The sequence below is a fragment of the Pseudomonas sp. AC016 genome (assembly GCF_979253365.1).
This window is the reverse complement of the sequence record NZ_CEEDCC010000001.1, coordinates 1838362-2585000: the sequence shown is the minus strand read 5'-3', so window position 1 is coordinate 2585000 and position 746639 is coordinate 1838362. Positions and strand designations below refer to the sequence as shown.

At 59.0% G+C, this 746639-nt stretch carries 673 protein-coding genes, 12 tRNA genes, 5 rRNA genes, 1 other RNA gene, 6 pseudogenes and 1 riboswitch (2 of these 698 only partly in view); of the genes and pseudogenes, 388 read left to right on the top strand and 309 right to left on the bottom strand.

What is annotated here, in order from left to right; all coding sequences use genetic code 11:
• The 51 genes from AC0IXS_RS11640 to bfr form a co-directional block, all read left to right on the top strand.
• A 23S ribosomal RNA gene (locus AC0IXS_RS11640) occupies nt 1–2243 on the top strand (it extends 650 nt beyond the left edge of the window).
• A 151-nt stretch (nt 2244–2394) separates the two neighbouring features.
• Nucleotides 2395–2510 (top strand): 5S ribosomal RNA (rrf, locus tag AC0IXS_RS11635).
• 136 nt (nt 2511–2646) lie between these two features.
• Complete coding sequence (gene birA / locus AC0IXS_RS11630; protein ID WP_137202883.1) at nt 2647–3606, top strand: bifunctional biotin--[acetyl-CoA-carboxylase] ligase/biotin operon repressor BirA; 960 nt, start codon at nt 2647–2649, stop codon at nt 3604–3606.
• Entirely contained in the window at nt 3596–4345 is a 750-nt protein-coding gene (locus AC0IXS_RS11625) for a pantothenate kinase (protein WP_057410829.1), read from the top strand. Before birA ends, AC0IXS_RS11625 begins: the two co-directional genes overlap by 11 nt.
• A 7-nt stretch (nt 4346–4352) precedes the next feature.
• Complete coding sequence (locus AC0IXS_RS11620) at nt 4353–4781, top strand: hypothetical protein (protein WP_122668891.1); 429 nt, start codon at nt 4353–4355, stop codon at nt 4779–4781.
• 142 nt (nt 4782–4923) lie between these two features.
• Nucleotides 4924–5008: transfer RNA gene (locus AC0IXS_RS11615), tRNA-Tyr, on the top strand.
• A gap of 24 nt (nt 5009–5032) precedes the next feature.
• A tRNA-Gly gene (locus AC0IXS_RS11610) sits at nt 5033–5106 on the top strand.
• A gap of 26 nt (nt 5107–5132) precedes the next feature.
• Nucleotides 5133–5208, top strand: a tRNA-Thr gene (locus AC0IXS_RS11605).
• Between the two features lie 164 nt (nt 5209–5372).
• Nucleotides 5373–5448, top strand: a tRNA-Trp gene (locus AC0IXS_RS11600).
• A gap of 46 nt (nt 5449–5494) precedes the next feature.
• A complete protein-coding gene (secE, locus tag AC0IXS_RS11595; RefSeq protein ID WP_004883646.1) occupies nt 5495–5863 on the top strand; it encodes a preprotein translocase subunit SecE in 369 nt (122 codons plus the stop codon).
• 9 nt (nt 5864–5872) lie between these two features.
• The gene (gene nusG, locus AC0IXS_RS11590) at nt 5873–6406 is read left to right on the top strand and encodes a transcription termination/antitermination protein NusG (RefSeq protein WP_003317113.1); all 534 of its coding nucleotides are present in this window, start codon (nt 5873–5875) and stop codon (nt 6404–6406) included.
• Nucleotides 6407–6524: 118 nt separating this feature from the next.
• A complete protein-coding gene (rplK, locus tag AC0IXS_RS11585) occupies nt 6525–6956 on the top strand; it encodes a 50S ribosomal protein L11 (RefSeq protein ID WP_004883650.1) in 432 nt (143 codons plus the stop codon).
• Entirely contained in the window at nt 6956–7651 is a 696-nt protein-coding gene (rplA, locus tag AC0IXS_RS11580) for a 50S ribosomal protein L1 (RefSeq protein ID WP_004883652.1), read from the top strand. The genes rplK and rplA overlap by 1 nt, the downstream gene beginning before the upstream one ends.
• A 198-nt stretch (nt 7652–7849) precedes the next feature.
• Nucleotides 7850–8350, top strand: coding sequence for a 50S ribosomal protein L10 (gene rplJ / locus AC0IXS_RS11575; RefSeq protein ID WP_004883655.1), 501 nt, complete (start codon nt 7850–7852; stop codon nt 8348–8350).
• A gap of 74 nt (nt 8351–8424) precedes the next feature.
• Nucleotides 8425–8790, top strand: a complete 366-nt coding sequence (gene rplL / locus AC0IXS_RS11570; RefSeq protein ID WP_004883656.1) for a 50S ribosomal protein L7/L12 — start codon at nt 8425–8427, stop codon at nt 8788–8790.
• Nucleotides 8791–9010: 220 nt separating this feature from the next.
• On the top strand, nt 9011–13084 hold the full coding sequence (gene rpoB / locus AC0IXS_RS11565) for a DNA-directed RNA polymerase subunit beta (protein ID WP_029241916.1): 4074 nt from the start codon (nt 9011–9013) through the stop codon (nt 13082–13084).
• Between the two features lie 64 nt (nt 13085–13148).
• Nucleotides 13149–17348 (top strand): DNA-directed RNA polymerase subunit beta', encoded by a 4200-nt coding sequence (rpoC, locus tag AC0IXS_RS11560; RefSeq protein WP_004883660.1) that lies wholly within the window; start codon nt 13149–13151, stop codon nt 17346–17348.
• A 194-nt stretch (nt 17349–17542) separates the two neighbouring features.
• Nucleotides 17543–17914 carry a 30S ribosomal protein S12 gene (rpsL, locus tag AC0IXS_RS11555; protein WP_002555494.1) on the top strand — a complete coding sequence of 124 codons (372 nt, stop codon included), beginning with the start codon at nt 17543–17545 and terminating at the stop codon, nt 17912–17914.
• Nucleotides 17915–18036: 122 nt separating this feature from the next.
• Entirely contained in the window at nt 18037–18507 is a 471-nt protein-coding gene (rpsG, locus tag AC0IXS_RS11550; RefSeq protein ID WP_002555493.1) for a 30S ribosomal protein S7, read from the top strand.
• Between the two features lie 30 nt (nt 18508–18537).
• Complete coding sequence (gene fusA, locus AC0IXS_RS11545; protein ID WP_004883662.1) at nt 18538–20643, top strand: elongation factor G; 2106 nt, start codon at nt 18538–18540, stop codon at nt 20641–20643.
• Between the two features lie 31 nt (nt 20644–20674).
• A complete protein-coding gene (gene tuf / locus AC0IXS_RS11540) occupies nt 20675–21868 on the top strand; it encodes an elongation factor Tu (protein ID WP_025995600.1) in 1194 nt (397 codons plus the stop codon).
• Nucleotides 21869–22009: 141 nt separating this feature from the next.
• A complete protein-coding gene (gene rpsJ, locus AC0IXS_RS11535) occupies nt 22010–22321 on the top strand; it encodes a 30S ribosomal protein S10 (RefSeq protein ID WP_003186070.1) in 312 nt (103 codons plus the stop codon).
• Nucleotides 22322–22402: 81 nt separating this feature from the next.
• Complete coding sequence (rplC, locus tag AC0IXS_RS11530) at nt 22403–23038, top strand: 50S ribosomal protein L3 (protein ID WP_024687032.1); 636 nt, start codon at nt 22403–22405, stop codon at nt 23036–23038.
• A gap of 12 nt (nt 23039–23050) precedes the next feature.
• Nucleotides 23051–23653 carry a 50S ribosomal protein L4 gene (rplD, locus tag AC0IXS_RS11525; RefSeq protein WP_004883668.1) on the top strand — a complete coding sequence of 201 codons (603 nt, stop codon included), beginning with the start codon at nt 23051–23053 and terminating at the stop codon, nt 23651–23653.
• Nucleotides 23650–23949 (top strand): 50S ribosomal protein L23, encoded by a 300-nt coding sequence (gene rplW / locus AC0IXS_RS11520; protein ID WP_002555488.1) that lies wholly within the window; start codon nt 23650–23652, stop codon nt 23947–23949. Before rplD ends, rplW begins: the two co-directional genes overlap by 4 nt.
• A gap of 14 nt (nt 23950–23963) precedes the next feature.
• On the top strand, nt 23964–24788 hold the full coding sequence (gene rplB / locus AC0IXS_RS11515; protein ID WP_003186055.1) for a 50S ribosomal protein L2: 825 nt from the start codon (nt 23964–23966) through the stop codon (nt 24786–24788).
• A 16-nt stretch (nt 24789–24804) separates the two neighbouring features.
• On the top strand, nt 24805–25080 hold the full coding sequence (gene rpsS, locus AC0IXS_RS11510) for a 30S ribosomal protein S19 (protein ID WP_004883670.1): 276 nt from the start codon (nt 24805–24807) through the stop codon (nt 25078–25080).
• A gap of 13 nt (nt 25081–25093) precedes the next feature.
• The gene (gene rplV, locus AC0IXS_RS11505; RefSeq protein WP_002555485.1) at nt 25094–25426 is read left to right on the top strand and encodes a 50S ribosomal protein L22; all 333 of its coding nucleotides are present in this window, start codon (nt 25094–25096) and stop codon (nt 25424–25426) included.
• Between the two features lie 13 nt (nt 25427–25439).
• Entirely contained in the window at nt 25440–26126 is a 687-nt protein-coding gene (rpsC, locus tag AC0IXS_RS11500; protein WP_003176422.1) for a 30S ribosomal protein S3, read from the top strand.
• A 12-nt stretch (nt 26127–26138) separates the two neighbouring features.
• Nucleotides 26139–26552 carry a 50S ribosomal protein L16 gene (gene rplP / locus AC0IXS_RS11495; protein ID WP_002555482.1) on the top strand — a complete coding sequence of 138 codons (414 nt, stop codon included), beginning with the start codon at nt 26139–26141 and terminating at the stop codon, nt 26550–26552.
• The gene (rpmC, locus tag AC0IXS_RS11490; RefSeq protein ID WP_002555481.1) at nt 26552–26743 is read left to right on the top strand and encodes a 50S ribosomal protein L29; all 192 of its coding nucleotides are present in this window, start codon (nt 26552–26554) and stop codon (nt 26741–26743) included. Before rplP ends, rpmC begins: the two co-directional genes overlap by 1 nt.
• 2 nt (nt 26744–26745) lie before the next feature.
• A complete protein-coding gene (gene rpsQ / locus AC0IXS_RS11485) occupies nt 26746–27012 on the top strand; it encodes a 30S ribosomal protein S17 (protein ID WP_002555480.1) in 267 nt (88 codons plus the stop codon).
• 23 nt (nt 27013–27035) lie between these two features.
• Nucleotides 27036–27404 (top strand): 50S ribosomal protein L14, encoded by a 369-nt coding sequence (rplN, locus tag AC0IXS_RS11480; RefSeq protein WP_002555479.1) that lies wholly within the window; start codon nt 27036–27038, stop codon nt 27402–27404.
• A gap of 11 nt (nt 27405–27415) precedes the next feature.
• Nucleotides 27416–27730, top strand: a complete 315-nt coding sequence (gene rplX, locus AC0IXS_RS11475; RefSeq protein WP_002555478.1) for a 50S ribosomal protein L24 — start codon at nt 27416–27418, stop codon at nt 27728–27730.
• 20 nt (nt 27731–27750) lie between these two features.
• Nucleotides 27751–28290: a 50S ribosomal protein L5 gene (gene rplE / locus AC0IXS_RS11470; protein WP_004883677.1), complete on the top strand. Its 540-nt coding sequence runs from the start codon at nt 27751–27753 to the stop codon at nt 28288–28290.
• Between the two features lie 13 nt (nt 28291–28303).
• Nucleotides 28304–28609, top strand: a complete 306-nt coding sequence (gene rpsN / locus AC0IXS_RS11465; RefSeq protein WP_002555476.1) for a 30S ribosomal protein S14 — start codon at nt 28304–28306, stop codon at nt 28607–28609.
• A 213-nt stretch (nt 28610–28822) separates the two neighbouring features.
• Complete coding sequence (gene rpsH / locus AC0IXS_RS11460) at nt 28823–29215, top strand: 30S ribosomal protein S8 (RefSeq protein ID WP_004883681.1); 393 nt, start codon at nt 28823–28825, stop codon at nt 29213–29215.
• Between the two features lie 12 nt (nt 29216–29227).
• Nucleotides 29228–29761, top strand: a complete 534-nt coding sequence (gene rplF / locus AC0IXS_RS11455; protein ID WP_004883684.1) for a 50S ribosomal protein L6 — start codon at nt 29228–29230, stop codon at nt 29759–29761.
• 10 nt (nt 29762–29771) lie between these two features.
• Nucleotides 29772–30122 carry a 50S ribosomal protein L18 gene (rplR, locus tag AC0IXS_RS11450; protein ID WP_002555473.1) on the top strand — a complete coding sequence of 117 codons (351 nt, stop codon included), beginning with the start codon at nt 29772–29774 and terminating at the stop codon, nt 30120–30122.
• A 3-nt stretch (nt 30123–30125) separates the two neighbouring features.
• Nucleotides 30126–30626 carry a 30S ribosomal protein S5 gene (gene rpsE / locus AC0IXS_RS11445; RefSeq protein WP_024687031.1) on the top strand — a complete coding sequence of 167 codons (501 nt, stop codon included), beginning with the start codon at nt 30126–30128 and terminating at the stop codon, nt 30624–30626.
• A gap of 2 nt (nt 30627–30628) precedes the next feature.
• Nucleotides 30629–30805, top strand: a complete 177-nt coding sequence (gene rpmD / locus AC0IXS_RS11440; RefSeq protein ID WP_003444363.1) for a 50S ribosomal protein L30 — start codon at nt 30629–30631, stop codon at nt 30803–30805.
• Between the two features lie 3 nt (nt 30806–30808).
• Nucleotides 30809–31243 (top strand): 50S ribosomal protein L15, encoded by a 435-nt coding sequence (gene rplO / locus AC0IXS_RS11435; protein ID WP_004883688.1) that lies wholly within the window; start codon nt 30809–30811, stop codon nt 31241–31243.
• On the top strand, nt 31244–32578 hold the full coding sequence (secY, locus tag AC0IXS_RS11430) for a preprotein translocase subunit SecY (RefSeq protein ID WP_004883689.1): 1335 nt from the start codon (nt 31244–31246) through the stop codon (nt 32576–32578).
• Nucleotides 32579–32606: 28 nt separating this feature from the next.
• Nucleotides 32607–32723, top strand: coding sequence for a 50S ribosomal protein L36 (gene rpmJ, locus AC0IXS_RS11425; RefSeq protein WP_002555468.1), 117 nt, complete (start codon nt 32607–32609; stop codon nt 32721–32723).
• Between the two features lie 130 nt (nt 32724–32853).
• Nucleotides 32854–33210 carry a 30S ribosomal protein S13 gene (gene rpsM, locus AC0IXS_RS11420; RefSeq protein WP_004883692.1) on the top strand — a complete coding sequence of 119 codons (357 nt, stop codon included), beginning with the start codon at nt 32854–32856 and terminating at the stop codon, nt 33208–33210.
• Nucleotides 33211–33240: 30 nt separating this feature from the next.
• A complete protein-coding gene (gene rpsK / locus AC0IXS_RS11415) occupies nt 33241–33630 on the top strand; it encodes a 30S ribosomal protein S11 (RefSeq protein WP_002555466.1) in 390 nt (129 codons plus the stop codon).
• A gap of 18 nt (nt 33631–33648) precedes the next feature.
• Nucleotides 33649–34269 carry a 30S ribosomal protein S4 gene (gene rpsD, locus AC0IXS_RS11410; RefSeq protein ID WP_002555465.1) on the top strand — a complete coding sequence of 207 codons (621 nt, stop codon included), beginning with the start codon at nt 33649–33651 and terminating at the stop codon, nt 34267–34269.
• Nucleotides 34270–34291: 22 nt separating this feature from the next.
• Nucleotides 34292–35293 (top strand): DNA-directed RNA polymerase subunit alpha, encoded by a 1002-nt coding sequence (locus AC0IXS_RS11405; RefSeq protein ID WP_003176403.1) that lies wholly within the window; start codon nt 34292–34294, stop codon nt 35291–35293.
• A gap of 41 nt (nt 35294–35334) precedes the next feature.
• Entirely contained in the window at nt 35335–35721 is a 387-nt protein-coding gene (gene rplQ / locus AC0IXS_RS11400) for a 50S ribosomal protein L17 (RefSeq protein WP_002555463.1), read from the top strand.
• A 169-nt stretch (nt 35722–35890) separates the two neighbouring features.
• A complete protein-coding gene (locus AC0IXS_RS11395) occupies nt 35891–37336 on the top strand; it encodes a catalase (RefSeq protein WP_057410834.1) in 1446 nt (481 codons plus the stop codon).
• Between the two features lie 155 nt (nt 37337–37491).
• Nucleotides 37492–37956 carry a bacterioferritin gene (gene bfr, locus AC0IXS_RS11390; RefSeq protein WP_004883697.1) on the top strand — a complete coding sequence of 155 codons (465 nt, stop codon included), beginning with the start codon at nt 37492–37494 and terminating at the stop codon, nt 37954–37956.
• Nucleotides 37957–38087: 131 nt separating this feature from the next.
• Here the strand turns inward: bfr and uvrA are convergent, their stop codons facing one another.
• Nucleotides 38088–40922, bottom strand: a complete 2835-nt coding sequence (gene uvrA, locus AC0IXS_RS11385; protein ID WP_025995598.1) for an excinuclease ABC subunit UvrA — start codon at nt 40920–40922, stop codon at nt 38088–38090.
• Nucleotides 40923–41110: 188 nt separating this feature from the next.
• On the opposite strand from uvrA, the gene AC0IXS_RS11380 reads away from it, so the two are divergent.
• The 5 genes from AC0IXS_RS11380 to AC0IXS_RS11360 all read left to right on the top strand — a co-directional run bounded on the left by AC0IXS_RS11380 (nt 41111) and on the right by AC0IXS_RS11360 (nt 46689).
• On the top strand, nt 41111–42505 hold the full coding sequence (locus AC0IXS_RS11380; protein ID WP_471824646.1) for an MFS transporter: 1395 nt from the start codon (nt 41111–41113) through the stop codon (nt 42503–42505).
• A gap of 9 nt (nt 42506–42514) precedes the next feature.
• Nucleotides 42515–43069 carry a single-stranded DNA-binding protein gene (locus tag AC0IXS_RS11375; protein ID WP_004883704.1) on the top strand — a complete coding sequence of 185 codons (555 nt, stop codon included), beginning with the start codon at nt 42515–42517 and terminating at the stop codon, nt 43067–43069.
• A 335-nt stretch (nt 43070–43404) separates the two neighbouring features.
• Nucleotides 43405–44535, top strand: coding sequence for a type IV toxin-antitoxin system AbiEi family antitoxin (locus AC0IXS_RS11370; protein ID WP_122668894.1), 1131 nt, complete (start codon nt 43405–43407; stop codon nt 44533–44535).
• Between the two features lie 86 nt (nt 44536–44621).
• The gene (locus AC0IXS_RS11365; RefSeq protein WP_240045166.1) at nt 44622–45425 is read left to right on the top strand and encodes a hypothetical protein; all 804 of its coding nucleotides are present in this window, start codon (nt 44622–44624) and stop codon (nt 45423–45425) included.
• Nucleotides 45426–45690: 265 nt separating this feature from the next.
• Nucleotides 45691–46689 (top strand): alkene reductase, encoded by a 999-nt coding sequence (locus AC0IXS_RS11360; protein ID WP_122668896.1) that lies wholly within the window; start codon nt 45691–45693, stop codon nt 46687–46689.
• Between the two features lie 21 nt (nt 46690–46710).
• Here AC0IXS_RS11360 and AC0IXS_RS11355 read toward each other — a convergent pair whose 3' ends face one another.
• The 6 genes from AC0IXS_RS11355 to AC0IXS_RS11330 are packed head-to-tail and all read right to left on the bottom strand — an operon-like array spanning nt 46711 to nt 52442.
• Nucleotides 46711–47466, bottom strand: a complete 756-nt coding sequence (locus AC0IXS_RS11355; RefSeq protein WP_122668897.1) for an inositol monophosphatase family protein — start codon at nt 47464–47466, stop codon at nt 46711–46713.
• Nucleotides 47463–48224 carry a glycerophosphodiester phosphodiesterase family protein gene (locus tag AC0IXS_RS11350; RefSeq protein WP_057410841.1) on the bottom strand — a complete coding sequence of 254 codons (762 nt, stop codon included), beginning with the start codon at nt 48222–48224 and terminating at the stop codon, nt 47463–47465. Before AC0IXS_RS11350 ends, AC0IXS_RS11355 begins: the two co-directional genes overlap by 4 nt.
• A 12-nt stretch (nt 48225–48236) precedes the next feature.
• Nucleotides 48237–49355 carry an ABC transporter ATP-binding protein gene (locus tag AC0IXS_RS11345; RefSeq protein WP_057410842.1) on the bottom strand — a complete coding sequence of 373 codons (1119 nt, stop codon included), beginning with the start codon at nt 49353–49355 and terminating at the stop codon, nt 48237–48239.
• Nucleotides 49352–50245 (bottom strand): ABC transporter permease subunit, encoded by an 894-nt coding sequence (locus AC0IXS_RS11340; protein WP_057410843.1) that lies wholly within the window; start codon nt 50243–50245, stop codon nt 49352–49354. Before AC0IXS_RS11340 ends, AC0IXS_RS11345 begins: the two co-directional genes overlap by 4 nt.
• Nucleotides 50242–51135 (bottom strand): carbohydrate ABC transporter permease, encoded by an 894-nt coding sequence (locus tag AC0IXS_RS11335; RefSeq protein ID WP_025995590.1) that lies wholly within the window; start codon nt 51133–51135, stop codon nt 50242–50244. Before AC0IXS_RS11335 ends, AC0IXS_RS11340 begins: the two co-directional genes overlap by 4 nt.
• A complete protein-coding gene (locus AC0IXS_RS11330; RefSeq protein WP_057410844.1) occupies nt 51132–52442 on the bottom strand; it encodes an extracellular solute-binding protein in 1311 nt (436 codons plus the stop codon). Before AC0IXS_RS11330 ends, AC0IXS_RS11335 begins: the two co-directional genes overlap by 4 nt.
• A 167-nt stretch (nt 52443–52609) precedes the next feature.
• Here AC0IXS_RS11330 and AC0IXS_RS11325 point away from each other — a divergent pair, with 167 nt between their 5' ends.
• A complete protein-coding gene (locus tag AC0IXS_RS11325; RefSeq protein WP_122689604.1) occupies nt 52610–53740 on the top strand; it encodes an ROK family transcriptional regulator in 1131 nt (376 codons plus the stop codon).
• A 12-nt stretch (nt 53741–53752) separates the two neighbouring features.
• On the opposite strand, the gene AC0IXS_RS11320 is transcribed toward AC0IXS_RS11325, so the two are convergent.
• Complete coding sequence (locus AC0IXS_RS11320; protein ID WP_057410846.1) at nt 53753–56041, bottom strand: TonB-dependent receptor; 2289 nt, start codon at nt 56039–56041, stop codon at nt 53753–53755.
• A 207-nt stretch (nt 56042–56248) separates the two neighbouring features.
• The gene (locus AC0IXS_RS11315; protein WP_122668899.1) at nt 56249–57061 is read right to left on the bottom strand and encodes a class I SAM-dependent methyltransferase; all 813 of its coding nucleotides are present in this window, start codon (nt 57059–57061) and stop codon (nt 56249–56251) included.
• A gap of 338 nt (nt 57062–57399) precedes the next feature.
• Between AC0IXS_RS11315 and AC0IXS_RS11310 the strand changes: the two genes are divergently transcribed.
• Nucleotides 57400–58134 (top strand): SDR family oxidoreductase, encoded by a 735-nt coding sequence (locus AC0IXS_RS11310; RefSeq protein WP_137202875.1) that lies wholly within the window; start codon nt 57400–57402, stop codon nt 58132–58134.
• A 38-nt stretch (nt 58135–58172) separates the two neighbouring features.
• Nucleotides 58173–59021 (top strand): ureidoglycolate lyase, encoded by an 849-nt coding sequence (locus AC0IXS_RS11305; RefSeq protein ID WP_137202874.1) that lies wholly within the window; start codon nt 58173–58175, stop codon nt 59019–59021.
• 169 nt (nt 59022–59190) lie between these two features.
• On the opposite strand, the gene AC0IXS_RS11300 is transcribed toward AC0IXS_RS11305, so the two are convergent.
• Nucleotides 59191–60009: an alpha/beta fold hydrolase gene (locus AC0IXS_RS11300; RefSeq protein WP_122420714.1), complete on the bottom strand. Its 819-nt coding sequence runs from the start codon at nt 60007–60009 to the stop codon at nt 59191–59193.
• A gap of 284 nt (nt 60010–60293) precedes the next feature.
• Between AC0IXS_RS11300 and AC0IXS_RS11295 the strand changes: the two genes are divergently transcribed.
• From AC0IXS_RS11295 to AC0IXS_RS11275, 5 genes are all read left to right on the top strand, one after another.
• Nucleotides 60294–60647, top strand: a complete 354-nt coding sequence (locus AC0IXS_RS11295) for a DoxX family protein (protein ID WP_414709202.1) — start codon at nt 60294–60296, stop codon at nt 60645–60647.
• 124 nt (nt 60648–60771) lie between these two features.
• Nucleotides 60772–63069 (top strand): mechanosensitive ion channel family protein, encoded by a 2298-nt coding sequence (locus AC0IXS_RS11290; protein ID WP_471824639.1) that lies wholly within the window; start codon nt 60772–60774, stop codon nt 63067–63069.
• 116 nt (nt 63070–63185) lie between these two features.
• Complete coding sequence (locus AC0IXS_RS11285; protein WP_004883728.1) at nt 63186–64070, top strand: sugar nucleotide-binding protein; 885 nt, start codon at nt 63186–63188, stop codon at nt 64068–64070.
• A complete protein-coding gene (locus tag AC0IXS_RS11280) occupies nt 64063–64992 on the top strand; it encodes an NAD-dependent epimerase/dehydratase family protein (RefSeq protein WP_191954666.1) in 930 nt (309 codons plus the stop codon). Before AC0IXS_RS11285 ends, AC0IXS_RS11280 begins: the two co-directional genes overlap by 8 nt.
• Nucleotides 64993–65373: 381 nt before the next feature.
• Nucleotides 65374–65853 carry a hypothetical protein gene (locus tag AC0IXS_RS11275; RefSeq protein ID WP_449124579.1) on the top strand — a complete coding sequence of 160 codons (480 nt, stop codon included), beginning with the start codon at nt 65374–65376 and terminating at the stop codon, nt 65851–65853.
• Between the two features lie 56 nt (nt 65854–65909).
• Here the strand turns inward: AC0IXS_RS11275 and AC0IXS_RS11270 are convergent, their stop codons facing one another.
• The 5 genes from AC0IXS_RS11270 to AC0IXS_RS11250 form a co-directional block, all read right to left on the bottom strand.
• Complete coding sequence (locus AC0IXS_RS11270; protein ID WP_025995578.1) at nt 65910–66596, bottom strand: OmpW/AlkL family protein; 687 nt, start codon at nt 66594–66596, stop codon at nt 65910–65912.
• Nucleotides 66597–66700: 104 nt separating this feature from the next.
• Nucleotides 66701–67222 (bottom strand): DUF3299 domain-containing protein, encoded by a 522-nt coding sequence (locus tag AC0IXS_RS11265; RefSeq protein ID WP_174518363.1) that lies wholly within the window; start codon nt 67220–67222, stop codon nt 66701–66703.
• An 11-nt stretch (nt 67223–67233) separates the two neighbouring features.
• Complete coding sequence (locus tag AC0IXS_RS11260) at nt 67234–68499, bottom strand: ABC transporter permease (RefSeq protein WP_057408154.1); 1266 nt, start codon at nt 68497–68499, stop codon at nt 67234–67236.
• A 1-nt stretch (nt 68500) separates the two neighbouring features.
• Nucleotides 68501–69211, bottom strand: a complete 711-nt coding sequence (locus tag AC0IXS_RS11255; RefSeq protein ID WP_043305254.1) for an ABC transporter ATP-binding protein — start codon at nt 69209–69211, stop codon at nt 68501–68503.
• 71 nt (nt 69212–69282) lie between these two features.
• Nucleotides 69283–69870: a DUF2796 domain-containing protein gene (locus AC0IXS_RS11250; protein WP_029241894.1), complete on the bottom strand. Its 588-nt coding sequence runs from the start codon at nt 69868–69870 to the stop codon at nt 69283–69285.
• Nucleotides 69871–70135: 265 nt separating this feature from the next.
• Between AC0IXS_RS11250 and AC0IXS_RS11245 the strand changes: the two genes are divergently transcribed.
• Both AC0IXS_RS11245 and AC0IXS_RS11240 read left to right on the top strand, forming a co-directional pair.
• Nucleotides 70136–70558, top strand: a complete 423-nt coding sequence (locus AC0IXS_RS11245) for a nuclear transport factor 2 family protein (protein WP_057408153.1) — start codon at nt 70136–70138, stop codon at nt 70556–70558.
• A 61-nt stretch (nt 70559–70619) separates the two neighbouring features.
• On the top strand, nt 70620–70973 hold the full coding sequence (locus AC0IXS_RS11240; protein WP_043305251.1) for a hypothetical protein: 354 nt from the start codon (nt 70620–70622) through the stop codon (nt 70971–70973).
• Between the two features lie 57 nt (nt 70974–71030).
• Here AC0IXS_RS11240 and trxA read toward each other — a convergent pair whose 3' ends face one another.
• The 3 genes from trxA to AC0IXS_RS11225 form a co-directional block, all read right to left on the bottom strand.
• Entirely contained in the window at nt 71031–71903 is an 873-nt protein-coding gene (gene trxA / locus AC0IXS_RS11235; protein ID WP_057408152.1) for a thioredoxin, read from the bottom strand.
• Between the two features lie 82 nt (nt 71904–71985).
• Entirely contained in the window at nt 71986–72642 is a 657-nt protein-coding gene (locus tag AC0IXS_RS11230; protein ID WP_471824635.1) for a class I SAM-dependent methyltransferase, read from the bottom strand.
• Entirely contained in the window at nt 72639–73088 is a 450-nt protein-coding gene (locus AC0IXS_RS11225) for a YbaY family lipoprotein (protein ID WP_122410553.1), read from the bottom strand. The genes AC0IXS_RS11230 and AC0IXS_RS11225 overlap by 4 nt, the downstream gene beginning before the upstream one ends.
• Nucleotides 73089–73268: 180 nt before the next feature.
• Here AC0IXS_RS11225 and nrdR point away from each other — a divergent pair, with 180 nt between their 5' ends.
• From nrdR to AC0IXS_RS11180, 9 genes are all read left to right on the top strand, one after another.
• Nucleotides 73269–73733, top strand: coding sequence for a transcriptional regulator NrdR (gene nrdR, locus AC0IXS_RS11220; RefSeq protein ID WP_004883741.1), 465 nt, complete (start codon nt 73269–73271; stop codon nt 73731–73733).
• Nucleotides 73730–74875: a bifunctional diaminohydroxyphosphoribosylaminopyrimidine deaminase/5-amino-6-(5-phosphoribosylamino)uracil reductase RibD gene (gene ribD / locus AC0IXS_RS11215; protein WP_471824634.1), complete on the top strand. Its 1146-nt coding sequence runs from the start codon at nt 73730–73732 to the stop codon at nt 74873–74875. The genes nrdR and ribD overlap by 4 nt, the downstream gene beginning before the upstream one ends.
• 47 nt (nt 74876–74922) lie before the next feature.
• A complete protein-coding gene (locus tag AC0IXS_RS11210) occupies nt 74923–75585 on the top strand; it encodes a riboflavin synthase (RefSeq protein ID WP_471824632.1) in 663 nt (220 codons plus the stop codon).
• A gap of 21 nt (nt 75586–75606) precedes the next feature.
• Nucleotides 75607–76698: a bifunctional 3,4-dihydroxy-2-butanone-4-phosphate synthase/GTP cyclohydrolase II gene (gene ribBA / locus AC0IXS_RS11205; protein WP_025995567.1), complete on the top strand. Its 1092-nt coding sequence runs from the start codon at nt 75607–75609 to the stop codon at nt 76696–76698.
• Nucleotides 76699–76827: 129 nt separating this feature from the next.
• Nucleotides 76828–77304, top strand: a complete 477-nt coding sequence (gene ribH / locus AC0IXS_RS11200) for a 6,7-dimethyl-8-ribityllumazine synthase (RefSeq protein ID WP_002555427.1) — start codon at nt 76828–76830, stop codon at nt 77302–77304.
• Entirely contained in the window at nt 77301–77798 is a 498-nt protein-coding gene (gene nusB / locus AC0IXS_RS11195) for a transcription antitermination factor NusB (protein WP_004883745.1), read from the top strand. The genes ribH and nusB overlap by 4 nt, the downstream gene beginning before the upstream one ends.
• A gap of 16 nt (nt 77799–77814) precedes the next feature.
• Nucleotides 77815–78780, top strand: coding sequence for a thiamine-phosphate kinase (gene thiL, locus AC0IXS_RS11190; RefSeq protein WP_191957675.1), 966 nt, complete (start codon nt 77815–77817; stop codon nt 78778–78780).
• A 150-nt stretch (nt 78781–78930) separates the two neighbouring features.
• Nucleotides 78931–79548 (top strand): GTP cyclohydrolase II, encoded by a 618-nt coding sequence (ribA, locus tag AC0IXS_RS11185; protein ID WP_471824629.1) that lies wholly within the window; start codon nt 78931–78933, stop codon nt 79546–79548.
• Nucleotides 79545–79964: a hypothetical protein gene (locus tag AC0IXS_RS11180; RefSeq protein WP_057410868.1), complete on the top strand. Its 420-nt coding sequence runs from the start codon at nt 79545–79547 to the stop codon at nt 79962–79964. The genes ribA and AC0IXS_RS11180 overlap by 4 nt, the downstream gene beginning before the upstream one ends.
• Nucleotides 79965–80170: 206 nt before the next feature.
• On the opposite strand, the gene dxs is transcribed toward AC0IXS_RS11180, so the two are convergent.
• From dxs to AC0IXS_RS11145, 7 genes are all read right to left on the bottom strand, one after another.
• Nucleotides 80171–82066 carry a 1-deoxy-D-xylulose-5-phosphate synthase gene (dxs, locus tag AC0IXS_RS11175; protein WP_057410869.1) on the bottom strand — a complete coding sequence of 632 codons (1896 nt, stop codon included), beginning with the start codon at nt 82064–82066 and terminating at the stop codon, nt 80171–80173.
• A gap of 157 nt (nt 82067–82223) precedes the next feature.
• Nucleotides 82224–83111, bottom strand: a complete 888-nt coding sequence (locus tag AC0IXS_RS11170; protein WP_122552681.1) for a polyprenyl synthetase family protein — start codon at nt 83109–83111, stop codon at nt 82224–82226.
• On the bottom strand, nt 83108–83353 hold the full coding sequence (locus AC0IXS_RS11165; RefSeq protein ID WP_004883751.1) for an exodeoxyribonuclease VII small subunit: 246 nt from the start codon (nt 83351–83353) through the stop codon (nt 83108–83110). Before AC0IXS_RS11165 ends, AC0IXS_RS11170 begins: the two co-directional genes overlap by 4 nt.
• A gap of 75 nt (nt 83354–83428) precedes the next feature.
• Complete coding sequence (locus AC0IXS_RS11160) at nt 83429–83890, bottom strand: DoxX family protein (protein ID WP_057410871.1); 462 nt, start codon at nt 83888–83890, stop codon at nt 83429–83431.
• Nucleotides 83865–84659: an HvfC/BufC N-terminal domain-containing protein gene (locus tag AC0IXS_RS11155; RefSeq protein WP_122668907.1), complete on the bottom strand. Its 795-nt coding sequence runs from the start codon at nt 84657–84659 to the stop codon at nt 83865–83867. Before AC0IXS_RS11155 ends, AC0IXS_RS11160 begins: the two co-directional genes overlap by 26 nt.
• Nucleotides 84656–85501 (bottom strand): MNIO family bufferin maturase, encoded by an 846-nt coding sequence (gene bufB / locus AC0IXS_RS11150; protein ID WP_320471314.1) that lies wholly within the window; start codon nt 85499–85501, stop codon nt 84656–84658. Before bufB ends, AC0IXS_RS11155 begins: the two co-directional genes overlap by 4 nt.
• A gap of 26 nt (nt 85502–85527) precedes the next feature.
• Nucleotides 85528–85797: a BufA1 family periplasmic bufferin-type metallophore gene (locus AC0IXS_RS11145; RefSeq protein ID WP_057410874.1), complete on the bottom strand. Its 270-nt coding sequence runs from the start codon at nt 85795–85797 to the stop codon at nt 85528–85530.
• A 265-nt stretch (nt 85798–86062) separates the two neighbouring features.
• Between AC0IXS_RS11145 and AC0IXS_RS11140 the strand changes: the two genes are divergently transcribed.
• Nucleotides 86063–86635, top strand: coding sequence for a sigma-70 family RNA polymerase sigma factor (locus tag AC0IXS_RS11140; protein ID WP_057410875.1), 573 nt, complete (start codon nt 86063–86065; stop codon nt 86633–86635).
• Nucleotides 86632–87273, top strand: coding sequence for a DUF1109 domain-containing protein (locus AC0IXS_RS11135; protein ID WP_057410876.1), 642 nt, complete (start codon nt 86632–86634; stop codon nt 87271–87273). The genes AC0IXS_RS11140 and AC0IXS_RS11135 overlap by 4 nt, the downstream gene beginning before the upstream one ends.
• Nucleotides 87274–87276: 3 nt before the next feature.
• On the opposite strand, the gene metC is transcribed toward AC0IXS_RS11135, so the two are convergent.
• Nucleotides 87277–88455, bottom strand: a complete 1179-nt coding sequence (gene metC, locus AC0IXS_RS11130; RefSeq protein WP_057410877.1) for a cystathionine beta-lyase — start codon at nt 88453–88455, stop codon at nt 87277–87279.
• 209 nt (nt 88456–88664) lie between these two features.
• Here metC and AC0IXS_RS11125 point away from each other — a divergent pair, with 209 nt between their 5' ends.
• Entirely contained in the window at nt 88665–90554 is a 1890-nt protein-coding gene (locus tag AC0IXS_RS11125; protein ID WP_122668908.1) for a DEAD/DEAH box helicase, read from the top strand.
• Nucleotides 90555–90580: 26 nt separating this feature from the next.
• Here AC0IXS_RS11125 and AC0IXS_RS11120 read toward each other — a convergent pair whose 3' ends face one another.
• Together AC0IXS_RS11120 and yghU are read right to left on the bottom strand one after the other, a co-directional pair.
• Entirely contained in the window at nt 90581–91009 is a 429-nt protein-coding gene (locus AC0IXS_RS11120) for a hypothetical protein (protein ID WP_122668909.1), read from the bottom strand.
• A 341-nt stretch (nt 91010–91350) separates the two neighbouring features.
• Nucleotides 91351–92193: a glutathione-dependent disulfide-bond oxidoreductase gene (gene yghU / locus AC0IXS_RS11115; RefSeq protein WP_449122096.1), complete on the bottom strand. Its 843-nt coding sequence runs from the start codon at nt 92191–92193 to the stop codon at nt 91351–91353.
• A gap of 393 nt (nt 92194–92586) precedes the next feature.
• Between yghU and AC0IXS_RS11110 the strand changes: the two genes are divergently transcribed.
• Both AC0IXS_RS11110 and AC0IXS_RS11105 read left to right on the top strand, forming a co-directional pair.
• On the top strand, nt 92587–94830 hold the full coding sequence (locus tag AC0IXS_RS11110; RefSeq protein ID WP_471826221.1) for an autotransporter family protein: 2244 nt from the start codon (nt 92587–92589) through the stop codon (nt 94828–94830).
• A complete protein-coding gene (locus AC0IXS_RS11105) occupies nt 94830–95693 on the top strand; it encodes an alpha/beta hydrolase (protein ID WP_471824624.1) in 864 nt (287 codons plus the stop codon). Before AC0IXS_RS11110 ends, AC0IXS_RS11105 begins: the two co-directional genes overlap by 1 nt.
• A gap of 20 nt (nt 95694–95713) precedes the next feature.
• On the opposite strand, the gene AC0IXS_RS11100 is transcribed toward AC0IXS_RS11105, so the two are convergent.
• The 10 genes from AC0IXS_RS11100 to exaC form a co-directional block, all read right to left on the bottom strand.
• Entirely contained in the window at nt 95714–97000 is a 1287-nt protein-coding gene (locus AC0IXS_RS11100) for an alpha/beta hydrolase family protein (RefSeq protein ID WP_471824621.1), read from the bottom strand.
• A complete protein-coding gene (locus AC0IXS_RS11095) occupies nt 96954–97622 on the bottom strand; it encodes a glutathione S-transferase N-terminal domain-containing protein (RefSeq protein WP_057410882.1) in 669 nt (222 codons plus the stop codon). The genes AC0IXS_RS11100 and AC0IXS_RS11095 overlap by 47 nt, the downstream gene beginning before the upstream one ends.
• A 412-nt stretch (nt 97623–98034) precedes the next feature.
• Nucleotides 98035–98772 carry a LexA family transcriptional regulator gene (locus AC0IXS_RS11090; RefSeq protein ID WP_043305238.1) on the bottom strand — a complete coding sequence of 246 codons (738 nt, stop codon included), beginning with the start codon at nt 98770–98772 and terminating at the stop codon, nt 98035–98037.
• Nucleotides 98773–99110: 338 nt separating this feature from the next.
• A complete protein-coding gene (ppa, locus tag AC0IXS_RS11085; protein WP_004883760.1) occupies nt 99111–99638 on the bottom strand; it encodes an inorganic diphosphatase in 528 nt (175 codons plus the stop codon).
• Between the two features lie 109 nt (nt 99639–99747).
• A complete protein-coding gene (locus tag AC0IXS_RS11080) occupies nt 99748–100560 on the bottom strand; it encodes a M90 family metallopeptidase (RefSeq protein WP_137202865.1) in 813 nt (270 codons plus the stop codon).
• A gap of 3 nt (nt 100561–100563) precedes the next feature.
• On the bottom strand, nt 100564–101211 hold the full coding sequence (locus AC0IXS_RS11075) for a DedA family protein (protein WP_004883762.1): 648 nt from the start codon (nt 101209–101211) through the stop codon (nt 100564–100566).
• Between the two features lie 190 nt (nt 101212–101401).
• Nucleotides 101402–101863, bottom strand: a complete 462-nt coding sequence (locus tag AC0IXS_RS11070) for a GNAT family N-acetyltransferase (RefSeq protein ID WP_004883763.1) — start codon at nt 101861–101863, stop codon at nt 101402–101404.
• An 85-nt stretch (nt 101864–101948) separates the two neighbouring features.
• Nucleotides 101949–102827 (bottom strand): ethanolamine ammonia-lyase subunit EutC, encoded by an 879-nt coding sequence (gene eutC, locus AC0IXS_RS11065; RefSeq protein ID WP_471824616.1) that lies wholly within the window; start codon nt 102825–102827, stop codon nt 101949–101951.
• Nucleotides 102824–104218, bottom strand: a complete 1395-nt coding sequence (locus AC0IXS_RS11060; protein WP_471824614.1) for an ethanolamine ammonia-lyase subunit EutB — start codon at nt 104216–104218, stop codon at nt 102824–102826. The genes eutC and AC0IXS_RS11060 overlap by 4 nt, the downstream gene beginning before the upstream one ends.
• A 526-nt stretch (nt 104219–104744) precedes the next feature.
• The gene (gene exaC, locus AC0IXS_RS11055; protein WP_004885889.1) at nt 104745–106265 is read right to left on the bottom strand and encodes an acetaldehyde dehydrogenase ExaC; all 1521 of its coding nucleotides are present in this window, start codon (nt 106263–106265) and stop codon (nt 104745–104747) included.
• Nucleotides 106266–106491: 226 nt separating this feature from the next.
• On the opposite strand from exaC, the gene mpl reads away from it, so the two are divergent.
• The 3 genes from mpl to AC0IXS_RS11040 are packed head-to-tail and all read left to right on the top strand — an operon-like array spanning nt 106492 to nt 108744.
• Nucleotides 106492–107841: a UDP-N-acetylmuramate:L-alanyl-gamma-D-glutamyl-meso-diaminopimelate ligase gene (mpl, locus tag AC0IXS_RS11050; protein WP_057410888.1), complete on the top strand. Its 1350-nt coding sequence runs from the start codon at nt 106492–106494 to the stop codon at nt 107839–107841.
• The gene (gene ubiX / locus AC0IXS_RS11045; protein WP_004885884.1) at nt 107838–108467 is read left to right on the top strand and encodes a flavin prenyltransferase UbiX; all 630 of its coding nucleotides are present in this window, start codon (nt 107838–107840) and stop codon (nt 108465–108467) included. Before mpl ends, ubiX begins: the two co-directional genes overlap by 4 nt.
• On the top strand, nt 108460–108744 hold the full coding sequence (locus tag AC0IXS_RS11040; RefSeq protein ID WP_029241872.1) for a YceK/YidQ family lipoprotein: 285 nt from the start codon (nt 108460–108462) through the stop codon (nt 108742–108744). Before ubiX ends, AC0IXS_RS11040 begins: the two co-directional genes overlap by 8 nt.
• Before the next feature lie 164 nt (nt 108745–108908).
• Here the strand turns inward: AC0IXS_RS11040 and AC0IXS_RS11035 are convergent, their stop codons facing one another.
• The 3 genes from AC0IXS_RS11035 to AC0IXS_RS11025 all read right to left on the bottom strand — a co-directional run bounded on the left by AC0IXS_RS11035 (nt 108909) and on the right by AC0IXS_RS11025 (nt 111899).
• Nucleotides 108909–109550 (bottom strand): oxidoreductase, encoded by a 642-nt coding sequence (locus AC0IXS_RS11035; RefSeq protein ID WP_057410889.1) that lies wholly within the window; start codon nt 109548–109550, stop codon nt 108909–108911.
• A gap of 27 nt (nt 109551–109577) precedes the next feature.
• The gene (locus AC0IXS_RS11030) at nt 109578–111305 is read right to left on the bottom strand and encodes a C13 family peptidase (RefSeq protein WP_449117556.1); all 1728 of its coding nucleotides are present in this window, start codon (nt 111303–111305) and stop codon (nt 109578–109580) included.
• A gap of 138 nt (nt 111306–111443) precedes the next feature.
• Entirely contained in the window at nt 111444–111899 is a 456-nt protein-coding gene (locus AC0IXS_RS11025; protein ID WP_025995547.1) for a MaoC family dehydratase, read from the bottom strand.
• A 204-nt stretch (nt 111900–112103) separates the two neighbouring features.
• Between AC0IXS_RS11025 and AC0IXS_RS11020 the strand changes: the two genes are divergently transcribed.
• Genes AC0IXS_RS11020 through AC0IXS_RS11010 form a run of 3 tightly spaced genes read left to right on the top strand, consistent with a single transcriptional unit; the run spans nt 112104 to nt 113781 of the window.
• Entirely contained in the window at nt 112104–112466 is a 363-nt protein-coding gene (locus AC0IXS_RS11020; protein ID WP_057410891.1) for a CidA/LrgA family protein, read from the top strand.
• Nucleotides 112467–112468: 2 nt separating this feature from the next.
• Nucleotides 112469–113179: an LrgB family protein gene (locus AC0IXS_RS11015; protein WP_170968973.1), complete on the top strand. Its 711-nt coding sequence runs from the start codon at nt 112469–112471 to the stop codon at nt 113177–113179.
• An 11-nt stretch (nt 113180–113190) separates the two neighbouring features.
• Nucleotides 113191–113781, top strand: a complete 591-nt coding sequence (locus tag AC0IXS_RS11010) for an LON peptidase substrate-binding domain-containing protein (RefSeq protein WP_004885870.1) — start codon at nt 113191–113193, stop codon at nt 113779–113781.
• Nucleotides 113782–113995: 214 nt separating this feature from the next.
• On the opposite strand, the gene AC0IXS_RS11005 is transcribed toward AC0IXS_RS11010, so the two are convergent.
• Together AC0IXS_RS11005 and AC0IXS_RS11000 are read right to left on the bottom strand one after the other, a co-directional pair.
• The gene (locus AC0IXS_RS11005; RefSeq protein WP_043305231.1) at nt 113996–115312 is read right to left on the bottom strand and encodes a bifunctional DedA family/phosphatase PAP2 family protein; all 1317 of its coding nucleotides are present in this window, start codon (nt 115310–115312) and stop codon (nt 113996–113998) included.
• 3 nt (nt 115313–115315) lie between these two features.
• On the bottom strand, nt 115316–115987 hold the full coding sequence (locus tag AC0IXS_RS11000) for a DNA-3-methyladenine glycosylase (RefSeq protein ID WP_122668956.1): 672 nt from the start codon (nt 115985–115987) through the stop codon (nt 115316–115318).
• A 271-nt stretch (nt 115988–116258) separates the two neighbouring features.
• On the opposite strand from AC0IXS_RS11000, the gene AC0IXS_RS10995 reads away from it, so the two are divergent.
• The 12 genes from AC0IXS_RS10995 (at nt 116259) to lipA (ending at nt 127672) form a co-directional block, all read left to right on the top strand.
• Complete coding sequence (locus AC0IXS_RS10995) at nt 116259–117524, top strand: glutamate-5-semialdehyde dehydrogenase (RefSeq protein ID WP_088234499.1); 1266 nt, start codon at nt 116259–116261, stop codon at nt 117522–117524.
• 22 nt (nt 117525–117546) lie between these two features.
• Nucleotides 117547–118206, top strand: coding sequence for a nicotinate-nucleotide adenylyltransferase (nadD, locus tag AC0IXS_RS10990; RefSeq protein ID WP_161627631.1), 660 nt, complete (start codon nt 117547–117549; stop codon nt 118204–118206).
• A gap of 63 nt (nt 118207–118269) precedes the next feature.
• Complete coding sequence (gene rsfS / locus AC0IXS_RS10985; RefSeq protein ID WP_004885856.1) at nt 118270–118656, top strand: ribosome silencing factor; 387 nt, start codon at nt 118270–118272, stop codon at nt 118654–118656.
• Between the two features lie 9 nt (nt 118657–118665).
• Complete coding sequence (gene rlmH / locus AC0IXS_RS10980) at nt 118666–119133, top strand: 23S rRNA (pseudouridine(1915)-N(3))-methyltransferase RlmH (RefSeq protein WP_003313894.1); 468 nt, start codon at nt 118666–118668, stop codon at nt 119131–119133.
• A 28-nt stretch (nt 119134–119161) separates the two neighbouring features.
• Nucleotides 119162–121057: a penicillin-binding protein 2 gene (gene mrdA, locus AC0IXS_RS10975; protein ID WP_096767156.1), complete on the top strand. Its 1896-nt coding sequence runs from the start codon at nt 119162–119164 to the stop codon at nt 121055–121057.
• Between the two features lie 31 nt (nt 121058–121088).
• Entirely contained in the window at nt 121089–122192 is a 1104-nt protein-coding gene (gene rodA / locus AC0IXS_RS10970; protein WP_050562194.1) for a rod shape-determining protein RodA, read from the top strand.
• Nucleotides 122193–122209: 17 nt separating this feature from the next.
• Nucleotides 122210–123217, top strand: coding sequence for a lytic murein transglycosylase B (gene mltB / locus AC0IXS_RS10965; RefSeq protein WP_057409432.1), 1008 nt, complete (start codon nt 122210–122212; stop codon nt 123215–123217).
• Nucleotides 123217–124242 carry a septal ring lytic transglycosylase RlpA family protein gene (locus tag AC0IXS_RS10960; RefSeq protein WP_004885844.1) on the top strand — a complete coding sequence of 342 codons (1026 nt, stop codon included), beginning with the start codon at nt 123217–123219 and terminating at the stop codon, nt 124240–124242. The genes mltB and AC0IXS_RS10960 overlap by 1 nt, the downstream gene beginning before the upstream one ends.
• Nucleotides 124243–124485: 243 nt before the next feature.
• On the top strand, nt 124486–125646 hold the full coding sequence (locus AC0IXS_RS10955; protein ID WP_122668920.1) for a D-alanyl-D-alanine carboxypeptidase family protein: 1161 nt from the start codon (nt 124486–124488) through the stop codon (nt 125644–125646).
• Nucleotides 125647–125740: 94 nt separating this feature from the next.
• Nucleotides 125741–126016: a DUF493 domain-containing protein gene (locus AC0IXS_RS10950; RefSeq protein ID WP_004885838.1), complete on the top strand. Its 276-nt coding sequence runs from the start codon at nt 125741–125743 to the stop codon at nt 126014–126016.
• Nucleotides 126016–126672, top strand: a complete 657-nt coding sequence (gene lipB, locus AC0IXS_RS10945; RefSeq protein WP_057409434.1) for a lipoyl(octanoyl) transferase LipB — start codon at nt 126016–126018, stop codon at nt 126670–126672. The genes AC0IXS_RS10950 and lipB overlap by 1 nt, the downstream gene beginning before the upstream one ends.
• Entirely contained in the window at nt 126665–127672 is a 1008-nt protein-coding gene (gene lipA / locus AC0IXS_RS10940) for a lipoyl synthase (protein WP_004885832.1), read from the top strand. The genes lipB and lipA overlap by 8 nt, the downstream gene beginning before the upstream one ends.
• 842 nt (nt 127673–128514) lie before the next feature.
• Here lipA and AC0IXS_RS10935 read toward each other — a convergent pair.
• From AC0IXS_RS10935 to AC0IXS_RS10915, 5 genes are all read right to left on the bottom strand, one after another.
• Nucleotides 128515–129843, bottom strand: a complete 1329-nt coding sequence (locus AC0IXS_RS10935; protein ID WP_004885829.1) for a lytic murein transglycosylase — start codon at nt 129841–129843, stop codon at nt 128515–128517.
• 83 nt (nt 129844–129926) lie between these two features.
• The gene (arfA, locus tag AC0IXS_RS10930; RefSeq protein WP_057409106.1) at nt 129927–130082 is read right to left on the bottom strand and encodes an alternative ribosome rescue factor ArfA; all 156 of its coding nucleotides are present in this window, start codon (nt 130080–130082) and stop codon (nt 129927–129929) included.
• A gap of 109 nt (nt 130083–130191) precedes the next feature.
• Nucleotides 130192–130905 (bottom strand): cobalt-precorrin-6A reductase, encoded by a 714-nt coding sequence (locus AC0IXS_RS10925; RefSeq protein WP_057409107.1) that lies wholly within the window; start codon nt 130903–130905, stop codon nt 130192–130194.
• The gene (locus AC0IXS_RS10920; RefSeq protein ID WP_471824604.1) at nt 130902–132014 is read right to left on the bottom strand and encodes a cobalt-precorrin-5B (C(1))-methyltransferase; all 1113 of its coding nucleotides are present in this window, start codon (nt 132012–132014) and stop codon (nt 130902–130904) included. Before AC0IXS_RS10920 ends, AC0IXS_RS10925 begins: the two co-directional genes overlap by 4 nt.
• Complete coding sequence (locus AC0IXS_RS10915) at nt 132014–133216, bottom strand: bifunctional cobalt-precorrin-7 (C(5))-methyltransferase/cobalt-precorrin-6B (C(15))-methyltransferase (RefSeq protein WP_057409109.1); 1203 nt, start codon at nt 133214–133216, stop codon at nt 132014–132016. The genes AC0IXS_RS10920 and AC0IXS_RS10915 overlap by 1 nt, the downstream gene beginning before the upstream one ends.
• A 135-nt stretch (nt 133217–133351) precedes the next feature.
• Between AC0IXS_RS10915 and cobG the strand changes: the two genes are divergently transcribed.
• The 8 genes from cobG (at nt 133352) to AC0IXS_RS10875 (ending at nt 140999) form a co-directional block, all read left to right on the top strand.
• Nucleotides 133352–134695 (top strand): precorrin-3B synthase, encoded by a 1344-nt coding sequence (cobG, locus tag AC0IXS_RS10910; RefSeq protein ID WP_081021734.1) that lies wholly within the window; start codon nt 133352–133354, stop codon nt 134693–134695.
• Nucleotides 134688–135314: a precorrin-8X methylmutase gene (locus tag AC0IXS_RS10905; protein ID WP_004885801.1), complete on the top strand. Its 627-nt coding sequence runs from the start codon at nt 134688–134690 to the stop codon at nt 135312–135314. Before cobG ends, AC0IXS_RS10905 begins: the two co-directional genes overlap by 8 nt.
• Nucleotides 135314–136045 (top strand): precorrin-2 C(20)-methyltransferase, encoded by a 732-nt coding sequence (locus AC0IXS_RS10900; protein WP_057409127.1) that lies wholly within the window; start codon nt 135314–135316, stop codon nt 136043–136045. The genes AC0IXS_RS10905 and AC0IXS_RS10900 overlap by 1 nt, the downstream gene beginning before the upstream one ends.
• The gene (cobJ, locus tag AC0IXS_RS10895; protein WP_471824601.1) at nt 136045–137745 is read left to right on the top strand and encodes a precorrin-3B C(17)-methyltransferase; all 1701 of its coding nucleotides are present in this window, start codon (nt 136045–136047) and stop codon (nt 137743–137745) included. The genes AC0IXS_RS10900 and cobJ overlap by 1 nt, the downstream gene beginning before the upstream one ends.
• 347 nt (nt 137746–138092) lie before the next feature.
• Nucleotides 138093–138923, top strand: a complete 831-nt coding sequence (locus AC0IXS_RS10890) for a hypothetical protein (protein WP_471824599.1) — start codon at nt 138093–138095, stop codon at nt 138921–138923.
• Nucleotides 138924–138976: 53 nt separating this feature from the next.
• Nucleotides 138977–139711 carry a hypothetical protein gene (locus tag AC0IXS_RS10885; RefSeq protein WP_471824597.1) on the top strand — a complete coding sequence of 245 codons (735 nt, stop codon included), beginning with the start codon at nt 138977–138979 and terminating at the stop codon, nt 139709–139711.
• Entirely contained in the window at nt 139695–140330 is a 636-nt protein-coding gene (locus AC0IXS_RS10880; protein WP_471824595.1) for a hypothetical protein, read from the top strand. Before AC0IXS_RS10885 ends, AC0IXS_RS10880 begins: the two co-directional genes overlap by 17 nt.
• Before the next feature lie 33 nt (nt 140331–140363).
• Nucleotides 140364–140999: a hypothetical protein gene (locus AC0IXS_RS10875; protein WP_471824594.1), complete on the top strand. Its 636-nt coding sequence runs from the start codon at nt 140364–140366 to the stop codon at nt 140997–140999.
• 6 nt (nt 141000–141005) lie between these two features.
• Here AC0IXS_RS10875 and AC0IXS_RS10870 read toward each other — a convergent pair whose 3' ends face one another.
• The 20 genes from AC0IXS_RS10870 to cpaB form a co-directional block, all read right to left on the bottom strand.
• Complete coding sequence (locus tag AC0IXS_RS10870; RefSeq protein ID WP_122410530.1) at nt 141006–141602, bottom strand: MarC family protein; 597 nt, start codon at nt 141600–141602, stop codon at nt 141006–141008.
• 72 nt (nt 141603–141674) lie between these two features.
• Nucleotides 141675–144464 carry a hybrid sensor histidine kinase/response regulator RetS gene (gene retS / locus AC0IXS_RS10865; RefSeq protein ID WP_069143720.1) on the bottom strand — a complete coding sequence of 930 codons (2790 nt, stop codon included), beginning with the start codon at nt 144462–144464 and terminating at the stop codon, nt 141675–141677.
• An 88-nt stretch (nt 144465–144552) separates the two neighbouring features.
• Nucleotides 144553–145848, bottom strand: a complete 1296-nt coding sequence (gene purD, locus AC0IXS_RS10860; RefSeq protein ID WP_029244011.1) for a phosphoribosylamine--glycine ligase — start codon at nt 145846–145848, stop codon at nt 144553–144555.
• A gap of 201 nt (nt 145849–146049) precedes the next feature.
• The gene (gene purH, locus AC0IXS_RS10855; protein ID WP_122423837.1) at nt 146050–147654 is read right to left on the bottom strand and encodes a bifunctional phosphoribosylaminoimidazolecarboxamide formyltransferase/IMP cyclohydrolase; all 1605 of its coding nucleotides are present in this window, start codon (nt 147652–147654) and stop codon (nt 146050–146052) included.
• Nucleotides 147655–147735: 81 nt separating this feature from the next.
• A complete protein-coding gene (gene fis, locus AC0IXS_RS10850) occupies nt 147736–148056 on the bottom strand; it encodes a DNA-binding transcriptional regulator Fis (RefSeq protein WP_002555375.1) in 321 nt (106 codons plus the stop codon).
• The gene (gene dusB / locus AC0IXS_RS10845; RefSeq protein WP_122412363.1) at nt 148053–149066 is read right to left on the bottom strand and encodes a tRNA dihydrouridine synthase DusB; all 1014 of its coding nucleotides are present in this window, start codon (nt 149064–149066) and stop codon (nt 148053–148055) included. The genes fis and dusB overlap by 4 nt, the downstream gene beginning before the upstream one ends.
• Before the next feature lie 317 nt (nt 149067–149383).
• A complete protein-coding gene (locus AC0IXS_RS10840) occupies nt 149384–150742 on the bottom strand; it encodes a DUF3426 domain-containing protein (RefSeq protein WP_471824590.1) in 1359 nt (452 codons plus the stop codon).
• A gap of 24 nt (nt 150743–150766) precedes the next feature.
• The gene (prmA, locus tag AC0IXS_RS10835; RefSeq protein WP_057409118.1) at nt 150767–151645 is read right to left on the bottom strand and encodes a 50S ribosomal protein L11 methyltransferase; all 879 of its coding nucleotides are present in this window, start codon (nt 151643–151645) and stop codon (nt 150767–150769) included.
• A gap of 125 nt (nt 151646–151770) precedes the next feature.
• Nucleotides 151771–153114 (bottom strand): acetyl-CoA carboxylase biotin carboxylase subunit, encoded by a 1344-nt coding sequence (gene accC, locus AC0IXS_RS10830; RefSeq protein ID WP_004885758.1) that lies wholly within the window; start codon nt 153112–153114, stop codon nt 151771–151773.
• 17 nt (nt 153115–153131) lie between these two features.
• Complete coding sequence (gene accB / locus AC0IXS_RS10825) at nt 153132–153590, bottom strand: acetyl-CoA carboxylase biotin carboxyl carrier protein (protein ID WP_217666006.1); 459 nt, start codon at nt 153588–153590, stop codon at nt 153132–153134.
• 79 nt (nt 153591–153669) lie between these two features.
• Nucleotides 153670–154122 carry a type II 3-dehydroquinate dehydratase gene (aroQ, locus tag AC0IXS_RS10820; protein ID WP_043305213.1) on the bottom strand — a complete coding sequence of 151 codons (453 nt, stop codon included), beginning with the start codon at nt 154120–154122 and terminating at the stop codon, nt 153670–153672.
• A 128-nt stretch (nt 154123–154250) separates the two neighbouring features.
• Nucleotides 154251–156035 (bottom strand): protein-disulfide reductase DsbD, encoded by a 1785-nt coding sequence (locus AC0IXS_RS10815; protein ID WP_471824587.1) that lies wholly within the window; start codon nt 156033–156035, stop codon nt 154251–154253.
• 112 nt (nt 156036–156147) lie between these two features.
• A complete protein-coding gene (locus tag AC0IXS_RS10810; RefSeq protein WP_241088842.1) occupies nt 156148–156441 on the bottom strand; it encodes a DUF3613 domain-containing protein in 294 nt (97 codons plus the stop codon).
• Nucleotides 156438–157166: a tetratricopeptide repeat protein gene (locus tag AC0IXS_RS10805; RefSeq protein ID WP_057409120.1), complete on the bottom strand. Its 729-nt coding sequence runs from the start codon at nt 157164–157166 to the stop codon at nt 156438–156440. Before AC0IXS_RS10805 ends, AC0IXS_RS10810 begins: the two co-directional genes overlap by 4 nt.
• A gap of 28 nt (nt 157167–157194) precedes the next feature.
• The gene (locus AC0IXS_RS10800; RefSeq protein ID WP_137202857.1) at nt 157195–158079 is read right to left on the bottom strand and encodes a type II secretion system F family protein; all 885 of its coding nucleotides are present in this window, start codon (nt 158077–158079) and stop codon (nt 157195–157197) included.
• A 2-nt stretch (nt 158080–158081) separates the two neighbouring features.
• The gene (locus tag AC0IXS_RS10795; protein WP_471824584.1) at nt 158082–158966 is read right to left on the bottom strand and encodes a type II secretion system F family protein; all 885 of its coding nucleotides are present in this window, start codon (nt 158964–158966) and stop codon (nt 158082–158084) included.
• An 18-nt stretch (nt 158967–158984) separates the two neighbouring features.
• Nucleotides 158985–160241, bottom strand: coding sequence for a CpaF family protein (locus AC0IXS_RS10790; protein ID WP_043305207.1), 1257 nt, complete (start codon nt 160239–160241; stop codon nt 158985–158987).
• The gene (locus AC0IXS_RS10785; protein ID WP_057409123.1) at nt 160241–161431 is read right to left on the bottom strand and encodes a CpaE/TadZ family protein; all 1191 of its coding nucleotides are present in this window, start codon (nt 161429–161431) and stop codon (nt 160241–160243) included. Before AC0IXS_RS10785 ends, AC0IXS_RS10790 begins: the two co-directional genes overlap by 1 nt.
• Complete coding sequence (locus AC0IXS_RS10780; protein WP_471824581.1) at nt 161428–162687, bottom strand: type II and III secretion system protein family protein; 1260 nt, start codon at nt 162685–162687, stop codon at nt 161428–161430. The genes AC0IXS_RS10785 and AC0IXS_RS10780 overlap by 4 nt, the downstream gene beginning before the upstream one ends.
• Nucleotides 162688–162707: 20 nt before the next feature.
• Complete coding sequence (cpaB, locus tag AC0IXS_RS10775; protein ID WP_320471352.1) at nt 162708–163667, bottom strand: Flp pilus assembly protein CpaB; 960 nt, start codon at nt 163665–163667, stop codon at nt 162708–162710.
• A gap of 362 nt (nt 163668–164029) precedes the next feature.
• Here cpaB and AC0IXS_RS10770 point away from each other — a divergent pair, with 362 nt between their 5' ends.
• Nucleotides 164030–164221, top strand: a complete 192-nt coding sequence (locus tag AC0IXS_RS10770) for a Flp family type IVb pilin (RefSeq protein ID WP_122416733.1) — start codon at nt 164030–164032, stop codon at nt 164219–164221.
• Between the two features lie 84 nt (nt 164222–164305).
• Complete coding sequence (locus tag AC0IXS_RS10765) at nt 164306–164713, top strand: response regulator (RefSeq protein WP_025995510.1); 408 nt, start codon at nt 164306–164308, stop codon at nt 164711–164713.
• Between the two features lie 134 nt (nt 164714–164847).
• Here the strand turns inward: AC0IXS_RS10765 and pbpC are convergent, their stop codons facing one another.
• Nucleotides 164848–167244 (bottom strand): peptidoglycan glycosyltransferase PbpC, encoded by a 2397-nt coding sequence (gene pbpC / locus AC0IXS_RS10760; protein ID WP_471824579.1) that lies wholly within the window; start codon nt 167242–167244, stop codon nt 164848–164850.
• Between the two features lie 95 nt (nt 167245–167339).
• Here pbpC and AC0IXS_RS10755 point away from each other — a divergent pair, with 95 nt between their 5' ends.
• Nucleotides 167340–167633, top strand: coding sequence for a hypothetical protein (locus tag AC0IXS_RS10755; protein WP_004888398.1), 294 nt, complete (start codon nt 167340–167342; stop codon nt 167631–167633).
• A 53-nt stretch (nt 167634–167686) separates the two neighbouring features.
• Here AC0IXS_RS10755 and AC0IXS_RS10750 read toward each other — a convergent pair whose 3' ends face one another.
• Nucleotides 167687–172636 carry an alpha-2-macroglobulin family protein gene (locus AC0IXS_RS10750; RefSeq protein WP_471824578.1) on the bottom strand — a complete coding sequence of 1650 codons (4950 nt, stop codon included), beginning with the start codon at nt 172634–172636 and terminating at the stop codon, nt 167687–167689.
• 540 nt (nt 172637–173176) lie between these two features.
• Between AC0IXS_RS10750 and AC0IXS_RS10745 the strand changes: the two genes are divergently transcribed.
• Entirely contained in the window at nt 173177–174517 is a 1341-nt protein-coding gene (locus AC0IXS_RS10745; RefSeq protein WP_025995945.1) for an MATE family efflux transporter, read from the top strand.
• Here AC0IXS_RS10745 and AC0IXS_RS10740 read toward each other — a convergent pair.
• The 6 genes from AC0IXS_RS10740 to AC0IXS_RS10715 form a co-directional block, all read right to left on the bottom strand.
• A complete protein-coding gene (locus tag AC0IXS_RS10740; RefSeq protein WP_057408731.1) occupies nt 174514–175410 on the bottom strand; it encodes an alpha/beta hydrolase in 897 nt (298 codons plus the stop codon). The genes AC0IXS_RS10745 and AC0IXS_RS10740 overlap by 4 nt on opposite strands.
• A gap of 89 nt (nt 175411–175499) precedes the next feature.
• Nucleotides 175500–176918, bottom strand: a complete 1419-nt coding sequence (locus AC0IXS_RS10735) for a type VI secretion system Vgr family protein (protein ID WP_471824576.1) — start codon at nt 176916–176918, stop codon at nt 175500–175502.
• Between the two features lie 168 nt (nt 176919–177086).
• Nucleotides 177087–179000 carry an arginine decarboxylase gene (gene speA, locus AC0IXS_RS10730; protein ID WP_004882932.1) on the bottom strand — a complete coding sequence of 638 codons (1914 nt, stop codon included), beginning with the start codon at nt 178998–179000 and terminating at the stop codon, nt 177087–177089.
• Between the two features lie 114 nt (nt 179001–179114).
• Nucleotides 179115–179486, bottom strand: a complete 372-nt coding sequence (locus AC0IXS_RS10725; RefSeq protein ID WP_004882933.1) for a translation initiation factor Sui1 — start codon at nt 179484–179486, stop codon at nt 179115–179117.
• 173 nt (nt 179487–179659) lie between these two features.
• Nucleotides 179660–180205 (bottom strand): NUDIX hydrolase, encoded by a 546-nt coding sequence (locus tag AC0IXS_RS10720; RefSeq protein ID WP_471824573.1) that lies wholly within the window; start codon nt 180203–180205, stop codon nt 179660–179662.
• Nucleotides 180205–181284, bottom strand: a complete 1080-nt coding sequence (locus tag AC0IXS_RS10715; RefSeq protein ID WP_057408729.1) for a DUF2333 family protein — start codon at nt 181282–181284, stop codon at nt 180205–180207. Before AC0IXS_RS10715 ends, AC0IXS_RS10720 begins: the two co-directional genes overlap by 1 nt.
• A gap of 402 nt (nt 181285–181686) precedes the next feature.
• On the opposite strand from AC0IXS_RS10715, the gene AC0IXS_RS10710 reads away from it, so the two are divergent.
• Nucleotides 181687–183342 carry a diguanylate cyclase gene (locus AC0IXS_RS10710; protein WP_057408728.1) on the top strand — a complete coding sequence of 552 codons (1656 nt, stop codon included), beginning with the start codon at nt 181687–181689 and terminating at the stop codon, nt 183340–183342.
• 14 nt (nt 183343–183356) lie between these two features.
• Here the strand turns inward: AC0IXS_RS10710 and AC0IXS_RS10705 are convergent, their stop codons facing one another.
• Nucleotides 183357–184145: a response regulator gene (locus AC0IXS_RS10705; protein WP_471824571.1), complete on the bottom strand. Its 789-nt coding sequence runs from the start codon at nt 184143–184145 to the stop codon at nt 183357–183359.
• Nucleotides 184146–184295: 150 nt separating this feature from the next.
• Nucleotides 184296–184766 carry a prepilin peptidase gene (locus AC0IXS_RS10700; protein ID WP_449125854.1) on the bottom strand — a complete coding sequence of 157 codons (471 nt, stop codon included), beginning with the start codon at nt 184764–184766 and terminating at the stop codon, nt 184296–184298.
• Between the two features lie 75 nt (nt 184767–184841).
• Between AC0IXS_RS10700 and AC0IXS_RS10695 the strand changes: the two genes are divergently transcribed.
• On the top strand, nt 184842–185297 hold the full coding sequence (locus tag AC0IXS_RS10695) for a TadE/TadG family type IV pilus assembly protein (RefSeq protein ID WP_025995937.1): 456 nt from the start codon (nt 184842–184844) through the stop codon (nt 185295–185297).
• A complete protein-coding gene (locus AC0IXS_RS10690; RefSeq protein ID WP_471824569.1) occupies nt 185287–188055 on the top strand; it encodes a PAS domain-containing protein in 2769 nt (922 codons plus the stop codon). Before AC0IXS_RS10695 ends, AC0IXS_RS10690 begins: the two co-directional genes overlap by 11 nt.
• On the opposite strand, the gene AC0IXS_RS10685 is transcribed toward AC0IXS_RS10690, so the two are convergent.
• From AC0IXS_RS10685 to AC0IXS_RS10655, 7 genes are all read right to left on the bottom strand, one after another.
• On the bottom strand, nt 188052–190082 hold the full coding sequence (locus tag AC0IXS_RS10685; protein WP_471824567.1) for a pilus assembly protein TadG-related protein: 2031 nt from the start codon (nt 190080–190082) through the stop codon (nt 188052–188054). The two genes, AC0IXS_RS10690 and AC0IXS_RS10685, sit on opposite strands and share 4 nt — an antisense overlap.
• Nucleotides 190083–190924: 842 nt before the next feature.
• Nucleotides 190925–191488, bottom strand: coding sequence for a DUF4136 domain-containing protein (locus AC0IXS_RS10680; protein ID WP_057408619.1), 564 nt, complete (start codon nt 191486–191488; stop codon nt 190925–190927).
• Nucleotides 191489–191507: 19 nt separating this feature from the next.
• Entirely contained in the window at nt 191508–192131 is a 624-nt protein-coding gene (locus tag AC0IXS_RS10675) for a DUF4136 domain-containing protein (RefSeq protein WP_471824566.1), read from the bottom strand.
• 19 nt (nt 192132–192150) lie between these two features.
• Nucleotides 192151–192900: a methyltransferase domain-containing protein gene (locus tag AC0IXS_RS10670; protein WP_029243980.1), complete on the bottom strand. Its 750-nt coding sequence runs from the start codon at nt 192898–192900 to the stop codon at nt 192151–192153.
• Complete coding sequence (locus AC0IXS_RS10665) at nt 192897–193202, bottom strand: MazG-like family protein (protein ID WP_122668939.1); 306 nt, start codon at nt 193200–193202, stop codon at nt 192897–192899. Before AC0IXS_RS10665 ends, AC0IXS_RS10670 begins: the two co-directional genes overlap by 4 nt.
• 134 nt (nt 193203–193336) lie before the next feature.
• A complete protein-coding gene (locus AC0IXS_RS10660; protein ID WP_057408621.1) occupies nt 193337–194194 on the bottom strand; it encodes a MaoC family dehydratase in 858 nt (285 codons plus the stop codon).
• A 30-nt stretch (nt 194195–194224) separates the two neighbouring features.
• Nucleotides 194225–195580, bottom strand: a complete 1356-nt coding sequence (locus AC0IXS_RS10655) for a 3-oxoacyl-ACP reductase (protein ID WP_122422338.1) — start codon at nt 195578–195580, stop codon at nt 194225–194227.
• A 109-nt stretch (nt 195581–195689) separates the two neighbouring features.
• Between AC0IXS_RS10655 and AC0IXS_RS10650 the strand changes: the two genes are divergently transcribed.
• From AC0IXS_RS10650 to AC0IXS_RS10640, 3 genes are all read left to right on the top strand, one after another.
• Nucleotides 195690–196967: an acetyl-CoA C-acetyltransferase gene (locus AC0IXS_RS10650; RefSeq protein ID WP_471824564.1), complete on the top strand. Its 1278-nt coding sequence runs from the start codon at nt 195690–195692 to the stop codon at nt 196965–196967.
• 104 nt (nt 196968–197071) lie between these two features.
• Nucleotides 197072–197350 (top strand): hypothetical protein, encoded by a 279-nt coding sequence (locus AC0IXS_RS10645; protein ID WP_004882949.1) that lies wholly within the window; start codon nt 197072–197074, stop codon nt 197348–197350.
• 34 nt (nt 197351–197384) lie between these two features.
• Nucleotides 197385–198836, top strand: coding sequence for a DUF726 domain-containing protein (locus AC0IXS_RS10640; protein ID WP_471826218.1), 1452 nt, complete (start codon nt 197385–197387; stop codon nt 198834–198836).
• Nucleotides 198837–198843: 7 nt separating this feature from the next.
• Here the strand turns inward: AC0IXS_RS10640 and AC0IXS_RS10635 are convergent, their stop codons facing one another.
• Nucleotides 198844–199872: a bile acid:sodium symporter family protein gene (locus tag AC0IXS_RS10635; RefSeq protein WP_004882951.1), complete on the bottom strand. Its 1029-nt coding sequence runs from the start codon at nt 199870–199872 to the stop codon at nt 198844–198846.
• Nucleotides 199873–199957: 85 nt separating this feature from the next.
• Here AC0IXS_RS10635 and AC0IXS_RS10630 point away from each other — a divergent pair, with 85 nt between their 5' ends.
• Nucleotides 199958–200761: an AraC family transcriptional regulator gene (locus tag AC0IXS_RS10630; RefSeq protein WP_057408625.1), complete on the top strand. Its 804-nt coding sequence runs from the start codon at nt 199958–199960 to the stop codon at nt 200759–200761.
• Between the two features lie 209 nt (nt 200762–200970).
• Nucleotides 200971–201867 carry a PA4780 family RIO1-like protein kinase gene (locus tag AC0IXS_RS10625; RefSeq protein WP_057408626.1) on the top strand — a complete coding sequence of 299 codons (897 nt, stop codon included), beginning with the start codon at nt 200971–200973 and terminating at the stop codon, nt 201865–201867.
• Between the two features lie 128 nt (nt 201868–201995).
• Here the strand turns inward: AC0IXS_RS10625 and cueR are convergent, their stop codons facing one another.
• The 3 genes from cueR to AC0IXS_RS10610 all read right to left on the bottom strand — a co-directional run bounded on the left by cueR (nt 201996) and on the right by AC0IXS_RS10610 (nt 205042).
• Nucleotides 201996–202397, bottom strand: a complete 402-nt coding sequence (gene cueR, locus AC0IXS_RS10620) for a Cu(I)-responsive transcriptional regulator (RefSeq protein WP_029243974.1) — start codon at nt 202395–202397, stop codon at nt 201996–201998.
• The gene (locus AC0IXS_RS10615) at nt 202394–204592 is read right to left on the bottom strand and encodes a heavy metal translocating P-type ATPase (RefSeq protein ID WP_471824562.1); all 2199 of its coding nucleotides are present in this window, start codon (nt 204590–204592) and stop codon (nt 202394–202396) included. Before AC0IXS_RS10615 ends, cueR begins: the two co-directional genes overlap by 4 nt.
• A gap of 69 nt (nt 204593–204661) precedes the next feature.
• Nucleotides 204662–205042 carry a hypothetical protein gene (locus tag AC0IXS_RS10610; RefSeq protein ID WP_025995921.1) on the bottom strand — a complete coding sequence of 127 codons (381 nt, stop codon included), beginning with the start codon at nt 205040–205042 and terminating at the stop codon, nt 204662–204664.
• Nucleotides 205043–205187: 145 nt separating this feature from the next.
• Between AC0IXS_RS10610 and AC0IXS_RS10605 the strand changes: the two genes are divergently transcribed.
• A complete protein-coding gene (locus tag AC0IXS_RS10605; RefSeq protein ID WP_057408628.1) occupies nt 205188–205385 on the top strand; it encodes a heavy-metal-associated domain-containing protein in 198 nt (65 codons plus the stop codon).
• 348 nt (nt 205386–205733) lie between these two features.
• Complete coding sequence (locus tag AC0IXS_RS10600) at nt 205734–206930, top strand: multidrug effflux MFS transporter (RefSeq protein ID WP_057409923.1); 1197 nt, start codon at nt 205734–205736, stop codon at nt 206928–206930.
• A gap of 56 nt (nt 206931–206986) precedes the next feature.
• On the opposite strand, the gene AC0IXS_RS10595 is transcribed toward AC0IXS_RS10600, so the two are convergent.
• A complete protein-coding gene (locus AC0IXS_RS10595; protein WP_122572879.1) occupies nt 206987–208000 on the bottom strand; it encodes a zinc-binding alcohol dehydrogenase family protein in 1014 nt (337 codons plus the stop codon).
• A gap of 114 nt (nt 208001–208114) precedes the next feature.
• On the opposite strand from AC0IXS_RS10595, the gene AC0IXS_RS10590 reads away from it, so the two are divergent.
• Together AC0IXS_RS10590 and AC0IXS_RS10585 are read left to right on the top strand one after the other, a co-directional pair.
• The gene (locus AC0IXS_RS10590; RefSeq protein ID WP_122416077.1) at nt 208115–209020 is read left to right on the top strand and encodes a LysR family transcriptional regulator; all 906 of its coding nucleotides are present in this window, start codon (nt 208115–208117) and stop codon (nt 209018–209020) included.
• A gap of 455 nt (nt 209021–209475) precedes the next feature.
• The gene (locus AC0IXS_RS10585) at nt 209476–210168 is read left to right on the top strand and encodes an ArsR/SmtB family transcription factor (protein WP_057409645.1); all 693 of its coding nucleotides are present in this window, start codon (nt 209476–209478) and stop codon (nt 210166–210168) included.
• 315 nt (nt 210169–210483) lie between these two features.
• On the opposite strand, the gene AC0IXS_RS10580 is transcribed toward AC0IXS_RS10585, so the two are convergent.
• From AC0IXS_RS10580 to AC0IXS_RS10550, 7 genes are all read right to left on the bottom strand, one after another.
• A complete protein-coding gene (locus AC0IXS_RS10580) occupies nt 210484–211437 on the bottom strand; it encodes an adenosine deaminase (RefSeq protein ID WP_025995915.1) in 954 nt (317 codons plus the stop codon).
• A gap of 82 nt (nt 211438–211519) precedes the next feature.
• Nucleotides 211520–212488 carry a 2-oxoglutarate and iron-dependent oxygenase domain-containing protein gene (locus AC0IXS_RS10575; protein WP_057407984.1) on the bottom strand — a complete coding sequence of 323 codons (969 nt, stop codon included), beginning with the start codon at nt 212486–212488 and terminating at the stop codon, nt 211520–211522.
• Nucleotides 212489–212562: 74 nt separating this feature from the next.
• A complete protein-coding gene (locus AC0IXS_RS10570) occupies nt 212563–213657 on the bottom strand; it encodes a BMP family ABC transporter substrate-binding protein (protein WP_029243530.1) in 1095 nt (364 codons plus the stop codon).
• A gap of 150 nt (nt 213658–213807) precedes the next feature.
• Entirely contained in the window at nt 213808–214599 is a 792-nt protein-coding gene (gene fecE, locus AC0IXS_RS10565; RefSeq protein ID WP_122668948.1) for a Fe(3+) dicitrate ABC transporter ATP-binding protein FecE, read from the bottom strand.
• Between the two features lie 4 nt (nt 214600–214603).
• Entirely contained in the window at nt 214604–215572 is a 969-nt protein-coding gene (locus AC0IXS_RS10560) for an iron chelate uptake ABC transporter family permease subunit (protein WP_471824561.1), read from the bottom strand.
• Nucleotides 215569–216558 carry an iron-dicitrate ABC transporter permease FecC gene (gene fecC / locus AC0IXS_RS10555; protein ID WP_471824560.1) on the bottom strand — a complete coding sequence of 330 codons (990 nt, stop codon included), beginning with the start codon at nt 216556–216558 and terminating at the stop codon, nt 215569–215571. Before fecC ends, AC0IXS_RS10560 begins: the two co-directional genes overlap by 4 nt.
• Nucleotides 216559–217479 (bottom strand): Fe(3+) dicitrate ABC transporter substrate-binding protein, encoded by a 921-nt coding sequence (locus tag AC0IXS_RS10550; RefSeq protein WP_137202845.1) that lies wholly within the window; start codon nt 217477–217479, stop codon nt 216559–216561.
• A 299-nt stretch (nt 217480–217778) separates the two neighbouring features.
• Between AC0IXS_RS10550 and AC0IXS_RS10545 the strand changes: the two genes are divergently transcribed.
• Nucleotides 217779–218870, top strand: a complete 1092-nt coding sequence (locus AC0IXS_RS10545; protein WP_054540884.1) for a calcium:cation antiporter — start codon at nt 217779–217781, stop codon at nt 218868–218870.
• Between the two features lie 122 nt (nt 218871–218992).
• The gene (locus AC0IXS_RS10540) at nt 218993–219304 is read left to right on the top strand and encodes a TM2 domain-containing protein (protein ID WP_032633013.1); all 312 of its coding nucleotides are present in this window, start codon (nt 218993–218995) and stop codon (nt 219302–219304) included.
• 159 nt (nt 219305–219463) lie between these two features.
• On the opposite strand, the gene AC0IXS_RS10535 is transcribed toward AC0IXS_RS10540, so the two are convergent.
• The 3 genes from AC0IXS_RS10535 to AC0IXS_RS10525 form a co-directional block, all read right to left on the bottom strand.
• Nucleotides 219464–221947, bottom strand: coding sequence for a hypothetical protein (locus AC0IXS_RS10535; RefSeq protein WP_471824559.1), 2484 nt, complete (start codon nt 221945–221947; stop codon nt 219464–219466).
• 91 nt (nt 221948–222038) lie between these two features.
• Nucleotides 222039–223394 carry an 8-oxoguanine deaminase gene (locus AC0IXS_RS10530; RefSeq protein ID WP_471824557.1) on the bottom strand — a complete coding sequence of 452 codons (1356 nt, stop codon included), beginning with the start codon at nt 223392–223394 and terminating at the stop codon, nt 222039–222041.
• 504 nt (nt 223395–223898) lie between these two features.
• The gene (locus AC0IXS_RS10525) at nt 223899–224582 is read right to left on the bottom strand and encodes an SDR family oxidoreductase (protein WP_057408636.1); all 684 of its coding nucleotides are present in this window, start codon (nt 224580–224582) and stop codon (nt 223899–223901) included.
• Between AC0IXS_RS10525 and AC0IXS_RS10520 the strand changes: the two genes are divergently transcribed.
• On the top strand, nt 224581–224748 hold the full coding sequence (locus AC0IXS_RS10520) for a hypothetical protein (RefSeq protein WP_155516688.1): 168 nt from the start codon (nt 224581–224583) through the stop codon (nt 224746–224748). The genes AC0IXS_RS10525 and AC0IXS_RS10520 overlap by 2 nt on opposite strands.
• A 30-nt stretch (nt 224749–224778) precedes the next feature.
• Here AC0IXS_RS10520 and AC0IXS_RS10515 read toward each other — a convergent pair whose 3' ends face one another.
• The 7 genes from AC0IXS_RS10515 to AC0IXS_RS10485 form a co-directional block, all read right to left on the bottom strand.
• Nucleotides 224779–225705, bottom strand: coding sequence for an ABC transporter permease (locus AC0IXS_RS10515; RefSeq protein WP_054540888.1), 927 nt, complete (start codon nt 225703–225705; stop codon nt 224779–224781).
• Nucleotides 225705–226805 carry an ABC transporter permease gene (locus AC0IXS_RS10510; RefSeq protein WP_054540889.1) on the bottom strand — a complete coding sequence of 367 codons (1101 nt, stop codon included), beginning with the start codon at nt 226803–226805 and terminating at the stop codon, nt 225705–225707. Before AC0IXS_RS10510 ends, AC0IXS_RS10515 begins: the two co-directional genes overlap by 1 nt.
• A gap of 11 nt (nt 226806–226816) precedes the next feature.
• Nucleotides 226817–228370 (bottom strand): ABC transporter ATP-binding protein, encoded by a 1554-nt coding sequence (locus AC0IXS_RS10505; RefSeq protein WP_471824553.1) that lies wholly within the window; start codon nt 228368–228370, stop codon nt 226817–226819.
• A gap of 522 nt (nt 228371–228892) precedes the next feature.
• Nucleotides 228893–229486, bottom strand: coding sequence for an IMPACT family protein (locus tag AC0IXS_RS10500; protein WP_122438897.1), 594 nt, complete (start codon nt 229484–229486; stop codon nt 228893–228895).
• A gap of 32 nt (nt 229487–229518) precedes the next feature.
• Entirely contained in the window at nt 229519–230181 is a 663-nt protein-coding gene (locus tag AC0IXS_RS10495; RefSeq protein ID WP_025995899.1) for a TetR/AcrR family transcriptional regulator, read from the bottom strand.
• 84 nt (nt 230182–230265) lie between these two features.
• Complete coding sequence (locus AC0IXS_RS10490) at nt 230266–231663, bottom strand: uracil-xanthine permease family protein (RefSeq protein WP_191957701.1); 1398 nt, start codon at nt 231661–231663, stop codon at nt 230266–230268.
• Nucleotides 231664–231860: 197 nt separating this feature from the next.
• A complete protein-coding gene (locus tag AC0IXS_RS10485) occupies nt 231861–232781 on the bottom strand; it encodes a LysR family transcriptional regulator (RefSeq protein ID WP_320471335.1) in 921 nt (306 codons plus the stop codon).
• A 112-nt stretch (nt 232782–232893) separates the two neighbouring features.
• Here AC0IXS_RS10485 and aptA point away from each other — a divergent pair, with 112 nt between their 5' ends.
• From aptA to AC0IXS_RS10420, 13 genes are all read left to right on the top strand, one after another.
• Nucleotides 232894–234240 (top strand): omega-aminotransferase AptA, encoded by a 1347-nt coding sequence (gene aptA, locus AC0IXS_RS10480; RefSeq protein ID WP_471824551.1) that lies wholly within the window; start codon nt 232894–232896, stop codon nt 234238–234240.
• Between the two features lie 81 nt (nt 234241–234321).
• Nucleotides 234322–235815, top strand: a complete 1494-nt coding sequence (locus AC0IXS_RS10475) for a CoA-acylating methylmalonate-semialdehyde dehydrogenase (protein ID WP_057408637.1) — start codon at nt 234322–234324, stop codon at nt 235813–235815.
• Nucleotides 235816–236394: 579 nt separating this feature from the next.
• Nucleotides 236395–237931: ribosomal RNA gene (locus AC0IXS_RS10470) — 16S ribosomal RNA — on the top strand.
• Between the two features lie 80 nt (nt 237932–238011).
• Nucleotides 238012–238088: transfer RNA gene (locus AC0IXS_RS10465), tRNA-Ile, on the top strand.
• Nucleotides 238089–238118: 30 nt separating this feature from the next.
• Nucleotides 238119–238194: transfer RNA gene (locus AC0IXS_RS10460), tRNA-Ala, on the top strand.
• 232 nt (nt 238195–238426) lie between these two features.
• Nucleotides 238427–241319 (top strand): 23S ribosomal RNA (locus AC0IXS_RS10455).
• 151 nt (nt 241320–241470) lie between these two features.
• Nucleotides 241471–241586 (top strand): 5S ribosomal RNA (gene rrf / locus AC0IXS_RS10450).
• Together the 16S, 23S and 5S rRNA genes with 2 tRNA genes alongside form the textbook arrangement of a ribosomal RNA operon.
• A 176-nt stretch (nt 241587–241762) precedes the next feature.
• The gene (gene recC / locus AC0IXS_RS10445) at nt 241763–245239 is read left to right on the top strand and encodes an exodeoxyribonuclease V subunit gamma (protein ID WP_471824549.1); all 3477 of its coding nucleotides are present in this window, start codon (nt 241763–241765) and stop codon (nt 245237–245239) included.
• Nucleotides 245236–248928: an exodeoxyribonuclease V subunit beta gene (recB, locus tag AC0IXS_RS10440; RefSeq protein ID WP_471824547.1), complete on the top strand. Its 3693-nt coding sequence runs from the start codon at nt 245236–245238 to the stop codon at nt 248926–248928. Before recC ends, recB begins: the two co-directional genes overlap by 4 nt.
• Nucleotides 248925–251018, top strand: a complete 2094-nt coding sequence (gene recD / locus AC0IXS_RS10435) for an exodeoxyribonuclease V subunit alpha (RefSeq protein WP_471824545.1) — start codon at nt 248925–248927, stop codon at nt 251016–251018. Before recB ends, recD begins: the two co-directional genes overlap by 4 nt.
• Nucleotides 251019–251200: 182 nt before the next feature.
• Nucleotides 251201–251839, top strand: coding sequence for a cysteine hydrolase family protein (locus AC0IXS_RS10430; RefSeq protein ID WP_137203533.1), 639 nt, complete (start codon nt 251201–251203; stop codon nt 251837–251839).
• 226 nt (nt 251840–252065) lie between these two features.
• Complete coding sequence (locus AC0IXS_RS10425) at nt 252066–253079, top strand: isopenicillin N synthase family dioxygenase (protein WP_057408032.1); 1014 nt, start codon at nt 252066–252068, stop codon at nt 253077–253079.
• Nucleotide 253080: 1 nt separating this feature from the next.
• Entirely contained in the window at nt 253081–253467 is a 387-nt protein-coding gene (locus AC0IXS_RS10420) for a VOC family protein (RefSeq protein ID WP_137203531.1), read from the top strand.
• 72 nt (nt 253468–253539) lie between these two features.
• On the opposite strand, the gene AC0IXS_RS10415 is transcribed toward AC0IXS_RS10420, so the two are convergent.
• The 3 genes and pseudogenes from AC0IXS_RS10415 to AC0IXS_RS10405 all read right to left on the bottom strand — a co-directional run.
• Entirely contained in the window at nt 253540–253959 is a 420-nt protein-coding gene (locus AC0IXS_RS10415; RefSeq protein WP_057408034.1) for a hypothetical protein, read from the bottom strand.
• Nucleotides 253946–255106, bottom strand: coding sequence for a polymorphic toxin type 44 domain-containing protein (locus AC0IXS_RS10410; RefSeq protein WP_137203530.1), 1161 nt, complete (start codon nt 255104–255106; stop codon nt 253946–253948). Before AC0IXS_RS10410 ends, AC0IXS_RS10415 begins: the two co-directional genes overlap by 14 nt.
• Before the next feature lie 171 nt (nt 255107–255277).
• Nucleotides 255278–255439, bottom strand: a pseudogene (locus AC0IXS_RS10405) (LysR family transcriptional regulator); the annotation flags it as partial.
• A gap of 128 nt (nt 255440–255567) precedes the next feature.
• Here AC0IXS_RS10405 and AC0IXS_RS10400 point away from each other — a divergent pair.
• Nucleotides 255568–256851 (top strand): tyrosine-type recombinase/integrase, encoded by a 1284-nt coding sequence (locus tag AC0IXS_RS10400; RefSeq protein WP_240045215.1) that lies wholly within the window; start codon nt 255568–255570, stop codon nt 256849–256851.
• A 182-nt stretch (nt 256852–257033) separates the two neighbouring features.
• Here the strand turns inward: AC0IXS_RS10400 and AC0IXS_RS10395 are convergent, their stop codons facing one another.
• Both AC0IXS_RS10395 and AC0IXS_RS10390 read right to left on the bottom strand, forming a co-directional pair.
• Entirely contained in the window at nt 257034–257678 is a 645-nt protein-coding gene (locus AC0IXS_RS10395) for an MAE_28990/MAE_18760 family HEPN-like nuclease (protein ID WP_137203529.1), read from the bottom strand.
• Nucleotides 257679–257688: 10 nt separating this feature from the next.
• Nucleotides 257689–258795, bottom strand: coding sequence for a DUF262 domain-containing protein (locus AC0IXS_RS10390; RefSeq protein ID WP_137203528.1), 1107 nt, complete (start codon nt 258793–258795; stop codon nt 257689–257691).
• Nucleotides 258796–259667: 872 nt separating this feature from the next.
• On the opposite strand from AC0IXS_RS10390, the gene AC0IXS_RS10385 reads away from it, so the two are divergent.
• From AC0IXS_RS10385 to AC0IXS_RS10365, 5 genes are all read left to right on the top strand, one after another.
• Nucleotides 259668–260246, top strand: coding sequence for a recombinase family protein (locus AC0IXS_RS10385; RefSeq protein WP_137203527.1), 579 nt, complete (start codon nt 259668–259670; stop codon nt 260244–260246).
• Between the two features lie 1312 nt (nt 260247–261558).
• A complete protein-coding gene (locus AC0IXS_RS10380; RefSeq protein ID WP_137203526.1) occupies nt 261559–261876 on the top strand; it encodes a hypothetical protein in 318 nt (105 codons plus the stop codon).
• A gap of 9 nt (nt 261877–261885) precedes the next feature.
• Nucleotides 261886–262095: a hypothetical protein gene (locus AC0IXS_RS10375; RefSeq protein WP_137203525.1), complete on the top strand. Its 210-nt coding sequence runs from the start codon at nt 261886–261888 to the stop codon at nt 262093–262095.
• 317 nt (nt 262096–262412) lie between these two features.
• Nucleotides 262413–263171 (top strand): KilA-N domain-containing protein, encoded by a 759-nt coding sequence (locus tag AC0IXS_RS10370; RefSeq protein ID WP_137203524.1) that lies wholly within the window; start codon nt 262413–262415, stop codon nt 263169–263171.
• Between the two features lie 344 nt (nt 263172–263515).
• Nucleotides 263516–264541 carry a hypothetical protein gene (locus AC0IXS_RS10365; protein WP_471824539.1) on the top strand — a complete coding sequence of 342 codons (1026 nt, stop codon included), beginning with the start codon at nt 263516–263518 and terminating at the stop codon, nt 264539–264541.
• A 201-nt stretch (nt 264542–264742) separates the two neighbouring features.
• On the opposite strand, the gene AC0IXS_RS10360 is transcribed toward AC0IXS_RS10365, so the two are convergent.
• From AC0IXS_RS10360 to AC0IXS_RS10350, 3 genes are all read right to left on the bottom strand, one after another.
• Nucleotides 264743–265492, bottom strand: a complete 750-nt coding sequence (locus AC0IXS_RS10360) for a restriction endonuclease (RefSeq protein WP_137203522.1) — start codon at nt 265490–265492, stop codon at nt 264743–264745.
• A complete protein-coding gene (locus AC0IXS_RS10355; RefSeq protein ID WP_137203521.1) occupies nt 265492–266298 on the bottom strand; it encodes a hypothetical protein in 807 nt (268 codons plus the stop codon). Before AC0IXS_RS10355 ends, AC0IXS_RS10360 begins: the two co-directional genes overlap by 1 nt.
• A 444-nt stretch (nt 266299–266742) precedes the next feature.
• Nucleotides 266743–267690 carry a LysR family transcriptional regulator gene (locus AC0IXS_RS10350; protein WP_471824537.1) on the bottom strand — a complete coding sequence of 316 codons (948 nt, stop codon included), beginning with the start codon at nt 267688–267690 and terminating at the stop codon, nt 266743–266745.
• A gap of 159 nt (nt 267691–267849) precedes the next feature.
• Between AC0IXS_RS10350 and AC0IXS_RS10345 the strand changes: the two genes are divergently transcribed.
• The 3 genes from AC0IXS_RS10345 (at nt 267850) to ggt (ending at nt 272225) form a co-directional block, all read left to right on the top strand.
• Nucleotides 267850–269376 carry a CoA-acylating methylmalonate-semialdehyde dehydrogenase gene (locus tag AC0IXS_RS10345; protein ID WP_191958143.1) on the top strand — a complete coding sequence of 509 codons (1527 nt, stop codon included), beginning with the start codon at nt 267850–267852 and terminating at the stop codon, nt 269374–269376.
• A gap of 30 nt (nt 269377–269406) precedes the next feature.
• The gene (mmsB, locus tag AC0IXS_RS10340; RefSeq protein ID WP_191958142.1) at nt 269407–270294 is read left to right on the top strand and encodes a 3-hydroxyisobutyrate dehydrogenase; all 888 of its coding nucleotides are present in this window, start codon (nt 269407–269409) and stop codon (nt 270292–270294) included.
• A gap of 203 nt (nt 270295–270497) precedes the next feature.
• Nucleotides 270498–272225, top strand: coding sequence for a gamma-glutamyltransferase (ggt, locus tag AC0IXS_RS10335; protein ID WP_122669116.1), 1728 nt, complete (start codon nt 270498–270500; stop codon nt 272223–272225).
• A 241-nt stretch (nt 272226–272466) separates the two neighbouring features.
• On the opposite strand, the gene phnE is transcribed toward ggt, so the two are convergent.
• Genes phnE through AC0IXS_RS10315 form a run of 4 tightly spaced genes read right to left on the bottom strand, consistent with a single transcriptional unit; the run spans nt 272467 to nt 275700 of the window.
• Entirely contained in the window at nt 272467–273234 is a 768-nt protein-coding gene (gene phnE / locus AC0IXS_RS10330; RefSeq protein WP_137203517.1) for a phosphonate ABC transporter, permease protein PhnE, read from the bottom strand.
• Nucleotides 273231–274058, bottom strand: a complete 828-nt coding sequence (locus AC0IXS_RS10325) for a PhnE/PtxC family ABC transporter permease (protein ID WP_449125374.1) — start codon at nt 274056–274058, stop codon at nt 273231–273233. The genes phnE and AC0IXS_RS10325 overlap by 4 nt, the downstream gene beginning before the upstream one ends.
• Nucleotides 274052–274852, bottom strand: coding sequence for a phosphonate ABC transporter ATP-binding protein (locus AC0IXS_RS10320; RefSeq protein ID WP_330533235.1), 801 nt, complete (start codon nt 274850–274852; stop codon nt 274052–274054). Before AC0IXS_RS10320 ends, AC0IXS_RS10325 begins: the two co-directional genes overlap by 7 nt.
• Complete coding sequence (locus AC0IXS_RS10315; RefSeq protein WP_057408043.1) at nt 274849–275700, bottom strand: putative selenate ABC transporter substrate-binding protein; 852 nt, start codon at nt 275698–275700, stop codon at nt 274849–274851. The genes AC0IXS_RS10320 and AC0IXS_RS10315 overlap by 4 nt, the downstream gene beginning before the upstream one ends.
• Nucleotides 275701–275934: 234 nt before the next feature.
• Between AC0IXS_RS10315 and selD the strand changes: the two genes are divergently transcribed.
• Together selD and mnmH are read left to right on the top strand one after the other, a co-directional pair.
• On the top strand, nt 275935–276969 hold the full coding sequence (gene selD / locus AC0IXS_RS10310) for a selenide, water dikinase SelD (RefSeq protein ID WP_057408044.1): 1035 nt from the start codon (nt 275935–275937) through the stop codon (nt 276967–276969).
• Nucleotides 276969–278075 (top strand): tRNA 2-selenouridine(34) synthase MnmH, encoded by a 1107-nt coding sequence (gene mnmH, locus AC0IXS_RS10305; RefSeq protein WP_057408045.1) that lies wholly within the window; start codon nt 276969–276971, stop codon nt 278073–278075. The genes selD and mnmH overlap by 1 nt, the downstream gene beginning before the upstream one ends.
• A gap of 161 nt (nt 278076–278236) precedes the next feature.
• Here the strand turns inward: mnmH and AC0IXS_RS10300 are convergent, their stop codons facing one another.
• Nucleotides 278237–279118: a LysR substrate-binding domain-containing protein gene (locus AC0IXS_RS10300; RefSeq protein WP_449117667.1), complete on the bottom strand. Its 882-nt coding sequence runs from the start codon at nt 279116–279118 to the stop codon at nt 278237–278239.
• A gap of 99 nt (nt 279119–279217) precedes the next feature.
• Between AC0IXS_RS10300 and AC0IXS_RS10295 the strand changes: the two genes are divergently transcribed.
• Nucleotides 279218–279982 carry a sulfite exporter TauE/SafE family protein gene (locus tag AC0IXS_RS10295; protein WP_191957917.1) on the top strand — a complete coding sequence of 255 codons (765 nt, stop codon included), beginning with the start codon at nt 279218–279220 and terminating at the stop codon, nt 279980–279982.
• On the opposite strand, the gene AC0IXS_RS10290 is transcribed toward AC0IXS_RS10295, so the two are convergent.
• On the bottom strand, nt 279936–280271 hold the full coding sequence (locus AC0IXS_RS10290) for a putative quinol monooxygenase (RefSeq protein WP_057408048.1): 336 nt from the start codon (nt 280269–280271) through the stop codon (nt 279936–279938). The genes AC0IXS_RS10295 and AC0IXS_RS10290 overlap by 47 nt on opposite strands.
• A 192-nt stretch (nt 280272–280463) precedes the next feature.
• Here AC0IXS_RS10290 and mdaB point away from each other — a divergent pair, with 192 nt between their 5' ends.
• Both mdaB and AC0IXS_RS10280 read left to right on the top strand, forming a co-directional pair.
• Nucleotides 280464–281048: an NADPH:quinone oxidoreductase MdaB gene (gene mdaB / locus AC0IXS_RS10285; protein WP_122669111.1), complete on the top strand. Its 585-nt coding sequence runs from the start codon at nt 280464–280466 to the stop codon at nt 281046–281048.
• A 331-nt stretch (nt 281049–281379) separates the two neighbouring features.
• Nucleotides 281380–282276, top strand: coding sequence for a LysR family transcriptional regulator (locus AC0IXS_RS10280; protein ID WP_122407808.1), 897 nt, complete (start codon nt 281380–281382; stop codon nt 282274–282276).
• Nucleotides 282277–282325: 49 nt separating this feature from the next.
• Here the strand turns inward: AC0IXS_RS10280 and AC0IXS_RS10275 are convergent, their stop codons facing one another.
• Both AC0IXS_RS10275 and AC0IXS_RS10270 read right to left on the bottom strand, forming a co-directional pair.
• The gene (locus AC0IXS_RS10275) at nt 282326–283567 is read right to left on the bottom strand and encodes a TIGR03862 family flavoprotein (protein ID WP_471824531.1); all 1242 of its coding nucleotides are present in this window, start codon (nt 283565–283567) and stop codon (nt 282326–282328) included.
• A gap of 63 nt (nt 283568–283630) precedes the next feature.
• Entirely contained in the window at nt 283631–284548 is a 918-nt protein-coding gene (locus AC0IXS_RS10270) for a histone deacetylase family protein (protein ID WP_191957915.1), read from the bottom strand.
• A gap of 118 nt (nt 284549–284666) precedes the next feature.
• Here AC0IXS_RS10270 and AC0IXS_RS10265 point away from each other — a divergent pair, with 118 nt between their 5' ends.
• From AC0IXS_RS10265 to AC0IXS_RS10255, 3 genes are all read left to right on the top strand, one after another.
• Nucleotides 284667–285236: a GNAT family N-acetyltransferase gene (locus AC0IXS_RS10265; RefSeq protein WP_004888334.1), complete on the top strand. Its 570-nt coding sequence runs from the start codon at nt 284667–284669 to the stop codon at nt 285234–285236.
• A gap of 123 nt (nt 285237–285359) precedes the next feature.
• On the top strand, nt 285360–286229 hold the full coding sequence (gene tesB, locus AC0IXS_RS10260; RefSeq protein WP_057408052.1) for an acyl-CoA thioesterase II: 870 nt from the start codon (nt 285360–285362) through the stop codon (nt 286227–286229).
• A complete protein-coding gene (locus AC0IXS_RS10255) occupies nt 286226–286816 on the top strand; it encodes an HAD family hydrolase (protein ID WP_161987357.1) in 591 nt (196 codons plus the stop codon). Before tesB ends, AC0IXS_RS10255 begins: the two co-directional genes overlap by 4 nt.
• A gap of 416 nt (nt 286817–287232) precedes the next feature.
• On the opposite strand, the gene AC0IXS_RS10250 is transcribed toward AC0IXS_RS10255, so the two are convergent.
• From AC0IXS_RS10250 to AC0IXS_RS10230, 5 genes are all read right to left on the bottom strand, one after another.
• Nucleotides 287233–288222, bottom strand: coding sequence for an alpha/beta hydrolase (locus AC0IXS_RS10250; RefSeq protein WP_122437093.1), 990 nt, complete (start codon nt 288220–288222; stop codon nt 287233–287235).
• 4 nt (nt 288223–288226) lie between these two features.
• Nucleotides 288227–289117, bottom strand: coding sequence for a KPN_02809 family neutral zinc metallopeptidase (gene ypfJ / locus AC0IXS_RS10245; protein WP_122669110.1), 891 nt, complete (start codon nt 289115–289117; stop codon nt 288227–288229).
• A 192-nt stretch (nt 289118–289309) separates the two neighbouring features.
• Entirely contained in the window at nt 289310–290596 is a 1287-nt protein-coding gene (locus AC0IXS_RS10240) for an MFS transporter (RefSeq protein WP_471824528.1), read from the bottom strand.
• Nucleotides 290597–290965: 369 nt separating this feature from the next.
• A complete protein-coding gene (gene trmA, locus AC0IXS_RS10235) occupies nt 290966–292051 on the bottom strand; it encodes a tRNA (uridine(54)-C5)-methyltransferase TrmA (RefSeq protein WP_471824526.1) in 1086 nt (361 codons plus the stop codon).
• The gene (locus AC0IXS_RS10230) at nt 292048–293343 is read right to left on the bottom strand and encodes an NCS2 family permease (RefSeq protein ID WP_471824524.1); all 1296 of its coding nucleotides are present in this window, start codon (nt 293341–293343) and stop codon (nt 292048–292050) included. The genes trmA and AC0IXS_RS10230 overlap by 4 nt, the downstream gene beginning before the upstream one ends.
• Nucleotides 293344–293618: 275 nt before the next feature.
• On the opposite strand from AC0IXS_RS10230, the gene AC0IXS_RS10225 reads away from it, so the two are divergent.
• From AC0IXS_RS10225 to AC0IXS_RS10200, 6 genes are all read left to right on the top strand, one after another.
• The gene (locus AC0IXS_RS10225) at nt 293619–294161 is read left to right on the top strand and encodes a (2Fe-2S)-binding protein (RefSeq protein WP_025995647.1); all 543 of its coding nucleotides are present in this window, start codon (nt 293619–293621) and stop codon (nt 294159–294161) included.
• Entirely contained in the window at nt 294158–295147 is a 990-nt protein-coding gene (locus AC0IXS_RS10220) for an FAD binding domain-containing protein (protein WP_057409385.1), read from the top strand. Before AC0IXS_RS10225 ends, AC0IXS_RS10220 begins: the two co-directional genes overlap by 4 nt.
• Nucleotides 295144–297345, top strand: coding sequence for a xanthine dehydrogenase family protein molybdopterin-binding subunit (locus tag AC0IXS_RS10215; protein WP_471824522.1), 2202 nt, complete (start codon nt 295144–295146; stop codon nt 297343–297345). The genes AC0IXS_RS10220 and AC0IXS_RS10215 overlap by 4 nt, the downstream gene beginning before the upstream one ends.
• Before the next feature lie 404 nt (nt 297346–297749).
• On the top strand, nt 297750–299189 hold the full coding sequence (locus AC0IXS_RS10210) for a cytochrome ubiquinol oxidase subunit I (protein WP_004884000.1): 1440 nt from the start codon (nt 297750–297752) through the stop codon (nt 299187–299189).
• 3 nt (nt 299190–299192) lie between these two features.
• Nucleotides 299193–300200, top strand: coding sequence for a cytochrome d ubiquinol oxidase subunit II (gene cydB, locus AC0IXS_RS10205; protein ID WP_025995645.1), 1008 nt, complete (start codon nt 299193–299195; stop codon nt 300198–300200).
• A 21-nt stretch (nt 300201–300221) separates the two neighbouring features.
• Nucleotides 300222–300389 (top strand): DUF2474 domain-containing protein, encoded by a 168-nt coding sequence (locus AC0IXS_RS10200; protein WP_004884005.1) that lies wholly within the window; start codon nt 300222–300224, stop codon nt 300387–300389.
• Nucleotides 300390–300484: 95 nt separating this feature from the next.
• Here AC0IXS_RS10200 and AC0IXS_RS10195 read toward each other — a convergent pair whose 3' ends face one another.
• Entirely contained in the window at nt 300485–301609 is a 1125-nt protein-coding gene (locus AC0IXS_RS10195) for a methyltransferase (protein ID WP_057409388.1), read from the bottom strand.
• A 132-nt stretch (nt 301610–301741) separates the two neighbouring features.
• Complete coding sequence (locus AC0IXS_RS10190; RefSeq protein ID WP_080663421.1) at nt 301742–301975, bottom strand: helix-turn-helix domain-containing protein; 234 nt, start codon at nt 301973–301975, stop codon at nt 301742–301744.
• A 341-nt stretch (nt 301976–302316) separates the two neighbouring features.
• Here AC0IXS_RS10190 and AC0IXS_RS10185 point away from each other — a divergent pair, with 341 nt between their 5' ends.
• Nucleotides 302317–303093, top strand: coding sequence for a ferredoxin--NADP reductase (locus AC0IXS_RS10185; protein ID WP_057409389.1), 777 nt, complete (start codon nt 302317–302319; stop codon nt 303091–303093).
• 251 nt (nt 303094–303344) lie between these two features.
• Here the strand turns inward: AC0IXS_RS10185 and mscL are convergent, their stop codons facing one another.
• Entirely contained in the window at nt 303345–303791 is a 447-nt protein-coding gene (gene mscL / locus AC0IXS_RS10180) for a large-conductance mechanosensitive channel protein MscL (RefSeq protein WP_025995641.1), read from the bottom strand.
• Between the two features lie 192 nt (nt 303792–303983).
• On the opposite strand from mscL, the gene radA reads away from it, so the two are divergent.
• Entirely contained in the window at nt 303984–305351 is a 1368-nt protein-coding gene (radA, locus tag AC0IXS_RS10175) for a DNA repair protein RadA (protein WP_025995640.1), read from the top strand.
• A 6-nt stretch (nt 305352–305357) separates the two neighbouring features.
• On the opposite strand, the gene AC0IXS_RS10170 is transcribed toward radA, so the two are convergent.
• A complete protein-coding gene (locus tag AC0IXS_RS10170) occupies nt 305358–305726 on the bottom strand; it encodes a PilZ domain-containing protein (RefSeq protein WP_004884018.1) in 369 nt (122 codons plus the stop codon).
• 283 nt (nt 305727–306009) lie between these two features.
• On the opposite strand from AC0IXS_RS10170, the gene AC0IXS_RS10165 reads away from it, so the two are divergent.
• From AC0IXS_RS10165 to yjiA, 3 genes are all read left to right on the top strand, one after another.
• A complete protein-coding gene (locus AC0IXS_RS10165; protein WP_025995639.1) occupies nt 306010–308085 on the top strand; it encodes a carbon starvation CstA family protein in 2076 nt (691 codons plus the stop codon).
• 27 nt (nt 308086–308112) lie between these two features.
• A complete protein-coding gene (locus tag AC0IXS_RS10160; protein ID WP_004884022.1) occupies nt 308113–308310 on the top strand; it encodes a YbdD/YjiX family protein in 198 nt (65 codons plus the stop codon).
• A gap of 96 nt (nt 308311–308406) precedes the next feature.
• Nucleotides 308407–309384: a GTPase gene (gene yjiA, locus AC0IXS_RS10155; RefSeq protein ID WP_025995638.1), complete on the top strand. Its 978-nt coding sequence runs from the start codon at nt 308407–308409 to the stop codon at nt 309382–309384.
• A 27-nt stretch (nt 309385–309411) separates the two neighbouring features.
• Here yjiA and AC0IXS_RS10150 read toward each other — a convergent pair whose 3' ends face one another.
• Nucleotides 309412–309981 carry a YdcF family protein gene (locus AC0IXS_RS10150; protein WP_057409393.1) on the bottom strand — a complete coding sequence of 190 codons (570 nt, stop codon included), beginning with the start codon at nt 309979–309981 and terminating at the stop codon, nt 309412–309414.
• A gap of 103 nt (nt 309982–310084) precedes the next feature.
• Nucleotides 310085–311338 (bottom strand): serine hydroxymethyltransferase, encoded by a 1254-nt coding sequence (gene glyA / locus AC0IXS_RS10145; RefSeq protein ID WP_122689596.1) that lies wholly within the window; start codon nt 311336–311338, stop codon nt 310085–310087.
• A 65-nt stretch (nt 311339–311403) separates the two neighbouring features.
• On the opposite strand from glyA, the gene AC0IXS_RS10140 reads away from it, so the two are divergent.
• Complete coding sequence (locus tag AC0IXS_RS10140) at nt 311404–311538, top strand: hypothetical protein (protein WP_471824516.1); 135 nt, start codon at nt 311404–311406, stop codon at nt 311536–311538.
• Between the two features lie 298 nt (nt 311539–311836).
• Entirely contained in the window at nt 311837–312784 is a 948-nt protein-coding gene (locus AC0IXS_RS10135; RefSeq protein WP_471824514.1) for an IS110 family transposase, read from the top strand.
• A 97-nt stretch (nt 312785–312881) separates the two neighbouring features.
• Here the strand turns inward: AC0IXS_RS10135 and AC0IXS_RS10130 are convergent, their stop codons facing one another.
• Complete coding sequence (locus AC0IXS_RS10130; protein WP_081021755.1) at nt 312882–316718, bottom strand: sensor domain-containing protein; 3837 nt, start codon at nt 316716–316718, stop codon at nt 312882–312884.
• Between the two features lie 383 nt (nt 316719–317101).
• Between AC0IXS_RS10130 and ettA the strand changes: the two genes are divergently transcribed.
• Nucleotides 317102–318766, top strand: coding sequence for an energy-dependent translational throttle protein EttA (gene ettA / locus AC0IXS_RS10125; RefSeq protein ID WP_025995635.1), 1665 nt, complete (start codon nt 317102–317104; stop codon nt 318764–318766).
• A gap of 42 nt (nt 318767–318808) precedes the next feature.
• Here the strand turns inward: ettA and AC0IXS_RS10120 are convergent, their stop codons facing one another.
• From AC0IXS_RS10120 to AC0IXS_RS10105, 4 genes are all read right to left on the bottom strand, one after another.
• Nucleotides 318809–319309 carry a GreA/GreB family elongation factor gene (locus AC0IXS_RS10120; protein ID WP_057409394.1) on the bottom strand — a complete coding sequence of 167 codons (501 nt, stop codon included), beginning with the start codon at nt 319307–319309 and terminating at the stop codon, nt 318809–318811.
• Nucleotides 319310–319388: 79 nt separating this feature from the next.
• Complete coding sequence (locus tag AC0IXS_RS10115; RefSeq protein WP_004884043.1) at nt 319389–319742, bottom strand: hypothetical protein; 354 nt, start codon at nt 319740–319742, stop codon at nt 319389–319391.
• A gap of 187 nt (nt 319743–319929) precedes the next feature.
• Nucleotides 319930–321783, bottom strand: coding sequence for an Lnb N-terminal periplasmic domain-containing protein (locus AC0IXS_RS10110; RefSeq protein WP_122669106.1), 1854 nt, complete (start codon nt 321781–321783; stop codon nt 319930–319932).
• 61 nt (nt 321784–321844) lie between these two features.
• Nucleotides 321845–322333, bottom strand: coding sequence for a DUF3015 domain-containing protein (locus tag AC0IXS_RS10105; protein WP_004884045.1), 489 nt, complete (start codon nt 322331–322333; stop codon nt 321845–321847).
• A gap of 287 nt (nt 322334–322620) precedes the next feature.
• Here AC0IXS_RS10105 and AC0IXS_RS10100 point away from each other — a divergent pair, with 287 nt between their 5' ends.
• The 5 genes from AC0IXS_RS10100 to AC0IXS_RS10080 all read left to right on the top strand — a co-directional run bounded on the left by AC0IXS_RS10100 (nt 322621) and on the right by AC0IXS_RS10080 (nt 327390).
• Nucleotides 322621–325056, top strand: a complete 2436-nt coding sequence (locus AC0IXS_RS10100) for a Lon protease family protein (protein ID WP_029243817.1) — start codon at nt 322621–322623, stop codon at nt 325054–325056.
• Nucleotides 325057–325229: 173 nt separating this feature from the next.
• Complete coding sequence (locus AC0IXS_RS10095) at nt 325230–325565, top strand: PA4575 family protein (RefSeq protein ID WP_057409397.1); 336 nt, start codon at nt 325230–325232, stop codon at nt 325563–325565.
• A 94-nt stretch (nt 325566–325659) separates the two neighbouring features.
• Complete coding sequence (locus tag AC0IXS_RS10090; protein WP_004884048.1) at nt 325660–326166, top strand: TIGR00645 family protein; 507 nt, start codon at nt 325660–325662, stop codon at nt 326164–326166.
• Nucleotides 326167–326311: 145 nt separating this feature from the next.
• Nucleotides 326312–326620: a DUF6482 family protein gene (locus AC0IXS_RS10085; RefSeq protein ID WP_004884049.1), complete on the top strand. Its 309-nt coding sequence runs from the start codon at nt 326312–326314 to the stop codon at nt 326618–326620.
• Between the two features lie 152 nt (nt 326621–326772).
• Entirely contained in the window at nt 326773–327390 is a 618-nt protein-coding gene (locus tag AC0IXS_RS10080; protein ID WP_004884050.1) for an FKBP-type peptidyl-prolyl cis-trans isomerase, read from the top strand.
• 79 nt (nt 327391–327469) lie between these two features.
• On the opposite strand, the gene AC0IXS_RS10075 is transcribed toward AC0IXS_RS10080, so the two are convergent.
• Together AC0IXS_RS10075 and AC0IXS_RS10070 are read right to left on the bottom strand one after the other, a co-directional pair.
• A complete protein-coding gene (locus AC0IXS_RS10075; RefSeq protein WP_004884051.1) occupies nt 327470–327712 on the bottom strand; it encodes a PA4570 family protein in 243 nt (80 codons plus the stop codon).
• 737 nt (nt 327713–328449) lie between these two features.
• Nucleotides 328450–329418, bottom strand: a complete 969-nt coding sequence (locus AC0IXS_RS10070) for a polyprenyl synthetase family protein (protein WP_057409610.1) — start codon at nt 329416–329418, stop codon at nt 328450–328452.
• 240 nt (nt 329419–329658) lie between these two features.
• Here AC0IXS_RS10070 and rplU point away from each other — a divergent pair, with 240 nt between their 5' ends.
• The 5 genes from rplU (at nt 329659) to AC0IXS_RS10045 (ending at nt 333428) form a co-directional block, all read left to right on the top strand.
• Nucleotides 329659–329970 carry a 50S ribosomal protein L21 gene (gene rplU, locus AC0IXS_RS10065; protein WP_002551971.1) on the top strand — a complete coding sequence of 104 codons (312 nt, stop codon included), beginning with the start codon at nt 329659–329661 and terminating at the stop codon, nt 329968–329970.
• A 33-nt stretch (nt 329971–330003) separates the two neighbouring features.
• Complete coding sequence (rpmA, locus tag AC0IXS_RS10060) at nt 330004–330279, top strand: 50S ribosomal protein L27 (RefSeq protein ID WP_002551972.1); 276 nt, start codon at nt 330004–330006, stop codon at nt 330277–330279.
• Between the two features lie 216 nt (nt 330280–330495).
• Nucleotides 330496–331719 (top strand): Obg family GTPase CgtA, encoded by a 1224-nt coding sequence (gene cgtA / locus AC0IXS_RS10055; RefSeq protein ID WP_004884053.1) that lies wholly within the window; start codon nt 330496–330498, stop codon nt 331717–331719.
• A 90-nt stretch (nt 331720–331809) separates the two neighbouring features.
• Nucleotides 331810–332928, top strand: a complete 1119-nt coding sequence (gene proB, locus AC0IXS_RS10050) for a glutamate 5-kinase (protein ID WP_122669139.1) — start codon at nt 331810–331812, stop codon at nt 332926–332928.
• A gap of 29 nt (nt 332929–332957) precedes the next feature.
• On the top strand, nt 332958–333428 hold the full coding sequence (locus AC0IXS_RS10045) for a CreA family protein (protein ID WP_122669104.1): 471 nt from the start codon (nt 332958–332960) through the stop codon (nt 333426–333428).
• 216 nt (nt 333429–333644) lie between these two features.
• On the opposite strand, the gene rpsT is transcribed toward AC0IXS_RS10045, so the two are convergent.
• A complete protein-coding gene (gene rpsT / locus AC0IXS_RS10040; protein ID WP_003344603.1) occupies nt 333645–333923 on the bottom strand; it encodes a 30S ribosomal protein S20 in 279 nt (92 codons plus the stop codon).
• A 251-nt stretch (nt 333924–334174) separates the two neighbouring features.
• Here rpsT and murJ point away from each other — a divergent pair, with 251 nt between their 5' ends.
• From murJ to ispH, 6 genes are all read left to right on the top strand, one after another.
• A complete protein-coding gene (murJ, locus tag AC0IXS_RS10035; RefSeq protein ID WP_004884056.1) occupies nt 334175–335713 on the top strand; it encodes a murein biosynthesis integral membrane protein MurJ in 1539 nt (512 codons plus the stop codon).
• Between the two features lie 132 nt (nt 335714–335845).
• The gene (ribF, locus tag AC0IXS_RS10030) at nt 335846–336796 is read left to right on the top strand and encodes a bifunctional riboflavin kinase/FAD synthetase (protein ID WP_057409612.1); all 951 of its coding nucleotides are present in this window, start codon (nt 335846–335848) and stop codon (nt 336794–336796) included.
• Nucleotides 336793–339624, top strand: coding sequence for an isoleucine--tRNA ligase (gene ileS, locus AC0IXS_RS10025; RefSeq protein ID WP_471824505.1), 2832 nt, complete (start codon nt 336793–336795; stop codon nt 339622–339624). Before ribF ends, ileS begins: the two co-directional genes overlap by 4 nt.
• The gene (gene lspA / locus AC0IXS_RS10020; RefSeq protein WP_004884059.1) at nt 339617–340132 is read left to right on the top strand and encodes a signal peptidase II; all 516 of its coding nucleotides are present in this window, start codon (nt 339617–339619) and stop codon (nt 340130–340132) included. The genes ileS and lspA overlap by 8 nt, the downstream gene beginning before the upstream one ends.
• Nucleotides 340125–340601 (top strand): FKBP-type peptidyl-prolyl cis-trans isomerase, encoded by a 477-nt coding sequence (locus AC0IXS_RS10015; RefSeq protein WP_004884060.1) that lies wholly within the window; start codon nt 340125–340127, stop codon nt 340599–340601. Before lspA ends, AC0IXS_RS10015 begins: the two co-directional genes overlap by 8 nt.
• 58 nt (nt 340602–340659) lie before the next feature.
• Nucleotides 340660–341607 (top strand): 4-hydroxy-3-methylbut-2-enyl diphosphate reductase, encoded by a 948-nt coding sequence (gene ispH, locus AC0IXS_RS10010; protein WP_004884061.1) that lies wholly within the window; start codon nt 340660–340662, stop codon nt 341605–341607.
• 6 nt (nt 341608–341613) lie between these two features.
• Here the strand turns inward: ispH and AC0IXS_RS10005 are convergent, their stop codons facing one another.
• Nucleotides 341614–342114 carry a GspH/FimT family pseudopilin gene (locus tag AC0IXS_RS10005; protein ID WP_449117672.1) on the bottom strand — a complete coding sequence of 167 codons (501 nt, stop codon included), beginning with the start codon at nt 342112–342114 and terminating at the stop codon, nt 341614–341616.
• A gap of 131 nt (nt 342115–342245) precedes the next feature.
• On the opposite strand from AC0IXS_RS10005, the gene AC0IXS_RS10000 reads away from it, so the two are divergent.
• The 7 genes from AC0IXS_RS10000 to thiO are packed head-to-tail and all read left to right on the top strand — an operon-like array spanning nt 342246 to nt 349262.
• Complete coding sequence (locus AC0IXS_RS10000; RefSeq protein ID WP_043305088.1) at nt 342246–342728, top strand: GspH/FimT family pseudopilin; 483 nt, start codon at nt 342246–342248, stop codon at nt 342726–342728.
• Entirely contained in the window at nt 342728–343246 is a 519-nt protein-coding gene (pilV, locus tag AC0IXS_RS09995) for a type IV pilus modification protein PilV (protein ID WP_025995621.1), read from the top strand. Before AC0IXS_RS10000 ends, pilV begins: the two co-directional genes overlap by 1 nt.
• Entirely contained in the window at nt 343243–343947 is a 705-nt protein-coding gene (locus tag AC0IXS_RS09990; protein ID WP_057409616.1) for a PilW family protein, read from the top strand. Before pilV ends, AC0IXS_RS09990 begins: the two co-directional genes overlap by 4 nt.
• An 11-nt stretch (nt 343948–343958) precedes the next feature.
• Nucleotides 343959–344465, top strand: a complete 507-nt coding sequence (locus AC0IXS_RS09985; RefSeq protein ID WP_122573488.1) for a pilus assembly PilX family protein — start codon at nt 343959–343961, stop codon at nt 344463–344465.
• Entirely contained in the window at nt 344452–347709 is a 3258-nt protein-coding gene (locus tag AC0IXS_RS09980) for a pilus assembly protein (RefSeq protein ID WP_320470534.1), read from the top strand. Before AC0IXS_RS09985 ends, AC0IXS_RS09980 begins: the two co-directional genes overlap by 14 nt.
• Before the next feature lie 11 nt (nt 347710–347720).
• Nucleotides 347721–348122 (top strand): type IV pilin protein, encoded by a 402-nt coding sequence (locus AC0IXS_RS09975; RefSeq protein ID WP_004884068.1) that lies wholly within the window; start codon nt 347721–347723, stop codon nt 348120–348122.
• A gap of 27 nt (nt 348123–348149) precedes the next feature.
• Entirely contained in the window at nt 348150–349262 is a 1113-nt protein-coding gene (thiO, locus tag AC0IXS_RS09970) for a glycine oxidase ThiO (protein ID WP_471824500.1), read from the top strand.
• A gap of 250 nt (nt 349263–349512) precedes the next feature.
• On the opposite strand, the gene AC0IXS_RS09965 is transcribed toward thiO, so the two are convergent.
• The 4 genes from AC0IXS_RS09965 to AC0IXS_RS09950 form a co-directional block, all read right to left on the bottom strand.
• On the bottom strand, nt 349513–350853 hold the full coding sequence (locus AC0IXS_RS09965) for a sigma-54-dependent transcriptional regulator (protein ID WP_471824498.1): 1341 nt from the start codon (nt 350851–350853) through the stop codon (nt 349513–349515).
• Between the two features lie 2 nt (nt 350854–350855).
• Nucleotides 350856–352448, bottom strand: a complete 1593-nt coding sequence (locus tag AC0IXS_RS09960; RefSeq protein ID WP_471824496.1) for a two-component system sensor histidine kinase NtrB — start codon at nt 352446–352448, stop codon at nt 350856–350858.
• Complete coding sequence (locus AC0IXS_RS09955) at nt 352438–352677, bottom strand: PP0621 family protein (RefSeq protein ID WP_057409624.1); 240 nt, start codon at nt 352675–352677, stop codon at nt 352438–352440. The genes AC0IXS_RS09960 and AC0IXS_RS09955 overlap by 11 nt, the downstream gene beginning before the upstream one ends.
• A 123-nt stretch (nt 352678–352800) precedes the next feature.
• The gene (locus tag AC0IXS_RS09950) at nt 352801–353823 is read right to left on the bottom strand and encodes an outer membrane protein assembly factor BamD (RefSeq protein WP_004884073.1); all 1023 of its coding nucleotides are present in this window, start codon (nt 353821–353823) and stop codon (nt 352801–352803) included.
• Nucleotides 353824–353972: 149 nt separating this feature from the next.
• Here AC0IXS_RS09950 and rluD point away from each other — a divergent pair, with 149 nt between their 5' ends.
• From rluD to AC0IXS_RS09915, 7 genes are all read left to right on the top strand, one after another.
• Nucleotides 353973–354935 (top strand): 23S rRNA pseudouridine(1911/1915/1917) synthase RluD, encoded by a 963-nt coding sequence (rluD, locus tag AC0IXS_RS09945; protein WP_004884074.1) that lies wholly within the window; start codon nt 353973–353975, stop codon nt 354933–354935.
• On the top strand, nt 354932–355660 hold the full coding sequence (gene pgeF / locus AC0IXS_RS09940; protein ID WP_057409620.1) for a peptidoglycan editing factor PgeF: 729 nt from the start codon (nt 354932–354934) through the stop codon (nt 355658–355660). The genes rluD and pgeF overlap by 4 nt, the downstream gene beginning before the upstream one ends.
• Nucleotides 355661–355837: 177 nt before the next feature.
• Complete coding sequence (gene clpB, locus AC0IXS_RS09935; protein ID WP_004884076.1) at nt 355838–358402, top strand: ATP-dependent chaperone ClpB; 2565 nt, start codon at nt 355838–355840, stop codon at nt 358400–358402.
• Between the two features lie 296 nt (nt 358403–358698).
• Nucleotides 358699–358774, top strand: a tRNA-Asn gene (locus AC0IXS_RS09930).
• Between the two features lie 29 nt (nt 358775–358803).
• A tRNA-Pro gene (locus tag AC0IXS_RS09925) sits at nt 358804–358880 on the top strand.
• A 5-nt stretch (nt 358881–358885) separates the two neighbouring features.
• Nucleotides 358886–358961: transfer RNA gene (locus AC0IXS_RS09920), tRNA-Lys, on the top strand.
• 97 nt (nt 358962–359058) lie between these two features.
• A tRNA-Pro gene (locus tag AC0IXS_RS09915) sits at nt 359059–359135 on the top strand.
• A gap of 206 nt (nt 359136–359341) precedes the next feature.
• Here the strand turns inward: AC0IXS_RS09915 and AC0IXS_RS09910 are convergent.
• The 5 genes from AC0IXS_RS09910 to AC0IXS_RS09890 form a co-directional block, all read right to left on the bottom strand.
• On the bottom strand, nt 359342–360121 hold the full coding sequence (locus AC0IXS_RS09910) for a substrate-binding domain-containing protein (RefSeq protein ID WP_471824492.1): 780 nt from the start codon (nt 360119–360121) through the stop codon (nt 359342–359344).
• A 323-nt stretch (nt 360122–360444) separates the two neighbouring features.
• Nucleotides 360445–361743 (bottom strand): NAD(P)/FAD-dependent oxidoreductase, encoded by a 1299-nt coding sequence (locus tag AC0IXS_RS09905; protein ID WP_043305099.1) that lies wholly within the window; start codon nt 361741–361743, stop codon nt 360445–360447.
• Nucleotides 361744–361806: 63 nt separating this feature from the next.
• Nucleotides 361807–361980 (bottom strand): DUF3094 family protein, encoded by a 174-nt coding sequence (locus AC0IXS_RS09900; RefSeq protein ID WP_032632672.1) that lies wholly within the window; start codon nt 361978–361980, stop codon nt 361807–361809.
• A 13-nt stretch (nt 361981–361993) separates the two neighbouring features.
• A complete protein-coding gene (locus tag AC0IXS_RS09895) occupies nt 361994–362539 on the bottom strand; it encodes an MOSC domain-containing protein (RefSeq protein ID WP_449125386.1) in 546 nt (181 codons plus the stop codon).
• Nucleotides 362536–363165: a DUF1780 domain-containing protein gene (locus tag AC0IXS_RS09890; RefSeq protein ID WP_004884092.1), complete on the bottom strand. Its 630-nt coding sequence runs from the start codon at nt 363163–363165 to the stop codon at nt 362536–362538. Before AC0IXS_RS09890 ends, AC0IXS_RS09895 begins: the two co-directional genes overlap by 4 nt.
• A gap of 123 nt (nt 363166–363288) precedes the next feature.
• On the opposite strand from AC0IXS_RS09890, the gene AC0IXS_RS09885 reads away from it, so the two are divergent.
• The gene (locus tag AC0IXS_RS09885; RefSeq protein ID WP_449125387.1) at nt 363289–363750 is read left to right on the top strand and encodes a hypothetical protein; all 462 of its coding nucleotides are present in this window, start codon (nt 363289–363291) and stop codon (nt 363748–363750) included.
• A gap of 368 nt (nt 363751–364118) precedes the next feature.
• Here the strand turns inward: AC0IXS_RS09885 and yacG are convergent, their stop codons facing one another.
• The 5 genes from yacG to pilB are packed head-to-tail and all read right to left on the bottom strand — an operon-like array spanning nt 364119 to nt 368739.
• The gene (gene yacG, locus AC0IXS_RS09880) at nt 364119–364328 is read right to left on the bottom strand and encodes a DNA gyrase inhibitor YacG (protein WP_004887444.1); all 210 of its coding nucleotides are present in this window, start codon (nt 364326–364328) and stop codon (nt 364119–364121) included.
• Nucleotides 364325–364948 (bottom strand): dephospho-CoA kinase, encoded by a 624-nt coding sequence (gene coaE / locus AC0IXS_RS09875; protein ID WP_191957904.1) that lies wholly within the window; start codon nt 364946–364948, stop codon nt 364325–364327. Before coaE ends, yacG begins: the two co-directional genes overlap by 4 nt.
• A complete protein-coding gene (locus tag AC0IXS_RS09870; protein ID WP_471824487.1) occupies nt 364945–365817 on the bottom strand; it encodes a prepilin peptidase in 873 nt (290 codons plus the stop codon). Before AC0IXS_RS09870 ends, coaE begins: the two co-directional genes overlap by 4 nt.
• Nucleotide 365818: 1 nt before the next feature.
• Nucleotides 365819–367036: a type II secretion system F family protein gene (locus AC0IXS_RS09865; RefSeq protein WP_449117017.1), complete on the bottom strand. Its 1218-nt coding sequence runs from the start codon at nt 367034–367036 to the stop codon at nt 365819–365821.
• 2 nt (nt 367037–367038) lie between these two features.
• Complete coding sequence (gene pilB, locus AC0IXS_RS09860; protein WP_471824485.1) at nt 367039–368739, bottom strand: type IV-A pilus assembly ATPase PilB; 1701 nt, start codon at nt 368737–368739, stop codon at nt 367039–367041.
• Between the two features lie 226 nt (nt 368740–368965).
• On the opposite strand from pilB, the gene AC0IXS_RS09855 reads away from it, so the two are divergent.
• The 3 genes from AC0IXS_RS09855 (at nt 368966) to AC0IXS_RS09845 (ending at nt 369858) form a co-directional block, all read left to right on the top strand.
• Complete coding sequence (locus tag AC0IXS_RS09855) at nt 368966–369397, top strand: pilin (RefSeq protein WP_137202271.1); 432 nt, start codon at nt 368966–368968, stop codon at nt 369395–369397.
• Nucleotides 369398–369430: 33 nt separating this feature from the next.
• On the top strand, nt 369431–369769 hold the full coding sequence (locus AC0IXS_RS09850; RefSeq protein ID WP_137202272.1) for a hypothetical protein: 339 nt from the start codon (nt 369431–369433) through the stop codon (nt 369767–369769).
• 12 nt (nt 369770–369781) lie between these two features.
• Nucleotides 369782–369858: transfer RNA gene (locus AC0IXS_RS09845), tRNA-Thr, on the top strand.
• Nucleotides 369859–369918: 60 nt separating this feature from the next.
• Here AC0IXS_RS09845 and AC0IXS_RS09840 read toward each other — a convergent pair.
• Complete coding sequence (locus AC0IXS_RS09840) at nt 369919–370470, bottom strand: DUF1523 family protein (RefSeq protein WP_057409991.1); 552 nt, start codon at nt 370468–370470, stop codon at nt 369919–369921.
• A 119-nt stretch (nt 370471–370589) separates the two neighbouring features.
• Between AC0IXS_RS09840 and AC0IXS_RS09835 the strand changes: the two genes are divergently transcribed.
• The 13 genes from AC0IXS_RS09835 to AC0IXS_RS09775 all read left to right on the top strand — a co-directional run bounded on the left by AC0IXS_RS09835 (nt 370590) and on the right by AC0IXS_RS09775 (nt 382091).
• A complete protein-coding gene (locus AC0IXS_RS09835; RefSeq protein ID WP_122531899.1) occupies nt 370590–371588 on the top strand; it encodes an ATP-grasp domain-containing protein in 999 nt (332 codons plus the stop codon).
• 54 nt (nt 371589–371642) lie between these two features.
• Complete coding sequence (locus tag AC0IXS_RS09830) at nt 371643–372785, top strand: trypsin-like peptidase domain-containing protein (protein WP_471824483.1); 1143 nt, start codon at nt 371643–371645, stop codon at nt 372783–372785.
• A 77-nt stretch (nt 372786–372862) separates the two neighbouring features.
• Nucleotides 372863–373996 carry a phosphoribosyltransferase domain-containing protein gene (locus tag AC0IXS_RS09825; protein WP_217665942.1) on the top strand — a complete coding sequence of 378 codons (1134 nt, stop codon included), beginning with the start codon at nt 372863–372865 and terminating at the stop codon, nt 373994–373996.
• Entirely contained in the window at nt 373989–374747 is a 759-nt protein-coding gene (locus tag AC0IXS_RS09820) for an HAD family hydrolase (RefSeq protein WP_025996010.1), read from the top strand. Before AC0IXS_RS09825 ends, AC0IXS_RS09820 begins: the two co-directional genes overlap by 8 nt.
• Nucleotides 374740–375834, top strand: coding sequence for a cysteine protease StiP family protein (locus AC0IXS_RS09815; RefSeq protein ID WP_122689228.1), 1095 nt, complete (start codon nt 374740–374742; stop codon nt 375832–375834). The genes AC0IXS_RS09820 and AC0IXS_RS09815 overlap by 8 nt, the downstream gene beginning before the upstream one ends.
• Nucleotides 375834–376784, top strand: coding sequence for an HpcH/HpaI aldolase/citrate lyase family protein (locus tag AC0IXS_RS09810; RefSeq protein WP_122413195.1), 951 nt, complete (start codon nt 375834–375836; stop codon nt 376782–376784). Before AC0IXS_RS09815 ends, AC0IXS_RS09810 begins: the two co-directional genes overlap by 1 nt.
• A complete protein-coding gene (locus AC0IXS_RS09805; RefSeq protein WP_004887470.1) occupies nt 376785–377489 on the top strand; it encodes an HAD family hydrolase in 705 nt (234 codons plus the stop codon).
• 47 nt (nt 377490–377536) lie between these two features.
• Nucleotides 377537–378130: a TerD family protein gene (locus tag AC0IXS_RS09800; RefSeq protein ID WP_004887472.1), complete on the top strand. Its 594-nt coding sequence runs from the start codon at nt 377537–377539 to the stop codon at nt 378128–378130.
• Nucleotides 378127–379308, top strand: coding sequence for a TerD family protein (locus AC0IXS_RS09795; RefSeq protein ID WP_471824479.1), 1182 nt, complete (start codon nt 378127–378129; stop codon nt 379306–379308). The genes AC0IXS_RS09800 and AC0IXS_RS09795 overlap by 4 nt, the downstream gene beginning before the upstream one ends.
• Nucleotides 379309–379360: 52 nt before the next feature.
• Nucleotides 379361–379810, top strand: a complete 450-nt coding sequence (locus AC0IXS_RS09790) for a tellurite resistance TerB family protein (protein WP_004887475.1) — start codon at nt 379361–379363, stop codon at nt 379808–379810.
• A gap of 26 nt (nt 379811–379836) precedes the next feature.
• A complete protein-coding gene (locus AC0IXS_RS09785) occupies nt 379837–380871 on the top strand; it encodes a TerC/Alx family metal homeostasis membrane protein (protein WP_004887478.1) in 1035 nt (344 codons plus the stop codon).
• Nucleotides 380872–380900: 29 nt separating this feature from the next.
• Nucleotides 380901–381476 (top strand): TerD family protein, encoded by a 576-nt coding sequence (locus AC0IXS_RS09780; protein ID WP_057408581.1) that lies wholly within the window; start codon nt 380901–380903, stop codon nt 381474–381476.
• Between the two features lie 36 nt (nt 381477–381512).
• Nucleotides 381513–382091, top strand: coding sequence for a TerD family protein (locus AC0IXS_RS09775; RefSeq protein WP_088234587.1), 579 nt, complete (start codon nt 381513–381515; stop codon nt 382089–382091).
• A gap of 72 nt (nt 382092–382163) precedes the next feature.
• Here AC0IXS_RS09775 and AC0IXS_RS09770 read toward each other — a convergent pair whose 3' ends face one another.
• From AC0IXS_RS09770 to nadC, 3 genes are read right to left on the bottom strand one after another with little or no spacing between them, the layout of a single operon-like run.
• Nucleotides 382164–383405: a VWA domain-containing protein gene (locus AC0IXS_RS09770; RefSeq protein WP_471824476.1), complete on the bottom strand. Its 1242-nt coding sequence runs from the start codon at nt 383403–383405 to the stop codon at nt 382164–382166.
• A gap of 53 nt (nt 383406–383458) precedes the next feature.
• Entirely contained in the window at nt 383459–384547 is a 1089-nt protein-coding gene (locus AC0IXS_RS09765) for an AIM24 family protein (protein ID WP_163033574.1), read from the bottom strand.
• A gap of 53 nt (nt 384548–384600) precedes the next feature.
• Nucleotides 384601–385449 (bottom strand): carboxylating nicotinate-nucleotide diphosphorylase, encoded by an 849-nt coding sequence (gene nadC / locus AC0IXS_RS09760; RefSeq protein WP_004887488.1) that lies wholly within the window; start codon nt 385447–385449, stop codon nt 384601–384603.
• Between the two features lie 332 nt (nt 385450–385781).
• Here nadC and AC0IXS_RS09755 point away from each other — a divergent pair, with 332 nt between their 5' ends.
• From AC0IXS_RS09755 to ampE, 3 genes are all read left to right on the top strand, one after another.
• Entirely contained in the window at nt 385782–388031 is a 2250-nt protein-coding gene (locus AC0IXS_RS09755) for a DUF1631 domain-containing protein (RefSeq protein WP_449125394.1), read from the top strand.
• 165 nt (nt 388032–388196) lie between these two features.
• Nucleotides 388197–388745, top strand: coding sequence for a 1,6-anhydro-N-acetylmuramyl-L-alanine amidase AmpD (ampD, locus tag AC0IXS_RS09750; RefSeq protein ID WP_471824474.1), 549 nt, complete (start codon nt 388197–388199; stop codon nt 388743–388745).
• Between the two features lie 15 nt (nt 388746–388760).
• Complete coding sequence (gene ampE / locus AC0IXS_RS09745) at nt 388761–389597, top strand: regulatory signaling modulator protein AmpE (RefSeq protein WP_069145050.1); 837 nt, start codon at nt 388761–388763, stop codon at nt 389595–389597.
• A 7-nt stretch (nt 389598–389604) separates the two neighbouring features.
• On the opposite strand, the gene AC0IXS_RS09740 is transcribed toward ampE, so the two are convergent.
• Together AC0IXS_RS09740 and cra are read right to left on the bottom strand one after the other, a co-directional pair.
• A complete protein-coding gene (locus AC0IXS_RS09740) occupies nt 389605–390393 on the bottom strand; it encodes a TatD family hydrolase (RefSeq protein ID WP_163033575.1) in 789 nt (262 codons plus the stop codon).
• On the bottom strand, nt 390390–391385 hold the full coding sequence (gene cra / locus AC0IXS_RS09735) for a catabolite repressor/activator (protein ID WP_004887498.1): 996 nt from the start codon (nt 391383–391385) through the stop codon (nt 390390–390392). Before cra ends, AC0IXS_RS09740 begins: the two co-directional genes overlap by 4 nt.
• A gap of 338 nt (nt 391386–391723) precedes the next feature.
• Here cra and ptsP point away from each other — a divergent pair, with 338 nt between their 5' ends.
• From ptsP to AC0IXS_RS09710, 5 genes are all read left to right on the top strand, one after another.
• Complete coding sequence (ptsP, locus tag AC0IXS_RS09730; RefSeq protein WP_122669080.1) at nt 391724–394591, top strand: phosphoenolpyruvate--protein phosphotransferase; 2868 nt, start codon at nt 391724–391726, stop codon at nt 394589–394591.
• Nucleotides 394591–395532, top strand: a complete 942-nt coding sequence (pfkB, locus tag AC0IXS_RS09725) for a 1-phosphofructokinase (protein ID WP_025996022.1) — start codon at nt 394591–394593, stop codon at nt 395530–395532. Before ptsP ends, pfkB begins: the two co-directional genes overlap by 1 nt.
• Nucleotides 395533–395544: 12 nt before the next feature.
• Nucleotides 395545–397287, top strand: coding sequence for a PTS fructose-like transporter subunit IIB (locus AC0IXS_RS09720; protein ID WP_191954794.1), 1743 nt, complete (start codon nt 395545–395547; stop codon nt 397285–397287).
• A 548-nt stretch (nt 397288–397835) separates the two neighbouring features.
• A complete protein-coding gene (locus tag AC0IXS_RS09715; protein ID WP_471824471.1) occupies nt 397836–399410 on the top strand; it encodes an alkaline phosphatase D family protein in 1575 nt (524 codons plus the stop codon).
• A gap of 94 nt (nt 399411–399504) precedes the next feature.
• The gene (locus AC0IXS_RS09710; RefSeq protein WP_025995399.1) at nt 399505–400446 is read left to right on the top strand and encodes an AEC family transporter; all 942 of its coding nucleotides are present in this window, start codon (nt 399505–399507) and stop codon (nt 400444–400446) included.
• A 33-nt stretch (nt 400447–400479) separates the two neighbouring features.
• On the opposite strand, the gene AC0IXS_RS09705 is transcribed toward AC0IXS_RS09710, so the two are convergent.
• The 10 genes and pseudogenes from AC0IXS_RS09705 to AC0IXS_RS09660 all read right to left on the bottom strand — a co-directional run.
• Complete coding sequence (locus AC0IXS_RS09705) at nt 400480–401472, bottom strand: SdiA-regulated domain-containing protein (RefSeq protein WP_471826215.1); 993 nt, start codon at nt 401470–401472, stop codon at nt 400480–400482.
• Between the two features lie 43 nt (nt 401473–401515).
• Complete coding sequence (locus tag AC0IXS_RS09700) at nt 401516–403042, bottom strand: ArnT family glycosyltransferase (protein ID WP_414709245.1); 1527 nt, start codon at nt 403040–403042, stop codon at nt 401516–401518.
• On the bottom strand, nt 403042–403326 hold the full coding sequence (locus AC0IXS_RS09695) for a lipid-A-disaccharide synthase N-terminal domain-containing protein (protein WP_025995396.1): 285 nt from the start codon (nt 403324–403326) through the stop codon (nt 403042–403044). The genes AC0IXS_RS09700 and AC0IXS_RS09695 overlap by 1 nt, the downstream gene beginning before the upstream one ends.
• A complete protein-coding gene (locus tag AC0IXS_RS09690) occupies nt 403323–404066 on the bottom strand; it encodes a glycosyltransferase family 2 protein (RefSeq protein WP_137202279.1) in 744 nt (247 codons plus the stop codon). The genes AC0IXS_RS09695 and AC0IXS_RS09690 overlap by 4 nt, the downstream gene beginning before the upstream one ends.
• 8 nt (nt 404067–404074) lie before the next feature.
• Nucleotides 404075–405073, bottom strand: a complete 999-nt coding sequence (locus AC0IXS_RS09685; protein ID WP_122672437.1) for an SDR family NAD(P)-dependent oxidoreductase — start codon at nt 405071–405073, stop codon at nt 404075–404077.
• The gene (locus AC0IXS_RS09680) at nt 405070–406398 is read right to left on the bottom strand and encodes a UDP-glucose dehydrogenase family protein (RefSeq protein WP_057410126.1); all 1329 of its coding nucleotides are present in this window, start codon (nt 406396–406398) and stop codon (nt 405070–405072) included. Before AC0IXS_RS09680 ends, AC0IXS_RS09685 begins: the two co-directional genes overlap by 4 nt.
• A 201-nt stretch (nt 406399–406599) precedes the next feature.
• Nucleotides 406600–407655 (bottom strand): annotated as a pseudogene (locus tag AC0IXS_RS09675) (phosphoethanolamine transferase); the annotation flags it as partial.
• A 6-nt stretch (nt 407656–407661) separates the two neighbouring features.
• Nucleotides 407662–408824 (bottom strand): IS3 family transposase gene (locus AC0IXS_RS09670; protein ID WP_122690517.1). Its coding sequence is split into 2 segments (ribosomal slippage): nt 407662–408569 and nt 408569–408824, totalling 1164 coding nucleotides; the frame shifts between segments, so codons are not numbered across the junction.
• Nucleotides 408825–409119: 295 nt separating this feature from the next.
• Nucleotides 409120–412707, bottom strand: a complete 3588-nt coding sequence (locus AC0IXS_RS09665) for a restriction endonuclease (protein WP_471824468.1) — start codon at nt 412705–412707, stop codon at nt 409120–409122.
• A gap of 142 nt (nt 412708–412849) precedes the next feature.
• Nucleotides 412850–413069 (bottom strand): annotated as a pseudogene (locus AC0IXS_RS09660) (IS630 family transposase); the annotation flags it as partial.
• Nucleotides 413070–413185: 116 nt separating this feature from the next.
• On the opposite strand from AC0IXS_RS09660, the pseudogene AC0IXS_RS09655 reads away from it, so the two are divergent.
• Nucleotides 413186–413664: pseudogene (locus AC0IXS_RS09655) on the top strand (IS5 family transposase); the annotation flags it as partial.
• A gap of 332 nt (nt 413665–413996) precedes the next feature.
• Here AC0IXS_RS09655 and AC0IXS_RS09650 read toward each other — a convergent pair.
• Entirely contained in the window at nt 413997–414944 is a 948-nt protein-coding gene (locus tag AC0IXS_RS09650) for an aromatic alcohol reductase (RefSeq protein WP_003173940.1), read from the bottom strand.
• Between the two features lie 96 nt (nt 414945–415040).
• Here AC0IXS_RS09650 and AC0IXS_RS09645 point away from each other — a divergent pair, with 96 nt between their 5' ends.
• Complete coding sequence (locus AC0IXS_RS09645; RefSeq protein ID WP_003429427.1) at nt 415041–415499, top strand: winged helix-turn-helix transcriptional regulator; 459 nt, start codon at nt 415041–415043, stop codon at nt 415497–415499.
• Nucleotides 415500–415516: 17 nt separating this feature from the next.
• On the opposite strand, the gene tnpC is transcribed toward AC0IXS_RS09645, so the two are convergent.
• The 3 genes from tnpC to tnpA all read right to left on the bottom strand — a co-directional run bounded on the left by tnpC (nt 415517) and on the right by tnpA (nt 417792).
• A complete protein-coding gene (gene tnpC / locus AC0IXS_RS09640) occupies nt 415517–417046 on the bottom strand; it encodes an IS66 family transposase (protein ID WP_042944682.1) in 1530 nt (509 codons plus the stop codon).
• An 81-nt stretch (nt 417047–417127) separates the two neighbouring features.
• On the bottom strand, nt 417128–417463 hold the full coding sequence (gene tnpB, locus AC0IXS_RS09635) for an IS66 family insertion sequence element accessory protein TnpB (RefSeq protein WP_003177794.1): 336 nt from the start codon (nt 417461–417463) through the stop codon (nt 417128–417130).
• The gene (tnpA, locus tag AC0IXS_RS09630; RefSeq protein WP_003173944.1) at nt 417460–417792 is read right to left on the bottom strand and encodes an IS66-like element accessory protein TnpA; all 333 of its coding nucleotides are present in this window, start codon (nt 417790–417792) and stop codon (nt 417460–417462) included. The genes tnpB and tnpA overlap by 4 nt, the downstream gene beginning before the upstream one ends.
• Before the next feature lie 104 nt (nt 417793–417896).
• On the opposite strand from tnpA, the pseudogene AC0IXS_RS09625 reads away from it, so the two are divergent.
• Nucleotides 417897–418926: pseudogene (locus tag AC0IXS_RS09625) on the top strand (LTA synthase family protein); the annotation flags it as partial.
• Between the two features lie 122 nt (nt 418927–419048).
• On the opposite strand, the gene AC0IXS_RS09620 reads toward AC0IXS_RS09625, so the two are convergent.
• From AC0IXS_RS09620 to gatC, 6 genes are all read right to left on the bottom strand, one after another.
• A complete protein-coding gene (locus tag AC0IXS_RS09620) occupies nt 419049–419432 on the bottom strand; it encodes a carboxymuconolactone decarboxylase family protein (protein ID WP_088234594.1) in 384 nt (127 codons plus the stop codon).
• 39 nt (nt 419433–419471) lie between these two features.
• The gene (locus tag AC0IXS_RS09615; RefSeq protein WP_122407772.1) at nt 419472–420503 is read right to left on the bottom strand and encodes a calcium/sodium antiporter; all 1032 of its coding nucleotides are present in this window, start codon (nt 420501–420503) and stop codon (nt 419472–419474) included.
• 53 nt (nt 420504–420556) lie between these two features.
• Nucleotides 420557–420928, bottom strand: a complete 372-nt coding sequence (locus tag AC0IXS_RS09610; RefSeq protein WP_057410118.1) for a septal ring lytic transglycosylase RlpA family protein — start codon at nt 420926–420928, stop codon at nt 420557–420559.
• A 183-nt stretch (nt 420929–421111) separates the two neighbouring features.
• Nucleotides 421112–422557: an Asp-tRNA(Asn)/Glu-tRNA(Gln) amidotransferase subunit GatB gene (gene gatB, locus AC0IXS_RS09605; RefSeq protein ID WP_471824464.1), complete on the bottom strand. Its 1446-nt coding sequence runs from the start codon at nt 422555–422557 to the stop codon at nt 421112–421114.
• 10 nt (nt 422558–422567) lie between these two features.
• Entirely contained in the window at nt 422568–424019 is a 1452-nt protein-coding gene (gatA, locus tag AC0IXS_RS09600; RefSeq protein ID WP_004881570.1) for an Asp-tRNA(Asn)/Glu-tRNA(Gln) amidotransferase subunit GatA, read from the bottom strand.
• Nucleotides 424020–424033: 14 nt separating this feature from the next.
• Nucleotides 424034–424321: an Asp-tRNA(Asn)/Glu-tRNA(Gln) amidotransferase subunit GatC gene (gene gatC / locus AC0IXS_RS09595; RefSeq protein ID WP_004881569.1), complete on the bottom strand. Its 288-nt coding sequence runs from the start codon at nt 424319–424321 to the stop codon at nt 424034–424036.
• A gap of 205 nt (nt 424322–424526) precedes the next feature.
• On the opposite strand from gatC, the gene mreB reads away from it, so the two are divergent.
• The 8 genes from mreB (at nt 424527) to tldD (ending at nt 435797) form a co-directional block, all read left to right on the top strand.
• Nucleotides 424527–425564, top strand: coding sequence for a rod shape-determining protein MreB (gene mreB, locus AC0IXS_RS09590; RefSeq protein WP_002555108.1), 1038 nt, complete (start codon nt 424527–424529; stop codon nt 425562–425564).
• 226 nt (nt 425565–425790) lie between these two features.
• The gene (mreC, locus tag AC0IXS_RS09585; protein WP_414709194.1) at nt 425791–426861 is read left to right on the top strand and encodes a rod shape-determining protein MreC; all 1071 of its coding nucleotides are present in this window, start codon (nt 425791–425793) and stop codon (nt 426859–426861) included.
• Nucleotides 426854–427345: a rod shape-determining protein MreD gene (gene mreD, locus AC0IXS_RS09580; RefSeq protein ID WP_004881567.1), complete on the top strand. Its 492-nt coding sequence runs from the start codon at nt 426854–426856 to the stop codon at nt 427343–427345. The genes mreC and mreD overlap by 8 nt, the downstream gene beginning before the upstream one ends.
• Before the next feature lie 63 nt (nt 427346–427408).
• Nucleotides 427409–428011 (top strand): Maf family protein, encoded by a 603-nt coding sequence (locus AC0IXS_RS09575; RefSeq protein ID WP_471824461.1) that lies wholly within the window; start codon nt 427409–427411, stop codon nt 428009–428011.
• Nucleotides 428008–429465 carry a ribonuclease G gene (rng, locus tag AC0IXS_RS09570; protein WP_004881565.1) on the top strand — a complete coding sequence of 486 codons (1458 nt, stop codon included), beginning with the start codon at nt 428008–428010 and terminating at the stop codon, nt 429463–429465. Before AC0IXS_RS09575 ends, rng begins: the two co-directional genes overlap by 4 nt.
• A 180-nt stretch (nt 429466–429645) precedes the next feature.
• Nucleotides 429646–433461 carry a YhdP family protein gene (locus AC0IXS_RS09565; protein ID WP_471824459.1) on the top strand — a complete coding sequence of 1272 codons (3816 nt, stop codon included), beginning with the start codon at nt 429646–429648 and terminating at the stop codon, nt 433459–433461.
• A gap of 48 nt (nt 433462–433509) precedes the next feature.
• Nucleotides 433510–434355 carry a carbon-nitrogen hydrolase family protein gene (locus tag AC0IXS_RS09560; protein WP_122669134.1) on the top strand — a complete coding sequence of 282 codons (846 nt, stop codon included), beginning with the start codon at nt 433510–433512 and terminating at the stop codon, nt 434353–434355.
• Nucleotides 434356–434357: 2 nt separating this feature from the next.
• Entirely contained in the window at nt 434358–435797 is a 1440-nt protein-coding gene (gene tldD / locus AC0IXS_RS09555; RefSeq protein ID WP_025995380.1) for a metalloprotease TldD, read from the top strand.
• Between the two features lie 45 nt (nt 435798–435842).
• Here tldD and yjgA read toward each other — a convergent pair whose 3' ends face one another.
• Nucleotides 435843–436364, bottom strand: coding sequence for a ribosome biogenesis factor YjgA (gene yjgA, locus AC0IXS_RS09550; protein ID WP_024687484.1), 522 nt, complete (start codon nt 436362–436364; stop codon nt 435843–435845).
• Nucleotides 436365–436471: 107 nt separating this feature from the next.
• Between yjgA and pmbA the strand changes: the two genes are divergently transcribed.
• The 6 genes from pmbA to AC0IXS_RS09520 all read left to right on the top strand — a co-directional run bounded on the left by pmbA (nt 436472) and on the right by AC0IXS_RS09520 (nt 441888).
• Complete coding sequence (pmbA, locus tag AC0IXS_RS09545; RefSeq protein WP_471824457.1) at nt 436472–437818, top strand: metalloprotease PmbA; 1347 nt, start codon at nt 436472–436474, stop codon at nt 437816–437818.
• Between the two features lie 282 nt (nt 437819–438100).
• On the top strand, nt 438101–438496 hold the full coding sequence (locus AC0IXS_RS09540; RefSeq protein ID WP_449125399.1) for a FagA protein: 396 nt from the start codon (nt 438101–438103) through the stop codon (nt 438494–438496).
• Nucleotides 438489–439865 (top strand): class II fumarate hydratase, encoded by a 1377-nt coding sequence (locus AC0IXS_RS09535; protein ID WP_191957986.1) that lies wholly within the window; start codon nt 438489–438491, stop codon nt 439863–439865. The genes AC0IXS_RS09540 and AC0IXS_RS09535 overlap by 8 nt, the downstream gene beginning before the upstream one ends.
• A 32-nt stretch (nt 439866–439897) precedes the next feature.
• Nucleotides 439898–440359 carry a tetratricopeptide repeat protein gene (locus AC0IXS_RS09530; RefSeq protein WP_004881557.1) on the top strand — a complete coding sequence of 154 codons (462 nt, stop codon included), beginning with the start codon at nt 439898–439900 and terminating at the stop codon, nt 440357–440359.
• Between the two features lies 1 nt (nt 440360).
• Nucleotides 440361–440972, top strand: coding sequence for a superoxide dismutase (locus tag AC0IXS_RS09525; RefSeq protein ID WP_025995376.1), 612 nt, complete (start codon nt 440361–440363; stop codon nt 440970–440972).
• 28 nt (nt 440973–441000) lie between these two features.
• A complete protein-coding gene (locus tag AC0IXS_RS09520; RefSeq protein ID WP_088234600.1) occupies nt 441001–441888 on the top strand; it encodes a ZIP family metal transporter in 888 nt (295 codons plus the stop codon).
• Nucleotides 441889–442356: 468 nt separating this feature from the next.
• Here AC0IXS_RS09520 and AC0IXS_RS09515 read toward each other — a convergent pair whose 3' ends face one another.
• The 10 genes from AC0IXS_RS09515 to AC0IXS_RS09470 all read right to left on the bottom strand — a co-directional run bounded on the left by AC0IXS_RS09515 (nt 442357) and on the right by AC0IXS_RS09470 (nt 449411).
• Nucleotides 442357–442629, bottom strand: coding sequence for an HPr family phosphocarrier protein (locus AC0IXS_RS09515; RefSeq protein WP_004881554.1), 273 nt, complete (start codon nt 442627–442629; stop codon nt 442357–442359).
• A 16-nt stretch (nt 442630–442645) separates the two neighbouring features.
• Nucleotides 442646–443503, bottom strand: a complete 858-nt coding sequence (gene rapZ, locus AC0IXS_RS09510) for an RNase adapter RapZ (RefSeq protein WP_057407876.1) — start codon at nt 443501–443503, stop codon at nt 442646–442648.
• A gap of 2 nt (nt 443504–443505) precedes the next feature.
• Nucleotides 443506–443970, bottom strand: a complete 465-nt coding sequence (gene ptsN / locus AC0IXS_RS09505) for a PTS IIA-like nitrogen regulatory protein PtsN (RefSeq protein WP_004881552.1) — start codon at nt 443968–443970, stop codon at nt 443506–443508.
• 12 nt (nt 443971–443982) lie between these two features.
• Entirely contained in the window at nt 443983–444291 is a 309-nt protein-coding gene (gene hpf, locus AC0IXS_RS09500; RefSeq protein WP_004881551.1) for a ribosome hibernation-promoting factor, HPF/YfiA family, read from the bottom strand.
• A gap of 74 nt (nt 444292–444365) precedes the next feature.
• Nucleotides 444366–445859 carry an RNA polymerase factor sigma-54 gene (locus tag AC0IXS_RS09495; protein ID WP_004881550.1) on the bottom strand — a complete coding sequence of 498 codons (1494 nt, stop codon included), beginning with the start codon at nt 445857–445859 and terminating at the stop codon, nt 444366–444368.
• Between the two features lie 195 nt (nt 445860–446054).
• Nucleotides 446055–446780: an LPS export ABC transporter ATP-binding protein gene (gene lptB, locus AC0IXS_RS09490; protein ID WP_057407877.1), complete on the bottom strand. Its 726-nt coding sequence runs from the start codon at nt 446778–446780 to the stop codon at nt 446055–446057.
• Entirely contained in the window at nt 446780–447328 is a 549-nt protein-coding gene (gene lptA / locus AC0IXS_RS09485) for a lipopolysaccharide transport periplasmic protein LptA (protein WP_004881548.1), read from the bottom strand. Before lptA ends, lptB begins: the two co-directional genes overlap by 1 nt.
• Nucleotides 447315–447887 (bottom strand): LPS export ABC transporter periplasmic protein LptC, encoded by a 573-nt coding sequence (gene lptC, locus AC0IXS_RS09480; protein ID WP_057407878.1) that lies wholly within the window; start codon nt 447885–447887, stop codon nt 447315–447317. Before lptC ends, lptA begins: the two co-directional genes overlap by 14 nt.
• Before the next feature lie 9 nt (nt 447888–447896).
• Nucleotides 447897–448436 (bottom strand): KdsC family phosphatase, encoded by a 540-nt coding sequence (locus tag AC0IXS_RS09475; RefSeq protein WP_004881546.1) that lies wholly within the window; start codon nt 448434–448436, stop codon nt 447897–447899.
• Nucleotides 448437–449411: a KpsF/GutQ family sugar-phosphate isomerase gene (locus AC0IXS_RS09470; protein WP_057407879.1), complete on the bottom strand. Its 975-nt coding sequence runs from the start codon at nt 449409–449411 to the stop codon at nt 448437–448439. It lies immediately after the preceding gene.
• A 325-nt stretch (nt 449412–449736) separates the two neighbouring features.
• On the opposite strand from AC0IXS_RS09470, the gene AC0IXS_RS09465 reads away from it, so the two are divergent.
• From AC0IXS_RS09465 to hisC, 10 genes are all read left to right on the top strand, one after another.
• Entirely contained in the window at nt 449737–450546 is an 810-nt protein-coding gene (locus tag AC0IXS_RS09465) for an ATP-binding cassette domain-containing protein (RefSeq protein ID WP_004881544.1), read from the top strand.
• Complete coding sequence (mlaE, locus tag AC0IXS_RS09460; RefSeq protein WP_004881543.1) at nt 450546–451343, top strand: lipid asymmetry maintenance ABC transporter permease subunit MlaE; 798 nt, start codon at nt 450546–450548, stop codon at nt 451341–451343. The genes AC0IXS_RS09465 and mlaE overlap by 1 nt, the downstream gene beginning before the upstream one ends.
• A complete protein-coding gene (gene mlaD, locus AC0IXS_RS09455) occupies nt 451343–451810 on the top strand; it encodes an outer membrane lipid asymmetry maintenance protein MlaD (RefSeq protein WP_004881542.1) in 468 nt (155 codons plus the stop codon). The genes mlaE and mlaD overlap by 1 nt, the downstream gene beginning before the upstream one ends.
• A 10-nt stretch (nt 451811–451820) precedes the next feature.
• On the top strand, nt 451821–452474 hold the full coding sequence (locus tag AC0IXS_RS09450; RefSeq protein WP_029243315.1) for an MlaC/ttg2D family ABC transporter substrate-binding protein: 654 nt from the start codon (nt 451821–451823) through the stop codon (nt 452472–452474).
• Entirely contained in the window at nt 452471–452776 is a 306-nt protein-coding gene (locus AC0IXS_RS09445; protein WP_004881540.1) for an STAS domain-containing protein, read from the top strand. Before AC0IXS_RS09450 ends, AC0IXS_RS09445 begins: the two co-directional genes overlap by 4 nt.
• Before the next feature lie 113 nt (nt 452777–452889).
• Nucleotides 452890–453129: a BolA family protein gene (locus AC0IXS_RS09440; RefSeq protein WP_004881539.1), complete on the top strand. Its 240-nt coding sequence runs from the start codon at nt 452890–452892 to the stop codon at nt 453127–453129.
• 22 nt (nt 453130–453151) lie between these two features.
• A complete protein-coding gene (gene murA, locus AC0IXS_RS09435) occupies nt 453152–454417 on the top strand; it encodes a UDP-N-acetylglucosamine 1-carboxyvinyltransferase (protein ID WP_004881538.1) in 1266 nt (421 codons plus the stop codon).
• 155 nt (nt 454418–454572) lie between these two features.
• Entirely contained in the window at nt 454573–455208 is a 636-nt protein-coding gene (gene hisG, locus AC0IXS_RS09430; protein WP_004881537.1) for an ATP phosphoribosyltransferase, read from the top strand.
• Between the two features lie 124 nt (nt 455209–455332).
• Entirely contained in the window at nt 455333–456679 is a 1347-nt protein-coding gene (gene hisD / locus AC0IXS_RS09425) for a histidinol dehydrogenase (protein ID WP_057407881.1), read from the top strand.
• Complete coding sequence (hisC, locus tag AC0IXS_RS09420; RefSeq protein ID WP_057407883.1) at nt 456679–457731, top strand: histidinol-phosphate transaminase; 1053 nt, start codon at nt 456679–456681, stop codon at nt 457729–457731. Before hisD ends, hisC begins: the two co-directional genes overlap by 1 nt.
• Before the next feature lie 409 nt (nt 457732–458140).
• Here the strand turns inward: hisC and algW are convergent, their stop codons facing one another.
• Nucleotides 458141–459301: a Do family serine endopeptidase AlgW gene (gene algW / locus AC0IXS_RS09415; RefSeq protein WP_004881534.1), complete on the bottom strand. Its 1161-nt coding sequence runs from the start codon at nt 459299–459301 to the stop codon at nt 458141–458143.
• Between the two features lie 110 nt (nt 459302–459411).
• Between algW and AC0IXS_RS09410 the strand changes: the two genes are divergently transcribed.
• The 4 genes from AC0IXS_RS09410 to AC0IXS_RS09395 all read left to right on the top strand — a co-directional run bounded on the left by AC0IXS_RS09410 (nt 459412) and on the right by AC0IXS_RS09395 (nt 464127).
• Nucleotides 459412–460170, top strand: coding sequence for a Nif3-like dinuclear metal center hexameric protein (locus tag AC0IXS_RS09410; protein ID WP_057407885.1), 759 nt, complete (start codon nt 459412–459414; stop codon nt 460168–460170).
• Between the two features lie 144 nt (nt 460171–460314).
• The gene (gene cysD, locus AC0IXS_RS09405) at nt 460315–461232 is read left to right on the top strand and encodes a sulfate adenylyltransferase subunit CysD (RefSeq protein ID WP_004881532.1); all 918 of its coding nucleotides are present in this window, start codon (nt 460315–460317) and stop codon (nt 461230–461232) included.
• Nucleotides 461233–461244: 12 nt separating this feature from the next.
• On the top strand, nt 461245–463143 hold the full coding sequence (cysN, locus tag AC0IXS_RS09400; RefSeq protein ID WP_122689248.1) for a sulfate adenylyltransferase subunit CysN: 1899 nt from the start codon (nt 461245–461247) through the stop codon (nt 463141–463143).
• Between the two features lie 495 nt (nt 463144–463638).
• On the top strand, nt 463639–464127 hold the full coding sequence (locus AC0IXS_RS09395) for a hypothetical protein (RefSeq protein ID WP_235806213.1): 489 nt from the start codon (nt 463639–463641) through the stop codon (nt 464125–464127).
• A 337-nt stretch (nt 464128–464464) separates the two neighbouring features.
• On the opposite strand, the gene AC0IXS_RS09390 is transcribed toward AC0IXS_RS09395, so the two are convergent.
• On the bottom strand, nt 464465–464899 hold the full coding sequence (locus AC0IXS_RS09390) for a Z-ring associated ZapG family protein (protein WP_025996312.1): 435 nt from the start codon (nt 464897–464899) through the stop codon (nt 464465–464467).
• 144 nt (nt 464900–465043) lie between these two features.
• Here AC0IXS_RS09390 and AC0IXS_RS09385 point away from each other — a divergent pair, with 144 nt between their 5' ends.
• From AC0IXS_RS09385 to zapE, 3 genes are all read left to right on the top strand, one after another.
• On the top strand, nt 465044–465673 hold the full coding sequence (locus AC0IXS_RS09385) for an alpha/beta hydrolase (RefSeq protein ID WP_191953816.1): 630 nt from the start codon (nt 465044–465046) through the stop codon (nt 465671–465673).
• A gap of 27 nt (nt 465674–465700) precedes the next feature.
• Complete coding sequence (locus AC0IXS_RS09380; protein WP_057407889.1) at nt 465701–467050, top strand: tryptophan--tRNA ligase; 1350 nt, start codon at nt 465701–465703, stop codon at nt 467048–467050.
• A gap of 61 nt (nt 467051–467111) precedes the next feature.
• Nucleotides 467112–468206: a cell division protein ZapE gene (gene zapE / locus AC0IXS_RS09375; protein ID WP_137202289.1), complete on the top strand. Its 1095-nt coding sequence runs from the start codon at nt 467112–467114 to the stop codon at nt 468204–468206.
• Nucleotides 468207–468281: 75 nt separating this feature from the next.
• Here the strand turns inward: zapE and AC0IXS_RS09370 are convergent, their stop codons facing one another.
• Entirely contained in the window at nt 468282–469178 is an 897-nt protein-coding gene (locus AC0IXS_RS09370; protein WP_161987313.1) for a GlxA family transcriptional regulator, read from the bottom strand.
• Nucleotides 469179–469671: 493 nt separating this feature from the next.
• Between AC0IXS_RS09370 and rplM the strand changes: the two genes are divergently transcribed.
• From rplM to AC0IXS_RS09335, 7 genes are all read left to right on the top strand, one after another.
• Nucleotides 469672–470100 (top strand): 50S ribosomal protein L13, encoded by a 429-nt coding sequence (gene rplM, locus AC0IXS_RS09365; RefSeq protein ID WP_004881525.1) that lies wholly within the window; start codon nt 469672–469674, stop codon nt 470098–470100.
• Between the two features lie 14 nt (nt 470101–470114).
• On the top strand, nt 470115–470507 hold the full coding sequence (rpsI, locus tag AC0IXS_RS09360; protein ID WP_004881524.1) for a 30S ribosomal protein S9: 393 nt from the start codon (nt 470115–470117) through the stop codon (nt 470505–470507).
• 252 nt (nt 470508–470759) lie between these two features.
• Nucleotides 470760–471353: a ubiquinol-cytochrome c reductase iron-sulfur subunit gene (gene petA / locus AC0IXS_RS09355; RefSeq protein WP_057407892.1), complete on the top strand. Its 594-nt coding sequence runs from the start codon at nt 470760–470762 to the stop codon at nt 471351–471353.
• Entirely contained in the window at nt 471353–472567 is a 1215-nt protein-coding gene (locus AC0IXS_RS09350) for a cytochrome b (RefSeq protein ID WP_471824448.1), read from the top strand. Before petA ends, AC0IXS_RS09350 begins: the two co-directional genes overlap by 1 nt.
• The gene (locus AC0IXS_RS09345) at nt 472564–473343 is read left to right on the top strand and encodes a cytochrome c1 (protein WP_057407895.1); all 780 of its coding nucleotides are present in this window, start codon (nt 472564–472566) and stop codon (nt 473341–473343) included. Before AC0IXS_RS09350 ends, AC0IXS_RS09345 begins: the two co-directional genes overlap by 4 nt.
• A 224-nt stretch (nt 473344–473567) precedes the next feature.
• Entirely contained in the window at nt 473568–474185 is a 618-nt protein-coding gene (locus AC0IXS_RS09340) for a glutathione S-transferase N-terminal domain-containing protein (RefSeq protein WP_025996306.1), read from the top strand.
• A 17-nt stretch (nt 474186–474202) separates the two neighbouring features.
• A complete protein-coding gene (locus AC0IXS_RS09335; RefSeq protein WP_057407897.1) occupies nt 474203–474625 on the top strand; it encodes a ClpXP protease specificity-enhancing factor in 423 nt (140 codons plus the stop codon).
• Nucleotides 474626–474674: 49 nt separating this feature from the next.
• On the opposite strand, the gene AC0IXS_RS09330 is transcribed toward AC0IXS_RS09335, so the two are convergent.
• The 4 genes from AC0IXS_RS09330 to AC0IXS_RS09315 all read right to left on the bottom strand — a co-directional run bounded on the left by AC0IXS_RS09330 (nt 474675) and on the right by AC0IXS_RS09315 (nt 478151).
• On the bottom strand, nt 474675–475253 hold the full coding sequence (locus AC0IXS_RS09330) for a BON domain-containing protein (protein WP_004881518.1): 579 nt from the start codon (nt 475251–475253) through the stop codon (nt 474675–474677).
• On the bottom strand, nt 475250–475843 hold the full coding sequence (locus tag AC0IXS_RS09325) for a phosphoheptose isomerase (protein ID WP_025996304.1): 594 nt from the start codon (nt 475841–475843) through the stop codon (nt 475250–475252). The genes AC0IXS_RS09330 and AC0IXS_RS09325 overlap by 4 nt, the downstream gene beginning before the upstream one ends.
• 122 nt (nt 475844–475965) lie before the next feature.
• Entirely contained in the window at nt 475966–476337 is a 372-nt protein-coding gene (locus AC0IXS_RS09320) for a YraN family protein (RefSeq protein WP_163033584.1), read from the bottom strand.
• On the bottom strand, nt 476337–478151 hold the full coding sequence (locus tag AC0IXS_RS09315; RefSeq protein WP_057407901.1) for a penicillin-binding protein activator: 1815 nt from the start codon (nt 478149–478151) through the stop codon (nt 476337–476339). The genes AC0IXS_RS09320 and AC0IXS_RS09315 overlap by 1 nt, the downstream gene beginning before the upstream one ends.
• Before the next feature lie 274 nt (nt 478152–478425).
• On the opposite strand from AC0IXS_RS09315, the gene rsmI reads away from it, so the two are divergent.
• The 19 genes from rsmI (at nt 478426) to AC0IXS_RS09220 (ending at nt 499682) form a co-directional block, all read left to right on the top strand.
• On the top strand, nt 478426–479295 hold the full coding sequence (rsmI, locus tag AC0IXS_RS09310; protein ID WP_004881514.1) for a 16S rRNA (cytidine(1402)-2'-O)-methyltransferase: 870 nt from the start codon (nt 478426–478428) through the stop codon (nt 479293–479295).
• 88 nt (nt 479296–479383) lie between these two features.
• An RNA gene (gene rnpB, locus AC0IXS_RS09305) (RNase P RNA component class A) lies at nt 479384–479741 on the top strand.
• A gap of 306 nt (nt 479742–480047) precedes the next feature.
• A complete protein-coding gene (gene mraZ / locus AC0IXS_RS09300; RefSeq protein ID WP_025996300.1) occupies nt 480048–480503 on the top strand; it encodes a division/cell wall cluster transcriptional repressor MraZ in 456 nt (151 codons plus the stop codon).
• A gap of 2 nt (nt 480504–480505) precedes the next feature.
• On the top strand, nt 480506–481447 hold the full coding sequence (gene rsmH, locus AC0IXS_RS09295; protein ID WP_081021646.1) for a 16S rRNA (cytosine(1402)-N(4))-methyltransferase RsmH: 942 nt from the start codon (nt 480506–480508) through the stop codon (nt 481445–481447).
• Entirely contained in the window at nt 481444–481737 is a 294-nt protein-coding gene (ftsL, locus tag AC0IXS_RS09290) for a cell division protein FtsL (protein ID WP_004881511.1), read from the top strand. Before rsmH ends, ftsL begins: the two co-directional genes overlap by 4 nt.
• Nucleotides 481737–483464: a peptidoglycan D,D-transpeptidase FtsI family protein gene (locus tag AC0IXS_RS09285; protein WP_161987312.1), complete on the top strand. Its 1728-nt coding sequence runs from the start codon at nt 481737–481739 to the stop codon at nt 483462–483464. Before ftsL ends, AC0IXS_RS09285 begins: the two co-directional genes overlap by 1 nt.
• On the top strand, nt 483464–484927 hold the full coding sequence (locus AC0IXS_RS09280; RefSeq protein WP_057407907.1) for a UDP-N-acetylmuramoyl-L-alanyl-D-glutamate--2,6-diaminopimelate ligase: 1464 nt from the start codon (nt 483464–483466) through the stop codon (nt 484925–484927). Before AC0IXS_RS09285 ends, AC0IXS_RS09280 begins: the two co-directional genes overlap by 1 nt.
• On the top strand, nt 484920–486290 hold the full coding sequence (locus tag AC0IXS_RS09275) for a UDP-N-acetylmuramoyl-tripeptide--D-alanyl-D-alanine ligase (RefSeq protein ID WP_471824445.1): 1371 nt from the start codon (nt 484920–484922) through the stop codon (nt 486288–486290). The genes AC0IXS_RS09280 and AC0IXS_RS09275 overlap by 8 nt, the downstream gene beginning before the upstream one ends.
• Nucleotides 486290–487372 carry a phospho-N-acetylmuramoyl-pentapeptide-transferase gene (gene mraY, locus AC0IXS_RS09270; RefSeq protein WP_025996294.1) on the top strand — a complete coding sequence of 361 codons (1083 nt, stop codon included), beginning with the start codon at nt 486290–486292 and terminating at the stop codon, nt 487370–487372. Before AC0IXS_RS09275 ends, mraY begins: the two co-directional genes overlap by 1 nt.
• A gap of 5 nt (nt 487373–487377) precedes the next feature.
• Complete coding sequence (murD, locus tag AC0IXS_RS09265) at nt 487378–488724, top strand: UDP-N-acetylmuramoyl-L-alanine--D-glutamate ligase (RefSeq protein WP_057407910.1); 1347 nt, start codon at nt 487378–487380, stop codon at nt 488722–488724.
• Entirely contained in the window at nt 488721–489935 is a 1215-nt protein-coding gene (gene ftsW, locus AC0IXS_RS09260; protein ID WP_029243297.1) for a putative lipid II flippase FtsW, read from the top strand. The genes murD and ftsW overlap by 4 nt, the downstream gene beginning before the upstream one ends.
• Entirely contained in the window at nt 489925–490995 is a 1071-nt protein-coding gene (gene murG, locus AC0IXS_RS09255) for an undecaprenyldiphospho-muramoylpentapeptide beta-N-acetylglucosaminyltransferase (protein ID WP_057407913.1), read from the top strand. The genes ftsW and murG overlap by 11 nt, the downstream gene beginning before the upstream one ends.
• Nucleotides 490988–492448: a UDP-N-acetylmuramate--L-alanine ligase gene (gene murC / locus AC0IXS_RS09250; RefSeq protein WP_004881503.1), complete on the top strand. Its 1461-nt coding sequence runs from the start codon at nt 490988–490990 to the stop codon at nt 492446–492448. Before murG ends, murC begins: the two co-directional genes overlap by 8 nt.
• Nucleotides 492445–493404 carry a D-alanine--D-alanine ligase gene (locus AC0IXS_RS09245; protein ID WP_057407915.1) on the top strand — a complete coding sequence of 320 codons (960 nt, stop codon included), beginning with the start codon at nt 492445–492447 and terminating at the stop codon, nt 493402–493404. The genes murC and AC0IXS_RS09245 overlap by 4 nt, the downstream gene beginning before the upstream one ends.
• A 3-nt stretch (nt 493405–493407) precedes the next feature.
• The gene (locus tag AC0IXS_RS09240) at nt 493408–494271 is read left to right on the top strand and encodes a cell division protein FtsQ/DivIB (protein WP_029243293.1); all 864 of its coding nucleotides are present in this window, start codon (nt 493408–493410) and stop codon (nt 494269–494271) included.
• Between the two features lie 14 nt (nt 494272–494285).
• Nucleotides 494286–495542: a cell division protein FtsA gene (ftsA, locus tag AC0IXS_RS09235; RefSeq protein ID WP_057407917.1), complete on the top strand. Its 1257-nt coding sequence runs from the start codon at nt 494286–494288 to the stop codon at nt 495540–495542.
• A gap of 76 nt (nt 495543–495618) precedes the next feature.
• Entirely contained in the window at nt 495619–496806 is a 1188-nt protein-coding gene (gene ftsZ, locus AC0IXS_RS09230) for a cell division protein FtsZ (protein WP_025996289.1), read from the top strand.
• 112 nt (nt 496807–496918) lie between these two features.
• Complete coding sequence (gene lpxC, locus AC0IXS_RS09225; RefSeq protein WP_471824441.1) at nt 496919–497830, top strand: UDP-3-O-acyl-N-acetylglucosamine deacetylase; 912 nt, start codon at nt 496919–496921, stop codon at nt 497828–497830.
• A 238-nt stretch (nt 497831–498068) separates the two neighbouring features.
• Nucleotides 498069–499682 (top strand): ATP-binding response regulator, encoded by a 1614-nt coding sequence (locus AC0IXS_RS09220; RefSeq protein ID WP_471824439.1) that lies wholly within the window; start codon nt 498069–498071, stop codon nt 499680–499682.
• A gap of 17 nt (nt 499683–499699) precedes the next feature.
• Here the strand turns inward: AC0IXS_RS09220 and AC0IXS_RS09215 are convergent, their stop codons facing one another.
• Nucleotides 499700–500155: a DUF721 domain-containing protein gene (locus AC0IXS_RS09215; RefSeq protein ID WP_004881496.1), complete on the bottom strand. Its 456-nt coding sequence runs from the start codon at nt 500153–500155 to the stop codon at nt 499700–499702.
• Nucleotides 500156–500460: 305 nt separating this feature from the next.
• Between AC0IXS_RS09215 and secA the strand changes: the two genes are divergently transcribed.
• The 4 genes from secA to AC0IXS_RS09195 all read left to right on the top strand — a co-directional run bounded on the left by secA (nt 500461) and on the right by AC0IXS_RS09195 (nt 506156).
• Nucleotides 500461–503199: a preprotein translocase subunit SecA gene (gene secA / locus AC0IXS_RS09210; RefSeq protein WP_004881495.1), complete on the top strand. Its 2739-nt coding sequence runs from the start codon at nt 500461–500463 to the stop codon at nt 503197–503199.
• A gap of 111 nt (nt 503200–503310) precedes the next feature.
• Nucleotides 503311–504528 (top strand): bifunctional glutamate N-acetyltransferase/amino-acid acetyltransferase ArgJ, encoded by a 1218-nt coding sequence (gene argJ, locus AC0IXS_RS09205; protein WP_057407921.1) that lies wholly within the window; start codon nt 503311–503313, stop codon nt 504526–504528.
• A gap of 51 nt (nt 504529–504579) precedes the next feature.
• On the top strand, nt 504580–505206 hold the full coding sequence (locus tag AC0IXS_RS09200) for a glutathione S-transferase family protein (protein ID WP_057407923.1): 627 nt from the start codon (nt 504580–504582) through the stop codon (nt 505204–505206).
• A gap of 2 nt (nt 505207–505208) precedes the next feature.
• Complete coding sequence (locus AC0IXS_RS09195; protein ID WP_122689255.1) at nt 505209–506156, top strand: Nudix family hydrolase; 948 nt, start codon at nt 505209–505211, stop codon at nt 506154–506156.
• A gap of 190 nt (nt 506157–506346) precedes the next feature.
• Here the strand turns inward: AC0IXS_RS09195 and AC0IXS_RS09190 are convergent, their stop codons facing one another.
• The 3 genes from AC0IXS_RS09190 to AC0IXS_RS09180 are packed head-to-tail and all read right to left on the bottom strand — an operon-like array spanning nt 506347 to nt 509941.
• A complete protein-coding gene (locus AC0IXS_RS09190) occupies nt 506347–506925 on the bottom strand; it encodes a cob(I)yrinic acid a,c-diamide adenosyltransferase (RefSeq protein WP_004881491.1) in 579 nt (192 codons plus the stop codon).
• A gap of 14 nt (nt 506926–506939) precedes the next feature.
• The gene (locus tag AC0IXS_RS09185) at nt 506940–508976 is read right to left on the bottom strand and encodes a sensor histidine kinase (RefSeq protein WP_137202293.1); all 2037 of its coding nucleotides are present in this window, start codon (nt 508974–508976) and stop codon (nt 506940–506942) included.
• A gap of 44 nt (nt 508977–509020) precedes the next feature.
• The gene (locus AC0IXS_RS09180; RefSeq protein ID WP_057407929.1) at nt 509021–509941 is read right to left on the bottom strand and encodes a putative 2-dehydropantoate 2-reductase; all 921 of its coding nucleotides are present in this window, start codon (nt 509939–509941) and stop codon (nt 509021–509023) included.
• Nucleotides 509942–510112: 171 nt separating this feature from the next.
• Here AC0IXS_RS09180 and AC0IXS_RS09175 point away from each other — a divergent pair, with 171 nt between their 5' ends.
• Nucleotides 510113–510592 carry a YajQ family cyclic di-GMP-binding protein gene (locus tag AC0IXS_RS09175; protein ID WP_004881488.1) on the top strand — a complete coding sequence of 160 codons (480 nt, stop codon included), beginning with the start codon at nt 510113–510115 and terminating at the stop codon, nt 510590–510592.
• Between the two features lie 119 nt (nt 510593–510711).
• Nucleotides 510712–511542: a mechanosensitive ion channel family protein gene (locus AC0IXS_RS09170; protein WP_057407931.1), complete on the top strand. Its 831-nt coding sequence runs from the start codon at nt 510712–510714 to the stop codon at nt 511540–511542.
• A gap of 75 nt (nt 511543–511617) precedes the next feature.
• Here the strand turns inward: AC0IXS_RS09170 and AC0IXS_RS09165 are convergent, their stop codons facing one another.
• Genes AC0IXS_RS09165 through AC0IXS_RS09155 form a run of 3 tightly spaced genes read right to left on the bottom strand, consistent with a single transcriptional unit; the run spans nt 511618 to nt 513933 of the window.
• Nucleotides 511618–511929, bottom strand: a complete 312-nt coding sequence (locus tag AC0IXS_RS09165; protein WP_471824436.1) for a hypothetical protein — start codon at nt 511927–511929, stop codon at nt 511618–511620.
• Nucleotides 511930–511971: 42 nt separating this feature from the next.
• Entirely contained in the window at nt 511972–513522 is a 1551-nt protein-coding gene (locus tag AC0IXS_RS09160; RefSeq protein ID WP_057407933.1) for an AmpG family muropeptide MFS transporter, read from the bottom strand.
• 54 nt (nt 513523–513576) lie between these two features.
• Nucleotides 513577–513933 carry an MGMT family protein gene (locus AC0IXS_RS09155; RefSeq protein ID WP_122669056.1) on the bottom strand — a complete coding sequence of 119 codons (357 nt, stop codon included), beginning with the start codon at nt 513931–513933 and terminating at the stop codon, nt 513577–513579.
• A 160-nt stretch (nt 513934–514093) separates the two neighbouring features.
• Between AC0IXS_RS09155 and AC0IXS_RS09150 the strand changes: the two genes are divergently transcribed.
• Nucleotides 514094–515101: a DUF481 domain-containing protein gene (locus AC0IXS_RS09150; protein WP_004881483.1), complete on the top strand. Its 1008-nt coding sequence runs from the start codon at nt 514094–514096 to the stop codon at nt 515099–515101.
• A gap of 51 nt (nt 515102–515152) precedes the next feature.
• Here AC0IXS_RS09150 and AC0IXS_RS09145 read toward each other — a convergent pair whose 3' ends face one another.
• The gene (locus AC0IXS_RS09145) at nt 515153–515911 is read right to left on the bottom strand and encodes an SDR family oxidoreductase (RefSeq protein ID WP_025996279.1); all 759 of its coding nucleotides are present in this window, start codon (nt 515909–515911) and stop codon (nt 515153–515155) included.
• A gap of 137 nt (nt 515912–516048) precedes the next feature.
• On the opposite strand from AC0IXS_RS09145, the gene AC0IXS_RS09140 reads away from it, so the two are divergent.
• The 4 genes from AC0IXS_RS09140 to groL all read left to right on the top strand — a co-directional run bounded on the left by AC0IXS_RS09140 (nt 516049) and on the right by groL (nt 519586).
• Nucleotides 516049–516780 (top strand): HugZ family pyridoxamine 5'-phosphate oxidase, encoded by a 732-nt coding sequence (locus AC0IXS_RS09140; protein WP_122573432.1) that lies wholly within the window; start codon nt 516049–516051, stop codon nt 516778–516780.
• 67 nt (nt 516781–516847) lie between these two features.
• A complete protein-coding gene (locus AC0IXS_RS09135; protein WP_004881480.1) occupies nt 516848–517342 on the top strand; it encodes an FxsA family protein in 495 nt (164 codons plus the stop codon).
• A gap of 257 nt (nt 517343–517599) precedes the next feature.
• Nucleotides 517600–517893 (top strand): co-chaperone GroES, encoded by a 294-nt coding sequence (locus AC0IXS_RS09130; RefSeq protein ID WP_004881479.1) that lies wholly within the window; start codon nt 517600–517602, stop codon nt 517891–517893.
• A 49-nt stretch (nt 517894–517942) separates the two neighbouring features.
• Nucleotides 517943–519586 (top strand): chaperonin GroEL, encoded by a 1644-nt coding sequence (groL, locus tag AC0IXS_RS09125; protein ID WP_004881478.1) that lies wholly within the window; start codon nt 517943–517945, stop codon nt 519584–519586.
• A 346-nt stretch (nt 519587–519932) separates the two neighbouring features.
• Here groL and AC0IXS_RS09120 read toward each other — a convergent pair whose 3' ends face one another.
• Nucleotides 519933–520664, bottom strand: coding sequence for a phosphatase PAP2 family protein (locus AC0IXS_RS09120; protein ID WP_057408221.1), 732 nt, complete (start codon nt 520662–520664; stop codon nt 519933–519935).
• A 180-nt stretch (nt 520665–520844) separates the two neighbouring features.
• On the opposite strand from AC0IXS_RS09120, the gene colR reads away from it, so the two are divergent.
• From colR to AC0IXS_RS09095, 5 genes are all read left to right on the top strand, one after another.
• On the top strand, nt 520845–521528 hold the full coding sequence (colR, locus tag AC0IXS_RS09115) for a two-component system response regulator ColR (RefSeq protein WP_004881475.1): 684 nt from the start codon (nt 520845–520847) through the stop codon (nt 521526–521528).
• Nucleotides 521518–522807 (top strand): sensor histidine kinase, encoded by a 1290-nt coding sequence (locus AC0IXS_RS09110; RefSeq protein ID WP_122669055.1) that lies wholly within the window; start codon nt 521518–521520, stop codon nt 522805–522807. The genes colR and AC0IXS_RS09110 overlap by 11 nt, the downstream gene beginning before the upstream one ends.
• A 184-nt stretch (nt 522808–522991) precedes the next feature.
• Entirely contained in the window at nt 522992–523672 is a 681-nt protein-coding gene (locus AC0IXS_RS09105; protein ID WP_043304915.1) for a class I SAM-dependent methyltransferase, read from the top strand.
• Nucleotides 523673–523676: 4 nt separating this feature from the next.
• On the top strand, nt 523677–524396 hold the full coding sequence (locus AC0IXS_RS09100; RefSeq protein ID WP_122669054.1) for a lipopolysaccharide kinase InaA family protein: 720 nt from the start codon (nt 523677–523679) through the stop codon (nt 524394–524396).
• The gene (locus AC0IXS_RS09095) at nt 524393–524620 is read left to right on the top strand and encodes a hypothetical protein (protein WP_004881471.1); all 228 of its coding nucleotides are present in this window, start codon (nt 524393–524395) and stop codon (nt 524618–524620) included. The genes AC0IXS_RS09100 and AC0IXS_RS09095 overlap by 4 nt, the downstream gene beginning before the upstream one ends.
• Nucleotides 524621–524675: 55 nt before the next feature.
• Here the strand turns inward: AC0IXS_RS09095 and AC0IXS_RS09090 are convergent, their stop codons facing one another.
• Together AC0IXS_RS09090 and AC0IXS_RS09085 are read right to left on the bottom strand one after the other, a co-directional pair.
• Entirely contained in the window at nt 524676–527729 is a 3054-nt protein-coding gene (locus AC0IXS_RS09090; RefSeq protein ID WP_471824432.1) for a multidrug efflux RND transporter permease subunit, read from the bottom strand.
• A gap of 13 nt (nt 527730–527742) precedes the next feature.
• Nucleotides 527743–528897, bottom strand: a complete 1155-nt coding sequence (locus tag AC0IXS_RS09085; RefSeq protein WP_057408215.1) for an efflux RND transporter periplasmic adaptor subunit — start codon at nt 528895–528897, stop codon at nt 527743–527745.
• Nucleotides 528898–529151: 254 nt separating this feature from the next.
• On the opposite strand from AC0IXS_RS09085, the gene AC0IXS_RS09080 reads away from it, so the two are divergent.
• From AC0IXS_RS09080 to AC0IXS_RS09065, 4 genes are all read left to right on the top strand, one after another.
• Nucleotides 529152–529850 carry a PspA/IM30 family protein gene (locus AC0IXS_RS09080; RefSeq protein ID WP_471824431.1) on the top strand — a complete coding sequence of 233 codons (699 nt, stop codon included), beginning with the start codon at nt 529152–529154 and terminating at the stop codon, nt 529848–529850.
• Nucleotides 529851–529891: 41 nt separating this feature from the next.
• Nucleotides 529892–530509 (top strand): hypothetical protein, encoded by a 618-nt coding sequence (locus AC0IXS_RS09075; protein ID WP_137202298.1) that lies wholly within the window; start codon nt 529892–529894, stop codon nt 530507–530509.
• Nucleotides 530510–530546: 37 nt separating this feature from the next.
• A complete protein-coding gene (locus AC0IXS_RS09070; protein WP_235806221.1) occupies nt 530547–532580 on the top strand; it encodes a flotillin family protein in 2034 nt (677 codons plus the stop codon).
• Between the two features lie 72 nt (nt 532581–532652).
• Nucleotides 532653–537590: a DNA repair ATPase gene (locus tag AC0IXS_RS09065; RefSeq protein WP_471824430.1), complete on the top strand. Its 4938-nt coding sequence runs from the start codon at nt 532653–532655 to the stop codon at nt 537588–537590.
• Here the strand turns inward: AC0IXS_RS09065 and AC0IXS_RS09060 are convergent.
• From AC0IXS_RS09060 to AC0IXS_RS09010, 11 genes are all read right to left on the bottom strand, one after another.
• The gene (locus AC0IXS_RS09060; protein WP_122669132.1) at nt 537587–538684 is read right to left on the bottom strand and encodes a DUF1513 domain-containing protein; all 1098 of its coding nucleotides are present in this window, start codon (nt 538682–538684) and stop codon (nt 537587–537589) included. The two genes, AC0IXS_RS09065 and AC0IXS_RS09060, sit on opposite strands and share 4 nt — an antisense overlap.
• Nucleotides 538685–538700: 16 nt before the next feature.
• The gene (locus AC0IXS_RS09055) at nt 538701–539765 is read right to left on the bottom strand and encodes an imelysin family protein (RefSeq protein ID WP_004881463.1); all 1065 of its coding nucleotides are present in this window, start codon (nt 539763–539765) and stop codon (nt 538701–538703) included.
• 34 nt (nt 539766–539799) lie between these two features.
• The gene (locus tag AC0IXS_RS09050; protein ID WP_122420844.1) at nt 539800–541227 is read right to left on the bottom strand and encodes a di-heme oxidoreductase family protein; all 1428 of its coding nucleotides are present in this window, start codon (nt 541225–541227) and stop codon (nt 539800–539802) included.
• A gap of 103 nt (nt 541228–541330) precedes the next feature.
• On the bottom strand, nt 541331–542407 hold the full coding sequence (locus tag AC0IXS_RS09045) for a DUF6708 domain-containing protein (RefSeq protein ID WP_471824427.1): 1077 nt from the start codon (nt 542405–542407) through the stop codon (nt 541331–541333).
• The gene (locus AC0IXS_RS09040; RefSeq protein ID WP_471824426.1) at nt 542400–543455 is read right to left on the bottom strand and encodes a DUF6708 domain-containing protein; all 1056 of its coding nucleotides are present in this window, start codon (nt 543453–543455) and stop codon (nt 542400–542402) included. The genes AC0IXS_RS09045 and AC0IXS_RS09040 overlap by 8 nt, the downstream gene beginning before the upstream one ends.
• On the bottom strand, nt 543445–546924 hold the full coding sequence (locus AC0IXS_RS09035; RefSeq protein WP_471824424.1) for a toxin VasX: 3480 nt from the start codon (nt 546922–546924) through the stop codon (nt 543445–543447). The genes AC0IXS_RS09040 and AC0IXS_RS09035 overlap by 11 nt, the downstream gene beginning before the upstream one ends.
• On the bottom strand, nt 546921–547805 hold the full coding sequence (locus AC0IXS_RS09030) for a DUF4123 domain-containing protein (protein WP_122669047.1): 885 nt from the start codon (nt 547803–547805) through the stop codon (nt 546921–546923). The genes AC0IXS_RS09035 and AC0IXS_RS09030 overlap by 4 nt, the downstream gene beginning before the upstream one ends.
• A 199-nt stretch (nt 547806–548004) precedes the next feature.
• The gene (locus AC0IXS_RS09025; RefSeq protein ID WP_025996365.1) at nt 548005–549363 is read right to left on the bottom strand and encodes an imelysin family protein; all 1359 of its coding nucleotides are present in this window, start codon (nt 549361–549363) and stop codon (nt 548005–548007) included.
• Nucleotides 549364–549557: 194 nt separating this feature from the next.
• The gene (locus AC0IXS_RS09020) at nt 549558–551609 is read right to left on the bottom strand and encodes a putative bifunctional diguanylate cyclase/phosphodiesterase (RefSeq protein ID WP_057408206.1); all 2052 of its coding nucleotides are present in this window, start codon (nt 551607–551609) and stop codon (nt 549558–549560) included.
• A 385-nt stretch (nt 551610–551994) separates the two neighbouring features.
• Nucleotides 551995–552576, bottom strand: coding sequence for a superoxide dismutase (locus AC0IXS_RS09015; RefSeq protein WP_025996364.1), 582 nt, complete (start codon nt 552574–552576; stop codon nt 551995–551997).
• A gap of 193 nt (nt 552577–552769) precedes the next feature.
• A complete protein-coding gene (locus AC0IXS_RS09010; protein ID WP_057408205.1) occupies nt 552770–553372 on the bottom strand; it encodes a LysE/ArgO family amino acid transporter in 603 nt (200 codons plus the stop codon).
• 94 nt (nt 553373–553466) lie between these two features.
• Between AC0IXS_RS09010 and AC0IXS_RS09005 the strand changes: the two genes are divergently transcribed.
• The 4 genes from AC0IXS_RS09005 (at nt 553467) to AC0IXS_RS08990 (ending at nt 557236) form a co-directional block, all read left to right on the top strand.
• Nucleotides 553467–554366 carry a LysR family transcriptional regulator ArgP gene (locus AC0IXS_RS09005; RefSeq protein WP_122669045.1) on the top strand — a complete coding sequence of 300 codons (900 nt, stop codon included), beginning with the start codon at nt 553467–553469 and terminating at the stop codon, nt 554364–554366.
• Between the two features lie 76 nt (nt 554367–554442).
• The gene (locus AC0IXS_RS09000) at nt 554443–555435 is read left to right on the top strand and encodes an NAD-dependent epimerase/dehydratase family protein (protein WP_004881447.1); all 993 of its coding nucleotides are present in this window, start codon (nt 554443–554445) and stop codon (nt 555433–555435) included.
• Between the two features lie 85 nt (nt 555436–555520).
• Nucleotides 555521–556372, top strand: coding sequence for an ATPase (locus tag AC0IXS_RS08995; RefSeq protein ID WP_025996361.1), 852 nt, complete (start codon nt 555521–555523; stop codon nt 556370–556372).
• 147 nt (nt 556373–556519) lie between these two features.
• Entirely contained in the window at nt 556520–557236 is a 717-nt protein-coding gene (locus AC0IXS_RS08990) for a hypothetical protein (RefSeq protein WP_057408203.1), read from the top strand.
• 73 nt (nt 557237–557309) lie between these two features.
• Here AC0IXS_RS08990 and AC0IXS_RS08985 read toward each other — a convergent pair whose 3' ends face one another.
• The 3 genes from AC0IXS_RS08985 to AC0IXS_RS08975 are packed head-to-tail and all read right to left on the bottom strand — an operon-like array spanning nt 557310 to nt 559890.
• Nucleotides 557310–558359, bottom strand: coding sequence for an alkene reductase (locus tag AC0IXS_RS08985; RefSeq protein WP_043304932.1), 1050 nt, complete (start codon nt 558357–558359; stop codon nt 557310–557312).
• A gap of 21 nt (nt 558360–558380) precedes the next feature.
• Nucleotides 558381–559547 (bottom strand): MFS transporter, encoded by a 1167-nt coding sequence (locus AC0IXS_RS08980; protein ID WP_025996358.1) that lies wholly within the window; start codon nt 559545–559547, stop codon nt 558381–558383.
• 28 nt (nt 559548–559575) lie between these two features.
• A complete protein-coding gene (locus tag AC0IXS_RS08975) occupies nt 559576–559890 on the bottom strand; it encodes an ArsR/SmtB family transcription factor (RefSeq protein WP_057408201.1) in 315 nt (104 codons plus the stop codon).
• Between the two features lie 164 nt (nt 559891–560054).
• Between AC0IXS_RS08975 and AC0IXS_RS08970 the strand changes: the two genes are divergently transcribed.
• Nucleotides 560055–560654, top strand: coding sequence for an acyl carrier protein phosphodiesterase (locus AC0IXS_RS08970; RefSeq protein ID WP_122407733.1), 600 nt, complete (start codon nt 560055–560057; stop codon nt 560652–560654).
• Here AC0IXS_RS08970 and AC0IXS_RS08965 read toward each other — a convergent pair.
• Nucleotides 560612–561403 carry a lysophospholipid acyltransferase family protein gene (locus tag AC0IXS_RS08965; protein WP_004881435.1) on the bottom strand — a complete coding sequence of 264 codons (792 nt, stop codon included), beginning with the start codon at nt 561401–561403 and terminating at the stop codon, nt 560612–560614. The genes AC0IXS_RS08970 and AC0IXS_RS08965 overlap by 43 nt on opposite strands.
• Complete coding sequence (olsB, locus tag AC0IXS_RS08960) at nt 561403–562158, bottom strand: L-ornithine N(alpha)-acyltransferase (protein WP_004881433.1); 756 nt, start codon at nt 562156–562158, stop codon at nt 561403–561405. Before olsB ends, AC0IXS_RS08965 begins: the two co-directional genes overlap by 1 nt.
• Before the next feature lie 824 nt (nt 562159–562982).
• Here olsB and AC0IXS_RS08955 point away from each other — a divergent pair.
• The 4 genes from AC0IXS_RS08955 (at nt 562983) to AC0IXS_RS08940 (ending at nt 566246) form a co-directional block, all read left to right on the top strand.
• Nucleotides 562983–564089: a serine hydrolase domain-containing protein gene (locus AC0IXS_RS08955; protein ID WP_122669043.1), complete on the top strand. Its 1107-nt coding sequence runs from the start codon at nt 562983–562985 to the stop codon at nt 564087–564089.
• The gene (locus AC0IXS_RS08950) at nt 564086–564424 is read left to right on the top strand and encodes a hypothetical protein (protein WP_004881429.1); all 339 of its coding nucleotides are present in this window, start codon (nt 564086–564088) and stop codon (nt 564422–564424) included. Before AC0IXS_RS08955 ends, AC0IXS_RS08950 begins: the two co-directional genes overlap by 4 nt.
• An 81-nt stretch (nt 564425–564505) precedes the next feature.
• Nucleotides 564506–565087: a YceI family protein gene (locus tag AC0IXS_RS08945; protein WP_029243261.1), complete on the top strand. Its 582-nt coding sequence runs from the start codon at nt 564506–564508 to the stop codon at nt 565085–565087.
• Nucleotide 565088: 1 nt separating this feature from the next.
• Nucleotides 565089–566246: a phospholipase D-like domain-containing protein gene (locus tag AC0IXS_RS08940; RefSeq protein WP_122499497.1), complete on the top strand. Its 1158-nt coding sequence runs from the start codon at nt 565089–565091 to the stop codon at nt 566244–566246.
• A 33-nt stretch (nt 566247–566279) separates the two neighbouring features.
• Here AC0IXS_RS08940 and AC0IXS_RS08935 read toward each other — a convergent pair whose 3' ends face one another.
• Nucleotides 566280–566522, bottom strand: a complete 243-nt coding sequence (locus tag AC0IXS_RS08935; protein WP_025996353.1) for a DUF6124 family protein — start codon at nt 566520–566522, stop codon at nt 566280–566282.
• Between the two features lie 527 nt (nt 566523–567049).
• Here AC0IXS_RS08935 and AC0IXS_RS08930 point away from each other — a divergent pair.
• The 4 genes from AC0IXS_RS08930 (at nt 567050) to AC0IXS_RS08915 (ending at nt 574532) form a co-directional block, all read left to right on the top strand.
• Entirely contained in the window at nt 567050–567940 is an 891-nt protein-coding gene (locus AC0IXS_RS08930) for an alpha/beta fold hydrolase (RefSeq protein ID WP_471824418.1), read from the top strand.
• A gap of 1562 nt (nt 567941–569502) precedes the next feature.
• On the top strand, nt 569503–569742 hold the full coding sequence (locus tag AC0IXS_RS08925; protein WP_471824417.1) for a DUF2188 domain-containing protein: 240 nt from the start codon (nt 569503–569505) through the stop codon (nt 569740–569742).
• Nucleotides 569743–570677: 935 nt separating this feature from the next.
• Complete coding sequence (locus tag AC0IXS_RS08920) at nt 570678–573392, top strand: AAA family ATPase (RefSeq protein ID WP_471824416.1); 2715 nt, start codon at nt 570678–570680, stop codon at nt 573390–573392.
• Between the two features lie 87 nt (nt 573393–573479).
• Complete coding sequence (locus tag AC0IXS_RS08915) at nt 573480–574532, top strand: DUF3800 domain-containing protein (RefSeq protein ID WP_471824415.1); 1053 nt, start codon at nt 573480–573482, stop codon at nt 574530–574532.
• Between the two features lie 123 nt (nt 574533–574655).
• Here AC0IXS_RS08915 and AC0IXS_RS08910 read toward each other — a convergent pair whose 3' ends face one another.
• From AC0IXS_RS08910 to AC0IXS_RS08895, 4 genes are all read right to left on the bottom strand, one after another.
• The gene (locus tag AC0IXS_RS08910) at nt 574656–575084 is read right to left on the bottom strand and encodes a hypothetical protein (RefSeq protein ID WP_471824413.1); all 429 of its coding nucleotides are present in this window, start codon (nt 575082–575084) and stop codon (nt 574656–574658) included.
• 531 nt (nt 575085–575615) lie between these two features.
• Nucleotides 575616–576569 (bottom strand): DUF3829 domain-containing protein, encoded by a 954-nt coding sequence (locus AC0IXS_RS08905; protein WP_163014618.1) that lies wholly within the window; start codon nt 576567–576569, stop codon nt 575616–575618.
• Nucleotides 576566–578266: a J domain-containing protein gene (locus tag AC0IXS_RS08900; RefSeq protein ID WP_191957044.1), complete on the bottom strand. Its 1701-nt coding sequence runs from the start codon at nt 578264–578266 to the stop codon at nt 576566–576568. Before AC0IXS_RS08900 ends, AC0IXS_RS08905 begins: the two co-directional genes overlap by 4 nt.
• Complete coding sequence (locus AC0IXS_RS08895) at nt 578263–578463, bottom strand: hypothetical protein (protein WP_122553450.1); 201 nt, start codon at nt 578461–578463, stop codon at nt 578263–578265. The genes AC0IXS_RS08900 and AC0IXS_RS08895 overlap by 4 nt, the downstream gene beginning before the upstream one ends.
• 250 nt (nt 578464–578713) lie before the next feature.
• Here AC0IXS_RS08895 and AC0IXS_RS08890 point away from each other — a divergent pair, with 250 nt between their 5' ends.
• From AC0IXS_RS08890 to AC0IXS_RS08875, 4 genes are all read left to right on the top strand, one after another.
• Nucleotides 578714–579103, top strand: a complete 390-nt coding sequence (locus AC0IXS_RS08890; RefSeq protein ID WP_471824411.1) for a hypothetical protein — start codon at nt 578714–578716, stop codon at nt 579101–579103.
• 275 nt (nt 579104–579378) lie between these two features.
• A complete protein-coding gene (locus AC0IXS_RS08885; RefSeq protein WP_471824409.1) occupies nt 579379–580527 on the top strand; it encodes a M50 family metallopeptidase in 1149 nt (382 codons plus the stop codon).
• Nucleotides 580528–580729: 202 nt separating this feature from the next.
• Complete coding sequence (locus tag AC0IXS_RS08880; protein ID WP_471824407.1) at nt 580730–582208, top strand: calcium-binding protein; 1479 nt, start codon at nt 580730–580732, stop codon at nt 582206–582208.
• Between the two features lie 324 nt (nt 582209–582532).
• Nucleotides 582533–583396 (top strand): DUF4087 domain-containing protein, encoded by an 864-nt coding sequence (locus tag AC0IXS_RS08875; protein WP_122421423.1) that lies wholly within the window; start codon nt 582533–582535, stop codon nt 583394–583396.
• Between the two features lie 83 nt (nt 583397–583479).
• On the opposite strand, the gene AC0IXS_RS08870 is transcribed toward AC0IXS_RS08875, so the two are convergent.
• Complete coding sequence (locus tag AC0IXS_RS08870; RefSeq protein WP_122421422.1) at nt 583480–585003, bottom strand: fumarate hydratase; 1524 nt, start codon at nt 585001–585003, stop codon at nt 583480–583482.
• A 179-nt stretch (nt 585004–585182) separates the two neighbouring features.
• On the opposite strand from AC0IXS_RS08870, the gene AC0IXS_RS08865 reads away from it, so the two are divergent.
• The gene (locus AC0IXS_RS08865; protein ID WP_122613781.1) at nt 585183–586121 is read left to right on the top strand and encodes an iron-sulfur-binding ferredoxin reductase; all 939 of its coding nucleotides are present in this window, start codon (nt 585183–585185) and stop codon (nt 586119–586121) included.
• Nucleotides 586122–586274: 153 nt separating this feature from the next.
• Here the strand turns inward: AC0IXS_RS08865 and pyk are convergent, their stop codons facing one another.
• Nucleotides 586275–587726, bottom strand: a complete 1452-nt coding sequence (pyk, locus tag AC0IXS_RS08860; protein WP_004881379.1) for a pyruvate kinase — start codon at nt 587724–587726, stop codon at nt 586275–586277.
• Between the two features lie 176 nt (nt 587727–587902).
• On the opposite strand from pyk, the gene AC0IXS_RS08855 reads away from it, so the two are divergent.
• Nucleotides 587903–588277 (top strand): tetratricopeptide repeat protein, encoded by a 375-nt coding sequence (locus AC0IXS_RS08855; RefSeq protein WP_004881376.1) that lies wholly within the window; start codon nt 587903–587905, stop codon nt 588275–588277.
• 191 nt (nt 588278–588468) lie between these two features.
• Nucleotides 588469–588828, top strand: a complete 360-nt coding sequence (locus AC0IXS_RS08850) for a PilZ domain-containing protein (RefSeq protein WP_122431880.1) — start codon at nt 588469–588471, stop codon at nt 588826–588828.
• 24 nt (nt 588829–588852) lie between these two features.
• Here the strand turns inward: AC0IXS_RS08850 and AC0IXS_RS08845 are convergent, their stop codons facing one another.
• Genes AC0IXS_RS08845 through AC0IXS_RS08820 form a run of 6 tightly spaced genes read right to left on the bottom strand, consistent with a single transcriptional unit; the run spans nt 588853 to nt 595731 of the window.
• Entirely contained in the window at nt 588853–590196 is a 1344-nt protein-coding gene (locus tag AC0IXS_RS08845; RefSeq protein ID WP_471824404.1) for a DUF58 domain-containing protein, read from the bottom strand.
• Nucleotides 590193–591248, bottom strand: a complete 1056-nt coding sequence (locus AC0IXS_RS08840; RefSeq protein WP_122669035.1) for an AAA family ATPase — start codon at nt 591246–591248, stop codon at nt 590193–590195. Before AC0IXS_RS08840 ends, AC0IXS_RS08845 begins: the two co-directional genes overlap by 4 nt.
• A complete protein-coding gene (locus AC0IXS_RS08835; protein ID WP_471824402.1) occupies nt 591245–592456 on the bottom strand; it encodes a DUF4350 domain-containing protein in 1212 nt (403 codons plus the stop codon). Before AC0IXS_RS08835 ends, AC0IXS_RS08840 begins: the two co-directional genes overlap by 4 nt.
• Nucleotides 592453–594042: a DUF4129 domain-containing protein gene (locus tag AC0IXS_RS08830; protein WP_471824400.1), complete on the bottom strand. Its 1590-nt coding sequence runs from the start codon at nt 594040–594042 to the stop codon at nt 592453–592455. Before AC0IXS_RS08830 ends, AC0IXS_RS08835 begins: the two co-directional genes overlap by 4 nt.
• The gene (locus AC0IXS_RS08825; RefSeq protein WP_057410393.1) at nt 594029–595009 is read right to left on the bottom strand and encodes a stage II sporulation protein M; all 981 of its coding nucleotides are present in this window, start codon (nt 595007–595009) and stop codon (nt 594029–594031) included. Before AC0IXS_RS08825 ends, AC0IXS_RS08830 begins: the two co-directional genes overlap by 14 nt.
• Nucleotides 595006–595731, bottom strand: coding sequence for an RDD family protein (locus tag AC0IXS_RS08820; protein WP_122438008.1), 726 nt, complete (start codon nt 595729–595731; stop codon nt 595006–595008). Before AC0IXS_RS08820 ends, AC0IXS_RS08825 begins: the two co-directional genes overlap by 4 nt.
• Before the next feature lie 179 nt (nt 595732–595910).
• Between AC0IXS_RS08820 and sbcB the strand changes: the two genes are divergently transcribed.
• Nucleotides 595911–597341: an exodeoxyribonuclease I gene (sbcB, locus tag AC0IXS_RS08815; RefSeq protein WP_057410385.1), complete on the top strand. Its 1431-nt coding sequence runs from the start codon at nt 595911–595913 to the stop codon at nt 597339–597341.
• A gap of 83 nt (nt 597342–597424) precedes the next feature.
• On the opposite strand, the gene mvaT is transcribed toward sbcB, so the two are convergent.
• Nucleotides 597425–597805, bottom strand: a complete 381-nt coding sequence (mvaT, locus tag AC0IXS_RS08810; RefSeq protein WP_004881357.1) for a histone-like nucleoid-structuring protein MvaT — start codon at nt 597803–597805, stop codon at nt 597425–597427.
• A gap of 358 nt (nt 597806–598163) precedes the next feature.
• Here mvaT and purU point away from each other — a divergent pair, with 358 nt between their 5' ends.
• Together purU and AC0IXS_RS08800 are read left to right on the top strand one after the other, a co-directional pair.
• Nucleotides 598164–599015, top strand: coding sequence for a formyltetrahydrofolate deformylase (purU, locus tag AC0IXS_RS08805; protein ID WP_004881355.1), 852 nt, complete (start codon nt 598164–598166; stop codon nt 599013–599015).
• A gap of 59 nt (nt 599016–599074) precedes the next feature.
• Nucleotides 599075–599248: a hypothetical protein gene (locus AC0IXS_RS08800; protein ID WP_004881352.1), complete on the top strand. Its 174-nt coding sequence runs from the start codon at nt 599075–599077 to the stop codon at nt 599246–599248.
• Here AC0IXS_RS08800 and AC0IXS_RS08795 read toward each other — a convergent pair.
• Both AC0IXS_RS08795 and AC0IXS_RS08790 read right to left on the bottom strand, forming a co-directional pair.
• Nucleotides 599245–600030 (bottom strand): DUF2334 domain-containing protein, encoded by a 786-nt coding sequence (locus tag AC0IXS_RS08795; protein WP_471824397.1) that lies wholly within the window; start codon nt 600028–600030, stop codon nt 599245–599247. The genes AC0IXS_RS08800 and AC0IXS_RS08795 overlap by 4 nt on opposite strands.
• Entirely contained in the window at nt 600023–601120 is a 1098-nt protein-coding gene (locus tag AC0IXS_RS08790; protein ID WP_471826210.1) for a glycosyltransferase family 4 protein, read from the bottom strand. Before AC0IXS_RS08790 ends, AC0IXS_RS08795 begins: the two co-directional genes overlap by 8 nt.
• Nucleotides 601121–601335: 215 nt before the next feature.
• On the opposite strand from AC0IXS_RS08790, the gene AC0IXS_RS08785 reads away from it, so the two are divergent.
• The gene (locus AC0IXS_RS08785) at nt 601336–602823 is read left to right on the top strand and encodes a helicase HerA-like domain-containing protein (RefSeq protein WP_057410382.1); all 1488 of its coding nucleotides are present in this window, start codon (nt 601336–601338) and stop codon (nt 602821–602823) included.
• A gap of 51 nt (nt 602824–602874) precedes the next feature.
• Here AC0IXS_RS08785 and AC0IXS_RS08780 read toward each other — a convergent pair whose 3' ends face one another.
• Together AC0IXS_RS08780 and AC0IXS_RS08775 are read right to left on the bottom strand one after the other, a co-directional pair.
• On the bottom strand, nt 602875–604347 hold the full coding sequence (locus tag AC0IXS_RS08780; RefSeq protein WP_122669031.1) for an inorganic phosphate transporter: 1473 nt from the start codon (nt 604345–604347) through the stop codon (nt 602875–602877).
• A 203-nt stretch (nt 604348–604550) separates the two neighbouring features.
• Nucleotides 604551–604748, bottom strand: a complete 198-nt coding sequence (locus AC0IXS_RS08775) for a hypothetical protein (RefSeq protein ID WP_004881345.1) — start codon at nt 604746–604748, stop codon at nt 604551–604553.
• An 847-nt stretch (nt 604749–605595) separates the two neighbouring features.
• Here AC0IXS_RS08775 and pcaR point away from each other — a divergent pair.
• The 5 genes from pcaR to AC0IXS_RS08750 all read left to right on the top strand — a co-directional run bounded on the left by pcaR (nt 605596) and on the right by AC0IXS_RS08750 (nt 610877).
• Nucleotides 605596–606438: a pca regulon transcriptional regulator PcaR gene (gene pcaR / locus AC0IXS_RS08770; protein WP_057410381.1), complete on the top strand. Its 843-nt coding sequence runs from the start codon at nt 605596–605598 to the stop codon at nt 606436–606438.
• Between the two features lie 156 nt (nt 606439–606594).
• Nucleotides 606595–607452, top strand: coding sequence for a CoA transferase subunit A (locus AC0IXS_RS08765; RefSeq protein ID WP_191953793.1), 858 nt, complete (start codon nt 606595–606597; stop codon nt 607450–607452).
• Nucleotides 607452–608231 carry a CoA-transferase subunit beta gene (locus AC0IXS_RS08760; protein ID WP_004881336.1) on the top strand — a complete coding sequence of 260 codons (780 nt, stop codon included), beginning with the start codon at nt 607452–607454 and terminating at the stop codon, nt 608229–608231. Before AC0IXS_RS08765 ends, AC0IXS_RS08760 begins: the two co-directional genes overlap by 1 nt.
• The gene (gene pcaF, locus AC0IXS_RS08755) at nt 608231–609433 is read left to right on the top strand and encodes a 3-oxoadipyl-CoA thiolase (protein WP_122521336.1); all 1203 of its coding nucleotides are present in this window, start codon (nt 608231–608233) and stop codon (nt 609431–609433) included. Before AC0IXS_RS08760 ends, pcaF begins: the two co-directional genes overlap by 1 nt.
• A 142-nt stretch (nt 609434–609575) precedes the next feature.
• Nucleotides 609576–610877, top strand: a complete 1302-nt coding sequence (locus AC0IXS_RS08750) for an MFS family transporter (RefSeq protein WP_057410379.1) — start codon at nt 609576–609578, stop codon at nt 610875–610877.
• Between the two features lie 78 nt (nt 610878–610955).
• Here AC0IXS_RS08750 and AC0IXS_RS08745 read toward each other — a convergent pair whose 3' ends face one another.
• The 3 genes from AC0IXS_RS08745 to AC0IXS_RS08735 are packed head-to-tail and all read right to left on the bottom strand — an operon-like array spanning nt 610956 to nt 616723.
• The gene (locus tag AC0IXS_RS08745; RefSeq protein ID WP_122573396.1) at nt 610956–612416 is read right to left on the bottom strand and encodes an AdeC/AdeK/OprM family multidrug efflux complex outer membrane factor; all 1461 of its coding nucleotides are present in this window, start codon (nt 612414–612416) and stop codon (nt 610956–610958) included.
• Complete coding sequence (locus AC0IXS_RS08740; RefSeq protein ID WP_004881329.1) at nt 612413–615568, bottom strand: efflux RND transporter permease subunit; 3156 nt, start codon at nt 615566–615568, stop codon at nt 612413–612415. The genes AC0IXS_RS08745 and AC0IXS_RS08740 overlap by 4 nt, the downstream gene beginning before the upstream one ends.
• Before the next feature lie 3 nt (nt 615569–615571).
• Entirely contained in the window at nt 615572–616723 is a 1152-nt protein-coding gene (locus AC0IXS_RS08735) for an efflux RND transporter periplasmic adaptor subunit (RefSeq protein ID WP_025996799.1), read from the bottom strand.
• A gap of 254 nt (nt 616724–616977) precedes the next feature.
• On the opposite strand from AC0IXS_RS08735, the gene pmeR reads away from it, so the two are divergent.
• Together pmeR and AC0IXS_RS08725 are read left to right on the top strand one after the other, a co-directional pair.
• Entirely contained in the window at nt 616978–617631 is a 654-nt protein-coding gene (pmeR, locus tag AC0IXS_RS08730; RefSeq protein WP_471824392.1) for an auxin-lysine conjugate-binding transcriptional regulator PmeR, read from the top strand.
• Between the two features lie 477 nt (nt 617632–618108).
• A complete protein-coding gene (locus AC0IXS_RS08725) occupies nt 618109–619218 on the top strand; it encodes a DUF3396 domain-containing protein (protein WP_057410672.1) in 1110 nt (369 codons plus the stop codon).
• Between the two features lie 24 nt (nt 619219–619242).
• Here the strand turns inward: AC0IXS_RS08725 and AC0IXS_RS08720 are convergent, their stop codons facing one another.
• Both AC0IXS_RS08720 and AC0IXS_RS08715 read right to left on the bottom strand, forming a co-directional pair.
• On the bottom strand, nt 619243–620739 hold the full coding sequence (locus tag AC0IXS_RS08720) for an MDR family MFS transporter (protein WP_137202313.1): 1497 nt from the start codon (nt 620737–620739) through the stop codon (nt 619243–619245).
• Nucleotides 620740–620869: 130 nt separating this feature from the next.
• Nucleotides 620870–621040: a hypothetical protein gene (locus AC0IXS_RS08715; RefSeq protein ID WP_162850617.1), complete on the bottom strand. Its 171-nt coding sequence runs from the start codon at nt 621038–621040 to the stop codon at nt 620870–620872.
• A 150-nt stretch (nt 621041–621190) separates the two neighbouring features.
• Here AC0IXS_RS08715 and AC0IXS_RS08710 point away from each other — a divergent pair, with 150 nt between their 5' ends.
• The gene (locus tag AC0IXS_RS08710) at nt 621191–621418 is read left to right on the top strand and encodes a hypothetical protein (protein WP_137202314.1); all 228 of its coding nucleotides are present in this window, start codon (nt 621191–621193) and stop codon (nt 621416–621418) included.
• Nucleotides 621419–621427: 9 nt separating this feature from the next.
• Here AC0IXS_RS08710 and AC0IXS_RS08705 read toward each other — a convergent pair whose 3' ends face one another.
• The 9 genes and pseudogenes from AC0IXS_RS08705 to bglX all read right to left on the bottom strand — a co-directional run bounded on the left by AC0IXS_RS08705 (nt 621428) and on the right by bglX (nt 635968).
• Nucleotides 621428–622051 (bottom strand): flavin reductase family protein, encoded by a 624-nt coding sequence (locus tag AC0IXS_RS08705; protein ID WP_004881319.1) that lies wholly within the window; start codon nt 622049–622051, stop codon nt 621428–621430.
• A 128-nt stretch (nt 622052–622179) separates the two neighbouring features.
• A complete protein-coding gene (locus tag AC0IXS_RS08700; protein ID WP_471824391.1) occupies nt 622180–622572 on the bottom strand; it encodes a hypothetical protein in 393 nt (130 codons plus the stop codon).
• 376 nt (nt 622573–622948) lie between these two features.
• A complete protein-coding gene (locus AC0IXS_RS08695) occupies nt 622949–624274 on the bottom strand; it encodes an MFS transporter (RefSeq protein WP_057410624.1) in 1326 nt (441 codons plus the stop codon).
• A 180-nt stretch (nt 624275–624454) separates the two neighbouring features.
• Nucleotides 624455–626080 (bottom strand): annotated as a pseudogene (locus AC0IXS_RS08690) (molecular chaperone DnaJ).
• Between the two features lie 5 nt (nt 626081–626085).
• The gene (locus tag AC0IXS_RS08685; RefSeq protein WP_471824389.1) at nt 626086–627780 is read right to left on the bottom strand and encodes an Hsp70 family protein; all 1695 of its coding nucleotides are present in this window, start codon (nt 627778–627780) and stop codon (nt 626086–626088) included.
• Between the two features lie 85 nt (nt 627781–627865).
• On the bottom strand, nt 627866–630247 hold the full coding sequence (locus tag AC0IXS_RS08680; protein WP_122669024.1) for a PAS domain S-box protein: 2382 nt from the start codon (nt 630245–630247) through the stop codon (nt 627866–627868).
• A 221-nt stretch (nt 630248–630468) separates the two neighbouring features.
• On the bottom strand, nt 630469–631803 hold the full coding sequence (locus AC0IXS_RS08675; RefSeq protein ID WP_471824388.1) for a sigma-54-dependent transcriptional regulator: 1335 nt from the start codon (nt 631801–631803) through the stop codon (nt 630469–630471).
• Between the two features lie 6 nt (nt 631804–631809).
• Complete coding sequence (locus AC0IXS_RS08670) at nt 631810–633567, bottom strand: sensor histidine kinase (RefSeq protein WP_471824387.1); 1758 nt, start codon at nt 633565–633567, stop codon at nt 631810–631812.
• Between the two features lie 76 nt (nt 633568–633643).
• Nucleotides 633644–635968 carry a beta-glucosidase BglX gene (gene bglX, locus AC0IXS_RS08665; RefSeq protein WP_471824385.1) on the bottom strand — a complete coding sequence of 775 codons (2325 nt, stop codon included), beginning with the start codon at nt 635966–635968 and terminating at the stop codon, nt 633644–633646.
• A 320-nt stretch (nt 635969–636288) separates the two neighbouring features.
• Between bglX and AC0IXS_RS08660 the strand changes: the two genes are divergently transcribed.
• Together AC0IXS_RS08660 and AC0IXS_RS08655 are read left to right on the top strand one after the other, a co-directional pair.
• Entirely contained in the window at nt 636289–636981 is a 693-nt protein-coding gene (locus AC0IXS_RS08660; protein ID WP_057410674.1) for a TPM domain-containing protein, read from the top strand.
• Between the two features lie 27 nt (nt 636982–637008).
• On the top strand, nt 637009–637626 hold the full coding sequence (locus AC0IXS_RS08655; RefSeq protein ID WP_029243221.1) for a TPM domain-containing protein: 618 nt from the start codon (nt 637009–637011) through the stop codon (nt 637624–637626).
• Between the two features lie 53 nt (nt 637627–637679).
• Here AC0IXS_RS08655 and AC0IXS_RS08650 read toward each other — a convergent pair whose 3' ends face one another.
• Nucleotides 637680–638690: an alpha-xenorhabdolysin family binary toxin subunit B gene (locus AC0IXS_RS08650; protein WP_191953791.1), complete on the bottom strand. Its 1011-nt coding sequence runs from the start codon at nt 638688–638690 to the stop codon at nt 637680–637682.
• Between the two features lie 16 nt (nt 638691–638706).
• The gene (locus AC0IXS_RS08645; protein WP_153227145.1) at nt 638707–639930 is read right to left on the bottom strand and encodes an alpha-xenorhabdolysin family binary toxin subunit A; all 1224 of its coding nucleotides are present in this window, start codon (nt 639928–639930) and stop codon (nt 638707–638709) included.
• Nucleotides 639931–640205: 275 nt separating this feature from the next.
• Here AC0IXS_RS08645 and AC0IXS_RS08640 point away from each other — a divergent pair, with 275 nt between their 5' ends.
• The 13 genes from AC0IXS_RS08640 (at nt 640206) to AC0IXS_RS08580 (ending at nt 654138) form a co-directional block, all read left to right on the top strand.
• A complete protein-coding gene (locus AC0IXS_RS08640; RefSeq protein ID WP_122669020.1) occupies nt 640206–641426 on the top strand; it encodes a class I SAM-dependent methyltransferase in 1221 nt (406 codons plus the stop codon).
• Nucleotides 641427–641575: 149 nt separating this feature from the next.
• Nucleotides 641576–642019 (top strand): GNAT family N-acetyltransferase, encoded by a 444-nt coding sequence (locus AC0IXS_RS08635; protein WP_137202319.1) that lies wholly within the window; start codon nt 641576–641578, stop codon nt 642017–642019.
• Nucleotides 642020–642228: 209 nt separating this feature from the next.
• Nucleotides 642229–642516, top strand: a complete 288-nt coding sequence (locus tag AC0IXS_RS08630; protein ID WP_057410633.1) for a DUF1652 domain-containing protein — start codon at nt 642229–642231, stop codon at nt 642514–642516.
• Nucleotides 642517–643070: 554 nt separating this feature from the next.
• Nucleotides 643071–644558, top strand: a complete 1488-nt coding sequence (locus AC0IXS_RS08625) for a SulP family inorganic anion transporter (RefSeq protein ID WP_057410634.1) — start codon at nt 643071–643073, stop codon at nt 644556–644558.
• Between the two features lie 247 nt (nt 644559–644805).
• Nucleotides 644806–646209, top strand: a complete 1404-nt coding sequence (locus AC0IXS_RS08620) for an amidase (protein ID WP_471826207.1) — start codon at nt 644806–644808, stop codon at nt 646207–646209.
• A gap of 83 nt (nt 646210–646292) precedes the next feature.
• Nucleotides 646293–647051, top strand: a complete 759-nt coding sequence (locus AC0IXS_RS08615; RefSeq protein ID WP_025996819.1) for a DeoR/GlpR family DNA-binding transcription regulator — start codon at nt 646293–646295, stop codon at nt 647049–647051.
• On the top strand, nt 647029–648309 hold the full coding sequence (locus AC0IXS_RS08610; protein WP_471824382.1) for an allantoate amidohydrolase: 1281 nt from the start codon (nt 647029–647031) through the stop codon (nt 648307–648309). The genes AC0IXS_RS08615 and AC0IXS_RS08610 overlap by 23 nt, the downstream gene beginning before the upstream one ends.
• A 9-nt stretch (nt 648310–648318) precedes the next feature.
• Nucleotides 648319–649275 (top strand): phosphotransferase family protein, encoded by a 957-nt coding sequence (locus tag AC0IXS_RS08605; protein ID WP_471824380.1) that lies wholly within the window; start codon nt 648319–648321, stop codon nt 649273–649275.
• Nucleotides 649272–650207, top strand: coding sequence for a phosphotransferase (locus tag AC0IXS_RS08600; protein WP_471824378.1), 936 nt, complete (start codon nt 649272–649274; stop codon nt 650205–650207). Before AC0IXS_RS08605 ends, AC0IXS_RS08600 begins: the two co-directional genes overlap by 4 nt.
• Before the next feature lie 116 nt (nt 650208–650323).
• Nucleotides 650324–650581 (top strand): hypothetical protein, encoded by a 258-nt coding sequence (locus AC0IXS_RS08595; protein ID WP_025996822.1) that lies wholly within the window; start codon nt 650324–650326, stop codon nt 650579–650581.
• On the top strand, nt 650578–652104 hold the full coding sequence (locus AC0IXS_RS08590; RefSeq protein ID WP_057410638.1) for a sodium:solute symporter family protein: 1527 nt from the start codon (nt 650578–650580) through the stop codon (nt 652102–652104). Before AC0IXS_RS08595 ends, AC0IXS_RS08590 begins: the two co-directional genes overlap by 4 nt.
• A gap of 62 nt (nt 652105–652166) precedes the next feature.
• Entirely contained in the window at nt 652167–652820 is a 654-nt protein-coding gene (locus AC0IXS_RS08585; RefSeq protein ID WP_057410639.1) for an HAD family hydrolase, read from the top strand.
• A gap of 370 nt (nt 652821–653190) precedes the next feature.
• Entirely contained in the window at nt 653191–654138 is a 948-nt protein-coding gene (locus AC0IXS_RS08580; protein ID WP_057409210.1) for an IS110 family transposase, read from the top strand.
• An 81-nt stretch (nt 654139–654219) separates the two neighbouring features.
• Here AC0IXS_RS08580 and AC0IXS_RS08575 read toward each other — a convergent pair whose 3' ends face one another.
• Nucleotides 654220–655086, bottom strand: coding sequence for a LysR family transcriptional regulator (locus AC0IXS_RS08575; RefSeq protein ID WP_057410640.1), 867 nt, complete (start codon nt 655084–655086; stop codon nt 654220–654222).
• A 125-nt stretch (nt 655087–655211) separates the two neighbouring features.
• On the opposite strand from AC0IXS_RS08575, the gene AC0IXS_RS08570 reads away from it, so the two are divergent.
• Together AC0IXS_RS08570 and dctA are read left to right on the top strand one after the other, a co-directional pair.
• The gene (locus AC0IXS_RS08570) at nt 655212–656381 is read left to right on the top strand and encodes a mandelate racemase/muconate lactonizing enzyme family protein (RefSeq protein ID WP_004881265.1); all 1170 of its coding nucleotides are present in this window, start codon (nt 655212–655214) and stop codon (nt 656379–656381) included.
• Between the two features lie 77 nt (nt 656382–656458).
• On the top strand, nt 656459–657775 hold the full coding sequence (dctA, locus tag AC0IXS_RS08565) for a C4-dicarboxylate transporter DctA (protein ID WP_057410641.1): 1317 nt from the start codon (nt 656459–656461) through the stop codon (nt 657773–657775).
• Nucleotides 657776–657843: 68 nt separating this feature from the next.
• Here dctA and AC0IXS_RS08560 read toward each other — a convergent pair whose 3' ends face one another.
• Nucleotides 657844–658479, bottom strand: a complete 636-nt coding sequence (locus tag AC0IXS_RS08560) for a hypothetical protein (RefSeq protein ID WP_449117060.1) — start codon at nt 658477–658479, stop codon at nt 657844–657846.
• A gap of 171 nt (nt 658480–658650) precedes the next feature.
• Between AC0IXS_RS08560 and AC0IXS_RS08555 the strand changes: the two genes are divergently transcribed.
• Nucleotides 658651–658920 carry a hypothetical protein gene (locus tag AC0IXS_RS08555; protein WP_057410643.1) on the top strand — a complete coding sequence of 90 codons (270 nt, stop codon included), beginning with the start codon at nt 658651–658653 and terminating at the stop codon, nt 658918–658920.
• A gap of 4 nt (nt 658921–658924) precedes the next feature.
• On the opposite strand, the gene AC0IXS_RS08550 is transcribed toward AC0IXS_RS08555, so the two are convergent.
• Entirely contained in the window at nt 658925–659224 is a 300-nt protein-coding gene (locus tag AC0IXS_RS08550; protein ID WP_057410677.1) for an ArsR/SmtB family transcription factor, read from the bottom strand.
• An 86-nt stretch (nt 659225–659310) separates the two neighbouring features.
• Here AC0IXS_RS08550 and AC0IXS_RS08545 point away from each other — a divergent pair, with 86 nt between their 5' ends.
• The gene (locus AC0IXS_RS08545; protein WP_025996828.1) at nt 659311–660402 is read left to right on the top strand and encodes an NADH:flavin oxidoreductase/NADH oxidase; all 1092 of its coding nucleotides are present in this window, start codon (nt 659311–659313) and stop codon (nt 660400–660402) included.
• A gap of 126 nt (nt 660403–660528) precedes the next feature.
• Here the strand turns inward: AC0IXS_RS08545 and AC0IXS_RS08540 are convergent, their stop codons facing one another.
• The 3 genes from AC0IXS_RS08540 to AC0IXS_RS08530 form a co-directional block, all read right to left on the bottom strand.
• Complete coding sequence (locus AC0IXS_RS08540; RefSeq protein ID WP_057410644.1) at nt 660529–660939, bottom strand: type II toxin-antitoxin system HicB family antitoxin; 411 nt, start codon at nt 660937–660939, stop codon at nt 660529–660531.
• Nucleotides 660940–661044: 105 nt separating this feature from the next.
• Nucleotides 661045–661227 carry a type II toxin-antitoxin system HicA family toxin gene (locus AC0IXS_RS08535; protein WP_004881256.1) on the bottom strand — a complete coding sequence of 61 codons (183 nt, stop codon included), beginning with the start codon at nt 661225–661227 and terminating at the stop codon, nt 661045–661047.
• Between the two features lie 283 nt (nt 661228–661510).
• Nucleotides 661511–664555 (bottom strand): autotransporter family protein, encoded by a 3045-nt coding sequence (locus AC0IXS_RS08530; RefSeq protein WP_471824373.1) that lies wholly within the window; start codon nt 664553–664555, stop codon nt 661511–661513.
• A 286-nt stretch (nt 664556–664841) separates the two neighbouring features.
• Here AC0IXS_RS08530 and AC0IXS_RS08525 point away from each other — a divergent pair, with 286 nt between their 5' ends.
• Nucleotides 664842–665342: a hypothetical protein gene (locus tag AC0IXS_RS08525; protein WP_004881252.1), complete on the top strand. Its 501-nt coding sequence runs from the start codon at nt 664842–664844 to the stop codon at nt 665340–665342.
• Nucleotides 665343–665672: 330 nt separating this feature from the next.
• Here AC0IXS_RS08525 and AC0IXS_RS08520 read toward each other — a convergent pair whose 3' ends face one another.
• Nucleotides 665673–665993, bottom strand: coding sequence for a helix-turn-helix transcriptional regulator (locus AC0IXS_RS08520; RefSeq protein WP_100847503.1), 321 nt, complete (start codon nt 665991–665993; stop codon nt 665673–665675).
• Nucleotides 665994–666101: 108 nt separating this feature from the next.
• Between AC0IXS_RS08520 and AC0IXS_RS08515 the strand changes: the two genes are divergently transcribed.
• Nucleotides 666102–666596 (top strand): hypothetical protein, encoded by a 495-nt coding sequence (locus tag AC0IXS_RS08515; protein ID WP_100847504.1) that lies wholly within the window; start codon nt 666102–666104, stop codon nt 666594–666596.
• A gap of 423 nt (nt 666597–667019) precedes the next feature.
• Here AC0IXS_RS08515 and AC0IXS_RS08510 read toward each other — a convergent pair whose 3' ends face one another.
• The 22 genes from AC0IXS_RS08510 to AC0IXS_RS08405 all read right to left on the bottom strand — a co-directional run bounded on the left by AC0IXS_RS08510 (nt 667020) and on the right by AC0IXS_RS08405 (nt 693389).
• On the bottom strand, nt 667020–668273 hold the full coding sequence (locus AC0IXS_RS08510; protein ID WP_471824370.1) for a relaxase family protein: 1254 nt from the start codon (nt 668271–668273) through the stop codon (nt 667020–667022).
• Between the two features lie 38 nt (nt 668274–668311).
• Nucleotides 668312–668638, bottom strand: coding sequence for a hypothetical protein (locus tag AC0IXS_RS08505; RefSeq protein WP_471824368.1), 327 nt, complete (start codon nt 668636–668638; stop codon nt 668312–668314).
• Complete coding sequence (locus tag AC0IXS_RS08500; protein WP_100847506.1) at nt 668635–669012, bottom strand: plasmid mobilization protein; 378 nt, start codon at nt 669010–669012, stop codon at nt 668635–668637. Before AC0IXS_RS08500 ends, AC0IXS_RS08505 begins: the two co-directional genes overlap by 4 nt.
• Before the next feature lie 773 nt (nt 669013–669785).
• Nucleotides 669786–671753 carry an antiviral reverse transcriptase Drt3b gene (drt3b, locus tag AC0IXS_RS08495; RefSeq protein ID WP_100847508.1) on the bottom strand — a complete coding sequence of 656 codons (1968 nt, stop codon included), beginning with the start codon at nt 671751–671753 and terminating at the stop codon, nt 669786–669788.
• Nucleotides 671746–672999: an antiviral reverse transcriptase Drt3a gene (drt3a, locus tag AC0IXS_RS08490; protein ID WP_122411614.1), complete on the bottom strand. Its 1254-nt coding sequence runs from the start codon at nt 672997–672999 to the stop codon at nt 671746–671748. The genes drt3b and drt3a overlap by 8 nt, the downstream gene beginning before the upstream one ends.
• A 508-nt stretch (nt 673000–673507) precedes the next feature.
• The gene (locus tag AC0IXS_RS08485; protein WP_471824366.1) at nt 673508–675283 is read right to left on the bottom strand and encodes a replication endonuclease; all 1776 of its coding nucleotides are present in this window, start codon (nt 675281–675283) and stop codon (nt 673508–673510) included.
• A 149-nt stretch (nt 675284–675432) separates the two neighbouring features.
• Nucleotides 675433–675729 (bottom strand): hypothetical protein, encoded by a 297-nt coding sequence (locus AC0IXS_RS08480; RefSeq protein WP_100847511.1) that lies wholly within the window; start codon nt 675727–675729, stop codon nt 675433–675435.
• Nucleotides 675723–675890 carry a helix-turn-helix transcriptional regulator gene (locus tag AC0IXS_RS08475; RefSeq protein WP_408637176.1) on the bottom strand — a complete coding sequence of 56 codons (168 nt, stop codon included), beginning with the start codon at nt 675888–675890 and terminating at the stop codon, nt 675723–675725. Before AC0IXS_RS08475 ends, AC0IXS_RS08480 begins: the two co-directional genes overlap by 7 nt.
• Before the next feature lie 429 nt (nt 675891–676319).
• Nucleotides 676320–676529 (bottom strand): hypothetical protein, encoded by a 210-nt coding sequence (locus tag AC0IXS_RS08470; RefSeq protein WP_471824364.1) that lies wholly within the window; start codon nt 676527–676529, stop codon nt 676320–676322.
• A gap of 22 nt (nt 676530–676551) precedes the next feature.
• On the bottom strand, nt 676552–677823 hold the full coding sequence (locus AC0IXS_RS08465; protein WP_471824362.1) for a tyrosine-type recombinase/integrase: 1272 nt from the start codon (nt 677821–677823) through the stop codon (nt 676552–676554).
• A 164-nt stretch (nt 677824–677987) separates the two neighbouring features.
• Nucleotides 677988–678061, bottom strand: a tRNA-Gly gene (locus tag AC0IXS_RS08460).
• A 156-nt stretch (nt 678062–678217) separates the two neighbouring features.
• Nucleotides 678218–679111: an alpha/beta fold hydrolase gene (locus AC0IXS_RS08455; protein ID WP_057410647.1), complete on the bottom strand. Its 894-nt coding sequence runs from the start codon at nt 679109–679111 to the stop codon at nt 678218–678220.
• A 299-nt stretch (nt 679112–679410) separates the two neighbouring features.
• Entirely contained in the window at nt 679411–680103 is a 693-nt protein-coding gene (locus AC0IXS_RS08450) for a pseudouridine synthase (RefSeq protein ID WP_137202376.1), read from the bottom strand.
• A 45-nt stretch (nt 680104–680148) separates the two neighbouring features.
• Complete coding sequence (locus AC0IXS_RS08445; RefSeq protein WP_122669013.1) at nt 680149–680370, bottom strand: cysteine-rich CWC family protein; 222 nt, start codon at nt 680368–680370, stop codon at nt 680149–680151.
• A 35-nt stretch (nt 680371–680405) separates the two neighbouring features.
• A complete protein-coding gene (locus tag AC0IXS_RS08440; RefSeq protein ID WP_471824360.1) occupies nt 680406–683651 on the bottom strand; it encodes a dermonecrotic toxin domain-containing protein in 3246 nt (1081 codons plus the stop codon).
• Between the two features lie 94 nt (nt 683652–683745).
• Entirely contained in the window at nt 683746–685554 is a 1809-nt protein-coding gene (gene atzF / locus AC0IXS_RS08435) for an allophanate hydrolase (protein WP_471824358.1), read from the bottom strand.
• Nucleotides 685555–685585: 31 nt separating this feature from the next.
• On the bottom strand, nt 685586–689215 hold the full coding sequence (gene uca, locus AC0IXS_RS08430) for an urea carboxylase (RefSeq protein WP_471824356.1): 3630 nt from the start codon (nt 689213–689215) through the stop codon (nt 685586–685588).
• A gap of 120 nt (nt 689216–689335) precedes the next feature.
• Complete coding sequence (locus AC0IXS_RS08425) at nt 689336–689959, bottom strand: urea amidolyase associated protein UAAP2 (protein WP_371321598.1); 624 nt, start codon at nt 689957–689959, stop codon at nt 689336–689338.
• Between the two features lie 12 nt (nt 689960–689971).
• Nucleotides 689972–690697, bottom strand: coding sequence for an urea amidolyase associated protein UAAP1 (locus AC0IXS_RS08420; protein ID WP_057410653.1), 726 nt, complete (start codon nt 690695–690697; stop codon nt 689972–689974).
• Complete coding sequence (locus tag AC0IXS_RS08415; RefSeq protein WP_471824354.1) at nt 690694–691476, bottom strand: ABC transporter ATP-binding protein; 783 nt, start codon at nt 691474–691476, stop codon at nt 690694–690696. Before AC0IXS_RS08415 ends, AC0IXS_RS08420 begins: the two co-directional genes overlap by 4 nt.
• Nucleotides 691473–692288: an ABC transporter permease gene (locus AC0IXS_RS08410; protein ID WP_004881213.1), complete on the bottom strand. Its 816-nt coding sequence runs from the start codon at nt 692286–692288 to the stop codon at nt 691473–691475. Before AC0IXS_RS08410 ends, AC0IXS_RS08415 begins: the two co-directional genes overlap by 4 nt.
• 27 nt (nt 692289–692315) lie before the next feature.
• Nucleotides 692316–693389 (bottom strand): putative urea ABC transporter substrate-binding protein, encoded by a 1074-nt coding sequence (locus AC0IXS_RS08405; RefSeq protein ID WP_122669008.1) that lies wholly within the window; start codon nt 693387–693389, stop codon nt 692316–692318.
• A gap of 59 nt (nt 693390–693448) precedes the next feature.
• A riboswitch (guanidine-I (ykkC/yxkD leader) is annotated at nt 693449–693550 on the bottom strand.
• A gap of 476 nt (nt 693551–694026) precedes the next feature.
• Here AC0IXS_RS08405 and AC0IXS_RS08400 point away from each other — a divergent pair.
• Nucleotides 694027–694377 carry a hypothetical protein gene (locus AC0IXS_RS08400; RefSeq protein ID WP_163033402.1) on the top strand — a complete coding sequence of 117 codons (351 nt, stop codon included), beginning with the start codon at nt 694027–694029 and terminating at the stop codon, nt 694375–694377.
• 216 nt (nt 694378–694593) lie between these two features.
• Here the strand turns inward: AC0IXS_RS08400 and AC0IXS_RS08395 are convergent, their stop codons facing one another.
• Complete coding sequence (locus tag AC0IXS_RS08395) at nt 694594–695706, bottom strand: enoyl-CoA hydratase/isomerase family protein (RefSeq protein ID WP_137202333.1); 1113 nt, start codon at nt 695704–695706, stop codon at nt 694594–694596.
• Nucleotides 695707–695873: 167 nt separating this feature from the next.
• Here AC0IXS_RS08395 and ung point away from each other — a divergent pair, with 167 nt between their 5' ends.
• A complete protein-coding gene (gene ung, locus AC0IXS_RS08390; RefSeq protein WP_025996841.1) occupies nt 695874–696566 on the top strand; it encodes a uracil-DNA glycosylase in 693 nt (230 codons plus the stop codon).
• Nucleotides 696567–696570: 4 nt separating this feature from the next.
• Here the strand turns inward: ung and AC0IXS_RS08385 are convergent, their stop codons facing one another.
• The 4 genes from AC0IXS_RS08385 to AC0IXS_RS08370 all read right to left on the bottom strand — a co-directional run bounded on the left by AC0IXS_RS08385 (nt 696571) and on the right by AC0IXS_RS08370 (nt 700619).
• Nucleotides 696571–697605, bottom strand: a complete 1035-nt coding sequence (locus AC0IXS_RS08385) for an AbrB family transcriptional regulator (RefSeq protein ID WP_471824350.1) — start codon at nt 697603–697605, stop codon at nt 696571–696573.
• On the bottom strand, nt 697598–699112 hold the full coding sequence (locus AC0IXS_RS08380; RefSeq protein ID WP_471824348.1) for a tripartite tricarboxylate transporter permease: 1515 nt from the start codon (nt 699110–699112) through the stop codon (nt 697598–697600). The genes AC0IXS_RS08385 and AC0IXS_RS08380 overlap by 8 nt, the downstream gene beginning before the upstream one ends.
• A 2-nt stretch (nt 699113–699114) precedes the next feature.
• Complete coding sequence (locus AC0IXS_RS08375) at nt 699115–699573, bottom strand: tripartite tricarboxylate transporter TctB family protein (protein WP_025996844.1); 459 nt, start codon at nt 699571–699573, stop codon at nt 699115–699117.
• Between the two features lie 62 nt (nt 699574–699635).
• The gene (locus AC0IXS_RS08370; RefSeq protein WP_174518528.1) at nt 699636–700619 is read right to left on the bottom strand and encodes a Bug family tripartite tricarboxylate transporter substrate binding protein; all 984 of its coding nucleotides are present in this window, start codon (nt 700617–700619) and stop codon (nt 699636–699638) included.
• A 485-nt stretch (nt 700620–701104) separates the two neighbouring features.
• Between AC0IXS_RS08370 and AC0IXS_RS08365 the strand changes: the two genes are divergently transcribed.
• Together AC0IXS_RS08365 and AC0IXS_RS08360 are read left to right on the top strand one after the other, a co-directional pair.
• Complete coding sequence (locus tag AC0IXS_RS08365; RefSeq protein ID WP_004881751.1) at nt 701105–701776, top strand: response regulator; 672 nt, start codon at nt 701105–701107, stop codon at nt 701774–701776.
• Nucleotides 701769–703160 carry a sensor histidine kinase gene (locus AC0IXS_RS08360; protein WP_122709826.1) on the top strand — a complete coding sequence of 464 codons (1392 nt, stop codon included), beginning with the start codon at nt 701769–701771 and terminating at the stop codon, nt 703158–703160. The genes AC0IXS_RS08365 and AC0IXS_RS08360 overlap by 8 nt, the downstream gene beginning before the upstream one ends.
• Here AC0IXS_RS08360 and AC0IXS_RS08355 read toward each other — a convergent pair.
• Nucleotides 703154–703975, bottom strand: coding sequence for an HDOD domain-containing protein (locus AC0IXS_RS08355; protein WP_004881754.1), 822 nt, complete (start codon nt 703973–703975; stop codon nt 703154–703156). The genes AC0IXS_RS08360 and AC0IXS_RS08355 overlap by 7 nt on opposite strands.
• 108 nt (nt 703976–704083) lie before the next feature.
• Complete coding sequence (gene ygfZ, locus AC0IXS_RS08350; protein WP_032633196.1) at nt 704084–705025, bottom strand: CAF17-like 4Fe-4S cluster assembly/insertion protein YgfZ; 942 nt, start codon at nt 705023–705025, stop codon at nt 704084–704086.
• Between the two features lie 149 nt (nt 705026–705174).
• Here ygfZ and AC0IXS_RS08345 point away from each other — a divergent pair, with 149 nt between their 5' ends.
• Together AC0IXS_RS08345 and AC0IXS_RS08340 are read left to right on the top strand one after the other, a co-directional pair.
• Nucleotides 705175–705429: an FAD assembly factor SdhE gene (locus tag AC0IXS_RS08345; RefSeq protein ID WP_004881759.1), complete on the top strand. Its 255-nt coding sequence runs from the start codon at nt 705175–705177 to the stop codon at nt 705427–705429.
• Complete coding sequence (locus AC0IXS_RS08340) at nt 705413–705877, top strand: protein YgfX (protein ID WP_471824345.1); 465 nt, start codon at nt 705413–705415, stop codon at nt 705875–705877. The genes AC0IXS_RS08345 and AC0IXS_RS08340 overlap by 17 nt, the downstream gene beginning before the upstream one ends.
• Here the strand turns inward: AC0IXS_RS08340 and nadB are convergent.
• Nucleotides 705846–707462, bottom strand: coding sequence for an L-aspartate oxidase (nadB, locus tag AC0IXS_RS08335; protein ID WP_449117068.1), 1617 nt, complete (start codon nt 707460–707462; stop codon nt 705846–705848). The genes AC0IXS_RS08340 and nadB overlap by 32 nt on opposite strands.
• Before the next feature lie 489 nt (nt 707463–707951).
• On the opposite strand from nadB, the gene rpoE reads away from it, so the two are divergent.
• The 11 genes from rpoE to pdxJ all read left to right on the top strand — a co-directional run bounded on the left by rpoE (nt 707952) and on the right by pdxJ (nt 718259).
• Nucleotides 707952–708533, top strand: coding sequence for an RNA polymerase sigma factor RpoE/AlgU (gene rpoE, locus AC0IXS_RS08330; protein ID WP_002554912.1), 582 nt, complete (start codon nt 707952–707954; stop codon nt 708531–708533).
• Nucleotides 708534–708566: 33 nt separating this feature from the next.
• Nucleotides 708567–709160 carry an anti sigma-E factor RseA C-terminal domain-containing protein gene (locus tag AC0IXS_RS08325; RefSeq protein ID WP_004881766.1) on the top strand — a complete coding sequence of 198 codons (594 nt, stop codon included), beginning with the start codon at nt 708567–708569 and terminating at the stop codon, nt 709158–709160.
• Nucleotides 709161–709168: 8 nt separating this feature from the next.
• Nucleotides 709169–710125, top strand: a complete 957-nt coding sequence (locus AC0IXS_RS08320) for a MucB/RseB C-terminal domain-containing protein (RefSeq protein WP_122669002.1) — start codon at nt 709169–709171, stop codon at nt 710123–710125.
• A gap of 336 nt (nt 710126–710461) precedes the next feature.
• Complete coding sequence (locus AC0IXS_RS08315) at nt 710462–711844, top strand: DegQ family serine endoprotease (protein ID WP_412778839.1); 1383 nt, start codon at nt 710462–710464, stop codon at nt 711842–711844.
• A 171-nt stretch (nt 711845–712015) separates the two neighbouring features.
• Nucleotides 712016–713812 carry a translation elongation factor 4 gene (gene lepA, locus AC0IXS_RS08310; protein ID WP_025996854.1) on the top strand — a complete coding sequence of 599 codons (1797 nt, stop codon included), beginning with the start codon at nt 712016–712018 and terminating at the stop codon, nt 713810–713812.
• Nucleotides 713813–713821: 9 nt separating this feature from the next.
• Entirely contained in the window at nt 713822–714676 is an 855-nt protein-coding gene (gene lepB, locus AC0IXS_RS08305) for a signal peptidase I (RefSeq protein WP_004881773.1), read from the top strand.
• A gap of 91 nt (nt 714677–714767) precedes the next feature.
• Complete coding sequence (locus AC0IXS_RS08300; RefSeq protein WP_057410680.1) at nt 714768–715145, top strand: DUF4845 domain-containing protein; 378 nt, start codon at nt 714768–714770, stop codon at nt 715143–715145.
• A complete protein-coding gene (rnc, locus tag AC0IXS_RS08295) occupies nt 715142–715831 on the top strand; it encodes a ribonuclease III (RefSeq protein ID WP_004881776.1) in 690 nt (229 codons plus the stop codon). The genes AC0IXS_RS08300 and rnc overlap by 4 nt, the downstream gene beginning before the upstream one ends.
• Nucleotides 715824–716726, top strand: a complete 903-nt coding sequence (era, locus tag AC0IXS_RS08290) for a GTPase Era (RefSeq protein ID WP_004881778.1) — start codon at nt 715824–715826, stop codon at nt 716724–716726. The genes rnc and era overlap by 8 nt, the downstream gene beginning before the upstream one ends.
• 57 nt (nt 716727–716783) lie before the next feature.
• Entirely contained in the window at nt 716784–717467 is a 684-nt protein-coding gene (gene recO, locus AC0IXS_RS08285) for a DNA repair protein RecO (RefSeq protein ID WP_029243180.1), read from the top strand.
• 51 nt (nt 717468–717518) lie between these two features.
• Nucleotides 717519–718259: a pyridoxine 5'-phosphate synthase gene (pdxJ, locus tag AC0IXS_RS08280; RefSeq protein WP_320471195.1), complete on the top strand. Its 741-nt coding sequence runs from the start codon at nt 717519–717521 to the stop codon at nt 718257–718259.
• Between the two features lie 314 nt (nt 718260–718573).
• Here pdxJ and cmoB read toward each other — a convergent pair whose 3' ends face one another.
• From cmoB to lon, 4 genes are all read right to left on the bottom strand, one after another.
• Nucleotides 718574–719533 carry a tRNA 5-methoxyuridine(34)/uridine 5-oxyacetic acid(34) synthase CmoB gene (gene cmoB / locus AC0IXS_RS08275; protein ID WP_122677379.1) on the bottom strand — a complete coding sequence of 320 codons (960 nt, stop codon included), beginning with the start codon at nt 719531–719533 and terminating at the stop codon, nt 718574–718576.
• Nucleotides 719530–720273 carry a carboxy-S-adenosyl-L-methionine synthase CmoA gene (gene cmoA / locus AC0IXS_RS08270; protein WP_004881795.1) on the bottom strand — a complete coding sequence of 248 codons (744 nt, stop codon included), beginning with the start codon at nt 720271–720273 and terminating at the stop codon, nt 719530–719532. Before cmoA ends, cmoB begins: the two co-directional genes overlap by 4 nt.
• Before the next feature lie 112 nt (nt 720274–720385).
• Nucleotides 720386–720778 (bottom strand): protease inhibitor I42 family protein, encoded by a 393-nt coding sequence (locus tag AC0IXS_RS08265; RefSeq protein WP_057410670.1) that lies wholly within the window; start codon nt 720776–720778, stop codon nt 720386–720388.
• Between the two features lie 194 nt (nt 720779–720972).
• A complete protein-coding gene (lon, locus tag AC0IXS_RS08260) occupies nt 720973–723390 on the bottom strand; it encodes an endopeptidase La (protein ID WP_004881807.1) in 2418 nt (805 codons plus the stop codon).
• A 183-nt stretch (nt 723391–723573) separates the two neighbouring features.
• On the opposite strand from lon, the gene AC0IXS_RS08255 reads away from it, so the two are divergent.
• Genes AC0IXS_RS08255 through AC0IXS_RS08240 form a run of 4 tightly spaced genes read left to right on the top strand, consistent with a single transcriptional unit; the run spans nt 723574 to nt 727891 of the window.
• A complete protein-coding gene (locus AC0IXS_RS08255; protein ID WP_025996861.1) occupies nt 723574–724251 on the top strand; it encodes a methylamine utilization protein in 678 nt (225 codons plus the stop codon).
• Entirely contained in the window at nt 724248–726602 is a 2355-nt protein-coding gene (locus AC0IXS_RS08250) for a bifunctional diguanylate cyclase/phosphodiesterase (RefSeq protein WP_122669142.1), read from the top strand. Before AC0IXS_RS08255 ends, AC0IXS_RS08250 begins: the two co-directional genes overlap by 4 nt.
• A gap of 3 nt (nt 726603–726605) precedes the next feature.
• Nucleotides 726606–727469 (top strand): DUF3034 family protein, encoded by an 864-nt coding sequence (locus AC0IXS_RS08245; protein ID WP_471824340.1) that lies wholly within the window; start codon nt 726606–726608, stop codon nt 727467–727469.
• Entirely contained in the window at nt 727469–727891 is a 423-nt protein-coding gene (locus AC0IXS_RS08240; protein ID WP_004881815.1) for a group I truncated hemoglobin, read from the top strand. Before AC0IXS_RS08245 ends, AC0IXS_RS08240 begins: the two co-directional genes overlap by 1 nt.
• 255 nt (nt 727892–728146) lie before the next feature.
• Here the strand turns inward: AC0IXS_RS08240 and AC0IXS_RS08235 are convergent, their stop codons facing one another.
• Nucleotides 728147–729139: a GntR family transcriptional regulator gene (locus AC0IXS_RS08235; protein WP_057410097.1), complete on the bottom strand. Its 993-nt coding sequence runs from the start codon at nt 729137–729139 to the stop codon at nt 728147–728149.
• Nucleotides 729140–729483: 344 nt separating this feature from the next.
• Between AC0IXS_RS08235 and AC0IXS_RS08230 the strand changes: the two genes are divergently transcribed.
• From AC0IXS_RS08230 to AC0IXS_RS08195, 8 genes are all read left to right on the top strand, one after another.
• Nucleotides 729484–730863 carry an amidase gene (locus AC0IXS_RS08230; protein WP_414709179.1) on the top strand — a complete coding sequence of 460 codons (1380 nt, stop codon included), beginning with the start codon at nt 729484–729486 and terminating at the stop codon, nt 730861–730863.
• 88 nt (nt 730864–730951) lie between these two features.
• Nucleotides 730952–731833: a polysaccharide deacetylase family protein gene (locus tag AC0IXS_RS08225; protein WP_004881821.1), complete on the top strand. Its 882-nt coding sequence runs from the start codon at nt 730952–730954 to the stop codon at nt 731831–731833.
• Nucleotides 731834–731860: 27 nt separating this feature from the next.
• Nucleotides 731861–733201, top strand: coding sequence for an MFS transporter (locus AC0IXS_RS08220; protein ID WP_004881824.1), 1341 nt, complete (start codon nt 731861–731863; stop codon nt 733199–733201).
• Nucleotides 733202–733211: 10 nt separating this feature from the next.
• On the top strand, nt 733212–733973 hold the full coding sequence (locus tag AC0IXS_RS08215) for an SDR family NAD(P)-dependent oxidoreductase (protein WP_122669146.1): 762 nt from the start codon (nt 733212–733214) through the stop codon (nt 733971–733973).
• A 333-nt stretch (nt 733974–734306) separates the two neighbouring features.
• Complete coding sequence (locus tag AC0IXS_RS08210) at nt 734307–735056, top strand: SDR family NAD(P)-dependent oxidoreductase (RefSeq protein WP_025996868.1); 750 nt, start codon at nt 734307–734309, stop codon at nt 735054–735056.
• Between the two features lie 22 nt (nt 735057–735078).
• Nucleotides 735079–735378 (top strand): hypothetical protein, encoded by a 300-nt coding sequence (locus AC0IXS_RS08205; RefSeq protein WP_025996869.1) that lies wholly within the window; start codon nt 735079–735081, stop codon nt 735376–735378.
• Nucleotides 735375–736394, top strand: coding sequence for a CobW family GTP-binding protein (locus tag AC0IXS_RS08200; RefSeq protein ID WP_191953776.1), 1020 nt, complete (start codon nt 735375–735377; stop codon nt 736392–736394). Before AC0IXS_RS08205 ends, AC0IXS_RS08200 begins: the two co-directional genes overlap by 4 nt.
• Entirely contained in the window at nt 736391–737587 is a 1197-nt protein-coding gene (locus AC0IXS_RS08195) for an ABC transporter substrate-binding protein (protein ID WP_471824336.1), read from the top strand. The genes AC0IXS_RS08200 and AC0IXS_RS08195 overlap by 4 nt, the downstream gene beginning before the upstream one ends.
• Before the next feature lie 263 nt (nt 737588–737850).
• On the opposite strand, the gene AC0IXS_RS08190 is transcribed toward AC0IXS_RS08195, so the two are convergent.
• Together AC0IXS_RS08190 and AC0IXS_RS08185 are read right to left on the bottom strand one after the other, a co-directional pair.
• Entirely contained in the window at nt 737851–740277 is a 2427-nt protein-coding gene (locus AC0IXS_RS08190; protein ID WP_449117072.1) for a glucose/quinate/shikimate family membrane-bound PQQ-dependent dehydrogenase, read from the bottom strand.
• A gap of 126 nt (nt 740278–740403) precedes the next feature.
• Nucleotides 740404–741765, bottom strand: coding sequence for a carbohydrate porin (locus AC0IXS_RS08185; protein WP_449117073.1), 1362 nt, complete (start codon nt 741763–741765; stop codon nt 740404–740406).
• 313 nt (nt 741766–742078) lie between these two features.
• On the opposite strand from AC0IXS_RS08185, the gene AC0IXS_RS08180 reads away from it, so the two are divergent.
• Together AC0IXS_RS08180 and AC0IXS_RS08175 are read left to right on the top strand one after the other, a co-directional pair.
• Nucleotides 742079–742306 (top strand): VF530 family protein, encoded by a 228-nt coding sequence (locus AC0IXS_RS08180; RefSeq protein WP_004881832.1) that lies wholly within the window; start codon nt 742079–742081, stop codon nt 742304–742306.
• A gap of 42 nt (nt 742307–742348) precedes the next feature.
• The gene (locus tag AC0IXS_RS08175; protein WP_471824333.1) at nt 742349–743014 is read left to right on the top strand and encodes a Pr6Pr family membrane protein; all 666 of its coding nucleotides are present in this window, start codon (nt 742349–742351) and stop codon (nt 743012–743014) included.
• Between the two features lie 45 nt (nt 743015–743059).
• On the opposite strand, the gene AC0IXS_RS08170 is transcribed toward AC0IXS_RS08175, so the two are convergent.
• From AC0IXS_RS08170 to AC0IXS_RS08160, 3 genes are all read right to left on the bottom strand, one after another.
• Nucleotides 743060–743842, bottom strand: coding sequence for a siderophore-interacting protein (locus tag AC0IXS_RS08170; RefSeq protein ID WP_471824331.1), 783 nt, complete (start codon nt 743840–743842; stop codon nt 743060–743062).
• Nucleotides 743839–744429, bottom strand: coding sequence for a PadR family transcriptional regulator (locus tag AC0IXS_RS08165; protein WP_025993885.1), 591 nt, complete (start codon nt 744427–744429; stop codon nt 743839–743841). The genes AC0IXS_RS08170 and AC0IXS_RS08165 overlap by 4 nt, the downstream gene beginning before the upstream one ends.
• A gap of 78 nt (nt 744430–744507) precedes the next feature.
• Nucleotides 744508–746639: the 3' portion of a transglycosylase domain-containing protein gene (locus AC0IXS_RS08160; protein WP_471824329.1), read on the bottom strand. 988 nt of this gene lie beyond the right edge of the window; only the last 2132 of its 3120 coding nucleotides appear in the window; its start codon lies beyond the right edge, outside the window — the gene reads right to left on this strand; its stop codon occupies nt 744508–744510.

Genomic DNA, 746639 nt, shown 5'->3' with positions numbered 1-746639 from the left:
CTGGGAATAGACCCGAAACCGGGCGATCTATCCATGGGCAGGTTGAAGGTTAGGTAACACTGACTGGAGGACCGAACCGACTACCGTTGAAAAGTTAGCGGATGACCTGTGGATCGGAGTGAAAGGCTAATCAAGCTCGGAGATAGCTGGTTCTCCTCGAAAGCTATTTAGGTAGCGCCTCATGTATCACTGTAGGGGGTAGAGCACTGTTTCGGCTAGGGGGTCATCCCGACTTACCAAACCGATGCAAACTCCGAATACCTACAAGTGCCGAGCATGGGAGACACACGGCGGGTGCTAACGTCCGTCGTGAAAAGGGAAACAACCCAGACCGTCAGCTAAGGTCCCAAAGTCATGGTTAAGTGGGAAACGATGTGGGAAGGCTTAGACAGCTAGGAGGTTGGCTTAGAAGCAGCCACCCTTTAAAGAAAGCGTAATAGCTCACTAGTCGAGTCGGCCTGCGCGGAAGATGTAACGGGGCTCAAACCATGCACCGAAGCTACGGGTATCACCTTTGGTGATGCGGTAGAGGAGCGTTCTGTAAGCCTGTGAAGGTGAGTTGAGAAGCTTGCTGGAGGTATCAGAAGTGCGAATGCTGACATGAGTAACGACAATGGGTGTGAAAAACACCCACGCCGAAAGACCAAGGTTTCCTGCGCAACGTTAATCGACGCAGGGTTAGTCGGTCCCTAAGGCGAGGCTGAAAAGCGTAGTCGATGGAAAACAGGTTAATATTCCTGTACTTCTGGTTATTGCGATGGAGGGACGGAGAAGGCTAGGCCAGCCTGGCGTTGGTTGTCCAGGTTTAAGGTGGTAGGCTGAGATCTTAGGTAAATCCGGGGTCTCAAGGCCGAGAGCTGATGACGAGTGTTCCTTTGGAACACGAAGTGGTTGATGCCATGCTTCCAAGAAAAGCTTCTAAGCTTCAGGTAACCAGGAACCGTACCCCAAACCGACACAGGTGGTTGGGTAGAGAATACCAAGGCGCTTGAGAGAACTCGGGTGAAGGAACTAGGCAAAATGGCACCGTAACTTCGGGAGAAGGTGCGCCGGTGAGGGTGAAGCATTTACTGCGTAAGCCCACGCCGGTCGAAGATACCAGGCCGCTGCGACTGTTTATTAAAAACACAGCACTCTGCAAACACGAAAGTGGACGTATAGGGTGTGACGCCTGCCCGGTGCCGGAAGGTTAATTGATGGGGTTAGCGCAAGCGAAGCTCTTGATCGAAGCCCCGGTAAACGGCGGCCGTAACTATAACGGTCCTAAGGTAGCGAAATTCCTTGTCGGGTAAGTTCCGACCTGCACGAATGGCGTAACGATGGCGGCGCTGTCTCCACCCGAGACTCAGTGAAATTGAAATCGCTGTGAAGATGCAGTGTATCCGCGGCTAGACGGAAAGACCCCGTGAACCTTTACTATAGCTTTGCACTGGACTTTGAATTTGCTTGTGTAGGATAGGTGGGAGGCTTTGAAGCGTGGACGCCAGTCTGCGTGGAGCCAACCTTGAAATACCACCCTGGCAACTTTGAGGTTCTAACTCAGGTCCGTTATCCGGATCGAGGACAGTGTATGGTGGGTAGTTTGACTGGGGCGGTCTCCTCCTAAAGAGTAACGGAGGAGTACGAAGGTGCGCTCAGACCGGTCGGAAATCGGTCGTAGAGTATAAAGGCAAAAGCGCGCTTGACTGCGAGACAGACACGTCGAGCAGGTACGAAAGTAGGTCTTAGTGATCCGGTGGTTCTGTATGGAAGGGCCATCGCTCAACGGATAAAAGGTACTCCGGGGATAACAGGCTGATACCGCCCAAGAGTTCATATCGACGGCGGTGTTTGGCACCTCGATGTCGGCTCATCACATCCTGGGGCTGAAGCCGGTCCCAAGGGTATGGCTGTTCGCCATTTAAAGTGGTACGCGAGCTGGGTTTAGAACGTCGTGAGACAGTTCGGTCCCTATCTGCCGTGGACGTTTGAGATTTGAGAGGGGCTGCTCCTAGTACGAGAGGACCGGAGTGGACGAACCTCTGGTGTTCCGGTTGTCACGCCAGTGGCATTGCCGGGTAGCTATGTTCGGAAAAGATAACCGCTGAAAGCATCTAAGCGGGAAACTTGCCTCAAGATGAGATCTCACTGGAACCTTGAGTTCCCTGAAGGGCCGTCGAAGACTACGACGTTGATAGGTTGGGTGTGTAAGCGCTGTGAGGCGTTGAGCTAACCAATACTAATTGCCCGTGAGGCTTGACCATATAACACCCAAGCAATCTGCGACTCGAACGAGCACAGATTGCGGTGGCTGTGAAGACGACACGAACCGAAAGTTTGCGTCACAAACAACACCTTTATCACATACCCATTTTGCTGAATCGCGCCGCCTGGCACGCTTCGGTACCCGAATTTCTTGACGACCATAGAGCATTGGAACCACCTGATCCCATCCCGAACTCAGCAGTGAAACGATGCATCGCCGATGGTAGTGTGGGGTTTCCCCATGTGAGAGTAGGTCATCGTCAAGATTAAATTCCAGAACCCCTCATCGCTTACGCGGTGAGGGGTTTTGTCTTTTCTGCGTTTCAAAAATCGAACGTTCGTTTCTATGCAGGGTGCTTCCGCGTGGCTATCATGCGTGCCTTATTGCAAGGCGATCCTTACATGTTGACGTTGTTGAAGCTTATTGCTGATGGGGCCTTTCATTCAGGACAGGTCTTGGGAGATGCCCTCGGAATCAGCCGAAGCGCGGTCTGGAAACAGCTTCAACTGCTCGAGACGGATCTGGGTATCGAAATTCACAAGGTGCGTGGACGGGGTTATAAGCTATCCACGCCTGTGTCTTTGCTGGATGGCGACGCGTTGTCGCGTCTCGGTCTTCCGGATGGCTGGTCTTTTCATACGCTCGACTCCGTTGACTCAACCAATGCCGAAGCTGCAAGGCTTATCTCTCGTGATTGCAGCATGCCTGCTCTCGTTCTGGCTGAGCAACAAACTTCAGGCAGGGGGCGCCGTGGTCGTAAATGGGTGAGCCCTTTTGCGGCCAACATGTACTACAGCCTCGCGCTGCGTATCGACGGCGGTATGCGTCAGTTGGAGGGGCTGAGCCTGCTCATAGGTCTCGCCGTCATGACTGTGCTTCGCGACATGGGCGTTGAGCGTGCAGGCCTCAAATGGCCCAATGATGTCCTCGTAGGTGGAAAGAAGATCGCCGGAATACTGCTTGAGTTGATCGGAGACCCTGCTGACGTCTGTCACGTGATCATAGGCGTGGGGGTCAACGTAAATATGCAGCTTTGCGCCGAGGTTGATCAGTCCTGGACGTCTATTCGTCTCGAGACCGGTACCCTTGTGGATCGCAATGAGCTGGCTGTTCGCATGAGTCAAAAGATTGAGTCGTATCTGGTTGAGCATCGTCAAAAGGGATTCGAGGCATTTCGTGATGAGTGGGAGCGCGGTCACCTGTGGCAGGGCTCGGCAGTCACTTTGCTCTCGGGTGTTGAGCCGGTGAACGGCATTGTCTTGGGTATCGATGCGCTCGGCGCGTTGCGTTTGGAAGTGGATGGGGTGGAAAAAAGCTTTAGTGGTGGTGAGCTCAGCCTGAGGTTGCGCGATGATTCTTGAACTTGACTGTGGCAACAGCTTCATCAAGTGGCGTGTAACCTCGCGAAGCGATGCTGCGGTACTGGCGGGTGGCGTCGTCGATTCGGACAGTGCCTTGCTGGGCAATCTACAGAAGCTGCCCGACCTGGCGTTGAGTCATTGTCGTCTGGTGAGTGTGCGCAACGCTGCAGAGACGCAAGCGCTGGTGTCGATGCTTGCCAGTGAATTCACTGTCAGTCCGGTCTGTGCTTTGCCGGCACGTGAGCTGGCAGGCGTCGTGAACGGCTACGAGGAATTCGAGCGACTTGGGCTCGATCGCTGGCTGGCTTTTGTCGGTGCCTACCATGGCGTCCGAAAGGCTTGTCTGGTCATCGATCTCGGTACTGCTGTCACTTCTGACTTCGTGGCTTCTGATGGCAAGCACCTGGGCGGTTTCATATGCCCGGGCATGCCTCTGATGCGTGATCAGCTGCGCACCCACACGCGTCGTATAAGGTATGACGATGCAACAGCGCAGCGAGCCCTTACGGACCTCGTTCCCGGTCGTTCGACTGCTGAGGCGGTTGAGCGTGGTTGCTCTCTGATGATTCGTGGTTTTGCGATGACGCAGTTGGAGATCGCGCGAGGATATTGGGGGAATGATTTTGCCGTATTCATCACGGGCGGTGATGCGAGTCTGATCGCCGATGTTCTCCCGGGCGCTCGTATTGTTCCTGATCTGGTTTTTGTCGGTCTGGCCCTGGCTTGCCCGCTGCCCTGAGGTTTCTATGCGTTGGTTGTTTCTTCTTCTGTTGATGTTGAATGGCTTCTACTACATCTGGCACCAGCAAGAGGCGCCTCTGCGGGCGAAGGAAGTGCTTCCGCTGGCATTGCATCGCGCTGCACAGCAGGACATACGCTTGCTCAGTGAGTCTGATCCTGCGCACCTGCCTCGAGATGCCGATTCGAACTGCCTTTATCTGGGTGGTTTCTCACGCCAGGAAGACGCTCGCGCGGTGGAGCAGCGGCTCAATAGCCTGGATATCCAGTCGCAATTCCAGGATCTGCAGCCCGGCGCCGGTGCGGGTTACTGGCTTAAAATAACGCCTGAAAGTCGACGTCTTGTCGAGTCTGGAGTCATCAGCCAGCTGACTCAGGACTTCCCTCAGTTAAAAAACAAAATAATGTCATGTGAAGGCATTGCAACTGCAGAATAGTTTGCATAGAATGGCGCCCGCTTCGCAGTGAGGTGTAAGTCTCGCGAACGAAGTGGAAATGGTCAACGCATGTAACCTCAGGTTTTTACTGAGAAAAAGGTTGACAGAAGGGTGGCATGAGTTGAGAATGCTGCCCTGCTCAGGAGGGGTTCCCGAGCGGCCAAAGGGATCAGACTGTAAATCTGACGTCTACGACTTCGAAGGTTCGAATCCTTCCCCCTCCACCAGATTTAGCGCGAGCTGCAAATTGCGCGGGTATAGTTTAGTGGTAGAACCTCAGCCTTCCAAGCTGATGATGCGGGTTCGATTCCCGCTACCCGCTCCATGTTTGCAGCTTATGCAGATTGTATTGCTCTTGTAGCTCAGTTGGTAGAGCACACCCTTGGTAAGGGTGAGGTCAGCGGTTCGAATCCGCTCAAGAGCTCCATTGCTAAAGGCAGATATGAAAATATCTGCCTTTGTTTTAGGTAAATGTGCAATGCGCGGTTTGCCTGGAGCTGTTCAAGTCGGCGCCATTGGTTGGTGGGATTTGAATAAGGTGTTGAAATACTGTTGTCAGGTCCGCATAATGGTCGGCCTGATTTTGCTTTTAGGTCAGTAGCTCAATTGGCAGAGCGACGGTCTCCAAAACCGTAGGTTGGGGGTTCGATTCCCTCCTGACCTGCCAGATTCCCTAGATGTAATCTGGCTTTCTTTTCACAGGATCTCCGTAGATGAATCCCAAGGCTGAAGCATCAGACTCTCGCTTCGATATGCTGAAGTGGCTCCTCGTAGTCGTTTTGGTCGTCGTGGGTGTCGTCGGCAATCAGTACTATTCTGCTGAGCCGATCCTGTACCGTGTTCTCGCTCTCCTTGTTATCGCTGCTGCAGCTGCGTTTGTCGCTCTGCAGACTGGCAAGGGCAAGTCTTTCTTCGTTCTGGCGAAGGAGGCGCGTGCCGAGATCCGTAAAGTCGTTTGGCCTACTCGCCAAGAAACCACGCAGACCACACTGATTGTTGTGGCTGTTGTTCTGGTTATGGCGTTGCTGTTGTGGGGGCTTGATTCCCTGCTCGGCTGGCTTGTTTCCTTGATTGTTGGCTAAGGGTGTCCCGTGGCTAAGCGTTGGTACGTAGTGCATGCTTACTCGGGTTACGAGAAGCATGTCATGCGCTCGTTGGTCGAGCGTGTGAAGCTCGCAGGCATGGAAGATGGCTTCGGCGAAATTCTGGTTCCCACTGAAGAAGTGGTTGAAATGCGTAATGGCCAGAAACGCAAAAGCGAACGCAAGTTCTTCCCTGGTTACGTGCTGGTTCAGATGGACATGAATGAGGGTACTTGGCACTTGGTCAAGGATACCCCGCGTGTCATGGGCTTCATCGGCGGTACCGCTGATAAGCCTGCACCGATCACCGACAAAGAGGCAGAAGCTATTCTGCGTCGTGTCGCCGACGGTAGCGACAAGCCAAAGCCGAAGACTCTGTTCGAGCCGGGCGAGGTTGTTCGCGTTACCGACGGTCCGTTTGCCGATTTCAACGGCACGGTCGAAGAAGTCAACTACGAAAAGAGCCGTATCCAGGTGGCGGTGCTCATTTTCGGACGCTCTACTCCGGTAGAGTTGGAGTTCAGTCAGGTCGAAAAGGCATAACTGAGCTGGAATCCCATACCCCGCAGCCTAAGGCTGTGGGGTTTTTTCGTCACTGGGATATACGCGTAAGCAACCGGGGAGCCTTTATTGGCGCTTGTACCCGTAATTGGAGTGCCTCATGGCCAAGAAGATTAGTGCATACATCAAGCTGCAAGTGAAAGCCGCTCAGGCTAACCCAAGCCCGCCAGTAGGCCCGGCTCTGGGTCAGCACGGTGTGAATATCATGGAATTCTGCAAAGCGTTCAACGCCCGTACCCAGGGTATTGAGCCAGGCCTGCCGACTCCAGTGATCATCACTGTATACAGCGACCGTAGCTTCACTTTCGAAACAAAAAGTACCCCTGCGTCGGTTCTGCTGAAGAAAGCTGCAGGTCTGACCAGCGGCTCGGCTCGCCCGAACACCGTTAAAGTTGGCACCGTGACCCGTGCTCAGCTGGAAGAAATCGCAAAAGCAAAAAATGCGGATCTGACTGCTGCTGACATGGATGCGGCCGTGCGTACCATCGCCGGTTCCGCTCGTAGCATGGGCCTTAACGTGGAGGGTGTGTAATGGCTAAGCTGACCAAGCGTCAAAAGGCAATCGCTGGCAAGATCGAAGCTGGCAAGGCCTACAACTTTGTAGACGCAGCTGCTCTGCTGACCGAGCTGTCGACTGTCAAGTTCAGCGAGTCCGTTGACATCGCTGTAAACCTGGGCGTTGACCCTCGTAAATCCGACCAGGTAGTTCGTAGCGCTACCGTTCTGCCGCACGGCACTGGCAAAACTGTACGCGTTGCAGTTTTCACCCAGGGTCCTGCTGCTGAAGCCGCTCTGGCTGCCGGCGCTGATCGCGTTGGTATGGACGACCTGGCTGCCGAAATGAAAGCTGGCGACCTGAACTACGACGTGGTCATTGCTTCCCCGGACGCAATGCGTGTTGTAGGTCAGTTGGGTCAGGTTCTGGGTCCTCGCGGCCTGATGCCTAACCCGAAAGTCGGTACTGTTACTCCTGACGTTGCTAACGCCGTCAAGAATGCCAAGGCTGGTCAGGTTCGTTATCGCACCGACAAGAACGGCATCATCCACACTTCCGTTGGCAAGGTCGGCTTCGACGCCGTCAAGCTGAAGGAAAACGTTGAAGCACTGATCGCTGATCTCAAGCGCATCAAGCCTGCTTCCTCGAAAGGTATCTACGTCAAGCGCGTTACTCTGAGCACCACTATGGGCCCAGGCCTGGTGATCGATCAGGGCTCGCTGGACGCGTAAGACAAAGGCGGCACGTCTGACGACGTGCCGCCGAAAAATTGGGGTCCCTGCCTGGCGGGGGCTATCCAAGACCGTAGGCGGCGCAAGTCTTAAAACTCAAGCCTACGCAGATGGTGCTCCCGGTTCCTTACCGAATCAGACACCAAAACGACATCAGGCTTCGGCCAGGTGAAACGGTAACAAGCAGGAGTTAAACCCGTGGCAATTAAACTCGAAGACAAGAAGGCCATCGTCGCTGAAGTCAACGAGGCTGCCAAAGCTGGTCTGTCCGCAGTCGTGGCTGATGCCCGCGGCGTGACAGTTAGCGCTATGACCGGACTCCGTAAAGAGGCTCGTGAAGCTGGCGTTTACGTACGTGTTGTACGTAACACCCTGCTCAAGCGCGCTGTTGCCGACACTGATTTCAGTGTCCTCAACGACGTGTTCACAGGCCCGACCTTGATCGCATTCTCCAACGAACATCCGGGCGCTGCTGCTCGTCTGTTCAAGGAATTCGCAAAAGGTCAGGACAAGTTCGAGATCAAGGCAGCTGCGTTCGAGGGCAAGTTCCTCGCAGCTAATCAGATCGATGTACTGGCAACCCTGCCGACCCGTGACGAAGCAATTTCTCAGCTGATGAGCGTGATTCAAGGCGCTACCAGCAAGTTGGCTCGTACTCTGGCGGCTGTTCGCGACCAGAAAGAAGCAGCTGCAGCCTAAGGGTTCGCCGCTTCTCGCGTTTTTTGTTTTTTTCGATGGTCGCGTAGGCCGTCCCCAAATCAGGAATTAGAGTCATGTCTATCTCTCAAAACGATATCCTCGAAGCCGTTGGCAACATGTCCGTAATGGAAGTTGTTGAGCTGATCAAAGCTTTCGAAGAAAAATTCGGCGTTACTGCTGCCGCTGCTTCGGCTGGTCCAGCTGTTGCTGCTGCTGTTGTTGAAGAGCAAACTGAATTCAACGTCATGCTGCTGGAAGCTGGCGAGAAGAAAGTTAACGTCATCAAGGCAGTTCGTGAACTGACCGGTCTGGGCCTGAAAGAAGCCAAGGCAGTCGTTGACGGCGCCCCAGCAATGGTTCTGGAAGCTGTTGCCAAAGACGCAGCTGACAAAGCCAAAGCTACTCTGGAAGAAGCAGGCGCTAAAGTCGAGCTGAAATAAGCATCGATTTGAGTGTCCAGCCCACGCATCTAGCGAAAGGCTGATGGCTGGTGGCTTTTGCCACCGGCCTTTTTCCGTTATAGACGATTGGCGTGGCCAATGTCTGTAGCGTGCAAGACCCACCGATGACGGTGGCGCAAACCGAGGGGTTTGCACGATTTTCTGGCTGCTTCCGTCGGGAGGGAGCCAAACAAGCAGGTGACCAAGCTGGGGAACGCTGATGGCTTACTCATATACTGAGAAAAAACGTATCCGCAAGGACTTTAGCAAGTTGCCGGACGTAATGGATGTGCCGTATCTCTTGGCCATCCAGCTGGATTCGTATCGCGAATTCCTGCAGGCGGGAGCGACCAAAGATCAGTTCCGCGACGTCGGTCTGCATGCAGCCTTCAAATCCGTTTTCCCGATCATCAGCTACTCCGGCAATGCTGCGCTGGAGTATGTAGGTTATCGCTTGGGCGAACCGGCATTTGATGTCAAGGAATGCGTGCTGCGCGGTGTGACTTACGCTGTACCTCTGCGAGTCAAGGTTCGTCTGATCATCTTCGACAAAGAGTCGTCGAACAAGGCGATCAAGGACATCAAAGAGCAAGAAGTCTACATGGGTGAAATCCCCCTGATGACTGAAAACGGTACCTTCGTAATCAACGGTACCGAGCGCGTTATCGTGTCTCAGCTGCACCGTTCGCCTGGCGTATTCTTCGACCACGACCGTGGCAAGACGCACAGCTCCGGTAAGCTGCTGTACTCCGCTCGTATCATTCCTTACCGCGGTTCGTGGCTGGACTTCGAGTTCGATCCGAAAGACTGCGTATTCGTCCGTATCGACCGTCGTCGCAAGCTGCCTGCGTCCGTGCTGCTGCGCGCATTGGGTTACACCACCGAGCAAGTGCTCGATGCTTTCTATACCACCAACGTATTCCATGTTCGCGGTGAAAACCTGAGCCTGGAGCTGGTGCCTCAGCGCCTGCGTGGTGAGATTGCTGTCCTTGATATCCTGGACGACAAAGGCAAGGTCATTGTCGAGCAAGGTCGCCGTATTACTGCTCGTCACATCAACCAGCTGGAAAAGGCCGGGATCAAGGAGCTCGAAGTGCCGCTGGACTACGTCCTGGGCCGCACCACAGCCAAGGTCATCGTGCATCCGGCTACCGGCGAAATCATCGCCGAGTGCAACACCGAGCTGAACACTGAAATCCTGGCCAAGATCGCCAAGGCTCAGGTTGTTCGCATCGAAACGTTGTACACCAACGACATCGACTGCGGTCCGTTCGTCTCCGACACATTGAAGATCGATTCCACCAGCAACCAACTGGAAGCGCTGGTCGAGATCTATCGCATGATGCGTCCTGGCGAGCCACCGACCAAGGATGCTGCCGAGACTCTGTTCAACAACCTGTTCTTCAGCCCTGAGCGCTACGACCTGTCGGCTGTAGGCCGGATGAAGTTCAACCGTCGTATCGGTCGCACCGAGATCGAAGGTTCGGGCGTGCTGTGCAAGGAAGACATCGTAGCGGTCCTGAAGACCCTCGTTGACATCCGTAACGGCAAAGGCATCGTCGATGACATCGACCACCTCGGTAACCGTCGCGTTCGTTGCGTTGGTGAAATGGCCGAAAACCAGTTCCGTGTAGGTCTGGTGCGTGTAGAACGCGCGGTCAAAGAGCGTCTGTCGATGGCAGAGAGCGAAGGCCTGATGCCTCAGGACCTGATCAACGCCAAGCCAGTCGCTGCAGCGGTGAAAGAGTTCTTCGGTTCCAGCCAGCTTTCCCAGTTCATGGACCAGAACAACCCGCTGTCCGAGATCACCCACAAGCGTCGTGTCTCTGCACTCGGCCCTGGCGGTCTGACTCGTGAGCGCGCCGGCTTTGAAGTTCGAGACGTTCACCCGACTCACTACGGCCGCGTGTGCCCGATTGAAACGCCGGAAGGTCCGAACATCGGTCTGATCAACTCGTTGGCAGCCTACGCTCGCACCAACCAGTACGGTTTCCTCGAGAGCCCGTACCGCGTTGTTAAAGAAGGTCTGGTTACCGACGAGATCGTTTTCCTGTCGGCAATCGAAGAAGCGGATCACGTCATTGCACAGGCTTCGGCCGCAATGAACGACAAGCAAGAGCTGATCGACGAGCTGGTTGCGGTACGTCACCTCAACGAATTTACGGTCAAGGCACCTGCCGACGTTACCCTGATGGACGTTTCGCCCAAGCAGGTTGTATCGGTAGCAGCGTCCCTGATCCCGTTCCTTGAGCACGACGACGCCAACCGTGCGTTGATGGGTTCCAACATGCAGCGTCAGGCTGTACCTACCCTGCGTGCTGACAAGCCGCTGGTCGGTACCGGCATGGAGCGCAACGTTGCGCGTGACTCCGGCGTTTGCGTCGTGGCTCGTCGTGGCGGTGTGATCGACTCGGTTGACGCCAGCCGTATCGTGGTTCGTGTTGCTGACGACGAAGTTGAGACAGGTGAGGCCGGTGTAGACATCTACAACCTGACCAAATACACCCGTTCCAACCAGAACACCTGCATCAACCAGCGTCCGCTGGTGAGCAAGGGTGATCGCGTTCAGCGCAGCGACATCATGGCCGATGGTCCGTCCACCGACATGGGTGAGCTGGCACTGGGTCAGAACATGCGCATCGCGTTCATGGCCTGGAACGGTTTCAACTTCGAAGACTCCATCTGCCTGTCCGAGCGTGTGGTTCAGGAAGATCGCTTCACCACGATCCATATTCAGGAACTGACCTGTGTGGCCCGTGACACCAAGCTTGGCCCAGAGGAAATCACTGCCGACATCCCGAACGTGGGTGAAGCGGCGCTGAACAAGCTGGACGAAGCCGGTATCGTTTACGTAGGTGCCGAAGTCGGCGCCGGCGACATCCTGGTCGGCAAGGTCACTCCGAAAGGCGAGACCCAGCTGACTCCGGAAGAAAAACTGCTGCGTGCGATCTTCGGTGAGAAAGCCAGCGACGTTAAAGACACTTCCCTGCGCGTACCGACCGGTACCAAAGGTACTGTCATCGACGTTCAGGTCTTCACCCGTGATGGTGTCGAGCGTGACGCGCGTGCACTGTCCATCGAGAAGTCGCAACTCGACGAGATCCGCAAGGATCTGAACGAAGAGTTCCGCATCGTTGAAGGCGCTACTTTCGAACGTCTGCGCTCTGCGCTGGTCGGTCGTGTTGCAGAAGGCGGTGCTGGCCTCAAGAAAGGTCAGGAAATCACCGACGAAGTCCTCGACGGTCTTGAGCATGGTCAGTGGTTCAAGCTGCGCATGGCTGAAGACGCTCTGAACGAGCAGCTCGAAAAGGCTCAGGCCTACATCGTTGATCGTCGCCGTCTGCTGGACGACAAGTTCGAAGACAAGAAGCGCAAGCTGCAACAGGGCGATGACCTGGCACCTGGCGTACTGAAGATCGTCAAGGTCTACCTGGCAATCCGTCGTCGCATCCAGCCGGGCGACAAGATGGCCGGTCGTCACGGTAACAAGGGTGTGGTCTCCGTGATCATGCCGGTTGAAGACATGCCGCACGATGCCAACGGTACGCCGGTGGACATCGTACTCAACCCGCTGGGCGTACCTTCGCGTATGAACGTCGGTCAGATCCTTGAAACCCACCTGGGCCTCGCGGCCAAGGGCCTGGGCGAGAAGATCAACCGCATGCTCGAAGAGCAGCGTAAAGTGGTTGAGCTGCGCAAGTTCCTCACCGAGATCTACAACGAGATCGGTGGCCGTCAGGAAAACCTGGACGAATTCACCGACCAGGAAGTTCTGGATCTGGCGAAGAACCTGCGTAACGGTGTTCCGATGGCCACTCCGGTGTTCGACGGCGCCAAGGAAAGCGAAATCAAGGCAATGCTCAAGCTGGCTGACATGCCAGAGAGCGGCCAGATGCAACTGTTCGACGGTCGCACAGGCAACAAGTTTGAGCGTCCTGTAACAGTTGGCTACATGTACATGCTGAAGCTGAACCACTTGGTGGACGACAAGATGCACGCGCGTTCCACTGGTTCTTACAGCCTGGTTACCCAGCAGCCGCTGGGTGGTAAGGCACAGTTCGGTGGTCAGCGTTTCGGGGAGATGGAAGTGTGGGCGCTGGAAGCATACGGCGCGGCGTACACTCTGCAGGAAATGCTCACAGTCAAGTCGGACGATGTGAACGGTCGTACCAAGATGTACAAAAACATCGTGGACGGCGATCACCGTATGGAGCCGGGCATGCCCGAGTCTTTCAACGTGTTGATCAAAGAAATCCGTTCGCTCGGTATCGATATCGATCTGGAAACCGAATAACACGTGACGTGAATCGGGAGCAGGGCGTAAATCCCTGCTCCCTGCTCCGCCAGGAGGAAAGGCCTTGAAAGACCTACTGAATTTGCTGAAAAACCAGGGTCAAGTCGAAGAGTTCGATGCTATCCGCATCGGCCTCGCGTCGCCTGAGATGATCCGCTCGTGGTCGTTCGGTGAAGTTAAAAAGCCGGAAACCATCAACTACCGTACGTTCAAGCCTGAGCGTGACGGTCTGTTCTGCGCCAAGATCTTTGGCCCGGTAAAAGATTACGAGTGCTTGTGCGGTAAGTACAAGCGCCTGAAGCACCGCGGTGTCATCTGCGAAAAATGCGGTGTGGAAGTGGCTCTGGCCAAGGTTCGTCGCGAGCGCATGGCTCACATCGAACTGGCTTCGCCAGTCGCTCACATCTGGTTCCTGAAGTCCCTGCCGTCCCGTATCGGCCTGCTGATGGACATGACCCTGCGTGATATCGAGCGCGTTCTCTACTTCGAGAGCTATGTCGTTATCGATCCAGGCATGACCACCCTCGAAAAGGGTCAGCTGCTGAACGACGAGCAGTACTTCGAAGCGCTGGAAGAGTTCGGTGACGACTTCGACGCCCGCATGGGTGCCGAAGCTGTCCGTGAACTCCTGCACGCTATCGATCTGGAGCACGAAATTGGCCGTCTGCGTGAAGAGATTCCGCAAACCAATTCCGAGACCAAGATCAAGAAGCTGTCCAAGCGTCTGAAGCTGATGGAAGCCTTCCAGGGTTCCGGCAACCTCCCTGAGTGGATGGTGCTGACCGTTCTGCCGGTTCTGCCGCCAGATCTGCGTCCTCTGGTTCCATTGGACGGTGGCCGTTTCGCGACGTCCGACCTCAACGATCTGTATCGTCGAGTGATCAACCGTAACAACCGTTTGAAGCGTCTGCTGGATCTGTCCGCTCCTGACATCATCGTGCGCAACGAAAAGCGCATGCTGCAGGAAGCGGTCGATGCCCTGCTGGACAACGGTCGTCGCGGTCGCGCAATCACCGGTTCCAACAAGCGTCCTCTGAAATCCCTGGCTGACATGATCAAGGGTAAGCAAGGTCGTTTCCGTCAGAACCTGCTCGGTAAGCGCGTTGACTACTCCGGTCGTTCGGTAATTACCGTAGGTCCGACCCTGCGTCTGCATCAGTGCGGTCTGCCTAAGAAAATGGCTCTCGAGCTGTTCAAGCCGTTCATTTTCGGCAAGCTGGAAATGCGTGGCCTGGCCACGACGATCAAAGCTGCCAAGAAGATGGTCGAGCGCGAGCTGCCGGAAGTGTGGGACGTTCTCGCTGAAGTGATTCGCGAACACCCAGTGCTTCTGAACCGTGCGCCAACGCTTCACCGTCTGGGTATCCAGGCATTTGAACCGGTACTGATCGAAGGTAAGGCTATCCAGCTGCACCCTCTGGTCTGTGCTGCGTACAACGCCGACTTCGACGGCGACCAGATGGCCGTTCACGTTCCTTTGACGCTGGAAGCCCAGCTCGAAGCGCGTGCGCTCATGATGTCGACCAACAACATCCTGTCGCCAGCCAACGGTGAGCCAATCATCGTTCCGTCGCAGGACGTTGTACTGGGTCTGTACTACATGACCCGCGAAGCGATCAACGCCAAGGGCGAAGGCCGTGTGTTTGCAGACCTGCAGGAAGTCGACCGCGTATTCCGCGCCGGCGAAGCAGCGCTGCACGCAAAGGTCAAGGTCCGCATCCACGAAACGGTCAATGATCGTGATGGTGGCAGCGTCAAGAACACCCGTATCGTCGACACCACTGTCGGCCGTGCGCTGTTGTTCCAGGTGGTTCCGGCCGGCCTGTCCTACGACGTCGTCAACCAGCCTATGAAGAAGAAGGCGATCTCCAAGCTGATCAACCAGTGCTACCGCGTGGTTGGTCTGAAAGAGACCGTCATTTTCGCTGACCAGTTGATGTACACCGGTTTTGCCTACTCGACTATCTCTGGTGTTTCGATCGGCGTTAACGACTTCGTTATCCCGGACGAGAAGGCTCGCATCATTGACGCGGCCACCGAAGAAGTTAAAGAAATCGAAAGTCAGTACGCCTCGGGCCTGGTTACTCAGGGCGAGAAGTACAACAAGGTGATCGACCTCTGGTCCAAGGCGAACGACGAAGTATCCAAGGCAATGATGTCGAACCTCTCGAAAGAGCGGGTGATCGACCGTCATGGTGTCGAAGTCGACCAGGAATCCTTCAACTCGATGTACATGATGGCTGACTCGGGCGCGCGTGGTTCTGCTGCCCAGATCCGTCAGCTGGCCGGTATGCGTGGTCTGATGGCCAAGCCGGACGGCTCCATCATCGAAACGCCGATCACAGCGAACTTCCGTGAAGGTTTGAGCGTACTTCAGTACTTCATCTCGACTCACGGTGCTCGTAAGGGTCTTGCGGATACCGCACTGAAGACCGCTAACTCCGGTTATCTGACTCGTCGTCTGGTAGACGTCGCGCAGGATCTGGTCGTTACCGAAGTCGATTGCGGCACCGAACACGGCTTGCTGATGACTCCGCACATTGAAGGCGGTGACGTTGTCGAGCCTCTGGGTGAGCGCGTACTGGGTCGAGTTATCGCCCGTGACGTATTCAAGCCAGGCACTGAAGAAGTGATCGTGCCTGCCGGTACGCTGGTAGACGAGAAGTGGGTCGAGTTCATCGAACTGAACAGCATCGACGAAGTGATCGTTCGCTCGCCGATCAGCTGTGAAACCCGCTACGGCATCTGCGCCAAGTGCTACGGCCGCGACCTGGCTCGCGGGCATCAGGTCAACATTGGTGAAGCTGTCGGCGTTATCGCTGCACAGTCCATCGGTGAGCCGGGTACCCAGCTGACAATGCGTACGTTCCACATCGGTGGTGCGGCAAGCCGGACCTCCGCAGCTGACAGCGTTCAGGTGAAGAATGGCGGTACTGTTCGTCTTCACAACCTGAAGCACGTTGAGCGTGTTGACGGTTGCCTGGTTGCGGTATCCCGCTCCGGTGAGCTGGCAATCGCAGATGACTTCGGTCGTGAGCGTGAGCGTTACAAGCTGCCATACGGTGCAGTGATTTCGGTGAAGGAAGGTGACAAGGTCGACGCTGGCTCTATCGTGGCCAAGTGGGATCCGCACACTCACCCAATCGTCACCGAGATGAAAGGTACTGTTACCTACGTCGGCATGGAAGAAGGCATCACGATCAAGCGTCAGACCGACGAATTGACCGGTATGACCAACATTGAAGTGCTCGATGCCAAAGACCGTCCAGCTGCCGGCAAGGACATCCGTCCGGCCGTGAAGATGGTGGGTCTGGATGGCAAGGATCTGTTGCTGCCGGGCACTGACGTACCTGCTCAGTACTTCCTGCCTGCAAACGCCCTTGTTGGTGTTGCGGACGGTGCGCAGATCGCGATCGGTGATGTTATCGCTCGTATTCCGCAGGAAACTTCGAAGACCCGTGACATCACCGGTGGTCTGCCGCGTGTTGCCGACCTGTTCGAAGCCCGTCGTCCGAAAGAGGCGTCGATCCTTGCAGAAGTCAGCGGGACCATCGCATTCGGTAAAGAGACCAAAGGCAAGCGCCGTCTGGTCATTACCCCGAACGACGGTAGCGATCCGTACGAGGAGCTGATTCCGAAGTGGCGTCACCTGAACGTCTTCGAAGGCGAACAAGTGAACCGCGGCGAAGTTATCTCCGACGGTCCGAGCGATCCACACGACATCCTGCGTCTGTTGGGTGTGAGTGCGCTGGCCAAGTACATCGTCAACGAGATCCAGGACGTTTACCGTCTGCAGGGCGTGAAGATCAACGACAAGCACATCGAGACCATCCTGCGTCAGATGCTGCGTAAGGTTGAGATTGCCGAGTCTGGCGATTCCAGCTTCATCAAGGGTGACCAGATGGAGTTGACTCACGTACTGGTAGAGAACGAGCGTCTGAGCACGGAAGACAAGTTTGTCTCCAAGTTCACACGCGTTCTGCTGGGTATCACCAAGGCATCGCTGTCCACTGAGTCGTTCATTTCCGCGGCCTCCTTCCAGGAGACAACCCGCGTACTGACCGAAGCAGCTGTGACTGGCAAGCGCGATTACCTGCGCGGCCTGAAGGAGAACGTGGTCGTGGGTCGTCTGATCCCGGCCGGTACCGGTCTGGCTTATCACAGCGAGCGCAAGCGTCGCCGTGAAATGGACAAACCGATGCGTGTCAGTGCGAGCGAGGTAGAAGCCGCTCTGACTGAAGCGTTGAACTCCAGCGGTAACTGAGACTAAAGCCTCGGCACTCGCATCAGTCGCACAGCATTCGTGCTGTTCGCCTGATGTGGACGTCGGGGCTTTGTCTTGACTGGGGACAGGATCCTCTTTAGACTCTTGTACCCCTAAATTTGGCGGGGCTTGTGCCCTGTCATTTGCTTTTCTTGTAAGACAATAGCGTCGCAAGACAACAGTGGAGCTAGTAGATGGCAACTATCAACCAGCTGGTACGTCAGCCGCGTAAGCGTATCGTCGAGAAATCCGACGTGCCTGCGCTGCAGAACTGCCCGCAGCGTCGCGGTGTGTGCACTCGTGTGTATACCACCACGCCGAAAAAACCTAACTCGGCATTGCGTAAAGTCTGCCGTGTGCGCCTGACCAACGGTTTCGAGGTTTCCTCGTACATCGGTGGTGAAGGTCACAACCTGCAAGAGCACAGCGTGGTACTGATCCGTGGCGGTCGTGTAAAAGACTTGCCAGGTGTTCGTTATCACACCGTTCGTGGTTCTCTGGATACCTCCGGCGTTAAAGGCCGTAACCAGGGTCGCTCGAAATACGGTACCAAGAAGCCTAAGTAGTATTTGGTTTCTGATTAAAATTGCAGATTTCTATTTTTCTGAGTCGATAAGAGTAAGGTCGGGCGCATCCTGTTCAGGATGGTGGTCCCGAGCTAACCTGAAGACCGTTTGAGGGCTTATCCATGCCAAGAAGACGCGTAGCAGCCAAGCGCGAAGTGCTTGACGATCCAAAATACGGAAGCCAGATTCTGGCGAAGTTCATGAACCACGTGATGGAAAGCGGCAAGAAAGCCGTTGCCGAGCGTATCGTTTATGGCGCGCTGGAGAAGGTTAAAGAGCGTAAGAACAGCGATCCCCTGGAAATCTTCGAGAAAGCTCTCGACGCCATCGCTCCGCTGGTCGAAGTAAAGTCGCGCCGTGTAGGCGGTGCTACTTACCAGGTTCCTGTCGAAGTTCGTCCGTCCCGTCGTAATGCTCTGGCAATGCGTTGGCTGGTAGACTTCGCGCGCAAGCGCGGCGAGAAGTCTATGGCTCTGCGTTTGGCTGGCGAACTGTTGGACGCCGCCGAAGGTAAAGGTGCTGCGGTCAAGAAGCGTGAAGATGTGCACCGTATGGCTGAGGCCAACAAGGCTTTCTCGCACTACCGCTTCTAATTTCAGCGTCACTAATTTTGCGAGGGCTTTATGGCTCGTACTACACCGATTGGCCGTTACCGTAACATTGGTATCGTCGCTCACGTGGATGCTGGTAAAACCACCACCACCGAGCGCGTCCTTTTTTACACCGGCAAAAGTCACAAGATGGGCGAGGTGCATGACGGCGCCGCGACCACGGACTGGATGGTTCAAGAGCAGGAGCGTGGTATTACCATTACTTCTGCTGCCATCACTGCCTTCTGGCAGGGTTCGGAAAAGCAGCACAAGGACCAGTATCGCTTCAACGTCATCGATACCCCGGGCCACGTTGACTTCACCATTGAAGTTGAGCGTTCCCTGCGTGTACTCGACGGCGCGGTCGTGGTGTTCTGTGGTACTTCCGGCGTAGAGCCGCAGTCCGAAACCGTATGGCGTCAAGCCAACAAGTACGGTGTTCCACGTATCGTTTACGTGAACAAGATGGACCGTGCCGGTGCTAACTTCCTGCGCGTTATCGCTCAGATCAAGCAGCGCCTGGGCCACACTCCAGTGCCGATCCAGTTGGCTATCGGTTCCGAAGACAACTTCCAGGGTCAGATCGATCTGATGTCCATGGAAGCTGTTTACTGGAACGATTCCGACAAGGGTATGGTTCCTGTTCGCAAGCCGATCCCTGAAGAGCTTCAGGAGCTGGCTGACGAGTGGCGCAGCAACATGGTCGAGGCTGCGGCCGAAGCCAATGAAGAACTGATGAACAAGTACCTCGAAGGTGAAGAGCTCACCAACGCGGAAATCAAGGCCGCTCTGCGTCAGCGCACCATTGCTGGCGAGATCGTTCTGGCTGTTTGCGGTTCTTCGTTCAAGAACAAGGGCGTTCCCCTGGTTCTCGACGCCGTGATCGACTACCTGCCAGCTCCAATCGATATTCCTGCTATCAAGGGTTCCGATCCTGATAACGAGGAAATTCAAATGGAGCGTCATGCAGACGACGACGAGCCGTTCTCGGCTCTGGCGTTCAAGATCGCTACCGACCCATTCGTGGGCACCCTGACCTTCGTCCGCGTTTATTCGGGCGTGTTGGCATCCGGCGACGGCGTGATCAACTCGGTCAAGGGCAAGAAAGAGCGCGTGGGTCGTATGGTGCAGATGCACGCAAACGCCCGCGAAGAGATCAAGGAAGTACGCGCTGGCGACATCGCGGCCCTGATCGGCATGAAGGACGTCACCACTGGTGAAACCTTGTGCAACGCTGACAAGCCAATCATCCTGGTTCGCATGGACTTCCCGGAGCCGGTTATTTCGGTTGCCGTTGAGCCAAAGACCAAGGATGACCAGGAAAAAATGGGTATCGCACTGGGCAAACTTGCTCAGGAAGACCCGTCTTTCCGCGTAAAAACTGATGAAGAGACTGGTCAAACGATCATCTCTGGCATGGGCGAGTTGCACCTGGACATCCTGGTTGACCGGATGCGCCGTGAGTTCAACGTCGAAGCCAACATCGGCAAGCCTCAGGTTTCCTATCGTGAGCGCATCACGAAGAACTGCGAAATCGAAGGCAAGTTCGTTCGTCAATCCGGCGGTCGTGGCCAGTTCGGTCACTGCTGGATCCGTTTTGCGCCTGCTGACGAAGGTCAGGAAGGTCTGCAATTCGTGAACGAAGTGGTGGGTGGTGTTGTTCCTAAGGAATACATCCCGGCTATCCAGAAGGGTATCGAAGAGCAGATGAAGAACGGCGTTGTTGCCGGCTATCCGCTGATCGGCCTGAAGGCTACCGTGTTTGATGGTTCTTACCACGACGTCGACTCGAACGAGATGGCGTTTAAGGTGGCTGCTTCCATGGCGACCAAGCAACTGGCCCAGAAGGGCGGTGGTGAGTTGCTTGAGCCGATCATGGCGGTAGAGGTTGTTACGCCTGAAGACTATATGGGTGACGTGATGGGCGACCTTAACCGTCGTCGCGGCATGATTCTGGGTATGGAAGATACGGTTTCCGGCAAGGTTATCCGCGCCGAGGTTCCGTTGGGTGAGATGTTCGGTTATGCGACCGACGTTCGCTCCATGTCTCAGGGTCGCGCAAGCTACTCTATGGAATTCAAAAAATACAATACAGCGCCGTCGCACATCGTCGAAACTGTAACCAAAAAACAAGGCTGATTCAGCGCCTTTAGGCTAGGAGTTATTTGTCGTGGCTAAAGAAAAATTTGAACGTAACAAACCGCACGTCAACGTTGGCACCATCGGTCACGTTGACCATGGTAAAACCACGCTGACCGCAGCTCTGACTCGTGTTTGCTCCGAAGTTTTCGGTTCCGCCAAGGTTGACTTCGACAAGATCGACAGCGCCCCGGAAGAGAAGGCTCGTGGTATCACCATCAACACCGCTCACGTTGAATACGATTCGGCCGTTCGCCACTACGCGCACGTTGACTGCCCAGGTCACGCCGACTACGTAAAAAACATGATCACCGGTGCTGCGCAGATGGACGGCGCTATCCTGGTTTGCTCCGCTGCTGACGGCCCGATGCCTCAGACTCGCGAGCACATCCTGCTGTCCCGTCAGGTTGGCGTTCCGTACATCGTTGTCTTCCTGAACAAGGCTGACATGGTTGACGACGCTGAGCTGCTGGAACTGGTTGAAATGGAAGTGCGTGACCTGCTCAGCACTTACGACTTCCCAGGTGACGACACTCCGATCATCATCGGTTCGGCTCTGATGGCTCTGAACGGCCAAGACGACAACGAGATGGGCACTACTGCTGTCAAGAAACTGGTTGAAACTCTGGACAGCTACATCCCAGAACCAGTTCGTGCTATCGACAAGCCGTTCCTGATGCCAATCGAAGACGTTTTCTCCATCTCCGGTCGCGGTACTGTTGTAACCGGTCGTGTTGAGCGTGGCATCATCAAGATCCAGGAAGAAGTAGAAATCGTAGGTCTGCGTGACACTACCAAGACTACTTGCACTGGCGTCGAGATGTTCCGCAAGCTGCTGGACGAAGGTCGTGCTGGTGAGAACTGCGGCGTTCTGCTGCGTGGCACCAAGCGTGACGACGTTGAGCGTGGCCAGGTTCTGGTCAAGCCAGGCACCGTCAAGCCGCACACTCAGTTCGAAGCTGAAATCTACGTTCTGAGCAAGGAAGAAGGCGGTCGTCACACTCCGTTCTTCAAAGGCTATCGTCCACAGTTCTACTTCCGTACTACCGACGTAACTGGTAGCTGCGAACTGCCGGAAGGCACCGAAATGGTTATGCCAGGTGATAACGTTAAAGTTTCCGTTACCCTGATCAAGCCTATCGCAATGGAAGACGGTCTGCGTTTCGCTATCCGTGAAGGCGGTCGTACCGTCGGCGCTGGCGTCGTAGCCAAAATCATCGCCTAAGCGTTGATGTCTTGAAAGAGCCCCCGCCTTGCGGGGGCTTTTTTATTGGGTTGACACCCTGTCTGCTCGTCTATAGAATTGCGCCTCCTTTTAACGGGCGTATTGCGCTCGGTGGGAACAGCAATCTGGAGTCTGAATCCAATGCAAAACCAGCAAATCCGTATCAGGTTGAAGGCTTTTGACCATCGCCTGATCGACCAATCAACCCAGGAAATCGTGGAAACCGCGAAACGTACTGGTGCACAGGTGCGTGGTCCGATTCCACTGCCGACTCGTAAAGAGCGGTTCACCGTTCTGGTTTCTCCGCACGTCAACAAAGACGCGCGCGACCAGTATGAGATCCGTACTCACAAGCGCGTTCTGGACATCGTCCAGCCAACGGATAAAACCGTTGACGCTCTTATGAAGCTCGATCTTGCGGCCGGTGTGGAAGTTCAGATCAGCCTCGGCTAAGACTTGGGTCTTAGTCGTGTAACGCTCTGAAATGGGCGGCCATAGCGGGTGAAAGCCCCGTACACTCATGAGGTTTACAACATGACTATTGGTGTAGTCGGTCGTAAATGCGGTATGACCCGTATTTTCACCGAAGAAGGTGTCTCCATTCCGGTCACGGTCATTGAGATCGAGCCGAATCGCGTCACTCAGTTCAAAACCGAAGAAACCGATGGCTATCGTGCAGTGCAAGTCACTGTCGGCGAGCGTCGCGCTTCGCGTGTTACAGCCGCTCAGGCTGGCCACTTCGCCAAGGCGAACGTAGCTGCCGGTCGTACCATCATGGAATTCCGTCTTGAAGAAGGCGACTACCAGGCTGGCGATCTGATCAACGCTGAAATCTTCGCTGCAGGTCAACTGGTTGATGTAACCGGTCAGTCCAAAGGTAAAGGCTTCCAGGGTACGATCAAGCGCTGGAATTTCCGTGGTCAGGATAACACCCACGGTAACTCCGTCTCCCACCGCGTCCCGGGCTCTATCGGCCAGTGCCAGACTCCTGGTCGTGTATTCAAGGGCAAAAAAATGTCCGGTCATATGGGCGCTGAGCGCGTGACCGTGCAGTCCCTGGAAGTAGTGCGCGTGGACGCTGAACGCAATCTGTTGTTGGTCAAGGGTGCTGTTCCTGGCGCTACTGGCGGCAACCTGGTTGTACGTCCGGCAGCCAAGGCTCGCGGTTAAGGGGAAGCTGACATGCAATTAAATGTAAATGACGCTCAAGCAATCGAAGTTTCCGAACTGACATTTGGCGGCGAATTCAACGAGACGCTGGTTCACCAGGCAGTCGTGGCCTACATGGCTGGCGGTCGTCAGGGTAGCAAGCAGCAAAAGACCCGTTCTGACGTATCCGGTGGCGGTAAGCGCCCATGGCGTCAAAAGGGTACTGGCCGCGCTCGTGCCGGTACTATCCGTAGCCCAATCTGGCGTGGCGGCGGTACCACTTTCGCAGCTCGTCCACAGGACCACTCTCAGAAGCTCAACAAGAAGATGTATCGCGCAGCACTGCGCTCCATCCTTGCTGAACTGGTTCGTACTGATCGTCTGGTCGTGGTTCAGGACTTCGCTGTTGAAGCACCGAAAACCAAAGACTTGCTGAGCAAGCTGAATGGCATGGGTCTGACTGATGTCCTGATCGTGTCTGACGCTGTTGACCAGAATCTGTACCTGGCTGCTCGTAACCTGCCGCACGTTGATGTTCGTGACGTACAGGGTTCCGATCCAGTTAGTCTGATCGCATACGACAAGGTGTTGATCACCGTGTCGGCCGTGAAGAAATTCGAGGAGCTGCTGGGATGAACCAGGAACGCGTATTTAAAGTTCTACTTGGCCCGCACGTTTCCGAAAAGGCCACGGTTCTGGCTGACAAGAAAGGCCAGTTCGTTTTCAAGGTTGCAACTGACGCAACCAAGCTGGAAATCAAGAAGGCCGTCGAAAGCCTGTTCAGCGTGAAAGTAGAGCGTGTTACTACCCTGAATGTTCTGGGTAAGAGCAAGCGCACTGCTCGCGGTCTGGGCAAGCGTAATGACTGGAAGAAGGCAGTTATCTCCCTTCAGCCAGGCCAAGATCTCGATTTCAGCAGCAGTGCTGAGTAAGGAAGGGGTGCATCATGGCAATCGTTAAATGCAAACCGACTTCCCCTGGCCGCCGTTTTGTGGTCAAGGTGGTCAACCAGGAGCTGCATAAAGGCGCTCCTCACGCACCGCTGCTCGAGAAAAAATCGAAGTCTGGTGGTCGTAACAACAATGGCCGTATCACTACCCGTCACATCGGTGGTGGCCATAAGCAGCATTATCGTCTGGTCGACTTCCGTCGCAACGACAAAGATGGCATCGCTGCCACTGTCGAGCGTATCGAATACGATCCAAACCGTACTGCTCACATTGCTCTGCTGCTTTACGCAGACGGCGAGCGCCGCTACATCATCGCCCCTAAAGGCGTGAGTGCTGGCGACCAGCTGATTGCGGGTGCTCTGGCACCAATCAAGCCGGGCAACGCTCTTCAACTGCGCAACATTCCAGTTGGTAGCACCGTACACGGCATCGAATTGAAGCCAGGTAAAGGCGCACAGATCGCACGTTCCGCTGGTGCTTCCGCACAGCTGATCGCTCGTGAAGGTGTGTACGTAACCCTGCGTCTTCGCTCCGGTGAAATGCGTAAAGTATTGGCTGAATGCCGTGCAACGCTTGGCGAAGTCTCGAACTCCGAGCACAGCCTGCGTTCGCTGGGTAAAGCTGGTGCCAAACGCTGGCGTGGCGTTCGCCCAACCGTTCGTGGTGTTGCCATGAACCCGGTTGACCACCCACATGGTGGTGGTGAAGGTCGTACCTCTGGTGGTCGTCATCCGGTATCGCCGTGGGGCTTCCCGACTAAGGGCGCGAAGACTCGTGGTAATAAGCGTACCGACAAAATGATCGTCCGTCGTCGCAAGTAAATAGAGGGATACGACAGTGCCACGTTCTCTGAAAAAAGGTCCTTTTATTGATCTTCACCTACTGAAGAAGATCGAAGTGGCGGCGGAAAAGAACGATCGCAAACCAGTTAAAACCTGGTCGCGTCGTTCGATGATCCTGCCACAAATGGTCGGTTTGACCATTGCAGTGCATAACGGTCGTCAGCATGTTCCCGTTCTCGTGAGCGAAGACATGGTCGGCCATAAACTAGGCGAGTTTGCCGGTACCCGCACATATCGTGGGCACGTGGCAGACAAGAAAGCCAAGCGTTAAGGGGTAAGGAACGATGGAAGTAGCCGCTAAGTTGTCGGGCGCTCGAATCTCCGCCCAGAAAGCCCGCTTGGTCGCCGACCAGATCCGCGGGAAGAAGGTGGGCGAAGCGCTCAACCTGTTGGCTTTCAGCAGTAAGAAAGCCGCCGAGATCCTGAAGAAAGTGCTGGAGTCGGCTGTAGCCAACGCCGAGCATAACGAAGGCGCAGACGTTGATGACCTTAAGGTCTCCACCGTTTTCGTCAACGAAGGGCGTTCGCTGAAGCGAATCATGCCACGTGCCAAAGGCCGTGCTGATCGCATCGTCAAGCGGTCTTGCCATATCACTGTCAAGGTTGCTGACAAGTAACGGAGTCGAAGAGATGGGTCAGAAAGTACATCCCATTGGCATTCGCCTGGGAATCGTCAAGGAGCACACCTCCGTCTGGTACGCCGACGGTCGGACTTATGCGGACTATTTGTTCGCTGATCTGAAGGTGCGAGAGTATCTCCAAGACAAACTAAAAAGCGCGTCCGTAAGCCGTATCGATATCCATCGTCCGGCTCAGACTGCACGTATCACCATCCACACCGCTCGTCCCGGCATCGTGATCGGCAAGAAAGGTGAAGATGTTGAGAAACTGCGTCAGGACCTGACCAAGCAAATGGGTGTGCCTGTGCACATCAATATCGAAGAGATCCGCAAGCCGGAGCTGGACGGTATGTTGGTTGCGCAGAGCGTAGCTCAGCAGCTGGAGCGTCGCGTAATGTTCCGTCGCGCTATGAAGCGCGCTGTACAGAACGCAATGCGCATTGGTGCCAAAGGCATCAAAATCCAAGTGAGCGGTCGTCTCGGCGGTGCTGAAATCGCACGTACTGAATGGTATCGCGAAGGGCGTGTGCCATTGCACACCCTGCGTGCCGACATCGACTATGCCAACTACGAAGCTCACACCACTTATGGTGTGATCGGTGTAAAGGTTTGGATCTTCAAAGGCGAAGTAATTGGTGGTCGCCAAGAAGAACTGAAACCACAAGCACCAGCGCCTCGTAAAAAAGCTGCTAAGTAAGGGGTACGCCAAATGTTGCAACCAAAGCGTACGAAGTTCCGCAAGCAGATGACCGGCCACAACCGTGGTCTGGCACTGCGCGGTAGCAAAGTCAGCTTCGGCGAGTTCGCGCTGAAGTCTGTTGCTCGTGGTCGTCTCACCGCTCGTCAGATCGAGTCAGCGCGTCGTGCTCTGACCCGTCACGTAAAACGTGGCGGCAAGATCTGGATCCGTGTATTCCCGGACAAGCCTGTCACCAAGAAGCCACTCGAAGTTCGGATGGGTAAAGGTAAGGGTAACGTCGAGTACTGGGTTGCCCAGATTCAGCCAGGCAAAGTCCTGTATGAAATCGAGGGTGTTACTGAAGAGCTGGCGCGTGAGGCTTTCGCCCTGGCTGCTGCAAAGCTGCCACTCGCCACCTCCTTTGTTAAGCGGACGGTGATGTGATGAAAGCGAATGAACTTCGTGAAAAATCAGCACAGCAGCTGAACGAGCAACTGCTCGGCCTGCTGCGCGACCAGTTCAATCTGCGTATGCAGAAAGCAACTGGCCAGTTGGGGCAGTCTCACCTGCTCTCGCAAGTTAAGCGTGACATCGCTCGCGTGAAGACTGTGCTCAACCAGCAGGCAGGTAAGTAATCATGGCTGAAGCCGAAAAAACCGTCCGTACGCTGACTGGCCGTGTCGTCAGCGACAAGATGGACAAGACCATCACCGTTCTGATTGAGCGTCGCGTAAAGCACCCAATCTACGGTAAATACGTTAAGCGTTCGACTAAGCTGCACGCGCACGACGAAACCAACCAGTGCCATATCGGCGACAAGGTCACGATTCGTGAAACTCGTCCGGTAGCCAAGACCAAGTCTTGGGCGTTGGTTGATATCCTCGAACGCGCTGTGGAAGTCTAAGGGCTAAGGGTCGGAGAAATTATATGATTCAGACTCAATCCATGCTCGATGTGGCCGATAACAGCGGCGCACGCCGCGTTATGTGCATCAAGGTGCTGGGTGGCTCCCATCGTCGTTACGCTGGTATCGGTGACATCATCAAAGTAACCGTGAAGGAAGCAATTCCGCGCGGCAAGGTGAAGAAAGGCCAAGTGATGACTGCTGTTGTAGTCCGCACTCGCCATGGCGTTCGTCGTGCAGACGGCTCCATCATCCGCTTCGATGGCAATGCTGCTGTTCTGTTGAACAACAAGCAGGAGCCGATCGGTACCCGTATCTTTGGGCCAGTGACGCGTGAACTTCGTACTGAGAAGTTCATGAAGATCGTCTCGCTCGCCCCAGAAGTTCTGTAAGGAGATCCGACATGCAAAAGATTCGTCGTGACGACGAGATCATCGTGATCGCCGGCAAAGACAAAGGTAAGCGCGGTAAGGTGCTCAAGGTTCTCGCTGACGACCGTCTGGTCGTTGGTGGGATCAACCTGGTGAAGCGTCATACCAAGCCTAACCCGATGTCGGGCGTACAGGGCGGTATCGTCGAGAAAGAAGCGCCACTGCACGCTTCCAACGTCGCCATTTTCAACGGCGCAACCAACAAGGCTGACCGCGTTGGTTTCAAAGTTGAAGACGGCAAGAAAATTCGTGTCTTCAAGTCGACCCAAAAAGCGGTTGATGCTTGAACACTGCTAGGTAGAAGACCATGGCACGACTAAAAGAGATTTACCGGAAGGAAATCGCTCCGAAGCTTAAGGAAGAACTTAAGCTCGCGAACGTGATGGAAGTTCCGCGCGTTACCAAAATCACCCTGAACATGGGTCTGGGCGAAGCGATCGGCGACAAGAAAGTCATCGAGCACGCTGTTGCTGACCTGGAAAAGATCACCGGTCAAAAAGTCGTTGTGACTTACGCTCGGAAATCCATCGCTGGCTTTAAAGTCCGTGAAGGATGGCCGATCGGCGTCAAAGTGACTCTGCGCCGCGATCGTATGTATGAATTCCTGGATCGTCTGCTGTCGATCTCCCTGCCTCGGGTTCGCGACTTCCGCGGCCTGAATGCCAAGTCCTTCGATGGTCGTGGTAACTACAGCATGGGCGTGAAAGAGCAGATCATTTTCCCGGAAATCGACTACGACAAGATCGATGCTCTCCGCGGTCTGGACATCACCCTGACCACCACTGCCAAGAACGATGATGAAGGCCGCGCATTGCTGCGTGCTTTCAAATTCCCGTTCCGCAACTGATTGGAGTAGGAAAATGGCCAAGAAGAGCATGAAAAACCGTGAGCTGAAGCGTCAGCTCACTGTTGCCAAGTACGCCAAGAAGCGTGCTGAGCTTAAAGCAATCATCGTTGATCTGAACGCAAGTCCAGAAGCGCGTTGGGAAGCTACCGTAGCTCTGCAGAAGCAACCACGTGACGCAAGCGCTGCACGCATGCGTAACCGTTGCCGCATCACTGGTCGTCCACACGGCGTTTACCGCAAGTTCGGCCTTGGCCGTAACAAGCTGCGTGAAGCTGCCATGCGTGGCGACGTACCAGGTCTGGTTAAAGCCAGCTGGTAAGGCGCAACTCTCGCTTCAATCCGATCGACGGCGCAGGTTGTCGGTTGGAATGAAGCCTGAATTTGAATCAAGCCCCTTTTGGGGCTTGATTCATTTCTGGGGTAGGACTAGAATTGCCGGCTCGCCTGAGTCCGTGTTTTCACTTGCCCGGAAAATCTCGGCGATAAGCTGTAGCCGTAAGGCTAATTATTTTGTTTTAGGAGCGTCTAGCCCATGAGTATGCAGGACCCGTTAGCGGACATGCTAACTCGTATCCGTAATGCCCAGATGGCTGAAAAGCCCGTCGTAAGCATGCCATCTTCCACGTTGAAGGTTGCTGTAGCAAAAGTCCTGAAGGACGAAGGCTACATTGCGGGTTATCAGATCAGCAGCGAAGTTAAACCATCGCTGTCCATCGAGCTTAAGTACTTCGAAGGCCGTCCGGTCATTGAAGAAGTTAAGCGCGTCAGCCGCCCAGGCTTGCGTCAGTACAAGTCCTCCGACGATCTGCCAAAAGTTCGTGGCGGTCTCGGTGTGTCTATCGTCTCCACCAACAAAGGTGTGATGACGGATCGTGCTGCGCGCGCTGCCGGTGTCGGTGGCGAAGTGCTTTGCACTGTGTTCTAAGGGGGGATAAGCATGTCACGCGTAGCTAAGAACCCCGTTAAGTTGCCATCCGGCGTCGAAGTCAAACTCGTCGGTCAGCAGCTTTCGGTGAAGGGTGCGAAGGGCACTCTAGAACTGAACGTCCATTCGTCTGTTGAGATTGTTGAAGAAGCTGGTGAGCTGCGTTTCGCTGCTCGCAATGGCGATCAACAAACCCGCGCAATGGCCGGCACAACTCGTGCACTGGTTAACAACATGGTCCAGGGCGTAAGCCAAGGCTTCGAGCGCAAGCTCCAGCTGGTCGGTGTTGGTTACAAAGCGCAAGCAAAAGGCACGGTCCTGAACCTGGCACTTGGCTTCTCGCACCCGGTGGATTACGAATTGCCGAATGGCATCACCGCTGAGACCCCCAGCCAGACCGATATCCTGATTCGCGGTATCGATAAGCAGTTGGTTGGTCAAGTGGCCGCTGAGATCCGCGACTTCCGCCGTCCTGAGCCTTACAAAGGCAAAGGTGTGCGTTACGCGGACGAAGTCGTCCGCCGTAAAGAAGCCAAGAAGAAGTAGGGCATAGCAAATGACCGTCAAAAAAGTTACCCGACTGCGTCGCGCTCGCAAAGCACGCCTGAAAATGCACGAGCTGGAAGTCGTGCGTCTCTGCGTGCACCGCTCTTCGCAGCACATTTATGCCCAGGTCATTTCGGCCGACGGCAGCAAAGTCCTGGCAAGCGCCTCGACTTTGGACAAAGAACTGCGTGATGGCGCCACTGGCAACATCGACGCGGCCACTAAGGTTGGCAAGCTGGTCGCCGAGCGTGCAAAAGCCGCGGGCGTATCGCAAGTGGCTTTCGACCGTTCTGGCTTCAAGTACCACGGCCGTGTCAAAGCGCTGGCTGATGCTGCTCGTGAAGGCGGGCTGGAGTTCTAAGTTATGGCAAATAACGACCAAAAACGCGACGAAGGCTACATCGAGAAGCTGGTTCAAGTTAACCGCGTGGCCAAAACCGTAAAAGGCGGCCGTATCTTCACTTTCACTGCGTTGACCGTAGTGGGTGATGGTAAAGGGCGCGTTGGCTTCGGCCGTGGCAAGTCACGTGAAGTGCCTGCTGCAATCCAGAAAGCGATGGAAGCTGCTCGCCGCAACATGATCCAGGTGGATCTGAACGGCACCACACTGCAGTACGCAATGAAGTCCGCCCATGGCGCTTCGAAGGTGTACATGCAGCCTGCTTCTGAAGGTACCGGTATCATCGCTGGCGGCGCTATGCGCGCAGTGCTGGAAGTTGCTGGTGTTCAGAACGTGTTGGCCAAGTGCTACGGCTCGACTAACCCTGTAAACGTGGTTCACGCCACTTTCAAGGGTCTGAAGGGCATGCAGTCTCCTGAGTCCATCGCTGCCAAACGTGGCAAGCGTGTTGAGGAGATCATCTGATCATGGCTACCGTAAAAGTAACGCTGATCAAAAGCATGACCGGCCGCATCCCTAATCACAAATTGTGCATTAAGGGTTTGGGTCTGCGTCGCATCGGTCACACTGTAGAAGTCCTGGATACTCCCGAAAATCGCGGGATGATCAACAAGGCTTACTACATGCTGCGAGTCGAGGGTTAATCGATGAAACTCAATGATCTGAGTCCAGCGCCGGGTTCCCGTCGCGAAAAGCATCGTCCGGGCCGTGGTATCGGTAGCGGTTTGGGTAAGACTGGTGGCCGCGGCCACAAAGGTCAGACCTCCCGCTCCGGTGGCACCATTGCTCCGGGCTTTGAGGGCGGCCAACAGCCGCTGCATCGTCGCCTGCCAAAATTCGGTTTCGTTTCCCTGAAAGCCATGGACCGCGCAGAAGTGCGTCTGTCCGAGCTGGCCAAAGTGGAAGGCGACATCGTAACTGTGCAGACCCTGAAGGATGCCAACGTGATTAACCAGAACGTACAGCGTGTGAAAATCATGCTGTCGGGCGAAGTTACTCGCGCTGTCACCATCAAAGGTATCGCCGCCACCAAAGGTGCGCGTGCGGCTATCGAAGCAGCTGGCGGCAAGTTCGAGGAATAAATGGCTAAGCAAGGTGCTCTCTCTGCGCTCGGCAAAGGCGGTATGTCTGAACTCTGGGCTCGTCTGCGTTTTCTGTTCCTGGCGATTATCGTCTACCGAATAGGCGCACACATCCCGGTTCCAGGTATCAACCCGGACCGACTCGCAGAACTGTTTCGACAGAATGAGGGGACCATTCTTAGCTTGTTCAACATGTTTTCCGGTGGCGCGCTGGAACGGATGAGCATCTTTGCACTGGGGATCATGCCGTACATTTCGGCATCGATCATCATGCAGTTGATGACCGCCGTCAGCCCGCAACTGGAGCAGTTGAAGAAGGAAGGTGAAGCTGGCCGTCGCAAGATTAGCCAGTACACCCGCTATGGCACCGTAGTCCTGGCTCTGGTTCAAGCTGTCGGCATGTCCGTCGGCCTGGCCAGTCAGGGCGTAGCGTTTTCTGGGGACCTGGGTTTCCATTTTGTGGCCGTAACCACCTTCGTGGCAGGTGCGATGTTCATGATGTGGCTGGGCGAGCAGATTACCGAGCGCGGTGTCGGCAACGGTATCTCGATGTTGATTTTCGCAGGTATCGTCGCCGGTCTTCCGAGAGCGATAGGGCAGTCTTTCGAGTCTGCACGTCAGGGTGATATCAATATCTTCGCTCTGGTCGCAATCGGTTTGCTGGCAGTAGCGATCATCGGTTTCGTGGTCTTCATTGAGCGTGGTCAGCGTCGTATCGCCGTTCACTACGCCAAGCGTCAGCAGGGCCGCAAGGTCTTCGCTGCACAGACAAGCCACTTGCCGCTGAAAGTGAACATGGCTGGTGTGATTCCGGCCATTTTTGCGAGCAGCATTTTGCTGTTCCCGGCTTCGCTGGGTTCCTGGTTTGGTCAGTCTGAAGGTCTGGGCTGGTTGCAGGACATCTCGCAGTCGATCGCTCCTGGTCAGCCGTTGAATATTCTGCTGTTTAGTGCAGGGATTATTTTCTTCTGCTTCTTCTATACGGCGTTGATGTTCAATCCGAAAGACGTAGCGGAAAACCTGAAGAAGTCCGGTGCCTTTATTCCGGGTATTCGTCCAGGCGAGCAGTCGGCGCGCTACATTGATGGCGTTCTGACTCGTTTGACCATGTTCGGTGCTCTTTATATGACGGCCGTGTGTCTGCTTCCCCAGTTTCTGGTGGTTGCGGCAAACGTACCGTTCTACCTTGGCGGGACCTCGTTGCTGATCGTGGTCGTGGTTGTGATGGACTTCATGTCTCAAGTGCAATCTCACCTCGTTTCGCACCAGTATGAATCCCTGATGAAGAAAGCCAACCTGAAGGGCTACGGTGGCAGCGGCGGTATGCTGCGCTGAAGCACCCCTAAGGTTCGAGGAGTTGGTGATGAAAGTTCGTGCATCGGTGAAAAAGCTGTGCCGTAACTGCAAGATTATTCGCCGCGAAGGTGTTGTTCGAGTAATTTGCAGCGCGGAACCACGTCATAAGCAGCGCCAAGGCTGATTGTGATTTGTGCTTAAGCCCAGCAGCTAGTGCGCTGCTGGGTTGATTATTTGTTACTACAGCGATATTATCTCGCGCCCTATTTCTTGGCTTCCGGGGCGTAGGTAGCTGTCAATTGGAGTCCCACTGAATGGCCCGTATTGCAGGCGTTAACATTCCAGATAACAAGCATACTGTTATCTCGCTGACCTACATCTATGGTGTTGGTCGCACCACTGCACAGAAAATTTGTGCAACCACCGGGGTTAACCCGGCGGCGAAGATCAAAGATCTGAGCGACGAGCAGATTGAACAGCTGCGTGGCGAAGTGGCGAAGTTCACCACTGAAGGTGACCTGCGTCGCGAAATCAACATGAAAATCAAGCGCTTGATGGACCTGGGCTGCTATCGCGGTCTGCGTCATCGTCGTGGTCTGCCTGTACGCGGTCAGCGTACCAAGACCAACGCGCGTACTCGCAAAGGTCCGCGTAAGCCGATCCGCAAGTAATCGCTCCAGCGCAACGACAGGAATTTAGTCATGGCAAAACCTGCTGCTCGTCCTCGTAAAAAAGTTAAAAAGACAGTGGTTGATGGCATCGCCCACATCCACGCGTCGTTTAACAACACAATCGTCACCATTACCGATCGTCAAGGTAACGCTCTTTCGTGGGCTACCTCCGGCGGTTCGGGTTTCCGTGGTTCCCGCAAGTCCACGCCGTTCGCTGCTCAGGTAGCTGCTGAACGTGCTGGTCAAGCTGCGCTGGAATACGGTCTGAAGAACCTCGACGTCAATGTCAAGGGTCCAGGCCCAGGTCGTGAATCCGCTGTCCGTGCATTGAACGGCTGTGGCTATAAGATCGCCAGCATCACCGACGTGACGCCAATCCCGCACAACGGGTGCCGTCCGCCGAAGAAGCGCCGCGTGTAATCCAGGAGACTGTAAGAAATGGCTCGTTACATTGGTCCAAAATGCAAACTTGCTCGTCGTGAAGGCACCGATCTCTTTCTGAAGAGCGGCGTTCGCGCTATCGAATCCAAGTGCAACATCGAAGCAGCTCCAGGCATCCACGGCCAGCGCCGCGGTCGCCAGTCCGATTACGGTACTCAGCTGCGTGAAAAGCAAAAAGTCCGTCGTATCTACGGCGTTCTCGAGCGTCAGTTCAGCGGCTACTACAAAGAAGCCGCCGGCAAGAAAGGCGCAACAGGTGAGAACCTGCTGCAGCTGCTCGAATGCCGTCTGGACAACGTTGTATACCGCATGGGCTTCGGCTCGACTCGTGCCGAATCCCGTCAATTGGTTTCGCACAAGTCTGTTAGCGTCAACGGCAAAACCGTTAACGTTCCTTCTTATCAGGTTCGTGCTGGCGACGTTGTTGCTATCCGCGAAAAGGCTAAGAACCAACTGCGTATTGTCCAGGCTCTCGATCTGTGTGCCCAACGTGGCCGCGTAGAATGGGTAGAAGTAGACACTGAGAAGAAATCGGGCGTTTTCAAGAACGTACCAGCTCGCAGTGATCTATCCGCCGACATCAACGAAAGCCTGATTGTCGAGCTCTACTCCAAGTAAGGGCTAGAAAATAGGTGCATCCATGCAGATTTCGGTAAATGAGTTCCTGACACCCCGCCATATTGATGTGCAGGTTGTCAGTCCAACCCGCGCCAAGATCACTCTCGAGCCTCTCGAGCGTGGTTTCGGCCATACCCTGGGCAACGCGCTTCGCCGCATTTTGTTGTCCTCCATGCCCGGCTGTGCAGTAGTCGAGGCCGAGATTGACGGTGTACTCCATGAGTACAGCGCCATCGAAGGTGTACAGGAAGACGTCATTGAAATCCTGTTGAACCTTAAAGGTCTGGCTATCAAGCTGCACGGTCGAGACGAAGTTACGCTGACCTTGTCGAAGAAGGGTTCGGGGGTGGTTACCGCTGCCGATATTCAGCTGGATCATGATGTCGAGATCGTTAACCCCGATCACGTAATCGCTAACCTGGCGTCTAACGGCGCCTTGAACATGAAGCTCACCGTAGCTCGTGGTCGTGGTTATGAGCCGGCAGACTCGCGTCAAAGCGATGAAGACGAAAGCCGCAGCATTGGTCGCTTGCAGCTTGACTCTTCGTTCAGCCCGGTTCGCCGTATCGCATACGTGGTGGAAAACGCCCGTGTCGAACAGCGTACCAACCTGGACAAGCTGGTTATTGATCTGGAAACCAACGGTACGCTGGATCCTGAAGAGGCCATTCGCCGCGCTGCAACCATTCTGCAACAGCAGTTGGCTGCGTTCGTCGACCTCAAAGGCGACAGTGAACCAGTGGTAATCGAACAGGAAGACGAGATCGATCCGATCCTGCTCCGTCCGGTTGACGATTTGGAACTGACTGTACGTTCGGCTAACTGCCTTAAGGCGGAGAACATTTACTACATTGGTGACCTGATTCAGCGCACCGAAGTAGAACTGTTGAAAACTCCGAACCTTGGGAAGAAGTCTTTGACTGAGATCAAAGACGTTCTGGCCTCCCGTGGTCTGTCCCTCGGCATGCGCCTCGACAACTGGCCGCCGGCAAGTCTTAAGAAGGACGACAAGGCTACGGCCTGATCGTCGTAATCACCGAACGCGAGTTTGGTAAGGAATGAACCATGCGTCATCGTAAAAGTGGACGTCACCTGAGCCGTACCAGCTCTCACCGCAAAGCCATGTTTCAAAACATGGCGGTGTCGCTGTTCGAGCACGAGCTGATCAAGACTACCCTGCCGAAAGCCAAGGAACTGCGCCGCGTTGCCGAGCCGCTGATCACCCTGGCCAAGGAAGACAGTGTTGCTAACCGTCGTCTGGCTTTCGACCGTACTCGTTCGAAAGAAATCGTCGGCAAGCTGTTCAACGATCTGGGCAAGCGCTACGCAACCCGTCAGGGCGGCTACCTGCGCATCCTCAAGTGCGGTTTCCGCGCTGGCGACAACGCGCCTATGGCGTACGTCGAGTTGGTTGATCGTCCTGTCGGTGGCTCTGTAGAAGCCGCTGAATAAGACATCAGCTTGAACAAGAAACCGGGCCCTGTGCCCGGTTTTTTGTTGCCTTAAATTAAGAAAACTTATCAACATTTAACAATTAATAAATTTCCTCATGTGATGCTTTCGAATAATAATCTCGCTCAAGCTGATTAGCCGGCTATATAGAGCCTGAGGAAGACATTGCATGACCCAGAAGACGCTTACGACCGCCAGTGGTGCGCCAGTCGCCGACAACCAGAACTCCCGCTCGGCAGGCCCACGGGGTCCTTTGCTGCTGGACGATTTCCACCTGATCGAGAAGCTCGCCCACTTCAATCGCGAGAACATTCCAGAGCGTCGCGTACATGCCAAGGGTTCGGGTGCTCACGGCACGTTCACCGTGACCCAAGACATCACGCAGTACACCAGCGCCGACCTGTTCAACGCCGTAGGCAAGCAGACCCCCATCTTCATTCGCTTCTCCACGGTCGGTGGCGAGCGTGGCTCGGCTGATACCGAACGCGATCCTCGTGGCTTCGCCGTGAAGTTTTATACTCAGGAAGGTAACTGGGACATCGTGGGCAATAACACGCCGGTGTTCTTCATCCGTGATCCGCTGAAATTCCCTGACTTCATCCACACGCAGAAGCGTCTGCCGCAGACCAACCTGAAAAGTCCGCAGATGATGTGGGACTTCTGGTCGCACTCTCCAGAAGCCTTGCACCAGGTCACCATCCTGTTTTCGGATCGCGGTATTCCTGATGGCTACCGCCACATGCACGGCTTTGGCAGCCACACCTACAGTCTGATCAGCGCCAATGGCGAACGTCACTGGGTGAAGTGGCACTACAAGAGCAGGCAAGGCATCAAGAACCTCGCGCCTGAGGATGCTGCACGCATCGCCGGTACCGATCCTGATTACGCTCAGCGCGATCTGTTCACTGCTATCGAAAAAGGCGACTTCCCGAAGTGGCAGGTCTGCATTCAGTTGATGACTGAAGCTCAGGCCAACAACCATCACGAGAACCCGTTCGACGTGACCAAAACCTGGTCGCAGAAAGAGTACCCGTTGATTGAAGTCGGTGAGATGGAGTTGAACCGCAATCCGCTGAACTACTTTGCCGAAGTCGAGCAGGCGGCGTTTGGTCCGAGCAACATGGTGCCTGGTGTAGGGCTATCGCCAGACCGCATGCTGCAAGGGCGTGTGTTCGCCTACGCAGATGCCCACCGCTACCGCGTCGGCACCAACCACCAGCAACTGCCGATCAACGCGCCGAAAAACCCGGTTTACAGCTACCAGCGTGACGGTTCGATGGCATTTGGCACCAATGGTGGCGCTGCACCGAACTACGAGCCAAACAGCTACTCGGATGCGCCCAAGCAGGAGGCGCGCTACGCAGAGCCAGCACTGGCATTAAGCGGCACCGCTGATCGTCACGACCACCGCGTGGACGGTGATTACTACAGTCAGGCGGGCAAGTTGTTCAACCTGATGAGCGCCGATCAGAAAGCGCTGTTGATCAATAACATTGCCGGTGCAATGGGTGGCGTATCCAGCGACGTCGTGCAGCGTCAGTTGCAGCACTTCCACAAAGCTGACGCCGCTTATGGTCAAGGCATCGTCGACGCTCTGGGTGTGAAACTGGGCTGAGTCGAAGTGAGAAACAGAACCGCCCTCATTTGGGCGGTTTTTCGCTTCTGGATGGCGTAAATTCGACGCTTTTTATCGGATTATTGCGTTTTTCCGAGTGACCTGCGGCGACGCTTGGTTCAAACTATCGCCTTTGAAGCAGGAGATCTGGTGCGATGCAAGGCCATCCAGAAGTAATCGATTATCTGAACACATTGCTCACTGGCGAACTGGCGGCTCGTGACCAATATTTCATCCATTCGCGTATGTATGAAGACTGGGGTTTCGCCAAGCTCTACGAGCGCATCAATCACGAGATGGAAGAAGAGGCGCAACACGCTGATGCGTTGATGCGTCGTATCCTGATGCTTGAAGGCACGCCGCGCATGCGTCCGGACGATCTGGACATCGGCACCACAGTGCCTGAGATGCTCGCCAGCGATCTTCGTCTTGAGTACAAGGTCCGTGCTGCGCTGTGCAAGGGCATCGCCCTCTGCGAGCTGCACAAGGACTACATCAGCCGTGACATCCTTCGCGTGCAATTGGCCGATACCGAGGAAGACCACACCTATTGGCTGGAACAGCAAATGGGTCTGATCAAGTCCATCGGCTTGCAGAACTACCTGCAATCGCAGTTCTGATCCAACATCGGCTGTAACGAAAAAAGCTCCTGCACTTGCGTGACAGGAGCTTTTTTTCGTCTTCGATTCGAGCGTTCCGGTAGGGACCTGACCGGATCCGGCCGAAGCCAGACTCGGCAGGTCGGTACCCATCAAGCCTTGTCGCGTATCAGCAACGGCTTGAGGTAATGCCCGGTATAGGACTGCTTCATCTCGGCGACCTGTTCCGGCGTGCCGGTGGCGATGATCTGTCCACCGCGCGAACCGCCTTCCGGACCCAGATCGACCAGCCAGTCCGCCGTCTTGATGACGTCCAGGTTGTGCTCGATCACGACCACGGTGTTGCCGTGATCGCGCAGGCGGTGCAGGACGTCGAGCAGTTGCTGGATATCCGCGAAATGCAGGCCTGTGGTCGGCTCGTCGAGGATGTACAGCGTCTTGCCGGTATCACGCTTGGACAGCTCGCGCGACAGCTTGACGCGCTGAGCCTCGCCCCCCGACAACGTCGTCGCCGACTGACCCAGCTTGATGTAGGAAAGCCCCACATCCATCAAGGTCTGCAGCTTGCGCGCCAGGGCGGGAACGGCATCGAAGAATTCACGCGCCTCTTCGATGGTCATTTCCAGCACCTCATGGATGCTCTTGCCCTTGTACTTGATCTCCAGCGTTTCACGGTTGTAGCGCTTGCTCTTGCACACATCGCACGGCACGTAGATGTCCGGCAGAAAGTGCATCTCTACCTTGATCAAGCCATCGCCCTGACAGGCTTCGCAGCGCCCGCCCTTGACGTTGAACGAGAACCGGCCCGGACCGTAACCACGTGAACGCGACTCCGGCACACCGGCGAACAGTTCACGTATGGGCGTGAAAAGCCCGGTATAGGTCGCCGGGTTGGAGCGGGGCGTACGACCGATCGGGCTCTGGTCGATGTCCACGACCTTGTCCAGATGCTGCAGGCCGTTGATGCTGTCATGTGTGGCGGCTTCAAGCGTGGTCGCGCCATTCAGTGCAGTTGCGCTGAGCGGGAACAGCGTGTTGTTGATCAGCGTCGATTTGCCCGATCCAGAGACACCCGTGACGCAGGTCAGCAGACCAATCGGGATCTCGAGGTTCACGTTCTGCAGGTTGTTGCCACGGGCGCCTTTCAGTGTCAGCGAAAGCTTCTTGTTGCGAGGCGTCCGCTTGGCCGGGACTTCAATCTTGACGCGGCCCGACAGGTACTTGCCGGTCAGCGAGTCGGGATGCGACATGACCTCATCAGGCGTGCCTTCGGCGACAATATGTCCGCCATGCACACCAGCCCCAGGGCCAATGTCCACCACGTAGTCGGCCAGACGAATCGCATCCTCGTCATGCTCGACCACGATCACCGTGTTGCCAATGTCCCGCAGATGCTTGAGCGTGCCGAGCAGGCGGTCGTTGTCACGCTGGTGCAGGCCAATGGACGGCTCGTCGAGGATGTACATCACCCCGACCAGACCCGCACCGATCTGGCTGGCGAGACGAATACGCTGCGCCTCGCCACCTGACAGAGTGTCCGCGCTGCGATCAAGGGTCAGGTAATCAAGGCCCACGTTCACCAGAAACTGCAGGCGCTCGCGGATTTCCTTGAGAATCTTGTCGGCAATTTCGCCACGGCGACCGGTCAGCTTCAGGGTGTCGAAGTAGTGAGTGGCGTCGCCAATCGGCAGATTGGTGACGGCAGGCAGTGTTTTCTCGCCCACCCACACATGACGCGCTTCACGGCGCAGACGCGTGCCGCGGCAGTCAGGGCAGGGCTGGGTGCCGAGGAACTTGGCCAGTTCTTCACGAACGGTCGCCGATTCGGTTTCCCGATAGCGACGCTCCAGGTTCGGCACGATACCTTCGAACGGGTGAGCGCGTTTGACGATGTCGCCACGGTCGTTCAGGTAGCGGAAGTCGACGTTCTGCGAGCCGCTGCCGTTGAGCAGGATCTTCTGCTGATCGGCAGGCAACGCCTTGAAGGGTACTTCCAGGCTGAAACCGTAGTGCTTGGACAGCGAGCCCAGCATCTGGAAGTAATAGACGTTTCGCCTGTCCCACCCGCGTATCGCGCCTTCGGCCAGCGTCAATTCGGCATTCACCAGTCGCTTGATGTCGAAGAACTGCTTCACGCCCAGGCCGTCGCAGGTCGGGCACGCGCCAGCCGGGTTGTTGAACGAGAACAGCTTGGGCTCCAACTCGCTGATCGCATGGCCACAGATCGGGCAGGCGAAGCGTGCGGAGAAGATCGTCTCTTCGCCCGGTTCATCGTCCATCGGCGCAACCAGCGCAATGCCGTCGGCCAGCTTCAATGCTGTTTCGAAAGACTCGGCCAGACGCTGCTGCAGGTCCGCACGCACCTTGAAGCGGTCCACGACCACGTCGATGGAGTGCTTCTTCTGCTTATCGAGCTTCGGCAGTTCATCCAGCTCGCACAACTTGCCGTTGACCCGAGCCCGCACGAAGCCCTGGGCACGCAGCTCTTCGAAGACTGACAGGTGTTCGCCCTTGCGCTCGCGAATGACCGGCGCCAGCAACATCAGCTTGCTGCCCTCCGGTTGGGCCAGCACCAGGTCGACCATCTGGCTGACGGTCTGGGCTTCCAGCGGAATGTCATGGTCCGGGCAGCGAGGCTGGCCGACTCGCGCATACAGCAGGCGCAGGTAGTCGTAGATCTCGGTGATGGTGCCCACGGTCGAGCGCGGGTTGTGGGACGTCGACTTCTGTTCGATGGAAATCGCAGGTGACAGGCCTTCGATGGTGTCGACGTCCGGCTTTTCCATCATCGACAGGAACTGCCGGGCATAGGCTGACAGCGACTCGACATAACGCCGCTGCCCTTCGGCGTAGAGCGTGTCGAAAGCCAAAGATGATTTGCCAGAGCCGGACAATCCGGTGATAACGATCAGCTTGTCGCGTGGAAGGGTCAGGTCAATATTTTTCAGGTTGTGGGTTCGAGCCCCACGAATCAGGATCTTGTCCAAAATGGCCTCGCACGGCGGGCGTCGAAAACATGGGAGTATACGGATAAATACTGGATGGATACACACTATCCGCCGGCTTTACAGGCAGAGATGAATACTCTGTCATGTAAACGCGGCAAAGCGTCGCGATATACCCCGTCAATCGATGGGACTGGTAGAATCGCCGCCGGTTCACACGAGGTTTCTCCATGCACGATCTCCACAGCGAACGAATGAGCAGCGGCGAGACACGTGCCGCAGGCGGTCTTGCGCTGGTCTTTGCGTTCCGCATGCTCGGTATGTTCATGGTGCTTCCGGTCCTGGCCACTTACGGCATGGACCTGGCGGGCGCCAGCCCCGCGCTGATCGGCCTGGCCATCGGCGCATACGGCCTGACCCAGGCTGTGCTGCAGATCCCGTTCGGGATCATTTCCGACCGCATCGGTCGGCGTCCGGTCATCTACCTGGGTCTGATCATCTTCGCCATCGGCAGCGTTGTCGCAGCGAATGCGGATTCAATCTGGGGCATCATCGCCGGCCGTATCCTGCAGGGTGCCGGTGCGATTTCCGCTGCGGTCATGGCGCTGCTTTCCGACCTGACCCGCGAGCAGCACCGCACCAAGGCCATGGCCATGATCGGCATGACCATCGGTCTGTCGTTCGCCGTCGCAATGGTCGTCGGTCCGGTCATCACCGGCGTGTTCGGGTTGTCGGGGCTGTTTCTGGCCACCGGCGGCATGGCTCTGCTGGGAATCCTGATCATCGCGTTCATCGTGCCCAAGGCAAACGGCCCGCTGCTGCATCGTGAGTCCGGCGTCGCCAGACAGGCGCTCGGGCAGACGTTGCGTCACCCGGACCTGCTGCGTCTGGATTTGGGCATCTTCGTGTTGCACGCCATGCTCATGTCCAGCTTCGTCGCACTGCCGCTGGCGCTGGTCGAAAAAGCCGGTCTGCCCAAGGAACAGCACTGGTGGGTCTACCTGACTGCACTGCTGATTTCGTTCTTTGCGATGATCCCGTTCATCATATACGGTGAGAAGAAGCGCCAGATGAAGCGCGTTCTGCTCGGTGCCGTGACGGTGCTAATGGTATCCGAGCTCTACTTCTGGGCATTTGGTAACACGTTGCGGACACTGGTCATAGGGACAGTGGTATTCTTCACCGCGTTCAACCTGCTGGAGGCGTCTTTGCCGTCGCTGATCAGCAAAGTGTCACCGGCTGGCGGAAAAGGGACGGCAATGGGGGTTTATTCCACCAGCCAGTTTCTTGGATCGGCCGCAGGTGGGATACTGGGCGGCTGGTTGTTCCAGCACGGTGGGCTCGATGTGGTGTTCCTTGGTGGTGCAGCCATGGCCGCCGTCTGGCTTGCGTTTGCAATGACCATGCGTGAACCGCCTTACGTGACCAGCCTACGTCTGCCGTTGTCGCCAGAGGCGCAGCGTGATGCAGGCCTGGCAGAGCGTTTAAAGTCCGTAAACGGCGTAACGGATGCAGTGGTGGTTGCCGAGGAGGCAGCCATCTATATCAAACTGGATACAAAATTATTGGATCGTGCCTCTCTCGAAAAGCTGATCAACCCAGCATCAGAAGCGTGCGAAGCCTAGGAGAACGTTATGGCCCGTGGGGTTAACAAAGTCATATTGGTCGGTACATGCGGCCAGGATCCCGAAGTTCGCTACTTGCCTAACGGTAACGCCGTGACCAACCTGAGTCTGGCAACCAGCGAACAGTGGACTGACAAACAGACCGGTCAGAAGGTCGAGAAGACCGAGTGGCACCGTGTTTCGATGTTCGGCAAGGTTGCCGAAATCGCTGGCGAATACCTGCGCAAGGGTTCGCAGGTCTACATCGAGGGCAAGCTGCAGACCCGCGAGTGGGAAAAAGACGGCATCAAGCGTTACACCACAGAGATCGTTGTCGACATGCAAGGCACCATGCAATTGCTGGGCGGCCGTCCACAGGGCGACGCACAACAGGGCCAGGGTGGCGGCAACTACAACCAGTCCGCCCCTCGTCCACAGCAGTCGCGCCCGCAGCAGTCGGCTCCGCCACAGCAGAACTACAACCAGCAGCCTCCACAGCAACGCGAGTCCCGCCCTGCGCCACAGCAGCAAGCACCGCAGCCGGCTGCTGATTTCGATAGTTTTGATGACGATATTCCGTTCTAGTACACCAAGACCTTTTCGTCAGGTTTCTCTTGGAAGCCCCCGCATTGCGGGGGCTTTTTAGTTTTCGAGCCATAAAAAAACAGATGACGCTCAACAAATGCTCTGACTTGAGTTCTACGTCAGGAACGAGTTCCTCGGACGGGATTCACACAAGAAGGTTTGGGCATAGTGAGGCGGTCACACCAAATGCACGCTGCAAAAAACCAATTTTTGCGCCGAAAGATTAGTCTGAAATGGTTTTTTAGCTGATCAGCTAATGATACTGTTAGGCCTAAGGTTTAGCTGATTTTGCACTTTTTGCTGCGCAGCTAAAAAAGTTTATGAGGCTAAGGTAGATGGATCAATATCATCGTGAATCTGGCGGGTTCGAGTTCGAGAAGCTTGTTCTGGAGGAACTGACACGTACTCTCGAAGAGGCTTTGGGGCCTGATGCATCTGTGCGACATTTGGCGGGTCTGCCGTTTGCTTCATCATCTGACTCTGAGCCAGACGCACTGATCGAAATCCAAACCCCCTACAAAACGCTGATGATCTATGTAGAGGTCAAAAGGGACGTCTACCCTCGAGATATAAGGGGTGCCGTTTGGTCGCTGAACAAGTACATGCGCTACCAGGACCATGCCCACGACGCTATTGGGATGCTTGCTGCTGGCTCATTAAGCCCTGGAGCCAGGGCTGAACTGAAGTCCGAGAACATCGCTTTCTTCGATCTGGGAGGCAGTCTTCACCTGAGGCACGAGACTTGGCTTATCAGTATCAATAAGGCTCCTAAACGCCTGAAGAATTACTCGCGCAGCATAGATATTTTCACCGACGCACGCGGGAGCGTTGTCCATGCTCTCCTGATGCATGCAAATGCATGGCTAACCGGCGCGGAGCTGGCTGAGCAGGCTGAGACCTCTTCGTATACCTGCTCTGTAGTCTTGCAGGAGTTGACGTTGCGTGAGTGGGTGGAGTCTTCTGGTGGCGGGCCGAGTAAACGCAGAATGCTCATTCGTCCTGAAAAGCTCCTGGATGCCTGGGCTGAAAAATGGCAGGAGCGCAAAGAGAAGCAGACGAAGTGGTACACCTTCGTCGAAAACCCCAGGCACATGCTGGAGCGCTTGGCAGATCGCATAGACCGCGCCCAAGTTGATTTTCCGTGGGCGTTCACCGGAGCCGCTGCTGCTAATGTCGTTACTCCGTTGCTGACTGGCACTGACGGTGCGCAAATCATTGTGCCCAAGGGCTACGCAGAAAGAATGGCTGACGTGCTAGGTCTGAAGCCAGTCAGCAAAGGGGCGAACGTCACGCTCATCGAGCGCGAGCCTGCGAGCTTGCTGTATCGCGACAGGCATCCAGACTTCCCTGGATTTATTGCAAGCAGCTGCATTCTCTACCTGGATTTGCTGGATGGTCGAGGCCGCAATAAAGAACTGGCGGAAAACATCAGGGAGTATTTGGAGTCTTTATGGCAAAGGGATTGAAGCCTCGTACAGCGGCTGGATACGATCAAGATGTTACTTCTGCGTGCGAGAGGACATTGCTCACACTGCTAAGCGCTTTCGGAAATATGAAGGAAACCCTGAGGCTTGTCGGCGGCCTGGTTCCTCGTTACCTCACCCCGGCGACCCCGCCAGACGTTCCGTTGCATGCGGGGACTTCGGATGTAGACATTGTATTGAATCTGGAGGTACTTGCTGTTGGAAACGAGTACGCCAGCCTCGCGCAGCAGCTAAAAGCAAAGGGTTTCACCCGCTGGGTCGAAAAGGGGACTCCTGCTTCCTGGCGCTGGCGCCGTAAGGTTGATGACCATATTGAGGTAGTCGTTGAGCTTCTCCGGGACGCAGGCGATGACGACCCTGGCAAGGCAATCAGCGTCGACGGGGAAAAAGTATCGGCGCTCACAATCAGGCACGCCCGAATCGTCCACGACTGGTATCAGGAAAAGGAGATTTCAGCCCAACTCCTGGATGGCGATGGTCTATCAGTCGACACTGTGCGGTTCGCAGACGTGCCAGCATTTGTAATTCTGAAAGCATTGGCTCTGGATCAACGTCAGGAGAGAAAGGATGCCGCCGACCTCATCCATGTGGTCATGTACTCAGGCACGGTAAAGGAAGTCGCGGCTCTATTTGTTGAGCGTATTCGTTCAGAGCAGCACCCAGAGGCGGTGCATGATGGGCTGGCAGCATTGGCAAGACGCTTTGGGGACGACCGGCATGGAGAAGGCTACGAAAAAGTAGGCGCTGTGGCCTACGCACGTTTCTGGGGTGGCGAAGATGAGGACGAGCTTATCGCTCGGCAGCGTTTCGCGGCAGGGTTGATTCAAGCTTTGCTGGCAGAGATCGACGCCCAGTCAATGCAGACCTCATGAGGCAGTGTCTCCGACGCATGGCGTCTCCTTTGCAGCTTCAGAACCGCACCACCCAAAGCGAAGCCACTCACCGGGCTTCGCTTTTTTATGCCTGCTTGTCTCTATCCGGCTATAGATGTTGCTTAACATCAAAACGCTTGACGGTTTAGATTTTGGTTATCATCATAATCCTGTTTTCTATCCAAAGATGTCCTCAAGCGCTTCCTCCCATACGCGCCCAAGGCTCATCCAACTGACCAAAACTCTCCAGATCACAGGCCCTGAAATGACCGAAAAAACCCTCTTCGACACGTACCGCCTAGGCAATCTCGTCCTCGCCAACCGTATTGTCATGGCCCCTCTGACCCGCAACCGTGCGGGCGCAGGATTGGTGCCGAGCGAGCTGGCTGCAACCTATTACGGTCAGCGTGCTTCTGCCGGTTTGCTGATCACCGAGGCTACTCAGGTTTCGCCGCAGGCGCAGGGTTATCAGGACACGCCGGGTATCTATACCCAGGCGCAGATTGATGGCTGGCGCAAGGTGACGGACGAGGTGCATGCCAGGGGCGGGCGTATTTTTGTGCAGCTGTGGCACGTGGGGCGTATTTCTCATGTGGATTTGCAGCCGGGTGGCGCTGCGCCGGTCGCGCCTTCGGCGATTCGGGCGGAGACCAAGACGTTCGTGAACAACGGTTTTCATGATGTTTCCGAGCCGCGTGCGCTGGAGTTGAGCGAGTTGCCGGGCATCGTGAATGATTTTCGTCAGGCGGCGGCGAATGCCATGGCAGCCGGCTTTGATGGTGTGGAAGTGCATGGCGCGAACGGTTATCTGCTGGAGCAGTTCATCAAGGACGGAGCGAATACGCGGACTGACGCTTACGGCGGCTCTGTCGAGAATCGTGCGCGTCTGTTGTTGGAAGTCACCGCTGCGGTGGTTGCCGAGATCGGTGCCGAGCGCACCGGTGTGCGTATTTCGCCTGCATCGCCGGCTGGCGCGATCAGCAGCAGCGATCCTCAGCCGCAGTACAACTACATCGTTGAAGAACTCGATGTGCTGGGCGTTGTTTACCTGCATGTGGTCGAGGGCGCAACCGGTGGGCCGCGTGATGCGGCGCCGTTCGATTACGGGCAATTGCGCCAACGCTTCCATCAGACCTATCTGGCCAACAACGGCTATGACCTTGATCTGGTGGCGTTCGGTCGTCCCTTCATCAGCAATCCGGACCTGACCGAGCGTCTGAAGACGGGCGCGCCGCTGACGCCAGCCACGCATCCGTCGCCATGACGGATGCGCTCTCCCGCACGTTCAATCGCCGCGTGAACCCGCAAACACGGCCATTAACTCTTCGCTCCCCACGGCCACACTCATGGCGGCCGGTATCTGTTTGCCCTCGATCCTGCACAGCAAACCCGCTTCCCGGCAGATGACGGCACCTGCGGCGATGTCCCACAGATTGGTGAATCGTTCGAGGTAGCCATCGATCTGACCGAGCGCCGCGAAGCCCAGGCCAATGGTGGCGCAGCGGTAGCCTGCCAGCCCCCAGCCGTTGTGACGCAGGTTCAGTTCCAGTTGCCCCAGAGACTCGGCAGGCCAGTTGTTGCTCGAACCAATGCCAACGATGCGCAGGTTTTGTGGCGGTTCCGGGCGGACAAAGGGGTCGCCGTTCAGCCAGACACCTTTGCCGGACTTGGCGGACAGGGTGTAGTCCAGTGCCGGGTAGGCAATGACACCTATCACAGGTTGCCCCGCTGCAAGGTAGGCGAGGGAGATGCCCCACAAAGGCGAGCCGCGCAGGAAGTTGCCGGTACCGTCGATGGGGTCCAGCGTCCAGCCATCGATAATGACTTCGCCGCCCAACTCCTCGCCCAGTACAGGCTCATCCGGGAAAAACTCATTGAGCCGGGCCCGTATCATATGCTCGACCTCAAGGTCTGCCTCGGACACCAGGTCCTGCGGGCTTTTGGTGGCGATGTCCAGGGTGTGGCGATTATTGAAGTGCTTCAGGGCCAGCGCGCTCGCCTCTTCGACGCAGCGCAGGGCAATGCTCAACCGGTCATTCATTGCATATCCTCTTCATCGGGTTTGTCGAGCAAGTCAGGGTAGTCGCTGAGAATCGACTGCGCGCCGCGTGCCAGCAGGTAGCGCGCTCTATACGGATTGTTGATGGTCGCCACGGCGAACTCGACGCCACTGTGGCGAAGGCGTTCGAGGTGGTGGTCGTCGAGCATGTCGTCCAGCACGTGCAGAATCCGGCAGCCGTACTCGGCCAGCAACGCAGCCGGATTGGCGGGAGCGACCAGAGAGGCCATCGCCAGCGGCACTTCCGGCCACAACTGGCGGGCGCGGACGAGCGAACGCACTGAAAAGCTCGAGACAAACAAACCCTCGAGCCTGACCGGCCACATTCGCTTGAGGATCGGGATGACGACTTCGGCGGTTTCCACGTCGTCGCCAATGGTGGGCTTGAGCTCGACCTGCAAGCCGAGGTTCAGGCGTAACGCACAGGCCACCACTTCCTCGAAGGTCGGCACCTGCAAGCCAGCGAACGTGGGCGAGAACCAGCTCCCGGCGTCCAGTTTGCGGATGTCCTCGAAGGTATGCAGCACGACCGCGCCTTTTCCGTTGGTGGTGCGGTCCAGCAGGTCGTCGTGGATGACGATGGGCCGACCGTCGCGGGTCAGCTTCACGTCGATTTCAACCCATTTGGCGCCATGCTGCGCGGCGGTTTCCAGGGCGAGCAGGGTATTTTCCGGTACATAGGCTTTAGCGCCGCGATGGGCAATCAGCGATGAGCGAACGAGCGGAGCACGGTTGGACATGTCAGGGATCACTTACACAGGGTTGGAGAAAGAAGCGGGCTGGTGGCGACCGCTCTCAGGGTCGAACAACAGTGCCGTTGGGCCGAAAGCCAGGCGGACCTGGGTGCCGGGTGCGAGCAGATGGCGGCCGGCAAGGTTGACGACGCAACGGATACCGGCCAATTGGCAATAGAGCAGGCTGTGGCTGCCGAGATTTTCCGAGGACTCCACGACAGCGCGAACACCGTCCTGGCTGAGGCTGAATGCCTCGGGTCTCAGCCCCATGAGCCACTTGCCCGGGCTATTGCCAGACAGGTGCAGTTTGAGCGGGAGCCGTTGTCCGTCGGCCAGCGTCAGGACTTTGTCTTCAAGGCAATACACCGGCAGCAGGTTCATGGGCGGTGTGCCGATAAAACCGGCGACGAAGGTGCTGGCGGGCCGGTCATAAATGTCGCTTGGCGTGCCGATCTGTTCGACACGGCCCTGGTTGAGAATCACCACATGCTCGGCAAGCGTCATCGCCTCGGTTTGATCGTGGGTGACGTACAGGATCGTTGCGCCGGTCTGTTGGTGCAGGCGACGAATCAACAGGCGCATCTCATGGCGCAGCGCGCTGTCCAGATTGCACAGCGGTTCGTCGAACAGCAGCACGGGCGGTTTGCGGATCAAGGCACGGCCGATGGCCACACGCTGGCGCTGACCACCGGACAACTCGCCCGGCCTGCGCTCCAAGAGAGTTTCCAGCCCCAGCGAGGTGGCGCACTCTTTGATCTGAACCATGCGTTGTTTATAGGCGATGCCCGCCATCTTGAGCGGGTAGCCGATATTGTCGGCAACGCTCATGTGCGGGTAGAGCGCGTAGTTCTGGAACACCATGGCGCAGCCGCGCTCCTTGGGCGGCAGCCTTGTGACGTCGCGCTCCCCCATCAGAATCTGGCCCTGAGTGACGTCCTCCAGCCCGGCGATCATGCGCAACAGGGTGGACTTACCGCAGCCGGACGGACCCAGAATCACATTCAGCTCACCGGCTTTGAACACCAGATCCAGCCCTTGAAAGAGCGGTCCCGAACTCTGTGACTTGTGCAGATTCCTGAGGGTTATCTGGGGTGAACGCGCAGCCGGGAAATCGGTAACAGGAAGAAGCGCGGTCATTTGCCGACTCCGATCAGGCCTTTGACGAACCATCGCTGCATGAGCGCAATGACGAGGATGGGGGGCAGCGTGCTGACAACGGCGGCGGCCATCAGCAGGTTCCATTCGGGAAGCTGGCTGGCATCGGTGGGCAGAAAGCTGGCCACGCCCAGCACCAGCGTGCGCATGTCTTCGCGATTGGTCGCAACCAGCGGCCACAGGTAGTCTTTCCAGGCGCCAATGAACACCAGCGTGCCCAGCGCCGCGAAATTGGTTTTCGACAGCGGCACCAGAATGTCGATGAAAAAGCGCCACGGCCCGGCACCGTCCATGCGCGCTGCCTCAACCAGCTCGGCGGGCAGCGTCTGGTAGAACTGTCGGAACAAAAACGTGCCGGTGGCCGAGGCGATCAGTGGCAGCGCCAAACCGGTGTAACTGTCGAGCAGGTTGAGGGTCGGCACCGGCAGGCTTTCGATACCCAGCCAGCGCAGCACGGTACGCAGCGGGCCGAGCAGATCACTCGCCACGGCGTAGGTCGGGATGATGCGTACTTCGAGCGGCAGCAACAGCGCGCCCAGCACAGCGAAGAAAATCCAGGTGGTGTAGCGACTGCGAAAGTACACCACGGCAAACGCGGTCAGCGCCGAGAGCGCGAGTTTGCCGATGACCACCATGATCGCGACGATCAGGCTGTTGCCCAGCAGGCGCAACAGGTCCAGACGCTGAGTGACTTTCTGCAGGTTCACCAGCAACTGGTCGCCCGGAACAACCGCCAGGCCATGTTCGAGCAACTGCGGGTTGTCCACGGTGGCCGAGCAGACTGCGATATAGAGCGGGCCCAGCGCGAAAATCAGCCCCAGGGTCAGCAGCAGGTAAGCGCCGAGGTTGAGCAGTCGGTTGTGCTGGATCATGCCTTCACCCCGCGTCGTTTGAGCCGCGACATGAGCTTGAACTGCGCGACACTCAGCAGCACGACTGCCGACAGCATGAGCACTGACAGCGTTGAAGACCCTGCCAGATCCAGTCCGCGGAAGCCGTCGGTGTAAATCTTGTAGGCCAGCACCTGCGTGGTGTCGCCGGGGCCGCCTTGGGTGAGGGTGTCGATCAGCCCGAAACTGTTGGAGAGGCTTTCCAGCAGGTCGATGATGAAGACGAACAACAGATAGGGCGCAATCAGCGGCAGTTGCATGTCGATCATGCGCCGCCACGGACCTGCACCGTCCAGCGCTGCTGCTGCGAGGTAATCGTCCGGAACGGATTTCAGGCTCGCCACCAGCATGACGAAATTGAACGGCACCAGACACCACGCATAGGCCACGATCAACAGCAGCATGCCTTGCAGCGGGTTGGCGTAAGGCGCCCATGTGCCGGGCACCACCGCGTTGAGCCAGGCCAGAATGCCCATGACCGGATTGGCCAGCACGTGAAAGACGATGCCGATGGTGGCGCCGGATACCGCGTAGGGCCAGATCAGCAGGTTGCGAAACACGGCGTTGCCGCGCAGTTTCAGTTCAAGGCACAGCGCCAGCGTCAGGGCGATGAGCATTGACAGCGCGACGCTCGACAGGCTGAAGATCAGGGTAGAGCCGAGGGAGGCGAGCACGCCCGGATCCCTCAGCACGCGCCAGTAATTGCTCAGGCCCACGAACACTTCATGCCCGCCGAACGGCAGGACCAGATGGAACGACCACCAGATGGCCTGAAGTGCCGGCCAGTAGAAAAACAGGGCGAGCGCCAGTAATTGCGGCAATGCGAACAACAACGCCACGCGCGGCTGCGGGAAGTATCCACTGGCCTTCATGGCTGCCGTTCGCTCTGTTGATTCTGAGCCAGCGGCTGATGCATCTGTTGAAACAGGCCGAGCAATTCGTTTCCGCGCAGAGCGGTCTGATTCAGGGCACGCCCCATGTTCTGCCGACCTGCCAGGGCGTTCCCGGTCTCCTGCGACCAGATCACCCGCATCAGGGTGATGAAGCCGCAGCGCAGTGGATTGTCCGGCGCGCTGTCGATGTCATCGAGAGACGACAGACCCACCTTGATCGCCAGCGCGGCACGCTCGTCGTTTCGAACCGCTTTGGCCGTTGCCTGAGTCACAGGCAGATAGCCGGTGCGGGAGCTGAATACACGCTGGTTATCGGGGCGCAGCACGAACGCGAGAAACTCCGACACGACGTCGTACTCGTGTGTGGAATGTCCTTGCATGACCCACAGCGAAGAGCCGCCTGGCAGGTTGGACTGCCTTTGGGTGTCGGGGTAAATCGGCAGCAGAGTGACGTCGATATCGGGCTTGAGTGTGCTGCGTACCGTGTTCCATGAACCTGTGGAATCCAGCAGCATCGCGCATTCATCGCTGGCAAAGGCCAGTGCCTGCTGACCACTGCGGGTTGACTCCTGATGCCGCACCAGGCCTTCACGGCTCCATTGCGCCAGATCGTTCATCAGATGCAAATGCGTGCCCTGATCGAATCGATACCGGTCCACGCCACCGGACCGGACTGCGATGGCGGAGCCCTGGGCCGCGCTGGTCTGTTCCAGCCAGATCCACGGCGAGAAGTCTGTCGCCATGGGGCACTCTTGATGGTTGTTCTTGAGGGCACGCAGCGCCGTGGAAAAGGCTGTCCAGGTGGTCGGTGTTTCAGTGATTCCCGCAGCGGCCAGTGCGTCGCGGTGAACGTAGAGCACGGCAGTCGAGACGGCGAACGGCTGGGCAGCCAGTACGCCATGTTCGTCGGAGTAATAGCGTTTGAGCGCAGGCAGGAAGGTGTCTGCCGAATAGGCTCTCTGCTGCCGGGCCATCAGGGTTTCGACAGGAACAGTGGCAGCTCCCAGCAACATGTCAGGCGTGGCGACATCGTAGATTTCGACCAGCGCCGGGCTGATACCGGCCCGATAAGCGGCAACGGTCTTCTGCAGGGTCTGTTCATAGGTGCCCTGGCGAATGCAATGCAGGCGGTCCTGTTCATCACGTTCGGCATTGAACTGCCTGCACAGATCAGCAATGGCCGAGGCTGTCGGGCCGCTATGGCTGTACCAGAACTCGGTGGCGCTGGCCTGGCCGGTGATGGCCAGCAAGGTCAACGCCCAGAGCGTGTGGCTGATGGAAAGCATGAAAGCACCCCGAGTGAACTGGTAGCTATCTAATACAGGTAATGTGTAGTATTTGTTACCTGCAGCTCCATTATTAAATTTTCATGATTGAAATATTCGGTTTGTGGCGGGGCGATACACTGCTCTACACACGGACTGTTTTAATCCTCTTTCTGACTGTCGAACCCATGCCCCTTGATCGCGATACGCAACCTGACACGCACGCTTCGCTGAGCCTCAATGAACGCAAACTGCTGGATATCCTTCGTCGTCGAGGCTCGATCACTCGCGCCACCGTTTCGGCGGAGATGGATCTGGCGCAGCAATCCGTACACCGACTGATCGAGGAATTGATCAGCCGGGGACTGTTGCGCAGTGGTGAGCGGGTCAGGAACGGCCGCGGTCAGCCCAGCCCGCGCATCGAGCTGGTCAACGAGGCGGTCTATTCCATTGGTGTATCGATCAACACTGGATCGGCGGTGGTCTGCGTGTCTGACCTGAGCTGCAACCTGCTGGAGCAGGTCGTCCTGCGTACGCCGCCATTGAGTCGCAACAGCACGCTGGACGCGCTGCAGAAGACCATCGAGCGAGTCCTGCAGCGCAACGGCATCAAACCCGAACGCGTGGTGGGCATGGGTTTCGCCATCGCCGGTTTCTTTCTCGAAAACCGTCAGGTCAATGCGCCAGAGCCCTTGCGTGACTGGTCGTTGATGGATCTGCAGCCTGTGCTGGAGGAGCGGTTCAACATGCCGGTGTGGCTCGAGAACAACGCGACCACGGCCGCCATCGGCGAGAGTCTGGTGGGAGCGGGCGCCTGGGCCAGCAACTTCATTTACCTGTCGTTCAACTACGGTTTCGGCGCTGGCGTAGTCATTAACGGCAAGCCGTACTTCGGCAGTCACGGCAACGCGGGCGAAATCACGCTCTACACCGACGAGGAAGCGGCCAATCGACCGGCGTTGCGTTATCTGGTCGAGGAACTGCACAAAAATGGTATCGAGGTGGACTCTGTCGAGGACCTGCGCGCGCGCTTCGATCCTGACTGGCCGGGCGTCGACACCTGGATCAAGCGCACCCAGCCGACGCTGGACCGGCTGGTCAATGCGCTGGCGGGCATGTTCGATCCTCAGGCTGTGGTGTTCGGCGGGCAATTGCCGCCTGCGCTGGGACGGCGTCTGATCGCGTCCACCACCTTCTGGGGGACGCATCGTTATCAGGCGCCGCCACCGCGTCCCAAATTATTGCTCAGCGAAACCAATGGCGATGCTGCCGCCATCGGTGCGGCGCTGGTACCGCTCAAGGACCGCTTTTTCGTCTGAGTGCGGTTAGCCTCAGAGCTTGACACCTAACGTCACGAACGCACTGCGCGGCGTACCGACCTGCAGAATCTGCAGGTTGCCCAGTGGGTCGGTGGCCGCGCTGGCGTCGGTGTTGAGCGTGGAGATGTAGCGTTTGTCGAACAGGTTGACCACGTTCAGCGACAGACTCGTGTCTTTCACCGCGCCCAGTTTGCCGAAGTCATACCCCAGGTTGGCGTTCGCCACCCAGTACCCGCTCACGCTCGAATCATTGGTATAGGTGTAGTAACGCTTGCTGAGGTAATTGCCTTGCAGCCCCGCGTTCCAGTGCTCCCAGTTCCAGTCCAGGTTGCTGGCGTACATCAGTTTCGGCGTATCGACGACCGTCTTGCCTTTCACCGGTACGGTGTTGCCGCCGCTGACGTAGTCGTCATCGTAGGTGCTGTGGTTATAGGACAGGGAGTTGGACCAGCGCCAGTGCTCGTCGGGCGTCAGGCCAAATGACAACTCCATGCCCCGGCTGGTCACGGAACCGACGTTGGCCACGCCGTTCTGGCAGATCACGATACCGGTGCAATTGGTGATGGCCACCAGACGGTTATCGAACTTCGTGCTGTAGATCGCCGCCGAGGCCGAATACAGCGCAGTGCTGCGCCGTACGCCCAGTTCAACGGTCTTCGAGGTTTCCGGTTTGAGGTCCTTGAAGCCATTCTGCGCATCGACTGCGGTCTGCGTGGTGAAAAACGGGCTGTAGCCGCCGCTGGGGAATGCGGCCATGTTCTCGGAGTACGAGGTGAAGACTTCATCCTCGTCATCGAGCTTGTACGTCGCGCCCACCTGCGGCAGGAATCGATCCCGCGCTTCCAGCGAACCACTGGCGTAACCACCGCCCTTGCCCCTTGCGGTGGACGTTGTCACGGTGTTCTTGGCGCCGAACTCAAGCTTCAAACGGTCGTCGAGCAGGGTGTAGGTGTCGCGCAGGTAAAACTGCCGGGTCAGGTCGTTGTAGTCCTGGTCCAGCACCGTGGCCGCCAGCGGTAGACCGTTGGTTTTGACGATGTGGTTCTGCGGCGTCGCGTTGGTGGTATCGAACAGGTAACGGGCAATGTCGTTCTTGTTCGATTGAATCCAGAAACCGCCCTGGATTTCATGCTGGCCCAAGTAGTAGGTCAGCGATGTCTGGAAGCCGGTACGGTCGATGCCATACACCGTGCTGCGGATCGAGTTGCTGGGCACCGTCGTCGAGCCGCTGGTGAAGATGAACGGGTAATACGAGTTGCCTCGGCCGGAGTCGTGGTGGTGGTAGACCGTGGTATCCAGCACCAGATCGTCGGTCAGGGAGAAGTTGCCGTTGAGGATGTCCAGTTCGTCATCGCGCAGACTGCTGGCGTTGTAAGTTGCATCGGACGCGCTGGTCACGCCGCCTGTGTAGATACCGTTGGCCGCATTGACCGCGCGGGTCCAGTCCGGCGTGTAGTAGCTCCAGTTGTAGCCCAATCGCTGAATGATGCTCTGCGACAACGACGGCAGGTTGGCCTCTTCGTGGGATGAGGTGCTGTGAAAGAAACTGATGCGGTTGTCGCCGAAGTTGTAATTGACCTTGGCGTTCACCGCGTCCGACTGCTGTGGATTGTTATGGCCTTTCCAGGCGTCTGCGTCGTATTTTTCGCCCGACACATAGGCGGACAGCCCGTTGTACTCGCCGGTGTCCACGCGAATGAATTCGCGGCGGGTGTCATAGCTGCCCAGCGTCTGCGACAGGCGCGCGCCGAATTCCTTGTCCGGATCGGACGTGGTGAACTGGATGGTGCCGCCCAGATCGCTGTTCGACGCGGTGCCCAGCGAGCCGATCCCCGGCGCCACCTCGCTGGCCTTGATGTTCTCGGCGATGATCGCCCGGGTGATGCTCAGTCCGTTGAAGTTGCCGAAGCTCATGTTGCCCAGCGTGACGCCGTCCAGCGTGTAGCCCAGGTGGTGCATGTCGAATCCGCGCAGGCTGATGCGCTGACTGCCTTCTTCGCGTCCCAGCGGATCGCCGGACTGGAAATTGACTCCAGGCAGGCGCTGCAGGACTTTCAGCGGGCTGGTCCCCGCGGAGTAGGCCTCGACATCTTTCTGCGTGACACGCTGCACCTGCCGCGTCTCGCCCTGTCCGATGACCGACACCGTGCCAAGCGTCGTGGCCGCTTCGTCGCCGGTCGCCGCAGGTGCTTCATCGGCCTGGCTCAACGGACTGAACAGGCATGCAGAGTTCAGTGAAATCAGCAGCGCCATACGGGTGACCGGAAATCGACGGGAGCGCGCTATCGAACAGTTGTTCATGACGTTTTTCCTGATGACATCAAGGGTTTCTGCGCTGGTTGGGGCAGGTTCAGCCAGGGTCTGGACGCCGCTTGCCAGCTAAAAAAGAACGGCCCCGGCGCACGAAGCGCAGGGGCCGTTCGACTGGCAGTGATATTAGTACTCATGATGTGTATTAATTATGACCGCAGACGTCACGACTCGATCTTTCTGCTTACGCGTCGCTTGTCATAGCCTGACCCAAGCGGTGATCTGGTTCGGCCCCATGATCTGGGCGCGGCTTGTCACTGCCTCGGCTTTCAAGCGATCTTCAAACGTTTCGAGGTATCCCGGGTCGGCGCTGACCCGCCCGATGCTGATCAGGTGTGGGTACACGGTTTTCAGCGTTTCTGCGGCCCAGTGGTACATGAATGAGTGCTCGCCTCCGCCAATGTGCCGTTGGCAGAAGAGCTCAGGCTGTGGCAGCCCGGCCTCTGAAAAATGTTTGATCAGGTGTACCGCCGTACCGTGGTGGACTCCTCCCGTGTTGAAGGCCGCAGCGATCAGTTGCCCCGCATCGGTCAGCAGAGGAATATTTGGAAACGACTCCATCGGAATGTCAGACATGAACACCTCATGGAGCGCCAGCGCTCCTCCGTTCTTCACCAGGCTTGCCGCCTTAAGCAGAAAAGCGACCGGATCGCTCTGATGGATCATCACGTAGCGCCCCACGACGCAGTCGAAAGGTGACGCGCTCTGGAAGTCCTGAATATCACAGACTTCAAACCTGACGTTTCTCAATCCCGCTTCCGCCGCTCTGAAGTTTGCAAGTTCGACGGCTTTCGGGCTGCGATCGATTCCCGTGACACTGCCTGTCGGTCCGACAAGCCTGCCCGCCAGAATGGCGACGTCGCCCGGTCCACTGCCGAGGTCCAGCACACGCATGCCTTGCTCCAGTCCACTTTCTATCAGCAGGCGCGTGGTGATGGGCGACAGAATGTTCGCCTGGAATTTAAGGCGCTCCAGTTCTGCTGAAGAATGACCTAACAGATAGTCGTTCATGCGAGGAACCTCCGGCGGGTAGAAAACGTTGATCTGATTCAACACTGCCTGCGCTTTTGCAGATCGATCGTTTTTATCACCAACCAGAGCGTCGATTTATTAAGAAAACGCCATGTGGCAGCCCTCTGATTGGCTGTCGTGTTCAGGCATCTGAACGGTTTGCCGGGTTAGCTTCGACCAGGTCTGCACAGCAAGTCCGGTTCGACGTGATCAACGTGAAGGCGTCTGCGCGCAGCCTTGCAGTCCAGCGAAAATGAGCGGCATCGGTCCGATTCCGGGCGCTTGGCCGTTTGGCAAACTAGGGTTGTGGGTGCTGTTCTTTTGCATGGAGAAGCATCATGAACGACAAGCGAGTGCTTATAACGGCGGCGGGGCAGGGTATCGGTCTGGCCAGTGCCAAGGCGTTTGCGAATGCCGGTGCCGAGGTCATTGCAACCGACATCGATCTGCACAATCTGCAGGGCATTGAAGGCGTTGAAGCCATCCGGCTGGACGTGACCTCTGCGCAGGATATCCAGCGGGCCTGCGAGCGGATCGGCCCGGTAGACGTGCTGTTCAACTGCGCGGGATACGTGCACGCAGGAACGATTCTGGACTGCAATGAGGCGGCATGGCAGCGTTCCATGGACCTCAATGTCACGGCCATGTACCGCATGATTCAGGCGTTTCTGCCCGGCATGCTTGCCCGTGGCGGCGGTTCGATCATCAACATGTCATCCGTGGCTTCAAGCGTGAAGGGCGTGCCCAATCGCTTCGCCTATAGTGCCAGCAAGGCGGCGGTGATCGGGCTGACCAAGTCGGTGGCGGCAGATTTCATTGGGCAGGGCATTCGGTGCAATGCTATTTGTCCGGGTACGGTGGATTCGCCGTCGCTGCGCATGCGCATCGCGGCTCAGGCCGAGCAGCAAGGTATTTCCGAGGCTCAGGTCTATCAACAGTTCGTCGACCGCCAGCCCATGGGGCGCATCGGCAGCGTCGAGGAAATCGCGCAACTGGTCCTTTACCTGGGCTCTGACGCGTCTTCATACACCTCAGGTGCGGTGCACGTCATTGATGGCGGCATGAGCGTCTGACCCTGGTTTGCATGTTCGACAGACAACAGGAGAACCCGATGAAACTGCTACGTTACGGAGAAAAAGGCGCGGAAAAACCCGGCCTGCTGGACGCTGACAATCAGATTCGTGACCTGTCCGGCCATGTCAAAGACATTGCGGGCGATGTACTGACGCCGGCAGGTCTTGCTGCACTGGCAACCATCAATCCCGTCAGCCTGCCGCTGGTCACAGGCCAGCCACGCATCGGCGCTTGCGTCGGGCAGGTAGGCAAGTTCGTGTGCATCGGCCTTAACTACGCCGACCATGCCGCTGAATCCAACATGGAAGTGCCCAAGGAGCCGGTCATTTTCAACAAATGGACCAGCGCCATCTGCGGCGCGAACGACAACATCGAGATTCCCCGAGGCTCGGTCAAGACCGACTGGGAAGTTGAGCTGGGTGTAGTGATCGGCAAGGGCGGGCGCAATATCGACGAAGCCCATGCCATGGAACATGTGGCGGGTTATTGCGTGATCAACGACGTGTCAGAGCGCGAATGGCAACTGGAGCGCGGCGGCACCTGGGACAAGGGCAAGGGGTTCGACACGTTCGGTCCGCTCGGTCCCTGGCTGGTAACCCGCGACGAGATCGCCGATCCGCATTCGCTGGACCTGTGGCTGGAAGTCGATGGCCATCGCTATCAGAACGGCAACACCCGCACGCTGGTCTTCACCATCCCGCAATTGATCGCCTACCTGAGCCGCTGCATGAGCCTGCAGCCGGGCGACGTGATTTCAACCGGCACACCGCCCGGTGTGGGCCTTGGCGTGAAGCCCGAACCGGTCTTCCTCAAGGCAGGCCAGCGCATCCGCCTCGGGATCGCCGGACTGGGTGAGCAGAATCAGCTGACCGTGCAGGCTGACTGATCGCATTTCTTCAGCCAGCGCGTAACTGACTGAAGACACTCTGCTTGTCGTGGGAGGCGGCTTGCCGGCGATGCGTTTTTTCAGGTGTTGCATCACAGACTGAACTGACGCCATCGCTGGCAAGCCGCCTTCCACAGTCCGGTGAACTGTCAGGCGGCTTGCGTGGGCATCAATCAGCCAGAAACGCCAACAGGTCTTCATTGAGCTGCTGTCCGTGTGTGACTGCAAAGCCATGCGGCGCGCCGGAATAGACCTTCAATTCAGCGCCCTTGATCATCTCGGCAGCCAGCTTGCCGGTCGCTTCGAACGGTACGATCTGGTCGCCGTCGCCATGAATGACCAGCGTTGGTACGTCGATCTTTGCCATGTCGGGACGGAAGTCGGTTTCCGAGAACGCGGTCACGCAGTCCACGGTGCCCTTTAGCGAAGCCAACAGCGCGATGTTCAGTGTCTGGGTCATCACGCCGTCAGAGACGGTCTGGCCCTGATTGGTGCCATAGAACGGGGTGGCGAAGTCGGCGATGAATTGTGCACGGTCCTTCAGCAGGCCTGCCTTGATGCCATCGAAAACGGATTTGTCCACGCCTTGCGGGTGGTCATCGCTTTTCATGAAAAACGGTGTCACTGCGCCCAGCAGCGCCAGTTTGGCGACACGCTCGGTGCCGTGGCGAGCGATGTAACGTGTCACGTCACCGCCACCCATGGAGAAGCCCACCAGCGTCACGTCACGCAGGTCCAGGTGTTGAATCAGCGCAGCGATGTCATCGGCGAAGGTGTCGTAGTCGTAGCCGGTCCACGGCTGGTCTGAACGGCCGAACCCGCGACGGTCGAACGCGATGGTGCGATAGCCACGGCTGCTCAGGTACTCCATCTGGTATTCCCACATGTCAGCGTCCAGCGGCCAGCCATGACTGAAGAGCACTGGCTTGCCCGTTCCCCAGTCCTTGAAATAGATCTCGGTGCCGTCTTTTGTCTTGAAAGTGCTCATGCAGTTCTCTCTCTCGTGTCGGGTTGATCGGGCTGGCGCAGTTGTCCGGGCGCACTGCAGCAGTATCGATCCAGTCCGCCCGCAGAAATTGCGTGTATGTGCCCATCTGCCTGTCCGTGAACTCGGCACATCAAAACAATTTCCTGCAACCGGCTCGCCGCATAATCCTGCCAAAGCCCAGCCTGCCCGAGAGATCCTAGACCATGCTGTCCAACGCATCGCACCTTCAGTCCGGCGTGTCGCCGAAACGCGCTCAAATCCTTGTTGGCTGGGGGCTGTTGTTCATGCGCGTCAGCGTCTCGCTGCTGTTACTGCACGTGCACGGCCTGCCGAAGCTGATGCACTGGAGCGTGGAAGTGCAGCGCATCGAGGACCCGTTCGGCCTCGGCGGCACCCTGACGCTGGGGCTGGCAGTGTTTGCCGAAGTGATCTGCCCGGTGCTTCTGACACTGGGTGTGTGGGCGCGGCTGGCGTGTCTGCCAATTCTGGCCGTATTGGCTGTGGCGGTCCTCTTCGTTCACCCCGAATGGTCACTCGAACAGGGCCAGTTCGCCTGGCTGCTGATGATCCTGTTCGCCGGGCTGGCAATCACCGGTCCCGGCCCGCTGGTGATTGGCAAGGCACTGCATAAGCGTTAACCGGCAAAGGGCCATCTGAAACATCGGCTCATCTATTTCCCGGGTCGAAACCGAACTTGCCACGCAAACAGGAATCAGTTCCTTGGGGCTGAAGCCCTGCCTGTCCATTGAAGGAGTAAACTGCGTGGCGTCTCAGCTGAAAACCTTGATCCTTACGGGTCTGCTGTTGTTCGCGGGCAGCTTCCATGTTCAAGCGGCGGATGTGCCTGCGTTGCCGATGAGTGCCGCAGTTCCCGCCGACGACAAGGCCGCCGAAAAGCCGGACAGCAAGGCGGCTGACAAAGCCGATGCCAAGGCTTCAGACAAAACCGACGCCAAGTCTCCCGACAAAGCCGACGCCAAGGCGGCAGATGGAGCAGACCCCGCAGCCACTGAACCCGCAGCCGAGCTGCTCGTGCAGGGCGGCTTGCTGGGGGCGATCAGCACCAGCATTGATGAAGTGCAGGACAAGCTCAACCTCGACGAGAACCTGCTGGACGCATGGCAACTGCGTGCCGATCGGGCGGCCGACGAGCTCGAAAAACTGGTCAACAAACGCACCACGCGTTCGCCGTGGAGTGTCGTCGGCGACTTCCTGATTCTGTCTTTCGTCTGGATAGGCGCTTTTGCGGTCCTGACCACCGTAGGACGTTTCATCGCCGTCCGGCTGTGTCGAACGGCGTTTCTAAGTGTGCGTCAGCGCAGTCAGGCGCTGCTCAAGTATGTCCTGCCGTTCACGCTGCCCGCTATCATCTGTCTGCCGCTGACCCTCTACGTCAGCCACTTCATGCCTTCCTCGGTCGGGCGGGCGCTGGCGTTGTGTTTCGCCTACGCCACCAGCAGCGGCATTGTCTCGACTTCGGTGTTGCTGTGCGTGATCGTGATGTTCAACTCCGGGCACAAGCGTGCCGCGGTACGCATGATCCGCCGCTATGCGCCAAGGCCCTTGTTCGTGGTCGGCTTTCTGGCCGCGCTCAGCGATGCACTGACCAGCCCGCAGATTGCCCGTCAGTTGGGCAGCAACGTGACCACCAGTGTCGCTGTGTTTACCGGTCTGTTTGCCTCGGTCGTGTTCTGTATGCTGATCATCAAGGTGCGTCGCCCGGTAGCCCACCTCATTCGTAACCGTTCGTTGAGCAGTCGTCTGCAGCGTCCGGCCTTGCAACAGTCGCTGAAAATCTTCTCGAACCTGTGGCACCTGCCCATCCTGCTGATGATTCTGGTGTCGGCCATCAACCTGATCGGTGCTGGCGAAGACAGTCAGGAAGCGCTGCGTTGCGCGTTGTTCACCACCATTCTGCTGATTGCCACGGTGTTCATGAGCACCGTTTTCCAGCACCTGTTCAAGCCTGCCGAAGAGCTCGGGCGTGGTGGACACGTGTACAAGGCGCGTCTGTTGAGCCTGTTGTATGCGGTGGTGCGCATCGCGTTGGCCATCACGTTTATCGAAGTATTGGGCCGGATCTGGGGCTTCTCGATGTTCGAGTTCGCCCAGCGTAATACGCTCGGGCGGGTCATCAGTGAATCGCTGAGCAGCATCGGTCTGATTTTCCTGGTGACCTGGCTGTTGTGGGTGGTGCTGGACACCGCGATTCAGGAAGCCCTCAAACCGCCAATCAATCATCGCAGCGGTCGTCAGCCGAGCACGCGGGTCAAGACCATCCTGCCGCTGCTGCGCAACGCCGTGAAGATCGTGCTGGTGGTGATCTGCGCGATCACCACCATGGCCAATCTGGGCATCAACGTCGCGCCGTTGCTGGCCGGTGCCGGTGTGGTCGGTCTGGCGATCGGTTTCGGTTCGCAGCAACTGGTGCAGGACGTGATTACCGGCCTGTTCATTATTGTGGAAGACACCTTTTCCATCGGCGACTGGGTGGTGCTCAGCACCGGGCATTCCGGCACCGTCGAGAGCCTGACCATTCGTACCGTGCGCCTGCGTGATGGCAAGGGTTTCGTGCACTCGGTGCCGTTCGGGCAGATCAAGGCCGTCACCAACCAGTCCCGCCAGTTTGCCTACGCGTTCTTCTCGGTGCAGTTCACCTACGACTCGGACATCGATGACGCGCTGTCGCTGATCCGTGAAGTCGGGCACTCGATCACCGAAGACGTTCTGCTCAAGAACAACCTGCAAGGTCCTCTGGAAGTGTTCGGTGTGGATCGCATGGACCTCAACGGCGTGGTCCTTACCGCGCAGTTCCGCACCTCTTCCGGTGGGCAATACGCAGTCGGGCGTGCCTTCAACGAGCGGCTCAAGCGGCTTGTGGATAAACACCCGAGCGTGCGCTTCGCCCAGACTTATCCACAGATGGTGATGAGCCCCGGCATCGCAGGGCCGCAGGCAGGTACCGAAGCCGAGGGTCCGCCAGCGCCAGCGCCATCGGCGTCGCCAGCACCTTTGGGCCTGCCCAAGGGCGGCGGTGCGCCCGGTACGGCAGCCACTTGACGCGTCATTAACCCGCCAGGCTGCGCAACTGTTGGGGGTTGGCGGCCAACGTGTTATGTTTGCAGGCGTTTTTCATTTATCTATTTGATGATTCTGATACCGAGCCTGCTGACTCTATGCGAATGCGCCTTATGCTGTTGGGCGGCGGGAATGCCCTCGGGCAGGCGTTGATTCGTCTGGGTGCCGAGGAAGACATTGGCTTCCTCGCGCCGCGTCCACCGCAAGACGGTTGGGACGCAGCGAGCCTGACGCAACTGCTCGATGACACCCGTCCCGATGCCTTGATCAACCTTGCTTATTACTTCGACTGGTTTCAGGCGGAGACAGTAAGCGAAGCGCGTCTGACCCGCCAGGAACGCTCCGTCGAGCGGCTGGCCGAATTGTGTCAGCACCACAACATCACGCTGGTCCAGCCTTCCAGCTATCGAGTCTTCGATGGCTCGCGTGCCACTGCCTACAGCGAAAAGGACGAGCCCGTGCCGCTTGGCCTGCGTGGTCAGGCGCTGTGGCGTATCGAGCAGAGCGTGCGTGCAACCTGTCCGCAACACGTGCTGGTCCGTTTCGGCTGGCTGCTGGATGACAGCGCCGATGGCGTGCTGGGTCGTTTCCTGTCGAGTGCCGAGAAACCCCAGGAGTTGCTGCTGGCCGATGACCGTCGCGGTAATCCGACGCCGGTCGATGACGCGGCCCGCGTGCTGATTTCGGTGCTCAAGCAACTCGACTGCGAAGCGCCGCTCTGGGGCACTTACCACTACGCCGGGCACGAGGCCACCACGCCGCTGGCGCTGGGGCAGGCGGTGCTGACCGAGGCGCGTCTGCTGCATCCGCTGGCCGTCGAGTCGCCGACCGCGCAGGCCCACGCCGCACGTCCCGATGCGGGCGAAGAGCCGCAGCATGCCGTGTTGGCCTGCAAGAAAATTCTCCATACCTTCGGCATCAAGCCCCGCGCCTGGCGCGCAGGACTGCCGAGCCTGCTGGACCGGTATTACCGACATGTCTGATGCTCCTGTTCTGATCACTGGCGGCGCGGGCTTCATCGGCTCGCACCTGACCGACGCGTTGCTGGCTCGCGGGCATGCCGTGCGCATCCTCGATGACCTGTCGGCGGGCAAACGCAGCAACCTGCCGCTGGACAACCCCAAGGTCGAGCTGATCGTGGGCGATGTCGCCGATGCTGCACTGGTCAGGCGAGCTGTGCAGGGCTGTCAGGCGGTTGTGCATCTGGCGGCGGTGGCCTCGGTGCAGGCCTCGGTGGACGATCCTGTGCGCACGCACCAGAGCAATTTCATCGGCACCCTGAATGTGTGCGAGGCCATGCGCGAAGCGGGCGTCAAACGGGTGATCTTTGCCTCCAGTGCTGCGGTCTATGGCAACAACGGCGAAGGCCAGGCCATCACCGAAGACACCACCAAAGCGCCGCTGACGCCTTACGCCTCGGACAAGCTGGCCAGTGAGTTCTACCTGGATTTCTACCGTCGCCAGCACGGACTGGAGCCGGTGATTTTCCGCTTCTTCAACATCTTCGGGCCGCGTCAGGATCCTTCATCGCCTTACTCCGGCGTGATCAGCATCTTTGCCGAACGCATCGAAAAAGGCCTGCCCATCACGGTATTCGGCGACGGCGAGCAGACCCGCGATTTCTTCTACATCGGCGATCTGGTCAAGCTGCTGCTGCTGGGACTGGAACTGGACAGCGCGATCGAAGGTGCCGTCAATGTCGGCCTGAACCAGACCACCTCGCTCAACGAATTGCTCGCCGCGTTGGCGCAGGTCACAGGCAAGCAACCGCAGGTCAGCTATCAGGCGCCGCGCTCAGGCGATATCAAGCACTCACGGGCCAGCAATCAGCGGCTGCTCGAGCACTTCAACATCGACGCGCCCACGCCATTGAACACGGGGCTGGCACTGTTGATAGGGCGCTGATTCACGATCAGTGTGAAAGCCGAACCCCGTGACGCTCCGCGTCACAAATGGCACAGACTGCGGATTCAGTAAGCCGAGCGCATGACGTGGATAACGCTGGAGCTTGGGCATACATCTGCGCCACATTCAAGAGCGGACGCGGAGCGTCCTGGGAGGCATTCCCACGCAGAGCGTAGGAACGATCATCATCGTATTCCTCCAAGAGGACTTGTGTATAACGATGAGCGCTCTGCGTGGTAACGCCGTCCAGGACGCTCCGCGTCCGCGCTCGGTATCGAGGCTGTAGGACCGTTCTGTCTTTTTTGTAGTTGCGACTTTTGATCTTCTCAACCCGCACAACGACTCTTAGCATCCGTCGCCCTATTACAGCGGACGTACGGCATGCAGGACGAAAACGATGTTGATAAACGCCCAAAAATTGTAGTGCGCGATGTGCCTGGCGAGTTCGTCGTCGATGATTTCATGGACCGGTATTCACGTTATCTGGATGCAGCGAAGGCGGGTCGCAGAGACGCAGGCCCCATCGCGCCAGGGTTTGTGACTACGTGTGGTTTTATCCTGACGATTTGTGGGGCTCTTATGGTCATTTTTGGCCCGAGCTCTGTTCGATACAGCTACTCGACGGGGCCTACTTTCTTTCAGTACCTACAGATGTATCCAGGACTGATTACGGTCCTGGGCTTCGTTATCACGTCTGTCGGACGCTTTATAGACGCTCGCGACAACACTGTTTTGAAGACGCCTGAGCAGTTTCTCTGGGCCCATTACGAATTGGAGTTTCCAAGAGGAAGCAATGGCCCACGGTTATTCTCGACCGTTCACATAGGCGGTGGCACGTTCAAGGCATTTGAACGCCCATAAAAAGCAAAGGCACCCAACGGGTGCCTTTCTGTTTTAAACGACTGACGCGCAGTGAATCAGAACTTGTAACCCACGCCGACCATGTAGACCCACGGATCGATTTCCACATCCACTTTGGTGCGGCCGACCGCCAGTGCCGACGGGCCGTCCACGGTGGCCTGGGTGTTGATATCGACGTACCAGACCGATGCGTTCACCAGTACGTTGTCGGTGATCATGTAGTCCATGCCCAGTTGCGCGGCCAGGCCGACCGAGTCCTGCAGCTTGAGGTTGCTGAAGCCCTGGTTCTTGCGGTCGCCCGTCAGGTCTTCGTCGAAGAACATGGTGTAGTTGATGCCAACGCCCGCGTAAGGCTGGAATTTGGAGGACGGCTCCATCGGGTAGTACTGCAACGACAGGGTCGGCGGCAGGTGCTTGATGTCGGCCAGCTTGCCGTCAAGACCCGGGCCCAGGCCCTTCACCGCAACGGTGTGGCTGAACGGTGTGGCGGCCAGCAGTTCAATACCGATGTGCGGGGTCAGCATGTAGGCGAATGTCAGACCGAGCTGGGTATTGCCGTCGAGCGTGGCTTTGGTGCCCGAAACCTTGGAGCCGTCGAGTCTGACCTCGCCGCTGTCTTCGTTGGGTTGTACGTGCGCCGCGCCAGCGCGAACGATGAAGTCGCCAGCCTCGTATGCATGGGCGGCAGTAGGGGCGGCGATGGCGAGCGCGACGAGAGAGGCGCGAAGCAGATGTCTGTTCATTGGGGCTCCAGGAAATCAGTCGAAATTTATGGGCGGAATGTTAAAGCGCTGTCGAGCGGCGACTTTGACTCAGCTCAATGAAATCGCTGGGAACCCCTTTCTCTTCACGTGTCTGGCAATTCGTAGACAAAAATCTTGTCTGCCTGCATCTGATAACCCGCTTCTGCCAGTTCGCTTGAAGACGACTTGGCCTGCATCTGTCCTTCGATCCAGTACGGCTGATACAGCTCATCGACCTTCACACCCAGCTCACTCGTGACATGCACGATCTGGTTCGCCGGCGGCGGCGGCACATGGATGCAGGCGCCGAAATACGGCACCAGCAAAAACTCGATCACTCTGCCTTCCTCACTGACCTCCAGTGGCACGATGTAACCCGGCAGACGCACCTGCTTGCCATCCAGTGCCTTGACCACCGGCGCGTGGGGCGCCAGCTGGCTGGCCGCGGGAGCCTGCTCCATGGCCAATGCATCGGACATCTTCGACAGGTCGTGCATCGGCGTGGTCACCGGCTTCACGACAGGTGCATCAGGCGGAATCATCTCGGCCCAGGTCAGTACACGCGGCTCGGCGGCCCACAGTGACGTGGAAACCGAGAGCAGCAGAGTGAGTAGCATGCGCCGCATTATGAAGGTCCTCATAAACGAATCGACAGACCATCTGCCAGTGACTGCCTGTAGGCTCGCCAGGCTGGCACGGTTCCCATCAACAGCGCGCAAGCGAGGATGCCACTCAGCAATGTCCATTCATATTGGCCAGGTGGCATAGGCGAGAGATACAAACCGTAAGTATTTATTACGTAATCCTGGGACACGAAGATACCGATATAGAGCAGTGCAAGGCCACTGACAACACCCGCCAGTGCCAGCGCGAAGGCTTCGAGTATCAGCAGGCTCGCGATGTGCCAGGGTCTGGCACCAACCGATCGCAGGATCGCCATCTCGCGGCGGCGTTCGTTGAGGCTGGTGAGGATGGCCGTCAGCATGCCGATCAGCCCCGTCAGCACCACGAACAGCGAAATCACGAACAGAGCCTTCTCAGCCGTGCCCATGAGACTCCACAGTTCCTGCAAGGCCACGCCCGGCAGAATCGCGAGCATGGGTTCGCCACGGTATTCGTTGATCTCGCGCTGCAGACTGAAGGTCGAGATCTTGCTGTTCAGGCCGAGCATGAATGCTGTGATCGCCGTCGGCGTCAGGTCCATGTTGCGCGCCTGATCGGCAGAGATGCGTTCATTGCCACGAGCCGGCGCGCCGTTGTGCCAATCGATGTGGATGGCTTCCATTCCGCCCAGGCTGATGTGCAGTGTGCGGTCTACCGGTGTGCCGGTGGGTTTGAGGATGCCGACCACAGTGAACGGCTTGTCGTCATGCTTGACCAGACTGATCGCCGCTACGCCGTGAGCCAGCACCAGCTTGTCACCCAGCGTGTAATGCAGCGCCTTGGCGACCTCCGAACCGAGCACGACTTCGAACGGATCGGTCTTGAATTCACGTCCTTCGGCCAGTTCCAGATGCTGCTGACGGCCAAACTGATAGTGCTCGAAGTACGACGCGTTGGTGCCCATCACCCGGTAGCCGCGATGCGAGTCGCCGAGTGAAATCGGAATCGCCCATTTCACCTGCTTGCTCTCGGCAAAATGTTCGAAGCTATCCCAGCGGATGTTGTTGGTGGCGTTGCCGATGCGAAACACCGAGTACAGCAGCAGGTTGATCGAGCCGGAGCGTGCGCCGACGATCAGGTCTGTGCCGCTGATGGTGCTGGCGAAACTGGCACGGGCTTCGGTACGCACCCGCTCGACAGCCAGCAGCAGGCAGACCGACAGGGCGATGGCAAAGACGGTGAGGAACGCGGTGAAGCGGCGGTTGGCCAGGCTTGCCATGGCCAGACGAAACAGATACATCTCAAATCTCCACGGCAACGGCGGCGCGATTGAGGTCGCTGAGCGACAGGTTGCGATCAAACAGCGGTGCCAGGCTCTGGTCATGGCTGACGAACAACAGGCTGGCGCCAGCTTCGCGGCATTCGGCGAACAGCAGGCGAATGAAGGCTTCGCGTGAGTCGGCGTCCAGTGCAGAGGTCGGCTCGTCGGCGATCACCAGTTCCGGTTGACCGATCAGGGCGCGCGCGGCGGCAACCCGCTGCTGTTGACCAATGGACAGCGAGTCTGCGCGTCGGGTCAGCATGGCCGGGTCTTTCAGACCCAGGTGAGTCAGCAGGGTGGTTGTCGCTTTTTCAACACTGCCGTGCCGCTGTTTCGCACGCTCGGCGCGGACTTTGGAAAAGTGGCAGGGCAGCTCGATGTTCTCGCGCACCGACAGAAACGGCAGCAGGTTGAACTGCTGAAAAATATAGCCGGTGTGGTCGACACGGAAACGGTCCCGCGCTGCTGCGGACAGGCTCGAAAGCTCCTGCCCCAGCAGGCGGATGGTGCCGCGAGTGGGTTTTTGCACCCCGCCCAGCAGGCCCAGCAGTGTGGTCTTGCCGCTGCCGCTCGGACCTTTGAGGAACAGGGTTTCGCCGGTTTCCAGGCGGAATTCGGGGATGTCCAGAAGCTGCGGCTGACCCGGCCAGTTGAAGCTCAGGTCGGACAGCTCGATCAGTGCTTGGGTCATGGTCTGACTCACGCTCGGTTGAAAATCAAAAGACCGGGCCAGGCCCGGTCAATGCACCGCGAAGGAGCGGATCAGAACTTCAGCGTAGGGTTCGCTGCAATCACTTCTGCGCCCGACTGACCACTTGGCGAGATCAGTTGTACCTGAAGCTTCTTGGTATCGGGGAATGTTTTGAAGATCTGCGACAGGTCCAGCTTCTTCAGGATCGCAGGTGCATCACAGACGAATTTGTAAGTGCCATGAATTTCGCTGTGTTCGTGATGATCGGCGTCGCCATCTTTGGCGTGCTCTTCGTGATCATCATCCTTGTCGCCGAACAGCGGGCTTTCCACTTTGACCGAAGTGGCCGAGCAGTTGGCGGCATCGGCAATGCTGAATAGCGCATTGGGCTTGAGCAGAAACTCACGTGCCTTGGCCAGCTTGGCCTTGTCTTCAGCGGACGTTGCCTCGTGCTCGAACCCGACAATGTTCATGGCCGGGCTGTCGAACTCGAACTCCAGCGTCTTGCCTTCCAATACCACGTCCAGACGCCCCACACCGTGCTCATGAGCGCCAAGGCTGCCGTGTTCTGCGCCGTGATCATGATCGTGTTCTTCAGCGGCATGGGCGACAGCGAGTGGCAGCAGGGCGAAGGGCAGGGCGAGTAGCAGACGGCGCATAACAGACTCCGGTAGTGCGTTTTCGGGAAAAATAGTTATGTGATCTTATAACAAGTCATGTGTGGCGTGAGGTGTTTTTTCCTGAGCGACGGTGCTTCCAGTAACGAGGGCTGGAATAGCGCAGGTCCGGATTATGCCGAACCGTTCTCACGGACCAGGTCGTCAGATCCTACCCTGAATGGGGTAGCCACTGAATGAATGCAGGATGCGTCGTCAGTGGCAGCAATACACCCAGGGACCTGCACCGCCTCAAGGAAGACCCCTCATGAAAAAGCTTCATCCCAACGTCGAAACCCTGCGCGCGATCTACAAGGATCTGGCCCGCATTGCCGAGTTTGCGGATCACGACATTGTGCTGCACAAGGCGGACCGAGGTGCATGGGGCGGATTGTCCATGGTCATCGGCAGACGGTCGGTGCAGAACCATGAGCTGGATCTGATCGAGCACACCCGCCAGACCCTTTATATGGACGTTCACGAGATCGTTGCGGACGATCACTTCGGTTCGGTCATGGGTTACATGCGCGCTACCTGCGAACGCAAGAAAATCGCTATGCCGTTCTGCGGTCTGTGGCGCTTTCGCGATGGAAAGATCGTCGAGCACTGGGAAAACGTCTACGACATCAGGGCGTTCGGCAGCTTCATGATGGGCGATGAGGCATTGATGAGTCGCTGGCTGTGTGACTGAGCGTGGGAATGCGCGCCCACGTGTGGGAGCATGTGCATCTGACTGTCAGCAGGTGCATATCATGTTGCGTATTCGTGGAACCGTGGGCCAGTGGCCGGTGGATTTGACACTGGAACTGGACGAAGGCGATTGGGCCCAGTTGGGCGCGCAGTTGAAGGCCTCGGCGCCTGAAGCGGCGGCTGCAGTGGTCGAGAGCAGGCCGGTCAATCAGGATGATAAAGTCTGGCAAGTGGCGCAGGACCTGCTGCAAAAGGCCGGACAGATGAGCGGGCCGGACCTTCTGGCGCAACTGGAAGGCGTCGCGGGCAGCACCGCAGCGGGCAAACGCCTGTTGGTGCGTTTGCGGCATTGCGCGAATGTGAAAGTCGAGAGCGGGGCGGATGCGCCGCTGTACAGTTGGGTCGCTGCCAAATGATTCAACGCTGACCGGTGTCTGGCATCCCTGGGATACCGGCACCGGCCAGCGTCTTGCTTAGTACAGCGCTGCGAACAGCTTGCGACGGTACATCGTCACCAGCGTATGATCGTTGCCCAGCAAGTCGAACACTTGCAGTAGCGTCTTGTGTGGCAGACCTTCAGCGTAATTGCGATTACGGATGAAAAGCTTGAGCAATCCGTCCAGCGCCGCTTCGTACTGCTGACGGGACAACTGCTGGATGGCCAGTTGATGGGACGCTTCGTCGTCCTGCGGATTCTGCGCCAGACGGCTTTTAAGCTCGGCAGCATCAGGTAGGGTGGCGGCTTCGGCAAGGAACGTCAGCTGAGCCTTGGCGCCCGCCAGCTCGGCCTTGTGGGCGTCACTCTTGACGGCATCCAGCACCTGACGCGCTTCACTCAGCTCGCCACGCTCTGCCAGGCAGCGCGCATACAGAATCAGCGCCGCAGCGTTGGTGTTGTCTTCGCCCAGCACGATTTTGAGCATGGCTTCAGCGTCGGCAAAGCGGCTTTCTGCAAACAATTCCTGCGCCTGCTTGAGCGGATCTGCAGCGGGCGGCGGTGGCATGACCACGTGTTGTTCGAGAATCTTGCGGATTTCCGATTCCGGCTGTGCTCCGGCAAAACCGTCCACCGGCTGGCCATCCTTGAACAGGACCACGGTTGGCAGGCTGCGGATGCCGAAACGGGCGACGATGTCCTGCTCGATGTCGCAGTTCACCTTGGCCAGCAGCAATTCGCCCTGGTAGCTCTCGGTGATCTGTTGCAGCAGGGGCATCAGCACCTTGCACGGCGCACACCACTCGGCCCAGAAATCCACCAGCACGGGTTGGTCGAATGACTTGTCGATCACCAACTGATCGAAAGTCGCCGTGGTTGCATCGAAGATGTAAGCAGTGTCCTGGCTCATGGCGCGTCTCGGAGAATCTGAATGCCGCCAACTATAAAGCCCGCCGGAGAATGCTGAAAGGGAAGTCTCGGCAAGCGGGCCGTTATGCGCGCACGGCGTGATACAGGCTCACATCCCGAAACTCGTGTGGCTCGGCCAGATCGGGCAGGGTCAGCGCATGGAGCATGTCCAGGCGTTCATAGGCAGGGTGCTGAAAATCCCGAACCCTTGAGTCTGCCACCAGCGCTTCACGGCCGCGGCTCAGGAAGTGGTCGAGCAAAGGCAGGTTGGCGCGGTCGTAGAGTACGTCGGCGACCAGAATCAGGTCGAAGCGGTCGGATTCGGCGAAGAAGTCCGCCGAGTAGTTCAGGGCCACGTCGTTGAGATCAGCATTGGCTCTGCACGCAGCAATGGCCAGAGGATCGAGATCGCAGGCCACCACTTCCAGCGCGCCTGCCTTGGCGGCAGCAATGCCCGCAACGCCTGAGCCCGCACCGAAGTCCAGCACGCGCTTGCCCTTTACCCAGTGCGGCTGCTCGGCCAGAAAACGCGCCAGCGCCAGACCGCTCGCCCAGCAGAAACTCCAGTAGGGCGGCTCTTCCAGGATGCGGCGCGTCTCGTCCGGGCTGAAGGCGCGGTCCATGTTGTCGGCGTCGATAAGCCACAGCTTCAGCGTGGTCTGCGGCAGCGCTGTCACGACCAGTCGGGCATCGCCGAGCAATTCGTGCAGCGCCTGCTGAAGGTGTTGCGGGGCGGTCATGGTGCCTTGACGAACTGCAACTGCCCCAAGGCCTGGGTGGTGGCCTGCTGAATACGCATCGACGGCAGGTGCAGAATCAACTGCCCCGACTGGCTGGCCCGGCCACGCAACTCGACCCGGCCATCCACCGGAAAGGCTTCCGGGTTGAAGCGCAACTGGAACGGCAGCGACTGCCCGTTACCTTGCAGCTTGGTGCTGGTCAGCAATTTTTGCGGACGATTGCGTTCATCGACCACCAGCATCGCCAGCTCGACTTCGGCCCCAGCCGGTACACCCAGCAATTGACCGCTCAATTCGCGCTGATAAGGCTGCAACGGACCTGGGCCGGTGGGAAGTTTGATCGCTGGCGCGACAGGCTTGGCCGGGACCGGTTCGGGTGCGTCATTGCTGCTGCAGGCGGCCAGCAAGCCGAACAGTCCGAGCAGAAAAAGGGGGCGTAGCGTCATCAAGAGCTCCACAAGACAAAAAACGAAAGGCTGTACGACGCCGGATACCTATGCAGTATTACCGAGCTCGGGCAATTTCACATCACGATATTGCGCGTCTATATACCGTAAACCCCAAGCCTTGTCTTGCCAGCGGGATGCGCTACCATGGCGCTCCTCATTCTTTTGTTGCCTGCCACCATGCACTGTCCCTTCTGCGGTGCCAATGACACCAAAGTCATCGACTCCCGCCTAGTCGCCGAAGGCGAACAAGTCCGCCGCCGTCGCGAGTGTCTGGCCTGCGGCGAACGCTTCACCACGTTCGAAACCGCCGAGCTGGTGCTGCCGCGCCTGATCAAGACCGACGGCAGCCGGCAGCCCTTCGATGAAGAGAAGCTGCGCGCCGGTATGCAGCGTGCCCTCGAGAAACGCCCCGTCAGTGTCGAACGTCTCGAAGCGGCGCTGGCGCACATCAAGCACAAACTACGTGCGACTGGGGAGCGTGAAGTCAAATCTCTGGTCGTCGGTGAACTGGTCATGGGCGAGCTGCAGAAGCTCGACGAAGTGGCCTACATCCGGTTTGCCTCGGTTTACCGGCGCTTTCAGGACCTCAACGAATTCCGTGAAGAAATCGACCGCTTGGCCCGCGAGCCTGGCAAGGAATGAGTGCATTGCTGACTGAACAGGCTGCTCTGGACGTTCATTACATGGCCCGGGCGCTGGAACTGGCGCGCAAGGGGCTTTATTCCACACACCCCAATCCTCGTGTCGGTTGCGTCATCGTGCGGGAAGGGCAGATCGTCGGCGAGGGCTGGCATGCCCTTGCCGGCGAGCCTCATGCCGAAGTCCATGCGTTGCGTCAGGCTGGCGAACAGGCCAGGGGCGCAACCGCCTACGTCACCCTTGAGCCGTGCAGCCATCATGGACGTACGCCGCCCTGCGCCGATGCGCTGGTGAATGCCGGAGTCACGCGGGTCGTGGCTTCCATGCAGGACCCCAACCCGGAAGTGGCCGGTCGTGGCTTGCTGCGATTGATGACCGCAGGCATTGCAGTCCAGTGCGGGGTGCTCGAAGCCGAAGCGCGTGCCTTGAACAAGGGCTTTATCAAGCGCATGGAAACCGGCCAGCCTTATGTGCGGATCAAGCTGGCGATGAGTCTGGATGGCCGCACGGCCATGGCCAGCGGTGAAAGCCAGTGGATTACAGGTCCCGAAGCGCGCTCTGCGGTTCAGCGTCTGCGGGCGCAATCGAGTGTAGTGCTGACCGGTGCCGATACGGTGCTGGCCGACAAGGCCCGCCTGACCGTGCGTCCGGACGAGCTGGGCCTGAACGCTGAGTTGACTGCATTGGCGGCGGCTCGTGCGCCGCTGCGTGTATTGATCGACGGCCGCCTGCGCGTGCCGCTCGACGCGCCATTCTTTCAGGCAGGCAGTGCGCTGGTCGCCACCTGCGCCGCAGCGTCGGCCCGGGGTCGTTACCACGACGAAGGCCACGAGATTGTCGCGATGGCTGACAGCGCAGGTCACGTGGACCTGCGCAAGTTGCTCACTGAGCTGGGGACTCGCGGCGTCAACGAAGTACTGGTCGAAGCCGGTCCGCGGCTGGCGGGTGCGTTCACGCGTCTCGGGCTGGTCGACGAATTCCAGATTTTCATGGCCGGCAAGTTTCTCGGCTCCTCGGCCCGACCATTGCTCGATCTGCCGTTGGCGCAGATGAGCGAAGCACTGGAACTGAACATTGTAGAAATGCGCGCCGTTGGCAATGACTGGCGAGTCATTGCTCTCCCTGTTCCCGTACCCGGCGTATAATTCCAGACTTTCGCTAAACGCGAAGCCCTTGTTCTCCAGGAGGACTCATGTTTACCGGCATCATCGCTTCCATCGGCAGCATCCGCGCACTGAACCCTAAAGGCGGCGATGTCCGCGTTTATGTGGAAACCGGCAAGCTCGACCTGAGCGACGTCCAACTGGGCGACAGCATCGCCGTCAACGGCGTGTGCCTGACGGCCGTCGAACTGCCCGGCGACGGTTTCTGGGCCGACGTCAGTCGTGAAACCCTCACCGTCACCGCCTTCGTTGACCTCAAGGCCGGCAGCCGCGTGAATCTGGAGAAGGCCCTGACGCCAACCTCGCGTCTGGGCGGTCATCTGGTCAGCGGTCACGTCGACGGCGTGGGCGAAATCGTCTCGCGTGAAGATAACGCCCGCGCCATCCAGTTTCGTGTGCGAGCGCCGCGCGAACTGGCCAAGTACATCGCCCACAAGGGCTCGATCACGGTCGATGGCACCAGCCTGACCGTCAACTCGGTCAACGGCGCCGAGTTTGAGCTGACCATCGTCCCGCACACGCTGAGCGAGACCATCATGTCCGACTACCGTCCAGGCCGTAAGGTGAATCTGGAAGTCGACCTGCTGGCGCGCTATCTGGAGCGTCTGCTGCTGGGCGACAAGGCCGCAGAGCCGGGTCACGGCACCATCACCGAAAGCTTTCTGGCCGAGAACGGCTACCTCAAATCCTGAATTGATTGAAGGGGGTGCCGCGTGGCGCTCAACAGTATCGAAGAACTGGTAGAAGACATTCGCCAGGGCAAGATGGTCATCCTGATGGATGACGAAGACCGCGAGAACGAAGGCGACCTGATCATGGCCGCCGAATGCGTCAAGCCTGAGCACATAAACTTCATGGCCCGTTTCGCACGTGGCCTGATCTGCATGCCGATGACCCGCGAGCGCTGCGAGACTCTGAAGCTGCCGCTGATGGCGCCGCGCAACGGTTCCGGTTTCGGCACCAAGTTCACCGTTTCAATCGAGGCCGCCGAAGGCGTGACCACCGGCATCTCGGCTGCAGACCGTGCGCGCACCGTGCAGGCTGCCGCTGCAAAGGACGCCAAGGCAGATGACATCGTCAGCCCCGGCCATATCTTCCCGCTGATGGCTCAGGCAGGCGGCACGCTGGCCCGCGCCGGTCATACCGAAGCCGCGTGCGACCTGGCGCGCATGGCCGGTTTCGAACCGAGCGGCCTGATCTGCGAAGTGATGAATGACGACGGCACCATGTCGCGTCGCGCTGAGCTTGAGGCATTTGCCCTCGAACACGACATCAAGATCGGCACCATCGCCGACCTGATTCACTATCGGATGATCCACGAACGTACCGTTCAGCGGATTGCCGAGCAACCGATGGACAGCGAACTGGGGCATTTCAACCTGGTGACCTATCGCGATTCGGTCGAAGGTGACGTCCACCTGGCACTGACCCTGGGCAAGATCTGCGCTGAAGAACCGACCCTGGTGCGTGTGCACAACATGGACCCGCTGCGCGATCTGCTGATGGTCAAACAGCCAGGCCGCTGGAGCCTGAGAGCTGCCATGAGCGCGGTCTCCAAGGCGGGCAGCGGCGTGGTTCTGCTGCTGGGCCATCCGCTGGATGGCGACGTGGTTCTGGCGCATATTCGCGAAACGGCCGGGCAACAACCGATCAAGACGCCGACCACTTACAGCACCGTGGGCGCGGGTTCGCAGATCCTTCGTGACCTGGGCGTACGCAAAATGCGCCTGATGAGTTCACCAATGAAGTTCAATGCGATATCCGGTTTCGATCTGGAAGTTGTAGAATACGTGCCCTCCGAATAAATACCGGCAGGTCGATGCACGCGAAAGCCTGTTTTTCGTGTCCATCGGCCTGACAGTTGTGATTCGTGGCCTAAAATCCTCCAAAGTCCGCCTCAAGGCGGGCTTGCTCTTTAATACGAGACTCACCGAATGACCTTGAAGACCATCGAAGGTACCTTCATCGCCCCCCAAGGCCGCTACGCCTTGGTGGTTGGCCGTTTCAACAGCTTCGTCGTGGAAAGCCTGGTGAGCGGTGCCGTTGATGCGCTGGTACGCCATGGCGTGAGCGAAAGCGACATCACCATCATCCGTGCGCCGGGTGCTTTCGAGATTCCACTGGTTGTGCAGAAAGTTGCGCAACGCAGCGAGTTCGCTGCCATCGTCGCGCTGGGCGCAGTCATTCGTGGCGGCACCCCGCACTTCGAATACGTCGCCGGTGAGTGCGTCAAGGGCCTGTCTCAGGTTTCCATGGAGTTCGGTGTTCCGGTTGCCTTCGGCGTGCTGACGGTCGATTCGATCGAGCAAGCCATCGAACGCTCCGGCACCAAGGCTGGCAACAAGGGCGCTGAAGCTGCCTTGTCCGCCATCGAAATGGTCAGTCTGCTGTCGCAGCTGGAGGCCAAGTGATTTCCGACGATACCGATCAGTTCAACCCGCGCGATGCCAAGTCGCCCGAGGCCGCCAAAGGCAAGAGTGCCAAGCGTCGCGAAGCGCGTCAGATGGCGACCCAGGCCCTGTACCAATGGCACATGGCAGGTCATTCGCTGAACGAAATCGAGGCACAGTTCCGTGTCGACAACGACTTCAGCAACGTTGACGGCGCCTACTTCCGTGAGCTGCTGCACGGTGTTGCCACCAACAAGACCGAGATCGACACCGCGCTGTCGCCTTGCCTGGACCTGACCATCGAAGAACTCGATCCGGTCGAGCTGGCAGTCCTGCGCCTGTCCACCTTCGAATTGCTCAAGCGTATCGACGTTCCTTACCGCGTCGTGATCAACGAAGGCATCGAGCTGGCCAAGGTCTACGGCTCCACTGACGGGCACAAGTTCGTCAACGGCGTGCTGGACAAGCTGGCACCGCGTCTGCGCGAAGTCGAAGTGAAGGCCCACAAGCGCTGATCAGCGCCTGACCTTCATGGGAGAGTTCGAGCTGATCCGTCATTACTTCGCCGCTGCGCCCTGTGCGCAGGCGCGCGAAGAAGTGGCGCTGGGCATCGGCGACGACTGCGCCTTGCTGGCATTGCCGTCCGGTGAACAGATGGCGATCTCCACCGACACCCTGGTTGCCGGGGTGCATTTTCCCGACGTCTGCGACCCTTTTCTGCTCGGCCAGCGCGCGCTGGCGGTGTCTGCCAGTGATCTGGCGGCCATGGGCGCGCGTCCTGTCGGCTTCACCCTGGCTTTGACCTTGCCGAGCGTCGATATCGACTGGCTCGAGGCGTTCGCGTTCGGGCTGAGCCGGATGGCGCAGCAGTGTTCGTTGAGCCTGATCGGCGGCGACACGACCCGTGGGCCGCTGAGCCTGACGCTGACTGTGTTTGGCGGTGTGCCCGCCGGGCTGGCGCTGACACGCGGCGGTGCCCGGGAAGGCGACCTGTTGTGCGTCGGTGGTGCGCTGGGTGACGCTGCCGGAGCCTTGCCGCTGGTCCTGGGTGAGCGCAACGCCGAGCCGTCTGCGGCAGAGCCTTTGCTGGCGCGCTATTGGTCGCCTCAGCCGCAACTGGCGCTCGGCCAGGCGCTGCGTGGCAAGGCCACGTCCGCGCTGGACATTTCCGACGGCCTGCTCGCCGACTGTGGACATATTGCCCACGCATCGGGTGTCCGACTGTTGATCGAGCGCGACGCAGTGCCAATGTCCGCCGAACTGCTTACGCTTTTCGACACTCAGTCCGCTCGGCAAAAGGCCCTCAGCGGCGGCGATGACTACGTGTTGGCGTTCACGCTGCCACCGGTTCATCTGGCGGCCTTGCTGGAAGCCGGCTGGCCGGTGCATGTCATCGGCCGAGTCGTTGTGGGGCAGGGCGTCGCGCTGATCGATGGCGATGGGCAGGACGTCACGCCGTCGACCCGTGGTTACCAGCATTTTCGGGGTGGGTCGTGAATGTCCCGCCCGCTTGGGGTTCGATCGGGTTCTATCGATCGAACTTTACGATCTGAATGCCCGAGAATTCAGCCTAAGCGTCTGCAGGAGCCTGCTGTTACAATGCAAATCTTGCGAATTTCCAGTCTTCATACTGATTAGGAGCACACGGTGCCCGTCGTATTTGTCGCCGCTTCCAAACTGCCCACACCTTTTGCAGAATTTGCCATGCACGGCTTCATCGAGTCGGCAACCGGGCGTGAACACGTTGTCCTGAGTCTGGGTGACGTGGCAGATGGCGCCCCCGTTCTGGGTCGTGTTCATTCCGAATGCCTGACTGGCGACGCCTTGTTCAGTCAGCGTTGCGATTGTGGTTCCCAGCTTGAAGCCGCCTTGCGCGCCATTGCCACCGAAGGCCGTGGCGTGCTGTTGTACCTGCGTCAGGAAGGTCGCGGTATCGGCCTGATGAACAAGATCCGCGCCTACGAATTGCAGGACGGCGGTGCTGACACCGTTGAAGCCAACGAGCGTCTGGGTTTTGCGGCTGATCAGCGCGACTATGCGATCTGCCTGCCAATGCTCCAGCATCTGGGCGTCCAGTCGCTGCGTCTGATGACCAACAATCCACGCAAGGTCAAAGCCTTGACCGACATGGGGATCAAGGTTGCGGAGCGCGTGCCGCTGCACACCGGTCAGAATCCGCATAACAAGCTGTACCTGGCCACCAAGGCCGGCAAGCTGGGCCATATGATGGGCAACGAGCATCAGAGCGAGGTTGGGCCCGCTTGACCCGCAGTCAGGTTCGCCAGCGACTGGCGATGGCATGGTGGCGCCAGCTCGGCCTCACCCTTGCGCCGTTGCTGGTCGTCTGCCTGTTTTTCGGCAGTAACGAACCGATGATGACCGTGCTGGCTCTTCCGCTGTTCGTCGCAGGCGTGGGGTCGATGTTCGTCAGCCTCAAGCCGTTCGGGGCTTACAAGCGTGCCTTGATCACCACCCAGACCGCACTCGACACCCCTCAGGAACCTGCCGCCTGGCTGCACCTTGCTGCCGTTCGACGTCTGGCCTTCCTCTATGCCGGGCTCCCTGCCTGGATCTCCGCCATTGCCGTGCTCTTCGGCCTGCACCCATTGCCCGTCTGCCTGCTGGCGTTTTCGAGCGTGGTGTTGCTGTATCTGTATCGGATTCCATCGCAGCTAGGCTGATGGCAGTGGGGGAGCGCGGACGCGGAGCGTCCTGAGATGCGTTACCACGCTGGAGCGTGGGAACAATCAGTGATCTCAAGGACGCCGATCGTGCCCATGCTCCGCGTGGGTATGCAGCCCGTGACGCTCTGCGTCACATTCGAGAGTGGACGCGAACGTTCTGAGGGCTGCTGAACGATCAAGTGGGTGCCTTCACTGTTTCCGCTTCAACAAATCAGCGTCAGCCGCTTGTTGATCGCCGCTTCGATCCCTGGCGCATCCAGGCCGCACTCGGCCAGCATCTGCGCAGGTTTGGCGTGCTCGACGTATACATCCGGCAAGCCAATGTGCAGCACGGATTTGAGGATGTTTTCCCGCGCCAGGAACTCACTGACCGCCGCGCCCGCGCCACCCATGATGGCGTTCTCTTCGAGCGTGACCAACAGTTCGTGATTGGCTGCTGCCTCACGAACCAGTGCTTCATCGAGCGGCTTCACGAAGCGCATGTCGATGACTGTAGCGTCCAGTTTCTGCGCAACGACCAAGGCTTCGGCCAGCTGCACGCCGAACACCAGAATCGCGACGCCCTGACCCTGACGACGCACGATGCCCTTGCCGATTTCGACAGGCTCAAGGTCCTTTTCGATTACGGCGTTTGGACCCGTTCCGCGCGGATAGCGCACGGCGGCAGGACCGTTATGCAGGTAGCCGGTGCTGAGCATCTTGCGCAGTTCGTTTTCGTCGCTCGGCGTCATCACCACCATGCCGGGAATGCAGCGCAGGTAAGACAAGTCGAAGCTGCCCGCATGCGTGGGGCCGTCTTCGCCCACCAGACCGGCGCGGTCGATGGCGAACAATACGTCGAGATTCTGCACCGCCACGTCATGCACCAGTTGGTCATAACCGCGCTGCAGGAAGGTTGAATAGATCGCGACCACTGGCTTGCTGCCTTCACAGGCCATGCCTGCTGCCAGCGTGACGGCGTGCTGCTCGGCAATCGCCACGTCGAAATAACGCTCAGGGTAACGCTCACTGAAATCGACCAGGTCCGAGCCTTCCTTCATGGCTGGAGTAATGCCCACCAGCCGTGAATCCGCTTCAGCCATGTCGCACAGCCACTGACCAAACACACCGGAATACTTGGGGCCGCTGACCTTTTTCGGGATCGCGACAGGCGCATTCAACGGTTCGAGTTTGGTGATCGCGTGGTAGCCGATCGGGTCGACTTCCGCCGGCCCGAAACCCTTGCCTTTCTTGGTGACCACATGCAGGAACTGCGGGCCTTTAAGGTCACGCATGTTGCGCAGCGTTGCGATCAGGGTCGGCAGGTCGTGACCGTCGATAGGCCCGATGTAATTCCAGCCCAACTCTTCGAACAGCGTGCCGGGCACCAGCATGCCCTTGGCGTATTCCTCGGTGCGACGGGCAATTTCCCAGGCACCGGGCAGGCGCGAAAGCACCTTTTTGCTGCCTTCACGCATGCTGGCATACGTGCGGCTGGAAAGGATCTTGGCCAGATAGTTGGACAGCCCGCCAACGTTGCGCGAGATCGACATGTCGTTGTCGTTGAGAATGACCAGCATGTTCGCGGCCACTTCCGGGGCGTGGTTCAACGCCTCGAAAGCCATGCCCGCCGTCAGTGCGCCGTCGCCGATCACGGCGATGGACTTGCGGTCGCTGCCCTGCAGGCGCGAGGCAATCGCCATGCCCAGGGCCGCGCTGATCGAGGTGCTGGAGTGACCAACGCCGAACGTGTCGTACTCGCTCTCGCTGCGACGCGGGAATGCCGCGACACCGTCTTTCTGGCGCAGCGTGGACATGCGTGCGCGACGGCCCGTCAGGATCTTGTGCGGGTAGGCCTGATGGCCAACGTCCCACACCAGGCGGTCGTCCGGCGTGTCGAACACGTAATGCAGGGCGATGGTCAGCTCGATGACGCCGAGACCGGCACCAAAATGCCCTCCGGTCTGGCCAACGGAGTAGAGCAGTTCCAGGCGCAGCTCATCGGCCAGGGTTTCCAGCTCGGCTTCACCCAGAAGGCGCAGGCCATCCGGTGTATTGGCTCGGTCGAGCAACGGCGTAACCGGGCGCTCGCGGGGAATCTCTTTGAACGTCGTGGGCATCAGGCGAATCGTTATAAGTAAAAGAGGCGGCAGTTTACCTTATGCATCGCAAGCTGCCCATGAAGTGCATCAGCGGCGTCCGGCTGAACCGGACCTGATGACTGTGACCGGATGAAGCGCTGTTGATTCACCCGATTTCGATGGTCGGTAATGCTGATCAGTGACGGCGTTCAACGATGTAACGGGCCAGTTCGCGCAAAGGTTCTGCTGCGTTACTGAACAAGTCTAGTGCAGTCAGCGCCTGATCGCGAAGCTCCAGGGCGTAGCCCTTGGCGGCTTCGAGCCCGAGCAAGGCCGGGTAGGTCGGCTTGTCGCGGGCAATGTCGGCGCCCTGGCGTTTGCCAAGGGTGGCGGTGTCACTTTCCACGTCGAGAATGTCGTCCTGCACCTGGAAAGCCAGGCCTACTGCCCGGGCATATACCTGAAGTGCATCAAGTTGTGTCTGGTCGGCGCGGCCGCTGGCCAGTGCGCCCAGTCGAACACTGGCTTCGATCAACGCGCCGGTCTTGTGGCGGTGCATGTATTCCAGTGCAGCCTGATCCAGCTTCAAACCCACCGAACCCAGATCGATCGCCTGACCACCCACCATGCCGGCCGGACCGGCAGCTGTCGCCAGAGTGCTGACCATCTGCAGGCGCGTCTGCGCGTCACGTGAGGTCAGGTTCGGGGCGAGCAGGGCAGTGAACGCCAGACTCTGCAGGCCGTCGCCCGCCAGAATCGCGCAGGCTTCATCAAACGCCTTGTGCGTCGTGGGTTGGCCGCGACGCAGATCATCATCGTCCATCGCAGGCAGATCATCGTGCACCAGCGAATAGGCGTGGATCAGCTCGACCGCACAGGCCGCGCCGTTGGCATCTTCCGCGACACCACCCAGTGCCTCACATGCTGCATAGGCCAGCAACGGGCGCACGCGTTTGCCGCCATTCATCACGCTGTAGCGCATGGCGTCGTAGAGGCGGGTCAATTCAGGGGTTGGGGCTTGAAACAGACCTTCGAGCGCCGCGTTGACGCGGGCCTGACTTTGCGCTTGATAGTTCGCAATCATTCAGGCAATTCCGCGTCGTCGAAAGGCTCTTCGGCCAGTTCACCATCGCGCTCCAGCAACACCTGAACCTTCTGCTCGGCAGCGGTCAGAGCGCTCTGACAGTCGCGCGTCAAACGCACGCCCTGTTCGAAGGCGGTGAGAGAGTCTTCCAGTGACAACTCGCCATTCTCCAGTCGCTCTACCAGCGTTTGCAGATCAGCGAGAGACTGTTCGAAATCCAGTGCAGCTTTCTTGCGGGCCATGAGGGCATTTCCGGTAGAGATTAAACCGGGCGACACTAGCAGAGCGACGCCCGTGGAGCAAATTGTGGCCTCGGATCAACGGAGCCCCAACCGCTTGTCCAGCGACATGACACCGGCGCCGCGACCAATGAGAAACAACAGTAATCCAGCCCATGACAGATGGGTAGGCCACGCGTCCGGGTACACGAAGATCTGGATGACTGCGGTCATGGTCAGCAGTGCAATGGCTGATAGCCGGGTAAAGAGCCCCGCGATCAATAACATCGGAAATAGATGTTCAGCATAGGTGGCCAGGTGGGCGGCCAGCTCAGGACTGATCAACGGCACGTGGTACTCGTTTCGAAAGAGATCGTAAGTGCTCGGGGTGATATCCAGAAAGCCCTCGACCTTGGTGCGCCCTGACAGCAGAAAAAGCACTGCGACAGCAAGTCGAATCACCAGCGACAGAAACGAGTCGCTGATATGCGTCTGTAAATAACAGACAAGGTGATTCCAGCGAGCGCGGACGCCTTCATGCGCGGTGTGTAATGTGTTCATGGAAATCTCCTGCAGGCGGGTCGGGTGGGGAAATGAACACATCGGCATTCAATAACTGAAACAACAGTTCGTTTGGGTCCATATCCGGCAGTGCGTCGGATGCCAGCTTCATGGCCTGGCCGAAGGGCAGATCGGCAGCGCAGGCATTCAGAAACGTGTAACCCGCCAGACTGAGCTGCTGCCAGACGACCTGCCCGGCTTTACGTGTGAACAGTGCGCCTTCGCTGCGCCATTGGAGATCGTCGGGAATGTCGAGGTGCTCCCGGTTGCAACGCCAGAGGGTGTACGCCGGTTGTTCGTCGAACCATCGCCAGCCTGCTGCAGGCCCAGGTTTTAAACGCAACTCCTGCAATTGCTTAGGTGTCAGGTCGCTCAGTGTCGAGAGGTCCAGGGATTTGATATCGGGGGCACAATGAATGTCGATCCAGAGGCGGTCCAGCCGAGCCACGTTACCCAAGTAAGGTAGTTGTCGGGCATGCTCGAAACTATCCAGGAAGTCAGGGAAGTCGATTCCGTAGAACAGCAGCCTTGCGTCAACAGGCGGCGATTCGAGGGTATGAGCCAGCGCGGCTGCACGTAACCAATCATTTCCCACCAGACGTTCGACTGTCGGAAAGTTGGCAATCAACGCATCGCTGACGCCCTTCATCACTGTGTTGCGATACACCCTGAAACCGGGCTGCTGAATTAGGTGACTCAGGCTGGAAGGCGCCTGCCCCTTCAGTGCGTGAGCAAAGTCATCCTGAAAGTCGGCGAGCAGGCTAGTCATGCTATGGCTGCCTCTCGTTGGCCTTGTAGCAGTGTTTGCGCACGGTCGCGCTCTTGAAGCAGTTCTTCGAATGCCGGAATCCTGTCGTCCCGCTCGATAAGCGTGGGGCGTGAGCCGATTCGCTCGATCAGTCGCTGATAGAGCGCCCAGACGCTTTCGGCGATGGGCATGTCGTGGGAGTCGATCAGCAATGAAGAGCTGCCGGGATCATTCGTATGCCCGGCCAGATGAATCTCTGTGATCAACTGCGCAGGGATGGCATCAAGGTAGGCATTGGCACTGAAGCCAAGGTTATGGGCGCTGATGTGGACGTTGTTGACGTCGAGCAACAGTTGGCAGTCCGTCTTTTTGCTCAGCTCGACGAGAAAGTCGATTTCTGTCCACTCATGTCCTTCGAGTGTCAGGTAATGGGTCGGGTTTTCGATGGCGATGCATCGTCCCAGCGCTTCCTGTGTGCAATGGATATTGCTGGCGATGCGCTCCAGGGCTTCGCTGGTTCGGGGAAAAGGCAGCAAGTCCGGATGATATTGGTCGCGCCATGCCGACCAGGCCAGGTGTTCGGAAACCAGCGCGGGTTGAACCCGGTCGATCAACGTCTTCAGACGTTTCAGATGCAGGTCATCGGGTCTGCAGTCAGCCGCCAGTGATAACGAGACGCCGTGCAGTGACATGGGATGACTGCTTGCGATTGCCTCCAGCCAGAACAGGCGAGGGCCACCACCGATCATGTAATTCTCTGGATGTACCTCAAACCACAAGCCTTTGGCCTCGCATTCAAGGGCCTGTGCATAATGGTCGGCCTTGAGACCCAGACCTGCTTCCATCCTGAGCGTGTTATTCATGATCGGTGCGCCCCGTTGACTGGCCGTTACTTGGCTTGCAGCGAACCCATGCCGTTCGGCGTCTTGATTGAGGTGCAGGTTCCAGCAGGTACGTTTTTCCAGGCATTGCTCTGATAGTCGGTCTTGGACGTGCCTGCGCAACTGGTCCCAGCGCCTGCCTTGCAATCGTTCTTGCCAGCCATTGCAACGCCGTAGCATTTTTCCATGGCGACAGCAGCAGGCTGTTCGGCAGCCATTGCACCGGCAGCGAACGAGGACAGAGCAACAGCGATTGCGGCGAGTTTGAGGTTGTTCATGATGTTTCTCCGAGATCAGGTGGCCGCGACGTGGGAGCCGTGATTGGCTTGTCTGCGATCCGAAAGGTAATTCGCCGGTTATCGAGGATGGGTTACAGCGACCTGAAAATATTTTTCGAATAATTTTTCAGCGCCTTCATCTGCCTGATTTTTAAATCGGTTGCGCAGACCTCGGATTCGGCTTTCACTGGCGTAGCTTTGTCGGGTCAAGGCTCGGCGGCAGCGGTAGCAAAAATAATTTCCGGTGGTGTAACCAGGGCGAGCGATGGACCGAACTACACATGACAAGATGCTGAAAGACCGTGAAGTTCATCTTCAGGCCCTTTTGTTGGCGGGGCTCAAGGGTGATGAAACGGCTTACCGGTCTTTCCTCTCGGAATTGAGCAATCACCTGCGAGGCTTTCTCCGGGCGCGTCTTCAGCGTCAGCCAGAGCAGATTGAAGACGTTCTGCAAGAGGTTTTACTGGCGGTGCACAATGGGCGTCAGACGTACCAGACCGACCAACCGCTTACGGCATGGGTATTTGCGATTGCCCGCTACAAAGTCAGCGACTTCTTTCGCCAGCGTAGCCGGGGCGATGGGCTTAACGATTCACTTGACGATGCAGTCGAGCTGTTCGCCGAGCCGCATCTGGAGCCCGCTCAGGCCAGTCGCGATCTTGACAAGCTGCTCAACGAATTGCCGGATCGCCAGCGGCTGCCGATCCGGCATGTAAAACTTGAGGGATTGTCGGTTACCGATACAGCCAGAATCACCGGTTTTTCTGAATCAGCCGTAAAGGTTGGCATACACCGCGGGCTCAAGGCGTTGGCGGCGATGATTGGAGGTAAACGATGAAAACTGATGATTTGATATCGATGCTGGCGACGAATGTCTTGCCGGTCGACCCTCACGTGATTGCCAGGCGCATCGGCACTTCCGTACTGATCGGCTCGTTGAGTGCTTCCCTTTTGGTGGTCATGCTGCTGGGAATTCGTCACGACATCGCTCAGGTCTCCGTAACGCCGCTTTTCTGGGCCAAGGTGGCACTGCCGCTGTGTCTGACGGTCGGTGCATGGTTGATGGTGACGCGCCTGGCCCGGCCTGGCATGACCAGTGGTGCTGGCCGCTACTGGGTCGCCGCGACGCTGGCTGTGGTGTGGCTTGCAGGTTTGCTGGCGCTGATTACTGCTGCGCCCGACGCGCGTATGGACATGGTATTCGGCAGAACCTGGCGGGTCTGTGCATTGAATATCACGATGCTTTCCATTCCGGGATTCGTTGCTGTTTTCTGGGCGCTGCGCGGCCTTGCACCGACCCGTCCGACGTTGGCGGGCAGTTGCGGTGGTTTACTGGCTGGTGCGACGGCCACCATCGCTTATTGCCTGCACTGCCCCGAGATGGGGGTTCCGTTCTGGGGCATCTGGTACGTTATGGGTATGCTTGTACCCACGCTTGTGGGCGCTTCCCTTGGGCGTCGTTTACTACGCTGGTAGAACTTATGACAAGTACAAGGCCGCGGCGAAACCTGACCGCAGGTCGGCGATCAGGTCGTCCGGGCTTTCCAGACCGATTTGCAGGCGCAGCATCGGGCCGTCACCGCGATCGGGGCCATGTTGTTCAATCTCGGTGATGAGGCTTTCGAAACCGCCCCACGAATAACCGATCCCGAACAGCTTAAGGGCACCGACGAAACGGTCGAGCACCTGACGATCGGTCGTCTTGAATTCGAAACTGAGCAAACCATTGCAGCCATGGAAATCCCGCTTCCAGATGGCATGGCCCGGATCGCTCTCCAGTGCCGGGTACAGCACCCGCGCCACCTGCGGTTGCTCCAGCAGCCACTGCGCAACCTGCAGGGCATGACGCTCATGCATGGCCATACGTGCCGCCAGACTGCGCGCGCCGCGCAGCACCAGATACGCATCGTCCGGGCTGACCGTATTGCCAACAGCGGTATTCATGGTCCTGAGGGTTTTCCAATGGGCTTCGGTAACGCTGACACTGCCCATCATCACGTCAGAATGCCCGGCCACGTACTTGGTCAGCGCCATCAGGGAGATGTCCGCACCCAATTCCAGCGGCTTGAACAACACACCCGAGCCCCACGAGTTATCCACAGCCAGCAACAGATTTTTCGCTTTGCACAGCCGCGAGAGCGCAGGCAGGTCACACATGTCGAAGGTCAGCGAACCGGGCACTTCGGCGTAGATCATGCGCGTGTTGGGCTTGATCAGGGATTCGATATCGCTGCCATTCGCAGCGTAGTAATCGAACTGGATATCGAACGCTTTCAGCATCGTGTTGGCCAGACGCCGCACCGGCCCGTAGACCGACTCGGTCATCAGCACATGATCGCCGGGACGCAAAAACGATTGAAACATCTGTGCCACCGCGGCCAGCCCGGTGGGATAAAGGCAGGTGCCGTGGGCGTTCTCCAGTTCGCTGATCAGGTCCTGCAGCGCAAACGCCGTCGGGTTGCCGTTGGCGCCATACGTCAGCGAACGCTCAGGCCCGGCCGTCCGCACTTCCGCTTCGCGCAGGGCCGCGAGGCTGTCGAACAGGACCGTACTGATTCGCACGACCGGCGGATTGACCGACAACCCCGGACCGCTGCCTGCACTGCGGCCGCGTTGCGACAGGGCGGTGTGGGCGCGAGGGTCTTTGTCGTGCGGCATTTTGGGGCTCCGGGTGCGTGAAAGTTGCAAGCAAGGACGTACTCAATTGACTTGATTCCATGGCTGCCAGCTATTCGCGAAGGCTATCAGAGGAATACGCCATGATGGGGTTGGTTCTGCATCGAGTCTGAAACATACTGTCTTGAGCTATTGGAATCACCCGTTTCATGCAAGCAAGTTTGCTACGCGCCAAGGATGAGGCACCCACTATGGCCCAGTTTTTCCCTTCTCGAACTACCTGCCGTTTCGATACCCCAGGTGAGCGTCGTCTTGCCGAGCGCCTTGAAAAGAAGCTTGAGGATGACTGGCTGTGCTGGTTCAACATACCGGTCGGCCCCAAAGCTCTGCAGCCAGACTTTGTGCTCATGCACCCGCGCCGCGGACTGCTGGTACTGGAGGTAAAGGACTGGAAGCTGGAAACCATTCAGCGAATGGATCGTGAACTTGCCTGGATTCATGTACATGGCGGCTTGAAGAAGCAGAAGAACCCGCTGTTGCAGGCGCGCGGTTACACCCTTGAAGTCGTGAATCTGCTGCAGAAGGATGCGGCCTTGCAGCAGGGGAAGGACTCGCCACGTGCGGGTAATCTCCTGATGCCCTACGGGTGGGGCGTTGTCCTGACCAACATAACCCGCAAGCAGTTTGAAAGTACTGACCTTGGCGAAGTCCTCGACCCGAACAGAATCGTTTTCCAGGATGAAATGGTCGAGTCGGTAGACGAGGAGGTGTTTCAACAGCGGTTGTGGAATATGTTTTTTCACGTGTTTGCCTGCCAGCTGACACTGCCACAGATAGACCGCGTGCGTTATCACCTGTTTCCTGATGTTCGAGTCAATGCCGAGCCAGGACAATTCGGACTGTTCGCCGCTCAGGCCGCACCCATACCGACCCTGATCAAAGTGATGGACTTACAGCAGGAGCAATTGGCGCGCTCGATGGGTGACGGGCATCGCGTGATTCACGGTGCGGCTGGCAGCGGCAAAACGATGATTCTGGGTTATCGCTGCGCCTACCTGGCTCAGGCTTATGAAAAACCGGTTCTGGTACTTTGCTACAACAAGTCATTGGCGGGTCGCTTGCAGCAAGTGCTTGCCGAGCGCGGCCTTGGTGAAAAAGTTGTCGTGCGCAACTTCCATGGCTGGTGCCGGGACATGCTCGTGGCGTTCAATGTTGAATTGCCTGCTCAGGGGCTGTCCAGTGGTGAGTTCATGGCGGCTATGGTGCAGAACGTCATTGAGGGTGTGGATCGTCAGCAGATTCCTCGTGCCCAGTACTCTGCCGTGTTGATAGACGAGGGGCATGATTTTCAACCCGAGTGGTTCAAGCTGGTGGTCCAGATGATTGACCCCGATAGCAATTCCCTACTGGTTCTGTACGACGATGCGCAATCGATCTATCGCAGGAAATCCAGCAGCAAAGCTCTGGATTTCAGCTTTGCCAGTGTTGGGATTCAGGCCCAGGGACGCACCACTATCCTGCGACTCAATTATCGCAATACCGTCGAGGTGCTTTCCGTTGCGCGCGCTTTCGCTCTGGAGCTTCTGGTCGCTCGAGATGCGGTTGAAGATGGCGTGCCGGTCGTGGCACCGGAAAGTGCCGGGAGGCGAGGTCCGTATCCAGAGCTCATTCGCTGCGAGTCCGACTGGCATGAACTCGACTGCATGGTCGGGCGGCTTCGGGATGAGCAGGCGCGAGGACGCGGTTTCGACGACATGGCAATCATCTATCGCAGCAATGCACAGGCTGAGCGTATCGAGAAGGCGCTGGCAAAGGCCGACATTCCTTTTGCGTCAGGGTTATCCATCAAAGGGCGAGGTTCGCTTTACGGCAGCGGCTCAACTGTCAAGATCGTCAGTATGCATTCCAGCAAAGGGCTGGAATTCGGTTTCGTGTTCATCCCGGGGCTGGGGGAAATGCCGCGCAAGCATGAAGATGAAGTCGATGAAGCACGGCTTCTGTACGTCGCCATGACACGTGCAATCGACAAGCTGGTGATGACGTATCGCGAGCACTCAGCGTTCACGTTGAAAATCCGGGACTGCATTGTCGGCGTCCGGCAACAGTTGCAGGACAGCGATAATCACATGGCCGCTGGCTGAACCCGCGGCCTTGCGTATCACTCGAATCACGCATCCTGGTCTTTGCTTGTAGTCAGGAGAGCTTGTCGTGCCTTGTCTGCGTCGCGTACGGCATCACGGTCGTCAAATATATCGAGATGAACCAGCCGGGAAGTAATCGCGCCCGGGGTGCGATGTACTTTCTCTGCGATCTGGGCGCATGTCAGGCGTTCTTGATGCCATAGCGCCACCAACTGTTGGTCGTCTTCGGTTTCCCAACGCTTGCCCGCCTGTGCCGGTTTATCCGTGGCCGGTTCATTCTTGCCTTGGGGAATGCTTTCGATGCGCTCCCAGCCGGTATCGCCCTGGTTAACCAGTCGTGACCACAATGTCCCGTCATCACACAGCGCAAAAAGCTGGATGTCCTGAGCGGTGCCGCGTTGAGTGGGAAGGGGTACATCGACCTGTACGGCCTGAATCTGGATTGGCTTTCGCATTGCGCCTCCTGCGCGGTTGTGGTGACTGGCGCTGCGGTATTCCTTCATCCCTCAGCGCAACAAAAATGAGCGATCAAGAGTAGCCGTCCTGCGTAACGTTCGTTGGGTAAAACTCCTGCAGTCTGGCCAGAGACAATTGCTTGTGAGATAGCGCATCAGTTTGTCAAACGAACTGGATCATCGCGATGCTTTCGTTGAGGTGATCGCTCTCTCGAGAAAAAGGGGGGTGTCCTCCATTGATCTGTGCGCACCTCCACCGGCGGTGGGACAGGTCAGGGTTTTAAACGCTTGCACGTGCGACCCACAACATCAGACCTGAACCCGCCACCATGACTCAAGCGTTACTTGTCCAGATCAGACGCCTGATGCCGCTCTGGAACCTGCTCCGATTCCTCGCCCCAGGTGCGATTCACCTTCTTGCCGCGTATCACGGCAGGCCGCGCTGCGATCTCTTCGGTCCAGCGGGTCAGGTTCGGGTATTCGTGCACCGATAGAAACTCTGCCGCCGAATACACCTTGTTCTGCACCAGCGCGCCGTACCACGGCCAGACCGCGATGTCGGCGATGGTGTAAGTGTCGCCTCCCAGATAACGGCTTTCTCCAAGACGACGGTTCAGCACATCCAGCTGACGCTTGGCTTCCATCGCGAAACGGTTGATCGGGTATTCCAGCTTCTCAGGCGCGTAGGCATAGAAATGCCCGAAACCGCCGCCCAGATAAGGCGCTGCGCCCATCTGCCAGAACAGCCAGTTCAATGTTTCGGTCCGCCCGGCCGGATCGGCGGGCAGGAAACTGGAAAACTTTTCCGCGAGGTACAGCAGAATCGATCCCGATTCGAACACACGCACCGGCGTGTCGTGACTGCGATCCACCAGCGCCGGGATCTTCGAATTCGGATTGACCCCGACGAACCCACTGGAGAACTGATCGCCCTCGGAGATTTTGATCAGCCACGCATCGTATTCCGCGCCGCTGTGTCCCAGTTCCAGCAATTCCTCCAGCATGATCGTGACCTTGACGCCGTTCGGCGTGGCCAGCGAATAAAGCTGCAGCGGGTGCTTGCCGACCGGCAGTTCTTTTTCGTGCGTAGGGCCGGCGGTGGGACGATTGATACTGGCGAAGGTGCCGCCTGACGCGGCTTCGTGCTGCCAGACCTTGGGCGGGGTGTAGGGTGTGTCAGTCATACGGAAGGCCTCAGTGAGTGGGTGAGGGGGAATCGTTGAACGCTGAAGGTATGAGTTGAAAATCATGTCAGGCGTTCGATTGCAGATTTTTCAGTCTGCAACGGCGAGCTGTTGTGCAGCAGATTGCTGCACAACTCGCGGACATCGTAGTTTTATTTTATTTATGAGTGGTCTCGAATACAGGCTGTTGTCGTTTTAATGACGTCAAATAAATGATGCCATTATGATGGCCTTTCTGTATCCTCGCCGCGCCCTTCTGCGCGACGCCACTGCCCGCTATTACAGTCAGGTTCTACCACGCACGGAAGCTTGTCCAATACGCTGTTAAAGGAATGAACTGTGATCCCTGTTCTGCGCAAGACCCTGCTCGCCCTCTCGGTGGCCGCCTACGCGATGCCCGCATTCGCCGAAACCGTTCAACTGACCAATGCCGGCTTCAAAAGCCAGGGCCAGACTCACACTGGCAACCTCGACATGGGCGGAAGTTATAGCGGGAGCGGTTTGCAGACTATCGTCGGTCTCAACGGTTCGAGGGTCGACAAGGATCTGATTCTCAATGCCGCCATCACCAGCAGCGGCGGAGAAGTGGTGAAAGGTGTCAGCGTAGAGGGCGGCAAGATCGTCGGCACCTTCTTCAATCGTGGCCAGATCGATGTCTCCGGCAAGGGCGCGACGGGTGTTGACCTGACCACCAGCAGCTCGGGGGCTTTTGCAGATCTGGGCTATTTCAACAACCAGGGCACCATTGTCGCTACAGGTGAAAACGCTGAAGGCGTGCGGATCGACGGCGCCAGCTTCACCGGCAACACCACGCACCTGACCAACGACGGGACTATACGCGGGCAGGGTACTGCTATCGCCATCGGTAATACTCGTTTCAATTTGCCGGGCGCTCAGCCGTGGTTCCTTGAAAGAGGCGACTTCAATATCTTCAACAATGGCTCGATCATTTCTGCCGACAAGGCCATTGATGCCTCAGCAAGCAATCGCCCGGTCGAACTGATCCTGCGCAAGGGCAGTGTCATTGTCGGCAACCTGATAGACCTGAGTAATATTGAACTGGAAGGTGACACGTCCTTCACGGCGACCAATACCAGCACTGACGGCTATAACATCCGTCTGAAAAAGGATGGTTTGATCCTTGTTGGCGATACGGGCAGCCCGGCGACCATCTTTACGCTGGAAGCTCCGCACACCAGCATCAATGGCGGCATTTACGTCGCAGGCAACGCTGCGCTGGCCCTGAATCTCAGCAGCGCCACCAACGTGAATACGGCCGTCCTGAGAGTCACCGACGCCGCCCAGTTCGAACCTGGTGCCCAGATCAGGCTGGCCGCCAAGGGTGAGGATTTCAGCGCCACAGGCACTACCTACAAACTGCTCGAAGCAGGCCGAATTGATCTGCTTGACAAAGAGGGTGTGAAAGTCGACCCGAACGGCAAGCTTGATGTCGTCAGCACATCGGCGCTGCTCAACGTCGACAGTTACACCGTCAGCGGTACTCAAGTGGTTGCGGTGGTGACGGCCAAAGGCAAGGAACAGGTTGCCCAGATCGTCACCGATAACGGCGGCTCTACCAATAGCCAGAAAACGCTGGTCAACCTCGTTGATGACAGCATCATCGGCAAAATGAACGATAGCGATCCGTTCAAGCAAGCCTTGCTGAACGCTGATGAAGCTCAGGTTGCCAAGCTGGCTTCGCAACTGACACCGGAAATCAACGGCGGCGCAACCCGTGCCGCGACCACCAGCCAGAGCCTGATCAGTGGCGTCACCGGCAGCCGCACCAGCTCGATACGCGGCGCGTCGTCGGGCGAAGGATTCAAGGAAGCGGGCGTATGGGTCCAGTCGCTTTACAGCGACGCCACTCAAGGCCAGCGTGACGGCGTGGCGGGCTACAACGCCTATAGCCACGGCGTTGCAGTCGGCGCTGACGGCAAGTTGAACGAGAACCTGACCGTGGGTCTGGCGTACAGCTTCATCAATACCGACGTGAATGGCAAAAACGGCAACAAGACCGAAGTCGACAGCCATGCATTCACCCTGTACAGCGGTTTCGAGCTGGGCAACTACTTTGTCGATTCCAGCCTGACCTACGGCCTCAACGACAACCAGGGCAAACGCAGCGTTGCCGGTACGCGTGCCAAATCGGACTATGACAGCGACCTGTTGGGCCTGAATCTGGTGGGCGGCTACACCTACCACGTCACCCCGCAAACGCTGATCGAGCCACGATTGGCTGCGCGTTACAGCCAGGTGAACATCGACGGCTATCGCGAGAAAAACTCGTCGGCCGCGTTGAAGGTCGAAGACCAGCGCTATGAAGCCATCGAGCTGGGCGCGGGTGTACGCGTGGCGGGCAGCTTCGTTCTCGGCGCGGGCACGCTGGAACCGCAAGCCAAACTGATGGCGTATCACGATTTCGCCGCCGACGAGGCCAAGAGCACATCGACCTTCCTGCTCGGCAGCACACCGTTCGTGACCAGCGGTGCCAAGGCGGTACGCGACAGCTACGAAGCAGGCGTGGGTGCGGACTACAAGCTGGGGGCGATCACCCTTGGCCTGAACTACGACTACATCGGCAAGTCGGATTTCGATGCCGATGTGTTCTCGGCAAAAGTGCGTTACGACTTCTGATGACGAACTCCCGTCCCGGCCCTTATCGCTGGGGCGTTTTCTTTCAGGCTTTGATGGCGCTGCTGATCGGCGCCCTCATCGCAGGCTGCCAATCGCCGCGTCAGGCATTGCAACAACTGGCTGACGAGCATGGTCGGCAACTGCAAATCCTGCCCGGCCAGCCGTTCGGGCTGGCTGCGCTGCTGCCGAACCATGTCCCGCCTGCGGGCCGTCTGCGCGTTTACCTTGAAGGCGACGGTCATGCCTGGGCCAGCGCGACCCAACCCAGCCTCGACCCCAGCCCCCGAAATTTGCTGGTGCCGCGCCTGGCTATCGACGACCCGACACCCAACGCCTACCTCGCACGACCTTGCCAGTTCGTCACCTCGCCTGGCTGCAAGACAGCGCTCTGGACAGATCGACGTTTCTCGCAGGAAGTTGTCAGCAGCCTCAGTCAGGCACTCGACCTTCTGAAACAGCGTTACGGCAACCCGTCGTTCGAACTGGTCGGCTACTCCGGCGGGGCTGCTTTGGCGCTGCTGCTGGCTGCTCAGCGTGATGACGTGACCCAAGTCCAGACGCTCGCAGGCAACCTCAGCCCGCGCCTATGGGCACACACCCAACACCTGACACCCCTTGCAGGCTCACTCGATCCACTGGACTACCCGCGTCGGTTGGCGGGCATCCCTCAACGGCATTTCTCAGGGGCTCTGGATGAAGTCGTTCCGACTGCGCTGGCGCAGGCGTATCGCGAGCGGTTGCGCAGCGGTGTGTGCAATCGGGTGGTGGTGATTGAGGGCGTGAGTCATGAAGCCGGATGGGACAGGGTCTGGAGGCTTTGGAGAGATCGGGGGCTGGACCGGTCTGGTGAGTGTGCGGATTAGCGGCTGACGTCCGGCGGCCTTCAGTGGGCGCTGGCGTCAACTTGCGCACCTGAAGCCATCAGATGGTTGCCTAGCGCGTAGACGGTGCAAGCGGGTCGATCGCCAATAACATTCTTTTGACAGTATTCCATCGCCCTGGCAGCGGCATCGTCTTGAGTTCGTTCACCCTTACTCCAGCCCCAGACACCTTTGCCATTGGTTGCGAACGCTTTCTCGTACGACTGGTTTTGCGCATATGCACGCAAGGCGTCCTTTGCTGCAGCACTCAGTTCTGCGGGTGCGGGAAGATCGGTTGCAGGCAGTGCCACGATTTCCTGAGATGCAAGCTGCTGTTTGTTCAGAAAGTCGGCAACGGTATTCCACCACGTTTGTTCAGGCGCCCATTCTATAAAGACATGACCGTTTTTCTCGAATGCCGGAGCCTCCTGAAACTCACCAATGCCTCCGGCAGAGAGATAGGTATCAAACATCTCTCTGCTCAGCGGCATAGGAAATACCTCGTCATTGACGGCGTAAAGCCAGAGCGCCGGCACATGTGACCGCCTGCCAAAGCTTGCGATGGATGCTAACAAGTGCTCTTTGTCGCAAACCCCTCCTGACTTGATTGCGCCACGACCGCCATCGAAGTTGATGATCGCTTGCACGCCCGGAGGATTGTCGGCACCGGCAGCCAATACCGCGAAGCCTCCGGCAGATTGCCCCATCATGATGGCTTCATCAGGCGAGGCCCACGATTCAAGCCGGATGGCGCTCAGAGCGGCGATGAGATCGTCGGCTGCAATTTTACCGGCCCTCGCATGATGGGGGTGCTCGCAGGTTCCAACCTGGTGCTGGTAATCGGTGACGCCTGAAGAGTTTCCATACCCTTGGCGCATGACCACAACTGACGCGTAACCATGGCGAGCAAAGGCTATCGCCGCGGATGAAAATCGGTTGGGGCTGATAGCGCGATCAATCTGATTGCCATCGGTGCCATGGGTGATCAACGCAACCGGCCAGCGTCCGGGCCTGTCGGGGCGTGTGACAAATGCATCCAGCGTCGCCGTCTGTCCGTCAGGCAGATTGACGTTCAGGACAAGAGGCTCTCTGACAAGACCGTCAATCTGGTCGTTGACCTCAGACGTTTGTGTCCAGCCGATGGTTGTCCAGGCAAGCAGAAAGGGCAGCAGTATCCAGGCGAAAGATGATTGTTTGAACGCCATTTGATGAGCCTCTTGAGTGCTTTCAGAAAGTGGCTTTTTATTAAGGTCAGGGCCTTGTTCAAGCTGACAGGCGTTGTGTGTGATTTGAACCAGCTTTTTCGGCAAAAGAACTATCAGGCAGACGCGCTACGTTCAAGCATGCAGTGGCTTGGACCGAGGATCTGCGCTGCATATGCTCCATAAACCTGTCGATTGCCTGCAGGTCACTCAAATTTATGTTCAGGTGGATAGCATGTTGCACCGCTACGAAGGCATAAGCGTCTGCAACCGTGAAGTGATGGCCCATCAACCAGTCCCCTCTGCAAAGCTGTTCATCCAGCCACTCATACGGCCCGCGTAGCCATTGGCGATAGTAGGCCGCAGTCGTCGTGTCGATACGCGGGTTCAACAGGAAGCTGTTGGCTTTATGCATCTCGGTCGCAATGAAGTTCAAGGTTTCCAGCAAACGAATACGTTCAAGCGTTCCATGCATTGGCGCGAGTTCAAGGCAGGGTGTCTGGTCGGCAATACAGGTCAGGATGACCGCCAACTCGCTGATTCGCTCGCCGTCTTGCAACTCCAGCAGCGGGACATAGCCCTTGGGATTGATCTCATGAAAGTCGGTACCGTCCAGCAACGACTGATTGCGAAGGTCGACCTCAGCCAGCCTGAACGCAAGCCCCGTTTCGTGCAGCGCGATCTGCGCCGCCAGCGAGTAGGTTCCGGGTGAGTAATAAAGCGTCATCATCAGTCGTTAGCCGCCCTTTTCAGTACCTTGCGCCGGAATTTTCCTGCTGGGTTATCTGAGCATGGCGGGGTGTCAGTTTCTGGCACCAGGGTTTGGGTTGAGAAGATATGTGGCGCTTAATGAGGACGATGACGCCGTGCTGAAGCGTACGATTTCGGTGGGTGGGGCTGGCTTTCGGCAGACATTAAAAAGCCGGCTTGTGGCCGGCTTCTCGTGGGCAATTTTGGTCTATTTTTGGTAAACCGCAATCGCCTGCAAAAGGTGCATTCGCAAGGAATGCGGATAAGAGAGCAGGGCAGATGCGTCATCTGCCGTGCTGTGGCATCGCCGCGGGGCGGGGATGCTTTGGATGGCGGACAGCATACTGATATTTGCCGCCCATGCCCAGCCTTGATGTGCCATCACGCCTTTGTCAGAACAGCAACATCGCGTTGCGGCGGCTGTTGAGGGTGGACCACCAGAAGATCCAGCCCAGGATGCGGATGCGTTCGTCTTCGATGTCTTCGGCGCTGAAGATTTCGTCGGGGTATTCGGCGTCGTTGTGGCTGCGCAGGCGCAGGCCTCCGTTGGGCAGGCGATAGAGGTAGCGCACGCGCAGGATGCCGCCGTGTTCGATAGCGTAGATTTCGCCGTCGATAACCTGCGTCAGTTCGCGGTCCACCCCCAGAATCGAGCCATCCTGGATCTTGTCGGCCATGCTGTTGCCGACCATGGCGACGCACAGACAGTTTCTGGGGTCGATGCCCATGGTTTGCAGGACCTGCAGCGGCAGGCGGATTTTTTGTCCGGGGGCTTCGGCCAGGACGGTTTTGCTGACGCCATGGGTGGATTCGATTTCCTTGAAGATCTGAATTTCCACGTCTCCACGCAACATGTTTCTTCCTTGATCCTGATGGACGATCAGTCGAGTGTCGCCGCCGTTGTTTTCATTAGCGGAGTCGGACGGGTGTTTGGGGCCTTCGCCGGTGCGCAGCCAGCGGGCGTTAACGGTTAATAATTCAGCCACCTCGTCAATACGCGCCATGGGGACGCCGCGCTTGAACCAGTTATTGACGTGTTGCGGGGTGATCTTGCGGTTGGCAGCAAAATCAGTCGCAGTGAGGTGGCACTCTTTGAGAAGGATGCGGAGTCGATCGCCTGATGTATTCATGGGGCCGAGTTTACTGGCGCGATCAGGGCGTTTAAATGAACGAGGTGTTGATGTCGGCGTTGTCGCTGGGGGTGTGCGGCTAGAGGTATTACAGACGGGACGTTTGTTGTGTAGGCATGTTCCGTAATCGCCGAATTTTGGATAAACGCTGAGGGATTTGCTCAGGCCGGGTGTGCGGGCGTTGACGGGATGTTTATTGCGAGAGAGCGATTAAACGCATTTTTAAACGCGGGTTTTGAAAAAAATCGCAGCAGAGGGGGCGTTGCGCGGGGAGGGTGTTACGGACATCTATGCCAAGACACCCGCAACGCAGGTGTCTCGACCTAGCAAACCGTCAATCAGCCTTTGAAGGCTGCAACCGATTTGGTGATTTCAGCACGGGCGGCTTCTGCGTCGCCCCAGCCTTCGATCTTGACCCATTTGCCTTTTTCGAGATCCTTGTAGTTCTCGAAGAAGTGCTTGATCTGCTCAAGCAGCAGGGCTGGCAGGTCGGTGTACTCTTTGACGTCGACGTACAGCTGGGACAGCTTGTCGTGCGGGACTGCGATGACTTTGGCATCGCCGCCGCCGTCGTCGGTCATGTGCAGGATGCCGACCGGGCGTGCGCGAATGACCGAACCCGGGGAAACCGGGTATGGGGTCACGACCAGCACGTCGAGGGGGTCGCCGTCATCCGCCAGGGTGTTGGGGATGAAGCCGTAGTTGGCTGGGTAGAACATTGGGGTGGCCATGAAACGATCAACGAACAGGCAATCGGTGTCTTTGTCGATTTCGTACTTGATCGGCGCGTGGTTGGCCGGGATTTCGATCGCGACGTAGATGTCGTTCGGCAGGTCTTTACCCGCCGGAATCTTGCTGTAGCTCATTGGGCTTTGCCCCCGTAGTTGACCAGACAGATTTTGGCGCGAACCGCCAAAAAGTGGTCCGGATTATAGGCATATTCTGTTTTGGTTGCCACGCGCGGGGTTGGCGGTTTCAGTCGGTGTCCTTGTAAGCCGGGTCCTGATCCTGCAAAGCCTTCAGCCGGGCGAGGGTGTCCTGGCGGTAGAAGGCTTTGAGTTGGTCGTAGACAGCGGGATAGCTGGCGTGCAACAGGTCGGGGGCGCTGAAAAAGTATTCGCTGGTGACGGCGAAAAATTCGGCGGCGTCCTGAGCGGCGTACGGGTCGATGGTGGTTTCGGCGTCTGGGTTCAGGTCGAGCTGACGGTTGAGGTCGTCGAAGGCACTCTGCATGATGCTGGCCCACTCGGTAACGCGCATATCGCTGTGCAGCGGTGGCAGACCGTTGGCGTCGCCGTTGAGCATGTCCAGTTTGTGTGCCAGCTCGTGGATCACCAGGTTGTAGCCGTCCCAGTCACCGCTCGACACCACGCCTGGCCAGGCCAGAATCACCGGGCCTTGCAGCCATGCCTCGCCGCTGTGTTCGCCGTCCCATTCGTGTTCGATGCCGCTGGCGTCGCGATGACGCTGCGGGCTGACGAAGTCGTCAGGGTAGAGCACGATCTCGTGAAAGCCCTGATACCAGTTCAGGTCGCCTAGATTCAGCAACGGCAGTTGCGCCTGTGCGGCCAGAAACAGCCGGTGCTCATCGTTCAGTTCAACGCCCGGTAGTGCGGTCAGGTGCTTGTCGTGCAGAAACAGCACGCAGGCATCGCGCAACTGCGCTTCCTGCTCGGCGCTCAGGCCGTCGAGGATCGGCAGGCGCTGGCGAACGGTTTGCCAAAGCTCAGTGGAAACCGGGTGCTTCGCCAGCGTGCGTTGCCTGCGCCAGTTGCTGAATGACCACATGGGTCAGCTGACGTCGACGGAGCGGCCTGTGCGGCTGCGCACGACGCCGATGATCATCGGCAGCAGGGAAAGCACGATGATTGCCAGGACCAGGAACGTCAGGTTCTGCTTGATGAACGGCACGTTGCCGAAGAAGAAGCCGAGCGTGACCAGACTGCCCACCCACAGCACCGAACCCAGCATGCTGAAACCGACGAAGCGCGGGTAGTGCATGCGGCCGACGCCCGCCACGAAGGGGGCGAAAGTGCGGATGATCGGCAGGAAGCGCGCCAGCGTGACGGTCTTGCCGCCATGACGCTCGTAGAACGCCTGGGTGCGCAGCAGGTAGTCGCGACGGAAAATTTTCGACCTGGGGTTGCTGAACAGTTTTTCACCCGCCGTGCGGCCGATGACGTAGTTCGTGCTGTCGCCCAGTATCGCTGCCAGCATCAACAGCCCGGCGAGCAGAACCGGGTCCATGCCGCCACCGGCTGCCACGGCGCCTGCGATGAACAGCAGGGAATCGCCCGGCAGGAACGGCATGATCACCAGACCGGTCTCGCAGAAGATCACCAGAAACAGAATCGCGTAGATCCACGTGCCGTAGTTGGTCACCAGCATGTCGAGGTAAACATCGAGATGCAGGATGAGGTCGAGCGGGTTGAATTCCATTGAAGCACCTGAGGCGAGAACCCTGAGCCGGGTCGCGTGCGGAAGAAACTACGTGTGCAGTACGCGCGGCATTATAGAAGGAGAATGCGGGCAGAGGGCCGCAAGCTTTCAACAGAGATGTTACAACTGTTGCGAGACAGGAGGTATGGGCGAGCAAAAGCGGAAAAATCCGGATTGCTCGCAAACAGAATCAACGGTCCGAGTTGATCGGCAGCACGTAGTTCTTGAACTGGGTGTCTTCCTTGAAGCCAATCGACTCGTAGACTTTTTGCGCCACGTCGTTGTTGCTGCTGGTCGACACGCGCATGCGCACGGCCTGGGTTTCCTTGGCCATTTTCTTGGCTTCTTTCATCAGGTGGTCGGCGACCAATTGTCTGCGGGCGTCTTCGGCGACGTAGATGTCGTTGAGAATCCAAACGCGCTTGAGCGACAGCGAGGAATAGCTGGGGTAGAGCTGGCAGAAGCCCAGCAGTCTGTTCTCGTCATCCTTCGCCAGTGCGAGATAAATCACTGACTCTTCGCGGCGCAGGCGCTTCTCCAGAAAGTCCCGCGACGAATCCGGGAATGGCAGCTCGCCGTAGAATTCACGGTATTTGACGAACAACGGGCAGAGCAGGTCCAGGTGTTCAAGCGTGGCTTTTATGATCCGCATGGTCGGGCCTCAACTTCACTATGGGCTAATGCAATGCGCCAGGATGGTCACAGCGATGCTGCCTGGCGGCTTTAGAAAGCGCAATCTAATGCGGGTCGTCCGGGCCCGCGAGCAGGAAATTGCCAGTGCGTCTGCTCAGGTTGTCGGCGGCCTCGTCGGATTCCACAGTCTTGAGCTCCGCTTCGTCCTTGAGTTTTACCCCCGACACCTGACGGCGGCAGGCCTCGCGCATCAGGTACAGCAGGCGATGGGCCGCCATCCCGTAGCTCAGGCCTTCCAGCCGGATGTTGGAGATGCAGTTGCGGTGCGCATCGTTGAGTCCGACTTTCGGCGCGTAGGTGAAATACAGGCCCAGGCTGTCAGGAGAACTGAGGCCAGGGCGTTCGCCGATCAGGATCACCACCATTTTTGCGCCAAGCAGCTCGCCGATCTCGTCGGCGACGGCGACGCGACCCTGTTCCACCATGATCACAGGCGACAGCGTCCAGCCTTCTGCTTCAGCCTGTTCTTCCAGGCGCACCAGAAAGGGCACCGCGTGGCGATGAACGGCCAGCGCCGACAGGCCGTCTGCCACCACTATCGCCAGATCGAGCCCGCCCGGATGAGCGGCTGCGTAGTCGCGCAACTGGCTGGCAGACTCATCGTTCAGGCGTCTTCCCAGATCCGGTCTTTGCAGATAACTGTCACGGTCGGCGGCGGCGCTGTGCAGTAACAAGGTTTCACGGCCTTTTTCAGCCAATTGAGCGCTGATGCCCGCATGATCGAACGCCAGATGCACCGCATCGCGTGCCTGGGCATGAGCCAATTGAAAGTCCAGTTGCGCGGATGTCGGCAGGCTGGTGCCGGTACGGCCCAGGGCGATACGGGCTGATGTCAGGCGACGCAGTTCCAGCCAGGGATTGGGCGGCGTGGCGTCCGGCTTGGCTTCAATGCTTTCCATTTCATTCACAGGCGGTTCCCTCATGCCAGATGCGCCAGGGCGTGACGGAAGGCGGGCGGCAGGCTGTCGCCGAAACGCACACGTCCGTCGGCCTGCGTGAAGATGCCCATTTTTTCCAGCCAGGCCTCGTATTCCGGAGCCGGACGCAGGCCCAGGCTTTGCCGGGCATAGAGCGCGTCGTGGAACGAGGTAGTCTGGTAGTTGAGCATGATGTCGTCGGAGCCGGGGATGCCCATGATGAAGTTGATCCCGGCGACGCCCAGCAGCGTGAGCAGCGTGTCCATGTCGTCCTGATCGGCTTCGGCATGGTTGGTGTAGCAGATGTCGCAGCCCATCGGCACGCCCAGCAATTTGCCGCAGAAGTGGTCTTCAAGGCCGGCGCGGATGATCTGTTTACCGTTGTACAGGTACTCCGGGCCGATAAAGCCGACCACAGTGTTGACCAAGAACGGATTGAAATGCCGTGCAACGGCGTAGGCGCGGGTCTCGCAGGTCTGTTGATCGACCCCATGGTGCGCGTTCGCCGACAGCGCGCTGCCTTGCCCGGTCTCGAAATACATCAGGTTCTGCCCGAGCGTGCCGCGGTTGAGGCTCAGTCCTGCGTCGTAACCTTCCTGCAGCAGGTTCAGGTTGATACCGAAGCTGGCGTTGGCAGCTTCGGTGCCGGTGATCGACTGGAACACCAGGTCCACCGGCACGCCGCGGTTGATCACTTCGATGGACGTCGTAACGTGGGTCAGCACGCAGGACTGGGTCGGAATCTCGTAGCGCTGGACGATGGCGTCGAGCATTTCCAGCAGCGCGATGATGGACGAGGTGCTGTCGGTGGCCGGGTTGATGCCAATCATGGCGTCGCCGTTACCGTACAGCAGGCCGTCCAGCACGCTGGCTGCGATGCCGGAGGGATCATCGGTCGGGTGGTTGGGCTGCAGGCGGGTCGACAGGCGGCCGCGCAGGCCGACGGTGTTGCGAAAGCGCGTGACGACGCGGATTTTCTGCGAAACCAGTACCAGATCCTGTACACGCATGATCTTCGAAACGGCGGCAGCCATTTCCGGCGTCAGGCCGGGAGCCAGTGCTCGCAGGCTGGTTTCGTCGGCCTGATCGCTGAGCAGCCAGTCACGAAAACCGCCGACGGTCAGGTGACTTACAGGCGCGAAGGCGAGGGTGTCGTGTGTGTCGATGATCAGCCGCGTGACTTCGTCGTCTTCGTACGGAATCAGCGCTTCTTCAAGAAAATGCTTGAGTGGGATATTCGCCAGCGCCATCTGCGCGGCTACACGCTCGCCATCGTTCTGCGCTGCGACTTCGGCCAGAAAATCGCCGGAACGTGCAGGGCTGGCCTTGGCCATGACTTCTTTGAGGCTGTCGAAGCGATACGTCTGCGCGCCGACAGAATGAGAAAAGCTCGCCATACAGATTCTCCATGACGTCCCGCTGCTCGCGTCGGACGTGGTCTTTCGGCCGAACCGGTGACGTCCCGGTTCAAACGACTGTGGGAAGCGATGTAAGCAATTAATACTCCATCCTGAGGATGAGTGCGAGTTTGCGGGGCGCAGCGGGTAAGTCTGAGGGAAGATGCGTCATGCCGGAGCATTGCCTGGCAAAAGGGCGCACGACGATAGTGCGTGCATACCTGATCGTGCCCACGCAGAGCCCTGATCGTGCCCATCGCTCCGCGTGGGCATGCCTCCCGTGACGCTCCGCGTCACAAATGGCACAGATTGCGGATTCAGTGAGCCGAGCGCATGACGTGGATAACGCTGGAGCTTGTCCACGCATCTGCGGCACATTCAAGAGCGGACGCGGAGCGTCCTGAGCGGCATTCCCACGCGGAGCGTAGGAACGATCAGCGTGATATCAAGCACTCGACTGTCACGCTTGGCGTCACGAGATGCATGCCCAACGCTGAGCGATGGGCATGATCATCCCGTCAGTGAATCAGAAGAACCCCAGCGGATGGGTGTCGTAGCTCACCAGCAGGTTTTTGGTCTGCTGATAGTGCTCGAGCGCGATCTTGTGGGTTTCGCGGCCGACGCCGGATTTCTTGTAGCCACCGAACGCAGCATGTGCGGGGTAGAGGTGGTAGCAGTTGGTCCAGACGCGACCTGCCTTGATGGCGCGGCCCACGCGGTAGGCGCGGTTGATGTCGCGGGTCCATAGACCTGCGCCCAGACCGAACTCGGTGTCGTTGGCGATGGCCACCGCTTCGGCCTCGTCCTTGAAGGTCGTGACGCTGACCACCGGGCCGAAGATCTCTTCCTGGAACACGCGCATCTTGTTGTTGCCCTTGAGCAACGTCGGCTGAATGTAATAGCCGCTCGACAGATCACCTTCCAGCTTCTCGACCTTGCCGCCGGTCAACAGCTCGGCGCCTTCGCCCTTGGCGATATCGAGGTAGGAAAGAATCTTGTCGAACTGCTGCTCGGACGCCTGCGCGCCGACCATGGTGTCAGTGTCCAGAGGATCGCCGCGCTTGATCTTCTCGACCTTGCGCATCACCGCTTCCATGAACTGTGGATAAATCGATTCCTGCACCAGCGCGCGGGACGGGCAGGTGCAGACCTCACCCTGGTTGAAGAACGCCAGCACCAGACCTTCGGCGGCTTTTTCGATGAACTCCGGTTCGGCGCTCATGATGTCTTCGAAGAAAATGTTCGGCGACTTGCCGCCCAGCTCCACGGTGGACGGAATGATGTTGTCCGCCGCCAGCTTCATGATGTGCGAGCCGACCGGGGTCGAGCCGGTGAAGGCAATCTTGGCGATGCGCTTGCTGCTGGCCAATGCTTCGCCTGCTTCACGGCCATAACCCTGCACAATGTTCAGCACGCCCGGTGGCAGCAGATCGCCAATCAGTTCGATCAGCACGCTGATGCCCAACGGCGTCTGCTCGGCAGGCTTGAGCACGATGCAGTTGCCGGCTGCCAGCGCCGGAGCGAGCTTCCACGCGGCCATCAGGATCGGGAAGTTCCAGGGAATGATCTGCCCGACCACGCCCAGCGGTTCATGGATGTGATAGGCCACGGTGTTGCCGTCGATCTCGGCAGCGCTGCCTTCCTGAGCGCGCAGTACGCCCGCGAAGTAGCGGAAGTGGTCGGCGGCCAGCGGGATGTCGGCGTTCAGGGTTTCGCGAATCGCCTTGCCGTTGTCCCAGGTTTCGGTGATGGCCAGGATTTCCAGATTGGCTTCGATGCGGTCGGCGATTTTCAACAGGACCAGCGAGCGGGCCTGCACCGAGGTCGAGCCCCAGGCTTCTGCGGCTGCGTGGGCGGCGTCGAGCGCCTTGTCGATGTCTTCGGCGGTGGAGCGGGGGAATTCGGCGATGGCCTTGCCGGTAACGGGCGAGGTGTTGGTGAAATACTGACCTTTGACCGGAGCGACAAACTCGCCGCCGATGTAGTTACCGTAGCGTTCCTTGAAATTGACGATGGCGCCTTCGGTACCGGGATGAGCGTAACGCATGGTATGTCTCCTGGTTCTTGTTGTGAGGAAGTCTGTATCGATTCAGCTTTCAAACATCTGGCAGCAGGTTATCAAGAGTAGGCTATTTGCCTCGCCTTCGGGACCTGAACTTTAGCCTCATGTCTGTGCGCTGGACCAGACCCTGAACGACGTGATTACGGACAAACTCTGGGTGCCATTTCACCGTCCCTACGTTAACCTGCCGGGATGTTCTGAGAGGTTGGTCATGCACATTCATATCCTTGGTATCTGCGGCACGTTCATGGGCTCGCTGGCGGTGCTCGCCAAAGAGTCGGGCCATCGGGTCACGGGCTCCGACGCCAACGTCTATCCACCCATGAGTACGCAGCTCGAAGCCCAAGGCATCGAACTGACCCAGGGTTACGACCCTGCGCAGCTCGATCCTGCGCCGGACCTGATCGTGATCGGTAACGCCCTGTCGCGTGGTAACCCTGCGGTCGAGTATGTCCTGAATAAAGGTTTGCCTTATGTGTCCGGCCCGCAGTGGCTGGCCGACCATGTGCTGCAAGGTCGCTGGGTTCTGGCCGTGGCGGGCACGCATGGCAAGACCACCACCAGCAGCATGCTGGCCTGGGTGCTCGAACACGCAGGCATGAGCCCAGGCTTCCTGATTGGCGGTGTCCCGCAGAATTTCGCAGTGTCGGCGCGTCTGGGTGAAACACCGTTCTTTGTGGTCGAGGCTGACGAGTATGACAGTGCGTTCTTCGACAAGCGTTCCAAGTTCGTCCACTACCGCCCGCGCACCGCAATTCTCAACAATCTTGAGTTCGATCACGCGGACATCTTCCCGGATCTGCCAGCCATCGAGCGCCAGTTCCATCATCTGGTGCGCACCATTCCGAGCGAAGGGCTGGTGATTCATCCGACGACCGAACCTGCGTTGTCGCGGGTCATTGAGATGGGTTGCTGGACACCCGTACAGACCACCGGGCAGGGCGGCCAGTGGCAGGCCCGTCTGTTGAGCGAAGACGGCTCGCGTTTTGAGGTGATCTTTGAAGGCCAGGTGCAGGGCACGGTCGAGTGGGACATGACAGGACAGCACAACGTAGCCAATGCCCTGGCGACCCTGGCGGCAGCGCGTCATGTGGGCGTGGTGCCTGCGCAGGGCGTTGAAGCGCTCAGTGCGTTCAAGAGCGTCAAGCGACGCATGGAGAAGGTTGCCGAGGTACATGGCATCACGATCTATGACGACTTCGCCCACCATCCGACAGCGATAGCCACGACGTTGGACGGTCTGCGCAAGAAGGTCGGCGACGCCTCGATCATCGCTGTGATCGAGCCGCGTTCCAACTCCATGAAGCTCGGCGCACACCGCGACGGTCTGCCGGAAAGCGTACAGCAGGCCGATCAGGTGGTCTGGTATGCGCCTGCCAATCTGGGCTGGGACCTGGGCGCCACAGCGGCTGAATGCAAAGTGCCTGCGGTGGTCTGCGATTCGCTTGAAGCGATCATTGCGCGGGTCAAGAGCCAGGCACAACCAGGCACGCATATCGTGATCATGAGCAACGGCGGCTTCGGCGGCCTGCATGGCAAACTGGCAGAGGCCTTGAAATGAGCGGGCCAGAGCGCATTACCGTCGCCATGACCGGCGCCTCGGGCGCGCAATACGGCCTGCGTCTGCTGGACTGTCTGGTGCGTGAAGACCGGGAGGTGCACTTTCTGATCTCCAAGGCGGCGCAATTGGTCATGGCGACCGAAACCGATGTGCGCCTGCCACCCAAGGCGATGATGATGCAGGCTTTCCTCACCGAGTACACCGGTGCGGCGGCGGGGCAGATTCGGGTCTATGGCCGCGATGACTGGATGTCGCCAGTGGCCTCGGGGTCGGGCTCGCCCAGCGCGATGGTGGTGGTGCCCTGTTCGACCGGCACGCTGTCGGCGATTGCGACTGGCGCCTGCAACAACCTGATCGAGCGAGCGGCCGACGTGACGCTGAAAGAGCGTCGTCAGTTGATTCTGGTACCACGCGAGGCGCCGTTCTCCAGCATTCACCTGGAGAACATGCTCAAGCTGTCGAACATGGGCGCGGTGATCCTTCCCGCATCGCCCGGCTTCTACCATCAGCCGCAGACCATTGATGACCTGGTGGATTTCGTGGTCGCGCGAATTCTCAATCTGCTGAATGTGCCGCAAGACATGTTGCCGCGCTGGGGCGAGCACCATGTCGGTGGCGATGAATAAGCTGCTGGTGATTGCGCTGGCGCTGGTCATGACCGGCTGCGCCACCGCTCGCACGCTTAACGCCGCCAAGCCCGGCGCGCCGGTGGTTTACGCCGGTACGCGGCTCAACATGTATGCGCTGGAGGGCGGTTGCTGTGCGACCGACCGTTTCGGGGCTGAAGCGCCGAGCTATCCGGCACTGGACATGCCGGGCAGCGCCGTCCTCGACACGTTATTGCTGCCGTTGTCACTGCTGACCGCGCTGGGTTTCGGTGTTCAGGCTACAGGCGGGCTTTGACGGACGGTCTTTGAATGTATCGATCGTGCAGATGCTCTGCGCTCATCGTTATACACAAATCCGCCTAAATATTGATCGTGCCCATCGCTCTGCGTCCGCTTTGTGACGCGGAGCGTCACGGGAGGCTTTGCCACGCTGGAGCGTGGTAACGATCAGGGACTTCTTTATTTCCCCAGCTTGCGCAGCTCATCCGACTCGACAATGCGTTCGCCGTCCTGTTCTTCCAGCGCCAGTCGCCAAAGGGCGCGGGCCAGTTGGCAGGCTTCGATGGCGCCGTATTTGCCGGGGATCAGTTTGGCGATGGGCGCGGCCAGTTGTTCGGCCCAGCGGGTTTCCGGGCGATTGCCGACCAGCAGAGACGGGCGGGCGATGGTCAGTTGCGGCCAGTCCTGTGCTCTGAGGGCCTGTTCCATCTCGCCTTTGATGCGGCTATAGAACACGCTGGATCTGGCATCGGCATTGACGGCGCTAATGACCAGCAGGTGTCGGGCACCCAGCTCACGTGCCCGTTTGGCGAACGCCACAACCAGTTCCAGGTCAACCGCCTTGAAGGCGTCTTGCGAGCCCGCCTGTTTGATGGTCGTTCCCAGGCAGCAGAACGCGATGTCCACGCGGCCACCCAGCGACGGCAGTAACGTGTTCAGGTCGCCCACTGGGTTTTCAAGGTGAGGATGCTCTGCCAGCGCCCGGCGTGTGGGAGCCAGAACGCGGCTGACGGTAGGTTCGTTGAGCAGGCGGTCCAGTAGATGTTCGCCGGTCAGGCCCGTGGCCCCTGCGAGCAGGATGTGTTGCGGCGTCAAGTACATAATGTTTCTCCCTTGATACTGATAAGCCTAGCGGCTACTCGAGGTCTTCGCTTCCTTGCGATTCAACGCCGTATTCAGCGCGCGTTCTGCCTGATTCCTGCGCAGCAGTTGCCAGCGGGCAATAACGCCCTTGGGTGCCCAGATCTGCGGCTCTGACGCTTCGAAGTTGTCTTCGGTTTCGCGTCGGGACACGTAGGCTTTGGCGTCATTGAAAGCCTGCTGCAGGTCATCGGTTTCGACCAGCGCCCTGCCGAATAGTGCATCGCCAAAATAGGTGAAGTCGGCCTCTTCCGAACAGCCGAAGGAGACACGGTCAGCGCGGGACGCGGTCATGATCACCGTTCGCTCGTCTTTGAGGTCCGGGATGAAGCCGCCTGAATAGCAGGCCGAGATCACCACGACCTTGTCGCGGTTTTTCAGCGGAGCCAGCGCTGCAGCCAGTGCGTCGGCAGGCAGGTCGGCCAGTGACAGGCGCGGCTGGTCGAGCACCAGTTCGTGGTCTTGCGTGCCGTGGCTGGTCAGGTAAATGAAAATCAGGTCTTCAGGGCCGGTGCGCTGCGCCAACGTCTGCACGGCGCGGGTGATGGTCTCGCGGGTCGCCATCGGCCGGTCGTCCATATGGTCGCGATGATTGACCAGGCTGATCTGCCCGACTGCGCCAAAACGCGTGGCCAGCAGGTTGCTCACGTAATCCGCTTCGCGCATGAACACGCTTTGCTTGCCGTCGCCGCCCACCACCAGGCTATACAGTTCGGGCGCGGCGGTGGAGGCGGGCACGGCAGCCAGCGCCTTCTCCAGCAGCGAACCCTGAGCAAGCAGACCTGTTTCCAGTGCGTCGGGCAACAGCTTGCCCCTGGCGTCGCGGATACGTTGACCGTTGGCCCAGATGCCGCTCTGCACCGTGCCGTCGGCCGCGGTCAGTACGCCTTTGCCTTGATAGGTGTCATCGGCAAACTCACCGACATAGGTGCTGCCGTCCGGCAGGTGCAGTTTTCCCTCGCCTGCGAAGCGCCAGTTATCGAAACTGCCCTGATAGCGGCTGCCGTCGGAGCCGATCAGTTCGCCCTTGCCGGTCAGCGCGCCTTCCTTGAATTCGCCGCTCCAGACGTCGCCGTCACTGTTCTCATAGCGACCCTGGCCGTCGAGCTGACTGTTGCGAAAACGGCCAACGTACTGGTCGCCGTCCGCGCTGGTGAAGCTGCCGTTGCCCTGCAACTGGCCATCGACGAACATGCCGCTGTACTGATTGCCGCTGGCGTCACTGCGTATGCCTTCGCCGTTGGGTTTGCCGTTGGCGAACAGGCCCTGATACTGGCTGCCGTCCTCCAGTTCCAGGCGGCCCGGGCCGTCATACAGGCCTTCTTTAAACTGGCCGCGGTACAACAGGCCCTTGTCCTTCTGGGTGCCTTCGCCTTCGCGGCGACCCAGCCTGAAGCCGCCGACATAGCTGGCGCCGCTGCTGGTGGTGAGCTTGCCCTGGCCGTTGAACAGGCCCTGTTCGAAGCCGCCCTTGTAAATGTCGCCGTTGCTTGCATGCAACTCGCCGATGCCTTGCCTCTGGCCGCGATCAAACTGGCCTTCGTACCAACTGCCGTTGGGGTAATCGATCCGGCCCTGACCCTGCAGCACGCCGTCGACCAGATCGCCACGGTAGCGCCCGCCATCCGCGAGACGGCCGTCTGGAGGCAGCAGTGATTCGCCATCACCGCAGCCTGCGATCAAGAGTGTCAAAGCCAGTGGGGCGAGCGCGCGCATGTGAGATCCCGGAAGAGTGATTCAGGATTGAGCGTGGCTCTGCTTTTGCAGATGTTATGTCTCAACCGTCGGCGAGTATGCCGCAGTGAGTAACGGGTACGAAACAGTCTGTTACGACTGTTTCGTTTTTCAGACAGGTTACACGAAGCACATCGACAGCGGCTCGGCGACAAACGCCGGTTTTTCCTGTCCCTCGATCTCCATGGTGGTGGTCGCCTTGAGCAGCCACTGGCCGGGCTTCTTCTCGGTAGCATCGGTCAGTTCGACCTTCAGGCGCACACGGGAATTGACCAGCACCGGCTGAACGAAGCGCACGGTATCCAGTCCGTAGTTGATCACCATCTTCATGCCTTCGGGCAGTACCAACAGATCGCCCATCAGTTGGGGGATGAGCGACAGCGTGAGAAAACCGTGAGCGATGGTTGCGCCGAACGGGGTGTTTGCAGCCTTGACCGGATCGACGTGGATGAACTGAAAATCCCCTGTCGCCTCGGCGAACAGGTTGATGCGTTCCTGATCGATGGTCAGCCAGTCGGAACATCCCAGTTCCTTGCCGATGTAGTTCTTGAGCTCTGTAACCGGTACAAAAGGCATTTCACTCTCCTTGTCATGTGATGTTGTAGCGTGATGCCGCTGCCCGCGTAGGACATTGCCTGCGGGCGAACCACTAGATCAGCAGAGGGTTGCAGGTTGGTCAAGGAACGTCATGCAGACGAATACCTGCACATAGGCACTGGCGCGTCATGTTTATAATGCGGCCGAGAATTCGCCGGATCTGTCTAGTGTGCTGGAGTGCTCATGTTGCTAAGGGGTTTGACCTGGCTGGTGCTGTTCCAATTACTGGGGACAGCGCTCAACCATTTGTTTCTATCAATACTGCCAGGGCCGATCATCGGTCTGGTGCTGCTCATGGCGTTTCTGATGATGCGCGGTGAGGTCAGTGAACACGTCAGCGTGGCCGCCAGCAGTCTGTTGCGTTACTTGCCGTTGTTGCTGGTGCCGCCCGCAGTGGGCGTGATGGTCTACGCGGGCGCCATTGCTCAGGATTTCTGGGCCATTTTCGGCACCTTGTCGTTGTCGCTGATGATTTCCCTGACGTTCGCCGGCTGGCTGATGCAGAGGCTTATCGAGCGTCAGGCCCGCCGTCGGGAGCCGTCATGAGTCTGGACTGGCACGGCGCGTGGGTCTCGGTGATCCATCACCCACTATTCGGCATCGCCATCACGCTGGGCGCCTATCAACTGGCCATGGCCGCCTACGAGAAAACCCGCTGGCTGTTTCTGCAGCCGGTGCTGGTCTCGATGCTCGTGGTGATCGGTATTCTGCTGACGTGTGGTCTGGACTACGCCGAATACCGTAAAAGCACTGAGATACTCGGGGTTCTGCTCGGGCCGGCCACCGTCGCGCTGGCCGTGCCGCTTTATCTGAATCTGCGCCGCATTCGGCAATTGTTATGGCCGACCTTGACTACGCTGGTGATTGGCGGCGTTTTTGCCACGGGTCTTTGCGTGGGGCTGGGCCTGCTGTTCGGCGCTGATCACATGATTCTGATGACCATGGCGCCCAAGTCGGTGACCTCGCCCATCGCCATGCTGGTAGCGGAGCAGATGGGTGGCGTCGCAGCGCTGGCGGCAGTATTCGTATTGATTACCGGCGTGTTCGGTGCCATTTTCGGCCCCGGTCTGCTGTCGCTGGCGGGTGTCGAGAATCAAGCTGCCCGAGGCATGGCCCTGGGTCTCACAGCACATGCGGTCGGGACTTCCGTCGCGCTGCAGGAAGGAGAAGAATCAGGGGCTTTCGCTGCACTGGCGATGAGCCTGATGGGGGTTGCGACGGCAGTGTTTCTGCCGTTGGCGATGTCGTTGGTCGTTTAAAGGGGCTTTTTATGACGTTGCCTTTGTTTCCATTGAACGCTGTGCTGTTTCCGGGTTGCGTGCTTGACCTGCAACTGTTCGAGGCACGCTATCTGGACATGATCGGCCGCTGCATGAAGCAGGGCGCAGGGTTCGGTGTGGTGTGCATCACCCAGGGGAGTGAAACGGGCTCTGCTCCCGGCGGCTACTCGCTGATCGGCTGCGAAGCGCTGGTTCAGGATTTTCAGCAGCAGGACAATGGCCTGCTGGGCATTCGCGTGGTCGGCGGACGACGCTTCCGCGTGGTGGCCGCAGAGGTGCAGCGCGATCAGTTGCTGGTGGCAGATGTGGAGTGGCTGGACGAGCCCGAAGAGCGCCCGTTGCAGGAAGAGGATGCCGATCTGGTTGCGCTGCTCGAAGCGCTGGCCGAACACCCGATGGTTGCGTCGCTGAATATGGGCGTCAGCGCCACGGGTCAGCAGTCGCTGTCCAATCAACTGGCGTATCTGCTGCCGTTTACCGAAGAAGACAAGATCGAACTTCTGGAAATCGACGATCCCGAAGAGCGCCTGGATGCCATTCAGGAATTGCTGGATGAGATGCAGGGTGATCTGCAGGCCTGAGCCTGGCCGTGCCAATGCTCTGCGTTGGCATGCCGCCCTTGACGTTGCGCGCTCCATTGCGTCCGGTCACGCAGATGTTTCGGCGTGACACGTTGGACGCGGAGCGTCCCGAGATGCATTCCCACGCTGGAGCGTAGGAACGATCAGCGTTAGGGCCTGAAGCCGTATGAATGATCGTGCCCACGCTCTGCGTAGTTACGATCAGCGTCAGTCCTCAATACTGATAACGCAGCACCCCGTGCGACAGGGCGTGTACAGCAAACGAGCCGAGCAATGCGGTCAGGGCCGGGATAATCAGCCACCAGACTTTGGGTGACATGGCTGGCAGCGACTCGTTGCGCTGGATGATCGCAAGACTCGCGGCGCAGATGCAGAACGCCAGCAGCATGCCTGCCAGGATATCCGTCGGCCAATGCACGCCCAGGTACACCCGCGACAGGGCAATCGCCAATGCCGGAATCCCGAAGACCAGCAACCACGTCAGGCGCAGCCGCACCGGCTGGCCACGTCCGGCCAGCACCGCGACGGTCATGAACAGCGCGAATGCCGCCGAGCTGTGCCCACTCGGCATGCTGTAAGTGGTGAGCGGATCGAGCAGCACTTCCGGGCGAGCCCGCGCAAAGAATGCTTTCAACGTGCCATTCGCAATAGCGGTGCCCAGTGTGGTCGCCAGCGCGAACGCTGCATGACGCCATTGTCTGGCGATCAGCAGCACAATGATCAGCAACGCGGCAGCAAACAACTGAGTCCTGAAGTCGCCCAGTCCAGTGACCAGCACCACAATGTGTTGAGCCGTTTCGCTGCGGTGCTCCTGCACCAGCGTCATGAGTCCGTTATCGAAATCCTTCAGGTACGGCCAGCCCACGAACAGCGAGGCGACCAGCAGCAGGCTGGTCAGCGAGATCACTTTGGTTGCATAACGCTTCTGGCGAATGCTGCTTTGAATGCTGAGCCCGATCAGCAGTGCCAGACCTGCACCGACTACAGCGGCCTCTGGCCAGAAGCCTTCCGGCAGCGGCAACCGGATGGCCGCGCCAGCGGCCCAGCCCGGCATCAGGTAGGCAATCGACCAGCCAGCGGCTGCCACTACGCTCACTGCCGCAAAACGCGGGAACGGCATGTCGCACATGCCCGCGATCATGGGCAGCATCGGCCGCAGCGGGCCGATGAAACGTCCTACCAGCAGGCTGGCGATGCCGTATTTGTGGAAATAGGATTCCGCGCCCGTCATCCATTCAGGATGGGTGCGCAACCCCGGCAACTGGCGGATTCGCTGATGGAAGCGACGGCCAATGAAGTACGACACGGCGTCGCCCAGCAATCCGCCAAGAAAACCCAGCAGCAACACCTCGCTCAACGGCAGGATGCCGCTGCCGGCCAGCGCGGCAATGGCAAACATGATGACCGTGCCCGGCACGACGATCCCGACAATCGCGACGCATTCTATGAACGCCACCACAAAGATCGCGACGGCGACCCACGAAGGGTTTGCCGTCAGCCAGCCGGTCATGCCATTGAGCAGTTCGCCCATGGGTCAGTTTCCTTGATCGAGAAGTAAGTAGTCGCGGCCTTCGACCTGGCCGCGTCTGAGAGGATTTCGGGTACAGAAGCGGGCGTAATCGGCATCGACGAAGCGATACATCAGGTGCTCATCGCGCCCGGTGGGAATGCCCAGTCGTGTGGTCTGGATGATACGAGTCGGGTGCTGGCCGACATCCTCGACCAGAAGCCTCTGTGGATCGAAACGCTTTGCGTCCCACATCGGCACTTTAAGGCCCAGCGCCTTGCACAGCAGTGTCTGACCTGCACACAGCCGCTGCGGAGGGCGGATGGCACCGCTGGCATCAGGGTTGTTCAACTGCATCTGCGCCAGCGCGTTTTCATCGCTGACCGAGTCGGTCCACGGGTACGCCGACTTGATCAGCACCGCATTGCCTGGCCCTTCGGCGCTGAAGTTCAATGAGTCGCCGCCCCGGGCGTAATACATATAAATGTGACCGCCCTCGAGAAACAGCGCCTTGCGCTTCTCGGTGTAGCCCAGCGAGGCGTGGCTGCCTTTTTCGGCGCAGTAGTAGGCTTCGGTCTCGATGATGCGCGCCGCCAGCCACAGCTCGCCGACCTTGTGCCGGATGACCTTGCCCAGCAGCTCGCGCGCCAGGGTCTGGGCGTCGCGATGAAAGAAGCTGTCGGGAAGTGCGGTCGGCATAGGCTGGCAACTGAAATAGGAGGCTGCCGATAATAACAAGCGCTGCTTGAATTGCAGCTGAATGTGTCGTGTCGGCAGACTTTGTTGTTTCTGAAAGTGACTGGACTCAGGCACGCCTGATGCGCGTCATGGCGGCATCTCGACCGTTGCGAATGGCGACAGTTGCAGAAAAGTGCGCACTGTTATCGACCATCCGCCTGTCTGCGCTGTCGTTCGAGCGGCACGACAGCTATAATCGGCCGCTTTCCTCTTTGCCAAGACCACTGAGACCATGACTGAGTCCGTTCTTGACTACATGACCCGCCTGGGTCGCGCCGCCCGCGAAGCTTCGCGAGTGATCGGCCGTGCCAGCACCGCGCAGAAAAACCGCGCCCTGCTGGCCACTGCTGCCGCTCTGGACGAAGCCCGTGCCGAGCTGTCCGCCGCCAATGCGCTGGACCTGGCCAACGGTCAGGCCAACGGTCTCGAGCCGGCCATGCTGGAACGTCTGGCCCTGACCCCCGCACGCATCGACGGCATGATCGTCGGGTTGCGTCAGGTCGCCAGTCTGCCGGACCCGGTCGGCGCGATTCGTGACATGAGTTATCGGCCGTCGGGTATTCAGGTCGGCAAGATGCGCGTGCCGCTGGGTGTTGTAGGCATCATCTATGAGTCGCGTCCGAACGTGACCATTGATGCCGCCAGTCTGTGCCTGAAGTCGGGTAACGCGACCATCCTGCGTGGCGGATCAGAAGCCATTCATTCCAATCGCGCGATTGCCGCCTGCATCGAGCGTGGTCTTGCCGACGCCGGGCTGCCTGCTGCCGTGGTGCAAGTGGTCGAAACCACCGACCGCGCTGCCGTGGGTGCGCTGATCACCATGCCCGAATACGTGGACGTCATCGTCCCGCGTGGCGGCAAGGGCCTGATCGAGCGCGTCAGCCGTGACGCCCGTGTGCCGGTCATCAAGCATCTGGACGGTATCTGTCACGTTTACGTGAGTGCCCATGCCGATCTGGCGAAGGCGCAGAAGATCGCGTTCAACGCCAAGACCTATCGCTACGGTATCTGCGGCGCGATGGAGACGTTGCTGGTCGATCAGACCGTTGCCGCCGAGTTTCTGCCGCCCATGGCTGCGCAGTTTCGCGAGAAGGGCGTCGAGTTGCGTGGTTGCGAGCGCACCCGCGAGCTGATTGATGTCAATGCGGCAACCGAAGAGGACTGGCACACCGAGTATCTGGCGGCGATTCTGTCGATTCGTGTCGTCACTGGTCTGGATGAAGCCATCGAGCACATCAACCATTACGGCTCGCATCACAGCGATGCCATCGTTTCCGATCATCAGGGTCAGACGCGCCGGTTCATGGCGGAAGTCGACTCGAGTTCGGTGATGGTCAATGCGCCGACCTGCTTTGCCGACGGCTTCGAATACGGGTTGGGTGCCGAGATCGGCATTTCTACTGATAAGCTGCACGCCCGCGGACCGGTCGGCCTGGAAGGGCTGACCTGCGAGAAGTACATCGTGATCGGTGACGGTCAGCTGCGCGGACAAGCCTGACTTGAGCGAGCCCATGACAACGCTGCCCAGACGTATCGGCATGCTTGGGGGCACGTTCGATCCGGTTCATATCGGCCATTTGCGCGGTGCGCTGGAAGTGGCCGAACTGCTGGAACTCGATGAGTTGCGCCTGACGCCCAGCGCCAGGCCTCCGCATCGCGACATGCCGAGTGTCACGGCCGAGGATCGTCTGGCGATGGTCCGCAGTGCAGTGCAAGGCGTGTCACCCCTGACGGTGGATGACCGTGAACTGAAACGGGACAAACCGTCGTATACCCTCGACACCCTGGAATCGATGCGCGCCGAACTCGCGCCTCAGGACCAGTTGTTTCTGTTGCTGGGTTGGGATGCCTTTTGCGGGCTGCCCTCCTGGCATCGGTGGGAAGAATTGCTGGAGCACTGCCATATCGTGGTGCTGCAACGCCCGGACGCGGACAGCGAGTCGCCGGACGCCATGCGCAACCTGCTGGCGGCACGCGCAGTCAGCGATCCAAAAGCCCTGAAAGGGCCGGGCGGCAACATTACATTCGTCTGGCAGACGCCTTTATCGGTGTCTGCCACCCAGATCCGTCAACTGCTGGCCAGCGGTAAGTCGGTACGTTTTCTGGTGCCAGACGCGGTACTGGCCTATATCGATGCGCACGGGCTTTACCGTGCGCCGAACACTGATGGGTCGCCCTGAAACTGCTTTTTTTACAGATAAGCGTTTGGGCGCTCCCACACATACGAGCTGAATGAGTTTTATATGACAAAGCAAAAAATGAGCAGTGAAGAAGTCGTCGCCGTGGCAACCGCCGCACTGGAAGACGTCAAGGGCGCAGACATTCTGTCCATCGATGTCCGTGACAAGACCAGCATCGCCGACTACATGCTGATCTGCACCGGTACGTCCAATCGCCAGCTGAATGCACTGGTAGACAGTGTGCGCGAGAAGGTCAAGGCTGCCGGCCTCATGCCGCTGAGCGAAGAAGGCAAGGGCGACAGCGACTGGGTCCTGCTGGACCTGGGCGACGTTATCGTTCACGTGATGACTGCCGCTGCACGCCAGTTCTATGACCTGGAACGTCTGTGGCAGGGTGCCGAGCAAAGCCGCGCTGCCAGCGCTGCGCACCATACTCCGGGTAACGAATAAGGCATTATCGTGCGTTTGCGTCTGATCGCCGTTGGTTCGCGCATGCCCAAGTGGGTGGAAGAAGGTTGGCATGAGTATGCCAAGCGGATGCCGTCCGAGCTTGCGCTTGAACTGGTGGAAATTCCGCTCAATACCCGTGGCAAGAACGCCGACGTTGCGCGCTTTATCCGTCAGGAAGGCGAAGCGATGCTGGCGAAGGTGCAGCCGGGCGAGCGCATTGTCACGCTGGAAGTGCAGGGCAAACCGTGGAGCACCGAACAGCTGGCGGTCGAACTCGATCGCTGGCGTCTGGATGCACGCACGGTCAATCTGATGGTGGGCGGTCCCGAGGGGCTTGCGCCGGAAGTCTGTGCGCGCAGCGAGCAACGCTGGTCGCTGTCGCCGCTGACCTTGCCGCATCCGCTGGTGCGTATCCTGATCGGTGAGCAGATGTATCGCGCCTGGACAGTTCTGTCCGGGCACCCTTATCACAAGTAGCATCGTTTTTACTGTGAATACGGCCTAAATGTCTCAACCGATCCGCCTCAAAGACCATGAGAAAGACGCACGCCTGGTGCGCGGCAGGGTCGTGTTCGGTGCTGTGGCGGTCGTGTTGCTGGTGTGCGTGCTGATCGCCCGACTGTATTTTCTGCAGGTCATTCAGTACGACTACCACTCGACGCTTTCGGAAAACAATCGGGTTCACGTTCAGCCGATTCCGCCCAGCCGGGGCTTGATCTATGACCGCAACGGCGTCGTGGTGGCGGACAACCGGCCCAGTTTCAGTCTTTCGGTTACGCGTGAGCGTTCCGGCGACTGGTCCGCAGTGCTGGACACCATCGTCGAGATACTGCAGCTCACGCCTGACGACCGGATCATTTTCGAAAAACGCATGAAGCAGGGGCGGCGTCCGTTTGAGCCCGTTCCCATTCTGTTCGAGCTGACGGAAGAGCAGATTGCCCTGATTGCGGTCAATCAGTTCCGCCTGCCGGGCGTCGAGGTCGTGGCGCAACTGGTCCGGCATTATCCGCAGGGGCCGCATTTCGCGCATTCGGTCGGCTACATGGGCCGCATCAACGAGAAAGAGCTCAAAAGCCTCGATCCGGTCAATTACAGCGGCACCCACCATATCGGCAAGACCGGCATCGAGCGTTTCTACGAGCCCGAGCTTCATGGTCAGGTCGGTTACGAGGAAGTCGAAACCAACGCCCGCGGCCGCGTGTTGCGGGTGCTCAAGCGTACCGATCCGATTCCCGGCAAGGACATTGTCCTGAGCCTGGACATCAATCTGCAGGAAGCGGCCGAGGCTGCGCTGGGCGGGCGTCGTGGCGCCGTTGTGGCGCTGGACCCGAAAACCGGTGAAGTGCTGGCGATGGTCAGCGCACCCAGCTTCGACCCGAACCTGTTCGTGACCGGCATCAGCTTCAAGGCCTACGCCGAGTTGCGCGATTCCATCGACCGGCCGCTGTTCAACCGGATCCTGCGCGGGCTCTATCCACCGGGTTCGACCATCAAGCCTGCGGTCGCCATTGCCGGTCTTGATGCAGGTGTCGTGACACCAGGATCGCGGGTGTTCGATCCGGGTTTCTATCAACTGCCCAATTACGACCACAAATACCGTAACTGGAACCGTACCGGTGACGGCTGGGTCGATCTGGACACCGCGATCATGCGCTCCAACGACACCTATTTTTACGACCTGGCTCACAAGCTGGGCATCGATCGGCTTTCCACGTACATGAACAAGTTCGGCATCGGCCAGAAAGTCTCCCTGGACATGTTCGAAGAATCCCCAGGCCTGATGCCGTCCCGTGACTGGAAGCGAGCCACTCGCCGTCAGGCCTGGTTCCCCGGCGAAACCCTGATTCTCGGTATCGGCCAGGGCTACATGCAGGCCACGCCGCTGCAACTGGCACAGGCCACTGCGCTGGTGGCCAACAAGGGCGTGTGGAACCGGCCGCATCTGGCCAGAACCATCGAAGGCAAACCGCCGGTGGACGAGAACCCGATGCCTGACATCATCCTGCGCGACCCGGCCAACTGGGGCCGGGTCAACCACGGCATGCAGGAAGTGATGCACGGCGCGCGCGGTACCGCACGCAAGGCGGCTATCGGTGCGCAATACCGCATCGCCGGCAAGAGCGGTACGGCGCAGGTCGTTGCGATCAAGCAGGGCGAGAAGTACGACCGCACCAAGGTTCAGGAGCGGCATCGTGACCACGCCCTGTTCGTCGGCTTTGCGCCCGCCGACAATCCGAAAATCGTCGTCGCAGTGATGGTGGAGAACGGCGAGTCCGGCTCCGGCGTGGCGGCACCTGTTGTTCGTCAGGTGATGGATGCCTGGCTGCTCGACGAGAACGGCCAGCTCAAGCCTGAGTACGCCGATTCCATGAATCTGGAGGCTGCGGCCCGTGAAGAGTAATTTTGACCGCATCCTGTCCAGCGAAGATGTGATGCGCCGCCGCGCCACTTTTTTGCAGCGCATTCACATCGACGGTCCGTTGCTGATTCTGCTGCTGACGCTGGCGGCGGGCAGCCTGTTCGTTCTGTATTCGGCGAGCGGCAAGAACTGGGACCTGCTGATCAAGCAGGCCAGCTCGTTCGGCATCGGTCTGGTGGCCATGGTCATCATCGCCCAACTGGAACCCAGGTTCATGGCCCGCTGGGTGCCGGTCCTGTACGTGATTGGCGTGCTGTTGCTGGTGGTGGTGGACGTCATGGGGCACAACGCCATGGGCGCGACGCGCTGGATCAACATTCCGGGCGTCATCCGTTTCCAGCCTTCCGAATTCCTCAAAATCATCATGCCGGCGACCATTGCCTGGTACTTGTCCAAGCGGACATTGCCGCCGCACCTCAAGCATGTGGTGGTGAGCCTGGCGCTGGTCGGCGTGCCGTTTATTCTGATCGTACGCCAGCCGGACCTCGGGACTTCGTTGCTCATTCTGGCATCGGGTGCCTTCGTGCTGTTCATGGCCGGTTTGCGCTGGCGCTGGATCATCAGCGTACTGGCGGCAGCTGTGCCGGCGGCCGTGGCGATGTGGTTTTTCTTCATGCACGACTATCAGAAGCAGCGCGTCCTGACCTTCCTCGACCCGGAAAGCGACCCGCTGGGCACCGGCTGGAACATCATCCAGTCCAAGGCGGCCATCGGTTCTGGCGGCGTATTCGGCAAGGGTTGGCTGCTGGGCACCCAGTCGCATCTGGACTTCCTGCCGGAAAGCCACACCGACTTCATCATCGCGGTACTGGGCGAGGAGTTCGGTCTGGTGGGCATCTGTGCGCTGCTGATCATCTATATGCTGCTGATCGGTCGCGGGCTGGTGATTACCGCCCAGGCGCAGACATTATTCGGAAAGTTGCTCGCAGGGGCGCTGACCATGACGTTTTTTGTTTACGTTTTCGTCAACATCGGTATGGTCAGTGGCCTGCTGCCGGTTGTAGGTGTCCCGCTGCCCTTCATTAGTTACGGCGGAACTTCGCTCGTGACCCTACTGTCAGCGTTTGGGGTTTTGATGTCGATCCATACGCATCGTAAATGGATCGCTCAGGTTTGATTAAGGTGAACAACTCAATGCAAGCAATGCGTAACTGGGCTCGATATGCTCCGGTGGTCGGCCTGGTGGGCATCCTTGGATCGGTGCAGGAAACCATTGCCGGGGATTACGATGGCTCGCCTCAAGTGGCCGAATTTGTCGGCGAGATGACCCGTGATCACGGTTTTGCCGGCGAGCAACTGATGGGATTGTTCCGGGAGGTCGAGCGCAAGCAGGCCATCCTCGATGCCATTTCCCGTCCTGCCGAGCGCGTCAAACAGTGGAAAGACTACCGCCCGATGTTCATCACCGACACGCGCATTGCCCGCGGTGTCGATTTCTGGCGTCAGCATGAGGCCGCCCTGGCGCGTGCCGAGCAGGAATACGGCGTTCCGGCACAGATCATCGTGTCGATCATCGGCGTTGAAACCTTCTTCGGTCGCAACACCGGCAATTACCGTGTGATCGATGCACTGTCGACGCTGGGTTTCGACTATCCGCCTCGTGCGCCGTTCTTTCGCAAGGAACTGAGAGAGTTTCTGCTGCTGGCGCGTGAACAGCAGGTCGATCCGTTGACGCTGAAGGGGTCATACGCCGGTGCCATGGGCCTGCCGCAATTCATGCCGAGCAGCTTCCGCGCCTACGCCGTGGATTTCGACGGCGACGGCCACATCAATATCTGGACCGATCCTGACGATGCCATTGGCAGTGTGGCCAGCTACTTCAAGCGCCACGGCTGGGTGGGCGGACAGCAGGTCGTCAGCCGTGCAGATGCTCGTGGTGATCGCGTTGACGAGGGATTGAGCCCTGGCCTCGATCCGGTCATGTCTGTCGGGGAGTTGCGAGGGCTGGGCTGGGCGAGTCATGATGCGCTGCGCGACGACATGCCGGTGACAGCGTTTCGCCTCGACGGCGACAATGGTCCCGAATACTGGATGGGTTTGAACAATTTTTATGCAATCACCCGTTATAACCGCAGTGTGATGTACGCCATGGCCGTGTATCAGCTGTCTGAATCGTTGGTTCAAGCTCGAGGCGTCAAGTAATGCGGGCATTGCCGATTCGTACATCATTGAAATTACTGGCGTTCTCAGGGCTGGCCCTGTTGGTCGCCAGTTGCTCGTCTCCATCGCGTACCACGCAGCAGTCGCCCAAGGGCGGCGCGGTGGTGCGCTCGATGCCGGGTCTGGACATCAACCGTGCCCACAAGGACGGCGCGCCGTGGTGGGACGTGGATGTTTCACGCATCCCGGACGCGACGCCGACCCTGCACACCGGTCCCTACAAGGCCAACCCTTATACCGTGCTGGGCAAGACCTACTTTCCGATGAGCGAGTCCAAGCGCTACGTGGCTTCGGGTACGGCGTCCTGGTATGGCACCAAGTTTCATGGCCAGAACACCGCCAATGGCGAGGTTTACGACCTTTACGGCATGAGCGCGGCGCACAAGACGCTGCCACTGCCCAGTTACGTCAAAGTGACCAACCTGGACAACAACCGCACGGTGATTCTGCGGGTCAACGACCGTGGTCCGTTCTATTCGGATCGAATCATCGACCTGTCCTATGCGGCCGCCAAGAAGCTGGGTTACGCCGAAAGCGGTACCGCGCGGGTCAAGGTCGAAGGCATCGATCCGCAGGAGTGGTGGGCACAGCGCGGCCGTCCTGCGCCGCTGATGCTCAATCAGCCGCAAGTGGTGGCACAGGCGACACCGCCTGCGTTGAGTACTTCCACCGGAACGGTCGAGCAGTACACACCGCCACCTCAGCAACACGCTGCTCCCGTCGTGCCTGTACAGGTTGACGCAAAAAAAAACGATTCAGGACAAGCCGCTGGGCTATTTCTCCAGGTCGGAGCCTTCGCGAATCCGGACGCTGCGGAGCTCCTGAGGTCGAAGCTGAGCGGGATGGTTCGAGCGCCGGTTTTCGTGAGTTCGATAGCACGCAATCAGCAGACGCTTTATCGCGTCAGGATGGGACCCGTCGGCACGCCGGGTGAAGCCCAGCAGTTGCAGGACAGCGTTCGGTCGGCCAACCTCGGTCAGCCGAGCGTGGTGACATCGGACCAGTAACGGATTTTATGACAGTCGCCCTCCGGCAGTAGTGGAGGGCGAGCTGCAGTTGCAGGCTTCTCGCCTTTGCCTCTTGGCAGGCGATGCAGGCAACTGCCCACGAGGTCGTGTGTCGAACAGACGACTTTGTCAGCCAGGGTTACAGCCTGGCGCCACGAGCCGTACCGAAGTGTTTTCGCTTCGCCGGTCTGTTCAGCTTTGCCCGCAAGGGCATGTTTGCCCATTAGCATTTTCGAGAGACGGATGAACATCACCACCTTTGCAAAACGTTTGTGCCTGCTTGTACCCCTGATAATCACCCCGGCTGCCTGGGCCGCAGAACAGATGACACCGGCCGCGCCGCAACTGGCCGCCAAGTCGTATGTGCTGATGGATGCCACCAGTGGCAACGTCCTGGTCGAGAACAATGGCGATCAGCGTCTGGCGCCTGCGAGCCTGACCAAGCTGATGACAGCGTACATCGCGACCCTGGAAATCCGTCGTGGCCAGATCGGTGAAAACGATCCGGTGACCATCAGTGAAAACGCCTGGCGCACAGGCGGTTCGCGGATGTTCATCAAGGTGGGCAGCCAGGTGACCGTCAGCGATCTGCTGCACGGCATCATCATTCAGTCGGGTAACGACGCCAGCGTTGCGATCTCCGAGCACATCGCCGGTAGCGAAGACGCGTTCGCCGACATGATGAACAAGACGGCTGGCGATCTGGGCATGACCAACAGCCACTTCATGAACCCGACAGGTCTGCCGAACCCTGATCACTACTCGTCGGCTCACGACATGGCCAAGCTGGCCCGTGCGATCATCCATGAAGATCCGGCTCACTACGCGATCTACTCGCAGAAAGAGTTCTTCTGGAACGGCATCAAGCAGCCTAACCGCAACCTGCTGCTGTGGCGCGACAAGACCGTTGACGGTCTGAAAACCGGCCACACCGAAGAGGCCGGCTACTGCATGGTGTCTTCCGCCGTTCGCGACGGCATGCGTCTGATTGCCGTGGTATTCGGTACCAACAGCGAGCAGGCTCGTGCCGCCGAGACCCAGAAGCTGCTGACCTACGGTTTCCGCTTCTTCGAAACCCAGAACTTCTACCAGAAGGGCACCGAGCTGGCCCAGGCTCCGGTCTGGAAAGGTACGGTTCGTCAGGTCAAGGCCGGTCTGGCTGAAGATCTGAGCATGACCATGCCAAAAGGCGACATGAAGAAACTGTCTGCCAGCATGACGATGAACCCGCAACTGGTTGCGCCAATCGCCAAGGGCGACGTGATCGGCAAGGTTGAAGTGAAGATGGAAGACAAGGTGGTTCACACCGCTAATCTGATTGCGCTGGAACCTGTCGAGGAAGGTGGCATTTTCCGCCGCGTGTGGGATAGCATCCGCCTGTTCTTCTACGGCTTGTTCAACTGACCTTATTAGTAATCAATGCCGACCTTCTCGCGGCCTGCTCATGATCTGAGCGGGCCGCGTGTCCGTCGTCACGGCTTGTGAGACCTTTACTGCCATGACAGATACCGACGTCAAGTCGCACAAAATCGAATTCCCCTGCGCTGACTACCCGATCAAGGTGATCGGCGACACCAGCGTCGGCTTCACCGATGCCGTGATCGAGGTTTTGAGCCGACATGCCAAGATCGACATCAAGACGCTCGCCGAGCGTCAGAGCAGCAACGGCAAGTACACCACCGTACAACTGCATATCGTCGCCACGGGCGAAGACCAGTTGCGCGATATCAATAGTGCTCTGCGCGCTACGGGTGTCGTGCACATGGTGCTCTGATGGGTGACGCTCTGGGCTTTCGTGATCTGGGGCTGATCGATTACGAAACCGCCTGGCACGCCATGCAGCGCTTCACCGATGGCCGCGGCAAAGACGCGGCGGACGAAGTCTGGCTGGTGCAGCATCCTCCTGTTTTTACCCAGGGACAGTCCGGCAAGGCGGAGCATTTGCTGTTGCCGGGCAATATTCCTGTCGTACAGGTCGATCGTGGCGGCCAAGTGACTTATCATGGCCCCGGTCAACTGGTGGCGTACCTGATGCTGGATGTCAGGCGTCTCGGTTTCGGCGTGCGCGATCTGGTCACCCGGATCGAAAACACGCTCATCGCCCTGCTGGACAGTTACGGGGTGACGGCAGCCGCCAAGGCGGATGCACCGGGCGTATACGTGGATGGCGCAAAGATCGCATCGCTGGGTTTGCGCATTCGCAACGGTTGCTCGTTTCATGGTCTGGCGCTGAACGTCGACATGGACCTTGAGCCGTTCCGCCGGATCAACCCCTGTGGCTACGCCGGGCTGGCAATGACCCAGCTGAGCGATCACGCAGAGCAGATAGAATTTTCCGAGGTAAGTGCCCGACTGCGCGCGCAGCTCGTCAGACACCTCGACTACGCTGAGCAGGCGACCCTAACGGGCGGAATAAACGAATATGACTGACACCGTGCAAACCCTGATCCCGGCGCTCGACGTATCCGAGCGTGTGGCCCGTCCGAAAGTCGAAGCCGGCGTCAAGCTGCGCGGCGCGGAGAAGGTTGCGCGCATTCCGGTGAAGATCATTCCAACGGTCGATCTGCCGAAAAAGCCTGACTGGATCCGTGTACGTATTCCGGTTTCACCGGAAGTCGACCGCATCAAGCAACTGCTGCGCAAGCACAAGCTGCACAGCGTCTGCGAAGAGGCGTCCTGCCCGAACCTGGGCGAGTGCTTCTCCGGCGGCACCGCGACCTTCATGATCATGGGCGACATCTGCACCCGTCGCTGTCCGTTCTGCGACGTCGGCCATGGTCGTCCCAAGGCGCTGGATACCGATGAGCCGATGAACCTGGCTGTCGCGATTGCCGACTTGCGTTTGAAGTATGTCGTGATCACCTCGGTTGACCGTGATGACCTGCGTGACGGCGGTGCCCAGCACTTTGCCGACTGCATCCGCGAAATCCGCAAGCTTTCGCCGGGCGTGCAGCTCGAAACGCTGGTGCCGGACTACCGCGGTCGTATGGACGTTGCGCTGGAAATCACGGCTGCCGAGCCACCGGATGTGTTCAACCACAACCTGGAAACCGTGCCGCGCCTGTACAAGGCTGCGCGTCCGGGTTCGGATTACCAGTGGTCGCTGACACTGCTGCAACGCTTCAAGCAGATGGTCCCGCACGTGCCGACCAAGTCCGGCCTGATGCTGGGTTTGGGCGAGACCGACGAGGAAGTCATCGAAGTCATGCAGCGCATGCGCGAGCATGACATCGACATGCTGACCCTGGGTCAGTACCTGCAGCCTTCGCGTAACCACCTGCCGGTCCAACGCTTCGTGCACCCGGACGTGTTCGCCTGGTTCGCCGAAGAAGGCTACAAGATGGGCTTCAAGAACGTAGCATCGGGCCCGCTGGTTCGTTCTTCGTACCACGCCGATGAGCAAGCCAAGATCGCCAAAGCGATGCTCTGACGATACGCGGCAAGACAAAAAGGGCCAGGTAGTGATACCTGGCCTTTTTTTATCTCTGGATTATTGAGCTGGCCTGCGATCCCGGACGCGGAGCGTCCTGAGAGGCATTCCCACGCGGAGCACTCATCGTTATACACAAGTCCGCAAGACGCGCAAAATGGGGGGCAAAACGAGAGTGACTGACTGAATGCATACCCCGTGGGAGGCGGCTTGCCGGCGATGGCGCCAGTTCAGTCACTGATAGGTCGCTTCAGAAAAAGCATCACCGGCAAGCCGCCTCTTATCAAACAACCTGTAAACCACTGAAGAAAATGGATTTTGTGGGAGCGGACCGGGCGGCGTTCCGTTTGTCCGCGAAGGGGTGGTGCGGCCGATGAAGGTTCAGCGACTGAAATGCAGCATTCGCGGACAAGTCCGCTCCCACGACGCCCGGTGTTTGCTGCGCGACAGCGCTACGTCGAAGACGTTGTGGCGCCTCCCACAGTCCGTGGTCGCAGCAAGACTCGGGTGTAACGCTGAGCACAAGCATGGGCATGATCGGCTTGCTTGAGATCACGCTGATCGTTCCTACGCTCTGCGTGGGAATGCCGCTCAGGACGCTCTGCGTCCGCTCTTGAATGTGGCGCAGATGCGTGGACAAGCTCCAGCGTTATCCACGTCATGCGATCGGCTCACTGAGTCTTCAGTCTGTGCCATTTGTGACGCGGAGCGTCACGGGATGCATGCCCACGCGGAGCGATGGGCGCGATCAGTGTGGAGGCGGATTTGTGTATAACAATGAGCGGAGCATGGGAACGATCAGTGTCGGGAAGGTGATCGTGCCCACGCTCTGCGTCACATTCTCACGGCTTGCGCAGGTTGTTCAGCAGTTCATGCGTCGGGTAGCCATCGGCGGGCCAGCCGAAGGATTGCTGTGCGCTGCGGATGGCCTTGCGCGTATTGGCGCCGATGATGCCGTCTGGCGCGCCTGCGTCGTATTGGCGGGCAGAGAGCAGGGTTTGCAGCTCGATGCGCTCAGAGCGGCTCAGCGGCACGTCTCCACGCGGCCAACTGCCCACGACATAGCCTGCGCCCTTGAATCGATCAGAAAGCAGACTGATCGCCAGCGCGTAGGACGTCGAGTTGTTGTACTTGAGGATCGCGCGGAAGTTATCCAGCACCAGGAACGCCGGGCCGCGATAACCGGCTGGCAACAGCAGCGCTGCCTGTTGCTGACTGGCCGCGACCGGAATCGCCGAGCCGTCAGGTTGTTTCAGGCCCAATTGCTGCCATTCGGCCAGGCTCTTGCGAGTCGTCGAGTCGGCCAGTGCATAGTCGAAGCCTGAACTCAGAACGACCTCAAAGCCCCACGGCTGACCGCGCTGCCAGCCGGAGCTTTGCAGGTAATGCGCAGTGGAGGCGAGGGCATCGGCTGGCGTGTTCCAGATGTCGCGGCGGCCGTCGCCATCGAAGTCAACGGCGTGGGTGTTGTAGGTCGTCGGAATGAACTGGGTCTGGCCCATCGCGCCAGCCCAGGAGCCCAGCATTCTGTCTGGTGTGATGTCGCCATGCTGAAGGATTTCCAGTGCGGCGAGCAATTGGCTCTGCGCAAAGCCCGGACGGCGGCCTTCGTAGGCCAGCGTTGCCAGTGAGCGGATGACTGACTGCGAACCCTGGAACTGCCCGAAGTTACTCTCCATGCCCCACACCGCGACCAGAGCCTGACGGTCCACACCGTACTGCTGCTCGATCTTCTGCAGATCATCAGCGTATTGCGAGAGCAGTGCCTGACCTTTACGCACACGAGCGGCAGAAATCGCACCATCCAGATATTCCCACACCGGACGGCTGAACTCGGGCTGGCTGCGATCGGCCTTGACGACACTCATGTCCGGCGTGACCCCGGCAAAGGCCTGATCAAAGACGTCGGCGCGAATCCCGGCTTTCAGGGCCTGAGCGCGAAAACCTGCCTGCCATTCGGCGAAGCTGACGGCGGGCTGAATGGTCAGGGAGTCATCGACAACCAGTGCGGGTGTTGGCGCAACGGCCGGAGCGGCGGTCTGGGCTTTGGCGGCTTGGAGAGGCGTGGCATCGGCTGCAGTGGGTTTTTCTGCGCAGGCTACCAATGCGATAAGGCTGGAGGCGGCGATGAGTTGGCGCAACTGCGGGCGATGGGTAAAACAAGAAGGCATGCTTGAGTCCAAGGGTATTACCGTTAGGTGCAGACCATAACACGGCCAAGCATCCAAAAGCGCCCCGGAGATGTTGCTTGATATCAGGCCGCTATAACGGAAGAAGCCTCCCAGCTTTTAGGCTGGAAGGCTTCGCGGCGGTAGCTGCCTTTGCCCTTGGCGGGTTGTTCCTGTCGGCTGCGGAACAACGGTTGGGCGATGATGGATTTGGCCTTGTTTGGCCGCTTTGGCTTGCTCATGGCAGGGTGCTCCTTGGGAAGGGTGTTGCGATGTGCCGGGAATGATCGGACAGGGTAGGGCATGTGTCCAATAGAACTCTGCTATGGCCGTATTGGCGCAACCCTGTCATTACCCAAGCGCTTGCAATACCTCGTCCACACTCCACAGCACCCGATCCACTGCTGGCAATTCGGGCCGTTTCAGGATCAGCACCGGCAAGCCGCGTTCGCGCGCGATGTCGAGCTTGGGCTCGGTGGAGCCGCTGCCGCTGTTCTTGCTGATCAGTACGTCGATGCGGCGTCGCTCGAACAGCTGTCGTTCGTCCTCCAGATGGAAGGGACCGCGTGCGCCGATGACGTCGCAGCGTTCGTTGCCGGGGTAGCTGTCCAGTGCGCGAAGGGTCCAGAACTGATGCTCGGGGATTTCTTCCAGATGCTGCAGCGGCTCGCGACCCAGGGTGAAGAAGGGGCGTTCGAACGGCGCCAGCGCCGCGACCAGTTCCGGCCAGTCAGCCACTTCCCGCCAGTCATCACCGGGGCCGGCTGTCCAGGCGGTGCGGCGAAAGGCCCAGCAGGGAATGCCCGCGCTTTTCGCCGCGAGCGCAGCGTTGTGGCTGATTTGTGCTGCGTAAGGGTGTGTGGCGTCCAGCAAAAGGTCGACGTTCTGCTCGCGAATGTACTGCGCCATGCCTTCGGCGCCGCCATAACCACCGACTTTCAGTTTGCACTTCAGATCCGTCGGCACCCGGCCAACGCCCGCCAGACTGTAAATATGCTCTGGCCCCAGGGTTCGGGCGATGGCCAGGGCTTCGGTGATGCCACCCAACAACAGAATGCGTTTCATACGGTTTCTCCACGTGACGCAACGCCCGCCTGCCCGACGATCCCGCCCTGGCGGTCAATGGCAAACACCTCGACCTGCACGCTGGCGGGCACCACGCTGCGGACGAAATTCAGGGCGTGCTGGCAGACGGCGTCACCCAGCGGCACACCGACCGCAGCACTCATCGCCAGGGCCTGCTGACTCGTGTTGGCGTCGCGTATCTGCTGTTGCAACGCAGCATCGGCCCCGACATCTGCCGCCCAACGTGCAAGCTGTGGCAGGTCGATGCTGGAATGACGGCTGTGCAGGTCCATGTGCCCGGCGGCGAGTTTGCTGATCTTGCCGAAGCCGCCGCACAGGCTGAGTCGGGTCACAGGCACCTTGCGCAGATGCTTGAGTACTGCGCCGACGAAGTCGCCCATTTCGATCAGGGCGATGTCTGGAATGTTGTAGACCCGGCGCATGGTGTCTTCGCTGGCATTGCCGGTGCAGGCGGCGATGTGCACGTAGCCGTTGGTGAACGCCACATCGATGCCTTGATGAATCGAGGCGATATAGGCCGCGCAGGAGAACGGCCGGACAATGCCGCTGGTGCCCAGAATCGACAACCCGCCAAGAATTCCCAGGCGCGGGTTCATGGTCTTGAGCGCCAGTGCTTCACCACCCTCGACCCCGATCGTGACCTCGAATCCCCCTTCATAGCTCAGCGATTCGGCCAGATGCATCAGATGCTCGGTCATCATGCGACGTGGCACAGGATTGATGGCGGGCTCACCCACACCCAGCACCAGACCGGGGCGGGTCACCGTGCCCACGCCTGCGCCCGCGATGAAGCGCACGCCGGGCTCGGAATCGAGCCTGACACGGGCGAATACCAGCGCGCCGTGGGTGACATCAGGATCGTCGCCTGCATCCTTCAGCGTGCCCGCTTCGGCGTAATCATCCACACAGCGGCAGAACTCCAGACGCATCTGCACCTGCTTGCCCTTGGGCAGCACGATCTCCACCGCATCGTTCACCTGTCCGCTGAGCAGCAACCTGGCCGCAGCGAGGCTGGTCGCGGTCGCGCAGCTCCCCGTGGTCAGGCCGCTGCGCAGCGGTGCGGGTTGTTCGGCGGTCTCGTCGCGCATCAGGACTTGACCACATCCAGCAGGGTGATCGGCAGGGCCTGACGCCAGGTATCGAACTCGCCCAATGGCTGCGCGTGGGCAACGTGGATGCGGGTCAGTTCGCCACCGTAACGCTCGCGCCAGGCCATCAATGCTGTTTCGCTTTGCAGCGTGACCGCATTGGCGACCAGCCTGCCGCCAGAACGCAGTTGCTCCCAACAGGCGTCCAGCACGCCGGTACGGGTCACGCCGCCGCCGATGAAGATCGCGTCCGGCCGTTCAAGGCCGCTCAGGGCCTGAGGCGCCGTACCGCGCACCAACTGCAGGCCGGGCACGCCGAGCGCATCGCGATTGAATTCGATCAGTTGCTGGCGTCCTTCGTCAGCCTCGATGGCCAGCGTGCGACAGGTCGGGTGGGCACGCATCCACTCGATGCCTATCGAGCCGCAACCGGCGCCGACATCCCACAACAGTTCGCCCGGCACCGGGGCCAGACGCGCCAGTGTGATTGCCCTGACGTCACGCTTGGTCAACTGGCCGTCATGCTCGAACGCGCTGTCCGGCAAGCCCGCCAGCGTCGTCAGGCGCGTGGCGCTGGCATCGGCGCGGCAGTCGATGGCGACCAGATTCAACGCCGCAATGTCAGGGTTGCCCCATTCTCCGGCCAGTCCGTCGACACGTCGTTCGGCGTCGCCGCCCAGGTGCTCCAGCACAGTCATTTGGCTGGGGCCGAAACCGCGCTCACGCAACAAACCGGCAATGATCGCCGGGCTGCTGCCGTCGTTGCTCAATACCAGCAGGCGCACGCCGTGATGAATATGGGCATTGAGCGCGGCGACCGGACGGGCAACCACCGACAGCGTGACGACCTCCTGCAACGGCCAGCCCAGCCGCGCTGCGGCCAGTGAATAGGAAGAGGGGGCTGGCAGGACGCGCATCTCATCGATGGCGACGACACGACTCAGGCTGGCGCCAACGCCGAACAGCATCGGATCACCGCTGGCCAGCACGCAGACTTCGGCGCCGCGCTGTTCCAGAACGGGATTGAGCGAAAAAGGACTCGGCCATGTACGACGTTCCGCGCGGATGCAGGGCGGCAGCAAGGCCAGCTGGCGCGGCCCGCCGAACACCTGATCGGCGTGCAGCAGAGCATGCCGGGCGTTCCTGCCCAGGCCTTTGTAACCGTCTTCTCCGATTCCCACGACTGTCAGCCAAGGCGACATGCACACCCCTCAATCCGAACTTCCGACAGAGCGCCTTTTCATGCCTGCGGACAAAGCAGGCATAATACCGCGCCCGACGGGGTACAAGTGCTCTAATCCACGTACGGCTCCAGCCGGTTCCTGCCAGGTGATCCCTTGAACGAGCAGAAGTACGCTCGCACATCCAGCGCAACGCTACGCCCCTCGGCCTGTCCGGGGTTGCTGCGTATCGTCCCGGCGCTGGACGGTGGCATCTGCCGGATCAAACTGCCCGGCGGGGTGCTGCTGGCTCCACAGGCGCAGGCTGTGGCTCACGCGGCGCGGACTTATGCACAGGGCGTGATCGAAGCCACCAACCGCTCCAACCTGCAGATTCGTGGGGTAGGCGATGACCACGATGGGCTGATCCGTGTCCTCATGGACGCAGGTCTTGGCCCGGACAATCCCGACAGCGACGATGTGCGCAACCTGATGCTCAGCCCGGTGGCCGGCCTGGACGCGCAGAGTCTGTTCGATGCCCGGCCGCTGGCAGCGCAGATTCTCGCGGCGCTGGAAACGCATCCGCGCTTCCACGAGCTGTCGCCCAAGTTCGCGATTTCGCTGGACGCTGGCGAAGCGCTGGTGATGCTGGAGCATCCACATGACCTGTGGCTTTCGGCGCTGAAACATGGCGACCAGGTGATGCTGGCGTTCGGACTGGCAGGCTGTCCGGCTCGTGACAAGCCTTTGGCTGCAGTGTCTCTGGTCCATGGTCAGGCACTGGTCGTGGGGTTGCTGGAGCTGTTTCTCGATCTGGCGCGGCCGGAGCACACCCGCATGCGCCACCTGCTGGCCGAGGTATCGACCGACGAAATCCTCAGCCGGCTTTCGGCGCGTTTGAACGTCGCCTTGCGCGTCGAGCCCGGGATTACAGACTGGCAACGTCCTGCCATCCAGCCAGATCGTCATATCGGGATTTATCCACAGGCCGATGCAGGCTTGGTCGCGCTGGGCGCTGCCGTACCGCTGGGACGTCTCGATGCCGGGATGCTCTCGGCTGTCGCGCAACTGGCCATGGAGCAGGGCGACGGCTCTTTGCGTCTGACGCCCTGGCAAAGCCTGATGCTGCCCAACGTTCCGGTCGAACGAGGGCCTGATGTGCTCGATGCGTTGCAGGCTGCCGGCCTGATCGGCTCGGTCGAGGAGCCGCTGGCGCACATTGTTGCCTGCACAGGTTCTGCCGGGTGTGCCAAGGGACTGGCCGACACCAAGGCTGACGCCCGATTGCTGGCCGCCAGCTTGCATGAAAGCCAGGCGGTGCACCTCACGGGTTGCCGACGTTCCTGCGCGGCGGCACATGTGGCACCCGTGACCCTGCTGGCCGTCTCGCCCGGCCGCTATGACCTTTATTTTCGCGACGCAGCCCATGCCGGTTTCGGTGTGCTGCGCGCGCGTGACCTCACTATTGAAGCAGTCGGTGCGTTGTTGAACGCCGACTCACGGAGCAGCATGCATGATTGATTACATCCGCGATGGTCAGGAGATTTATCGCAACTCCTTCTCGATCATTCGCGCTGAAGCGCGCCTGGACACGATCCCTGCCGACCTGGAAAAACTCGCCGTGCGCGTTATCCACGCCTGCGGAATGGTCGAAGTCATCGAAGACCTGCGCTTCTCGCCGGGCGCAGGCAAGGCCGGGCGTGATGCGCTGGCGGCGGGCGCACCGATCCTGTGTGATGCGCGCATGGTGTCCGAGGGCATCACCCGCACGCGTCTGCCGGCCAATAACGAAATCATCTGCACGCTGCACGACGAAGGCGTACGCGAGATGGCGCTGGAATTGGGCAACACCCGTTCCGCCGTGGCGCTGGAACTGTGGCGTCCGCACCTGGAAGGCAGTGTGGTGGTGATCGGTAACGCACCGACGGCGCTGTTCTATCTGCTGGAAATGCTCGATGCCGGTGCGCCCAAGCCTGCGCTGATCCTCGGTTTCCCGGTTGGCTTCGTCGGCGCCGCCGAGTCCAAGGCCATGCTCGCCGCTGACAGCCGTGGCGTGCCGTTCGTGATCATGCAGGGCCGTCGTGGCGGCAGCGCCATGGCTGTGGCCGCCGTCAACGCACTGGCCACGGAGATCGAATGATGCAGGCACGCGGTCGATTGATTGGCCTGGGTGTCGGCCCCGGCGACCCGGAACTGATTACCGTGAAGGCCCTACGCCTGCTGCGCGAGTCGCCAGTGGTCGCGTATTTCGTGGCCAAGGGCAAGAAAGGCAACGCGTTCGGCATCATCGAAGCACACCTGCAGGATGTGCAGACGCTGATGCCGCTGGTCTACCCGGTCACCACCGAAGCGTTGCCTGCGCCGTTGTCGTACGAAAAAGTCATCAGTGACTTCTATGACGTGTCGAGCCAACAGGTCGCTGCACATCTGGATGCCGGCCGGGACGTGGCGGTAATCTGCGAAGGCGACCCGTTCTTCTACGGCTCCTACATGTACCTGCACGACCGCCTGGCCGAGCGTTACGAAGCTGAGGTGATTCCAGGCGTCTGCTCGATGCTGGGCGGCGCTTCGGTGCTGGGTGCGCCGTTGGTGTATCGCAATCAGAGCCTGTCGGTGCTGTCTGGCGTGCTCTCCCATGAAGACCTGAAACGCAAGCTGGCCGATGCCGACGCGGCGGTGATCATGAAGCTGGGTCGCAACTTCCATAAGGTGCGAGAAGTGCTGACCGAACTGGGCATGCACGGACGTGCGCTTTACGTCGAGCGGGCCACCATGGCCAATCAGAAGATCGTGCCGCTGGATCAGGTCGATCCGATGTCCTCGCCCTATTTCTCGTTGATCATTGTTCCCGGCGACAGGTGGCAAGGCTGATGGCGCACAACATTCCCGCCATCGTCATTCTCGGCAACGGCAGCCTTGCGACCGCACGGCGTATCCAGCGTCTGTATCCCGGTGCAGTGATTCACGGTCTGGCTGAACGAGTACAGGGCGCTGATAGCACCTACACCGAATTCGGCGCCACCGTGCGTCAGTTGTATCAGCAGAACACCCCGATCATTGCGCTGTGCGCGGCGGGCATCGTGATTCGTACCCTGGCGTCGCTGTTGCTGGAGAAGGGCGTCGAGCCGCCGGTGCTGGCCGTGGCTGAAGATGGCAGCGCGGTGGTGCCGCTGCTCGGCGGGCTGGGCGGCGTCAACGTCATGGCCCGCACGATTGCCGCAGGCCTCGCGGTCAATCCGGCGATCACCACCAGTGGTGAACTGCGATTCGGCACCTGTCTGCTCAATCCGCCGAGTGGCTATGCGTTGGGCGACCTGGAACTGGGCAAGCGCTTCGTGTCCGATCTGCTGTCCGGCGAACAGGTACGTATCGAAGGTGACGCGCCCTGGCTGGCTCAGGCGCAACTGCCTGAAGACCCGCAGGCGGAATTGTCGATCCACATTGGCTCCGGTCTGCGTGAACCGTCGGCCAACGAACTGCTGATCTATCCGCGCAACGTGCTTGTGGCGGTGGACGAGTGCTCGCCTGAACTGGCGTCTCGGGTTCGCCAGGCCCTGCGTGACGGCCGCATCGCCGAACAGTCTCTGGCCTGCCTGCTGGCGGATGAGCACCACATGGCCAATGCGCTGCTGCATCAGGCTGCCGTAGAGCTGGACGTGCCGGTGCGTTTTGTCAGTGCAGGCTCGCCCAGTGAGATGGCGATGAGTGCGGTCCCGCAATTACTGCCACCTGTGAGCACTTCGGGCCTGGCTATCTCGGTCGCGGCTCAGCCGCTGGACGTGAGCTGCATCGGTCGTGGCCGCGGGCGTCTTGCTGTGATCGGCCTGGGGCCGGGCGCGGCAGACCTGATGGTGCCCGCAGTCAAGGCTGAGCTGGCAAGGGCCAACGATGTGCTGGGCTATGAGACCTACGTGCGCATGGCCGGACCGTTTCGTGCGGATCAGGTGCTGCACTGCACCGATAACCGCGAAGAGATGATGCGGGCACGCCATGCGTTCGAGCTGGCGGCACAAGGTCGCTCGGTGGTGGTGGTGTCGTCGGGCGACCCTGGTGTGTTCGCCATGGCCTCGGCCGTACTCGAAGCGCTGCATGAGTCCGACAATCCGCAGTGGCGGGCTGTCGAGCTGGAAATCCTGCCCGGCGTCTCTGCCTCGCTGGCAACCGCCGCTCAGGCCGGTGCGCCGTTGGGGCATGACTTCTGCGTACTCTCGCTGTCGGACAATCTCAAGCCGTGGGACGTCATCGAAAAGCGTCTGGACCTGGCCTCTCAGGCGGACCTTGCGCTGGCGTTCTATAACCCGATTTCCCGCTCGCGGCCCTGGCAACTGGGCCGGGCGCTGGAGATCGTGCGTCAGCACCGCACACCTGAAACGCCAGTCACGCTGGGCCGAGACATTGGCCGTCCGGGTCAGACCCTGCGGATCATCACGCTGGGCGAGTTGACGCCGGAGCAGGTGGACATGCGCACGATGGTGCTGATCGGCTCGTCTCTGACCTGTACCTTTCCTCGCAATGAGGGCGGTCTGTGGGTCTACACGCCACGCTGGTATGGCGCCAAACCTGAGAAATGATGCGGCTGACGGTCGGCGTTCTTCCATATGGAGGTGGGAAAACGCCGAAGCTCACTCACGAGAGCACTGTGATCTCGACCGGGTTTTGACCCCCGGTCTGAGTGAATTTATTCCGTTAGGGCGGCGGGCGCTGTAGCCGGTTTCCCTCGGCTTCTTATGAAAGTTCATGAACCCCCATGTCTTCTGGGGCGTGATCAGCTTCGCTGATATTCAGATTTTCCTTTATCGGGCTGGACGCTTGCGCCTATGTGCGGGCGTTACAAAGTAAGCCATGCAAACGTTCCAGAGTGGTTTGGTTATTCTCGATTGCGTCCACAAGGACTTTCATGAATTAAAGGACTAATGAAATGAAGCACGAAGCAACCATGAATAACATCGATCAAATGGACTATGCCGGTCTGGCAAATTATGAGCTGGCTGACGCCTCGCGTTCGCTTGCCGAGCAGGTCGACGCGCAGGCTGCGCTCCCGACGGCCGCAAGCCTGTTGTCGGATCCTCAGGAAAGTGTAGAGGGTGCAGGTGCGGCTATAGCAGGCGGCACGCTTATCGCGTTCGCCGAGGGCGTATCGCGTCAGAATAAAGACGACGTGATGAACTCCCTGCTCTACGCCACCCTGGTTGCCAACGTCAAACACAACCCCGAATCCCAGAGTGACCAGTGGTACGCTCTGTTCAACACGGTACTTTCCAAGCTGGGTTGGCTCTCGACCCACTGGAGCTATGCGCGTTATCGCGCTACCCAGCAACGTTTCACCATGGATGAAGTCGGTCTTGAGATTCTGGGCTCGGCGATTGCCGCCGCAACACTGCCGGGGCCTGCATCGGTCGCCATGTTGAAAGTGGCCAAGGATGCCGTCACAGCCCTGAGCGCCAGGAAAGAGCCACTGCGTCTTTTCGAGCGCCAGACCAAGACACATCGTGGCGGTAACTTCCGTATCGCAGCCTGCACCGAGTCTGCCGATGGCGATGTCAGCCTGGCCATGGGCGCGGTTGCCTTCAGCAGCAACATCGATGTGACCAATGTGATGTTCTGGGAATGGCAGAATTCGGATGTCGAGACTTACAAGGGTGAAAACAGCCTGGTGTTCAATACTCGCGTCTATGCCAGCGTTCGCGATGTGGTTCAGAAGAAGCTTGATGAAAACGCCAGGAATGCACTGGAAGAGTTTGATATCTGATTCTTTGCCTGCGGAAGCCCTGGGCTTCCGCAACTTTTCAGAAGGAACTGAGAATGGAACAGGTATTTAAAGGACGTGTGGTCAATGCGGGCAGTCTGTTGTTCTTTCCCGAGTCGCTGGAGGTTGACCAGCAAAACGATATCCTGGATTCAATGTTGTATCTCCAATTGGCAGCTTCCAAAAAACATGACCGATTCAGTGATTTCGAGAGCTGGAAGGAGCTATGGCTTGCAGCTGCTCTGCGTTTTGGCTGGGCGCTGAAGGCGAGTGAGCATATAAGCGAGCCGCTGGTGGCTGGAACGTTGAATACGGTCTGGAGCCTTGCCGCTCAAGCCTTTTCCGCATCCGTTTCGAACTCGGCTCTGACTCGAGTCGAGGCGTTGATGCGGTTGGCGAACACGCAACCGTCGGCGCAGCCAGCGATAAAACTGCTGGCCAGTCAGGCCATCCACGTTGAGGATTCTCCGGCTGTCAGCCCTGACCCGTCTTGCAGGGCCAGGGCAGGTAAGAGCACCTTGGCATTTCAATTGGGCTTCGCCGCCGCTGATAACACTCTTGATATTGCACTGGTGCATTTCAAGACCCGCCAGCCCCTTATGGATGAATTTCTGTTCGAGCCGCTTGATCCCGGACAGGTCTGTGGGAATGTTGAAATGACCGCCTATTCGATGCGTCTGATGGATCAGATATATGCGCCGTTTCGCGACGTGTTTCATACCGCTCGGCAGAAGCAGGATCCCGTGCTGGTCATGTCGCTCGAGGAGGTGGTCGATGTCGCTCGACCATGACAGCATTTTATGTGGAAACAATCTGGTGTCGTTTGGGGACGGTATCGGCGCAGACCTGCGACAGGACATTCTAGACTGCCTGCTTTATGCGCAGTTTCTCGCCGATGACGAGACGTCGGTGCAACGCAACTGGAGGGGGTGGCTGGAGACCTACCGAGGGTCTGTGGATGATGCTGGAGCGCAACGTACCGCAATCATCGCCGATTCGACATTCATGATTCGTCGCCTTCGCGACTTGCGGCATGAGCCGTTTTTGAATGGATTCCCTTCTGCCGAGCTTCGTGAACTGTTCAGCTACTCATTCGATACGCTCATGAACAGCGGGCAAGCCAAGGCGTTCTTCAATTCATGGTTCAGCTCAGGACGAACCGAAAGCATCCAGGTGGTGCCCTGTGTCATGAGTGACGACGGTAAGGTCTCCATCATGCTGTGCGGCCTGCAAATGACCACCATGGCGTTCAGGAGAGGCTTTTTCCCGTGGGACGTACTCAATGGCGAGATGAGGGTCGACTGTGCCGGGGCTGCGTACCGGTTCAGCCGCGAGCTGTTTGATCCTGTGCGCTCACGTGTCCGGGATGAACTGGCCAGTCGTGCCAGGGAGGCGGTCATTCAGTTGTAGTGTGGATCACATCCCACGGAGGGGAGTCTCACAATGAGTGCTTACGAAAATAACGCGGCCTATCTGGGCAACATACCGAGTCTGGTGACGTTTCTGCCCGGCCTGTCTGTGCAGGAGCGTCTTGATCTTCAGGATGTGCTGCTGGACGCCCAGCTGTTCGCCGGAGCGCATCTGGACTTCGAGAAACAGTGGAGCAGCTGGATGCATTACTACCGCAGCAGGCTCGGCTTTCGTGGCGTGCATGCCCAGAGTCTGGTCATGGATGATTCGCTGCTGGTCAGCAGTGTGGCAGACTTGAGAAATGCGACGTTTGCCATCAGGGGCGTGGGTGATCACCAGTTGCTCGGGGATCTTGTCCGCCGCTCATTCGAGGCGGCGGGGATCTATCAGGCAGCAGGTGCCTATTTTCAATCGGGCTCTGGACGATCACGCCTTGGCAGTTTTCAGATCGTACCCTGCGCGAAAATGGGTAATGGGCAGATCGTGATGCTGCTCTGTGGTCTGCAATTGGTGGCGGACACTTATTCCGCCGGTGGGCGCAGGCTGGTGTTCTTTTTCAAGGGCGGAAGTTACACCTTTGACAGCCGGACCTACGCTGCGCATCGCGAAGATGTGATCCGTTATCTGGCTGGAAGAAGCAAAAGCCTGATTCGTTCGGTTCAGATCTGAACCGGCTCACGGCACCAGATAGCCCCGGACACCGGTAAAGATAATCTGCGCGGCCAGCGCACAGACGAAAAGCCCCATCAGCCGACTGACGATCTGCAGGCCCTGGTCGCCGAGGATTCGCTCGATACGGTTGGAGAGGTAAAGCACCACACCGACTGTGAGACTGGCCAGCGCAATGCTCAGAATGGCGGTGAGCTTGTCATCCCAGTGTGGCTGGCTCACGCCCATGACCAGCAGTGCGCCGATTGTGCCAGGGCCGACGGTGATCGGGATGGTCAGCGGAACGATGGTCACGTCCTGCTGGATGTTATCGGTCTGGACGGCGGACTTGCCCTGAGCCATGCCCAGCGCCGAGATGAACAGGACGCTGCCGGCGCCGATCCGGAATGCATCGACCGTGATGCCGAACACATCGAAAATCACCCGCCCGAACAGGTACAGCAGGACGCTTGAAACCAGCGTTGCAAGCGCGACTTTCCAGGCCAGGCGCTTCTGTTCCTTGCGCGAATGGCCACGGGTCAGGCTGATAAAGCAGGACAGGACGAAGAACGGGCTGTAAAGCACCAGCATCTTCAGGTAAACGCTGGACAACACATGGAGCATGGCATGGGCTCTTGGCGGCAGAGGGCGGGCGAGAGCAGTCTATCAGGCAGCGCGCTGCCTGACCCGACGTTGTCAGTTCTGCTGGTAGAGTTCGCCAGCCGATGTGAGGCCGCGAACCTTGTCGCGTTGCGCGACCCAGTGCTCGACCAGCTCACGCAACTGAGACAGTTCGATAGGCTTGGCCATATGGCCGTCCATGCCAGCCTGACGTGCACGATCCTTGTGTTCGGTAAGGATGTGCGCGGTCAGGGCCACGACCGGCGTGCGTACGCGCTGGTTGCCGACTTCCCAGGCGCGTAACTGCTCGGTAGCCGAGAACCCGTCGAGGATCGGCATTTCGCAGTCCATCAGCACCAGATCGTAGCGCTGCGCTTTCATGGCGCGGAGGGCTTCCTCGCCATTGCTGGCGGTATCGGGATGCAGGTTGAGCTTGCCCAGCATGCCGCGGATCACCTTGGTCGAGATGTTGTTGTCTTCGGCCACCAGAATGCGGAAATCGCTTGGCACACGAACCGGCATGTTCAGCACAGGCGCCGGATTGATCGGTGTGACGCCCTTGTTCAACTGGGTCAATTCATCGGCCAGTGTGGTCTTGAGTGTGTAGCCTGCCACGGGCTTGGCCAGAATGCGTTTGATGCCCGCGTTACGGGCGATGATCTTGCTCGGCGCATTGCTGATGCCGGTCAGCATGATCAGCAGGATGTCGTGGTTGAGGCTTGGGTCTTCCTTGATCTTGGCCGACAGTTGCATGCCCGTCATGCCCGGCATGTTCTGATCCAGCAGCACCACGTCGAAGTAGTCACGCAAGTGCGCCTTGGTGCGTAGCAGGGCCAGCGCTTCCTTGCCGGAGGCCACGGCACTCACGTTCAGGCCCCAGGCGCTGCATTGCTGCACCAGCACCTTGCGGCAGGTGTCATTGTCGTCGACCACCAGTACGCGCGCATCCTTCAGCGGACTGTCCAGATCGATGGTGGGCTGTTCCAGCAGCTTGGCGTCCAGCGGCAGCGTCAGCCAAAGGGTATTGCCAGGCGTGCCGCTGTTCTGAATGCCGAATTCGCCATCCATCAGCACGATCAATTGCCGCGCGATCACCAGCCCGAGGTGGCCGCCCAGCTTGCTGCTGGCCAGGAAATTCTTGCTGTGCAATTCCGCGTGCAGCAGTGCGTCACGCTCTTCATCCGACAGTGACTCACCGGTGTCCTGCACGGAGATGCGCAGACGCGGCGTGCCGGACTTTGCAGTGTCCAGCGCGACGGCCAGCAGGATTTCGCCTTCTTCGGTTTTTTTCAGTGCGTTTTCCAGCAGGCTCAACAGTGTCTGGCGCAGTCGGGTCGGGTCACCGCCGATCACGCGAGGCACCTGCGGCTGAATCAGGCTGATGAGTTCGACCTGTTGTTGCTCGGCCTTGGCGCGGAAGATGTTCAGGCAGTCTTCGACCAGCGCGCTGATGTCGAACTGCACGTCGTCCAGTTCGATCTGCCCCGATTCAAGCTTGGTGATGTCGAGAATTTCGTTGATCAGCGTGAGCAGTTCGTTACCCGCACTGTGAATGGTCTGCACGTAATCGCGTTGCTTGACCGACAGCGGGGTGCCCAGCAGCAGCTCGGTCATGCCCAGCACGCCGTTCATCGGGGTGCGGATTTCATGACTGATCTTGGCCAGGAATTCTGCCTTGGCATTGATTTCAGCCGTACTGGCAGCCTGATCGCGGCTGATGCTGAATCGATCTTCGGTGATGCTGCGCTGGCGCTCGCTGAGGGCGATGCTCATCAACAGCCCGCTGATGCAGAACACGCACAGCAAGGCGAGGATCAGCCACTGTGGCGGCACCAGACTCAGCCACAGCAGGCCGGGCAGCACGATCATGTAGCCGATGTTGAAGGTGATCATGCCCAGCACGAACAGACGCGCCGAGCGGTAGCCTTTCTGCCAGTGCCATACCGAGACCGCGAGGATGCTCAGCGTGGTCAGGGAAACCAGCACGAAGGTCAGGATGTTGATGGGCAGGTCGTCGTCGAGCATCACAAGCATCGCACCGATGCCCATGAGCACGGCATTGCCCAGCAGCAGACGATCCAGCACTTTCACGTTGCGATGCACAAAGAAGCAGTAGGTGTAGATCAATCCGGCAATGGCGGCCATCAGCAAGGCGAGATGGGCGCCAGGAGTCTGTGCGATGTTCCAGGACTCGAGTGGGCTGAGCAGGTTGAGTAGCAGCAGGGCGCTCAGTGCAAGCAAGGCCTCACAGGCCGCCAGCCACAGATTGCTGCGCGAGCGGGAGTGTCCATAGCGGGTCAGGTTCTGAACAATGAGCATGGCCAGAGCACCGAACAGCAGCCCGAACAGAAACGGCTCGGTTTCGTCGGCTGCGCTTTCGATGGCGGGCTCCAGCGTGATGCTGGGACGCATTTGCTGGGTTGAAACCAGCCTGAGGTAGATGTCCAGCGGGACGCTGCTTTGCGGTACGGTCAGCAGAAAGTCGTTGGATGGCAGTCGCTGATCCTGCCTGGGTACTTCATTGCCTGTGCGCATGTAGTCGACCAGACGATCTCCGTCCATGACGTACATGTCGGCGGTGGCAAGGTCGGGTGCGAAGATACGCAGCAGTTGCTCGTGCTGGGTCGGATGCTGTCGATAGTGCAGCCAGACAGCGCTGTGTCTGCCCGCTGCAGTGACGCGTTCGAGTTCGACAGGGCTGAACTGATTCTGATAGCGCGCCGAACGGATTTCCTCCAGGTCCAGGCTTGCCTTTTCGTCGAGCAACGTTGACCAGCCCGATCCATGTTCGGCTTGAGCCGAGAGCATGAAGAGCAAGGTCATCAACCCGACGGTTGAGGCTATGGCAATCCTGAGCCAGCGCACAATGAAATCCCTTCGTGAGTGAATACCTGGTAAAACTGCGCAGCGCCGGGAAAACCGGCCAGCCTCATGAAGAGGCCGGCCCGGTCGTTTATTCCTGGCTCTCACCACGCTCACGGGCAATGGCCCGGTAGCCAATGTCCTTGCGATAGAAACAACCTTCCCAATCAATCTTTGCCGCCAGCGCGTAGGCGTTCTGCTGAGCGGTGCCCACGCTGTCGCCCAGGGCTGTCGCACACAGTACACGACCACCGCTGGTCACGACACGGCCATCCTGCAGAGCGGTGCCTGCGTGGAAAACCTTGCCATTGAGTTTAGCGGCTTCATCCAGCCCGTTGATGAAATCGCCCTTGGCGTAGTCGGCAGGGTAGCCGCCTGCTGCCAGAACGATCCCCAGGCTCGGGCGTGGATCCCATTGCGCTTCGATCTTGTCCAGCGCCTGTGCCAGGGCGGCCTCGACCAGCAGTACCAGACTCGATTGCAGTCGCAGCATGACCGGCTGGGTTTCCGGGTCGCCGAAACGGCAGTTGAATTCGATCACCTTGGGGTTGCCAGCCTTGTCGATCATCAGACCAGCATAGAGGAAGCCCGTGTAAACGTTGCCTTCCTCTGCCATGCCCCGGACGGTCGGCCAGATAACCAGGTCCATGACCCGCTGATGAACCTCGGCGGTCACCACCGGGGCAGGGGAGTAGGCACCCATGCCGCCGGTGTTCGGGCCGCTGTCGCCATCGCCGACACGCTTGTGATCCTGACTGGTGGCCATGGGCAGAACGTTCTTGCCGTCGACCATGACGATGAAGCTGGCTTCTTCGCCATCGAGGAATTCTTCGATCACGACGCGCGAGCCTGCGTCACCAAAGGCATTGCCTGCCAGCATGTCGCGTACGGCGTCTTCGGCTTCGGTCAGGGTCATTGCAACGATGACGCCCTTGCCGGCCGCCAGGCCGTCGGCCTTGATGACGATCGGTGCGCCTTTTTCGCGCAGGTAGGCCAGCGCCGGCTCGATTTCGGTGAAGTTCTGGTAATCGGCGGTCGGGATCTTGTGGCGTGCCAGAAAGTCCTTGGTGAACGCCTTGGAACCTTCAAGCTGGGCTGCACCGGCAGTCGGGCCGAAGCAATCCAGGCCGCGGCTGCGGAACAGGTCCACGACGCCAGCCACCAGCGGCACTTCCGGGCCGACGATGGTCAGCGAGACGTTCTTCTCGGCGAAGTCAGCCAGTTGCTCCAGCGCCAGCACGTCGATTGCAACGTTTTCACACTTGGCTTCGATGGCCGTGCCTGCGTTGCCCGGCGCAACGAATACTTTCTCTACACGTGGATCCTGCGCGACTTTCCATGCCAGGGCGTGTTCACGACCGCCACTGCCGATAATCAAAACATTCATGTCAAAAACCTCGATGACGCTGATTCTGGGAGGTAGCGCGGCAGTTCATCGTCAGATGACCCCGCGGTACGAGGTCGCAATGGCGTAGGTGTATGCAAGGCGGATGGGGCTTCGCTGAGCGGAGTTGCCTCCTGGCAATGAGCATCAGCGGAGCCCCATCCAACGCAGCAGACGCCTGCGGCAGTGCGGCCGTTTCCTGAGTTAGTGGCGGAAGTGGCGCATACCGGTGAAAACCATCGCAATACCGGCTTCGTCTGCCGCGGCGATGACTTCATTGTCACGCATCGAGCCGCCCGGCTGGATGACAGCGGTGATGCCGACCTTGGCCGCATTGTCGATGCCGTCACGGAACGGGAAGAATGCGTCGGAAGCCATGACTGCGCCCTGTACCTGCAAACCGGCGTGCTCGGCCTTGATGGCGGCGATGCGCGCCGAGTTCACGCGGCTCATCTGGCCTGCGCCGACGCCGATGGTCTGGCGGTTCTTGGCGTAGACAATGGCGTTGGACTTCACGTACTTGGCGACTTTCCAGGCGAAGATCAGGTCGTGGATTTCCTGCTCGGTCGGGGCGCGCTTGGTAACGACCTTGAGGTCGTCGGCCGTGATCATGCCGATGTCACGGCTCTGCACCAGCAGACCGCCGTTGACGCGCTTGTAGTCCCACGCAGGGGTGCGCTCGCTCCACTGGCCGCAGGTCAGCAGGCGCACATTGGCTTTGCTGGCCACGATGGCCTGCGCTTCGGCGCTGACGCTCGGGGCAATGATCACTTCGACGAACTGACGCTCGACGATGGCTTTGGCCGTCTCGGCATCCAGCTCACGGTTGAACGCAATGATGCCGCCAAAGGCCGACTCGGTGTCGGTGGCGTAGGCCAGCTCGTAGGCCTGGCGGATACCGCCTTCGTCGTCCGGGCAGACCGAGACGCCGCACGGGTTGGCATGCTTGACGATCACACAGGCAGGTTTGACGAAGCTCTTCACGCATTCCAGCGCGGCATCGGTATCAGCCACGTTGTTGAACGACAGTTCCTTGCCCTGCAACTGAGTGGCGGTCGCGATGCCGACTTCGGCAGGTTTGGCTTCAACGTAGAACGCCGCGCTCTGGTGCGGGTTCTCGCCGTAGCGCATTTCCTGTGCCTTGACGAACTGGGTGTTGAAGGTGCGGGGGAACTGGCTGCGGCCTTCGGTGCTCAGGGTCTGTGCCGTCTGATCGACGCTGCCCAGGTAGTTGGCGATCATGCCGTCGTAGGCGGCGGTGTGTTCGAACGCCTTGAGCATCAGGTCGAAACGCTGGGCATAGGTCAGGCCGCCAGCCTTGAGGCTTTCCAGCACCTGGCCGTAGTCGCTCGCGTTGACGACGATGGCGACGTCCTTGTGGTTCTTGGCGGCGGAACGGACCATGGTCGGGCCACCGATGTCGATGTTTTCAATCGCGGTCGGCAGGTCGCAGCCCGGCTTGGAGACGGTGGCTTCGAACGGATAGAGATTGACGGCAACCAGGTCGATCGGATTGATACCGTGCTCGTTCATGATTGCATCGTCGATGCCGCGACGTCCCAGAATGCCGCCGTGGATCTTGGGGTGCAGGGTCTTGACCCGGCCATCCATCATTTCGGCGAAGCCTGTGTAGTCGGCCACTTCCACTGCCGCAACTCCGTTGTCCCTGAGCAGCTTGAACGTGCCGCCAGTGGACAGGATCTCGACGCCCAGCGCTTCAAGCTCGCGGGCGAATTCGAGGATTCCGGTCTTGTCGGATACGCTGATCAAAGCGCGGCGGATCGGCAGGCGGGTAGTCTGGTCGGTCATCTCGATTTCCATCAAAAGCAAAAGAAGTCAGCAAAAAAAGGCGACCGCTGTCAGGTGGGTCGCCTTTTCTGTTTTGAATGCTTAAAGCAGATCGTACTGTTTGAGTTTCTTGCGCAGCGTGCCGCGATTGAGGCCCAGCAGCTCGGAGGCCTTGGTCTGGTTGCCCTTGACGTAGTTCATCACGCTTTCCAGAAGCGGAGCCTCAACTTCCGACAACACCAGGTTGTAGACGTCAGTGACGGATGCGCCTTCGAGGTGGGCGAAATAATTGTGCAACGCCTTCTCGACACTGCCACGCAGGGTCTGACCCTCTTCGCTCGGCGTGTTCAGGTGTTGTTTCAAATTGACGTTGTCGCTCACGGGTGTTGTTCCACTCACTAAAGTCTCGGTCATCATCGTCATGCGGCCACCTCTTTATCGTTCTGGTTATCCGGGCCCTTGCAGCCTTGGCTGAAGAACTCCCGAACGTTGGCGCACTGTGCTTCCGTATCTTCCAATCGATTGAATCGGGCGCGAAACTCCCTGGCGCCCGGCAAGGTTGCGAGATACCAGCCAACATGTTTGCGTGCAATTCGCACGCCCATCACGTCGCCATAGAAAACATGAAGCGCTGCCAGATGCTCCAGCAGGATCCGCTCCACTTCACCGAGCTGCAGCGCCGGGAGTTTCTCTCCGGTACGCAGGTAGTGTTCTATCTCGCGAAAAATCCACGGCCGCCCCTGGGCTGCCCTGCCAATCAGTAACCCGTCCGCTCCGGTGGCCTGCAGTACATACCGGGCTTTTTCAGGTGAATCGATGTCGCCGTTTGCAAATACAGGGATCGACACGGCCTGCTTGATGGCGGCAATCGTGTCGTACTCGGCTTCACCGGTGTAAAGGTCTGCACGGGTTCGCCCGTGGACCGCGAGGGCCTGAATGCCGGCCTGCTCGGCGATTCTTGCGACAGTGAGCCCGTTTTTGTTCTCCCGGTCCCAGCCGGTGCGTATCTTCAGCGTGACCGGCACATCGACCGCAGCCACCACGGCCTGCAGGATCTCGGTCACCAGTTGTTCGTCTTTCAACAGCGCTGAACCGGCTGCCTTGTTGCATACCTTCTTGGCCGGGCAGCCCATGTTGATGTCGATGATCTGGGCTCCCAGCTCGACATTGGCACGCGCCGCGTCCGCCAGCATCTGCGGATCTCCACCGGCGATCTGTACCGAGCGGGGCTCGGGATCACCTTCGTGGATCATGCGCAGACGCGATTTGCGGCTGTTCCACAGACTCATGTCGCTGGTCACCATTTCCGAGACCACCAGCCCTGCACCGAGTTGGCGGCACAGCTGACGGAAAGGCTGGTCAGTGACGCCCGCCATCGGGGCGAGGATCAAGCCGTTCTGCAATGTATATGGGCCGATGCGTACCGCCGACATAGCCTTACCTATAGTGGGGCCGAATCATCCGCAGGCCGTGTAAACAACCGTTTCACACGGTCTGCAACGGGTCGTTCAGCCAGCTGCTTGTGCAACCGTCAGACCGAGCCGAGAGTTTGAAAAAGGGTGGGCATGATACCCGCTCTCGATGACTGGATAAAGGCTGAATTGGATAAAATCTGAACAACTTTTTCCATGTCGCCAAGACCGTGATTCCAGCGCGATTGTCAGGGAATACCTGGCGAAAATGCTGGGTTGTTCGGGGAAAACAACAGATAAAGCAGGTCTGTGCAGGGTGGTTTCACCCTGCAGGATCGCTATTCGGGCGAACGGAAGTTCAGGCTGTAATTCACGGCCTTCGCCCCCGGATCTAGGATATCCAGCGCAATATGGATGGGAGTCTGCGGCGGCATCTCTTCCTTGCCCGCCATTTCACCGCTCAGGTATTCGCCCGGTTTGAACCGACGACTGGCAATGAGCTGACCGCTGGTATCGGCAAACCGCAGCTCCAGCAGCGGAAACGGCTGGGAGAATGAGGCGCGGTTGTAGATGATCGCATCCACGATCAGGGCGCCTTGAAACTCGGGATGACTGCGCACCACCAGGTTGCTGCTCTTGAGCAGGGAAATGTCGACTTTCGACGGCACCTTGCAGCCAATCTGCGGGCACAATTGCTGGAACCATGGACGGTATTGATCCTGGCGCGCCAACTGATCGAAGTGATACCAGATGTATTGCCCGGCAAGTCCCACGAGGGCCAGCAGGATCAGCAGTGCCCACGCAAGGCGACGGCCCGATCGCGACTTTGGTGGCTGCCAGTCCAGTTGCAGAGGATCGTCCGTCAGGTCAATCAGGGGCTTGTCGCGTACGGCGGGTTCATTGCGCGTGCGTTTGCTGCGCGGATCTGGTTCCGGCTCGTCGTTGACGTATTCATCATCATGATCATCGATGTCATCGTCGTCGACTGCGGACCAGCGTTCGGCTTTTTCGGTTACAGGCTGTTTGCGCAGACTGACCGGCGGCGCCATAGGCTCGTCATCGTCCAGGTGGTTGCCTGCGGACAGTGACGGTTCGGTGCGGTCGTTGTCTGACGGATGCCCATGCCCGTCGTCGTGGTGGACGGGCTCGTCGACGACTTCAGCCTTCACTTCAGGCAGATGACTGACGTCATCGTTGTGCAGCGTGTCGACCCAGGCGGATTCGTCGGCCTGCGGGTTGTCACGCTGCGCCGTCAGCATGCTGTCATCGCTACGGTTGTGGCGCGCAAAGCTGTCTGACCGGGGGTTGTCGCGCTTTTCGAGGCGCGCCAGTTCTTCGTCCAGGTTCAGATTGTCCAGGTCCATTTCGCTGACCTGCCACAGGTCCTCGTCTTCGTCCTGAACTCTGGCTGGCTCGACGCGGGCTGGCGCAGCAGGCTCTGCAGTGGGCACCTGCGCAACGGGCGGAGCGGGCTGAAGAGGCTCGGCGATTGGGGGCTCGACAATCAGCGGCGCGTCGGTCTGCACCGGTTTACCGGGCTCGTCGCTCGCTCGCTGCTCCAGCAATTGCCGGGCGGCGTTGAAGACCTGCAGGCAGGCGCCGCAGCGCACCACGCCGCGTGCCACGCTCAGTTGTGCGTGGCTGACTCGGAAACTGGTCTGGCAGTGAGGGCACTGGGTGACGAAACTGTCGGTCATGCGGCTGTCCGGTTCAGGCGGCGGTTAACGGCGACGGCCCGTGATGCGTACCCAGCCATCACGGTTCGCGATCGGGTCCAGATCGAATGTAGCAGCATAGGCTGCAGCCACGTCTTCTCCCTGTTCGGCCAGAATGCCGGACAGCGCGAGACGCCCGCCCGGCCTGACCAGTTCTGCCAGTTGCGGGGCCAGTGACACCAGCGGGCCGGCCAGAATATTGGCGACCAGTACATCGGCGGGTTCACGGGGCAGGTCTTCCGGCAGGTAGAGCGCAAAGCGTTGTTCGGCGATGTTGTTGCGCCCGGCGTTATCACGGGAGGCTTCAAGGGCCTGCACGTCAATGTCGGTGCCGACCGCCTGTTCGGCGCCCAGCAGCAGTGCGGCGATGGCCAGAATGCCCGATCCGCAGCCGAAATCCAGCACGTTGCAGTCCTTGAGGTCCTGACTGTCGAGCCATTCCAGGCACAGTGCGGTGGTCGGGTGCGTGCCGGTGCCGAACGCCAGGCCTGGATCGAGCAGCAGATTCACTGCGTCAGGCTCGGGTGCGGCATGCCAGCTCGGGACGATCCACAGGCGCTGGCCAAAGCGCATTGGCTGGAAGTTGTCCATCCAGCTGCGTTCCCAGTCCTGGTCTTCGATGACTTCGGCGGTGTGCTCGGGCAATTCGGCGTCGGTCAGCAGGCGCAGATGCGCCAGTGCCAGATCGGCGTCCGTGTCGGCTTCGAACAGGGCCAGCAGGTGGGTGTGTGCCCACAGCGGGGTGGTGTTGAGTTCGGGTTCGAAAATCGGCTGGTCTTCAGCGTCCATGAAGGTCACGGACACGGCGCCGACTTCGAGAAGAGCGTCTTCGTAGGTTTCGGCTTGTTCTGGGCTGATGGCGAGACGGACTTGCAGCCAAGGCATGGCGGATTACCTTCGATTCAAAAATAAGTGCGGGCTTGGCCGCGAGAAGCGGGCAAGTTTACTTCCAAGCGGTGCAAACAACAAAGCCGCATCACTGCGGCTTCGTCGTTTTGAAACACACTGGCTTATTGATTGGCCAGTTTGTGCTCCAGGTAGTGAATGTTGACGCCGCCTTCGCAGAAGCCTTCATCACGGGTCAGATCACGGTGCAGCGGGATGTTGGTCTTGATCCCGTCGACCACGATTTCGTCCAGGGCGTTGCGCATGCGTGCCATGGCTTCTTCGCGGGTCGCGCCCCAGGTGATCAGCTTGCCGATCAGCGAGTCGTAGTTCGATGGCACCTTGTAACCGCTGTACAGGTGCGAGTCGACACGAACACCGTTACCGCCCGGCGCATGGAAATGCTTGACCAGGCCTGGGCTCGGGATGAAGGTTTTCGGGTCTTCGGCGTTGATCCGGCACTCCAGCGAATGACCCTTGATGACTACGTCATCCTGAGTAAACGAGAGCTTGTTGCCGGCGGCGATGCTTAGCATCTCCTTGACGATGTCGATACCGGTGACCATCTCCGAAACCGGGTGCTCCACCTGAACACGGGTGTTCATTTCGATGAAGTAAAAGCGGCCGTTCTCGTACAGGAACTCGAACGTGCCCGCGCCGCGGTAGCCGATGTCGACGCATGCCTTGACGCAGGCAGCGAAGACGTCTTTGCGCGCTTGCTCATCGATGAACGGGGCCGGTGCTTCTTCCAGTACTTTCTGGTGGCGGCGTTGCAGCGAGCAGTCACGATCACCGAGGTGAATCGCGTTGCCCTGGCCGTCGGAAATGACCTGGATTTCCACGTGACGCGGGTTGGTCAGGTATTTTTCCAGATAGACCATCGGGTTGCTGAACCAGGCAGCCGCTTCGGCGCGGGTCTGGGCAGCAGCTTCGATCAGGTCTTCTTCCTTGTGAACCACACGCATGCCGCGACCACCACCGCCACCGGCGGCCTTGATGATCACCGGGTAGCCGACTTCACGGCCGATACGCAGCGCAGTGGCTTCGTCTTCAGGCAGCGGACCGTCGGAACCTGGAACGGTTGGCACGTTGGCGCGCTTCATGGCGTCCTTGGCCGATACCTTGTCGCCCATCAGGCGAATGGTGTCGGCCTTGGGGCCGATGAAGGCAAAACCCGATTTCTCGACCTGCTCGGCAAAGTCGGCGTTTTCCGCGAGAAAGCCATAGCCCGGGTGAATCGCCGTGGCGCCGGTGACTTCGGCGGCCGCGATGATTGCAGGGATGTGCAGATAGGACAGGTTGGCTGGCGCCGGACCGATACAGACAGTTTCGTCTGCCAGGCCCAGGTGCATCAACTCGCGATCGGCCGTGGAGTGTACAGCGACGGTCTTGATGCCCAGTTCCTTACAGGCACGCAAGATGCGCAAGGCAATTTCGCCGCGGTTGGCGATCAGAACTTTTTCCAACATCGCAGGCTCTCCCCGGTTCAAACGATTGTGAACAGCGGCTGGTCAAATTCAACCGGCTGACCGTTTTCTACCAGGATGGATTCGATCACGCCGGCTTTCTCGGCAGTGATGTGGTTCATCATTTTCATCGCTTCGACGATGCAGATGGTGTCGCCGACCTTGACGGTCTTGCCCACTTCAACGAATGCAGGCGAAGTCGGCGCAGGGGTGCGGTAGAACGTACCGACCATTGGCGATTTGACGACGTGGCCGTTCAGCGCAGGTGCCGACGGCGCTTCAGCAGCAACCGGAGCGGCTGGAACAGGAGCAGCAACCGGCGCAGCCACAGGTGCTGGAGCCGGTGCGTAATACGGTTGCGCCGGGGTCTTGCTGTGACGGCTGATTCGTACGGACTCTTCGCCTTCACGAATTTCCAGTTCGTCGATGCCGGACTCTTCCAGCAATTCGATCAGTTTCTTGACTTTGCGAATATCCATCAATCATCAACTCCCAAGGGGTCTGTAAGTCAGTTCGGCAGCCGGTTCAAGCCATGAGGTCAGCGTCTGGCTGCACCATTCATGGCCTGGAACCAGCGGCCAATTGTTCCAGGGCGGCCTCCAGGGCCAGTCGGTAACCGCTGGCGCCAAGGCCGCAGATCACTCCTACAGCGACATCTGAAAAGTAGGAGTGATGGCGGAAAGGTTCGCGTTTGTGCACGTTTGACAAATGCACTTCGATGAATGGGATGCTCACTCCCATCAGCGCGTCACGTATTGCCACACTTGTATGCGTAAAAGCGGCCGGATTGATCAAAATAAAGTCCACACCTTCGTCGCGAGCGGCGTGAATTCGGTCGATCAGTTCGTATTCGGCGTTGCTTTGCAGGTACATCAGATGGTGGCCCGCGTCGCGGGCGCGCTGTTCCAGGTCCTGATTGATCTGAGGCAGGGTGACGGTGCCGTAGACACCCGGTTCCCGAGTGCCCAGCAGATTCAGGTTAGGTCCGTGAAGAACCAGAATGGTCGCCATTGTGTAGTCCTTTTATTGTCTGCGAGCGTTTACGCCCGGCGACTATGCCGGAAGGGCAATGGACTGTCCAGTTAACAACAGTAGCCAGCACGATGAGCGATATTCGCGCAAAGTTTGTGACTCAGGCGCTAGATTTGGTCATTTGCTCCATTCAGACGCTCGATCAGCCCCGCAGCGTCGATTTCGCCGACGACCCGAACGTTTTGCAGTTCTTCGCCGCTTTTGCTGAAAAACAGCAACGCTGGCGGGCCGAACAGCTTGTAGCGATCCAGCAGTGCGCGTTGCTCGGCGTTGCTGTCCGTCATGTCGAACTTCACCAGTCGATAGCCCGAAAGTCCTGCAACAACGCCTGGATCGGGCAGCACTTCATGTTCGATGACCTTGCAGCTGATACACCAGTCGGCGTACCAGTCCAGCATCAGGGGTTTCCCGTCGCGCTTTGCTTCATCGAGCACGCGGTCCAGTTCTGCGGGGGTGGTGATGGTTTGCCATGGGTTGGTTGCCAACGCTACCGCACCGCTGCTGGCCGTCGCCTGCGCGCGGCCCAACGGGCGTGTGGGGTCGGTCTGGCCGGTCAATGCGCCGTACCAGCATGCCAGAGCGTAGACCAATAGCAGCAGGCCGATGAGTTGGGCGAGCTTTTGGCGAGGCGTTTTGTCGGTCAGTTGCAGCGTACCCATGAACAGTGCGACACCAGCGCTCAACAAACCGACCAGCAACAGGGTGATCTGGCCGGGCAGTACGCGACTGAGCAAGCCGATGGCCAATGCCAGCAGCAGCACGCCGATGGCTTTTTTTACCGTGACCAGCCAAGGCCCGCTTTTCGGCAGCCAGGCTGCGCCACCGGTAGCCACCAGCAGCAGCGGGGCGCCCATGCCCAGGCCCAGAGCGAAGAGTTTCAAGGCCCCACCCAGCGCATCGCCGCTGGCACTGATATACAGCAGCGCGCCCGCCAGAGGTGCTGAAACGCAGGGCGATACCAGCAGACTGGAAACCACGCCCAACACCGCAGCGCCCCACAGCGAGCCACCTTCGGTCTTGCCCGCAATGCGATCAAGCCGATTGCTCAGGCCCTGTGGCAGGCGCAGTTCGAAGAGGCCGAACATGGCAATGGCGAAAATGACGAAGAAGGCCGAGAAGGGCACCAGTACCCAGGCCGATTGCAGGCGTGCCTGCAGATTGAGACCTGCGCCGAACATGCCCATCAGCGCACCGAGCAATGCAAAACAGATCGCCATCGGCAGCACGTAAGCCAGTGACAGGCTCAAACCACGCAGACCACCGACCTGTCCGCGCAGTACCACGCCGGACAGAATCGGCAGCATCGGCAACACGCAGGGCGTGAACGTCAGGCCCACGCCTGCCAGGAAAAACAGTGCCAGCTCTTTCCAGCTCCACGGTGTTTTTGCAACGGACGCTGACGTGGAAGCAGACTGACTGGCCTTCACATCACCGATGTCCAGCCGTTCGGTCTCGGGCGGATAGCACAAGCCCTTGTCGGCACAGCCCTGATAAGTGACTGCAAGGGTAAAAGGTCGATCTTCGCCGGGCTTGCGCGGCAGATCGATGTCCAGAATGCCGTGGTAGACCTCGACATCGCCGAAGTACTCGTCGTGTTTCTGCTCGCCTTTGGGCAGTTGCGCTTCGCCCAGGCCAATGTCGGCGGGTTCGGTGCGGAACTGAAAGCGATGGCGATACAGGTAGTAGCCTTCGGTGGCGACGAAACGCAGCTTGATCGATTGCGGTGTGGTTTCAATCAGGCTCAGTTGAAAGGCCTGACGAACGGGCAGGAATTGCTTGCTGTTATCGAGGGCTGCGCCACCCAGCGTCGGGGCGGGACGATCGTCCAGCAGGCTTGCGCCGAAAGCGGGCAAGGTCAGGATCAACAGCATCAGGCATAGCAAGCGGCGCATGGCAGTCCAGAATCTCGGAGCTCGAAGTTGGCGCATGATAACGGAGTGCTTCGCTGCGTGCTGCGGCAACGATTGTAAGAGCCAGTTTCAGGAGGACTCCGAAGGGCCGATCCTACTTGCCGGAAGAAACGCTGCCACCGGCTTTCTGGTCGTAGTACGCCGGTATCTCATGCTTATAGGTGTCAAGCCATCGTTGCAGGCTCAGGTCACGCTCGACAGAGGTGCTGGTCTGAGGTATCGCAGAAGCGGCAGAGCCCTTGGCCTGCACATTCAGCCAGGTTTCGGTCTGGCTCTGGCTCGCTGGCGGACTGTTTGACGAGGTGCCGCCATCAATGGCCCGAGCGCCAGATGAAAAAACGATTGCGGCAGCGCACATGATGCAGAACGTCCGGGTTGTACGGGTCATGGTCGTGCTCCTTGGCCTGGCTGATCAAGCCTGGCGGTGATCGGTGTCTTCAGGGCCGCAGGCTGAGCGGCCGTGACCTTGAGCTTTTCAGCGCGCGCGGTCGCGTCGGTGATCTGCTCGGGCGTCAGGTTGGCCCGTGATGCCAGTTCGGCTGCCTGCTTCCAGTTGTCCTGACAAATCAGCAGCGTGACCAGATTCACCGCTGCCAGCGGATCGGACTGCTTGAGTTCCATGGCCGTCAGAAACTGAAAGCGCGCCTGTTCAAGCTTCAACTGATTCAGATAGACCACACCCAGGTCATTGCGGATTTTTTCATCGGTCGGCTCCAGTTTGCTGGCCCTGAGCAAATGCTGTTGAGCCTGGGCATTGTCACCCCGTGCGGCGGCCAGTTGCCCCAGACCATGTTCGCCCTGAGCCGCGCGACAGGTGCCGAGCAGGCTGCGATACAGCGGCTCAGCCTCGTTGCTGCCCAGCAGCCGCAACACTCGGGCCTTGCGCAGGCGCACTTCGCCCAGGTTGTCCGGCAGTTCTTCCAGATGGGCGAGGCTGGCGTGCAAGCGACCTTCGTCCGCCATGTTCTGGGCCAGATTCAGGGCCAGTTCCTGATCCGATGTCAGTTTGGGGCAGCTCTGTGCCTGAGTGGATGACTGCATCCAGAGGGCGCTGCCGTCGCTGGCGCAGCCGGTCAGCATCAATAATCCGAGTAACGTGATGATTGCCTTCATTGCGTCTCTTCCTTGAACAACCTGAACCTCAACCGCCCAGAGCACGGCTCAGGGCGACAAAACTGGGGCCTGCCAGCACGATCAGCAGCGCGGGAAACAGAAACAGCATCATGACCACCGACATCTTCGCCGACAGCTTGGAGATGTACTCCTGCAGGCGTGTCAGACGGCGATCATCGATCAATTGCTTGAGGGTCAGCAGCGATTTCAACGCACCGCCGCCCTGATGGATCAACTGGTTGAGAATCACGCAGGTGTCGCTGAATTCATCCACATCCATCAGGATCGAAGCCTTGCGCAGCTCTTCACCCAGCTCCAGACCGGAGTCGACCCGGGTAAGAATGACTCGGATTTCTTCCGACAGGACCGGCAGCAGGTCCTTGCCTTCACTGCTGAGCACTCGCAGCGCCTGCTCAACCGCCATGCCGGATTCGAACAGAATGCGCAGCAACGGGATGAAGGTGGATATCTCGACGACGACCTGTTTCTGACGCGCCCTGGCGTAGGCGGCCAGAACCCTTTTGGGCAGCAGGTAGCCGATGCACAGCGCGAATATGGGCGCCACCAGCGGCTGTGAAACCTCTTTGAAGAACAGCATCTGAGCCAGCACCACCACCGTAATCAGCCCGAACGGCACGCCGATCTGGCACGCTGCATACAAAGAGCGCTTGCTGGCCCGCCGCCAGCCGACCCGGTTGAGCAGCAATTGCGTTTCGCTGTCCAGGCTGACAGTGCGCTGGCCCAGGCGCGTGTCACCCAACAGGCGCAGCCAACTGCCGATGCGGCTTTCGCGCACGGCCTGGCCCTTCAGACGCTGAGTCACCAGTCGTTCACTGCGACGCTGGCGGGCGATGCTGGACAGCACCAGCAGAGCGGCAGCCACCAGCATCATTGCGCACAGTGCGATGGCCATCTTCAGATACTCCGCAACATGCGCCACAGGGCCAGGCAACCCACTGCCTGCAGGATAAAGGCTGCCATCAGCATGATCCGGCCGCCGCTGTCGTTCCACATGTGGATCAGATAAGTCGGGTTCACCGCTAGAAAGTAGCCCGCCATACCCACTGGCAGCAGCGCCAGCACAACGGAGGTCATGCGTGTCTCGCCGGTCATGGCGCGCAATTGACGACTGGCCTGTTCCCGCTCGCGAATCAACCTGATCAGATTTTCCATCAGCTCGCTGGCGTTGCCGCCGTAGCGATGGTTGACGCGCAGGCCCAGTGCAAACAGGTGAAACTCGTCACGTTCATACAGTTCGGCGAAGTCCCGTGCAGCATCCGGCAGGCCGACGCCCAGTTGCACGTTACGTTCGATGCGGCTCATGCCGTCGCGCAGCGGTTGGTCGGCGGCTTCTATGCCATGCAGAACGGCGTCCGCCAGCGTTCTGCCGGACTTGAGGCTGCGAACCGTGTGATCGAGCAACTGCGGCAACTGCTCGACCATGCGTCGCACCCTTTTGTGATAGCGCCATGAAACGAACAGCCGCAGCATCAATGGCATGCCTATCAGACCGGTCGCGGCGCCAAACCAGCCGAACATGGCATAGCCGATCAGGATCATGGCCGCCCACGTCATCAGCAGTAGCCGAAAACGCTCGGTCGGGTGGCCGAGACCTGCGCGCAGGAAAGCCCGGTCCAGATAGGCCCAGCCTGGTCTTTCGACGATGGGCTGTACCTGGCCTGCGATCAGGCGCTCCATGACCCGCTCGCTGTCGGCCCGACTCAACGCCGTCAGAAACAGCCAGGCCGAAGCGCAGAGCAACAGCGCGGCGATGATTGCCAGCCACAGTGATGCGCTCATGTCAGGGCCTCCTTCGCCTCAGTATCCGGGTCGCAGCTTTTCGCCGGCGGCATGCATCGCTTCGCGCTGAAACCCGAACCCGGTGCGGCGATCCAGACGGAACAGGGTGTTGGTGACATAGATGTCGTCGCGGATGCCCACGACTTCCACCACTTCACTGACTGCCCGGCGTCCGTCGGGCAGGCGCGTCAGTTGAATGATCACGTCCAGCGCCGCGCAGATCATCTGCCTGAGGGTCTTTTCCGGAATCTGCCGCCCGGTCAGACCGACCAGCGTTTCCAGACGCAGCAGGGCATCCTGGGCATTGTTGGCGTGTACCGTGCTCATCGAACCATCGTGGCCGGTGTTCATGGCAGTCAGTACGTCCAGCACCTCGACGCCGCGGATCTCGCCGAGAATGATGCGGTCCGGGCGCATCCGCAGCGAGTTGCGGATCAGGTCGCTGGCGCGGACTTCACCGTGGCCTTCGGCGTTGGGCGGCCGGGTTTCCAGGCGCACGACGTGCGGGTGATTGAGCTGAAGTTCGGCCACGTCTTCGATGGTCACCAGACGCTGGTGCGTGTCGACCAGCTGGCTGAGTACGTTGAGCATAGTGGTCTTGCCGGTGCCGGTGCCGCCGCTGACCAGTATGTTGCAGCGCTTGCCCACGGCTTCGGCAAAGAAGTCGAAGATCGGCTGGTCGATGGTCTGCATTGCCACCAGATCGGCGCTCTTGAACATTTCGCGACGAAACTTCCGGATCGACAGGCAAGGTCCGTCCAAAGCAATGGGCGGGATGATCGCGTTGACGCGGCTGCCATCGGGAAGTCGTGCATCGACCATTGGGGACGATTCGTCGAGTCGGCGCCCCAACGGCGCAAGAATGCGTTGCATGACGCGCTCGACGTGATGCGAGTCGATGAAACGCAGGTCGGTGTGATGCAGCACACCGTCACGCTCGACAAAGACCTTGCTCGGTCCGTTGACGAGGATTTCTGTTATCGAGTCGTCGCGCAGCAGGACTTCCAGCGGGCCGAAACCGGTCAGTTCGTCGACCAGTTCTTCTGCCAGACGCTCCATTTCGTAGCGTGAAATGGCCAGTCGCAGGCGTGCGACGTACTCGGCAACCTTGTCGATGACAAACTGCGCCAGCACCGGCCTTGAACCTTCCAGCAGGTTTTTGCCGCTTTCTTCGATGCCGTCAATGATGTAGCGGTGCAGCACCAGTTTCAGGCCCTGTCCGTCATCGGCGTTGTTTTGCGAGCGCGAAGAGACGCCAAACAGTTTTTCCGGCATTACCTGTTCCCCCATAGCCGGGCCAGCCAGCCTTGTCCGGGTTTGTCGTCGGCTTCGGAGTTGCTTGCCAGGTGCTCGCCCAGTCTGCGTAACCCGGAACACAGCGAATCCCGCGAGGCCAGCTCGAACAGCGTCACTCCCTGATTCTTGGCGTTGAGGCGCAATTCCGGGGCGTAGGGCAGCACGGCGCGTATCGGCAGGCCGAAGGTCTTGCCGATGGTGTCCGAATTGGGCGCCACCGAACGCAGGTAGCGATCGACCAGCAGGCCTGCGTGTTGCAGCTTCATGCCTTTTTCGCGCCACAGGTTGAGCACGTTCAGATTGCGTCGACAGCCCAGCACGCTCTGGTCTGTGTACCAGAGCAGCTGGTCGCAGTGACTGACCAGCGTGCGCAACGCCTCACTGTCCGGCTGACCGACCAGATTCACGATCACGTGCTGAAAGTGCTGGCGCAGGGCGCTGAGCAGCATGTACAGCTCCGCGGCGCTGGATTGTTCAAGGTGGTCGTCGGCTTCGGTGTAGGCGAGGATTCGCAGGCCGCTTTGGTGGGTCGTGAAGGCGCTGTCGATCAGCGTTGCATCGAGCCTGCGCAAATGGCGCAGGGCATCGCCAAAGCTGAACGATGATTCCAGGCCCAGCATGGCCAGGCTGTCACCGCGCGGCAGACCCAGGTCCAACAGCAGGGTTCGCTGTCCGGCTTTCTGTACCGTCATGGCCAGATGCGAGGCGATCAAGGCGCCGTCGCCATCGCTTTGGGCACCATACAGCATCGACAGCCCGCTCATGTTGAGGCTGGGCGCTACGGCAGGCAGGCGTTTGCTCAGACGCCGGACCAGCCCCGCCACTTCGCTGGAGCGTGAACCGTAGGCCACGAAATCCCGTGCCCCGGCCCGCATCGCGTTGAGCACCAACTGGTTATCCATGCCATCGCCCAGCGCAACAATCGCCAGCATCGGTTTGGCTTCCAGTGCGCCCTCGATCAGCGCGCTCTGGTTCACCAGATGTTCCCGGTCCAGGCCCACGAACACCACGCTGGCGAAGGTGACATCCACCAGTGCCAACAGGTCATCCAGGCTTCCGGTGCCCGCGCTGACCACTTGGCCCAGCGAGCCCAGCGCGCCTTGCAGCCACTCAAGGTCCGTGGTGTTGCGGGTGATTGCCAGAAACGTCTGGCTCAGGCTCTGACTCATTGGGACAAACCGCCCTGACGATCGAAGTCGCCGTTTTCCAGAAAGTACATGCGCAGAAAGCCGGGATCGTAGTTGCGCAGGCTTTCGCCGGGCAGCGACGGCAGCTGCGCGTTGGCGGCCAGGGGCTGGACGAGGTGCGGGGTGACGATCATCAGCAGTTCGCGCTCATCGCGCTGGATCTGTGAGCTGCGAAAGAACGCGCCCAGAATCGGGATGTCGCCGAGGCCGGGAAACTTGTCCACCGACGAGACGTTGCTGGAGCTGATCAGCCCGCTGATCACAAAGCTTTCGCCGTCGGCCAGCGAGATGCTGGTGTCGGTACGCCGGATGTTCAGGGCCGGAACGGTGGTGCCTGCGATGGTGATGCCTGCGGAAAAGTCCAGTTCGCTGACCTCCGGAGCGACCTTGAGCAGGATTCGGTCGCGGCCCACCACAGTCGGCGTCAGGGTCAGGCGTACGCCGAACTCCTTGTACTCGATGGAAATGCCGTTGCCTTCGCCATTGGGCACCGGCACGGGAAACTCGCCGCCGGCCAGAAAGCTCGCGCTTTGTCCGTTGAGCGCCACCAGACTCGGGCGCGCCAGCGTATAAGCGAAGCCGCTGTTCTCCATGGCGTTGATCATGCCCAGCACCTTGCTGCTGCCACCGCCCCAGACGATATTGAAGGTGTCGTTGTTCAGCGGAATGCTCGGCCGTGTCCCGCTGACGGTTCCCGGTGTGACGTTCACGCCAGGCACGGTGCCGGGCGCGCCGAACAGGAAGTTGTTCGAGCCCTTGCCGAAGATCGAGGTGCTGGCTTCCTTGAGTTTGCGACGGCTCACTTCGATGAAGCGGATATCGGTCTGGACCTGGCTGGGCAATTGCGCTTCAGCAGAGGGCAGGGGCTGTACGTCTACCATCGAAGCGGTCGCCCGGCCGCGCACGAACACCATGCTCTGGCGCGGGGCTTTGGAGCAGGCCGTCCAGACCATCAGACTGGTCGTGCCGGGGGCAACGCCGGTGAGCAGAAAACCGTCATTGCTGCTCACATGCACATCGGCGATTTTCGGATCGCCCACGGCAATCCGCGTGATCGCTACCGGCGACTGGACGTTCTGCTGCACGCCCTGGCTGACTTCCACCACGGCGGGCAGCGCCGCGAGCCCGGCGCACTTTTCAGACGCTGACCAAGCCGATTGGGCCGATTGGGCCGATAAGGCAGTCAACAGCAACGCCAGCAATCTGCGTTTTGTAGCGGACAGGGAACAACAGCTCATCAATGGCAATCCTTGCTCGATCAGGGAGTTTGTTGCGTGATCTGGTTACCGCGTATGACCTCGACTTCATGCTTTGTACGAGGTGCACCGGTTTGAATGGGGGCCGCTGCCGGGCTCAGGCTCAACTGGCTGAAACTGACCATCTGGCGATTGGCTGAATCCAGACGCTCAGCCACTGCGTGGGTTGCGCTCTCGCTGGCCCAGTAATCCTGCAGATTGCCCTCTGACGCGCTGCGCACGGCCAGACGCAACGTACCGCTCTGGGTGGCAAGCATCAGTCGGGCGAGCAAGGCCTGAGGTACGGCCACCACCACAGTGCGAGCGGTGGCGCGGCGCTCTTCCTGTTTGATGCGGTCACTGGCGCTGATGGCATCGACCGGCTTGCCGTCAAGACCCGGTCCGAGCAATTCGCCCACACTCAGGACCCGCAGCGCGGGGACCGCCACCTGACTGGAGCGACGAGGGTTGTCGGCGTCGGTCGGCAGAAACAGCAGTACATCCACGTAGTCACCAGGACTCAACTGCCCGGCCGCGCCAGTGACTTCATCCACCGAGAGGGCCAGCGCACGTTCCTGCGGGCGAATCATGCGGGCCAGCGTGCCACCGACGTCGAAGCTGCTTTGGTTCAGCCAGGCTCCTGCGTTCAGCGCGCGCCAGCTCATGCGACCGACGGCAGCCTCGATGGAGTCGAAGCTGCCGACCGGCGCGACCTTGAGGCGCTCCACCGTCAGGTCATCTGCCGTGATCGGCGTGTAGGCCGGAACATCTCGCGCCAGCACAACGACGTTCTGGCGCAAGGTGTCTTCCATCGGAGCGGTCACCGGAGCGGCTGGCACTGCAACAGACTCTGCAGACGCCTGCGGAGCAGCGACGGGCGGCGCGGCTTCAGGCTGGCGACTGACGATGATTCCCAGATACCCGGCGATGATCGCGCCCAGCAAAAACAGCACGGCGAGCACCATGGTGATACGACTGCTCATGGCAACTTTCCCTTTGTCATCGCACGACAACCTCGAACCCATGCGTGAACTGCGCAAGCGGGCAAGGATGAACGCATCCATTTCGTTCTATGAAGGTAGCCCAACGCCTTCAAAACGCCATTCGACGGCCTATCAAAGTGCCCGTACTTTTGTCGGATTGCGCGCTTTGGCGGGGTACGTGAAGGAGAAGGCCCGGTTGGGCAGGCGGGATCTTTCAGCAAGTCGCGTGTGACGTCGATTATCACTTTTCGACTAATGCTTTATTACGATTGTGGGTTTGGGGAATGGAGACAATGCTGTAGGTGCAGACGGTTTCACATGTGTATGCATGTCGCGCCATTCAGGGCGCAAGGAGAAATAAGATGTTCCTTACCGCGCTTTATGTTGAGTGTCACACCCGGGTCAGTTCATTTATCAAGGACAGGGAGGCGGCGTCAGGTATCGAGTACGCACTGCTGGCAGCGATGGTCGCGGTTGCGCTGGTTGCGTTTGTGCCGGAGATCAGTAGCAGGGTCGCAGCGCTGTTTACTCGAATTCAGACCGCTCTGACTTAAACGGTTATTGTCTGAAGGGCTCTTTTTCAAGTCGGGAAATCTGGATATCCTGCTCGCATTGACCCACGCTCAAAGGTATCCCCCATGGCCGTCCAGCCTACCCGCCAACAGCTGCTTCTGGTCGATGATGAAGAAGACGCCAATGAAGAATTGGCAGAATTGCTCGAAGGTGAGGGGTTCTGCTGCTTCACGGCTTCTTCGGTAAAGATGGCCTTACAGCAATTGACCCTTCACCCGGACATCGCGTTGGTGATTACCGATCTGCGCATGCCCGAGGAAAGCGGCCTGCAGTTGATCAAACACCTGAGGGAACACACCTCGCGTCAGCACTTACCGGTGATCGTCACCTCCGGCCATGCCGACATGGACGACGTGAGCGACATGCTGCGCCTGCAGGTGCTGGACCTGTTCCGCAAACCCATCTACCACGTCCGCCTGCTGGAAACCTTGAACAACCTCTTTCCCGAGCCGAAGATCTTTCAGGTTCAGTGAGTCCTTGCCTGCCTGATCGTGCCCATGTTCCGCGTGAACACGTATCCAGTGAAGTTCTGCATCGCATTCAAGAGCGGACGCGGAGCGTCCTGAGAGGCGTTACCACGCTGGAGTGTGGTAACGATCACAGGCCCTCAATCCACCACGCTGAATTCCACCCGGGCCGTCTGGCCGCTTTCGTCGAGCACGCTCAGTTGATAGCGCCCCAGTCTGTTCAGGGTCGGGGTGAAGTCCTGCTGGTTTTCAGTGTCCGCTACTTGTGCGCCATCGATGAACCACCAGCGGCGACCGCTGCCGCCCAGTGCCGAGAGCTTGAGGCGCAAGGCCTGACGGCTGGCGGCGGGCAGGCGCAGGTTGTCGCCTTCGCGCACGCCGACGATGCTCAGTGGCGGCGCAAGATTGAGGTTTTGTGGCGGGCAGCCCGGGTCGGCAGCAGGCAGGCGCGCTTCGCGGCGCTCGGCTCGGGGCAACCAGGGTTCAAGCGGTGCGGGCCACAGCGCGATGTCTTGCGGCTGAGCATCCGGGCAACTGGCGGCCACGCGCAGTCCCTTGGCGTTGATCCAGATTCTTTCCTGTAACCCCAGCCCGAGCGGCTGGTCGGCCGCTTGCAGCGTGGGCGGCGTGGTGCCGTCCAGGGTCCAGGCAAAACGCTGGCGGCGACAGTTCGGATCGCTCTTGCTCATCGGCTGGCCCAGCGGCCAGCAGATGGCAGCCACGCCGACGTTCATCGGCACTGGCTGAACAGGCGCAGCGATGCCGCGCTGGCTGTCGCGATTGACCAGTACATCGTGCACTTGCAGCATCAGTGGCGCTGCCGAAGCCAGCCCGAACTGTCCCGGCACGGGTGTACCGTCCGGCCTGCCGATCCACACACCGACCAGAAAGCGCGGCCCCACGCCAATGGCCCAGGCGTCACGGAAGCCATAGCTGGTGCCGGTCTTCCAGGCCAGTTGCGGGCGCTGCACCAGTTCGGCGCGAGGGTCGATGTCCGGGCGCGACTGGCCGCTGAGAATCCGCCGAATGATCCATGCCGCGCCGGGCGACATCATGCGTCGCTCGCGCAAACGGTCCTGCGGCTGCAGGCGCACGTCTGCACTGCGTCCGCCGCGAGCGAAAGCGCTGTAACCGCTCACCAGATCCTCTAGTCGACTGCCCGCGCCCCCCAGAATCAGCGCCAGATTCGGCTCCGCCAGCGGCGGCAGGGTCAGCGGCACTCCGCCGTTGCGCAGTTCGGCGGCAAAGCGTTTCGGTCCGTAGACTTCCAGCAACTGCACAGCAGGCAGATTGAGCGACATCGACAGCGCGGAACTGGCCGCGACCGGGCCGCCAAATCCGGTCGAAAAATTGCCCGGCCGGTAATCGCCATACCGGCGCGGCACGTCCTGCATCAGTGATTCGGAATGGATCAGCCCGGCATCCATCGCCATGCCATACAGGAACGGTTTGAGTGTCGACCCCGGCGAGCGCAGCGCGGTGACCATGTCCACATGGCCAAAACGTTTGGCGTCATTGATATCCACCGAACCAACGTAGGCGCGTACCGCCATGGTTTCGGCCTCGACCACCAGAATGGCCGCAGACGTGCGCTCCGGCAGACGCGCCCGCCAGCCCAGCAGCAGGTCTTCCATGCGTCGTTGCAGGCTGGCGTCCAGCGTGGTGCGAATCAGCGGCGGGCTGTTCGGACGGTTCAGGCGTCGGGCCAAAAGCGGAGCAAGGCTCGGTTCCTGACGCGGTGCCAGCCACAACGGTTCCTCCAGCGCTTCGTTCACACTGCCCTGTGGCCAGACCTGAAATTCGGCCAGGCGCCGGAGCACCTTGTCCCGTGCGACCTGAGCCCGTTGCGGGTGACGATCCGGACGCAGGCGGCTGGGTGCCTGGGGCAGTACCGCCAGCAGCGCCGCTTCAGCGCGGGTCAGGTTGTGCGGCGACTTGCCCAGATACGCCCAGCTTGCAGCCGCCACGCCTTGCAGCGTGCCGCCAAACGGCGCGCGGTTGAGGTAGATACCGAGGATCTGGTCTTTCGACAGGTGCCATTCCAGCTGTGCCGTGCGCCACAACTGGCGCAGCTTGCCGAACAGCGTGCGTGAATGCGGATCGAGCAGGCGTGCAACCTGCATCGACAGCGTGCTGCCGCCCGACACCACACGCGCACCGCTGACGTTCTGCCAGGTGGCGCGCACCAGCGCCAGCGGGTTCACGCCGGGATGGCTGTAGAACCAGCGATCCTCGTAGGTCAGCAGCGCTTCCAGGTAATACGGCGACACCTGATCGTTGCTGATCGGGTAGCGCCACACGCCATTGGCATCGGCAAAGCGCCACAAGGGCGTGCCGTCTTCGGCCAGCACCACGCGGGCCAGATCATCCTTGGGCAGCGGCAGGGGCCAGATGCGGTCCGCCAGCCAGAGCAGGGCGACCAACAGCAGCAAGGCGCAAAGCGTCCAGCGCACGCATTTGTAGAGGCGCGACGTGCGCAGCGAGCCCGGTGCAGGCTGGAGAACTGTCATGAGACGCACAAGAAATTCAGGTTTCAACGCAAAGAGCCTTTATGATCCACGGAACCTGACACGCCTGGCGACAGCCAAAGCGCACAGATCATTTTATTCATGGCCCCAATCAGGATGGACATATGCAGGTAGAAGGCTTTTTTGAGTGGCTCGGGCAGGCGATCGGCGCGGTCATCCGCTTCTTCGTCGACGGTCTGGCGTGGCTGTTCAACGGTTTCACCCACGCGGGCGGCAACTTTGTCGACGGATTGTCCCGCACATTGGGCATGGACACCTCGCTGATCAGCATTGTGGCGCTGGTCATCGGGCTGATGCTGCTGTACTCCGCCGTCCGTGCCTTCATGCGTGCGTCGATCATCCTCGGGATCATCTGGCTGGCACTGGGTCTTTGGCTGCTGAGCTGGATCATTCATTGATTCAGCCCCTCACCTTGCGACGTGCCCCTGTGCAAGCGGGCACGTAAGGCAGATCACTTACCCTTCACAACCATCTGCGCAGGCGCATCACCCAGGGCCTGCCAGTTCGGCCGATACATCGACTCCACTTGCGGCGGCGGCACACGATAGGTGCCCGGTGTCACAGCGCGGGCCAGATACAGCAGGTGCACGCTGGTGCCGCCGTTGATATCCAGCGCGGCCACATAGCGGTCACCGCGGTATTCCTGATGCTTGATCCCGGCGTTCTCCATCGACTCGCGCAGGGTTCTCACCTCTTCGCTGGCGTCTGCCAGACTGGCCGAACTTTGCGCCAGGTTCTGGTTTTCCAGCTCGAGACCGGCTGGCAGCAAGTCCACGACCAGCGCATCCGGCACGCGCTGACGGGCGCCGATTTCCAGATGCACCAGCACCAATTGCCCGGTTTTCAGCGCGCCGACGTTCAGCGGCGCGCCGCTCAGGCTCAGGTACTCACGACGAATCGTAAGGTTTTCGCCACCGGCAACCGGTGCCTGAGTCGGGTAGCCCGACACAGTCAGTTGCTGATAAAGCGGGTCGCTGCCTTCGTTGTGGACCGACAGTGGCGACGCCAGCAGCGGGCCGTCGAGCTTCAGGGCTGGCTGCTTGTTGCTCAAGTCGCGCAGTTCAGTGCCGCTGGTGAGTTTTGCCGCCCAGTCCTTGTCCGGCTTGTTCAGCAGGTTGCGACCGGCCAGGAACAGCGAATTGCTTTCCTGTGTGGACAGGTAGCGATTGGCGGCGACTTCATCGGCCAGAGTAAACAAGCGTTCATCGCGCTTGTCCTTGGCCATGTCGTTTTCTTCCAGCAGCGCCAGAATCAGCGCCTGATCACGCAACGAACTGCCGTAGTCGGCCAGCCATTCGTTCTTGCGACTGATTGCCAGACCTGCCGTCAGTGCCAGATCGGCACGCGGCTTGTCGCCCATTTTCTCCAGCGCGACCGCCAGTTGCACCAGCGGCAGACCTGAGCGTGCATCGCTGCGGCGATCGAACAGACCGCGCAGGGCCGCCAGTGGCGCCTGCTGACTGCGCGACAGCACCAGACCGGCGTAGGCCTGAACCGCAAAGCGGGTGTGCTCGGCGTTCTGGCTGTAGTTGACCTGGATCTGACCGGCGTCCTGCAAGTAGCGCAGCAGACGCTCGTTGGCTTTCTTCAGCGAGTCCGGCGGCACGGCAAAGCCTTGATCACGGGCACGCAGCAGGAAGTCGGTGACGTAAGCGGTCAACCAGTATTCCTCTTCGCTGTCCGAGCCCCACAGGCCGAAACTGCCGTTGTAACGCTGCATGCCCAGCAGGCGCTCGATACCGATTTCGACCTTGCGCTTGCGCTCGGCATCCGGTTCGCCGGTCAGGCCCAGGCGCTTGAGGGTGGCGGCATCGGCATACAACGACGGGTACAGGCCGCTCGCGGTCTGTTCCAGGCAGCCGTAAGGGTAGGCTTTCAATGCACGAATCTGTTCGCCCAGGTTCAACGGCGGACGACTGGACAACGACAGCATGGCTTCGCGGCCGGCCGGTTCAAAGGCTTCCAGCGCGCCTTCCGGCAGGGTCCAGGGCTGATCGTTCAGCGTTGCCCGGTAATGCTTGAGCAGCGCCGGGTAGGCCGGACGCACGCCAACGGTCCATTCGCGTGTGAATGCAGGCAGGTTTTCGCCCGGCAGGTTCAGGCCGTCCACCAGCACCTTGATTTTGCCCTGACCCAGACCGCCCTGCGCCAGCACCGGTATTTTCAGGGTGACGCGCTGGCCTTGCTTGAGTTGCAGCGGTTTCAGCTGGTCGCCGCCGGGAATGCTCAACTGCCCTTCGGCGCTGATCTTCACGTCCAGCTTCTGAGCGGCGCCCGACAGGTTGGAGACGTCCAGCGCTACCGTGGTCTGGTCGCCACCGGCCAGGAAGCGCGGTGTCGACAGCTCGGCAATGATCGGCGCGGCGACCACAGTCTTCGCTTCGGCCATGCCATAGCGGTCCTCGGTCCAGGCCTGCGCCATGATGCGCAACTCGCCATTGAAGTCCGGAATATCCACGCTGACTTCGCCTTCTCCGGCGTCGTTCAGGGTCACTGGCGCGCTTTGCAGGGCCACGATGGTGACGCTGGTGTCAGGACGTTTGCCGCCTTTGGCCAGCGCGTCACCACCAAAGGCAAGGCTGGCCAGACGACCCTGACCGGCTTCGATCAACTGGCCGTAGATGTCCAGTTGGTCGGCACCGTATTCCTTGCGTCCGAACAGACTGGCGAACGGATCCGGCGTGGCATAGCGGGTGATATTGAGGATGCCGACGTCCACAGCCGAGACCAGCACGCGGACCTGTTTCGGCACGCTGCCATCGGCGTTTTTCGCGGCGACCTTGAGTTTGAGCGGCTGTTTGGGACGCATCTTCTCGGGAGCGGTGACGTGCAGCGCCAGCTTGCGTTGCGAACGGTCCAGCGGCAGGTGCAGAACGCCAACAGCGCGCTTGGGCGTGACATTGGCCTTTCGCTCGCCGGGACGTACCACCAGCGCGGTGACGTACAGGTCGTGGCGTGCCCACTTCTTATCCAGCGGGATATCGAACGACTTGCCTTCGACCGGCACGTCGATTTCCTTCCACCACAACGGCCCTTCACTGGACTCGACCAGCAGATAACCCTTGCCTGCGGCAGGCGGCGTGACTGTGATTTTGGCGGTGTCGCCGTCGTTGTAGGCGGGTTTGTCGAGCGCGAGCTTGACCTGATCCGGCCTCACCGCGCCGCCGTCGGTGTTGTCCTGCCAGCGGTAACCGGCCCAGAAACGCATGCTGCTGACCATGCCGGTGGATGGATCTTCCACCTCGACGCGGTACGGGCCCCACTCGACCGGGAAGCTGATCTTGGCTGTGGAGTCCTTCTTGAGGCTGACGGTTTCTTCGTTCAGGTTGAGGAATTTCTCGTTGAAGTGATAGCTCCAGCCGTCATCGGTCGAGTAGTTCCAGTAGTAATCGCGGCGCTCACGAATCAGGCGCACCTTGACGTTGTCCGCCGCCAGCTTGTTGCCAGCAGCGTCTGCCATGACAATTTCGAATTCGGCCGGGCCGTCGCCATCGGTCTGCGCTTCGCCCTTGCTGGCGTCCTCGTCGTATTCATCGTCGCCGGTGCTCTTGCCGAACAGCGCGCGCACGCCGGGCAACTGCTCGGCAGGCCAGATCGGCTGGACCAGACGGCGGGTGATCGGGCGGCCGCCGGACTCCTGCAGGCTGGCCTGCAGAATCAGTTGCAATGGGGATTTGGCTTCAGACCATTTGGTTTCAACAGCCAGTGTTGTATGGCCGTTGGGGTCGAGGGTGACCGGTTCCAGATCGACGTCGTGCTTGAGGTCTTCCTCGGTGATCGAACCGAACTGGTAACCCGGCAGTTTGGGCACGGCTTCGCGCAACGGACGCACGTACACCTGACCGGTCAGGGTGTTGCCCGATGCTGGCGCGCCATACAGGTAGCGGCCAGTGATGTCGAACTCTGGATTATCGGCAGGCGCGACCGGCACATCGCTGCCTTTGAGTTCCAGTGCCAGACGCTCCGGCAGGAAGTCTTCAACCTTGAACTCATAGAGCTGCGGCTTGCCGTCGCCCAGGTCGAACACCAGTTGCCAGCGCCCGGTCGGGGCTTCGTCGGCAAGCTGCAATTGATACTGATAGAAGCCGTCCTTGTCGGCTTCCCAGACAAACTTGCGGCTGACCTGATCGTCAGGGCGGCGTACTTCGACGGTAATCGGCTGCGGCTTGACGTTTTTGCCGTCGTTGTCACGCAGCAGGCCATTGAGCAATACGGTTTCGCCGGGGCGATACAGATCACGCGGGCCGAAGATGAAGAATTGCAGCGGGTGCGCCTGCGGGCCGGAGATATCGAATTCGGCCAGGTCCAGCGCCGAGCTGTTCAGGCGCAGCATGCTGGTCTGTTCATCCTTGTGCGCCAGCACCACCGCAGCCTTGGCAGGCAAGGGCAGTTGCATGTGGCCGTCGCCTTCGGTCTTGCCCTGGGCGACCACCTTGCCATCGTCATCGTAGACTTCGACGTTGACGTCACTGATGGCCTTGCCGCCTTCCAGCGCCTGAGTGAACACGTCCAGACGATTACTGTAACGGTGCACCGACAGCCCAATGTCGCTGAGGGTGAACAGGGTCGCAGGCTGCGAATAACTGTAAGTGCCCGAAGCACGCATCACCGCCAGATAAACGCCCGGTTGTTGCAGGGCCTTGATCCCGGCAATCGGCAGCAGCAGGGTTTCGCGGGTGTTGCGGGCGGGCTTGAGGTCGAAGCGGCCGCCGTACACCAGATCAGCCATCGGCAGCAGCTCTTCGGAGCTGTAGCTGGACAGGCTGGATGCGCCATCCCACTGAGCGAGGAAGTTGGGCATCGAGTCGGCTTTGACGCGGAAGAACTCGACATCCACCTTGTCGACGTTCAGCGCGATCACCGGCAGACCTTCGGCAAGGCGGGTCGGCAACAGGCTGCCACGGCTGGCAAAGCCCACGCTGGGTTGCAGGTCGCGGGTTTCAAGGCGGCTGATGAATTCGGCCGCCAGCTTGGCCTTGTTGACGGCCAGCAGCCCGGCATCGACGGTCAGGACCAGTTTGCGTTGCGGTTCCAGATGGCGCAGACGCAGCTCCATCAGGTTGTCGGACAGCTCCCATGCGCCATCGACCTTGCCATTCTTGCTGTCCACCAGATGCAGTTTTTCACCAAACTTCTGCTCCGGGTCCAGCGGTACGGAAAAACTCACCGACAGCGTGCTGGCGCCGTCTACCTGGATTTCAGACACATCAATGACCGTCAGCTCGCGTCCGGCATAGCGCTTGCTCAGCGCGGCAAGATCAACTGCAGGCTTGGGTTTGGCCTCGGTTGCCGCCGCTTCGGTGGCTGGCGCTGCGGCAGGCGCAGGCTTTTGCGAAGTTGAAGAATCACAGGCGCTCAGCAGCGCAAGCGCGCAAGCCAAAAACAGTCCTTTGTTGAACATTTGGGCACTCATCGACGGCAATTGAGAGGGGGGAGCTGTAACGGGTGAGACTATATAGCAGTCAAGGTTACAAGTATTACAAAGCGCGCGAATAGACCTTCGTATTGAGACGTTGTTCGCAGGTGGCGCAACCGGACGCGACGCGTCCTGAGCGGCGTTACCACGCAGAGCGCTCATCGTTATGCACACGTCCGCCTCAACACTGATCGTGCCCATCGCTCCGCGTGGGCATGCCTCCCGTGACGCTCCGCGTCACAAATGGCACCGATTGAGGATTCAGTGAGCCGAGCGCATGACGTGGATAACGCTCGAGCTTGACCACGCATCTTGCGCCACATTCAAGAGCGGACGCGGAGCGTCCTGAGCGGCATTCCCACGCGGAGCGTAGGAACGATCATTATCGTATTCCTCCAAGAGGACTTGTGTATAACGCCGAGCGCGGAGCGTGCGGAACGATCAGTGTTATGGCTGGCGCAAAAAATCTTCAGTCGGCAAACCCGCGCAGCGCTGGCTACAATGCCCGCCTTGCCGGGAGTCCTCATGTCCAGTTTGTTCCACGATTGGCGTCATCGCCCCACCCACGGTCGTGTCTGGGCGCTGGCCGCGCCGATGATTCTGTCGAACATTTCCGTGCCACTGGTGGCGCTGGTCGACAGTGCGGTGATCGGCCATTTGCCGCATGCGCACCAGTTGGGCGCGGTGGCAGTCGGCGCGACGCTGTATACCTTTCTGGCCTGGGCCATGGGCTTTCTGCGCATGGGCACCACCGGCTTTGCGGCGCAGGCGGCGGGGCGCTCGGATGGTGCCGCGCTACGCCAGATTCTGTTGCAGGGCCTGCTTTTGGCGGTCGGCCTGGCGCTGCTGCTGGGTGTGGTCGCCGTGCCCTTCAGCCAACTGGCGCTGGCCATGATGCAACCGTCAGCCGATCTACAGCAGATGACACTGGATTTCTTTCACACCCGACTGTTCGGCCTGCCCGCCGCGCTGGCCAGCTATGCGCTGGTCGGCTGGTTTCTGGGGACGCAGAACGCACGGGCGCCCTTGGCGATTCTGCTGACCACCAACCTGGTAAATATCGCGCTCAATCTCTGGTTCGTGATGGGTCTTGACTGGGGTGTGGTCGGCTCGGCGCGGGCCTCGGTGCTGGCTGAGTGGACCGGGGTCGTGCTCGGCCTGATCCTGGCAAACAAGGTCCTGCGCGCCTGGCCTGGTCAGATCGTCTGGGCGGCGCTGAAGCTGTGGAGCAACTGGCGACCGCTGCTGGCGGTCAATCGCGACATCTTTCTGCGCACGCTGGCGCTGCAGTCAGTGATGTTTCTGATCACGGTGCAGGGCGCACGGCTGGGCGATGCGACGGTCGCTGCCAACGCGCTGCTGCTCAACGGCCTCTTGCTGACCTCCCACGCGCTGGACGGACTGGCCCATGCAGTGGAAGCCCTGTGCGGCCATGCCATCGGCGCGCGTGATCGAGTCACCCTGCGTCGCTCGCTGGTGGTGGCCGGCGGCTGGTCATTGATCGCCAGTGTCGGGTTCGCGGTGCTGTTTCTGGCGGGCGGTCAGTGGTTCATTCGATTGCAGACCGATATTCCAGACGTGCGCGAAACCGCCATGGTTTACCTGCCGTATCTGGCACTGATGCCGTTGCTGGCCGTCTGGAGCTATTTGCTCGACGGGTTGTTCATCGGTGCCACCCGTGCCCGCGAGATGCGCAATGCAATGCTGATCAGCGCAGCCGCTATTGCGCCCGTCGCGTATCTGGCGGCCAGCCATGGCAATCACGCGCTATGGCTGACCTTTCTGGCTTTCACCCTGCTGCGCGGCATCAGCCTGGGCAGCATTGCCCTGCGTCTGACGCGCAATGACGGCTGGTTCGTCCGTTAAGGCGCTGCCACCGGGCTAGCTGCAACTGCAGTCGGGTGCGGGCCGTTCACGAACATGACCACCTCGTCGATCACCGGGGCCAGACTGCGCAGCGGTTTGGCGAATGCGCCGACCAGCGAGCCGTGAGTGGTGCGCGAGAAATACAGCTCGCGGACAGGCAGGCCGGCTTCACGCAACTTCATGGCCAGACCGCCCGTGTTGCGCTTCGGGTCGACCTCTTTGTCCTTGTTGGATGCCAGCAGCAAGGCCGGCGGCGAGCCGGCATTTATGTGGTTGATGGGCTGTGAGTCGCGTGGCGTGTTCGGGAACAGAAACGCACGCTGGATCTCGGGATCCTTGATGGGCAGGAAGTCATAAGGTCCGGCCAGGCCGATCCAGCCACTGATGATGTGGTTAGAGACGCCTTCCCTGGCCAGCCAGCGCGGATCGAGTGCCAGCATTGCGGCGTTGTAGGCGCCTGCGCTGTGGCCCATCACAAACAACCGGTCGGGATCGCCGCCATAGGTCTTGATATGCTTGCGGGTCCAGGCCACGGCCTTGGCCGAGTCTTCGACGAAGTCCGGGTAGCTGACCTCAGGGTACAGCCGGTAATCGGCAATGATGGCCACAATGCCACGCTCAGCCAGCGCTCTGCCGACGAAGGCATAGTTGGCTCGTTCTCCATGGGTCCAACTGCCGCCGTAGAAAAACACCACCACCGGTGCCTGTTCAACGTTCGCCTTCGGGGTATAAATGTCCAGCCGGTTGCGCACTTCCGGGCCATACGCCACATCGGGCACCTCATGAACGCCGTTGGCCGGGGTCAGGGTGTTGAGCACCTTGAACACAGAGCAACCCGACAATATGGTCAGCAGGGCACCGGTCATCAGCGTACGGAAAATCGCTCGGGGCATGGTGGAGTCTCGATAAGGGGGGAGCGGCCGGATCAGGCAATGCAGTCTCGGACTGTGGCAAGGCCCTATAGTTACACCACCTTGGTACGTTAGTAAGTGAACTCTGGTTCATCCCGGTCATCAGGTTCCCATGCAGGTCGTTCGCCATCGAGCACAATTCGCGGGCTGACAAGCGTCATCCCGTCCGAGTCGAACCGGACCTGACTGGCGCCCACCTGCAGCAGCAACTCGCCGTCACGCTCCAGGTGAATCTTTGAACCATCACCCAGCTTCAGTCTCTGGCTGTCACCGGGGACGCTATGCCAATCGAGCAGCAGCCGTACGCATGGCGCGTCCTGTACGTCTTCTGCGCCCAACAGCACGAGAGGTTGCGTGGAGCCGGAATGCAGCGTCGCGACGATGATCGGGTTGTCGGGATCGTTCACCTTGAACTCCACCACCACTTGCATGCCGCCCTGGCACAAGAGTCGCAACGCCGGATCGACAGGCAGCCAGCACGTGGTGTGGCGTGCATCGGGGCCTTGTCTGGCCCATTCGAATTGCACCTGAACCCGCCCGTCCGGATCGCGCTCCTGCAGTTCGCCCGCAGCGCCCGTGAGCCAGGCGCGCTGCATCCGGGCGAAGACGGACCACGGCCAGGGTTCGTCCGAGACGAAGCCTTCTTGCCAGGACGCGGCCTGGAAGCGGTTCGAATAGGACTGCCGGCTCGAGTCATCCTTTGCTGCCTGGTCGTCGAAGCGGTGTTCGACCCCGGTGATCAGCCACATGTGATTCCAGTCGCGCTCGGGAAGCCCGGCCAGCGGCAGCAGCAATCCGCTGGTGACGAAGGGCAGGGTGCTTTCGCCTTGCGCACGCTGCGGTCCGCGGTTGTCCGTCCCTGTCCGGGTCACGGCAAACTGCGTAACGCCCGGCTGATGCTGAAACTGGCTCAAGGCTGCGATGGGGGCGCGCCGAAACCCGCGCAGTCCCTCGCTGAATATCAGTTCATGGCGACGTCGGTAGTGATGGAAGTGGTAGTGAATGTTCTCTTCGGCGCACAGCCGCTGTATGAACATCAGGTCGGACTCGTTGTGCTGAAAACAGGTTTTGCGCGTTTGGCATTCTTTTTTCAGGTCGAACCGGTAACTGTCTTTCAGCCCATGCTCCTTGAGCACCTGAGCGATGATCTGGTTAGCGCTCATCTGCTCGAAGACCCGGTGATTGTGGCGTTGACCAAGACACGTCAGCCTTGGGCCGACGGTCAACCGGTAGCACGCAGGCCCCGGCCGATAATGCACGCGGGTCGCGCCCTGAATCTGACCGTGAAACCCTTGCGGGCTACCGTTGAAGCTCAGAAAGGCGGACGTGTACATAAGACTTGCCAGATCGACCTCATCGCCGCTGACCTGCAACTGGAACACGTACGGCTGGCTGATCGCCTCGTTGGCTTTGAAGGACAATACGCTGAAATGGCGACGCAGGCTTGCAATCTCCAGACGAAAGAAGGGTGCGCTGGCTGAGTCGGGCATGAAGTGTTCTCTACCGAAAATGCGGTCAGCGATTCTGGCGGAGAAGACCGTGCGGTAAAGAGGTGGCACACAGAAAAGGAAGTTGCCTACACGGCACGCAGGAAGGGGCTTACACAGGGGGTTTTGACGGATGATCGCCCCCGCGAGGGAGCGATCATCCGTTCAGGTTCAGGACGACAGGTAGGAAGAGCGTGTCAGCCCCAGACGCAGAGCGTCGAGGAAGTAGGTGCGTTCACGCGGGGTGATCTTGGCGCTGGCGACCTTGTCCCGGTAATGGGTCATCAGTTCTTCCGGCGACAAGTGCACGTAGCGCAGCATGTCCTCGATGGTGTCGTGGGTCTCGATGCCTGCGTGGTAAACACTGCCATCCGGGTTCTGGTAGATGTTGACCGAATCGGTGTCACCGAACAGGTTGTGCATGTCGCCGAGAATTTCCTGATACGCGCCCACCAGGAAGATGCCCAGCAGGTAGTCTTCGCCTTCGTTCAGCGGGTGGACCGGCATGCTCGTCTCGATGCTCTGCTCGTCGACGTATTGCTTGATCTTGCCGTCGGAGTCGCATGTCAGGTCCTGCAGCACGGCGCGGCGCACCGGTTCTTCGCCCAGGCGATGCAGCGGCAGGATCGGCAGCACCTGACCAATGGCCCAGGTGTCCGGCAGGCTCTGGAATACCGAGAAGTTGCAGATGTACTTGTCGGCCAGCTTGTCGTTGAGTTCGTCCAGCACCTGACGGTGCGAACGCTGACGCGCTTTCAACGAGTTGTGCAGGCGGCGGCACACAGCGAAATAGCACTGCTCGCCCAGCGCTTTCTGCGCCAGCGTGATCTTGCCGTCGGCGTACTGGGTCGCGATGTCGCTCATGTAGTGCGTTGCACGCCAGTAGGTCTCGGTGACCATCTCGATGTCGGTCGGACCCAGCAGGTCCACCAGCCATTGCACGGTTTCCGGCAGGCTTTCCTTGTCGGCGATTTCAGGTACTTCGTCGTTGTGCTTCTCGACGTCGGTGACCTGCACCACGAGCATGGCGTGGTGAGCGGTCAGCGAGCGTCCGCTTTCCGAGAAAATGTGCGGATGCGGCAGGCCTTGCGCGTCGCAGAACTCCTTGAGCATGCCGACCACGACACCAGCGTAGTCGTCCATGTCGTAGTTGATGGAGCTGGCGTTACGCGAGTGAGTACCGTCGTAATCCACGCCCAGACCGCCGCCCACATCGATGTGGTCAACCGGCAGGCCGAGGTTGCGCAGTTCGCCGTAATAGCGGATCGCTTCCTTGAAACCGTGCTGATAGTCGGCCAGGTTGGCGATCTGCGAGCCCATGTGAAAGTGCAGCAGGCGGATGCCCTGATCCAGACCGGCCTTGCGGAAGCGCTCGACCACCGACAGCAACTGCGCAGCGGACAGACCGAACTTGGATTTCTCGCCACCGGTGTCAGCCCATTTGCTCGACGCCAGGGAAGACAGGCGCACACGCAGACCGACCTGAGGCGCGACCTTGAGCTCGGCGGCTTCTTCGATGACCAGTTCGACTTCGGATTCTTTCTCGATGACGATGAAGACATTGTGGCCCAGCTTCTGGCCCATCAGCGCCAGACGGATGAACTCGCGGTCCTTGTAACCGTTGCAGACGATGGTGCCGCCTTTCGGGGCCAGCGCCAGCACGGCCATCAGCTCAGGCTTGGAGCCGGCTTCCAGACCAATGGAAACGTTCTGGGTGGCGATGATGTTCTCGACCACCGCTTCCTGCTGGTTGACCTTGATCGGATAGAGCGCGGTGTACTGGCTCTGATATTCCAGGCGCGCGATGTTGCTGTCGAACGCACCGGTCAACTGCCGGACGCGGTCCTGCAGAATGTCGGGGAAACGGACCAGCAGTGGCAGAGACAGACCGCTCTTGCGCAAGTCTTCGACCTGCTCGTAAAGATCGATAGGCGAGCTGCCAGCCCCATTGGGACGAACTTCAACGCGACCGGCTTCATTGATCGCAAAATAGCCGGCGCCCCAATGGCGAATGCCATAAACGCTGCGGCTGTCCGCAACGGTCCATTGGCTGCCATCGTCTTTGCGTGTACGTCGTACGGACATCGAAGTCCCCTATAAAGAAGTCGTAGCGCCAGCTCATAGCCGGCTGGGCGCAGTGTAAAGAGTGGAAATGACGGTATTTGTTCCGGTCAGCCGTTCGCAGGCTGGCGGGTTCGGTCAACCGCCCGACTTTTTCGCCTTGAAGCCTTTTTTGGTCAGTTCGGCCAGCAGCAGTTCGACATGATCGCCCTGAATCTCGATCACCCCGTCCTTGAGCGACCCACCTGTGCCGCAACGCTGCTTCAAGGCCTTGGCCAGGTCCTTGAGTGCGTCTTCGGCCAGCGGTACGCCGGTAATGGTGGTGACTGTCTTGCCGCCGCGACCTTTGCTCTCGCGACGAACGCGGGCAATGCCGTCCCCTTCGGGAATGGCGGTCTGCTTGCAGGTGCAGTCATCAACGGGTTGGCGACAGTCGGGGCAGTGACGCCCTGCGTCGGTTGAAAATACCAGGCCACCCAGGGCGGCGAGGGAAGCGGCTTTTTTAGCCACGGGAAATCCTCTTGTTGAGGACTGACGATGGGTCGGACTCGCTGGAGCCATCGACCGCGAAGCCCCACTCTGGCAGGGGCAGCGCTATTGGACCGACAAGGCCGGTCCAGTTTCAAAAGGTCGCGCAGTGTAACGGCAAAACAGCCAGTTGCTAAGGGGTTGAATGCGCCAATTTACTGAACATTTGCGACCTGCTTCAGGTAGCGTTTCAAGGCTGCCAGCGAGTCGGGGCAATACGGTTTTTCTTCGGCCTGACGCAACACCTCTGCGACGGGCATGAAGCGCGCCTCCATGACCTCTTCGGGCTGCAGTTTCAAGGCACCGTCCCAGACTGTGGAAAACACAGCGCACCAGATCCGGTTATCCGGCTGGTCGAAGAAAAAACGCTCATGGGCCTGCAACGCGACGTCGTGCACACCCAGCTCTTCTTCCAGCTCGCGGGCGGCGGATTCGGCATAGCTTTCATGCGCCTGCACCATGCCGCCAGCCGCTACGTCCCAGTAACCGGGGTAGATGGCCTTGCTCAGCGTGCGGCGGTGCACGCACAGCTCGCCAGCGGAGTTGAACAGCAGAATGTACGTGCCCCGGCCGATAAGGCCCTGCTCGCGCAGCTCCATGCGCGGGCGTGCGCCCAGCAGCGTGTCGTGCTCGTCGACCCAGGCAATCTGCTCGGCGTCCGAGGCGGCGCGGTGCGCGGCCTCGTTCGAAGGGATCGCCATCAGCCCTGGTTCAGCAATTGACGAAGATCGATGACCGCTGCGTTGGCGCGCGAAATGTAGTTGGCCATGACCAGCGAGTGGTTGGCGAACACGCCGAACGGGCTGCCGTTCAGAATCATCGGGCTCCACAGCGGCTCCTGCGAAGCTTCCAGCTCGCGAATGATCTGGCGCACGCTGACCGTGGCGTTCTTCTTGGCCAGTACGTCGGCGAAGTCCACTTCAATGGCGCGCAGCAGGTGCGAGAGCGCCCAGGCCTGACCGCGTGCTTCATAGAACACGTTGTCCACTTCCAGCCATGGGGTCTCGACGATCTCTTCGTCTACCTGTGGCACTTCACCCGGTTTGACGGAGGCGATGGACTCGGTTTTCAGCGTGCTGTTGAGTTTCACCCGACCCACGCTGGCCGACAGGCGTTGCGACAGCGAGCCCAGACGGGTACCCACATCGCCCAGCCAGTTGTTCAGGTTGTCGGCACGGGCGTAGAACAGCGCGCCTTTCTGGTTTGGATCCGACAGCCGCGCCTGATAGCGGCTCAGGGCGGTGATGCCATCGGCGTACTGCGACTCGCTGGACGGCAATATCCAGCTGCGGTTATTGAAGTTGAACAGTGGCTCGGCACGCGCCAGATCACCGTCTTCAGCCGATTGCGACTGGGAGCGGGCGAAGTCTTTGCGCAGCGCACGGCTCAGGTCGCGTACCTGGACCAGTACGCCATATTCCCAGCTCGGGATGTTGTCCAGCCACAGACCCGGTGGCATGCGGTCGTTGGAAAGGTAGCCGCCGCGCTTGTCCAGAAGGGTCTGAGCGACGCTTTTCAGGGTTTCGACCGTGGTGTAGCCGATGACCATCGGTTTGCCTTCGCGCTCGGCGGCAGCCTGTGCATTCTGCTGCACCGGAAACAGCGCAGGCTCCTTGCTCCAGTACCAGCCGACGGCCAGGCAGACGAGCAGGTAGATCAAGACCAAGGCACCCAGCGCACGGCTGTAAAACAGGCTGCCCAGATAGCCGCGTCGTTTGACCGATGCAGTGTCAGCGGTACGCTCACCCGCGCTGCCTGCGCGGTTTTTCCAATCCAGCATGGTGGGGTCCTTTCGATCTTGAGTTGAATGCTACGTGGCGTTCGACCGTAACCTTACCTCAAGGTGCAATGAACGAGCGTATCCGGGGCGGATTTTCGTGATTGTGCGGCTGACATCGCTCTGTGCCGCCGCAGGCGTCAGGCAAAACAGTCGCGGCGATCAGACTGTTTACATTTTGTCTGACAAGAACTGTGCGTGGCCTGCGAAGACACTGTATCAGGGCCCTCGACAGACGGCCAAAACCAGTGATAGCTATTGGCTATACAGGGATAGTTATACGTAATGGCATAGCGCCATATATTTGTTGTCAAATAAGTGACTTGCGGCACTCAGGTGTCGTATCGAAGGTGCTAGCATAGCGCCATCACCCGTTTCGCTCTGCGAACCTAAAGTAGCCTTGATATGAACGAGCCCGAAGATCCCAGCCGTGATCGCTTGAAGCACCATTTTGCCCAGCGGGTCATTCATCAGGCACGTCAGATTCTTGAAACCTGGCAACGGCTGCAGAAATCCGAATGGTCGGCCGGTGACATGGCTGAACTGAAGGATTCGACCTTGCGTCTGTTGCGCTTTGCCGAGCGTTTCGAGCAGACCGAGCACATTGCTCTGGCTCAGGATATCGACCAAGCGCTCAGTGCGGTCGAGGCCAATCGGGGCCGCCTGAACAGCAGCGCCATCACGGAGCTCAATCGCCTGATGCAGCGCCTGTCGCGCACAGGCCTGCGCCATGGCGACCGTTTGGATCAGACGTCGCTGCCGCCGTTGCGCAAACCGGTTTATGTGGTGCTTCAGGACCATGAGCGGGCAGAGCGGCTGTCCAAGCAACTGGAGTTCTTCGGCCTGTCCGCGCTGTCGTTGCACAGTGTGTCGGAGTTTCAGACGGCCATGACCCAGCGCCATCCGGCCGCCATTGTCATGGATGTCGATTTCAGTGGGGCCGGTCAGGGTTTGAAACTGGCGTCTCAGGTCCAGGAAGGGCTCGAACAAAAGCTGCCGTTGCTGTTCTTCAGTCTCAATGAAACCGACACCCCGACCCGGCTCGCTGCCGTGCGTGCCGGTGGCCAGGAGTTTCTTACCGGTGCACTGGAGGCGTCGAGCCTGCTGGAAAAGATCGAAATCCTGACCTGCGTGGCGCAGTACGAGCCCTACAAGGTGTTGATCATCGACGATTCACGCGCACAGGCCACGCACACCGAGCGTGTGCTCAACGCGGCGGGCATCGTCACGCGTACCTTGCTCGACCCGATCCAGGCGATGGGTGAACTGGCCGAATTCCAGCCTGACCTGATCATCCTCGACATGTACATGCCCGGCTGTACGGGGACTGAGCTGGCCAAGGTCATTCGCCACAACGACCGTTACGTCAGCGTGCCGATCATTTATCTGTCCGCCGAAGATGATCAGGACAAGCAATTGGACGCCATGAGTGAAGGCGGGGACGACTTCCTGACCAAGCCGATCAAGCCGCGTCACCTGATCACCACCGTGCGCAACCGCGCTGCCCGCGCCCGTAATCTGAAGGCGCGCATGGTGCGCGACAGCCTGACGGGCCTCTATAACCACACGCATATTTTGCAATTGCTGGAAGACTGCAGCTTTCGTTCGCGTCGCGAAGGCAAGCCGCTGTGCTTCGCGATGCTCGATATCGACCATTTCAAGAAGGTCAACGACAGCCACGGGCACCCCATGGGTGACCGGGTGATCAAGAGTCTGGCGCTGTTTCTCAAGCAAAGGTTGCGCAAGACCGATTTTATCGGCCGTTACGGGGGCGAGGAATTTGCCATCGTCATGCCGGACACGGATATCCAGAGCGCTCATCAGGTGCTGGAGGAAATCCGCCATCGTTTCGCGGAAATCCATTATCCGGCGCAGCCTGCCGATCTGTTCTGTACGTTCAGTGCGGGTGTGGTTTCACTCGGGCTGCATGATGACAGCCTGAGTCTGGCCGCCCAGGCCGACAGCGCGCTGTACCGCGCCAAGCATGCCGGCCGCAATCAGGTGCACTCGGCACTGGTGGATGCGCCGTATCACGTCATGCTTCCTGAAACCGAAACCTGATGCCCTCCAGCCGGTCAGGTCACGCTGGCGCGCTGCCGTACACCCGCACTGCCGGGTGAAAGGGCCAGCGCCAGTTGCGTACGGTTGTGCATGCGGGTCAGGCGCAGGACCTGCGAGACATAGAGTTTGACGGTGTTTTCAGTGATGCCCAGCTCGCAGGCAATCTGATAGTTGGTCTGGCCCGTGCCGACCAGCCTTGCGACGTCCAGCTGGCGTGGCGACAACCCGGCAAAGATATCCGGCATCCGCGGCTCTTCGCTTGAGGCAGATTCGGCCTTTCTTTCAATCGATGAACCGGGTCGGGTCTGATCGAGATTCTGGTAAAGGTCGTCGATGGACGCGGCCAAGTACTGGAGCTTTTCGTTGAGCAGCCCCAACTGATGGAGGTTTCGCTGGCGCTCGCCCAGTGCCTCGATCTGAAGGTGCACGCCTTCGAGCACCTCGTCCAGATTGACGGGTTTTTGATAGTAATCCGCGATTCCGGCACGCAAGGCCTTGATGACGTCCTTCTTCTCGGCCTTGCCGGTGAGCATGATGGCCTCGAACAGGTGCTTCCTGCCGCCCGCACGCTTCATCGCTTCGACCATCTCGATGCCGTTCATGCCCGGCATGTCCAGATCACACAGCACGATCCCGACAGTGTCGTCCTGATTGAACTGCTCCATGGCCTGCGCACTGGAAACGCAAGGCACGCAGTGATAACCACTGTTTTCGAGAAACTCACACAGCTCTTCGACCACAGCAGGCTGATCATCCACCACCAGTATTTTTACCGACGAATACGTGTTCACGGGCGACTCCATGCTGGTCGGCAACAGTGGGAGACTGGAGCCTGAATCCATTCAGCAGAATTAAGTGCGGCGCGGGTGGTACTGCTTCAATAGAAGTATGCGCCTGCCAATAACCGTAGTCGTACTTTGTGATTATGTACATGGCAATAGTGCATTCTTTGATCAGCGAATAATTAACACCGTTAACAGAAGTCCGATCAATAGAAAGGGCGAGAAGGGATATTTATTTGTCGTCTGCGGGCCCATATGCAAGTAACGGCGCGTAACGTGCTGGTTTGCAAGGGGCCATAGCGTATTGATCGATACACTCCAGAGTGCGATGGCAATGCCTGCGCCAATAAACGTACCCAACAGATACAGACTGTCGGTGAGCAGTGCCAGCGCGGTCAGAAGTTTGACATCCCCGGCCCCCAGCTTGCCCAGCACATAGCCCGGCAAGGTCAGTGCCAGAGCGGTCAGCGTCGCCCAGCCAGCCTCCACGGGTGTCGCGCCCAACCATGTCTGGCCGCTGTACAGGAGGTATCCGCCCGCCAGTATCGCCACGCCCACTGTCAGCCCGTTGGAAATTTTCCGTTGCCGCGCATCCTGTTCAGCACACAGTGCAAACCATACAAGTAGAAAAAATAAATCCATTCGGTAAAAAGCGTCCTGTTTTCCTGAAAGAAACTATGCTGATGTGAAGTCGTAAATGTCAGAGTAGACGTTGACATGAAAACCACCCCGCATCTTTCTTCGCCACGCAGACAACGGGGCGCCGCCGCTATCGAGTTTGCGGTGGTGTTCGTGCTCTTTTTCGCGGTGTTCTACGGCGTCGTAAGTTACAGCCTGCCGTTGTTGATGATGCAGTCTTTCAATGCGGCTGCCAGTGAAGCGGTGCGTCGCAGCGTGGCGCTGAGTCCGACGGCGGTCAATTATAACCAGTTGATCGTGAGCCAGGCCGAGACGGTGGTCATGAACCAGTTGTCATGGATGCCCGCTTCATTGGGGTTCAGCAATTCCAATGTGCGGGTGACCTACACCGCGGGTGTGCTGACGGCCAACATCAGTTATCCAAAATCCAGGCTGGCGCAGGTCCTGCCCTTTCTGACCCTGCCGGGTATCGGCGAAATACCCCGTCTGCCCAATAACCTTTCTGCCCAAGCGAGCCTGCAACTTGTCCCTTGAGAAAAGCCGTCTGAGTCGCTGGCTGGGCCGTGCCGATGCGCCTCCGGCCCCGCAAACCCTGCCGTTGACCACTGAGCCCGATCCCATCGGCGCCGATCTGTACCTGTTGCTGGACGATGACGGGCGAGTGCAGAGCATCAGTCCTCACCTGGCTTCGAGGCTGGGTATCGCGCCACCCATGGCTGAATCACAGCGCCTGATGAGTCTGCTGTTGCCCAACAGCGCGCTGGTGATCGAGGGTGTGCCGCAGGAATGGCTGGGGCATATGCTCGATCTGGATTTCAAGAGTGCCGATGCTCACATCCTGCACGCACGCGGCTGGGTTCAGGCGCACGGCAAGGAGTGGTTGCTGCAACTGCTCGACATCAGTGACCTGATGGAGGAGGCCAGCGCTGCCCGCAGCCGCCAGCAATGCCTGCGCGTGGCCGGGCAGATCGCCGAGCGTGTGCGTGTGTGCCACGTTGACCGGCTCAAGGCAGTCGTCACCGAGCAGCTCGAAGAGCTTGCACAGCTCTGGCGCATCCCCTGTGTGGCGCTGGTCCTGCCTGAAGCGGGTGGCGCTGGCTGGCGGGTTTATTGTCAGTACAACGCTCATACGGCGCCCGAACTGTGGCAGGCCGGTCAGCGTCTGGGCAGTGCACTGGACGCCCTCGACGCTAACGTGACGCATCAGTTGTCGTTCGGCATGGGTTCGCCTTCCTCATCGCTGCAGAGCGCCTTCGCCAATGCCGACGGTTTTCTGATGCCGCACAGCCGTGAAGGCGTAGCCAGGGCCTGGCTGTTGTTCGGTTTCTACGATGCCGGGCAACAGGCACCTGACCTGGGTGAGCGGGAATGGCTGAACCTGTGTTCTGCCCTGGCCGGGCCGGTGCTGTTCAGGCTGTCGGAACAGCACAACCGGCATCACGTCGAGCGGCTGGCCGTGCTCCAGGACCTGCTGGGCACCGGCTGGTGGGAATTGCTGCCCGGCACGGACGAGATTCTGCTGGCACCACAACTTGCGCGCAGCCTGCGCCTGGGTGACCGGGTCGAAAGCCTGTCGCGTCAGGACTGGCTGGCGCTCATTCATCCGGCGGACCGTCAGGAACTGACCAGTCGCCTGACCCAGTTGCGTGACAAAGGCACGCCCATGCTGCTGTGTGTGCGTCTGGCGCAGGCCGATCCCACTCAGGAAACCCTCTGGTTCCGGATTCAGGGCCAAGCGTTGATCAGCGGGCAGGTGCAGCGTGTGCTGGGTTTTATGCTCGATGTCAGTGACATCAAGAACCAGGAGACCGATGCGGCGGCCGCGCACAAGCGGCTGGATAACCTGATCGCCAGCTCACCCGCCGTGATCTACGTGCAGCGCTATGACCAGGGCAATCTTGAGCCCAGTTTTTTCAGCGACAGCCTGACGCCGTTGCTGGGCTGGACGCTGGCCGAGTGCGTCGAGGGCCAGCTTGCCGAATATATTCATCCCGAAGACCGCGATATCTGGTTCGAGCGCAGTCGCCAGCTGTTGCGTGAAGGGTTCGTCAGCCGTCGCTATCGACTGCGCGACAAGGACGGCAGTTACCACTGGCTGCTGGACGAGGCCCGCCTGCTGCGTGACGACCTCGGCATGCCGGTCGAGGCGGTCGGGCTGTGGCTGGATGTGACCGAGGCCACGCTGGCCGCCGAACAGGTGCGCAAGAGCGAGGAGCGCTATCGGATTCTGGTCGAGGACTCGCCCGCGATGATCTGTCGCTACACGCCGGATCTGGAGCTCAGCTTCGGTAACAAACCGCTGGCCGGTTACATGGAATGCACGCCCGAGCAACTCACCGGCCTCAATCTGGGCGACTGGCTGTCCGACGAGCAGCGTGAAGCGTTCGTTCGCCGTATTGGTCTGCTTACACCTGAAGAGCCGATGAGCACGGCGGAAATCTGCATTGAATTGCCCGGCCGCGAATACGCGTGGTGGATCTGGGCGGATCGCGGGGTATTTGATGAGCAGGGCAGGTTGATCGAGATTCAGGCCGTTGGCCGCGACAACACCGACGTGCGCCGCTCCCGCATGCAACTGAACCAGAGCGCCAAGATGGCCACACTGGGCGAGATGGCGACCGGGCTGGCCCATGAGATCAATCAGCCGCTCAATGTCATGCGCATGGCGGTGGTCAACGTATTAAAGCGTCTGGGCAGGGGCGATGTGGATATCGAATACCTCACCGAAAAGCTCAACCGCATCGACACGCAGGTGCAGCGTGCTGCACGGGTGGTTGACCACATGCGCGTGTTCGGGCGGCGCTCGGAAATCGAAGAGCAACTGTTCGATCCGGCCCAGGCGGTGGAAGGCACCGTGTCGATGCTGGCCGAGGGCATGAAAGGCAAGGGCGTGCAGTTGCGCATCGGTGAAATGAGCGCGCCTGTTCAGGTGCGCGGGCATGTCGATCAACTGGAGCAGGTGCTGATCAACCTGATGGTCAACGCCCGTGATGCCTTGCTCTCACGTCGGGAGAACGACCGTGAGTTCGAACCGTGGATCAGCGTCGAGGCCGAGCGCGATGAAAACATTATCCGCCTCGTCGTGCAGGACAACGGCGGCGGTATCGACCCGCGTCTGCTGGAACGGATTTTCGAGCCGTTCTTCACCACCAAACCCATCGGGGTCGGCACCGGGTTGGGGTTATCGGTCAGCTATGGCATCGTCGATCAGATGGGTGGCCAGTTGAGTGTCAGTAACGTCGGCGAAGGCGCGCGTTTTCTCGTCGAACTGCCGATCTTCAACGCCGGTTAGATCACCAGATGGGCCTGGCCGAAATTGCAGCTCAGATTGGCACCCACGTCGGCAGGCGCCAGTGTCACGCCAAGGGACGCCAGCAGCGGGTCCACCACCGAGGTCAGCAGGGGCTTGAGGGTGTTCTCGACGATGACATCCAGTGCGCTGGTCAGACTATTCAGCAGGGTGGCCGCGCCGGTGATCACATTGCCCAGCGTGGTGCTCGTCGCGGGTCTGTAGACATCGACCTTGACCCCTGAAACCACGCCATTGAGCACGGTGCTGGGTTTGACAGAAGTCGTGCCGGTCAGAAAGTAGGGCGGGCTGTTGATCTCGGGAAGGTTGGGCGAGCTGAACGTTGTGTTGATCGCGGCAGCGGTGCCCGGTGGAGACTGGCTGACGGTGTCGAAGCTGAGACCGATGCCGCCGGCGCCGAAGGGCGTGCGTGTTGTGCAGTTGCCCAGAAGGCCCAGTATTTTCTGACAGGTCTGTGTACCGATATCGATCACCGGCAGCGGTATCGCCGTGACGGCGGAAGGGTCGGTGCTGGCGGGGAAGGCTGAGGCGTTTGTGATCTGGCCCAGTTTGGCGGTGACCAACGTAGCGTCGGTGTGAACGTTCAAGGTCTTGACGGTGTTGCTGGTGCAGGTATAGCCGGTGATGTAGCTGTCGGCGCTGGCCAGCGAAAGACTCAGGTCGATTTTGGGGCCGGTCGCTGGCGTACCGCTGTCCAGAAACTTGATATCCGAGACCATGCAACTGTTCAGGCCCAGCGCGCAGGTCGCCGAGGTCACTACGCCTGCCAGATTCAGATTCAAGGCACTGTTGAGCAGTGGCGTCAGGCTGCCCACCACCGAGCCTGCGGTGTTGGCCAGTGACGTGATGGTGCCCAGCACCGGCAGGTTGATCGATACCAGCGCACGCATCTGCGCTGTCCTTACGTAGATGCGATTGGCACCGGTTTTGGGGTTGAGCGGGTCGATCTTGCCGGGATCGCCGATCGCGGACAGTTGCGGCGGTTCGATGACCTGAATGCGCGTTGTCACCTGAGCCAATCCCGGGATATTGATCTGCACGGGGGCTGAAATGCCGTTCTTGTCATTGGCCAGTTGCGCCAGACCCTGCACCAGATCCAGCAGCCGCAGACTGGTGTTCAACGCTGCGATATCAGCGCTGCCCTGCACGGCCAGCAAGTCTCCGAGCAAAACCGTTGTAGCGCCGGCCGCTGCCTTGATGGCCTGCAGGCCCGCGATGGTTGCGGTGGCGTTCAATGTGCCACTGGGGTCCAGCACATTGATGGCGCTCTGCATCAACTGACTGACTGAAACCGTGGTGTTGAGCACTTGGGTGTAACCGACGGCGGTCAGGTTCAGGTCGAGTTTGAGTCTGTTCAGGTAATTGAGCAGGCTCAGGTCGGTGTTGACGAGGCCCTGCCAGTTGGCGACACCCAGGTTCAGTGTCCCGCCCAGCAGCCCTCCGACGATCGGGTTGAGCACCGCTGCCTTGGCGCTATCGATTGTCATGGCGGCACTGCGAATGGTCAGTGAGGCCAGCGGAGAGGCGCTGGCCGCGACGGCGGTGGCGCTGAGCTGAATATCGGGCGAGTCGGGCGTACTGTCGACCAGTGCTGCGATGCCGGCGGCGATGCTGCGCGGCACAGGATGGCTGACGACCACCTGAATCGCCTGTGATTGTGTGGCGTCGGCGGTAAATACCCTGCGGCTCTCGGTGTTCACCGACAACGTGCCGCACGTGGTAACCAGCGTGCGGCCATCGCTGCCCGGCGTAAAGCCGTTGCGGATGGCGCTCTGAGTGGCGTAACTGGCAGCGCTCGCGCCCGTTGCGCAGGTGCCTTTGCGCCCGGCCGCTTCCAGCGCCGCGACGTCGGCGATCCGTTGCAGGGAGCGTTTTTCCATGTACAGCCTGCCGCTGTCGATGACCATCAGCGTGCACAACAACGCCAGCACCAGCGTCAGCGCCGCCATCAGGCCAATTGCACCGCGCTGCCGATCCTGCGTCGCGACGTAACGATTCAGGGGAGACATCAGCACTCCTTCGGCATCGCCGTCGCTCACTCACCTGTTGTCAGGGAGTGTAGTCAACGCGATGAAGGTGTGCTGGCGTATGCACATCAAGGCGGCATCCGCTGATCACGTACAGATGCCAGCCCTCACACTGATCGTTCCTCACGATGGGCACTATCGACGTCGGGTGATGATCGTTCCTCACGCGCGATGGGCACTATCAGTGGTGAGCCGGATTGATGATCGTTCCTCACGCTCCGCGTGGGAATGCCGCTCAGGACGCTCCGCGTCCGCTCTCGAATGTGGCGCAGGGGTGTGCCCAGGCTCCAGCGTAAGCCACGTCATGCGCTGGACTCACTGAATCCTCAGTCTGTGCCATTTGTGACGCGGAGCATCACGGGATGCATGCCAACGCAGAGCATTGGCACGATCAGGTGAGGCGGATTTGATGATCGTTCCTCACGCTCCGCGTGGGAATGCCTCCCAGGACGCTCCGCGTCCGCTCTCGAATGTGGCGCAGACGCGTGCCCAGGCTCCAGCGTTATCCACGTCATGCGCTCGGCTCACTGAATCCTCAATCTGTGCCATTTGTGACACGGAGCATCACGGGATGCATGCCAACGCAGAGCATTGGCACGATCAGGTGAGCCGGATTTGATGATCGTTCCTCACGCTCCGCGTGGGAATGCCTCCCAGGACGCTCCGCGTCCGCTCTCGAATGTGGCGCAGGTGTGTGCCCAGGCTCCAGCGTTATCCACGTCATGCGCTCGGCTGACTGAATCTTCAGTCTGTGCCACTTGTGACGCGGAGCGTCACGGGATGCATGCCAACGCAGAGCATTGGCACGATCAGTGGTGAGGAGGTCAGCGCGGTGGATACTGCTCCAGGATTTTCGCAACGGTCGCGCGGACGGCGGTTTCGCGGTCGGTCGGGTTGCCTGCGTTGTCGCTGAGGATGCGCTCGGTGCTGCCGCGCCAGACCAGCTTGCCGTCCTTGCCATCGAACAGGTCGATCTGCAGGGTCGACACCTTGTAGTCCACGCTGCGGGTTTCGGTGTTCATCGGTGCGCCCCAGTAGCCGTAGCCGCCCCACGGGCCCCAGCCGCCACCATAATTGGTGCTGACCAGTTGCTGACGGTTCTCGACGATCAGCCAGGCCTGAACCTTCAGGTCGGCCTGTCCTCCGGCTGGCGCCATGCGCAGGCCGCGCTGGTCCAGCTGATCGCTGATGGACTGGCGGATGCGCTGCTCGGTCAGGTCGCTTTTGAGGCGTGGATCATCCGGCTGATATTGAACGCCGGGCTCCTTCCAGCTCCAGCTGCGATAACCGCCGAAGTCCCGCTGGGCATCGAAATCACGATTGACCTGGTTGTTCTGACACGCAGTCATCAGCAGCAGGCACGACAACAACACAAGGCGGCGAAACATGGCAGTGCTCCGAAAGGGATTACCGTGGGGGATATTCGGTCAGTGCCTGTTGCACGGCCTGACGTAACGCTTTGCTGCGGTCTGACAGATCATTACCACTGCGCGCGTCGGCGCTGGTGCTCCAGACCGGTTGGCCGGTACGGGCGTCGAACAGATTGATCTGCACCACCATCACGCGCTCCTGATAGGTGCGCACCACCGGCACGCTGGCGTAACCGCCATAGCCAGGGCCGTAACCGCGCCGGTAGCCGTCGTAACCCAGGCCGCCGCCGTAATACGGATCGTAATCCTCACGCACCTGTCGCAGGCGTGTTTCCTGACGGGTTGCCGCGCTGACATACAGATCGGCTGGTTTGTTGCGTGCAGGGCGCAGCCCGCGCTGGTCCAGACCGGTACTGACGGCTTCAGCGACCTGCGCCGAGTCCATCCAGGCCGTGCCGGGGGGCAATTGGTCGTTGAGCCACGCCCAGCTTTGATAGCGTCCGTAATCGCGGGTCGGAGCAGGGTAGGCGCTCAGGTCCAGCGTCTGCGCTGCCTGAGGCGGCGCAGGTGGGATCGGCATTGAGCTGGCGACGTACGGATTGTTGCTCTGGCAGGCGCTGGTTGCCAGAAACAGAACGATCAAGGCGAGACGGTGCTTCATGATGTTCTCCGCAAAAAGATCAGATCGGGCGGCAAATCCAGTGCAGATAACGACCCAGACCTGCAAACGCCGGATGGCGTCGGTGTGCCAGCTCCATTTCCAAAAGGCCCGTCAACTCAACCCTGGCCTGAAACTCGACCGGCATGTAGTCGTGGAACACTCGCACGCCGCTCTGGGTTTCGACTCGCCACTGTCCTTCAAGTTGCGTCGCCAGTTCCCGCGGGTCGAGTGGCTGCTGAGGCGTGAGGCTCTGTTTTTCACCGGCCATGTCATTCTTGCGCATCTTACGAAAGTGACCCTTGAGCAGGTTGCGATAGATCAGCGCATCGCGGTTGTAGAACGCCAGCGACAGCCAGCCATCCGCTTTGGTGAGCTGATGCAGCACCGGCAGGATGGTGTGCGGCTCGGCCAGCCATTCCAGCACGGCGTGACAAATCACCAGATCGTAAGTATCGGTCAGCAGTTCGGGCAGCGCCTGCCAGGGTGCCTGGATGAAGGTCGCCGTCTGTCCGGCTTCGGCGAAGCGCTGACGAGCGCCTTCGAGCATCGGTTCGGCCGGTTCGGCCAATGTCACCTCATGACCGCGCTCGGCCAGCCACAACGACATGTGGCCCAGGCCTGCGCCGATGTCCAGCACGCGCAGTGGTCGTTCGGGTAACGCTTCTTCCAGGTCCGCCTGCAGCACCGCCAGACGAATCGCGCCTTTGGCACCGCCGTAGATCTTTTCCGCAAAACGGGTGGCCAGTTGATCGAAATGGCGGTCGCTCACTTGGCGAATCTCCGCTCGCTGTCAGCCAACTTGCTGCGCACCACTTCGTCCATGTTCAGCCCCAGTTCGCTGCACAAAAGCAACAGATAGAGGACGATGTCGCCCACTTCCTGCCCTGCATGGGCCAGTTGCTCTGACGACAGCTCGCGGGACTGGTCTTCGCGCAGCCACTGGAAGATTTCCACCAGCTCCGACATTTCCACGCTCGCGGCCATGGCCAGGTTCTTGGGGCTGTGAAATTGTTTCCAGTCGTTCTGGTCGCGGATGCGGTGCAGCCGCTGGGTCAATTCGTCGAGGTTCATCATGCTCTCCTGAAGGCGCATAGCTTCAGGCGGAACCGGCTGGCAGGCAAGTGGGCTTTTGGGTTTGTTCAGCCTGCATGAGGGACAGGCTGAAGAAGCGCCATCTGTTGGAGGCGAAGCAGCAGGAAGCCCGATCACTCCATGGCAGGCTGCCAACTGCCGACCATGTGAACCAGGTCCGGCTGACCTTCCAGGCGTAGCTGCCCATGAGACCCTGCCGCGCTGGCGAACAGCTTTACTTCGCTGGGCAAGCGCACGGGCTTCTGGAACTGCACGGTGATGTCCACGTTGGACGCAGGCAAATGATCATCCAGCGCGGCTAGCGCGCGTGCCTTGAGCCACATGCCGTGGGCGATGGCGCGTGGGAAGCCGAACAGTTTGGCGCTCGGTGCACTCAGGTGAATCGGGTTGTAGTCGCCGGACACCCGCGCATAGTCGCGTCCAATGTGCGACGAGGCCTGCCAGCTCGCGTGCTCGATCACCGGCAGATAAGCCGGCTCGATGTGTTCGTCCATCTCGCCGTCAAGCCTGACCCCTGTGCACAGCATGGTGCTGTCTTCTTCCCAGAGCAGACCGACGCTGTCTTCGATATGCGTCACCAGCGTGAAGGTCACGCCTTTGCGGTGCGGACGCAGGTCAGTAGCCTGCACGCTGACGTACAGCTGGTTGATGCCGCCGAGCGGCCGATGGATGCTGATCCGGTTGGCGATGTGGACAAGCCCCATCAAGGGGAACGGAAAGTCCTTGGAAGTCATCAACTGCATCTGCAACGGAAACGCCAGCACATGTGGATAAGTCGGTGGCAGCAGACTGCTTTCCTGAAACCCGCAGACCTTGCGATAGGCCTCCAGCTTGTCGGCGTCCACCGAGACCCAGCTGCGCAAGCCCAGATCGGGTAGCTGCGTGCCCGTGACCTTGCGGCGCAACGCTGCCTGAAAGAACAGATTCGGCAGCGGTTGCAACGCATCCAGATAGAGCCAGTGAGCAGTCATCATCATTCTCCTTGCACTCAATGCGGGGTATTACGCCCCGATGACGTTTTGACCACAGACGCGCAATACCTGGCCGCTGACCGAGCCGCTGCCCGGCTGGCTGAACCAGGCCACGGCTTCGGCGACGTCTTGCGGCAGACCGCCCTGACCGAGTGAGCTCATGCGTCGCCCGGCTTCACGCAGGGTGAAGGGCATCTGGGCGGTCATTCGGGTTTCGATGAAACCCGGTGCAACGGCATTGATGCTGATGCCGCGTGCCTTGAGGCCGGGTGCCATCGCGCGGGCGTAGCCGATCAGACCGGCCTTGCTGGTGGTGTAGTTGGTCTGTCCGCGAGTACCGGCGATGCCGTTGATCGAGGCCATGAGGATCACCCGCGCGTCGTCATTGAGCGCGCCGTGGTCCAGCAAGGTCTGTGTCAGCACCTGCGGGGCATTGAGGTTGACGGCCAGCACCGAGTCCCAGAAGTCCTCAGGCATGTTGGCCAGGGTCTTGTCACGGGTGATGCCAGCGTTGTGCACCAGAATGTCGATGCCGCCCTGAAGGTGTTCCAGCAACTGCCCAGGCGCATCCGCAGCGCAGATGTCCAGCGCAAGTGCCTGCCCACCGAGGCGTGAGGCCAGGGCTTCCAGATCCGAGCGGGACTGCGGCACATCCAGCAGGATGACCTGAGCGCCGTCACGGGTCAGGGTTTCGGCGATCGATGCGCCAATGCCGCGTGCAGCTCCGGTCACCAGTGCCTTGCGTCCGGCCAGTGGACGGCTCCAGTCCTGCACTTGCGACGGGCAGGGTGTCAGGTGCAGAAACTGGCCGGAGATGAACGCGCTCTTGGGCGTCAGAAAGAAACGCAGCGCGCCTTCGAGTTGATCCTCGGCGCCTTCATCTACCTGCAGCAGTTTCACGGTAGAACCGTTGCGCAGTTCCTTACCCAATGAACGGCTGAAGCCTTCTATCGCCTGTTGGGTGCTGGCCGCCAACGGATCTTCAAGCGCTTGCGGCGACCGGGTGAGGATCACCACATGTGCGCAGGTGTCAAGGCAACGCAGCAGCGGCTGGAAGAAATCGCGCAATTGTCTGAGCTGATCGGTCCTTAGCAGCGTACTGGCATCAAACACCACGGCCTTGAGCTTAGGCCCCTGATTGGAGACCCAGGCGGTTGCGCCCGGCATGTCGCTGCCGAAGCTGTACAGCGAGTCGGTCAGACGATGGGCAAACCCCCGAACCTGATCGGCCAGCGGGCCTGCGCTGATCAGCAGTGTGCCTTCGATTGGCCGAAGGCGTCCGGCCTGCCAACGCTCCAGGCGTGTCGGAGTCGGCAGACCGACGGCTTTCACCAGGCGACGGCCTACGTCGGAGTTGGCGAAATCGATATAGCGATCTGACGGCATGGAACACTCTCCTCGGGTCGGGGTTCAAAGGAATGGACCACAGTCGAACGAAGTTTGTTCTTGCTCATCTACGCTGTTCATCCATCCGTTTGAAGAAAGGAAGTTTTCCATGACGCAGACTCGCCGGGTCGCCATCGTCGGTGGCAATCGCATTCCGTTCGCCCGCTCCAACGGCCCGTATGCCACGGCCAGCAATCAGGACATGCTCACCGCAGCGCTGGAAGGCCTGATCGAACGCTTCAACCTGCATGGGCTGCGCATGGGCGAAGTGGTAGCCGGTGCGGTGCTCAAGCATTCCCGTGACTTCAACCTGACCCGCGAATGCGTGCTGGGCTCCCGGCTGTCGGCGCAAACCCCGGCCTATGATATTCAACAGGCCTGCGGCACTGGCCTTGAGGCGGCGTTGCTGGTGGCCAACAAGATCGCCCTGGGGCAGATCGAATGCGGCATTGCGGGTGGCGTGGACACCACGTCCGATGCACCGATCGGGGTCAACGAGGACCTGCGCAGCATTCTGTTGCAGGTCAATCGCAGCAAGAGCACGGGCGACAAGCTCAAGGCGCTGATGCAGTTGCGGCCGCACAACCTCAAGCCGGAGCTGCCGCGCAATGGTGAGCCGCGCACAGGTCTGTCGATGGGCCAGCATTGCGAACTGATGGCGCAGCACTGGGGTATCGAGCGCGCGCCTCAGGATCAGCTTGCCTTGGAGAGCCATCAAAAGATGGCCGCAGCCTACGCCGAGGGCTGGCAGGACGACCTGATAACGCCGTATCTGGGGCTCAATCGCGACAACAACCTGCGCCCCGACCTGACGCTGGAGAAACTCGCGAGCCTCAAGTCAGCCTTTGAACGCAGCGCCAAAGGCACGCTGACAGCGGGCAACTCCACGCCACTGACCGACGGCGCCTCGGTGGTGCTGCTGGCCAGTGAAGAATGGGCCAGGGAGCGCGGCCTGCCGGTGCTGGCTTACTGGCGTGATGGAGAAGCGGCAGCGGTGGATTTCGTCAGAGGCGAAGAAGGCTTGCTGATGGCGCCGGTCTACGCCGTGCCACGCCTGCTGGCACGCAACGGTCTGACGCTTCAGGACTTCGATTACTATGAGATTCACGAAGCCTTTGCCGTTCAGGTGCTGTGCACGCTCAAGGCCTGGGAGGACGCCGATTACTGCAAGACGCGCCTGGGACTGGATGCGCCGCTGGGATCCATTGATCGCAGCAGGATGAACGTCAAAGGCAGCTCGCTGGCTGCAGGCCACCCCTTCGCGGCGACCGGCGGACGTATTGTCGCCAATCTGGCCAAACTGCTGGACGCCGCAGGCAGCGGGCGCGGACTGATCTCTATCTGCGCAGCGGGCGGTCAGGGCGTCACGGCGATTCTGGAGCGCTAAATACCTGTCGTCACGCCGATGGCAATAGACCGGGGTCGTCGGCATAATCGACGACTGCGGGGCTGACAGGTCCCGTACGGTTTTGCAGCACGGACGGGTGACGGATGGGACTCATTATTGGCGTGGCGGTACTCCTGATCCTGGTGGGTGCCTTGCTTTACCTGTTCGACAAGGGTTCCAGATCCCGCTGGCTGCGTCCTTACATCGGGCTGGTGCTGATCGGTCTGTTGATTGGCGGCATGGGGCTGTTGATCGGTCTGATTTCCGAAGACGTCGAAAGCTACTTCATTCTGGTCGCCAAGGTCGTCATCTCGCTGACCGGTGTGGCGTTCTGCCTGCGGCTGATCATGCTGATCGCCAAGCGATTCATTGTCAGAAATTGAACGGGAGCGCCACGGTCAGGCGAAACAGGACAACGTGGACAATCATTTCAAGTTTCTGACGCTGCCCAGACCTTCTGGCAGCGTTGCCAATATCTTCATCCATGGCTATTCGTCGGGGCATGATCTCAACGACCGACGCCTGCTGGCCAACAGCATTCCGGCGGCGCTGCGTCAGCGTGTGAATATCCTGGCATTCTGGCCGTCGAGCCATTTCACGCAAATGGACAATCGCTCCCGTGGCCTTCTGGTGGCTGCCGCCCGCGTGCATCCGCTGGCCGGTGCCGCTGCGCTGGCGGGGGATCGCGCGTATCACTTTTCACGCATCCGCTCTCGCGCCGAAGCCATGGGCAAGGTACTGCTGGCGCAACTGGACCGTTACCTGTTCGAACAGCATCCAGAGGTGACACGGGTCAACCTGATCGGCCATTCGCTGGGCGGACGGCTGCTGATCAGTGCGCTCAAGGGGCTGGACCGGCCACCCGAGCATGGCCTGGTGATCGGTGATGTGCTGCTCATGGCTGCGGCGGTGCGTGTTTCGGCGGACGACGCCAGGGTGCTCAAACGACGTATCTCCGGGCGGCTGATCAACGCCTGGTCCAGCGAAGACCATGTGCTGCTGCTCAATCTTGGCGAGAAGAGCCTGGGGCGCGGACCGGTCGAGCACTTTGAAAACGTCTATATGCAGGGCTATCGCCACCACCATTACTGGAACCGTCTGCAGGAGGTGCTCATCGCGACCTGTTTCAGCGGCTGCGAAGGCATGGATCTGGACGAGGTCGCATTGCAACTGACGAATCAGGACCCCGTCCTGCAGGACATCTACCTGCACAGCGTGCTGGCCCGTTCGCCGGATTATCTGCTGGACGCGGCGATCAGGCACTTGCGCACCAGTCGCTGGACGCGCCTCAAGGACTCGGACGAAGACCGCACCTATGCCTTCGTCCGCGAATTCCAGCTGGTTGCGGGGCACTGTGTGGTCAATGCGGCGCGCCGTCGCGGCATCTCGTATACCCGCGTGCTCGGCATGCTGGCGCGGCAATACGATCTGGGTGAGGCGTTACATCAGTGCGCCACCGTGGTCGAGGTCGAAGAGTTGTTACTCAGGACTTTCTTCCGGCATGCCTTCACCAAAACGCACCCGCTGGCTGAAATGCCGCTCGCCAGCGTCAAGGCCATGCCGTGGGACGTGTATGCCCGGCATGTCGATACCCTGGCCGAGCGTCTGACGGTAGGGTCAATCTTCAAGCCTGCGAGCAATGAGGAACTGCCCACTGAATCGGCAAGCCGTGCAGTCGCCACCCTTGAACCGCCCGAGCGTCAGCCTAGTTCGTTGAAAGGGTTGCTGGCGGCGATTCGTCAGGCGCCGGTTCAACGGGTGTTTACGCGCTTCAGCACGGCACTCAAGCCGGGTTATTCCGCGCTGATCCCGACTGTCGCGATTGTGTTTTACGCGCGCGTGACCCTCGACGACGACGCGCTGATGTAGCGCGTCCTCAGGCGGCTCGCGCTTCCTCCAGCGCCGCTTCCGACAATTGCTGGCGATGACGGTTGGCGTAGTTTTCGGCGATGACCGAACAGACGATCAGCTGCATCGGGTGGTAGATCATGATCGGTAGCAGAATCAGGCCCAGTCCGGGATTGCTGCCGAAAATCAGTGCAGCCATCGGCGCACCGGCGGCCAGCGACTTTTTGGTCGCGCAGAACACCGCCGCGACCTTGTCCGCATGATCGAACTTCAACAGGCGTGCAGTGCGGGTGGTCATTAGCAGGATGACTGCGAGCAGCACGGCGGTGCCGATAAAGGCGGTCAGGATTACGCTGTTGCCCTGGCTCTGCCACATCCCGGAAATCATCGAATTGCAGAAGGCGGCGTAGACCAGCAGCAGAATCACCAGCTTGTCGATGATGTTGGTGTACTTCTTGTGACGCGCAAAGAATTTGCCCAGCAACGGCCGCAGCAACTGGCCCAGCACCAGTGGCAGCAACAGCAGGGCGCTCAGTTTCAACAGCGTGTCACTCAGATCGATCCCGCCCGTACCGCTGCCGATTACCAGACTGACCAGCCACGGCGTAATGAAAATCCCCAGCACGCTGGACATGCTGGCGTTGAGAATGGCTGCCGGTACGTTACCGCCCGCGCTGCCGGTCAGGGCCACGGACGAAGAAATGGTCGAGGGCAGGGCGCACAGGTAGAAGAAACCCAGCATCAACAGTGCCGGGACATGCGAGCCCAGCAGCTTGTCGCAGGCCAGCCAGATGAGCGGGAATACCACGAAGGTGAACGCCTGAATCATCACGTGCAGTCGCCAGTTGCTCAGGCCCTTTTTGATCTGCTCGCTGGACAGGTTGACCCCGTGCAGGAAGAACACCACGAAGACGCCGATGTTGATGACGTATTCGGCATGCATGCTGCCGCCGGTCGCGCCAAACCGTGGGAAGAAGTACGCCAGCACCGTCGCCAGCACCATGCCCCAGAGGAACCAGTCGGTGGCGACACGCTTGAAGTGTTTGAGTGATTGCATGGAACGCTCGGATAACTTTTGTAAACAGGAATGTGCGCAGGCTACTCTGTCGGCCAATAGCCGTCTTGCGACATAAGGTCATAACATGCCTTCCAACGGACAGATTGACCGCCGCCCGCTTGAGGGGCAGCGACAGATACCGGCGCTGGAGGATCTGCCGCGTCCTGTTTACGCGCGTGCCGAAAGCCTGGGCGCGGGTTCCTGGACACCGGCGCACCGCCACGAGTGGGTGCAGTTTTCCTACGCCATCAGTGGCGTTCTGGGCGTGCATACCGCCGAGGGCAGCTTCTTCGCACCGCCGCAGTGGGGTGTGTGGATTCCGGCAGGTCTGGAACATGAGGTGGTCACTTCAATGCGTGCCGAAATGCGCAGCCTGTATATCCGCCATGAAGACTCATGCTGGGCACCCGAGCGGTGTCGTGTGCTGGAGGTCACGCCGCTGGCGCGTGAGCTGATCAAGCGCTTCTGCCTGTTGCCTGCGAGCTATCCCGAGCACGACAGCCCTGAGTCGCGTCTGGTCCAGGTGCTGCTCGACCAGTTGTCGGATCTGCCGGAGGTCGGCTTCTCTTTGCCACTGCCTCGCCACGCTCGCCTGCTGGGGTTGTGCAACGAGCTGATCGAAGCGCCTGATCAGGTCATTTCCCTTCACGAATGGGCTGCACGCCTGGGCACTTCGGAGAAAACCCTGATGCGCCTGTTTCTGCGTGAAACGGGTCTGAGCTTCCGGGGCTGGCGTCAGCGGGCGCGGCTGTTGTCATCCCTGAATGCGCTGGAAGGGGGCAGCAGCGTGACAAGCGCTGCACTGGCCTGTGGCTACGATTCGACCTCCGCATTCATTGCCGCTTTCAAGGGGCTGTTCGGTCACACGCCTGGCGAACTCTTCAAATAGCCCAGCCATTTTCAGGCATTACACGTTTTGCTGCGTATTATCTTTGCAGGGCCACGCGGCATGAAAGGTGCTTGAAACCGGGGCATTGCGTGAATTTTCGGCAATAATCCGCGCAATTCAAAAGACTTTCCCTCTACTCGCTGGCGGAGGATTGCCGTATAACGGCAACAATCGCGTATCTGGCCACAAAGGACCCACAATAAAAGCTGATGAAAACTCCTAAACGCATTGAACCCCTGATCGAAGACGGTCTGGTCGACGAGGTGCTGCGCCCACTCATGAGTGGTAAAGAGGCAGCTGTTTATGTGGTGCGCTGCGGCAAAGAGCTGCGGTGTGCCAAGGTTTACAAGGAGGCGAACAAACGCAGTTTCCGTCAGGCGGCCGAATATCAGGAAGGCCGCAAGGTACGCAACAGCCGACAGGCCCGGGCGATGGCCAAGGGTTCGAAGTTCGGCCGTAAAGAAACCGAAGACGCGTGGCAGAACGCTGAAGTGGCAGCGCTGTTCCGTCTGGCCAGTGCGGGCGTGCGAGTGCCCAAGCCGTATGACTTCCTGGAAGGCGTGCTGCTCATGGAGCTGGTGGCCGACGAGTACGGCGATGCCGCGCCGCGTCTGAACGATGTGGTGCTGGAGCCGGATCAGGCGCGCGAATACCACGCGTTCCTTATCGAACAGATCGTGCTGATGCTGTGTGCCGGTCTGGTGCACGGTGACCTGTCCGAGTTCAACGTGCTGCTGGCACCCAGCGGTCCGGTCATCATCGACCTGCCGCAGGCGGTGGATGCGGCGGGCAACAACCATGCGTTCAGCATGCTTGAGCGTGACGTTGGAAACATGGCGCTGTATTTCGGCCGCTTTGCGCCGGAGCTCAGAAAGACCAAGTACGCCAAGGAAATGTGGTCGTATTACGAGGCCGGTACGTTATCGCCTGCGACCGTGCTGACCGGTGAATTCGACGAGCCGGAGGACGAAGCCGATGTGGGCGGCGTACTGCGAGAAATCGAAGCCGCCCGTCTGGACGAAGCCCGTCGCCAGGCCGCCCGCGCTGCCGACGATGCTCCACCGAGCAAATCCGCCGAAGAACCGCCACCGCCCTGGTTGCAGTGACAGAGCGCTCGGCGTAAGCCTCAAGGCGGACGCGGAACGTCTTGGGCTGGGTTACACCCACTCCGCCTCACCACTGATCGTGCCCATCGCTCCGCGTGGGCATGCCTCCCGCGACGCTACGCGTCACCTCATGAACAACACCCGCCCGACGCCAGGTCCTTGAGGATCGGGCAGTCGGGGCGGTCGTTGCCCTGGCAGTGTTCCACCAGATCCTGAAGCGTGTCGCGCAGTCCGGCCAGTTCGTCGATCTTGCGGTTCAGCTCGACGATGTGCTGGCGGGCGAGGGCTTTGACGTCGGCGCTGGCGCGCTGGCGGTCCTGCCACAGGGTCAGCAGCTTGCCGACTTCTTCCAGTGAAAACCCCAGATCCCGCGAGCGCTTGATGAAGGCCAGGGTGTGCAGGTCTTCCGGGCTGTAAATCCGATAGCCGCTGTCGCTGCGATGCGCCGCCTGCAACAGGCCGATGGATTCGTAATAACGGATCATCTTGGCGCTGAGGCCGCTTTTGCTTGCCGCTTGGCCGATGTTCATGGCGTGTCTCCCGGGTCTTTGGGTTTCCAGGTCTTGAGCAGCAGGGCATTGCTCACCACGCTCACGCTGGACAACGCCATGGCCGCCCCGGCGAGCACCGGGTTGAGATAGCCGAACGCTGCCAGGGGAATACCGATCAGGTTGTAGACAAAGGCCCAGAACAGGTTCTGCCGGATCTTGGCGTAGGTGCGGCGGCTGATGTCCAGCGCAGCAGGCACAAGGCGCGGGTCGCCGCGCATCAACGTGATACCGGCGGCCTGCATGGCGACGTCGGTGCCGCTGCCCATCGCGATGCCGATGTCGGCGGCGGCCAGCGCGGGCGCATCGTTGATGCCGTCACCGACCATCGCCACCACGTTATGGCTTTTCAACTGCATGACGGTTGCCGATTTGTCGGCAGGCAGGACTTCGGCGTGGACGTCGTGAATGCCCAGCGCTTTGGCGACCACCTGAGCGCTGCCGCGATTGTCGCCGGTCAGCAGGTGGCTGGTGATGCCGCGGGCATTGAGCTCACGCACGGCCTCGTCCGTGCCCGGCTTGAGCGAGTCCCCGAACGCAAACAGGCCGATAACGTGCGGATCGGGCGCCCGTTCGATCAGCCAGGACAGCGTTCGTCCTTCAGCCTCCCAGATGCGTGCCGATTCCGCCAGATCGCCCATCGGCAGGCCGCTTTCTTCCAGCAGACGCCGATTGCCCAGCACCAGTTCGTGACCCTGCACCGTGCCGGCGATGCCCCGTCCGCTCAGCGCATGACTGTTCTCGATCTCGTCCAGCTTCAACTGCCATTCGTGACAGACATCCAGTACCGCTTTGGCCAAGGGATGCTCGCTGCCACGCTGCAAGGCACCCGCCCGTTGCAGCAACTGTTCCTCATTGCCTTCCAGCGCAATCATGTTGGTGATCCGGGGCGTACCGGAGGTCAGCGTACCGGTCTTGTCGAAGACCACTGCCGTGACTTCATGGGCGCGCTCCAGAGCCTCGGCGTCCTTGATCAGAATGCCGTGTCGCGCTGCGACACCGGTGCCCGCCATGATCGCGGTCGGTGTGGCCAGACCCAGCGCACAGGGGCAGGCGATCACCAGCACGGTGACGGCATTGATCAACGCCACTTCCAGCGAAGCGCCTGCCAACAGCCAGCCCGCGAGGGTGATAAAGGCGATCAGCAATACGACGGGTACGAATACCTGGCTGACCCGGTCGACCAGCCGCTGAATCGGTGCCTTGCCGGTCTGGGCGTCTTCGACCAGACGAATGATGCGCGCCAGAACCGTTTCCGAGCCCAGCGCCGTGGTCCTGACCAGCAACCGACCTTCGCCATTGATGGCCCCGCCGGTAACCCGGTCGCCGGGTTCTTTGGCCACTGGCAGGCTTTCGCCAGTGATCAGGGCTTCGTCGGCGTGGCTGTGGCCTTCGATGACATCGCCATCCACCGGGAAACGCTCTCCCGGTTTGACCAGCACCCGGTCGCCCAATTGCAGCTCGCTGATGGCGACCTCCTGCTCAATGCCGTCCACTACCCGCAAGGCCCGGTCCGGTCGCAGAGCTTCAAGGGCGCGAATTGCGCTGGCAGTCTGGCGCTTGGCGCGGCTCTCCAGGTACTTGCCGAGCAGCACCAGCGCGATGACCACGGCCGAGGCTTCGAAATACAGGTGCGGCGCGGTGCCCGGCGCAGCGGTCAGCCATTGATAGAGGCTCAGGCCATAACCGGCGCTGGTGCCAATGGCGACCAGCAAATCCATGTTGCCCGCGCCCGACCTCACGGCTTTCCAGGCGGCCACGTAAAAGCGCGCACCGAGAATGAACTGCACCGGTGTGGCCAGCGCGGCCTGAGCCCAGGCGGGCAGCATCCAGTGCACGCCCAGCGGCGACAGCAGCATTGGCACGACCAATGGCACCGCGAGCAGAATCGCCAGCAGCAACGCCCAGCGTTCGCGATGCAGCGTGTCGGCCTTGCGGTCGGCTTCGACGCGCTCGTCCTGCAACAGAGTTGCGCTGTAGCCGGCGTGGCTGACTGCATTGATGAGGGTTTGCGGATCGGTCTGGGGCTGGACCTGCACGTGGGCGCGTTCGTTGGCCAGGTTGACCGTCACGCTGTTGACCCCCGGTACTTTGGCCAGGGCACGCTCGACCCGGCCTGCGCAACTGGCGCAGGTCATGCCGCTGATGGGCAGGTCGAAGGTGAGGGTGTCTTGCATCTCTTTCACTCCCTGAGGCTGTGTGCCTGCAAGGATCAACCTTGCCACATGGGCAAGGTCAAGCGCGAATCAATAGTTGAGGTCGGCTTTCTTGAGGTACATGCCTTTGAGGCTGGTCGCGATGCGGTATTTGAGGATGTCCCCGGCGTGCATCTGGATAGTGGTGTTGGTCGGCGCTTCCAATCCCGGTTCACAGCCCACGATCTTGCCGGGCAGGGTGCGCAGGCGCACAGACACCGGGCCGGCCGGCAGGTTGAAAGACACCGAATCTTCCTGAAACAGTCGCCCGGCCAGTTGATCCTGAATGTAGATACCGATCTCACAGGAGGTCGCCACTTCCAGACGCTCCCGCGAGATGATCAGAATGCCGTAATCCTGGGCGGCCTGAACGGCGGGTGCGGCGGCGACCAGACCGAGAATGCTGAAGAGGCTGACTGCTGACCAGCGCATTGCTGATACTCCTGATGTAAACGTCGATGAGTGAGCTTGGCTCACGACAACGCCGAACGCCAGCCCGGCAGATAATACAAAAACTTGACCTTGCCACGATGACAAGGTTGAAGATGCCCGTTATCCACTTTCAGAGGAGCATCACATGCAATTGTTCACTGTTCAGGGCATGACCTGCGGGCACTGTGTACGAGCTGTCACTCAGGCTATCAAGCATGACGATCCGACCGCCGACGTGCAGGTCGAACTGGCCAGCAAAGAGGTTAAGGTAGAGAGCACGTTGAGTGCCGAACACATCATCAGGCTGATTGGCGAAGAGGGTTATCAGGCGAAACTGGCCTGACCCTTGTCACTGGAGTTTACATACATCTGCTTCTGCCCGGAGGGCGTGGGAGCTCTCGCAGGTTACGACGGCAGCGATGGGCTGCGCAGCGTCCCCGGATTGCATCTGACGCACCGCGTGTTTCCGTTCTGCCGCCGGTTCCCGGCAGATCGCTGGCAGCCGCCTCCTACAGTCCGGTGTTTGCTGCGCGACAGCGCGACGTCGAAGATGCAGTAACACGGTTTGCTCGAACCAACAGATGTGAGCAGTAACGAGCAGAAAAATCTTGAATTAATTTGCCCGCATTCCGTCCTCTGCAGGGTAAGCCGGTTAAACTGACGGGCTGCTCTGCATCGCTATGGAAGCCCGATGAATTTACGCACAATCCTGATACTTGGCGCACTGAGCGCTTTTGGCCCGTTGGCCATCGACTTCTATCTACCTGGCTTCCCGGCCATGGCGTCGTACTTCGCCACTGATGAAAAACATATTCAGCTGACCCTGGCAGCGTATTTCCTCGGCCTGTCGCTGGGTCAACTGGCCTACGGGCCGGTGGCCGACCGTTTCGGGCGGCGCATGCCCATGCTGGTGGGCGTCAGCCTGTTCACGCTGGCCTCGGTGGCCTGTGCCTTCGCGCCAAGCCTTGAATGGCTGATTGCTGCCCGCTTCGTGCAGGCACTGGGCGGCTGCGCGGGGATGGTGTTGTCGCGAGCGATTGTCAGCGACAAATGCAATGCCGTCGAATCGGCCAAGGTGTTTTCGCAGTTGATGCTGGTCATGGGCCTGGCACCGATTCTGGCGCCGATGCTCGGCGGGATACTGGTCAATGCCTTCGGCTGGCAGTCGATCTTTATCAGTCTGACGCTCTTCAGTGCGTTGTGCCTGACCGCCGTCGCGCTGGGTCTACCGGAAAGCATGCCTGCCACCACGCCTCGCCAGCCGCTGCGTGGCGCCTTGCGGCAATACGGACGGCTGCTGACCGACCGGGTCTTCATTGGTCATGCGCTCACGGGCGGTATCGCCATGGCGGGTATGTTCGCTTATGTGGCCGGCTCGCCATTCGTGTTCATCAAGCTGTACGGAGTTCCGGCCGAGCACTACGGCTGGCTGTTCGGGATGAACGCGGCGGGATTTATTGCGGTTGCACAGATCAACGCACGCATTTTACGCAAGACCGGTCCGGCGTTCCTGCTGACACGCACGGTATGGATCTATCTGGCGGCAGGTCTGGTGTTGCTCGGTATTACCGGTTTGCGCACCGAGGCGCTCTGGCCGCTGCTGGTGCCGTTGTTCATCTGTGTCGCGAGCCTGGGCTGCATCATTCCCAATGCGTCCGCCTGTGCCATGAACGGCCAGTGGGCGCGGGCGGGCAGTGCATCGGCCTTGCTGGGTTGTCTGCAGTTCAGTGTGGCGGCGGCTGCCGCGAGTCTGGTGGGCGTGCTGCATGACGGCACTTCAACGCCGATGGCGCTGGTCATCAGCCTGTGCGGCGTCCTGTCGGTTGGCGCTTCGGTGTACACGCGTCGCTTGCAGGCCCGGCGTGACGCGCAGGTCGCGTCAGCCTGATCAAGTAAGGCGTTGTGTCTGTCGCGATGACTGACACAACGCCGAACGCTGTTGCTTCAGAACCCTTCCAGCACGATCTTGCCCTTGGCCTTGCCGCTTTCCAGCAGTTCGTGGGCGCGACGCAGGTTTTCAGCATTGATGGTGCCGAAGTGTTCGCCGAACGTGGTCTTCAGCGTCCCGGCATCCACCAGTTCCGCCACGCGATTGAGCAGGTTGTGCTGCTCGATGATGTCGTCGGTTTCGAACATCGAACGGGTGTACATGAACTCCCAGTGCAGCGACAGGCTCTTGCGCTTGAGCCTGGAGACATCCAGCGACTTGGGGTCGTCGATCAGGCCCAGCTTGCCCTGCGGCTTGAGCGCTTCGACCAGTTGATCAAGGTGTTGCTCGGTCTGGGTCAGGCTGGCGACATGCGTGACAGCCTGGATGCCGACGCGCTTGAGCTCTTCGCTCAGCGGCTTGCTGTGATCCAGCACTTCATGGGCACCCAGCTCACGCACCCAGCTTTCGGTCTCGGCGCGTGACGCGGTGCCGATGACTTTCAGTGCGGTCAACTGCCGCGCCAACTGAGTCAGGATCGAACCCACACCACCGGCTGCGCCGACGATCAGCAGACTCTGCCCGCTTTCACCCTTGCCCTGCACGATTTGCAGGCGCTCGAACAGCAGCTCCCAGGCGGTGATTGCCGTGAGCGGCAGGGCTGCGGCGTGAGCAAAGCTCAGCGATTTTGGCATGTGGCCGACGATGCGCTCATCCACCACGTGCAGCTCGCTGTTGGCGCCTGGACGGATCAACGAGCCTGCGTAGTAAACCTTGTCGCCCGGCTGGAACAGCGTGACATCGCTGCCGACGGCCTTGACCACACCGGCGACGTCCCAGCCCAGCACTTTGGCGTCGCCGTTCTCGGGCGAGACGTTCTGGCGGATCTTGGTGTCCACCGGGTTGACGGAGATTGCCTTGACCTCGACCAGCAGGTCTCGCGCACCGGCAACCGGTTCGGGCAGTTCGATGTTCTGCAGGGAATCAGGGTTGCTGACGGGCAGCGACTGGTAATAAGCGACAGCTTTCATGACGGGGTCCTCGGTTGAGAAAGTGATGAATGGATCATTGGCTATTTCCCGGAAAGATAAAACCCGCTACAACGGCAGGCTCTTTCAATATATTTTTGATAATAAGGCGCTTTAATGCTGCGTTTCGATGACTTGCAATTGTTCGTTCGGGCCGCTGATCTGGGCAGCCTGTCTGCAGCCGCACGGGTCATGGACATGTCGGCGGCCGTGGCCAGTGCGGCGCTCAAGCGGGTCGAGCAGCAGGTGGGCGCTCGCCTGTTGGCGCGCTCGACCCGCAGTCTGCGCCTCACGGCAGAAGGTGAGGGCTTTCTCGAGTATGCCCGTGCTGCGCTGGGCAGCCTTGAGGAAGGGCAGCGTTTGCTGGCCAGCAGTCAGGATCGCTGTGAAGGCGTTTTGCAGCTCTCGGCGCCTTCGGATCTTGGGCGTAATGTGCTGTTGCCCTGGCTGGATGCATTTCAGCAGCAACACCCGCAACTCACCGTGCGGCTGCTGCTGGGTGATCGCATCGCTGATCTGTTCCGCCAGCCCGTGGACGTCGCCCTGCGTTACGGCGAGCCGGAAGATTCGACGCTGGTTGCATTGCCGGTTCTGCCGGGTAATCGACGTGTTTTGTGCGCGGCTCCCGATTACCTGAAGCGTCATGGCGAGCCGCAGCACATCGAACAACTGGCCCAGCACAACTGCCTGCTGTACATGCTCGGCGATCGGGTTCATGACCGATGGACCTTCGAGGACGGCAAGCGGGAAATAAGCCTGACGGTGAAGGGCAATCGGTTCAGCGACGACGCTGATGTGGTGCGTCGCTGGGCGGTGGCCGGGGAGGGTGTGGCGTACAAGTCCTGGCTGGACGTCGCCGCCGACGTCAGGGCGGGGCGCCTTCAGGTAGTAATGCCGCATTTGTTGGGCGAACTGGCGCCCTTGAATCTGTTGTGCGCGCATCGTGCGCAACTGAGTAAACCAGTCAATCTGCTTCTGGAAATGCTTCGTACGCGGTGCAGGCAACATGCTGTAAGCCAATAAGAACTGTTCAGAGTTTACAGGGCTACAAAGGTAGAAGAATAAGCCTACGGAAGTTTCGGAAAATATAATGTTTAAATGCAGTCCCACTATGCAAAGTTCTTTTGCTTTCTGCGTTTTTCAATTCGATGCCTATCGTCCCCATCTGCCGCTTTTTCGTCTGGATCTTTGCTCGCATAAAATATGCCTGATCAAGCTGTATGCCTGAAGCCCTTGTATATGGCGGTCTTTCGGCAGTGTGCGGCCTTGTTTGAGGTCCGCGATCGTGCAGGTAGGTTCGAGTGTAACTCTCCCGCACATGACTGCGGCCGGGACTACAAGTGTTTTAGTCAATCGGCTTATGGGGTGCAGAGTTTATACTTGTCATTTCAAGTTGGATGCGCGTTCAACTTTACTGAGGCGTGATTGCTGTCAATATGTCATCGCACTAGATGAATGTTTCAACAGGGAGTGAACACATGGAATATGCACCTTGCATCAGCCAGATTGCGACATTGCTGGCCGACCCCAAGCGCAGCGCAATGATTTGGGCTTTGATGGATGGTACTGCTCGCCCCGCCGATGAGCTGGCACTGTTGGCGGGTCTCTCGACTTCTTCGGCTGGCGCGCATCTGGCGCGTCTGGCCAGCGGCGGTCTGTTGAAGCAGGAGGCGCGGGGTCGCAAGCGCTTCTTTCGCCTGGCGGCGCCCGAGGTCGGTGCGGCGGTCGAGGCGCTGGCCAGTGCATCGCTGGTCAGTGCCGACCAGATCAGCCGAAGTGTGGCTCAGCCCATGCCTCCCTTGCCATTGCGTCGCGCGCGCATCTGTTGCGACCATTTGGGCGGCGAAATGGCGGCCGAGCTTTATCAGCGTCTGCTAGGCGCCGGGTGGATAGAGCAGCAGGAAAAGCGCATCGAAGTCACGAGCAAGGGCGTCGCCAAATTCGCAGAACGCGGTATCTACATTCCGGCGCTCGCCCAGCGCAAACGCGAAACCGTTTGCGCCTGCGCCAACTGGAGCGAACGCAGCCCGCACCTGGGTGGTGCGCTGGGCGCAGGGCTGCTGCAACTGTTCATCCAGATGGGCTGGCTGCGCACGACCGAAGAATCCTGCACGTTGCAGGTGTCATCGAGCGGGCAGCGGGAGATCAGCAAGATTGCATCGGCGGCATGAGCTGCGCAGCGAACACCGAACCCCGGGAGGCGTTGATCCCTGGGGCTGTGTTCATCGTTATACACAAGTCCTCCTGGAGGAATACGATGATCGTTCCTACGCTCTGCGTGGGAATGCCTCCCAGGACGCTCCGCGTCCGCTCTCGAATGTGGCGCAGACGTGTGCCCAGGCTCCCGCGTTATCCACGTCTTGCGCTAGGCTCACTGAATCCTCAGTTTGTGCCATTTGTGACGCGGAGCGTCACGGGATGCATGCCCACGCGTAGCGATGGGCACGATCAGTGCCGAGGCTGTGGACGCAGGAAGTAATCCGGATTTACGGCTTCACCAGCCGTGCATCCAGGCTGTTCTGCGCAAGGCGTTTGGCCTGGTCTTCGGTCATGCCCAGATGGGTGTACAGGGCGTGGAAGTTTTCGGTGACGTAGCCGCCGAAGTAGGCCGGGTCGTCCGAGTTGACCGTGACCTTCACGCCACGCTCGAGCATGTCGAGGATGTTGTGCTGGGCCATGTCGTCGAACACGCAGAGTTTGGTGTTGGACAGCGGGCAGACGGTCAGCGGGATCTGTTCGTCGATGATGCGCTGCATCAAACGTTCGTCTTCGATGGCGCGCACGCCGTGGTCGATGCGTTCGATCTTCAGCAGGTCCAGCGCTTCCCAGATGTATTCCGGTGGGCCTTCTTCGCCAGCGTGGGCCACGGTCAGGAAGCCTTCGTTGCGGGCGCGGTCAAAGACGCGCTGGAACTTGCTTGGCGGATGGCCCATTTCCGAGCTGTCCAGACCGACCGCCACGAACGCGTCGCGGAAAGGCAGTGCCTGTGTCAGGGTTTTCTCGGCTTCTTCTTCGCTCAGGTGGCGCAGGAAGCTGAGGATCAGGCCGCTGTCGACGCCCAGTTGCGATTTGCCGTCTTTGAGCGCTCCGGTGATCCCGGCCAGTACCACTTCGAACGCAATGCCACGGTCGGTGTGGGTCTGCGGATCGAAGAACGGTTCGGTATGAATCACGTTCTGCGCCTTGCAGCGTTGCAGGTAGGCCCAGGTCAGGTCGTAGAAATCCTGCTCGGTGCGCAGCACGTCCGCGCCCTGGTAATACAGGTCGAGAAATTCCTGCAGATTATTGAAAGCGTATGCCTTGCGCAGGGCTTCAACATCGTTCCACGGCAGGGCAATTTTGTTGCGCTCGGCCAGGGCAAACAGCAGCTCGGGTTCCAGCGAACCTTCAAGGTGCAGGTGCAGTTCTGCCTTGGGCAGGGCGTTCAACCAGTCGTACATGTGCTTTTCTCATCAGGTGCAGATCGCGGGCATTCTACAGATGCACGTCGCCGCGTTGGGTAAAACCTGACCGACCGTTCAACTAAGACGCTTTCTCCTGCTCTCGACGATAGGCATAGGTGTCGGAAAAGCGTGACAACAGGAACTCGGCACAGGTGGTGACAGGATAGCGGGCCGGCTGGCTTTCGCTCTGGCAACCGGGCAGGCATTCGATGGGTGTGTCCGGATGAGGTTCTGCGAAAAACGGCATTGAGTAACGGTCGACACCCAGCGGGCTGATGACCCGGTGCGGCGTGGACAGATAACGGTCGTTGCTCCAGCGCGCCATCATGTCGCCGAGGTTGACCACGAACGTACCCTCGATGGGCGGCGCGTCGATCCACTCGCCCCGCACATCACGCACCTGCAGACCGCCCGCAGCGTCCTGATACAGCAGGGTGATGCAGCCGTAGTCGGTGTGTGCGCCTGCGCCTTGCTGCTCTTTCGAGGTCGCGGTGTGACGCGGCGGGTAGTGGATCATGCGCAGCACGCTGACCGGGTCCTTGAAGCGCTGGTCGAAGAAGTCCCGCTCGATGCCCAGTGCCAGGGTCATGGCACGCAGCAGGGTTTGCGCCAGTGCCTGCATGTCCAGGTAATGCTGCTCCATCAGGCTTTGCCAGCCCGGCAGATCGGGATGTCGATTCGGCCCGCGCAGCGGTTTGCCCGCCAGCACGTCGGGATGCCCGGCATCCATGTGCAGGCCCATGTCGAAGGTTTCTTTCAGGTCGCTCGGCAGGCTGGGGTCCAGTTGCTCGGTGGCAATGGCGCCATAGCCGCGATGATGAGTGCTTTGGGTAATGTCGATCCTGAGCTTTTCCTCCGCCGGTTGGGCGAAGAAACGCCGGGCAGCCGATTGCACCTGCTCGATCCGCTGCGGTGTGATCGGGTGTCCCGTGATGTAGAAGAAACCCCATTCGCGACAGGCACTGTCGATCTGGCTGGCAACGCTCTGCCAGGCCTCAGTGTCCGTGCCGTAGAGCGGGGCGATATCGATGATGGGAAGCTGATCCATGAAGCGGTCCTGGAAATCGGGTGGTCTTCAGCGTGATCGCGCCCTTTGAGTATGGACGCGACCCCTCGGGCAGATTACTTCGGCAACTCGGCCTTGATGCCTTCGACGTAGTAGTTCATCGACGCCAGCTCGGCGTTGGTTGCGACCACGCCTGCCGGGATCTTCACAGTGCCGGTCTGGTCCTTGATCGGGCCGGTGAACGGATGGAATTCGCCGCTTTCAATGCTGGCAATGAGCGTCTGAGCTTCAGCTTTCACGTCGGCAGGGACGATGTCGCTGATCGGCAGCTCAACCGTGCCTTCCTTCAGGCCGCCCCAGTAGTCCTGTGGTTTCCAGGTACCCGCGAGCACGCCTTCGGCCGCCTGAATGTAATGCGGCCCCCAGTTGTTGACGATGGAGGTCAGGACCGCCTTGGGACCGAAGTGCGCCATGTCCGATGCATAGCCGACGGCGTACACGCCACGACGTTCGGCGGTCTGGATCGGTGCCGGGCTGTCGGTGTGTTGGAACACCACGTCCACACCCTGATCGATCAGCGCGTTGGCGGCGTCGGCTTCCTTGCCCGGATCGAACCAGGAGTTGACCCACACCACCTTGATCTCGGTGCCTGGGTTGTACTTGTTCAGCGCCAGCTGAATGGCGTCGATGTCACGCAACACTTCCGGAATCGGGAACGAGGCGACGTAGCCGATCTTCTTGGTTTTGGTCATTTTTGCGGCGATGAAACCACCCACGTAACGGCCTTCATAGGTGCGGGCCAGGTAAGTGCCCATGTTCTTGTCCTGCTTGTAGCCGGTGGCGTGCTCGAACTTCACCTTGGGAAACTGCTTGGCGACTTTCAGGGTCGGGTTCATGTAGCCGAAGGAGGTGCTGAAGATCAGGTCATAGCCGCCCTTGGCCATGTTGCGGATCACGCGTTCGGCATCGGCGCCTTCCGGCACGTTTTCCACGTAGCTGCTGCTGACCTTGTCACCCAGCGCCGCGACCATCGCCTTGCGGCCCTGTTCGTGCTGATAGGTCCAGCCGTGGTCGCCGATAGGGCCGATGTAGACGAAGCCGACTTTCAGCGGATCGGCTGCCGAGGCGAGCAGGCTGGCGCCCAGACCGACGACAGCGGTCATGGCGCACAGCAGTTTTTTCAGGGGACGGCGTGGGGTGGTCAGGTGCATCGGGTCTTGCTCCTTGCAGTCTTGTTGGAGTGGATACTCCGCCAATGCAAATAGCTGACCACAAAGACAAGTTATGACGCAGACGCGCTGCAGACCGTTCTACTCCCGTTTATATGCAGCGCGACGGTGCAGGTTACAGGCCCTTCGCCGCTAACTGGTGCAGCGGGTGCTGCGCTCGACGATGCACATGGGCGTGCCTGCCACGGGTTCGCGCATGATCTGCACCTGGACATCGAACACTCGACACACCAGTTCGGCGTTCAATACGTCACCGGGTGTACCGCTGGCCACCAGCCGTCCGGCCTGCATGACCGCCAGATGATCAGCGTAACGGCAGGCCTGATTGATATCGTGCAACACAGTGATGACCGTCTTGCCCTCGGCGCTGAGCGCGCGCATCAGGTCCAGCAACTCAACTTGATGGCTGATGTCCAGGTAGGTGGTCGGCTCGTCGAGCAGCACGATGGCGGCATCCTGCGCCAGAATCATCGCCAGCCATGCGCGCTGGCGTTGCCCGCCGGACAGGTCGGACAACGGCCGGTCGGCGAGGGTCTCCAGTTCCATGCGCTGCAAGGCCTGCTCGACACTGTGCTGATCCGCGCCGCTTAGACGACCCCAAAGACTGTTGTGCGGACTGCGGCCATAGGCAACCAGCTGACGCACGCTCACGCCTTCGGGGATGGGCAATACCTGCGGCAGAAACGCCACCTTGCGGGCCAGATCCCGCGCCGACAGATCGCGGTAGGCCTTGCCGTCCAGAGTCAGACTGCCGGCCTGCGGCGTGAGAATTCTCGCAAACGCCTTGAGCAGCGTGGACTTGCCACAACCGTTGGGGCCGATCAGCGCCGTGACCTTGCCGGGCGGCGGGCTGAACGACAGGTCCTGCACGATGCGGGTTGCGCCGTAGCCGATGTCGAGTTGCTGTGCCTGAAGAGTGCTCATGGGATCAACCTTTGAATCGGGCCAGCAGCCACAGGAAATACGGAGCGCCGATCACCGCCGTGAGAATCCCGGCCGGGATCTCGCTGGGTGCGATCAGCGTGCGACCGAGCGTGTCGGCCAGCACCAGCAGCAATGCGCCCAGCACCATGGAGGCGGGCAGCAGGAATTGATGATGACCGCCGACCAGTCGACGGGCCATGTGCGGCGCGACCAGCCCGACGAAACTGATCGGGCCGATGATCCCGACGCCCATGCTGGTCAGCAGCACCGCACTGCCCATCGCCAGCCAGCGCGTGCGCGTGAGACCGGTGCCCAGGCTCTGCGCCGCTTCGTCACCCAGACCGATCAGGTTCAGCGGCTTGGCCAGCAACAGCGAGACCGGGATCAGAATCAGCATCGGCACAGCCAGCAGCACGTGGTGCCAGTTGCGGCTCCACAGGCTGCCGGTCAGCGCCAGCAACGCGGTGTTGATGTCCAGCGGGTTGGACAGGATCAGGAATTCAGTGATGCTCGACAATGTGACCGCAATAGCTACACCCGAGAGTGCGAAGCGCACGCCTGAGAACTGCACGCCGGTGTTGTACAGCGCCAGCAACAGCGCGCCGCCGGCACCGCCCAGACACGCCACGAACGGCAGCGCGGAGACCGGAAAATGCGGAAAGCCGATGATCGCGATGGTCAGCGCCAGACCCGCGCCTTGCGTCACGCCAAGGATTTCCGGCGAGGCCAGCGGATTGCGGATAACGCCCTGCACGATGGCACCGGCCAGACCGAACGCACAGCCGGTGACAATGGCAATCAGGCCCCGCGGCAATCGGTGATTCCAGACTTCGAAGTCTTTGCTGTCATGAGCGATCAGATGGTCGAGCACCGCGCCTGGCGTCAGCCATACCGTGCCCGCACTCAGGCTCAGCAACAGTGCCAGCAGCAACAGACCGATCAGGATCAGCAGTCTTGAGCGAGGCTGGCTCATAGCGCGCGCCTCGCCAGAAACAGGAAGAACGGCGCGCCAATCAATGCCGTCACCACGCCTGCCGGGGTCTCGACCGGGAACGCCACGGCGCGGCTGATCAGGTCGGACGCCAGCACAATCGCGGCGCCCAGCCCAGCGCTGATGGGGATCAGCCAGCGGTAATCGTTGCCCAGCCACTGGCGGGCAATGTTCGGCGCGATCAGGCCGACAAAACCAATGGGGCCGACGGCGCAGACACTCGCGCCGACCAGCACCAGACTGACCACGAACACCAGCAGACGCAGCGCACCGATGCGCACGCCCAGGGAACGTGCGGCGTCCTCGCCAAGGTTGATCAGGTTCAGGCGTGGCGCGCAGGCAATCGCCAGCACGACGCCGATCAGTGTGCAGGGCCACAGCAGTTGCAGCTGTTCTGCGCCGACGTTGGCCAGCGAACCGGCCAGCCAGTTCAGGACGCTTTGCGCCTGGGCTTCAACAAGAATCACGGTCAGGCGGGTCAGCGCCGCGCATAACGCCGCCACCGCCACACCCGCCAGCACCAGTCGGCCTTGCGATGTGGCAGGCGACCACGCGCCGCCGAGGCTGAACACCGTAATCCACGCCAGAGCGCCACCCAGACAGGTCATCAGTAATGCACCGCCGGGGAAGGGCAGGGCAATCAGACCTGTGGAGAACAACGCCAGACCCAGCGCCGCGCCCGCTGTCACGCCGAACAGAGACGGGGAGGCCAGCCGATTGCGGGTGATGCCTTGCATCAAGGCCCCGGCCACGCCAAGGCAGGCACCGACCAGGGCCGCGCACAAGGCTCGCGGTACACGCAGTTGCGCAACGATGTAGGCGATGTTGCCGCCTTCGCGGCCCAGCGTGAACAGCCCGTTCCAGGCGTCGATCTGCCGGATGGTGAAGGGCGACAGGGCGAACAGCGACATCCAGAACAGGCCCAGACAACCTGCGGCGATCACGCTCGCCATCAGCCAGCGACGCATTTAAGGGTTGATCACGGCCTTGCCGCCCTTGAGGACTGCAAGCGCATCATCGGCAATCTGCTCGGACGCCATGATGCCGCGATTGCGCGCCCAGCTGTCGCCATCCACTTCGGCGACCTGTTTGTTGCGCACCGCACTCAGTACCTGCCACAGCGGCTGCTTGCTCCAGTTGTCCACCAGACTCGGGCGACGATAGTGCCCGACCAGCAGCCAGCCCGGATCCAGTGCCAGCAATTGCTCAAGGCTGACGAACTCGGTCGGCGCGGCGTTCTTGCGCACTTCCGGCACCTGCAGACCGATGGCCTTCAACACGCTGCCTGCATAAGAGTGCGGGCCATGCACCGAGAAGCTGTCTTCACGAGCAACGCCGAACAGCACTTTGGTGTCGGCCGGAATCTGCGCAGCGACGGCTTTCAGGTGCTCGCGGTTTTCAGCGATACGCGCCTGCATCTGCGGGCCTTTGCCCAAGGCAGTGCCGATCAGCTCGGCTGATTTCAGACTGCCTTCATAGTCTTCGCCACGCGACGGCAGCATCAGCGTGGGGGCCAGACTTTTCAGATCGTTGTACAGCGCCTGATGACGACCCAGGTCGGCAATGATCAGGTCCGGCTTCAGGCGTGCGATGACTTCTATATTAGGTTGCGAACGAAGGCCGACCGACTGCCAGTCGCCAACGGCCTTGCGCGCCTTGGGCAGCACGCGGTTAGCATCGCCATCATCGGCGGCGCCTACGGGCGTCACGCCGACCGAGGCCAGACTGTCTAGAAAGGAAAACTCCAGCACCACCACGCGCTTGGGCGCATCGGGCAAGTGAACCTTGTGCTGGCCGTCATCAATGTCGATAGGCGCTGCCTGGGTGGCGCAAGCCATGGCCGCCAGCAGACTGCCGGCCAGCAGAGATGTCAGTCGAAAAGCACGCATGGCGAATGTCCTTTTGTTACTGAAACGGAATCACTGAAACGGAACCGCGAAGCCCGTTCACAAAAACCGGCTATGAAAACCCGGTCGTGGAACAGGCGCGCCAGCAAGGTCGCGAAGAAAACGGCGGGCACTATTTCACATCGTGACGACGGGATCAAAAGTCATTTACGCATGGGTGGCGTTCCCATTCGGGGCATTTTTTGAAACCTTTTGTCACACCCCGCACTCTGAACGGCTTCAATGACAGACACCTTCATATACATCCGCGGCGATGTGTCGCAAGGGTTTGGGGAACAAACATGGGCGCTTTGCTCAAGCAGGAAAAATTTTTACTACTGGCGATCATCGCCACCTTTGTCGCCTATCCGCTGGAGCACACATTGCTGGGCAATGGCCAGACGGTTGCTCTGGTGGCCGGTCTGGCGCTGGTCGGCTTCATCGTTTGCGCATCGCTGCGGGTGGCGCATCACGCCGAAATGCTCGCCGAGAAAGTGGGCGATCCTTACGGCACGATGATCCTGACGCTGTCGGCGGTGCTGGTCGAAGTGGTGATCCTGGCGATCATGATGAGCAACGAGCCATCACCGACGCTGGTGCGCGACACCATCTATTCCGCTGTGATGCTCGACATCAACGGCATTCTGGGTCTGGCCGCGCTGATGGGTGGTCTCAAGCACGGCGAGCAGTCGTACAACGACGATTCGGCGCGCACCTACAGCGTGATGATCATGACCGCGATGGGCGTGTCCATGATGGTCCCCGAGTTCATTCCCGAGGCGAACTGGAAGCTGTATTCGGCCTTCACCATCGGCGCGATGATTCTGCTCTATGCCTTGTTCCTGCGCATGCAGGTCGGGCCGCACAGCTACTTTTTCAGCTACAGCTACCCAGACAAGAAAAAGCGCAAGGATCAACCCGAGGAGCATGGCGAGCCGGTCAACCTGACCCGTTCCATCGCCACCCTGGTGGTCGGCGTAGTGGTCATTGGTGCGCTGGCCGAAGTCATGTCCAAGACGGTCGACCTGGGGCTTGAAGGCACCGGCGCGCCGCCGGTCATGACGGCGATTCTGGTCGCCGCCATTTCCGCGTCGCCTGAAATCCTCACGGCCTTGCGTGCAGCACTCGCCAACCGCATGCAGTCGGTGGTCAACATCGCGCTGGGTGCGTCGCTGTCCACGGTGATCCTGACTGTTCCGGTAATGGAAGCCATGGCGCTCTACAGCGGCCAGCCTTTCCAGATGGCCATGACGCCGGTGCAGACCGTGATGATCGCGATCACCCTGCTGGTCAGCGCGATCAATCTCAACGACGGCGAAACGAACGCCATCGAGGGCATGACCCACTTCGTGCTGTTCGCGACGTTCATCATGTTGTCATGCCTGGGGCTTTGAGCTGGAGTCGACGCGGACATGGAGTTTCAGTTTAAAATGATTGCAAAATGCTACATGTGAGGATTCAATCGCGTCGGTCGATCTGAACTGTACGGATCTCTACATCGGAAAGGAAACCCCGAATGTCCTCGCTGCAATCTGAAATGCTTGTTGAGCAAAAAGTCGCTAACGCCCAGAAATCTACTGGCGTTGCCTATCTGTTGTGGTTTTTTCTGGGCGGGGTGGGTGCACACCGATTCTATCTGGGTAAAACCGGAACCGCTGTCGCTCAATTGATCATCACTGTCATTGGCTTCTTTACTATTTTCCCGCTGATCATCACCGGTATCTGGGTGCTGGTTGATGCGTTTCTCATCCCGGGCATCATCCGTGAAAATACTGAAAAGGTTCGTCGTGATGCGCGTCTGGAAGTAGCTGCCATCCAGCAGAACTGATCGACTGTTGGCTCACACCCGGCCGGAACACAGCAGCTTTGAAGCACGCTTTTCAATCTGTAGGCGGCATGCTTGTCGGCAAGCCGTCTATTTGTCAAAGAACGCATAGCCTCTTTGTTTACTGCGAGACAGCGTGGTGTCAGGGTCATGAAGCATCCGCTACGACTGCGTCAGTGCCGTCCTGTCCAGCGCTCGCCAGAGCCCTGCCTCCGTTTCCTGTCCGGGCATCAGCCAAAGTCCTTCACACTCGATCAGCGGCACAGCCGGTAGCTTCAGCAAGCTGGTCAGGCTCGTTGAGCTGACGCGGCCTGTGTCGCGATCAACGTCTGACGCCCAATCCCGCTCGAACGCCCGCCCCTTGAGCTTTCCATTGTCGAAGCTTTCGAATTGCGGTCGGTTGCCCGGGGAGTAGGGAAAGGTGCGCAGTGTTCGTTCCTGTACATCCAGCAGCAACAACTCCCAGCGGCTTTCCGGATCCACGTGCAGGCGGGTGAGGGCCAGGTAGCGGGCGTCGGGTGACCAGATCATTGAGGGGGCAAGGTCCTTGATGGCGCAACCGGACGCGGTCAGCAGATGACCACCCAGGCGGCAAACGCTTCTGCGCATCCAGCTGTCGGCGTAATCGGTCTCGCAACCGAACAGCCAGGCCGCGTCGCTGTTGCCCGGTGCGGGCTGCACGAAATCCCCGTCCGCGTTTGCGGCTTGAGGGAGTTGCACCGTTCGCCATTGCGGCAGCGCACGCAGGGCATCGTTGCCGATTTCCAACTCGACGATCTGATAGTACGGACGAGAGCCCTCGCGGTAATCGCAGAAGTCTGCCGCCTGCCCGACAAGTGGAGCGGGTTGGTCGTAACGCTGCAAGGCTGTGCTTTCACAGGCGTCCGTCAACCGCCCGGCTACGGTGATGACCGAGAGCTTGCCCTCGCGCACGTCCATGAGATGAACCACTTCCATGGGCGGCCCTTCCAGACGGCGGCGCTTGAGTACGTCGATCACCACCACCTTGCCGGGGCTGGCCGGGTACTCGGTAAACGGGATCAGCGCCAGGTATCGTTGACAGTCCGAAACCCGGTGTTCAAGCAGCCACAAGCCCGGCAGTTCCCAGTCTGCGATGCGGCAGCGGTAACCACCCAGATCGACCGCGTTGTCCATTTGCCAACTCAGCCGGGCGCGCTGTCCTTCCAGCAACGGCTCGGTCTCGATGCTGCTCACGCCGCGCTCGCCCTTGCCCTTGCCAGCCAGCGGGACGACCAGACGAACTCCGGTCAGTTTCCGCTCTCCGCCCTGCAATTGGCCTTGGGCATCGTGCCCGGTCTGAATTTCCGTGTCGCTGTGAATGCAGCGCAGGCTGTAGCCATAGCGGCCGCGATCCGGGCATTCGAACGCCAGATAGCCTTCGATGCGCAGATCATGCTCGTCCAGAGCGAGCGGTGTGTGCCAGTTGAGCGACACTTCCCGGTTGCTGATCACCCACGGCTCGGCCAGTGCCTGCCAGCCGGTTCGAGGTTGCCAGCACCAATATTTTTTCTCTTTGTCGTCGGCCCGTTGCGCCATGACACACAGAGCCTTGCCGTCCTCGCGCCAGATGATCGAATCGTCCGCGTAGAAAAACAGATCGCTTTCCCGGCCGTCCAGACTCAGTTGATAGGCCGGGTAGCGTAACGCGTCCAGCGGTTGCTCCAGGTCGCGCAGGCTGGCAGGCATGCGCAAATGGCCTTCGATGCGATGCCGGTCATGGGGGCCGTTGCGTTCTATTCGTTCGGCGGCAGCGTCCTGGGGCCGCGCCGAGGGTTCGATCCAGATATCCACAATCGGCATCATGTCGACGACCCGGGCAGTCTTGAGCACGTCCTGCAGCTTGATCGTGGAGGCCCGGTTATCCACCAGAGGGCTGATGCGTCCGCTCAGATCGGTCTCACTGAACGCGTCCAGCTCCCAGAACACGTCGTTGTCGCAGTGATACACCCGGCGCATGTGACGGTCCAGAATGACCAAGCCCCACGCCTGACGCGAAGGCACGGTAGCAGCGAAGTAACGGCCGTCGATGGAAAACCGGGCTGAAGCTCCGATGCCTTGAAGCAGCACGCCATCGGGGAACAGGTAATCCATGTAGACCGGTCCGCCCATGGCGATCTCACCCATGTTGAAGACGCGAATTGGCTCGCCTTCGGGAGTGCGTTCCGGTTCCTGGCCGCCCCATGCGCTATTGCTTGTTTCGTAGCTGCGCTGACGAAACGATGGTGGCGTGTTCTCGCCCTCTTTTTTGCCCTCGGAGGGTTCGGCGATGCCCAGTTTGCTTTCCCATCTTTGAAGCAGGTTCAGGCCCACTATGATCGTGAACAGAGCGACCAGTACATTCCAGTAATTGGGCAGCACGCGACCCAGGCTCAGCCCCAGGCCAATCATGGCGCTGACACTCAGTGATGTGATTGGGCTGGTAATACCTTTCCAGCCGGCCCATACACACAAACCGGTGGTGGCCGCCAGACCGAGTACGATCAGCAATCCCTGCCAGGGCGGCAGCATCGTCAGCAGCGCGGCAGGCCCTATCAACAGCAAGAGTTGCCAGGCCAGCCCCAGCAGCAGGACTGACAGACTTTTGTCATCTTCGGGAGTATTTGAAGAGGGAGGGCTGGTAGACACGATGTCTCGCCTGGCGGCTGGGGGAGGCGACACTCTAGCGGATCAACACCGCAGCAGGTGTCGATCCGTTCACAGCTTTACAGGTCCAGCCTCAGCCTTGAATCAGTTCCCGTGCCGCCTGACGATGCTCGGCAATCAGCTGTTGCAGATCCAGCCCTTCTACCTGACCGTCGATCACCCGCCAGCGTCCTGCAATCATGACCCGATCCGCGCGGTCTGCGCCGCAGAGCAGCAGCGCCGACAACGGATCGTGGCTGCCGGAAAAACGCAGTTCGTCGAGTTTGAACAGCGCCAGGTCTGCCTGCTTGCCAACCGCCAGTTCACCAATGTCAGTGCGCCCCAGCAGCTGTGCCGAACCCTTGGTGGCCCAGCCCAGTACGAGTTCCGGAGTGATCTTCTCTGCGCCGTAACGCAACCGTTGCAGGTACAGCGCCTGTCGGGCTTCCAGCATCATGTTCGAGGCGTCGTTGGACGCCGAACCGTCGACTCCCAGCCCGAGCGGCGCGCCTGCGGCGATCAGATCCAGCGTCGGACAGATGCCGGACGCCAGGCGCATGTTGGAACTCGGGCAGTGGCAAATACCGGTGCCTGCCGAGCCCAGTCGCGCTTTTTCGTCGGGATTGAAATGAATGCCGTGAGCCAGCCAGGTGCGTGGGCCGAGCCAGCCGACGCTGTCCAGATAATCGACGGTGCGCAGGCCGAAACGCTGCAGGCAGAAGTCTTCTTCGTCGAGGGTTTCGGCCAGATGGGTGTGCAAGCGCACGTCGAGCTTTTCAGCCAGCGCGGCACTTTCAGCCATGATCTGCGGTGTGACAGAAAACGGTGAGCAGGGCGCGAGGGCGATCTGGATCTGCGCACCGTCGCCGCGCTCATGGTAGGTCTCGATCAGACGCTGACTGTCGGCCAGAATCACCTCACCCTGTTGCACGGTCTGTTGCGGCGGCAGACCGCCGTCCGCTTCGCCCAGACTCATGGAGCCGCGAGTGAGCATGGCGCGCATGCCCAAATCGCGAACGCTTTGCACCTGCACGTCGATGGCCTGTTCCAGCCCGTCCGGAAACAGGTAGTGATGATCGGCAGCGGTCGTACAGCCCGACAGCAACAGCTCGGTCAATGCGACTTTACTGGCGACGGCAAGCTTTTCAGGCGTCAGGCGCGCCCAGACCGGATAGAGCGTCTTGAGCCATGGAAACAGCGGTTGATTGACCACCGGCGCCCAGGCGCGGGTCAGGGTTTGATAGAAGTGATGGTGAGTGTTGATCAGGCCCGGCAGAAGCACATGCTCGCGCGCGTCGAATACCTGATCGCAGGGCAGGGCAGGTTGTTGCCCGGCTGCGAGTACTTCAGTAATGACACCGCCCTCGATGACCAGCCCGCCACGGGCGTCGAGGTCATTGGCGGTAAACACGGCAAGAGGATTTTTCAACCAGATACGGATCGCGGACATGGGCCGGCTCCTCTGAAAGTGGGTTCAGGGTTAGCCAGCTCAGTGTTGCCCTGTCTGCTGATCCAGGGTGCGAGACAGACAGCGCCTCGGCAAGGTCGTGGATTTTACTGAAGTGATCAGTTTTTAATCAAGTTGCGCGTGAAAGTGCGTGTGACGCGGAGCGTCACGAGATGCATGCCCACGCAGAGCGCTCGGCGTTATACACAAGTCCTCCTGGAGGAATGCGATGATGATCGTTCCTACGCTCTGCGTGGGAATGCCTCCCAGGACGCTCCGCGTCCGCTCTGGAATGTGGCGCAGATGTGTGCCCAAGCTCCAGCGTTATCCACGTCATGCGCTCGGCTAACTGAATCCTCAGTCTGTGCCATTTGTGACGCAGAGCGTCACGGGAGGCATGCCCACGCGGAGCGATGGGCACGATCAGTGTGGAGTCGGACAATTGATCGTTACTCACGCTCTGCGTGGAAATACCGCCCAGGATGCTCCGCGCCCGCTCTTGATCACTTACCAGACAATCGTCTCGCCCTTATAGTTGATGAAGTGATGCCCGCCCTTGCCCGCATAGGCGTTGAGCTGTTCCACCAGCCCGGTGGTGCTGGTCTGCACGTCAATGGCGGCATTCTCGCCACCCATATCGGTCTTGACCCAGCCCGGATGCAGCGACAGCACGGTCGGGCGTGGTTCTGGCAGTTGCACCACAAAGCTGTTGGTCATCGAGTTGAGCGCGGCCTTGCTGGCTTTATACAGCGTCATGGTCTGGCCTTCAGGGCAGGCGACACTGCCCAGCACCGAACTCATGAACGCCAGTACGCCGGTTTCAGGACGAATATGGTCAACGAAACGTTCGGCCAGCCGAATCGGCGCAATGGCATTGGTCAGAAACAACTGACCCAGCTCGGCCGCCGTGGCCTGAGCCGCGCTCTGATGTTTAGGCCCCATGATCCCGGCATTGACGAACAGCACGTCAAACACTTCCCCCTTCAGCTTCTGGACCAGCACTTCCAGCGAAGCGGTATCATCAATGTCCACTGCTTCAATGCGTACGCCTTCGATGGCTTTCAGATTGTCGGCATTCTGCGGATCACGCACCGTTGCCGTGACCTTCCAGTCCTGTTCGGTCAGGCGCTGAACCAGCCCAAGCCCCAGGCCACGCGAAGCACCGATGATCAGCGCGGTTTTGGTCGTCATGAAAAAACTCCTTGGCAGATTGAAAGAGGATTCGGAAAGCCGTTTCGGTTTCGGCAACGCGGTCGCCGACTTCGTTCAGACTGAAAGCCAACCGTTGAGCGACGAATTGCTCATCCCATGGGCAGTGATCAAGCTTGGCTCATGGTTGTGCGCAAGCCAAGCCTGATCGTTGCTGCCCCGCCTGCCGACTCTTCTCTCAATGCCCCGCCCGCCAGGGCTGCCCCAGCGAAACCGGCGCATACAACCGGGTGCGCAATGCATCACGCGACAGCAGCACCAGAACGATGATAGTGGCGAGGTAGGGCAGCATGGCCAGCAGATTGGACGGGATTGCCAGGCCGATGCCCTGAGCGACCAGGTGCAGGATGCTGGCCAGGCCGAACAGGTAAGCGCCCAGCAGCAGACGCCAGACGCGCCAGCTGGCGAAGACCACCAGCGCCAGGGCAATCCAGCCGCGTCCGGCGCTCATGTTTTCGGCCCACATCGGCGTATAGGCAAGCGACAAATAGGCACCTGCCAATCCAGCCATTGCGCCACCAAACAGCACGGCGAGGGTGCGAACCCGCAACACGGGCAGGCCCATCGCACTGGCTGCATCGGGGTTTTCGCCGACCGCCTGAATGATCAGTCCGATGCGACTCTTCAGCAGCGCCCAAGCGACCAGTGCAAACAGGGCGAAGGACAGGTAGACCAGCAAATCCTGAGCGAACAGCATGCGACCGATCAGCGGGATGTCGCTCAGAAAGGGAATCGCAACCGGCTCGAAACCGCTGAGTGGCTTGCCGACCCACGCCGCGCCGACAAAGCTCGACAGCCCGACGCCGAAGATGGTCAGCGCGAGACCCGTGGCCACCTGATTGGCGTTGAACACCAGCGCAACCAGCGCGAACAGTGCCGACAGCAGCATACCTGCGAGCATCGCCAGCAGCACGCCCAGCCACAGGTTGCCGGTGCTCAGGGCGATGATGAAGCCGATCACCGCGCCAAACAGCATCATGCCTTCCTGACCGAGGTTGATCACGCCGCTCTTTTCACAGATCAGCTCACCCAACGCAACCAGCAGCAGTGGAGTGCCGCAACGCACCATGGCGTAGAAAATATTGCTCAGCAGATCGATATCCATCACGCGGCTCCTACAGCAGGCGTCATCTGACGCTTGGCCCAGCGCATCTTCAGGCGCGGGCGGTAAAGAATCAATACGTCGCAGGCCAGCAGGAAGAACAGCATCATTCCCTGAAACAACTGGGTGATAGCGGGCGGCAGGTTCAGGGTCATCTGCGCACTTTCGCCACCCAGATACAGCAGGGCGATCAGCAGGCTGGAGAACAGAATGCCGATCGGGTTGAGACGCCCCAGAAATGCCACGGTAATCGCCGCATATCCGTAGCCTGGTGACACCTGCGGCACCAGTTGGCCGATGGGGCCGGTGACTTCCGAAACGCCTGCAAGCCCGGCCAGTGCGCCGCTGATCAACAAGGCCAGCCACACCAGACGCTTCTCACGAAAGCCGACGAACCCGGCAGCGCGCTTGTCCAGCCCCAGTACCTTGATCTGGAAACCGACGAAGCTGCGTTGCAGCAAGACCCACACCGCCACCAACGCAAACAGTGCGAAATACACGCCGACGTGCGCTCGGCCGTCTTCCATCAATAGCGGCAGGCGGCTGGCATCGCCGAAGGTCGCCGATTCCGGGAAGTTCATGCCTGCGGGATCCTTGAGCGGCCCGTGCACGAAGTACAGCAGCAGGTTCAAAGCGATGTAATTGAGCATGATGCTGGTGAGGATTTCATTGGCATTGAAATGCGTGCGCAACCAGGCCGTTACGCCTGCCCATGCTGCACCGGCCAGCGTGCCCGCCATCAGGACCATCACCAGGGCCCAGCGGCTTTCCATCTCGATGATGTTGACCGCAACAGCGCTGCCCGCCAGAGCGCCCAGCAGCAGTTGGCCTTCAGCGCCGATGTTCCAGATGCGCGCCTGATAGGCGACCGCCAGCCCCAGTGCACAAAGCAGGATCGGCAACGTCTTGACCATCAGTTCCGACAGACCGTACAGGTCGCTGACCGGTGCGATCAGCAAGGTGTGCAAGGTCACCCACGGATCAAGCCCCAGGGCGATGAACAGCAGCGACCCGCAGACCAGCGTCAGCACAGCGGCCAGCAGAGGAGAGCACCACAGCATGGCGCGCGATTGCTGGCCGCGCGGTTCCAGAGAAAGCAGCATGTTTTGCTCCGTTAACCCGGCAGTTGGGCCTGGGTATGAGAATGTTCGAACTGACCTGCCATCCAGCCGCCAATCTGCACGGTGCTGGTCTGTCCGGTCGGGATCAGGTGGGAAAGTTGTCCACCGCTCAGCGCGGCGAGGCGGTCGCTGATCTGGAACAGCTCGTCCAGATCTTCGGAGATCACCAGAATTGCTGCGCCGGCATCGCGCAAGGCAATGAGTGCACGATGGATGGCAGCCGCCGCGCCGACGTCCACGCCCCAGGTCGGGTGCGCAGCGACCAGCAGTTTGGGGTTCTGCATGATTTCGCGCCCCAGAATGAATTTTTGCAGGTTGCCGCCCGACAGGCTGCGCGCGGCGGTCTGGGCGTCCGGCGTCTTTACCGCAAAGCGGCGGATGATCTCGTCAGCCAATGCCCGAACCTTGCCGCGCTGAATCAGGCCTTTGCTGACCAGACCTTGCTGGAATGCTGTGAGCAGCGCGTTATCCGCCAGGCTCAGTTCCGGCACTGCGCCGTGACCCAGACGTTCGGCGGGCACGAAGGCCAGACCGCGCTTGCGTCTGGCATCGGGCCGCAGGTGGCCGATCGGCGTGTCAGCGAAACGCAGCGTGGCGGCCTGGGCGCGGGGCAATACCTGTTCACCGCTGAGCAGGGCCAGCAACTCGTCCTGTCCATTGCCCGCCACGCCTGCAATGCCGACGATCTCACCGCTGCGCACCTCCAGACTGAGGTCTTTCAAGGAGCAGCCAAATGGATCGGGGTTGTGCCACGACAGTCGCTCGACCCGCAGAAACGGTGCCGCACCGCTGACTTTTTCATACTGCGCCGTCAGGCCTTCTGCATCGCCGACCATCAGACGCGCCAGTTCCAGGTCCGAGCACTCTGCCGGAACGCAGTGCCCCGACACTTTGCCGTTTCGCAACACCGTGGCGCTGTGACAAAGGGCTCGAACCTCGCCCAGCTTGTGGCTGATGAACAGGATGCTGCAGCCTTCAGAGGCCAGATGCCGCAAGGTGACGAACAGTTCTTCGGCTTCCAGCGGCGTCAGCACCGAGGTGGGTTCATCGAGAATCAACAGGCGGATGTCCTGCATCAGGCAGCGAATGATTTCCACCTTTTGCCGCTCGCCAATCGACAGACTGTGCACCAGTCGCTGTGGCTCCAGCGCCATGCCGTAGCGCTGCGAGACTTCGCGGATACGGGGTTCCAGTTGTTTCGGTGTACCGGCTGCCGCACCCATGGCCAGTGCGATGTTCTGCGCCACACTCAAGGTTTCGAACAGCGAAAAATGCTGGAACACCATGCCGATGCCCAGGCTTCTGGCCTGTGCCGGGTTGCGCATGATCTGCGGCTGACCCTGCCAGATGATGGTGCCGGAATCCGGTTGTGTCACACCGTAGATGATCTTCATCAGCGTGCTTTTGCCCGCGCCGTTCTCGCCCAGCAACGCGTGGATTTCTCCGGGCTGGATGGTCAGGTCGACAGCGTCGTTCGCCAGACAGCCGGGGTACTGTTTGGTGATGTGGCGTAACTGAAGACGCGCAGGTGTCGCGTGGTTTGGCATGTCAGGCTCTGAGGCAGGAGTGGGTCGCCCGTGGATAAAGCAAAATCCTGGCCAGGGGGTCAGCTTTTGTCGGGCGGCCCTGAATAAGGCCTGTGACGAGACTGTTTGGAGGTTTCCGCGGACACTTGCGGTGTTTCAGCACCAGTTCGGGGCGTGCGTATCGGCGGCGAGGGCCAAATTGGCTCACTGTATTTGATCAAAAAACGTACAGTTGTCAGCGAGCGCGAGCTGCCAAGCCGCTGCGACACCCTTGCACCTGTTATCCACAGGTTGCTCCACAGTTCCTGTGTGAAACGCATCGAACCGGGCATAACGCCGAAACGCTTGGATTCCGAATGTGCTAAGCGCGTTTAAATCGCTGTTTTATCAACGGTTTCACAGGTATCACGGTGTATTGTGCAAAAAATGATCAATTGCCTGCATCGCTTGCCCGACGAGGCTTGCAGCGGTATGTACTCAGCTTATCCACAGTCGGATGCACAGTAGATGTGGGCAACTGTGCACATCGTGATGAACCCTTGATTACAGCGTGGATGCCGGATGCAGGACGATTCTGCCCCGACTCAGGTCAGCCAGTTGCCGCTGGAAGTTCTCCACATGCTCAGGGCCGATGGCAACCGACATTTCCACGCCATTGGCGGTGAAGTTTTCGGCTTCAACCAGGCCGCTCGATTCAGCCAGACGAACCTTGACCAGCGCCAGTTCGCTGAAGCTGCACTCAAGGTTGAAAGGCAGCCGGTTGACCAGCTCCACACGTGCTGCCTGCTGCAGGCATTTGTTGGCGCCACCACCGTAGGCACGAGCCAGACCGCCGGTTCCCAGTTGGATACCGCCGTACCAGCGAATCACCAGCACCACGACCTGATCGAAACCCTGCGCCTCGATCGCCGCAAGAATCGGGCGGCCTGCGGTGCCGCCCGGCTCGCCATCGTCATTGCTGCGGTATTGATCACCGAGTTTCCAGGCCCAGCAGTTGTGAGTGGCGTTCAGGTCACTGTGCTGGTCGATGAACGCCTGCGCGTCGGTCGGGCTGCTGATGGGGGCGGCGAGGGTGATGAAGCGGCTCTTGCGGATTTCTTCACGAAACTCGCAAGGGCCAACAAGGGTAAAAGGCATGCGTGCATCCGGCTGGCGACAAGGTGCGAATTCTACAAGGCTGGCGGCTTGAGCCCACAGCCTTTGACGATGATCCTGATCAGGTTTTCGCTGGCCTCGTCCATGTCCTGTTTGGTCAGGCGTGTACGCCCGGTGACGCGGCATATCTGGGACGCGAAATCGGCGTAGTGCTGGGTGCTGCCCCACAGCAGGAAGATCAGATGCACCGGGTCGACCGGGTCCATTTTTCCGGCGTCGATCCAGGCCTGGAAAACCGCTGCCCGGCCCTGGAACCACAAGCGGTAATCCTGGCTGAAATATTCGCTCATGCATTCGCCGCCGCTGATGATTTCCATCGCAAAGATGCGCGACGCCTGAGGCTGGCGGCGCGAAAACTCCATCTTGGCGCGGATGTACCGTGCCAGTGCTTCTGCGGGATCGTCTTCAACGCTGAGCGTATTGAAGGTGCTGTCCCACAGTTCGATGATGTTGCTCAACACTGCAATGTACAGCCCCAGCTTGTTGGTGAAGTAGTAGTGCAGGTTGGCCTTGGGCAGCCCGGCCTTCAGCGCGATGGTGTTCATGCTGGTGCCCTTGAAACCGTGACGTGCGAACTCGTCTTCGGCGGCCTTGATGATCGCCTCTTCATTTTTCTGACGAATGCGGCTGGCGGGCTTGGCAACGTGAGCGTTGTGCGCAGGGACTTGGAGGGTCATGGGCGATTCCGGGCAGGTCAAGGGACGCAACGAACGAACAGATAACGCACCTGCGGCCATCCCGCAAGCACAGGCACTGGAAAATTATCGTTGAGGCTCAAAGGGTTCGGCTTCCCGGACAGTTGCCTGCACGTCGGTGCGGGCTTTGTTTTCCGGGATCAACAGGCACATCGCAATCGCGGTGATGCCTCCGCTGGTGATGGCCGAGTCGAACAGGTTTTGCACCAGCGTGGGCATATGGTGGAGCAGGGCTGGCTGGGAAGCGATGCCCAGACCTACGCCGAATGAGGTTGCGATGATCAGCATGCTGCGCCGGTCCAGCTGCGATTGGGCCAGAATCCGGACGCCTGCCGCCGCGACGCTGCCGAACATCACCAGCGTTGCGCCGCCCAGTACCGGTTTGGGAATCTGCTGAACGATGGCGCCGATGTGCGGAAACAGTCCCAGCATGAACAGCACGGCACCGATGTACAGGCCAACGTAACGGCTGGCAACGCCGGTCAACTGGATGACGCCGTTGTTCTGGGCAAAGGTGGTGTTGGGGAATGCGCTGAACGTGGCTGCGAGCATGCAACTCACGCCATCACCGAGCACGCCGCCCTTGAGTCTGGCCACGTAGCTCGGTCCGCTGATGGGTTGCCTGGCCAGCATGCAGTTGGCGGTCAGGTCGCCGACGGTTTCGATGCTGCTGATCAGATAAATCAGCGCGACGGGCAGGAAAGCGCTCCAGTCAAAACTGAAACCGAAGCGAAAGGGCACCGGAATGCTGATCAGCGGCAGGTCATGAATCGGTTGCGGGACGAGCTTGCCGCTGAACCATGCCGCCAGACTGCCGACGGCCAGGCCGATGATGATCCCCGATAGACGAACCCACGGCGTGTTGGATCGGTTCAGCGCAATGATCACCACCAGCACGAAGACGCCAAGTGACAGATTCAACGGCGAACCGAAGTCGGGCGCATTGAAGCCGCCGCCCAGATCGGTCACACCGACCTTGATGAGGCTGACACCGATCAGCGTGATCACAATCCCGGTTACCAATGGCGTGATGACGCGGCGCAACTGTCCGATGCAGCGGCTCAGCACGATCTGCACCAGCGCGCCGAAAAAGCACACCCCGAAGATCATCGCCATGATGTCTTCCGGGCTGCCACCACGCTGCTTGACCAAAAAGCCCGCCGACAGCACCGCGCCGAGAAAGGCGAAGCTGGTGCCTTGCAGGCAGATCATCCCGGCACCGATGCCGAACGGGCGGCGCGCCTGAATGAAAGTGCCCACGCCGGACACCATCAACGCCATGCTGATCAGGTAGGGCAGGTAGGCGCTCAAGCCCAGTGCGGAGCCGATGATCAGTGGCGGGGTGATGATGCCGACGAAGCTGGCGAGTACGTGTTGCAATGCGGCAAGAGTAGCCGTCAGTGGTTTGGGGCGGTCGTCGAGGCCGTAGATCAGGTCACTGTTGTCGGATGTTTCGGGCTGCATGACAGGCTCTCGGACTTTGGGGCAGAGGGAGGCGCCATGAGCTGGCGTTTCGTTATCCGGATCCAATGCAAAAAGCTGTCCACCTGCTCAGGTTATTGTCACGGGATGTGTGATACCGCCTGTGGTATCAACGGTCTGCCGTGATTACAGGTTGCTTATGTGGTCGCGCAGCTCTGCTGCCGTCATGACGAAGTGTTTCATCGGGTAGCAGCCAATCCTTCCATGAAGCTTTCCAGCACCAAATGAGGGCGCCTTCCTTTGCGCGTCACCGTCACCAGGCTCAGGTCGTAAAACCTTGAATCCGGTTTCAAGGCACGCAGCCTGCCTTCCTTTACCCAGGCGCTGGCGTAATGGTCCGGCAGATAACCGATGTAGCGCCCGGTCAGGATCAGAAACGCCATGCCCTCACGATCCGACGCGCTGGCGGTGCATTTGAGCGCCTGATAATGGGCCTGAATCTCGGCGGGCAGTCTGAACGTCGGCGCAATGGCGTCCTGTTCGGCAAGGTGCTCGCTGCGGAGCAGAGCATCGGCCGCACGGAACAGCGGATGGCCGATTGCGCAATACAGCAGCGAGCGCTCGCTATACAGCGGCTGGTAATCGAGACCTGGCAGTGCGCTGACCTGAGGCACCACACCGACATGCAGCTTGCCCTCGAGCACACCTTGCTCCACTTCGGCCGGGGCGCTCATGCGGATGTTGATGTGCACATCCGGGCCGCGTTCCTTGAGCTGCGAAATGGCATGGGTGATGCGCATGTGAGGCATGGTGACCAGATTGTCGGTCAGCCCGATATTCAGCTCGCCGCGCAGATGCTGATGCAGACCGTTGACCTCGGTTCGAAAACTTTCCAGCGCGCTCAGCAACTGCAATGCCGACTGATAAACCTCTTTACCCTCATCGGTCACCGAGAATCCCGCTCGTCCACGCTGGCAAAGACGCAGGCCCAGACGTTGCTCCAGATCGCTCATCTGCTGACTGATTGCAGAGCGACCGATGCCGAGCGCACTTTCCGCAGCCGAGAAGCCGCCAGCCTCGACTACGCTTTTAAACAGACGCAAGAGTCGGATATCAAAGTCGCTGACTTGTGCCAGAGGATCGGTGCGACGGGTGCTCATTGTTTAGTCTCTACCAAACTAAAGATCGTGAAAGTCAGATTTTCCAGACTTTGGCTCCATGGCACCTTAACTGAAATAACTGCTTGCTCAAGCACACACGAGGTTCGTTTCAATGAATATGCTCGAGTCGTCCGATCTTTCTGTCGCCAGTCAGCTGAAGCTTGATGCCCACTGGATGCCCTACACAGCCAACCGCAACTTCCAGCGCGACCCACGCCTGATCGTTGCAGCGCAAGGCAGTTACCTGACGGACGACAAGGGCCGCAAGATCTATGATGCGCTTTCCGGGCTCTGGACCTGCGGAGCCGGGCATACCCGCAAGGAAATCCAGGAGGCGGTCTACAAGCAACTGGGCGTGCTGGATTATTCACCGGGCTTTCAGTTTGGCCATCCGTTATCGTTTCAGCTCGCGGAGAAGATTACCGAGCTGACGCCGGGCAATCTCAATCACGTCTTCTATACCAACTCCGGCTCCGAGTGCGCGGACACTGCCGTGAAGATGGTGCGTGCCTACTGGCGTCTCAAGGGTCAGGCCACCAAGACCAAGATGATCGGGCGAGCGCGTGGTTATCACGGCGTGAACGTGGCAGGCACCAGCCTGGGTGGCGTGAACGGCAACCGCAAAATGTTCGGCCAGTTGATGGACGTCGATCATCTGCCGCATACGCTGCTGGCCAGCAATGCGTACTCCAAGGGCATGCCGGAAGCGGGCGGCATCCCATTGGCTGACGAGATGCTCAAGCTGATCGAATTGCATGATGCGTCGAACATTGCGGCGGTGATTGTCGAGCCGATGGCGGGCTCGGCGGGTGTGATCGTGCCGCCGCAGGGCTATCTCAAGCGTCTTCGTGAAATCTGCGACCAGTACAATATCCTGCTGATCTTCGATGAAGTTATCACGGGCTTCGGCCGCACCGGCTCGATGTTCGGTGCCGAAAGCTTCGGCGTCACACCTGACCTGATGTGTATCGCCAAGCAGATCACCAATGGTGCGATTCCGATGGGCGCCGTGATTGCCAGCAGCGAGATCTATCAGACGTTCATGAACCAGTCGACGCCGGAATACGCCGTCGAATTCCCGCATGGTTACACCTACTCGGCGCATCCGGTGGCGTGTGCTGCCGGTCTGGCTGCGCTTGAGTTGTTGCAGCGCGAAAATCTGGTGCAGCAGGCTGCGCAAATGGCTCCCCATTTCGAGAGCGCATTGCATGGCGTCAAAGGCAGCAAAAACGTCGTGGATATTCGCAACTATGGGCTGGCCGGAGCTATCCAGCTCGCACCGCGCGACGGCGATGCCATCGTGCGGCCGTTCGAGGCCGGGATGAAGTTGTGGAAAGCCGGCTTCTATGTGCGCTTTGGCGGCGACACCCTGCAGTTTGGGCCGACCTTCAACAGCAAGGCTGAGGATCTGGATCGGCTGTTCGACGCACTGGGCGAAACACTGAACCTCATCGACTGATCATCTTCGCTGACATCCTTCTTATATAAGCAGCGGGCGCGGAGTGATTCGCGCCTGCCGGAAACCCTTTTGGAGTTTTTCATGAGCAGCATTCAACACCTGATCCACGGCGAGTTCGTTTCCGACGATGGACGTACGGCCGATGTGTTCAATCCGTCTACCGGACAGGCCATTCACAAGGTGGCGCTCGCCAGTCGCGAAACGGTTCAGCGGGCGATCGATTCAGCCAAGGCAGCCTTTCCGGCCTGGCGTAACACGCCGCCTGCAAAACGCGCTCAGGTGATGTTTCGTTTCAAGCAATTGCTGGAGCAGAACGAAGGCCGTATCGCTCAACTGATCAGCGAAGAGCACGGGAAGACCTTGGAAGACGCTGCAGGGGAGTTGAAGCGCGGCATCGAGAACGTCGAATACGCCTGCGCTGCGCCGGAAGTCCTCAAGGGTGAATACAGCCGCAATGTGGGGCCGAATATCGATGCATGGTCTGACTTCCAGCCGCTGGGTATCGTTGCTGGCATCACGCCGTTCAACTTCCCGGCGATGGTGCCTTTGTGGATGTACCCGCTGGCGATCGTCTGCGGCAACTGTTTCATCCTCAAGCCGTCCGAGCGCGATCCCAGTTCCACGCTGCTGATTGCCGAACTGCTGCACGAGGCAGGGTTGCCCAAAGGCGTGCTCAACGTGGTGCATGGCGACAAGGTGGCGGTGGATGCGCTGATCGAGGCGCCGGAAGTCAAGGCGCTGAGTTTTGTCGGCTCCACGCCCATCGCCGAATACATCTATAAGGAAGGCGCTGCCCGAGGCAAGCGTGTCCAGGCATTGGGCGGCGCGAAGAACCATGCAGTGCTGATGCCGGATGCGGATCTGGACAATGCAGTCAGTGCCTTGATGGGCGCCGCTTATGGTTCGTGCGGCGAGCGCTGCATGGCGATCTCGGTTGCCGTCTGTGTGGGTGATCAGATCGCCGATGCGCTGGTGGCGAAACTGGTTCCGCAGATTCAGAGCCTGAAGATTGGTGCGGGGACGACCTGTGGCCTGGACATGGGGCCGTTGGTGACGGGGCAGCATCGTGACAAGGTCAGCGGCTATATAGAAGATGGCGTGCAGTCGGGGGCGACGCTGGTGGTTGATGGTCGTGGTCTTGCGGTTGCCGGTCATGAGCAAGGCTTCTTCATGGGCGGGTGCCTGTTCGATAACGTCACGCCACAGATGCGTATCTATAAGGAAGAGATCTTCGGGCCGGTGCTGTGCATTGTGCGTGTCGACAGCCTGGAAGCGGCCATGCAACTGATCAACGATCACGAGTACGGCAACGGTACCTGCATCTTCACTCGCGACGGGGAGGCGGCGCGTCTGTTCTGCGACGAGATTGAAGTGGGCATGGTGGGGGTCAATGTGCCTTTGCCTGTGCCTGTTGCTTATCACAGCTTTGGTGGCTGGAAGCGTTCGCTTTTTGGCGATCTGCATGCCTATGGGCCGGACGGGGTGCGTTTCTATACCCGTCGCAAGGCAATTACGCAGCGCTGGCCGCAGCGGGCGAGCCATGAGGCGTCGCAGTTTGCGTTTCCCAGCCTGTAAGTCATGGAGGCCTTGATTGATCTGATCCCGTGTTTATTGGGGGCAGTGAAATAGATCTCAGGTTTTTGAAAATAACGGTTGACGCGCTCGTTGAGGTGTCTATAATTCGCCCCACTTCCGGCGCAGATGGAAACGAAAAAGCCTTGAGATTCAATGAGTTACAAGGGTTTATCGAATGAGGTCAGCGAGGAAGTAGGTCGAGTTTGTCTGAATCGGCAGCGGCGAGAAAAAAGAGTTTGACACGCGGTTGTAACGCTGTAGAATTCGCCTCCCGCTGACGAGCAACGCAGAGTTGATCGAAGCGCAAGTGATTGAAGTTGATAAGGAAACTTGGAAAACTTCAGAAAATAATCGCTTGACAGTTACAGAGGACGCTGTAGAATGCGCGCCTCGGTTGAGACGAAAGGCTCAACCCACCGCTCTTTAACAACTGAATCAAGCAATTCGTGTGGGTGCTTGTGGTGTCAGACTGAAGTCAACAGATTATCAGCAACCCAAGTTACTCCGCGAGAAATCAAAGATGTAACCAACGATTGCTGAGCCAAGTTTAGGGTTTTCTCAAAACCCAGTTGGATGTTTGAACTGAAGAGTTTGATCATGGCTCAGATTGAACGCTGGCGGCAGGCCTAACACATGCAAGTCGAGCGGTAGAGAGAAGCTTGCTTCTCTTGAGAGCGGCGGACGGGTGAGTAATGCCTAGGAATCTGCCTGGTAGTGGGGGATAACGCTCGGAAACGGACGCTAATACCGCATACGTCCTACGGGAGAAAGCAGGGGACCTTCGGGCCTTGCGCTATCAGATGAGCCTAGGTCGGATTAGCTAGTTGGTGAGGTAATGGCTCACCAAGGCGACGATCCGTAACTGGTCTGAGAGGATGATCAGTCACACTGGAACTGAGACACGGTCCAGACTCCTACGGGAGGCAGCAGTGGGGAATATTGGACAATGGGCGAAAGCCTGATCCAGCCATGCCGCGTGTGTGAAGAAGGTCTTCGGATTGTAAAGCACTTTAAGTTGGGAGGAAGGGCAGTAACCTAATACGTTATTGTTTTGACGTTACCGACAGAATAAGCACCGGCTAACTCTGTGCCAGCAGCCGCGGTAATACAGAGGGTGCAAGCGTTAATCGGAATTACTGGGCGTAAAGCGCGCGTAGGTGGTTTGTTAAGTTGAATGTGAAATCCCCGGGCTCAACCTGGGAACTGCATCCAAAACTGGCAAGCTAGAGTAGGGCAGAGGGTGGTGGAATTTCCTGTGTAGCGGTGAAATGCGTAGATATAGGAAGGAACACCAGTGGCGAAGGCGACCACCTGGGCTCATACTGACACTGAGGTGCGAAAGCGTGGGGAGCAAACAGGATTAGATACCCTGGTAGTCCACGCCGTAAACGATGTCAACTAGCCGTTGGAATCCTTGAGATTTTAGTGGCGCAGCTAACGCATTAAGTTGACCGCCTGGGGAGTACGGCCGCAAGGTTAAAACTCAAATGAATTGACGGGGGCCCGCACAAGCGGTGGAGCATGTGGTTTAATTCGAAGCAACGCGAAGAACCTTACCAGGCCTTGACATCCAATGAATCCTTTAGAGATAGAGGAGTGCCTTCGGGAGCATTGAGACAGGTGCTGCATGGCTGTCGTCAGCTCGTGTCGTGAGATGTTGGGTTAAGTCCCGTAACGAGCGCAACCCTTGTCCTTAGTTACCAGCACGTAATGGTGGGCACTCTAAGGAGACTGCCGGTGACAAACCGGAGGAAGGTGGGGATGACGTCAAGTCATCATGGCCCTTACGGCCTGGGCTACACACGTGCTACAATGGTCGGTACAGAGGGTTGCCAAGCCGCGAGGTGGAGCTAATCTCACAAAACCGATCGTAGTCCGGATCGCAGTCTGCAACTCGACTGCGTGAAGTCGGAATCGCTAGTAATCGCGAATCAGAATGTCGCGGTGAATACGTTCCCGGGCCTTGTACACACCGCCCGTCACACCATGGGAGTGGGTTGCACCAGAAGTAGCTAGTCTAACCTTCGGGGGGACGGTTACCACGGTGTGATTCATGACTGGGGTGAAGTCGTAACAAGGTAGCCGTAGGGGAACCTGCGGCTGGATCACCTCCTTAATCGACGACTCAGCTGCACCATAAGCACCCACACGAATTGCTTGATTCATTGAAGAAGACGATAGAAACAGCCCGAAATTGGGTCTGTAGCTCAGTTGGTTAGAGCGCACCCCTGATAAGGGTGAGGTCGGCAGTTCGAATCTGCCCAGACCCACCAATTTTGTGTGGGAAAAGCCTGTAGAAATACGGGGCCATAGCTCAGCTGGGAGAGCGCCTGCCTTGCACGCAGGAGGTCAACGGTTCGATCCCGTTTGGCTCCACCACTTACCGCTGTTTCGTTGTTAGAGCTTAGAAATGAGCATTCCATCCATAGGGTGATGAGTGTTGATTTCTAGTCTTTGATTAGATCGTTCTTTAAAAATTTGGGTATGTGATAGAAAGAAATAGACTGTTGACCACTTTCACTGGTGGTGAACAGGCTAAGGTAAAGTTTGTGAGAACAAACTTTCGGCGAATGTCGTCTTCACAGTATAACCAGATTGCTTGGGGTTATATGGTCAAGTGAAGAAGCGCATACGGTGGATGCCTTGGCAGTCAGAGGCGATGAAAGACGTGGTAGCCTGCGAAAAGCTTCGGGGAGTCGGCAAACAGACTGTGATCCGGAGATGTCTGAATGGGGGAACCCAGCTGTCATAAGACAGTTACCTTACACTGAATACATAGGTGTATGGAGCGAACCAGGGGAACTGAAACATCTAAGTACCCTGAGGAAAAGAAATCAACCGAGATTCCCTTAGTAGTGGCGAGCGAACGGGGACCAGCCCTTAAGTTGGATTGAGAGTAGCGGAACGCTCTGGAAAGTGCGGCCATAGTGGGTGATAGCCCTGTACGCGAAAGTCTCTTTGCAATGAAATCGAGTAGGACGGGGCACGAGAAACCTTGTCTGAATATGGGGGGACCATCCTCCAAGGCTAAATACTACTGACTGACCGATAGTGAACCAGTACCGTGAGGGAAAGGCGAAAAGAACCGCGGAGAGCGGAGTGAAATAGATCCTGAAACCGTATGCGTACAAGCAGTGGGAGCCCACTTTGTTGGGTGACTGCGTACCTTTTGTATAATGGGTCAGCGACTTATTTTCAGTGGCAAGCTTAACCGAATAGGGGAGGCGTAGCGAAAGCGAGTCTTAATAGGGCGTCTAGTCGCTGGGAATAGACCCGAAACCGGGCGATCTATCCATGGGCAGGTTGAAGGTTAGGTAACACTGACTGGAGGACCGAACCGACTACCGTTGAAAAGTTAGCGGATGACCTGTGGATCGGAGTGAAAGGCTAATCAAGCTCGGAGATAGCTGGTTCTCCTCGAAAGCTATTTAGGTAGCGCCTCATGTATCACTGTAGGGGGTAGAGCACTGTTTCGGCTAGGGGGTCATCCCGACTTACCAAACCGATGCAAACTCCGAATACCTACAAGTGCCGAGCATGGGAGACACACGGCGGGTGCTAACGTCCGTCGTGAAAAGGGAAACAACCCAGACCGTCAGCTAAGGTCCCAAAGTCATGGTTAAGTGGGAAACGATGTGGGAAGGCTTAGACAGCTAGGAGGTTGGCTTAGAAGCAGCCACCCTTTAAAGAAAGCGTAATAGCTCACTAGTCGAGTCGGCCTGCGCGGAAGATGTAACGGGGCTCAAACCATGCACCGAAGCTACGGGTATCACCTTTGGTGATGCGGTAGAGGAGCGTTCTGTAAGCCTGTGAAGGTGAGTTGAGAAGCTTGCTGGAGGTATCAGAAGTGCGAATGCTGACATGAGTAACGACAATGGGTGTGAAAAACACCCACGCCGAAAGACCAAGGTTTCCTGCGCAACGTTAATCGACGCAGGGTTAGTCGGTCCCTAAGGCGAGGCTGAAAAGCGTAGTCGATGGAAAACAGGTTAATATTCCTGTACTTCTGGTTATTGCGATGGAGGGACGGAGAAGGCTAGGCCAGCCTGGCGTTGGTTGTCCAGGTTTAAGGTGGTAGGCTGAGATCTTAGGTAAATCCGGGGTCTCAAGGCCGAGAGCTGATGACGAGTGTTCCTTTGGAACACGAAGTGGTTGATGCCATGCTTCCAAGAAAAGCTTCTAAGCTTCAGGTAACCAGGAACCGTACCCCAAACCGACACAGGTGGTTGGGTAGAGAATACCAAGGCGCTTGAGAGAACTCGGGTGAAGGAACTAGGCAAAATGGCACCGTAACTTCGGGAGAAGGTGCGCCGGTGAGGGTGAAGCATTTACTGCGTAAGCCCACGCCGGTCGAAGATACCAGGCCGCTGCGACTGTTTATTAAAAACACAGCACTCTGCAAACACGAAAGTGGACGTATAGGGTGTGACGCCTGCCCGGTGCCGGAAGGTTAATTGATGGGGTTAGCGCAAGCGAAGCTCTTGATCGAAGCCCCGGTAAACGGCGGCCGTAACTATAACGGTCCTAAGGTAGCGAAATTCCTTGTCGGGTAAGTTCCGACCTGCACGAATGGCGTAACGATGGCGGCGCTGTCTCCACCCGAGACTCAGTGAAATTGAAATCGCTGTGAAGATGCAGTGTATCCGCGGCTAGACGGAAAGACCCCGTGAACCTTTACTATAGCTTTGCACTGGACTTTGAATTTGCTTGTGTAGGATAGGTGGGAGGCTTTGAAGCGTGGACGCCAGTCTGCGTGGAGCCAACCTTGAAATACCACCCTGGCAACTTTGAGGTTCTAACTCAGGTCCGTTATCCGGATCGAGGACAGTGTATGGTGGGTAGTTTGACTGGGGCGGTCTCCTCCTAAAGAGTAACGGAGGAGTACGAAGGTGCGCTCAGACCGGTCGGAAATCGGTCGTAGAGTATAAAGGCAAAAGCGCGCTTGACTGCGAGACAGACACGTCGAGCAGGTACGAAAGTAGGTCTTAGTGATCCGGTGGTTCTGTATGGAAGGGCCATCGCTCAACGGATAAAAGGTACTCCGGGGATAACAGGCTGATACCGCCCAAGAGTTCATATCGACGGCGGTGTTTGGCACCTCGATGTCGGCTCATCACATCCTGGGGCTGAAGCCGGTCCCAAGGGTATGGCTGTTCGCCATTTAAAGTGGTACGCGAGCTGGGTTTAGAACGTCGTGAGACAGTTCGGTCCCTATCTGCCGTGGACGTTTGAGATTTGAGAGGGGCTGCTCCTAGTACGAGAGGACCGGAGTGGACGAACCTCTGGTGTTCCGGTTGTCACGCCAGTGGCATTGCCGGGTAGCTATGTTCGGAAAAGATAACCGCTGAAAGCATCTAAGCGGGAAACTTGCCTCAAGATGAGATCTCACTGGAACCTTGAGTTCCCTGAAGGGCCGTCGAAGACTACGACGTTGATAGGTTGGGTGTGTAAGCGCTGTGAGGCGTTGAGCTAACCAATACTAATTGCCCGTGAGGCTTGACCATATAACACCCAAGCAATCTGCGACTCGATTGAGCACAGATTGCGGTGGCTGTGAAGACGACACGAACCGAAAGTTTGCGTCACAAACAACACCTTTATCACATACCCATTTTGCTGAAGCGCGCCATCCGGCACGCTTCGGTACCCGAATTTCTTGACGACCATAGAGCATTGGAACCACCTGATCCCATCCCGAACTCAGCAGTGAAACGATGCATCGCCGATGGTAGTGTGGGGTTTCCCCATGTGAGAGTAGGTCATCGTCAAGATTAAATTCCAGAACCCCTCATCGCTTACGCGGTGAGGGGTTTTGTCTTTGTGGCGTCTGCAAAAGTCCCACTACGCTCGCCAGCCATCTCTGCGTTCAACTTGTGTGTGGCAATCCAGCGCGCTTGCCCTTATGGTTTGGCCTCAGGTTTCACTCGTTATCGTCAAGGAAGCAAGCATGTCCGTTACAACCTCGCTGAGCGCTGGTTTCATGGTGGTTCACGGCAACCGCCTGGATGAGCTGCGCAGTCTGGTTGTTTCCTGGATGAGGCGTTATCCGCTGGCACCACTGGAGAACGAGATTGCGCTGGTACAGAGCAACGGCATCGCCCAGTGGCTGAAGCTGGCTCTGGCTGAAGATGCTCAGGACGAAGATCTCGGCGGATGCGGCATTGCTGCAGCCATCGATGTTCAGTTGCCCGGCAGTTTCATGTGGAAGCTCTACCGAGCGGTCCTCGGTCGAGATGAAATCCCCGAGACCTCCCTGCTCGACAAAGGCCCGCTGACCTGGCGCCTCATGCGTCTGTTGCCCGAACTCATCAATCAGCCTCACTTCGAGCCCTTGCAGCGCTTTCTGACGGCCGACACTGATCTGCGCAAGCGCTATCAATTGTCGGAGCGTTTATCGGATCTGTTCGACCAATACCAGGTATACCGCGCCGACTGGCTGGAAGACTGGGCAGCCGGACGTCATCAGTTGCGCAACGTGAGAGGTGAGCCCAAGCCGCTGACCGCTTCCAACTGCTGGCAGGCGGAGTTGTGGCGAGCACTGCTGCATGACGTCGGGGCAGAAGGCATGGCGCAAAGCCGTGCAGGCGTGCATCAGCGTTTCATCGAGCGCATCAGCACGCTGACTGAAGCCCCCGCCGGACTGCCCGCACGTGTCATCGTATTCGGTATTTCTTCACTGCCCGCCCAGGCGCTCGAAGCGCTCGCCGGACTGGCCCGTTTCAGTCAGGTTCTGCTCTGCGTCCATAACCCATGCCGCCATCACTGGGCCGATATCGTTGCCGATAAGGACCTGTTGCGTCATCAGTACAAGCGTCAGTCTCGTAAGACCGGCATGCCAATGGTGCTCGACCCCGAGGCCCTCCACCAGCACGCGCATCCCTTGCTCGCGGCATGGGGCAAGCAGGGTCGCGACTACATCAATCTGCTCGACAGCCATGACGACCCGCGTAGCTATCGTGCCTCGTTCAAGGACGAGCGCATCGATCTGTTCAGCGAAAGCGAACCCAGGAACATACTCAATCAATTGCAGGATGACATCCTTGAGCTGCGTCCTCTGAATGAAACGCGGGAGCTCTGGCCCGCCGTAGACGCTTTGAAGGACCGCTCCATCCGCTTTCATGTCGCCCACAGCGCGCAACGGGAAGTCGAAGTGCTGCATGATCAGCTCCTGGCCCGTTTCAGTCGTGATCCCGAGTTGCGTCCGCGTGATGTGATCGTCATGGTTCCGGACATCGACAGCTACGCGCCGCACATTCGCGCTGTCTTCGGCCAGATAGAGCGCGATGATCGTCGCTTCATTCCTTTCACGCTGGCAGACCAGGGGCAACGTGGCCGCGAGCCTTTGCTGATCGCTGTCGAACACCTGCTGAAACTGCCCGACAGCCGCTTTCCGGTCAGCGAAATTCTTGACCTGCTCGACGTCCCGGCGCTGCGCGCGCGCTTCCGGATTCAGGAGCGTGACCTGCCGACCCTGCATCGCTGGATCGAAGGCGCAGGCATCCGCTGGGGGCTGAACGCACCTCAACGTGCAGGGCTGGGTTTGCCGGATGCGCTGGAGCAGAACAGCTGGCACTTCGGCCTGCGCCGCATGTTGCTCGGCTATGCAGTCGGTGCCGGTGCTGCCTACGAAGGTATTGAGCCTTACGATGAAATCGGAGGGCTGGACGCCGCGTTGATCGGTCCGCTGGTGGCCCTGATCGATGCGTTGGAGGCCGCTCATGGCGAACTCTCGAAACCGGCCACCCCGACGCAGTGGGGTGCTCGTCTGCAAGCTGTCCTGCAACTATTCTTTGCCGCCGACAGCGAGCACGACGACTACCTGCTCGCTCAACTCGAAACCCTGCGCGAGAACTGGCTGGAGACCTGCGAAACCGTCGGCCTCATAGATGAGCTGCCTTTGACGGTCGTTCGTGAGGCCTGGCTGGCCGGGCTCGATCAGGGGCGGTTGTCCCAGCGCTTTCTGGCAGGCTCGGTCAACTTCTGCACGCTGATGCCCATGCGCGCGATTCCATTCAAAGTGGTCTGCCTGCTGGGCATGAACGATGGTGATTACCCGCGCGCCCAGCCGCCGCTGGACTTCGACCTGATGGGCAGCGACTACCGCCCCGGCGACCGTTCGCGACGTGAAGACGACCGCTATCTGCTGCTGGAGGCGCTGCTATCCGCTAGGGATCAGCTTTACATCAGTTGGGTCGGCCGCAGCATTCGTGACAACAGTGATCGGCCCGCATCGGTGCTGATCGGTCAACTGCGTGATCATCTTGCCAGTGGCTGGAAGCTGGCCGGTGAGCCAGATACAACCGGCAAGCTCGATGAGGGAGAACGGCTGCTGAAAGCGTTGACGCTGGAACATCCGTTGCAACCTTTCAGCGCCAATTATTTTCATGAAGGCACCGGCTACTTCAGCTTCGCCCGAGAATGGCGATTGCTGCACGAGACGGGGCTCGAGATACCTGTATCGCCGGGGCTAACTCCCCATGAGCAGGAAGAGCCGTTGACCATTGCCCAACTGCAGGATTTTCTGCGCAACCCCGTGAAGCACTTTTTCAGTCAACGTCTGAAGATCTACTTCGAAGTGGCCGAAGCCCCGCTCGCCGATGAAGAACCCTTCGTGCTCGACGCGCTGGAGCGTTACGGGCTCAGCGACAGTCTGCTCAACGCCGCCATGGCGCAGCCTGATGACATCGACAACGCCCTCCGGGCACAAGCGCTCAAGTTGCAGGCCAGCGGTCTGCTGCCACTGGCAGGTTTCGGCACCTGCATGCAGCAGGAGTTGATCGAGCCGCTGCCCGATGTACTCAGGCGTTATCAGGACCTGTTGACGCTATGGCCCGAGCCGCTAAGCAGTGCGCTGCCAATCAGCTTCAGCCATGGCGGTGTGAGCATCGACGGCTGGCTGGGCGGGCTGCATCGCAATGCGCGAGGCGAGTTGTTGCTGGTCACGGCGATTCCCAACAGCATCGGCTCGAAGAAAACCCGCAAGTGGCATCGGCTGATCCGGCCGTGGGTCAATCATCTGGTGGCGTGTGCCTGTGATCTTCCATTGAGCACCGCACTGGTTGCCAGCGATGAAACCCTGATGCTGGCTCCACTGGAAAAGGATGCCGCTGTCATAACCCTCAATCACCTGTTGATGGCCTGGCTGCGCGGTATGCAGCAACCGTTGCCGGTGGCCGTGAAAACTGCATTCGCCTGGCTGGGACAACCCTTGGACAAGGCCGAGGCCGCCGCTCACAAAGCCTATGAAGGCGACGGCCAGACCACCGATGGCGAGCGTCGGGAGAGCACGGCGCTGGCCCGCCAATACCCGGACTTCGATGCCTTGATGGACAGCGAAGAATTCGTCGGCTGGTGCGAAACACTTTACAAGCCGATCTACGACGCCTCGTGGCAATCGCTCTCCAGCCCGGAGGCCAGCGCATGAACGACATGACGCTTCCACTGGCCCTGCGTTTCCCGTTGCGCGGCAGTCAATTGATCGAAGCCAGCGCCGGCACCGGCAAGACCTTCACCATTTCGGCGCTGTACCTGCGCCTGGTGCTGGGGCACGGTGACGAATCCTCAGGCTTTGGCCGCGAATTGCTACCGCCACAAATACTGGTGGTGACCTTCACCGATGCCGCGACGAAAGAACTGCGCGACCGGATCCGTACCCGACTCGCCGAGGCTGCGCGATTCTTCCGTGACGAAATCGACGCGCCCGATGACCTGATTGCCGAGCTGCGTGAGCAATTCAGCGCCGAGCTCTGGCCGAGTTGCGCCAACCGCCTGGACATCGCCGCACAATGGATGGACGAGGCAGCGGTCTCGACGATCCACAGTTGGTGTCAGCGCATGTTGCGCGAGCACGCCTTCGACAGTGGCAGCCTGTTCACCCAGACCCTGGAAACCGATCACAGCGACCTGCTCGGCGAAGTGCTGCGCGACTACTGGCGTCGGTTCTGCTACCCCATGAGCGGCGACGCGCTGACCTGGGTGCGCGAGAACTGGAGCGGTCCTGCGGCGCTGTTGCCCCGCGTGCGCGGCCTGTTCGGACGTGAGCGCAACATCGGCACTCAAGAGCCTGCCGAGTTGATCGCCGCGTCCCTTTTGGAGCGTCGCGAAGCGCTGGCCGCACTGAAAGCACCCTGGACCGTCTGGACCGCTGAACTGCAGGCGATCTGCATGGACGGCGTGGCCCGCAAGATTGTCGACGGTCGCAAGATGCAGGAGCGCTACTTCAGACCCTGGTTCGAAAAACTGGCCGCCTGGGCCGCTGACGAAACGGTGGAGGCGCTGGACCTGGGCACCGGTTTCACCCGACTGACGCCCGACGGTATCGCGGAGGCATGGAAAAGCGATGCGCCTTCGCACCCGGCCTTCGAGGCAATGCTCGAACTCAAGGCGGCGCTCGATGGCCTGCCGAAGCCTGATGCCGCGGTGTTGCAGCACGCTGCGCAATGGGTCAGCGCGCGTTTTGAAGAAGAGAAGCGTCGCCGTGCGGAAATGGGCTTCGACGACATGCTGCTCCGGCTCGACAGCGCCCTGCACAGCGCAGGCGGCGAGCGGCTGGCGACCCTGATCCGCGAACAGTTTCCCGTCGCACTGATCGACGAGTTTCAGGACACCGACCCGGTGCAGTACCGCATCTTCGAGAGCATTTATCGTCTCGAAGACAACGACGAGCAGACCGGCCTGTTTCTGATTGGCGACCCCAAGCAGGCGATCTACGCGTTCCGGGGTGCCGATATCTACACCTACCTGCGTGCGCGTCAAGCGACGTCGGGCCGCTGGCACACGCTGGACACCAACTATCGCTCCAGCCATGCGATGGTCGCGTCGGTCAACCATGTATTCGAACGCGCCGAGTTGCGGCCGGAAGGGCGCGGCGCGTTTCTGTTTCGGGAAGGCGAAAACAATCCCGTGCCGTTCTCCAGAGCACTGGCCCAAGGCCGCAAGGAGACGCTGCAGGTGGACGGCGCAGCGCTCGCGGCATTGACGGTCTGGCATCTGGAAAGCGATCAACCGGTATCCGGCGTCGCTTATCGTCAACAACTGGCGGCCAGTTGCGCGAGTGAAATCGTGCGACTGCTCAATGCCGGTCAGCAAGGTCTCGCCGGGTTTGCCGCGCCAGACAAGGTGCTGCGTGGCCTGCGTCCCGCTGACATTGCCATTCTGGTGCGCGACGGCAAGGAAGCGCAGGCCGTGCGCAACGAGCTTTCGGCGCGGGGTGTGCGCAGCGTTTATCTGTCGGACAAGGACTCGGTGTTCGCCGCGCAGGAAGCCCATGATCTGCTGTCGTGGCTCAAGGCCTGTGCCGAACCCGATTCGGAGCGCACGTTGCGGGCTGCGCTGGCCTGCATCACCCTCGACCTGCCGCTGGCCGAGCTGGAACGCCTGAATCAGGACGAACTGGCCTGGGAGCGGCGCGTCATGCAGTTCCGTGGTTATCGCGCCATTTGGCGCACCCAGGGCGTGCTGCCGATGCTGCGTCGCCTGCTGCATGACTTCGCCTTGCCACAGACCCTCATGACCCGCACTGATGGCGAGCGCGTGCTGACCAATCTGTTGCACTTGTCCGAACTGCTGCAACAGGCCGCCGCCGAACTCGATGGCGAACAGGCCCTGATTCGTCACCTCGGCGACCATCTGGCGCTGTCCGGTCAGGCGGGTGAAGAGCAGATCCTGCGGCTGGAAAGCGACGAGCAATTGGTCAAGGTCGTGACCATTCACAAGTCCAAGGGCTTGCAGTATCCGCTGGTGTTCCTGCCGTTCATCTGTTCTTCCAAACCTGTGGATGGCAGCCGCCTGCCGCTGCAGTTTCACGATGCCGAGGGCAACGCGCAGATCAGTCTGCAGCCCACCGAAGCGTTGATTCAGCAGTCGGACGACGAGCGCCTGGCCGAAGACCTGCGTCTGCTCTACGTCGCCCTGACCCGTTCGGAACACGCCTGCTGGCTGGGCGTCGCCGACCTCAAGCGCGGCAACGCCAATAGCTCGATGCTGCACCGTTCGGCGCTGGGCTATCTGCTGGGTGGCGGTGCGGTGCTTGGCGAGTCGGCTGATCTGAAAGTCTGGCTGCGGGATCTGCATGCGGGCTGCGAGGCCATTGCGTTGCAACCGGTGCCCGAGCCGACCACAGACAGCTTCAGCGCGCCGCGCAATGAAGCTTCGCTGCTCAAGCCGCTGGTGCCCAAACGGCGTGCTGCCGAAAACTGGTGGATCGCCTCGTACAGCGCGTTGCGCATCGGCGACACGATCACCGCCGGTGCCGACCAGTCTCCGGACAGCCCGCAGGCGCAGAAACTGTTCGACGACGAACGTCTGGACCCCGAAGCGCCTCGCGACGTGCCGGTCAGCGGCGGCGACATCCATCGCTTTCCTCGCGGCCCTAACCCCGGCACCTTTCTGCATGGTTTGCTGGAATGGGCGGGCAACGAGGGTTTTGCGCAGACCGCCAACGACCCTGAGAGACTTGAAGATGCCGTCGCCCGGCGCTGTAACCGTCGCGGCTGGGAAGGCTGGATCAACACCCTGCGTGACTGGCTGCAACATGTGCTGAACATGCCGATGCGCCTGTCGCCGGATGCCACGCCGGTGGCGCTGGGCGAACTGGATCAACCCAATCAATATCGCGTCGAGATGGAATTCTGGTTCGCCAGCAATCAGGTCGACGTAAAGCGGATGGATGCCCTCGTGCGCCGTTTCACTCACGACAACGCGCCACGCGCCGCCACCGAAACCGTCTTGCTCAACGGCATGTTCAAAGGCTTCATCGACCTGACGTTCGAGCATGAAGGGCGCTATTACGTGGCCGACTACAAGTCCAACTGGCTGGGGCCGGACGAGACCGCCTATACCGAGCTGGCGATGGAAGCCTCGATTCTCGACAACCGCTATGACCTGCAATACGTGCTCTATCTGCTGGCGCTGCACCGACAGCTCAAGGCGCGGCTGGCCGACTATGACTATGACCAGCACATGGGCGGGGCGCTGTACCTGTTCCTGCGCGGCGCGCATGCGTCCACGCAGGGCGCTTATTTCATCCGGCCGCCGCGCGAGCTGATCGAAAGCCTGGACCTGCTGTTTCAGGGCAAACCCGTACCGCAGGAACTGTCAGGAGCCTTCGCATGACCCGCTCGTTCGAGGAGCTGTTGCCCACTGCGCTGAATGACGTCAGCCTCGCAGACCTGAGCCCGCTGACCCGTGTGCAGGACCTGTTGATCCTGCTGGAGCGCTGGGTCGAGCGTGGCTGGTTGCGCGCACTGGACCGCGCCTTCGTGGCGTTCCTCAGTGATCTCGATCCCCAGGCCGATCCGCTGGTGCTGGTCGCGGCCGCGCTGACCAGCCATCAACTGGGGCACGGCCATGTGTGTCTCGACCTTTACGAAACGCTGAAAGAACCCGATTTCGCCCTGTCGCTGCCGCCGGAAGGCGACCTGCAAAGCACACCGATGCTGTTGCCTTCGCAGTTGCTGGCGGCGCTGGACGGTGCTGCGTGGTGCCAGGCGCTGGCGGACAGCACTCTGGTGGCTCGTGCAGGAGACTCCAGCGTTGAGGCGCTGCAGAAGCCCTTGGTGCTGTCGGATCGACGCCTGTACCTGCGCCGCTACTGGACTTACGAGCGTCGGATCGCGGCGGCATTGCGTCAGCGTCTGGCGCAGGACGAAGCGCCTCCGTCAGATCTGGCGCAGCGTCTCGACACCTTGTTCGGCGCGGCCAACCCTGCGCCGGATGCAGTCATCGACTGGCAGAAACTGGCCTGCGCACTGGCCACACGTCGGGCGTTCAGCATCATCACCGGCGGACCCGGCACCGGTAAAACTACGACCGTGGTGCGCCTGCTCGCGCTACTGCAAGCGCCTGCGGTGCAGAGCGGCCAGCCGCTGCGCATTCGTCTCGCGGCACCGACCGGCAAGGCCGCTGCGCGACTCACCGAATCCATCAGCCAACAGGTGCAGAGCCTGGATGTCAGCGCCGAAGTGCGGCAGAAGATTCCTGCCGAAGTCACCACGGTTCACCGCTTGCTGGGCAGTCGTCCCGGCACGCGACACTTCCGTCATCACGCAGGCAACCCGCTGCCGCTGGACGTGCTGGTGGTCGATGAAGCATCAATGATCGACCTGGAAATGATGGCCAACCTGCTAGACGCCTTGCCGCCACATGCGCGCATGGTCCTGCTGGGCGACAAGGATCAGTTGGCCTCTGTTGAAGCGGGCGCTGTGCTCGGCGACCTGTGTCGCGACGCTGAAGAAGGTTTCTACAGCCCTGAAACCCAGGCCTGGCTGGAAGCTGTCAGCGGCGAGCAACTGGACAAGGGCGGTCTGCGCCAGGGCGATGCGCAACAGCACCCGCTGGCGCAACAAGTGGTGATGCTGCGTCACTCGCGCCGTTTCGGGCAGGGCAGCGGCATCGGGCAATTGGCGCGACTGGTCAACCAACAACAGGACCAACAGGCGCGGGCACTGCTGGCGGCAGGCAGTCACAGTGACGTTTTCGCACTGGCGCTGAAAGGCGAGCAGGACCTCAAGTTTGAACGCCTCGTGCTCGACGGTCTCGGCAAAGGCGAGCAGGGACCGCAAGGCTATCGGCATTACCTGAACGTCTTGGCCAATGAACGCCCGGCACAAGGTTCGACCCTCGACGACCCATGCTGGACGCTGTGGGCACGCTCCGTTCTGGAAGCCTTCGATTCGTTTCAACTGCTCTGCGCGGTCCGCAAGGGTCCGTGGGGCGTTGAGGGGTTGAACCAGCGCATCACTCACGCGCTGTTCAACGCCAACCTGATCGAAAGCGAGCAGCAGTGGTACGAAGGTCGCCCCGTACTCATGACCCACAATGACTACGGCCTTGGCCTGATGAACGGCGACATCGGCATCACCCTTCGCCTGCCGGAACGTGAAGGCGAAGACAAACAGGTCCTGCGCGTGGCGTTCCCGCGCAACGATGGCAGCGGCGGCGTGCGCTTCGTCCTGCCGAGCCGACTCAACGAAGTCGAAACCGTCTACGCCATGACCGTCCACAAATCCCAGGGCTCCGAATTCGCCCACACCGCGCTGATCCTCCCGGAAGCCCTGAACCCGGTGCTGACCAAGGAACTGATCTACACCGGCATCACCCGCGCCAAACACTGGTTCAGCCTGATCGAGCCACGCCAGGGCGTGTTCGAAGAAGCGCTGCGGCGCAAGGTGAAGCGGCTGAGCGGATTGATGCTGGGGCTTTGATGCTGGCTCATGGTTTAGCGCCGAGCCTGCGGGATGCACGCTTTTTTGTAGGAGGCGCAACCACGTCTTCGACGTAGCGCGACGGCGGTCTCTACGCGTCGTTCATCACGACTCACGCCCGGCAGCACGCTTATTGCTTGGTACGTCTCTCCAGCCTGTCAGGCTCAACCGAGATGAATCCAATGAGCAAACCCCTGGTTCAGTGGTCGATCAGCCCGCGCAGAACTGCAGTCATTGTTGTGGACATGCAAAAGGTCTTCTGTGAGCCCACAGGTGCGTTGTACGTAAAAAATACAGCTGACATTGTCCAGCCCATCCAGCGGTTGCTGGAGGCCGCGCGCGCTGGTGGGTTGATGGTGGTTTATCTGCGCCACATCGTGCGCGGTGATGGTTCGGACACCGGACGTATGCGCGATTTATATCCCAATGTGGACCAGATCCTTGCGCGGCATGACCCGGACGTTGAGGTTATCGAAGCGCTCGCGCCTCAATCGGGTGATGTGATTATCGACAAGCTGTTCTACAGCGGTTTCCACAACACCGACCTGGACACCGTGCTGCGTGCGCGGGATGTGGACACCCTCATCGTCTGCGGTACGGTCACCAACGTGTGTTGCGAAACCACCATCAGGGACGGCGTGCATCGCGAGTACAAGGTCATCGCCCTGAGCGACGCCAATGCGGCGATGGACTACCCGGATGTAGGGTTCGGCGCCGTTTCGGCTGAAGAGGTTCAGCGCATATCGCTGACGACGATTGCCTATGAGTTCGGTGAAGTCACCACGACTGCCGACGTCATTCAGCGTATTAAAAATGCTTAGAGAGCGTAGACAAGAGCGTGCTCAATTCTGGCCCGTTTTTCGTCATTGCGCCTTCAAACCATGCACTCCGTTTCAGACCATTTGATCCGGCCCGAGTGCATGAAAAGCTAACGTTTTGTATGCGTTATGAATTTCTCCAGTGGCATGGTTTCTGCTCTCGCCTCATTGACCTTCACCCCTGGAGGCGAGCCTTTTCCGAAACCTGTCAGCGAGAGGAATCAGCCACATGACTCTGCACTATGTGCCCATCGTTAACCTGGCCCCGTATTTTTCAGGAGAACCGGACGGCAAGGCAGCCGTGGCGCAGGCAGTCAATCAGGCGTGCGAGGACATCGGTTTTCTGGTGATCACCGAACACCAGATCCCCAACGAGCTTATCGACAGGGTCTCGCGTCTGACCCGGCAGTTCTTCGATTTGCCATTGGCCGAAAAGCGCAAGGTTGACCGACCCAGTCCGGAGATGGTGCGTGGTTACAGCGCGATTGCCGAGGAGAGCCTGTCGTATTCGCTGGAAGAAAGTGCACCGGGCGACCTCAAGGAGTCTTTTTCCATCGGGCCGAGCAACGTGCCGGATGAGGATTACTACCACAACGCCGAAGCGGGTTCGCACTTCGCCCCCAACGTTTGGCCTTCGCAAGAACTGCTGCCTGGATTCAAAGAGGCTTATCAAGCCTACTTCGACGCCATGAGTGAACTGGCTCAATCATTGATGCGCCTGTTTGCCCTCGCGCTGGAACTGGACGAGCAATTTTTCGACGACAGGATTGACCGTCATATCAGCATGTTCCGCAGCCTCAGTTACCCGGACATCAAGACCGAAGTCGAGGCAGGGCAATTACGCGCCAGCGCGCATACCGACTACGGCAGCCTGACCATTGTTCGTCCCGACAACGCGCTGGGCGGTCTGCAAGTGCGAAACCAGAAAGGCGAGTGGGTCGATGTGCCGTATGTCGAGAATGGTTTTGTCGTCAACATTGGCGACCTGATGATGCAGTGGACCAACGACCAGTGGATTTCCACGCTGCATCGAGTGGTCAACCCGCCGATGACCAGCGAGCACGACAACCGGCGTCAGTCGCTGGTGTTCTTCCATCAGCCCAACTACGACACCTTGATCGAGTGTCTGCCTGGCTGCCTGCCGTCTGGCGCCACGCCTCGGCATGCGCCGGTCACATCGGGCGATCACTTGCTGTCCAAGTTCGTCAAACAGACCACCTTTGGCGGCAGTAAGGTGGCCTGACATGAACTCACTGTCTTACGTCAACGTGTTCGCCCAGGACATCGTTCGCCTGAGCACCTTCTACTCGGAGCTGTTCGGCTTCCCCGAAATCGAAGCAATCAGATCGCCGATCTTCCGCGGACTGGACACGGGCAAGTCCAGCATTGGCTTCAATGCGCTTGATGCGTATGAGTTGCTGGGGCTGGACGAGTTCGCGGGCAGCACCGGATGCAAGTTCCTGCTCAACATCGACGTGTCGGAACAAACCGAAGTGGACCGGCTGGTGCCGCTGGCGGTAGAGCAGGGCGCCACGTTGATCAAGGCGCCGTATCTGACGTATTACAACTGGTATCAGGCCGTGCTGCTGGACCCGGAGCGGAACGTTTTCAGGATTAACTTTATGCTTTGAAACGGCGTTGCCTTATGTCCTGATGACGAACTCGATAACTCATTACGACAATCTGGAGGTTCCCATTTTGTCTTATGGACGGAAAGGGTCTGGTCTCCCAGAACACTGTTTCAGACGAGCAATTACGTCGGGCATCGTTTTGGCTGTGTCGATCCTGCCGCTGTCATCCAGATAGATGTCTATCGTACTTCCCCATTCAGGCGTGATGTCGATGCACCGCTTGAAACCCTTGTCAGTCCACCAATCGAACATCATGAAGAAGTCCTCATCAGGGAATATGTGGCTGAACTCAACGGCTGAACCGCCGTGCCTGATATCACCCCTGTGGATTCTGTCCTGAGTGTTCCAAACGTATCGAAACTCTTCCTTGCTATTCGGAGAGAAGTTGACCGCTACGACCGGGGAAGCAAAATACCAAAAAGCCACAGGAAGGATGAAGAGCAGAAGAATTATCCAGCGGCCATACCGGATCCTGGGTTTATTGACAGACATGTATTTGGACCCCTTTACCCCATGCCTGGGGCGGTACTGCAAGCACTTCGTCCATGATCATCCTGGGCGTGATGCCTCCGTTGGGATGTTGTTGATAGAGCTTCACCCCAATACTAATGGATATTCTGTCGGGAGCATCATCCCAGGCTCTCAGGCCCTCGACATCACCGGAGCGGTTCGGACCGGGTAGCTCCCACTGAGCCTTGGGCTTTGTAAAAACCTCCTCGACCTTCCGGCCGGCGTCTGAAATTATCTGCTCGGCTCCTGCCCCATCCAAGAGGACGCTTTCGGAAAACCCCCCGGCCATGCCTACATATCCGTAATGGACGTTGGACCAGATGTCATAAAAATAATCGTACTGACCTTGTTTGTGCCAGACACCACCCAATGTTCGACGAATGATCGGCTTGTGATCCCACGGGCGATTTTGACCCACTCGTTCTGTCCAGATGGCAAAAGCCTTTACTTGCATACCGGCCGCCATGCTGTAGAAATCCGGCCCGGGACCAAGGCGCAAGTAAAATGGAAGCGCCTCATACTCCTTCATCTTTGCGGCAGCATCGAAATTATTGAGTTCTCTCATCTGCCGAACTTCCGGGCTGTTGATGTTGGTGTTGATCTCGTCAGCAATGTAGGTCGCCAGCTCTTCCATCCTATCTGGATCTTTGCAGACGGCAGGTTCCACTTTTGGCTCAGGCTGCGTCTCTGGCTCCTTACCGGCTGTTTCAGGATCTACTAAAGCATCCGCCGCCAAGGCTTTTTCCTTGAGCTTCGGATCAGCCAACAAGGTCGCCATCTTTTCATCGTCCAAAGAGCCATCTGGCCGGAAGGCCCCCAGCGCCATGAAGTCAATGATCGTTGCACCGCCAGCGTCCCCCGTGACGAATCCACCACCGACGTCGATTGAGCCCGTGATGATTGTCCCTCCGTGACTGGTAGGGCTTCCCAGGTGAGCCATAGGACGACCATTCACCAGAATGGAAGGAAACCCGGCAGTAAGTACCGCGCCGCACCCGCAGGTATCACCGACACGGGCGGAGCCCATAAAATTGATATTGACGTCATTTGATGCCGAGGCAACAGGTGTTATGCCGTGACCGGGCATGGGGCAGAGGTGTTTGTCACCCAGCCGGGCAGAAGAAATCATGAATCATTCTTGCGTCTTTCGTCCCTTGGGACATAAAGCCAGGCTTCAGCTGACTCGCGGCAGGCTACTGCAAGCGAATGGATGAGTCAGTAGGACGAGTCCTAATCATGATTGGGCTGCCGACAAATCTGAATGGCAGTTTAAAACCGGTTGCACACGCTGCGTCCTGCCTTATTTGTTGCTGCCTTTGGAGGCTTGATCTGCAAACCGGAGTCCCTGCGTTTTGCCCAATAACACGTCCCGATTCATCTCCGTCACCTCCCGCACGTAATCCCACAACACCGTAATCCGCTTCAGCTTCCTCAAGTCCTCCCGGCAATACATCCAGAATTTTCAAGGAATTCAGGTTAACCCAATGAATACGGGGCTTAACCGATATGAACCTCTCTTCACTGCGATCTGCTGTCACAACCACTGTCACAAATCTGCTCGCTTCTCAGGGGCCGACCACAAGACTCGCTATGCCATATCACTACCGGCGCAACGGTATTTACTACCTTCGTCTGCGGGCGACTGGCAGCATCGCCGAGTCCGCTTCTGTCTCCCTCAAGACCCGCAACAGAAGGGCCGCTCTGGATGCTTCTGATCAGCTTTCGGGAATCATCAGGGCGTTCCACCGGGAGAACCCAAAGGCTCTATGGTCTGAGCTGAAGGAGCACTTCTTGTCGGTCTCGGCAGGGGTACTTGGCTCTAAACGCGTAGGGGAGTCATCGCATGCTTGGGGGGCGCTGCATGCAGGTGATGAGGATCGTTCTTCGAACCTTGAGGCTTTACCTTCCAGCTCTTTGCAACTGGTGGGCAGCGTCTCCTCGTCTCAATCGACGACAGTGCATGCGATGACTTTTGAGGTTCTGTCCGGTCTCTACATGGCTGATCGGGCAGGGGAGCAGAAGGCCAATACGCTCAGTAGCACCAAGTTCACGCATGGCGTTCTCTGCTCCGCGTTAGGGGCGCTGGACTTGAGGATGCACTCACGAGCAGACCTTGTTTCGTTGAGGGACCAGCTTGCTACTACGCGCAAACCCTCAACGGTTAATCAGATGCTAATGAAGCTCTCGGCTGTCCTGAATTGGGCTGTTGCGAACGGCCACCTAGAAAAGGCTTTCGACAAGAAACTCAAATTCACCAAGGGCTTAGAGTCGAACCGCAAGGCGCTCAGTCAGGGTCAGGTAGGTAAGCTGATGCAGTACGCTAACAATCTGCCTGAAACCTCATGGAAGCGCTGGCTGCTGAGTCTAGGCATCATCACTGGCGGGCGTCTCAACGAAATCTCCCAGTTAACCACGGGAGACATCCATACCCTTGCGTCAGGGATTACAGCCATTCACATCAATGAGGTAGGTGAAGGGAAATCCATCAAGAATAAACGCAGTGAACGGATGGTGCCTTTAACGGATGGTGCTTATGGATTCGACCTTGCAGCTTTCCTGAGGTATGTCGAAGCGTGCAGGCTCAGTGGGGCAGAGTCATTGGCGCAAATCGGTTACAGACCAGCAGGCGAGTGGGCTAATCAACAGGCTATCCCAGTGGCCCTTGGAGATACGTACGAGCGTGGCTTGGTGTTTCACTCTTTGCGTCATTCGCTGGCTTCTCTGATGCAGGCCAAAGGGGTTCCAACAACGTATGCTCAGGCAGTTATGGGGCATGCCTCTGGTACAATAACTTTCGACACTTATGGTGCCGGAGTTCCTGTTGATACCATCGCAAAAATGTTAAAGGTAATCTTATCGGATGATGGGTGTTGAAACTACACAGCGTCGCTAGCATCTTTGAAAAGATAGAGTTCGATTTTTATTTGCAACACCTAAGCAGTTGCCTTAATTTATGGCGATAAATATATAACTAAAAGAGGTTGGGGCTGAATACTTTTCTGATGCGTTCAGCCCCACCCAATCTGATGATTGGGATTTAGCTTTCGATTTATAGGTTATGCCGGTCTTTTGTAGTTTTCTAGTGATGCTGCATTAAGCAAGTCGGTTTTGTAGTCCCGCATCATTTGGAGGACATCAGCAACAAGTAATCCAAATTCTTTTCCACCCAAATCCATGAATTCGCCATGCGCTACTTTGTTGCGACGATTTACCAGGCTTTCGTCGATCAGGTTGAATTTTGTTGAGTATTTGTCCACGTCAATGTCTAGCGAAGTTGCGATGTTAGTGAATACCTTCGATGTAAGGTTGGACTCAGTATCAATTGCTGACGACATCTGCATTCTGGCAGGTTTTCCCATCTCTGAAAAAACGAACTCAAAAGCTTTGATGTTAGCAGCAGTTTTTCGTGAGTTGGAAAGCATTTCAAGATGAGCCTTCAATCCGAAAATCGCAAAGCAGGTCTTAAGTTCGCCGTAAGTCAACCCTCGATGATGTACGAAGTTTAAGTACAGCTCCGAAGCAGTCTTTATAAAGCCTTCCCAATGCGCATATGTTAGCGTTACTCCGGCGCGTATGAAAAACTTTCTTTCAGGGCTGCCGCTTCTGGAAGCGACATTAAAAGCACTGACCTCCTTTACTCGCCATCCCATTTCTGAATCCAAAGCGTCTTGCAGTTGATCTAGCGTACGAATATCAGCCATTGATTGTGCCTCACGGCTTTAGTAAGTCAGCTGCTATTGGTAGCAGTCGAGCCAGCCGTGTTGTCCCTCGAATACCAGCACCTGAGTACTGATTAAACGTTGGATTATTCCAAAGGCTTTTCGCTGCCTGCTCGATAAATGCCTGCCTTTCATGTGCCTGCAAAGCTTCGAGTTCAACCAAGTTGTGCGATACGCCTGTAGACATGACCTCGAATACAGACATTAAGAACTTGCCTGAGAAATTACGACCATCCCATCGTTTGAATGACATCGAGCCAAGAGCTTCGGATAAGAACGTGAAGGTTTTAGTAAATATCTCTCCCTCTTGATTTAGATCAAAAGTATTGTCAGTTGCCATCTTCATCAGCGCATCGTCAAGATACTCATGTACATCCAGTCCAGGCTGGTAAGGGATATATCTGAAGGCAAAGAAACGTAGCGCTAACTCGACGCCCGCTTGGGAGTTTAGTGCAGTTTCGGTTTGGCCGGTGGTTTCGATAAATGCAGCATTGCTTGAGTGCTCAATAAGCCAGTCATAAAACTCACGGTTCAACGATACTGCGATACTATTTCTAACTTCTTGTTCGGTAAGGCTCGCGCCCCCAGTGTTAAGTCGCTGAAACAGTTCAAACTTTGCCGAGACATCGCTATCCGACTTCAATATTTCGACTCGAACGCGCGCCCGCTTGATTTCAATTTGCAGAGGTTGAGGTATTCCATCATTAGCCCCATTTGCTGACTCCTTCCACCGCTTCCCGTCAAGGCTTGGTAGGAATCTGGTGCCATTAAGAATCAGAGGACCTAACTCCGCGGCGCGGTCACCTTTGAGATCGCCGGTGAGCTGCAATACGGTCGAGAGCCGTTGTAACCCATCGATAAGCTCCCATACTCCATTCTCATCCTGATATACAAAAATAGGCGGAATTGGGATGCCAAGAATGAGGGATTCAATAAAACGAGATTTACGTTCATCACCCCAGCGGAAAAGGCGTTGAAAAACAGGGTCGATTACCAGCTCTTCGTCTCTGTAGAGGTTGATGATTTCACCGATTGACATCTCATACCCATCGGTGATGACTTTCTTCCGTGCGGTCTGAATCTCGTCTGCCAGAGCCATAATTTCTCCTAGTTATCGGCGCAATGTCCGATCAGCATTACTAAATTTATCGCGGCATCATGCTTTGTAGCGTTCACTGGTGGGCATGCGGGTATCGGCCACGAAACAGGTAAGGCATTAAAGTAGCACTGAACCCGTCCTTTCTGCCTCTCTTCTCTGTCGATTTTTCTTGGAGGAGCAATACTCGACTGAAGTGATTGAGGAATCGATGAAGAGGACGGGATTAGTCACCTGCTGCCGTCCTAGATCACCTAATCGAAAATGGTTTGCACCCGTCAGGCAGATCTCGCTCGCTCGGGCAGCCGTGGTTCCCCCATGCCGGGGCAAGCTTGTGGCTATGCGTGCAGCCGGGGGGCATGTGGCACCTCTCTCTACGGGGCTGGACGGCGCTGTTGTCGTCTATCGCGGGAAACGGGCATGGCTCCTAAACAATCCTAGTGCAGGGCCTCTCTCAATAAATGCAGCCTCTCAGGGCTTGAGGGCTGATCAGGTCCATAGTGTGGTGTTCCATTCTGCAAACGCTCAGGGCTATGCTGGCCTTGGCGCAATGTGCTTCTGTCTGCCGGTCGATGCGTCGAGTTCGGGCCAGTGCCGACCCTCTTGCTCTATCGTGGGCTGTACGTGCGCTGGTCGCGCAATGGCTGCTGTAGTGGGCAGGGCGATGGCCGGTAGTGGTTGTCGATGTCCTGTTTATCAAGTGCCTGTCGGTCTGGCTTGCAGGTGGTGACATTAAACGATCAATTTTCGACACCTATAAAACGGGTCATAAAGCGGTGACATCAAAATAGGCTTTGACACTTGTTGGCACCATTTGTATTGTTGTCACCATTAATTGGCACCATATGCCAGTTAGACAGATCAGAGGTGACACCATGACAGCACGTACATACGCTTATTGCCGTGTATCCACTACCGAGCAGACCACTGACAATCAGATGCACGCGATCAAGGAGCGTGGATACGCCATCCCTGCGAATCGTGTACACAGCGAGACTATCAGCGGCTCAGTGCCAGCGTCAGAACGTCCAGTCTTCACAAGGTTGGTAGATCGCCTAGAGAGTGGTGACACGCTAGTGGTGCTAAAGCTTGACCGCCTTGGTCGTGACAGCATCGACGTGCAGGCCACCATCGATAAATTGATGGCTTTAGGTATCCGGGTTATCTCGCTCGACCTGCCAGCCTCAGACCTGACCAGCGTAGAGGGTAGGTTCATCATGCAGGTAATGGCGGCGCTGGCTGAGATGGAACGTGGCCGTATCCGTGAGCGTACCAGTGAGGGACTAGCCCGTGCCAAAGCTGCCGGTGTGAAGCTGGGTCGTCCTGTAGCTGATGACGTCACGTCTCAGGTGCGCGAGCTGCGTGCCAAGGGTATGAGTCAATCTGAGGTTGCCGAGGCTTTGGGGCTGTCCCTGCGCACCGTGAAGCGCCATTGCGCCAAAGAGTCCGCCTGAGTCGTAGAGCGGGGCTGGAGTTTGAGGCCCAGACACCCGGGCATTCGACCGCATGTATCACTGGCTAGTCCGAGGCGCGCCGTCTAGCGGGTTATGTCTTGATCAAGCCTATATTGACCGTGGAAGGCCACCAGAGCGCGCAGACGCTGCGTCGTTCCACGGGGCAGCCCAATGCCGATCACCAGTCTTCACGGTTGCGGTATCCCACCTGACAGCGGCTGCCCTACTGGTCGAGGGCTGAGGTTCAGGGCAAGCGCCGGGATGGTTATGCGAGATGCGCTGCTAAGGCTTCGGGCAGTTAACTGTCTGCTTCGCTTGCGGCTTTCACATGAAACCCCAGGACAATGTGACGGGTACGGGTAAACGTGCCTCAGGTGCGCTCTCAGGGCCTCAAGGGTTCAACGCGGGTTTAGGCTTTGAATTGCATTATAGGACCGCTAGTAGCTTGGATTTGCTGAGTCTCACAGTGTTAGACAATTGAATCCCGCAGTTTTCGAATTCCAGAGCAGCCAGCGGCAAACGTGACCGGATTGCCAATTCTGGTCACAAAGTCTCACGGCGCTACAGCCCTTATAAACCGTGGCCTTCAGAGTCTCACAGTCTTTAAGTTGCAGTACAGGAGAATCCCCAAGTAGCAACAGTAGTGTAGTAGTGATGGTAGTTACAGTAGCACCCAGTATTGTCTATTAGGGAGAGTAGGTTAAGTCGTCTACAGTGGGAGATGTCGCGTAGTAGCCCCATATTCTCTAGTTGCTCAAGTAGTAATAGTTGCTCCTCCCTTCTTCTCCTTTATGGAGAGGGGAGAGCTAATAGACGCTACGAGGTATCCAACCCAGCAGGCCCCACACTGCGCATAGACAGCAATTGGGCAGAGCACTGACATCTGCGTCGCCGGAGAGCCTCAGACGCCCACAGCGATCCTCAGGGGCTTTCTCGTTTTGACCGGGAGTCTCAGAAAGTCTCACACCGATAGACCCGTTAATTAAGTTGCATTATAGAAGAGCGAGTCGAGTATTCGCCAAATGCGATTTGAGCAAACGGTCAAGCGCTTTTCCAGTTTCACAGGTCGATGCCCTAAATGAGAATTATTATTAGGTTCATCGGTCTGCGATCCCAATGGAATTGGTAGGACAATAAGAACAGTAGCAACAGTGGCAACAGTATCAATTCTCCTTTTCTCTTATGAGAAAAGACCCGCTAGGGAAAGTGACGGTAGTAACTAGTAGCTACCATTGGCGACCAATTCCTTAAGGGGCTAATGGTTTTCTTTCCTTCTATCTTAATTAACCAAACACTACAGCGAGGTACGGCTATGGCAACCCCAATTACAGGTGATATGGCATCCAGTGTTCCAATCAAACAGCAACAAGGTGTCACCTTACATAACATGCCACACGTAGACTTCAGGGCTATTTCAGATGCAAGCCACCCAATCAATCAGAGCAATCTTTCTGGTAAGCGATTAGGTGCTCTGGTACTAGCTGTCGATGAACGCTATATCGGCGAAGGTCGTATGAGCCTGCTCATTGCACATGGAAGCGCGCCAACAAATGGCTGGTCGCCTTTGTTCGCAGGTAGTGTAAGCGCTCCCCAGTGGAAGCCTGTTTACCCTGAAGGCGTCCCAGCATAAGAGGACGTTATGAACAGAAATATTCTATTAGGCACCAAAACAGTACAGTCCAAGCCACGAATTCCGGGACTTGCTGCCAATGCGGCCTCCGATAAGCAGCGGTTCGTGGGAGCACAAACAACCCGTGAAGATGAGTTGCGTAGAGATGCACTGATGTCACCCCTTCAGAAGCGTATGCAGGAAGCATTATTAAAGGCCGATGACAGCTACGGCTTTTAAGTTGCACTACAGATAGCCTGACGTCGAGTGTCCCATCTAAACCTGAATAGACCTGCATCTCTGGCATGCGTGCCATATGCAGCAGCGCCTTCCCTAGCGTTACCGCAAGTAAGTCATTGCCTATCCCCGTTCCTTTAGGGATCGGCCCGTTCATCGCGGGTATTGACGGCGGGTCTCTTGCGGCAATTCCCTGTTCTGAGTTTCTACAAGTAAGCCACTGGCCGCTCCGTCCCTCTGGGCTTGGTCTCCCTGTCATGCGGGGTTTGGCCGGTGGCTTTCTTGTAGCAATTCCAAACTAACTTACTTATGAGGTGAACATGACAATCAAGACCAACGTACTGCCTATTTCACTCCCGAATGATAAAGGTGAGCTGCACACCTTCGAAGCCAATGACGATGGCATGTACAACCTGACTGACATCTGGCGCACGCTTGAACTGCCCAAGTCAAAATTGCCCAGTCAATGGGATAACGAATCCAAGCGCTACTTATCTCAGAATGGAAATTTCCACTCTGCAAACTCTCAAAACAAGAACACTCTTGCAACAGAGCAGGGAACTATTGCCTATGCTATGTGGGTATCAACCGAGTTCTACATGCTCGTCGTTAACACCTTCATAGCTTTGCGAAATGACTCTATTGCATCGGCTGTTGTTTTGGCCAAGTTGAACGAGGAGCAACGTGGGCTGCTGCAAAGGAATGCCCGCTCCCTGTCCTTACTGGACCACATGTTCCGACGCCCCCGGCTGCGCTGGAAGGAGCTAGCGTTGCTCGCTGGCATTGAGCACCCGATTAAGTGCAAGGATGTTCTTCTCCGTCGTGGATACATCAAGGAAGAAACGGGAAAAAATGATGCCGGGAGAAGTATTACCCAAGTAGTACCAACCGCTTATGGGCAACGCCACGGCATTGTTCCAGTGTGGGCTGGGCTTATGGGTTGGCAGTTTGCATTCAACCATGTGGGTCGCGACTGGGTAATTAGGCACGCCGACACGATGAATGCTGTCTGCCGTCGAGATGCAAAGATCAAGCGAGAGCAGAACGCCGCTCGCCGTCGAACCGGTAAGAGAACCTGAGTTATGACGCAGCAGAGCGACTTCTACTACGCCAGACCCACCGCTAATGAGAGCGACGACGACCTGTATTCTCCTGCCTTTGATTCACAGTCCTGTGAAGACGGAAGCATCTTCAACACTCAAGCATACCACCGTGGGTACAACACCCGTTCAAACTTCACAGCGACTAGAGTGTTCCTAGTTACGACCCCGATACACAAATAACCCATCAGGCAGCCTAGTGCTGTCTTAATCCTACGCGTAGTTCCCACAATTGAACTGAGGATATGCGTACACAATTACACTGAGAGGCAATGACTAATATGACCACCGCTAATGCAACTACCCTGAACGACATAAGCACAATGAAAATTCCTACCCCTACTTCTCTGGTCGAAAAGTACGGCCGCAACAAGATCAAAGCAGCGCTTGTCGTGCAGTCTGTTACCAGCATCGTTGAGGAAGTCTCGGCAGAGTTCCGTACCTACCTGTCGCATCTGTTGCCGGGTCGCTCTGATCACGACAGCAAGATCCGTGAGATTGCCCTGTGCAAAGACTTGATCCGCCAGAACATCGAGAGTCTACGCGACACTGGCCGCTTGATCGGTGAACTGCCTGACAACCTGCCAGAAGCCAAGGACTTTACAAACGTCTTTGACTACCTGATGGCGCTGGTCGATTCGATCGACACTCAGGCACCTGATAACACCATGCTCAAGAACCTGTATGCGACACGCGGTTGGAAATACCCTGAGTTCCAGGAGTTCTTGGTTGAACGTGATGGCGCTGATCTGCCTGCGTTCCTCGGCCAGCTCGCTGGTTCCAAGGTTGGTAATGACTACAGCCGTGTAAGCAAGATGGCACCTCATCACTACAGTGAATGGCAGCGCACTGGCGAGGCCGTCTACAACCTGCTGTTCAACACTGGTTGCCGGAGTGCCGCGATGACCAAAGCCCTGCGCGCCAAGATTGAGGCGATTACCGGTCCTTACTACAGTCGCCGTAACTGCAATGAGCTGCTGCCGATGCTGGCTCAGAACCTCATTAGCATTGAAGACGCTGAAGTTCTGGTCGCTGCTGGATGGACTGAGGCACACAACGATCAGGTCTACGCAGCTCTGGGCGACTCCCGTATGTTCCGTGAAGGCAAGGGCACCCGTGTGTCTGCTGTCGAAGTGCAGGCCGTTGAGTTCAACCTGTCCCGCCTGAATGCCTGCATCACTGTTAAGGCCAACAGCGCCAAGGTAGAGGCTGCCCAGTCACAGCGGGAGGAACTGGATGCTCAGGCATTAGAAACACGCAGGGCTGAAGCAGCTGCAAGGCTGGCACTTCAGGACAAGATCAGGGCCGGTACTGTCACAGCCGCTGAGTTAGATGCAGCCGGTTACTGAATAGCCTTGTAGCAATTCCCGGTATCACAGTTAGGCCATCGAGCACGCTGTAGGTACTGGGGTAGGGGCCAGTAAGAAGTGTAGCACATCAACTCCCTGTTCCAGGCGGCATCTGTCTTTTGCTACATTCATTTGTTACGCCCCGGCACGCCCAGACAAAAGGTTAACGGATCGCCCCATGTTGCCGATCCGTTCAGAATGTCAGTCGACAGGATAAATCATTTGATGAACAACTTCGAGAAATGCAGAGTACATCTCATCAAATACCGGCGAGACTTCAGAGGCGCCTTCTAAGATCCGCTCATGCTCGTCTATGAGTACGTTTAGTCCGCGAAGTGAAAAGCAGCTCTCAATATTAGTAATTGTTGATATTATATTGGGTGAATAACTAATATGTTCGATGAGGCGCCATTGAATACTGACTCCTTGTTCTTCAATCATTAGATAAACACCAGAGACCAAAGCGTTCTCAAAGCTGAGAAGGTCGCTGCCACAACCGCAGTGACACAATAGCGGGCGATATTCTTGGCCAAAAGTCTTGGTTTTTATAGTCTTTCTGAACAAGCTTTGATGTACGGAGAATGACACGTCCACCATGTTTTCAAAAATAGATAGCCCGTCAAAAATAATATATTCGACTCCATCCACCTCCAAGCTTTCAGAAAGAGACTCGCTTCCAGATGTTGAATAAAAGCCAATAAATTTCTGAGCTCCATGCTGTGTTAATCTGTCAAGGATTGAACACTCGTCTCCAGCATAAACCGGTCGCAGGGATCGGGAGAAATGCTTGCAACTAACTAAGTACGTTACATTATCTAATTGAGCGATCAGATCTTTTCCTTGATCCGGGCCCACTGATGGGTGCTCTAATACTGTGTACCCTTGACTGCTTAAGTAGTAGTTCGCGAAATATTCCCATTGGTGAGAACTAAGTTGGCTGAAGATGTTCATCAAAATTCCTCAGCTTGTAGGAAGAAGCCAGCATTGACAGATCGCATACGCTGCAATATTCTCGAAGTGAAGAGTCGTTTGTGGTTATGATACTCACTCAAATCAAGACTTGGATTATCAACTAGGTAGTTCTGGAGTTGAGCATTCCAGGAGTTGAACTGATCAGGGTGCAATATTTGATTGATTTCAAGCCAGCCGCACGAAGTGTTGTCTTCGCAAATTTTGAATATACAATCCTTGAATCCATATATGAAATACAGTTTGCCTTGCGCAAGATGGACAAAAGCAGCTGATCTGCCTATTGTATGAGGGCCTTCCAGTGTGTCCTTCTTACATCCACACATACAATGAAGTGGTTTATAGTCCGCTTTGGTCGATTTATTGAAGTAGTAATTCCAACTCCACTTCCAGTCAGGGTCTCTATCACCAAAGAATCGATCAATAAAGCAAGAGCTGGAATATGGCAGCAGTACTGATATTTGGACGCCGCTCACTAACACTGCGTGGCTGCTCAAAACCTTGATGCGCTCCTGCAGGCTGGTCGTAAAATCCCCGGAATAAAAACCAATAAATCCCTCTGCATCGGCACGTCGCATGCGCGAAACTAAATCTTTTTCAATACCAGTGCCAATGGGACCACTTTTAATGTTGTGCCTGAAACTTACGAGAAACCTTTTTCCCTCAATGCTGAATACATCAAAATCAGATACCCAATCACGATCCCATCCAGCCTGCTGAAGAAATTCCAGACCAAATTCACGCCATTTGTCATCAGACCAATACGCTATGCTTTGTAGATAATTCATCCCTGTGTCCCTTTCTTCATAGCCTACATAAAATTATGTCAGATGCTTCTGTCGTACTGCGTCCGGGCAGACGTTCATCGGCGTAATGCTAGCCTAGCCCCCGAATTTAGGAGTAGGGAGCTGAGCATGGGGCATGGCGTGCAATGCGCTTAGCGATGAATAATTGCTTACCTCGCCACCCTACCGAAGACTAACAGCTTGTTAGTGATTTCGGAATGACATCAGTTTCCAGGTTTGGCTTCCTCAGAGGTGGACCTGTCGCAGGGATCGTTGGGGGGAGCTAATCGAGTTGCTCCGGCATAACCCGCATGTCATCGCTGCATGGTTTAAACCAATCAAAGTGCTTTCAGGTTTTACAAGTCCTGTACCAACCAGTGTCACAAACCGTTAGCCAACGCCTGCTCACCTCGTTACGATGCAGCTACCTGACTCCTTGAAAATCTGTCACTGAAGGAAGCGGACGGCACGGGTTTCCCCCAGCAGCAACCCCTGATTCATCTCCGTCACCTCCCGCACGTAATCCCACAACACCGTAATCCGCTTCAGCTTCCTCAAATCCTCTCGGCAATACATCCAGAACTGCCGAACGATCTCTACTTCATCCTCCAGCACCGGCACCAGCCGCGGATCCTGTGACGCCAGAAAGCACGGCAGGATTGCCAGCGCGCGGCCTTGCAGGGCGGCGGTGTATTGGGCGATGACGCTGGTGCTGCGCAGTTGCGCCTGGGCGTTGGGCAGCAGGTTGCTGAGGTAGAGCAGTTCGGAGCTGAAGGCCAGGTCGTCGACGTAGCTGATGAACGGGTGCTGGCTCAGGTCTTCCTTGCGCTGGATCGGCGGGTGGTTGTCCAGATAGGCCTGCGTGGCGTACAGGCGCAGGCTGTAGTCGCAGAGTTTGCAGCACACGTATGGCCCGTGTTCGGGGCGTTCGAGGGCGATGACGATGTCGGCTTCGCGTTTGGACAGGCTGATGAAGTGCGGCAGCGGCAGGATGTCGACCGAGATGCTGGGGTAGGCGTCGAGGAAGTGGCTCAGTTGCGGCGTGATGAAGAAGCTGCCGAAGCCTTCGGTGCAGCCGATGCGGATGTGCCCGGACAGCGCCACGCTTGAGCCGGACACCTGTTCGCAGGCCATGTGCAGCGTGCTTTCGATGGACTCGGCGTAACCCAGCAGGCGCTGACCTTCGGCGGTCATGATGAAGCCGTTGTTGCGGGACTTTTCGAACAGCAGTGTGCCGAGCGAGTTTTCCAGCGAGGTGATGCGTCGCGACACGGTGGTGTAGTCCACCGCCAGACGTTTTGCGGCGCTGCTGACTTTGCGGGTGCGTGCCACTTCAAGGAAAAACTTCAAGTCATCCCAGTTCAACAGCCCCAGGGATGTGATGTTTTTTTGCATGTAGAGCCTGCTTTTATGTGCGTTCTTGTTAGAAGTTTGCACATCTATACTCCAAAGCACGCCCTCTGACCATCCAACAACAACGCTGTCAGGGAAACCGTGACGACTGGGCATCGAGTGCCCGGCAGGTCCGGTGTGCCTGAAGGGAGAACGGTTGAAATGAACGCCTCACTGAACAAGAACAATACGGCCGTAGCTCGCGTGAAACTGCTGATCGACGGCGAATGGGTCGACTCGCAAAGCAACGAGTGGCAGGACATCGTCAACCCGGCGACGCAAGAAGTGCTCGCACAAGTGCCGTTCGCCACAGCGACTGAAGTGAACGCAGCCGTTGCTGCCGCGCACAAGGCGTATCGCACCTGGCGGGAAACGCCGATCGGTGCCCGCATGCGCATCATGCTCAGGTTGCAGGCGCTGATCCGCGAGCACTCCAAACGTATCGCAGCAGTGCTCAGTGCCGAGCAGGGCAAGACCCTTGCCGATGCCGAGGGCGATATCTTTCGTGGCCTGGAAGTGGTCGAACATGCGTGCTCAATCGGTACGCTGCAGATGGGCGAATTTGCCGAAAACGTGGCCAGTGGCGTCGATACCTACACGCTGCGCCAGCCCATCGGTGTCTGTGCCGGGATCACGCCTTTCAACTTTCCCGCGATGATCCCGCTGTGGATGTTTCCGATGGCCATCGCCTGCGGCAACACCTTCGTGCTCAAGCCTTCCGAGCAGGATCCGCTGTCGACCATGCTGCTCGTCGAACTGGCGGTCGAGGCGGGTATTCCGGCCGGTGTGCTCAACGTGGTGCACGGCGGCAAGGAGGTCGTTGACGCGATCTGCACGCATCCGGACATCAAGGCCATTTCCTTCGTCGGCTCGACGGCCGTTGGCACCCATGTTTATGACCTCGCAGGTCGGCATGGCAAGCGCGTGCAGGCCATGATGGGCGCCAAGAACCACGCGGTGGTGCTCCCCGACGCCAACCGCGAGCAGACCCTCAATGCGCTGGTGGGCGCAGGTTTTGGTGCGGCCGGACAGCGTTGCATGGCGACCTCGGTGGTGGTGCTGGTCGGCGCCTCGAAACAGTGGCTGCCGGACCTCAAGGCGCTGGCGCAGAAGCTCAAGGTCAACGCAGGTCATGAGCCGGGCACCGACATCGGTCCCGTTATCTCCCGCCGTGCCCGGCAGCGCATCGTCGATCTGATTGAGAGCGGCGTACGTGAGGGCGCGACGCTGGAGCTGGACGGCCGGGACATTTCAGTACCGGGCTATGAGGGTGGCAACTTCGTCGGACCGACGCTTTTTTCCGGCGTCACCACCGACATGCAGATCTACACCCAGGAAATCTTCGGCCCAGTGCTGGTGGTGATCGAGGTGAATACCCTGGATGAAGCCATTACGCTGGTGAACGCCAATCCTTTCGGCAACGGCACCGGCCTGTTCACCCAGAGCGGTGCGGCGGCGCGCAAGTTTCAGAGCGAAATCAATGTCGGTCAGGTGGGCATCAACATCCCTATTCCGGTCCCTGTGCCGTTTTTCAGCTTCACCGGTTCACGGGGTTCCAAGCTGGGCGATCTGGGGCCGTACGGCAAACAGGTGGTGCAGTTCTACACTCAGACCAAGACCGTCACCAGCCGCTGGTTCGATGACGACAGCGTGAATGACGGCGTGAACACCACGATCAATCTGCGCTGAGCCCAAGCCGTTCCGCGAAGGAGAATAACAATGAACATCGCATTCATCGGTCTGGGCAACATGGGCGCACCCATGGCCCGCAATCTGATCAAGGCCGGGCACTCGCTGCAGCTGTTTGATCTGAACAAGGCCGTGCTGGCTGAATTCGCCGAACTGGGCGCGCAGATCAGCGATTCGCCCAGGCAGGCGGCCGAGGGCAGCGCACTGGTCATCACCATGCTGCCAGCAGCAGCCCATGTGCGCAGTGTGTACCTGAACGATGACGGGGTGCTGAAAGGCATCGCCCCCGGTACGCCTGCGGTTGATTGCAGCACCATCGATCCGCAGACCATCCGCGACATTGCCGCTGTCGCTGCGCAGCAAGGCGTGGTGCTCGGTGACGCGCCAGTTTCGGGCGGCACGGGTGGCGCGCAGGCGGGAACCCTGACGTTCATGGTCGGCGGTTCGTCCGAACACTTCGCAACGCTCAAACCAGTACTGGAACAGATGGGCCGAAACATCGTGCATTGCGGCGACGTCGGTACCGGTCAGATCGCCAAAATCTGCAACAACATGCTGCTGGCGATTTCGATGATCGGTGTGTCGGAGTCGATGGCACTGGGCAATGCGCTAGGCATCGATACACAGGTGCTGGCCAATATCATCAACACCTCGACCGGCCGTTGCTGGAGTTCAGAAGCCTACAACCCTTGGCCGGGCGTGGTCGACACCGCTCCGGCATCGCGAGGGTACACCGGCGGGTTCGGTGCCGAACTGATGCTCAAGGATCTGGGGCTGGCGACCGAGGCGGCGAGGTCGGTGCAGCAGCCGGTGATTCTCGGTGCGGTCGCGCATCAGCTGTATCAGTCCATGAGTTTGCGGGGCGAGGGCGGGAAAGACTTCTCGGCGATCATTGAGGGGTATCGCAGGAAGCCGTGAAGTATTGCCGCGCAATGCACGTCCTGGCGCCAAGACGTGCGTTTACGCGTTTGCACTAGGTAAACACGGCAGGACCCGCTACCTTGATCGGGTTCGACCACCGCAAGGATGCAGGTATGCCTTGGGGAGGTAGTGCAGCGCCATCGCCCTCCATGTGGGCAGTGGGTATCAAACGTCCCGGATTCAGGAAGAAGAGACTGCTCATGAAGTTCGAACCCCTCGCCAGATCGCTGATTGCGACGGCACTGATTGTTGCGTATTCCCCTACTTTCGCTGCTTCACAGGCACCGGTCGCCGCCGAAAACGGCATGGTCGTGACGGCCCAGCACCTGGCCACTCACGTCGGCGTCGATGTGCTCAAGGATGGCGGTAACGCCGTCGATGCTGCGGTTGCAGTCGGTTATGCGCTGGCGGTGGTGTATCCCGCAGCCGGTAACCTGGGCGGCGGCGGTTTCATGACCGTCCAGCTGGCCGATGGCCGCAAGACCTTTATCGACTTCCGCGAAAAGGCTCCGCTGGCCGCTACCGCCAACATGTACCTGGACAAGAATGGCAATGTCATTCCGGACCTGAGCGCCAAGGGCCATCTGGCCGTCGGCGTGCCCGGCACCGTGTCAGGCATGGAGCTGGCGCTGAGTAAATACGGCACACGCAAGCGCGAAGATGTGATTGCGCCGGCGATCAAACTGGCTGAAGACGGGTTCACCCTGCGCCAGGGCGACATCGACATGCTGCACACCGCGACCGACGTGTTCAAGGCGGACATGGCCGATTCCGGTTCCATTTTCCTCAACAAGGGCGAGCCGCTGCAGGTCGGCCAGAAACTGGTGCAGAAAGACCTGGCCAAGACCCTGCGCGAAGTCTCCGAGAAGGGCAGCGATGGTTTCTACAAAGGCTGGGTCGCCAAGGCGCTGGTCGACTCCAGTCAGGCGGGCAAGGGCATCATCACCCAGGCCGACCTCGATCATTACAAGACCCGTGAACTGGCGCCCATCGAATGCGACTACCGCGGCTATCACGTGGTGTCGGCACCGCCACCGAGCTCCGGCGGCGTGGTCATCTGTCAGATCCTGAACATTCTGCAAGGCTACCCGATGAAGGAGCTGGGCTTCCGCTCGGCGCAGGGCACGCACTACCAGATCGAAGCCATGCGCCACGCTTACGTGGATCGCAACAGCTATCTGGGCGACCCGGACTTCGTCAAGAATCCAATCGAGCACCTGCTGGACCCTGCCTACGCCGATAAACTGCGTGCCGCCATCGATCCGAACAAGGCCGGTGATTCGAACAAGATCAAGCCGGGCGTCGCGCCGCATGAAGGCAGCAACACCACGCACTACTCGATTGTCGACAAGTGGGGCAACGCGGTCTCGGTGACCTACACCCTGAACAACTGGTTCGGTGCAGGCGTCATGGCCAGCAAGACCGGTGTCATCCTCAACGACGAGATGGACGACTTCACCGTCAAACCGGGCGTGCCGAACATGTACGGTCTGGTGCAGGGCGAAGCCAATGCCATCGCGCCGGGCAAGACGCCGCTGTCGTCGATGAGCCCAACCATCGTCACCAAGGATGGCAAGACCGTGATGGTCGTCGGCACGCCAGGCGGCAGCCGTATCATCACTGCAACGCTGCTGACCATGCTCAACGTGATCGACTACGGCATGAATATTCAGGAAGCGGTCGATGCGCCACGTTTCCACCAGCAATGGCAGCCGGATACGACCAACCTGGACACCTTCGCGGTCAGCCCGGATACGTTGAAGATCCTCGAAAGCTGGGGCCACAAGTTTGCAGGTCCACAGCCGATGAACCACGTGGCAGCGATTCTGGTGGGCGCTCCGTCGCTGGACGGCAAACCGGTCGGCAACAACCGCTTCTACGGCGCCAATGACCCGCGTCGTAATACGGGGTTGTCGTTGGGGTATTGATCCCGGAAGTATCGCGGCAAGCTGGTGGCTGTGTCTGTACACCTGACACACCGCTTGCTTCCCGCAATCACCGGGCCGTGGGAGGCGGCTTGCCGGCGATGCAGTCGGTGCGGTAGGTCAGGAAAATCGCGTCATCGTTCATCGCGGGCAAGCCGCCTCCCACAGTCCCGCGTTTGCCGCGCGACAGCGCCAGGGTGAATACTTGGTGGCGCCTCCCACAGGATCCGCGTATCTCTGGTGATCAACCACGCACCCACCGCTGACGGCTCCAGCCGCTCAGCGCATCCACGGCAAACACCAGTACCAGCATCGCGAGGATGACGGTGCTGGCCTGTGCTTCCTGGAACAGGCTGAGGCTGACATAGAGCATCTGTCCCAGGCCGCCCGCGCCGACGAAACCCAGAATGCTTGCCATGCGAATGTTGTTCTCCCAGCGATACAGGGTGTACGCGAGCAGTTGCGGCCAGAGGTTGGGCAGCGTGCCGTAGCAGAACGCTTGCCATGCGCTGCCGCCCTGCAGACGAATCGCGGCGGCGGGTTCAGGTGCGGTGTTTTCCAGTGCTTCGGCGAACAAGCGACCCAGCACGCCTGTGGTGTGCAATGCCAACGCCAGCGTGCCCGCGTTGGGTCCAAGCCCTGCGGCCAGGACCATCAGCACGGCCCACACCAGTTCGGGAATGGCCCGCAACGCATTGAGCAGCAGACGGCTCAGGCTGCGCAGCGGCCAGCCCAGGCGACCGGCAGCGGGCATGGCCAGCAATAATCCGCCGATCACCGACAGCAGTGTGCCGAGCGCCGACATCGCCAGGGTTTCCAAGGCGCCCTTGCCGATAGCCTGCAAGTGACCGGCGCTCAGGTCCGGGCTCATGAAGCGCAAGGCGTATCGGCCCATCTGCGTCAGGCTTTCAGGGCTGCTCAGGCCGAACAGGTCCATGCCCAGATAAACGAACGAGCCGATCACTGCCGCAATGATCGCGATCAACAACAGCCAGTTGCCAGCCCGCCTCATGTGAACCTCCCGCGCAGCAGGCGGCTCAACTGATCCGCCAGCAGCACCAGCACCAGAAAGGTCAGCAGCATGCTCGCCACTTCGGCACCGGCGAACATGCGCATCGACAGATCGATCTGTTGGCCCAGTCCGCCTGCGCCGACGAAGCCCATCACCACCGATGCGCGGACCGCGCATTCCCAGCGATAGACCGTGTACGACGTCAGTTCGGCGGCGGCATTGGGCAGGATGCCGTACACCAGCGCGGTCAATCGTCCGCTGCCCGCCTGCATCAGGGCATGGGCCGGGCGTTGATCAACGGACTCGAAGATCTCGGCGTAAACCTTGCCCAGCATGCCCGCGTAGGTAATGGCGATGGCCAGCACACCCGCTGTCGGACCCAGCCCGACGGCGCGCACGAACAGCAGCGCCCAGACAATTTCCGGCACGCTGCGCAGGAAAATCAACAGACCGCGCGCAGGCCAGCGCAGGCATTGACCGAGCCAGCCGGGCCGTCCTGCACGTGAGGCGGCCGACAAGGACAGCGCCGAGCTCGCCAGCAGGCTTGCCGGTATGGCCAGCAGCAGTGCCAGAGCCATGCCCGCCGTGGCAATCGCCAGTGTCTGCAGGGTGGCGTCGATCAGCAGCGAGAGAAACTCAGGGTCATGGGCGGGCGGCCAGAAGCCGGCGACAAAGCTGCCCATGGTTCGGGCATTTTCCGCCTTAAGTAAAACGCTGGGATCGAGCTCAGCCAGACGAATGCCCGGCCAGAGCAGCGCGACAGCCAGCAGCGCCAATAGCAAGCGCGGTACGGCGGCCGGGTCGCGTCGATCACGACTCAGCATCGCGGCGTCCAGGGCGCGGAGGCAGGTGTTTCGGTGCTGGGCGCAGTGCTCAGTTGTTCGTTGGCGTACAGCGTCTCGAGGTGTTCCCGGCTGACGTCGCTGGCGTTCAGGTCGAAATGAATCTGCCCGTCCCGTACACCGATGATGCGCGGAAAATGCGCCAGGGCCAGCTCAACGGCATGCAGACTGGCGACCAGCGTCACGCCGTGTTCGATGGCGTGCTGACACAGCAACGCCAGAGTGTGGTCCGCCAGACGCGGGTCCATCGCCGAGACCGGCTCGTCCGCCAGCATCACTTCCGGGGCCTGATACAGGGCGCGGGCGATGCCGACCCGTTGCAGTTGCCCGCCGGACAGTTGCTGACAACGCACGAACAGCTTGTCCGCCAGGTCCAGACGCGCCAGCACGTTGCGCGCGCCCGGCACGTCGAGTGGGTGCAGCAGGTTCAGCAAGGACTTGCCCAGGCCCCACTCACCAAGCTTGCCAGCCAGCACGGCTGTCACCACGCGCTGACGCGGCGGCAGAGGCGGGGCCTGATGGATCAGCGCAATACGACGGCGCAGTTGCTGGCGCTGCCGACTGGAAAGCTGCCAGGGACTGGTCCCCAGAATTTCCAGTTGCCCCGCGCTGGGCGGCAGGGCGCTGGCCAGCAGGTTGAGCAGCGTGGTCTTGCCCGCCCCGGACGGACCGATGATCGCCACCCGCTCGCCCTGCGCGATGCTCAGTTCCAGGCCCCGCAGCGCGAGCGTACCGTTGCTGTGGCGCAGGTCTATCCCGGACAGGCGCAGCGTCATTTCAGCAGGTCGGCAGCGCGGGCAGCCTCTTCGATACCCTTGTAGTTTTCCGGCCTGGTCTCGATGAAGCGGCTGGCCGCCTGCAGATCAAGAATCGCTTTCTGTTCCGGGTTGGCGGGGTCCAGGTCCAGGAAGGCCTGTTTGATCTTCGCCGCCAGACCCTTGTCCAGCGTGCCGCGCACGGTCCAGTTGTAATCGAAGTAGGTCGGCGTGGTGGCGAAGACGCGCACCTTGCCGGTGTCAACCTTGCCGTTGGCGACCAGTTTGTCCCACACGCTGGCATTCAGCACGCCCGCATCGACCTTGCCCGCCTGAACCCAGGCGGCCGTGGCGTCATGCGCGCCGGAGTAGGCGACGCGGCTGAAGAAGGTTTCCGGCTTGATGTTTTCCTTGAGCATGAAATAACGCGGCATCAGGCTGCCGGACGTGGACGACACGGAGCCGAAGGCGAAGGTCTTGCCTTTCAGATCCGCCAGGCTTTTCACGTTCGGATCGGAGGTGATGAATTTGCTGGTGAACTGGGCGTCCTGCTCACGCTGTACCAAGGGCACGGCATTGCCGGTCTTGAGGTTGACCTGCACGAAGGTGAAGCCCCCCAGCCAGGCCATGTCCAGACGGTCGGTGGCCAGCGCTTCGACCACCGCCGGGTAGTCGGCAACCGGAACGAACTCGACCTTCATGCCCAGTCGCTGCTCCAGATAGGCACCCAGCGGCTTGAACTTGCGCAGCAGTTCGGTCGGTGCTTCGTCGGGAATCGCCGACACGCGCAGCACATCGGCGGCGTGGCTGGTCAGTGCGGTAAAGGACAGGGCAAGGCCGGCGGCGAGCGCCAGGGTACGCTTGAGCATGAAAGTTCTCCGGTTCAATAGCGGAAAAAACGACAAGGCAAAGCGACTCTGGGCAAGCAGGCACGCTTCGATGGATTCGGTACTGGAGCGCGGGATTATAAGAGGCGCGGCGAGAAAGGCCAGTTCGGCAGCGCATCGTGTTGATGGCATGACCGAACGGCGACGCCGTTTGCGCTGAAACCGCAACAGACCCTAGACTCCGCAGCCTGTTTCCCCGTTACCGAGAGTGTCGCGATGAGTGAGCCAATCCGCCTGACCCAGTACAGTCACGGAGCTGGGTGTGGCTGCAAGATTTCCCCCAAGGTGCTGGACGTGATCCTGGCCGGCAGCGGCGCGCAGAACCTGGACCCCAACCTGTGGGTCGGTAACGCCTCGCGTGACGATGCCGCTGTCTATGCGCTGGACGATGAGCGAGGTGTGGTCTCGACGACCGACTTCTTCATGCCCATCGTCGACGATCCGTTCGATTTCGGCCGCATCGCGGCAACCAATGCAATCAGCGACATCTATGCGATGGGCGGCGATCCGCTGATGGCCATCGCCATTCTCGGCTGGCCGGTCAACGTGCTGCCGCCTGAAGTGGCCCGCGAAGTGATTCGTGGCGGCCGTGCGGTCTGTGATGCAGCTGGTATTCCGCTGGCGGGCGGACACTCCATCGACGCGCCCGAGCCGATTTTCGGCCTGGCGGTGACCGGTGTTGTGCAGAAAAAACACATGAAACGCAACGATACCGCGCTGGCAGGCTGCACGCTGTACCTGACCAAGCCGTTGGGTATCGGCATTCTGACCACCGCCGAGAAGAAGGCGAAACTGCGCGAGCAGGACGTCGGTCTGGCGCGTGACTGGATGTGTACCCTGAACAAGCCCGGCAGCCGTTTCGGCAAGCTGGGTGGCGTGATGGCGATGACTGACGTCACCGGTTTCGGTCTGTTGGGGCATCTGGTCGAAATGGCCGATGGCGCCGGGCTGACGGCGCGTCTGGATTACGCCGCCGTGCCACGTCTGCCGGGTGTCGAGCATTACATCGCCGAAGGCTGCGTGCCGGGCGGTACGTTGCGCAACTTCGAAAGTTATGGCGACAAGATCGCATCGCTCAGTGACGCCCAGCGCGATCTGTTGTGCGATCCGCAGACCAGCGGTGGTTTGCTGGTGGCGGTCAGTCCTGAAGGCCAGGCCGAGTTTCTGGCAGTGGCTGCCGAGCTGGGCCTGCAACTGAACCCGATCGGCACACTGCTCGAACGACAGACCCACGCCGTCGAGGTGTTCTGATGGCCGACAACAGCAGTGATTACCGCGCTCTGTTTCTCAACGATGTGCCGATGATGGATGCCCGGGCGCCGGTGGAGTTCTCCAAGGGTGCGTTTCCGGGCGTGATCAACCTGCCGCTGATGACTGACATCGAACGGCAGAAGGTCGGCACCTGCTACAAGCAACATGGGCAGGAAGCGGCGATCAGGCTGGGCCACCAACTGGTCTGCGGGCCGGTCAAGGATGAGCGCGTCGAGGCCTGGCTGGCATTCGCCAAAGCCAACCCGCATGGCTACCTGTACTGCTTCCGTGGCGGTCTGCGTTCACAGACTGTACAGCGCTGGCTGCAGGAGGCTGGCATCGATTATCCGCGCATCATTGGCGGTTACAAGGCGATGCGGACCTTCCTGCTCGACACCCTGCACGATGCGGTGACCGAGTGTGATTTCGTGGTGCTCGGCGGTATGACGGGTACGGGCAAGACCGAGGTGGTTACCCAGCTTGCCAATAGCCTTGATCTGGAAGGCATCGCCAACCACCGAGGTTCCAGCTTCGGTAAACGGGCGACCGGCCAGCCGGCGCAGATCGATTTCGAAAACCGTCTGGCCATCGACCTGCTCAAGAAACGCGATGCCGGCATCGAGCAGTTCGTGCTTGAAGACGAAAGTCGCCTGGTGGGCAGTTGCAACGTGCCGCTGGAACTGCACCAGACCATGCAGGACTGCTCGATGGTCTGGCTGGAAGACAGTTTCGAAAACCGGGTCGAGCGCATTCTTCGCGATTACGTGACTGACCTGTGCGCCGAGTTCATTAGCCTGCATGGGGAGGAAACCGGTTTCGACCTGTTCGCCGAGCGCCTGCTGCAAAGCCTGAAGAATATCCACAAGCGTCTTGGCGGCGAGCGCTTGCAGCGACTGCAAGCCATCATGCAAGACGCACTCGATGAACAGCGATACAGCGGCAAGGTCGATCTGCACCGTGGCTGGATCGAAGGCCTGCTCGGCGAATACTACGACCCGATGTACGCCTACCAGCGCGAGCACAAGGCTTCACGTATCGAGTTCGCCGGGACTCAGAGCGAAGTGGTCGCGTACCTGCGTGAGCGCAAGGCAAAAGCGCTGTCGTGATCGTGGCCATTCCCCGGCGCGTCCGCTGCTGATGTGACGCGCAGCGTCACGGGCTGCATGCCCACGCGATGGGCACGATCGGCGTCCTTGAGATCACTGATCGTTCCTACGCTCTGCGTGGTAACGCCTCTCGGGACGCTCCGCGTCCGCTGTGATCAGTGTTACTGCTTCAACGCATCCAGCAGCGCCCTGGCGTAGCCGGGCAGGGCGTTGAAGTCGGCTGCGCAGAGCAGCAATTTGCGGTCGGCCCAGGGATCGCTCAATCGCACTGCGGCAAAGCGCAGTGGGCGGGTCGTGCGGTCCACTGCTGCCTGCGGCACGATGCCCAGTCCGGCGCCGTGGGCGACCATGCGCAACACGCCATCAAACCCTTCGGCGCGGACCCTGATGCGCATGCGCTGGCCCATGTGCAACGCCTGTTCTTCAATATGAATGCCCAGCGCGCTGTTGACCGACAGGCCGACAAATTCTTCGTCCAGTGCCTGCGCGAAGCTGACACGCGTCAGCTCGCTCAACGGATGATCAAGCGGCATGACCAGTGTCAGCGGATCGTCACGAAAGGGCAGGGTTTGCAGGTCGCTGGCATCTACAGCGTCGGACACGATCCCGATGTCTGCCGTCCCGTGACGCAACGCATGCAGGATGCGCAGGCTGGTCTGTTCCTGAAGGTCAACGTCGATGTTGGGATGCGCCACCAGAAAATCCGCCAATCGTTCCGGCAGGTGCTCGCTCAGCGTCGAGGTGTTGCACAGCAGCCGGACCTGACCTTTGAAACCCTTGGCGTAATCAGCGAGATCGAACTGCATGCGCTCGATCTGTTGCAGGATCACCCGTGCATGCTGGGCCAGAGCCTTGCCCGCAGGCGTTGGTGTCACGCCCCGTCGGCCTCGTTCAAGCAGTGGCGCCTGCAACGACGCTTCCATCGCCCGAACGCGCGCGCTGGCCGATGGCAGTGACAGATGACTGCGTGTTGCGGCGGCAGTGATGCTGCCGGTCTCGATCACGTGCTGAAAAAGGCGCAGGTCGGTGAGGTCGAAGTGCATGTAAAGACGGTCCTTGGCTGATCAGCCTCTGTCCGTGCCAGAGGCTGGCTCAGTATATGCCAGATTTTCAGTACGCTCTGGAACGTCCAGAATCGCGTCATGAATACACTCTTCGATACGTATCAAGCGCTCGGCATCGGTCTGATTGCGTTGGTGTTCGGCACCTTCCTGCTGGCGGGCACCGTCAAAGGCGTGATTGGCCTCGGCCTGCCGACGGTGGCCATGGGCTTGTTGGGGCTGGCTATGCTTCCGGCGCAGGCTGCCGCCTTGCTGATCATCCCCTCCATCGTGACCAACTTCTGGCAACTGGCGACAGGCGGGCACCTAGGCCTGTTGATCCGTCGTCTCTGGCCGATGCTGGCGATGGTCTTCGTCGGTACTTTGGCAGGCTCGTTCTGGCTGGGCATGAACGGCGATCATTCAATGACGCGTGCGTTGGGCGGGGCGCTGCTGCTGTATGCGCTGAGTGGGTTGTTCCTGCCGACGCTCAAGGTAGCCCCGCACACCGAGCGCTGGCTGGGCCCGGTATGCGGCCTGCTCACCGGCATCATCACCTCGATGACAGGCGTGTTCGTGATTCCTGCCGTGCCGTATCTGCAGGCTCTGGGCCTTGAGCGTCATCAACTGGTGCAGGCGCTGGGACTCTCGTTCACGGTTTCGACGCTGGCGCTGGCCATCGGTCTGTCCTCGACCGGCGCGCTCGGCGGCAGCGAGCTGGGTGCTTCATTGCTGGCGCTGCTCCCGGCCCTACTCGGCATGCTGTTCGGTCAATGGTTGCGAGAGCGGATCAGCGCCGTGATGTTCAAGCGCACTTTCTTTATCGGGATGGCGCTACTGGGGCTGCACTTGCTGGTGAAGGGCTGAGCAGGTCGATGAGGCGAATGTCGAAGTCGCTGACCAGGTATTCAAAACGCTTTTCAGCAAACGCTTTCATGTGCGGCTGCGCGGAGTGAACGTCCAGATCCTCTTTCGACGCCCAGACCTCAAAGAAGATGAACAGCGCCGGATCCTGCTGATCGCGCAGCATGTGGTATTCGATGCAGCCCGGCTCGCTGCGGCTCTGCGCAACGTAGGAGTTGAATAGCGCTTCGAACTCCGCTGACTTTTCAGGGCGGGTGTGGGCATGAAGGATGAAGCCGTATTGCTCGCTCATCTGGGTATTCCTCTGCTGAAAGTGACCGTATTCTAAGTCAACAATGTTGTGTTGATTCGTGACGCGGGAGCAAAAGTAATTTGCCCATCATTGTCTTATTCACAGACCACTTCGCCTTTATTCTTGCTGCCATCGATTAATGACTGGCCCCAGCCGAACCATAAGGCAGGGCCGAGTATCCAGAGGTCTGGCATGAAAAAAGTATTGTTTCTCAACGGCGGCAAACAGTTTGCTCACTCCGACGGCCGCTACAACGCAACCCTGCACGAAGCCGGAGTGGCGTTCATGGACCGCGCCGGTTACGACGTGAAGGAAACCTTCATCGACGGTGGCTATGACGTGGCTGAAGAAGTGCAGAAGTTTCTGTGGGCCGACGTCATCGTTTGGCAAATGCCGGGTTGGTGGATGGGCGCGCCGTGGACCGTGAAGAAGTACATCGACGAAGTCTTCACCGAAGGGCACGGCAGCCTGTACGCCAACGACGGCCGCACCCGTTCCGATGCCTCGCAGAAATACGGCAGCGGCGGTTTGCTGCACGATAAGCAGTACATGATCTCCGCGACCTGGAATGCACCGCAGCAAGCGTTCGATGATGCTTCGGATTTCTTTGAGGCCAAAGGCGTCGATGCCGTGTACTTCCCGTTTCACAAGGCCAACCAGTTCCTCGGCATGACCGGCCTGCCGACCTTTCTGGCGGTGGATGTGATGAAAATGCCGAACATCGAGGGTGATGTGAAACGGTATGAAGCGCATCTGGCCAAAGTGTTTGGCGTTTGAGGTGATCGTCCCTGCATTCTGCGTTAGACGCAGGTCTTGCGGCACCACCGGATTGTGGGAGGCGGCTTGCCGACGATGAACGATGACGCGATGTTCCTGACATGCCGCGTCGACTGCATCGCCGACAAGCCGCCTCCCAAGGTCCAGTGTTTGCTGCAAGACAGCGCTGTGTCAGAGACACAGTGGCATCTCCCGCGGTATCTGTATTTACTCAGTCCCTGCCGTTTAAGTCTTGATGCGCAGGCACTCCGAGCGTGGGAACGATCAGCACAACTCACGTCTTTGCTTGAAACACGGCTAATATCCCCGGACTCTTGAGCAGGGGACAACAGTGAAAGCCAGGTCCGATGAATTGCAGGTGTTCGTTTCGGTGATCGAAAGCGGCTCCATTTCAGCCGCGGCCGAAAAGATGGGGCAGACGCCGTCCGGGATCAGCCGTACCTTGTCGCGGCTCGAGGCCAAGCTTGAGACCACGCTGATCAACCGCACTACGCGGCGCATGGACCTGACCGAAGAGGGCAAGTTCTTCCTGGCCCGTGCGCGGCTCATTCTCGAGCAGATGGAAAGTCTGGAAGAGCATCTCATGTCTTCACGGCAGACACCGGCCGGACGCCTGCGCGTCAACGCCGCGTCGCCGTTCATGCTGCATTCGGTGGTGCCACATGTGGCGGAGTTCCGGCAGCGTTATCCGGATATCCAGCTGGAGCTGGACAGCGATGACTGGTTCATCGACCTGCTGGAGCAGAACACCGATATCGCCATCCGCATTGGCGCACTGCCGGATTCGACCCTGCATGCCCGCGCGCTGGGCAGTTGCCTGCTGAACATCGTCGCCAGCCCGGCATATCTTGAGCGCCATGGCACGCCGCAAACCGTCGAAGCGTTGTCGCAGCACACGCTGGTGGGATTCAATCAGGTGGAAGTGCTCAACCGTTGGCCGTTGCGACATGCCGGGGGAGATCGCTATCCGATCAAACCTGCGGTTGTGGCATCCAGTGGTGACACCTTGCGTCATCTGGCGCTGGAAGGGGTGGGGATTGCCTGTCTGTCCGACTTCATGACCCACGAAGACCTGCGGGACGGAAGGCTGGTCGGCATTCTGCAGGACGCCAACAGCGGTTATCGCCAGCCGATCAACGCGGTCTACTACCGCAACTCGCAGCTGGCGCTGAGGATTCAGTGTTTTCTGGATTTCATGCAGGAAAAGTTGAAAGACTACGCGCAGTGATCGCGGCTTGTATAACGAGCGTAAGCATCCCGCAGCGACGTAAAAGTAATCACCGCCTGTCGCGCAACCACTCCACCATCCCCAGCCCGGCAGCCCGCCCGCTGGCGAAACAGGCGGTCAACAGGTAGCCGCCGGTCGGTGCTTCCCAGTCGATCATTTCGCCCGCGCAGAACACGCCGGGCAATTGCCTGAGCATCAAACGTTCGTCCATGGCTTCGAAAGTGATGCCACCGGCCGTGCTGATGGCTTCGTCTATAGGCCGTGGCCTGATCAGTTGCAACGGCAGTGCCTTGATCGCCTGGCTCAACAGCACCGGGTCATTGAAGGCCTCGCGTGGCGCCAGTTCCCGCAGCAATGAGGCCTTGGCGCCGTCGATACCCAACTGGCTGTGCAAGTGTCTGGACATCGAGCGCGAGCCGCGAGGTTTGCTCAGGGCCTTATGTACGTCGCTCTGAGTCTTGCCTGGCAGCAGGTCGATCTGCACGCTGGCCGAGCCGCTGAGGTTGATCTGCTCCCGGATCTGCGCCGACAGCGCATACACCAGACTGCCTTCCACGCCCGTTTCGGTCAGCACGCACTCGCCCAGCCGCAGCGGCTGCCCCTGCAAGCCCATGGCGATGTTCTTCAACGGCGCACCGGCGAACTTGCCGCGCAATAACTCGCTCCAGGCCGTGACCTCAAAGCCGCAATTGGCGGCCTGTAGCGGCGCGACGTTTACCTGCTGCGACTCAAGCCAGGGCACCCAGGCGCCGTCGGAGCCCAGTCGCGCCCAACTGGCGCCTCCCAGCGCCAACAGCGTCGCGTCAGGTTCGAGCGTCAACTCGCCTTCAGGATGGGCGATGCGCAGGCGACCGTCGGCGTTCCAGCCCAGCCAGCGATGCCGCGTGTGGATCATGACGCCCGCGTCTCGCAGGCGTTTCAGCCAGGCGCGCAGCAGAGGTGCGGCTTTCATGTCCGTCGGAAATACCCGCCCCGAGCTGCCGATAAAGGTGTCGACACCCAGATCATGAATCCACGCGCACAAGGCATCCGCATCGAACTGCCTGAGCAAAGGCGCGACCATCGGTGAACGTTCGAAGTAGCGGGACAGAAAATCCGGGTAGGGCTCGGAGTGGGTGATATTCATGCCGCCGACCCCGGCCAGCAGAAACTTGCGCCCCACCGACGGCATGCTGTCATACAGGTCGACCCGAAATCCGGCCTGGCTCAACACTTCGGCTGCCATCAGGCCCGCAGGTCCGCCTCCGATGATGGCGACGGATTGAGGTTCGGAGGCAGTGGAGTCGGTCATGATCAGCTGAATATCAATAGCGGGAAAGAGCGGCATTCTACCCGAGATTTGCCGCTCGGCCTGTCACAGGCCCAGATCCTGCCAGACCCGTTGCGCGCTGTGATGCAGGATGCCGTGCCGCCGGGCCAGCGCCTGCCGGTCCTTGCTGTAACCGCCACCGATCACGCCCATGACCGGAATGTCGCGACCCAGACAATGACGCAGCACGGCCTCATCGCGATCGGCCAGACCCTGATCCGTAAGCTTCAGATAACCCAGCGCGTCATCCTTGTGGACGTCCACGCCCGCGTCATACAGCACCAGATCCGGCTTGTAGATCGGTAGCAGGTAGTTGAGCAGGTCATCGACGACTTTCAGGTAATCGCTGTCGCCCATGCCCATCGGTAGCGGGATATCCCAGTCGCTCTGGGCCTTGCGGGCCGGGAAGTTCTTTTCGCAGTGCAGCGAGACGGTGATGGCGTCTTCGGTGTCCGCCAGAATGCGCGCCGTGCCATCGCCCTGATGCACATCGCAGTCGAAGATCAGCACCTTGTCCACGCGGCCGCTCTGCAGCAGGTACTGACTGATCACCGCCAGGTCGTTGAAGATGCAGAAACCGGCCGGATAATCATAGTGCGCATGGTGGGTGCCACCCGCCAGATGGCAAGCCAGACCGTGGTCGAGCGCCTGTTCGGCCGTCAGCAGCGAGCCGCCCACGGCACGGATGGTGCGCCGCGCCAGTGCTTCGCTCCAGGGCAGGCCGAGACGGCGCTGGTCCTCGCGTGACAGGTCGCCACTCAGGTAACGGCTGATGTAAGAGGGATCATGTGCCAGGGCCAGAATATCGGCCGGGCACAGCCCTGGGCGTAATAATTGAACGTCGCGGGTCAGGCCGCTGTCGATCAAGTGATCGCGCAACAGACGAAACTTGTCCATGGGAAACCGATGGTCAGCCGGAAACTCCGGGCTGTAGTCGTCGTGATAGATCAGCGGCAGGGACATTTTGCGTCCGGTCAAAGGTCGAAGCCCGATAGTGCCAGTTATGCGCCGTGTCGCACAGTTGGCTGCAACTTCAACAGACTACACTTGCGCCCGAAGATGACGGTTACAGGGGAGATCGATGGAACCGATACTCAAGCTGGACAGCGCCCGATTGCTGATGCGGCAGTGGCGCGATGACGATTTGCCTGCGTTTGCCGCCATGTGCGCCGATCCGCAGGTGATGCGGTATTTCCCCGAGCCCCTCAGCCGCCTCGAAAGCGCCGCCATGATCGGGCGGATGCGCGGGCATTTTGCCGAGCTGGGTTTTGGTCTGTGGGCGCTTGAGCGCAAGGACAACGGCGCATTCATCGGCTTTACCGGCCTGGGCGTCGTGGGGTTCGACGCGCACTTCACGCCCGCCGTCGAGATCGGCTGGCGTCTGGCACGCGAGCACTGGGGGCTGGGTTTTGCCAGCGAAGCGGCCTGGACGGTGCTGGGCTGCGGCTTCGAGCGGCTGAAACTTGATGAGATCGTGTCGTTTACCGCTGTGAGCAATGAGCCGTCGCAAAAGGTGATGCAGGCTATCGGGATGCTTCACGATCCGTCCGACGACTTCGATCATCCCAACCTGCCGGACGGACACCCGCTCAAGCCGCACATGCTTTATCGCATCAATCGCGAACAGTGGCTCAATACCCTGAAACCCTGACTGAGCCCGCCGCCTTATTTCTGTATCATTTCACTTTAATGGTGCAGGCCTTGCGGGCCTGCCGCGAACACACCGTCCGCCGCTGCCAGGCGAGTGCGGATACGTTTTGTGCGAGGAATGAACATGAGCCAAGTGCTGGATGATCTGGTTGAGCTGCTGACGCTGGAACCTATTGAAGAAAACCTGTTTCGCGGTCGTAGCCAGGATCTGGGCTTTCGCCAGCTGTTCGGCGGTCAGGTGCTGGGGCAATCGCTGTCTGCCGCCAGCCAGACGGTCGAGGAGGACCGCCACGTTCATTCACTGCACGGCTATTTCCTGCGTCCTGGCGATGCCGGGCTGCCTGTGGTCTATCAAGTGGACCGCGTGCGTGACGGCGGCAGTTTCAGCACCCGTCGCGTCACGGCGATCCAGAAGGGCAAGCCGATATTCACCTGCAGCGCGTCGTTCCAGTACGACGAAGAGGGTTTCGAGCATCAGGCCTCGATGCCGCAGATCGTCGGGCCGGAAAACCTGCCTTCCGAACTTGAACTGATGCAACAGCGTGCGCACCTGATTCCTGAAGCGGTTCATGACAAGTTTCTGCGCCCCAAACCGATCGAGTTTCGTCCGGTGACTGCCGAGGACCCCTACAACCCGCAACCCGGCGAGCCAGTGAAGTATGTGTGGTTCAGGGCAGATGGCACCCTCAATGACGCGCCTGCGCTGCACAAGTACATGCTGGCCTACGCCTCGGACTTCAACCTGCTGACAACCTCGCTGAAACCGCACGCCAAGACTGTCTGGCAGCGTGACATGCAAGTGGCCAGCCTCGATCACTCATTGTGGTTTCACAACGACCTGCGTGCCGACGACTGGCTTCTTTACGCCATGGACAGCCCGTGGGCTGGCAACTCTCGCGGCTTTTCGCGTGGCAGTATCTTCAACCGCGCCGGGCAACTGGTTGCTTCGGTCAGTCAGGAAGGGCTGATCCGCCATCGAAAGGATTGGGCATGACACTGCATGACATTAGGCACTGGGTGTTCGACATGGACGGCACACTGACCGTCCCTGTGCACGACTTCCCGGCCATCAAGCGCGAGCTGGGTATCCCGCAAGACGCCGATATTCTCGGCCACCTCGCTGCATTGCCTGCGGCTGAATCCGCTGCCAAGCACGCCTGGTTGCTGGAGCACGAGCGTGAACTGGCCCTGGGTTCGCTACCGGCCGATGGCGCCGTCGATCTGGTTCGTGAGCTGGCGGCACGTGGTTATCGCCTGGGCATCCTGACCCGCAACGCCCGCGAGCTGGCGCACATCACACTGGAAGCCATCGGTCTTGCTGACTGCTTTGCGGTAGACGACGTACTGGGACGCGACGAAGCGACGCCCAAGCCCCATCCGGCCGGTCTGCTGAAACTGGCCAGTGCCTGGGAGGTGGAGCCGAAAAGGATGGTGATGATCGGCGATTACCGTCACGACCTGGATTGTGGACGGGCAGCAGGCGCGAAGACCATTCTGGTTAACCTGCCGGAGAATCCATGGCCCGAGCTGGCGGACTGGCATGCCGTGGACTGCGTGGCATTGCGCGGGATGTTGAACTGACAGACGGCCTCATCGTCCGCGCAAAACACATGCGTTTATCTGAATGAATGCAGAACCCGAGGGAGGCGGCTTGCCGGCGATTCGGTTTCTCAGGCGACCCTTGAGTGCCTGAACTGACGCCATCGCCGGTAAGCCGCTTCTTATCAGACACTCTGTAATTTACTGATGTGCACGCACGCTTGCTTCTGCCCGAAGGGCGTAGGAGCTCTCGGAGGTTACGACGGCAGCGATGGGCTGCGCAGCGGCCCTTAGGTTGCATCTGACGTACCGCGCGTGCAGGTTTTGCTGCCGGTTCCCGGCAGATCGCGGGCAAGCGCGCTCCTACAGTCCGGTATTTGCCGCGCGACAGCGCTACGTCGAAGACGTGGTGGCGCCTCCCAACGTTTTAATGGCGTCCACTCCTGGTCTGCTACCCATCAAAACGGCTTGAACAGCACCGCCTGGCCTTCAGGTGAGGTAAAGATCCCGTCGCCGTTATGGCCAACCTTGGGCACGACCACCAGACGCTGATTCAGGCCTTCAGGATGACGCTTCTGCAGGTAGCTGAAATAGTTCTGGCCACGGATCAGGCGATAGGCGCCCTGGGCTTCAGCTGCACAGGTCTTGTCCAGTGCCGGATGGTTGCGATCGGTGTCCAGTTCGCCCAGCAGGTAGGTGACGTCACGCTTCACGTAGCCCTTTTCGATGTCTGCCGGTTTTTCCTTGCCGGAATAGAACGGCATTTTGTTGAGGCCGTATTTCCAGTCATTGAAGTTGGGGCAAGCCTGCGCCGTCACGGGCTCAGGACGCTCGGCATCGAAATAGGCATAGGACGACGGGTTGGCGATCACGTAGCGCAGCTTCACGCCTTCGCGGGTCAGCAGGGCGTCTTCCTTGCCGCCGATCATTGCGTAGCGCTGCACCACCTGTGCGCCACCCGAGTGCCCGGCAATCACGATTTCCTTGAGGTTGGGAAACAGCTTGCTGTCGCTCAGGCGCTTGAGGATGTGGTCCAGCACCAGAAAGGAGCTGATGGGCTTGGGATCGCTGGCCGTCGCGCCTTCCATCCAGCTGTTCTGGCGCCAGCGCAGGATGTTGTCGGACAGGTGATGGGCAACGATGTCTTTCTCATCCAGAAACTGCGGCGCGATCAACAGCGTCTTGCTGCGTTCCTTGGACTGGTTGGCGGCCCGTTCGATGCTGCGCAGGTAGGTCTGGGCGTTGCGCAGGCGACCGTGCAGCACGATCACCACACGCTCGATTTTCGGTTTCGGATGCACCCATTCCTGGCTGAGCCCCAGCGTCGCCTCGGCGCCGTTGATGGCCAGACGGTCCGGGCTGATGGATTTAACCGCTTGATCCTCGGCATGAGCCCCGAGGCTCACGAAGGCAGTGCTTAACAACAGGACCAGAAGCGGTTTAATCATGTGCTTAGAGACTCTTGGCGGCGAAAGTATCGCATTGGGTGATTTGGCCTTGCGCAAAGCCGGTCTTGAACCAGCGTACTCGCTGGGCCGAAGTTCCGTGGGTAAAGGAGTCCGGTACGACGCGACCACTGCTTTGCTGCTGAAGACGATCATCGCCGATGGCGTTGGCTGCATTCAGCGCTTCTTCAATATCACCCGGCTCAAGCCAGTTCAAACGATTTTGTGCGTTATAGGCCCAAACACCTGCGAAACAGTCAGCCTGAAGCTCCTGACGGACCAATAAACCGGTGCTGCCTTCCATGCGCTGTCCCGACTTGCGGGCGGCATCGACCTTGGCGGAAATGCCGAGCTGGGTCTGTACGTGGTGGCCGACTTCGTGAGCGATCACGTAAGCCTGGGCAAAGTCACCCGCTGCGGAGAAGCGTTGCGACATCTCACGGAAGAAGTCCAGATCCAGATAGACCTGCTGGTCGGCGGGGCAGTAGAAAGGACCGGTTGCAGAGGTCGCAAAGCCGCAGGCCGAGTTTACCTGGCCGCTGAACAGCACCAGCGTCGGGTCCTTGTACTGACGACCGTTCTGGGCGAAGACTGCGCGCCAGGTGTCTTCGGTGTCGCCCAGAATGCTGCGCACGAACTCGGCCTGCTGATCATTGGCCGGTGGTGCCTGACGTGTCTGCGTGTTGGCCGGAGCGCTTTGCTCGGTCATCTGGCCGGTGAGTTGCCCCAGAATCTGCATCGGGTCCTGACCGGTCAGCAACCCGATGGCGACCACGATCACGATACCGCCCAGGCTCAGTCCCTTGCCACCGATGCGCATGCCTCTGCCACCGCCGCCGCTACTTTCACCACGTGCATCGACCACGTTGTCGCTGCGTCGGCCTTTTTTCCAGAGCATGTCGGATCCCTCTTCTTATCGTGCAATGAGTGTCGCTGGTGAAACCAATACGCGCCAACCTGTTCCATGCCAAGTGAAACACGGGCGGCGCAATGCGTGATGCGAGGTATAGAGGGTGGGGGAGACCGATTGGTTCTAAGAAGCGGCGCCGCGATACCGGTTTTCTGAATCCGGGCGGCGCTGCTCTGGGGCTCAGTGTGCTTTTGCGAGCGTGCTGTCTGACACTTCTGTAGGGGTGGCGTCGGCGAAGCGGTCCACCTGCCGCAGCGTTTTGAAGCCGGTCATCCAGGCGCCAACGACGCCCAGCGTGCAGACACCGCCCATGATCGCGGCTGGAATCGCACCGATCAGCGAGGCGCTGGTGCCTGCGCGGAATTCGCCCAGTTCGTTGGAGGAACCGATAAACAGCATGTTCACCGCGTTGACCCGGCCACGCATGTTGTCCGGTGTCGAAAACTGCACCAGCGCCGAGCGGATATATACGCTGACCATGTCCGCAGCTCCGGCGATCAGGAGCGCCAGGCACGACAGCCAGAATAACGTGGAGAGGGCGAACACAAGATTCGCCACTCCGAACAACCCGACGGCCATGAACATGGTCATGCCCACGTTGCGATCCAGTGGACGCATGCTCAGGTAGATGCCGGTCGCCAGTTCACCCAGGCTCATTGAGGCGCGCAGCATGCCCAGTCCTTGCGGACCCAGATTGAGCACTTCGTGGGCATAGATCGGCAGCAGCGCCACCACGCCGCCCAGCAGCACGGCGAACAGGTCCAGGGAGATGGTGCCCAGGATGATCGGCCGCGAGCGGATGAAGGCGATCCCGGCTGTGAAACGACCCCAGGCGCTGTCGCTCAGGTCTACCAATTTGCCTGCGTACGGCGTCGCGACACGTGCCAGCAGCAGGATCCCGGCGATGAACGCGGCCACACACACCGAATAGGTCAGCTCAGCACCGCCCAGCCAGTACAGGTAGCCGCCAATCAGCGGACCGCCGACGGTCGAGCAGCGCATGATCACGCTGTTGGTGGCAATCGCCGAGGCGAGTTGTTCACGGGGTACGATCTGCGGCAACAGGCTCTGCAGAGCAGGACCGGTGAATGCGCGGGCGCAGCCGTAAAGCATCAGCGCGCCGTAGATCAGCCGCAGGTCCTGCAGGTTCATGGCCGAAAAGACCAGCAGAATGAGGCCGCAGACCGCCTGAACGCCCCAACTGATCATCAGGATGACCTTGCGGTTGTAGCGATCAATCAGATCGCCTGCGGGCATCAGCAACAGCAGCATGGGAATGAACTGCGCCAGGCCGACATAGGCCAGCGCCATCGGCTCGCGGGTCATGTCATAGACCTGCCAGGCAACCACCACGGCTTGAATCTGCATGGCGAAGACCGCCATCAGGCGCGACAGGATGAAACTGATGAAGCCGGGCTGGCTGGACAGTTTGACGGATGTTGAAGCGGCGGGGGATTCAGAGCTCAAGACAGACTTCCATCGAAGCAGTGTGATCGCGTTACGGGTTATACCTCAGCTTATAGATAGGATGCTAACGAAAAAATCGATGGGTCTTATTCGGATGAGTGTTTGCTGTTGATGTGACGCGGAGCGTCACGGGATGCATGCCCACGCGGAGCGATGGGCACGATCAGTGGTGAGGCTGACTTGTGTATAACGACGAGCGCAGAGCGTAGGAACGATCATCATCGTATTCCTCCAAGAGGACTTGTGTATTACGCCGAGCGCGGAGCATGGGCACGATCGGCGTACTTGAAATCACCGCTCGTTCCCACGCTCCTGCGTGGTAACGCCTCTCAGGACGCTCCGCGTCCGCTGTTGGGGCGACGCGGAGTGTCAGCGCCTGACCAGCAACACACCCGATTCCATGTGGTGGGTATACGGAAACTGGTCAAACAGTGCACAGCGCTCGACCCGGTGGGTGTCGTTCAGCTGGGCGATGTTGGCGGCCAGGGTTTCCGGGTTGCAGGAGATGTACAGAATGCGCTCGAAGCGGCGGGTCAGCTCGCAGGTGTCTGCGTCCATGCCGGCGCGTGGCGGATCGACGAACACGCTGCCGAACTCGTAGCTCTTGAGGTCCACACCCTGCAGTCGACGGAACGGGCGAACCTCGTTCAATGCCTGGGTCAGCTCTTCCGCCGACAGGCGTACTAGCGTGACGTTGTCGACCGCGTTGTCTTCCAGATTGCTCAGCGCAGCGTTGACCGAGGTCTTGCTGATTTCGGTCGCCAGTACCTTGCGCACCCGAGTGGCCAGCGGCAGGGTGAAGTTGCCGTTGCCGCAATACAGCTCCAGCAGATCGTCACTGCGCTCGCCCAGTACGTCATACGCCCAGTCGAGCATCTTCTGGTTCACGGTGCCGTTGGGCTGGGTGAACGCGCCTTCCGGCTGGCGATAACTGAAGTTACGCCCGGCAACGTCGAGCTTCTCGGTCACGTAGTCATGCCCGATGACCAGACGCTGGCCCTTGGAGCGACCAATCAGGCTGACGTTAAGGTCGGCTGCCAGTTGCTCGGCTTCGGCCTGCCAGACCTCGTCCAGCGGGCGGTGATAACACAGGGTGATCATCGCGTCGCCCGCCAGGGTGGTCAGGAAGTCTACCTGGAACAGCTTGTGGTTCAGGTTCGGGCTGGCTTCCCAGCGCTCGCGCAGCACTGGCATCAACGCGTTGATACGCTCGCTGGCAATCGGCAGACCGTCGAGCAGGATCGGCGTTCTGTTGTCGCCCGGTGCGAACATCGCGTAGTAACGCTTCTGGTCTTCGCGCCACAGGCGGAACTCGGCGCGCAGGCGGTAATGCTCGCGCGGCGATTCGAATACCTGAGGTTCAGGCGCGTCGAAAGGTGCCAGCAGTTCGCGCAGGCGTACGGTCTTTTCTGCAAGCTGACGTTCGTAGCTTGCGGGGTCGAAAGGAACACTCATGCGTTGAACCAGCCCAACTTGATCACGAACAGGATCGACAGGATCACCAGAGCGGCATTCAGCTCGCGCCCGCGACCCGACAGCAGCTTGATCGCCGTCCAGGAAATGAAACCAAAGGCAATGCCATTGGCGATGGAATAGGTGAACGGCATCGCCAGTGTGGTAATCACCACAGGCGCGGCGACGGTGATGTCGTCCCAGTCGATTTCGGCCATGCCTGAGGCCATCAGCACCGCAACGAACAGCAGGGCAGGTGCGGTCGCATAGATCGGCACGCTGCTGGCCAGTGGCGCGAAGAACAACGCCAGCAGGAACAGCACGGCCACCACAATGGCCGTCAGGCCGGTACGGCCGCCGGCGCTCACACCGGCCGCGGATTCGATGTAGCTGGTGGTGGTCGAGGTGCCGAGCAACGAACCGGCCATTGCCGCCGTACTGTCAGCGATCAGTGCGCGGCCCATTTTCGGCATGTGACCGTCCTTGCCCATCAGTCCGGCGCGCTTGGCCACGCCGATCAGGGTGCCGGAGTTGTCGAAGATGTCCACGAACAGGAAGGCGAAGATGATGCTGACCAGACCGACGTCCAGTGCGCCCATGATGTCCAGTTGCATAAAGGTCGGCGCCAGCGATGGCGGCATCGATACGACTCCGCCAAATTCACTGAAGCCCAACGCAATCGAAGCAATGGTGGCCGCCAGAATGCCGATCAGCACTGCGCCTTTGACCTTGAGCTTGTCCAGTGCAACGATCAGAAAGAAGCCCAGCGTCGCCAGAATCGGTGCGGGCTGCTTGAGATCGCCCATGGTGAGCATGGTGACCGGGTGGCTGGCCACGATACCGGCGTTCTGCAGGGCAATCAGCGCCAGAAAAAGGCCGATACCGGCCGCAATGGCCGAACGCAGGGGCAAGGGGATGCTGTTGATGATCCACTCGCGGATGCGGAAGATCGACAACAGAAAGAACATCACCGCCGACAGGAATACCGCACCCAGTGCCACCTGCCAGGTATGGCCCATGTGCAGGACCACGGTGTAGGTAAAGAAGGCGTTCAGGCCCATGCCCGGTGCCAGTGCAATCGGGTAGTTGGCGATCAGGCCCATCACGGCCGAGCCGATGGCGGCGGCCAGACAGGTCGCAACGAACACAGCGCCCTTGTCCATGCCGGTTGCGCCGAGGATGCTCGGGTTGACGAACAGGATGTAAGCCATCGCCAGGAACGTCGTGACGCCCGCGAGGATCTCAGTCCTCACATTGGTGTTATGTGCCTTGAGTTGAAACAGCCTTTCCAGCATGTCTGGCTCCCCGTGACGCGGCCTGCGTCGTGAATGATTCAACTCCAACAGCAAAGCACAGGCTGCCCGGGCAGCCCGCGAAATGATGCGGGTCGGAAAAAGCCGCGCATCATACCAGCAGCCAAACACGATGGGTGCGCGTGGATGACGGCTTTTGGATGATCTGCACGCCTGTCTATCGCTGCCGAGAAACCCTGAACGTTGCAAATCATGCGAAGTCGTACCCCCTAAGACGCATAAAAATGCGCTGAATGAGTACCTACCGTGAGGTTTCCATGAATGCTACGAACCCGATTCCCAAGGATGTCGCAGGTCATGCGATCTCGCTGACCCTCAATGGGCAACTGCGTCAACTCGATGTACAGCCCTGGACCACCTTGCTTGACCTGTTGCGCGATCGGCTCGATCTGGTCGGCACCAAGAAAGGTTGCGACCACGGTCAATGCGGTGCTTGTACCGTACTGCGCGACGGCAAGCGGATCAATGCCTGCCTGACGCTGGCGATCATGTGCGATGGCGCCGAACTGACCACCATCGAAGGCCTGGCGGATGGCGACACGCTGCATCCGATGCAGCAGGCATTCATCAAGCACGATGCTTTCCAGTGCGGCTACTGCACGCCGGGGCAGATCTGCTCGGCCGTAGGCCTTGCCAATGAGGGGCGCGCCAGCACTCGCGCCGAAATTCAGGAACTGATGAGCGGTAACCTGTGCCGTTGCGGCGCCTACAGCAACATTCTCGCCGCCGTGGAAGAAGCCTTGCCGCAGTTTCACGACGCGACTCAGACTCAGACTCAAGAGCAGAAGGTGAGCGCATGAATCCGTTCACCTACAGCAAGCCGGCCGATATCCGTGCCGCCATCGACCTGAGCGGCCCGGCCACACGCTTCATCGCGGGCGGTACAAACCTGCTCGACCTGATGAAAGAGAATGTCGCCCGCCCCGAGCACCTGATCGACATCAACGATCTGCCGCTCAAGGACGTCACTGAAACCGCTTCGGGCGGCTTGATGATCGGCGCGCTGGTCAGCAATGCCGATCTTGCCTGGCATCCTCTGGTCGAACAGCGGTATCCGCTGTTGAGCCAGGCGCTGCTGGCCGGTGCATCGCCGCAGCTGCGCAACATGGCCAGCACCGGTGGCAATCTGTTGCAGCGCACGCGCTGCTATTACTTCTACGACACCGGCGTGCCGTGCAACAAGCGCGAGCCGGGCAGTGGTTGTCCTGCAAAAGACGGTCTCAATCGTATTCACGCAATTTTCGGCGCTAGCGATGACTGCGTCGCGACGCATCCGTCCGACATGTGCGTGGCCATGGCTGCGCTGGAAGCGGTGGTGCATGTAGAAGGCCGTGCCGGTCGCCGCGCCATCGAGTTTGCGGATTTCCATCGTCTGCCGGGCGATGCGCCGCAGCGTGACAACCAACTGGCTGACGACGAACTGATTACCGCCATCGAGCTGCCCGCTCCGCGTTTCACGGGTCACAGCACCTACCTGAAGGTCCGTGACCGTGCTTCTTACGCGTTTGCGCTGGTGTCGGTCGCGGCGGCGCTGGAACTGGACGGCGATGTGGTGAGCGATGCACGTCTGGCGCTTGGCGGTGTGGCCCACAGACCGTGGCGCGACAAGCAGATCGAGCGTTTGCTGATCGGCAAACCCGCCACCCGCGAATCCTTTGCTGCTGCCGCAGACGCCATGCTGGCTGACGCGCAGCCGCTCGAGCACAACGCGTTCAAAGTCAAGCTGGCGCGCCGGGCGATCATCCGCGCCCTGAGCGACGCGGCACTGGGAGGTACTGCCCAATGAATGTTCCTTTTTCCCCGATGGGCAAGCCCGTGGACCGAGTCGACGGCAAACTGAAAGTCACCGGCGGCGCACGGTATGCCGGTGAATACCCGGAAGACGGACTGCTGTTCGGCAGCGTCGTTTCCAGCACCATCGCCAATGGCCGTGTGCTGAAGATCGATACCTCCGACGCCTTGAAGGTGCCGGGTGTGGTTGCGATTCTGGACCACACCAACCGTCCTTCGCTGGCCAGCTATGACGAGAACTACGAGGACGCGGACTCGGCAGACGGTTCTCCGTTTCGGCCTCTTTATAACGACAACGTGCTGTACAGCGGCCAGCCGCTGGCGCTGGTCGTCGCCGAGTCGCTGGAAATGGCCCGGCACGCAGGCTCGCTGATTCGCATCGAATACGAGCAGCAGGCACACCAGACCGACCTGCAGGCCGACCTGGAGCAGGCTCACGACGTGTCGTCCAGCCTGCCCAAGCCACGTGGCAACTTCGAGGCGGAACTGGCCAGCTCGGCACTGAGTGTCGACGTGACCTACAACACGCCGAATGAATACCACAACCCGATGGAGCCGCATGCGTCCACGGTTCTGTATCAGGCCGACGGCAGTCTGCAGATCCACGACAAGACCCAGGGCACGCAGAACTGTCAGGATTATCTGCACAAGGTCTTCGGCCTGGAGAAAGACAAGATCCGCGTGCTGGCCGCCTTTGTCGGCGGTGCGTTCGGCTCCGGTCTGCGTCCGCAGTATCAACTGCCTCTGGCGGTGATGGCGGCCCTGCACCTCAAGCGTTCGGTGCGAGTGACGCTGACGCGTCAGCAGATGTTCACCTTTGGCTATCGTCCACGCACCGTGCAACGCCTGCGCCTTGGCGCTGCTGCCAACGGGCGTTTGCTTGCCGTCGGTCACGAAGCCATCGGCCAGACGTCACGCTTCGAGGACTTCACCGAGCACGTCGTGGAATGGAGCGGCATGCTCTATCAATGCGACAACGTGCAGTTGACCTACAAGCTGGTGCCGTTGGACGTCTACACGCCCTTGGACATGCGTGCGCCGGGTGCCGCGTTGGGCCTGATCGGCCTGGAATGCGCGATGGATGAACTGGCGTGTGCGCTGGCCATCGATCCTGTACGCCTGCGTCTGACCAATTTCGCAGATCGCAATGGCAACGAGGACAAGCCGTATTCCAGCAAAGAGCTGCGTGAATGTTATGCACAGGGCGCCGAGCGCTTTGGCTGGGAGCGTCGCAACCCTGAACCCCGTAGCATGCGCCAAGGCAGCCAACTGGTGGGCTGGGGCATGGCCGGTGGTGTGTGGGAAGCGATGCAGATGAAAGCCAGCGCCAAGGCGCGTCTCGGCTCGGACGGCAAACTGGTGGTCAGCAGCGCAACCACCGACATCGGCACCGGTACTTACACGGTCATGACCCAGATCGCGGCTGAAACCCTGGGGTTGGCGGTGGAAGACGTCACCTTCCTGCTGGGCGACTCTTCACTGCCGACTGCGCCGCTGCAAGGTGGCTCGTTCACCGTATCGTCAGTCGGCACAGCGGTCCAGCAGGCGTGTCAGGCCTTGCAGCGTCAGTTGCTTGAAGTGGCGAAGGGCATGTACCCGCAACACGCCTCGGCCACGCCGGATCAGGTGCGCTTTGAGTCGGGCAGCCTGCATCTGGGCGATCAGGTTGTGTCGATTGCTGAACTGGCGGCTGCTCAGGCAAGCGGTGTGATCGAAGTTCAGGTTGACGCCGAACCGGACAAGAAACGTGAAGCCTATGCGGCGGCCACGCATTCGGCGGTGTTCGTCGAAGTGCTGGTAGATGAGGACCTGGGCACTATCAAGGTCAATCGTGTGGTCAGCGCCATTGCGGCGGGACGCGTGGTCAATCCCAAGATGGCACGCAGTCAGATCCTCGGTGGCGTGGTCTGGGGCATGGGCATGGCCTTGCAGGAAGAGGCCATGGTCGATCACGGTCTGGGACGGCCGATGAACCACAGCCTGGCCGAATACCATATTCCGGTGAATGCGGACATTGGCGACATTGACGTGCTGTTCGTTGAGGAACACGACGAAATCGTCAATGCGCTGGGTTCCAAGGGCGTGGGCGAAATCGGCATCGTCGGTGTTCCGGCAGCGATTGCCAATGCCATCTACCACGCCACCGGCAAACGCATCCGTGAGTTCCCGATCACGCTGGACAAGCTGTTGTAGCCCATCAGGAACGCCGCTCGAAACGCTCCGCGCGCGCTGTTGAATGTGACGCGGAGCATGGGCACGATCGGTGTGCTCAAGGCCTGTGATCGTTCCCACGCTCTGCGTGGTAACGCCTCTCGGGACGCTCCGCGTCCGCTGTTGAGGTGACGCGGAGCGTCATTCCTGCCAGGTGAGTCATCCCGCCACGCGACAAAAGACCACACGGCTCAAGTGGCTGAATGGGACTACTCTTTACCTGTCGGTTGACCCGTGTCATTGCGCAATGACCGCTGATGTGAGCCAACCCGCCAATCCCTGCGTACGTCATCAGAACAAATAGAAAGATAAGCACTCCATAAACGTGGGGGCAGTCACTGTTGGTTTGCTGCCAACAGCCGGTTTCACCTGAGAGAGGAACACTTATGTTCGGTTTAGAGGCTATCGATCTCGCCCGAATTCAGTTCGCATTCACGATTTCGTTTCACATCCTGTTTCCTGCCATCACCATCGGTCTGGCAAGTTACCTGGCTGTGCTCGAAGGCCTGTGGCTGAAGACCCGCGAAGATGTGTATCGAGACCTTTACCACTTCTGGTCCAAGATCTTTGCCGTCAACTTCGGCATGGGGGTGGTTTCCGGTCTGGTCATGTCCTATCAGTTCGGCACCAACTGGAGCCGCTTCTCGGACTTCGCAGGCGCGGTCACAGGGCCGTTGCTGACGTACGAAGTGTTGACCGCGTTCTTCCTTGAAGCCGGCTTCCTCGGTGTGATGCTGTTCGGCTGGAACCGCGTCGGGCGCAAACTGCACTTTTTCTCCACCGTGATGGTCGCCATCGGCACTCTGATTTCCACGTTCTGGATTCTGTCGTCCAACAGCTGGATGCAGACGCCGCAGGGTTTCGAAATCATCGACGGTCGCGTGATTCCGACCGACTGGTTCGCGGTGGTCTTCAACCCATCCTTTCCCTATCGCCTGACGCACATGGCGATTGCCGCCTTCGTCGCGACGGCATTCTTTGTAGGCTCGTCGGCTGCCTGGCACCTGTTGCGTGGTCGTGATACGCCAGCGGTGCGCAAGATGCTTTCGATGGCGATGTGGATGGCGCTGATCGTTGCACCGATCCAGGCCGTCGTGGGCGACTTCCACGGTCTGAATACGCTCAAGCATCAGCCAGCCAAGATTGCCGCCATTGAAGGTCACTGGGAAAACATTGGTGACGAACCGACCCCGCTGATCCTGTTCGGCATTCCCGATATGAAGGAAGAACGCACCAAGTACGCAGTGGAAATTCCGTACCTGGGCAGCCTGATCCTGACCCACAGCCTGGACAAGCAGGTCCCGGCGCTGAAGGAATTCAAACCTGAAGACCGGCCGAATTCGACCATCGTGTTCTGGTCGTTCCGGGTCATGGTTGCGCTGGGCATGCTGATGATCCTGACTGGCCTGTGGAGCCTGTGGCTGCGCAAGCGTGGCACGCTTTATCAGTCTCGTCCGTTCCTGTACCTGGCCTTGTGGATGGGACCGTCGGGTCTGGTAGCTATCCTCGCAGGCTGGTTCACCACCGAAATCGGCCGCCAGCCGTGGGTCGTCTACGGCCTGATGCGCACCGCCGATGCTTCGTCCAACCACAGCTTCGCGCAGATGAGCATCACTCTGGTGCTGTTCGTGGTGGTCTACTTTGTACTGTTCGGCGCAGGTCTGGGCTACATGATGCGTCTGGTGCGCAAAGGCCCCAAAGCGTACGTCGAGCATGTACCACAAGGTGGTCCCGGTCAGAAACGTACACCGGCCCGTCCGCTCTCCGCCGCCGTTGAAGGCGCTGAAGATGGCGACAACGTTGACGCGCTCGGCAAGGGGAATTAAGCCATGGGTATCGATCTTCCGCTGATCTGGGCCGTCATCATCATTTTCGGCATCATGATGTACGTCGTGATGGACGGCTTTGACCTGGGTATCGGGATTCTCTTCCCGTTCATGAAAGACAGTTCCGACCGCGACGTGATGATGAATACCGTTGCGCCGGTCTGGGACGGTAACGAAACCTGGCTGGTACTGGGGGGCGCCGCGCTGTTCGGCGCGTTCCCGCTGGCTTATTCGGTGGTGTTGTCGGCGCTGTATCTGCCACTGATCTTCATGCTGATGGGCCTGATCTTCCGCGGCGTGGCATTCGAGTTCCGCTTCAAGGCGACCGACGAGAAACGTCACCTGTGGGACAAGGCTTTCATCGGCGGTTCTCTGGCCGCGACGTTCTTTCAGGGCGTGGCACTGGGCGCGTTCATCGAGGGCATTCCGGTAGCGAATCGTCAGTTCGCAGGCGGCTCACTCGACTGGCTGGCACCGTTCCCGATGTTCTGCGGTCTGGCGCTGATCGTGGCTTATGCACTGCTGGGCTGCACCTGGCTGATCATGAAGACCGAAGGGCCGTTGCAGAAAGCGATGCATGATCTGGCACGTCCTCTGGCGGTGGCTGTGCTGGTGGTGATGGGCGTGGTCAGCCTGTGGACGCCACTGGCCCACGCCGACATCGCGCATCGCTGGTTCAGCATGCCGAATCTGGTCTGGTTCATGCCCGTGCCGATTCTGGTGCTGGTGACCATGTACGGGCTGTTCAAGGCCGTGGCCCGCAACGCGCATTACACGCCGTTCCTGCTGACCCTGCTGCTGATCTTCCTGGGCTACAGCGGGTTGGGCATCAGCCTGTGGCCGAACATCATTCCGCCGTCCGTTTCGATCTGGGAAGCTGCCGCGCCGCCGCAAAGCCAGGGCTTCATGCTGGTCGGCACGCTGTTCATCATCCCGTTCATCCTCGGATACACCTTCTGGAGCTACTACGTGTTCCGCGGCAAAGTCACTGCTGAAGACGGTTATCACTAGTCCGAACAGAGGAGATTGATCATGTCTGGCAAGAACTCCATGCACGACCCGGATCCGGCGCTGAGCAAGCCGCTCTGGCAACGACTGGCCTGGCTGGTCGGCATCTGGGCGGGCAGTGTGACTGCGCTGTTTATCGTCGCCAGCCTGATGCGGATGTTCATGAGCGCTGCGGGCCTGACGACGCACTGATCGTCACTGAAAGCATTCCCACACCGTGTCCACGGACACGTTTTACAAACCCTCCGGTTTCGGAGGGTTTTTTTTGGCTGCGAAAAAGTGGGGCGTTACTTGCGGGCTTTCAGAATCACGAACTTGGGCGTTGCCGCGACCTGCTCGACGCCCCGGAACAGGCGGGACAGCTTGGTGTGATAGCCCAGATGGCGATTGCCGACGATGTACAGCGCGCCGCCTGTGACAAGTGCGGCGCGGGCCTGCTGGAACATGCGCCAGGCCAGAAAGTCGCCGACCACCTGTTGCTGGTGGAAGGGCGGGTTGCACAGCACCACATCCAGTGAGTCCGGTTCCTGTCCCGCCAGCCCGTCGGCCGCTCGGATAACCACCTCCCGGTCGCCCAGACTGGCCTGCCAGTTTTCGGCAGCGGACTGCACGGCCATGTACGACTCGTCGACCAGCGTGTAATGCGCCTGCGGGTTCTCCAGTGCACTGGCAATCGCCAGCACGCCGTTGCCGCAGCCCAGATCGGCAACGCGCGCCGAACCGAGGTTCTTCGGCAGATAAGGCAGGAATGCGCGTGTGCCGATATCCAGACCTTCCCGACAAAACACGTTGGCATGGTTGAGCAGTTCGATGGCTGGCTCGTCGAGCCTGTAGCGCGTAGGGTAGGGCGACGTCCGGATTTCCCTGATCTCTGGGGTGGCGAACAGCAGGCGGGCTTTCTTGACGGCGAGCGAGGCCTGCACCGGCCCTACGTATTCTTCAAGCAGGTCACCGGCCGAGCGCGGCAAGTGTTTGATCATTGCCGCCGCTATCACCCGTGCGCCGGGTGCCAGTTGGCCTTGCAGACGGATGAGTTGCTCTTCGAGCAGCGCCAATGTCTTGGGCACGCGAATCAGTACCCAGTCGAAAGGGCCGGTCAATGGCTCGCTGGCAGGAACCAGCGGCACGCTGTCGTAGCCCATGCCGTTGCGGGTCAGGTTCTTCTCGAGGCCCTGGGCGGCGAGAAAGGAGTCGGTGCTGCTGACCACAGTCGCGTGAGCGGCAAGGCTGGCCGCCAGAGCGCCAAAGCTGTCATTAAGGACCAGGACACGGCTTTGCAGGGTCAGCCCGATTTCCGCCACGTGGTTGAGCAGGTACTCGTCAGCGGCATCGAATGCTTGAAGCGGCTCATCTTGCTGTTCGGGCTGGCGAATAAGATCAAGCTGAGCGAAAGGGCTGATGAGCAAGGGCATTGGCAGGAAAACTCTGTGCAGGCGTGCGTGTGTCACGTAAGCCCGTCCATTGACGGGCTCGCTGAGAGCGGTGATTTTACGTACTTTTTGCGCTTTGACACCTGCCCATTTGGTGTCCGGTCGCCTGCTTTTTCAGAACATGCCGCTCAAGGCTGCCTGAACCACGGCTGCGGTCTTGTTACACACCCCCAGCTTCTGGACTGCGCTGGCCACGTGAAAATGAATGGTGCGTTCCTTCAGGCATAGAATCAGAGCTATATCACCTGCGGTTTTACCTTTGGCGGACCACTTGAGGACTTCGATTTCCCGTTCGGTCAGCCCCTTGGGATTCGATGGATCTATCGAGTGGATTTCCATGTTCTTCATGATCGCCTCCATGCCTTTTGATGACGAGATTTCGCTGTGCTTTTATCCAGTCTAGGAAAAATGCACCGGGAATTTTGCAGGCTGGAAGGTATTCAGACGGATGGGCTGATGGCTTTTATGTACTCAGAAAGGAGTATCCCGGCTGGAACAGCCGTCGTAGCGCGGTTTGCTTCATGCTGGTTAGTCGGGGTCCGGCAACATTGCCGGGCAGGCAAGAACCAAGTGCTCTAAACGTTTCAGGCGCCACCAGGTACAAGCCACTACAAACCGCCGGTGTTTATCCGACGTACTTTGCGGGACACTTAGCGCCAACGTTCACATTCGGGAGCCCGAGGCACACCATGACCGTCAGCGAAGACAAGTTCACCCGGCAGACGCTTCAGTGTGTCACACCGTTGACCCCCAGCCTGTTTACCCTGCGCACCACGCGCGATCCCGGTTTTCGCTTCACCGCTGGGCAGTTCGCGCGTCTGGGCGTGACCAAGGCAGACGGCACCACCGTGTGGCGAGCCTATTCGATGGTGTCTTCGCCCCATGACGAGTTTCTGGAGTTCTTTTCCATCGTCGTGCCTGACGGCGAGTTCACCAGCGAACTGAGCCGCCTGCGCGAAGGTGACAGCCTGATGGTCGAGAAACAGGCCTTCGGCTACCTGACCCTGGACCGTTTCGTCGATGGTCGCGATCTGTGGCTGTTATCCACAGGCACTGGCGTCGCACCGTTTCTGTCGATCCTTCAGGATTTCGAGGTGTGGGAGAAATTCGAGCGTGTGATTCTGGTGTACAGCGTTCGCGAGTCGAAGGAACTGGCGTACCAGCAACTGATTGGCGAGCTGATGCAGCGTGAGTACCTGGCCGAGTACGCCGATAAATTCCTGTTTGTGCCTGTCGTCACCCGCGAGCAGCACCTTGGGGCCTTGAACGGCAGGATCACGCAACTGATTGAAAATGGCGAACTGGAGCGTGCGGCAGGCATCCCCATGACCCCGGAACATTCGCGGGTCATGCTGTGCGGCAACCCGCAGATGATCGACGACACCCGCGCCGTGCTCAAACAGCGCGACATGCGCCTGAGCCTGTCCCGCAAGCCGGGGCAGGTCGCAGTGGAGACTTATTGGTAAGCAAGGCCCGATTCATCTACACCTCGCAGAGCGCTCGTCTTTATACATAAGGCCGCCCCGACACTGATCGTGCCCGGACGCGGAGCGTCCTGAGAGGCATTCCCACGCGGAGCGTAGGAACGATCAGTGTGATCTCAAGCACGCCGATCATGCCCATGCTCGTTGGTTGCAGCAGGACTTGTATCGAACGCTGAGCGCAGGAGCGTGAGAACGATCCACTCAGTTTGCCTTCGATTACAGACGAGTCACGCTCACAACGGACGGGCAGGGTCCACGGTGATGGGGGCCGCAGGCTTGTTCTGCTCCTTGAGCAGGTCGCGAATCTCGCCCAGCAGGACTTCTTCCTTGCTCGGCGTTGGCGGCAGGGTAGGGGCCTTGGCTTCTTCACGCTTCAGGCGGTTGATGGCTTTCACACCCATGAAGATGGCGAATGCAACGATGATGAAGTCAATGACCGTCTGAATGAACTTGCCGTAGGCCAGCAGTACGGCCGGAGTAGCCCCGTCGGCAGCCCGCAGGGTGACGGCCAGGTCGCTGAAGTCCACGCCACCGATCAACAGGCCCAGTGGCGGCATGATCACATCGCCAACGAACGACGAAACGATCTTGCCGAATGCCGCGCCAATGATGATACCGACGGCCATATCGACCACGTTACCTTTGACCGCGAATGCCTTGAACTCGCTTAGTACGCTCATGAGTAATTCCTTGTTACAGATAAATTGACCCGAATGAGTGTAATCCACTCACGCAGGTACTGCCCGATGCACGTTCAATCGACCGGACCGAGCCTTGGAAGTTTTATTCCGTTGTGAACGCTATGGGTCGCCGACCGCCCAATTGGTGCGGCAACCTGCGTTATCATGTGCGCTTTTACGACTGGGGTTGTCATGGCCAAGGCCAAACGCTTGTACGGCTGCACCGAGTGCGGCGCGACGTTTCCCAAATGGGCGGGCCAGTGCAGCGATTGCGGCGCCTGGAACACGCTTGTCGAAACCATGATTGAAAGTGGTGCCGCCGCTCCCCCGAGTGGTCGTGCCAGCTGGACCGGCGCGCAGGCGCAGATCAAGACGCTGGCCGAGGTCAGTGTCGAGGAGATCCCGCGTTTCTCCACCAACTCCGCCGAGCTTGACCGCGTGCTGGGCGGCGGTCTGGTAGACGGCTCCGTGGTGTTGATCGGCGGCGACCCCGGCATCGGCAAGTCCACGATTCTGCTGCAGACCCTGTGCAACATCGCCCAACGCATGCCCGCGCTGTACGTTACCGGCGAAGAATCCCAGCAGCAGGTCGCCATGCGTGCCCGCCGTCTTGGGCTGCCGCAGGACAAACTGCGAGTGATGACCGAGACCTGCATCGAGTCCATCATCGCCACGGCGCGCGTCGAGCAGCCGAAGGTGATGGTGATCGACTCCATCCAGACCATTTTCACCGAGCAACTGCAATCTGCTCCCGGCGGTGTGGCGCAGGTCCGCGAAAGTGCTGCGTTGCTGGTGCGCTACGCCAAGCAGAGCGGCACGGCGATCTTTCTGGTCGGCCACGTGACCAAGGAAGGCGCGCTGGCCGGGCCGCGCGTGCTGGAGCACATGGTTGATACCGTGCTGTATTTCGAAGGTGAGTCCGATGGGCGCCTGCGTCTGTTGCGGGCCGTGAAGAATCGCTTTGGCGCTGTGAACGAACTGGGCGTTTTCGGCATGACCGACAAGGGCCTGAAAGAGGTCTCCAACCCGTCGGCGATCTTCCTCACTCGTGCCCAGGAAGAAGTGCCGGGCAGCGTGGTCATGGCCACATGGGAAGGCACGCGTCCGATGCTGGTCGAAGTCCAGGCGCTGGTGGACGACAGCCACATGTCCAACCCGCGTCGCGTGACGCTGGGTCTGGACCAGAATCGGCTGGCGATGTTGCTGGCGGTTCTGCACCGGCATGGCGGGATTCCGACTCACGATCAGGACGTGTTTCTCAACGTGGTCGGCGGCGTGAAAGTGCTGGAAACCGCGTCCGACCTGGCCTTGATGGCCGCGGTCATGTCCAGCCTGCGCAACCGGCCGCTGCCGCATGACCTGCTGGTCTTCGGCGAAGTAGGGCTGTCAGGTGAGGTCAGGCCGGTGCCCAGCGGGCAGGAGCGTCTCAAGGAAGCGTTCAAGCACGGCTTCAAACGGGCCATCGTGCCCAAGGCCAACGCGCCTAAAGAGGCCCCTCCAGGCTTTCAGATCATTGCCGTGACCCGTCTGGAGCAGGCACTGGACGCGCTGTTCGAATAACGGGCACTAGATTTCGATCAGGGCTGCCAGTTCACGATCCAGTTCTTCCTCATCGCCAAGGTTCAGTTCGATCAGCCGTTTCAAGTGGCTGATCGACTGCAGGCCGATGTGCCGACAGACAAAGCCCAGTTGCCGATTGTTGTCGTGGGTCAGGTGCACATCCATTTTTACGTAAACGTCCGGGCTCAGGTGGATATCCACCAGAAAGTCCTGGGCAGGGTCACCTGTCCAGGGCTCGGGCCGTTCGATGAGCAAACCTTTGAGCGAAAGGTCGACCAACTGCACTTTCCAGCTTTTGTCGCCTTGCGTCAGGTCGGTCTTCGCATCGAAGGCAATGCGTTTGAAGCGTCGGCGATCTGCATGTGAGTCGGTCATCGAGAGGGCTCTCTTGTTACGGTATTCCGTGGGCCGGGGCAAGGCTTCGGACTGTTTTATCAAGGCTGTTCATGCACGATAGACCTGAAAGAGGTTGCCGGACAGATGGTGCCCCCAGATTTCTTTCCAACCTGCCAACACGCCCGCCTGCGCCGCTCCATGCCGGGTATCTGCCTTAATTGATCAAATTCCGGTCTAGACCATCGTGGGGGGTGGCCTTTCGCTGTGACGGCGCTAAACTCGGACTGCTTGCCTTCTAGTCAACTCTGCTGGAATAAAAAAAATGAAAAATAATAATAGTCTGATGCGCCATGTTCCCTGGCTCATCGTCGCAATTGTTGGAGCATGTGCTCTGGGGGTCGTGGCCTTGCGCCGCGGTGAGGCGATCAACGCCTTGTGGATAGTGGTTGCAGCGGTTGCCATCTATCTGGTTGCTTATCGTTACTACAGTCTTTTCATCGCCAATCACGTCATGCAACTCGACCCGCTGCGTGCAACGCCTGCGGTGGTCAACAACGACGGTCTGGACTATGTGCCGACCAACAAACACATTCTTTTCGGTCACCACTTTGCGGCCATCGCAGGCGCAGGCCCGCTGGTCGGTCCGGTGCTGGCGGCGCAGATGGGGTATCTGCCCGGTACGCTGTGGTTGATTGCCGGTGTGGTGCTCGCCGGTGCGGTGCAGGACTTCATGATCCTGTTCCTTTCCACGCGCCGTAACGGTCGCTCGCTGGGCGATATGGTTCGTGAGGAAATGGGCCGTATTCCCGGCACCATCGCCTTGTTCGGCTGCTTCCTGATCATGATCATCATCCTCGCGGTGCTGGCGCTGATTGTGGTCAAGGCCCTGGCCGAGAGCCCGTGGGGCATGTTCACCGTCATGGCGACCATCCCGATTGCGATGTTCATGGGCGTCTACATGCGCTACATCCGTCCGGGCCGCATTGGTGAGATTTCCATCGTCGGTGTGATTCTGCTGCTGGCCTCGATCTGGATCGGCGGCCTGGTTGCAGCCGATCCGACCTGGGGTCCGGCGTTCACCTTCACCGGCGTGCAGATCACCTGGATGCTGGTGGGCTACGGTTTTGTGGCAGCCATGCTGCCGGTCTGGCTGCTGCTGGCCCCGCGTGACTACCTGTCGACCTTCCTGAAAATCGGCACCATCCTGGCCCTGGCGATCGGCATCCTGATTCTTGCGCCCGAGCTGAAAATGCCAGCCCTGACCCAGTTCACCAACGGCACCGGTCCGGTCTGGAAAGGCGCACTGTTCCCGTTCCTGTTCATCACCATCGCCTGCGGTGCGGTGTCCGGTTTCCACGCGCTGATTTCCTCGGGCACCACGCCCAAGCTGCTGGATAACGAGAAGAACGCCCGTTACATCGGTTACGGCGGCATGCTGATGGAGTCCTTCGTGGCCATCATGGCGATGGTTGCCGCTTCGGTGATCGAGCCGGGCGTGTACTTCGCGATGAACAGCCCTGCGGCTGTGGTTGGCAGCGATGTGGTGACAGTCGCACAGACCGTTACCAGTTGGGGCTTCACCATTACGCCTGAGCAACTGACAGCGGTGGCCAAGGACATCGGCGAAAACACCGTGCTGGCCCGTGCCGGTGGTGCACCGACGCTTGCGGTCGGTATCGCGCAGATCCTGCACCAGGTGCTGCCGGGTGAAAACACCATGGCGTTCTGGTACCACTTCGCGATCCTGTTCGAAGCGCTGTTCATCCTGACAGCGGTAGACGCCGGTACGCGTGCCGGTCGTTTCATGCTGCAGGACTTGCTGGGCAGCTTCGTTCCGGCCCTGAAACGCACCGAGTCCTGGACCGCCAACGCCATCGGCACCGGTGGCTGCGTGGCGCTGTGGGGCTATCTGCTGTACCAAGGCGTGATCGATCCGCTGGGTGGCATCAACACCCTGTGGCCGTTGTTCGGTATTTCCAACCAGATGCTGGCCGGTATCGCGTTGATGCTCGCAAGCGTTGTGCTGATCAAGATGAAGCGTCAGCGCTATGTCTGGGTCACCATGCTGCCTGCCACGTGGCTGTTGATCTGCACCGTGACGGCTGGCCTGATCAAACTGTTCGACTCCAACCCTGCGGTCGGCTTCCTGGCGCTGGCCAAGAAGTACAGCGCAGCGGCGGACGCCGGTCAGATTCTGGCCCCGGCCAAGACCATGGACCAGATGCAGCACGTGATCTTCAACGCGTACACCAACGCGGGCCTGACCATCCTGTTCCTGTTCGTGGTGTTCAGCATCCTGTTCTACGCCCTGAAAGTCGGCATTGCCGCCTGGGGCAAGAAGGAGCGCACCGACAAGGAATCTCCGTTCCAGGCCATGCCGCCAGCGTCGCAGGTGTGATGATGGTCAACCACAGAGGATTTGCCCATGTTCAATGACCTGAGTCGCCTCGGGAAATACCTCGGTCAGGCCGCGCGCCTGATGGTGGGCATGCCGGACTACGACACTTATGTCGAGCACATGCAGACCACACACCCGGACAAGCCGATGATGACCTACGAGCAGTTCTTTCGGGAGCGGCAAGAGGCGCGTTACGGCGGCAAGGGCGGTCCGAAGTGCTGCTGATCCTCTGATCTGCGTTATCGTGTGACCCGACGCGCCACAGGCTGCTACCTGTGGCGCGTTTTCATTTCAGCCCGATTTGCACCTGTCTGGAGCCTTATGAGCGAGTTGCAACCTATCCCCGTTACCGTACTGACCGGCTTTCTGGGCGCAGGCAAGACCACGCTGCTGCGCCACCTGCTCAAGGCCGAACACGGCCTGAAAATCGCAGTGATCGAGAACGAGTTCAGCGATGCCGGCATCGACAGCCAGTTGCTGGGCACCGATCCTGTGCAAGTCATGACCCTGTCCAACGGCTGCGTCTGCTGCACCATCCACACCGACCTGACCAAAGCGCTGTACCTGCTGCTCGAACGGCTGGACAGTGGCGAAATCGCCTTCGATCGGCTGGTGATCGAGTGCACCGGCCTGGCCGATCCCGCACCGGTTGCCCAGACCTTTTTCATCGATGAAGAACTGCGCGAGCGCTACATCCTCGACGGCATCATCACCCTCGTTGATGCGGCTCATGCCGATACCCATCTGACCCAGACCATCGCCCAGGCACAGATCGGTTTTGCCGACCGCCTGCTGGTGAGCAAGCGTGATCTGGTGGACGACGCAGCGTTTGACGCACTCAGCGCGCGCCTGACCCGCATCAACCGCCGTGCGCCGATCCGTATCGTCGAGCATGGCAAGATCGACCTGGCTGAACTGCTCGACGTGCGTGGCTTCAACCTCAACGCCGATCTGGGCGGCGGCATGGTCCTGCGTCCGCTGGCGCCGGTAGGCAACTCCGGCGACCGCATCACCAGCCTTGTGCTGCGCAGCGATAAGCCACTGGATCTGGACCGCCTCAGCGAGTTCATGAACGCGCTGCTGGAAGACCACGGTAAACAACTGCTGCGCTACAAGGGCGTGCTAAACATCGCTGGCGAAGACCGGCGCATGGTGTTTCAGGGCGTGCTCAAGCTCTACGGCTTCGACTGGGATACCGAATGGGCCGAAGGCGAGCCGCGCGAAAGCGTCATCGTGTTCATCGCCGACGAATTGCCAGAGGAGAAGATTCGAGCCGGGTTCGAGGCGATGGTGGGCTGAGGTCGTTCTCCAGGCCGACTGGCCTGATCAGGTACTGGCTGCCCACCAGTAGGCGGGCAGCGCCACCACTTCACGAGCGATGGAGTAAAGGTCGCGCCACTCGAAATAATGGGCGTGAGCCGTCGAAACCTGCATCACCCCGGCCTGCTTCAGGGCGTACTGGCTGCGGGTGATGTGAAAGTATTGAGTAACCACGACTGCGCTGGTGAAGCCTTTGCCTTTCATGATCCCGGCGCTGTTGATGGCGGTGTCTCGGGTGGTGTTTCCCTGTTCGTCCAGCAGGATCGCTTCACGCGCAATCTTGCCGTGGTCAACAAGATAGTCTGCCATGACGGCCGCTTCGCTGAAGCCTTCCTTGCCTGTGCCGCCGCTGACGATGATGTGGCGAACCAGTCCCTGTCGGTAGAGTTCTTCAGCCCTGTCGAGCCTGGCTCGCAGGCGATCGGACGGCGTCCCGTCCGGGAGCACTTGCGAGCCGAGGACGATGGCGGTGTCGCTGGTTGTGGCGGTGTCGGACAGCCCGTCGATTACGATGGCTCCCGCAAACAGCATGAGCAGCATCGGCAGGCTTATCGAAAGGGTGCGCAACAGCTTCATGGATCGTCTCCCGATCGGTCGGTGGGCTCTGTGCAACGGTGTCACAAAAAAGCCCCGGCTCTTTCGAGTCGGGGCTTTTAGTTACTGCGTCAGACGATGCGGATCAAGCGCCGTAGACCGGCAGCTTGGCGCAGATGGCCTTGACCTTCTCGCGAACCGCGTCGATCACGGCTTCGTTGTTCAGGTCAGCCAGGATGTCGCAGATCCAGCCAGCCAGTTCCTTGCACTCTGCTTCCTTGAAGCCGCGAGTGGTTACAGCCGGGGTGCCGAAGCGCAGGCCGGAGGTGACGAACGGGGAGCGTGGGTCGTTCGGTACAGAGTTCTTGTTGACGGTGATGAAGGCGCGACCCAGGGCGGCGTCGGCATCTTTACCGGAGATGTCCTGCTTGATCAGCGACAGCAGGAACAGGTGGTTTTCAGTACCGCCGGAAACCACATCGAAACCGCGCTCGATGAACACACCGGCCATGGCCTTGGCGTTCTTGACCACTTGCTGCTGGTAAGCCTTGAACTCAGGCTGCAGCGCTTCCTTGAAGCACACGGCCTTGGCCGCGATGACGTGCTCCAGCGGGCCGCCCTGCGAACCCGGGAATACCGCCGAATTCAGCTTCTTCTCGATGTCGGCGTTGGCGCGAGCCAGGATCAGGCCGCCACGTGGACCGCGCAGGGTCTTGTGAGTGGTGGTGGTCACGACGTCGGCGAACGGCACCGGGTTCGGGTAGACACCAGCGGCGACCAGACCGGCCACGTGGGCCATGTCGACGAACAGGTACGCACCGACCTTGTCAGCGATGGCGCGGAAGCGTGGGAAATCCAGGATCTGCGAGTAGGCAGAGAAACCGGCCACGATCATTTTCGGCTTGTGCTCGATGGCCAGACGCTCGACTTCGTCGTAGTCGATCATGCCGTTGGCGTCGATGCCATATTGCACAGCGTTGTACAGCTTGCCGGAGGACGAAACGCTGGCGCCGTGGGTCAGGTGACCGCCGTGGGCCAGGCTCATGCCCAGAATGGTGTCGCCGCCCTGCAGCAATGCCAGGTACACAGCGGAGTTGGCTTGCGAACCTGCGTGTGGCTGAACGTTGGCGTAATCGGCGCCGAACAGTTCCTTGGCACGGTCGATGGCCAGTTGCTCGATCACGTCGACGTATTCACAGCCGCCGTAGTAGCGCTTGCCTGGATAGCCTTCGGCGTACTTGTTGGTCAGGACCGAGCCCTGAGCTTCCATGACGGCCGGACTGGTGTAGTTTTCCGAGGCAATCAGCTCGATGTGTTCTTCCTGACGCAGAGCTTCTTGCTCCATGGCGGCAAACAGATCGGCGTCGTACTTCGCGAGAGTCAAATCACGGCTGAACATGGCAGTCCTCAAGGGGGCATGGCGGAAAAGGGGGGCATTCTAACCCATCGGGTTTTATCTGGCATATGAAAGGCAGTCATGTGCCGGATGAATGGGGCGCAGCTTGGGTGAGGCTGAGGGTTGCCATGCTCTGGCACTACACCGAACTGAAACAGGTCTGGCTGGCTGAACACGTGCCCGTGGACATAGCGCTGTCGTGAAGCGAACACCGGACTGTGGGACTTGTCCGCGAATGGGGGGGCAGCCGATGAAGGTTCAGCGACTGAAATACTGCATTCGCGGACAAGTCCGCTTGTATGGTAGGACTTGAAGGGAGGAGGAGGGACTCAGTTCGCTTCTGACTGTTTGCGCAGTACAGACCTGTGGGAGATTTCACCCCTCCTCCTTTCACCCAAGCGCCGATAAAGAATGCTTATGGCTCGCGACCTACGATAGAAACAAGCCTGCGCCTCTGGGTGGTCCCTTCAAGTTCTCAAACCTTATCCCGGAGATTGCGCCATGGCAATGCTGGTTGCCCAGACTAAACCTGTCGTCGGAGTAGACGTCGCCAAAAATGAGCTGGTGATCTATCAGGACCAGTCCGACCGACTTGAAGCGATTCCCAACACCAAGGCGTCTATCAGCAAGTGGTTGCGTACCTTGGCTGGAACGGTGTCAATCGCTGTCGAAGCCACCAATACCTACCACGTACTGTTCGCCGACATGGCTTATGAGGCCGGCTGCACCATCTATATGATCGATGGTTACCAACTGAGCCATTACCGAAAAGGCGTCAATGTACGCGCCAAGACGGATGCGCTGGACGCTCGTTTGCTTGCCCGATATTTGAAGAAAGAGGCTGACGAGCTGCACCCTTGGGTACCGCCGTGCCCGCTTTATCGTCAGTTGCTGAGCCTGTCTCGTCGTCGTGCGGCGTTGGTCCAGGCGCGTACCGGACTGGTTCAGAGCTGGTCCAATGAGCCCCTGTTGAAAACAGCGTTCGCGGCGCAGATCAATTCGATGAAGCGCCTTGAAGCGCTGGTCGAGAAGAAGATCAAGGATGTCCTGCAGCGAGCCGAGTTGATGGGACAGGTCAGTCGTTGCATGAAAGTAGAAGGTATCGGCTTTCTGACGGCGGCCCGGCTGGTCACTACTTTTCAGCGAGGCGAATTCAGCAACGCCAACGCCTTCATCGCCTTTTTAGGCCTGGACCTCAGGGTGTCCAAATCCGGACAAAGTGACGGGCCGCGCCGCCTGACCAAGCGTGGCGATCCGGAAGCCCGTCGGCTGCTTCATAACGCGGCCATGTCTGGCAGCCGTACAGCCGCGTGGAAGCCGTTTTATGAAGAGCAGAGAAAGCGTGGCTTCAGCACCACTCAAGCCTTGGTCATGCTGGCAAGGAAGATGGCTCGAGTCGTATTCGCCCTGTTAAAAACCCAGAGCGAATATCAATCAAAGGCGGCTTGAGGGGTTTCCCAAAACCATAGAATCTCCCACGGGTTTGCTGCGCGACAGCGCTACGTCGAAGACATGGTGGCGCCACCCACAGGGTCTGCAGTCCTTCTCAATCCAGCATGAACAACGCGTCGTTGCTGAATTGCGCTTCGAACTGGCTGGCGGGCATCGGGCGGCCGAAGAGGTAGCCTTGTACTTCGTCGCAGCCGTGTTCGCGCAGGAAGTCCAGTTGCTCCTGGGTCTCCACGCCTTCGGCGATTACCGCCAGGTTCAGGCTGTGGGCCATGGCGATGATCGCACGGGCGATCTGTGCATCCTGTTCGCCGGAGGGCAGGCCGTCGACGAAGGTGCGGTCGATCTTCAATACATCGATGGGGAACTGCTTGAGGTAGTTCAGCGACGAGTACCCCGTACCGAAGTCATCCACCGCAATGCTCAGCCCCAGGTTCTTCAGCCCGTCGAGTATCTGCATGGCTTCGTTGACCTCGCGCATCAGGATGCTTTCGGTCAGTTCCAGTTCCAGGCACGCCGGGGGCAAGCCGATGGTGTGCAGAATGCTGGCGATGCGTTTGCCAAGCTGGCCGTCCGAGAACTGCCGGGCCGAGATGTTCACGGACACTTTCGGCACGCGGACTTTCGCCTGATGCCATTTCTTCAACTGGCTGCAGGCTTCGGTCAGTACCCAGTCGCCGACTTCGACCACCAGCCCCAGCTCTTCAAGCACCGGAATGAAGTCGTTCGGCGGCACCAGACCACGGCGGGGATGACGCCAGCGCAGCAAGGCCTCGGTTCCGGTCAGGCGTTTGCCATCGCCGCTGAACTGCGGCTGGTAATACAGCGTGAATTCCTGTTGCTCCAGCGCGTGACGCAGATCGCTTTCCAGTTCCAGACGCTCCAGCGCCGAGGCGTTCATGTCGGCCTGATAGAACTGGAAATTGTTCTTGCCGCGTTCCTTGGCGTGATACATCGCCGTATCGGCGTTCTTCATCAACTGGCTCAGCTCATCGCCGTCCTGCGGGCTCAGGGCGATACCGATACTGGCGGTCACGAAGAACTCGCGTCCTTCCAGCACGAATGGGGTTACCAGACTGTTGAGGATCTTCTCGGCGACGTGAATGGCGCGGTTCAGGGCGCTTTCCCGCGTCGGACCCGGTTGCAGCAACAGGGTGAACTCATCGCCGCCCATGCGCGCAACTGTATCGTCGTCCGTAACGCAGGCCAGCAGGCGTGTGGCCATCTCCTGGAGCATGCGATCCCCCGCAGCATGGCCCAGGGAGTCGTTGATCGGTTTGAAACGGTCCAGATCGAGGAACATCAGCACGACCCAGGCCTGTTGCCGCTCGGCCTGCTGCAACGCCGAATGCAGGCGGTCCTGGAACAGCGTGCGGTTGGGCAGGTGGGTCAGGGCATCGTAGTAGGCCAGGCGATGGATGCGTTCTTCGCTGGCCTTGCGCTCACTGATATCACTGAAGAAACACACGTAGCTCGCCAGATCGCCTTCATCGTCCACCACCGCAGTGATGCCGACCCACGCCGGGTAATGCTCGCCGTTGCGACGCTTGAGCCTGACCTCGCCCTCCCAGGTACCGCTCTGGTTGAGTTGCCTGATGACATAGCGCAGGTGTGCTTCCTGTTCCGCTTCCACTGTCAGCATGCCGGGCAACTGATCGAGCACCTGAGCGACTTCGTAGCCGCTGACCCGGGTGAAGGCTTCGTTGGCCTGCACGATGTAGCCTGCGGGATCGGTGATCAGAATGGCCGACGTGGAGTGTTCGAATACGGTGGCAGCCATGCGCAGGTCTTTTTCCGCGCGGCGCTGCTGGCTGATGTCGCGGCCAACCCCGAGAAGCCCCTCGAAATTGTCGTGCTCGTCCCAGACCAGCACCATGCGCAGTTCGACCGGTACCTTGCGGCCGTCGGCCCGCAGACAATCGAACACAAACAGACGTGGCGTCGTGTCGTTGCGCAGCTTCGCCAGTTCTTCCGGTTTGTTGAGCACCTTGCGGATATTCCGGATCAGCGCGTCGAACCCTGTCAGTTGTTGCGGGTTGGCAACTGTCACGCCCCAGCCGTGAGCGAGAATCCACTCGGCGGTGTAGCCCAGTACGCTCTGAACCGAGGGGCTCACGTAATTGGGCTCGAGCTGATTGTCCGTGGAGAAGATCACATCACTGATGCTCTCGGCGAGCATCCGATAACGCTGTTCACTGTCACGCAAGGACTGGCTGGACGTGACCTGATCGGTGATGTCCTTGGCGACGCCGATGATGCGTGTCACCAGGTCCTGGCTATCCCGCGCCAGCGCCTGTTCGCGAATGTCGAAGCAGCGCCACTGGTTGTCGCGGTCACGGAAGCGCAGGACACATTGCAGCAGTTCGTTGTGCCCGTGATGACGCTGGCGCAGGCGCATGTCCTGATAGGGTTTCGCGTCTTCCGGATGGAGCAGGATTTCCCAGAAGAACTCACCCATCCCGTGCAGTTCCGACTTGCTGTAACCGAGAGTCTGCCCCAGATGGTGGTTGCTGTAGATCATCCGCTGGCTGAGCACATCCTGCACATAGAGGTGATCCGGCACGGTGCGGACCACGTCGGACCAGAAACTTTCACGGTCCAGCAACGACAGTTCGATCTGTTTGCGGCTGGTGATATCGCCAATGCTGAGAATGACGGCGTCGAAGTCGGCGGGGCTTTCCGGCAGCCTGAGCACCAGCCACAGGTGCTGATCCTGGCCGTCCTCCCGGGTGCGGCGGATTTCCAGTTCCAGGCGTGGCTGTTTGTCGAGCACTGCGCGGATCACTTGAATGCCGATGCCGGGACGCGTACGCGACTCGCCTTCGATCAGTTGCTGCCATGCCTGCTCACCGCATTCGACATTCAGCAGGCCCAGAGCAACGTCGTTCACCTCGTTGATGCGCAGCTGTTGCAGCAGGCGATCAAGCAGGCCCGGCTGGTTTTTCAGCAGAAGGTCGAGGTCTTCGCAGGTATTGATCTGCAGGGTTTCCAAGCGTCCCGGCAGGCTGGACATGTCCAGCACACAGATCGCAACGCCAGCCCCTTCGAAAATATCGCGATAGCGGCGGCGGCTTTCCAGCAACTGACGCTGCCTGCCGCGCAGGCTCATGAGAGCGATGAGCGGCAGGATTGAAAACAGCAGGCCAATGATGCATTTGCCCACGAGTGGCGCGAGCAAATCCTGGCGCGCCTTGTGCGCGTCGAAAAGCCCGCGCAGCTGCCAGTCGCTGTTGCCCAGAGGCTGAAGCAGGACGGTCTCTGCATGGCCGGTGTCCATCACGTTGTCAGGCAAAGGCTCGCGCAGAATCACCTGCTGAGTGACACGTTTTTCCAGCCGCCACAGATGCTGGAAATCCTGCGTCGGCTGCTGAATGAAGCCCTTGAGCGCATCGGGCACCATGCGCACGGCCCAGTAGTTGCCGTTCGAGCCTGCGCTTTGGCGCAACAGCAGATAGATCTGTGAGCCGTCGTCATTGCTGGTGTAGTAGAAAGGGCGGCCAGTGGCCTGCTTCAGCGCACTTTTCAACAGCGCAGCGTCGCTGCTCATGTCGGCGCTGTCTCTAATTACGTCTCCGTTGGGGGCGAGGCTCACGACGCTGCGTAATGCAGGCAAGGCAGACCGCAATGCGCTCAATGGCGTGGCCTGATCGGGGTTGTCTTCGCCTGCCTTGATTTCCTCCAGCAGATTCATCGCAATCTGGGCGTTGAGCGCCATGTTCAGACTGATCCGGTCGCAAAGCTGTGTCGCGTAGTCAAGGCTGCGCTGGCGCTGGCGTTCCTGGGTCTGATGAAACTGTTCGATGAGTTGCCAGAGCAGCAGCGCAATCATCAGCAACACCAACGCCGCCAGCACACCCTTCAGTGAGCCGCGCACAGGCCTGACCGTACTGCTTTTGGCGGTACTCGATGGCGAAGAGGTCGTTGATGTGGGCAAGTCGTTGTTCCTGACTACTGGACTGAAGCAGCGATGCACTATGCAATATAAGCTGGCCACCCAAAAGGGCAGCTAGCATGCCTTGAGTTGTGGCAGAGTGCCAGTCCCGCCGGGCCGGATCGTTTGCCCTGCAGGCCGCATTCGGGTAGCTTTGCGCAACGCGCGATTACAGCCCGACTCCTGCATGAGTGACTCCACTGTGTGCAAACAAGATCCAGCTTCATAGCGGCCCAGGCACACGAGTCTGCTCACTGCCTGTTCTGATTCAAGGCGTGGAACGCTCATGCGGCAAGTCTGAAAGACAAATAAAAGCTTTTTTTCGGTCGGGGCTTTAAGCTCGCGTCCCAGATCGGTCCTTATCACAGACACCAGGTTTTCATTCCATGGCTCAATACGTCTTCACCATGCATCGGCTGAGCAAAGTTGTGCCGCCGAAGCGGGAAATCCTCAAGAACATCTCCCTCTCGTTCTTCCCGGGCGCCAAGATCGGCGTGCTGGGCCTCAACGGTTCGGGCAAGTCCACGCTGTTGAAAATCATGGCGGGTGTCGACTCCGAGTTCGACGGCGAAGCGCGTCCGATGCCTGATCTGAACGTAGGTTATCTGCCGCAGGAGCCGCAACTCGATCCCACCAAGACTGTGCGTGAAGTGGTCGAAGAGGCAGTCAGCGTCATCAAGGACGCCCAGGCGCGTCTGGACCAGGTCTACGCCGAATACGCCGACCCGGATGCCGACTTCGACAAGCTGGCCGCTGAACAGGCCAAGCTCGAAGCCATCCTGCAGGCCAGCGACGGTCATAACCTGGAGCGTCAGTTGGAAGTCGCCGCCGATGCGCTGCGTCTGCCAGCGTGGGACGCAAAGATTTCCGTATTGTCCGGTGGTGAGAAGCGTCGTGTCGCCCTGTGCCGTCTGCTGCTGTCCGCTCCCGACATGCTGCTGCTCGACGAACCGACCAACCACCTGGACGCCGATTCCGTCGCCTGGCTGGAGCACTTCCTGCACGACTTCCCGGGCACCGTGGTTGCGATTACGCACGACCGTTACTTCCTGGACAACGTCGCGGGCTGGATTCTGGAACTCGACCGCGGCGCCGGTATTCCTTACGAAGGCAACTATTCGGGCTGGCTTGAAGCCAAGTCTGATCGTCTGGCCCAGGAATCCAAGCAGCAGTCGGCCCATGAAAAGGCCATGAAAGACGAGCTGGAATGGGTTCGCAAAGGTGCCAAGGCGCGCCAGTCCAAATCCAAGGCCCGTCTGCAACGCTTCGAAGAAATGCAGTCGCAGGAATTCCAGAAGCGCAGCGAAACCAACGAGATCTACATCCCGGCTGGTCCGCGCCTCGGCGACAAGGTCATCGAGTTCAAGAACGTCACCAAAGGCTATGGCGATCGCGTCCTGATCGACAACCTGTCATTCGCCATGCCCAAAGGCGCCATCGTTGGCGTGATCGGTGGTAACGGTGCCGGTAAATCGACCCTGTTCCGCATGCTGATGGGCAAGGAACAGCCGGATTCGGGCAGCATCGAAATCGGTGAAACCGTACAACTGGCTTGCGTTGACCAGAGCCGTGACGATCTGGACGGCAGCAAGTCGGTGTTCCAGGCGGTTTCGGATGGTTCGGACGTGATCCGGATCGGCAACTATGAAATCCCGTCGCGTACCTATGTTGGCCGTTTCAACTTCAAGGGCGGTGACCAACAGAAGTTCGTCAAGGACCTGTCCGGTGGTGAACGCGGTCGTCTGCACCTGGCGTTGACCCTGAAAGAGGGCGGCAACGTGCTGCTGCTCGACGAACCGTCCAACGACCTCGACGTCGAAACTCTGCGTTCTCTGGAAGAAGCACTGCTGGACTTCCCGGGCGCGGCCATTGTGATCTCCCACGATCGGTGGTTCCTTGACCGTGTGGCGACCCACATCCTGGCGTACGAAGACGACTCTCAAGCCGTATTCTTCGAAGGCAACTACACCGAATACGAAGCTGACCGTAAAAAGCGTCTTGGCGATGCCGCTGCCCAGCCGCACCGTGTACGTCACAAGAAGCTGGCGTAACTCAGATACAACAGGAGCGCCGTTTCTGGCGCTCCTGCTGTCTCAGCCTTTGTCCGTTTCGATCAGTACGACCTCGATCACCTGATCGCCCGCCGGTCGTTTCCACATCACCTCATCGCCCAACTGCGCACCCAGCAACGCACGGCCCAATGGCGAACCCCAGTTGATCAAACCATTGGCCGCATCGGCCTGATCCTCACCCACCAGTTGCACACGTTGCTGGTGGTCGTCTTCATCGGCAAATGTCACCCAACTGCCAATCTGCACCTTCTCGGTTGAAAGGGCGGGCGTGACCACCTGTGCGCTTTGCAGGCGCTGGTTGAAGTAACGCAGGTCTCGCTCCAGGTCTGCCAGACGCTGCTTGTCGGCATTGTCGCCCAGCGCCGTCTGGGCGCTGTGCTGCGCCTGAAGATCGCTCACGTGCTGTTGCAGCAATACCAGGCCGTGAGCAGTCACGTAATTGGGCTGTTCGCTGACCGTTCGCTCCACCGGCTGGTTGGCATCGGCGGCGGCGTTGTCTTCGTTTACAAATGCGCGACTCATGAAGTGTCCTCCCTCAATTGGGTTTGGGCCACGGTGAGGCGTGATTGGTTTCGTTGAAATGCCGGCTGCGACGTGCCAATCAGTTCGGACGGTAGGCTTTTGCGGCGCTGCGGGTCTTTTCCCGCTCCCAGTCGCGGTCGCGATCATTGAAGATCTGCCCCGGATCGAAGCGGCTGCGATTTTCCTGAGAGGCCTGGCACTGGCGAAAACCATCGCCCCAGCCTTCTGCGTAGAGCTTGTCCTTGAGGTAGCGCGGTACGTTTTTCTTGAACTCCCCGGTAAACGCACCTGCCGCGGCCTTGCCGCTGCCACATCCGTCCTGATACCCGTCGGCGAAGCCGGGCGGATAACCCTCAGCCAGCATTTGATCACGGGCGGACTGACAACCCGCCAGCCCGATGGCCAGCGACAACAACACCCAATGCAGCTTCATGATGGTTTCCTCTACGTATGAGGAGAGTCTAGAAGCGAATGTGTGAGTTATTTGTAAAAACGACGTGGGGAATGTGTAGTGTCGCTTCGCTATCTGCTGAATGACTCAGTCCGGATCGCTGGTCTGACGGTTGCGCTGCAGTTTTTCACGGCTCCCACAGACGCTCATCTCGTTGTCGCCAGTGATATCAATAGTGATACCACTTCACCTCAAGCATCACTTCGTTCTGTGGCGAGCTCATCTGGCTGAATTCGCGTTGGGCGCTCAGGCGCAGGCCTACGTTGCGGGAGAGTTCCCACTGCTGGTTGAGGCTGACGCTGCGGCGTACTTCGCCGTTGGTGAAGTAATCGCCCTTGGCTTCCAGGCTCAGGTTGCCCAGCGGGTTGCGCCACAGCAGGCCGGTGTTGAAACCCGCGGCTGGCGAGATGAATTCCGAAAAGTCATTGTTGTGCTCGACACGCACTGTGCCCAGCGCGAAACCCAGTACCTCTTCGCCCAGTTGCCAAGTGCCGCCCGCGCCGCCGTTGACGTGGCTGACCAGATTTTCATCGCCATGCTTGCCCAGCACACGCTCAAGGCCGCCGGTGACTTGCCATGACCATGGCTTGAGCAGTTCGGTACGTGGTGTCAGTGAACGAATCGTGGCCAGATCAAGTTGCTGGACCTGCCAGTCGTTGCCTTCGTACTGACGCACCTTGAGCTGCAGGATCTCGATCTGAGCGCCAAGCGGGAAGCCGTAGGCGTTGTCGTTCAGGTCGTGATACGCCATGCGCAGGCCGTACTCACCGAACGCCCGGTCGCCGCGTGTGCCTGCGCCCAGCTGCCAGGTGCGTGACTCATGTCCGTCTTCCGGCAGGCCGGGGCGCTGGATGTCCAGTTGCGGCGGCGGGTTCTGGTTGATGGCTTGCAGCAATTCAAAACTGCGCTGAGAGCGTGCGGCGTCGCGCTCCAGGCCGTTGGCACGATAGCGTTCGAGGCGATAGGCAGCGTCCTGAATCAGCGCGCGACGCTCCTTGGGCTGTGCCACATACTGCGGGTCCTGCAGTTGCTTCTGGTCAGCGCTGACCTTCAGCACCCATTGTTGTTCGTCAGCGTTCAGCGGTTCGGCACGGCTCAGCAGTTCGCGTTCACGAGAGGGGCGGTAATCAATGCTTTCAACCAGCCCCGCGGCCTTGATGGCTTTGACCGTGTCGGTCGGAATGGCCGTCAATCCGAACTGTTCGGTCAGGTGCAGGCCGGGGCGCGCGACCTGCAACAGCTCCAGCAGGCGATACGAGCAGTTTTCGTCGAAGAAGAAGTAGCTGAAGCGAATCTGCTTCAGTTCCCAGACATGCTCGACCATGCGCCCGGTTTCCTCGGGCGTCAGGTTGAGTCGGTATTCCCACAGATCGCGGTTTTCCAGGCTGCGGTATTCCGACAGTTTTTCCTGATACGGCACCAGCGCGAACAGGCCGGGATAGCCGCCCATCAGACCTTTCCAGGCATACAGGATGCTGTTGTCCATGCCTTCGATGTAGGCACCGAAGTTGATTGCGTAGCTCAGCAGCGTGGTGTTGTTTGCTTTCGCGCTGGCCGGATCGATGCGTAGCAGCGTGTGGCCGAACATGGAAGACGGACTGTTGAGGTAGGCCGCCGGAAAGATCAGCACGGTGCTGTCCGGGGCCACATCCTTGTACCAGGTCTTGAATTCCTTGCAGTCCAGCACCGGCAGGTCGGTCAGTTTCAACTGATCGCGCAGCCAGCGGGTCCTTGCAGGGTAAACGCACTGTGCATGCGTCTGCTCGTTGGTGACAGGCGCATAAATGGCGTCGAGCGTCGCGCTCAGTTCAGCCTTGGGGTCATGCGCGCCATCAGCCGCGAGAAAGAATTTGGGGTCGTCAACGTAACTGCGCCAGCCGCCGAGCTTGCCAGCCTCGTAATGGCCCAGTGAAATCCAGAATGGCTCGTTGGCCAGTTGCTGCAAACGGTCGGCAGCCACACGCGGGGCGGCAGACAAGGGGGCACAGACAAACAGCGCCAGCAAGGCAAGACGTTTGAGCATAGAGGGCAACTAGTCAGGGAGAAGAGTCCCGCCCCTCATGAAGAAGGGCGGGCGAACGACTTTAAGCCTGGGTAGCGTACTTGGCCAGGGTTGGATCGTTTTTCAGAACGTTGACGGTGTTGGCGTGAACGTCTTCGGCAGTGGCGTCAGCCTTGCTGAAGATTTGCGAGAAGTGCTCGTGAGTGACAGAAGCGAAACGCGCACGATCTTCCGGTGCGACGCCCAGCACGACCGCGTAGGTGGTCAGTGCTTCGCCTTGGCCCATGGCCATGTCTTTGGAAAGCTCATCCATCATGCCGTTCATGGCCAGCCAGGATTTGCCGCCATAAGTCAGAGCGCTGTTGGTAGAGCAGCCGTTGGTGCCGGACGTCATGCCGAAGGTGGCGTTGCCCGAAGTACCGTTGGTAGTGGAAGCCAGGAAGTGAGCGGGAGTGCCGCGTTGACCTTCAAACAGCATGTTGCCCCAACCACAGTCCGGACCGCCTGGCGCTTGGGCCATGGCGTTGATGGATACAGCGGCGAAGAGCGTTCCTAGAAGAATCCGTTTCATAGCTTTTTTCTCTTTATGGTCAGCCAAGGGTCGAGTTTCTTTCGTGTCACACCAAACCGGAGGGTTGTTTTGAACCTTCCGCGCAGTTTTGAGTTTAGGCAGGTTCCAAGGGTTCCGTGAGCTATTGCAGAATATTGCGTAAAACCACGTTTTTTATTGCACATGAAGCGTCTTTCATGGAAGTGAAAATCTTCAAGACGTCTTCTGCCATGAAAGCCTGTCTTGCAAGTCGTGTGCAGCGAGCGCCAGAATGCCTGCATCTGCCCCGCCTGATGTAAGGAACACTGATGCCCGATTCTGTCGCAGCCAACCTACGCCTGGCGCCACACGCGCTGACCCGTCCGTTTTCCGCTGAGCAGTTCAGCTTTTCGACCACCAACGATCTGGAACCCTTTCGCGGTGTGCTCGGCCAGGAGCGAGCGGTAGAAGCCTTGCAGTTCGGGGTCGCGATGCCGCGTCCCGGTTACAACGTATTTGTCATGGGCGAACCCGGCACCGGCCGGTTCTCGTTCGTGAAGCGCTACCTCAAGGCCGAAGGCAAGCGTATGCAGACGCCGTCGGACTGGGTTTACGTCAACAATTTCGACGAGCCTCGCGAGCCGCGTGCGTTGGAACTGCCGCCGGGCAGCGCGCAATCCTTCATTGCCGACATCGGCGGCCTGATCGATAACCTGCTGGTCACCTTCCCGGCGGTGTTCGAGCACCCCTCGTATCAGCAGAAGAAGAGTTCGATCGATCGTGCCTTCAATCAGCGCTACGACCGTGCCCTGGACGTGATCGAGCGCCTGTCGCTGGAAAAGGACATCGCGCTGTACCGCGACAGCAGCAACATCGCCTTCACGCCAATGGCCGATGGCAAGGCGCTGGACGAAGCCGAGTTCTCGCAACTGCCGGAAGCGGATCGCGAGCGTTTTCATGAAGATATTTCTGCGCTTGAAGAGCGTCTGAACGAAGAACTTGCAAGCCTGCCGCAGTGGAAGCGCGAGTCGAACAATCAACTGCGTCAGCTCAACGAAGAAACCATCACCCTGACACTGCAGCCTTTGCTGGCACCATTGTCGGAAAAGTACGCCGAGAACGCCGCCGTCTGCGCTTATCTGCAGGCGATGCAGGTTTACCTGCTCAAGACGCTGGTCGAGCAACTGGTCGATGACAGCAAGACCGACGCTCAGGCCCGCAAGCTGCTTGAAGAGCAATACAGCCCGAGCCTGGTGGTCGGCCACACTCACGATGGCGGCGCACCGGTGGTGTTCGAGCCGCATCCGACCTACGACAATCTGTTCGGGCGCATCGAGTACAGTACCGATCAGGGCGCGCTCTACACGACCTATCGGCAGTTGCGTCCGGGCGCACTGCACCGTGCCAATGGCGGCTTCCTGATTCTGGAAGCCGAAAAGATGCTCAGCGAGCCGTTCGTATGGGACGCGCTCAAGCGCACCCTGCAGTCGCGCAAGCTGAAAATGGAATCGCCGCTGGGCGAGTTGGGCCGTGTCGCAACCGTGACCCTGACGCCGCAGGTCATTCCGTGGAACGTCAAGATCGTCATCATCGGCTCGCGTTCGCTGTACTACACGCTGCAGGACCTGGATCCGGACTTCCAGGAGATGTTCCGCGTGCTGGTCGACTTCGACGAAGAAATTCCGATGGTCGACGAAACCCTCGAGCAGTTCGCCCAATTGCTGAAAACCCGCACTTCGGAAGAAGGCATGGCGCCTTTGACCGCTGATGCCGTGGCGCGGCTGGCGACTTACAGTGCGCGGCTCGCCGAGCACCAGGGACGTTTGTCGGCGCGCATTGGTGATCTGTTTCAGCTGGTCAGCGAGGCGGACTTCATTCGTCAATTGGCGAGCGACGACAAGACCGACGCAGGTCACATCGAACGTGCGCTGAAGGCCAAGGCCACGCGCACCGGACGCGTTTCGGCACGGATTCTCGACGACATGATGGCCGGTGTCATTCTGATCGACACCGACGGAGCAGCCGTTGGCAAGTGCAACGGCCTGACTGTGCTGGAAGTCGGTGATTCGGCGTTCGGCGTGCCGGCGCGTATTTCCGCGACCGTCTATCCGGGTGGCAGCGGCATCGTCGATATCGAGCGTGAGGTCAACCTCGGTCAGCCGATTCACTCCAAGGGCGTGATGATTCTGACCGGTTATCTGGGCAGCCGTTATGCACAGGAATTCCCGCTGGCGATCTCGGCCAGCATCGCTCTGGAGCAATCGTACGGCTACGTCGATGGCGACAGCGCTTCGCTGGGCGAGGTGTGTACGCTGATTTCGGCGCTGTCACGCACGCCGCTCAAGCAGTGTTTCGCGATCACCGGCTCCATCAACCAGTTTGGTGAAGTGCAGGCAGTCGGCGGGGTCAACGAGAAGATCGAAGGCTTCTTCCGGCTTTGCGAGGCACGCGGTCTGACGGGCGAGCAGGGCGCAATCATCCCGCACGCCAACGTGACGACGCTCATGCTCGATGAGCGCGTGGTGCAGGCCGTACGTGACGGCCAGTTCCATATCTATGCGGTGCGTCAGGCCGATGAAGCCTTGAGCCTGCTGGTCGGCGAGCCGGCCGGTGCGCCAGACGAGCAGGGCGAATTCCCCGAAGGCAGCGTCAACGCCCGTGTGGTCGAGCGGCTGCGCGACATCGCCGAAATGCTCAGCGATGAAGACTTGAAGGAAGAACTGGAAAAGGAGCCTGCCCAGTTACAACCTGAACTCAAGGTCTGATGTCATCTTGAGCGGCGCCGGGTGTTCTTGCGAGCATCCGGTGCCCGTTCATCAGGCCCGTTTTCGCAGCCTCACTTTTCTTCTATCCTGTCAGTTGATCGTGGTGGCCAAATGGACTGGCACATTTTCCTGCTGTGGAGGAGGGTGATACCGCTGCTGACAAGGAGCTCGCCATGCCGCGTAGCCTCTGCCTCAACCGTGAATGCCTCGGGCTTATCACCCGAATCGAATGCGTCATCCGGCCGATGTCCGGCGAGGATGGCCTGTGGATGCTGCTGTTCGCCGCAGGAATGTCCGGCGAGCAACCTTCCGCGCTCCGCTCCCAGGGACCGTTCACGAGTCTGGCTGCTGCCCAGTCCATTCTCGACAGTATTGCCGAAAACCTGCTGCTGGGCGGTTATCGTCCGGCTGATGATGTGCCCATCTGGACGCTGCACATGCAGGCTGAGTTGCGTCGGCTCAACGGCGACCTGTCCCGCTATCAGCGTTCTTCTCCGTTCAAGTTCTAGTCCGTGATTTCTGCGTTATTTTGTCGCACACCTAGAGCCACACGTTCCCGCTGATATACTCGCGCGTCTTTTTCCAAAACACTTGCGAGTCTCAATGGAACGTTTCTTCGAAAATGCCATGTATGCATCGCGCTGGTTGCTGGCGCCGATCTATTTCGGTTTGTCCCTTGGGTTGCTGGCGCTCTGCCTGAAGTTCTTTCAGGAAATCTTTCATGTCCTTCCCAACATCTTCAGTCTGGCCGAAGCCGATCTGATCCTGGTGCTGCTGTCGCTGATCGACATGGCGCTGGTGGGCGGCCTTTTGGTCATGGTGATGATTTCCGGCTACGAGAACTTCGTTTCGCAGCTGGATATCGATGAGGACAAGGAAAAGCTCAACTGGCTGGGCACCATGGATTCCTCGTCGCTGAAGATGAAAGTCGCAGCGTCCATCGTGGCGATTTCGTCCATCCACCTGCTGCGCGTATTCATGGACGCCACCAACATCAAGACCGAATACCTGATGTGGTACGTGATCATCCACATGACCTTCGTGATCTCGGCGTTCGCGATGGGTTATCTGGACAAGCTGACCAAACTGGACAAGATGACCAAGCAGTAACCCCACGACTGCTTCAGGCTCACATCCGCCTGCCCTGCGCTTGAAATGAGCGAAGGGCGGGCGGTTTCGTTTCTGGATTGTTGTTTCGACGTGCTGTAAAAAGTCCGTTGCGATGCTTTCAGCAAACGACGAAAGAGGTTCGATCATGAATTATCAGGAATTTACCGACCATGCCCAGGCTGGCCGGGTCAATGAGCTGAATCTGATCTCGATCGAGGGCGGCATTTACCTGCTGGAGGTGCTGATGAACGGCAGCTCCGGGATGCTCAAGGATCAGGCGGGCAAGACCCTGCACCTGCGCTCGGTCGAACACGCACGCGACCTGCTCAAGAACCTGCCAGTGGTGCCGTTCTACCTGGTCCACTGCGTGGTGCATGACGAGCTGTGCGGCATGCCGGTCAATGACCGTTCCGAGATGCGCATGCCGATCTCCTTTCACTCATCCTGGTCCTGACGCAACGTAGCGCTTCGCCGCGGTGGTAGGGCCTGTCAGGCCAATTGTGCTAGGCTGGCTGCCCTTTTGGTTCGGGGTGCCACCGAGCGGGTCATGATTGCCATGATGGTTTTCATGTCCGTCGACAGCGCGCCCCTCTGCGGAGCAGTGTCATGTCCGAAGTCAATCTGTCCACCGACGAAACACGCGTCAGCTACGGCATCGGCCGTCAGTTGGGCGACCAACTGCGCGACAACCCGCCACCGGGCGTCAACCTGGACGCCATCCTGGCGGGCCTGACCGATGCGTTCAACGGTCTGCCGAGCCGCGTTGGTCAGGAAGAAATGTCCGCCAGCTTCAAGGTCATCCGCGAAATCATGCAGGCTGAGGCCGCTGCCAAGGCCGAGAAAGCCGCAGGTGCCGGTCTGGCTTACCTGGCTGAAAACGCCAAGCGTGAAGGCGTGACCACATTGGCCTCGGGTCTGCAGTTTGAAGTCCTGACCGCTGGCACGGGTCCAAAGCCGACGCGTGAAGATCAGGTTCGTACTCACTACCACGGCACGCTGATCGATGGCACCGTGTTCGACAGCTCGTACGATCGTGGCGAGCCTGCCGAATTCCCGGTCGGCGGAGTGATCGCTGGCTGGACCGAGGCGCTGCAACTGATGAACACCGGCAGCAAATGGCGTCTGTACGTGCCGAGCGAGCTGGCTTACGGCGCTCAGGGCGTTGGCAGCATCGCACCGCACAGCGTGCTGGTGTTCGACGTGGAACTGCTGGCCGTTCTGTAACGGATCCAGGCGGTACGCAAGGTTGCTGAACGAGTCGTCTCGATCCGTTCAGCAACGGGGTTGTGCTGATGCTTCATGCTCAGTGCAACTCGCCTATCGGGCGCAACGCCCGTGCATAGCAGAACAGAAACAGATTGCGCACCAGCTCCTTGAGCACCACCGGCTCGCTGGAACTGAGGCTGTAAACATCCAGATCGCCCTGATCACGCAACTCCTCAAGCGCTTCCTCTTCCAGTACGGCACACACCTCCCCTGTTTCCCGATGAAGAATTCGCAGGTAGGGGTGTGGGCGGTCCAACCATGCATCGATCAAATAAGTCATGTTTCATCTCCTGTATCGGTTTGATGAGAATAATTCTTATTGGGATAATAGCAAGGCTCTATTGAGATTAATTCTCATTTTGTGCCGAACGGTTGATGTGGGTCAGTGAACGATGGCGATCATGCTTATGCTCTGCGCTCATCGTGCTACACAAGTCCGCAAGACGCGCAAAACGGGGGGCAAAACGAAAGTGACTGACTCCGCGTGGGAATGTCTCCCAGGACGCTCCGCGTCCGCTCTCGAATGTGGCGCAGATGCGCGCCCAAGCTCCAGCGTTATTAACGTCCTGCGCTCGGCTCACTGAATCCGCAATCTGTACCATTTGTGACGCGGAGCGTCACGGGATGCATACCCACGCGGAGCGATGGGCACGATCAGTGTTGAGTCGGACTTATGTATAACGACGAGCGCGGAGCGTGGGCACGATCGGGTACAGATGTCAGCCCTCACACTGATCGTTCCTCACGCTCCGCGTGGGAATGCCTCCCAGGACGCTCCGCGTCCGCTCTTGAATGTGGCGCAGATGCTAGCCCAGGCTCCAGCGTTATCGACGGCATGCGCCTGGCTCAATGAGTCCGCAATCTGTGCCCTTTTTGACGCGGAGCGTCACGGGATGCATGCCCACGCGGATGGGCACGATCAGTGGGGTGAGTGATGATTGCGCCCGCGCTCTGAGCAGCGATCAGTGCAACAAAAAGCCCGTCACAAGGACGGGCTTCTTTGTATTACTAATGCAATCAATGCGTACGTGCGACGGCAAATTCGCTCAGTTCGACCAGCGCATCGCGGTACTCGCTGGGCGGCAGGGCGTCCAGGCAGGCGATGGCCTTGGCGGCGTAGTCGCGGGCCAGTTGTGCGGTGTAATCCAGGGCTCCGGCGCTTTCGACGGCGTTGCGGATGCTTTCCAGATCTTCCAGGCCGCCTTTCTGAATGGCCTGACGAACCAGGGCAGCCTGCTCGGGCGTGCCTTCGCGCATGGTGTAGATCAAAGGCAGGGTAGGTTTGCCTTCGGCAAGGTCGTCGCCGACGTTCTTGCCCAGTGTCTCGGCATCGCCACGGTAGTCCAGCAGGTCATCCACCAGCTGGAAAGCCACGCCCAAGTGATCGCCAAAGGTACGCAATGCTTCGGTCTGTTCGGCAGAGGCGCTGCACAGTGCCGCAGCGCTGTGGGTCGAGGCTTCGAACAGCATGGCTGTCTTGCCGCGAATCACTTCCATGTAAGTTTCTTCAGTGGTGCTGGCGTCGCGAACCTTGGACAATTGCAGCACTTCGCCTTCGGCGATTACGCGCGTGGCCTTGGACAGGATTTTCATCACATCCATCGAGCCGAGTTCGACCATCATTTCGAAGGAGCGCGAATAAAGGAAGTCGCCGACCAGCACGCTTGGCGCATTGCCCCAGAGTGCGTTTGCCGTCGAGCGCCCACGACGCATGCCGGACATGTCGACGACGTCGTCATGCAGCAGGGTGGCGGTGTGCAGGAATTCGATGGTGGCGGCCAGCAGGCGCACATCGTCGCCTTCGCGGCCCAGTGCCTTGCCACACAGCAATACCAGCAGGGGACGCAGGCGTTTGCCGCCAGCGGACGTGATGTAGTCGCCGATTTTCGAGACCAGCGGTACGCGTGACGTCAGTTGCTTTTTGATGATAACGTCAACGGCACTAAAGTCGTCCGCCACCGCGCGGTAGAAGGCTTGGGGTTGCATCAGCGACACGTGCTCCGGAAAGGTTGCGCCGCATGCTAGGTCGCGGGGTAGAGCGTGTCAAGGTATGACGAGTGGCCCCTTGCAACCCATCATAGGCTTGCGTACAATCGCGCACCCTAACTTTCCTGGGCAGCACCTGCCTTACGCAATTGCAAACGGGCCGTTCCAGCCCCATGCAGCCATGCCAGCCGATACTCTTCTTATAAAGAGCTGGGTGAGCAGGATTTTCGGAGAAATACCATGTACGCAGTAATTGTTACCGGTGGCAAGCAGTACAAAGTCGCCCCAGGTGAATACCTGAAAATTGAAAAACTGGAAATCGCTACTGGCGAATCCGTCACTTTCGACCGCGTTCTGCTGGTTGGCAATGGCGACGACGTCAATATCGGTGCTCCAGTTGTTGCTGGCGCTACTGTCGTGGCAGAAGTGGTTTCGCAAGGTCGTCACGATAAGGTTCGTATCATCAAGTTCCGTCGTCGTAAGCACCACATGAAGCGCATGGGCCACCGCCAGTGGTACACCGAGATCAAAATCACAGGTATTCAGGCTTAATTTCAGCCTAATCCTCATTTGGAGAATTGACTCATGGCACACAAAAAAGCTGGTGGTAGTACCCGTAACGGGCGCGACTCAGAAGCCAAACGCCTTGGCGTGAAGATGTATGGCGGCCAGGCTATCATTCCGGGCAACATCATCGTGCGTCAGCGCGGCACCCAATTCCACGCTGGCTACGGCGTTGGCATGGGTAAAGATCACACCCTGTTCGCGAAAGTGGAAGGCGTGATCAAGTTTCAAGTCAAGGGCGCCTTCGGTCGCCGCTACGTGAGCATCGTTCCGAAGACTGAAGTCTCCGCAGCGTAATCACGCAGTAGCTTAAAAGCCCTGTCTTGCGACGGGGCTTTTTCGTTTGTAGAGGTAGAGAGTCAGGTGAGTCTCTTGCAAAACTGTTTGTGCGGGCTGTTGTGATGTTGACCCCTGGGGTCGCTGGTTTCTGATCGGTATCGCAACGCTCATTTTTGCAAGAGTCTTATGTAATTTATGTGGTTCTGCTCGTCCCTGTGGCGGGAGGCGTGCGTTATGAAATTTGTAGATGAAGTATCCATTCGAGTAAAAGCCGGTGACGGCGGCAACGGTTGCATGAGCTTCCGTCGTGAAAAATTCATCGAAAACGGTGGCCCCAACGGCGGCGATGGCGGTGATGGCGGTTCGGTCTACATGATGGCCGACGTCAACCTGAACACCCTGGTCGACTACCGTTACACGCGTCACTTCGATGCCGAGCGCGGCTCCAACGGCGGCAGCACCGACTGCACCGGTCGTAAAGGTGAAGAGCTGGTGCTGCGCGTGCCGGTCGGCACCACGATCATTGATGCCACCACTCAGGAAATCATCGGCGACCTGACCAAAGACGGTCAGCGCATCATGGTTGCCCAGGGCGGCTGGCACGGTCTGGGCAACACGCGTTTCAAATCCAGTACCAACCGTGCTCCGCGCCAGACCACGCCGGGCAAGCCGGGCGATCAGCGTGATCTCAAGCTGGAATTGAAAGTGTTGGCGGACGTCGGTCTGTTGGGTTTGCCGAACGCAGGCAAAAGTACCTTCATTCGCTCGGTGTCTGCCGCCAAGCCGAAAGTGGCCGACTATCCGTTCACGACCCTGGTGCCGAACCTTGGCGTGGTCAGTGTCGATCGCTGGAAGAGCTTCGTGGTTGCCGACATTCCAGGTCTGATCGAAGGTGCATCCGATGGCGCGGGCCTGGGGATTCGCTTCCTCAAGCATTTGGCGCGTACTCGTCTGTTGCTGCACCTCGTCGACATGGCGCCGCTGGATGAAACCAGTGCTGCGGATTCGGCTGAAATCATCGTCAACGAGCTGGTCAAGTTCAGCCCGTCTCTGGCCGATCGTGATCGCTGGCTGGTGCTGAACAAGTGCGACCAGTTGCTTGAAGAAGAGCATGAGGCCCGCAAGCAGGAGATCGTTGATCGCCTGGAATGGACCGGTCCGGTCTACGTGATTTCTGCCATCGCCAAAGAAGGCACCGAGCAGCTGACGCGCGACATCATGCGTTATCTCGAAGAGCGCAGCCTGCGCATCGCCGAAGAGCCTGGTTACGCCGAAGAGCTGGCCGAGCTGGATCAGCGCATCGAAGACGAGGCGCGTGCTCAGTTGCAGGCGCTGGATGATCAGCGTGCATTGCGTCGCAGTGGCGTGAAGAGCGTGCATGACATCGGTGACGATGACTGGGATGAAGAAGATGTGGACGATGAAGATGGTCCGGAAATCATTTACGTCCGTGACTGATCGCTTGAAGTAAACTTGAACGCCGCTACTTTTGTCAGCGGCGTTTTTGTATCCCGAATTTGAAAACTCTCTGGCTAAGGTTGGAAGATGATGCGCAGCAAAGTGACGGGTGCCCAGCGCTGGGTCGTGAAGATCGGCAGTGCCCTGCTGACAGCGGATGGCAAGGGTCTGGATCGCACGGCCATGAGTGTGTGGGTCGAGCAGATGGTGGCGCTGCATGAAGCAGGCGTCGAGCTGGTGCTGGTTTCCTCCGGGGCGGTAGCTGCCGGGATGAGTCGCCTGGGCTGGACTGTTCGACCCAGTGCGATGCATGAGCTGCAGGCAGCTGCCGCCATCGGTCAGATGGGCTTGGTGCAGGCGTGGGAATCCAGCTTTGCCGAGCATGATCGGCACACCGCGCAGATCCTGCTGACTCACGACGACCTGTCCGATCGCAAGCGCTACCTGAACGCTCGCAGCACGCTGCGTACTCTGGTTGAGCTGGGCGTAGTGCCGGTCATTAACGAAAACGACACCGTGGTCACTGACGAGATCCGTTTCGGTGACAACGACACGCTTGCGGCGCTGGTGGCCAATCTGGTCGAGGCTGATCTGCTGGTCATTCTTACGGATCGCGACGGCATGTTTGACGCCGATCCGCGCAACAATCCCGATGCCCAACTGATTTTCGAAGCTCGCGCGGATGATCCTGCCCTGGATGCGGTGGCAGGCGGTACAGGTGGAGCGTTGGGTCGTGGCGGAATGCAGACCAAGCTGCGCGCTGCGCGTCTGGCGGCCCGCTCGGGTGCGCACACCGTGATTGTCGGCGGTCGCATCGAGCGCGTTCTGGCGCGGCTCAAGGGTGGTGAGCGACTGGGTACGCTGCTGTCGCCGGAGCGCGGCATGCTGGCGGCGCGCAAGCAGTGGCTGGCGGGGCATTTGCAGACGCGCGGCACGCTGGTGCTGGACGACGGTGCGGTGTCTGCCTTGGCCAGAGACTACAAGAGTCTGCTGCCGGTCGGCGTCAAGCTGGTGCAGGGCAGCTTCCGGCGCGGCGAGATGGTGGTTTGCGTGGCGCCGGATGGGCGTGAGGTCGCTCGGGGGCTGAGCAACTACAGTGCTGTTGAGGCGCAGAAGATTATTGGGCAGTCGTCCGAGGCTATCGTGCGCGAGTTGGGCTACATGGCCGAGCCTGAACTGATTCACCGCGACAACCTGATTCTCGTCTGAGTCGGGTCATTAACTGTAAGGAAGGCTCGATGCGCGTCATGAAGGGTTTGTTGGCTGCTTTGCTGGTCGTGCCTGTGCTGGTCTCGGCAGAAGAGATCGGCCAGGTGTCGACGGTGTTCAAGATGGTCGGGCCGAACGACCGGATCGTAGTGGAAGCCTTCGATGATCCGAAGGTGGATGGCGTGACCTGCTACCTGTCGCGTGCCAAGACGGGCGGCATCAAGGGTGGTCTGGGATTGGCTGAGGATCGGGCGGAAGCGTCGATTGCCTGTCGTCAGGTTGGCCCGATCCACTTCAAGGAAGACCTCAAGGATGGTGATGAGGTCTTCAAGGAGCGCACATCGCTGGTGTTCAAGACCATGCAGGTGGTGCGGTTTTTCGACAAGAAGCGTAATTCGCTGGTGTATCTGGTCTACAGCGACCGCATCATCGAAGGCAGCCCGCAGAATGCCGTCACGGCTATCCCGATCCTGCCATGGTCGCCCGCGCCAGCGCCTTGATTGCGGATAGCTCAAGCTGATCGTGCCCATCGCTCTGCGCGGGCATGCATCCAGTGACGCTCTGCGTCACATTCAAGGACGGACGCGGAGCGTCCTGAGCGGCGTTACCACGCAGGCGCGTGGGAACGATCATGCCCACTTTCAGTTATCTGGTCCCGCTTTCCCGCAGGCAATAAAAAACCGACCCTGGGGTCGGTTTTTCAACAAGCGGATCGCTTAGGCTGCAGCAGCAAGGCTCAGAGCCTTGATGTGACCGTTCAGGCGACCTTTATGGCGAGCAGCTTTGTTCTTGTGGATGATGCCTTTATCGGCCATACGGTCGATAACAGGTACAGCCAGAACATAAGCAGCTTGCGCTTTTTCAGCGTCTTTTGCGTCGATGGCTTTAACTACATTCTTGATGTAGGTACGAACCATGGAACGCAGGCTGGCGTTGTGGCTGCGACGCTTCTCAGCCTGTTTTGCACGTTTTTTGGCGGAAGGTGTGTTGGCCACCGTCGAGCTCCTCGAAAGACTTTGTGAAATAGCAAACAAAATAGGCCGCGAATCATGCCGATGAGTTGAAGTCTTGTCAAGGGCAGTTAAGGTGTTCCGCTGAGTGGTCGCTGCTTTTATCCGGATGATTTATTTCCGGCGTGCGACCTGTAAACTCGCGGCCTTTGGCTTCGGGCTATTTAGCGGCGCGAAGTATCGCATAAATGGACGGCTTAATCGCCCATCCTTTGCCAAGGCATACAAGTCTTTCAATGAATCTACTCAAGTCACTCGCCGCCGTCAGCTCTATCACAATGGTTTCCCGGGTTCTGGGCTTCATCCGTGACACCATCATTGCGCGCACTTTCGGGGCCGGAATGGCGACCGACGCCTTCTTTATTGCCTTCAAACTGCCCAATCTGCTGCGGCGGATTTTCGCCGAGGGGGCGTTTTCCCAGGCATTCGTGCCGATTCTTGCCGAATACAAGAGCCAGCAGGGTGAAGAGGCGACCCGCACGTTCGTGGCTTACGTCACAGGGCTGCTGACGCTCGCTCTGGCACTGGTGACTCTTCTGGGCGTGATCTTCGCGCCCTGGGTGATCTGGGCCACAGCGCCGGGCTTTGTCGATACACCTGAAAAGTTTGCGCTGACCTCGGATCTGCTGCGGGTGACATTTCCTTATATATTGCTGATCTCGCTGTCTTCGCTGGCGGGCGCGATCCTCAATACCTGGAACCGCTTTTCCGTACCGGCCTTCGTGCCGACCCTGCTCAATGTCAGCATGATCTTTTTTGCGCTGTTCCTGACCCCGTATTTCGATCCGCCGGTCATGGCGCTGGGATGGGCGGTGCTGGCAGGCGGTCTTCTGCAGCTGCTTTATCAGCTGCCGCACCTGAAAAAAATCGGCATGCTGGTGCTGCCGCGCCTGAATCTGCGTGACTCAGGCGTCTGGCGTGTGATGAAGCAGATGCTTCCTGCCATCCTTGGCGTCTCGGTCAGTCAGATTTCTCTGATCATCAACACGATATTTGCCTCGTTCCTCGTCGCCGGGTCGGTGTCGTGGATGTACTATGCCGACCGCCTCATGGAACTGCCGTCCGGAGTGCTGGGTGTTGCGCTGGGTACGATTCTGCTGCCGATCCTGTCGAAAACCTACGCCCAGCGGGACCGTCAGGAGTATTCGCGCATTCTCGACTGGGGCTTGCGCCTGTGCTTCGTACTGGTGTTGCCGTGCACCCTGGCGCTGGGTCTGCTGGCTGAACCGCTGACCGTTTCTCTGTTTCAATACGGCAAGTTCGATGCGCTGGACGCCGCGATGACCCAGCGGGCGCTGGTCGCTTATTCGGTCGGCCTGCTGGGGATCATCCTGATCAAGGTGCTGGCTCCGGGCTTTTACGCGCAGCAGAATATTCGCACCCCGGTGAAAATCGCGATCTTCACCCTCATAGTGACTCAGTTGCTCAACCTGGCCTTCATTGTGCCGTTGCAGCATGCGGGGCTGGCGCTGGCGATCAGTGTCGGGGCGTGTATCAATGCCGGCCTGTTGTTCTGGCAACTACGCAAACAGGCGCTGTTTCAGCCGCAGCCGGGCTGGACGAAGTTTCTGTTCAAGCTGGTGATTGCGGTGGCGGCCATGTCGGGCGTTCTGCTGGGGATGATGCATTTCATGCCCGCGTGGGATGAAGGACACATGCTGGAGCGTTTTCTGCGCCTTGGCGCGCTGGTGGCAGCCGGTGTGGTGACGTATTTTGCAATGCTTCTGTTGCTGGGTTTCCGGCTTCGGGATTTCGCCCGCAAAGCCATCATGTAAGCAATATTTCAAAGGTGAGCGGTCGTGTTTGCGTGTCATGCGCCGACCGCTTTGATCGGGTCCCGGCGTGTTGCCTGTCGTCCGGGGCCGTGTGTGGTTATAATCGGCCACTTTATGAGCAAGAAGTGCGTTATGCAGCTGGTTAGAGGTCTTCACAACCTGCGTCCCCAGCATCGGGGCTGCGTCGCCACGATTGGCAATTTCGACGGTGTTCACCGGGGCCACCAGGCTATTCTGGCGCGTCTGCGTGAGCGGGCTGTCGAGTTGGGTGTGCCCAGCTGCGTGGTCATCTTTGAACCCCAGCCGCGCGAGTTTTTTGCGCCAGAGACTGCTCCGGCACGACTGGCACGTCTGCGCGACAAGCTCGAACTGTTGAGCGCTGAAGGTGTGGACCGGGTGCTGTGCCTGTCCTTCAATCAGCGCCTGAGGAAACTCAGTGCGGCCAGCTTCGTCGAAACCGTGCTGATCGACGGGCTGGGCATTCAGCACCTTGAAGTGGGCGATGATTTTCGTTTTGGCTGCGACCGGCTCGGGGATTTCGGCTTCCTGCAGCAGGCCGGAACGACTTACGGATTTACGGTGGAAGCGGCGCAGACCGTTGAAATCGATGGCCTTCGCGTCAGCAGTACCAAGGTGCGTAAAGCCCTGGCTGCCGCGGATTTTGCCCTGGCCGAACGTATGCTCGGCCGCCCGTTCCAGATCACCGGACGGGTCTTGCATGGCCAGAAGCTGGCGCGTCAGTTGGGTACGCCCACCGCCAACGTGCAACTCAAGCGTCGTCGTGTGCCGTTGAGCGGGGTTTACCTGGTCAGCGTGGACATCGATGGCAAGGCTTGGGCGGGTGTCGCCAACATCGGCGTGCGTCCTACCGTGGCGGGTGATGGCAGTGCCCACCTTGAAGTGCATCTTCTGGATTTTGCCGGCGACCTTTACGACCGGCGTTTGACGGTGGCTTTCCACCACAAGCTGCGTGATGAGCAGCGTTTTGCCTCTCTGGAGGCGCTCAAGACGGCGATCAATGCGGACGTCGCCGCCGCCCGTGCCCATTGGCATGGTCAACCGCTAACCAAGAGCCTGAAATGACCGACTATAAAGCCACGCTAAACCTTCCGGACACCGCCTTCCCTATGAAGGCCGGCCTGCCCCAGCGCGAGCCGCAAACTCTGCAGCGCTGGGACAGCATTGGCCTGTACCAGAAGCTGCGCGAAATTGGCAAGGATCGTCCGAAGTTCGTCCTGCACGACGGCCCTCCGTACGCCAACGGCAATATTCACATCGGTCATGCCGTCAACAAGATTCTCAAGGACATGATCCTGCGTTCCAAGACCCTGGCGGGCTTCGATGCCCCGTATGTGCCGGGTTGGGACTGTCATGGCCTGCCGATCGAGCACAAGGTCGAAGTGACCCACGGCAAGAACCTGTCCGCGGACAAGACCCGCGAGCTGTGCCGTGCCTACGCTGCCGAGCAGATCGAAGGCCAGAAATCCGAGTTCATCCGTCTGGGTGTGCTGGGTGACTGGAGCAATCCGTACCTGACCATGAATTTCGCCAACGAAGCCGGGGAAATCCGCGCGCTGGCCGAAATGGTCAAGGGCGGTTTCGTCTTCAAGGGCCTGAAACCGGTCAACTGGTGTTTCGATTGTGGTTCGGCTCTGGCTGAAGCTGAAGTCGAATATCAGGACAAGAAGTCCTCGACCATCGACGTCGCGTTTCCGATTGCCGACGAAGCAAAACTGGCCGCTGCATTCGGCCTTGCTTCGCTGGACAAGCCAGCTTCCATCGTCATCTGGACCACCACCCCGTGGACCATCCCGGCCAACCAGGCGCTGAACGTCCATCCCGAGTTCAATTACGCGCTGGTCGACGTTGGCGACAGACTGCTGGTACTGGCTGAAGAGCTGGTCGAGTCCTGCCTGTCCCGCTACAAGCTGGAAGGCTCTGTCATCGCGACAACCACTGGCCAGTCGCTGGAACTGATCAACTTCCGTCATCCGTTCTACGACCGCCTGTCGCCCGTCTATCTGGCCGACTACGTCGAGCTGAGTGCCGGCACCGGTATCGTTCACTGCTCGCCCGCTTATGGCGTGGACGACTTCAACATCTGCAAGACCTACGGCGTCAGCAACGACGACATCATCAGCCCGGTGCAGAGCAACGGCGTGTACGTCGAATCGCTGGAGTTCTTCGGTGGCCAGTTCATCTTCAAGGCCAACCAGAACATCATCGACAAGCTGGCCGAAGTCGGCAGCCTGATGGACACCGAAACCATCAGCCACAGCTACATGCACTGCTGGCGTCACAAGTCGCCGCTGATCTACCGCGCTACTGCGCAGTGGTTCGTCGGCATGGACAAGCAGCCCGCCACTGGCGACACGCTGCGTGAGCGTGCGGTCAAGGCCATCGAAGACACTCAGTTCGTTCCGGCCTGGGGTCAGGCGCGTCTGCACTCGATGATCGCCAACCGTCCCGACTGGTGCATCTCGCGTCAGCGCAACTGGGGCGTGCCGATTCCGTTCTTCCTGCACAAGGAAAGCGGCGAACTGCACCCACGCACCGTCGAACTGATGGAAGAAGTGGCGCAGCGCGTCGAGAAAGAAGGTATCGAGGCCTGGTTCAAGCTGGACGCCAGCGAACTGCTGGGTGACGAGGCGGCCAAGTACGACAAGATATCCGACACCCTGGACGTCTGGTTCGACTCTGGCACCACGCATTGGCACGTCCTGCGCGGTTCGCATCCGATGGGCCACGAAAGCGGTCCGCGTGCCGACCTGTACCTGGAAGGCTCCGACCAGCACCGCGGCTGGTTCCACTCGTCGCTGCTGACCGGTTGCGCCATCGACAACCATGCGCCGTATCGCGAGCTGCTGACCCACGGGTTCGTGGTCGACGAGAACGGCCGCAAGATGTCCAAGTCGCTGAACAACGTGGTTGCGCCGCAGAAGGTCAACGATTCCCTGGGCGCCGACATCATGCGTCTGTGGGTCTCGGCAACTGACTATTCCGGCGAAATGGCGGTATCCGACCAGATCCTGCAGCGCAGCGCCGATGCCTATCGTCGTATTCGCAACACGGCCCGCTTCCTGCTCTCCAACCTGTCCGGCTTCAACCCGGCAACAGACTTGCTGCCAGCCGATGAAATGCTTGCACTGGACCGGTGGGCGGTGGATCGCACCTTGCTGCTGCAGCGTGAGCTGCAGGAGAACTACAGCGAATACCGTTTCTGGAACGTGTACTCCAAGGTCCACAACTTCTGCGTGCAGGAGCTGGGTGGGTTCTACCTGGACATCATCAAGGATCGCCAGTACACCACGGCTGCCAACAGCACGGCACGTCGCTCTTGCCAGACCGCGCTGTTCCACATCTCCGAAGCGCTGGTTCGCTGGATCGCGCCGATCCTGGCGTTCACCGCCGACGAGCTGTGGCAGTTCCTGCCGGGCGAGCGCAACGAATCCGTGATGCTCAACACCTGGTACGAAGGCCTGACCGAAATGCCAGCCGACTTCGAAATGGACCGCGCCTACTGGGAGCGGATCATGGCGGTGAAGACCTCGGTCAACAAGGAAATGGAAAACCTGCGCGCGGCCAAGGCCATTGGCGGAAACCTGCAGGCTGAAGTGACCCTGTATGCCGAAGACTCGCTGGTCGCGGATCTGTCGAAGCTGAGCAACGAACTGCGTTTCGTGCTGATCACCTCCACCGCCAGCGTCGCGCCTCTGGCAGCGGCTCCGGCCGATGCAGTGGTGACCGAACTCGCCGGTCTGAAGCTGAAAGTCGTCAAGTCCGGTCACGCCAAGTGCGCCCGTTGCTGGCATCACCGTGAGGATGTGGGTGTAAACCCTGAGCATCCGGAAATCTGCGGTCGCTGCGTGGACAACATCAGTGGTGCAGGTGAGGTGCGTCACTATGCGTGATTCCGCTCCGGGTCGTTTCGGCCGTCTGAGCTGGTTGTGGTTGAGCGTGCTGGTGCTGGTTATTGACCAGGCCAGCAAGTTCTACTTCGAAAACCGTCTGGACCTGTACGAACAGATCGTGGTGATTCCCGACTACTTCAGCTGGATGCTGGCGTACAACACAGGTGCAGCCTTCAGCTTTCTGGCTGACGGTGCCGGCTGGCAGCGCTGGTTGTTCGCCCTGATCGCCGTTGTGGTCAGCGCGGTGCTGGTGGTCTGGCTCAAGCGTCTGGGGCGCGACGACACCTGGCTGGCCATCGCGCTGGCACTGGTGTTGGGCGGCGCGCTGGGCAACCTGTATGACCGCATCGTGCTGGGCCACGTGATCGACTTCATTCTGGTCCACTGGCAGAACCGTTGGCACTTCCCGGCCTTCAACGTGGCCGACAGCGGTATCACCGTTGGCGCAATCATGCTGGCGCTGGATATGTTCAAGAGCAAGAAAACCGGAGAGCCTGCCCATGACTGAACAGTCTTCGACCCAAGGCTCGTCCGACGAGCTGCGCATCGGTCAGAACACGCAGGTCACGCTGCATTTTGCCCTGCGTCTGGAAAACGGCGACACCGTCGACAGCACCTTCGAAAAGGCTCCGGCCACGTTCAAGGTCGGTGACGGCAACCTGCTGCCGGGCTTTGAAGCCGCCATTTTCGGCTTCAAGGCAGGCGACCGGAAGACCGTGCAGATCCTGCCGGAAAACGCCTTTGGTCAGCCCAACCCACAAAACGTGCAGATCATGCCACGCTCGCAGTTCGCGGGTATGGAACTGTCCGAAGGGTTGCTGGTGATCTTCAATGATGCAGCCAACACCGAGTTGCCCGGCGTGGTGAAGGTATTCGATGACGAACAGGTCACTATCGACTTCAATCACCCGCTGGCAGGCAAGACGCTAAGCTTCGAAGTGCAGATCTTCGAAGTGAAAGCGATTCTGGCGTCCTGATCCCGATATCGAGCCCGGCTTCGGCCGGGCTGCTTCGCACGTAACCATGAGGCACAGCATGCAAATCAAACTCGCCAACCCCCGCGGCTTTTGTGCCGGTGTGGACCGCGCGATCGAAATCGTCAATCGCGCTCTGGAAGTGTTTGGTCCGCCGATCTATGTGCGCCATGAAGTGGTTCATAACAAATTCGTCGTCGAAGACCTGCGCTCCCGTGGTGCGATCTTCGTCGAAGAGCTGGAGCAGGTGCCGGACGACGTCATCGTCATCTTCAGTGCCCACGGTGTTTCCCAGGCTGTGCGTACCGAGGCGGCCGGTCGTGGCTTGAAAGTGTTCGACGCGACTTGCCCGCTGGTCACCAAGGTCCACATCGAAGTCGCCCGTTACAGCCGTGATGGTCGTGAATGCATCCTGATCGGTCACGAAGGCCATCCGGAAGTCGAAGGCACCATGGGCCAGTACGATGCCGCCAATGGCGGTGCAATCTATCTGGTCGAGGATGAAGCCGACGTTGCAAGCCTGCAGGTACGCAACCCGGACTCGCTGGCGTTCGTGACCCAGACCACGTTGTCGATGGATGACACCAGTCGCGTCATCGATGCATTGCGCCAGAAATTCCCGGCCATCGGCGGCCCGCGCAAGGACGATATCTGCTACGCCACGCAAAACCGTCAGGATGCGGTCAAACAACTGGCCGACGAGTGCGACGTGGTATTGGTGGTGGGCAGCCCGAACAGCTCCAATTCAAACCGCCTGCGTGAACTGGCCGAGCGGATGTCGACACCTGCGTATCTCATCGATGGCGCCGAAGACATGCAGCGCAGCTGGTTCGATGGCGTTGAGCGCATCGGTATCACCGCAGGTGCTTCGGCGCCGGAGGTGCTGGTGCGCGGCGTGATTCAGCAACTGCAGGCCTGGGGTGCAACCGGTGCCGATGAGCTGGCCGGTCGCGAAGAGAACATTACGTTCTCCATGCCCAAGGAATTGCGGGTCAAGTCGCTGCTCTGATTTCGCTCAACTGCACAGTGGCGCATCAGCCTTCTTATCGTCGATCCTGACCCGCCCGGTCCTGGCCACTATCACGCGATAGTGGCTCACCGGCTGGTCTTTGACGCACACATGTATCGTCCCGTTGGCCGAGTTACGCAGGCCGCCTAGCCCGGTGAATGTCAGATGTTCAGCCACTTTCCTGTTGCCGACGATTCGGGTGTCGGGCGACCTCGCGCGCTCCATGAGCAACACGTCCTGATCGTCGGGGCCTTTGCCATCCGTATCGAGAATGATCCGCCAGCCGTTGCTCCAGTCCCCGTCTATCGCATGGATCGTCGTCCACTGATTGCGCGAGATGGCAGCGACTCGTGCCGACCGTATTCCGCTGGCCAGCTCCTGGGCTGCGACGAGTCTGCGGTTGCTGTCGATCACATCGGTAAGGGAGGGCATTGCGACATTGGCAAGAATGGCAACCAGTGCCACGACCACCAGCAGTTCGATCAGCGTGAATCCTGTCTGCTTCATCTGTTTTCCTTCCCTGGAAAGACCGTTTCAAACGCGTCCGGGCGCTCGTCATCGCAAAACAACCGTACGTCCCGCTATAGATTTTCCGACGGCATTGCTGCCTTATAGTCGTAACGTCTAGGAGACACTCAATGCGTCATATAGCCAAGGGATTCAGCCTCATCGAATTGTTAGTCACTGTGTCCCTGGTGGGCATCCTGGCAGCTATCGCGATCCCGAATTTCACCAGCACCCTCCAGAGCAACAAGGCCGATACCGAACTCAATGATTTGCAGCGGGCCCTCAACTATGCGCGGCTCGAGGCGATAAACAGAGGAGTGAGTGTGCGAATCGCTCCAACCACCGGGACTGCATGGAATACCGAGTTGCAGGTGTATCGAGTCGCCGATGCGGGCACGGTCGCGTCCGACTCGACCAGGGTCTTGCGCAAGGTGGCGGCCATGAGCAGCGGCGGTACGCTGGTGGCAGCCAACGTGAATGCAATCGACTTCAATAACCTGGGCGGGCTCATCGCGCCTGCTACGGCGGTGGCAATGACTTACACCCGAGGCTCCGTCACCAAAACCCTGAATATTTGCCTGACCGGCCGGATCGTCCTCGGTGGAAGCTGCTGATGCCCAATAAACCCCGACATCGCCAGAGCGGCATGACCCTGATCGAAGTGCTGGTTTCGGTGTTGATCCTTGCCATCGGCCTGCTGGGCGCGGCGGCAATCCAGCTGAACGCCCTGAAATACACGGACAGCGCGGCGATGACCAGTCAGGCCAGCTTTATCGCTTACGACATGATGGATCGCATCCGGGCCAATGTGGACGGCAATTCAGCCAGTACTGGCGGACAAAACGTCCTGGCAACCTATGGCCTCAACAGTCTGTCGGCTGCACCGGCTGCCAATATCAACGTCGCTCGGGATCAGGATCTGTTCGATTTCAAAACCAACATCAACAATTTTGCAGGCGCTACCGGAACAGGGGTGATCAACGTTGCCAATGCGCCGGAAGTGACGATCACCATCACCTGGGACGACACGCGTGCCGCGAGCGCCAATACCGTGGCGAACACGGGGACTGCACCCGTCAGCCCGACGACCCGAACGTTTACACTGACTTCACGTATCGGGGTGAATCCATGAGAAGGCTGTCCAGAGGCTTTGGCCTGGTCGAAATCATGGTCGCTCTGGTGCTCGGGCTGGTGGTCAGCCTGGGGATCGTCCAGATATTTACCGCATCCAGAGCCACGTACCAGAGCCAGAATGCGGCGGCCCGCATGCAGGAAGATGCGCGTTTTGTGTTGAGCAAGATGATTCAGGAAATCCGCATGACTGGCATGTATGGTTGCCTGAGTTTCTCCAACGTGACGCCTGTGGCACCTGCCATTGCCCTGCCTGTTGCGCTCGATAACGCCATTCTCTGGGACAACGCGAACGCGAAGCTCACGCTGGTGACCGCTGACGTGGGGAGCACGGGTAGCACGCCGACCTGGACCATCATCTCAGACTGCAGAACCACGACGCAGCTGTACAACGGCGCAAGAGCACCCGCGGCCGGGCAGACGGCCTTTCCATTGCGGCAACTGGTTTACAGCCTTTCCGGGACCGATCTGAGCATCAGATTCGGCGAGACGGCTGATCCGCAACCGCTCTTGCAGAATGTCGCCAGTTTTTCTGTTTCCTTTGGCATGGTCGGTAATCCCATGTCCTACAAAACGGCGATCACCCCTGGCAACGCTGGTGACATCCGCAGTGTGCGCATCAGTCTCACGCTGCGTGACCCAGACAACCGGGTCGAAGACCAGCAGTACAGCGTTGTCGCCTACTTGCGTAACCGCTTTTGAACAGGCCCAGCATGAACAAGACCGTGCGATTCAATTCGATCATTGCCTTCCCTCGCCGTCAGGGCGGCATGGTGTTGCTGGTGAGCCTGGTATTCCTGCTGCTGCTGACGTTGCTGGGGATTTCTTCGATGCAGAATGCAACCCTGCAGGAAAAAATGGCCGGCAGCGTGGTGGTGCGCAATCAGTCGTTCCAGTTGGCAGAAAGTGCGCTGCGCCTCGGTGAGTCTGCCATCAAGGCAGGGACTGTTTTACCGGCGGCCTGTTCGGGAACCGCGTGTGCACCGCCTGCCGAGTCCACCACGGTAACCGCTGCCGGAGTGGGGACTTCCGGTGTGACCTGGACTGCAGCGGCCGGAGGGGGCTTTTATGCCGTTCAAAATCTGGGGAACACGTTGGCGCCGATAAAATGGCCGTCAAATTGCAGTTCCACCGTCGCGACGCTTTACCGGGTAACCGCAGTGGCCATCCAGAATGGCACCTCACGAACCGTGCTGGAGAGCATTTATGCCAACTGTTAAGGCGCTTCGTCATGCTCTGAAATATGTGTATGGCGTGCTGTTGACGCTTTACCTCGCGGCGCCGGTCTATGCATTCACTCCTTCACAGGTGCCACTGCTGAGCTCATCGGCGGTGCCGCCCAACCTGATGCTGCTCGTGGACAACTCAGGGAGCATGTACAACATTATCTGGGCATCCGGGTTTGATCCCAATGTCAATCGTCCTGATATCCAGTTTTACTCCACTCAGTGTGTGAGTGGCCTGATAACGGTTCCTTGCCCGTTCATAAGCACCATCTCGGGCGGGGAGACGCTGGCAGTAGGAGACATCAACGCGACGGGAGTGGCCGGGATTTCACTGTCTTGCCTGTTCGGCGGACGCACGATTTTTCGCAACGGCGTTAGATACTGCGTCGTGCTACCCGATCCTGCCGGAAATGGCCTTACCCGCTACACCGCAGACTATCTTTCGTACCTGATCGATCTGGTCACGCCAGGCCTGTTCGACTTCGGCGTGCGAAATTACACCAATGGCGTGATTCCCAACGATTTCCGCATGAACGTCGCGAAAACTGTGGCGACCAATCTGGTTTCCAACAACCTCACGCTCAGGATCGGGCTGGCGACCTTCAACGAGCCGAACAACTTCGATCTCGGTCCTGGCGGCAGGGTTTCCAGAGTGGTCACCGATCTGTCTCCAGTCACGGCCTCGACCTTTCAGCCAGCCGTCACTCAGGCGCAAGCCACTGCCAACGTCAACGCGCTCAAGCAGGCCATCGCCAACCTGACACCTTCCGCCAACACGCCGCTGGCGGAAACCTACTACGAGATCACTCGTTATTTCCGTGGTATGGCGCCCTTTTATCAGAGTGCCGCCAACTACGTGAGCCCCATTCAGTATCGCTGTCAGAAGAACTATGGCGTGGTGGTCACCGATGGTTTGCCCACCTATGACCGGACGTTTCCCACCAACGACCCGGAAGACGTCGCCGATACCACACGTTCACTGCCCAACTGGGACCTGAATGCCGCCAACGACGGAAACAATCTGTCGGGTAATGGGGAAGGGGACACGCTTTATCTGGATGACCTGGCCAAGTTTGCCTACGACATTGATCTGCGCCGTGATGTCTCCGCGCCGGGGGGCGATCTGACCGGAAAAAGCTGGGACACCGCAGGTTTCCCCAAACAAAACCTGAGCACCTATACCATTGGTTTCACAGCCAACAATCAGATGCTGATTGATGCCGCGAACGATACTCACGGTCGTGGAAAGTACTTCCAGGCCAATGACAGTTCAGGATTGAACACGGCCTTGAACCTTGCACTGAGCGATATCTACGCCAAGGCAGGTTCCGGCGGTGGCGGTGCGGCCAACGCAGCGACCCTGCAAACGGGCACGCGTTTTTTCCAGACGCTTTATGACCCTGCCGACTGGCACGGGACAATCAATGCGTTTGATCTCGATGCCCGTACGGGTGACCTGGGCACGGCGGTGTGGACCACCGACACAACGATAACGTCAGGTTCGACCGCTCCAACTTTCGAAACCTGGAACACCGCTGCAGCTACGACCACCGCTGCAAGGATTGCTCTTGATTTCAACGCGCTGTCTCAACCCCAGAAGGACGCTGTCACGGCCACATTGCCGACCGGCGTGACGGGTATCCAGCTGATCAACTGGGCGAAAGGCACCGCCAACTCGGCGTTGCGAACCCGTACCCGACTGCTGGGCGATTTGATCAATACGAATCTGGCTGTCGCACTTCCAACGGAAAAGACTTCAACCGATATGACGGGCAGTACGTCTTACAGTACCTATCTGACCACTAAAGCCAGCAACATGACGTACAGCCTGTTGGTAAATGCGAATGACGGCTTTCTCAATGTCATCGGTGCCGATAACGGCAGGCGAACGTACGCCTACATGCCTTCGACCGCCTTGACGTCGCTGGCAACCGTTGCGGCGATCAACTATGGCCTGGGTGCGCACAGGTTCACTGCTGATGGTCAGATTTCTGTATTCGATACCCAGGCTGGCAGCAGCACTTCATGGCGCACTGTGGCTGTAAGCGGGTTGGGAGCGGGCGGCAAGGCATTCTTCGCCATCAAATTGTTTGAAGGCACCGCCAACAACATCAGCGCATTGTGGGAGGTGAGGGCACCGGCTGTGTCCACTCCGGCAAATGGTTTCAACAATCTTGGCTTCAGCTATTCCAAGCCCGAAGCGGCGCGGATGGCAGATGGAACGGGTATTGTCGTTGTTGGCAATGGCTACGGCAGCTTCACGGGACGGGCGTCGCTCTTTGTGCTGAACGCCAACACCGGAGCACTCATCGCTGAGATACCCACACCTGCTATAGGCAGTGAAACGGACAATGGGCTGTCTTCGGTCAGGCTGCGGGTCAATGCACAGAATGTCGTCCAGGCTGCCTATGCAGGTGATTTGAAAGGTCGTTTGTGGAAGTTTGATCTGAGCGGGGCATCTGCGAACAGCTGGAAGGTGGCGTTCAACGGCCAGCCTCTTTTCACTGCGCCAAGAGGAGCCAATCAACCCATCACGGTTCAGCCTTTGATTCTGGATCATCCGCTGAACGGCAAGATCATCTATTTCGGCACCGGCAAGTTTCTCGAGACGGCGGACAAACAAACAACTGCGCTCCAGGATTTCTATGCGATCTGGGACGCCGACAGTGCGTCCGGCAACTACGTTGAAAGCAACCTGCAGGCTCAGGCCGTCACAGGTTCGGTTTCCGGAAGCGATGCGACCTATTTCACTTCAACCGCCAACGATGTTGACTGGGCGTCGAAAAAGGGATGGTTTCTGCCGTTGTCCACCGTTGAGCCCTACATCGGCGAGCGCATCATTTATCCTGCCCAAAACAGCAGAGGACGGATCATTTTCACTACCGCTGCCGTCAACTCGTCGGACCCTTGCGAGAGCACGGGTACAGGGCGTTTGTTCGAACTGGATCCAGCGACCGGCAGTATGCTCAACTATCAAGTGCTGGACACCAATGGCGATCTGGACATAAACGAACTCGATACGCGTGTTTCAGGACGTGCGGTAGGCAGCGGCATACCGGTCCTTGCATCCATTCTGACAGGAACCGTGAGTCCGGGAACCGACTCCAACGGCAATCCCAAGGTGCCGAATGACATAAAAATTGTGATCGACTCCAGCGGCCAAATTTTAAGGCTTGATGAACTAGGTAATCTAGTTCCAACCGCCTTCCAGCGCATCATGTGGCGACAAATCCAATAGGGAAGCTGACCATGAGAGCAACATCCAGGGGCTTTACGCTGATCGAACTCATGATCGTCGTGGCGATTGTCGGTATCCTTGCGGCGGTGGCTTACCCCAGTTACACCGAGTACGTGAGACGCACCCATCGCGCCGAAATTGCCAGCCTGCTGTCCGAGCAGACCCAGGCGCTGGAGCGCTTTTATTCCCGGAGTGGTACTTACGCGGGCGCACAAGGTCTGAGCCTGGGAAACACCTATTACGGTATTGTCTCTGTGCTGAACGCCTCCGATTTCACACTGACGGCGACGCCCAACGGCAACGCGATGATGAATGGCGACAAGTGTGGCAGCTTCGTCATCAAGAACACGGGCGAGTACAGCAACACCGGCGCGTCCAGCGGTGTGACGAAGAAAGACTGCTGGGGCCGATAACCCTTTTCAACTTGCCCAGAGAGCAAAATGCCCAAGCAACACGTAGTGATCGTCGGCGGTGGTGTGATCGGTTTGTTGACGGCCTTCAATCTGGCATCGGCGTGCATGAGCGTTGTGCTGCTGGACAGGTCAGGCGTGGGGCTCGAGTCCTCGTGGGCGGGCGGGGGGATCGTTTCTCCGCTCTACCCATGGCGCTACAGCCCGGCAGTGACCGCGCTGGCGCATTGGTCTCAGGATTTCTATCCGCATCTGGGCGAGCGGCTTTTCAAACAGACGGGTCTTGATCCGGAAGTCCATACCACCGGTTTGTACTGGCTGGACCTGGATGACGAACAGCAGGCGCTCGACTGGGCGTTACGGGAAAACCGGCCGCTGAGCAGCGTTGATATCTCGGCGGTGCATGATGCAGTGCCGGTCCTCGGACAGGGATATTCGCGCGCGATCCATATGGCTGACGTGGCCAATGTGCGTAACCCCCGACTGGTCAAATCCCTCAAGGCCGCCTTGCTGGCGATGCCGAATGTCGAGATTCGCGAGCAGTGCGAGGTCAGTGGCTTCGTGCGTCGCAGCGATAGAATCGAAGGCGTGAAGACGACGTCGGGCGATGTGCTCGCTGACCGGGTGATTCTTGCTGCGGGCGCCTGGAGTGGTGAGCTGCTGAAACACCTTGGCCTGGAGCTGCCGGTCGAGCCTGTCAAAGGTCAGATGATCCTCTACAAGTGCGCGTCGGATTTTCTGCCCAGCATGGTGTTGGCGAAAGGGCGATACGCGATTCCCCGGCGTGATGGGCATATCCTGATTGGCAGCACGCTGGAACACGCAGGTTTTGACAAGACCACGACTGAGGAGGCGCTTGAAAGCCTCAAGGCCTCGGCTGTCGAGCTGATTCCAGCATTGGCGGACGCCGAGCCAGTTGCCCAGTGGGCGGGGCTGCGTCCGGGTTCGCCGGAAGGCATTCCGTTCATTGGCCCGGTGCCCGGCTTCGAAGGGCTGTGGCTCAACTGCGGTCATTACCGCAACGGCCTGGTGCTGGCGCCTGCGTCGTGCCAGTTGCTCGTCGACTTGCTGCTGGAGCGTGAACCGATCATTGATCCGGCGCCGTACGCGCCGCAAGGGCGTATGACGCCCGCCCGGATATGAGCTGCGCTTTCGTCGATAAAATATAGCTGCTGAATGAATGCGGTTTTTGTGGGGGCACCACCACGTCTTCAACGTGGCGCTGTCGCGCAGCAAATACGGACCGTGGGAGGCGGCTTGCCGGCGATGCAGTCGACGCGGTATGTCAGGAAAATCGCGTCATCGTTCATCGCCGGCAAGCCGCCTCCCACAGTCAGTGTTTGCAGCTATTTAGCGCTGTGTCAGGGGCCTTTAAACACCCGAGCCTTCCCGCTCAATCCAGTCCCAGCTTCTTCAACCGATAACGCATGGACCTGAATGACAGGCTCAGTCGCTGGGCCGCCGCTGTGCGGTTCCAGCGGGTTTCTTCCAGGGCCTGAAGAATCAGTTTGCGCTCGATGCCTTCCAGATAGTCTTCCAGATTGTCGATGTCGGCCAGGTTCGGGCCGTCGCTTTCCTGTGGTCTGGCAGATTCGGTCAGACGCAGGTCGGATGCGTGGATTTCGTCGTTCTCGCACAACGTGTAGGCGCGCTCCAGCATGTTCTCCAGCTCACGGACGTTGCCGGGAAAACGATAGCTTTTCAGCGTATCCAGTGCCTGGGCGTCGAGTCTGGCGGCGGGCAGGCCGCTGTTGGTCGCCAGACGCTGCAGGACGATGGCGGCCAGTTGGTCGATGTCTTCGCGACGCTCGCGCAGCGACGGTACGCGCAGTTCGATGACGTTCAATCGGTAATACAGATCCTGCCGGAAGCGTCCTGCGGCCACCTCCACGCTCAGGTCCTTGTGGGTCGCACAGAGAATCCGGACATCCACCACCTGTTCCTGCTGACCGCCAACGCTGCGGATGGACTTCTCCTGTATCGCGCGCAGCAGTTTGACCTGCATGGCCAGCGGCAGATCGGCCACCTCGTCCAGAAACAGCGTGCCGTTCTGCGCCGCCTGAAATAGCCCCGGCTTGTCTTCATGGGCACCGGTGAAGCTGCCTTTGCGATGCCCGAAGAATTCGCTTTCCATCAGGTCGGAAGGAATGGCGCCGCAGTTCACCGGCACGAAGGGTTTCTCCCCGCGCGGGCCTTGTTCGTGAATCAACCTGGCCACCAGCTCCTTGCCGCTGCCGGACTCGCCGCTGATGTAAACGGGGGCCTGACTGCGCGCCAGTTTGGCGATCTGGCTGCGCAGTGTGCGCATGGGTGGCGAATCGCCCAGCAGGCGATTATCCAGGGTGCGTACCGGCTGCACGACGGGTGTGAGGCGCAGCGCGCTGTTGACCAGCTCACGCAGGCGACCGAGGTCCACCGGCTTGGTCAGGAAGTCGAACGCACCGGCCTTGAGCGCGTGGATAGCGGTGTCCAGACTGCCATGCGCGGTGATCATCGCCACCGGGACGTGAGCGAAGTTCTGCTGGATATGCTGCACCAGCTCCAGGCCGTTGCCATCCGGCAGGCGCATGTCCGTCAGGCACAGGTCGAATGCTTCTCGAGCCAGGCACTGGCGTGCCTCGGCGACATTGCAGGCGCTGCGGGTGTCGAGCTTCATCCGGCCCAGAGTGATCTCCAGGAGTTCGCGAATGTCCGGCTCATCATCGACGATCAGGATCTTTTGCCGTGGGGTCATGTTCAGCTCGGTTTGAACGGGTGGGCGAAGGTAATCCGCATGCAACTGCCGCCGCCTTCCCGAGGGGCGTAGTCCAGGTGGGCCTGATTGCTTTCGCATAACTCGCGCGACAGGTAGAGGCCAAGGCCCGTCCCTTTGCTTTCGGTGGTGAAGAACGGTTCGAACAGTCTGCTCAGGTGCTTCTCGCTGACGCCGGGGCCGTCATCAAGGACCTCCAGCGTCGGCAGATCGCTTTTCTGATCGTGATACAGCCTCAGCAGCACCTGCGCGGTGGAGTGGTGCTGGCGGCTGTAGCGCAGGCCGTTCTGCAGCAGGTTGGTGACCACTTGGTTCAACTGCTCGGGGTCCATGCGCGTGGTCAGCATGCCGACACCGATTTCGGTCTCGACCCGCTGGTCAGGCAGGGCGGTGCTGCGAAATTCCGCCACGAAGTTCTCCAGCCAGTTTTTCAGGTCAAGCAGTTCGCGCTGGGCTTCGCGTCGTCTGGACAGTTGCAGCACGTTCTCGATAACCAGATTGATCCGCCGTGACTGGTCATGAATGATCTGCCCCAGACGCCGGTCTGGCGCGGTCAGTTCTTCCGACTCGTTCAGCAACTGCGCCGCATGGCTGACAGCGCCGAGCGGGTTGCGGATTTCATGAGCGATGCCGGCGGTGAGGCGGCCCAGTGCGGCGAGCTTGAGCTGCTGGGCCTGATGGGCAACCTGCGACAGGTCTTCCAGGAAGATCAGGGTCTGCAACTGATCGCCCCGGTTGACTGCGGCAAAGCTGGGTTGCAGCTCTGGCCCGATGGCAGAAGTCGAGAGGCTGCGGGGCACCATGACCGGGTTGATCAGCCAGTGGCGCAGGCGATCCACCAATTGCGGGCAGTAATGGTCGATCACTTCGCCGACCAGTTGCTCATGCCCGAGCAGGTTCAGCGCGCCCTGATTGGCCAGCAACACCTGACGGCGCGCATCCAGTACCAGAATGCCGGTGCGCATGCGTTGCAGAATCAAGGCGTTGAGTTCTTCAAGGTTATTGACATCCGCAGCCCGCTGCTTGGCCAGCACTTCGCTGTTCAGCATGCGTGCCGTGAGTGCCTGTACCAGCATGGCGGCAGCGAAACACATGGCTCCCAGCAGGCCAGCCTGCACGTAATCGCTGGAAACCGATGGCGTCCCGAGGCTGATGTAGAAGGTCAGATAGATGATGCCGATGGCCGAGACTGCCGCGATCAGCAGCCCGATGCGGCCACGCAACAGCACATTGCTGATCGCGACCGAGGCGATCAGCAGGTTGCCGATACCACTCGAAGGACCGCCTGCTGCGTAGAAAAGGCCAGACAGCATGATCGCGTCTGCCAGCGCCAGGCTGAAAAGGTGAGACTGGCGGCTCGGCCGCTCCAGCAGCACCACCACCAGGATGTTGGACACCAGATACAGCCAGCAACCCGCACGAAACAGGTTCGGGTTGGCCATCTGCAACAGTTCGGTGTCCAGGCTGCTGGAAATCAGCGATACCAGCAGGACGCCGATGACGAGGCGATAAAGGTGATAAAGCCGCAGGATCCGTTGCGCTTGGGCCGTGCCGAGCGAAAGGGGTTCAGCGGTCACGTGCCGCCGGGCCTTCTAGCCTGTGCGCCTCGCTGCAATACCATTGTTGTTCCTGGCTCAATGCACGGTCACGAGGAAGGTGAACGCCGCACTGGGCGCAACGCACCATGGGCGCTGCGGTGGTGTCGGGCGGTGCCGGACGTGATTTGGGTTTCGGGGGATTGAGCAGCCGCTTGACGAACCAGACCACCGCCGCGATCAGCGCGGCCCACATTAATAACCGAAGCATGACTACCAGCTTAGTGAGTTGAGTCTGCGCAGTGTAGCCAAGGAGCAGGCGGGCGGACAGAGGCGAATGCGCATAAAAAAAGAGGCCTTGCAAAGGCCTCTTTTTTCGAGAGTCGTGTTCGAATCAGTCGAACAGACCCAGTGTCATGTAGCTGAACCAGGAACGGCTCTTGGTGCCTTTCTCTTCGGCTTCTTTCTCGGCCTGCTCATCCAGCTCTGCCTGGTTTTCCGGCAGCAGCTCTTTCGGGATGGCGTCCTTGGCTTCCTGATACTGCTTCTTGATGTCCTGATCGGCACGGGTTTCACCCGGTGGCAGAGGCGCGCTGCCGCTGATCAGGCCCAGCGTCGCCTTGGACAGCCACGAACGGTTGTCCGCTTCGGCCTGACGAGGGGTGAACTCGCCGTTGTCCAGCTGCGGATGGTTCGGGTAGTTGGTTTTCAGGACTTCGAGGCTGGTCGCTGCCAGATCATCGAGGTGCAGCCGCTGGTACGACTCGACCATGACGGCCAGGCCATCACCGACGGACGGCGTTTCCTGGAAGTTTTCGACCACATAACGACCGCGGTTGGCGGCGGCGACGTAGGCCTGACGGGTCAGGTAATAGTCGGCCACGTGAATTTCGTACGAAGCCAGCAGGTTGCGCAGGTAGATCATGCGCTGCTTGGCGTCGGGCGAATAACGGCTGTTCGGGAAACGGCTTGTCAGTTGCGCGAACTCGTTGAACGAGTCACGGGCAGCGCCCGGGTCACGCTTGGTCTGGTCCAGCGGCAGGAAGCGCGCCAGCAGGCCCACGTCCTGGTCGAACGAGGTCAGGCCTTTCATGTAGTAGGCGTAATCGACGTTCGGATGCTGCGGATGCAGACGAATGAAGCGCTCGGCGGCAGATTTCGCTGCTTCCGGTTCTCCGTTCTTGTAGTTGGAGTAGATCAGCTCAAGCTGGGCCTGGTCGGCGTAGCGACCGAACGGATAGCGAGATTCCAGCGCCTTGAGCTTCTCAGTGGCACTGTTATAGCTGTTATTGCCCAGGTCGGCCTGCGCCTGCTGGTACAGCTCGACTTCGCTGAGGTTTTCGTCGATGACTTCCTTCGACGAACAGGCCGCAGTCAATGCGAGGATGGCGATCAGCAGCAGGTGTTTCACTTGCATGGCGGCTTGCGTCCCTATAACGGCCTGCTGTCTTGGGCGGGGCCGTCCTGTTATGATGAGCGCCCCGCGATACCGGCGGGACAAAAGACGCCGTATTTAACCACAAGCGCGCTGCCGAAACCAAAGGCTAGCCGCCACCTAGTCTGGTCATGTCCGAAAATATAGAACTCCGCGCAGAGGTGCCGTCCGAATTGGGCGGTCAACGCCTCGATCAAGTCGCCGCACAATTATTCGCTGAGCACTCGCGCTCGCGCCTTTCCGCCTGGATCAAGGACGGCCGCCTGACTGTGGACGGTGGCGTTCTGCGCCCGCGTGACATCGTGCATGGTGGTGCCATTCTTGAACTGATTGCCGAGCAGGAGGCCCAGGGTGAATGGGTCGCTCAGGACATCGAACTGGATATCGTCTACGAAGACGACCAGATCCTGGTCATCAACAAGCCTGCGGGCCTGGTGGTACACCCGGCTGCCGGTCATGCCGACGGCACGCTGCTCAATGCCCTGCTGCATCACGTGCCGGACATCATCAATGTTCCGCGCGCTGGCATCGTGCACCGTCTGGACAAGGACACCACCGGTCTGATGGTGGTCGCCAAGACGATTCAGGCGCAGACCCAACTGGTCACCCAGTTGCAGAGTCGCAGCGTGAGCCGTATTTATGAATGCATCGTGATCGGTGTCGTGACCGCAGGCGGCAAGATCGACGCGCCGATCGGCCGTCACGGCCAGCAGCGTCAACGCATGGCGGTGATGGAAGGCGGCAAGCAGGCGGTGAGTCATTACCGAGTGCTGGAACGCTTCCGTTCGCATACCCATGTGCGGGTCAAGCTGGAGACCGGCCGTACGCACCAGATTCGTGTACACATGGCGCACATCAACTACCCGTTGGTCGGCGACCCTGCCTACGGTGGTCGTTTCCGTATTCCGCCTGCTGCCAGCCTGACCATGGTCGATTCGCTCAAGACCTTTCCGCGTCAGGCGCTGCATGCGCGCTTCCTGGAACTGGATCATCCGATCACCGGCAAACGCATGAGCTGGGAATCGCCACTGCCTGACGACTTCGTCTGGCTGCTGTCGCTGCTCAAGCAAGACCGCGAGGCGTTCATCGGGTGAATGACTGGCTGATACCTGACTGGCCCGCGCCAGCGCAGATCAAGTCCTGCGTCACCACCCGCTCGGGCGGGGCCAGTCAGGCTCCGTTCGACACCTTCAATCTCGGCGATCACGTTGACGACAGCCCACAGGCCGTTGCCAGCAATCGTTCTGCCCTGACCTCCAGCCTCAAAGTCCAGCCCGCCTGGTTACGCCAGGTGCATGGTGTGGTCGTTGCGCATGCGGATCCTTCATGCGTCATGGAAGCCGATGCCAGCTGGACGGACACGCCCGGCGTCGCTTGCACCATCATGACCGCCGATTGCCTGCCCGCGCTGTTCTGTCGCCGTGACGGCACTCGGGTCGCTGCCGCACACGCGGGTTGGCGTGGTCTGGCGGCAGGCGTGCTGGAAGCGACTGCCGACAGTCTGCAGGTTGCGCCTGAAGATGTGATGGTCTGGCTTGGCCCTGCAATCGGTCAGCCTTCGTTCGAAGTCGGTCCGGAGGTTCGCGAAGCGTTCCTGAGTCAGCATCCTGAAACCGCCGAAGCGTTCATCGCCAGTGCCAACGCCGGTCGATTCATGGCCGACATCTATACGCTGGCGCGCCTGCGGCTGGCGGCGCATGGCATCTCTTCTGTTTATGGTGGCGGGTTCGACACCTTCACTGATCCGCGCTTCTTCTCCTATCGCCGTGCAGCTCGCACCGGCCGATTTGCCTCGCTGATCTGGATCGGTCACGTCTGACACTGCTCTTTTGCGCAAGCCAGCTAGGCTTGCCTGAGCGTGAGGCTGATCCACATCAATCGAGTCAGTCTTGAAACACGCAGAATTGCCCGCATCTATTGCGCATCCATAAGTGTTTCAGCAGGTTTTCGTCACAGGTGTGTTCATTGCTCCGGCCTGCTCTAAAGGAAGGTGACTATGCGTATCGACAGATTGACCAGCAAATTACAGTTAGCGTTATCAGATTCGCAATCGCTGGCAGTGGGCCTCGACCACCCAGCCATTGAGCCTGCGCATTTGATGCAGGCATTGCTTGAACAACAGGGCGGCTCGATCAAACCTCTGCTGCTGCAGGTAGGTTTCGATGTGAACAGCCTGCGCAAGGAATTGAGCAAAGAGCTCGACCAACTGCCAAAAATCCAGAACCCTACCGGCGACGTCAACATGTCGCAGGAACTGGCGCGCCTGCTCAATCAGGCTGATCGCCTGGCTCAGCAGAAGGGTGACCAGTTCATTTCCAGTGAGTTGGTGCTGCTCGCCGCCATGGACGAGAACAGCAAGCTCGGCAAGTTGCTGCTGGGGCAGGGCGTCAGCAAGAAGGCGCTGGAAAATGCCATCAACAACCTGCGTGGCGGCGGGGCGGTCAACGACCCCAACGTCGAGGAGTCGCGTCAGGCGCTGGACAAGTACACGGTTGACCTGACCAAGCGCGCCGAAGAAGGCAAGCTCGACCCGGTGATTGGCCGTGATGACGAGATCCGTCGCACGATTCAGGTTCTGCAACGCCGCACCAAGAACAACCCGGTGTTGATCGGCGAACCCGGCGTGGGCAAGACCGCCATCGCCGAAGGCTTGGCGCAGCGCATCATCAACGGCGAAGTGCCTGATGGCCTGCGCGGCAAGCGCCTGCTGTCGCTGGACATGGGCGCGTTGATTGCGGGTGCCAAGTACCGTGGTGAGTTCGAAGAGCGCCTGAAGTCGCTGCTCAACGAGCTGTCCAAGCAGGAAGGCCAGATCATCCTGTTCATCGACGAGCTGCACACCATGGTCGGCGCCGGTAAGGGCGAAGGTTCGATGGATGCGGGCAATATGCTCAAGCCGGCCTTGGCGCGCGGCGAGCTGCATTGCGTGGGTGCGACCACGCTCAACGAGTACCGCCAATATATAGAGAAGGATGCAGCGCTTGAGCGACGCTTCCAGAAAGTGCTGGTGGACGAGCCGAGCGAAGAAGACACCATCGCGATTCTGCGTGGCCTGAAAGAACGCTACGAAGTCCACCACAAGGTCGCTATCACCGACGGTGCGATCATCGCGGCGGCGAAGCTGAGCCACCGCTACATCACGGATCGTCAGCTGCCCGACAAGGCGATTGACCTGATCGACGAAGCGGCCAGCCGCATTCGGATGGAAATCGATTCCAAGCCGGAAGTGCTCGACCGTCTCGAGCGTCGCCTGATCCAGCTGAAAGTGGAAGCTCAGGCGCTCAAGAAAGAGAAGGACGAAGCGGCCATCAAGCGTCTGGACAAGCTTCAGGACGATATCCAGCGCCTGGAGCTGGAATACGCGGATCTGGAGGAAATCTGGACGTCTGAAAAAGCCGAAGTGACCGGTTCGGCGCAGATCCAGCAGAAAATCGAGCAGTCGCGTCAGGAGCTGGAAGCGGCGCGCCGTCGTGGCGACCTGAACCGCATGGCTGAATTGCAGTACGGGATCATCCCGGACCTGGAACGCAGCCTGCAGATGGTCGATCAGCACGGTAAACCGGAGAACCAGTTGCTGCGCAGCAAAGTGACCGAGGAAGAAATCGCCGAAGTCGTGTCAAAGTGGACCGGTATCCCGGTTTCCAAGATGCTGGAAGGCGAGCGCGAAAAGCTGTTGAAAATGGAAACCCTGTTGCACAACCGGGTGATCGGTCAGGAAGAGGCCGTGGTCGCTGTGTCGAACGCCGTGCGCCGTTCGCGTGCGGGGCTGTCCGACCCGAACCGTCCAAGCGGCTCGTTCATGTTCCTCGGCCCGACCGGCGTGGGCAAGACCGAACTGTGCAAGGCGCTGGCCGAGTTCCTGTTCGACACCGAAGAGGCCATGGTGCGGATCGACATGTCCGAGTTCATGGAGAAGCATTCCGTGGCGCGGCTCATCGGTGCGCCACCGGGTTATGTCGGGTATGAGGAAGGCGGTTACCTGACCGAGGCTGTTCGTCGCAAACCGTATTCGGTGATCCTGCTCGACGAGGTCGAGAAAGCGCATTCGGATGTGTTCAATATCCTGCTGCAGGTGCTGGAAGACGGCCGTCTGACCGACAGCCATGGCCGTACGGTGGATTTCCGCAATACCGTGATCGTCATGACCTCCAACCTGGGTTCGGCGCAGATCCAGGAACTGGTGGGGGATCGTGAGGCGCAGCGTGCAGCCGTGATGGATGCCGTCAGTACGCACTTCCGGCCGGAGTTCATCAACCGTATCGACGAAGTGGTGATCTTCGAGCCGTTGGCGCGTGATCAGATTGCCGGTATCACCGACATCCAGCTGGACCGTCTGCGCAAGCGTCTGACCGAGCGCGAGCTTTCTCTGACGCTGAGCCCTGAGGCGCTGGACAAGCTGATTGCCGTTGGCTACGACCCTGTCTATGGCGCACGCCCACTGAAGCGTGCGATTCAGCGCTGGATCGAAAACCCGCTGGCGCAGCTCATCCTGTCGGGCAGCTTCGTACCCGGCACCGGCATCACTGGTCGGGTAGTCGACGACGAGATCGTGTTTGCCTGATCAGGCCTGTTGCCTTATAAAGGAGGGCTCCCCGAGTGGGAGCCCTTTTTGTTGAGGGTGATGTGCGCAGCAAAATCAGCCCTGAAAGGCGATCTGAAAAAAAATCGCAAATCATTGTCTTAAAAAGCAATTTAGAGGGTTGACAGGTGTTTTTAAAATTGTAGAATAGCGCGCCTCAGAGACGTGAACGCAACGATACAAACGAAGCGCAAACGTCATTGAGATTGAAATCAAAGAGTTAACAGCGATGTGATTTCAATGCGGCAAGTGGTAACGTTGAATCTGAAATCGATAGTTCCGCGATAGCTCAGTTGGTAGAGCAAGTGACTGTTAATCACTGGGTCCCTGGTTCGAGTCCAGGTCGTGGAGCCAGATTTCGCAAGGTTCAATGATGTTTCAGTCGGGGTATAGCGCAGTCCGGTAGCGCGCCTGCTTTGGGAGCAGGATGTCAGGAGTTCGAATCCCCTTACCCCGACCATATTTGGGTCGTTAGCTCAGTTGGTAGAGCAGTTGGCTTTTAACCAATTGGTCGTAGGTTCGAATCCCACACGACCCACCATTTTTGGCCAGTTTGTATCTGGCTGGATCTTAGGGAGTGATGCCATAAGCATCATCCAAATAAAAAGCGCCTCTTTAGAGGTGCTTTTTAGCATCATCGGGGTATAGCGCAGTCCGGTAGCGCGCCTGCTTTGGGAGCAGGATGTCAGGAGTTCGAATCCCCTTACCCCGACCATTTTCGCCCGGCTGTATCAGGGTTGAAGATCAGGATTCAAGAACAGTGGTCTTGAGTCCAACAAAAAAGGCGTCCTTCGGGACGCCTTTTTTGTTTCTCCGTAAAGCCGGTCTGGTTGCTCAGCCGCTGGCTAACGCTTTCAAGTGACGACCACACCGGCGTCAAAACACTGGTGAAGCCGTCATACAGTCAAAAAATCCTTTGTGTTAGCGGGGCACGGAATCCAGCCCGGTGGACTGCACAGCCGGTTGCGCCTTGGGTGACGACAGGTAAGCGAGCAGTGCTTTTGCCTGCTTCGGATGATCTGCATTGACCGGAATGCCCGCGGCGTAGCGAGTCACCGATTGCACATCCTCCGGAATCTTGGCGACGAAGGCTGCGCCCGGTACAGGCATCAATTCGGCGACCTGCTGGAAGCCAATTTCGTAGTCGCCCTTGGCAACCACTGACGCGACGGGAATGCGCTCGATCATTTTGCTTTTTGGCACGAGCTGCTCCTGGATACCCAGTTTCTTGAACAGCTCTTTTTCGATATAAACCCCGCTCGCGCTGTCCGAGTACGCGACAGATTTGGCATTCAGAAGCACTTGTTTCAGTTCGGCATCAGTGCTGATGGACGGCTTTGGCGCACCTGCCTTGACTGACATCCCTATGCGCGAATCAGCCAGCTCCACACGCGAGGCAGGGTCGACTTTGCCCTGCTTGATCAGCTCATCCAGTGCGTATCCGACCATAATCACCACATCGGCATGTTCGCCACGCGCCAGTCGGTTGGGAATGGCTTCGGGTGCTTTACCCATCGAAGGACCGAGGATCGTTGTCAGCGTGTCGCCGCTTGAGGCCGTGTATTGAGGACCCAACAACGTGTATGCGGCGGTAAAGCCGCCAGAGGTCATTACGTTGAGTGCTTCGGCTTGAGCGGCAGCGCTCAGTGTGACGCATGCTGCGAAAAGCGGTGCGAAGTGACGTGTCGGGAGCAATTTCATTGTTCATGTTCCTTGATGGCAAAGCCTGTCGAGGCGCGCATCGAACAACCTGGTTGCCCGCAATGCTCACCGTACCCGCATCAGAATCCCGGACGGGCGCTTGGTTCAGCGCCAGGCCCTTGCTATTGCTTGACAGGCTGCTTATCGGAAAGTAGATGCGTCGTGACGGCGGTGGTGAAGAAGAAAGGCGAAGGACAGCGGATCAGGGGCGTCCGGGACCGGTCATGGCAGCAGGAAAGTACTGTTCAGAATGCGCTCGTTGAGCGCAGAGCCTTTCGGAAGGCATGCCGATGCAGAGCATCGGCATGCCCGATCAGGGTATTTTAGTGCAGCTTCATCCGTGGCTCAGTGCCTTTGCCGATCCGGCTGCCCAGCATCAGCATCAGCGTGCGGAACATGCCGTAAAGCGCCATTTGGTGCATGCGGTACAGCGACACGTAAAACATCCGCGCCAGCCAGCCTTCGAGCATGACACTGCCTGTCAGGTTGCCCATCAGGTTGCCCACCGCCGAGAAGCTGGACAGTGAGATCAGCGAGCCGTAGTCCTTGTAGGTGTATTCCGGCAACGTCTTGCCTTCGATCCGCAGACGCAGGGATTTGACCAGCAATGACGCCTGCTGATGCGCAGCCTGAGCGCGAGGCGGGACATTGCGGTCGGTGCCTTTTTGCGGGCAGGCGGCGCAGTCGCCGAAGGCAAAGATGTTTTCATCGCGAGTAGTTTGCAGGGTCGGCAACACCTGCAGCTGGTTGATACGGTTGCTTTCCAGTCCGTCCAGTTCATGGAGGAATGCCGGGGCACGAATGCCTGCCGCCCAGACTTTCAGGGTTGCAGGAATGACTTCACCGGTTGCCGTGATCAGGCTATCGGCCGTGACTTCGCTCACGGCAGCGTTGGTCAGCACCGTCACGCCGAGTTTGTTCAGCGTCTTGTGAACCGGGCTACCAATGCGCTCGGGCAGTGCCGGCAGAACCCGCGGACCTGCTTCGATCACAGTGATGCGCAGGTTTTCCGGCTTGATCTGACCCAGCCCGTAAGCGGCCAGTTCGTGGGCTGCGTTGTGCAACTCGGCCGCCAACTCAACGCCTGTCGCACCGGCTCCGACGATGGCAACTGTGATTTCCTGGGCAGCGTCCGCCTGACCGGCATGCGCACGCAGGTAGTGGTTGAGCAGTTGTTGGTGGAAACGCTCGGCCTGCTTGCGTGTGTCGAGAAACAGACAGTGTTCCGCCGCACCCTTGGTGCCGAAATCGTTGGTGGTGCTGCCGACCGCCAGAACCAGTGAGTCGTAACCCAGGCTGCGTGCCGGGACCAGTTCGGCACCGTTCTCGTCCAGCGTGGCGGCCAGATGCACCTGTTTGCTGGTGCGATCAAGGCCCGTCATGCGCCCCAGCTGGAACTGAAAGTTGTTCCATTTGGCTTGTGCCACGTAGTTGAGCTCGTCTTCGTACGAGTTCAATGAGCCAGCGGCCACTTCGTGCAGCAGCGGTTTCCAGATGTGGGTCAGGTTGGCGTCCACCAGCGTGACGCTGGCTGTGCCTTTCTTGCCCAGGGTTTTACCCAGACGGGTAGCCAGCTCCAGACCGCCAGCGCCTCCGCCAACGATGACAATACGATGAGTCATAAGGATTACTCAGAAGGTTTAAGGAATTCGGGAGGAGCTCGATCTTCGCGAGCGCAAGGCAGCTCATAGCGTCAGATGGCTCAAAAAACGGCTCAGCAGGCCCAGTCCGATGACCACGACCACCAGCATGATCAGGAGCAGCCAAGGCCGGAAAGGCCTGCGCTCGACTTGATGCTGGGGTGCCTGAAGGTATTCTTCGACACGCCGTTGGTCGTCCGGGTTCAGACGGCTGCTCATTTTATGTCTCGTCTTACGTTTCGTTTCGCGTGTACTGCCTGGCAGGAGGCCATGAATCGGTGTTTTCCAGCGGTTCGACCTGAAGCGTGTCGTCCAGCCGGATGATTCCGCTTTGTATCACTCGGGCGGTAATTCCGCCATGCCCGCGCACCGCCTGAAAGGTCCCGTGGCCGAGCCGTTGCTCAAGGCGTGCGCAAGGCTGACACCAGCCCGTGGTCTCGAAAATCGCCTGTCCGATCCTGAAACGCCGTCCCTTCAGGCTGAACAGATTGATGCCGCTGATCGCCAGGTTACGGCGCAGGTCCTGAGGCACGATGGGATTTTCCGCCGACCTGTTCAGAAGCGAGCTGACCACAGCCAGATGTTCCCACTGAATCAGCGTGACCTGCCGGGCGTTACGCGGCCCTGGGCGCGAGTGGTCACCGGTCAGCCCGGCTTCGCGGCGCGCTTCCACGGCGTCCAGCTCGATCATGTTGACACGTGATTCGGGGCGCACGCCAATCCAGCGTACACGACCGTGCTGCGGGACGTCGGCCAGCAGTTCCTGTAACGGGCTCATAAACTGATTCCAACATCGAAAACGACACTGCGGCCCAGATTGGTACGCAGAAAGTCCGGTGCATCCGGGTGCGCGAACAATACACGGGCAAAGGTCGGCCCCACCAGTGACAGCGAGCGCCAGCCTTGACGCAGGTACTCGGTGGGCGGTGGGAAATGGCTGTTGAGGTCCAGCACTTCGCGCTTGAGGCTGGCGAAGGCAATGATGTCCAGCTCGCCGAGGTCCAGGCCCCGTTCGCGGTAGTTGTGGGATTTCTTGCGCAGGGTAGGGGCGAGGCGTCGCAGCAGTTCGGAGGCCGGGATGCGCTTGGGCTTGGCCTCACGGCGCACCAGTTGGCTCAGGGAGAAGGCACTGCGTCGTCGCTCTAGTTCCTCGCGCCATTCGTCATTGAGACGGCGTCCCTCGTCGAGTACGAAAAACACCTCGAAGCAGGCATCACGAAACAGCACGTCCGGCGGCTCCTGGCCAGCAGGCGTGAAGTCTTCGTTGCGATGCGGGATGTTCAGGCCCTGCAGCAGGCGCTGACAAACCCACCGCTCACGCTCCCACTTTCGCGCGTTGGAAAGAAAGGCGTTGGCTTGTTCGGCCTGGATCGTCAACAGGCGTAAGTAGTCTGAGTCATCCATGGGCCCAAGCTTAGCGTTCTAATCGCTGTCACTGGAAGAGAGAATGTGTGGTGTAAACTGGCTTTCATTTTGACTGGCCGCCACGGCTTTGCGGCAAACAGTACCTTTTCGAGGAGTGCCCCGTTGAAATTTCTTTCCATGCTGTTTCTGGCCCTGCTGCCGATGACCGCCAACGCCCTGCAAACCGGGGAGCGCCTGGCGCCGTGGACACTGCTCGATCAGTACGATCAGCCCTATACCCTGAACAACCAGACGCAAACCCTGCTGATCGCCAGAAGCATGGACGCCGCCAAACTGGTCAACGCCGCGCTGGCGGAAAAACCCAAGGGCTTTCTCGAAGCGCGCAACACCGTCTTCGTGGCCGACATCCAGAAAATGCCGACCATCATCGCCAAAATGTTCGCCATCCCCAAAATGCGCGACTACACCTACCGCGTCATGCTCGACCGCGAAGCCCGCATCGTGCCGCAGTACGCGGGTGACGAGGATAAAGTTCTGTGGTTGCAATTGCGCGACGGGCAGTTGGTGAGTCAGCAACAGTTCGGGAGTGCCGAGAAACTGCGTGCGGCGCTGGAAAGGCCGTAACGGAGGAAGTGTGATCCTGCCGGGGCAAAACGAAAGTATCTGACTGAATGCATGCTTTGTAGGAGGCGCCACCACGTCTTCGACGTAGCGCTGTCGCGCATCAAACACAGGGCGTCGTGGGAGCGGACTTGTCCGCGAATGCAGTGTTTCAGCCACCGCATATGCGTCGGATGTACCGGCACTTTCGCGGACAAGTCCGCTCCCACTTTCGGGATACCGCATTCATTCAGGTCGATTTGTGTATAACGATGAGCGCTCCGCGTGGGCATGCCTCCCGGGACGCTCTGCGTCACATTCTTGAGCGGACGCAGTGCGTGGTAACGATCATCAGGCGATGGAGTTGCTTGAGAAAAGAACCCGCTTAAGCCTCAGTGCCCTCTGTGCGGCGCTTCCAGATCGCCCGAGAACAGGTCGTCTTCAGCGTCCGGGCTGACCGGGATGGCGTGTTCTTCCGATGCCCAGGCACCGAGGTCGATCAGTTTGCAGCGGTCCGAGCAGAACGGACGGTTGGGGCTGGCCGCGCTCCATTCCACGGGCGCGCCGCAGGTTGGGCATTGAACGGTCATTGGTTGGCTCATGATTGGCCTCCACGCAAAGTAAGGTAAAAGTGGTGCAGCCGCTCGACTTCGCTTTTGAGCCAGGCCGTATCTCGGTCGTTGGCCAGCACATCGTCGGCGTGGCGCAAGCGGTCTTCGCGTTGCGCCTGAACCTTGAGGATGGCCTGGACCTGCTCCTGGCTTGAGCTGTCGCGCAGCATGGTGCGCTCTATCTGCAGTGCCTGGGGTGCATCGATCACCAGCAATCGCTGGACCGTGCGGTACTGACCGGATTCGATCAGCAGTGGTGACACCAGGATGGCGTAGGGTGATGTGGCACGCGCCAGATACCGGCTGATTTCCTGATTGATCAGAGGATGCAGCAGTGACTCCAGCCAGCGCCGTTCTTCGGGCTGTTCGAAGATCAGCTTGCGCAGCGCACCCCGGTCCAGTTCACCGCTGGCCTGCAGAACGCCAGCGCCAAAGTGCTCGACGATCTGTTCCAGCGCCGGCCGTCCAGGTTCCACGACCCAGCGCGCAGCATGATCGGCATCCACGGTATGAATGCCCAGGTCGATGAAGCACTGCGCTGCCGCACTTTTACCGCTGCCGATGCCGCCAGTCAGGCCGAGAATCCAGGGTTTTTGATCAGGGTGGGTCATTTGAAACCGGCAAACTGCAAATAGGAGTCGGTTATTTGACCACCCCAGAGCAAAGCGATCCACCCCGCGATGGCCAGATAAGGACCGAAGGGGATCGGAGTACCGGATTCGACATTGCGCAATCGCATCATGATCACACCAAGAATCGCGCCCACCAGTGACGACAGCAGGATCGTCAGCGGCAGGATCTGCCAGCCGCCCCACGCCCCGAGCATGGCCAGCAGTTTGAAGTCGCCGTAGCCCATGCCTTCCTTGCCCGTGATCAGCTTGAACAGCCAGAACACCGACCACAACGACAGATACCCTGCCACGGCACCCCACAAAGCGTCGCTTAACGAAGTGAACAGACCAAATGCGTTAACGATCAGGCCCAGCCACATCAACGGCAGTACCAGTGAGTCAGGCAGCAGCTGGGTGTCGGCGTCTATCAGGCTCATCGCCAGCAAGCCCCAGCTCAGCACCAGCATTGCCGCCGTCTGCCAGCCAAAGCCGAAATGCCAGGCCACATAGGCCGACAACAACGCACAGACCAGCTCGACCAGCGGATAGCGCTTGCTGATCGGAGCCTTGCATTGCGAACACTTGCCGCCAAGCATCAGGTAGCTGACTACCGGCAGGTTTTCCCAAGGACGGATCTGATGCGCGCAGTTCGGGCAGCGGGAGTGGGGGAGGATCAGGTTGAAGGTGGGCTGTTCAGGCTCGGCGGGCAGGCCGAGCATTTCCCGCGACTGGGCTTTCCAGTCGTTCTCCATCATTTTGGGTAAGCGGTAGACCACGACGTTGAGAAAGCTTCCGATCAGGAGGCCGAGTACGGCGCAGAAAATAACGAAGGCCAGCGGTGAGCTGGCCAGGAAGTCGAGGAGGGGCATGTCAGACGACGCTTCCAAGTTTGAAGATCGGCAGGTACATAGCGATGACCAGGCCGCCAACAATGACGCCCAGTACCGCCATGATCATCGGCTCCATGAGACTGGTCAGGCTGTCGACCATATTGTCGACTTCATCTTCGTAATAGGTGGCGACTTTGTCGAGCATGCTATCCAGCGCGCCGGACTCTTCACCGATGGCTGTCATCTGGATTGCCAGGCTTGGGAATACGCCAGTTGAACGCATTGAGAAATTCAACTGCATGCCTGTGGAAACGTCCTGCTTGACCTTTTGCACTGCGTTGCGAAATACGACATTGCCCGTAGCGCCGGCGACTGAGTCCAGAGCCTCAACCAACGGTACGCCTGCAGCGAAGGTCGTCGCTAACGTTCTCGCATAACGAGCTACCGATGATTTGAAAATCAGTGGGCCGACAATGGGGATTTTTAAAAGAAACCTGTCTACACCATCGCGAAACTTCTGCGATTGTTTGTAAGTGCGTTTAAGCATAAAGGCGCCGCCAAGCAGTAGTGTCAGAACCAGCAACCACCAGCGTTGTAATACTTCCGACAGCCAGATGACCATGAGCGTGAAGGCTGGGAGATCCGCTCCGAAACTGGCGAAGACCGACTGAAATTGGGGAACTACTTTGATCAGCAAAATACCCGAAACAATCATGGCCACTACCAAGACGGCTGCCGGGTAAGTCATGGCCTTCTTGATTTTGGCTTTGAGTTTTTCGGTCTTTTCCTTATAGGTGGCTACGCGGTCCAGCAGACTTTCAAGGGCACCGGCCTGCTCGCCCGCGTCTACGAGGTTGCAGAACAAGTCATCGAAATACTCCGGCTTTTGACGCAGAGCGGTTGCGAAGCTGTTACCGGCGGAGACTTCCTGTTTCAGCGAGTCAACCAGCGTACGCATGTTTGGATTTTCCGAGCCTTCGCTGATGATGTCGAAGGACTGGAGCAGCGGAACGCCGGCCTTCATCATCGTCGCCATTTGTCGCGAGAAAAAGGCAATGTCCAGCGGTTTGATTTTCTTGCCTTTGCCAAAGATCGAGACGGTTTTCTTGCGCACTTTGGTCGGGTTGATACCCTGCTTACGAAGTTGAGCCTTGATCAGCGCCGGACTGTGGCCACTCAGTTCGCCGCTGATCTTGCTGCCTTTCTTGTCTACGCCTTCCCAGGTGAAAACACTGACTTTGACTGCTTTACTGGCCATGCTTAATCCTTGGTCACGCGATTGACTTCTTCCAGGCTGGTAATGCCCTGCATGGCTTTCGACAAGCCGGATGCTCGCAGGTCATCGAAACCATCCTTGCGCATCTGCCTGGAGATCTCCAGCGAGTTGCCTTCTTCCATGATGATGCGCTCCAGTTCCGGCGTTTTTTTCACGACTTCGTAAATCCCGACTCGGCCTCGATAGCCGCCGTTGCAGTGCTCGCACCCGACCGCGCCGTACAGTTTGAAGGTGCCGACTTTCGACTCCGGGAAGCCTTCCTTGATCAGCGTCTCGTGTGGGACGTCGACTTCCCTCTTGCAGTGGCTGCACAGCTTGCGCGCCAGTCGCTGAGCAATGATCAGATTGATCGCCGTGGCGATGTTGAATGCCGCAACACCCATGTGGTGCAGGCGCGTCAGGGTTTCTGCTGCGCTGTTGGTGTGCAGCGTCGATAACACCATGTGGCCGGTCTGAGAGGCCTTGATCGCAATCTCGGCGGTTTCCAGGTCGCGAATCTCACCGACCATGATCACATCCGGGTCCTGACGCAGAAACGCGCGCAACGCCTGGGAGAAGTCCATGCCTTGGCGCGGGTTGACGTTGACCTGGTTGACGCCTTCCAGATTGATCTCCACCGGGTCTTCAGCAGTAGAAATATTGATGTCCACAGTGTTGAGGATATTCAGGCCGGTATAAAGTGAAACGGTTTTGCCCGAGCCCGTAGGACCGGTCACCAGAATCATGCCTTGCGGCTGTTTCAGCGCTTCCAGATAGAGCGCTTTCTGTTCCTGCTCGTAGCCCAGTGCGTCAATACCCATCTGGGCGCTGGTCGGATCGAGAATCCGCATCACGATCTTCTCGCCCCACAGCGTTGGCAGCGTGTTCATCCGGAAATCGATGGACTTGGTCTTGGACACTCGCAGCTTGACCCTGCCATCCTGAGGCTTACGCCTTTCGGAAATATCCAGACTGGCCATGACCTTCAGACGCGCTGCGATGCGGTTGGCCAGATTGATCGGTGGTCGCGCAGCTTCATGCAGAATGCCGTCGGTGCGAAATCGGACGCGAAATACTTTTTCATAAGGTTCGAAATGCAAGTCGGACGAGCCTAGCCGAATGGCATCCAGCAGCATTTTATTGACGAAGCGCACGACCGGCGCGTCATCGGCATCGTCTCGACCGGTGATCGACGTTTCTTTGGCACTTTCACCTGGCTCAATGTCCAGATCCAGGTCGATATCGGCCAATGATCCAAGGCCACTGTCACTGTCAAAGAAGCGGTCGATCGCGATGCTAAGCTTATCGTCCTCGATCAGAATGGCTTCGGTAGTCAAACCAGTGCTGAACTGGATATCGGTCACAGCCTGATGGTTGGTCGGGTCCGATATGCCGATAAACAGTTTGTTGCCACGCCGCCACAGCGGTAATGCGTGATGCTGGCGTGCAAGCTTTTCGGTGACCAGACCTTTCGGCTGACTTTCCTTGTCGAGAGTGGACAAGTCCATGAACGGCACGCCGAACTGCTCGGACGCCATTTCTGCCAGTGTCAGACTCTTGACCAGTTTGTTCTGAACCAGGTAGCTGACCAACGAAATCTTGTCTCGCCGCGCCTGTTGAAAAGCCTGTTGGGCGGCTTTTTCGGAAAGAAGCTCGGAGGCGACCAATTGCTTGGCCAGACCGGTAAGGACAACGACATCGCTCATAGAACCACCAGACACAGACAGTGGGAGGTTTATAGCGTAGTCGGGCTGTGCTGCCAAACACCAACGAGGGCTGTGACGAAAATTGTCAGTTTCTGCTGATTTCGGAAAGTTGAAAAGCGCGCTGAGTCTGGTTTCAAGCAGCAAAGTGAGGTGTGTGTCACATTGGCATGACGTGTGCTTTACCCACCTCAAGGCACACAAAATTGACGCCTCGGAGAAGTACGCGATGAAAGCACAAAAAGGTTTTACGTTGATTGAGTTGATGATCGTGGTTGCGATTATCGGTATTCTCGCCGCTGTGGCGATCCCGTCCTATCAGAACTATTCAAGAAAGGCCGCGTATACCGAGGTTCTGTCTGCAATGGCGGCGGTAAAGACCGCTGTTGGCGTTTGTCTTTCGCAGCAGGCTGCACTGGTTGATTGCGACACTCCAGCAGAGATTGGTATTGCATTGCCAGCGGGCTTGGCTGCGCCTAACGTGTTGAATAACATCACTCTTGCCGCAAACACGGCTATAATCACAGCCACTCCTAACCCTGTTAAAGGTATCGTGGCTGCTGATGTTTGCACGCTTACCCCTAGCGCCCCGGTTGCAGGTGCTCCGACTACATGGATTTACGGAGGTCAGTGCGTAAACAACGGTTATGCCAGAAACTAATCTGACCTTAGATTGCTGAAAATAACCCGGTCAATGACCGGGTTATTTTATTTCAGCGACTCCATCGGCTACGCCCTGATCGATATTGAGCGGGGCCTTGGGGAAGTTGTATTTTTCCCTCCACTGGATTTTTCGAACGATGGTGCGCTCGAAATATCGAGTATTTTGTCGGCCTGTTTGCGTTCATGCTCTACAGCTATCGTCGAGAAATCGAGGTCGAGAAAACCGGGCGTCCTCCGCTTCCTTCACTTTTACAAAGTGATGGAGCAAGGTGATGGGTTGGGAGTTGTGTTGAAGGCATCGCTGGTATTGGGGAAACCCATGATCTTCTTTGTCGTGCTTTACTTTCTGACGCACGTATTAAATGCATGACCGTTCCCGCAAGCCGAAATAGCTCAGCCCGGTAGAGCAGCGCACTCGTAACGCGAAGGTCGCAGGTTCGATTCCTGTTTTCGGCACCAGAAACGAAAAATCCCGATCATCACTGATCGGGATTTTTTCGTTTCAGGGCAGCCTCTGCCTTACCTCACGACTTGATCCACCCGCGGCTGAGTCGGCCTGCGAAAGCGGCGGCGGATCACGACGACGATCAGCACCAGCAGCACAATCAGCACACCAAAGAAGATCGCGTTGAACACCGGGAACGGCTCGTCACGGGTGGTGACGGCTTCGATCTGCGTCACGTTGGGGAACATCGAGAGGATCTGGATGCGCCAGCCGTAGTAGCGGATGAGCGCCAGTTGCTGGGAGTCACGCGAGTAGCCCTGGGCCTTGGCCTGGATGTCGGCAGAGTCGAACTTGAAGTACCACGGGAAGCTCCAGCCGGTGTCTTCGTTGCGGTAGACCACGACGTTCTTGTTGTCCGGGTGCTCGGTGTTGATGAAGTACACGTCGCGGGTCGGGCCGTCGGCCGGGTTTTCGGCGTTGATAACACCGTCGGCGTCCATTCTTTTGACTTCCACACCGGTGATCATCACGACATCATGGCGCGGCAGGACGTAATAGAGGCTTAATGCGCCGATCCCTAATGCTACAAATACCACAAGCCAAATCGACCTTTTAAGCCACTTCATACCAGCGTCCTCTGTTTAAAATTGCGTGACTTTGCCTTAATCCGAACATTTCGAAGCAAAACAGTTATTACAAAATTCGACAAGGCCGTTTGAGGCGGACCTGTCCTTTGGAGATTTACATGATTTGGTTCCTTGAAGGGCAGTCCAGCCAGCGTGAAGTGATCATGGGCGCTCGCGATGCCTTGCCTGCTTCGGTGCAGATTGTCGCATCCCATCGCCAGTTGAGGTCGGAGATTACCGGGCAGGCCGATGTGGCCCTGCAGGAACCGACTGACAACGACGAGCGCATCGACTGGGTCATCGAGACGGCCCGCACACTCGGCGTCAAGGTGATCGTCGCCGGGCGCGTCGGCAGCCGTTACGAAGAACAACGTGAGCGCTTTGTCGCTGAAGGCTTGGACCTCGTCACCGGCGGAACGTCGCTGAAGACCTTTCAGGATGTCGACGACAAGAACCGTTTCACGGCAGCGGCCGAGGCGGCAGGTCTGGCCTGCATCCCGGGCATCCTGGCGAGCAATGCCCAGGAATTACAGGCCGCCTATGACGCACTGGCCGATTCGGGCGAGGTGTGTATCAAGCCTACGGTCGGGATTTATGGTCAGGGCTTCTGGCGTTTCAAGGAAGGCGTCGACGACTTTCGTTGCTTCGCCAATCCCGATGCCCGTGAGACGACCTTCAGCGCGTACCTGAATGCCTATCGCCAGTCCGAAGACCGCCCGCCGATGTTGCTGATGCCTTATATGCCCGGCAACGAGTGTTCGGTGGACATGGTCTGCGAGCAGGGCAAGGCGGTGGCCTTTGTCGGGCGGCGCAAGCTGGGCCTGAACCAGACCTTCGAGCGCGACAGCGAGGCGGTTCGTCTGGCGGTCCGCGCCGCAGAGCATTTTGCCTGTGACGGCCTGATCAACGTGCAGACCCGCGACGATGCCGACGGCAAGCCGCGCTTGCTGGAAATTAATCCGCGCTATTCGGGCGGAATTGGTTATACGCGCGAAACCGGCATTAATTTGCCGGGTATTTTCGCCACGCGGCGTCTGGGCTTGAAAGAACCGGAAACACATTGGCTCGACGATATTCGGGTCAAGGCCATCACCGTTGCCGTGCGGGCCACTGTATGATCCGCACAATAGATTTTTGCTATTACTAATCGCTCTTATCAGGGAGGATCGGGCATGAAGGTTTTGGCGCCAGGTGCAAATACCGCTTTAGCAAATCCCCTCTGCACCTGGAATCTGGAGAGTGGCCGATCTTCGGTTTTTGGCGAATATGCCGCAGTCGCTCTGCTCGCTGTCGATGAGAAGCGACAGCCCAAGGGCGATCCTGCGCTGCTGCATCAGGAACAGAACTGGATGGAGTGGAGCGGCGGCCCGCAGAACGTGGGCTGTACGCTGAAGCTGGATCGCCTCCCGGCCGGCAGTGATCGAGTGCTGCTGATGGTGTACGTGTTCTCGGCCACCGGGCCGGTTCGCGAGATCGGCAGCCTGCATCTGCAGGTGGACGGCGAGATCGAGCATCGCATCGACCTGCGCGACAACGGCGAAGCGGCGATCATCATCGGCGAGTTCTACAAGCGTAACGAACAATGGAAGTTTCGTGCGTTGAGCGAAGGCTCGGCGTATGGGTTGTCTGCTTTCGGGCGCAAGATCGGGCTGGAGGTCGATGATCGTCATCCCCGGCGTCCGGCGGGCGCTCCGAACGGCGGCGGCTCGCATCATCAATCGGCGACCGGAACAGCCTTCGTCGTAGGGCCTGCGCATGTGATGACCTGTGCGCACGTCATCGAAGACATGAACGTCTTCTATATCAACTCGCTGGAAGGCCGTTACAAGGCCGAACCGGTGGTGATCGATCGGCGTAATGACATCGCTTTGCTGCGCGTGCAGGGAGCCTCGCCGTTATCTGCGGTTACGTTTCGCGACGGTCCTGGCTGTGAGCCAGGTGATAACGTCGTGGTGCTGGGTTATCCACTGGCCTCCATTTCCGGCGGCGGTTTGCAGGTGACGCAAGGTGGCATATCCGGGCTATTCGGTCTGCACAGCGACGCCAGCCTGTTCCAGTTCACAGCGCCCATTCAACCCGGCTCCAGTGGCAGCCCGCTGTTCGACAGCGGCGGGGCGGTCATCGGGATGGTGACGTCCACGGTGCCGGACGGGCAAAACATGAACTTCGCGGTCAAGTCCGCACTGCTTCTGTCCTTTCTGCAGGCGTGCCGCATCGATGCGCCGCACGCCAGATCGGAAAGGACCTACACCACTACAGAAATCACGCGTGCTGCCCAGTCATCGCTGTGGCTTGTCGAAGCCTCACGCGAGTGACGTCGGAAGGTCTCTTCAGAAGCCGTTTTCGACATGCAGGCGCCAGGGGTTGCGACCCCGCTAATCAGGAATTATCGATGGACAGCAGCGCAGCTTCTTCCACACCCGTCAGGCTTCGTGCTGATCTGCTCCGGGGCTCCCTCAACGTGAGCGTCAATGCGTCCACGATTGCTCCGGACTCATTGTTCGGCTTTGCTGAACGCCGTAATCCCAAACGTGCCTTCCTGTTCGTTTCGCGAGTGCTTGGGCGGCACATACCGGTTCGCCCGAGCCTGATGCTCAAAAGCTTTCAAGACCTGGCGTACAAAATTCCCGCTGATCTGCCGGGCCCGGTGCTGGTTATCGGCATGGCCGAAACCGCTGTCGGTCTGGGTGCCGGTGTACATCGTGCCTACAGTGCCACGCGTGCGGATGCGTTGTATCTGGTCAGCACGCGTCACCCGACAGGCACCGACCTGTTCGCGCGCTTCGAGGAAGAACACAGCCACGCCAGCGCTCACCTGATTCACCTGCCGACTGACCCTGCGCTGCGCGACATGATGCTCAATGCCCGTTCGCTGGTGCTGGTCGATGACGAGGCGTCCACCGGCAAGACCTTTATCAACCTTCACCGCGCGCTGGTCGATGCCGGGCTCGACAAGCTCGAACGTGTCGTGACCTGTGTATTGACCGATTGGTCGGCAGGCGCGGTCAGCACCTCGATGGGCGCAGTGGCCGAGCAGGTCTCGCTGTTGCAGGGTTCCTACTCGTTCGATGAAGACCTGAGCGCGCCCATGCCTGAGATGCCTGAAGTCGGCACCGTCGCCATGGGCGACTGGCCGCTGGTCACAGCCAATGACTGGGGTCGATTGGGCGTGCTGTCGGTGGACGACACGCTGGCCCCGAACATTCAGGTTGCCAAGGGTGAACGGGTTCTGGTGGTGGGCACCAGCGAGTTTGTCTGGCGGCCGTTTCTGTTGGCCGAGCGTCTGGAAAAAGCCGGAGCCGACGTGCATTTCAGCTCGACCAGCCGTTCGCCGATTGCGCTGGGGCATGCCATCGATCACGCGCTGTCGTTCTCTGACAATTACGGGCTGGGCATCCCCAACTTTCTCTACAACGTGCGTCCCGGACAGTTTGATCGGGTGCTGATCTGCACCGAAACGCCGAGCCAGGCCGTACCTGCCGAGCTGATTGACGCGTTGAATGCCGAGGTTATCTGCGATGAATGATGTCCGCCCGTTGATCTTCGTCGATCTGGACGACACGCTGTTCCAGACCGCCCGCAAAACCCCTGCCGATATCGAAAAGCATGTCGCCACGCTCGACATCAGCGGTAATGCCAACGGCTACATGACCAACGTGCAGAAGTCGTTTGCCCACTGGTTGCTGGCGCACTCCGATGTGGTGCCGGTGACGGCGCGCAGCGTCGAGGCGTACAGCCGGGTCAAGCTGCCGTTTACCGCAGGGGCCATCTGCTCGCACGGCGGCGTCATGCTTGACGTGGTGGGGCGCGTCGACAAGGACTGGCACGAGCAGATGAAACAGACGCTCGCTGCCTATCAGACGCGTCTTCATGAATTGTCGGCCGCCACGCTTGCCATCGGTCAGGACATGGGTGTGTCACTGCGCGGCTGGGTCGTGGAAGAAGCCCGGCTGTTTCATTACGTGGTCACCAAGCACAATGAAAACGACGACAGCATTCTGACTCGAGTACTGGCTGAGGTGCAGGCGCGCGGCCTGCTCGACGACATGCACGTGCATGGCAACGGCAACAATCTTGCGTTTCTGCCCAACGGTCTGGCCAAGCGCTACGCGGTCCAGGAATGGCTGCGTCGCGACAAGGCGGTGAATGGCGAACGCCCGGTGCTGGGTTTTGGCGACAGCATTACCGACCTGGGTTTCATGGACGAGTGCCATTGGTGGGCCACGCCCGCCCGCAGTCAGCTGGCCAGGATGTTTGTCGGGGCTGCGCATGAGTAATCCGGTTCACGGGCTGGATACCGTGGGGAGCGGCAGTTACCTGGAAAACGATGTGCATTTCCTGCTGCGTCGCGTCGAGATGCAGACGACGGATGTGCAGGAAAAAGAGCGTCTGATTCAGACGCAGCAAAAACACTACTCGGAAATGATCAGCGAAGAAGCGGCCCCGAGTGAAGCGCACAAGGCCTTGTTCGAGCGCACGCTGGCGCAGAATGGCGCTCGTATGGCCACAGACGTTCAATCCCTGGCGCAGGCGCTGGACCTTGAATGCCGGGGACCCGAGATTGTTCTGGTGTCGTTCGTGCGCGCTGGTCTACCGCTCGGCGTGCTGTTGCGTCGTGCCTTGATTGATTTGGGGCGTGAAGCGCATCACTACGGCATCAGTATCATTCGTGACCGCGGTATCGACACCGTGGCGCTCGAAGCCATCATCAAGGCCCATGGCGCTCAGAATATCTTCTTTGTTGACGGCTGGACCGGCAAGGGCGCGATTTCCGGCGAGATCAAACGCAGTCTGGCAGGTGATGTCCGGTTTCCTGAGCAGCCGCGCCTTGTGGTGCTGGCCGATCCTTGCGGCAGCGCCTGGCTGGCGGCGTCCAGTGAGGACTGGGTGATCCCGTCCGGCATTCTGGGGGCAACGGTTTCCGGGCTGGTGTCGCGCTCGATCTGGCCGACAGAAGGCGGGCTGCATGGCTGCGTGGTCTACGATCAGTTGCGGGCTCATGACGTCACCCGGTCGTTCATCGAACAGATCGAGAACCATCGGCGGTGTCAGGGTTCTACTTTCATGGTGACACCATGGACGGCCGAGCAACAACTTGAGCTCAAATCGGCTGCGTCCGAGGTCGTCCAGCGTCTGGCCGAACGTTTCGAAATCAGCAACCTGAACCGCGTGAAACCGGGCATTGCCGAAGCAACGCGTGCGGTCATGCGCCGTGTGCCGGACCACGTGCTGGTCCGCGACACCTCCGACAGCGACGTGCAGTTGCTCATGCACCTGACCGAGAAAGCGGGTATCCCTGTCGAGCAGGTCGGCAGTGCCCTTGGGCCCTACAGGGCGGTAACCATCATCCGGAGTCTGAGCTAATGGCCTTATTCTCGCCTTATGCACTGGGGGCCACGTTGTACATGCCCGCCACCCGCGACGACATTCTGGATGTGGTGTTCGCTGAAAAGCTGCCAGAACTGCGCTCGCTGGTCGTTTGCCTGGAGGACGCCGTTGCGCTGATCGACATCGAGACGGCGCTGGTCAACCTTCGTCAGGTCCTCACCCGCATCCAGGATCGCGGTGGCCGTCCGGCCAATGGTCCGTTGTTGTTCGTTCGTCCGCGCGACGCAGCGATGGCGAGGATCCTCAATGACTGGCCGCTGATGGCTCATGTGGACGGCTTCGTCGTGCCCAAGCTTTCGCTGAAAACCCTGAGCAGTTGGGAGCAGGCCGTGACCAATCCGGCGCTGGCACTGATGCCGACCCTGGAGACGCCGGAGGTGTTCAACCCGACGGCAATGGTCGAACTGGGTCAGGCCTTGAAAGCCAATCTGGACGAGCGGATCATTGCTTTGCGCATCGGCGGCAACGACCTGATGGGTTGCCTGGGGCTGCGCCGCAACCCCGCGATGACCCTGTACGGAACGCCGATGGGGTATGTCATTCCAATGTTGGCCGGTGTGATGGGTTCGCAAGGGTTCGCGCTTACCGCTCCCGTGTTCGAACAACTGGCCACGCCCGACATCCTGCAGCAGGAGTTGACCCTGGATATTGCCAATGGTCTGGTCGGCAAGACCGCAATTCACCCATCGCAGGTCAATATCATTCAGAATGCACTTCGCGTCAGCTTGGAAGACATGAATTCGGCCCGGATGATTTTGAACTCCGTCGCGCCGGCCGTGTTCAAGTACAACGACGCGATGTGTGAACCGGCGACCCATTACAAATGGGCGACCCACATCATGGAGCGCGCCAAATGGCATGGAGTGTTACCCGCACCCGCTTCGATCATGGATGCCAGCATTCGACTCGCTGAGGCAGTTAGCTAGATGATAGAACCTGACCTTGAAATCGAAGTGGAACAGCGCCTGCTGGCGGTGTTCGACTTTGACGGGACCATTACCCGACACGACAGCTTCGTTCCTTTTCTCAAATTCGCATTTGGGCAGCGCGCGTTTTCCGTGCGCATGGCCAGACTGGTATTGCCCAGCATCGGTTACCTGACCAAACGCGTGACGCGCGACGAGCTCAAGGGCCGTCTGATCAAGGCGTTCCTGACCGGCGTCGAAGCGCAGTGGCTCCAGCAGAAAGCCGAGGCGTTCTGCGAACTCTACTGGAAACGCCTGATGCGTCCGGCCGCGTTGGAGTCGATTGCGGCCGAGCTGGAGAAGGGCGCGATTGTCACGCTTTGTTCAGCTTCGCCTGCTATGGTCCTGCAACCGTTCGCCGATCGGCTGAAAGTCGAGCTTATCGGAACCAACCTTGAAGTGATCGACGGCAAACTGACCGGTTTGATCGAAGGCAGCAACTGCCGCTGCGATTCCAAGGTTGCGCGATTGGAAAGTGTCTACGGACCGCTCAACAAATTCCGCCTGCGCGCCTGGGGCGACACGCGAGGTGACCACGAATTGCTCGCTGCGGCGCAGGATGCACACTGGCGCCACTTCCATCCGACGTGGCGAAAAGGACGTTACAAGGGGCCCATTAACGCCAAGTTACACAATCCTGATGGCAAAGATGGGCCAACACGGTAAGGCTGTAACACTTTTATCCGACTTCCGTAGTTCACATGGAGCGAAAAATGGCACTCACTTTGGCGAAAAACCAGACGATCTCACTTGAGAAAACCGCTGGTACAGGCCTCAAGAAAGTCAGCATGGGCCTGGGATGGGACCCGGAAAAGGCCAGTGGATTCTTCGGCAAGCTGTTGGGCGGCGGCGGTGGCGACATCGATCTGGACGCCTCCTGCATCATGCTCGATGCCGACAAGAAGCCGCTTGATCTGGTCTGGTTCCGTCAGTTGCAATCGCGTGATGGTGCCATTCAGCACTCCGGCGACAACCGCACCGGTGAAGGCGCGGGCGACGATGAAACCATCAGTGTCGATCTTGAGAAGCTGCCCGCCACCGTGAAATATCTGGTCTTCACGGTCAACTCCTTCACTGGACAGAACTTCGAGAAAGTCGCCAACGCTTACTGCCGCATTGTCGATCTGGGCACGCGTAATGAACTGGGCCGCTTCGACCTGTCCGAAAAGGGTCAGCACACTGGCGTCGTGATGTCTTACCTGTCGCGTACACCAAGCGGCTGGGATTTCACCGCCGTGGGCCAGGCCACCAATGGTCGTACCGCTGACGATCTGGTCGATCTGGCCATCGGAGCCGTACGCGCATGACCCAACTTGTCCCAGGCGCCAATGCGCCGGTAGCTGCCGGGCACCTGACGGTGGATGTCAGCTACTCCCCGTTGGCGGGCGCGGACATTGATGTGTCTGCGTTCCTGTTGACCAGTTCAGGCAAGGTCCGTGGCGATCAGGACATGTGCTTCTACGGCCAGAAAAGCGTGAACGGCGGCGCGGTCCAGTTGACGGAAACGTCGGCTGGCCGAGCGGTCTTCACCCTTGATCCGAGTCGTCTGGACCCGGTTATCGAGAAAGTCGCCCTGACCGCGACCATTTATGAGAACAAGGCCAGCTTCGACAGCGTTTCGCGTCTGGCGTTGACCATCACCGGCGGTATCGAATCGGACATTCCCACCAGTGGCATGAAAGAAACCGCGCTGATTCTGGGCGAGTTCTATCTGCGGCAGGGGGCCTGGAAATTCCGCTGTGTGGCGCAGGGTTTTGCAGGCGGTCTTGAGCCGCTGGCAAAAAACTTTGGTGTTGAAGTCGCTGCCCCTCAGGATCAGCCTGCACCTGCACCTGCACCTGCACCTGCAGCGCCGCCGCCGGTCAAGTCGACGGTGAGCCTGAGCAAGATCACGCTGGACAAGACGCGCGCCTCGGTCAGTCTGGAAAAGACCAGTGCCGGGTTTGGCGAGATCCGCGTCAACCTGAACTGGAACCGTCGCAGCGAGGCCAAGAGCAGCGGCTTCTTCTCGATGAAGAAGAGCAATGCCATCGACCTTGATGTAGGCTGCCTGTTCGAATTGCAGGACGGCCTCAAAGGTGCCGTTCAGGCGCTGGGCAATTCATTTGGTTCGCTCAACACCGAGCCCTTCATCAAGTTGATGGGTGACGACCGCACCGGCTCTGTCAGCGATGGCGAGTGGTTGCACATCAACGGCGCTCACTGGAGCAAGATTCGCCGGATTCTGGTTTACGCGTTCATCTATGAAGGCGCGCCAAACTGGAAAGAGACCGACGGAGTTGTCACTATCCACGCCCCGGGCCAGCCGCCCATCGAGGTCCGCCTCAATGAAGAAGGTGGTCGTCAGGGTATGTGTGCGATCGCCTTGCTGGAAAATGACAACGGTGCTGTCAAGGTGACGCGTCGTGTGGATTTCCACAACGGTCACAGCAACATGGACAGGGCCTACGGCTGGGGCATGCGCTGGGCTGCCGGTTCCAAGTAAACAACATTCTGATATTTCTGAAGCTGGCCGTGCCGCTTCACAGGAGATGGACATGCTGGACTGGTTGAAAACAAACGCAACAGCGGCTCGTGACAAACTGGCCACCGAAGTCTCGAAATTCAAGAACCGTGAATTCATGGATGCCGTGGTCTCCGGTTGCGCTCTGGTATCTGCCGCCGATGGCGATATCAGTTCCAGCGAAAAGCAGAAGATGGCGGGCTTCATCCAGAACTCTCAGGAACTGAAAGTTTTCGACATGAAGGACGTTATCCAGGGCTTTCAGGAAGCGTGCTCCAAGTTTGAATTCGACTTTGAAATCGGTCGCGCCGAAGCGCTGAAAACCATCGGCAAGATCAAGAAGAAAGAAGATGCCGCCCGTCTGCTGGTGCGTGTCTGCTGTGCCATCGGTGGTGCAGATGGCAGCTTCGACGAGAAAGAGCGGGAAGTCTGCCGCACGATCTGTCGTGAGCTTGGCCTGAACCCGTCCGATTTCGACCTGTAATTTTTTACCCTAAGGAACGCAGTTAAATGGAAAGCACCTCTCTAGGCTTCCCTCCACTCACGATGGCCGTGTTCATTGGTCTGGCCATTACGGCCATGGCCATCGACATGTTTTCCCACCGCGGGAACAAGCCGATCACACTTGCTCAGGCCTCTGCCTGGTCGGTTTTCTGGGTTGCCATTTCGCTGGCTTTTGCCGGTTTTCTGTATGTTCAGCACGGCTCTGAAGTCGCAACGCTGTTCGTCACCGGCTACGCGCTGGAAAAAGTACTGAGCGTCGACAACCTGTTCGTGTTCATGGCCCTGTTCACCTGGTTCAAGATCCCGGACGGCCTGCGCCACCGTGTTCTGTACTGGGGCATCATCGGTGCCATCGTCTTCCGCGGCATCTTCGTCGCCATCGGTACCGGCCTGCTGGCTCTGGGCCCGTGGGTAGAAGTGGTATTCGCGATCATCGTTGCCTGGACCGCCATCATGATGCTGCGTGCCGGTGATGACGATGACGAAGAAATCGACTACTCCCAGCACATGGCTTACCGCTTCGCCAAGAAGCTGTTCCCGGTATGGCCAAAGCTGCACGGCAGCAACTTCTTCGTTCGCCGCTCGGTGCTGGAGGAAGAGGTCAAGAAGCCTGAGAACGCCGGTATTACCCTGGCTGCCAAGGGTGCCCTGTTCGCAACGCCGCTGTTCCTGTGTCTGGTCGTGGCTGAAATCTCCGACGTACTGTTCGCGTTCGACTCCGTGCCGGCCATCATCGCCGTCAGCCGTGAGCCTCTGATCGTGTTCTCGGCGATGCTGTTCGCGATCCTTGGTCTGCGTACCCTGTACTTCGTACTGGAAGCCCTCAAGCGCTACCTGGTGCACCTGGAGAAAGCAGTTATTGCACTGTTGTTCTTCATCGCCCTGAAGCTGGGTCTGAACGCAACCAACCACATTTTCCATCACGGTTACGAGATCAGTGCCAACGCGAGCCTGTTGGTTGTCGTGGTTGTTCTGGTCATTGGTATCGTCGCCAGCCTGCTGTTCCCGGGTAAAGAAGAGCCGGCTGAAGAAAAAGCGTAAAAACACTGGATATAGGAGATAACCGAATCATGGCTTTGACTCTGCAAAAAGGTGGCAACCTTTCGCTGTCGAAAACCGACCCTACGCTGACCAATGTTCTCATCGGTCTGGGCTGGGATCCGCGTGCCACTGACGGCCAGGACTTTGACCTGGACGCCAGCGCATTCCTGTTGGGCGCCAATGGCAAGGTCCGCAGTGAAGCTGACTTCATTTTCTACAACCAGCTCAAAAGCGCCGACGGGTCAGTCGAGCACGCCGGTGATAACCGCACTGGCGCCGGCGACGGCGATGACGAGGTGGTCAAGGTCGACCTGACGCGTGTACCTGCCGATGTCGATAAGATCGTTTTCGTTGTGACCATTCATGAAGCCGATGCCCGCAAGCAGAACTTCGGCCAGGTAGGCGGTTCGTTCATCCGCGTGGTGAATGAAAAGAGTTCCGCCGAAGTCGTTCGCTACGACCTGGCTGAAGATGCGTCGACCGAGACGGCAATGGTTTTCGCCGAGCTCTACCGCAACGCTGGCGAATGGAAATTCCGTGCGATTGGCCAAGGCTACGCAGGTGGCCTCAAGGCCGTCGCCAATTCGTATGGCATGAACTTCTGATTCGTCCCTCCATTCTTTTAGAAAAGGATCAAGAACATGGCTGTAAGTCTGAGTAAAGGCGGTAACGTTTCCCTGTCCAAGGAAGCTCCTGGTCTGACAGAAGTGACCGTGGGCCTGGGCTGGGATCCACGTGTTACCGACGGTACTGAGTTCGACCTGGACGCTTCCATTTTCATCGTCGGTGAAAACGGTAAGGTTCTGGACGAAAGCGGCTTCATTTTCTACAACAACAAGAAGTCTGCCGACGGTTCTGTCGAGCACCTGGGCGACAACCGCTCCGGCGCTGGCGAAGGCGACGACGAGTCTGCTGTAGTCAAACTGACTGGCCTGGCTGCCACCGTGAAGAAGCTGGTGTTCGCCGTGACCATCCACTCGGCTGACGAGCGCAAGCAGAATTTCGGTCAGGTCCAGAACGCTTACATCCGCGTTCTGAACAAGGCTGACGGCAAGGAAATCGCTCGTTACGACCTGTCGGAAGACGCATCGACCGAAACGGCGATGATCTTCGGCGAGCTGTATCGCAACGGTGATGAGTTCAAGTTCAAGGCCATCGGCCAAGGCTTCGCAGGCGGTCTCAAGTCGCTGGCAGAAGCACACGGTGTGTCGATCGGCTAAACCCGAACATCGCGCCCAATAAAAACCCCCGCCAGCGATGGCGGGGGTTTTTTATTGGCGCGCTGTCAGGTGTTACAGAATCCCTGCGCCCTTGGCTGCCTTGAGCCAGTCCGGGAATTCTTCCATCAGCAAGTCGTACAGCTTTTCTTCCGGCACTTCGTCCAGTCTGTCGAGAGCGAAGAAGTTGCAGTTGTCGACCACTCGACCGTCCATGTCGTCCAGCTTCTCCAGAATCCCGTAGCCGCGTCCGCCAAGGCCCACGAATTGCCAGAAGATCGGCAGTCTGGCGGCTTCGACCATCAGTTTGCTGATCTCGCGATCCTGATGCACGCCACCGTCACTGATGAACAGAATATAGACAGGTGTCTTGTCACCCGACTGCTTGTAGTAGTCGATGACCTTGCGCATTGCCTTGGGCTCATCGTTGACGCGAGCGCCCAATTCCCAATTCTTCCACCCGCCGTGATCGGTCTTGATGAAGTCCTTGAAGTTGGCCAGCGTGACGGCCGAGAGCTGCTGGGGTTTGGCGCCGAACGCCCAGCAGTCCAGCGCGCCGTCGTCATCGAAGTGCACGGCGAGCGGGATCAACCGGTCTACCACTTCCTGAACGTGGCCACGGGTGTATTGAGGGTTCATGGAGCCCGATGCATCCAGCACCAGACCGACTCGCGCCCTGGTGTCGGTCAGGTTGGCTTTTTCCAGGCTGACCTGCGCTTTTTTGGCAAGGCTCACCAGTTGAGGTGCCGCTGCGGCGATCTTCTTTTCCAGAGAAATTTTCGCGGGTGCGGCGGGCGCAGGCGCGCGCGCGTCAGCAACCTCGCCTCCGAAATGCACCACCAGCGCGTCGAGCCCGGCGTTGTAGCCCTGCAGGTTCGACGCGATGCGCCACTCGCCGTTCTTGCGGTAGATGTCCGCAACCATGATCGCCTTCTCGGCAGCAAAGGTCGCACCGGAAAATTCGCAGCGGGCGACCTCGGTGCCGTTTTCCCTGATGCTGAACTGACTGGCCTGAATGTCGCTCATGGCACCAGCACCATCGATGGAGGCGGTAAACACCAGACGGTCGATGGAGGCGGGCAGGCTGGACAATGCGAGCTGAAAGTCGCCGCCATTCACCTGCCTGACGCTGTTGCAGGGGCTGGCGGGTTGATTGAAGAAAATCATGTAGCGGTCATCCGACAGCTTGCCGTTGGCATCGACCCCGAAACACACGTAGTCGATGACATGGGCGGACTTGATCGCGATGGACAGCGTGAGGTCGGTGCCTTGAATCAGTGTGGAAAGAGGGATGCGTTGACCTTGTGAGATAAGCATGTTTCTTCCTTGGCGATGAGGGCGCCCATGCGCCCTTGATGACAGGTTCGAGGTTATCGTTCGCTTCTGCCCACGCCTGCAGGGCCGGCTGCCAGCATGCGCCCGGCCAGACGCGAGAATGGCAGGCTTTGCAGCCACACGGTGCCGGGGCCGGTGAGTCTGGCGAAGAACATGCCTTCGCCGCCGAACAGCATCGATTTGATGCCGCCGCCCACCATGCGGATGTCGTAATCGACCGTCTGGGTCATGGCCGCCAGGCAGCCGGTGTCCACATCCAGTCCTTCACCGGCCGCCAGTTCGATCTTGCGCACGGTGCCACCCATGTGCACGAACACCCAGCCGTCGCCTTCAAGCTTTTGCAGCACAAAACCTTCGCCGCCAAACAGGCCGGTGAGGATTTTCTTCTGAAACTGGATGCCGATGGAGACGCCCTTGGCACCGGCCAGAAAGCTGTCTTTCTGACATATCAGCTTGCCGCCGAAATCGCCCAGGTTCAGCGGCAGAATCGTACCGGGGTAGGGCGCGGCGAACGCGACGCGGCCCTTGCCGGAGCCTTGTTGCGAGAAGACCGTGGTGAACAGGCTTTCGCCGGTCAGCATGCGTTTGCCTGCGCCGAACAGCGACCCCAGCAGCCCTGATGACTGGTTGCTGCCGTCGCCAAAGATGGTTTCCATCTGCACGTCGCAGGTCTTGTACATCAGTGCCCCGGCTTCGGCGACGGCGCTTTCCCCGCGATCGAGTTCCAGTTCGACGAACTGGGTTTCCGTGCCGTACAGCTTGAAGTCCACGCCATCGGTTGCACTCCCCGAGCCGTAACCGCCCGAGGCATTCGGATCGGGGGTGACGGACGGACGCTTCAGCGCCGCTCCACCCTGTGACGGTGCTGAGACGCTGGAGGGCGGTGCCTGTGCAGGCAGCGCCGAAGGCTTTGGCTGGATCATGTCTGGTGTCGGATCGGGGAACGGCGTGACGCCATCCTTCTTCATGGCGCGTACTTCGGCGACCTGATAGATGGGCTTCCAGTCCGCCATGCCTGGCTTCCAGCACCAGGCGCCGGGTGATTCGCGAGCGATGAGCCGTGCGGCGGCTGAATCCAGCGGGCCGAGTTGCTTGCCCGCGTTCATGACATACCAGTCTTCCAAGGCGTTTGCTCCTTCCGGCCTGATGAGTGATGAGAAGTCGTCAGCGCAGGTTGTCAGATGCTCAGGCGCATGGACAGGTCCACGGCTTTTACATCCTTGGTCATCGCACCGATGGAAATGTAGTCCACCCCGGTCTCGGCAATGACCCGCAGCGTATCGTCGTTGATGCCGCCGCTGGCTTCGAGTTTGGCGCGGCCAGCGTTCAGTCGGACTGCTTCGCGCATGTCCTCCAGACTCAGTTCATCAAGCATGATGATGTCGGCTCCGGCATCCAGCGCCTGTCTGAGTTCGGCCAGGCTTTCCACCTCGACTTCCACCGGCTTGCCCGGAGCAATTTTGTGGGCCGCTTCAATGGACTGGGCAATGCCGCCACAGGCTGCGATGTGGTTTTCCTTGATCAGGAACGCATCGTAAAGACCGATGCGGTGGTTATGGCAGCCGCCACAGGTGACTGCATATTTCTGCGCCAGACGCAGGCCGGGCAGGGTCTTGCGCGTATCGAGCAGCTTGACCTGGGTGCCCGATACCATGTCGGCAAAGTACTGCGCCCGGGTGGCGACGCCTGACAGCAACTGCAGAAAGTTAAGCGCACTGCGCTCGCCGGTCAGCAGCGAGCGTGCCGGGCCTTCCAGATGAAACAGTGCCTGATCGGGGCTGACGCGGTCGCCGTCGCTGACCTGCCAATGCACTGCGACGCGTGGGTCCAGTTGACGGAAGACCGCATCGACCCAGGCAGTCCCGGCAATCACGGCAGCATCACGCGAGATGATCGTGGCCTTGGCCAGTCGCTCTGCCGGGATCAGTTGGGCGGTGATGTCGCCGCTGCCGACGTCCTCAAGCAATGCGCGACGCACATTGGCTTCGATTTCGGCGGTCAGGGCGGCAAGGCGTAAATTCGGCATAGCGGGCTCCACTCACAAAGTCGAACGAGTATAAGCCACGGCTCTCGTGTAACCCACCCGTGCCAGGCGCGATGTCTGCCTGTCGAGACATGCTGTTGGTCGGTTTTGTAAAAAGCTTTGCGATGTAACGCAAAACACGCGGTCTACCCACGCATAGCGGTTCAGGTGCTTCGCCGGTTTATGGGCGAAAGAGACTGCTGGCGTTGGATACAGGTTTGAAACATAATCCGACCAGTATTTGACGTCAGAGGTTTGACGTAGCGCCTTGCCATGGGAATCTTTTCCAGATCGAGGTCTGTTCGAGGTTCAGGTCGTTTCCTGTAGAGGGTGTAATGCCGAACGACGAGAAAGTAGTGCCGTTGAGCAAAATGTCATCTGCGCTGGGGGCGAATGCACCTCTGGCTCGGTTGCCTGTGGTGTTGTTGCAGGTGCGTGACAAGGCCGCACAGCAACTCAAGGAAGCGCTGCAGGCGCTGTTCGACAATGCTGACGACACACTTTTCGAGATGGCCGACCGCGCCAGAAGCAACACCGAGCAGAGCATCTTTTTCGAAGCGATGCGCGACCTTCGTCTCAAGCGCAAAAGCATAGAGCGTGGCTTTCTCGACAAGTTTTACGAGTCGTTCCTGTCTCTTGGTCAATACCGGATCACCGAGCCTGTCCTTCCTGCAGCGGTCTCTTTCGACAAGCTGGCGCTGGTTCAGAACGACGACCTGGAAAAGACCGTAGCGGTGGATGCCATGGTCGCCAAGGTCATGAGCCGCGACAGTCTCGCCCTCGGTCAGCTCACGGCACGTCTCAATGTGTTGTTGACTCAGCCTGTCACCGATGAAACAAACCCGGTTGGCCCGGCGATTCTGTGCCGGCTCTTTCTTGAGGCTGCGCGCAATCTGGGTGTCGAGATCAAGGTCAAGCTGATCATCCTCAAGCTGTTCGAGCGGTACGTGCTGAGCAACACTGACCACCTGTACGGCGAGGCCAACCAGTTGCTGATCGCCACGGGCATCCTGCCGGACATGAAGGCCCTGCCTGCGCGTCGCTCTTCGGATCGCCCGGCAGCAAGGTCGGTGGCTGCGGAGCTGTCCGATCCCGCTCTGGCGCAGGCCGCCGACAAACTCGACAAGGGCGTGCATGAGGTCTTTTCGGCCTTGCAGGAATTGCTGCTGCAGGTTCGCGGCAGCCTGGCGCCACGTCACAAGCTCGATGATGATAATGATGCAAGGCCGATCTCCAGCAAGGACCTGCTGCGCCTGCTTTCCCATTTGCAGCAGTACGTGCCGTCCCAGGAAACCACCGACGAGTTCGATCTGCGTAACCAGCTTGAGCAACTGCTGACACGGGTCAGTGTCAGGAGTGGCAAATCCCGCAGCGTGGGCTCGGGTGATGAGGACGTGATCAACCTGATCGCGATGCTGTTCGAATTCATCCTCGATGATCGAAACCTGCCGCCGTCCCTGCGTGCGCTGATCGGACGCCTGCAGATTCCGATGCTCAAGGTGGCAGTGCTCGACAAGAGCTTCTTCAGTCGTGGCAGCCATCCTGCCCGTCGTCTGCTCAACGAGATTGCCACCGCGGCGCTCGGTTGGGGTGGACGTGACGATTATCAGCGCGATTCGCTCTACCTGCGGGTCGAGCAGATTGTTCAGCGCCTGCTCAACGACTTCGTCGACGACACGGCTATCTTTTCCGAGTTGCTGGCTGACTTTCTCGCGTTTACCAGTGATGAGCGTCGCCGTAGCGAACTGCTCGAGCAGCGCACCCGCGATGCCGAGGAAGGGCGGGCCAGGGCGGAGCTGGCGCGTCAGCGCGTGCAGCAGGAGCTGAATCAGCGCCTGCTGGGCAAGACCCTGCCTGAGGCTGTGGTACGTCTGCTTCAGGAAGCCTGGAGCAAAGTGCTGCTGCTGACCTGCCTCAAGCACGGTGACGGCTCGGCCGAATGGCAGGCCGGACTGGCGACCATGGATGAGCTGATCTGGAGCGTCGAGCTGCACGACGACCCAGAGGCACGCCAGCAACTGCTGGATCTGGTGCCTGGCTTGCTCAAGGCACTGCGTGACGGGCTGACCAGTGCGGCTTTCGATCCGTTTGCCACCAGCGAGTTCTTCAGCCAGCTGGAATCGCTGCATGTAAAGGCATTCCAGCATTTCTCCCGCTTGCAGGACGCTGACGTTCAGATCGACTCGCCTTCCGTATCGGTCTCCGAGGGGCCGAGCATGATGGAGGTCATGGAAGAAATTGTCCTGATCTCGCCCGAAGAAGCAGGCCTCGCCGAACCCGCCGTCCAGTTGCCCGACGATGATGCCGGTCTGCGCATGGTGGACACGTTGCGCGTCGGTTGCTGGGTCGAGATCCAGGAAGACGAAGAGCACAAGCTGCGCTGCAAACTGACCGCGATTGTCGAGCCAAGCGGGCGTTATGTGTTCGTCAATCGTACCGGCATGAAGGTGCTGGAGAAGACCCGTATGGGGCTGGCCGTCGAGTTCCGTCGCGGCGCTGTCCGTGTTCTGGACGACGCACTGCTGTTTGATCGAGCGCTGGAGTCGGTGATCAGCAACCTGCGCAAACTCAAGAAAGGCGCCTGATTCTTGTGACGGTGTCTGCCCCATGCAGGCACAGTGTCTCTTCGCAGGTTTTGCGCTTCACGCCAAACAGCCATTTCTTACGGCACACGCTGCTGTTCAATCCCCACATCCATTTCCATCGCGGGCATACTGGACGTCATTCATGTGTCTGCTCAAGGAGCTTTCATGCAGCTCGATTGCGCCAGTGGCTGGTGCCAGGGTGTTGAGCACTGCCCCTCGCCCAACTTCAATTCGCGTCCCGAAGGCGAAATCTCGTTGCTGGTGATCCACAACATCAGCCTCCCACCCGCCCAGTTCAAGACCGGTAAGGTCCAGGCTTTCTTTCAGAATCAGTTGGACACCACCGAGCATCCTTACTTCGAAGGCATTGCCCATCTGACGGTTTCAGCGCATTTTCTGATTGAACGTGATGGCGACGTGATTCAGTTCGTCTCTTGCGTTGATAGGGCGTGGCACGCAGGTGTTTCCAGTTTTCAGGGGCGTGAAGGCTGCAATGATTTTTCCATCGGGATCGAGCTGGAAGGAACCGATGATCAGCCCTTCACCGATGCGCAGTACGCTGCGTTGATCGAGCTGACACGTCAGCTGCGGCGGGCCTATACCGCCATCACCCCTGAGCGTATTTGTGGCCACAGTGATATCGCGCCGGGACGCAAGACCGATCCGGGGCCCTGTTTTGACTGGGGCAGATTTCAAGCGGCTTTGCAGGATTGAAGTGAGGGACGAACAATGAGTTTTCTGGTGTTACTGCTGGCCGTTCTGGTAGAGAAGTTTTCTGCGCTGCGTCAGCGCGTGCAGCGTGATGGTCCTTTTCTGAAGCAGCTGGCGCGACTTGAATCGGGCCCGCGGACCACGTCGCGACCCTGGCTGATCCTGGCGCTGTTGGTGCTGTTGCCGGTTATCGTGCTGCAACTGGTGCTGACCATCGTGGGCTCGGTGGCCTACGGCTGGCTGGCCCTGCCGATTCACCTGCTGGTGCTGATCTACAGCCTGGGACGCGGCGATCTGATTGCTGCGTTGGGACCGTTTCGTGATGCCTGCCGGCGCGGCGACGCTCAGGCGGCCGTGCATGTCGCCGAGCGGGACATGGGCGTGCAGGCCGATGACAGCCAGCAACTGCTGCAGGGCGTGCAGAGCTACATGCTCTGGCAGGCGCATCAGAGTTTCTTCGCGGTCATCTTCTGGTATTTCCTGTTGGGCCCGGTGGCGGCGTTGGCGTACCGGCTGCTGGCACTGGCTGCCGAACACGGTACGACCCCGGCGCTGGTTGAGCGGGCCGCGCAACTGCGTCATGCGTTCGACTGGGTGCCGGTCAGGCTGCTGGCGGCCAGCTTCGCTCTGGTGGGTAATTTCGTGGCAGTCAGCCGTCTGATGCTGCACGAGTTGCTCAACTGGAACATCAGCGCAGCGCAGCTCATTACGCGTATCGGATGCGCGGCCAGTGAAGTGCCGTCGCCGGTGCTGGGTGCCGAAGGGGTGAACAGTCTCGACATGCTCTGGGAGTTGCTGATCCGTGCAGCCATCGTCTGGTACGCGGGCTTTGCACTGTGGACGCTGTTGGTCTGATCCTGTCTTAAAGCGGCCAGCCGAACAGGTCATGCGCGTTGCGCGTACTGGCCTGTGCCAACTGCTCCGGGCTGACGTTCATCAACGCCGCCAGCGCGTTGCAGATGTCGGGCAAGTGCTCGGGACTGTTGCGCTGGTTGGGGTACATGGCAGGCGCCATGTCCGGTGAGTCTGTTTCCAGCACCACGCTGTCCAGCGGCAGTTCGCCTATGACGCGGTGCATGCGCAATGCCTGAGGCCAGGTTGCTGCGCCACCGAGACCCAGCTTGAACCCCAGTTTGATGTATTCCCGCGCTTCTTCCCGGCTGCCCGCGAAGGCATGGATGACGCCGCTTCGTTTGAGCTTGTGGCGTTTGAGTGTGGCGATCACGTCGGCGTGGCTGCGCCTCACATGCAGCAACGCAGGTAGATCGAATTCCGCTGCGAGCTCCAACTGCGCATCGAAGACCTGCTGCTGGCGCGCCTTGTCCAGACCCTCGACGTAGTAGTCCAGGCCGATCTCGCCTACTGCACAGAGTTGCGGATGGCCTTTGAGGCGCGTCAGCCAGTCACTCAATTCCGTCAGATGCTCGGGCACGTGCTCATCGATGTAGACCGGGTGCAGCCCGAACGCTGCGTGCACCGCAGGATTTTCCAGGGTCAGGTCCCACAGTCGCTGCCAGTTGCGTTGATAGACGCCGAGCACCACCATGCGCTGAACGCCCAGCGACCGACACCTGTCCAGAACCTGCGCGCGATCTGCATCGAAGTCCGGGAAGTCCAGGTGGGTGTGGGTGTCGATCAGCGCCATGCTCATTCCTTGTGAATGCGTTGCTTGAAGGTGCGCACGATGGCATGCACGCCGGGCTGATATTCGTTTTTCTGGATGGCTGCGAGCGCCAACTGCAGAGCGGTCTCGGCAATTTTCTGATGCTGCTGGGCCATGGCATTGACCGGCAGCGGCAGGAAGTCCAGCAATTGCGTGTCACCGAAAGTCCCCAGATGCAGCGAAGTCGAATTCAGCGTCTGGCTTTGCAGAACGTCGAAAACACCCTGCAGCAATACATACGAAGTGGTGATGAGCGCGTCGGGGAAATGTCCGAGACGCTGCAGCAGCTCAGTCATCAGACGTTGGCCGCACTGTCTGCTGAAGGCTTCGCCATGCTCCACGATAGTGGTTCCGGCGAAACCATTGAGGGCATGTTCGAAACCTGCCGCACGGGCGCGACTGATGCTCAGTTCCGGACGGGCACCGAGCAGGGCAATGTGGCGCGGGTTGGTTTCCAGCAGACTATGGGTCAGTTGCAGGCTGGCGTCGTGGTCGTCGCTGACCACCGAGCAGAAAAACTCCGGGTTCATTTCCCGGTCGATGGCGATGATCGGCAGGCCTTTGAGCTGCAGCTCGCGGTAGCTGTCATCACTGGGCGGCAGGCAACTGGCGACCAGCAACGCATCGCAGCGGCGTGCGCGAAACACCTGCAACAGTTGCAACTCGCTGACGGGATCATCATCGGAACTGGCGATCAGCAACTGATAGCCCAACGCCCGGGCGCCTTGCTCCAGCAACTTGGCAATGCGTGCATAACTGGGGTTTTCCAGGTCCGGCAGGATAAAACCCAGCGTCTTGCTGTGCCGACTGCGCAAGCCTGCTGCCTGTGGGTTGGGCCGGAAGTCATGCTCTTCCACCACGGCCCGCACTCGCTCGACCGTGGCGGGGCTGATGCGCTGTTGTTCAGCCTTGCCGTTGATCACGTAACTGGCCGTGGTGACGGAAACACCTGCCAGACGCGCAATATCGCTCAGTTTCACCGCAAATTTCCTTTTGTTATTGGCGTGGCTTACGACAGTCGAAAACTTTTTGTATGACGGTCATCTTTACACGAGACCGTGGCACAACCCCAACTACTGCAAGTATTTTGGGACTTCTCCTACAGGATCAGACCGACTGGGCTTCAATGAATCCACAGAATCGAGTAACGTGCCGGGCAATTGTAGATTAAACGTTTCAGCAGTCGCATTGTCTGCTGCAATCGAGATGAAAGCGATGTCCGATGGATAGCACTTCATCCCCCCAAGCTGTCGATCCCGTAGATCGTCATTAAAACAAGAATCAGGTGGCGCCTTGGCGCTGCACAGGAGTCAAGGCAATGCTCGAACTCACTCTGGAGCAAATATCCATGGCCCAGTCGGCTGTGGATAAAAATGCCGCACTTGAATTGATTGCCGACCACCTGGTCGCTGATGGTCTGGTTGCAGAAGGCTATCTCACTGGGTTGATGAACCGCGAACAACAGGGTTCCACGTTTCTCGGTCAGGGCATCGCCATCCCTCACGGCACCCCTGAAACCCGCGACCTTGTCTCCACCACCGGCGTGCGCCTTATGCAGTTCCCCGAAGGGGTGGACTGGGGCGACGGCCAGATGGTGTATCTGGCCATCGGCATCGCGGCGAAGTCCGACGAGCACTTGCGCCTGCTGCAACTGCTGACCCGCGCATTGGGCGAGGAAGACCTCGGCCAGGCCCTGCGTGAGGCCAAAACGCCCGAAGACCTGCTCAAACTGCTGCAAGGCGCACCTCAGGAGCTGGCGCTCGACGCACAAATGATCAGCCTGGGCGTCTCGGCTGACGATTTCGAAGAACTGGTCTGGCGCGGTGCCCGCCTGCTGCGCAAGGCCGATTGTGTGAGTAACGGTTTTGCCGCCGTGCTGCAGCAGGTCGAAGCCCTGTCGCTGGGCGATGGCCTGTGGTGGCTGCACAGCGAGCAGACCGTCAAGCGTCCTGGTCTTGCATTCGTTACCCCCGACAAACCGATTCGCTATTTGGGACAGCCGCTGACCGGCCTGTTCTGTCTGGCGAGTCTCGGTGAGGCCCATCAGGCCTTGCTTGAGCGCTTGTGCCTTTTGTTGATCGAAGGTCGCGGCCACGAATTGGGCCATGCCACCAACAGTCGTGTGGTGTTGCAAGCCCTGGGCGGCGAATTGCCTGCCGAGTGGCCAACCGAACAGATCAAGCTGGCCAACGCCCATGGTTTGCATGCGCGTCCGGCGAAGATCCTCGCGCAACTGGCCAAGGAGTTCGACGGCGAGATTCGTGTGCGCATCGTGGAAACCGGCGACACCGCCGTGTCGGCCAAGAGCTTGAGCAAGTTGCTCAGCCTGGGCGCACGCCGTGGTCAGACGCTGGAATTCATCGCTGAGCCGACCATCGCTTCCGATGCGCTGCCTGCGCTGCTCGCAGCCGTGGAACAGGGCCTGGGAGAAGAGGTCGAGCCGCTTCCGGTCGTGTCCGAAACCCAGGCGGCGCCCGTAGCCGCCGCCGTTGCCAAGCCCGTCAATGCACCGACCGCAGGCAGCGTGCTGCAGGCTGTTCCTGCCTCGCCCGGCATCGCAATGGGTCCGGCGCACGTTCAAGTGTTGCAGGCTTTCGAATACCCACAGCAAGGCGAGTCAGTAGCCGCTGAGCGCGAGCGCCTGCATAAGGCGCTGGCCGAAGTACGCCGTGACATCGAAAACCTGATCCAGCGCAGCAAGTCCAAGGCCATCCGCGAAATCTTCATCACCCACCAGGAGATGCTTGATGACCCGGAGCTAACCAGCGAAGTGGAGCTGCGCCTGAACAAGGACGAAAGCGCTGCCGCTGCCTGGGCGAGCGTGATCGAAGCGGCTGCCGTTCAGCAGGAACAACTACAGGATGCGTTGCTGGCCGAACGTGCGGCGGACCTGCGCGATGTCGGTCGTCGTGTGCTGGCACAGATCTGCGGCGTCGAAACCATTGCCGCGCCGGACGAACCTTACATTCTAGTGATGGACGAAGTCGGCCCGTCTGACGTGGCGCGTCTGGACCCGGCGCAAGTCGCGGGCATTCTGACCGCACGCGGCGGCGCGACTGCGCACAGCGCCATCGTTGCCCGTGCGCTGGGTATTCCCGCGCTGGTCGGTGCCGGTGAAGAGGTGCTGCTGCTCAAGCCGGGTACGGTGTTGCTGCTGGACAGCCAGCGTGGCCGTCTGACGGTTGCGCCGGATGAAGCCACCTTGCAGCGTGCGATTCAGGACCGTGATGCCCGCGAGCAGCGCCTCAAGGAAGCCGCTGCGCTGCGCATGGAGCCTGCGGTGACTCGCGACGGTCACGCGGTTGAGGTGTTTGCCAACATCGGCGACAGCACCGGCACACCGGCTGCGGTGGAGCAGGGTGCGGAAGGCGTCGGCCTGCTGCGCACCGAATTGCTGTTCATGGCCCACTCGCAGGCACCGGACGAAGCCACACAGGAAGCCGAATACCGCCGCGTGCTCGAAGACCTGGGCGGACGTCCGCTGGTGGTGCGCACGCTGGATGTCGGCGGTGACAAGCCGTTGCCGTACTGGCCCATCGACAAGGAAGAGAACCCGTTCCTCGGCGTGCGAGGCATCCGTCTGACCCTGCAGCGTCCGGACGTCATGGAAAGCCAGCTTCGTGCCTTGCTGCGAGCTGCCAACAGTGGGCCGCTACGCATCATGTTCCCGATGGTCGGCACTGTTGAAGAATGGCGTCAGGCGCGGGACATGACCCAGCGTCTGCGCGAAGAAATTCCGGTCAGCGACCTGCAACTGGGGATCATGATCGAAGTGCCGTCCGCCGCGCTGATCGCGCCGGTACTGGCCAGAGAAGTCGATTTCTTCAGCATCGGCACCAATGACCTGACTCAATACACCATGGCCATCGACCGCGGTCACCCGACCCTGTCGGCCCAGGCCGATGGTTTGCACCCCTCGGTGCTGCAACTGATCGACATGACCGTGCGCGCCGCGCATGCCAATGGCAAGTGGGTGGGCGTTTGCGGTGAACTGGCGGCAGATCCGCTGGCGGTGCCGGTACTGGTCGGCCTTGGCGTTGACGAGTTGAGCGTTTCAGCGCGCAGTATTGGTGAGGTCAAAGCCTGTGTTCGTGAACTGACGCTGAGCAGCGCTCGGCAATTGGCGCAAAATGCGCTCACAGTGGGCAGCGCCGCTGAAGTCCGTGCGCTCGTGGAGGCCTTGTAATGGCGAAGATTCTTACCCTGACCATGAACCCGGCGCTCGACCTGACGGTGCAGTTGGGCCAGATCGAGCTCGGCCAGGTCAATCGCAGCAATGCGATGCTGACCCACGCCGCAGGCAAGGGCCTGAACGTGGCGCAGGTATTGGCGGACCTCGGGCATGAGCTGACCGTCGCCGGTTTTCTGGGCGTCGATAACCAGCAGGCGTTCGAAGCGCTATTCGAGCGTCGTGGCTTCGTCGACGAGTTCGTGCGCGTGCCCGGCGAAACCCGCAGCAATATCAAGCTGGCCGAAGGCAGCGGTCGTATCACCGACCTGAACGGTCCCGGCCCGCAGGTCAGCGAAGAGGCGCAGCAGGCACTGTTCGCCCGCGTGCAGCAGATTGCCTCGGACTTTGATGTGGTGGTCGTTGCAGGCAGTCTGCCGCGTGGTGTGACGCCTGAATGGCTGCAAAAACTCTTGGTGATGCTCAAGGACCTGGGCCTTAAAGTCGCGCTGGACAGCAGCGGTCTTGCTCTGCGCGCAGGTCTGGCGGCAGGCCCTTGGCTGATCAAACCCAACACGGAAGAACTGGCCGACGCGCTGGACGCGCCGATCATCTCCATCGCCGCTCAGGCCGAAGTGGCGGCGCGTCTGCACACTCAAGGCATCGAGCACGTGGTGATTTCCCAGGGCTCGGAAGGTGTGCACTGGTTCAGCCCGAATCTGGCGCTGCACTCGCTGCCGCCCAAGGTCACTGTCGCCAGTACCGTCGGTGCCGGCGACTCACTGCTGGCGGGCATGGTTCATGGCCTGATCAGTGGCGATGGGCCTCACACGACACTGCGCACCGCCACGGCGATCGCTGCCATGGCCGTTACCCAGATCGGTTTCGGCATCACCGACACCGCACAACTCAAGCGGCTCGAAGGCGGCGTCTCCGTGCGCAACCTGACAGAACAATAAGAGAGGATCGTCATGAAGTTAGCCATAGTAACGGCCTGCCCGAATGGCAAGGTCAGCAGCGTACTCAGTGCACGATTGCTCGAAGCGGCGGCGATGCGTCAGGGCTGGGAAACCAGCGTCGAGATCATCGACCCCAACAAGCCGGATCGCCAACTGTCGGCGCAGGACATCGAGGCCGCCGATCTGGTGCTGGTCGTCAACACCGGACCTGTGGACCTGGGCCGCTTCGTCGGCAAGCGTCTGTTTCAGGATTCTCCGTCTCACGCCCTGCAGGACGTCGATGGCTTCCTGCAGCGCGCCAACAAGGACGCGCAGGTCCATGTTGCACAAGAAGCTGCCGCCCCTGAAGCAGCTGGCAGCGCGGGTGGTCAGCCGCGTATCGTCGCGATCACCGCGTGCCCGACTGGGGTTGCGCATACTTTCATGGCTGCCGAAGCCATCCAGCAGGCCGCCAAGCGTCTGAACTATGACCTGCAGGTCGAGACGCAGGGTTCGGTTGGCGCACGCAATCCATTGAGCCCGCAGGCCATCGCCGACGCCGATGTGGTGTTGCTGGCAGCGGATATCGAGGTCAACACCGATCGTTTTGTCGGCAAGAAAATCTATCGTTGCGGCACGGGCATTGCCCTCAAACAGTCCGACGCCACGCTGAAGAAAGCGCTGGCAGAAGGTCAGGTCGAATCCGATGCAACGGCGGCCAAGTCGCCTGCCAGGCAAGAGAAGACCGGCGTTTACAAGCACCTGTTGACTGGTGTGTCGTTCATGCTGCCGATGGTCGTGGCCGGTGGTCTGCTGATTGCGCTGTCGTTCGTGTTCGGCATCACCGCGTTCAAGGAGCAGGGCACGCTGGCGGCTGCGTTGATGCAGATCGGTGGTGAGGCAGCATTCAAACTGATGGTGCCGCTGCTGGCCGGTTACATCGCGTACTCCATCGCTGACCGTCCGGGCCTTGCGCCGGGCATGATCGGTGGCTTGCTGGCGAGCACACTGGGTGCCGGTTTCATTGGCGGCATCGTGGCAGGCTTTCTGGCCGGTTACAGCGCCGCAGCGATCAATCGTTACGCACGCCTGCCAGCGAGTGTCGAAGCGCTCAAGCCGATCCTGATCATCCCGTTGCTGTCGAGCCTGTTCACCGGTCTGGTGATGATCTACGTGGTCGGCAAGCCGGTTGCAGGCATGCTCGAAGCCCTGACCCAGTTCCTCGACAGCATGGGCACCACCAACGCCATCCTGTTGGGTGTGGTGCTGGGCGCGATGATGTGTGTCGACCTGGGTGGACCGATCAACAAGGCGTCTTACGCGTTCTCGGTCGGCCTGCTGGCTTCGCAGAGCTATGCGCCGATGGCCACCGCGATGGCGGCGGGTATGGTGCCGCCGATCGGTATGGGCATTGCCACGCTTCTGGCGCGTCGCAAGTTCGCCCAGAGCGAGCGCGAGGCAGGCAAGGCGGCTTTCGTACTGGGGCTGTGCTTCATCTCCGAGGGGGCGATTCCGTTCGCGGCCAAGGACCCGTTGCGCGTGATCCCGGCGAGTGTCGTTGGCGGAGCGCTGACCGGTGCGCTGTCGATGTACTTCGGCTGCAAGTTGATGGCTCCGCACGGCGGCCTGTTCGTCATGCTCATCCCCAACGCCATCAACCATGCGCTGCTTTATCTGTTGGCCATCGCGGTAGGCAGCGTGGTGACGGGCGTGGTGTATGCGGTGCTGAAGCGGCCAGAAGTGGCCGAACTGGACGTCGCCCCGGCCAGCGCCTGAAACCCGCCCAGGAAGCTCTGCGTAGGCTGTTGATGTGACGTAGAGCGTCATGGGCTGTATGCCCACGCGGAGTACTCATCGTTATACACACGTCGGCCTCGACACTGATCGTGCCCATCGCTCCGCGTGGGCATGCCTCCCGTGACGCTCCGCGTCACAAATGGCACAGATTGCGGATTCAGTGAGCCGAGCGCATGACGTGGATAACGCTGGAGCTTGGGCACACATCTGCGCCACATTCGAGAGCGGACGCGGAGCGTCCTGAGCGGCATTCCCACGCGGAGCGTAGGAACGATCAGCGTGATCTCAAGCACGCCGATCATGCCCACGCCTGTGCTCAGCGTTATACCCGAGTCTTGCTGCGACCACGGGGTATGCATTCAGTCAGTCACTTTCGTTTTGCCCCCCGTTTTGCGCGTCTTGCGGACTTGTGTATAACGCTGAGCGCGGAGCATGGGCACGATCGGTGCCGAGTGATGCATCACTGTCACACTCCCCCAACATTCCCCTGCTAGGTTGCTCTTTTGCCTGTCTGCGAGGGGATAACCGTGAGCCAGTTCGATCTCAAGCGTCGCCGTGTCATTCAGGCCGTCGGGGCCGGGTTGTTGTTGCCGGGGCTTGCGCCGGCGGTCATTGCGTCGGTGCAGGACCGGCCCAAGATGACCGACGGCGTGCAGTCGGGCGACGTGTTGGGCGACCGGGCAATGGTCTGGAGTCGCAGCGACCGTCCTTCGCGCATGATCGTCGAGTGGGACACGCGCAGCATGTTCACGCAGCCTCGGCGTGTGGTGTCGGCGCTGGCCGATCAGCGTACCGACTTCACCGCGCGCGTCGAGCTGACCGGTTTGCCGGTCGATCAAACGATTTTCTATCGCGTGTCGTTCGAAGATGCGCAATGCGGCGTTGCCAGCGAGCCGTGGTTCGGCCATCTGCGCAGCATGCCGCAACAGCGACGCAATATCCGCTTTGTATGGAGCGGCGACACAGTCGGGCAGGGCTTCGGCATCAACCCTGACGTAGGCGGCATGCGCATCTACGAAGCCATGCGCCTGCGCCTGCCGGACTTTTTTATCCACAGCGGTGACACTATTTACGCTGACGGCCCGGTCCCGGCGCAGATTACGGTCGAAGATGGACGCATCTGGCGCAACCTCATCACCGAAGCGAAAAGCAAAGTCGCCGAAACGCTGGACGAATACCGCGGCAACTACCGCTACAACCTGATGGATGAGAACCTGCGCCGGTTCAACGCCGAGGTGCCGCAGATCTGGCAATGGGACGACCACGAGGTGACCAACAACTGGTCGCCAAACAAACAGCTGGATGACCGTTACAAGGTCAAGGACATTCAGTTGCTGTCCTCCCGCGCACGTCAGGCCTATCTGGAATACGCACCGCTGCGCCTGCAGGAAGCCGACAACGGCGGGCGCATCTACCGCAAGATTCCCTACGGTCCGATGCTGGATGTGTTCGTCCTGGACATGCGCAGTTATCGGGATGGCAACGATGCCAATCTGGCCGACAAGCCGGGCCCGACCACCGCCTTCCTCGGGCGCGAACAACTGGACTGGCTCAAACGCGAACTCAAGGGCTCAAGAGCGCAATGGAAAATCATTGCCGCTGACATGCCGGTCGGTCTCGGTGTGCCGGACGGCGAAGTGAGCCCCGGCGTTGCACGCTGGGAAGCAATTGCCAACGGCAATGACGGCCCTGCGCTGGGACGTGAGCTGGAGGTTGCCGAACTGCTGGCGTATCTGCGCGCGCAGAAGATTCGTGACTGCGTGTGGCTGACGGCCGATGTGCATTACTGCGCCGCGCATCACTATCAGCCGGATCGGGCGGTTTTTCAGGATTTCGACCCGTTCTGGGAGTTTGTCGCAGGCCCCCTGAACGCAGGCAGCTTCGGGCCAAACACGCTGGACAAGACCTTCGGTCCCGAACTGGTGTTCCAGAAGGCCCCGCCCGCGCAGAACACCTCACCGTTCGCCGGTTTCCAGTTTTTCGGCGAAGTGAATATCGATGGCCAGAGTGGCGAAATGACTGTGACCCTGCGCGATCTGGATGGCATGTCGGTGTTCGAGCGTAAATTGCAGCCGGTAGTGGAGGCCAGTCGCATCGTCTGACGCCTCGCGTGGGCGGTTTTCCGAAAATCCTTGCAACACACCCGGCATGGGTGGCTTATCATTAGCTACCTATCGACGGGACCGGGTGCGTTGCATGCTGGCTATCTTTCTTGAAACACTGAACATCACCGCACCGGTGTTCGCCATGCTGTTTCTTGGCGTGTTCCTCAAGCGAATCCGCGCAATAAATGATGCGTTCATCGTTGCCGCGTCGGGGCTGGTGTTCAACGTCACCATGCCTGCGCTGTTGTTTCTGGGCATCATCCATGCCGATCTGCGCGCAGCGCTGCAACCCAAACTGCTTATCTTCTTTGGCGTCGCCACGCTCCTGAGTTTCGCGGCCACCTGGGGCTGGGCGATCTGGCGTTGCCCGCATGAAGATCGCGGGGTCTATGTCCAGGGTGCATTCCGTGGCAACAACGGGGTGATTGGCCTGGCACTGGCCGCCAGCATGTATGGCTCCTACGGCATTTCCCTGGGCGCGATTCTCGCGGCATTGGTCATCGTGTTCTACAACACGCTTTCAACCGTGGTGCTTGCGGTCTACAGCCCGGTGATCAAATCCGACCCGTGGAGTGTGTTCAAAAGCGTGCTGGCCAACCCGCTGATCATCAGCGTGCTCGTCGCCTCGCCGTTCGCCTATTTCAGCATCGGTCTGCCCAAATGGCTGGAGACGTCCGGTGGTCTTCTGGCGCAGATGACATTGCCGCTGGCGCTGATCTGCATTGGAGGCACGCTGTCGCTGGCCTCGTTGCGCAAGAGCGGAAAACTGGCGGTCAGTGCCAGTCTGGTGAAGATGGTCTGGCTGCCGGTGCTGTGCACCTTCGCGGCCTGGCTGGTAGGTTTTCGCGGTGCGGAGCTGGGGATTCTGTTTCTGTACTTCGGCAGCCCGACGGCCGCCGCCAGCTACATCATGGCGCGCACAGCCAATGGCAATTATGAGCTGGCCGCAGCGATCATTGTGCTGACGACGCTGGCCGCTGCGGTGACGACCAATATCGGGATATTTGTTCTGCAGTGGGGCGGCTGGATTTGAGAAAGCAGGCATCTGCGTAGTCAGACACCCGTTTTAGTTTGCAGGTGGCGTCGGTGCTTTCGAGAACTTGTAAAACAGATTCGGCTCGCTGACCACGTACAAGTTGCCGTCCTGATCCATCGTCAGCCCTTCGGGTTGAGGCGCGCTGTTTCGAAGATCGGAAAATGCACTCGTGAGTGAGCGTATGCTGACGAACCGGCCATTGCCGTCCAGCTCGGTAATCGAGCGTGACTGGTCACTGAGCAGCAGCAAGTGTCCGGTGCGCTGATCGTAGTGACCATCCGAAAGGTCGCGTGTCGCAACACTCTCTTTAATCCAGTCCAGCCGATCCACGACCTTGATCTGCAAACGATGTTGATCAATGGACCGCAAGACGCCTGAAACCTCGAACAGTTGGCGTGGATCGCGCTCCTTGATCGCGAATAAACGGTCGTTGGCCGGGTCGTAAGTCACCCCCTCGAAGCCCTTGTTATGAAGGCTCGGATTGATCACCAACGCAATATATTCGGCCTCTTCGACCTGAATCGGACGCGCTTGCCCGGGCACCTTGATGATATCCAATTGTTGAAGCTGTTCGTCGCAAAGCGCCACACGTCCATTACCCAGGTAGGCCACCCCTTCAGTGTCCTCAAAGCCGATCAACGGATAGCGTTCGAGTATGTCTCCGTTCATGTCCAGCGCCAGCAGCTGCATCGGGCCTTTGTTGGTCACCGCCAACAGGCGATGGTTGTCGTAGTCGTAAGTGATTCCCGAGATATTGGCCACCTCCGGATCGATGGGCTTTGCGTCGACGACCACCTTAAAGGCCGGCAACCAGATGTTTTTTTCGGGAGCCTCATTGCCTTTCAGCCAGGTCAGGCCGTAATAGTAGAGCTGTTGATGAATCTGAAAGTGGGCCGATACAGCGTACGCCAGCAGCAACAGCGCGAATGCAGCTGCAAAGAACAGCATCTGCAGGAACGATACTCGTCGTCGAGGGAGACCCGACCAGCCCGCCTGTTTTGTTTCAATTTTTTCCAGAAGCATGGCTTCAGGCGCTCCCTGCTGTTGCGGCGAGTGGGGCTTGCGGTCATTGAGCATTTTGTTTCCAGGCGAATCGATACACTTCCGGAGCGCGTTCAGGTCGGCACACGCCGTTGTCGGCCTGGGCATCGACTACGAACCAGTCAGCTCTGGAAGTCTTGCCCAGCGGGTGGGCTTTTTCTGGAAGGAAGCAGTTGGCCAATAGTTCGCCTGGCACCAGCGCGAAGGTGCCAGGGTGCTCTCTAAGCCAACTGGCCGCCTGCTCGTTCGCCAGCGCGTGGGCAAAGCCGAAATGCACAATGGGCTGGCGCGCATAGAGCCAGTGTCCTTCACGCCAATTGACCAGTACCAGGTCGGCCCCGTGGGTGACTTCAGCTGCCTGCTCCATGAGTTCCTTGTGCGGGTTTTCGCCTTCAACGACAGGCTCGATAAAGCCTCTGGCGAACCACAGAGCGAGCCAGACAACGACGACCGTGGGGACGATTCGCCGGGCCCACACGCGTTCCCGAAACCAGCGGCGCAGGAGCCAGGGCACCAGCGGTGCAGCGACCAGGACCAGGCCAGGGAGCGCCGGAAAGATGTAGAGCTTGCGTTTGCCACTGGAAAGACTGAAGAACAGCAGTACCAGCAAGACCCAGCCCAGCAGCACCAGTACGCGACCATCCTGCTTGCTCAATTGCCTGCGCCAGGCCGGGATGAGCCAAGGCAGTGCGAACACCAGTGGCAGCCAGTACTGAGGGATGACGTTGACAAGGAAATACCAGAAGGGCTCGCGGTGGTCCCATGCGCTGGCGTAGCGGTTGGCCGTCTGGTGCAAGAGTATTTCATGAAGGTACGCAAAGCCTTCGGGCGAACCGTCACGGACGACCGAGATCACCATAGGCACCAGCCAGAGGCAGCATGCAAGCAGTGTAACCAGCAGGCCGAGCGCCCAACGTGCGGCCTGCCCAGGCATTCGCACCACACCGTGCCAGTTTTTACGCACGGCGTAGGCATACGGAATCAGCATGAGGGCCGGTACGAAACCTACGCCTTTGCTGATGATGCCCAGGCCCATCGCTGCGCAACTGAAGTAAAACCAGCCCCAGGCAGGTCCGAGCAACAGATGGCGAACCAATCCGTAGAAGCCCAGCGCGACCCATAGGCAGAGGAAACTGTCGATTTGTCCTGTTCGCAGGATGCTGTAGGTTTGATACGTGGCCAGGAACAGCAAGGCGGCGTATCGACCGATGCGTCGTTCCCAAAGCCGATTCCCCAGGTCATAGAGGACAGCGGTGATCGTGCCTGCGGAAAGGAGACCGGGCAGATAAAGTGCGATGTTCGGGCTACCGGTCAGCCAGATGAAGAAGGCGACCGTCCACATGAACAGCGGTGGCTTATCGGCATAGATCTCGGCCGCCCGGTGCGGAACGAACCACGAACCGTTTTGCAGCATTTCCAGAGCAACACCCAGAAAGCGCTCTTCGTCAACATTCTGCGGCTGGCGCATACCCAGACCTGCGCCGATCAGCAGGACGGCCAACGCGACCAGCAACCATCCTTCGAGGCGTGGCGAAAAGGGAGTTCGCAACATCACTGCTCCTTGGGCGTGCTGGCCTGGCGGCTGATCAATTGAAGATTTCGCAAGTACACGAGCAGACCGAAGGACTGACCTGCGATGAATACCGGGTCCTGTCGATAGATGGCGTAGACCAACAGGATGGAGCTGCCCAGCATACTGAGGTACCAGAACCCTACTGGAATGACGCTGCGTTTCTTGAATTCGCTGTACAGCCATTGCAGAACAAAACGGCCGGTGAAGACCGCCTGCCCTACAAAGCCCACGATCAGCCAGAGCGTTTCGCTGTCCGGTTTCATGGGCGATGCTCCTGTGCCGGAACATTCAGACGTGTTCGGCGGATCAGCCACCAGACGCCGAACAGATCAAGAATGCCGACCAGTGCGCGGTCCAGATTGCCGTATTTGGAGACTCCGGCCTGGCGATGGCGGTGATTGACCGGGTGGACGATCATCCGGCCGTTATGCCGCTGAATGAGCGCAGGGATGAATCGATGCATGTGGTCGAAATAGGGCAGGCGCAAGAACGCGGCTCGCTCGATCAGCTTCAAGCCACAGCCGGTGTCCGGCGTTGCGTCCTTGAGAAGGCGACGACGCAAGCCATTGGCGAATCGAGAAGCCCAGCGTTTGCTGGCCGTATCGCGGCGATTGACCCGGTGCCCCGCGACCAGTTGGATGGAGTCCGAACGCTCCTGGCGGGCTCGTACCAGCGACAGCATTCCCGGAATATCGGCAGGGTCGTTTTGGCCGTCACCGTCCAGCGTCGCCAGCCAGTTACCCTCGGCTGCCAATGCGGCGTGATAGATCGAGGTGCTCTGACCGAGTGATTGCTCATGGCGCAGGATACGCAACTCCTTAAGGCCGCTTTCCTTGAGCGTTGTCAGCACGTGCAGGGTTTCATCCGCGCTGCCGTCGTCAACCACCAATATCTCGTAATGCTCTTCAGTGAGCGCTGTACAGATTTCCCTTATCAGGACGGGCAGGTTCTGCGCTTCGTTCTTGGCTGGAATCACGACAGAAAGAAAAATGGGCGTGGTCATGGAGGTCCTTATTGGAGAGATAGCGGAGACGGCCCGGATTGATAATGTTCTCGGTACCACTCAACGAACGCGCTCACGCCGCTGTCGACCGAGACGTGCGGCTGGAAATCGATCCATCGGGTCAAGGCGGTAACGTCAGCCCAGGTCTGCAGTACATCGCCTGCCTGCAGAGGGAGATAGCGACGCTGGGCCTTGAGGCCCAGCGCCTTTTCCAGGCAATCGACGAACTCCAGCAGCTTGACGGGCTGGCCGCGTCCTATGTTGAAGAGCTGATGTGCAGGCTCGCCGTTCGTTGGCTCAGGCGGGCGCAAACGCAGGCGTAAGATGCTTTCCACGATGTCGTCGATGTAGGTGAAATCCCGCGCCATCTCACCATGGTTGTAGATGTCCACAGGCTCGTCGCGGAGCATGGCCTGGGTGAACTTGAACAGCGCCATGTCCGGTCGACCCCAGGGGCCGTAAACCGTGAAAAAGCGCAGCCCGGTAGCTCGCAAGCCGTACAGGTGGCAGTAGCTGTAAGCCGCCAGCTCATTGGCGCGCTTTGTGGCCGCATACAGGGAGAGCGGCCTGTCGACGGCATCCTCCACCCGAAACGGCAGGCGCGTATTGGCCCCGTAGACCGAACTGCTGGAGGCATAAATCAGGTGCGAGGGGCGGTGCTGGCGGCAGGCCTCGAGCACGTTGCTGAAACCGACCAGATTGGATTGGATGTAGGCGTCGGGTTGTTCCATCGAATAGCGCACACCCGCTTGGGCGGCGAGGTGAATGACCTGTTCGAAGGTATGGTGTTCGAACAGAGTGGACAGACCCGTTGCATCCGTAATGTCCAGCCTTTTGAAGACGAAACCTGGCATGCGCTCAAGGATGGCCAGTCGTGAATGTTTCAGTTCGACGCTGTAGTAATCGTTCAGGTTATCGATGCCGACAACTTCAATACCCTGCTCACACAGATGTTTGGCAACGTGAAAGCCAATGAATCCGGCGGCGCCTGTCACGAGCACCGTCATACGTTGACCCTCTGGCCGCGCCCAATGCCGTGGTACACAAACCCTGCTTCCCGTAGCTGTGCCGGATCGAACAGGTTACGGCCATCGAAGATGACCCGGTCGCGCAGTGTCGTGCCGAGCCGGTCCAGATTCAGAACGCGGTAGTCCTGCCACTCAGTGACCACTACCAGGGCGTCCGCGCCTTCAAGCGCATGTTCCTTGCACTCGACGAGCTTCAAGTCATCCCGTTCGCCATAATGAAGCCGTATGGCTTGCATCGCTTGCGGGTCATGGGCCTGAATCCTGGCGCCAGAGGCCCAGAGCGCTTCCAGCAAAGCGTGGCTGGAGGCTTCGCGGATATCGTCAGTGTTGGGTTTGAAAGCCAGCCCCCAGACGGCAAAGACTTTACCCGCAAGTTCGCCCTGATAATGGGTACGGATCTTCTCGAACAATCGGTGCTTCTGACGGCGGTTGACCTGTTCTACGGCACTGAGCAGCGAAGTCTCGACACCGTGTTCTGCGGCGGTGCCGATCAGCGCCTGAAGGTCCTTGGGAAAGCATGACCCGCCGAAACCGCAGCCAGGGTAGATGAAGTCGTAACCTATGCGCGGATCGGACCCGATGCCCAGACGAACCTGCTCGATATCGGCATCAACCTGTTCGGCCAGATTGGCCATTTCATTGATGAACGATATCTTGGTTGCGAGTAGGCAGTTGGCTGCGTATTTGGTGAGTTCAGCGCTTCGGGCATCCATGACTACAAACTTTTCACGGTTGCGGCTGAAAGGTTGGTACAGCTCACGCAGGAGCTCCAGTGCCGATTGACTGGCACCGCCGACGATAATGCGATCCGGACGCAGGCAATCGCCGACCGCAGAGCCTTCCTTGAAAAATTCCGGGTTGCTGATGACTTCGAAACCATCATCGCATCGCGGGCTGGCTGCGATTTCGGCGAGCAAGCGGTCCACCGTCCCGACGGGTGAGGTGGACTTGTTGACGATGATCCGGGCACCGTCGGCGTGCTGGAGCACGGTGTGCATTACGGCAAGCACCTGGCTCAGATCGGCCCTGCCGTCCGCTTGCGGCGGCGTTCCGACAGCGATGAATATCAACTCGGCAAAGCGGCTGGCATGGGCAGCGTTCGTGGTGAACTGCAACCGTTGGCAAGCCAGACCGCTTTGCAGAAGGTCCGCAAGACCGGGCTCGAATATCGGGCATGCGCCTTCACGCAGTGTTTGGATACGTTTTTCGTCCACATCCACACAGCACACGGTGTGGCCTACTTTCGCCAGACACGCGGCTTGGGTAAGCCCCACGTAGCCGGTTCCAAACACTGTAACTTTCATGCGCTGCTCCCTCTGCTCATGAAGCGATGAGCGTGGTTTGCTTTCAGATGCCAGCACCGGGTGCTGTATACGTAGCGCAAGATGAATGTCATAAATGTGTTAAGAAAAGATGACCGTGTTTGTCATATAAGGGTTGGTGGTGTGAAGTTTGAGCGCGTCGTCTCACACCTCCCGAAATGAGAGGCGCAGATCAGGTCCTGTTTATTGCCCCGCCAATGCGTCCTGTTCGCGGGGGCTTCGACAGCCTGCAAACATGTCCAGAGCGGGGTCGTAAGCCTTGGTATTTACTCGCATTAACCCCAGCATTGAGTGAAACAGGTTGTCCTGGCTCAGTGCCGAGTCGCGCTTCTTTTCCAGACAGTCTGAGTTGATGGCGAACGACTTCTTATAGTTTTCAGAGAACCAGGTGATCATAGGGACATGCTTTTGCTGGATAGGCGCCAGCATGTAGGGAGTGCCATGCAGGAACAGGTTGTATTCCCCCAGTGATTCGCCATGGTCTGAAAGATACAACATGGCCGTATCGACTTTTTCCTGATTGCTGCGCAGGACATTGATCAGGCTGGACAAGACATGATCGGTATAGGTCAACGTATTGTCGTAACTGTTGACGATGCTTTCTCGCGAGCAATTGTTGAGCGCGTTGCTTTCGCAAACAGGTGTGAATTTCTCGAATTTTTTTGGGTAACGTTTGAAGTATTCCGGGCCGTGGCTACCCATTTGATGAAGCACCAGCACGGTGTCCTTTTCGAGGTTATCGATGCGCGCCTGTAGACCCTGCAGCAGAATTTCGTCGCGGCATTCGTTATCAAGGCATAACGCAGGGTCGTCGAGATTGCTTACGTCTTCAAAGGTCACTCGGTCGCAGGTGCCTTTGCAGCCGGACTGGTTGTCCCGCCAAATCACATCCACGCCGGCGCGTTTCAGTACATCCAGCAACCCTTCCTGATTCTTGGCCGTGGCTGGATTGTAGTTTTGCCGACCCATGTTCGAGAACATGCATGGCACCGACACGGCCGTCTCTGTACCGCAGGATTGCACATCGCTGAACGCAATGACTCCCGGCTGGCGGCGCAGTTCGGGGGTGGTATCCCGGTTATAGCCAAGCAGTCCAAAATTGTCGGCCCTCGCACTTTCGCCCACGACAAGAACCGTTAGCGATTTTCGCGAATGTTGCGCCCAGGCGCTGTTCAGCTTTGCGTCTTCGGCAATGGTTGAAAAAGGTTTCTGAGCGGAGACCACCTTCTCACGAAGGTGTAGTGGTCAACTGATCCCGGACACGACGTTAAGTTTTTTCTCGTACTGAGCGGGTGCCAGTCCATTATTGAACTGGTGTGGCCGAAGCCAGTTGTAGCGATGCATCAGATAATGACTGATATCCCGCTGTGCCTCTTGGGCCGTCATGTAGCCCACGGCGGGTATCCACTCGGTTTTCAAGCTGCGGAATACACGCTCCATCGGCGAGTTGTCGTAGCAATTACCTCGGCGACTCATGCTCTGGCGCATGCGGTATCGCCAAAGCCGCTGGCGAAACTGTCGGCTCCCATATTGGGAGCCCTGATCTGAGTGAAACAGCAGGCCCTGAGGCTTGCCGCGTTGTTCATAAGCCATGTCCAGCGCCTTGATGACCAAGTCCGTGTCCGGTTTGTTTGAAAACGCCCAGCCCACCACCCGGCGCGCATAAAGATCCATAACCACCGCCAGGTAATGCCATTTTCCTTGCGCCCAGATGTAGGTGATGTCGCCACACCAAACCTGATTGGGCGCGGGTACATCGAACTCCCGATTCAAAATGTTCGGAATGTCAGGCCTCTCCACTGTTGCTTTTTTATAAGCATGAGAGCCAGGTTGCTTGCTGATTAATCCCAGTTCCCGCATCAGGCCACGTACCTTGAACCGACCAATTTGCTCGCCATCTTCCTGCAATACCGAAACGATACTGCGGCTGCCAGCAGCGCTTCGACTTTGCCCGAACAGCTCATTGACTCGACTGAGTAAACGAACCCGCTCGGTGTCTGGAGCCCGACGCCGCTGGCAATGGTCGTAGTAGCACGAGCGAGGTGTCTCGAACATCTCGCACAGCAATTCGATCGGCTCATGGGCACCTAGCTGATCGATCAGCGCAAGCGCTCGTGTTCTTCCGACATCAAGAGCGCGGTAGCCTTTTTTAAAATGGATTTCTCCCGCTCAAGACGAGCGATGCGCGCTTCCAGCTCCTGAATTTTCTGCTGCTCGGGCGTCAGGGCTTTGCTCTGAGGCGTTACGCCATTGCGCTCCTGCTGGAGCTGGCTAACCCAGCGACGCAGCGCAGACTCGACCACTCCAAGCGAGCGAGAAGCTTCGACATGGCTATAACCTTGATCGAGCACGAGGCCTGCGGCCTCACGTTTGAATTCAGCGGAGAAGGTACGGCGTTGCTTGGTCATCAGACACCTCTATATCTGGCGATATTCTCGCCTAAATGAGTGTCCGGAATCATTAGACCACTACAACCTGATATTTGAAGGGGCTTGCCTTTTTTCGTATATAGATCCATGAGGCGTCTCCTTCTGTCCTTAATTACTCACCGCAGTCGATTTTATATTTTTTAAAGAGTAAACCCCATTTTGAGCCATCCATACCATCTCTAGAAAACTGACAGGCGTCGCATATGAAACTATGCCAGTCAAAGGTTGCAGACTTCAAAACATCTACAACCCAAAAAAGGCGCTAAATTGCTGTCTACTTCATATCAATACTTTTGCTCTCAAGAAAGATTCTATAAGTTCTCTCCACGAAAACGTTCACTGGGCCTTTGCGTGAAGCTTCAAATTCTTCCAGTTGTAAACTAGTGAACAGCTTCAGGAATAGACTTGTATTTTGCTCAAATATTTGAGCAAGAAAGGGATGCCAATTGAATTCGCAAAATGATGTTAGGAATAATTTGGCTAAGCTGTCATCCCAATGTCTGGTGCAGACAGAAATTATTGCTGGATAATAGAATTGGTGCGAGAAAAAGACCGGGAAGTATTCTTCTGCTAACAATAGTGTTGTATTCGACAGATCGTAGTTCAGCATGTAGCTAGCAATACATGCTCTAACACCTTTGTCCCGCACCTTACTGAGGTAGGTGTCAAGGTCTCCTTTATTTAGCCCGTTTAAAACCTTGAGCTTAGCTAGTTTAAACGAGGGGTCAGAATGATCAGTGTTTATAAGAAGAAGTTTATAGGAGTCCTCTTTCGTTAGGCAAACTTCACCGTCATTGCATAGCGATAAGAAATCAAAAATGAGATCATATTTACAGATATTACCGAAGTTATAATTTTCAATTGATAGGCTATCAGGCGATAAGTCTTTTAGATGATCAGTTAGTTTATTCCTCATTAGATCTAGAGCGAATTCCTTGTCCTTGTTGTAGTAATAATTTACATATAGACGAAATATTCCTTCGTGCTGTCCATTTAACGCATTGAAATATTCGTCAATTTGAGTGGTTAGGTCAGCATCAATATCTGCGTCGGTTGCCTTGGAAAGATACCCAATAGCATAATTTATCTCGTCTGGATCTTTTCTAGAATATGCCAGCCTTACTAGTGGGAGAAGACAGCCGGCGCCTCCACTTAGCCCAAGGCTCCATATTAAGCCGTAAAAATACAAGTCTTTTCTAAAGTTCAATCGTTGATAAGTCGAAATAAGCGTTTCAATTTTCTCGCTGTCAAGCTTTGAAGTCTTAATTAGTTCAACTATTTTGAGGATTGTGTGAAATACGCCTTCTTGTATTAAGTGGTCTTCGTCCTCATAACTCAATTCGATTAAGTAATCAAACTCTTGGGTAATGTCGAACTCTATACCTAATGAAGATAGGACCTGTTTGGCCCAGAATGCGGCTACTGAGTTAATATTGCTGATTCTAACAAGTACCTCGTGAGCCAGTGACCGATCTATTTCTAGAAGCGCTCGGGTTGCATCATAGAATTCCCCCATGTAATTAGTTTGCTCTAAAACAGATACCAGTGCTTCGCAGTCCGAGCTATCGCCAAACAATGCCAGTGTTCGTAAGCTTAAGCATAATTCTGTCTTGCCATCGACTTTCCACTCATTTATCCGTCTTCTCGCGATGTTAGTAATTACTGTAGGAGGTGAGAGAAACCACAGGTCATAGCTACCCCCGGAAATTTTAGCCGGAGATTGCGCGCGAGGTTCGTTTTCAACCAAGATATCTATAAGGGTCTCTAAGTCTCCGCCCAGTGCTAAGGCTTTTTGCCTCTGATGAAAATGGTGAAAATCCACTTCTCCAGAACGAGATTTTAATCTTTCATAGCTACTTTTCGTAGCTAATATACCTAGCGCGGAAATCGCAAGACTTCGGGTCAGGACCTTCTCGCTTGATTCAAGTTCGAGTAGTTTCTTCTCAACTTTAGTTAAGTGGCCGCCTTGGAATCGACGAGCAATTTTTGCGGCAAGCAATATATCAAATCCTAACACCGTGTCTATAAAATCGTCCTTTTCATTCTCCAGTATGGAGTTACTGCAATATAGCCAGATATCATAGTGTGAATGATTGAATACGGATGATTGGTGCATGCGCCAATTCTTGGAAAGAGCCTTTGATGCCAAGTAATCAGAAATGATTTGGTGTGGTGTCGAAAAGTGATCGTCTTTACCCTTGTATAAGATTTCGTATCCCGTTATCAGGTTAATAAAATCCTCAAAGCTAAGGATTCTGGCAAGATAAGATTGTGAGCTGATTAGCTCGTCGTAACACTCTATCATTAAATTATTGTAGCTATCTTCCGGTATTGACGACACACCTAGACCAAAGGTTGCTTTGTAGAGCACTGTTGCGAATGCATGAATCACTTGAGCTTCAGGTAATTTATTGGATTTGATATCGCTGCTTACAACTCTAGTCTTGTCTTTTTTTAGCTTGCTGGATATCCAGTCTTCAAGGATGTCTTCCGTGCTGTCGGGGAGTTTTTTATTGTTTTTGTAATACCCGATAGATCGTGATAGAACAAATGGGGATGAGAAGAAGTCAAAGTCAACGGAGCTGAGCCTGCTTCTGTACTGATCATAAAACTCCGCAAGCTCCTCGTTCTTAAATAACGAACTAGCTATGTTGAACGCGCTTCTGTATGAGAGGGGTTGTATGGATAGGCAACAAGCTAATTTATTAGACTGGGTATCTATGCTTAAGCCCTGATCTCTCAATGTGACGATATAGCTATGATCATCGATCGTCCCGGAAAGGTCATCAAAGAAAGCTTGAGTATCACACTGAAGCATCTCATCTAGCCCGTCGAGCAAGAAGAGAAATTTAAATGGTAGGCTCTTCCATGAGCCAAATAATATTCCTAGCTCCTGCTCAATCATATGATTAAGCATATTTCTTGAGTAGCTTCTTAACTTTAGATTCACGGGCAGATAGTGAATATCTGATTCCAATGCAAGTTTTTTTGTGATGATTGATAAGGTACAGGACTTCCCACTCCCGCCGGGCGAGGATATAGCTATATTGTTTCCCGCTTTCAAGATCTCTAGTATGTTGTCAGTAGTGATGATTTGTTGTTTAAGATCTGCTGGCTTATATTCACTATTAAGATTTGGTGGAAATGGAGCGGGAGAGTAAGCTAATGCTGTTAGATTATCCCCGGCCAAAGAAATTCTGTTGAGATAAGCTTTGAGGTTGAAATCTGGTGTGGGGTTATCCTTTAAAATTTTCTCAATCAAGAAGTTTTGTTCTAAAATATCGGATAATTCACTCCATATGGTTATCAGTTCGTTCTGAAAATCGCGACCGGACCAAATCGTGAGGTTTTCCAATGTATCCAAATACTCATTGGCGATTTGGATTGGGTCTACGCCTAGGATCTTTGCTTCTTTAAGCAAAGCTGGCTGAAATTTTCCTTTGTTTATTATTTTTTCACATTCACTCTTTAAGCTCGTGTAATTTGCTTGGCGATATGCTTTGCGCAAGGGGCCATTGACTTCGCCGGAAGTTATTATGTACTGATGTTTTGTGTCTGAATTATTTAGAGCTTTATCTAGGGATACCTTGATTATCTCTTCGGCGACATCACTTATACTTAGTGCGGCGTCGTACCTTTTGCATTGTATGCAAATTAGATGATTTGTTAAGGTCGACTTAGCAGTACAATCATACCCCTGGTCACCCGATGGTTGGGGGCCGCTCGTCATTTGAAAATCTAGTTTCTTTCCTAAAAGTGATAACGCCTGATAAGTAAAGTCCTCAAATGCGTTTGGTGACAGGTCGTGAATTGGAAGTGGAAAGCCTCGATAAAGCGGTGGTTTCGCTGCCTGCGCTTGCATAGTCTCTTCTCAATAGGTGTTTACTTGGACCCGAGCATCCCTGACTTTTGACAGTGAATCAACAGGCTGTAACTCAACTGTACACATCAGAATGTCAATCAGGGCTCAAGTGTGGTGTTTCAGTAGTAGAACGGAAAATTTCTTACCCCAATGCTTTTGCTGCACGAGCAACGAAGCCAAGGATCTCATCCGCTTTTTTGTGCCAGCGAAATGGCTTCGGATTCTGGTTGCAGGTTTCAAGGTAGTACTCGATTGAGGACTCCAGATCCTTCACGCTGACATGCGCCTGGCGCTTGATTCATTTCTCGCTCAGCGCTGAGAAAAAATCGCCCCACAAGATTCGTCCATGACGCAAACGGGGGGCAAATAGATGAGCATAGACCCGATTTTCATTGGTACTTGTGAAACACGACACTAGGGATTGTCTGAAAAGTCGCGTTCGTTAGAATGATGCCCTCTGGTTGCCAGGAGAGCCGTCATGACAGGCCGTTATGAAATTTCATCTGAGCGTTGGGCGATCATTGAAGCCATTGTTTCCCCTCCTCAACACATGGGGCGGCCAAGGCGCGATGATCGTCAGATGCTTGATGGAATCTTCTGGATTTTGTGCTCTGGCGCCAAATGGCGGGATCTTCCAGAACGTTTTGGGCCTTGGAAGACCGTTTACCAGCGCTTCAGGCAATGGCGTGACAACGGCACGTTCAAGCAGGTTCTGCGCCACCTTCATCTTCGTTTGCGAGAAGACGGGTTTATCGATCTGGATACCTGGATGGTCGATTCCACGTCAATCCGGGCCGCCCGGGCTGCCAGCGGTGCTGGAAAAAAAGGGGCCCGCAGGAACCGCAACACCACTGTCTCGGCCGAAGCAGGGGCGGACTGACCACCAAAATACACCTCGCCTGCGACAGTCATGGCTTCCCGCTGGCCATCATGCTGTCGCCCGGCGAGCAGGCTGACTCGCGCCACTTCATGCGTAAGCGTCCGGCAGACACACCTTGACCACACCATTCTCCCCCGTGCTCCTCAAAACCACGCTCATTTGCAAGGCTTTAGTAAGCGCTTGGTTAAGTCACCGTGGTTCGGAATTCGCGCTTAGAAAACTCAATAGATAGTGAAGTGGGACGCCTCAGACCTCGGCAGATGGTGCGGATAAGATAAAGATTCGGTCGTCTTGGATTACCAGACCCATTCTCCGCGCCTTAGCTTCGGTTATCAGCGCCCATTATCAGACTGAGGAGCTTTTTAGCAGGTCAACTCCGAGCGCGAGAACGTTCGTTCAGCTACTGCCCTTATGCTGATGAGGTTGCCAGATTTGCACGGGCCCACTCCTCAGCGGTCGTGACTTGAGTCGACTGCTGCGCGTTGAAAGTGCCTGCTTTAGGCCAGGCCACGCCTCTGCCCTGGGCGAACACAGCGCGGTACTTCTTGATGTGATGCGTTGGGTCTCTCTCCAATTCTTGGAGCAAGTACGGAACAGTCCACACGTTACGTTTGAACGGGCGACCCAGTACACGTTCGAGGAGGCTCGCAACCTCTCCGTACGTCACTGTATCTCCCGAGAGGTACACAATCTGATCGCGGAAGCGAGGTTCGAAGAAAACAATTTCCGCTGTCAACGCACCAATGTCTTCTGGAGTCGTGAGCGTCACGCTGGTCTCAAGACTGCCTAGCGCGTTCACGGTATCGTTTTCGAAGTCAACCACCTCGAATACTGGCTCGAATAGAAAGCTGGTGAACATACCCGTCGAGATGATTACCCATTCAGTTTTATCCTGGGCGCGAAGCAATTCGCGTACATCAAGCTGAGCATCGAACAGATCTTGAGGACTGCCCCGACCGATTACCTCGAAGTCGACACCAAACTGCCAAGGAAAGTAGCGCTTCACACCGGACTTGAGAGCTGCTGTAGCCAGCTTCATCGGGGTTTCCCGGCCTGCAACCATGCCTGCGCAGCCTATTACGGTATCGAACCGTGCGAACACTTCAGCCAACTGATCGATTGAATTATTCACGAGATCTGCGGCCACCATCTGGATGCCAAGATCTCGAAGCTCATCGATTTCGACCTTTTTCTCGGGCACCTGAGTGTTGATGGTCGAATCCCTGAGCAGGACGCTGATTGTGGAGCCGGGCGCGCGCTTTGCTACTCGCGCAAGATTGCGCAGAACCGGCAGCCCAAGCTCACCGGCGCCTAGAACGAGAATGGATTGGGGGGAAAGCTGGGTCACTTCGGTCATGATTTCTCCTGAGACCTGTTGCCTGTAAGATGAACAAATGCTTGCACGATTAGGCAACGTTCGTAAGAAGGCACACCTGTGATACCAGAGAATGAAATGACCGATCAGGAGGCTCTCAGCCAGGCAGAAACAATTTGCCGAACGCTTAGAGAAGACGATGATGGCGTCAGACGAGAAGTGCTTGCTCACGCAGGTAGCCGCTGGTCGTTAGGTATTCTGCATGCCCTGGGGGTTTACGGCACGATGCGCCATGCCGAAATAAAAAGGCAGATGACTGGGGTGACTCAGCGGATGTTAACCAAGACACTACGCTCCATGGAGCGGGATGGGCTAGTGGTTCGGCGGGAGTTCGGTGAGATTCCGCCACGTGTCGAGTATGAGCTGACGCCGCTGGGTATGGGACTGTTGATCCGCATGTCACCTATCTGGACTTGGGTTGTCGAGAACGTTGAGGATTTCCGCAAGGCGCGGCGTATTTTCGACAGTCAGGATGACAAAAAACCCGCATGGCAAATACCTCCATCGACACCATTAGATTCAGACGCGTCGGACTGAATGTAGCTCATAGCGTGTTAGGAGCCCTGTGCCCATTGATGCGGTAGTAATTGGTCAATTGCACTGGCCCTCTGTGTCGGCAACCGCGTCAGTACATCCTTGAGATACGCGAACGGATCATGCCCATTCATGCGTGCCGATTGAATCAAGCTCATAATTGCCGCCGCTCGTTTACCGCTGCGCAGTGATCCGGCGAAGAGCCAATTCGAACGGCCAAGGGCCCAAGGCCGGATCGTATTTTCGACCCGATTGTTGTCGATGGGCACAGCACCATCATTGAGGTAGCGCGTCAGCGCTACCCAGCGTTTCAGGCTGTAATCCAGAGCCTTGGCTGTGGCCGAGCCCTCGGGCACAAGTTCGCGCTGAGCCAGCATCCACTCATGCAACTTCTCCGCGATAGGAATCGCCATTTCTTGACGTAATCGCCAGCGATCTTCATCGCTCATCTCTTTGGCCTTTCGTTCAACCTCGTATAGGCCGCCGATTGAGTGCAGCGCCTGTTCGGCCAGTTGGCTTTTGTTCGCCACATGCAGGTCGAAGAACTTGCGGCGAGCATGGGCCATGCAGCCGATTTCGGTGATGCCCCCTTCGAAGCCGGCCTTGTAGCCTGCGAAGCCATCGCAGACCAGCTTGCCGTTCCAAGTGCCCAGGAAGTTGCGCGCATGTTCGCCAGCACGGCTCGGGCTGAAGTCGTAGACTACCGCCTTCAGTGCCGAGAATGGTGTCGTGCAGTAGGCCCAGACATACGCTCGGTGCGTTTTCTTTTCACCCGGTGCCAGCATCTGCACGGGTGTTTCATCGGCATGGACGACTCGCTGGGCCAGCACTGCCTCGCGCAGTGCTTCCACGAGCGGTTGCAGTTGTACGCCGGTTTGACCCACCCACTGCGCCAGTGTCGAACGGGCGATGGGTAGCCCGGCGCGGCCGAAGATTTTCTCTTGGCGATACAGCGGCAGATGGTCGGCGAACTTGGCCACCATGATGTGGGCCAGCAGGCCTGCGGTCGGGACGCCTTTGTCGATGACGTGCGCCGGTACCGGCGCCTGGATTAGCGTTTCACACTGCTCGCAGGCCCACTTTCCACGGATGTGACGCTCGACGGTGAATACGCCGGGCGTGTAGTCGAGCTTTTCGCTGGCGTCTTCGCCGATGCGCTTGAGGGCGCAGCCGCACTGGCAGTGGCTGTTGTCCGGTTCGTGATGGATCAGTGTGCGAGGAAACTGCGGTGGCAGCGGTGCGCGCTTGGGTTGCTGGCGCACTTTGGCTTCGACAGGTGCCGGTTGCAGCGCCTCAAGTTCGGCTTCGATAGCGGCGATATCCGTATCGATCAAGTCGTCGAGCAGGCTGGCTTGATCCGGGCTCAACTGCTCGCTGCGCTTGGCAAACTTGAAGCGTTTGAGCAGCGCGATCTCGTGGGCCAGTTTCTCGTTGACCGACTTGTGATGAGTGATTTGCTTGTCCATTGTCTCGACGCGCTGGATCAACTGCGCCGCCAGGGCACGCAGTTGTTCAGGGTTTAATTGATCGAGATTTGGATGCAAAGTCATGCCGCCGATTTTGCCAGAGAGGGCTGATGGCGACGATAGACTGATGGGCCAATTGCGCTGGCAAGCACGCCATGGCAGATGTTAAAGCATCGAGATGATTCCGCCTGCACCGACGCGCTGCCAAGGTAAACCGAGCACCAGGGCCTGAAGTTGCTCGGCATCCAACTCAACTTCGGAGCCGTGTCGCACACCCGGCCAGAAGAAGCGTCCTTGATTCAAACGCCGGGCGGCAAGCCAAATCCCCACGCCGTCATGCACCAGCACTTTCATTCGATTGGCGCGGCGGTTGGCGAACAGATAGGCACAGTGCGGCTTCGCCGCACCGAACACCGCCACGACTCGTGCGAGCGCGGTTTCAGTGCCGGCGCGCATGTCCATGGGCTCGGTGGCGAGCCAGATGGAATCGACGCGGATCATCGCAGCAGGTCTCGTAGGAAAGCAGAACACGCCGCTGCATTTTCTGCTGGCCAACTCACCACGACTACACCTTTTGGATGCGGCACTTCGATTCGGATCGTGGCAGGAAGGGCCTGATGCATCGGCACCGGCGGCGAAGTCTTGACCGGGATGAAGGCAGTTTGCAGTGCCAGGTTTTTCTGCGCATGCACCCGAATCCATTTATGGACGAGGTTTGCATTGAGGTTGTGGGTCAAGGCGACATTGGCAATTGAAGTGTCAGGATGGGCGCACTCAGTAATGACCTGGGCCTTGAAGGACTTGGAATAGGAACGGCGTTCTTGTGGCATGGGCGTCCGCTTAAAAAGGCTAAAAATGGTGTCCACTTAAATTTAGGTGGACACCATCGCCTTAACCGATGGCATCAGGAAGATGTGTTGCTCGGACGGTTACCAATCTCGATGAGTTGCGCAAGCACAGCCTCTACTTCAGCAATTTCTATGCAACCGGGACTCGGACAGATCGAGGTCTTGAAGCTATCACGCTTTCCATACCGCCTACACCTGGTCGCTCGATCGTAAAGCGGATAGGTCGCGAGGGTGGCTTTGCGAGCCTCGGACAGCAGCTTTCTGCAGTGGGATATGACAGCGTATTTGTGTATGGCGGCCGCGGTTACTTCGACAACATGAATGCATTCTTTAGTGGCAACGGCTATCGAGTGGTCGATCAGAGCAGCGTTGCCGAGTCGGACATTCACTTCAAGAACGCCTGGGGTATGGCTGATGAGGACCTCTACACGCAGGCGATCAAGCTGGCAGATGCAGACTTTGCGGCGGGCAAGCCCTTTCTGCTTCAACTGATGACCACCTCAAACCATCGTCCTTACACGTACCCTGACAACCGAATTGACATCAAATCCGGTAAAGGCCGCGAGGGGGCCGTGAAGTATACGGATTATGCCATCGGGCAATTCCTGCTTGCTGCCAGGCAGAAGCCCTGGTTTGACGATACGATCTTTATTTTCGTCGCGGACCACACCGCTGGCAGTGCAGGCAAGGAGGACTTGCCCGTGGTGAACTATCAGATCCCGCTTTTCATCTATGCGCCCAAAGTCGTGCAGCCAAAGGATGATAATCAGTTGGCCAGTCAGATTGACTTGGCGCCGACCGTGCTGGGACTGCTTGATATGAGCTATGAATCGACTTTTTTTGGCCGGGATCTGCAACTTGCGCCTACGCTGCCACCCCGTGTGGTGCTGGGGTAATTACCAGCATCTGGGGCTCTTCGATGGACAGAGTCTTGCCATTCTCAGCCCGCGCAACGGGCTGAGGCGTCATGATGATGCGTTAGGCGTAAGTCTTGAAACAGCGGCGCAGGAAACCGATCCGTTGGTTGCTCGTGCCATTACCTATTATCAAGCTGCGAGCCACGGCTTCAAGCATCAGCTTTTAGGATGGTCGAACGCCTCTGCAAGTGCGAAGTAGCAACGCAGACACGTGCCCGGCCCGACTGGACAGTCGGGCTGTTCCCGTTTCAACCCGGACATAGACTTCAATTTGCGCCCTGAAGCGTATTGATCCGGGTTCGGGTGACGCATTCGTCGGGACTAGTCGGCTTTCACGTAGCTGTCGATCACTTCCTGCGCGGCGCGAAACGCTTCGATGGCAGCCGGTACGCCTGCATACACGGCGCAATGCAGCAGCGCTTCGCGAATTTCGTCAACCGTGCAGCCGTTATTCAGCGCGCCGCGTACATGGCCCTTCAGTTCCTGCGAGCATTTGAGCGCGGTCAGGGTCGCCAGGGTGATCAGGCTGCGGGTTTTCAACGGCAGGCCTTCACGGCTCCAGACGCTGCCCCACGCGTGCTCGTTGACGAAGTCCTGCAGCGGCTGGCTGAAGTCAGTAGCGTTGCCCAGCGCTCGGTCGACGTAGGCATCGCCCATCACCTGGCGACGAATCTGCTCGCCATCGCTGATAGTCTTGTCTGTCATGGCATTTCTCCTGTGGCGTTAGAGGCGGACGTCTGTGAATCAGTGCTGCCGTCGCCAGGCGCGGACGACGCCAAAGGCAACGATAACCCCGAGCAGCGGCACAACGAACCTGAGCATCATGCCTTCAAGCCGTTCGGCCAGCAGCATGCCGGTGCTGATCGAGACGATATGCAGGCCATAGGTCAGATACAGCGACAGCAGAAACAGCCCTTCGATACGATCTATCCGGTAACCGGAATAAAACAACGGCACGCATAGTACTGCGACGCCGAGCATGATCGGCAGGTCGAAAACCAGCGCATTGGGCGAGATGGTCAGTGGCACCGGCGCGACCAGCGCGGTCAGCCCCAGCACACCCAGCAGGTTGAACAGGTTGCTGCCAATCACGTTACCTACGGCAATGTCACGCTCGCCACGCATTGCTGCGATCAGCGAGGTCATCAGCGCGGGTAGCGAAGTGCCGATGGCGATGACGGTCAGGCCGATGATGCGCTCGGACAGCCCCAGGTTGATCGCGATCACGACTGACGCATCAACCAGCAGATGGCCGCCCGACGTCAACAGCAGCAAGCCACCTGCGAGCATGGCGATACGTGTCAGGGCGCGAGGCTTTTCTGTCGTGTCTGCATGGCCGTGGCGAGGTGCATGGCCGCCCTGGCGGACCACGATGAACAGGCAAAGCAGCAGAGCCGCCAGCAACAAAACACCGTCGAACTTGCTGAACTCACCGGTCAATGACAGGGCGATCACCAACAGGCAGGCGCCGATCATGAGGGGAATGTCGACCCGCAGTACCTGGCGCGCGACACGCAGCGGGGTCACCAGTGCGCACAGGCCCAGAATCACCAGCACGCTGAAGATATTGCCGCCGATCACGCTGCCCACGGCGATGTCGGTGTTGTCCGAGAACGCGGCCTGGAGGCTGACAGCCATTTGCGGTGCGCTGGTGCCCATCGCCACGACCGTCAGGCCGATGATCAGAGGTCTGATCTTGAACAGGGCTGCAAGGTGGACGGCCGATCGAACCGACAGCTCGGCGCCGATCAGCAGTAAAAGAAGGCCGACGACCATCTGGATCAGGGCAGGGGCGGGCAGTGTCGATAGCTGGAGAATTGCGGGCGTCCTTAGTCGAGGGCCTGAATGCGTACGGGGGCGGTGCCGCTGCGCAGCATACCCAGTTGTTCGGCTGCCTTGCGAGAGACATCGATCAGTCGGCCTCGGGTGTGAGGGCCGCGATCATTGATGCGCACGATGACGGATTCGTCATTGTTCAGATTGGTCACTTTGACGCGCGTGCCGAAGGGCAATCGCCGGTGAGCGGCGGTCAAGGCGTTCTGGTTGAAAGGTTCACCACTGGCGGTGCGGTTGCCGTGATGCTGCGAGCCGTAATACGAGGCGCGTCCGGTCTCATCGTAACCGTGGGGATCGATGATGCTGTTGCTGGAACAGCCGGCCAGTAACGTCAGCAGGCTGCAGGCAGAAAGAAGTCGGCGCATGGGTCGGGTCCTGAGTGCCTGTGGAAGTCATACGCTCATATCATTCCTTACGCTATGCGTGGGAATGCCTCTGGGGACGCTCCGCGTCCGGGCGCATGAGCCTGTTGTCGTACCAATGGGACGCAGAGCGTCCCGGGATACGTGCCAACGCGGAGCATTGGCACGGTCAATCTCTTTCAGGTATCAACCTTCCAGCTTGGCCTTGAGCAGTTCGTTTACCTGCTGCGGGTTGGCCTTGCCTTTGGACGCTTTCATCGCCTGGCCGACGAAGAAACCGAACATCTTGCCGCGTTTCGCTTCGTCTGCGGCGCGGTACTGTTCGACCTGTTCGGCGTTGGCCGCGAGCATCTCGTCGAGCATCGACTCGATGGCACCGCTGTCAGTCACCTGCTTCAGACCGCGCTTCTCGATGACTTCATCGGCACTGCCTTCGCCATTGGCCATCGCCTCGAACACCATCTTGGCAATCTTGCCGGAGATGGTGTTGTCGGTGATGCGCTTGAGCATGCCGCCCAGTTGTTCGGCGCTGACCGGCGACTGTTCGATCTCGACACCTTGCTTGTTCAGCAGGCTGCCCAGTTCGACCATGACCCAGTTGGCGGCCAGCTTGGCGTCGCCGCTGATGCTGACCACCTGCTCGAAATAGTCCGCCTGCTCGCGACTGGAGGCCAGCACGCTGGCGTCGTAGGTCGACAGACCGAGCTGGCTCTGGAAGCGTTCGCGTTTCTGCGGCGGCAATTCCGGCAGCGTGGCGCGGGTTTCTTCCAGGAACGAATCCTCGATGATCACCGGCAGCAGGTCAGGGTCGGGGAAGTAACGGTAGTCGTTGGCTTCTTCCTTGCTGCGCATGGCGCGGGTTTCGTTGGTGTTCGGGTCATACAGGCGAGTCTGCTGGATGACCTTGCCACCGTCTTCGATCAGGTCGATCTGGCGCTGGATCTCGCTGTTGATCGCCTTCTCGATGAAGCGGAACGAGTTGACGTTCTTGATCTCGCAGCGGGTACCGAACTCGACCTGGCCTTTCGGACGGACCGACACGTTGCAGTCGCAGCGCAGCGAACCTTCGGCCATGTTGCCATCGCAGATGCCCAGGTAACGAACCATCGCGTGGATCGCCTTGACGTAAGCCACGGCTTCCTTGGCGCTGCGCATGTCCGGCTCGGAAACGATTTCCAGCAGCGGCGTGCCTGCGCGGTTAAGGTCGATACCGGTCATGCCCTGGAAGTCTTCGTGCAGGCTTTTGCCCGCGTCTTCTTCAAGGTGCGCGCGCGTGATGCCGATACGCTTGACCGTGCCGTCTTCCAGCGTGATATCCAGGTGGCCCTTGCCGACAATCGGCAGTTCCATCTGGCTGATCTGGTAGCCCTTGGGCAGGTCAGGGTAGAAGTAGTTCTTGCGGGCGAACACGTTGTGCTGGCCGATTTCCGCATCCACTGCCAGGCCGAACTTGACGGCCATACGCACGGCTTCCTTGTTCAGGACCGGCAATACGCCCGGCATGCCCAGATCGACGAGGCTGGCCTGGGTATTAGGCTCGGAACCGAACGTCGTGGAGCTGCCGGAAAAAATCTTCGATTGGGTCGAAAGCTGGGTGTGAATCTCCAGCCCGATGACGACTTCCCATTGCATGTGTTTCTCCTCAGAAGCCTTCAGGTGCGCGAGTGTGCCAGTCGGTGACCTGCTGATACTGGTGCGCGACGTTGAGCAGACGGCCTTCCTGGAAATACGGAGCGAGCAGTTGCACGCCCACCGGCAGGCCTTCGACGAAGCCCGCAGGCATCGACAGGCCCGGCAGGCCCGCGAGGTTGGCGGTGATGGTGTAGAAGTCTTCCAGGTATTCGGCGATCGGATCGTTGGTCTTGGCGCCGATTTTCCAGGCCGGGTTCGGCGTGGTCGGGCCGAGGATCACGTCGACTTCGGCGAAGGCGTTCATGAAATCGTTCTTGATCAGGCGACGGATCTTCTGGGCCTGCAGGTAGTAGGCGTCGTAATAGCCCGCCGACAGGGCATAGGCACCGACCATGATGCGACGTTGCACTTCCGGGCCGAAACCTTCAGCGCGCGAGCGCTTGTACAGGTCGGTCAGGTCTTTAGGGTTTTCGCAGCGATAGCCGAAACGCACGCCGTCGAAGCGCGACAGGTTGGACGATGCCTCTGCCGGTGCGATGACGTAATAGGCCGGGATACCGTGCTGCAGGTTAGGCAGACTGATTTCCTTGACGATGGCGCCGAGCTTTTCCAGCTCCTTGACGCTTTCGTGGACCAGCTGCGCAATCCGCGGGTCCAGACCTGCGCTGAAATACTCTTTGGGCAAACCGATACGCAGGCCCTTGAGTGAGGTATTGAGGGTTGCCGAGTAATCCGGGACAGGCTCGTCGATGCTGGTGGAATCCTGCGGATCGAAGCCGGCCATGCCTTGCAGCAGCAGCGCGCAGTCTTCTGCTGTGCGGGCCATGGGGCCCGCCTGATCGAGGCTGGACGCGTAGGCGATCATGCCCCATCGCGACACGCGGCCATAAGTCGGCTTCAGACCGGTCAGGTTGGTCAGTGCGGCAGGCTGGCGAATCGAGCCGCCAGTGTCGGTGCCGGTCGCGGCAGGCAGCAGGCGCGCAGCAACGGCCGCAGCGGAACCACCGGACGAGCCGCCTGGGACGCATTCAAGGTTCCAGGGGTTCTTTACCGCGCCGTAGTGGCTCGACTCGTTGGCAGAACCCATGGCGAATTCGTCCATGTTGGTCTTGCCCAGCGTCACCGTACCGGCCGAGGCCAGTCGGGATACCACGGTGGCGTCGTACGGAGCCTTGAAATTGTCGAGCATCAGCGAGCCGCAGCTGGTGCGGATGCCCTGGGTGCAGAACAGGTCCTTGTGCGCCAGCGGGGCGCCGAGCAGGGCGCCATTTTCACCGGCGGCACGGCGTGCGTCCGCGGCCTGGGCCTGAGTGATGGCCAGGTCTTCGGTCAGGCTGATGAAACTGTTGAGCTGAGGGTCGAGCTGCGCGATGCGCGACAGCAGGACACGGGTCAGTTCTTCAGAGGAAAACTTCTTTTCGGCGAGTCCGCGGGCGATCTCGGCCAGAGTCATTTGATGCATGCAGGCTCTTTCCCTTACTCGATGACTTTCGGAACCAGATAAAGCCCGTCCTGGACGGCTGGTGCGATGGCTTGGTAAGTGTCGCGACGATTTCGTTCGGTAACGGCGTCATCGCGCAGGCGCTGAGAGGCTTCCAGCGGGTGGGCCAGGGGTTCGATGCCGGTGGTATCAACCGCCTGCATCTGATCGACCAGCCCGAGAATACTGTTGAGGGCTTCGGTGGTACGTGGGATATCGGCGTCATTGAGGCCCAGTCGGGCCAGATGAGCGATCTTTTCCACGTCGGAGCGTTCAAGCGCCATGGGGGATCTCCAGTGGAATACGAGCGAATTTGCTTTGTGACCAGTTGCGGAACACTATCGTGTTTCTGCGGTCTCAAGCCGCTAACGTCGAGGGTCTTGTTTATAAAAGCGCCAATTTAACATATTGGCTCCTTGCCCAAAATCCCTGTCGTTGTTAGAGTTTGCCGCACTTTTTTACCCACGCGTTCCCTAGGGTCCCTTTCCCATGTTCAAGAAACTGCGTGGCATGTTTTCCAGTGATCTATCCATCGACCTGGGCACTGCCAACACCCTTATTTACGTGCGTGAGCGCGGTATCGTTCTGAATGAGCCCTCTGTCGTTGCCATCCGTACTCACGGCAACCAGAAGAGTGTCGTGGCCGTCGGTACGGAAGCCAAGCGCATGCTGGGCCGTACTCCAGGCAACATTGCAGCCATCCGCCCCATGAAGGACGGCGTCATCGCCGACTTCAGCGTCTGCGAGAAGATGCTTCAGTACTTCATCAACAAGGTCCATGAAAACAGCTTTCTGCAGCCCAGCCCTCGTGTGCTGATCTGCGTTCCGTGCAAATCCACCCAGGTTGAGCGCCGCGCCATTCGCGAGTCGGCCCTGGGTGCAGGCGCACGTGAAGTATTCCTGATCGAAGAGCCTATGGCAGCTGCCATCGGTGCCGGTCTGCCGGTTGAAGAAGCACGCGGTTCGATGGTTGTCGACATCGGCGGCGGCACCACTGAAATCGCCCTGATCTCCCTGAATGGCGTGGTCTATGCCGAATCCGTACGTGTGGGCGGCGACCGTTTCGACGAAGCGATCATCACCTATGTACGTCGCAACTACGGCAGCCTGATCGGCGAATCCACTGCCGAGCGCATCAAGCAGGAAATCGGTACTGCCTACCCGGGTGGTGAAGTGCGTGAAGTCGACGTGCGTGGCCGTAACCTGGCTGAAGGCGTTCCGCGTGCCTTCACGCTGAACTCCAACGAAGTGCTTGAAGCACTGCAGGAGTCGCTGGCGACTATCGTTCAGGCCGTGAAAAGCGCCCTGGAACAATCGCCGCCGGAACTGGCTTCGGATATCGCCGAGCGTGGTCTGGTGCTGACCGGTGGTGGCGCGTTGCTGCGCGATCTGGACAAGCTGCTGGCTCAGGAAACCGGTCTGCCGGTGATCGTTGCCGAAGACCCGTTGACCTGTGTGGCGCGTGGCGGTGGCCGTGCGCTGGAAATGATGGATAAGCACACCATGGATCTGCTCTCCAGCGAGTAATTCGCCGGGGTGCCGCTCATTGGCTTTTTGTATACGGGTAGCACTTGTGCTACCTGTATGCGTCAGGCTGAGTAACATGGTGCCTATTTCTTTCATCTGTCCAGGCCGGTTCCATACCGCATGAATAACAGCCAATTGAAGCTAGATCCGTCGATTGCATGCCCGGGAGGAGCGGCCTATTAAACCGCTTTTCGCAAAAGGCCCGTCGCTGGGCGTACGTCTGTTGGTGCTGGCTGTGTTGTCTGTGGCGTTGATGGTGGTTGACGCTCGCTTCACGGTCCTCAAGCCCGTGCGCAGTCAGATGTCGCTGGTGTTGATGCAGTCCTACTGGATCGTCGATCTGCCACAGCGTCTCTATCAGGGTGTCGCCAGCCAGTTTGGCAGCCGCACCGAACTGATCGCCGAAAACGAAAAACTCAAGACCGAAGCCCTGCTCCTGCAAGGTCGCCTGCAAAAGCTGGCGGCATTGACCGAGCAGAACGTGCGTCTGCGCGAGTTGCTGAATTCTTCTGCGCTGGTGAACGAGAAGGTCGAGGTCGCCGAGCTGATCGGCATGGACCCGAATCCGTTCACCCATCGCATCATCATCAACAAGGGTGAGCGTGATGGCGTCGTGCTGGGTCAGCCAGTGCTCGATGCACGGGGCCTGATGGGGCAGGTGGTCGAGCTGATGCCTTACACCTCGCGTGTCCTGCTGCTCACCGACACCACCCACAGCATCCCTGTTCAGGTCAACCGCAACGGGCTGCGCGCCATTGCCAGTGGCACCGGCAACCCGGAGCGTCTTGAGTTGCGGCATGTCGCCGACACCGCAGACATCAAGGAAGGCGACCTGCTGGTCAGCTCCGGTCTTGGGCAGCGTTTCCCGGCGGGTTATCCGGTGGCAACGGTCAAGGAAGTCATTCATGACTCCGGCCAGCCGTTCGCGATCGTGCGTGCCGTGCCGACCGCTGCGCTGAATCGCAGCCGCAACCTGTTACTGGTGTTCTCCGACAGCCGTACGCCGGAAGAGCGTGCCGCCGATGCCGCACAGGCGCAGGAATCGTTCGACAAGGGCCTCGAGCCTGCCGCGATCCCGACCCTGCCGCCGCCGACCCCAGCGTTTCCGATGTGGCCGCAACCCGTTGCGCCGGTATTCCCGGGCAGCACGACTGTGCACAAACCGGCCGCTCAAAGCACTGCACCGGCGCCTGCCACCACACCGGTAACGCCCGCTGCGCGGCCTGCTTCGCGTCCTGCCGCCTCGCAGCCCCCGGCTTCTTCACCCTCCAGCACTCGGGAGCGTATCGATGGTTAGTCATGTTTCCGGACGCAACGGCTGGGTCGTCTGGCTGACCTTTGCCATCGGCTTGCTGTTGAGTATTTCGCCACTGCCGCAGTTCATGGAAATCTTCCGTCCACTCTGGCTCGCCTTGCTGCTGACGTTCTGGGTACTGGCGCTGCCTCATAAATACGGCATGGCCACGGCGTGGATTCTGGGCCTTATGGAAGACGTGCTGTATGGCACGCTGCTGGGCCAGAACGCGCTGATCCTGACCCTGATTACGTTTCTCGTCATGTCCTTGCAGCAGCGTTTGCGCATGTTCCCCATGTGGCAGCAATGCCTGGTGTTGCTGGTGGTATTCGGTCTGGCACAGCTCGCACAGCTGTGGCTGAGCGCCCTGACCGGCAACCGTCAGCCCACGCTGGCGCTGGTTCTGCCCGCGCTGGTCAGTGCCCTGTTGTGGCCTTGGGTCAGCTACGGCCTGCGTGGATTGCGCATACGTTTGAAAATCAATTAAGCGCAACGTGAGCGCGGCGCCTGAAGCGTACGCGTTCACCGTCACCGACACGGAGATGTCCTTATGCCCTCGCTCTATCTGGCTTCTGGCTCGCCGCGCCGCCGCGAACTGCTGACACAGATCGGTGTTCCCTTCACGGTGCTGAGTGCGCAGATCGATGAAACCCCCTTCGATTCCGAATCTCCTGCCGCCTACGTCGAACGCCTCGCGCTGGGCAAGGCGCAGGCCGGCCTTGCGCTGCTCTCGCCCGGTCAGTCGGTGTGCGTGATGGGCGCCGATACCGCTGTGGTGCAAGGCGGCCGGATTCTTGGCAAGCCGGTGGACGAAGCCGATGCGCTGGGCATGCTGGCAGCGCTTTCGGGCACCGAACATGAAGTACTGACCGCCATCGCGCTGGTCGATCATCAGCGCAGCGAAGCCCGTGTGGTCACCAGTCGCGTGCGTTTTCGCCCCATTCAGCCACACGAAGCCCAGGCCTACTGGGCCAGCGGCGAGCCACAGGACAAGGCTGGCGGCTACGCCATTCAGGGCCTGGCGGCCATCTTCGTTGCCAATCTGCAAGGCAGCTATTCTGGAGTGGTTGGTCTGCCTCTGTGCGAAACCGCAGAATTGCTCGCTGGTTTCGGCATACCCTGTTGGCAATACCTGGAAGGTAACAAGCCATGAGTGAAGAGATTCTGATCAACATCACCCCGATGGAATCACGGGTGGCGGTAGTGGAGAACGGTGTGCTGCAGGAGGTCCACGTCGAGCGGACCCAGCGCCGTGGCATTGTGGGCAATATCTACAAGGGCAAGGTCGTGCGGGTATTGCCCGGCATGCAGGCCGCGTTCATTGATATCGGCCTGGACCGTGCCGCGTTCATTCATGCCTCGGAAATTTCCATGCGTGAAGGGCCTGCCGTCGAAAGCATCGCTTCGTTGGTGCACGACGGTCAGAGTCTGGTGGTGCAAGTCACCAAAGACCCCATCGGCAGCAAAGGCGCGCGGCTGACCACGCAGTTGTCGATCCCGTCCCGCTATCTGGTCTACATGCCGCGTACGGCGCATGTGGGCATTTCCCTGAAGATCGAAGACGAGGCCGAGCGCGAGCGTCTGAAGAAGGTCGTCAGTGATTGCGTGGCGCTGGAAGGCATCAAGGAAGCGGGCGGTTTCATTTTGCGTACGGCTGCCGAAGGCGCCGGCGCTGACGAAATCCTGATGGACATTCGCTACCTGCGCAGGCTGTGGGATCAGATCGGCGAGCAGATCAAGACGGTCAGTCCGCCCACGGTCATCTACGAAGACCTGGGGCTGGCTCTGCGTACCTTGCGCGATCTGGTCAGCCCGCGCATCGAGAAGATCCGCATCGACTCGCGGGAAACCTTCCAGAAGACCACGCAATTCGTGGCCGAGCTGATGCCGGAAATCGCCGACCGACTCGAGCACTATCCGGGCGAGCGCCCGATCTTCGACCTCTATGGCGTCGAGGACGAAATCCAGAAAGCGCTGGAGCGCAAGGTGCCGCTCAAGTCGGGCGGTTATCTGGTGGTCGATCCTGCCGAGGCGATGAGCACCATTGACGTCAACACCGGCGCGTTCGTCGGCCATCGCAATCTGGAAGAAACCATTTTCAAGACCAACCTCGAGGCGGCGACAGCCATCGCCAGGCAGCTGCGCCTGCGTAATCTGGGCGGCATCATCATCATCGATTTCATCGACATGGAAGACGCCGAACATCAGCGCCAAGTGCTGCGGACGCTGGAAAAACAGCTGGAGCGCGACCACGCCAAGACCAACATCATCGGCATCACCGAGCTGGGGCTGGTGCAGATGACGCGCAAGCGTACCCGCGAAAGCCTGGAGCAAGTGCTGTGCGAGCCTTGCCACTGTTGTCAGGGGCGCGGCAAGCTGAAGACGCCTGAAACCGTGTGCTACGAGATATTCCGTGAGATTCTGCGCGAGGCCCGCGCCTATCAGGCGGTGGGCTATCGAGTGCTGGCGAACCAGCGCGTGGTTGACCGTCTGCTTGATGAAGAATCCGGCAATGTGGCCGAACTTGAGAGTTTTATCGGTCGCACGATCCGTTTTCAGGTAGAAACCATGTACTCACAGGAACAATACGACGTCGTGCTGCTCTGAGATTGTCACCGTTCAACTGTTTGCAACAAGCGCCCGGCGGGGTTCTGGCAGGCCTACCCTTATATCGAGAATGATGCGTGGCGAATGAGCAAAACCTGTACCTGATCCTTCCAGGCTGTTTGAGTCGGGTTTGTGTCGTGCATCGTCGCTGGCCATGCGTGCAGCGGAGGACGTGCTGATATGCAGCGCCTTCCACGTGTCGTTGCAGGCATCACCCGCTGGGGCCTGGGCCTCTGCGCACTGTTGCTGGTGCTGGCTGCTCTCTATGTGAGCCTGGGTCGTCAGTTGACGCCAATGGTTGCCGAATACCGTGTCGATGTCGAAACCCGCGTCAGCACGGCGTTGGGCATGCCCGTCAGCATTGGCAGCCTGGAAGGCAACTGGAGCGGTTTCGCGCCGGTGGTGCAGGCCAACGACGTCATGGTCGGTGAAGGCAGCAGTGCGTTGCGTCTGGACAGTGTCAGGGTGGTTCCCGACCTGTGGGAGAGCCTGCTGGCGCGCGATGTGCGGCTTGCCCATCTTGAAGTCGATGGCTTGCAGGTTATCGTTCGACAGGATCAGGATGGCAAGTGGTCGGTGCAAGGCTTGCCGGTCAGGGATGACAGCCCGGTCGATCCGCAGAAGATCCTCACTCAACTGCAAATGGTCTCGCGCCTGTCGCTGCTCAACAGCCAGGTCACCCTTCACCCGTTTGGTGAATCCCCGCTGACCCTGACGTACGTCAATCTGAGTCTGGCCACGGGCAGTTATCACCAGCGCCTCGATGCGCGGCTGACGCTGCCTGACGGTCAGCCGCTGGCGTTGAACCTGAACACGCGTATCGAGGCCAGTCGCTGGAAAGAAGGCGAAGCTGATCTCTATGCCAGCCTGCCCCAGAGCGATTGGGCCAAGTGGCTGCCCAGGAGCCTGACCCGAGAGTGGACCGTTACCACATTGAAGGCGGGTGGCGAATTCTGGCTGAGCTGGAGCCAGGGCGGCGTGAAGAGCGCTGTTGCCCGGCTGCATGCGCCACAACTCAAGGGCGTGTATGCAGGGCGCAAGCCGTCGACCATCGATGATCTGGCGCTGAATGCCTGGTTCGAGCGCACCGACAAGGGCATGGACCTGAAACTGGATTCGCTGGCCATGAGCCTGGGCAGCAACCGCTGGGAAAGCCGTTTGCAGGCCACGCAGACAGCCGCAACGCCCGACAGTGAAGAACTGTGGCATGTGCAGGCCGACCGTCTGGACCTGACGCCGCTGACCCCGCTGATCGACTCGCTGGCACCGCTGCCGGACAAGGTGATGGCCGTTGTCGACGGTCTGAAGGTGAAGGGCGGGTTGCGCAACGTATTGCTCGATTACCGCCCGCAGGCCACAGGCGACAAGCGTCTGGGCTTTGCCGCCAACCTCGACAAGGTAAGTTTCAATGCCTACCACGACGCGCCGGCTGCCGCGAATGTCAGCGGTGCGATCAGTGGCGACCTCGGGCAGGGCGAGTTGCGTCTGGACACCAGCGATTTCATGCTGCACCTGGACCCGATCTTCGCCAAACCCTGGCGCTATCAGAAGGCCAACGCGCGCCTGACCTGGAAGCTGGACGATCAGGCATTTACCCTGATTGCGCCGTACATCAAGGTTCAGGGCGATGAAGGCAAGATCGCGGCGGACTTTCTGATCCGCATCCACCTCAAGCATGACCAGGAAGACTACATGGACCTGCGGGTCGGTATGGTCGATGGCGACGGTCGTTACACCAGCAAATACCTGCCTGCCGTCCTGAGCCCGGAACTAGACCGCTGGCTGCGCACGGCCATTGTGAGTGGTGCCGTCAATCAGGGCTTCTTCCAGTATCAGGGTTCGTTGAACAAAAGCTCTCCCGACACAGCGCGAGTCATCAGCCTGTTTTTCGATGTAAGCAATGCCACGCTGGCCTTCCAGCCAGGCTGGCCTTCGCTGACCGGCGTCGATGGCAAGGTGTATGTCGAGAACAGCGGTGTGCGCGTCAAGGCCAGCAAAGGGCAGATTCTGAACACTCAGGTCAGTAACGTGCTGGTCAATATTCCTCATGTCGAGTCCGGCAAGGACAGCCACCTGCTGGTGGACGGCAACGTTTCCGGCACCGTGGCCGATGGCATGAAGATTCTTCAGGAAGCACCGATCGGCACCGGCAGTACCTTTGCCGGGTGGCAGGGCGAGGGGCCACTGGAAGGCAAGCTCAAACTGGATATTCCGCTGGCCAAGGGTGTTGAGCCGAAGGTCGTGGTGGACTTCAGCACCCGTGATGCGCGCCTGAAACTGGCCGATCCGGTGCTTGAGCTGACAAAACTCAGGGGCGACTTCCGCTTCGACAGTGACAAGGGCCTCAGCGGCAAAGGCATTCGCGCCCAGGCATTCGACCGGCCTGTCACGGCGGAGATCGCTGCCGAAGGCAAGCCGGGAGCCAACGTGACCCGGATCATGGCCAACGGGCAGATCACGATCAAGAAACTGACCGACTGGCTTGACGTGAAACAGGCGTTGCCGGTCTCTGGCGACCTTCCGTTTCAACTGCAGTTGACGCTGGACGGCAAGGACAGCCCGCTGTTGATCACCTCTCCCCTGAAAGGTGTTGCAATCGATTTGCCCGCGCCGTTCGGAAAGACTGCCGAGCAGGAGCGCGACAGTGAATTCCGCATGACCCTGCAGGGTGCGGAACGCCGTTTTGGCGCGGCTTACGGTGACATCGCCAACCTGGCATTCGCAGCGCCCGCCGGAAAGTTTGCCGACGGACGTGGTGAACTGTTCCTGGGGCAGGGCGGTGCAGTTGTGCCGGACGCCAAGGGGTTGCGGATCAGTGGCAGCCTGAACGAGCTGGATATCGCGCCATGGCAGGCGATTGCCGATCGTTATTCCGGCGGTGACCCGGGCGGTAACGCCCGGCAGTTGCTCAGCAGCGTGGATCTGCAGATCGGCAAACTCACTGCAATGGGTACGACGCTGGACGATGTGCGCGTTCAACTGCAACGCAGTGCTGCGGCATGGCTGTTGTCGCTGGACAGTGCGCTGGTCAAGGGCAGCGCTTCGCTGCCTGACGCCAAGTCCGCGCCGATCGGCATTAATCTGCTTTACGTAAAACTGCCCGCTGCCGACCCGAAGGCGGTGGTGATCGAGAACCCGCCAGACCCGCTTGCCGACGTCGATCCCGGAAAAATTCCTGCGCTGGATGTAAAAATTGCTCAGCTGTTTCAGGGTGATCAGCTGTTGGGTGCATGGGCGTTGAAAATCCGGCCTACGGCGACCGGCATTCGCATGACCGATCTGAGCCTGGGGCTCAAAGGTATCCTGTTGGAAGGCGAGGGTGTCTGGGAGGGCGCTCCCGGATCGAGCAGCAGTTGGTTCAAGGGGCGGCTGGGCGGCAAGAACCTCGGCGATGTGCTGAAAGCCTGGAATTTCGCGCCTACCGTCACCAGTGAGACGTTCGAGATGAATTTCGACGGGCGCTGGCCTGGCTCTCCGGCGTGGGTAGGGCTCAAGCGCTATTCCGGCAGCCTTGATGCCACCTTGCGCAGCGGTCAGTTCGTAGAGGTCGAAGGCGGTGCACAGGCGCTCCGCGTGTTCGGGTTGCTGAACTTCAACTCCATCGGGCGTCGTCTGCGTCTGGACTTCTCTGACCTGCTGGGCAAAGGGCTCAGCTACGACCGGGTCAAGGGTCTGTTGGTGGCGAGTGAGGGTGTGTATGTCACCCGCAACCCGATCACGTTGACGGGGCCGTCCAGCAACCTTGAGCTCAACGGCACGCTGGACATGGTCAAGGACCGGGTCGATGCCAAGTTGCTGGTGACATTGCCCGTCACCAACAATCTGCCGATTGCAGCGCTGATCGTTGGCGCGCCAGCCATCGGTGGTGCGCTGTTCCTGGTGGACAAGCTGCTGGGTGACAAGGTGGCCCGGTTCGCCAGCGTGCAGTACAAGGTTGAAGGTCCTTGGAAAGAACCGAAGATTACCTTCGACAAGCCTTTTGAAAAGCCTCAATAGCGCGGCATGGAGTACAGTGGTGCCCATGTCATTCAAAAAAGGGTCGCCATGTCTTTTGCAGTGATTCAGATGGTCAGCCAGAGCGACGTGGCCGGTAACCTGGCCCGTGCACGCGCATTGCTTGAGCAGGCCGCCGAGGGCGGCGCCCGGCTTGCGGTGCTGCCCGAGAACTTCGCCGCCATGGGCCGTCGCGACGCTGCCGCCATCGGTCGCGCCGAAGCCGCAGGTCAGGGAGTGATCCAGCAGTGGTTGAAACAGGCCGCTCTCGACCTCAAGTTATGGATAGTTGCCGGAACGATTCCCCTCCCGCCCGATGATCAGCCCGACGGCAAGGTCACGGCCTGCTCGTTGCTGATCGATGAGCATGGCCAGCAGGTTGCGCGTTACGACAAGTTGCACCTGTTCGATGTGGACGTTGCAGACAATCGAGGTCGTTACCGGGAATCGGATGACTATGCTCATGGAAACAACGTGGTGGTGGTCGACACGCCGGTTGGACGGCTCGGTCTGAGCGTCTGTTATGACCTGCGCTTCCCGGAGCTGTACACCGCGCTGCGTGAGGCCGGTGCCGAGCTGATCACTGCGCCATCGGCGTTCACGGCTGTCACAGGCGCTGCGCACTGGGACATTCTGATCCGGGCGCGGGCCATCGAAACCCAGTGCTATCTGCTGGCAGCCGCACAAGGCGGGGTGCATCCAGGACCACGGGAAACATACGGACACGCGGCCATCATCGACCCATGGGGGCGGGTCCTGGCTCAGCAGGCGCAGGGTGAAACCGTGCTGCTGGCCACACGAGACAGTGAAGAACAGGCGTCCATACGGGCGCGGATGCCGGTGTCCAGTCACCGGCGCTTTTTTTCGCAGGACGCCTTGCGGCCTGCTTCGGAGTGAATATGAGTGACGTGTCCTCAGTCAGTGAACACCTTCTGGCCCCAGGCGGCCTGAGCCTCGACAGCCTGCAATCGGTGCTGGGCGAGCTGGCCGGGCCGGGTATCGACGCGGCCGATCTTTATTTTCAAGGCATGATTTCCGAGTCCTGGGCGCTCGAAGACGGGATCGTCAAGGAAGGCAGCTTCAACCTCGACCAGGGTGTGGGCGTGCGTGCCCAGTCCGGCGAGAAAACCGGTTTCGCCTACAGCAACGCGATCACCGAGGAAGCGCTGCTCACTGCCGCGCGTGCCGCCCGTTCCATCTCGCGCGCAGGCCAGAATGGTCGCGTGCAGGCATTCACGTCGCAGGACGTGGCTCAGCTTTATGCGCCGGATAACCCGCTGGAAGTGCTGACCCGTGCCGAAAAGGTCGAGTTGCTCAAGCGTATCGACGTGGCAACCCGCGCGCTGGATCCGCGCATTCAGCAGGTTTCGGTCAACATGGCTGGCGTCTGGGAGCGGATTCTGGTGGCAGCGGCCGACGGCAGCCTCGCCGCTGATGTGCGGCCGCTGGTGCGTTTCAACGTCAGCGTGATCGTCGAGCAGAACGGCCGCCGCGAGCGCGGCGGGCATGGCGGCGGTGGGCGTACCGACTACCGTTATTTCCTGACCGACGACCGCGCCATGGGCTATGCCCGCGAAGCGCTGCGTCAGGCGCTGGTCAATCTGGAAGCCATTCCTGCACCGGCAGGCACCTTGCCGGTTGTGCTGGGTTCCGGCTGGTCAGGCGTTCTGCTGCATGAAGCGGTAGGCCATGGTCTGGAAGGCGACTTCAACCGCAAGGGCAGCTCGGCCTACAGCGGCCGGATGGGCGAGATGGTGGCTTCCAAACTGTGCACCATCGTCGATGACGGCACGCTGGCCGGGCGTCGCGGCTCGTTGAGCGTCGATGACGAGGGCACCCCGACCGAATGCACGACCCTGATCGAGAACGGCGTGCTCAAGGGCTATATGCAGGACAAGTTGAATGCACGGCTGATGGGCGTGGCGCGGACCGGCAACGGCCGTCGCGAATCCTACGCGCATCTGCCGATGCCACGCATGACCAATACGTACATGCTGGGCGGTCAGAGCGATCCACAGGAAATCATCGCGTCGGTGAAACGCGGCATCTACTGCGCCAATCTGGGCGGCGGTCAGGTGGACATCACCAGTGGCAAGTTCGTGTTCTCGACCAGTGAGGCTTACCTGATCGAAGACGGCAAGATCACCGCGCCTGTCAAAGGTGCGACCTTGATCGGCAACGGGCCGGAAGCGATGAGCAGGGTTTCGATGGTGGGTAACGACCTGTCGCTGGACAGCGGTGTCGGTACGTGCGGCAAGGACGGGCAATCGGTGCCGGTCGGCGTGGGTCAGCCTACGCTGAAGATCGACGCAATCACGGTTGGCGGTACGGGTAACTGAACATGAGCCGGGACTGGCCGAAGCTGACCAGTCCCGAAGCCGAAATCAACGCAGACCGCGTTGGATTTCGTCCAGCTCACGGATGTATTTGAAGATTTTGCGGCTGGTGGCCGGCGGTTTGTTGCGTGCAACTTCGTGTTGCGCCTGACGGATCAAGGAACGCAGTTGCTGGCGGTCGGCATCCGGGTACTCGACCACGAATTTTTCCAGGTCGCTGTCATCACCCGCGATCAGGCGATCACGCCAGCGCTCCAGACCGTGGAAACGTTCGTTGTACTGGCGAGTGGAGGCATCGAGTTGGTCCAGCAAAACCAGAATGGCTTCCTGATCCTGATCGCGCATCAGCTTGCCGATGAACAGGATGTGCCGCTTGCGCGCAATGTTGGCCGTGTGCTTCGGCGCTTCGGCCAGAGCCTTGCGCAGCGCATCGGTCAACGGCAGCTTGGCCAGCACATCGGCTTTGAGTGTCGTCAGTCGCTCGCCGAGATCAACCAGAGCATGCAGCTCTCGTTTGACCTGGGTTTTGCTTTTCTCCCCGTCGAGGGAGTCGTCGTAAGAATCAACCATGGGGGCAGTCCGCAAAGAAACGCCGCCATGATAACCAGTCGGGGGCCGCTTGTCCGGCCCGGTCGGTATTCGGCCTGTGCCGAAAGCAGAATTTGATGGAGAAAATCATGAGTGCAACCCAAAGCGTCGGCCCACAGGCCTTGCCTGAACTGCAGGAGCAGGTCGAGCAGATCATTGCCGAAGCCAGGCGTCAGGGCGCCAGCGCCTGTGAAGTCGCGGTGTCGCTGGAGCAGGGACTGTCGACTTCGGTGCGTCAGCGCGAAGTCGAAACGGTCGAATTCAACCGCGATCAGGGGTTCGGCATCACCTTGTACGTCGGCCTGCGCAAAGGCTCGGCCAGCACCTCGGCCACCGGCGCTGACGCGATCCGTGAAACCGTTGCCGCCGCACTGGCCATTGCCGAGCATACGTCCGAGGACGAAAGCTCTGGCCTGGCTGACGCTGCGTTGATGGCCAGGGACATCCAGGATTTCGATCTCTACCACGCCTGGGACATCACGCCCGAGCAGTCCATCGAGAAGGCGCTGCTGTGTGAGGCCGCAGCGTTTGACGCAGACCCTCGCATCAAGAACGCCGACGGCACCACGCTCAATACCCACCAGGGCTGCCGAGTGTATGGCAACAGCAACGGTTTTATCGGCGGCTACGCATCGACCCGGCACAGCCTCAGTTGCGTGATGATTGCCGAAGGCGAAGGCCAGATGCAGCGCGATTACTGGTACGACGTCAATCGTCAGGGCCAGTTGCTGGCAGACGCCGAGAGCATTGGTCGCAAGGCTGCACAGCGGGCCGCGAGCCGTCTGGGCGCACGTCCGGTGCCGACCTGCGAAGTGCCGGTGCTGTTTTCAGCCGAATTGGCGGGCGGTCTGTTTGGCAGCCTGCTGGGCGCGATTTCCGGCGGCACGCTGTACCGCAAATCCTCATTTCTGCAGGATTCGCTGGGCCAGCGGCTGTTTCCCGAGTGGATGACCATCGACGAACGTCCACACCTGATGCGCGCAATGGGCAGCTCGGCGTTCGACAGCGACGGCCTGGCAACCTACGCCAAGCCATTCGTGGAGAAGGGCGATCTGGTTTCCTACATCCTCAGTACCTATTCGGGCCGCAAACTGGGCATGCCGAGCACCGCCAACGCGGGCGGTGTGCACAACCTGTTTGTCACCCATGGCACGGAAGACCAGGACGCGCTGATCCGGCGCATGGGCCGTGGCCTGCTGGTCACCGAACTGATGGGCAGCGGCCTGAACATGGTTACCGGCGATTACTCACGCGGTGCAGCAGGTTTCTGGGTCGAAAACGGGGAGATTCAGTTCCCGGTTCAGGAAGTGACCATTGCCGGCAACATGCGTGACATGTTCAAGCAGATCGTCGCCGTTGGCAGCGATGTCGAGCTGCGCAGCAACATTCGCACCGGCTCCGTGCTGATCGAGCGCATGACGGTTGCGGGCAGCTGATCGGATAATTGAACATCCGTCTCGACACTGATCGTGCCCATCGCTCTGCGTCACAAATGGCACGGATTGTCATTTCAGTAAGCCGGGCGCATGACTTACGTCACCTTTTCGCCCCTCGGCGACTCACTTTGACGGAGCGAAGTAAGCAACTCCTTCGTTCCGGTTGCAGCCCCGGCTTTGCCGGGGTTCCTTCCCCCTCCTGTCACCCCGATCCAACTCGGCTCTTGTTTTGATTCTTGATCTCATTCAATAATGAATCTCATTTCACAATGAGATGCGGTTATGGGATCTGTGCTTCACGAGCTGCCTTATCTGGAAAACTGGCGTGGTCTGAGCCTGCGGATTCGCTGCGCCCTTGAGCCTGACGAGCCGCGTCTGATCGAGCATTACCTGGCCGAAGGGCGGTATCTGGCGCGCTTTACCGCCACGCCTCACGCCCTGATCGCTGAAACCTCTTTTCGTCTGCTGATGGACACCGCCCGCGACACGATGCTGCCCTGGCATTGGCGCTGCCTGTGTCTGGATCAGGCCTGGCGACCGTTGCGCGATGTCGAGGCGCTTGCCTCCACGCCTGCCCGCCGTCAGCGCTGGGAAGCCTGTGTTCATCAGCTGGCGTCCTGCGTGCTGCAACCCTCGATTTCTTCCTCTGAACTGGTGCAAGGACATTGCGATGAGTAACACCCGTATCGAACGCGACAGCATGGGCCCGTTGCAGGTGCCGGCCGAGGCTCTGTATGGCGCACAGACTCAGCGTGCGGTGGATAACTTCCCGATCAGCCATCAGCGCATGCCCCGGCAGTTCGTTCGCGCGCTGTTGCTGGCCAAGGCAGCGGCGGCTCACGCCAATCTTGAGCTGCAGCAGATCAGCGAAAACCAGAGCAAGGCGATTGTCGGCGCGGTCGAGGAGTTGCTGGGCGGCGATTTCATGACCCATTTTCCGGTGGACATCTTCCAGACCGGGTCGGGTACCAGCACCAATATGAACGCCAACGAGGTGATCGCCACGCTGGCTACCCGCATTCTGGGTGAGCCGGTCAATCCCAACGATCACGTCAACTGCGGGCAAAGCAGTAACGACATCATCCCGACGACGATTCACGTCAGCGCCGCGCTGGCGTTGCATGAGCAATTGCTGCCTGCCCTGAACCATCTGGTGCAGGTCACCGAGCACAAGGCCATACAGGTTCATGCCTTCGTCAAGACCGGCCGCACGCACCTGATGGACGCCATGCCGGTGCGCATGAGTCAGGTGCTCAACGGCTGGTCGCAGCAGATCCGCGCCAATATCGAACATCTTCAAGGCCTGCAACCCAGCCTGCAGTCTCTGGCGCAGGGCGGTACGGCAGTCGGCACCGGGATCAATGCGCACCCTGAGTTTGCGGCCCGTTTCAGCGCGCACCTCAGCACATTGAGCGGCGTCACGTTCACGCAGGGCAAGGATCTGTTCGCGTTGATCGGCTCACAGGACACCGCTGTTGCCGTCTCGGGCCAACTCAAGGCAACGGCGGTTTCGCTGATGAAGATCGCCAACGATTTGCGCTGGATGAATTCCGGCCCCCTGGCGGGCCTCGGTGAGATCGAACTTGAAGCACTACAGCCGGGTTCTTCGATCATGCCGGGCAAGGTCAATCCGGTGATCCCGGAAGCCACGGCGATGGTGGCCGCGCAGGTTATCGGCAACGACGCCACCATCACTGTGGCGGGCCAGTCCGGCAACTTCGAGCTCAATGTGATGCTGCCGATCATCGCCCAGAACCTGCTCAGCAGCATTGAGTTGCTGGCCAACTCCAGCCGACTGCTGGCTGACAAGGCGATTGTCAGCTTCAAGGTCAACGAGGCCAGGCTCAAGGAAGCGCTGTCGCGCAATCCGATTCTGGTCACGGCGCTCAATCCGATCATCGGATACCAGAAGGCCGCTGAAATCGCCAAAAAGGCCTATCAGGAAGGTCGTCCGGTGATCGACGTTGCGCTGGAACACACCGATCTGCAACGCGACCAGCTGGAAGTGTTGCTCAACCCCGAAAAACTCACCGCCGGCGGCATCTGATTCGGTCCGGCCAACGCACCTGGAGGTATGTCATGCAGCATTGGAAACGCACCATTGAACTGGCCAATCGCTGTTTCAATCTCGGCGAATGGGTCGAGGCCCGCGAGCTGTACCTCCAGGCGCTGGCGCTGGCACAGGTCCTGTTCGAGCGCTGGCCGGATGCCGACGAAGCCGTCGCGGCCTGTGTGATTTCCCATCACAACCTGGCCGATCTGCATTTGAGTCTGGGCCAGCCGGAGGAGAGCGCCGAATACCTCTGCGCGATCCACCAGCATCTGCTGCGAACCATGCAGGACCAGCGCCTGCAGCCTGCACTGCGCCAGGCTGCGTTGCGGCACAGCAGTAAAACCTACGTCGAACTGTTGGGTTTTATCAGTGAACACGGCGAATACCCGCGCACGCACCGACTTCTCAACAGCAGCAGTGAACACACTCGCTCGTCGTTGCAGCGCGATTCAGCGGCCAACCCCGGTCTTTTCTACGGAGCACATTGAAATGGCTTACACCCTTCCCGAACTGCCTTACGCCTACGACGCCCTGGAGCCGCACATCGATGCGCAAACCATGGAGATCCATTACACCAAGCACCATCAGACGTACATCAACAACCTCAACGCTGCAGTCGACGGTACCGAGTACGCCGAGTGGCCCATCGAAAAGCTGGTCGCCAGCGTCAAGCAGTTGCCTGAAAACCTGCGTCCAGCGGTGATCAACCAGGGCGGTGGTCATGCCAACCATTCGTTGTTCTGGGAAGTCATGGTGCCCGGCGGTGGCGGTCTGCCAAAAGGGGAGGTTGCTCAAGCCATCGACGCCCAATTGGGCGGCTTCGACAGCTTCAAGGAAGCCTTCACCAAAGCGGCGCTGACCCGTTTCGGCAGCGGCTGGGCCTGGCTGAGCGTGACGCCGGACAAGAAGCTTGTGGTGGAAAGCAGCGGTAATCAGGACAGCCCGTTGATGAACGGCAACACACCGATCCTCGGTCTCGATGTGTGGGAGCACGCCTATTACCTGCGCTACCAGAACCGTCGTCCCGAATACATCAATGCGTTCTACAACGTCGTCAACTGGGACGAGGTGTCCCGACGTTATCAGGCCGCGCTGGCCTGATTTTTCCCAACACGAACCAGGGCCGTTTATGCGTTCTGAAATACTCGCTGTCAGCAGTGTCCGGTTGTTTCGTTTTGCAGTAGGCACCGTGCTGCTTTTGGCGGGTATGGCGTTACTGGTGGCTCAAGGGCTGGCCTGGCTGAATCTTGAGCCGCGCCTGTTACGTGCTCTGGAAGGTGGCGCTATCTGCGCTCTGGGCACGGCACTGGGCGCCGTGCCGGTATTGGTGATCCGCAAGATGCCGATCATGGTATCGGACGGTTTGCTGGGTTTCGGTGCCGGGGTGATGCTGGCCGCAACGGCATTCTCGCTGATCGTGCCGGGCCTTGCCGCTGCCGAAGGCCTTGGGTTTACACCGTGGGGCGCTGGGGGCCTGATCAGCCTTGGACTCGTTCTGGGTGCCCTTGGCCTGTTCGCGGTGGATTACAGCGTATCCCAGGGCGCGCAGTCGGGAGGCATTCAGGATCACCCGGCAATTGCACCGCGCATCTGGCTGTTCGTGATCGCCATCGTCGCGCACAACATTCCAGAGGGCATGGCAATTGGTGTGTCGGCAGGCGGAGGGTTGTCGGAAGCCGACAGCCTGGCCATCGGCATCGCCTTGCAGGATGTGCCCGAGGGGCTGGTGATTGCCATGGTGCTGGCGGGGGCCGGCATGTCTCGAATAAGGGCGTTTCTGATCGGTGCGGCGTCCGGGCTGGTCGAGCCGCTGTTCGCGCTGCTGGGCGCCTGGCTGGTGGCGATTGCTGAACCCTTGTTGCCGTTTGGTCTGGCACTGGCAGCGGGAGCCATGCTGCTGGTGGTGACCCACGAGATCATCCCGGAATCGCGTCTGAACGGACACAACAAAATCGCCAGCCTGGGCTTGATTGCAGGGTTCTGTCTGATGATGGTGCTGGATACAGCGCTGGTCTGACGGTCAGCGATCATCGTTATACACAAGTCGTCGGGCTATCCAGTGAGACAGCGGCACTGCCGTGCTTTTTTACGCGATAGTGCGGACACCGCCGATTGCGACGTGGGTGAAGGCTGAGTCCTGGCGCTGATTCGGGGGGCAATCGGCATGGATGCCGATTGAGCTGCACTGGACCATGGATGGCCCATTTGCAGCGACCCCCGAATCAGTGTCAGGACGAAGGAACCCCGGCGAAGCCGGGGCCGGAACCGGAGCGAAGGAGTTTGCTTACTTTGCTCCGTCAAAGTGAGTCGCCGAGGGGCGAAAAGGTGACTTGAGACGTGCGCTCGGCTCACTGAATCCACAGTCTGTGCCATGTGTGACGCGGAGCGTCACGGGCGGCATGCCCACGCGGAGCGATGGGCACGATCAGTGTTGAGGCGAACTTGTGTATAACGATGAGCGATCAGCGCCGTGCAGAGCGTTCGTTTACTCGCCTTCGTCAAACTTGTTGTTGATCAGCTCGACCAGGCCATCCAGTGCTTCCTGCTCGCCTTCGCCTTCAGTCGACAGATGGATCTCGGTTCCCTTGCCAGCCGCCAGCATCATCACGGCCATGATGCTTTTGCCGTCGACCATGCTCTCGGGCGAGCGGCCAACCCGTATCTGGCAAGGATGTTTGCCGGCGACGCCTACGAACTTGGCGGCTGCGCGGGCATGCAGGCCCAGTTTGTTGATGATGGTGATTTGACGAGCGGGCATCGCAGAGGTGTTCCTTTCAGCTGAGGTCGCGGTGGCGAACCTGAACGTTCTTGAGTAGTGGTTGCAGGACCTGACCCAGTCGCTCCGTCAGGTAGACAGACCGGTGATGCCCGCCCGTGCAGCCAATGGCAATGGTCACATAGGAGCGATTGCTTGCGGCGAAGCGGGGCAGCCATTTGGCGAGGTAGGAAGAGATGTCCTGAAACATCTCTTCGACGTCGGGCTGCATCGCCAGATAATCGATGACAGGTTGCTCAAGTCCCGAATGATCGCGCAGCTCGGGTTTCCAGTACGGATTGGGCAGGCAGCGCACATCAAAGACCAGGTCCGCATCGACCGGCATGCCGCGCTTGAAGCCGAACGACTCGATCAGGAAGGCAGTGCCTGGCTCCGGCTTGTTCAGCAGGCGCAGCTTGAGCGTATCGCGAAGCTGGTAGAGATTGAGGTGGGTCGTGTTGATCTTGAGATCGGCCAGATCGATGATCGGCCCGAGCAGCGTACTCTCGTCACGTATTGCCTCGGCCAGCGAACGGTCCGATGTACTCAGCGGATGGCGGCGGCGGGTCTCGGAAAAGCGCTTGAGCAGGGTGGCTTCGTCGGCATCCAGATACAGCACATCGCACTGGATATTGCGCCCACGGACCTCATCGAGCATGGCCGGGAAGCGGGTCAGGTGACTGGGCAGGTTGCGGGCATCGATGGAAACCGCCAGCAGCGGTTCGGCCAGTTCGGTATTGATCAAGGCGCGTTCGGCGAGCTCCGGAAGCAATCCGGCAGGCAGGTTGTCGACGCAGTAGAAGCCGCTGTCTTCCAGTACATCGAGCGCCGTGCTTTTGCCCGAGCCGGAGCGGCCACTCACGATGATCATGCGCATGTTCAGTTGCCGTTCTGCACGTCTAGCACCACTTGGTAGAGCGCTTCATTGGTCTTGGCGCTGCGCAGGCGTGTCCGGACATCTTTGGAGTCGAGCATGCTGGCGATCTGGCGCAGCAACTCCAGGTGCTTGTCTGTGGCGGCTTCCGGGACCAGCAGCACGAACAGCAGGTCGACAGGCGCGCCGTCGATGGCATCGAAGTCCACGGAGTCGTTGAGATGAATGACGGCACTGACAGGCTCGCCACAGGTGGCAAGACGGCAGTGAGGGATGGCAATGCCATTGCCGAAACCGGTAGATCCCAGTTTTTCACGGGCAACGAGCGCCTTGAATACTGTTTCCCAATCAAGCCCCGGTACTTCGCGGCCGATCAGTCGGGCAATATGTTCGAGTACGCTTTTCTTGCTGCCGCCCGGCACGTTCACTTCGGAACGGCCGGGGGTCAGGATTTCTTCAAGTCGGATCATGTGTGATGAGCGTCAGCGAGCGTTTGCACCCTTGAGGATGCTTTGCTGCTTTTCCTTATGCTTGAGCAATTGTCTGTCGAGCTTGTCAGTGAGCAGGTCGATGGCCGCGTACATGTCGTCATGTTCAGCATTGGCAACTACCTCTCCACCGTGGATATGCAGCGTGGCTTCGATCTTCTGTTTCAGCTTCTCGACCGCCATCGTGACCTGCACGTTTGTAATCTTGTCAAAATGCCCTTCGAGTTTCTTGAGCTTGAGCTCAACGTATTCACGAAGTGGCTTGGTCACTTCCAGTTGGTGTCCACTGATGTTGACTTGCATACAGCTTCTCCTTTGCCAGTGCATAAAGAGGCAGGCGTGGTGCCTGCCACTGGAACGCTGTGGCTCGGCCTGCATCACATCAGTCGCTTGCGCTCGCTGGAGGGTGCAATCCCAAGAGATTCGCGGTATTTGGCAACTGTGCGACGGGCTACTTGAATGCCTTGTGCCTCCAGTAAACCAGCGATCTTGCTATCACTCAACGGCTTTTTCTGATTTTCCGCCGCGACCAGTTTTTTGATGATCGCGCGAATTGCCGTGGATGAGCACTCGCCGCCTTCCGAGGTGCTGACATGGCTGGAGAAGAAGTATTTCAGCTCGTAAATGCCGCGTGGCGTGTGCATGAACTTCTGCGTGGTCACGCGGGAAATCGTTGATTCATGCATGCCCACCGCTTCGGCGATATCGTGCAGTACCAGCGGCTTCATGGCTTCATCGCCATACTCCAGAAAGCCGCGCTGGTGCTCGACGATCTGAGTGGCGACCTTCATCAGCGTCTCGTTGCGGCTCTGCAGGCTCTTGATGAACCAGCGGGCTTCCTGCAACTGATTGCGCATGAAGGTGTTGTCGGCGCTGGTGTCTGCGCGACGTACGAAGCCTGCATACTGCGGATTGACTCGCAGTCGCGGCACTGACTCCTGGTTCAGCTCGACGAGCCAGCGTTCGTTGTCCTTGCGCACAATGACATCGGGAATGACGTACTCGGCTTCGGTGGACTCGATCTGCGAGCCAGGGCGCGGATTCAGACTCTGCACCAGTTCGATGACCTGACGAAGTTCGTCTTCCTTGATCTTCATGCGGCGCATGAGCTGGGCGTAGTCACGGCTGCCCAGCAGGTCGATGTAATCGGTGACCAGACGCTGCGCTTCGCTCAGCCAGGGCGTTTTTGCCGGCAGCTGGCGCAGTTGCAGCAGCAGGCATTCGCTCAGGGTGCGAGCGCCGATACCGGCCGGTTCGAATTGCTGAATGCGGTGCAGAACGGCTTCGATCTCATCGAGTTCGATATCCAGCTCGGGATCGAAGGATTCGAGAATCTCTTCAAGGGTCTCGTCGAGATAGCCCTGATTGTTGATGCAGTCGATCAGCGTGACGGCGACCAGACGGTCCTTGTCGGACATCGGGGCGACGTTGAGCTGCCAGAGCAGATGGCTTTGCAGGCTTTCGCCAACGGATGTGCGGGTGGTGAAGTCCCATTCATCATCGTCATTGCTGGGCAGGCTGCTGGCGCTGGTCTGGTAGATGTCTTCCCAAGCGGTATCGACGGGCAGCTCGTTGGGAATGCGTTCGTTCCATTCGCCTTCCTCGAGGTTGTCTACGGTAGGCGCAGATTCCTGGTAGGTCGGTTCCTGAACGTCGGGGTTGGGCTTTTGTTCGATGTTGTCCGCCATCGGGTCGGAGTTATCGAAGTCGTCGCCTTCCTCCTGGCGTTCCAGCATAGGGTTCGATTCCAGCGCCTCCTGAATCTCCTGCTGGAGGTCCAGTGTGGATAGCTGAAGTAAGCGGATTGCCTGTTGCAGCTGCGGTGTCATCGTCAGCTGCTGGCCCATTCTCAAGACTAGCGATGGTTTCATGGCAGGGGCTAAACACCTTATTCGCCGGCGCTCTTGCGCCATCCACTACAGGCGCCTAAACGCCAACTTAAGCAAATTATATGCCTGAAAGCAGGGCGTTTGCCTAGAGCGTTACTAGAAATAATACGTTGTCAACAAGCCGCACCGATATTGGAGGCCTTGATAGGCCGGATGCGGCTTTTTCGAATGCGGCTTTTACAGGCGGAATTCGTGACCCAGATAGACTTCTTTAACCAGTTGGTTGGCCAGAATGGTTTGCGAGTCGCCTTCTGCGATCAATTGCCCGTCGTTGACGATATAGGCTGTTTCACAGATATCCAGCGTCTCGCGAACGTTGTGGTCAGTGATCAGCACGCCAATGCCCTTGGCCTTGAGGTGGTGAATGATCTGCTTGATGTCGCCTACCGAGATAGGGTCCACGCCCGCGAAGGGTTCGTCCAGAAGGATGAACTTTGGGGCAGTCGCCAGCGCGCGTGCAATCTCGACGCGGCGACGTTCGCCACCCGAGAGGCTCATGCCGAGGTTGTCGCGAATGTGCGTGATGTGGAACTCCTGCAGGAGGCTTTCCAGTTCCTGGCGTCGCGCAGCGGCATCGAGTTCCTTGCGGGTCTCGAGGATCGCCATGATGTTGTCGGACACCGACAGCTTGCGGAAGATCGAGGCTTCCTGCGGCAGGTAGCCGATACCTGCACGGGCGCGGCCGTGCATGGGCTGATGGCTGACGTCCAGATCGTCGATCAGCACGCGGCCCTGATCGGCCTGTACCAGCCCGACAATCATGTAGAAGCAGGTGGTCTTGCCGGCGCCGTTGGGGCCCAGCAGACCGACAATCTGGCCGCTGTCGATGGAAATGCTCACATCGCGCACGACCTGACGGCTTTTGTAGCTTTTAGCCAGATGCTGGGCTTTAAGCGTCGCCATTACTGGGCCTTCTGCGGTTGATCGGTTTTCTTTTTAGGCTGAATGACCATGTCGATTCGTGGACGTGGCGTGGTCACTTTCGCGCCACCATTGGCACGGCCCGCACTGACGACCTGCCTGACCGTGTCATAGACGATCTTCTCGCCTTCGGACGTGTTGCCGTCGTTGACGACCTTGGCCTTGTCGATCAGGACGATACGGTCCTGAGCGGCGTAATACTGAATGGTGACGGCATATGCCTGCACGATCGGCTTGTCCACCGACGGCTTCTGCTCGTAGTAGGCCAGGTTGCCGACAGACGTGAAAATATCCACTTCGCCCTGAGCGTTGCGTGTGATGGTCACGGTGTTGCCTGTGATCTTCATCGAGCCCTGCGTGATGATGACGTTGCCCTTGTAGGTGGCCACGCCTTTCTTGTCATCGAGCTGCGCATCGTCGGACTGGATGTGGATTGGCTGATCACGGTCGGTTGGCAGGGACCAGGCGCTCGCGCTTCCCAGTGCTGCGCCCAGGCCGAGCAAAAAAGGAAGAGTTTTAACGAGCCTCATACTGTCCTCTGACGTTGGACAGCAGGTCCATCCTGCTGTCTTTCAAATATGCTTTCATTCCCTTGGCCGTAGTAACACCGCCCGCGGCGTCGATTCTAACGTCTTGGTCGGTCTGCGCATATTGCTTCTGTGGGAATACGGTCATGCGACTACTGGTGATGATAGTCGTACGTTGTTTTTCGTCGGTGCGCGCAACGCGAACCGAGTCGATCAATTCTACCTGTTCGCCTCCCGGGGAGACCTCGCCCTGCTTGCTCTGCACATGCCAGGGAAACTCGGTGCCGCGGTACATCTGCAGGTCGGGTGTGGTGAGCAGAGTCACGTCAGTGGCCTTTACATGCTCGACCTTGTCAGCCGTCATTTCGTACTGAAGGCCACCGTCGGGCAGATACTGATGTGTGTGCGTATTGACCGCATAGTAGTCAATGACATTTTCATCGACCGAGCTCACCGGCTGGTCCATGAAGCTTTCCGGGTTGATGTTCCAGTAGCCTACGGCACCGAACAGCAGTACCAGCACCCCGAAAAACACCAGCTTTCGAATTTTCTTGCTGAACATAAATGGCTTCTATAGATAGGCGGAGTGGGCCGCTTCAAGGTTGCCCTGCGCGCTCAGGATCAGTTCGCAGAATTCGCGTGCAGCACCTTCGCCACCGCGCGCTTGCGTAACGCCATGAGCGTGTTGGCGGACAAAGCCGGCCGCATTGGCAACCGCCATGCCCAGACCGACGCGTCGTATGACCGGCAAGTCTGGCAGATCATCGCCCAGATAGGCGACCTGTTCGTAACTCAGGTTCAATTCGGCCAGCAGTTGGTCCAGCACCACCAGCTTGTCTTCGCGACCCTGATAAAGGTGCTCGATGCCGAGGTTTTTTGCCCGGCGCTCGACCACGGGTGTTTTTCTGCCGCTGATGATGGCAGTGGTCACTCCGGAGGCTATCAGCATTTTGATGCCTTGGCCGTCGAGTGTGTTGAATGTCTTGAATTCGCTGCCGTCTTCCAGAAAATACAGCCGGCCATCAGTCAGTACGCCATCGACGTCGAAAATCGCCAGTTTGATGGCTTTGCCGCGTTGCATCAGTTCGCTGTTCGCTGCCTGAGTCTGCATTTACATCACTCCCGCGCGCAGTAGATCCTGCAGGTTGAACGCACCGATTGGACGATCATTTTCGTCAACGACGACAAGGGCGCTGATCTTGTTATCTTCCATTATTTTCAGCGCTTCTGCAGCGAGCATGTCCGAATGCACTGTTTTGCCGTGAACCGTCATCACTTCGTCTATGGTGGTTTCACGTATGTCAAAGGGACGATCCAATGTGCGTCGCAGATCACCGTCGGTGAAGATGCCTGCCAATGTACCATCGGTTTCCAGCACAGCCGTCATGCCAAGACCCTTGCGGGTCATTTCCAGCAGCGCATCGCGCAACGGGATGCCACGCTTGACTGTAGGCAGTGCATCTCCCATGTGCATCACATGCTCAACCTTGAGCAGTAAGCGCCGACCCAATGCGCCGCCTGGATGAGAGAAGGCGAAATCCTCGGCGGTGAACCCCCGGGCCTCAAGCAGTGCGACGGCCAGGGCATCGCCCATCACAAGGGCGGCGGTGGTGGATGAGGTGGGTGCCAGATTCAGTGGGCATGCCTCATGCAACACGTTGACATTAAGATTTATGTCGGCGGCCCTGGCGAGCGTCGAGTCAGGGTTGCCGGTCAAGCTGATCATGCTGATACCCAAACGCTTGATCAAGGGCAGCAGTGTGACGATCTCGCTGGTCGTCCCTGAATTGGACAAGCTCAGGATTATGTCGTCCCGGGTGATCATCCCCATGTCGCCATGGCTGGCTTCTGCCGGGTGAACAAAAAACGAAGTCGTCCCTGTGCTTGCCAGTGTGGCGGCAATTTTATTGCCGATGTGCCCTGATTTACCCATGCCAACGACGACAACGCGTCCCTTGCAGGAAAGGATCATTTCGCAGGCACGCACAAAGTCTGCATCGAGGCGTGCAAGCAGGCTTTCAATGGCTTCCATTTCTAGGCGAATGGTACGTTGCGCGGATTGAATCAGGTCACTGGATTGGTTCATGTCTTGAAAGGATCGCACTGCTGAAAGGCGGCGATTATAGCGGTAATGTACGATTCCCTCACGTCTGATCGTCGTTGTGTTTTTTATAAACGAATTTCCTACGCTTTGGAGGGTCTGTAGCTGGGCGGTGCAGGTTGCACTGCAAACGGCGCTGCTGATAGGGCGCTCAATGGTTATCCGGTGAATATCTGAACCTACTGGTTCTCTTCTTGGGTGGCGTGTCGCTGCGATGGTATAGTCCGCCGCTCGTTCGGCCCGCCTGGACGGCTTGTCTCCCTTCGGGGGTTGGCGGCTGAGGAGGGAGGCTGTATCGCAAGGAGTTTAGATGAGTCCTGATAACGCTTACGCGGTCGAGTTGAAAGGGGTTTCCTTCAAACGCGGCACGCGCAGCATTTTCAATAATGTCGATATTCGTATTCCTCGGGGCAAAGTCACCGGGATCATGGGGCCTTCCGGCTGCGGCAAGACTACATTGCTGCGCCTGATGGGCGCTCAGCTGCGCCCGAGCGAAGGCCAGGTGTGGGTCAACGGCCAGAACCTGCCGGATCTGTCGCGCAGTGACCTGTTCGACGCGCGCAAGCAGATGGGCGTGCTGTTTCAGAGCGGCGCGCTGTTCACTGATCTGGACGTGTTCGAAAACGTGGCATTCCCGCTGCGCGTTCACACCGAACTGCCGGAAGAGATGATCCGCGATATCGTGCTGCTCAAGCTGCAGGCCGTCGGGCTGCGCGGAGCGGTCGAACTGATGCCTGACGAACTGTCAGGTGGCATGAAGCGCCGTGTTGCGCTGGCGCGTGCCATTGCCCTTGATCCACAGATTCTCATGTACGACGAACCCTTTGTCGGGCAGGACCCCATTGCTATGGGCGTTCTGGTGCGTCTGATCAGGCTGCTCAACGATGCACTGGGCATTACCAGCATCGTGGTGTCCCATGACCTGAGCGAAACCGCGAGCATTGCCGATTATCTGTACGTCGTCGGTGACGGACAGGTGCTGGGGCAGGGCACGCCGCAGGAACTGATGTCCTCGGACAATCCGCGCATTCGTCAATTCATGACCGGCGAACCAGACGGCCCTGTGCCATTTCATTATCCTGCGCCGGATTTCCGCGAAGACCTGTTGGGGAAGCGCTGATGCGCAAGAAGTCATTGATGGACCGTATCCGCCTGCTCGGGCGTGCGGCCATAGATATCGTTACCGTTCTGGGGCGTTCGGGAATATTTCTCGGCAATGCCCTGCTGGGGCGCGGCGGGACCGGCAGCAGTTTTCAATTGCTGGTCAAGCAACTGTATTCGGTCGGCGTCATGTCGCTGGTCATTATTGTCGTCTCCGGTGCCTTCATCGGCATGGTGCTGGCGCTGCAAGGCTTCAGCATCCTGACCAAATACGGTTCCGAGCAGGCGGTCGGGCAGATGGTTGCGCTGACGCTGTTGCGTGAACTGGGGCCGGTCGTGACCGCTCTACTGTTCGCTGGCCGTGCGGGTTCCGCACTGACCGCCGAGATCGGCAACATGAAGTCCACGGAGCAGTTGTCGAGCCTCGAGATGATCGGTGTCGATCCGCTCAAGTACATCGTTGCGCCGCGTCTGTGGGCAGGGTTCATTTCGTTGCCGATTCTGGCGATGATTTTCAGCGTGGTCGGCATCTGGGGTGGATCCTGGGTAGCGATCGACTGGCTGGGCGTCTATCAGGGCTCCTTCTGGTCGAACATGCAGAACAGTGTTTCCTTCACGAACGATGTGCTCAATGGGGTCATCAAGAGCGTCGTATTTGCTTTTGTGGTGACATGGATTGCCGTTTTCCAGGGTTATGACTGCGATCCCACTTCCGAGGGGATCAGCCGTGCGACGACCAAGACCGTGGTGTATGCCTCGCTTGCAGTGTTGGGCCTGGACTTTATTTTGACCGCCTTGATGTTTGGAGATTTCTGATGCAAAACCGCGCCATCGAAACCGGTGTCGGCCTGTTCCTGCTGGCCGGGATACTGGCTCTGCTCTTGCTGGCCCTGCGAGTCAGTGGTCTGAGCACCAGTGCGACCAACGACAGTTATAAACTTTATGCCTACTTCGACAATATTGCCGGTTTGACTGTCAGAGCCAAGGTAAGCATGGCCGGTGTCACGATCGGCCGGGTCACCGCGATCGATCTGGATCGCGACACCTATACCGGTCGTGTCACGCTGGAGATCCAGAAGAAGGTAGACAACCTTCCGGCAGACTCCACGGCGTCGATCCTGACGGCGGGTCTGCTGGGTGAGAAATACATTGGTTTGAGCGTAGGTGGCGATCAAGCGCTGCTCAAGGATGGCTCGACCATCCATGACACGCAGTCATCCCTCGTTCTTGAGGATCTGATCGGGAAGTTCCTGCTCAATACTGTAAGCAAAGACGCCAAATGAGGAGCTATAAATGATCTCGATTCTGCGCCGTGGCCTTTTGGTATTGCTGGCCGCACTGCCGATGCTGGCCAATGCAGCACCAGCAACGTCGGCCCACGACCTTGTGGATCGCACCACCAAGGAATTGCTGAGCGATCTGGCGACCAACAGAGAGCAGTACAAAGCCAATCCAGGCGCCTTCTATGATGCCCTGAACCGCATCGTCGGCCCTGTGGTGGATGCCGATGGCATTTCCCGCAGCATCATGACGGTCAAGTATTCGCGCAAGGCCACGCCTGAGCAGATGCAGCGCTTTCAGGAAAACTTCAAACGCAGCCTGATGCAGTTCTACGGTAACGCCTTGTTGGAGTACAACAACCAGGGCATTACCGTCTCGCCTGCCAAGGAAGAGGGTGCCGACCGGACCAGCGTAGACATGCAGGTCAAGGGTAATAATGGCGCTGTCTACCCGGTTTCCTACACCCTTGAGAAGGTCAACGGTGAATGGAAAGTGCGTAACGTCATCATCAACGGTATCAACATTGGTAAATTGTTCCGCGATCAGTTCGCCGACGCCATGCAGCGCAACGGCAACGATCTGGACAAGACAATCAATGGTTGGGCTGGCGAAGTCGCCAAGGCCAAGGAAACCACCGACGAAGCTGCACAGAAGCCTGCGCAATGAGTGAGACAGCTGTCCGTCTGGTCGGGCCTGGCGAGCTGAAGCTGGTCGGGGTTCTGGATTACCGCAGCGGGCCGCAACTGCGCAAGCAGGGCGCGGCGCTGATCAGGTCCGGCGACCTCGACACCCTGACGCTGGACTGCTCGGGCGTCGAGAAATCCAGCAGCGTGGGCCTTGCCCTGCTGCTGGCGTTCATGCGGGATGCCAGCGAAGCCGGCAAATCGATCAAGGTGCAGTCTCTGCCCGAAGACATGCGTAAAATTGCCCAGGTTTCCGGACTGAACGAGCTTCTGGACATCCATTAACAGGTCAATCGGAAAAGCCCTCTGTCCGGCACCCCATCATCGGGGTTCGCATAGCATGGGCTTTTTTGTATCATGGCCGACCCGCGCGCGTTCAGCGCCGATCGAGGTTAAGCATGCAGGCCCTAGAAGTGAAAGCCTTCCTTGAAGGAAAGCTGCCCGAAATCAACGTGGAAGTCGAAGGCGAAGGCTGCAACTTCCAGCTGAACGTGATCAGTGACGAGATGGCCACATTGAGCCCCGTCAAGCGTCAGCAACAGATTTATGCCCATCTGAACCCTTGGATTGCCGATGGCAGTATCCACGCGGTGACTATGAAATTTTTCAGCCGCGCTGCCTGGGCCGAGCGCACCTGAGCCAATTGGTGTCGAGATTCTAATGGATAAATTGATTATTACCGGTGGCGCTCGCCTTGATGGCGAAATCCGCATCTCCGGGGCAAAGAACGCTGCGCTGCCGATCCTGGCTGCGACCCTGCTGGCCGATGGGCCGGTTACCGTTCAGAACCTGCCGCACCTGCACGACATCACCACCATGATCGAGCTGTTCGGTCGCATGGGCATCGAGCCTGTGATCGACGAAAAGCTGAGCGTGGAAATCGATCCTCGCACCATCAAGACCCTCATCGCACCATACGAACTGGTCAAGACCATGCGTGCGTCGATCCTGGTACTTGGCCCGATGGTCGCCCGCTTCGGCGAAGCGGAAGTCGCACTGCCTGGCGGTTGCGCCATCGGTTCGCGTCCGGTCGATCTGCACATCCGTGGTCTTGAAGCCATGGGCGCGATCATCGACGTCGAAGGCGGCTACATCAAGGCCAAGGCGCCTGAAGGCGGCCTGCGCGGTGCCAATTTCTTCTTCGATACCGTGAGCGTGACCGGTACCGAGAACATCATGATGGCCGCGAGCCTGGCGAACGGTCGCAGCGTGCTGCAGAACGCTGCGCGTGAGCCTGAAGTGGTCGATCTGGCCAACTTCCTGATCGCCATGGGTGCAAAAATCCACGGCGCAGGCACCGACACCATCACCATCGATGGCGTGAAGCGTCTGGGTTCGGCGACCTACAAGGTCATGCCTGACCGTATCGAAACCGGTACCTATCTGGTTGCCGCTGCCGTCACTGGCGGTCGCGTCAAGGTCAAGGACACCGATCCGACCATCCTGGAAGCGGTTCTGCTCAAGCTCCAGGAAGCCGGTGCCGAGATCACCACCGGCAACGACTGGATCGAACTGAACATGCACGGCAAGCGGCCCAAGGCTGTGAACGTGCGGACCGCCCCTTACCCGGCGTTTCCGACCGACATGCAGGCGCAGTTCATTTCGCTCAACGCCATCGCTGAAGGCACTGGCGCCGTGATCGAGACCATCTTCGAAAACCGTTTCATGCACGTGTACGAAATGCACCGCATGGGCGCGCACATTCAGGTGGAAGGCAACACGGCCATCGTGACCGGCATGCCAAGCCTCAAGGGCGCGCCAGTGATGGCGACCGACCTGCGTGCTTCGGCCAGTCTGGTGATTTCGGCTCTGGTCGCTGAAGGCGATACCCTGATCGACCGCATCTACCACATAGACCGTGGTTACGAGTGCATCGAAGAGAAGCTGCAGATGCTGGGCGCCAAGATCCGTCGCGTTCCGGGCTAGTGGTGAACGACTCTGGCGTTTCAAGTGCGCCGGGGTCGTCGTTCGATAGCAGGTGTGATTTCTGATTCGTTTCACCTCGGGCATCCTGTGCCGGAGGGTTGTCATGCGCCGTTTGCGTCATGCCAAAAGTTTCCTGATAAGGACTTACGTTTCCCATGTTGACCATCGCACTGTCCAAGGGCCGCATTCTTGACGACACCCTGCCGCTTCTCGCTGAAGCAGGCATCGTGCCGACCGAGAATCCGGACAAGAGCCGCAAGCTCATCATTCCCACGACCCAGCCTGACGTGCGTCTGCTGATCGTGCGTGCCACTGACGTACCGACGTATGTCGAGCATGGCGCCGCTGACCTGGGTGTGGCGGGCAAGGATGTGCTGATGGAATACACCGGTCAGGGCCTTTACGAGCCTCTGGATCTGCAGATTGCCAAGTGCAAGCTGATGACCGCCGGTGCCATCGGCGCTGTAGAGCCCAAGGGCCGTCTGCGCGTCGCTACCAAATTCGTCAACGTCGCCAAGCGTTATTACGCCGAGCAGGGTCGTCAGGTCGACATCATCAAGCTGTACGGCTCGATGGAACTGGCTCCGCTGATCGGTCTGGCCGACAAGATCATCGATGTGGTCGACACCGGCAACACCCTGCGTGCCAATGGTCTTGAACCGCAGGAACTGATCGCGACCATCAGCTCGCGTCTGGTGGTCAACAAGGCTTCCATGAAAATGCAGCACGCGCGCATTCAGGCGCTCATCGACACCCTGCGCAAGGCAGTGGAGTCGCGACACCGCGGCTGACCCGATCACGCAACGTTGAGTTGCGTCCAGCTATCCGTGTCATAGCCAAATTTCTCAGGTGCCTGCGCGGATAGCTTGGTAGCTTTAGGCTCCTGAGCATCCGCCAATTATTGAGGCCCTCGCCATGACCACTTCCACCGCTATTCGCCGACTCGATGCTGCCGATCCGGATTTCGCCCGACATCTGGATCATCTGCTGAGCTGGGAAAGTGTGTCTGACGACTCGGTCAATCAGCGCGTGCTCGACATCATCAAGGCCGTGCGTGAGCGAGGCGACGCTGCACTGGTCGAGTTCACCCAGCGCTTCGATGGTCTGCAGGTCGCCTCGATGGCCGATCTGATCCTGCCCCGCGAACGTCTGGAACTTGCGCTGACACGTATCACGCCAGTCCAGCGTCAGGCGCTTGAGAAAGCCGCCGAGCGTGTTCGCAGCTACCACGAAAAGCAAAAGCAGGATTCCTGGAGCTACACCGAGGCCGACGGCACCGTGCTTGGCCAGAAGGTGACGCCGCTGGATCGTGCCGGTCTGTATGTGCCGGGCGGCAAGGCGTCCTATCCTTCATCGGTGTTGATGAACGCCATTCCTGCCAAGGTGGCGGGTGTGATCGAGGTGGTCATGGTCGTGCCGACACCGCGTGGCGAGATCAACGAGCTGGTCCTGGCTGCGGCCTGCATCGCCGGCGTTGACCGTGTATTCACCATTGGTGGCGCACAGGCTGTTGCAGCACTGGCCTACGGCACCGAGAGCGTGCCGAAGGTCGACAAGGTGGTCGGCCCGGGCAACATTTATGTCGCCACGGCCAAGCGCCACGTGTTTGGCCAGGTGGGCATCGACATGATTGCCGGTCCCTCCGAGATTCTGGTGGTGTGTGACGGTCAGACCGATCCTGACTGGATCGCCATGGATCTGTTTTCCCAGGCCGAGCATGACGAAGACGCGCAGGCGATTCTGGTCAGTCCGGACGCTGAGTTCCTGGACAAGGTCGCGGCCAGCATCACTCGTCTGCTGCCAACGATGGAGCGTGCGGCCATCGTCGAGACATCCATCAATGGTCGCGGCGCGCTGATCAAGGTGGCTGACATGGCGCAGGCCATTGAAGTGGCCAACCGCATTGCACCCGAGCACCTGGAGTTGTCGGTGGCCGACCCTGAAGCGTGGCTGCCGCATATTCGTCACGCAGGTGCGATCTTCATGGGCCGTCACACCTCCGAGGCGCTGGGCGATTACTGCGCCGGTCCCAACCACGTGTTGCCGACCTCCGGCACGGCGCGTTTCTCGTCGCCGCTGGGTGTCTACGATTTCCAGAAGCGCTCCTCGATCATTTATTGCTCGCCGGAGGGCGCATCGGAACTGGGCAAGACGGCATCCGTACTGGCCCGTGGCGAATCGCTGAGCGGCCACGCCCGCAGCGCCGAATACCGAATTACCGACCCGAGCTGGAAAGCCGGCAGCACAGAGGAAGGCAACTGATGAGCAAATTCTGGAGTCCCTTCGTTCGCGATCTGGTGCCTTATGTGCCGGGCGAGCAGCCGAAGCTGAGCAAGCTGGTGAAACTCAACACCAATGAAAATCCCTACGGCCCGTCGCCCAAGGCGCTTGACGCCATGCGCGCCGCGCTGACCGACGACCTGCGTCTTTACCCTGATCCCAATAGCGACCTGCTCAAGCAGGCAGTGGCCCGTTATTACAGCGTCGAGCCGAACCAGGTGTTTCTGGGCAACGGCTCCGATGAAGTGCTGGCGCATATTTTCTACGGATTGTTCAAGCACGATGCACCGCTGCTGTTCCCGGACATCAGCTACAGCTTCTACCCGGTCTATTGCGGCCTGTACGGCATTGATTATGAAGCCGTGGCGCTGGACGAGCAGTTCCAGATCCGTGTCGAGGATTATGCGCGCCCGAATGCCGGGATCATCTTCCCCAACCCGAATGCGCCTACCGGCTGCCTGATGGCGCTGGATGCAGTCGAGCAGATCATCAAATCCAGCCCGGATTCAGTCGTGGTCGTGGACGAGGCGTACATCGACTTCGGCGGCGAGACCGCGATTGCGCTGGTCAATCGTTATCCGAACCTGCTGGTGACCCAGACCCTGTCCAAGTCGCGTTCGCTTGCAGGCCTGCGGGTCGGTCTTGCGGTCGGTCATCCTGATCTGATCGAAGCGCTGGAGCGGGTCAAGAACAGCTTCAACTCCTACCCGCTGGACCGTATGGCCAACGTGGGCGCTGCTGCGGCATTCGATGATATCGAGCACTTCGAGATGACGCGCAACAAGGTCATCGAAAGCCGTGAAGTGCTGGTTGGACAGTTGCAGGCCAAGGGTTTCGAGGTCCTGCCTTCAGCCGCCAACTTCATCTTCGCTCGTCACCCACAGCACGATGCTGTCGGACTGGCTGCGAAACTGCGCGAGCAAGGCGTGATCGTGCGCCACTTCAAGCAGCAGCGCATCGCACAGTTCCTGCGCATCAGTATTGGTACGCCGGAGCAGCATCAGGCGCTGCTGGAAGGGTTGAGCGACATCTGAGGGATGTGACGCCCTGCGTCGCATTCGACAGCGGACGCGGAGCGTCCTGGGCTGCGTTACTACGCAAAGTGGCGCGATCATCAAGAACAGCGCTGATCGTGCCCATCGCTCCGCGTGGGCATGCCTCCCGTGACGCTCCGCGTCACAAATGGCACAGATTGCGGATTCAGTGAGCCGAGCGCATGGCGTGGATAACGCTGGAGCTTGTCCACGCATCTGCGCCACATTCGAGAGCGGACGCGGAGCGTCCTGAGCGGCATTCCCACGCGGAGCGTAGGAACGATCAGCGTGATCTCAAGCACGCCGATCATGCCCATGCTTGTGCTCAGCGTGGGGATGCGGCCCGCTACGCTCCGCGTCCCATCGGGTCTGATCACGCAACAGGATCAGTCATCCCGTCCGTTTCAAATCACTCAGGATTCGCGGCAGGCGTTGGCGCGGGAGGTGGGCGCAGGCCTACTTCGGCGCTGAGGCGCAATTCCTTGCCGTTACGCATCACGTCGATGGCAATCTTGTCCTTGGGTTTGGTGCGCGCCACCTGGTTCATAGAGCGACGACCATCACCGGCCGGTTCGCCGTTGATGCTCAGGATCACGTCACCCAATTGCAGCCCGGCTTTCTGCGCCGGTCCGTCGCGGAAGATACCGGCGACCACGATGCCCGGACGATCTTTCAAGCCAAACGACTCGGCCAGTTCCTGAGTCAGCGGTTGAACCTCGATACCCAGCCAGCCACGAATGACCTGACCGTGCTCGATGATCGACTTCATGACGTCCATCGCCAGTTTGGTCGGGATGGCAAAACCGATGCCTTGCGAGCCACCGGACTTGGAAAAGATCGCCGTGTTGATGCCGGTCAGGTTGCCGCTGGCATCCACCAGCGCGCCGCCCGAGTTGCCGGGGTTGATAGCCGCGTCGGTCTGAATGAAGTCTTCGTAGGTGTTGAGCCCCAGCTGGTTGCGGCCCGTGGCGCTGATGATGCCCATCGTCACTGTCTGGCCGACGCCGAACGGGTTGCCGATGGCCAGTGCCACATCGCCGATGCGAATGCCGTCAGAGCGGGCGATGGTGATCGACGGCAGGTTTTTCAGATCTATTTTCAGGACTGCCAGATCGGTTTCAGGGTCGTTGCCGATTACCCGTGCGATGGTTTCGCGACCGTCCTTGAGCGCCACGACAATCTGGTCTGCGCCGATGGTCACGTGGTTGTTGGTCAGCAGATAGCCTTCCGGGCTCATGATCACGCCGGAACCCAGGCTGGACTCCATGCGCTTCTGCTTGGGCGTGTTGTCGCCGAAAAAACGACGGAACTGGGGATCTTCGAACAGCGGGTTGGCACCCTTGTTCACCATCTTGGTGGTATACAGGTTCACCACGGCGGGCGCGGCCGCGCTGACTGCGTCGGCGTAGGAAGAAGGACCCTGCATGATATTGGTGGTCTGCGGCGCCTGTTGCAGATTGACATCCAGGCTGGGCAATCCTACCCATTGTGGATAACGCTGAATGATCAGCATGGCGATAAGCACACCGGCCAGCAGTGGCCAGCCGAAAAATCGCAGAGCCTTGAGCATTGAACAAGTCCTGATGGTTTCGGCGCAGAAATTTTTGCCACGGGTGCGCCATAATGGCGGGCATTATACGAGCACAAAGCAGCTCTGAACTGCATATTTAGGAGTCTTTTATGGCTGTTGCCCTGAGCACCCTGGTAGAAGAAGCCGACCGCTATCTCAATAGCGCCCATATTCAGGATTACTGCCCTAATGGCCTGCAGGTCGAAGGCCGTCCGCAGGTGATGCGGATCGTCAGCGGCGTCACGGCGAGCCAGGCGCTGCTGGACGCTGCGGTCGAGGCGCAGGCCGATCTGATCCTCGTACATCACGGTTATTTCTGGAAGGGCGAGAACCCCTGCGTCATCGGCATGAAGCAGCGCCGCCTGAAAACCCTGCTCAAGCACGACATCAGTCTGCTGGCCTATCACCTGCCGCTCGACGTGCATCCCGACGTGGGCAACAACGTGCAGTTGGCGCGTCAACTGGACATCACCGTCGAAGGCCCTCTGGATCCGGACAACCCCAAAGTGATCGGTCTGATCGGTTCCTTGTCCGAGGCCGTGACCCCGCGCGATTTCGCCCGTCGTGTCCAGGAGGCGCTGGGTCGCGAGCCGTTGCTGATCGAAGGCAGCCAGATGATTCGTCGCGTCGGCTGGTGCACGGGAGGCGGTCAGGGTTACATCGATCAGGCGGTGCTGGAAGGTGTCGATCTGTTCCTGAGCGGCGAAGCGTCAGAGCAGACCTTTCACAGTGCCCGGGAAAACGACATCAGTTTCATTGCCGCCGGACACCACGCCACTGAACGTTACGGTGTTCAGGCGCTGGGGGATTATCTGGCGCGGCGCTTTGCGGTCGAGCACATCTTCATCGACTGCCCCAACCCGATCTGATCCATCAAACGGAGAAGCATATGCATAGATCGTTTCGATCTAGCCGCCACGCTGATTAGCGATATCGTGCATGATAAAGTGCACGGCTCGAATACGGCCCGCAGGCCGCCCCGGGTTTTCCCGGTCCAACGAACGTGAGTAACCATGGTTGATAAACTGACGCATCTGAAACAGCTGGAGGCGGAAAGCATCCACATCATCCGCGAGGTCGCCGCCGAGTTCGATAACCCGGTGATGCTGTACTCGATCGGCAAGGATTCGGCCGTGATGCTGCATCTGGCGCGCAAGGCTTTCTTTCCGGGCAAGCTGCCGTTTCCGGTCATGCATGTCGATACCCGCTGGAAATTCCAGGAAATGTATCGCTTCCGCGACAAGATGGTCGAGGAAATGGGCCTGGACCTGATCACCCACATCAACCCCGATGGCGTGGCGCAGGGCATCAACCCATTCACCCACGGCAGTGCCAAGCACACCGATATCATGAAAACCGAGGGCCTCAAGCAGGCGCTGGACAAGCATGGTTTCGACGCGGCTTTCGGTGGCGCACGCCGCGACGAAGAGAAGTCTCGTGCCAAGGAGCGCGTGTATTCCTTCCGCGACAGCAAGCACCGCTGGGACCCGAAGAACCAGCGTCCCGAGCTGTGGAACGTGTACAACGGCAACGTCAACAAGGGCGAGTCGATCCGCGTGTTCCCGCTGTCGAACTGGACCGAGCTGGACATCTGGCAGTACATCTACCTTGAAGGCATCCCGATTGTGCCGCTGTACTTCGCGGCCGAGCGTGACGTGATCGAGAAGAACGGCACGCTGATCATGATCGACGACGATCGTATCCTCGAACACCTGACGGACGAGGAAAAGGCGCGCATCGTCAAGAAGAAGGTGCGTTTCCGCACGCTCGGCTGCTACCCGTTGACCGGTGCCGTCGAGTCCGAAGCCACCAGCCTGACTGACATCATTCAGGAAATGCTGCTGACGCGAACTTCCGAACGCCAGGGCCGGGTCATCGACCACGATGGCGCAGGCTCGATGGAAGAAAAGAAACGTCAGGGTTATTTCTAAGGGGGGTGTCACATGTCGCATCAATCTGATTTGATCAGCGAGGACATCCTCGCTTATCTGGGCCAGCACGAACGCAAGGAAATGCTGCGCTTTCTTACCTGTGGCAACGTCGACGACGGCAAGAGCACGTTGATCGGACGCCTGCTGCACGATTCCAAGATGATCTACGAAGACCATCTGGAAGCCATTACCCGTGACTCCAAGAAGTCCGGCACGACAGGCGACGACGTCGACCTGGCATTGCTGGTGGACGGTCTGCAGGCCGAGCGCGAGCAGGGCATCACCATCGATGTCGCTTACCGCTACTTCTCCACGGCCAAGCGCAAATTCATCATTGCCGATACCCCGGGCCACGAGCAGTACACCCGCAACATGGCCACCGGTGCATCGACCTGCGATTTGGCGATCATTCTGGTGGACGCGCGTTACGGCGTGCAGACCCAGACCCGTCGCCACAGCTACATCGCGTCCCTGCTGGGCATCAAACACATCGTGGTCGCCATCAACAAGATGGACCTCAACGGCTTCGATGAGAGCGTGTTCGAGTCGATCAAGGCCGATTACCTGAAGTTTGCCGAAGGCATTGCCTTCAAGCCGACCACCATGGCTTTCGTGCCGATGTCGGCGCTCAAGGGCGACAACGTGGTCAACCGCAGCGAGCGTTCGCCGTGGTACACCGGCCAGTCGCTGATGGAAATTCTGGAAACGGTCGAAATCGCCAGTGACCGCAACTACACCGACCTGCGTTTCCCGGTGCAGTACGTCAACCGTCCGAATCTCAACTTCCGTGGCTTTGCCGGTACGCTGGCGAGCGGCATCGTGCACAAGGGCGATGAAATCGTCGTGCTGCCGTCGGGCAAGAGCAGTCGCGTGAAGTCCATCGTCACCTTCGAAGGTGAGCTGGAGCAGGCCGGTCCCGGTCAGGCCGTGACGTTGACCATGGAAGACGAGATCGACATCTCCCGTGGCGACCTGTTGGTGCATGCCGACAACGTCCCGCAGGTCAGCGACGCGTTCGACGCCATGCTGGTCTGGATGGCTGAAGAGCCGATGCTGCCGGGCAAGAAATACGACATCAAACGCGCCACCAGCTACGTGCCGGGTTCGATTGCCAGCATCACTCATCGCGTTGACGTGAACACGCTGGTTGAAGGCCCTGCCAGTTCGCTGCAGTTGAACGAGATCGGCCGCGTCAAGATCAGCCTCGACGCGCCTATCGCGCTGGACGGCTACGACAGCAACCGCACCACCGGTGCGTTCATCGTCATCGACCGTTTGACCAACGGCACGGTAGCGGCGGGCATGATCATCGCCAAGCCGGTCAGTGCCGGTGGCTCGACGCATCATGGTGAGTCGGCGCACGTGACCACCCAGGAACGCGCACAACGCTTTGGTCAGCAGCCAGCCACCGTACTGTTCAGCGGCCTGTCGGGCGCGGGTAAAAGCACGCTGGCCTACGCAGTCGAGCGCAAGCTGTTCGACATGGGCCGCGCAGTTTTCGTGCTGGATGGCCAGAACCTGCGTCACGACCTGAACAAAGGTCTGCCGCAGAACCGTGCCGGCCGTACCGAAAACTGGAGCCGTGCCGCTCACGTGGCGCGTCAGTTCAACGAAGCCGGTCTGTTGACCCTGGCCGCGTTCGTGGCGCCGGATGCCGAAGGCCGTGAACGCGTGAAAGCGCTGATCGGCAAGGATCGCCTCGTGACGGTCTACGTCCAGGCATCGCCTGCCATCTGCCGTGAGCGTGACCCTCAGGGCCTGTACGCTGCCGATGGCGATAACATCCCGGGCGAATCCTTCCCGTACGACGTGCCGCTGGATGCCGATCTGGTGATCGACACCCAGACGCTGACAGTGGATGAAGGCGTGAAGCGGGTGCTGGACGTGTTGCGCAGCCGCGGCGCGATCTGAGTCTCAGCCTGTTACAGAAAACCCGCCGATGATGGCGGGTTTTTTGTTTGGGCACTTGATTAGGGGAGGGCCGGCGCCGCTCAGAAATAGATCAAAATCGTTTTGAAAGATTTGCTGGTATGCGTCCTGAGGGCTGAAATCAAAGGTTGATCGGGCAGCCTGAGCGATGCGGGTCCATCGTGCACTGATGCTCCATATCCATGTTGCTGTCTTTGATCAAGTAACAATTTTTGACGCAGTCGCTCGCTACGCAACCAGTCAAAACACAGCTCAAAAACAATAGGATGCTTTTCATTGGGATCTCTTTGTTCAATTGGCGTATGTGGCTAGCGCCGAAATGACATGGGAGAGCTTTGAGTCGTTCGGGCTTTATGTGTCTGAATAGTGTCATGAGAAGTTATCTGTCTTAAACGGTTATGTATAGATATGCACCGCATGCCAAGGTGCGGGAGGTGATTATCTGTCTACTCATTAATCAGTTTTAAAGGTGTGTCAATGAGTATTCAGTACGGTCCTTTTAATTCCAGCGGCTCTCCTGTATTGCCTCCCAATCAGCAAATGGTCGTCGGACAATTTCTTCAGTCACCCAATGGACGGTTTCGTTTGGAATTACAGGGTGATGGTAATCTTGTTATCAAGGACCAAGGGAACGCGGTGTGGGTTGCTGATGGAAATCAACTTTACAGCGTGACACTTTCACGCAAGCAGCGAGGCGCGCCCTGGTTTGTCGTCAGCAATGGCGGCTTTCTCTATGATCCGTCGAGATCAAGGTTGTGGATAGCTGAAAGTACCCACTCCAAGGATAAATCGGTTTGGTATCACAGCCATATGTCCATGCAGAATGATGGGAACCTGGTTATTTACGACCAGAGAACCGGGGATCTTTTGTGGGCTCGCTTTGGTTTTGTGCCGGGCAGGTTTCCTCCGAAGAAAAAAGAAAGAGTCTGGTTTAATCGTGAGTCGATAGAGCTTTGGACATTTTAAAGTTTGATGTTCAACGCCGTACCGGACAGTCAGGCCTATAGGGATCCATCTCGCATTTGTAGAGTAGCTCCGGATCTTTTCTGCCAAGAATGTAACATTTTTGCGTGCAGTCGCCCGGGACGCAGCCTGCCAGTAATAGACATGTTGCCAGTACTCTAATGATTTTCATGCGCCCTCCCGTTTTCTGGAGAGCGTAGGGGTAAGTGCGAGAATAATATAGTTGCCAGCTTCTTTGAAAGTTGTAGGACTTTTCCTTGGCGGCGATTGCCTGCCATAACCAAAAAAAAGCCCGCCATTTGCGATAAATGGCGGGCTTCTGGTAGTGCCGTCCGAAAACCTACTTCTTCAAACCGTAATGCTCGTCCAGCATGCCCGGGGTGTCAGGCGATTTTGGCGCGTAATCCTTCGGGGCTTCGGTGTCGCGTGGCGGTGTCAGGCGGTCGCGGGGAGCCTGGTTGGCCTCCGGGTGCAGAGCGGCCAGCAAACGTTGGCGGGTCAGTTCATCAAGGGCCAGACGGTTGGCGCCCTCGGCGAGATGCTCCTGTACGTCGTGGTAGCTTTGCGAAAGCTTCTGGACCAGGTTAGCCGTACTGTTGAAGTGAGTGACCACCTCGTTCTGATAGGTATCGAAACGCTCCTGAATGTCATCCAGCTGGCGCTGGGTGCTGTTCGGAACGGTATTGGGCAGCAGACGTGCGACCAGGAAACCAATGACGACACCGGCAACCAGGGCGAGAGTCGGCAGCAACCAGACTAAGAGCGAGTGTTCCACGAGTCCTTCCTCTATAAACGGCTTTGCTTTACGTTAACGGCTCGAACCTGCGCTGTATACCCGCGACGTGTCGTTGATATGCAAGCCACAGACAATCAGCTAGACGAGTTGACCCATTTCGAGGTCACGGAGTTCTTTTTGCTCATGCGCGAAACCCCACTATTCATCGATGGCCCCGAGGGCCAGATCGAAGCACTGTATCAGGACGTACCCGATGCCAGAGGCGTCGCACTGATCTGCCATCCTAACCCGATCCAGGGTGGAACGATGCTCAATAAAGTCGTCTCCACGTTACAGCGCACTGCGCGGGACGAAGGCCTGATCACCCTGCGCTTCAATTATCGCGGCGTCGGCGCCAGTGCCGGAACGTCGGTGGCAGGGCCTGGCGAGATCGATGACGCACAGGCTGCCGCCAAATGGCTGCGTGAAAAACACCCGGATCTTCCAATGACCCTGTTCGGTTTTTCCTTCGGCGGTTACGTCGCGGCGAATCTGGGCGGCCGGCTCGAAGCACGAGGCGAAAAACTCAAGCACCTGTTTCTGGTCGCCGCCGCCGCTTCTCGCCTGCAGGACCACAGTGTGCTGCCGCAGAACTGCCCGTTGACGGTGATTCAGCCCGAAACCGACGAAGTCATCGACCCGGAAACGGTCTACGCCTGGTCGGCTGCGCTGCAGCGTCCCCATGAGCTGCTGAAAGTGGCAGAATGCGGACACTTTTTTCACGGCAAGCTGACCGATCTCAAAGAATTGATCCTGCCGCGTCTCTCCAATTGATTGCAGCCCATAGATAAGCGACCTGCCATGACCACTCGTATCCTGACCGGTATCACGACCACCGGCACACCCCATCTGGGTAACTACGCGGGCGCGATTCGCCCGGCCATCGTCGCCAGCCGTCAGAGCGGCTTCGACTCGTTCTATTTTCTGGCCGATTACCACGCGCTGATCAAATGCGATGACCCGCTGCGCATTCAGCGCTCGCGTCTGGAAATCGCCGCGACCTGGCTGGCTGCGGGGCTTGATGTTGATCGGGTGACTTTCTACCGTCAGTCCGACATCCCGGAAATTCCTGAGCTGACCTGGCTGCTGACCTGCGTGGCCGCCAAGGGCCTGCTCAACCGTGCGCATGCCTACAAGGCGTCGGTGGACAAGAACGTCGAAGGTGGCGAAGACCCGGATTCCGGCATCACCATGGGCCTGTACAGCTATCCGGTGCTGATGGCGGCAGACATCCTGATGTTCAACGCACATCAGGTTCCGGTGGGGCGCGATCAGATTCAGCACGTCGAAATGGCGCGTGATATCGGCCAGCGCTTCAACCACCTGTTCGGCAAGGGCAAGGAATTCTTTGTCATGCCCGAAGCGCTGATCGAGGAGAGTGTCGCGACGCTGCCGGGTCTGGACGGCCGCAAGATGTCCAAGAGCTACGACAACACCATCCCATTGTTCAGCAGCGCCAAAGAGATGAAGGATGCGATTTCGCGCATCGTCACTGATTCGCGTGCGCCGGGCGAAGCGAAGGATCCGGACAATTCCCACCTGTTCACGCTGTATCAGGCCTTCTCCACGCCCGAGGAATGCGCAGCGTTCCGTACCGAGTTGCTGGAAGGGCTTGGCTGGGGTGAGGCGAAAAATCGTCTGTTCACGTTGCTGGACGCCGAGTTGGCCGAGAAGCGTGAAAAGTATCTCGGTCTGATCGAGCGTCCAGCCGATCTTGAAGACATTCTGCTGGCGGGTGCCGAGAAGGCCCGTCGTGTCGCCACGCCGTTCCTCGGCGAGCTGCGCGAGGCGGTCGGCCTGCGCTCGTTCCGTACCGTGGTGCAGGGTGCCGATACTGGCAAGAAGAAAGCTGCCAAGGGTGCGCGTTTCGTCAGTTTCCGTGAAGACGATGGCAGCTTCCGTTTCCGTCTGCTGGCGGCCGATGGCGAACAGTTGCTGTTGTCGCGCAATTTTGCCGACGGCAAGGCTGCGGGTGCAGTGAGCAAACATTTGCAGCAGGGCGGCGAGCTCGATCTGCGTACTGAAGCTGATCGTTTCACCCTCTGGCTGGATGACGCCTGTGTGGCAGACAGTCCGGTGTTTGCCGATGCTGCCGCACGCGACAGCGCCATCCAGACCCTCAAGTTGGCACTCACTCCTCAACAGGACTGATTGCCATTCCCCGGGGTCGTCGTTACAGTGACGGCCCGTTTTTGTTGCCTTGCTAACGAATATGACGCCCCTAGAACGATATCAAGCTGATCTCAAGCGCCCGGACTTTTTCCATGATGCCGCGCAGGAGAATGCTGTGCGTCATTTGCAGCGCCTGTACGACGACCTGATCGCCTCCCATGACAGCAAGCCCGGCCTGTTCGGCAAGCTGTTCGGCAAGAAAGAACCGACTCTGGTCAAAGGCCTTTATTTCTGGGGTGGAGTAGGGCGCGGCAAAACCTATCTGGTCGATACCTTCTTCGACGCATTGCCGTTCAAGGAGAAGGTCCGTACTCACTTCCACCGCTTCATGAAGCGCGTGCACGAAGAGATGAAGACCCTCAAGGGCGAGAAAAACCCGCTGACGATCATCGCCAGGCGTTTTTCCGATGAAGCTCGCGTGATCTGCTTCGACGAGTTTTTCGTGTCCGATATCACTGACGCGATGATCCTCGGCACCCTGATGGAAGAGCTGTTCAAGAATGGTGTGACGCTGGTCGCGACGTCCAACATCGTGCCGGACGGCTTGTACAAGGATGGCCTGCAGCGTGCACGCTTCCTGCCAGCCATCGCGTTGATCAAGCAGAACACCGACATCGTCAACGTCGACAGCGGCGTCGATTATCGTCTGCGTCACCTTGAGCAGGCTGAACTGTTCCACTTCCCGCTCAATGAAGCGGCGCAGGACAGCATGCGCAAAAGCTTCAAGGCGCTGACGCCGGAATGCGCGGAAACGATCGAGAACGATGTGCTGGTGATCGAGAATCGCGAGATTCGCGCCCTGCGCACCTGTGATGACGTGGCCTGGTTCGATTTCCGCGAACTATGTGACGGCCCGCGCAGCCAGAACGATTACATCGAACTGGGCAAGATTTTCCACGCCGTGCTGCTCAGTGGTGTCGAGCAGATGGACGTCTCCAAGGACGACATCGCCCGTCGCTTCATCAACATGGTCGACGAATTCTATGATCGCAACGTCAAGCTGATCATCTCGGCGGAAGTCGAACTGAAGGACTTGTACACCGGCGGTCGACTGATGTTCGAATTCCAGCGCACGCTGAGCCGCCTGCTGGAAATGCAGTCCCACGAGTTTCTGTCGCGGGCGCACAAGCCTTGATGGTTTGAACGTCAGATACGGAAAGGCCTGCATTGCAGGCCTTTTTCGTTTTTGCGTCCCGCAGGTTCCAGCCGGTCAGGCGGCCTGCTGAAATTGCTGGCGATACTGATTCGGTGACAGTTCGGTGTGTTGACGGAACAGGCGCGCAAAGAAGCTGGCGTCGTCGTAACCGACCTCGTAGCTGATGGTCTTGATGCTTTTGCGCGAGCCTGACAACAGACCCTTGGCGGTTTCGATGCGCAGGCGTTGCAGGTAATGCAACGGCTTGTCACCGGTGGCAGTCTGGAAGCGGCGCATGAAGTTGCGAATGCTCATGCCGTGTTCCCTTGCCACATCTTCGAAGCGAAACTTGTCTGCGAAGTGTTCCTCGAGCCAGTGCTGGATCTGCAGAATGATCACGTCCTGATGCAGCTTCTGACCGCCGAAGCCGATTCTGCCAGGTGAGTAAGTGCGCCGGACTTCATAAAGAATGTCGCGGGCCACGGCCTGTGCGACGTTTGCACCGCAGAACCGCTCGATCAGATAGATGTACAGGTCGCAGGCAGACGTGGTGCCGCCCGCGCAATACAGGTTGTCGGCGTCGGTCAGGTGTTTCTCCTGATTGAGCAGCACGTTCGGATAGCGCTCGGCGAACTGGTTGAAGAAGCGCCAGTAGGTGGTCGCTTCCTTGCCGTCGAGCAGCCCGGCCTCGGCGAGCCAGAACACACCGGTGGCTTCCGCACACAGAACTGCTCCTCGGGTATGCTGCTCGCGCAACCAGGGCAGAACCTGAGGGTAACGCTGGCAGAGCGCGTCGAAATCGTCCCAGAAGGCCGGGATCACGATGATGTCGCTCTGGCACAGGTCGCCGTCTACCGGCAGCGTGACATCGCTGAAGCTGCCGACGGGCTGACCGTCCGGGCTGACAAGGCGTATTTCGAAAGCGGGGACCAGGCCGTGACCCAGTTGTCTGCTGTACCTGAGGCTGGCCAGGTGGAAAAAGTCCTTGGCCTGCATCAGGGTCGAGGCGAACACCTTGTCGGTGGCCAGAATGCTGACGCGCCGCAGAGGCGTTGAGTGTTGGGTTGGCATAGTCTTTATTCTTATATGGGTAAATGGTCAATCAACGGCTGGATCGTCTTATTTTTTCTCGGGCGTGTCCAGTCAGGTCGCAGGCAACCCGAGGTGTGCGGACCTTCCGAAGGCTGAATGGCAGGCGGCAAATATCCTCCATCACGGCGGTCCTGAGCAATAAACAGAACGTGAACGAAAAACCGGTTGAGGTTATTTTTTCAGCCTGTATAATCCGCCAGCTCTTTGCAGTGGAAGTGATGCGCCGTCTGCCGAAGAATCTTGCCGTAGAACGGACGCGCTGACCCGAGCCCCCGATAGCGTCTGTTTCCGGCTGCCTTTGACTTGTCAAAGTACGCACTATTCAGTAAGATCCGCCGTCTCATTTTCAGGGCGGCCCCTGAGGCTATAAAGAATGAAAACTTTTACTGCTAAACCGGAAACAGTTAAGCGCGACTGGTTCGTCGTCGACGCTGCTGGTCAGACCCTGGGTCGTCTGGCCACCGAAATCGCGAGCCGTCTGCGTGGCAAGCACAAACCGGAATACACTCCGCACGTTGATACCGGCGACTACATCGTCGTGATCAATGCCGAGCAGATCCGCGTTACCGGTGCCAAGACTACCGACAAGATCTACTACTCACACTCCGGTTTTCCGGGCGGGATCAAGTCGATCAACTTCGAAAAGCTGATCGACAAAGCTCCTGAGCGCGTGATCGAGACCGCGGTCAAAGGCATGCTGCCTAAGAACCCGCTGGGTCGCGACATGTATCGTAAGCTGAAAGTCTATGCGGGCGCTGTACACCCTCATACTGCTCAGCAGCCCCAAGAACTGAAGTTTTAACGGAATAGTTCATTATGTCGGCGACTCAAAATTACGGCACTGGCCGTCGCAAGACCGCAACCGCACGCGTTTTCCTGCGTCCGGGTACTGGTAACATTTCGATCAACAACCGCACTCTGGAATCGTTCTTCGGTCGCGAAACTGCCCGCATGGTAGTTCGTCAGCCGCTGGAGCTGACCGAGACCGTTGAAAAGTTCGACATCTACGTCACTGTTATCGGTGGCGGTGTAAGTGGTCAGGCTGGCGCAATCCGCCACGGTATCACTCGCGCTCTGATGCAGTACGACGAAACCCTGCGTGGCGCGCTGCGTAAAGCAGGCTTCGTGACTCGCGATGCTCGTGAAGTTGAACGTAAGAAAGTCGGTCTGCGTAAAGCGCGTAAGCGTCCGCAGTACTCGAAGCGTTAATTCGTTCTTCGTTCAAAAAGAACGCCCACCTCGTTTATCGAGTTGGGCGTTTTTTTATGGGTCGGTTTTGAGCTGTTCGATTTTGCGCAGGCGAGGACCGGGCTGTAACGTCTGACTTACAGCCTGCCGTGCTTTTGAGGCGGTCGTCTGCCGAAGGGTGTTTTTACCCTCCGGCAGCGTTTATAACAGCTAAATTGTTATCAGACAGACGCCTGCGTTCGACAGGCCGGATCGCTGATGGGAGAAGGTTGAATGAGCAATGACGGCGTGAATACGGGCCGGCGTCGCTTTCTCGTAGCTGCCACGTCCGTGGTGGGTGCCGCCGGAGCTGTGGGCGCTGCGATTCCGTTCGTGGGCTCATGGTCTCCGGGCGCCAGGGCTCGTGCGGCAGGGGCGCCGGTCAAGGTCAACATCAGCAAGATAGAGCCGGGCCAGCAGATGGTCGCTGAATGGCGTGGTCAACCTGTGTTCATCCTGCGGCGCGGCCCCGAGATACTGGACAACCTTGGCAAGCTGACCGGGCAGTTGTCCGACCCCGAATCCAGAGCGTCAGTCCAGCCAGGCTATGTCGATCCGGCGCTGCGCTCGATCAGGCCGGATATCGTGTTGCTGGTCGGCATCTGCACGCACCTGGGATGCTCTCCGACCTTCCGTCCTGAAGTCGCCCCTGCCGACCTGGGCAAGGACTGGGTGGGCGGCTATTTCTGTCCATGTCACGGCTCTCACTACGACCTGGCCGGACGGGTATACAAGTCTCAACCCGCGCCTCTGAATCTGCCAGTTCCTCCGTATTCCTACGAGTCGGACACGGTCATCGTCATTGGCGTCGATCAGGAGGGCGTGTAATGGGCAGGCTGGTGGACTGGATCGATGCGCGCTTCCCCGCCACGCGGATGTGGGAAGACCATCTCAGCAAATACTACGTACCGCGCAACTTCAATTTTCTGTACTTCTTCGGCTCGCTGGCATTGCTGGTGCTGGTCAATCAGATACTGACCGGTATCTGGCTGACGATGAGTTACACACCCGCGGCGGAGGGTGCGTTTGCCTCGATCGAATACATCATGCGTGACGTGGAGTACGGCGCCATTTTGCGGCTGCTGCACTCCACGGGCGCTTCGGCGTTTTTCATCGTCGTGTACATGCACATGTTTCGCGGCCTGCTTTATGGGTCTTATCAGAGGCCGCGAGAGCTGGTATGGATTTTCGGCATGCTGATCTACCTGAGTCTGATGGCGGAGGCCTTCATGGGGTATCTGCTGCCCTGGGGGCAGATGTCCTACTGGGGCGCGCAGGTGATCATTTCGCTGTTTGGTGCAATTCCGGTGATAGGTGAAGACCTGACCCAGTGGATTCGGGGCGACTATCTGGTGTCAGGCATCACCCTGAACCGTTTCTTCGCGCTGCATGTCGTGGCGCTGCCCATCGTGATCCTGGGGCTGGTCGTTTTGCACATCCTTGCGCTGCATGAGGTGGGCTCCAATAACCCGGACGGCATCGACATCAAGAAGCACAAGGATGAACACGGCAAGCCTCTGGATGGCATCGCCTTTCATCCGTATTTCACCCTGAAGGATCTGGTGGGAGTGGTGGTGTTTCTGTTCGTTTTTTGTACAGTGGTATTCTTCTTTCCGGAAATGGGTGGCTATTTTCTGGAGAAGCCCAATTTCGAGCCAGCCAACGCGTTCAAGACCCCGGAGCACATCGCGCCCGTGTGGTACTTCACGCCGTTCTACGCCATCCTGCGCGCCGTGCCAGACAAGCTGATAGGTGTCATGGCCATGGGGTCGGCCATTGCGGTGCTGTTCGTGCTGCCGTGGCTCGATCGCAGTCCGGTCAGGTCCATGCGTTACAAGGGCTGGATCAGCCGCCTGGCGCTCGTCCTGTTCTGCGTGTCATTCGTGACGCTCGGCTACCTGGGGGTTCAGCCGCCGACGCCGGAGGGTACGGTCGTGGCGCGCATATGCGCCTGCCTGTACTTTGGCTACTTCCTGTTGATGCCGTTCTACACCCGGCTGGAACGCACGCGGCCGGTTCCGGAGAGGGTAACGGGGCCATGAGAAAATTTCTGGCTGTGTTGATCCTTGCGGCGTTGCCAGCGCTCGTGTTCGCGGCGGAAAGTGGGGCACCGCTTGAGCATATCGATATCGATGTGTCCGACAAGGCGGCCCTGCAGGACGGGGCGCGTACCTTCGTCAATTACTGCATGGGCTGCCATGGCGCCAAATACCAGCGGTATGAGCGTGTGGCCGACGATCTGGGTATTCCTCATGAGGTGATGCTGGAAAAACTGGTATTCACCGGAGCCAAAATCGGCGATCACATGCAGACCGGTATGCAGCCGGCAGATGCCAAGACCTGGTTCGGCACGGCGCCGCCTGACCTGACCCTGGTGGCGCGTGTGCGAGGTACCGATTGGCTTTATGGCTACATGCGTTCGTTCTATGAGGATCCGGCGCGGCCCTGGGGCGTCAACAATAAGGTTTTCCCTGATGTGGGAATGCCGAATGTGCTGGTGGGGCTACAGGGGCGACAGGTGATCGGCTGCAAGCAAGTGCAAATCGAGGAGGATGGCAAAAAACGATATGACCCGTTGAGTGGTGCACCTCTGACTCATGAGGCGTGTGATCAACTGACCATCGTACCGGGCTCGGGAAGTCTGACGCCTGCGCAGTTCGATGAAAAAATCAGGAACCTGGTGACCTTTCTCGATTACTCGGCCAACCCCGTCAAATTGCGACATCAGCGTATCGGCACGTATGTGCTGCTGTACCTGGCCTTTCTACTGGTCTTCGTTTACCTGCTCAAACGCGAATACTGGAAGGATGTTCATTGAGCGGGTGTCACGCCAGCCTTACATAAATGCGTCATCGCGGTCGCAATGTGAATCAAATACGCGGTGAACAGCATAGCGGGGCAAGATTACAGAATTTAGCGGGCATAAATGAGCTATCGTGTCGCCCGCAGTGAGCACCTGCCCTGTCGCGCTCTTTATAAAAGGCTTTCTGTGGGCAGGTTTTCAATCTGTCCGATAAATTTCAACAAGCGAGGAGGATCGCCATGGGCGTGACCAACCGGTTGGCCTGTTACTCCGACCCCGCCGACCACTATTCACATCGTGTGCGCATTGTGCTCGCCGAGAAAAGTGTCAGCGCTGAAATCATTGATGTTGTGGCCGGGCGTCATCCGCCACAGCTGATTGAAGTGAACCCCTACGGCAGTGTGCCAACCCTGGTCGATCGCGACCTGGCGTTGTACGAGTCTACGGTGGTAATGGAATACCTGGATGAGCGCTATCCGCATCCTCCGCTGTTACCGGTCTATCCGGTGGCGCGTGCCAACAGTCGTCTGCTGATCCATCGCATCCAGCGTGACTGGTGCGGGCTGGTGGATCTGATTCTTGATCCGCGCAGCAAGGAGCCGGCACGTGTGCAGGCGCGCAAGGAATTGCGTGAGAGCCTGACCGGGGTTTCCCCGTTGTTCGCGGAAAAGGCTTTTTTCCTGAGTGACGAGCAAAGTCTTGTCGATTGCTGTCTACTGCCCATACTCTGGCGTCTGCCGATTCTGGGTATCGAATTGCCGCGGCCTGCCAAGCCGCTGCTTGATTACATGGAGCGCCAATTTGCGCGTGAGGCTTTTCAGGCAAGTCTGTCTGCCGCCGAACGTGAAATGCGCTAAGGCTTAAGGAGCCGTTGATGAACTCCAGTCGCCCTTATCTGGTTCGCGCTCTTTATGAGTGGATCGTTGATAACGATTGCACCCCGCATATGCTGGTCAATGCGGAGTACCCGTCCGTGCAGGTCCCTCAAGGGTTTGCCAATGACGGACAGATTGTCCTGAATGTTTCGCCGAGTGCAGTGCGTCATCTGCACATGGATAACGAAGCAGTCAGTTTCGAAGGCCGCTTCGGCGGTGTGCCGCATACCCTTTACGTCCCTGTCGGTGCGATTCTGGGCATTTATGCCCGCGAGAATGGCCAGGGGATGGTTTTCGATCTGGAGCCTTCCCTTGAGGAGGATGAAGAGATCGAGCTGGACGACGGCGACGGCGACGACACGCCGCCAGACAGCGAGCCGCCTCGTCCTACGGGCAGGCCGAGCCTTAAAGTGGTGAAATAAAAAAAGGCGATCCGCAAGGATCGCCTTTTTCATGTCTGCCGTCTGGCTGTCAGTCGATGTACTCGAACAACTTGACGATTTTCTGCACGCCGGACACGCCCTGCACCAGATTGGTGGCGCGATTGGCTTCGTCCTGAGTCACCAGACCCAGCAGGAACACAATGCCGTTCTCGGTCACGACCTTGATGCGTGAGCCGGGGATGGATGCATCAGCGATCATCTGGCTTTTGACTTTGGTGGTCAGCCAGGCGTCGTTGTTGCGGGCCAGCAGCGAGGAGGGCGCCATGACCTGCAGTTCGTTGTTGACCTTCTTGACGCGCTGTACGGAGCTTGCAGCCTGTTCAGCAATGGCCTTGAGGTCTGCGCGTGGAACCTGGCCTGCCAGCAGCACGATACCGTTGAAGCTGGTAACGACGATGTGCGAGCCTTCGGCCAAGTCAGGGTTGGCCTTGGAGATGTTCACCGCCGCCTTGGTTTCGATCAGTGAGTCGTCGATCTTGCTGCCAAAAGTGCGTGTGCCTCGATCATCCTCGATCGGCTTGTCGCGACTTGCGGTAATAACCGAGCTGCATCCGGTCACGCTCAGGCACAGTGTCAGAACCAGTAGGCTAAGACGATTAGGGGTCATTCTTCACTCCCGAACAGTTGGCTGTCGATCAGATCGCATAAGCAATGGATCGCCAGCAGATGGACTTCTTGTATGCGTGCCGTAACGGTCGCCGGCACACGAATTTCCACATCTTCCGGCAGCAGCAGCGAAGCCATTCCGCCACCGTCGCGTCCCGTCAATGCTACGACAATCATTTCGCGATCATGTGCGGCCTGGATGGCCTGAATAATATTTGCAGAATTGCCGCTGGTGGAAATCGCCAGCAGCACATCGCCTGGCTGACCCAGTGCGCGGATCTGCTTGGAGAAGATCTCGTTGTAGCTGTAATCGTTGGCGATCGAGGTGATGGTCGAGCTGTCGGTCGTCAGTGCGATGGCCGGCAGGCTGGGGCGTTCACGCTCGAACCGATTGAGCAGTTCGGAAGAAAAATGCTGCGCATCACCTGCCGAACCACCATTGCCGCACGAAAGCATTTTGCCTTCGTTTAGCAGGGCATTGACCATGACCTGGCTGGCTTGCTCGATAAAGGGTGCAAGGACTTCCATCGCCTGTTGCTTGGTATCGATGCTGGCTTGAAACAGCCGGCGAATCCGGGATTGCATGTCCATCAATGTGACCTTAATTAGAGCGTACGGCGGCTGCCCGGCTTGCCGGTGTGCAGCCCGCAAAGCAATAGCGAAATCGGTAGTGGTAATGGCTTCTTGCCGGTCATGACTGCGCTGCGTGCCTGTCAGCTGTCGAAAGCGTTCTTGATCCAGTTCAAGGGGGCAGAGTCGCCTGCTGTTCCTTCAACCGCGACCACGTCGAAACGACAAGGGTAGCGGGCCCAGCCTGACTCTTGTTGCAGGAAGAGCTGTGCAGCGGTAACGAGCTTCGCCTGTTTGCGAAAATCGACACTTTCGACCGCGCCACCCCAGCTGGAATGGCGTCGGTAGCGAACTTCGACGAATACTACTGTATCGCCGTCGAGCATGACTAGATCAAGCTCGCCACGTTTGCATAACCAGTTTTGGGCAATCAGGCGTAAACCCTGCTGTTGCAAATACAGCAGGGCGTAGGCTTCGGCCTCGCGCCCTGCCTGTTGGCGGGTGTTGCCTGCAATCAAGGTGCGGTGTCCGGCAGGCGCTGAATCTTGCCGTCCACGAACTCTGCCCAAGGCAGTTGACGCTCGACCCGGCGGCCAGGGTTCATGCTCAGGCTGCCGGACAGGCCGTCGATGCGGCTGTCAGGCATGGTCTTGAGCTGGCCCAGGCGTGGAGCCAGGCGATAGGCGTCGATGCCCATCGCATACAGGCGACCCAGGCTGCCGGAAGCCTGTGGCCACTGGGCGGTCACTTGCTGGCGCAGAGGATCGTTGGCATCGAGCAGCCACGGTGTTTCGCAGAAACGGACACCGTTGAGGTCCATGTATTGGGCGTGATCGTTGCTGTTGGTGAACAGGTGCGAGGTGGCATAGACCGGAACGTCACCTGCGTACTGGAACACCATGGTCGGCTTGATCTGCTGGGCCTGTTGCGGCGTGGCAGCCAGGAACATGAAATCGATGTCCTGACGACGGCTCGGCTGTGCGGCTACATCAGTACCTACCGTGCTTTGCAGGCGCTGGGCACGGCCTTCGCTCTTGCGCAGCTGGAACAGATCGGCAACCTGCTGGGCCAGTTCGACCGGCTGATCAACGTGCTCGGCAGCGATCAGAGTGCCGCCCTTGGCTTGCCAGCTCTTGCGGAAAGCATCGAGTACGCGGTCGCCCCATTCGCCTTTCGGCACCATGGCAACCGCGCTGCGCTTGCCGTCTGCCCAGGCGCGACGTGCCACTTCACGGGCTTCGTCTTCTGCGGCCAGGCCGAACTGGAACAGCTGGGGAGGGCCTTCGTTGCCTGCATCGCTGTAATTGAGCGCAAGGGTGGTGATAGGCAGTTGCTCACGGCTGTTCAATTGCTTGACCAGATTCTTTTCCAGCGGGCCGACCACCAGTTGAACGCCGGCAGCCTGGGCCTGACGGTAGAACTCATCCATCGAGGTCAGGCGCGAACTGTCGAAGACCTGAATGGCTGGAGGGTTCTGACCTGCCTGCTGAGCCTGGTAGTGCGCGGCCATGAAGCCTTCACGCAGCGCTTTTGCAACGGAAGCCAGTTGACCATCCTGCGGCAGCAGCAAGGCGATCTTCGTCAGCGGTTCGCTGGTCAGGGCGCGCAGTTGGGCAAGTGTCGTTGGCAGTTGCAGGGCAGCAGGGTGCTGCGGGTTCTGGGCTTTCCAGGTGTCGATGGCGGCCTGCTGCTGTTCCAGCGTGCCTGCACCTTTCACCGAGCGCGCAAGGCTCAGCCAGCCACCCATATCGCCGGTCGCGTTGGCCTGAAGTTGTTCGGCGGGCAGCGAGGAAACCAGTTTCCAGATCGCATCGTTGTTGGCGGCCGCGTCGGCATCTTTCAGCAGCGGGCCTGCAAAAACGCGCTCGTTGGCAGCGGGCAGGATCTGACCATCAGCTTCCAGGGCGCGGGCCTTGACCATGTGGGTGCGCACCTGCTGCTCGACCGAGAGCTCGCCCAGGCGTTGCATGCTTGGGTGGTTCAGGGCGGTCAGGGCGGCCTTGGGCTGGTTACGGCCCATCGCCAGTTCAGCGGACAGCGTGCTGGCGAAGACCTGCAGGCCGGGCTTGAGTTGATCCATCTGCACCTGGGCAAGAATCTGCGCAGCACGACCCGCATCGTTCTGGCGGTTGGCCAGATCGGCAGCGCTCAGACGCAATGTGGCGGCCTGTTCAGGTGTTTTGGCAGCCGAGGCCTGATCGAGCAATTGCTCAATGCTGGCATCAGGAGTGCGAGGAAGCTCGCCAAGGCTGGACGAGGGCGAGCTGGCACAGGCTGCGAGAAGGGCAGCGAGGCAGAGGGCAGAGAACAGCCGCAGGCAGGCGATCATTGATGTGTTCCTGATACTCGAGCGAATTAACGGCGAATTGTACCCAAGCACTGGCCGGGGCGCGACTTCGAAGGTGTGATATTGATTGTGACGGGGCGTTCTACCCGACAATCCTGATCATTGCTCCAAGCATTTCTATGCGGCATTTAACAAAGATCATGCGTCCTTACTCCTTTTTTATAGGCTTCCCTGATGCGTAAACCGCTGATCAAGGTCGTTGCCTGTACAATGCGTCTTTTACGACACCCTGCCTGATAAACATGAGGTCTGCGCTTTGACTGTCCCGGTTGCTTCGAATTCCACCCCTGGTTCGCTTTATGTGGTGGCTACACCTATCGGCAATCTGGATGACATGAGCGTGCGGGCGCTGAAGGTTCTGCGTGAGGTTACGTTGATTGCGGCAGAGGATACGCGTCACTCGTCGCGTCTGATGCAACACTTCGGTATATCCACACCGCTGGCCGCATGCCATGAGCATAACGAGCGTGATGAGGGTAGCCGGTTTATCACCCGATTGCTGGCCGGGGATGATGTCGCGCTGATTTCGGACGCGGGCACGCCGTTGATTTCCGATCCTGGCTACCACCTTGTGCGTCAGGCGCGTGCTGCGGGTATTCCTGTCGTGCCGGTGCCGGGTGCCTGCGCCTTGATTGCCGCGCTGTCCGCAGCAGGGCTGCCGTCGGATCGCTTTATCTTCGAGGGGTTTCTGCCCGCCAAGGCGGTCGGACGCAAGGCCAGGCTCGAGCAGGTAAAAGAAGAGCCGCGTACGCTGATCTTTTATGAGGCACCGCATCGCATTCTGGAATGCCTGCAGGACATGGAGCAGGTGTTCGGTGCGGATCGTCCGGCCTTGCTGGCCCGTGAAATAACCAAAACTTTCGAAACCCTCAAAGGTCTGCCATTGGGTGAGCTGCGTGCTTTCGTCGAGGCGGACAGTAACCAGCAGCGTGGTGAGTGTGTGGTACTGGTCGCAGGCTGGACGCCGCCTGAAGACGAGGATGTGATCGGCGCCGAGGCACGCAGGATTCTGGATTTGCTGCTTGAGGAAATGCCGCTCAAGCGCGCTGCGGCGCTGGCTGCAGAGATCACCGGGGTGCGTAAGAATCTGCTCTATCAGGTTGCGCTGGACAAGCAGAAAGAGTGAGAAATGCCGGTTTTTCAATGGCTCACACAGGCCATGCAAGCTTTTAAAGCTTGTTCTCGATGGCGTGTGCCGCTAACCTTGTCGGCGGAGAGTCGATTGGACAGTCGCTGCCTTTTGTTGTTCCGCAACAAGGGGGGGAGGAAAGTCCGGGCTCCATAGGGCGGAGTGCCAGGTAACGCCTGGGAGGCGCGAGCCTACGGAAAGTGCCACAGAAAATAACCGCCTAAGCACTTCGGTGCCGGTAAGGGTGAAAAGGTGCGGTAAGAGCGCACCGCACGTCTGGCAACAGTTCGTGGCAAGGTAAACCCCACTCGGAGCAAGACCAAATAGGGTTCCTAGGCGTGGCCCGCGCTGGAACCGGGTAGGTTGCTAAAGGCGTCCAGTGATGGCCGTCGTAGAGGAATGACTGTCCTCGACAGAACCCGGCTTACAGATCGACTCTCCACCTTTTTCTCCCCTTCGTTTTTCAGCAGCAAAATCCCTTCGTAAGACCAAAAAAATCTTAAACCTCACAAATCACTTTAACTTCAAGCCCTAGCGGATTGAGTTGAGTGGGATTCGTCCGTCAGAACCTTCCGTAATTTAGCTAAAACCCTCCAATACCACTCCTAAATCTGCGAAATGTAAGGCTTTTCCTTGAGAGCGTGCCTTGACGGTGTGGCAGGCGCATTCCTATAGTGTGCGCAAGTGGCAGAAAGTGGCACGAAGTGGGTTTTTTGAGCGCAAAAAGCTAATATTTGGAGAATGCGCCTGTGTTCCGTGGTGCCAACGCGATCAATCTCGATGCCAAAGGCCGTCTCGCCATGCCGAGCCGGTATCGCGACGAGTTGGATTCGCGTAGTGCCGGCCAGTTGATCGTGACCATAGATGCCGTTGACCCCTGCTTGTGTCTTTATCCGCTGTCCGAGTGGGAACTGATTGAAGCCAAACTTCGTGAGCTCGCGACGTTTCGTGAAGAAAACCGCCGTTTGCAACGGCTTTTGATTGGTAATGCAGTCGATCTGGAGCTGGATGGCAGCGGACGCTTTCTGGTTCCTCCGCGTCTTCGCGAATATGCCAGGTTGGATAAGCGCGTAATGCTCGTGGGGCAACTCAACAAGTTTCAATTGTGGGACGAGGACGCCTGGAACGCACTTGCTGATGCGGACCTTGCTGCCATTCAACAACCTGGCGCGATGCCTGATGAATTACGTGACCTGATCCTGTGACTATGAATAGCGGCTTTACCCACATCACCGTACTGCTCGAAGAAGCCGTGGAGGCTCTCGCGTTGCGCGCGGATGGCTGCTATATGGACGGAACGTTCGGTCGTGGCGGGCACAGTCGACTTATTCTCAGCTACCTCGGCCCTGATGGCCGGCTGCTCGGGTTTGACAAGGACCCTCAAGCGATTGCCACGGGGCAAACGCTAGCGGCCGAAGACGGCCGCTTTGTCATTGTGCAGCGCAGCTTTGCCGAATTGGGATCCGAAGCTCAGGAGCGGGGTCTTGCGGGCAAAGTGAGTGGCATCCTGCTGGACCTGGGTGTGTCCTCTCCACAACTTGACGACCCTGAACGCGGCTTCAGTTTCATGAACGACGGCCCGCTGGACATGCGTATGGATCCGACGCGTGGTGTCAGTGCGGCCGAGTTCATCGCCACGGCACCTGCCGAAGAAATCGCCCGGGTCTTCAAGGAATACGGTGAAGAGCGCTTCGCCAAACGTATGGCCAACGCCGTCGTACAACGCCGCGAAGTCCAACCTTTCGAACGCACTGCCGATCTCGCAGAAGTCCTCAAGGTCGCCAACCCTGCCTGGGAAAAAGGCAAGAATCCTGCGACGCGCGCCTTTCAGGGGCTGCGTATCCACGTCAACAACGAACTGGGCGATCTTGAAGCGGGCCTCGAAGCTGCCCTGGGCGCGCTGGAAATCGGCGGCCGTCTGGTGGTCATCAGCTTTCACTCGCTGGAAGACCGCATCGTCAAACTGTTCATGCGTAAGCTCGCCAAGGGCGAAGCCGATAACATGCCGCGCAACCTGCCGATCCAGTACAAGGCGTTCGAGCCGAAGATCCGCATTCACGGCAAGGCTCAATTTGCATCGGACACCGAAACCAAAGCCAATCCACGCTCGCGCAGTGCTGTCATGCGCGTAGCGGAGAAGCTCAGGTGAGCCGTCTTTTCCTGAAACCCTTGCCCGGTGGCAGCTTCATTATGCTGCTGCTGTTCATCGCCGTCCTCGTTTCGGCGATTGGCGTTTCCTATAGCGCGCATTTGAACCGTCAATTGCTCAACTCGCTGTATTCGGAAATGAGCGTGCGCGACAAGGCGCAGGCCGAGTGGGGCCGCCTCATCCTTGAGCAGAGCACCTGGACAGCCCACAGCCGTATCGAGCAGTTGGCGACCGAACAATTGAAAATGCGCATTCCCAATGCTGCCGAAGTACGGATGGTGGCGCCATGATGAAGCTTGACGGCGCACTTTACCCGTGGCGTTTTCGGGTTGTCGTGGGATTACTGGTCAGCCTGGTGCTCGCCATCTGCTGGCGCATCGTCGATCTGCAGGTCATCGACCATACGTTCCTGAAGGAACAGGGCGATGCGCGCAGCCTTCGTCACATCCCCATTCCGGCTCACCGTGGTCTGATCACTGACCGTAACGGCGAGCCTCTGGCTGTCAGCACACCCGTCACTACGCTGTGGGCCAACCCGCGCGAAATGCAGCAAGACAAGTCCAAGTGGCCGATGCTTGCTGCTGCCATGGGGCAGGACCTCAAGGCACTGACCGAGCGCCTCGACGCGCAGGCTACCAAGGAGTTCATTTATCTGGTCCGCGGCCTGACACCTGAACAGGGTCAGTCGGTACTTGATCTCAAAGTCCCCGGTGTCTATGGCATCGAGGAATTTCGTCGTTTCTACCCCGCAGGCGATGTGACCGCCCACATGGTCGGCTTTACCGACCTGGACGATCATGGCCGCGAAGGGGTCGAACTGGCTTATGACGACTGGCTTGCCGGAGTGCCCGGCAAGCGGCAGGTCATCAAGGACCGGCGAGGCCGACTGATCAAGGACGTACAGGTGACCAAGAACGCCAAGGCCGGCAAGACCTTGGCTTTGTCTATTGACCTGCGTCTGCAATATCTGGCGACCCGTGAACTGCGCAATGCCATCGTCGAAAACGAGGCCAAGGCGGGCAGTCTGGTGATCATGGACGTCAAGACCGGCGAAGTGCTGGCGATGGTCAACCAGCCGACCTACAACCCGAACAACCGCCGCACCATGGTGCCGGCCGCCATGCGCAACCGGGCGATCATCGACGTGTTCGAGCCGGGTTCGACCATGAAGCCGATCTCGATGACCGCCGCGCTGGACAGCGGTCGCTGGAAACCGACCGATAAGGTCGAGGTGTATCCGGGCACGCTGCAGATCGGTAAATACACCATCCGCGACGTGACCAAGACGGAAGGCCCGGTGCTTGACCTCACCGGCATCCTGATCAACTCCAGTAACGTCGGCATGAGCAAGGTCGCGTTCGATGTGGGCGGCGAATCGATTTTCCGTGCGATGCAGCGCGTCGGCTTCGGTCAGTACACCGGCCTGGGTTTCCCGGGCGAACGTGTAGGGAACCTGCCGAACTATCGCGAATGGCGCAAGGCTGAAACCGCCACGCTGTCCTACGGCTACGGCCTGTCGGTCACCGCGTTGCAGCTGGTGCACGCCTATGGCGCTCTGGCCAACAACGGCCGCATCGTGCCGTTGACCATTCTGAAAAGTGACGCAGCGCCGACAGCGGTTCAGGCGATTCCGGAAGCGACCGCCAAGACGGTGCAAGGCATGTTGCAACAAGTGATCGAAGACTCGCGTGGTGTGTATCGCGCCCGTGTGCCGTCCTATCACGTCGGCGGCAAGAGCGGCACGGCGCGCAAGACGTCCATCGGCACCAAGGGTTACGCCGAGAATTCCTACCGTTCGCTGTTCGCCGGATTCGGTCCGATGAGCAACCCTCGCTACGCCATCGTTGTGGTGATCGACGAGCCGAGCAAGGGCGGTTACTACGGCGGCCTGGTTTCAGCCCCGGTATTCAGCAAGGTCATGTCCGGCACGTTGCGTTTGATGAACGTTTCTCCCGACAACCTCGCACCTGAGCAGGTCAACACTGCCCCGGCAGTCGTCAAAGGAGGGCGTGGTTGATGGCTTTTAATCTGAGCAAGCTTTTCGCTCACACCGACCGCGATGCATTGATTCGCGAGTTGACGCTGGACAGCCGCAACGTGCGTCCGGGCGATCTGTTTCTGGCAATCCCCGGCCTCAAGGTTGATGGCCGCGCGCACATCGCCGACGCGCTCAAGCGTGGCGCAGCCGCCGTTGCGTATGAAGCCGAAGGCTCCACCGTGCTGCCAATCACCGACGTGCCATTGATTCCGGTCAAGGGCCTGGCGGCGCAGCTGTCTGCCATCGCAGGACGTTTCTATGGCGATTCGAGCCGCAGCCTGAATCTGGTCGGTGTAACCGGCACCAACGGCAAGACCAGCGTTACCCAGCTGGTTGCCCAGGCGCTCGATCTGCTGGGTCAGCATTGCGGCATCGTCGGCACGCTGGGCACTGGCTTCTATGGCGCGCTGCAAAGCGGACGTCATACCACGCCAGACCCGATTGCCGTTCAGGCCACACTTACTGACCTGAGAAAGGCCGGTGCTCGCGCTGTTGCGATGGAAGTGTCGTCCCATGGTCTCGATCAGGGTCGTGCGACTGCGCTGGCCTTCGATGTGGCGGTGCTGACCAACCTGTCCCGTGACCACCTTGACTACCACGGCACCATGGAAGCTTATGGCGCGGCCAAGGCGAAGCTGTTTGCCTGGCCTGATCTGAGTTGCCGGGTCATCAATCTGGATGACGAATTCGGTCGCTCGCTGGCGGCAGAAAAGCAGGAGTCACGGCTGATTACCTACAGCCTGCTGGACAGCTCGGCTTATCTGTATTGCCGCGACGCGAAGTTCGACGACGATGGTGTGCGCGCCACACTGGTGACCCCGCAAGGTCAGCATTTCCTGCGCAGCAGCCTGTTGGGTCGCTTCAATCTGAGCAATGTTCTGGCTGCGGTTGGCGCCTTGCTCGGTCTGGATTACGCGCTGGACGAAATTCTCAAGGCACTGCCCAAGCTCGAAGGTCCGGTCGGTCGCATGCAGCGTCTGGGTGGTGCCGACAAGCCGCTGGTGGTAGTCGACTACGCCCACACGCCGGATGCGCTGGAAAAAGTTCTCGAAGCCTTGCGCCCGCACGCGAAGGGCCAGTTGTTGTGCCTGTTCGGCTGTGGCGGCGACCGTGATCGCGGCAAGCGCCCGCTGATGGCCGAGGTCGTCGAGCGTCTGGCCGACGGTGTTCTGGTCACTGACGACAATCCTCGTACAGAAGCACCGTCGCAGATTTTCGATGACATCCGTGGCGGTTTCAGCGCAGCGGATAACGTGAAGTTCGTTGAAGGCCGCGGTCAGGCCATCGCGCAACTCATTGCCGGTGCCAAAGCCGACGACGTCATTGTGCTGGCCGGCAAGGGGCACGAGGACTATCAGGAAATCGACGGTCAGCGTCACGCGTTTTCGGATCTGGAAGAAGCTGCCAAAGCGTTGGCCGCATGGGAGCCTGCGCATGCTTAAGCCATTGACCTTCAGCGAACTGGTTGCACCGCTCGATGCCCGTCTGGTTGGCGACGATTGCAGCTTTGACCGTGTGAGCACCGACAGCCGCGCCATTGTACCGGGTCAGTTGTTCATCGCACTGACCGGTCCGCGTTTCGACGGCCACGAATACCTCGATCAAGTCGCTGCCAAGGGTGCTGTCGGTGCGCTCGTCGAGCGCGAAGTGCCGGATTCGAAGCTGCCGCAACTGGTCGTGCTGGATACCCGTAAGGCACTGGCGCAACTGGGTGCGATGAACCGCAATGCGTTTGTTGATCGTCCGGTAGCGGCGGTCACCGGTTCCAGCGGCAAAACCACGGTCAAGGAAATGCTCGCCAGCATTCTGCGCACGCGCGGCCCCGTTCTCGCGACCCGTGGCAATCTGAACAATGAGCTGGGCGTGCCGTTGACCCTGCTGGAACTGGGCGCCGAGCATACGTCTGCAGTCATCGAGCTGGGCGCATCGCGTGTCGGGGAAATCGCTTTCACCGTCAGCCTGACCAAGCCGCACGTCGCCATTCTCACCAATGCGGGCACGGCCCATGTCGGCGAGTTCGGCGGCCCTGATCGCATTGTCGAAGCCAAGGGCGAGATCATCGAAGGTCTCGATGCCAACGGCACGGCGGTTCTGAATCTCGACGACAAGGCGTTCCCGATCTGGCAAGCGCGTGCCGGTGACAGCAAGGTCCTGACGTTTGCACTGAACAACGAAGCAGCGGATCTGCATGCCAGTGAGCTGACTCGCGACGAGCGCGGCTGCCCGGGCTTCACGCTGCACAGTCCGTCAGGCTCCGCGCAGGTACAACTGAATCTCTTGGGCACGCACAATGTGACCAACGCACTGGCCGCCGCAGCCGCTGCCTGCGCGCTGGGCGTCAGCCTGGACGGCATCGTCGAAGGCTTGAACAACGTACAGCCGGTCAAGGGCCGCGCCGTTCCGCATATCGCCAGCAATGGCATGCGCGTGATTGATGACACCTACAACGCCAATCCATCTTCGGTGAACGCCGCCGTTGATTTGCTGACCAGCTTTGCAGGACGGACCGTTCTGGTGCTGGGCGACATTGGCGAGCTGGGCGAATGGGCCGAGCAGGGCCACCACGATGTGGGCGCTTACGCTGCTGGCAAGGTATCGGCGCTGTATGCCGTCGGCCCGCTGATGACCCATGCGGTCAGCGCCTTTGGCCCGCACGCACGTCATTTCATCACTCAGGCCGAGCTGATCGAAGCGCTGGGCGCTGAGCAAGACAAAAACACCACTTTATTGATCAAGGGCTCGCGTAGCGCTGCGATGGAAAACGTCGTGGCTGCTTTGTGCGGTTCTAGCCTGGAGAAACATTGATGCTGCTGCTGTTGGCCGAGTTCTTACAACAGTTCTACAAAGGCTTCGCAGTCTTTCAGTACCTGTCGCTGCGCGGGATTCTTGGCGTGCTCACTGCGCTGACGCTTTCGCTGTGCCTGGGCCCGTGGATGATCCGCACCTTGCAGATGCGTCAAATCGGCCAGTCCGTGCGCAACGACGGTCCGCAGTCGCACCTGTCCAAATCGGGCACGCCCACCATGGGCGGCGCGCTGATTCTTTCTTCCATCGGCATCAGCACCTTGTTGTGGGCTGACTTGAGCAACCGCTATGTCTGGGTCGTGCTGCTCGTCACCTTCCTGTTCGGTGCCATCGGCTGGGTCGACGATTACCGCAAGGTGATCGAGAAGAACTCCCGTGGCCTGCCGAGTCGCTGGAAGTATTTCTGGCAATCGGTATTTGGCCTCTGCGCCGCGATCTTCCTTTATACGACCGCGCCGTCGGCGACCGAAACCACGTTGATCGTACCGATGCTCAAGGACGTCCGTATTCCGCTGGGCATCGGCTTCGTGGTGCTGACCTATTTCGTGATCGTCGGCTCCAGCAACGCGGTGAACCTGACCGACGGCCTGGACGGTCTGGCGATCATGCCGACCGTGATGGTGGGCGGCGCGCTGGGCATCTTCTGCTACCTGTCGGGTAACGTGAAATTCGCTGAATACCTGCTGATCCCTTACGTACCGGGGGCGGGTGAGCTGATTGTGTTCTCCGGGGCGCTGATCGGGGCGGGACTGGGGTTCCTCTGGTTCAACACGTATCCGGCCCAGGTCTTCATGGGCGACGTCGGCGCGCTGGCGCTGGGCGCTGCACTGGGCACCATGGCCGTGATCGTCCGTCAGGAAATCGTCCTGTTCATCATGGGCGGCATCTTCGTGATGGAAACCCTTTCAGTGGTCATTCAGGTTGCGTCTTTCAAACTGACCGGTCGCCGGGTTTTCCGCATGGCGCCCATACACCACCACTTTGAACTCAAAGGCTGGCCCGAGCCACGCGTGATCGTCCGTTTCTGGATCATCACCGTGATTCTCGTGCTGATCGGCCTTGCCACGCTGAAACTGAGGTAGAGCGAGTGTCCCTGATCGTTTCCGACCGCTTCCGCATTGTCGTGGGTCTAGGCAAAAGCGGCATGTCCCTGGTTCGCTTCCTGGCGAACCGGGGCGTGTCCTTTGCCGTGGCCGATACGCGGGAGAATCCGCCGGAACTGGCGACCTTGCGCCGGGATTACCCGCAGGTGGAAGTGCGTTGTGGCGAGCTGGACGTGGAATTCCTCTGCCGTGCCGATGAAGTCTATGTCAGCCCCGGTCTTGCCCTCGCGACGCCAGCCTTGCAGCAAGCGCAGGCGCGTGGCGTGAAGATGGCTGGCGATATCGAGCTGTTCGCGCGTTACGCCAAGGCCCCGATTGTTGCCATCACCGGCTCCAATGCGAAAAGCACTGTGACGACGCTGGTAGGCGAGATGGCAGCAGCGGCAGGCAAGCGCGTCGCCGTGGGCGGCAACCTGGGGACTCCGGCGCTTGATCTGCTCAGCGATGACGTCGAGTTGTACGTGATGGAGCTGTCCAGCTTTCAGCTGGAGACCACCGATCAGCTCAACGCTGAAGTGGCGACCGTGCTGAACATCAGCGAAGACCACATGGACCGTTACAGCGGTCTGCCTGCCTACCACCTTGCCAAGCACCGGATCTTCCGTGGCGCGCGGCAGGTGGTGGTCAACCGTCAGGATGCGTTGTCCCGTCCGTTGATTGGCGAAGGTTTGCCGTGCTGGACCTTCGGCCTGAACAAGCCTGATTTCCATGGCTTTGGCCTGCGCGAAGAGAACGGCGAAAAGTATCTGGCCTTCCAGTTCGAAAACCTGATGCCGGTTCGCGATCTGAAAATGCGCGGCGCACACAACCATGCCAACGCGCTTGCCGCTCTGGCGCTTGGCCATGCGGTTGGTCTGCCTTTCGATGTCATGCTTTCGGCGCTGCGTGAGTTCTCGGGTCTCGAGCACCGCTGTCAGTGGGTCCGTGAGCTGAACGGCGTTCATTATTACAATGACTCCAAGGCCACCAACGTGGGCGCCGCACTGGCTGCCATCGAAGGCCTGGGTGCCGACATTCCCGGCAAGCTGGTGCTGATTGCCGGTGGCGACGGCAAGGGCGCCGATTTCAGCGGTTTGCGTGCTGCCGTTGCTGCGCATTGCCGCAGCGTCGTGTTGTTGGGGCGTGATGCCGAACGACTCACTCAGGCATTGGGCGACGCTGCACCGCTGGTGCATGTCGACACGCTGCAGGCTGCCGTCGAACGCAGTGCCGGACTGGCTCAGGACGGCGATGCCGTTCTGCTGTCCCCGGCCTGCGCCAGTCTGGACATGTTCAAGAATTATGAAGAGCGCGGACGAGTGTTCGCGCAGGCAGTGGAGTGCTTGTCATGATCTTCGGTGTGATCAAGCCGTATCCATCGCCCCTGATCAGCGGACGGGGCATCGACCTCGACTTCCCGATGCTGGTCGGTTGCCTTGCCTTGCTGGGCCTCGGTCTGGTGATGATCACCTCCGCGTCGTCGGAAGTCGCCGCCGTGCAGTCGGGCAACACGCTGTACATGATGACCCGTCACCTGGTGTACCTGTTGATCGGTCTGGGCGCGTGCGGCGTGACCATGATGATCCCGGTCGCCACCTGGCAGCGCCTGGGCTGGCTGATGCTGCTCGGTGCGTTCGGCCTGCTGCTGATGGTGCTGGTGCCGGGTATCGGGCGCGAGGTCAACGGGTCCATGCGCTGGATCGGATTTGGCGCGTTCAACGTGCAGCCTTCCGAGATCGCCAAGGTCTTCGTGGTGATCTTTCTGGCCGGTTACCTGATTCGTCGTCAGCAGGAAGTGCGCGAAAGCTGGATGGGCTTCTTCAAACCGTTCATCGTGCTGCTGCCCATGGCCGGTCTGCTGCTGATGGAGCCAGACTTCGGTGCAACCGTCGTGATGATGGGCGCTGCGGCCGCGATGCTGTTCCTCGGCGGCGTAGGGCTGTTCCGCTTCTCGCTGATGGTCGTGCTGGCCGTCGTTTCGGTGGTGGTGCTGGTTCAGGCCCAGCCTTACCGGATGGCGCGTCTGACCAACTTTACCGACCCGTGGGCCGACCAGTTCGGTTCCGGCTACCAGTTGACCCAGGCGCTCATCGCCTTCGGTCGAGGCGAATGGTTCGGTGTCGGTCTGGGCAACAGCGTCCAGAAACAATTCTATCTGCCGGAAGCGCATACGGACTTCGTGTTCTCTGTGCTCGCTGAAGAACTGGGTGTCGTGGGTTCGTTGCTCACGGTTGCGCTGTTTCTGTTCGTCAGTATTCGTGGCATGTACATCGGTATGTGGGCAGAAAGGGCCAAACAGTTCTTCGGTGCCTACGTTGCCTACGGCCTTTCTTTCCTGTGGATCGGTCAGTTCCTGATCAACATTGGCGTGAACGTCGGTCTGTTGCCGACCAAGGGGCTGACCTTGCCGTTCCTGAGTTACGGCGGCAGCTCGTTGGTGATCTGCTGTGCCAGCCTTGGGCTGCTGCTGCGCATCGAATGGGAATCGCGCAACAACATGGGCAGTGAAGAAGCCGAGTTCAAAGAGAGCGACTTCGCCGAGGAGACGCCTCATGGACGCTAACGTGCTGATCATGGCGGGCGGCACCGGCGGGCATGTGTTCCCGGCGCTGGCCTGCGCTCGCGAATTCCAGTCGCGCGGCTACAAGGTTCACTGGCTGGGCACCCCGCGTGGCATCGAGAACGAACTCGTGCCTCAGGCAGGGCTGACCCTGCACCTGATCAATGTCACCGGCTTGCGTGGCAAGGGACGTCTGTCCCTGCTCAAGGCGCCGCTGATGTTGCTCAAGGCATTGATGCAGGCCCGCAAGGTGGTGCGTGAGCTCAAGCCGGTGTGTGTGGTCGGTTTCGGTGGCTATGTCACCGGTCCCGGTGGTCTTGCCGCGAAGCTGGCAGGCGTGCCGTTGATCATTCATGAGCAGAACGCTGTAGCCGGTACTGCCAACCGCAGTCTCGCGTCGTTCGCCAGCCGAGTGTGCGAGGCGTTCCCGGACACCTTCGCGGCGTCGAAGAAACGCCGCACGACCGGCAATCCGGTGCGTGTCGAGCTGTTTCTTGAAACGCCGCGTCAGGCCTTGGCCGGTCGCAAGGCACGCCTGTTGGTGCTGGGCGGCAGCCTGGGTGCCGAGCCGCTGAACAAGCTGCTGCCCGAAGCGCTGGCGCAACTGCCTGTGGATATCCGTCCTGAAGTGTTCCATCAGGCGGGCAAGAATCACGACGACATCACCGCCGAGCGTTATCGCAACGTGGGCGTCGAGGCGCAAGTGGCGCCGTTCATCCAGAACATGGCTCAAGCGTACAGCTGGGCCGATCTGGTGGTCTGCCGCGCAGGCGCACTGACCATCAGCGAACTGGCGGCCGCAGGCCTGCCGTCGCTGCTGATCCCGTTGCCCCATGCGATCGATGACCATCAGTCCCGTAACGCTGACTATCTGGCCCGCGAAGGCGCAGCCTTTGTCATGCCGCAAGCGACAACTGGCGTAGCCGAGATGGCTGCACGCCTGAAAGAGGTTTTGATGCAACCCGAACAATTGAACAGCATGGCCCGCACGGCACGTCGCCTGGCCAAGCCCGATGCAACCAATACCGTGGTCGATGTCTGTGTGGAGGTGGTCAATGGTTGAGAATCAACGCGCCATGCCGCAACCTGAAATGCGCCGCATCCGTCGCATCCACTTCGTCGGTATCGGCGGTGTCGGCATGTGCGGCATTGCCGAGGTTCTGTTGAACCTGGGCTACGAAGTGTCGGGTTCCGACCTCAAGAGCTCCCCGGTGACCGAACGTCTCGAGTCGTTCGGCGCACAGATTTTCCTCGGCCATCGCGCCGAGAACACCATGGGTGCCGATGTGCTGGTCGTGTCCAGTGCGGTCAACACCTCCAACCCGGAAGTGGCCACCGCTCTTGAGCGCCGTATTCCGGTTGTGCCACGCGCCGAAATGCTGGCCGAGCTGATGCGCTATCGCCACGGCATCGCTGTGGCCGGTACCCACGGCAAGACCACCACCACCAGCCTGATCGCTTCGGTGTTCGCGGCCGGTGGCCTGGACCCGACGTTCGTGATCGGTGGTCGCCTGAACGCTGCGGGCACCAATGCCCAGCTGGGCACCAGCCGCTATCTGATCGCCGAAGCCGACGAAAGCGATGCCAGCTTCCTGCACCTGCAGCCGCTGGTGGCTGTGGTCACCAATATCGACGCCGATCACATGGCGACCTACGAAGGCGACTTCAACAAACTGAAGAAAACCTTCGTCGAATTCCTGCACAACCTGCCGTTCTATGGGCTGGCGGTGATGTGCATCGATGATCCTGTGGTTCGTGAAATCCTGCCGCAGGTCAAGCGTCCGATCCTGACTTACGGTTTCAGTGAAGAGGCCGATGTGCGCGCAATCAATGTGCGCCAGGACGGCATGCTGACGTTCTTTACCGTGTTGCGCCGCGACCGCGAGCCGCTGGATGTGTCCGTGAACATGCCGGGCAATCACAACGTGCTCAACTCGCTGGCGACCATTGCAATCGCGACCGACGAAGGCGTCAGTGACGAGGCCATCGTTCAGGGCCTGTCGGGCTTTCAGGGTGTGGGCCGTCGCTTCCAGGTGTATGGCGAGCTGCCGGTCGAAGGCGGCAACGTTATGCTGGTCGACGACTACGGTCACCACCCACGTGAAGTCGCTGCGGTGATCAATGCTGTGCGCGGTGGCTGGCCGGATCGTCGTCTGGTCATGGTTTACCAGCCGCACCGTTTCAGCCGGACCCGTGATCTGTACGACGATTTCGTGCAGGTGCTGGCCGATGCCAATGTGCTGTTGCTGATGGAAGTCTACCCGGCCGGTGAAGAACCGATTCCCGGTGCGGACAGCCGCAACCTGTGCCACAGCATTCGTCAGCGTGGTCAGCTTGATCCGATCTACATCGAGCGTGGCGTTGAGCTGGCGCCGCTGGTCAAGCCGCTGCTGCGCGCCGGCGACATCCTGCTGTGCCAGGGTGCGGGCGACATTGGTGGTCTGGCTCCGCAATTGCTCAAGAGTCCGCTGTTCGTCGGCGCAAAAGTGGCTTCAACCGAAGGTAAGCTGAAATGACAGCCGTCGCCCCGTCTTCCCTGTGCTCGACACTCGAGCCGAAAAGCTTCGGCCGCGTTGCCGTGCTTTTTGGCGGCAAGAGTGCCGAACGGGAAGTGTCCCTGAAATCCGGACAGGCAGTGCTTGAGGCATTGCAGGCTGCCGGTGTGGATGCGTTCGGCATCGACGTGGGCGACGATTTCCTGCAACAACTGGTGAATGAAAAGATCGACCGGGCGTTCATCGTGCTGCACGGTCGCGGCGGCGAAGACGGCACCATGCAAGGGCTGCTGGAGTGCCTGGAAATCCCCTATACCGGCAGCGGCGTACTCGCTTCTGCTCTGGCGATGGACAAGCTGCGCACCAAGCAGGTCTGGCAGAGTCTGGGCCTTGCAACGCCTTTGCACGCGGCACTCGTCAGTGAGCAGGATTGTATTTCTGCCGCGACGGAACTGGGCTTCCCTTTGATCGTCAAACCGGCCCATGAAGGCTCAAGTATCGGTATGGCTAAAGTGACCAGCGTCGACGAATTGATCGCCGCCTGGAAAGCCGCCAGTACCTACGATTCGCAAGTGTTGGTCGAGCAGTGGATTCAGGGGCCGGAGTTCACTGTGGCTTCTCTGCGTGACCAGGTGCTCCCGGTCATCGGCCTGGGCACTCCCCACAGTTTTTACGATTACGACGCCAAGTACCTGGCTTCCGATACCCAGTACCGGATTCCATGCGGTTTGAGCGACGAGCGTGAGCAGGAACTCAAACAACTGACAGCACGCGCCTGCGAAGCCATTGGCATTGCTGGCTGGGCGCGCACGGATGTCATGCAGGACGCGCAAGGCAAGTTCTGGCTGCTGGAAGTCAATACGGTGCCGGGCATGACCGATCACAGCCTGGTTCCGATGGCGGCACGTGCTGCAGGTCTGGATTTTCAGCAACTGGTGTTGGCGATTCTGGCCGACAGCGTTCAGGCGAGGGCTTAAGGCATGAACGCTTCGGCACGCCATCAGCCACCTGCACCCAACCGCAAGCCGGTGCCTCGTGGCGCCAGCCGGATGGTGGCCAAGGAGCCGCTGTCTGCGCGTATGCCAAAACCGAACTTCAGTTTCCTGAAACGTCTGTTCTGGCCGGTGATGCTGGTCGTGCTGGGCTTTGGTACATACGAAGCGGCTCTAAGGATCATGCCGTACGCCGACCGCCCGATCACCCGCATCAATGTGCAGGGCGATCTGAGCTACATCAGTCAGCAGGCCGTGCAGCAGCGGATTGCACCGTTCGTGGCGTCGAGCTTTTTCAAGATCGATCTGGCCGCCATGCGCACCGAGCTTGAACAGATGCCATGGATTGCACACGCCGAAGTCAGACGTGTGTGGCCGGACCAGGTGGTGATTCGCCTGGAAGAGCAGTTGCCCGTTGCCCGTTGGGGTGACGAGTCGCTGCTGAACAACCAGGGGCAGGCTTTCACGCCGCGTGAACTGTCCAATTATGAACATCTTCCCCAGTTGTTCGGCCCGCAGCGGGCCCAGCAGCAGGTGATGCAGCAGTACCAGGTGTTGAGTCAGATGTTGCGCCCCATGGGCTTCTCCATCGTGCGCCTGGAATTGCGCGAGCGTGGCAGCTGGTTCCTGACAACAGGTGCCGGTAGTGCTGGGCCGGGTATCGAGTTGTTGCTGGGACGCGACCATCTCGTCGAAAAAATGCGCCGCTTCATCGCGATTTACGACAAAACGCTTAAAGACCAAATCACGAATATTGCGCGCATCGACCTGCGTTACGCCAACGGCCTTGCAGTTGGCTGGCGTGAACAGGCAGCGCCGACGTCGGACAAACCCGCCGTCGCGAAGAATTGATAAGAGGCAGGACCATGGCAAATGTGCAAAGCGGCAAAATGATCGTCGGGCTGGATATCGGTACCTCCAAGGTGGTGGCACTGGTAGGCGAAGTCGCGGCCGATGGCTCGCTGGAAATCGTGGGTATCGGTACCCATCCCTCCCGCGGCCTGAAGAAGGGCGTGGTGGTGAACATCGAATCGACCGTGCAGTCGATCCAGCGCGCTGTCGAAGAGGCCCAGCTGATGGCTGGCTGCCGTATTCACTCGGCATTCGTCGGCGTCGCGGGCAACCACATCCGCAGCCTGAACTCCCACGGCATCGTGGCAATCCGCGACCGTGAAGTGAGCTCTGCGGATCTGGAACGTGTACTCGACGCTGCCCAGGCTGTTGCCATCCCTGCCGATCAGCGCGTGCTGCACACGCTGCCTCAGGACTACGTCATCGACAACCAGGAAGGCGTTCGTGAGCCGCTGGGCATGTCGGGCGTACGTCTGGAAGCCAAGGTCCACGTGGTGACCTGCGCAGTGAACGCTGCCCAGAACATCGAAAAGTGTGTGCGTCGCTGCGGTCTGGAAGTCGACGACATCATTCTGGAGCAACTGGCCTCGGCCTATTCGGTCCTGACCGATGACGAGAAAGAGCTGGGCGTCTGCCTGGTGGACATCGGCGGCGGTACCACTGACATCGCGATTTTCACCGAAGGCGCGATCCGGCACACCGCGGTGATCCCGATTGCAGGCGATCAGGTGACCAACGACATCGCGATGGCGCTGCGCACACCGACCCAGTACGCCGAAGAAATCAAGATTCGTTATGCCTGCGCCCTGGCCAAACTGGCCGGCGCCGGCGAAACCATCAAGGTACCGAGCGTGGGCGACCGTCCACCTCGCGAGCTGTCGCGCCAGGCCCTGGCCGAAGTGGTCGAGCCTCGTTACGACGAGCTGTTCACCCTGATCCAGGCCGAACTGCGTCGCAGCGGTTATGAAGATCTGATCCCGGCCGGCATCGTGCTGACCGGTGGTACCTCGAAAATGGAAGGTGCGGTGGAACTTGCCGAGGAAATCTTCCACATGCCGGTGCGCCTGGGCGTTCCGCATAGCGTCAAAGGGCTCGCTGATGTCGTCCGCAACCCGATCTACTCCACAGGCGTAGGCCTGTTGCTGTACGGGCTGCAGAAACAATCCGATGGTATTTCGCTGTCGGGGACTGTCGGCAACAGCAGTTACGGCGACGAACCCAAGGCTCCGGTGCTTGAGCGTATCAAGCGTTGGGTCCAGGGCAATTTTTAAGCTTCAAGATTCAAAGCTTCAAAACAATAGCGGCAGGCAGTAGGCAAACTAACTAGAGAGCGGAAGGAGAGAGAAAATGTTCGAACTCGTAGACAACGTCCCGCAAAGCCCGGTAATCAAGGTCATCGGTGTAGGCGGTGGTGGCGGTAACGCTGTCAATCACATGGTCAAGAGCAACATCGAAGGCGTGGAATTCATCTGCGCCAACACGGATGCTCAAGCGCTGAAAAACATCGGCGCGCGCACCATTCTTCAGCTGGGCACAGGCGTGACCAAAGGCCTTGGCGCTGGCGCCAACCCTGAAGTCGGTCGTCAGGCCGCACTGGAAGACCGTGAGCGCATTGCAGAAGTCCTGCAAGGCACCAACATGGTCTTCATCACCACAGGCATGGGCGGCGGTACCGGTACCGGTGCAGCACCGATCATTGCCGAAGTGGCCAAGGAAATGGGCATTCTGACGGTCGCAGTCGTGACCCGTCCGTTCCCGTTCGAAGGCCGCAAGCGTATGCAGATCGCCGATGAAGGCATCCGCATGCTGTCCGAAAGCGTCGACTCGTTGATCACCATTCCCAACGAGAAGCTGCTGACTATCCTCGGTAAGGACGCCAGCCTGCTGTCGGCTTTCGCCAAGGCAGACGATGTACTGGCCGGTGCCGTTCGCGGTATCTCCGACATCATCAAGCGTCCGGGCATGATCAACGTCGACTTTGCCGACGTACGCACCGTGATGAGCGAAATGGGCATGGCAATGATGGGCACTGGCTGCGCCAGCGGTCCGAACCGTGCACGTGAAGCGACCGAGGCAGCCATCCGCAACCCGCTGCTCGAAGACGTCAACCTGCAGGGCGCTCGCGGCATCCTGGTCAACATCACCGCCGGTCCTGACCTGTCTCTGGGTGAATACTCGGACGTGGGCAGCATCATCGAAGCGTTCGCTTCCGAGCACGCGATGGTCAAGGTCGGTACCGTTATCGATCCGGACATGCGTGACGAGTTGCACGTGACTGTGGTCGCGACCGGTCTGGGCGCGAAAATCGAGAAGCCTGTCAAGGTGATCGACAATACCCTGCAGACCACTCAGCACTCCTCGGCTCAGCCAGCGGCCCGTCAGGAAGCCCCTTCGGTCAACTACCGCGATCTGGACCGTCCTACCGTGATGCGCAATCAGGCACACGCAGGTGCCACCGCAGCAGCGAAGATGAACCCTAACGATGATCTGGACTACCTGGACATCCCGGCTTTCCTGCGTCGTCAGGCCGATTGATGAAATGTATCAGGGGTATTAGGGTGATTGGTGTTCAGCAAAGGCATGGTCTGCTATCATCGCCAGCCTTTGTTGATACCAGTTCGCAACTTGCGCTGAAGCGGCCCATGCCATGATTAAACAACGCACCCTGAAAAATATTATCCGTGCCACAGGTGTAGGCCTGCACTCCGGGGAGAAGGTTTACCTGACCCTCAAGCCCGCACCTGTGAATACCGGCATCGTGTTTTGCCGAGCCGACCTTGATCCTGTCGTGCAGATCCCTGCGCGTGCGGAAAACGTCGGTGACACCACTCTGTCGACCACACTGGTCAATGGTGATGTCAAAGTTGACACGGTAGAACACCTGCTCTCGGCCATGGCTGGCCTTGGCATCGATAACGCCTACGTCGAGCTCTCTGCCTCCGAAGTTCCTATCATGGACGGCAGCGCAGGCCCATTCGTATTCCTGATTCAATCGGCTGGCCTGGAAGAACAGAACGCGCCGAAGAAATTCATCCGGATCCTGCGGGAAGTCTCAGTGGAAGAGGGCGGTAAACGCGCTACTTTCGTGCCTTTCGAAGGGTTCAAGGTCAGTTTCGAGATCGATTTCGATCACCCCGTCTTCCGTGACCGCACCCAGAGTGCAAGCGTGGACTTTTCCAGTACTTCCTTCGTGAAGGAAGTCAGCCGTGCCCGGACCTTCGGGTTCATGAGTGACATCGAGTACCTGCGCAAGCACAACCTCGCACTCGGCGGCAGTGTGGAAAACGCCATTGTGGTCGACAAGGAAGGGGTATTGAACGAAGACGGCCTGCGGTACGAGGACGAATTCGTCAAACATAAAATCCTGGATGCCATCGGTGACCTCTACCTGCTGGGCAATAGCCTGATCGGTGAGTTCAAGGGCTTCAAGTCGGGGCATGCACTGAACAACCGTCTTCTGCGTGCGCTTATTGCGCAGACAGATGCCTGGGAAGTGGTGACCTTCGAGGATGCCAGTACGGCACCTATTTCTTATATGCGCCCTGTCGCGGCCGTGTAAGCAAGCTTTACTCTCTTTCCTTTTGTTCTTTAAAGGCTGCCCTCGGGCGGCCTTTTTTTATGGGTTGAATAAAGTCATTCGATATCGATTCGGCTGATCGTATAACCTCTCGAAATCCGCCACACCCAGGCAGGCCATCAGTCTTTGTTTATGCGGTGAAGCGGGCCTTGGCGATTAACACCGGCTGTCAGGTATTGTTACAGCTCAGACAGGCTTTTCGATTGAGAGCAGGTGGCGAATGAGCGACCGGAAAAATGCTGAGCTGGATCAGGCGACCTTGCGTTTGATCGTGGCGACCTTTGCGATCACCTATGTCTCGCTGATCGGCTTTCTACCGGGGCTGAGCGTCGCCCAATATCAACCGATCATTGTTTATTACGCTGCATTTCTGGTGGTTTCTCTGGTCCTGCGCCAGCACATCATCAGCTACCCCGGTGAGTTCGCCGTGCGGCGTGTGCTGGGTATGGTGCATGACTACACCGGGATATCGGTTGGGCTGGTTGTAGGTGGCGAGGCGACGCTGCCCATTTTCAGCGTCATGGTCTGGGTCACGCTCGGCAATGGCATGCGCTACGGCTCTCGCTATCTGGCGATTGCTGCATCTCTGGCAATACTGGCGATCCTGGTCATCTACCAACTGACGCCTTATTGGCAGGCACAGCCGTTCATGGTGCTGATGCTCGTGGCTATCACCATTCTGGTGCCTGCCTACGCTCACATTCTGCTGGTCAGAACCCGACAGGCCTCGGAGCAGGCCACTCTGGCCAATCAGGAAAAAGAGCGGTTTCTGGCTCAGGCCAGTCACGATCTGCGCCAACCCATTCACTCCATCGGCATGTTCACGGCCTGCCTGCGCTCAAGCCCTCTGGGCGACTACGAGCGCCAACTGGTCGACAACATCGACCGTTCCCTGCACAACGTTTCGCAATTGTTTCGCTCCATTCTGGACATCTACACCCTGGACAGCGGCAAGGTCTCGGCCAAGTCCGAGGTCGTTCATCTGGGGGAGATGCTTCGCGATGTGGTTCAGCAGAATGCTGCGGCGGCGCGTTGGGCAGGCGTCGAGCTGAGGCTAAGGCCTTGTCGTCGTTGGGCCAGGGTCGATGGCACGCTGCTTTCCACCATGGTCCAGAACGTTCTCTCCAATGCGCTCAAATATGCTCCCGACCGCCCGGTGCTTATTGGTGTGCGCCGATCCGCAGGCGGCCTTTCGATCAGTATTCATGATCAGGGACGCGGTATTGCCGCAGAGCACCTGCCCCGGGTATGTGACGAGTTCTATCGCGTGCGTCATGTGCGTGACAAAGACGTCGAGGGTGTCGGGCTGGGGCTGTCTATCGTGAAGCGGCTCAGCCAGATTCTCGACGTGGGGATCAGAATCGACTCAAAGGTAGACAGGGGCACGACAGTCATCATCGACGGGCTTCAGGAAGTTGCCGCGCCCTTTCAGCCTGTGCGCAGGAAGGTACTGGGGGACAGCCTGCTCAAGGGCGTGAAGATTTGTCTGGTGGAGGATGACGAAAACGTCCTGATGGCCACCGCTGCTTTGCTCGGACGTTGGGGATGCGAGGTTCAGACCGCACGCTCAGCCGAGGGGTTGACCACCAACTGCGACATTATCGTTGCCGATTACGATCTGGGCACGACCGCCAATGGGCTCGACTGCATTGATCAGGTACGTGCTGCGCGTGGCTGGGATGTGCCAGCGCTGATCGTTACAGGGCGTGAAGTGGAGAAGGTGCAGGAGGCGTTGCAGGGGCGGGAGGTTTCGATATTGTCCAAGCCGCTCCGGCCGTCGGAACTGCGCCTCAATCTGCTGTCCATGCGCGAGACGCTCACAGAGAGTTCCTGATTTGGCCAGTGACGCCTTCAGCGCTTGTCTCTTGCATGGCTGGCCAGCCGCTCGAGTGCGGCGCGCAGCTTGGGGTCGGTGATGCCGTCGGCGGTGGCCTGAATGTTTTCAGCCGCAACCGTGGACAGGTCGATGGTGTGTGTCGCCGCGCCGCGTGGCGCTGCAGGTGGCTGAACCTTGAACACGATCCGTGTCAGGTTGATGAATTCATCGAACGCGACCAGTTGTCGGTGCAGGCGCTTCTGCTGATAACGCAGACGGGTGGCCCAGTGACCGTCCGTCACGATCAGCAACAGGCTGCCTTCCCGCCACGATGCCACATGGCAATGCTCGCGGGCAGCGGGCTGCAACTGGCTCTCGACCAGGCGTTGCAGGTGGCTCAGGCGTTCGGCGTGCCGAAAGATAGCCTTCAAAGGCTTGGCTTCGCGCAGCAGCACTGCAGGCGCACGAGCATTCAGAGGACGAAAAGCCATGGGGAGGTGCCTTGGTGACAAGGCGCTCATCTTAACAGAAAGCATTGTAACGGCTGCTTTCAGAGGCCTTTCCGTGCTTTCATATGCAAATCAATGAGTAACTTCCCCGTTTTGCGGGTTGAAGTGCTTGAAAATGGCCCCATTGTAAATCTGCCCCGTCACAGCGCTGTGCCAGCATCGTGGAATAACGCCACTTTCCTCACCATCGTTTCCGGGTAGAATGCTCGTTCGCATGCAGCCATCAGGGCTGCACGGGCGACTCACGGGGCCGCCCTCCATTCCTATGTGTGGAAGATCCTGTCGATATGTTTGCGCCTTTGTTGAAAAAACTTTTTGGAAGCAAGAACGAGCGTGAAGTCAAACGCATGCTCAAGACGGTTCAACTCGTCAATGCCTTCGAAGAGCAAATGGTGGCCCTTTCGGACGAGCAATTGCGCGCCAAGACCGAAGAGTTCAAGGCCCGCATAGCCAAAGGCGAGACCCTCGATCAACTGCTGCCGGAAGCGTTCGCTGTCGCGCGTGAAGCGGGCAAGCGTGTCATGGGCATGCGCCACTTCGATGTTCAGCTGATCGGTGGCATGACCCTGCATGAAGGCCAGATCGCCGAGATGCGTACCGGTGAAGGTAAAACCCTCGTCGGCACCCTGGCGGTCTACCTCAACGCGCTGTCGGGCAAAGGCGTTCACGTGGTTACCGTGAACGACTACCTGGCACGCCGCGACGCCAACTGGATGCGTCCGCTGTACGAATTCCTCGGTCTGACCGTAGGCATCGTCACGCCATTCCAGCCGCCGGAAGAGAAGCGCGCAGCCTATGCCGCTGACATCACCTACGGCACCAACAACGAATACGGCTTCGACTATCTGCGCGACAACATGGCGTTCAGCATGGACGACAAGTTCCAGCGCGAACTCAACTTTGCCGTGATCGATGAAGTCGACTCCATTCTGATCGACGAAGCGCGTACGCCGCTGATCATTTCCGGTCAGGCTGAAGACAGCTCCAAGCTGTACACCGAAATCAACCGACTGATCCCCAAGCTCGAGCAGCACATCGAGGAAGTGGAAGGCCAGGTCACCAAGGCCGGTCACTTCACCGTTGACGAGAAGACCCGTCAGGTCGAGTTGAACGAAGCCGGTCACCAGTTCATTGAAGAGATGCTCACCGAAGTCGGCCTGCTGGCTGAAGGCGAGAGCCTGTATTCGGCGCACAACCTGGGCCTGCTGACTCACGTCTATGCCGGTCTGCGTGCGCACAAACTGTTCAACCGCAACGTCGAGTACATTGTCCAGGACGGTCAGGTGCTGCTGGTCGACGAGCACACCGGTCGTACCATGCCGGGCCGTCGCCTGTCCGAGGGCCTGCACCAGGCCATCGAAGCCAAGGAAAACCTGAACATTCAGGCCGAAAGCCAGACCCTGGCATCGACCACGTTCCAGAACTACTTCCGTCTGTACAACAAGCTGTCCGGCATGACCGGTACAGCCGACACCGAAGCGTTCGAATTCCACCAGATCTACAACCTGGCCGTGATGGTCATTCCGCCGAACAAGCCACTGGCGCGCAAGGACTTCAACGACCTCGTCTACCTGACGGCGGAAGAGAAGTACGCGGCCATCGTGACCGACATCAAGGCCTGTCTGGCGGAAAACCGTCCGGTGCTGGTGGGTACGGCGACCATCGAAACCTCCGAGCACATGTCTCGTCTGCTGAATGCCGAAGGCATCGAGCACAAGGTTCTGAACGCCAAGTTCCACGAAAAGGAAGCGGAAATCATCGCTCAGGCCGGTCGTCCGGGTGCGTTGACCATCGCCACCAACATGGCCGGTCGCGGTACTGACATCCTGCTGGGCGGTAACTGGGAAGTCGAAGTCGCCAATCTGGAAGACCCGACCCCCGAGCAGATCGCACAGATCAAGGCAGACTGGCAGAAGCGTCACCAGCAGGTCATCGAAGCGGGCGGTCTGCACGTAATTGCTTCCGAGCGTCATGAATCGCGCCGTATCGACAACCAGCTGCGCGGTCGCGCCGGTCGTCAGGGCGACACCGGTTCCAGCCGCTTCTACCTGTCGCTGGAAGACAGCCTGATGCGCATCTTCGCCTCTGACCGGGTGAAGAACTTCATGAAGGCGCTCGGCATGCAGTCCGGCGAAGCCATCGAGCACCGCATGGTGACCAACGCCATCGAGAAAGCGCAGCGCAAGGTCGAAGGTCGCAACTTCGACATTCGCAAGCAGCTGCTTGAATTCGATGACGTGGCCAACGAGCAGCGCAAAGTGATCTATCACATGCGTAATACGCTGCTGGCTGCGGACAACATTGGCGACACCATCGCTGACTTCCGTGCTGAAGTGCTGAACAACCTCATCAGCCAGCACATCCCGCCACAATCGCTGCCCGAGCAGTGGGATGTTCCGGGTCTGGAAGCTGCACTGAACACCGACTTCGCCGTGAAGCTGCCGATTCAGCAGTGGCTCGACGAGGACGATCACCTGCACGAAGACAGCCTGCGCACCAAGATCATGGATCAGTTGCTGGTCGCGTATAACGAGAAAGAAGATCAGGCCAGTGCCGAAGCGCTGCGCTCCTTCGAGAAGCAGATTCTGTTGCGCGTTCTGGACGACCTGTGGAAAGACCACCTGTCGACCATGGATCACCTGCGTCACGGTATCCACCTGCGTGGCTACGCCCAGAAGAACCCGAAGCAGGAATACAAGCGCGAGTCGTTCACCCTGTTCCAGGAACTGCTGGACTCGATCAAGCGTGACACCATTCGCGTCCTGTCCCACGTTCAGGTTCGCCGCGAAGACCCCGAGGAAGAAGAGGCGCGTCAGCGTCAGGAAGCCGAGGAGTTGGCCAAGCGCATGCAGTTCGAACACGCTGAAGCCCCGGGTATCGACCAGCCTGCGCTGATCGAGGAAGAGGGCGAGGCCGTTGCCGTCGCAACTACACCGGTTCGCAACGACCAGAAACTGGGTCGCAACGAGCTGTGCTGGTGTGGTTCGGGCAAGAAGTTCAAACACTGTCACGGCCAGATCAACTAAGGCCCTGACACTGTAATACCCGCGCCGCGACCGGCTTGCCCGTCGCGGCGTTTTTTCATTGAATCGCCGTACCGATGTGGGCGGCGCATACACCCCACGAGGAGCACCCCGATGGCTGTTGGTCTTGGTCCGTTGCCTACGCTGCACCCGGTTCCCGGTTTTGAACTTGGCATCTCTTCTGCCGGCATCAAACGCCCGGGTCGCAAGGATGTCGTGGTCATGCGCTGTGCCGAAGGCTCGAGCGTTGCCGGTGTGTTCACGCTGAACGCGTTTTGCGCCGCACCGGTCATTCTGGCCAAGCAGCGCGTGCAGGGCACCGTGCGTTACCTGCTGACCAACACCGGCAACGCCAACGCGGGTACCGGCGAGCCAGGTCTGGCTGCCGCGCGCCGTACCTGCGAGAAGCTTGCCGAGCTGACCGGTGTCGATGCGTCTGCCGTACTGCCTTACTCCACCGGTGTGATCGGTGAGCCACTGCCTGTGGAAAAGATCGAGGGCGCGCTGCAAGCGGCTCTTGACGATCTGTCTGTGGATAACTGGGCGGCGGCGGCCACCGGCATCATGACCACCGATACCCTGCCAAAGGGCGCGAGCCGTCAGTTTCAGCACGACGGCGTGACCATCACCGTGACCGGCATCAGCAAAGGCGCGGGCATGATTCGTCCGAACATGGCGACCATGCTCGGCTACATCGCAACCGACGCCAAGGTGTCTCAGAGTGTGCTTCAGGACCTGATCCGCGACGGCGCGAACAAGTCGTTCAACCGCATCACCATCGATGGCGACACCTCGACCAACGACTGCTGCATGCTGATCGCCACCGGCCAGGCCAATCTGCCTGAAGTGACCGAAGCCAAAGGCCCGTTGTTCGATGCCCTGAAAAAGGCCGTGTTCGACGTCTGCATGGAAGTCGCCCAGGCCATCGTGCGTGACGGCGAAGGTGCGACCAAGTTCGTCACCGTGGAAGTCAATGGCGGCGGCAATCATCAGGAATGTCTGGATGTCGGCTATGCCGTTGCTCACTCGCCACTGATCAAGACCGCGCTGTTCGCCTCCGATCCGAACTGGGGCCGCATTCTGGCCGCTGTCGGCCGTGCAGGCGTTCCGGACCTGGACGTGAGCAGGATCGACGTGTTCCTGAGCGGTGTGTGTATCGCCAGCCAGGGCTGCCGCGCCACGACCTACACTGAAGAGCAGGGCTCGGCGGTCATGGCAGAAGAGGAGATCACCATCCGCATCGAGCTGGGCCGCGGTGATTGTAGCGAAACGATCTGGACCACCGACCTGTCCCACGAGTACGTGAAGATCAATGCGGAATACCGCACCTGATTCATTCCGGCGCGGGCGATCGCTCGCCTGCGCCATTCAACGGAGTTGAACATGAGCCTGCACCTAATCATCGGCGACAAACGCTATTCCTCCTGGTCGCTGCGTCCCTGGCTGGTGCTGGAGATGACCGGCGCGCCGTTCACCGATCAGGTCATCCGTCTTAACCTGCCTGACACCCGCGAGAACATCCTCAAGTATTCGCCTACCGGCAAAGTGCCTGCGCTGCAGTGCGAGCACGGCACCATCATCGATTCGCTGGCGATCTGTGAGTACCTGGTCGAGCGGTTCCCGGATGTCGACCTTTGGCCACGTGATATCTCAGCCCGTGCCCAGGCGCGTTCTGCCTGCGCCCAGATGCACAGCGGCTTCATGAGCCTGCGTTCCAACATGCCGATGGACCTGCGTCAGGATCAGGCACTGGAAGTCATTCCGGTCGATACCCAGGCCGACATCGACCGTATCGTTGCGCTTTGGGCTGAATGCCGAAAGGCAGCCAGGGAAGACGGGCCGTTCCTGTTCGGCCGTCCGAGCATTGCCGATGCGTTCTTCGCGCCGGTCGCGATACGCTTACGCACGTATCGCGTGGCGTTGCCCGACGAGGCGCTGGCCTACATCGAAACCATTTTCCAATGGCCTGCCTTCCAGCGCTGGCAGCAGGCTGGTCTAGAGGAGTCCTGATCGTGAAACGCATTCACGTGGCCGCTGCCGTCATTCGTGGCGCCGACGGCAAAATCCTGATCGCCAAGCGGGCTGACAGCCAGCATCAGGGCGGTCTGTGGGAGTTTCCCGGCGGCAAGGTCGAAGAGGGCGAAGCCGTCGAGACTGCGCTGGGACGCGAACTGCTGGAAGAGCTGGGCATCGTCGTCACGGCGGCGCGTCCACTGATCAAGATTCAGCATGACTACCCGGACAAGCATGTGCTGCTGGATGTGTGGGAAGTCTCGGCGTTCACTGGCGAACCGCACGGTGCCGAAGGTCAGCCGCTGGTCTGGGCCTCTTCCCGTGAACTTGCCAATTACGACTTTCCGGCCGCCAACCGGCCGATCGTCGCGGCGGCGCGTCTGCCGGGCGAATACCTGATCACCCCGGAAGGGCTGGACAACATCCAAGTCCTGCGCGGTATTCAGAGAGCCGTTGCCGGCGGCATCAAGTTGGTCCAACTGCGCGCGCCGGGCGGCTACGACCCCAAGTACCGCGACATGGCGGTGGACGCGGCGGGTCTGTGCGCAGGCAAGGCGCAACTGATGCTCAAGGGGCCACTGGAATGGCTGGGCGATTTCCCGTCCGCCGGTTGGCACCTGACGGCCGAGCAACTGCGCAAATACGCCAGCCGTGGACGGCCGTTTCCAGAGGATCGCTGGCTGGCCGCTTCCTGTCACAACGCAGAAGAATTGGCGTTGGCGGAACAGATGGGCGTGGATTTCGTGACCCTGTCCCCGGTGCAGCCAACCTTGACGCACCCCGATGCTCAGCCATTGGGCTGGGAACAGGCCGCACAGTTGATCACAAGCTTCAGCAAGCCTGTTTACCTGCTGGGTGGCGTAGGACCTGCCGAAAGACAAAAGGCATGGGAAAACGGCGCTCAGGGCGTTGCAGGAATACGTGCGTTCTGGCCTGAAGAGCTCTGAGGGTCCTGGATCGTTGATCGTTCCTGCGTCCCCTCCCGAATGTGACGCGGAGCGTCACGGGATACATACCCACGCGGAGCATGGGCACGATCATCAACCTCACAATGATCGTTCCCACGCTCTGCGTGGTAACGCCGCTCAGGACGCTCCGCGTCCGCTCTTGAATGCCCAGCGCGGGCACGATCATGCCTTACTCCGGCTTCGGCGCAGGCTGCCACAGGATTTCGGCGATGCCTTGTCGCCGGGCAATTATCCGGGCGGCGACGAACAGCAGGTCCGACAATCTGTTGATGTACGCCAGACCAGATCCTTCCAGTGGTTCGACCGCATTCAGATGCTGGCAGCGACGCTCGGCACTGCGGGCCAGGCTGCGGCACACGTGAGCGTGTGCAATCAGCGCTGAACCGCCGGGCAGGATGAAGTTTTCCAGCGGCCCCAACTCCTCGTTCCAGACATCAATCGCCGCCTCGAGACGTTCGACTTCTGCGCTGTTCAACGCCTTGTAGCTCGGCATCGCCAGCTCGCCCCCCAGATCGAACAGACGGTGCTGACAGGGTGCAAGCACGTCGATCACTTCGTTGAGCCCCGACACACTTGGTGCCAGTTCGATCAGCCCGGCCAACAGCAGACCAAGCTGGCTGTTGAGGGTATCGACTTCGCCGATGGCTTCGACGCGTGGGTGATCCTTGGACACCCGGCGACCGTCGCCCAGCCCGGTTTCCCCGGCGTCGCCGGTACGTGTGTAGATTTTCGACAAACGAAAGCCCATTCAGTGGCTCCTGGTCATAGCTTGGAAATAACCTGTTGCTGCACATTCACCTGATTGGCGATCAGCGGCAGGCGCAGCGTGAAGCAGGTTCCATTGCCGACGGAAGATTGCACTTCCATCTGGCCCTTGTGGTTGTTGGTGATGATGAAGTACGACACCGACAGGCCCAGTCCAGTGCCCTGACCGATCTCCTTGGTGGTGAAAAACGGCTCGAAGGTGCGTTTACGCACGTTTTCGGACATGCCGATGCCGTTGTCTTCCACCTGAATTTCGGCCCATGGCGGATTGAGTCGGGTGCGCAGAATGATGCGTCCCTCATCCTCGCCATCGGGCCGCTGATGAATCGCCTGGGCGGCGTTTTTCAGCAGGTTCAGCAGCACTTGTTCCAGCTCGTTGGCAATGCACGGCACCGGCCCCAGATCCGGATCGAACTGGCGGATGATGTGCTGGCCCTTGAAATCAAAACCGATGGTCAGGTCAAAGTCGTTGCTGGCGATTTCCACCGCCTGATCGATCAGTGCAGGCAAGTCGCAGGGCGAGAGCTGACGGTTACTCAAGCGGCTGAAATTGAGCATATGGCTGACAATCTTCGCGGCTCGCGCACCTGCCTGCTGAATGCCATCCAGCAGTTGCGGCACTTCGCGGCTGGTCAGGTAGTTGTTTACCACGGCCAGGTCGATGCCGTCGGTTTCGGCCTGTTCGATGTTTTTGGGCAGGTCCGGCGACAGACGTCGGCGGATGTTCTGCACGTTATGCAGGATCGCACCCAGCGGATTGTTGATCTCGTGGGCCATGCCTGCTGCGAGGCCGCCAACCGAAAGCATTTTTTCCGACTGCACCATCATCTCTTCCAGCGAGATGCGCTGAGTGATGTCGTCGATCCGGATCACCACGCCGCGACCCGCGTCGCCGGTCAGCGGGTAAAACGTCAGCGCGTAATGGCGAGACTCTTCGTTCTTGATCCAGGTCACTCGCTCGATCTTGGTGACGCTGTGTCGTTCAACCGTGTGTTTGATCTGCGGCAGAAACGAGCGCATCGGCTCGAAGGCAATGAAGATCGGCTGGTTCATCGCCTCGTCCAGGGTTGTGCCGGAAAGCGCGCTGGCCTCCTGATTCCACTGGGTCACGTACAGTTGCTCGTCCAGCGCGATCATGGCCGAGGGCATCGAGTCGATGATGCTGTTGAGGTAGTTCTGAAAGCCCGTGAGCTTCTTTTCGATCTTGCTGCGCACCTGAACTTCCAGCTCAAGCTTGCGATTGGTGTGCCGGGTTTCCTCGGCCAGACCCTGCGCCTGATCGTAGGCTTCCTGAGAGTCGTCGCGGGCGCGTTTGAGTTGCTGCTCACGGGCTTCGATGCGCGACAGCATGGTGTTGAAGGCTTCAGCCAGGCTGCCGATTTCATCCTCGTTGCCGGGCTCGGCGCGCAACGCGTAGTTCTCTTCGCGGGTCACCTGACGGGAAAGCTCTTCCAATTGGTAGATGGGCTCGGTGATCAGGCGACGAATCTGCCTGGCCACGACCAGCCACAGCAATACGCTGAACACCAGAATGCCCAGGCTGGCAGTCAGGGTGCCGGTATAAAACGCAGGCGGCAGTTCGCTGCTGGCGACCAGCAATAGATGGCCCGGCGGTTGCTCGCCTTTGGGTACGGTGATGACCTGCGTGCTGCGAAACTCGGTCAGGCGCCAGCTTTCAAGGTCCTTGAAATGATGGGGCAACTCAAGCCCTTCGCCTTGCTGCACTTGCCCCAGGCGTTCGCCATCGTTGTCGTAAATGGCTGCCGCGCGCAACGGACCGTAGCTTTTCAGCTCCCTCAGCAATGCACGTGCGTCGTCGGGTGAGTTCAGTGCGTTTTCATTGAGGTTGGCGCTGCTGATCAGACGGCCAATGGTCTGCAAGGCCTGCGGCGCCATGGCTTCCTGGGAAATGTAATAGGCCGCGCTGATGAAGGTCAGGTTGGCGACCAGCAGGACGGTGGTCATCAGAACCAGCAGGGCAGCCAGCAGCTTCTGGCCGACAGGCAGGTTTTCCAGGCGTTGGCGCAAAGGCATGGGGCAGGTCGCAGTGGCAGGTGGAACAAGCAGGGTAGCGCGGGCTAGTCCGTACGCAAACCCTTGCTTGCCAGATGCGTGACCAGCCGCGTCTGCAACTGCTGCAAATGCGGCACCGGGCAGTGATGGCGCTTGGCAGCGGCACAGGCGTAGCCCAGCAGGTAGCTGATTTCGGTGCGTCGCTGATGCGCCACGTCCTGATACATCGACGAGTAGTTCGCCGCCGTGGCCTTGATGACCCGCAACACTTCGCTGTGCAGGTCAGCAGCGGCCGCCGGCTGACCGCAGCAATGCAACAGGTCGGTCAGCTCGGCGCAGAGCGTGGCGACTTCACAGTGATGCTCCAGCAGTTCGCCATTGCGGCAGTGGTGCAGCACGGTCAGTGGATTGATCGCGCAATTGAGCGCGAGCTTGCGCCACAGTCGGGTGAGGATGTCCGGCGTCCACTCGTGAGGAATTGCGCTGGCGTGCAAGTCCTTCAAAAGGGAAGGTGGAGCAGGATTCGCAACATCGCCCATCCAGGTAAAGCCATGACCGGCAAACACCACCTGCCAGTCGGCCTTGCGAAACGCACCTTCAGTGCTCGAAGCAAATATACAGCGGGCATGCGGCACTCGTGCTGCGACAGCGTCCTGACTGCCGAGGCCGTTCTGCAACAGGATGACCTCGGCATCGGCCGTCAAACGCTGCGCCAGTTGCGCCACGGCCTGTTCGGCGTCATAAGCCTTGCAGGCCACCAGCAGGCGAGCGATCGGCGCCTGATCGTCAAGCGCTTGCGCAGGCACTTGGAACGAACGGGCCGCGTCGTTTTCTATCAAGGTCAGGCAGCCGCCGCTGGCCTGATACGCGGCCACACGAGCGGCGTCTCGCAGCACCAGACGCACCGGCACATTCGCCCTTGCCAATCGCGTGGCCCACAGACTGCCCAGACTGCCTGCGCCCAATACATGCCAGATGGTCGCCATCAGTGATCGGCCTTCAAGGACAAAAGCGGCCCTGAAGCAGTGAAATCGGTATTCGACATGAAAGGCTCACAGTGAAGGCCGGAAAAGTCTCGTTATAATGAGCGTTCTTTCATACCGTCAAGTCATGCGCGCCGTTGATTGCCGTGCGCGCCGTTCAATTGGAGAACATACATGCCCTCGTTCGACGTAGTGTCCGAATTGGATAAACACGAAGTCACGAATGCCGTCGACAACGCTATCAAAGAGCTGGATCGTCGCTACGACCTGAAAGGCAAGGGGACGTTCGAGTTCAAGGAACTGACCGTCAGCCTGACCGCCGAAGCAGACTTCCAGCTTGAAGCCATGATCGAGATCCTCAAGCTTGCACTGGTCAAGCGCAAGATCGACGCCAAGTGCCTGGAAATCAAGGATGCCTATGCCTCCGGCAAACTGATGAAGCAGGAAGTCGTGCTGCGCGAAGGCATCGACAAGGAGTTGGCGAAGAAGATCGTCGCTCACATCAAGGAAGCCAAGCTCAAGGTCCAGGCCGCCATTCAGGGCGAGCAGGTGCGTGTCACCGGCAAGAAGCGTGACGACCTGCAGGAAGCCATCGCAGCCCTGCGCGCCTACGATTCGGGCATGCCGCTGCAGTTCAACAACTTCCGTGACTGACGATTTGCAGTGCTGACCGGGGAACCAAGGGTTGCCCGGCCAGTCCGAATCGCCCTGTGCATTGAAACGACAGCCGTTGCTGTCCATCGACGCCGGTTCGTCAGGTTAAGGAGAGAAAGATGGATTTAAACGCAGAAGTCGGTCACCTGTGGCAAGCGTCGCAGGCCTGGATTCCGATGATCATGCAGTACAGCGGCCGTCTGCTTCTGGCACTCGTTACGCTGTGCATCGGCTGGTGGCTGATCAACAAGGTGACCGGCAAGCTCGGTGCATTGTTGGGGCGGCGACATGCGGATCTGGCGTTGCAGGGCTTCGTCAGCAGCTTGGCGAACATCATTCTGAAGATACTGCTGGTGGTCAGTGTCGCGTCGATGATCGGCGTCGAAACCACTTCATTCGTCGCGGCCATCGGTGCTGCTGGTCTGGCGATCGGTCTGGCATTGCAGGGCAGTCTGGCGAACTTTGCGGGCGGGGTGTTGATTCTGCTGTTCCGTCCGTTCCGCATCGGTGACTGGATCGAAGCGCAGGGCGTGGCGGGTACGGTCGACAGTATTCAGATCTTCCACACCGTGCTGCGCACCGGTGACAACCGCACGGTGATCATGCCCAACGGCAACCTGTCCAACGGTATCATCACCAACACCAATCGTCAGCCGACCCGCAAGGTTGTGTTCGACATCGGTGTCAGCCACGACGCGGACCTGAAACAAGCCTTGCAAGTCCTGCTGGACATGGCCAAGGACCCACGCGTACTCGAAGACCCGGCCCCTCAGGCCGTGGTTGCAGCGCTGGGCGAGAACGCAATTACCCTGTCGCTGCGGGTCTGGACCAAGACCGGTGACTTTGGTGACGTGGTCTCGCTCTTCAACATCGAAGCGCGTGATCGTCTCAAGGACGCAGGCATCGACATCCCGGCGCCACAGCGGATGATGCGGGTCGTTCAGGAGTAACCTGCGCGGCTCCATCAGAAAACGAAAAAGCCCTGGCGCGCGAGCGTCAGGGCTTTTTTGATAGGCGCGGATTCGTTACAGGTTGGCGAGCCCGACGATAATGCCGACGGCCGCGACAGCTGCGCCCAGCACGTTCAGGAAGAAGCCCACACGCAACGCCACGGAAAGCCTCCACGGCTTGAAGCAGAACGCATAGATGATCAGGAAAATAATCGCGAAGATTTCGAGCTGACCCAGCAGGACGATGGCACTGCCGACCGTCATCGGCTCGGCGGCGCTTGAAGCGGCATACGCCATCGCGGTCCAGACGACAGGGAACCAGATACCCAGCCCGATCAGGGCAAGCATCAGGTATTGGTTGAAGCTTGGCTTTTTTGCGGTGTTCAATGTCGTTCCTTTAGCATCGTATGCGGAAAAGCCTCGTCGGTCTCAAGGCTTGTCAATGGTCGTCGATTGAGCAGGTTCTTCGATTTTCACGCCTTTGGCGTCCTTGCTCCACTGCAGGATGATCATCACCAGCGTCGGCACGCCGAGCAGGGCGGTGATGAGGAAGAAGTTGTGGTAACCGAACTTCTCTACCATCACTCCCGAATAGCCACCGATCAGGCGCGGCAGCAACAGCATGATCGAGCTGAGCAGGGCGTATTGCGTCGCTGAGAACTTGAGGTTGGTCAGGCTCGACAGGTAGGCCACGAACGCAGACGTCGCGAGGCCGGAGCTGAGGTTGTCCAATGAGATGGTCAGGATCAGCATTTTGATGTTCGGCCCCATGTCTGCCAGCAGCAGAAACAGGATGTTGGTGGCTGCCGAACTCAGGCCGCCGATGAACAGGATCGGCATGATGCCGAAGCGCACGATCAGCAGGCCGCCGACGCCTGCGCCCAGCAGCGTCATGATCAGGCCGAAGATCTTGCTCACGCTGGCGATCTGATCCTTGGTGAAGCCCTGGTCGATATAGAACACGTTGGCCATGACGCCCATCACCGTGTCCGACATACGATAAGTAGCGATCAGACCCAGCAGCAGCAAGGCCTGCCAGCGGTAGCGCATGATGAAATCGTTGATCGGCGTCAGGACCGGTGCCAGGCCGCGGCGTCCCATCGAAGACAGGCAGCCTATGGTGAGCAGGGTATAGAGGATCGCGCGCAGGAACGCCCTGTCTTCCAGCAACAGGTCCATCCAGCTGGTGTCCTGGAAGAGTACGCTGGCGAAGTCGGTGTTGTAGAGCTGAGTGAACATCGCCGGAACCGACACCAGCAGCACGATCAGGACAAAGACTGAGGCCAGTTGGTGGGTGAAGCCGTAGCGCGCTGCCGACAGTTGGGTGCGCAGCGGTACGGGCGGCTCGCGCATGACCAGCGTGGTGATCAGTGCGGGCAGCATCAGCAGACCGAACAGTACGTAGGTGCCGGTCCAGGCCGAATGCTTGTAGGCGAAGCCGGTCGAGCCGAAGCCTTCGGCAAAATACAGTGCGCCTGCGGTCGCCAGCAGTGCCGCAACGCGGTAGCCGGACATGTAGCTGGCGGCCAGCGCGGCCTGCTGGGTGTCATGGGCGATTTCCAGGCGATACGCATCGATCGCGATGTCCTGGGTCGCGGAGGCGAAGGCCACGACCACCGCGATGGCGATCAACCAGGACAGGTGTTGCTGCGGATCGCAGAAACCCATGCCGATCAGGCCCAGCAGCACAAGGGTCTGGGACAGCACCAGCCAGGAGCGACGACGGCCCAGTTTGCCGAGCAGTGGCAGGCGCCATTGGTCGAGCAGGGGAGACCAGACCCATTTGAAGGCGTAGGCAAGACCGATCAGGCTGGCGTAGCCGATGGTTTCGCGAGCGACACCGGCTTCACGCAACCATACGGATAACGTCGAAAAGACCAACATGTAAGGCATGCCCGCAGCGAATCCGAGCAGCAGCAACACTAAAGTCGATGGGCTGGCATATGCGGCGAGCGCGGCGCGCCAGGTTTTACGGGGCATGGGCTGGAATCTGCCTCAGGTTACGAAAACAAAGGGCGCACTCTAACCGTTGAACTACATGGGGCGCCAGCCATGACGCTGCATATCAACCCGATTGTTCAGAATGGTAAGGCCTTCGGTACGTAAACGGGCACGCTGTTCGTCACCCGAGGGGCTGCCGGGTGGCAGACTGAGCCTGCCGCCGGCACCCAGAACACGGTGCCAGGGAAGCGTCGAACCGTCCGGCAACTGGCTCAAGGTGCGGCCTACCCAGCGGGCCGCCTTGCCAAGTCCGGCCAGTTCCGCCAGTTGTCCGTAGCTGACCACTTTGCCTTCCGGCACCTGGGCCAGCGTCAAATAAAGTGCCGAGCGCCGTACGTCGGCAGGCGAAGGCCCGCTGGGGTCGTTTTGTTCTGAAACGGGGTCGCTCACACGTTTATCCTGTATAAAACGAGATTGATTGTCGTTTCCTGGAACTACAGATGGATCTGATGGTCTGTGATACCTGTGTTCGGGGGTCCATGGACTGCCTTGACGTTATTCCAGCGGGATGATGCCCGATTTTCCGCCAAACAGAGCCTAGTCGTCGCTTATGTTGTCCAGAACCCTCCTGTGTCTTGCCCTCACCGCCGCCTCCACTCCCTTGCTTGCCGATACCGTCTGGTTGAAGAACGGCGACAAGCTGACCGGTACCATCAAGGTTTTCGACGGCGGCAAGTTGCTGCTTCAGACCGAGTACGGCGGTGCCATTCCGATTGACTGGAAAAAGGTCAAGACCCTGGAAAGCGATCAGCCATTGCTCGTCAAACAGGACCAGTACACGGGTGAAGTCGCCAAGTCACTGAAAGCGTCCGATGACGGCAAGGTGGTTCTGGCCAATGGCGAGGCGCCTAAAACCGTCGAGCTGGCGAGCATTCAGCAGATCATCAAGCCAAAGCCGGTCATCACCGATCTGGTCTGGAAGGGCAACATCGACGCTGCGCTGGACTTCCAGCAGGCCGAGAACGACACCAATGATTACAACGTCGCCTTCAAGACATCGGCGCGTCACGGTCAGTGGCGTCATAACGCCAGAGGCGAATACAACCGCGAAACCACAGACGATGTGGTCGGCACCGACAACTGGAGCGCCGAGTACTCGATCGACCGCTTCCTGACCGAGAAATTCTTCTGGGACGCCCGCGTCACCTACAAGCGCGACAAGATCGAAGACCTGTCCCGCCAGCGTGTCGTCGGTACGGGTCCTGGTTATCAGTTCTGGGATGACGAGCTCGGAGCCTTCAAGGTCGGTGCACTGCTCAACCGTACGGACTTCGAGTTCTCCAACGACGAGAAGGAAAACTTCTACTCGGTTGCCGGCACCTGGGACTACAACCGCTACCTGATCGGCAAGAAGGTCGAGTTCTTCACCAACGGCGAGCTGGGCAAACCGTTGAGTGGCGTCGCGGACTACTCGCTGGATGTCGAGGCGGGGCTGCGCTACAAGGTCACCGAATGGGCCTCGCTTAACCTCAAGGCCGAGAAAGATGTCATCAGCGGCTCCAGCAACGGCGATGTCGACAAGACTCGCTACACCGCAGGTTTCGGCGTCGCCTGGTAAGCACGTTGGCCAGCGACACGCTTACGAGGCGCGTCGCTGGTCAATCACCGTCTAGATTCTCATCGCGCCGTCCAGCTCCAGGATGCGCCCGCTGAAATAATCATTTTCCAGAATGTAAGCGACCGAGTGGGCGATTTCGTCCGGCTTGCCCATGCGTTTGAGCGGGATGGCGGACGTCATTTTCTCCAGCGCCTCGGGCCTCATGCTGCCGGTCATCTCGGTTTCGATGAAACCGGGTGCCACGCCTGCGACCCGGATGCCGTAACGCGCCAGTTCACGCGCCCAGGTCACGGTCGCTGCCGCGACACCGGCCTTGGCGGCCGAATAGTTGGTCTGGCCGATGTTTCCCGCGCGCGAAATCGACGAGATATTGATGATCGCGCCCTGACTGTTCTGCTCGATCATCTTTGCGGCCACTTCGCGTGTGCACAGGAAGACACCGGTCAGGTTGACGTCGATCACCGACTGCCACTGAGCCAGGCTCAGCTTGGTCATGACGCCGTCCTTGACCTTGACCAACAGACCGTCGCGCAGGATGCCCGCGTTGTTGACCAATCCGTGAATGGTCCCGAAATCGTCAGCAATCCTGCTCACGGTTTCCACAACCTGATCTTCGTTCGCGACGTTGCACAGGTAGGCCCGTGCCTGCACGCCTTGTGTCTGGCAGGCTGCAACCGCCTGGTCGAGTTTTTCCTGATTCAGGTCCACCAACGCCAGATTCGCACCTTTGCCGGCCAGGTATTCGGCCATTGCGCGGCCCAGACCCTGGCCTCCGCCGGTGATTATTATTAGCTTGTCTTTCAATTCCATGTGCGTGTCCAATCCGCTGATTGTCTTCACGGCATGGCTCATTCGAGATGAGTCCGAATGCCGTTGCCAGAGCACGTTATATTCTGTTTCCGCGCGTTCGTCTTCAGCTCGACGCAAACGTTTCAAGGAGTCACACGATGAGCGCGAAAGCCTCTAAGGATGCCAGGCACCTGCTGCTCAAGGAGTACAGGGCTGTCCTGTCAACGCATTCCAAGTCAATGCCGGGCTACCCGTTCGGTTCGGTTGTGCCTTACTGCCTGGATGATCGGGGGCGGCCATTGGTGCTGATCAGCCGCATTGCTCAGCACACCCATAACCTGACGCTCGATCCCAAGTGCTCGCTGCTGGTGGGCGAGCGGGGCGCCGAGGATGTTCAGGCAGTTGGCCGGGTGACGGTTCTGGCGCAGGCCGAAAAGCTCAGTGACCCTGATGCGGTCGAGGCTGCAGCACGACGGTACTACCGGTTCTTCCCCGAGTCGCAGAGTTATCACACCGCTCACGATTTCGATTTCTGGGTGCTTGCACCTGTTCGCTACCGGTACATCGGCGGCTTCGGCGCCATTCACTGGCTGGACGAAGTGGCGTTGGACAATCCGTTTGCAGGCAAGATCGAAACGGGCATGGTCGAGCACATGAATCAGGACCACGCCAAGGCCATTGCGCACTACGTCGAATTGTCGGGCCTGCCGCAAACCGAGCCCGCACGACTGGTCGGCATCGACAGCGAAGGTATGCACCTGCGTATCGCGAACAGCGTTTATTGGCTGGCATTCAGCGAGCCTTGTAATACACCGACACAAGTCCGCGAGGCCTTGGTTCAACTGGCTCACGCAGAAAAATGGCCGGTAAATGACGGGAAGCACGCTTGAATTAACGACTTTCTGACATCACATACGGTCTACTTGCAAGGCACTCTTGCGCTGAGGAACTGATTTGATGCGTGTTTTTTTGCTGATGTTCTTACTTTTTCCGGTACTCGAACTGTTCATTCTGGTTCGGGTCGGCATGTCCATTGGTTTTCTCTGGACATTCCTGTTGGTCCTGGCGACATCGATGCTGGGACTTTTCGTTATGCGCGTGGCAGGTTTTGCAACGGCCCTGCGTGCCCGTGAAAGCCTGTCCCGCGGCGAGCTGCCTGCCCAGCAGATGCTTGAAGGCCTGATGGTTGCGGTAGGCGGTGGCCTGCTGCTGTTGCCAGGCTTCATCAGTGACATCCTGGGCGTGATCTGTCTGCTGCCTGTCACTCGACGGTTGCTGATCAGCAAGGTTCGTCAGCGCGCCGAGGCTCAGGCCATGCGCCAGCGCGCCTTCGCCGATGACCTGCAGAGTCGTGCCGACGAGCAGACGGCGAACAGCCGCACGCACGCGATTCACCAGCCCACCCGCGAACCCGACGTGATCGAGGGCGAGTTCGAGCACCGGGACAAATAATCCCTGCAACCCCTTCGCTGCGCGGCACCTTCGGGTGCCGCGCTCGTATGTGGGCTCTGTCAGGCTGCAAAAATTTTCTTGCCCAAGCCTTGTAATAACCTTGCTCGCCCTTATGTATGGGTCACCGCAAGGTTTCTGGCCTGATTGCCAGACCGTATTCTGCGGTTCGCGCGTCGAACCGTAACCGGCAAGTCCGGAATTTAGAACAGGCCGGTGCATTCACCGGACGCTCAACAACCATAATCAGGAGATCGACAATGAAGCTTCGTCCTCTGCATGACCGCGTCGTAATCCGTCGCAGCGAAGAAGAAACGAAAACTGCCGGCGGTATCGTTCTGCCAGGTTCGGCTGCCGAAAAGCCAAACCGTGGCGAAATCGTCGCTGTTGGTACCGGCCGCGTGCTGGACAACGGTGAAGTACGTGCGCTGGCCGTGAAAGTGGGTGACAAGGTGGTGTTTGGCCCTTATTCCGGCAGCAACACTGTGAAAGTAGACGGCGAAGACCTGCTGGTGATGAGCGAGAACGAGATTCTCGCTGTTATCGAAGGCTGAGTGCTCGCGCTGATTTCCGTTACTACAAAGTATTCAAGGAATAATGATCATGGCTGCTAAAGAAGTTAAATTCGGCGATTCTGGCCGCAAAAAAATGCTCGCCGGTGTAAACGTCCTGGCTGACGCAGTAAAAGCGACCCTGGGCCCAAAAGGCCGTAACGTCATCATCGAGAAGAGCTTCGGTGCTCCGCTGATCACCAAAGACGGTGTGTCGGTTGCCAAGGAAATCGAACTCAAAGACCGTTTCGAAAACATGGGCGCGCAGCTGGTCAAAGACGTTGCCTCCCGTGCCAACGATGACGCGGGCGACGGTACTACCACCGCTACCGTTCTGGCTCAGGCTATCGTCAACGAAGGCCTGAAAGCCGTCGCTGCCGGCATGAACCCGATGGACCTGAAGCGCGGCATCGACAAGGCGACCATCGCCATCGTTGCTCAGCTGAAGGCGCTGTCCAAGCCATGCACCGACACCAAGGCAATCGCCCAGGTCGGCACCATTTCGGCCAACTCTGATCACTCCATCGGCGACATCATTGCCGAAGCCATGGAAAAAGTGACCAAAGACGGCGTTATCACCGTTGAAGAAGGTTCGGGTCTGGAAAACGAACTGTCTGTCGTTGAAGGCATGCAGTTTGACCGTGGTTACCTGTCCCCGTACTTCATCAACAAGCCGGACACCATGGTTGCCGAGCTGGACAGCCCGCTGCTGCTGTTGGTTGACAAGAAGATCTCCAACATCCGCGAAATGCTGCCGGTTCTGGAAGCCGTCGCCAAAGCAGGTCGTCCACTGTTGATCGTTGCCGAAGACGTCGAAGGCGAAGCCCTGGCGACTCTGGTTGTGAACAACATGCGCGGCATCGTGAAAGTTGCAGCCGTGAAGGCTCCAGGTTTCGGCGACCGTCGCAAGGCCATGCTGCAGGACATCGCTGTTCTGACTGGCGGTACCGTTATCTCCGAAGAGATCGGTCTGAGCCTGGAAACCACTACCCTGGAACACCTGGGTAATGCCAAGCGCGTTGTACTGAACAAAGAAAACACCACCATCATCGACGGTGCTGGCGTTAAAACCGACATCGACTCGCGCATCGCTCAGATCCGCCAGCAAATCGGTGACACCAGCTCCGACTACGACAAAGAGAAACTGCAAGAGCGTCTGGCCAAGCTGTCCGGCGGTGTTGCGGTGATCAAGGTCGGCGCCGGTTCCGAAGTCGAAATGAAAGAGAAGAAAGCCCGCGTTGAAGACGCCCTGCACGCAACCCGCGCAGCCGTCGAAGAAGGCGTGGTACCTGGCGGTGGCGTGGCGCTGGTTCGCTCCCTGCAGGCCATCGAAGGTCTGAAAGGCGACAACGCCGATCAGGACGTCGGTATCGCTCTGCTGCGTCGTGCCGTTGAAGCACCACTGCGTCAGATCGTTGCCAACTCCGGCGACGAGCCAAGCGTTGTAGTCGACAAGGTCAAGCAGGGTTCGGGTAACTTCGGTTACAACGCTGCTTCCGGCGAATACGGCGACATGATCGAAATGGGTATCCTGGACCCGGCCAAGGTCACTCGCTCTGCTCTGCAGGCAGCGTCCTCGATCGCCAGCTTGATGATCACCACCGAAGCGATGATCGCTGACGTGCCTGACGACAAGCCAGCAGGCGGCGGCATGCCGGACATGGGCGGCATGGGTGGTATGGGCGGCATGATGTAAGCCAGCTTTACCCCTCAAGCGACACCCATAAAGAACCCTGCCTTGTGCGGGGTTTTTTTATGGGTGGTCTGTATAGGCCAGTGTTCTTCGTTACACAAATGCTGCCTGAACACTGATCGTGCTCATGCTCCGCGCTCATCGTGAACACAAGTCCGCAAGACGCGCAAAACGGGGGCTAGAACGAAAGTGACTGACGCAATGCATACCCCGTGGGAGGCGGCAAGACCTTGGTATAACGCTGAGCACAAGCATGAGCATGATTGGCGTGCTTGAGATCACGCTGATCGTTCCCACGCGTGGGAACGATCAGTAAGTTTGAGGCAAGCTTGTGTATGACGCTTCAAGATCAGCGAGAGAGCTGAACTGCCGGTTCGCGGCGCTCAGGTCTGTACAGAACGAAGTAATAAACCCCCAGACAGATCAGCCAGCAGAACACTGCCGTCCAGAGGTTGTGCGACAGAAAGTGCGCCCCCTGCAGCATGCGACCCACTGAAAAGATCGATCCCAGCGTGAAGGCCAATATCAGCCCGGCTTTGGCCAGATGGGGTTTGCGGTCGCGAAACATGAAGAACAGCGCGAAGAGGGTAAAACCGGTGGCGGCATGACCGCCCGGCCAGCAGCGGCCGGGCTTGTCGGTCTCGGGACGTGGACTGAGCAGTTCGCTGTAGGTTTCCTGACCACCGAACTCGGTCAGGCTCCAGGGGCACTGCACGGAGGTCACAACCTTGAGCGGAGTCACGAAGCCGGTGGCAAGGGCCATCGACAGCACCAGGCACCCCAGTTCGCGACGCCACGGCATCAGGCGCTCGACCTTGAAAGACGCAGCGAAGCTGATCATCGCCATTATTCCAATCGCCATCACCACCTGTTTGGCGCGATCATGAAGCACGTCTTCCAGAAAGTAGCTGTGCCTGCCAATGAACGCACCGGCCGCCGGATCGAAGGCCAGTCTGGCAAGGTCCATGTCCACGGAGGTCAGCTCCAGCAGAACCAGTATCAGGGCGGTGACGGCGGGTATGCCCAGGCATATCCAGAAGTTGAGCGGACGGGAGTACGGCGGGGAGACGGCTTTCAATATGGCAAATCCGGTTTTGGTGGAATACGTGCCGCAGTCATGAATTGCGGCAATTTTGTTTCGGAGTGTGTCATGTGAGTTGTGAATTCTGGATGAAAAAATCGTTAGGCCGTTTCGGCGCTGGCCCTCACGTCCACTTCGTCTTAAGCTGCGCCAGCCCAAATTGCATATTGAGAGTGCTCCATGCGAATTCTTCTGGTTGAAGACAACCGCGACATCCTGGCAAACATGGCCGATTACCTGGGCATGAAAGGCTACACCGTCGATTGCGCACAGGATGGCCTCTCGGGACTGCATCTGGCCGCCACCGAACATTACGACCTGATCGTGCTGGACATCATGCTGCCCGGTATCGATGGTTACACCCTGTGCAAACGCCTGCGCGAAGACGCTCGTCGCGACACGCCGGTGATCATGCTGACCGCGCGTGACCAGCTCGACGACCGCCTGCAGGGCTTTCGCTCCGGCGCCGATGACTACCTGCTCAAGCCATTCGCCCTGTCCGAACTGGCGGCGCGTATAGAGGCTGTGCTGCGTCGTGCTCAGGGCGGCGGACGTCGCACCCTGCAGGTCTCCGACCTGATCTACGACCTCGACACGCTGGAAGTGACGCGGGAAGGGCGGATGCTGAAGCTCAACCCGGTCGGTCTCAAGCTGCTCGCGGTATTGATGCAGAAGAGCCCGCATGTTCTGCGTCGCGAAATTCTTGAAGAAGCGCTGTGGGGCGATGACTGCCCTGACAGCGACAGCCTGCGCAGTCACGTGCATCAGTTGCGTCAGGTGATCGACAAACCGTTTTCCAAGCCGCTGCTGCAAACCGTACACGGTGTGGGCTACCGCTTGGCCGAGGGCCGGGATGGAGTTTAAACAGAGCCTTGCCCAGCGGATCATCATCGCGTTTGCCCTGATGAGTGCGCTGGTCGCCGGATCCTTTGCAATCGGCATTATTTCCACCGTTCACCTGGTCGAAGAGAAACTGATTTCCGCAGGCCTGGGCGGCGATCTCAATCGCCTGATGCTGATGGACAGCGTCAGCGACTGGAGCCATCGGCCCAAGCCCGACCAGTTGTTCTATTTCACCAACGGTCCTGGCGATTTCGACCTGCCCAAGGACCTGCGTCATCTCGAGCCGGGCTTTCACGAGGTGTTCCGCGGACCGCTGTCCTATCACGCGATGATCGAAGTGGTCGATGGTCGTCACTACGCCTTGCTGCAGGACCAGAGCGATTTCGAAGAGCGCGAGCGCGTACTGTTCGCGGTGGTACTGGTGGGCTTCGTGCTCGCACTGGCGCTGGCCGTTTTCCTGGGCTGGGTGCTTGCCCGACGCGTAATGGCGCCGGTTGTGCGGCTGGCCCGACAGGTCCGTCATCGTGATCAGTTGCTGGGCCTTGCGCCGCCTCTGGCGCCTGACTACGCCGCGGACGAAGTGGGTGAACTGGCCGTCGCCTTCGACGCCACGCTGGGGCGTCTGCGACAGGCATTGATCCGCGAGCGGATGTTCACCAGCGACGTGAGCCATGAGCTGCGTACGCCGCTGATGGTGCTGGCCAGCTCCTGTGAGTTGCTGCTGGAAAACCCGGCACTCGACCAGCGTGCGCGCCGGCAGGTTGAGCGCATCGGCCGCGCCTGTGAAGAGATGCGTGATCTGGTCCAGACCTTCCTGATGCTCGCCCGTACCCAACGCGAGGATCCCGCCATGACGCCCAAGGCGACGCTGGTCGGTGTTGCCGAGCAATTGATCTCGCAATGGCGTGACCCGATAGAGGGCAAAGGGCTGAAGCTGACGTATAACCCGCCGCCGGAAGGCCAGGTCTCTGACATCCGCTACAACGCAACCTTCCTTCACGCCGTGATGGGCAACCTGCTGCGCAATGCGCTGCACTACACTGATCACGGCTTCATTACGCTCACACTTCAGTCCGAAAGTTTCGTCGTCGAGGACAGTGGTGTCGGTATCCCCGAAGAGAAACGTGAAGCGATGTTCGAACCTTTCGTGCGCGGCAACGAGCAGCGTGGCGAAGGTCTTGGTCTGGGTCTTTCGCTGGTTCAGCGTATCTGTGCCAATCAGGGCTGGAGCGTCAGCCTGACGCCGATGGAGCCCCATGGCTGCCGCTTCAAGGTCACGCTGGACATCGTCAAACCCTGATGCCCGTCCTGATTCGCCATGTGCAGGCCGCTCTCTGACCAGAGGCGGCTCACTTGGCACGCAAGTACCTGTAAACTCTGGAAACATTTGACCGGTCAATGTGACGTTTTTTTCACATTCAGATGACCTGACGATGACGGCGACCTGACTAATTTGGCCGCCATTAACGTCAGGAGATGCTCTCATGAGCGACCGCATTGAACTTGAGTTTTCCCGTAAGTACGACAAGGATCACGCTCGCCAGTACCTGGAAAAACATCAGGACGGCCTATGGCGCAAGTTGTCTCATTATCGTGACGAACAGTTGGCACGAAAGGCACTGCACATGGTCGGAGACCCCGGTCTGGTGCTGGATCTTCCATGCGGGGCAGGTCGTTTCTGGCCTTTGCTGGCCGAGAAGCCCAATCGTTCCATCATTGGTGCGGACAACTCCGCCGACATGCTGCGAATCGCCTGTGAATCTCAACCGGCCGATGTGGTGAAAAGGGTACGACCCTTGCAGACATCTGCTTTCGCTATCGACCTGCCTGACAACGCGGTGGACAGCATCTTCTGCATGCGTCTGTTGCACCACGTCGGGCAATCGAGTGACCGGATGGCTCTGTTACGGGAGTTTCAGCGCGTTACCCGCGACAGTGTGATTGTGTCTCTGTGGGTGGATGGCAATTTCAAAGCCTGGAAGCGCAGAAAGCTCGAGAGTAAGCGTCACGAGAAAAATGGGCAGGAAAGTTACCAGAACCGTTTTGTGTTACCGGTTACTACCGCAGAAACCGAATTTGAAGAGGCAGGATTTCGCATTCAGAAGCGAATGGACTTCCTGCCGATGTACGCCATGTGGCGAGTCTATGTATTGCGTAAAAGGTGAATAGATGGGTCTGCAGTCCTTGAAGGAACCAGTTGTTAACCCGGGAGAGAACGGGTTCAGTCACTTCTGGAGCCAGCGTGGCGAGTGGGTTGAAGAACCCAACGTGCGGCGTGGTGGTGAGAGTGGCGTGCAACGGTTGATCACGGACGATGGACAGACGCTCTACAGCAAACGGCAGACCGGCCATATCTACCGCAGTTGGTTGCACCCGTTCGGGCGGCCGACGGTACTTCGCGAGCGCGACGCCCTGGAAGGTCTGAACAGGCTGGGCGTCGGTGTGCCGCAAATCGTGTTCTGCGGAGCCGAACGCACCGAAAACGAATGGCGCGCGCTTCTGGTGACCGAAGCCCTGGAGGGATTCGAAGAGTTCGAAAAATGGCTTGCTGCAGGTGGCCGCGAGCAGTACGGCGAACTGTTGTACGAGCAAATGCTCAGTGAAATGGGCAAAACGCTGGCCCGCATGCATTTGGGGCGTTGGCAGCACAGTTGCCTGTATATCAAGCATATCTTCGTGCGTGTTACTGGCGAGGGTGATCAGGCCAGAGCCGAAGTTGCACTGCTTGACCTGGAAAAGGGCCGTCGTCGCTGGACGGCCTACGGGGCCGCGCAGCATGACATGAAGCAACTGAGACGCCATTCGTCATTCAGCGCCGCAGACTGGCAGAAGTTAGTCTATTTTTACCAAGCGGCGTTTGGCAGCTCTATCAAAGGTTTAGAGTCATGAAGCTCGAAATGGCTAGAGGTTTGTTCGTGTTCGCGGCGTTGGCGACTGCAACAGTCGCCATGGCAGCGCTTGAACAACCGGGTACGAAGATCCTGAGTGCCCAGCACGGCGAAGGGCACTGCCCGTTGCCTCGTGCAATCAAGAGTGAGGTAGCAGTGAAGCCCGATCATGATTTGCTGCTCCTGATGTACAGCCTGGCACAGGGTACTGGATCGAAAAATTGAACACTCCGTTGACCTGAAAGGCCCCTTGTCGGGGCCTTTGTCGTTTGGCTGGTGATCAATTTACTGCCGAACTTACCTGATTGGCCTGTTTGTCAGGCGCTGCCAGCAAGGTGTACACGCAAGGCAGGACGATAAGCGTGAACAGCGTACCGACTGACATACCGGTCGCGATCACCATGCCGATGTCGAAACGGCTGACAGCTCCGGCACCGGTTGCCAGTATCAATGGCACCATTCCGAAGACCATGGCCGCCGTCGTCATCAACACTGGACGCAGACGAATCGCCGCAGCTTCTTCCGCTGCCTCTCGCGCTGACAGTCCTTGATCCCGGCGCAGCTGGTTGGCGAACTCGACAATCAAAATACCGTGCTTGGTGATCAGACCGATCAAGGTCACGAGCCCGACCTGGGTGTAGATGTTCATACTCGATACCCCCAGAAACAGCGGGATCAAGGCGCCGCAGATCGACAGCGGAACCGTCACCAGAATCACCAGCGGGTCGCGGAAGCTTTCGAATTGCGCCGCCAGCACCAGAAAGATGATCGCCAGTGCGAGCGCGAAGGTGATCCACAGGGCGCTGCCTTCCTGCACGTATTGCCTGGATGCCCCGGCGTAGTCGTACGCGAACCCTTCAGGTGCTTCTTCAGCTGCAATCTGTCTGACCGTTTCGAGCGCTTCGCCCATGCTGACGATGGGGAAACCCTGAATGATTGCCGAGTTGAGCTGCTGAAACTGATTCAACTGCCGCGGTCGCGCCCGGTCGCTGACCGTGATCAGCGTGGACAGCGCCAGAAGCTGGCCTTCGTTGTTTCTGACGTAATAGTTGTTCAGCCACCCGGGATTGTCGCGATAGGCACGCTCCACTTGGGCAATCACCTTGTAGCTGCGTCCTTCGAGGGTGAAACGGTTGATTTCCGCCTCGGCCAGCAAGGTTGCCAGCGTACCGCCAAGGTCCTGCATGGACACGCCCATCTGTGCGGCTTTGGCTCGGTCGATATCCACGACCACTTCCGGTTTATCGAAAGCCAGATCAATGTCCATGAAGGCGAACTTGCCCGAATCCGTCGCGCGCTTTTTGATGCGTTCGGCGACCTCCAGCAGGGCCGGATAGTCATTGGGGGTGTTGATCACAAACTGGAACGGCAGCCCTTCGCCCGTCCCGGGGAGTGAAGGCAGATTGAAACCGAAGATTTGCAGTCCGGGAATCTCCGAGAGTCTGGCCTGGACCTCGGGCAGGATCTCCATCTGGGTGCGAGTCCGTTCATTCCAGGGCTTGAGCAGAAAGCCTCCGACGCCGGTGAGGACACCGTTGAAGCCGTTGATCTGGAACGATGAGTAGTACTCGGGAAACGCTTTGAACAGCGTCACGAAGCGGTCGGTATACGCATTGATGTAATTCAGGTTGGTGGTCTGAGGCGATGTGGCCATCATGAAAATGATGCCTTGGTCCTCGTCCGGTGCCAGCTCCGATTTGGTGAACATGAGCAGCACCGGAATCAGGCACAGCACGATGATCGCAAATACCACGACCACCGGGCGGGTGTTCAATGTCGCATGCAGGATGCGCTGGTAACGCACCTTGAGCCTTTCGAAGGCCTGATCGAGCCTGTGTGCCAGGCCGCTCGGGTTTTCTTCGGGGCGCAACAGCATGGCGCACATCATGGGCGAAAGGGTCAGGGCAACGATGCCCGAGATGACCACTGCGCCTGCCAGTGTCAGGGCGAACTCCCTGAACAGCGCACCGGTCAGTCCTTCCAGAAAACCGATAGGGGCGTACACCGCAGCCAGCGTGATGGTCATTGAAACCACCGGCATCGCGATTTCTCGTGCACCTTCGATGGCGGCATCGAACGGCGTCTTGCCTTCCTCGATATGCCGGTGGATGTTCTCGACCACCACAATCGCGTCGTCCACCACCAGACCGATGGCCAGCACCATCGCCAGCAACGTCAGCAGGTTGATCGAGTAACCCATCAACTGCATGAAGAACAGCACGCCGACCATGGAAAGCGGAATGGTGACCACCGGGATCAGCACCGAACGCAGAGCGCCGAGGAACAGGAAGACTACGACGATCACAATCAGCACGGCTTCGATGAGCGTTTTCACCACCTCATGAATCGATGCCTGAATGAACAGCGTGGCATCGTAGGCGATGGACACCTTGAGGCTTGGCGGCAGCTGGCTTTCCAGCTCTGGCATGATGCGCCGCACTTCCTTGATGACGTCCAGCGGGTTGGAACTCGGCGTACCCTTGATGCCGATGTACACCGAGGGAATGCCATCGAACGAGCTGACGGTGTTGTAGTTCTCGGCACCCATTTCTACCCGCGCCACGTCACCCAGTAATACTCGGCTGTCGCCATTGGTCTTCAAGGGGATAGCGGCGAAGGCTTCGGCAGATTTCAGTTCGGTGGTGGCGTTGATACTGGTCACCACATATTCGCCCTTGATCTCGCCAGCCGCCGACAGAAAGTTGTAACGACGCACCGCATCGGTGACATCGGCGGCTGTGAGGCCAAAACCGGCAAGGCGCACCGGGTCCAGCCAGAGGCGCATTGCAAACACCTGATTGCCCAGAATCTCGGCCTCCGCCATGCCCGGCAGTGTCGCCAACCGGGGTTGAATGACGCGTGACAGGTAGTCGGTGATCTGCGGATTGTTCAATTGCGAGCTGTAAAAACTGACGTACATCAGTGCCGACGCGTCGGCCGCTTCTTTGCTCAGCACGGGATCCTCAGCGTCTTGCGGCAGCTTGTTTTTGACCTCATTGGCCTTGGCCAGCAATTCGGTGAACAGCCGGTCGCTGTCAGCACCGATACGTGCATAAATGGAGATGATCGAGAAGTTCTGGCGACTGACCGAGGTCATGTAGTCGATGCCCTCGGCGCTGGCCAGGCTCTGCTGCAGCGGCTGGGTGATATAGCCCTGAATGGTTTCGGCGTTGGCACCGGGGTAGGCCGTCGTCACCGTGATAAGCGCATTTTCCATCTGCGGATACTGGCGGATGACCAGCTTGCTGTAAGCCTGAATGCCCAGCAATACGATCAGCAGGCTGACGACGGTTGCAAGCACCGGGCGGCGAATGAACGGGTCGGTGAAAGTCATGACGGCTCCCTGATCATTGCGCGCGGCTGGCCGGGGCGTTGCTGTCACTGGTTTGCGTGGCATCTGCGCTGATCGCGACATGAGCGCCATTGTCCAGCTTCAACTGACCGCCACTTACCACCTGATCTCCCGCCTTGAGACCTTCCAGAATCACCACTTTGCCCTCACGATGTTCGCCGGTTTTGACGAAGCGCCGCTCGACCGTCAGTTGTGGTTCGTCCTGTGTGTCGCTTTCAGGCTTGCCTGCCTCGGTTTGCCTGGCCACCACCACGTAAATCGAATTGCCGTAAAGGCTGTAGGTGATCGCGCTTTCCGGGACCACGATCTGGCTGGGCGCGCTGGGCAGAATGACCTGAAGGTCGACAAACATACCGGGCAGCAGTCTGCCGTCCGGGTTTGGCTGAGTGGCGCGAATCAGAACGTTGCGCGTGCTTTCGTCGACCCTTGGATTGATCGCACTGATCGTGGCGTCGAATGACTGGCCGGGATAAGCCGACACACTGACCTGCACCCGCTGCCCGACGGACAGCTTTGGCAAGGCCTGTTCGGGTACGTGGAAATCGACATAAAGGCTGCTTAAATCCTGCAGGGTCGCAATCACGGTCCCGCTGGCCAGATAGTCGCCGACATCCACTTGGCGAATCCCGATGGTGCCGCTGAATGGCGCCAGAATCTGTTTCTTTGCCAGCGAGGCTTTGAGCTGCGCCACCGTGGCGCTGGCTTTCTTCAATTGCGCAGCCAGCTTGTCGAAGTCGCCGCGGGAAATTGCCTGATCGCCGACCAGTCTGCTGCCGCGCCCGTGCTCGACCTGTGCCAGCCCCAGGTCCGCTTCCGCAGTTCCCAGCAGTGCCCGCTCCACATCGCTGTCCAGTTGCAGCAGCGGCTGCCCGACGCGAACCTTCTGCCCGGACTCGAACAGCAGCGCCTTGACCGTGCCCGCAATCTCCAGGCTCAGGTCCACACCTTGGACGGCTTTCAACGTACCGATGGCAGGCAGCCGGCTTTGCCAGGGCAACGCCACAGCGTTGACCACTGCCACGCTGACCGGCGGCTTCGGCGCACTGAACTGCTGGATCTGCCGATAGATGGAAAACGCTTTGTAACCCGCGAGCGCAAGCACGAGGAGCATAACAACGCCCAGCATTATCAACATGCGACGACGCAACATGCTTCACTTCCCTGGAAGATTTGAAACGCACAGGATCGCGAACGCGATCCGAACGGCAGTCTTTCAAATCTAGTTGCTAATGCGCTGTTTGGAAAAAAATATAAGGGCTGAACGTCGCGAATTTCAGCTCCTGAGGAAGTTTCTTACTTTTTTAAACGACTGTTCCGGCATAACACCGTTTTCTCCTATGTCATCTTTCGTCGGATGTTTATCGAGTCATCAGAATTCGATCAATACGCCCAAGGGAAAATGGCATGGCCGGCATCTGGACGAAAATAGTGACTGCCTTGCGGGGCGGCGAAAGCGAGGCGTCGAGCAGTATCGTGGCGCGACAGACGTTGCATATCCTTGATCAGGAAATCCGCAACGCCGAACAACACCTCGACGCCAGTCGCTCCAGTCTCGCAGGCCTGATGGCCAAGAGTCTTCATGCAACACGAAAGGTGACGCAGGCACGGGCAGAGGTCGCTTCACTGGTTCGCGACGCCGAGACAGCGCTTGAGGCCGATGACGAAGCGACTGCCCTTGAGGCTGCATCAAGGATCGGTCTGCTGGAAAAACGGATGGCCGAGGATGCCGGCATCGCGCAGGGCTATGCGACCGCCGTCAGCAGCCTGAGCGCAAGTCTGCGCGTCAGTGAGCAGAAGCTGTGGGCGCTCCGGCAGCAGGTCGAAATGGTGCGGACTACCGAGTTCGTGCAGCAGGCACAGGGCGGCTGGGCGGTATCCCGCGAGGAGTCGGCCGACAGGCTGCGAAGTGCCACGGATGCCTTGAACGACCTCAGGCAACGTCAACTGGAGACAGAAGCTCGGCGGCAGGTTCAGGAGGAGTCGAGCTTCGCCGATGCCGATCTTGAACAGCGATTGCTGGAAGCCGGGATCTCAATCGACACCTTCAGTGCGCAAACCGTATTGCAGCGAATCAAGACCCATCGCGAGCAGCAGTGCGCCTGATTCGAAAGGATGTCGACATGTACCATTTCATCGAAACAGCGTTGTCGTTCCCGGTGGTGATTTTCAGCCTGTTGCTGGCGATAACCATGATTTATTGGCTGATGGTGTGCCTGGGCATCCTTGACAGCGGTCCGGTCGATATCGACATGCAGGCTGTTTCAGCCTTCGACAGTGCCAGTGCCGAATCGGGTAAGGGCCTGGTCGCCCGGCTCGGTCTCACCGGCGTGCCTGCTTCCATCATCCTGACACTGATCAGTCTTTCTGGCTGGCTGGTCAGCTACTTCGGCCAGCTGCTTTTCATCGACCAGTTGTCACTCGGCTTTTTCTACTACCCCCTTGGGTTTGTCAGTGGGCTTTTGGCCCTCGCGGCCGCTTCGATCTTTACCCTGGTTACCCTTCGCCTTTTCAAACCTCTCATCAGAAAGATCAGAGGACCGGAACCGAAGCCGATCTGTGGGCAGGTGGCGGTCGTCACAAGCCAGACCGTGAACTGCAACAGCGGACGTGCACTGATGAGCGATGGCGGCGCAGGGCTGCTGCTTCAGGTTCGTACCTTCGGCACCCCCGAAATCAAACGCAATGACCGGGTGGTGCTTCTTCAATACCTCGCAGACGAGCATGCCTATCTCGTCGTCAGCGAGTCGGAATTCAAGGGCTGAGCCCATTATGGAGTCATACAGCATGCTGGACATGGCCATGCCATTTCTCATTATCCTCTGCGTCGCAGTTCTTGCCTTGGTCGCTTTGGCATTATTGATCAAGACCTTCTACGTCAAGGTTCCTCAGGGCACGGCGCTTATCGTCAACGATCTGTCCAGTCGCCCCAAGGTCTATTTCACCGGCGCCATGGTGCTGCCTTATCTCTACTTCATGGAGAAAATGAAGATCAGCGTCATCACGCTGGAGATCGATCGAAAAGGCAAGGGTGGACTGATCTGCCGGGACAACATGCGTGCCGATATCACCGTGGCCTTTTTTTTGCGGGTCAATGAAACCCGTGAAGACGTCCTCAAGGTCGCCAAGGCCATCGGTGTTCAGCGCGCCTCGGACAAGTCGGCCGTCAACGAGCTGTTCAATGCGAAGTTTTCCGAAGCACTGAAGACCGTTGGCAAGCAATTCGATTTTGTTGAGCTGTTCGAGGATCGCGTCCGTTTTCGCGATGAGATCGTCAACGTGATAGGTCAGGATCTTTCCGGGTATGTGCTTGAGGACGTGGCCATCGACTTCCTTGAGCAGACGCCCAAGGTTGACCTCGACCGCGACAATATTCTCGATGCCGAAGGCATTCGCAAGATTACCGAACTGACTTCCGTCCATAACGTCATCACCAACGAGCTGGAACGTGATCAGGCGCTGAAGATTCAGAAGAAGAACGTCGAAACCATCGAAGCAAGTCTGGCGCTGGAACGTCAGGAAGCGGATGCGCAGGCGCGGCAGAAGCGTGAAATCGCATCGGTGATCGCACGCGAGGAAGCCGAGACGCTCAAGGTTCAGTCCGAAGAGCATCTGCGAGCCGAGGAAGCCCGCATCGCCGCCGCGCAGCGCATCGATGTCGCTGCGGTCAATCATCAGCGTGAAGTGGATGTCGCAAACCAGAACAGCGAGCGCGTCGTCATGCTCGAGAAAGAAACCGTCATTCGCGCCCAGGCCCTGGCGCAGGTTGATCGCGAACGCGAAGTGTCGCTGAGCCGGATCGAGCGTGATCGTCAGCTTGAAGAAAAGCGTGGGGAGATTGCCAGCGTCACTCGCGAACGCGTCATCGTCGAAAAGACCGTCGCTCAGGAAGAAGAGGCCATCACCACATTACGTATGGTCGCCGATGCGGACCGCAAGAAAACCGTGGTTGTCACCGAAGCCCAGGCGCAGGCCGAGCGCGATCTGGTGTGCCTGGTCAAACAGGCCGAAGCGGACACAGTGGTGTCCGAATACCGCGCCAGGGAACTGGTGACGCTGGCCGATGCCGACTTGCGCAAGGCCGAACGTGAATCGCAGGCTGCGATCAAGCGAGCCGAGGGCGTACGTGCCGAGAAGGCAGCATCAGGACTGGCAGAGGCCGAGGTTCGCATGCAGATCGCAGAGGCCTCCGAGCGTGAAGGGCAGGCCGAGGCGCTGGTGCTGAAGCAGCGGCTGTTGTCTCAGGCAGAAGGTGATCGTGCCGTGGGTGAGTCCGATGCCGAGGTTCGGATACAGATCGCTGAAGCCATCGAGCGCGAGGGGTTGGCAGAAGCGGCCGTATTGAAGCAGCGCCTGTTGTCCCAGGCCGAGGGCGACAAGGCCATCGGCGAGTCCAGAGCCGCGACCATCCAGGACGTCGGCGCTGCCGAAGCCGAGGTTCTTCAGAAACGTTTCGAGGCAGAAGCGGCGGGACTGACCGAGAAGTTCGAGGCGATGCAGAAGTTGACGGGCGGTGCCCGCGAGCACGAAGAATTCCGTCTGGCTCTGCAGAATCAGCTCGATATCACCATGGCGAGCATCGCGGCCAACGAGAAGATTGCCGAGCAACAGGCCGAGGTGCTGTCCGCAGCCATGAGCAAGGCCAGCATCCAGTTCGTGGGCGGAGGGGATAACGGTGTGTTCGACGCCTTCGTGAAATCCCTTTCGGTCGGGAAAGCCATCGAAGGTCTGAACCAGAGCAGCCCACTTGCCGCTCAGGTCATTCAGACCGGACTCGGGATGCTCTCCAGAGTGGCCACCGAAAGAGCGTCGGACCGCCGTCCCGACGCTCAGTAATGCCCATGCCAGCGCCCGGTTCGTTTGCCGGGCGCTTCTTCACGACACTGACCTGCCCATCCGGATTGACCCATGTCCCAAGATCAGTTTGAAAACCCGACTCAGGAAGCGTCGAACACGGCGGTCACTGAAAGTGGGGCTTATGAGGTATTGCTCAAACGCCTGCAGGAACAGGGCGACAGCCTGTCTCGGCAGGTCGACACGCTCAACGCCCAGAGGCTTGAAGAGTTCGGGTGCAGCTCGATGGAGGTACTGGGACGTGCTCGGTTACGCACGGAAAACAGCTGCATTCCAAGAGGCATCGTGCGTGTCGGTCCCGATCTTCTATTCGGCTACAACGTGTCGCCCGGGCTCAATGCGGCAGCCCGAATCGACGATGTGTTTGCGCTGTTTCGCCTGAGCGAGGGCGAGCAGGGTTATGAAACCCACGCTATTGATCTGGACGGCACCTGGTTGGCCGATCCGGTGTTTCGCAGGGACTTCGAGGAGCTTTATACCTATTACCGCGACGCACGGTTGCTGGAGTTGTCAGTCTCTGAAAACCGCTTGCTGGCCAGTTTCCAATTCGGCGAACATCTCACGGATATCCGGGTTTTCCGCTGGTCGATGAGCGCGTCGGGCAACGAAGTACGCTACCTCGATAATCGCGGGGAGCGCGATATCGTTAACGAGCCACGTTACGATTTCGAATGGATTCAGGCGGGTCGGGAGATGATCGTCAACGATCAAACGCCCCGTATTACCATCCTGGAAAGCGTCCATATCCATCTGAATAACGGCGAGCTGGTCGTCAGGGGGGAGGGGCCGTCAGAAACAGGGCTTGAGTTGTACCGTGAGGCGCTCGCCGAAAAGAACCAGTCGCTGCCTGATGTACAGGTGGCCTTCGCCAGACTGGGCAATCTGATTCTCTTGAGTGTCCGGCCTTACAAGGAAGAGCAGTGCCGCTATCTGGTCTGCAATCTGAAGGCGCTTGCGCTGACCCGGATTGATGCGATTGGCCTGGCGTGTCAGCGCCTCCCCGACGACCACGGTATTGTTTTTCCGGGAGGTCTCTATCTTCAGAGTGGTGAGCACAGGCTGTTCGAGTCTGCGATGCAGGGCATGCTGTTCAAGCGTCTGCTGCGCTCGCCCAACGGTGAGGATTTTCTGTACATCTTCCATGACGCGGTCGAGGGGCGTTCGGCCCTGTTCACATACAACACCATCCGACGGCAGTTGCTGCCGCCCGTATTCGGTCATGGGTATGCGCGTCTCGAAGACGGACGCATGGTGATTTTCTCGGCTGAGGCCGAACCTGCCCGTAACCATCCTGTGCAGATCTGGCAGACCCCTTTCTTCACCGAGGATTACGCCACCGGTCAGCCGTCGAGCCATTCGTTTCTCGGCCGAATCGGCAATGCCGAATTGGTCCGCGGCATTTCCGACCTGTATGACCTTGCCAGAGAATCTGTCGCTACCAGCGCCACGGCGGCTCGTTTCAGCGCACTGGAACGGCAGGTTGCGCTTCTGTTCGACAAGTACCACTGGTTGATCCACGACAGCACGGCTTCGCTGGCATCGATACTGCGCAGCATTGCTGATACCGGCAGCTCGATTGCCGATGAGTTCGAGAAAGTCGAGCATTTGCGGGGCCACTCCACCCGATCGATGCAAGAGGCAAGGCAACGTCACGTTGCGCTCGCCAGTCAGTTGCGCCTGAATCGTTGCGAGGATATTCAGGGTTTTGTCGCTCGGCTGGATTCGATCACCGGCTTGCGCGGTCATCTCGTGACCCTCAAGGAACAGCGCTACATCGATCTGCCCGCCATAGAAGAAATGGAACAGAGTCTGCTGGTCGAGTTTGAACGCACCTCTGGCGATGCTGCCGATTTCATGTGCCAGGCCGAAGCACTCTTGCCCTATAGCCAGCAACTCGACGAGCTGGATCGCCAGGTTCAGGCTGCGGCGTCGGTGTTCGAACTGGAGCCGCCCCTGGAAAGCCTCGCAGCAATGGCGACCGCTCTGGACCTGTTGTCGGGGCTTGCCAGCTCGCTGGGCATCGAGGACGCGACGCAGCGCACCGGCATCGTCGAGTCCATCTCCAGCGTGTACGCGCGCATGAATCAATCCATGGCGCATGCTCGATCCCGTCGCAAGGCGCTGGTCTCGTCCGAGTCCACTGCGCAGTTTGCTGCACGGTTTCAGCTGATAGGCCAAAGTCTGACCCATGCCCTGTCGCTGGCGAACAGTCCCCAAGCGTGTGATGACCAACTGGCGAAATTGCTGATTCAACTGGATGAACTGGAAAGTCGTTTTGGTGAGCATGAGTCGTTTCTGAACGATGTCATGGGCAAGCGTGACGAGGTACTGGAGGCGTTCGAGCAGCACAGACAGACGCTGATCAATACCCACCAGCGCCAGACGCAGGGGCTCGCGGATGCGGCCAGTCGTATTCTGGACAGCCTGCCGCGTCGTCTTTCGGGCTGTCTGGACATCGACAGGCTGAACAGCTTTTTCGCCACTGACCCGCAGGTGCTCAAGCTTCGCGAGCTTTCTGATCGTCTGCGAATCCTCGAGGACAGCGTCAAGGCTGAGGACATCGAAGCACGACTGAAGGCCGCCCGCGATCAGGCGGTGCGGGAGCAGCGGGACAAGGCCGATCTGTTCGATGCCAGCGGTACGCTCTTGAAACTGGGGCCCAGACACCTGTTCAGTATCAACACCCAGGCACTGGACCTGACCCTTTTGCCCCGAGACGAGCACCTCTGGGTGCATATCACCGGCACTGACTTTTATGAGAGGCTCGACGACGAAGCCATCGCGTCGTTTCGCGCCTGCTTCCAAGCCAGCCTGGAGTCCGAGTCAGACAGCATCTATCGAAGCGAATACCTCGCCGGACAGGTGCTCGAGGCTGCGGCGCAGTCAGGTATCGACCTTTCGCAGATGACGTTTGAGCAACTGGAGCAGCACATCCGGCAGTTCTGCACACCGCTCTACAAACAAGGCTATGAAAGGGGCATCCATGACCATGATGCGGCCTTGATACTCCAGCAGGTGATGCCGTGCATGGCGGCGGCCGGTCTGTTGCACTTCAGTCCATCGGCAAGGGCGTTCGCATTGATTGCCTGGCACCTGCCAGGGACATTCGAGGCCAGAATGACGGATTTGCAGCGCCGGGCCCGGTCCTGCGCTGCGGTTCTCAGGTTGTTCAATCACCCGGATGGCATGATCGAGACTCGCAGGGACATTGCGCTGACGCTCGAGTCTTTCGCGGTGGCGACGGGTTTGCCGGTTTCATCCCTGGTCGTGTCGGAAAGCGCCGAGTACCTTGCGCACGTATTGACACAAGACCGTCCGGTTTTCGAAATCAGTGGGCATGGCTGGGACATTCTCGGTGCGCTCGAACGGCGTCTGGAGTCCGACGCGTGTGGAATGGAACTGAGCGATGCGGTGCAGGCGATGGCAAACGATCTGCGGGGACAATGGTTGCTCATCGGGCACTGGGTGATGGGCCTCTGCAGCGACTCCGGGCAGGAAGCGCTTGCTCACTTTGCGCCGGAAGCGACAGCCTTGCTTTTGCTGCGTTTCGCCGGCAAACCGACGCTACGGGTCAATACGTTTTCCGTGAACGTCCGCATTGACGGTCTTCTGGGAGAGCATCCGAGACTCGACTCTGGTTCCCTTGCGTTCTCACTGGATGATTTCTTCACGCGCCTGCGCACGCACCGTGAGCTTTTCATTCCCCAGATGCACCGCTATCAGTCGTGGCGACAATCGGTTCTGCGTCGTGAGCGTGAGGTGCTGCGCATCAACGATCTGCAGGCACGTCCTCTGACCTCTTTCGTTCGCAATCAGCTGATCAACGAGGTCTACCTGCCGCTGATCGCCGACAATCTGGCCAAGCAGATAGGTACCGCCGGGGAGGGCAAGCGCAGTGATCTGATGGGGCTGCTGATGCTCATTTCTCCGCCCGGTTACGGCAAGACCACACTGATCGAATACGTAGCGTTTCAATTGGGTATGGCGCTGGTCAAGATCAACGGGCCTGCCCTGGGCCATCGCACGAGTTCACTGGATCCTGCGCAAGCGATCGACGGGCCTGCGCGCATGGAGCTGGAAAAGCTCAACCTGGCGCTTGAAATGGGCAATAACGTCTGTCTGCTGATCGACGATATCCAGCACCTGTCACCCGAGTTTCTTCAGAAATTCATTTCGTTGTGCGACGGTTCCCGGCGTATCGAAAGCGTCTGGAAAGGTCAGACCCGAACCTGCGACCTGCGTGGCAAGAAGTTTTGCATCGTAATGGCGGGCAACCCTTACACGGAATCGGGCGAGCTGTTCAGGATCCCCGATATGCTGGTCAACCGCGCCGATGTCTACAACCTTGGCGAAGTGTCGGGCGGCAACGAAAGTGCTTTCGCCTTGAGTTACCTCGAAAATTGCATGACCTCCAATCCGGTCCTGGCACCTCTGGCCAACCGGGAAATGCGGGACTTTTACCTGTTGGCCGGGCACGCTCAGGGAAAGACGTTCAGCACCAGCGATCTGAGCCATGAATACAGCGGTGCAGAAATCACCGAACTGACTGAAACAATCCGCCGCCTGATCACGATTCGGGAGGTGTTGTTACGCGTCAATGCAGCCTACATCGACAGTGCCTCCCAGGCGGATGAGTACCGAACCGAACCACCGTTTCGTCTTCAGGGCAGCTATCGCAACATGAACAGGCTGGCGGAGAAAGTATCGGCGGTCATGAACGACGCAGAGGTCAACCAGTTGATTTCAGATCACTACCGTGGCGAGTCACAGCTGCTCACCCAGGGTGCCGAGGAAAATCTGCTCAAGCTGACCGAGCTGTGCGGACGGCTGACCGAAGAACAATTCACTCGCTGGGGGGAAATCAAAAAGGCGTTCGTTCGCAATCAGCGCATGGGCGGTGATGACAAGGATGTGGGCAACCGAATCGTCGCCCAGCTTAGCGATGCCGTTGAAGGCATTCGGGCCATTGCCGATCAGGGGCGCCGCGCTTAGACCAGATGCAAATGGTTGTCCCAGAAGCCGGTCGGAAGCTCCAGCGGCGTGGCCAGCAACTCCGGTTTGCGGCAGTCGTAGAAGCGGCAGCGGCCCTGGCCGGAGGTTACGACAAAGCCGTCAGCCACAGCACCGACGCCCGCGCAGTCGGGCAGCGGGGCGTCGAGTTTTACGGCACCGCTGTCCAGGTCCCAGATAAAGAACCGGTTGCCCCGAGGCGCGGTGAGCGCGACCAGGCGCAGGTCGCTGTGTACCGCGACACTGGCGGTGTAATGATTCATGGCGCGCAGTTGGTCTTCTGCGACCGGAAAGGGCTGGAAAGGCTGTCCTGGCCGCTTGATGGCCAGCAGCTCGGACAACTCGTGCGAGTCCCCCATGAATTGCTGTCCGGAAACAATGGTGCCGTCGCTGGCGATGCCCATGTGGCGCACGCTGTTCATCTGTTGAGACAGGGTTTCCTTGCTCAGCAGTGTGCCGTCGCGCTGCATCAGCACCAGGCTGGGCTGCATGGCATTGAGATTCATCTCGACGCGGCTTTCCGCCTCGGTACGAATGCCTCCGTTGGCCACCACCAGGGTTTCGCCGTCCGGCATCCAGGACACCTGATGCGGGCCGATTCCGTGGGTTGGAATCTCTGCCGAATGCACCAGTCGTTCATCGACGAATCGATACACGCCCAGCAGCCCGCGGCCGGGGTCGCGGGTATCGTTTTCGGTGGCGTATAACCATTCGCCGTCGCGGTGGATGACAGCATGGCCGTAGAAATGTCGATCGGGTAGAGAGGTGATGGTCTGCAGCAGGCTCCCGTCGCGTAAGTCGAGCAGGTAGCTTTCGGTGCCCGGACGCCGCGCAATGAACACCGCCAGCGGCAGGGAAGGGTGATTGATGATGTCGTGGCAGCGCTGGCCGACCTGAGTGACGAACACTTGCGTGCCGTCCAGTCGGTAACCGACCGCGAAATGCCGGCCTTCTGCATCGTCACGGGCAGACAACAGCAGCGGCCCTTGGTCTTTCTGCTTGAACAGGGTCCAGCCACCCAGCGTAAAAGCGCTGAGCAACAGACTGCCAACGGCCAGGACCTGACGTCGGAACATCATTTCACCCTCTCGATCAATCGCCGTCGTTGGCGTTGAAACCCAACTGAATGCCCAGCGCCTTGGCCAGTTCGCCTTCGTGCAGACGATGGACCGCGTTCAGGCTGTCGTAGAACGCATTGAGTTGCTGGCGTCCGGCTTCGGTCGCCAGCAAATCGGACAATGGCGGCTTGAGCTCCGCCAGCAGTTTGCGGCTGGCAGCGTAAGCCGCATCGATTTTGTCAGCCAGCGGTTTCTGCTCGGCGGGCAGCAGGCCGCGCAAGCCCTTGTTATCGACCCCGGTCCACACGGTTTCGGCACTCGCCAGACTGGCTTCCAGGCTGCTGAGCGACGCTTTACTGCGCCATGCATCAGCCTGGAAAGGCTGCGGCTGGCCTTTGCTCTGGCGACCCAATGGCGTACCGAGCTTTTTCTTGAGGCTGTCCAGCGCTGTCACCTGGACCCGCAGCAGCTCGGCAATGGCTTCGTGAGAGTCGGCGTAACGCTGATTCGGAAACTTGCTGAGCTGCGCGAGCATGCCGTCGTTGCTGTTCCAGCGGCTGAGAATTTCTTCGGCCAGGGTCTTCTGACGATCACCGATGGCCATCAGCAATGGACAGTACCGGGCCTTCTGCTCGGCATTGGCCATGTCGATTTCAGCGTCGAACAGAATGTATTCGTAAGCGGACAAGCCCTGGACCACGACACTGGCCTTGGACAGCTCTTCTGCGTTGATCTGCGGCTGGGCAGTCACCAGTTGCTCGACCTGACGTCCGACCAGGTTCTTTTTGTCCGGCCAGAACTGCACCTGCCAGGCGCGGTTGCCCTCGGCCAGCGGACCGATCAGCAACGGTTGCAGTTCAGCCCAGGTTTTCTGCGCTTTCAGGAAGTCCGCACGTGCCGTTGCCAGATCAGTCTTGCCCTGACAGAACGCCAGCGCACTGCTTGCCAGTTGACGGTCGGCATCCACCCAGCGGCTGTAAGTCGGCAGGATCACCTGTTTGGCGATAGCCGCAGACGTGACGGCCTGAGGGTCGGATGGCGAACAGGCACCCAAGGCGAGAGCCGCAAGGCTGGTCAGCAACAACTTGGGTCGGAACATGTCCGGCTCCTTATGCGTGAAAAAGAGGAAAAAATCACAATGAGTTTAGAAAGGCCAACAGCGCCTCGCGCTGTTCGGCGTTGAACGCCAATACCTGTCGCTGTGCCGCCTGGGCTTCGCCGCCGTGCCAGAGTATCGCCTCAAGGGCGTTACGCGCGCGACCGTCGTGCAGCATTTGCGTATGGCCATTGACCGCAGCGGTCAGGCCAAGCCCCCAGAGTGGCGGCGTGCGCCACTCGCGGCCGGTCGCCTGAAACTCGGTGCGATTATCGGCAAGTCCGTCGCCCATGTCATGCAACAGCAGATCGGTATAAGGCCGAATCTCCTGATTGGCGAGTTCAGGCTCGGCGGCGTCTGCCCGAGTCTTGAAAGACGGGACATGGCACTGTTGGCAGCCTGCCTGGAAAAACAGGTTCTTGCCCGTCAGCACCTGCGGGTCGTCGACGTTACGTCGCGCCGGAACACCCAGGTTACGCGTGTAGAACTCGACCAGCCGCAAAATGTTATCGCTGACCTCTGGCTCGCCGTCCGGACCGTTCCCGTTCGGTGCCGCCAGACAATCGGTCTGGGCCGGTGTGCAATCGTCGAAACGGCGCAGGCTGGTGGTCAGTCCCATGTCGCCGGAAAACGCGTGCACATTTTGCTGATTGAGGTTGGGTTGTCCGGCTTTCCAGCCAAAACGTCCCATGACGACTTTTTGCTGCGCGTCGTCCCAGACCCAGTTGGCCCGCCCCGAGATGCCGTCGCCATTCTTGTCGTCAGGGTCGGCGTTGGCCAGAACGGCTTCGTCCGCAATTGCCTCCAGCAGACCGAGGCCGATCATGGGCGGCGCAATCCTTGCCGAAACATGGGTCTCGGGATGCATGGGGCCGTAGCCCAGTTGGGTGATACGCAAGGTAGGCTGGCGCAGTTCGACGGCGGTGCCGTCCCGGAACTTGACCGTGAGCGCATCGTACTCCACGCGAACCTTGCCTTCTGGCGTGACGCCTGGATTTGCCATGTCCTGCAACTGACCGCCGTAGTTCGGTTCGGGCAGCACGCCGTTACGCTGTATCAGGTCTGCAAAGGCCGGATCGTCAGGAATCGACAGCCTGACCAGCATCGACACGGCATTGGTGTCTCCGGCTTCAGGCGGATGGCCGCGACCATCCTTGATGTGGCAGTTCTGGCACGCATTGGTATTGAACAATGGTCCCAGCCCGTCACGCGCGGTGGTGGTCGAGGGCGCAATGACCCAAGGGCTACGAAAGAAGCTGTTGCCCACGCTGAAGTCCAGGCGACGTACCGGCGACAGATTGGCCGACGGCAGGGAAAACGCATTCTGGTCACTTTTTTTGACGGTGGCACTGCCGCCAGACAGTGCTTCGCCCGGTTCGGCGTGCGTGAAACGCGGGGCGTCATCGCACGCGCTCACGACCAGAGTCGTGAGCAGCGCAAGAGACAGACGAAACCGCGTAGCCATACACATCCCAAAAAGAGGCGAAAATCAGGGCGTGCAAGCTTATCAGCCTCGTGCGGTTTGAATAAGAGGGATTATCGTTTGCTGTCACTGAGGTAACGTGTTGTTACGAATTCTCAAGTTCAGTGACGGGGCGTGCTGTCCCGTCAGGCTTCGGTTGCATACTGAAATGATCGAACACCGTCAGCCCTTTACGAAGCGTCTTGCGCACGGCCTTGCTCTGTTCGATCAGCTCGTCGCTGGGGTGTTGCCATTGCTCGGGCGGCAAGGGCTTTGACCAGTCGAGCACGGCCTTGGGAAAGGCTTTCTTCGGCAGGCGTTCTACCCAGGCGGCGATGCGGCAGGGCAGGGTCCAGCCGCTGCAGAACTGGATGAGCAGAAAGCCGAACAGATAGCGTATGTACCAATGATCGTAGCGGTAGCCCTTGCGGCACATGTGGAAGAACTCCACCGTGCCTTCCTCCATGTTCTCGCCCATCATCGGCAACGGCAGTGCGCTCGGGCCTTCCTCCATGTAAGCGCGAATCGCCTCCCACTCGCCGACCGCCATGCCCAGTGTGTAGCTCGGCAAGTTCAGCCATACGACCTGCCCATCCGACGCGTCCCGCAGGCCGATCATCAGGGCGAATTTCTGCTGCGTGCCGTATTCGGTGGCGACCATGCTGCTGCTGACGCAGGCGATGACGTCTTCCCATGGGATGAAGCGGGGCGGTTCTCCGCGCCTGGCGACGTAGGCGACTTCGCGGCGTTGGCGGTTGAAGCGGGTGGGTGGAATGGTGGAGATTGGGTAGATGGCGTGCACGAAGAAGCAGAAATACATCAGCGCCAACCCTCCAGCGAATATCCATATAAAAGGGTTTAGCAGAACGAGTTTGACAAAAAAATCAAAAATGGAATTTCCAAATCTGAAATGGCCATCAATGCTCAACCCAAAACCTATAGTCATCCAGATAATGAGGACAGACATGACGGATCCGATAGAACAACGGACTGCGAACTCTACCGTCGCTGAACTCAGTCCAAAATCTAGATAATTGTCATTAGCGTACTGATGAAGGCTGCGGGAGCTGAACGCAGCGACACCTGTTGGTACGGGCCGTGGTGCAAGGTAGAACACTTCAGTGCCTGACTCATTCTCCGTATCGCCAGCTTGTGGCAACCGGTCGTACTTGTTCTCAGGCATTTTCGCTGACCTTGTTTTTTGCAACTCTGTCGAAATGATCAAACACCGTCAGTCCTTTACGAAGCGTCTTGCGCACGGCCTTGCTCTGTTCGATCAGCTCGTCGCTGGGGTGTTGCCATTGCTCGGGCGGCAAGGGTTTTGACCAGTCGAGCACGGCCTTGGGAAAGGCTTTCTTCGGCAGGCGTTCTACCCAGGCGGCGATGCGGCAGGGCAGGGTCCAGCCGCTGCAGAACTGGATGAGCAGAAAGCCGAACAGGTAGCGTATGTACCAGTGATCGTAGCGGTAGCCCTTGCGGCACATGTGGAAGAACTCCACCGTGCCTTCCTCCATGTTCTCGCCCATCATCGGCAACGGCAGTGCGCTCGGGCCTTCTTCCATGTAAGCGCGAATCGCCTCCCACTCGCCGACCGCCATGCCCAGTGTGTAGCTCGGCACGGTCAGCCATACGACCTGCCCATCCGACGCGTCCCGCAGGCCGATCATCAGGGCGAATTTCTGCTGCGTGCCGTATTCAGTGGCGACCATGCTGCTGCTGACGCAGGCGATGACGTCTTCCCATGGGATGAAGCGGGACGGTTCTCCGCGCTTGGCGACGTAGGCGACTTCGCGGCGTTGACGGTTGAAGCGGGTGGGGGGGATTCTGGAGTGGGGGTAGACGGCGTGGACGAAGCAGCAGAAATACATGAGTGCCAGCCCCCCTGCGAACCCCCAGAGATAATAGTTCGGCAGAAACAGGGTCAGAAAGATTTCAAAAACTGGAGCTCCATGTTCGATGTGATCATGAATTCCTAACCCTATGGAAATCAGTATGAAAGAAATTATGATGGACATAACTGAGCCAATGCTACAACGAACTGCAAACTCAACCGTCGCTGCGCCTAGTCCGAAGTCCAGATAAATGTCATTGGCGTCCCGGTGCAGGCTGCGAGAACTGAAGGCTGAAACACCCGTTGGAACTGGGCGTGGCGCAAGGTAGAAGACTTCTGTTCCGGGCTCTATTTCCGAGTCACCCACTTGTGGAAGTCGGTCGTATTTGTCAGAGGTCATTCAAACGTTCCCTTGTTATCTGTGTTGCTGGAAGTTGGCGGTTCTCTACCGTTTCGTCGATCGATGCGTTGACAGGTTTGCTCACGATGTCCATGCCAAGCGGAATGCGGTAAGTCAGGTAGCCTTCATCGGCTTTCAGGTAAGTTGTTACCAGTGCAGGTTTGACCGCCACACGCACAACCAGCTGCGCGTGATGGCTTTGCCAGCTATTCGGAACTTCCAGTGCAAGAATCAAGGGAGATACTGCGACTATCGAGAGCCCTTGGCGAAGGACCTCGCTGACATCTTGTTTATCGGACAGGTTACGCAACTCGGCCGACCATCGTAATGAAGTGTCGTCGAAGCTGGCCCAAGTCAGACCGGGCAATACCAACTGCAGGCTACGCACAGATTCGCCATCAATCTCACGACGAATCATGCCTTTGTCGATGAAAGTGGGGCGTAAGTTAGCCTCAGCGAGCTTTTGCGCATGAGCGGGCCAATCCCAGCCCTGAGGCTCTTTGCCCCAGAGAGAGCCGAGCAACCACCTCTGTTGGTCATCAAGATTGAAATAGTTGTAAAGCGTCTCGCCGCCTAATTGCAACGCGGCTGAAATAAGCGCCCAAGGGGTCATGTTCATCCAAAATCGCAGGAAGCGTGCGCCTCGGGTTGCCCAGGCCATGTTGGCGACCAGTTTTCGCTCTGCTACAGGTGCTGCTCTGATCTCTCTAAGTAGGCCATATAATTCAATGCCGGCGTTGCCAGTCACTGCTGCAGTAACAACGGTAGATCCGATATCGCCCATCCATGCCGTTCCGGCACCGAGCTTTTCACCTGTGGTGCCAGCGCTGAGTGCCGTATTCCATTTTTCCCAGTTGTTCAAGGTTGTTCCTACAGCACCGATAAGGCTGAATGGCACTATGAACGCCCCCAAACCCAACCCTAGTTTTCCCAGTCGTACGGCAAACAATCCTCCCCTCGTTCCTGCTGGGGTAGTTGGCAGCGCACGTAGTGCGTTGTCGACAATCGCGATATGTGCGGATTGATAAACTGAAAGCGCTGCTGCTAAAGGGGATAGCAGAGCTCCGACTATTATCACCACCTCTCTTAAAGACCTATCCCCCTCCGCTCTCTCCCAAACATCCCAAGCATCCCCCAAATTCCCGATCTGCAACATCATCGCCAGCAACGGAAACAAGCTGCCTTTGAACGCGCTCCCGACAGCCCCCTGCGTCCCGTACCCCCTTGCCGCGCCAGCCCGATAACGCGCAATTTCGTCTTCCAGAACTCGCAACTGCGCGTCGCTGATGTTCAACTTCACCCCGATGGCTCCATTGATGGGTCTGCCGGTAGGGGTGATGGCGGTCTCCAGTTCGCGGCGTACGGCGGCCAGCTGGTTGCGCGTCTGCAGCAACTGTTGCTGGATGTACTGTTTGTCGTACATCAGCTCAGTGCGTTGGTTCGGCGTCAGCGAGCGTTTATTGCTCAGTTTGCTCAGACGGGTTCGCTCGCGGATCAGATCGTTCTCGGCCTCGATCAGGTGGTTCAGGCGCACGAACGCGTCGCGGTATTTCTGCACATCGGTTTCGTTGGCAACGTTCAGCGTGACGGCTTCCTGCTGCATGGCCACCAGCGCGCCCAGGCGCTGCGCCCGATTGTTCTGCTTCAAAAATGTGTTCAGGTGCTGACGCACTTCCGTGTCGTTCAGTTTGCTGTGCATATCCCGCAGCCACTGCTCCATACGCAGGGCGATGGACGGTATGTAGCTGGCGATGACCGCCTGATGCAGCGGGCGTGCGGCTTCAGGCAGATTCAGGCTCAGGGTCCAGTGATGGCCCATGACATGGCTGACCTTGGTGATACGGTCCTGAGCATCGGCAAGCGCTGCGCCAAAGTTTTTGATGCCATCCAGCAGTTTGATCAGGTCGCTCGATTTGGAGCGCAGGAATTCCAGATTCAGGCGTCCATAAAACACCGGCAGGACGTAATGCGGGTTGTCGTGAAAATAGTCGCTGACCCTTTGCAGGCTTTCTTCCGTGCGGCACAGGTCGCGGGTGCAGTTGAGCTCCATGGCCAGTGCGCTTTTCAGCTGGTCAGGATGGTCCGGGTCGAAGTACCAGGCGCTTCGGTAGAGTTCGCTCTGGGTGAACAGGCTGATCCGGTCATGAGTGATGTCATCCAGTCGCTGGGTCCAGCGCCTGAGGTGCGAACGCTCCTGATTCAGGTAGCTTTGCATCTCGTCATGACGAACGAGATCGTTGATGCCCCGGGAACCCAGCCCCACACCGTTCAGCGTACCCTGACTGTTTTTATCCAGCGCTTCGATATCCTCTTCGAGCTCCTCATGGAGCTTTTCGCCCAGCGCCGATCTCATCTGCGCCTGTTTGTTTTCCATGTCCAGCCTGGCAAACCGCTGTTGAAAGCGCTCGTTGTAATCGGCGCCTCTCCTGTAGGCATAGTGGCCGTCGGGTGTCCTGGAGGGCTCTGGCCCCAAACGGTCTTCACGGCGCCACTGGTTACGGGCGTTAATGAAGTCGTAGATGCGCGAGCGCTGCTGCGGCGTGGTCTTCTTGAGCAGTTTTGAATCGGGATTTACCTGACGGGCATTGGTGTCGCCCACGGTCACCAGCGTGTCGATGTAGGTGGCAGTGAGAAAGCGGGTTTCGTTGTTGTTTCGCTCACGCCATTCTTCTATCCAGCCGACTACGGTGTCCTGCTCTTCGGCCAGATCGCGCAGGATGCCGATGCTGTCGTCTAGCACCAGATACAGATGGCTTTTCTCGTGCAGCGGCTTGATCAAGTGCTTGAACTCGCCAATGTGGGCTTCGCGAAACAGAGGCTGATGCTCCCAGACGTAATCCTGCTGTTCTGCCTGCGAGATATCGGGTGTGGCGCATTGCTGCGCAGGCTGCTCGGCCAGTTCGGCGAGCTGCTCACTGACCTGCTTCTGGACCTTCAGGTGGACGCCGCCTTTCAGGCAGTCAGCCTTTGCCAGATCGACTTTTTGCATGAAGTAGAAACGATCCGCAGCGTTGCCAAGCGCCTGGGCACATTTGGCTGCGGTCCATTGCAGTTCCGAGTAGGCAACATGCAGGATGCTGTCGTTTGGGAAGACCAGCGCGTGTTCTCCCGTGCTGTTCTGCCGAATGTCCTGAACAACCTCCGCGCCTTTCCAGAGCAGCTTGCTCGGGACGCCGTTTTCAACTCGGTATTCATGCAGGTAGCCGCTGCGTTCTTCGATCACATACAGGTAGCCGTCCCGAAGCAGACGCAGACCCAAGGGGCGTTTGAGGCGCGCGTAAATTTTCGAATCCGGTTTGCTGCCAAGCCGTTCCACCCGTCCGTAGCGCAGTGGAAGCAACTGGATGTTGTTGGTGGGGGCAGGGCAGGTGTTCGGTCTACTGTGCGAATCGACATGTTCCCTGGCCCTGGATTCCCAGTAGGCCTTGTCCTTGGCAGGCAGTGTTTTTGGATTGTCTTGCGAGTTCATTGCGATGCTCCTTCCTGCTGCCGGGCGTCCAGCACCACGAGCCAGTGGGCCCGCTCGATGCGCTGTGAGGGGGTCAACTCAGAGGTGTCGCGCAGCAGTGCCCTGATCTCCGGATGAGCATCCTCAGGCTGATCGGCGAGAAAGAGGACGACGTTGGCGTAATGGAAGATGTCGGCTTCACTCTTGAAGCCTTGTTCGTAGGCAGTGCTGGCCAGCCTGTGCACCTGTTCGTAGCGCGTCTTCAATGACACGTCGGGCAGGTAATCCGGAAAGAAGCGGCGCAGATGCTGATCGAGGTTGACGACGGTCAGGCGAAACATGACGTCGCCCAACGCATCGATCTGCTCGGCGCTCAAGCGATAAGGGATTTTCGGATCATGGGACATCGATTCGCCGATGCGTTCGTGACTGCCCCACTGTTCGGTCATCCTGTCGGGTGCGTAGACATAATCGATAGGGCCGAACAGGCGATTGTCGAAGTGCCCCGGATGCATGCCGAACAGGGCGTTGGCCAGTGACGTGTCCGAAAGGTTCATGTAGCAGGTCTGGCCTGTCGGCATCTCGACAAACATCAGCCAGCGCAAATGGTCGATGACGGTTTTCCGGTCTGCCGGGCTAAACAGCAATAGCCCCCATTCCTCGCGCGCATGGTCGAGAAAGCGCGCGAGCATCGGATCATAGGGATCCTCCAGTTGAATCAGCGCAGGAGAGACATCCAGGCTCTCGCTGAGCCGGGTCTGCAAAAACAGCATCGTGCGGACCCCGCTCAGCTCCCACTCGGCGATCCTCCTGTTCAGGTTCGGAACGCTCATGGGGTTGAGCAGCAGATAGGCATTTTTCGACCACGGCAGGTCGTGGGGACCGGTTTCAAACTCGGGCATGAGCGCGCCTTGAAGAGGGCATGAGGCGCGGATAGTCGGTGGTGCAAGAGGTGCAATCAATACGCTGGAAGGGGTTTGGGAAAGGCCCTACAGGCAGCGCTGAAAAGTCACTGGCAGGTCATGCAAATCGTGTCATCCAGACAAAAAAATGCCGGTCAGCAAGACCGGCATTTGGGTACATACAGACAGCGACGGTGGATCAGAACTCGTGGTCAGCGTTGTCCGGGTTCAGATCGGTGATGCCCAGCTTGCCTGCGGCCTGCTCGATAGCGCCGGTCTGCTTGACCAGTGCGGCGATGGCGTCACGAACAACCTGATTGCCAGCCGTGTTGCCCGCTGCGATCAGTTGATCGAAGTGCTCGCCCTTGTTGGCATGGTCGACGATGACCTGCAGCTTGGCCTGGGTATCGTCCAGGTCGGCGCGCAGGGTGGCGTCGGTCGCAGGGTCTACCTTGGCCACCAGCGACGACAGACTCGGGCCGCTGATCCTGGTGCCGTCGGTGCGGGTGTATTCGCCCAGGTAAACGTTGCGAATGCCCTTGCCGTTGTAGAAGTGCGAGTTGTGCGTGTTGTCGCTGAAGCAGTCGTGTTCGTCTTCGCTGGAGTTGGCTTCCAGCGCCACTTTCATGCGCTCGCCCGCCAGTTCGCCCAGTGACAGGCTGCCCATGCCGAACAGCATCTTGCGCAGACCGTCGACGCCGGATTCGGCTTCCAGCGTGGCGCGGTAGTTGTCGGCAACGCCGGCTTTCCAGTTGCCGGACATTTCTTCCAGGTCGCTGACCAGCAGGTCGGTAACGGCTTTCAGGTAGGCACGACGACGGTCATTGTGGCCGCCGGTTGCGCCAGCGCCTTCCAGGTAATCGCTGGCTGGACGGTTGCCGGCACCAGGGCCGGTACCGTTCAGGTCCTGGCCCCACAGCAGGAATTCGATGGCGTGGTAGCCGGTGGCAACGTTGGCTTCGGAACCGCCCAGTTCATTCAGGCTGGCGAGTTTCTCTGAAGTGATCTGCTTGACGTCGACCTTGTCTTCGCCCACCTGGATTTCAGTGTTGGCGATGATATTGGCGGTTGCGCCAGGGTTGCCCAGTGCGTGCTGGTAGTCCTTGGCAACGTAGTCGATCAGGCCTTCGTCCAGCGGCCAGGCGTTAACCTGTCCTTCCCAGTCGTCGATGATGGTGTTGCCGAAGCGGAACACTTCGCTCTGCATGTAAGGAACACGTGCGGCAACCCAGGCGTCGCGAGCGGCCTTGAGGGTTTCGTCGTTCGGCTTGGCCAGGAACGCATCAACCGCAGTGCTCAGTTTTTTGGCACCGGCTTCGGCATCGCTGAAAACAGCGGAAACCATGTTCGCGTAGTTGGCGACCACAGCCTTGGCGGCGGCGTCATCGGTCTGGGCTGCGGCAGGCGTGGCGGGTGCAGCCGGTGCTGGCGCGGCGGCCGGAGCAGCAGGCGCAGCCGCGGCCGGTGGAGTTGCAGCCTTGTCCTTGCCTTCGCCACAACCGGCGAGAGAGATAGCGATGGCCAAGAGACTGGCGGTTGCCAAAGGCATACGAATCATGACGGAATCCTGCGTTCATAGGGGTGAAGGCGCAGAGCGCCCAGAAAATCTGCGACATAATGCGAAAGATTTGCATTCGATGTAAAGGCAAAACGCCTGTCGAGTCGCGAACAGCTACCCGAGAGCTTGTAACAGTCGGTTTCGGGATATTACGAGGACAGCTTTATTCGGGCGTGCAGCGGTGTGAGGCCGGTTCAGAGAATGGCGGCATTGTTGCGCTGATCCAGCTTCAGGAACGCCAGCAACTCGCGTGCGGGCAGCGGCTTGCTGTAGAAATAGCCCTGGCCTTCATGGCAGCCTTCAGAGATCACATAGGCTTCCTGCTCGACCGTTTCGACGCCTTCGGCAATGACCTGCATGCCCAGACTCTTACCCAGTTGAATGATCGCACGCACGATGGTTGCGTCGTCATCATCGTCGATCAGGTCCTGGACGAAACTCTTGTCGATCTTGATCTTGTCCAGCGGCAGGCTTTTCAGGTAGCTCAGGGAGGAGTAACCCGTGCCGAAGTCATCAATCGCAATCAATGCTCCGGAGCGACGCAGGCTGAGCAGATGCTGGGCAGCCGTGGTGATGTCCTCCATCAACCCGGTTTCGGTCACTTCCAGCTCAAGGCTGCGGGGTGGCAGGCGGTAGATCTGCAACAGGTTGTTCACCACGCGGGGCAACTCGGCGTGGTGTAGCTGCACGGTGGAGAGGTTGACGGCCATACGCAGATCCGTGAAGCCCTGATCGTGCCATTCGCGCAACTGCCGACAGGCCTGGTCCAGCACCCATTCACCCAGCGCAATGATGGTGCCGTTCTGTTCGGCCAGCGGAATGAACACGTCTGGCGGCACCAGGCCGTGCTCGGGGTGCTGCCAGCGGATCAGTGCTTCCACGCCGACGATCTGATGGTCGCGATAGCTGATCTGTGGCTGATAGACCATGTACAGCTGATTGCGCGGCAGGGCTTCGCGCAGGTCCTTTTCCAGTTCGCGGCGCCGACGCATCTCGCAGTCGACGCTGGCGATGTAGAACTGATAGCGATTGCGCGATCTGGCCTTGGCCAGGGTCATGGTCTGCTCGGCCTTTTGCAGCAGCTTCTCGGGGCTGTCGCCATCCTCCGGGAACAGCGTGATACCGATGGTTGCGCGCAGCCGAATGGACTGGCCATCCACGGTGAAGGGGGCCTCGAGTTCATCCAGTACGTTCTGCGCCAGCTCGGCCGCTTCGTAAGGCTCTGCGATGTCCGCCTGGACCAGCGCAAACTGATCACCACCCAGACGTGCCAAGGCTCCCAGTCGACCGCTGTGGGCGCGCAACCGGTCCGCCAGGGCCAGTAGCAGCTGATCGCCCGCCTGATAACTGAACTGCTCGTTGATGCCCTTGAAGTCATCGAGGCCGACACACAGCACAGCGACCCGATGCTGTTGCCGCCCGGCGTTCTCCAGAATCTTCTCCAGGCTCATCTGCAACTGCACCCGGTTGGGAAGGCCGGTCAGGAAATCGTATTGCGCCATGCGTTGCAGGTTGTTTTCGGCTTCGTGGCGCAGGTAGGTATTACGTTCGATGGAGGCGAGCAACTGGTTGGCCGTATTGACCCAGATACCCAGCTCGTTCTTTTCATGACCCTTGAGCAGGGGCAGCTGATGCTCGCTGGGGCGATCAGGGTTGATGGCGGTCAGGTGTTCGATGATTCGAGACAGCGGCTTGGTCAGCAGCCAGTGATAGACCAGGTACAACACGAGACCCATCGCCAGCGCCCGCAGCACGCCGGAGATAAAAATGATCACGGCATTGATGATGAAGCCTTCGCCGTAGTTGGCGGTGTCCAGTGTGATGCGCAGATCGCCGTAGTATTCACTGTACGGGCTGCGTCCGACCAATTGCGTGGTAAAGCTGCGCTCCTGACCCAGAATGAGATCCGTGAGCCAGCGCGTTGAAGAGGTTTTAAGCGGTCGGTCTTTTTCGGCCAGCAGGGTTTCGTTCGGATGTCCGATGGAGGCCATGCGCACGGCATTGTCCTGAAACAGGCCTTCGATGACCTGCATGCCCATTTCCCGGTCCAGGCTGTAGACCGCCTGAGTGGAGGGGTCCCTGAACATGTCCAGTATGCGTTCGGCGTCGCTCACCACTGCCTGGCGGGTTTTGTAGGCGTCGTAGACGATCTGCGCGCAGCTCAATACCACGCCGACGAAAAACGCCGACAGCAGCACCACGCGCAGCAACTTCACCGACAAGCTGTTCTTGAGTTCCAGCTTCAATGGCCGTTCCTTAATCCAAGTCGCAGGCGTATCGCCCTGTCACCCTCGAAAAACGGATGATCGAGACGGTCGAGCCCGGTTGATCCCTCTTTTCTGCGCCGCTGCCTGGGACCCACGGACTCGTGCAATCCTAGTGTGTCGGGCGGCTGCGCTTGTAACTTGAGCGTAACGCTGTAAAAGAACTGTTGCGTGATATTAGTCAGCTAACGTTTTCTGGCAATACATGACGTTACAGTTGTACATGAAAAACCGCCATATTCACGCATTTGAGTGACACATTCGCGGTGCCTTCACGATATTGAGGGGCTTGCCTCCTGTCACACGCGTGCCGAATGCAGGCAATAAAAAACCCGGCGCAAGGCCGGGTTCTTGATGACGCTGGAAATCAGGCGGCGTATTGCTTGGCCACGAAGTCCCAGTTCACCAGGTTCCAGAACGCTTCTACGTACTTCGGACGCACATTGCGGTAGTCGATGTAGTAGGCGTGTTCCCAGACGTCGCAGGTCAGCAAAGGCTTGTCACCGCTGGTCATCGGGTTGCCCGCACCAATGGTGCTGGCCAGCGCCAGGGAGCCGTCAGCTTTCTTCACCAGCCAGCCCCAGCCGGAGCCGAAGGTGCCGATGGAAGTCTTGCTGAACTCTTCCTTGAACTTGTCGAACGAACCGAACGCAGTGTTGATTGCGTCAGCCAGCGGGCCGGTAGGCTCACCGCCACCGTTAGGCGACAGGCATTCCCAGTAGAAGGTGTGGTTCCAGACCTGAGCGGCGTTGTTGAAGATGCCACCCGAGGAGGTCTTGACGATTTCTTCCAGAGTCTTGCCTTCGAACTCGGTGCCTGGCACCAGGTTGTTCAGGTTCACGACGTAGGTGTTGTGGTGCTTGTCGTGGTGATATTCCAGCGTTTCCCTGGAAATGTGCGGCTGCAGAGCATCGTGGGCATAAGGCAGTGGCGGCAATTCAAAAGCCATGGTTTATCTCCTTTCAGGTCATTTGCGGTTATCGCACGGCCGATCACGGGCGGCCGGATACAGCATGCACCGGGAGTTTTACTCTTTTGCGGCGCAGACCCCGGACTATAGCACCGGCCCTGCGGCATAACCACGCAACAACTGTGTGGGAAAGAGGTTCCAGCGTTGTCGACCCAATGGCCATGAAAATCACTCAAGCGCTACGAATCAACTGCACGGCAACGGTAAACATCATCACCGCGACCATGACGTCCAGCAGTCGCCAGGTTGCAGGTCGGGCCAGCCAGGGCGCGAGCCAGGCTGCGCCGATGGCAAGGCACGAGAACCACAGCAGCGAGGCGCTGGCGGCACCGACCACGTAGGCTTCGGGTACGGCCTGCTGTGCACCGAGCGATCCGATCAGCAATACCGTGTCCAGATAGACATGCGGATTGAGCAGGGTCACGGCCAGCGCGCTGAGCAACACGGCGCGCCGCGACTTCGTCCCGGTGGCGGCGCTGTTTTCCAGGCCCTGTGATGAACAGGCGCGACGCAGGGCCTGCAGGCCATACCAGCTCAGGAATGCCACGCCGCCCCAGCGCGCAACGGCCAGCAGGATAGGGTTCTGCGCCAGCACATTCGCCAGGCCGAACACGCCGGCAGCAATCAGCAGGGCGTCGCAGACAATGCACACCAAGGCCACCGGAACATGGTGCTCACGACGCAGCCCCTGGGCCAGAACGAACGCGTTTTGCGTGCCGATGGCCATGATCAGGCCCGCAGCCACGAGCAGCCCGTTTAAATAGCTTTGCCACATCAGATGCGCTCCGGCAGTCAGTTCAGGTGGCGATTCTGGCGTCAGAAGCGGTATAAGGAAAACCAATAATCCTGATCACTCATTAGGAAAGCTGATGTTTGACTACAAGCTGTTATCGGCGCTCGCTGCCGTCATCGAGCAGGCCGGGTTTGAACGCGCCGCCCAGGTATTGGGTTTGTCCCAGTCGGCCGTATCCCAGCGCATCAAACTGCTGGAGGCGCGCATTGGTCAGCCGGTGCTGATCCGGGCCACACCGCCGAGCCCGACCGACATCGGGCGGCGATTGCTCAATCATGTGCAACAGGTTCGGCTGCTGGAGCGTGACCTGCAAAGCCAGGTGCCCGCGCTGGACGAGGAAGGCATGCCGGAGCGACTGCGTATCGCCCTGAACGCCGACAGCCTTGCCACGTGGTGGGCGCAGGCGGTCGGGGATTTCTGCGCCGAGCATCATCTGCTGCTGGACATGGTGGTCGAGGATCAGGACGTCGGACTCAAGCGCATGCGTGCAGGCGAGGTGGCAGCGTGTCTGTGTGGCAGCGAACGGCCGGTGGCCGGCGCACGCAGTCAGTTGCTGGGTGCCATGCGCTACCGTGCCCTGGCGTCGCCCTCGTTCATCGACCGGCATTTTGCCGATGGCGTAAGTCCTGAGAAACTGGCGCGCTCGGCGGCGCTGGTCTTCGGCCCCGATGACTTTCTGCAGCACCGCTATCTGGCTTTGCTTGGGGTCGAGGGCGGTTTCAAGCATCATCTGTGCCCTTCATCCGAAGGCTTCATGCGCATGATCGAGGCCGGACTTGGCTGGGGGTTGGTACCTGAATTGCAGGTCAGCGAGCAAATACGCAGCGGTGTACTGCGCGAACTGCTGCCCGCCCGCTACATCGATGTGCCGCTTTACTGGCATCACTGGCGCAACGGCGGCCAGTTGCTGAGTCGCCTGACCGAGCATCTGGCACAAAAGTCGGGTCGCTGGCTGGTGCCGCCTGGCGGCAAGTGAGCGTCAACACGTTCATATATGAAAACAATGCGGGTAGGGTTTGTCCTGTCCCGCAGACGCGTCAATGGAGCGGTAAATGAAGATTCTGGTTACCGGCGCAAGCGGCTTCATCGGTGGACGCTTCGCGCGTTTCGCCCTGGAGCAGGGCATGAGCGTGCGGATCAATGGTCGCCGAGCCGAAGGCGTCGAACATCTGGTCAGACGGGGTGCCGAGTTCGTGCAGGGCGACCTGACCGACCCGCAACTGGTCCGGGCGTTGTGCGATGACGTGGACGCTGTGGTGCACTGCGCAGGTTCTGTCGGTGTGTGGGGGCGGCGTCAGGATTTCATGCTGGGCAACGTGCAAGTCACCGAAAACATTGTCGAGGGCTGTCTGAAACAAAGGGTGCCGAGACTGGTCCATCTTTCGTCGCCTTCGATCTATTTCGACGGTCATTCGCGCCAGGGCATCAAGGAAGAGCAGGTCCCCAAGCGTTTCCACAACCATTACGCCGCGAGCAAGTACCTGGCCGAGCAGAAAGTATTCGGCGCGCAGGAGTTCGGGCTGGAAGTCATCGCCCTGCGGCCCCGCTTTGTTACAGGGGCGGGCGACAACAGCATTTTTCCGCGCCTGCTGCGCATGCAACAGAAGAAGCGTCTGTCCATCGTCGGCAACGGTTTGAACAAAGTGGACTTCACCAGCATGCAGAATCTTAACGAGGCCATGTTAAGCAGTCTGCTGGCCACCGGTTCTGCGCTGGGCAAGGCCTACAACATCAGCAACGGCGCGCCGGTGCCGTTGTGGGACGCCATCAATTACGTGATGCGGCAGATGCAGTTGCCTCAGGTCACCCGTTATCGTTCATACGGACTGGCTTATACCGCTGCCGCGATCAATGAAGGGGCCTGCATGCTGTGGCCGGGGCGACCTGAACCCACGCTGTCGCGTCTTGGAATGCAGGTCATGAACAAGGACTTCACGCTTGATATCAGCCGTGCCATGCATTATCTGGACTATCAGCCACGTGTCAGTCTCTGGGCTGCGCTGGACGAGTTCTGCGGCTGGTGGAAAGCCCAACAATCGAGCTGAGTCGGTAGTGGCACATTGAAATATCATCAGGTGCCCTTGGTATACTCGCCAGCTTTGGTTTCAACAGCTTCTTGAAGGGTTGCTCATGCGTAACGATCCATATGACGACATCGATGACGTCCCAAGCCTCAGTGCCAAAGACGACGATGATGATTTCGTGCCGGAAAAAGGCGCACGCGAGCGCACGACGGTCTACTCGCGCACAACGCCAGTGGTCAAGGTCAAGGGACCGAGCACCGGTCCGCTCTGGGCGTTGGTCGGCGCGTTGTTCATTGCCTTCTGCGGCCTGGGTTGGTGGAGCTTTCAGCAGGTTTCGCTGATGGAACAGCAACTGGTCGCGACGCAGGAAAGCTTTGCGCGCATCAGTGAGGAAGCGGCGGGGCGCCTGCAGGATATTTCCGGCAAGGTCGTGGCGACAGAATCGCTTTCCAGCGACGGCGAAGCGCTCAAGCAGCGGATCAAGCTGCTGGAAGCGCAACTGGAAGATCAGGACAAGCAGCGCGAAGGCGTTGAGGGCCAGCAAAGCAGCCTCGACAAGCGATTGGAACAGATGGCTGCGCAAACCACGCAGCAGCAGACCGAAAACGCTCAACTGCAGGAACAGCTCAAGGGCGTGGTCACCGAGCTGACCGCGCTTAAGGCCGCCTTGCCTGACCTGAAAACCGCGCAGGCGGATCAGGGCAAGCTGGACACCCAGCTCAAGAGTCTGGCCGCCGATGTCGCGACCCTGAAGAAACAGGGCAATCCTTCCGCCGCCGTCGAGCGGCTCGAACAGGACCTTATCGTGCTCAAGAGCGAACAGGAGAATCGCCCGGCCCCTGCGGCTGCGGGCAATACCGCCGAGTTCGATGCCTTTCGTGCTCAGGTGACGCGCAACATCAATACCCTGACCAGCCAGATCCAGAACCTGTCACAACAGCTCAACGCCCGTCGTTGAAGCCATGCGCCACCGGCCGCCGTATGAGCGGTCGGTGGCGTTTTTATTCTTCCGTACAAAAAAATCCTGCTCCCTAAATAAATATGGAATCGCCAGCAAGAGGCCCCTTTACCCTTGCGTCTCTATTTATTACATGGAGTTTTCGCAATGAAAGGAATCAATACGAAAGGCCCGGTCACGATAGCGGCCAATGAGGCGCTCGATGAGCCTGTAGTCACCTCTTCCGCAACACACAGCGTCGAACCGGCAATAACGCCCGGCGAACCCATGGTCAAGCCGCCGGCCAAGCCACCTGTGAAGCCGCCAGTCAAACCTCCGGTCAAGCCGCCAGTGAAGCCGCCGGTCAAACCCCCGGTCGAGCCGCCTGTAAAGCCGCCAGTCAAACCTCCGGTCAAACCGCCAGTGAAGCCACCGGTCAAAGCGCCGATCAAGCCACCCGTAAAGCCGTCCGAAAAACCGCCGGTTGAGATGAAGATGCCTGCCGACCCTGCGCCACCTTCGCGGCTGGAAAAGCTGCTGAGCATCGTCAACACCGCGACCGGCGTGCTGCAACTCGTTCATCCGCTCAACAGCGTGTTCAACCCGGACGGCACCGTGACTCACCCTGACGGCAGCGTTGCTGACACCAAAACCCAAACCGTCACTCGTCCCGATGGCACCGTTCAGAGCATCGACGGTACGACGGTCCACGCCGATGGCAGCACCGAACACCCGGATGGCAGCGTTCTGCACAAGGACGGCACCTGGGTGTTTGCCGACGGCTCGGTCAATTACCCCGACGGTCGCTGGAAACATGTGGATGGCACCGTCACTGACGCAGACGGCACTGTGATTGGTGTCACGGAGCCTGTCGCTTCCAAGTGACCGGACCCGTTTCCCGAGGCAATAAAAAACCCTGACGCTCACACGTCAGGGTTTTTGTGCTGCCAAGCGCTGATTACAGGCGCGGGTAGTCGATGTAACCGACCGGGCCCTTGGCGTAGAAGGTCTCCGGATGCGCTTCATTCAGTGGCGCATCATTGGCCAGACGCTCCGGCAGGTCCGGGTTGGCAATATAAGGAACGCCCCAGGCCACTGCGTCGGCCTTGCCCTCTGCCAACCAGGCATTGGCGCTGTCCTTGGTGAACTTCTCGTTGGCGATGTACACGCCGCCGAAGTCTTTCTTCAACTGTGGGCCGAGGCTGTCACTGGCATCACGCTCGCGTGCACAGATGAATGCAATCCCGCGCTTGCCCAGCTCTTTGGCGATATAGCTGAAGGTTTCGGCCAGGTTATCGTCGCCCATGTCATGCAGGTCGGCGCGAGGCGAAAGGTGTACGCCGACACGGCCAGCGCCCCAGACGTCGATGGCAGCGTCCGTCACTTCCAGCAGCAGGCGGGCACGGTTTTCCAGCGAGCCACCGTACTGGTCGGTGCGCTGGTTGGTGCTGGTCTGCAGGAACTGATCGAGCAGGTAACCGTTGGCGCCGTGAATTTCCACGCCGTCAAAACCTGCGGCCTTGGCGTTTTCCGCGCCGACACGGTAGGCGTCGACGATGTCACCGATTTCCGCCAGCTCCAAAGCACGTGGCGTCGGATACGACGTGATAGGGCGCACCAGACTCACATGGCCTTCAGGCTGGACGGCGCTCGGCGCAACCGGCGCTTCACCGTTCAGGTACTGCGGGTGAGAGATACGGCCCACGTGCCAGAGTTGCAGGACAATACGCCCGCCTGCGCCGTGCACGGCCTTGGTGATGTTGCTCCAGCCGCGCACCTGATCGTTGGACCAGATACCGGGTGTGTCGGGATAGCCGACGCCCATCGGCGTCACGGAGGTGGCTTCGCTGATGATCAGGCCGGCCGATGCGCGCTGCACGTAGTACTCGGCCATCAACGCGTTGGGCACACGGCCTTCGTCGGCGCGGCAGCGGGTCAGCGGCGCCATGATGATGCGGTTTGGCAGTTGCAGATCGCCAATCGTGATCGGGTCAAAGATAGTCGTCATGTGTCGAATCCTCTTAATTGATCAATGAGTTGCCGGGGCCAGATCGGGGTTGCCGGTCTGACGGAAAGTAATCAGGGTGATGAGCAGCGCGAGCACTGCAAGGGCCGCGGCGGCCAACGGCACGCGGGTCAGGCCCAGGCCATGGGCAATGACGCTGCCGCCGATCCAGGCACCCAGTGCGTTGCCGACGTTGAACGCGCCGATGTTCAGGGTGGACACCAGATTGGGTGCGGCCTTGCCGAAGGTCACCACGTTGATCTGCAACGCAGGTACAGCGGCGAAGGCGGCAACGGCCCAAAGGAAGAGGGTGATTTCAGTCGGGATCAACGCGGCGCTGGTCCAGCTCAGCGCGGTGGAAATCACGGCCATGGAAATGAACACGGCAATCAGCGTTGACGACACCTTGCGGTCGGCCATCCTGCCGCCGATCACGTTGCCGACGGTCAGGCCCAGGCCGATCAGTAGCAGCGTCCAGGTCACGCCCTGAGGGGACACGCCGGTCACATCACCCAGCAGCGGTGCCACGTAGGTGAACAGCGCAAACATCGACGCTGAAAACAAGGCGGTCATGGTCAGCGACAACCAGATCCCGGCACCCTTGAGGGCGGCCAGTTCGGCACGCATGTCGAGCTTCTCTTCGTCACGATTGGTGGGCAGAAAGCGGATCAGGCCGATCAAGGCAATCACGCCGATGACCGTCACAGCCCAGAAGGTCGAGCGCCAGCCTGCGTATTGACCCAATGCCGTGCCCAGCGGAACGCCCAGCACGTTGGCCAGCGTCAGACCGGTGAACATCAGGGCCACGGCAGAGGCGCGACGGTTGGCGGGCACCAGACCTGCAGCGACCACCGAGCCGATGCCGAAGAACGCGCCATGACACAGCGCAGTCACTACGCGTGCAAACATCAGCACGTCATAGTCGCTGGCCAGTGCGCAAAGCAGATTGCCGACGATGAAAATGCCCATCAGCGTGACCAGTGCGGCCTTGCGTGGCAGCCTGGCCGTGGCCATCGCCATGAACGGTGCACCGATGGCGACGCCGAGCGCGTAACCGGTCACCAGCCAGCCTGCACCGGGAATCGACACACCCAGGTCCGCAGCGACATCGGGCAGCAGACCCATGATGACGAACTCAGTGGTGCCGATGGCGAAGGCGCTCAAGGCCAGAATGAATAGCGAAAGAGGCACGGGGGCGTCTCCTTGAAAAGTGGATAGGTCAGGCCGGGTTGTTCAGCTCTTGCACCAGAGCCTCAACAAACGCCTGGATGGTCGCTTCATTGCGCCTGAAGAAATGCCACTGGCCGACCTTCTTGCTGCTGATCAGACCGGCCCGTTGCAGGGTCGCCAGATGCGCAGAAACGGTGGACTGGGAAAGCCCGGCACGTTGATCGATCTGCCCGGCGCAGACGCCGTGCTCGATCGAGTGTTCCTGAGAGGGAAACGTGGCGCGCGGGTCCTTGAGCCAGGTCAGGATCTCTCGGCGGACCGGATGGGCCAGCGCTTTGATGATGTCGTCGAGGTCGATGGGCATGTCGTTCTCACAGGCGGTGTAGCGATATATCGCGATGGAGCGAACCTTATATCTGTATTTCGCGATATACAAATATGATTTTGGACTTAGCTCATCAAGAATCGGTATATCGGGTTATATCGATATATGGACCTGAGCCTGAAAAGCGGCGTACGCTTGTCCTCATGAATTATCTGGCGCATCTCCATCTTGGCGGTCATCGACCCGCCCAATTGCTCGGCAGCCTGTACGGCGACTTTGTCAAAGGCCCGCTGCCGGGGCGTTTTCCTGCGGAGCTTGAAGCGGCTATCCGGCTGCATCGCAGCATCGACGCATTCACTGACAACCATCCGCTGATCAAGGCATCCATCGCCCGCTTTCCGGCCCAGCGGCGTCGCTATGCAGGCATCATGCTCGATGTGTTTTTCGACCACTGCCTGGCGCGTGACTGGCATCACTATGCGGACCTGCCGCTGGAGGTCTTCACGCGCAAGGTTTATGGCGTACTGGCTGCCGAGCCGCAACTGCCGGAGCGGCTGGCGTTGATCGCACCGCGCATGGCGGCGCAGGACTGGCTGGGATCGTATCGGGAGTTCGGCGTGTTGGAGCAGGTGTTGGGCGGGATTTCCCGGCGTCTTTCAAGGCCGGAAGGGCTGGCAGGCGGCATGCAGGAACTGCAGGCGCTTTACCAACCCCTCAGTGCGGACTTCGCTGAGTTCTATCCGCAGCTGCAGGACTTCGCTCAGGCGGCCCTGGCAGGGCGCGAGACCACTTCGCTCGGCTGAGCACTTTCGCCGAACAGCGCGACCTGAACCGCCTGCTGTGCCTTGTAGGCCAGAGCGGCGCGTTCCTGATCGGCGGTCTGAATAGGCGCGAGCAAGTGAATATGCACATCGCTCTGTTCGTTGGCGAACAGGCGGCGCAGGTGCGACAGCAGGTCATCGTCACCAATGAACGGCGCAATCGGGTCGGGCTTGCCGTCACGGGAATAGGCAATCGCGACCGGCTGAATCGCCACGCCCGCTTCGATGGCGCTGGACAGCAAACGACCATGGAACGTGCGCAGACTCTTGCCGTCAGTGGTCGTGCCTTCCGGGAAGATCAGCAGCGCATTGCCCTGTTGCAGGTGGCTGCTCATCTGCTTCTGGATCAGTCGACTGTCACCCGAACCGCGACGGATGAACAGCGTGCCGGCTTTCAGCGCCAGCCAACCTGCAACCGGCCAGGTCCGCACTTCAGCCTTGGACAGAAACGACAGCGGGGCAAGCATGCCCAGCAGTGCAATGTCAGTCCAAGACACATGATTGCTGACCCACAGCATCGGCTTGCGCGGCAGCTCGCCTGTGACGGTCACGCGAAACGGCAGGGCATGGGTCAGGCGCGCCATGAACCAGCGGCTCCAGCGCTGACGGCGCTCCATGGAGCTGCCGACTTTCAAGCGCTCCAGTACCGCAAAGGCCCCGGCAATTGTCAGCCCCAGCGCAACCACCAACAGCACTCTGACCACGCGGACATAGCCGCGTACCCGGCTCATCACACCGCCGCCTTGAAGTGACGGGCGTAGCGTGGGCACAGGTCGTCGCGCTTGAGCAGGATGAACACGTCGGCGACCTGGAAGTCTTCGTCCCAGCACGGCTCGCCGCAGATTTTTGCACCCAGGCGCATGTAAGCCTTGAGCAGCGGTGGCATCTCGCAGATCACGTTGCTCGGAATGTCGAGCGCGGGCAGCGGGTTCTTCGGCTCGGCGCGCAGGTGCTCGTTGCACAGGTAGCGTTCACGCAGGCGCTGCATGATCGCATGGGCCTGAATGCCGCCGTCCTGCATCGGGATACTTGCGCAACCCATCAGGTAGCTGTAGCCGCCTTCGTTCAGCACTTCAGCCAGCTCGCTCCACAACACCGCAATGGTGCCGCCGTTGCGGTAGGCCGGATCCACGCAGGTGCGGCCCAGCTCCAGAATCGGGCCTTGCAGATGAACCAGCCCGTGCAGACTGAATTCCTCCTCACTGTAGAAGCGACCCAGTGTCGTGGCCGCCTTGTGATCGAGCAATCGTGTGGTCGCCACCAGTCGCCCGGTGTTCAGATCACGTACGCCGATGTGCGAGCAATGCACGTCGTAGTCGTCGATATCCAGACCTTGTTCGGCACCGTTTAGGCGGGCGTTGAACTCCTCGCTGAACACGCTGAAACGCAAGGCCTGTGCTTCCTGCAAGGCTCGCGCTCCCGTCAGGCGCTCGGCCTGAAGACGGCGTTCAGAAGTGTTTTCACGAATGCGTGCGATCTGGGTCATACGAATCTCCATGAGCCAGCCTTACAAAATGGCCGGTCGACTGAATTGTCCAAGCGCTTTGCTGTAGTTGCAGGCTAGGGAGATGCCGTGTCATGCCCATGAAGCTTTGGTGATGGTTGTGTGACGGCCGCAGAGCGCGTGATCCTCCGCGCTTCGCGTCTGCTGTTGAAGTGACGCAGAGCGTCACAGGCGGCATGCCCACGCGGAGCGATGGGCACGATCAGTGTTGAGGCAGACTTGTGTATAACGATGAGCGCGGAGCGTGGGCACGATCGGGTACAGATGCCAGCCCTCACACTGATCGTTCCTACGCTCCGCGTGGGAATGCCACCCAGGACGCTCTGCGTCCGCTCTTGAATGTGGCGCAGATGCGCGCCCAGGCTCCAGCGTTATCCACGTCATGCGCTCGGCTCACCGAATCCGCAGTCTGTGCCATTTGTGACGCAGAGCGTCACGGGCTGCATGCCCACGCTGGAGCATGGGCACGATCAGCGTGCTGGCGATCACCGCTCGTTCCCACGCTCTGCGCTCGGCGTTATACACAAGTCCTGCTGGAGGAATACGATGATGATCGTTCCTACGCTCTGCGTGGGAATGCCTCCCAGGACGCTCCGCGTCCGCTCTGGAATGTGGCGCAGATGTGTGCCCAAGCTCCAGCGTTATCCACGTCATGCGCTCGGCTTACTGAATTCTCAGTCTGTGCCATTTGTGACGCGGAGCGTCACGGGATGCATGCCCACGCGGATGGGCACGATCAGGCACTCAGCCGCACGCCTGTCATAAACCCCTGCTACTGTGCCCGGATCATTTTGCGAGGACTCGTCATGCTGTCTCGGTTGGCTCGCTTGTTTCTGTTGGTAGTCCTGGGTGCAAACGCATTGAATGCACAGGCCGAAACCTGGCCCGGCGAGCAATGGTCTTCCCGACCGGCCCCCCGCAGCGCCGCACTCGATGCACTGGAAACCTACGCCTTCCCGACTCGCGACGAAGCCAACCGCACAGGCGTGCGCACCGATGCGCTGCTGGTGATCCGCGACGGCGAGATCGTCTATGAGCGCTATGTCGGTGTGACCAACGCAGAAACCCCGCACCTGACCTGGTCGGTCAGCAAAAGCATTCTCGCGACCGTTCTGGGCGTGGCGTTCGGAGACGGGCGCTTTCAACTGGCAGACCCGGTGGCGAAGTTCTACAAGCCCTTCAGCGCTCATCCCGACATCACCGTTCAAGACCTGATGCACTGGGCGTCCGGTCTGGATTGGCAGGAAGATTACGAATACGCGCCGCTCAACTCTTCCGTCGTCGCGATGCTGTACACCCGCGGTCGCAACGACATGGCTCGCTTCACCGCCAGCCACAAGGCCGCCACGTCACCCGGCACGCGCTACCTGTATTCCAGCGGCGACAGCACGGTGCTGGCAGCCGCCTTGAAAGGCATGGTCGGAGCAGAGGCCTACCCGAGCTATCCCTGGACCGCACTGTTCGAGCCAATCGGCATTCGCAGCGCTGTCTGGGAAACCGATGCCAGCGGTACCTTCGTAGGCTCGTCCTACGCCTACATGACCGCCCGGGATCTGGCACGCGTCGGCCTGCTGATGCAGCGTGGCGGGCAGTGGCAGGACAAACCTTTGCTCAACAAGGCATGGATGGACTTCGTATTGACGCCGTTCAAAGGCGAGCAGATTCAGGCCAAGGTCGAAGTGCCCGGCGGCCAGTGGTGGCTCAACCGCACGGCCGACGGAGGCAGCGGCCCTTGGCCAGATGCGCCCGCTGATACCTTCGCCGCGCTCGGCCATTGGGGTCAGGCGCTCTACGTGATCCCCAGCCAGAAACTGGTGATCGTGCGCTACGCCGATGACCGCGACAGCAGCTACGATCACGACCAGATGCTCAAACGCATCCAGGCAGCGTTCGGCAAGGAGAACGGGCAATGAGTAATCGTCGAGCGTTCATCCTGCGTCGTCCCTTCACCAGTCTGCTGCTGTTGCTGCTCGCGGCGCTGGCTGTACTGATCTTCCAGTACCGCGTCGCCCTGCAGGCATTTCCGACCATCATCAGCGCGTACACCGCCAAGGAATACTGCTCGTGCCGCTACGTGGTGAACAATCCCGAGGAGTACTGCCGGGCCTACGTCAAACAGTACGTGCCCAGCACGCTGATCGATGAACCCCAGCAGAAACGTGTGATCGCCAGCGGTCTTGGACGTGTCAGCATCGCCGCCTGGCAAGGGCCGCTGGAAGGTTGTCGCCTGTTGCCGGAATCGCCATAACAGACGCTGGACGAACGGAGCGGTTTGCCAGCGGTCTGACAGGCGGATAAGGTGCCTCTCAATTGCCCGCCCGGAGTCTGCATGCTCAACCTGCCTCGCCTGCTGTTGGTCCTTCTGGCCACAGCGGCGCTTCCTGCCCATGCCAGTTGGTATCTGGATAACGAGTCATCACGCCTGTCGTTCACCTCCACCAAAAACGCCGACATCGCCGAAGTGCATCGCTTTCTGGTACTGCACGGCAAGGTTGATGACAAAGGGCTGGCCGAGGTGGAAGTCGAACTGGAATCGGTCAGTACCGGCATCGCCCAGCGTGACGAGCGACTGCGTGATCAAGTGTTTCAGATAGGCCAGTTTCCCGCTGCCAGAATCAACGCCCGACTCGACATGCGCCCCATCAACGCCCTGGCGCCCGGCGCGCAGCTGGAGTTGCGCCTGCCGCTGTCGGTCAGCCTGCGTGGCAAGACCCACACCTACAACGCCGAATTGCTGGCCACGCGTCTGGATGATCGACGCTTTCAGGTCGTGACGCTCGAGCCTTTGGTGGTTCACGCTCAGGACTTCGATCTGGTGCCGGATTTCAACGCATTGCGCACTCACGCAAGTCTGTCGGCGATCAGCCTGTCGGTGCCCGTTGGCGCCGTCCTGATCTTCACGGCGCGCTGACATGAGCAGTGCGATCTTTCCGTGGCGTGAAAACAACCAGTTCAAACTGCTCATCGACGGCCCTGCGTTCTTCCCGCGCATGATTGCCGCCATCGACCGCGCCGAGCAGCAGGTCGATCTGGAACTGTATCTGGTCGAGGCAGGCGCCTGTGCCGACGCAATGGTGCGAGCACTGGTAGACGCCGCCCGCCGTGGCGTCATCGTGCGCTGCCTGTTCGACGACTTCGGTTCCAAAGCTTTCAACGCCGACCTGCGCAAACAACTGACCGATGCCGGTGTGATCCTGCGCTTCTACAACGCGATCCACTGGCGCCGCGGCCTGCGTAACTTCTACCGCGACCATCGCAAGATACTGGTGGTGGACAAGGCCCTGGCCGTGGTCGGCGGCACCGGCGTGACCGACGAATTCTGGGAACCGGACAAGGACGTGAGCCAGTGGCACGAGGTCATGGTGGAAATCACCGGCCCGCTGGTGATGGACTGGCAAGCGCTGTTCAACCGACAGTTTCACGTCAACCCGCGCCGCACCGCCTGGCGACCGAAAGAGAACTTCGGCCTGACGCACCTGCCCAACGCTCCGGTCTCCGGAGAAGGGCTGGGCCGCGTGGCCTACGCCGACTCACGTCAGCATCGCGACATCCTGCAATCACTGGTGCGCGCCCTGAACACCGGCCAGAAACGCATCTGGCTGGCGACGCCGTACTTCCTGCCCACCTGGAAAGTCCGTCGCTCCCTGCGCAGAGCCGCAGCGCGTGGCGTCGATGTGCGTTTGCTGCTCACCGGACCACGCACCGATCACCCGTCCGTGCGTTACGCAGGCCATCGTTACTACCCGCGCCTGTTACGCGCTGGCGTGAAAATCTTCGAATACCAACCGTGCTTCCTGCACCTGAAAATGGTCCTGATCGATGACTGGGTCAGCATCGGCTCGTGCAACTTCGACCACTGGAACCTGCGCTTCAACCTGGAAGCCAACGTCGAAGCCCTCGACCCGACGCTGACGAAAGACGTGGTCGCCAGCTTCGAAAAAGACTTCGCCCTGAGCGCCGAAACCACCCTGGCCGACTGGAAAGCCCGGCCACTGTGGCGACGCGTCAAACAGCGTCTCTGGGGCTGGATCGACCGGCTGGTGGTCAACCTGCTGGACCAGCGCAACTGAAGGGAAGGGGCCGGCAACGGCCCCGAGTGCGTATCAAGCTGGCTGGACAATACTGTCGAGCGAGCGATCCACCATGGCCTTGGCCAGCTCCGCCATGTGCAACACCGCAAACACCAGATCCCGGCTCGTGCCCTCGGCGTTATCGCCCGACTCGTAAGCGGTGGTGATGATGCAGCGCAACAGGTCCGAGGCGTAGTTGAGCGCTTCTTCCTGGGTGACGGATTGGTTGATGGTGTAGAGGGTGGCGGGCGGATCGGGGATAGTTCTTTGAAGCATGTCTAAACTCCAGCAGATGATGAGGGAGCCGTCAGTTATCGCTACCAAACGATAAGGTGGCGGCCGTGTGCAAGTTGGTAGACCGGCTGCTGGCACCCGGTGCATCCGAAGATGCCATGCGCACGGCCACCATAAGAGCAGGACGAAAAAACTCGCCTCGCAGAGGTGACGCGTTGCGCCAGCAAAGACAGGTCTACCAAACCCGATCGCTGATTTTGCAGCGACCGGGCAAGCCTAGAGACCGGAGTAAGCAGGCGCAAGGGGTTGGGATTCTCTCGGAAATTTCACTCAACGGATAGAGAGGCATCCTGCTATTGGCGGCTCGATGGTGGCGTTAAGGCGATTGTTTGGCGGGTTTTGAGCGATGGGCCGGATTTTCTTTTGCTGGCTGCCTTCGGAGAGGAGGGGGCCGGCGCGTTGCTCAGCCTGACCTGCATCTGCTCCACATGCCGTGATATTTGTTGATCGCCTGGCCGCTCCATATTGTCAAAGTCCACAGTACAAGCGGCTGAGACGTGGAGAAGAAAATGATCAAGAAAGTCATCGCTGGCGTTCTGGAAATCGCTTATCTGGAAATTGGCCGGTCCAACGGTGCCCCCGTCGTGCTGCTTCACGGATTTCCCTACGACGTGCACTCGTACGATGAGGTCGCAAGGATTCTGGCCTCCGAGGGGAAGCGCTGCCTAATCCCGTATCTACGAGGCTATGGCCCTACAAGGTTTTTGAGCTCACGCACAATGCGTTCTGGTGAGCAGGCCGCAGTTGGAGCTGACTTACTAGCTTTTCTCGACGCGCTGAAAATCAAAAGCGCTGTGTTGGCTGGATACGACTGGGGTGGGCGGGCAGCCTGTATCGTCGCTGCGCTATGGCCTGAACGGGTCGATGGACTGGTCAGTTGTGGTGGCTACAGCATCCAGAATATTGCCAAAGAGCGTGAGCCGGTTTCTCCTGAGGCCGAACAACTGCTTTGGTATCAATACTATTTGCATGGCGAGCGGGGCTATAAAGGCTTGTCTGCGAACAGACAGGAATTCTGCAAGCTCCTATGGGAAACGTGGTCCCCTACATGGCGTTTTTCGGATGAAGATTTTGCCTCAACAGCCCTGTCTTTCAGCAATCCAGACTTTGTGGATGTAGTGACCCACTCATACCGGCATCGTTTCGGACTGGTGGATGGCGATCCAGCCTACGAGCAGATCGAATCGAGACTTGCTGCACAACCTGAAATCTCGGTGCCAACGATAGTGCTGGAAGGCTTGGATGATGCAGTTGACCCGCCAAAGCAAGACGACCCGTTTATCAACCATTTTATAGGCCCTTACCGCCGGGACTTCGCAAGCGGAGCGGGGCATAACGTTCCGCAGGAGGCTGCTCAACAATTTGCTGACTGTATCTTGGGGCTTGGCCAGAAGGTATAGGACGTGGTTGGGGCTTGAGGTCGCATGCTTGGTAGGGAGGCCGTATTCAGGCGAGTCGAGTTCAATACTCTCATCGGGTGCTGGCAGCACTGTTGAATGGAATTGCTAAAGGCTACGAGCGCCATGGGGAACGTGAAGATATTGAATATGCATAACCGCCTACACAGAATCTTTACTCGCTGTGGTCGGTTACACATCAGTCTCGGTGCTTGAGGCCGACCGAGGCGCTACAGTTCCGAGATTCGATACTTCCCTGCCGATAAGGCCAGCACGCACGTTTTTTTATGCTGGGTGACTGCCGGACGATTGTCAGCTTCATTTTCTCCGGAGCCGTCCTGTCAGGAGAGACATCGTAGGCAACGCGAAGGGCAACGACATTGTCAGCGCCTCTTGGAATATAGTTCTGATCGTTGAATACGGTTTGTCGAGCTGAGTTAGTTGACAGGTGTATGTCCGATGCTCGAAGCCACGATGAGTCGAGTGATTGCCTTTGCACGGTGCCGCCTGCCCGAGTCGATTCCGCATCACTTCCGGCGTAACTGATCGCCTGATTGAACACAGAGTCGACATTCGAGATTCTGCTACCGAAGTGGAACGCACCTATCGTTGCCGCGCTTCCAATCACTACACAGATGACCACGTGAAAATGGCTACGTTTTTGACGGGTTCGAATGACTCGTTTTGGAGCGTCGGTAATGTCCGCTATCATCTTCGGATCGTCCTTGAAGAGCTAAAATCTACCCCACGCTTCGGGCTCCGCCCGTATCGTCCACGATCAAGCTTTGAAAAACAGGGCTATGATCCACAGCGGTAGCAAGAGTGCGAGAGGAACTACAATTATAAGGATTACGCCACGGACGACGTATCTCCAGCGGTAAAGCCGACTACCTTCAGGAGCGTCCCGGCTGCTTTCCAAAAATCCCATAACTCAAAAATTCTCAAGAAATCTATCAGATCCCCAAGATCGATAAGCATCGATGGCCTCGTTTTATATTTATGATGCATTGGAGTGCTGAAGGTATACTGCGGGCTGAGTGAGTGCAATCTACCCATCGCCGACTCTCAGACATTTAAATCAGATGAGTAGATAATCGACTACTATTCCAGCTATTTCCAGTGCGTATGAAAAACGAATCTTCCCAACATGAATCTACTGGCAGTACAGCCTATAACCTTGCGCAGGCCCACAGTGCCCGGCCCCTGTCCGTTGATGGCTATCATCAAACGGTAGAAATGTGTGGTCGCGTCGCCTGCGGCTGGCTGTTCCGCTACAGAATCATTTGCAGCGTGGACATACCAGAGCATGATCAAGAGTCATTCGCTGGAGCTTTAGGTTGCCTGGTTGCTGACGACGGAGAGATAAGTGATCTCTCAGGTCCGACGTTCATGGACATGCTTCACATGCTGGCATAGCTCGCGGAACTACTTCTGGTCGATTTCCGCCTGCCACCATAAGCATTGAGAGATGCTCTCAGCCTATCGTACCCAGAAAAAAGCTCAGATGGCGGGCAAAGGACCATTTCCTAGTCTATACATGGAAATCCCACGACAGGAGTTTCATCATGAGCAAACCCCAAGACCGCACGATTTCCCAACGCCCAGATGGGACGTGGGAAAACAAGCGCAACGATTCAGACCGAGCCTCGAGCGTCCACGATACTCAGGCAGAGGCGCAGCAAGCCGCGCGCGCGATGCTGCAAAACCAAGGCGGTGGTGAAATGACTACTAAAGGGCGCGACGGACAGTTCAGGACAAAAGACACCATCACGCCCGGCAATGATCCCCGTGACGTAAAAGGTTGAATACCGCTAACTTCGAGTTTACGCCTATGCCCTAGGTAGAAGTGCTTGGCATGACCTCGACGCACTAGGCGCAATTCGTTTAGGGGGGTTAACGCCTGCGAATCAGCCTCGGCGATAATTTCGAGATTGCACCCCGTGATCAATCGCAAAGGCTATGAGCGAGTGAATATTCATAGCCTCTAGCCGCCTGTACCTGATGATGTATTGTAGACATATCGACGACTGCCCCGTAATCTCAAACCAAGTCGTCAACCCTTGTCATTCTCTATACTTACCACCTTGCAAGAGCTGGCGTTGAGGTGATTGTTTGGCGGGTTTTTGAGTTCGGCCCGAATTCTTTTTTGCCGACTGCCGTGGCGAAGGGCTTGACTGCCTTCGACCAGAAGCGGACGTTCGCAACCGACCGCTATCGGCCAGAAGCAGTCCTTCACGATATGCAGCTATAACTCTGATGTGGCTTGGATTCCATTCCAAGCTAAGAGCATGCCCGCCGGGTTTGTGCAAGATGGTATGGGCCCTAGGAAAGCGATCTGGAAGATCACTGCTATTCTTAAGCTCCCATTCCTCTGAGGGAATTAGCTCCTCTGGCATAGGATGCAAGGCATTGGGATTATGGAACATATTTATGCTTCGGCTCAGGTTTCCTCGCAGTTATCGCCAACCTCATAGGCAAACAATTTTGGCAGGGATGCATTCGGATTGTGATCATGCATGGCGCCTATGTGGATCAATTCAATGTTGCTATCACCGAAGCCAGCCTGCGGGAGCTTTGATTTCGATCGCGCTACCTCGACATCAAGCACTTAGCCTCTGAAGGCGCTTGGGTTTATTGATTCCGACGCTGTTGCCAATTCGATTTCGGCATCAGAAGATGGAGGTGGAATTTTCGCAGCGACTGGATGTTGACCACGGTACGTTTACAGGAGGTAAACAATATGAGTTCGGCTCGGCATGACTACCAGCAATTCCTAACTTGGCTTCATCTTCCAGAACGCGGTGCTACCGAAGACACTCGACGGTTTGCAAATCTGGTCGACCGAGATTTCGACACCGTGGCTGCGCACTCGCGCGCTATGAGCCGCCGATCGGTACTATTAGCTGCCAAGGCTAAAGAGTCTCTGCTCCAAACCGACTTCACACCTCCCGTAGTTGCGGCAGCGGTTACTGTTGGTGAGTGGGCATGGAGCGCACTGCATAGTCTTACCGTCGGCCCTTTTCGTGGCTTCCGAGTGGCTGAGACATTCAATTTTCCTCAGCGAATTACCATGTTCTATGGCCCTAATGGCAGCGGAAAAACGAGCCTCTGCGAAGCGTTAGAGCTGGCACTCTTGGGGGCCGTAGATGAGGCGTCGGCTAAGCGAATCCCTGCTCAACGCTATTTCGCGAACCTTCATGAAAATAGGTATGAAGCCCCCACCCTCGCTGCACGAGGCGCGGAAGGTCAGGTGTCGGCAGTGCAAGCGGACTCAGAGGCCTATCGATTCTGCTTCGTTGAGAAAAACCGCATAGATAACTTTTCGCGAATCGCATCTAAGAGCGCAGGTGAAAAGAAGGATCTGATAGCGGCTCTGTTTGGTATGGAGCAGTTCCATGACTTCGTCACTAACTTCAACGAGTCGATGGACCAGCAGCTCAATCTAGTTGCGATCAAACAGCAGGAGCTCGAAACGCAGCGTGCAGCACTGCAGCGCGATCAAACAACAATAAATGGCGAGCTCCAGGCGGTTCAGACAATCGCGCAAGAGGAGACTGACTATGCTGGAGCGTATTCTGCCGGCCTCTCGTACCAGCAGCTTCTTGAACTCATCGGCAGCGATGCCGCTCCAGGTCGTCTGCATTACCTCAATGCGCAACTGGATGGGCCAACGCCAAGTCTATATGGCGTCAGCAGCGAGGCGTTGGTTGCGGCATATCAGGCTGCGGATCGTGAGCAGGAGCTGCTCGAGGATGTGGACAAAAGGCTAACTGCCAAGACTGGTGAGACCTCCTTCCAAAATCTGTACAACGCGGTTCTTGACTTACAAGCCTTGTCGCCCGACAACTGCCCCGCTTGCGGGACGCCAATCAATGGCGATTATCAGGTTGTACGTGACCCATACGTGCAGGCGCGTGACGGTCTGGCTCAGCTTCAAGAACTCGCTAACCTGCAGGCTGAAAAAAACGCAGTACGAGGCGAATGGGAACGTGCGTCTCGAGGCTTGGAGGGGCTGTTAACTGCCTTTGGTCAGCGCGTTAGCGCTCAGCCTGATCATGCCGATGACAGGGTGCGATATCTCGCATCTCCGGGTGCTGACCACCGTGCTGCCTGGTGGAAAGCGAGCTATGTAAAACTCGGCGATGCGCCTTCGATGGCGCAGAGGATCGTCGACTTAGCAGTCGAATGCGAAAGGATCGATACCCAGACGAACCAGGCACTGGCAGATCGCGCGGCACTGGCACAAGAGCGCACTCGGCTTGTTCAGGCAGCGCAAGATGTAGCTGGTTTTCAAACACGTCGCGCTGAGGTAGCCCGGCAAGTCGGCATAGCTAGACAGACAATTGCCAACTTTGACCAAGCGAATGCAGCGCTCATCGATGCTGTTCAGCAAGAGGCAGTGCAGCTCGTACTCAGTCGACGCATTAAAGCGGCCTATGACGAATTCTTGAGGCTGCTCAGGCAGTTCAGATCAGAGCTGCCCGGTACGCTCATAGCTGGGATTAACACTGTCGCTCTGGAGATCTATAACGAGTTCAACAGACGCGATCATGACGGCGACAAGCTAGCGGCACTTTATCTGCCGACCAACGAAGAAGAGCGTATCGGGCTGGCTTTTCGCGCTGCCCCAGATACCAGGATAGATGCGTTGCACGTCCTCAGCGAGGGACACGTTCGTTGCCTAGGCGTTGCAATCCTTCTTGCAAAGGCACTGCATATTCAAGCTCCGACGATCATCTTTGACGATGCGATCAACGCGATTGACACCGAGCACCGTGAAGGCATAAGAGAGGCGATCTTCCAGAGTGATCGCTTCGCAGCAACTCAAATTATCGTCACGTGCCATAGCAGCGAATTCATCAAGGATCTGCAGAACCATGTCGAGAAAGGCCAATGGACGGCCTACTACTTCATGCCTCATATCGGGGATCACCGGCCGCGGGTAAAAGGTAACGAGATAACCTTCAACTACTTGGAGCAGGCCCGTGCCGCCTTGGACATTGGTGACTGGCGCAACGCACTGGGCGCATCCAGGCAGGCACTGGAGATGCTTACGGACAAGATTTGGAAGTGGCTCGGCAAGAACGACCTCGGAGTAATAACCCTACCGTTAGCTGGCCGAGGGGCGGAGCCGAATCTGAGAAATCTCTGCGAGGCTTTGAAAAGACGGCTAGATGACTCGAGGACATTTGTGCACCAGGACAAGCCCGCCGTCGTTCAGGGGCTTTGTGACGTAATAGGTGTTCCGGTGCAATCGAACGTATGGACGTATCTAAACAAAGGCGTCCATGAAGAGGCTGACAGAGATGACTACGATCCGAACCTCGTCCGCACCATTGTGGAGAACCTTGAAAGGATGAATCAGCTTCGGCTTGGCTCAATGCCTGTTGCTATCGCTGGAGCCGCCCAAGCGGCAGTTATGCAAGCGGTCGCTGACGTGGCTAATCCGCTATAACTGTTTTCCGTCATCGGTAACCCGGCGACACATACAGAGGAATAGCCAGGCTCTTCCAGTGCTGTCTACGACCTCGGGGAGTTGCATATGGAGTGCTTCAGAGTCGACGAAAGTGGTTATACCGGATTTGACCTGCTAAATCTCGAGCAGAGGTTTCAAGGGGCCGCAGCCATTGCCATTGATGATGATCAGGCCAGACGCTTAATCCAAGAACACTTTCCTAAGCTACAAGCGGAAGAGCTCAAGTACCGGGCTCTGTCGCGCCGGCCAGCCAATCACCCACGGCTGCTGGCGTTAATGCGCGATGTCCTGACCCATCACAAGTGTGTTACCTACGTCTGTGATAAGCGCTTTCTGCTGCTGCTGATGTTTCTGGATTACGCAGTTGAACCTTACTACTACGAGCGCGGATGCGACTTTTATAAGGATGGGCAGAACTACGCGCTCGGGTCGCTGCTTTATGTGGCGGGCCCCACTCTTCTTGGAGAGGCAGCCTTTGAGCAGTTGCTCGTTTGTTTCCAGCGCGCAGTAAAGGAAAAAAGCCCTGCAGCACTTACCGACCTCGTGGCTGCTGCTCGCGCCACACGCTGGCAGGGACTACCGGAAGCTTTGGGGCCTTTGGCGCAGTACGCAGCGCCGGAATGCCTTCAAGCGATCGCCACATCAGGTGTCACCACTGACGCCGCTTTTGTGGTGTTGCAATCGCTGATAAACCGGATGGAAGTCATGGCTGACGGCCCCTACTTGGTTGAGCATGATCAGTCCAAAAACCTGCTCACTTACCATGACTTGCTGCTGCGCTTTATTAATCACGAGGACGAGGTCACATTTCGCCAATCGGAGATCGCGAGCCTCACCTTTCCACTCAAGCTCCAGTCAGTGACACAAGTCGACTCAAGGACCAGTCCTGCAGTACAGCTGGCGGACGTTATAATTGGTGCTGCCATTGAGGCGACTAATACGCTTACGGGACAGCGCGCCGGAGGGTTGAATCCTCATGATGTTATGTCCCTCTATGCGGATCATCAGATAATCCACATGCTGCCTTCGACTGACTTCGAAGAGCAGAAACGTTTCCGCCAGGATACGCAGGCCAATGAGGTCATAGATTATTTCGGCAAAAACTTCAGTAAGCCCTAGGTGATATTCCGCTTCGGGTGGAAAGCTGTCTTCATCAGGCGGCTGCTTCTGGCCGTTAGCTGTCTTTCCTCAAGGGCAGCTTTCGACCCATAGCGGACCCAGCGGTGATTCTTTCTTCTTTCGTCATGTTTGACTGTGTTTGCTCGCCTTTCGTGACGTGATGAGCGTCTGGCACATAGCGGCCACTTCTGGGATAGCCGCAGCCAGCGTGGACAACACCTGATACATCTCCTGGGCATCTGGAAATGGATATACATCCAGGCTCATGGCAATCCTAAGCTTGCGCGGATCGTGCTGTTCTCTGAGCCACGTCTCGACCTCACGCGTCATTGCCGCGCCGTTATCGTTTGTTTGCCAAGCCAATAAATTGAACAGTTCGACAACCAGCTCTTCGGGCACCGTTCGAGGTATCTCCGCGAACAGGCGATTGGCTAGGTCAAGCTCGCCAAATACGCTTACCACTTCGTTCACCGCGTCAAACGCCTGGATGTATTCGGCGGCGTTGCGCTCGATATTAATGATGTCGAGTGCTTGTTTTAACGATGGGTGCATTTGGTCATTCCATGGTGTTGCAGGGGGGTATGCAAATCAACATTGGACCCAACGCATCGTCGGTGCGTTGAGCCACGGTGCGGCAACATCTCACAGCTTAGAAGCGAGCGTTCACAACGAAAAGAAATATCTTTCACCTATTGCAAACGTCCGCTTTTGGCCGATTGCTGCCGTTCGTGACGGGCAGCAACCGGCCATCAACCGCCGTCAGAAAACCCAATGCCGCCGGTTATCACTCGACTGAAAACGGCCGAAAACGCTAGCATCAACAGTGGCTGGATTGATGCTCCACACCGCCTTTCGACAAAGTTAAATACGCTCGAATTCACCAGCTTTCCAGAAACACACCGTGGGCGAAAATGGGTCACCCGGATGTTGTCGATTTTCCGGGACGCTTAACTCTTCCTCACGTGTATGGAGCACCTTGTCGAAATCTTATGCGCAGCCGCAGCAAAATCTGTGCATTTACACGCGACGAGTACCACTGCTGTGAAGCCAATTGCCAACAGGCTGGGTCGTACAGAGCCGCTGTCAGTAATCGCTTCCTACCGCTGCGTTGTACGTGGTCAGCAACAGGTCGTAACCTGCACGGGCGTCAGCCAAGTCCTTGTTCAATTCTGGAGCGTCTGCACCTGCGGCCCAGTGCTGCTGAAGGCGAGCCAACTGATCGAGCCAGTCTTTGGCCGACGCGGTGGTGACGCTCCAGATCGGGGGCTTGTCGCCCTTCGCACGCAAGCGCGGCAAAGCTTTGACGAATGCGTCGGCCTCAAGTCTGGCGTTATCCAGCGACTGCTGCATCGCGAGCAATTGTAGGGGTGTCAGGCTCGCGCCGCTGCTCATGGCGTCGAGGGCGTTGATGGTCTGGCGGGCAAGCAGCATGAAGCGCAGCGTGTGCCAATGCTGGTCATGACCTGTGCTGGCTTCGATGGTCTGAAGCTGCTGAGCCCGCACCACCAACTGCGGCTGTTCCAATGCCTGGCGAAACGGGATGGACTGAATGCGCGTCTGGTCAATGAGGCGACGCAATTGTTCGTTGACCTCGGGGCTAAACTCGTTATCGAGTCCAGGTCTGAAGAACCTTTCCGCTTGCTCGGCGACAGGGCGTAGCGCCGCGTAAGTTTTTGCGTAATCGTTAGCCGTGGTTTGGGCTTCAGCGAGTTCGTCATGATAAACGCCTCCGGTATTGCAAGGCGAAGCCGCAGCACCCTTGGGCGGGATGGGTTCGCCCGAGCCCATGCCGAACTCGAGAAACTTGAAGGCAAGCGGATCAGTTTCGCGTTTTGCGATGAGCGCGCGGTACTCGGCATAACGCTGTTCCAGAAGATCGGCGCCGTTCACCAGACAGCCGTTCAAGACTTGCACCGTTGCCCATTGCAAGCTGGCGTAGTTGCCAAACAGTTTGGGCGGCTCCGATACCCGTTTGACCAGCGTCATCATCAATACCAGTACGACAACGGCGGCGCCAAATGTGCGAGTGGTGATCATGGGCGATCCTCCTGCCAGTCTTGGGTCCCATACCACTGACTGCGGTTCAACTCGCTCGGGCAGGGCTCGAGCGTCACTTGTCGGGCGGCGCATATGCGTTGCGGCCATGCCTGCAAGCCTTGGTTCACGGGGAGCGGCGCATGTCTGGCCAGCGCTGCAGCCAGCAGCACCGAGGGCACCAGCATGCCTATAAAGGCACCGAGCAGCACTTCGTAAGTTGCGCTGCTGCACAGGCGTGACAGGGCCGAAGCACAGCGTCTGGAGAGGTCCAGTCTGTTCCACACCGCCATGAGTGTGATGATGCCGACGTAAGTCAGCATCACCCTCTCACCGAACAGAAACAGAAAGGCGCCCAGCAGCCAGATCCACAGACTCTCTCGGATCGGCAGCGGAGTAGGGCGGCGCAGGCTCAGCCAGCGGCCGAAGTGCTTGTTAATCCAATTATCGACAGGCCACAGGCTACGGCCTACAGCGTCTCCGAACCAGGCGAGGAAGCAGGCGATCACCCCGAATATAAGCACCCGAAGCAGCATGCTCAGCAGGCTGCCATAAAAGGTCTCGCCGAGCTGATACTCCTGGAACCAACTGAAACAGGCCGACGCGCCGATCAGAGCCACTGGCACCGCCATAATCGGCGGATCACGGCGTAGGGGCCGCCAGATGTCAGGATTGAGTGAAGGCACCTCATCAAGCAACTGTGGATAGCGACTTTGCACGGTTTGATATAGAGCTTCGCAAACGTTCCAGTCCGCATACGAGAACTTGAAGCTCAGACGAACCCGGCTGTTTTCACTGAGGTCTTTGAACAGCATTCGTGCCGCGCGAGACTCGCTGGTATCAACTCGTTCAGCAAGGCGCAATTGCCGTTCAAGGAAGGTGTGTCTGTCGCTGCGTTGTTGCAGCTGGCTCCACCAAGGCTGCGGACAAAGGTGATCGTTGTCTTTCCAGCCCTGCTGAGCACAGATTTCGTCGAACAGGCTCTGCGACCAGACCGGAGCCTGGGCAAGCGCTATGGCCAGCCGCTCGCTCAGCCATCGCCGACCGTCCAGCGACTGCAGCCAAGGTGCCGCCTCAAGTGTGTTCGCGAGTTCAAGAAAGCGTGCGCTGTCACCGGTGGATACCGCCAGTTGTAACCAGGCACGCTCCGTCAGTCTTTCTCGCAATCGTTCGAGTGCAGCTCCGGGTAAGTCTATGCGCTGCCATGGGCTCAACCATTGGAAATGTTTGATCGCCAGGTCGGCCAGTTCCAGGTCACCATCGGCCAGACAGTACGACAGTAGACCTTGTTCAAACTCCGCTTCGCAGTCATATAGGCGGGCCTGGGCCAGCCAATCCTCGAAGTTGGCTGGAGTCAGTTCAGCAAGACACTGTTCTGCCAGGCGTCGGGCGGCGTACGGACTCGCAGCCTGCGGTGACTCGCTGTGCAGCGGGTCCTGCGGGAAGTCGAGCTCTGCAGACAGCACCGGCTCAACGGGTCGTTGCGGCGCCAGCGGCTCCAGTAATAGTTCCGGCTCTTGCTCTTGTTCTTGCTGCTTCCGGTCCGCCCATTCCAGCGCCTGATCGTAGGCTTCGCGCAGACGCTGGAAACCCTCGGGATCCTCATCGGGGCGGTGGCGCTTGAGCAGTATCGCGTACTGGCGCTTGATGCTGCGTTTATCAGCGTCAGCGGGCAGGCCCATGATCGACCAGCAGTTCATTGCCATACGCCTTCTTCAAAGGCGTCAAGCTGAGCCGTAATCTGCAGGCGCAACGCGCGAATGTCGTGCAGCTCTTGGGTATTGCACACACTTGAAGTGGGCGTGTCGCCCAATGCGTTCGAAACCAATCGCGCTTCGCCGTCGCGCCATGCGGCGATCAGACGGTGAGTGGTGTCGAGGTCGAGGCCGACGATCATGTACGTTGAAGCTCCCTGATAACCTGAATGCCGCTAGTCGGCCTTTGAGGCGGCTTAGCCTAGCGGAGTTGGATCGACGACCGAAGTAAAATTGAACGCCAATAAACGTCTGGCACTGATTCAGGTGCGAAACCTTAATAACGTTGATCCGGTGTCAGATGATTTTTTCGTAGTACAGAGTGAGTAAACGATTCCAGATTCGTCGTAGCATGTATGCGCCCACCAACCCTCACAGGATATGAAGGTTTCCATGCGTCTGTTTTTCCCACTGGCCATAAGCCTGACCCTTATCGGCTGCGCTACGACTAAAACCGATATTCGCAATGAAGCAAAAATCAGCCAATACGATCCGGCCACCATGGCTCGCGTCCGCCTGATTACGGAGAACACTATTACTGGAGGCTACGTGAGTGGTCAGACCTGCGCGACATTCTTCAACTCCTTGCGTACCAAAACGCATGAGGAAGCTGGCTGGCAAGCTGCGCACGTTGACTCACCGGGTCTTTATCCTTTTCGTGCAACAGACACTCAGAACAGCGTGATCGGCATGCCTGCCAGCGAGGCGAGCAAAGCGATCAACAGTTCGTCCAGGGTGTTTGACGAGCATGTCGTTCTGGCTGGCAAGCCCCTTATCGCATAGATATATATGGGAAGATCGCAAATGTCATGCATCCCCGCGCCTGTCACGCTCATCCCTGAACCCGGCAAAAATTATGAGATGGAGTTTCAGATCATAAAATTCAGCACGTTCAAGGCCGGATGTGTGCTTGCTGTTCGCGAGCTCTCCGCTCAAGCCAATGCGACAGTTGAAACGCCACTGAGGCCACAGATTTGTGCCAATACGCTCTTTGGCTGGCAAACCTCGAATCCCAGGCCGTCACCTTGAAATGCCTCGCAACCCCAAGGAAGGATGTAATGGAAGTTAGCAAGACGCAGTTTGTTCTCAATAGCCTCATGCGCCTTCTGCAGGTGTTTTTGGGGCTGGCGGGCTGGATGGGCGCGGGATTGATTTTGGGACTGCACCTTCGCTCCGGTTTACAACCGTTTTTGTCAATGATATTGGCGTCGGGGTTAGGTGTCATAGCCATAGTGGTGCATGAAAGCGGTCATTACATAGGCGCCAGGCTGCACCGCATGCCGGTGTTGATGATGCGCTTTGCCGCTGTGGAAGTTCAGTTGCGGCGCCGGGATTGGAAGATTCGCTGGTCGCCGCAGCTAAAGGGTCGTCGCCTGGGCGGTTACGTAATGGCGGCGGCCAACCGGCAGCTTCCCCTGCGCAAGCAGATGCTATGGCTGGTGCTGATGGGGCCGTTGGCCAATTTGTTCACAGGCCTGATATCAGGAGGATTTGGCTGGCTCACCCAAGGGCTGATGTCAGCATTCTTCCTGGCGTTCGCCGTGCTTAACCTGAGCATGGCATTTGCCAATCTGGTGCCAACTTCCCGCATTCTGCCTAGCGACGGTTCACATCTCATTGCCTGGTGGCTTCATCGCGATGACCAGCGGGCTGAACTGGCTCCGATGCGCTTGTTGGCGATGTCAGTTGCAGGAGTGCCCTGTGAGCAACTGCCGGGTGCCGACCTCGCACAGTTGTCCCAAGGAGCGATGCCTCAACCGTTGATTGCCATCAGCTATCGGCTTAGCGCCTTGCTAAACCAAAGTAACTTCGAGGCGGCAACACAACTGGAACAGGATCTTGAGGCGTTGTTGCAGGAGTATGCGCAGTCACTCGAGGGTATGGGCACGCAGATCACGCTATTGCGCATTGAGTTCGCTTTCGTCCGGGCGTATCTGAATCGGGACGCCAAGCACTTGTGGGACGACTGGGCGAATAGCGATCTTGACTGGTATTGCCCTTGGCTGCGTCCACGCTGTTCGGCCTTGCGAGCGTTTTTGAATGGAGACCTGAACCTGGCTGAACATTATGTACAGCAGACACTGGCTGCTGCGAGTAACAGCGTAGTCGCCTCGATAAACCGTAGCGAGGCCCTTCTGGCGAACAGCATGCGAGCATTATCTGCAGTGGAACATAGCAAGGATCTCAAACTTGAGCTCGCACCATAGCCACAAACACTTGGTAGGTTCGCCAGTATTGATACTTACAAGCTTTCACGAAGGCCGTCTGGTGTTTGCAAACGCTTTTGGAGTCATACCGCGCTCACAAATTTGTCACCAGTCAGTCCCGATGGCCTTCGAACCATCCCGTCCTCCGCTCATCACACACCTGTCAGGTATTGACGGGCGATAACTTTCTGGAGCAATTCCGATGGCTGATAAGCGAAAGATTTTCTGGTACGGCACGGCGGGCGATAACGTTATCGAGAGCTTTTCCGGAGGCAATGACGTCATCTACGGCGGGGCGGGCTATGACTACATTGCCCCGGATAGGGGTGGCAACAATGTGATCATCGGTGGGGCTGGGCGCGATGATTTGGTCGCCAACGGCGCGACCGTCTTCCGGTATCTGTCGCTGGAAGATAGTTACCTGAGTGCCACTGGCAGCGATGAAAGTGTCGACTGGATCTCGGGCTTCAATTCGAACAGGGACCGGCTCGATCTCACGGCGCTAGGTTTCACGGGGTTGGGTGACGGCACGAACGGCACGCTCAAGGTCAGCACCGAGGGTGATTATGATCACACCTTCCTGAGAAGCTACGAGGCCGATGCAGACGGCAATACGTTCGTGCTGGAGTTTTTCGACTATGTGGACTTCAGCGCTGCGAACTTCCAGCGCCTGATTAGCGGCACCGATACGGCTGACGCGATCCTCGGGACATCGGCAGGTGTCGAAACGCTGATGGGTTATGCAGGCCGTGACACGCTGTCGGGCCTGGCTGGAGACGACCGTCTGGTGGGCGGAGCGGGTGGTGACACGCTGACGGGCGGGGAGGGGGCTGACGATTTCGTTTTCAGCGCGATCACGGACAGCGTTCACGCCACGTCAGGCATCCAGATGCGGGACCTGATCACTGATTTCAATGCAGCTCAGGGCGACATCATCGACCTGGCCGGTCTGAACTTCACGGGGCTGGGCAATGGTTACAACGGCACCTTGAGGGTCGAGCTCAATGCCGCTGGCACTCAGACGATTCTGAAATCAATGGAAACCGACGCCGCTGGCAATCGATTCGAAGTGTTGTTCAACGGCGACCTCACCTCCGATCTGAACCGCAACGCTTTCGACTTCGGCAATCCCACCGGGCCGAAAGTGGTCAACAGCCTGACGCAAGACAATCTGGATGTCGTCGGAACCGCCGGGAACGACACGCTCAATGGCGGTGACTACGATGATCAAATGGTCGGGTTTCAAGGCAACGACCGGATCAACGCCGGTTCTGGTGACGACGTGATAGTGGGCGGTTATGGCAAGGACACGATCAGTGGCGGTGCAGGCCGGGATATTTTCCTCTACTACAACGTCGAGGACAGTTACCGGACGGTAGATGGCAGTTATTCAGACCTGATTACCGACTTCGAAGACGGCGACGCCTTTTATATCCTCGATATAGGCCTGGAGCGTGACGGCAATGGTTACAACGGTACGTTGAAGGTTGAATACAACGAGGAACAGGACCGCACTTACCTGCGTTCCTTTGAAAGCAACGCCAAGGGCCAGCAGTTCCAGGTGGCGCTCAGTGGCAACCATCAAAACATCCCTTTCCTGTTTGACGGGTTGTACCTGGATGAGTCGCCCATTCATATCGTCGGGGTCAATCCGGCGAAGCCTCTGGATGTATTTGGCTGAATTGGAGCGTCTGTTTGACAACGATCATGTGGTAGGTCCGAGCGTACTGATCGTCGGCTAGTACAGGTTGATATCAGGGCGATAACATTTGACGGGACGTGATCGTCCTGATATCAGCTTTACAGACCTTGACTTACGCCGCTTTGAATTCTTGAACACACCTTACTCGAGTAATCCCTGAAGTCTCGTATTGCCAGGTGCGGTTGTGATGCGTAGGCAAGGTCTGGCTACAGAAAACATCCAACGTTCGATATGATCACCGCTTGGTCAAGCGGCCGACCCAAGACTGCGCGACTCTGCGACGATTTCAGACAAGGAAGTTCAATGCGGCGATTTTCATTATTTGCGCTGGTGCTCGCTCTTGCCGGTCTGGCCCTACCAGCTTACTCCGCTCAAAAAGTTGAGCGTCGCTGCGGCTGGTTCGAAAACCCGACGCCTGCGAACGTGACGCTCACTGACCGTGACGGCACTTGGGAAATTGCGACCCAAGGCGGTTATCAGGCCAGCGGTAACTGGCCGCAATTCAAACCTGATCAGTGGGTCCGCACTAATCGCAATTACGGCTACGGCTGTGGCTGCATGACCGCCACTGCAGACTCCGACATTCACCGTCTGGATAACCTCACAAAGGCCGTTGCGCGTCCTCTGGCTGCGTGCCGAAGCGATCCAACCTTGACTGAGCCAGAGAATCCGCTGGCCTCGATGTCGTCCGCTCAATCAGTCTCCAGGAAAGACATGGTCACTTACCGGGCCGAGGGCTTCAGCTTCAAACATCCGAAAGGCTGGAAGGTCAGCAGGGATAATGAATGCCTGAAACTGGATGAGCGGAATTTACCCGCCGATCAGGAATACACGCTCAAGCTATGTGTCCGGCACGGCACTTTGGAGCAGGCCGCCGACAGCTTGGCATTTTCTTTAGAGAATGGTGTCTGGAATCGCACCGGTGGTAAGGACTCGCCAAGTCCTGCGGATATCTTTGAAGGTCCGGAGTGGAGTGGAATGCAGGCGACTCAAACCTGTGGGGTTGTAGATGAAGACAACCGTTTCGACTCCAGAGGCGGTACTTGTCTGATGGCTGTTATTTATAACGCGAGCACTCAGTTGCTTTTCGACACGGTAGGCCATTACCAAGACTTTGACACAGTTGATGCAATCATTCGGTCGGTTCGGTTTGGTGAAAAGAAATAGACCGTTCCAACAGAGTGTTTGAGGATGAAATGAAAAACCCGGCTTTCGCCGGGTTTTTCATGTCTTGCTGTGCGCGGTACGACTTACTGCACTTCCACCGCCAGACTGTCGCTGATCTTCTTCTGCCAGATCGCGGGGCCGGTGATGTGGACGGACTCGCCGTTGCTGTCTACGGCAACGGTTACTGGCATGTCCTTGACCTCGAACTCGTAGATCGCTTCCATGCCCAGTTCGGCGAAGGCAACGACCCTGGATTTCTTGATCGCCTGGGCGACGAGGTAGGCGGCGCCGCCGACGGCCATGAGGTAGACGGCTTTATGGTCACGAATGGCTTCGATGGCGGTCGGGCCGCGCTCGGATTTGCCGATCATGCCCAGGAGGCCGGTCTGGTCGAGGATCTGACGGGTAAACTTGTCCATGCGCGTGGCAGTGGTCGGGCCCGCCGGGCCAACGACTTCTTCGCGCACCGGATCAACCGGGCCGACGTAGTAGATGAAGCGACCCTTGAGGTCGACCGGCAGGGTTTCGCCCTTGTTGAGCATTTCGACCATGCGCTTGTGCGCGGCGTCGCGGCCGGTGAGCATTTTGCCGTTGAGCAGGACGGTTTCGCCCGGCTTCCAGCTCTGCACGTCTTCCGGGGTCAGGGTGTCGAGGTTGACGCGGCGGGCCGATGGGCCGGCTTCCCAGACGATTTCCGGGTAGGCGTCCAGCGATGGCGCTTCCAGCGAGGCCGGGCCGGTGCCGTCGAGCACGAAGTGCGCGTGACGGGTGGCGGCGCAGTTAGGGATCATGCACACCGGCAGCGAGGCGGCGTGGGTCGGGTAGTCCATGATCTTGACGTCAAGTACGGTGGTCAGACCGCCCAGGCCCTGAGCGCCGATGCCCAGTTGGTTGACCTTCTCGAACAGCTCCAGACGCATCTCTTCGAGACGGTTCTGCGGGCCGCGGGCCTTGAGCTCGTGAATGTCGATGGATTCCATCAACACTTCCTTGGCCATGACCGCTGCCTTTTCGGCGGTGCCGCCGATGCCGATGCCGAGCATGCCCGGTGGGCACCAGCCCGCGCCCATGGTCGGTACGGTTTTCAGGACCCAGTCGACGATCGAGTCGGACGGGTTGAGCATCGCCATCTTCGATTTGTTTTCCGAACCGCCGCCCTTGGCCGCCACGTCCACTTCCACGGTGTTGCCCGGGACGATGGAATAGTGGATGACCGCAGGGGTGTTGTCCTTGGTGTTCTTGCGAGCACCGGCCGGGTCGGCCAGGATCGAGGCGCGCAGCACGTTTTCAGGCAGGTTGTAGGCGCGACGCACGCCTTCGTTGATCATGTCGTCCAGGCCCATGGTGGCGCCGTCCCAGCGTACGTCCATGCCGACGCGTACGAAAACGGTGACGATGCCGGTGTCCTGGCAGATCGGGCGATGACCGGTCGCGCACATGCGCGAGTTGATCAGGATCTGGGCGATGGAGTCGCGGGCGGCAGGCGACTCTTCACGCAGATACGCCTCGTGCATGGCCTGGATGAAATCCACGGGGTGGTAGTAGGAAATGAATTGCAGGGCGTCTGCAACGCTCTGAATCAGGTCGTCTTGCTTGATCACGGTCATGCGGCGCGCTCCTCTGTAAGGACGGGAACATTCAATTACGCTATCGGCGACAGTCGGGGACTGCGGCTTGAACCAGAGCTGTCAGGGTAGCCGTAGCGGGCGCAAAAAGGCGCGGCAGTATAACCCGCCCGACAGGCCAGTCTGTACAATCGCCGTTATTTTCTGCACGGGGCGCCTTGATGCCGCATTTGCACGTCGGTGACCGCAGTTGGGCGGTCAGCGAAGCCAGTAATCTGCTCGACGCCTTGAATCAGGCAGGTGTGTCTGTGCCTTACAGTTGCCGGGCAGGCAGTTGTCATGCGTGTCTGGTGCGCTGCGTGAAGGGCGATCCGCTCGACGCACTGCCACTGGCCCTGCCTGCTGACAAACGCCAGCAGGGTTGGCGCCTTGCGTGTCAGTGCAAGGTGGTTCAGGACCTGACCGTCGAAGTGTACGACCCGATGCAGGACGGTTTGCCTGCGACGGTGCAGAGTTGCGACTGGCTGAGCCCGACGGTGATGCGGTTGCGTCTGGAACCGGGCAAGCCGTTGCGGTATCGCGCGGGGCAGCATCAGGTGCTGTGGACGGAGCAGGGCGTGGCGCGGCCATACTCGCTGGCGAGCCTGCCGGGTGATGACGGGTTTCTGGAATTCCATCTGGATTGCCGACGCCCCGGTGCGTTTTGCGACCATGTGCGGCAATTGCAGGTGGGCGATGGTTTGAGGCTCGGCGAATTGCGCGGCGGGGCGTTGCGTTACGACCCGGACTGGCAGGACAAGCCTTTGCTGCTGTTGGCGGCGGGCACCGGGCTTGGGCCGTTGTGGGGAATCCTGCGCGAGGCGCTGCGTCAGGAACATCAGGGCGCGATTCGGTTGATTCATCTGGCGCATGACGAGCAGGAGCATTATCTGAAAGCCGAGTTGCAGGCGCTCGCTATCAGTTGCCCGAACCTGCAGGTTCAGCTGATCACTCAGGAAACGCTTCAGGATGCGCTGGCCGAGCTGCGCATGCTGTCTCGGCATGCCATGGCGCTGGTGTGCGGCAGTCCCGAAAGTGTCGAGGTGTTTGCCAAGCGGCTTTACCTGGCCGGGTTGCCACGTAATCAGTTGCTGGCGGATGTGTTTGTTCGGCGGGAGTGATGTGACGCGGAGCGTCACGGGCTGCATGCCGACGCAGAGCGTCGGCACGATCAGGACCAGAGACGCCTCTCGGGACGCTCCGCGTCCGCTTTCAAGGTTCACAAAAAAGCCCCGGCTCTCGCGAGTCGGGGCTTTTGGGTGTTGCGCTGGACGTCAGACCAATGGGTCGCCGACGTGCAGGATCTTCATACCGTTGGTGCCACCGATGGTGTGGTAGCTGTCGCCCTTGGTCAGGATGACCCAGTCGCCTTGCTCGACCAGACCGCGCTTGAGCAGCTCGTCAACGGCTGCCTGGCTGACCTGACCTGGCGGCAGGGCTGCAGGGTCGAACGGTACGGTGTAGACGCCACGGAACATCGCCGCGCGGGCCTGAGTGCCGCGGTGCGGGGAGAACGCGTAGATCGGTACCGAAGAGCGAATGCGCGACATGATCAGCGGGGTGTAGCCGCTTTCAGTCAGTGCAATGATCGCTTTCACGCCCGGGAAGTGGTTGGCGGTGTACATGGCCGCCAGCGCGATGCTTTCGTCACAACGGGTGAACGAGTGGCCGATGCGGTGGCTGGAGGTTTTGCCGGTCGGGTGCTTTTCAGCGCCGACGCAGATGCGCGCCATGGCCTGAACCGCTTCGATCGGGTAGGAACCTGCCGCACTTTCAGCCGACAGCATGACGGCGTCGGTGTAGTCGAGCACGGCGTTGGCCACGTCGGACACTTCAGCGCGGGTCGGCATGGGGCTGGAGATCATCGACTCCATCATCTGCGTCGCAACGATGACCGCCTTGTTGTGGCGACGGGCGTGCAGAATGATGCGTTTCTGAACGCCAACCAGTTCGGCGTCGCCGATTTCCACACCCAGGTCGCCACGGGCAACCATGACGGCGTCACTGGCGCGGATCAGTTCGTCGAGCACTTCGTCGTTGGCAACGGCTTCGGCGCGTTCGATCTTGGCGACCAGCCAGGCAGTACCACCGGATTCGTCACGCAGCTTGCGAGCGTATTCCATGTCGGCAGCGTCGCGCGGGAAAGAAACGGCCAGATAGTCCAGGTCCATTTCCGCAGCGAGTTTGATGTCCTGCTTGTCTTTTTCTGTCAGCGCAGGCGCTGTCAGGCCACCGCCGCGACGGTTGATGCCTTTGTGGTCCGACAGCGGGCCACCGATCAGGACGGTGCAGTGCAGTTCATCAGCGGTTTGAGTGTCGACGCGCATGACCACGCGACCGTCGTCGAGCAACAGCTCGTCGCCCACGCCGCAATCCTTGACCAGATCCGGGTAGTCGATACCCACGATCTGCTGGTTGCCACTGGTCAACGGGTGAGCGGTGGAGAAGGTGAACTTGTCACCCACTTTCAGCTCTATCCGCTTGTCGGTGAATTTGGCGATACGGATCTTGGGACCTTGCAGGTCGCCCAGCAGAGCGACGAAGCGCCCGTGTCTGGCGGCGATTTCACGGATCAGTTTGGCGCGAGCCTTGTGCTCATCCGGGGTGCCGTGGGAGAAGTTCAGACGAGCAACGTCAAGACCCGAGAGGATCAGTTGTTCGATGACTTCCGGCGAGTTGCTGGCAGGGCCAAGTGTGGCGACGATTTTGGTGCGGCGAACGGTCATGCACAAACTCCTTAATTGAAGCGCAGCGAGAGGCTACTCCTGTCTGTCTCTTTAGTCATTGTTCCTTTGCACTACCTTGCTGCTGGCAGGCAGGGCAATCGGCTGACGGCCGGTGCTCGATCGGCCTGAAGAAATTGGATGTCGAGCCGATAAATGGCAGAGAACAGGAGAGTCCCATGCGTATTGTAACGATTGTTGTATTACTGGCTGCGGTCAGCGGTTGCACCCGTTGGGCAATGAACTCCAATCTGGATCATGCCTACCGTGCTTATCAGGAAGGCGACTGCGATCGGGTGATGCTCGACCTGTCCAAGGTTGAACGTCAGAGTCGCGAGCGGCGTTACGTCCAGCCGGAGGTCTCGATGTTGCGCGGACAGTGCCTGGAGCGTCAGAAGCTTTACGTCGATGCGGCATCGACCTATCAGTTTCTGATGAACCAGTATCCGGCCAGTGAATACGCGTACCGCGCGAAGGCCCGGCTCGACACACTGGCGCAATTGGGCCACTACCCGGCGGCGCAACCCGCCAGAACGATTCCTGCCTCAAAATAATTACACCCGATTGGATGATTGGTGTCGTATACGGGTGGATGTTACAAAGATTTGCGCTAGGCTGACTGTCAAGGGAATGAAAGAGCCTAAGGCTCTGGTCTTAAGGAGTTCCTGCGGCACTGCCATTGTTGAACGCCGCAGGATCAAAGTTCTACGTGACCATGCTCACTGGTCTCTGAAGGCGGCCTGCCATGCTAAAAGAGCGAAAAATCGAACGACACCAATTGCAGGAATATCTTCAGGTTTTCAATAGACACACCGACCGACCACTCGGTTGTCTGGGTAACGTTTCAGAAGAGGGGCTGATGCTGATCAGCAGTATTCCTCTGCTGGTCGGTGCCAGGTTTGATTTGCGTGTGAAGATGCCCCGTAGTGAGGGGTTCAAGACCATCGACGTCAGCGCGACGTGCATGTGGTGTCATGAAGACGAGACACCCGGCTGCTATGACTCCGGCTTCGAGCTTTCCGAGATGTCCACGGACTATCTCGAGTTGGTTCGCATCCTGCGGCAGTATTTCTGTTTCTACCCCAGCCTCGAGGCTTCGGCCTGACAGGTCAGCAGTCGGAAGAGCGGGTCAGAGCGTTCCCGCTTTCTTCCAGCCAAGATAACGGGTCACCAATTGTGCGCCCAGTTCCCCTGGGCGCACGTCCACCACGTTGATGCCATGCGCGACCATTCGGTCGTGCAGCGTTGTGCGCGCGTTCAGAAAACTCACCGTTCCGCAGTAGCTCAGCGCTTCGTCATAGGTCTCGACGGGGGCCTGACGCAGACTGTCGAGCACTTCCTCGCGCAGGCTTGCAACCAGCACACGATGCCTGCGCCCCAGCTGATTGACCGCCGACAGCAGCTCATCGTCGTCTTCATCGCGCAGGTTGGTGATCAGAACCACCAGTGAGCGTCGCTTCTGTCGGGCCAGCAGATGGCGGGCGGCGGCGCTGTAGTCGGCGGGTCGCTGGGTGGTCTGCAGGTCGTAGACGGTATTGAGCAACAGGTTCAACTGACCGTGCCCCTTGACCGGCGACAGATAGCGGCCCTTGTCACCAGCGAAGGTCATCAGGCCGATGGCATCGCCCTGACGCAGCGCAACGTAACCGAGCAGCAGGCAGGCATTGAGTGCGTGATCGAAATGGGACAGGTCGCCGTCCTGGCTGCGCATGCGTCGTCCGCAGTCCAGCATGAACACGATCTGCTGGTCTCGCTCGTCCTGATATTCCCGCGCAATCGGTGAGCGCTGGCGGGCCGTGGCTTTCCAGTCGATCTGCCGCAGGCTGTCGCCTTCGCGAAATTCGCGCAACTGGTTGAATTCCAGTCCCAGGCCACGCCGCTGCGACTGCCGCACACCGATCTGGCTGAGCCAGTTGTCCACCGCCAGCAACTGACCGTCGTACAGCCGGGCAAAGTCCGGATAAACGCGGGTGCTTCCCGGCAGGTCGAGGCGACGTCGGCTGGACCACAGACGCAGGCCGCTGCGCAGCGCCAGCTCGCAACGTTCAAAGGTGAAATGGCCTCGCTTGATGGGCCGTATCCGATAGCCAAGTGTGGCCTTTGTCCGTCGAGGCACTTCGATGGATTGCGGCAGGTTTTCGGACTCCATTCCGGGGGGCAGGTGATCCATGACGCGTAATGTGAGTGCTGTACCGCCGTCGTGTTCGATGTCCAGTCGTATCTCGTTCCAGCGACTCAGGGCCAGACTGCCCGGCAGATGACGCTGCAAGCGAGGGGAGGGCTGGCGTGTCAGGCGAAATCCGTCGAAGACACTCACGCCCGCGAGCGCCAGCAAGGCGCCCCAATAAAGGGTGTCGAACTGCTTTGGATAGTCGATGCCCAGCGCACTGAGTACCCCCAGCAGTACGGCGGCGCCTGCAAGCGCACCCAGCCACTTCAGTAGCAGGGGCGACGGCCTCAATACCTGTTTCAAAGGCGCGGCGCCGGAACCTGATCGAGGATCTGCCTGAGCACCTGATCCACCGATAGCCCTTCAATGTCCAGCTCGGGCGACAGCCTCACACGGTGACGCAGCACCGCCAGAGCGCAGCCCTTGATGTCATCCGGGATGACGAATTCGCCGCCGCGCAGCAACGCCCTGGCCCGACCGCCACGCACCAGCGCGATGGAGGCCCGTGGGCCTGCGCCCAGGCTTAGCCCCGGCCAGGTACGGGTACTGCGGGCCAGTCTCACGGCGTAATCCAGCACCTGTTCGTCCAGCGGCAGATCACTGGCAATGCGTTGCAGCGCCTGCACTTCGCGGGCCTGCATGATCACCTTGAGCGGCCGTACATCGAGCATGTCGGCCCGGGTCGAGCGCGTGACCTGACGGACCATGTCCAGTTCTTCCTGCGCTTGCGGATAATCCATGCGCAGCTTGAGCATGAAGCGGTCCAGCTCGGCCTCGGGCAACGGATACGTGCCTTCCTGTTCGATGGGGTTCTGCGTGGCCAGCACCATGAACGGTTGCGCGATGGGCAATGCCCGGCCTTCCAGCGTGACCTGCCGCTCCTGCATGGCTTCGAGCAGCGCAGCCTGGGTCTTGGCCGGGGCGCGGTTGATTTCATCGGCCAACAGCAGGTTGGTGAAAATCGGGCCTTTGCGCAGCTTGAACTGTTCGGTCGGCAGGTCGTAGACCGCATGACCGGTCACGTCGCTGGGCATCAGGTCAGGCGTGAACTGAATGCGGGCGAATTCACAACCCAGGCAACTCGCCAGAGCGCGCACCAGCAGCGTCTTGCCCAGCCCCGGAACGCCTTCAAGCAGCACATGACCGCCACCGATCAGCGCCGTCAGCACATCATCGATGACGGCGTCCTGGCCGATCACCGCCTTGCGCAGTTCGGTGCGCAACACCTGGGCCAGATGACTGGCGCGCTGGCGTTGCTGGGCCTGCGTGCTGGCTGCGGTGCTGACGGCGGGTTCGGGGCTCGCCGCAACGACGGGGTCGATGCTGCCTGACGGTTCGGACGTTTGATCGCTCATAAGGCATTCCTGAGGGTTTGCAGGTGGGCCACCTGACGGGTGAAGTCGCTGTGGGAAAGGCGTTGCTTCGGTCGCGGACGCAACGCATCGCTGATGGCGCTGGTGGGCTGACGAGTCAGGCGGGACAGTACCTGCCACTGATCAGCGACGGCCAGTGCCTCAAAGCCCGGATGAAGCTGTCGGGCGCGCCGCAGGATGTCCTGCTGCAGGCTCTTCAAGAGCACGTCCTGTCCGCTGCGTCTGCGCAGGAACTCGGCGCTGGCACGCAGGTGCTCGGTCAGTTGACGCCGGGCCTGGGAGGCAGGCAAGCGGACGGGGCCTTCACGCAGGCCCACATGCCACAGCGTCAGGCCGATCAATATCGCGAACGCGGTCAGCGCAAGAGCGAAGTGACGCAGTATCAGACTCAGCAGGTTGTCATGTTCGGTTTGCAGCAGCAGGGTCACGTCACTGTCCTGGGTCAGGTACCACAGGAGCCAGGCGTTGTCGTATTTGCCGATCGAGCGGTTTTTCCACAGCTCCGCGTCGGTAAGCACAATAATCAGGCCCTTGCCATGACTCAGTTGCACCATGTGCGTGGCGTCGGCACTGTTGGCCCATGAATCGGCATGGTCCTCCGGGTCTTCCAGATGAAACGCCGGATCGAAACTCATGTAGGCCGGTGCGTCTTCATTTTCCAGATACAACCGCGTGAGTTCCGGCCACTTGGTTCTCTTTGTGGCGGGCGGTGACGCCATCAGCGGTATAGGGAGCGTGGGCCGGGCCTCATCGGAATCATCCTGTGCCTTGATGTCTTTCGAGAGGTATTGGCGAATCCCGATCCTGTCGAGCAGCAGGTCGCCGCTGCGGCCTTTCTGTTCGTCCCACAGTTGCTCGGCCACGAACAGCAGGTGTCCACCCGACTCGGCCCAGTTCAACAGGCGCTCGGTCTGTGCCGGGGTCATATTTTCACGGTCATCGAGCAACAGCAGCGTCTGTGGTCGTTGTTGCGTGTCGGGCAGGTCGGTGATCGCGCGGGTCATGTTGACCGGCACCGAGCGTTGCCGGAGAAAGTTGGCGGCGGCCAGATAGGGGTTGGCCCGGGCCTCCGGGGAAGGGCCCTGATCGACGGTTTTTTCGTAACGCTCCAGATGACTGGCCACGTACACGCCGACAACGAGCAGCAGGAGCAGCGCGAGCCCTGCGAGCCAGATGTTACGCCGACTCATGCCCTGGCCCCCGAACCGAACAGGCGACGCCAGCCGTCGCACAATTCCTGTTGCGACCGGGCAGGTGGCAGCCGATGGCCATAAGCAAGGTTCTGCCAATGGGTGGTCAGCGTCCGGCTGAATTCATCCAGTTGGGGTTGATCGAGTTGTGCGACGCGCTCCAGCACCTGTCCCTCGGTGTCGGCATTTTTCAATGGCAGGCGGTAATCGGTCAGCAGGCGATTGAGCAGGGCGCGATACAACAGACCCAACGCTTCGCGTGGCGAGTCGGCCCAAAGCCGTTCTGCACTGGTGGCGACATCGTCGGGCAGGCTTTCTGCGTTCACTTGCAGGCCGAACAATTGTTCTGGTGTTTCCCGGTGCAGCGATGTCGGACGCGGCGTGCGAGCGACGAAGGTGCCGAGCCAGGTGCGGTAACGCCAGATCAACAGGCCGATCAGCGTCAAGGCGACAGCCCAGAGCAGAACTTCCAGCAGGCTGGCCAGGGCGCTTGCCGCTGACAGCAGACGGTTGAGCCATTTGGCCAGCGCGCTGCCGTCGCTCCTCTCGGCGGAAGTCGTCGCCTTCTCATCCCGCTCGGGAAAGCGCCAGCCGGCTACCGTTTTGGGGTTTTTGAACGGCGGCGCCTGCAGAACTTTGTTGATCTCCTTGCGGGCGGCTTCGCTGGTGAGTTCCTGATGAGTGAGGCGGGGCGTGTCAGGTGCTGCACTGACAATGATCGGTTCCATCTGTGTGGAGTCGGGCAATGGACAGCTGTAGGTCGGTGAATCAGCCATGGCAGACTGTGGCGCCGCTGAGAACAGCAGTCCGGCACCGATCAGCAGCATATAGGCGGTGCCCATCAGGCGCTGGCGCAGTCGCCGGAAAGTCAGTTCGATGTCCCACGCTTCAAGCACGGTTCGACGATTGAGGTAGAGCGTAAAACCGCAGGCGACGTAGATGGGTTCCCACAGCACCAGCGCCAGTGCGTAAAACAGGTTGGTCAGGTGTTCCAGCCAGTTCCAGTCGTTCTCGGTGTCGACCAGACTCAGCCATTGCCAGTCGATTTCGATCTGTTGCGGGATGAACAGGTAGAACAGGATCATCAGGCCGATCCACAGCGAGTACTCCAGATGCACGCCCACCAGTGTCAGCAGGCGAGCCGCGCCCTGACCTTTCTGATTGAGCAGGTTGAGGCGGCGTGCGCGCTCGTCTCCGGCGAGGTTTTCCAACTGCTGCACCGGCAACTGAAAGCTGCGGGTCAGGCTCAGACGGCGCCAGAGCAGGCTGGGGAGTAGCTGGTTTTTCAGCGTGGCGGGCCAGGCTTTGAGTGCCTGTTTGAGTGTGGGCGTGTCCCCGAACAGCGCCTGTGACAGGATCATCAGCGGCAGGCGGTCGAAGGCCGGCTTGAGCCACCAGAACACAAACAGCGCAATCGAGGGATAGTCCCAGAGCAACAGGCTGAGCAGGGCGAACAGCGGCAGTGTGACAATCGCCCAACTGCTCATCAGCAACAGGCGATGTTCACGCACCATGAGGACGCCCAGGTCTATGGCTTCCCAGGAGGTGCGAGGGCGAATGGCGACGTTCGACTCAGTCAGGCGCATGGGAAGTCCGCCCGGCGAATGTCAGGTAGGCACCGACCAGCATCCAGAGCGCTGCGCCCACCAGATACTTGATGAGCGGCGTCGGCCAGGTCATTGATGACCAGTAGGCTTCGATGAAGGCGGCAATCAGCAGAAACAGCATTACTCCGCCAATCAATTGCACGCTGCCTTGCGCGGCCAGTCGCAACGCTTCGCCGCGTGTCAGCCTGCCGGGTGCTAGCAATGCCCAGCCCAGTTTCAGCCCGGCAGCCCCGGCCAGAGCAATGGCGGTGAGTTCGAACGCGCCGTGGCCGACCACGAACGACCAGAAGGTCTGGCCATAGCCGATGTCGGTCAGATGGCCTGCGACCGCTCCGATCATCAGCCCGTTGAAGAGCAGAAAGAACAGGCTGCCCAGCCCGAACAACAAGCCGCTGGCATAGGTTTGAAAGGCAATCCCTATGTTGTTCATGATGTAGTAGCCGAACATCATCCAGTCATCGTCGGAAGCGCGTTCCAGCGCCTGCCCGATGCGGCTGGCCTGTGGGTCGTACATGCTTTGCATGTCGCTCAGCTGTGCGGGGCTGACGATGCTGTAGATCAGGTCGGGGAAGCCGTACACCAGCAGGCCCATGCCCACGAGGCTGCCGAAAAACAGCAGGCTGGCGACCAGCACGAAGCGCCATTCGGCACGAACGGCTCTCGGGAAACCCGCCAGAATAAAGGTCAGGAACTGAGCGCCCAAAGCGCTGCGATGCCGGTAAAGCTGCTGGTGGCCGCGCATCGCCAGTTGATGAAGCGGATCGATGAGGTGGCTGCTGTAGCCGCGCTCCTGAGCCAGCGCCAGTTGGTGGCAGAGGCGTCGGTAGTCGGCAGGAAAGCGTTCGCTGGTCTTGGGATCGGGCTTGCCACGCTCCAGTGCGTTCAGGCAGTCCTCGAAGTGTTTCCACTCGGTTTGATGGCGGGCTTCGAACTGGGTCTGTTTCATGTCGCCCCCGTCAGACTGCGCGCGATGCCGTTGACCTGAGTGACGGCCTTGTCGGCTGACAAGTGCAACGGCTCGACCAGAATGGCGGCCAGTTCCTGCTTACGCGCTTCGGACAGGTCACCCTGGCGCTCGGCCAGACTCAGCACGGCGCGCTGTTCCTCCAGCTGCAAGGAGACCGGCACCACGTAGGGCTCGACCGCTGGCAGGGTGGGCCGCTGCACGGGCAGATCGGTATGAACCACCAGCGTTCCGGCCGCCAGATCACCGAGGCGCTTGAATCGGGGATGATTCAGACAACTGATGGCGCCCACGCTGTAGGCCAGAGGCAGCATGTCGACGAAACGCAGCAGGTTGCGGGTGAGCGAGGCGGCCCAGCCGATGGGTGTTCCATCGTCATTGACCACCCGCAGGCCCATGGCGCGCTTGCCGGGTGTCCGGCCCTGATCGAGGACTTCGAACAGCACCATGTACCACCAGTTGACCAGAAACAGCGCGATAGCGGCGAGCCCCATGCCGAACTTGTCGAACAGCTGAAGGATTAAAAACAGTACGCCGATGACTGCGGCACGAATGCCGAGGTCAATGCCGAACGCCAGCGAACGTACCACCAGACCCGCTGGGCGAAGGATCATGTCGATGCCTTCCGGGGTCTCGATGGCGATGCGGGTATCCAGCGGCGTCTGCTGCGCTGCAATCCCTTGCGAAGCGGGAGGAGATGGCATGGTGGGGAGGCGTTACCTGAAGGCGAGACCTGATGCTAGCTACCACTGCGGTGCTAAGCAACCGGCGTTGCTAAACAGTGCCTGTAAGAAAAAGTGTCGCAGGCCCGCAGCGTGTTCCGATTAGCCAATCGTCTGCTTCGCACCCTACACTTCAAGGGTCTCTTGTTCAGGATCAGCCCGTGACCTCCAGCATCTTCTGGTACGACTACGAAACCACCGGTATCAACCCGCGCAATGACCGCGCGCTGCAGATGGCCGGCATTCGTACCGATGCCGAACTCAATGAAATCGAACCGCCGGTCAACCTCTACTGCCAGCCCAGCGACGATATCCTGCCGCATCCCGCCGCGTGTGTGATAACCGGAATTACCCCGGCCACGCTGGCCGAAAAAGGCTTGTGCGAAGCGGACTTCATGACCCGGGTCCATGCCCAGCTCTCCGCTCCCGGGACCTGTGGTGCAGGCTACAACACGTTGCGTTTTGACGATGAAGTGACGCGTTACAGCCTGTATCGCAACTTTTTCGACCCGTATGCCCGTGAATGGCAGGGCGGCAACAGTCGCTGGGATTTGATCGATGTCGTGCGCGCGGCCTATGCGCTGCGCCCGGACGGCATCGTATGGCCCGAAGAAGACGGCCGCGTCACCCTCAAGCTCGAGCGCCTGACCGCCGCCAACGGTATTGAACATGGTCAGGCTCACGATGCCTTATCCGATGTGCGCGCCACCATTGCACTTGCGCGCCTGATTCGTGAGAAGCAACCCCGGCTGTACGATTATCTTTTTGCACTGCGCAGTAAGCAGAAGGTTCAGGATCAGATCCGTCTGATGCAACCGCTGGTGCATATTTCAGGACGCTTCTCTGCGGCCCGTCATTATCTGGGTGTCGTATTACCGCTGGCCTGGCATCCGCATAATCGCAATGCACTGATTGTGTACGATCTGCATCAGGATCCGTCACCGTTACTGGAGATGGACGTTGAAACACTCAAGCAGCGTTTATATACCCGCCACGACGCGCTGGGCGAAGGCGAGCTGCCGGTGCCGCTCAAACTATTGCATATAAATCGCTGCCCGGTGGTTGCCCCCATGAGCGTTTTGCGTACACAGGATCAAGAACGCTTGCAGCTCGACATGACCGGTTATGAGGCGAGGGTGGCTTCAGTGACTGAGGGCCTTGAAGTTTGGCAGGAGAAACTACGTGCTCTTTATGGCAAGGATCATTTCATCGCAAGTGAAGACCCTGAGCAGCAATTGTATGACGGATTTATCGGTGACCGTGATCGCCGTTTATGTGAACAAGTACGCGTTTCCGAGCCTGAGCAACTGGCACGTGATGCCTGGCCGTTTGATGATGCTCGCCTGCCTGAACTGTTATTTCGCTACCGGGCCCGTAACTTTCCGGAAACGCTCACTGCCGAAGAACAACTGCGCTGGCACCAATTCTGTCAGGCGCGCCTGAGCCACGCGGAATACGGGGCTCCGAATACTTTGCAGGATTTTACGAAGGCGCTGGTGGAGTTGTCGCTTAGTGCCACACCCGAGCAGCTGGCGATACTGAGGCAATGGCAGGATCACATTGAGTCGCTGCGCAGTAGGCTGAAAATATGATCGGAAAAATGTAGAAAGTGAACTATAAAAAAACGCCAGCAAGCTGGCGTTTTTCACGTCGCGGATAAAACGACCGTTGAAGCTTAGCCCAGCAGAGTGGCCCAGCTTTCAACCTCGTCACCGCCCCACTTGGCTTTCCACTCTTTCAGCGTCTTGTGGTTGCCACCTTTGGTTTCGATGACTTCGCCGTTGTGCGGGTTCTTGTACTGCTTGACCTTGCGGGCACGCTTGGTGCCGGTAGTTTTCACTGCGCCGCCACGAGGTGCCTTGTTGACCTTGGAGTCCGGATCCAGCAGAGCAATGATGTCACGCAGCGATTTTTGATATTCGCCCATCAGGGTGCGCAGTTTGCCTTCGAATTCCAGCTCGGTTTGCAGTTTGCCGTCTTGCGACAGGTTGTTCAAACGGGCTTGCAGTTCTTTGATGGCTTCTTCTGTGGCGCGGTATTCGTTGATCAGGGACATGAGGGGGACCTTATGTTGTGAAGGGTGACAGGGATACAGTGACGCAATAATAGTCAGAGGCACTGAGCAAGTAAACATTAAATAAAAGTTTTATTTGAATTATTTAGAAATATACACCGGTCCTACAGACGTGGGAACTAGATCGGTGCGCTGAACCCGACTAAATAGGGTCGCTATAAAGCCCTCATTAAATACCGGTTTTTTATAGGAGCGTCCGCGGGCATCTTGATACTGGCACGGTGCAATCTTTTTCCATCGACGGCCTGCCCCGGCGCCTGAATTCAGGCAACAGAGATACTGCAGTTTTCCTGCGCAGTCGCTAGAATAGCGCCTTTGCGAAGTTCTGGAGTTTCCCCTAATGCGCACTTTTCGTCTGGTGATTGCTTGCCCGGACCGCGTCGGCATCGTTGCCAAAGTCAGTAACTTTCTGGCGTCCCATAACGGCTGGATCACCGAAGCGAGCCATCATTCGGATAATCTCAGCGGCTGGTTCTTCATGCGTCACGAGATTCGTGCCGATACATTGCCGTTCGATCTGGATGGGTTTCGCGAGGCGTTCACGCCGATTGCGCAAGAGTTCGAGATGGACTGGCGCATCACCGACTCGGCTCAGAAGAAGCGTGTGGTACTCATGGCCAGTCGCGAATCGCACTGCCTGGCGGACCTGCTGCACCGCTGGCACAGTGATGAACTCGACTGCGACATCGCCTGTGTGATCTCCAATCATCAGGACCTGCGCAGCATGGTCGAGTGGCACGACATTCCTTATTACCACGTGCCGGTCGATCCCAAGGACAAGGAACCGGCGTTCGCCGAAGTCTCCCGTCTGGTCGGCCAGCATCAGGCCGACGTCGTCGTTCTGGCGCGCTACATGCAAATCCTGCCGCCTCAGCTGTGCCGCGAATACGCCCATCAGGTGATCAACATTCACCACAGCTTCCTGCCGTCGTTCGTCGGTGCCAAGCCTTATCATCAGGCATCGCTGCGCGGCGTCAAACTGATCGGCGCAACGTGCCATTACGTGACCGAAGAGCTGGACGCAGGTCCTATCATCGAGCAGGACGTGGTACGCGTCAGCCATCGCGATAGCATCGAAAACATGGTGCGTTTCGGCCGTGACGTGGAAAAAATGGTGCTGGCGCGTGGTCTGCGTGCGCACCTCGAGGACCGCGTACTGGTTCACGACAACAAGACAGTCGTCTTCGACTGATCCGTTGTGGCAGGATCGCCCATGCGGCGCTCCTGCCAACCTCCCAGGCGGACATCTTCATGACCGACCCTCTCGACAAAGCCACATCAACTGCTCCGGCCACTCTGGGCGAGGGCTGTCTGAGTCGTTACGACCCGGATGCGCTGACGCCTGACAACGGCACCGAGTTCGAAGGCGCGGCAGAGCTGTGGCGCGAACTGCAGCAGGACGCCGAAAAGCCGACGCCACCCTAGCGGTCTGCGCTTCTTGCCAACCCTGAGCTTTCCAGCCATTGGATCTTGGTCATGGGCTGTCTGCCGTCCTCCAGCAGGCGCATGAGCAGTTCAAACCAATAGTCGCGTGAAGACCTGTGCAGCATGTCGACAGGATGCAGGCCCAGGCGGATGGTCGATGCATCGCGCAGCCGATGTTCCTTGAAATCACTGTAAAGCTTCGACGCTGTGCGACGCCAGGCGCTGCGTGCGCTCCAGACCATGCCTGGCGCGTCGATCGGTGTGAAGTCAGGCAGTCTGAACAGGTGTTGCGGGTCGCTGGTGTAACTGAGCGGCAATTGGCGCAACGCTTCGCGAGTGCCTTGGCTCATCAGCCAGGCGGGCGCAACAAAACCGTGAAGCGGCCAGTTCTGACGGCGAAACACTTCAACGCCTGCTTTCAGACGTGCCAGCGCCTGTTGCGAATTCAAACCATAGAACTCGCCTTCCCACGTGTAGATGCGCCGCATGAAGTAGTCGCGCAGGGTTCGTGGCGCCGGGCAGTCGTCGCAATGGTAATAACCGTGCAGCGCCAACTCGTCGCCGCGTTCCAGGCGTTCATCCATCCGCTGCTGAAAAACCGTGTCGTCGCCCAGCGGGCGGCGTCGGTGAAAATCCGGCACCACCAGCCAGGTCATTCTGACAGTGCCCAGCTTGTCCACTGCTGCGACAAATGGTTCGTACATCGGCCAGCTGTGAGGGGCGACGTCGTGCAGCACCAGCAGCACACTGCGTTCTGATGCGGCGTGAGAGCACTCAGCCATGGGCGACGGCCGAGAACCGGTTTCCCAGCACCGCCTGATAATGGTCGAGCAGCCCGGTCACCACCACGTCCCAGCTGTAGTGCTCTTCCACGTAGCGTCTGGAAGCCAGGCCCATGGCATGGGCGTCATGGCAGAACAACGCTTTCACGGCATCTGCCATGGCTCTGGCGTCGTTCGCTTCGCACAGCCATCCACAGTGTCCGGGAACGATTTCGGTGAATGCTCCGGCCGCGACGGCGACGACCGGGGTTCCGCATGCCATGGCTTCAAGCACCACCAGCCCGAAGGTTTCCTGATCGCCTGCATGAACCAGTGCGTCGGCACTTGCCAGCAGGCGGGCCAGATTCGTGGCCTTGCAGAAGCGATTGATCACCGTAACGTTGTCCGGCACGCTCATGGGCATGTGCGAGCCCACCAGCAGCAGGTGATAGCGCGGGCCCAGCTGTTTCATGCATGCAAGCAGCACCGGCAGGTTTTTCTCTTTTGAGCCACGCCCGGCGAAAATCAGCAGATGGGTGTCTTCGCGCAGACCCAGTTCGGCTTTCAGACTATCGTCCCGGCGCTCCGGATTGAAGATCTGCAGGTCCACGCCAAGGGGTTGTACATGCACGTTTTCCACGCCCATGCCGATCAGCTTGTCGGCCATGACCTGGCTGGGCGCAAGCACTCTGTCGAAGTTGCTGTAGAGCTTGCTGATATAAGCCTGAGCGCTCATGCCCATCCAGTTGCCCATGCGGTTGCTTACCAGCAGCGGAAGGTCTGAGTGGTAGAAGCCGATGACCGGCGCGTCCAGATACCGACGGGCGTCGAGGGCGGCCCAGGCGGTCAGATAAGGATCGCCTGCCTCGATCAGGTCGGGTTGCAGGTTGTGCAGCATCTTGCGCCACGGGGCGACCCGAATCGGAAACCGGTAGCCATTGCTGAAGGGCAGGGCTGGGGCCGGAACACTGTAGATGCCGTCGGCGTGGGCCGGACGCGCACCGGGCACCAGCAGGCTGTGGCGCACGCCGGGGCGGCGCCCCAGGCGTGGGTGTTTGGCATCGAGATAGGTGCGTACGCCGCCGCTGGCCGGGGCGTAGAACATCGTCATGTCGGCAATGTGCACAGCAACATTCCTCCGCTCTGAGGTCGTCCTTTCTTGACCTCCTTGAAGAATAGTTGTTCGGTCGGGATTCACCGCCCGGCGGGCAAGCGGCAGACGCCAAGAGTCGTTGAGAGCATGATGCGTCATCAGGCCTGAACAAACTGTTGTGGCAATGGCTACGCTCAAGGCCAGCGCGTCTCATGGTGTGGAGAAGGTGAAACATGCACGACTCTCAAGAAATGATTCTGGGTGCCGCTCCTGACGGGCAGCCCGTCTCTCAGGCGTTTCGTCTGGCCAATAGACACGGACTGGTGGCTGGCGCGACCGGGACTGGCAAGACGGTGACCTTGCAACGCCTGGCAGAAGCGTTCAGTGACGCCGGGGTCGCGGTGTTCGCCGCTGACATCAAGGGCGATCTGTGCGGGCTGGGGGCTGCTGGCAATCCCCAGGGCAAGATTGCCGAGCGAATTGCCGGTATGCCCTGGCTCGGGCACACGCCTCGGGCCTATCCGGTCACGTTGTGGGACATCGACGGGAAATCCGGTCATCCACTGCGCACCACGCTGAGCGAAATGGGGCCGCTGCTACTGGGCAATCTGCTGGAACTGACGGACAGCCAACAGTCGGCGTTATACGCGGCCTTCAAAGTCGCTGATCGTGAAGGGCTGTTGTTGCTCGACATCAAGGACCTCAAGGCACTCCTCAATCACCTGCGTGACAACCCGCAGTTGCTGGGCGAAGACAGCGCATTGATGACAACCGGCTCCAGTCAGGCGTTGCAGAGACGGCTGGCCGTGCTCGAACAGCAGGGTGCCGAAGCGCTGTTCGGCGAGCCTGCCTTGCAACTGGAAGACATTCTGCAGCCTGACAGCGACGGGCGAGGGCGCATTCATCTGCTGGACGCCAGCAGGCTGGTGCATGAAGCGCCCAAGGTCTACGCGACCTTTCTGTTATGGCTGCTGGCCGAGCTGTTCGAGCAGCTTCCCGAGCGGGGCGATGCCGAAAAACCGCTGCTGGCGCTGTTCTTCGATGAAGCGCATTTGCTGTTTGCCGACACACCCAAGGCCCTTCAGGAACGGCTTGAGCAGGTCGTACGCCTGATACGTTCCAAGGGCGTGGGCGTGTATTTCGTCACGCAGTCACCCGGCGACCTGCCGGATGAGGTACTGGCCCAGCTGGGGTTACGGATTCAACACGGGCTGCGCGCCTTCACGGCCAAGGAACAGAAGTCACTGCGGGCCGTGGCGGAGGGTTTCAGGCCCAACCCTGATTTCGACGCCCTGAGTGTGTTGACCGAGCTGGGTATCGGCGAGGCGCTGGTCGGTACGTTGCAGGACAAGGGCACACCCGCCATGGTGCAGCGTGTGCTTATCGCCCCGCCCCAGTCGCGTATCGGACCGCTGACGGCCGACGAGCGAGCGAGTCTGATTGCCGGCTCAGCCCTCGGCAGGCGCTACAACAAGCCGGTTGATCGTGAATCGGCCTATGAAATGCTGGCCGCGCGCAAGGTGGCCGAGCCTGACGCCGCCGATGCTGCGAAAACGAATGAAAAGCCTGAAGAGAGTTTCAGCGACAAGGCCGGGGAGTTTCTCGGCGGGCTGGCCGGACAGGCCATGAAAAACGCCATGCGTCAGGCGGCGAGCCAGTTGGGGCGAGAGTTGGTGCGGGGGCTGATGGGGTCGTTACTGGGCACTAAGAAGCGCAGGTAAAACTGACTCGCTCGGGCGGTGCAAGCGCTGCACCGCCCGAGCGACCTCAGATCAGGACAGCGCCTTGGACGCAATCCAGAACAGGGCGGCAGACAGCGCCACTGTTGCTGGCAGGGTCAGGATCCAGGCCAGAAGGATCGTGCGAACGGTGCCGCCCTGCAGGCCGCTCTTGTTCGCAACCATGGTTCCGGCCACGCCCGAAGACAGGATGTGGGTGGTCGAAACTGGCAGGCTGAACACGTTGGCCATGCCGATGGCACAGGCGGTGGTGATCTGTGCCGACATGCCCTGTGCGTAGGTCATGCCCTGCTTGCCGATCTTCTCGCCGATGGTCAGTACCACACGCTTCCAGCCGACCATGGTGCCGATACCCAGCGCCAGTGCAACGGCCAGAATCACCCAGAACGGCGCGTATTCAGTGGTGCCGGTCAGGTCCTTGCGCAGCTTCTCGAGATCGGATTTTTCACGTGCGTCCAGGCCCGGCAACTTGCCGACCTTGCGCGCGGTGTCATCCAGGCACAACAGATAACGACGGACTTCGATACGGCTTTCGGACGGCATCGAATGGTAGTCGGAGACCCCTTTCAAACGGTCCAGCAGCGCGTCGATAGTCGGCTCGGTCTGTTCCGGGTTGCACGCGGAACTGGACGGCAGGTCGCCTTTTTCCGCCTTGCCCATCGCCAGGTATTCGCCCAGCGTGCTGCTGTTGCGCTGGTAGAACTGGCTGAGGTGCTGGGTGGCGTCGCGGGTACGTTCGATCTGGTAGGTCGTGCTGTTGAGGTCCAGTACAAACTGGCTCGGTACGATACCGATCAGGACCAGCATGATCAGGCCGATGCCTTTCTGGCCATCGTTGGAGCCGTGCACGAAGCTGACCGCCATGGCGGAAATCACCAGCACCAGACGGTTCCAGAACGGCGGGTGCTTCTTGTCATCGAGCTTGCGACGCTGTTCCGGGGTCTTGTGCATCTTGGACAGTGGTCGCCACCATTTCAATGCGATCAGGACCAGCCCTGCAATCAGAAAACCTGCCAGCGGCGAGAACACCAGCGAGGCACCGATATCGATTGCCTTCTGCCAGTTGACGCCATCGGCCAGCGGAATGTCGTTGATCAGGGCGTTGGCCAGACCGACACCGAGGATCGAACCGATCAACGTGTGAGAGCTGGACGCCGGAATACCGAAATACCAGGTGCCCAGGTTCCAGGTGATCGCCGCTGCCAGCAGCGAGAACACCATGGCCAGGCCGTGGCCGGTATTGACGTTGATCAGCAATTCGACCGGCAGCAGGTGAACGATGGCGTACGCAACGCCCACGCCGCCCAGCAACACGCCGAGAAAATTGAACACACCGGAAAGGATCACTGCCAGATGCGGCGGCATGGCTTTCGTGTAAATGACTGTCGCCACCGCGTTCGCGGTGTCATGAAAGCCATTGATGAACTCGAAGGCAAGAACAAAGGCCAGGGCAAGCAACAGGCTTACAAGCACCCAAGCATCTAGCCCGCTGAATAATTCGATCATGTAGATTTTCTGACCCGGTCTGAAGGGGGCGCGATTATGACAGAAAAAATACGTATCGACTTGTCGGCCTCGACCGGTGTCGCCTGAAACCAAAAAAAAGACGCATGAGCGCCGCCCCTTTGATGAGGCAGACAGGCAATGACACTTCAATTTCAGGTCGTGGTAATGCGGATCAGATCAGCGAGGCTCTTCCAGCCTGACCGTCAGGACTCCTGTTTCAGGTCCTGTTCCATCTTTTGCAATTCCTCTTTGAAAGCCTGATCCCGAAGGCTTGCTCGTTTGCGCCAGGGTTTGCGTTCCGGCTCCGGTTGCGCGGCGTAAGTGGTGATTTCGCCACCGTAGACATCCTTGAAGCGTTGCTCCTGGCGCTCGAGTTCCGCGCGCAGTTCTTCTTTAGTCACTTTATTACCTGATCGAGTCAAATGAGTTCCGGCGAAAACGCAATGCACGGCAAACATGTTCGTTCCAGTGGCTGCCCGAAAAACAGGGCAGGGAATTATGCATCAGCACATTGACTGGAAGAGTCTGAACACCTTGCTGCGCCTCGCGGCTACGGGCGCCGGAGGAAAACAACTGTCGTAGCGACATGTGGTTCAGGGTTGAAACGCCGGAGGTTCTGTTTGACCGCCGGTTGCAAGGGACCCGCTACAGCGTTGTACAGGTCCGGTGCGTTGACGCGGCTGCAGCTCGAAGGCTCGGGAGAACGCGAGTCACTGCTGAAGATTTAGCCCGTCAATGGAAAGGTACTATCGCCAAGAAGTTAGGCTGCGTCAACTATAGCGGTTTGAATAATGAGAGAGCCTACTCATTTTGTACGAATGTTCCGAAGTATGGGTGAGTCATGTTTATGACGGAACTTTCATAAAGAAGAATTGACAGGCACGGACAAAAAAACGGCGTCGCAATTCAGCAAGTCCGATGGTGCGACTGTTGGATGTATGAGGGGGGGGGAGTGGGCTCGGAAATTATTCCGGCTTCCGTGTCGGGCGCACAGGATGAGCTGTAATGAAAACGGCCTTGCTTAAAGGGCAAGGCCGCTGCCTTGGACTTCTCAGTGGGTACCTGACCAGTAATTTCCAAGAAGTCACTTCGTGGCAGACCTAAAGGTATAAGTATATTTCCTACGGGTCAATTGCGATTATCGGCCATTGGTTCGATAATCGCACAAGCCGAAGGTTGATCAATGCGCTGCATGGGTCTGAAACCGCCGGTTCACAAGGCCTGAAAGGGTGTATAGAGGTTGCGGCAATGAACGACGAACTGCGTAATTCTTTTTCCTCACTGGCTCCGCCGATCGTGGCATCGCCTGCCAAGCGTATCCAGGCATTGACCGGCGATCCTGATTTCATGACCTCGCTGGCCCGTGGGCTTGCAGTGATTCATGCCTTTCAGGAGCGTAAACGGCACCTGACCATTGCGCAGATCAGCCACCGTACGGAAATTCCCCGGGCGGCAGTGCGTCGTTGTTTGCACACCTTGATCAAGCTCGGCTATGCCACCACGGATGGCCGCACCTACTCTTTATTGCCCAAGGTTCTGACGCTGGGCCATGCCTATCTGTCGTCCACGCCGCTGGCGATTTCTTCACAGCCTTATCTGGACCGCATGAGTGATCAGTTGCACGAAGCGTGCAACATGGCCACCCTCGAAGGTGACGACATCCTTTATATAGCCCGGTCAGCCACGACCCAGCGGCTGATATCGGTGGATCTCTCGGTGGGCGGTCGACTGCCTGCGTATTGCACGTCGATGGGGCGCATCCTGCTCGCTGCGCTCGACGACGTGTCCCTGCAGGAATACCTGGATCACGTTGAGCTGCAGCCCAAGACCAGCCGCACCATTCGCACACCCGAAGCCTTGCTCGAATGCCTGCAACAGGTTCGTCAGCAGGGCTGGTGCATTGTCGATCAGGAGCTGGAGCAGGGGCTTCGTTCGATTGCCGTGCCGGTCTATGATGCATCGGGTCAGGTACTGGCTGCGCTCAATGTCAGCACCAGCGCCGGACGGGTGGCCCGCAGTGAGCTGGAGCAGCGGTTTCTGCCGATCATGCTCGACGCCAGCCGTGATCTGAGCACACAGTTGTTCACGTAAGCGGCAGGTTATCGATGATCAGCGAATGGGTTCGATTACCGAACAGTTAGTCGATTATCGGATTGTTTGCGGCAGGGCTCAGGCATAACCTCATTTTCATTCCGGCGCAGGTCTTCGCGCTGATCATTGAACATGATGTTGGGTTCGGAGCACCTCATGGCAGACATTCTTTCTCTACGCGATGCGGTGAAGCAACTGGTCAACGATGGCGACACCGTTGCGCTGGAAGGCTTCACCCACCTGATCCCCACGGCCGCCGGTCATGAAATCATCCGTCAGGGCAAAAAAGACCTGACGCTGGTGCGCATGACCCCCGACCTGATCTACGACCAGTTGATCGGTGCCGGTTGTGCCAAGCGCCTGATTTTCTCGTGGGGCGGCAACCCGGGCGTTGGCTCGCTGCACCGTCTGCGCGATGCGGTCGAAAAGCAGTGGCCACGTGCGATGGAAATCGAAGAGCACAGCCACGCCGACCTGGCCAACGCTTATGTTGCGGGTGCCTCGGGCCTGCCGTTCGCGGTGCTGCGCGCCTACGCCGGTTCCGATCTGCCGAAGGTCAACCCGCTGATCAAGACCGTGACCTGTCCCTTTACGGGTGAAGTGCTGGCGGCCGTGCCGTCCGTGCGCCCCGACGTGACCGTGATCCACGCCCAGAAAGCCGACCGCAAGGGCAACGTGTTGCTCTGGGGCATCCTGGGTGCGCAGAAGGAAGCCGCGCTGGCAGCCAAGCGTTGCATCGTCACGGTCGAGGAAATCGTCGATGACCTCAAGGCACCAATGAACTCCTGCGTACTGCCCACCTGGGCGTTGAGCGCAGTCTGTCTGGTGCCGGGCGGCGCGCATCCTTCCTACGCCCATGGTTACTACGAACGCGACAATCCTTTCTATCAGGCCTGGGACCCGATTGCCCGAGACCGTGAAACCTTCAAGGCCTGGATCGACGAATATATCCATGGCACAGCGGATTTCAGCGAATTCCAGAGCAAGCTGGCTCACGCTTCGGAGGCAAAATAATGACGTACACCACCAGTGAAATGATGACCGTTGCCGCCGCTCGCCGTTTGCGCAACGGAGCGGTCTGCTTTGTCGGGATCGGCTTGCCGTCGAAGGCGGCGAATCTGGCACGCCTGACGTCGGCACCTGATGTGGTGCTGATTTACGAATCCGGCCCGATCGGTGCCAAACCGACCGTATTGCCGCTGTCCATCGGCGATGGCGAGCTGGCTGAAACGGCGGACACCGTGGTCGCCACCAGCGAGATTTTCCGCTACTGGCTGCAGGGTGGACGTGTGGATGTCGGCTTTCTGGGCGCCGCGCAGGTCGACCGTTTCGGCAACATCAACACCACGGTCGTCGGCGATTATCACAACCCGAAAGTGCGTCTGCCGGGTGCCGGTGGCGCGCCGGAAATTGCCGGATCGGCCAAATCGGTGCTGATCATCCTGAAGCAATCGGCACGTTCGTTCGTCAACAAGCTCGATTTCATCACCTCGGTCGGCCACGGCGAAGGCGGCGATTCTCGCAAGCGTCTGGGCCTGCCCGGCGCCGGTCCGGTGGGCATCATCACCGACCTTTGCATCATGGAGCCCGAAGAGGGCAGCAACGAATTTGTGGTGACCACGCTGCACCCAGGCGTGACCCGCGAGCAAGTCATCGCCGCAACCGGCTGGGAAGTGCGGTTTGCCGACAGCGTGGTCTATTCCGAAGAACCCACCGACGTTGAACTGACCGCACTGCGGGATCTGGAAGCCCGGACCGCTGCTGCCCACGGTCAGGTCGCAGGAGAAGCGTGATGCGTGACGTATTTATCTGCGATGCGATTCGCACCCCCATCGGCCGTTTTGGTGGCGGTCTGTCCTCGGTGCGGGCCGACGATCTGGCGGCCATTCCGATCAAGGCGTTGATGGAGCGCAACCCCACCGTCAACTGGCAAGAAGTCGACGAGGTGTTCCTCGGTTGCGCCAATCAGGCCGGTGAAGATAACCGCAACGTGGCGCGCATGGCTGCGCTGCTGGCCGGTCTGCCGACAACGGTGCCGGGCGTGACGCTCAATCGTCTGTGCGCTTCGGGCATGGACGCCATCGGCACGGCGTTCCGCGCCATCGCCACTGGCGAGATGGAATTGGCTATTGCAGGCGGCGTGGAGTCGATGTCGCGTGCGCCTTTCGTCATGGGCAAGGCTGACGCCGCGTTCTCGCGCAACATGAAACTGGAAGATACCACCATCGGCTGGCGCTTCATCAACCCGGCCATGAAAGCCCTCTATGGCGTGGACTCCATGCCGGAGACCGGCGACAACGTGGCCACCGACTTCTCTATTTCTCGAGCCGATCAGGACGCTTTCGCCCTGCGCAGCCAGCAACGCGCTGCCGTTGCCCAGGCTGCGGGCTTTTTCGAGGAAGAAATCGTGCCGGTGCGTGTGGCGCACAAGAAAGGCGAAACTGTCGTCGACAAGGATGAGCACCCGCGTGCCGACACCAGCCTGGAAACCCTGAGCAAGCTCAAGCCGGTCAACGGGATGGACAAGACGGTCACGGCAGGCAATGCGTCTGGTGTGAACGACGGGGCTGCCGCGCTGATTCTGGCTTCCGCTGAAGCGGTCAAGAAGCACGGCCTGACGCCTCGGGCGCGCGTTCTCGGCATGGCCAGTGCCGCCGTTGAGCCTCGCGTGATGGGCATCGGTCCGGTGCCTGCTGTGCGCAAACTGGTCGAGCGGCTGGGGCTGGCGGTCTCCGATTTCGATGTCATCGAACTCAACGAGGCGTTTGCCAGCCAGGGCATCGCAGTGCTGCGGGAACTGGGCCTTGCCGACGACGCGCCGCAAGTCAATCCCAACGGCGGCGCGATTGCCTTGGGTCACCCGCTGGGCATGAGTGGCGCGCGGCTGGTACTGACTGCGTTGCACCATCTGGAAAAGACCGGCGGTCGCAAAGGTCTGGCGACCATGTGCGTCGGTGTCGGCCAAGGCCTGGCGCTGGCCATAGAGCGTCCATAACGCTCCTTTTTTCGCTTTGTTCAGCAACCCGGTTCATCGATCTGTCTCCACGAAAAGACAGGCTGATGGCCCGGGTTGTTGTGCTTGAGGCGGCAGGGTGTTACAGATTGTGTCTTATGGACAGTTTCATTTGGGGACAATAATGACGACAACATCAAAAGCACCGCATTACACCGGCGAGGAGCGAAGCAAAAGAATCTTCGCGATTGTCGGCGCCTCTTCCGGGAATCTGGTGGAATGGTTCGACTTTTATATTTACGCCTTCTGTGCGATCTACTTCGCGCCCGCTTTCTTTCCTTCCGATGATCCGACCGTTCAGTTGCTCAATACCGCAGGTGTCTTCGCTGCCGGTTTTCTGATGCGACCGATTGGCGGCTGGCTGTTCGGCAGGGTCGCGGACAAGCATGGTCGCAAGAATTCCATGCTGATCTCGGTGACCATGATGTGTGCCGGGTCGCTCATCATCGCGTGTCTGCCGACATACGCCTCGATCGGGGCCTGGGCACCGGCGCTGCTGTTGATGGCGCGTCTGCTTCAGGGCCTGTCGGTGGGTGGTGAATACGGCACGACGGCCACTTACATGAGTGAAGTGGCGTTGCGCGGGCAGCGCGGTTTCTATGCCTCGTTCCAGTACGTGACGCTGATTGGCGGTCAATTGCTGGCGGTGCTGACCGTGGTCATCCTTCAGCAGTTTCTCACCACTGAAGAGCTGCGCGACTACGGCTGGCGTATCCCGTTCGTCATCGGCGCGGCGGCGGCAGTCATTGCCTTGCTGCTGCGTCGCACGTTGAACGAAACCACCACCGCCGAAAGCCGCCAGGACAAGGACGCGGGCAGCATCAAGGCACTGTTCACGCACCACAAGGCTGCGTTCATCACCGTGCTGGGCTACACGGCCGGTGGCTCGCTGATTTTCTATACCTTCACCACCTACATGCAGAAATATCTGGTCAATACCGGCGGCATGGAGGCCAAGACCGCCAGTTACATCATGACCGGCGCACTGTTCCTGTACATGTGCATGCAACCGTTCTTCGGCATGCTGGCTGACCGCATTGGTCGTCGTAATTCGATGCTGTGGTTCGGCGCGCTGGGTACGCTGTGTACGGTGCCGATTCTGATGACCCTGAAAACCAACACCAACCCGTTCATGGCGTTTGTGCTGATTACCTTGGCTCTGGCCATCGTCAGCTTCTACACCTCGATCAGCGGGTTGGTGAAGGCCGAGATGTTCCCGCCTCAGGTCCGCGCTCTGGGTGTTGGTCTGGCCTACGCCGTGGCCAACGCCGCGTTTGGCGGCTCGGCCGAATTCGTTGCCTTGAAGCTCAAGAGCGCAGGGATGGAGAACAGCTTCTACTGGTACGTGACGGCGATGATGGCAATCGCGTTCCTGTTCAGCCTGCGCTTGCCCAAGGAGCCCGCTTACCTGCATCACGATCATTGATGAGCGTTGTTTTGCAGGCATAAAAAAACCCACCGGATTCGGTGGGTTTTTTATTGGGCGTTGATCAGAACAAACGGATCAGAACAGCTGGATCGACGGCTTTTCCTTGTCGATCGTTGCGGTCTGACCAGTCTTCTCGTACCAGCCGCCGCCGAGGGCCTTGTACAGATTGACCTCGCTGGTCAGCTGCGCAAGACGGTCGGTGATCAGCGTTTGTTGCGCGCTGAACAGCGAGCGCTGAGCGTCGAGGAAGGTCAGGTTGCTGTCGATCCCGATGCGGTAGCGACGCTCGGCCAGACGATAGTAGTCCTGGTTGGCAGTGACAAAGTCACGCTGCGCCTGGAGCTGTTCGTCGTAGGTCTTGCGCGAAGCCAGGCCGTCGGATACTTCCTGGAAGGCGGTCTGAATCGCCTTCTCGTAGTTGGCGACGCTGATTTCCTTCTGGATCTTGGAGTAATCCAGGCTGGCGCGCAGGCTGCCGGCGTTGAAGATCGGAATGTTGATGCTCGGCTGGAACAGCCAGGTGCCCGAACCGCCCTTGAACAGACCGGACAATTCGGTGCTGCTGGTGCCCGCGCTGGCCGTCAGGCTGATGCTCGGGAAGAACGCGGCACGTGCGGCACCGATGTTGGCGTTGGCAGCCTTGAGCGTGTGCTCGGCTTCCAGAATGTCCGGACGACGTTGCAGCAGATCGGACGGCAGGCCGGCCGGCATTTCGGTCAGCATGTCGGAGTCGAGCAACTGGCTGGCTGGCAGGTTGTCAGGCAGGCCGGTGCCCAGCAACAGCACCAGGTTGTTCTGATCCTGTGCGACCAGACGCTGGTACTGCGCCAGACGGGCGCGGGCGCTTTCGACAGCGGTCCGCGACTGGCTCAGGTCCAGAGCCGAAGAAACGCCGACTTCATTGCTGCGCGAGGTCAGGCGAAAGCTTTCTTCGTATGTCTTGAGGGTGTCCTGCGTCAGCTTGAGCAGTTCCTTGTCGGCCTGCCAGGTCAGGTAGGCATTGGCGACGTTGGCCACCAGACTGATCTGGGTGCTGCGACGTGCCTCTTCGCTGGCGAAGTAGGTTTCCAGGGCCTGCTGGCTGAGGCTGCGGACACGACCGAACAGGTCCAGCTCATAGGCGCTGACGCCCAGGGTGGCCGAATAGCTGCTGGTGATGGCCGACTGGCCGGTCTGCGTCTGGTCACCCGGAACACGCTGACGGCTGCCGCTGCCATTGGCGGAAACTGCAGGCAGCAGGTCCGCACGCTGGATGCGGTACTGCGCACGGTAGGCGTCGATGTTCAGGGCCGCGACACGCAGGTCACGGTTGTTGACCAGCGCGGTCTGGATCAGGCGTTGCAGAGCCGGATCACGGAAGAACTCGCGCCAGCCTTGCTCGGCGGCAGCCATTTTGGCCGCTTCGGCCGGCGAGTACGCCGGACCTTGCGGATATTGAGCGGCGACCGGAGCTTCCGGCTGCTTGTACTCGGGGATCAGGGAGCAGCCGCCGAGAATGAACGCGGTAACTGCCAGAGAGATCAGGGACTTGCTCATTGGCCAGCCTCGGTAGTTTTGACGTGTTGCTTGTTTGATTTGTCTTTGCCTTTGAACACCGACGACACGGCGACGTAGAACATAGGCACCCAGAAGATCGCCAGGATCGTTGCGGTGATCATACCGCCGATCACACCTGTACCGATGGCGTGCTGGCTACCCGAACCGGCACCGCTGGAGATTGCCAGCGGAACCACGCCGAGGATGAACGCCATCGAGGTCATGATGATCGGACGCAAGCGCATCCGGCAAGCTTCCATCGCCGACTCGACCAGCGATTTGCCCTGCTCATGCAGTTCCTTGGCGAACTCGACGATCAGAATGGCGTTCTTCGCCGCCAGCCCCACCGTCACCAGCAGGCCCACCTGGAAGAACACGTCGTTGGACAGCCCGCGCAGACTGGTCGCCATCAGTGCACCGATGACGCCGAGCGGCACCACCAGCATGACCGCAATCGGAATCGACCAGCTCTCGTAAAGCGCTGCCAGACACAGGAACACCACCAGCATGGACAGTGCGTACAAGGCCGGTGCCTGAGAGCCGGACAGACGTTCTTCGAACGACAGGCCGGTAAACGAGTAGCCGATCCCGGCAGGCAGTTTCTGAGCGATGGCTTCGACTTCCGCCATGGCCTGACCGGAGCTGTAGCCCGGAGCAGGGGTACCCAGCACTTCCATGGCCGCTACGCCGTTATAGCGCGACAGCTTGGGCGAACCGTAGATCCACTCGCCGCTGGCGATGGCCGACAAGGGCACCATGGTGCCGCTGTCGTTACGCACGAACCACTTCTGCAGGTCTTCAGGCGTCATGCGGCTGAAGGCTTCGCCCTGCACATACACCTTCTTCACACGACCACGGTCGATGAAGTCGTTGACGTAACTGCCGCCCAGCGCGATGGACAGGGTCTGGTTGATGTTGGACAGAGTAATGCCCAGTGCGCTGGCCTTCTCGTCGTCCACCGTCAGTTGGTACTGCGGTTCGTCGTTCAGACCGTTGGGGCGTACGCCCGCCAGAATCTTGCTCTGCGCGGCCATGCCCAGGAACTGATTGCGTGCATCCAGCAGTTTCTGGTGACCGACACCGCCCTGGTCCTGCAGGTAAACGTCGAAACCGGTGGCGTTACCCAGTTCCAGTACCGATGGCGGTACGACCGCGAAGACCATGGCGTCACGGAAGCTGGCGAAGTGCGCCTGAGCCCGTTCGGCAATCTTGAACACGGTGGTTTCGGCATCACGCTCGTCCCACGGCTTGAGCATCACGAACGCCAGACCGGAGCTTTGACCACGACCTGCGAAGTTGAAGCCGTTGACGCTGAACACCGAGTTCACGCCCTTGCCTTCACCGTTCTCCTTGTCGAGCAGGAAGTCGCGCATGTCATCGATGACCTTCTGCGTGCGCTCTGCGGAAGAACCAGCCGGTGTCTGTACCTGGGCAAAGATGACGCCCTGGTCTTCTTCGGGCAGGAACGCCGCCGGAATACGGGTGAACAGCCAGATCATGCCCGCCACGATGATCAGGTACACGACGAAGGCCGGTAACTTGTGGGTCACCATGCGTTTCACGCCGTTTTCGTAGCTGACCACGCTGCGGTCGAAGGTCCGGTTGAACCAGCCGAAGAAGCCACGCTTGGGTTGGCCGTGTTTCTCCGGGTCGATAGGTTTGAGCATGGTGGCGCACAGCGCCGGGGTGAAGATCAGGGCCACGAGGACCGAGAGCGCCATCGCCGAAACAATAGTGATCGAGAACTGCTTGTAGATCACGCCTGTGGAGCCGCCGAAGAACGCCATCGGCAGCAGTACCGCCGAGAGCACCATGGCGATACCGACCAGCGCACCCTGGATCTGGTCCATGGATTTCTGCGTGGCCTCCTTCGGAGACAGATGCTCCTCGGCCATGACCCGTTCGACGTTCTCCACCACCACGATGGCGTCGTCCACCAAGAGTCCGATGGCGAGAATCATGCCGAACATGGTCAGCGTGTTGATGGTGAAGCCGAACGCGGCAAGGATGCCGAACGTACCCAGCAGTACCACCGGCACGGTCATCGTGGTGATGATGGTCGCGCGCAGGTTCTGCAGGAACAGGTACATCACCAGGAACACCAGCACGATGGCTTCGATCAGGGTGTGAACCACGCCGCTGATGGATTCCGTGACGGTCGGGGTGGTGTCATACGGGTAGACGACTTTCATGCCTGGCGGAAAGAAAGGTTCCAGCTCGCTGATGGTGGCGCGAATCGCTTTGGCTGTGTCGAGGGCGTTGGCACCCGAGGCCAGTTTGATCGCCATACCGGAAGCCGGTTTGCCGTTGAACTGTGCGTCGATGCTGTAGTTCTGACCGCCCAGTTCGATACGCGCGACATCCTTGAGCCGAACCTGCGAACCGTCAGCGTTGACCTTCAGAAAAATATTGCCGAACTGTTCGGCAGTCTGCAAGCGGGTCTTGCCGATAATGGTCGCGTTCAACTGAGTGCCGGGAAGCGCTGGCAGGCCGCCCAGCTGACCGGTCGCGATCTGCACGTTCTGTGCACTGACCGCGGTGGTCACGTCCACAGGCGTCAACTGGAAGTTGTTCAGCTTGGCCGGATCCAGCCAGATGCGCATCGCGTACTGCGAACCGAACACCTGGAAGTCACCCACACCGGAAGTCCGCGAGATCGGGTCCTGAATGTTGGAAACGATGTAGTTGGACAAGTCTTCGCGAGTCAGGCTGCCATCTTCGGCCACGAGACCGATCACCAGCAGGAAGTTCTTCACCGACTTGGTCACACGCAGACCCTGTTGCTGCACTTCTTGGGGCAGCAGCGGGGTGGCCAGGTTGAGCTTGTTCTGCACCTGTACCTGAGCGGTGTCAGGGTTGGTGCCCTGGTTGAACGTCACGGTGATGGTCATGCTGCCATCGGAGTTACTGTCCGAGGAAACATAACGCAGGTTGTCGATACCGTTGAGCTGTTGCTCGATGATCTGTACCACGGTGTCCTGCACGGTCTGTGCGGAAGCGCCCGGGTAGGTGACCTGGATATCGATGGCCGTCGGTGCGATGGCCGGGTATTGGTTGATCGGCAGCTTCATGATCGAAAGCGTACCCACCAACATGATCACCAGGGCTAATACCCAGGCGAAGATGGGGCGGTCAATAAAGAATCTGGACATCTATCACTCACCTTTGCCAGTGGCAGCAGGGGCAGCATTGGCAGACTGGTCAGCGGTGAGGTTGGTTGCTTCCTTGACCTTCACTTCAGCGCCTGGTTTGACGTATTGCAGGCCTTCGGTGATCACGCGGTCACCTTCGCTCAGCCCTTTCTCGATCAGCCAGTAGGCACCGGTGGTACGACTGGTGACGAGTTCACGCTGCTCGACTTTGTTGTCCTTGTTGACCACCAGAGCGGTCGGCGTACCTTTCAGGTCGCGGGTCACGCCTTGCTGCGGCGCCAGGATGGCCTTGCTGTTGACGCCAGCCTTCAGCTGCGCGTGAACGAACATGCCGGGCAGAAGCATGTGGTCCGGGTTGGGGAACACAGCGCGCAACGTCACCGATCCGGTGGCCTGATCGACCGACACTTCGGAGAACTCGAGCTTGCCTTCCTGCGGGTATTCACTGCCATCTTCCAGGGTCAGCTTGACCGACGCAGAGTTGTCACCCGACTTCTGCAACCGGCCGCTGGCCAGGTCGGCGCGCAGTTTGAGCATGTCCGCCGAGGACTGATTGACGTCCACGTAGATCGGGTCCAGTTGCTGGATTGTCGCCATTGCGTTGGTCTGGCCATTGCTGACCAGCGCGCCTTCGGTGACAGCCGAGCGACCGATGCGGCCGGAAATCGGCGCCAGTACCTTGGTGAAACGCAGATTGATCTGGGCGGACTGCAGGGCAGCCTGAGCTTCCTGGGTCGACGCCAGCGCAGTGTCGTACTCCTGACGGCTGACGGCTTGCTCATTCACCAACTGCTTGTAACGGTCGGACATCGACTTGGCCGACTGCAGGGTCGCCTTGGCGCTGTTGGCGCTGGCTTCGTAAACAGAAGGATCGATCTGATATAGCTGCTGACCGGCCTTCACATCACCGCCTTCGGTGAACAGGCGCTTGAGAATGATGCCGTTGACCTGCGGCCGGACTTCAGCCACGCGGAACGCGGTGGTTCGGCCGGGCAGTTCGGTGGTCAGGGTATACGGCTGGGCTTTCAGTGTGACGACACCGACCTCAGGGGTCTGCGGAGGCGGGGCCTCCTGCTCCTTCTTGCCACAACCGCTGAGCAGGGTTGCCAGGGCGACGGCAGTGACCAGAACGGTAACAGCTGGCTTGAATTGCATGAAGATCCTCGGGGCAGGAGCCTGTTTACTCAACAGAGTGTTGAAGTGTTTAAAAATATTTCGGCTAGATAAGTAGCATGCTAAGGAATATACTTACATTCATGGCTGTTTGTAAATACCTTCCCTGTGCAATCATTCGCCGCGAAGGGTGCCATCAGCGGGTTCGGGACAAGGCAAAACAACTGCCGCCCGGTTTTGTCTTCAGGCCGTGAACCGCACAGGTGCCTGAAGAGATTTTTTTGAGGTTGATTGCCATGGTTCGTCGCACCAAAGAGGAAGCTCAGATCACTCGCAGCCAGATACTGGAGGCTGCCGAGCAGGCGTTTTACGAGCGCGGTGTCGCTCGCACGACGCTGGCCGACATTGCGACGCTTGCCGGTGTGACGAGGGGTGCCATCTATTGGCATTTCAACAACAAGGCCGATCTGGTGCAGGCGATGCTGGACAGCCTGCAGGAACCGCTCGACGAAATGGCGCAGGCCAGTCAGGACGAAGACGAAGAAGACCCGCTGGGTTGCATGAAGAATCTCTTGGTTCATCTGTTTCATGAGCTTGCACTTGACCCTAAAACCCGTCGCATCAATGAAATCCTCTTTCATAAATGCGAGTTTACTGACGAGATGTGTGATTTCCGTCGTCAACGTCAAGAGAACGCCATCCGGTGCCACGAGCGTATTCAACTGGGGCTGAGCAATGCCGTGCGTCAGGGACAATTGCCCGAAGGTCTGGATACGGCTCGCGCGGCGGTCGCTCTGTTTTCATACGTAAATGGCATTATCTACCAGTGGTTGCTGGTGCCCGACAGCTACTCACTGCTGTCGGAGTCCGAGCAACTGGTGGAAGTCTGCATGGACATGCTGCGTTTCAGCCCTTCACTGCGTGTTCAGCAGCCTCTGATTGAAGGCTGACAGAATATAACGCTGTCGGGTTCCAAATGGGCACCCTTCGAATTCAATTAATTGCGGTAAACAAAAAGTTTACCGTTTGCTGACATTTGTCCGTCCGCTTATGTGTCTGTAATACGCTTTTACGGCATGGGATGACATCAGCTTGTAGGACGTCGGTAGGACATTTCCTGAAACATGTAGCTGATTTCCCAAACTAAATTCCGTGTATTGCTCCGCTTCGAAACTCCCTTCACTCTTCGCTCCCTAATCGACATGGTGAGAGGGAAGTTGCATGTCCAGGCGAAATCTTGCGCCTATATGCGTTGAAAACAAGGACAGTTGTGCAAAAGCCCACCAGGCGACAATCCGCCTGAGCTGCGCTGGCCGAGCCTCATTCCGACGGATGGATCATCCGGGCGTTGATGGCTTTGCACAAAGCCCCGCCCCGGTTGTCAGCCAGGGGAGGGCGGAATGATGCCGCAGGCTGTATTGGATTGCATGAGCCCACTGTTAAGACTGGAGTTACAGGCCGAGCGCATTGCCGTGGACTCGGCACAGGGAATGCCGGTCGTTCGTCTGGGGCTGATCACCACGCTGTATTTCAGAAAAGGCCATACCCAGGATGCGAAGCAGCGGGTGGAGGCCTGTTTTTCACGCTTCTACACGGCCTTCAAACCGGTGCTCAAATGGCAGCTCTATAAACGCATGCGTCGTTTGACACCTTCCGGGTTCGCTTCCTGCCGACGCCAGGTGGTCCATGGTTCGCCACAGGACCAGTTCGTCTGGTCGATTGCCAGCGCCACCCAGGCCGAAGTTGCCAACTACAGCCTGTTTGTCATGAACACCTCTGAAGGGCAGGCCGACAATGATCTTTCCTGTCTGAAAATGGTATTGCCCTGGTCGTACCTGACCGAGCCCGACGGCCTGAAAAACTATGAAGGCTGGATCCGGTACCTGAGCAGCGAAGTGCAGGCCGAACATGGGTTCGGCGGTCTGGCCTGCATCCTTCCCTGTGACGGACATCAGTATCTTTCGTGGGAGTATCGGCTCGCCCAGCAGTATGTGGGGCTGATGGTCGATCCCGGACCGCATATAGAAAGCCTGCGCCTGCTGGACCACATCAAGGGTGTGGGCTGGTACACGGTTCTGGGCGAGTCCTTCGTGAGACGCCTGGGCAGCAGCGACAGGCTTCGGGCTCAGTTGAGCGGGCACAGCGATATCGTCTTCCATGCGTACAGCACCGGGCTGATGATCCGCGCCGGAAGCGTCCCTGAGCTGGGCGAGCGCGGTCGGCTTCCGCCTTCGTCCTATAGGGCCGTCAACAAGGTGATCAAGCCGATCCGTTTGCAGGACACCGGCAATCTTCACCCTTATCTGGCACCGGGGCTTGGCTTTACCAGGCAGACAACTGCGCAGTGGTTCGCCCGTTTTGACGAAAAGCCTCCTCAGCCGGTGGATGCCGGTCGGGCATGTCCTCAGACGGGCTACTGGTTCAGCAATGCCCGGGCCCGGTCTCGACGGTTTTTCAATGAAAGCGAAATCATGCCTGTGTTCGAACACCTGAAAGGCAAGAGAACCCAGTGGTTCTGGGCGGCTCAGTCGGAGTGACCGCCGCCTCGTCATCGGCCGCGACTAGTCACGGCCACGCAGAAGGTTGTTGGGCATGGCCCAGGCGGCGGCAATACCCAGCAACGAGATGGCCGCGCTGGTGATCAGCAGGTTTCTGAATGTCAGGGCCAGCTCGGCGCGCAAGGTCTCCAGCGCCGGGCCGGTGGCGGCATTCAGACTGTCGAGCAGCACGTTCCCTGAAGCGCCTTCATGCCCGATGGCCCCAGGCTCCAGCTGACCGACGCCGGTGTGCTGCAGCATGGCCAGCAGCAGGGCAGACATCAACGCCACGCCTACCGCACCGCCCAATGAGCGGAACAGGTTGGTGGTGCTGGTGGCAACGCCCATATCCCTGATGTCGACCGAGTTCTGTGTTCCTACCAGTGAGGTCGGGAACTGCATGCCTGACGCAATACCGGTCAGGATCATGAACAGACTCATCAGCACGATCGACTGCGGCGGGGTGAACGCCATGCCCAGAATCGCGATGGGCATCAGCACCGCACCGGTGGCGATCAGGGGCTTGTAACGTCCGGTCAGCGCCGTACGCCGCCCGGCGAAATAAGCACCCATCGGCATGCCCATCGCCAGAGGAAGCAGATGAAGTGCTGCGCTGTCTGCGCCGCCACCGGTGACCGTCTGGTAGCGCAGCGGCATCAGCACAATCAGCGAGATGGCCTGGAAGCTGGTGAAAAATACCGTGCACCAGCAAAGCACTGCGCTACGGTTGGCAAACAGGTGCATGGGCAACAGCGGCTCTCTGGCGCGTCGTTCATACCAGACGAATAGTGCAAGGGTCAGCAGGGCGACGCCCAGCAGCGCTTGCACCTGCACATCGTCCAGACCGTGGCCCTGGCCAATCTCGGTAATGCCCAGCAGCAAGGCAGTCAGGCCGACGATCATCAGTATCGTGCCCAGATAATCGATGATCGGTTTGCGTTGCGGAATCGGCAGCCCTTTCAGCGTGCGCCAGGCCACCACCAACGCGAATATCCCCAGCGGCAGATTGATCAGGAATACCCAGCGCCACGACAGGTATTCGGTCATCAGGCCACCGAGCACAGGTCCGGCGACACTGGCGACGGCGTACATGCTGCTGAAATAGCCCTGATAACGGCCTCGCTCACGGGGCGGAACGATGTCGGCAATAATTGCCTGGCTGACCGACACCATGCCACCCGCGCCAATGCCCTGCAGCACGCGAGCCAGTACCAATTGCTCCATGCTCTGGGCCAGTCCGCAGAACAGCGAGGCCAGGGTGAACAGGCCGAGGCCGAACAGCATCAGCTTGCGCCGTCCGTACAGATCGCCCAGCTTGCCGTAAATGGGCACGGCAACGGTCAGCGAAACCATATAGGCGGAGATCACCCAGGCCAGCAGATCAATGTCTTTGAATTGGGCGGAGATGGCAGGCATCGAGACCGCGACGATGGTCTGGTCGAGCGCGCTGAGGAACACGGCCATCATCAATGCGAACAGAATGCTGCGGATAGCAGTGGGGGTCGTGGGAAGACTGGTCAAGGCAGAACCTGATGGCAGTGTTGACCCGCCGCAAACGTGACGGGAGATGTCTGGCCAGTCTATTCCGATAGGGGGCTAATCGATAGCTCCCTTCATATGATCAGCGATGAAATACATGAAGCACTGTCTGTCATCGCAACGCGCTGAAGGTTGAGTTGGTCGGCACGCAATGGCCGAACGAGCAGCTCACGACCGTCGGTGCCTGCCGCGCCAGCTCGGTGCGCCAGGCACCGGCTGCATAAACACCGAGTACAGCGATAACACCTGCCACTGCCATGCATTTTCTTGTTATGGGTCTCATGTCGCACTCCTCACTTCAGTTGCAAAGCAATTTGAAAGAGCTGATTGGAGTGTAGGACAGGAATGGAGGCTGTACAGAAGGCGTCAGCAACACACCGTCAGCCTTACAGGCTAAAATTCGTGCTTTCACTGATTGGCAGGTTCAAGACTGATGGCGCGCAAGGAATACGAAGAATTCGAAGCTGTATCTGCAGTAATGCCCGGCGAGGAGGGCTACCGTGCGGCAATCGCGGTCAAGGCTCGCGCCGGAGGAGCTCCGCGCTTCCACGCGGTTCTGCCGGGGCAGACGTTCAAGACTGCCCACGAGGCCGATCTGGCCGCAACCGCAGAGCTTGAGCGGCTGACCAGCGTCGACGCCGAGGGTGAACTGGTCTGGTAATACGCCTGATCAGGCGCCCGGTCTGAACATTTTGAACAAAGCTTCAGGACCCAGCTGGAAATAATCCGCAGGTCCGCCGCCGCGCAGAATCGGCTCGGCGGCGGCCGTGTCGTAGACGCCGTCCTTGAGCAGGGATTTGGCGATATGCACCGCAACCACTTCGCCCAGAATCAGCCAGCTGGGTACCAGCTCCTTGTCGGCGCGCTGTAGCTGGACGATCTGCGTGACCTTGCATTCGAACGACACCGGCGTCTCCAGCACGCGCGGCACAGCCACGATGTGCGAAGCCAGCGGCGTCAGGTTGGCCAGTTCGAATTCACTGACGTCGGCACCGACCGGGGCACAGGTCTGGTTCATGGCTTCAGCCAGCGAACGTGTTGCCAGGTTCCAGACGAACTCGCCGGTCTGCTCGATGTTATTGAGGCTGTCCTTGCGGCCGACGCTGCAAAAACCAATGATCGGCGGCACATAGTTGAACGCGTTGAAGAAGCTGTAAGGCGCCAGATTCAGCTTGCCGTTGGCGTCCTGGGACGAAATCCAGCCAATGGGTCGCGGGCCGACAATCGCGTTGAACGGGTCGTGAGGCAAACCATGACCTTTGGACGGTTCATAGGAGTGAATAGCGTCTGACATGCTTGTTTCCTGATCAGCTCAATGACGGGGTTGGCAGCATAGTGCTGCGCTTTGGCAGCGGATGCCAGCATTCAGACACTGAAAAGCCCGGCATGTGCCGGGCTTTGAGGTGTTGTGAAGCGTGTTGCTTAAACGCGGCGATTGGCACCTACGCGGTCTGCACCATCAGCGGCCAGACGGTTTGCACCGACGTGGTCAGCACCATCGGCAGCCTGACGGTTGGCACCGACACGGTCAGCGCCGTCTGCGGCGAGGCGGTTTGCACCGACATGGTCAGCACCATCGGCGGCCTGGCGGTTGGCACCGACACGGTCAGCGCCGTCTGCAGCGAGGCGGTTGGCACCGACGCGATCAGCACCGTCAGCAGCTACGCGGATCGAGCCGACGTTGGTGTGCTTGGTGCCGCCTTCGGCAACGATAGGGGCGTTCGACAGGTCGCTGGTAGTCACGGCTGGCAGTGCGAAAGCGCTCGAAGCCAGAACAGAGAAAGCGAGACCGAAAATCAGTTTGGTAGTTTTCATGAGGGTGTCTCCAGTTTGGGTCGGGTGAGTTGTCATCCCGGTATGGAGGCAATGCTACGCGCTGGCCGATTATTAAGAAGTTAATCGGATTGCTACCGACCATCGCTGAAAATGATAATTGGCCGGAGCGCTCTGTTTTCGGGCCTTGCAGGGCTGATGGCATCATGATGGTGCAATTTTTGAAAAATCTTGTAATAAAGGCTCTTGACAAATTTTAATAATATTAAATTCAGTAGGTTGGAGCTATTTTTCGGCCAAAACCTGCACCGCAGTGAAACACCTGGAAACATCCAGCCTCCGAACTGACAGCCTGATTCGCGCCCACAAAAAAGGGCAGCCCCGACTGCTGGCTGCCCTTTATCACCGCAACGCGAGGTCAGTCGGTTTCGATTCGCGAGTGCTTGCGGGTGTCCTTCATGAAGACATACACCAACAGCGAGCACGCGATACAGGCCGTAACGTACCAGTAGTAGCCGGTTTCCATGCCGATGCTCTTGAACCACAGCGCAATGTATTCAGCCGTGCCGCCGAAGATCGAGACGGTCAGTGCGTAGGGCAGGCCCACGCCCAGCGCACGAATCTCGGTCGGAAACAGTTCCGCCTTCACCACCGCGTTGATCGAGGTATAGCCACTGACGATGATCAGCGCCGCCATGATCAGGAAGAACGCGCCCCACCAGGTCTGGATGGTGTGCAGGGTGGTGAGGATCGGGACGGTGCACAAGGTGCCCAGCACGCCGAACGCGATCAGGATCGGGCGTCTGCCGATCTTGTCCGACAGCGCGCCGATCACCGGTTGCAGCACCATGAACAGGAACAGCGTTGCCGCCGAAATGGTCGTTGAGTCCGTGATGCTCATGCCGACCGTGTTCACCAGATACTTCTGCATGTAGGTGGTGTACGTGTAGAACGCCAGCGTACCGCCCATGGTCAGGCCGACCACAGTCATCAGTTCCTTGGGATGACGCATCAGCGTGCGCATCAGGCTTTCCTTGGCCTTTTCCTTTTTCTTGCGGGTGAAGGACTCGGTCTCTTCCATGCCACGACGCAGGAACAGCGCAACCACCGCACACAGCGCGCCGATGACGAACGGGATACGCCAGCCCCACGCGTACAGTTGCTCGGTGGTCAGCGTCTGTTGCAGCACGATCAGCACGCCCAGCGCGATGAGCTGGCCGGAAATCAGGGTGACGTACTGGAAGCTGGAGAAGAAGCCGCGACGTTCCTTGGTCGCCATCTCACTGAGATAGGTGGCCGAGGTGCCGTATTCGCCACCGACCGACAGGCCCTGCAGCAGACGTGCGAACACCAGCAGGATCGGTGCGCCGACGCCGATACTTTCGTAACCGGGCGTGAGGGCAATGATCAGCGAGCCGAAGCACATCAGCAGCACCGAGGCCATCAGGGCTGCCTTGCGACCCTTGTAGTCAGCGTACAGGCCCATCAGCCAGCCACCGATCGGACGCATCAGAAAGCCGACGGCAAAGATCGCAGCCGTGTTGAGCAACTGGGCAGTGGTGTCGCCCTTGGGGAAGAAGGCTTTGGCGAAGTACAGCGAGAAGGCGGCGTAGACGTACCAGTCATACCACTCGACCATGTTGCCGACCGAGCCGCTGAAAATGGATTTGAGACGACTCGACGTGGTTTTCGGAGCAGCGGCGACGCCCGCCGACCCCTTCGGTAGGGAGTTGGAAATTTCCATGGTGATCCTTTTTCATTATTTTTAGAGGAGGCATTCAATGCCCTGACCAGTTCCATAGCAGGAGCTGTGCCACACCAGAGAGGGTTGCTTTAGAGGGGTTGAACGCTATGGGTGAGCGATAATCCGCTCATCCGGGGCGTTTGGATGAGCGGATTATTGCCGATGGTGTTGTTCGCTGGGCTAACGAGCAGGCCCAGGCCCGAAGATGATCACGGCAATCACGAAGGCAAACATCAGGCCCAGCGTGAGCATCACCCATTTGCCGATGTTCCTCGAGCAGACCTCTTTAAGCCTGCGCCATCCTCCGGTCCTGGTACCGACAGCGTCTTTGATCAAAGACAGTCGATAGGGCGACAGGTAAATCCAGACCAGCAGGGCGGCACCATAAGAGGCCAGCGGTATCGGGCCCGAATGCGCGTAGAGGACGCCGACGAGCGCTATCGGAACGCCGTGGGCCAGGATCAGGGCCTGATAACCCGGCCAACTGAGCGACACGGGCAACACGCGTTCACTCAGCCATTTATCCGTCGATTCAAACGCGTCTCTGAACGGTTGCCAGATGGCCTGTGCGATGTAAAAAGCCGTCATCATCAGCACAGGCGTCATGACGAAACAGAAGAACAGGTCAAACCCGATGGACGTCTTGCCCGGCGGTTGGAAGTACTGCGCGGTCAGGGCGAGAGATACGCCAGCGGCATACACCCTGGCATAAGGGTTGAAACCAACCTGACGGCGCAGTTTTCGCCAGCCATGCAGGTCTGCATCCGGAAACAGTTCCAGGAGTTCCGGATGTCGTTCCGACAGGTCGAAGCTCAATCGATTGCAGGCTACCCAGACGTCGTCATTGCATTCCCTGGCAATACGCAACTGCTCTCTCAGCGGGGGTGGATCGAGCAACAGTTGCGCAGCATGAGCGTCTGCGCTGTCCAGAGGACCTGACAGCAACTGCTGCTGGCGTCGGGCAAACTCCTTTTTCTCGCAGCGCTCGATCAGGTGCATCCAGAGCGAGGGTGTGCCGGAGTGTACGTCGTGTTTCTGATCCCAATCGAAGAGACCTGAAATGCGCTCGAAAAGGGAAGCGCTCCACTCATCGGTGTTGAGCAGCAGTGTCATGGTTCAGTGTTCTAGCTGGTCATGCTGATCCAGTGATGACAACCACGGTTGTTGCTCCAGCGCCTTCAGCGCGTCCAGAAACTCACGCTCCTGATGCCTGGCGAGCAGGTCGCGAAACGCGGGCAACGAGCTGTCCAGAAGGGCTTGTGTCAGGCGTTGCGTCTGATGCGCCCTGAACTGCAGCTTTTGCAGGGGCGTCAACCAGTGCAACCGGACGACTGCCGCCTCAATCAGCTCCAGATGTTCGTCAGGTTCAAGCAGGCAGCGCTTGGCCAGGTGCTGCTGAAACTCGTCATCACAGCCCTGTTCCCGCGCCAATTGGTGTTGCGACTCCAGGTTCTGTGGCGTGGTCCGCATGGCCTGTTCATACCAGCTTGTCTCGACGACGGCCGGGCGCACAGGTTCGACCTTTGCCAGCGTCGGCATAAGAGGCGGTGCGACAGGCACAATCTCCAGAGCAGGCTCTGTGTCCCGGACGCCGGGCGTGGCGAACAGACTGTCTTCCTCGTCGCTCTCGTCGTCTTCGACGCGATTGCGCGCCCGGTCCAGCGCCTGTTCATAGGCGGTGCGCAAAGCCTGAAAGGCCACAGGGTCATCGTCAGGCCGGGTCGTTTTCAACAGCCTGGAATATTGACGCTTGATACTGCGTTCGTCGGCGTCGCGATCCAGCTCCAGCACACCCCAACAATCCATTGTCGTCACCACTCACCTCGTTCGAAGTGGTCTGCCTGCTGTTCGAGATGTTTGCGCATCTCACCAATCTGGCGCTCGTCCTGGGTTTCCAGCACGCGTTGGAACTGAGCGGCCCAGTTCCCGAGCATTTCACGCTGCTCGCCCAGGTACTCCTGATACAGACGTTCCAGACGCGCCATGAGGTGGGTGTTGACCTGCTTTTCGCGAGGATGAACCTTGAGTGCTTCCAGTACCTTGAGTCGATCCTGAATTTCGGTCGGCGTCATGACCCCGGGATTGTTTTCGATCACCAGCCTGTGACTGATGCCAGTGGCCTGGACCGACACGTCGGCCTCGAGCAGCCCGTTGTTGTCGTAGGTGAAGCGCACGTCCAGTTCGATCTCGCCAGCCTTGGCTTTGGGGACCGGAATGTTCAGCTCGCCCAGCGCAATGTTGTCTTTGACCAGCCGGCTTTCACCCTGAAAGATCCTCAGGATGACCTCGCTCTGATTGTCCGAGACCGTGTTGACGGTCTGTACCCGGCTGACAGGCACCACACTGTTGCGCTCGATGATCGGCAGGTAATGCCCGCCCTGATGCCCGTTGAATACCCGTTGGGAAATCTCGATACCCAGCGTGTAAGGGCATACATCCGTCAGTACGATCTCTTCCAGCGCCGCATCGCGCTGTTTGAGCGCGGCCTGGATCGCAGCACCCTGAGCGACCACCTCATCGGGGTTGAGCGTGATCGAGGGGAAGCGCCCGAACATGCCGGCGGCCAGCTTGCGGATCAGCGGCATGCGTGTGGTGCCGCCCACCAGCAGGATTTCATCGAGGTCGGCAACGCGAATCTTTGCGTCACGCAGTGCCCGCTCGATAGGTGCACGCAGGCGCGCCAGTAACAGGGCATAAAGCTCTGCGACCTGTTCCTGGGTAATCGTCCTGCGCCACTCGCGGTCTGCGTGACGCAGGACGAAGTCGGCAAATTCATCTTGCCCCAGCGCCTTGCGAACCCGCTCCGCTTCACGTCGCAGCGAGGGCTCGATCAGCGCTCTTGCGGGAAAGTTGGAGTCGCCCTGATGTGCGCTGACAAAATGGTCGAGCAAGGCTCTGTCGAAATCTTCGCCGCCAAGAAAGTTGTCACCCGCGCTGGCGCGGACTTCCATCACGCCGTCAAACAGCTCCAGGATCGAAATGTCGAACGTACCGCCACCCAGGTCGAAGATCAGAAAGGATGTTTCGCCTTCCTTTTGATGAAGCCCGTAGGCCAGCGCCGCCGCCGTGGGTTCGTTGATCAGTTTTTCGACCTTGAGCCCGGCCAGCTCACCCGCGATGCGCGTGGCCTTGCGCTGGGCATCGCTGAAATAGGCCGGCACGCTGATAACGGCTTCGGTCACCGGCTCACCGTAGGCGCGCTCGACATCGGCCTTCAGGCTTTTGAGTACCAGCGAGGACAGCTCTTCCGGACGATAGGTATCGGCGCCCAGACGCACTTGCTGGGCACTGCCCATGTAGCGCTTGAACAGTGCGGTGGTTTTATCGGGATGAGTCTGCAGGCGCTCCCGTGCTGCCTTGCCGACCAGAATCTGGCCCTCGTCATCAAGCCCGACGACGCTGGGGGTCAGGGTGTCTCCCAGCGCGTTGGTGACCAACTCGCTTTTACCGTCGCGCCACACGGCGACCAGGCTGTTGGTCGTGCCCAAATCAATACCGACGATCATGTCAAACCTTCTCCTTGCATACGGCTGTCCAAGTGCTCAAAAAATAAAAGAATGTCCGGTCCGGGCTGAAACGGCGAGCAGTATTTCAGTCCTTCGATTCTGTGCGTCGAGACGCTGCCTTGTGCAGAAGGGTGGCGAGGTCTTCCAGCGCATAGGGTTTCTGCAACAGGTCGAAGCGGTGCGATTCGTCCTGAGCGAACTGCGCGAACTCAGTGCTGTAGCCGGTCGTCAGCACGACTGGCATCCATGGGTAGCGCGTTTCGATCTCGGCATACAACTCAAGACCACTCATGCCCGGCATGGCGATGTCCGAAAACACCACCTGGAAACTCTCGGGGTTGCCCGAAAGCTCCTGCAACGCCTCGCTGCCGCTGGAGACCCAGACCACCTGAAATCCCAGTTGCTCAAGCATCGGGCGGGTGTAGGTGCCGATGTCCTGATTATCTTCCACCATCAGCACGCACAGGCCGGGCAGGGCGCTCAAGGTATGGCCTTCCTGCTCGGGAGTGATCTCGTGATTCTGCGCGCTGGGCAGGCACAGCGTGAAGCGGCTGCCGCTGCCCAGTTCGCTTTCGACCAGCACTTCACCGCCCGACTGCTTGGCAAAGCCAAACACCTGCGAAAGGCCCAGTCCGGTGCCTTGACCGACGCTTTTGGTGGTGTAGAACGGTTCGAAGATCAGCCCCAGTTTTTCCTTGGGAATGCCCGAGCCCGTGTCGGTCAGGGTCACTGTCACGTAGTCCCCGTCGCTCAGTGACGGGGAAAGTTCGCTGGACGGGCAGGCAGACCGTTCCACCTTGATGGTCAGGCGGCCCGAGCCTGCCATCGCATCGCGGGCGTTGACTACCATGTTGACCAGTGCCGTGTCGAACTGGCTGCCGTCGGCGAAGATGAAACAGGGTTCTGCGGGCACATCGATATCGACCTGAATCCGCGACCCGGTCAGGGTGTCCATCATTTCCCCGATACGGGCGACGCTTTCGCACACGTCGAACACTTCAGGTTGCAACGCCTGTCGACGAGCGAAGGCCAGTAGCTGGCCGGTCAGCCGTGCAGCGCGGTCCACGGTGCTGGAGATGGCCTCGACGTATTTGACCCGCCGCGCTTCGTCCAGATCAGCAGGTTTCAACAGGTCGCTGCAGGAGCGGATCACGGTCAGCAGGTTGTTGAAATCGTGCGCCACGCCGCCTGTGAGCTGGCCGATGGCTTCCAGTTTCTGTGCCTGATGAAGCGCATCCTGAGAAAGCCTCAGGGCTTCATTGGCTTCTTCCTCAGCCTGGATGTCGCGGCCCACGGCATGGATGAACTGCTGGTCCGGCACCGCTGTCCAGGCAATCGTGCGGTACGAGCCGTCGGCATGCCGATAGCGATTCTTGAAGTGCGGAATGTTCTGGCCGTTCTCCAGCCCACTCATGGCGGTAAGCGTGCTGTCCACATCATCGGGATGCACCAGCGTCAGGAACTGGCCGCCCACAAGCGCCTGCTCGGACCAGCCCAGCGCCTGAGTCCAGGCCGGATTGACGGCGTTGATGATGCCGTCGAACTGCGCCACGAGCATCAGGTCGGTCGAGAGTCGCCAGATCCGGTCGCGATCACGGGTGCGCTCCACCACGCGTTGTTCGAGCGATTCATTCAGGGCTTTCAGGGCCTCTTCAGCATCGCGCAACTGCGTCATGTCGCGGGACACGCAGAGAATTTTCTCCGGCTTGCCGTCGGTGCCAAAAATGGGGCTGACCTGCACGTGCCACCATTTGACGGTGCCCGCCATGGTCTGCGCCGAGCCCATGAAACTGGCGCTCTTTCCCGCCCGGGCTGCTTCGACTGCGGCCTTGGCTTCGAGATTGCCCTGGTTCTGCCAGAAGTCCGGCCACGGACAGCCGCGGATCGCGTTGAAGTCGCTGACTTCCATGATGCGCTGACCGCCTTCGCTCATGAAGGTCAGGCGCGAGTCAAGGTCCAGCACTTTGATGCAATCGTTGATGCTCGACAGGACCCGGTCGGTGAAGGCTTCGTTCTCGTTCTGTCTGGCCTGGGCGAGTACGTGCGCCGTGGTCTCGTTGACCCGGCAAAACACACCTTCGATCACGCCCGTGTTGCCGTACAGCGGCGAATACGACAACGACCACCAGGTCAGCTCGGACTTTCCGTTACGGGTCACGGTGCGCTGGATGTTATCGGATCGGCAGCTATGACCGGCCATCGCCTGTTCGGCCAGGTGACGCACGTCTTCCCAGGCATCGCCCCAGACCGAAGCGATAGGCTGCCCTTGTGCCTGGCTGGCTGCGACAGGCAGCACGGCGCAGTAGGCGTCATTGAAGAACAGCGTGAATTCAGGTCCCCACAGCACGTACATGCTGTCCGGGCAACTGAGCATCAAATTCATTGAGGACAACAGTGCCGATGGCCAGTTGTTCCTGGTCCCCAGAGCAGACGTCGACCAGTCTGTCTCTCGGATAAGCCGACCCATTTCGCCGCCACCCAAAGGGAGGTCGAGGGGAGTATTCACGGTAGAAAATGCCCCATGTTTCGGACTGCTGAGGTTGGCTGGAGTATCAAGGCTGGCAATGATGTCATTGTGCCTTCCAACTATCCAGCCATCACGACCAAAGGCGGCGTGACAGTATGCAGACCCGGCACGTCTGGAAATGTTCGCTCCCTGCCAGACAAGTATTTCCAGCAGGCCGTTATTCAGCTCAGGAACATTTCCCGCATGAGGCCGTGACGCTGCATCTTTTCGTTGAGCGTCCGGCGCGGCAACTGCAATTCATGGAGCACCGCTTTGATATCGCCCTTGTGCCGGCCCAGCGAGGCTCTCAGGCATTGGGCCTCGAAGGCTTCCTGCTGGGCCGCCAGAGACTGTCCGGTCGGTTCGGCGTGTGTCTCCACGTCTGGCCGGGTCAGGCCCAAAGTCTGTCGTTCTGCAGCGTTGGCCAGTTCGCGCACATTGCCGGGCCAGTCATGGCTGAGCAACTGGCTCAGCCGAGCCGCACTGACCTCCGGGGCTTCACGGCCCATGCGCTCTGCCGCCGCACGGGCAAAATGGTTGAACAGCAGCGGAATGTCTTCACGTCGTTCACGCAGCGCGGGCAAGCGCAGTTCGGCCACGTTAAGCCGGTAGGCGAGGTCTTCGCGAAAGCGTCCGGCGCGCGCTTCTTCCAGCAAATCCGGCTTGGTGGCTGCAATGATTCGCAGGTCGACGTCGATGCTCTGATTGGAGCCCAGCCGTTCCAGCCGCTTGTCCTGCAGTACCCGCAGCAGTTTGACCTGCTGCGCCATGGGCATGCTTTCGATTTCGTCGAGAAATACCGTGCCGCCGTCAGCGTATTCGAGGCGGCCGATGCGTTTGCCCTGGGCGCCGGTGAACGCGCCGCTTTCATGGCCGAACAGCTCGGCTTCGAACAGGTGTTCGGGAATGGCGGCGCAATTGAGCGCGACGAACGGCTTGCTCGCGCGGGGGCCGAAGTCGTGCAGGCAACGGGCGACCAGCTCCTTGCCACTGCCGGTTTCGCCGCGAATGATGACGTTCACCGACAGCTGCGACAGTTCCAGCACGTGATGGCGCAACGTCTGCAGGCTCGGCGACATGCCCAGCAGCGTGGCATCCAGCCGCGTACGGGCGTCGGCCTGCTCATGCAGGCGTCGGTTTTCCAGAATCAGTTGACGCTTTTCCAGGGCGCGGCGCAGGTTGCTGATCAGTGTTTCCGGGCTGAAGGGTTTTTCCAGAAAGTCGTAGGCACCTTCGCGCATGGCTTCGACGGCCATGGGGACATCGCCATGACCGGTCAGCAGAATGACCGGCAAGTCCTTGTCGATGACCTGCAGGCGTGCCAGCAGCTCAAGCCCGCTGATGCCCGGCATACGCACGTCAGTGAGTACCACGCCGGGGAAGTGCTCCGGCAGTTCTGCCAGACATTCTTCAGCCCTGGCGAAAACCTGCACAGTGAAACCCGACAGGGTCAGCCACTGTTCAACGGCCTGTCGGATGGGGGCTTCGTCGTCTACCACAATGACCGAGTTCAACATGCCGGGTCAGGTCTCCAGAAAGTCGTTGGGCAGGCTGAACCAGAACACTGCGCCGTTGCCATGATTTTCCGCGCTCAATTGGCCGCCCAGTTCATGAATGATTGCATAGGACACTGCCAGACCGAGCCCCAGCCCGTCGCCGACCGGTTTGGTGGTAAAGAACGGATCGAAAATGCTGTTCAGATTTTCAGGTGCGATGCCTTCGCCCGTGTCGACGACGCTCAGTCGCCATTGACCTTCCAGTGGCTCGATACGGATTTCCAGGCGCGCCGGCGTTCTGCCGCGCATGGCGTCCAGCGCATTGCGCAACAGGTTGATCAAGACCTGCTCCAGGCGGATCGCATCACCGCGTACCCAGGCCGGGCGTGACAGTTGCAGCACGCATTCGACATGCTCTTCATGCAGACGTGGTTCGAGCAGCAGCAAGGCCTGATCGACCACCGTTGCCAGGTCCAGCCGTTCGCGCAGACCGGCCGGGCTTTTGCGTGCGAACGTCTTTAGGTGCCCCGTCAATGCCGCCATACGCGTCAGTTGCTGATCCACCGGTATCAGTGCCTTGCAGGCCTCCTCGATGCGGCCTTGATCCAGCAGCAGACGCACGGTCGCCAGTTGCATGCGCTGTGCTGTGAGGGGTTGGTTGATTTCATGAGCCAGTGCCGCCGACATCTGGCCCAGCGCTGCCAGCTTGGCGGACTGCACCAGACCGTCCTGCGCTGTCTGCAGATCGCGGGTGCGCTCCTGAACCAGACGTTCAAGTTCGTCACGGCTGCGCTCGCGCAAGCGGGCCAGACGCCAGCGCTGGTAAAGGAACAGGCCCAGAAACACCAGTGCCAGCCAGATTCCGGCGGCCGCGATTCCGGCGTTACGGATGTCCTCGTTGGCCAGCGGTGGTTTGCGCAGCAGGTGCAGCGTCCAGTTTTCGTCCGGCAGCGGCAATGACTGCCACAGATAGTCTGCCGTGCCGTCCGGGCCATCGACGCGGCGCAGCTGGCTGTGCTCCCCGAGTTGATCGATGATCCGGCTGCGCAGCGGTGTCAGCGGTTTCTTGTCGTACTGGCGGGTGCGCAGCAGTTCGCTGCGGTTTTCGAGCGAGATGGGCTCCAGCTCCCGGTAACGCCAGCCTGGCTGGTTGGCAATGAAAACGATGCCTTTATCGTCACTCACCATCAGCAGGTCATCTCCCTGGCCCCATTCCTGTTCAATGGTGGGGAATTCCAGTTTCACCACCATCGCACCGATGAACCCGGAGGCATCGTCCAGCACCGCGCTGGACAGAAAATAACCGGGGATGCCGGTGGTCACGCCGACTGCATAGAAACGTCCGGTGCCTTGCGCGCGGGTTTGCAGGAAGTAGGGACGAAACCCGTAGTTGTGACCGACATAGCTGTTGGGGGTCTGCCAGTTGCTGGCGCCGACAGCCAGACCGTGGCGGTCCAGCAGTTCCAGGGTCGATGAGTGGGCGGCAGCGTTGATTTTTTCCAGCTTCAGGTTGAGCCGGTTCTGGATATCCTCGGTGACCGGTCCGCTCAATGCCGTACGGATTTCCGGATCCAGCGCCAGCACAGAGGGCAGGGCACGATAACGTTCGATCAGGGTGTGCAGCGTGTTGGCGTACAACGCCAGTTGGCTACTGGCGCGAACGGCGTCTTCCGACAGGGCATGGCGCTGTGCCTGACGCATCGCCAGTCCGGCCGATACGGCTGCGCCAGCCAGAATCAGCATCACGTAAAGGGAAAGGCGCCAGTAGCGATGCTTGAACGTCATGTTTCGTGCGCTGCCTGAACGTACCGCCTGGGCGCCTTCACGTGCACTCGGCTCGTGAAGGCGCCATCAGCGATGCTTACAACAGATTGAAGGTCGCCTCTTTCACGGTCTGGGAGTCCAGGCCGATCATGACCTTGAACTCGCCGGGCTCGGCGGCGTACTTGAGCTGGGCGTTGTAGAACTTGAGATCGTTCTCGCTGAGCGTGAAGGTAACTACTTTCTCTTCACCTGGCTCGAGCATGACCTTTTCAAAGTTTTTCAGCTCTTTCACCGGACGGCTGATCGAGGCGGCAACGTCACGCAGGTAAAGCTGAACGATGGTTGCACCGGCTACCTTGCCGGTGTTCCTGACCGTCACGCTGGCGGTCAGTTTGCCTTTACGCGCCATGTTGGCGTCCGACAGCTTGATGTCCGAGACGTCGAACTGCGTGTAGCTCAGGCCATAGCCAAAGGGGAACAGCGGGCCGTTTGGCTCTTCGAAGTAGTGCGAGGTGTAATTGCCCGGCTTGCCTTCATGGTACGGACGGCCAGTGTTCAGGTGCGCGTAGTAGACCGGCAATTGACCGATCGAGCGCGGGAACGACATGGCCAGTTTGCCCGACGGGTTGTAGTCGCCGAACAGCACGTCAGCCACGGCGTTACCGCCTTCGGTGCCCGGGAACCAGGTTTCGAGCATGGCGTCAGCCTGTTCCTGCTCATCGACCAGCACCAGCGGACGGCCGTTCATCAATACCAGAACCAGCGGCTTGCCAGTGGCCTTGAGTGCCTTGATCAGGTCGCGCTGCTTGCCCGGAATGGTCAGGCTGCTGCGGCTTGCCGATTCATGGGACATGCCACGGGACTCGCCGACCACGGCCACGATCACGTCGGACTGCTCGGCCACCTTGACGGCTTCGTCGATCATTTCCTGAGCCGGACGTGGATCGATTTCCACTTCCTTCTCGATGAAGTTCAGGTAGTTGAGGATGTGTTCGTTGTCACTGACGTTCGCGCCACGGGCGTAAACCAGTTTGGCCTTGTCGCCGACAGCATTTTGCAGACCTTCATACACCGTCACCGATTGATTGGGACGACCGGCTGCCGACCAGCTGCCCAGCATGTCGAGATGGCTCTGCGCCAGGCCGCCGATCACGGCGATGGTGCCTTGTTTCTTCAACGGCAGGGTGTCGTTCTGGTTTTTCAGCAGCACCAGTGTCTTGCGCGCCACGTCGCGGGCTTCGGCACGGTGCAGGCGGTCGTCGGAGTAGGTGTCGGCCGGGTCATCGGCGGCTACGCCAATACGGCCATAAGGCGCTGCGAACAGGCCCATGTCGTATTTGGCACCCAGCACTTCACGCACGGCGTTGTCGATTTCCTTCATGGAAACCTCGCCGTCCTTGACCAGACCGGGCAACTGCTCGCCGTAGGCCACGTCGTTCATACTCAGGTCGACACCGGCCTTGATGGCCAGCTTGGCGGCTTCACGGTAGTCCTTTGCCACGCCGTGTTCGATCAGTTCCTTGATCGCGCCGTGGTCACTGATCGTGACGCCTTTGAAGCCCCAGTCCTTGCGCAGCAGATCCTGCATCAGCCAGGTATTGGAAGTCGCCGGAATGCCGTTGATCGAGTTCAACGCGACCATGATGCCGCCGGCGCCTGCGTCTACACCGGCGCGATATGGCGGCAGGTAGTCGTTGTGCATGCGCGTCATGCTCATGTCCACGGTGTTGTAATCGCGTCCGCCTTCCACCGCGCCGTACAGGGCGAAGTGCTTGACGGCTGCCATGATGCTGTCGTTGGCGGCAACGTTCTTGCCCTGGAACGACCGGACCATCACGTCGGAAATCCGCGAGACCAGATAGGTGTCTTCGCCGAAGCCTTCGGAACTGCGACCCCAGCGCGGATCACGGGAGATATCGACCATAGGAGCAAAGGTCATGTCCAGGCCATCGGCACTGGCTTCTTTCGCCGATACACGGCCGGTCAGCGCAATGGCGTCCATGTCCCAGCTGGCGGCCATGCCGAGGCTGATCGGGAAAATCGTGCGATGGCCGTGGACCACGTCATAGGCAAAGAACATCGGAATTTTCAGACGGCTCTTGGCGACTGCCGCTTCCTGCAAGGGACGGTTTTCCGAGCGTGTAATGGAGTTGAACGTGCCGCCGATGCGTCCGGCAGCGATTTCCTTGAGAATCATTGGCTGCGGCATTTCACCGCTGATGCTGATGAGGCGCAGCTGACCGATCTTTTCGTCGAGGGTCATTTGTTTCATCAGTTTGCTGATGAACGCATTCTTTGCCTGAAGTGTGGACTTGCCAGAGACGGCAGAAGAGGCCGGAGCGTCAACAGCCGCGGCGCTTTGAGCGATCATGGAGTGACCGGCCAGGCCGACCAGCAAACCTAATAAACACAGCTTATTCATCAATAAATTCTCAAGGCTTTTGTCGGCAACTCGCGTTTAATATCCGACAGCCAGTTTTTGGGTTATAGACCTTTGGCGTTATTGTTCGAGCAGGGCGCAAGAATAGTTGCTGCCCGTTTCGTTGCACGAGGGCTTTCCAGGGTGTGTACGAAAATCGCCGGTTTGATTGATTTTTGTACACATCCTCGCTCGGTCAACAGTCGTTCCGTGCTCGGCATCGGCGATGGATTATGCCGGGGAACTTGTGTTTTGGCTAAGGCGGTCGTTTCAATGGTTTCAAAAAGCACCGGAGGTCAGCTTTGAAGTGTGTGTTCCAGATGATGTTGTACGCGGTAATGACGCTGGGCGTGGCATTTCGTGCCCAGGCCGAGCAGCCCGTACTGGTTTTTCCGCCCATGACGGGCAGTGTCGTGGATGCGGCACAGATGCTCGACAGTCAGACGACCGTGCGTCTTGCAAAGTTGCTGCGTGCCTACGAGCAGGCCACCGGTGAGCGAATTGTTGTCGTCACCCTTGCGGATCTGCAGGGCGCGACGATCGAGGAGTTCGGCGCCCAGTTGGGCGATGCCTGGGATCTGGGGCGCGGAGGCAAGGCCAACAGTGCCCTGCTGGTGGTCGACCGTGAGAAGCGCAAGGTGCTCATGGAGGTCGGCTCCGGGCTTGAGGACCGTTTGAGCGATGCCCAGTCATCGCTCATCATCAACATGCTGGTGACACCCGAATTCAATGACAGCCGGTTTGCCATCGGCATCGAGCGTGGCGCACAGGCGATGATCGCCGCGCTGGGTGGTCAGGTTCCGGATTACCCTGAACCTGCGGCCCGGCTTGCTGTTTATGAAGAGCCGCTGAGCGATTTCCGTGTCTGGCTGACGGCCATTGTTCTGACCCTTGTTGTGCTGCTGATTGTGTTCGTCAGCATTCGGCGCTCAGTCGGCCGTCTGTGCCCCGGCGAGCAATCTGCAGGCCGCAGTGGCGGCCGATTCGATGGCGGTGGTGCCTCGGGCAACTGGTAATTGACCGATTCGGGAAATGAGAAAGTCATGGCTTTATTGAACAGAGAAGAACAGCGGCAGGTGGCAGAGGCGATTGATCGTGTGGAGCAACGCACCGATGCCGAGCTGGTGACGGTACTGGCCGCCCGCGCTGACGACTATGCCTACATGCCGTTGATCTGGGGTGGTCTGCTGGGGCTGCTGCTGCCCGGCACCGTCAATTACTGCCTGCAATGGCTGAGTGCCGATGAGTTGATGCTGGCTCAAATGAGCACGTTCATTGTGGTCGCGCTGATCTGCCGTATTCCGCGAGTGACCGCGCATCTGGTGCCTGCTTCGGTGCGGCGCTGGCGAGCGGGCAATCTGGCACGGCGTCAGTTTCTCGAGCAGAACCTGCACAAGACCCACGACGGAACCGGCATTCTGGTTTTCGTCAGCGAAGCCGAGCGCTACGTTGAGATTCTGGTTGATCACGGCATCGCCAGCCGCCTGCACGACGACACCTGGAAGGCGATGGTCGATGTCTTTACCCAGCAAGTCAGGAACGGTCAGACCCTTGAGGGGTTTTTAGGCTGCATTCATGCCTGCGGCGAGCTGTTGGCCGATCATGTTCCGGTCACCCATGGCCGCAATGAGCTGCCCAATCGACTGGTGGTGTTGGGTTGAAACCAGGCAGGTAAGGGCGAACACGTTTACCTGCCTGTAGCGTTCAGCAAGACTCAAGCGTTGCGGGTAACGCTGTAAATCGACCTCATGTAAGCGCTGAACTGTTCAACCTGCTGATTGACGAGGGTCGGGTCTCTGACTTTCGACACGTCGTTTTCCAGAAAGCGGTAGAGCGAATCACTGAGCTTTCTGGACTGCTGGACCCAGATCATCCTGTTATTGTCCAGACCGGCCAATGTCGCCAGTTCTTCCAGTTTCCGGGTGACCGCTTTCGCCTCTTTTTGCGCGGTTTGGGATTCTGTCAGCAAGTTGTTGTAGCGAGTGCGTAACTGGTCACGCTCGGTGATCAAATCGGAATATTTCAATGCCCCGCCGAGTTTCCCAATGAGCGTTTGTAATCGACCAATGCCGAGTTGCAACGCCATGAGGTGCGGCGAGGGAATGGCGATTGCCGACAGCTCTTCCGTGGTCGGCAGCGCGTCCTTGAATACGTCTGCCAGATTGTGCTGTTCGTACGTCTTGACCGTTTCATCCAGCAGACGACGGTCTTCTGCCATCGTACCCATTTTGGTTTCCTGTCCAGCAGACTGCTGACTGAAACCGTTGAGCTGCTCTTGCAGTGTCTCTGTCAGGTTGCTGTCCACGAGTTGCAACCTGATCTGCTGAAGATCGTCGGTGGTGCTCGCAATGGCATGAGCGGCTTTAGCCAAAACCTTGCTCAATTCCAATGCCTGCCGAACCCGCTGGGCATTCAGCAACGTCAGGGCTTGGTTCTTCTGCTCATCGCTCAGACTTTGATCCGTTTCTATCTGTTGTTGTTTCTGGTCGATGGCCGTATGGCTGAGGGTCTTCAACTGTGCAGTGATGGTGGCCAGGCTATCCACAAATTGCGAATCAGCGGCGTTGAAGGTCGCTTTCAGTGGCAGTAACTTCTCTTTCATGGCAGGCAGGAAGTCGAGCGTCAACGATGCTATCTGCGTATGAATCTGTTGACGAGCCGCGTCCATGAGTGCTCTGTCGGGTGCTGCAAAGGGTGCAGCCTGGGAGGCGTCAGTGTTCATCATGTCCATATCCTTATGGTTATTTGCTTTGCTGGTTTGAAAATTCGTCCAGCGCCTGTTCGAAGGTCATCAGCAGATGGGTGGTAATGCCCTTTATCTCTTCCCATGGCGTAACGAAACCTTTGAACTCCAATACAAAGTCCAACAACGTTTGATCGTTACTGATATCTGCCAGTCGCGTGGCAGCGTTATCGACATACTTGGCCAGGATGGTCCAGATATCCTGCAGGTTTACTGCGCTCTGATGAGCATCCAGCATGCGAATCTTCATGTCTTCGAACAGAATTTCCAGGCTGCGTATGGCGGCAGCGAGTGGGCGCTTCTGCCCGAACGTTTCCAGCCTGGTCTTCTTTTCCGTCACCAGACGGTTTTTCTCCTTGCGGATCGCTTCCGCCTGGGCGCCGAAGATGCTGTCCGTCACAATAAGCCCTACAATTCCGCCCAGCAGTCCCAGCGTAATGTGGGTTTTAGTGGTCTTGTATTCCTGATGCTTTTGATCGATGTCGACGGTCAGGCGATCAATCTCCTTCTCGAGCGCAATAAGATCCTCGTCCAGATCCGATCGGCTGGCCAGCCGCACTTTGTCGTTGATGCCAGGCACAAGATCGACGGTCAGCGTATGAGCAAACTGCTTGATGTCCTCGGCCAGTTTCTTTGACGCTTTTCGATGCGCCTCCATCTGGACTGCGATTTTTTTCAGCGTTTCGGCCAATGACAGACACACTGTTTTATCTGTTTTCGTCAGTGGAGCAGGCGAGAGGCTTTTCACTGTTTCGATGGTCAGATCGGCAACGGTCAGCTGGAGTTGCCTGGCGAGTTCCATTTTGTCGACGTAATCCAGAATCTGCTTGCCCTGATTGGAAAACTCTCCGGCAAACAGATCAAGGTCGAACCCCTTGGCTTTTATATCAACCTCGATGGCTGACCAGCTTTGGGCGTGTTGGTTGATTGCGCTGTAGGTCAGCAACAGGTCCTGAGGCTCAAGACCGGAAATGCCACTGTGTGTAAAACCAAGTTGTTGTTCTACCCGCTCGAGGGTGTTGGGCAGGTTCAAACTGTGTCTTTCGTAACGCTTGATGCTGAGGATGTCTTCCTTGGTCAGAATTAGCGCAGTCGCCCGGCCATTGTTTTTTTCATCTTCCGCCAGGGTTCTCAGGAATTCGGTGGGCGTTATCGTGATCTTGGATTTTTCAGGCTTTTCAGGCTTTTCAAGTTTTTCAGATTCAGTAGTCGGGTCATGCATGGTGCACGTTCCTTGTGCAAGTTCAGTAAAGGCTCACTCGACAGTGTTGTGGCACTCCTTGAGTGAGCGAGTTTCACTGTAACGGCGTTTTTCGGTTATTTAATATATTTGTATAGTGCCAGGCGATAAATTCGTTTTAGGCGCATGGCTCAGCCGCCGCGACTTGAGCGTTCATCGTCAGGGTGGAAAATAGTCATGCCGGACAGGCGTTCGCACGCTTAAAATGTCTGCCTGATTTTTACGAGTCCCTGCGGGGACGCTTGAGGCACCTTTCGATGTCCGTGACACCCACCGCTTCATCCTCTGCCGCGTCGGATCATCGTGCGCAATTTCTCGGCCTGCTGGACACCAGCCTATCCCAGAATTCGCTGATCAAGCTGGTGCTCGCCAAATACGTGGGCAGTGAAGCCGAGTTGCAGCGGGTGATCATCAAGCCGCTGACGGTCCGCGAGCAGCCGTGCCTGTCTTTCGTGTACCGCTACAAGACCCGCGACATCACCAAGAACTTCCCCTTGGCCGAAGCCGTGGACGCCATTGCGGGCCTGATTCCCGAGTCGTTCAAGAACGCGCATCTGCTGTCGCTCACCGATGAGGTGCAGCTGGAATTCAGCAAGAAAGGCAAAAGCACGCTGTTCAAGAGCAAGGCGCAGCAGGAGCGCGAAGCACCTGCTGCCGGGCATGACCGCGAGAAGAAGCGCTATCTGGAGCTGACACGCCCGTTCCTGACCGATCTTGGCGTGACCAACCGTCAGCATGAACTGATCCCGGCCATGTCGCGCAAATGGAAGCAGATCAACAAGTTCATCGAGGTGTTTTCCCACGCCCTGGCGTCTTCCCCGCTCAAGCTGGATCAACCGGTCAAGGTTGCGGATTTCGGTTCGGGCAAGGGCTACCTGACGTTCGCCATCCATGACTATCTGCGCAATACGCTGCAGGCGCAGGGCGAGGTGACCGGTGTCGAGTTGCGCGAGGACATGGTGACTCTGTGCAACAACGCAGCGGCGCGCCTCGAGCATCCGGGGCTGGTCTTCAAACACGGCGATGTGCGTACCGTTGCGCCAAGCGAGCTGGACGTGATGATCGCGCTGCATGCCTGCGACATCGCCACCGACTACGCCATTCACATGGGGATCCGCTCCGGCGCGTCGATCATCATGTGCTCGCCTTGCTGCCACAAACAGATTCGTCTGCAGATCCAGAGCCCGACCCTGCTCAAGCCAATGCTGCAATACGGCCTGCACATGGGCCAACAGGCGGAGATGGTCACCGACAGCCTTCGCGCCTTGCTGCTGGAAGCGTGCGGTTACGAAACCAAGGTGTTCGAGTTCATTTCGCTGGAGCACACCAACAAGAACAAGATGATCCTGGCGGTCAAACGCGCCGAGCCTGTCGATCCGGCTCACCTGCTGGCGCGTATCCAGGAACTGAAAACGTTCTACAACATTACCGAGCAATGCCTTGAAACCCTGTTGCGGGCTGATGGTTTTCTTGGTTGAGGGCTGAGCAGATTTGGCGCTGAGCGGCAGGCACACGCCGCTCTATTCGGTGTGCGCCGTTTGTAACAACGTCTGCGGTCTGCGCGCGAATCCTGTTTCACACAACGTCCGCTGATTAGTTTTACTGCATCGAACACTAAGGCCTGCACATGGATACGCTTCGCCCTTACCTCCCTGCAGACAGGGTTATCTGTCTGGACATTTTCGACTCCAACACACCACGCTTTTTCGACCCGTCCGAGCGCGACAAATTTGCCCGCTTTCTGCTTGACCCGGTGGGTTCCTATTTCGTTGTGGAGCGCGAGGGTGAAGTCCTCGCTTGCGGTGGGTATCTGGTACTCGCCGATCCGTCGATGGCCGAACTCACCTGGGGCATGGTGTCCGGAAATCAGCATGGCAATGGCCTGGGCCGGTTTCTCGTTCTGTCCCGGCTGGATCTTATGAGGCAGCTCCCGCACGTAAGCCACGCTTACATCAACACGAGCCAGCTGGTTCAAGGTTTTTACGCTGGCCTGGGTTTTTCGCTGACCCGCTTGAAACGTGACGGTCACGGGGTGGGCATCGACAGCGTCGAGATGACGTTGAAGTTGTAACAAAAGAAAACTTATTTATTGAGCAGGCGCTCTAAAACTCAAGGTTTGCTTGGTCAAAACTTGGACGGAAACGTTACAGCTTTCAATAATTTGTACAGGAATAGAGCGGGCATTAAGTAGCGGTTGTTCTGATAAATATTTATGTGGAACGCCAGCGGACACCCAACCTCTGAATACCGTCCATTACAAATTATATGAAGCAGGCAATCATGAACGCATACAGACTTTCAACGCTTGAAATCAAGCACATGGTCGAACAGGCGCTGTTACCTCATCGCTGCACCTGGGAAGCTGCAGAGGGTGAATCACTGACGTTGACCCTGACCAATCCCGAGAACCCGGACCACGCCATTTGCGTGACGGGAATCAAACTTGATCGAATGGTATCGAGCCGCGCGCTGTCGGAGCTGGTCGGTGAAGCGCGCATGTTGATGTCCATGAACGAGACACCGGTCGCCGGGCTGGGTTACCGACAGGCAGCTACCAAGCGCTGGTAACAGCACCGGTCATGGTGAGTGTGAAAGCTGGCCGTTCCTGAGCCATCAGCGTCCGGAACGAAAGAGCACTGCCTGACAAGAGACGCCTTTCGAAGTTGCAAGTGTGGATGATCGGGTTATCCACACTTGAAGGGGCGGGCAGTGTCGCGTTGGCCTTTAAATATCGTATTTCAAACGCTGGATCCTCATCGAACGTGCCATCTTCGCGGACAAATCCGCTCCTACGGGCAACACAGCGCCCGCTCCAGATATTCATCTCGAACAGAGGCGCGGCTCAATCTCCAGGTTGTCCCTGCTCCCTGTGAGGGTTATCATCCTGCCGGTCAATCTGTGATCTGACGAAGGAAAATACCTTGCTCCGTTCCAACTGGCTGCCTACGCCGCCTTAGCGCTACGCCCCCCTCGCAACACCCTGATCGCCTTCTAGCTGCGGTCGCTTTCTGCTGCGCCTGATTGTCGGTCGCAGCGCACCTTCAACACCACTGAAAACAGACGCACCTGCATTGCCCAGCGCCCGCCGCTGCGCGTCATGCCGTGCCTGCATGGGTGAATCAATGCTTGAAAATATCAAGGCTGCCTGGCTATCGAATGTCCGGGCCGACGTACTGGCGGGCCTCGTTGTCGCGATGGCCCTCATTCCCGAAGCCATCGCTTTTTCCATCATCGCCGGGGTCGATCCCCGCGTCGGGCTTTACGCCTCGTTCTGTATCTGTACGGCGATTGCGTTTGTCGGCGGTCGCCCTGCGATGATCTCCGCTGCCACCGGTGCGATGGCGCTGCTGATGGTGAATCTGGTCAAGGATCACGGGCTGCAATACCTGCTGGCGGCCACGCTGGTTTGCGGGGTTTTGCAGATCGTGGCGGGTTATCTGCGGTTGGGTGAACTGATGCGCTTCGTGTCGCGTTCGGTCGTGACCGGCTTCGTCAATGCGCTGGCCATCCTGATCTTTCTGGCGCAACTGCCGGAGCTCACCAACGTCACCTGGGTGGTGTACGCCATGACTGCTGGCGGTCTGGCGATCATCTATCTGCTGCCAGGGATTCCGGTTGTCGGCACGCTGCTGCCTTCGCCTTTGGTGTGCATTCTGGTGCTCACCGCGATATCGGTGTTCATGGGGCTGAAGATTCACACGGTCGGCGACATGGGATCGCTGCCCGACAGCCTGCCGGTCTTCCTGTGGCCGGATGTGCCACTGACCTTCGAGACGCTGTTGATCGTACTGCCATACTCGGCGGCACTGGCGGTTGTGGGTTTGCTGGAGTCGATGATGACGGCCACCATCGTCGATGACCTGACTGACACGTCCAGCGACAAGAGCCGCGAGTGCAAAGGGCAGGGCGTTGCCAACATTGCCAGCGGACTGATCGGCGGCATGGCCGGTTGCGCAATGATCGGTCAGTCGATGATCAACGTGAAGTCCGGCGGCAGGACGCGGCTGTCGACGCTGAGCGCCGGTGTTTCGCTGCTGGCGATGATGATCTTCCTCGGTGACTGGCTGGCCCGCATTCCCATGGCTGCGCTGGTCGCGGTAATGATCATGGTGTCCATCAGTACCTTCAGCTGGAGTTCGATTCGCAACCTGCGTCAGTACCCGCTCTCCACCAATCTGGTGATGATCGTCACCGTGATCGTGGTCGTCGCCACGCACAACCTGGCGTATGGCGTCGTGGCCGGAACGCTGTTGGCGGCGATGTTCTTTGCCAACAAGATTGCGTATTACCTGGACGTCAGCTCGAAGCGGGACCCCGAATACAGCCATCGCACCTATTACGTCACCGGCCAGGTGTTCTTCGGTTCCGCAGACCGGTTCGCCCGTTCGTTCGACCTGAAAGAATCGCTCGATACTCTGACCATCGACCTGAGGGACGCGCACTTCTGGGACATCACCGCTGTGGCTGCGCTGGACAAAGTGGTGTTGAAACTGAGGAGCGCCGGGATCGCAGTGGATGTGATCGGCATGAACAGCGCGACCGCGACACTGGTGGACAGATTCGGCGTGCATGACAAGCCTGGAGGCATCGAAGCGTTGATGAAACATTGAGGTTTCTTGGGCCTGAAAACCACAAACGGGCAGGCCCTTTTTATTGCCCCAGCGTTGGGCGCAGGCAGGAAATACGGCGTTTTTTCGCACCCCTGCGGTGCTGTTACAAATTTAAAGTCCATAAATACAACAAAAACAACATTTGCCACTTGACGGTTTTTGCCACCTGATCAGTAATGCGCTGGCCTGGGCGACACGCCCATGACTTGCCGGAGCATCCCCATTGATTGAGTCAAAGCGCTTCTCCATGCCCACCGTGATTCAGGCCCGCGAGCAGCTGAACGCAGGCACGGTCACGTCTGTGGGGTTGGTGGAAGCGAGCCTTGAGTCGGTCAAAACCCACAATCACACATTGAATGCCTTCGGCGATGTTTATGCAGACGCCGCGCTCGAACAGGCGCGTCGTCAGGATGACGAGGCAGGCAACGGTCGCATTCAAGGACCGCTGCACGGCATCCCGTTCGGCATCAAGGACCTGTTTTCCACGGCAGGTCTGCGGACCACCAAAGGGTCGTTGACCAGTCTGGACAGTGTTCCGCTCAAGGACGCGCCCATCATTCAGCGCCTGAAAAACGCTGGCGCCATCATTCTCGGCAAGACCGCAACCACTGAGTTCGGCTGGACAGGGGCGAGTACCTCGCGGCTTTTCGGCAACGGGCGCACACCGTGGAATCCGAGCCTGACCAGCGGCGGCTCCAGCTCAGGCTCTGCGATTTCGGTTGCGGCGCGCATGGTTCCAGCGTCTCTGGGATCGGACGGCGGCGGGTCGGTGAGAATTCCGGGTTCGTTCTGCGGGATATTCGCGCTCAAGGGTTCACTGGGACGAATTCCCACATGGCCATGGTCCGCGACTGAAACGCTCAGCCATGCAGGCCCGATGACCCGCACCGTGCGCGATTCGGCGCTGTTGTTCGATATTCTTTCAGGGCCGCATCCGCTGGACCACCAAGCGCTTCCGGCGCCGACAGAATCCTATCTGGCGCGCTGCGACCAGCCGCTTGGAAAGCTGCGCATCGCTTACGTCCCGACATTGTTCAACACGCTTGTCGATCCGCTTATCGCAGCCGCGGTCGAGACTGCTGTTGAAAAGATCGCTGCAAACCTGCCAGTGGACGTGAGCACCCTTGCGCTGGATTGGCCGGACCCGTTGGCCACCTTTGAAACGCTTTGGGTGGCCGGACGTGGCATCGTCTACGGACGTGCGCTGGCGGACAGACTGGACGAGCTTGATCCCGGTTTCGCCCGTCTGATCAAGCAGTCTGCCCGCTACGATCTTGCCGGTTATCTTCAGGCCGTCGGACAGCGTGCCGCTTTCGCCAATCAGGTGCATGCGCTGTTCGACGATTACGATCTGCTGATCATGCCGACACTTCCCGTGCTGCCATTCGATGCCGATGAGGTCGCACCGGAGGGCTTTGCCGATCAGGATGGCGCCGTACCGTGGGCACGCTGGACGCCCTTCACCTATCCCTTCAACGTGTCGGGAAACCCGGCGGCAACCATTCCCTGCGGCTTTGCCCCGAACGGGTTGCCCATCGGTCTGCAGGTGGTCGGTCCTCGTTTCGCGGACGGTGATGTCCTGCAATTCTGCGCGGCCTTCGAGGCGATTTCGCCGTGGGATCAACAGTTGCCACCGATGCTTGCGCAATGAGCACGCCCGACATGAGCAGCCATCAGCCGCCGAAGACAGATGGGTACACTGAACGCCTTTCTTCACAACGGAATGTCAGCCCCATGCTCAATCAGCCTCGTCTGGACGAAATCATGCGCCTGTTGGCTCAGCAACAGCGCGTCAAGGCGTCCGAGCTCGCACAGTCGCTTTATGTGTCGGAAGAGACCATTCGCCGCGACTTCAAGTACCTGGAAGAGATGGGCAAGTTGCGGCGCATTCATGGCGGGGCGATTCTGCCGCAGTTGAATGACGAGCCGCCGTTGCAGGTCCGCAGTCGCATGAAGCCGCAAGCCAAGGCGAGCATCGCCAGCAAGGCGGCAGGCCTGATCAGCGACGGCATGGTGCTGTTTCTCGACACCGGCACCTCGACCCTCGCACTGGCGCAGACGCTGTCCCGGTTCAGCCGGTTGAGGATCATCACCAACTCGCTGGACATCGCCCAGGTGGTGACCCATCAAAGCGATAACCAGGTGCTGGTCGCTCCCGGAGACGTGCGCCGCAACGACAACGCGTTGATCGGCCCGCACACCCTGGCGTTCGCCAGTCAGTTCAATTACGACATCGCGTTCATGGGCATCGGCGCCATCGACCTTGAACAAGGCCTGATGGATTACCACGAACCGGAAGCCATGTTGCGGCGCACGCTGGTCAAGCATTCCAGGCAGCGCGTGATTCTGGCCGACGACGGCAAGTTCGGTCACCGGATTTTTGTTAACACCCTGCCATTCAGTGCAATCACGACCCTGGTCACGAACCGTCCGCTATCGGCTGAGTTTACGGCTCGCCTGGAGAGAGATGATGTCGACATCCTGTACTCATGAATTGCTGACGCCAGACGCCGCCGACCATGCACGGTTCGAGGCGCTGTTCGCCGAGAGCTCGGCCATCGGCGCGACACCTGCGGGTGGTCTGCACCGTCTCGCTGCATCGGCTGAAGACGGCCAGGTTCGCGACCTGTTTTGCGACTGGCTCAAAGCGCATGACTTTGAGGTGCGCATTGACGCAGTGGGGAATATTTTCGGCCTGATGACCTTCGACCCGCAGGCCCCGTATGTGGTGTGTGGTTCGCACCTGGACAGCCAGCCAAGTGCCGGTCGGTTCGACGGGGTGTACGGCGTGCTCGCCGGGGCCGTGGCGGTTTCCAGCCTGGGGCGCCAGATGCGCGAGCGCGGAGAGAAGCCGGCCTGCAATCTTGCTGTCGTGAACTGGACCAACGAAGAGGGCGCACGCTTTCAGCCGAGCCTGATCGGCAGCGGCGTGTTCACCGGTTCGTTGAGTCTTGAGCAGGCCTGGAACAGTTGCGATGGCGACGGCATCAGCCTCAGGCAGGCGTTGCAGGATATCGGTTATCTGGGCGACGGCCCGGTCAGCCTCGACATCGCGGGTTACGTGGAAATTCATGTCGAGCAGAGCACAGCGCTGGAGAGCCGCAAGCTGTCGATTGGCGTTGTCAGGGAGACCTGGGCCGCGCTGAAGCAACGTATTCGTTTCGACGGCGAGCAGAACCACACCGGACCAACGCCCATGGCCGCGCGCCGTGATGCAATGCTCGCTGCCGCACATGCCATCGTTGCGGTACGTGCGGAAGCCGACCTGCACGGGTTGCAGATGCACAGCTCGGTCGGTCGCGTGGAAATCTGGCCGAACTCGCCCAACGTGGTGCCGTCCCGCGTGTCGCTGCTGGCGGAACATCGCTCGCGGGACACTGAACTGCTGCGCGCAGCCGCCGAACGTCTGAACGCTACATTGCATGAGATCGCCGACCGGACCCAGACCCGTTTCGACATCGAAAGCAGCGTGCTGCGCGCCCCCGGTGTACTTCCCGACGGCTTCGCCGAACTGGCGCATGCAGTGGCGACCGAATTGGGTCTGCCCATCACCGACAGCGCAACGGTGGCCGGTCACGATGCGATCAGCATGAACAGCAAATACCCGGTCTGCCTGTTGTTCATCCCCAGTCGTAACGGCCTTTCGCACAACGAAGCCGAGTACACCAGCGACGAGGACATGCACAACGGTTTGAAAATGCTGACTGCCTTGCTTCATCGCGCCTGCACGTCGCCGGATTCCTTTCGCTGAGGGCAGACCATGTTCAACGAGACCGCACCGCTGGATCGTCTTCATATTGCATTATCGGAAGCAGGGTTGGGCGACAACCTGAGCGTGGGGGACGGGCCGTCCGGTATTGCCTCGCCGTCCAGGCTGGCCACCGAGTGGATGGGTTATCACGTCACCGACGGCCAGACTGCCTGGTACGCAAAAGTGTTGCAGGCGGACATGACGCCTTTGATCGATGTCGAGCGCAGTGCGCAGGCCAGCGAGTGTGCGGGCCTGAGCGGCTCAGCGCCTCGGTTGATCAGTGCAGACAGTTCCAGCGGTGTACTGATTTTTGAAGCGCTGAATAACACGGACTGGCGCTGCGCTCGGCTGGACGAACTGATTGCGCCGGGGCGGCTTGAGCGGTTGTGGGATCTGAAACGCACTGTTCATAACGGAGCAGTTCCGGATTTTATCCGCTCGCCGATGGATGATCTGCAACGCCTGCGGGTGTTGTGCACGCGGGATCGGGTTGTATTGCCGCCAGAACATGCGTGGATTGATCGATGCGTCAACATGGCATGGGACGCACTGCAAAACCGGCCGTTTCACGCGGTGCCGATCCATGGCGATGGCGTCACCAGCAATGTCATGGTGTCGCGGGACGGGAATCTGAAGCTGGTCGACTTCGATTACGGCGGCTGCATGGATGCCTGGTATGACGTCGCAATTACCTTGAACGAGCTGTTTTCGTTTGAGGCGCAGTGGCGCGAAGGCATCGAGGCGTGGGCAGGCAAATGCCTTGAGGTGGATTACGCCGTCTGCCGTCTGTATGCGCTGATCAACGACTGGTACTGGACGCTGTGGGGGTTCTGGGCGGGCACGGTGTCTGCCCGGTCACTCGAGTTTTCCAAGCTCGGACAATGGACCTTTTTGCGCTGCCTGCAAAGCACCCGGGATCCGCGCCTGGAGAGCTGGCTGCGTCAGGTTGAGGAGGCGCGCGCATGAATATTTTGGGAGAAGCCATGAGTCTTCATGAACAACAACTCGAGGCGGCGGTGTCCAGCATCAGCCAGTGGCGCGGCAAGCGGATCACGTACAGGCCGGTCAGCGGCGGGATTTCCAACACCAACTGGCGCGTCGAGGTCGAGGGCGCCGATACCGCGTATTTCTTCAAGATTCCGGGGGCGGGCACCGAGATGTTCATTGATCGCCGCACCGCTCATGACGCCAGTGTCGCCGCAGCGGCAACCGGATACGGCGCGCCGGTGTTCGCGTTTCTGGAAGAGTTTGGCGTCGAAGTGTTCGAGTTCATGGAAGGCTGGCGGGCGTCATCGAACCTCGATTTTCTGCAGCGCGACGTGCGTCACAACGCGCTGCTCGGGCTCAAGGCGTTCAATGATCAGGCGCTGTTGTGCCAGACCAAGACCGTGTTCGACATGATTGCCGAACACCAGACCCAGGTGGCTGAGCTCAACGCCTTGAAACCTCAGGATGGTGCATGGTTGTCGCTGCAATACGACAGAGCGAAAGCCGCGCTGCAAGCCTCAGGCATCGATCTGGCGCCGTGCATGAATGACACGCTGGCCGGTAACTTCATGCTCAATGATCGACAGCAAGTCAGGCTGGTGGATTTCGAATACGCATCCAATAACGATCGGCACTACGAGCTGGCGCTCTGGTTTGGCGAAATGTTCTTCACCGACGAGGTGGAACTCGAATTGGTCGAAGACTATTTCGGTCGCGTCGACACCCGGACGCTGGCCCGGATCAAGGTCAATAAAGCGCTCGCGGATATCAAATGGTCCACGTGGGCGATGGTGCAGCACGCCGTGTCGCAACTGGACTTCGACTTCTACAAATACGGTGCATGGAAGCAAATGAGGGCGCGTAACGCCATCCACGATCCGCGTTGGGAAACCTGGCTCAGACAGGTCTGAACCTGCGTAATACAAGACCCGGCAACCACAAGATCGGGCTATTGGCGGCAACTCTTTTACTGCTTGAGTTTTACTTGATCGATTAATCGCAAGATCCAAAATTCAAGGAGTCTTCCATGGGTACTGTTTCGATTGCGCGGCCCGGGCGTGTGAAAACGCTCGTGTTCGGTGTGTACTTTTTTGCGTTGTTGATGATGGCGCTGTTCCCGCCATTCTATCTTCAGGTCAGTGGCAGTACGGTCATCGTGCTGGGTATTCCGCTGCCGATCTTTTACTGGATTCTGAACGCTGCGCTGATGGGCCTCGGCCTTTGGGTGCTTTACATGGTCGAGTCCGCCAGCGGCGAGATTCCTGAAGACGGTGACGCACAATGATCAGCACACTCGTCAATTCGGATCTGTACATAACCTTCGGGCTCATCGGCCTGTTTCTGGCCGGGATGATCGGCGTGCTGTACGCCACCAATCGCAAGAGTGACTCGTTTTCCGACTACGCGGTGGGCGGCCGTTCCTACGGGCCCTGGTACATCGCGATGTGCTACACCAACTCGTGGTGGCCGGGCGCGACGTTCACGGCGTTCTTCGCCCTGTCGGTCGGCGGTGCGCTGGGCTTTTACGGCATGGTGTACGCGACCCTCGGCGTCACTGCCATGTACCTGATGGCCAACCGCGCCTGGACATGGGGCAAGCGCTTCAACCTCACCACACAACCCGATTTGCTGGGCATGCGCTTTGACAGTCCAGCGGTGAAACGCATCGCTTCGATCATTGGCATCATCTCGGTATTTCCGTGGGTGGTAATGGGGATTCAGGCCCTGGCCACGTTGTTTCAGTTCGCCAGCTTCGGGCGCTGGGGTGTGACCACCTGCCTGACGGTTGGCGTGGTGGTCATTCTGATTCGGCAGTACTGGACCGTGAGCATGGGCATGCGCGGGCTGATCATGACCGACATGTATCAGGGGCTGATCGCCTACGTGCTCTGTGCCGCGCTTTGCGTGCTGCTGTTGTTCGGTGATCAGGCGTCGTTTTCCAACCTCGCGCAATTGCCTGCCAGCATGCTGGTGATTCCGGGCGGCGCAGGCAGTACCTACGGCCCGCTGTACATGTTCAGCCTGATCTTCACCGGCGTGATCGGTTCGATGTGCTGGCCGATGAGCTTCCAGCGTATCTACACCGCCAGCGGCGTGCGCTCGGTGAAGAAGGGCACGCTGGTCACCATTCTGCTGGTCGCAGGGTTCTACGGGATTCTGATGCTGTTCGCCGCCGCGATCAGTCAGGACCCGAACGTCGCTGCGCATCCACAGCATGGCTGGTTCCTGTCGCTGTTCGACATCGGCGGGCCGTGGCTGCTGGCGGTCGCCATCGTGATCGTGCTGGCGGCCAGCATCGGCCACGTGGACGGCTGCGTACAAGTCTGCGGCACGCAGTTCGCCAACGACCTGGCGACCTGGAATGCGCCGCGCACCGACCGGCAGAAGACCATCCTCGCCAAGGTGGGCATGGTGGTGTTCATCAGTGCTGCGTCGGTACTGGCCTACCTGACCTTCGACTATGCCCGGCTACAGTTGCTGGCGCAGATTTCCTATCAGGGCATCATCCAGTTGGCCGTGCCGTTGTTCTTCGGCATCTTCTCCCGCCGAGGCAATAAACAGGGCGCGATTGCCGGCATGCTTGTGGGCATCTTTGTGGCCATCGTGCTGACGACAATCTACCCGGACGACATCCCTCAGTTGGGTTCCCTGACCAGCGGGATCATCGGGCTGATCTTCAATGCAGTGATCTTTGTCGCGTGTGCATTCGCCATCAAACCCAGTGCTGCGGAAGTGAAGCGGGTCGATGATCTGTTCGCGATTGCTGCGCCAGCTCCCAGGGTCGGCAACGCCGTTCCCGCCATGTGATACAGGCGCGCGCCCCTTTCGGGCGCGCTCGTTCAGCGCAGTCCGACTGTTGAGAGGACCCGATGGCTTTAGCGATATTTGATCTGGATGACACCTTGATTCATGGCGACAGCGCCAGCCTCTGGAGCCGGGAAATGATGCGGCTGGGTTGGGTGGAAGACGAAGACTTTCTGAGCCTCGATCAGGAGCTGATGAACGCCTACAGTCAGGGCAAACTGGCCATGGAGGATTACATGGCGTTCAGCCTCACACCGATGGTCGGCCGTACTGTGGGGAACGTGGCCGAGGCCGTCGCGCATTTCATCAAGGCCGTCATCGATCCGCTCGTGTACCGCGAGGCCCGTCAGACCATCGCCAGGCACAAGGCGGCCGGTGATCGGTTGCTGGTGATTTCGGCGACAGGCGTTCATATCGTCTCGCCCGTTGCAGCGCACTTGGGCATAGACGAAGTGTTGGCCATTGATCTGGAAGTGCAGGACGGTCAGTTCACCGGCCTCACCGAGGGCATCCTGACCTACCGCGAAGGCAAGGTGCTGCGCCTGAGTGAGTGGCTCAGGGTGCAGGACGAAATGCTGGAAGGTGCGTTCTTCTACTCGGACTCCCGAAACGACCTGCCGCTGCTGAAGCTGGTCGACAACCCCATCACCGTGAACCCGGACCCGACCCTGCGGGCATATGCGCAGGAGCATGGCTGGCCGGTGCTCGATTGGGCGTGAGTGGTGTGTTGTCCATGCAACACTCTTCAATGAGTCATCTCTTATCAAACAACCTGTAACTTACTGAAGAAACGCGATTTTTGTAGGAGCGGACTTGTCCGCGAATACTGTATTTCAGACGATGAATATTCGTCGGATGTATTGGCCTTCGCGGACAAGTCCGCTTGTATGGTAGGACTTGAAGGGAGGAGGAGGGACTCAGTTCGCTTCTGACTGTTTGCGCAGTACAGACCTGTGGGAGATTTCACCCCTCCTCCTTTCACCCAAGCGCCGATAAAGAATGCTTATGGCTCGCGACCTACGATAGAAACAAGCCTGCGCCTCTGGGTGGTCCCTTCAAGTTCTCAAACCTTATCCCGGAGATTGCGCCATGGCAATGCTGGTTGCCCAGACTAAACCTGTCGTCGGAGTAGACGTCGCCAAAAATGAGCTGGTGATCTATCAGGACCAGTCCGACCGACTTGAAGCGATTCCCAACACCAAGGCGTCTATCAGCAAGTGGTTGCGTACCTTGGCTGGAACGGTGTCAATCGCTGTCGAAGCCACCAATACCTACCACGTACTGTTCGCCGACATGGCTTATGAGGCCGGCTGCACCATCTATATGATCGATGGTTACCAACTGAGCCATTACCGAAAAGGCGTCAATGTACGCGCCAAGACGGATGCGCTGGACGCTCGTTTGCTTGCCCGATATTTGAAGAAAGAGGCTGACGAGCTGCACCCTTGGGTACCGCCGTGCCCGCTTTATCGTCAGTTGCTGAGCCTGTTTCGTCGTCGTGCGGCGTTGGTCCAGGCGCGTACCGGACTGGTTCAGAGCTGGTCCAATGAGCCCCTGTTGAAAACAGCGTTCGCGGCGCAGATCAATTCGATGAAGCGCCTTGAAGCGCTGGTCGAGAAGAAGATCAAGGATGTCCTGCAGCGAGCCGAGTTGATGGGACAGGTCAGTCGTTGCATGAAAGTAGAAGGTATCGGCTTTCTGACGGCGGCCCGGCTGGTCACTACTTTTCAGCGAGGCGAATTCAGCAACGCCAACGCCTTCATCGCCTTTTTAGGCCTGGACCTCAGGGTGTCCAAATCCGGACAAAGTGACGGGCCGCGCCGCCTGACCAAGCGTGGCGATCCGGAAGCCCGTCGGCTGCTTCATAACGCGGCCATGTCTGGCAGCCGTACAGCCGCGTGGAAGCCGTTTTATGAAGAGCAGAGAAAGCGTGGCTTCAGCACCACTCAAGCCTTGGTCATGCTGGCAAGGAAGATGGCTCGAGTCGTATTCGCCCTGTTAAAAACCCAGAGCGAATATCAATCAAAGGCGGCTTGAGGGGTTTCCCAAAACCATAGAATCTCCCACTGAGTTTGCTGCGCGACAGCGCTACGTCGAAGACGTGGTGACGCCTCCCAATCAACTCTCAAGCCCCGCCCAGAACTTCTCTGCAAAATCCCCCAGCGGAATCATTGCCCTGAATATCCGGATTTCGGTCTGGATGTCTGCCAGGGCGATCGAACTGTGCGTCAGACGCCCCGACGCCAACTCCGGTGCCGCCAGGCTCTGCGGCAGCCAGGCAATACCTTTGGCCTGCAACGCCATCGACAGCAGCACGGCCGCCAAATGTGAGCTGAAAACAGTTTCCAGCGCTGGATGACCGGGGTTGTTCTGCAGGTACGAGGCGATGATTCGCCCCAGGCCCGACTCTGCCGTGTAGGACAGAAAAGGCACAGGCTCGCCGGGCTTCAGCTCGGGGGATTGCAAGGCGAGCAGGGCGTCGGAGCCGATCACCCTGCTGTCGAATTGTTTGCTGTCGAACCGGGGCAGCACGTTGGGATACTGATGGCAGATCAGGAACTGCACTTCACCGTTGAGCAGCAATTGCTCACACGCCGCCATGTTGTCGGAGTGAAGCCTGATGCCTTCAATCGGCGCGCCGTCTTCCACCTGTCTGATCCAGGCCGGGAAGAAGGTGAACGACAGCGAGTGCGTGGCGGCAAAATGCAGCGTTCGGGTGGCCTTGCCTGCGACTTCCTTCACTTCTGCGCGCATCTGGTAGAGCCTTCGCGTCAGTTCGCGGGCATTGTCCAGCATGCTCTGGCCCGCTTCGGTCAGCGTCGCGCCCTGGGTGGTGCGCTCGAACAACTCGACGCCCACCCAGCTTTCCAGCGCCCTGATCCGTCGGCTGAACGCAGGCTGGGTGACATGCCGCGCGTCGGCGGCACGTGAGAAATTTCCGCTCTCGGCGAGGGCGTTGAAGTCCTCCAGCCACACGAGTTCCATGGGTGATGCCTTGTACACATAGGGTGCTGCATTAATAGCATTGGCTCCGATTTCGCGTCCAGCCCTACAGTCTGTGCGTACCAACCCGGGGTTCCGGGGATAACAATCAGAGAGGACGCTCCCCCATGCGCATCGTCGAAATTCGTGAAAAAACGGTTTCCATCGCATCACCCATTGCCAATGCCTACATCGACTTTTCCAAGATGACGTGCTCGGTTGTCGCCGTCATCACTGACGTGATTCGTGATGGCAAACCGGTGATCGGTTATGGCTTCAACTCCAACGGTCGCTATGGGCAGGGTGCGTTGATGCGCGACCGCTTCCTGGCCCGCATCAGCGAAGCGGATCCCGAGACGCTGGTCGACAAGGAGCGCGACAATCTCGACCCTTTCGCCATCTGGAAAACCCTGATGACGAATGAAAAGCCGGGCGGGCACGGCGAGCGTTCCGTAGCCGTGGGCACCATCGACATGGCGGTCTGGGACGCCGTTGCCAAGATCGAAGGCAAGCCGCTGTATCGCCTGCTGGCTGACCGCTATCGCGATGGCGTGGCTGACGACAAGGTCTGGGTTTACGCGGCAGGCGGTTATTACTATCCGGGCAAGGACCAGACCAAACTCAAGGCCGAGATGCAGAGCTACCTGGATCGCGGCTATGACGTGGTCAAAATGAAGATCGGTGCCGTGCCGCTGGATGAGGACATTCGTCGCATCGAGGCGGTGCTGGAAGTGGTGGGCGACGGTCGTCGACTGGCCGTCGATGCCAACGGTCGCTTCGACATCAAGACGGCCATCGCGTACGCCGAAGCCATCAAGAAGTACAACCTGTTCTGGTACGAAGAAGTCGGTGACCCGCTGGATTACGCGCTGCAGGCCGAGCTCGCCAATCACTATGAGCTGCCGATGGCGACCGGCGAAAACCTCTTCTCTCATCAGGATGCCCGCAATCTGCTGCGCCACGGCGGTATGCGCCCTGATCGCGATTACGTGCAGTTCGACTGTGCGCTGTCGTATGGCCTGGTGGAGTACATGCGCACTCTGGACGTCATGAAGGAACTGGGCTGGTCATCGCGCCGGGTCGTTCCGCATGGCGGTCACCAGATGTCTCTGAACATCGCTGCGGGCCTGCATCTGGGCGGCAACGAGTCTTACCCGGATGTGTTCCAGCCGTTCGGCGGCTTCGCCGACGGGATTCGCGTCGAGAACGGATACGTCGGCCTGCCGGATATCCCGGGTGTCGGCTTCGAGGCCAAGTCCGAACTCTACAAAGTGATGCGGGAACTCGGCGAAGGCTGACCGGTTTTCATCATGACGCGGCCCTCCACGACAGGGCCGCGCTTGTCCTCATACAAAAACAACACTGAGGTACAGCCATGAACACAGCCACACGCTGGTACAAGCTTCTGTACGTCCAGGTTTTGATAGGCATCGTCATCGGCGGTCTTATCGGATACCTGATTCCCGACATCGGTGCCAGGCTCCAGCCACTGGCCGACGGGTTCATCAAACTCATCAAGATGCTGCTCGCGCCGATCATTTTCGGCACGGTCGTGGTCGGTATCGCCAAGATGGGCAGCATAAAGGAGGTGGGCCGCACGGGCGGCAAGGCGCTCCTGTATTTCGAGATCGTTTCGACACTGGCGCTGGTCATCGGTCTGGTCGTCGTCAACCTGATGAAGCCGGGCGAGGGCATGAACATTGACGTCAGCACCCTTAACGTCGATGCGATCAAGGGCTATGCCCAGGCCGCCGAGTCGCAGGGCGGTGCCGTCAGCTTCTTCATGAACATCATTCCGACCACCATCGTGGACGCCTTTGCCAAAGGCATCATGCTTCAGGTGATCTTCATTTCCGTGTTGATGGGCATTGCGCTCGTGCAACTGGGTGAGGCTGGAAAGCCGCTGGTCAACATCATCGACCTGTTGTTGCAGAGCCTGTTTCGCATCGTGGCCATGGTGATGCGTCTCGCGCCGATCGGGGCGGGCGCAGGCATGGCGTTCACGATTGGCAAGTACGGCATCGGTACACTGGTGTCGCTCGGTCACCTGATGCTGGCGCTGTACGTGACCACGCTGTTTTTCATTGTCGTGGTACTGGGCTCGATTGCCCGCTGGTCAGGCGTGCCGTTGCTTACGTTTCTGCGCTATTTCAAGGACGAGATTCTGGTCACGCTCGGGACATGCTCCACCGAAGCTGTGCTGCCCAGAATGATGATCAAACTCGAGAAGTTGGGCTGCAAGCGCTCGGTCGTCGGGATGGTGCTGCCGACCGGTTACACGTTCAATTCGGACGGCACCTGCATTTACCTCACCATGGCGGCGATCTTCGTGGCTCAGGCCACCAATACGCCGCTGACCCTGGCGGATCAACTGGTCGTGCTGGGCGTGCTGTTACTGACCTCGAAAGGATCGGCGGGTGTCGCCGGGGCAGGCTTCGTGACGCTGGCCGCGACGCTGTCGGTGATCCCGGAGATTCCGTTGGTCGGTCTGGTACTGCTGCTGGGCGTCGACCGCTTTCTGAACGAGGCGCGTGCAGTTACCAATCTGATCGGTAACGGCATCGGCACCATCGCGATAGCCAAGTGGGACGGGGCATTCGATCAGGCGGTTGCAGATCGCGAGATAGCGGCGATGAAAGATCCTCAAGCCGTTGCGCCCGAGTCATCGGTCAAAGCGGATACAGCGCACTGACCGAAGAGGTCCGGCCCCGAAAACGGGGCCGTTATGGCTGCCTTCCGTGTGCTCATAACAGGACCTTTTCACAGGTCCAGCCAGCAAATGTCGTTCATCCGCGTTCCAATCAAGCCTTTTAACCAATCACCGTGAAACTCTATTTCCGTTATTGGCAGGTCTGGACCCAGACGGCGCTGCAAAGGCTTGCCTCTGGGACCTATGAAACTGATCCGGAAAAAACCTGAACGATGATGACTGGACAGGACATACGGGGCTATCCAAAGGATATCGCTGAACGGTATCCCCATTTCGATGGGTTTTCCCACGCGGGCTGTCTGGGTCAACGTAAGTTGCTGCCTGGCTTCGTCAAAACTGAATGCGGTCACTGCCGGGCTCGACGTGCACCAACTCAATAGACCTGCCGCCAGTAACGCTGTGCCCATCAACGGTGTGAAAAACACAGGATCGGTAAGGGTTTGCGCATAAGTGAGCGGTATACCCTTGATCGCCTCCGCGAGGGTAATCACCAGCAGCGCAAGCGCATAGAAGGGAAGGATGATCAGCAACACGATGAGAAAGGCAAAGCCGCCCAGCGTAAGGCCGGGCGCGGTTTGTGGTTCATCGTCGTAGCGCCAGAACGGCGGATGCACAGGCCGGGTGCTGGCTGTCGTGGTTTGAGGGGATTCGATCACACGCACCGGATGTTTCTGTTTGCGCTTCATGCGTCAAGCTCTGGTGAAGGTGTGCAGAGGTTGTCCGCAATACAGGTGCGGTTCTATATAGCATGGCGCGCGGCGTTTCGCAGATGTTCCCTGATGGACATAGTTGCTCGGGATGCAGGTCTTTGTAGTCAACTGTTCGGATATTCTCGTCATGGATCACAAGGAGCGGTAATGGAACTGACAAAGGACGCTGCACGTTCGCTCAGAGACGGCGGAATAGATGCGATCGCTGCACTCGATGTGGCGCTAAGCAAGGTTCTGAAAGAGCTTGATCAGGCGCAGCATGCCGAGTTCAAAAACGCCATCGGTCGTGCTATCACGGCTGTCATCAATGAAACAATTACGCCCGCCATCAAGGCTTACCCGGTGCTTGAGCCTGATCAGGCGACGTGGGGCGAAGTCGTCGGACGGCAGGCGGCAAAGCGCGCAACGTTTGGCTGACTCATCACGCCTGTTTAAGAATCGCCGCGAGGAGACCCGGAAAGCGGGTTTCAAGCTCTTCGTTGCGCAGCGAGTTCATGTGCGTGGTCCCCACATTGCGCGTCTGCACCAAGCCGGAATCCCGCAGCACTCGGAAGTGGTGAGAGGCGCTGGACTTGGGTCTTTCGCCGCACAACTCTCCACACGTCGCCTCGGGTACGCCTGCCAGATGGCGGACGATTTCCATACGCACAGGGTCGCTCAACGCATACAAAACGCGGTCGAGGGTGAAGGCATCGGGTTCGGGATGTTTTAGGGTTCGCATGGACGGCATGATAACGAGGGGTTTCAATTGGCGCTATATTTCGAATACTATCGAACAATCGTATTTTGACGTACCGGGAGATATTCATGTCAGCGCTGTTCCAACCCTACACCCTGAAAGACGTGACCCTGCGCAACCGCATCGCCATTCCGCCCATGTGCCAATACAGTGCCGACGACGGCATGATCAACGACTGGCACCATGTTCACCTGGCCAGCATGGCGCGTGGCGGAGCAGGGTTGGTGGTGGTTGAAGCGACCGCCGTGGCACCCGAAGGTCGAATCACTCCGGGCTGCGCCGGTATCTGGAATGACCAGCAGGCGCAGGCATTCGTTCCCATCGTGAAGGCCATCAAGGCGGCCGGATCCGTTCCAGGTATTCAGATTGCCCACGCAGGCCGCAAGGCAAGCGCCAATCGTCCGTGGGAAGGCGACGACCACATTGCCGATTCCGACGCTCGCGGCTGGGAAACCATCGCGCCGTCCGCCATCGCGTTTGGTGCGAACCTGCCCAAAGTGCCGCGTGAAATGACCCTGGAGGACATCGCCCGCGTCAAGCAGGACTTCGTCAACGCCGCACGCCGCGCCCTTGAAGCCGGCTTTGAATGGATCGAACTGCACTTCGCCCACGGCTACCTGGGACAAAGCTTTTTCTCCGAACACTCCAACCAGCGCACAGATGCCTACGGCGGCAGCTTCGAAAACCGCAGCCGTTTCCTGCTGGAAACCCTGGCGGCCGTGCGTGAAGTCTGGCCGGAAAACCTGCCACTGACCGCCCGTTTCGGCGTCATTGAATACGACGGTCGCGACGAGCAGACCCTTACCGAGTCCATCGAACTGGCACGTCGTTTCAAGGCTGGCGGGCTTGACCTGTTGAGCGTCAGTGTCGGCTTCACCATTCCTGACACCAACATTCCGTGGGGTCCTGCGTTCATGGGACCGGTCGCCGAACGTGTGCGTCGCGAAGCAGGTATTCCAGTGACCTCGGCATGGGGTTTCGGCACACCGCAACTGGCGGAAGAGGCGGTCAAATCGGGTCAGCTCGATCTGGTTTCTGTTGGCCGCGCGCACCTTGCGGATCCGCATTGGGCCTATTTCGCTGCGAAGGAACTCGGTGCGGAGAACGCGTCGTGGACCTTGCCAGCGCCTTACGCGCATTGGCTTGAGCGGTATCGCTGAGAGGCAGTCTTACGCGATTAATCGAGTAGCTTGATTACTCCGTAAACAAAGAAGGGCACTTAAGGTGCCCTTTTTCTTGCCTGTGAGAATCACTGAAATTCCAATCTGCGGTACTGGCGATTTCTATCAGCGGTACTCTGTATGCAGCTCGTTCAATGCAGCAGCGGCCAAAAAGCCAGAGCGTGAGGCGTATCGATGATCGGTTTTGACGCGCTCATCAATTTTGGCTAGCAGGTGTTCCGGAAGTGTCGCGTTGAATCGCACTGACTTGCCAAAATAAGGCGTCACGTCGAACTCGACCACCGCCCAGATACCGTCTTCGTAGTCGGGATTAGCCATATGAATATCAATGGCTTGCGCATTGGGGAGTGGTGCGCCATCGGCCACCAGACCTTCAAAGTGCAGCGATAACGCCTCCTTCACACTTTCCAGTGCTTGCGATACCGAGCTGCCTGCCGAGAAGCAACCAGGCACGTCCGGAACAGTTACTCCATAGTCTGAATCGGCGTCTTTATGCAGAACGACGGTGAATTTCATGAGTTGTCTACCTTTTCTCTTTGATCGCAAGGCTGTCAGCCTGACAGATCCTAAATGCCGTCACACTGAAGACGAGATGCAAGGGTGCCTCTTCTTTTCTGGCGGTCATTTCAATCCCGCTTGCTTCAATATGCTATTCATCGTTTTGATCGGTATATCGGAATCCGGGTGCTTGATCGTTACCCTTCCAGGCTTTGACGAGTGCTTGTATTGATGGTGACTACCTTTGGTCGCCACGAGATACCATCCATCATCCTCAATCGTTCTTATCATTTCCCTGCTTCGCATCACCCAAGCCTATCATTACTCCAAGTGTGTGCTATACACACTCGAGATGCATTGATACACATCATACACACTGGTGCGAGATTTTTTGCGATTAACGTCTGTAAGGGGAGCGGCGCGATGCCATAGAGGATTGCTCAGAAGGAGGGAGTTGTTCACACGGGAATGGCGGACCTGAAGTCCATTCTGATCCCCCGAGGCTATGGTCAAGAGGTCAGTCAAAGTTCGGGCTGGAAGCCACTCGAGCAGACACTGTCCGAATGGTCATCCAGCCCGAGTGCTCCGGTCAGAAGCGGACCGTCACACCTGCGTTCACCGAATGGAAGCGTGTGTCGGTGCCGAACTGGCCCTGATACGACAGTCCAAGGTCGGTCTGCTTGTTCAGTCGCACCTTCGCGCCCACTTCAGTCAAGGCGGTGTCGCGGGTTTGAGAAACGCCTTGCACTTCGAAGTTCGGACCACCGGCAAAGGACTGGACGTTTCGCGGATCCAGATCACCGTAGGCGCGTCTCCAGCCCAGCGAGCCGTAAAGCTCGGTGTTGAGGTTCGCCACGTTTGTATGGGTCGATGCGCGCATGCCCACGGTCGAGAACACGGTGTTCTGCTTGTCGCTGGACACATCCAGAGCGGCCGCTCCGCCTTTTTCACGCATGTCGTCCGCGTTGTAGCGCACGTAGGAAAGCCCGGCGAAAGGTTCCAGAGACACGCTGCCGACCGGTATGCGGTAGGCCGCTTCAGTACTGGCCTGCAGCGACTGGGCGTTGCGTTTGCCGGTCAGATGATCGCTGAACCCGGCAAACGCCACGTTCCGCTCGCTTTCCAGCTTGTGCCAGGTGTAGCCGATGTCTGCACTCAGGCGCAGGGCATCGATCTGGGCACCTGTGTAGAGACCGAGGTGGTAGTTGTCGCTGTGGCCTTCGGCATCAGTATTATCGGCGTCGAACTTCGAACGGCTATAGCCCGCATAGACACCGCCGCGCCAATCCGGATTGAAGCTGCCGTCTGCCCCGAACAGCACACCGCCGGTGCTTTGGCTCAAGCCGCCGGCACCGTTACGGCTGTCCAGTTGAGTCCAGTTGCCGAAGGGTTGCACCCAGGCGCCGTTTTCGGCGGCGGGTGTGGTCGGCATCAGGTTGAGTGCCATGGCTGGCATGCGCACGGTACCGTTGTCCAGAAGGCCCCGCAGACGAGTGCCCAATACGCCGGATACCACCTGGCTGTTGGCGATCAGAGCCGTCGAAGTGCTGCTCAGCGAGTCGCCGGACAGTTGATCGGCCGCATCACGCGCGCTGTCTGCATCCAGGATCAACAGGTTGTTGTACAGACGCAGGGACTCGCCGCTCTGCTGCAGTGCGCCGAGCGCGCCAGCGGTATTGAACTGATTGGAGGTCACCATGACCGTCTGGAAGATACCCGGCGCAGGAGCTGGTGTTGGCTCTGGCGTTGGTGTTGGCTCTGGAGTTGGCGTAGGTGTAGGCGTCGGCTCTGGAGTCGGAGTCGGTGTTGGCTCTGGAGTTGGTGTTGGTGTCGGTGTCGGTGTCGGTGTTGGTTCAGGTGTAGGCGTCGGTTCTGGCGTCGGGGTCGGCGTTGTATTTTTCTGCTCGATGGTGAGGTTCAGATCGTTGGCCGTGCGCTGCAATCCGACATTCAGGAATGCCGAATTGGTCGCTGCCTGTGCATAGGCTGTTCCTGGCGTGGCGCCGTCGACCAGCCCACCCTGGGCGGAAAGCAGGGTGTAGGTCCTGCCGCTCTGATAACTCTGCGCCGGGTCCAGCGCGGTGACGTTGACCTGAGTTCCACGCAGGGTTGCTGTGCCGCTTACGTTGATCCGGTCTGACGCGCCGTTGCCAGCAATGTCTGCGGCATAACGCGAGCCTGCCGCCATGTCCAGGTCGCCTTGGATGGCCAGCGCACCGATGGCGTTTTCACCTGGAGACAACGTGCCGCCTGACGCGACCTGAGTGCTGCCGACCTGACCGACACCGGCCAGAACGCCGCCGTCCAGCACCTGGGCACTGTTGGTGTAGACCCCGAACTCATTGCGCCCCGCGGTGCCATTGACCACCAGAGTACCGTTGCCGACGTTGAACCGTGAAAGGCTCTGGGTAGTGGCCGTATTGCCGCGCTGATTGACCTGGTCCACGTTGCCCGACAGCACGAGACGTCCGCCGCGAACGACGACGCTGCCGGCCAATCCGGAGGTATCACCGCTCAAGGTGGTGTTTCCGTTGAACGCATACACCCGGCCCGTTCCGCTCAAGGTGTTGGCGAACTGGAGATCGGCGTCCGTATGGTTGAACGCCAGGTATCCGTTACCGGTACCAAAGCGAATGCCGGTTGCCGGATCGACTCGACCGGCGGCCTGTGCCGCTCCAGCCGTCGTGGAATCGACATCGGTACGGTTGGGGTCCACTGCGACCGAACCGCCCACAGCGAGCGTGCCCCGTGTTGCCGTATTGAGATCGTTTATGGTGGTGAGGAGTATGCCGTTGGTGGCGCTCAGTTCGGCACCGTCGGACAGTGTCAGGTAAGTGCGGGTGGTGTTGCTGCCGAGTGTGAGGTCTTGTGCGGAGAGGCGCGTGCCCTGGCCGGAAATGCTCACTTGATTGCTGGTGCTGCTGATGGCAGACCCCAGCGTCATTGAGTTGGTCGCCAGTACTGCGCCATTCTCGAGCGTCAGATCGCCTCTGTTGCTGAAGGTCCCGCTATTGTCCCAGCGCGTGCCTGCGCCAGACAATCTGACAGTGGAGTCGATGTCCACTGCCTCGCTGTTGATTTTGCCGCCATCGTTGGCCGTGATGCTCGACTTGTAAACAAAAACGCCGCCTGCGGTGATGTTCGCTGCATCGACCAGCGAGTTCTGTCCACTCACCAGCAGGTCCGCTTGCGAAAATCTGTTGGAATTGGCCCCGAAAACGTCACCCAGATCCAGATCCCGCACCGACACCTGGCCCCCGTTGCGGACGGTCAGATCACCCTGACCGGCACCACCGATAACGATCGTGTTACCCAGCACGAATGAGGTACGCGGCACGATCCAGCGCGAACCCGCCCCTTCGACCACAACGCTGGCCTTGGCCATGTTGACGCCCGTACTGCTGGCCCGACCAATCATCTCGCCGCCTTCACTGGTCACGGTTGCGCCATTGTTGATCGTGAGACTGGCCGTGTTGCCATCCGTTGCCCGGACTCTGATCTCGCCATCGATCACGCGGTCGCTGTTGAATGTTTCCTGAGCATCGTTAAGAACAAAGTCCGCTGCCTGAGTCTCTGGGAGCAGTGCAAGGGTAATCGCAAAAGCAAGGGGGGATATTCTGAATAAGGGGTTCATAACGACTCCAGATACTCCATAAAAGCCACGACCGTGGCTGCCAGCCTTGAAGGCATTAGCGGTTCCGTTAGGCAGATTGCCAACGGCGGAAGTATCGAGAGGCGAAGTTGTAATGGATATAGCACACATGAACTAGTGGCTACGCGCCATAGTGCGCATAGTACATCTGTACTATTGAAGGTATCAAAAACGCTGGTTAGAGTTTTTGCCGAAGTTATAAGCCCCTTGTTATTGAATAACGGACCGCCGACCAAAACAGAGGTGAGTCCGCCAGCGGAGTGTGTGGATGAAAAGTGCAGCGTTGTTTCCGTTGATTCTGGCCTTGTCGGGATGCGCGGGTCTTGATCAGGCCATGTCCGTCACCAACGGCGTATTCGACCAGACCGGTGACGTGCTGAGCGGCGATTTCAGAGGGTTGATCGAAGCCAAACAGGCGACGTTGACGCAGATCTGGAGCGATTGGGAAACAAACGAAGTCACCGCGAAGGAAAAGTGGGACGCCCAGACACTCATCATTCCAGGTGTTGTGCAGCGTATTACCAAGACAGGCAGCGCCATTGGCCAAAACCAGATCGCCGTCATCTTTACGGATCCGACCAATCCCAAATGTCAGGGGCAGGGTTTGACCCGTGATGACCTGTTGGTCAACAAGAAAAAGATCAGCAGTTTCAAAAAGGGTGACAAGGTTTTGATGAAGGGCGTGCTGGGAACTACCGAGTCGAAGTGGACGGATAATACGTCGTGCTGGCTGTCTTTTGACAAGGCTGAGTTTACGTTGCAGAAATAATGGGTGCTGTTGCGGTTGTCACTGGCTATATATTTAAAAAATCCGAAGAGCTATTGAGAGTCAGAGAGGCCTGAGTATTTTCCAATAACAATGCACAATGGATGATCGCTGCGCTACAGGCAGAGCGTCAGTGATTTTTCAGGTGTGGTGAGAGGGTAAACCAGAGCCGGATCAGTCAACGTTCCCTGACGCTCGGTAAGCTTCAGTGGAAAGGTGATATGGAGCGGGTAGAGAGAATCGAACCTGATATATAAATCAATAAGTTAGGTTATATTTTGGTGTGTGCTGTACATGCAGCCATACAAAATACCGGAAGCCGACGAACGGTCGCTATTTTTGCGTTGCTGATCGCTCTGCGAGTGCTGCGATTGCCTCAAGCGCTTCACGACGCTGTTCGTGCCCTAGCGAGTTAAAAAGCGCTAGTAGGCGGGCTTCCTCGTCGTCAGCGTAGAAAAAAGCGAGCGGCAAGCCAAGTGCATCCGCGATCTGTTTAGCGGCAGTCGGACTCGGGGTGTGCACGCCGCGTTCGTACTGATTCATCCGTGCGCTAGCGCTGGCGGGCTCAAAACCAGCTTCCTGCCCCAAGCGCTCTTGAGACCAGCCTGCTGCTTTCCTTGCCTCCTTCAGCCGATTGCTAAATACGCTGCCCATTCTCTCACTCGCAAAAGCTAAGAGAATCTTAGATTTTTCTTGACGGGATACTAAGTAATCCTTAGTGTCGCAAAAAATGTGGATCGTAGTCTGCGGGGGAGAGCAGTGATGCTAAAGCTGAAAAAAGAAACCGTGATAGTGAAAGATTCGATTTATGACACCGTTGAGGATGCGGGTTCTATATATCGTCGTGTTCGGGTTCAGAACGAAGGCGGAAAAACCGCATTCTTCAAAGAATTGATTGTTCCAAGATACGTGGGCAAGAGCGGGGCAATGAAGGAGGGTGTCCCAAGAACTTGGTATATAAAAAATATCACCAAGAAGAAATCAGTTGTGATTGCTCACCAGAAACCGAACGGTGAGGTAGATTTTGATCTCGATGAAGTAAAAGTAATATCTAGATCATTTGTCTTGGTTGGAGTGTATGTTGGTGTTGCAGCCCTTCCAGCGTCAATAATAATTGCAACAGCAACTTTTGGCTTTGGTCTTCTCTTGTTTCCAGTATTTTTGTATATGGCTTATCGAAATATTTTTAAAATTGCACCCGCACTTAGCCGAGCTACTTTGGAAAAAGAGCTTAGGGGGTTTGGAGTCAACTTATAGCTTTCGAAGCCCCTTAGGGGCGGCCAGAGTCAAACGAAATGGCGGGGGGCCCCAAGAAGTGGGGTTCCGCCCCGCAGGGCGCACGCAGGGCGTATTTCGCTTGATGCTGGCGGGGGAAGTTAAGCCTTGGGAGAGGGGTGAGGGGTTGCTCTTCCCCCTCACCCCCGAGCCCATCGGCGGCAAGATGGGGGGGACGGGGGCGCAGCCCATGGTGCTCCGCCTTACTGTTCGCATACTTCGTATAGTTCACAGTAGTTTACTTGGCCAAGTTTCAACCCGGCCTGCCCCGTGGCAGCGCACACGATGTTGATTTCCAGTTCCTTGACAAACTCATCAATTATTGCGGGCGATGCATACTCGCCAGGAATATCCTTGTTTGAACGAACTTGTAATCTTGCATATGCACATCTCAAACAACGAGTCTTATTTGCCTGGCAGTGTTGGAGCAAGTGCATGCTCTGTAGCGTGTCTTTCCGCTTGCTGATCTGAATTTTTTCCATGATCTAACTCCTCTGGTTTTATTTTTGTTTTTATTGCAAAGCCAAATCTATACTTATCTCCACTTCCGTCCTCCCCGACACTCAGCTTGTCAATTTTCTTGATGTGCCTCTCGGTCTTCTTAGCCAATTGAACTTCTAATTTGATGTCCTCAATTAATTTTTCGACCTTCAATTTTAGTTCTGAAAATTCGTACTGTAGCGTTTTTCCGGGGGAGTAAAAATTCTGTCCGGTGTACATGCTTACGGCGAATGAAAACATATCTTTTACCGCGCTTTCTATTTTTTTGATCGTTTCCTTTGCCAATTTTGCATAGTCACCAGATAGTTTCTGTCTATACAGAATGTCTTTCTTGATAGCTCCAGCCATATCATTGTGAAATTTTGCCAAGAGTTCATCATGAACTTTATTGCCGGTTGAAATATTCGGTGCGACAATAGATCTGGGCGACGTCTTCGGAATATTTATTAGTGGTTCGGCAATCAGCTTGTTCTGGTTAACAAGGTTGCGAGCAGCGCTAGCAGCGGGAGGGCTAAAATTATTAATAACATCCCGAATCTCACTAAGTTCTTTGTGAGTTTTTTGTAGTTCTGCTGATGATTTTGCAAATCTATCTTCTGCTCGTTCAGCGACACCTGCAGGGATACGATGCCTGCTCTCAACTTCCGTTGATCTGAAAGTAAGCGTTTCACTGTAGCGGGATTCAGTGCCAGCTCTTTCAGCTTCAAATTTTGCATCTCGCTTTGAATGCCTTTTTGCAATTTCTGAGAAAGGTTGCTCACTGTATAATTCTCCTTCAAGCTTTGCGGCTTTACTCATTCCTTCGAATTTAAAGGAAAAATAGTTATGGCCTTTTCTTGTTATTTCCGCACCCTGCTTCTGCAAAAAAATAAGCATATCTTCTCGGGAACTTACGGCCCCAGCATCTATTAAATTATCTATAGCAGCGACGACCTGTTTCTTTATATTTCTCTGGGGGTCAAACTGAGGTAATTCAACCGATCGCCGTATTTTTGTATCCCGTGGGTTTTGCAATCCATATTTATTGCATACTTGGTCGACAAAGCTGTCATTCTGCAAAATGAACTCGTTATTATTCCCAGCGCCGTGCTTGCCATTATAGTTCGGTGGAAAGGGGTTGAAATATTTTCCAGATTCGAGATGAATCCGAGGGATCATATAATGAATCTCAAGCCGCCCGGTGTGCTCATGCTGTACTAGTAAAATGTTTCGACAGTCTTTTTTACGCCAGCGAACGCGAAATCCTTGAAGTCTTCAATGATTTTGCCTTTCATGCCCCGTGTGGAATTAATTAATGCCGTTTCTTCTTCGGAAAAACTCAGCACTCCACTTGTGTATTTGTGTTTGAAGTCCAGTGATTCGCAGAGCACGCGCATTGCAGAGGGGTTGCCTTCGAGTAAAGTGGCTGCTGGAGTTCTCTGTCTCCACTCTTGTGTTTCTTTGTCGAAATAATTTTCGGAGAGAAAATAATTAATACCAGTCCCAGCGCCGACAGTGCTATGTTTCGATAAACCATGGATCATGATGCTGTGGCCTTTTTAACTCTTTGTGTGCGATTGCTTTTCCTTATTTCGTCCGAAAATATTACGACCTCGTTTATATCTCGCGCGATAAAGTTAAGCTGATAAATTATTAGGTCTGCATCCGCTTTTTCTCTGTACGTATTTGCATGATGCGCAAGCATATTGATATTTGAGTTTATCCGTCCAAGCCAGCTATTGAGGTCGCGCATCTGCGCCGGCATTCCTGGAGATATGTCGATCTGCGTAGATGTGATCATCTCATTGATTAGTTGCGAGACACTCATCTCGCATTTGCGCGCATTCTCTTTTAGCCGCTCTCGCTGTGAGAGCGGTACCTGTGCGTTAATTTGCACCCATTTTACCTCATGTTCCATGCGGCCCTCCGGGCTCTTATTTTTGTGATCGTCAGGGGTGTGGGGAAACCCCACTGGGTCTCTAGGGCTAGCCCTAGACAAGGCCGGAAAATGTCGAAGACTATTTTTCGAGGAGCCTTGTTCGCCCTAATCATCTAAGAGTATTATTAATTTATAGCTGGCAGCGATGCAAGTTACGCAACTAATAAAATTGTATATAAATAGGGAATGACACAGTGGGAGACATATATTTCGGCAATGTTGCGATATTTTATGAAGGTGAAGACGTTATGACTCCAGGGGCAACCTACCGTCAATCTGAGGAGGACATTGATGCGAAGAATAATTTTAAAATGCTAAAGCAGCACTTGGCCAAATACCTTTCATCCACAAGCACTGCTCCGCTCGGCTGTGTGTCTGAGGGAAAAGACGCAGTAGGTGGGTCGCAGAGACAGGTCTCTTTAGATGATTTTTTTGAGTGATACTGAATCTTTGGAATAGATGACTTGGTGGGACACACTAAGCCGGGCGAAAGATAAGGCACCGGCTGCGAGAAGGAAGCGCTTAAGACCTGCGGCGTTGAGAATGGGGAGAAAGGCAGTCTCAACCTTAGTGTGTACGGCTTTCACCGCTCCTAGGTAGCTAGCGCCTCATCGACCCATGAGGTGATGAAGAATTCGCTAAGTAGGTATGAAACGCAGCCTTCTGAGGGGCCGCGTGGAGGTATATTGACTAACCTTTCAGCCTGCAGGCTAGCACAGAAAAACATCCGAAAAAAGCCTCGACAGCTCCGATCAGTACACCTGCCGAAGCTCTTTTCGCTCCAGAGCGTTTAAAAGATCGACTTCTGTCCAGTTAATGAACCAATATTTAGAAGCATAATGCGTAAAAAAATCGCTTAACTCTTGTTGAGTCGGCTTGCTGATCTTCATCGCAACGCATAGCCTATTTACATATTTGGATTTTCTTTTTCGGCCTATATATGGACATGTCAGGCTGTCTAGCAACAGACAAGCTTGCTCTGTATTAGAAAGGATTTTTGACATGTCTTGAAGCTTTGCATCTAATTTTTTGAGAGTGCTTTCTTTAATTGTTGAGTATTGAACATGATCTTTGATATAAAAAAGACAAGAAACGATGTTAAAATACGAGCTATCGCCACCGAACACTTTCTCTACTATATGCGAAGGGAGCAGATAAGCAGCGCCAAAATCGCTCAAAGACAAAATGACATTTAGAACTTCAAGCGATATGAAATTATCAATATCAGCTCTTTTGTGGAAGGTGTCGCTATCGAGCAGGGACAGAGACAGGTCGAATGCGCGCTGTTTTATTGTATGCTTGTAATGACCTAAATGTTGGTCGGCAAACCGACAGAGCAGTATCAATGATGCGCAAAACTTATACGAAGAGCTAACAGAGGGTGCCACCGAATAGAAAAAGTGCATGACCTCCAAAAATACGATACAAGCATCCTTGTAATCGTTAATTTCGGCTTCGGGATTAAGTTCTTTGGGGATGTTAATTAGCAGCTTTGTTCTTTCAAACAGCGCAGATATGATATATGAAGACACCTCATCATAATCCATACCTTCAGCAGAACAAGTTGCTTTGATAGCATCAACAAAGCTACGCACAAGCCTATCAACTTTGAATATCTTCTTTGGCTTTAGCGAAGCCCCTTCTTCAACTTCCTCTAAAAACCTTTCCGTGAATTCGTTTACGTAAAGATTTACCTCTCTAATCACTTTAGATTTTGGTGTGAAAAAAGGGCGCTGATATATTTGACTTTTGGCTGAGTTGACGTGCAGCTTGTACCCCAAAAGCGTATCCGCATAAATCTCGTAAATTTTATTTGCCATTTCGATGGATCTGGCAAATATGAAAACATCGTCAACGTAGCGTTTGATAGAATAGTCAATGTTAAAAATCCAATTGAACTTTTCAGATGCCAGCTTAGCTTCTACTCTACAGTCAACGTTCTGGAATATTATCTCTGAAAAGATCCGACTTACTTCTGGGCCTATCACAATCCCATTTGTTTCGTTGTGATTCGCCATCCGTATAACGTCGTCAAAATTATTACCGAATATAGATGCGGCGTACCTTCCGTCCTTTACAAAGCTTTTGTCTTTAGTAGCCCACGCAATCGAATGCGTATAAATACTATCAAAGCACTTTGAAACGTCCAGAGTTTTTAGAACGCTAAAGTCTTTTTCAAGATCGAGAAAGGCTTTTGAGTTAAACATTTTATAAAGTCTAGTGTAACCCTTGTACGCGTAGAAGGATGAACTGTGTTTTAGCGTTGTTTCAGAGGCGGTGTCGTCAACGGTACCTCTCTTGTATTGCCCTATGTTCTCCCATGAACTCTTGTAGTAAAATACACTCGCGGTTTTGAATGGAGTTCGTATCGAGTATTTACCTAATGTACAGTAATGACAAATGAGATGCTCGTAGCGCTCATAGAATAGTTTAATTTGCCATTGTGAGAGTGGATGCAAAACCGAGAGGCATCTGAAGTCAGTTGCACTTTTCCTTATTTTATATTGGTAAGGCACAGTGCTCCATTTTCCGCCCTTACTTGTTATAAATAAGCTTTCGATTGTCTTGGCGAAGCCTGTGCTCGAAGCTTGTTTCTTTGCAATATTGTAGAAGCCGTCATTCGAAAATATTATCGGGGTTTCATAAGGAGCTGTTTCAGTTACGAGAACTCGACAATAGTCACCCTTTATAATTCGCTCAGATTTTTTATCATCAAGCATACTCCCAACACTCCCTGATCGCTTTGAACTGTGAACGGTTGAAGTGGAAATAATTACGTTCACTGAATCCGCGCTTAAAGCTGAAAGTCAATAGTCTGCGGCGTTGCGCGACAGAAGTGATCGAGAAAAAACGATCAAATACTTTACCGTAACTGCTCATTGTCGCCAGGTATAGGTACTCATCCAATATAGCTAGGGCTGTTGATTTTGCTTCATCTATCCTGTGATAGTTATGATAAATTCCAGCCAATCTATACCCGCCTCTATTAATATCTAGTACGCTAAAGTTAGAAGTCAAAAACTTTACGCGCATTTCTAAAAGCTCAAAATTCCTGTTTTTACAGTAGTCTAGATAAGCTTTAGTGAGACGCGTTTTGATCTTTTTTATCTTAGAGTCCGCTATATCCAATACTACTTCTCGGCTGCCGTTTTTCTCCGGTGGTTCGTAAACCGAAAAACTATAGCCTAAGTATTCGAAAGAGAAGAGCAGCGGCATTTCCGGATGCTGACTTTTTTTGTATCCAGAAGAATCGGGTGCAGAACAAAGCTCCTGTTTTTTCGTATTTAAATGGAGTCCAGGCGGTAGCAGCTTGCTCACTTTAGCGAGAAACTGTTTTGAGTGCTCCTCCCCGCCAGTTATCACAATAATGTCATCGACATATCGACTATAAAAATATACACCTGCCATCGTTTTTATTGAAGAATCAAAAGAACTCATTACTACTTCAGATAACGTCGCACTTAAGGCCATACCTCTTGGGATCCCTAACCCTCCAGCCAAGGTATGATGCTCAATAATGTCTTTAATGTGTTTTTTGGTCTGAGGACTTAAACCCTTAATTCCGTACACAGCACTCAGGACATTGGACGCCGTGAATGACTCGTAAAAGCTCTTGATATCTAATCTATATATTTTAAATTGAGCACTTTCTGCGATCAGAGCGCGAAGATTAGCGATTATAGTGTCTCTTGACGGCGAGTATAACGACTTAGCCATTCGTAAATTTTTATCTATCTTTCGTAACACCAGCTCGTGACTGAAGGCGGGAACTCTGTAGACATTCTTCCCGCGAAGAATTGAGCTCTCAAGAAAAGAGTATGATTCGTACCCAACATCAGAGCGAGCGACAGCAGCTTCAACCTCTGCGGTCTTTGATAACGGGTTTCTCAGCCACGGCCTAAGGTAGAAATCATTCTTTCGCAGAACCTTTGAAACCGAAATAAAATTAAACGACTGGTCGTACATATGTCATCCCTTACAAAAAGAATGAAGCACCCAAGCACCCAAGCACCCAAGCATTCCAGACACTGGGCCCTATTACCACCGTTGGATGGGGAACAACGCGGATGAGTCGTCAACCCCATATCTCGGGCATGTCCTCTCCTGCGCGTACTTTTCTTTGCTAGGACGAGATCGGCTTTGGAGATGACCCCGTCGACTCTTGTATTCTGACGTCAAATACAGTGTGTTCGCCGCCGATAGATCACTCTTCACGGGTATCAAAGAAATTGGGGCATCGCTGCCTGCGGTACACACGGTTGATCGTAACATGACAATTCGCTCCTTGAATCGCTGAGATAGCGCCGAGCATAGCGCTTCCGGCACTTAGGAGCTACGGACGTTATGGAGGCCTAGGGAGTCGATCTCTCAGCCTCGTCGCCTGTTTGACCTATCTTGATCTGGCAAGGGCACGCATGACGAAAATATTGGCCATCGAGACTCAAAAATTTGAACAATCGGCATGGGGTGCGGCTCATCCTAGGCTGCCGCTAGGCTTCTCTTCTGCCGCTGTCTTATAACGCGTCACCCGCCGCTCCTCCAGTGCCGCCAATGCACGTATCATCTGTGGGTGCAGGTGTATTGAGCCTTTATGCGAAGAAAGGCTCCTGGCGGCACTGTACGCCCTCCTGACCGCTTCTTTCTCACGCTCACTAGCCGCTTGAGCACAGAATCTCTTCCAGATTCGAATCTTCGTGAGCGGTCTCGCGTGTCGTTTCTTTCTTTTTGCTTTTCTTGAATAATTAATAACAATTGTGACCTGTTCTGTCTCCTTACGTCTCAATTTTTCCGCTTGCTCCTGGCTGATGTCTTCGCACAAACCTGCGATCTGCACAGACTGCTCATCCAACTCATGCTTTATTGATTTTGCGGTGAGGATTACTTCGCCATATTTGTTATTTCCCTCTTCTTTTTCAAAGTTAAGCTTATCCGAATCATTCTCAAAAAAATGCACGCGGGCCGTTAATTGGCTCTCGTTCCTATCGTCTAAATCCATAGGGGGGTGGATTTGCTTGGCCAGTTGCTTTATATGTGTCGGCGCATCGGGATCTTTAGCCACCCGTTTAAGTGCTCTCTGTTTTCCTGTGGCGCACTTGATACCAAAAAATGAATATTGTCTCGCGCCCATGGCACGGATGGCGCATTTGTACCTAGTGGCAGTGTCATCGTCTTCACCCGCTAATGCTTTCAGTACGTATCCGAATATATAAGATGAAGGGGTGGCGGTATCATCACCTGTCTTTTCAATAATGCGGACAATATCGCGCTTGTTATTCGCAAAGTAGTCTTTACGATCTATGTACAGTCGTTCAATTGAATCTTCAATAGCTTCCAAAATCTCTAATTCTTTATTGAAGAAAATTGCTATGTGCCAATGCGGGCATCCATCTTCATGAACCTCGACCACCCGGAATCCGAAATAATCCCCGCTTCTTCTATCGACACCAATGTTATCTAGAGCGTCCAATATCGAACGCCAATCCTTTTGCAGAGATCGGTTAGCCTCCCTGGCACTCGCCCCCGAATACTTATCCCTTCCAATCTTCGGGTTTGGATGAAATTCTGGGGACGCTGTTAGCGTGATAAAAGCGCAGCCAAATTGGTTCTGCTCCGCGATCCTCTCAAGAGCTTTTATGTCCAGAAATAACTCGTTAAGTCTGTTTTTTCTTGCCCCGTTGGCCACATCTAGCAAGTTGAAGACAAATGCGTCAGAACCATTGCTGCGGATTATTTTGTTACAGCCCATCAAGAACTTATCTGTTTTCTTTTTGCGTTCTTTATGCATTTCTATTGTTCTGTCGGTGCAGCACACTTGAGTGGCATTCTTTCCGCCGAGCTCTTTTTTTAGATGTGCTAGATGTTCTCTTTTTTCATCAGCTAGTTTGATGATTTGCCTGCGCCACCATTTTTTATCACTGATTCTGAGGGCCAGTGAGTCGATAGTTGAATTTTTGGGTTTTTTTAACTTTATATTAAACGGTAGGTCGTCAATGATAAGTTTCTTTTGATTTTCGTTTGCAGATAGCAGTGAAAATCTATATGCGGCAGCGATTTTATGCGCGAGACGGACAAGCTCATCATTTGAAAAATAGATTATTTCTTCGATGGTGGGGAGTGTTTCAGAGGGCTGTATGTCGACCTTTTCATACATCTCGTTCCCGTGTTCGTCGAATCCACGGAAAAGAATTTTGCTATATTGGGTTTCTAACAACTGCTTTGGGAGAATTCGGTTGGGAGTGGTAGTGTACATCTTATTGTTCTTATTTTTATAGGCCGCTCTAGGCGGCTTTTGTGCTTCTAATCCGCTCCGGGCGGTGAACTATGTCATCTTTCTTATGCTACCTATCCGACGGATGACTCTACAATTTCAGTCGATATCCAGGGTCGATAGGCCAAGGTTCACAAGGCTTCTCCTTGCAGTTCAGCGATCTGTTCTAAAAGATTAGCTTTAGCTTCTTTCAGAAGTTTTAACTGGTCTCTTTCACGAGTGATCCGCTTTTGCTCTACCCATACGTCTTCTTCAATCCGCTTGATCAACTCGCGGCTAGCAATCATGAAGTTTTCACTGTCGTCCTTGTTCGTCAAGCTTTCACTAAGATCTGATAGCAGATCACGCTCTGACACCCATTCATCAATAAGGCTTTGAGTAATGACGTTTCTCTTGGGTTTTCCCAGTTCGCAGATATTAATCAACATTGGCTCGCGCTCCTGTTGTTGAAGTAAGTTTCGACATCGCTTTTTCTCCAACGGCTTGATTTTCCAAATTTCAATGGCGCGGGAAAACCTTGGCTTTTGATTGATCGGTAAATTGTTGCTCGTGAGAGCTTTAGCTCTTTGATGAGGTCTTCAAGTGTCATCAGCATTATTCGTCTCCTACGACGTGTTGTTGTTGCTGTATGTAGATTTAAAGACCGAGGAACTTACGTCAAGCAGTATTTTTTGTTGTACGACACTGCCCGGAGTATTCAACAAAAGACACCGCTACGACCGTTTGTAAGCGCCTGAAAATACGGGGGATACCGGTGTCATCCAACTTTTTCGCGTGATAAGAAAATTTTCAGATTTTTACTAGCAGGTGGAGAAATCTACGGGCGGATTTGGCGTTTATTTTGGTTGTCCGAAATAGCCCCGAGCTTTCGTCGGAGCAGTTATTATGACGTTGTCTGACACTGCCCCGGATTTTTGGAAAGGGCAGTAGGTTATACGTATAGCTTTGTGCTGATGGCCGCTTCGCACATATTGACGAGTCCCCTTTTGAGCCTTTCGAGTGCCGAGAAATTCAGCTTTTATTCGAGTAAGTTACTCGCGTCATAAATCTCAAACTCAAAAATATCAAGTTGTCCCTTTGCGTTTCTGAAGTACCCGAATTCGATACGAACGTTGTCTTCCTGCGAGTTTCCCTCCACATCTGACTCCTCGTGGAACATGTAAATTTTTGCTACTGCCAGGGTGTGCCCGGATTCTGCGCGATTCATTTGGCTGAGTTCAATATTCATTCGTGTTATTTTCCAGTCCGGTCTATTTGTTTTTTGATACTGCTGTTCTTTTCTTAAAGTCGGATTTTTGATTCTGCGTCAAACCTTCTTTTAATGCATCTAGGTAATCGCAGTACCATTGCATCATTATTTCCCTATTTTTGAGATGGGATGCTTTGTCATAAACCGCTCTAAGCCCCGGCTTCTTATGTGCGAGCTGCATCTCCACCCAAGGTTCAGGCCAGCCATGTTCGGAGAGCAAAGTCGTTGCTGTGTGACGTGATCCGTGCCCCGTCATACGGTCTTTATATCCAGCACTTGCAAAACATTTGTTAACAGTATTTTCCGACATCACTAAGCCTTTCGATCCTTCCGAAGGAAATAAGTATCTAGATTTGCCAGTAATGTTTTTCAGGTTGTTTAAAATTGATATCACTTGACTGCTCAGCGGGACTACATGATCACGACCCATTTTCATTTTGCTGTTAGGAACGCTCCAGATTTTTTTATCAATATCAAATTCTATCCACTCGGCGTTTCTGACCATGCCTGGCCTGGATGCTGTATAGATAGTTAGCCACGCAGCACTTTTAACAAGTGTGCGGCTGTGTGAAGCCTCAAGAGCTTTCAAGAAATCTGGTAGTTGATGTTCGAGTAGGTGAGGGTATTGTTTTTCTTGTGGCTGTACTGATGCGATGTCCAATAAATTGCTTGCTGGATTATTTTCACATCTGCCACTTGCTATCGCGAATCCAAAAATCTGATTCAGCCAGCTCCGGACTTTTTTTGCAGTGTTATGCGCCTCTCTAAGCTCAATTGAATTCTGTAATTCGGCACAATGCTTGCGAGTGACTTTCGAGATGGATAATTTACCCAGTGCTGGCAGCATGTCGTTGTCCAGCGCATATCGCATGGACTTGAGCGTTTTTTCTGCTCTGCCGTCGGCTGATTTTTTGGTGTACCAAGCCTCTGCAACGCTCTCAAAACTGTTGCTTGTCGCTTCGCTCAATTCGTATTTTTTTTGCGCCTTATGCGCGACAGGATCCGTTCCCGCTGCAAGCAGCTTGAGAGCCTGCTGAGCCTTTTCACGGGCTTGTTCGATGTTCACGTCCCGATAGCTGCCCAAGCCGTGCCAGCCCCATTTTCCATCAGATTTTTTATATCTCAGCTCCCAGCGTTTGCGCCCGGTTGGGCTCACAACGATGTGAAGCCGCTCCGCGCCACCGTAGTTCTCGCGATACTCCTTGACCTCGGGTTCAAGTGCATCGATGACAGTTCGAGAAAGGGGTCGTCTTTTTATCTCTGATCGTTTCATGTTTGTGTATGGCCTGGTTCGAAGTTTTCGAAACCGTACACGAGCCTGTACAGAAAAAGTAGGGCCGTGCAGAGACCACCGGAAACCATGAGAGATTCACGGAGCGCTAAGTTATTGATCTATAAGGGGAGATGAGATGTGGGGAGATGGGTGGAGATGTGATGTGGAGCGGGTAGAGGGAATCGAACCCTCAACTAAAGCTTGGGAAGCTTTCGTTTTGCCACTAAACTATACCCGCTCGAAGCGGCTGACTTTGTACCAGATGCAGTCGTGCATTTGAAGCGTTAATTCCTCAAAACCTGCATTTATCCGGACCTTCACTCTGGAAGCCGTCCGCCGAGTGCCGCTGTCCGTGCGCTGGCGGAGGATTCCCTGGCTCTTTCGAGCGCTGCTCTCAGAAGGCGAGGGCATGGTGGCTCTGGACCAACTGATACGCGTGACGGGACGACTCTGCCACGGCAGGTTCCGGTTGCAGGAAACTCAGCAGCGCCCGCTTCGAATCGCGGCAGGCGGCCTTGTGTTCCATGTCCAGAAAGTGCCCTGCGGCGTCGATGACGCTGAAGCTGCAGTCCTTCACGTACTTCCCGAAATGCACGGCGTCGTTGGCGGCGGTGTATTCGTCCCAGGCACCGTTCATGAACAAGACGGGTACGTTGATGTTTTTCGCAGCGGTCAGGTAATTGCCCGGATCGATCTCCAGCACCTGGCTGATGTGGTAATGCATCTGGTCGTATTCGTGCAGGTCCAGGCTGCTGATGTGACGATAGTTGAAGCGCTTGAACAACGACGGCAGGTGTTTGCCGATAGTGTTGTTGATCAGGTGGCCGACTTCGTAACGGTCATGCGCGCCCAGATGGATGATGCCCCGGTTCAGGTAATCACACATGTGCTCGTTGAGCACGGGCGAAAATGAGCTGATGACTGCGCTTTCGAGGCGCTTGGGACGGTGCGACAGCGCGACCAGCGCTGCGGCGCCACCCCATGAAAACGACATGACGTGTTCGGCGTTGAAGTGATCAATCAGCTCCAGCAGGATCTGGCCCTCCATTTCCCGGGTCAGGGACTTTTCATGCCGGTTGTGCGCTTTGGATTTTCCGGCGTACGGCTGATCGTAGAGCACGACGTTCATCGTCGGGTAGAGGTTGCGAACGGTCTGTGCAAATGACGCGGTGGTGGCCAGTGAGCCGTTGACCATGATGATGGTTTTTTCCGCGGCATCTGCGCGATAGAACTCCGTGTAAACCCGAAACTGTCCTTGTATATCAAGCACGGCTTTTTCTGGCGACATAGGTGTAACTCCTGGCGTAACAGGTATGCGTACAACAACGTTGCACGAGTTTCGTGACAGGCAGGCAAAAGCCGATTAAAGGCCCATGTCGATCCGAACGATCTGTCCGACAGGTATTGTTATTGGCGGGCAATTTGTCGCGAGTCCAATGACTCAGTACGGCAAAAGGTTTCTTGGAATGGTGTCCTGACTCATCAGTCACATGTGGACTGACGGTTTGGATTCAAGCAGTGGATACCGGAACCCGCAAGTGCCATTCATAGGCTTGTTGCGCATTCCGCCGAACGGTTGTGACTTTTTCAGAATAGCTGGATTTCTGCGGCGTGCAGGGCACGATAGCTGCCGGGCTCTAGCTCGGGGGAGAGGGACAGATCCCCTATGCGTTCGCGGTGCAGAATCAGCACCTTGTTGTCGAAGTGGCCGAACATCCGCTTCACCTGATGATAGCGACCTTCGACAATACTCAGTCGGGCACAACGAGGTCCAAGGATGGATAACTGCGCCGGTTGCGTGGTGATGTTTTCGAACGGGAAGTAAAAGCCTTCGGCAAACCTGGTTATATACCGTTCGTCGATCAACTGTTCTGTCTCGACGTAATACACTTTGGGCAACTTTGTCTGCGGCTGCGTCAATCGTCGTGACCAGTGACCGTCATTGGTGATCAACATCAGACCCGTGGTATTGAAATCCAGACGCCCTGCAATATGCAGGTCATGTTTGTCAGGTTCCTCCAGCAGATCGAGTACGGTTGGGTGTTGCGGATCCACTGTGGCACTGACGCAGCCTTGTGGCTTGTGCAGCATGAAATAGCGCGGCGCCTTGCCTGTTTGAAGGATCTCGTCGTCGAAGGCCACGCAGCTGAATTCCCGTACATCGTGATGCGGGTCGCGTGTGATCTGACCATCCACTGTCACACGGCCGCTGACCAGCGCCAGACGCACGTACTTGCGGTTGAAACGGGGCAGGTTGCTGAGGAAGCGGTCAAGACGCATGGCGATGGCGACAGGAAGGTTATGAGGGCGCACATGGTACGCGATCTAGCGTACCGGTTGGCCAAGCGCTGCCTGCTCGACACCTGCGCAGCGCGGGCACAGGCAGGCCTTGTTGCGGACCTCTTCGGGCAGCGCTTCGAGCCGTGCCGGGTCGATGGTTTCCGAGAAGCACCAGCACGGCTGGCTGGCAGTGCGCGGGTCGGCGAGGGTGCAGTTGTTGCTGAAGCCGCACACCGGGCACAGGTTGGTAACAGCGTCGGTTGTCATGGTGATCTCGGGACCGGGCGAAGATGGCGGGAAAGTCAGGGCATCTTAACAATCGTCGGCTTGACTGTCGGCGCCTTGTAGACCGGAGCTCGTTGCAGCACCGAGGCAATGGCGGCACAACGGCAGTGCACCAGCAGTATTTTGTCGTAGTGAATGCCTTGAGCCGACAACGTATCGAACAGGTTCGAAAGCGTAGGCGACGGCATGCCAAAGCGGTTGCGCACCGTCAACACGTCCATTGGCGTGGGCGGTAGATGGCCGAGCAGCGGTGAGGCATTGGCGTTGCGCACGATGTTTGCGATGTCGCCATAGGGTTCGTTGTGAAGCGTCTGAAATTTCGACAGCGTGTAGTTCTTGAACCTGCCGGGCAGTGATGTGCCCGCCATCAGCTTGTCGGTAATGGTCAGTGGTGCGAGCGAAGGTCCGAGCGTCAACGGCGTGTTTCCGGCCGCGCTTGAAGCCGCGAAAGGCAGAGTGCGCCTGCTGACGATATTGTGCAGAAAGGGGTCGACGAGTTCGTAGCCGTGGGGCGCGTAGGTACGCAGCTCGGTGCCGTTCGGGATTTTCACATTGGACGTCCAGGGCAGGTAATGGCCGTGCGTGCTCACCACCAGCGTTCTGGCCTGGCCTTTGTCCGAGGTCCAGAGCAGAAACCGGCGCCCCAGCTTCCAGGCGTGAACCGGCACACCACCCTGGTACGGTCTGCCGACCAGCGTCCAGCGCTTGAGCAATGTCTGGGTGTGGAAGAATGTCTCCAGGCGCGTCGGCTGCCGCGACATCCACTGGCTTCGCTTGGCGCTGATGACGCGTGAGATGTCGGGCAGTGGGGGAATCACGCGTGTCGCCTGGCGTGAGGGTTTGATGAGCCTGTTCATCGAGCGCAACAGTTTGGGTGTCCGGGGACCCAGGTGCATCAGGCCCAGTGACAGTATTGCCAGCAACGCCTGGCTCTTTTCCGCATGACGACCGCCCGGCAGATGTGCGGACGCAATGTTCAGCGAGACGATACCGATCTCGGTCGCCAGCGAGGCGATCAATGCCGGGGTGAGCAGAATGGACATGGGGGCCAGCAGAAGCTGCAGGTGTTCAAGCCGGTCCGTCCACTCTTTCAAGGTCACCTGCCCGGACGTGACGATCCGGTCTTCGGCATCCATCAGCGCGTTCTGCTTCAGCATCCGGTGCAGGAACGCGAACGGCGAGCCCTCCATCGGACGCTTGCACAGCACGTGCTGCATCGCCTTGTAGGTGTCCGGGTTGTAGATCTGGTCGGTCCAGGGACGAAGGATGGACACCGGACGGTTCGGCGCTCTGATGCCGCCCCATAATTTGAACAGATACTCCAGTCGCTGATGATGACGTACCGGCACGTGATGCAGAACGGCTTCGCGCCACTGGCTGTCGGCGGTGGCCACAATGAGGTAGGCATTGAGCGCGTCTTCGTCTGCGCACTCGATGAAAGCCTTGGGGTGGCCTGCCTGATACAGCACCTTCTGTTTGCCTGAATGCTCAAGCATCAGCAGTCCGGTGTACTGGGTGTGCATGCCGTCAAAGACCGTGCCTTGCACATGGAAACCCAGATCATGCCAGCGCAGGTCGTCGCGGTTGGACAGCGACGCCACGATCAGGTCGAAACCGTCACGCGTCACGCGGCCTTGCTTTACCGCAATCAGCGCCTGACAGATGAATGTGGACTGGAAAGCCTGTTCGATTCCGGTCTTTTCCTGCTCCCAGAACGTGTCGATGCGTTCGGTCATCAACGCGAGGAAATCAATCGTCCTTATGTGTTTTTCCACGGCGTAGGGATCAACTGCCAACTCAGCGTCGACCGCCCATTGACCCTGACCCGTGGTGTCCAGAAACACCACGGTTTTCCCGCCATGATCGATGTAGCCGAGCGGCGTCTGAACCCGGTATTGGGTGACCAGCGCCTCGCTCAGGCTGATCGGTTTTTCATGGGGCGTATGGACGTGAGCAGCGGGGGTGCGGGCGTCACCCAGCGGCGTGGTCGAGGTGCCGCGCCGGTACATGAGGAATACGTGGTCGGGATCGTGCTGCAGACCATGCTGCTCACTCAGGTAGTCCGACATGAGCCGTCTGGCCAGTCTTGAAGGCTCGGGCAAGCGCTTGAGAATGGTGGACTGCGACTGCCAGAGGTCCGCGCCGCTGGCCAGCGTGAGACTGCGCGCGACCGGCCTTAACAGATCGAATCGATCATACCGCTCATCGCTCAGCAATTCCTCGGAAAGCAATGCCTGGGCGTCGGTCAGCTCGGCAAACACATCGCCTTCGATCAGCGTCAAATCCACGGATGCAGCCGTTTTCTCACTTCGCTCCAGCAGGTACGAGGCGAACTCGTAGATGCCTGCATCGTTCAATGCCGCCAGAAGTTTCCCGGTCATGTGCGCCGGGTCGCTGCTGATGTATTCGATGACCGTGCCCCGGTTGTCCAGAACATGAATGAAGCAGTGCGAGGTCGCCGTTGAACTGACCTGAAACAGCCCGGCGACTGGATCGCCGTTGAAGGTGAGCATGCGGACCTCAGCCGTTTCGCCACGTCCGCTCTGTTCGAGCAGCGAGATATCTATGGGAAAGTCTTTCAGGCCCAGTGCATCCAGCGTCAGAAAATAACCATAGCGACTGATCTGCCCCCGAGCGTACTGCCGCGCCAGCGTGTCGAGAAAGCCGAGCCTGGACAGCACCCGGTAGCTTTCCTTGTGCCGTGACCAGAATGTTTCCAGCGCGACGACATAGTCTCGGGTCCAGAGTGCATCGGAGATCAGTTTGAAAATGTCCCCTGCTTTCAACGCTGGGGCGGTATCCGACAAGGGCGCGTCTTCGAGCGTGCTCTTGTACAGCGCCATGTAGTGCGGCGGATCGAAGCTGATGAGTGCCAGTTCGGTCAATGACAGGCGCAGGCTGTCGTGCTCACGCCCGTCATCGTGAACGGCTGGATGCGTTTCGTTGGTGAACGTGACGTGCAGTTGGTCAGGGTCCAGCAGTTGTCCGGTCTTCTCCTGCAGAAGCATGACCAGTTGCGCACGCAGGTACTGGCGTCTGGAGGGTGGTGCGTCCATGTCCAGCTGGCAAGCCTTGAGCAGCAAGGACGAATTGGCGATCAGCGCAAAGCCGGGACTGTTGCGCAGGGCCTTGAGTCTTTGCTCGATGGCAGCGTTCGAATCGCTCGTCGCGGGCGGTTGATCGGTGGCGGCGGGTGGCTCCGCTGACGGGACTGAAGCGAGAAGCGGGGTGTCGTGGGTGAAGGGTGTATGAGGGGCGGTCATGGCATCTGGTCAAAGGGAATGATCAGGCACTATGTCGCACCGCCCCGGTCGATCAGACACAACTATGTATCTGATCGACACGTCGGTCGCAGATTTACAGCTGGCGCAGGTAGGCGCGCCAGCCGCCCAGTTCGCTGATGTTGCGCGCACCTTCAAGGCCGTACGGCTCACAGATGAAACCGGTTTCCCAGCGACCGTCGGCGAGCTGCATCTTGCCCAGGCCCAGCGGCGCAGGGATGCCGGTCAGGAAAGAACCCAATTCGGCACTCGGCAGCTCCCAGACTTCCACCTCGATTGCCACACCGCCTTCGGCCACGCGCACCATGCCCGGACGAAAAGGCGGGCCGCCTGCCAGTGCATAGAGCTGATAGTCGGGTGAGCTTTGTGTGGCTTCCAGCAGGCGCGCGCCGCGCTGCTTCAGTTGTCCGTTGAGCGCCAGGCCTTCCAGATGCGCGCCGCAGACCACCAGCCGGGCCATGTCATTGCGCGCGACAGTGGTCGGTGCGGGCGGTGTGTTACCCGAGATCAGTGGCAGGGCCGTGTGACGCTGGAAGGCATCGGCGAGGCTGAGCAGGTACTGGTCGGTGAAGGCGCGCCCGAACAACGTCACGCCCCACGGCAAACCGTTATCCATGAAGGTGCTGGGCACAGCGACGGCGGCGTAATCCAGCAGGTTGACGAAGTTGGTGTAGTAGCCCAGTTCGGAATTGCGCAGCACGGGTTCGGCGAGCAGCTCCGCCGAGGTCACCGGGCGACCGATGCTTGGCGTCACCACGCAGTCCAGACCTTCCAGTGCCTTGTCGCAAATGGCCTTCAGTGCCTGCAGACGGTATTGCGCGCGAAAGGTCTCGACGCCTGTGACGGCTGGCGCCTTGGCCAATACCGCACGGATCACCGGCAGTACGGCGGCAGGATTATCCTCCATCAGTTGCCCGGCGACGCTGTAGCGCTCGGCGACCCACGGGCCGTCGTACAGCAGGCTGGCGGCTTCGAGAAACGGTGACAGGTCAATGGTCACCGCTTCGCCGCCCAGCGCGGTCAGGTGATCGATGGCGTCACTGAACAACAGTGGCCCTTGAATGCAGCCGAAAAACTCAAGGTCTTCGGCACGCGGAACGCCGAAGCGAAACGGGCGTGGCGCGCCGAATGCGGTGGCGTCGTTCCACGCCGGGTTGCGGCGGCTGTATTCATCGCGCGGGTCGAGCCTGGCGACCAGTGCCAGCAACTGGCTGGCTTCTCTGGCCGTGGCGGTGAACAGCGATACGCAATCCTGCGTGCGACAGGCCGGCACGACGCCTGCGGTCGAGATCAGGCCTTTGCTGGCTTTGGTGCCGACCAGATTGTTCAGCGCTGCGGGCACCCGGCCTGAGCCGGCGGTATCGGTGCCCAGGGAAAAGCTGCTGACACCCAGCGCGACCGCCAGCGACGAGCCCGAGCTGGAACCGCCGGAGGGGTACTCCTTCAACACGCTGTTGGGGCAAGGGCCGTAAGGTGAGCGGCTGCCATTGAGGCCGGTAGCGAACTGGTCGAGATTGGTCTTGCCCATGGGCACGGCACCCAGCGCGATCAGTTGCTCGACAATGGTTGCCGAGCGTTCCGGCGTGTAGGCGTAGTCGGGGCAGGCGGCGGTGGTGGGAATGCCCGCGAGATCAATGTTGTCCTTGATCGCGAACGGCACGCCGTAAAGCGGCAGGTCCTTGAGTTCGCGTTTTTCCAGCGCGACCAGATAGGGTTCCAGTTCATCCGGGCTCAGCAGATGGATGAACAGGTGATAGCCGGGATTCAGCTCGGCGGCTTTTTCCTGAAGTGCCAGGATCAACTGACGAGGCGACGCGGCGCCGGACTGATACGCGGCGCGAACGGAATCCAGATGCAGATCAGTCAACAATGGGTTATCGGTCATGGGGATGTTCCCTCAAATTGAATGATTCGGTTCAGTCCGCGTCGAGCACGACGACGCGCTGGCCTGCACGCACGGCCGAGCCGGGTTGCACCCGCACGTCCCGCACGATGCCGCCGACTGGCGCGAGTACCGGGATTTCCATCTTCATGGACTCCAGCACCACCAGCACGTCGCCAGCCTCGACCCGATCGCCGGGCTTGACCTGCACCTGCCAGAGATTGCCGGCAATGTGGCTGTCGATACCTTGCTGGCCCGGCTCGAGAACTGTCTCGTCAGTCGTCGGGGCGATGCTTTCCTCGCTCTCGAAGTTGGCTTGTCCGTTGGCAATCCAGCGCTCGCGTTCGGCGTTGAACGCTGACTGTTGCTGGGCCCGGAATGCGGCGATGCCTTCGGCTTCGTGACTCAGAAAGCTCTGGTAATCGGTCAGGTTCAGGGTGCTGTGTTCGATGTTCAGATCGAATCGGCCCAGCGGGAAATCACGGCGGATGCACAGCAGTTCCTCAGCGCTGACCGGATAGAAGCGAATCTGATCGAAGAAGCGCAGCAGCCAGGGTTTGCCCTCGAACGCAGCAACGTCTCGATAGCGGTTCCACATCTGCAGCGTACGGCCCACGAACTGATAACCGCCGGGACCTTCCATGCCGTACACGCACATGTAGGCGCCACCGATACCGACCGAGTTTTCCGCCGTCCAGGTGCGGGCCGGGTTGTATTTGGTGGTGACCAGTCGATGACGCGGGTCCAGCGGCGTTGCAACCGGCGCGCCGAGGTAGACATCGCCCAGGCCCATCACCAGATAACTGGCGTCGAACACGGTGCGCTGTACTTCGTCCAGGTTGGGCAGGTCGTTGATGCGCCGGATGAATTCCAGATTGCTCGGGCACCACGGTGCGTCCTTGCGCACGGTGGTCATGTATTTCTCGATGGCCAGCTGGCAGGCCGGGTCGTCCCAGGACAATGGCAGGTGCACGATGCGCGAGGCCACTTGCAGGTCCTTCGCAGCGCAGACGGCGTCCCACTCACCCGCGACGATCTCCAGCAGTTGCTTGAGCGGGAGCTGGGCAGGGCGGTAATGCACTTGCAGCGAACGGATACCCGGCGTCAGGTCGATCACGCCCGACAGGGCCTTGGCCTCCAGCGCCAGCATCAGCGCATGGCCGCGAAGGCGCAGCACCAGATCCAGCTCGGGTGCGCCTATTTCCAGCAGCAGGTGCGTGTCGCCGGACAGCCGCGCAACGAGACGTTTGTCGTCCTGGCCGATGTCCAGAATGATCGGGCTGTGCAGCTGGGTGATCAGCGAGGTGTGGCCTGGATTGCTTTCGCGGACAAGTCCGCTCCCACAGGGGCTCACCGTTTCCTGTGGGAGTGAGCTTGCTTGCGAAGAGGCATGACACGCTTCGACGGTCACCGGATGAAACCGGACCTTGTCACCCGCCTTGAGCTGACCCAGTTGCCACAGGTCTGCCTCGATGATGGTCACCGGGCAGACGAAGCCACCCAGGCTCGGCCCGTCCGGCCCGAGGATCACCGGCATGTCGCCGGTAAAATCCACGGCGCCGATGGCATACGGGTTGTCATGAATGTTGGAAGGGTGCAGCCCGGCCTCGCCGCCGTCGGCGCGGACCCACTCGGGCTTGGGTCCGATCAGACGCACGCCGGTGCGGCTGGAATTGAAGTGCACTTCCCAATCCGTCGCGAAAAATGTCTCGATGTACGCTTCGGTGAAGTACTCGGGCGCAGCGTGCGGCCCGTAGATCACGCGCATGTCGCGAACCTCGCCGAGCACCTCGAGCGCATCATCGGCGATGCTCGCGCCGACGCTGCGATCCGTCAGCGGCGCAAGGTGCAGCACATCACCGGCCCGCAACGCACGACCACCATGGCCGCCGAACTGGCCGAGTGTGAAGGTGCTTTTGCTGCCCAGATAATCCGGCACATCCAGCCCGCCCCGCACACACAGGTAACTGCGTGCACCGGCCCCGGCGATCATGCCCAATGCCAGTGTCGAACCGGCATTCACCAGCAGCGTCGTGTTCATCGGACACGATTCGCCATCCAGCGTCAGCGGAATCGTTGCGCCGGTCACGGCCACCACCGCGTCCGTGTTGAAACGCAGCAGCGGCCCGCTCATGGTGATTTCCAGCGCCGCGCACCCTTCGGCATTGCCCAGCAGCAGGTTGCCCTGACGCAAGGCGCGGCTGTCCATCGGCCCGGACGGCGGAACGCCGACCGCCCAGTAACCCAGACGTCCCGGATAATCCTGAACGCTGGTCTGGGTGCCGCCGCTGAGCACTTCGAAGGTGTCGGCGTTGTACACCAGATCTTCCAGGCAGCGGGTCCACGGCTGCCCGCTGGCGAACGGTGCATCGGCGATGATCTGCCGCAAGTAATCGCGGTTGGTCTCCACGCCATACAGACGACTTTCGGCCAGCGCTTCGGCCAGTGCAGCGCTGGCTTCATCGCGGCTCGGTGCCCAACTGATGAGTTTGGCGATCATTGGATCGAAGAACGGCGGGATCTCACAGCCGGCTTCCACCCAGGTATCGATGCGCAGCGCCTGACCGTCTGCAGGCGCAAAGCTTACGGCGGTCAACAGGCCGGGGCAGGGCTGGAAGTCGCGGCCCGGATCTTCGGCATACAGACGCGCCTGAATCGCGTGCCCGTTCGGTTTCAGGGTGGCTTGCAGCTCCGCAAGCGGCGGCAGATCACCGGCCGCCAGTTGCACCATCCAGCCGACCAGATCCACGCCCCACACCTTTTCGGTCACGCCGTGCTCGACCTGCAGTCGGGTGTTCACTTCCAGAAAATAGAAGCGCTGATCCTGGCTGTCGAAAACGAATTCCACGGTCCCGGCGCTGCGATAATTGACCGCCTTGGCCAGCTTGATCGCCGCCGCACAGAGTTCATCCGCCATGCCTTCGGGCAGGTTGGGCGCGGGGGTTTCTTCCAGGACTTTCTGGTTGCGACGCTGCACCGAACAATCCCGCACGCCCAGTGCCAGCACTTCGCCCTGGCCGTCGCCGAACACCTGGACTTCCAGATGACGGGCGCGCTGGATGTACTTCTCGATGAACACTCCGGCATCGCTGAAGTTGTTCTGGCCCAGACGCTTCACCGCCTCGAACGAGTCGGCCAGCTCAGCGGCGCTGCGGCATACGCGCATGCCGATACCGCCGCCGCCCGCCGTGCTCTTGAGCATGACCGGATAGCCAATAACCTCGGCGGCGGTGAGGGCCGAGTCGACGCTGTCCAGCAGTTCGGTGCCTTCCAGCATCGGCACGTCATGCTGTTTGGCCAGGGCGCGAGCAGTGTGCTTGAGGCCGAACACCCGCAGTTGCTCCGGCGTCGGGCCGACGAAAGCGATACCTGCGTCCTCACAGGCCTGGGCGAACGCAGCGTTTTCAGAGAGAAATCCGTAACCCGGATGAATCGCCCCCGCGCCGCTGGCTTTGGCGATGGCGAGGATCTTGTCCACCGCCAGATAGGTGCCGGCCGCGCCGCCTTCACCCAGGCTGTGAGCCTCGTCGGCCTGCATCAGGTGCAGGCTGGCAACGTCGGCTTCGGAGTACACCGCCACGCCCTTGACCTTCAAGGTACGCAGGGTTCGCAGGATGCGGCAGGCAATGGCGCCACGGTTGGCGATCAGCAGTTTGTCGAACATGGCATGACCCCGGAAACCGGACTGAATCGGTTTCGTGATGGGAAGCGGGCCGTCCCGCTAATAAACGTTTCAACGCAACGGTCGTCCGTTGCTGCCCGAATTCGGGGCTTGAAGCATCAACTAGTCGCGAACGACCAACTGCGCAGGCGTCGGGTTGTAGCCGTTGCAGGGGTTGTTCAACTGCGGGCAGTTGGAGATCAGCACGATCACGTCCATCTCGGCACGCAGTTCGACGTATTTGCCGGGCGCCGAGATGCCGTCCTCGAAGGTCAGGCCGCCGTCCGCCGTGACGGGCACGTTCATGAAGAAGTTGATGTTCGGCCCGATGTCGTTCTTGCTCAGACGACCGTCGTGCAGGCAGGCGCGCAGATAGTTGTCGCGGCAGCTGTGCATGTGGCGTTTTTCCAGGGCATAGCGCACGGTGTTGCTTTCCTGCGCGCAGGCGCCGCCCAGCGTGTCGTGCCGGCCACAGGTGTCATCGACGATGGTCAGCATCGGTCGGCCGAGATTGGAGAACAGCACGCTGCCGGTGGTCAGGTACACGCTGTTCTGGCGGCGCAGGGTACGTTGCACGTCGTAGCGTTCACGCGGGTTGGCAAGGCTGAAGAACAGCGTATCGACGGCCTGATTGCCTTCCAGGTCGAGAATGCGCACGGTTTGCCCGGCTTTCACTTCAGCCAGAAACGGTTCGCCGGCCGGGATGGTTGCGTCACAGTGTTGATGGTCGTGGGCATGCAGATTCATGACAGGGTCTCCTCAGGCGAACAGGCGGTCGGTGTTGATGAAGCCGCGCTCGTTTTCCGGGCGTGACGTGCGGCAGTGCTCGGCAACGCTGGCGTCGGCTTTCATCCAGCTCAGCTTGAGCGGCTGCGGCGCATAGGCCGGGTTCGGGTCCATCGGATGTTGCAGCGCGGTCAGTACCACCAGCGTGTCCATCGGTGCATACAGTTCGATGTAATCGCCCGCTTTCGAGTTGTCCGGCACGAAGTGCAGCACGCCGGTTTCGTCCACGTTGACTCGGCTGAACAGGTTGAGGGTCATCAGCAGGTCCGACAGCCCCAGCCCCCACTTGCCCAGCTCGACCAGCAGGTTGTCGACGCCATTGCGAAAGAAGCCGTTGCGCAGTTCCTGATAACGGCCCTGGCCATACTTCTCGGCCACTTCCTGAGCGTTGAGCACACCGCCAATGCTGTCACTCCAGCCGCAGGTGTCGGTGACGATGGCCGCCAGCACGCGGCCCATGTCCGAGTACAGGCAGTGACCGGCGCTCAGTCGTGCGGTGTGCTGGCATTTGAGGCTGTCAGGCAGGTTCAGGCGCTCTGTCTTTTCGTGAGCGTTGAGCAGCGTCAGGCTGACGTTGGCATTGCCGTGCAGGTCGGTCAGGCGCAGCAGTTCGCCGCGCTTGAGGATGAACGAGCGATGGCCGCCGCCGGGCAGCATTTCTTCGGCGAAGACGGGGTAAAGCGTGGTCGAGTCAGTCATGGGGTGGGTTCCTCTAAAGCAGGTTTCAGCAGATCGAGTGCCGCACGTTCGGCGCGGCGCTCGCTGTTGAGGGGAATGTCGTAGGTGATGCGCGCACCGTAGGCACCGGGGGAGTGCGGGTCGTGGCGGACCTTGTCGAACACCAGCAGCCGAGTGCCGAGGTTGAAGCCTTCGGACAGGTCGTGAGTGACCATGAACACGGTCAGTTGCGTCTCGCGCCACAGCTCCAGCAACAGGTGGTGCATGTCCTTGCGGATACCGGGGTCCAGAGCGCCGAACGGCTCGTCGAGCAGCAGCACGCGGGGTTTCATGATCAACGCCTGGGCGATGGCCAGTCGTTGCTGCATGCCGCCGGATAATTGCGAGGGATACTTGTCGAGCGCATGGCCCAGGCCGACCTTGTGCAGCAGCTGCGCCGCCTGCTCCCGAGCGTCCCGCTTGGTCTGGCCGAACAGTCGGCCGATCCAGCGTGAGCGGGGCAGCTCAAGGCCCAGCGCGACGTTGTCCAGCACGCTCAGGTGCGGAAACACCGAGTAGCGCTGAAAGACCACGCCACGGCTGGCGTCCGGTTCGTTGGAAAGGGGTTGGCCGTCGAGGGTGATCGAACCACGGCTAGAGGTTTCCTGGCCCAGCAGCAGGCGAAGAAAGGTCGATTTGCCGCAGCCCGACGCGCCGACCAGCGTGCAGAACTCACCTTCGGCGACGTCCAGATTCAAACCTTCCAGCACCACCTGATCGTCGTATTGCTGCCAGACGTTGCGCACGCAGATAAAGCTCATGCTCGCGCTCCTTCGTACCAGGGAAATGCACGACGCGTCAGGGCTTTCAGGCCCCAATCCATCAGCCAGGCGAGCAGGGTGATCCACACCACGTAAGGCAGAATCACGTCCATCGCCAGATAACGGCGGACCAGAAAGATTCGGTAGCCCAGTCCGTCGGTGGAGGCAATGGCCTCCGCCGCGATCAGGAACAGCCACGCCGACCCCAGCACCAGCCGCAGGGCGATCAGCAGACGGGGCAGCAATTGCGGCAGGATCACCCGCAGGATCAGCGTCCAGGTCGAGGCACCGAGGGTCTGTGCCTTGATCAGCAGTTCGACCGGAATTTCACGCGCCCGCTGCTCCAGATCCCGCGCCAGAATGGGCGTGATGCCGATGACGATCAGCATCACTTTCGACAGCTCGCCCAGACCGAACACGATGAACAGAATCGGTAGGATCGCCAGCGGCGGCACCATCGACAACACCGTCAGCAAGGGCGACAGCGGCGCGCCGAACATCGGCAGAATGCCCGCTGCAATGCCCAGGCACAGCCCGAGCAAGGCACTGATGCCCAGACCGATGGCCAGCCGTTGCAGGCTGGACGCGGTGTCCTGCCATAACAGGTATTCGCCGGTGCGGACGTCGGCCTTGAACGCCATGCGATTGACCGCATCGGCCATCTGCACCGCGCTGGGCAGCAGTTTGTCGTTGGGGTTTTCCGCAAGCCGGCTGGCCGAGCCCAGAAAGTAGGCGAACAGCAGCAGGGCGAACGGCAGGATCACCAGAATCAGGCGACCGGCGCGATCCGGATGGCGGTTTATCAAGCGCATGGCAAAGACCTTTGTGCGAAACGTGAATTACAGCTTGCCGTCGGCGGCCATCTGCACGTAGCTGGGGTCGAAATGCAGCTTGAGATTGCCCTTGTCGCCGGTGGTCAAACCGTTGGCGAAGGTCATGCCCACGGCCTTGTCATCCTTGGCACCTTCGCCGAGCAAGCCGTGCGCGAACGAGAAACCGGCGACCTTGCCCATGGTTTCCGGCAGCTGCTTGCTGGTGGCGAACTCAAGCGCTTCCTTGGGCGTGGCGAACAGTTTGGTGGTGTCCAGTTGCGACTGGAATCCCGCCAGATCGGTGCCCGAGGCCTTCGCCATGTGTTCCAGCGCAGCCTTGCTCTGGGCGTTTTTGGCGTTCATCAGCGCAACCACTTCAAACCATGCGCCGGTCAGGGCCTTGCCCAGCGCCGGGTTGTCTTTCAGGGTCTGGGTGTTGACCACCATCATGTCCATGATCTCGCCGGGAATCTGGCTGGAGTTGAACACTTCGGTCACGCCCGGTTTGGCCTTGATTTCCGAGAGCATCGGGTTCCAGGTGGTGACGGCTTGAACATCATCGGTGTTGAAGGCAGCGGCAATATCGGCATCCGAGGTGTTGACCACTTTCAGGTCTTTCTCGCTCAGCTTGGCGCTGTCCAGGGCACGGGCCAGCAAGTAGTGGGAGACCGACAGTTCGACCAGATTGACGTCCATGCCCTTGAGGTCGGCGATTTTCTTGCCTTCGCCCTTGAGTACGACGCCGTCGTTACCGTTGGAGAAGTCGCTGACGATCAGCGCCGTGCTTTCCACGCCACCGGCGGCTGGAATGGTCAGGGCGTCCATGTTGGTCATGGTGCAGCCATCGAACTGGCCGGCGGTGTACTGGTTGATTGACTCGACGTAGTCGTTGAGCTGGGTGACATCGATCTTGATGCCGTATTTCTTGGCCCATTTGTCGACGATGCCCTGAGTGCCTGCGTATTCCCACGGCATCCAGCCTGCGTAGATCGTCCAGCAGACGTTGAAGTGATCCTTGGGAGCGGCGTTCGCCGAGAAGCTCAATGCAGCGAGAAGACCGGCGCAGAGCAGGCCTGAGAGACGTGACGTTGACTTGAGCATCGAGAGATCTCCAGTAGTGAAAAGGGCGGCCAGGAGCAACGTGACACCACTGGTGTCCTGTCTCCCGGGCTTTTGTCCCGCCGTGTAACCTCTACTGGAGGTCGCCAACTCTCGGACCAGCCACTTGCCTCTGGCAAGCCGGAACCCTAGTCAGCTATTGCAAATTGTGGTGCCGCGAACCGTGTGTTGACTCCTGCACAGGATGGACTAAGCGAGAGTTGTGCCAACTCGCCGAAAGGCCCGGTTGGCAAGGGTTGCCATATTTCCAGGTGCATTGAAGTGCAGGAATCTGCCTTGTGCTGGTGCATGACTGCACCTTGATGAGGCGCTGGTTGAAATGTTTTGTAGCATCTTTGTAAGAAAGCGCTACAGGCCTGGAAGCCTTGATTTCAGAGCTTTCCAGGCTTTTTGAGACGATTCCAGGCAGACGGACGGAGCACCCCATTACGCACTGGATCGCCTTTTCAGTGTCTTAACCTTCGTCCACCAACCGCTTTGGCGGACGCCGACCAGCGTCGCTGGTTTGTGCCCTATCGCGGTCCAGGAGGCCGCCATGTATCTAAGACCCTCGCTAATCGTTTTGCTGACTCTCTTCCTTGCTGGTTGTTATGGAGGCCCTGGTTACTACGAATCCGATGTGTACACGCAACCGACGACGGTGGTCGCTGGCGGGTACGGTTTTGACAATGGCTACCGCTCCACCTATTACCAGGAGCGGCGCATCTACGTGGCGCCTCAACCGCGCTACTACCAACAACCCCGTTACTACGCCCCGGCGCCGCGTTATTACGGTCCACCGCCTGGACCGCGCTACTACCAGCCCGGCCGCCCACCGGGATACGGCTGGCGCAATGACCGCTTCCGTGACAACGGTGGCTATCGCGGTGACTACCGCAGCAATCGTGGCTGGGACCACGGTGGCGGCCGCGATCACGGAGGAAGAGGCGACGGCCGTGGTCGTGGAGAAGGTCGCGGCGGGCATCGCTGATACTCAAGTCCGCCTCGACACTGAGCGTGCCCATCGCTCCGCGTGGGCATGCCTCCCGTGACGCGCTCCGCGTCACAGATGGCACAGATTGTGGACTCAGTGAGCCGAGCGCATGACGTGGAAAACGCTGGAGTTTGGGCACACATCTGCGCCACATTCGATAGCGGACGCAGAGCGTCCGCTATCGATCAGGGTCGAGAGATCACTCACGCCGACTCAATACTCCGACAAGTCCGCCAGCGGATGCCGTCCTTCCCAGACCTTCTCGAAGTGCGCCTCGATCACCGCGGGCGGTACTTTGCTGACATCCGGCCAGTGCCAGTGCGGCGCGTGGTCCTTGTCGATCAGTCTGGCCCGCACGCCTTCGCTGAATTCCGGATGACGACAGCAATTGAGGCTCATGGCGTATTCCATCTGAAACACCTGCGCCAATGACAGGTGACGCGCACGCTTGATCTGTTCCCAGACCAGGTGCGCAGTGACCGGGCAACCCTCCACCAGATTCTTCGCACCTTTGGCCAGCAACGCGTCATCCTGCTGCTGCAAATGGCTGATCGCCTGCCAGGCACAGACCAAGTTGCCCACGTCCAGTAACGCATCAATCTGTGCCCGGCGCGGCAGCCACTGCGCTTCCGGCAACTGGCTGGTGGCTTCGTGTTGCAGCGCCTTGAGCAGGCTGTTCAGTTGCACGTCGGTCTGTTCCTGCCAGTTGAGTTGCAGCAGACCTTCGATCAGATCCGGCTGCTGTTCATCGAGCAGGCAGCGATCCGCCAGATCGAGATCCAGCGCGTCACGCCCGTTGATGTGCGAACCGGTCAGTCCCAGAAACAACCCCAGCTTCCCCGGCAGGCGAGATAAAAACCAGCTCGCCCCCACATCGGGATAAAGCCCGATGCTGATTTCCGGCATGGCCAGTCGGCTGCTCTGGGTGACGATCCGAATATTCGCGCCCTGTAGCAGACCCATGCCGCCGCCCAGCACATAACCATGCGCCCAGCAGATCAACGGCTTGGGGTATGTGTGCAGGCTGTAATCCAGGCGGTATTCAGCGCTAAAGAAGTGCGCTGCCAAAGGTGGTACGGTGCCGGGATTATTGAGGCAGGTTTCGACCAGCGTGCGCACATCGCCCCCGGCACAAAAGGCTTTCGCGCCATTGCCGCGCAGCAGTACACAAACAATCTGCGGATTGCCCGCCCAGGCGTCGAGCTGATCCTGAAGCGCCAGAATCATCGGCAGCGACAGTGCGTTCAGCGACTTCTCGGCGTCCAGCGTAGCGACTCCGATACGTGCGCCGCCCTGGGCGTGAAGTTCTTCGAATTGCAGGTTCATCGTGACCCTCTCTGAAAAGACGCGACCTCATTGTTGGTCTTCGTGCAGCGTCATTAAGTTGCAGGGGGAAATTTGCAGTGTAGGAAACCGACGGAATCGATGGGGGACATTTGACATTGGCAGTCAGCTTTCCTAGTGTCCGCGCAATGTTTTTACCGGATGTGACCATGACTAGCGACGACCGCATCAAGCTTGAACCCAGCTGGAAAGAAGCGCTGCGTGACGAGTTCGAAAAGCCCTACATGCAACAGTTGCGCGAGTTTTTGCGTCAGGAGCACGCCGCGAACAAGGAAATCTATCCGCCGGGGCCGCTGATCTTCAACGCGCTGAACTCCACGCCACTGGATAATGTGAAAGTCGTGATCCTCGGTCAGGACCCTTACCACGGCCCCAACCAGGCCCATGGCTTGTGCTTCTCGGTGCAGCCCGGCGTGCCGACACCGCCTTCGCTGGTCAATATTTATAAAGAACTGAAACGCGACCTGAACATTGATATCCCCAACCATGGCTGCCTGCAAAGCTGGGCGGATCAGGGCGTGCTGCTGCTTAATACCACCCTTACGGTCGAGCGGGCGAATGCCGCTTCCCACGCAGGCAAGGGTTGGCAGCATTTCACGGACAGGATCATTCAGGTGGTCAGCGAGCATCAGCCACATCTGGTGTTTCTGCTGTGGGGCGCTCACGCGCAGAGCAAGCAGAAGCTGGTCGACGCGACCAAACATCTGGTGCTGACCTCGGTCCATCCGTCACCGCTGTCAGCCTACAAAGGCTTTCTCGGCAACGGACATTTCGGACGGGCCAACAAGTATCTGGAGCAGAACGGCATCACGCCGATTGACTGGCGCTTGCCGAATATCTGAGGCGTCAGTCAGCGAGTCGTCTGTTCCAGCGCCGGAACAGCGGCTCGGCCAGAAACAGCACGAACAGCAAACGCATCACCTGCATCGCCGTGACCAGCGGCACGGACAATTGCAGCACCTCGGCGGTCAGGCTCATCTCGGCAATGCCGCCCGGCATCATGCCCAGTGTCAGCGAACGCAGATCCAGATGCGTCAGCGCACTGAGGCCGAAGGCGGCGAGGGCGGCGATCAACATCGTCAGCGCCGTTCCCAACAGCGTGCGCCCCAGAAACGACGGTGCACGACGAAAGAACTCCCGATTGAAGTGGCAACCCAGTCCGCTGCCAATCAGCAGCTGGCCCAGTTGGCTGGCGCCATTGGGCAGGCCGATTTTCAGATCCCACATCACACTGACCACTGCACTCAGCAGCAGCGGACCGAACAGCCACGGATTCGGCTGTTTGAGGCGTTGCCACAGCCAGGCCAGCAGCGCGCCGAACGGCAGCAGAAACGCCAGCCAGCGCCAGTCGACACTGGTGGCGTGCAGCACGGGCGCACCCTCGCCCAGCAAGTATTTGAAGATCGCCGGTACGCACAGTACCACCGCCAGCACGCGCAGACTTTGCGCAGCGGCGACGCTGCTCAGGGTCGCGCCATTGCGTGCGCCGAGGTTGACCATTTCACCCGAACCGCCCGGCATGCTGGAGAAGAAAGCCGTAGGCCGGTCCTCGCCGGTGCGCAGCATCAGCCACACACCGACCAGGCAGGACAGGCTGGTGATCAGTGCACCGACGAAAATCAGCCCGAAGTGCGCCAGCACCTGCTCGATCACCACCGGGGTGAAGTGCAGGCCGATACCGATGCCGATGACCAGTTGGCCGCATTTGCGGCCGCCGGGAATCTGGGTGATCTGCCAGGGTGTCAGGCAGCGCACCAGGATGATCGCCAATAACGAGCCGACCATCCAGGGCAGGGGCCAGCCGACCTGGCTGGCGAGGTAACCGCCCAGCAGGCCGACCAGCGGGGTCGGCCACCAGTTGCGCAGTGACGAATCAGACATTGGTCATCGTGGCACGCTGGCTGGCACGCTTGCGCCAGATACGGACCAGAGGGAACAGCAGCATGAACACGGTCAGCACCCAGACGCCGAGGGTGATCGGGCTGGCCCAGAGAATCCCCAGTTCGCCGTTGGAGATCGACAGCGCACGACGCAGGTTCTGCTCCATCAGGCCACCGAGGATGAACCCGAGCAGGATCGGCGACAACGGGAAGTCCAGCTTGCGCAGGATGTAACCGAAGATGCCGATGCCGACCATCAGGAACAGGTCGAAGGTGGTGGCGTGTACAGCGTAGACACCGATCCCGGTGATGATCGCGATGACCGGCACCAGCGCCCAGTTCGGTACGGACAGAACGCGGGTGAAAATGCGGATCATCGGGATGTTCAGGATCACCAGCATGACGTTGGCGATGAACAGTGACGCAATCAGACCCCAGACCAGATCCGGCTGCTGTTGGAACAGCATCGGGCCGGGCGTGATGTTGTACAGCGACAGCGCGCCGATCATCACCGCCGTGGTGCCCGACCCCGGAACACCCAGGGTCAGCATCGGCACCAGTGCGCCGCAGGCGGTTGCGCCGATGGCGGTTTCCGGCGCAGCCAGGCCGCGCATGTCGCCTTTGCCGAAATTGCCCGTAGGTCCGGCAATACGCTTTTCAGTCATGTAGGCCACCGCACTGGCCAGCGTTGCGCCCGCGCCCGGCAATACGCCCAGAATGAACCCCATGAAGCCGCAACGAATATTCACCATGAATACGGCCGCCGCTTCCTTGAGATTGAACATCATGCGCCCGGTGGCCTTGACCGCTTCCTGGCCACGGTGGGTTTTTTCCAGCAGCAACAGGATCTCGCTGATGGAAAACAGGCCCAGCACCAGCACGACGAACTGGATGCCGTCTGCCAGGTGGATGTTGTCGCCGGTAAACCGATACACGCCGCTGTTGGCGTCGATTCCGATGGCAGACAGGAACAGGCCGATCAACGCTGCGATGAAGGTCTTGAGCGGTTTGTCTCCGGCCATCCCGCCCAGGCAGACGATGGCGAACACCATCAGCACGAAGTACTCCGCTGGACCGAAGGCAATCGCCCATTTCGCCAGCAATGGCGCGAACAGCACCATGCCGCAGGTGGCGATAAAGGCGCCGATGAACGAGCTCCAGGCCGACAGCGACAGTGCGACACCGGCCATGCCGTTACGGGCCATCGGGTAGCCGTCCAGGGTGGTCATCACGGTGGATGCTTCGCCCGGAATGTTCAGCAGGATCGAGCTGATACGGCCGCCGTATTCGCAGCCCAGATACACGGCCGCCAGCAGGATCAAGGCCGATTCAGGCGGCAGACCCAGTGCGAAGGCGATGGGAATCAGCAACGCCACGCCGTTGATCGGACCCAGCCCCGGCAGCAGGCCGACGATGGTGCCGATCAAGGTGCCGGACAATGCGGTGATGAGGTTGTAAGGCGTCAGGGCAACGCCGAAGCCCTGGCCCAGGTAGCTGAAAGTATCCACGTTTAATTCTCCAGAACGCTGAGCAGGCCCAAAGGCAGGGGAACGTCCATGGCTTTATCGAACAGCAGGTAAAGGCCGACGCTCATCAGAATCACTACCACCACGCTGGGCACCCAGCGACCGCCATACAGGCGCGCCATCGGTATGCCGATCAAGATGCTGCTGAGAATGAAACCCAGCGGTTCGAACAGGCCGGCGAACACCAGCAGCAGGGCGATGCAGATACCGATCTTGACCAGCGTCTCGCGGTCCAGCGGCGGTTCGTCTTCGCTGTGCACGATGGGCGTCGGACGAATCAGCATGTACAGCAGGGCGGCGCCCATCAGGCCGAGCATCAGCAGGGGAAAGGCCCGAGGGCCGACCGGTTCATAGGAAAAGGGCGCCTGGTACGGCCAGGCCATGAGAGCCAGCCCGATACAGACCAGCAGCAGGACACCTGCAAAAACGCGTTGTATGACCATGAAAAGCTCCTGAGTCGCGCCCGTCAGGCAGGCGCAACCGTAAGTCAGTCAATTGGGTGCAATTACTGAATCAGGCCGAATTCCTTGGCCATCAGCTTGTAGTCGGCCACCTGTTTCTTCACGTAGGTGTCCAGCTCCTGGCCGGTCATGGCGAACGGGAACAGCTCGCGCTGGTCACGCAGTTTGGCGAAGTCTTCCGAGGCCAGCACCTTGTCGAACGAGGCTTTCCACCAGTTGTAATCTTCGTCGCTCACCTTTGGCCCGAGGTAGAAGCCACGCACCACCGGCCAGACGATGTCGTAACCCTGTTCCTTGGCCGTCGGGATGTCTTTCATTTCCGGCTCATCGATACGCTTGTCGGCAAACACCGCCAGCAGGCGCATGTTGCCGCTGAGGATGTGCGGCATGGAGTCGGAGATGTCGGTACTGCCGACCTGAATGTGACCGCCGAGCAAGGCCGTAGCGATTTCGCCGCCACCTTCGAGCGCCACATAGCGCAGCTCGCGCGGATTGATACCGGCCGCCTTGGCGATCAGTGCGGTCTGCATCCAGTCCTGGCTGCCCACGGTGCCGCCGGAACCGATGACGACTTTGCTCGGGTCGGCCTTGAGTGCCTTGACCAGATCGTCGAGGTTTTTGTAAGGCGAATCGCTCTTCACCGCGATGGCGCCGTAGCTGGTGCCGACTGCCGCGAGCCAGCGCACGGCGTTCTCGTCGAAGCGCCCGAACTTGCCCTGCGCCAGATTGAGCAGCGAGCCGCTGGACCAGGCCACCAGTGTTCCGGCATCGGCCGGACGTTGAGCGACCACCGCGTTATAGGCCACCGCGCCGACGCCGCCGGGCATGTAGGTCACGCGCATCGGGGTGCTGAGGATCTTCTCGTTGATCAGCGCGCTCTGCACCAGCTTGCACGTCAGGTCGAAGCCACCGCCTGGCGAGGCCGGTGCGATGCATTCAGGGCGCTTGGGCTCGGCAAGCAGTTGGGTGGCAACCAGCATGCAACTGGCGGTCATGGCTAGCTGACGCAAGGAAAATTTCATGTTCAGTCTCCTGAGATGTTTTTGTTTTTGGATGTGGAAAGCTGTTCAGTGCGTTCGATTGCCGGAGAATTCCCGTAACGGCGGATTTGGACGGGCAGGACTATGGCTGCAGATGACTGCATCGACGTGCTGGATAAACGCTGGAAGGGCGCCAAATGTCAGCGTAGTGCCGTGACAAGGCGGGCATGAAGCAGGCTGACCGGAAGCGGTCGGGAATTGAGTGCGATGCACTGACTGTCGAGCCGGGGAAGGCGTTGACATGATGTGACTCCATTTACCGTTTTATTGTTTTTATTTTCAGACGCATCCGGGCGCCTTGTTCACGTACCCTTTGGCGGGTCGTATCGCGATGCTAAATCACGAACCTTTCAGTTACCTTTCATTGCGTCGCTGTATACCTTCGAGTCGTTTCCGTGCTTCACAGGGGGCGAAGCGTCTGTAAACTCCGCAACCACTATTCCCAATAACAACACCCATAACAGGAGAGGGCGATGCGTGTTCTTCTCGTTGAAGATCATCTGCAACTGGCTGAGAGTGTCGCGCAGGCGCTCAAGAGCGCGGGTTTGACCGTCGATGTCCTGCACGATGGCGTGGCGGCCGACCTGGCCCTGACCAGTGAGGAATACGCCGTCGCGATTCTCGACGTGGGCCTGCCGCGTATGGATGGTTTCGAAGTGCTGGCCCGTCTGCGGGCGCGCAGCAAGAATCTGCCGGTGTTGATGCTGACCGCACGCAGTGACGTGAAGGATCGAGTGCATGGCCTCAATCTGGGCGCGGATGACTACCTCGCCAAACCTTTTGAGCTGTCCGAACTGGAAGCCAGGGTCAAGGCACTGCTGCGGCGCAGCGTGCTGGGTGGCGAGCGTCAGCAGCGGTGCGGCGTGCTGGCCTACGACCTGGACACGCGTCGCTTCACCCTGGGTGACGAACTCCTGACCCTCACCTCTCGCGAGCAGGCGGTGCTTGAAGCCCTGATCGCGAGGCCCGGCCGGGTGATGAGCAAGGAGCAGCTCGCGGCTCAGGTGTTCGGTCTCGACGAAGAAGCCAGTCCCGACGCCATCGAAATCTACGTGCATCGCCTGCGCAAGAAACTCGACGGGCATTCGGTGGCCATCGTGACGTTCCGTGGCCTGGGTTACCTGTTGGAAAGCCGCGATGATTAACGACAGCCTGCGCTGGCGACTGCTGTGGAATCTGGCGTTGCTGTTGGTCGTTCTGATGCTGGCCAGCGGCATGAGCGCCTACTGGAATGGACGCGAAGTAGCCGACACGGCCTACGACCGCACGCTGCTGGCGTCGGCGCGCACCATCGCTGCCGGTCTGACCCAGCGCGACGGAACGCTGAGTGCCGACATTCCCTATGTGGCACTGGACACCTTCGCCTACGACAGCGAAGGCCGGATCTATTACCAGGTCAACGACATCAACCAGAAGCTGATATCCGGCTACGAAAACCTGCCGTCGCCGCCACCGGGAACGTTGCGAACCGATGATTATCCGGCACTCGCCAAGTTCTATAACGGGATGTATCAGGGCCAGGATGTCCGCGTGGTCAGTCTGCTCAAGCCGGTGACCGATCCGGGCATGAACGGCACGGCGGAAATCCGCGTGGCTGAAACCCAGGAGGCGCGCAAGGGCATGGCTCGCAGTCTGATGGCCGATACCTTGTTGCGGCTGGGCATGCTGGGCGGCGGTGCGTTGTTGCTCGTCTGGTTCACCGTCAGTGCTGCGCTGCGTCCATTGGAGCGCCTGCGCACGGCGGTCGAGGAACGCCAGCCGGACGATTTGCGCTCGCTGCCCATGGTTGAGGTGCAGCATGAGTTGCGACCGCTGGTCGGCGCGTTGAACCACTTCACCGAGCGTTTGCGCCTGCAGTTCGAGCGTCAGGCGCAGTTCATCGCCGACGCCGCCCACGAACTGCGCACGCCATTGGCTGCGCTCAAGGCGCGTGTGGAACTGGGCCTTCGTGAGCGTGACCCGCAGCAATGGCGCACGACGCTGGAGTCTGCCGCGCTGGGGACCGATCGTCTGACTCATCTGGCCAATCAGTTGCTGTCGCTGGCGCGTATCGAAAACGGCGCCCGGGCGATTGCCGAGGGCGGTGCGCAGCAACTCGACCTCAGTCAGCTGGCACGTGAGCTGGGCATGGCCATGGCACCTCTGGCGCACTCGCACGGCGTGGCGCTGGCACTGGAAGCCGAAGAGCCTGTCTGGCTGCGCGGCGAGCCGACCCTGCTCAACGAATTGCTGAGCAATCTGATTGACAATGCACTGGCCCATACACCGTCGGGCGGCAACGTTGTGCTGAGGGTGTACGCGCCGGGCATTCTGGAAGTCGAAGATGACGGTCCCGGTATTCCGCAGGCGGAGCGCGAGCGGGTGTTCGAACGTTTCTATCGTCGCAGCCAGCAGGGTAGCGGCGCCGGGCTGGGACTGGCCATCGTCGGGGAAATCTGCCGCGCCCATCTGGCCCGCATTTCTTTACATGACGGGGCCGAGCGCGGTCTGAAAGTCAGGGTCAGCTTCAACGCGACTCAGGCTCAGTAGAGCATGTCCTTGGCGTCGTCCATTTCCGCGCCGAGCATGTCGTTGGCTCGGTTCAGGCGCAGTTGGCTGTAGGCGGGCAGGTCTGGGATTTCGATCAGGCTGAAAGGATGGTCGGTGTTCTTGTGAATGTGCACCGTCGCGACCTGTACCAGATCGATGTAGTCCGGGCTTTTCGAAACGCGGGTAAAGTCCTGGAACTTGCCAGGCACGGAAGCCAGCGGCTCGGGAAAGTCCCACGAGCGCAGCAGGCGTTCGCCGATGACCGGGTGAATATTGTCGATCACATGATTGAGGCTGACCGGATCGGCCAATAGATCGAAATGGTCTTCGGCGTAGGTCAGGATCGGCAGAATGCCGATCAGGTGAATCAGCCCGGCCAGCGTGGCCTGATCCGGCTTCAGGCTGGTGTACTGATGACACAGGTAGTAGCTGATCCCGGCCACCTGCAGGCTCTGCTTCCAGATGTCGCGCATCTTCTGCTCGATGACTTCCGACTTGGCATGGAACATCTGCTCTACGACCAGACCAATGGCCAGGTTGCAGGTGTAGTTGACGCCCAGGCGGCGAATCGCCGTGTTCACGTCGCTGACCTCGAAATTGGGTCGCAGCAACGGGCTGTTCGCCACCTTTATCAGGCGAGCGGACAGGGCGGTATCGCTGCCGATGACCTTGCTCAGCGCAGCGATGCTGATTTCGGTGTCTTCGGCGGCAAGGCGAATCTTCAGTGCTACTTCCGGCAGGGTAGGGAGAAACAAGGCATCTCTGTCGATGGCCTTGATCAAGTTTCTCTGCACCTCGTCAGCCATCTTGCTCATGTTGCGTCTCGCAGCCTTTAGGGGTGTCCAGAGTGTTCCGGGCGCCTTGTGGGCGCCGGATTGCCGGGTGCTGTACTGACCATGGAAAAGCGGGAGCGTTCGCTCGCGCTATCGCTGCGTTTCGAGCTTGCTGTCCAGCGTGTAGGGCAGCTCGTTCAATTGCAGGGAAGGACCGTCTGCAGCGCCGAGGTGCACGTCGCCACTTTCTGCGGCATCGGCCTGAAGCACTGCCAGCAACTCGATCCCCTGCTCTGACCGCGCGGCGATCACAACGTTGCCTGACGAGCTGGTGTGCACAGATGAAAACAGCGCGGCACCGGGAGCGGGCATCTCGTCGCCCTGCATCGACAACCGATAAAGCCTGCGCTTGAGCTTGCCCAGGTACTGCATGCGCGCCACGATTTCCTGCCCGGTGTAGCAGCCTTTCTTGAAGCTGACGCCACCCACGGCCTGCAGGTTGATCATCTGCGGAATGAACTCTTCGCGGGTCTCGATGAACACCTGACCGATACCGGCCTGGATCTGGCCGAGCAGCCAGTCGTTGAGCGAGCCCTCGTCCAGCTGCGAAGCGAGTCGCGACTGAATGCTGTCGGCCTGTTCGGCACGCACCCAGAGTTCGGCTCGCGCGGGCGACACGCGAATCGCGATCAGATCGTTGGCGCGGGATACCGAATCGGTTTCCTGCGCGAGATCGAGGCCCAGGCTGACCAGTGCGCCGTCGCCGTCCTGAAGGCCGAAGCGCACCCAGGCTGCGCTTTCGTCAGTCAGTTTGGACTTGGAAAACACGGCATATTTGCGCAGGTCCAGCAGTTGCGGTTCGATCAGTTCGCGGGCCATTGCCAGCAGGCAGCCGTCACCGTCGAACACCACGCGGAAACTGGACTGCATCCGCCCTTTCTGGGTGCAGCGCGCACCAAGGCTTGAGCGGTCTTCGCTCAGGTAATTGAAGTTGCAGGTCAATTGTCCCTGCAAAAACTTGCTGGCATCCACGCCGCGAACGGCAAGAACGCCCTCATGGGATAGCGTGCAGAAGAAAGCTGAGTGGGCCATGGTCATCGCAAATGGGAAAAAGTCTGGGGCACATCATAGTGCCCAGTCGTGAATCTGAATACGGGTACATGAAAACTGCTGCGACCATTGCGCGATTCGCGCTGCCGCTTCACGGCTGTATACTCGCCGCCTACTTTGAGGAGCGCTCCATGGTCGAAGACGTTGAACTCAACCGCCTTTACTGGCACAGCCGCCGCGGCATGCTCGAACTGGACGTGCTGCTGGTGCCGTTTGTCCGTGAGGTCTACCCGCATTTGAATGACGTGGACCGCGATCTGTATCGCCGCCTGCTGACCTGCGAGGATCAGGACATGTTCGGCTGGTTCATGCAGCGTGCCGAGTCCGAAGATCCTGAATTGCAGCGCATGGTTCGCATGATTCTGGACCGTGTTCAGCCCAAATGATCGCTTCGAGTGTCACTGGCAGGCTTCGCGCCTGCTGCTGACGGCTTATGGTCTGGCTCAGGTGCTGGCGTTGTCTGCGCTGTGTTGGCTGGATGTCCCGGTTCTGATTGCGTTGATTGGCGCTGCGTTGTGTCTCGCTCACGCGGCCTGGGTCTTGCCGGGGTCGATACTGCTGAAACGCCCGGGCTCGTTCACCGGGCTGCAGCGTGATTCGCAGGGCTGGCGTGTCTGGAGCGAGCAGGGCGGCTGGCAGCCTGTGCAGTTATGCAAGGACAGTCTGGCGCTTCCGCTGGTCGTGATTCTGCGCTTTCGTCTGGTGAATGGCGGGCGGCCTGGGCGGCAAGTCCACAGCTGCTGCATCCCCTTTGATGCGCAGACGCCGGATCTTCACCGGCGCCTGCGCGTACGGCTGAAGTTCAGCCGGCGTAGGTGGGCGGTATCAGAATAGTGTCCAGTGCTTCGGGCAACAGGTCAGGATAATCCAGCGTGTAATGCAGCCCGCGGCTTTCCTTGCGCTCCATGGCCGAGCGGATCATCAGTTCAGCTACTTGCGCCAGGTTGCGCAACTCGATCAGGTCACGGCTGACCTTGTAGTTACTGTAAAACTCGTCGATCTCATCCAGTAACAGTCGTACACGGTGCTGGGCGCGTTGCAGTCGCTTGTTGGTGCGTACGATGCCGACGTAGTCCCACATGAATCTGCGTAATTCATCCCAGTTGTGCGCAATGATCACGTCTTCGTCCGAATCGGTCACCTGACTCGCGTCCCACGCCGGAAGATCGGCTGGCATCTGAATGTCGCCCAGTTTTTTCTCGATGTCCTGCGCCGCAGAGCGTGCATAGACAAAGCATTCCAGCAACGAATTGCTGGCCATCCGGTTGGCGCCGTGCAGGCCGGTGAAACTGGTTTCGCCAATCGCATACAGCCCCGGCACGTCGGTGTGGCCCCGGCTGTCGACCATCACGCCGCCGCAAGTGTAGTGCGCGGCAGGGACGACCGGGATCGGCTGACGGGTGATGTCGATGGAAAACTCGAGGCAGCGCTCGTACACCGTCGGAAAGTGCGTCTTGATGAACGCCTCGGGTTTATGGCTGATGTCCAGATAGACGCAGTCGATACCCAGGCGCTTCATCTCGTGGTCAATGGCGCGGGCCACAATGTCGCGGGGCGCCAGTTCTGCCCGTTCGTCGAAACGTGGCATGAAACGCTCGCCGTTCGGCAGTTTCAGATAAGCGCCTTCGCCACGCAGTGCTTCAGTGATCAGAAAGCTTTTGGCTTGCGGGTGATACAGGCAGGTTGGATGGAATTGGTTGAACTCCAGATTCGCAACCCGACAGCCGGCACGCCAGGCCATTGCGATGCCATCACCGCACGCGCCGTCAGGGTTGCTGGTGTAGAGATAGACCTTCGCCGCGCCTCCAGATGCCAGGATCGTGAAGCGTGCGCCATAGGTGTCGACCTCGCCGCTTTTACGGTTCAGCACGTAGGCGCCCAGGCAGCGTTGGCCTTCCAGACCCAGTCGACGTTCGGTGATCAGATCGATGGCAGCGCGCTGTTCGAGCAGTTCGATATTGGGCCGTTTGCTGGCCTGTTCGAGCAATGTCCGGAAAATCGCCGCGCCGGTGGCATCCGCAGCGTGAATGATTCGGCGATGGCTGTGACCGCCTTCACGGGTCAGGTGGAACTGGAAGCCGCTTTCCTCGGTGTCTGCGTTATCGCCACGGGTGAACGGCACGCCCTGATCAATCAGCCACTGGATGGCTTCGCGGCTGTGTTCGACCGTGAAGCGCACGGCCTCTTCGTCACAAAGACCGCCGCCAGCGTTGAGCGTGTCTTCGACGTGCGACTGCACCGTATCGGTGTCATCAAGCACTGCCGCAACACCGCCCTGGGCCCAGAAAGTGGAGCCGTTGGACAGGTCGCCCTTGCTCAGAACCGCGATGCGCAGATGGGCTGGAAGCGTAAGTGCAAGGCTCAAGCCTGCCGCTCCGCTGCCGATGATCAGTACGTCGTGCTGAAAATGTTGGCTCATCTGTGAATTCTGCTCTCGGCGGCCACTAGTATAAGTAAAGGGGGATCGGCACAATAGCCGCGCCTCATGGCAATGTGAAACCACGGCGGGTGACGATTGTGCTCCAGTCCCCGGCGTGATGCACTCCGTTTTGCGCTGCTTCAATCCTTGAAATACATTCAATGATCAAGAGCAGCGAGGCAGTTTGCGTTCACACCTGTCTTTGTGTCGATGGAACTTTTCACCGGGATCCAGGCTCAATAGCAGGTTGCCTATAAAGGAACAGCGTCGGCATGTGCAGGTTTAGATAAGTGATCATCGACTGTGCATCTGACGACAAGACTATTCACGCAGCCGATCCGGTCGAGCTGCGTTTTTCTTGCAGGCTTTATGATTGCCTGCAGGAAACTTGCTTGAAGGGGGAGAACTTTTGCGAAAAGCCCGAGTCTATGTTTGCGAGCCTGAACAATATCAGTTGCAACGCTCCTTTAAGCTCAATGAGGAGTGTTCATGCTAACCCAGGAAGAGGATCAGCAGCTTGTCGAGCGCGTACAGCGCGGTGATACGCGGGCATTTGATCTGTTGGTGCTGAAGTATCAGCACAAGATTCTAGGGTTGATCGTGCGTTTCGTGCACGACACCCATGAGGCTCAGGATGTTGCGCAGGAGGCTTTCATCAAGGCCTACCGCGCACTCGGAAATTTCCGCGGTGACAGTGCGTTTTACACGTGGCTGTACCGCATCGCCATCAACACGGCGAAAAACTATCTGGTGTCGCGAGGTCGGCGGCCGCCTGATAGCGATGTGAGGTCTGAGGACGCGGAGTTCTACGATGGCGATCATGGCCTCAAGGACATCGAGTCGCCGGAGCGTGCATTGTTGAGGGATGAGATCGAGGGCACTGTCCATCGGACCATCCAGCTTCTCCCGGAGGATTTGCGTACTGCACTAACTTTACGTGAATTCGATGGTCTGAGTTACGAAGACATTGCGAGCGTCATGCAATGTCCTGTTGGTACCGTGCGCTCTCGCATCTTTCGCGCTCGGGAAGCCATCGATAAAGCCCTGCAGCCGTTGTTGCAGGAATCCTGAGACAGCGGCGATAGCCCAAGAGAGGAACCCGCCATGAGTCGTGAAGCCCTGCAGGAATCGCTGTCCGCAGTGATGGATAATGAAGCGGACGAATTGGAATTGCGTCGGGTATTGAATGCCATTGACGATGCAGATACACGTGCCACATGGTCGCGTTATCAGATTGCCCGTGCAGCGATGCACAAGGAACTGCTGATGCCTCATCTGGACATCTCGGCGGCTGTGTCCGCTGCGATTGCCGATGAAGTCAGTCCCCTTAAAGCAGCCCGCGGTCCGTGGCGCTCGCTGGGTCGTCTGGCCGTGGCCGCTTCGGTAACTGTCGCTGTTCTGGCTGGTGTTCGCCTGTATAACCAGGACGAAATTACCGGTACTCAACTGGCACAGCAGACCCAGCAGCCTGCCAACCTGACCGTTCCACAGGTCAAGGGCCCGGCCGTACTGGCGGGTTACACCGAGAGCGCCGAGCAGGCCCCCGGCCCGATGGCCAACGGTGTGTTGCAAGGTCAGGCCGGTGAAGGCGACAAGCGTCTGCCAGGCTACCTGCGCCAGCACGCTCAGGAAGCTGCACTGAAGGGTACTGAAAGCGCGCTGCCTTACGCTCGTGCCGCCAGCCTGGAAAACCGTTAAGGAGGAACATGCGAGTCGTCCCTCTACTGCCGTTGTTGCTTGGTGGATGGCTTGCCCTCCCAGTGCATGCCGATGACGCCCAGGACATGCTCAAACGTCTTGGGCAGGTTGATCAGCAGCAAAGCTATCAAGGTACTTTTGTTTACGAGCGCAATGGTAGTTTCTCTACCCACCGGATCTGGCACCGCGTAGCGGACGGCAAGGTCAGTGAGCGCTTGTTGCAGCTTGATGGTTCTGCTCTTGAAGTGTCACGTGTCGACGGGCTTACCCAGTGCGTCAGTGGCACCTTGGAAGCAGGCGTTACCAGCGCCGGCTCCTCCTCTCGAAATTTCGACGTCAAGAAACTCTCCGACTGGTACGACATGAAAGTCGTCGGCAAGTCGCGAGTGGCTGGGCGTGCGACTACTATTGTGGCAGTGACGCCGAAGGATCAGCATCGTTACGGTATGGAGTTGCATATCGATAACGAGACTGGCCTTGCGCTGAAGTCCTTGTTGTTAAGCGACAAAGGGCAGCTGCTCGAGCGTTTCCAGTTCACCGACCTGGAAACCGCCACCGCACCGACTGATCAGATGCTTCAGGTCAGTGCCGATTGCAAGCCGGTAGTGGCTGCGAAGGCCAAGTCCAAGGCGCAGGTCACTCCGGTCGCCTGGCGTTCGGACTGGCTGCCGCCGGGTTTCGAGCTCAGCAGCAGTGGTGTACGCAAGGAGCACGATTCGCATTCGCCAGTGACCAGCCTGATGTATGGCGATGGGCTGGCGCGGTTTTCGGTGTTTATCGAGCCTGTGAGCGGTAATGCATCGTCCGACATTCGCACTCAGCTGGGTCCTACCGTTGCAGTATCCCGACGCTTGACCACGCCTCAGGGCGACACCATGGTTACAGTGGTTGGAGAGATACCGTTGGGCACTGCGGAGCGCATTGCGCTGTCCATTCGTGGTACCGAAACCCAAGCGAAAAAGTAGTTCGAAACTGTGGCGAGCGCCCAAGATGTAAATTATTTCATCTTGGGTCCAACGAACCGCCAGACTGCAGTCAACCTGGCCCTGTGCTGAGACGCTGAAATGTTTGGTGAGGTTTGCAGGTTGCAAAATATCTCGTTTTTTTCTATAGGTCACAGCCTCGCAGCTCTGGCCTTTGTCGTTTGTGGGCCGTAAAAAAGCGTCAGGGGGAGGGCACCGCACGGTGCCGGGTCTCTGAGTCAGCTGACCTTGTACTGCTTAATTTTGCTCGTTGTGAATGGGAGCCGTATGTCGATACCACGCATGAAATCTTATCTATCCCTCATTGCCGCCGTGCTGATGCTCGGGCAGGTCGCTGCCGTACAGGCCGAGAACCTGCCGGACTTCACCGGGCTGGTGGAGCAGGCATCGCCGGCGGTGGTGAACATCAGTACCCGGCAGAAGCTGCCTGACCGGGCCATCGCCAATCAGCAGGTGCCGGACCTCGAAGGTCTGCCACCGATGCTGCGCGAATTTCTCGAGCGCAGCATGCCGCCGGGAACCCGTCCGCCAGGCAAGGGTGATCGCCAGCGCGAGGCCCAGTCGCTGGGCTCGGGCTTCATCATTTCGCCCGATGGCTATGTGCTGACCAACAATCACGTGATCGACGGCGCCGACGAAATTCTCGTGCGCCTCTCCGACCGCAGCGAACTGAAAGCCAAGCTGGTCGGTACCGATCCGCGCACTGACGTGGCTGTTCTGAAAATCGAAGGCAAGGACCTGCCAACCGCCAAGCTGGGTAACTCCAACAAGCTCAAGGTCGGTGAGTGGGTACTGGCGATCGGTTCGCCGTTCGGCTTCGATCACTCGGTGACCAAGGGTATTGTCAGCGCCAAGGGCCGCAGCCTGCCGAATGACACCTACGTGCCGTTCATCCAGACCGACGTGGCGATCAATCCGGGCAACTCCGGTGGTCCGCTGTTCAACATGGCCGGTGAAGTCGTGGGTATCAACTCGCAGATTTTCACCCGCTCGGGCGGCTTCATGGGCTTGTCGTTCGCGATTCCGATCGACGTGGCCATGGATGTAGCCAATCAGTTGAAGGCCAGCGGCAAGGTCAGCCGCGGCTGGCTGGGCGTCGTGATTCAGGAAGTGAACAAGGACCTCGCTGAGTCCTTCGGTCTGGACAAGCCTGCCGGTGCACTGGTTGCGCAGGTGCTTGAAGACGGTCCGGCTGCCAAGGGCGGTCTGCAGGTGGGTGACGTGATTCTGAGCGCCAACGGCCAGCCGATCATCATGTCGGCCGACCTGCCGCACCTGATCGGCAACCTCAAGGACGGCAGCAAGGCCGAGCTTGAAGTGATTCGCGACGGCAAGCGTCAGAATGTCACGGTCACCGTCGGCGCACTGCCGGACGAAGGCCAGGAAATGGGCGGCGTACCGGGTGCCGGTGCCGAGCGCAGCAGCAATCGTCTGGGTGTTTCGGTGATCGAACTGACCGCCGAGCAGAAGAAAAGCCTGGACCTGAAAGGCGGCGTGGCGATCAAGGAAGTGACCGGTGGTCCGGCTTCGCTGATCGGCTTGCAGGCCGGTGATGTGATCACCCACCTGAACAATCAGGCGATCACCTCGGCCAAGCAGTTCACCGACGTGGCGAAAGGCCTGCCGAAGGATCGATCTGTCTCGATGCGCGTCCTGCGTCAGGGCCGCGCGACGTTCATTACGTTCAAACTGGACGAATAACAGTCAGGTCTGATGAGGAAGGGCGGCCACGGTCGCCCTTTTTCATGTCTGTGATTAGGCCTGAAACCGATCGGTCTACCTGCAAGCGTGACGCCTCGGGCATCCATCAGGTACAATTCCCGGCTATTTTTCGGCGGGCAATCTGCCTGCAACCTTTTTGAGTGTTGATCCGTGAGTGATTTGAGTCATATCCGCAATTTCTCCATCATCGCCCACATTGACCATGGCAAGTCGACGCTGGCCGACCGCTTCATTCAAATGTGCGGTGGCCTGTCCGAGCGCGAAATGGAAGCGCAGGTGCTCGACTCCATGGATCTTGAGCGCGAGCGCGGGATCACCATCAAGGCCCACAGCGTGACCCTGTACTACAAGGCCAAAGACGGTATTACCTACCAACTGAACTTCATTGACACGCCCGGTCACGTGGACTTCACCTATGAGGTCAGCCGTTCGCTGGCGGCCTGTGAAGGCGCGTTGCTGGTCGTCGATGCGGGTCAGGGCGTCGAGGCACAGTCGGTTGCCAACTGCTACACCGCTATCGAGCAGGGCCTTGAGGTCATGCCGGTACTGAACAAGATGGACTTGCCGCAGGCCGATCCGGACCGAGTCAAGGAAGAGATCGAGAAGATCATCGGCATCGATGCCACCGACGCCGTGGCCTGCAGTGCCAAGAGCGGCATGGGCGTTGATGAAGTGCTCGAGCGCCTGGTCACGACCATTCCGGCACCGACCGGCAATATCGAAGACCCGCTGCAAGCGTTGATCATCGACTCCTGGTTCGACAACTACCTGGGCGTCGTGTCCCTGGTGCGTGTACGCCATGGCCGGGTCAGGAAAGGCGACAAGATTCTCGTCAAATCCACCGGCAAGATGCACCTGGTCGACAGCGTCGGGGTATTCAACCCCAAGCACACCGCAACGGTCGATCTGAAAGCGGGCGAAGTGGGCTTCATCATCGCCGGCATCAAGGATATTCATGGTGCGCCGGTCGGTGACACCCTGACACTCAGCACCACGCCCGATGTGGACGTATTGCCGGGCTTCAAACGTATCCAGCCGCAGGTGTACGCCGGTCTGTTCCCGGTCAGCTCCGATGATTTCGAAGACTTCCGCGAAGCGTTGCAGAAACTGACGCTCAACGATTCTTCGCTGCAATACCTGCCGGAAAGCTCGGACGCGCTGGGCTTCGGCTTCCGCTGCGGCTTCCTGGGCATGCTCCACATGGAGATCATCCAGGAGCGTCTGGAACGCGAATACAACCTGGACCTGATCACCACGGCGCCAACCGTTATCTTCGAGCTGCTGCTGAAGACCGGTGAAACGATTTACGTCGACAACCCGTCCAAATTGCCAGACCTGTCAGCCATCGAAGACATGCGCGAACCTATCGTTCGGGCAAATATTCTTGTGCCTCAGGAGCACCTGGGCAACGTCATCACGCTGTGTATCGAAAAACGTGGCGTGCAGCACGACATGCTGTTCCTCGGAACGCAGGTTCAGGTCAGCTACGATCTGCCGATGAACGAAGTGGTTCTGGACTTCTTCGACCGTTTGAAGTCAGTCAGCCGCGGTTATGCTTCGCTGGATTATCATTTCGACCGTTATCAGTCGGCCAATCTGGTCAAGCTCGATGTACTGATCAACGGCGAGAAGGTCGATGCCCTGGCACTGATCGTTCACCGTGACAACGCGCACTACAAAGGGCGCGCGTTGACCGAGAAGATGAAAGAACTGATCCCGCGGCAGATGTTCGACGTGGCAATTCAGGCCGCCATTGGCGGTCAGATCGTGGCCCGGACAACCGTCAAAGCGCTCAGAAAGAACGTACTGGCCAAGTGTTATGGCGGCGACGTGAGCCGTAAACGCAAATTGCTCGAGAAGCAGAAGGCCGGTAAGAAACGCATGAAGCAGGTCGGCAACGTGGAGATTCCACAGGAAGCTTTCCTTGCAGTGCTCAGGTTGGAATAGTCAGGTCCTATGTCACTAAATTTCCCGCTGTTGTTGGTCATCGCTGTCTTCGTCTGTGGCGTGCTTGCACTGATTGACCTGGTGTTCCTGGCGCCTCGTCGCCGGGTGGCCATCGCCAATTATCAGGGCAGCGTCGCAGAGCCTGACATTGCTGTCGTCGAGCGACTGGACAAGGAACCCTTGCTGGTTGAATACGGCAAGTCGTTCTTTCCGGTCCTGTTCATCGTCCTGGTCCTGCGCTCGTTTCTGGTCGAACCCTTCCAGATTCCGTCGGGCTCCATGAAGCCGACACTGGACGTGGGTGATTTCATTCTGGTCAACAAGTTCTCCTACGGCATTCGTTTGCCCGTGCTGGACCAGAAGGTGATTCAGATCGGTGATCCGCAGCGTGGCGATGTGATGGTCTTTCGCTATCCGAGCGACCCGAGCGTCAACTACATCAAGCGTGTCATCGGCTTGCCGGGCGACCGCATTCGTTACACCAGTGACAAGCGCCTGTTCGTGAACGGCGAACTGGTTGCCAAGAAACTGATCGGCACCGAGCCCGGAACACTGGGCAGTGCCGAACTGTACGAAGAGCAACTGGGCACCGTCGAGCACCAGATCCGTCAGGAGATGAGCCGCTACCGTGCGCCGCCTGACACCGAGTGGACCGTGCCTGCCGCGCATTACTTCATGATGGGCGACAACCGGGACAACTCCAACGACAGCCGTTACTGGGATGACCCCAACATTCCCAAGGACGAGCTGGGCATGGTTCCGGACAAGAACATCGTCGGCAAGGCGTTTGCTGTCTGGATGAGCTGGCCCGAGCCGAAACTGAGTCACTTCCCCAATTTTTCACGGGTAGGTCTGATCAAATAATCCATGCGGCGCTGCCTGAGCAGCGCCGTATGTCATTTGGGAACGTTTTGGCCTGCCGCTGGCAGCGCACCCAGGAGGGTCAACAGTGAACATGACGTTCCCTGCTTCTCAAAAAGGTATGTCGTGGGTCGGATGGTTGCTGACGCTGGCGCTCGTCGCATTTGCGGTGAGCACGGCGATGAAGATCGTTCCCCATTATCTCGACTACATGTCGATGACGAAAATCATCGAAGCGGTCGAGACCAACAAAGGCCTGGATATCACCACGGTCAGCGAATTTTACAGTTATGTCGAAAAGAGCATGCAGCTCAACAGCATCCGGGATATAGATTTGAACAAGGCTTTAAAAGTAACGGTGGAGAACAATGCGTTCAACGCTCATTTGAACTATGAACAGCGTGAGCCATTGATCCAGAACATCGACGTGGTCATCAAGTTCGACAAGCAACTGAGCGTGGGCAGACCGTGAGCGTATCCTTGAGCCGCCTTGAGCGTCAGCTCGGCTACACCTTCAAGGATCAGGAACTGATGGTCCTGGCCCTGACCCACCGCAGTTTTGCCGGTCGTAACAACGAGCGTCTGGAATTCCTCGGTGATGCCATTCTCAACTTCGTGGCCGGTGAGGCGCTGTTCGAGCGCTTTCCTCAGGCCCGTGAAGGCCAGTTGTCGCGTCTGCGCGCACGGCTGGTGAAAGGCGAGACGCTGGCGTTGCTGGCACGCGGTTTTGATCTGGGTGAATACCTGCGTCTGGGATCCGGCGAATTGAAGAGCGGCGGATTCCGTCGTGAATCGATTCTGGCCGATGCCCTCGAAGCGCTGATCGGTGCGATCTATCTCGATGCAGGCATGGACGCTGCGCGTGAGCGCGTACTGGCGTGGTTGACGACCGAGTTCGACAGCCTGACGCTGGTAGACACCAACAAGGACCCGAAAACCCGTCTGCAGGAATTTCTGCAGTCCCGGGCCTGTGATCTGCCACGTTACGAAGTTGTGGACATCCAGGGTGAGCCGCATTGCCGGACGTTCTTCGTCGAATGCGAAATCACCTTATTGAATGAAAAGAGTCGAGGTCAGGGTGTCAGCCGCCGGATTGCCGAACAGGTAGCCGCAGCTGCAGCACTCATTGCCCTTGGCGTGGAGAACGGTCATGACTGATACAACTGCAACACGCTGTGGCTATGTTGCCATCGTCGGCCGCCCTAACGTAGGCAAGTCCACGCTGCTCAATCACATTCTCGGTCAGAAGCTGGCGATCACTTCGCGCAAGCCGCAGACCACCCGTCACAACATGCTGGGCATCAAGACCGAGGGCGCCGTGCAGGCGATCTACGTCGATACCCCGGGCATGCACAAGAACGGCGAGAAAGCGCTGAACCGCTACATGAACAAGACCGCTTCGGCTGCGTTGAAAGACGTCGATGTGGTGATCTTCGTTGTCGACCGCACGCGCTGGACCGACGAAGACCAGATGGTGCTGGAGCGTGTTCAATACGTTCAGGGTCCGGTCATTCTGGCGATCAACAAGACCGACCGCATCGAAGACAAGAGCGATCTGATGCCGCATCTGGAATGGCTGCAAGGCCAGCTGCCGAATGCGTCCATTGTGCCGATCTCTGCGCAGCACGGTCACAACCTTGAGGCACTGGAAGGCCTGATCGCCTCCCACCTGCCGGAAAATGATCACTTCTTCCCGGAAGACCAGATCACCGACCGCAGCAGTCGCTTCCTGGCCGCCGAACTGGTTCGCGAGAAGATCATGCGCCAGCTGGGTGCCGAGCTTCCGTACCAGATCACCGTCGAAATCGAAGAGTTCAAGCAGCAGGGTCGCACCCTGCACATCCATGCGCTGATCCTCGTCGAACGCGACGGTCAGAAGAAGATCATCATTGGCGACAAGGGCGAGCGTATCAAACGCATCGGCAGCGATGCCCGTCGCGACATGGAGCTGCTGTTCGACTCCAAGGTGATGCTCAACCTCTGGGTCAAGGTCAAGGGTGGCTGGTCCGACGACGAGCGCGCACTGCGCTCGCTGGGCTACGGCGACCTCTAGGTTGTCTTTTCACCCGGCCATTGGCCGGGTGAACATTTTCCTTTTCGAGCCCGCCCGATGAGCACGCCAACCGGCCAACCTGCTTTTGTGCTGCACAGCCGTGCGTACCGTGAAAACAGCGCGTTGGTCGATTTCCTCACGCCTCAGGGCCGCTTGCGTGCCGTACTGCGCAGCGCCAAGGGCAAGGCCGGTTCGCTGGCACGCCCCTTCGTGCCACTTGAAGTCGAGTTTCGCGGGCGCGGCGAGCTGAAGAACGTCGGCCGTATGGAAAGCGCCGGTGTCGCGACCTGGATGACGGGCGAGGCGCTGTTTAGTGGCATGTACCTCAATGAATTGCTGATTCGTCTGCTGCCTGCCGAAGATCCGCATCCTGCCGTATTCGAACACTATGCCGCCACGCTGATCGCCCTTGCCGAAGGACGGGCGCTCGAGCCCTTGCTTCGCTCATTCGAATGGCGTCTGCTGGACGATCTTGGCTACGGTTTTGCACTGGATACCGATATCAACGGTGAACCTCTGGCCGCAGACGGCATGTACCGTCTGCAGGTCGACGCCGGGCTGGAACGGGTCTGGCTGTTGCAGCCCGGTCTGTTTCAGGGCGTCGAGCTGCTGGCCATGGCCGAAGCCGACTGGAGCGCGCCGGGTGCGTTGTCTGCCGCCAAGCGTCTGATGCGTCAGGCACTCGCCGTGCACCTGGGCGGTCGTCCATTAGTCAGCCGTGAACTGTTTCGCAAGCCGTAATCAGGCTTTATGCTCTGCGGCCTGCTTCGATCAACTTTCAGGAGACCTCCCGTGACTCAAAGCACCCGCATCCTTCTCGGCGTGAACATCGATCACGTGGCTACTTTGCGCCAGGCACGCGGCACGCGTTACCCGGATCCGATCAAGGCCGCGCTGGACGCGGAAGAGGCGGGTGCCGATGGCATCACGGTCCACCTGCGCGAAGACCGTCGGCACATTCAGGAGCGCGACGTGCTGCTGCTCAAGGACGTGTTGCAGACTCGCATGAACTTTGAAATGGGCGTGACCGAAGAGATGCTCGCGTTTGCCGAGCGCATTCGTCCGGCGCATGTGTGTCTGGTGCCGGAAACGCGTCAGGAATTGACCACCGAGGGTGGTCTGGACGTGGCGGGTCAGGAAGCGCGCATCAAGGCAGCGGTCGAGCGGCTGTCGAAGATCGGCTGTGAAGTATCGTTGTTCATTGATGCTGACGAGCGCCAGATTGCGGCTTCAGCGCGTGTCGGTGCGCCCGCCATCGAACTGCACACCGGTCGCTACGCCGATGCGCAAACTCCTGTCGAAGTGGCTGAAGAGTTGCAGCGGGTCGCCGACGGCGTGACCTTTGGTCTGGCTCAGGGTTTGATCGTCAATGCCGGTCACGGCCTGCACTATCACAACGTCGAACCGATTGCCGCGATCAAGGGTATCAACGAACTGAACATCGGCCATGCATTGGTGGCGCATGCACTGTTCGTGGGCTTCAAGGCTGCGGTGGCCGAAATGAAAGCACTGATCGTCGCGGCTGCGCGATAGGCAGCGCCAATCTCCATACGGGCTGTGGGAGGCCCCACCAGGTCTTCGATGCAGCGCTGTCGCGCGGCAAGCCGCCTCTTATCAAACAACCTGTAAGCCACTGAAGAAACTGGATTTTGTGGGAGCGGACTTGTCCGCGAAAAGGCCGGTACATCCGACGCATATGCACTGGCTGAAATACTGCATTCGCGGACAAGTCCGCTCCCACCAAGTTTGCTGCGCGACAGCGCTACGTCGAAGACGTGGTGGCGCCTCCCACAAGGGTGTTTCTTCAGCAGCTGCGGGTTAGAAATGTCTGATCCGGCGCTGAAAGCCTAAGGCTTGCGCCCCACGATCACGGCCCGCATCGGCGCGGGCAGGCCTTCGACGGTTCTGGTCGGATCGCTCGGGTCGAGGAAATCACCCAGCGACTGAAAACGCATCCACTCAGTGCTGCGTTGTTCCTCGACCGTTGTATGGCTCACGTCGACGCAGCGCACGTCGGTAAAGCCTGCGCGGCGCATCCACAGTTCCAGTGCGGGCACGGAGGGCAGGAACCAGACGTTGCGCATTTGTGCGTAGCGATCCTCGGGTACCAGAACCTGATGCACGTCGCCCGGTATCACCAGCGTCTCCATGACCAGTTCGCCGCCTTTCACCAGGCAGTCTTTCAACGCCAGCAAGTGATCAATGGGCGATTTGCGGTGGTACAGCACGCCCATGGAAAACACCGTGTCGAACCCTTCCAGATTGGCCGGCAGGTCTTCCAGCGCAAAAGGCAGGTGCCAGGCAGGCAGGTCGGGCAGGTAGCGTTGCATGGCCTGGAACTGACAGAAGAATAGCCAGTTTGGATCGACGCCGATCACGCAGTCAGCCCCGGCACCGAGCATGCGCCACTGGTAATAGCCGTTGCCGCAGCCGACATCCAGCACGCGTTTGCCTTTCAGGTCCAGATGCGGCGATACCCGCGACCATTTCCAGTCGGAGCGCCATTCGGTATCGATGTGCACGCCGAACACGTTGAACGGCCCCTTGCGCCACGGCGAAAGCCCCATCAAGGCTTTGCGCAGCACAGTGCGGGTTTCGCCGTCGCATTCGGTTTCCAGCGTGAAGCTGTCGGTCAGTTCGACACGGCTCGGCTTCAGTGCAGGCAGGGCGTCCAGCGCACTCTGCCAGCGCTGCAGGTCGCCGTGCCCTTTGGTCATCTTGGTATCGAGCTGGGCCTGCAGGCCGTTGGCCCATTCGGCCAGTGGAGTACGTGCCAGACGGCGGACAAGTGGAGCGAGATCAATCATGGCAGGGCAATCAACGAGGCAAAGTTAAGGCATTGGAACCACGGCACCACCTTGGAAAAACCGGCGGCGAGCAGACGTTGGCGATGTTCTTCGAGGCTGTCGGGTTTCATGACGTTCTCGATGGCGCTGCGCTTCTGGGCAATCTCCAGATCGCTGTAGCCGTTGGCGCGCTTGAAGGCAATGTGCAGATCGGTCAGCAGCGCGTGCTCCTGATCATCATCGAAGCGCAGCTTTTCCGAGAGGATCAACGCACCGCCCGGCACCAGCGAATGGCGGATACGGCTCAACAACTCCAGACGCTGTTCGGGCGCGATGAATTGCAGCGTGAAGTTAAGGGCCACCACTGAGGCGGGCTGGAACGTCAGGGCCAGAATGTCACCCTCGATGACCTCAACCGGCAACAGCTCCTGAAACATCGAATTCTGGGCATTCAGGTATTCGCGGCAGCGTTCGACCATGGCGGCCGAGTTGTCGATGGCGATGACGCGGCACCCTTCGTTGCGCACATGGCGGCGCAGGGCCTGAGTGACGGCTCCCAGCGAACTGCCCAGGTCGTAAAGAACGGTATCAGGCTGGGCGAACTGCGCCGCAAGCACGCCAAGGTTCTCGACAATGGTCGGGTAACCGGGCACCGAGCGCTTGATCATGTCCGGGAACACCCGCACCACGTCTTCGTTGAAGGCGAAGTCAGGCACCTGGGCCAGGGGCTGGGCGAATAGGCGGTCGGGTTCTTTGCTCACGGCGATTCCGGCGAAGGCTTTGAAAGGCGGGCATTCTAGCCAAGTTGTCGCCGGGATGCATGGTCTGGCGCAGCTTCCCGGATGAGCCGCCGCGCGGACTGTTGAAAAGGCCTCAGTTCACCTTGATCGAACAATCGAAGGTCTGCTCGGCTGGTACTTCCGGTGCCCAGGGTTGCTGATAGACCATCAGCAGGCGTCCGCTGCCCGGCTGAGTGGCTTTGAACCGCCAGACCGACTCGCCGCCGCTGCCGATCATCTCCTTGTTGCCGCCATTGGCATACACCTCAGGCCCCAGGCTGCGCAGGATGTCCTGTGCGGGGTTCTGGGTCAGCCAGCGAAAGCCGGTCGTTGGATTGCTGGGCAGGGTCAGAATCAGCGTCTGTCCGGCCTTGAGGCTCAATGGACAATCACTCTGGCTATCAATGGAAACGATGTTTTTCGGGGTTTGTGCGCAGGCACTCAACAGGGCAAGGCTCAAGGGCGCAATGAGACGGGCAGGGGTCATGGCAAGGTCCGGTTTTGCAAGACGATGCTGGAGGATAACCGATCAGGGTTTTGGAGGGGAGCCGGAGGTGTCGATGCGCACAAGAGCCATGCTCCATGTCATATACAGTCCGATTGTTCCCACGCGCGTGGTAACACAGCTCAGGACGCTCCGCGTCCGCCTGTAGGCATGACGCGGAACGAAGGCTGCATGCCTTAGAACAACACTTTCGCCACGTCGGCAAAGCGTTTGGCGAAGTGCACGGTCAGGCCTTCCTTCAGGTAGTCAGGCAATTCCTCGAAGTTGCCACGGTTGGGCTCCGGCAGGATCAGTTCGTTGATCTTCTGACGGCGCGCCGCGATGACTTTCTCCCGAACTCCACCAATTGGCAGCACATGCCCGGTCAGGGTCAGTTCACCCGTCATGGCCACGCCTTTTTTCGGCGGCTGGTTGCGAGCCAGGGACAGCAGGGCGCTGGCCATGGTCACGCCCGCGCTCGGTCCATCCTTCGGCGTAGCACCTTCCGGCACGTGCAAATGCACGAAGGCTTCATCGAAGAACTTCGCGTCGCCGCCAAACTTCGACAGATTGGAGCTGACGTAGCTGTAAGCAATTTCCGCCGACTCTTTCATCACGTCACCCAACTGACCGGTCAGCTTGAAGCCGCGGTTCAGTGTGTGGATACGCGTTGCTTCGATCGGCAGCGTAGCGCCGCCCATGCTGGTCCAGGCCAGGCCGGTGATGACGCCTGTGCCTGACAAGACCTGCTCGCTGCGGAACACCGGCATGCCCAGCGACGCTTCCAGATCCTTCGGCCCGATCTTGATGATCGAATCGGGCGCGTCCAGCAGTTTGACGACCGCCTTGCGCACCAGCTTGCCGAGCTGCTTTTCCAGATGCCGCACACCGGCCTCGCGGGCATAGCCTTCGATCACGGCGCGCAGTGCGCTGTCGCTGATGGTCAGCTTGTTCTTGGCAACGCCGGCCTTGGCCAGTTGCTTGGGCCACAGATGGCGCTTGGCGATGGCGAGTTTTTCTTCGGTGATGTAGCCGGACAGGCGTATCACTTCCATCCGGTCCAGCAGCGGGCCGGGGATCGAATCCAGGGTGTTGGCGGTGCAGACAAACAGAACCTTGGACAGGTCCAGACGCAGGTCCAGATAGTGGTCGAGGAATTCGACGTTCTGTTCCGGGTCCAGGGTTTCCAGCAGGGCAGACGCTGGGTCGCCCTGATAGCTCTGACCCATCTTGTCGATTTCATCGAGCATGATGACCGGGTTCATTACCTCTACATCCTTTAGCGCCTGCACCAGCTTGCCGGGCTGGGCGCCGATGTAGGTGCGGCGATGACCCTTGATCTCCGCTTCGTCGCGCATGCCGCCGACGCTCAGGCGATAGAACGGACGCCCCAGCGACTCGGCAATCGAGCGTCCGACGCTGGTCTTGCCCACACCGGGCGGGCCGACCAGCAGAACGATCGAACCACTGATTTCGCCTTTGTAAGCACCAACAGCGAGGAATTCGAGAATCCGGGCCTTGATGTCATCCAGTCCGGCGTGGTGCTGATCGAGCACCTTGCGCGCATGCTTGAGGTCCAGCTTGTCTGCGCCGTACACGCCCCACGGCAGGGAGCTGGCCCAGTCCAGGTAGTTGCGGGTCACGGCGTATTCCGGCGAGCCGGTTTCCAGCACCTTGAGCTTGCCGATTTCCTCGTCGATCTTCTTGCGTGCCTGAGGCGTCAGGGTCTTGCCTTCCAGACGCTGCTCGAACTGCTCGATATCGGCGCTGCGGTCGTCCTTGCTCAGGCCCAGTTCCTGCTGGATGACCTTGAGCTGTTCCTTGAGAAAGAACTGACGCTGGTGTTCGCCAATCTTGCGATTGACCTCGGCGGAGATTTCTTTCTGCAATCGGGCGACTTCAACTTCCTTGCGCAGCATCGGCAGGACTTTTTCCATGCGCTTGAGCATCGGCACGCAGTCGAGTACCTGTTGCAGCTCAACGCCTGTCGCCGAGGTCAGCGCCGCAGCGAAGTCGGTGAGCGGCGATGGATCGTTCGGACTGAAGCGGTTCAGATAATTTTTCAGCTCTTCGCTGTACAGCGGGTTGAGCGGCAGCAGTTCCTTGATCGCGTTGATCAGGGCCATGCCGTAGGCCTTGACCTCATCGGTCGGCTCGTTCGGCTGCTGCGGGTACTCGACTTCCACCAGATACGGCGGGCGATGATGTTTGAGCCAGGTGCGGATCCGCACACGGCTCAGGCCCTGCGCCACAAACTGTAAACGTCCATTTTCACGGCTGGCGTGGTGAACTTTTACCAAAGTGCCATACTCGGGCAGCGCATTGGTATCGAAGTGGCGTGGATCTTCCTGCGGCGTGTCCATGAAAAACAGCGCCAGGGAGTGATGCTCGGACTTGCTGACCAGCTCGAGAGTCTCGGCCCAGGGCTCTTCATTGACGATGACCGGCAGGACCTGAGCCGGGAAGAACGGGCGGTTATGGATCGGGATGATGTAAACCTTGTCCGGCAGGTTCTGGCCGGGAAGGGCAAGCGAGGTGCTGTCGGAACTCAGCGACACGTCGTGCTCGGCTGCATCATTCGGCAAATCTGGCGAGTCTGTCTGCTGGTCGCTCATGGGGCACCTGAGAAGTTGAACATGGCTCTTAGATGGGGCGGGCATCCTCAGGTTTCAATGGCTTTGGTCGATAGTCTGAATAGTGGCGATAAAACCTTTGGTTTCGGGCATCGCCGGGACCTTTCAGTTGTCGCCAGGGCTGGTTTATTTTTTACGGCGCTGCCGTTGCGGGTTGACTCGGTTATGACCAACGTATTTATCTCAGCATTGCTGGCGGGCCTGTGGATGATGTCCGCTGCCAATGCTTCGGCCGCGACCTTCACGGCCCAAATGCTCGACAAGCAGGGCAAGCCTCTGGCCGATGCCGTCGTGACGCTCAAGGGGCCGCCGAGTGCAACGCCAGCAGTGCTCAAGGCGTCCATGGACCAGCGCGATCAGGAATTCGCGCCCCACGTTCTGGCAGTTCATACCAGCACGCAGGTGAAGTTTCCCAACAGCGACAACATCCGCCATCAGGTGTACTCCTTTTCTCCGGCCAAGCGCTTCGAACTGCGTCTTTACGAAGGCACGCCATCAGAGCCGCTGCTGTTCGACAAGCCGGGTGTGGTGGTGCTGGGCTGCAACATCCATGACTGGATGGTCGGCTACATCTATGTCACCGACGACCCCTGGTTCGGGGTAACCGACAGCAATGGTCAGCTCAAACTCGATCAGATGCCGACAGGCCACTATCAGGCCACGCTCTGGCATCCGCAGATCGAAGACATGCAGCCAGTGTCAGGTGGCGAATTCGACATTCCCGCCGCAGGCCTCACCCAGCGCTTTACGCTGCCCGTCGTGCCAACCGTCGCCGACGACAAGCCCAGCAAACCGGCGACAGGCGGCTTTGGTGACGCTTTCCACAAGGCAGCCCATGAATGAATCTTAAAGTCAGCTTCCAGGCGCGCATCGCCGGGGTCTTGATCGCCCTGTTGCTGATCGTGGTCTGCGCGGTGTACCTGGCGGTCAAGGTGGCGACCGGTGACGCGGTGCGCACCCAGGCTCAGGCCCAACTGGAAGTGGGTAGCCGGGTTTTCGAACGCTTGATCGATTTGCGCGGCAAGCGCCTGCGCGATGCGGTGCAACTGCTGTCTGCCGACTTCGGGTTCCGCGATGCGGTCGCCAGTTCCGACTCATCGACCATCCGTTCGGTGCTGCTCAACCACGGCAAGCGTATCAACGCGAGCGACATGTTTCTGCTGGGCATGGACGGTGTGGTGATCGCCAGTACCGTGTCCGAGGTGCCCGAGGGTTCAAAATTCGTCTATGACCAGGCCTTGCGTACCGCCAAACGCAGCGGCCAGTCGGTGCTGATCGTGCCGGGAGGTGGTACGCCGCATCTGCTGGTGGAGAGCACCGTGCTGGCGCCGCTGCCTATCGGCCGGGTGGTGATGGGATTTTCCATCGACAGCGACATCGCTGAAGAACTGCGCTCGCTCAGCGGTCTGGAAGTGTCGTTTCTGACCATTGAGAACGGCAAGGCTGGCAGCCTGATCAGCACTCAGCCCGAAGCCTTGCATGCCGGTCTGATTGAACTGATGCGCAGCTCCTCCGGCGGACAGATGCGCGTTACCGAGCAGTCCAACCTGAACTTCCTCAGTCAGACCCTGATGCTTGCGAATACGGGCAATGGCGGCGATGGACAGGTTCTGGCTCTGCTGCAAAGCCCGCTGGACAAAGCCCTGCAGGCTTTCGCGCCGCTGGACGAGAAGATTTTCTGGATTTCCATGGCGGCGCTACTGGCCTCACTGATCGGCACCCTGGCACTGGCGCGTAGCGTTTCGCTGCCGGTGCGTGAGCTGGCCATCGCCGCCAAGCGGATCGGTGACGGCGATTACGAGACTCCGGTCAACATGGCCCGCACCGATGAGCTAGGCATGCTGGCCAATGCCATCAACACGATGCAGCACGGTATTGCGGTGCGTGAAGGGCAGCTGGCACACAACGCGCTGCACGATAACCTGACGGGTCTGCCCAACCGGGCGCTGGTCATGGAGCGACTGGGCAGCGCCATTGCCGCCGAACGGCCGGTGGCCCTCTTGTACCTGAGCATTGAAAACCTCAGCGCGATCAACGAAAGCTCGGGCACCGAAGGTGTCGAGCAACTATTGCTTCAAGTGGGCCAGCGCTTGCAAAGCACATTGCGCGCTGGTGACACCGTCGCGCGGCTGTCCGCCAACGAATTCCTGTTGTTGCTTGACCAGATCACCAGCGATGGCGCGGTGGCCACAGGCGACGCCCTGCAACGACTGCTCAGCGAGCCGCAGCGGATCGACAACCACGACATCGCGCTTGAGTGCTGCATCGGCATCACGGTCTACCCGGAAAACGGCAATTCGGCTCAGGAGCTGGTCAACCGCGCGGCCATTGCCCGCAAGGACGCCGCGTTCCTGCCGGGCCGACTGCAAATCTATCAGGACGGTCGCGATCTGGCGCACCAGCGGCAGATAAGCCTGATTCGTGATCTGCGCAAGGCGCCGCAGAACGGCGAATTGATGCTGCATTACCAGCCCAAACTGGATATTCGTCAGGGGACGGTGCGCCAGGCCGAAGCCTTGCTGCGCTGGTCTCATCCGCAATTCGGTAATGTCTCGCCCGCTGAATTCATCGTGCTCGCCGAGCGGACCGGCAGCATTCATCTGCTGACCAACTGGGTCATCGAAGAAGCCATGCGCCAACTGGCCGAGTGGCGCAAGCGGGGCCTGGTGCTGCAAGTGTCGGTGAACATTTCTGCCGATGACCTATTGGGCGATGACCTGGCCGGATTTGTTCTGGGGCTGCTCAAACAGTACGGCGTGCCTGCCGAGCAACTGGTGTTCGAAATCACCGAAAGCGCAATCATGAGCCAGCCGGAAAAAGCACTGGTGGTGCTGCATAAGCTGCGTGATTGCGGCATCAGCCTGTCGATCGATGATTTCGGTACCGGTTATTCGTCGCTGGCGCACCTCAAGCGTCTGCCGGTGCAGGAATTGAAAATCGACCAGTCATTCGTGCGCGATCTGGACGAGACCAGTGAAGACGCAGTGATCGTGCGTTCCACCATCGAGATGAGCCACAACCTGGGTCTCAAAGTGGTGGCCGAGGGCGTGGAATACCAGCACAGCCTCGACCTGCTGCGTCGCTGGCACTGCGATACTGCGCAGGGTTACCTGATCAGCAGACCGCTGACCGCCGCCGCGTTCGAGACCTGGATCGTGAAAACCCGTGAATTACCAGGCCTGATGGTGAACTGAACCATGTCCTACAAAGCATCGCTGTTGTTGGGTTTCCTGCTGGGCGCGGCCACGCCGCTCGCCCTGGCCGACAACGGTCGTCTGATTGCCACCGGCGGTGCCAGCAACATTGAAGGCAGTGCGGGCGGCGGCATTACGCCGTGGGCAGTGATCACCGGCTACAGCGAGCAGGGTGAGTGGGGCGCGACGGCGTTTGCCACGCACCTCAATCTCCCGGATTACAACCTGGATGTGGCGGGCCTTGCCGTCGCCTATGGCAACCGTGTAGAGCTGTCCTACGCGCACCAGCGCTTCGATATCAGCCCGCTGCAGCACAAGCTGAGCCTGCCGGATGACAACCTCAGCCAGGACGTGTTTGGCGTCAAGGTACGACTGTTCGGTGACCTGATCTACGACAGCCTGCCGCAGGTGTCGCTGGGCGTGCAGTACAAGCACCAGAACGATTTTCTGATTCCGAGCCTGGTCGGCGCGCAACGCGATTCCGATGTCGAGGGGTATCTGACCGCCAGCCGTCTGTTCATGGGGGCTGCGTTCGGCTACAACGTGGTGGTCAACGGCGGTGTGCGCTATAGCCGCGCCAACGAAACCGGTCTGCTGGGTTTCGGCGGTGATCGCCGTGACAGCCGCAGCCTGCTCAAGGAAGGCTCGGTGGCGGTGTTGTTTAACCCGCGCTGGGCCATGGGCGTGGAGTACCGCGAGAAACCCGACAACCTGTCGTTCTCGGGCGAAAGCGACTGGGCGGACGTGTTCCTCGGTTACTTCCCCAACAAGCATCTGTCCTTCGTGCTGGCCTACGCCCGCCTGGGTGAAATCGCCACGCTGGACAACCAGAACGGCACCTATCTGTCCGTTCAGGGGAGTTTCTGATGAGGCGTTTGGTGATGTGTCTGATGCTGGCCTTGATGGTCGGTTGTGCTCAACAGCAGGTCAAGGATGACAGCCTTTATCAGGATCTTGGCCAACGTGCCGGCATTCAGCGCATCGTCGAAGGCATGCTGCTCAATGCCGCCAAGGACGACCGGATCGTCGAGCGCTTCAAACGGGTCAACATCGTCCTGCTGCGTGATCGGCTGGTCGACAAGTTCTGCGTGATAGTCGATGGCCCATGCACCTACAACGGCGACAGCCTCGCTGAATCCCACAAGGGTCAGAACCTCAGCCCGAGCGATTTCAACGCACTGGTTGAAAACCTGATCGCCGCCATGGACACCGAAAAAGTCCCGGTGCCCGTGCAAAACCGCTTCATCGCACGTCTTGCTGCATTGCGCGGGGAAGTGATCCGCAAGTAGCGTCACATTCGAGAGCGGACGCGGAGCGTCCTGGGCGGCGTTACCACGCAGAGCGTGGGAACGATCAGGGTCTCAAACACACCGTCGTGCCTATGCTCCGCGCTCAGCGTAATACCCAAGTCTGCCTCAACACTGATCGTGCCCATCGCTCCGCGTGGGCATGCATCCCGTGACGCTCCGCGTCACACATGGCACAGACTGCTGATTCAGTGAGCCAGGCGCATGGCTCAAGTCACCTTTCGGAATGGCCGCTGATCAGCTCAACCGTGTCAGATACCCCGGCACTTCCTGTTCCGGCAGCACCGACAACACCTTCAAGCGCTGTAGCATGCGTTGTCTGGCGCGGTGCAGGTGTTCCTTGAGGTTCAGCGCGGCGGCGTCGAAGGCGCCGTGCAGCAGCAGTTCGAGAATCATTCGGTGTTCGGCGAGCATGGCTTCATCCGCGCCGATATCCAGCAGCCGATAGAAGATCCGGTTGATGATCATCGGGCTCTGCGCCTGGCTGATCAGGGTGGCAATCTTGCGATTCTGCAGTCCCGCCAGACACTGCTGATGCAGGTCTTCTTCCAGTTGCTCGATCTGTTCCAGGCTGCAGCTTTCAGTGTTTTGCGCCGCGATGACTCTGGCCAGCATACTTTCCAGGCGTTCGCGACTCAGGTGCGGCCCGGTCTGGCGCAAGGCTTCGGGTTCCAGGCAGGCACGCAGCTCATAATCGTCGGTCACTTCACGCGCCGTCAGGGGGCCGGCCAGCCATTGGGAGTAGGGTTCCTTTTCCACCAGCCCGCGATCACGCAGCCTCATCAGCGCTTCACGCACCACAGCCCGGCTGACCCCGAAATGCTCGGCCGCGCTCTGTTCGTCCAAGCGGTAATGACCGAAAGCGATACACGCCGAGAGCGCCGCACCGATCTCGTCATGGATGCGCTCACCCAGCGGGCGTGTGTCGACCAGCTCTTCGCTGCTGTCCAGCCCGAACTGCTTGTGGCTCAGGCTCAGACGCAAGGGTTCGACCACGCCGCCCTCGGGATTGACCAGATAACCGCGTCCATCGAACCGGCTGATCAGCCCTTCGTCGTGCAGCAGGTTAAGCGCCTTGCGCACTGGCACGCGGCTGGTGCCGAACAGTTCAGCCAATGGTGCTTCAAGCAGTACCAGTCCATTGGCGACCGCACCCGTGAGGATGGCGTTGCGTAACACTTCACGGATCGTGGCGTAGCGCGAGGCGGTGCGCGGGTCCTCATCTGACATCGTTTTCTTACACTTCTGACGGCTGACGAACAATTCTCGCACAGATGCGCCACTGTCACCTTGAGGTACATCCGGACGCTCACTCATGGGGCCACCGTTACCTATCTGCACTAAAATGTATCTTTTATAAAAGATACATTATTTCATTGTGACAGCCGACCAAACGTCCTGCGTCCCGCCCATTCAACGTTCGTCCCGCCCATGAAAGGTTTCTAATCCAGCTGTCTTGGGGCATTCAGGCATCAGACGCCGTTGCTCCAGAGAGCCACGAGCATGAGATTGGCATGGATTCTGCCTTTGTTAAATGTACATTTTATTAATAAGTACATTTTTAAAGGTCTGTTATGTCGATGATGGACACCGCGGCTTCCGCAATCACCTTCGATGCCTGCGCACTGGCCGATGATTTCGCTCAGGGCCGTACCGATCCCGTTCAGGCTCTGGAGCAGGCGCTGCATCGAGCTGCTCAGGTGAATCATGTCTTCATTTCCATGAGCGAAGAGCGCGCCCGTCGCGAGGCCGAAGCATCGGCCGCCCGCTGGAGGCAGGGCCAGCCGCTTGGTCCGTTCGATGGTGTTCCGCTGGCGTGGAAGGATCTGTTCGATGTGGCGGGTTCCGTGACCACCGCCGGTTCCGCGACCCGCCGGCAGGTCAGCGCCGCTTGCCTGGATGCGCCGAGCGTCGGGCTGCTGGCCCGCTGCGGCATGGTCAGTGTGGGCAAGACCAACCTCAGCGAGTTCGCCTATTCCGGGCTCGGCCTCAATCCGCACTTCGGTACGCCGGTCAATCCGCTCAGCGATGATTCGCCGCGGATTCCCGGTGGCTCGTCTTCAGGCTCTGGGGTTGCTGTCGCAGCGGGCATCGTGCCGATCGCGATGGGTACTGACACCGCAGGCTCGATTCGCATCCCCGCAGCATTCAATGGTCTGGTGGGCTTTCGCAGCACCAGTCGCCGCTACAGCCGCGATGGCGTGTTTCCCCTGGCAATCACGCTGGACAGTGTCGGGCCGCTGACCCGAAGCGTTCGTGATGCGCTGGTGATTGATGACCTGCTGTGCGCACGCAGCAAACCGACCTCGCACGTGCCGCGCAGTCTGTCTGGTCAGCGATTCATCGTCGATCAGGCGGTACTGGATGACACGCGCGTCGAGGCTGCAGTACGCGACAATCTGTTGCGCGCTGTCGAGGCTTTGCGCGTTGCCGGTGCGCTGGTCGAGATGCGTCCCTGCGAAGCCTTTCAAGCCACTCTGCAACTGATTCAGCACAGCGGCTGGCTGGGCGCGGCCGAAGCGTTCGCCCTGCATCAGCCGTTGCTCGACAGTGACGCGGCCAGCGAACTCGACCCCCGCGTGCGCAAGCGCCTTGAAGCTGCCCGGCACATGCCTGCCAGTCTGCTGATCAACCTGTACGCCGCCCGCGAGCGCTTGCAGGAACGGTTGACCCTTGAACTGGACGGCGCGCTGCTCATCACCCCGAGTGTCGCCCACGTCGCGCCGCCGCTTGCACCTTTGCTGGCCGACGACGAGCTGTTCATCCAGACCAACCTTGCGACGCTGCGCCTGACCATGCCGGGCAGTCTGCTCAACATGCCCGGCGTTTCACTGCCCAGCGGCTTCGATGCCAGCGGCCTGCCCACCGGGCTGTTGCTCAGCGCGCCAGCCGGTGAGGACGCCCGGCTGTTGCGCGCGGCACTGGCGGTGGAAGCGCTCGTGCAACTCTCATGAACACCCCTTGAACACTCTATCAACGACTGACCGGCACCCTTGCTCGATGCGGTGAAACCGGTCTGATCAACCAGCAGGAGAAACAACAATGGCTAAAGAAATTCTGTGTGCGTTTGGTGTCGATGTAGATGCAGTCGCGGGCTGGCTGGGCTCTTATGGCGGTGAAGATTCGCCGGACGATATCTCGCGCGGTCTGTTCGCGGGCGAAGTCGGCGCGCCACGCCTGCTCAAGCTATTCGAGCGTTACGGGCTGCGCACGACCTGGTTCATTCCCGGCCACTCCATGGAAACCTTCCCCGAGCAGATGAAGGCCGTGGCCGATGCGGGGCATGAAATCGGCGTGCACGGCTACAGCCATGAAAACCCGATTGCAATGACGCCGGAGCAGGAAGAAATCGTCCTCGACAAGTCCATCGACCTGATCATGCAAGTCACCGGCAAGCGCCCGACCGGCTATGTCGCGCCGTGGTGGGAATTCAGCAACGTCACCAACGAGCTGCTGCTCAAGAAAGGCATCAAGTACGACCACAGCCTGATGCACAACGACTTCCACCCGTACTACGTTCGCGTCGGCGACAAATGGACCAAGATCGATTACAGCCAGCACCCCGATACCTGGATGAAACCCCTGGTGCGCGGTGAAGAAACCGATCTGGTGGAGATCCCGGCCAACTGGTACCTGGATGACCTGCCGCCGATGATGTTCATCAAGAAAGCGCCGAACAGCCATGGCTTCGTCAACCCGCGCCACCTGGAAGAAATGTGGCGCGACCAGTTCGACTGGGTGTACCGCGAGCACGAACACGCGGTGTTCACCATGACCATCCACCCCGATGTTTCCGGACGTCCACAGGTGCTGCTGATGCTTGAGCGCCTGATCGAGCACATCCAGAGCCACGCGGGCGTCAAATTCGTCACCTTCGACGAGATCGCCGACGACTTCGTGCGTCGCAACCCACGTAACCGTTGATTCATAGCCCTGTCCGAGGCATCACTCATGTCCATATACAACAAGCTTGACCTGACCGGCTGGAAGCCAGAGCAGTTGACGCCGGAGCAAGTTCGCTTCGCCACATGGATAGCCTTTTTTGCGTGGGTGTTTGCGGTATACGACTTCATTCTGTTCGGAACCCTGCTGCCCGAGATCGGGCGGCACTTTTCCTGGAGTGAAGTGGAGCAGGCCGAAATCGCGACTTGGGTTGCGGTCGGTACGGCGGTGGTGGCACTGGCCATCGGGCCGTTGGTGGATCGCCTGGGGCGGCGGGTTGGCATCATGTTTACCGTAAGTGGATCGGCCATCTGTTCGGCGCTTACAGCCATTGGTGGGTCGTGGGGCAAGTCGCCGCTGATCCTGATCCGTTCGCTGGGCGGTCTGGGTTATGCGGAAGAGACGGTCAACGCGACCTACCTGAGTGAAATCTATGCGGCGTCGGATGACCCGCGTCTGGCCAAGCGCCGCGGCTTCATCTACAGCCTGGTGCAGGGCGGCTGGCCGGTCGGCGCGTTGATCGCAGCGGGCCTGACGGCGGTGCTGCTGCCAATCATCGGCTGGCAGGGCTGCTTCGTGTTTGCGGCGATTCCAGCCATCATCATTGCGATCATGGCGCGCAAGCTCAAGGAGAGCCCGCAGTTCCAGATTCACCAGCGCATCACGCAACTGCGCAAAAAGGGTGATGTCAGTCAGGCGCAGGCCGTGGCTCATACCTATGGCGTCGACTACGACGAACACAGCAAGGCGGGCCTCGGTGCTGCGTTTCGTGGCACGTCGCTGCGCGCAACGTTGGTGATCGGCGCAGCCATCCTGCTCAACTGGGCGGCGATTCAGGTGTTCAGCGTGCTGGGCACCACGGTGATCGTCAGCGTGCACCACATCTCGTTCGAGAATTCACTGATCATTCTGGTGCTGTCCAATCTGGTCGGTTACTGCGGTTACCTGAGCCACGGCTGGATGGGTGACAAGATCGGCCGTCGCAACGTGATCGGCCTGGGCTGGATGCTGGGTGGTCTGGCGTTTGCGGGCATGCTCTATGGGCCGAGCAATATGCCAATGGTCGTCGGGCTGTACAGCCTCGGTCTGTTCTTCCTGATCGGCCCGTACTCGGCGGCGCTGTTTTTCATCAGTGAAAGTTTTCCCACCAGCATCCGCGCCACCGGCGGCGCGATCATTCATGCCATGGGACCTCTCGGCGCCGTCGTGGCGGGTTTCGGCGCGACGTCCGTGCTGAGCGCAGGCGGCGACTGGCAGACCTCGGCGCTGTACTTCGGCGCGCTGCCTTGCTTCCTGTCCGGTGCGTTGATGTTCGCGGCCCGTCACGTGCGTCCTGAAACCGTTAAGTGAGGAATTGCCCATGACTCGTAAAGTTGCACTGGTCACCGGTGCCGCCAGCGGCATCGGTCAGGCCTTGGCCGTAGCATTTGCCCGGCAGGGTGTGGCGGTGGCGGGCGGGTTTTACCCGGCCGACCCGCACGACCCGAATGAAACCCGTCGTCTGGTGGAAGAGGCGGGCGGCGAATGCCTGATGCTGCCACTGGATGTCACCCGTACCGAATCGGTGGATGATCTGGCCAGTCAGGCTTTGGAAGCCTTTGGCCGGATCGATTACGCAGTCGCCAACGCAGGCTTGTTGCGCCGCGCGCCGCTGCTGGAAATGACCGACGCGCGCTGGAATGAAATGCTCGACGTGGACCTGACCGGCGTGATGCGCACTTTCCGCGCCGCTGTCCGGCATATGGGCGAGGGCGGTGCGCTGGTGGCGATCTCGTCGATTGCCGGTGGCGTGTATGGCTGGCAGGACCACTCGCATTATGCTGCGGCCAAGGCGGGTGTGCCGGGTCTGTGTCGTTCGCTGGCCGTGGAGCTGGCGCCCAAAGGCATCCGCTGCAACGCGGTGATTCCGGGCCTGATCGAAACGCCGCAGTCGCTGGACAGCAAGAATTCGCTGGGCCCGGAAGGGCTGAAACAGGCCGCCAAAGCGATTCCGCTGGGGCGTGTCGGGCGAGCGGATGAAGTGGCGTCGCTGGTGCGTTTTCTGTGCAGTGACGAAGCCAGCTACCTGACCGGGCAGAGCATCGTGATCGACGGCGGCCTGACCGTGCGCTGGCCGGAGTGAGATGACGCAGGTCATGACCGTGCCTGAACGGAGCGACGGGCACGATCAAAGTGTGGGAGGCGGCTTGCCGGCGATGCGTTTTGCGAAGCGACATCTCAGTGACTGAAATGACGCCATCGCCGGCAAGCCGCCTCCCACGGGGTATGTATTCATTCAGATACTTTGATGATTGTGCCCAGGCTCTGCATGGTAACGCCGCTCTGGAGGCTCCGCGTCCACTCGGGCGGTGACGCGGAGCGTCACGGGCTGCATGCCCACGCGGAGCATGGGCACGATCAGTTAACGTAAGCCGGGCACGATCACTTCCCGGCTACCCGCAACAAGGAACTCACCATGCAGCAACTCAAAGACAAACGCGCCGTGATCACCGGCGCAGGCAGCGGCATCGGTGCTGCTATCGCGCGGGCCTACGCCGTTGAAGGCGCACGGCTGGTGCTGGGCGACCGAGATCCGACCAACCTGACCAAGGTCGCCGAGCAATGCCGCCAGCTCGGCGCGCAGGTGTACGCCTGTGTGGCTGACGTCGGCACAGTCGAAGGCGCGCAGGCCGGTGTTGATGCATGCGTCGAGCAGTTCGGCGGCATCGACATTCTGGTCAATAACGCAGGCATGCTGACCCAGGCGCGCTGCGTCGATCTGAGCATCGAGATGTGGAACGACATGCTGCGCGTTGACCTCACCAGCGTGTTCGTTGCCAGCCAGCGCGCCTTGCCGCATATGCTGGCGCAACGCTGGGGACGGATCATCAACGTCGCCTCGCAGTTGGGCATCAAGGGCGGCGCCGAGCTGACCCACTACTCCGCTGCCAAGGCCGGCGTGATCGGCTTCACCAAATCCCTGGCGCTGGAAGTGGCCAAGGACAACGTGCTGGTCAACGCCATCGCGCCTGGCCCCATCGAAACGCCATTGGTTGCAGGCATCAGCAGCGCCTGGAAAACCGCCAAGGCGGCCGAGCTGCCCTTGGGCCGTTTCGGGTTGGCAGAGGAAGTCGCGCCGGTCGCTGTGCTGCTCGGCAGTGAGCCGGGCGGCAATCTGTTCGTCGGCCAGACACTGGGGCCGAACTCCGGCGACGTGATGCCGTGATGCACTTGAGCGAGGACTGATCATGTGTGGACTGTGCGGGCTGTTGGGCGAAGACGTTCACTGGAGCGATCCGCTGAGTGGCGAGCTGCCGAGGCGGCGTGAGCGCTTGCGGCGCATTGCAGCCATCAACAAGGTAGTGGCGCCGTTTCGCTTGAAGGTCGAGGACTTTCAGGGCGTTTCCTATCTGCTGCTGGGCGCTACCGGCAAACAGGAACTGGCGAGCGGCCTTGATCAGTTGTGGCAGAAGGCCGAACTGCTGATCGGCCGACCGCTGGATCCCCTCGATTCCCGCTTGCTTGAACATTTGCAGAGGTCGTCATGAGCATTGCGCTGAACGTGATCACCGGCTTTCTGGGCAGCGGCAAAACCACATTGCTCAAGCGCCTGCTGGCGGATGAGGACATGGGCGACACCGCGCTGCTGATCAACGAGTTCGGTGACGTGGGCATCGACCACCTGCTGGTCGAAGAAGTCGCGCCAGACACCGTTCTGCTGCCCAGCGGCTGTGTCTGCTGCTCGATTCGTGGCGAGCTGAAAGACGCGTTGCTCGGTCTGCTGGAGCGCCGCAGTCGCGGTGAAATCCCGGCGTTTCGTCGTGTGATTCTGGAAACCACCGGTCTTGCCGACCCGGCGCCTATCCTCGCCACGCTGAGTCATGACCCGCAACTGCGCGGGCGTTTTCATGTAGGGCTGATCGTCACGCTGGTCGATGCCTGCCATGCCGCGCTGCAGGAGCGTCTGCACCCGGAATGGCTGGCCCAGGTCGCCGCCGCTGACAGGCTGCTGCTCAGCAAGACCGATCTGGTCGATGAGCCTGCTCTCGATGCACTGCGGCTGCATCTGCAGGCGCTCAATTTCTCCGCACCCTTGCTGGACACCGCAGAGGTTCACAGCGGCGATCAGTTGCTGCTGGGGCAGGGCGTACGCAGTGCAGAACCCGCTCAGGAGGTGACCCGCTGGCAACTGCATCGCCCGCAATCCACATTGCCCCGGCATGGCGATGCACAGGTCTGCTGTTTAACCTTCGAGCGGCCGCTGGACTGGATCGGGTTCGGGGTGTGGTTATCGATGCTGTTAAGATGCCACGGCGAACGAATCCTGCGTGTCAAAGGACTGCTCAACGTGAATGCCAATCAGGCCCCTGTCGTGATCCATGGTGTGCAGCATTGCCTGCATGCGCCCGTCCACCTTGCAGCCTGGCCGGGTGATGATCGCACCTCGCGTCTGGTGTTCATTCTTCGCGGCCTCGACCCTGAATTGCTGCGACGCTCGTTCGACGTGTTCGCCGCCAGCTTCGCGCCGCCCGTGGCCTCGGCTCAAAGCGAGACCGCTGCATGACCATCACGTTGCGTGTGCTGGGCACCTCGGTCACGTTACTCGAGTCTCTGCGGGAGCGCGCCGAACAGGACCTGGGCATCAAACTGGTCTATCAGATTCACGACGTGCAGACCGCGCAACGCATCGCGGTCATGCAGCCGGACAGTTACGACCTTTATGACCAGTGGTTTCACAACGTCGATTTCGTCTGGCCGGCGCGTGCGATTCAGCCTATCGATACGCGGCGCATTGCGCTGTGGCACGAGATCAATGACCTGCCCAAGCGCGGGCGTTTGAGACCCACCGATCAACCCGGCAGCGGCAGTGTGCCCAGCGAGCGTCTGTTCGTGCAGCACGACGGCAGCCTGGGCAGTGCGGTCACCGAGCGTATCAGCATGCTGCCGCTGACCCACAACGCCGACAGTTTTGCCTATCGCCCGGAACGCCTACCGGACAGTCTGAGCCCGTCCGATGAAAGCTGGGGCTGGCTGCTCGACCCGGTCTGGAGTGGACGCATTGCCTTGCAGAGCGATGCCGCCATCGGCGCCCTCGACGCCGCGCTGGCGGTGCAGGGCGCGGGGCTGGCGCAGTTCAAGGACATCGGCAACATGTGCATCGAGGAAATCGACCTGCTCGCCAACGTGCTGGTGCGTAAACAGCAACAAGGGCATTTCGGGGCGTTCTGGTCGGACGACGAGGAAGCGGCGGAATTGATGCTCAGCCCGACCATCGATATTCAGAGTTTATGGTCGCCGACGCTGGTCCGGCTGCATCGCGCAGGTGTGAAATATCGCGTCGCCGTACCCAAGGAAGGCTATCGCGGCTGGTTCGGCGGGCTGTCTCTATCGCGCCATGCCAAGGGCCCGGTGCTAGATGCGGCTTATGCATATCTGAACTGGTGGCTGTCCGGCTGGCCGGGCGCGGTGATGGCGCGTCAGGGTTACTACATCGGAAACCCGGCCCGCAGCCGCGATCATTTGAGCGCTGCGGAATGGGACTATTGGTACGCTGGTCTGCCTGCGCGCGAGCAACTGCTGGGCAGTGACGGTCTGCCGCTGATCGATGCCGGGGAAGTGCGCGACGGCGGCTCGTACGAAGAACGCATGGGCCACATCGCCGTGTGGAATTCGGTCATGAACGAGCACAACTACCTCGTTCGGCGCTGGAGCGACATCCTGCGCGCGGGTGGCAAAGTGGGTGGGAAAGTACGTTAGACAAGGGCAGTGCCCATTGCTCTGCGTCACATTCAAGAGCGCACGCGGAGCGTCCTGGGCGGCGTTACCACGCAGGAGCGTGGGGACGATCATCACGAGTCTGCCCTGACACTGATCGTGCCCAGAGCGTAGGAACGATCATCATCGTATTCCTCCAAGAGGACTTGTGTATAACGATGAGCGCAGAGCGTGGGAACGATCATCGAGGCCACAAAAAAGGCGGCCATCTCTCGATAGCCGCCTTCCTTTACCTCAGCAGAACATCACTTCGGCAGTTTGAACGCCATCACGTAGTCACCCTGCTTGGTGCCCAGCGAGCCGTGACCGCCGGCCACGACCAGCACGTATTGCTGACCGTCCTTGCCGGTGTAGGTCATGGGTGTGGTCTGAGCGCCTGCAGGCAGGCGGCCTTCCCACAGTTGCTTGCCGTTACGAACGTCGTAGGCACGCAGGTACTGGTCGAGCGTACCGCTCAGGAACGCCAGGCCGCTGGCGGTGGTGAACGTACCACCCAGGCTTGGAACGCCCATGGTCAGCGGGATCGGAACCGGCGAGCTGTCACGCACGGTGCCGTTCTTGTGCATCCAGATGGTCTTGTGGGTGGTCAGATCGACCGCAGCCACGTAGCCCCATGCCGGTGCCTGGCAAGGCAGGCCCATTGGCGACAGCAGTGCTTCCAGGATCACGCCATAAGGGGCGCCCTTGTTCGGCTGTACGCCTTCGGTTTCGCTCTTGCGACCCGGACCGCCTTCCACTTCAGCCGATGGCACCAGCTTGGAGCGGAACGCCATGTAGCTCGGGTTCACAAACGCAATCTGGCGAACCGGGTCGATGGAGATACCGCCCCAGTCGAACACGCCGAAGTTGCCTGGATAAACAATCGAGCCTTGCAGCGATGGCGGAGTGAACGGACCGTCATAACGCAGCGACTTGAAGTCGATCCGGCACAGCATCTGGTCGAACGGGGTCACGCCCCACATGTCGCGCTCTTTCAGCGGAGGCGGCATGAAATTCAGGTCGGACTTGGGCTGGGTCGGCGAGGTGTGGTCGCCTTCGACAGCGCCTTGTGGGACTGGCACTTCGTTGATCGGCACGATCGGCTGACCAGTGCTGCGGTCAAGCACGTAGATGCTGCCCTGCTTGGTCGAAGCCAGTACAGCCGGTTTCACGCCGTCAGCGGTTTTCATGTCCATGAGGGTCGGCTGACCGCCCACGTCCATGTCCCACAGGTCATGGTGAGTGAACTGGTAATCCCAACGCACTTTGCCTGTGGCGATGTCCAGTGCAACCAGGCCCGCGCTGTACTTCTCGGACTCAGGCGTACGGTCGCCGCCCCACTGATCAGGCGTCTGGTTGCCCATCGGCAGGTAGATCATGCCCAGCTTTTCATCGACGCTGAACATGGACCACATGTTCGGCGAGTTGCGAGTGTAGACCTGACCTTCAGCGATAGGCGCTGTGGCTTCAGGATTGCCGCTGTCCCAGTTCCAGACCAGACGACCGGTGTGTACGTCGTACGCACGGATCACGCCGGACGGCTCATCCATCGAGACGTTATCGGTGACGTGGCCACCAATGATCACCAGATCCCTGGTCACGGCCGGAGGCGAGGTGGAGTAGTAACCACCTGGCGCGAAGGTGCCCATGTTGGCGGTCAGATCGACCGAGCCCTTGTTGCCGAAGTCTTCGCACATCTTGCCGGTGTCGGCATTCAGGGCGATCAGACGGGTGTCGGCAGTCGGCAGGAAGATCCGGCGCGGGCAGGAAGCGCTGGCAGTCGAAGCGTCAGTCGCAGCAGGAGCTGCCGGGCTTTGAGCCGGAGCGCCAGCAGCGGCGTAGGCTGCGTCATCGTGATACGTGACGCCACGGCAGGTCATGTGCGCCCAGCCTTTGAAGTTTTCGGCTTTCTGGGTGCTGATCTTCGGATCGAAGCGCCAGATTTCCTTGCCCGAATCCGGGTCAAGCGCGATCACCTGGCTGTGCGGCGTGCACACGTACAGCATGCCGTTGACCTTGAGCGGGGTGTTCTCGGCGGTCGTTTCGCCCGGATCGTTAGGACCTGGGATGTCGCCGGTGCGATAGGTCCACGCCGGCTCCAGCTTGCTCACGTTCTCTGGCGTGATCTGCGCCAGCGGAGAGTAGCGGTCACCGAAGGCGGTACGGCCATAGGACTGCCAGTCACCGTCAGGCATCGCCGGTGCGGTATTGGTCGTGCCTGCAGTCTCGCGATCCAGCTGACCTTCGATGCGGCCAGGATTAGTGAACTGGCTGGCCAGCGCGGTCAGACCGGCAAGCACCACGGCGATGCTCAACGCACCGGTGCCCATGCGGGCCGGGCCGTTACGCAGCAGCGGACGGCGGAACCATGGCAGCAGCAGTACCAGACCCAGCGCGAACCACAACGCCAGACGCGGCACCAGTTGCCACCAGTCCAGACCGACTTCCCACAGAGACCAGACCGTGCTGGCGAACAGCAGCAACGCGTACAGACCCAGCGCAGCGCTGCGCCCGGTCATCAACAGCACGCCGGTTACGGCAAAGCCGATACCGGCCAGCAGGTAATACAGCGAGCCGTCCAGTTGCAGCAACCTGATGCCACCGACCACCAAGGCCAGCCCCATCAACAGAATCACCAGCCCGAGCAGTGTCGGTAACAGACGATTTCTACCCGAAGCACCATCAGTGCTCATAATGCGAATCTCCGCGAGAATTGAATGATTGACCCCTGGCGCTGCAACCTCTGCAAAACCCTGGACCACTCTTGAAACCGAACTAACTGTTGAGACGATTTACCAGCGGTTGAATTCAACCGTTGGTCAGAACGAGAGTTGCACTTTCAATCCGGCCACCAGCGCGTTGTCGACTTCGTCCAGCCCACCCGGATGACGCACGTATTGCAGGTTCGGGCGCACGGTCAACCAGTCGGCCACATGCACGCCGTAATACAGCTCGGCGTTGTATTCCGTGTCCTGCAAAGGTGTGAAGGATGGGTCGTTGTAGTCGTAGACCGCTGCTGCCTGATTTCGTGCATCAGCGTTTTTCCGGTACGCCGGATTGACGTGAATGCGTGACAGACCCAGGCCGATATCGTCCTGGGTACGGGCATCGAACGGGCCTTTGTAGACCATGCCGACCGAAACATAGTTATCCACCATGTTGGTTTTCTTGTCGTGCAGCGTGCCGTTGGCGAACAGCGTCAAACCGCGACTGGCATCACTGTCCTGAGCCGTGACCTGCTGGCGCAGATTGAGCCACACGCCGTGTTTGCTCGAGGCACCACGATACGCCGTCCCGGTGAGGGCAGCGGGCTGACCGTCGGTGTTCTTGTAGACATCTTCGCTATCAGCGGTGCTGTAGTAATAACCGGCGCGGTATTCACCCGGAAGGCCATCGACGCTGGGCGACCAGACCAACTCGACCGGCAACACCGCACCTTCGGTGCCACTGCCGCTGAGTTTGAAGGCGTTGTCGTTTTCCAGATTGGACGGGTTCTGTTCGAACGCACCGACCTGCACGAAGACTTCAGGCGTGAGCTGGTACTTGATGCGCATCGCCCACTGGCTGATCGGCCAGTTGTACCAAGTGTTGACGTAATTGCCGACCTGCGAGCCGCACAGCGACAGGTTCTGAAAGTCGCAGGGAATGCTGTTGAAATCCTCACCTTCGTTGAACCGGCCGAGTTTGATGCTCAAGGCCTGGTCGAAGAATTTCTGCTGATACCACATCTGCGTCAGTCGGGTGACACTGCCGCGTCCCCAGACTTCCTGCGAGGAAGAGATCGTTCCGGTGCGTGGATCGCCGACGCGGTCGTTGCTGATGTTGTCGCCATTGCGGTTGTTCAGGGTCAGCTGAAACTCGGCGTCATGCCAGCCGAGGATTTTCTGCAGGTCCAGATGAGCGCCCACGGCGATCTGGTCGCTGTAACGGGTCGCCTTGTCGTGGTTGTAACCGCCGTGCAGATTGGCGCCAGTCTCGCTGGTGTAATCGAGTTTGAAATCGATCCCACGTGTCGAGAGATCGGTGCGCTTGCCGCCCCAGTCACCCAACATCCAGGGCGAGTCGGGAGACAGAGCGGGCGCGGCATGGACTGTGCCTGCCAGGCCGAGCAGTGTCAGGCCGCACAGACTGATAGCGCGTTGAACCGTGGCGAAGCGGTAATGCTTTGATGAATTGGGCATGAAAAGGGGCATTCTTTTTTGGTTTTTTTCAGGAACGACAAGGCTCTCCGTGACCGTCTGGGCGGTCATCGGTGAAACTCCGGATGCAGAGAATCGGTTCAGCTATGAAGGCGACAATGATAGGACGCTAACGAGTTTACGAAAAGGGCTTTCGTTGACATGGATCATTGCAGGTTTGGTAACAGTGCTTTAAAGGACTATCTTTAACGGGGATTCAGCCCTGACGCACACTTGAGCCTTTCCGATGTCCGATGGCTCGGCTAAGGTGCGCACCTTCCTGTATTGCACCCACTCACGGGCTTCAAGGTTTGACATGACGACACCCAATACCGACCCGCTGCACGGCGTCACGCTGGAGCAGATTCTTACCGCCCTGGTCGAGCACTACGAGTGGTCGGGCCTGGCCGAACGCATCGACATTCGCTGCTTCAAGAGCGACCCGAGCATCAAGTCCAGTCTGACGTTTCTGCGCAAGACGCCGTGGGCGCGGGAAAAGGTGGAAGGGCTGTACAAGAAGCTGCACCGCAGCAAAGGCTGGTAATCAACGCATGGCAGGGAGGCTGATATCCAAGGAAGCACACCGATGCACAGTCACCACCTGCCTCGTTCCCAACGGCAGCGTTACATCCTCTTGCTGGCCGCCTGTCTGGGCTGGTCGGGGCTTGCGATTCAGCTGTATCTGATTCTGATCGGCCGCTGGATCGATCACGCCAGTCTGCTGGGAGGGCTGGTCCGGTTTTTCAGTTTCTTTACCGTGCTTACCAATACGCTGGTGGCGGTCGCGCTGAGCTGTGCACTCAGCCAGCGGCAGTCGGCAGGTCACAGGTTCTTTCGCGATCCGGTGGTGTGCAGCGGCATCGCGGTGAGCATTGCCGTGGTGGGCATTGCCTACAACATCCTGTTGCGGCATTTATGGCACCCGCAAGGCTGGCAATTCATCGCCGACGAGTTGCTGCATGACGTGATGCCGCTGACTTTTCTGGCGTACTGGTGGCTGTGCGTGCCCAAGGGGCTGTTGCGCCTGAAACATGTGTTGTTCTGGGCGCTGTACCCGATTGTGTACTTCGCCTACATCCTGCTGCGCGGCGATGTGATCGGCGATTACATGTACCCGTTCATCGATATCGGCACGATCGGTTTCACCAAAGCCTTCATCAACGCACTGGGTGTGTTGCTGGGGTTCGTGGTGATCGCGCTGATACTGGTGGGTATGGATCGCTGGGCGTCGCGTTGTCAGAAATTAAGATGACCGCTGCGTGGTCTGGCGCAGCCGAGCGCGCCAGACCATTTCGATTTACGTGTCTTCGCCGTCCAGCTTCCAGTAACCGGCGGCCTTGACGAATGCTTCGTCTAGCCCGAATTCCTCCAGCAATACCCGACGCAGTTTGCGCGACAGACCGGATTCCGTGGCCACCCAGGCGTAGAGCCTGCCTTCGGGCATTTCCAGACGACGCGTCACGTCGATCAGGTTCTGCTCGCCGCGCACGATCCAGATCACATCGACCTGCGCCGCACTCTGGAACACTTGCTGCTCCTGTTCGTTCGCCACCTCGACCACCACCAGCGCAGCGCGGTTGGCAGACAGCGATTCCAGACGACGGGCGATGGCCGGGATGGCGGTTTCATCGCCGATCAACAGGTAACTGTCGAACATGTCAGGCACCACCATCGAACCCTTGGGGCCGGCAATGTGCAGGAACTGTCCCGGTTCAGCCTGCGCTGCCCAGGTGGCGGCCGGGCCTTCGCCATGCAGCACGAAATCGATATCGAGTTCGCCCGTGGCTTCGTAATAGCGACGCGGCGTGTAGTCACGCATCGGCGGACGTGGCGCATCCTTGTCGCTGCCAGGCGTCAGGGTTTCCAGCGCCTCCTGCTCCTGGGGCGTGCGCGGAAAGAACAGTTTGACGTGGTCGTCGGTGCCCAGGCTGATGAAGCCGCTCAGCTCCGGGCCTTGCAGGGTAATGCGGCGCATCAGCGGCGTCAGTTGAGTCACGCGCAGCACTTTTAGCTTGCGACGTTTGATTTCGTGCATGACGCGGTGGATCGATTGTTCCTGAGTCGTGTTTTCTGAAGTCATTGCGACGGCTCCGAGGCTGATTGCGGTCCATCGACGATGGCCTTGGCGGTGTTGTTGAGCAGGTCGCGGACCCGAATGATTTCTTCCGGGCTCCAGCGGCCATCGTGCATGTGCATGGCGTGGCGCAGGTTGTGCACCGCTTCGTGGATTTCCGGCGGTCGGTCGTGGCCCCGCAGCGAGCGCTTGCTGACCTCGATGCGGGTGCGCACGCCGTCCAATGCCACGGTCTGTTCCAGCAGGGACGCGCGACCGGCCTCGGTCACGGTGTACAGCTTTTTGCCTGCCTGAGCGTCGCCGGTGACCAGTTCGCTTTCTTCCAGAAAGGTCAGGGTCGGATAGATCACGCCGGGGCTTGGGCAGTAGGCCCCGTCGAACAGGCCTTCAATCTTGCGGATCAGGTCATAGCCGTGGGCAGGCTGCTCGGCGATCAGCGCCAGCAGCAGTAATTTCAGATCGCCCGGGGCAAATACACGCGGGCCACGTCCACCGCGTTCACGGCCGGGACGTTTTTCAAAGCCGTCTCGGTCTTCGCGAGCGTGTGGGGGACGATGGTGGGGGTGATGAGCGTCATCACGCATGGTCTTCATCTCTCTCTGTACAAATTAGATATACCTTAAGATATATCTAAATGGTTCTGCAAAAGAGGATGACGAACGGTAACGGACTCACGTCCTTGTGATTTCTCCGGTAGACGGCGAGGTGCACATCGCCTTCCCGTGGTCTTCCAGATAGGGCGTCAATATCGGCGCCATGCCCTTTAGGACTTGCACTGGCAGTGCCGAGGTGAAGCGAAAGCCTTCGGCAGCACGGCCTGGAACGAAAGCCGTCAGCGTGCCGAAATGGTTGTCGCCGATGTAGAACACGAACGTCGCCGTGCGGTTGACGGCCCGCGAGCTGAGGATGCGTCCGCCTGCGCCGATGCTCTCTATCCGGTTGTCCCCGGTGCCGGTCTTGCCGCCCATCGCCAGCACGCTGCCATCCTGCATTTTGAACGTGCCCTGCACGCGTTTAGCGGTACCGCCGTCCACCACCTGGGACAGCGCTTCGCGCATGGCTGCGGCGACTTCGGATGGCAACACCCGTTCGCCCAGTTCCGGGTTGATGGTCAGTTCGGTTTCGTAAGGCGTGTCGGCGGCAAAATGCAGGCTGTCGATGCGTACTGCGGGCAGGCGGATGCCATCGTTCTGGATGATGCCGATCAACTCGGCGAGTGCGGCCGGACGATCGCCGGAGCTGCCGATGGCGGTTGCCAGCGAAGGCACCAGATGGTCGAACGGATAACCCACGCGCTGCCAGCGTTGCTCTATATCCAGAAACGCCTCGACCTCCATCATCGTGCGGATGCGGCTGTCGCGCGCACCCTTGTGCCGACTCTTGAACAACCAGCCATAGACTTCCTGGCGCTCGAAACGGCTGGCGGCCACGGCGTCCTTGAACTGCGCGTCGGGGTGCTTGAGCAGATAGCCCACCAGCCACAGGTCCAGCGGATGTACCCGCGCGACGTAGCCCTGATCGGGCAGGTCATAGGCGCCGGGGCCGTAACTGTCATACAGATCCGCCAGACGTTTTTCGGTCAGTTTCGAGGTTGCCCTCGGGTCTTCAAGGTGCGCTCGAACGAAGGCATTGAAGGTCGTGCGGTCGGCGCCCGGCAGCAGGTAACGATGCACGGCAGCCAGGCGAATAGCGGTGGGGTGTATGCCATCCAGAAAGGTGTCGAGGCGTTCCTGCGTGGTCTTGTCCTTGTAGCGTTTCCAGAAGCGCAGCAGGAACACAGTGCCTTCACGGTCGGCGAACTGGCTCAGGTATTCCTGACGACGCGGGTTGTCGTCGTCCTTGAGCAACGCCGCGCTATTGCTGGGCGCCTGATAGGTGCTGTAGCGCACCACGTCGCGCATCAGGCGAATGAACGGCAGGTTGATCGACTCGCGCAGCGATTCACGCAAGGTCGGGATGCGTCCGTCGTCTTCATGCCTGAAGTTGTTGAAGCGATGCATACCGCCGCCGGTGAAAAAGGCTTCTCCGGGGCTGGCCGAGTACGTACGGTCCAGCGCCGCCGCAAGCATCTTCGACAGGTCGCGGTCCTTGTTCTGCAGCAGATAATCCACCGACCAGCGGGTGAGGCGATCCGGTTCTTCAATCGGGACTTTTCGCAGTTGCGCAACGCTCATGTCTGCGTAGCGCCCATGCAACTCGGCAATGATTTCCAGATAGGTCGTCAGCACCCGCATCTTGGCGGTCGAACCCAGCTCCAGCTTGCTGCCCTCGTTGATGTCGAAGGGCTGGTCGGTGCTGTCGGTCTGCACCCTGACCCGCGAGCCATCGGCGCCGCGCTCGAAAAGGGTAAAGCTGTAACGCACCTGCGCGGTGCTGGCCGGCGACAACAGCCGCTCGCCCATCAGCCCCATGCTGCGGGCGAACTCCGGGTCAGCCAGATCACGCAGGTACTGGCTGACCTGAGTCTGCAACTTGCCGTGCAGGGTGCTGGTGGCCGACAGGTCGAGACGGTCCAGGTCGTAAAGGGGCCGATTCAGCAGGTTCGACAGACGGGTACGCGCAACGCTGATGCCCTTGTTGGTTTCGATCGGTTGAATCGTCGGCTGCTGCACCCAGTCGCGGTAGGTGACCGTCGCCGCCAGCGCTGCGTCGGCGAGGGGCTGATCGATAACGTTGGCCTGCGCCAGCAAACGGATGTGGCTGTCGGTAAGCTCTGCCAGTTCAAGTCGACCCTTGGCCAGATAGTGAGAAGGGCGGCGTTGGGCAATCACCAGTGACAGCACCTCGCGCAGCGCCAGCGCCT

Excerpts from the sequence above, each read along its gene's own strand:
- birA (WP_137202883.1), top strand. The coding sequence starts at position 2,647 with ATGTTGACGTTGTTGAAGCTTATTGCTGATGGGGCCTTTCATTCAGGA.
- AC0IXS_RS11625 (WP_057410829.1), top strand. The coding sequence starts at position 3,596 with ATGATTCTTGAACTTGACTGTGGCAACAGCTTCATCAAGTGGCGTGTA.
- AC0IXS_RS11620 (WP_122668891.1), top strand. The coding sequence starts at position 4,353 with ATGCGTTGGTTGTTTCTTCTTCTGTTGATGTTGAATGGCTTCTACTAC.
- secE (WP_004883646.1), top strand. The coding sequence starts at position 5,495 with ATGAATCCCAAGGCTGAAGCATCAGACTCTCGCTTCGATATGCTGAAG.
- rplK (WP_004883650.1), top strand. The coding sequence starts at position 6,525 with ATGGCCAAGAAGATTAGTGCATACATCAAGCTGCAAGTGAAAGCCGCT.
- rplA (WP_004883652.1), top strand. The coding sequence starts at position 6,956 with ATGGCTAAGCTGACCAAGCGTCAAAAGGCAATCGCTGGCAAGATCGAA.
- rplL (WP_004883656.1), top strand. The coding sequence starts at position 8,425 with ATGTCTATCTCTCAAAACGATATCCTCGAAGCCGTTGGCAACATGTCC.
- rpoB (WP_029241916.1), top strand. The coding sequence starts at position 9,011 with ATGGCTTACTCATATACTGAGAAAAAACGTATCCGCAAGGACTTTAGC.
- rpsL (WP_002555494.1), top strand. The coding sequence starts at position 17,543 with ATGGCAACTATCAACCAGCTGGTACGTCAGCCGCGTAAGCGTATCGTC.
- rpsG (WP_002555493.1), top strand. The coding sequence starts at position 18,037 with ATGCCAAGAAGACGCGTAGCAGCCAAGCGCGAAGTGCTTGACGATCCA.
- fusA (WP_004883662.1), top strand. The coding sequence starts at position 18,538 with ATGGCTCGTACTACACCGATTGGCCGTTACCGTAACATTGGTATCGTC.
- rpsJ (WP_003186070.1), top strand. The coding sequence starts at position 22,010 with ATGCAAAACCAGCAAATCCGTATCAGGTTGAAGGCTTTTGACCATCGC.
- rplC (WP_024687032.1), top strand. The coding sequence starts at position 22,403 with ATGACTATTGGTGTAGTCGGTCGTAAATGCGGTATGACCCGTATTTTC.
- rplD (WP_004883668.1), top strand. The coding sequence starts at position 23,051 with ATGCAATTAAATGTAAATGACGCTCAAGCAATCGAAGTTTCCGAACTG.
- rplW (WP_002555488.1), top strand. The coding sequence starts at position 23,650 with ATGAACCAGGAACGCGTATTTAAAGTTCTACTTGGCCCGCACGTTTCC.
- rplB (WP_003186055.1), top strand. The coding sequence starts at position 23,964 with ATGGCAATCGTTAAATGCAAACCGACTTCCCCTGGCCGCCGTTTTGTG.
- rplV (WP_002555485.1), top strand. The coding sequence starts at position 25,094 with ATGGAAGTAGCCGCTAAGTTGTCGGGCGCTCGAATCTCCGCCCAGAAA.
- rpsC (WP_003176422.1), top strand. The coding sequence starts at position 25,440 with ATGGGTCAGAAAGTACATCCCATTGGCATTCGCCTGGGAATCGTCAAG.
- rplP (WP_002555482.1), top strand. The coding sequence starts at position 26,139 with ATGTTGCAACCAAAGCGTACGAAGTTCCGCAAGCAGATGACCGGCCAC.
- rpmC (WP_002555481.1), top strand. The coding sequence starts at position 26,552 with ATGAAAGCGAATGAACTTCGTGAAAAATCAGCACAGCAGCTGAACGAG.
- rpsQ (WP_002555480.1), top strand. The coding sequence starts at position 26,746 with ATGGCTGAAGCCGAAAAAACCGTCCGTACGCTGACTGGCCGTGTCGTC.
- rplN (WP_002555479.1), top strand. The coding sequence starts at position 27,036 with ATGATTCAGACTCAATCCATGCTCGATGTGGCCGATAACAGCGGCGCA.
- rplX (WP_002555478.1), top strand. The coding sequence starts at position 27,416 with ATGCAAAAGATTCGTCGTGACGACGAGATCATCGTGATCGCCGGCAAA.
- rplE (WP_004883677.1), top strand. The coding sequence starts at position 27,751 with ATGGCACGACTAAAAGAGATTTACCGGAAGGAAATCGCTCCGAAGCTT.
- rpsN (WP_002555476.1), top strand. The coding sequence starts at position 28,304 with ATGGCCAAGAAGAGCATGAAAAACCGTGAGCTGAAGCGTCAGCTCACT.
- rpsH (WP_004883681.1), top strand. The coding sequence starts at position 28,823 with ATGAGTATGCAGGACCCGTTAGCGGACATGCTAACTCGTATCCGTAAT.
- rplF (WP_004883684.1), top strand. The coding sequence starts at position 29,228 with ATGTCACGCGTAGCTAAGAACCCCGTTAAGTTGCCATCCGGCGTCGAA.
- rplR (WP_002555473.1), top strand. The coding sequence starts at position 29,772 with ATGACCGTCAAAAAAGTTACCCGACTGCGTCGCGCTCGCAAAGCACGC.
- rpsE (WP_024687031.1), top strand. The coding sequence starts at position 30,126 with ATGGCAAATAACGACCAAAAACGCGACGAAGGCTACATCGAGAAGCTG.
- rpmD (WP_003444363.1), top strand. The coding sequence starts at position 30,629 with ATGGCTACCGTAAAAGTAACGCTGATCAAAAGCATGACCGGCCGCATC.
- rplO (WP_004883688.1), top strand. The coding sequence starts at position 30,809 with ATGAAACTCAATGATCTGAGTCCAGCGCCGGGTTCCCGTCGCGAAAAG.
- secY (WP_004883689.1), top strand. The coding sequence starts at position 31,244 with ATGGCTAAGCAAGGTGCTCTCTCTGCGCTCGGCAAAGGCGGTATGTCT.
- rpmJ (WP_002555468.1), top strand. The coding sequence starts at position 32,607 with ATGAAAGTTCGTGCATCGGTGAAAAAGCTGTGCCGTAACTGCAAGATT.
- rpsM (WP_004883692.1), top strand. The coding sequence starts at position 32,854 with ATGGCCCGTATTGCAGGCGTTAACATTCCAGATAACAAGCATACTGTT.
- rpsK (WP_002555466.1), top strand. The coding sequence starts at position 33,241 with ATGGCAAAACCTGCTGCTCGTCCTCGTAAAAAAGTTAAAAAGACAGTG.
- rpsD (WP_002555465.1), top strand. The coding sequence starts at position 33,649 with ATGGCTCGTTACATTGGTCCAAAATGCAAACTTGCTCGTCGTGAAGGC.
- AC0IXS_RS11405 (WP_003176403.1), top strand. The coding sequence starts at position 34,292 with ATGCAGATTTCGGTAAATGAGTTCCTGACACCCCGCCATATTGATGTG.
- rplQ (WP_002555463.1), top strand. The coding sequence starts at position 35,335 with ATGCGTCATCGTAAAAGTGGACGTCACCTGAGCCGTACCAGCTCTCAC.
- AC0IXS_RS11395 (WP_057410834.1), top strand. The coding sequence starts at position 35,891 with ATGACCCAGAAGACGCTTACGACCGCCAGTGGTGCGCCAGTCGCCGAC.
- bfr (WP_004883697.1), top strand. The coding sequence starts at position 37,492 with ATGCAAGGCCATCCAGAAGTAATCGATTATCTGAACACATTGCTCACT.
- AC0IXS_RS11380 (WP_471824646.1), top strand. The coding sequence starts at position 41,111 with ATGCACGATCTCCACAGCGAACGAATGAGCAGCGGCGAGACACGTGCC.
- AC0IXS_RS11375 (WP_004883704.1), top strand. The coding sequence starts at position 42,515 with ATGGCCCGTGGGGTTAACAAAGTCATATTGGTCGGTACATGCGGCCAG.
- AC0IXS_RS11370 (WP_122668894.1), top strand. The coding sequence starts at position 43,405 with ATGGATCAATATCATCGTGAATCTGGCGGGTTCGAGTTCGAGAAGCTT.
- AC0IXS_RS11365 (WP_240045166.1), top strand. The coding sequence starts at position 44,622 with ATGAAGGAAACCCTGAGGCTTGTCGGCGGCCTGGTTCCTCGTTACCTC.
- AC0IXS_RS11360 (WP_122668896.1), top strand. The coding sequence starts at position 45,691 with ATGACCGAAAAAACCCTCTTCGACACGTACCGCCTAGGCAATCTCGTC.
- AC0IXS_RS11355 (WP_122668897.1), bottom strand. The coding sequence starts at position 47,466 with ATGAATGACCGGTTGAGCATTGCCCTGCGCTGCGTCGAAGAGGCGAGC.
- AC0IXS_RS11350 (WP_057410841.1), bottom strand. The coding sequence starts at position 48,224 with ATGTCCAACCGTGCTCCGCTCGTTCGCTCATCGCTGATTGCCCATCGC.
- AC0IXS_RS11345 (WP_057410842.1), bottom strand. The coding sequence starts at position 49,355 with ATGACCGCGCTTCTTCCTGTTACCGATTTCCCGGCTGCGCGTTCACCC.
- AC0IXS_RS11340 (WP_057410843.1), bottom strand. The coding sequence starts at position 50,245 with ATGATCCAGCACAACCGACTGCTCAACCTCGGCGCTTACCTGCTGCTG.
- AC0IXS_RS11335 (WP_025995590.1), bottom strand. The coding sequence starts at position 51,135 with ATGAAGGCCAGTGGATACTTCCCGCAGCCGCGCGTGGCGTTGTTGTTC.
- AC0IXS_RS11330 (WP_057410844.1), bottom strand. The coding sequence starts at position 52,442 with ATGCTTTCCATCAGCCACACGCTCTGGGCGTTGACCTTGCTGGCCATC.
- AC0IXS_RS11325 (WP_122689604.1), top strand. The coding sequence starts at position 52,610 with ATGCCCCTTGATCGCGATACGCAACCTGACACGCACGCTTCGCTGAGC.
- AC0IXS_RS11320 (WP_057410846.1), bottom strand. The coding sequence starts at position 56,041 with ATGAACAACTGTTCGATAGCGCGCTCCCGTCGATTTCCGGTCACCCGT.
- AC0IXS_RS11315 (WP_122668899.1), bottom strand. The coding sequence starts at position 57,061 with ATGAACGACTATCTGTTAGGTCATTCTTCAGCAGAACTGGAGCGCCTT.
- AC0IXS_RS11310 (WP_137202875.1), top strand. The coding sequence starts at position 57,400 with ATGAACGACAAGCGAGTGCTTATAACGGCGGCGGGGCAGGGTATCGGT.
- AC0IXS_RS11305 (WP_137202874.1), top strand. The coding sequence starts at position 58,173 with ATGAAACTGCTACGTTACGGAGAAAAAGGCGCGGAAAAACCCGGCCTG.
- AC0IXS_RS11300 (WP_122420714.1), bottom strand. The coding sequence starts at position 60,009 with ATGAGCACTTTCAAGACAAAAGACGGCACCGAGATCTATTTCAAGGAC.
- AC0IXS_RS11295 (WP_414709202.1), top strand. The coding sequence starts at position 60,294 with ATGCGCGTCAGCGTCTCGCTGCTGTTACTGCACGTGCACGGCCTGCCG.
- AC0IXS_RS11285 (WP_004883728.1), top strand. The coding sequence starts at position 63,186 with ATGCGAATGCGCCTTATGCTGTTGGGCGGCGGGAATGCCCTCGGGCAG.
- AC0IXS_RS11280 (WP_191954666.1), top strand. The coding sequence starts at position 64,063 with ATGTCTGATGCTCCTGTTCTGATCACTGGCGGCGCGGGCTTCATCGGC.
- AC0IXS_RS11275 (WP_449124579.1), top strand. The coding sequence starts at position 65,374 with ATGCAGGACGAAAACGATGTTGATAAACGCCCAAAAATTGTAGTGCGC.
- AC0IXS_RS11270 (WP_025995578.1), bottom strand. The coding sequence starts at position 66,596 with ATGAACAGACATCTGCTTCGCGCCTCTCTCGTCGCGCTCGCCATCGCC.
- AC0IXS_RS11265 (WP_174518363.1), bottom strand. The coding sequence starts at position 67,222 with ATGCGGCGCATGCTACTCACTCTGCTGCTCTCGGTTTCCACGTCACTG.
- AC0IXS_RS11260 (WP_057408154.1), bottom strand. The coding sequence starts at position 68,499 with ATGTATCTGTTTCGTCTGGCCATGGCAAGCCTGGCCAACCGCCGCTTC.
- AC0IXS_RS11255 (WP_043305254.1), bottom strand. The coding sequence starts at position 69,211 with ATGACCCAAGCACTGATCGAGCTGTCCGACCTGAGCTTCAACTGGCCG.
- AC0IXS_RS11250 (WP_029241894.1), bottom strand. The coding sequence starts at position 69,870 with ATGCGCCGTCTGCTACTCGCCCTGCCCTTCGCCCTGCTGCCACTCGCT.
- AC0IXS_RS11245 (WP_057408153.1), top strand. The coding sequence starts at position 70,136 with ATGAAAAAGCTTCATCCCAACGTCGAAACCCTGCGCGCGATCTACAAG.
- AC0IXS_RS11240 (WP_043305251.1), top strand. The coding sequence starts at position 70,620 with ATGTTGCGTATTCGTGGAACCGTGGGCCAGTGGCCGGTGGATTTGACA.
- trxA (WP_057408152.1), bottom strand. The coding sequence starts at position 71,903 with ATGAGCCAGGACACTGCTTACATCTTCGATGCAACCACGGCGACTTTC.
- AC0IXS_RS11230 (WP_471824635.1), bottom strand. The coding sequence starts at position 72,642 with ATGACCGCCCCGCAACACCTTCAGCAGGCGCTGCACGAATTGCTCGGC.
- AC0IXS_RS11225 (WP_122410553.1), bottom strand. The coding sequence starts at position 73,088 with ATGACGCTACGCCCCCTTTTTCTGCTCGGACTGTTCGGCTTGCTGGCC.
- nrdR (WP_004883741.1), top strand. The coding sequence starts at position 73,269 with ATGCACTGTCCCTTCTGCGGTGCCAATGACACCAAAGTCATCGACTCC.
- ribD (WP_471824634.1), top strand. The coding sequence starts at position 73,730 with ATGAGTGCATTGCTGACTGAACAGGCTGCTCTGGACGTTCATTACATG.
- AC0IXS_RS11210 (WP_471824632.1), top strand. The coding sequence starts at position 74,923 with ATGTTTACCGGCATCATCGCTTCCATCGGCAGCATCCGCGCACTGAAC.
- ribH (WP_002555427.1), top strand. The coding sequence starts at position 76,828 with ATGACCTTGAAGACCATCGAAGGTACCTTCATCGCCCCCCAAGGCCGC.
- thiL (WP_191957675.1), top strand. The coding sequence starts at position 77,815 with ATGGGAGAGTTCGAGCTGATCCGTCATTACTTCGCCGCTGCGCCCTGT.
- dxs (WP_057410869.1), bottom strand. The coding sequence starts at position 82,066 with ATGCCCACGACGTTCAAAGAGATTCCCCGCGAGCGCCCGGTTACGCCG.
- AC0IXS_RS11170 (WP_122552681.1), bottom strand. The coding sequence starts at position 83,111 with ATGATTGCGAACTATCAAGCGCAAAGTCAGGCCCGCGTCAACGCGGCG.
- AC0IXS_RS11165 (WP_004883751.1), bottom strand. The coding sequence starts at position 83,353 with ATGGCCCGCAAGAAAGCTGCACTGGATTTCGAACAGTCTCTCGCTGAT.
- AC0IXS_RS11160 (WP_057410871.1), bottom strand. The coding sequence starts at position 83,890 with ATGAACACATTACACACCGCGCATGAAGGCGTCCGCGCTCGCTGGAAT.
- AC0IXS_RS11155 (WP_122668907.1), bottom strand. The coding sequence starts at position 84,659 with ATGACTAGCCTGCTCGCCGACTTTCAGGATGACTTTGCTCACGCACTG.
- bufB (WP_320471314.1), bottom strand. The coding sequence starts at position 85,501 with ATGAATAACACGCTCAGGATGGAAGCAGGTCTGGGTCTCAAGGCCGAC.
- AC0IXS_RS11145 (WP_057410874.1), bottom strand. The coding sequence starts at position 85,797 with ATGAACAACCTCAAACTCGCCGCAATCGCTGTTGCTCTGTCCTCGTTC.
- AC0IXS_RS11140 (WP_057410875.1), top strand. The coding sequence starts at position 86,063 with ATGGACCGAACTACACATGACAAGATGCTGAAAGACCGTGAAGTTCAT.
- AC0IXS_RS11135 (WP_057410876.1), top strand. The coding sequence starts at position 86,632 with ATGAAAACTGATGATTTGATATCGATGCTGGCGACGAATGTCTTGCCG.
- metC (WP_057410877.1), bottom strand. The coding sequence starts at position 88,455 with ATGCCGCACGACAAAGACCCTCGCGCCCACACCGCCCTGTCGCAACGC.
- AC0IXS_RS11125 (WP_122668908.1), top strand. The coding sequence starts at position 88,665 with ATGGCCCAGTTTTTCCCTTCTCGAACTACCTGCCGTTTCGATACCCCA.
- AC0IXS_RS11120 (WP_122668909.1), bottom strand. The coding sequence starts at position 91,009 with ATGCGAAAGCCAATCCAGATTCAGGCCGTACAGGTCGATGTACCCCTT.
- yghU (WP_449122096.1), bottom strand. The coding sequence starts at position 92,193 with ATGACTGACACACCCTACACCCCGCCCAAGGTCTGGCAGCACGAAGCC.
- AC0IXS_RS11110 (WP_471826221.1), top strand. The coding sequence starts at position 92,587 with ATGCCCGCATTCGCCGAAACCGTTCAACTGACCAATGCCGGCTTCAAA.
- AC0IXS_RS11105 (WP_471824624.1), top strand. The coding sequence starts at position 94,830 with ATGACGAACTCCCGTCCCGGCCCTTATCGCTGGGGCGTTTTCTTTCAG.
- AC0IXS_RS11095 (WP_057410882.1), bottom strand. The coding sequence starts at position 97,622 with ATGATGACGCTTTATTACTCACCCGGAACCTACTCGCTGGCGGCGCAG.
- AC0IXS_RS11090 (WP_043305238.1), bottom strand. The coding sequence starts at position 98,772 with ATGAATACATCAGGCGATCGACTCCGCATCCTTCTCAAAGAGTGCCAC.
- ppa (WP_004883760.1), bottom strand. The coding sequence starts at position 99,638 with ATGAGCTACAGCAAGATTCCGGCGGGTAAAGACCTGCCGAACGACATC.
- AC0IXS_RS11080 (WP_137202865.1), bottom strand. The coding sequence starts at position 100,560 with ATGTGGTCATTCAGCAACTGGCGCAGGCAACGCACGCTGGCGAAGCAC.
- AC0IXS_RS11075 (WP_004883762.1), bottom strand. The coding sequence starts at position 101,211 with ATGGAATTCAACCCGCTCGACCTCATCCTGCATCTCGATGTTTACCTC.
- AC0IXS_RS11070 (WP_004883763.1), bottom strand. The coding sequence starts at position 101,863 with ATGCGGATCATAAAAGCCACGCTTGAACACCTGGACCTGCTCTGCCCG.
- eutC (WP_471824616.1), bottom strand. The coding sequence starts at position 102,827 with ATGAGGGAACCGCCTGTGAATGAAATGGAAAGCATTGAAGCCAAGCCG.
- AC0IXS_RS11060 (WP_471824614.1), bottom strand. The coding sequence starts at position 104,218 with ATGGCGAGCTTTTCTCATTCTGTCGGCGCGCAGACGTATCGCTTCGAC.
- exaC (WP_004885889.1), bottom strand. The coding sequence starts at position 106,265 with ATGCGTTACGCTCATCCCGGTACCGAAGGCGCCATCGTCAATTTCAAG.
- mpl (WP_057410888.1), top strand. The coding sequence starts at position 106,492 with ATGCACATTCATATCCTTGGTATCTGCGGCACGTTCATGGGCTCGCTG.
- ubiX (WP_004885884.1), top strand. The coding sequence starts at position 107,838 with ATGAGCGGGCCAGAGCGCATTACCGTCGCCATGACCGGCGCCTCGGGC.
- AC0IXS_RS11040 (WP_029241872.1), top strand. The coding sequence starts at position 108,460 with ATGAATAAGCTGCTGGTGATTGCGCTGGCGCTGGTCATGACCGGCTGC.
- AC0IXS_RS11035 (WP_057410889.1), bottom strand. The coding sequence starts at position 109,550 with ATGTACTTGACGCCGCAACACATCCTGCTCGCAGGGGCCACGGGCCTG.
- AC0IXS_RS11030 (WP_449117556.1), bottom strand. The coding sequence starts at position 111,305 with ATGCGCGCGCTCGCCCCACTGGCTTTGACACTCTTGATCGCAGGCTGC.
- AC0IXS_RS11025 (WP_025995547.1), bottom strand. The coding sequence starts at position 111,899 with ATGCCTTTTGTACCGGTTACAGAGCTCAAGAACTACATCGGCAAGGAA.
- AC0IXS_RS11020 (WP_057410891.1), top strand. The coding sequence starts at position 112,104 with ATGTTGCTAAGGGGTTTGACCTGGCTGGTGCTGTTCCAATTACTGGGG.
- AC0IXS_RS11010 (WP_004885870.1), top strand. The coding sequence starts at position 113,191 with ATGACGTTGCCTTTGTTTCCATTGAACGCTGTGCTGTTTCCGGGTTGC.
- AC0IXS_RS11005 (WP_043305231.1), bottom strand. The coding sequence starts at position 115,312 with ATGGGCGAACTGCTCAATGGCATGACCGGCTGGCTGACGGCAAACCCT.
- AC0IXS_RS11000 (WP_122668956.1), bottom strand. The coding sequence starts at position 115,987 with ATGCCGACCGCACTTCCCGACAGCTTCTTTCATCGCGACGCCCAGACC.
- AC0IXS_RS10995 (WP_088234499.1), top strand. The coding sequence starts at position 116,259 with ATGACTGAGTCCGTTCTTGACTACATGACCCGCCTGGGTCGCGCCGCC.
- rsfS (WP_004885856.1), top strand. The coding sequence starts at position 118,270 with ATGACAAAGCAAAAAATGAGCAGTGAAGAAGTCGTCGCCGTGGCAACC.
- mrdA (WP_096767156.1), top strand. The coding sequence starts at position 119,162 with ATGTCTCAACCGATCCGCCTCAAAGACCATGAGAAAGACGCACGCCTG.
- rodA (WP_050562194.1), top strand. The coding sequence starts at position 121,089 with ATGCGCCGCCGCGCCACTTTTTTGCAGCGCATTCACATCGACGGTCCG.
- mltB (WP_057409432.1), top strand. The coding sequence starts at position 122,210 with ATGCAAGCAATGCGTAACTGGGCTCGATATGCTCCGGTGGTCGGCCTG.
- AC0IXS_RS10960 (WP_004885844.1), top strand. The coding sequence starts at position 123,217 with ATGCGGGCATTGCCGATTCGTACATCATTGAAATTACTGGCGTTCTCA.
- AC0IXS_RS10955 (WP_122668920.1), top strand. The coding sequence starts at position 124,486 with ATGAACATCACCACCTTTGCAAAACGTTTGTGCCTGCTTGTACCCCTG.
- AC0IXS_RS10950 (WP_004885838.1), top strand. The coding sequence starts at position 125,741 with ATGACAGATACCGACGTCAAGTCGCACAAAATCGAATTCCCCTGCGCT.
- lipB (WP_057409434.1), top strand. The coding sequence starts at position 126,016 with ATGGGTGACGCTCTGGGCTTTCGTGATCTGGGGCTGATCGATTACGAA.
- lipA (WP_004885832.1), top strand. The coding sequence starts at position 126,665 with ATGACTGACACCGTGCAAACCCTGATCCCGGCGCTCGACGTATCCGAG.
- AC0IXS_RS10935 (WP_004885829.1), bottom strand. The coding sequence starts at position 129,843 with ATGCCTTCTTGTTTTACCCATCGCCCGCAGTTGCGCCAACTCATCGCC.
- arfA (WP_057409106.1), bottom strand. The coding sequence starts at position 130,082 with ATGAGCAAGCCAAAGCGGCCAAACAAGGCCAAATCCATCATCGCCCAA.
- AC0IXS_RS10925 (WP_057409107.1), bottom strand. The coding sequence starts at position 130,905 with ATGAAACGCATTCTGTTGTTGGGTGGCATCACCGAAGCCCTGGCCATC.
- AC0IXS_RS10920 (WP_471824604.1), bottom strand. The coding sequence starts at position 132,014 with ATGCGCGACGAGACCGCCGAACAACCCGCACCGCTGCGCAGCGGCCTG.
- AC0IXS_RS10915 (WP_057409109.1), bottom strand. The coding sequence starts at position 133,216 with ATGTCGCCTTGGCTGACAGTCGTGGGAATCGGAGAAGACGGTTACAAA.
- AC0IXS_RS10905 (WP_004885801.1), top strand. The coding sequence starts at position 134,688 with ATGATTGATTACATCCGCGATGGTCAGGAGATTTATCGCAACTCCTTC.
- AC0IXS_RS10900 (WP_057409127.1), top strand. The coding sequence starts at position 135,314 with ATGCAGGCACGCGGTCGATTGATTGGCCTGGGTGTCGGCCCCGGCGAC.
- cobJ (WP_471824601.1), top strand. The coding sequence starts at position 136,045 with ATGGCGCACAACATTCCCGCCATCGTCATTCTCGGCAACGGCAGCCTT.
- AC0IXS_RS10890 (WP_471824599.1), top strand. The coding sequence starts at position 138,093 with ATGAAGCACGAAGCAACCATGAATAACATCGATCAAATGGACTATGCC.
- AC0IXS_RS10885 (WP_471824597.1), top strand. The coding sequence starts at position 138,977 with ATGGAACAGGTATTTAAAGGACGTGTGGTCAATGCGGGCAGTCTGTTG.
- AC0IXS_RS10880 (WP_471824595.1), top strand. The coding sequence starts at position 139,695 with ATGTCGCTCGACCATGACAGCATTTTATGTGGAAACAATCTGGTGTCG.
- AC0IXS_RS10875 (WP_471824594.1), top strand. The coding sequence starts at position 140,364 with ATGAGTGCTTACGAAAATAACGCGGCCTATCTGGGCAACATACCGAGT.
- AC0IXS_RS10870 (WP_122410530.1), bottom strand. The coding sequence starts at position 141,602 with ATGCTCCATGTGTTGTCCAGCGTTTACCTGAAGATGCTGGTGCTTTAC.
- purD (WP_029244011.1), bottom strand. The coding sequence starts at position 145,848 with ATGAATGTTTTGATTATCGGCAGTGGCGGTCGTGAACACGCCCTGGCA.
- purH (WP_122423837.1), bottom strand. The coding sequence starts at position 147,654 with ATGACCGACCAGACTACCCGCCTGCCGATCCGCCGCGCTTTGATCAGC.
- fis (WP_002555375.1), bottom strand. The coding sequence starts at position 148,056 with ATGACGATGATGACCGAGACTTTAGTGAGTGGAACAACACCCGTGAGC.
- dusB (WP_122412363.1), bottom strand. The coding sequence starts at position 149,066 with ATGTCGGCGGTACGCATCGGCCCATATACATTGCAGAACGGCTTGATC.
- AC0IXS_RS10840 (WP_471824590.1), bottom strand. The coding sequence starts at position 150,742 with ATGACCGACAGTTTCGTCACCCAGTGCCCTCACTGCCAGACCAGTTTC.
- prmA (WP_057409118.1), bottom strand. The coding sequence starts at position 151,645 with ATGCCTTGGCTGCAAGTCCGTCTCGCCATCAGCCCAGAACAAGCCGAA.
- accC (WP_004885758.1), bottom strand. The coding sequence starts at position 153,114 with ATGTTGGAAAAAGTTCTGATCGCCAACCGCGGCGAAATTGCCTTGCGC.
- accB (WP_217666006.1), bottom strand. The coding sequence starts at position 153,590 with ATGGATATTCGCAAAGTCAAGAAACTGATCGAATTGCTGGAAGAGTCC.
- aroQ (WP_043305213.1), bottom strand. The coding sequence starts at position 154,122 with ATGGCGACCATTCTGGTTCTTCACGGACCTAACCTGAATCTGCTGGGC.
- AC0IXS_RS10815 (WP_471824587.1), bottom strand. The coding sequence starts at position 156,035 with ATGCGCCGCTTGCTATGCCTGATGCTGTTGATCCTGACCTTGCCCGCT.
- AC0IXS_RS10810 (WP_241088842.1), bottom strand. The coding sequence starts at position 156,441 with ATGACCCGTACAACCCGGACGTTCTGCATCATGTGCGCTGCCGCAATC.
- AC0IXS_RS10805 (WP_057409120.1), bottom strand. The coding sequence starts at position 157,166 with ATGAAGGCAATCATCACGTTACTCGGATTATTGATGCTGACCGGCTGC.
- AC0IXS_RS10800 (WP_137202857.1), bottom strand. The coding sequence starts at position 158,079 with ATGGCCATCGCACTGTGCGCAATGATGCTGGTGGCTGCCGCTCTGCTG.
- AC0IXS_RS10795 (WP_471824584.1), bottom strand. The coding sequence starts at position 158,966 with ATGAGCGCATCACTGTGGCTGGCAATCATCGCCGCGCTGTTGCTCTGC.
- AC0IXS_RS10790 (WP_043305207.1), bottom strand. The coding sequence starts at position 160,241 with ATGCCGGAAAAACTGTTTGGCGTCTCTTCGCGCTCGCAAAACAACGCC.
- AC0IXS_RS10785 (WP_057409123.1), bottom strand. The coding sequence starts at position 161,431 with ATGAGTCAGAGCCTGAGCCAGACGTTTCTGGCAATCACCCGCAACACC.
- AC0IXS_RS10780 (WP_471824581.1), bottom strand. The coding sequence starts at position 162,687 with ATGAGCTGTTGTTCCCTGTCCGCTACAAAACGCAGATTGCTGGCGTTG.
- cpaB (WP_320471352.1), bottom strand. The coding sequence starts at position 163,667 with ATGAGCAGTCGTATCACCATGGTGCTCGCCGTGCTGTTTTTGCTGGGC.
- AC0IXS_RS10770 (WP_122416733.1), top strand. The coding sequence starts at position 164,030 with ATGTTCCTTACCGCGCTTTATGTTGAGTGTCACACCCGGGTCAGTTCA.
- AC0IXS_RS10765 (WP_025995510.1), top strand. The coding sequence starts at position 164,306 with ATGGCCGTCCAGCCTACCCGCCAACAGCTGCTTCTGGTCGATGATGAA.
- AC0IXS_RS10755 (WP_004888398.1), top strand. The coding sequence starts at position 167,340 with ATGCAGGTAGAAGGCTTTTTTGAGTGGCTCGGGCAGGCGATCGGCGCG.
- AC0IXS_RS10750 (WP_471824578.1), bottom strand. The coding sequence starts at position 172,636 with ATGTTCAACAAAGGACTGTTTTTGGCTTGCGCGCTTGCGCTGCTGAGC.
- AC0IXS_RS10745 (WP_025995945.1), top strand. The coding sequence starts at position 173,177 with ATGTCCAGTTTGTTCCACGATTGGCGTCATCGCCCCACCCACGGTCGT.
- AC0IXS_RS10740 (WP_057408731.1), bottom strand. The coding sequence starts at position 175,410 with ATGCCCCGAGCGATTTTCCGTACGCTGATGACCGGTGCCCTGCTGACC.
- AC0IXS_RS10735 (WP_471824576.1), bottom strand. The coding sequence starts at position 176,918 with ATGCCCGACTCAGCCAGCGCACCCTTCTTTCGTCTGGAGATTGCAAGC.
- speA (WP_004882932.1), bottom strand. The coding sequence starts at position 179,000 with ATGTCCGTACGACGTACACGCAAAGACGATGGCAGCCAATGGACCGTT.
- AC0IXS_RS10720 (WP_471824573.1), bottom strand. The coding sequence starts at position 180,205 with ATGGCGATCCCTTCGAACGAGGCCGCGCACCGCGCCGCCTCGGACGCC.
- AC0IXS_RS10715 (WP_057408729.1), bottom strand. The coding sequence starts at position 181,284 with ATGCTGGATTGGAAAAACCGCGCAGGCAGCGCGGGTGAGCGTACCGCT.
- AC0IXS_RS10710 (WP_057408728.1), top strand. The coding sequence starts at position 181,687 with ATGAACGAGCCCGAAGATCCCAGCCGTGATCGCTTGAAGCACCATTTT.
- AC0IXS_RS10705 (WP_471824571.1), bottom strand. The coding sequence starts at position 184,145 with ATGGAGTCGCCCGTGAACACGTATTCGTCGGTAAAAATACTGGTGGTG.
- AC0IXS_RS10700 (WP_449125854.1), bottom strand. The coding sequence starts at position 184,766 with ATGGATTTATTTTTTCTACTTGTATGGTTTGCACTGTGTGCTGAACAG.
- AC0IXS_RS10695 (WP_025995937.1), top strand. The coding sequence starts at position 184,842 with ATGAAAACCACCCCGCATCTTTCTTCGCCACGCAGACAACGGGGCGCC.
- AC0IXS_RS10685 (WP_471824567.1), bottom strand. The coding sequence starts at position 190,082 with ATGTCTCCCCTGAATCGTTACGTCGCGACGCAGGATCGGCAGCGCGGT.
- AC0IXS_RS10680 (WP_057408619.1), bottom strand. The coding sequence starts at position 191,488 with ATGTTTCGCCGCCTTGTGTTGTTGTCGTGCCTGCTGCTGATGACTGCG.
- AC0IXS_RS10675 (WP_471824566.1), bottom strand. The coding sequence starts at position 192,131 with ATGAAGCACCGTCTCGCCTTGATCGTTCTGTTTCTGGCAACCAGCGCC.
- AC0IXS_RS10665 (WP_122668939.1), bottom strand. The coding sequence starts at position 193,202 with ATGAACCTCGACGAATTGACCCAGCGGCTGCACCGCATCCGCGACCAG.
- AC0IXS_RS10660 (WP_057408621.1), bottom strand. The coding sequence starts at position 194,194 with ATGACTGCTCACTGGCTCTATCTGGATGCGTTGCAACCGCTGCCGAAT.
- AC0IXS_RS10655 (WP_122422338.1), bottom strand. The coding sequence starts at position 195,580 with ATGCCGTCAGATCGCTATATCGATTTCGCCAACTCCGACGTAGGCCGT.
- AC0IXS_RS10650 (WP_471824564.1), top strand. The coding sequence starts at position 195,690 with ATGACGCAGACTCGCCGGGTCGCCATCGTCGGTGGCAATCGCATTCCG.
- AC0IXS_RS10645 (WP_004882949.1), top strand. The coding sequence starts at position 197,072 with ATGGGACTCATTATTGGCGTGGCGGTACTCCTGATCCTGGTGGGTGCC.
- AC0IXS_RS10635 (WP_004882951.1), bottom strand. The coding sequence starts at position 199,872 with ATGCAATCACTCAAACACTTCAAGCGTGTCGCCACCGACTGGTTCCTC.
- AC0IXS_RS10630 (WP_057408625.1), top strand. The coding sequence starts at position 199,958 with ATGCCTTCCAACGGACAGATTGACCGCCGCCCGCTTGAGGGGCAGCGA.
- AC0IXS_RS10625 (WP_057408626.1), top strand. The coding sequence starts at position 200,971 with ATGAAAACTCCTAAACGCATTGAACCCCTGATCGAAGACGGTCTGGTC.
- cueR (WP_029243974.1), bottom strand. The coding sequence starts at position 202,397 with ATGAACATCGGCCAAGCGGCAAGCAAAAGCGGCCTCAGCGCCAAGATG.
- AC0IXS_RS10615 (WP_471824562.1), bottom strand. The coding sequence starts at position 204,592 with ATGCAAGACACCCTCACCTTCGACCTGCCCATCAGCGGCATGACCTGC.
- AC0IXS_RS10610 (WP_025995921.1), bottom strand. The coding sequence starts at position 205,042 with ATGCGCTGGTCAGCAGTCAGCCTCTTCAGCATTCTCGGTCTGGTCGCC.
- AC0IXS_RS10605 (WP_057408628.1), top strand. The coding sequence starts at position 205,188 with ATGCAATTGTTCACTGTTCAGGGCATGACCTGCGGGCACTGTGTACGA.
- AC0IXS_RS10600 (WP_057409923.1), top strand. The coding sequence starts at position 205,734 with ATGAATTTACGCACAATCCTGATACTTGGCGCACTGAGCGCTTTTGGC.
- AC0IXS_RS10595 (WP_122572879.1), bottom strand. The coding sequence starts at position 208,000 with ATGAAAGCTGTCGCTTATTACCAGTCGCTGCCCGTCAGCAACCCTGAT.
- AC0IXS_RS10590 (WP_122416077.1), top strand. The coding sequence starts at position 208,115 with ATGCTGCGTTTCGATGACTTGCAATTGTTCGTTCGGGCCGCTGATCTG.
- AC0IXS_RS10585 (WP_057409645.1), top strand. The coding sequence starts at position 209,476 with ATGGAATATGCACCTTGCATCAGCCAGATTGCGACATTGCTGGCCGAC.
- AC0IXS_RS10580 (WP_025995915.1), bottom strand. The coding sequence starts at position 211,437 with ATGTACGACTGGTTGAACGCCCTGCCCAAGGCAGAACTGCACCTGCAC.
- AC0IXS_RS10575 (WP_057407984.1), bottom strand. The coding sequence starts at position 212,488 with ATGGATCAGCTTCCCATCATCGATATCGCCCCGCTCTACGGCACGGAC.
- AC0IXS_RS10570 (WP_029243530.1), bottom strand. The coding sequence starts at position 213,657 with ATGCACCTGACCACCCCACGCCGTCCCCTGAAAAAACTGCTGTGCGCC.
- fecE (WP_122668948.1), bottom strand. The coding sequence starts at position 214,599 with ATGAGCACTCTTCAGGCACAGCAACTCGACATCGGCTACGGCGCAACC.
- AC0IXS_RS10560 (WP_471824561.1), bottom strand. The coding sequence starts at position 215,572 with ATGAGCCAGCCTCGCTCAAGACTGCTGATCCTGATCGGTCTGTTGCTG.
- fecC (WP_471824560.1), bottom strand. The coding sequence starts at position 216,558 with ATGCGTCGCTGGCTGATGGCGAGCGTGATCGCCGCAGGTTGTCTGGGC.
- AC0IXS_RS10550 (WP_137202845.1), bottom strand. The coding sequence starts at position 217,479 with ATGCGTGCTTTTCGACTGACATCTCTGCTGGCCGGCAGTCTGCTGGCG.
- AC0IXS_RS10545 (WP_054540884.1), top strand. The coding sequence starts at position 217,779 with ATGGGCGCTTTGCTCAAGCAGGAAAAATTTTTACTACTGGCGATCATC.
- AC0IXS_RS10540 (WP_032633013.1), top strand. The coding sequence starts at position 218,993 with ATGTCCTCGCTGCAATCTGAAATGCTTGTTGAGCAAAAAGTCGCTAAC.
- AC0IXS_RS10530 (WP_471824557.1), bottom strand. The coding sequence starts at position 223,394 with ATGTCCGCGATCCGTATCTGGTTGAAAAATCCTCTTGCCGTGTTTACC.
- AC0IXS_RS10520 (WP_155516688.1), top strand. The coding sequence starts at position 224,581 with ATGAAAAAACTCCTTGGCAGATTGAAAGAGGATTCGGAAAGCCGTTTC.
- AC0IXS_RS10525 (WP_057408636.1), bottom strand. The coding sequence starts at position 224,582 with ATGACGACCAAAACCGCGCTGATCATCGGTGCTTCGCGTGGCCTGGGG.
- AC0IXS_RS10515 (WP_054540888.1), bottom strand. The coding sequence starts at position 225,705 with ATGGATATCGATCTGCTGAGCAATATTTTCTACGCCATGGTGCGTTGC.
- AC0IXS_RS10510 (WP_054540889.1), bottom strand. The coding sequence starts at position 226,805 with ATGCTGCTTTCTCTGGAACCGCGCGGCCAGCAATCGCGCGCCATGCTG.
- AC0IXS_RS10505 (WP_471824553.1), bottom strand. The coding sequence starts at position 228,370 with ATGCCAAACCACGCGACACCTGCGCGTCTTCAGTTACGCCACATCACC.
- AC0IXS_RS10500 (WP_122438897.1), bottom strand. The coding sequence starts at position 229,486 with ATGCCTTTTACCCTTGTTGGCCCTTGCGAGTTTCGTGAAGAAATCCGC.
- AC0IXS_RS10495 (WP_025995899.1), bottom strand. The coding sequence starts at position 230,181 with ATGACCCTCCAAGTCCCTGCGCACAACGCTCACGTTGCCAAGCCCGCC.
- AC0IXS_RS10490 (WP_191957701.1), bottom strand. The coding sequence starts at position 231,663 with ATGCAGCCCGAAACATCCGACAACAGTGACCTGATCTACGGCCTCGAC.
- AC0IXS_RS10485 (WP_320471335.1), bottom strand. The coding sequence starts at position 232,781 with ATGAGCACCCGTCGCACCGATCCTCTGGCACAAGTCAGCGACTTTGAT.
- aptA (WP_471824551.1), top strand. The coding sequence starts at position 232,894 with ATGAATATGCTCGAGTCGTCCGATCTTTCTGTCGCCAGTCAGCTGAAG.
- AC0IXS_RS10475 (WP_057408637.1), top strand. The coding sequence starts at position 234,322 with ATGAGCAGCATTCAACACCTGATCCACGGCGAGTTCGTTTCCGACGAT.
- recC (WP_471824549.1), top strand. The coding sequence starts at position 241,763 with ATGTCCGTTACAACCTCGCTGAGCGCTGGTTTCATGGTGGTTCACGGC.
- recB (WP_471824547.1), top strand. The coding sequence starts at position 245,236 with ATGAACGACATGACGCTTCCACTGGCCCTGCGTTTCCCGTTGCGCGGC.
- recD (WP_471824545.1), top strand. The coding sequence starts at position 248,925 with ATGACCCGCTCGTTCGAGGAGCTGTTGCCCACTGCGCTGAATGACGTC.
- AC0IXS_RS10430 (WP_137203533.1), top strand. The coding sequence starts at position 251,201 with ATGAGCAAACCCCTGGTTCAGTGGTCGATCAGCCCGCGCAGAACTGCA.
- AC0IXS_RS10425 (WP_057408032.1), top strand. The coding sequence starts at position 252,066 with ATGACTCTGCACTATGTGCCCATCGTTAACCTGGCCCCGTATTTTTCA.
- AC0IXS_RS10420 (WP_137203531.1), top strand. The coding sequence starts at position 253,081 with ATGAACTCACTGTCTTACGTCAACGTGTTCGCCCAGGACATCGTTCGC.
- AC0IXS_RS10415 (WP_057408034.1), bottom strand. The coding sequence starts at position 253,959 with ATGTCTGTCAATAAACCCAGGATCCGGTATGGCCGCTGGATAATTCTT.
- AC0IXS_RS10410 (WP_137203530.1), bottom strand. The coding sequence starts at position 255,106 with ATGATTTCTTCTGCCCGGCTGGGTGACAAACACCTCTGCCCCATGCCC.
- AC0IXS_RS10400 (WP_240045215.1), top strand. The coding sequence starts at position 255,568 with ATGCCATATCACTACCGGCGCAACGGTATTTACTACCTTCGTCTGCGG.
- AC0IXS_RS10395 (WP_137203529.1), bottom strand. The coding sequence starts at position 257,678 with ATGGCTGATATTCGTACGCTAGATCAACTGCAAGACGCTTTGGATTCA.
- AC0IXS_RS10390 (WP_137203528.1), bottom strand. The coding sequence starts at position 258,795 with ATGGCTCTGGCAGACGAGATTCAGACCGCACGGAAGAAAGTCATCACC.
- AC0IXS_RS10385 (WP_137203527.1), top strand. The coding sequence starts at position 259,668 with ATGACAGCACGTACATACGCTTATTGCCGTGTATCCACTACCGAGCAG.
- AC0IXS_RS10380 (WP_137203526.1), top strand. The coding sequence starts at position 261,559 with ATGGCAACCCCAATTACAGGTGATATGGCATCCAGTGTTCCAATCAAA.
- AC0IXS_RS10375 (WP_137203525.1), top strand. The coding sequence starts at position 261,886 with ATGAACAGAAATATTCTATTAGGCACCAAAACAGTACAGTCCAAGCCA.
- AC0IXS_RS10370 (WP_137203524.1), top strand. The coding sequence starts at position 262,413 with ATGACAATCAAGACCAACGTACTGCCTATTTCACTCCCGAATGATAAA.
- AC0IXS_RS10365 (WP_471824539.1), top strand. The coding sequence starts at position 263,516 with ATGAAAATTCCTACCCCTACTTCTCTGGTCGAAAAGTACGGCCGCAAC.
- AC0IXS_RS10360 (WP_137203522.1), bottom strand. The coding sequence starts at position 265,492 with ATGAACATCTTCAGCCAACTTAGTTCTCACCAATGGGAATATTTCGCG.
- AC0IXS_RS10355 (WP_137203521.1), bottom strand. The coding sequence starts at position 266,298 with ATGAATTATCTACAAAGCATAGCGTATTGGTCTGATGACAAATGGCGT.
- AC0IXS_RS10350 (WP_471824537.1), bottom strand. The coding sequence starts at position 267,690 with ATGCAAAAAAACATCACATCCCTGGGGCTGTTGAACTGGGATGACTTG.
- AC0IXS_RS10345 (WP_191958143.1), top strand. The coding sequence starts at position 267,850 with ATGAACGCCTCACTGAACAAGAACAATACGGCCGTAGCTCGCGTGAAA.
- mmsB (WP_191958142.1), top strand. The coding sequence starts at position 269,407 with ATGAACATCGCATTCATCGGTCTGGGCAACATGGGCGCACCCATGGCC.
- ggt (WP_122669116.1), top strand. The coding sequence starts at position 270,498 with ATGAAGTTCGAACCCCTCGCCAGATCGCTGATTGCGACGGCACTGATT.
- phnE (WP_137203517.1), bottom strand. The coding sequence starts at position 273,234 with ATGAGGCGGGCTGGCAACTGGCTGTTGTTGATCGCGATCATTGCGGCA.
- AC0IXS_RS10325 (WP_449125374.1), bottom strand. The coding sequence starts at position 274,058 with ATGCTGAGTCGTGATCGACGCGACCCGGCCGCCGTACCGCGCTTGCTA.
- AC0IXS_RS10320 (WP_330533235.1), bottom strand. The coding sequence starts at position 274,852 with ATGACGCTGCGCCTGTCCGGGATAGACCTGCGCCACAGCAACGGTACG.
- AC0IXS_RS10315 (WP_057408043.1), bottom strand. The coding sequence starts at position 275,700 with ATGCTCAAGCGTACCCTGGCGCTCGCCGCCGGCCTTGCCCTGTCCTTT.
- selD (WP_057408044.1), top strand. The coding sequence starts at position 275,935 with ATGAGTGAGCCAATCCGCCTGACCCAGTACAGTCACGGAGCTGGGTGT.
- mnmH (WP_057408045.1), top strand. The coding sequence starts at position 276,969 with ATGGCCGACAACAGCAGTGATTACCGCGCTCTGTTTCTCAACGATGTG.
- AC0IXS_RS10300 (WP_449117667.1), bottom strand. The coding sequence starts at position 279,118 with ATGCACTTCGACCTCACCGACCTGCGCCTTTTTCAGCACGTGATCGAG.
- AC0IXS_RS10295 (WP_191957917.1), top strand. The coding sequence starts at position 279,218 with ATGAATACACTCTTCGATACGTATCAAGCGCTCGGCATCGGTCTGATT.
- AC0IXS_RS10290 (WP_057408048.1), bottom strand. The coding sequence starts at position 280,271 with ATGAGCGAGCAATACGGCTTCATCCTTCATGCCCACACCCGCCCTGAA.
- mdaB (WP_122669111.1), top strand. The coding sequence starts at position 280,464 with ATGAAAAAAGTATTGTTTCTCAACGGCGGCAAACAGTTTGCTCACTCC.
- AC0IXS_RS10275 (WP_471824531.1), bottom strand. The coding sequence starts at position 283,567 with ATGACCGACTCCACTGCCTCCGAACCTCAATCCGTCGCCATCATCGGA.
- AC0IXS_RS10270 (WP_191957915.1), bottom strand. The coding sequence starts at position 284,548 with ATGTCCCTGCCGCTGATCTATCACGACGACTACAGCCCGGAGTTTCCG.
- AC0IXS_RS10265 (WP_004888334.1), top strand. The coding sequence starts at position 284,667 with ATGGAACCGATACTCAAGCTGGACAGCGCCCGATTGCTGATGCGGCAG.
- tesB (WP_057408052.1), top strand. The coding sequence starts at position 285,360 with ATGAGCCAAGTGCTGGATGATCTGGTTGAGCTGCTGACGCTGGAACCT.
- AC0IXS_RS10255 (WP_161987357.1), top strand. The coding sequence starts at position 286,226 with ATGACACTGCATGACATTAGGCACTGGGTGTTCGACATGGACGGCACA.
- AC0IXS_RS10250 (WP_122437093.1), bottom strand. The coding sequence starts at position 288,222 with ATGATTAAACCGCTTCTGGTCCTGTTGTTAAGCACTGCCTTCGTGAGC.
- ypfJ (WP_122669110.1), bottom strand. The coding sequence starts at position 289,117 with ATGCTCTGGAAAAAAGGCCGACGCAGCGACAACGTGGTCGATGCACGT.
- trmA (WP_471824526.1), bottom strand. The coding sequence starts at position 292,051 with ATGAGTGTTCCTTTCGACCCCGCAAGCTACGAACGTCAGCTTGCAGAA.
- AC0IXS_RS10230 (WP_471824524.1), bottom strand. The coding sequence starts at position 293,343 with ATGCTGGAAAGGCTGTTTCAACTCAAGGCACATAACACCAATGTGAGG.
- AC0IXS_RS10225 (WP_025995647.1), top strand. The coding sequence starts at position 293,619 with ATGAATGCTACGAACCCGATTCCCAAGGATGTCGCAGGTCATGCGATC.
- AC0IXS_RS10220 (WP_057409385.1), top strand. The coding sequence starts at position 294,158 with ATGAATCCGTTCACCTACAGCAAGCCGGCCGATATCCGTGCCGCCATC.
- AC0IXS_RS10215 (WP_471824522.1), top strand. The coding sequence starts at position 295,144 with ATGAATGTTCCTTTTTCCCCGATGGGCAAGCCCGTGGACCGAGTCGAC.
- AC0IXS_RS10210 (WP_004884000.1), top strand. The coding sequence starts at position 297,750 with ATGTTCGGTTTAGAGGCTATCGATCTCGCCCGAATTCAGTTCGCATTC.
- cydB (WP_025995645.1), top strand. The coding sequence starts at position 299,193 with ATGGGTATCGATCTTCCGCTGATCTGGGCCGTCATCATCATTTTCGGC.
- AC0IXS_RS10200 (WP_004884005.1), top strand. The coding sequence starts at position 300,222 with ATGTCTGGCAAGAACTCCATGCACGACCCGGATCCGGCGCTGAGCAAG.
- AC0IXS_RS10195 (WP_057409388.1), bottom strand. The coding sequence starts at position 301,609 with ATGCCCTTGCTCATCAGCCCTTTCGCTCAGCTTGATCTTATTCGCCAG.
- AC0IXS_RS10190 (WP_080663421.1), bottom strand. The coding sequence starts at position 301,975 with ATGAAGAACATGGAAATCCACTCGATAGATCCATCGAATCCCAAGGGG.
- AC0IXS_RS10185 (WP_057409389.1), top strand. The coding sequence starts at position 302,317 with ATGACCGTCAGCGAAGACAAGTTCACCCGGCAGACGCTTCAGTGTGTC.
- mscL (WP_025995641.1), bottom strand. The coding sequence starts at position 303,791 with ATGAGCGTACTAAGCGAGTTCAAGGCATTCGCGGTCAAAGGTAACGTG.
- radA (WP_025995640.1), top strand. The coding sequence starts at position 303,984 with ATGGCCAAGGCCAAACGCTTGTACGGCTGCACCGAGTGCGGCGCGACG.
- AC0IXS_RS10170 (WP_004884018.1), bottom strand. The coding sequence starts at position 305,726 with ATGACCGACTCACATGCAGATCGCCGACGCTTCAAACGCATTGCCTTC.
- AC0IXS_RS10165 (WP_025995639.1), top strand. The coding sequence starts at position 306,010 with ATGAAAAATAATAATAGTCTGATGCGCCATGTTCCCTGGCTCATCGTC.
- AC0IXS_RS10160 (WP_004884022.1), top strand. The coding sequence starts at position 308,113 with ATGTTCAATGACCTGAGTCGCCTCGGGAAATACCTCGGTCAGGCCGCG.
- yjiA (WP_025995638.1), top strand. The coding sequence starts at position 308,407 with ATGAGCGAGTTGCAACCTATCCCCGTTACCGTACTGACCGGCTTTCTG.
- AC0IXS_RS10150 (WP_057409393.1), bottom strand. The coding sequence starts at position 309,981 with ATGAAGCTGTTGCGCACCCTTTCGATAAGCCTGCCGATGCTGCTCATG.
- glyA (WP_122689596.1), bottom strand. The coding sequence starts at position 311,338 with ATGTTCAGCCGTGATTTGACTCTCGCGAAGTACGACGCCGATCTGTTT.
- AC0IXS_RS10140 (WP_471824516.1), top strand. The coding sequence starts at position 311,404 with ATGAAAGGCAGTCATGTGCCGGATGAATGGGGCGCAGCTTGGGTGAGG.
- AC0IXS_RS10135 (WP_471824514.1), top strand. The coding sequence starts at position 311,837 with ATGGCAATGCTGGTTGCCCAGACTAAACCTGTCGTCGGAGTAGACGTC.
- ettA (WP_025995635.1), top strand. The coding sequence starts at position 317,102 with ATGGCTCAATACGTCTTCACCATGCATCGGCTGAGCAAAGTTGTGCCG.
- AC0IXS_RS10120 (WP_057409394.1), bottom strand. The coding sequence starts at position 319,309 with ATGAGTCGCGCATTTGTAAACGAAGACAACGCCGCCGCCGATGCCAAC.
- AC0IXS_RS10115 (WP_004884043.1), bottom strand. The coding sequence starts at position 319,742 with ATGAAGCTGCATTGGGTGTTGTTGTCGCTGGCCATCGGGCTGGCGGGT.
- AC0IXS_RS10110 (WP_122669106.1), bottom strand. The coding sequence starts at position 321,783 with ATGCTCAAACGTCTTGCCTTGCTGGCGCTGTTTGTCTGTGCCCCCTTG.
- AC0IXS_RS10105 (WP_004884045.1), bottom strand. The coding sequence starts at position 322,333 with ATGAAACGGATTCTTCTAGGAACGCTCTTCGCCGCTGTATCCATCAAC.
- AC0IXS_RS10100 (WP_029243817.1), top strand. The coding sequence starts at position 322,621 with ATGCCCGATTCTGTCGCAGCCAACCTACGCCTGGCGCCACACGCGCTG.
- AC0IXS_RS10095 (WP_057409397.1), top strand. The coding sequence starts at position 325,230 with ATGCCGCGTAGCCTCTGCCTCAACCGTGAATGCCTCGGGCTTATCACC.
- AC0IXS_RS10090 (WP_004884048.1), top strand. The coding sequence starts at position 325,660 with ATGGAACGTTTCTTCGAAAATGCCATGTATGCATCGCGCTGGTTGCTG.
- AC0IXS_RS10085 (WP_004884049.1), top strand. The coding sequence starts at position 326,312 with ATGAATTATCAGGAATTTACCGACCATGCCCAGGCTGGCCGGGTCAAT.
- AC0IXS_RS10080 (WP_004884050.1), top strand. The coding sequence starts at position 326,773 with ATGTCCGAAGTCAATCTGTCCACCGACGAAACACGCGTCAGCTACGGC.
- AC0IXS_RS10075 (WP_004884051.1), bottom strand. The coding sequence starts at position 327,712 with ATGACTTATTTGATCGATGCATGGTTGGACCGCCCACACCCCTACCTG.
- AC0IXS_RS10070 (WP_057409610.1), bottom strand. The coding sequence starts at position 329,418 with ATGCAACCCCAAGCCTTCTACCGCGCGGTGGCGGACGACTTTAGTGCC.
- rplU (WP_002551971.1), top strand. The coding sequence starts at position 329,659 with ATGTACGCAGTAATTGTTACCGGTGGCAAGCAGTACAAAGTCGCCCCA.
- rpmA (WP_002551972.1), top strand. The coding sequence starts at position 330,004 with ATGGCACACAAAAAAGCTGGTGGTAGTACCCGTAACGGGCGCGACTCA.
- cgtA (WP_004884053.1), top strand. The coding sequence starts at position 330,496 with ATGAAATTTGTAGATGAAGTATCCATTCGAGTAAAAGCCGGTGACGGC.
- proB (WP_122669139.1), top strand. The coding sequence starts at position 331,810 with ATGCGCAGCAAAGTGACGGGTGCCCAGCGCTGGGTCGTGAAGATCGGC.
- AC0IXS_RS10045 (WP_122669104.1), top strand. The coding sequence starts at position 332,958 with ATGCGCGTCATGAAGGGTTTGTTGGCTGCTTTGCTGGTCGTGCCTGTG.
- murJ (WP_004884056.1), top strand. The coding sequence starts at position 334,175 with ATGAATCTACTCAAGTCACTCGCCGCCGTCAGCTCTATCACAATGGTT.
- ribF (WP_057409612.1), top strand. The coding sequence starts at position 335,846 with ATGCAGCTGGTTAGAGGTCTTCACAACCTGCGTCCCCAGCATCGGGGC.
- ileS (WP_471824505.1), top strand. The coding sequence starts at position 336,793 with ATGACCGACTATAAAGCCACGCTAAACCTTCCGGACACCGCCTTCCCT.
- lspA (WP_004884059.1), top strand. The coding sequence starts at position 339,617 with ATGCGTGATTCCGCTCCGGGTCGTTTCGGCCGTCTGAGCTGGTTGTGG.
- AC0IXS_RS10015 (WP_004884060.1), top strand. The coding sequence starts at position 340,125 with ATGACTGAACAGTCTTCGACCCAAGGCTCGTCCGACGAGCTGCGCATC.
- ispH (WP_004884061.1), top strand. The coding sequence starts at position 340,660 with ATGCAAATCAAACTCGCCAACCCCCGCGGCTTTTGTGCCGGTGTGGAC.
- AC0IXS_RS10005 (WP_449117672.1), bottom strand. The coding sequence starts at position 342,114 with ATGAAGCAGACAGGATTCACGCTGATCGAACTGCTGGTGGTCGTGGCA.
- AC0IXS_RS10000 (WP_043305088.1), top strand. The coding sequence starts at position 342,246 with ATGCGTCATATAGCCAAGGGATTCAGCCTCATCGAATTGTTAGTCACT.
- pilV (WP_025995621.1), top strand. The coding sequence starts at position 342,728 with ATGCCCAATAAACCCCGACATCGCCAGAGCGGCATGACCCTGATCGAA.
- AC0IXS_RS09990 (WP_057409616.1), top strand. The coding sequence starts at position 343,243 with ATGAGAAGGCTGTCCAGAGGCTTTGGCCTGGTCGAAATCATGGTCGCT.
- AC0IXS_RS09985 (WP_122573488.1), top strand. The coding sequence starts at position 343,959 with ATGAACAAGACCGTGCGATTCAATTCGATCATTGCCTTCCCTCGCCGT.
- AC0IXS_RS09980 (WP_320470534.1), top strand. The coding sequence starts at position 344,452 with ATGCCAACTGTTAAGGCGCTTCGTCATGCTCTGAAATATGTGTATGGC.
- AC0IXS_RS09975 (WP_004884068.1), top strand. The coding sequence starts at position 347,721 with ATGAGAGCAACATCCAGGGGCTTTACGCTGATCGAACTCATGATCGTC.
- thiO (WP_471824500.1), top strand. The coding sequence starts at position 348,150 with ATGCCCAAGCAACACGTAGTGATCGTCGGCGGTGGTGTGATCGGTTTG.
- AC0IXS_RS09965 (WP_471824498.1), bottom strand. The coding sequence starts at position 350,853 with ATGACCCCACGGCAAAAGATCCTGATCGTCGATGATGAGCCGGACATT.
- AC0IXS_RS09955 (WP_057409624.1), bottom strand. The coding sequence starts at position 352,677 with ATGCTTCGGTTATTAATGTGGGCCGCGCTGATCGCGGCGGTGGTCTGG.
- AC0IXS_RS09950 (WP_004884073.1), bottom strand. The coding sequence starts at position 353,823 with ATGCAAGTGAAACACCTGCTGCTGATCGCCATCCTCGCATTGACTGCG.
- rluD (WP_004884074.1), top strand. The coding sequence starts at position 353,973 with ATGTCCGAAAATATAGAACTCCGCGCAGAGGTGCCGTCCGAATTGGGC.
- clpB (WP_004884076.1), top strand. The coding sequence starts at position 355,838 with ATGCGTATCGACAGATTGACCAGCAAATTACAGTTAGCGTTATCAGAT.
- AC0IXS_RS09910 (WP_471824492.1), bottom strand. The coding sequence starts at position 360,121 with ATGAAATTGCTCCCGACACGTCACTTCGCACCGCTTTTCGCAGCATGC.
- AC0IXS_RS09905 (WP_043305099.1), bottom strand. The coding sequence starts at position 361,743 with ATGACTCATCGTATTGTCATCGTTGGCGGAGGCGCTGGCGGTCTGGAG.
- AC0IXS_RS09900 (WP_032632672.1), bottom strand. The coding sequence starts at position 361,980 with ATGAGCAGCCGTCTGAACCCGGACGACCAACGGCGTGTCGAAGAATAC.
- AC0IXS_RS09895 (WP_449125386.1), bottom strand. The coding sequence starts at position 362,539 with ATGAGCCCGTTACAGGAACTGCTGGCCGACGTCCCGCAGCACGGTCGT.
- AC0IXS_RS09890 (WP_004884092.1), bottom strand. The coding sequence starts at position 363,165 with ATGGATGACTCAGACTACTTACGCCTGTTGACGATCCAGGCCGAACAA.
- yacG (WP_004887444.1), bottom strand. The coding sequence starts at position 364,328 with ATGAGCCAACCAATGACCGTTCAATGCCCAACCTGCGGCGCGCCCGTG.
- coaE (WP_191957904.1), bottom strand. The coding sequence starts at position 364,948 with ATGACCCACCCTGATCAAAAACCCTGGATTCTCGGCCTGACTGGCGGC.
- AC0IXS_RS09870 (WP_471824487.1), bottom strand. The coding sequence starts at position 365,817 with ATGCCCCTCCTCGACTTCCTGGCCAGCTCACCGCTGGCCTTCGTTATT.
- AC0IXS_RS09865 (WP_449117017.1), bottom strand. The coding sequence starts at position 367,036 with ATGGCCAGTAAAGCAGTCAAAGTCAGTGTTTTCACCTGGGAAGGCGTA.
- pilB (WP_471824485.1), bottom strand. The coding sequence starts at position 368,739 with ATGAGCGATGTCGTTGTCCTTACCGGTCTGGCCAAGCAATTGGTCGCC.
- AC0IXS_RS09855 (WP_137202271.1), top strand. The coding sequence starts at position 368,966 with ATGAAAGCACAAAAAGGTTTTACGTTGATTGAGTTGATGATCGTGGTT.
- AC0IXS_RS09850 (WP_137202272.1), top strand. The coding sequence starts at position 369,431 with ATGACCGGGTTATTTTATTTCAGCGACTCCATCGGCTACGCCCTGATC.
- AC0IXS_RS09840 (WP_057409991.1), bottom strand. The coding sequence starts at position 370,470 with ATGAAGTGGCTTAAAAGGTCGATTTGGCTTGTGGTATTTGTAGCATTA.
- AC0IXS_RS09835 (WP_122531899.1), top strand. The coding sequence starts at position 370,590 with ATGATTTGGTTCCTTGAAGGGCAGTCCAGCCAGCGTGAAGTGATCATG.
- AC0IXS_RS09830 (WP_471824483.1), top strand. The coding sequence starts at position 371,643 with ATGAAGGTTTTGGCGCCAGGTGCAAATACCGCTTTAGCAAATCCCCTC.
- AC0IXS_RS09825 (WP_217665942.1), top strand. The coding sequence starts at position 372,863 with ATGGACAGCAGCGCAGCTTCTTCCACACCCGTCAGGCTTCGTGCTGAT.
- AC0IXS_RS09820 (WP_025996010.1), top strand. The coding sequence starts at position 373,989 with ATGAATGATGTCCGCCCGTTGATCTTCGTCGATCTGGACGACACGCTG.
- AC0IXS_RS09815 (WP_122689228.1), top strand. The coding sequence starts at position 374,740 with ATGAGTAATCCGGTTCACGGGCTGGATACCGTGGGGAGCGGCAGTTAC.
- AC0IXS_RS09810 (WP_122413195.1), top strand. The coding sequence starts at position 375,834 with ATGGCCTTATTCTCGCCTTATGCACTGGGGGCCACGTTGTACATGCCC.
- AC0IXS_RS09805 (WP_004887470.1), top strand. The coding sequence starts at position 376,785 with ATGATAGAACCTGACCTTGAAATCGAAGTGGAACAGCGCCTGCTGGCG.
- AC0IXS_RS09800 (WP_004887472.1), top strand. The coding sequence starts at position 377,537 with ATGGCACTCACTTTGGCGAAAAACCAGACGATCTCACTTGAGAAAACC.
- AC0IXS_RS09795 (WP_471824479.1), top strand. The coding sequence starts at position 378,127 with ATGACCCAACTTGTCCCAGGCGCCAATGCGCCGGTAGCTGCCGGGCAC.
- AC0IXS_RS09790 (WP_004887475.1), top strand. The coding sequence starts at position 379,361 with ATGCTGGACTGGTTGAAAACAAACGCAACAGCGGCTCGTGACAAACTG.
- AC0IXS_RS09785 (WP_004887478.1), top strand. The coding sequence starts at position 379,837 with ATGGAAAGCACCTCTCTAGGCTTCCCTCCACTCACGATGGCCGTGTTC.
- AC0IXS_RS09780 (WP_057408581.1), top strand. The coding sequence starts at position 380,901 with ATGGCTTTGACTCTGCAAAAAGGTGGCAACCTTTCGCTGTCGAAAACC.
- AC0IXS_RS09775 (WP_088234587.1), top strand. The coding sequence starts at position 381,513 with ATGGCTGTAAGTCTGAGTAAAGGCGGTAACGTTTCCCTGTCCAAGGAA.
- AC0IXS_RS09770 (WP_471824476.1), bottom strand. The coding sequence starts at position 383,405 with ATGCTTATCTCACAAGGTCAACGCATCCCTCTTTCCACACTGATTCAA.
- nadC (WP_004887488.1), bottom strand. The coding sequence starts at position 385,449 with ATGCCGAATTTACGCCTTGCCGCCCTGACCGCCGAAATCGAAGCCAAT.
- AC0IXS_RS09755 (WP_449125394.1), top strand. The coding sequence starts at position 385,782 with ATGCCGAACGACGAGAAAGTAGTGCCGTTGAGCAAAATGTCATCTGCG.
- ampD (WP_471824474.1), top strand. The coding sequence starts at position 388,197 with ATGCAGCTCGATTGCGCCAGTGGCTGGTGCCAGGGTGTTGAGCACTGC.
- ampE (WP_069145050.1), top strand. The coding sequence starts at position 388,761 with ATGAGTTTTCTGGTGTTACTGCTGGCCGTTCTGGTAGAGAAGTTTTCT.
- AC0IXS_RS09740 (WP_163033575.1), bottom strand. The coding sequence starts at position 390,393 with ATGAGCATGGCGCTGATCGACACCCACACCCACCTGGACTTCCCGGAC.
- ptsP (WP_122669080.1), top strand. The coding sequence starts at position 391,724 with ATGCTCGAACTCACTCTGGAGCAAATATCCATGGCCCAGTCGGCTGTG.
- pfkB (WP_025996022.1), top strand. The coding sequence starts at position 394,591 with ATGGCGAAGATTCTTACCCTGACCATGAACCCGGCGCTCGACCTGACG.
- AC0IXS_RS09720 (WP_191954794.1), top strand. The coding sequence starts at position 395,545 with ATGAAGTTAGCCATAGTAACGGCCTGCCCGAATGGCAAGGTCAGCAGC.
- AC0IXS_RS09710 (WP_025995399.1), top strand. The coding sequence starts at position 399,505 with ATGCTGGCTATCTTTCTTGAAACACTGAACATCACCGCACCGGTGTTC.
- AC0IXS_RS09705 (WP_471826215.1), bottom strand. The coding sequence starts at position 401,472 with ATGCTTCTGGAAAAAATTGAAACAAAACAGGCGGGCTGGTCGGGTCTC.
- AC0IXS_RS09700 (WP_414709245.1), bottom strand. The coding sequence starts at position 403,042 with ATGTTGCGAACTCCCTTTTCGCCACGCCTCGAAGGATGGTTGCTGGTC.
- AC0IXS_RS09695 (WP_025995396.1), bottom strand. The coding sequence starts at position 403,326 with ATGAAACCGGACAGCGAAACGCTCTGGCTGATCGTGGGCTTTGTAGGG.
- AC0IXS_RS09690 (WP_137202279.1), bottom strand. The coding sequence starts at position 404,066 with ATGACCACGCCCATTTTTCTTTCTGTCGTGATTCCAGCCAAGAACGAA.
- AC0IXS_RS09685 (WP_122672437.1), bottom strand. The coding sequence starts at position 405,073 with ATGACGGTGCTCGTGACAGGCGCCGCCGGATTCATTGGCTTTCACGTT.
- AC0IXS_RS09680 (WP_057410126.1), bottom strand. The coding sequence starts at position 406,398 with ATGAAAGTTACAGTGTTTGGAACCGGCTACGTGGGGCTTACCCAAGCC.
- AC0IXS_RS09665 (WP_471824468.1), bottom strand. The coding sequence starts at position 412,707 with ATGCAAGCGCAGGCAGCGAAACCACCGCTTTATCGAGGCTTTCCACTT.
- AC0IXS_RS09650 (WP_003173940.1), bottom strand. The coding sequence starts at position 414,944 with ATGACCGAAGTGACCCAGCTTTCCCCCCAATCCATTCTCGTTCTAGGC.
- AC0IXS_RS09645 (WP_003429427.1), top strand. The coding sequence starts at position 415,041 with ATGACCGATCAGGAGGCTCTCAGCCAGGCAGAAACAATTTGCCGAACG.
- tnpC (WP_042944682.1), bottom strand. The coding sequence starts at position 417,046 with ATGACTTTGCATCCAAATCTCGATCAATTAAACCCTGAACAACTGCGT.
- tnpB (WP_003177794.1), bottom strand. The coding sequence starts at position 417,463 with ATGATCCGCGTCGATTCCATCTGGCTCGCCACCGAGCCCATGGACATG.
- tnpA (WP_003173944.1), bottom strand. The coding sequence starts at position 417,792 with ATGCCACAAGAACGCCGTTCCTATTCCAAGTCCTTCAAGGCCCAGGTC.
- AC0IXS_RS09620 (WP_088234594.1), bottom strand. The coding sequence starts at position 419,432 with ATGACAGACAAGACTATCAGCGATGGCGAGCAGATTCGTCGCCAGGTG.
- AC0IXS_RS09615 (WP_122407772.1), bottom strand. The coding sequence starts at position 420,503 with ATGGTCGTCGGCCTTCTTTTACTGCTGATCGGCGCCGAGCTGTCGGTT.
- AC0IXS_RS09610 (WP_057410118.1), bottom strand. The coding sequence starts at position 420,928 with ATGCGCCGACTTCTTTCTGCCTGCAGCCTGCTGACGTTACTGGCCGGC.
- gatB (WP_471824464.1), bottom strand. The coding sequence starts at position 422,557 with ATGCAATGGGAAGTCGTCATCGGGCTGGAGATTCACACCCAGCTTTCG.
- gatA (WP_004881570.1), bottom strand. The coding sequence starts at position 424,019 with ATGCATCAAATGACTCTGGCCGAGATCGCCCGCGGACTCGCCGAAAAG.
- gatC (WP_004881569.1), bottom strand. The coding sequence starts at position 424,321 with ATGGCGCTTGAACGCTCCGACGTGGAAAAGATCGCTCATCTGGCCCGA.
- mreB (WP_002555108.1), top strand. The coding sequence starts at position 424,527 with ATGTTCAAGAAACTGCGTGGCATGTTTTCCAGTGATCTATCCATCGAC.
- mreD (WP_004881567.1), top strand. The coding sequence starts at position 426,854 with ATGGTTAGTCATGTTTCCGGACGCAACGGCTGGGTCGTCTGGCTGACC.
- AC0IXS_RS09575 (WP_471824461.1), top strand. The coding sequence starts at position 427,409 with ATGCCCTCGCTCTATCTGGCTTCTGGCTCGCCGCGCCGCCGCGAACTG.
- rng (WP_004881565.1), top strand. The coding sequence starts at position 428,008 with ATGAGTGAAGAGATTCTGATCAACATCACCCCGATGGAATCACGGGTG.
- AC0IXS_RS09565 (WP_471824459.1), top strand. The coding sequence starts at position 429,646 with ATGCAGCGCCTTCCACGTGTCGTTGCAGGCATCACCCGCTGGGGCCTG.
- AC0IXS_RS09560 (WP_122669134.1), top strand. The coding sequence starts at position 433,510 with ATGTCTTTTGCAGTGATTCAGATGGTCAGCCAGAGCGACGTGGCCGGT.
- tldD (WP_025995380.1), top strand. The coding sequence starts at position 434,358 with ATGAGTGACGTGTCCTCAGTCAGTGAACACCTTCTGGCCCCAGGCGGC.
- yjgA (WP_024687484.1), bottom strand. The coding sequence starts at position 436,364 with ATGGTTGATTCTTACGACGACTCCCTCGACGGGGAGAAAAGCAAAACC.
- pmbA (WP_471824457.1), top strand. The coding sequence starts at position 436,472 with ATGAGTGCAACCCAAAGCGTCGGCCCACAGGCCTTGCCTGAACTGCAG.
- AC0IXS_RS09540 (WP_449125399.1), top strand. The coding sequence starts at position 438,101 with ATGGGATCTGTGCTTCACGAGCTGCCTTATCTGGAAAACTGGCGTGGT.
- AC0IXS_RS09535 (WP_191957986.1), top strand. The coding sequence starts at position 438,489 with ATGAGTAACACCCGTATCGAACGCGACAGCATGGGCCCGTTGCAGGTG.
- AC0IXS_RS09530 (WP_004881557.1), top strand. The coding sequence starts at position 439,898 with ATGCAGCATTGGAAACGCACCATTGAACTGGCCAATCGCTGTTTCAAT.
- AC0IXS_RS09525 (WP_025995376.1), top strand. The coding sequence starts at position 440,361 with ATGGCTTACACCCTTCCCGAACTGCCTTACGCCTACGACGCCCTGGAG.
- AC0IXS_RS09520 (WP_088234600.1), top strand. The coding sequence starts at position 441,001 with ATGCGTTCTGAAATACTCGCTGTCAGCAGTGTCCGGTTGTTTCGTTTT.
- AC0IXS_RS09515 (WP_004881554.1), bottom strand. The coding sequence starts at position 442,629 with ATGCCCGCTCGTCAAATCACCATCATCAACAAACTGGGCCTGCATGCC.
- rapZ (WP_057407876.1), bottom strand. The coding sequence starts at position 443,503 with ATGCGCATGATCATCGTGAGTGGCCGCTCCGGCTCGGGCAAAAGCACG.
- ptsN (WP_004881552.1), bottom strand. The coding sequence starts at position 443,970 with ATGATCCGACTTGAAGAAATCCTGACCCCCGGCCGTTCCGAAGTGAAC.
- hpf (WP_004881551.1), bottom strand. The coding sequence starts at position 444,291 with ATGCAAGTCAACATCAGTGGACACCAACTGGAAGTGACCAAGCCACTT.
- AC0IXS_RS09495 (WP_004881550.1), bottom strand. The coding sequence starts at position 445,859 with ATGAAACCATCGCTAGTCTTGAGAATGGGCCAGCAGCTGACGATGACA.
- lptB (WP_057407877.1), bottom strand. The coding sequence starts at position 446,780 with ATGGCGACGCTTAAAGCCCAGCATCTGGCTAAAAGCTACAAAAGCCGT.
- lptA (WP_004881548.1), bottom strand. The coding sequence starts at position 447,328 with ATGAGGCTCGTTAAAACTCTTCCTTTTTTGCTCGGCCTGGGCGCAGCA.
- lptC (WP_057407878.1), bottom strand. The coding sequence starts at position 447,887 with ATGTTCAGCAAGAAAATTCGAAAGCTGGTGTTTTTCGGGGTGCTGGTA.
- AC0IXS_RS09475 (WP_004881546.1), bottom strand. The coding sequence starts at position 448,436 with ATGCAGACTCAGGCAGCGAACAGCGAACTGATGCAACGCGGCAAAGCC.
- AC0IXS_RS09470 (WP_057407879.1), bottom strand. The coding sequence starts at position 449,411 with ATGAACCAATCCAGTGACCTGATTCAATCCGCGCAACGTACCATTCGC.
- AC0IXS_RS09465 (WP_004881544.1), top strand. The coding sequence starts at position 449,737 with ATGAGTCCTGATAACGCTTACGCGGTCGAGTTGAAAGGGGTTTCCTTC.
- mlaE (WP_004881543.1), top strand. The coding sequence starts at position 450,546 with ATGCGCAAGAAGTCATTGATGGACCGTATCCGCCTGCTCGGGCGTGCG.
- mlaD (WP_004881542.1), top strand. The coding sequence starts at position 451,343 with ATGCAAAACCGCGCCATCGAAACCGGTGTCGGCCTGTTCCTGCTGGCC.
- AC0IXS_RS09450 (WP_029243315.1), top strand. The coding sequence starts at position 451,821 with ATGATCTCGATTCTGCGCCGTGGCCTTTTGGTATTGCTGGCCGCACTG.
- AC0IXS_RS09445 (WP_004881540.1), top strand. The coding sequence starts at position 452,471 with ATGAGTGAGACAGCTGTCCGTCTGGTCGGGCCTGGCGAGCTGAAGCTG.
- AC0IXS_RS09440 (WP_004881539.1), top strand. The coding sequence starts at position 452,890 with ATGCAGGCCCTAGAAGTGAAAGCCTTCCTTGAAGGAAAGCTGCCCGAA.
- murA (WP_004881538.1), top strand. The coding sequence starts at position 453,152 with ATGGATAAATTGATTATTACCGGTGGCGCTCGCCTTGATGGCGAAATC.
- hisG (WP_004881537.1), top strand. The coding sequence starts at position 454,573 with ATGTTGACCATCGCACTGTCCAAGGGCCGCATTCTTGACGACACCCTG.
- hisD (WP_057407881.1), top strand. The coding sequence starts at position 455,333 with ATGACCACTTCCACCGCTATTCGCCGACTCGATGCTGCCGATCCGGAT.
- hisC (WP_057407883.1), top strand. The coding sequence starts at position 456,679 with ATGAGCAAATTCTGGAGTCCCTTCGTTCGCGATCTGGTGCCTTATGTG.
- algW (WP_004881534.1), bottom strand. The coding sequence starts at position 459,301 with ATGCTCAAGGCTCTGCGATTTTTCGGCTGGCCACTGCTGGCCGGTGTG.
- AC0IXS_RS09410 (WP_057407885.1), top strand. The coding sequence starts at position 459,412 with ATGGCTGTTGCCCTGAGCACCCTGGTAGAAGAAGCCGACCGCTATCTC.
- cysD (WP_004881532.1), top strand. The coding sequence starts at position 460,315 with ATGGTTGATAAACTGACGCATCTGAAACAGCTGGAGGCGGAAAGCATC.
- cysN (WP_122689248.1), top strand. The coding sequence starts at position 461,245 with ATGTCGCATCAATCTGATTTGATCAGCGAGGACATCCTCGCTTATCTG.
- AC0IXS_RS09395 (WP_235806213.1), top strand. The coding sequence starts at position 463,639 with ATGAGTATTCAGTACGGTCCTTTTAATTCCAGCGGCTCTCCTGTATTG.
- AC0IXS_RS09385 (WP_191953816.1), top strand. The coding sequence starts at position 465,044 with ATGCGCGAAACCCCACTATTCATCGATGGCCCCGAGGGCCAGATCGAA.
- AC0IXS_RS09380 (WP_057407889.1), top strand. The coding sequence starts at position 465,701 with ATGACCACTCGTATCCTGACCGGTATCACGACCACCGGCACACCCCAT.
- zapE (WP_137202289.1), top strand. The coding sequence starts at position 467,112 with ATGACGCCCCTAGAACGATATCAAGCTGATCTCAAGCGCCCGGACTTT.
- rplM (WP_004881525.1), top strand. The coding sequence starts at position 469,672 with ATGAAAACTTTTACTGCTAAACCGGAAACAGTTAAGCGCGACTGGTTC.
- rpsI (WP_004881524.1), top strand. The coding sequence starts at position 470,115 with ATGTCGGCGACTCAAAATTACGGCACTGGCCGTCGCAAGACCGCAACC.
- petA (WP_057407892.1), top strand. The coding sequence starts at position 470,760 with ATGAGCAATGACGGCGTGAATACGGGCCGGCGTCGCTTTCTCGTAGCT.
- AC0IXS_RS09350 (WP_471824448.1), top strand. The coding sequence starts at position 471,353 with ATGGGCAGGCTGGTGGACTGGATCGATGCGCGCTTCCCCGCCACGCGG.
- AC0IXS_RS09345 (WP_057407895.1), top strand. The coding sequence starts at position 472,564 with ATGAGAAAATTTCTGGCTGTGTTGATCCTTGCGGCGTTGCCAGCGCTC.
- AC0IXS_RS09340 (WP_025996306.1), top strand. The coding sequence starts at position 473,568 with ATGGGCGTGACCAACCGGTTGGCCTGTTACTCCGACCCCGCCGACCAC.
- AC0IXS_RS09335 (WP_057407897.1), top strand. The coding sequence starts at position 474,203 with ATGAACTCCAGTCGCCCTTATCTGGTTCGCGCTCTTTATGAGTGGATC.
- AC0IXS_RS09330 (WP_004881518.1), bottom strand. The coding sequence starts at position 475,253 with ATGACCCCTAATCGTCTTAGCCTACTGGTTCTGACACTGTGCCTGAGC.
- AC0IXS_RS09325 (WP_025996304.1), bottom strand. The coding sequence starts at position 475,843 with ATGGACATGCAATCCCGGATTCGCCGGCTGTTTCAAGCCAGCATCGAT.
- AC0IXS_RS09315 (WP_057407901.1), bottom strand. The coding sequence starts at position 478,151 with ATGATCGCCTGCCTGCGGCTGTTCTCTGCCCTCTGCCTCGCTGCCCTT.
- rsmH (WP_081021646.1), top strand. The coding sequence starts at position 480,506 with ATGAATAGCGGCTTTACCCACATCACCGTACTGCTCGAAGAAGCCGTG.
- AC0IXS_RS09285 (WP_161987312.1), top strand. The coding sequence starts at position 481,737 with ATGAAGCTTGACGGCGCACTTTACCCGTGGCGTTTTCGGGTTGTCGTG.
- AC0IXS_RS09280 (WP_057407907.1), top strand. The coding sequence starts at position 483,464 with ATGGCTTTTAATCTGAGCAAGCTTTTCGCTCACACCGACCGCGATGCA.
- AC0IXS_RS09275 (WP_471824445.1), top strand. The coding sequence starts at position 484,920 with ATGCTTAAGCCATTGACCTTCAGCGAACTGGTTGCACCGCTCGATGCC.
- mraY (WP_025996294.1), top strand. The coding sequence starts at position 486,290 with ATGCTGCTGCTGTTGGCCGAGTTCTTACAACAGTTCTACAAAGGCTTC.
- ftsW (WP_029243297.1), top strand. The coding sequence starts at position 488,721 with ATGATCTTCGGTGTGATCAAGCCGTATCCATCGCCCCTGATCAGCGGA.
- murG (WP_057407913.1), top strand. The coding sequence starts at position 489,925 with ATGGACGCTAACGTGCTGATCATGGCGGGCGGCACCGGCGGGCATGTG.
- murC (WP_004881503.1), top strand. The coding sequence starts at position 490,988 with ATGGTTGAGAATCAACGCGCCATGCCGCAACCTGAAATGCGCCGCATC.
- AC0IXS_RS09245 (WP_057407915.1), top strand. The coding sequence starts at position 492,445 with ATGACAGCCGTCGCCCCGTCTTCCCTGTGCTCGACACTCGAGCCGAAA.
- AC0IXS_RS09240 (WP_029243293.1), top strand. The coding sequence starts at position 493,408 with ATGAACGCTTCGGCACGCCATCAGCCACCTGCACCCAACCGCAAGCCG.
- ftsA (WP_057407917.1), top strand. The coding sequence starts at position 494,286 with ATGGCAAATGTGCAAAGCGGCAAAATGATCGTCGGGCTGGATATCGGT.
- ftsZ (WP_025996289.1), top strand. The coding sequence starts at position 495,619 with ATGTTCGAACTCGTAGACAACGTCCCGCAAAGCCCGGTAATCAAGGTC.
- lpxC (WP_471824441.1), top strand. The coding sequence starts at position 496,919 with ATGATTAAACAACGCACCCTGAAAAATATTATCCGTGCCACAGGTGTA.
- AC0IXS_RS09220 (WP_471824439.1), top strand. The coding sequence starts at position 498,069 with ATGAGCGACCGGAAAAATGCTGAGCTGGATCAGGCGACCTTGCGTTTG.
- AC0IXS_RS09215 (WP_004881496.1), bottom strand. The coding sequence starts at position 500,155 with ATGGCTTTTCGTCCTCTGAATGCTCGTGCGCCTGCAGTGCTGCTGCGC.
- secA (WP_004881495.1), top strand. The coding sequence starts at position 500,461 with ATGTTTGCGCCTTTGTTGAAAAAACTTTTTGGAAGCAAGAACGAGCGT.
- argJ (WP_057407921.1), top strand. The coding sequence starts at position 503,311 with ATGGCTGTTGGTCTTGGTCCGTTGCCTACGCTGCACCCGGTTCCCGGT.
- AC0IXS_RS09200 (WP_057407923.1), top strand. The coding sequence starts at position 504,580 with ATGAGCCTGCACCTAATCATCGGCGACAAACGCTATTCCTCCTGGTCG.
- AC0IXS_RS09190 (WP_004881491.1), bottom strand. The coding sequence starts at position 506,925 with ATGGGCTTTCGTTTGTCGAAAATCTACACACGTACCGGCGACGCCGGG.
- AC0IXS_RS09185 (WP_137202293.1), bottom strand. The coding sequence starts at position 508,976 with ATGCCTTTGCGCCAACGCCTGGAAAACCTGCCTGTCGGCCAGAAGCTG.
- AC0IXS_RS09180 (WP_057407929.1), bottom strand. The coding sequence starts at position 509,941 with ATGGCGACCATCTGGCATGTATTGGGCGCAGGCAGTCTGGGCAGTCTG.
- AC0IXS_RS09175 (WP_004881488.1), top strand. The coding sequence starts at position 510,113 with ATGCCCTCGTTCGACGTAGTGTCCGAATTGGATAAACACGAAGTCACG.
- AC0IXS_RS09170 (WP_057407931.1), top strand. The coding sequence starts at position 510,712 with ATGGATTTAAACGCAGAAGTCGGTCACCTGTGGCAAGCGTCGCAGGCC.
- AC0IXS_RS09160 (WP_057407933.1), bottom strand. The coding sequence starts at position 513,522 with ATGCCCCGTAAAACCTGGCGCGCCGCGCTCGCCGCATATGCCAGCCCA.
- AC0IXS_RS09150 (WP_004881483.1), top strand. The coding sequence starts at position 514,094 with ATGTTGTCCAGAACCCTCCTGTGTCTTGCCCTCACCGCCGCCTCCACT.
- AC0IXS_RS09145 (WP_025996279.1), bottom strand. The coding sequence starts at position 515,911 with ATGGAATTGAAAGACAAGCTAATAATAATCACCGGCGGAGGCCAGGGT.
- AC0IXS_RS09140 (WP_122573432.1), top strand. The coding sequence starts at position 516,049 with ATGAGCGCGAAAGCCTCTAAGGATGCCAGGCACCTGCTGCTCAAGGAG.
- AC0IXS_RS09135 (WP_004881480.1), top strand. The coding sequence starts at position 516,848 with ATGCGTGTTTTTTTGCTGATGTTCTTACTTTTTCCGGTACTCGAACTG.
- AC0IXS_RS09130 (WP_004881479.1), top strand. The coding sequence starts at position 517,600 with ATGAAGCTTCGTCCTCTGCATGACCGCGTCGTAATCCGTCGCAGCGAA.
- groL (WP_004881478.1), top strand. The coding sequence starts at position 517,943 with ATGGCTGCTAAAGAAGTTAAATTCGGCGATTCTGGCCGCAAAAAAATG.
- colR (WP_004881475.1), top strand. The coding sequence starts at position 520,845 with ATGCGAATTCTTCTGGTTGAAGACAACCGCGACATCCTGGCAAACATG.
- AC0IXS_RS09110 (WP_122669055.1), top strand. The coding sequence starts at position 521,518 with ATGGAGTTTAAACAGAGCCTTGCCCAGCGGATCATCATCGCGTTTGCC.
- AC0IXS_RS09105 (WP_043304915.1), top strand. The coding sequence starts at position 522,992 with ATGAGCGACCGCATTGAACTTGAGTTTTCCCGTAAGTACGACAAGGAT.
- AC0IXS_RS09100 (WP_122669054.1), top strand. The coding sequence starts at position 523,677 with ATGGGTCTGCAGTCCTTGAAGGAACCAGTTGTTAACCCGGGAGAGAAC.
- AC0IXS_RS09095 (WP_004881471.1), top strand. The coding sequence starts at position 524,393 with ATGAAGCTCGAAATGGCTAGAGGTTTGTTCGTGTTCGCGGCGTTGGCG.
- AC0IXS_RS09090 (WP_471824432.1), bottom strand. The coding sequence starts at position 527,729 with ATGACTTTCACCGACCCGTTCATTCGCCGCCCGGTGCTTGCAACCGTC.
- AC0IXS_RS09085 (WP_057408215.1), bottom strand. The coding sequence starts at position 528,897 with ATGTTGCGTCGTCGCATGTTGATAATGCTGGGCGTTGTTATGCTCCTC.
- AC0IXS_RS09080 (WP_471824431.1), top strand. The coding sequence starts at position 529,152 with ATGGCCGGCATCTGGACGAAAATAGTGACTGCCTTGCGGGGCGGCGAA.
- AC0IXS_RS09070 (WP_235806221.1), top strand. The coding sequence starts at position 530,547 with ATGCCATTTCTCATTATCCTCTGCGTCGCAGTTCTTGCCTTGGTCGCT.
- AC0IXS_RS09065 (WP_471824430.1), top strand. The coding sequence starts at position 532,653 with ATGTCCCAAGATCAGTTTGAAAACCCGACTCAGGAAGCGTCGAACACG.
- AC0IXS_RS09060 (WP_122669132.1), bottom strand. The coding sequence starts at position 538,684 with ATGTTCCGACGTCAGGTCCTGGCCGTTGGCAGTCTGTTGCTCAGCGCT.
- AC0IXS_RS09055 (WP_004881463.1), bottom strand. The coding sequence starts at position 539,765 with ATGTTCCGACCCAAGTTGTTGCTGACCAGCCTTGCGGCTCTCGCCTTG.
- AC0IXS_RS09050 (WP_122420844.1), bottom strand. The coding sequence starts at position 541,227 with ATGGCTACGCGGTTTCGTCTGTCTCTTGCGCTGCTCACGACTCTGGTC.
- AC0IXS_RS09045 (WP_471824427.1), bottom strand. The coding sequence starts at position 542,407 with ATGCCTGAGAACAAGTACGACCGGTTGCCACAAGCTGGCGATACGGAG.
- AC0IXS_RS09040 (WP_471824426.1), bottom strand. The coding sequence starts at position 543,455 with ATGACCTCTGACAAATACGACCGACTTCCACAAGTGGGTGACTCGGAA.
- AC0IXS_RS09035 (WP_471824424.1), bottom strand. The coding sequence starts at position 546,924 with ATGAACTCGCAAGACAATCCAAAAACACTGCCTGCCAAGGACAAGGCC.
- AC0IXS_RS09030 (WP_122669047.1), bottom strand. The coding sequence starts at position 547,805 with ATGCCCGAGTTTGAAACCGGTCCCCACGACCTGCCGTGGTCGAAAAAT.
- AC0IXS_RS09025 (WP_025996365.1), bottom strand. The coding sequence starts at position 549,363 with ATGATTCGTATGCCTTTGGCAACCGCCAGTCTCTTGGCCATCGCTATC.
- AC0IXS_RS09015 (WP_025996364.1), bottom strand. The coding sequence starts at position 552,576 with ATGGCTTTTGAATTGCCGCCACTGCCTTATGCCCACGATGCTCTGCAG.
- AC0IXS_RS09010 (WP_057408205.1), bottom strand. The coding sequence starts at position 553,372 with ATGTGGCAAAGCTATTTAAACGGGCTGCTCGTGGCTGCGGGCCTGATC.
- AC0IXS_RS09005 (WP_122669045.1), top strand. The coding sequence starts at position 553,467 with ATGTTTGACTACAAGCTGTTATCGGCGCTCGCTGCCGTCATCGAGCAG.
- AC0IXS_RS09000 (WP_004881447.1), top strand. The coding sequence starts at position 554,443 with ATGAAGATTCTGGTTACCGGCGCAAGCGGCTTCATCGGTGGACGCTTC.
- AC0IXS_RS08995 (WP_025996361.1), top strand. The coding sequence starts at position 555,521 with ATGCGTAACGATCCATATGACGACATCGATGACGTCCCAAGCCTCAGT.
- AC0IXS_RS08990 (WP_057408203.1), top strand. The coding sequence starts at position 556,520 with ATGAAAGGAATCAATACGAAAGGCCCGGTCACGATAGCGGCCAATGAG.
- AC0IXS_RS08985 (WP_043304932.1), bottom strand. The coding sequence starts at position 558,359 with ATGACGACTATCTTTGACCCGATCACGATTGGCGATCTGCAACTGCCA.
- AC0IXS_RS08975 (WP_057408201.1), bottom strand. The coding sequence starts at position 559,890 with ATGCCCATCGACCTCGACGACATCATCAAAGCGCTGGCCCATCCGGTC.
- AC0IXS_RS08970 (WP_122407733.1), top strand. The coding sequence starts at position 560,055 with ATGAATTATCTGGCGCATCTCCATCTTGGCGGTCATCGACCCGCCCAA.
- AC0IXS_RS08965 (WP_004881435.1), bottom strand. The coding sequence starts at position 561,403 with ATGAGCCGGGTACGCGGCTATGTCCGCGTGGTCAGAGTGCTGTTGGTG.
- olsB (WP_004881433.1), bottom strand. The coding sequence starts at position 562,158 with ATGACCCAGATCGCACGCATTCGTGAAAACACTTCTGAACGCCGTCTT.
- AC0IXS_RS08955 (WP_122669043.1), top strand. The coding sequence starts at position 562,983 with ATGCTGTCTCGGTTGGCTCGCTTGTTTCTGTTGGTAGTCCTGGGTGCA.
- AC0IXS_RS08950 (WP_004881429.1), top strand. The coding sequence starts at position 564,086 with ATGAGTAATCGTCGAGCGTTCATCCTGCGTCGTCCCTTCACCAGTCTG.
- AC0IXS_RS08945 (WP_029243261.1), top strand. The coding sequence starts at position 564,506 with ATGCTCAACCTGCCTCGCCTGCTGTTGGTCCTTCTGGCCACAGCGGCG.
- AC0IXS_RS08940 (WP_122499497.1), top strand. The coding sequence starts at position 565,089 with ATGAGCAGTGCGATCTTTCCGTGGCGTGAAAACAACCAGTTCAAACTG.
- AC0IXS_RS08935 (WP_025996353.1), bottom strand. The coding sequence starts at position 566,522 with ATGCTTCAAAGAACTATCCCCGATCCGCCCGCCACCCTCTACACCATC.
- AC0IXS_RS08930 (WP_471824418.1), top strand. The coding sequence starts at position 567,050 with ATGATCAAGAAAGTCATCGCTGGCGTTCTGGAAATCGCTTATCTGGAA.
- AC0IXS_RS08925 (WP_471824417.1), top strand. The coding sequence starts at position 569,503 with ATGAGCAAACCCCAAGACCGCACGATTTCCCAACGCCCAGATGGGACG.
- AC0IXS_RS08920 (WP_471824416.1), top strand. The coding sequence starts at position 570,678 with ATGAGTTCGGCTCGGCATGACTACCAGCAATTCCTAACTTGGCTTCAT.
- AC0IXS_RS08915 (WP_471824415.1), top strand. The coding sequence starts at position 573,480 with ATGGAGTGCTTCAGAGTCGACGAAAGTGGTTATACCGGATTTGACCTG.
- AC0IXS_RS08910 (WP_471824413.1), bottom strand. The coding sequence starts at position 575,084 with ATGCACCCATCGTTAAAACAAGCACTCGACATCATTAATATCGAGCGC.
- AC0IXS_RS08905 (WP_163014618.1), bottom strand. The coding sequence starts at position 576,569 with ATGATCACCACTCGCACATTTGGCGCCGCCGTTGTCGTACTGGTATTG.
- AC0IXS_RS08900 (WP_191957044.1), bottom strand. The coding sequence starts at position 578,266 with ATGAACTGCTGGTCGATCATGGGCCTGCCCGCTGACGCTGATAAACGC.
- AC0IXS_RS08895 (WP_122553450.1), bottom strand. The coding sequence starts at position 578,463 with ATGATCGTCGGCCTCGACCTCGACACCACTCACCGTCTGATCGCCGCA.
- AC0IXS_RS08890 (WP_471824411.1), top strand. The coding sequence starts at position 578,714 with ATGCGTCTGTTTTTCCCACTGGCCATAAGCCTGACCCTTATCGGCTGC.
- AC0IXS_RS08885 (WP_471824409.1), top strand. The coding sequence starts at position 579,379 with ATGGAAGTTAGCAAGACGCAGTTTGTTCTCAATAGCCTCATGCGCCTT.
- AC0IXS_RS08880 (WP_471824407.1), top strand. The coding sequence starts at position 580,730 with ATGGCTGATAAGCGAAAGATTTTCTGGTACGGCACGGCGGGCGATAAC.
- AC0IXS_RS08875 (WP_122421423.1), top strand. The coding sequence starts at position 582,533 with ATGCGGCGATTTTCATTATTTGCGCTGGTGCTCGCTCTTGCCGGTCTG.
- AC0IXS_RS08870 (WP_122421422.1), bottom strand. The coding sequence starts at position 585,003 with ATGACCGTGATCAAGCAAGACGACCTGATTCAGAGCGTTGCAGACGCC.
- AC0IXS_RS08865 (WP_122613781.1), top strand. The coding sequence starts at position 585,183 with ATGCCGCATTTGCACGTCGGTGACCGCAGTTGGGCGGTCAGCGAAGCC.
- pyk (WP_004881379.1), bottom strand. The coding sequence starts at position 587,726 with ATGACCGTTCGCCGCACCAAAATCGTCGCCACACTTGGCCCTGCCAGC.
- AC0IXS_RS08855 (WP_004881376.1), top strand. The coding sequence starts at position 587,903 with ATGCGTATTGTAACGATTGTTGTATTACTGGCTGCGGTCAGCGGTTGC.
- AC0IXS_RS08850 (WP_122431880.1), top strand. The coding sequence starts at position 588,469 with ATGCTAAAAGAGCGAAAAATCGAACGACACCAATTGCAGGAATATCTT.
- AC0IXS_RS08840 (WP_122669035.1), bottom strand. The coding sequence starts at position 591,248 with ATGAGCGATCAAACGTCCGAACCGTCAGGCAGCATCGACCCCGTCGTT.
- AC0IXS_RS08835 (WP_471824402.1), bottom strand. The coding sequence starts at position 592,456 with ATGAGTCGGCGTAACATCTGGCTCGCAGGGCTCGCGCTGCTCCTGCTG.
- AC0IXS_RS08830 (WP_471824400.1), bottom strand. The coding sequence starts at position 594,042 with ATGCGCCTGACTGAGTCGAACGTCGCCATTCGCCCTCGCACCTCCTGG.
- AC0IXS_RS08825 (WP_057410393.1), bottom strand. The coding sequence starts at position 595,009 with ATGAAACAGACCCAGTTCGAAGCCCGCCATCAAACCGAGTGGAAACAC.
- AC0IXS_RS08820 (WP_122438008.1), bottom strand. The coding sequence starts at position 595,731 with ATGCCATCTCCTCCCGCTTCGCAAGGGATTGCAGCGCAGCAGACGCCG.
- mvaT (WP_004881357.1), bottom strand. The coding sequence starts at position 597,805 with ATGTCCCTGATCAACGAATACCGCGCCACAGAAGAAGCCATCAAAGAA.
- purU (WP_004881355.1), top strand. The coding sequence starts at position 598,164 with ATGCGCACTTTTCGTCTGGTGATTGCTTGCCCGGACCGCGTCGGCATC.
- AC0IXS_RS08800 (WP_004881352.1), top strand. The coding sequence starts at position 599,075 with ATGACCGACCCTCTCGACAAAGCCACATCAACTGCTCCGGCCACTCTG.
- AC0IXS_RS08795 (WP_471824397.1), bottom strand. The coding sequence starts at position 600,030 with ATGGCTGAGTGCTCTCACGCCGCATCAGAACGCAGTGTGCTGCTGGTG.
- AC0IXS_RS08790 (WP_471826210.1), bottom strand. The coding sequence starts at position 601,120 with ATGACGATGTTCTACGCCCCGGCCAGCGGCGGCGTACGCACCTATCTC.
- AC0IXS_RS08785 (WP_057410382.1), top strand. The coding sequence starts at position 601,336 with ATGCACGACTCTCAAGAAATGATTCTGGGTGCCGCTCCTGACGGGCAG.
- AC0IXS_RS08780 (WP_122669031.1), bottom strand. The coding sequence starts at position 604,347 with ATGATCGAATTATTCAGCGGGCTAGATGCTTGGGTGCTTGTAAGCCTG.
- pcaR (WP_057410381.1), top strand. The coding sequence starts at position 605,596 with ATGAACGACGAACTGCGTAATTCTTTTTCCTCACTGGCTCCGCCGATC.
- AC0IXS_RS08765 (WP_191953793.1), top strand. The coding sequence starts at position 606,595 with ATGGCAGACATTCTTTCTCTACGCGATGCGGTGAAGCAACTGGTCAAC.
- AC0IXS_RS08760 (WP_004881336.1), top strand. The coding sequence starts at position 607,452 with ATGACGTACACCACCAGTGAAATGATGACCGTTGCCGCCGCTCGCCGT.
- pcaF (WP_122521336.1), top strand. The coding sequence starts at position 608,231 with ATGCGTGACGTATTTATCTGCGATGCGATTCGCACCCCCATCGGCCGT.
- AC0IXS_RS08750 (WP_057410379.1), top strand. The coding sequence starts at position 609,576 with ATGACGACAACATCAAAAGCACCGCATTACACCGGCGAGGAGCGAAGC.
- AC0IXS_RS08745 (WP_122573396.1), bottom strand. The coding sequence starts at position 612,416 with ATGAGCAAGTCCCTGATCTCTCTGGCAGTTACCGCGTTCATTCTCGGC.
- AC0IXS_RS08740 (WP_004881329.1), bottom strand. The coding sequence starts at position 615,568 with ATGTCCAGATTCTTTATTGACCGCCCCATCTTCGCCTGGGTATTAGCC.
- AC0IXS_RS08735 (WP_025996799.1), bottom strand. The coding sequence starts at position 616,723 with ATGCAATTCAAGCCAGCTGTTACCGTTCTGGTCACTGCCGTCGCCCTG.
- pmeR (WP_471824392.1), top strand. The coding sequence starts at position 616,978 with ATGGTTCGTCGCACCAAAGAGGAAGCTCAGATCACTCGCAGCCAGATA.
- AC0IXS_RS08725 (WP_057410672.1), top strand. The coding sequence starts at position 618,109 with ATGAGCCCACTGTTAAGACTGGAGTTACAGGCCGAGCGCATTGCCGTG.
- AC0IXS_RS08715 (WP_162850617.1), bottom strand. The coding sequence starts at position 621,040 with ATGAGACCCATAACAAGAAAATGCATGGCAGTGGCAGGTGTTATCGCT.
- AC0IXS_RS08710 (WP_137202314.1), top strand. The coding sequence starts at position 621,191 with ATGGCGCGCAAGGAATACGAAGAATTCGAAGCTGTATCTGCAGTAATG.
- AC0IXS_RS08705 (WP_004881319.1), bottom strand. The coding sequence starts at position 622,051 with ATGTCAGACGCTATTCACTCCTATGAACCGTCCAAAGGTCATGGTTTG.
- AC0IXS_RS08700 (WP_471824391.1), bottom strand. The coding sequence starts at position 622,572 with ATGAAAACTACCAAACTGATTTTCGGTCTCGCTTTCTCTGTTCTGGCT.
- AC0IXS_RS08695 (WP_057410624.1), bottom strand. The coding sequence starts at position 624,274 with ATGGAAATTTCCAACTCCCTACCGAAGGGGTCGGCGGGCGTCGCCGCT.
- AC0IXS_RS08685 (WP_471824389.1), bottom strand. The coding sequence starts at position 627,780 with ATGATCGTCGGTATTGATTTGGGCACGACCAACAGCCTGGTCGCCGTG.
- AC0IXS_RS08680 (WP_122669024.1), bottom strand. The coding sequence starts at position 630,247 with ATGGGTCGGCTTATCCGAGAGACAGACTGGTCGACGTCTGCTCTGGGG.
- AC0IXS_RS08675 (WP_471824388.1), bottom strand. The coding sequence starts at position 631,803 with ATGTTGAACTCGGTCATTGTGGTAGACGACGAAGCCCCCATCCGACAG.
- AC0IXS_RS08670 (WP_471824387.1), bottom strand. The coding sequence starts at position 633,567 with ATGACGTTCAAGCATCGCTACTGGCGCCTTTCCCTTTACGTGATGCTG.
- bglX (WP_471824385.1), bottom strand. The coding sequence starts at position 635,968 with ATGAATAAGCTGTGTTTATTAGGTTTGCTGGTCGGCCTGGCCGGTCAC.
- AC0IXS_RS08660 (WP_057410674.1), top strand. The coding sequence starts at position 636,289 with ATGTTGTACGCGGTAATGACGCTGGGCGTGGCATTTCGTGCCCAGGCC.
- AC0IXS_RS08655 (WP_029243221.1), top strand. The coding sequence starts at position 637,009 with ATGGCTTTATTGAACAGAGAAGAACAGCGGCAGGTGGCAGAGGCGATT.
- AC0IXS_RS08650 (WP_191953791.1), bottom strand. The coding sequence starts at position 638,690 with ATGATGAACACTGACGCCTCCCAGGCTGCACCCTTTGCAGCACCCGAC.
- AC0IXS_RS08645 (WP_153227145.1), bottom strand. The coding sequence starts at position 639,930 with ATGCATGACCCGACTACTGAATCTGAAAAACTTGAAAAGCCTGAAAAG.
- AC0IXS_RS08640 (WP_122669020.1), top strand. The coding sequence starts at position 640,206 with ATGTCCGTGACACCCACCGCTTCATCCTCTGCCGCGTCGGATCATCGT.
- AC0IXS_RS08635 (WP_137202319.1), top strand. The coding sequence starts at position 641,576 with ATGGATACGCTTCGCCCTTACCTCCCTGCAGACAGGGTTATCTGTCTG.
- AC0IXS_RS08630 (WP_057410633.1), top strand. The coding sequence starts at position 642,229 with ATGAACGCATACAGACTTTCAACGCTTGAAATCAAGCACATGGTCGAA.
- AC0IXS_RS08625 (WP_057410634.1), top strand. The coding sequence starts at position 643,071 with ATGCTTGAAAATATCAAGGCTGCCTGGCTATCGAATGTCCGGGCCGAC.
- AC0IXS_RS08620 (WP_471826207.1), top strand. The coding sequence starts at position 644,806 with ATGCCCACCGTGATTCAGGCCCGCGAGCAGCTGAACGCAGGCACGGTC.
- AC0IXS_RS08615 (WP_025996819.1), top strand. The coding sequence starts at position 646,293 with ATGCTCAATCAGCCTCGTCTGGACGAAATCATGCGCCTGTTGGCTCAG.
- AC0IXS_RS08610 (WP_471824382.1), top strand. The coding sequence starts at position 647,029 with ATGTCGACATCCTGTACTCATGAATTGCTGACGCCAGACGCCGCCGAC.
- AC0IXS_RS08605 (WP_471824380.1), top strand. The coding sequence starts at position 648,319 with ATGTTCAACGAGACCGCACCGCTGGATCGTCTTCATATTGCATTATCG.
- AC0IXS_RS08600 (WP_471824378.1), top strand. The coding sequence starts at position 649,272 with ATGAATATTTTGGGAGAAGCCATGAGTCTTCATGAACAACAACTCGAG.
- AC0IXS_RS08595 (WP_025996822.1), top strand. The coding sequence starts at position 650,324 with ATGGGTACTGTTTCGATTGCGCGGCCCGGGCGTGTGAAAACGCTCGTG.
- AC0IXS_RS08590 (WP_057410638.1), top strand. The coding sequence starts at position 650,578 with ATGATCAGCACACTCGTCAATTCGGATCTGTACATAACCTTCGGGCTC.
- AC0IXS_RS08585 (WP_057410639.1), top strand. The coding sequence starts at position 652,167 with ATGGCTTTAGCGATATTTGATCTGGATGACACCTTGATTCATGGCGAC.
- AC0IXS_RS08580 (WP_057409210.1), top strand. The coding sequence starts at position 653,191 with ATGGCAATGCTGGTTGCCCAGACTAAACCTGTCGTCGGAGTAGACGTC.
- AC0IXS_RS08575 (WP_057410640.1), bottom strand. The coding sequence starts at position 655,086 with ATGGAACTCGTGTGGCTGGAGGACTTCAACGCCCTCGCCGAGAGCGGA.
- AC0IXS_RS08570 (WP_004881265.1), top strand. The coding sequence starts at position 655,212 with ATGCGCATCGTCGAAATTCGTGAAAAAACGGTTTCCATCGCATCACCC.
- dctA (WP_057410641.1), top strand. The coding sequence starts at position 656,459 with ATGAACACAGCCACACGCTGGTACAAGCTTCTGTACGTCCAGGTTTTG.
- AC0IXS_RS08560 (WP_449117060.1), bottom strand. The coding sequence starts at position 658,479 with ATGAAGCGCAAACAGAAACATCCGGTGCGTGTGATCGAATCCCCTCAA.
- AC0IXS_RS08555 (WP_057410643.1), top strand. The coding sequence starts at position 658,651 with ATGGAACTGACAAAGGACGCTGCACGTTCGCTCAGAGACGGCGGAATA.
- AC0IXS_RS08550 (WP_057410677.1), bottom strand. The coding sequence starts at position 659,224 with ATGCGAACCCTAAAACATCCCGAACCCGATGCCTTCACCCTCGACCGC.
- AC0IXS_RS08545 (WP_025996828.1), top strand. The coding sequence starts at position 659,311 with ATGTCAGCGCTGTTCCAACCCTACACCCTGAAAGACGTGACCCTGCGC.
- AC0IXS_RS08540 (WP_057410644.1), bottom strand. The coding sequence starts at position 660,939 with ATGAAATTCACCGTCGTTCTGCATAAAGACGCCGATTCAGACTATGGA.
- AC0IXS_RS08535 (WP_004881256.1), bottom strand. The coding sequence starts at position 661,227 with ATGCGAAGCAGGGAAATGATAAGAACGATTGAGGATGATGGATGGTAT.
- AC0IXS_RS08530 (WP_471824373.1), bottom strand. The coding sequence starts at position 664,555 with ATGAACCCCTTATTCAGAATATCCCCCCTTGCTTTTGCGATTACCCTT.
- AC0IXS_RS08525 (WP_004881252.1), top strand. The coding sequence starts at position 664,842 with ATGAAAAGTGCAGCGTTGTTTCCGTTGATTCTGGCCTTGTCGGGATGC.
- AC0IXS_RS08520 (WP_100847503.1), bottom strand. The coding sequence starts at position 665,993 with ATGGGCAGCGTATTTAGCAATCGGCTGAAGGAGGCAAGGAAAGCAGCA.
- AC0IXS_RS08515 (WP_100847504.1), top strand. The coding sequence starts at position 666,102 with ATGCTAAAGCTGAAAAAAGAAACCGTGATAGTGAAAGATTCGATTTAT.
- AC0IXS_RS08510 (WP_471824370.1), bottom strand. The coding sequence starts at position 668,273 with ATGATCCCTCGGATTCATCTCGAATCTGGAAAATATTTCAACCCCTTT.
- AC0IXS_RS08505 (WP_471824368.1), bottom strand. The coding sequence starts at position 668,638 with ATGATCCATGGTTTATCGAAACATAGCACTGTCGGCGCTGGGACTGGT.
- AC0IXS_RS08500 (WP_100847506.1), bottom strand. The coding sequence starts at position 669,012 with ATGGAACATGAGGTAAAATGGGTGCAAATTAACGCACAGGTACCGCTC.
- drt3b (WP_100847508.1), bottom strand. The coding sequence starts at position 671,753 with ATGCTTGATGATAAAAAATCTGAGCGAATTATAAAGGGTGACTATTGT.
- drt3a (WP_122411614.1), bottom strand. The coding sequence starts at position 672,999 with ATGTACGACCAGTCGTTTAATTTTATTTCGGTTTCAAAGGTTCTGCGA.
- AC0IXS_RS08485 (WP_471824366.1), bottom strand. The coding sequence starts at position 675,283 with ATGTACACTACCACTCCCAACCGAATTCTCCCAAAGCAGTTGTTAGAA.
- AC0IXS_RS08480 (WP_100847511.1), bottom strand. The coding sequence starts at position 675,729 with ATGTTGATTAATATCTGCGAACTGGGAAAACCCAAGAGAAACGTCATT.
- AC0IXS_RS08475 (WP_408637176.1), bottom strand. The coding sequence starts at position 675,890 with ATGACACTTGAAGACCTCATCAAAGAGCTAAAGCTCTCACGAGCAACA.
- AC0IXS_RS08470 (WP_471824364.1), bottom strand. The coding sequence starts at position 676,529 with ATGAATATTGAACTCAGCCAAATGAATCGCGCAGAATCCGGGCACACC.
- AC0IXS_RS08465 (WP_471824362.1), bottom strand. The coding sequence starts at position 677,823 with ATGAAACGATCAGAGATAAAAAGACGACCCCTTTCTCGAACTGTCATC.
- AC0IXS_RS08455 (WP_057410647.1), bottom strand. The coding sequence starts at position 679,111 with ATGTCGCCAGAAAAAGCCGTGCTTGATATACAAGGACAGTTTCGGGTT.
- AC0IXS_RS08450 (WP_137202376.1), bottom strand. The coding sequence starts at position 680,103 with ATGCGTCTTGACCGCTTCCTCAGCAACCTGCCCCGTTTCAACCGCAAG.
- AC0IXS_RS08445 (WP_122669013.1), bottom strand. The coding sequence starts at position 680,370 with ATGACAACCGACGCTGTTACCAACCTGTGCCCGGTGTGCGGCTTCAGC.
- AC0IXS_RS08440 (WP_471824360.1), bottom strand. The coding sequence starts at position 683,651 with ATGACCGCCCCTCATACACCCTTCACCCACGACACCCCGCTTCTCGCT.
- atzF (WP_471824358.1), bottom strand. The coding sequence starts at position 685,554 with ATGACCGATAACCCATTGTTGACTGATCTGCATCTGGATTCCGTTCGC.
- uca (WP_471824356.1), bottom strand. The coding sequence starts at position 689,215 with ATGTTCGACAAACTGCTGATCGCCAACCGTGGCGCCATTGCCTGCCGC.
- AC0IXS_RS08425 (WP_371321598.1), bottom strand. The coding sequence starts at position 689,959 with ATGAATCTGCATGCCCACGACCATCAACACTGTGACGCAACCATCCCG.
- AC0IXS_RS08420 (WP_057410653.1), bottom strand. The coding sequence starts at position 690,697 with ATGACTGACTCGACCACGCTTTACCCCGTCTTCGCCGAAGAAATGCTG.
- AC0IXS_RS08415 (WP_471824354.1), bottom strand. The coding sequence starts at position 691,476 with ATGAGCTTTATCTGCGTGCGCAACGTCTGGCAGCAATACGACGATCAG.
- AC0IXS_RS08410 (WP_004881213.1), bottom strand. The coding sequence starts at position 692,288 with ATGCGCTTGATAAACCGCCATCCGGATCGCGCCGGTCGCCTGATTCTG.
- AC0IXS_RS08405 (WP_122669008.1), bottom strand. The coding sequence starts at position 693,389 with ATGCTCAAGTCAACGTCACGTCTCTCAGGCCTGCTCTGCGCCGGTCTT.
- AC0IXS_RS08395 (WP_137202333.1), bottom strand. The coding sequence starts at position 695,706 with ATGAACCTGCAATTCGAAGAACTTCACGCCCAGGGCGGCGCACGTATC.
- ung (WP_025996841.1), top strand. The coding sequence starts at position 695,874 with ATGACTAGCGACGACCGCATCAAGCTTGAACCCAGCTGGAAAGAAGCG.
- AC0IXS_RS08385 (WP_471824350.1), bottom strand. The coding sequence starts at position 697,605 with ATGTCTGATTCGTCACTGCGCAACTGGTGGCCGACCCCGCTGGTCGGC.
- AC0IXS_RS08375 (WP_025996844.1), bottom strand. The coding sequence starts at position 699,573 with ATGGTCATACAACGCGTTTTTGCAGGTGTCCTGCTGCTGGTCTGTATC.
- AC0IXS_RS08365 (WP_004881751.1), top strand. The coding sequence starts at position 701,105 with ATGCGTGTTCTTCTCGTTGAAGATCATCTGCAACTGGCTGAGAGTGTC.
- AC0IXS_RS08360 (WP_122709826.1), top strand. The coding sequence starts at position 701,769 with ATGATTAACGACAGCCTGCGCTGGCGACTGCTGTGGAATCTGGCGTTG.
- AC0IXS_RS08355 (WP_004881754.1), bottom strand. The coding sequence starts at position 703,975 with ATGAGCAAGATGGCTGACGAGGTGCAGAGAAACTTGATCAAGGCCATC.
- ygfZ (WP_032633196.1), bottom strand. The coding sequence starts at position 705,025 with ATGGCCCACTCAGCTTTCTTCTGCACGCTATCCCATGAGGGCGTTCTT.
- AC0IXS_RS08345 (WP_004881759.1), top strand. The coding sequence starts at position 705,175 with ATGGTCGAAGACGTTGAACTCAACCGCCTTTACTGGCACAGCCGCCGC.
- nadB (WP_449117068.1), bottom strand. The coding sequence starts at position 707,462 with ATGAGCCAACATTTTCAGCACGACGTACTGATCATCGGCAGCGGAGCG.
- rpoE (WP_002554912.1), top strand. The coding sequence starts at position 707,952 with ATGCTAACCCAGGAAGAGGATCAGCAGCTTGTCGAGCGCGTACAGCGC.
- AC0IXS_RS08325 (WP_004881766.1), top strand. The coding sequence starts at position 708,567 with ATGAGTCGTGAAGCCCTGCAGGAATCGCTGTCCGCAGTGATGGATAAT.
- AC0IXS_RS08320 (WP_122669002.1), top strand. The coding sequence starts at position 709,169 with ATGCGAGTCGTCCCTCTACTGCCGTTGTTGCTTGGTGGATGGCTTGCC.
- AC0IXS_RS08315 (WP_412778839.1), top strand. The coding sequence starts at position 710,462 with ATGCTCGGGCAGGTCGCTGCCGTACAGGCCGAGAACCTGCCGGACTTC.
- lepB (WP_004881773.1), top strand. The coding sequence starts at position 713,822 with ATGTCACTAAATTTCCCGCTGTTGTTGGTCATCGCTGTCTTCGTCTGT.
- AC0IXS_RS08300 (WP_057410680.1), top strand. The coding sequence starts at position 714,768 with ATGACGTTCCCTGCTTCTCAAAAAGGTATGTCGTGGGTCGGATGGTTG.
- era (WP_004881778.1), top strand. The coding sequence starts at position 715,824 with ATGACTGATACAACTGCAACACGCTGTGGCTATGTTGCCATCGTCGGC.
- recO (WP_029243180.1), top strand. The coding sequence starts at position 716,784 with ATGAGCACGCCAACCGGCCAACCTGCTTTTGTGCTGCACAGCCGTGCG.
- cmoB (WP_122677379.1), bottom strand. The coding sequence starts at position 719,533 with ATGATTGATCTCGCTCCACTTGTCCGCCGTCTGGCACGTACTCCACTG.
- AC0IXS_RS08265 (WP_057410670.1), bottom strand. The coding sequence starts at position 720,778 with ATGACCCCTGCCCGTCTCATTGCGCCCTTGAGCCTTGCCCTGTTGAGT.
- lon (WP_004881807.1), bottom strand. The coding sequence starts at position 723,390 with ATGAGCGACCAGCAGACAGACTCGCCAGATTTGCCGAATGATGCAGCC.
- AC0IXS_RS08255 (WP_025996861.1), top strand. The coding sequence starts at position 723,574 with ATGACCAACGTATTTATCTCAGCATTGCTGGCGGGCCTGTGGATGATG.
- AC0IXS_RS08250 (WP_122669142.1), top strand. The coding sequence starts at position 724,248 with ATGAATCTTAAAGTCAGCTTCCAGGCGCGCATCGCCGGGGTCTTGATC.
- AC0IXS_RS08245 (WP_471824340.1), top strand. The coding sequence starts at position 726,606 with ATGTCCTACAAAGCATCGCTGTTGTTGGGTTTCCTGCTGGGCGCGGCC.
- AC0IXS_RS08240 (WP_004881815.1), top strand. The coding sequence starts at position 727,469 with ATGAGGCGTTTGGTGATGTGTCTGATGCTGGCCTTGATGGTCGGTTGT.
- AC0IXS_RS08235 (WP_057410097.1), bottom strand. The coding sequence starts at position 729,139 with ATGTCAGATGAGGACCCGCGCACCGCCTCGCGCTACGCCACGATCCGT.
- AC0IXS_RS08230 (WP_414709179.1), top strand. The coding sequence starts at position 729,484 with ATGTCGATGATGGACACCGCGGCTTCCGCAATCACCTTCGATGCCTGC.
- AC0IXS_RS08225 (WP_004881821.1), top strand. The coding sequence starts at position 730,952 with ATGGCTAAAGAAATTCTGTGTGCGTTTGGTGTCGATGTAGATGCAGTC.
- AC0IXS_RS08220 (WP_004881824.1), top strand. The coding sequence starts at position 731,861 with ATGTCCATATACAACAAGCTTGACCTGACCGGCTGGAAGCCAGAGCAG.
- AC0IXS_RS08215 (WP_122669146.1), top strand. The coding sequence starts at position 733,212 with ATGACTCGTAAAGTTGCACTGGTCACCGGTGCCGCCAGCGGCATCGGT.
- AC0IXS_RS08210 (WP_025996868.1), top strand. The coding sequence starts at position 734,307 with ATGCAGCAACTCAAAGACAAACGCGCCGTGATCACCGGCGCAGGCAGC.
- AC0IXS_RS08205 (WP_025996869.1), top strand. The coding sequence starts at position 735,079 with ATGTGTGGACTGTGCGGGCTGTTGGGCGAAGACGTTCACTGGAGCGAT.
- AC0IXS_RS08200 (WP_191953776.1), top strand. The coding sequence starts at position 735,375 with ATGAGCATTGCGCTGAACGTGATCACCGGCTTTCTGGGCAGCGGCAAA.
- AC0IXS_RS08195 (WP_471824336.1), top strand. The coding sequence starts at position 736,391 with ATGACCATCACGTTGCGTGTGCTGGGCACCTCGGTCACGTTACTCGAG.
- AC0IXS_RS08190 (WP_449117072.1), bottom strand. The coding sequence starts at position 740,277 with ATGAGCACTGATGGTGCTTCGGGTAGAAATCGTCTGTTACCGACACTG.
- AC0IXS_RS08185 (WP_449117073.1), bottom strand. The coding sequence starts at position 741,765 with ATGCCCAATTCATCAAAGCATTACCGCTTCGCCACGGTTCAACGCGCT.
- AC0IXS_RS08180 (WP_004881832.1), top strand. The coding sequence starts at position 742,079 with ATGACGACACCCAATACCGACCCGCTGCACGGCGTCACGCTGGAGCAG.
- AC0IXS_RS08175 (WP_471824333.1), top strand. The coding sequence starts at position 742,349 with ATGCACAGTCACCACCTGCCTCGTTCCCAACGGCAGCGTTACATCCTC.
- AC0IXS_RS08170 (WP_471824331.1), bottom strand. The coding sequence starts at position 743,842 with ATGACTTCAGAAAACACGACTCAGGAACAATCGATCCACCGCGTCATG.
- AC0IXS_RS08165 (WP_025993885.1), bottom strand. The coding sequence starts at position 744,429 with ATGAAGACCATGCGTGATGACGCTCATCACCCCCACCATCGTCCCCCA.